Source organism: Streptomyces liliiviolaceus, assembly GCF_018070025.1.
GTDB lineage: Bacteria > Actinomycetota > Actinomycetes > Streptomycetales > Streptomycetaceae > Streptomyces > Streptomyces liliiviolaceus.
In genome coordinates, this window is sequence record NZ_JAGPYQ010000001.1 from 7,269,084 (window position 1) to 8,191,829 (window position 922,746).

The following is a 922,746-nucleotide window of genomic DNA, read 5'->3' on the forward strand; positions in this document are numbered from 1 at the left end:
CCGCGTGCATCTCGTCGGCGAGGGACTGCGGCGCCCCGGGGCCCGCGAGCATCGCCGCCTCGGGTACGCCGACCGTGTCGAAGACGAAGCCAAGTTCCAGCGCGTGGCAGGCACCGAGGCCAGCAATGTTCGACGGCCAGGCGAACTCGTAGACGTGCGAGGGCGCCCGGTGGGCGTCGGCCAGCCGGTGCAGCGGCACACGGAGGAGGAAGTCGGTGACCAACTGCCCCACCAGGTCGGCGGTGCTCGTGCCGGGGCGGGCCAGCCGGTAGCCGCGCGGCACCTCGGGACCGCAGCGGCAGCGGGCCCTCGCGGCGGTCAGGGCGACCGGGCCGAGCCGGTCCAGGCGTTCGAGGAGTCCGGTCGGGGCGAGCCACAGCCGGTACTCCTCGCTGGTCCAGCCCACGAGCAGTTCCACGTCCTTGGCCACATCGCCCTCGATCAGCGCCTCCAGCGGATCGCGCGGCACCAGGTCGCCGTCGACGACGATGCCGAACGCGGGCCCGCCGACGACCGGGCTCGCACGGCGGCCGGCCTCCGCCTGCGCCTCGGCGAGGGCGCCGCGGTCGGCGACGGCGAACGCCCGCGCGGTCGCCGGGATCCTCAGCCTGGCCGCCATACGCCGCACCAGGCGCCGCACCTTGTCCCTGTCCGTCACCTCGGGCGCCCCGCTCTGCAGCACCGCCCGCCGGAACAGTCCCTGGGCGCGCGGGCTCGCCAGCAGCGCCCCGATGCTGATCGCCCCCGCGGACTCGCCGAAGACGGTGACCCGGTCCGGGTCGCCGCCGAACTGCTCGATCGAGTCCCGTACCCACTCCAGTGCGGCGAGTTGGTCGCGCAGGCCCGGGTTGGCGGGCGCGTCCGGGAAGAGGCCGAACCCCTCCACTCCCAGGCGGTAGTTGAAGGACACGCACACCACGCCGTCCCGGGCGAAGGACCGGCCGTCGTACACGGGGATCGCCGACGAGCCCCGGGTCAGCGCTCCTCCGTGGATCCACACCATGACCGGGAGGCGGGCGCCCGGACCCGGCTCCGGCGTCCATACGTTCAGGTTCAGGCAGTCGTCGCCCGGTACGACCGGGTCGGCGAGCAGTTTCGCGAAGGCCTCGGAGTACGGCGGCTTGGGCGGCGTCGACCCGAACGCGCCCGCGTCGCGCACGCCGTCCCACGGCTCGGGCGGTACGGGCGACCGGAACCGGCGGGGGCCGAAGGGCGGGGCCGCGTAGGGGATGCCCCGGAAGACGGCGAGGCCGTTCTCGTAACGGCCCCGCACCGCCCCGTAAGGGGTGCCGACCACCGGATCCTCGGCCGCGCCGGGATTCTCGGTCACCGCGGGTACCTCAGCCATCCGAACCCCTCCTCACCGCAACGAACCGCCTCTGCGGGCCGCGCTGCCGCTTGACCGCATCACCGCATCACCGTCAGCGCATCACAGAACTCTCCTGTTCCGCAGCCCCGGGGTGCCGAAGCCGGACGTGTCGGCCGCCCCGAACCGCTCGGGGAACCGCGCGGGTGACCACTCGGGGAACCGCACACGCCCAGCATGTCCGGCATTTCGAGACTTTCGGCTCCGAGGAATTCCACCGAGTACCCGCTCTTCCACGGTGAGTTCGGGCGGCCTTACTGTAGGGACCGCTTTAGGAAGCGCTTTCTACCCGAAACTTTCGCGGGCCCTCGGGACGGGGCCGGAGAGGTGGGCTCCATGGTGCGTACCGGGAGCGTGGCGGGGCCGACCCTCGCGGTCGTCGCCCGCGAGGCAGGAGTGTCCGTACCCACGGCCTCGAAGGTGGTCAACGGCCGTGAGGACGTGGCACCGGAGACCCGCCGCCGGGTCACCGAGGCACTCGACCGGCTCGGTTACGTGCGCAGACCCCGCTTCGACGCGGCGAAGTCGCCCGGCCTGGTCGACCTCGTCGTGCACTCGCTGGAGAGCTCCTGGGCCGGCGCGATCCTGCACGGGGTGGAGGAGGCGGCGCAGGACGCGGGACTTGAGGTGGTGGTCTCGGCGGGGCTGACCCGGACGCGGGGCGACCGTCCGGAGCGCGGCTGGCTGGACAAGCTCGCCACCCGGGGCTCGTCCGGGGTGCTGTTCCATCTCGCCGAGCTGACCGTGTCCCAGTACGCCTGGCTGGAGCAGCACCGGATTCCGTTCGTGCTGATCGACCCGGCGGTCGAACCGCCCGTGGGTGTCGTGTCGGTCGGCGGGGCCAACTGGCACGGCGGGGTGCTCGCCACCGAGCATCTGCTCTCGCTCGGCCATGAACGGATCGCCGTCATCGCGGGGCACCGCCGCAGGACGTGCGGCGGGGCGCGGGTCGCGGGGTACCGGTCTGCGCTCGCGGCGGCGGGGGTGAGGCATCGGGCGGAGTACCTGCGGTACGGCGGGTTCGACGAGGGGTCCGCGCAGCGCAGGATGCTGGAGCTGCTCGATCTGCCGGAACCGCCGACGGGCGTCTTCGTGTGCTCGGACCGGATGGCGCTGGGCGCGTATCGCGCGCTTGCGGAGCGGGGGTTGTCCGTGCCGGACGATGTCAGTGTGGTGGGGTTCGACGATCTGCCCGAGGCACGGTGGGCATCACCCGCGCTGACCACCGTCCGGCAGCCGGTTGCCGAGATGGCGGGGGTTGCGTTGCGGTTACTGGTGCGGTTGATGGCCGGTGAGCAGCCTGAGGGGACTCGGACCGAGTTGTCGACGCGGTTGGTTGTGCGGGCGAGTACGCGGGGGCGGTGACGCTTGGGGGGGCGGGCGCTGTGTGGAATGTGCGGGTGCGTTGTGGCTGGCCGCGCCGTTCCCCGCGCCCCTTAAAAACCCGGCATGTGCGGGTGCGTCGTGGCTCGCCGCGCCGTTCCCCGCGCCCCTTAAAAGCCGGCATGTGCGGGTGCGGCGTGGCTCGCGCCGTGAAGGAATCGGCGGGCGCCGTGCGGATCGTGCGGGTGCGTCGTGGCTGAGCGCGCCGTTCCCCGCGCCCCTTACAGACGCCGGTCAGCACGGAGCTTTCAGGGGCGCGGGGAACGGCGCGACCAGCCACAACCCACCCGCACACGCCCCACCACGCCACCCCCCACGGGCCCTTTAGGGGCGCGAGGAACTGCGCGACCAGCCACAACGCACCCGCACATGCCCCACCACGCCAGCCCCCAGGGGCCCTTTAGGGGCGCGGGGAACTGCGCGACCAGCCACAACGCACCCGCACCCGCAAACGGACCCAGTGGTTTCGCCGCGCCCCCCCTAGAACGCGGCTGCCCAAGTTATGCCGCCCAGTAGGTGGCTGCGGAAACGGGCGTCCTCGTAGGACTCCGGGGCGTGGCCCAGGGCCGTGTAGAAGGATCTGCCCCTGCCCTGGGCGTGGCACCAGGACAAGGGGTGGTCGTCGCCCATTCCGCCTCCGTCGTACGAGGCCTCGTCGGCGGAGAGGAGTACGCGTACCGAACCCCGGGGACTGGCCCGGAAGTCGTACCACTCGTCGGTGAAGGCGAAGGCTGCGGGCAAGTGCCGCGTCGCCGGATGATCGTGGTCCTCCACGATCACCCGGCCCGGCTGCAGGTCGGGATGCCGGGCGAAACGCGCCCCGAGCAACTCGCCGTAGTACGGCCAGTCGTACTCCGTGCAGGCCGCCGCGTGCACCCCCACGAAACCGCCGCCCGCCTCGACGTACGCGGCCAGGTGCTCCCGGCCCGCGGGGGTCAGGACGTCACCGCTGGTGGAGAGGAAGACGACGGCCGCGTACGGGCCCACGGGGGCGTCGAAGAAACCGGGGTCCTCCGTCGCGTGGACGTCGAAGCCGTGCGCCGCCCCCAGCGCCCGCACGGCGGCCGTGCCGTCGGGGATGGAGTCGTGGCGGTAGTCCGTGGTGCGGGTGTAGACGACGACCCGCGGACGGGGCGAGGGCGAAGGCGAGGGGTGCTGCGCTGCCATGAACGGGCTCCAGGTCTCTAGCGCGTCGGTTCGGCCGGGGCCGGCGGCTCGGGCTTCGTGTACAGGACCTCGCGCGCCTGTTCCGCGGCACGGGTCATGCCCTCGCCCACGAAGTCGACGAAGCGGGCGATGCCTTCGAGGCGGGCGGCGGCCGGGGAGTCGGGGCCGAGGACGCTGACACCCTGCCGTGCGGTCTCGGCGAGCTGGGCGTGCGACTTGGCGGCGGCGATCATCCCGTCGTACCAGACGTCGTTGTCGACGACATAGCGCTCGCGGCGCCGGTCGTCCCGCTCCCGCCGGATGAGGCCCTGGCTCTCCAGGAGTGTGACCGCTTTGGAGATGGACGCGGGGCTGACCTGGAGGTGCTGGACGAGTTCGGACGCGGTGAGGCTGCCCGCGTCGGTGGTGTAGAGGTGCGCCAGCACCCGGGACGTCATCCTGGGCAGGCCCGACTGCATGAGGAGGGTGGTGAACACCTCCACGTACGCGCGTACGGCCTCGGCGTCACGGCCGTGGGCCTGCGGGGGCGCTTCCTGCCCCTTGGGCGCGGCCTCCCTGCGCCGGTGGGCGCGGTGTTCGGTGGCGCGGTGGGCCAGGTCCGCGCGGTAGGCGAGAGGGCCGCCGTTGCGCATGACCTCGCGGGTGACCGTCGAGGTCGGGCGGTCGAGGCGCCTGGCGATCTCCGCGTACGCGAGGTCGTCGGCCAGCCCCAGCGCGATCTGCTGGCGTTCCTGCTGAGTGAGCCTGCCTCCCGGCATCGCGGTCTCCTTCATGGTCCTCGGTCGTGCTCGATGCGCCGAGCATAGCGTTCACTCCAAGCACATTGCAACGACCGCGGCGAGTGCTGTTGCGTTAGATGCACTACCAGCGCAACGATTAATAGGTCTTGAGCTGCGAATACTGCACTCGTACGCAACAAGCCTGTTGCCGTATCCGTGAACGCAACGTAGCTTTTCCAATGTCGGAAACGCCGAACGGGCGAACGGACAACAACCACACCGAGGAGAGCACCATGCAGAAGTTCGACACCACCGACCAGGTCTCCGCCGTCATCGACATCCCCGCGGGCCGCATCAGGGTCATCGCCGCCGACCGGGCCGACGCCACGGTCGAGGTCCTGCCCGCGAGCGCCTCGAACAGCCGGGACGTGAAGGCGGCCGAGCGCATCGAGGTCGCCTACGACGACGGCGTCCTGCGGATCGAGGCCGCACCGGCGAAGAACCGGATCCTCGGCAGCTCCGGGTCCGTCGAGGTGACCGTCCAGCTCCCCGCCGGCTCCCGCGTCGAGGCGAAGACGGCCGCCGGCGAGTTCCGGGGCGTCGGACGGCTGGGCGACGTCGCCTTCGAGGGGGCGCAGGGCTCGGTCAAGCTCGACGAGACCGCGGAGGCCCGCCTCACCCTGCTCGCCGGTGACGTCTCGGTCGGCCGCCTCGGCGGTCCGGCGGAGGTCAGCGTCCAGAAGGGCGACATCCGTATCACCGAGGCCGTGCGCGGCACGGTCGTGCTGCGCACCGAGGCCGGCGACGTGTCGGTCGGCGCCGCCCGCGGGGTCTCGGCCTCCCTGGACGCCGGTACCGCCTCCGGCCGGATCGACAACGCGCTCAAGAACTCCGACGGCGCCGCCGCTCTGAACATCCACGCGACCACGTCCTACGGCGACATCACCGCCCGCAGTCTCTGACCCGCGGCCCACCCGGCCACGGTTCGCGCCCCGCAGTCCCCGACCCGTAGTTCTCGAAGGAGCATTCCTCATGACCGACCCGGCCATCGCGGCGAACGGGCTGCGCAAGTCCTACGGCGACAAGGTCGTGCTCGACGGCATCGACCTGGTCGTCCCCGAGGGAACGATCTTCTCCCTGCTCGGCCCGAACGGCGCCGGCAAGACCACCGCCGTCAACATCCTCTCCACCCTCGTCTCCCCCGACCCCGCCTCCGGCGCGATCCGCGTCGGCGGTCACGACCTCGGCGCCGACCCGCAGGCCGTGCGGGCCGGAATCGGTGTCACCGGCCAGTTCTCCGCCGTCGACGGCCTGATCACCGGCGAGGAGAACATGCTCCTCATGGCCGACCTGCACCATCTGCCCCGGAGCGAGGGACGCCGCGTCACCGCCGAACTCCTTGAACGCTTCGACCTCACCGACGCCGCCAAGAAGCCCGCCTCCAGCTACTCCGGCGGCATGAAGCGCCGTCTCGACATCGCCATGACCCTGGTCGGCAGTCCGCGGATCATCTTCCTCGACGAGCCGACCACCGGTCTCGATCCGCGCTCCCGCCACACCATGTGGCAGATCATCCGCGAACTGGTCACGGGCGGCGTCACCGTCTTCCTCACCACCCAGTACCTCGAAGAGGCCGACCAGCTCGCCGACCGCATCGCCGTCCTCAACAACGGCCGCATCGCCGCGGAAGGCAGCGCCGAGGAGCTGAAACGCCTCGTCCCCGGCGGACACGTGCGGCTCCGCTTCACCGACCCGCACGCCTACCGCTCCGCCGCCTCCGCCCTGCACGACGTCGCCCGCGACGACGAGGCACTCGCCCTGCAGATCCCCAGCGACGGCAGCCAGCGCGAACTGCGCGCCGTCCTCGACCGGCTCGACACCGCCGGCATCGAGGCCGACGAACTCACCGTGCACACCCCCGACCTCGACGACGTCTTCTTCGCCCTCACCGGCAGTGCCGCCGACACCGGTACCGCCGGCGTCCCCAGCCAGACCACCGCGTCCGACCAGACCAAGGAGAACGTCCGATGAGTACCCTCTCCCTCGCCGTGCGCGACTCGTCCACGATGCTGCGCCGCAACCTCCTGCACGCCCGGCGCTACCCGTCGCTCACCCTGAACCTGCTGCTCACCCCGATCATGCTGCTCCTGCTCTTCGTCTACATCTTCGGCGACGTGATGAGCGCGGGGATCGGGGACGGCGGCGCCGACCGCGCCGAGTACATCGCCTACATCGTCCCGGGCATCCTGATGATGACGATCGGCAGCACCGTGATCGGCGCCGCGGTGTCCGTCGCCACCGACATGAACGAGGGCATCATCGCCCGCTTCCGCACCATGGCGATCCACCGCGGATCGGTGTTCATCGGGCACGTCGTCGGCAGCGTCCTGCAAGTGCTCGCCAGTCTGGTCCTCGTCGGCGCCGTCGGTGTGGCCATCGGCTTCCGGTCCACCGACGCCACGTTCATCGAGTGGCTGGCCGCGTTCGGTCTGCTGGCCCTGTTCGCCCTGGCGCTGACCTGGATCGCGGTCGGGATGGGCATGGCCAGCCCGAACGCCGAGGCGGCCGGCAACATGGCCATGCCGCTGATCCTGCTGCCCCTCATCTCCAGCGCCTTCATCCCGGCCGACACCATGCCGGGCTGGTTCCGGCCGATCGCCGAGTACCAGCCCTTCACCCCGGCCATCGAGACCCTGCGCGGCCTGCTGCTCGGCACCGAGATCGGGTACAACGGCTGGCTGGCCGTGGCCTGGTGCCTGGGCCTGGCGGCGCTCGGCTACTACTGGTCGGCCTCGCAGTTCAACCGCGACGCGAAGTAACCGCCGTGCACCGCGGGCCGGCTCCCGCACCCCGTCCCACCCCAAGGCGGCGTACCCGACCATGTGTCGGAGTGCGCCGCCTTGTCCGTACGTCCGATTCCTTCAAGACCCGCGCCCGTACGGTCCCTACGGTGGTCCCATGACTCCACGATTCGATCTCATCGGCCTCGTCGTCTCCGACATGGCCGCGTCGCTCGCCTTCTACCGCCGTCTCGGTCTCACCTTCCCCGAGGGTGCCGAGAGCCTGCCGCACGTCGAGGCGGAACTGCCCGGCGGTCTGCGCTTCGCGCTCGACACCGAGGACACGATCCGCTCGTTCCACCCCGACTGGCGACCGCCGACGGGCGGGGGCCGGATCGCCCTGGCCTTCCTGTGCGACAGCCCCGCGGACGTCGACGCCACGTACGAAGCGCTGCTGGCCGCGGGCCACACGGCGGAACTGAAGCCGTTCGACGCGCCCTGGGGCATGCGCTACGCGACCGTCCAGGACCCGGACGGCAACGGGGTGGACCTCTTCGCCCACCTCGCCCGGTAGCGGCCCCTCTTCAGGGGGCGCAGCCCCCGGAGCTTGCGGGGGGGTACGTGCGGGTCCGGTGGGGGCTGGTCGCGCAGTTCCCCGCGCCCCTTCAGGGGCCGCGCCCCTTCAACGGCGCAGCAGTTCCCCCAACGGCGCCCCCGCCAACTCCCTCACCTCCCGCGCCAGATGAGCCTGGTCCGCGAACCCCGCGACCACCGCCACCTCCGCCGCGGCGCCCCCACCCCGCACCAGGGCCAACGCCCGCTGCAAGCGCAGCACACGAGCGAGCGTCTTCGGCCCGTACCCGAACGCGACGAGGGCCCGCCGGTGCAACTGCCGCTCGCTCCAGCCGACCTCCTCGGCGGTCGCGGCGACAGCGGCCCCCGCGGACAGGGCCGCGACCACGGCCCGCAGCCGCGGATCGGGCGCCCCGGCCCCGGCCGCCCGCCCCACGGCGACCGCCTCCAGCGCGGCGGCGGGATCGGCCGCCGCGTCGACCCGCTCGGTCAGCCGCCGCACCTCGCCCCCGTCCCACAGATCCGCGAGGTCGACCCGCCGGTCCCGCAGTTCATGGGCGGGTACACCGAGATAGGAGGGCGCGGTGCCGGGGAAGAACCGCACCCCCGCGTACCGTCGCGGCCCGCCGGGTTCGTCGCTCAGGTACGCCCGTGTGTCGGGGCCCGCGACGAACAACCGGCCCTCGGTCCACAGCAGGTCCATGCAGCCGTCGGGCAGCACCGGCGCCGCGTCGCCCGGCTCGGCGGCGCGGGTCCACACGACCGCGCCGGTGAGCCGCGACGCCCGTTCCCGGTACGGCGCCGGCGACGACCCGGAGTGCTGCTCGGCGTACGGCTCGGCCACGGTCAGAAGGCTACGCCGATCGGTGGCCGGGCCGCCCGCGTCCGGTGTTCCTGCGGGCTGACCCCGTACACCCGCTTGAAGGCGCTGGACAGGGCGAACGCGCTGCCGTAGCCGACCTGGCGGGCGATCGCCTCCAGGGTGTCGTCGGTGTCGCGCAGCCGGTCGGCGGCGAGGGCGAGGCGCCAGCCGGTCAGGTACGTCATCGGGGGCTCGCCGACGAGTTCGCTGAAGCGGCGGGCGAGGGCGGCCCGCGAGACACCGGCCTTCGTGGCGAGGGAGGCGACCGTCCAGGGGTGCGCGGGGTCGTCCTGGACGAGCCGCAGCACCCGGCCGACGACCGGATCAGCGAGGGCCCGGTACCAGGCGGGCGCCTCGGCCTGCGGGCGGGAGAACCAGGCCCGCAGCGCGGCGATGACCAGCAGGTCGAGCAGCCGGTCGAGGACGACCTCCTGGCCGGGCTCGTCGCGCACGATCTCCTCGGTGAGCAGCGGGGTCAGCGGACACTCCCACACATCGGAGGTCAGCGTCAGCACCGGCGGCAGCGCGTCGAGGAGCCGCCCGCTGACCTCGCCCTGCACCGGATACGTACCGATCAGCATCACCATGGAACCGTCGAGGCGCTGCCCCCAGGTGCGCACGCCGAGGTCCATGTGACCGCGCATCGAGCGCCCGTCCGGGTAGGTGCACTCCTGGCCCGGCAGGATCACCGCGATGGGCGGGGTGGCGGGGTCGTCGGCGCAGGTGTACGGGTCGGGGCCGCGCGCGATGGCGAGGTCGCCGGCCCGCAGCAGCACGGGCTCGCCCGCGTCGGGCGTGATCCAGGACTCGCCGCGGATCATCAGCATGACGGTGAGCGGGGCGCGGTCCTCGATCCGGAGGGACCAGGGTGGTTCGAAGCACGCCCGGATCATGAAGGCGCCACGCGCGCGTGGACCCTCCAGAAGCCCTGCGAGTGCGTCCATGGGATTCAGAGTAGACGCGCTCTTATGGGAACGAGAGGTTCGGCGATGTCCCCTTTCGGCGTGCGGTCGTTGACTGGGGCCATGACGGAGAACACGCAGAACGGGACGGTGTTGGTGACGGGCGCCTCGGGGAAGACGGGGCGCCGGGTGGCGGAGGCGGCGAGGGCCGCGGGGTTCCGGGTACGGGCCGCTTCGCGCGGTGGGGACGTGCGCTTCGACTGGTACGACCCCTCGACATGGGACGGGGCGCTGCGCGGGGCCGACGCGGCGTATCTGGCGTACGCGCCGGACGTCGGTGCGCCGGGCGCGGCCGGGAACGTCGCCGCGTTCGCCCGGCGGGCGCAGGATCTCGGTGTGCACCGGCTGGTGCTGCTGTCGGCGCGCGGGGAGCGTCAGGCGGAGCCGACCGAGCGGGCGCTGCGCGAGTCGGGGGCCGCGTGGACCGTGGTGCAGGCCGACTGGTTCTTCCAGAACTTCAGCGAGGGCCTGCTGGTGGAGGGGGTGCGCGGCGGCGAGTTCGTGTTCCCGGCGGGTGAGGTGCCGGTGCCGTTCATCGACGCGCGGGATCTCGCGGAGGTCGTGGTGAAGGCCCTGTCGGACTCCTCGTACGCGGGGCGGACGCTGGAGATCACGGGGGCGCGGCTGCTGTCCTTCCGGGAGGCCATGGCGGAGATCTCCACCGCGGCGGGCCGGGAGATCCGGTACGTGCCGGTGCCGACGAAGGAGTACGGGGAGATCCTGGCGGGGTTCGGGCTGCCGGCCGAGGAGGTGGCGTTCATGGAGGAGGTCTTCGACGGGCTGCTCGACGGGCACAACGCGCGGACCACCGACGTCGTACGGGAGGTGCTGGGGCGTGCGCCGCGCGACTTCGCGGACTTCGCGCGGGAGCACGCGGCGGACGGGGTGTGGAAGGTCTGACGCCCCGCGCCCCCTGGATCCCCGGATCCCCCTGACGCCCCGCCGCGGTCACCGTGGCGGGGCTGCCGCGTCACTGCGGCGGAGGTGTCTCGTCGCTGTTCTTGGGGGTGGACTTGGCGTGGGTGCGCAGCCGGGAGGTCACGTCCTCGGGGGGCAGGAAGCGGGACCAGCGCTCCGGGAACTCGGAGGGCATGTCCGGGTCGTCGGGGTCGTCGTAGCCGTCCTCGGCCTGCGCGGCGCGGGCCGCCGCCGCGCGGGCCACGAGGTCGGCCGCCTGTTCGGCGCGCAGCCGCTCGTTGACGGCGCGGGCGGCGGCGGTGGCCGCGGCGGGCCAGACACGGTCGATGGCCGCGTTGACGGCGGCGCCCACGAGGACGGCGAAGGCGGCGACGCCGATCCACAGGAGGACGGCGACGGGCGCGGCCAGGGAGCCGTAGATCGTGGGGCCCTCGACGGTGTTCGTGAGGTAGATGCGCAGCAGGAGGCTGCCCAGCACCCACATGGTGAGCGCGACGAGCGCGCCGGGCACGTCCTCGATCCACGGTGAGCGCACCGGTACTGACACGTGGTAGAGCGTCGTCAGGAAGACGACGGACAGGACGATGACGACGGGCCAGTAGAGCACCTGTACGACGGTCGTCGACCAGGGCACGACGTTCACCACGGCGTCGGGGCCCGCGACCATCAGCGGCAGGGCGATCGAGCCGATCAGCAGGGCCACGAGGAAGAGCAGGAAGGCCATCAGGCGGGTCCTGACGATCCCGCGCACCCCGTCGAGGCCGTACATGACGGTGATGGTGTCGATGAAGACGTTCACCGCGCGCGAGCCGGACCACAGGGCGAACAGGAAGCCCAGGGAGATGACGTCGGGCCGGCCGCCCTCCATCACGTCGTGCAGGAGCGGTTCGGCGATCTGTTTGACGCCCTTGTCGGTCAGGACCGTGCGGGAGGCCTCCAGGAGGCTGGTCTCCACGCTGGCGATGGTGTCGGCGCCGGTCCAGTCGTCGACGTAGCCGAGCAGGCCGATCATGCTGAGCAGCAGCGGCGGGACGGACAGCAGGGTGAAGAACGCCGCCTCCGCCGCGAGTCCGAGGATCCGGTACTCGATGCACGAGTTCACGGTGTCCTTGAGCAGCAGCCAGGCGGTCCTGCGCTTGGAGACGTTCCGATAGAGGGCACGCGCCCGGTGGAGACGACCGGACGTCCTCTGAGGGGGTTCACTTGCTGGCTGCACGCCCTAAAGGTATCCGCCGCGCGGGGTCGCACTCATCCCCCGGTGCCGTGACCGGAGCGGGTGTGGCGGGAGCGGCGCACGCGACCCGGCGGCGGGACGGTACTGATCCGGTTCCGTCATACGACGGAAAAGCGGCGGCAATTCCGTGGCAACCGTAAAGAGAAATCGAACCCTTTTTCTGTCATGACCGCGTGGCCGAATTACCTGCCCTCCGGAAGTGGAATACGCAACAACGCATGCACTGTCCACCGGTGAGTTCCCCGGTGGCACGGTCGGACGAGATCATTCAGGGTGGCCGCCGTTGAAGCATCGAACAGCGAGAAAGCGCCATAGGCCGAAACGCCCTTGACCCGTTCATGAGCCCGCCGAAACAATTCGGATTGCATTGCGCTGGGCACGTGGGGACGGCTCGGTGGCACCACGACACGGGGGGACTCAGAAGGGCCCGGAGGAGGGTCCGACACAGCCGCGTTACCCATGATCCGCGTGGGAACCACGCGGATCATGCCGTGCTGCACTGCGCCTTTTCCGCGCGGCCACTTCTCACACTTCCCGAACATCCTCTTCTCGCCTGCCCTGCCACCGCACAGCGTGCACGAGAAACAATTCTACCTTCCGGCACACCGGAGTCACACAGGAATCACCGTGGTTCACCAGAACATCTTTCGTCACCAATTCAGGTGCGTGATGAAACTGCGGGCGTGAATCCTTCGTATTCCCATCCGAGGTGCCAAACACTTCCGAACAGTCCACAAGTACGAGCAATCACCAGCAAGGAGATCAAGTGGTGGGAAATCCCACTGAGGTCGCGACCGCCGCTCCGGCGCTGTCCGTGACCACCCGCGACCCGGTGAACGGGATCGAACCTGTCCTCGCGGAGGTGCTCGCCGGTGTCGTACGCGCCGAGCAGGTCCCCGTCGACAGTCACTTCTTCGACGACCTCGGTGCCAACTCCCTGGTGATGGCACACTTCTGCGCCCGGGTCAGGAAGCACCCCGACCTGCCGGCCGTGTCGATGCGTGACGTGTACGGCCACCCGACGATCCGGGACCTGGCGGCGGCGCTCTCCCAGGTCCCGGCCGAGGAGCCCGCGCCGCCGCGGGAACCGGCCGCGCCGCCCGCGGCGGGCAGCAGCGCGCGGTACGTCCTGAGCGGGGCACTGCAGTTCCTGGTCTTCGCGCTGTACTGCCTGCTCTCCGGGCTCGTCACCGCCCAGGGGTACGACTGGGTGTCGGCCGGGGACGGCGTCGTGGACGTCTACCTGCGGTCGGCCCTCTTCGGAGGCGGCGTCTTCGTCGGCCTGTGCACCCTGCCCGTGGTGGCCAAGTGGGTGCTGGTCGGCCGCTGGAAGGAGACCGAGTTCCCCCTGTGGAGCCTGGCCTACCTGCGCTTTTGGACCGTGAAGGTGCTGCTGCACGCGAACCCGATGGTCCTGTTCGCCGGCAACCCGCTCTACGTGCTGTATCTGCGGGCCCTGGGCGCGCGGATCGGCAGGAACGTCACGATCCTCTCGCACGCGGTCCCGGTCTGCACCGACCTCTTCACGGTCGGCGCGAACACCGTGATCCGCAAGGACTCGCACTTCCTCTGCTACCAGGCGCACGCCGGGCGCATCCGCACCGGCCGGGTCACGCTGGGCCAAGGCGTGTTCGTCGGTGAGAACACCGTCCTCGACATCGGCACCACCATGGGCGACGGCTCCCAGCTCGGTCACGCGTCGGCGCTGTACGGCGGCGCCGCGGTACCGGCCGGTCAGCACTGGCACGGCTCGCCCGCCCAGCGCACGGACGTGGACTACGTACGGGTCGCCCCCGCGGAGTGCGGCACCGCGCGCCGGGTCGGCTACGGCCTGGCCACCCTGCTCCAGACGCTCCTGGTCACCATGCCGCTCCTCGTCGGGGGCACGTACCTGCTGCTGACCGTGGCGCCCTCGCTGGACGTGCTGCTGAACCCGGAGACGCAGAACATCACGTCGGGGCGGTTCTACGCCGAGGCGTTCGCCCTGTCGGTCGCTCTCTTCGTGGGCTTCGTCGTGGTCGGCTTCGCCGTCGTGACCGTGGTCCCGCGGCTGCTGAACCGGTTCCTGGAGCCGGACCGGGTCTACCCGCTCTACGGCTTCCACTACTCGGTGCAGCGGACCGTCGCACGGCTGACCAACGTCAAGTTCTTCAAGTGGCTGTGCGGGGACAGCTCGTACATCGTCCACTACCTGCGGGCCATCGGGTACGACCTCTCGCACGTCGAGCAGACCGGCTCCAACTTCGGTACGGGAGTCGCGCACGAGACGCCGTTCCTGGCCACCGTCGGGCGCGGCACGATGGTCGCCGACGGGCTGTCCATCATGAACGCCGAGTACTCGGGCACGTCGTTCCGCGTCTCGCGCGCGACGATCGGACCGAACAGCTTCCTGGGCAACCACATCGCCTACCCGGTCGGCGGGCGCACCGGCGAGAACGTCCTGCTCGCGACGAAGGTCATGGTCCCGCTGGACGGGGAGGTCCGCGAAGGGGTCGGCCTGCTGGGCTCGCCGCCCTTCGAGATCCCGCGGACCGTGGAGCGCGACACCCGCTTCGACCATCTGCGCGAGGGCGACGAGCTGCACCGCCGCCTCGCCGCGAAGAACCGCCACAACCTGCACACCATGGGCCTGTTCCTGTTCCTGCGGTGGTTCGACTGGTTCGTCCTCACGGTCCTCGGCTTCGCCGCCTTCGACCTGTACGGGGAGTACGGCACGGTCGGCGGGCTGCTGATCGGGGCGTCCCTGCTCGTCGGTGTCGCGTTCACCACCGGCTACTACGCGCTGGTGGAGCGGGTCATCCTGCGGTTCCGTCCGCTGGTGCCGCGGCTGCACTCCATCTACGACCCGCTCTTCTGGCAGCACGAGCGGCTGTGGAAGGTCCCGGACACGCACTTCGCCCTCTACAACGGCACCCCGTTCAAGAGCCTGCTCTGGCGGCTGCTGGGGGTCCGTATCGGCCGCCGGGTCTTCGACGACGGGGCCTACATCACCGAACGCACGCTCACCGCCATCGGGGACGACTGCACCCTCGGCGCACACAGCAAGATCCAGTCGCACTCGCAGGAGGACGGCACCTTCAAGTCCGACCACATCGAGATCGGCGACGGCGTCACGCTCGGCGTCGGCGCGCTCGTCCACTACGGCGCGTCCGTGGGGGACGCCGCCGTGATCGCCGCCGACTCGTTCCTGATGAAGGGCGAGGAGGTACCGCCGGGGGCGCACTGGGGCGGGAACCCGGCGGCCGAACAGCGGCGCGCCTGACCACAGCACGTAGAGGAACACAGGGGGGAACACAGAATGGACACGATCCCGAGGTGGACGCGCGACCCGGGCCCGGGCACGGCGGAGTACGAAGTTCCGCTGCCCGAGGGCCTGATGACGGAGCCGTCCGCGCTGCTGGCCGCACACGCCAAGGTCCTCGCGGCCCTGTCCGGTGAGCGCGAGGCCGTCACCGGCTACGTCACCGCGAAGGGCGCGGCGCCGGTGCTCCGCCGACTGGCCGTCGGCCCCGGCACCTGGCGCGACCTGCTGGCACAGGCCGACCTGGCGGTCCGCGAGGCCGCCCACGAACCGGCCGGGGAGCCGCCCGCGCGGGAGTCGGGCGGCGACCCGGTCCCCTTCGCGGCCGTGCTCGACCCGCACGGCCACGACGACGGCACCGGACGGACCGCCGGCACCGGGGCCGCCACCGTGCTGCACGTGAGCGTGGCGGGCCACGCCCTGCGGCTGCGGTACCGCACCGACGTCCTGAACGCCGAGGCCGCCGCGCGCATCGCCGGCTACCACCTGACCGCGCTCGGCCTGCTGGCCGCCGACCCGGACGCCGCGCACGACCGGCACGGCCTCCTGGGCGAGGACGAACTCCGGTACCAGCTCGACGGGCTGGCCGGTCCGCACCGCGCACTGCCGGACCGCCGCGTCCACGAGCTCTTCGAGGAGCGGGTGGCCGCGCATCCGGACGCCGTCGCCGCCGTCCAGGGCGACGAGGAGTGGACGTACCGCGAGCTGAACGCGCGGGCCAACCGCATCGGCCGGGCGCTGCTCGCCCGCGGGCTGCGCCCCGAGGGCGTCGTCGCGGTCGTCATGGAACGCGATCTGGACTGGATGGCCGGGGTCCTCGCGGTCCTCAAGGCGGGCGGTGTCTATCTGCCCGTCGAGCCGCACTTCCCGTCCGGGCGCATCGAGAAGACGCTCAGGCGCGCCGGCTGCGAGCTGGTCCTGACCGAGGGCGGCAGCACCGCCACGCTGGACCGGGCCGACACCGGCGCCCGTGTCCTGCACGTCGAGGAGGCCTACGCGGAGGACCACGCCGACGGCGACCTCGGTGTCCCGGTCGCCGCGGACCGGCTCGCCTACATCTACTTCACGTCCGGCTCCACCGGTGAGCCCAAGGGCGCGATGTGCGAGCACGCGGGCTTCGTCAACCACGTCCTCGCCAAGATCGACGACCTGGGGGTCGGCGAGGGGCAGGTCGTCGCGCAGACGGCACCCCAGTGCTTCGACATCTCGCTGTGGCAGCTGGTCTCCGCGCTGCTGGTCGGCGGGCGGACCCTGCTGGTCGCCCAGGAGGTGATCCTGGACGTGCCGCGGTTCGTGGACACGATCACGGACGGCGGGGTCAACGTCCTCCAGGTCGTCCCGTCGTACCTCGAAGCCGTCCTCGCCGAACTGGAGCAGCGCCCGCGCGAACTGCCCGACCTGCACTGCGTGTCGGTCACCGGGGAGGCCGTCAAGAAGGAACTCGTCCAGCGCTGGTTCGCGGCCGAGCCGGGCATCCGGCTGGCCAACGCGTACGGGCTGACCGAGACCTCCGACGACACCAACCACGAGGTCATGGACCGGGTGCCGGACGAGGACCGGGTGCCGCTCGGCCGGCCGGTCGCCAACGTGCGCGTGTACGTCGTCGACGAGCACCTGGTCCCCGTACCGCTCGGCGCGCCCGGCGAGATCGTCTTCTCCGGGGTGTGCGTGGGGCGCGGGTACGTCAACGACCCCGAGCGCACGAAGGCCGCGTTCGGGGAGGATCCGTACCGGCCGGGCGAGCGGCTGTACCGCAGCGGGGACCACGGCCGGTGGCTGCCCGACGGGAAGCTGGAGTTCCTGGGCCGTCGGGACAGCCAGGTGAAGATCCGCGGCTTCCGCATCGAGATCGGCGAGATCGAGAACGCGCTGCTGCGGGTGGACGGCGTCCGGGACGGCGCCGTGGTGGTCGCGGGCGGCACCCGGCTGGTGGCGTTCTGCGCCGGGTCCGAGCCGCTCGACCCGGAGGCGGTGGCGGCCCGGCTCGCCGTGTCGCTCCCGGCGTACATGGTGCCGTCGGCCGTCCACCGGCGCGAGAGCCTGCCGCTGACCGCCAACGGCAAGATCGACCGCAAGACGCTGACCGCGCTCGCCGAGGACCTCGACCTGGCGGGGAGCGGCGCGGCGGACAGCGACGGCGAGCACGCGCCGGGCACCCCGGGCGAACTGCGGCTTGCGGCGGCCTGGGCACAGGTGCTGGGCGTCCCGCAGGACCGGATCGGCCGCCTGGACCATTTCTTCGACCGCGGCGGCACCTCCCTCGCGGCGGTGAAGCTGGCGGTCGCCCTGGACCGGGCGATCACCCTCAAGGACGTCGCCCGCCACCCCGTCCTCGCCGACCTGGCGGTACTGCTCGACGCCCCGGCCAGGGAGGCGTCGTGAACCGCGCCGGGAAACGGGCCCGGAAACCGGCGCGGGAGCCGGCCCACGACCACACGCACATCCGCGCGCGGGCCGAACCGCGCGAGACCGGAAGGAACCACACGATGTCCTCGACCCCGACGCTCCTGCCCGACGTCGTCCTGAGTCCCGGCAGCCCCCCGATCCTGCGCGCCGACGTCGCAGGGGACACGGCGGGCTGGGCGGCCGTCCACCGCGACGCGCTGCGCGCCGTGGTCGCCGAGCACGGCAGCGTCCTGGTCCGCGGTCTGGGCCTGGACGACCCGGACACGACCGGAGAGGTGTTCCGGCGCCTGGCCACCGGCCTGATGCCCGACCGGGAGTCCTTCGCACCCCGGCGGACGTACGCGGACGGCGTGTACTCCTCCACCAAGTGGCCGCCCAACCAGCAGATGTGCATGCACCACGAGCTGAGTTACTCGGTCGAGTTCCCCGCGCTGATGCTGTTCGCGTGCCTCGACGCGCCGGCCGAGGGCGGCGCCACCGCCGTCGCCGACGCGCCCACGGTGCTCGACGCGCTGCCGGCCGGTCTCACCGAGCGGTTCGCGCGCGAGGGCTGGCTGCTCGCCCGGACGTACAACGACGAGATCGGGGCGTCGGTCGGCGAGGCCTTCGGCACCGAGGACCGCGCCGCCATCGAACGCTACTGCCGGGCCCACGCCATCGAGTTCGCCTGGCAGAGCGACGGCTCCCTGCACACCCGCCAGCGCCGCGCCGCGGTGATCCGGCACCCCGTCACGGGACGGCCCTGCTGGTTCAACCAGATCGCCTTCCTCAACGAGTGGACGATGGACCCCGAGGTGCGGGAGTACCTGGTGGACGTCTACGGCCCCGACGGGCTGCCCTTCAACACCCGCCACGGCAACGGCGACCCGATCGGCGAGGACGTCGTCCGGGAGATCAACGCGGTGTACGAGGCCCACACCGTGCGCGAGCCGTGGCGCTCCGGCGACCTGATGATCGTCGACAACATCCGCACCGCGCACAGCAGGGAGCCCTTCGAGGGCCCGCGCGAGGTGCTCGCCGCACTGGCCGACCCGGTCCGGCTGACCGACTCCACCCCCACGACCGAGGTGAGGACCGCATGACCGGCACGGAACAGGCGGCGCAGGCCGCCGAGACGCGCACCGCTCCCCCGTTCACCGTCGTCTCCGGCGCCCAGGTCCAGCAGGCCCTTGAGGGGCGGGAGTCGGAGATCGCGGACCTCGTCGAGCGGGTGTACCGGCTGCACGGGGGCGGCGACTCGGTGAACCCGCCGTCGTACTTCCTGCGCTTCCCCGACCGTCCGTCGTCGCGGATCATCGCGCTGCCGGCGTCGATCGGCGGGGACATCGGGGTGGACGGCATCAAGTGGGTCTCCAGCTTCCCCGAGAACACGGCGTCCGGGCTGCCCCGGGCCTCGGCCGTGCTGATCCTCAACGACCACGAGACGGGCTACCCGTTCGCCTGCCTGGAGGCGTCGATCATCAACGCCGCCCGGACGGCGTCCTCCGCGGCCCTCGCGGCCGACCGGCTCAGCCGGGGCCGCACCCGGCCGGTCCGGGTCGGGTTCGTCGGCACCGGGCTGATCGCCCGCCACATCCACACCCATCTCACCGCCACCGGCTGGTCGTTCGAGGAGACCGGGGTGTACGACCTGTCCGCGGACAGCGCGGCCGGTTTCCACGGCTATCTGGAACGGTCCGGCGCCAAGGGCCGGCTCACCGTGCACGACAGCGCCGAGTCGCTGATCCGCTCCAGCGATCTGGTGGTCTTCGCCACCGTCGCGGGCACTCCGCACATCCACGACCTCGCGTGGTTCGACCACGCCCCGCTGGTGCTGCACGTGTCGCTGCGCGACCTGGCACCCGAGATCCTGCTCGCCTCGGCCAACTTCGTGGACGACATCGAGCACTGCCTGAAGGCGGAGACCTCTCCGCACCTGGCCGAACGCCTCAGCGGCGGCCGGGACTTCATCGACGGCACGTTGGACGACGTGCTGTCCGGGCGGGTGACCGTGCCGGCCGACCGGACGGTCGTCTTCTCGCCCTTCGGCCTCGGGGTCCTGGACCTCGCGGTCGGCAAGTTCGTCCACGACGAGGTGGCCCGGCGGGGCGAGCCGCACGTCGTGGACGGCTTCTTCCACGAGCTGCGCCGGCACGGCTGACCGGCGGGCGCCGTGCCGCACGGGACGTGGGCACGGCGCCGCACGAAGGCCGCATGAACGAGGGGGACTCATGCCTGTCATTTCCGATCCTTCGGAATTCAACGAGAACGAGCTCTACGTCGACCTGCGGGCGACGATGGGGCTGCCGCTCTTCCTGAAGTGCGAGGGGTTCAATTTCGCGGGGTCGATCAAGATGAAGGCGGCCACCGAGATGGTGGACGCCGCCGAACGCAGCGGCGCCCTGCGACCGGGATCCGTCCTGGTCGAGTCGTCGTCCGGGAACCTGGGCGTGGCACTGAGCGTGATCGCCGCGAGCCGTGGCTACGGGTTCCGGTGCGTGACCGACGCACGCTGCAACCCGGCGACCCGGCGGATGATGGAAGCTCTGGGCAGCGTGGTCCACGTCGTCGAGGAGCCGGCTCTGCACGGCGGCTTCCTGGGCGCCCGGATCGCGTACGTACGGGCGCTGTGTGCCTCGGACGACCGGTACGTCTGGCTCAACCAGTACGCCAACGACAGCAACTGGCGGGCGCACTACCGCACCACTGCGCCGGCCATCGCACGCCGCTTCCCGGACCTGGACGTGCTGTTCGTCGGGGCCGGTACGACCGGCACCCTGATGGGCTGCGCGCGCTGGTTCTGGCAGTGGCGGCGCCGGGTGCGGATCGTCGCGGTGGACACCGTCGGCTCGGTGACCTTCGGCGGGCCCGAGCGCCCCCGGCAGATTCCGGGGCTCGGCATGGGCGTACGTCCGCCGATGCTCGACGAGTCGTACGTCGACGACGTGGTGCACGTGGAGGAGGCGGACACCGTCCGCGTCTGCCGCCGGCTGGCCGCACGGGGGTTCCTGTTCGGCGGCTCCACCGGCACGGTCGTCAGCGGGGCGGCGACCTGGATGGATCTGCACGGGGCACGGGACCTCACGTCGGTGGCGCTCGCCCCCGACCTGGGCGAGCGCTACCTCGACACCGTCCACAGCCCGAGCTGGTCGGTGACCCCGCGCGGTGAGGACACGCTCGGCTCCGGCGACCTGGCCACGCTGTCGCGTCCGGCCTGACGGGACGGCGGCGCTCCGGCGTACGGGGGGTGCGGCGGGAGTTTGGTGACGATCGCCGCACCGCGGGTAGGTTCGCAGGCATGGCAGCCCGCACCCACACCGTGACCAACCAGGCTCCGCCGCTGGTCGCGTACGACCTCTTCACCGCCGACCGGGCCCTGGTGGAGGCGGTCGGCCGGCATCTCGATCCCGCGCTCCTCGACGAGGCGCGCGGCGAGCTGTCCGCCCTCGGGCGCACCTCCGGGTCCGCGCAGGTCCAGAAGTGGGGAGTGCTGGCCAACGAGAACCCGCCGAAGCTGCTCACCCACGACCGCTACGGCGAGCGTCTGGACGAGGTCGAGTTCCATCCGTCCTGGCACCGGCTGCTCGGCAAGGGCGTCTCGGCGGGGCTGACGGCGGCCTGGTCGCGGCCGGGCGGGCATGTGCGGCGCGCGGCCGGTTTCCTGGTCTGGAGCCAGGTCGAGGCGGGCAACGGCTGCCCGCTGTCGATGACCCACGCGGCGGTGCCCGCCCTGCGCACCGACCCGGCGCTCGCCGCGGAGTGGGAGCCCCGGCTCACCTCCACCGTCTACGACCAGGACCTGCGTCCTGCCGCGCGGAAGGCCGGCGCCCTGTTCGGGATGGGCATGACGGAGAAGCAGGGCGGCAGCGACGTCCGTGCGAACACCACGGTCGCACGGCCGCTCGCCGAGGACGGGACGTACGAGCTGACGGGCCACAAGTGGTTCTGCTCGGCGCCGATGTCGGACGGCTTCCTGGTCCTGGCGCAGGCGGGCCCCGCCGGCGAACAGGGCGGACAGGGCGGCCGGGACGCTCTCACCTGCTTCCTGGTGCCGCGCGTGCTGGCGGACGGCACCCGCAACGTCTTCCGGATCCAGCGGCTCAAGGACAAGCTGGGCAACCGGTCGAACGCCTCCGCCGAGGTCGAGTTCGACGGGACCTGGGCGCGCCGGGTCGGCGAGGAGGGGCGCGGGGTGCGCTCCATCATGGGGATGGTCGCCGCGACCCGGCTGGACTGCGTGCTCGGTTCGGCGGGGCTGATGCGGCAGGCGGTCGCGCAGGCCGTGCACCACTGCGAGCACCGCGAGGCGTTCGGCGGCCGGCTGGTCGACAAGCCCTTGATGCGCAACGTCCTGGCGGACCTGGCCCTGGAGTCGGAGGCGGCGACGACCCTCGCGCTGCGGCTGGCCGCCGCGTACGACGACGGCGGCGAGCAGGAGCGGGCCTTCCTGCGGCTCGCGGTGCCGGCGGCCAAGTACTGGGTGACCAAGCGGTGCACGCCCGTCGTGGCGGAGGCCCTGGAGTGCCTGGGCGGCAACGGGTACGTGGAGGAGTCCGGCCTGCCGCGGCTGCTGCGCGAGTCGCCGCTCAACTCCATCTGGGAGGGCGCGGGCAACGTCCAGGCGCTCGATGTGCTGCGGGCCCTCCAGCGGGAGCCGTCCGCGCTGAACGCGTACCTCCAGGAGGTCGGTCTGGCGCGCGGGGCCGATCACCGGCTGGACGGCGCGATCAAGGACCTGCTGACCGAACTCGCCGATCTGGGCGGTGTCGAGGGGCGCGCCCGGCGGCTCGTCGAGCGGATCGCCGTGGTGCTGCAGGGTTCGCTGCTGGTGCGCTTCGCGCCGCCGGAGGTCGCCGACGCGTTCTGCGCGTCACGGCTCGGCGGGGACTGGGGTTCGTCGCTGGGGACGCTGCCGCACACGCTCGACCTGGCCTCGGTGGTGGAGCGGGCCCGCCCCGTCTCCTGACCGGGCCCCGGCCCCGGCGGCCTTCCGGCCGGCTTCGCCACGGGGGTGGTACTGCGCCGACACGGCACCACCCCCGTGCGTCGTAGAGTTTCGGCCGCGCACCGGGCGTCGCACCAGAGTTGCAGAGGGTTGCAACGTCTCCGCACCTTGCTCTTACCTTGCAAACCCTGCATGGGATCTCCGCTGCGTGTTCGGATTGTCGCGCTCGGTGACGGACACCCGTCGCCGGGACGGACCGACAGCTGCCGGCTGTCCACTCAGGCTTTTCGGGAGGACGCGATGGCGCACTCACCCATGAACGTGGCAGGGCTGCCCCCGGGGGACGCGGCGCGGGTGGCCCGCGTGCTCGACGAGGTACGCGACGCCGCACTGTCCGGGCAGCCGGGGCCGCTCGGCCCGCGGCCGGTCATCGGGGAGTCCTGGGGGCGGATGCTGCGCAGCGGTGTCGACCCCGACCACGACTTCCGCGCCGGGCTGCTCGACCGCGACGAGATCGAACGGCGGCGCCGGGAGTCCCCGCTGCGGCACATCCTGCCGGTGCTGCGCGAGGGGCTGTTGTCGGTCGCGGACATCACCCGCCACATCATGGTCGTGGCGGACGAGGAGGGCCGGGTGCTGTGGCGCGAGGGCAGCCGTCCCGTGCTGCACCGGGCCGACGGCTTCGGTTTCGAACTCGGCGCGCACTGGGGCGAGAACGTCGTCGGCACCAACGGGATCGGCACCCCCGCGGTCGTCCGCCGCCCCGTCCAGGTCTTCGCCGCCGAACACTTCGTCCGCACCCACGCCACCTGGACCTGCACGGGCGCGCCGATCACCGACCCGCGCGACGGCCGGCTGATCGGTGTCGTGGACGTCAGCGGGCCCTGGGAGACGATGCATCCGTCGACCCTCGCGTGGGTCGACTCGGTGGCCAAGCTCGCCGAGGCGCGGCTGCGGGAACGGCATCTGGCCGCGCTGGACCGGCTGCGCTCGGTGGCCGCGCCGGTCCTCGCCCGGATCACCGGCCGCGCCCTCGCGGTCGACCGGGACGGCTGGACCGCCGCGGTCACCGGCATGCCGCATCTGGACCGGGTCGCGCTGCCCGTCGCGCCCGGCGCCGACCGGATCTGGCTGCCGTCGCTCGGCCTGTGCTCGGTGGAGCCGCTGACCGACGGCTGGCTGATACGCGCCTCGGACGGACTCCGCGCACCGGGCGGCGCCGCCCGGATCGAGCTGGACGTGTCGCAGCCGCGCCGCTGGTCGCTGACCGTGGTGGACGGAACGGGCACCTGGACCCATGAACCGAGTCCGCGCCACACGGAGTTGCTGTACCTGCTGGCCCTGCACCGCACCGGCCGCAGCGCCGCCGACCTGGCCGACGACATGTTCGGCGACCCGGCCCGCACGGTGACGGTACGGGCCGAGATGTCGCGCGTACGCCGCTACCTGGGGGCCGTCCTGGAACACCGCCCGTACCGTTTCCGCGAGTCGGCCGAGGTGCGGGTGGTCCTCCCGGACGCCCCCGGCGACCTGCTGCCGTATTCGACGGCGCCGGGGGTGGTGCGCGCACGGCTGGCGGGGACGGCGACCGGGGCGGTGGACGCGGGGGGTGTGAACCCTCTGCCGGAGTGACGACGACATCCTCCTCCCTCTGTGGGAGGCATGGGCGCAATCCCGACCTATTACCGGGTATTCGACCTGGCTCGCCCCCCTCTGCCGTACCATCCAACCCACGGCCCCCCACATCCGTCTCCTCCGGCTCAACCGCTGGATCGCAGGAGGCAGTTGGCCGCCGACGCGGGAGGACCTATGACGTATCGAGGCAGACATCGCCGCCGGACCAAGGGGCGTGTGCTGCGGGCCACCCTGTCCGGGGCCGCCCTCGCCCTCACCGCCGCCGCCACCATCATCACCACCTCGCAGGCCGCCGGCAGCGACAACCCCGGCCCCTTGAAGCCGCTCACCTCGTCGGCCGAGATCGGCAAGCTGCAACTGCACGAGAACCTGGTCGCCGAGTCGACGCTGGACACCCTGCAGAGCTCGATGGGCGGGTCCGTCGGGGTCGACGCCGTGCTCAGGAGCGCCAACCACCCGATGCGCAACAAGGCCGACTGCGCCGCGACCGAATCGGCCGCCCTGCCCGTCGAGCCGGCCGCGTCCCGCGCGTACTGCTGGGACAGCGGGGACGCCACCACACAGAAGTGGCTGCCGCAGTCCGTCACCACCTCCGGGGACGCCGACAACGACGGCAAGTGGGGCTCCGACCGGGTGATCCTGGCGGGCTGGGCCCACAACGACCACAAGGCGGGCGAGCCCGACGCCGACAAGGGTCTGGCCCGGGTCGCCTTCATCGACGCGAACGACCCGAAGAACCTCAAGTACCGCTGGGTCCTGCTGGTCGCACCGCTCTCCGGCGGCAAGGACTTCGGGGCGGTCCGCTCGCACGTCGGCGGCATGGTCTGGTACCAGGACAAGCTGATCGTCACCGCGAAGAACGGCGCCGACCACGACAACGCCCTGTTCGTCTTCGACATGAACCGCATCCTGCGGGCCGACGTGAACAGCACGGAGGTCGGCAAAGTGAGCGGCGGCTGGTCGGCGCGCGGCTACCAGTACGTGCTGCCCGCCATCGGCTCGTACAACCTCACCGGCGGGGCGTGCAGCGCGAGTAGCAACGACGGGCGGCCCTGTTTCGCGTCGGTCTCCCTGGACCGGACCTCGACCCCGGACAGCCTGGTCGCCAACGAGTGGTTCAGCTCCGGCGGCACCGAACCGGCCCGCGTCTGGCGCTACCACTACAGCACCGCGAGCGACCGCACGGGCCTGCTCGGCAGCACCGCCGGTGGCCTCGTGAACGCCGACGAGGCGTACGAGACCAAGGCCGTCGGGCTCCAGGGCGTCCTGTCGCACAAGCCGGACGGGGCGGACGAGGCCGACTGGTACACCGGTTACGCCCCGGGCAGCCGCGACCGGCACGGCACGCTGTGGCGCCAGAACGAGAGCGCCGCGAAGGCCGCGCAGTGCGGCGACGGCGGCACGTCGTACGCCTGCTGGGGGCAGCACACCGAGTCCCTGTCGTACTGGCAGGAGACCGGCGAGCTGTGGACGCTCACCGAGTGGGCGGCGAACGAGGACAACGCGTGGGAGGCGCCGGCGATCCCGGAGCGGGTGCTGTACTCGGTCCCGCTGTCGGCGGTCGACGACTCCGTGCAGTGACCCGCGGGAGGGACGGGCGGCCCGCTTTGGAGGGGAGCCCGTCCCCGTGGTTCGCTGGCCCGCATGAGCATCGCTGTGACCACCTGGTCCCTGGAGCAGACCGCTCCGGCAGACCGGCTGCCCGCCGCCGCGCCCGACGGTGACGTCCGGATCGCCCGCGCCGAGGTGCCCTCCCCCGAGTTCAGCCGCTTCCTGTACGCCTCCGTCGGCGGCGACATCCGCTGGACGGACCGGCTCGGCTGGACGTACGCGCAGTGGCTGGAGGACCTGGACCGGCCGGGCACGGAGACCTGGGTCGCGTACGACCGCGGGACGCCCGCCGGCTACGTACAGCTGGAGGCGCAGGACGACGGTGTCGTGGAGATCGTCTACTTCGGGCTGATCCCGGCCTTCCGCGGCCGACGCATCGGCGGCCACCTCCTCTCGTACGCCGTGGCGCGGGCCTGGGACCTGGCCGACCGCTGGCCGGGGCGGGCGACGACGAAGCGCGTCTGGTTGCATACATGCAGCAAGGACGGGGAGCACGCGATGGACAACTATCTGCGCCGCGGCTTCAAGCTCTTCGACACCAAGGTGGAGGAGGAGCCGGACGTGGCCGCCCCCGGGCCCTGGCCCGGGGCACAGGTCGGCTGACCTGGCGGGATGCGATCCGCACCCGATCTTGTGACCGTCACCTCCCTTGTCCCACATCCCGGGACAAGGGTGTCCGCATCCTGGACGAAGCTGGACTGTGTCCAGATCGCCGTGACACGCTTCCGTCATGTCTGGAACTGGAATTGCCTTGGTGAGTCGGCGGCACGTCGACCTCGGCCGCATGTCCAGCGCCATCTGTCCGGTCCGCTGACCCACGGCACCAGGGGCCGCGCCCCCGTGCCCAGCACCACCGACATTCTCCCTGTCTCGACTTGCGCAATGCCGCGCACGCATGCCCGTATGCACTCGTACGCGCAGGTCAGAGCCGCATCCGTCTGTCTCGAAGGACGTAGAAACCATGGCCGCCACTCCGCAGGATCCCGCTGCCGCAACGCCCCGCCGCAAGGTGAGCCGTCACCGCGGTGAGGGCCAGTGGGCCGTGGGTCACTACACCCCGCTCAACGGCAACGAGCAGTTCAAGAAGGACGACGACGGTCTCAACGTGCGGACGCGCATTGAGACGGTCTACTCCAAGCGGGGCTTCGACTCGATCGACCCCAACGACCTGCGCGGCCGTATGCGCTGGTGGGGGCTCTACACCCAGCGCAAGCCCGGCATCGACGGCGGCAAGACCGCGGTCCTGGAGCCGGAGGAGCTGGACGACAAGTACTTCATGCTGCGGGTACGGATCGACGGCGGACGCCTGACCACACAGCAGCTGCGCGTCATCGGCGAGATCTCGCAGGAGTTCGCGCGCGGGACCGCGGACATCACCGACCGGCAGAACGTCCAGTACCACTGGATCCGCATCGAGGACGTCCCGGAGATCTGGGAGCGCCTGGAGGCCGTCGGGCTGTCCACCACCGAGGCCTGCGGTGACACGCCCCGCGTGATCCTCGGCTCGCCCGTCGCCGGGATCGCCGAGGACGAGATCATCGACGGCACGCCCGCCATCGAGGAGATCCACCGCCGGGTCATCGGCAACAAGGACTTCTCGAACCTGCCCCGCAAGTTCAAGACCGCGGTCTCCGGCTCGCCGCTCCTGGACGTGGCGCACGAGATCAACGACGTCGCCTTCGTCGGCGTGAATCACCCCGAGCACGGCCCCGGCTTCGACCTCTGGGTCGGCGGCGGCCTCTCCACCAACCCGAAGATCGGCCAGCGCCTCGGCGCCTGGGTACCGCTCGACGAGGTCGCCGACGTCCACATCGGCGTCCTGTCGATCTTCCGCGACTACGGCTACCGGCGCCTTCGCACCCGCGCCCGGCTGAAGTTCCTGGTCGCCGACTGGGGCGTCGAGAAGTTCCGCCAGGTCCTGGAGGACGAGTACCTGCAGCGCAAGCTCGTCGACGGCCCGGCGCCCGACCAGCCGCTCGCCCGCTGGCGCGACCACATCGGTGTGCACCGGCAGCAGGACGGCCGCTTCTACGTCGGCTTCGCCCCGCGCGTGGGCCGCGTCGACGGCACCACCCTCACGAAGATCGCCGAGCTGGCGGAGGCGCACGGCTCGGGCCGGCTGCGGACCACCGTCGAGCAGAAGATGATCGTGCTCGACGTGGAGCAGGAGCAGATCGACTCCCTGGTGGAGGGCCTCGAAGCCCTCGACCTGAAGGTCAGGCCGTCCAGCTTCCGGCGCGGCACGATGGCCTGCACCGGTATCGAGTACTGCAAGCTCGCCATCGTCGAGACCAAGGTCCGCGGCGCCACCCTGATCGACGAGCTCGAACGCCGTATGCCCGAGTTCGACGAGCCCGTCACCATCAACATCAACGGCTGCCCGAACGCCTGCGCCCGCATCCAGGTCGCGGACATCGGTCTCAAGGGCCAGCTGATGCTCGACACCGAGGGCAACCAGGTCGAGGGCTACCAGGTCCACCTGGGCGGCGCGCTCGGGCTCGAAGCCGGCTTCGGCCGCAAGGTCCGCGGTCTGAAGGTCACCGCGGACGACCTGCCCGACTACGTCGAGCGGGTCCTGAAGCGCTTCGAGGAGGAGCGCGAGGACGGCGAGCGCTTCGCCACGTGGGCCACCCGCGCCTCCGAGGAGTCCCTGACATGAGCGAGCGCGCGGCGCCCTTCTACTGCCCCTACTGCGGCGACGAGGACCTGCGTCCCGGCGAGCAGGGTCACGGCGCGTGGGAATGCGCAGCGTGCAATCGAGCCTTCCAGTTGAAGTTCCTCGGGTTGCTGACCCGTGGATTTCAGCGCAACGACGGTGGAGGGGACGAGATATGACGGCCGTTCGGACCGATACCGATACAGAGAAACAGACCGGCACGGAGAAGCGGACCGGCTCCGAGAGCGACCGGGACAGCGACCGGGACGCGGAGCTCAAGGCGCTCGCCGAGCGGGCCGGCCGTGAACTGGAGGACGCCTCCGCGCTGGAGATCCTCCAGTGGGCCGTGCAGACGTTCGGCAAGCAGTTCTGTGTCACCTCCTCGATGGAGGACGCGGTGGTCGCCCACCTCGCGTCCCGCGCGAACCCCGGTGTGGACGTCGTGTTCCTCGACACCGGCTACCACTTCCCCGAGACCATCGGCACCCGGGACGCGGTCGAGGCCGTGATGGACGTCAACGTCATCACGCTCACCCCGCGCCAGACCGTCGCCGAGCAGGACGCCGAGTACGGGCCGAAGCTGCACGACCGCGACCCCGACCTGTGCTGCGCGCTGCGGAAGGTCGCGCCGCTGGAGCAGGGTCTGACCAAGTACCGCGCCTGGGCCACGGGCCTGCGCCGCGACGAGTCCCCGACCCGCGCGAACACCCCCGTCGTCGGCTGGGACGAGAAGCGCCGCAAGGTCAAGGTCTCGCCGATCGCCCGCTGGACGCAGGACGACGTGGACGCGTACGTGAGCGAGCACGGTGTCCTCACCAACCCGCTCCTCATGGACGGCTACCCGTCCGTCGGCTGCGCCCCCTGCACCCGGCGGGTGCTGGAGGGCGAGGACGCGCGCGCCGGCCGCTGGGCGGGCCGCAACAAGACCGAGTGCGGACTGCACGGCTGACCATGACCGCGACGCCCCCGAAGACCGCGACGACCGTGACCGGCCCGACGGCCTCGATGAACCAGGAGAACCAAGTGACCGGAGCCACCATCTGGCTCACGGGTCTGCCGAGCGCCGGCAAGACCACCATCGCGTACGAACTGGCCACACGGCTGCGCGAGGAGGGCCACCGCGTCGAGGTGCTCGACGGCGACGAGATCCGTACGTTCCTGACGGCGGGCCTCGGCTTCAGCCGCGAGGACCGGCACACCAACGTCCAGCGCATCGGCTTCCTCGCCGATCTGCTGTCCCGCAACGGCGTCAAGACGCTCGTACCGGTCATCGCCCCGTACGCCGACAGCCGCGAGGCGGTGCGCAAGCGCCACCAGGCGAGCGGTGCCGCCTACCTGGAGGTGCATGTCGCGACACCGGTCGAGGTGTGCAGCGAGCGGGACGTGAAGGGCCTGTACGCCAAGCAGGCGGCGGGCGAGATCTCCGGGCTGACCGGGGTCGACGACCCGTACGAGGCGCCCGAGTCGCCCGATCTGCGCATCGAGTCGCACACCCAGTCCGTGCAGGAGTCCGCGGCAGCGCTCTACGCGCTGCTCGCCGAGAGGGGTCTCGCATGACGACCGTCGCCGACGTCTCCGAGGAGGGGACCGACAGCCCGTACGCCCTGAGCCACCTGGACGCTCTGGAGTCCGAGGCGGTGCACATCTTCCGTGAGGTGGCGGGCGAGTTCGAGCGGCCGGTGGTGCTGTTCTCCGGCGGCAAGGACTCCATCGTCATGCTGCACCTGGCGCTGAAGGCGTTCGCGCCCGCCGCGGTGCCCTTCTCGCTGCTGCACGTGGACACCGGGCACAACTTCCCGGAGGTCCTGGAGTACCGCGACCGCACGGTCAAGAAGCACGGCCTGCGCCTGCATGTGGCGTCCGTGCAGGAGTACATCGACCGCGGCACGCTCAAGGAGCGCCCGGACGGGACGCGTAACCCGCTGCAGACGCTGCCGCTGACCGAGAAGATCCAGGCCGAACGCTTCGACGCGGTCTTCGGCGGCGGACGCCGGGACGAGGAGAAGGCCCGCGCCAAGGAACGCGTCTTCTCCCTGCGCGACGAGTTCTCCCAGTGGGACCCCCGCCGCCAGCGCCCCGAACTGTGGAACCTCTACAACGGCCGCCACGCCCCCGGCGAACACGTCCGCGTCTTCCCGCTGTCCAACTGGACCGAGCTCGACGTGTGGCAGTACATCGCCCGCGAGGGCATCGAACTGCCCGAGATCTACTTCGCGCACGACAGGGACGTCTTCCAGCGCGCCGGCATGTGGCTCACCGCCGGCGACTGGGGCGGCCCCAAGGACGGCGAGACGGTCGAGACACGCCTCGTGCGCTACCGCACGGTCGGCGACATGTCCTGCACGGGCGCGGTCGACTCCGACGCCACCACGCTGGAAGCCGTGATCACCGAGATCGCCGCCTCCCGGCTCACCGAGCGGGGCGCCACCCGCGCCGACGACAAGATGTCCGAGGCCGCGATGGAAGACCGCAAGCGCGAAGGGTACTTCTAGCCATGACGAGCACCATCGAGCCCACCGAGCCCATCGAGCCGCTGTCGGTCGAGCAGCTGTCCGAGACGACGCTGCTCCGGTTCGCGACCGCGGGTTCCGTCGATGACGGCAAGTCCACCCTCGTGGGCCGCCTGCTCCACGACTCCAAGTCGGTCCTCACCGACCAGCTCGAAGCCGTCGAACACGCCTCCCGCAACCGCGGCCAGGACACCCCCGACCTCGCCCTGCTCACCGACGGCCTGCGCGCCGAACGCGAACAGGGCATCACCATCGACGTCGCCTACCGCTACTTCGCCACCGCCAAGCGCCGCTTCATCCTCGCCGACACCCCCGGCCATGTGCAGTACACCCGCAACATGGTGACGGGGGCGTCCACCGCCGAGCTGACGGTGGTCCTGGTCGACGCGCGCAACGGCGTCGTCGAGCAGACCCGCCGCCACGCCGCGATCGCCGCCCTCCTGCGTGTCCCGCACGTCGTGCTCGCCGTGAACAAGATGGACCTCGTCGACTACCGGGAGCCGGTGTTCGCCGCGATCGCCGAGGAGTTCACGGCGTACGCGTCCGAACTGGGCGTTCCCGAGATCACCGCGATCCCCATCTCCGCGCTCGCCGGGGACAACGTGGTCGACCCGTCCGCGAACATGGACTGGTACGGCGGCCCCACCTTCCTGGAGCACCTGGAGACCCTCCCGGTCAGCCACGACCTCGCGACCTGCCACGCGCGGCTGCCCGTGCAGTACGTGATCCGCCCGCAGACCGCCGAGCACCCCGACTACCGCGGGTACGCCGGTCAGATCGCGGCCGGGGCCTTCCGCGTCGGCGAGGCGGTCACCGTGCTGCCCTCCGGCCGCACCTCGCGGATCGCCTCGATCGACCTGCTGGGCGAGCCGGTCGACCTGGCCTGGACGACGCAGTCGGTGACGGTCCTCCTGGAGGACGACGTCGACATCTCCCGCGGCGACCTGATCGTGCCGACCAAGGACGCGCCCGCGACCACGCAGGACATCGAGGCGACGGTCTGCCACGTGGCCGACGCGCCGCTGACCATCGGCCACCGCGTCCTGCTCAAGCACGGCACCCGCACGGTCAAGGCGATCGTCAAGGACATCCCCTCGCGGCTGACCCTCGACGACCTGTCCCTGCACCCGCACCCGGGCCACCTGGTCGCCAACGACATCGGGCGCGTGAAGATCCGTACCGCCGAGCCGCTGCCGGTGGACTCGTACGCCGACTCCCGGCGCACCGGCTCGTTCATCCTGATCGACCCCTCCGACGGCACCACGCTCACCGCGGGCATGGTCGGCGAGTCCTTCGCCTCCCCGGAGCCCGTGCGGGCCGAGGCGGACGAGGACGGGTGGGACTTCTGACATGACGACCACCATCGACGTCTACTCCACGTTCGCGAAGGAGGGCGGCCGCGTCGGCAGCGGCGCCCTCGGCGCCGGACAGGGCGGAGTCGCGCGATGTGCGTGCTGACGTACGCGCACTGCCTGCGCGCCCCGTCCCCCCGCCCGCCGTCGCGGATACGACGAAGACCTGCCGACCTCCCGGCCACGACCTGAAGAACCGTGACCGCCGGGCCAACGAGAGGAAACCCTCCCGTGCCTGCCAAGGGCTCCACACTGCTTCGCCGCGGCATAGCCGTGGCCGCCGCGCTCCCCCTCCTGACCCTCGCCGCCTGCGGTTACGGCTCCGACAAGGACGAGGACACCTCGAAGGTCGCCGCCGAGGGCAAGAAGCTCTCCGCCGACACCGTCCGGATCGGCTACTTCCCGAACCTGACGCACGCCACCGCGCTCGTGGGTGACCAGGAAGGGCTGCTGCAGAAGGAGCTCGGGGGCACGAAGGCCTCGTACTCCCAGTTCAACGCGGGTCCGTCCGAGATCGAGGCGCTGAACTCCGGGTCGATCGACATCGGCTGGATCGGCCCCTCCCCCGCCATCAACGGCTACAGCACGACCGACGGCAAGGGCCTGCGGATCATCGGCGGCTCCGCCTCCGGCGGGGTGAAGCTGGTGGTGAACCCGGACAAGATCAAGTCCACGAAGGACATCAAGGGCAAGAAGATCGCCACCCCGCAGCTGGGCAACACGCAGGACGTGGCGTTCCTCAACTGGATCGCCGAGCAGGGCTGGAAGGTCAACGCCCAGAGCGGCAAGGGCGACGTCTCCGTGGTCCGTACGGACAACAAGATCACGCCGGACGCCTACAAGTCGGGGTCCATCGACGGCGCCTGGGTGCCGGAGCCGACCGCGTCCAAGCTGGTCGCCGAGGGCGCGAAGGTGCTGCTCGACGAGGCCGACCTGTGGCCCGACAAGAAGTTCGTGATCACGAACATCATCGTGTCGCAGAAGTTCCTCAAGGAGCACCCGGACGTCGTCGAGGCCGTGCTGCGCGGCTCGGTGAAGACCAACAAGTGGATCAACGCCAACCCGGACGAGGCGAAGGCCGCCGCCAACACCAAGCTCAAGGCGCTGTCCGGCAAGGAGCTGCCCGCCGAGGTCATCGACCCGGCGTGGAAGTCGATCCAGTTCACCGACGACCCGCTGGCCTCGACCCTCGACACCGAGGCCGAGCACGCGGTGAAGGCCGGACTGCTGGAGAAGCCCGACCTCAACGGCATCTACGACCTCGCGCCGCTGAACAAGGTCCTCAAGGCCGAGGGCGCGAGCGCGGTCGACGACGCCGGTCTCGGCGTCAAGTAAGCCCGGAAAGCCGAGAGTTCAGGCCCGGACCCATGAGTTCCCAGGAGGTGACGACCGTGGCAACCGCCCTCGCAAAGACCGCCGACGCCGAAGCCGGTACGTCGGCGGAGTACGCCGCCCGGATCGAGCACGTCTCGAAGTCCTTCGCCGGCCCCGCCGGGCAGCAGCTCGTCCTGGACGACATCACGCTCGATGTCGCGCCCGGCGAGTTCGTCACCCTCCTGGGAGCCTCGGGGTGTGGCAAGTCGACGCTGCTGAACCTGGTCGCGGGGCTCGACGAGCCGTCCGCGGGCGGCATCAGCACCGACGGCCGCCCGGCCCTGATGTTCCAGGAGCACGCCCTCTTCCCGTGGCTGACCGCGGGCAAGAACATCGAGCTGGCCCTGAAACTGCGGGGCGTGGCCAAGGCCGACCGCCGCACCAGGGCGGAGGAGCTCCTGGCGCTCGTCCGGCTGGAGGGCGCGTACGGCAAGCGGGTGCACGAGCTGTCCGGCGGTATGCGGCAGCGGGTCGCGCTGGCCCGCGCGCTCGCCCAGGACAGCCGGCTGCTGCTGATGGACGAGCCGTTCGCGGCCCTCGACGCCATCACGCGGGACGTGCTGCACGACGAGCTGACCCGGATCTGGCGCGAGACGAACGTGTCGGTGCTGTTCGTGACGCACAACGTGCGCGAGGCGGTACGGCTCGCCGAGCGCGTGGTGCTGCTGTCCTCGCGCCCGGGGCGCGTCGCGCGGGAGTGGACGGTCGACATTCCGCAGCCGCGCCGTATCGAGGACCCCGCCGTGGCGGAACTGTCCGTCGAGATCACCGAACAACTGCGTGGGGAGATCCGCCGCCATGGCCAGCACTGAGACGAGCGCCGTCAAGGACGGCGGCGCGACGGGCACGGGCGGCGCGACGGGCGAGGGCCGCGAGGACGAACGCGTCGGGCAGAGCGCCGATCTCGCCGGACTCGAAGCCGGTCTCGACGCGCTGGACACGGTCCAGACGAAGAGGACCCCGTTCCGCCGGACCTTCGTGGAGAAGATCTTCCCGCCGATCGTCGCCGTGGCCCTGGTGCTGGTCGTCTGGCAGGTCCTGGTGTGGGCCGAGGTCACCGACAGCTACAAGCTGCCGGCCCCGTCCGCGGTCTGGGACGAGGTCCAGGAGGCCTGGCTGGAGGGCACGCTCCTCGAATACATCTGGACGAGCGTCTCGCGCGGTCTGCTGGGCTTCCTGATGGCCCTCGTCATCGGCACCCCGCTCGGGCTGCTGGTCGCGCGGGTGAAGTTCGTGCGCGCGGCGATCGGCCCGATCCTGTCCGGCCTCCAGTCGCTGCCGTCGGTGGCGTGGGTGCCGCCGGCCGTCCTGTGGCTCGGCCTCAACGACTCGATGATGTACGCGGTCATCCTGCTCGGCGCGGTCCCCTCGATCGCCAACGGTCTCGTCTCCGGCGTCGACCAGGTCCCGCCGCTGTTCCTGCGGGCGGGCCGCACGATGGGCGCGACGGGCCTGCGCGGCACCTGGCACGTCGTGATCCCGGCCGCGCTGCCCGGATATCTCGCGGGGCTGAAGCAGGGCTGGGCGTTCTCCTGGCGCTCCCTGATGGCCGCCGAGATCATCGCGTCCTCGCCGGACCTGGGCGTCGGCCTCGGCCAGCTGCTGGAGAACGGCCGTACGGCCAACAGCATGCCCATGGTGTTCCTCGCCATCCTCCTCATCCTGATCGTCGGTATCGCCATCGACCTGCTGATCTTCAGCCCGCTGGAGCGGTGGGTGCTGCGCAGCCGTGGTCTCCTGGTGAAGAGCTGAGCCGCAACGAGAGCCGAGTGAAGAGCTGACCTCCATGTCGAAACCGGTACTCCTCGTCGTCGCCCACGGCAGCCGCGACCCGCGCCATGCCGCGACCGTGCACGACCTGGTACGCCAGGTGCGGGCGCGGCGGCCCGGGATGCGCGTGGAGGCCGGATTCCTGGAGTTCAACCTCCCCTCGGTCTCCGGCAAACTGGAATCCCTGGCGGCGGAGGGCGTACGCGACATCGTCGCCCTCCCTCTCCTGCTGACCCGCGCCTTCCACGCGAAGGCGGACATCCCGTCGGTGCTGAGCCAGGCACCGGCCCGGCTGCGGATCCGGCAGGCCGAGGTGCTCGGCCCGTCACCCCTGCTGACGTCCGCGCTCGAACGACGGCTGTACGAGGCGGGGCTGTCCCCCGCCGACAAGTCCTCGACCGGGGTCGTCCTGGCCGCGGCGGGGTCCACCGACCCGGAGGCGATCGCAGTGATCGCAGACATCGCGCGGGAGTGGCGGCGGACCGGTTGGTGCGCCGTGCGGCCTGCGTTCGCCTCCGCGGGATCGCTGCCGCGGACGGGGGAGGTGGTGGAGTCCTTGCGTGCGCTGGGGTGTGCGCGGGTGGTTGTGGCGCCGTACTTCCTCGCGCCGGGGCGGTTGCCGGACCGGGTCGCGCGGGAGGCTGGTGGGGCGGATCTGTTGGCGCCGGTGCTGGGAGCGGCGCCGGAGGTTGCGCGCGTGCTCCTGTCCCGCTACGACGCGGCCGCCGCGGTGTCGGCTCTGGCCGCCGTGGGGGCTTGAGCGTTCACCTGCGGGCCGGTGGGGCTGCCCCTTAACGATTGCGCAGTTCCCCGCGCCCCTTCAAGACAAAAGATTGCGCAGTTCCCCGCGCCCCTGGGTACCCAGGGGCGCGGGGAACTGCGCGATGGGGGCGAGGGGGCGGAGCCCCCATGCAGTGACGGGGAGGGTAGGGGCGGCGGGGGCGGACTTCGTTCTTCACTTCAGGACCATGCCGCACACACAACCCCTCCCACCTCGCCGGATTGCGAAAGTCACTCCCCCCAACCCCCCAAATCTGATGGGATGTCGGTCGCAGGCACGACCGGGGGAGCGGTACAGGTGGCAGGTCTGGAGTTCGGGCATCACCTAGGCCTGCCCCAAGCGCTGTCCGCACTCCCCCTCACCCCCCTGACCCCCGGCTACACCCGCCTGGTAGCCACCCAACACGCCGCCGGCCTGCGCCACATGGGCGAACTCTTCGCCCCGGGCCCCGGCACCGCCCCGGGCACGGCCCCCGGACTGCGCGTCCTGGACGGCGTGTTCGTCCCCCTCGGCCCCCGCGGCCGACGACGCGTCGACCAGGCACTCCTGGCCGACCTGGGCCGCGGCACGGGCCCGAGGGCAACCCTCGCGAACGACCTCGCCGCACTCCACCGCAGCGACCCGCAGGCCCTGCGCAGAGTCCTGCTGTACCAACTGATCGGCCTCCTCCAGGACCACCCGAACGGCCACCACCCCGACACCGCACGAGCATTGGGCATCCACGCCGACGAATCCGCGGGCCTCGCCGCCGCCGCCCGCACCCGCCCCGTCCTGGACAAGGCACAGCGGACCGCCGCCGAGTCACTGGCCGACGCCTGGGCCGAGCACCGGCTGCGTCGCGTGCGCAAACTCCTGGAACGACTGCCGACCACCGGCCGCGACCCGGCGCTGGACGCCCTGCGGACCACCCTCGCCCGGCGGCTGGGCCACGCCGACGCCGCGCTGGACGCGGCCCGTGCCGCCGAGCGGGCGGGCGACACCGAGGCCGCGACGGAGGAGTACCTGCGGACCCTGCGCCTCGCCGCGGACGACCGCAAGGCCCTGTTCAGCCTCGTACGCATCCACCGGCCCCGTCACGACGACCGCGCCGAGCGGCTGCGGTGCGCACTGCGCCCGGAGTCGGCGGCGCTGGCCTGGGACGCGGCAGAGCCCGGCGTCGTCTGGCGGATCCTGCGGCTCCGGCGCACCGGGCGCGGCAGCACCGAGGTACGCGAGGTCCGCCAGGTGCCCGCGGGTGCGACCGGCACGGGCGGCGTGTGCGGCACGGAGGACCGGGCGATACCGCTCGGGAGCATGGTGCGTTACGTGGCGCTCCCCCTGCGCGAGGGCCGCGTGGACGGCGTACCGCTCGTCGCGCGGGAGTTGCCGCTCACGCCCGAGGCGGACGGTCTCACGCTGACGGACGGCCGGGAGCGGATCGACGGCACCTGGCGGACACCGCCCGGCGCCACGGAGGTGAATGTCGAGCACACCGGCCCCGACGGCCCGACCGGCGCGCTCCCCTGCGACAGGGACCGGTTCGCGGCCACCGGGCTGCCGCCCGGCCCGCACCGGTTCCGGGTCGTCTGCCACTACCGCACGCCCGAGGGTCAGGTCGTCGCGTCCCCGGGCGTCGAGGCGGCCCGCACGGTGCACCGCTGGCCCGACCCCGTACGGACGCTCACGGCCACGGCCGAGGGCGAGACGATCCGGTTCGCCTGGACGGGCGGCGGGGGCGGCGGGGGCGCCGAGGACGGCGTACCCGAGGAGCCCACGGACGTACGGCTGGTGTGCTGGCCCGGCGAAGCTCCCGCGCCCGGAACCGAGTTGGCCACCGACGGGCTGCCCGAGCCGCTGCCGTGGCCCCGCCCGCACGACGGCGAACCGGTGCTGTGCCCACCGCCCGGCACCCACGCCGAGGTCGCGGCCGTCGCCGTGCTCGGGGAGCGTGCCGTGGCCGGACCGGCCGTCACCGTGGAGGCGCCCGTCCCCGTGACCGGGCTGAGCCTGCGGCGGCAGGCGGACGGCCAGGTGCAGGTGGTCCTGGACTGGCCCGAGGGCACCGGACTGCTGACCGTCAGCTGGACGGAGAGCGGCGGGCACACGGGCGAACAGGCCGTCGCCGCGCACCAGTACCGGCGTCAGGGCCTGCGGCTGCCGGTCGGCCGGGGCGGTGTCCGGGTCCGGGCCGTGCCCGCGCCGCGCGCCTCGGGGTCCGTGGTCGCGCTGCCGTCGGCCGCCGAGACGGAGCTGCCGCCGGACGCGTCCGTCGCGTACCGCCTGGTGCCCGCGCCGCGCCGGATGCTGCGGCGCGGCAAGCCCCTGATCCGCGTCACCCTCTCCGCCCCGGATTCCTCCCCCACCTCCTCCTCCGAGGAGAATGAGCCCCGGCTGCCGGAGCAGCTGCCGGAGTTCGTCTGTGTCGCGCGCAGTGGCACGCTCCGTCCCCGCGGGCCCGCGGACGGCACCACCGTGCTCAGGATCGCCGGTGCCGAGCTGCTGGAACTGCGTACGGTCGAGCACGAGTTGGACTCGGCCCCCTGCCCCGTCCCGTACACCCTGCGCGGGTTTCTGCTCGGCGCGCACGCCACGTCCGTACGACTCGAAGAACCGTCCCCCGCGACCCTGGTGGTGCGCTGAACCCATGACGACCGTCATCTGCCCCTACTGCTTCGCCCGTTCGTCGGCCGCCGGGCTGCCCTACCGCTGTCTGATGATCGCGGGCGGGGTGCGCGGATCGCAGCCGTGCGGACCCGAACGCGACGACGTGTGGGCCGAGTTCATGGGCCCGAGCATCCCGCCGTCGGCCCGGATGCGCGGTCCGGTCTTCACCCGGCCGCGCTCCCCGGTGTCCAGACTGCGGCCCGCCGCGAACGCGGGTCCCGCCGTCTGTCCGGGCTGTGGCGTGACCACGACGGTACGGGTGTGCGGCTCCTGCCACAGCGATCTGCCCAGCGACTACTGCGAGCAGGACAGCCGGATCATCGCCCTGGTCGGTGCGAAGGCGTCCGGCAAGAGCACGTATGTCGCCGTGCTGGTCAACGAGTTGAACCGGCGGGTCGGCCAGGCCTTCGACGCCTCGCTGGCCGCGATGGGCCAGGGCACGCAGCAGCGCGACAAGGAGATGGCCCAGGACCTGTACGAGCGGCTTCGGCTGCCGGACGCGACCCGGCCCGCCGCGCTGGGCTTCAACGATCCGCTGCTGTACCGGCTGAGCCTGCCCCGGCGCGGGCGGCTCGGCACGGGCAGCCGGCACACGACCCTCGTGTTCTTCGACGCGGCGGGCGAGGACCTCGCGGGCGCCGACGCAGTCGACCGCTACACCCGCTATCTCAGCGCGGCCGACGGCATCATCCTGCTCGTGGACCCGCTGCAACTCGGTTCGGTGCGCGACCGGTTGCCGCTCGGCGACGGGCCGCCGCTGCCCGCCGTGGAGACCCCGCCGCAGCAGATCGCGGCGGATCTGGCGACCCAGCTGCGGGCGCACGGCCGGGGCGGTTCGCGCGGCCGGGTCGGTACACCGATAGCGGTGGCGGTGACCAAGACGGACATGCTGCGGCCGCTGCTCGACCCGCACTCGCCCCTGCTCAACAGCGCCACCCACGACGGTGGGACCCTCGACGAGGACGACCGGCTCGCGGTGCACGAGGAGCTGCGCTCCCACCTGGCCGACTGGGACTCGGGGGCGCTGTACCGGCAACTGGAGCGCGACTTCGCGGAGTTGTCGCTGTTCGGTCTCTCGGCGCTGGGTGCGCCACCGCCCGCCGACGCCCCGGCGGACGTACCGAAGTCGGGGCCGCAGCCGTTGCGCGTGGAGGATCCTCTGCTGTGGCTGCTGGCCCGGCGCGGGCTGCTGCCGGTGACGAACGCACGGAAAGGACCGTCCAGGTGACGCTCTCCCAGCTCCACTACACCTCCGCGCCGCCGGGGCCCGGCGGGTCCGGCTTCCGCTTCACGGCGGTCAGCGAGGACGTGCCGCAGGGCGTGCTCAGAGAGGCGGAGCAGCTCATCGGGTACGAGCCGCCGCGGGACTCCCCCGCACGGCCCGACGCCGACGAACTCTCGGGTTTCCCCACCGCGTTCAGTTTCAGCGAGCTCTCCGACGGCGGGCGGCTGCTGAGCCGTTCCGTCTACACGGGCGTCGACTACAGCGGGCGGTGGGGCAACTTCCACGCCCATGCCCTCCATCTGCCCGCGGGGGGACGGCTGCCGGACGGCGCGCTGCCCATCGCGGCCTGGGAGTCCCGGCGTTGGGGCCGGGCGACGCCGGACGGCGGCAGGCCCGAGCCGATCGACCGCTTCGAGCCGTCGGGGCTCATGCGGCACGAGGCGCTGGTGGCCTTCGCGGTGTCCCGCGCCGACCGGCTCGCGGCGGTCCTCGCGGACGTCCGGGCGGTCGCGGACGACCCGGGTGCCGGGCAGGTCGTGCTCGTGGAGCGGGACAGCGCCGCGGTGGCCCAGTGGATCGCGCTGGCCTGCGCGGTGCTGCCGCGCGAGCAGGCGCACCGGCTGACCTTCACGACGTACACGCGGCGGCCCGTGCAGGCCAGGCAGCAGATCATCGGCGTACTGCCGTCGTCCGAGACCGTGGCGTACGGCCATCGGCACCGGGTCCACGACTGCACCCGGCCGCCCGTGCCCGCCGCTCCCGGCACGTCCGCAGAGGCTGTGGCGGACCCGTGGGCGGAGGTGTGCGCCCGGGTGTGGCGGGCGGGCAGGCCCGATCTGTTCCGGCGTCACGGGCCGGACCTCGGTTCCCTGGCCGCGGCGGCGCTCACGGCTCGTGTCCCGCTGCCCCCGGCCGCCCTCACGGCGGCCACGCACTGGGTCCGCGACCGTGCGGGGAGTCTGCCCGAGGACGAACTGGCCGCGATCGTCACGGCGTTGTGCGAGGCACGGCCGGCGGACGACGCAGGACCTGTGGACCGGGAGACATCGGGTACGGACTCCGCGGGCGACTTCGTCGCGGGGCTGACCGCGCTCTTCGAGCGTCTCGACGGACAGGTGCCCGCCGTCGTCTCCGCGCCGCTCGCCGCGCGGGTGCTGACGGCGGCGGTGCGCGGCGACGGGCCCGTCCCCGTCGTCCACGGCGGCTCGTTCACCCCCGAGGCGCGGACGCGGCTCGGCGCGGAGCTGGGGTACGCGATCCGCTCGGGCGTGGCCGACCCGGCGCAGCCGCCGGCCGGGCGCCCGCTCGGTCTTCTGCGCGTCGCCGATCTGCTGGAGGTCGACTGCACCGACCTTCTCCCGGACCTCGCGGCGCGGCTGGCCCAGGCCCTCATGGACATCCCCGAGGCGCGGGCGCACGCCTCCGCCACGGGCCCGGAGCCCCGTACGGGCACCGGGCACCCGGGGCGGCGCACCCCGGCGGCGACCGCCGACCGCGACGGGGCGATCCCCTGGTGGAGCACGCGCACGGGCCCGGCCCAGCCCGGAACCGGGAACGGGGCCCGGGCGGGCACCGGCATCGGCCCCGGGACCGGCCACGACGCCGCCACCGGCGTGACCGGGCCTGGCGGTCCCGCCGACGCCGCTGGTCTCACCGGCCCGGCGCACCCCGGCGGGCCCGGCAGCTCCAGCGGCTCCAGCGGCTCCAGCGGCCCTGACTGGCCAGCACGTCCCGGCAGGCTCAGCGGCACCGGCGGACCGGACCGCCCTGGCTGGCCCAGCAGAGCTGGCGGACCCGGCGACCTTGCCGGACCAGCACTCCCCGGCGGCGCTGGCGGACCCGGCGGACCGGCGCGGCCCGGTAGCCCCGTTGGGCCCGGCAGCCCCGTCGGGCCCGGGGAGCTCGCCGGGCTGCGCGACGCCGTCGCCGCGCACCCGACCCTGCGGATCGCCCTCTTCGGCGCGCTCGACGCGATCTCCGCCGACCGGCCGGTGTCCGCCGCGCGGATGCTGGCCGTCGTGGACCTTCCCGTACGGGGCCACCCGGGGTTCCCGCATCTGCGGATGTGCGCGTCGAACGCGCTGCCCACCGGCGCGGGCGACCGGCTGACCGCGTTCCACGGCGTGGTGCGGACCGCCGGGGTCTCCCCGCACACCGAACCGGCCGTCCTGCGGACCGCGGTCGACCTGGTGTGGCCCGGTGAACTGCCCACGGGCCAGGAGGCGAGCCTGCTGCTCAACGAACTCGGCTCCGACCTGCACCGCGCCGCCGGTACCCGGGACCTGCTGGTCGACGCCGCCCTCGCGGCGCCGGCCGACGACCGTGACATCCCGGCGCTCGCCGCCGACCTGCTGCGCTGCTTCACCGCGGAGCTGGCGCCGGAACAGCGCGCGGCGCTCCTGCTGCTGGAGTTCGCGGGACTGCTCGGCACCGAGGGCGAGGGCCTGGACTGGGTGCAGCGCGCGGCGGCGCTCGGCGCGAACGCGCGCCCCGTGCCCGCGCCGGTCCTCGAACGGATCCACCGCGCCCTCGCGCGCCGGCTGCTGCGCGGCTCGGCGCCGCCCGGTGAGCTGTACGCGCTGGCCCTCTCCGGTGACGCGGCCCTGCTGTCCGCGTACGAGCGGAGGGCGCAGTCGAACCGGGTGGGCGACCGGCTGCGTACCGTCCCCGGCTATGTCGCCGACTGTTTCTGCGACTGGAGTTCGCACGCGGGCGCGCACCCGGCGTGGGACGAGATCTGTTCCGGGCTGCTGGCCAAGGTGCTGCGGCCCGTCGTGCGGGCGCTGCCCGCCGAGGATCTGGCGCAGGTGGAGGCGGGCCTCGACCGGGCGGGCCGCGGCAAGCTCGACGCCTTCCGGGCCTGGAACCGGCCCGGCACGCTCGGCCGCCTCGCGGGCCGGTTCACCGGCCGCGGACGCGGCAAGGAGGGCGGCCGGGACGGAGGCAGGGACGGGAGCCGGGGCAACGACCCGTCCTCGCGGTACGGGGACGTGGCACCCCCTCCGGGCGACGGCCGGGAGTACCGGTGAACCTGATCGCGCAGGGCGTCCTCGGCTTCCTGGCACTGGTCGCGGGCGCCGTCTGCTTCGGCAACGCCCTGTGGCAGCTCCTCGCCCTGGGGGTGCGGGCGGTGTGCTCCGCCCTGGGCCCCCGGCAGGAGGGCCAGCCCGACACCCGTATCCCGGTGGTCGGCACGAGCGGCGGTGGCGGTGAACCGGCCGAACTCGCCTACTGGTGGCGGCAGATGTGGGTGGACGCGGCTACGGCGGGCGGTTTCGGCATCCGGGTGATCTGGCTGCGGTTCACCACCCGGTGGACCCAGCACACGACCGCGCGGCTGTTCCGCGGCATCCGTGCCGACGGGCTGCCCGAGCGCAACTCGTTCGTACAGCTCGGGATGTGGCTCGTCGCGCCCGGCACGTTCCTCGGCGCCCTGGTGGGCGCCACGCTCTCGACGGTGTTCCTGGCGCTCGCGCTGGCGGTCCTCGCCCTGCTGCTCGGCCTGGTGTGGCTGGGCGCCGCCGGGACCGCGCTCGTCCTGCGGGGCGTGGAGCGCGGTTGGGCGACGGTCCTGCGCATCCGCGTCAAGTGCCCCTATCCGGGCTGCTACCGGCCGGTGCCGCTCGCGGTGCACCGCTGCCCCGGCTGCCGGAAGCCGCACGCCCGGCTGCGTCCCGGACGGTACGGGGCGCTGCGGCACATGTGCTCCTGCGGGCAGCGGCTCGGAGCGAGCCGGCTCGCCGGCCGCGGCCGGCTGACCGCCCTGTGCCCGCACTGCGACCAGGTGCTGCCGGACGCGGTGGGCACCACGCGGGTCGTGCACGCGCCGCTGGTCGGCGGCACCTCGTCGGGCAAGACGATGCTGATGGCCGCCATGGTCGAGGGCCTGCACGCCTGGTCGCGGCGGAGCGACCTGCGGGTCGAGTACGCGTCGACGGACGACCGGCAGACCGCGAACACCCTCAACCAGACGCTGACACAGGGCACTTGGGCGCATGCCACGACCGGCGGCCAGCCCCGCGCCTTCATGCTGACCGTCACGCTCGGGCGCCGCCGCCGGCTGCTCTACCTGTACGACCCGATGGGCGAGTCCCTTGAGGACGCCGAGCGGGTGCGCGCCCAGCACTACCTCGCGCACACCGACGGTGTGGTCCTGGTCGCGGACGTGCTCGCCGAGCCGACGGTACGCACGAAGCTGACCGGCACCGACGCCGACCGGGCCACCGCCGCACGGCCCTCGCCGCAGGGCCCCTGGGAGACGTACCAGCGGCTGGCGGGCGAGCTGTCGGCGCTCACCGGGCGGCGCGGCAGGATGTCCGTGGCGACGGTCGTCACCAAGCGGGACGTCCTCGACCAGCTCGACTCCCTGCCGGTGGCCGGGGCCCGGATCGACACCTGGCTCACCGAGATCGGCCTCGGCGGGCTGGTCCGCGCCCTCGGCCACGACTTCAGGTCCGACCGCTACTGGGCGGTCAGCGCCCACGCGGCCACCGGCGCGGGCTCGTTGGACAGCGAGCAACGCCGGGCCGCCGAGCCCGTGCTGTGGCTGCTGGCCGCGTCGGGCCTGCGCACGGGCCGGCTGGTCGGCCCCGACCCGGCGGCCGGCTCGAAGGAGAAGAAGCTGGAGACCGCATGAGTACCGTGACGCGGCACATCAGGTGGGGGCGCCGTATGGCCCTGGGCCTGTTCGTCACCGCACTGGTCCTGACGTGCGCGCTCCTGGTCGCGGGCGTCCTGTACGCGGTGCGCTGACCGACGCGCACCGACCCGAACTCGGAACCGACCCACCCACCCACACCCCACGGAAGGACACGCAGTGAGTGACATCCCCGGCGGGCCCATGGCGAACCGTCCGGTCCATTTCATCTGGCTGCTCGACTGCTCGTACTCGATGCAGGGCGAGAAGATCGCCCGGCTCAACTACGCGATCCGGGAGGCCGTCCCGGAGATGCGGTCGGTGGCCCACGACAACCCGGCGGCCCAACTGCTGCTGCGTACCGTCACGTTCTCCACGACGGCGAAGTGGCACCACCAGACCCCCGTCCCCGTCGACGACTTCACCTGGCAGGACGTCGAGGTGGACGGCATGACGAACCTGGGCGAGGCGCTGCACCTGGTCTCGCGCGAGCTGCAGAGCCCGCCGATGCCGCAGCGGGCCCTGAAGCCGGTCCTCGCGCTGGTCTCGGACGGTGTGCCGACCGACGACTGGAAGGCGGGCCTCAAGGCGATCGACGCGACACCCTGGGGGCGCAAGGCCGTCCGGGTCGCGATCGCCATCGGCCACGACGCCGACCGCTCCGTGCTCCAGGAGTTCCTCGCCAATCCGGAGCTGCAGCCGCTGGACGCCAACAGTCCCAAGCAGCTCGCGGCGGCGATCCGCTGGGCCTCGACGGCGGCGGTCAAGGCGGCCTCGCAGCCGGTCGCCGGTTCGGGGGACCCGCTGGCGAAGCAGCCGTTCGCGCCGCCGGTCCTCGACGACGACGATGACGACGACGTGTGGTGACGGCACTCGTACGGCGCTGGGCCACCCTCGCCGAAAGCATCCAGGGGACCGGGAAACGGCAGAACCAGGACTGGTACGCGTTCTCCGGGACCGGTTCCTCGGCCGATCCCCTCGTCCTCGCCGTGGCGGACGGCCACGGCTCGGCCGCGCACGCGCGCAGCGCGCTCGGGGCACGGTTCGCCGTGGACCGGTTCGTCGCGCTGGCGACGGAGTTCGGCCGGGCCGCCGACGCCGGCCACGAACCGGGCGGGCTCGCCCGGCTGATGAACTACGCCCGCAACGACATGCCGCGCGCCCTCGTCCAGTCCTGGCGCGAGGCGGCCCTCGGGCACTGGTCGCGGCACCGCCCGGTGGCCGACCTCGGCCTGCCCGAGCCCGGCACCGACGAGAAGCTGACGCTGTACGGGACCACGCTGATCGGCGCGGTCGTGACGCCGTGGCTGCTGACGGCCTGGCAGATCGGCGACGGCGATCTGGCGGTGGTGGGCCACGACGGCTCGGTGGCCCGGCCGCTGGCCCCGGCCGAGGACGACCTGGGCGACGAGACCGAGTCGCTGTGCGGACCGCAGGCGTGGCGCGCGGTACGGACGCACTGGGCGCCCGTGTTCGAGGAGGCGCGGATCCCGCGGCTGGTGGTGCTGTCCACGGACGGTCTGTCGAAGAGTTTCGCGTCGGGGGACGGCTTCACAGAGTTCGTCGGGGGCATGGACGAGCGGCTCGCGACGGAGGGCTTCGAGGGGGTGCGGGAGGCGCTGCCCGACTGGCTGCGGCACGCCTCGCGGTACTCCGGCGACGACACGACCCTGGCCGCGGCGCTCCTGCACTCGTACGCGGCCCGCCCGCAGCCCAAGCCCGAACCGGAACCCGCCTCGGAGCCCGGCACCGACCCCGCCACCGAACCGGAATCCGAACGAAAGAGGGAGACCTAGATGACCGGCATGCTCGACAGCGGCACCCGCCTGACCGTGGAGACCGGTGAGGAGGTCCAGGTCGTCGACATGCTGGGGGCGGGCGGCCAGGGCGAGGTCTACCGGGTGAAGACGTCCGTCGGCGAGAAGGCCCTCAAGTGGTACTACCCGACCTGCGCGACCGCGGAGCAGGAGGGGATCGTACGGGAACTGGTGTCGCGCGACTTCGACGACGACCGCTTCCTGTGGCCCGAGGCGTACGTGCCCTGGCACCACGGCTCGTTCGGGTATCTGATGGGGCTGCGGCCCGACCGGTTCAAGGGCCTGCCCGCCCTGTTCCGCCGTCAACTGCGCACCAGCACGCGCGCGTTGCTGACCGCGTGCCTGTACACCGTCGAGGCGTACCAGGCGCTCCACTCGCGCGGCATCGCCTACCGGGACATCTCCTGGGGCAACGTGTTCTTCGACCCGGACACCGGTGACATCCTCGTCTGCGACAACGACAACGCGGTGGTGGAGGGCGACGCGAGCGGGATCTCCGGGACGATGGAGTTCATGGCGCCCGAGCTGGTGCGCGCCGAGCCGGGCGCCCGTCCCGGTACGCAGTCCGATCTGCACTCGCTGGCCGTGCTGCTGTTCATGTTCCTGATGAACCATCACCCGCTCAAGGGCAGGCGGGAGTTGGCGATCCACTGCTTGGACGAGGCCGCCGAGCGGAAGCTCTACGGGAAGAACCCGCTGTTCGTCTTCGACCCGGCGGACGACTCGAACGAACCCGACCCGATGGAGCACGCGACCGTGCTGGCCACCTGGGACGCCTCCGCGGGCGCCCTCCAGAAACTGTTCCGGCGCAGCTTCACGGCCGGGCTGCACGATCCGGCGGTCCGGGTGCGGGAGTCCGAGTGGCGCGACGCGCTGCGGGCGGTCCGGGACGCGGTGGTGGAGTGCGCGTCCTGCGGGCGGCAGAACATGACCGAACCGGGTGAGCACCAGCAGCAGGCGTCCCGCCCGTGCTGGGGCTGCGGGGCGCTGCTGGTACTGCCGCCGCGTCTGACGGTGACCACTCCCCCGCCGCGCACCGAGCGCCACATCCGGCTGCCGCGCGCGGCCCGGGTGCAGGCCCACCATCTGCAGGCGGAGCCCGCCCGGCACGACTACTCGGACGCGAGCCTGGTGGCCGAACTGGTGGAACACCCCACGAAGCCTGGCCGTTTCGGCATCGCGAACCGCAGCGACCGGACCTGGGCGGGCACGCGCTCGGACGGCACGTCCCAGCAGATCGGCCCCGGCCAGACGGTTCCGCTGCGCGCGGGCCTGGAACTGGACCTGGGCGACGGGAGCCGCGCGGTCGTCCGGGCGAAGTGAGCGCCCCGGATCAGAGGTGAGGGGGCCGCGCCGGGTTCACAGGCCGAGGACCCGGCTCAGCTCCTGGGCGAGGGCGAGCCCTCCGCTGCCGGCCGCGACGCCCACGGAGATCGTGTCCAGGGCCGAGCGGACCCGCCCGCGGTCCGGGGCGGCGCCCTCCTGCTCGGCCCGCGCCAACTCGCCCCGTACGACCTCGGCCTGCGCGACGAGGTGCGGGTTCTCGGTGCGCAGCCGCTCCACGAGTTCGGCGGCCAGGCGCAGCGACTGGGCCGCGTCCACCCCGTTGTTGACCTCGATACGGCCGTGGTCGCCGAAGTTGGAGGGGCCGTTGATGTTGCCGTGGAAGTTGAAGGTGCTCATGCCTGACTCCTGATCGGGGTGCTGTTCGCCGTACGCGCGGGTTCGTCGAGGACGGGCTTGCCGAGGGGGCGGGTGCGGGTCACGGTCCGCCGGCCTGGCCCGCGCCCGGGTGGCCGCCCTGCCCCTGCTGCGGCTGGCCGCCCGCCATGTTGATCTGGCCCTGGTTGCCGATGTTGCTGGGGCCGTTGATGTCCCCGGAGATGTTGTAGGTCTGGGTGCTGATGATCTGCTGCGCCTTGTCGAACGAGCCCGTGTCCACGTTGTGGTCCTGGAGGAAGCGCTCGGTCGCGACCAGGACGCCCTGCTGGAGCCGGAACAGGAAGTCCTGCGCGTCGGTCTTCTCCGAGTAGCCGGCCGCGTCCCAGTCGCCGAGGCTCTCGCGCAGACTGTCGAACGCCCCGTAGTCGTACACCAGATGGCGTTCCTTGATCTCACGGCGCGTCTTGGTCAGGGCGCGCTCCGCCTCGCGGTGGAACCGGCGCCGGGCGCGCAGCCGCCGGGAGGCACCGCGCAGCTCGGGCCAGACGTGCGAGGTGGCGTACGAGACGAGGCTCCACCAGCTCTCGCCGCGGGCGACGGGCAGGTGGTCCACCCGGTGGAAGCGGCCGTGCAGCGGCGGGATCGCGTACGCGGCGACCTCCCAGGTGAGGCTCGGCCGGTGCAGTCGCGCCCGCAGATACATGGAGACGATGGTCCGGCCGCCCTCACCGACCCGTTCGAGACAGAGGTACGTGCGCATACCGGCGCCGGGGCTCTGCAGGCCCGCCTGGACGAGCTGCCGGGGGATCTGGGCGCGCGGGTGGCGGGTGCGGTCGGGCAGCAGCTCGGGCAGATGGAGGGCGTTGCTGCCGAGCACGTACAGGCGGTTCCTGGCGCGCAGTCCGTCGAGGCCGGAGACCCCCTCCATCTCCCGGGCCACATAGGTGTGCAGGTCGACGGCGTCGAAGGGGCGGATGGTGAGTTTGCCGCCGGTGGGCGCGTCCGCGGGCCTGCTGACGTCGATCGGCTGCCAGAGCGTTTCCTTGATCTTGTCGCCACTGCCGACGAACGGGTTGGTGCGCTCCGCGGAGTCGGTGTACGGGATCACGTTGGCCCGCTTGAGGTCGTGCAGCCGCGCCTCCGCCTCCGGTTCGACGGCCGGGGCGAGGTTCTCGGCCTTGTCCGGGCTGCGGTAGACCTCCTGGGCCGCTGCCCTGGCGCGCGCCTGGTCGTGGTGGACGAGCCACCAGGCGGCGGCCAGGACGGCCACGGGCCCGTACACGGCGATCATCGCGATCGGTCCGTGCCCCTTGACGAGGGCGACCAGTCCGGCGAGCAGCGCGACCCAGCCCGCGGCGAACAGCCAGGCGAGCTGGCGGTCGAGCGCGGCGCGGGCCCTGACGGCGACGCGCGCGTGCCGGGCGAGCGCGACGAGGTTGATGCCGAGGGCCGGGCCCATGGCGTTCAGGCCGTCCCCGGTGAGCCGGTGGTCCGCCTCGTGGGCGAAGTCCGCGTCGAGATGCACCGACGCGCACAGCCGCCGGGTGACCGCGTCCTTGCGCATCTTCGGCAACGACGGCAACTGTCTTCCGACCATTCAGGTCTCCCCCACCCCGTAATCGCCCCATCACCCTAGGGATACGAGGGGCCGTGTGTCACGGAGTTGAGGCACCGGAGATCGGGAGCGCCTGCGCGACCGCCTCGTCGGCCAGCCGTACCAGCTCGGCCACCTCCATCGAACCCGCCGCCCGCCGCCGGCGCGCGAACTCGTTCGCGAGGCGGCGCAGCAGGTCGTTGAGGGGCGTCGGGACTCCGTGCAGGCGCCCCAGCAGGGCGATCTCCCCGTTCAGGTAGTCCGCCTCGATCGTGCCCGTGCCCCGGCTCAGCGACTGCCAGGACGAGCCGCCGCCGCGTACCGGTCCGTCGTCGAGCGGTACGAGGCGCATCTTGTCGGCGCGGGCCTCCTTCTGCTCCTCCTGCGAGGCGTACGGGATGCCCGCTGCGGCGAGCACCGCCTCGCCCTCGGCGCGTACCCGGCCCTGCAGCGCGCGGGCCTCCTCGCCGGCGACGACCCCGCTGACCGCCTCGATGGCGTTGGCGAGGTTGGCGAGCAGCTTGGCGTACTGCCAGCGCGTCACATCGGGGACTACCGGCGCCTCGAAGCGGGACGCGGACAGGTCGGCGGCGACGGCCCGCGCGGTGTCGTCCGTGCCGTGCGGGAAGCGCCCCAGGTGCAGGATGCCGGTCAGAGGCGTACCGGCCGCCGACACCACGCCCGGCTCGACGAAGGTGGCGGGCAGCCACACGCACACCCCGTACACGCGGTGGAAGCGGCGCAGGGCGAGCCGCTGGCTCTCCACGCCGTTCTGGGCGCACAGCAACGGCAGCCGTTCGGCCGCCGTGCCGCCGCCCGCGACCGGTACGGGCCCCCATTCCTCCAGCGCCGCGACGCTGTCCTGCGTCTTGACGGCGAGCACGAGGACGTCCTGTGCCCGCAGTTCGCCGAGGGCCGCCGGGCCGTCGACCGTGGGCAGCCGGTGGGTGCGTGTCCCGTCGGGTGTCACGAGCCGCAGCCCCCGCTCGCGCAGCGCCTCGTGGTGCGCGCCGCGCGCGACGAGCACCACGTCGTGTCCCGACTCGGCGAGGCGTCCACCGACGGCCCCGCCCACGGCCCCTGCTCCGATGATGATGTAGCGCATGGGCCGAGCCTGTCACACCGTGAACGGCGTGCCCTGGTGGAAATACAGGAGCCACCCGTCGTCCGACCGCCGCCACAGCGAACTCCGGTGTACGTGGAGGCCGTTGTCCTGCGTGTCGAAGGTGAGGTGGACGACGTCCGCCGAGAGCTGGACGCCTCTCATCCTGGAGGTGGACACGGGGGCTGCTCCCGGCTCCGTCTCCGTCTCCGTCTCCGTGGCGAGCATGTCGATGGTCGCGGCCCGGTCCCAGTGCCGGCCGGAGGCGCCGAACTCGTGGAAGTCGGGATGCAGCAGCGCGCCGACCAGCTCGGGCGACCGGCGGACCTCGGGGTCCAGGAGACGCAGCTCGCCCGCGACGGCCGCCTGGACGGCCGCGTCCGCGGATTCGCTGCGCGCGGGCTCACTCACCGGTCAGCTCCACGAGCTTGACGACGGTGTTCCAGTTGCGCGTGGTGGCGACGATCCCCTTCGTCACCCGGGGCTTCGCCAGGCTCTCCGCCAGCTTGGAGCGGCCGAGGCCGTCGGGGGCGTACAGGTACAGCACGCGGTCGCCGAGGCGGAACTCCTCGGGCAGGAAGGTCTGTCGGTCCACCGATGCAAAACGCTCGGCGTCGACCGGCGCCGAGAAGTACGTGACGTGCAGCTGCTTGGCCTCCAGTTCGGCGGCCGGGAACGGGCAGGCGTCGAGCACGGCCCGCAGATACGCGTGGTCGCGCACCAGGACCTCGACCGTGAAACCGAAGTGGTCGGCGAGGGCCCCCGCCAGTTCCTCGGCGAGGAAGTCCTCGTCGCCGTGGTCGCTGGTGAACACGGCGTTCCCGCTCTGCAGATACGTGCGTACGCCGCCGTGCCCGAGCCCTTCCAGGAGGGTGCGCAGCTCGGCCATCGGCACCTTCCGGCTGCCGCCCACATTGATCCCGCGCAACAGCGCCGCGTACGTCGTCGTCCCCATCGTCATCCGCACACCCTAGGCCCGAGACCTGACAGGACCCCCTAGGCCGGCCGTCGTGCCCCGTGGGGGTGGGCACGACGGCCGGTGGGCCGGGCCTGCCCGGCCCACCGCAGGTTACCGACCGGTCAGCTCGGGCGCGACCCCCGAGGAGCAGCTTTACATGTAAGGGCCTCTCATCCTCCTCAGTGCGGAGGCAGCGGGGTCCGCGGGGAGGACTTCCGGCCGCAGGACTTCACCGGACAGCACGAGGAGAGGCCCTTATCCGCGCCATACCTTCATAGCGATGGTGTCGGCAGGGGGTCGGCACCCAGGACAAGGGGGCAAGCCCGTCATGGGGAAGCGAGACACGCGGGTACGGGGGATAGCGGCCCGGGCCGGTGGCTGGAGCGCCCGGCACCGCTGGGCGGCCGTCGGGATCTGGGTGCTGTTCGTCGTTCTGGCGATGGGGCTCGGCTCGGCGGCGGGCACGGTCGAGCTCAAGGACAGCGAGCAGCTCGGCGGCGAGACGGGCCGGGCCGCGGCCATCGCGGAGCAGGCGGGGATCGACGAGCCGGCCGGGGAGACCGTGCTCCTCCAGGCCAGGGAAGCGGGTCTGAAGGCCACGGACAGCGAGTTCCGTGCCGCCGTCGCCGCCGTGATCAAGGCGGTCGAGGGCACCGGCAAGGTGACCGACGTGACCTCTCCGTACGACACGAAGACGATCTCGAAGGACGGCCGCAGCGCGCTGGTCCAGTTCGACATGCGCGGCGAGGCGGACACGGCGGGCGAGCGGGTCGAGCCCGTGCTGAAGGCCGTGGACGAGGTCCAGAAGGACCATGAGGCGTTGCGGATCGAGGAGATCGGCGGCGCCAGCATGAACAAGACGTTCGACGACGCGTTCGGCGACGACTTCCAGCAGGCCGAGTTCTCCGCCGTGCCGGTGGCCCTCGGCATCCTGCTGGTCGCGTTCGGCGCGCTGGTCGCGGCGCTGGTACCGGTCCTGCTCGCGATCACCGCGATCATGGCCACCATGGGCCTGATGATGATCGTCAGCCATGTCCAGCCGATGGACGAGACCTCCAGCTCCGTGATGCTGCTGGTCGGGCTCGCGGTCGGCGTCGACTACTGCCTGTTCTATCTGCGGCGCGAGCGCGAGGAACGCGCCGCGGGCCGGGACCCCGAGACCGCGCTGCGCATCGCCGCGGCGACCAGCGGCCGGGCCATCATCGTCTCCGGTGTCACGGTGTGCGTGGCCATGGCGGGCATGCTGTTCACCGGGATCGCCACCTTCAAGGCGATGGGGCTCGCCTCCCTGATGGTCGTGGCGGTCGCCATGGTCGGCTCGGTCACGGTGCTGCCCGCGGTCCTGTCGCTGCTCGGCAAGCGGGTCGAGACGGGGCGGATCCCGTTCCTGCACCCGGACAAGCGCCGCAAGTCCAACGGCGGTGCGGGCAAGGCCGGTGCCGGCAACGACAGCCGCTTCTGGACGGCCGTCCTGCGCGTGGTGCTGGCCAAGCCGGCGATCTCGCTGATCGTCGCGGCGGGCGCCCTGGTGGCCATCGCCGCCCCCGCGCTGGGCATGAAGACCCAGAACCTCACGCTGGACCAGGAGTTCGGCGACTCGCTGCCGATCGTGGCGACGTACGAGCGGGTCAACGAGGCGTTCCCCGGCGGTTCCGACCCGGCCGAGGTGGTCGTCAGGGCCGACGACATCAACTCCCCCGAGGTGAAGTCCGCGCTCGCCGACTTCCGCGCGCAGGCGGTCAGTTCGGGTGCCTCGCGCGGCCCGGTCGACGTCAAGGTGCACGACGCGCAGAACATCGCCTTCGTGTACGTACCGCTGGTGGGCGGCTCCGACCTCGACAAGGCCGAGAAGAGCCTGACGATCCTCCGCGACGAGGTCCGTCCCGCGACGCTCGGCGAGGTCGACGGCGTCGAGGCCCCGATCTCCGGTCAGGTGGCCGGTTCGAAGGACTTCAACGACCAGCTCGTCAGCGCGGTGGCCCCGGTCTTCGTCTTCGTGGTGGTCTTCGCCTTCGTCCTGATGCTCCTGTCGTTCCGCTCGCTGACGATCGCGGTCACCTCGATCGTCCTCAACCTCCTGTCGGTCGGAGCGGCGTACGGCATCCTGGTCGCCGTCTTCCAGCACGGCTGGGGCGCGTCGCTGGTGGGCGCCGAAGGGGTGGGCGCGATCATCACCTGGCTGCCGCTGTTCCTCTTCGTGATCCTGTTCGGGCTCTCGATGGACTACCACGTGTTCGTGGTCTCGCGGATCCGTGAGGCGCGGCTGCGGGGGCTGACGACCCGGGACGCCATCCAGCACGGCGTCGTCACCACGGCCGGTGTCATCACCAGCGCCGCCGTCATCATGGTCGCCGTCTTCGCGATCTTCGGCACGCTGTCCATGCAGTCCATGAAGCAGATGGGTGTGGGCCTCGCGGCGGCGGTCCTGATCGACGCCACGATCATCCGCGGTGTGCTGCTCCCGGCGGTCATGGCCCTGCTCGGCGAGCGCAACTGGTACTTCCCGAAGTGGCTGAACCGGCTGCCGGACCTCAGTCACGACGAGTCGTTCGAGGAGCCGTCCGCGCGGTCGCAGCCGCCTCAGCCTCCGGCGGTCGAGGGCGAGAGGGTCGGCGTCTGACCGGCCGGTTCCGTACGCCGGTTCCGTACCGAGCGGCAACACCGGAACACTGAACGGCAGCGGGGCCGGGGCATGTGCCCCGGCCCCGCTGCCGTGCGTGGTCCGCCGTGCGTGGGTGGTCCGCCGTGCGCGGTCTGCCGGTCAGGCCGCGGCGGGGACCTCTTCGCGCTCGAAGGAGTCGATCGTGCGCGTGAAGTCCCGGGTGGAGAGCAGCAGCTTGTAGATGATGGCCAGCTCGAAGACGAGGAGCAGGGCGCCGGAGACGATGGTCGCCTTGATGACCGAGTCGAACAGCGGGCCCAGGATGAAGACGCCCATCTGGAACTCGATACCGCTCACCAGGTGCGTACGGATGCGGTGGCGCAGGAAGAAGGAACGGGCGCGGAGGTAGACCGGGAAGCGGTGCCTGAACTCCTGGTGCAGGTCGATCACGCGGGCCGGGGCCTTGGTCGGCGCCTCGCCCTCGGCTCCGACCCCGCCCTCGGCGGCGTCCGGCGCGGACACTGCCGTCGCCGCGGTCGCCGGCGCGTGCTCGCGCTCCGCGAAGGCGGCGACCTCGGGGCTCTCCGCGATCTCCGCGGACTCCGCGACGCCCCCCGGTGTCACCGTCGCCGTGGCCGCCTGGCGGATGTCCTGCTCGATGTCCGCCTCGGGGTTGTTGCGCAGCAGGTCCTCCATGAAGGCGAGCTCCGCGGCGTTCTCCGCGCGCCGGGCCGCCCGCACCCGCGCCTTGATCTGCTTGCGCATGGTGTGGCGGATCTTGAAGATCTCCAGGCCGTTGATGTAGCGCAGCGTGTCGAGGAAGACGACCGCGGCGGCCAGCCAGATGTAGATCGTCTCGCCGGTGCGGTCGTACTGCCCGGCCATCAGCGCGACGCCGCACACCGCCACCCGGATGCGGTCGAAGACGAAGTCCAGCCAGGCGCCGAAGACCGAGCCCTGCCCCGTGAGGCGGGCCACCTTTCCGTCCATGCAGTCGAGGATGAAGCTCAGGTGGTAGACGAACGCACCGGCGATCAGCCACCGCCAGTCACCGAACGCGAAGAACGCCGCCGAGACCAGGCCGAGCAGGAACGCGCCCCAGGTGATCTGGTTCGGGGTGATCCGCGTGTACTTCGCGGTCAACCGCACCAGCGGAGTGGCGACCGGGTCGACGAGCAGCACGGTCCACCAGGCGTCCCGCTTCTTCTCGGTGATGCGGCGCACCTCTGCGAGGGGCGGTATGTCACGGCGCATAGGTCAACTTCCCAAAGTTCGTATCGAGTTCACCTCACGCTAAGAAGGTGTTCGATCAAAGAACAAGAAGTAGCCCGTGCAACCTTCTGTGGGGGTCAGGGGTCGAACTCAGCAACCGGATCCATGACCCGACAGCACGGACCCCGCGTTACCCGAGCGTTATCTAATGACCTTCCCGTTATACAAAGTGCGCCATGGCTTCACCAATTCCATGGAACCGTGACCCGGGGGCGTTCCGGGTTCGCTGAGGGTCACCTGAGCAGGCGTTCTACGTCCTGTCAGGCTTCGTCCTGCCCTTGGGGAATTTCCGCTTCGATCAAATCCGCGGCTCGCGAAGTTCCTCCTTCGGCCGCCATCTCGGCCTGGATCGACTTGAGTTTCCGTGCCACTTCCGGATCGTCGGCGATAGCGAGTACGGCTTCGCGCAGGGTGTCGGCGGTGACCTCTTCCATGGGCAGCCGGCGGGCGACTCCGAGCGCCTGGAGCACGTCCGCGTTGCCGAACTGGTCGACGGCCTGCGGTACGCACACCATCGGTGTGGCGGTCGCCATCCCCTCCTGGCTGCCGCCCGCTCCGGCGTGCGTGACGAAGACGTCGGCCTGCTGGAGGATCGCGAGCTGCGGGACCCAGTCGCGCACTTCCACGTTCGCCGGGATCTCGCCGAGTTCGGCCGGGTCGACGTGCTTGCCGATCTGGAGCACCAGATGCCAGTCCGGCAGCGCGCCGAACGCCGTCGCGCACGCGCGGTAGAAGGCGGGCTGCTTGGTGAAGGCGGACCCCAGGGACACGAGGGCGACGCGCCCGGCACCCTCGGGCCGCCGCCACTCGCCCTGGGCGGCGCGGTCGCCCTGACAGGCGCCGACGAAGGTGTACACGGACTCGTCGACCCGGTCGGCGTTCGGCTGAAGGGCCTTCGGGATGAGGACCAGGGAGCGGGCGGGCCGGCCGGCGAAGTGATCGGGGTCCAGGCCGACCCCGTTCTCGTCGAGCCAGGCCTGGAAGCGGGCGTAGTACGCCTGCCCCCGCTCGGTCTTCTTCGGCTCCGCCCACATGGGCTCGGCGACCTCCTCCTCGTACCCCTCCCAGGCGACGAGGTTCGGTGAGAGCGAGACGGCGGGGACGCCCCAGCGGTGGGCGAGGACGCGGGCCGGGTACGAGGTGATGTCGTGGATCACGAGGTCGGGTTCGTCGCCCTCGTACGCCTCGATGAGCTGCGGGAGTGCCTGGATCGCGTCCGCGAGGAAGGGTTCCACGTTGTCCAGGAGCGTGCTCCCCCAGGCGCTGGGGTCGTCGTCGGGGGACGGCAGGGTCGAGGTCCAGAGCTTCGGCTCGGCGCCGGCCTCGGCGACCTTCTCGGCGAAGACCGGCGGAATCGCGTACGTGACCCGATGCCCCCGGGCGACGAGCTCCCGGATCACTTCGAGACTCGGGTTCACATGCCCGTGGGCGGCGACGGAGAACATGGCGATGTGGGCGGGGGCGGTACGAGGGGTGGTCATACCCCAACCCTAAACAAGACGAGACGTCTCGTGCAATCCAATTACCCGCTGGCCCTTGGCGGGCCCTCGCTTTTCAGGGGCGCGGGGAACTGCGCGCCCAGCCACAACGGACCCGCACCCGAAGAACCACCCGCACCGCCCACCATCAGGGGCGCGGGGAACTGCGCGACAAGCCCCCACCGGACCCGCACCCGGCAACGCACCGCCCCCGCCCCACCCCCGTGGCGGCAGCCCGTCACCTCTGGTACCGCGCCAGCACCCGGTTCCCGTCCGTCACCAACCGCCGCCGCAACTCCCCCAGCCCGATCCCCCCGCTGTAGTACGACTGATACGCAGGCGTGGCCACCTTGTCCTTCCACTCCGGATACCCCCGCACGGACTGCGCGGGAGCGGACCGCAGCTCCCCGGCGACCGCCGCCCCCACGGCCCACCCGTCCTTCTCCCCCCGCAGCGCCGGATCCCGCAACGCCTGCGTCCCGGTCGGCAGCATCCAGTCCCCCAGCGCGAGCCGCACCATGTTCCGCGGCCGGAGCAGGAAGTCGATGAAGGCCGCGGCCTCCTTTTTGTGCGGGCTGTCCTCGGCGACGGACAGCGTCTGCGGACTCACGCCCTGGGTGAGCCCGTCGACCCCCGCGGGCGCGGGCAGCACCTGCCAGTCGAACCCCTTCGGCGCCTGCTGCACGATCTGCTGCCGATAGGAGAACCCGAGCGGAACCATCGCGTATTTGCCGCCGAAGAAGCCGGGCAGGGTGTCGGAGCCACCGCTGCCGAGCGTCGAACCCGACGCGCTGCCGTCGACGTTGACCTGGTCGTGGATGGTCCGCGGCACGACCGCGTCGCCGTCCTCGAACCGGATCCGCACCTTGCCGTCCGCGCCGCGGTGGAACAGCTGCCCGCCGGTCGACAACGACAGGTTGAGCGTCGCCGAGACGGGCTCCTTGAGCGGCCAGGCCACCCCGTACTTCCCGTCGTCCCCGCCGCCCAGTTCGTCGGTGACGCGCCTGAACTCGTCCCAGCTCCACGGCTTTTCGGGCGTGGGGATCCGTACCCCCGACTCCTTCAGCCACTTGGCGTTGGCGATCAGGACGCGCGGCTCCTGGAGGAACGGCACACCGTAGATCCCGTCCCCGAACGTCGTCGTCTCCCAGCTCCGCCCCGGGATGTCGGAGGTGAGCCGCTCGGACAGCAGCCCGCGCAGATCCGCGAGATACCCGCCGTACGCGAAGTCCGCGAGGTCGTCCGAGGCGTCGTGGATGATGTCCGGCGCCTCACCGCCCTCGAAGGACGTGAGCAACTGGTCGTGGACGCTGTCCCAGGAGCCCTGTACGTACTCGACCTCGACGTCCGGATGCGCGGCGTTCCACTCTCGCACCAGTTCCTTGTTGGCGTCGACGGACTCCTTCTGCCAGGCCAGCGACTGGAAGCGCAGCGTGATCCGCCCGTCCTCGGAACCGCCCCCGTCCCCGGAACAGCCGGAGCCCGCGACGAACACCAGACCGGCGACCAGCCCGGCCAGCCACCCCCTGCCCCTCCGCAACCGCATCCGCGTCCGCGTCCGCATCAGCTCTTCACCGCCCCGGCCAGCATGCCGCCCGTGATCCGTTTCTGGATGAGCGCGAAGACGACCAGCGACGGGATGGTCGCCAGGAACGCGGCGGCGGCGAGCGGGCCGAGGTCCGCCACGCCCTCCGCGCCGAGGAAGTGGGTGAGGACGACGGGCAAGGTCTGCTTCTCCGGAGTCTTGAGCAGCACCAGCGCGAAGAAGAACTCGTTCCACGCGGTGATGAACGCGAACAGGGCCGTGGCCACGATGCCCGGCGCGAGCAGCGGCGCGGTGATCGAGACCAGGGTGCGCACCTTGCCGGCGCCGTCCACCGCGGCGGCCTCCTCCATCTCGGTCGGCACCGCCCGTACGTACCCCACGAGCATCCAGAGCGCGAACGGCAGCGCCCACACGACGTAGACCATGACCAGCCCGGCCACGGAGTTGATCAGGTGCAGGTTCTTCAGGACGAGGAACAGCGGGATGATCACCAGGACGAACGGGAAGGCCTGGCTGACCACCACCCAGCCGGTGGCCGCCTTCGCCAGCCGGGTGCGGTGCCTGGCCATGACGTACGCCATCGGGGTGGCGATCAGTACGGCGATCACGGCCGCGCCGAGCGCCGCGACCAGGGAGTTCAAGGCGGCCCGCAGCAGCGGCTGTTCGTCGAAGGCCTGCCGGAAGTTGTCGAGGGTCGGGTCCTGCGGGAGCCAGGTCGGGTGCAGGCTGGCCAGTTCACGTGCCGGTTTGAAGGCGGTGGAGACCAGCCACAGGAACGGGAAGGCGAGGAAGACCAGATACGCGAGAAGCGCCGCGTACTGGCCCGCGCGGGCCCTTCTGCTCGTCCTCACGCGTCCTCGCCTCCCCGCAGCCGGCCGACCAGATGGACGGCGAGGATCACCGAGATCACCGCGACCATCACGCATCCCATCGCCGCCGCGTAGCCGAACTGGCCGTAGCGGAAGGCCTCTTCGTAGGCGAACAGCATCGGCAGCCGGGTACGGCCGCCGGGGCCGCCCTGGGTCAGTACGTAGACCAGGGCGAACGAGTTGAAGTTCCAGATGAAGTTGAGCGCCGTGATGGCGAGCGCGACCGGTTTCAGCGCGGGCCAGGTGACCGTGCGGAAGCGCCGCCAGGCGCCCGCGCCGTCCATGGCGGCCGCCTCGTGGAGTTCGCGCGGGGTGTTCTGCAGTCCGGCGAGCAGGGCGACCGTCGTCTGGGGCATGCCCGCCCAGATCCCGACGACGATCACCGCGGGCAGCGCGCTCGCGAGGCCCGACAGCCAGTCCCGTCCGTCGCCCAGGCCCAGATCGCGGATCGTCTCGTTGAGGATGCCCGCGTCCGGGTTGTAGACGAGCCGCCACATGATGCCGACCACGACCTCGGGCATCGCCCACGGGATGATCGCGAGCGCCCGCGCCAGCCAGCGCAGCCGCAGCTCCTCGTTGAGCAGCAGGGCGAGCCCCAGCGCGAGGACGAACTGGGGGACGGTCACGCCGACCGCCCACACCAGGCCGATCCGGAACGACTCCCAGAACAGGGTGTCGTGCAGCAGATCCTGGAAGTTGAGGGCGCCGACCCACTGCGTGGGCTCGGTCCGGCCCGACTGTGCGTCGGTGAACGCCAGGGCGATGCCGTACAGGAGCGGGCCGACGCTGAGCACCAGGATCGGGATCAGCGCGGGCAGCACCAGGAACCAGGCACCGTGGTCGACGGGGCGGCCCGACCCGCCGGCCCGGGGTGCGGGCTTCGCTGACCGCTTCCTTGCGGTCGCCAATGTCACGGAATCGGCTCCTCTGAGCGGTTCGTGTCGGTCTGGCCGTCCCGGTGGTCCCCGTCATCGTCGTGATCCGGCGACACCGCGTCAAGACAGCACGCGCGCCCGGCGGACGGCCCCCACCAGTGCGGATGGGACGCCCCGGTGGCGTACGGCGCGCTGCCGTGTCCACGGCCCGGGGCAGAATGGCGTACGAGGGCGTACGACGACGTGTGCGGGAACAGTGGGAGCCGAGGGCTTGGCCGGAGGCTTCACGGAAGGCGAGTGATGGACGAGGCACAGGCGCGGGACGTACTCGCCGAGGCGCGTATCGGCCCGGCCAGACCCGGGCGCGACGGCCGGGACGCGGTGCTGCTCGCGCTGGGCGAGAACGCCGTCTTCGCCCTCGGCGACCTGGTGGTCAAGGTGGGCCGCGACACCGAACTCCTCGACCGGGCGCGGCGGGAGCTGGCCGTCGCGCTCTGGCTCGCCGAGGCGGGCGTTCCGGCGGTGCGGCCCGCCGAGCCCGAGGCACGGTTCGTCGACGGTCACCCGGTGACGCTGTGGCACCGGCTGTCCGACCCCGTCCGCCCGGCCGAACCGCGTGATCTGGCCGCACTGCTGCGGGTGGTGCACGCGCTGCCCGCCCCCTCGTTCGCGCTGCCCCGCCGTGAGCTGCTGGGCGGGGTGGAGCGGTGGCTGCGGCTCGCGGGGGACGTGATCGATCCGGCGGACGCGGCGTTCCTGCGGGACCGGCGGGACGGGTTCGCCACGGCCGCGGCCGCGCTCTCGCCGTCGTTGCCGCCGGGGCCGATCCACGGGGACGCGCTGCCCCGCAATGTGCATGTCGGGCCCGACGGGCCCGTGCTGGTCGACCTGGAGACGTTCTCCGCGGACCTGCGGGAGCACGACCTGGTCGTACTGGCCCTGTCGCGCGACCGGTACGGGCTGTCCGCCGAGGCGTACGAGTCGTTCACGGGGACGTACGGGTGGGATGTGCGGGAGTGGGAGGGGTGTGCCGTGTTGCGCGGGGCGCGGGAGACCGCGAGCTGTGCGTGGGTCGCGCAGCATGCGCCGAGCAATCCTCGGGCGCTCGCGGAGTTCGAGCGGCGGGTGGCGTCCTTGCGGGACGGGGACGAGACGGTGCGGTGGTTCCCGTTCTGAGCGCTCCGCGGCCGGGCCGGTGAGCCGCCCGCGGACGCGCGGTGGCTGGCCGCGCAGTTCCCCGCGCCCCTAAAGGCAAAAGACTGCGCCGTTCCCCGCGCCCCTGAAGGCAAAAGACTGCGCCGTTCCCCGCGCCCCTGAAGGCAAAAGCTGGGGCGCAGCCCCGCTTTTAGGGGCGCGGGGAACTGCGCGGCCAGCCACGACGGACCCGCACGTCGGAACTGGGCCGGGGCTTCTCAGCCCTGCGTGCGGATCGTGTCGGCCGCCCGGTGCAGCTCGGCGAGAACCGTGCGCACCGCCTTGCGGGCCGTGCGTTCGGGCCGGTGCAGGGCGTCGATCTGACGGCGGGCGCGGACGCCGGTGAGGGGCCTGAGGACCAGCGCCGGGTGCGGGCGCATCGTCCAGCGGGGCATCAGCGCGAGGCCCCCACCCGCGGCGACCGCCTCGGCGACCACCGCGAACTCGTTGATGCGGTGCACCAGCCGCAGCCGACGCCCCGCGGCCGTCGCGATCGCGTCGATCGTGGCCACCACCGGGAACCCGTCGTGCGCGGTGATCCACGGCTCGTCGGCCACGTCGAGCGGGGTGAGCCGCCGCTTGACCGCCAGCGGATGGTCGGCGGGCATGGCCACGTCGAGCGGTTCGCGCAGCAGGGTCGTGGCGGTGACCGTGCCCGGCCAGCCCGGGGTGTGTTCCAGGCGGTGGGCGAGCACCAGGTCGTACTCCCGCGTCAGCGGCGGGAATTCGCCCTGCGTCACATCCGCGTCGGCGAGGCAGAGGCGCGGCCCGCCGGATGCGGCCAGCCCCCGCAGCAGCAGCGGGAAGAACGCCGAGGCCCCGCTGTGGAAGGCCGCCACCGACACCTCGCCGTCCGGCCGGTCCACGAACTCCTCGACGGTGTGCCGGGCCCGCTCCAGCGCCGTCTCCACCTCGATCGCCGCGCCAGCCAGGGCCTGCCCGGCGTCCGTGAGGGCCAGCCGCCGCCCCTGGCGCTCGGTGAGCGGGACGGGAATCGCGCGCTGCAGCAGCCGCAACTGCTGGGAGATCGCCGAGGGCGTCACCAGCAGGGCCTCGGCGACCGCCGTGACACTGCCCAGTTCGCCCAGCTCGCGCAGAATCCTCAGCTGCCGTTCGTCCATGACCTCAGCCCTCGCCGACACTCTCCCCGATGTAGTGATGCTAAAGGATCGTTTTAGAAGTTGGCTCTGGGCTTCAGAGTCCTGGCAGGGCAGGGTGAGCGCGTGCCCGATGCCCGCCGTACCGATGCGGTACTCCTCCTTGTCGCTCTCGTCTGGGGCTCCAGCTATCTGGCCGCCCAGACGGCGACCGCCGTACTGCCCGTCCTGGTGGTGCTGTTCGCGCGGTACGCCCTGTCCGCCCTCGCCTGTCTCGGCCTGGTCGCCGCCGACCGGAGGTCCGGCCCGTGGACCCGCGACGAGATCCGGCTCGGGCTGCCCCTGGGCGTCACCCAGGCGGCCGTCCTGGTCGTGGAGACGTACGGCGTCGCGCACACCAGTGCCGCCAACGCGGGACTCATCATCAGCCTGACCATCGTGATCACCCCTCTCCTGGACCGCACCGGCCGCAGCGGCGGTCTCCCGCCGGCCTTCTACGCGGCCGCCGGTGTCTGTCTGCTGGCCGTCGGCCTCCTCATGTCGGGCAACGGTTTCCACGCGCCCCGGCTCGGCGACCTGCTGATGCTCGCCGCCGCGGTGATCCGCGCCGGTCATGTCGCGCTCGTCGGCCGGCTCGCCGTGGGCCGCGCGGTCCGGCCGCTGCGGCTGACCACCGTGCAGACCCTCGTCGGCACCGTGCTGTTCCTCGTCCCCGCGTCCGGCGACCTGCCCGCCCTCGTGCACGTCGGCGCGGTGGGCTGGGCCCAGCTGCTCTATCTCGCCCTGTTCTGCAGTGTGTTCGCCTTCCTCGCCCAGACCTGGGCCGTCCAGCGCACCTCGGCCAGCCGGGCCAGCCTCCTTCTCGGCACCGAGCCGATCTGGGCCGCGGCGGTGGGAATCGCCCTGGCCGGAGACCACTTCACCCCCCTCACGGGCCTGGGCGCGACCTTGCTGGTCGCCGGCACCTACTGGGGCCAGGCGATAGAACGCACCCACCGCGCCCGCTCGGCGAAGGCCGCGGCACCATGGGCCCCGTCAGGGGCGCGGGGAACTGCGCGCCCAGCCACCGCGGACCCGCACGTCACGACCACCCCCGCCCCGTCAGCGATCGCAGAGGACCCCGCATGTCCGAGCACGACCACCACGACACCTACGACCGTCTGATCACCCTGCTGGACAGCTCCTCCGTCGACTACCAGCTCATCGACCACGAGCCGGAGGGCAACACCGAGGCGGTCAGCGCCCTGCGCGGCAACCCGGAGTCCGCGGCGGCGAAGTGCATCGTCCTGCGGGTCAAGGTCGACCGGAAGACCACCCGCAACATCCTCGCGGTCGTCCCCGGCGACCGCCGCGTGGACCTGGACGCGGTCAAGACGCTCTACTCGGCCCGCTACGCCGGTTTCAGCGACGCGGCCACCGCGGAACGGCTCGCCCGCTCCGTGCCCGGCACCGTGCTGCCGTTCAGCTTCGACGCGGACCTCGAAGTCGTCGCCGACCCGGACGTCGTGGCGCAGCCGCGCCTCTACTTCAACGCGGCCCGTCTCGACCGCTCCCTGGTGGTCTCCGGCGCCGACTACGAGCGGCTCGCCGCACCGCGCGTCGAACGCATCGCCGGCCCCGCCGTCGGCTGACCCCGTCCGCCGGCCGACCCCGGCTCAGACCCGCTGGTCCGTCAGGTGCCGGACGGGCCAGACACCGTCCACCACGGCCTCCGCGTCGCCCTTGCGGCGCAGGAAGCTCTGGAAGTCCGCCGCCCACTCCGCGTACCACTCGATCTGGCGGCGGTGCAGTTCGGCGGGGCCGAGCGCGGCCACCTTCGGGTGGCGGACGGCTATCGCGGTGGCCAGCCGGGCCGCGGCCAGGGCGTCCGCCGTGGCGTCGTGGGCGGATTCCAGCGAGACCCCGTACTCCGCGCAGACCGCTTCGAGGTTCCGCTTGCCGCGGCGGTAGCGGTCCACCGAGCGGTCGATCGTGTAGGGGTCGATGACCGGCCCCGGGTCGGTCCCGCCGAGCCGCTCGCGCAGTGACGGCAGTCCGTACCTGCGCAGTTCGGCGGAGAGCAGGGTCAGGTCGAAGGCCGCGTTGTACGCCACGACCGGGACGCCCGCCTGCCAGTACGAGACGAGCACCGAGGCGATCGCGTCGGCCACCTGGTCGGCGGGCCTGCCCTCGGCCGCCGCTCTCTCGTTGCTGATCCCGTGCACCGCGACCGCGTCCGCGGGGATCTCGACCCCCGGGTCGGCCAGCCACTCCCGGTGCCCGGCGGGCTCCCCGCCGCGGACCTCTATCACCGCTCCGGTGACGATGCGCGCCTCGCGCGGATCGGTCCCGGTCGTCTCCAGGTCGAAGCCGATCAGCAGCTCCCCGTGCCAAGCCATGCCGGCCCCCTTCTTCGTGGTGCGTTCCCCCAGTGATCTCCACGATGCCATGGGCCACTGACAATCCGAGGACCGCGTTCCGCTTACCGGCCGCCACCCGGCCGCCACGCCGCCCGGGGGATCGGGAGCCACCCGGGGAATCGGGGGCGGTCAGGACACAGGCCGCGAATCCGCCCAGGCCACCTCGAACTCCTCGCGATACGTCCCGAAAAGCCCTTCTTCGCCCGCCTCGTCCGGCTTCAGCACACGGCCGCCGCCCCGCAGGACGAGTACGGGCGCCTCCATCCCGCGGGTGCGGCGCAGATACGACTGCACGACGGCGACACCGTCCGAGCCGTCCCCGTCCACGAGGTACGCCGTGAAGCGGGGCGTCTCGTCGTAGACCTGGATCTCGAAGGCGCCCGGATCACGCAGCCGGGCCCGCACCCGGCGCATGTGCAGGATGTTCATCTCCACGGAACGGCTCAACTCGCCCCGCTTTATGCCCAGTTCGCGCTCGCGTCGCTTCACCGCGCTGGACGCGGGGTTCAGGAACAGCAGCCGGGTCCGGCAGCCGGACTCGGCCAGCCGCACGAGCCGCCGCCCCGAGAAGTTCTGCACGAGGAGGTTCAGGCCGATCCCGATCGCGTCGAGGCGCCGGGAGCCGCCGAAGAGGTCCTCGGCGGGGAACTGCCGCAGCAGCCGTACCCGGTCCGAGTGCACGGCCACCACGTCCGCGTACCGGTCGCCGACCAGGTTCTCGACGGCGTCGACGGGCAGGCGCCGGGCGGACGGCACGTCGCTGCCCGAGCCCAGGATCTCCAGGAGTTTCGCGGAGGCGCGCTCGGCCTGGGCCAGCACGGCCTCGGACAGGGCACGGTTGCGCGAGACGACGTTACGGGTGACTTCCAGTTCGTCCAGGGCGAGTTCGACGTCCCGGCGCTCGTCGAAGTACGGCTCGAAGCACGGCCAGTGCTGCACCATCAGCTCGCGCAGCTGCGGCAGCGTGAGGAAGCTCAGGACGTTGTCGTCGGCGGGGTCGAGCAAGTAGCCCTTGCGGCGGCTGACTTCGCGTACGGCGACGGCGCGCTGGACCCATTCCTGCCCCGCGGGTCCGGCGGCGGCGACCACCCAGTCGTCCTCGCCGTGCACGGGCTCGTAGATCGGGCGCAGAACAGCGGCCACGACCGCGCGCAGCCGCTGTTCGACGAGGTTCAGCCAGATGTAGGCCCGCCCGGCCCGCTGCGCACGGGTGCGCACCTCACGCCAGGCGTCGGCGCCCCAGTCCAGCTCCGCGCCGATCTCCATCGGCCGGGCGAGGGACACCGCTCCCGGTGGGGCATCTGCCGAGCTCCCCTCGTGACCGCCGTCACCAGGGGGCAGCTCCAGCCCTCCGGACCCCACCCGCACACCGCCTTCCGCTCCCCCGAGCACTCCCCCAGCCAACGATCAAGGAAGGGTACTCCGGGAGCGGCGGGCGGTGCAGCCGGATGGACAGGTCGTTTCTCAACTACCGCGTTCCACTTGCCCGTTCTGGTCGGCCAGCTCCGGCGGAGTGAGCGGATTCATAGCGGTGACGTCCCGCGGAGCCAGTGAGAAGCCCTGCCAGTGGACCGGCATGGGCTGCTGGTCCTCGTCCCGGGCGACATGGTGGAAGCCGACGTTCACCCAGGCCACGGGGTGGGTGAGGGTCTGTCCGTTGACCCACTTGTCGACGGACTTACCGCCTCCGGTACCGCAGTTGCGGATGTTGTTGCTGGCGAACTGTTCGCACTTCTTGTACTCGGTGAAGTAGATGTCGTGCTTGGTGAAGCTGCGGCCCGGATACTTGGAGGTGGCTCCGGGGACGAACTCGTACGAACGGGCGTGTTCGTCCTTGTTCTTTCCTGCCGTGCTGACCACGCGCCACCAGCGCATGTTCTTGGCGTCGCCCGCGAGTTCCTTGGTGACCTTGGTGCGGGTGGTCTTGTTGCGCGGGGCCTGGCCGCCCGCGGCCGGCGGGCTGACCACGGAGTCGTACTGCTCGACCTTGTTCTTGGAGCTGCCGTCGAGGCCGAAGTTGAGCCGCCAGAAGACGTTGTGGCTGTGGCTGGTGGCGTACGACTTGGCGCCCTTGCCTATCGGCCAGCCGCGGCCGTCGCCGGCGTCGTAGTCGGCGGGCGAGAGGCTGCCGGTGGCGCCGACGTTCATGTTGATCGTGCCGTCGTCCTGGAAGCGCCACTCGGTCATGTACTCGTACCAGCCGACCTGGTTGACCGTGTAGACGAGCAGGTCCTTGCCCTGCTTCTGCCAGACCTTGCCCGCCGTGTCGCCCTGCATGCGGTAGGCGTGGCCGCGTGAACGGGTCGTGGTGCACAGGCCCTTGACGTTCGGGTGCTCCGGGTCCCAGGCGTCCGGGACCTTGACGGTCTTGATGGTGCCGCCCGGACACTCCCCGGGGGCCATCTCCATCAGGCCCTGTCCGAAGCCGAAGCCCGTGAGGTCGTCGTACTCGACGGAACCGTCGTCGTAGGGGACGTGGATCTGGGCGAGCTTGGCGCTGGTGAGGACCCGTATCGGCTTGGCCTCGCCCTTGGGCTGGTACGAGACGTTCTCCAGGACGAGCCCGGCCTCGCTCTCGTAGTGCCAGCACATCGTCCAGGTGGTGCCGGTGGCGAGCTTCTGCTCGATCTTGTACGCCGCGCTGCAGTCGGCGGCGGCAGCGGGGGCGGTGCGGGGCTGGGCGGCGGCCGGTCCCGCGGCCGTCGTGACGCCGGCGGTGAGGGCGACCGCCGAGAGGCCGACCGCCGTCCGCCTGCGGGCGCGGCTGATTCTGTTCACGCGCATGAAGAATTGACTCCCTTGCACAAGCAGGAAAGTGGGAAAGGTGAAGTGGGGCCGTTGAACCGATGGACGGAGGCCGGTGGACCGAAGAGACTCAGCCGACCTTGGCGACCTTGCGGGCGCTCAGGTCGACCACCAGGTCACGGCTGTCGATCCAGGACCCGTTCCTGACCTTCACGAAGAGCCGCGTGCAGCGGTGCTTGCCGCAGTCCGCGACGGAGGCCGGCGTTCCGGGGACGGCCCGGAAGACCATGCCGTTGAGCAGCAGCTGGTCGGGAGTGGTCAGCTTCTTGCCGGTCGCGTCCTTGTAGTCGGCCCTCAGTCCGGCGCCCAGCGGGTCGGCGATCAGCAGGCGCGCGGCCTCGACGGTCTCGTCACGACTGAGCGGCGGCTGCACATTGTGCTGGGTGTCGGTCGACTCGACCTTGCCGGTGTCGAGGTTCACCGTCCTGGTGACGAGCGAGTCGTCCTTGTAGTCGTAGTACGACACCTCGGCGCGGCGCGGCGCGTTCGGGTCGTCCAGTTCGCTCGCCTCGGGCTCGGAGAGGTCGACGGTGATCCGCTGCGGCCCCTTGTCGCCCTCGACGTTCTCGCTGCTGCGGGAGAGCCCGCGGTCCAGGGCGAGCTTCTCGACCCGCTCGGTCTCGTCGTCGGTGAGCGGGTCGCGCCCCTTGCCCCGGTCGCCCTCGGCCGGGGCCTGCTCGACGACGCCCGGCTGCACGGCGTCCTGCCCCTGCCCCTGTCCCTGCTCCTGGGCCTGACCCGCCGTCTGCGCGGTCCGCCCCGTCCCCTGGCCGCCGGAGTCGTCCGCACCCGCCGAGCCCGGCAGGGTGATGCCGACCATCACGGCGGTCCCGGCGACCGCTATGGCCGCACCCGCCACCACCTTGCCCAGATGGCGGTGCACTATTGTGCGCACATTTCCCCCTACTCCCCCTGCATCTCTAGGAGTCGATCGAGTCCCACTGGTTCGGCATACCGCGTATGCACTGGTCGACCGGTAAGAGGGAGGTAAGTCCTAGGTGGTTCCATCAGTTTCGGGGACACTCGGGCGGGAGTCGCCCTCTGCGACGTCGCACAACTGGAAGAGTTGCATCCATGCAGGTCTGGCCTGGACAGGCGTACCCACTCGGTGCCACGTACGACGGCGCCGGCACGAATTTCGCGGTCTTCTCGGAGGCCGCGGACCGGATCGAGCTGTGTCTGCTGCACGACGACGGCTCGGAAACGGCGATAGAGCTGCGCGAGACCGACGCGTTCGTCCGGCACGCGTACCTGCCCGGCGTGATGCCGGGCCAGCGGTACGGCTTCCGCGTGCACGGTCCCTACGAGCCGGAGCGGGGGCAGCGCTGCAATTCGGCGAAGCTGCTGCTCGACCCGTACGCGAAGGCCATAAGCGGCAGCATCGAATGGGGCGAGGAGGTGTACGGCTACCACTTCAAGTCGCCCGGCAGGCGCAATGACCTGGACTCCGCGCCCCACACGATGAGCTCCGTGGTGGTCAATCCGTACTTCGACTGGGGCGACGACCGGCGCCCGCGCACGGAGTACCACCACACCGTGCTGTACGAGGCCCATGTGAAGGGCCTGACGATGCGGCACCCCGGGCTGCCCGACGAGCTGCGCGGCACGTACGCGGCGCTCGCCCACCCGGCCATCATCGAACACCTGACCGAACTGGGCGTCACGGCGCTGGAACTGATGCCGGTTCACCAGTTCGTGAACGACCACCGTCTGGTCGACATGAGCCTCAACAACTACTGGGGCTACAACACGATCGGCTTCTTCGCCCCCCACAACGCGTACGCGTCCTGGGGCGACCGCGGACAGCAGGTCCTGGAGTTCAAGTCGGCCGTCCGGGCGCTGCACGAGGCGGGGATCGAGGTCATCCTCGACGTGGTCTACAACCACACCGCCGAGGGCAACCACCTCGGCCCGACGCTGTCCTTCAAGGGGCTCGACAACGCCTCCTACTACCGGCTGACGGACGACCCCGCCTACTACATGGACACCACGGGCACGGGCAACTCCCTGCTCATGCGCTCCCCGCACGTGCTCCAGCTGATCATGGACTCGCTGCGGTACTGGGTCACCGAGATGCACGTCGACGGGTTCCGCTTCGACCTGGCGGCGACCCTGGCCCGGCAGTTCCACGAGGTGGACCGGCTGTCGTCGTTCTTCGACCTGGTCCAGCAGGACCCGGTGGTCTCCCAGGTGAAGCTGATCGCCGAGCCCTGGGACGTCGGCGAGGGCGGCTACCAGGTGGGCAACTTCCCGCCGCTGTGGACCGAGTGGAACGGAAAGTACCGCGACACCGTACGGGACATGTGGCGCGGCGAGCCGCAGACGCTCGCCGAGTTCGCGTCCCGGCTGACGGGGTCCTCGGACCTCTACCAGGACGACGGGCGGCGCCCGCTGGCCTCCATCAACTTCGTCACCTGCCACGACGGCTTCACGATGCACGACCTGGTGTCGTACAACGAGAAGCACAACGACGCGAACGGCGAGGACAACCGCGACGGCGAGAGCCACAACCGCTCGTGGAACTGCGGGGCCGAGGGCGACACCGACGACCCGGAGGTCCTGGCGCTGCGCGGACGCCAGATGCGCAACTTCACCGCGACGCTGCTGCTCTCGCAGGGCGTGCCGATGCTCAGCCACGGCGACGAGTTCGCGCGGACGCAGCACGGCAACAACAACGCGTACTGCCAGGACACGGAGCTGTCCTGGGTGCCGTGGCCCGAGGACGGCAGCGAGCTGCTGGAGTTCACGCGCGCGATGGTGTGGCTGCGGCGCGAGCATCCGGTGTTCCGGCGGCGCCGGTTCTTCCACGGGCGGCCGGTCGAGGGCACCCACGACGATCTGTCGGACATCGCCTGGTTCACACCGGCCGGTGAGGAGATGACCCAGGACGACTGGGACTCCACGCAGGCGCGGGCGCTGTCGGTGTTCCTCAACGGCAACGCGATCTCCGAGCCGGGGCCCCGCGGGGAGCGCATCGCGGACGACTCGTTCCTGATGCTGTTCAACGCCTCGCCGAAGACGCTGGAGTTCGTGGTGCCGGTGAATCACGGGCGGCAGTGGCAGGTGGTCGTGGACACGGGCCGGTCCGCGGGCGTGGCGCCCGGGACCGGGGCGAAGGTGAAGGCGGGTGACCGTCTGTCGCTGGTCGACCGGAGCATGGTGGTGCTGCAGCGCCCTGCGTAACGCTCCGCGGGTGCGCGCCGCTTCCGGGTGCGGGCCCGGTGGGGGCTGGCCGCGCAGTTCCCCGCGCCCCTGATGGGGCGCAGCCCCTCCCAGGGGCGCGGGGAACTGCGCAGTCTTTTGGCTTTTGAGGGGCGCGGGGAACTGCGCGAACGGCCCCCACCGGGCCCGCAGGCGGGAACGTGACACGAAATGGCGTGAGCCGGGTACATACGGTCCCATGACACCTGTCGTGCCGACCGCCACCTACCGCCTCCAGCTCCAGCCGGACTTCCCCTTCGCCGCAGCCGCGCAGGCGGTCCCCTACCTGGCCGGGCTGGGCGTCTCCCATCTGCACCTGTCCCCCGTCCTGGAGGCCGTCCCCGGCTCGGGACACGGCTACGACGTCGTGGACCCCGCGCGCGTACGGGAGGAACTGGGCGGCGAGGCCGGCCTGCGGGCCCTGTCGCGCACCGCCCGCGAGCACGGGCTGGGGCTCGTCCTCGACATCGTGCCGAACCACATGGCGATGTCCCCCCGCCACAACCGCCCCCTGTGGGAGGTGCTGCGGGAGGGCCCCGACTCGCCGTACGCGCGCTGGTTCGACATCGACTGGGCGGCCCAGGGCGGCCGTGTCCTGCTGCCGGTGCTCGGGGCGCCCGTGGGCGCGGTGACGGGCACGGGCGACCTGGTGGTCGACGGGGACGTCCTGCGCTACCACGACCACGCGTTCCCACTGCGGGCCGGCACCGCGCACCTGCCGCTGCCGGAGCTGCTGGACGCCCAGTGGTACCGGCTCACGTGGTGGCGCCTGGCCCGTACCGAGCTGAACTACCGGCGGTTCTTCAGCATCTCGGAGCTGATCGGGGTGCGCGTCGAGGACCCGGAGGTCTTCGACGCGACCCACGGCAAGATCCTCCGGCTGCTGGACGAGGGGGTGGTCGACGGACTGCGCATCGACCACCCGGACGGCCTCGCCGACCCGGACGCGTACCTGCGCCGTCTCCACGAGGCGACGGGCGGGCGCTGGACGGTGGTGGAGAAGATCCTCGCGGACGGCGAGCCGCTGCCCGCCGCCTGGCCGGTCGCCGGCACCACGGGCTACGACGCGCTGCGGCACATCGACGGTGTCCTCACGGACCCGGCGGGCGCCGGGGAACTCCTCGGCCAGTACCGGCGGTTCGCGGCCCCCCAGGCCGACCGCGGGGGCGTCTGGGAGGCGACGGTGCGGCGGGCCGCGTACAAGGTGGTCCATCACGAGCTGGCCGCCGAGGTCGACCGGCTCACCCGGGAGGCGGACCTGCTGTGCCGCACGTCCGCGGACCCCGCACTGCGCGACCGCGCCCCCTGGGCCCTGCGTACCGCGCTGCGCGAACTCCTCGTCCGCCTTGAGGTCTACCGGCCGTACACCTCCGGGGACGCCGCGTCGGTCCTCACCGAGGAGGCCGCGCAGGAGGCGAAGCAGGCCTTCAAGGTCCCCGAGGAGGCGCAGGCCGTCGATCTCGTACGGGATCTGGTGCTGGGGCGCGTCGGCGAGGGACCGGGGTTCGCGGCGTTCCGGGCCCGGTTCGCCCAGCTCGCGTCGGCGCTGCGGGCCAAGTCCGTGGAGGACACGGCGTTCTACCGGTACGTACCGCTGCTGTCGGCCACCGAGGTGGGCGGCGAGCCGGGGGCGCCCGCGGTGTCCCCGGAGGACTTCCACGCGTACTGCGCGCGCGTGCAGCGCGACTGGCCCGCGACCGGCACCGCGCTGTCCACGCACGACACGAAGCGCAGCTCCGACGTGCGGGCCGCGATCTCCGTGCTCACGCAGGCCCCCTCGCGCTGGGCCGACTTGCTCGCCGAGGTGACCGGGCGGACGGCCGCCGAGGGTGTGGCCGCGCCGGATCCGCAGGTGGCCTGGGCCGCCTGGCAGACCGCCGTCGGGCTCGGCCCCGCGGACGGCGAACGGCTGCGGGGGGCTCTGCTGAAGCACATCAGGGAGGCGGGCCTCGGCACGGCGTGGACCGAGCAGGACCCCGCGTACGAGGAGGCCGTGGCGGACTTCCTGAAGGCGGGCCCGTGCGGGGCGGCCGGGCAGATCGTCGCCGAGTTCAGGGAGTCGCTGGAGCCGTACGTGCGGGCGAACGTCCTCGGGGCCGCCCTGGTCCAGCTGACGATGCCGGGGGTGCCGGACCTGTACCAGGGCACGGAGGTCGAGTACCGGGCCCTGGTGGACCCGGACAACCGGCGGCCCGCGCACTTCCCGCCGGGTGACCCGGAGGGCGTGGGCGGTCTGTCCGCTCTCTCCGCGGAGAAGGCGGCGCTCACGACGGCCGCCCTGCGGCTGCGGCTGCGGCGCCCCGCGGTGTTCGGCGAGTCAGCCGCGTACGAGCCGCTGCCCGCCCGGGGCCCGGGGGCCGCGCACTGTCTGGCCTTCGCGCGCTCCTCGGAGGTGGTCACGGCCGTCACCCGGCTGTCGCTGCGTCTGGAGGAGGAGGGCGGCTGGCGCGACACCGAACTGCCGCTGCCCGCCGGGCGCTGGACCGATCTGCTCGCGCCCGGCAGGGAGTTCACGGGGCACGCGCGCGTGGAGGCGCTTTTCGGACGGTCGCCCGTGGTGCTGCTGGAACGGGTGGGGGACGATCCGGTGCACACCGGCTGACGGGCGGCGCCGGGGCACCCGCACCGCCCGCGTCCGCCGTCCGCAGGGGCATCGGCACCCCGGGCACCCGTATGTGCTGCTGGGCGCTCCCCGGAGGCGCCCCTCCACGTACTTGACAGTTCATCCAGTACGTGGAGTACTGCGGATTGCGACGCAGGGCGGACCAAGTCGGGGGTGAGTCTCCTGCCGGAGCTGCGCTACCCCAGTGTGACCGAACTCGAACGCTCCGCCCGGGCGCTGGCGGCCCGACGGCCGGGCCTGTGCACGCTCCGGCGGGTCGGCTCCTCGCGGGCCGGACGGCCGCTGTGTCTGCTGTCCGTGGGTCACGCCGAGCGCGCGGTGCTGATCGTCGCGGGCGCCCACGCGAACGAGCCCGTCGGCGGTGCCACCGTGCTGGCACTGGCCGAACGGGTCGTGCGGGAGCGGCGGCTGCGGGACGACACCTCCTGGCACTTCCTGCTCTGCGCGGACCCCGACGGCGCCGGCCTCCATGTGACCCCCGCGCCGCGCACCCTGCTCGACTACCACCTCGGTTTCTTCCGCCCCGCCGGGCCCGAGCAGCCCGAGTGGTCGCCCTCGGTGCTGCCGCCCGACCGGCTGCCGCCCGAGACCCTGGCCCTCATCGGGGTCATCGACGAGCTGCGCCCCTACCTCCAGGTGACGCTCCACGGCACCGACCTCGGCGGCAGCTGGGTGCAGCTCACCCGGGACATCCCGGGCCTGGCCGAGCCGTTCGGCAAGTCGGCTGCGGAGTTGAACATCCCGGTCGAGACGGGCGCCTCGGACGCCGCGGGCTGGCCCGCCTCCGGACCCGGGGTGCATGTGATGCCCGCGCCGGGCACGGATCCGGCGTATCTGAGCATGCCGGACGACGCCCGGGAGAGCACCTGGTACCGGGCCCATCTGTACGGCGGTCTGACCGCGGTCGTCGAGGTCCCCATGTGGGCGAGCGACCTGGTGGACGACCCCACTCCGCATCCCGCGCCCGCGGCGGCGATGAGCCGCCTGGCACGCCGCCTGCGCCAGGACGCCCACCAGGTCGAGAGCGTCCTCACCGACGCGCTGCCGCGTCTGCCGGGCCCCGCCGGGCCGCTGCTGCGGGCCGCCCGGTGGGCGCTGGAGCTGGTTCCCGGACTGGCCGTCGACTGGGTCCGGCCACCGCCCGCGGACACCACGATGGCGCACGTGGGCAGCGTGGACGCGTTCGGCCGACGGCTCCCGCTGCGGGCCGCGGCGATGCTCCTGCGGGTCCTGCGGGAGGCCGACGACCGTGCCGCGCCCGCCCTGGAACACCTCGTCGGGTCCTGGAGCGAGGCCTTCGCCCGGCGCTTCCGGGCGCGCTGGGTGCCGCTGGAGCAGCAGGTCGAGCACCAGAGCCGCACGGTGGTGGCCGCGGCACGCCACGCCCGCGACGGAGCGCCCTGAGGCTCCCCCTCCCCGGCCGCGATGCCGGTACGGTCAGTGCGGTCGGTGCGGTCAGTGCGGCAGGGCGAACACCGCTCCCGTCCGCGCCGTCATCACACAGGAGTTGGCGAACGTCTCCTTGTACGTGATCGCGTGGCCGCCCCACTCGCCGCGCGCGGAGACGGACACCGGCGCGTAGACCATCGGGCAGAAGGTGTCCTTGAGCGGGATGCGGCCGACGTCGCCGTGCGCGGCCCGCAGTTCCTCGCAGGCGCGCACGGCCTGCTCGTGCCCCCGGGGCGGATCGCAGAGCAGCAGCGTGCCGCGGAGGTCGCCGGAGCGGGACTCGCCGCGGGCGACCGTCACATAGAGCCAGTCGCCCGCGGGTGCCTCCGGGAGCGCCGCCGCCCGGGCCTGCACCGGCCCCGCGGCGAGGAGTGCGCAGGCGGCCAGCAGGAAGGCCCGTACCGCCGTGGTCGCTTTCTGGTTGTTCGTCATTGCCTGTGCATCGGCACGCGGGGCCCGCGGGCCCACCCCGACTCACTCGAACGGCACCTCGGCCCGCGTCGTGGGCCGGCCGGCCGGACGCGACCCGGGACCCCGGTGGCGGGCCAGGTCGAACGCGGCGAGCACCACCCGCGCCTGGTACTCGGCCTGCCGCGCGACCGGGATCCAGCGCGCCCCGTGGCCGTCGTGGTAGTCCGCGCACCAGTCGTCGATGAGCCGGTCGAGGTCGTCCGCCGCGCCGTACGGGTCCGCTCCGGCGGTGGTCGCCAGCTGGTGCAGCAGGCCCGCCGTGCGCAGCGCTATCCGGCGGGCGGAGATGCGCAGCGCGGTCAGCCCGGACGTGGTGAGCGGCGGCAGCGGGCGGACGGCGCCGGCGGCGTCCGTACCCGGGCCGGTGTCGGGGTCCCAGGAGTCGGCGAGGCCGGGGCAGACCAGTACGTAGTCGTCGACGGGCGCGAGGAGCCGGTCGACGTCCCCGGGCCCGCCTCCCACCGTGTTCAGGTGGGGGCGGATCCGGGCCAGCAGTTCCTGGAGCAGGGCCGTGTCGTGGCGCAGGGTCCGGGCGACGTCCCGGAGCGCGCTCTCGCTGTCGGCGGGCGCGGAGGGGTCCTGCACGGCCGCCACGCCCCACATGGGCGCCTCGACGACCGCGGTCACCGTCCCGTACGGGTGCGGGTGGAACCAGGTGGACTCGACGGCCGCCTCCGTGATGGCCGCGGCGAGGTCGCCGCGCGTCGGGGGCGGGATGCGGTAGACCGCCGGCCCCAGGACGGGCCAGTACAGCGTGTCGTACGGGGCGAGTTCGAGCGGGATGTCCAGGCGCGTCGCGATGTGCGCGAGCCGGGGTGCCAGGCCGGGCAGGTCGCGGGTCAGCTCGACGAAGCCGCCGCCCACGTCGACGCCGTGCAGGGAGCACTGGAAGAAGGGCCGCAGCTCGTCCTGGAGGGCGAGCAGGGCGCGGGTCTCCGGCAGCGCGGCCCCCGCGGCGCCGTCGGGCAGCCATTCCGGCTGTTCCATGAAGCCGGGGCGGAAGAAGTTCCGGAAGTGGTGGCCGAGGGTGTACGGGCCCGCCAGCCAGCGTTCGTTGCGGCGGGAGCCGTCGGGGTCCAGGCACAGCAGGAGGTTCCAGGTCACGTCGGCGCCGTCGCACAGCCGGGGGTCGGCCAGGGCCCGTTCGGCCAGGCGCAGGACGGTGGCGCCGCCCACCGGTTCGTTGGCGTGGGGGCCGGCGACGACGAGGACGTGGCGGCTGCCGTGTCCGACGGACAGCAGCCGCAGCGGAAGTCCGGCCCGGGAGGTGCCCACCTGGCGCAGCCGGGCGTCCCGTGGGCGGCGGTCGACGAGCGCGGCCGCCCGGACGCCCAGTTCGTCGACGGAGGGGTAGCGGAGGAGTGGCGGCAGGGTCTTACCTCCGCAACGAGTTACCACCGGTTCACTTGGTGTGCATGGTGTACGCACAGTGAGTCACGGCGGCGGGGGTACGTCAACACCGGTGCACGATAGAAATATGCACGCCTGCCGGGCTTCTTCGGCCGGCGTCGGCGGAGGCGGCGGTTCCGCCCGCCGGGCCCGGGGCCCGGGCTTGAGCGCGAGCTTGGGGCCGGACTTGGGCCCGGGCTCGGCCCTGGTCCGCCGCGAGCCGCTCGGGCCTAGTCGGCCGCGAGCCGGAAGACCATCCGGCCGAAGCTGACCTGGTCGCCGACCTGGACGACGGCGGCGCCGATCACCCGTCGCCCGTTCACGGCCGTGCCGTTGGTCGAGCCGAGGTCGCGCAGCACCCACAGGCCGCCCTGCCGGGTGAGTTCGGCGTGCACGCGCGACACCGTCTCGTGGCTGAGCCGCAGACCGCTCGCCGGGTCACGGCCTATCCGCAGCGGGTACCGGCTCTCCGGCCGGGGCAGCAGCAACTTGGGGAGCCGCTCGGCCTGCCAGGCCCTGCGCAGTCGCACGGAGAACCCGGAGACCGCCTCGACCGTGCCGAACAGCAGCCGCGACCAGCGGCTCTCGGTACGCAGATCGGCGGTGAGCGCGGCGAGTTCGTCCGAGGTGCGGGCGGCGAACGCGAGTTCCATCCGCACAAGGAACGTGTCGTGCGAGAGCCTCCCCAGGGCGGCACCCTCCCGGAGCGCCTTGAGCGTCCTGTCCCGCTCGGCGTCCGACAGCCGCGCGGGAGCGGGATAGGTGTGGAACTCCGAGGACGACGTCACGCTGCCGATTGTCTGGCAGCGCGGCCGGAGTGTCCAGAAAACACAGCTCTTCGGAGGAGTGCGCACCGCGGGTACGGCCGTTTTCCGTCGCGGGATCAGGAGGATCGTCGTCCGATCGAGCGGATCCGAAGGTGAATTGATCTCGTTTGACGCACCATGGGACCGGCGAGGTCACGGTGAGCAGACGAGGGAGAACCGTCCGTGCAGTTCGAGGTGTGGGCACCACAGGCCGATCGCATGACGCTCCACTGCGCGGACACCACGCGCGCGTTGGAGCCCGATCCGCAGCGCCCGGGGTGGTGGACGGGCGAGGCCGAGGCGCGGGACGGCACGCGGTACGGGTTCGCGGTGGACGACGGTCCGGTGCTGCCGGATCCGCGTTCGTACCGGCAGCCGGACGGACCGGACGGCCTGAGCGCGGTCGTCGACCAGGAGCGGTACGCGTGGCGCGCGGAGTGGGCGGGGCGCGGGCTGCCGGGCGCCGTGCTGTACGAGCTGCACGTGGGCACGTACACCCGTGAGGGCACGCTGGACGCGGCGGCCGAGCGGCTCGGGCATCTGGTGGAACTGGGGGTCACGTACGTCGAGTTGATGCCGCTGTGCCCGTTCCCGGGGCAGCACGGGTGGGGGTACGAGGGGGTGTCGCTGTGGGCCGTGCACGAACCGTACGGCGGCCCCGAGGCGCTGAAGCGTTTCGTCGACCGGGCGCACGAGCTGGGGCTCGGTGTCGTCCTGGACGTCGTGCACAACCACCTGGGGCCTTCCGGCAACTATCTGCCCGCCTTCGGGCCGTACTTCACGGACACCCACCACACCCCGTGGGGTTCGGCCGTGAACCTGGACGCGCCCGGCTCGGACGAGGTGCGCGCGTTCCTGCTGGGCAGCGCGCTCTCCTGGCTGCGAGACTACCGGATCGACGGGCTGCGCCTGGACGCGGTGCACGCGCTGTACGACACGCGCGCGTGCCACTTCCTGGAGGAACTGTCGGCGGCCGTGGACGGGCTCTCCGGGGAGTTGGGCCGGCCGCTGTTCCTCATCGCCGAGTCCGACCTGGGCGACCCGCGACTGATCACCCCCCGCAAGGAGAACGGGCTCGGACTGCACGCGCAGTGGAACGACGACTTCCACCACGCGCTGCACACCGCGCTGACCGGTGAGAAGCAGGGCTATTACGCGGACTTCGGCCGGGCCCCGCTCGCGGCGGTGGCGAAGACGCTGACGGCGGGCTACTTCCACGACGGCACGTACTCCAGCTTCCGGGGCCGGCGGCACGGACGGCCGCTCGACCGCACGCGGGTCGCGGGGCACCGGCTGCTCGGCTACTCGCAGACCCACGACCAGATCGGCAACCGTGCCCTGGGGGACCGGCTCGCGGCCTCCCTCTCCCCCGGCCTGCTGGCCTGCGCGGCGGCGCTGACGCTCACCGGGCCGTTCACGCCGATGCTGTTCATGGGCGAGGAGTGGGCCGCGGGCACGCCCTGGCAGTTCTTCACGGACCACACGGACCCCGAGCTGGCGGAGGCCGTGCGGCGGGGCAGGCGGCGGGAGTTCGGGTCCCACGGGTGGGCCGAGGAGGACATCCCGGACCCGCAGGACCCCGCCACGCGCGAGCGGTCCTGTCTGGACTGGTCCGAGCCGGAGAAGGGGGTGCACGCGCGGGTGCTCGCCTGGTACCGGGAGCTGATCGCTCTGCGGCACGCCCAGGCCGACCTCACCGACCCCGATCTCGCGGACGTCAAGGTCGCGTTCGACGAGGGTGCGCGGTGGCTCGCCTTCCGGCGGGGAGACGTCCGGGTGGTCGTGAACCTCGGCGCGGAGCGGGTGCGGATTCCGCTGGGGACGCGGGCCGCGCGGGTGCTGGCCGCGTGGGAGCCGGTGGATGTCCCCGGCGGGGACGGGCTGTTGGGGGTGCCTGGGGAGTCGTGCGTGGTGCTGCTGCAGGGGTGATCTCGGGTGCGGGTCCGGTGGGGGCCGTTCGCGCAGTTCCCCGCGCCCCTGATGGGGCGCAGCCCCTCCTAGGGGCGCGGGGAACTGCGCAATCTTTTAGGGGCGCGGGGAACTGCGCGGCCCGCCCCCACCGGGGCCGCAGACGGATCACCACGTGTCCTCCGTGAGGCGTTCCAGCAGGATCGCCTCCCACGCGTGGGCGAGCTGCGCGCGCAGCAGCGGGAGGGGGCTGCCGGAGCGGCCACCGAGCCGGTCCGCGAGCCGCGTCAGCGTGTCGCAGCGCGCGAGCCACAGCCCGCGCAGACACGGCCGGGCCCCGTACCCGGCCAGGGTCGCCGCCCGGACGGCCGCAGGCGCCCCCACGGCCACCGCGAGCCCCGCGATGTCCTCCGTGGGATCGCCGACCGCCGCGTCGGTCCAGTCCAGGACACCGCGGACCCGCCCGTCACCGCTGACCACGAGGTGCTCGCCCTTGAGGTCGTGGTGGACGAGGAAGGCCGCACCCGGCTGCGCGGCGAGCTGCACGACACCGCCCGCGGTGAGCTGCTTCAGCCGGGCGGGGTCGAACTCGTCCGCGGCGGCGAGCCGTTCGGCGGCCCGCTCCGCCGCGGCCCGCAGCGTTTCGAGGGACCGCGGCGTCGCGCGGGGCACACCGAGCGACTCGGCCTGGGGCCCCGGCACCTCGCGCAGTCCGCTGAGCAGCCCCGCCAGATCCGCCTCCCCCACCGCGGAGACGTCCCGCTGCTCGCCGGACCCGCCCGGGATCAGCGTGTCGAGCGTGTACGTCAGCCCGCTCGCCCATTCGCCGTGGGCGACGCTCACCGGGACGGCGACGCCGATGTGGGGGCGTACCAGCTCGCGCAGGCGCAGTTCGCGCCGCTGGCGCCGGGACGCCTCGCGGTCCGGGGCGAGCCGCAGCACATGCCATGCGCCCACGAACCAGGTGGAGTGCTCACCGCCCTCGGCGACGGGCGCGATCCGGAGCCCGCCGCCGTCTTGGAGCGGAGGGTCCTGGAGCGGGGAGTCGTGGAGCGGGGAGTCCTGGAGCAGGGAGCGGACGACGCGTCGCACGGTGTCCGCGGTGGGTGTCGCTGCCTGGGTCATGGTCGCGCCGTCCGCCGTCGGGGAGTCCGGGGTGCGGGAGCCGCTGTCCGGCGCCCGCCGGGTGTGGTCAGTTCACGACGGCCATCTCCCGCGGGGTTTCGTTGAGGCGGCGTCCGCCGTCCTCGGTGACCGTCACGATGTCCTCGATGCGTACCCCGAAGCGGCCCGGCAGATAGATGCCGGGCTCCACGGAGAAGCACATGCCGGGCACGAGGGGCTGTTCCTCGCCCTCGATCATGTACGGCGGTTCATGGGTGGTGACGCCGATGCCGTGCCCGGTGCGATGGATGAAGCGGTCGCCGTACCCGGCCTCGGTGATGTGGGCGCGGGCGACCCGGTCGACGTCCTGGCAGGCGATCCCGGGCCGCACGGCCTCGCACGCGGCCTGCTGGGCGGCGCGGACGATGTCGTGGACCCGCTGCTCCTCGGCGTCCGGCTCGCCGACGTGCACCGTGCGGGAGGTGTCGGAGCCGTAGCCGTGCTTCAGTCCGCCGAAGTCGAGGACGACCGTGTCGCCGTGCTCGATGACACGGGAGCCGGCCTCGTGGTGCGGGCTGGCGCCGTTCGGCCCCGACCCGACGACCGTGAAGTCCACCTGCTCGTGCCCGAAGTGCCGCAGCAGATCGGCGAGGTCGCCCGCGACGTCCGACTCGCGGCGCCCCGCGAAGGCGACCTTCAGGATCTCCTCGTACGTGGCGTCGGCGGCGGCGCCCGCGGCCGCCAGCCGCTCCAGTTCGGCGCTGTCCTTGACGGCCCGGAGCATCGGCAGTCCCTCGCTGAGGGAGACGTACGACGTGCCGGGCAGTTCCTTCTGGAGGCCCAGCAGGTGCAGCGCCCAGGCGTTGTCGCTGACGCCGTAGCGGCCCGAGGCGTCCAGCAGCGGGGCCGTGGCGCTGTACGGGTCCTTGCCGTCGGTCCAGTCGCGCAGCCTCAGCGCGGGCGCGCCCACGGCCTTCTCGGCGTCCGGGGCCTCCAGCGTGGGCACGACGAGCACGGGGTCCTGCCCCGCGGCCAGTACCAGCAGGGTGAGCCGCTCGGTGGCCGCGGGCGGCGCGTAGCCGGTGAGCCAGACGAGGTCGGGTCCGGGCGCGACGAGCACCCCGGCGAGCCCCGCCTCCTCGGCGGCCCGTGCGGCACGCTGCATCCGGGCCCGGTGGTCGTCGGCGGTGAAGGGCTCGGGCGTGCCGGTCATCCGGTCCTCCGTGGGTCGATCCCTGGGTCGGGTCGCGGGGTGAGCCGCGGGTGGAAAGGGGCCACGGGCAGCATCCTGCCCGGACAGCGGGGGTGACGCGAGCCGGTCGGGGGCGCTTCTTTCGACTCTTTCGACGGCATCAGCTGTCCAGGGCCAGCCTGGCGCCGAGGAGCAGCAGCACCCCGCCGGAGACCTGCTCCAGCCTGCGCCGCACCCCGGCCCGGGACAGCAGGGTCCTCATCCGTCCCACGCACCACACGTAGACGCTGTAGTAGCCGACCTCGTAGACCGCCCAGAGAGCGGCGAGCCCCAGCATGGCGGGCAGGTGCGGGGCGCCCTTCGGTACGAACTGCGGGAGGAAGGACATCGCGAAGATCGCCGCCTTGGGGTTGGCGAGGTTGATCAGCAGTCCGGCCCGGTAGGAGGCCCGGCCGCTCCCCGCCTCCTCCTGCGCCCCGCCGTCGTCCATCCCGCCCTGGGCGTGCCGCGCCCGCCACAGCGTCTGTACACCGAAGACGACGAGCACGACGGCTCCGACGACGCGCATCACGTCGTACGCCACTTCGGAGGCGGTGAGCAGCGCGGTCAGGCCGAACGCGGCGACGACACCCCACACGAAGACGCCGGTCTCGTTGCCGAGCACCGTCAGGAGACCGGAGCGCCTGCTCCGCAGCGACTGCCTGATGATCAGCACGGTGCTCGGTCCGGGTGAGGCGGCTATCAGGGTGCAGGCGCCCAGGAAGGCGAGAAGGGTGCTGAACATGGGCCCATCGTGGCGCCGGGCGGCAGGCGCGGCAACGCATTTCCCGTTGGCGGTGAGGCCATTCAGGGGAGGCGGCACAACCGTGCTCGGGGTGGCCGTGCGACGGCGGGGCGGGTGGCGCCCGTCAGGTGACGACGCCCGGGGTCACCGACAGCTGCCGGTAGCCGCCGCTCGCGTGCCGCAGCGTGAGTCGGACCTTCTCCCCGGGGCGCGCGGCGGCGACGGCCCGTGCGAGGTCGGCGGCGGAGTCGACGCGGGTCGTGCCGAGGACCAGCAGGACGTCACCTGGTACGAGACCCGCGGTGTGGCCGGGCCCGGGGGCGTGCACGCCGACCAGGAGCGCGCCCGGGCCGCCGGACGCGTCGACGGCCTCCACGCCGAGCGTCGACCGCTCCCCGGCCCGGCCGGCGGGCGAGGGTCCCGGGCGCTCGGACGACCTGGCGAGCGCGGCCGAACTCCCGCCGCCCGGACCGGACTCGCTCCCGCCGGGCCCCGCGGACGCGGCGGACGCCTCCTCGGCGCCCGCCCGCCCCTGGAGCTCGGCGAGCCTGCTCATACCGATCACCGTGGCGCCCACGGTGCCGAGCCCGACCCCCGACAGCACGAGGACCGTCCCGACGAACAGGCTGAACAACAGGGTCGTGAGCCGTCGCCCGCGCCGCCGTGCGCCGCGCGGACGGCTGCCCGGACCGGACGAGCGGTCGCCGTCGCCCGGTTCCCGACCTGGCATCGGCTTGGGACGCAGCACTGTCTGTTCCATGGATCGCCTCCGGCCGGAGCCCTACCCTCCGCACCTGCCCGCGACGATCCCCGAACGGGTGACAGCGCCCGCGCCCGACCTCCCCGGGATCAGAGGGCGGTGGCGGCGGCGGTCCGCCAGACACTGCCGAACGGCAGCTCCGGAAGCTGCCCCGGTACGAAGCCGTGGGCCCGGCGGGCCAGGTCGGCGGCTCCGTAACGCCCGCAGTCGTAGTGCCACTTCAGGATGCCGGCCATCCAGTTCTGCAGCTCCACGACATAGCCCTCCATGATCCCGCGGACCTCGTCCGAGAGGCCGAGGTCCTCGTACAGGACGGGGAGTTCGTGGGCGGCGACATGCTCGAACTGCCGCATGCGCTGGGTCATCAGGTCGTGGACGATGCCGAGCGCCTTCGGGTAGTCGCAGCCGAAGAAGTTCTGCACGACCAGGATGAGATTGTGCACCTCGCCCTCGTACTCGATCTCCTTCTGGTACGAGAAGACGTCGTTGACGAGCATCCCGTAGTCGATCGCCGCGTTCTCCAGTGCCCGGACGGGTCCGCTGCGGTAGACCTCCGGCGGTACCGCGGGGCCGTGGCCCAGCCGGCACAGGCTCATGGTGAGGTCGGAGCCGAAGGTCGCGCGGCGCATCTCCAGGTAGTCGACGGGGTCGGGGATGCGATTCTGCAGCTGGTTGGTCAGCTCCCACACCCAGCTCTCCGTCATGACCTCGACCGAGGCCCGCATCGTGCGGCGCGCGTCCGGCGTCATCGTGGCCGTCGTCCGCAGCCAGAGATCGGCGAGCGCGCGCTCCATGGCGTTGGCCGGGGGCGGGATCTCCTCGCCGCCGAGGGGCATGCAGGCGGACAGCCGCGCCGTGCACAGTTTCGCGGCGGCCAGGTCCCTGCGGTTCCCGAACACCATCGGGTAGTAGTCGTCGGCGTACGTCCCCCACACGAGCCACTGCACGCTGAGGTCCAGCGCCTCGGGGGTGCCGTCGGGATCGAGTCCCGCCGAGCACAGCGGCAGGTCGTAGGCGGCGAGCTTGTCCTCGTCCCAGATGCCCTCCTGGAGGATGCCCATGCCGTGCGCCCACGGGGTGATGCGCCGCCGCGCCCCCTCCAGGTCGGCGTTGAGCCGGACCTCGAACGGCATGGAGAAGTCGGGGAGCAGCGAGGGGCCCACCTTCTGGTACGGCACGTGCGTGTACGCGCGCAGCCGGTCGGCGCCCGCCGCGGCGAGCAGCGCCCCGACGTCGGCGGCGGAGGTGCCGGGACCGGTGAGGCCGTCCAGCGGCGAGGACTTGAGCGCCCCCTCGTTCATGTACCGGCTGGATCGCAGGTGCCACTCGTGGCCGCCCGCCTGCCAGTCCTGCAGCCCCCTTGTGTACGCGGCGACCGCCCGGACCTCTTCCGGTGTGAGGCCCTTCTCCAGGGCCAGCGCGGGCACTTCGGTGAGCGCCGTGTGGTCGAACTGGTAGAGGCGTGAGGAGAGGACGTCGTTGACGGTGTCGGCGGCCTGCTGCGTCGTACACCCGAAGAACGTCTCCAGGACGAGCACTCCGTTGCTCAGCTCGCCCTCCTCCTCGACCTCACGCTGGTACGAGAAGAGGTCGTTGCGCAGGTGGACCGCGTCGGAGAAGGTCTCCATCAGTACGCGCATCGGCCGGGAGCGGGCCACCTGGTCGGGGACCTCCGCGGTCGCGTACTCCACGAGCCCCGCCGACCAGGGGGCGCCGCCCACCTTGCGGCGCATCTCGATGTACTCGACGGGGTTCGCGATCCGCCCTTCGTTGATGTTGGACAGCTCCCACATCGACTCGTTGAGCAGATGCTCGGTCGACTCGGCGAAGCGCCTGCGCCAGCCCTGGGACATCGAGGGGACCGTACGCGCCCACAGGTCGGCGAGGCCCGCCTCGACCGGGTTCTGCGGCTCTGGCACGGCGGTCGCGAGGTCGAGCGGCATGAAGAGCGGCAGGCGGTCCAGGTAGGCCTTGCCGCCCGCGCGGTCCTGGCTGCGCTTGAAGGTCTCCAGGAAGTGGTCGTCGAAGAAGAAGACCCACACGTACCAGTCGGTGATGAGGGAGAGGGCGGGGCCGTCGCACTCGGGATGCGTGTACGCGCACAGCAGTCCGTAGTCGTGGGCGTCGAGGTCGGCCTGCTCCCAGATGCCGGAGCCCTCCAGCATGCCCATGCCGCGGGCCCAGTAGGTGGTGTGGGTGCGGGCCTCTTCGACGTGCGGGTTCAGCCGTGCGGGGTACGGCGTGTAGAAGTGGGGGAGTTCGAACGGCTGCGTCATGGGCCGGGCCTACCCGGGGTTGCCGTGGGGCATCCGGGCGGGGGTGGATGATCGCACCATCGCGTGAACGGATGAGTGAAGGGGGCTCTGCCGGGTATGGGGTGGGGCGTTTTCTCGCCCCCGCCGCCCCTACCCGTTCCCGTCCCTGTCTCGGGGGCGCTGCCCCCGAACCCCCGGTCCTCAAACGCCGGACGGGCTGGATTTTCAGCCCGTCCGGCGTTTGAGGACGAGCGCGCAGCGCGATACGGGGGGCGAGGGGACGCAGCCCCCATCCAGTGACGGGAACGGGTAGGGGCGGCGGGGGCGAGGAAAAGGGGCGGTTCAGGCGCGGACCGCTCGGCCTATCTCTGCGCGTAGTGCCACGAACTCCGGCAAGCCGCGCGTAGCGATCTGGTACCGCTTGCCCGGGAGCGGGACCGGCAGGTCGAGGACCACCCGGGACCCGGGCCCCGCGGACAGGACCACCACCCGGTCCCCTACGTACACACTCTCGTCGATGTCATGCGTGACGAACACGATCGTCGCCCCCTCCGACCGGTGGACCTCCAGCAGCAGATCCTCCAGATCCTCGCGGGTCTGCGCGTCGAGGGAGCCGAAGGGCTCGTCCATGAGCAGCAGGGACGGCCGGCAGACCAGCGCCCGCGCGATCGCGACCCGCTGCTGCATACCGCCGGACAACTGCCAGGGATACCGCCGCCCCGCCCCGAGAAGCCCCACCCGTTCCAGCATCCGCTCGGCCTCCTCCCGCCGCTCCGCACGGCCGAGTCCCCGCCGCCGCAGGGGAAGCGCGACGTTCTCGCGGACCGACAGCCAGGGGTAGAGCGACCGTCCGTAGTCCTGGAAGACGACGGCCAGCCGGTCCGGGACGCCGGTGACGGGCGCCCCGTCGACGGAGACGGTCCCCTCCTGGACCGGGAGCAGGCCCGCGACGGTCCGCAGCAGCGTCGACTTGCCGCAGCCGGACGGCCCGACGACGCACAGGAGTTGGCCGTCGGGCACGGTGAGGGTGATGTCGTGCAGGACGGGGTGATCGCCGTACCCCTGGCCGAGCGAGTCGAGACGCAGCATGCGGTCCTGTCACCTGTCCCCGCTGCCCAGCAGTCGCTTCTCGACCGCCAGCAGACCGGTGTTGAGTACGTATCCGAGTGCGCCGAGCAGCACCAGCGCGGCCCAGACCGTGAGCAGGTCCGAGCGTGACTGGGCGTCGGTGAGGGTGAAGCCGATGCCGTTGGCCGTGCCGGGCAGCAGCTCCGAGAAGACCATGAGGACGAGGCAGAGGGAGAGGCTCAGGCGCAGACCGGCGAAGATGCGGGGCAGCGCCGAGGGCAGGAAGAGGAACCGGAGCCGTTCGGTCCTGGTCAGCCGTAGTACCGCGGCCACTTCGACGCGCAGGGGGTCGGTGTTGCGGACGCCGTCCGCGGTGTTGATCAGGACGGGCCAGACGGCGCTGAAGACGATCGACGCGACCTGCATCCGGGTGCCGAAGTCGAGGAGCACGACGAAGACGGGGACCAGGGCGGGGGGTGGGACGGCCCGGGCGAACTGCAGGACCGGGTTGCACAGGGCGTGGGCCCGGCGGGAGCGGCCCAGGGCCGTGCCGAGGGCGATACCGGCGATCGCGGCGAGGGCGAAGCCGGTGGCCATGCGGGTGAGGCTGGGGAGGATGTTCTCGGTGGCGGCGGGGGTGAGGAAGGCGTGGGTGGGTGGGCCCGAGAACCACAGGGTGTGGGTGTGGCGGGCGATGTCGGTGGGTGGCGGGAAATAGACGCTGGGGTGGGTGCGGGTGGTGAGTTGCCAGGCGGCGACCGCCACGGCGAGTACGGTCCAGCGCAGGAGGGGGCCGCGGGCTGCTGCCGCCTTGAGGCGCCTCACGATCGGGCCTCCCCGCAGAGTTCTTCGCCCCCGCCGCCCCTACCTGTTCCCGTCCACGACTCGGGGGCGCTGCCCCCGAACCCCAGGTCCTCAAACGCCGGACGGGCTGAAGGATTTTGGCTGCGAGCCGGTGGGGGCGGGCCGCGCAGTTCCCCGCGCCCCCAGGCACCTGGGGGCGCGGGGAACTGCGCAGACGGGGGCGAGGGGACGCAGCCCCCATGCAGTGACGGGAAGGGTAGGGGCGGCGGGGGCGAGAAGATGCTCATCGCTCACCCCGATGCTCCGGTGTCCATGGGAACAGCCGTCTCTCCCCCCACACCAGCACACTGTTGATGACCAGCCCGAGGGCCCCCGCCCACACCACCCCCGCCAGTACGTCCCGCGTACCGTCCGTCGCCAGCCCCGCCTGGGCGATGAAGATGCCGAGCCCCTCCCCGAACCCCGCGAGGATCTCCGTGGCGACGGCCAGGATGAGGGCGACGGCCGCGGAGATGCGCAGGCCCGCGGCGATGAAGGGCGCGGTGGCGGGGAGTTCGACGCGCAGGAGGACCGACAGACGGCCGAAGCCGAACGCGCGCAGGGTGTCCTTGGCCAGCGGATCGGTCTCGCCGAGGCCGTAGACGGTGTTGAAGAGGATCGGCCAGACGGAGGCGTACGCGATGAGCGCGACCTTCGTCTCCGTGCCGGACCCCAGCAGCAGGGACACCAGCGGGATCAGCGCGACGGACGGCAGCGGGCGCAGGAACTCGACGATGGCGCGCACCGCCTCGTCGACGACGGGCACGCTGCCGAGGAGCAGGCCCAGCGGTACGGCGATCGCGCACGCGAGGCCCAGGCCGAGGGCCCAGGCGCGCACGGTGGCCCCGATCCCGTCCAGGAAGAGCGGGTCGCCCGCCAACTCCACCGCCCGTGCGAGGACTTCGGAGACGGGCGGCAGGTAGTCGCGCCGTACCAGGCCCGCCCTGCCGACGGCCTCGCACAGGCCGAGGGCGAGCAGCACACCGAGTGCGCCGAGCAGCAGTTCCTGTCGGCGCCTCACTCGACCAGCAACGTTCCCGGATCGATCGGCTTCTTCAACAGGCCCTGTTCCTTCATGAGTTCGGTGAGGCGACGCAGCTCGGACGCGTCCGAGGTCACCGGGTACGCGGGCAGCCGGATCGTCTCGGCCTGGTCCGCGGTCACCTTCGTGTACTTGGGCAGTTCCTCGCGGACGGCGTCCTGGTCCTGGGTGGCGATCTGCGCCGCCGCGGCGATGGCCCGCTGGAAGGCCGCCGCGGTCTTCGGGTTCTTGGAGGCGTAGTCGCCGGTCGTGATGTATCCGCTGATCGGGATGTTCTCCACGGGGGCGGAGCCGCCGTCGACGAGGACGCGGGCGTCGAGCTGTTTCTGGATGGCGCTGTTGAAGGGTTCGACGGCGTGGACGGCGTCGACCTGGCCCTTCTCCAGGGCGACTCCCATCTGGGGGAAGGCGATCTGCCGGTACTCGGGTCGGCCCGCGCCCTGTTGGCCGAGGATCGCGTTCAGGGTCAGCGACTGGATGTTGTTGAGGATGTTGACGGCGACCTTCTTGCCCTTGAGGTCGGCGACGCTGCGGATGTCGGAGTCCTCGGGCACGAGCACGTCCATCATGTGCGGTGCGACGCGGGCCCCTTCGGCGAGGATGCGCAGGTCCAGCGTGCCTTTCTCGTGGGCCTGGAGGAAGGTGACGTAGTTCGCGCTCGCGATCACGTCGACCTGGCCCTTGGAGAGGGCGGGCAGTGCCTGGATGGACTGCTGGACGGGCTGGATGCGTACGTCCAGGCCCTCCTTCTCGAACAACCCTCTGTCCCGGGCGAGATAGAGAGGCGCGTCGTCCGCCAGGGGCAGCGCGGCGACGGTGACGCTCGACCGCTCCAGCCCCTTTCCGTTCCCGTCCCTGCCGGCGTCCGTGTCGTCGGAGTCGCCGCCGCATGCCGCGACGGTCATCACCAGGGCGGCCGCGAAGGCGATCAGCTTGCCCGTGCTTCCCGCGCGGGAACGGTCTTGGAGCGTCGGCATGGGCGCATGATGACCTGCCGATTGACATGATCACTACACATCTTTGCGCCGTTCCCGACAGCCGCGACCCGCGAAGACGCGGGTTGACGATCCGTTGACCTTCAACTTAGGTTTGCCTTACCTAAGTGGTTCTCGCCTCCGAAAGGCCAACTACCCATGAGATCCGCCCTGTTCTCCCGTGCCGCCCGTATCGCCGCCGTCGGGGCCACCGCCGCCGCGCTGACGGTCGGGCTCGCCACCTCCGCCTCGGCCGCCACCGCGACGCGGTCCGTGACGGTGAGCGGTACGACGTACAACCTGTCGCTGACGGCCCCCGACAGCCTGTCGTCCGCCGGACAGAACGTCACCGTCTCCGGCAGCGGCTACAACACGCTCCAGGGTGTCTACGTCGGTCTGTGTGTGATCCCCGAGGGTGTCGAGCCGGGCAACCCGTCGACGTACACCTCCCGGCCGACCCCCTGCCTGGGCGGCGCCGACCAGTCCGGCACGACGGGCGCCTCGCACTGGGTGTCCAACCTCGGCGGCGGCACGGTCGCCAACAGCTCCACCTACGGCACCGGCGGCTCGTTCAGCGTGAGCGTGCACGTGAACCCGAACATCGCCGCCGGCACCGTCTGCGGCACGGACGTCGACTGCGCCCTCGTGACGCGCGCCGACCACACGGGCAGCAGCAACCGCTCGTACGACGTCTACCTCCCGGTCACCTTCTCGTGACCGCGCCCCTCAGAACCCGGGGGCGGAGCGATGTGCTCCGCCCCCGGGCGGCGGGCGCCCTGGCGGGCATCACGGCCGTGGTCCTGTCCGTCGTCGCGGTCGGCACGCCCGCCGCGGGCGCCGACGATCCGCCGGCGGCCGACGGGTACGAGCGGACGGCCCGCCTCACGACCGTCGGCAAACCGCTCGACCTGCTGCTGCACCCCGAGTCGGGCAAGCTGTACGTCGGCTCCGACACCGTCGCCGGTACGCCCGACGGCAGCCTGGCCGGTGTCTACGCCGTCGACCCGGCCTCCGACACGGTGCTGAGCTGGGTGAAAACCTCTCCCGGCAGCACGGGCGCGCCCGCCCAGCTGCCGGGCAAACGGCTCGCCGGACCGCTGCCGGGCGACGGGGTGCACTACCTCGTCGGACTGCGCGGGATCGCCGCCGCCAAGGACGGGGACGCGTCGGGAAGCGGCGGCTGGCTCACCGGTACGTCGATCACGCAGGCCAGGTCCGGCGCGAAAGCCGGGACGGTGGTGATCGTCCGCGGGACGAAACTTGAGGAGGTCGCCGTCGGCGGGACGGCGGTGACCGTGGAGCGCTCCCTCACCCTGCCGGCCACCGGCGGCCCGCTCGCCGTGGACACCGCGGCCGGGCAGATCTGGGTGACGGACAACACCAACGGCGTGCTGCGCAGGGTCGGTTCGGCCGATTTCACGCCGGACGGCAAGGAGATCGCGCTCGGCTCCGGAGCCGCGGTGTCCTTCCTGGAGTGGGACACCGGACGCGGAGTCCTGTGGGCGGGGCGCGGCACCGTACTGGAGGCGTACGACATCGCCTCCGGGAAACTGGCCGCGTCCTTCGACGCGAAACCGGGCGACACCATCGCCGACGTCGCCGTGGACCCGCGCTCCGACCGGGCGTTCGCGGTGTGGCAGGACTGGGGCAATCCGCCGGAGGAGGGGGACGGCGTCGGGCAGCTCGCGGTGTACGACACGGCGACGCTCAAGGACCTCGATCTGGGCGCCGAACTGCCGGGCGTCAACGGCCAGTTGGGCAGTTCGTCCGTCGCGGTGACGCCGGGCGGCGACGCGGTGTTCGTCGCGAGCCCCTCGGACGCCTCGCTCACCGTGTTCAAGGCGCCGGAGCCGCCGACGCCCTCGCCGACACCGACCCCGACGGACCCCGAATCCCCGCCGCCGTCGCCCGATCCGTCACCCGGCGACACGGACCCCGCCCCGGACCCGAGCGACGACCCGACCGAACCGACCGACCCGTCCGGCTCGGGCACCACGGTTCCCGTCGACGGTCCCGCGGACGACGGGAACAGCGCGGGCGGCACGGTCGACAGCGGTGACACGAGTGGCGGAGCGGGTACGACCGGTGGCTCGGTGGGCGGTGGCCCGCTCGGCACCACCGGCGACGGCTCGCTCGCCTCGACCGGTTCCGACCTGCTCCTGCCCGCCGCCGCGGGCACCGCCGCCCTGCTCGCCGCCGGCACCGCCGCGATCCTGTGGCGCCGACGGACGAACGGACGGCTGGAGCCCTAGCGGCGGACGGGCCCTGGAGGGCTGGGGCGCGGTCCCCCGCCCTCCAGGGGTGCGGGGAACTGCGCGGCCGGCCCCCACCGGCCCGCGGAAGAAGGCTGTCGGGTCGGCCGTGTCAGTGCTGCTGAGCCTTCTGCGGTGTGGCCTCGCTCGGCCTCACGACGACGAATCCCTCCCCCTGGAGCATCAACTGCACGGCCTCGCCCGAGCCGCCGCGGATCATCGAGCCGATGGACTGCGAACGGTGCAGCGAGGTCTGGAGGTTGGCCGTCCAGCCGACCACCGCGTCCGTGTCGACGTACACCGGCCACTGCGGTGAGACCGGGATGACCAGCGGGTTGCCGTCGCAGACCAGTCCGAGCCTGCCCTGTCCGGTGAAGACGCTGTTGAACAGTCCGCCGCCGGACATGCCCGCGCCCTTCACCGTCTTGATCTCGTACTTCAACGAGGCGTCGAAGCACAGGATGTTGCGGCCGTTGACGGTGAAGACGTCACCGGGGTCGATGTCGATGATGAAGCAGTTCTGCGCCTCGTGCGCGAACCACGCCTCGCCCTGCCCGCGCACCGCCATGAGCGGCAGTCCCTCGCCGGTGACCGCACGCTTGAGCATGCCGCCGACACCCTGGCCCTTGCGCTCGAACTGCAGACTGCCCCGGTAGGCGATCATCGCGCCCTGCCGGGCCAGCATCTCGCCGTTGACGGCGTACCTGATCGACTTGGCGTTCTGCACGCTCATGCCCGCGGTGGCGGCCGGCTGCACCATGTACTCGTTGGAAAACAGATCACCCTTCATCCGGGCATCCTGTCCCGCGAGACGCCGGTTGCACCATCCCGCAACAGGAGAAAAGACGCCGCCGAAAGTATCCGCCCGCACGACGAAAGGCAGGGGCGGCCGACGCCCGCTCGCGTCGGCCGCCCCTGCGGGGCCTTTCGGCCCCACCCTGTGGGGGGTGGCTCCGGTTCCCGGTCAGCCGTCCACCGGCCGTGCGCGGCGACCGTTCAAGGTGTTACCCACGGCATTACCCACCGTGTGTTACCCACGGTTCGGACGTGGTTCGAACGACGATAGGCGGCATTTCCGCCTCCCGATACGGGGAAAACCCTCGATCCCGCGCCCCGGAACCCTGACCTTCCGCTCCGGAACCCCGGCCTTCCGCTAGGAACCGCCCTTCGTGGCGCCGCCGCCCGGCGCCGCACCCGCACCCGTACCCGTCAGGACCGCGTCCGCGACCACGTCGAAGAGGTGACCGGCGCGTGACGCGAGCGCGGGCTGGTCGCCGAGCCAGGCGAGCGCCGCGATCAGCGCGAACAGATCGGTGCCGTCGAGGTCGCTCCGCGCCGCGCCCACGGCCTGGGCGCGGGTGAGGAGCCGCGCACCCGCCGCGCGCAGGGTGACGCACGAGGCGTGGAGCGCGGACCCGGTGTCCTCGATTGCGGCGGCCATCAGCACGGTCACGCCCCGGTACTCGGTGGTCCATCCGACGCAGTCGCGCAGCCACGCCACGAGGGCGTCCTCGGGCGAGTCCGACGTTTCGAGGGCGTCGGCCTTCGCGGTCAGTTCCTCGAAGCTCGTGTGGAGCAGGGCTTCGAGGAGCGCCTCACGCGTCGGGAAGTGGCGGAGCAGCGTCGCGAGCCCGACGTCCGCCTTGCGTGCGATGTCGCGCAGCGACACGTCGACACCCTGCTCGGCGATGGCGGCGCCCGCCACCGCGAGCACATGGTCGCGGTTCTTCCTGGCGTCGGCGCGCACCTGTCCCCCTTGACTGTCCGGATCAGTGGTCCATATATTCGGATCAGTGGTCCACTTATATGGATCGCTGATCCGGATGAGTCTATCCCGCAGCGCGGGGAGGAGAAGACGATGCCCGCACACACGACGGCACGCACCATGAGGGCGATCCGGCTGCACGAGCACGGCGGCCCCGAAGTGCTGCGCCACGACGAGGTGCCGGTGCCCGAGCCGGGACCGGGCGAGGTGCTCGTCCGGGTGCACGCGGTCGGCGTCAATCCGCCGGACTGGTACCTGCGCGGCGGACTGACCAGCGTGCCCGGCGAGCCGGATTCGACGATCAGCCTGCCGGTGATCCCGGGGACGGACGTCTCGGGCGTCGTCGAGGCCGTCGCCGCGGACGTGACCGGCCTCGCCGTGGGCGACGAGGTCTTCGGGCTGCTGCGGTTCCCGAGCTTCGACGGCCGCGCGTACGCCGAGTACGTGGCCGCCCGCGCCTCGGATCTCGCGCGCAAGCCGGCCGGTGTCGACCATGTGCACGCCGCCGGGGCGCCCATGGCCGGGCTGACGGCATGGCAGTTCCTGATCGACGTCGGACACGATCATCCGTCGCTCTTCCAGGAGGAGCGGCACCGCCCGACGGCACTGGGCCCCGGCACGACGGTGGTCGTCAACGGCGCCGCGGGCGGTGTGGGGCACTTCGCGGTGCAGCTGGCGAAGTGGAAGGGGGCGCAGGTCGTCGCGGTGGCCTCGGGCGCGCACGAGGCGTTCCTGACCGGGCTGGGCGCCGACCGGTTCATCGACTACACCACGAGTCGTCCCGAGGACCTCGTCCACGACGCCGACCTCGTCCTCGACACCGTCGGCGGTCCCCGCAGCAGCCGTTTCCTGCGCACGCTCAAGCGCGGCGGCGCCCACTTCCCGGTGTTCCTCGGCGAGTTCGACGACGAGGAGGTCGCGAAGCTGGGCGTCACGGTCTCGACCGCCCAGGTCCGCTCGGACGGCGCGCAACTCGCTGAACTGGGGCGCCTGCTCGACGCGGGCACGGTGCGCGTCGAGATCGACAGCACGTACGCGCTCGCGGACGCCCGCGCCGCGCACGAACGGGCCGCCCGAGGACACATCCGGGGCAAGATCGTGCTCACCGTGGCTCCATGAGCGCGACGCCGTGCCCCCGCGCCCCGTGCCCGTGCCCCCGCGCCCCGGTGAGCCGGTGACGCCTCAGACGCTCTCCGGCGCACGCGCGTCGTCGTCGGCCGCGAGGAACTGCGTGGCGGCGAGTTCGGCGTACAGCGGGTCGCCCGCGACGAGTTCGCGGTGGGTGCCCACGGCCCGTACCCGCCCGGCGTCCATGACGACGATGCGGTCGGCCATGGTGACGGTGGACAGCCGGTGGGCGACGACCAGGACCGTGGTGGTCCGGGCGACCTCGGCGACCGTGTCGCGCAGCGCGGCCTCGTTGACGGCGTCGAGCTGGCTGGTGGCCTCGTCGAGGAGCAGCAGCCGGGGCCGTCGCAGCAGGGCGCGGGCGATGGCCACGCGCTGGCGCTCACCGCCGGAGAGCTTGGTGCCGCGGTGGCCGACGAGCGTGTCCACCCCCTTCGGCAGCTTCTCGACGAGCGCGTCGAGCCGGGTCGTCCTGAGCGCGCGCAGCAGTTCGTCCTCGTCGGCGTCGGGGTTGCCGAGCAGGAGGTTGTCGCGGAGGCTGCCGGAGAGGACGGGCGCGTCCTGCTCGACATAGCCGATGGCCGACCGGAGCCCGGAGACGTCCCAGTCGGTGAGGTCGCGGCCGTCCAGCGCGATGGTCCCCCGGTCGGGGTCGTAGAACCGCTCGATGAGCGAGAACACGGTGGTCTTGCCCGCGCCCGACGGCCCCACGAAGGCGGTCATGCCGCGCGGGGGTACGGCGAAGGTCACGCCGTGGTGGACGTAGGGCAGGTCCTCGGCGTACCGGAAGCGGACGTCCTCGAAGGCTATGGAGGCCGGTTCGGCGCCGGGACCTGGCAGGGGCGCGGGCTCGGTGGCCGGTTCGGCGGGCAGCCGGCGCGCCTCCTCGATGCGGGCCAGGGCGGCCGATCCTGTCTGGTACTGGGCGACCGCTCCGACGACCTGCTGGATCGGCGACATCAGGTAGAAGACGTACAGCAGGAAGGCGACGAGTGTGCCGATGTCGACGGCCCCGGTCGCGACCCGCGCGCCGCCGACGGCGAGGACGGTGATGAACGCGATCTGCATGGAGAGTCCGGCCGTGTTCCCCGCCAGCGCCGACCACTTGGCGGCCCGCACGCTCTGCCGCCAGGACTCCTCGGCAGCCGCGTGCACGATCCGCTCCTCGCGGTGCTCGGCGCCGGACGCCTTGATGGTGCGCAGCGCGCCCAGGGTCCGCTCCAGCGAGGCGCCCATGGCCCCGACCGCGTCCTGGGCGCGCCGGCTGGCCTTGTTGATGCGCGGCACGATCACCCCGATCACCGTGCCCGCCCCGACGACCACCCCCAGCGTGACGGCTGTCAGGACCGGGTCGACGAACCCCATCATCACCAGTGTCGCGAGCAGGGTGAGCCCGCCCGTGCCGAGCCCGACCAGCGAGTCGGTGGTGACCTCCCGCAGCAGGGTGGTGTCCGAGGTGATCCGGGCCATCAGGTCCCCGGGCTCGCTCTTGTCGACGGCGGATATCCGCAGGCGCAGCAGATGCGAGACGAGCCCCCGCCGCGCCCCGAGCACGACGGACTCGGCGGTGTACCGCAGCACGTACGAACCCAGCGCGCCGATCATGGCGTTGGCGACGACGAGCCCCGACATGGCCAGCAGCGCGCCGGTGATCGCCCGGTCGTGCCCCAGGTCGTCGATCAGCGTCCTGGCGACCAGCGGCAGCGCGAGCCCGGCGGCCCCGGTCAGCAGCGACAGCACGGCACCGAGCAACAGCGTCCAGCGGTACGGGCGTACGTAGGCGAGGAGCAGCCGCCACGACGGTGTGGCTGCCGGGTCGGACGGCTGGGACTGCGGCACGGTACTCCCCCTGAACTTCCCCTGGGTGAAAGGTCAGATGAAGTATCGCCGATGCCACTGACAGCGCCGCGGCAGGTTCCCGCCCGGGCTCGGCGTCCGCTACGGCGTCCGCCCGGCCGCCGCACCGCCCCCGCCGTCGGCACCGCGCTCGCCGTCGGCGCCGACGGCGGTCAGCCGCAGCACGGTGCCCTCGCCGTTCGCCGAGAGGAGGAGGGTGCCGTCCGGTGCCACGGCGAGACCGGCGAACGGGCGGGGCGAACCGGGCATGCCCTCGACGAACAGCGCGGGTTGGGCGCGGGTGATGCCCGGCGGCAGGCCGACGGGGAGGTCCTCGGCGTCGACGCGGCTCTCCCCCGTGCCGAGCGAGACGGCCCGCAGGCACCGGCCCAGTGTGTCCACCGTGAACAACTCGTCGCCGCGCACGACGAGTCCCTGCGGCGCGCCCAGTCCTTCGGCGACGGTCACCACCTCGCCGTCGCCGTCGATCCGGAGCACCGCCCCGAGCCGGTCGTCGCTGACGTGACAGCGGCCCTCGGCGTCGAAGGCGACGTCCACGGGATGCCGTAGTCCCTCGGCCAGCACGGTGACGGCGTCGGTCTCGTCCATGCGGATGACGCGGCCCGCGCCCGTCTCGGCGACCACGAGCGCCCCGTCCGGTGCGACGGCGATCCCGGTGGGCCGGTCCAGCCCCCGCACCCGTACGCGCGTGGTCCTGCGCACGGGATCGTACGTACGGATGTCGCCGTACTCCGAGGCGAAGTGCAGGAGGCCGTCGTCGGCGGTGATGCCGTGCACGAAGGTCTGGAGTTCATGGGTGAGCACGCCGCTTGAGTCGCCCTCACCGGAGTCGCCGGGGCTCGCGAGGCGGTAGTGGTCGGCCGCGTACACCGTGCCCCGCGGGTCGACCGTGACCCCGAAGGGGCCGCTGAGGCCGCGGGGGACGATCTCCCGGGTGCGGCCGTCCTCGTGCATCTCGGTGACGCCGCCGCTGCCGAAGCTGGAGACGTACATGCGGTTCTCCGCGTCGAAGGCCGCGTTGTCGAGCCCGACCACCCCGCTGACGACGACCGTACGCGCCCCGGTGGCCAGGTCGATACGGGTCACGATGCCGGCCGGACCGCGGGAGAGGACGACGAGGACGCCTCCCTTGTCGAAGCGGACCGCGACCGGGTCGTCGACGTGCTCGGCGAACAGTTCGGGCACGCCCCCGTCGGGCGGGATCCGCCAGACCTGGTTGCCGATCATGTGCGGGTAGTAGAGGAAGCCGTCCGGGCCGAGCTGCATCGCGTTGCCCAGGGCCAGTCCGTCGGTCAGGACCACCGGGTCGCCGCCGTCGGGGAAGAGTTCCAGCAGGCGGCCGTTCATCCGCATCTCGTTGACGAAGAGCCGGTCGCCCACGCAGGTGATGCCGTTGGGCACCCGCACCTCGTCCGACACGAGGGTGTACGTGCCGTCGGGGGTACGCCGCCACACGCGCCCCGGTGTCAGGTCGGCGATGTACATGGAGCCGTCCGCCCCGAAGGCGAGGTCGTCGGGTGCCTGGACCGGGCCGTCCTGCTCCACGACGACGTCCACGTCACCGGAGGCGGGGTCCACCGCGCTGATCCGCCCGGCCAGGAACTGCGCCACGTACAGCCGTCCGTCGGGGCCGAAGGTGACGCCGTTCGAACCCCACAGCCGGTTCGGCGGGTTGAGCCGGTCGCTGTGCCAGCGGCGGCTCGTCACCCGCCGGCCGCCCGTGTCGTCGAAGCGGCTGGGGCCCGTGCTCGTCACCGGCCGCATCACCGGCCGCCCTCCCCGTCGACGAGGACGTCGTCCATACCGCCGTCCGCGCGCCACCGCCTGAGCAGTTCGTGGAAGGCGACAGGGCCGTCGCCGTACGACTCGCTGCGCTGCCGGGGCCTGCCCTCGTTGTTGTAGTAGCCGGGGGTGCACTCGGCCTGGAAGGCGTAGAGGTCCGCGGCCTTCTCACGGATCGTGGCGACCCAGGCGGTCTCGGCCTCGACGGTCGGCTCCACGTACCGCGCCCGCCGCTCGCGTGCCTCGGCGATCACCTCGGCGACGTGGGTGGCCTGTTCGTCGAGGATGTGGACGTAGTTCACGGCGCTGGCGTTCTGCAGCGGGCCGAGCTGGAAGAGGTTGGGGAAGCCGTTGCTGTAGAAGCCGTGGAGTGTCCTGGCCCCCTGCCGCCAGTCGTCGGGCAGCCGGGCGCCGCCCCTGCCGTGCACGGGGAGGCGGCCCGAGAGGATCCCCGAGACGCCGACCTCGAAGCCGGTCGCGAAGATGACGCAGTCGACCTCGTACGCGGTACCGCCGACCACGACGGCGTTCTCGGTGATGCGCTCGACACCCCCGTGGTCGGCGGTGTCGACGAGCGTCACGTTGGGCCGGTTGAACGTGTCCAGGTAGTGGTCGCTGAACGTGGGCCGCTTGCACATGTACCGGTACCAGGGCTTGAGCGCCTCGGCCGTCGACGGGTCCTCGACGACGGAGTCCACCCGGTCCCGGATCTCGTTCATCTTCTGGAAGTCGGCCAGTTCGTCCAGGCGCTCCCGTTCCTCCGTGGGGAGGTCCGCGTAGTTGTCGGTCGGGATGAGGTTCTGCAGCAGCCGGGCGCTGCTGGTCCAGCCGTCTGCCACCAGGTCCTCCCCGGCGGGTGAACCGGTCACGGTCCGCAGGAAGTTGTCCCTGCGGTGCCGCTGCCAGCCCGGTTCGAGCGACTTCGCCCACCCGGGGTCCGTGGGCCGCTGGCCGCGCACGTCCACGGAGGACGGCGTGCGCTGGAACACGTACAACTGCCGTGCGTCGCGGCCCAGATGGGGCACGACCTGGATGGCGGTCGCGCCGGTGCCGATCAGGGCCACCCGCTTGTCGGCGAGCCGGTCGAGGTTCCCCGTCGCGTCGCCGCCGGTGTACGCGTAGTCCCAGCGGCTGGTGTGGAAGGTGTGGCCGGTGAAGGTCTCGATGCCCGTGATGCCGGGGAGTTTCGCCTGGCTGAGCGTGCCGCTGGAGATCACCACATGGCGGGCCCGTACGCGGTCGCCGCGGTCGGTGGAGACCACCCACTCCGACTCGGCCTCGTCCCAGCGCAGTTCGGTGACCAGGGTGCGGAAGCAGGCTCCGTCGTACAGGTCGAAGTGGCGCGCGATCGCCCGCGCGTGCTGCCGGATCTCCTCGCCGGGGGCGTACTTCCACTCGGGGATGTGGCCGACCTCTTCGAGCAGCGGCATGTAGACGTACGACTCGATGTCGCAGTGGATGCCCGGGTAGCGGTTCCAGTACCAGGTGCCTCCGAAGTCGCCGGCCTTCTCGATGACGCGGATCGACCCGACGCCCGCCTGGCGCAGCCGCGCGCCGGCCAGCAGACCGCCGAATCCGCCGCCGACGACGACCGCTTCGACCCGGTCGTGCAGCGGCTCCCGGGTGAACTCGGCGCTCTCCACGTACGGATCGTCCGCGTAGTAGCCGAACTCGCCCGCGATACGGCGGTACTGGGCGTTTCCCTCGGGACGGATACGGCGCTCGCGCTCGGCGCGGTATCGCGCACGGAGGGCGTCCGGGTCGAACCCGAGCGCGTCCGGGCCGGAACCGGGGTCGGCACCGGGGTCGGCACCGGGGTCGGGTGCGTCGGACGAGGCGTGGGGGGTGGGGGGCATACCTGTCCTTCTGATGTGGGGGGGGGACGGCGACCTCTGTGATCACATGCAACCGGAACGGACTGACGGCTCACGGCCGGTGACCTGACGGGAAGCTGACGTGACCCGGATCACACCCTCTCGCCACGGGAAGGGGCAGGACTCAGTGGCCGAGGCGGTAGCCGAAGCCCCGGCGCGTATGGATCAGTGAGGGCTGCTCCTGGTCCACCTTGTGGCGGACGCGCGAGACGAGCTTCTCGATCGCGTTGCCGGCCCGTGCCTCCCCCCAGACATGGAGGCAGATCTGCTCCTTGGACAGGACGCGTTCCGCGTTGACCAGCAGATGGCGCAGCAGCCGGTACTCGGCCGGGGTGAGGTCGAGCGCCCGCCGGCCGCGCCAGGCCTGACAGGTGCCGTCGTCGAGCGCGAGATCGCCGTAGCACGGCCCCTGGCGCACCGGTTCACGGCCGCGCAGTAACACATGGACCCTGGCGAGGACTTCGGAGATCCGGAACGGCAGGGTGACGTAGTCCGCCTGCCCCAGGCCGAGTTCGGGCACCAGGGCCCCCAGCGTCTCGTACGGGGCCAGGAAGAGGACCGGCGGACGGTCGGCCGGGCGGAACCGGCGACCCTCCCCCAGGCTCTCGACATCCGGGACCGTCACGTCGAACAGGACCAGGTCGAAGCGGCCCTCCGCCAGCCGCAGCATCCCCCGGGCGCCGGTACGCGCGACGGTCACCCGGTAGTCGGCCAACTCCAGGGTGGTCGTCAGCAGATCGGCGACCGCCGGATCGTGGACCACGACCAGGAGGTGCTGCCCCGCCCCGCGCGCGGGCACGGACACGTCGGCCCCGGTCACGTACTCCCCGACGGCGCCGCCCGCTCCGTACACCCGGTCCATCTCGTCCATCCCGCCCATCGCACGCACCTCGTCCGCGAAGAGCATATGCATCATGCACAATACGTGTCGGATGCATATTTGATGTCATGTCTGATGCCCCTGGCCGCGGGACCGGACGCATGGCCGGGGCGAGAGTCAGCTCCGGGGAAGGACCGGCGACCGACATGGACAAGCCCACCCACCTGATCGAGTTCGAGACGATGCTGCTCGGGCGGCACCTCTATCTGAACTCGCCCCGGGCCGGCGGTCGCCTCGAACGCAGCGCGTACATCGTGCTCAGCCGCATCCGGATGGAGGGCCCGATGTCCATCGGCCAGCTCAGCGACGCCTTCGGCCTGGACGCCTCCACGCTCAACCGGCAGACCGCGGCCATGCTCCGCGCCCACCTCGTCGAACGCATCGCGGACCCCGAAGGCGGCATCGCGCGCAAGTTCCGGATCACCGCGGAGGGCGAGCGGCGGCTCGACACCCACCGCCGGGAGAGCGTCCAGGGGCTGGAGCGGGTGATGGCCGGGTGGGAGCCGGAGGAGGTCGCCGCCTTCGCCGCGTATCTCAAGCGGTTCAACACGGACATCGAGAACCTGGACGAGCGTCCCTGGCCGCGCCCCTGACTGCGCCTACGCCCGCCCCGGCCCGTGGGGCGTCGCGCGTCCCACGGGCCGGGTGGGGGTCAGCCGCCGGTGGCGGAGGCGCGGCGCTTGGTCAGCCACCACGCCCCGCCGCCGAGGACGAGCACCGCGGCGATCGCGCCGCCGACGAGCAGCCCCGTGGACGAACCGTCGTCGTCCTTCTTGGCCGCGGACTTCTCCCCGGCCCCGGCGGCCGTGGTCGCGGTCGATGTCGCCTCGGCCGACGGCGTCGGGCTGGGAGTGGGACTCGCGCTGGGGCTGGGGGCGATGGGGGTCGCGCCCGGTGCCGCGGCCTTCAGCTTCAGGAGCGGGGCGGGCTGTTCCCCCTCCTCCCCGTCCTTGGGCAGTTCGATCCAGCGGGAGATCTCACCGTCGCTGTAGGTCTCCACGGTCTTGAAGGCCACCTCGTCGGCGTCCGGGAGCTGCCGGACCTTCACCTCGTACTCGGCGTCGACACCGGTCTTGAGCGCCGGACCGCCGACCACGTAACCGTCGGCGGTCGTCTTGAGGCTCCAGCCCTTGGGGGCCTTGCCGAGCGACACGTCGGCCGGTGCGATCCCCTTCGGCAGCACGACCCGCACCTCGCGGAAGCCCGCGGAGGCGGACTCCGCCTCGGAGACGAAGGTGAGGGTGACGTTCTCGGCGAGGGCCTGCGCCTTGTCGGCCTCGGCCTCCGCGTGCGCGGCGGCGGGTCCCGCGAGCGCGAGGACGGCCGCCAGCGCGGCGGCGCCGGTCAGCGCGGCACGGCGAAGGTTCGTGGACACGGACGAGGACTTGGTGAACGTCGTGGGCTTGGGCATGGACGTGGACACAGAGGAACTCCTTGCTGGTGGAACCGGGTGGGCCTCGGAGGCCGGACCCGGGTGAGGGGGACGCGCGGGACGGGCGTACGTCCCGGAGGTCCTCTGCGCACCAGCGTGTGTTCGAGTGTGACCGTCCGCGTTCCCGCCGGGCGGTCGGGGAAGCGGGTGGGCAGTGTGGGCGGCGGCTCCTGCGCGGCGGCCGTGCCGGTCGGCAGGAGCCGGGACAGCACCGCCGTCGCGAGCGCGCGCAGCGTACGGCCGGTGACCAGCGCCGCCCCGACCGCCGCGTCGGCCCGGTGGAGCAGCCAGGCGACCAGGAGGGCCGCGCAGACGTGGGCGGCGGTCATCGCCCCGGCCGCGTGCTGCCAGGGGTGACCGGGATGTCCGCCGCCCGCCGCCATCGCCACATGACCGGCGTGCGCCAGGTGCTCCGTACCGGCGTGCCCCGTACCCCGGTGGCCGCCTCCGGCGACCGTGCCCAGCGCGAGATGCATCGCGCCCTGCGCGGCGAGCGTGCACCCGGCGACCGTGAGCAGTCCCGGGCGGCGGCGGGCGAGCGGGCGCACGGCGACGAACTGCGCGACGGCGAGGGCGGCCACGAACCGCCACGGCACCTGTCCGCCGTCGACCGCGTGATGGCCGACGGCCGCGAGCACACCGCCGACCAGGGCGAACGCCATGGCCCGGACCACGGCCGCCGCGGAACCCGGCCCGGGCCCGAAGGCCCGGCCCTCGCCCCGCGTCACCTGGTCACCCGGCACGGTCGCCCGCCGTCCTCCCCCGCGCCCGTCACGTCGCCGAGCGTCGCGTCACATCAAATCGCGTCACGGCGCGGCGCGTACGGCGTTCGCCGCGTCGCGTACATCCATGTCCACGGAGGAGGCGGGCTGGAAGTCGGGGCGCAGCCCCACTTCCAGGGGCGCGGGGAACTGCGCGACGAGCCCCCACCGGCCCGCGGACGAACCACCCGGCCGGCCGGCGTTCACGCCGGGAGGGGCGGCCGCGGGCCGCTCAGGCCCCCGCGGCGAGGGACCAGCTGGGGACGCGGCCGGCCAGGCGGCACGCGAGGAAGTACAGGGGGATCGGCGGGGTGTAGGGCGAGTCGCCCGCGGGGCTGTGGATCAGCCGGGGTTTCGCGGAGAAGCGGCCGCGGCGGGCCCGGGTCCAGGACGGGTCGGCCCGGCGGGCGCCGACCGTGTAGGTCACGGACGGCGGCCAGTCGACGCCGATGTGGGATCCGGCGGGGACCACCCACCACCAGCGTCCGCCGTCCGCGGAGCCGTCGTCGGAGTCGTCGGCGAAGACACAGCCGATACGGGGCAGACAGTCCAGGATGCGCTGGCCGTGCTCCCTGGACGTGCCCACCACGTCACACCCCAGACCGGTGCGCAACCGTGCGGGTATGACCAGGCGGATCGGGCGCCGGGAGGGGGACGTCACGGGCGTACGCGACCACGGTTCAGGGGCGTGCTGCAGTTCCATGAGGCAGGGATCCTTCGGCCGAGTGGGGGGCGGGCCGGGTGAGGTGCGGGGTGGACACACGCCCGGAGGAGGCGTGTGCCCGTCTGTCCGACGGCACGGGGGACGGCGGGGGAACCGTCGTCGGACGCGCCGGCAGGACGGCCCAGACGACGCGTCCGGAGCCGTGCGCGGTGTCGCGCGTGCCCCAGTCGGTGCTGAGCATGCCGACCAGCATGAGTCCGCGGCCGCCCTGGTCGTCGAGTCGGGCGGTGCGCTGGGCGGGGATCGACAGACCGCGGTTCTGGTCCTCGACCTCCAACTGGATCCGCTGTCCGTCGGAGCGCAGTCTGCACACGATCCGCTCGCTCGCCGTGTGCGTGAGCGCGTTGGTGACCAGCTCGGAGGTCACCAGGACAGCGTTGTCACATGCCTCGGGATCCGTGCCCCACGCGCGGAGCAGTTCGGTCACGTTCCGGCGGGCCAGGCCGACCGAGGCGGGGGTCGGGGGCAGGCCGAACACGCCTGACCTGTCGGGTGTCCTGTCGCTCGTCGTGCCGAGCGCGCCGTCTGCCGCGCTCTCCGTGCGTTCGTCCGCGGGCAGTCGGCCCAATGGCTTGGGGAGAGAGGGCGGAGCCATCGCCGTTCGCCTTTCGTCTGCCTTCGCACCGGGGGTCAGACCGGTGCCGGTACCCCACGGATCCGCTGCGCCGCGGGGTGCGAACACCCCGTTGCGGACAGTGACGACGCGCGATCCGTTCTCCCCCAACTGGACCGCGCCGTCAGGTCGTTCACCGGGCCGTGACGGTACGCCCTACTGTGACACCTGCCAACATCAGCTCGCAACCGGCAAGTTGAAAATTGCAATTCAGCAGGTGCATGCTTCCTCTGTCGAACGGGTGATCGTGACAGACTGCGACCTCGAAGCCCGCTGTGAGGGGGTAAGGCGTGACCGCTGAGACCGACTGGGGTGGCGCGCCCTCCGTCCTGCGCATGATCCTCGGCAGACAGCTGGAGGAACTGCGCACCCGGGCCGGGCTGACGTTCGAGCAGGCCGGTGCGGCGCTCGGGGTCAGCCACTCCACGATCCGCCGGATGGAGGCCGCCAAGGTGGCCCGGCTGCGGCTGCCCGACGCGGAGAAGCTGCTCCAGATCTACGGCGTGACCGACCAGCAGGAGATCGACACCTTCCTGAAGTCGGTCCGTGAGGCGAACAAGCGCGGCTGGTGGCACACCTACCGCGATGTGCTGCCCGACTGGTTCTCCGCGTATCTGAGCCTGGAGCAGGCGGCGCTGCAGATCCGCGCCTACGAGGCCCAGTTCGTGCACGGGCTGCTGCAGACCGAGGAGTACGCGCGCGCCCTGCTGAGCGCCGGGAACCCGCACGCCTCGGCGGACGCGACGGACCGCCGTGTGGCCCTGCGCATGCGGCGCCAGGAACTGCTCACCAAGCCGTCCCCGCCGCGGGTGTGGATCGTGATGGACGAGACGGTGCTGCGGTGGCCGGTCGGCGGCCCCGAGGTGATGCGCGCCCAGATCGACCATCTGATCGAGGTCAACTCGCTGCCCCACGTGACGTTGCAGATCATGCCGTTCGCGAACGGTCCGCACCCGGCCATGCGGGCGGGCGCGTTCCACCTCTTCCGGTTCCGGGCGCGCGAGCTGCCCGACATCGTCTATCTCAGCGGCCTGGTGGGCGCTGTGTACCTGGACAAGGACGACGACGTCGTGGTCTACCGCGAGGCCCTGGACCGGCTGGGCGCCCAGTCGGCGCCCGCCAGAAAGACCGAGGCCCTCCTCGGTGCTATCCGCAAGGAGCTCTGACGTGCACCACCACATACGCAACGGCATTCCGTCCCGCGAACTCGGCAACCGCGGCTGGTACAAGCCGTGGAGCGACGACGCGGGCGGCGCCTGTGTCGAGGCGAAGAAGCTCGGCGACGGCCGGGTCGCACTGCGCCAGTCCACCGACCCCGACGGTCCCGCGCTGGTCTTCACCCCGCGTGAGATGACGAGTTTCCTGGCGGGCGTGAAGGCCGGCCGCGCCGACTTCTTGCTCTGACCGCTGTTCCGAAACTCCTGATGGTGCTTGAGCGTTCACCGTGAACCGACGACATGATGGGAGATCGGCGTTGCCCGACAACGACGGATGGCCTGCCGACCGGATCGACACCGAGAGCGCGCACTCGGCTCGCATCTACGACTACATCCTCGGCGGCAAGGACTACTACCCCGCCGACAAGGAGGCGGGTGACGCCATGGTGCGGGAGTGGCCCGCCATGCCCGTGCACATGCGCGCCAACCGCGACTGGATGAACCGCGCGGTGCGCTGGCTCGCCGAGAGCGCGGGGATACGCCAGTTCCTGGACATCGGGACGGGCATCCCCACCTCCCCGAACCTCCATGAGATCGCCCAGTCGGTGGCCCCCGAGTCCCGTGTGGTCTACGTGGACAACGACCCCATCGTCCTCACTCTGTCCCAGGGGCTGCTCGCCAGCACCCCCGAGGGCCGGACGTCGTACATCGAGGCGGACTTCCAGCACCCGGAGGCCGTGCTGGGCTCCGCGGAGTTCCTGGAGACCCTGGACCTGGACAAGCCGGTCGCGCTGACCGTCATCGCGATCGTCCACTTCGTGCTGGACGAGGACGACGCGGTCGGTATCGTCCGGCGGCTGCTGGACTCCCTGCCCGCGGGCAGCTATCTGGCGATGACCATCGGCACGGCCGAGTTCGCGCCGCAGGAGGTCGGGCGGGTGGCCCGTGAGTACGCGGCGCGCGGCATGCCGATGCGGCTGCGGACGATCGGTGAGGCCGAGGAGTTCTTCGACGGTCTCGAACTGGTCGAGCCCGGGATCGTCCAGGTGCACAAGTGGCATCCGGACGGCACGGGCGAGCAGGACGTCCGGGACGAGGACATCGCGATGTACGGGGCGATCGCCCGCAAGGGGTGACGCTGCCGCTGTGAGCAGCTGCGAATCCGGCGTGCAGCCGGGGCTGATCCCGGGTGAAGCCGGCCTGCGGAACCGGCCTGCGGACCGTCCTACGACATCCGCGGGCCGGTGGGGGCGGGCCGCGCAGTTCCCCGCGCCCCTTCGGGGGCGCCCGACGGGGCGCCCCCGCACCCTCATCCCTACCTCAAATCAAAAGCGCACAACTCGGGCCATGCGGTCACTCACTTGACGACCGGGCGTCACACACGGTTGGCTCCGGCCAGCAAAAGTCGGACGGTCGGCACCTCGTCCCGTCGGCCGTCACAGCGACTTGACGCCCCCATCCGCTTGTCGGCCGCACAGCGAGGTGCTGTTCCCCCATGACCCACACTCCCTCCCGCCCCCTTTCCAGCAGATCCGCGCGCGGCACCGCCGCCGTCGCCGCCTGCGCCGCCGTCTCCCTGCTCGCGTCCGGATGTACCGGCTCGGACGGGGCCGACTCGGACGCCACCACGGCGGGCAAGGCCGGCGGCTCCGGGATCAAGGTCGCCCTGATCACCCACAGCGCCCCGGACGACGCGTTCTGGGAGCGGGTGCGCAAGGGCGCCGAGGCCGCCGCCGCCAAGGACGGCATCGACCTGGCGTACGAGAGCGACCCCGACGCCGCCGGACAGGCCAAGCTGGTGCGCGAGGCGGTCGCCGACAAGGTCGACGGCATCGCGGTGACCCTCGCCAAGCCCGAGGCGATGAAGGGCGCGGTCGCCGCGGCCAGGGCGGCGGGCATCCCGGTGGTCGGCCTCAACTCCGGTATCGACGCCTGGAAGGCGGGCGGCCTGATGCAGTACTTCGGCCAGGACGAGAGCGTCGCGGGCCGGGCCGTCGGCGACAAGCTGGACTCGCTGCGCGCCAAGCACGCCCTGTGCGTCATCCACGAGCGCGGCAACGTGGCCGTGGAGGCCCGCTGCGCCGGGGTGAAGAAGACCTTCGGCGGCCGTACCGACCTGGTCTACGTGGACGGCACCGACGAGGACGCCCTGATCGAGTCCGTCGCCGCCGCGCTGCGCCAGGACCCGACCATCGACGAAGTCGTGATGAACGGCGCCCAGTTCGCCCTCGCGGCCGTGAAGTCGGTGAAGGAGGCCGGCAGCAAGGCGAAGATCGCCACCTTCGACCTCAACAACGACATCGTCAAGTCCGTGCAGAGCGGGGACGTGCAGTTCGCCGTGGACCAGCAGCCCTACCTGCAGGGATACCTCGCCGTGGACGCGTTCTGGCTGTACAAGACCAACGGCAACGTCAGCGGCGGCGGGGAGGAACCGGTGCTCACCGGACCGGCGTTCGTCACCAAGCAGAACGTCGCCTCGGTGGCCAAGTACGCGGCCAACGGGACCCGCTGAACCGCCCGCCGGGCCGCCCGGACGGAGATCGCCTTATAACGGCGATGACAAGGTTTGGGGTACTCACGGTGCGTACGGTCACTTGTACGGATAGCATCCTGCGGACCCCCTGTGTGTACAGGACACGCGCTCACCCCGCGCGGCCGTCCCCTGCCCTGCCGACGATCCGACACCCCGCGCGACCGCCCGAACTCCCCCGCGACTGACCCTGCTCACCGCTGATCGCTCTAGGACGACGATGTCTCCACGGACAGGCGCCCGCCGCCGTCTCGGCTCCATACGTCTCTCGCTGATCCTGCTGGCCCTGGTTCCCAGCGTCACCCTCGCCGCCATGTGGGGTGTGACGACGATCCAGATGTTCTCCGAGGGCCTGCGGCTGCGGGACCAGACCGGGCTCAGCCGGTCGACCGGGGCCATGGGTACCGACGCGACGCTGGCGCTGCAGAAGGAACGCAGCCTGTCGGCCGTGCTGCTGGCCTCGCCCGACAGCTCCCGCAGTGCCCTGGACGCGCAGCGGGAACGTACCGACAAGGCCATCGCGACGCTGGTCGGCCAGTCCGACCGGATCCGGGAGGCACCCACCCGCATCCGCGACCGGATGTACTCGGTCATCGCGTCGGTGGGCAGCCTGGAGTACTACCGGGGGCAGGTGGACAACCCCACCGACATCACCCCCGAGCAGGCGCTGGACCAGTACACCTCGATCATCGACGACCAGATCCACGCCTTCCAGGAGATCTCGCAGGTCGACGACGGCGAACTCACCTCGCAGGCGGGCCCGCTCGTCGCCCTCGAACACTCCGCGGAGCTGGTCTCCCAGGAGGACGCCCAGCTCCATCTGGTGTGGCCGGCGGGCAGGCTCGACGACGCGTCGTGGAGCCACTTCACCCAACTGGTCAACGCCCGGCGCTTCCTCGTCGAGGACCAGCTCATCCCGTCGCTGCGCGGCTCGGTCAAGACACAGACCGAACGGATCCTCCAGGGCTCGGACTGGAAGTCCCTGGAGACCGTCGAGGAGCAGGTGCTCGCGGCGCGCGCGAAGGGCGGCGACGGCGGGCGGATCGACCTCCCGAACGCGGAGAAGCGCTGGACGACGGCGTACGACAAGCTCCGGCTGCAGTACTCCACCCTGATCCAGCAGGAGACGGCGGCGCTGCTGCAGCGCAGTGACGACCAGGCCGAGGCGCTGCTGATCAAGGCCGCCGCGCTGAGCGCCGCCGGACTCGTCGCCCTGCTGGTGTGCGTCTTCATGTCCTGGCGCATCACCCGCTCCCTGTCCCGGCGTCTGCGCGGGCTGCGGATCGCCACCCTGGGCCTCGCAGAGGAGCGGCTGCCCGACGTGGTGGCGCGGCTCGACCGCGGCGAGACCGTCGACGTGGAGTCCGCGACGCCCGAGCTGGACTACGGCCGCGACGAACTCGGCCAGGTGGCCCAGGCGTTCAACACCGCCCAGCGCACGGCGGTCAACACCGCCGTGGAACTCGCCGACACCCGGCGCGGTTTCCAGAAGGTCATCCTCGGCATCGCCCGGCAGAGCCAGAACCTGGTCAACCTCCAGCTCACCAAGCTCGACGCGCTGGAACGTCAGCACCAGGACCCGGAGATCCTCAAGGGCCTGTACGAACTCGACTCCACGGCGAGCCAGTTGCGCCGCTACGAGGAGAACCTGGTCATCATCAGCGGTGAGCGGCCCGGCCGCAGCTGGACCGAGCCGGTCGCCCTGATCGACATCCTGCGCAGCTCGGTCGGCGAGGTCGCCGAGTACCAGCGCGTGGAGGTGCAGACCGACGAGGAGGTGTTCCTCGCCCCGCCCGCGGTGGCCGACGTCATCCACCTGCTCGCCGAACTCATCGACAACGCGACCACGTACTCCCCCGCGCCCAGCCCCGTCGGAGTACGGGCCGGACTGGTCGCCAAGGGCCTCGCGGTGGAGATCGAGGACCGCGGCCTGGGCATGTCCGAGGACGACTACGCGTCGTTCAACGCCCAGTTGGCGGTGCCCCCGCAGTTCGACGTGGTGGCCCTCGCCGACGACCTGCGGCTCGGCATGTTCGTGATCGCCCGGCTCGCCAACCGGCACGGCGTCACCGTCACGCTGCGGCCCTCGCCGTACGGGGGCACGACCGCGATCGTGCTGATCCCGTACGAGATCGTGGTGCGCGAGACCCCGGAGTCCGCCGCCGGGGGCGCGCGGGCGGCCGACGAGGCGCGCAGGCCCGCTGGGGAACCACCGGTCCGGGCCGCCGTCGCCGCGAAGAGCACGAGCGCGCGGGACACCGAGGACGCCGAGGCGGACGGGCCCGTGCACGAACGCCCGCGGGAGGCGCAGCCCGTCGCCCGCGCGCGGACCGCCGAGGTGCCCGCCGCACGGACCGGCACCGTCAGACCCCGTCCGGAGGAGGGCCGTTCCGACACGGGCCGTGCCGATACGAGCCGTGCCGGCGCCGACCATGCCGGCACGGGCCGTTCCCGGCCGGGCGGCCTCCCGGCGCGCGACGGCCTCAAGGCTCTGCCGCGCCGGGTGCCGCAGACCAGCCTGGCCGCCGAGTTGCGTGAGGACTCCGCGGCCGACGAGGCCGACAGCTCCCTGGACGACTTCACCGCGGAACGCGCGGCCTCCTCCCTCGCCGGATTCCAGCGCGGAACACTCCAGGCGCGTGACAACGACGCGGATCCGTCGTACGACCAAGGGGAAGAAGCCGCTCCCGAAGGCGCTTCCGTCACCTCGACTCCGCCCGCTGACCGCTCATGAAGGACAGAGAAATGACACGCCCCATCCCTGCCACGCACAGTCAGCTCGACCAGCTGCTCACCGGACTGGTGGACCGGGTCGCCGAGGTGAACCAAGCCGTCGTGCTCTCCGAGGACGGACTGGTCGTCAGCAGGTCCACGGGGTTCCTGCGGGACGACGCCGAGCGGCTGGCGGCGACCGCGTCCGGACTGATGAGCCTCAGCAAGGGCGTCAGCATGGACTTCCGCGGCGGGCCCGTACGGCAGGCGCTCATCGAGATGGCCAACAGCTATCTGATCCTCACCACGGCGGGGCCCGGTGCCCATCTGGCCGTGCTCACCAACCGGGGCGCGGACGTCGGAGTGGTCGCGTACCAGATGAACATGCTGGTCAAGAAGATCGGCGAGCATCTCAGCGCGGCACCGCGGGCCGGCGTCGCCACCGACTCCGGCGAGTGAAGTGAACGGAGGCGACTCGGCGGGCCGGCTCGTCCGGCCGTTCACGCTGACCGGCGGGCGCACCCGGCCCAGCCGCGCCGACTTCACCCTCATCACGTCGGTGACCACGGTGGATCCGCCGCCCGCCCGGGCCGCGCGACCGCAGCCCGAGCACGCCCGGATCCTGCGGCTGTGCGCGAAGCCGCTCGTGGTGGCGGAGCTGGCCGCCCAGCTGGATCTGCCGGTGAGCGTGGTCTGCATCATGCTCTGCGATCTGCTGGAGGCGGGCCGGATCACCGCCCGGGCACCGCGTGAGATCTCCCGCACCACGGACCTGGACCTGCTGCAGAAAGTGAGGGACGGCCTTGGCCGGCTCTAGCCCCGTCATCCAGGGGACCTCAGCACCCGACACGGTGAAGATCCTGATCGCCGGCGGGTTCGGCGTGGGCAAGACCACCATGGTCGGCTCGGTCAGCGAGATCGTGCCGCTGCGCACGGAGGAACCGCTCACCGCGGCCGGCCTGGGCGTCGACGACCTGGGCGGCATCCCGGAGAAGCACGCCACCACGGTGGCCCTGGACTTCGGGCGGATCACGCTCAGCCAGGAACTCGTGCTGTATCTCTTCGGCACGCCCGGGCAGCAGCGCTTCTGGTTCATGTGGAACGACCTGGCCATCGGCGCCCTGGGGGCCGTGGTGCTGATCGACGTCCGCCGCCCGGAGTCCAGCTTCGCCGCCATCGACTTCTTCGAGCGGCGGGGCATCCCGTTCGTCGTCGGCGTCAACGGCTTCCACGGCGAGCATCCCTACGAGCCCGACGAGATCCGGGAGGCCCTGGCGCTGCCGGCGAACGCGCACGTGCTGCTGTGCGACGCCCGGGACCGGGACTCGTGCCGGGACGTACTGATCGCGCTGATCGACCAGTTGATAGCGACCTCGTCCCAGAGCAACGGGAACGGGCGGCCCGGCGAGCCGGCCTGAGAGGCGATGGGCCGGGAGCGGGCGGGCCGGGCGGCGGGCGGGCCCGGTGGTGAGTGACCCCGGTAGCGGGTGGGCTTGAGACCTGGTGGGCGTGGGCACAACAAAGAAGCCGGAGCCGTGTGCGCGACGGCGGGCCGTCCACGCCCCGTCGGCTTGCGGACACCATGGCGTCACACCGGGTGGGCATGTTTCGGCCGTCCCCTCCTGCCTCGCCGTGACCGTCCGCCCGCCCCGCGCGGGTATGACGCGGAAGGACGACGTGCGCCGTGTCCTCGCTCCCGCTCGAATCCGTCCCCCGGGCGCTCCCCACGCCCGCCCCCGCTCCACCCCTCTCCCCCGTCCCCTCGCCCGATCCGGGTCCCTCCCGCCTCCCCGCGGTCGGGCGCCCCGTCCGCTGGGCCGTGACCCTGCTCCCGCTGGCGCTGATCGCGGCCTGGGCGGCGGCCGACTGGCGGACCGTCCGCGACGGATCCGCCCGGCTGGCCGCCGCCGACCCCTGGTGGCTGCTCGCCGCGGTCCTGTGCACCTGCCTGGGCTGGGTGGCCGCCGCGTGCGTACGCCAGGGCGCCATCCCGGACCGGCTGCCGCCGGGACCGCTGCTCGCCTCGCAGTTCGCCGCCGGTGCCGCGAACCACGTACTCCCGGCGAGCATCGGCGCCCACGCCGTCACCCTGCGCTTCCTCCAGGGCCGGGGCATCCCCCTGGCGCGCGCCACCGCCTCGCTCGCGCTGTACTCCCTGGTCAGACCGATCGCCAAGACGATGGTGCTGCTGGTCTTCGTGGTGGCCTACCCGGATCTGCTGCACCTCGGTGAACTGGTCCCGGACGAACGGACCATGGCCCTGGTCGCCGGGTCCGTCGCCGCCGGGTTCGGCGCGGCCGCGCTGCTCGTGACGACCGTACGTCCGCTGCGCCGCCCGGCCCTGGACTGCGTACGCACCGCCCTGACCGACGTACGGCTGCTGCACCGGCGGCCCGCCCGGATCGCCGCCCTCTGGGGCGGGGCGGTCGCGACCCCGCTGCTCCAGGGCAGCGTGATCGCCACGGTCGGCTTCTCGCTCGGGCTCCCGCTGTCCTGGGCCCAGGTGGTGCTCGCCCTGCTCCTGGCCAGTACGGCGGTCGGGGCCGTGCCCGCGCCCGGCGGGATCGGGCCCGTGGACGCGGCGCTGGTGTTCACCATGGTCGCGTTCGGCGCCCCCGTGGGCATCGCGGCGGCGACCGTCGTCGGCTATCGCGTCCTGACGGTCTGGATACCGCTGCTGCCGGGCGCGCTGGTGCTGTCGGCCCTGGTGCACCGCAGGGTGCTGTGAACGGCGGGGGTCGCCCCGCCCCAACCACCGGCTACCGGCTACCGGCTACCGGCTATGAAGGCGGCCCGCCGCGATCGATCTCTGCCACATGGGACACGTTCTCGCGGTCGTCGGCGTCCGTACTGGGCTCGGCGTCGAACCACGCGTCGAGGATCTCCTTGAGCAGCGGTCCGGACGTCAGCCGCAGCCCGAGGGCCAGTACGTTGGCGTCGTTCCAGCGGCGGGCGCCGTCGGCCGTGTAGGCGTCCGTGCACAGCGCGGCCCGTACGCCCGTCACCTTGTTCGCGGCGAGCGACGCGCCCGTGCCGGTCCAGCAGCACACGACCGCCTGGTCCGCCCGCCCGGCGGCGACATCACGCGCCGCCGCCTCCGAGCACACCGCCCACCGCGCGTCGCCCCCGGGCTCCAACGCCCCGTACGCCAGCACCTCGTGGCCGCGCTCGCGCAGTTCCGCGACCAGCGCGCGGGCCACGGGTTCGTCCATGTCGGAGGAGACGGAGATCCGCATGCGCCGGAGACTACCGGGAGGGACCGGCGGACATCCATCGGCCGCCACCCGTCACCCGTCATCCAGCGCCCGGCACCCGGCGCTCCTCATCCATAGGCGGCGACCGCGACCCGGACGAACGAGTCGCGTACGGGGTTCGCGGCGCCCTGGTTCCAGGCCAGCACCACGCGGCTCGGCGGCATGTCGATCAGCGGTACCACCGTGAGCCCCCGCCCCGGCGCGTGGCCGAGGAGCGTCATACCGACCGTGCCGTTCCACAGAACGGCCTGCCGGCACTCCTGCACCGCCCGCACCACGAGCCCCTCGCGGGGTTCCCCACCGTTCCAGTACGACTGCCAGAGCGGATCGGTGCCCGCCGGGAACCGGAACCAGCGGCGGCCGGTCAGGTCGGCCAGCTTCAGGCTCTCGCGACGGGCCAGCGGATCGTCGGCGCGCAGCAGCGCCCCCACGGGGTCGGCCCGCAGTTCGCGCACGGCGAGCCCGGTCTCGTCGAACGGCCCGCGGGTCAGGGCGATGTCGACCGCTCCGGCGCGCAGCCCGCAGGTCGGGTCGGTGAGGTCGGTCTCGCGGACGCGGACCTCGACGTGCGGGTGCAGCCGGCGATGGGCGGCGGCCAGCCTGAGCGCGCCCGGGTCCGTGCTGTCCCCGAGAATGCCGACGGTCAGGGGCGCGGCACCGGCCGCCGCGGCCACGCGTTCGCGGATCCGGTCGGCCCGGCCGAGCAGGTCGCGCGCATCGTCGAGCAGCAGCGCCCCCGCCGCGGTGAGGGCGACCCCGGCGGAGGACCGGTCGAACAGCGCGGCGCCCAGCTCGCTCTCCAGGCGCCGGATCGCCCGGCTCAGCGGCGGCTGGCTCATGTGGAGCCGGGTGGCGGCCCGGCCGAAGTGGAGTTCCTCGGCGACCGCCACGAAGTAGCGCAGCGTGCGTAGCTCCATGGGCGCCACGATAGCCAGCCCGCCACCTCGACCGATACCCGTACGGTATCGAGGTGCCGGAACAGGTCTTGGACAGCCGGGGCGCCCCCGCAGTGTGATCGAGGCATGACGACTGACGCACTCGAACCCGCCTACTGGATCGTCGCCGGACTGCTCGCCCTCTTCTACCTCTACGGGGGCGGGGTCAAGGTGGTCAGGAGCCGTGAGGGGCTGCGCCCGATGATGGCCTGGGTGGACAGCACACCGATGCCGGCCGTCAGGGCGATCGGCGTGATCGAGGTGCTGGGCGCGATCGGGCTGATCCTGCCGCCGCTGACCGGCATCGCGCCCTGGCTGGCCCCGGTCGCGGCCACCGGATTCGTGGTCCTGCAGATCGGCGCGACCGGGGTGCACCTGAGGCTCGGGGACCGGCGGATCGCCCTCAACATCGTGCTGCTCCTCACCGCCGCGGTGACCGTCTGTTGGGCGACGGCCTGGCTGTGAGCGCGTTCACCCCGGGTGCGGCCCGCGGGTGAGGGGGTTCGGGGCCGGGTCCGGACCGGGAGCTGGGGCGGGGGCGGGGGCCGTGGCCGGGGCCGGGGCAATCCTCTCCGCCTCGTGCGGTGCGGGCGCGAAGACCCGGTGAAGACCCGCTTCGAGATCGTCGAGGGCCCGCCGCGCGGTCACGATCCGCTCGCGCAGCTCGCGTTCGGCCTCGATCCCCGCGAGCTGCAACGGCGTCGGCACCGGCACCGGCACCGGCACCGCGGGGAGTACGCCGGCCGCCCCGCTCGCCTCCTCCTGCTCGCGCTCCAGTTCGCGGGCCTCGTCGAGGGAGCTGATGACGACCCCGATGAGCACATTGACGAGGACGAAGGAGGCGAGCAGCACGTAGGAGGCGTAATAGACGATGCTCCAGCGGGAGATCTCCAGGCCCGCGCGGACCGAGTCGCCGAGGCCGTCCAGGGTCATCAGGAGGAAGAGGGTGAGCACGGCGCGGCCGAGGGAGCCGAAGTGCTCGGGGTCGCTCTCGGCGAAGGCGACCCAGCCGACCATCGCGTAGACGTAGAGCAGCAGGGCGCCGACGATCAGGAAACTCATGGTGCCGGGCAGGCTGCGGCCCACGGCGACGAGGAAGACGCGCAGCTGGGGCAGGAACCTGGCCGTGCGCAGGACGCGGGCCAGGCGCAGCAGCCGCAGGATGGTGCCGTTCTCGCGGACGACGGGCAGGAACGCGGAGAACACGACGGCCAGGTCGAACAGGTTCCACGGATCGCGGAAGAACTCCCGCGGGCGGTCCGCGTGGGCGCCCGCGCGCAGCAGGATCTCCACCGTGAAGGCCGCCAGGAAGCAGTGCTCGACGAGTTTCAGCTGTCCGTGCCAGTGGTGGACGACGCCCGTGTAGGTCTCGATGCCGAGGACCAGCGCGTTGGCGATGATCAGCCCGAAGACCGCGGCGCCGAACCAGCGGGCCTCGGTGACGCCGCGACAGCGTGCGGCCAGGGCGGCCCGGGAACGGCGGGTGCCGGGTAAGTGTGTGGCCGCGTCGTCCGTCATCGCGCGCTTCCAGCTCCCTCTTCGTGAAGTCGTGCACCCCCGCTTATTTCTACACTACTGTAGAAATAAGCGATGCCCGGGCCGTTCCAGGCCGACCGGGCACACCTCTCATGCATACGGAGATCTCATGGCCCTGTGGGACCGCATCAAGGATTCCGCGTCGACGATGCAGAACCAGCTGGTGGCGAAGAAGAACGACCTCAAGAGCGGTGCCTTCCGCGACGCCTCCATGGCGATGTGCGCGCTGGTCGCCGCCGCCGACGGCACGATCGACCCGTCCGAGCGCCGCCGGGTGGCCCAGCTCATCGCCACCAACGAGGTGCTGCAGAACTTCCCCGCCGACGACCTCCAGCGCCGCTTCGACGCCAACCTCGACAAGCTGGTCGCGGACTTCGACTTCGGCAAGGTCAGTGTGTTGCAGGAGATCGCCAAGGCCAAGAAGAAGCCCGCCGAGGCGCGTGCCGTGGTCCAGATCGGCATCGTCATCGGCGGCGCCGACGGCGACTTCGACAAGACCGAGCAGGCCGTCGTCCGCGAGGCGTGCTTCACCCTCGACCTGCCGCCGCACGAGTTCGACCTCTGACAACCACCGCTGCCGGAACGGGCCGGGCGGACGGGACGGGCGGGGCGGACGGGGCGACGACCTCGTCCACCTCGCCCGTCCCGCATGTTCCGCCCGTCCCGCATGTTCCGCTCGTTCCACATACTCCGCATGTTCCGGCAGGTCACAGAATCCCGTCGGGGTCGAGACCGGTTCCCACCGTCAGGGTCACCACGCCCGCGGCGGTGTCCGACCCCTGCGCGGCCCGGGTGTCGGGCAGCCGCGACGCGAGCACCTTCGCCTGCGCGCCCATCCCCTGCGGATAGGTGGCCGTGGTGGCGCGGGTCGTCTCCGGGGCGTTGCCCGTGCCGACGACGGTGAACCCGGCCTGGCGCAGTTTCGCGGCGACGACGGCGGCCCGCCCCGAGACGCCGGTGCCGTTGAGGACCTGGACGCGGACACCGGACGCGTATATCAAGTCGTCCTTGGCCTCGGCCTGCAGTGCCTTCTTGTCGACCTCCTTGTCCTTGGCCAGGGAGGTGAACAGGTCGTCGGCCTGCGGGTACTGCCACACGACGTTGGCCTTGTCGGCGGCCACGTCCGCCTCCCGCGGGTAGTTGGGCACGGTGAGGAAGGTCAGCCTCTTGCTCGGGATGCCCTTCACCTCGGACGCGAGGGCGTACAGCGGCTTGATGCCGGCCAGGTCCTCGTCGGTGGTCAGGGACTTCGTGGCCGACTGGAGGAAGTCGTACAGCGAGGTCGGGCTGGTCAGCTTGGACTGCGCCTTCTCGGCCAGCGCCTCCATGAACTCCTGCTGGCGGCCGATGCGCCCGAGGTCGGACCCGTCGCCGACGCTGTACCGGGCGCGTACGTAGCCGAGCGCCTCCTCGTCCTTGACGGTCTGGCAGCCGGCTTCCAGGTCCAGGTGGGCCTTCTCGTCGTGGATGGCCTCCTCGGGGCAGACCTCGATGCCGTCCAGGGCGTTGACCATGCCCTTGAAGCCCTGGAAGTCGACGGACATGAAGTGGTCGATACGCAGTCCGGTGTTGGCCTCGACCGTCTTGATGGTGCAGGCGGCGGCTCCCGCGACCTCGCCGCCGAGACCGCCGATCGCGAACGCCTCGTTGATCTTGGCGTGGTGCGGGGCGGAGGTGGTGTCGTCGCCCTTCTCGCACGCGGATATCTGCACCCAGGAGTCGCGCGGGAACGACACCACGGTCGCCCATTTCCGGTTGGCCGGGACGTGCATCACCATCAGGGTGTCCGACTGCATGGTGCTCAGGCCCTTGCCGTACTTCCCGTTGTCGCCGTCACGGCTGTCCGAGCCGACGACCAGGATGTTCTTCGAGCCCGGACTGAGGTTCTCGGGACGGTCCCCGCCGAGCTTGTTGTCGATGTCGGCGGCGCCGATGTTGCCGTTCAGGTCCTGGTATATCCACACGCCGACCCCGGCCGTGCCGAGGACGAGCACCGCGAACACCCCCGCCGTCCACGCGACGATCCGGCCCCGCCGTGTCAGCTTCGTCGGCCGCGCCGAACGCGCGCCCCGCCCCGACCTGCTTCCGGCCGGAGCGTGCCGCCGCTGTCCCCTACCGCCCACAGGCGCCCCTTTCCCCGCGCTCGGCCTCCATCCGGCCGGCCCCTGACTCACGAGCGCTCAGCGCCCCCGTACTCCGATCGGCGAAACTCTACATTCATGTAGAGATACGGGCGGGGGGTGGGTACGACTCACCCCGCCGGCCGCCCGCCGGGCCCGTGCTCACAGCGGCGTCGCCGCGTGCAGGATGAGGACCATCGTCACCGCGGAGTTCGCGGAGGACAGCGCGGACACCGCGGTCCCGGCCGCCGCGCCCCACGCGGCGAGGCCCACCGTGGTGAACACCGACGGCCAGGTGCGCGGCACGGGCGCGGGGCCGAGCAGCGCGGCGACCCGGCGCGGCACCGGGCCCGGCGCGGCGAGGCCCGCGAGCGTGGGCACCGGGGTGCCGCGGGAGACCAGGGCGGCCTTGCCGATCGCGCAGGCCACGGCCCGGCGGCTGCCGACCACCTGCGCGGCCTCCTCGTCCGCCCACCGTTCCGTCGTGTAGGACACGGCCGTGCACAGCGGACGCAGGAACGGGTTGGCGCGCGCGGCCAGCTGGGCGGCGAGCAGGAACCGGTGGTGACGGGCGGCCAGATGGGCGCGCTCATGGGCGAACAGGGCGCGCCGCTCGGCCGGTTCGAGACAGGAGAGCAGCGCGGTGGTCACCACCACCCGGTCGCGGCGCCCGCCGGGGAGGGCGTAGGCGTACGGCACCTCGTCGGGCAGGACGGCCACCTCGGTGCCGGGCAGGTCGGCGAGCGCCAGGTGGGCGCTGCGGCGGACCCGCCGGTGCCGGTGCAGCGTGCGCCCGCAGACCAGCAGCACCGCGAGGAGCGCCGGGATCGCCAGCTTCCCGGCGATCTCGTCGTACGGCACGGCCTCGCGCACCTCGGGGTCCGACCAGCCGTCGGGCAGCGGGTTGCCGGGCAGCTGGGCCGTGCCGACCACCATCAGCAGTCCCAGGCAGACCGTGCTGCACACCGCCATGACCACGGCGAGCCCGGTCAGCAGCCGGGTGGCGGTCCGCGGATACAGCCGCAGCTCGGCGAGCCGGGCGATCGGCCACGCCGTCAACGGCAGGACCAGCGGCAGAAAGACGAACAACCCCATGAGGCTTCAGTCTTCCCTCTCCGCCTCGGGGTGGGCCAGCAGTTCACGCAGGAGTCGCTCGTCGTTCGGCTCCAGGGACGTCACGAAGCTCGCGAGTACGGCTTCCCGGTCCCGTTCGCCGTCGAGGACCCGGCGCATCCGGCGGGCGGCCAGACCCGCCTCGTCCGACGCCGCGGTCCAGGCGAAGGACCGGCCGACGCGTTCCCGGGTCACGGCGCCCTTGGCCAGCAGCCGGGTCAGGATCGTGATGACGGTCGTGTAGGCGAGGTCGCCGCCCAGCCGCTCCTGCACCCAGCCCGCCGTCGCGGGTCCCTCCGCCGCGCGCAGGGCAGCCAGGATCTGGGCCTCCAGCTCACCCTGTCCCCGCCGCGGGGGACGCCGCCGCTGGTCCGTCACGCCCTGTCTCCCTTCCGCCGACTCCGAAACACGGGCGGTCCATCGTATCGACGCCGGACGGCCGGCCATGACGCCCGGGCCCGCCGCCACGCGCCGACCGGCACGGACCGGACGCCGGGGCCGGCGCTCCGGCAAGCGCGCACCGGCCCGCCCCTCCGGCCCCACCCTTCACCTCCGTACGGCACGACGGAGCCACGACGAAGACGCCGCCTCTTCCCCTTTTTCTACAGTGTTGTAGATTTCATAACGGGGTCCCGGACGGGTACCCGCCCCTCACGCACCGAGCAAGCATCGAGCACACATCGAGAAGGAGTACGCAGTGGGAGTTTCCCTGGCCAAAGGCGGCAATGTCTCGCTCAGCAAGGAGGCGCCCGGCCTGACCGCCGTGCTCATCGGCCTCGGCTGGGACGTACGGACCACGACCGGCGCGGACTACGACCTCGACGCCTCGGCCCTGCTGCTCGACGCCTCCGGCAAGGTCCTGTCCGACCAGCACTTCGTGTTCTACAACAACCTCACGAGCCCGGACGGCTCGGTCGAGCACACCGGTGACAACCTCACCGGCGAGGGCGAGGGCGACGACGAGTCCGTCAAGGTGAACCTCGCGGGCGTACCGGCCGAGGTCGACCGGATCGTCTTCCCGGTCTCCATCCACGACGCCCACGCCCGCGGGCAGAGCTTCGGACAGGTCCGGGGCGCCTTCATCCGCGTCGTCAACCAGGCCGGCGGCGCCGAGATCGCGCGCTACGACCTGTCCGAGGACGCCGCCACCGAGACCGCGATGGTCTTCGGCGAGCTGTACCGCCACGGCACCGAGTGGAAGTTCCGCGCGGTCGGCCAGGGCTACGCCTCAGGGCTCGCGGGCATCGCCGCCGACTTCGGCGTCAACGTCTGACACAGCGCCGACCTCCGACACGGACCGCCCGCCCCCGGGCCTGATCCCCGGGGGCGGGCCCGGCACGGCCCCGCCGGACGGGGCCCCGCCGCGCCACCCGGGCGTATTCTCCGAACAGCCACCGGCACAGGCGCGAGGGGGAGCGCTATGCGGCACGTGCGGTACGTGGTCTGGGGCGGCGCGTTCGTGGCGACATCGGCGGTGCTCGCCGTCGCCGTCATGAACGGGGAACTCGGCGACACCACGATTCTGACCACCGTCCTCGGCTTCGGGATCGCCGCGACGGGGCTCGCCCTGAATCTGGCGCGCACCTCCGCCGACGGGGAACGCCCTTCACCGGCCGAGGTCCTGGACGCACGCGCCGAGCAACTGGCGGCGGCGGTCGAACAGCAGTGGCAGTCCGAGTGGCGGCTGCGACGCCTCCAGGACCCGGAACCCATCGCGGTGCACTGGTCCTCCGCGGAACCCTGGCTGGCCGATCCGCGGGAGCCCGGCACGGACGGACGCGCACCGGACGACCGGCTGGAGAACATCGCGGCCGCGCTGGACCGCGTGGCGTCGCGGCGACTGGTCGTCCTGGGCGAGCCGGGCAGCGGCAAGACCGTACTCGCCGTCCGGTTCACGCTGGACGTCCTCGCGTCACGGGACCCGGGGGCGCCCGTGCCCGTGGTGGTGTCGATGTCGGACTGGCGCCCGCAGAGCGAGAGCCTCGACACCTGGCTGGCGCGGTACCTCGCCGGCCACTATCCCGGTGCGTCCTGGGCCCGTGAACTCCTGGACGCCGGCCGGGTGATCCCCGTCCTCGACGGCCTCGACGAGATGGCCCCTCCGCTGCGCACCTCGGCCGTGCGCCGGCTGAACACGGACCTCGACGTCGGCCGCCCGCTGCTCATGACCTGCCGCTCGGCCGTGTACGCCGACGTCGTGCGATCCAGCGACGTCCTCACATCGGCGGCGGTCGTGGAACTGCAGCCCCTCGACTTCGAGACGGCGGCCGCCTATCTGCTGCGTACCGCCCGCCCCACCCGCGGCCCCGGCGGCACCCGCACCACCGCCTGGCACCCGGTGATCGACCGCCTGCGGACCGATCCCGGCGCCCACCCCTGCACCGCGTTACGAGCCGTACTGCGCACACCGCTGATGGTGACCCTCGCGAGGACCGCCTACGACGACACGGACGCCGACCCGGCCGAACTCCTCGACGACGGCGGACGGGACGACCGGGCACAACGGCAAGCGCGGTTGGAGGCGCATCTGCTGGACGCCTTCGTACCGGCCGCCTACCGGGACGACAACCGCCGGGTGGACACGGCACTGCACACCCTCGGCTTCCTGGCCCGCCACCTGGAGCGGCAGGGATCACGCGAACTCGCCTGGTGGGAACTGCGCCGCGAACTGCCTCTGCCGCTGCGGACGATGGGGCCCGTGCTGGTTGTCGGGGCCCTTGCCGCGGCGGTCATCGTGCTGACGACGGGATCGGAACGCGGCTGGGCGGTCCTCATCACAGCCGGCTTTCTGGTTCCCCTCTGCGTCGGGCAGGCCTTGTTCCTGCGGAGCGACAGCGGTCTCGCAGGCGGGCTCGGACCGGACGGATCCACGAGGACCGGGCGCGCACGCGTACCCCGTGAACTCGTCTGGGTACTGATGGGAGCCGTACCGCTCGGACTCGTCGTAGGCATGGCAGGAAGCCTCAGCCTGAATTCCTACGCCACCCCGGTGCAAAGGTGGCCGTGGCTGGGAAACGGTGCTCTGGCCATGACCGGAGGCCTGGGCCTGGCAACCGCCATCGGGGTTCTCGGCCTGCTGGGGAGACCGGTCCCCAGCACCGTTCCGCTCACGACCGGACGGGGCGGGCACTCCTGGCGCCGACGCGCCCTGGCGAGCCTGGTCGTGCTGGCGGCTGCGGCGATCGGCGTCCTGGTACCGGCCGCGCTGATGCTTCCCTTTCGTATCAGCGTGCTCTGCGCCACGGCTCTGGGGATCGCGGTGACCGTCGCGCTCTGGCCGAACCCCGGCGCGGCGGGCCGAACCCTCTCCCCGCCCCGGGCAACCGCCGGTCGCCGGGCACGCCCGCGCGGCCAGGTACTTTCCGTCGTGGGGCGCGGCATGGTCAAAGGACTGGCGGCGGGATTGCTGCTCGGTCTGGCGTTCGGCGTCAGCAACGGCTCCGCAGTGGCCGTCCGGGCCGCCGTGGACCGGGACGACTACCCAGCGGGCGGTTCGTGGCACACGTCCGCCGATGGCGGCAGAGTGCTCGTGGCCCACGGTTGGAGCCACCGGAGACTCGCGGACGGCACGCGCGTCGTGTCCACGCCCGGTCCTGTCCGCTGGGCCGTGGACCGACAGAGCGACGGTGCTGTCTACTCGATGACCATGACCAGTTTCGCCGCGGGCTGCACCGGTGTGTGCGAGACCTTCAACAGTCCGGTCGAACTGCACGAGCATCCCGATCGGGGAGACCTGCTGGCGAAACTGCCCGACGGCACCTTCGCAGAGGACTGGGACCTGCAGGACGAACTGCCGCCGGCCAGCAGAGGCTGGCTGCAGTTGAGCGCCCCCGAAGCGCTCTTCGGCCGGGCCACGGGCGAGGGACTCGCCTTCGGACTCTCCCTCGGCCTGGTCAGCGGCCTGACGGTCGCGCTCCACCGCTGGCTGGTCAGCCCCACCGACATCGCCAGGGCCGGTACCCCTCTGGACGGTCTGCGCGCGGACGGGGCGACGGCCGTGAGCCGCGGCGTCCTCCTGTTCCTGATCGCCTCCGCCAACGCGGCCCTCGTGTTCCGGTCCTGGTTCGATACGACGTTCGCCGATGGGTCACTCGTGATCTGGCTGATCACCGCACCCCTCGCCATCGCCCTGAGCGCCTGGGGCTGGCTGCTCGTCACCCGGCTGTGGCTGTGCGGCACGGGCCGGCTGCCCTGGCGTCTGATGCGCTTCCTCGAAGACGCCCACCGCAGAGGAGTGCTCCGGCAGGCGGGCGCCCTGTACGAGTTCCGGCACGCCCGCCTTCAGGAACGGCTGGCCACGAGGCTCGACGTATGAGCCTCGTGCGCCCTCGTCAGCCCTCGGTCGGCGTCAGCTTCAGCGAGATGCTGTTGATGCAGTACCGCTGGTCGGTCGGCGTCGGGTAGCCCTCGCCCTCGAAGACGTGTCCGAGGTGCGATCCGCAGCGGGAGCAGCGGACCTCGGTCCGTGACATCCCGTGCGAGCGGTCCTCGATCAGCTCGACCGCGTCGGAGTCCTTCGGGTCGTAGAAGGACGGCCAGCCGCAGTGCGACTCGAACTTCTCCGTGGAGGTGAAGAGCTCCGCTCCGCACGCCCGACAGGAGTAGACGCCCTTCGTCTTGGTGTCGGTGTACTCACCGCGGAACGCCGGCTCCGTGCCGGCCTGGCGCAGGACGGTGTACTCGGCCGGGCTCAGCTCCGCACGCCACTGCTCGTCCGGCTTCTCGATGTCGTACGACATGAAGCTCAACCCCTCTACTCAGGTACCGCTACTTCGACAGGCGGGTCAGGATCTCGGGTCCGAGGTCCGTCACGTCTCCCGCGCCCATGGTGAGAACGAGATCACCGGGCTTCGCCATTCCCGCCACCACCGCGGGTACCTGTGACATGTCGTGCACCGGCGTCACGTCCGCGCCCGCCGCCCACGCCGCGTCGATGATCAGCTCGCTCGTCACGCCCGGGATCGGGTCCTCGCGGGCCGGGTAGATGTCCAGGACCAGCGAGGCGTCCGCCAGGGACAGGGCCTGGCCCATCTCCTTGCCCAGTTCCTGGGTACGCGAGAAGAGGTGGGGCTGGAAGACGACCAGGATGCGGGAATCGCCGGCCGCCGCCCGCATCGCCTCCAGGTCCGCCGTCATCTCCGTCGGGTGGTGCGCGTACGAGTCGATGACCTGCACGCCCGCTTCCTCGCCCTTGAGCTGGAGGCGCCGCTTCACCCCCGTGTACGAGGCGAGGGCGGGGGCCAGCTCGGCCGCGGGGATGCCCAGGGCCACGCCCGCCGCCAGCGCCGCCACCGCGTTGTGCGCGTAGTGGCGGCCGGGCACGGAGACCGTGAAGGTGAGCGTGGAGCCGTGCAGCTCGACGGTCACCTCGCTCTTCAGTCCCTGCGGGACCACGGACAGCACGCGTACCTCGGCGTCCTCGGACTCTCCGTACGTGACCACCTCGATGGTGTCCCTGACGGCGTCCGGCAGCCGCCGGGTCAGCTCGCGCGCGCCCTCCTGGTCGGCGGCGATCACCAGGGTCCCGCCCGGCACGATCTTGCCGGCGAACGTCTCGAAGGACTCGTAGATCTCGTCCATGGACGCGTAGTTGGCGTGGTGGTCCAGCTCCACGTTCAGCACGATCGCCACCTCGGGCGCGTACTTGTGGAAGCTGCGGTCCGATTCATCCGCCTCGGCGACGAAGATCTCGCCGTCGCCGTGCAGGGCGTTGGAGCCGGGGACGTCGAGGTCGCCGCCGATCGCGTACGACGGGTCCAGGCCCAGGGTCGACAGGGAGACCGCCAGCATCGACGTCGTGGTGGTCTTGCCATGGGTGCCGGCCACGGCGATGGGCCGCAGACCGTCCATCAGGCGGGCGAGGGCGTCCGAGCGGTGGACGACCGGGATGCCCAGCTCGGCGGCGCGGGCCAGCTCCGGGTTGTCGGCGCGGATCGCCGAGGAGACGACCACGCAGGTGGCGTCCGCCGCGAGGTGGTCCGCGGCGTGCCCGATGTGGACGGTGGCGCCCTGCGCGCGCAGGGCCTCTGCGGTCGCGGAGTCCTTCGCGTCGCTGCCCGCCACCGCGGCCCCGCGCTGCGCGAGGATCTTCGCGATCCCGGACATCCCGGCCCCGCCGATGCCGATGAAGTGCGGTCGATCCATGGCGGTAGGAAGGCCGGGTGCCATACGTGTTTCTCCCAGGATGCGGCTGTGACGATGAGCGCCCCCACCCTATTCGCTACGCGCGCCCGAGGCGGGGGCCGGTCGCGCCGTTCCCCGCGCCCGCCAGAGCCAAAAGACTGCGCAGTTCCCCGCGCCCCTGGGTGGGACGGGGCGAAGCCCCTCCCCGAGGGGCGCGGGGAACGGCGCGAGCAACCCCCACCGAACCCGCACGTCAAGGGGCGCGGGGAACTGCGCAATCGTTAGGGCCCATCCCCACCGTCCCGCGGACGAACACGGTTTCAGGGGCGCGGGGAACTGCGCGAACGGCCCCCACCGGACCCGCACCCGAAGCACCGGACCGGCGGCAGCCGGGCGGCAGCCGAACTCACACCTTGCTGTGCGAGAACAGCTTCAAGACCGGCACCCCCACCTTGTGCCGCGCCCGCGACGCCCAGTCCCGGTGGAAGAACTCCTCCACGTAGTGCGGATCGGTCAGCACGATCACCTCGTCCGCCCCCACCTCGTCGACGAGCGCCTTCAACGCGTCCAGCGGATGCGCCTCGATCAGCCGCCCCCGCGCCTCACTCCCGGTGGCGCGCAGCGCGACCAGCGACACCTCCAGGGCCCGCTGCCCCTGCCCGACGGCCTCCGCGCCCTCGGGCGTCTCGTTCTCGCGGGCCGCCTCGTCCAGTTCGCCGAGCGCCACGTCGTCGATGGCCCGCAGGAGCCGGTCCGCCTGGTCGCCGCGGGGCTGGAGCAGTACGTGGAAGTCCACGCCCTCCTCGCCGTGCAAGGTGGTGACGAATTCCACGTCCGCGGAGGTGAGGGCCTTCTCGATCATCAATACGCTCGTGAACACGACAAACGCCCTTCTCATCCGTGGGCCGTTCGTAGACCCCTGCGGAAACCATCCTGCCCCGTGACCGCACGGGGCCTGCGATTTTCAGTGTGCCCGGCGAAAGCTAACCGGAACAGCCGATTCCACTACTTTGTCCGGGCCCGGTTCCTCGACCAGGTCCGAGATCAAGACCGAGATCAAGACCGAGATCAGGTCCGACGGTAACGGCTGAAGAGGAACCCGGCCTCTTCCAGCAAGGACGTCAGTTCGAACCGGCTCGGCACCGCGACGGACGGCCCGCCCGCGATCCGCTGCGCGTCCCCGGCGGTGAGCATCGGGGACACCGTCAGACACAGCTCGTCGAGGACACCGGCCGCGACCAGCTGGCCGAGCAGCCGGGGCCCGCCCTCCGTCAGCAGCCGGCGCAGGCCCAGGTCGGCGAGCGCGCGGACGGCCCGCGCGGGGTCCACCCCCGTGCCGTCGCCCGCGATCACGACCCGCGCCCCGGCCTTCTCGGCAGCGGCGATCCGGTCGGGCGCCGCCGCGGCTCCCGTGAGCACCAGCGTGGGAAGCAGCGGCGAGGTGAAGAGCGGAAGCGAGAAGTCCAGATCGAGGCTCGCGCTCACCACGGCGATCGCGGGCGCCGGGCCCTGTCCCGCCGCGGCCCGGCGCGCGGCGAAGTCCTCACGGGCCCGCGCGGGCCGGTACCCCTCCTGCCGTACCGTTTCCGCACCGACGAGCACGACGTCCGCCAGTGCGCGCAGCGTGCCGAAGATCCGCATGTCGGCGGCGCTGGAGATCGGCTGCGAACGCCCGTCGTGCTGGGCGGCCCCGTCGAGCGTGGAGACCATGTTGGCCCGCAGCCACGGCTCGGACCCCGCGGACCCCGCGACACCGGCAGCGGATCCCGCGACACCCGCGCCGGGTCCCGCGGCGTCCACCGGATAGGCGTACGCCTCGGCCAGTTCATCGAGTCCCCATTCCCGGGCCGCGGTCGCCGCGCCCGGCGTACCGGGTACCCCGTCCGAGGCCGGGGCTGCTGTCTCGTCGGTCACAGGGAACAGGCGTCGCATGTCGTGCAGTCTGGCACGAGACGTAGAGTGGGGAACCGTGTCAACCTCCACCACCGCCTCCGGATTCGGCCCGATAGCCGACGCGACCCCGTCGTCCCTGTGCGCCCGCGAGCCGCGCGTCCCCGCGGACCGGCTGGTCGCCGAGATGGTGCCGCCGCCGCGCTTCGACTCGGTCCGCTTCGACACGTACATCCCGGATCCGAACCAGCCGAGCCAGACCGAGGCCGTGCGGGTCCTGGCCGGTTTCGCGGCGGGTCTCGGCGGGGCACCGGCCGACGCGGGCAAGCGCGGTTTCCTCGGGCTCGGCTTCGGCAGGAAGCCCGCGAAGGCCCCGGCGGGCCCCCGCGGTGTCTATCTGGACGGCGGTTACGGCGTCGGCAAGACACATCTGCTCGCCTCCCTGTGGCACGCGACCCCGGCGGAGCCCGCGCTCAAGGCCTTCGGCACGTTCGTGGAGCTGACGAACCTGGTCGGCGCCCTCGGTTTCCAGCAGACCGTCAAGACGCTGAGCGGCCACCGGCTGCTGTGCATCGACGAGTTCGAGCTGGACGACCCCGGTGACACCGTCCTGGTGTCCAGCCTGCTCGCCCGGCTGGTAGAGGCGGGGGTGGCGCTCGCCGCGACCTCCAACACCCTGCCGGGCAAGCTCGGCGAGGGCCGGTTCGCCTCGGTCGACTTCCTGCGGGAGATCCAGGGCCTGTCCGCCCACTTCAAGTCGCTGCGCATCGACGGCGACGACTACCGCCACCGCGGACTGCCCGAGGCCCCGGCCCCGTACTCGGACGAGCAGGTCACGAAGGCCGCGTACGCGACGCCGGGCGCCTCGCTCGACGACTTCCCGCATCTGCTCGACCATCTGGCCCGGGTGCACCCCAGCCGGTACGGCGCATTGACGGACGGGATCGAGGCGGTCTGTCTCACGGACGTCCAGCCGGTTCCGGACCAGTCCACCGCGCTGCGGCTCGTGGTCCTCGCCGACCGGCTGTACGACCGCGAGGTGCCGGTACTCGCCTCGGGGATGCCGTTCGACCGGCTGTTCAGCGAGGAGATGCTGAACGGCGGCTACCGCAAGAAGTACTTTCGCGCCATCTCCCGGCTCACGGCGCTGGCACGGGACGCCAAGGGACTCGTACAGGACTGACCGTCCGACCGCCCGCCCCCCCACCGGCCGGTCGCGCCGCCCGCGCCCGCTGTCCGGTCCGGCCGCGTACGCCTGCCGCTCGGCGATTTCCGGCCTGCCACCGACGCTCTTCGGCCCTCTTCAGGCTCTCTTCAGGGTGAAACGTTAAGTTAACCCAGCAAACAACTTCCCGAGTTAACGTTCGTGTCAGCAAGGGAATACCCGACCTGGAACCGGCCGAGAGGGGGCCCATGCGACGAGGTACGACGGTCCGGACACTGTTCGCCGTTCTCGCCGCGGTCCTGCTGGCCCTGCAGCTCTCCGCCACCACCACAGCGTTCGCACCCGCGTTCGCATCCGCGCACACACCGCGGCTCGCCGGACCCGGGGAAGGCGTCCGGGAAGGCGTCTGGCAAGGCCCCGAAGCCAGGGCCGAGTTCGTCACCTGTGGCGACACCTCGCACACGCACGGTCCGACCGGCCCCCTGCGCACCCGCGACCGGATCCGGGTCGCGGACCACGTCGCCCCGGCCGCCGCGCGCCTCCTGCTCTGCAAGGACGTCACGGTCGTCCACGAGGACCCGTCGCACACCGCGGCCCCCGCGGCGCACCACCGTACGACGAGATCCTCGACGGCCCACTCCTCGGCGGCACTCCAGGTCTTCCGCTGCTGAGAGCACCGGCTCAGACCTGAACACCGGGCACGAAGCGACTCCGACCTGACCCACCCCTCACCACGCCACGTCCGCCGAGCGCGTCGACGTGGGGTCATGTCGCCGTACCCGCATGCGCTCCGTTTTTGTACACCGACGCGCCCTCACGCGCGCCAGGAGGAACTGACACATGCAGCCCCTGATCGATCACGCACGCTCCTTCCGCAAGCAGTCCGCGGACCGCCCGGAGGAGTTCGCCCGACTCGCCGAAGGCCAGTCCCCGCAGGTCCTGTTCATCACCTGCTCCGACTCGCGGGTCGTCCCGGCCCTGATCACCGGAGCCCGGCCCGGTGAACTCTTCGAACTGCGCACGGCAGGCAACATCGTCCCCCCGCACACCTCTTCGCACCCCACCAGCGAGGCCGCCACCATCGAGTACGCGGTGGAGGTGCTCGGGGTGACGGACGTCGTCGTCTGCGGCCACTCCCACTGCGGCGCCGTCGGCGCGCTGGTACGCGGCGACGACCTGACCGCCGTACCCGCGGTGCGCGACTGGCTCGCGCACTCGACCCCGCGCCCCGACGGCGCCACGCAGGACCCGACCGTCACCGAGGCCGTGCAGAACCACGTCCTGACCCAACTCCTGCGGCTGCGCTCGTACCCGTGCGTGGAACGGCGACTGACGGACGGTCAACTGCGCCTGCACGGCTGGTTCTACGAGGTCCACACCGGGTCCGTCCTCGCGCACGACGTCCCCTCCGACTCCTTCGAGGCGCTGTGAGCGCCGCGACGGGCACGCCCGCGACCGACGGCGGGACGGACCCGGGCCGGCACCCTCGATTCCCCTTCCTGCGGCAGGACTTCGCCGCCTCGCTCGTCGTCTTCCTGGTGGCCCTGCCGCTGTGCGTGGGCGTGGCCGTGGCGTCGGGCGTACCCGCCGAACTCGGCCTGATCACCGGCATCGTGGGCGGTCTGGTCACCGGGCTGCTGCCCGGCAGCAGCCTCCAGGTCTCGGGCCCGGCCGCGGGTCTGACCGTGCTGGTCTTCGAGGCGGTGCGCGCGTACGGACTGGCCGTGCTCGGTGTCATCGTCCTGGTCACCGGTCTCATCCAACTCGCCATGGGCGCGATGAAGTTGGGCCGCTACTTCCGCGCCATATCGGTGGCCGTCGTGGAGGGCATGCTGGCGGGCATCGGCCTGGTCCTGATCGCCGGCCAGCTCTACTCGCTGGCCGGCGCCGAGGCCCCCGCCTCGGGGCTGGGCAAGCTCGCCGGACTGCCGGGGCTCGTCGCCGACTCCGTCGGATCCACCGCCGCGCTGACGTCCTTCGGGCTCGGCGCCGCCACCGTCGCCGTACTCGTGCTGTGGAAGCACCTGCCGGCCAAGGTCCGTACGGTGCCTGGGGCGCTGGCCGCGGTGGCGCTCGCCACGCTCGCGACGCTGGCGTTCGACCTGCCGGTGGCGACGGTGGAGGTACGGGGACTGCTCGACTCGATCCAGCTGCCGGGGCTCGAAGCCGTCGGCGGGCTGGCCAGCGTGGGCGTGCTCGGCACGGTCCTGGCGTTCGTGCTGATCGCGTCGGCGGAGTCGCTGTTCAGCGCCGCCGCCGTGGACCGGCTGCACGACGGGCCGCGCACCGAGTACGACAAGGAACTGATGGCGCAGGGCGCGGGCAACACGGTCTGCGGGCTGCTCGGCGCGCTGCCGATGACCGCGGTGATCGTGCGCAGTTCGGCGAACGTGTCCGCGGGCGCCCGTACGAAGGCGTCCCGGGTGCTGCACGGGGTGTGGCTGCTGCTGTTCGCGGCGCTGCTGCCCGCCGCGCTCGCCTACATCCCGCTTCCCGCGCTCGCGGGCATCCTGGTGCACGCGGGCTGGAAGCTGATCCCGCTGCGCTCGATCGCGGCGCTGTGGCGCGGTCACCGGGGCGAGGCGCTGATCCTGGTGGTCACGGCCGTGTCGATCGTCGCGGTGAACATGTTCGAGGGCGTGCTGATCGGGCTCGCGCTCGCCGTCGCCAAGACCGCGTGGGAGGCCTCGCACATCAAGCTGGAGGTCATAGACAAGGGGGCCGGTCCCGTGCAGGCGTACCTGTCGGGCAACGCCACCTTCCTGCGGCTGCCGAAGATACTGGACGACCTGGAAGCGCTGCCGAAGGACCGTCCGGTGACGGTGGACCTGTCCGGGCTGCACCACCTGGACCACGCGTGCCGGACGGCACTGGAGAACTGGTCCCAGCGGCACAGCGAGAAGGGGACCGAGCCGGTGAAGGTCACCACTCCGGCCCCGAAGGTCACCACTCCGGCTCCGTAGGCCCAGGCACCCGAACCGGCACAGGCACTGGTACTGGCACTGGCACTGGCACTGGCGCCTGAACCGGAACCGTCGCCCCGGGGCCCGGTGCGGGACTCCTCACGAGTCCCGCACCGGGCCCTTCGGGCTGTCCGGGCCGTCCGAGGGCCCGTGGGAACGCCACGCTACGCGCGTGGTTCACGTGATCGGGACCACGTGATACACACGACCGGGTCACGTACTCCTGTCCGCCAACAGGAAGGTTGCCCCATGTCCGCAACACGACGCGAAGTGCTGGCCCGCTCCGGAGCCCTGGGAGTCGGCATCGCCTTCACCGGTGCCGTATCGGAACTCTTCACGGGTACGGCCGCCGCACTGGGCCACTCCGGATACGGCCCCCTGCTCCCCGACCCGGACGGCCTGCTGGACCTGCCGAAAGGTTTCCGTTACCGGGTGCTGTCCCGCGAGGGCGACGAACTGCGCTCCGGCGAGGGCCAGGTGCCGAGCAACCACGACGGCATGTCCGCCTTCGCCGGCAGACACGGCCGGGTCCACCTGGTCCGCAACCACGAGAACCGCGTCACCGGCAAGATCGGCGTCCCCACGGTCGACGGCCTCACCTACGACCCGATGGGCAAGGGCGGCTGTACGGCCCTGACCCTCGACCAGCGCGGCGAGGTGATCGGCGAACGGGTCGCGATCGCCGGTACGGCCGTCAACTGCGCGGGCGGGCCCACTCCTTGGGGCACCTGGCTGACCTGCGAGGAGACCGAGGACAAGGCCGGCACGAACGGCTACACCAAGGATCACGGTTTCATCTTCGAGGTCGACCCGGTGGACCCCCACCGCACCGGGGCCGTACCGCTGACCGCGATGGGCCGCTTCCAGCACGAGGCGATCGCCGTCGACCCCAAGCGCGGCATCGTCTACGAGACGGAGGACGCCTTCCTCAAGCCCTTCGGCCTCTTCTACCGCTTCCTGCCCAACAAGCCCGAGGGCGGCCTCGGTTCGCTCCGCGCGGGCGGCCGGCTCCAGGCGATGCGCGTACCGGGCGTCCCGGACCTCTCCTCGATCCAGGAGACGGGGGCGAGCTTCGACCGCATCGAGTGGGTCGACGTGCCGGACCCGCTGGCGAGCGAAACCCCCATCCGCGACCAGGACTTCGGCCCCAAGGGCATCACCCACGCGCAGAAGCTGGAGGGCTGCTACTGGGGCGGCTCGTCCGTCTACTTCGTGTCCTCCTTCGCGCACAGCAGCGAGGGCTCGGCGGCCGACCACTACGGCCAGATCTGGCGGTACGACCCCGGTGCGCGCCGGCTCACCCTGGTGATCGTCTTCGGTCCCGACACCGACGTACAGCTGCCCGGCGAGTCCCCCGACAACATCTGCCTCGCTCCCAGCGGCGGCCTGATGGTCTGCGAGGACGGCGGGGGCGCGCAGCACGTGTACGGCGTGACCCGGCGCGGCGAGGTGTACCCGATGGCCCGCGGGCGGCAGAACATCGGCACGCCGGACGCCCCGGAATGGGGCGAGTTCGCGGGCGTCACCTTCTCGCCCGACGGCCGGACGATGTACGTGAACTGCTACACGCCGGGGACGACGTTCGCGGTGACGGGGCCCTGGAGCAGGTAGTGGACCGCGCCCCGGAGGGCACCCGGCGGCCATGACGGCCGCCGGTCGGGGGGCGGGTGCGCCGCGGGTAGCGGCCCCCGCCCCCGCGGCGCAGGATCGAGGGAACCGCCCCGAAGGGATGCGCGATGGCCAAGAAGGACAGCAAGGGCACGAAAGGCACGAAGGGCGGCGGGTCCGCGGGGGCCGGGCGGGGCGCGAAGGACGGGAGGTCCGGGAAGCGGCGGGCCGAGGAGAGCGCCGTCCCCATGGGCGACGCGCTGCGCCTCCCGGTCGGCGAACGGATCTCCCTGTCCTCGTACGACGCCTCGGCGACCCCCGGCGGGGCGACGGCGCCGAGGTCCAAGACCGACGGTCTCGCCGCCATCACCCGGATGGCCGAACCCCTCGCCGGACTGCAGGAACGCCTCTGGGCGGCGAGCACCGCGGGTGACCACCGCCGGATCCTCCTGGTCCTCCAGGGCATGGACACCAGCGGCAAGGGCGGCACGGTCAAACACGTCATCGGGCTCTTCAACCCCGTCGGCTGCCGTGTGCGCGGCTTCAAGGCGCCGACCCCGGAGGAGCTGGAGCACGACTTCCTCTGGCGGATCAGGAGGCAGCTCCCCCACCACGGCGAGCTGGGCATCTTCGACCGCTCCTACTACGAGGACGTCCTCGTCGGCCGCGTCCGGGAGCTGGCCCCGCGCACCGAGATCGAGTCCCGGTACGACCGGATCAACGACTTCGAGCGGGCCCTCGCCGACGACGGCACGACCGTCGTGAAGTGCTTCCTGCACATCTCGTTCGAGGAGCAGCGCCTGCGGCTGCTGCGCCGGCTCGCCGACCCGGACAAGCACTGGAAGTTCAACCCGTCGGACATCGACGACCGGGCGCTGTGGCCCGCCTACCAGGAGGCGTACGAGATCGCCCTCGAACGCTGCTCCTCGGACGCCGCCCCCTGGTATCTGATCCCCGCCGACCGCAAGTGGTACCGGAACTGGGCGATCAGCCGGCTGCTGCTGGAGCGGCTGACGGCGCTGGACCCGCAGTATCCGCAGCCGGACTTCGATGTGGAGGCATGCCGGAAGCGGCTGCAGGAGGAGGGGTGACCTGAGCCGGGCCGAGCAGGGCAGGGCTGGGCAGGGCTCGGCTGAGCGACACCGGGTGACGATATAACCTGTTTTTCCTATTCATCCGGTTAATGTCGCCCGCGTGAACACCTTCCTGTTCCTGAAGAAAGCCACCGCCGCCTGCGCACTGGCCACGGGCGCGGTCGCCCTCACGGCGTGCGGCGCTCCCGACGCCCCCCGCGCCGCCACGCTCCCCGCACCCTCGGCCAGTACGCCCTCCCGGCCGCCCACGCTCGCCCCGGGCCCGGGCGGACTGACCCCGGTCTTCCTGAAGGCGGCCAAGGCGCGCGACAGGCACGGCAAGCACGACAAGACGGTCGCCCTGACCTTCGACGCCGACATGACGGCCGACCAGGGGCCGCGGGCCGCGGCCGGGGAACGCTTCGACAACCCGCGGCTGATCGGGACACTGCGGCGGCTGAAGGTGTCGGCGACCGTGTTCATGACGGGGCGCTGGGCCGAGGAGTACCCCCGGCAGGCGCGGGCCATCGGGCGCGATCCGCTCTTCGAGGTCGCGAACCACTCCTACAGCCATCACGCCTTCACCGAGGACTGCTACGGGCTGCCGACCGTTCCCGCGTCGGGGATGCGGGCGGACGTGGAGCGGGCGTTCGCCGCGTTCCGCACGGCGGGGATCGAGCATGCGATGCCGTACTTCCGCTTCCCGGGCGGCTGTTACGACAAGGCGGCGCTCAAGGCGCTGAGCGGCACCGGTGTGACGGCCGTGCAGTGGGACGTGGTGAGCGGGGACGCGTTCGCGACGGACGCGGGGGCGGTGGCACGGCAGGTGCTGGACGGCGTACGGCCCGGTTCCGTGGTCGTCATGCACTGCACGCGCAGTGCGGCTCCGGCGACGGAGGAGGCCCTGCGCACGATCGTTCCCGAGCTGCGGGAGCGCGGCTACCGGTTCGTGAAGGTGTCGGAGCTGATCCGGCCCGGCGCCTGAGGCCGGAAGGCGATTCATCGCCCGCGCCTCTCAAAGCGATCGCATTCTCTTGTTGGACGGCAAAAACCTCACGGTGGACGCTTGGACGTACCGAACGAATCCCCAGGAGGAGCCTCCATGCAGACACGCACCATCGGTGACGTCCGGGTCGGAGCGATCGGTCTGGGCGGGATGCCGATGTCCATCGAGGGGCGCCCGGACGAAGCGCGCTCGGTCGCGGCCGTGCACGCGGCGCTGGACGAGGGCGTGACGCTCTTCGACACCGCGGACGCGTACCACCGGGACGCCCACGAGGTCGGGCACAACGAGTCGCTGATCGCCCGCGCGGTGGCCTCGTACGGCGGCGACACCTCGGACGTGCTGATCGCGACGAAGGGCGGTCATCTGCGGCCGGGCGACGGCTCGTGGACGCTGAACGGCTCGCCGGAGTACCTGAAGAAAGCGTGCGACGCCTCGCTCGAACGGCTCGGTGTCGAGGCCATCGGGCTCTACCAGTTCCACCGGCCGGACCCGAAGGTCCCCTACGAGGAGTCGGTCGGCGCGATCCGCGATCTGCTGGACGCGGGGAAGATCCGGTTCGCGGGTGTCTCCAACGCGGACCCGGACCGGATCCGGCTGGCGAACGAGATCCTCGGCGGGCGGCTGGTGAGCGTGCAGAACCAGTTCTCGCCGGCCTTCCGCTCCAGCGAGCCGGAGCTGGAGCTGTGCGCGGAACTCGGCATCGCGTTCCTGCCGTGGAGTCCGCTGGGCGGTATCTCGAAGGCGGGTGAACTGGGTTCGCGTTACGCCGTGTTCGCGGAGGTGGCGGGGGCGCACGGGGTGAGTCCGCAGCAGGTGTGTCTGGCGTGGATCCTCGCGAAGGCCCCGGTGACGATTCCGATCCCGGGGTCCTCGCGCCCGGAGACGATCCGCGACTCCGTCGCCGCGGCGGCCCTGTCCCTGTCCCCGGAGGAACTGTCCCGCCTGGACGCGGCGTAAAAGACTGCGCCGTTCCCCGCGCCCCTTTTTAGGGGCGCGGGGAACGGCGCAGTCTTTTGCCTTTAAGGGGCGCGGGGAACTGCGCGACCAGCCACGACGTACCCGCACGTCACCACCCCCCGGCACCCCCCACCCCCCGGCTGGCAAACTGGTGCACGTGAGCAGCGACGGAACACCGCACAACCCCTTCCAGCACGAACGCACCGCCCGCGACGACGCACCGCAGTTCGTACTGCCGCTGGTCGCCCGTATCGAGCGCAACGAACCCCCCGCCCGCACGGACGCCCTGGAGACCGCCGCCCGCGCCGTCCTGGTGCTCCTCAGCGACGAGCGTTCGCTGGGCGAGGGCGAGTGGGCGCGGGCCGTCCACGACTGGCAGGACGCCCGCATCCGCAAGGTCGTCCGCCGGGCCCGCGGCGCGGAGTGGCGCCGCGCGGAGGCCCTGCCCGGCATCACCGTCACCGGCAAGTCCGCCGAGGTCCGTGTCTTCCCACCGGTCCCGCTCGACGGCTGGCCCAAGGACCTGGCCCGTCTCCAGGTCTCCGGTACGGACCTCGACGACCCGGAACCGCCCGCGGACACCGACGCGGCCACGCCCGTGCTGTGGCTGAGCCCGGACCTGGACATGTCGGCGGGCAAGGCGATGGCGCAGGCGGGCCACGGCGCCCAGCTGGCCTGGTGGGAGCTGTCCGACGAGGACCGCACGGCCTGGCGCGAGGCCGGCTTCCCCCTCGCCGTCCGCACGGCCGACGCCGAACGATGGGAACACCTCGTCACCAGCGGCCTGCCCCTGGTCCGCGACGCCGGCTTCACGGAGATCGCCCCGGGTTCGTGCACGGTGGTCGCCGACCACCCGGCACTGCACCTCGACCGGCGGTAGGCGACTGCCGGGCGGTACGGCTGCGGCACAGGCGCAGGCGCGGCGCAGGCGCGGCGCGGCGCAGGCGCGGCGCGGGACTGTGGCTCAGCCGTGCGAGCTCTGTGACACAGCCGACACGAACCATTGAACATGCCCGCCGTCCCGTACGTATCTTCTGGCGCTGGCCAAGTACAGATTCCCAACGACCAGTTGGTAAAAATCCGGAGGCACCTGTGCGGCGTATCAACGGTACGGCCCTCGTCATCGTGGCACTCGTCGGAACGCTCGGCGCCCTCGCGTTCCCCGTGTGGTCGTACGCCGACCGCGCCGGGACGGGACCGGCGAACCTCGCCGCCGGGACCGTACAGACGAAGTGGGGGCCGCTGACCGCCACCGACCGTGACCTCATCGTCCGGGTGCGGCTGGCGGGTCTGTGGGAGCTGCCCGCCGGGCAGCAGGCCCTCGAACGCAGTCCCAGTCCCGCGATGAAGGAGGCCGCCGACCACCTGATCGTCGGCCACACCGACCTCGACAAGCGGGTACGGGGGGTCGCGCGGGACCTCGGCGTCGAGCTGCCGAACCAGCCGAACGAGCAGCAGCAGGGCTGGCTGCAGCAGATGACCAACGCGAGCGACGCGGACTACCCCAAGGTGTGGGCGAACCTGCTGCGCTCCGCCCACGGCAAGATCTTCCCGGCGATCGGCGCGGTACGGAACCAGACGCGCAACACGCTGGTGCGGCAGCTCGCCTCGGACGCCAACCAGACCGTGCTCGACCACATCACGATCCTGGAGAAGACCGGCAACGTCGACTTCGAGGCGATCGCCAACGACTCGGTGGTCGGAGCCACGGCCAGCCCGTCCGGTCCGGCGGCACCGGTCCCCGGAGTGGTGCCCAGTTCGGCGCCGCCCGCCGAGGCGACGGGTGACATCAACACCACGTCACGGCCCTCTCCTGGGGCCCCGGGCACGGTCAACACCAACCGCCCCGACCCCGAGGACCCGGACGCCACTCCCTCGTCGTAATGACGTCGTAGTGACGGCCGGAACCTCAAATGTTGCTCTGAACGTCCCCGCCGATGGGTTCGGCCCCGCCTGACGGGGCCATCACCCCGTCACGCCGGAACACAGGTCCGTCGAAGGAGACGCGCAAGGTCCTGGTGAAGTCGTGGTGGAGGAGCGGAGGAGGGGGACGATGAGGAACCTGGGTACGGGAATCGGGTGGCGGCCGGAGATCGCCGAGGCCGTGGAGCGCATGCCCGGCATCGACTGGGTCGAGGCCGTCGCCGAGAACATCTGCCCCGGGCATCTCCCCGAATCGCTGGTGCGGTTGCGGGAGCGCGGTGTGACCGTGGTCCCGCACGGGGTGTCGCTCGGGCTCGGCGGCGCCGACCGCCCCGCCGAGGGGAAACTCGCCGACCTGGCCGCCCGCGCCGAGGCGCTCGGCTCCCCGCTGGTCACCGAGCACATCGCGTTCGTCCGGGCCGGCGGGGCGCTGACCGCCTCGCCGCTGCTGGAGGCCGGACACCTGCTGCCCGTCCCCCGCACCCGGGACGCGCTCGACGTCCTGTGCGAGAACATCCGGATCGCCCAGGACGCGCTGCCCGTGCCGCTCGCGGTGGAGAACATCGCGGCGCTGATCTGCTGGCCTGGCGAGGAGATGACCGAGGGCCAGTTCCTGTACGACCTGGTCGACCGCACCGGTGTACGCCTGCTCATCGACGTGGCCAACCTCCACACCAACCACGTCAACCGCGGCGAGGACCCGGCCAAGGCTCTGGACGAACTGCCCGTCGAGGCCATCGCGTACGTCCATGTCGCCGGCGGTTTCGAACGGGACGGCGTCTGGCACGACAGCCACGCGCACGCCGTGCCCCCGGCGGTCCTCGACGTGCTCGCCGACCTGGCCTCCCGCGTCCGCCCGCCGGGCGTGCTCCTCGAACGCGACGAGAACTTCCCCGAGCCCGCCGAGCTGGAAGGCGAACTGCTCGCGATCCGCGAGACGGTCGAGAAGTCCGCCGCGCCCCCGAAGGCGGCCGATGGCGACCCGACGGCCGTCGTGGCGCCCGAGGCCGCCGAGGCCGCCGAGGCCCAGGCGGTCACCGGCCCCGCCCGGCAGCGGCTCGCCCTCGCGCAGGCCGCCCTGCTGTCCGCGCTCGTTGCCGGGACGCCCGTGCCCGAGGGGTTCGACCGGACTCGGCTGGCCGTGCAGGCGCGCGCGCTGGCGGGCAAGCGGGCCGACGTCGTGGCCAAGGTCGCCCCTGAGCTGCCGGAGATCCTGGCCGGGACGTACCGCAAGGCGTTCCTGGCGTACGCGCACGGCCACCCGATGACCGACGGCTACCGGCGGGACGCGCTGGACTTCGCCGAGCACCTGCTCTTCGAGGGACGTCTGCCGGACACGGCCGTGCGGCGCGCGCTGAGCGACTGGTGGCTGGAGCGTTCGGGCCCGGCGCCGCTGTCGCAGCGCCCGGCGGCCCGGCTGGTACGCGCCACGCGCCGGGTGCTGCTGAGGCGTTGAGAACCGGTCGACGGGAGGCGTAGAGCGCCCTCGTCCCCCGTGACGTCGCTCACCCGGGCGACAGCCGTACCCTCCGTGTACAGGAACGCGCGCCCCGTGCCTGCTCAGCGCCGCCCCGCGACGACCGGGCCGCGCGGGCTCGCACCCAGCCGGCACACAGCGAATCCCGTACGGGCCCGGCGCGGGCCGAGCCCGGACGGCTGCCCGCAGCAGCCCGCCGCACCGCCCCCGCCTGCGAAAACACCAGCCCCACTGGTCCGATCGGCCCGTGCGGACCGCCTACTTCATTCGTCCAAACCCGAACCACAGTTGGCGTACACCACGAAGTAATATGCCAACCCCTATCAGAAGCGCACTAACGTGCGGTGCCGCAACAGGAGGCACCATGCGATCCATCAACGGCCGCGGACTGTTCACCGGCACCGGGCTCATCATCGCGGGTCTGACGACGACCCTCGTGGCACTGGCCTTCCCGATCTGGTCGTACGCGGACCGGTCGGGCACGGGCGTGGACACCCTGAACGCCGGGAGCGTGTCGACGAGTTTCGGCCCGCTGTCGGCGCAGGACCGGGAGTTCGTCACCAAGGTCCGGCTCGCGGGCCTGTGGGAGCTGCCCGCCGGACAGCAGGCCGAGGACCGCGGCACCACCAAGGCCGTACGGACGGCGGGCGAGCACCTCGTCGAGGGCCATACGTTCCTGGACGCGCGCGTCCGCGGCGTGGCCGCGCGGCTCGGCCTCGAACTGCCCAACCAGCCCAGCGAACAGCAGCGCGCCTGGCTCGCCACGCTGAGCGCGGCGCGGGGCCGGGAGTACGACCGGCAGTTCGCGAACATCCTCCGCGCCGCGCACGGCAAGGTGTTCGGCCTGGTCGCCCAGATCCGCGCGAACACCCGTAACTCGCTCGTCCGGGACCTCGCCGACGACGCGAACACCACGGTCCTGGACCACATCACGGTCCTGGAGGCGACCGGGCTGGTCGACTTCGACGCGCTGGCCCGTGACGCGGCCTCCGCGAGCGCGCCCCCGCTCACCCACTCCCCCGCGCCTCCCGGCCCGAAGGCCTCCCCGAGTGCCCCCGTCCCCGCCACCCCCGCCCCGACCTACTCCCTGCCCCCGGCCGCGACCGCCCGGCCGTCGGACGACGGGGCCGACGGCGGCGACAACAAGTCCTAGCAACCGAAGTACCGCCGACGCGAAACGTCACACCATGGCGATGCTTCGTCCAAATTGTGAACAAGCCGTGGCGCCGCCGGTCCTCCGTCGCATAGAAATCCGGCATGTTCTGGGTCCTCCTCCTTCTCCTCGCCTGGGCCGCCGCGGGCACGGCCTGTACGCGCCTGTGCCTGGCCTCGGTCCGCGCCGCCGCCGCGGACGACACGCACACGCACGCCGGACGCGGCCTGACGCTCTACGAGGCCGCGTTCCTGTCGGGCGGCCCCGCCCGGGTCGCCGATCTGACGCTCGTGTCGATGGCCCGCCAGCGCCGTCTGCTGCTCGCCCACACCGGCTGGGCGACCGTCGTGGACCCGCGTGGCCGGGACGAGATGGAGCGCTCCGTCCTCGGCGCGATAGGCCCCGACGGACAGTCCCGGATCGCACCGGTCCGCACGAGCGCCGCCGCCGCGGAGGCCGTACGCGTGCTCGCCGACCGGCTGGTCGCGGCCGGCCTCGCCGTACCGGACGGAGCGCGCACCACCGTCGCGGGCACCGTGCAACAGGTGCGGTCGGCCGCGGCGGCCGTGCTGGTGCTGGCCGCCGTCGCGCTGCTGATGCCCGCTCAAGGGCAGCACGAGCGGGCGCTGGTGGCCGTCTGGTTCACGCTGCCCCTCATCCTCACCATGAGCTGTCTGGCCATCGCGCGGATCGAGGTGCACCCCTACACCCGCTGGGCGTCCCCGGCGGGACAGCACCTGCTCAGTTCGCTGACGCACCGGGCGGACCCCGACAGCGACGACCGTACGTACCTGACCACCGTGGCCGTGCGCGGCATCCGCGCGGTCGGCGAACCGAACCTGCGGGCGGCTTTCGGACACCGCGAGCCGCATCTCTAGGGCAGGTCTCCCGGGGGGCGCCACCGGCGCACGCCGGGTGCGCATCGGGGTCATTGGGCCGACATCCGCGGGCCGGTTCTTTACTTCGCCGGGACCCGAACCAAATATCCCTTTTATTACTGTCGTGCACTGAGACGTGTATTGAAGGGAACCTGATGCGCGCTGCCGTCCTCCTGGGAACGGCCGGATCCCTGCTGCTGACCGCCGTCGTCGCCACCGCGCCCGCGGGAAGCGCCCAGGCCTACTCGTCCGGCTGGGCCGAGCGGCGCGGCACGGCGGTCGCCGCCGAACGCGCCGCCGTCGACGGCATCCGCTTCGGGACGTGTGCCGAGGACGAGGACGGCCCGGCCACCCTGCGGTGCGGCACGGTGAAGGTCCCGCTCGACTACGCGCACCCCGACGGCGAGCAGATCGAGCTGACCGTCAGCCGGGTGCGGGCGACCGGCAAGGACCCCGAGAACGCCGAGCGGTCCGTCCCCCGGCAGGGCGCGCTCGTCTACAACCCGGGCGGCCCCGGCGCGTCCGGCATGTACTTCCCGCTGATCGGCATGATCCCGGAGTGGAAGCGCATCGCGTCGGCGTACGACCTCGTCGGGTACGCCCCGCGCGGGGTGGCCCGCTCGGCCCCGATCTCCTGCCAGGACCCGAAGCTGCTCCTGAAGGGGCCCACGCAGTCGCCGACGAACCCCTCGGAGGCGTACAAGAAGGAGCGCGTCGCGCGGGCGAAGGCGTACGCGCGGGGCTGCGTCGAGCGGTCGGGCCGTGCGATCAGGCACTTCACCTCGGTCAACAACGCCCGCGACCTGGACGTCCTGCGCGCGGCCCTGGGCGAGCGGAAGCTGACCTTCATGGGGGCGTCCTACGGCACGTACTTCGGGGCCCTGTACGCGGAGCTGTTCCCCTCGCACGTGCGCCGGATGGTCCTCGACTCGGCCGTGAACCCCGACCCGGCGAAGGTCTGGTACCGCAACAACCTCGACCAGTCGGCCGCCTTCGAACGCCGCTGGGCCGACTTCCGCGCCTGGACGGCCCGGCACGACAAGGTGTACGGGCTCGGGCGCACGGCGGAGGAGGTGCGGCGCAGTTACGAGCGGGCACGGGCGCGGCTCGCGGCGGAGCCGGCGGGCGGTGTGGTCGGCCCCGGACAGTTGCAGGGGGCGTTCCTGCAGGCCGGGTACTACGACGACTACTGGCCGCATCGCGCGCAGGCTCTCTCCGCGTATCTGAAGGGCGACCCGAAGCCGTTGATCCGGCAGGCGGGGCCGCATCCGGACTCGGTGAAGGAGCAGGAGAACGGCAAGGCCGTCTACACGGCGATCGAGTGCAACGACGCGCCCTGGCCGCGGTCCTTCCACACCTGGGACCGCGACAACACACGTCTCGCGCGCACGGCGCCCTTCGAGACGTGGTCCAACGCCTGGATGAACCTGCCGTGCGCGTACTGGCCGCTGCCGCGGCAACGGCCGCTCGACGTCCGCACGCTCCCCGGTGAACTGGCGCCCACGCTCGTCCTCGCGGCGGAACGGGACGCGGCGACGCCGTACGCCGGGGCGGTGGAGATGCACCGGAGGCTGTCGGGGTCCGCCCTGGTCACGGAGCTGGGGGCCGGCTCGCACGGGATCGCGGGCGGGTCCAACGCGTGCGTGAACGCCCACGTGGACGCGTATCTCTTGGAGGGCCGGGTCCCGGGGCCGCGGGCGGCCTGCGGCCCGCACAAGGAGCCGGCCCTCAAGGCGCCCCGCTAGGGGCGGCCTTTGGGGGCGCGGGGAACTGCGCGGCCCGCCCCCACCGGGCCGCAGGCGACACACAACCCCCTGCGGGGGTCCGCCCCGAAGGGGGCGTCGGGCGAATCCCCGCGTCTGCGGACCGGCCGTGGCTGATCGCGCAGTTCCCCGCGCCCCTAGGGGCGCCCCCTAGCGGGGGCTGCCCCTAGGGGGCTGTCAGGCCAGGGCCGTGACCAGTTCTGTCACGGACTTTCGGCGGCCCGTGTAGAACGGGACCTCCTCGCGGACGTGCAGGCGCGCCTCCGACGCCCGAAGGTGCCGCATCAGGTCCACGATGCGATACAGCTCGTCCGCCTCGAAGGCGAGAATCCACTCGTAGTCGCCCAGCGAGAAGGAGGCGACCGTGTTGGCCCGCACGTCCGGGTAGCCGCGCGCCATCTTGCCGTGGTCGGCGAGCATCCGCCGCCGGTCCTCGTCGGGCAGCAGGTACCAGTCGTAGGAGCGCACGAACGGATACACGCTGATGTAGTCGCGCGGCGTCTCGTCGGCGAGGAACGCGGGCACGTGCGAGCGGTTGAACTCCGCCGGCCGGTGCAGCGCCATGTTCGACCAGACCGGCTCCAGCGCGCGCCCCAGCTTCGTACGGCGGAAGAGGTTGTACGCCTCCTGCAGCTGGTCGGCGGTCTCGGCGTGCCACCAGACCATCAGGTCGGCGTCGGCGCGCAGCCCGGAGACGTCGTACGTGCCGCGGACCGTGACGTCCTTGGCGGCGAGCTGGTCGAACAGCTCCTGCACCTCGTCCGCGTAGCCGGTGCGGTCCTCGGGGAGCACGTCACGCAGTTTGAACACGGACCAGAGGGTGTAGCGGATGACCTCGTTGAGGTCCTTGGCCTTCTTGCCGGCGTTCGGGGTCCTGGCCGGGCCGGTGATGGGGGCGTCGTCACTCATGGGGCTATTCTCCCGCTCCGCCGTGCAGGCTCTGCACCGGGTGGGCGGTCAGGGCGTCCGTCAGCCGGTCGTCGCCCCGCAGCCGGTCCACGGCGGCGTTCGCGCTCGCGACGCAGGCCGGGATGCCCACGCCGTCGTACGCCGCTCCGCACACCGCGAGCCCCGGCACCTTCGCGACGTGTTCGCGGATGCGGGCCACGCGCGCGTGGTGCCCGACCGGGTACTGGGGCAGTCCGTCGTCCCAGCGGGTCACCCGGGTCTCCAGGGGCTGCGCGGTGAGGCCGGTGGCCTCGCGCAGGTCGTGCCGGGACACGTCGACGAGGTCGGCGTCGTCGCGGCCGAGGATCTCCGTCTCGCCGTACCGGCCGACGGAGGTGCGCAGGACCACCGTGTCCGGGTTCTCCTCGGCGATCCAGCCCCATTTCTGGGACGCGAACGTCGACGCCTTGATGGTCCGCCCGTCGACGGGCGGCACCAGGAAGCCGCTGCCTTCGGGGAGGGCCGCCTCGTCGCGGCGGTAGGCGAGGGTGATCAGCGCCATGGACGCGTACTCGACGACCGCGAGCTCGGCAGCGGCGGCGGGGGCCTCGGTGCCGAGCAGTGCGGCGGCGGCGCCTGCGGGGACCGCCACGACGACGGCGTCGGCCACCAGGGTCCGGTCGCCCGTGACGACCCGCCAGCCCTCCTGCCGTTCGGCGCCGGCCGCGTCGCCGGTGACCCGGCGCAGCTCCGTGACCGGGGCGCCCGTGACGATCTCGCCGCCCCGGGTCCGTACCGACTCGGCGACGGCGAGCGGGAGTTGGCCGATGCCGCCCTCGATGCCCATGAAGACCGGGCCCGCCGGCTGGTCCGGCCGCAGACCGCGCGCGGCCTTCGCCTGGATCTCGCGGACCCCCTCCGTGAGCGAGGCGTGCGTCCGGGCGGCCTCGAAGAGCTGCGGGACGGCCGAACGCATCGAGATGCGGTACGCGTCGCCCGCGTAGACCCCGCCGAGCAGCGGCTCGACGAGACGGTCGACGACCTCGCGGCCGAGGCGCTCGGCGACGAAGGCTCCTACCGCCACGTCGTCGCCGACCTCCGTGCGCGGCAGCTCGCGGTCGCGCTCGATGCGGCGCAGGCCTTCGTCGGAGAGCACCCCGGTGAGGGCCGCGGCGTCCGCGGGGACGCCCATGACGTGTCCCTTGGGCATGGGCCGCAGGGCGCCGCGCGTCCAGATCGAGGCGCCCACCGCGTTCGGCGGGCGGAGCCGGTCGGCGAGGCCGACCTCGTGGGCCAGCGCGACCGCCTCGGGCCGCCGCGCGAGCATCGACTCGGCGCCCAGGTCGACCCGGGCTCCCGCGATCGAACCCGGCAGCAGCTTGCCGCCGAGCCGGTCGGAGGCCTCCAGGACGGTCACGCGCGCACCGGCGTTCAGCAGCCGGTGCGCGGCGGCCAGACCGGCGATGCCACCCCCGATGACGACGACGTGACCCGGGCCCGTACGTGTGTCTGCGTGCATGCGTCCACTGTCCCAGACCCGGTACGCCGTCCCCCGGACCCCCGGACCCCCAGACCCCCGGCGCCCCGGCGCACGACCGGGGTGGCCACGACCGGGGTGTCCGTGACGAGGCCGGACCGTGACCTCTTCGGGACCGGATCCGGCCAACGTCCCGCGGGGTTCGGGCGTCGAAGGAACGTCAGTCGTCACGACGCTCATCACGACACCTCGGGGGTACACCGACATGCGGACACACGGCAGTGGCACGAGCGGCGGCAAGGGCGGCGGCACGCCCCGGTACCGCTCCGTACGCCCGGTACAGCTCCTCTCCGCGCTGTTGCTCTCCGGCGCCCTCGCCCTCACGGGGTGCACGGCTTCGGACGACGGCGGGTCCGACAGCTCGGCCATGAACAAGGCCGCCGACTCGGACGCCCGGGACGCGGGAGCGGCGGCCGAGGGCGGTGCGGCCGACAGCAGCGCGGGCGACAGCGGCGCGGGCGGCGCCAAGGGGAAGGAGGCCGCCGCGACCCCGGGGCCGACCACCCACATCATCCACACCGCCTCGCTGACCGTGCAGGTCAAGGACGTACCGAAGTCGCTCGCCGAGGCCCGCACGGTGGTCGAGAACGCGGGCGGCATGGTCGGCGACGAGACCACGGACCGGGACTCCGAGGGCCGCGAGCGTTCCCGGGTCGTCCTGCGTATCCCGGCGGAGAAGTACGAGGAGGTCCGCACCGAACTGGAGGGCTCGGGCAAGCTCCTCGATCTCAAGGCGAAGGCGGAGGACGTCACCGAGCAGGTCGTCGACGTGGAGAGCCGTATCACGTCGCAGCGGGCGAGCGTGGCGCGGATCCGCGAGCTGATGGACCGGGCCTCCAAGCTGAGCGATGTGGTCACCCTGGAGGGCGAGTTGAGCACGCGCCAGGCCGACCTGGAGGCGTTGCTGGCCCGGCAGGCCTCGCTGAAGGACCGTACGAGCCTGGCCACGATCACGTTGTCGCTGTCCGAGACACCGGTGAAGAAGGCCTCCGAGGACGACGAACCCGGCTTCGCCGACGCGCTCGGGGGCGGCTGGGACGCGTTCGTCACCATGTTCCGCTGGATCGCGCTGGCGCTGGGCGCGGTACTGCCGTTCCTGGTGGGCGCGGCGCTGCTGCTGTTCCTGTGGGCGCGTTTCCTGCGCGGCCGGACACCGCGTGGCGCGGCGGCGACCGCGGCGGCGACCGCGACGACGCACGGCGAGCCTGAGCGGGACTGAAATGCCGGACCGCCGTAGCGTGTTCGTATGACTATGAGTCGCGAGAACCGTACGAAAGAGCGTCTGGTGGTCGTCGGAGGGGACGCGGCGGGCATGTCCGCCGCGTCCCAGGCACGCAGGCTGAAGGGCCCCGACGCATTGGAGATCATCGCTTTCGAGCGGGGACACTTCAGTTCCTACTCCGCGTGCGGCATCCCGTACTGGGTGGGCGGCGAGGTCGACGAACGGGACAAGCTGATCGCCCGCTCGCCCGAGGAGCACCGGGAGCGCGGGATCGACCTGCGGATGCGTACGGAGGTCACGGAACTCGACGTCGACGGCGGCCGGGTGCGCTCCCGCGACCTGGACTCCGGGGCCGAGACGTGGACGTCGTACGACAAGCTCGTGATCGCGACGGGCGCCCGTCCGGTGCGCCCGCCGCTGCCCGGCATCGACGCCCCCGGGGTGCACGGGGTGCAGACCCTCGACGACGGACAGGCGCTCATCGACACGCTGAGCCGTACGGAGGGCCGCCGCGCGGTCGTGATCGGCGCGGGCTACATCGGTGTGGAGATGGCCGAGGCGCTGATCAACCGCGGGTACGAGGTGACGGTCGTCAACCGCGGCAAGGAGCCGATGGCCACGCTCGACCCGGACATGGGCCGCCTGGTGCACGAGGCCATGGAGGGCATGGGCATCACCATGGTGAACGACGCCGAGGTCACCAAGATCCTCACCGGTGACGACGGGCGGGTGCGCGCGGTCGCGACGGAGGACGGCGAGTACGCGGCGGACGTGGTGGTCCTCGGTATCGGCGTCCGGCCGGAGACCACGCTCGCCGAGGCCGCGGGGCTGCCGCTGGGCGACCACAAGGGGCTGCTGACGGACCTGGCCATGCGGGTGCGCGGCCACGAGAGCATCTGGGCGGGCGGCGACTGCGTCGAGGTGCTCGACCTGGTCTCCGGCAGCGAGCGCCACATCGCGCTGGGCACCCACGCCAACAAGCACGGCCAGGTGATCGGCTCGAACGTGGGCGGCGGCTACGCCACGTTCCCCGGTGTCGTCGGCACGGCCGTGAGCAAGGTCTGCGACCTGGAGATCGCCCGTACGGGCCTGCGCGAGAAGGACGCGCACCGGGCGGGGCTGCGTTTCGAGGCGGTCACGATCGAGTCGACGAACAGCGCGGGCTACTACCCGAAGGCCGACCTGATGACGGTGAAGATGCTCGCCGAGCTGCGCACCGGCCGCCTCCTGGGCGTCCAGATCGTCGGCCGCGAGGGTGCCGCCAAGCGCGTGGACATCGCCGCCGTCGCTCTCACGGCGGGCATGACGGTGGAACAGATGACAGCCCTGGACCTCGGCTACGCCCCACCGTTCTCCCCGGTCTGGGACCCCATCCTGGTAGCGGCCCGCAAGGCGGTGACAGCGGTACGCAGGACGACCCAGTAGGGCCGAAGACCCTGGAGGGGCGCGGGCCGTTTTCAGGGGCGCGGGGAACTGCGCGACCGGCCCCCACCGGCGGCAGGCCGACACACAACCGTTCCCCCCGCCCCCTCAGGGGCGCGGGGAACTGCGCGACAAGCCCCCACCGGCGGTCAGCCGACACGCAGCCGAACAGCGCCCCCCTCAGGCCCCCTGCGCATTCCCGTTTATCTTCTCGATGGCCTGCCGAGCCTGCTCCCCCGGCGTCCGCGGCAACGACGACACGGCGGACACCTGAGGCCCACCCACAGCGGCAGGCGCAGCCACACCCGCACCCGCCGGCATGGCCGACGCCGACGCGGACGCGGCGGGCCGCGCATGCGACCCCGCCTGCCGCCCCCGCAGCCGATGACTCGCCGCCTCGTCCAGCGTCACGGGCCGCTGCATGCTCGCGGCGAGCCGCCCCGCCTCCTGGCCGAGCGCGGCCACGTCCTCCCAGGACAGCCTGAGTACCACGGCGAGTTCCGCCTCGCCGTCCGGCGTGGCGATCAACGGCTGAGTGGCTCGGTCGTTCATGACCTGTTCCTCACGTGGTACTTGGGGCTCGGGCGGTTGCCGAAACATACGCACGCGACGCCACCCCCGTTCAGACTCCCTGAACCGGGGGCAGGATCCATCCGTGGTCATACCCGTCCATGACGTGAACCCGGCCCGCCGCACGCCTTATGTGACGTACGCGCTGATCGCCGCCAACTTCGTGGTCTTCCTGGCCACTCCGGGCGTGGCGAGTTCGCTCACCGGCCACGGCGGTGCGTCCCACCTGTCGCAGCTGTGCCATCTGCACGCGTTCCTGGAGCAGTGGGCGGCGATACCGCGGGAGCTGATCCACGGACAGCTCCCGACGACGGTCCCCACCGGTGACGTGGGGGCGGGCGCCACCGGTCGCGGCTGTGCCGTCGGCCCGCCCGGCTACGACAAGTCACCCCAACTGTCGGTCCTCACCGCGATGTTCGTGCACGGCGGCTGGGTGCACCTGCTCGGCAACATGCTCTTCCTGCTGATCTTCGGCAACAACATCGAGGACCGCCTCGGCCACATGCGCTACGCGCTCTTCTACGTGGCCTGCGGCTATGCGGCGGCCTACGGCTTCGCGCTGGTCAACGCCGACTCGACCGACCCGCTGATCGGTGCGTCGGGCGCGATCGCCGGGGTGCTGGGCGCGTATCTGGTCCTCTACCCGCGGGCCAGGGTCTGGGTCCTGGTCCCGTTCCTGATCTTCCTGCCGCTGCGGCTGCCCGCCTGGATCGTGCTGGGCTTCTGGTTCGGTCTCCAGGCGGTGTACTCGTCCGGCAGGGGCGTCTCCGAGGCCGGCACCGTCGCGTACGTGGCCCACGTGGTCGGCTTCCTGACGGGCATGCTCCTGGCCTGGCCCCTGCGCCGCGGCACCCCGCCCCCACCCCAGCCGCGAGGCCTCCTGTGGGGCAGAAGGGCCCACCACCGCTGGTGAGCGCCGTCCCCAGGGGCCCCGCTAGGGGCGCGGGGAACGGCGCGACAAGCCCCCACCGGCCCGCAGGTGAAGACGAACCCGGTCGAACCTCAGCGCTGCGAGCTCCGGTGCACGTACTCGACGAGCCCCGTCAACGCATCGGGGCTCATGGACGGCAGCACCCCGTGCCCAAGGTTGAACACATGCCCTTCAAGCCCGGCGGCAGCGTCAAGCACCTCCTGGGCCTTCTCCTCCACGACCGAGGTGGGGGCGAACAGGACAGCCGGATCCAGGTTCCCCTGGAGCGCCCGCCCGGGCCCGACCCGACGGGCGGCCTCGTCCAGCGGCACCCGCCAGTCGACGCCGACGACGTCCGCCCCGGCCTCACCCATGAGCCCCAGCAGTTCCCCCGTACCCACGCCGAAGTGGATGCGCGGAACGCCGTACGACTCGATGGCCCGGAAGACCTTCGCGGAGGCGGGCATCACCAAGCGCCGGTAGTCGGCGGGGGCGAGGGCGCCGACCCAGGAGTCGAAGAGCTGGACGGCGGAGGCGCCCGCCTCGATCTGCACCTTCAGGAACGCGGCGGTGATGTCGGCGAGCCGGTCGAGCAGGTCGGCCCAGAGCTGCGGGTCGCCGTACATGAGCGACTTGGTGTGCTCGTGGTTGCGGGACGGGCCGCCCTCCACGAGATAGCTCGCAAGAGTGAACGGCGCGCCCGCGAAACCGATGAGCGGGGTCGGGCCCAGTTCCTGGGTGAGCAGCCCCATCGCCTCGGTGACGTACCAGACGTCGTCCGGCGTCAGGTCGCGCAGCTGGTCGAGGTCGGCGCGGGTGCGGATCGGCTTCTCGACGACGGGGCCCACACCGGGCTTGATGTCCAGGTCGACACCGATGGCCTTCAGCGGTACGACGATGTCGCTGAAGTAGATCGCCGCGTCCACCTTGTGCCGGCGGACCGGCTGGAGGGTGATCTCGGCGACCAGCTCGGGCCGCATGCAGGACTCCAGCATGGGGATGCCCTCGCGCACCTTCAGGTACTCGGGCAGTGAGCGTCCGGCCTGCCGCATGAACCACACGGGCGTGTGCGGCACGGGTTCACGCCTGCACGCCTTGAGGAAGGCGGAGTCGTATGTCGCGGTCGGCTGCTGGCCCTTGGGGCGGTCAATGACGCTCACGACGAAAAGTCTCGCACGGCCCGGAGGCACCGGGAGCCGGGGTCCGACGCGAGGGCGCCTCGCATCGCACTCCGTCACGTACCACCGCGAAACGGTGCGTTCGGGGGCACTTTCCGGCAACGCGATCCGGACAGTGGTCCCGCGCACGGGTGTCTCTCCCTGCGCAAAGGCTCCGTGCCCCTTAATCTTCCCCGCATGGCTGCGGCTCAGGGACGACTGTCGGACGGCGCTGGAATGGACGACCCGAAGGAGGGGGAGCGGGATGCGATGGAGGCGGCTCCGCTGCCTTTTCGAGCCGCCGTCGATGCGTTGAGGGCCGCGCGGTTGCGGCCGCAGATCGAGATCGATCCGACGAAGGCACCGCGACGGCTCGCGCCGTTCGCGTACGCGCTGGAAGCAGCCGTCGTCGACGGTGACGAGGATCTGGCGGACGGCCGGCTGATCCTGCTGCACGATCCGGCCGGGCACGACGCCTGGCAGGGCTCGTTCCGCATGGTGACGCTGGTCCGTGCGGAGCTGGAGCCTGAGATGGCCTCCGATCCGCTGCTCCCCGATGTCTGCTGGTCGTGGCTGACGGGTGCGCTCAAGGCCCGCGGGCTGTCGTACGGCGAGCCCAGCGGGACCGTCACGCGGGCCAGCTCGCACTACTTCGGCGGTCTGTCGGAGCGGCCCTCGGCCTCCCAGATCGAGATCCGGGCGTCCTGGACTCCGCGGGAGGGTCTGGGCGGGGTTCCGGACACGGCGTCGCATCTGGCCTCCTGGTGCGACCTGCTCGCGCAGATCGCCGGGCTGCCGCCGGCCGCGCCGGGCGATGCGTCCGTGGTGACGCTGCCGCAGCGGCGGGGGCCGCAGAGCCGCTAGGCGCTTTGCCTTAGCCCCCCCCGCTTGTCCCAGCCCTCGCCGGACGGCCCGGATGCCGTCCGCGGGTGCGTCGTGGCTGGTCGCGCAGTTCCCCGCGCCCCTTGACGGGGCGCCTTTCCGAAGCCGTGTCTCCTCAGGGGGCGCGGCTTCCGTCTTGTGTCGGGAGGGTTGGCGTCAACCGTCCGTCGCCTCTCCCCCTCCCGGGGCCCCGAAAGAGGGTGGCGTGCCGCGCGAGTGTCCCGATCGCGCCCCCGCGGCCACCTCACGCACCCCCGAACCACCTGCGGCCTGCACGAAAACACGTTTGCCCTTTTATCGATACGACCACTTTCGGCCTCGTATCGAAGCGGAGCGGACTCGTTTCGATCTTCGGATGATCGATCGTGCGTCCGAATTGCACGCATTATTACTCACCAAATCGTGATCATTCTCTAAAGGCGGACGGGTTTGATGCCGAAGACCTCTGTGACCTTGAAAGCACGGTTCGTCCCGGCTTCATCCCCACAGCCGGTCCCCCTTCCCGCACCCCAGGAGGCCTGGTGTCCGTTCTCCTTGAGCAGCCCGCAAGCCTGGTCGCCTACCGCCCGAACAAGCCGACCGCGATGGTGGTCGTGGCCGACCCCCGTGTGCGGTCCACCGTCACCCGCCATCTGTGGGCGCTCGGTGTTCGCGACGTGATCGAGGCTTCGTCCGTCGCGGAGGCTCGTCCCCGCATCGGCAACCCCCGCGACATCTGTGTCGCGGACGTCCATCTCCCCGACGGCTCCGGCCTCACCCTCCTGTCCGAAACCCGTGCCGCGGGCTGGCCGAACGGCCTGGCCCTGTCCGCCGCCGACGACATCGGCGCCGTACGCAACGCCCTCGCGGGCGGCGTCAAGGGCTATGTCGTCACCGGCACCCGTACGAACGTCGGGCTTCCCACCCGGCCGGGCGTCGCCCCCATCGGCTCGGCCGCCGCCCGTATGCACCGCCGCCCCCCGGGTTCCCCGAGCCACCCGGGCGGCTACCGCGAGCTGTCCGGCCGTGAGGTCGAGGTGCTCCGACTGGTGGCGGAGGGCCAGTCGAACAAGGCCATCGGCGTCTCGATGGGCCTGTCCGCGCTGACCGTCAAGAGCCACCTCGCCCGCATCGCCCGCAAGCTCGGCACGGGTGACCGCGCCGGCATGGTAGCGGTGGCCCTGCGCACGGGAATCATCCACTGACCCCCGCCTGAACCGTCCCCTCCGCCTGAACCGGATCATCCCCTTCGCACGGACCAGGAAGCTCGACCGATGCAGGATTCACCGACCTGACTGGTTTACGACCCTCTGACGCCCGTCGACGGAACGTTCCGTCGACGGGCGTCTGTCATACACAGATACCCTTGACAGGTGACCGACGCCCAAGAGACCGCAGCAGACAGTTCACTGCGAACCACCGGAGGCGCTCCTCCGGACGACGTCGAACCGGCGCCGATCCCTTTGCTGGAGCCCCGCGACGGAATTCCGCCGGTGATCACCGACGAGGACGCCCTCGCCGAGACGATCGCCGCGTTCGCGGCCGGCACCGGCCCCGTCGCCGTCGACGCCGAGCGCGCGTCCGGCTACCGCTACGGCCAGCGCGCGTATCTGGTGCAGCTGCGCCGCGAGGGGGCCGGTACCGCGCTCATCGACCCCGTCGCCTGCCCCGACCTGTCCGGCCTGGGCGAGGCGCTCTCCGGGGTCGAGTGGGTGCTGCACGCGGCCACCCAGGATCTGCCGTGTCTGCGGGAGATAGGTATGGTCCCCAGCCGCCTGTTCGACACCGAGCTGGCCGGCCGGCTCGCCGGGTTCCCGCGGGTCGGGCTCGGCGCGATGGTCGAGGGCGTCCTGGGCTTCGTACTGGAGAAGGGGCACTCGGCCGTCGACTGGTCGACCCGCCCGCTGCCCGAGCCGTGGCTGCGCTATGCCGCGCTCGACGTGGAGCTGCTCGTCGACCTGCGGGACGCGCTGGAGAAGGAGCTCGACCGGCAGGGCAAGCTGGAGTGGGCCCGCGAGGAGTTCGACGCGATCGCCTCGGCGCCCCCGCCGGAGCCCCGCAAGGACCCGTGGCGCCGTACGTCGGGCATGCACAAGGTGCGCCGCCGCCGGCAGATGGCCGTCGTACGGGAGCTGTGGGAGACCCGGGACCGGGCGGCGCGCCGCCGGGACATCTCGCCGGGCAAGATCCTCGGCGACGGGGCGATCGTCGAGGCCGCGCTGGCCGTACCGGCCAACGTGCACGCGCTCGCCGCGCTGAACGGCTTCGGGCACCGTATGGGCCGGCGTCAGCTGGATCAGTGGCAGGCGGCCGTGGACCGGGCGAAGGAGCTCCCCGACGCCGAGCTGCCGCAGCCGGGGCAGCCGCTGGCCGGGCCGCCTCCGCCGCGCGCCTGGGCCGAGAAGGATCCGGCCGCCGCGGCGCGGCTGTCGGCGGCGCGGGCCGCGGTGTCCGCGCTGGCGGAGACGCTCAGCATGCCGCAGGAGAACCTGATCACTCCGGACACGGTTCGGCGGGTCTGCTGGGAGCCGCCGGCCGCTCCGGACGCGGCGTCCGTCGCGGCTGCGCTTGCGGGGTACGGGGCTCGCGCTTGGCAGGTTGCGCAGGTGACGCCTGTGCTTGTTGCTGCGCTGGCGGTGAAGGCCAAGACCAAGGAGTAGGTCCGGCCTTCTCTGGAGCGCCTCTCGCCGGGGGTGGTGCGGAGGGTTTGCGACCGACCGTGCGTCGTGGCCGGTCGCGCAGTTCCCCGCGCCCCTTGCGGGGCTTACTTCGTCGCGCCCCTCGTGAAGCCGTTGTAGATGTAGCGCTGGAGGAACAGGAACACCAGCAGCGTGGGGAGGATGACCAGGACCGCTCCTGCCGAGATGTTCTCCCAATGTGCTCCGAACGGGCCCTTGAAGCGGAACAGGGACGTTGAGATCACGCCAAGATCCTCGGACGGCATGTAGAGGAACGGGATGTAGAAGTCGTTGTAGACGGTGATCCCCTTCACGATGACCACCGTCGCGATCGCGGGCTTCAGCAGCGGCAGGATGATCTTCCGGTAGATCGTGAAGGCGTTCGCGCCGTCGAGCCGGGCGGACTCGTCGAGCGAGACGGGGATCGACCGGACGAACTGCAGGAAGATGTAGATCGAGACGATGTCCGTGCCCATGTAGAGCACGATCGGCGCCCAGCGGCTGTCGAACATGCCGAAGCTGTCGACGATCTGGAAGGTCGCCACCTGGGTGGTGACCCCGGGTACGAGCGTGGCGACCAGGAACAGTGCGACGACCAGCTTCCTGAAGCGGAAGGTGTAGCGGTCGATCGCGTAGGCCGCCATCGATCCGATGATCACCGTGCCGGTGACGGAGAAGAGCAGGATGAACGCGGTGTTCCCGAACGCGGAGAGCATCCGGCCGTCCTGGAAGGCCGTCACGTAGTTGTCGAAGTTCAGCGGGTCGTCGGGGAGTTGCAGCGCCCCGCTGTCGTCCGCCATCTCCTTTTCCGACTTGAGGGAGGTCAGCAGAACGACGAGGAGCGGCAGCAGAACGACCACGCTCGCGGCGATCAGCGACAGATAGGTGAGGGTCCGGGCGACCCCACCGCGCGAGACGCGGGGCATACGGCTCATACGAGATCCACCTTGTCGTCCGGGACGAGGCGCCGCTGGACCCAGGTCACCGCCAGGATGATCAGGAGCAGGACGACCGCGGCCGCCGAGGCCAGCCCCGTCTTGTTGAACTGGAAGGCCAGCTTCACCGTCTGGATCACGAAGGTCTCCGTGCCGGTCGCGCCGCCGGTCATGATGAACGGCACCTCGAAGGCGGACAGCGAGCCGGAGATGGAGAGGATGACGGTCAGGCTGAGTACGGGCCTGATCCCGGGCGCGATGATGTACCGGAACTGGTGCCAGCGGTTCGCCCCGTCCAGCTCGGCGGCCTCGTACAGCTCTCCCGGGACGGCCTGGATCGCGCCGAGGAACAGGACGAAGTTCAGGCCCAGGTAGCGCCAGACGGAGACCCCGGCCAGGGAGACGTTCGCGGAGACCGGGGTGCCCAGCCAGGCACGGTCGGAGTGGACACCGAGCAGGCCCAGGACCGAGTCGAGGGTGCCGCCGTCCTGGAAGAAGTAGAGGAAGACGAAGCCGATCGCCACCCCGTTGATCAGGTACGGGAAGAAGAGCACGCCCTTGAAGAAGTTCCGGAAGCGCACGTTGAAGCTCAGCACGGTCGCGAAGTAGAGCGCGACGACGATCTGCACGGCGGACGCGGCCAGGTAGTAGCCGCTGACGAAGAAGACCTCGAACAGCTCGGGGCGGGTGAAGAGTTCGACGTAGTTCCCGGCGCCCGTCCAGCTCAGCTCGGGGCTGACGCCGTCCCAGTCGGTGAAGCTGTACGCGACCATGTTGGCGACCGGCGCGTACGTGAACGTGATCAGCAGGACCAGCGGGGCGGCGAGGAACAGCCACGGGGTGAGGCCCCGCCGCAGACGCAGCCGGCGCGGGGCACGGGAGCGCGCCGGGCGGCCGGCGACAGCGGCCTCCTTCGGCCGCGCCGCCTTCTCGGTCGTGTCCGTCATCAGGACCCCGTGGACTTCCGTGCCTCTTCCCAGCGCTCGCCGAGGTCGCCGAGGAAGTCGTCGAGGCTGCCCTTCCTGGCGCCGCGGGCGAGGTCGACGAGGTCCTGGCGGTAGTCCGGCTTGTAGAGGCCCACCTCCGACCGGTTGTCGATCTCCTTGACCTCCGCGCCCTTCGCGTCGTCCAGCTCGATGAGCTTCACGCCCTTGTCCGTGTACGGCTGGAGCACCTCGGGCAGCGGGGCGCCCTTGACCGGGGAGAGGGTCAGGTTGTCGGCCGCGTAACCGGACTTGTCGGTGAACCAGTCGATCCAGGCGCGGGCCGCCGCCTTGTGGTCGGAGTTGATGTTGACGGCCTGGTTGTAGTCGGGCGACATGGTCGCGCAGAACGTCCCGTCCCGCTGGGCCGGGAAGGGCATGAAGCCGATGTCGTCCGGGTTCGCGCCGGCCTGCTGCGCCGCCGCCCGGAACTGGGTGATCGCCCAGGAACCGAGCCACATCGTGGCGATGTCACCCTTGGCCAGCTTGGGCTTCGAGCCTTCCCAGTTGGTGGTCGTCGGGTCCTTCTCGATCAGCCCGCCGCGCACGATGTCGTACAGCAGGGTGTCGGCGACGCGCAGGTCCTCGCCCTTCGCCCACGGGTCGCCCTCGGCGAGGCGGGACGTCGCCTGCGGATCGCAGCTGACCGCGCCGTCCATGTACGTCCACTGCGTCAGCGGCCACATGTCCTTGAAGTTCGTGTAGTACGGGATCGCGTCGGTCTTCGCCTTGACGGCCTTGAGACCGGCGACGAACTCGGCCGGTGTGGTGGGCCAGTCGGTGATCCCGGCCTCCTCCCAGACCCGCTTGTTGTAGAGGAAGCCGGGCAGGGCCCCCATCGGGCTCTGCCCGTAGACCTTGCCGTCGACCGTGGTGAAGTCGGTGAACAGGTACTTCTTCGCGCGGTCGGTCTTCGCGCCGAGGGACGCGAAGAACCTGGGGTAGTCGTTCTTCTTGATCACGGCGGGGATCATCAGCACATCGCCGTAGTTCTCGGTGTTCATCCGGATCTTGACCTCGCCCTCGTAGTCCGTGAGGGCGTCGAACTCGACCTTGACCTTCGGATAGGTCTTGTTGAATTCGGCCGCGTATTTCTTCATCGTGCCGTCCTGCACGAGGTCGGTCCGGTGCGTGAGGACCTTGATCGTGCCGGACACCTTGGCCGGGTCGTCGGGGGCCTCGGCGTCCGCGCCCTTCGACGTGCCTCCGCTCCCGGTACAGCCCGCGGCCAGCAGTGCGGCGGCGAGGAGGGATCCGGCGATCTTCGTGCGGTGGTTCATCTTCACCAGCTCCGTTCAGGGACGGATGAGCACGAGGGGGATGGCTGGTTCCGCACTCTGACAGCCGGTACTAAACCGGTAAAGTCCTTATTTCGCCAAGGATCGAGAGGCATTATCACCGCCATTACCGCCGTCCGGACAGCATTGGCCTATACCGGTTTAGGAGTGCGCATGCTGGATGTCACGCCGATCCACGAGGGATGGGTCCTGCGGCACGACGGGGCCGGACTCCCGGCCACGGTGCCGGGCTGCGTCCATACGGATCTGCTGGCGGCGGGGGTCGTCCCGGACCCGTTCCTCGGGCGCGGCGAGACCGAGGTGGCGTGGGTGGGGCGGCGCGACTGGCTGTACGAGACGACGCTCGCTCCGGCGCCGGGCGGGCACGAGCGGACCGACCTCGTCTTCGACGGCCTGGACACGGTCGCCGAGGTCCGGCTCGACGGCCGACTCCTGGGCACGGTACGGAACATGCACCGCTCGTACCGCTTCGACGTCACGGGGCTCGGCGGGCGGCTCTCGGTCCACTTCCGGTCCGCGTACGGCGAGGCGGAGGCGGTGCGCGGACGGCTCGGCGAGCGGCCGAACGCCTACCCCGAGCCCTTCCAGTACCTCCGCAAGATGGCCTGCTCCTTCGGCTGGGACTGGGGCCCGACCCTGGTGACGGCCGGCATCTGGAAACCGGTCCGCCTTGAGCACTGGACGACGGCCCGGATGGCACGGGTGCGCCCCCTGGTGACGGTCGAACAGGGCCTGGGGGTCGTCGAGTTGCATGTGGAGGTCGATCGGTCACGGGCGGAGGCCGGACTGACGCTGAGCGCCCGCGTCGGCGGGGTCGGGGCGGCCGTGGACGTCGTCGGCACGAGCGCGGTCGTACGCGTCGAGGTGCCGGACGCCGACCTGTGGTGGCCGCGCGGCTACGGCGAACAGCCCTTGTACGAGGTCGAGTTGATCCTCTCCGACTCGGGCGGGCCGTTGGACTCCTGGAATCGTCGCGTCGGCTTCAGGACCGTCGAGCTGGACCGGCGCGAGGACGAGCACGGCTCCGGGTTCACCTTCGTCGTCAACGGCGAGCGGCTCTTCGCACGGGGCGTCAACTGGATCCCGGACGACGCCTTCCCCTCCCGGATCACCCGCGAGCGCTACCGCACCCGGCTGACCCAGGCGGCCGACGCCGGCGTGGACCTCGTACGCGTATGGGGCGGCGGCCTCTACGAGAGCGAGGACTTCTACGACGCCTGCGACGAACTGGGCCTGCTGGTCTGGCAGGACTTCCCCTTCGCCTGCGCCGCCTACCCGGAGGAGCAGCCCCTGCGCGGCGAGGTGGAGGCCGAGGCGCGCGAGAACGTCGTACGGCTGATGCCGCATCCCTCGCTCGTGCTGTGGAACGGCAACAACGAGAACCTGTGGGGCTTCCGGGACTGGGACTGGGAGCGGCGGCTGGCCGGGGAGTCGTGGGGCGAGGGCTACTACCTCGGGCTACTGCCGCGCTTGGTCGCCGAGTTGGACCCGACCCGGCCGTACACGGCGGGCAGCCCCTGGTCGGGCTCCTGGGACCACCACCCCAACGACCCCGCCCACGGCACCCATCACTCGTGGGAGGTGTGGAACCGGCGGGACTACGCGGACTACCGTCTCGAAGTCCCGCGCTTCGCGGCCGAGTTCGGCTGGCAGGCACCGCCCGCGTACGCCACGCTGCGGCGCGCCCTGCCCGGCGAGGTGCTCGCGCCCGACTCCCCCGGCATGCTGCACCACCAGAAGGCCGACGACGGCAACGGAAAGCTGGCGCGCGGGCTCGCCCGGCACTTCGCCGTGCCCGAACAGGGCTTCGGCGAGGCCGACTTCGACCGGTGGCACCACCTCACCCAGGTGAACCAGGCACGGGCCGTCGCCACCGGCATCGAGCACTGGCGCTCGCACTGGCCGGTGTGCGCGGGCACGATCCTCTGGCAGCTCAACGACTGCTGGCCGGTGACCAGTTGGGCGGCGATCGACGGGGACGGCCGCGAGAAGCCGCTCTACCACGAGCTGAAACGGCTGTACGCGGACCGCCTGTTGACGCTCCAGCCGCGTCCGGACGGACTCGTACTGGCGGCGGTCAACCAGTCGGCCGAGGCGTGGGAGTGCCGGGTGGTGCTGCGGCGGATGTCGGTGGAGGGCGCTGTGGTGGCGGAGGCCCCGGTGGAGGTGGCGGCGGGGGCACGGGCGGTCGGTGACCTGCGGGTGCCGGAGGATCTTGTGCCGGTGGGGCCCAAGGAGTTCCTGGTGGCGGACGGGGACGGAGCTGTGGGCGGGGGCCCGGGTGGGCTGCGGGCGTTGTACTTCGCTGCCGCCGACCATGAGATCCCGTACCCCCGGCCGCGGTTCGACGTCTCGGTCGCCGCAGCGGGAGAGGTCACGGTCACCGCCCGTACGCTCGTACGGGATCTGCTGCTGCAGGCCGACCGGCTGTCACCCGGCGCCTCGGCCGACCGGGGGCTCGTCACACTGCTCCCCGGGGAACGGGTGACGATCGGCGTGCGGGGCTGGGAGACTCCGGGGGATCCGGACGCGGAGACCGTACGCTCCGCCCTGTACTGCGTGGAGCCCGCACGATGACGACACCGTCCCGCGTCACGATCAAGGACGTCGCGGCCCGCGCCGGGGTGTCCAAGGGAGCCGTGTCGCTCGCCTTCAACCACAAACCGGGGCTGTCCGAGGCGACCCGGGACCGGATCTTCGAGGCCGCCCGCCAGCTGGGCTGGGCGCCGAACCTCGCCGCGCGGTCGCTGGCCGGGCGGCGGGTGGACGTGGTGGGACTCGCGATCTGCCGGCCGGCGAGGCTGCTCGGGCTCGAACCGTTCTACATGGAGTTCGTCTCGGGCGTGGAGAGCGTGCTGACCGAGCACTCGTGCTCGCTGCTGCTGCGGCTCCTGCGGACGGTGGAGGAGGAGGTCGGGCTCCAGGACTCCTGGTGGCGGGGCAAGCACGTGAGCGGGTCGATCCTGGTGGACTTCCGGGCGGACGATCCGCGGGTGGCCGCCGTCGAACGGCTCGGGATGCCCGTCGTGGCCGTCGGGCACCCCTCGCTGACCGGCGGACTCACCTCCGTGTGGACCGACGACGCGAGTGCCGTCACGGAGGCCGTGCGGTATCTCGCGGCGCTCGGGCACCGGAGGGTCGCGCGGGTGGGCGGGGCGGCGGCGCTCGGGCACACGGCGATCCGTACGGCCGCGTTCGACGCGGCGGCGCGGGGGCTGGAGCTGGACGGGGCGTGGCAGGTGGCGACCGACTTCTCCGGGGAGGCGGGGGCGCGGGCCACGCGGTCGCTGCTTACCGCGTCCGCCTCGGACCGGCCGACGGCGATCGTGTACGACAACGACATCATGGCGGTGGCGGGGCTGTCCGTGGCGTCCGAGATGGGGCTGTCGGTGCCGGCTGATGTGTCGCTGCTGGCGTGGGACGACTCGCAGCTGTGCCGGTTGACGCATCCGACGTTGTCGGCGATGAGTCATGACGTGCACGGGTTCGGGGCGGAGGTTGCTCGAACGTTGTTCGGCGTCATCACGGGTGGGGAGGGTGGGGGTTCTCACCCGGTACCCACACCGGTGCTGACCCCCCGGGGGTCCACGGCGCCGCCGGGGTGAGGGTCCGCGGTTGAGGGTGCGGGTCCGGTGGGGGCTGGTCGCGCAGTTCCCCGCGCCCCTGAAAAACGGGGCTGCGCCCCGGTTTTTCGGCCCCTCGGGGGCCCCGGGAACTCCGCGCCCAGCCACGACGCACCCGTCTTCAGGGGCGCGAGGAACTGCGCGGCCAGCCACGGCGGGCCCGCAGATGTCACGGGCCAGGCGCCCTGGGCCGCGGGTGCGGCCACACTGGAAGTGTGACCTTCGCCGCTCCGGGCCCCGGGACTGGGCAGCTACGTTACCCGTAAGTAGCATGGGTCCTGAGCGCGCGCTCAGCGCATCGCAGTAGTGCAATCCGCATCTGGAGGAGAGCCATCGTGCCTCGTACCGTCAGGGACGTCGTCTTCGTCGACGGCGTCCGCACCCCGTTCGGCAAGGCGGGCCCGAAGGGCATCTACCACGAGACCCGCGCCGACGACCTCGTCGTGAAGGCGATCCGGGAGCTGCTGCGCCGCAACCCCGGACTCGACCCGAAGAAGATCGACGAGGTCGCCATCGCCGCGACCACGCAGATCGGCGACCAGGGCCTGACGCTGGGCCGCACGGCCGGCATCCTCGCCGGGCTGCCCCAGTCCGTGCCCGGCTACTCGATCGACCGCATGTGCGCCGGCGCGCTGACCGCCGTGACGACCGCGGCCGGCTCCGTCGCCTTCGGCGCGTACGACGCCGTCATCGCGGGCGGTGTCGAGCACATGGGCCGCCACCCCATGGGCGAGGGCGTGGACCCCAACCCGCGCTTCGTCAGCGACAAGCTCGTCGACGAGTCGGCCCTCTTCATGGGCATGACCGCGGAGAACCTGCACGACCGCTACCCCACGATCACCAAGCAGCGCGCCGACGAGTACGCCGTGCGCTCGCAGGAGAAGGCCGCCAAGGCGTACGCCAACGGCAAGATCCAGCAGGACCTGGTGCCGATCTCGGTGCGCAACACCAACGCGGAGGTCGGTGAGACGGGCTGGGGCCTGGTCACCGCCGACGAGCCGATGCGCCCGGGCACCACCCTGGAGAACCTGGCCGGCCTCAAGACCCCGTTCCGTGTGCACGGCCGGGTCACCGCCGGCAACGCGGCCGGTCTGAACGACGGCGCCACCGCCTCGATCATCGCGTCCGAGGAGTTCGCCCGCGAGCACGACCTGCCCGTGCGGATGCGGCTCGTCTCGTACGCCTTCGCGGGCGTCGAGCCGGAGGTCATGGGCTACGGCCCGATCCCGGCCACCGAGAAGGCCCTCGCGAAGGCCGGTCTGTCCATCGAGGACATCAACCTCTTCGAGATCAACGAGGCCTTCGCCGTCCAGGTCCTCGCGTTCCTGGAGCACTACGGCATCGCCGACGACGACGCGCGCGTCAACCAGTACGGCGGCGCCATCGCGTACGGCCACCCGCTGGCCTCCTCCGGCGTCCGGCTGATGACGCAGCTGGCCCGCCAGTTCGAGGAGCAGCCGGAGGTCCGTTACGGCCTCACCACCATGTGCGTCGGCTTCGGCATGGGCGCCACGGTGATCTGGGAGAACCCGCACCACAAGGACGCCGGAGGCGACAAGTGAGCACCACTGAACTCCTGAAGGGCGCAGCGGAGCTGTTCCCCGACGAGGTCGTGACGTCGGCGCACGTACGCCACCTCGACCTGCCGTTCAACGCGGGGCGCTTCGCGCTCATCACGCTGGACAACGGCTTCGACCACACCAAGCCGACCACCTTCGGCCCGGCCTCGCTGGCGAACCTCGACGCCGCGATCGACCAGGTCGAGAAGGAGGCCTCGGCGGGCGAGATCATCGGCGTCGGTGTCACCGGCAAGCCGTTCATCTTCGCCGTCGGCGCGGACCTCAAGGGCGTCGAGCTGCTCAAGGAGCACAAGGACGCGCTCGCCATCGGCAAGGGCGGCCACGAGGTCTTCAAGCGGCTGTCCGCGCTCGCGGTGCCGACCTTCGCGTACTACAACGGCGCGGCCATGGGCGGCGGTGTCGAGGTCGGTCTGCACTGCAGCTACCGCACGGTCTCCGCGTCCCTGCCCGCCTTCTCGCTCCCCGAGGTCTTCCTCGGTCTGGTGCCCGGCTGGGGCGGCTGCGCCCTCCTGCCGAACCTGATCGGCGCCGACAAGGCCGTCTCGGTGATCATCGAGAACTCGCTCAACCAGAACAAGCAGCTCAAGGGCGTGCAGGTCTACGAGCTGGGCATCGCCGACGCGCTCTTCGAGGGCGCCGACTTCCTTGAGCAGTCGCTGATCTGGACGGCGTCCGTCCTCAAGGGCGAGATCGTCGTCGACCGCCCGGTCATCGACCGCGGCGAGGCCTGGGACCAGGCCGTCGCCAAGGGCCGCTTCATCGCGGACAGCAAGGTGCACGGGGCGGCCCCGGCCGCGTACCGCGCGCTCGACATCATCGCCGCCGCGAAGAACGGCGACCTGCAGCAGGGCTTCGACGCCGAGGACAAGGCGCTCGCCGACCTGATCATGGGCGGTGAACTGCGCGCCGGCATCTACGCGTTCAACCTGGTGCAGAAGCGCGGCAAGCGCCCCGCCGGTGCCCCGGACAAGTCCCTGGCGCGTCCGGTCACCAAGGTCGGTGTCGTCGGCGCCGGTCTGATGGCCTCGCAGCTCGCCCTGCTCTTCCTGCGCCGCCTTGAGGTGCCGGTCGTGCTGACCGACATCGACCAGGAGCGCGTCGACAAGGGTGTGGGCTACGTCCACGCCGAGATCGACAAGCTGCTCGGCAAGGGCCGTGTCAACCAGGACAAGGCCAACCGCCTCAAGGCCCTGGTCACCGGTGTCCTGGACAAGGCCGAGGGCTTCTCCGACGCCGACTTCATCATCGAGGCCGTCTTCGAGGAGATCGGCGTCAAGCAGCAGGTGTTCGCGGAGGTCGAGGCGGTCGCCCCGGCGCACGCGATCCTCGCCACCAACACCTCCTCGCTGTCGGTGACCGAGATGGCGTCGAAGCTCAAGAACCCCGAGCGGGTCGTGGGCTTCCACTTCTTCAACCCGGTCGCGATCCTCCCCCTCCTGGAGATCGTGCGGGGCGAGGCGACGGACGACGCCTCGCTCGCGACCGCCTTCGGTGTCGCCAAGAAACTCAAGAAGACCGCGGTCCTGGTGAAGGACGCCCCGGCGTTCGTCGTGAACCGCATCCTCACCCGCTTCATGGGCGAGATCCAGAACGTCATCGACGAGGGCACGCCGGTCGCGGTCGCCGAGAAGGCGGTCGAGCCGCTGGGGCTGCCGATGTCTCCGCTGGTCCTCCTTGAGCTGGTCGGTCCGGCGATCGGTCTGCACGTCTCCGAGACGCTCAACCGGGCCTTCCCCGACCGTTTCACGGTCTCGCCGAACCTCGCGGCGGTCGTGAAGGCGGGCAAGCGCGGCTTCTACGTGTACGACTCCGGGAAGCCGGAGCTCGACCCCGAGGTCGCCGCGCTGCTGAAGCAGGGCGACTCCGTCCTGGACGAGGAGCAGGTCCGGGTCCGTGTCCTCGACGCCGTCGCTCAGGAGATCGGGCTCATGCTCGACGAGGGTGTCGTGGCCGAGGCGCAGGATGTCGACCTGTGCCTGATCACGGGTGCGGGGTGGCCCTTCCACCTCGGTGGCCTCACGCCGTACCTGGACCGTGAGGGTGTCTCCCAGCGCGTGAACGGCAAGCGGTTCCTGTCCCCGGGAGTGGCGTCGGTCCCGGCGTAGCTTTTCTCGCCCCCGCCGCCCCTACCCGACCCGTCACTGACTCGGGGGCCAGCCCCCGAACCCCCGCTTCTCAAACGCCGGAGAGGCTACCCACTCAGCCCGTCCGGCGTTTGAGGACGAGCGCGAAGCGCGATAGGGGGGCGAGGGGCGCAGCCCCATGCGTGGACGGGAACGGGTAGGGGCGGCGGGGGCGGATCACATGGTCTGCCAGGGCTCCAGGGCCAGACCTGGTTCCGGTTTGCGGTGGGTGTGGAGCAGCGTGCCCGTGGACGGCGCGAGGGTCGCCGCGACCACCCGCCCCTCCTCGTCCTCGGCGAGCGCCACCACCGCGTCGGCGGGCAGCTGAGGACCCGAGTCGGTCCACCACGCCCCCGCCGACTCCTGCTCCGTGGGATACGCCGCGAACGCGACCCGCCCACTCGCGGACCGCTGCGCGAGCAGCGTGCAGTCGACGCCGTCGAGCGTGCAGCGGATCGCGGACACCGCCCCGGGCCCCGCGCAGCCGAGGAGTTCCACCGGCTCCGCGCCGGCCCGCCACGCGCACACCGTGTCGTTCTCGTCCGTGTAGAACAGCGTCACGTGCTCGTCGGAGGTGGTCAGCGCCCGCAGGGTGCCCGGCCGGACCGCCACCTTCAGGGGCTCCTCGTCGAGCGCGGGGATGTGGCCGGGCCCCGCCTGCGTCCAGCGCAGGATGCCGGCCGGCGTGGCCGCGTACAGCTCGACGAGTCCGGACGCGCGGGTGACGGCGGCGAGTTCGCCGGTGACCTCGCGGCCCTTGAGGTCGCGCCAGGGGCCCCAGCCCCCGCGCTCCTTCTGGCCGCGCATGCTGACCCCGCCGCCCTTGTTGCGTACGAAGACGTGCGCGCGGCCCTCGGCGTCCACGGTGACGGCCGGTGGGCCGGTCTGGCCGCCCTTGGAGTTGGGGTGCCCGAGCGGGTTCCAGTCGAGGGCGGCGAGGTGCGGCCTGAAGTGGGTCGAGTGGACGAGTCCCGCCTCCCCGGCGACGGTGGGCCGCCAGGAGACCAGGTGGGCGTAGGAGTCGGTTCCCTGGCCCACGGCGAGCACCGGGTTGACGCGCTGGTCGCCGCCGACCGCGCGCGGTGCCGTCCAGGGGCCGCCGGGACGCTGCTCGGCCCAGCACCACACCGCTTCCTGCAGTGGAGCGTAGGCGCTGAGTCTGCCGTCCCGGCCGCGTATGAGCCAGGTGCCGTTGAGTGTGCGGGCCATTGACACTCCCCCACTCTAATCGGGTCGTGTGATCGCCCTCCGTGCGACCCTGGCCCTATGGACGCAGCCCCGCTCGTGATCGTCGACGCCGCCAATGTGGTGGGGTCCGTCCCCGACGGCTGGTGGCGCGACCGCCGGGGCGCCGCGGAGCGGGTACGGGACCTGCTCGTGCCGTACGCCGACGAAGGGCTGCCGGGGCGGCCGGGGCCCCTGGAGCTGGTCCTCGTGGTCGAGGGCGGCGCCCGGGGCGTGACGTCCGTGCCCGGGGTACGGGTCGAGGCGGCGCCCGGCAGCGGGGACGACCGGATCGTGGAGCTGGTCGCCGAACACCCGGACCGCGCGCGCCTGGTGGTCACGGCGGACCGGGAACTGCGGCGCAGGGTCGGGGAGTTGGGCGCCGAGGTCACGGGCCCGAGGACCGTACGCCCGTGACCCCGACCACCGGCTAGGGGGCTTCGACCGCCTTCTCGTCGCGGCCGAGGCGGCTGTGCGAGCGGCCGTACAGGAAGTACACGAGGAAGCCGAGGGCCATCCAGATGCCGAACCGCAGCCAGGTCTCGGCGGGCAGGTTCAGCATCAGCCACAGGGAGGCGAGGACCGAGACGATCGGCAGGATCGGGACCAGCGGGGTGCGGAAGGCGCGGGGCAGGTCCGGGCGGGTGCGGCGCAGGATGATCACGCCGACCGCGACCACGACGAACGCGAACAGCGTCCCGATGTTCACCAGTTCGGCCAGCTCGCTCAGGCTGGTGAAGCCGGCGACGATCGCGATGATCACGCCGAGCAGGATGGTCGGCCGGTGCGGGGTCCTGAAGCGCGGGTGGACGTGCGAGAAGAAGCGCGGCAGCAGTCCGTCGCGGCTCATCGCGAAGAAGACCCGGGTCTGGCCGAGCAGCAGGATCATGCAGACGGTCGTGAGTCCGACGGCGGCGCCGAAGCTGATGAAGCCCGCGTACCAGGGATGTCCGGTGGCCTTGAAGGCGTCGGCGAGCGGGGCGTCCACGGACAGGTCGGTGTAGTGCTGCATACCGGTCACGACGATCGACACCGCCACGTACAGCGTCGTACAGATGAGGAGTGAGCCGAGGATGCCGCGGGGCATGTCCCGCTGGGGGTTCCTGGTCTCCTCGGCGGCCGTGGCGACGACGTCGAAGCCGATGAAGGCGAAGAAGACGACGGAGGCGGCGGTGAAGATGCCCATCACGCCGAAGTTCGAGGGTGCCCAGCCGAACATCAGCTGGACGAGCGGCGAGTCGAGGCCGCTGCCCGCCTCCACGGGCTTCGCCTTCGGGACGAACGGGTCGTAGTTGTCGCCCTTGACGAAGAAGGCACCGGCGATGATCACGACGAGGACGACGGTCACCTTGACGGCGACCACGACGGCGGTGACCCGCGCGGAGAGCTTCGTACCGACCACGAGGATGCCGGTGAGCACCAGGACGAGGGCGGCGGCGAGGATGTCGAAGCCGAAGCCGTCGGCCCCCTCCCGGCCGCTGAGCGCCGCGGGCAGGTGCCAGCCCGCGTTGTCGAGCAGCGAGGCGATGTAGCCGGACCAGCCGACCGCGACCACCGCGGTGCCGAGCGCGAACTCCAGCACGAGGTCCCAGCCGATGATCCAGGCGGGCAGTTCACCGAGGGAGGCGTACGAGAAGGTGTACGCGGAGCCGGCCACCGGGACGGTGGACGCGAACTCGGCGTAGCAGAGCGCGGCGAGCGCGCAGACCACCCCGGCCACGACGAAGGCCAGGGCGACGGCGGGACCGGCGTTGTTCTTGGCGACCGTGCCGGTGAGGACGAAGATGCCGGTGCCGATGATGACACCGACCCCGAAGACGGTCAGATCCAGGGCGGACAGGGATTTCTTGAGCGCGTGCTCCGGTTCCTCGGTGTCCTGGATGGACTGCTCGATCTTCTTCGTCCTGAAGAGGGTGTTGCTCACGGGCGTACTCCCCACGCGTTGTCGTCCTCGACATGATCGAGAGGGTGCGTGGTCCGTGTGCCCCGGCACGTGGGGATTCACGCGGATGGGCCGGTTCAGCCACCGTAAAGGGTGCGGAACCGGCCCATGCGGGTGTGTCCGGGTGTGCCGATCGGGTGGATGTGCCGATCGGGCGGGTGTCAGTCTCGGGCGGGCTCCGGCGTGGCGTGGGCCTGGGCCTGGGCCTGGTCGTACCGTCCGTCGAGCTTGGAGACCAGTCCGGTGACCTGCCGGGCGATGTCCGGTGCGGTCAGTCCGATCTCGGCCATGACCTCCTTGCGGGAGGCGTGGTCGAGGAAGCGCGGCGGGATGCCGAAGTCGCGCAGGGGTACGTCCACGCCGGCGTCGCGCAGGGCCTGGGCGACCGAGGAGCCGACACCGCCGACGCGGGAGTTGTCCTCGACGGTGACGACCACGCGGTGCCGCTCGGCGAGCGGGGCCATGGCCTCGTCGACGGGTTTGACCCAGCGGGGGTCGACGACGGTGGTGGTGATGCCCTGCTGGTCCAGGAGAGCGGCGATCTCCAGGCACATGGGGGCGAGGGCGCCGACCGAGACGAGGAGCACGTCCGGGGTGTCGGTGCCGGGCTCGCGCAGGACGTCCATGCCGCCGACGCGGCCCACGGCGGGTACGGCCGGGCCGACCGCGCCCTTGGAGAAGCGGACCACGGTCGGCGCGTCCGTGACCTGGACGGCCTCGCGCAGCTGGGCGCGGACCTGGTCGGCGTCGCGGGGCGCGGCGAGCCTGAGGCCCGGCACGACCTGGAGGATCGACATGTCCCACATGCCGTTGTGGGAGGCGCCGTCGGTGCCGGTGACGCCGGCCCGGTCGAGCACGAAGGTGACACCGCACTTGTGCAGGGCCACGTCCATCAGGACCTGGTCGAAGGCGCGGTTGAGGAAGGTCGCGTAGACCGCGAAGACGGGGTGCAGTCCGCCGGTGGCGAGGCCCGCGGCGGAGACGGCGCCGTGCTGCTCGGCGATGCCGACGTCGTAGATGCGGTTCGGGAAGGCGTCCGCGAACTTCTTCAGGCCGACCGGCTGGAGCATGGCCGCCGTGATCGCGACGACGTCCTCGCGCTCCTTGCCGAGCGCGACCATCTCGTCGCCGAAGACGGAGGTCCAGTCGGCGCCCGAGGCCTTGACGGGCAGGCCCGTGTCGGGGTGGATGGGGCCGATGCCGTGGAAGCGGTCCGCCTCGTCGCTCAGGGCGGGCTGGTAGCCGCGGCCCTTCTCGGTGAGGCAGTGCACGATGACCGGGCCGCCGAAGCGCTTGGCGCGGGCGAGCGCGGACTCCAGGGCCTCCATGTCGTGCCCGTCGATGGGCCCGACGTACTTGAGGCCGAGGTCCTCGAACATGCCCTGCGGGGCGATGAAGTCCTTGAGGCCCTTCTTGGCGCCGTGCAGGGTCTCGTAGAGGGGCCTGCCGACGACGGGAGTGCGCTCCAGGAGGTCCTTGCCGCGGGCCAGGAAGCGCTCGTAGCCGTCGGTGGTGCGCAGGGTCGCCAGATGGTTCGCGAGGCCGCCGATGGTCGGTGCGTACGACCGCTCGTTGTCGTTGACGACGATGACGAGCGGGCGGTCCTTGGCGTCGGCGATGTTGTTCAGCGCCTCCCAGGCCATGCCGCCGGTGAGCGCCCCGTCACCGATGACGGCCACGACGTGGTGGTCGTCCTTGCGGAGCACCTCGTTGGCCTTGGCGAGGCCGTCGGCCCAGCCGAGGACCGTGGAGGCGTGGCTGTTCTCGATGACGTCGTGCTCGGACTCGGCCTGCGAGGGGTAGCCGGACAGGCCGCCCTTCATCTTGAGCTTCGAGAAGTCCTGGCGGCCCGTGAGCAGCTTGTGGACGTAGGACTGGTGTCCGGTGTCCCACAGGATCCGGTCCTTGGGGGACTCGAAGACGCGGTGCAGGGCGATGGTCAGCTCGACGACGCCGAGGTTGGGGCCGAGGTGGCCGCCGGTCTTGGACACCGCGTCGACCAGGAAGGTCCTGATCTCGTCCGCGAGCTGGTCCAGCTGCTCCAGGCTGAGCCGGTCCAGATCGCGCGGTCCCTTGATGCGGGTCAGCAGCGGCACCCGTGCCTCCTTGCGTGCGGTAGAGCGATAGAGCTTCCCGGGCCTGTCGAGTCTAATGTTCCGTCTTTCGCGCCGACGCCCGGGCTGTGCGTCATACATCACGCGATCGGCCGTAAATCCTCTTCCCTACCAAACCCCCCAACGAACACAAAAGTGCCCGACGCCACCATCGGCGCCGAGCACTTTCTCAGAGGGGCTACGCCCCTCAGGGGCGCGGGGAACTGCGCGACCAGCCAAAACGGACCCGCAGCCCCCCACGAACAGCAAGCCCCCCGACCTGAGGGGCAACCACGAATCCCTACGCGCGGCCAGCGGTTTTCTGCGTCTTGCGCGTGATCGAGTCGATGACGACCGTGGCCAGAAGCACACCACCAGTGATCATGTACTGGACCGGTGTGGCGATGCCCTCCAGGGCGAGGCCGTACTGGATCGAGGTGATCACCATGACACCGAGCAGCGCGTTCCACGTGCGGCCGCGGCCGCCGAAGAGGCTGGTGCCACCGATGACGGCCGCCGCGATGACGTTCATCAGAAGGTCACCCGCGCCCGCGCTCTGGTTGGCCGCGGCGATCTTCGAGGCCCAGAACAGACCGCCGACGGCGGCGAAGAAGCCCGCCAGGGCGAAGACCGAGACACGGACCGCCGTGACGTTGATACCGGCACGACGGGACGCCTCGACGCTGCCGCCGAGCGCGAAGATCTTGCGGCCGTAGCCGGTGCGGCGCAGGACGAAGTCGCTCAGGACCAGGACCAGGATGAAGAGCAGCAGTGCGAGCGGCAGGCCCTTGTACTGGTTGAACATGATCGCGGCGGCGAACGCCACGACCGCGAGCAGGGCGGTGCGCAGGATCAGGTCGCCCAGCGGCCGGGACGGGATGCCCGCGGCCTCGCGGCGGCGGCTGTCCAGGAAGCTGGTGACGAAGAAGAGCACCACGGCGACGATCGCGAGGCCGTAGGCGGCCGCGACGTCCGAGAAGTAGTACGTGGTCAGCTTGCCGACCACGCCGTCACCGTCGATGTTGATGGTGCCGTTCTCGCCCAGGATCTGGAGCATGAAGCCGAGCCAGAACAGCAGGCCGGCCAGGGTGACCGCGAACGCGGGGGCGCCGATGCGGGCGAAGAAGAAGCCGTGGAGCGCGCCGATGGCCGCACCGCTCGCGAGGGCGATGAGGACGGCCAGCCACTCGTTCACCCCGTGCGTGACGCTCAGTACGGCGGTGATGGCACCCGCCACACCGCTGACCGAGCCGACCGACAGGTCGATCTCGCCGAGCAGCAGCACGAAGATGATGCCGACCGACATCATGCCGGTGGCGACCATCGCGACGGCGATGTTGTTGAGGTTCTCGGCGGAGAGGAAGGCCGAGTTCAGGCTCTGGAAGATGATGCAGATGACGATCAGGCCGATGACGACCGGGACGGAGCCCAGGTCACCGCCCTTCATCTTGCGCTTGAACTCGCCGACGTAGCCGGCCAGGCCCTGCTCGCGCACGAGCAGCCGGGGGTCGACCACGGTCACCGCGTCGGCGGCGGCCTCGGGGTTCGCGACGGCGTGCTCGTCCGTGCTGGCGGAGGTCTTGTCGATGCTCACTTCTGAGCCTCCCCGTTGCTGCGCGCCGCACGGCGGGTCACGGCGTTGTCCGTGGCACCGGTGATGGCGGAGATGATCTCTTCCTGCGAGGTCGCCTTGACCTCGAAGACGCCGTTGTTGCGGCCGAGCCGGAGCACGGCCACCTTGTCGGCGACGGCCTTCACATCGGCCATGTTGTGGCTGATGAGCAGGACGGCGTGGCCGCGCTCGCGCAGCCGCTCGACCAGGTCGAGGACCTGGGCGGTCTGCTCGACACCGAGGGCCGCGGTGGGCTCGTCGAGGATGACCAGCTTGGGCTCGCCGAGCATGGAGCGGGCGATGGCCACGGTCTGGCGCTGACCGCCGGAGAGCGAGGCGATCGGGATGCGCACGCTGGGGATGCGGATCGACAGCGTCTGGAGCAGTTCGCGCGAGCGGCGCTCCATCTCGACCTCGTCCAGGATGCCGCGCTTCTTCAGCTCACGGCCCAGGTAGAGGTTGCCGACGACATCGATGTTGTCGCACAGCGCGAGGTCCTGGTAGACCGTCGCGACACCCAGGTGCTGGGCGTCGTGCGGCTTGTTGATCTGGACGGCCTTGCCGTCCCATTCGATGACACCCTCGTCGATCGGGTGCACGCCGGCGATCGTTTTCACCAGCGTGGACTTTCCGGCGCCGTTGTCGCCGACCAGGGCGACCACCTCACCGGCGTGGACCTCAAGCTCTACGTCGGTGAGCGCCTGAACGGCACCGAATCGCTTCGAGACCCCGCGCAACGCCAGAACAGGCGTAGCGGACACGTTAACCATCTCCTTCGCCGCCTGACCCGGCGGGAGGTTGTGCAGAAGAGTTTGGGGGGGTGGAAGTGTTCCGTCCGGCGCCCCGCCCTAGCTGCGGGGCTGGTGGTTGCGGGGCGCCGGAGGGGCTTCGGGTACGACCGTCCCTCATGGACCGATTTTCGCGGACCACAGGCCCGTACGGGAATTCAGTGGTGCGAATTCCCGTACGCGGTAAGGGACTTGCCATGACCTAGTTGAGGCCGGCCTTGCTGCAGGCGGACTTGAACTTGGCGGTGCAGATCTCGTCGATCGTGTAGATGCCGTCCTTGATGACGGTGTCGTTGATGTTGTCCTTGGTCAGCGAGACGACCGGGACGAGCACCGACGGGACGCCCTTGGTGGTGGGGCTGTCGACCGAGTCCTTGGCGATGGAGTCGAGCTTCTCGCCCTTGGCGAGCGCGACGGCCATCTGCGCGGCGACGTCGGCCTCCTGCGGGTAGGACTTGTAGACGCTCATGAACTGGTCGCCCGAGACGATGCGCTGCACACCCGCCAGCTCCGCGTCCTGGCCGGTCACGGGCGGCAGCGGGGAGACGCCCGCGGCCTTGAGGGCGGTGATGATACCGCCGGCCATGCCGTCGTTGGCGGAGTAGACGCCGACGATCTTGTCCTTGCCGATCGCCGAGATGGCGCCTTCCATGTTGGCGTTGGCGTTCTCCGGCTTCCACTCCTTGGTGTCGTACGACTTGGCGATGTCCACCTTGCCGTCGAGCTGGGAGAGGGCGCCCTTCTTGAAGAGGGCGGCGTTCGGGTCGGTGACCGCGCCGTTCATCATGACGATCTTCGCGGAGGGCTTGGCCTTGTCGCCCAGGGCCTCCAGGAGCGCCTTGCCCTGCACGCGGCCGACCTCTTCGTTGTCGAAGGAGGTGTAGGCGTCGATCGGGCCCTCGGCGAGGCGGTCGTACGCGACGACGGGGATGCCGGCGTCCTTGGCCTTCTTCACGCCGTTGGCGATGGCCTTGGAGTCCACCGCGTCCACGATCAGCACGTCCACCTTGTTGGTGATCATCGTGTCGACCTGCTGGGACTGCGTGGTGGCGTCCTGCTTGGCGTTGGCGTAGACGATCTCGCCCTTGTTGTTCGTGAGCTCCTTGACCTTCTTCTCGATCAAGGGCTTGTCGAACTTCTCGTACCGCGCGGTCTGGTTCTCCGGAAGGAGGAGGCCGACCTTGATGTTGTCGCCCTTGGCGGCGGACTTCGTGGAGTCGCTCTTGTCGCCGGACTCCTCGGCGCTGCCACAGGCAGCCAGCGAGACGGCCATCGCACCAGCGGCAACGGCAAAGGCGGCGCGACGCATACGCGTGTTCACTTCAGAAACCTCCCTGACGAGGCCGCGACGTTGCGGCCGAGGTGGCTGGAAGTCAACTCGGCCGCACGTGCGACGTCAAGAAGTAAATCCTTAACGGAATGGCAACGCTGCCATCCGTTCTCTAAGTGAAGGCAGGTGTTACAGCAGTGAGCGATCCGTCCAAAAGGGTTGAATCGCCCATCTCGCCGAGTGCGAGGGCGAGTGCCCCGAGGACCTCCGCCCGACCGCCAAGTGCCCCTGGCAGAACGGATAGTTGACGCGCCGCACTGGGGATCGCATAGCGGCCGACGGACTCCCTGATGGGTCCCAGCACGAGCTCTCCGGCCTCGGCGAGATCACCGCCGAGCACCACCCGGCTCGGATTGAGCAGGTTGCACAGATTCGCCACTCCACTGCCGATATGTCGGCCGACGTCGGCGATCACCCGACGGCAGCCAGGGTCTCCGTCCCGCGCCAGCCGTACGACACCTTCCATGGTCAGATCCGTGCCATGACTGGACTGGAGGAGCGGCAGCACATAGCGCGCCGCCGCGAAGGTCTCCAGGCAGCCGCGGTTTCCGCAGCGGCAGACCGGGCCGGACTCATCAAGAGTAATATGCCCGATTTCTCCCGCTGTGCCACCCGGGCCGCGGTAGATCTTGCTGTTGATCACGAGCCCGGCGCCGACACCGCTGGCCACCTTGATGTACGCCAGGTCACGGACGCCCCTGCCGCTCCCCCAGACGAGTTCCCCGAGGGCTCCGAGGTTGGCGTCGTTGTCGACGTGCACGGAGACCCCCAGACGCCCCTGGAGCTCCTCCGCGGGCTTGGTGCCGGTCCAGCCCGGCAGGATCGCGGTGGAGCCGAGCGTCCCGGACTCCACGTCGATCGGCCCGGGTACGCCGAGACCCACCCCGGCGACCTTGGAGCGCTCCACGCCGGTGGCCGCGATCAGGCGGTTGACCAGCTGTTCCGCCCGGTCGAAGCCCTGCGCGGCGGACGCGTCCACATCGAGCGGCTCGGACTCCTCGGCCAGCACCTGGTGGGCGAGGTTGCCGACCGCGACCCGCAGATGCGTATGGCCGAAGTCGACGCCGATGACGATGCCGGCGTCACCGCTCAGGCTGACGCTGCGGGCCCTTCGGCCACCGGCCGAGGTGGGCGTGACCTCGACCGTCCCGCCGTCCTTCAGCTCCCGCACGATGTTGGAGACCGTGGCCGCGGACAGGCCCGTCGTCCTCGCGATCTCCGCCTGCGTGAGCGACCCGGCCAGGCGCACCGCGCGTACGACCCGTTCGAGATTGGCTCGGTGCAGCGACGACTGCGACCCCGGAGTCTCCACGACGACCTCCTGCGTACGGGGTCGCCTCGGTGAGACCCCGTCTATGTCCAACTAGTGAACTCTAAGCAGAGCCGTTGGCGTCGACTCCCGTCAAGAGGTTGAGCAAGAGAGGGGCCTGCCGGCGCCCGTGCCGCGAGGGTGGCCCCGGCTCCATTCCGGGACCACCCTCGCAAACCGAACCGATGACCCGTCCGTTACTTGAGCGCTCCCGCGGTCAGCCCCTGCACGACCTGGCGCTGGAAGACGATGTACGCGGCCAGCACGGGCAGCATCGCCATCACGAGGCCCGCGAACAGCCCGGACCAGTCGCCCTTGTAGCCCTGGCTGACGGCGAGCTGGACGAGGCCCTGGGTGAGCACCTTGTTCTCCGGCTCGGTGTTGAGCACCGTCGGCAGCAGGTACTGGTTCCACTGCCCCAGGAAGTTGAAGATGGTGATGCTGATCAGGCCGGGCTTGGCCATCGGCAGCATCACCTGGAAGAACGTCCTGGTGTGCGAGGCGCCGTCCACGAAGGCCGCCTCGGCCACCGAGGTCGGCAGGGTGCGGAAGAACGACGTCATGAAGAACACGGTGAACGGCAGCGAGTAGCCGATGTAGACCAGGATCAGTCCGGGCAGCGTGTTCAGCAGGGAGAGGTTCTGCATGACGTAGAACAGCGGGACCAGCGCCAGGATGATCGGGAAGCTCATCCCTCCGATGAAGAGGAAGTAGATGAAGCGGTTCCCGGGGAACTCGAAGCGCGCGAGGACGTACGCCGCCATGGAGCCCAGCAGCATGGTGCCGAGGAGCGAGAACCCCACCACGATGATCGTGTTGAGGAAGTAGTCGCTCATGTTCGCCTCGGTCCAGGCGCGCGACCAGTTGTCGAAGTGCAGCGAGTCCGGCAGCGCCCAGGGCGAGCTGAAGATCTCCTTGTCCGTCTTGAAGGAGGTCATCACCGCCCAGAGCAGCGGCATCGCGACCATGAACGCCCAGAGGATCAGGAAGCCGTGCGAGAAGACGTTGAGCGTCCTGCCGGTGGCCTTCTCCTTCGGCGCGGCTGCGGGCGCCGTCTTGGCGACGGGTGGCCGCTCCCCCGTGGTGTCGGCGGGAGGCGTGTCGGTCGTCTTCATGCGTGGCCTCCTCGCGGCTCGGTGAACTCGGTGCGCATCAGTACTCCAGCCGCTCGCGCCGGCCCAGCTTCATCACGACCGCCACGAACAGCAGCGTCACGAAGAGCAGGGCGACACCGATCGTCGTCGCGTAGGCGGCCTGGCCGTCGCGGAACGCCTTCTGGTAGACGTACAGCGGCAGGACGGTCGTCGAGTAATCGGGACCGCCGGGGCCCACGGTCATGATCTGCACGACCGCGAAGGACTCCGCGCCGAGCGCCAGGATGCCCACGTAGGCCCAGCCGGACTGCACGGTGTCCCAGAGCAACGGCAGGGTGATCCTGAAGAAGGTCGTGATGCGGTTCGCGCCGTCCAGCAGCGCCGCCTCGTAGTAGTCCTTGGGGATGGAGGCCATTCCCGCGGAGAAGAGCACCACGAAGAATCCGACGGTGCACCAGACCAGGACCGCGAAGATGCACCACAGGGCGAGGTCCGGGTCGCCGAGCCAGTCGGGCTGCACGCTCTCCAGACCGATCGCCTTCAGGAAGGAGTTGATCGCACCGCTGTTGGGGTTGTAGGCGAACTGGAACAGCAGCGCGACGATCGCGATCGACAGCACCTGCGGAAAGAAATAGACCACCTTGTAGAAGGCGGATCCGCGTACACCGGCGATCGCGGCATTCTTCCGGCGCCGTCCGCCGACATTGAGCATGAAGGCGAAGAACAGCGCCATGGTGAGGGTCACCAGCGGCAGCAGCACGACCAGCATCACGCTGTGCTGCAACGACTTCCAGAAGACCTCGTCGTCCAGCAGTCTCGTGTAATTCTTGAAGCCCACCATCTTGAACTCGGGGCTGAGACCGCTCCAGTCCGTGAACGAGTAGTAGATGGACTGGATGAAGGGCCAGATGACGAACAGGCCGTAAATGGCCAGGGGGGCCGTCAAGAACCCCACGATGAAACGGTATTTGCCGTGTTGCATTCCTACCGACCCGATCTTCCCGCGGGGGCTGCCGTCGACGCCGCACAACGACGGCCGGGGCCCCGGACACCGCCCGGGACCCCGGCATCGCTCACTGGTGCTTGTAGTGCTGGATGCTGTCGTCCTTGGCCGCCTCGTCGGCGTAACCCTGGATCTTCTTGATGGCCTCGACCGGGGTGAGGCGTCCGGCCATCATCTCGCCGAGGCCGCCGACGCCGATCTTCTCCTTCTGGAGCGCCACGTACCAGTCCTGGATACGCGGGTTGACCACGTTGTCGCCGGCCTTGTCCAGGGCCGCGACACCGGACTTCAGACCCGGCGTCAGCTCGATGCCGTCGGTGCCGCCGTTGAAGGCGGTCAGCGACTTGACCGACGAGGTGAAGTTCTTCGACGAGGCCTCGCCGAGCATGATGCGCAGCTGCTCCATGCCGCCCTCGCTGTTCTTGGCCTTCGCGGGGACGATGAAGGGCTCGCCGCCGGACGCCCAGATGGTGCCGAAGGGCATCTTGTCCGAGCTGTCGATGCCGCTGGGCGCGTTCACCGCGAGGTCGAAGTCCTTCGGCATGGTCTTCGCCGCCTCGTTCTCCACCCAGGAGCCGTTCGGGATGAAGAGCGCCTTGCCCTCGGTCCAGGCGGTCTGGGACTGGATGTGGTCCAGGCCCGGGGTGCCCTTGAGGATGTAGCCCTTCTTGTAGAGCTCGTAGTACGCCTCGAAACAGGTCTTGACGGCCGGGTGCTTCCAGGCGTTCGGCTCCAGGTTGTCGATGGCGTCCAGGACCTCACGGCCGCCGACCTTGGCGATCATCGGGTAGAGCGAGAAGGGGACGTAGTACGGGTACTTGCCCGCGTACGTCCAGCCCGCGATGCCCTTCTTCTTCGCCTTGGCGCAGACCGCGAGCATGTCGTCCCAGGTCTCCGGGTACTCCGCGTCCAGGCCGTCCAGCGCCTTCTGGGAGTACCACACGCCGTAGACGGTGTACGCGTAGTACATGATCCAGACCGGGTCGCCGTCGAACTGGCCCATCTCGACGATTCCGGGGCGCAGGGTGTCGCGGACCTTCTTGGCCGGGTCGTCGATGGACGGCGCGTCCAGCAGCGGGGTGAGGTCGGCGAGCTGCTTCTTGCCGACCAGGACGCCCATGTCCATCTGCTCGGCACCCGAGTTGTCGATCAGGTCCGGCGGGGTCCCCTGGTTGAAGCGCGGCTGCAGGACCGACTGGATCTTCTGGGTCGAGGAGAACTTGACCTTCGCCTTGGGGAAGTTCTTCTCGTAGACCGCCTTGGCGTCCTCGGCGTACTGCGTGCCGAAGCCACCGTCGAAGATCACGATCTCCAGCGGCGCGCTCTCGTTGACGGCGAGCGGGTTCTCCTTGGTCTTCTTGCCCTTGTCGACCTTCTCGTCGCCACCGCTGTCGCCGCTGGCGCACGCGGACAGAAAGCCCATCGTGGGTACGGTGATCAGACCGAGCGCGGCGGACCGCTTGATCAGGTCGCGCCGGCCGACACCCTCGCGGTCGTTGTGTGCGGAAGTGGATCCCATGCTCAAGTCCTCGCCTTCTTCAGGACTCAGGCGGTGAACCGGACCCTCCCCGGCACCGCGGTCGGTACTGCATTACCCGGGGGAAACCCCCGGTCCCCCGGCAGGAAAAACAGGTCGGACGAACTGCCCGGCGCTTGAGCGAGGGAACATCAGTAGAGCTGGATCGTGCCTGGAATACCGGTAACCGCAGGAATGCGCGGCACGTCGCTGTTGGCCGCGCCCCCTCGTCTGCCGGCGACTTCCTGCCCGCGACCGGTCGAACGATCGGGCGGACGCCGACAGGTATAGTCCACTTCCCGCCAACGGAGCAAGATCGAATGCACAGTTGGCCGACACTCTTTCCCGAAGTGAGACCTCGCGGAAATATGAGCTGCCCGCAGGCTTGTCACACAGCGGGTGATCAGGCAACGATCAGTGCCCGAACAGGTAGCCGACAGGCCGGCCCACGAGGGGCCGTCGAGTCGGCTGTCGGGGGTACCCCCGTACGCCACATACAACACCCTTGACATCAATGGTCACTTGACTCCCTACTGGACCTGCGCAGCGAATTTGACAACGTTGTCCAGGCGCACGTGACAGGGAGGGTGCTGGCGCATGCACCACAGATCTCGGCAAGGGTCTCCGTACAGATCCCGGCTCGGAACGAGGCACGGGTGGGGTTCCACGGCGGTCCTCGGGGCCGCCGCCTTCGCACTGGTGGTGGCCTCGCAGGGCGCCGCCGTAGCCCGTCCCGGTGAAGCGGCGGCGGCTGATCGGGAGTTCGCCTCCTCCTTCGAGACGGGTGAACCCGCACCCGACTGGCTCAACACGGTCGACATCTCGGCGGACGGCACCAAGCGCGCCTCGGGGGTCGACGGCGGTTTCAGCAGCGGCATCCCCGGCAATGTGACGGACCACGTCACGGAGGTCCGCGCGAGCGCCGAGAACACCGGCGGGGGCGAGGTGAAGGAGAACCTCACCGATGTCGAGCCCAGCACCAAGTGGCTGACCTTCGCGCCCACCGGCTGGGTGGAGTTCGATCTGGACGCCCCCGTCAAACTGCTGTCGTACGCGCTCACGTCGGCCAACGACCACGACGAGCGCGACCCCGTCGACTGGACCTTCCAGGGCTCCACGGACGGCAAGGACTGGAAGACCCTCGACACCCGGACCGGTGAGTCCTTCGCCGAGCGGTTCCAGACGAAGACGTACAAGCTCGGCGAACCGGCCGAGTACGCGCACTTCCGGCTCGACATCACCAAGAACAAGGGCGCCTCGGACGCCCTGCAGCTCGCCGACGTGCAGTTCTCCACGGGCGACGAGGAGGAGCCCACGCCCAAGGACATGCTGTCCCTCGTGGACCGCGGTCCGAGCGGCTCCCCGACGGCCAAGGCGGGCGCGGGCTTCACCGGCAAGAAGGCGCTGCGGTACGCGGGCACCCACCAGGCGGACGGCCGCGCCTACTCGTACAACAAGGTCTTCGACGTGAACGTGGCCGTCGGCCGCGACACCGAGCTGGCGTACCGGATCTTCCCGTCGATGGCGGACGGCGACCGGGACTACGACGCCACGAACGTGTCGGTCGACCTCGCCTTCACGGACGGCACCTACCTCAGCGACCTGCGCGCCCAGGACCAGCACGGGTTCGCGCTGACACCGCAGGGCCAGGGCGCCTCGAAGGTGCTGTACGTCAACCAGTGGAACAACGTCACCTCACGGATCGGCTCGGTCGCGGCCGGCCGGACCGTCGACCGCATCCTGCTCGCGTACGACTCCCCGAAGGGGCCCGCCAAGTTCCGCGGCTGGCTGGACGACGTCAAGCTGAGCGTGCAGAAGCCCGGGAAGCCGAAGGCGCATCTCTCGGACTACGCGTCGACCACCCGCGGCACCAACTCCAGCGGCGGCTTCTCGCGCGGCAACAACTTCCCGGCCACGGCCGTGCCGCACGGTTTCAACTTCTGGACCCCGGTGACGAACGCGGGTTCGCTGAGCTGGCTGTACGACTACGCGCGCTCCAACAACGCGGACAACCTGCCGACCGTCCAGGCGTTCAGCGCGAGCCACGAGCCGAGCCCCTGGATGGGCGACCGGCAGACCTTCCAGGTGATGCCGTCGGCCGCGTCCGGCACCCCGGAGACGGGCCGCACCGCCCGCGCGCTGCCCTTCAAGCACGAGAACGAGACGGCGCGCCCGTACTACTACGGTGTGACGTTCGAGAACGGGCTGAAGACGGAGATGACGCCGACGGACCACGCGGCGGCCCTGCGCTTCACCTTCCCCGGTGACGACGCGAACGTCCTCTTCGACAACGTCACGGACCAGGCGGGCCTGACCCTCGACAAGGAGAGCGGCACCTTCACCGGCTACTCGGACGTCAAGTCCGGGCTGTCGACGGGCGCCACCCGCCTCTTCGTGTACGGGACCTTCGACGCGCCCGTCACCGAGGGAAGCTCCTCGGGGGTCAAGGGCTATCTGAAGTTCAAGCCCGGCGCCGACCGCACGGTGACCCTGCGCATCGCCACCTCGCTCATCAGCATCGACCAGGCGAAGGACAACCTCCGCCAGGAGATCCCGGACGGCACGTCCTTCGACAAGGTCAAGTCGCGCGCCCAGCAGGCGTGGGACAAGATCCTGGGCAAGGTCGAGGTCGAGGGCGCGACCCCCGACCAGCTGACGACGCTGTACTCCAGCCTCTACCGGCTGTACCTGTACCCGAACTCCGGCTTCGAGAAGGTCGGCGGCAAGTACCAGTACGCCTCGCCGTTCTCGGCGATGCCCGGCCCGGACACCCCGACGCACACCGGCGCGAAGATCGTCGACGGCAAGGTGTACGTCAACAACGGCTTCTGGGACACCTACCGCACGACGTGGCCCGCCTACTCGCTGCTGACGCCCGGCCAGGCCGGTGAGATGGTCGACGGCTTCGTGCAGCAGTACAAGGACGGCGGCTGGACCTCGCGCTGGTCCTCGCCCGGCTACGCGGACCTGATGACCGGCACGTCCTCCGACGTGGCGTTCGCGGACGCGTACGTCAAGGGCGTCGACTTCGACGCGGAGTCGGCGTACGACGCGGCCGTGAAGAACGCGACCGTCGTGCCGCCCTCCTCGGGTGTGGGCCGCAAGGGCATGACCACCTCGCCCTTCATCGGCTACACGAGCACCGACACCCATGAGGGCCTGTCGTGGGCGCTGGAGGGCTACCTCAACGACTACGGCATCTCGAAGATGGGCGAGGCGCTCTACAAGAAGACCGGCAAGAAGAAGTACAAGGAGGAGGCCGCGTACTTCCTCAACCGCGCCCAGGACTACGTCAACCTCTTCGACCCGAAGGCCGGCTTCTTCCAGGGCCGGGACGCCAAGGGCGACTGGCGGGTGGCCTCCGACAAGTACGACCCGCGCGTGTGGGGCTACGACTACACGGAGACCAACGGCTACGGGTACGCGTTCACCGCGCCGCAGGACTCGCGCGGGCTGGCCAACCTCTACGGCGGCCGGTCGGGCCTCGCGGAGAAGCTGGACACGTACTTCGGCACCCCGGAGACCGCCGGACCCGAGTTCGTCGGCTCGTACGGGGGCGTCATCCACGAGATGACCGAGGCCCGCGACGTCCGCATGGGCATGTACGGGCACTCCAACCAGGTGGCCCACCACGTCAACTACATGTACGACGCGGCCGGCCAGCCCTGGAAGACCCAGAAGAACGTGCGTGAGGTCCTCTCGCGGCTCTACACGGGCAGCGAGATCGGCCAGGGCTACCACGGCGACGAGGACAACGGCGAGCAGTCGGCCTGGTACCTCTTCTCCTCGCTCGGCTTCTACCCGCTGGTCATGGGCAGCGGCGAGTACGCCGTCGGCTCACCGCTGTTCACCAAGGCGACCGTGCACCTGGAGAACGGCCGGGACCTCGTCGTGAAGGCCCCGAAGAACAGCGCGAAGAACGTCTACGTGCAGGGCCTGAAGGTCAACGGCAAGAAGTGGACGTCGACCTCGCTGCCGCACTCGGTGATCTCGCGCGGCGCGGTGATCGAGTTCGACATGGGGTCGAAGCCGTCCTCGTGGGGCACCGGCAAGAACGCGGCGCCCGTGTCGATCACGCAGGACGACAAGGTGCCGGCTCCCCGGACCGACGCCGTCAAGGGCGAGGGCCCGCTGTTCGACAACACGTCGGGCACGAGTGCCACCGTCACGTCCGCGGACCTGCCGACCGCCGACCCGGTCAAGGCCGTGCAGTACACGCTGACGTCGGCCGACGGGGCCAAGGCCCCCAAGGGCTGGGTCCTGCAGGGCTCGTCCGACGGCACCACGTGGAAGGACCTCGACAAGCGGTCCGGGCAGTCCTTCGCCTGGGACAAGCAGACGCGGGCCTTCTCGGTGGCGGCACCGGGCACGTACGCGAAGTACCGCCTGGTCCTCGACGGTGAGGCGACGCTGGCGGAGGTGGAACTGCTGGGCTGACCCGGCCCGGCCCGCATCACCCGCACACGGCATCGGTTACGGCAGGACGGTAACCGGTGCCGTGTCGTTGGCGGGGTCGGGGTCGCGGCGGTCGGTGCCGGTGGCGTCGATCACCCGTACGCTGCCCTCGCCCGGTCCGTCGAGACGGAACGTGAAGTCGAAGGTGCTCGACTCCCCCGCTTCGAGCCCGCTCCGCACGGGGCAGGAATATGTGCCCTTCTCCAGCTCGCAGGAGGGCTGGTACACGTCCTCGTCGATGGCCTCCTCAGGCTGCTCGACCACGGTGGCGCCCGGTGGCGGGGTGAACAGCAGCCGGGTGGTGCCGGGGTCGGCGGGCCCGTTGTTGCGGACCTTCAGGTGCGCGGTGTGCTCGGAGCGCTCGCTGCTCAGCTCGACACCGACCTCGAAGTCGGCGTAGGTGTCCACCCGCACCGCGCTGTCCACGTCGCCGCCCGCGAAGGTCCCCTTCAGATCGGCGCCCCTGGCGGTCCCCGCCGTCAGCCGCGGGCCGTCGCCGGGCTCGCCGCCCTCGGGTACGGTGCTGTCCTTCGCGGGGCCCATGTCCAAAGCCCATGCTTGCCGGCCGAAGGACGTGCGCATCTGTGTGTCGGCCACCTCCAGCCGCAGGACCGGGTCGAGGGTGACCGCCTCCCCGGGCGGTATGCGCAGGTCGGGGAACTCGCACACCGCGAGGGAGGGACGCGACCCCGAATAACGGCAGTTGCGGTACAGGCTCTTGAAACCCAGGCCCTCGGCGACGGCGAGTTCCAGGCCGACGCCCCGCACGGGCACCTCCCCGGCGTTGCGGACCACCAGCGGCGTGCTGAGGACGGAGCCGGGTGCGACGTCCTCGAACACCTTCGTCGTGCGCACCTGCACGACGGGCTCGCCGACGACGACCCGGGTGCGGGCGGTGAGCGTCTTCCCCTTCGGAGTGGTGAACCGGAACCGGACCTTCGCGCTGTCGCCGGGCCGGCCGTCCGGGGCCGCGTACGGATAGACGCGGTCCAGGTCGGACCAGCTGTCGTACGCACCGCTCACCTTGCAGACGACCCGGGTGTCGGTCCCGGAGCACCTGGGGTTCTTCTTGCGGATCTTCGAGGTCTTGAGCCGTACGGTCCGGCCGGACCCGGTGACGTCCACGATGAGCCGGTGGTCCTGCGCCTCGTAACCGCTCCTGGACGTCACGTCCTCGGCCCGGACATGGAAGGGCACCTTCCTCTCGGGCCCGGAGTCGTCGCCGTGCGGCCGGAGATAGAACAGGTCCGGCACCTCGATCGACGACTTCTTCCCGGTGTCCATGACACTGCCGCAGCCGGTCAGTCCGCCCAGCGACAGCAGCATCACCAGCGCCAGGCAGACGGCAGCCGGGCGCCGTACCGTGTCCCGCTCGTTCATGAGCCCTCCCGCCGGAGACCGTACCAACCTCAGAAGTGGCTCAAGATTCCAACTGCGTTGGCTGCGTGCTCCGTTGGGGAGGTAGAGTCGTTTTCGGACCAGCGGACAACGTTGTCGCGTCCGTGGCCCGCACGACCTCATCCCCTCCGGCCAGGCATTCCCCCGACCTGCCCGGCTCGCGGACCCGGTGGATTACGGCCACCGGGTCCGCCCAGAGCAGCCCGGGAGGACCCCGCCCCGGAGCAGCCGGGGCAGGTCCCCGATCACCTCAGCCCGGTCGGCACGGCAGGGCGGTCGCCGTATCACCTCCGGAGCCCTGGACGACGTAACCGAACGTGGTGCTCTCGCCCGGATCGAGCGACCCGTTCCAGTCGGCGTTGTGGACCATCACGTCCTGACCGCTGTACGTGGCGTTGCCGCTCCAGAGACTGGCCACGGACTGCCCGGCCGGCAGCGACCAGTCGACCATCCAGCCGAGCAGCGGCACGTCCCCGCTGTTGGTGACGGTCACCTCGGACTGGTAGCCGCCGGACCAGCTGCCAGTCGTACGGCGGGCGGCGGAGCAGGCGCCGGCCGGGGGCTCGGTCGGGTTGCCCGGGTCGTGGATGCCCGTCACCTCTCCGTTGCCGCCGTCGAAGACGATGTCGGAGCAGGAGTAGAAGGTCTCCGCGCTGTCCGAGCGCTGCCAGACCATGTAGACGAGGTGGCGGCCCGACTTGCCCGCCGGAAGCCGCCCGGACCAGGAGTAGTTGGCCTCGACCGTGCCCGGGGAGCCGTTCAGCGGCGGGTGGTCGACGCTCAGGAACGGCTGTGCCTCCATGTCGTTCCAGGTGAGCGGCTTGGTCGGGTCGTAGCCGTCCTTGGTGAGGTAGACATAGAACCAACCCGGGTGCGCGGCCCAGGCGTTGTAGGAGAAGTCGACGGTCGCGCCCGAGGTGAGATGGGTGAGCGGCCAGTCGGCGCTCGGGGTGTTGAAGCCGGTGAAGTTGGTGTTGCCGCCGCTGCACAGTTCGCCGTCGGGCACGAAGCCTCGGGTCCGGCCGGCTCCGTCGGAGCGCAGCACCGAGAACCAGTTGTAGAACGGCGTCGTGCCGCTGACCTGCTGGGCCGCCTTGCAGGCCGGGTTGATCGGCTTGATCTCACCGGTGTCGGTGAGCGCGTCCTGCCAGCACAGGAAGGTGCGGCTCGCGGGCTTCATCGGGGTGCCGTGGGCCTCGGCCTCGCCGCCCGCCGAGACGACCAGGCCGAGGGCCGGGACCGTGACGACCAGGGCCAGCAGGATGAGGAGGAAGGCTCTGCCGCGGGCGGGCAGCGGGAAGCCGCGGAGCGGTGAGGGGCGTGGAGGGCGTGGGGGGCGCTCGGGTGGTGGGGCCGGAGTGGTTGTCAGGCGCATGACAGTGCTGACCATCCCTTCGTTCACAGGCCGTGTGGGGTGCGCGTGGTGTACGTGCGGGATGTATGGGGTGGGGGCGGTCCCGGGGCGGGTTCCGGTCCACCCCTGGGTGGGAGCGCTCCCACCCCACGTGCTGTCGAAGCTAGCGCGGCGCGATGCACATGTAAACGGCTGACGCGTGAGGGCCGCACCCGGACGGGTGCGGCCCTCACGATGACGGGTGACTCCAAGACGCCCAGGGGGCGTCGGAGGTGGCTCAGCGGTGGTGGGGGGACGTCAGGTAGTGCTGTCGCAGGAGCTCCTTCCCGTAGTCGTTGCCGTTCGGGGTGCGGATGACGGAGTGGACGTGCATCTGGGTGGCGCCGCTGCCCTGCGAGGCGCCGTACGCGCCCGCGAGCGGGCCGGGGGCCTGGCAGTCGACCTCGACCCAGACGACCGGGCTGTGCACCCGGACGTAGAAGGCCGAGTCGTCCGCGATGCCGCCCGCCCAGGTGACGTAGGTGTCGTTCAGGTGGGCCCGCACCTCGGCCAGCCGGGCTTTGGCGACATCGGCCTTGGCCCGGCCGGCGAAGGCCTCGACGATGCCGAGGAGCTTGGACTTCTGGGCGGCGGTGAGGGCCGTGCCGCGGATGCCGGTGTACTCCTGGACGGCGTTGTCGGCGAAGGCGCCGGCCTTCATGGACTCGTTCGACTTGGTCGTGGACTCGACCGCGACCGTGCGCTGGGCCGCGGTGAGGGAGTTGATGAAGGCGAGGCTCGCCCTCACCTCCTCCTTGCACACGGAGACGGTCGTGCCGTCGATCTCGATCTCGGTCGGCTCCGAGCCCCAGAAACAGGGGCTCATGACGACCTGGCCGCCGAGCACGAAGTAGTTGACGACCAGGTGGTGCCCGTCGAACTGGAAGCCCCAGGGTTCGGTGGCGGACGGCGTGCCCAGCACCGTGTAGTAGAAGGCCTCCTCGTTGAAGGAGTCCGTGTTGCCGATCGCCTCCCCCGCCGCCTGGTTGATCCTGCGGATCTTCTCCGTGGTCTCCAGGCCGTCGGCGCTGAGCGCCGACTTCAGCAGGGCCTTGCCGAGGGCCTGCTGTTCGTCGGAGAGGTCGGCGATCGAGACGCCCTGGCGGTCGTAGGCGTCGACGTTGCTCCACAGCCGCCACTCGGTGGAGTGCACGGTGAACTGCGTCGCCGACTTCTGTGTGGCGCTCAGTCCGGCCAGGAAGGCGTCGGCCGCGGCGATCACCGGGGCGGTCGCGACGCCCTCGGAGTGGACCGTGAAGAGGTCGTCGATCTTCTTGCCGTCGGTGGTGAGGCCGAAGAAGTCCTCGGTGATGGACTGGTTGCCGGGGCTTCCGGCTCCGCCGGGGCCTCCGGTGGGGGTGCCGGTGGGGGCACCGGTGGGGGTGCCGCTCGGGGTGGCCGACGCGGTGGCATCGGTCTCGTCGGCGGCGAGGGCGGCCCAGGCGCCGGCGCCGCCCATCGTCGCGACGGCGGTGGCGCCGCTGGCGAAGAACACCTTGCGCATGAAGTTCCGGCGGCTCGCGTGGGCCTGACGCCCTGTCTGCGGCGCCTGTGCCGCGGACGCTTGCGCCGCGGGCTCCTCGGTGTCGGGCTCGGTCATCGCGACGGGCTCCTTCTTCGCCGTGGACCGCCCCCTTGCGGACGGCCGCGCGAGACGACTGTGCGACAACAACCTGAGGCTTGGCTGAAGTGGGGGGGTGAGGGTCGTCGGGTTGGGTGCGGGTGCGTTGTGGCTGGCCGCGCAGTTCCCCGCGCCCCTTAAGGGCGAAAGACAAAAGACTGCGCAGTTCCCCGCGCCCCTGAGGGGCAAAGGCCGGGGCGCAGCCCCGCCTTTGAGGGGCGCGGGGAACTGCGCGGCCAACCCCCACGGACCCGCACAGGACACACGACCCGCAGACCCCACCCCCAAGGGGCGCGGGGAACTGCGCGACCAGCCCCCACGCACCCGCACAAAACGCACGGCCCGCGGGCCCCGCCCCTAAGGGGCGCGAGGAACTGCGCGGCCAGCCCCCACGCACCCGCACACGGCTTCCGGCCCGCGGGCTCTGCCCCCACCCCGGGGAGGACCCCGTCCTGGTCGGTGGTCAGCCGGCGTCCGGGCGTGGTGTGCCCGTGGCCAGCGCCGGCCGAGCAGTCGCCGAGGGTGCTTCCAGGAGCGCAGGGGACGGCGGCAGCGTGAGCGTGAACTCCGTCCGACCCGGCGCGCTCTGCACGTCTATGTGGCCACTGTGGGCAGTCGCGATGGCCGCGACAATGGCGAGGCCCAGGCCTGAGCCACCGTCGGCGGGGGCGTTCCGGGACCGGGACACGTCACCCCGCGTGAAGCGTTCGAAGACCGCGGGCAGCAGATGCGCCGGGATACCGGGCCCGTCGTCGCGGACACGGATCACACAGTGGGCCTCCGTGGCCTCCACCGAGGCGACGACCGTCGTGCCGGCAGGCGTGTGCACCCGCGCGTTGGCCAACAGGTTGGCCACCACCTGGTGGAGGCGGGCCTCGTCGCCGAGGACGAGCGCCGGGGTGTCGAGGAGCAGCGCCAGCTGCCAGTCGTGACCGTCGCCCGCCGCCCGCGCGTCCCACACCGCCTCGGCGACCAGCGCCGCGAGGTCGACCTCGGACGACTGGAGCGGGCGCCCCTCGTCGAGCCGGGCGAGCAGCAGCAGGTCCTCCACGAGGCCCGTCATACGCGCGGACTCGGCGGAGACCCGCCGCCAGGCCAGCGTGGGCTCGATCCGCTGGGTCCCGCGGTTCATCAGTTCCGCGTATCCGGCGATGGACGCGAGCGGCGTACGGAGTTCATGGCTGGCGTCCGCGAGGAAGCGGCGCATGCGTTCCTCGCTGCGCTGGCGTTCGGCGAGCGAGGACTCCACATGGTCGATCATGCGGTTGAGCGCGGCGCCGACCTGCCCGGCCTCGCTGCCGGGGTAGGTGTCCCGTTCGCGTACCCGGGTGAGGCCGGTGACCGCGCCCCGGCCCAGCGGGACGCGTGAGACCTCGACGGCGGTGGCGGCCACCCTGCCGAGCGGGCGCAGCTGACGGCGTATCACCACGGCGCAGACCATGCCCGCGGCGGCCAGGCCGAGTGCCCCCGCGACGGCCTCGATCAGGACCAGGCCACCGATCATGTCCTGTACGTCGTCCATCGGGAGCCCGGTGAGCACGGGGACGCCGTCGCCCGCGATGGCGGTCACTCGATAGGTGCCGAGGCCGGGGATGGTCCGGGTGTGCAGGGAGCCGTCGGTAGGGATGCCGTCCAGGGCCGCGCGCTGGGCGGCGGTGAGGGTCTGCTGCGTACCGTCGTCCGTGACGACCTGGGCCGCGATGACCTGTCCGGTCCCGGCCTCTGTCCTGTCGGCGTCGGCGTCGAAGCGGGCGGCCAGCGTGCCGACCGCCTGGCCGCGCTCGTTCAGGAAGCCGAGGTCCGTGTCGTCGCCCGTGCGGCGCTGCAGTCCGCCCTGGCTGCGCTCGGCGGCGTCGGTGACGCGCTCGTCGAGGTTGCCCATCAGGTAGGCGCGCTGGGCGAGGACGGTGGTGAGCGCCATCGCCGCGCAGACGACGACCAGGGTGACGCCGATGAAGAGCAGGAGACGGGTGCGCAGGGAGCGCCGCTCCGGCAGGCGCGGCCTCATCTGCCGTCCCCCGGCGGTCTGATGGCGTACCCGACGCCGCGTACGGTGTGGATCATCGGCGTCCGCCCTCTGTCGATCTTGCGGCGGAGGCTGGAGATGTAGACCTCGACGAGGTTCCCTCCGCCGTCGAAGCAACTGCTCCACACACGATCGAGGATCTGTGTCTTGCTCAGCACCTGGCGCGGGTGGCTCAGCAGCAGGCCGAGCAGGTCGAACTCCTTGGCGGTGAGCTGGATCCGCGTACCGTCGCGGTGCACCTCCCGGGTCTCCTCGGTCAGCACCAGGTCCCCGAGGGCGAGTACGGAAGCGCCGGACCTGGGGTCGGCGGCGCCGGAGCGCCGCAGCAGCGCGCGCAACCGCAGGACGACCTCCTCCAGGGAGAAGGGCTTCGTCACGTAGTCGTCGGCGCCGGAGGCGAGGCCGTCGATGCGGTGTTCCAGCGCGTCGCGCGCGGTGAGCATCAGGACAGGCAGCTTCGGGTTCTCCTGGCGCAGCCGACGCAGGACCTGGATGCCGTCCAGGTCGGGGAGCATTCCGTCGAGGACGACGGCGTGCGGGGCGCGGGCGCGGGCCACGCGCAGCGCGGAGTGTCCGTCCGGGGCCGGGTAGGGACGCCAGCCTGCCTCCGTGACGGCCACGGAGAGCAGTTCGGTCAGACCTGGCTCGTCGTCGACGATCAGTACGCGTACGGGCTCGCTCCGGGTGCCAGACATGTGGTGATCCTGTCCCATTCGCCTGGGAGCCCCCTGTGCAGGACCTGAGCCCGAGCCGTGCGTTCGCGCATCCGCTGCGGCCTCTGAAAAGTGCGGGCCCTTTGTGGCCGGCCGCGCAGTTCCCCGCGCCCCTGAAGGCTCGGCTGCGCCTTCGCCCCGATAGGGGCGCGGGGAACGGCGCAGTCTTTTGTCTTTCAGGGGCGCGGGGAACTGCGCAGTCTTTTAAAGGTGCGGCAAGAGCGGAGGGCCGCACCCCCCGTCCCGCGGGGGTGCGGCCCTCTGATGCCCTGCCGGAGCGCCTACTTGGCGATCAGGCTGCGCAGTACGTACTGCAGGATGCCGCCGTTGCGGTAGTAGTCGGCCTCACCGGGAGTGTCGATGCGGACGACCGCGTCGAACTCCACACCGGTGTCGGTGGTGACCTTGACCGTACGGGGCGTGGTGCCCTCGTTCAGCTCGGTGATGCCGGTGAAGGAGAAGGCCTCCTCGCCGGTCAGGCCGAGGGACTCGGCGGTCTGGCCCTCCGGGTACTGCAGCGGGATGACGCCCATGCCGATGAGGTTCGAGCGGTGGATGCGCTCGTACGACTCGGCGATGACGGCCTTGACGCCCAGGAGCGCGGTGCCCTTGGCGGCCCAGTCGCGGGACGAGCCGGAGCCGTACTCCTTGCCCGCCAGGATGGCCAGCGGGGTGCCCTGCTCGATGTAGTTGCGCGAGGCGTCGTAGATGAACGACACCGGGCCGTCCGCCTGGGTGAAGTCGCGGGTGTAGCCGCCCTCGGTGCCCGGCGCGATCTGGTTGCGCAGGCGGATGTTGGCGAACGTGCCGCGGATCATGACCTCGTGGTTGCCGCGGCGCGAGCCGTAGCTGTTGAAGTCACGGCGCTCCACACCGTGCTCGGTGAGGTACTTGCCCGCCGGGGTGTCGGCCTTGATGGCGCCGGCCGGGGAGATGTGGTCGGTGGTGACCGAGTCGCCCAGCTTGGCGAGCACGCGCGCGCCGGTGATGTCGGAGACCGGGCTGGTCTCCATCGTCATGCCCTCGAAGTACGGGGGCTTGCGCACGTAGGTGGACTGCGCGTCCCACTCGAAGGTGTTGCCGGTGGGGATCGACAGGGCCTGCCACTGGGCGTCGCCCGCGAAGACGTCCTGGTAGGACTTGTTGAACATGTCCTCGCCGATGGTGTTCGCCACCACGTCGTTGACCTCGGCCTCGGTCGGCCAGATGTCTTCGAGGAAGACCGGCTTGCCGTCCTGGTCGGTGCCGAGCGCGTCCTTGGTGATGTCCACCTTCATGGAGCCCGCGATGGCGTACGCGACGACCAGCGGCGGGGAGGCCAGGTAGTTCATCTTGACGTCGGGGTTGATCCGGCCCTCGAAGTTGCGGTTGCCGGAGAGGACCGAGGTGACCGCGAGGTCGTGCTCGTTGACCGCCTTGGAGACCTCCTCCGGCAGCGGGCCGGAGTTGCCGATGCAGGTGGTGCAGCCGTAGCCGACGAGGTTGAAGCCGATCTTGTCGAGGTAGGGGGTGAGCCCCGCCTTGTCGAAGTAGTCGGTGACGACCTTGGAGCCGGGCGCGAGGGTGGTCTTGACCCAGGGCTTGCGGGTCAGGCCCTTCTCCACGGCCTTCTTCGCGACGAGCGCGGCGGCGACCATGACGTACGGGTTCGAGGTGTTGGTGCACGAGGTGATCGCGGCGACGGTGACGGCGCCGTGGTCGATCTCGTACGTCGAGCCGTCGGCGGCGGTGACCGTGGTCGGGCGGGACGGTACGCCGTTGCTGCTGGCCGGGGCGTCGGAGGCCGGGAAGGACTCCTTGCCCGCCTCGTCGTCATCCTCGACGTAGTTGCGGACGTCCTGCGCGAACTTCTGCGCGGCGTTCGCGAGGACGATGCGGTCCTGCGGGCGCTTCGGGCCGGCGATCGAGGGGACGACCGACGCGAGGTCCAGCTCCAGCTTCTCGGAGAAGTCGGGCTCGGCGGCCGGGTCGAGCCAGAGGCCCTGCTCCTTGGCGTACGCCTCGACGAGCGCGACCTGCTGCTCGGAGCGGCCGGTGAGCTTGAGGTAGTTCAGGGTCTCGCCGTCGATCGGGAAGATCGCGGCGGTGGAGCCGAACTCCGGCGACATGTTGCCGATGGTGGCGCGGTTGGCGAGGCTCGTGGCCGCCACACCCTCGCCGTAGAACTCGACGAACTTGCCGACGACGCCGTGCTTGCGGAGCATCTCGGTGATCGTGAGCACGAGGTCGGTGGCGGTGGTGCCGGGCGTGAGCTCACCGGTCAGCTTGAAGCCGACGACGCGCGGGATGAGCATGGAGACCGGCTGGCCGAGCATCGCGGCCTCGGCCTCGATGCCGCCGACGCCCCAGCCGAGCACACCGAGGCCGTTGACCATGGTGGTGTGGGAGTCGGTGCCGACCAGCGTGTCGGGGTACGCCTGGCCGTTGCGGACCATGACCGTACGCGCCAGGTGCTCGATGTTGACCTGGTGGACGATGCCGGTGCCGGGCGGGACGACCTTGAACTCGTCGAAGGCGGTCTGGCCCCAGCGCAGGAACTGGTAGCGCTCCTTGTTGCGGCCGTACTCCAGCTCGACGTTCTGCGCGAACGCGTCGTTGCTGCCGAACTTGTCGGCGATGACGGAGTGGTCGATGACCAGCTCGGCCGGGGCCAGCGGGTTGATCTTCGCCGGGTCGCCGCCGAGCTCCTTCACGGCCTCGCGCATGGTGGCGAGGTCCACGACGCAGGGCACGCCGGTGAAGTCCTGCATGATCACGCGGGCCGGCGTGAACTGGATCTCCTGGCTGGGCTGGGCCTGCGAGTCCCATCCGCCGAGTGCGCGGATGTGGTCGGCGGTGATGTTCGCGCCGTCCTCGGTACGGAGCAGGTTCTCCAGCAGGACCTTGAGGCTGTACGGAAGGCGGGCCGAGCCTTCCACCTTGTCCAGCCGGAAGATCTCGTAGGACTCGTCGCCCACGCTGAGCGTGCTACGGGCGTCGAAGCTGTTCGCCGACACGACAGTCTCCTTCATTCATGTGCGCGTACCACCGCATCCTGCCGCCACGCCCTCTTGGCCGATCCGCTAAGGTCAGGCTAAGTTAGGTAACCCTTACCGGTCCCGGGCGGCTGCGGCACGCCTCGGCAGATATCTCGATGTCGAGATAACTCTAGTACATGACCGCGGGACGGTCATGCCCGGAGGGCGTGTGCCCCCTCCCGGCGGATTCAGTGACGCCCGGCCCGAGCCGTCCGGCAGGCGGCCCGGGCGGCCCGCCCGGGAAGCGGCCCGGCGCGGCCCCCCGCCCGAACCCGGCCCGGCCGCAAGGGCGTTCGGCGTACCGACCGGCATCCGGGGTACCTGGGAGCGGACGGCCAGTAAGGACGAGAAGGGGGCACACCATGCCGCTCACATTCCGCAAGAGCTTCCGGATCCTGCCCGGCGTACGGCTGAACATCAACAAGAAGTCGTGGTCCGTCACGACCGGCGGCAAGAAGGGCCCCAAGCACACGCACAGCAGCACGGGACGCCGGACGACCTCGATGGACCTCCCCGGCCCCTTCGGCTGGCGGCGCACCACCCGCGCCAAGCGCCACTGAGGCACCGTCACCCCATCGGACCCCTCCGGATGCGGCATCTCATATGTGAGATAGCCTGCCGTCATGGCAGACGACTACCTCGTACGCATCGGCAAGCTCATCCGTGACGCCCGTCAGCATCGGGGCTGGACACAGACGCAGCTCGCCGAGGCGCTCAGCACCAGCCAGAGCGCGGTGAACCGTATCGAGCGCGGCAATCAAAACATCAGCCTTGAGATGATCGCCCGAATCGGTGAAGCGCTGGACAGTGAGATCGTCTCGCTCGGCTACGCAGGCCCGATGCATCTCCGTGTCGTCGGCGGCCGCCGCCTCTCCGGCTCGATCGACGTCAAGACCAGCAAGAACGCGTGCGTGGCGCTGCTCTGCGCGACGCTCCTGAACAAGGGCCGCACGGTGCTGCGCCGCGTCGCGCGCATCGAGGAGGTGTACCGCCTTCTGGAGGTACTGGGCTCCATCGGCGTACGCACCCGGTGGATCAACGGTGGCGTGGACCTGGAGATCGTGCCTCCCGCCGAGCTGGACATGGCCGCCATCGACGAGACGGCGGCCCGCCGCACCCGCTCGATCATCATGTTCCTCGGCCCGCTGCTGCACCGCATGGACGGCTTCAAGCTGCCGTACGCGGGCGGCTGCGACCTCGGTACGCGCACGATCGAGCCGCACATGATCGCGCTGCGCCGGTTCGGCCTGGACATCGCGGCCACCGAGGGCATGTACCACGCGCGGGTGGACCGCACGGTGACCCCGGGCCGCCCCATCGTGCTGACCGAGCGCGGCGACACGGTGACGGAGAACGCGCTGCTGGCCGCCGCCCGCCACGACGGCACGACGGTCATCCGCAACGCGTCGTCGAACTACATGGTCCAGGACCTCTGCTTCTTCCTGGAGGCGCTGGGCGTGCGGGTGGAGGGCATCGGCACCACGACCCTCACCGTGCACGGCGTGCCGAACATCGACGTGGACGTGGACTACTCCCCCTCCGAGGACCCGGTCGAGGCGATGAGCCTGCTGGCCGCCGCGGTCGTCACGGAGTCCGAGCTGACCGTGCGCCGCGTGCCGATCGAGTTCCTGGAGATCGAGCTGGCGGTCCTGGAGGAGATGGGCCTCGACCACGACCGCACGGCGGAGTACTACGCCGACAACGGCCGTACGCGCCTGGTGGACCTGACCGTGCGCCCCTCGAAGCTCGAAGCCCCGATCGACAAGATCCACCCCATGCCCTTCCCGGGCCTGAACATCGACAACGTCCCGTTCTTCGCGGCGATCGCGGCCTCCGCGCAGGGCCAGACGCTGATCCACGACTGGGTCTACGACAACCGCGCGATCTACCTCACGGACCTGAACCGCCTCGGCGGCCGCCTCCAGCTCCTCGACCCGCACCGCGTCCTGGTCGAGGGTCCCACCCGCTGGCGCGCGGCGGAGATGATGTGCCCGCCGGCGCTGCGCCCCGCGGTGGTGGTCCTCCTCGCGATGATGGCGGCGGAGGGCACGTCCGTCCTGCGGAACGTGTACGTCATCAACCGCGGCTACGAGGATCTGGCGGAACGACTCAACTCGGTGGGAGCGCAGATCGAGATCTTCCGCGACATCTGACCGACGCACGGTGCCGCCCTGCCCTCTCCTGACCAGCTGTTCAGGAGAGGGCGGGGCAAATCCTCAACTCGCCGTCGTACAAGGCCTGATCGACCAGGCGTGCGTCAGCCACTAGATTCCCAGCCATGAGCCTGCTTCCGCGGTCGCCCGTCCCGTTCGAGGCGATCCGCAGCCCGTGCGGGCGACCGGTCGGCCCCTACGCGGCAGCCGGGAGACGTTGAGTGCGATGAGGATGCGGCACGTGTTCATGTGGGTATCAGGAGCGGAGGACTGATGGCGAACCAGCAGACCGATGACAACGTTTTCGCCGTGGGGGACACACTCGGCGCCGAGGAAGTGGCCGTTTACCGCTGGCTGGCCCTGCACGGTCGGTTAGACCCGGCCCGGATGGCCGAGGAGACGGGTGTCGACGAGGCGGCGGTGGGCGGAGCGGTGGACTACCTCGTCCGCATCGGCCTGGTGCACAGGGGCGAGGAGGGCGACGACCGGCTCTGGGCCGTCGACCCGCATCTCGTCGCGGCGGTGGCCACCGCGCCGGTGGAGCGGGCGATCGCCGAACAGCAGACGCAACTGCGGGTCTTCCGGGACCAGTTCGCCCAGTTGGCGGCCGACTACCAGGAGGGCAGACACGGTGTCTCCACGGACCTGGAGACCATACCCGGGCTCACCCAGGTACGGGCCGCGCTGAACCGCGCGGCCGAGCAGTGCCGCGAGGACATGGTCACCGTGCAGCCCGGCGGCACGCGCCCGCCCGAGGTGCTCCAGGACGCACTCCTGCGGGACAGCCAGATGCTCGCCCGGGGGGTGCGGATGCGGACCGTCTACCACCACACCGCCCGCTTCAACAGCCCCAGCCAGGCGTACGTGGCCACGGTGAGCGCGCTGGGCGGCGAGTACCGGACCGCCCACCAGCTCGTCGGCCGGATGATCATCTTCGACCGGGAACTCGCGTTCATGACCAACCGCAACGACCGGCTGGGCGCGGTGGTGGTCCGGGAGCCGTCGGTCGTGCACTTCCTGTACGAGCTGTTCGAGCAGGTGTGGTCGCAGTCCCAGCCGTTCTCCGACGCGGTCACCGACGGCCTGGAGGCGGTCGCCAAGGATCTGGACCGCACCATCCTGCAGCTGCTGGCGACGGGGCTGAAGGACGAGACGATCGCGCGGCGGCTCGGCATGTCCCTGCGCACCACCCGCAAGCACATCGCCGACATGATGCAGGCCCTGGGCGCCGAGAGCCGTTTCCAGGCCGGCGTCGCGGTGTCCGCGCGGGGGCTGCTGAACGACGACGGTGAGCCGGACGCGGCGCCCACCGCGGCTCCGACCTGATCCGGCGGCCGTCCGAGGTCCGGCCTGGGTCCGTCCGGGGTCCGTCCGGGGTCCGTCCTGGGGGCGTACGCCGTCAGCCAGGACCCTCCAGATGGAGTTCGAGCAGGGTGGTCGGGGCGTGGATCTCCGACAGCCGGTAGGTGTGGTCCCGGGGCACGAAGAGAGTGCCGCCCGAACGCAGCCGCATCCCCAGCGGGTGCGTGGGGCCGGGTGCCGGGTCCTCACCGACACGTGACAGGACGCACCGGCAGGCCCCTTCCAGGAACGTGACCGTGCGCTCGGCGCCGTTCGGCTCGCTCTCCACGACGGGAGAGTCCGCCGACAGGAAGCGGAAGAGGGGGCGCACGCGCAGTTGCAGCCTGCGGCCCAGCTCGGCCGCCAGGTCCTCCGTGCCCGGTCCGCCCGGCACGGAGGACTCGGCGCCCGGTTCCGGACGGGCCGGGCGCTCCAGTTCCAGCAGGGCCGACAGGGTCTTCGGATCCTCGGGCCACAGCAGGGCCGGCCCTTTGGCACCGTTGGCCGCCACGCACAGCGCCAGCTCCTCGACGAAGGACTGGATCGGCTGGCTCAGAGCTCGCTGTCCGGGCACGGTTCTCCGATCTCGCCGCAAGTCCGGGCGATGCTGGGTGAATGAGGTGTGTCGGGGCGCCGAAACGCACGGACACACGGAGGAAAGGGGGAGGTACTGTCTCGGCGCCACTGCCGCCGGGTGAGGATTCTGCCGCCCGGACATCGGTGCCGACAGTCACGGGTTCACGTGTCATCAGGCGCCCGCGACGGCGCACGGAACCGACGGTCAGGCCTGGGCCCGGTCGGGCCGGTCGGGCAGCTGGGGCATCGTCAGGAGCCCCATGTCCTCGATGGCGCTCATGAGGGAACCCTCGACCGACAGAGCCAGCAGCAGCAGATGCATGCGATTCCGAGCTCCGGTTTTCGCGCGTATCCGGCGCAGGTAGGTGTCGACGGTATGCGGACTTACGTTCATGCGCCGGGCGATCTCGCCGTAGGTGGCTCCGCGCGCTATGTGTCCGAGCACTTCTCTTTCCCGGTCACTGACTTTGCGGAGAGCTTCCCGTAGTTTATCGCTCACGGGGTCGGCGCCCTTTCTCTGTCTGTTTCCCGTGTTCCGGGATCTGTTGGACCACGGCCTCCGGAACGCGCCATGGGCCGGCTTCTCCGCACGTACCCGCAGGTCACTGCGGAGCGCGGCCCCAGCCGCTGTCGTCGGGCTCGATGGAGGACGTCGCCTGGACGTCGGCGCTCCCGGTGTCGGCGACAGCGGTGGCGGAAACGGTGCCGACCGTCAGGGCGAGGAGAACGGTGACGACGAACAGGCGGACAGACTTCATGGTTTCTCCCGGAATTCAGAGTGAGGAATGCTTGAAAAGTCCCGCCCGGTGTTGTCCGGCCGTTTCCCTTCCGCTCTTCCAGCATGGGGGGCGCCCGTCCCGGAAACCACCGGCGGAACCATTCACCAAGTGCCCTGGCACCAAAGCGGGGGGTGAACGAAACACCCAGAGGTCAACAATCAGGTGTAATACGGGCGTACGTGAGGGCTGAAGGCGTCCCTCGGCGCGTTCGGGGTGCCGCGAGACGCCTTCAGCCGTGGCAGATGTCCGTTCACGACGGCCCGGACGGGGCAGCGCGTCAGACTCGGCTCGCCGAGGGCTCCTGGAACGCCTCCCGGAGCTTCGCCCGGTCGATCTTCCCGTTCCGTGTCGACGGGAGCTCCTCCAGTTCGACGAAGTGCCGGGGGATCATGAACTTGGGCAGCCCTGAGGCACACGCGCGGACCAGGTCGTCCCGGTCGACCTCCGCGCCGGTCGCGCGGGTGTAGTACGCCGCCAACTGGGTGGACGCGGCGACCTTGACCCCGACGACCGCGGCCCGGCGGACCCCGGCGACCCCGGCGATCACGGACTCGACCTCGCCCGGCTCGACCCGGTAGCCGTTCACCTTGAGCTGGTCGTCGAGCCGGGAGACGAAGTGGAAGTCGGTGCCGTCGAACGTGACCAGGTCTCCGCTGAAGTAGCAGCGGCGCATACGGCCGTCGCGGTGTTCGACCTTCCGGAACTTCTTCGCGGTGAGCGCGTCGTCGCCGGCGTACCCGATCCCGACGCAGTTCCCGGCGATGACCAGCTCCCGGGTCTCACCGGCCACGAACGGGCGCAGCCTGCCGTCCACCAGGCACAGCAGCTCCGCGTCGACGACGGCGGTGCCGATCGGCGGCCGGTCGGGCCAGTCCGTGACGTCGCCCGACAGCCGGTACTGGGTGACCACATGGGTTTCGCTCGGCCCGTACTGGTTCACCAGCGTCAGGTCACCGTCGGCGCAGAACGTCCGTACCTCCTCGTTGATCACCAGCTGTTCGCCCGCAACCGAGATCTCCCGCAGACTCGGAACTCCGCCGCCCACGACACACGCGGCGGTGGCCAGTCCGTGCAGTCCGACCACCGGCTGGAAGAGCCGGGCGACGCCGTGCTCGCGGATGATGTCGACCAGCGTGAAGGGGTCCAGCCTGTCCTGGTCGTTCACCATGACCAGGGTCGCGCCGGCCAGCCAGGTCGCCACCGTGTCCTCGTACACCATGTCGAATCCGATGGACGACATGTGCAGGGTGTTCGGGGGGCGGTCGTGGCTCCATCGGCGGACGTGCCAGGCGCCCAGCTCGGCCAGGACGACCGGCGGTACCGCGACGGCCTTGGGTTCGCCGGTGGAGCCCGAGGTGGGGATGACGTAGCAGACCGGGCCGGTCACGACCTCGTCCCGTCGCGTTCCGCGGATCGAGCGGAAGGTGTGTTCCGGGACGCCGGCGTCGAGCGGTGCGCACTCGTCGGCCCGCAGGATCAGGGAGCAGCCGGCGCTGCCGACCAGTTTGCCGGTCCAGGCGGGCGGCATGGTCGGGTCGATGGACAGGACGCCTGCTCCGACGCGCCACACGCCCAGTACCGCGGCACAGCGGGACCACGAACGGGTCGAGTGGACGTCGACGACGTCACCGGGGCCGATGCCCTGTGCGGCGAGGCCGCCGGCGATCTCGGCCGACAGTTCGTCGAGTTCGGCGTAGGTGTGGGTGACGCCGTCGTCGACGACCGCGACCGCGTCCCGGTGCCGGGCGACGGCGTCCATCAGCATGTGGATCAGTGGGACATCGAGGTCGCTCATGCGATCAGACCGCCGTCCACGAGCTCCAGCGGCCGGTAGTCGCGCGACGCCACGAACTCCGGGCGCGGGTGCGGCACTTCGCGCAGTTCGTTGTCGACGCTGTTGTAGCTGACGAACGCCATGGTCCGGTCGGCCGGCGACATGTTGGCGCCGGAGCCGTGCGCGATGCAGGGGTGGAAGAACAGCAGGCTCCCGGCGCGTCCGGTGACGGACCGGATCTCCGACTCGGCGGTCACCTTGGTCATCTGTTCGGCGTCCAGCGCGAACTTCAGCTTCGACGACAGGTCGGCCTCCCACTGCGAGCCGTCCCCGGGCTCGGGGCGCCACGGGGCAATCGCGCCGTTGCGGTGCGAGCCGGGCACGACCAGCAGCGGGCCGTTGTGCTCGGTCGCGTCGTCCAGCAGCAGCGCGACGTTGACCGCCCGTGGCTCCGGCATACCGTCCTTGGGGCCCCAGACGCTGTAGTCCTGGTGCCACTGCCACACTTCGCCGCGCAGCGCCTTCTTGGCGTTGACCTTGAACTGGAACACATGCAGCTTGCTCTCAAGGATCTGCTCCGCCGCCGAGAGCAGCTGGGGCAGGCGCACCAGCCTGGAGAACAGCGGGCCCGTGGTGTGGCAGCCGTGGATGCCCCGCACCGTGGTCCCGTCCTCCTCGAAGATCCGCCCGGGGTGCTCGGTCGCGGAGAGATCGGCCACCTCGCGTCGCAGAGCGGCGATGTCGCCGGCGTTGAAGACGTCTTCGAGGAGCAGGAATCCTTCGGACCGGTATTCCTCTATCTGATGTTCGGTGAGCATGACGCTATGACCTCTCTGCCTGATTCTTTTCTGCCGGATTCATGAGGGGGGGGTGGGGTGATGGGCCCGGAAGCCGTTCCTTGCGCGGGCGCAGTTCGTCACGCGGGCGCAGTTCGTTACGCGGGGCCCCGCAGTCCCAGTTCGTCGATCACCATGCTGATGGTGATCACACTCAGCCGTGTGTCCCATTTGCCTGCGGCGCCGCGGGCCGCGATGCGTTCGAGCGCGTCCGTACGGAATACGCCGCTGGCCGCGACCATGTCGCGCCACCTGGTCATGAGGGGGTCGGGGGCCACCGCGGACAGGCCGTGCGCGGTGAATCCCTGCTTCGCGCGCCGCAGTACGGTGTCCGGGACGATGCCGGCGTAGGCCGCTTTGAGGCAGGCCTTGCCCTCGAAATCGGCGACCTTCTCGTCGTCGCCGACGCGCAGCGCCAGGTCGACCACGGGATTCCCGAGAAACGGATAGCGGCCTTCCACGGAATTCGCCATCATCATCGCGTCGCCGTGGTCGCCGAGCAGATGACTCCCCAGTTGTACGGAGGTGTCGGCCACCGAGCGCATCTGCATCGGGGTGAGTTTCGCGGCCTCGCCGTCGGTGAACGGAATCAGCCTGTCCCGCCAGAATTCCCGGCCGTCGAGCGCCTCGACACTCTCCTGGGTCAGGGCGTCCGACCGCCGGTGGTCCACCTGCCGCCAGTCGACCTCCCAGGAGAAGTCGGCCCTCCCCCACGCGCTCTCGTTCTCCGCACGGCTGGGAGGCGTTGTGCGGCCGTACCCGTCGAACGCGTACGAGTCGTAGCCGAAGAACAGTTCGTCGGCGCCCTCCCCCGACAGCACGCCCTTGAGTCCGCTCGACCGGACCTCGCGCGACAGCATCAGGGCCGCCACGTTGTAGGTCTCGCGCTGCGGATAGCAGCAGCGGCGCACCATCTCCTCGAACTCGGCGGTGATGTCCTTGTCCCGGCAGGTGATCTCCAGGTGCTCGCTGCCCACGGCGGCGGCCACCTCCCGCTGGAAGCGGTGTTCGTCCAGCAGGGCGTCGCCGAACACCACCGAGTACGTGCGCAGTGGTTTCTCCACGGCCGCGGCGGCCTCCATGACCAGCGTGGAGGAGTCGAACCCGCCGCTGAGGCAGGCCCCGATCTCGACGTCACCGCGCAGCCGGTCGCGCACCGACCGCCGGACCCCGTGCCGGATCTCCTCGGCGGTCACCGGGGGCCCGCCGGTTTCGAACTCGCCGTAGCGCCAGTAGCGGACCGTCTCCGGTACGCGGCCGGCGCCGAACCGGACCACGCTGCCGGGCGGCACGGCGTGGACGTCACGCACCAGGGTGCGGGGCGCGACGATGTTGCCGAGCTGGAGATACTGGTCGACCGCGCCGAGGTCCAGCCGCCAGGTGCCCGGCACCGACCGCACCAGCGGCCCGAGTTCCGAGCAGAAGTGCAACTGCCCGCCGGACTCTGTGTAGTAGAGCGGGCTGATGCCGAACCGGTCCCTGGCCAGGTGGAGGGTGTCGTCGGCACGGTCGAGGATCGCGGTGGCGAACTGCCCGTCGATCAGGCGGAGTCCGGCGGGACCGTACCGTGCGAACAGTTCGGGGATGACCGCCACGTCGACGCGGTTGGGGCTGTGCGTCACGCCGAGCCGGCCGCGCAGTTCGTCGGCGTTGTAGATCTCGCCGTTCGTGACGGCGACGAACCGCCCGCCGCCGTCCTCGGCGGGCTGCCAGCCGTCCTTGAGGGCGGTCATGCCGAGGCGGGCGAGTTTCGCCGTCAGCACGGGTGTGCTCAGCGAGTAGGTCTCGTCGGGTCCCCGGTGGAGGAGCCGGGAGTGCATGGTCGCCGCGGCGGTGCGGTCGAGGCCGCCGCCCGGCGCGAAGGTGCCGCAGAGGCCGCACATCGCGCTACACGCTCCGCTGCCGCAGCTGGTCGGTGAGGACGCGCAGGTCCCGTGCGCGCAGCACGTCGCGCACCCCGGCGTCCAGCCAGCCCAGTTCGCGCAGCTTCGCGACCAGTGACAGGGTCGACGCCGAATTGCCGCCCAGGGCGTAGAAGTTGTCGTCCAGCGCGGCGTCACCGACGCCGGTGAGGCTGCCCACGAGGGTGAGCACCTGCTGGACGGGGGTCGCCACGGCGTCCTCGCGGAGGACGCGGCTCCCCCGCAGGGATTCGCGGTCGATCTTCCCGTTCGAGGTGTACGGCAGCGCCTCGACGCGCTGCAGCACCGAGGGGATCTTGTACGGGTCCAGGACCCCTTCGAGATGGCGCCTCAGCTCTCTCGGGTCGGCGTCGCCCAGGTAGTAGCAGACCAGCGCGTCGCCCCCGGTGCCCTCCGAGCCGTCGTGCGACTCCACGGCCAGCACCGCCTCGACGACGGACTCCGCCCGGCACACGGTGTTCTCGATCTCGCCGAGGTCCAGCCGGTAGCCGCGGAGCTTCACCTGATGGTCCAGGCGTTCCACGAAGTACAGCTCGCCGTCGCGCAGTTCGGCGATGTCGCCGGTCCGGTACTCCGTTCCGTCGCCCGCCGGCCCGAACGGCCGCACCTCGTGCTCGGTCAGATATCCGGCGGCGACGGCGGGGCCCGTGATCACGATCTCGCCCCGGCGCACCGGGCCGTCGGCCCGGGTGTGCGCGGCCCCTTCGTCGAGGTCGCGCAGGTGGTACGCGCAGTCGCCCACCACGTCGCCGAGGGGCACCCCGTCACGGCAGGCCGCCGGGTCGAGCGGTCCCGTCAGCAGATTGCACACCGTGGTCTCCGTGGCGCCGTAGGCGTTGTGCAGCGCCGCCACCTCGGACCATGTGGCGACCACCGCCGACCGGCACGCCCCGCCGCCGTTGATCACGTGGCGCAGCCGCATCGCGCCGCTGGGCTCGGTCGCGGTCAGCGCGAAGGGGGTGGTCTTGAGGTGGGTGATGCCGAAGTGCTCCAGCGTGTGCCGCAGTTCGGGGCCGGGCGCCAGGCGTGCCTCGTCAAGGACCACGAGGCACGCCCCGGCGGTCAGGGTCCACAGGATCTCGGTCATGCAGCCGTCGAAGGTCAGCCTTGCGAACTGCAGGGTCCGTGAGTCCGGCCCCACGGACAGCCGCTCGACGTGGTCCCGGACCACCGCGGCGAGCGGGGCCGGGCGCACCAGCACGCACTTGGGCTCGCCGGTCGAACCGGAGGTGTGGATGGCGTAGCAGAGCTCGCCCTCGGCGTCGGAGACCGCGCTCACGGGATCGGGGGCGCCGGCGCGCCAGGCCTCGGGGACGTCGGTGAGGCAGGGCTCGCCGTCGTCCCGCGACCGGGCGAGCCGCCGGACGCCGAGCAGTTTCACCTTGCCCGAGTTCGACGCCACGCTGTCGCGGCTGTCGAGGAACACGAACGGGCGGCGTGCGCGGAGCGCTCCGATCATCGCCGTGATCGCGCCGAGCCCTCTGCTCGCCTCGATGCCGACGAACCCGCCGGGGGCGACCTCCGCGCACAGGTCGTCCGCGAAGATCTGGGTCAGTTTGTCGAACTCGCGGTAGCTGACGGTCCGGTCCGCCGTCCGTACGGCGTCGTTGTCTGGATTCTCCCGCAGAACGCGTTCGAATGCCTGTATGAGGGACATGTGACTCCAGTTCCACTCTCCGCCGACGCGCAGGGCCGAGCGGGCTTGTGACAGCGGCCGTCGGGTCAGCCGACGGGGTGGGTGAGCGTGCCGACGCCTTCGACCACGGCCCGCACGGTGTCCCCCGGCGCGATCGGTACGGCGCCGGGGGTTCCGGTGCAGATCACCGTTCCCGGGGCGAGGGTGCGGCCCATGGTGAAGTACTCGACGAGGTAGCCCAGGTCGTACTTCATGTCCCGTGGCGTGGCCGCGGCGATCGTCTCGCCGTTCCTGACGGTGGCGATCCGGACGCCGTCGAGGCGGTCGTCGGGGAACTCGTCCAGGGTGACCAGGGCCGGGCCGATGCTGCAGAACGTGTCGAACCCCTTCGCCCAGGGGATGTAGCGCGGGTTCTCGCGGATGGCGTCCTCGGCGGTCATGTCGAGGACGGCCGTCACTCCGGCGATGACGGACCGCCACTTGTCGCGGGGGACGTCCTTGCAGCGGGTGCCGACGACCAGGCCCAGTTCCGCCTCGGCGGTCACCCGCTGCGACTGCACGGGCAGTTGGATGGTTCCGCCGTTGCCGATGAGGCACGAGGTGGGCCGCAGGTACGAGCCGGGGCCGCGGCCGGGCTGTTCGGTCTCCAGGTCCTCGGAGTGCCGCCGGTAGTTGAGTCCGGCGCCCCAGATGCCGGCGTCGTCGTCGACGACGGTCGACGCCTCGGACAGGTCGACGGCGATACCGGCGGACCCGGCCGTCCGCCTCCTGACCTCGGCCTCCAGGTCGCCGAACCGCGGGTCTGCGACCAGGTCCCCGATGCGGGTGACCTGCTCGTAGCCGCTGACCTCCCGCAGGGGGAACCAGCTGCCGTCGATTCCCACGAGGACGTCCTGCCCGTTGCCGCTCTTGGCGAGCTTCATCTCGTCCGTCCTCTCAGGTGGCGTTGGCGAGTTGCAGGGAGCGCGGGCCGGCGTGGTCGGCGATCCTGGCCGCCGCCGCCCGGAAGTCGGCCGCGCGCGGGCTCTCCTGTGCCGCCCCGACCGCGGCCTCCATGAGCCGGGCCGGATCGGTCCCGTACTTGACGGCGAGCTCCTCGACCAGGGGGAAGAAGCCCGAGTGGATGCCGATCACCGCGCCGAGGACCTGCATCTTGCGCTCCTCGCCGATCACCTTCATGTTGACCCGGCAGAGTTCGGCGAGTTCGGCGAGCTTCTGGTAGTCGAAGCGGTCCCGGTCCATGACGCTGACGATCCCGGCGAGGGATTCGATGGCGGCGTTGCCGGAGCCGCGTCCTATGCCGTGGAGCGTCCCGTCGAGCACGGTGGCCCCCGCCCGGAAGGCGGTGACGGTGTTGATGTTGGCCAGGCCGAGGTTGTCGTGACCGTGGAAGCCGACGACCGGATAGCGTTCCGCGACCGCGCCGACATAGCTCTCGACGGTCTCGGGCGTCATCGAGCCGTAGGAGTCGACCACGTAGATTCCCGCGATCTCCGGTCCGACCCCGTCGAGCATGTCCAGCAGCCGGTCGACGGACGTGGCACTGGACTTCATCAGGTTGAGGTAGACCTCACCGCAGACGTCCGTGACCTGCCGGAGGTAGGGCAGGTGGTCCCGGACCCGGTCCGGTTCCACACCGATCCGGACGAACGACATTCCGCGGTCGCACATCTGCCCGATCGTCGCCGGCCGGGTGAATTCGGGCTGTGCGAACATTCCCCAGGGTTTCGTGGTCAGGGTCGACCGGGCGAGTTCGCACCAGGTGAAGTGGTCGATGTTTCCCGCCTTCACGCCGGTCCGCTCGGCCTCCAGGCCGATCCCGTGACCTATCTCGACCCTGGAAACAGGGGTCTCGTCGAGGCCTGAGAGAAGTTCGACCACGAAATTCTCGTCGAACTCGAAATCGACGGCGTAGGCACCGTCGCGCAAGGTGCAGTCGAGCAGTTGCATCTCGGACATCGCCCGGGATCGGCTGTCTTTCATGGGCTTTCGCCCTCCTCGGCTCAGCACGGACATTCACATGGACAGTCGGATGGTGCGGAATCCGTCTCAGATGTGCTGGCGCATCGGGGTGAAGTCGACGAGGATCACCGCGCGCTCGCCCGTCTCCGGTCCGGCCCCGCGCCTGATGGGGGCCACGTAGTGGCTGACCTTCTCGTCGGTGACGCCGTACGACTCCAGCGGCTTCGTCAGTTCGAACTCGGCGAAGGCCTCGCCGGCGGGCACGTCCTCGGGCAGCTTGCCCCGGTACTTCGGCGGCGCGATCATGTTCGACCCGCCGACGACGTTGCGGCGGTAGACCAGGTGCGCGAAGACGAACGGCTCGCCGTCCTGGTGGAGTTCGTTGGGCGAGGAGATGGCCTCGTGCCCGGGGTCGTCCACCGCCAGCTTGATCAGGTGCACCCCGACGTGCAGCGGGAACGACGCGTCGTCCTGCGACCAGCGCGTCTGTGCGTAGTCGAAGGAGAGGATCTCGTGGATGATCGGGTTGTTCCGGGCGGACTCGCTCATCGCGGGCAGCTTGCGGACCACGCCGACGTAGTCGGGGTTGTGGTCGGCCTGCCAGTAGCCGTTCATCCAGCCCTGGTCACCGAGGTGCGTGTCCGGTATCCAGCTGAACTCCCGTGACCAGGGGAGGAAGACACCGCGGGCGTAGCGGCGGTTGCGTCCCTCCTCCGTCGCGTACGGGTCCGGTGGCAGGTCGACGAACTCGGCGCGCAGGTTCTGGAAGGCCGCGTCGGATTCGGAGATCCCGAACTCCTCGGCGAGGTCCCAGCGGGCGAAGCCGTTCTCGACGAGGGCGGGCGTTTCGGTCAGTGTCTGCATGACTTTCCCCAAGCGGTGGTCGTCCATGGGTGGACTGGTGGTCGTGGGCGGGTGGTGGTCGGCGGTTCGGGCCGTCAGACCGTGGCGAGCCGGTGCGCCGGGCGGGTGACGACCTGGCGCCGGCGTCCGCGCCGCGTGGAGAACTCCACCCGCGGGCCGTCGTCGAAGAGGTCGAGGCGCAGCAGCCGTTCCTCGCTCCAGCCGAGCAGCCGGAACTCGCCGGCGCCCAGGTGGAGCAGCTCCACGGGCGCGCGCCCCTCGACGCGCAGGACGAGCCCGTCGTCCTCGGCGCTCACCTCGGCGACGAGGTCGCTCTCCCGGTCGTCGACCACCTGGAGTCCCCACTCCATGAAGGAGAACGGGACGTCGAAGCGGCAGCCGAACTCGGCGAGTTCGGTCCGGGTCAGGGGCAGGACGGGCCGGTAGTAGGCGATGTCGCTGGCCGGCAGCGCCGCCCGGAAGCTCTCCGGGAACAGGGCCAGCAGACTGTCGCTGGTCGCGCAGTCCGCGACCAGGTGGATCCTGGCCCGGTCCCCTTCGTTGCGTACGGAGTGCGGCCGGTCGAAGTCGGCGTACCAGAGCGTTCCCGGCTGCCAGCGCTGTTCCGTGCCGTCCATCACCAGCACGGCCCCGGGGTTGGTGACCAGCGGGATGTGCAGCCGTACGTAGCCGTAGGGGAGGCCGATCGGGGTGTCGGAGTGTTCCGGGACGGACACCCCGGGGGCCAGGGCCATCAGCCGGACGCTGCGCAGTTCGGTGCCCAGTTCGGACAGGATCCGGCCGAGGTAGGGCGCCTTCGCCATCAGGGGCGTGTCGGCGAACCAGTCGCGTCCCGGGCCGCCGGGGTCGGTGCGCCGGACGTCCCCGCCCGGGGCGCGCAGGGAGAGGACCTTCCAGTCCACATCGGATTCCTCCCCGACGACGCCGTCCTCGAAGGACCGCTGCAATGCCCAGAACTCGGAACCGCTCAGCTCCGCGAGATCCGCGTTCAGCAGATCGATATCCAGGTCGTCCCGCAGAACAACTGCGGCCGGAAGATTCTCCAAAGAGCTTCCCTCTTGCATGAAAACCTCGCTTCGATGAGCTCTGTGCGTTCTTTCTTCGCTATCAACAGCTTACTTATGCAGTACGCCGAGAAAAGCCTCCGGCGGTGTGCGGAAACGGCCAGGACCCTTTAGGACACGGCCTTTTCGGTCTCAGCCGCAAGAATTGCGCGTTCGGATTCGGGGAAATCGCGCAGTTTTCGGATGGGGCTGAACAGCAGAATGGCCGTCGACAGCACTTGCAGCCCGCTCATCGCCCAGAGCGTTTCCCGGACGCCGAACAATTCGCCCAGTGCGCCGCCGAGGAGTCCACCGACGGCGATGGCGCCGAAACTGATCACGGCCGCACTCGCGCTGATGCGCCCGATCAGGTCCGGTGGGCAGTACCGCTGGCGGAAGGTGTCGGTGATGATGCTCGCCGCGACCACTCCCGCGCCGCCGCCGACTCCGCCGACGACGAAGAACGCGAGGCCGGCGCCCGGACCGGTCAGCGGGAAGAGCAGCGTGAAGGGCGCGGCGCACAGCTGGAAGACGAGCGCGGCCCGTGCGGTGCCGAGCCGGCGGGAGACCGGGTGGGACAGCACCACTCCGAGGACCCCGCCGAGGCCGCACAGCGTCAGCACCGCGCCGAGGACGGCCTCGCCGACACCGACCGTCCGTACCAGGAACGCCACTTCGATCGAACTCAGGCCGGTCAACGCGATGTTGGACACCGCGCTGAAGACCGCGAGGGTACGCAGAATGGGGTCCCGGAACAGAAATCTCAGGCCGTCGCCGACCTCGGTGCGCAGCCGGCGCCTGCGGACCGCCGGGGGCGGCAGGGGCGGCGGCTCGACCGTCCGGATCGCCCGCAGACAGAGCCACGACACCACGAAACTCAGGGCGTTGGCCAGCAGCCCGGCGACGGCTCCGAAGGCCTGCACCAGGACTCCGGCCAGGCCGGGGCCGATGACCTCCGCCGTGGACTCACTGCCCTGCAACCGCGCGTTGCCGGCCAGGAGTTCCTCGTCCCGGAGCAGGGTCGGCAGATACGCGCGGTGCGCGGTGGTGAAGAAGACGTTCGCGCAACCGCCGGTGAAGGCGGCCACGAGCAGATGGGGAACGGTGAGGACGCCCGCCCAGGCCGCGACCGGCACACTGACGAACGTGACGAAGGAGACGGCGTCGCAGGCCAGCATCACCGGGCGGCGGGACAGGCGGTCCACCCACGCGCCCGCGGGCAGGCCGAGTATCAGCCAGGGCAGATAGGCGACCGACGTCAGCATGCCGACGACGAACGTGTCGGCGTGCAGGGTGATCACGGCGACCAAGGGCAGCGCGACCACGGCGATCCCGTTGCCGAGCAGGCTGGTGGTCTCCCCGAACCAGAACAGCCGGAACTCGCGTCCGGCCACCGAGCTCTGGTGGACCGGGCTCTGGTCGACCGGGCTCTGGTGCGACGGGCCCTGGTCGACCGGGCTCTGCTGGGACGTGCCGGTCATCGTTCACCCGCCGTGGGCCGCGAACCGTCGAGCAGGGCGAGCTTCCCGGCGAGCACGGCGCCGATGCGCGCGATCGGCTCAGCCCGGGTGATCTCACCGTGGGCGCAGGCGATCTCGTGGACTTCGAGCCGGCCGGTCACATGGCCGCGCCAGGACCCGGGCGGCGGCGCGTCCTGTGGTCTTCCCTCCGTGGCGGAGAAGAACACCAGGTCACCCCGGTACGTCCCCGGCCGGAGTTCTTCGTGGATCCGGTCGTTGTCCACGAACACCCGGGCCAGCGCGGCGGCCTCTTCCTGCGTCAGCCGTTCGAGCGGGCCGCCCGGCGTGCGGAGCGTCCGCTCGTAGGCCTCGTGCCCCAGTGGTTCTCCGCCGAGCGCGGAGAGGTCGTACCCCAGGGAGTGCAGCAGCTCGGTGTACGTCTCGGAGGTGCCGTCGACGAGGGGTGGGTGGCCGGGTGTCGATTCGGGCGGGTAGCCGTCGAGCAGTGCGAGCAGGTCGACCTCGGCTCCCTGGGCCTGCAGTTCGGTGGCCAGCAGGTGGGCGACCACGGCGCCGAAGGACCAGCCGAGCAGCCGGTAGGGCCCCTCGGGCTGCACGGACCGGATCTGCCGCGCGTACTCCTCGACCGTCTCGCGCCAGGGGCGGCCGGTCGCCGCCGGATCGGTGAGGCCCTTCGACTGCAGGCCGTACACGGGGTGGCCGGCATCGAGGTGGCCGAGCAGGCCCGCGTAGCTCCAGCTGATCCCGGCGGCCGGATGCACGCAGAACACCGCCGGCCGGTCGGCTCCCGTCCGCAAGGGGAGCAGCACCGACAGGGGATCGTGCCGGGTGCCCGCGGCGAGCCGGTCCGTCAGTTCGGCGACGGTGGGTGCCTGGAACAGGTCCAGGACGGTGAGCTGCCCGCCCAGCACCGCGCGTGTCCGGGAGAGCAGTCGGGTGGCGAGCAGGGAGTGACCGCCCAGCTCGAAGAAGTTCTCCTCGGCGCCGACCCGGTCCAGCCCCAGCACCTCCGCGAACAGCCCGCAGAGGGCTTCTTCGTGGGGTCCGCGCGGACCGCGGGACGCGGGACGGTGTGCGAAGTCCGGGGGCGGCAGCGCGTCCCGGTCGAGTTTCCCGTTGGGGGTCATCGGCAGCCGTGTCACCGGCTGGAAGAACGACGGGATCATGTGGTCGGGCAGGATCGAGGACAGCCACCCGCGCAGTTCGCGCGCCTCGGGCGCCCGGTCCCCGGCCGGCTGTACGTACCCCACCAGCCGCTTGTCGCCCCGGGCGTCCTCCCGTACGGCGACGGCGGCCTGCGCCACCTCCGGGCAGCGGGTCAGCGCGGCCTCCACCTCGCCGAGTTCGATGCGGAAGCCCCGCACCTTGACCTGGTCGTCGGCGCGGCCCAGGTAGTCCAGCCTGCCCCGGTGGTCCCACCGGACCAGGTCACCGGTGCGGTACATGCGGCTCCCCGGCTCCCCTTCCGGGGCCCAGGGGCAGGCGACGAACCGTTCGGCGGTGGCCGCCGGGCGGTTCAGATAGCCGCGGGCCACGCCGGGGCCGCTCACGTACAACTCGCCCGGGACACCCGGTGCGACGGGGCGCAGTCGCTCGTCGAGCACGAAGACCCTGGTGTTGCCGATCGGTTTGCCGATCAGCGGGTGCGGGCTGTCCGCGGCGTCCCACCACAGCGCGTCCAGGGTGCATTCCGTGGGACCGTAGAGGTTGTAGCAGAGCGTCCCGGACGCCTCCCGCACCCGGTTCCACAGCGACTGCCCGGCGGCTTCCCCGCCGAGCAGCAGCACCAGCGGCGCACCCGGTCCGGACAGCAGGCCCTCGTCGAGCAGATGCTCCGCGTAGGTGGGGGTGACGTCGAGGACGTCGATCCCGGCGGCCCCGACGTAGGCCGTCAGCGCGGCGGCGTCCCGCCGGATGTCGTCCCGGATCACGTGGAGTTCGTGTCCGGCGAGCATCCAGAACAGTGCCTCCCACGACGTGTCGAACGACAGCGAGGCGGTGACGGCGGACCTCAGCCGCCGGCCCGCGGCGGCCTCGGTGCGCGCGAGCAGCCCCGCGCGGTGGAAGGCGTACAGGTTGCTCAGCGCGGAGTGCGGTGTCAGCACGCCCTTGGGGCGGCCGGTCGAGCCGGACGTGTAGATGACGTACGCCACGCTGTCCAGCAGCACGCGGCAGTCAAGGTCCGCCACGGGACCGGCCGGTGTCTCCAGCCGGTCGACGAACACCGCGGGCAGCGCGCCGAGCCCGTACGCCGCCGCGGTCGCGGTGTCCGTGACGACGGCGACCGGGGCGGTGTCCCGCAGCATGTGCGCGATCCGGTCCGGCGGGTATTCGAGATCGAGCTGCAGATAGGCCGCGCCGGTCTTGAGCACCGCCAGCATCGCCACGACGGAGTCGGCCGACCGCGGCAGGGCCAGCCCGACCACCCGTTCCGTCCCGGCTCCCAGGGCGCGCAGGCGGTACGCGAGCAGGTTGGCCCGGTCGTTCAGTTCGGCGAAGGTGAGGCTCGTGCTCCCGCACACCAGCGCGGTCGCCCGCGGGGTTCGCGCGGCCTGCTCCTCGAACAGCTCCGGCGCGGTGGCCGACGACGTGGGCGTGCCGGTGTCGTTCCATACGTCGAGGACCTGGTGGCGGTGCTCGGCGGAGAGCGGGTCGGCCTCGCCGGTGGGCCGGTCCGGTGCCGACACGAGGTGCCACAGCAGCCGGGGCAGGGCATCGGCGACGAGGTCGGCGGTGGCCCGGTCGAACAGGCCGGTGGCGTATTCGAGGGAGCCGTCGATGCCCGCGGCGTTCCCGTCCGGTGTGTGGTTCTCCCGGAAGTCGGCGGACAGGTCGAACTTCGCTACCTGCGCGTCCAGTTGCAGTTCGGTGCACTCCAGGCCCGGCAGCGCGAGCGTGGCCTCCTCGCCCCTGGACAGGGTCAGCATGACCTGGAAGAGCGGATGCCGGGCCAGTGACCGCTGCGGGTTCAGGTCCTCGACGAGCCGCTCGAAGGGGATGTCCTGGTGGTCGTAGGCGGCGAGGTCCGCGTCCCGCACCCGGTGCAGCAGCTCGGTGAAGGTCGGATCGCCGGACACGTCGGTGCGCAGCACCAGGGTGTTCACGAAGAAACCCACCACGTCTTCCAGCGCCTCGTCGAGCCGTCCCGCCACCGGTGTGCCGATCGGGATGTCCGTCCCGGCCCCCAGCCGGGACAGCAGGACCGCCAGCCCGGCCTGCAGCACCATGAACGTGGTGCACCCGTGATCGGCGGCGACCTCGGTCAGGCGCCGGTGCAGCTCGGCGTCGAGCTTCAGCGGTACCTGGTCGCCGCGGTGGTCCGCCACGGCGGGGCGCGGCCGGTCGAACGGCAGGTCCAGCTCGGCGGGCAGCCCGGCCAGTCGTTCCCGCCAGAAGGACAGCTGCGCCGCGAGGAGGCTCGCCGGATCGTCCTGGTCGCCCAGCAGCTCCCGCTGCCACACCGCGTAGTCCGGGTAGCTCACGGGCAGGGGCGTCCACCGCGGGGACTCCCCCGCGGTCCTGGCCCGGTAGGCCGTGGCCAGGTCGGTGAGCAGCGGCTCCCAGGACCACTCGTCGCAGGCGATGTGGTGGATCACCAGCGCCAGTACGTGTTCGCGTGGCGCCGTCGTGAACACCGTCGCCCGCACCGGGAGATCCGTCGTCAGGTCGAACCCGCGGTCGACGGCCGAGGAGAGCGCGTCGGTGAGCCCGCCCTCCTCGCACGCGACCACGTCCAGCTCGGGCCGCCGGTCGGACACGCGCGGTACGGGTTCGCCGTCGACCCCGGGATACACCGTGCGCAGCACTTCGTGCCGGTCCGCCAGGTCGGTGAGCGCCGCCGCCAGGGCGGTGCGGTCCAGTTCACCTCTCGCCCGGATCACGAGGGAGCAGTTGTAGACCGCCGACCGGCCGTCCACGCGATTCAGGAACCAGAGCCTGCGCTGGGCGTAGGACACAGGAGGCACTGGAGGCACTGGGGACACGAGGTAACTCCTCAGGAGGCAGGGCCGGCTGCGGCGGCGTGGACGGGGGCGATCCGGCTCGGGAGGGTCTGCCAGATCTCGGGCGTGTAGAAGTGGCCGCCGCCGAGCACGTCGTGCCGGTACGGGCCGGAGGTCAGGGCGTTCCACCGGGGACCCGCGTCGGCGTGGATCAGCGGATCGCCTGCGCCGGAGAACACCTGGAGCGGCACACCGACCGTGGCGCCGCTGTGGACGAAGGTGTCCCGGACAGCGATGTCGGCGCGCATCAGCTCCAGCGCCACCTCGGTCAGGTCGGCGCTCTCCCGGACGTGCGGGGGCAGCAGGCCGTGCGTCCCCATCCACTCCAGCAGCCGCTCGTCGCCGTCCTCGGCCGCCGGAGAGCGTTCGCTGTCGGTCAGACCGCGGTCCGGTGCGTTGCAGGAGGACAGGACGAGCGCTTCGGGCCGGTGCGCCTCGTCCGTCTCCAGCCGGGCGGCGACGTCGAAGGCCGTCCAACCGCTCATGCTGTGCCCGAAGAGGACGTACGGGCCGAGGTCGGCCGCCCGCAGGGAGTGCGCGACATCGTCCACCAGCTCGGACCAGTCGCGGGCGAAGGGCTCGACGAACCTGCCCTCCCTGCCGGGGTAGCAGAGCACGACCAGGTCGGTCGCGGGGGGCAGGTGCGCGGTCCACGGCCGGTAGGCGGCCGTGCCGCCGCCGAAGAAGCTCAGGCCGACCAGGGTCCGTTCGGCGTGCGGCGTCCGGTGCAGGGGCACCATCGTCGTGTCCCGTACGCCGCTCATCGTGACGCTCCGACGGGCGTCGGCGCGACGGGCGTCGGCGCGGCGGGCGTCGGCCCGGCGGGCGTCGGCCCGGCGGTAGGGATGTCGTCGGCTGCCATCGGTCAGGCCCCGTTCGTCGCGGCCACGAGGGACGCCGGGCGCATGTCCGTCCAGTTCTCCTCGACATGGGCGAGGCACGCGGCACGCGTCGCCGCGCCGAAGACGGTGGACCATCCGGCGGGTATGTCGATGTCCGCGGGCCACAGGGAGTGCTGTCGCTCCGCGTTGGTCAGGACGAGATAGGAGCCTGATTCGTCGTCGAACGGGTTGTTCACGGGATGGTCCTTTCAAGGTGGTGTCACAGGTGGGTGCGCGGCTCAAGGTGGTGTCACAGGTGGGTGCGGCGGGCCCGCGCGGGGGTCGCTCGGGGGGTCAGAGCCAGCCGAGTCGGGCGGCCTTGACCCCGGCCTCGAAGCGGCTGCGGGCGCCCAGGCGCTCCATCAGGGCCGCCATCATGCGTCGGGCGGTGCGGTGCGAGACGTGCAGCCGGCCGGCCGCGGCGGCATCGGTGCACCCTTCGGCGACCAGCCTGAGCAGCGCCAGTTCCTTGCCGTTCAGGGCGTCGTCCGCCGCGGGCCGTCCGGCGTCCGGCGGGGTGGCCGACGACCAGATCTGTTCGAACAGGGCGAGCAGGGGTGCGACGAGGCCGGGGTCGGTGACCTGGAGCGCGCCCGCCGTCGTGTTCCGCGGGTCGAGGGGGACCAGTGCGACGGAACCGTCGAACAGGACCATCCTCGGCAGCGGCGCCCCGGAGCGGCGGAACCGGCCCCCGTTGCCGGTCAGCCAGTGCACGTGCGCCATCGTCGCGGCGTCGTAGGAGCCGGTGTCCGTGCCGACGGTCCGGATCGACACCGAGCGGCTCAGCAGCGCCGCGTCGTTGCGGCGGGCCGCCATGAGTTCAGGCGCCGACAGCGCGCCACCGGGCCGGAGCGTCAGCACCTCGCGGGTGGCCTCGCCCGTCAGCCGGTCCACCCGGCACTGCACCTCGTCCATCCCCAGCAGCCGTTCGACCTGTTCGGCCCTGCCCGACCGGCCGGAGGCGTCGGACATCAGCAGGCGGACGACCTCGGCGTGGGTCTCGGCGATCCGCCGCTGCCGGCGCATCAGCTCCTCGTGCTGGCCGGCCAGCGACTGCTGCAGGCTCAGGACCGGGTCCACCACCGCGTAGCGGCCGGGCACCTCGAACGAGGGCCGCAGCAGGCCGAGTTCGAGCAGCCGGTCCAGGCAGGCGCGGACCAGGTCCGGCGCGACGGCCAGCCGGTCGGCGATCTCCTCGGCGACCGGGGGCGGCGAACCGCGCATCTCCCGGTACACCGCTTCTTCCAGCTGTTCCAGTCCGAACATGGTGAGCATGAGGTCCGTCTCCCAGGTGTGTCGGTGAACGCCCGCTGTCAGCGGGATGCGGCGGGCCGCAGCGCCGGCCGGGCGGGCCGGGCCGTCGCGAGGTACACGGCGACCCCGGCCACGGTCGGGGCCCGGAAGAGTTCGCGGACCGGCAGTTCCAGCCCCAGGGTCGAGCGCACCCGGGAGATCAGCTGGGTGGCCAGCAGCGAATGCCCGCCCAGGGCGAAGAAGTTGCCGTCGACCTCGACCGAGTCCAGGCCGAGCACCTGGGCGAACAGCCCGCTGAGCACTTCTTCGGTCGCCGTACGCGGCCCGGTGCCGGCCGGTGCCGCGGCCCGCGGCGGAGCCGGGCGCGCGGTGCCGTCACCGGAGTCGTCGGCGGAGATGCCGACGGAGATGCCGACGGAGATGTCTGCGGAGACGTCACCGGACCGCCGGTCATCGGATCGCCCGTCCCGGACAGGTGGTACGTCGAACTCGGCGAGCGGCCGTCGCGGGTCCTCGGCCGCCTGGGTGAGCAGCCGGCGCAGGCCGTCCGCGAGCCGTTCGCCCGTCGAGGCGTCGAACAGCGCGGTCGAGTACATCAGGGCCCCGGTCAGTCCGGCCGGTGCTCCGTCCTGGTCGAGCCGCTCCTCCACGTCGACGACCAGGTCGAACTTCGCGGTGGTCGACGGGACCGGCCAGTCGGACGCCCGCAGCCCGGGGAACCGCGGACCGGCGCCCGCGTGCTGGAGCTGGACCATGATCTGGAAGAGCGGGTGGCGGCCGGGCGAGCGCGGTGGGTTCAGCTCTTCCACCAGCCGCTCGAACGGGACGTCCTGGTGCTCGTAGGCCGCCAGGTCGGTGGCCCGGACCCGGGCGAGCAGTTCCGCGAAGCTCGGGTCCGCCGAGAGGTCGGTGCGCAGGACCACCGTGTTGACGAAGAACCCGACGACGTCGTCGACGGCGTCGTCCGTGCGGCCGGCCACCGGGGTGCCGATCGGGATGTCCTCCCCCGCGCCCAGCCTGCCGAGCAGGGCGGCGCACGCGGCCTGGAGCACCATGAACAGCGTGCAGTGGTGCTCCCGGGCGAGCGCGAGCAGGCTTCGGTGGAGGTCGGGACCCCACTCGATGTCCGCCGTTCCGCCCGCGTAGTCGCTGATCTCGGGTCGCGGCCGGTCCGTCGGCAGGGCCAGTTCCACCGGGAGACCGGCCAGCCGCTCGCGCCAGTGGGTCAGCTGACGGGACAGCACACTGTCGGGGTCGTCCTCACTGCCCAGCAACTCCCTTTGCCACAGCGCGTGGTCGGCGTACTGCACCGGCAGTTCGTCCCAGCGCGGAGTCTCGCCCCGGGTGCGGGCGGCGTAGGCGGTGGAGAGGTCGCGCAGGAGCGGGTCGAGCGACCAGCCGTCGCAGATGATGTGGTGGAACACCAGCAGCAGGACCTGCTCCTCGTGGCCCGTCGTGAACAGGTGGGCGGCCAGGGGAGGTTGTGCGGCCGGGTCGAAGCGCTGGTCCGCCGCCGTGCGGATCGCCGCACCGAGTTCGGCCCCGGGCACCTCGCGGTGCACCAGTACCGGCCGGAACGTGCCCGGCGCGAGCACCGACTGCGCCGGCCGGTCGCCCCGTTCGACGAAGACCGTCCGCAGACTCTCGTGCCGGTCGATGACGTCGGACCACGCCTGTTGGAGGGCGTCCCGGTCCAGCGGACCCGACAGGCGCAGGGCGACGGGGAGGTTGTAGCTGGTGCCCGTCTCCTCCCACTGGTCGAGGAACCACAGCCGCTGCTGGGCGTAGGACAGCGGCAGCACGTCCGGGCGCTTTCCCGCCCGGAGCGCGGGCCTGCCGGGGAGCACTTCGTCGAGGCTGTCCGCCAGCCCGGCCACGGTCGGGGTGGCGAACAGCAGCCGGGCCGGCAGTTCCACGCCCAGCACGGAGCGCGCCCTGCTGCTGAGGCGCACGGCCAGCAGGGAGTGGCCGCCGAGCTCGAAGAAGCCGTCGTCGATGCCCACCTCGTCACGGCCGAGCACGTCCGCGAACAGTCCGCACAGCAGCTCCTCGCGGAGGGTGCGCGGTGCGCGCCGGGTGCCGGTGGGGTAGACCGGTTCCGGCAGCGCGGCGACGTCGACCTTTCCGTTCGGGGTCAGCGGCAGTTCGTCGATGACGACGATCGCGGCGGGCACCATGTGGTCCGGCAGGTTCTGCCGTACGAACTCGCGCACCCGTCGCACGTCGGGTTCCGTGTCCCGCGCGAGCACGTAGCCGACGAGCCGTGCGTCCCCGGGCCGGTCCTCGCGCAGGACCGCCACCGCGTGCGCGACCTCCTCGTGGCGGGCCAGTGCCGCCTCGACCTCGCCGAGTTCCACGCGGAAACCGCGGATCTTGACCTGGTCGTCGGCCCGGCCGAGGAACTCCAGCGCACCGTCGTCGGTCCACCGGACCAGGTCGCCCGTGCGGTACATGCGCCGGCCGGAGCGGAACGGGTTCGCGACGAACCGCTCGGCGGTGAGACCGGGGCGGTTCACATAGCCGCGCGCCAACTGGGCCCCCGCGACGTACAGTTCGCCGATCACCTTCGGCGGGACGGGACGCAGGGCCGGGTCGAGCACGAACACGTCCACGCCGGGGATCGGCCGGCCGATCAGGGGGCGGTCGCCGTCGTCCGTCGTCCAGAAGAGGGAGTCGACCGTGGTCTCGGTCTGTCCGTAGATGTTGTAGGCGGTGATCCCCCCGGTCTCCCGGAGCCGTGTCCACAGCTTCTCGCCCACCGTCTCCGCGCCGGTCATCAGCACCGCCGGCGGCGTCCGGTCCGGGTCGAGCATCCCCTGCCGGATCAGCTCCTCGGCGTAACTGGGCATCACGTCCAGGGCGTCGATGCCGCACCGGTCCAGGTAGCGGGCCATGGCGGCGGGGTCGCGGCGGGTGTCGTCGCCGATCAGGTGGAGTTCGTGGCCGACGGCCTGCCACAGCAGGGCGACGACCGAGGTGTCGAAGGAGAGGGACGCGGTCAGCGCCATGCGGCAGCGCCCCGAGTCGCGGGTCCGCTCGGCGGTGGCGACGACCTCCTCGCGGTAGAAGGCGAGCAGGTTGGCCAGTCCGCCGTGCGTCACCATCACGCCCTTGGGCACACCGGTCGACCCCGAGGTGTAGACGACGTAGGCCGGATGGTCCGCGGCGAGCGCGACCGTGAGTTCCTCCGGCGATTCGCCGTCGGGTGCGGGGCGGTCGACGAGCACCGGGTCGGGTACGGGCAGCGACGCGGCGGACGCGCTGTCGGTGACGACCAGGGCGGCGGCGGAGTCCGCCAGCAGGTGGGCGATCCGCCGGGCCGGGTACGCCAGGTCGACGAAGAGGAAGGCGGCGCCCGACCTCAGTACCGCCAGCAGGGCGATCACCAGGTCCGTGGTCCTGGGCAGGGCCACCGCCACCACCCGGTCCGGGCCCGCGCCCCGGCTCACGAGGTGGCGGGCGAGCCGGGTGGCACGTGCGTCGAGTTCGGCGTAGGTCAGCGCGGTGTCCTCGAAGACCAGCGCCGTCGCGTCGGGCGTACGGGCGGCCTGCTCCCGGAACGCGTCGGGCAGGAACACGGTCCGCGGCGCGGGTACGGGCACGGGTCGCTCGGCGAGGAGGCGTCGCCGTTCCTCGTCCGAGAGCACGTCGACGGCGCCGATCGGCCGTTCCGGGGCGGCGAGCACCTGCTCCAGCAGCCGTCGCAGCCGTGCCACGAGCTGTTCGGCGGTGGTCCGGTCGAACAGTTCCTCGGCGTACTCCAGGTAGCCGGTGAGTCCGGCCGGTGCGCCCCGGTCGTCGCGCCCGTCGACCAGTTCGAGACTGAGGTCGAACTTCGCGATGTCCCAGCTCACCGGGGCGTGGCCGGTCTCCAGTCCGGCGAAGTCCGCGGTGGTGGTCTCGCCGTGCTGCACCTGGATCATGACCTGGAACAGGGGGTTGCGGGACAGTGACCGCTCGGGCCTCAGGACCTCGACGAGCCGCTCGAAGGGGACGTCCTGGTGGGCGAACGCCTCCAGGTCGGTGTCCCGGACCCGGCGCAGCAGTTCGGTGAACCCCGGATCGCCCGCGGTGTCGGTGCGCAGCACCAGGGTGTTGACGAAGAACCCGACCAGATCGTCGAGCGCGCTGTCCGTCCGGCCCGCCACCGGGGTGCCGAAGGGGATGTCGGTGCCCGCGCCCATCCGGGTCAGCAGGGCCGCGCATCCCGCCTGCAGCACCATGAACAGCGTGCAGCCGGCGGACCTGGCGAGTTCGAGCAGCCCGCGGTGCAGCTCCGGCTCCCAGTCGATGGCCACCGTGCCACCGGAGTGCGCCGCCACCGCGGAACGCGGCCGGTCCACCGGCAGCGTCAGCTCCGCCGGCAGGTCGGCCAACCGGTTTTGCCAGTAGGCGGACTGACGGGACATCAGGCTGTTGGGGTCGTCGTCGGCGCCGAGCAGTTCTCGCTGCCACAGCGTGTAGTCGGCGTAGCGCACGGGCTGCGGCGCCCAGTCCGGCGCGCTCCCCTCGCGGCGGGCGGTGTACGCCAGGCCGAGGTCCCTCAGCAGCGGGTTCAGGGACCAGCCGTCGGCCGCGATGTGCTGGATGACCAGCAGCAGGACGTGCTCCTCCCGGCCGAGCGGGAACAGGGTGGCCCGGACGGGCGCGTCCGCGGTGAGGTCGAACCGGTGGCGGACCCGCTCCGCCATGGCGTCGGCGACGTCCGGCTGCGCCACCTCGACGACCTCGATCGCGGGGACGGAGTCCAGCACGACCGGGTGCGGTTCACCGCCCTCCTCGGGGAAGACCGTGCGCAGGCTCTCGTGCCGCCGCACCACGTCGGCGAGCGCCTGGGCCAGCGCGTCCCGGTCCAGCGCCCCGGTGAGACGGACCGCGACGGGCACGTTGTACGTTCCGTCGTCGCCCTCCATCCGGTTCAGGAACCACAGCCGCCGCTGGGCGGGCGACAGCGGCACCGGTTCCGTCCCCGTCCGGGCGGTCAGCGCGGGGCGCGCGGCGCCGGTCAGCCGGGCCAGTCCGGCCACCGTGGGTTCGGCGAACAGGTCCCGGATCTCGAACCCCTCCCCCAGGACCGACCGGATCCGGGAGAGCAGCCGCAGGGCCAGCAGGGAGTGCCCGCCCAGGTCGAAGAAGTGGTCGTCGATCCCCACGCGGGGCACCCCGAGCACTTCCGCGAAGAGTTCGCACAGGATCTCCTCGCGCGGGCTGCGCGGCTCCCGCACGGCGTGCGCGGTGCGGTCGGGCTCCGGCAGCGCGGCCCGGTCGAGCTTCCCGTTCACCGTCGTCGGCATGGCCTCGACCAGGACCACCGCGGCGGGGACCATGTAGTCGGGCACGCTGTCCGCCGCGAACCGGCGGAGTCCGCGGTCGGTGAGGCCCGGTGACCGGGGCACCACGTACGCCACCAGGCGCTGGTCGCCCGGCCGGTCCTCCCTGAGGACGACCGCGGCCTGGACGACCTCGGGGTGGCCGGCCAGTACCGCCTCGATCTCGCCGAGCTCCACACGGAAGCCCCGGATCTTCACCTGGGCGTCCGCGCGGCCGACGTACTCCAGCTCGCCGTCGGCGGTCCAGCGGGCCAGGTCGCCGGTCCGGTACATGCGCTCCCCGGCCGCGAACGGGCAGGCCACGAATCTCTCGGCGGTCAGCGCGGGCCGCCCGGCGTATCCCCTGGCGAGCTGGATCCCGCCCAGGTACAGCTCGCCCACCACCCCCGGCGGCACCGGCCGCAGCCCGCCGTCCAGCACGTACGCCGACACATTGGCCAGCGGCCGGCCGATCGGCACCGCACTTCCCTCGTCGTCGGGGCGGCACTGCCAGTAGGTCGCGTCGACGGCGGCCTCGGTCGGTCCGTAGAGGTTGTGCAGTTCGGTGGAGCCGAGCGTGGCGAACAGTTCGCGCTGTGTCTCCGCGGGCAGGGCCTCGCCGCTGCAGATGATCCGGCGCAGGCCCGTGCAGTGGGCCGCGGCGGGCTCCCGGAGGAACGCCTGCAGCATCGAGGGCACGAAGTGGGTGACGGTCACCGATTCGCGCCGGATCAGTGCGGCGAGGTAGGCGGGGTCGCGGTGGCCGCCGGGCTTCGCGATCACCAGGGCGGCCCCGGAGATCAGTGGCCAGAAGAACTCCCACACCGATACGTCGAACCCGGCCGGGGTCTTCTGCAGGACCCGGTCGGCGCCGGTGAGCCGGTACCGGTCCTGCATCCACAGCAGCCGGTTGACGACGGCGGCGTGCGGGACCACGACCCCCTTGGGGCGTCCGGTGGATCCGGAGGTGAAGATGACATAGGCGGCGTGCGCCGGGAGCGGTCGCACGAGGGGGGCGGAGACCGGCTCGATGGGCTCGTCGAGCAGCAGCTTCGGCGTGGCGCCGGGGACGGCGCCGGCGTTCTCCGAGTCGGTCAGCACGAGGAGTGGCCCGGCGTCCGCGACCATCGCGGCGATCCGCCCGGCGGGATGGTCCAGGTCCACCGGGAGGTAGGCCGCGCCCGCTTTGACGACCGCGAGGATCGCGACCACCAGGTCCACCGAGCGGGGCAGTGCCACGGCCACGATCCGGTCGGGACCGGCGCCCCGGTGGGCGAGTTGCGCCGCCAGCCGGTCCACCCGTGCGGCCAGTTCGGCGTAGCTCAGCCGCTCGTCGGCCGCGACCAGGGCCGGCGCGTCCGGGGTGCGCCGGACCTGCTCCGACCACAGCTCGGCGAGCGTCACCGCGGGCAGCTCGACCGCGGTGTCGTTCCACCGCCGTACGACCCGGTCGTGCTGCTCGGGCGACAGCAGGGTCAGCGCGGACAGCGGTCGGTCCGGGTCCTCCGCCACCTGTTCGAGGAGCAGCACCAGCCGGTCGGCGAGCTCGGCCGCCTGTGCGGCGGTGAACAGGTCCGGGCGGTAGTGCAGGCGCAGCGCGAGCCGCTCGCCCGGTTCGACGGCGAGGGTCAGCGGAAAGTGCGCGCTGTCCCGGAACGTGACGGCCACCTGGAGTTCGCCGTCGGGCGAGTCGACCTTGTAGTCGTGCATCGGGAAGTTGTCGAAGACGACGTTGGTGTCGAAGAGCGCGGTGGGGAAGCCGGCCAGGCGCTGGATCTCCGTCAGGCCGAGGTGGTCGTGGTCGAGCGAGGCGGCGCGGCCCGCCTGGATCTGCTCGAACAGCGCGCTCAACGAGGCCGCCCGGTCCAGCCGTACCCGTACCGGGACCGTGTTGATGAGCATCCCGATCATCGAGTCCGCGCCGGTCAGCTCCGCCGGACGGCCGCTGACCGTGGAGCCGAACACCACGTCGTCGCGGCCGGTGAGCGAACCGACCAGGACGGCCCAGACGCCCTGGCACACCGTGTTGAGCAGGACGTGGCTCCGCCGGGCGTGCGCGGTCAGCAGCGCCGTCGTCCCCGACGGCAGCAGCACCTCGACCTCCTCGGGCGGCGGACCGCTGCGGGAGTCGGCGGACGCGACGAGCGTGGGCTCGGCGACGCCCTCCAGGGCGGCCGCCCAGTGCCGCTCCGCGCCGGCCCGGTCCTGTCGGGCCAGCCATGCCAGGTGGTCCCGGTAGGGACGTACGGGCGGCAGGCCCTCGGTGCCGCCCGCCTGCGAGTACACCGCGAAGAGTTCCTGGAACAGCAGGGCGAAGGACCAGCCGTCCAGCAGGAGATGGTGGGCGGTCACGAGCAGCCGGTGGTGGTCGGCGGTGTGCCGGACGAGGGTGAACCGGATCAGCGACGATCCGCCGACGTCGATGCCGCGGTCCCAGTCCTGCTCGGTCAGTTCGGCGATCCGTTCCGCCGCGTCCTCCTGACCGATCTCGATCTCCTGCCAGTCCAGGGGGACTTCGCGGCGGACCACCCGGATCGGTTCGCCCGACTTCCGGTACCGGAATCCGGAGCGCAGGGTGGCGTGGCGCCGTATCACGGTGTCCGCGGCGGCCTTCAGGAGCGCGGAATCCACCGGCCCTTCGAGATCCACCGCGAATTGCGCGAGGTAGGGACTGTGCTTTTCCCGGTCGAACAGCGCGTGAAAGAGAAGGCCTTCCTGCAGGGGTGACAGGGGAAGGACGTCTTCGACTACCGACTGGTTCATCTTGAGTGTCAACTTCCTCAGAAAGCCCGCAGATCGGATTCGATCTCTTCGAGTTCGTGCTGGCTGAGCGAGCTCAGGGTCAGGTCGGACGGGGTGAGTCCGCCCGCACCGGGTTCGCGGGCGTGCGCGACCAGGGTCCGCAGCATCCGGAACCACGCGTCCGCCAGTTCGCGGGTGTCCGCCTCGGACACGACGCTGTCGGCCCAGGCCCAGGTGGCCCGCAGCTCCGGACCGTCCGCCCGGTCCACCGTGGCCGCGTTGACCTCGATGCTGTGGGCCATGGGCATCCCTGATCCCGTGTCGTCCAGACCGGTCCCGTACTCCGGTACGACCGACCAGTCGGCGTCGTCCGCGACCTCGAAACGGCCCAGGTAGTTGAAGACGAACTCCGGCTGGGCCGCCTCCTTGAGCAGTGCGCCCGTCTGCGGGTTCAGATAGCGCAGGAGGCTGTAGCGGACCCCCTTGTCGGGAACGCCGCGCACCTGTTCCTTGATGCGCTTCACCGCGTCGCCCACCGCGGGACCGGCGGCGTGCACCTCCGCCATGTCCGGTTCGCCCAGGTCGAGCCTGATCGGGAACAGGCTGGTGAACCAGCCGACGGTCCGGGAGAGATCCACCTCCGCGAGTGCGTCCTCCCTGCCGTGGCCCTCCAGGTGCAGCAGTGCGGTGCCGTCGCCCGCCGTGCCGCGTGCGCGGTGCCAGTCGCCCAGCGCCAGCGCGAGTCCGGCGAGGAGTACGTCGTTGACGCCGGCGTTGAACAGCGACGGCACCGTGGTCAGCAGCGCCTCGGTGAACTCGGCGGGCAGCGACTCGGTGAAGCTCCGGTCGCGGCTTTCGAGGTCCTGCCCCGGGACCCTCGGCCGGTCGCCGAACCGGGCGGCGCCGGGACGCAACCGCTCCAGCCAGCCGGGGAGTTCGGCGACGGCGGTCCGCGTGTGCGCCTGCTCGGCCAGGACCTGGGACCAGCGGCGGAACGAGGCCGGCACCGGGTCGAGGGCGATCGCGGCGCCCTTCTCGACCGCCCGCCAGGCCGTCGCGAGATCGGCGGCCAGGACACGCCAGGAGATCGAGTCGACGGCCAGGTGATGGACGACCAGGGCGAGCAGGCCCCGGCGGTCCGGTCCGGCGTCGAACCACACGGCCTGGAGGACGTTGCCCTCCCGGGGACGGAGCCGGTCGCGCGCCGCGTCCGACTCCTGCCGGACCAGCGCGGCCACGTCCTGTTCGGAGCGCCCCGCCACGTCGGTCCGCCGGACGGCGGAGCCTGCGTCGACCGCGCCCGCGGGCAGGGTCTCCAGCGCCCAGTCCGCCCCGTCGTCGGGCACGGACAGCCGCAGGCGCAGGACGTCGTGGTGGTCGAGCAGGGCCTGTGTCATCGCGATCAGCCGGGGCTGCGTCAGCCCCGCCGGGGTGCGCAGGACCGCGAACTGGTTGTAGGTGTCGAGCACACCGCCGCGTTCCCGGAGCCAGTGCATGATGGGCGTGGTGACGACCGGCCCCACCCCGCTGTCCGCGACGGGCGCCGGCTCCCGGTCCAGCGTGGTGGCCGTCTGCGCCAGCGCCGCCATGTCCCGCCGTGTCAGCACGTCGCCGACGGTGATCCGCAGACCGGCCTTCCGTGCCCGGCTGACGAGTTGCATGGCGATGATGCTGTCTCCGCCGAGCGCCACGAACCCGTCGTCGATACCGACGTCGCTCACCCCGAGCACATCGGCGACCAGGCGGCACAGGACACGCTGGTGCCGGGTGACCGGAGTTTCCCCGGCCACACTCGAATTCGGTTCATCGAAAGGGCTGCTCACGTATTCCCTCATTCCGAGTCCGGTCTGGAATCAGGAACGAAGTTAGCGAGCGGCGTTCGCCGTCTGCGGCAGTCGGAGCGGCAATTCGACGGAGCCCCGGCGGAGGAACGCGGCCGAATTGCCGGTGCGATTGCCGCCGGACGCGACGGCGCGCGCGGACGATGACATGCGCGACGTACGGACGGAATCACATCGAGAAGAGGCTCAGCGGTGACAATCCAGCAGACGGTCCAGCCGACGGTCGACCTGGCGATGTTCGGCGGTGGCCGGGCCGTACCCAGGAAACTCGGGATCAGGCCCTGGCCGATGGTGACCGACCAGGACGAGCAGGCGGTCCACCGGGTCCTGCGGTCCGGCCGGTTCACCTCCGCCTCGTCGGGCGAGCAGGAGATCACGGGCCTGGAGCGGGAGTGGGCGCGGCACGTCGGCACGGAGCACTGCGTGGCGGTGAGCAACGGAACCGCCGCGCTGTCGGTCGCGCTGGGCGCCGCGGGGGTGGAGCCCGGCGACGAGGTCATCGTGCCCGCCCTGAGCTTCATCGGCAGCGCCGCCGCCCCGCTGCACCTCATGGCCGTACCGGTGTTCGTGGACATCGACCCCGTCACGTTCAATCTGGACCCCGCGGCGGTCGAGGCCGCGATCACCGGCCGGACCAAGGCGATCGTCGTGGTCCATCTGCACGGTCTGCCCGCCGAGCTGGACGAGATCACCGCGATCGCCGACCGGCACGGGATCACCGTGGTCGAGGACGCGGCTCAGGCGCACGGCGCCCGGTACCGGGGCCGGTCCGTGGGCTCGTTCGGCGCGGTGAACGCCTTCAGCCTCAACGTCAGCAAGAACCTCGCCACCTGCGGTGAGGGCGGCCTGATCACGACCGACGACGCGGACGTGGCGACGCGGGCGACGATGCTGCGGCAGTTCGGCGAACTCATTCCGGCGGGCGGCGAACGCAGTTACGTGGCGCATCTGCTGGGCTGGAACTGCAAACCGAACGCGGTGCAGGCGGCCTTCACCCGCAGCCGACTCGCGCGGCTCCCCGCCGAGACGGCCGTCCGCGAGGAGAACGTCCGCCGGCTGCTGGGGCGGCTGGCCGCGTACCCCGGCTTCCTGGTGCCCGAGGTACCGCGGGACCGCACCCATGCCTGGCACATCCTGCGCATCCGGGTGAGTCCCGCCGCCTTCGGACTGGCCGACGCGTACGCGGGCCCGCTGCGGGCCGTCGTCCAGCGGGCCCTGCGTGCCGAAGGGGTGCCCGCCGTGCCCTACCAGCTGCAACCGCTGCCCGCGCAGCGGGTGTTCACCGGCCGGCGCGGGTTCGGCGCCTACCCGTGGGCGTTGCCCGGCGTCGTGGACCGTCCCTACCGTGCCGAGGACTTCCCGGCCACCCTGCGGGTCCTGGACGACTCCTTCACGATCCAGAAGGCTCATCTGCACCCGGAGTCGGGCCCGTTGCTCGACCGGTACGCCGACGCGTTCGAGAAGGTCTGGCAGCACCGCGAGGCGCTGGCCGCCATCGCCGCGACGACGGACTACACGCCGCACTGGGAGCGTGCCTCGGAGATCGCCGACACCGAGTGGGCCGGGGCGTTCCCCGCCCGGTGAGCCCCTCCCCCTCAGCGCACTGCACCCCATGATCCGGGTCCCGGATCATGGGGTGCAGTGCGCTGAGGGGGAGTTCAGGCCAGCAGCCGTCGTACGTGCCCGGTCACCGTCGCGGCGGAGATCCCGTTGCGCGCCAGCAGATGCCGGTGCCCTCCGGTGCCGGCGGCGAACCTGTCGGCGACCGCCACTCGCCGTACGGGGCAGGCGACGCCGAGGTCGGCCACGACCTCGGCCACGGCGGAGCCGAGACCCCCGGCCGCCCAGTGCTCCTCGACGGTGACGATTCCGCGGGTACGGGTGGCGGCCTCGACGATCGCCTCCCGGTCGAGCGGTTTGACGGTGTGCATGTTGAGCACGGCCGCGTCGATCCCGGCGCGGGCCAGTTCGTCGGCGGTCTCCACCGCGGTGAGCACGGGGTGCGGTCCGGTGGCGATCAGCGTCACGTCGGTGCCTCGGCGCAGGCGCTGCGCGACCCCGATCCGTACCGGCTCCGCCTCCGGCGGCAGGCTCGGCGTGGCGCCGCGTCCGAGGCGCAGGTACACCGGTCCCGGCAGCTCCGCGGCGGCCCGGACCAGGGTGTCGGTGGCGGGACCGTCCGCGGGGACCAGCACCGTCATGTTCGGCAGCATCCGCATGACGCCGAGGTCTTCCAACGCGTGGTGGGTGGACCCGAGATGTCCGGCGGACAGCCCGCCGTGGGTGGCGGCGATCCGTACCGGCAGGTCGTTCCAGGCGATGTCGAGCTTCACCGCCTCCAGCGCGCGGGTGGCGGCGAAGGTCGCCATGGTGTTGACGAAGGGGATGCGGCCGGACCTGGCGAGTCCCGCCGCCACACCCATCAGGTTCTGTTCCGCGATACCGAGGTTGAGGTAACGCGGCGCGCTCTCGCCCCATGCGGTGGCGGAGAACAGACCGGTGTCGCTGTCCAGGCAGACGTGGCGTTCGTCCCGGCCCATCAACTCGACCAGGACGTCCCGGTACACCTCCCGGCCCGCGCGGGCCTCGGTGGGATCGGTGGACGCCGTGAGTTCGGCGGACGCGGTGGGTTCGGCGGACGCGGTGGGTTCGGCTGTCACGACGGACATGTCGTCTCCGTTCAGGGTCGTTCGCCGCGCAGCACCGCCGCACGGGCACGCCGGTGCCCGCGCTCGGTGAGCCGGACGTAGTGGCTGCGGGCCTGGCCCTCGATGTAGGGCAGTCCCTTGCCCTTGACCGTGCGGGCCAGCAGCACGGTCGGTCTGCCCGGGGTGTGCGGGACGCGCGACAGGGCCGTACGCACCTGGTCCGGCTCGTGTCCGTCGACGTCGAGCACCGTCCAGCCGAAGCTGCGCCAGCGGTCCCCGAGCGGCTCCAGGCCCATGGTCTCCTCGGTGTCGCCGCTGATCTGGAGGCCGTTGCGGTCCACGATCGCCACCAGCCGGTCCAGGCCCTGGGCGCCGGCCGCCATCGCGGCCTCCCAGACCGAGCCCTCCTGCAGTTCGCCGTCGCCGAGCACGACGAAGCAGCGCCGGTCGCTCCCGTCCAGCCGTGCGGCGAGCGCGAAGCCGACACCGAGCGGCAGTCCGTGGCCGAGCGACCCGGTCGGCATCTCGACCCCGGGGACGGCCGGATTGGGGTGCGCGGTGAACATGCTGTCCGCAGTGCCGTAGCTCGCCAGCAGTTCCTCGGGGAAGAAGCCCCGCTCCGCCAGGACGGCGTACAGTCCGATCGCGCCGTGGCCCTTGCTCAGCAGCAGGATGTCGCGGTCCGGGTCCTGGGGCCGCTTCGGGTCGATCCTCAGCACGTCACGGTAGAGGGTCACCAGGATCTCGACCATGGACATCGAGCCGCCGAGGTGTCCGCCCTCCGGGTTGGCGCACATCCGCACGACGAGTTCCCGTACCGTGCGCGCGTGGTCGTCGCTCATCGGTTCTCTCCGGTGAGGTGTTCGCCCAGTCCGGCCAGCGCACGGGTCAGCACCCCGATGCCGAACAGGTACTCGGACAGGTTGATGTGTTCGCGGTCGGAGTGGTCCAGGCCGCTGTCCCCCGGCCCGTAGGTGGCCATCGGTACGGTCCACCGCTCTGCCAGGGTGTTCATGTCGGAGGTGCCGGTCTTCACCTTCGCCCGCGGGGTGCCGCCCTGTGCGCGGATCGCGACCGACAGCGCCCGCACCACGGGGTCGTTGCGGCCGACCCGGCAGGCGCGCACGGTGTTGACGACCTGGAGCGTGTCCGGGTCCAGCCGCCCGGACAGCGCGCTCACCAGGCTCTCGGTGTCGAAGCCCGGCGGAATCCGGATGCTGAACTCCGCGGTGGCGGACGTCAGTCCGCCGTCGATCGACGTCAGGGTCGGGCCGGGAGCGTCGAACCGGGCGTGGCTCGCCTCCGGACCGAGGAGGTCCAGCAGCTCCGTCCAAGCCCGGGCCGCCAGTTCGGACGCCTTGGGCACGACGTTGCTGGGGTGGGTCGCCTCGCACCGTACGTGGTAGCGCAGGTCGAGCTTTCCCTTGTAGCCGAGGACGACCGTGTCGCAGCCGCTGGGCTCGCCGATGATCAGCGCGTCCGGCGGCTCGTGCGTACGGCGGATCTCCATCGCGCCGCGGGACATCGTGGTCTCCTCCTCCACCGCGCCCACGACCACGATCCGGCCGCGGAAGCCGGTACTGCCGGCGGCGGCGCAGATCATCGTGGCGAGCGGTCCCTTGGCGTCGACCGCGCCCCTGCCGTACAGGCGGTCGCCGTCCACCCGCACCGGGATGTCCCCCGGCACGGTGTCCAGGTGCCCGAGCAGCATCACCGTCGGCCCCGGGCCGCGCCGGATCTCCCCGACCGCGTTGCCCGCCGCGTCGATGCGCGCGGTGAGACCGGCGCCGCGCATGGCGTCCACCACGTGGGCGGCCAGCTCCGACTCCTCGAAGGACGGTGAGGGGATCTTCAGCATGCCGTGCAGCAGTTCGACCGCTGCCGGGTCGGAGAACGTCGTCACGCCTCCTCCAGGAGCACTTCGGTGCACGCGCCCGCCAGGGCCTCCTGGACCGGACGCGGCCCGCGGCCGTCCGCGATCAGGACGCGCCGCACACCGGACAGCAGTGCGTCCCGGGCCGCGATCAGCTTGACCGCCATTCCGCCGGTGACCACCGGGGGCGCCCCCCGGCGGGGGACCCGGCAGACGGGGAGCACCGATTCCTCGTCGTACCGGTCGGCCAGCACCCCCCTCGCCCCGGTGAGCAGCACGAGGGTGCTCGCCCGGACGGCGCCCGCGAGGGCCGCGGCGACGCGGTCCGCGTCCACGTTGACCACCCGGCCGTCCTCGGCCACGGCAGGCGGCGACACCACGGGCAGCAGCCCCGCGGTGAGCAGGGTGGACAGCAGGTCGCCGTTGACCGCGACGATCCGTCCGCAGTGGTCGTCCCTGACCATGATCCGGCGTCCGTCGAGGAGTGCGCGGTGCGCCGGTTTGCGGGCGGCGACGAGAAGTCCGGCGTCCAGGCCGGTCAGCCCGACCGCGTCCGCTCCGGACGCGCGCAGGGCGGCCAGCAGCCGGGGTTTGACGGAGCCGGCCAGCGCCAACTGCACCACTTCGAGCGTCGATTCGTCGGTGTACCGGGTCGACACCCCGTCCGGGGCGACGAGCCGGCGCGAGGGTACGTCGAGGCGTTCGGCGAGCCGGTCGATGTCCGCCGAGCCGCCGTGGGCGAGGACCACCGGCCTGCCGCCGCGGTGCACGGCGGCGACGTCCGCGCAGATCGCCTCCGACCGCACGGCGGCGTTGCCGCCGCATTTGACCACAAGGATGTCGTGCATTCGCTTCATCAGCCTCACGTCAGTTCGGATGCAGTCCGGTGAATTCCAGCCCTGTCCGCTCCGGCCAGCCGAAGCGGACGTTCAGGCATTGCACCGCGCCGCCCGCGCCGCCCTTGACGAGGTTGTCGAGGGCGCCGATCAGGACCGCGGTGCCGTCGTCCGCGGACACCGCGAAGCCGACGTCGCAGAAGTTGGATCCGGTCAGGATCTTCGGCTCCGGGAGCCGGTACAGGCCCTGCCGCTGGGCGACGACCCGGACGAACGGCTCGTTCCCGTACGCCGCGCGGAACGCGGAGCGGACGTCTCTCTCCGACACGCCGGACGCGAGGTTCACGTGGGCCAGCACCTGCACGCCGCGGACCGCTTCGACGCCGGTGGCGGTCATCCGCACGGTGTGGCCGGTGGCCTGGGCGATCTCGGCCTCGTGCCGGTGCCGGGTGGGAGCGAACACCCGGAGGGCGCCGCTGCGTTCGGCATGGGCGCCGGCGGCTCCGGCGGAGACGCCGGATCCGCTGGAACCGGTTCTGGCGTCCACCTTGACCGTGCCCTCGATCAGCCCCGCCCGGGCCAGCGGCCGGACCGCGAGGATGCCGGCCGTGGCCATGCAGCCGGGAACGGAGATCCGGTCGCTCGTGGCGAGTTCGGCGCGATGCCATTCGGGCAGCCCGGTGGTGAACTCGGGAATCAGCTCCGGCGCGCTGTGCGTGACCCCGTAATAGGACGCGTAGACGTCGGGGTCCCGCAGGCGGAAATCGCCGGACAGATCGATGACCGTCCCGGCCAGTTTCAGGAATTCGGCCATCCTTCCCATGGTTTCCCGATGCGGAGCGGCCAGGAGAAGCACATCGAATTCGATGTCCCGCAAGGTGTCGTGGCCGACGAAGCACAGCTCCGTGTGGCCGCGCAGATTCGGATGGGGGCCGTCGACGCGGCGTCCGGCCAGGCGGTCGGAGGTAGCGGCCACGACGGTGACCCGTGGATGACCGTGCAGCAGCCGCAGCAGCTCGCCGCCGATGTAGCCGGACGCCCCGACGATCGCTACTCGGAGCATGAGCGTGACTTCTCCAGGAGATGGTCGACGATCCGGTCGGCGACGGAGACCGCGTCGCCCAGGGCCTGTTGGAGACCGGAGAACTCGACACCGTGGTTGACCTCCAGGACCAGGACCTCTCCCGTCTCGTCCTCGATCAGGTCGACACCGGCGATCTCGGCCTCCACCGCCTGCGCGGCCATGACCGCGAGTTTCGCGAGGTCCGGTGTCAGGGGGCACAGTTCGCTCACGGCGCCCCGCGCCACATTGGTCCGCCAGTCCTCGCTGCGCCGGTAGGTCGCGGCCAGCGCCTCGCCGCCCACCACGATCACCCGGATGTCCCGGCCCGGTTTGGCTATCCATTCCTGCAGGTAGACGATCCGCGCCTGTGGTGAGGGCAGGGCGGCGACGTACTCCAGCACGGTCTCCGCGGTCCGCCGGTCCGGCAGCGCGGAGACCAGCCGGCCCCACGAGCCCTGCAGCGGCTTCACCACGGCCGGATAGCCGAGGCCGTCCAGTGCCGTCAGCGCGGCTTCCGGGGTCAGCCCGAGGGCCGTTCGCGGTGTCGGGAGTCCGGCTTCGACGAGCGCCGCGGACGTGCGCCACTTGTCGCCGCACAGCGCGGTCGCCCGCGCGGAGTTGACCACCGTCGCGCCCGCCGCCTCCAGCGCGTCGGCCGCGTACGTCGCCCTGGCGAGCCCGATCTCCCTGTTCAGCACGATCGGGTGAGGGAAGCGGTCACCGAGCCGGTGCCACCACTCACGGCTGTCGATGTGCCGATGGGCGATCCCTCTGCGGGAGAGCGCTTCGAGGATTCTCTTCTCGCTGGCCCGCACACGGGACGCGAGGACCGCGAACGGCTCGGCGCCGTTCACTCGCCCCAGTCCTCTTCGATCTCCGGCGCGAGAGCGGCCCGTATCGGATCCAGCGTGAGGATCTCCAGTTCGCTGGCGCATTCACCGCATTCCACTATCTCGCCAATCACCGGTGTTCCGGCGGGAACCACCGCGTTCTCGCATTCCGGGCAGGTGACCATTTCCAGTCCCTTTCATCGACGGCCAAGACACGGGTAAACGTAGGGGCCGCCGTGGGCCCCGGTAGGCAGAAGCAGCGGCAGTCTCAGCCGGCCCGGGCCACTCCCGCCGGGGTGCGGTCCCGCCCGTGCAGGAGCCGCACCAGGTGCAGCGCCGTGAAGTGCTCGGGCAGATGGGCGCCCGCCGGCCGTACCAGGCCGTGGACCAGCAGGGCGTGCAGGGCGGCGGCCGGATCCGGCACGAGGTGGTCGAGGTCCGCGACCGTCCAGTGCGGACGGTCCGCCACCTCGGCCAGCACCCGGCGGTGGCGCTCGGTCACGATGCCGACGCTGCGCGCCAGGGAGCGCAGCAGGTCCTGGCAGCCGCAGCCCGCCGGGGAGGAGAGCAGGGAGGAGTCGCGGCCGGCCCGGGCCAGCAGGAGTTCGGGCGGGTACACCAGGCACCAGCCCGCCGCGTACTCAAGTGCCCTGGGTACGCCGTCGAGCCAGCGGCACAGGCCCGCCACGGCGTGCGCGTTGTCCTGCCGGAGCCGGAACCCCGGCCGTGACCGGCGCATGTGGGACAGGAACAGGGCCACGGACGCGACCTCGCTCAACCGGGCGTGGTCGTAGTCACGCGCCTCCTCCGGCACGGCCATCGCGGTGAGCGGCAGGACGCGTTCACCCGGCAGGTGTCGCGGTGTCAGGCCGGTCACCACGACGCGCAGCCCCGGACGGCGCCGCAGCAGTTCGCCGATGTCGACCCTGCCGGGGCCCGGGGCGTCGTCGCCGTCGATCACCAGCAGGTCGTACCGATCGCCGATCGCCTCGACGAGGTCGTCGGTCGAGCCGGCGGCACCCGGCGGCCGTTCGCCGGAGCCGGAGCCGGCCGCGGGGATCGCGCCGCAGCAGAGGGGATCCCCGGCCGGGGCGTACCACCCGACCCGGCGGCCCCTGGCGCGCAGCACCTGGGCCGCCTCAAGCACCAGATGTGTCTTGCCGATACCGCCGATGCCGACGACGCTCACCAGACGGTGGCCGTGCACGGTCACCTGATCGAGCAGGACCTGCAGCTCCGCCTCCCGGCCCACCAGCGCGCCGGGCGGAGCGGGTGGCTCCGGCAGGGCGGGCTGCGCGGGCAGTTCGAACAGTGAGACCCGCAGGTCCGCCGGGCTTCCTCCGGCGGCGTGCAGTTGCAGACGCTCCGTGTCGCCCAACCGCAACGCGTCGGCGAGCAGCCCCACGCTCTCCCGCCGGGGCCGTCGCACCCGTCCGCTCTCCAGGTCCCGGATCGCCCGGACGCTCAACGTGGCGAAGTCCGCCAGCTGTTGCTGGGTCAGCCCGGACCGGCCGCGGTGCCTCTTCAGGAGCTCGGCGAAGGGAACCGTCTCGCGGGCCCCCTCCGACGGTGCCGGCGGCACCGGCCGCTGCCGCGGGCCGCCCGCGGCACGTTCGCGTAATGAGATTCCCGTTGCCGTGCTTTTCCCGACGGCATGCGGGCTGACATTCAGGCGCCGGGCGATCTCCCCGTAGGTGTCCCCGCGCGCCACATGTCCGAGTGCTTCTCTTTCCCGGTCACCAATTTTCCGGACAGCATCCCGTATTTTATTGCTCACGGAGTCGGGCGCCCTTTCTCTGTACGATTCCTGCGTTCCGGGGACCTGCTGGACCACAGACTCCGGAAGTCGCCACGGGTCGACTTCCCCGTGTATACCTGCAGGTCATCCCGCTATGCGGCCCCAACCGCTGTCGTCGCCGGGCGTGGCGGAGGCAGTCGTCGTGTAGTCGGCGCTCCCCGTGTCGGCGGCGGCGGTGCCGGCGACGGTGCCGACGGTCAGCGCGAAGAGAACGGTGGCCACGAACACACGGACAGACTTCATGGTTTCTCCCAGAATTCAGAGTGAGGAATGTTTGGAAGGTCCCGTCCGGCGTTGTCCGGCCGTTTCCCCTTCCGCTCTTCCAGGATGGTGGGCGCCCGCCCCACAATCCACCGACCGAGCCATTCACCAAGTTCTCCGGCACCAAAGCGGGGGGTGAACGAAAAACCCACGGGGCCGCAATCGATGGCAATACGGACGCCGTCGGCGGGGTGCGGGCCGGTTCCGGGAGCCGGTCCCGGCCGTCCACGACCGCGCAGACGTCGGAACCCCGTATCCGCGCCAGGACCCCGTACATGCGAAAGCCGGCCCTGGACAGGGCCGGCGTGGTCGCGCGGCGGTACGGCGGGGCCGGTGGCCGGCGCTCCCGAGGTCTCCTCGTGAAGCGCAGGCCGCGCCGGCCCGCGATGTCTCAGCCGGCCTTCACCCTGTCCCCGGCGATCAGCCCGTGGCCGTCGGGCGCCGATCCCAGGGCGTCGCCCAGCTGCACGACCTCGTTGTGCTCGTCCACGAAGACCACGCGGGGCTCCACCTTCGACGCCTCCGCGTCCGCCACCGCCGCGTAGGCGATGATGATCACGAGGTCGCCGTTCTGGACGAGACGGGCCGCGGCGCCGTTGACGCCGATGATCCCGCTGCCCCGGGGCCCCTCGATCACATAGGTCTCCAGCCGGCTGCCGTTGTTGATGTCCACGAGGTGGATCAGCTCGCCGGGGAGCAGATCGGCCGCGTCCATCAGGTCGGCGTCGAGGGTGAGGGAACCGACGTAGTTCAGGTCGCACTGAGTGATCGTGGCTCGGTGGATCTTGGACTTGAGCATGGTACGGAACATGGCTGTCGCCTTTCGGGTTCAGTGCCTTCTGGTCTGGAACCACGCGTGGACGTCGGCGGGAAAGAATGTGGTGAAGCCGCCCCGGAAAACACGCGGATGAATGCTCGTACAGCGCAGGCGGGCAGTTCGCGGGGCACGGTGGCCGGACGAACGATCGGCATCGGCGGTGGCCGCGTGAATCGGCCCTCGTACGGATGCCATGAGCACGCACGAAAATATCTTCGACGGCGGTCGTCGAGTATTCCATGCGAAAGCGGCCGTCGCCAGACACGTATTTCCGGGACACCGCGGTGATTTGGGGTACCGACCGCCCCCGAGCTGTCCCGAAGCCGCCGCCGGCCAGGGCTCCAGTCGCTCCGAGACACTGGGTGAACTGCGGCGGAACAGAATACGGATTCCCTCCGCACCCCCTGTCCGCGTGGCCTGTTCTGCTCGCTTGGGCGTGAAATGTGACCCGCTCACTTTCATGTCGCGCAGTTTGCTGAGGGGGCTGGGCACTGGAGACGAATTACCCACCGGAGTCACAGTGAGAAGGCACCGAAGGCGTATGCGAATAAGCGCATTCGCCCTCTGCTGCGGAAGTCCGAAGTCGTCAAGCGTGAAGGGGACGGAATATGACGGTGGACAGCGCGACCGAGGAGGCCCGGGCGATCGCCGTACGGATCGCCACGGTCTTCAAAGAGGTGCTGGGCGCACAGGACGTGCCCGACACGAGCAGCGGATTCCTGGACATCGGCGGCGACTCGCTGACGGCCGCGCGGGCGGTGTCCCTCATCAGTTCGCGACTGGGCGTACGGATCACCGTCCGTGACCTGTTCCGGTCCCAGACCCCCGAGTCGCTCGCCCTCGTGGCGCTGCGGCGCCCGGCCGCCTGACCCGCTCCGTGGCCGGCCGCTCCGGGCCGGCCCGCGGTGAGGGGCGGCAGTACCGATCGCACGTCCGTAACGACTTTTCGAGAGGTGAAGGCATGGTGGCGCAGACGTACCGCGTGGTGGTGAACGGCGAGGAGCAGTACTCGGTCTGGCCGACGGGACGGGAGCTGCCCGCGGGCTGGTTCGATGAGGGCACCTCCGGCTCCAAGGAGGACTGCCTCGCCCATGTCGAGCGGGTGTGGACCGACATGCGGCCGCTCAGCCTCCGCCGGGCGCGGTGAGACGACCGTCATGACGACGCGGACCGAAGAAGCAGCCGGAGCGGGAGAGTCGGTCGCGGAGGGCAGGGAACTGACCTCCGCGAAGCGCGAGTTGCTGGCACAGCGGCTGCGTGGGCGGTCGGACACCGCGAAGGCGCCCCCGGGCGCCGTGAGTTCCGTGCCACGCCGCCCCGGCACCGGGAGCGCCCCCCTGGCGCCCGTCCAGCACAACCTGTGGGTCGCGGACCGACTGCTGTCGGACAACTCCACGTTCAGCGTCCACCGCGTGCTGCGGCTGACCGGGTCGCTGGACCGCGACGCGGTCAGCCGCGCGTTGGACGCCCTGGTGGAACGCCACGAGACCCTGCGCATGACGTTCCGGGACGACAACCCGCCCCGCCAGATCCCGCAGCCGCCCGGGCCGGCCCCGCTGCGGACCGTCGATCTGACGCATCTGCCGCCGGTCGCGCGGGCGGCCGCGGCGGTGCGGGTCGCCGAGGAGGAGATCGCGCTCCCCTTCGACCTGGAGCGCGGCCCCGTCTTCCGGGCCGTGCTGGCGGTCTGCGACGACTCCACCCACGTCCTCGTACTGAACCTGCACCACTGTGTCGCCGACGAGTGGTCGTGCGGTGTGCTGGCCCGTGAGTTCGGCGCCCTCTACTCGGCGTCCACGCGCGGAGCCAGGGGCCCGGACCTGGCGAGGACGCTGCCCGAGCTTCCCGCCTCGTACACGGACTACTCGGCATGGCAGTCGGAGCGGCTCTCCGGTGACCTGCTGGTGCGGCAACTCGCCCACTGGCGCTCGGCCCTGGACGGAGTGCCCCCGGTCCTCGAACTGCCCACCGACCACGTCCGTCCGCCCACGCCGTCCTTCTGGGGGCACGGCGCCCGCCGGCTGCTGTCGCCCGAGGTGAGCTCCGCGCTGCGCGACTTCGCCAGGCGGCACAACGTCACCCTCTTCACGGCCCTGCTGACGGTGTTCGCCGGCTATCTGCACCGCTGGAGCGGCGGACAGGACCGGTTCTCCGTGCTGACGCCGGTCTCCGGACGGGTCGTCGCCGACACCGAACCGCTCGTGGGCATGCTGGCGAACACCCTGCCGCTGACGGTGGACGTCACCGACGACCCGGGCTTCTCCACGCTGGTGCGCCGTATGAACTCCGTGGTGCTCGGGGCCCTTGAGCACCAGGACGTCACCTTCGAGCAGCTGGTGGCGGATTCCGGGCAGCCCCGGGACGCGTCCCGCAATCCCCTGTCCCAGGTCATGTACCAGTGCATCGAGTCACGCGAGCACGTGTGGGAACTGCCCGGCGTCACCGTCGAGCGCGAGCGGATCGGCCTGGCGTCCGCGAAGGTGGACCTGTCGCTGGTCGCGGCGAACCTGGACGAGGGCGTCCGGCTCGACCTGGTGGGAGAGAGCACCCTGTTCGAGCCCGCGACGGTGGAGCGGATGCTCGACTCGCTGGTCGAGGTGCTGACCCGCGCGGTCGCCGCTCCCGACACCACCGTCGGCGAGGTGGAACTGCTGTCCGCGGCCGAACGCGCCCAGGTCGTCGACGACTTCAACCGCACCGGCGCCACACCGCCCGACGGCACCGTCCTCGACCTGTTCGCCGCCGCCGTCGCCGCCTCGCCCGACGCCACGGCCGTCGCCTCGGACAGCGGCTCCCTCACCTACCGCGAGCTCGACGCGTGGTCGGACCGCCTGGCCGCGCGGCTGGTCGCGTCCGTACCCGGGCCCGGCGCCCTGGTCGGGGTCCATCTGCCCCGCTCCGAGCAGCTGGTGGCCACGCTGCTCGCGGTGTGGAAGGCCCGCTGCGCCTTCCTCCCGCTGCCCCTGGACCACCCCGACGAGCGGCTGCGCACCATGCTGGACGACGCGGACGTCGCCCTCGTCGTCGCGGAGCCGGGACGGCACGAGCGGCTCGGCGGGGTGCCGGTGTTCCACGCCGACCCCGCGGACCGCACGGCGGACCGCATCGCGTCCGCGGAGCCGGCCCGGCCGGGGCCCGCGCCGCTCCCCGCCGATCTCGCCTATCTGCTGTACACCTCGGGCTCCACCGGCCGCCCCAAGGCGGTGGCGATCGAGCACTCCGGGCTCGTCAACTTCCTGAGCGGCACCGCGCAGCGGCTGGGCGCCGGCGCGGACGACGTGTGGCTGGGCCTGACCGGCATCGGGTTCGACATCGCGCTGGTCGAGATGTTCCTGCCGCTGACCACCGGCGGCCGGGTGGTGCTGGCCCCGGAGGGGGCCGCGCACGACGGCGGCACCGCCGTCGAGACCGCCCGCCGGCATCAGGTCACGCATGTGCAGGCGACCCCGTCGGGCTGGCGGGTCCTGCTCGCCGCGGCGGACCGCCTGCCGCACCTGGCGGTCGCCATGACCGGCGGCGAGACGCTGCCACCCACGCTGGCGGCGGAGCTGCGCCGCAGGGCCGGACGCCTGTTCAACTGCTACGGGCCCACCGAGTCCACGGTGTGGGCCACGTACGACGACGTCACCGATCCGGCCGCGGAGATCACCGTCGGCACGGCCGTCGACAACGTCACCGTGTACGTGCTCGACGCGGCCATGCGCCCCGTGCCGGTCGGTGTGCCGGGCGAGCTGTACATCGGAGGGCCCGGGGTCGGACGCGGTTACCACGCGCGCCCGGGGCTGACCGCGGGCGTCTTCGTGCCCGACCCGTTCGGACCGCCCGGGGCACGCCTGTACCGCTCGGGCGATGTGGGCGCCCGGCGCCCGGACGGCCGTATCCGCTTCTTCGGCCGCGACGACCACCAGGTCAAGATCCGCGGCCACCGCATCGAACTCGGCGAAATCGAGGCCCGGTTGACCGCACACGCGGACGTGGCGCACGCCGTGGTGGTGGCGGAGCAGCTGCCCGCCGGGGCCCGGCTCGTCGGCTATGTCGTCGGGGGCGCCTCGGAGGACGAGCTGCGCCGCCACCTCACGGCCGCCCTGCCCGGCGCCATGGTGCCCGCCGTCCTCGTCTTCCTGGAGAGCCTGCCGCTGTCGCCGAACGGCAAGGTCGACCGCCGCCGGCTGCCGGCCCCGCGCAGCGCGGCGCCCGCGGAGCGCACACCGCCCGCCGACGGGGTCCAGCGGGTGCTGGCCGACATCTGGAGCCGGCTGCTCGACATCCCGCCGGTCGCCGCGCAGGACAACTTCTTCACCCTCGGCGGCGACTCGGTCACCGCCGTGTTCCTCGTGTCGAAGGCCAGGGAGGCGGGCTACGCCTTCACCGCACGCCAGGTGTTCGCCCACCAGACCCTCGCCGAACTCGCCGCCGTGGCGGTCCCGTTGGACACCGGTACGGCGGCCGGCGGGGTGGACCCCGACGACTTCCCGCTGGCCGGCCTCGACCGGGACGGCCTGGAGCGCGTCCTGTCGGGGCTTCCCGCGGGGGACGTGCAGGACATCTACCCGTGCACCCCGCTCCAGGCGGGCATGCTGTTCCACAGCCTGCACGACCCGGGCGGCCACTCCTACTTCAACCAGTACCGCTGGGAGATCGAGGGCGACCTCGACGAGGACGCGCTCGTCGCCGCCTGGCAGCACGTGCTGGACCGGCACGACGCGCTGCGCTGCTCCTTCCGCTGGGAGGGCCTGGACCGCCCGCTCCAGGTCGTCCACCGCACCGTACGGGCCGACTTCACCGTCCTCGACTGGACGGACACCCCCGCGGACGCCCTCCCCGAGCGCTTGGAGGAACTGCTCGCCGGGGAACGCGGGCGCGGCTTCGACCTGTTCCGCGTCCCGCCCCAGCGGTTCCACCTCGTCCGCACCGGCCCCACCAGCCATCACCTGGTGTGGCACAACCACCACATCCTGTCCGACGGCTGGAGCGTCGGCCCGCTCCTGAACGAGGTCTTCGCCACCGTCACGGCGCTGCGCCGGCTGGGGCACCCGCCGCGCGACCTGCCCGTACCGGTCCCCCACCGCGCCTACGTGGAGTGGCTGGAGGGACAGGACCCGCTCGCCGTCGAACGGTGCTGGCGCGACTCCCTCGCCGGTTTCGGCGAGCCCACCCCGATCCCGGTGGTGCGGCAGGTCCCGAAGGACGAGCCCGCCGGGGCGGCCCGTACCGTCGAACTCGCGCTGGACGCGGAGCTGACCGAGGGTCTGACCCGGTTCGCCCGCGAGCGGGGCTGCACCCTCGGCACCGTGTTCCAGGGCGCCTGGGCGCTGCTGCTGGGCCGCTGGAGCCGGCGCCGTGACGTGCTGTTCGGGCTGACCGTCTCCGGGCGTTCCGTCGACCTGCCGCGCGTCGAGCAGGTCGTGGGACTGCTGTCCAACACCCTGCCGGTGCGCGTGCGCTGGGCGGACGACGACCGGCTCGACGACTGGCTGGGCCGCCTGGCCGGACAGCTCGGCGGGCTGCGCGACGTCGAGCACTCCGCGCTGGTCGACATCCACGACTGGTCCGAGGTGCCGGGCGACCGGCGGCTGTTCGACAGCATCCTGGTCATGCAGAACCTGGCGGTCGCCGAGCGCGCCGACCTGGGCGGTCTGCGCCTGCGCATGGGTCCCGTGCACCAGAGCAGCGGCTATCCGCTGATGCTGAACGTCCGCGCCGCACCGGCCGGGACCGTCCTCCAGCTCGTCCACGACGACGTCCGGGTCGACCCCGCTGACGCCGAGCGCCTGCTGGCGTCGTTCGGCCGGCTGCTCGGCGCGTTCGTGGAGCGGCCCGACGCCCGGGTCGGCGAGCTGCCGATCCTGCCGGACGCCGACCGCGAGAGGGTCGTCCACCACTGGAACGACACCGCGCACGCCTTCCCCGCCGCCACGACCGTGCCCGCGATGATCAGGGAGCAGTCGACCCGTACCCCGGACGCGACGGCGGTGGTGTGCGGCGCCGAAAACGCCGGGGACGCCGAGGAATGGTCGTACTCCCGGCTCGACGACGAGGTCGCGGGGCTGGCGCGGCGGCTGCGGGCCGCCGGGGTGCGGCGCGGGGACCGGGTGGGGCTGCGGCTCGACCGCTCGGCGACCATGACGGCCGCGGTGCTCGCGGTCTGGCGGGTCGGCGGCGCCTACGTCCCGCTGGACCCGGAGTACCCCGACGCGCGGACCGCCTTCGTGCTGTCCGACTCCGGGGTACGTGTCCTGCTCGCGGGCGGCGAACCGGTCCCGGCGTCCGTGCCGCCCGAGGTGAGCGTGGTCCGCGCCGACGACAGCGGCAGTGACCCCGGCGTGGAACCGCCGGAGCCCGAAACCCCCGAAGAGCGGGGCAGCGGCTTCGAGCCCTCGCGGCCGGACGACGTGGCCTACGTGCTGTACACCTCCGGCTCCACCGGCCGGCCCAAGGGCGTGGAGGTCACCCACGCGGCGCTCGCCCATCTGACCGCCGCCATGACACATGTCCTGCGGCCGTCCGGCCGGCAGGTGTGGCTGGGGCTCACCGCCCTGTCCTTCGACATCTCGACCGTGGAGATGTTCGTGCCGCTGACCACGGGCGGCCGGATCGTGGTCGTCCCCGAGGAGGGACGCTGGGACGCCGCCGCGCAACGCGATCTGATCCGCCGTCACGGGGTCACCCATGTCCAGGCCACCCCGTCCGGGTGGCGGCTGCTGCTGGCCGCCGGCTTCGGGGCGGCGGACGGTGTCGCCGTCGGCCTGGTCGGCGGCGAGGCGCTGCCCGAGCCCCTGGCCGCCGAGCTGGGTACGGGCCTGCCCCGGCTGATCAACGTCTACGGCCCGACCGAGGCCACCGTCTGGTCCACCTGGGACGAGGTCGACCCCGGCGCGCAGGAGGTAACCATCGGCCTCCCACTGCCCAACACCACCGCCCACGTCCTCGACGAGGCGATGCGGCCCGTGCCCCTCGGGGTGCCGGGCGAGCTGTACCTCGGCGGCGCGGGGGTGGCCCGCGGCTATCTGGGGCGGCCCGCGCTGACCGCGCGGCAGTTCGTGCCGGACCCGTTCGGCGGGCCCGGGGCCCGGCTGTACCGCACCGGCGACCTCGCCGCGCGGCGCGCCGACGGCCGGATCCGCTTCCTCGGCCGGGACGACCACCAGGTCAAGATCAGCGGTCACCGGATCGAACTCGGCGAGATCGAGGAGGCGTTGACCGGCCACCCGGACGTGCGGCTCGCCGCCGTCACCGTCCACCGGGACGCGGCGGGCGAGGAGTTCCTGGTCGGCCATCTCGTCGGCGACTCGCCCGACCCCGCCGACGTACGGACGTATCTGCGCGGCAAGGTGCCCCGCGCGATGGTGCCGGCGCGGCTCGTCGTCCTGGAGTCGATGCCGCTCAGCCCGGCCGGCAAGGTCGACCGGGCGGCGCTGCCCGCCCCCGAGGCGCCCACGGCGGGCCCCGCCGGGCGGACCGCGCCCCGCAGCGCCGCCGAGCGGAGCCTCGCGGACATCTGGGCCCGTGTCCTGCACACCGACGAGATCGGGACGGACGACGACTTCTTCGCCCTGGGCGGCAACTCCCTCAAGGCGGTCATGGTCTCCGCGCTCGCACGGGAGGCCGGGCTCTCCGTCTCCACCCGGCAGATCTTCGCCCACCCCACGGTGGCGGAGCTGGCGGGCCTCGACTCCGCGGCGCCCGCGGCGGAACCCGTGGTGAGCGCGCCGTTCCGGTTCACCGGACTGGACAGCGAGACCCTGGAAGGGTTCCTGGACACCGTGGGCAGGGAGGGCACCGAGGACGTCCTGCCGCTGTCGCCCCTGCAGACCGGGCTGCTCCTCGACACGCTGGCGGAGACCGGCGACTACGTCCGCGCCTTCGCCGTCGACATCGAGGGCGACTTCGACCGGGCGGCCTTCGAGGACGCCTGGACCCACCTGGTCGACCGCCACGCGATCCTGCGGTCCACCTTCCACTGGGCGCAGCTGCCCCGCCCGGTCCAGGCCGTCCGGCGGGCCGCGCCGCCCCGCTTCCGGTACACCGACCTCTCCGCGCTTCCGGCGGACCGGCGTACGGAACGGCTCGCGGAGCTCACCGACGCGGAGGGCCGGACCGTCTTCGATCTCGGCGCCGCCCCGCCGGCCCGCTTCCTGCTGATCCGCGTGGCCGAGGACCGGCACCGCTTCGTGTGGACCACCCACCACGTCGTCTTCGACGGCTGGAGCCTGCACGCCCTGTTCACCGAGGCGTTCGACATCTACCGCAGCCGGCGCGCGAGCGGCCGTCCGCCCGTCCTCGCCGACCCGCCCCCGTACCGGGAGTACCTGCGCCGGCTCGCCGAGCACGACACCCCGGAGGACGCCGAGCGCGAGGACGCCCACTGGCGTTCCCAGCTGGCGGGCTTCACCCGTCCCACTCGCCTGCCCGGCAGCCGTCCCACCGGCGCCGCCGAAGGTGTGTGGAGCGCCCGGCAGACCCTTCCGGGCGACCTGTGCGACGCCCTGGAACGAGCCGGCCGCCGCCATCGCGTCACCGTCGGCACCCTCGTCCACACCGCCTGGACCCTGCTGCTGAGCCGGACGAGCGGGGAGCGGGACGTCGTCTTCGGCACGACCGTCTCGGGCCGCTTCGGCGACGTACCGGGGATCGAGCGCATGGTCGGCCTGCTGATGAACACCCTGCCCCTGCGCGTCGAGGTGGCCCCGGACGCCTCCCTCACCGGGCTGCTGCGCGAGGTGCAGCGCCGGATCACCGAGGTGGCCGGGCGGGCGCACGTCGCACTGCCCGCCGTCCAGCGGGCGAGCGACGTGGCGCCCGGACGGCGGCTCTTCGACAGCCTGGTCGTCTTCACCGACACCGGCTTCGGCGGACTGCCGCCGGGGGTCGTCCCGCTCGCCGAGAGCGAGGTCCGCGACACCGGCTATCCCCTGGTCCTGGAGGTCATGCGGGCCGGCGGGCTCACCCTCGAACTGGGCTGCGAGAAGTCGCACTACGACCAGGTCACCGCGGACCGGCTGCTTGCCCAGTTCGTCCAGCTGCTGACCGGCCTGGCCGAGGACCGTCCCGCCGTCGCCGACGTGCCCATGCTGTCGGCCGGGGAACGCGCCCAGGTCCTCCACACCTGGAACGACACGACGACCGCCTTCCCGGCCGACCGCACCCTGCACTCCCTCGTCGGGGAACAGGCCGCGGCCACACCGGACGCCGTGGCCGTCCGGCTCGGCTCCGACACCTGGACGTACGCCGAACTCGACGCCCGGGCCGACCGGGTGGCCCACCGCCTGCGCCTGGAGGGGGTGCGGCCGGGCGACCTGGTGGCGCTGTGCACCGAGCGTTCCCTCGACCACGTCGTGGGGCTGCTCGGCATCCTGAAGTCCGGTGCGGCCTTCGTCCCCGTCGACCCCGAACACCCCGCCCGCCGCCAGGCGTACATCCTCACCGACGCCGGAGCCCGGGTCCTGCTCACCCAGACCCACCTGCGCGCGGCCCTTCCCGAAGGCGTCGCCGCGAGCGTCCTCGCGCTGGACGACCCGGCGGCCTGGACCGCCGAACCCGGCCCGGGCCCCCGCCCGGACGCGCTGCCCGCCGACCTGTGCTCGCTGTACTACACCTCCGGGTCGACCGGCTCGCCCAAGGCGGTGGCCTCGCACCACGCGGGCTGGGTCAACCGCATGGCGTGGATGCAGCGCCGGCACGGGCTGCGCGCCGGCGAGGGGGTCCTGCACAAGACGACGCTCACGTTCGACGACGCGGCGGTGGAGATCCTGTGGCCGCTGATCACCGGCGGCCAGGTCGTCCTGCTGCCGCCGGGCGCGCACCGCGACGCCCACGCGATCGCCGAGGCCGTCGCCCGGCACGACGTGGTGCATGTGCAGTTCGTCCCCAGTGTGCTGGAGGTGTTCCTCGACGTCCTCACCCCGGAGCGGGCCCTGGCCATGCCCCGGCTGCGGTCCGTCCTCACCAGCGGCGAGGCGCTGCGGCCCGCGCTGCTGCGCCGGTTCCGCGAGGTGTTCGGGGACCGGGTGAGCCTCGACAACACATGGGGCGCCACCGAGGTGTCCATCGACTCCACCTGCCGGGTGTGCACCGCCGAGGACGCCGTCGGCGACACGGGCGCGGTCGCCCTCGGCCTGCCCATCGACAACAACACCGTCCACGTGCTCGACGGGGCGATGGCGCCGGTGCCGACCGGGGTCACAGGGGAGCTCTTCATCGGCGGCCCCACGCTGGCCCGCGGCTACCACGGGCGGCCCGGGCTGACCGCCGAGCGGTTCGTGCCGGACCCCTTCGGAGCGCCCGGCTCCCGGCTCTACCGCACCGGCGACCTGGGGCGCAGGCGTGCCGACGGCGTCCTGGAGTTCGCCGGGCGCGCCGACCACCAGGTCAAGCTCGGCGGTGTCCGCGTCGAACTCGGCGAGATCGAGGACGCGTTGCGCAGGGCACCCGGCATCCGGGACGCGGTCGCCGACGTACGGACCGTGGGCGCCGCACGGAGTCTCGTCGGCTACACCGTCGGGGACGACGACCCGGACCGTACGCTGGCCGCGCTGCGCGCCGAGCTGCCCGACGTCATGGTGCCGAGGTTCCTCGTCGCCCTGGACGCCGTACCGCTCAACGCCAACGGCAAGGTGGACCGGGCCGCTCTGCCCGATCCGGACCCCGCGGCCCGGGAGGCGACGGCACAGTCGCACACGGCTCCCGGTACGCCGACCGAGGAGGCCCTCGCCCGGATCTGGTGCCGGGTCCTCAAGGTGGAGCGGATCGGGGTGCACGACAACTTCCGTGCGCTGGGCGGGGATTCCATCCTGCTGATCCACACCGTCGCCAGGGCGCGTGAGGCGGGCCTGTCCCTCACCCCGAAGATGGTCTTCGAACACCCCACGATCGCCGCTCTCGCCGCGGCCTGCGACGAGGCGGCGGCCCTGGGCCGCGACACCTCCGTGCACGCCGAGCAGGGCCCCGTCACCGGGGAGGTGCCCCTCGGGCCGATCCAGCGGCAGTACGCCGAACTCGGGCCGCGGGACCGCTTCAACCAGAGCCGGCTCCTCGACGTCGACCCCGGAGTCGATCCCGGGACGCTGCGGGCGGCGCTGCGCACGCTGACCGTCCACCACGACGCGCTGCGGCTGCGCTGGCACCGCCGGGGGGCCGACTGGCACCAGTACCTGGCCCCGCCGAACGACCACGGCGACCACGGCGACCCGCTGACGGTCGTGGACTCCCCGCAGGACACCGACGCCGCGGTGGAGGCCGCGCACGCCGGGCTCGACCTGGCCCACGGCCCCCTGCTGCGCGCCGTCCTGATCAGGCCGTCCGGACAGCTCCTGCTGGTCGTCCACCACGTGGCCGTCGACACCGTGTCCTGGGACATCCTGGTCGAGGACCTGAACACCCTGTGCGGCGGAGGCGGACTGCCCGCCAAGACCACCTCTGTGCGGCACTGGGCCGAACGGCTCCACGAGCACGCGCGCGGCGCCGGGTTCGAGGCCGAGGCCGCCTACTGGGCGCTGCCGCGACCGCACGTCGAGCCGCTGCCGACGGACCACCCGGCAGGCGACGACACCGAGGGCCGCGTCCGCGTCACGAAGGTGGTCCTGCCGGCCGCGCCCACGGCGGCCCTGCTGCGCCAGACCGCCGCGCTGCGCGGGGCCGAACCGGAACACCTCATGCTGGCCGCCCTGGCCCGCACGCTCACCGAGGCCACCGGCGGTGACACCTGTGTGATCGACGTGGAACGGCACGGCCGTGAGCCGCTGTTCGACGACGTCGACCTCACGCGCACCGTCGGCTGGTTCACCAGTGTGCAGCCCCTGACGATCACCCGTCCCGGGTCCGACGGCACGGACGCCTGGATCGACGTGGTCGCCGAACACACCCGTACCCCCGCGGGACGCGGCATCGGCCACGGCCTCGCCCGGTATCTGCGCGGGAGCGGCGTCGGAGCGCCCCCGGCCCAGGTCTCGTTCAACTACCACGGCCGCCGGGACACCGCCGGGACACCGGACGCCCTGCTGCGCCCGCTGTCCCGGACGTACGGCGATCCCGTCGACCCCGGGCAGCGGCGCTCCCACCTCGTGGAGATCGAGGCGGCGGTCCTCGGCGGCGAGTTGCACATCGAGTGGCGGTACGCGGCCGACCGCTTCGACGCCGACACCGTACGCGGCCTGGCCGAACGGCAGTTGCGGCATCTCACCGACCTGGGCGACACCCCGCCCGGGGCGGTACGGCGGCCGGCCGAGCCGTTCGTGCGGCGGCTGTTCGCCGGGACACCGGCCCCGAGGCTGCCGATGCTGCGGCACCGGGTCCCGGGAGTGGGCATCGCGGTGATCGCCGACGGCGACCTGCGCGGGGCCTGGGGCTTCGGCACCCTCGGCGCCGAGGACCCCGTCGAGGTCGACGAGCGGACCGTCTTCCAGGTCGGCTCGATCAGCAAGCACGTCACCGCGCTGGGCGTCATGCGCCTGGTCCAGGACGGGCGTCTCGACCTCGACACCGACGTCAACCGCCTGCTCACCGGCTGGCGGCTGCCCGGCGACGGCGTCACCCTGCGCCACCTGCTCACCCACACCGCGGGGCTCGGCGCGCAGTCCTACGACGGCTACCGCGCGGACCGGCCGCTGCCCACGCTGGCCCAGGTCCTCGACGGCCGGCCCCCGGCGCTCACCCCGCCGGTACGGCCGGTGGGCCCGCCCGGCTCGCCGTACCTGTACGCGAGCAGCAACTACACCGTGGTCCAGCAGGTGCTCCAGGACGTCACGGGGCAGGACTTCGCACCCCTGATGCGCTCGCTCGTCCTGGACCCGCTCGGGATGCGCGACAGCGACTTCGCGCCGCGCGTGCCCCGGTTGCCCGGCACCACGGTCGCCCGCAACCACGACGCGGCGGGCGTCCCCCACCCGGAGGGCTGGCACCTGTACCCGGAGTCGGCCGCGGGCGGGCTGTGGTCCACGCCCCGGGACCTGGCCCGGGTCGCCGTCGAGATCCAGCGGGCGGTCACCGGCGGCCCCTCGGTCCTGCTGGGCGCCGAGGCGGCGGACGAGATGCTCCGCACCCATCCCGGCACCCCGGGAGGACTGGGCACGGCGGGCAAACCGTACGGCGGCCGGCGGTGGTTCGGACACACCGGTGGTGTCCCCGGCTTCCGCTCCCTGACCTGGGCCGACCCGGACCGCGGTCTGGGGCTCGTCGTCACGGCCAACTCGGACGCCGGTGAGGACTTCCTGCGCGAATTGCTGCACGACCTCGGGGTCGGACTGGAGGACGCACGATGGTGACGATCGATTCCGCCTTCCGTACGTGGGCGGTACGCACCCCGGACGCGGTGGCGCTGCGCGCGCCCGGCAGCCGGCTGACCTACGGCGAGCTGGACCGCGCGGCGACCCGTCTCGCCCGCCGGCTGCTCGGGCTCGGCGTCCGGCCCCAGGAACTGGTCGGGGTGGCGGCCGTCCCGTGCCCCGAGTTCGTGGTGGCGGCGCTGGCGGTGCTCCGCGCGGGCTGTGCCTACGTACCGCTGGATCTGGCGTATCCGCAGGAGCGGCTGGCGCACATGCGGCGGGACAGCGGCATCCGTGTCGTGGTCCGCAGTTCGGGCGAGGAGCTGCCGGCCGCTCTCGCGGACTGCGTGGTCCTCGATCCGGCCGCGGACGACGACGATGGCGATGGCGATGGCGTCCGCACCACCGACAGCACGGCCGACGGCACCGCCGACCCCCTGGACGCGGTGCGGGCCGGGCCCGACGATCTGGCGTACGCGATGTACACCTCGGGATCGACCGGGCGTCCCAAGGCGGTCCTGGTCGAGCAGCGCAATGTCACCGCGTTCGCGCTGCGGCAGGACTTCGCCGCGCTCGGGCCCGGCCGCACCATGCTGCAGAGCAGTTCCTTCTCGTTCGACGCGTCGGTGCTGGAGATCTGGGGGGTGCTGCTGCGCGGGGCCTGTCTGGCCTTCCCGCCGGACGACCTGCTGACCTCCGCCGAGCTGGCCGAGGTCCTGGCGGAGCAGCAGGTGACCGACCTGTGGCTGTCGGCCGGCCTCTTCCACCGGATCGCCGACGACGTGCCGGAGGCGTTCGCGCCCCTGCGCACCGTCGTCACGGGCGGGGACGTCGTGTCCCCGCCCCGGGTACGGCGTGTGCTGAGCGCCAACCCCGGGCTGACGGTGGCGCACATCTACGGGCCCACCGAGACCACGGTGGCCGTCTGCCGCCGACTGCTCACCGACCCGGACCAGGTGGAGTTCCCGCTGCCGCTGGGTACCGCGCTGCCCGGGACGTGCCTGCACGTCATGGACGAACGCGGCCGTCCCCTCCCGGCGGGCGAGACCGGCGAACTGTGGATCTCGGGGGAGACCGTCTCCCGCGGCTACCACGACCGGCCCGAGCTCACCGCGGAACGCTATGTCACCGACCCCGCGACCGGCCGGTACTCGTACCGCAGCGGCGACCTCGCCCGTAAACGCCCCGACGGCACCGTGGAGTTCGCGGGCCGCGCCGACCAGCAGGTCAAGATCCGCGGTTTCCGGATCGAACCCGGTGAGATCGAGGCCGCGCTCTGCGAGGCGCCCGGGGTGCGCGCCTGTCTGGTCACCGCGCGCGTCGCGCCCCCCGGCGACAAGCGAGTCGTCGCCTACGTCGTCCCGCGGGCGGCGGGCCCGCTGCCCGCCGCCGAACTGCACCGCTTCCTCGCCGGGCGGCTGCCCCGCCACATGCTGCCCGCCGAGTACGTGGCGCTCGACGCGCTGCCCCTGGACGCCAACGGAAAGGAGGACCGGCGCCTCCTGCCCGAGCCGGCCTGGGGGCGCGGCAGCCTCGCCGTGCTCGACACCACCCCCGCCGCTCCCGCCCCCGTGCCCGTCCCCGCCTCCGCACCCGCCGCTCCCGCCCCCGTGCCCGTCCCCGCCTCCGCACCCGCCGCCCCGGCCGCCCTGCCCGAGAGGATCTGATCGCCCATGTCTGCCACCCCCGGCCCCACCGGGGTCCAGGTGCCGCTCAGCCGCGACCAGGAACGAACCTGGTTCGTCGACCAGTTGAGCAGCTGCTCGTCCGACTACCTCATCCCGCTCCGGCTGCACTTCGCCGGGGCCCTCGACCGCGACGCGCTGCGCCGGGCGCTGGAAGCCCTGGTGGCCCGCCACGAGGTACTGCGCACCGGTGTCGTCGCGGGGGACGCGAGGCCCGTCGGAGTGGTCCGCCCGGCGGACGCGTTCCGGCTGCGGGAGACGACGGCGCCCGACGCGGGGGCGCTCGACGCGGCCCTCGCGAAGGAGGCGGCCACCCCGATGGACCTGGCCGCCGAACTGCCCGTGCGCGCCCTGCTGATCCGCCACGGCGAGCGTGAGCACACCCTCGTCCTGACGATCCATCACGTCGCCGCCGACGACTGGTCCTGTGCCCTCGTCTACGACGAACTGGCCGCCGACTACGCGGCCTTCACCGCGGGGGACCCGTCCCCGGTCCCGGCGCCCGCCGAGCCCTACCGCACGGTGGCCGCCCGCCTGGACGCCCTCGCCGACGAGGCGGAGCCGGCCGGGCTGGAGCACTGGCGCACCGCGCTGGCCGACCTCACCCCCTTCGAGGTGCCCTGCGACCGGCCCCGCCCCGCCGTCCGGGCCGGGCGGGGAGCGATGCGTACCGCCTTCGTGCTGCCGCCGAAGGTCGCCGAACCGCTCGTCGCGCTCGGCCGTTCCGTGGGGGCGACCCCCGCGATGCTGCTGACCGCCGCGGTCCAGGGCGTCCTGTACCGCTACACCGGCCGGCAGGACGTCACCACCGGCACCACCTACGCGCGCCGCGACGACCCCGCGACCGAACGCCTCCTGGGCGTCCTCATCAACATGCTGCCCCTGCGGGGCCGACCGGCCCCGGAGCTGACGTTCCGTCAATTCGTCGAGCAGTTCAGGGAGGTGTCGCTCGACGCGTTCGATCACGCCGATGTCCCCTTCGACCGGCTCGTGGGCGAGAGCGGCGCCGAGCGCGATCCCTCCCGCACCCCACTGTTCCAGATCCTGGTCAACTTCCGCACCGGCCGCCGCCGGGTCCCGGAGCTGCCGGACCTGACCGTCACCGAACTCCCGATGCCGTACGAGGGTGCCAAGTACGACCTCTGCGTCAGCTTCGAGCAGAGCGCCGCCGGGCTGTGGTGCGGCGTGAACTGGGACACCGCCCTGTACGACGACGACACGGTGGAACGCCTGGGACAGTGGCTGGAGCGGCTGCTGCGGCACGTCGCGGAGCGGCCCGACACCCTCCTCGACGACATCCCGCTGCTGTCGGGACCGGAGCAGGACGCCCTGCGCGCCCTGTCCCTGCGCCCGGCCGTCGACACCCCCCACCGCACCCTGCACGAACTGGTGTCCCTCAGGGCCGCGGCGCAGCCGGAGGCGGTCGCCCTGGTCGACGCCGACGGCACCACGACCAGCTACGCGGCACTGGAGGGGGCCGCCAACGCCGTCGCCCGCCGGCTGATCGCCCACGGGGTCGGGCCCGACATCCCCGTGGGCCTGCTGATCGACCGTTCCGTCCCGCTGGTCGTCGGCCTCCTCGGCATCCTCAAGGCGGGCGGCGCCTATCTGCCCATCGAGCCGGCCACGCCCGCCGCCCGGATCGCCACCCTGCTCACCGACGCCGGCGCCCCGGTCTGCCTCACCGCCCCGGAGCACGCGGGCACCGTCACCGCCGGGGGTGCCGTCCCGCTCACCGTCGACCCGGACGACCGGGCGGCTCCCCCGGCCGTGTCCGTCCACCCCGACCACCTGTGCGCCGTCTACTACACGTCCGGCTCCACCGGCCGGCCCAAGGGCGTGGCCTGCACGCACCGCGGCTGGGTCAACCGGATGGCGTGGATGCAGCACCGGCACGGTCTGCGGCCGGGCGAGACGGTCCTGCACAAGACGACCCTGCCGTTCGACGACGCGGCCGTCGAGATCCTCTGGCCGCTGATCACCGGGGGCACGGTGGCGCTGCTGCCGCCCGGTCTGCACCGCGACCCGCGGGCGCTGGTCGACGCCGCCGTCCGCCACCGCGCCGTCCATGTGCAGTTCGTGCCCAGCGTCCTCGACCTCTTCCTCGAAGAACTCACCCCCGACGACGTCACCGCGCTGCGCCGGAACCTGCGCAGCGTCCTGTCCAGCGGCGAGGCGCTGCGCCCGGTGCTCGTGGAGCGCTTCCGTGCCGCGTTCGGCGACGCTGTCAGCCTGGACAACACCTGGGGCGCCACCGAGGTGTCCATCGACTCCACGTTCCACGTCTGCGGCCCCGAGGACACCCGCGGCACCGGCGCGGTCAGCCTCGGCCGGCCCATGGACAACAACGAGGTGCTGGTCCTCGACCACCGCCTCTCCCCCCTGCCGCCCGGCGTCCCCGGCGAGCTGTGCATCGCCGGCATGGGCCTGGCCCGCGGTTATCTGGGCGACCCCGCCAAGACGGCCGGCGCGTTCGTCCCGCACCCCTACCGGCCCGGCGAGCGCGTGTACCGGACCGGCGACCGCGGCCGGATGCGACCGGACGGCACCTTCGTCTACCTGGAGCGGATGGACCGCCAGGTGAAGGTGCGCGGCGTCCGGGTGGAGCTGGGGGAGGTCGAGGCCGCGCTGCGCGAACACCGCGCGGTGACGGACGCCGCGGTGGTGACCCGCCGCGTCCCCTCCGGCGATCTGCGGCTGGCCGCCTACGTCGCCCTCGACGACGCCGGGGCGACCGTCCACGAGCTGCGCGAGCACCTGTCCGCGCGACTGCCCGGGTACGCGGTGCCCTCGATCCTCACCGTGCTGGACGCGCTCCCCCGCTCGGCCAGCGGAAAGCTCAGCCCCTCGCTGCTTCCCGAGCCCGACCCGGCCGACCACCAGAGCGCGGACCACGTCGCTCCCCGCGACGAGACCGAGCGGATCATCGCCGACATCTGGGCCGACGTGCTCTCCCTGCCCCGCATCGGCGTCCTCGACGACTTCTTCTCCCTCGGCGGCCACTCCCTGATCGCCACCCGGGCCGTCAACCGCATGCGGCAGGCCTTCGACGCCCGGCTCCCGCTCAGCGTGATCTTCGAGCGGCCGACCGTCGCCGGAACGGCGGAGTACATCCACGACCTGATCCTGGCCGAGATCGAGGCGATGTCCGACGACGAGGCACGCCGGCTCCTCACGGAGACCTCCCCGGTCACCACTCCCGCGGACCACGAACGAGGTGCGACACGATGAAGACCCCCCTGCTGCACGAGGCGTTCCTCAAGCACGCCCTGCGCTCCCCCGACGCCCCGGCCCTGCTGTGGTCGGACGGCACCATGACCTACGGAACCCTGGAGCGCCGCTCGGCGGTGCTGGCCGACCGGCTGCTGGCCGCCGGGGTCGGCCGGGGCGACCTGGTCGGGGTCTGCGTCGGCCGCGGCCCCGCGCTGCCCACCGCCCTGCTCGCCGTCATGCGGGCGGGCGCCGCCTGGGTCCCGCTCGACCCGTCCTACCCGCAGGACCGGCTGGAGTACATGCTCGACGACTCCGGCGTCTCCCTGGTGATCGCGGACGAGTCCTCGGCCCGCCGGCTGCCGGCGGGCGTCCGCGTCCTGGACCCGGAGGGCGCCGACGAGAGTGCCCCGGCCGCCCTGCCCTCCGTGGGCCGCGGAGATCTCGCCTACGTCATCTACACCTCCGGCTCCACCGGCCGGCCCAAGGGCGTCCTCGTCGAACACGGGAGCGTCGCCGCCACCATCGCCGGGATGCGCGCCGAGTGGGGCGTGGGGGCGGGCGAACGCGTCCTCCAGTTCGCCCCGTCCAGCTTCGACGCCTCCGTCCTGGAGACCGGCGTCGCCCTGACCGGCGGGGCCGCGCTGGTCCTGGCCGACGCCGACAGCGTGGTGCCGGGCCCCGGCCTGGTGGACCTGATGGACCGCCTCGCGGTGACCTTCACCCTGCTGCCGCCGTCGGTCGTCGCGGCGCTCCCGGACGCCGAACTGCCCGCGCTGCGCACCCTGGTCTGCGGCGGCGAGGCGCTGCCCGCGGAGATCGTGGCCCGCTGGGGCCGCGGCCGGCGCGTCTTCAACGCCTACGGGCCGACCGAGATCTCCATCGTCGCCACCACGGGCGAGGTGAGCGGATCGGGGACGCCCGACATCGGACGCCCGCTGCCGGGCGTACGGATCGACCTGCTGGACAAGGAAGGGCTGCCGGTGCCGCCCGGCGAGGTCGGCGAACTCGTCGTCTCCGGCGCCGGAGTGACCCGCGGCTACCTCGGCCGCCCCGCCCTGACCGCGGAACGGTACGTCCCCACCGGGAACGGGCGCGCCTACCGCACCGGCGACCTCGCCCGCCGACTGCCCGACGGCCGCTACGCGTACGCCGGGCGCGCCGACCACCAGGTCAAGATCCGCGGCTTCCGCGTCGAACCGGGCGAGATCGCCGAGGTGCTGCGCGCGCACCCCGCCGTCTCGGACTCCGTCGTCGTCGCGCGCGGCACCGTCCTGGTCGGCTACGTGTCCGCCCCGGACACCCCGGTGCACCCCGCCGACCTGCGGGCCTGGTGCGCACGCACCCTGCCCGCCCACATGGTTCCCTCCACCGTGGTCGTGCTGCCCGCGCTGCCCCTCACCCCGAGCGGCAAGGTGGACCGCCGGGCGCTGCCCTCGCCGTACAGGTCCGGGGTGAGCAGCGGCGACGAACCGGCCACGCCCACCGAGCAGGCCGTCGCCGCGCTGATGTCGGAGCTGCTCGGCGGCACACCCGCCGGCGCCACCGACGACTTCTTCCAACTCGGCGGCCACTCGCTGCTGGTGGGACGCCTCGCCGCCCGTATCCGCGGCGACCTCGGCACCGACATCCCGCTCTCCCACCTCTTCCACCACGCCACGCCCCGGAAGATCGCCGCGCTGGTCGACGGCGGCGCCTCGCTCGACGAGGGCGAAGCCGTCCCCGAGGTGCCCCCGATGCGGCACGCGGACCGCAGCCGGCCGATCCCGCTGTCCTTCCCCCAGGAGCGCGTCTGGTTCCTCGAACAGCTCTCGCCCCTCAACGAGGCGTACCGGATGCAGGCCACCCTCACCCTGCGCGGCCCCCTGGACATGACCGCCCTGCGCGCCGCGCTCACCGAGCTGGTCCGCCGCCACGAGATCCTGCGCACCGCGTTCCGCGAGGTCGACGGGGTGCCCGCGCAGTGCCCCGTGGAGATGGACGCCATCACCGTCGACGTGCCCCTGGTGGACCTCACCGCCCTGTCCGAGGACGAACGCGAGTGCGCCTGGGAGGAGTTGACGGCCAAGGAGCAGGCCACGCCGTTCGACGTCGAGAAGCCCCCGCTGGCCCGCTGGGTGGTGGCCAGGGACGCCCCCGACTCCCACCGGCTGCTCCATGTGGAGCACCATCTGGTGCACGACGGCTGGTCGTTCGCGGTCTTCGTGAAGGAACTCACCGCTCTGTACAGCGTGTTCGCCGAGGGCGCCGTCGCCCCGCCGGAGCCCCGCTTCCAGTTCGCCGATCTCGCCGCCTGGCAGCGGTCCTGGCTGGACGGGCCCGTGATGGACCGCTACATCGGTCACTGGGCGAAGGCCCTGGACGGGGCCCCCGCGGCGCTCGAACTGCCCACCGACCGGCCCCGCCCGCCGGAGTTCACCTTCCGCGGCGACGTCGTACGGCTGACCCTCGATCCCGACGAGTACCACCGTCTGCGCGAGCGGGCCCGGGAGTTCGGGGTCACCCTCTATTCGACGATGCTGACCGCGTTCGCCGCCCTGCTGTCGCGGTACGCGGACCAGACCGACTTCGTGCTCGGCGTCGGGGTGGCCAACCGCAGGCTCGCCGAGGCTGAGCGCCTGATCGGGATGATGGTCAACACGGTGCCGCTGCGGGTCCGCCTCGACGGCGATCCCACGTTCCGGCAGCTGCTGGAGCAGGTCCACGGCACGGCGGTCGAGGGATACACCTGGCAGGACGTGCCCCTGCAGAAGCTCGTCAAGGCCCTCGCCCCCACCCGTGACCTGTCCCGCAACCCGCTGTTCTCCGCCATGTTCAGCTTCCACGACTCCGCCGTCCCCGACCTCGACTTCGCCGGACTGCGCGGCGAGGTGTTCATGGGGCACAACGGGTCCGCGAAGGCCGACCTGAACATCGTCGCCATCCCCCGCGCCGAGCAGCGCGTGGGCAAGCGCCCCAGCAGCGAGGACGACTCGCTGACCATCATCTGGGAGTACGCCACCGACCTGTTCGACGCCGGGACCATGCGGAGCATGGTGGCGGCCTACCGCGACCTGCTGCGCGCCGCGCTCGACGAGCCCGACCTGCCGGTGTCCAGGTTCCCCCTCACCAGCGCGGCTCCGGCGCCGGCCGCCGGGGCCGCCTCCGCCGGGCCCACGGTGGTGGAACTGGTGGAGCGGCACATCGCCGAGCACCCCGACCGGACGGCCCTGAGCGCGGGACCGGAATCCGTCACGTACCGCGAACTGGGCGCCCGCGCCGACCTGCTGGCGGAGGCGCTGGCCCGGCAGGGTGCCGGACCCGGCCGCCCCGCCGCCCTGCGGCTGCCGCCCGGCACCGACCTGGTGGCCGCGCTGCTGGCCGCCGCCCGTACCGGGATCCCGGCGCGGGTCCTCGCCCCCGGAACCGAACCGTCGGCGCAGTCGTCGGCCGAACCGCCGGCCGCGGAAGCCCTCGTCACCGAGGCCCTGACACGACCGGGCGGGGACTTCGGCCCCGGCAAGCGGAACGGCGGCGGGCACCGGCCGGCCGGCAGTGACGTACTGGCGCTGGTGGGCCGGGACGAGATCACCCACGCCGCGCTCACCGGCGCGGTCGCCGCACTCGACTCCCTCGGCTTCGGGGCGGGACACGTCCCGCAGACCGCCGAGGCCGACAGTTCCCTGTTCCTCCTTGAGGTGTGGACCACCCTGGCCCGCGGCGGCACCCTCGTCCTCACCGGGGCACCGGCGCCCTCGCCCGCCGCGCTGGCCGCCCTGCTCGCCGGGCGGCGGGAGCCGTTCTCCGCGCTTCTCCTGCCCGACACGACCGTCAACACCCTGCTCGCGCACCACCGCGAGGCGCTGGGCCACGGCGCCGACGCCGTCCTCGCGATCGGCGCCGACACCGATCCCGCCGCCCTGCGCGAACCCGTCGGCGCCCGCCTCGCCACCGGATTCGGCACCCCCGGTCTGCCGCTGGCCCTGTACCGGCCGCACGACGGCGAGCCGGGACCCGCCGCGGTCGTCGTGCCGGTCGGTCTGCCCGTGCCCGGCGTCGCCGCCGCCGTCCTGGACGGTTACGGCGAGCCGCTGCCCGCCGGGGTGCCCGGCGAACTCCACCTCGCGCGGGGCGCGGGGGCGCGGTTCGCCCCCACCGGCCACCGGGCCCGCCACAGTGCCGCCGGCGGCTTCGAGATCCTCGGCGCGATCGGGGTCTGGCCGACCGTCTCGGGCTTCCGCGTCGCACCCTACGAGACCCGCACCCGGCTGACCTCGCACCGCGGGATCGCCGAGGCGGCGGTCGTCAGCGCCGACGGCGAACTCCACGCCTACCTCGTACCGCACAGCGGTGCCGTCCTCCCGGACGACGGCGAACTCGTCGACTTCCTCGCCGAGTCGCTGCCCGACTACCAGATCCCCGCCCGCTTCGTGGCGGTGCCCACGCTGCCCGCGAGGGCGACCCGACTCACCGCGCCGAGGCCGGCCACGCGCCCGTGACCGCCCCCGACCCCGACCCTCGATCGAGGTAGCCATGCTGCACGACATGTCCACAGCACCGTCCGGGACGGCGGTCCGCATCCGGGGAACCCACCACAGCGTCGGCCACCACGGAGAGATCCTCCAGGGTGTCTTCGAGTCCGACGGACGCCTGCGCCGCGCACTGATCACCCTCCCCTGCCCCCTCTACGAGTCCCACGCCGTCTTCGAACCGTCCGACACGAGCACCGGGGTCACCGTCCTCGACCCCTGGCGGACCAAGGCCGCCCGGGCCGCCGAACTCGCCCTGCGCACCCTGGGCGGCGCCCTCACCGGCGGCACCCTCGGCCTGACCAGCAACATCCCGCCCGGTCGCGGCTTCGGCTCGTCCACCGCCGACGTCGTGGCGGCCATCGGGGCCGTGTACGACGCCGCCGGGCGCCGCCCCAGCCCCGCGCAGTACGCCGCCCTGGCCGTCGCGGCCGAGACCGCCTCCGACGCGCTCATGTACGCCCACCGGGCCGTCCTGTTCGCGCACCGCGAGGGGGAGGTCATCGAGGAACTGGGCGGCCCCCTGATGCCGGTGGCCGTCGTCGGCTTCGGCACCAGCGAGGACAGCGCGGGCACCGACACGCTCGCCCTGCCGCCCGCGCGCTACTCGGTCTGGGAGATCGAGGCGTTCCGCCCCCTGCTCGGCGCGGCCCGCCGGGCCGTCCGCACCGGTGACGTCGCCCTGCTCGGCCGGGTGGCGACCGCCAGTGCGCGGCTCAACCAGCGCCACCTGCCCGTCCCCGGGCTCCCGGACCTGCTGCGGGTCACCGAGGCGGTGGGCGCGGCCGGGCTCCAGGTCGCGCACAGCGGTGACGTGGCCGGGCTCCTCTTCGACCCCGACCTGCCCGATCTCGCCACCCGCACCGACGACGCCCGCAAGCGCCTCGCCGACCTGGGCATCGGCGACTCCTGGTACTTCACCACCAAGAACTGAGAGCGGAGACCATGAGATCACCCACTCTGCCCGCGGCCAGCGACTCGGTCGTCGAGGCGACCGTCCTGCCGCGGCTCATACGCCTCGGCCCCAACCTGTGCGTCGCCGCGTTCACCCTGATGAAGCTGCTCCCGGCCCGCTTCATGCTCGACCGGGCCGAACAGCGCGGCGAACTCGCCCCCGACACCACGGTCCTGGAGACCTCGTCGGGCACCTTCGCCCTCGGCCTGGCGATGGTGTGCCGGCTGCGCGGCTATCCCCTGGTCATCGTCGGCGACCCGGCCATCGACCCCGCGCTGCGCCGCAGGCTCGGCGAGCTGGGCGCCCGGGTCGAGATCTGCACCGAGCCCAGCCCGCGCGGAGGCTTCCAGCAGGCCCGGCTCGACCGGCTGGAGGAACTGCGGAGCATCTACCCCGACCACTACGTCCCGGGCCAGTACGACAACCCGGACAACCCCAACGCGTACGCCGCGGTGGCCGAGCAGATCGCGGAGACCGTCGGCGCCGTGGACTGCCTGGTCGGACCGGTGGGCTCCGGAGGGTCGACCGGGGGCACCGCCGCCTTCCTGCGGCTGCCCCAGCCGCACATGCGCCTCATCGGCGTGGACACCTCCCCCAGCGCCATCTTCGGCCAGACCGACGGGCCCCGTATCGTGCGCGGCCTCGGCAACAGCCTCGTACCGCCCAACGTCAGCCACGACGCCTACGACGAGGTGCACTGGGCGGGCCCCGCGGAGGTCGTCCGGGCCACCCGCGAACTGCACGCCCGGCACGCCCTCTACATGGGCCCCACCAGCGGCGCGTCCTTCCTCGTCGCCCGCTGGTACGCCGAACGCAACCCCGACGCCCAGGTGGTGGCCTTCCTGCCGGACGAGGGGCACCGGTACCAGGACTCGGTCTACCGGGACGAGTGGCTCGCGGAGCGGGGCCTGCTGGACGGCCCGGTCGCCGGCGCGCCCCGCACCGTCACCGATCCCGGTGACGCGGTCGGGGGGTGGGCGCGCATGGAGTGGCGCCGCCGCTCCCTCGACGACGCCCTGCGCGGCACCGCCGCCCGTCCGGACCCCGTGTCCGCCCCCGTCCCCGTGGAGCAGCGATGACCGAGCCGTTCCTGGTCCTCGTCGAGTCCAACACCTCCGGTACGGGGCCGCTGTTCGCCCGGCGCGCCCGGGACCTCGGGGTCCGGCCGGTGCTGCTGGCCGAGGACCCCGGCCGCTACGGCTACGCCCGGACCGAGGACATCACCGTGGTCGAGGCCGACACGTCGAGCGCCGGGGCGGTCCTCGACGCGATCGCCGCGCTCGGCGCCGGTCCGCCGGCCGGGGTGACCACCAGTTCCGACTATTTCGTCCCCGTCGCCGCCGAGGCGGCGCACGCGCTCGGCCTGCCGGGGCCCGACCCCGGGGCCGTGACCCGGTGCCGGCACAAGGGACATCAGCGGGCGGCGCTCGCCGCGGGGGGTGTGCCCGTGGCCGCCCACACCCTGGTGACCGACGCCGGCGCCGTCCTCGACGCCGTGGGACGCACGGGACCGCCGGTGGTGCTCAAACCCGCCGACGGCTCCGGCAGCACCGGTGTCCGCCTGTGCCGCGACCGTGCGCAGGCCGCCGAGCACGCGGCCCGCCTGCTGGCCCGTACGCACAACGAGCGCGGCATCCCGACCGCTCCCGGCCTCCTCGTGGAGGAGTACGTGGACGGGCCCGAGTTCTCGGTCGAGGTGTTCGGCCGCACTGCCGTCGCCGTCGTGGGCAAACACCTCGGCGCCGCCCCGCACTTCGTCGAGACGGGGCACGACGTACCCGCACCCGTGCCCACCGGCACGGCACAGCTCCTCGCGGACACGGCCGTGGCGGCGGTGAAGGCGCTCGGTCTCGGCCACGGCGCGGCCCATGTCGAACTGCGGCTGGCCGCCCGGGGACCCGTGCTCATCGAGGTCAACCCACGGCTCGCGGGCGGCATGATCCCCGAGCTGATCCGGTCCGCCCTGGGGATCGACCTGGTCGCCGCCCAGGTCGGCGCGGCCCTCGGCCACCGGCCCGACATGGAACCCCGTACCGCGCACCACGCCGCACTGCGCTTCCTCGTGGTCGACGAACCCTCGGTGCTCGACGATCCGCCCCCGGCCCCCGCGGATCCGGCGCGGTACGTCACCGCCGCGGTCCTCACGGGAAGCCGCGGCGTCCCGCTCGTCCCGCGGCACGACCACCGCGACCGCGTCGGCCACGCCACCGCCACCGCCCCCAGTGCCTCCGCCGCCGCGCGGGCGGCGGAGGAGGCACTGGCCGGGCTGCGCACCTCCCTACGACCGCGACGCGCCGAGGAGAGCCCCGTATGACCGTCACCGCCGACGCCACCGCGACCGCCACCGGACGTCTGACCTCCGCCGTGCACCCGGCAGCCGCGGAGATCCTCTTCGAGAGGCATCTGCGGGTCCCCCCGGACCCGGTGGCCGCCGAACTGGGCCCCACCAGCGAGGTGGACCGCGCCCATGTCGTGATGCTCACCGAGCAGGGCGTCATCGAGCGCGGGACGGCCGCCCGGCTGCTCGCCGGCATCGAGGAACTGCGCGCCGCCGACTTCGCCCCGCTGCGGCACCTCCCCGCCCCGCGCGGCCGCTACCTCGCCTACGAGGGGCACCTCGTGGACACCCTGGGCGAGGAGACCGGCGGCGTCCTGCACAGCGGCCGTTCCCGCAACGACCTCAACGCCACCGTTCTCAGGCTCCAGTTGCGCCGCCCCTACGACCGGCTGCTCACCGAGACGGACGCCCTCGGCCGGGCCCTCGTCGACCGGGGCCGTCGCTGGCACACCACCGTCATGCCCGCCTACACCCACCACCAGCCCGCCGTGCCCATCACCTACGGCCACTATCTCGCCGGGGTCGCCGCGGCCCTCGTACGGGATCTGGACCAGCTCGACCACGCGGGCCGCGAACTCGGCGAGAACCCGCTCGGCGCCGGGGCCGTCGGGGGCACCACCCTGCCCGTCGACGCGGCCCGCACCACCGAACTGCTGGGCTTCGACGCGCCCCTCGCCAACTCCCTGCACGCCGTGGCGTCCCGGGACGTGGTGCTGCGGCTGCTCGCCGCCTGCACCGTCCTCGGTGTGCTCCTGACCCGGACCGCCCACGACCTCCAGTCCTGGACCAGTGCCGAGAACCCCCTGCTCGTCCTGCCCGACGACCTGGTCGGCAGCAGCTCGATGATGCCGCAGAAGCGCAACCCGTTCCTGCTGGAGAACATCCAGGGCAGGGCGGCGGGCGCGCTCGGCGCGCTCACGGCGGCCACCGCGGCCATGTCGACCGCGCGGTACACCAACGCCATCGCCGTGGGCACCGAGGCGGTCGGCCATGTGTGGTCCGCCCTGGAGGCCACCACCGACGCCGTGGTCCTGCTGCGGCTGATGATCGAGGGCGCGGAGCCCGACGGGGAGGCCATGCGGCGGCGCGCCGCGCACGGGCAGACCGCCGCCACCGCGCTCGCCGAGCGCCTCGTCGTGGCGGGGGTGCCGTTCCGCACCGCCCACCACACGGTCGGCGACATCAGCAGGGTGGCCCTCGTCACCGGCCGGTCCTTCGAGGCCACCGCCGCCGAGCGCCTGGTCGACCACCCCCGCGAACTGCTCGACGCCCTCGACCCCGACTCGGTGGCCGCCTCCGCGGGCGCGGGAGGCGGGCCCGCCCCGGCCGCCGTGACCGCGGCCCTCGACGACGCCGCCGCCCGCCTCGACGGGCTCGGCGCCGCCGCCGACGCCCGCAGGAACCGCTGGACGGCCGCCGGACGCGCGCTCGCCGACGCCGTGTCGACCCTGATCCGCCAACCGTGAGGAGCCCGGCCATGAGCCACGTCGTGGAACTGCGCAGCGACACGTTCACCCTGCCCACCCCCCGTATGCTCGCCGCCGCCACCGCGGCGCGGCTCGGCGACGACGTCTACGGCGAGGACCCGACCGTCGCCGAACTGGAGTCCCTGTCGGCCAAGTTGCTGGGCAAGGAGGCCGGCTGCCTGATGCCCAGCGGCACCATGGCCAACCTCGCCGCCCTCCTCACCCACAGCCCGCGCGGCGGCAAGGCCGTCGTCGGCGCCGAGTCGGACATCTACGTCTACGAGGCGGGCGGCGCCTCGGTGTTCGGCGGCATCGTCTACGAGCCCATCACCGCCGCCGAGGACGGCACCTTGCCGCTGGACGCGGTGGCCGACGCGTTCGAGGTCGACCGGGACGACCCCCAGTTCGCGCTGCCCGCCGTCCTCACCCTGGAGACCCCGCACAACCGCCGCGGCGGCATCCCCCTCACCCCCGGCTACCTCGCGGCGGCCGGCGCCCTCGCCCGCAGGCACGGTGTCGCCCTGCATCTGGACGGGGCCCGCATCTTCAACGCGGCCCTCGCGCTCGGCGTACCGGCCGCCGACCTCGCCGCTCCGGCGGACACCGTCCAGTTCTGCCTGTCCAAGGGGCTGTCCGCGCCGATCGGGTCGATGCTCGTCGGCGACGAGGCGTCCATCGCGACCGCCCGCCGCTACCGCAAGATGCTCGGCGGCGGGATGCGGCAGGCGGGCATGATCGCGGCGTGCGGGATCGTCGCCCTGACCGACATGACCGACCGCCTCGCCGACGACCACGCGCACGCCCGCAGGCTGGCCGAAGGCCTCGCGGACGTCCCCGGTCTGCGGCTCGACCCGGAGCCGCCGCGCACCAACATGGTGTTCTTCGCCGTGGACGACGAGGGCACCTCCCACACCACCGAGTCCCTGATCGAGGCGGCGCGCGTCCGGGGCGTCCACCTCGCCGAACTGGGGCGGGGCCGCATCCGGGCGGTCACCCACTCGGGCGTCACGGCCGCCGACGTCGACCGGGCCGTGGACGTGCTCGCGGACGCGGTGGCCGCCGCTCCCCGGACCACGCGGTGAGCGAACCGCCCACCGCCACCGCGCTCGCGCCCCCGCCCGCCTCCCTGCGGCACCACCGTGCGTTCCGGCTCTTCTGGGCGGCCGACTCGGTCAGCCAGTTCGGCACGTACGTCGGCAACGCCCTGCTGCCGCTGCTGGCCGCCACCACCCTGGCGGCGACCCCGCTGGAGATGGGGCTGCTCAGCGCCGCGGAGACCATGGGCTATCTGCTGATCGGGCTGCCCGCGGGGGTGTGGGTGGCCCGGGCCCGGCAGCGGCGCCTGATGCGGCGCGCCAACACCGGCCGGGCGCTGCTGCTGTGCACGATCCCGGTGGCCTGGTGGAGCGGCCTGCTCACGGTCGCCCAGCTCATCGCCGTCGCCCTGCTGTGCGGCGTCCTCGCCGTCCTCTTCGACGTCGCCTACCAGTCGCATCTGCCGGCGCTGGTCGACCGCGACCGGCTCCTGGAAGGCAACGCCCGCCTCCAGTCCAGCCAGTCCCTGGCCCAGATCACCGGGCCCGGCATCGGCGGCTCCCTCGTCCAGCTGGCGGGGCCCGCCGCTCCCGTGCTGGCGACGGCCGCCGGCTATCTGACATCCAGTGTGCTGCTGCGCCGCGTACGCGAACCGGACCCGGCGAACCCTCCGGACGGCACGGGCCCGCCGCTGCTCGCCGAGATCGGCGCGGGGCTGCGTTTCATGGCCCGGCACCGCACCCTGCTCGCCATCACGGGCTGCACCGCGACCGCCAACTTCTTCGCCGGTGTGCTCGGTGCCGTACAGGTCCTCTTCCTGACCGGCGACCTCGGCCTCAGCGGATCCGCCGCCGGGGCCACCCTGGGCGTCCTCGGTCTGGGCGGGGTGCTCGGCGCGCTCTCGGCGCACCGCGTCGTCCGCCGGATCGGCCAGGCCCGCGCGGTCTGGCTGGTGCCGCTGACCACGTTCCCGGCCCTGCTGCTGGTGCCGCTCGCGGGCCGGGGCGCCCTGCTCGCCCTCGCCCCGGCGCTGGCCGGTCTGCTCGTCACCGGCTACGGCGTCGTCGTGTACAACGTCGCCCAGGTCAGCTACCGCCAGGTGGTCTGTCCCGAGGCGATGCTGGCCAGGGCGAACGCCACCGTCCGCTTCCTCGGCTTCGGCGCGGTGACGCTCGGGGCGCTGCTCGGAGGCGTGCTCGGCGAGTCCGTCGGGATCAGGGGCACGCTGTGGATCGCGGCCTGCGGCACGTCCCTGGCCGCCGCGTGGGTGGTGTGCTCGCCGCTGCGCGGCATGCGGGACTTCGCCCCCGCGCCGACGGAGGCGCCCACGACCGGAAGGTGACGGCGACCGCGACCGCCGGGCCTGCCGCCGTGACCGCGACCGCGACCGCCGACCAGGCCGCCATCGCGGTCGCCGCCCCGGCCGTCCGCCGAGCCGCGTGCGCTCGGCGGACGGCCGGGGCGTGGCACCGCTGACATGACATCAGCGAACGTCGGGCGCCGTCGGACGGAATCAGATGCCGTCAGGCGGAATCAGGCGACGTCGGCCACGAGTGTCACGGACTGTTCGGCGGCCGCGTGGAACATCGGCAGCGGCAGGCCGCCGGAGCGCAGCTCCATCACCGACGCCTCGACCGTCGCCGCACCCGCCTCGAAGCGGCCCGGGTCCGTCCGGTCCGTGTTCGTCCAGCGGTGCTCGGCACCGTCGCACACCGCCTGCGTGCCGCCCACGCTCTTGCGTACCCGGCTGTCCCCCTGGCTCAGGGAGGAGCTGACGAAGGTCCGGCCGGTGCCGCCCGTACAGCGGTACGTGCCGGACAGGGTGACGGTGCCGTCGGCGGCGAGGCGGCCCGTCGGGTCGACGGTCACCGTCTCCGACAGCCCGGCCGGTCCTGCCGGTCCGGCGGAGCCGCCCTGCCCGGACACCGCGCCCGCGGAGGGCGCGGCGAGCAGCAGCAGCGCCGCCGTGACGGCGGCCGAGCCGGCGACCTGGTGGAATCTCATCGGAAGTACCTCCCGGAGTGGGGGTGGAGCGGGGGCCTCCAGGGGTACCGGCCCGGCGGACCCGCGGGCGTGACCCTCACTCCTTTGGTGGCGAGTTGGCGGCGGGTCGGTGGCGGGTTCATGGCGGGGCCGCCCCGTCCGTCCTGGACTCGTCCGAGTGTTGTCCGCGTGTTGTCACGACTCTTCTCCCGCTGTTCCGATGAGTTCGCGACGGGCGCATGGTCTATCCATACGGACGACGAAAACGCCGCCCGACTCCTCGCAGGTGGAGGCCCATCATGTGTTCTCGCCAGCCTTCGTGCCCGTCCGCCGACCGCACCGCCCGGACCGGTCACGACGACCGTTCCGACGCGCACATCGTCTCCGCGCACCCCGAGCAGGGCTGGTACCTGCTGTGCGACGGCGCGATCGTCTTCGACGACACGGGCGCGCTGCTGCCCGACGGGCGGGTCGTCGCCCCGCACCGGGTGCCGGTCGAGCAGCTGGCCATCGCCGCCTGACCCTCTCGGCGTCCCAGCCCGCCCCTCCTCTCCCCTCTCCCCGCCACTCCTCGTTCCCCTGTCGCGACCTGTTGACGGCCGTCACGAAGTCGATACGCTTCTGATGCGACACCGACAGGCCTCCGGACAGGTGGTGCCGCGCCACAGCGGCCGGCCCGGCACCGACGCACCACGCACTCCCGTCAGACCCGAGAACGTCAACCCGGTACGCGTGCAAGGCCGTTCCGTACGAACGGAAAGTGAGCCCCTGCCCCCGGATGGTGATCTCGCGTGACGGTGACGATCTAGAGTGATCAACGTGTCCGAGCAGCACGCCCCCCGGTCCCTCATCGTCACCTTCTACGGCGCGTACGGCCGCTTCACCCCAGGTCCCGTACCCGTCGCCGAGCTGATCCGGCTTCTCGCCGCGGCCGGCGTGGACGCGCCCTCCGTACGGTCGTCGGTGTCCAGACTCAAACGCCGGGGACTGCTCCTGCCGGCCCGCACGGAGACCGGCGCGGCCGGGTACCTCCTGTCGCCGGGCGCGCGGCAACTCCTCGACGACGGCGACCGCCGGGTCTACGCGGCCTCACCGCCCGAGGACGACACCTGGGTCCTCGCCGTGTTCTCCGTGCCGGAGTCCGAACGGCAGAAACGTCACGTACTGCGCTCACGCCTGGCCGGTCTCGGCTTCGGGACGGCCGCCCCCGGCGTGTGGATCGCCCCGGCCCGCCTCTACGAGGAGACCCGTCACACGCTGGAACGGCTGCGGCTGGACGCGTACGTGGACCTGTTCCGCGGCGCACACCTCGGGTACGCGCCGACGGCCGAGGCGGTCGCGCGCTGGTGGGACCTCGCCGGGATCGCCAAGCAGCACGAGGCGTTCCTCGACCGGCACGCGCGCGTGCTGCACGACTGGGAGGACAGGGCCGACACCCCCGCCGAGGAGGCGTACCGCGACTATCTGCTCGCCCTCGACTCCTGGCGCCACCTCCCGTACGCCGACCCGGGGCTGCCCGCCTCGCTGCTGCCCCCGGAGTGGCCCGGTGCCCGCTCCGCCGCCGTCTTCCGGGCTCTGCACGAGCGGCTGCGGGACGCCGGGGCGGCCTTCGCGGGCGTGCCCGAGGGCCTCCCCGCCCCCCGGCCCATGTGACGTGAGACACAACCCCCGTCGCTAAGGCAACGCTCAGGTGACTCAATCCCTCTTCTCATAATCCTTACTTAACGTCGGGACGCATGAGTCTGATGGGCAATCTGAACCGGGCGCTCTCCGCCACCACCGGCCTTCAGGTGCGCCGGGCCACTCCCGCCGCACCGCAGCAGCCGACCAGGACCGGGGCGAAACCCGGCAAGCGGCCCACGCCGGTGTACCGATGTCCGGCCCCCGGGGATCTCGCCACGGACCGGCTGCTGCGGCGGCCGGTCTTCATCATGTCTCCCGTACGCTCCGGCTCGACGCTGCTGCGGATGCTCCTGAACGCGCACTCGCGGCTGCACTCCCCGCACGAGCTGCACATCCGCCGCCTGGAGGTCGACTTCGGCAGCAGGCTCTCGCAGCGCGCCATGAGCGCCCTCGACCTGGAGCGCGGCGACCTGGAGCATCTGCTCTGGGACCGGGTCATGCACCGGGAACTGGTCAGGTCGGGCAAGGACGTCCTGGTCGAGAAGACGCCCAGCAACGCGTTCGTCCACCGGCGCATCCGGGACTGCTGGCCCGACGCCCGCTTCGTCTTCCTGCTCCGCCACCCGGTGTCCATCGCCCGGTCCTGGCACGAGGGCGACCCCGACAAGCGGACCTTCGACGAGGCCGCGGCCGACGCCCTGCGCTACATGAAGGCCGTCGAGAACGCCCGGCAGGCCGCCAGCGGCCCCGCGGACGGTCAGCCCGCCGCCCACCACACCCTGCGTTACGAGGACCTGACCGCCGACGCCGAGCGCGAGATGCGCGACCTCTGCGCGTTCCTCGGCGTCGACTTCGAACCGTCGATGCTCGACTACGGCCGCCGCGACGACACCCAGGTGGTGAAGGGCCTCGGCGACTGGCGGGACAAGATCCGCACCGGCCAGGTGCAGAGCGGACGCGCGCTGCCCGCCGAGGACGAGATCCCGGAGCTGCTGCGGCCCATGTGCGAGGCCTGGGGATACAGCTCGTGAAGCCGCACGCCGAGATAGCGGAGGTGTGGCCGCGCGACGGGCGCGTACGGCTCGTCGGCCGCATCCACGGACGTCCCGCCGAGGGCGACTGGCGGCTGCTGCTCACCCGCCGCGGCCACTTCGACCGCCCGCTCGACTACCCCGCCACGGTGAAGGGCGACCGCTTCGAGGGCGAGCTGCCCATCGCGGACCTGGTGACGCCGGACCCCGCCGGGATCGAGGAGTGGGACATCCATCTCACCGACGGCGAGACCCGGTTGAGGGCGGGACGACAACTGGACGACATCCACGGCAAGAAGAAGATCATGGTCTTTCCCGAACAGCGCGTACGAGGTCTGCGCGTGCGCCCGTACTACACGGTGAAGGACAACCTCTCACTGGAGTGCCGTACGGGAGACGCCTCATGACGGACCATCAGCCGACCGCACCTCGGGGGGACACGACCGGACGGCCGAAGGTCCGCTATCTCCTGCTGCACGCCTACGGCCGCGGCGGCACCATCCGTACGGTGATGAACCAGGCCAACTCCCTGGTGCAGGCGGGCTGGGAGGTCGAGCTGGTGAGCGCGCTGCGCCGCCGGGACGACATCCAGTTCCCGCTCGACCCGCGCGTGCGCGTCAGCACGGTCGTCGACCTGCGCGAGAGCGCCCACTCCCCCGGCCGGGGTGTGGGCGGACGCTGGCGGGACTGGCGGCGCGGGCGGCTGACCGAGCGGCCCGCGCGGCACATCCCGCCGGGCGAGTTCGGCTACCGGTACTTCAACCGGTACGTGGAGCAGCGGCTGATCGCGTACCTCTCCTCGCTGCGCGACGGCATCCTCGTGACCACCCGGCCCGCGCTCAACTTCCTCGCCGCGGAGCACGCGACGGGCGGTGTGGTGCGGGTGGCGCAGGAACACATGAACCACGGCACGCACAAGCGCGATGTGCAGCTACGCATCCGGGAGACCTACTCGCGCTTCGACGCGGTCGCCGTCCTGACGGAACGGGACCGCGAGGAGTACGAGCACCTGCTGCCCGGCACCCGGGTGGTGCGCATCCCCAACGCCGTGCACTCCCTCGACCAGGTTCCCTCGGACCAGCGGTCGAAGATCGCGGTGGCGGCCGGCCGGCTGTTCCCGCAGAAGGGCTTCGACCTGCTGATACCGGCGTGGGCGCGGCTCGTCGAGGCGTACCCCGACTGGCAGTTGAGGATCTACGGCAGCGGTGAGAAGAAGGCCGAGCTGCGGGCGCTCATCGAGGAGCACCACCTCTACAACCATGTGCTGCTGATGGGCCACACGGACCGGCTGGACGACGAACTCGCCAAGGCCGCCTTCTACGTGCTCAGTTCACGCTTCGAGGGACTGCCGATGGTGATGATCGAGGCGATGAGCCACTCGCTGCCGGTGGTGGCCTTCGACTGTCCGACCGGACCCTCGGACGTCCTCACCCACGGCGTCGACGGTCTGCTGGTACCGCCCGAGGACCCCGACGCGCTCGCCGCGTCCATGGCCAAGCTGATGGGCGACCGGGCGCTGCGCGCCGACATGGGCGTCGCGGCCGTGCTGACGGCGGCGTCGTACGGCCCGGACGCGGTGCACCCGCGCTGGGAGGCCCTCTTCAGCGAACTCGACCTTCCCGAACAACGGCACCGCAGCGCGGACGCCGCGAAAGGACACCACGCATGACCACCACGGCAAGGGGCCGCCAGAAGCCCCCTACCGCTCAGGGAGCCACGGTCTGGCTCACCGGGCTGCCGAGCGCGGGCAAGACGACGATCGCCCGCTTCCTCGCCGGCCGGCTGCGCGCCGAGGGTCATCGCGTGGAGGTCCTCGACGGTGACGAGATCCGCCGCTTCCTCTCCGCGGGGCTCGGCTTCTCCCGCGAGGACCGCAACACCAACGTGCAGCGCATCGGCCTGGTCGCCGAGGTGCTGGCCCGCAACGGCGTCCTCGCCGTCGTCCCCGTCATCGCCCCGTACGCCGACAGCCGCGAGGCGGTGCGCAAGCGCCACGAGGCGAGCGGGACGCCCTACATCGAGGTGCATGTCGCCACACCGGTCGAGGTGTGCAGCGAACGGGACGTGAAGGGCCTGTACGCGCGTCAGGCGGCCGGCCGCCTGACCGGGCTCACCGGCGTGGACGACCCGTACGAGCCCCCGCTCGACCCGGCGCTCGCACTGGACACGCGGTCGCAGACACCCGAGCAGTCGGCGGACGCGGTGCACGCGGTGCTGGCGGCGAGGGGGTTGGTGTGAGTCCCTCGACGACGGCTGCCTGGGCGCCCGTACGCCCCTACGCGCTCTCGCATCTGGACGCGCTGGAGTCCGAGGCGGTGCACATCTTCCGTGAGGTGGCGGGCGAGTTCGAGCGGCCGGTGGTGCTGTTCTCCGGCGGCAAGGACTCCATCGTCATGCTGCACCTGGCGCTGAAGGCGTTCGCGCCCGCCGCGGTGCCCTTCTCGCTCCTCCATGTGGACACAGGACACAACTTTCCGGAAGTCCTTGAGTACCGGGACCGTGTGGTGGCCGCACATGGGCTGCGGCTCCATGTGGCCTCCGTACAGGAGTACATCGACAGCGGTGTGTTGAGAGAACGCCCGGACGGGACCCGTAACCCGCTCCAGACCCTGCCGCTGACCGAGAAGATCCAGGCAGAACGCTTCGACGCCGTGTTCGGGGGCGGACGCCGGGACGAGGAGAAGGCCCGCGCCAAGGAACGCGTCTTCTCCCTGCGCGACGAGTTCTCCCAGTGGGACCCCCGCCGCCAGCGCCCCGAACTGTGGAACCTCTACAACGGCCGCCACGCCCCCGGCGAACACGTCCGCGTCTTCCCGCTGTCCAACTGGACCGAGCTCGACGTGTGGCAGTACATCGCCCGCGAGGGCATCGAACTGCCCGAGATCTACTTCGCGCACGAACGGAACGTCTTCCAGCGCGCCGGCATGTGGCTCACCGCCGGCGACTGGGGCGGCCCCAAGGACGGCGAGACCGTCGAGACACGCCTCGTGCGCTACCGCACGGTCGGCGACATGTCCTGCACCGGCGCCGTCGACTCCGACGCCACCACGCTGGAAGCCGTGATCACCGAGATCGCCGCCTCCCGGCTCACCGAGCGGGGCGCCACCCGCGCCGACGACAAGATGTCCGAGGCCGCGATGGAAGACCGCAAGCGCGAAGGGTACTTCTAGCCATGACCAGCACCACCACGGTCGACACCCTGCGTTTCGCGACCGCGGGTTCCGTCGACGACGGCAAGTCCACCCTCGTGGGCCGCCTCCTCCACGACTCCAAGTCGGTCCTCACCGACCAGCTCGAAGCCGTCGAACACGCCTCCCGCAACCGCGGCCAGGACACCCCCGACCTCGCCCTGCTCACCGACGGCCTGCGCGCCGAACGCGAACAGGGCATCACCATCGACGTCGCCTACCGCTACTTCGCCACCGCCAAAAGACGGTTCATCCTCGCCGACACCCCCGGCCATGTGCAGTACACCCGCAACATGGTCACCGGAGCGTCCACCGCCGAACTGACGATCGTCCTCGTCGACGCGCGCAACGGCGTCGTCGAGCAGACCCGCCGCCACGCGGCCATCGCCGCCCTGCTGCGCGTCCCGCACATCGTGCTCGCCGTCAACAAGATGGACCTCGTCGGGTACGAGGCGAAGGAGTTCGACCGGATCGTCGAGGACTTCGCGGGCCACGCCGCCGAGCTGGACCTGCCGGGCTTCACCCCGATCCCCGTATCGGCGCTGGCAGGCGACAACGTGGTGGACCGTTCCGCGCACATGGACTGGTACGAGGGCCCCGCGCTGCTGGAGCACCTGGAATCCGTCCCGGTCGGCGCCGACCCGATGGGCGCGCCCGCCCGGTTCCCCGTCCAGTACGTGATCCGGCACGGCGAGGCCCGTCACTACGCGGGCCAGCTGGCCTCCGGCTCGCTGCGCGTCGGCGACCGCGTGACCGTCCACCCCTCCGGCGGGACGTCCACGATCGAGGGCATCGACGTACTCGGCGAGGAGACGCGGGAGGCGTACGCGCCGCAGTCACTGGCCCTGCGCCTCACCGACCACCTCGACGTCTCCCGCGGCGACATGATCACCAGCGGGGCGGCGGCGCCCGCGCTCACCCGGGACGTCCGGGCCGCCGTCTGCCATCTGGCCGAGCGTCCGCTGCGGGTCGGCGACCGGGTGCTGGTCAGACACACGACCCGCACGGTGAAGGCCGTCGTGAAGAACCTGGCCGCGCAAGAGGGCGGGCTGCACGCGAACGACCTGGGCCGGATCACCCTGCGCACCGCCGAGCCGCTCGCGCTCGACGACTACGCCGACAGCCGCCGTACCGGCGCGTTCATCCTGATCGACCCGGTGGACGGGGCGACGCTGACGGCGGGCATGGTCGATCTGAGCGAGGCGACCGCCACGATCTGACCGCGGGACCACCGTACGAGGCGTACCAGGCCGGGCACCAGCGACAAGGTGCCCGGCCTTCCGCTGTCGTGACACGCCCGGTCACCGAGTCACGGCTCGTCGATAGCTCCGTAACGGCGGGAGCGGTCCCGGGAGGCGAACCGTTCCTCTGGGTAGACAGCCCGGAACCGGGCCGAACGTCCCGAAAAAAGCCCACCGAGCGCCTCTGTCGGGATGCGACGTACCATTCCTAAAGTTGAAAGCAGGACATCCTGCTCCATGAACGGATCCGCCTTGCACGAGCCCCCCGCCCCAGCCTCCTGGCGCATCGCCCTGCCGCACACCGTCGCGGCGGTGCCGGTCGCCCGCGCACTGGTCCGTACCGCGCTGGCGGAGATCGAGCTGTCCGCCGACTGCGACACCGCGGAGCTGCTCACCGCGGAGCTGGTGGCCAACGCCGTGGAGCACACCAGGGGCGACGGGCCCATAGAGCTGGTCGTGGAGCTGCTGCCCACCGGATGCCAGGTCGAGGTGCACGACCGGGACCCGTCCCCGCCGGGCGACCTCACGATCCCGGATCAGTCGTGCGAGCCCGATCCCTGGCAGGAGCACGGTCGCGGGCTGCTGCTGATCCGCACCCTCAGCTCGTCGTGCGGCCACCGCCCGACCGAGTCCGGCAAGGCGGTGTGGTTCCGGCTGCCGGTGGTCCCCCACCAGCGAAGGTCCGCCTGAAAAAGCTCGCGCCACGACTCATGCCACAGCTCACGCCACGACTCAGGAAACGGCTCAGGACAGCGTCGCCACCAGGACCGCCTTGATCGTGTGCAGCCGGTTCTCCGCCTCGTCGAAGACGACCGAATGGGCCGACTCGAAGACCTCGTCGGTGACCTCCAGGCAGTCGAGTCCGTGCCGCTCGTGGATCTCCCGGCCGACCTTGGTGCCCAGGTCGTGGAAGGCGGGCAGGCAGTGCAGGAACTTGACGTCCGCGTTGCCGGTGGCCCGCAGGACGTCCATCGTCACGGCGTACGGGCCGAGGTCGGCGATGCGCTCGTCCCAGACCTCCTTGGGCTCCCCCATCGACACCCACACGTCCGTGGCGACGAAGTCGGCGCCCAGGACCCCCTCGCCGACCTCCTCGGTGAGCGTGATCCGGGCCCCGCTGGCCACGGCCAGCTCGCGCGCCTGCGCCACGACCTCCTCTGCGGGCCAGTAGGACTTCGGCGCGACGATCCGTACGTCCATGCCGAGCAGCGCGCCGGTTACCAGGTAGGAGTTGCCCATGTTCATACGGGCGTCGCCGAGGTAGGCGAAGGCGATCTCGTTCAGCGGCCGGTCGCAGTGCTCGACCATCGTGAGCACGTCGGCGAGCATCTGCGTCGGGTGCCAGGCGTCGGTCAGTCCGTTGTAGACGGGCACCCCGGCATGGGCCGCCAGTTCCTCGACGCCCTCCTGGCTGTCGCCCCGGTACTCGATCGCGTGGAACATCCGGCCGAGCACCCGCGCGGTGTCCTTCACGGACTCCTTGTGCCCTATCTGCGAACCGGACGGGTCGAGGTACGTGGTCGACGCGCCCTGGTCCGCGGCGGCGACCTCGAAGGCGCAGCGCGTGCGCGTCGACGTCTTCTCGAAGATCAGCGCGATGTTCCGGCCCCGAAGCCGCTGGGTCTCCGTCCCCGCCTTCTTCGCCGCCTTCAGCTCGGCGGCGAGCTCGATCAGGCCGCGGAACTCGTCCTGCGTGAAGTCCAGCTCCTTCAGGAAGTGGCGGCCGGCGAGGGCGTACGGGACTGTCGCCATGGGGGCGCTCCAGGGTTACGTAAACAGGGACTCTTGGAATTCTATACGATGCTCCACATTTCTATACGGACCCCTGCTCCTGCCCGGTTCCCGTCCGGGCCGCTCAGCCCACGCCGTCCCGCTGCACCGGGCAGCTCATACAGCGCGGGCCGCCCCGCCCCCGCCCCAGTTCACTGCCGGGGATCTCGATCACCTCGATGCCCTGTTTGCGCAGATGGGTGTTGGTGGTCTGGTTGCGCTCGTACGCGACGACGACGCCCGGTTCGACCGCGAGGACGTTGCAGCCGTCGTCCCACTGCTCGCGTTCGGCGGCGTGGACGTCCTGGGTGGCGGTCAGGACGCGGATCCGGCTCAGTCCGAGCGCGGCGGCGATCGCGCGGTGCATGTGCTCCGGCGGATGGTCGGTGACCTTGAGTTCCTTGTCGCCGACGCCCGGCTCGATGGTGTACGAGCGGAGCATGCCGAGCCCGGCGTACTGGGTGAAGGTGTCGCCGTCGACCATCGTCATGACCGTGTCGAGGTGCATGAGGGCCCGCTTCTTGGGCATGTCGAGCGCCACGATGGACTGCGCCGAACCGGTGGCGAAGAGCTTGTGGGCGAGCATCTCCACGGCCTGGGGTGTCGTCCGCTCGCTCATGCCGATGAGCACGGCGCCGTTGCCGATGACGAGGACGTCGCCGCCCTCGATGGTGGACGGATAGTCGGCCTGCCCCTCGGACCACACGTGGAAGGGCTCCGCGCGGAACAGCGGATGGTGCCGGTAGATCGCCTCGAAGTGCACGGTCTCGCGTCTGCGGGCGGGCCAGCGCATGGCGTTGATGGAGACGCCGTCGTAGATCCAGGCGGAGGTGTCGCGGGTGAAGAGGTGGTTGGGCAGCGGTCCGAGGAGGAAGTCGTCGAGGTCCATGACGTGGAAGCGCACGGAGGTCGGTTCGGGGTGCGCGTCGAGGAACTCCCGCTTGGTCATACCGCCGACGAGCGCCTCGGCCAGCTCGCCCGCCGGCAGCCCCTCGAAGGCGGCCCGCAGATGGTCGGTGGCGAGCGGCCCGTACTCCTTCTCGTCGAAGACCCTGTCCAGGACGAGCGACCGGGCCTCCGGGATGGCCATGGCCTCGGTCAGCAGGTCGCCGAAGAGGTGGACGGTGACGCCGCGGTCGCGCAGGACGTCCGCGAACCCGTCGTGCTCCGCGCGCGCCCTGCGCACCCACAGCACGTCGTCGAAGAGCAGGGCGTCCTTGTTGCTGGGGGTGAGCCTTTTGAGCTCCAGATCCGGCCGGTGGAGGATGACGCGGCGCAGCCGCCCGGCTTCGGAGTCGACATGGAATCCCATGACTCCATCCTGACCACCGCGGGGCCGCTTGACCCACCGGTCGGCACTTTCTTCGCCCAAGCGTTCCCCCGGACACCCCCGCACCCCTCCCCCCTCCCCCCGTCACCTTTAATAGTCCTCTTGACTATTAATAGAGGAACTGGTTATCGTCGGCCGGACGACAAACGAGGGGGAACGAGGGAATCCGATGGCCGACATCACCAGGCGCCTGGGCTGGCGCCACCTGCGCGGCGCTCCGACCGCGCACATCCGGCACCACCGCGGCGCGGAACTGCTGCACGACGGCCCCGGACTCAGCTTCTGGTACCGCGCGCTGAGCGCCGCGCTGTCCGAGGTGCCGGTGGACGACCGCGAGCTGGCGATGACCTTCCACGCCCGTACGTCCGACTTCCAGGACATCGCGGTGCAGGCGACCGTCACCTACCGGGTCAGCGACCCGGCGCTCGCCGCCGCCCGCCTGGACTTCTCCATCGACCCCGACACCGGGGTGTGGCGAGGCGCGCCGCTGGAGCAGCTGGGCACCCTGCTGACCGAGTCGGCCCAGCAGCACGCCCTGGACGTACTGGCCCGTACGACCCTGGCGTCGGCGCTGGTCGACGGCGTGGCGTCGGTACGGGAACGGGTCGCGGCCGGGCTGGGGGCGGAGCCGCGGCTGCCCGCGACCGGCATCGAGGTGGTCGCCGTGCGCGTGGTGGCGCTTCGCCCGGAGCCGGAGGTGGAGCGGGCCCTGCGCACCCCGGCCCGCGAACAGATCCAGCAGGAGGCGGACCGCGCCACCTACGAGCGGCGGGCCGTGGCCGTCGAGCGGGAGCGGGCGATCGCCGAGAACGAACTGGCCAGCCAGATCGAACTCGCTCGCCGCGAGGAGCAGTTGGTCGAGCAGCGCGGGACGAACACGCGCCGCGAGGCGGAGGAGCACGCGGCGGCGGACGCGGTACGCGCCGAGGCCGAGGCGGCCCGGACGGTGAAGCTGGCCGGGGCGGAGGCCGAACGGTCCGTGCAGCTGGCGGACGCCGAGGCCAGGCGGACCGAGCGGCTGGCCAAGGCGGAGGCCGAGCGGACGGTACGGCTCGCGGACGCCGAGGCGGCCCGTTCCGTGCGGCTCGCGCGGGCGGAGGCGGAGGCGGCGCGCGAGGTCGGGGAGGCGCGGGCGCAGGCCCAGGCCGCCTGGCTGCGGGTGCACGCGGACGTCGACGTCAGCACGCTGCACGCGCTGACCGGGACGCGGCTCGCGGAGAACCTGCCGAACATCGACAGTGTCACCGTCTCGCCGGACGTACTGACCGGCCTGCTGGCCAAACTGGGCGTACGGGACGGCACATGAGCCTCGCCCCGCGGATCGTCCTGGTCCACCGCACCACGGAGTACGAGGAGTTGGTGGCCCACCACGGCACGCACGGGCAGGCCGCCTTCTTCCTCTCCTCCCGCGGCCGGGACATCGAGGAGGTCGCGGAACGCCACCGCCGCACGCGGCGCGCGCTGTCCGAGGTGACCGCGGCGATCCCCCTGACCTGGCGTCAGAGCCGGGTCGAACGGGCCGACCTGGACCGCTTCCTGTTCGCCCCGGAGGACGTGGTGGTCGTGGTCGGCCAGGACGGCCTGGTGGCGAACGCGGCCAAATACCTCAGCGGGCAGCCGGTGGTGGGCATCGACGCGGACCCCGGCCGCAACGCGGGCGTCCTGGTGCGCCACAGCCCGGCGGACGCGGCCCGTCTGCTCCCCGCGGCGCTCGCCGCCGGGACGGGGAGGGAGGAACTCACCATGGTGGAGGCGGTCGCCGACGACACCCAGCGGCTGCTCGCGCTGAACGAGATCTACCTGGGCGCGGCGGGCCACCAGACGGCCCGGTACCGCTTGAGCGTCGAAGGGTCCGTGTCCGCCAGGGCGGGCGAAGGCGCCGCGGAGCCCCGGACCCCCTCCGAGGCGCAGGCCTCCTCCGGGGTGCTGGTGGGCACGGGTACGGGGGCGACGGGGTGGATCAGATCGGTGTGGCAGGAGAGGGGCAACCCCCTGCCGCTCCCCCGTCCCACGGAGGACCGCCTGGTGTGGTGCGTCCGCGAGGCCTGGCCGTCCCCGGCGACGGGCACCTCCCAGGTGGCGGGCCAGCTGTCCTCCACGTCCCACCTGACCCTCACGGCCGAGTCCGAACGGTTGATCGCGTTCGGGGACGGGATGGAGGGGGACGCGTTGGAACTCACGTGGGGGCAGTCGGTGCGGGTGGGGGTCTGCGGGCGCCGGCTGGGGTTGGTGGGGTGAGGGCCTTCCTCGCCCCCGCCGCCCCTACCCTTCCCGTCACTGCATGGGGGCTGCGCCCCCTCGCCCCCTGATCGCGCTGCGCGCTCGTCCTCAAACGCCGGACGGGCTGGATTTCCAGCCCCTCCGGCGTTTGAGGAGCGGGGGTTCGGGGGCAGCGCCCCCGAGACAGGGACGGGAACGGGTAGGGGCGGCGGGGGCGAGGAAACCCCTACAACCGAGGATCCACCGGCTCCGACTCCAGCGCCAGCACCCCGAACACCGCCTCATGCACCCGCCACAGCGGTTCACCCCCGGCAAGCCGGTCCAGCGCCTCCAACCCCAGCGCGTACTCCCGCAACGCGAGCGACCGCTTGTGGTCGAGGGAGCGCCCGCGCAGCCGGTCGAGGTTCTCGGGTCGGGTGTACTCCGGCCCGTAGATGATCCGCAGATACTCCCGCCCCCGGCACTTGATGCCCGGCTGGACCAGCCGCCCCTTGGTCGTGCGGGCCACCGCCCGGACCGGCTTGACCACCATGCCCTCGCCGCCGCGACCGGTCATCTCCAGCCACCAGTCGATCCCGGCCTGTACCGACGCCGGGTCGTCCGTGTCGACGAACAGGCGCCGGGTGGTGCTCAGCAGCCCGGACGGGTCGGCGGTCACGAGCCGGTCGATCAGGGCCAGCTGCTCGTCGTGCGGGACGGCGGCCAGGCTCCGCCCCTGGGCGGCGAGGATCTGGAAGGGGGCGAGCCGCACTCCTTCCAGACCGGACGTGGGCCAGCAGTAGCGCCGGTACGCGTCGGTGAAGGCAGCCGCGTCGACGGCCCGTTCCCGCTGCTTGGTGAGCAGGTCCCCCACCTCGACGCCCCGTGCCGCCGCCTTCTCCAGCGCGGCCACCGCGCCCGGGAACACCGCCCCGGCCGCGGCGCCCACGGCGGCGTACTGCGAGCGCAGCAGCCCGGAGGCCTTGAGCGACCAGGGCAGCAGCTCGGCGTCGAGCAGCAGCCAGTCCGTCTCCAGTTCCTCCCAGAGACCGGCCTCCGTGGCGGCGTCCCGCACCCGGCCGAGGATCTCCTCGGTGAGGGAGGCACCCGCGCCCGGACCACCGGAACCACCGGTCGGCACCGGGAAGAAGGGGCGGCCCGTACGGGTGTACAGCGCGCCCGTGACCCCGGTCGTCGCCCCGAACCGTGCGCGCGCGGTCTCCGCGTCACGGCACACCAGCGCCACCGCCCGCGACCCCATGTGCTTCTCCTCGCACACGACCCGCGCGACCCCGTCGGCCCGGTACTGCGCGAAGGCCTCGGCCGGGTGCTCCAGATAACCGTCCGCACGGGAGGTCGCGGTGGGCGCCATCGTCGGCGGCAGGTACGGCATCAGGCGGGGGTCCACGGCGAAGCGGCTCATGACCTCCAGGGCCGCGGCGGCGTTCTCCTCGCGTACGGAGACGCGGCCCGCGTGCCGGGTCTCGACGACGCGGCGGCCGTGCACGTCCGCGAGGTCGAGCGGCCGTCCCTCGTGGCCGCCCGGCGCCTCGGAGGCCAGCGGCCTGACCGGCTCGTACCAGACCTTCTCGGCCGGTACGTCGACGAGTTCGCGCTCCGGCCAGCGCAGTGCGGTGAGTTTGCCGCCGAACACGGCTCCGGTGTCCAGGCAGATGGTGTTGTTGAGCCAGGTGGCCTCCGGCACGGGGGTGTGGCCGTAGACGACCGCCGCCCGGCCCCGGTAGTCCTCGGCCCACGGATAGCGCACCGGCAGCCCGAACTCGTCGGTCTCGCCGGTGGTCTCGCCGTACAGCGCGTGCGAGCGCACCCGGCCCGAGGTGCGGCCGTGGTACTTCTCGGGCAGCCCGGCGTGGCAGACGACGAGGCCGCCGCCGTCGAGGACGTAGTGGCTGACCAGCCCGTCCACGAACTCCCGTACCTGCTGCTTGAATTCGTCGCTCTCGTTCTCCATCTGCGCGATGGTCTCGGCGAGGCCGTGGGTGGGCTGGACCTTGCGGCCCTTTAGGTGACGGCCGTACTTGTTCTCGTGGTTGCCCGGTACGCACAGGGCGTTGCCGGAGCCGACCATGGACATCACCCGGCGCAGGACGCCCGGGGAGTCGGGGCCGCGGTCGACGAGGTCGCCGACGAACACGGCCGTACGCCCCTCGGGGTGCACGCCGTCCGCGTAGCCCAACTTCACCAGCAGCGACTCCAGTTCGGCAGCGCAGCCGTGGATGTCGCCGATGATGTCGAAGGGGCCGGTGAGGTGGGTCAGGTCGTTGTACCGCTTCTCGGTACGGACCTCCGCGGTCCCGACCTCCTCCACACCCCGCAGGACGTGCACCTTCCTGAAGCCCTCGCGCTCCAACTGCTTGAGCGAGCGCCGCAGTTCGCGGATGTGCCGCTGGACGACGCGGCGCGGCATCCCGGCGCGGTCGGTGCGCGCGGCGTTGCGCTCGGCGCACACCTCCTCGGGCACGTCCAGCACGATGGCGATGGGCAGCACGTCGTACTTCCTGGCCAGCTCGATCAGCTGTCTGCGGCTGTCCGGCTGCACGCTGGTCGCGTCCACGACGGTGCGCCGGCCCGCCGCGAGGCGCTTGCCCGCGATGTAGTTGAGGACGTCGAAGGCGTCCTTGCTGGCGCTCTGGTCGTTCTCGTCGTCGGCGACGAGGCCCCGGCAGAAGTCCGACGAGATCACCTCGGTCGGCTTGAAGTGCCGCCGGGCGAAGGTGGACTTGCCGGAGCCGGACGCGCCGATCAGCACGACGAGGGAGAGGTCGGTGACGGGCAGCGTACGCACCCTGGTCTCGTTGGTCTCGTTGTCACTCATGCGGCCTTCTCCTCCTTCGTGTTCTGTGCGCGCAGTGCGAAGACCGCCATCTGGGTCGGCGGGCCCACCTCGGGGTCGTCGGGGCCGACGGGTACGAACTCCACCCCGTAACCGTGCCGTTCGGCCACCTCGCCCGCCCACGTCCTGAACTCGGCGCGCGTCCACTCGAAGCGGTGGTCGCCGTGCCGGACGTGGCCGGCCGGGAGGGTGTCCCAGCGGACGTTGTACTCGACGTTCGGTGTCGTCACGATCACCGTCCTGGGGCGCGCGGAGCCGAACACCGCGTACTCCAGGGCGGGCAGCCGCGGCAGGTCGAGGTGTTCGACGACCTCGCTGAGCACCGCCGCGTCGTACCCCTTGAGCCGCTTGTCGGTGTAGGCGAGCGAGCCCTGGACGAGCGTGACGCGGTCGGACTGCCGCTCCCCCATCCGGTCCAGGCCGAGCCGCCGGGCGGCGACGGTGAGCGCCCGCATCGACACGTCGACCCCGACGATCTCGGTGTACCGCGTGTCCTTGAGCAGCTCCTGCACCAACTGGCCCTGTCCGCAGCCGAGATCGAGCACCCGGGCGGCACCGGTCGCCCGCAGCGCGGCGACGATCGCCTCCCGCCGCCGGACGGCCAGCGGTACGGGCGCCTCCTCGGTGCCCGCCCCGATGACCGCCACGGTGCCGGGCTCGGCGCCCGGCTCGGTGTCCGCCCGCTCGTCGACGGCGTTGTCGATCTCCTCGACCGCGCTGTCGTCCGTCTCGGCGAGCCGTACGAGTTCCAGCCGCTCCATGGCCTGCCGGGTGAGCGTCGAACGGCGCGCCAGATAGCGGCTGGTGATCAGCTCCTGCTCCGGGTGGCCCGACAGCCAGCCCTCCCCGGCCCGCAGCAGCTTGTCCACCTCGTCGGAGGAGACCCAGTAGTGCTTGGCGTCGTCGAGCACCGGCAGCAGGACGTACAGGTGCCGCAACGCGTCGGAGAGCCGCTGCTCCCCTTCGAGTACGAGGCTGACGTACCGCGAGTCGCCCCACTCGGGGAACTCCGTGTCCAGCGCCACCGGTTCCGCGCTCACCGCCCACCCGAGCGGCTCGAACAGCGCGCGTACGAGAGCGGCGCCGCCGCCGGCCGGCAGTGCGGGCACCTCGATGCGCAGGGGCAGCGGGCGCGCGGGCAGCTCCGGCCGCGCCCGGCAGGCGCCCTTCATCGCACTGGAGAACACACTGCTCAGCGCCACGGCGAGGAGTGAGGAAGCGGCGTACGGGCGGTCGTTGACGTACTGCGCGAGAGCCGCGTCCGGTGCTCCGCCACGGCCCTTGCCCCGGCCGCGGCGGACCAGAGCCACCGCGTCCAGTTCCAGGAGCAGCGCCGCCGTGCAGCGCTCCGCGCTCGCCTCGGGGTAGAAGACGTGGGCCTTGCCGTAGGAGGTGGAGAACGCCTGCGCGTTGTCAGGATGCTTGTGCAGGAGATGGCCGAGGTCGGTCGCGGGGCGCTCCGGGGCGCCGGTGGTACTGATCGCAAGGAACACTGATCTGCCTCGAAACATCATCTGAACTGCGGAAACCTGCCGTTTCCGCACGCCCGCCCAACGTACAGCGAACACTTCCGACGCACGCAGGCATTTTCGAGGGCGCGAGGCCGTCGGCACGGCCCCGCGCCCCTGCGGGGCACCCGTCGCTCAGACGTTCAGAAGCTCGGACGCTCAGAGACTCACAGCTGGGACTGGACCTGGGAGGAGATGAGGTCCAGGTGGTCCAGGTCGTCGAGGTCGAGGATCTGGAGGTAGACCCGCTGGGAGCCGATCTCCGCGAAACGGCCGATCCTGTCGACGACCTCGGCCGGGGAGCCCGCCAGGCCGTTGGCCTTCAGCTCCTCCACCTCACGGCCGATCGCCGCCGCCCGGCGGGCCACCTCGGCGTCGTCCTTGCCCACACAGGCGACGAGCGCGTTCGAGTAGACCAGGTCGGAGCCCTTGCGGCCGGCCTGCTCGGCGGCGGCCCGCACCCGGCCGAACTGGCGCTCGCTGTCCTCGACGGACGCGAACGGCATGTTGAACTCGTCGGCGTACCGGCCCGCGAGGCGCGGCGTACGGGACGCGCCGTGGCCGCCGATGAGCACCGGCACCTTGGACTGCGCGGGCTTGGGCAGCGCGGGCGAGTCGGTGAGCTGGTAGTGGGTGCCGTCGTAGGAGAAGGTCTCGCCCGGCTTGGTCTCCCACAGCCCGGTGACGATCGCCAGCTGCTCCTCCAGGCGGGCGAACTTCTCCTTCGGGAAGGGGATGCCGTACGCCTTGTGCTCCTCCTCGAACCAGCCCGCGCCGAGGCCCAGTTCGACCCGGCCGCCGGACATCTGGTCGACCTGTGCGACCTGGATCGCCAGGACGCCGGGCAGGCGGAAGGTGCCGGCCGTCATCAGGGTGCCGAGCCGGATCCGCTTGGTCTCGCGGGCGAGTCCGGCGAGGGTGATCCAGGCGTCCGTCGGCCCGGGAAGCCCGTCCACGGACCCCATGCGCAAGTAATGATCCGAGCGGAAGAAGGCATCGAAGCCGAGGTCTTCGGTGGCCTTCGCCACGGCGAGCAGGGTGTCGTAGGTCGCCCCTTGCTGGGGCTCGGTGAAGATTCGAAGATCCATGCCTCCATCCTGCACGGTCGTACGCCGGTCGGCGCCATCGGTACCGCCGGTCGCCCGCGTCCCCGGTCGGGTGAAATCCGTCAACCGTGTGCGCGGGGGTGGTCTCGGGGCCGGCCCCCGAACCCCCGGTCCTCACACGCCGGACGGGCTGGAAGATCCGCTCACTGCCCCGCTGCCGCCCCCTGATCCCGCACGGCCAGCCGCCGCAGCATCTCAAGGACCCGGTCCCGAGACTCGTCCGCCGCGTCGATCGCCTCCATGCACTGCCAGTACGTCCCCTCGTCCGCAGCCGCGCAGGCTATCCCCACCAGCGCGATCCCCACCTCCCCCAGCAACCCCCCGAGTTCGAGAAGCGCCCCCCGCGCATCCCCGAGCTCCGTCAGCTGCGCCGCCCGTAAGAGGCTGACATCGAGCGCGGGAGCTCCCAGCACCCCGCACCCCCGACCGGCCAGCTCCGTCAACCCCAGGGCCTCCCCTCTCAGTTCGGGAGGTCCGGACACCGCCAGCCGACTGCCTATCGCCTGGGCGAGGGCCTGGGCCTGCCAGGCCTCGGCCATGGTCTCGGAGGCGTCGCCGCTCCTCATCAGGGCACACCTGCTCGCACCGATGAGCCGCACCGCATCCATCCGCTGTCCCCGTCTGTCCCGACGCGCTGTGCACGCGCCTGCCCGAACTCCGCCTGCCACTACCCAGAGTGAGCTGCCTCGGGACGAAAAGCCAGAGGAAGTCTGAAATCTGCGGACACGGAATCGAATATGAACAGATCAACAACTCCGGAGAGTGACAATCGGAATTGTTGGTCCGTTTTTCCGTCCACAGCACGGGAGTTGGCGCAGTTGGTGACAGTTGGTGGCAGTAGGCAGCGAGCCCGGCCGGCGTGTGTCACTCCGCCACCGGGAACCTCCCCTCGTTGCGGTCGATCTTCGCGTCCAGCGCCGCGAGCAGATCGACTCCGAGGACCTCGCACAGCTGGAGCAGGTACGCGAGCACGTCCGCGACTTCGTCCCGTACACGCGGCGCTCTCTTCGGGTCGTCCATCACCCGGGCCGACTCCTCAGGCGTCAACCACTGGAAGATCTCGACGAGTTCGGACGCCTCCACGCTGAGCGCGGCGACGAGGTTCTTGGGCGTGTGGTAGGGCTCCCAGTTCCGCGCCGCGGCGAACGCGGCCAGTCGGCGCTGCAGGGTCGCCACATCAAGTTCGGTCACGGTGCAAGGTCTACCACCGTCACCCCGCCCGTTCCCGCCGCCCAGGACGCGTCGCTCACGGCCCCCACCAGCCGGATGTGTCCTCGTTCGCACATCCGGGCCGCCAGCCGTACGAGCCCTTCCCGTTGCCGGGCGTCCAGATCGCGGTCGAACCCGTCGACGAGCACGGTGAGCGTCTGCAGCGCCGCGGGTACCTCGCCCGCCGGGTCGACCTCCAGGACACCGGGCCCGGTGAGCAGCACCAGGGCCAGCGCGAGGTAGCGCAGTTCGCCGTTCCCCAGGCGGCCGAGCGGTGTACGCAGCCCGTCACCCCGGTCGAGGAGCGCCCGGACCGTGCCGCCCGCACCCGTCCCGTCGGCCCCGGGCTCGGCCAGTACGTCGTGGACCGGTCCCGCGCATCCCGCCCGTACCGCGTCGACCAGCAGTCCGTGCCGCCGCCCGCACTCGGAGCGCGTGCGCCACAGCACTTCGGCGAGGTTGTCGCAGCCGCGCAGCAGCCGTCCCGTGCCGAGCGGCACATCGGTGCGCATGGCGCGGGGCTGCGGGTCGCACACGAAGACCGACCGCAGCGCGACCACCATCTGCTGGGCGGCGGCGAGGACTTGGCGCTGGCCGTCCGTCCTGCCCGCGACCCGCAGCGGCAGGAGCGCGGTGCCGAGCCGGTCGTCGGGGAGCGGCGCCCTCGTCACGAGGGACGAGCCCGCGGTGTGCCAGGCCGCCTGCACCGCCCGGCGCGCCGGATCCCGCAGGGCCGTCTCCAGCAGGGTGCGCCCTCCGGCGGTCAACCGCTCGCCCACGATGCGGAGTCGGGGTTCGGCCTGTACCGCCACATCGAGTCGTACGGGGCCCTCGGGGCCGTCCGCCGTGCACCCGATACGGAACCCGCGGCGCCGTTGGGCGTCGGGCCGGGCCCGCTCCGGCACGCAGTCGGCCGGTTCCGGGAACACCTCACCGAGTTCGGCACCGCCACCGAGCCGCGCCAGTGCCTCGTACGCCCTCAGGGCGGTGGACTTCCCACTCCCGCTGGGCCCGCACAACAAACTGAGAGGCCCGAGCGGGAAGCTGGCCCCGCGGTGCACGCCGAACGCGGACAGCCGGAGCTCGGTGACGCACGGCCGGTCGGACCGGGACCGCGTCCCAGTGCTCCCCAGCCCCCTCAGGGGCGCGGGGAACTGCGCGGTCTTCTCACCTTGGCGGGGGACGCGGGGAGGCACGGTCATATCCGGACCGTAGGACTCCGCCCAGAGGCGGAACCGTTTCGTCCGCGGACCTTCCTACGATCGGGGTACCCGGTCACGGAAGTTGCCGGGAACGCCAACGCCGTGAACGCCCGCGCCGCGAACACCGGCGCCGTGAACGTCACACGCCGTGAACGTCACACGCCGGGAATCCCGGCCCCCTGCATCAGCCCCGCCACCTCGGTACCCGGCGGCGTCAGCAGGAAGACGTTCTTGTCGACCCGGTGCATCCCGCTCGCCAGGCCGAAGACCACACCCGTGCTGAAGTCGAGTACACGCTTGGCGACGTCCGTCTCGGCGCTGGTGAGATCCAGGAGGACCGGAATTCCGGCCATCAGGGTCTCGGCGACCTCGCGGGCGTCCGCGAAGATGTTGATGCGCAGCACCACGAAGCGGCGCCGCGTCTCGGTCTCCGCCTCCGGCAGCGCCCGATGTCCGACCGCCGACGGCCAGGCATCGCGCCCGCGCAGAGGAACTACCTGGGCGAGCCCTTCCCACTGTTCATCGGTGACGTCGTGGCTGTTCACCGGCTCCCCCCGCCCTGTCGTGCACTGAATGCTGTCCTGATCGCTGCCTTGAGCAGTGCCCGGATTCGTGCTGATTGTTTGCACCGGTCACTGTCGGGCCATTGTTGCGCATGGTCACCCGTTCGGCCGAATGCGACACGGTCCGCAGCCGACCGCCGTAGGCTGCGAAACCCACGACCGGCCCATGAATCGGCCCACGAACCGGCCCTCGCGTCGGCCCCGGGCCGACCCTTGCACCGACCCCTCACACCGGGCCGGCCGCCGTTGTGTGACGGGTGTAACCCCTCAAGATCACGCCACGTGACACAGGCGTAACGGGCAATTCGTACAGTCGGAGCTCCCGAGAAAAGCCGGAGAAGGGCAGCGTGTGAGCACGACCTCCCCCACGTCCTCGTCCTCCCCTGACCCCTCGTCCTCCCCTACGTCCTCGTCCTCCCCCGCCTCCCAGGTGCGCACGGTCTGCTCGTACTGCGGTGTCGGCTGCGGCCTGGTCCTCGACATCGGCATGGGCCCCGACGGACGGCGTACGGTCCTCAAGGCGACCGGCGACAAGGCGCACCCGGCGAATCGCGGCCGGCTGTGCACCAAGGGGGCGACCACCGCGGACATGCTCGCGGCGCCGGGGCGGCTCTCCACCGCGCTCGTACGGGAGGACCGCGGGGCCGGGCCCGCACCGGCGTCCGTGGACGCGGCGATAGCCGAGACCGCGCGGCGGCTGCGCGCGGTCGTCGACGAGCACGGCCCGGACGCCTTCGCCTTCTACGTCTCGGGGCAGCTGAGCCTGGAGGCCCAGTACCTGGCGAACAAGCTGGCCAAGGGTTTCGTGCGGACGAATCAGATCGAGTCCAACTCGCGGCTGTGCATGGCGAGCGCGGGCGCCGGTTACAAGCTGTCGCTGGGGGCGGACGGGCCGCCCGGCTCGTACCAGGACTTCGAGTCGGCGGACGTCTTCCTCGTCATCGGCTCGAACATGGCCGACTGCCATCCGGTCCTGTTCCTGCGGATGATGGACCGGGTGAAGTCGGCGGGCGCGAAGGTGATCGTCGTCGACCCGCGGCGCACCGCCACCGCCGACAAGGCAGATCTGTATCTGCGGATCAGGCCGGGTACGGATCTCGCCCTGCTGAACGGGCTGCTGTATCTGCTGCACGAGAACGGGCACACGGATCCCGCCTTCATCGCCGCCCACACCGAGGGCTGGGAGGCGATGCCCGGCTTCCTCGCCGACTACCCGCCCGCCGCCGTCGCCGAGATCACCGGCATCCCGGAGGACGACATCCGTGCCGCCGCGCGGCTGATCGGCGAGGCGGGCGAGTGGATGAGCCTGTGGACCATGGGCCTCAACCAGTCCACGCACGGCACCTGGAACACGAACGCCCTGGTCAACCTGCATCTCGCCACCGGCGCGATCTGCCGCCCGGGGTCCGGGCCCTTCTCCCTCACCGGGCAGCCCAATGCCATGGGCGGGCGCGAGATGGGGTACATGGGGCCCGGTCTGCCGGGGCAGCGGTCCGTACTCGTCGACCACGAGCGGGCCTTCGTCGAGGAGCTGTGGGAGCTGCCGCCCGACACCCTCCGCAAGGACGGGGTCGGCAAGGGCACCGTCGAGATGTTCCGGAAGATGGCCGACGGCGAGATCAAGGCCTGCTGGATCATCTGCACCAACCCGGTCGCCTCGGTGGCCAACCGCCGCACGGTCATCGAGGGCCTCGAAGCCGCCGAGTTCGTCGTCACGCAGGACGTGTTCGCCGAGACCGAGACCAACGCGTACGCCGATGTCGTGCTCCCCGCCGCGATGTGGACCGAGACCGAGGGCGTGCTCATCAACAGCGAACGCAACCTCACGCTCGCCCGGCCCGCCGTCGACCCGCCCGGCGAGGCGCTCGCGGACTGGCGGCTCATCGCGCGGGTGGCCTGCGAGATGGGGTACGAGAAGGGGTTCTCGTACGCGAGCGCGGAGGAGATCTTCGAGGAGATCAAGCGGGCGTGGAATCCGGGGACGGGGTGGGATCTGCGGGGCGTCACGTACGAGCGGCTGCGGGACACCTCCGTGCAGTGGCCGGCCGCGGACGTGGAGGGACCCGACCGGAATCCGATCCGGTACGTCGGCTCCGGTGAGCCGGTCTTTCCGACCGCCAGTGGGCGGGCCGTGTTCCATGCCCGGCCGCATCTGCCCGCCGCCGAGTTGCCCGACGACGACTTTCCGTTCGTGCTGAACACCGGGCGGGTGCAGCATCAGTGGCACACGCTGACCAAGACGGGGCGGGTGGCCCGGCTCAACAGGCTGAATGCCGGGCCGTTCGTGGAGGTGCATCCGGAGGACGCGGCGGCGCTGGGGGTGGGTGACGGGGACCGGGTCGAGGTCGCGTCCCGGCGGGGGCGGGCCGTGTTGCCCGCGGTGGTCACGGACCGGGTGCGGTCGGGGAATCTGTTCGCGCCGTTCCACTGGAACGACCTGTTCGGGGAGTACCTGAGCGTCAATGCCGTCACCAGTGACGCCGTTGATCCCGTGTCGTTCCAGCCGGAGTTGAAGGTGTGTGCGGTGGCTCTGACCCGGGTTTCCTCCCCCACCCCGCCCCTTCCCGAAACCGGGGCGGCGCCCCGGACCCCGTCGGGGGCGCTGCCCCCGGGCCCCCGCTCCTCAAACGCCGGAGAGGCTGGGAGTACAGGCGCCGGAGGGGGTGAAAGTGCGGGAGCTGAAGAAATCTTCGGGCTGGAGCCCAGCCCCCCGCCCCGCCTCTCCGCCTCCGAGCGCCACTACCTCACCGGCTTCCTCGCCGTGCTTCCCGCGGGGGCGCCCGGTGTGCCCGTGCTTCCGGGGGACGCGCCCTTCGACGCGGAGCACGCGCTCTGGGTGAACGGTGTTCTCGCCGGGATGTACTCCCGCGCGGCCGACACCCCTCGGGCCGTGGAAGCCGCCGCACCCCTCCGCGAAGTCGTCGTCCTGTGGGCCTCGCAGACCGGGAACGCCGAGGGGTTCGCCGGTGCGACCGCCGAACAGCTCATCGCCAGTGGGCACAGGGCCACGCTCCTCGGCATGGACGACGCCGATCCGCGTGCCCTGCCGGCGGGGGCGGACCTGCTGCTCATCACCAGTACGTTCGGCGACGGGGACGCGCCCGACAACGGCTCCGGGTTCTGGGAGGCCCTGGCCGAGGAGTCGCCCGAGCCACCCCGTATGGACGGCGTGCGCTATGCCGTGCTCGCCCTCGGCGACTCCTCGTACGACGACTTCTGCGGGCACGGGCGGCGGCTCGATCAGCGGCTGGACGAGCTGGGCGGGGTGCGACTGGCTCCGCGTACCGACTGCGAGCCGGACTACGAGCCGTCCGCGCGGGCCTGGCTCGACCAGGTGGTCGACGCACTCGCGGCCGTGAAGGAACCCGCGCCCGCCACGGCGCCGACCGTGTCGAGCAAGCCCGCCGTCACCGCGCGGCTCGTCGGGAACCGGCTGCTCAGCCTGCCCGGTGCGGGCAAGGAGGTACGCCGGTTCACCTTCGACACCCGGGGTGGTGACATCCCGCTGACGTACGAGGCCGGGGACTCGCTCGGGGTACGGCCGCTCAACTCGCCCGCCCTGGTGGGGGAATGGCTGGACGTGGCCGGGCTCGACCCCACAACCGGCGTCGTGGTCGGCGGAGTCGGGCACACCTCCCTCGGCGACGCCCTCGTCCGCCACCTCGACATCACCCGGATCTCCCCGGACCTGCTGCGCTTCGTCGCCGAACGGACCGGTGACAACCGCGAGTTGAAGCGGCTGCTGCGGCCCGACAACAAGGACGGTCTGGCCCAGTGGAGTTGGGGGCGTCAGGCCGTCGACGTCCTCGCCGAACATCCGGTGCGCGCGAACGCCCAGGAATGGGCCGACGTCCTGAAGCGGCTCCAGCCCCGCCTGTACTCCATATCGTCCAGCCCCCTCACCGACCCGCACCACGTGTCACTCACGGTCTCCGTCGTGCGGTACGAGAATCTGGGCGGCCGGGCCCGCGGCGGGGTCTGCTCGCCCTTTCTCGCCGATGCCGAGGCGGGCACGCCGGTCCCCGTCTTCGTACAGCGCTCCCCGCATTTCAGGCCACCGGCCGATCCGGCGACCCCGATGGTGATGGTCGGGCCCGGCACCGGCGTCGCCCCCTTCGTCGGCTTCCTGGAGGAGCGGCGGGCCCTCGGGCACCGGGCGCCGAACTGGCTGTTCTTCGGCGAGCAGCACCGGGCGACCGACTTCTACTACGAGGAGGAGCTGGACGGCTTCCTCGCCGACGGCACCCTCACCCGGCTGGACACGGCTTTCTCCCGCGACCAGCGCGCCAAGGTCTACGTCCAGGACCGGCTGCGCGAACACGGCCCCGAGCTGTGGTCCTGGCTCCAGGGCGGCGCCCGCTTCTACGTCTGCGGCGACGCCTCCCGCATGGCCAAGGACGTCGACCGGGCCCTGCGGGACATCGCGGTCACCCACGGCGGCCTGGCCGAGCCGGAGGCCGCCGCATACGTCAAGCAGCTGGCGTCGGAGAAGCGCTACGTCCGGGACGTGTACTGACCCCCGCGCCTCTGGATGGCGGCGCAGCCGCTCCAGGGGCGCGGGGAGCTGCGCGACCAGCCCCCACCGGCCCGCAGCCGAATCACCCCCCCCCACCGGGCCACACCCCTTGCAGGACAAGGCCCCCGCTGACCTGCGCCGACACCCCCACCGGCAGGTGAACGGCACCCCAAGCCCACGCATCCAAACCTGTACCGTTCATTTACTTGAACTGTTCGTGTTTATGTCAGTAGGTTGGGTCCATGACCGCACCCGGCACACCGACGACCGCCGAAGAGCTGCGCGGCGCCGGCCTGCGGGTGACGGCCGCCCGTGTCGCGCTGCTCGAAACCGTCCGGGCGGGTGATCATCTCGGTGTGGAGGCCATCGCCACCGAGGTACGAGCCCGCGTGGGCCACATCTCGCTGCAAGCCGTGTACGAGGCACTTCACGCGCTGACCACGGTGAAACTCGTCCGTCGCATCGAGCCCCCCGGCAGCCCGGCCCTCTTCGAGGGTCGTGTCGGGGACAACCACCATCACCTCGTGTGCCGGTCGTGCGGCGTCGTGGCCGACGTCGACTGCGCGACCGGCCACGCCCCCTGTCTCACCGCGTCCCAGGACCACGGCTTCGCGGTCGACGAGGCCGAGGTCATCTACTGGGGCCTGTGCCCCGCCTGTGCCACCGAGTCCCCCAGTCCCACCAGCCTCAGTTCCTGAGCAAGTGATCCACCCCGTTGAGCATGTGATCCACCCCGTTCGGAAGGATTTCCCATGACCGAGAACCATGACGCGATCGTCACGGACCCTGAGCCGCAGGAGGCGGGAGGCTGCCCCGTCGCACACGGCCGCGCCCCGCACCCGACCCAGGGCGGAGACAACCGTCAGTGGTGGCCCGAGCGCCTCAACCTGAAGATCCTTGCCAAGAACCCGGCCGTGTCGAACCCCCTCGGTGAGGAGTTCGACTACGCCGAGGCGTTCCAGGGCCTCGACCTCCCCGCGGTCAAACGTGACATCGCCGAGGTCCTGACCACCTCGCAGGACTGGTGGCCCGCGGACTTCGGCAACTACGGCCCGCTCATGATCCGTATGGCCTGGCACAGCGCCGGCACGTACCGCATCAGCGACGGCCGCGGTGGCGGCGGCGCCGGTCAGCAGCGTTTCGCCCCGCTGAACAGCTGGCCGGACAACGTCAACCTCGACAAGGCCCGCCGTCTGCTGTGGCCCGTGAAGAAGAAGTACGGCCAGAGCCTGTCCTGGGCCGACCTCATGATCCTCACCGGCAACGTCGCCCTGGAGACGATGGGCTTCGAGACCTTCGGCTTCGCCGGTGGCCGCGCCGACGTGTGGGAGCCCGACGAGGACGTCTACTGGGGTCCCGAGACCACCTGGCTCGCCGACGAGCGCTACACGGGCGACCGTGAGCTGGAGAACCCGCTCGGCGCCGTCCAGATGGGCCTCATCTACGTCAACCCCGAGGGCCCGAACGGCAACCCGGACCCGCTGGCCTCGGCCCGTGACATCCGTGAGACGTTCCGCCGGATGGCGATGAACGACGAGGAGACGGTCGCTCTGATCGCGGGCGGTCACACCTTCGGCAAGACCCACGGCGCGGGCCCCTCGGAGAGCGTCGGCGACGACCCCGAGGCCGCCTCGTTCGAGGAGCAGGGCCTCGGCTGGAAGAGCACCTACGGCACCGGCAAGGGCGGCGACGCCATCACCAGTGGCCTTGAGGTCACCTGGACGAGCACGCCCACCCAGTGGAGCAACGGCTTCTTCAAGAACCTCTTCGAGTACGAGTGGGAGCTGACCCAGAGCCCCGCCGGTGCCAACCAGTGGATCGCGAAGGACGGCGCGGGCGCCGGTACGATCCCGGACGCGCACGACCCGTCGAAGAGCCACGCCCCGAAGATGCTGACGGCCGACCTGGCGCTGCGCTTCGACCCGGCGTACGAGGAGATCTCGCGCCGCTTCTACGAGAACCCCGACCAGTTCGCGGACGCCTTCGCCCGTGCCTGGTACAAGCTCACCCACCGTGACCTGGGCCCGAAGTCCCTCTACCTCGGCCCGGAGGTCCCGGAGGAGACCCTGCTGTGGCAGGACCCGGTCCCGGCCGTCACGCACGAGCTGGTCGACGCGGCGGACATCGCCGAGCTGAAGAGCCAGATCCTCGCCTCGGGCCTCACGGTCTCCGAGCTGGTGTCCACGGCGTGGGCCTCGGCCTCGACCTTCCGTGGCAGCGACAAGCGCGGCGGCGCCAACGGCGCGCGCATCCGCCTCCAGCCGCAGAGCGGCTGGGAGGTCAACAGCCCGGACCAGCTGGCCTCGGTGCTGCGGACCCTCGAAGGCGTCCAGTCGTCCTTCAACTCCGCTCACACCGGCGGCAAGCAGATCTCCCTCGCCGACCTGATCGTCCTCGCCGGTGCGGCGGGCGTCGAGAAGGCCGCGAAGGACGGCGGCGTCGAGATCGAGGTGCCGTTCACCCCGGGTCGTACCGACGCGTCGCAGGAGCAGACGGACGTCGAGTCGTTCGCCGCGCTGGAGCCGACCGCGGACGGGTTCCGCAACTACCTCGGCAAGGGCAACCGCCTGCCGGCCGAGTTCCTGCTGATCGACAAGGCGAACCTGCTCAAGCTGAGCGCTCCCGAGCTGACCGTCCTCGTCGGCGGCCTGCGCGTCCTGGGCGCCAACCACGGCCAGTCCGCGCACGGCGTCCTCACCGACAAGCCGGGGACCCTGACGAACGACTTCTTCGTCAACCTCCTGGACCTCGGTACGACGTGGAGCTCCACCTCGTCCGACCAGACCGCGTTCGAGGGCCGCGACGCGTCCACGGGCGAGGTCAAGTGGACCGGCACCCGTGCCGACCTGGTCTTCGGCTCGAACTCCGAGCTGCGTGCGCTCGCCGAGGTCTACGCGAGCGACGACGCGAAGGAGAAGTTCGTGAAGGACTTCGTCGAGGCGTGGGTCAAGGTCTCGAACGCGGACCGCTTCGACCTGATCTGAGTCCGGTGACCCGCTGAGGGTCGATACCCGGGTCGGTCCCTCCGGACCGGCCCGGGTTTCGCGTTCAACCGCACGGACGACCGCACCGGCATCGTGGTCACGCCTTCGGGTCGTGGCCCCAGTTCATCAGCGAGTACCGCCACGGCGTGTCCGTGACGTCGCCCGAGGGGCGCTGCTTGAGGTGGCGGTGCACATAGCCGACGACCTTGCGCATATGGGCGACATCGGCGTCGGTCAGGTCGGCCTTCTTCTTCTCCAGCAGGCGGACGATACGGCGCCCGGACGCGTGCCCCACGCTCTCGCCGCCGCCGTCCGACTGGCCCACGCTCTTCGAGTCGTCCGTGTCCAGCCACTCCTTGAGGGCGCCGGGCGTCATGTTGACAGCCTCGCCGAACTCCTCGACCGTGTCCGCGCGATCCGTGTCGGTCTTGCCGGCGCTCATGAACCGCTGCTCTTCTTGCGCAGCGACCCGGGCTTGTGGACGGCGTCGCGGCCGGACTTGTCGCTCTCGACCTCGTACTGCGGCTCGTCCTTCGAGGCGTCGACGGTACGGCCCGCCACCTCGGCACGGCCCGTGATCTTCTTCTTCACCTTGCCGGGGACGGTCTGCCCATGACTGCTCCAGGAGACCTTGTCCCCCTTGCTGAGCTTCTTGTCCTTGTCCTTGTCCTTCGCCACGGTCCGCACGCTCCCTCGATTTCGGCCCCCGCGATGGACGGCCCTCCCCACTGTCCGGCTCTTCGTGGCAGGGCGCACTTCGGGTGGCATCCGACCTGGGGATGGCTATGGCTGCCGCTAACGGCTCAGCAGCCGCAGTACCGCCTCTTCCACCGGCTGTGTGGCCAGTGCGCCCGCGACCGGGACGGAGCCCAGGGACGCCAGAGCGGGTGCGATCGTCCTGCCCTCGTCGAAGAGTTCGAACAGGCGCGGGTTGATGTAGGAGGCCCGGCACACGGACGGGGTGTTGCCGAGGTAGCCGGCGACCTCGCGGACCGCCCGCGCGGCGGCCCGCTTCCGGGCGGTCGGCGAGGTGTCCGCCACCTCGGCCGACACCCCGAGCGCGACGGCGGCGAGCACCGTGGCGTGCCAGGTCCGGAAGTCCTTGCTGGTGATCTCCAGGCCCGCGAGGTCGCGCAGGTATCCGTTCAGGTCGGTGGCGTCGATGGTGTGCCAGCTGCGCGCCTCCCAGTACGCGAAGAGGTGGTCGTCGCCGTCACCGCGGCGGAGCAGGGCCCGGACTCCGCTGTAGACCTGCTCGTCGACGATCTCCCGGCGGTAGCGGCGCCCGCTCTTGGCGGCGTAGTCGAAGCCGACCGCGCCCCTGCCGCAGGTGACCTGGTGGCGCCGGACGGTCGTCAGGCCGTAGGACTCGTTCGTCTTCGCGTACCGGTCGTCGCCGACGCGGAAGAAGCCGAGGTCGAGGAGGCGGACACCGAGCGAGAGCACCCTCTCCCGGCTCAGGCCCGAGCCTTCGAGGGCCTTGCCGACCTGTCGTCGCACCTCGGGCAGCGCGGCGCCCACCTCCAGGACGCGGGTGTGCTTGGCGGCTTCCTGCTTCTCGCGGAAGAGGGGGTGGTAGAGGTACTGGCGGCGGCCTGCCTCGTCCGTGCCGACCGCCTGGATGTGGCCGTTCGGGTGCGGGGAGATCCACACGTCCTGCCAGGCAGGGGGGATGACGAGATCGCGTACGCGCCGCGTCTCCGGGCCGGCGGGGAGGGCCTTGCCCTCGGTGTCGAGGTAGCGGAAGCCGCGGCCGTGGCGGCGCCGTCCGTAGCCGGGGCCCGTGAGGTCACTCGTGCGGAACCGCATCGCGCCGCTCCCTCTCTCACCCGGAACCTTCCCGGAACCATTCCCGGACCCCTTCCGGAACCGTCCCTAGAAGGCGTACCTGATACGCAGCCACGGCGCATGCGCTGCCAGCAGTTCCCGCAGCCGCGCGAGGGCCCGCTGCTTGGTCTCCAGGGCGTAGCGCACGTTCAGCGCGCCGTTCTGCGAACGCTTGGTCTCCTGGATCCCCGGCTGCCACAGCACGTCCTCGGCGCGCGGGTGCCAGCCGAGGTTGACCTCGTGGAGCGCCTGGTTGTGGGTCAGCATGATGACCTCGGCCGCCGCCTGCTCCTTCACCCGGGCGGGCAGGACGTCGTCGAGGTGGCGGAGCAGATCGGCCCAGTCCCGCTCCCACCCCGGGCGCAGCACCACGGGCGAGAGGTTGAAGTGGACCTCGTACCCGGCGTCGAGGAAGTCGGCCGCCGCCGCGATCCGCTCGGGGACCGGGCTCGTACGGATGTCGAGGAGCCGGGCGTCGTCGGTCGGCATGACGGAGAAGCGCACGCGGGTGCGGCCCTGCGGGTCGAGCGCGAGCAGGTCCGGGTTGACGAACTTGGTCGCGAAGGAGGCCTTCGCCGTCGGCAGGCGGCGGAACGCGGCGACGAGATCCGCGGTGTTGTCGCAGACCAGGGCGTCGACGGAACAGTCACCGTTCTCCCCGATGTCGTAGACCCAGGCCGTGGGGTCGCACTGGTTGGGCTCCGGTTTGGGGCCCTGCGCCCGCACGTGCCGCTGTACGTGGGCGACGATCGCCTCGATGTTCGTGAACAGGGTGATGGGGTTGGCGAACCCCTTGCGGCGGGGGACGTAGCAGTACGCGCAGGCCATCGCGCAGCCGTTGGAGGTGCCCGGGGCGATCCAGTCGGCCGACCTGCCGTTGGGGCGCGTGCTGAGGCCGTGCTTGACGCCGAGGACGAGCGTGTCGGTCTTGATGCGGACCCAGCGGGCGATGTTGCCGTCGTTGCCGTGCAGGGAGGGGATGCGCCAGTGGCCGTCGACCTCGGTCACCCGCACGCCCGGCAGCCGGGCCATGATCTGCTGCCCGCGCGGGGAGTCCAGGGCCGCCGGTTCGGCGTACACCTCCCGGACGTCGAGCATCCGGCGGGCCTGGGGGCTGTCCCGGAACGCGTAGAGCCCGCCCGCGGTCCCGCCGGCGCTCTCCGCGGTCCCCTCAGAACTCGCGGGCCGCTCGGGCGCCGGTGCGGTGTCCGACCACTCGAAGAGCGGTTGCTGTTCGGGCTCCACGTGCTGTTCCTCTCCGGGGCGCCGGGGGCCGGGGCCGGTGCCCCGGTCATCGGTCCCTGCGGTCGCGCTCCTGCTCCAGCAGCTCTTCGAGATCGGTGAGGCGGTCGAGCCCCCGTACAGCCTGCGTCATCCGCGGGTTGTGCTCGAACCGGGTGCGGTGGCGGTGCAGGAGGTTCCAGTACCCGGCGGTGAAGGGGCAGGCGTCCTCGCCCACCCGCACGGTCGGCTTGTAGCGGCAGGAGCCGCAGAAGTCGCTCATGCGGTTGATGTACGCGCCACCGGACGTGTACGGCTTGGTGGTCATGCGGCCCCCGTCGGCGTACTGCGACATGCCGACCACGTTCGGGACCATCACCCAGTCGTAGCCGTCGACGAAGCTGCGGTGGAACCAGTCGGTGACGGCCCCGGGCTCCCATCCCCGTTGCAGGGCGAGACTGCCGAGGATCATCAGACGGGGGATGTGGTGCGTCCAGCCGGTCTCACCGACCTGCCGGAGGACGTGCCGGAGACAGTTCGCGTCGGTCCCTTCCGGGGAGAGGTCCGTGAACCAGTCGGGCAGCGGCTCGTGGTGGCCCAGCGCGTTGCTCTCGCGGTACCGCGTGCCGAAATGCCAGTAGACGTGCCAGACGTACTCGCGCCAGCCGGTGATCTGCCGGACGAACCCCTCGGCGCTGTTGAGCGGCACGTCTCCCGACCGCCAGGCCGCCTCCGCCCGCTCGGCGCATTCGGCGGGGTCCAGCAGGCCGAGGTTGAGCGAGGAGGAGAGCAGGCTGTGGCTCATCGTCGCGTCCTCGGTGAGCACCGCGTCCTCGTACGCGCCGAAGGTCGCGAGCCGGTGCTCGACGAAGCGGTGGAGCGCGGCCAGCGCCTCGCGGCGGGTGGCGGGGAACCCGCGCGGCCCGTCCTCGCCGACGAACTCGACGTCCCCGTCGCGCGACCAGCGGTCGAGATCGGCCCGCACCTCGTCGTCGATCTCGCTCTCGCGGGGGTGGTACGGGGCCGGGACGCCCAGGTCGGTGGCGCCGCGCGGCGGGGGCTGCCGGTTGTCGTGGTCCAGGTTCCAGCGCCCGCCGGCCGGCCGGTCGCCCTCCATCAGCAGGTCGTGCGACTGGCGGACCCAGCGGTAGAAGTCCTCCTGGCGCAGGTGCTTCGTACCGCGGCCGTCCGCCCAGCGCCCGAACTCGTCGTGCGTCACGAGGAAACCGCGGGCCGGCAGGACACGTACGGAGGGCAGGGAGCGTACGAGGGCGAGGGCCGCGTGGGACGTGGGGTGGTGGACGGTCACCGGGGCGTCCCCGACCGCCTCCCGCAGCCCCTCGCGGTAGGTGTCCGCCTTGACGTACCGCACGCGGTCACCGAGTTCGGCGGCGCGGTGGCGCATCGCGGACAGGATCAGATGGGCCTTGGCGCGGTGGAACCGCCGTCGGCGCAGGACGCTGCGGGCCTCGATCATCAGCAGCGGCGCGTCCCGGCGCGGGCCGCCGCGCGCGGGGTCGATGAAGTGGGGGCCGAGCTGGTCGCCGAAGAGCCAGTGGACGGTGCCGGGCTCCTCGGCGGGCGCTCCGGTGGGCACTCCGGTAGGCACTCCGGTGGGCTCCTGGGCGGCCCCGCTCTCGGCCGCTTTCCCGGCCGCGCCGGTCACGTTCCTCGTCGTGCTGCTCGTCGTGCCTTTTGTCGCGCCTTGTGTCGTGCTTTTAGTCGTGCCTTGTGTCGTGCTTTTTGTCGTGCTTTTTGTCGTGCCTCTTGTCATGCCGTGCACTCCGTCGACGAGTCGTCGCCTCGTCGGCGCCCTGCGCGGCGCGACGCTTACCTCCGCAGATCAAAGCGCACGACGGCACGGGCGGTACGCGACACACGCCGGGGTGCTCCCGCTTCTCACGAAGCACCCCGCGCCACGACCGCCCCGCGCCGAGGCGGTGTCACTCGGCGTCGGCCGCGCTCGGGTGCGGCAGCACGACGGAACTGCGCAGCGTGGAACCGGTGTCGATCACGTCCCGGGCGACCTTGCTGAGCAGCAGCCGGTGCTGCCGGGCGTGCCGGCGCATGATCTCGAACGCCCGGTTCAGGGTGATGTTGCGGCGGGCGGCGAGCAACCCTTTCGCCTGTTCGATGATGATGCGGCTCTGCAGGGCCGTGTGGAGCTGTTCGTTCACGGTGTCCTGCTGCCGGATGGTGCGGGCGTGCAGCAGACCGATGGTGGCGGCGTCGGCGAGGGTCTGGGCGAGGGCCAGGTCGTCGGCGTCCAGGGGCCGGTCGGCGGCGCGCAGGAGCAGCAGGCTGCCGATGGTCTCCTGGCGCAGCCGCATCGGCAGGGCGACGGCGAGGAAGTAACCGGCCTGCCGCAGGCGCGTGGTGAACTCCGGCCCCGGCCTTGGGCGGGTCTCGTCGACCGGACCGTGCGCGTCTCCCCGGCCGTGTGCGTCGTCGCCCCGGCCGTGCGCGTCTCCCCTGCCGTACGCGTCGACCGGGCGGGCGGTGCGGTGGGCCTCCACCGCCGGGCCCTCACCGCAGGCGAAGTCCAGTACGCGCGCCAGGGCGGGGCTGGGGTCGCACGGGGCGGGGCTGTACAGGCCCGTCCCGTGCGACAGGAAGACCGCGGCGTCCGTGACGTCGAGGAGTTCCTGGCATCGGACGGTCATCTGCTGCAGGAACCCGATGACGTCGAAGTCCTCCACCAGTGTGTCGGCGAGTTCCACGAAAGTGCGGGCGATGTGCTGCTCCCTGCTCATGGGCAAACTCCTTGTCCCCCGCACCGGCTTTCCTCCGTGCGGTCGACCTGGTCCGGTGGTGTCATCGCGGCAGCTCCCGCTCGATGATGTCCCGGGCGGTTTCCGTCAGGGCCCGGCCCGAGGTGTAGGCCTCGCTCCGCAGCCGGTCCAGGGCCTCGGCCAGCGATACGCCGAGTCGTGCGCTGAGCACGCCGGTGGCCTGGTGCACCTCGGCGCGGTGCAGATCCACCATGCCCGTGTGGCCACGGCCGTTGTGTGCGCTGGAGACGGCCGGCCAGTTCTTGAGCACCTGCTCCGCGAGCGCGTCGGCCACCAGCCAGCCCTCGGTCAGCTGCTGCCGGGTGAGCGGTCCCGGCGTACGCCGGTATCCGGTCATCGTCCCGGTGCGTACGGCGCCGATGTGCACGGGCCAGACGAAGAGAGCGGCGATGTCGAGCTCCTCCGCCTCGGCGGCGAACTGCGGCCACTGCCGTGCCAGCAGCCGGCCGAGGTCGGGCACCTGCCGTACTTCCGTCTCGTCCTCGATCAGCAGGCCCGGGCCCTGCCCCAGGACGAACTGCATGTCCTCCAGCCGTGCGCTGGTGCTGTCGCTGAACCACACCAGTTCCCGTCCCAGAGAGACCGCGATCCCGCCGAGGCCGAGGGCGTGGGCGCAGGCGACCGCCCATTCACGGCGCTCTTCCTCGTCCGCCGTTGGAGACAGACTGTCCAGCAGTCCCCTGACAGAGGCACCCATGTCGCCGCGCACCGCCTTCCCGACGCTCCCGATCGCTCCCGATCACTCCCGATACGGAGTCACCCGCACCGGAACAAGCGTAGCGACCTACACACCGTGCGTGACAGCGCTCGGCTCAACCTCCTTGGCGCAGAGGGGGTTCAGGGGGCGATCGGGGGACGTCCGCCTCGCGCGGAGAGCTGGAGGGCCGAAGAGCCGGAGCGCCGGAGGGGCGTGCTCCGCCGAGGGTCGCGTTTCGCCAAGGGCCACGTTTCGCCGAGGGCCCGGGCGGAGTTGTCGGCTCATCCGTTCGGTCGCCGTCCGCTCGCACACCCGGTGGGGCACCGCATCAGATGGGAGACGCGTGTTCCGGGTGAGAAACCGACCGAGGGGTACGCGGGACATCATCGAAACGAGGGCCCGGCCGAGCCGACCGCCCCCGGTCCGGGAGGAGTTCGTCATGCCGCAGGGTTCCAACGCGAAGCGCGAGCGTCAGTACGAGCACATCAAGGAGAGCGCCGAGAAGCGCGGCACGTCGACGGGGCGTGCGAAGGAGATCGCGGCACGCACCGTGAACAAGGAGAGGGCCCGCGCCGGCGAGTCGAAGACGGCGAGCAGGACGTCGACCCAGGACAGGAAGTCCGCCCCGCAGCGCGGCGGCGAGCGCTCGCACAGCGGCGCCCAGGGGCCGACGAGGGATCAGCTGTACGCGGAGGCGAAGAAGCGCAACATCGAGGGCCGTTCGTCGATGAACAAGCAGCAACTGGCGAAGGCACTCGGCCGCTGACCGCTGACCGCCGGCCGGCCGATCGCCCCTGCGACAACACGCGCCCCGACACCGGACCGCCGATGCATCGATGTGTCGATGTGTCGACCGACAACGGGCGGGAAGGCTCCCCACATGCGCCCTTCCCAGCGCCCCGGCTCCCGGCGCGATCTCGCAGAACGGCCCCCGCACGGCGCACAGCGCGAGATCAGTCGTGAAGTCGGCTGCACCGAGGGCAGGATGCCGACCGGGGAGCAGCTGCTGGCGGAGACGGAGCAGCTCAAGAAGGCTCTGGAGCGGCGGCCGATAGTCGACATGGCGCGCGGGGTGCTGATGGCGGCCTGGTCGTGCACCGCCGAGGAGGCCTGGCAGATCCTGGTCCATGTGTCCCAGCACTCCAACACCAAGGTGCACGACGTGGCGAAAGCCCTCATCGCGACGACGCAGGGCGAGCCGTTGCCCGCCCGCGTGGAGGAGCATCTGCCCGCGGCCCTGGCGCGGTGGCGGGCGTCCCGGGACGGGTGAACCACCGGTGGCGTCGACGACCACGCGGTCGACGCCGGGTTCCGCGGGCGGACACGTCAACGGCGTCTGCCGAGTTCCTCCGGCGGACACGTCGACGGCGACTCGTGGTCCGTGCCGTCCCTGCAGACTGGTCCGTGGGTCCCTGCACATCGATGCGAGCGGGTCACGGGGCCCTCAAGCCCGGCCCAACCGCAGGTCGAGCGCGGCGCCGACGTCGGGGCAGTTCCGGCGGACGACGTCGAGGAAGGCGTCCAGGGCGGGGGAACGGTCCCGGTGGGCGAAGGACAGGACCAGGTCGGGCAACGCCGTCCTCGGAGTCACCTCGCAGAACCGGATCCCCGGCCTCGCCGCTTCCCGCATCCGGGAGGGTCCGAGGCCCACCCCGACCCCGCAGGCGGCCAGGCCCATGATCGTGTGCACGTCCCTGGCCACGGTGGCACCTTCCAGCGCCGCCGCGTCCTCGCCCAGCAGGGCGCGCAGCCCGGCGGCGATGACGGGCTCGTCCTCCCCGGTGGCCACGATCAGCGGCTGCCGCCGCAACTGGTCCACGCTCACCGACGCCTGGCCCGCGTAGGGGTGCGCGCTGCCGACCACGGCGATCAGATGGTCGTGTCCGACGGGGACGGACACCAGATGCTCGGCGCCCGCGCCCCGGGGCGGTCCGAGGGTGACCGCCACGTCCAGTTCACCGGCGACGAGAGCGGCGGTGCCGCGGCGGGACGCCATCTCGTGCAGCTCCAGCCGTACGTCGGGCCGCTCACGCCCGAACCGGCCCAGGACGTCCGGGAGCGGGTCCAGCAGCGCGGAGGCGATGAACCCGAGCCGCAACCGTCCCGTCTCGCCGCGCGCGGCCCGGCCGGCGTCGGTCCTGGCCGCCGTCATCTCCTCCAGCGCCCGCCGCGCCCTGGCGAGGAACGCCTCACCCGCGGCGGTCGGGAACACACCCTGGCGCGTACGGTCGAACAGCCGGGCCCCGGTCTCCCGCTCCAGGTCGGCGATCTGTTTGGACAGCGGGGGCTGCGCGATGCCCAGCGCACGCGCGGCGCGGCCGAAGTGCCGGTGCTCGGCGAGGGCGAGCGCGTACCGCAGATGCCGCGCTTCCATACCGCTCCCCTCCGTACCTGGCACCTGGCACCCATACACACAAAGTATCGCCGCTCAGCGTGCCATATCTTCTGCTGGATCGACGGACGGTGATCGCTTGGGATGGGGCCATGCCTCCCTCCCCGAACACCACCGCTCATCAGGTGAGCACCGTCTTCGTCCTGGTCCACGGCGCCTGGCACGGCTCGTGGCAGTGGGCGGCGACGCAGCGGGCGCTCGCCGGCCTCGGTGCCGCGAGCGTCGCCGTCGACCTGCCGGGACACGGCTTCGGCGCTCCCCTGCCCAGCGGATACCTGCTGCCCGGCCGCCCCGGCCTGCTGACCGAGAGGTCGCGGCTCGCCGACGTGACGATGGACGACTGCGCCGAGGCCGTCCTGGACACACTGCGCCGGGTCCGCCGCTACGGCCGTGTCGTGCTCGTCGCGCACAGCGCGGGCGGCGGTCCCGCGTCGCTGGCGGCGGAACGCGCGCCCGAACTGGTCGACCAGGTCGTCTATCTCTCCGCGTTCGTGCCCGCGGGCCGTCCCCGGTTCTTCGACTACCTGGGCGCGCCCGAGAACACCACCGCTCGCGGGCAGAGCCTCAACCTCGGTGACCCGGAGGCCCTGGGCGCCGTACGGATCGACCCTCTGTCGCAGGACCCCGCCTACGTCGAGGAACTACGGCAGACCCACTACCACGACACGCCCGCCGACCGCTTCGACCGCTGGCGCTCCGCGCTCAGCCCCGACCTGCCCCTGGCCGTCCCGACGACCCCCGTCACCCTGACCGCGGCGCGGTGGGGCCGTATCCCCCGCACCTTCCTGCGCTGCGCGGACGACCGGGCGCTGCCGACGGCCACGCAGGACCTGATGATCGCGGAGGCCGACCGGGCCCTGCCGGACGAGCCGTTCACGGTCCGCACGCTTCCGGGCAGCCACAGCCCGTTCGCCGCCCGCCCGCAGGAACTCGCCGAGGCCCTGACCCGGTGACCGGCCGACGCGTCCCGCTCCTCCCGGTGGTGCTGAGCGCGACCTTCGTACAGCTGCTCAACGTCACGATCGCGCAGATCGCCGCGCCGGCCATCCAGTCGGGTCTGGGCGCGGGCCCCGGCGCGGTGCAGCTCGTGCTGGCCGGATACACCCTGGCGTACGCGTGTCTGCTCATCACCGCCGCACGGCTGGGCGACCGCTACGGCTACCGGCGGCTGTTCGCGCTGGGCACCGCGGTGTTCACGGCCGGCTCGCTGGCCTGCGCCGCCGCGCCCGGTGCCGGCTGGCTGATCGCGGCCCGGCTGGTGCAGGGTGCGGGCAGCGGCCTGGTCGCCCCGCAGGTGCTCTCACTCATCCGCACCGGCGTTCCACCGGACCGCCGCCCACGGGCCCTCGCCCTGTACGGCGCCACGATGGGCGTGGCCTCGCTGGCCGGACCCCTCGTCGGCGGGCTGCTCGTCGGCGCCGACCTCTTCGGCCTCGGCTGGCGCGCGGTCTTCCTGGTCACGGTGCCGGTGGCACTGGTCCCGCTGGCTGGTTCGGCCCTGCTGCTGCCCACGCGGGACACGTCCGGAGAACGGGTGGACTGGCCGGGAGCGGCACTGTCCACCACAGGCTTCGCCGCGCTGATCGTCCCGTGCGCGCTGGGCCGGGAGGCCGGCTGGCCCTGGTGGACGTGGGCCTCCTTCGCCGTGGCCGCGACGACCCTCACCTGCTTCGTGCGCACCCTGAGGCACCGGCCGAACCCCCTGATCCACCCGTCGGTCCTGCGCGACGGAACCGCGCGGCGGGGCGTACTGCTGGTGTTCGTCTTCAACGCCGGAGTCCCCTCCTTCACGTACCTGCTCTTCCTCCACCTGCAGTCCGCACTCGGATATACGGCGCTGTCCGCCGCGCTGGTGTCGGCACCGTTCGCTGCGGCGGCAGTGGCGGGCAGCCGGGCCGCCCCGGCCCTCTCGCGCCGCTGGGGCACGACGACGCTGACGACGGCGGCGCTGGTCCTCGCGGCCACGGCCGCGGCACTCGCACCGCTCATCGACACCGGGCCCGTCCACCACGCGGCACTGCCGGTCCTGCCGGTCCTGGCAGCCGGGGGCGCCGCGTTCGGCCTGTTCACGGCCGCGGTGTTCACACTGGTCCTGGCAGGCGTACGGGGCCCCGCAGCGACGTCGGTGTCCGGCCTGCTCCCCACGGCCCAGCAACTCGGCGGCTCGATCGGCGTGACGATGGCAGGGCTGGCCTATTTCGCCCCGGCGGCGAACACGAACGCGTCATTCACGCACGCCATGACGTACGAGACCACGGTCTTCACCCTCACGGCCTTGATCACCCTCCGCCTGCACCACCCCAAGACCGCCCCGGACCAGCCCGATCCGGAGCAGCTCCCCGCAGCACACGAACAGACCGCCCAAGGCAAGGCCCTACGCGAACGACCCGCAACTCAGACGCCCTTGGCGACCGGCTCCAGAATCGCCACGCACTCCACATGATGCGTCATCGGAAAAATGTCGGCTCCTGTGAGTCGCGGAAAAGGCCAGTTCAGGGGCGCTTTCTTAGCTCGCTGTGCAGCCTGAGAGCGGCCAGAGCGTCAAACGAGCGTCATGACGGACAGTCCGTGCTGCTCAGGGCGGCGCAGACTCGGCTACCAGATCGCCCCAAGAAATCCGCGTCGCTTCGCTCCAGTCCTCAATGTCGTCTACCGCGACGGGGAGACGGAGTCCCCTCCGATGTGTGGTTCGATCAGCAACTCCAGAACAGGATCGGTGGCAGTAGGCCGATTGCAGCCCGAATCCGGAACCCGGATCCTCCAACGAGGAGCAGCAGGCCAACTCCCCCTTCTACACAAGATGGTGGCAGTGCTGGTGACCTGGACGATCCCGCCGCGACCAAGGGATTTCCCCCTGGCCATGTTCAATCTCACGAAGCGATCCGCCACCAGGCTCCCGCCGGCGACCGGGGCTCTGCAGTGACCTGAAGCCATCAGCAACTGGACAGACACAGTCCGCGCCGATGACCTGCCAGCCTTTCATGCCTTCGTCGACGGGCTCCAGCGCGACCACGACGCCGTCGTCGCAGGACTGACGCTGCCCTGGAGTTCGGGCCCCGTCGAAGGACACGTCAACCGGATCAAGATGTTGAAGCGACAGATGTACGGACGGGCCGGATTCGCCCTGCTCCGCAAGCGAGTCCTCCTCGCTTGACCGCTCTCACGCTGTGTGACCCCATCACGGAAATCTTGACTGAGCCTCTCGATGACGCCGCCCATCGCCCGCACCTGGGCCCGCCGCGGGCAGACACCCGTCATCCGGGTCCGCGGCACCTCCCGCCGCCGCATCTCGATCGCCGCCCTGACCTGCTACAAGCCCGGTGAACGTTCCCGGCTGATCTACCGGCCCCGCCGCGACGACGGCCGACGCGACGGACGCAAGAGCTTCGCTTGGACCGACTACCGCCGCGAGACACCCAGGTCATCCGCGACCTGCGCGTTCGGCAGGCCCTCCGCGCATGCCAGCACGATCCTCGACCGCAGCACCAGCGCCTGAGACGCGGTCTGCTTGCGCAACCAGCCCCGCAGCACCCGGCGTTCGTGATCGCACAACCGCAAGCGAACTAACGACTCAGGACCCTAGCTCCGTCGACGAGCCCGCAAAGGAGCTTATCAAAATTATTGCCCAATACCTGCGGAAGGGCAAGAATCTTGGGTCGTTCCAAGAACTGCCGAATGGCGGCTTTGAGATCAACATGATTGGTCTCGTTGAGGGTGTTGATCTATCTCCGGAGACGGACAGATAGGCCATCCGCAGGATCCACTAATACGTATGCCTCGACCGTTTCTAAGCAGGTCGCGGCGTACGCCCTATTTTAGCACCCAGATAGAGCGAAAAGTATGTGGCCATTTACTTGCCTTTACCCTTCGCGTGCGGGAAGAGCTCGAAGAGCGTACGGACAGTCGCTGGATCGCCACTGTCCACTGCCTTATTCCACGTCTTCCAAAAGGCAGCTCGGTGGGCGATGTCATTGTTGAGCTTACCTTGCGCAATAATGTGATTCAATATTCCATTGAAGACTTTCATATGTGTTGCGCGAAGGTAGAACGCGGTAGCTGAGCCAACTCCACTCGCAAAACCAGCTACGATTCCTTTCGTCAAATCAGGCGAGAAGAGAACTGCAGCGATACCAGTCGCAATAAATACGAGACCCGCGAACATGGCGACTTGAACACACCAAAAACTTCTGTGCCGCAATTTTTCAAGATCTTTAGAGTCATAGAGAGTCGTTACGTAAGGACTCTCCTGGGCTTCCTGCTCTGGCAGTTCAGCCTTCCGGCTACTACGGCTAACATAGCCCCTTGTCTCGACGAATGAACGGTCTCCGTTTAGTGAGACTATTATCTGAGCGCGCGGGGCATCGGTGTTCTCCATAACCACTCCGCGTCACTTGGTTATTTGCGTGGCGGCTTGTTCAACAAGGGCGACCATGCTGATCTCAATGTCGCCATTCGGCATTTCTCTGAATGCCCCAATATTTCTGCCTTCTTGTAGGGCTTTCACAATCCATCTAATCAGTTCTGCTGTGAGCCGTTCATGCTCATCTTTACTGAGGTGCGGATAGCGGCTCCGCACGGCAGCAAATATCTCCCCCTTCTCAAGTGAAGCATCGCCACCTCTTTTTATTAACGCCATCTTCTCTCCTGGTGCTTCCTAGCGTGATCTATCGCCATTACGTGATCATTGGCGAGCGCTACTGACCACCAGCGGACGAGTCGTCAGCACAGTACCGAGCCGGAACCAGTATCGTCAGTTCGTAGTCAAATATCGTGCCCATGTAAACTCGTTCTCGACAATCGATGTTGCAGCGTGCACCCATCTCCTCATCCCAACCAAGCAGGAGCTGTTGAGCGTAATCTTGTCAGGACATCATGTTTGCCACCTCGCGGCGGGGAGAACCCCCGCCTCAGTGATCCTTTCGGACCACCAGGACGGGGGATATCCCCGTCAACCGCCGGGAGCGTTGGCAGCTACGGAGCTAGGGTCCTGAGTCGTTAGTTCGCTTGCGGTTGTAGGGTGGGGTGATGCCTGGCCCGAAGCCGTTGCCGCTGGAGTTGTGCGATCACGAACGCCGGGTGCTGCGGGGCTGGTTGCGCAAGCAGACCGCGTCTCAGGCGCTGGTGCTGCGGTCGAGGATCGTGCTGGCATGCGCGGAGGGCCTGCCGAACGCGCAGGTCGCGGATGACCTGGGTGTCTCGCGGGAGACGGTGCGTAAGTGGCGGTCCCGGTTCGCCGCGGACCGGCTGGAGGGCATGGTGGACCGGCCGCGGCCGGGAGCCCCGCGGAAGATCACGGACGAGCAGGTCGAAGCCCTGGTCGCCACGACGCTCGGCCAGGCGCCACCAACGGGTGATTCGCACTGATCGACGCGCTCGATGGCCGGGGCAGCGGGCATGTCGCAGTCGGCCGTCTCGCGGATCTGGCGGGCGTTCGGCCTCAAGCCGCACATCGTGGAGACGTGGAAGCTGTCGACCGACCCACAGTTCGTGACCAAGGGCCGTGACGTGGTGGGCATTTCCCTCCCCGCCTGAGAACGCCCTGGTCCTCTCGGTGGACGAGAAGTCGCAGATACAAGCCCTGGACCGAACTCAGCCTGTGCTGCCGATGGCGCCGATCACGCCGGCGAAGATGACCCACGACTACGTCCGGCACGGCACGACCAGCCTGTTCGCCGCCCCGGACATCGCCTCCGGCTCGGTCACCGCCCAGCACTACCGCCGCCACCAGGAGTTCCTCCGCTTCCTGAAGGTCATCGACGCCGCCGTCCCCCAAGAACCTCGAACTCCACCTGATCCTGGACAACTACGCCACCCACAAGACCGAGCCGGTCAAGAAGTGGCTGCTCCGGCACCCCCGCTTCCACCTGCACTTCACTCCCACCTCGGCATCCTGGCTCAACCTCGTCGAACGCTGGTTCGCCGAGCTGACCTGCCGCAAACTCCGCCGCTCTGCCCACCGCAGCGTCATCGAACTCGAACGGGACATCCGCGGCTGGATCAACGAGTGGAACAAAAACCCCAGGCCGTTCGTCTAGGCGAAGACCGCCGACGACATACTCGACACCCTCGCCGCATACTGCACACGAATTAACGACTCAGGACACCAGCCCCTCCAGCCTTTCGGCGAGCCAGCGCACGACTCCACGTTCGCTGAGGCGATGGATCGCCCCGAAGACGCGAGTGGAGCCATCGTAGGCCGCCCGAAAGGGCCATCTACTTCTCCGGAGCCAACCTGAGGCTGCTGAGTAAGGTCGTGGTACATCGAGCTGGAGAGGTAGTTGCGTGGCCAACGAGATTGTGATCGCACAGACGACCATCGACAACGAGGACCAGGCAAAGGAGCTGGCCCGGGGCGCGGTTGAAAGCAAGCTGGCAGCCGGCGTCCACATTGACGCGCCGATCACTGCCGTCTACTGGTGGAAGAGCGAGGTCGAGACGACGTTGGAGTGGCGTATCTCGTACATGACCACGACAGAGCGCCTCCCTCAGCTGGAGACGTGGTTGTCCGAGAGGCACCCGTACGACGTCCCTCAATGGATCACGCTGCCTGTGACTGGGGGATCGGATGCGTATCTGGCGTGGGTTGTTGAGGAGACAACGCGGGACTGACAAGTGACGCGACGCGCGGCGAGCTGCGACAGTCGGGTTCTCAGGTCGCCAGTGTCCGGGGCAATGGGATCTGCTCAAGCCGCGAACTGTCCCAGGTGATGGGCGAGTTCTCGCTCACTTTCCGGGAGCCGTGCGGCGATCTTCGCGGCACGTTCCTTGCCCATCGTGTTCGGCTTGGCTTGTGATGCGGCCGTGAACTGGCGTGACACGTGAACGCCTTGTTCGACGTCGCCCCCATGTAGAAGCGCCGAGGCGAGATCACCGAGGACGACAACGCCGCCGTCCGGGAGTTCGTCCCCGAGGCGGCCGATCGCAGTGTCGGCCGTGGGAGTGAGTTCGGGCCGCCCCAGCTGCCCGAACACGGACAGGGCCAACGAATCCATCCGATACGGCGTCACGAAGCGGACCCACGCTTGTTCGCCGGTGTGATCCGCAAAGTCGTAAGCGAAGCGTGCTCGGTCAAGCGCGCGCAGAGCCCCTATCTCGTCGCCGACCGCGGCAGCTTCCTCCGCATGTCTTCCGAGTACCCAGGCGGCGGCCGTGGCGTTGCCGTGACCGCGTACGTCCTTGGAAGCTTGGGTGAGGAGTTCCAGCTTCCTTTTCGGTGTCGAAGCCTCGTAGCTAGCGTAGGTGAGAGCCAAGGCTCTGAGTGCAGGGTGCCCGGCCTTCGTCGCGCACGCAGTCGCGACGTCGTAGTAGGCGTCGGCCTTGTCGTACTCGCTCAAGTCCCAGGCCACCCATCCGGCCAGGGCAGCGGTTTCCCCGGCCGCGATGGTGAGAACCCGTTCGTGCTCGCCGGCATGAGGCAGGGCTACCGTGATCGCGTCGAGGTGCGATTCGACCGTGCGTTGCAGGCGCTGGGCACTGAGGTTGAGTTCCTGCACATGCAGGTCGGCAGCTCTGTTGATGAGCGCGACCGCAGCGGGCGTGTCGATACGGGAGCCCTTGCTGAGAGCGAAAGCGAGCCTCCCCCAGGGCTCGGCAGCCGCGCTTACGCCGATGGCGGCGCTGCCCAGCAGCTGGCGGCGCTTCACGTCGTCCTGGTCCTCCTCTTCACGAACGTTTCCCCGACGCCGTCGGGCACGGGCCGCTTTGGCCGCCAGGAGTAGCTCGTCGACGGGGACCCCGGAGGCCGCGGCGATGTGGGCGAGTGTGTGGTTCGTTGGGACGTTCTCGGAGTTTTCATAGCGGCTGATCTCCCGGCGGCTCACGGTTTGTCGCCCGGAGGCAGCGTTGATCGCGTCGGCCTGCTCCTCTTGCGTCCGGCCCGTGCCCTTCCGGAGCCGGAGCAGCAGTTCGGCGAACTGATCTGGCATCAGTGTGACCTTTGTCGTGGGCGGAATTCAATCATGGCCTCAATTCCCTCCGGGGTTCCCCCTTGACAGAAATTTCCCCCTCGGGATTCCCCTGGTAGACGGCTTCGGAACGCGGTGCGATGGGCCCATGACCATGCTCCTCAAGTTCGGTAACCGAGGCCGGCCGGTGCTGCTCTGGGACGAGATCAAGTTAGGCGGCCATCTCCTGCCGAATCCGGTCCAGGCCATGGTCTGCGGCTTCCCTGATCTCCGGCAGCCGATGGTGCGCCGCGCGCACAATGCGCTGCAATTGGTGCGGAAGGCGCTGGCGGACGGCTTCGTCGACGGCGGTGTGCAGGGACTGCGCAGCGCGGGCGCAGTCGTCAGCGGCCAGCCGTACTTGGGCGACGGTGATGAGTTCGATCACGCGCCACTGCGGGGCGACGGTCATCGTCGGTACGGGACTGCCCTGCTCGACCAGTCGTATGGCGATATCAGTCTTGCCAGTAGCCATCAGGCCTCGAAGTCGGATCTCGTGCAGGGCGTAGGGATTGAACAACGAGGTGTGTTCGGTCTCGGCGAGAAGCCGGTTCGTTTCCCTCATCGCCTCGTCGAAGAGGGGCTGATTTCGGAGGGCGCCGGCCGCGCGAGCGAGGAGTGGCAGCACAGCTGCTTTGGCCTCGTGGTCCGGTGCAAGAGCTGCCGCGTGTTGAAGCCGGTCGACGGCGGCTCCGTGGAGGCGGGCTTTGCGCAGTTCGTTTCCGTGCATGCGCAGCACGTAGGACGTGAAGACCGGATCGCCGAAGTAACGAGCGAGGGCGATGCTCTTCGCAGTCCAGCGGGCAGCGGTACTGAGTCGCTCCTCTGGGAGGACATTGCCCAGGGCGACACCAAGGCCGACACGAGCTCGGGCCAACAGGTACAGGACTTCCCGTTCCATGTGACCGTCCTCCATGCGCGCTTCGAGCCGGGCGACCAGTGGCCACAGCTCGGCGACCGCTTCGGAAGCGTGCCCGGATTGCCGAGCGATCTCGGCAAGGCGGACGGTGGACTCGCCGAACTGGAGCATGGCGCGGTGATCGGTGTCCGCAGGATCAGTGACGCCGACGACGTGCGGAGGCAGACACAGGGACTTCGCGATGTGCCGACGAGAGCCGACATCTTCGAGGCTTCGTTTGCCCAGTTCCAGCAGCGAGATGTACGTCTTGTCGTAGCCGAGAAGCTGTCCAAGTTCGGTCTGGGTTATGCCGTGCACACCGCGGTGGAAGCGCAGGATAGCCCCAATGTCGCGGGTGGCGAGGATTGCCTCGGCCTGCGGGGTGGCCCAATGCCACACGGTGTGTTGAGGGCGTCGTGCCATCATCGTGCCGTCCATCGCCGGTCACATCCGCGCAAACCAGGTACCGATGGACTGTTTGTATCCGTCCGGCATGGCCAAGCCGGACACTTCGTCGGCCGTGAACATCCCGAGTTGTTTGTGCTCGTGACTCAGCACGGGGGGCATGTCCGGAGTGAGGACGGTGCATCCGTAGGTGACGATCACGACTCGCCGGTCCGGCATGGCGACGGGCAGCGGCTGGTAGATCCACACGTCCAGGAGCGGACCGGCCTTCACCGCCCAGCCGGTCTCCTCCTCGATCTCCCTCTCCACAGCGAACTCTGCTGTGGTGTCGCGGGGTTCGAGTCGCCCTCCTGGCAGTTCCCACTCCTCGCGTTCGTTCTTCAGCAGCAGTACGCGTCGCCTGCCGTCCACGGCGACGCCCTTGACGGAGACGGGCCATGTAGGGGGCGTGTAATCCATCGCTCTCCTCGCATTACACGTGTGGCCGGGCGTGTGCGGAACGTAGCACGCGCCCCGTGGACCAACACGGGCGTGGGCGAATTGCCCGAGTCGACAATCCGTCGCTTTACCCCCGCCCTCGCGGCGCCGAACAGTGAAAACACCACAGCGCCGAGAAGGAGCTTCAGGATGCGCCGAGTTCATGAGCCGTACGCCGACGTCTTCGCGCGCAACCGTATCGACCTCACCGCGACGGGAGCGGAGGCGAGGATCGCGGGGCGGCTTCGGAAGACGGGCCTGGTCACTGTCGACGGCCTTGCCTCACGCGCTGCCGTGCTCGCTTTTGCCACCCGGATCATGAATGTGGTGCCGCACCGCGACAGTGAGCCGGACGGTCTCACCACGATCTGCGACAACCGACGCGATGCACATCGGGCGGGCTTCGCGGGGTTCAGCAACGGCCCTCTCGATCCACACACCGAGCGCTCCGGGACACCCAATCCGCCCCGTCTGATGCTCCTTGTGTGCGGGCAAACTGCCGTGGTCGGCGGGGAATGCCTGCTCACCGATGGGCAGGCCGTGCACTCCGGCCTCTTCGCTGATGAACGGCAGGCCGGACTGGCTCTGGCGCAGCCCCGCACCGCCTTCTTCGGCGCCGGTGACGGACACACCACGCAGGTGTTCACCGTCCATGACGATCTGAGGGTGTCCGTTCGTCTCCGGTTCGACGGGCTGGCGCGCTGGAACCCGATAGTGCACCCCTACCTCCCGCAACTGCGGGCCGCAGCCGTACATCATCAGGTACGTCTTCCCCTGGCTCTCGGCCAGGGCTACCTGCTGGATAACGAACGCTGGCTGCACGCGCGACGTGCCTTCACCGGTGATCGTCTCTTCTGGCGTGCCCTTGGTGAGCCCCTGTTCCCCATGCCGCACGGGTTCGTTCCCGCCCGCGCCTCCGTTCGCACACCCGTGCTCTCGGAGGCAGGATGATCGCGAAACGAGGCACGACGTTCGCGACGGGTGTGACGACGTCCAGCGAGTCCTTCGCCCTCAGTTCCTCACCCGAGGACCAGGCGGTTCTGTGCGGCTTCCAGGTCGACTTCCTCCCGGCTGAGATCCGCACTGCGGAGATGAGACAAGTCGCCAGGGGCCAGCTGAGCCGGTGGGACCTGACGATGCTGACCGACGACGCCACGCTCGTCGTCTCCGAACTGGTGACCAACGCCATCAAACATGGCAAGGGAAGATCGGTCGGACTCAAGGTGTGGCGCTTCACCGATGACCTTCGCATCGAGGTGACCGACGACAGCTCGACTCCAGCACGGCTGCGTTCTGCCGGCCCGGCCGACGAGAACGGCCGCGGCCTGTTTCTCGTGCCGGCCGTCGCGAAGGAGTGGGGCGCAAGTCCCGACGGCACGATGATGTGGTGCTCACTGACGATCCCCGATGAGGCATCGTGATGGCCACAGTGACGGCTGATGTCGCCGGGCGGTTGCCGAGTCCGGGAGCGTCCAACGATCGCGAGACGATCGGCGTGGGTCTGTACTGCCTTCGCCGGCTCCTCACGAGCGAGGTGATCGAGCGCGCTCCCATGGCAGACGTCGGGCAGCGTCCTCTGTCTGCCCGAGTCTTCGCCCGGCGCTGGGCCACGGCCCCACGTCCCCTACGGGGAACCTCAGCGCCTCGGCGCTGGGCGGTGGCTACACCCCATCAATCGCCAACTCCCCTGCTCGGCAACCCCGTTTACATCCACTTGCCGTACGCGGGGCCGGCTGGCCGGTCGCTGGTCCCCGAGTAGTCGGTGATCCGGAACCGGCGGCCGACCTTGCCAGACACCCGTCCCTGTGCTCGCCGTTCGTGGGGTTCTACGGCACAGGGGCGGGCCCGTCTCCCGGTGTGGAGAGCCACACGGCCTCCGGTCACGGACGGTATGGCAACTCTCCACGCCGGGACACCCGAGTCATCAGCAACCAGCCGGCCTCAGCAAGTGCCGTTGCCGAGGACCTACTTGATGCAGTCTCAGTCGAAGTTGATCAGCTGTCCCGCACCTCGGCGCGTGGCCGGGACCAAGGGGCGACGCCCTGGCTAGCGTCCCCAGCACCACTCCGGCCTCGGTTACAGGCACCCCTCCCAGAGACAGAAGTAGGTAATCGGATGACTGCCGTTGATGACGCGACCGTTCGCGATGCAGACAGGTTGCGTGCAGAGATGGTCCGTGCGTTGCGTGATCAGGACGCGATCACGTCCGAGGCGGTTGCTGCGGCCTTCGCCATGGTGCCCCGGCACCTGTTCGCGCCGGAAGCGTCCCTGAAAGTCGTCTACGATCTCCACCGCATCGTGCCGGTCAAGAAGGACGACAACGGCCTGAACGTCAGCGTCATGTCCGCCGCCCACCTTCAGGCCGTGATGCTGGAGCAGGCCGACATCGAGCCCGGGATGAAGGTTCTGGAGATCGGCTCCGGCGGGGTCAACGCCGCGTATCTCCAGGAACTTGTGGGCGGTGACGGTGAGGTCACCACCGTCGACATCGACGGGGACATCGTCGACCGCGCCCGCCTCTGTCTGGACGACGCCGGCTATACCTTGGTGAAGACGGTGCTCGCCGATGGCGAGAGGGGCGTCCCTGAGGGGGCACCGTACGACCGGATCATCGTCACCGCCGCTGCGTGGGACATCCCCCGTTCGTGGATCGACGGACTCACGGAGAAGGGCCGGCTCGTCGTTCCGCTGACGGTGTGCGGCACGACCCGCTCGATCGCCTTCGACCGCGACGGCGAGGGCCTGGTCAGCCGCTCCTACCGGTTGGCGCACTTCGTACCCATGCAGGGAGAGGGCGCCGCCGAGGAACGCAAGGCACTGCTGCGAGAGGGCGTCGTCGTGCAGACCGACGACGGGCGGGTACCCCTCAACCCGCAGGCGCTCAACCATGCCCTGGACGCCCCCAGGCTGGTGCGCTGGTCGGGGGCGGCGTGGGACCTGCCCGACGAACTGGAGCTGTACCTCACGCTCAACCTGCCAAGCGTGGTGCGGCTGCACGCCGCCAAGGACGTGGTCGACCAGGGCCTGGTGAACCCGTCGGCCCTGGTCGGGGTGTCCGCGCTGGTCAGCGAGGACAGCATCGCCTACCGCACCCGCCGCGACAACGAGGACACCGGCGGCTTCGAGAGCGGCGTCATCGCCCACGGTCCGCAGGCCGAAGCCCTCGCCGACCAGTACTCGGAACTGCTGCGCCGCTGGGCCGAACACCACCGTCGCAGGGGAGCCGTGACGTTCCGGTACCTGCCGGGCCCCGCCCCTACCCCGCTGCCGCAGAACGCCGTGCTGCGGCGGCACGGGATCGTCACCGCGTCCTGGACCTGAGACTCCGGGGCCCTGCGAGGGCTCCGGGACCCTGCACACCCTCACCTATTACCTCAAGGAGGCATGCATGACCGTTCAACTGGAACGACCGGCCATACCCGCGCAACCGGTCGCCGAAGTGCCGGAGTTCGCTGACTTCGACCTGGACATCACCATCGTGGAGGGCGGTCCTTCCTCGGACCAGCTCATTCGGATGACGGACGACGGCTGCAACTCCACGTGCGCGACCGCGTGCACGAGCTGCCCCGCGTAGTACCGACCGCGTCCATCGCTGTCCCCGGTCACGCCCGCGCTACGGGCGCGGCCGGGCAACCACGCAGTCCCAGGAGGGGCGTATGTATCGCCACCTTGATGCGGCCCTGGTCCGGGCGTCTGCATGGCATCCCGAGCGCCAGATCGTTTGGCCTGATCTCACTGGCGCGTGCGCGGGCCCAGCGTCCTGGCGGGCGTGGCTCCAACACGTCTGGTGTGACAACGACTTCGCGGCAGCCGTCAGGGCGGCCAGCCCCGACCTCGCGAGCAGTGTGGATCAGGTCTACGCCGGCCAGCCGGTACCTGCCGCTGCCGTGTGGCGCACGGTGGTCGCGATGATGCGCTACCTGCTGCGTGCTCGCAGCCGGGCGACCCCGTTCGGCCTGTTCGCTGGCGTCGCGGCCGTACGAATAGGTACGGTGCCCGCGCTCCGTGTCGGCACCGGTCACCGCGCCGCCGCCAGAGCAGACGCGGCGCGGAGTACGGCCCTCATCGACCGCTTTGAGCAGCACCCGGCGTTGCGGCCCCACTTGATGCTGCTCGCCTCCAGCCTCCTCGTCGAACGCGACGGGTGCGGGGTGATAGAGCACCGCCCGAGCGGAACCCCCGATCGGCGCCCCGACCACATGCAGATCCGCATGACCGCGCCGGTCCGCGAGGCTCTGGACGGGGCACGGACACCGGTCCTGTGGAGTGACCTCGCCACGAAATTGACCACCAGCTTCCCGAGCGCGCCGCCGTCCGTGATCGACGGCCTCATCGCAGACCTGGTCAGGCAGCGCGTCCTGCTCACCAGCCTCCGCCCGGCGATGACCGTCACCGACCCACTCGCCGCCCTCCTCGACCACGCAGCTCACCTCCCGCCCACTGACGCAGCAGAGATCCAGTCCGTTCCCAGGACCGCGCTCGACCTGCGGGTGGACTGGGACCTGACCGTACCTACGGCCGTCATACAGGAGGCGGCAGCGGCAGCGAAGGCGCTCATCCGCCTCGCGCCACAAGCGTCCCTGACTGGCTGGGCCCAGTGGCATCGCCACTTTCTGGAGCGGTATGGTCCGCGGGCGGTCGTCCCCGTCCTGGACGCGATCGACATGCTCGGCTACCCGTCCGGGTTCGTGGGCGCCACCACTACGCCGACGCCTTCCCCACTGCCCGACCGGGTCGGCCGCCTCATCAAACTCGCGCACACCGCCGGTATGCAGCGCCACCTCGAAATCCAGCTCGACGATGCGGTGATCGAGGATCTGGCCACCGTCGATCCGGTCCATCCCGTCCAGCCGAGCACTGAACTGACCGTTCGCATCGATGCCGATAGCGTTGCCGCCCTCCAGCAGGGGGATTTCACGCTGCACGTGGTCGGGGTGGCGCGCTCGGCCGGCGCGACCACCGGACGCTTCCTCCACCTGCTCGACGCCGATGACCGCCGCCGCATGACCGAGGCGTACGGCGCTCTGCCCGCGGTGCACCGAGACGCGCTCCCCGCACAGATCAGCTCAACTCCCTTAACGACGCTCACGGAGAACGTCGCGCGCGCCCCACAGGCGACCGACTTGGTGATATCGCTCGGCGACTACCACGGCCCGGACACCTATCTTGTCCCCGTCACGGACCTCGCGGTGACCGCAGACGCCGAACGGCTGCACCTCGTCTCGCTGTCCTGTGCCCGCCCGGTCCACACACTGCTGCTCAACGCCGTGGACCTGGGCCACCACTCGCACCCGCTGTGCCGCTTCCTGACGGAGGCACCCGCCGCGCTGGCCGTCCCCTGCACCGGGTTCAGGTGGGGGACTGCAGCCTCCCACCTGCCGTTCCTGCCCGCGCTGCGCTACGGCCGGACGATCCTCTCCCCGGCCCGTTGGCTCCTCACGCACGAGGACCTGCCGCCCACGTCGGCGCCATGGCCGCAGTGGGACGAGGCACTGGCGCGATGGCGGCGCGAAGTCCATCTGCCCGAGCGGGTGTACCTGAGCGAGGACGATCAGCACATGGCCCTGGACCTGGCGGAGCCCTCTCACCGGGCCCTGGTGCGCGTCCACCTGGACCGCGACGGCACCGTGACGCTGTACCCGGCACCGCACCCGAAGGACCTGGGCTGGACCGGCGGCCGTGCCCACGAAGTCGTCATTCCCCTGAGCACCGAGCAGAACATCACCCCCGTCCGGGTGGCGGGCGGCGCCGTCCCCCGGGAGCACAGTCACCTGCCCGGATGCAGAAACCGCATCTCCCTTCACCTCCACGGTCATCGCGACCGGCAGACCCCCATCCTGACCCGGCACCTCGCCGCCCTGCTGGACGAACTTGGCGCTCCCCAATGGTGGTTCGTCCGCTACCGGGACCCCGACGACCACCTTCGTGTCCGCTTGACCTGCCTGCCCGGCACCCTTGGCCCTGCCTTCGAGGCGGTCGGCCACTGGACCCGCGGCCTGCGGCAACGCGGTCTGATCACTCACGCCAGTGTGGAGACCTACCACCCGGAGACCGCCCGTTTCGGCGGCCCCACCACCGTCGATGCGGCCGAACGATACTTCGCCACCGACTCCGCCGCCGCCATGGCGCAGCTCAACATCGCGGTAGGAACGGAGGTCCCCGACCCTCGTGCGGTGACCGCCGCGAGCATGGTGGACATCGCGGTGGGCGTGCTCGGCGACAGCGCTGCGGCGATGCAGTGGCTGATCAAGCACACGCGCACCGATCCGGCCGCTCCGCCCCGCGCCGTCTACCGCCAAGCCGTCGACCTGGTGAACACGACCACAGGCAGCTTGGGCGAGCACGTCACCGCAGCCTGGTCCGCGCGCCGCGGTGCGCTGGCCGACTACCGCCGCGCGCTCACGGACGCAGCCCTCCATCCGGACGAGCTGCTGCCGGACCTGCTGCACCTTCACCACGTACGAATGCACGGGCCGGGACTGCCTGAGGAACGCACCCACCTTCACCTGGCCAAGGCCGCTGCCCTCAGCTGGACAGCACGCGCAAGGAGTACACCGTGATCACCGCCGCTCCCACTCCCACGACGCTGGCGAGCGTCGACTATCTGGCCGACGCGCTGGCCGAGCCGGGCACCGCATGGCCCGGCGGACGCCCCGACGGCGGCCGGTCCTGGCCACAGTCGCTCGCGGGAGGAGCCTCAGGCATCGCCCTTCTACACATCGAGCGCGCCCGGACCGGGCACGGTGACTGGGACACCGCGCACGTCTGGCTGAAGGCGGCGGTGCAGGGCGAGGTCAGCGCCGCGGCCAACGCGAACCTGTACTTCGGCGCTCCCACCCTCGCATACGTGATGCACCGGGCGTCCAGCGCATCGAGCCGCTACCTGCCAGTCCTTGACCGCCTGGACGCCGCCACCCTCGCCCTCACCCGAACCAGGCTGGCCGCCGCCCACCTGCGCATCAGTCGTGCCGAGCACCCCCTCATGGAGGAGTTCGACCTGATCCGCGGTCTGTCCGGCCTGTGCGCCTACCACCTCAGCCGCCACCCGCACCACGAGATCACCGCGGACGTCGTCACCTACCTGGTCCGCCTGACCGAGCCCCTCCCCAGCCCGGCCGGGCTGCCGCCGTGGTGGACGGACGCCGCTCCCAGCGGCGTCCTTCACCCCGACTACCCCGGCGGGCACGGCAACGTCGGGCTCGCCCACGGCATCGGCTCCACCCTCGGCGTCCTGTCGCTTGCCCTGCTCGGCGGGCCGGCCGTGCCCGGCATCGCCGACGCGATCGCGAGGATCTGCGCCTGGACGGACCACTGGCGCCAAGGCGACCAGAGGGCGCCCTGGTGGCCGGGGCACCTCTCGGCGGAGCAGGTGACCGCCCACCAGGTTCATTCCGCTCTTCGGCCCCGGCCGTCCTGGTGCTACGGCGTCGGCGGCACCGCCCGTGCCCAGCAGCTGGCCGGACTCGCCCTGGGCGACCCGGCACGCGTCGCGATGGCCGAGACCGCGATCCTCGCCGCCCTACGAGACCCACTCCAGCTGGATGCGCTCCCTGAGACCGGTTTGTGCCACGGCATGGCCGGACTCCTTCACGCGGCGTGGCGGATGGCCACCGAGACGGACAACCCCGAGATCGCCGCGGAGTTGCCGAGCCTTACCGACCGCCTGATCACCGCACTCGACCAGAGCGACCCCGGCCCGGAACTCCTCGAAGGAACGGCCGGAGCAGCACTCGCCCTGCACACCGTGGGCACGGGTAGGGCGCCCGCGCCGCACTGGGACACCTTCCTCGCTCTGGCGTGATGCCGTGCCCATCCGTACCGACACCGAAGGGTCTGAAGTGACCGACCTCGTGACCGTCGCCGTGTGGAACATCGAGGCCGACGGCGGCCGTAACGGCGAACACCGGGATCTCGCACTCGACGTCCTGACCGAGTTCGAGCCGGACATCTTCCTCCAGCAGGAAGCCAAGTTCAGCCGTGATCGGGGCAGTGAACGCCTGCACGCCGCGGAGAACCGGCTGGGCTTGCGCGGGTTCCTCTCCGCGCCCAATCCGCACGCGGACGCCGACATCGCGACCGCCGTCTACCTGCGGCCCACGATGTTCGACGTCGTGGAGGCACGCCCCCGCGCCAAGCCGTGGTGGCTGCACCCCTGCCACGTGGTCGCGCGGCTGGGCGCCTGTCCGGTCCCTCTCAACCTCCTCTCCCTCCATATGTGCTGCTTCGACGCCAACCAGCGTCTGACGGAGGCATGTTGGACGGCCATGCATGCGGGTGGGGTCACTCTCGCCGCCGGTGACACCAACAGCTACCCGCATAATCCCGAACGCCTCGCCCTGCCCGACTGGGCCGCGGTGACCGACCGTGCGCACATGGTCCACCGGACCTTCCTCGACGCCGACGGGCACCGCCACAGCGACACCCGCCCCGACGCCGCCCTGACCGACGCCGGCTACCTCGACCTCGCCCGGTACGCCGCCGACCACCTCGGTCAACCTGAGGCACTCAACGCCACTGCCGGACAGCGCAAGCTCGACCAGGGCGGTCCCCAGCGCATCGACCGTGCCTATGGGACAGGCGGCCTCGCCTCCGCGCTGCACAGCGTCGAAGTCGTCGACAACGACGACACCCGGGAAGCCTCCGACCACTCGCTCCTGATCCTGCGCTTCTACCAAGTGCGGCTCGAACGCGTGCTGACACCGCCTCTGGCCGCTGCCCACACCGCGGAGGCACTCCGATGACCTTGTCCTCCTGGTGCCAGGCCAATATCGCGTTCACGGACTGGGACAGCGCCGAGTCCCTCGCGGTGTCCCGACTCGCACCCATTCTGCGGGCCGCCGAGGACGAAGGTGTCCTTGCCCGCTGGTTCATCATCCGCAAGAGCCCCTGCTGGCGTGTGCGCTACCTGCCCGGCGCCGGAGGAGCAGAGCGCATCAGCCAGGGCTTCGACGCACTGGTGGGCGAGGGGGTCACCACGGCGTGGACAGAGATCGTCTACGAACCCGAGGAGAACGCCTTCGGCGGCGCCGAAGCCATGGCAAGCGCGCACCGCCTCTTCCACCACGACAGCCGCACCCTGCTCGAACACCTCCAGGGAGAGGGCGGCGCGCACCGGCGCGAGACATCCGTAATGCTGTGCAGTCTCCTCATGCGCTCCGCCGGGCTGGACTGGTACGAACAGGGCGACGTCTGGGCCCGCGTCGGTGCCCACCGAGGGCTGCCCCCAGGTGTCACCTCAGAGAGTCGCGAGCAACGACAAGCTGCCGTGCATCGGTTGATCTCCGCGAACGGGGACGAACTGATGCGCGCCGGCGGGCCGCTGGCACACCTGGCGGACTGGGCCCGCGCCTATGCCGTTGCCGGGCGGGATCTGGCCCACCTCATGGAGTTGGGGCGGCTTCACCGCGGCCTACGCGACGTCCTCGCGCACCACGTGCTGTTCGCCTGGAACCGCATAGGCCTCCCCTACGCCACTCAGGCCGTTCTCGCCGACGCCGCGAAAACCGTCATCTTCGGCCCGGACCCCACCACAGAAGGGAGCGCCGCGAACCATGTGGGCAATCCCTGATGTCCTGGCCCGGCGCTTCCCGCTCATCGCCCGCCCCCGCCCGCCCACTCTCCCCCTGCCCCAGCGTGTTCGAGCGCTCGCCGAACTCGCCGCACGGGTGGCGAAGACCGGCGACGCGAGCATCGCCTCCACGGTCTACAACCAGGCCGCACTGATCGCCTCCGACACCGGCATGCCGGACGTCGCCCGCGCGCTGTGCCGTCAGCATGCTGCCGCCTACCTAGACGCCGCCCCCTTGTCCGGCCGGGCCGCGATCCGTGCCCTCGAACCCGTGGTCAACCTTGCCCGTCTCGACATCCGTGCTGGGCACTATGCCGACGGCCGCCATAGGCTCCTCCAGTTGTTCGACGCAGTCAGCACCAGCGTCTCCATCGCCGTGTTCGAAGACATCGTCGTGCCACCCGACCTCACCTCAACAGCGAGCGACCGCCAAGAGATCCGCGCCTGGCTGTGGCGAGTCCTCCTCGCCGATGGCACCCGCGCACTGACCGCCGCCGGCCGCTGGACGGAAGCACTCGCCCACGTCGAGGCACACCACGGCGTCGGGCAGCGCATGCTCGACGGCCGCCAGGTCGCCGTCCTCGCCGCGCTCTCCACCGGAAACACCGGCGACGCCAACAACCTTCTGAACGACACGAAGCCCGGGGAACCTTGGGAGGAAGCGGTCACCGACTGCCTGACCGCCATGTGCCACCGGGCAACAGGACTGCCCTGGGAGCGCACCCTGCAGAACCTGGTGACCACCTACCTCGGACACCAAGAAGAGGAAGCTCTGACCGTGTTCTACACGCGGCTCGGGCTCGCCGTCCTGGACGTGATTGCCTCGCCCGAGAGATCCGAAGCGCGCCTCGTGGCCGAGGAGTTGCACCGCAGAGCGATCAAGGCGTCCGACGGCTATGCCGTCCGAGACATCCTGGCGCACCCCCTGTGTGCCGCCCTCGCTACCGATCGAGAGGCGCAAGACTGCCGGACTCTTCTCACCGCCTGCGCCCTCGGAGCTGGAACGCTCACCGAGGAGCTACGTGGCCAACTGGACCATGCCGTGCGTACGAGCGACCACACGATCCGGGAAAGCCTTGCCCGCCAAGATCATTCTTACCCAATTGGGCAAGAATGATCTTGATTGGGTCGACGCCCCTACATCACTGCGAGCCGATCAGCACGTGGAAACCTCATGCGCCACAGGCGTCACAGGCTTCGGCGATTCGGCCAGATCTGCACCGCTCCGAGCCGTGCCAGTGCGGCGATCCCGCGCACATCCCCTTGCGATTCAAGGGCTCACGCGCGTCCGAAATCGAGCGTGTTCGAATCCCGTGGCATGTCGTTATGCCGGGCACCGCCGAGCCATCCAGGTGCTGCCACAACCCCCAAGGAGGGATGCAGGTGACTGCGACTGACGCCTCGACTTCAGACAAGGAAGCGCCACCCCCTCCGCCGCCGGCCACCATCGCCTTCGAAGGCGTGCACGGGAGGAACCCGCTGGCAGACGCCAGTTTCGGAGCCATGTGCCGGCGCCTTCCGTCCGTACTCGGACACACGGCACGGATGGCCTGGGCAGTTGACAGGACCGGCGTCGTGCTTCTCCTCGCCTGCCAGTTGCTCACCGGTGCCGCGGCGGCTGTCGTCCTCGCGTTCACCGCTCAGGCGATGACTCATCTCCTAGGCACCGGCGCCGTGTCCGAACGCCTGCACGCCGCCATGCCCGCCCTGGTCGTCGTCGCAACGGCCGCGGGCATCGGCCGCATCAGCAGCGCCCTGTCCTCCTACGCCGACACCCGGATCACACCTCTGCTGATGACCGAGGCGGACATCACCCTCGTCGCCGCCGTATGCCGCGTGGAGGCATCCGCATACGGCGAGGACGGCTTCGCCGACCAGCAAGAAGCCGCCGAAGTCGGCGTCACCCGCACCCGGACGATGCTGCAAGACGCCCAGCGGTTCATGTCCGCCCTGATCCGTATGGTCGCCGCGAGCGGGGTCATCACCACCCTGCACCCGCTCATGCTGCCCTTGCTCCTCCTGGCCGTTCTCCCGGCCGGCGTCGGAGCCGTGCTCTCCGCACGCATCGACTACGAGACCCACTACCTCAACGTCGGCGACCGCAACGTGCGCTCGATGATGCGCTGGTGGGCCACCTACTCCCGCTACGGCGACGAGGTCCGCGCCAACGGCATGACCGGCTACCTCATCTACTGGTACCGCGCCCTGTCCGATCGAGTCGATCAGCGAACCTTGACCGCGGCTCCGCGGATGCTCCGCATCGTCCTGGCCACCAGTGCCCTGGGCGGGCTCTTCCTCCTGGGCACCTGGGCCACTCTCGCCTGGCTGGCCACCACCGGCCGCGTCGCGCTGCCCATCGCGGCCACCGCGATCGTCGCCGTGCAGACCACGCTGGCCGCGCTGTCCCAGTTCGTCATCCACGGCGCCGCGATGTTCCACACCTCGCTGTACCTGGCCGACATGCGGTCCTTCCTCGACATGGCCAGCAGGCGGGCGCCGAAGCGAGGGGACTTGGAGATCCCGCCACGCGTGGAAGAGATCTGCCTCGACGAAGTCGTCTACCGCTACCCCGGCAAGGACGACCCGGCAGTCGCAGGCGTCTCGCTCACGCTCCGCCGCGGTGAGATCCTGGCCATCGTCGGCGAGAACGGCTCCGGCAAGTCCACCCTGGCCAAGCTCATCACCGGCATCCTCCTCTCCGACAAGGGCCGCGTCCTGTGGGACGGGATCGACCTCGCCCATGCCGACCCCGACGCGGTATGGAAACGCACCGCGCTGGTTCCTCAGAACTTCGCCTGCTGGCCCCTGCGCACCCGCGAGAACATCACCCTCGGTCAACCACACACGTACGACGACGGACCGGTGTGGGACGTCGTCGACGCCGTCGGAATGCGAGAGGCCATCGAGAAGCTGCCCCAGCAGCTAGACACCCTTCTCGCCAAGGAACTGTGGGGCGGCGCCGAACTGTCCGGCGGACAGTGGCAGCGACTCGTGTGCGGGCGGGCGCTGTACCGTCAGACGCCACTGTTGATCTTGGATGAACCGACCTCGCAGATGGACGCCCGCGGCGAACACGGCATCTTCCTGGAGATCAGGCGAATCGCCGCCCAGCGTATGACGATCGTAGTCACCCACCAGCTCGAAAACACCAGGCTCGCCGACCGCATTCTTGTCATGGACAAGGGCCAAGTCATCGAACAGGGTACGTACGAAGACCTGGTCAACGGTGGAGGCTTGTTCGCGGAACTCGCCGCTCTGGCCAAGGACCGGTAGGGCCCCTAACGGATATCTGCCCGCCAAGACGCACCGTGCGGCACTGATGGCGCTCCAGCAGTCCGGGAATCTGCTCGCGGGAGGTCTGACGCCGGCAGGCCAGGGTCGGACAGGCCAGCCGCCGTACGCGCAGCTGGTCGACGACCTGGTGGCCGTCGACCAGCATGCCCCTCACTGTTCGGCGGTGATAACCGTGCACCTTCGCCGTCGGCGTCCCGTACACCGGACACGGCACCGCCACGTCCCGGGTCTGGGCCAAGACCATCACCGCGTCACCGCCGTCCTCGACAACCAGAGGCGAAAGCCCCGAAAACACCCTCCCCATGAGGGAGTTGATATCCACCACAAGATCATGATCAAGGGCGGCTACTCGACATCACCACCGACTACGGAACGTCTTACAGTCCCACCTCGCCCGTTCAGACGTCACCTGCTGTAAGACGCCTTCGCCCCTGTCCGGCGCGGACAGGGGCGAAGGAACGTTCATGTGGTGATGGTGAGCGGGTTTTCCATGCTTTTCCAGGCTCCGAGGACGGCCTTGTGCGCGTCCGGCTGCAGGTGGGCGTAGCGCTGGGTGGTCTGGAAGCTCTCGTGGCCGAGGAGGTGTTGGACCTCGTAGAGCGAGACTCCCTTCTGGACGAGCCATGAGGCGCAGGTGTGGCGCATGGAGTGTGGCGGGTAGTGCGGGACGAGCTGCAGCTCGCCGTCGTCGCCGAAGTGGTACGCGGCCTCGACGGCGGGCCACCACGTCTGCCGGCGCCAGTTGCTGTCGGCTAGCAGGCGCCCGGAGCGGCCCCTGGTGATGGTGGTGAACACCACCGCGTCGCGGTCGAGCCGGTGGATGTGGCGTTCGAACGCTTCCAGGACGTGGGGTGGGAGCGGGACCTCCCGGCGGCTCTTGGAGCTCTTGGGGTATTCCTTGATGCCGCTTTTGGTGTTGACCTCCACCACGAACAGGCGCGAGCGGCGCACGTCGATGCGGTGGCGGTGCAGGCCGGAGAGTTCTCCCCAGCGCAGTCCGGTGTAGAAGCCGAGCAGGCACATCGTCCGCCAGGCGGGGGCGAGTTGGTCCAGGATGCTCTGCGCCTGGTCGGGCGTGAACCACTGCGGTGGTTTGACCGCGATGGGCGGCAGATCGATGCTGCGGCACGGGCTCACCGCGATCACATCATCGTCGACCGCCGCACGCATGATCGACGACGTCAGGTTGTAGGCCCGCTTGATCGCAGCAGGGCCCGCGCCCTTGTCGACCAGGGAGCGGATCCAAGTCTGGACGTCCATGCGGGTGATGGCCCGCATCTCCCAGTCCGCCCAGTGGGGCATGACGTGGTTCTTGATGCTCGACGCGTCGCCGCGCAGGGTGTGTGGTTCGACGATGCGGGCGTTCCACCATCGGTCGTGCCACTCCCGGAACGAGATTTCACCGGCCCGCGGGTCGCGCACTGCTCCACGGGCGAACTGGGTCTCCAACTCGATGCCCCAGGCCCGCGCCTGGGCCTTGAGGGGGAAGGACTCGCTGAACCGGTCGCCGGTTCGGTTGCGTACGGTCGCCTGCCACCTGCCGGACTTCAATTTACGCAGGTACGTGGTACTGCTCCTTCACGCAGGGACGGTGAGGGCCGGAGTGACGGTGAGAGATCACCGGCGGGCGCGTGGGGAAGCGACCAGCCTGCTGGCGATGAACTCCTCCAGCTCTGCGGCGGGGACACGGACTCGGGAGCGTTGCGTGCCGGTGTGCAGGTCGACGACGGGAAGGTCCCCGGCGGCGATGAAGCGGTAGACGGTGCGGCGGTCGACGTCCAGGGCGGCGGCCACGGCAGGGATGGACAGCAAACGGGCAGGCATGGGCGACTCCTTGGAGACATGGAGGGGAGGAAAGAGCCGGCGATTGGATTTCGCCGGGCTGGCGGGCGGTCTAGGACGAAGGTCGACCAGCCCGGTCAGGGCAGTGGGACCGCATCGCCCGGGAGATGCGTCACGTGATGGCCGCAGTGAGGTGCGGACCGCCGAAGGTCGGGATGCGTGCGGCGGCGGGCCCGTCTCCGGATCTTGGGCCGGAGCGCGGAGCGGTTATTACTGCTTGAGTGAGTGGGCTGTGCCCGTCATGATGGCAAAGGCTGGCCCCGAAGACTCCTCTTCAATCCTTTTCAGAAGGGCCCGAATGCGCCCCTCGAAGAGCAACAAGGAGTCGCCTATTGCGGGCTGCGGCAAACTGCTCGACTCCTCACACACAAGTTAGAGCCACGTCGGCGCTCTCGGTCGTTCAATGGTCTTGAGAATCGCCGGTTTGGCCAACCGGCGATCGTCGGCTATATTCCCCCGCCGTCGGCCCAGGGAGGCGTACCGGCATCGCCGAGGAGCGCCTGCGGGGTCACACCGAGGGCGGTGGCGATGGCCACGAGGTCGTCGACGTCGCAACGGCGAACTCGCCTTTCCAAGCGGGAGAGTTGGGTGAAGGTCAGGGGCCGGCCGAGGGCGGTGACGCGGGCGGCGAGGTAGCGCTGCGAGTAGCCGCGCGTGGTGCGCAGGCGCTCTATGGCGTGTGCGGCGGCTTGTCCGGCGGGGCCGATTTCGAGGGGGCATGGCGGCATGGGTGTGTTGTAGCTTGCTTTCCCGAGCCAGGGGAAGCGGTGTGGTGTCTGCCGTGAGCGATGCACGCGAGGTGCCGGTTACCGGCACCTTTTTCCTTGACCGGCGTTTCGGGTTTATGGTTTCCCGGCCCCGCACGACTACTGGAGAGTTTGTAGGTCAACTCTGGACTTGTGCGCGGTGGGTGTGGCTGTGTTGTCCACGTGCCCCGGCATTTCGCCGGTACAGCGCCCCGAATCGCGACGAAGGTGGTCGATCGACATCGCCCGTATCCGCACCATCAAGCCCGAAGCGTTCGCCTCAGAGTCGTTGGCGATGGTGTCCCTGTCCGCGGAGCGGACGTTCTTCGGGCTGCTCACGCAGGCCGACGACCGCGGCCGGTTCCGCGACCAGGCCGCGGTCATCGCCGGCCTGCTGTGGTCGCTGCGCCCGGACCACGGCCCCGTGGGCGTCGACGACGACCTCAGCCAGCTCCAGAACGCCGGGCTGATCTGCCGCTACGAAGGATGCGACGGCAAGCGGTACCTGCACCTCGTCACCTTCGCCCGCCACCAGAAGATCAACCGGCCCAGCGGCGTGCGCCACCCCGACTGCCCACACCACGATCTGGGCCACCCCGGCCCTGTCCGTGAGCCCGCACTGAGGACTCACGCAGACCTCACGGAGCACTCCGTGAGTCCTCACGGAGCCGAGGCGGCACCTCCGCTTGTCGAGGAAGGCGCTGGTCAGACGCCACTCCGTGAGTCCTCATCACCCACTCACGGAGGGCTCACGGAGGGGTCCGTGAGTCCTCACGGTCCGGATCTAGGACCTAGGAACGTGGATCTAGGATCTTCCCCTTCGGGGGGCGCAAGCGCCCCCGCGCCTGCGAGCGTCTCGGTGCAGGACCTGATCGGCGAGTACGTCGCCGCGTGTGCCGAACGCCCGCCGGGCAGCGTCCTGGGACACCTGGGACGCGAAGTGCGCAACCTGCTGGCCGAGGGCATCAAGGCCGACCACATCCGCGCCGCGCTGGTCCGGCAGCGGGCCAAGGGAGTGCACCCCAGCGTGCTGCCCAGCCTCGTCAACGACGTGATGAACACACCCACACGCAGCACCGCCCCGCGCCGGGCCTGGACCAACCCGGCCGATACCGCAGCGGCTTACGGAGGCCAGCTCTGAACACCACCACCGGCACCCGCAGGCGCCCACCGCAGCCCGTCGGCGCCATGGCGGACCGTCTCGACGCCATCCTCACCGCCCGCGGCCTCGACCCCACAGCCACGGCAACGCCGCCACCGGAGGAACCGGTCAGCGCCCTGGAACTGGCCGACAGACGCATCCCCGCCCGCTACCGCGGCGCCCTCGCCGACCACCCCCAGATCACCGCCTGGGCCACTCAAATAGCCCGAACAGGACGCCCAGGCCCAGCCGGCGCACCCGGTATCTCCGAGGGTGGCTCACTGCTGATCGTCGGCCCCACCGGTACGGGCAAGACCCACCAGGCATACGGCGCCATCCGCACCCTCCTGCACCGAGGTGTGCGCCTGCGCTGGGAAGCCACCACCAGCGCCGATCTCCACGCCCGACTGCGCCCCAGCTCCCGCACCGGGCACGACAGCGAACGCGAGCTGCAGACCCTGGCCCGCTGCCCGCTGCTGCTCCTGGACGACCTCGGCGCGGCCAAGACGAGCGAGTGGACCGAGGAGCTGACCTACCGGCTCATCAACCACCGCTACGAACACCTGCTCCCCACCCTCATCACCACCAACCTCCCCACCACCGAACTCCGCACCACCCTCGGCGACCGCGTCGCCTCCCGCCTCGCCGAAATGACCGAACGCATCATCCTCACCGGCCCCGACCGCCGACGCGAAGACCCCGCCTAGACCCACCGAGCACGCCACCCTGCAGCCGGCCGGTCGGGCCGTCCCGGTTGGGGACCGTCGCCACCTCTCGGGGGACCGTCCCGACGGCGCACTTCGGGGACCGGTCCCCAACGAACTAATCGGACCCGGGGACCGGGGACCGGGGACCGGGGACCGGGGACCGGGGACCGGGGACCGGGGACCGGGGACCGGGGACCGGGGACCGGGGACCGGGGACCGGGGACCGGGGACCGGGGACCGGGGACCGGGGACCGGGGACCGGGGACCGGGGACCGGGGATAACAAGCAGGACAACGCCTTACAAGAGCAGCCTCGGTCCCCGCAGCACACTCGGGGACCGACCATGCGGGGTGGCCGGGGACCGACGCCTTCGTCGCATGCCGGGACCGAGAAACGCGGGGACCGACTGGCACCACGGTCCCCTCAAGCGGGGACCAACCCCGGGGACCGGTCCCCGGGACCGGATGAAGAAGACCGGTCCCCACGGTCCCCGATCCGATGCATCCCCGCAGGACCGTCCCGGTCTTGACTGGCCTCTCTCACGCCGCGACCACCACGGACCGCGCCCCGCCTCAAATACTTCGTCAAGGGACTTCCATGCATCAGCGTCACCCTCAGACGTCCACCGAGGCACACCAGAACGCGACCTCCCCAGCCCCAAACCGCACAGCAAGTTGGAGGTTCGGACACTCCCCCGCAGGGGGTACGCCCGAACCCGGCCCCGCCCCGGGGGTGGCGGGGCCCGTCCGGCGCCAGGGGGCGCCGGACGGGAAGGCTGCGACCGAGGGCGGACCGCAGCCAGACAAGACCAGCCGCAAGCGCAGGGCCAGGAAGGCGACGTCGCGGCCGCGTGACAAGAAGCAGCGCCCCGCTCACAGCGTGCGCCTGAACGCACAAGAACTCGCCATCATCCAGTCCGGCGCCGACCACGTCGGCATGAGTGTGGCCGGGTTTATGGCCCACTGCGCCCTGGCCGCCGCCCGCGACCAGTCGCGCACCGCGGCAGCGATCGCCACTGACCACGACATCCTGATGGCCTTGTTCGGGGTGCGCCGTCAGTTCGGCTGGGCCGGCAGCAACGTCAACCAGATCGCCAAGGCCCTCAACTCCGGTGGCGACGCAACGCACTTGGACGCCGTCCTCGCCGACCTGCAACGTGCCGCACAAGCCGTCCAGCGAGCGGCAGACCGGGTCGAAAACCGGCAGGAGGACCGAGCAGTTTGATCCCCCGGATCCACCAGCAGGGCAGCAACACCCTCGGACTCCTGCACTACCTGTACGGCAAGGGCACCCACGAGGAGCACGTCGACCCACATCTGGTCGCTTCCTTCGATGGCATGGCCCCCGACCCCGGGCGCGACCCTTCGGTGACGAAGAAGGACCTCCAGCACCTCCTCGACCAGCCCCTGTCCCTGCTCACCACCGACCAGCGTCCCGAGAAGCACGTCTGGCACTGCTCGGTGCGCGCTGCCCCCGACGACCCGATCCTGTCCGACGAACAGTGGGCCGGCATCGCCCGCCGCATGGTGGCCGCCACTGGCATCGACCCCGGTGACGGCGCCGGCTGCCGCTGGGCCGCCGTCCGGCACGCCGACGACCACATCCACATCATCGCCACCCTCATCCGCGAGGACGGCCGCCGCCCCGACCACCACCGCTCCGGCCAACGCGCCCAGACCGAATGCCGTCTGATCGAAAAGGAACTCGGCCTGCACCAGGTCGCATCCGGAGACGGCACCGCCGCCAAGCGGGCCACCAGCGCCGAACGCCACAAAGCCAAGCGCCAAGGCCACGGGCGCACCGCTCGCGATCAACTGCGCGAGTTGGTGCGTCGTGCAGTGGCCGGCGCGATGGGCGAGGACGAGTTCTTCGACCGGCTGGCCGCCACCGGCGTGCTGATCCGCAAGCGCCTCGCGCCCTCCGGTGACCTGCTCGGATACAAGGTCGCCCTCCCCCAGGACCGCAACAAGGACGACGAGCCGGTCTTCTACGCCGGCTCCACCCTCGCACCCGACCTGTCCCTGCCCCGCATCCGCGACCGCTGGACCCTCCCCGAAGAAACTGCCACCGCCTCGGCAGACAGCTCCAGCCCGCACCAGCCCTCCCTGCCACAGGTGACAGGTCCCGCATTCGCACGGCGCCGGGCCACCGCCGCCGCATGGCAAGCCCTGCTGATCATCGACCACGGCGACGACGGCACCGCGGCAGCCCAGATCGCAGCGGGCGGAGAAATCCTGGACGCACTCGCCACGACCTCCGCCGCCCGCACCCGCGCCTCCCTCCGTGCAGCGGCCCTTACATTCGAACGAGCCGGCCGCTCCCACGTGAGAGCCGTACGCGGACACGACCGCGCTCTGCGCCACGCCGCTCGCGACCTCCTCCATAGCGGACCCGCTTCCGGCCGCGGCGAAGACGGCGCCACCACCGCCATGCTCATCGACATGGTCTTCTTCCTCGCCATCAGCTCAGCGAACTGGCACGCCAAAAGGCACCACAGCCAGCAGGCCGCCGCAGCCCACCAAGCCGCCGAACACCTCCGCACCGCCTACCAGGTGGCCGCGGCCGAGCCCATGGCCGCCCTTGGCCAGCGAGGCCGGCGACTGACACCGCGTGCCCGACAGCGACAGGCCGGCCTGCTGCATCAGGTGCTGCCGGACCTGGCCGAGCGCATCCAAACCGAAGGAAGCTGGCCCGCCCTGGCCGCCACCCTCGACGACACCCGCAAAGCTGGCCACGACCCGGCCATCCTGCTCGCTGACGCCGCCCGACGACGCGAGCTCGACACCGCCGACTCCATCAGCGACGTCCTCATATGGCGCCTACGTCGCAGCGCCCATCTACCCGCCCTGCCTGAAAATCACCACGCCGCGTCCACCCGAGACAACCGGCGTACGACGGCCCCGACACCCACCACACCAGCGGTAACCAGAGCAGTAAACGACTCCAGCCGCCAGCGCTGACCGGCGGAAAACGTGCGGTACATCGGTTCCTGTACAGCACGGCTGAGGGCTGCAGAGCTGGTAACACGACGTAGAAATCCGTGCCACGCCCTGGGACTGGCGGGCGGAGGCCATGATCACTAACCGCACATCTCGTCAGCGTGACGCAAAATGAGGAGAACTCACGCTTCATCCCAGCTGGTCTGAGATCCTGGAGTCCGATCGAGAGGGGTCGCGGGCATGGAGTGGAAGACCCACGGTGAGCGCCAGATCTACAACAACCCCTGGGTGAACCTGTGGTAAGTGGACGTCCAGCAACCGGACGGGCGCCGTTGGGAGTACCACGTCGTTCGCCTTCGGCACCTGGCCGTCGCCGCCGTGGTCAACGACCGCCAAGAGGTCTTGATGATGTGGCGGCACCGCTTCATCACCAACTCGTGGGCCTGGGAGCTCCCCATGGGGCTGGTGGACGAGGGCGAGACTCCGGAGGAAGCTGCGGCTCGCGAGGTGCTGGAGGAGACCGGCTGGCGCCCGGGTCCCATCAAGCCTCTGATCTATGCCGAGCCGGCCAACGGGATCACCGACTCGCAGCACCACGTCTTCCGCGTCGACGGTGCGACCTACTCCGGACCACCCACGGAGAAGAACGAGTCCGACCGCATCGAGTGGATCCCCCTCAGCGAGGTACGGGGAATGATCGACCGTCGCGAGGTCGTCAGCAGCGGATCTCTGGTCGGTCTGCTGTACCTGCTCATGGACGAAACGATCCGCTGACGGGCTGGCGGACCTCCCATAGCCAGGCATCGAAGGCCAGGGCTACGGGTTCCTGTCCATGAGGATCCAACTGGCCCGTGAAAGCAACTCAGGTGGCCCGGCACCCGCTCAGACACCACAGTCGACGCGGACTCCAGAGATCACCACCGCGACGGACAGCACCCGGGTCCCGCCGGGCTATGAGTTCGGAAATCCCCACGACGACCAAGGCCCAGTCGCGGGCGGGCCCGGGTGCGTCACCTCCGTACGTGCGCGCCATGTAAGCGTGGAAGCTGACATGCAACGATGGGAAGCCAGTTTGGAACTGGTGGGGGAAGGCCACGTGCCGCAGGCCAGTCCACGAGGTACGTACTCGCAGGCGTCTGACTCGCTGCGCCAGAAGATCAGCACCCTTCTCAGTGGGGAAGCGATCGCCGGCCTTGACTCCGTCGACTCGCAGCAGGTCGATCACCCTCTCGACCAACCGGCAGCGGTCACCGCTCCCCGCCATGATCACCCGGCGGTGCGCAATTATGGCAAGGAGTTCCGGACCTGGAGCTCGCAGCCGGCCGCCCTGGCCATGGCCGCATCCGCGTCGCAGGCGCCGTGCTCCAGGGAGGTGCGAAGCCGAAGGAGTCCGACGGGTGTCCCTGCTCAGTTCCGATCCCGCCGCGTTCCCCGCCGATCCCCCCACCGATACGCACGATCCCGTAGCCATCGCGGCCCACGACTGGGCGGCGTTCAGCGCACTCGACGAGATGACCGACCATTGGTCACGCCCCGGTTGGTCGGACGGCAGCCGCGCATACTACTGGATGCTGACCTTCCCGGATGACCAGGGACTCGCCGCTCTCGCTGGGTACTGTCAGGCGGAGCTGGCTCCTCTCGGCCTCGACCCGGTACCGACGGACGGACTGCACACCACCCTCGCCCGAGTAGGAACACCGGACGTCGTCACACCCGGCCAGCTGGACAGCCTCGCGCGGGGCGCCGAGGCGCTGTTGCCCTCCGCGTTCTTCGTACGTGCCATGCCGCTGGCCGGCTCCCGCGGTGCTGTCCGGCTGTCCCTCGGCCCGTGGGAACCCCTGCTTCTACTGCACCATGCGCTGGCCAAGGCAGGGAGCGACGCCGGCTTGGTCCCGAAGAAGCCGACGTCCGCTTTCCGGCCGCATCTGAGCCTCGCGTACAACAACCGTCGGCGCCCCGCCGCCCCCGTCGTGGAAGCGGCCTCAAGCCTCCGCACCCTCCCGGCCGTCGAACTCTCAGTGTCCCTCGTCCAGCTGGTGGAACTCCGTCGTGAGGGACGGACGTACCACTGGGATGTACGCAAGAGCGTCCCGCTCCGATAGCCCACCGGCGTCCCGAGCGAGCACCACGACCGGCATGCACGGTCCGGCGGTCAATGCAGAGTTCGCCGACCGGGACGTGGCACTTCGTGCAGAGGACGAAGTGCACGCCGTGCCGGAACCGGGCCGCGGTCTCGTGCGCAGCATCATGTGCGGCGTCCGCAACCGGGGACGGGATGAGGACGAACAGGGAGGACGTCTGAAGGGACACGGGCAGTCGGACATTCATGGAGGGGCATCTCCTCGTTGCGACGAGAGCGAGCCAGCCCTCATGTCCTGTACGTCGAACTGCCGTTCCGCGTTACGTTCACGACGTTTGGTCTGCTCAGAGCGTTGGTGCGTTCGACGATGATGAGAGACATGCTGGCGGACCCGACGATGGCCGGAGCCCCGTGAGAGCGTTCGGGCTCAGCAGGTGCTCGTGCTCATCGTCTGGCAGAAGGGGATGCCCAGGGGTCGTTGATTCAGCATGACGACGCCGTCGATGTACGCCCTCGCCGTCGGGACCCAACGCTCGGATCGGTTCCCCGTCGGCCGACCCTCTGATCACAGGGGTCACCTTCCACGGATCCGGCTTAAAGGCCCGGGGCACGCACTAAACCCCGTTCGCGCCACTGTCCGACCGCGCAGTGGCACCTATGGAAGGATCACGCGCCTGGCTACTGGAAATAGGCGGACCAATTCCTGAGCCAGCACTATGACTGGCTATGGCGACTGAAACCGGCTCCACCGAGGCGTCTCCAAGTGGCGCCGATTGGTGAAGATCGGATCGAGGCGAGCCGCGATAGCCCCGTCCGTGACCGGACGGTTCGATGGGTGGGGCCGCTTCAAGCCGCCCCTCGATCTTCACGAAGTGGTCCCCGGTCAAGTCGCCTCAGTGGGGCCGATTCCGGTCGCCGCAGCCACTATGACCGTGTACGACGAGGACGCCATCAACAGTGACAACCTAGCGCCGCAAATCTGACTAATTTCCCTAAAGTCACCCAGCCCTCACCACGGGACTTAAAGACACCATTTCACAGGATGTTCCATGTTTGCATCCGATCCCCCAACTTCAACCCTTCGACTCGACGCTCAACTTCCGCCAAACTACCCGGAGAATGATGCGTCTTTCTGGCATTGGTTGTAATCATGCGGAGCTCACGTATTGCCGAAAGGGTTGCATATCCGGTCCAGCAAGTGACATCGAACCCGTACGCGTCAGCGAACGCCCTATAATGATTTCCACCATGCCCGAACCTCCGACAATGGACCTCGATCGTCACCAGATCCCATTCGGGCTGCCCTATGGCAACGGTATCCCAGTCACACAACACCACCTCACCGTCTTGCGCATATAGGGCATTTCGATGCTGCGGATCTCCTTGAATTACCCCCTCGCTCAATTCGAACTCAACACCCACAAGCTCCCTTTCCAAGCGATCTGCACATTCAGATAGAAACTGAATCACGCCATCGGGAAGAGATGTAATACTTGCTATTGAATTACGGATCGCTTGCAGATTGTCATGGCGGGGAATATTGAAGGGCGGCATCCCTAGAGTATGCAGACTGTACAGAGGTTTAGCTAGCCCTTGAGCCGTAATGCCGTGCTCGGGCGTGAAAAGGTAGGTCCAGAATGTAACGGCATGCCGATCTATTACTATTGGCTGCTCAATGCCATGCAAAGGGACCGTCGGAAATCCAGAATCCATAAGCCAAGATACAAACCGGACTGTGCGCGTAACGTCTTCTATTCGGGACCCCCTCCTGGCGATCTTGACAACTACTCCCTCGTTGCCAAGCAGTACGACAGCATTGGTGTGTCCACGAAGGAGCCGCGCATCGGAGCAGTCGAGCCCTGCGGCCTCGCACGCTTGCTCCAGAACCTCATACATCTCGAACTCGTCGAATCCACCAGGGACCGGCATCGTTGCTGTCATGGGTCCAGGCTCGCTGACGATCCGCCTGCTGTCACTTCTCTCCGGGCTGCAGCGCCAGAATCTCGGCGAACTCCCGTGCCGCCCTACTCGCGCGCACCTGAGGCACGAGAGACGAAATGACGTCTCGCGCACGCTCTTCAACGATCGGTGTGCGATGAGCCGGCGGGACTCCGAGGTAGATCGTTCCTGCAAGCACGCACGCTTCGGCCGGACAGCGGTCGAGGGCTAGGCAGATAGCTGCCTCAAGGTTGAGCAGGGTGGGATCGATACCGGTCTTTGCCGGATACATTTCGAGCGCCTGTGCTTGTACCTGGCGGGCCTGGTTTGTGCGTCCCAGCGCTGTGAGGGTGCCGCTCTTGTACAGAAGGAAGCGTCGCTCTGGGAAGGAGAAAGCGTCGGCGTCCGCGCCGCCAGGTCCGCTCTGCTCGAACATCGCAGTCGCGTAGCGGATCGCCTCCTCGGCGCCCTCCGCGTCTCCAAGCCTGGCCCGCGCGCGTGCCTCGGCTGCCGAGGCAAACGCTCCCGTCGCGCTGGGACCGCGTGCAATCATTCGCGCTGACCGCGAGAGGCTGACTGCAGCCTCAATCGGACCGTAATAGAAGGGCAGCATCGCGGCTTGGGCACGAACTCTGGCTCGCAACTCCCTATTGCCACTGTCGTCTGCCGCATTAAGTGCAGTGTCGTACCAGCCACGCGATCTTGCAAGTTTCCCCAGCTTCATCAGGGCATCGGCTATCAAGGTCGAGAGCACCGCGGTCAGTTCAGATAACTTGCTCTGCACGGTGGCGGGTTGTCGATCTCGAGCCAGGTCACTGACCTCGCTCAAGTAGTCTAAGAGCGAGGCCAACATCGGCGCCGGGGGCGTGTAAACGTATTGCTGGCGCGCCCAGAGAATTCTTTCATCGAGGCGGTCGAGTTGGCTGGCACTCACGGTAGAAGTGGCCAAGGTGCGATCAACAGTGCGGCGGGCAGCATCGACACGCTCGTCAAAGGGATCGTCGGCGTAGGCACTAGCGGTAGAGGGCGATGGCCGTATCCCGGGCGCCAGCTTACTTCCGGCCCCGGTTACCTGCGCTACAGAGTCCGCGAAACCCAGTTCTTTAGGGATGCATTCGTAGAGTTCACATAGAAGTGTAATGGTCAGCAATTGAGGATGGTGGCGCCCAACCTCCCAGGCGCCCAGCTGAATAGCGTCCACCCGCGGGGCCCCCTCGCCGTGAGATTCAGCGAGCCGTCGAAGACGGTCGGCAGATTCCTTTTGAGTCATCCCCCTAGCCAAGCGTTGAGCACGTAGGGGGGAGACGGAACAGTGCTCCCTGATGGCTCGCGCAACTTGTTCGAGCGGCCACGCCTTGCTGGCGCCGTCCTCTCGAATCTGTCGTGCACACGAGGGGCCGTGCGGCTTCATAGCTTCAATCATGGCAATCTCCACCCGCTGTGTCTGTCGACGAGCCTACTGGCGTTGGCCTCATTCGCGTCAGAAACCTGCGACGCCCTTCACAGTTCAGCAAGAAAAACTGTGAACCTACGTACCTGTTGTCGTTGATATGTGTCGCGTGCCAGTTGCCGGGGATCGGCTGCAGGACCACTCTTGCCGATCTCGGAACACTCAGAGTCCAGCTCCCAGTCGGATCACCCCAACCTCGGTTGCCAAGCCTGGCTGGGGACGACGTCTCATACCGGGGCACTCACGACCATCAGGTACCGAGGAGATGTTGTAGCGATGGACATCATGATCACAAAGACCGGAACCGTGGCCGCCGTTCCAATGCGTCGGGCAGACCCTGATCAGACCGAAGTCATGGCGCTGGCGCACCACGATCGGTAGAGGTGCCGCGGTATTTCACGCACAGCCGCTTTCAACCTCGCTTGATGGCTCAGCTGAGGGTGCATGCTCAGCGATCTTCCGCTTGCCCACTGACTCCAGAACCCCTTCGAGGACACTGCATGATCAAGCCACCGGCGCCATCAACCAAGCTGCTGGGCAGCGGAGTAGTCGTCCCTGCTGAGGAGGGATCGACATGGCTGGGGCTGTGACCATTGCCCGGACGGGCCTCAGCGCCTCCTTCCAGTTCATCCCCCGGCTTGGCCTCGACGTCGTGTTCGAACGTTCCCGCGGCTCTGGGTCTGGAGTGATTGCGAAGGATGACCTGCTCTGGCCCCGGAGGATGAGGACCGTCGTACGGGCCGGCCTGGCTCCCTTGAAGCGTCCTGCCCTCACTGAAGATGCCGAAGTTCTCGTATGCGAGCTGGTTACCAATGCCCTCAGACACGGCCGGGGCGACGTCGGCGTGCGACTGCTCTTCTCTACGCAGCAGCTCCGAATCGAGGTCCGTGATGCCTCTCCCGACAGCCCTGTGCTTCGCAACGCCACGCCGGCGGACGAAAGCGGACGCGGCCTTTTCATCGTCCAAGCTCTTGCCTCCGAGTGGAGCATCAGCCCCGACGGCACGATGACCTGGTGCTCCCTCACCTTCTGAGAAGGATCGACATGGAACACGTCACGGCGCCAGCCCTGTTCCTGAATATGGACGCTGCCGGTCCAGCCTCTCCCTTCGTGGAGCGTCCGCAGACCTGTGAGCGGGAATTCCCCATCGGGCCGAATGCCGTGCTGCGTGCTCGGTTGCACGCCCGGACACGGCTCACGACTATGAGCTGGCACGGGGACCAGGACGAGGCTTTACTCATCGTCGACGTGCTGATGGCTAACGCCGTCAAGCATGTCGAACCGCAGCATCCGTCAGATGAGATCCGTCTTGGTCTGTCCGTGGACGACGACGAAACGCTGCTGATTTCTGTGACGGACCCGAGTCCCGCGTTCCCGAACTTCGAGGAAGCCCGCGCCGCGGCGGGCAAGGGTTTCGCCCTCGTGCAGCTCCTCGGCGGTGAGCTCAGCTGGTTCATTCCGGAGGACGGCACATCAAAGACCGTCCAGGCACTGATCAGGTACCGCCCCACGCCGGGCGGCACCCACTAGTCGGCCGCCGGGCCGCAGCCCTACGCCTCTGGCTCCCCCAAGAGATCCGAGCTCTCGGGCTGTCGCTCGGCGGCTCTCCACCCCCCTTGCTTTGAGGACTCAACCCCCATGCCCCTCTTACGCGCACCAGGCCAGTGCGCCCCTTCGGCCTACCCCTTTCGTTCGACGAGGGGGCACGCCGATGCCCTCACATGACATGCCCTTGACGACGCCTCACCCGGCCGGCCGGGACGACGACCTGCGCCGCGCGCTGGAGGACCTGCGTCTGAACCGGTGGCTGTCCACGAAGGCGCTGCTCGCCGCGACAGGCAGTTTCTGGCCGCTGCGTACTTCCCGCAGCCAGGTTCTGGGCCACGCCGCAGCCCACACCCGCGTCATCGAAGAGTGGTGCTTGGAAGAGCCCGACAACGGGGACGCGCTGATGATGCTGGGCCGGGTCCTGACCGAGCGGGCGCTGCTCGCCCACCGCAAGGGAGTGGACCGGCGGGAGCTGATGAACGCCGTCCTCTCAGCTCGTACGGCGAACAAGGCCGCGGCGGAGTGGTGGCCGGACGATCCGGTGCCATACGTCAACTACCTCGCTCTTGCACAGACCGACACCGACCGAAGCAAGCCCCACAGCCCACGGCACTGGGTGGATCGCCCCGATTTACTGCCGTCGGGCCCATGGGGGCTGCTGCAGTGGGTGCAGCAGCGAGACCCCTACAACCGCGAGGCCTTCCACCGGATGCTCGCCGTCTTCCACGCCCGCGGACAGGACGGTACCGCCTTCGCTCAGTGGGCGGCCTCCCTCGCGCCCGACGGCTCACCGCTGAAAGTGCTGACGCTGCACGCCTACGTCCAGAGCTTTTGCAGGTACCACGAACAGGGAACCGGCTCGCTCTCGTTCTGGAGCACAAGCGAGAAAGCGAACTATGCGCGTCAGGCACTGGACGAGTGGTTCGAGCAGACGCATCCCGCGCCGGATGAGCCCGACTGGCGCTCTCTTCTCGATCTGAACTACCTGGCGTACGCCCTGACCGCTACCGGCGAGGGAGGCGCGGCCGCCGTGTTCGAGGCGATAGGCGCGCACGTGACCACCGCTCCGTGGGCCCTCGTCACCCGGAAACACGAGTGGTGGCAAGAGGACTTCCTCAGGGCCCGCCGCTACGCCATGAGGTTCAGGAGCCGCCGATGAACATCCGAGGCCCACCGTGCCGCCGCCCGCCGCCGTGTTCCCTCCGACTCGTCCAGAGGACCCTCTCCGTTGCACTTACCACGTACTCCGCGCAAGCCGGTTCGCGTCACCCGCGCCCGCCGCGTGCTCCACATCTCACTGGTTCTCATCCTGGCGGGCGGTGTGGTGTTGCTCTTCCCGGGACTTACTCACAACGCATTTGCCAGCACACGAACACTCTGCCCGCCTCCCTCCTCACCGGAGGTGCACGGTGCCATTCAGGCGATCAGTTAGCGCGGTACTGACAGACATTGCCGAACTGCGCAGCATCGGCTACCCGCCCGAGGTCGCGCTGACGTTCAGCCTCTTCACCGGCCTGGCGTTGATCACCAGGGGCCTCCCTGACAACGCTGCCGCCCCTCACGCCCTCTCCACCCCTCCTTTCTCTTCCGAGGTATCTGGTGAATCACAGACGATCAAGTAGCCGCCTGCCGGACAACGCCGTGCTGCGCAAGCTCGGCTACAAGTCCGAACTGGCCCGCGGAATGGGCGGATTCGGCAACTTCGCGGTCAGCTTCAGCGTGATCTGTGTCCTGGCCGGCGGCCTGACCCTGTTCGGGTACGGCATGAACACCGGCGGCCCTGCCGTCATGCTGTGGGGCTGGGTCGGCATCGGTGCCATGACGCTGATCCTGGGTCTGTGTCTGGCCGAGGTCACCTCCGTCTACCCCACCTCGGGCGGCCTCTACTACATGGCCCACCGGCTCGGCGGGCCCCGCTGGGCGTGGGTCACCGGCTGGCTCAACCTGCTGGGCCTGCTCGGCGCGATCGCCGGTATCGACTACGGGTGCGCGCTGTTCGTCGGCGCGTTCGCCAACCTCCAGTGGGGCCTGGTGCCCACACCCGAGACGACGATGCTGATATTCGCCGGCATCCTGCTGCTGCACGGCACCCTCAACTCGCTCGGGATCAAGCTGGTCACCGTCCTCAATTCGATATCGGTGTGGTGGCAGCTCGGCGGTGTCGCGCTGATCGTCGGGCTGCTCGCCTTCGCCCCGGGCGAGCGGCAGAGCGCGGACTTCGTGTTCACGCACTTCAACAACGGGACGGGCTTCGACAACCCCGTCTATGTGGCCGCGCTGGGCTGTCTGCTGGCCGCGTACACGTTCTGCGGCTACGACGCGTCCTCCCACCTGTCGGAGGAGACCAGGGACGCGCAGATGGCCGCGCCAAAGGGCATCGTCCGCGCCATCGCGTGGTCGTGGGCGGCCGGGTTCGTGCTGCTGGCCGGGCTGCTGTTCGCCATTGAGGACTACGCGGGCACCCTGGGCACCAGCACCGGCGTGCCGCCCGCGCAGATCTTCATCGACGTCCTGGGTACCGGCGTCGCCAAGGGCCTGCTCCTCATCGTGATCGTCGCGCAGCTGTTCTGCGGGAACGCCGAGACCGCTGCGGCGTCCCGCATGGTGTACGCGTTCTCGCGGGACGGGGCGCTGTGGGGCTCCACGACCTGGCGGCGCGTCACCAGCCGCACCAAGACCCCCGTGTACGCGGTGTGGCTGTCCGTCGGCGTCGCGCTGTTCCTGGCGGCGCCCAGCCTGTACTCGCCGACCGCGTACGCGGCCGTGACCGCGATCAACGTCATCGGGATCACGCCCGCCTACGTGATCCCGGTCTACCTGCGGCGGCGCTATCCCGAGAAGTTCACGCCGGGCCCGTGGAGCCTGGGCCGCTGGAGCAAGCCGCTCGGCTGGATCTCCGTCGTCTACGTGGTCGTCCTGACCGTCGTGTTCTGCCTGCCGCAGGCCTCCCCGATCACCACGCAGTCGTTCAACTACGCGGGCGTCGCCCTCGCGGTGGTCCTGTTCATTGCGTGGCTCACGTGGGTCACCAAGGGCCGACGCTCCTACAAGATTCCGCCGCTCGGCAGTGACGCCGAAACCGTGGCCCTGTCCGAAGGCGTGGTGTGATGACCAGCGAAACCAGCTCCGATACCTGGTACGTCGCCCATCGGCCGCTCCTGACGCCGGAAGCGCTTGAGGATTTGGTGCGGGACGGCGAGATCACGACGGTGATGCTCGCGGTCCCCGACATGCAAGGCCGTCTCAAGGGCAAACTCCAGGACGCCCGCGGATTCATGCACCGCTTTGGCGGGTCGGAGATGTGTGCCTACGTGCTCGCCACGGACCTCGACATGGACCCGCAGCCGGGATATGCCCTCACGGGCTGGCACGACGGATTCGGTGACCTGCGTGCCGTCCCCGACGGCCGGGCCATGCGCCGCCTGCCCTACCTGCCCGGCACCGTCCTGGTCCACGGCGACGCCGTTCACCACAACGGCCGGCCCGTCGACGTCGCCCCACGGCAGATGCTCCGCAGGCAACTCCAGGCGCTCCGCTCCTTCGGCCTGGAGGCCAAGGCCGGCGTAGAGAGCGAATACGTGCTCTACAACGGCACCCAGGCGCAGGTGCGCCGCCGCGGGTACCGGGGGCTCACGCCCGTCTCGCCTTACAACCTCGACTATGCGCTCGACCATCCGCCGGCGGTGAGTTCGTTCTTCGAAGACCTCCGGGCGGCACTGCACGGGGCCGGATGCCCGGTCGAGGCGTTCAAGACGGAAGGGGCGGCCGGTCAGGTCGAGGTGACGTGGCCGTACGGGGATCCGATGCGGGCCTGCGACGACTACACCGTCCACAAGCACGCCGTGCGCCACCTCTCCGAACGGCACGAGATGGTGCCCACGTTCATGGCCGCCCCGCGGACCGGCGTAGGCAGTGGTCTGCACCTGCACGTGTCCCTGTGGCACAGCGACGGGGACTCGGCGTTCTATGCGCCGCAGCCCGACGTGCTGCCCTCCGAACTTATGCAGCATTCCATCGCCGGGCTCATCGAGGCACTGCCGCACATGGTGCCCCTGTGCGCGCCCTTTGCGAACTCGTACAAGCGGTTCAGGCCGCACTCGTTCGCTCCGACGCGTTTCACCTGGGGGCGCGACAACCGCACGTGTGCGGTCCGGGTCATCGGCGAGGACACGAATCCGCACCTGGAGGTGCGCCTGGCGGGTGCCGATGCGAACCCGTATCTGGCTCTGGCCGCGGTGATCGCAGCGATCAACTACGGCCTGCGCAACGAGCCGAAACTCCCGGAACCCTGCGCCGGGGACGGCTACGGTGCCGACGACGCACTGCCGGTGCCCAACAACCTGGACGAAGCCCTCACCGACTTCGCGGGGAGCGAGATCGCGCAGCGCGCATTCGGCGCCTCCGTCGTGGACCACTACGCCCACGTCGGCGAGATCGAACTCGCCGTGGCCGAGGGGCAGGTCACGGACTGGGAACTGCGGCGGGGGTTCGACCGTGCCTGACCCCACCATCGGAGAGCGCATCCGGGGAGCGTTCCGCGACAAGGACGCGTTACGTCCCAAAGCCGCCGTTTTCTCCCTGACCGCCACGTCGGCGGGGCGAGTGCTGGGAGAGCTGGCGGGGCTGCTGCTGCTCGCTTCCCTGACGGGCCTGATCAACGGGGCGGCGATGGTGGCCGCCATATACGGCGTGCAGTGGGAGGTGAGTGACCTTCTGGGCATGACCCAACTCGCCTGCAGCGCTGTACTGGGCGCCTGGCTCACCTGGAGAGTCAGGCAACGGCCGGATCCGAAGGGCACACCGCGATGGTGGCCTCCACTCCGGACGCCTGCGGCGGGGGTTCTTGCCCTCACGGTCTTCTTCACGGCCATCCCCATCGACAGCATGCTGCACGACGACGTGGGCCCTGCGCTGTTCGGGTGCGCGGTGGCATGGCTGGCCGTGGAAGTCTGCCGGGCGCACGGGGTGTGGGCGGACAACGGGGCGCCCTACACGGCCGTTCAGCGGCTGCACGCCTGGCAGATCGCACAGATGGGGTTCGTCGCCTGCGCCGCGACGGGCTTCCTTTTCGGATGGCTGGCGATGTTCTTCCTGTGGATCGGCCCGGACTCCGTGCCGGTCATGCAGGACGATCAGTTGAGCGCACTCGGCATCAGCGGTCCGGTGGAGCTCGTCCTCGCCGTCGTGCGCGCCGTGGTGATCGAGGACGTCGTCATCGTCGCGGCCACGGTCACGCTGATGAAGGCTGTCCGCCGGCCCACGTGGGAGATCTACACCCTGATCTGCCTCATCGAGGTCGCACTGCACGCCTACTTCGGCCTTCCCGCCATCGGCGCCGCTGTCATGGCCGCCGGCCGTGTCTGGCTGTACCTGCGCTACCGCAGCCTCCTGCCGCTGATGGTCTCGCACGCCCTGTGGGACTTCGTGCCCACGCTCCAGTCGCTTCCCTCCATTCCTCGGATGGCGTTGGGCATCGGTCTGATCCTGACCGTCAGCCTGGTCGACACACGGCTGAAGAAGGCCGCGGGCAAGGGGAAACCGTCGGCGCCCTCCCCGGTGGCCCCAGCGGCTGCCGCGGGCGACGAGGTGAGGAATCCATGACCGACCCCGGCCGGTCCGTCCCCATGCATCCCGCCCTGACACCGGGCGAAAGTGAAGGTGCCGTATGACGAAAAGATTCACCGCGCTGCTGTGGAACTTCGAGAACAATGGCGGCGACAACCGCCCCAAGCGGACACGGGCCCACAGGAGGCTGGCGTCCCTCGACCCGCATCTCGTGTTCCGGCAGGAGATGCCGACGGCGGACATCAACGGCAAAGCGGTCATGTACGAGCTGGAGGCCATTCTGCGCCTGCGTGGATGGCTCGGCGCGAAATCGTGCACCGCGCTCTTCGCCCACCCGGACTACTTCCAGCCCGTGCGGGAGTTCCCGCCGCTCGCCTCCGGGCCGGTGATCCCCGCTCCCTCGTGGGAACTGCCGCCCACCGCGCTCGCCCTGCGCTACCTGCCGGCCGGTCCCGCCGCCACACCGATCGTCCTAGGCTCCTACCACCTCGACTACTCCTCCAGCGGTCAACGCCTCACCGAGGCGCAGTGGCTGTCCCGGCTCGCGGACAAGAGGTGGACCACCCCGGAAGGCCAGACCGTACGGATGCCCTGCCTCCTCGGCGGGGACAACAACAGCTATCCCGTCCCCGGCACCCCAGGCGACCCCCCGCTGCCGGTACTGGAGAACATCCAGGACCGGCGCCACCGCCTGCACCGCTCGTACGTCAGCCCGGACGGCAAACGACGGATGGACGACCGCCCCGACGAGGCGCTGCGCACCGCCGGCCTGGAGGACGTGGCCCGCTACAGATCAGCAACCTACGGAGAACTGGCCGCGGTCACCCGCACAGTGAGTGGCTGCGCCACACACGGGCCGGACGCCCGCATCGACCGCTACTACGCCACCCCCGATGTAGCGGAAGTGGTGCTCAGCGTCGACGTGATCGAGGTCCACGAGAAGGAATCCGACCACCACATCGTCCGACTCGTCATCGACGGCGACGGCCTTTCGGACGTCCTCAATCTGGGGCGGAGCCGGCACACGTTGCCGACCGCTTCCTGAGACCGGCCGCCGGTGGGCCGGGCCCCGCGCTCCGGCCCGCCGGCGGCACTGCACCACCCTGCAGAAAGGAGATCGCTCATGACGATCGCGCCCGAGGCTCCTGCTCGATCACGAGTGCCGGAGTTCCTCGAACTGGAGATCACCGGTAAGCGTCAGCTCACCTGCCCCACCCTCTGTTACGCCAACGCCGGCCCCACCGAGGGGCACGGCAGCATGACCACCGACGACTGGAAGCGGCTCATCAGTGAGGCCGCCGAGATCGGCGTACGGAAAGTGCAGTTCATCGGTGGTGAGCCGACTCTGCATCCGGACTTCGACATTCTGGTGCATCGCGCCCTGGCGCTCGGCCTGGACGTGCAGGTGTACAGCAACCTGTACCGCGTGCAGGTGAAGCACTGGGAACTGTTCATGCACCCGCGGGTGTCCCTGGGGACGTCGTACTACAGCGACGACCCCGCCGAGCATGAGCGCGTCACCGGCCGGAAGGGATCGCACGCCGCGACCCGGGCGAACATCGTCGAAGCCCTGCGGCGCGGCATTCCGCTCCAGGTCGGCATCGTTGAGGTGGAAGACGGGCAACGCACAGCGCAGGCCCGCGAGGAGCTGCTCGGTCTCGGGGTCCGCAGGGTCGTCACCGACCGAGTGCGCAGTGTCGGCCGGGGCGAGATCCACACCCCGAGCGTCGGTGACCTGTGCGGCAGGTGCGCGAAGGGGAAGGCCGCAGTCATGACCGACGGCACCGTCACCCCGTGCGTCCTCGGGCGGTTCCTGTCCACGGGGAACGCGAAGACCGACGGGCTCGCCGCGGTGTTCAGCGGACAGACTTGGGCTGACACGGCAGCGAGCATCCCGCCCCGGATGGACGGATGCCCTCCCGACGACTCCGGCGACTGCGACCCGGCAAATACCGATGCGTGCGATCCCGCCTACTGAAGAAGAGAGCCGACCAGCAATGAAATGGCAGCCCTACGCCGCGTCTCTGGGGGACGAGATCATTCGTCCGGAGTCCCGCTGGTACCGCGCTGTGGCCAACGTGCCGCGGCATGAGTTCGTCCCCAACTGGTGGGAGCGCAAAGGTGACGGGTGGGTTCTGCGCACCGGCTCCGACGACACCGCCGGCTGGATGGAAGCGGCCTACGCCGACCAGACGCTCGTCACCCGGGTCGATACTTCCTATGCCGACTACTCCCGTGTCGGTGCTGTCCTCGCCGGCGGCACGCCGACGTCGTCGTCGACGCAGCCCAGCCTCCTCGTCCGGATGTACGGGCACGCGATGATCACAGACCGGGATCATGTCCTCGTGACCACGGGCACCGGGTACGGCACCGCCCTGGCGTGCGCCCGGCTCGGCTACGACCAGGTCACGAGCGTCGATGTCGACGGGCACCTGGTGAACAACGCCAAGAACCGGCTCTCAGCGCAGGGCATGCGCCCGAAGATGGAGGTCTGCGACCTCACCGGGCCGCTGCCGGGCATCTACGACCGGATCGTCTCCACCGTGTCCGTACGTCCCGTACCCGTCTCCTGGCTCCGCTCGCTGCGTACGGGCGGCCGACTCGTGACGACGATCGCCGGAACGGGCCTGATCCTCACCGCGGACAAGACCACGGACGGCGGCGCGGTGGGCCGTATCGAGTGGGACCGTGGCGGGTTCATGCCCACCCGCCACGGTGACGACTACGAACACCCGGCAGGCGACGACTGGAAGGGCGCCCGCGAAGACACCGGCGAGGAGACTTTCACCAGCCGGTACCCGCTCCTGTACCCGCCGGACGCATGGGACGTCATGTCGATGCTGGAGCTGGAGTTTCCGGGCATCGACTACCGCCAGCGCCAGGACGGAGAGATGCGCACGGTGTGGCTGATGCACGATGGGGCATGGGCCCGCGCTACGGCGACCGGGTTCCTCACCTCACCGGTCGCCCATGAAAGCGGCCCCCGTCGGCTGTGGTCGGCGCTGGAGAAGATCCGCGACCGCCTCAACCGTGGAGGCTCGCTCCCCGTCTACGGGGCCCGGGTCGCCATCACACCCGAGGGAGAGACCACGCTGACCCGCGGGAACTGGAAAGCAGTCCTGTAACCGTCCGGGTCTTGGCACCCATGCGGTCACGCTCTGTCGGTTGACAGGTAGTAAAAGAACACAGAACCGCTACTGATCCAGTCGGGGACGAGGACACCCCCACCCCGATGGTGGAATATGGGTCGTCCGGGACTCGGCGGGGGGAAAGACGCGCGTGCACGCTCAGGAGACCACGTTCAACGAACTCGTCCAGGGCGAGAAGCAGTACCAAGTGCCGCTCTATCAGCGCACTTACAGCTGGCAGCGGGATGAGCTGCGTCAACTCTGGGATGATGTGCAGGAGTTGGTTGAGGAGCAGTTGGAAGGACGGTCTCCGGCAGCGCATTTCCTCGGCTCCGTGGTGCTGGCCCCCGGCCGGATCACCGCTGGCGGCATGCAGCGCTGGCTCGTCGTAGATGGCCAGCAGCGGCTCACCACACTCATGCTCGCCTTTACCGCGCTGCGCGACCGCCACCGGGAACGCGGCGCGCAGCAGAAGGCTGAGCGCATCCACGACCTCGTGCTCGTCAACAAGTACCGCAGCGGCGACGATCACTACCGCCTCCTACCGACGCAAGCCGACCGCGACGCCTTCACCGCTTGCGTCGAGAGCTCTCCCAGAGCCGGTGGCCCTGGCAATGTGGGCGCCGCCTACCGGTACTTCCTGGGCGCACTCGCCGAGGGTGAGGAAAACGGCGGTGAGGTGTGGACAGACGCGGTGGAGACCGTGCTGAGCGGTCTGCTGTCGATCGTGGAGATCACCGCGTCGGAGGGCGACAACGTCTACCGGATCTTTGAGTCGATCAACAACACCGGCGTCGGACTCAGTCAGAGCGACCTGCTGCGCAACTACCTCTTCATGTGCCTGCCGACCCGGGGCGAGTCCGTCTACCAGAATCTCTGGCTGCCCATGCAGGAACGGCTGGGCCCCGCCAACCTCGAACTCCTCGTCTGGCTGGACCTGGTGGTGGCTGGCAACAGTCGGGCGAAGCAGAGCGAGATCTACCGGGACCAGAAGAAGCGCCTTGAGCCTCTGAGCTCCGACGAAGCGGCTCTGGAGGGCGAGATCGCCTCCCTGGCCCGTCGGGCGGAACGTCTGATGCGGATCCTGAAACCCGAGAGGGAGCCCGACCCGGAGCTGCGCGAAGTGCTGGAGAGGCTCTCCCGGTGGGGCGGCCAGACCCACTACCCGCTGGCTCTCCACCTGCTCGACCGCGTGGACGACGGGCAGGCCACGCCCCACCAGGCCGCCCGGGCATTGGCGTACGCCGAGAGCTACATGGTGCGGCGCCTGTTCACCGGACACTCCACCACGGGCAGTAACCGGGTGTTCATGGAGATGGCCAAGGACATGGAGAAGGACGACGATCCGGCCGATGCTGTAAGCCGCTTCCTGTCGAAGAGCAAGACGGGAGCCCGCGTTTGGCCCGACGACGACGCCGTCCGCGAGGCGATCCGCACCCGCCCCTTCTACAAGGCGGGCCGCAGCAACCAGCGGTTCCAGGTGCTGCGCAGGCTGGAGGAGAGCTACGGAGCCAGCGAACCGGTCGACTACGCCAAGGCCCACCTGACCGTCGAGCACGTGCTGCCGCAGAGCCCCGCGCACCAGTGGCTGGACCTGCTCGCCGAGGAGACCGAGGACGGGCAGGGCACCGAGGAGCTCCACGCCCTACTGGTCCACACGCTGGGCAACCTGACTCTCTCGGCGGACAACGCGAAGCTCTCGAACCATCCGTTCCGCCGCAAGCAGGAGATCCTGGACTTCAGCTCCCTGCGCATGAACCAGGAGATCGCAGGGCGGGAACGCTGGGGGAAGGCGGAGATCCTCAACCGCGCCGCCGCCCTCGCCGACCGGGTGGTACGGCTGTGGCCCGGCCCCGTCGCGGGCACGGTCCCGGTGGACGACGAATGGTCCGGCTGGAAGGAACTTCGGGCCGCGCTCCTCGCCATACCGGCCGGGACGTGGACGACGTACGGCGATGTCGCGGCGCTCATCGGAACCCACGCCGTCCCGGTCGGCCAGCATCTGGCGTCCAAGGTGGGCCTGCACGGCGCCTACCGGGTGCTGACGGCGGACGGTCGCGTCTCGGCGGGCTTCAGGTGGCCGGACGGCCAGGACCTCGGTGATGTGCGAACCCGCCTGGAGACCGAGGGAGTTTCCTTCGATGATGCGGGCCGGGCCCGCCGATCCCACCGGCTGACCACCTCCGACCTCGCGGCCCTTCTCGGCAAGGATGTCGCCGATGAGGCCGAGCCGTCACCGCGGGCCGACGGTGACGAGCAGCAGTCGACGGCCAACCGGTTCGAAACTCAGCTGCGCGACAACCAGACCGAGGAGACCGTCGACGGCGTCCTGAACGCCCTGCGCTTCTGGGAGCAGCAAGGCGGTCATCTCGCCTACGGTCGAGCGAGCGAGACCAGCTGCTTCCCCACAGTGCGTTTGGGCGACGCTCCCGCTTCCCGAGAGCTGTGGCCCCTGGCCCTCTATCCGGTCTCCGGCACCGTCGAGGTCGTCTTCCAATATCTGAAGCGACGTCCCCCGTTCGATGACGAGCCGCTGCGGCGCGAGTTGATGAACCGCCTGAACGGGATCGAGGGCATCGATCTGGCCGAGGCAAAACTGGACCTGCGCCCGTCCTTCGCGGTGGAGACCTTCGCCGCGCACAGCGAAAAGATCTGCGCGGTGCTGGAGTGGTTCGCGCATACGGCGGCTCTCGCGGAGGCCCGCCGTATGGTGGACAAGGACCCCAGCACTCCCTGAGACCCTCCGTGCCCCTTCCAGCGGAGCGTGGGGCGACGGCATCATGCAGGCCCCACGCGCGTCACGCATGGGGCCCGTAGCACTGCCGTACGGGTCCTATGGACACTACGGGCGCGGGTTGACGACCGGCGCTAGGAATGGACTCGGCGCTCCGTGCCAGGACACCCGCAGCGCCTCGCGCGCCCGCGTGCACGCCACGAATAGCAGGTTCAGCTCGCCGTTCAGGTCCTCCTGGTGCTGCTGTGCGTCGACCTCGACCGCGGTGACGGCCGACTTCATCGGCACGGTGCCGTCATTCACGCCCGTGACGGCGACGCAGCGGAACTCCAGCCCCTTCATCCGGTGCATGGTACCGATCCGGACACCGGTACCACCGCGCCCAGCACCGAGCACGCACGCGGCGACGCCAGCCTGCTCCAGGGCCTGGGCGATGTCCCGCCCGAGCTGGACGAAGCGCACGGCAACCCCGATATCCTCCGCCCGCACCCCCGCGCCGGTCCAGTCCCGCAGGCGGGCCACCAGCGCCTCGATCTCTTCCGGCTTCGTGGCATACCCGGCAGTCTCCGGTCGCTCTCCATGCATGGTCGAGCGGTATCCCGCCAGCGTCTCGTTCCCGCCGTCCATGTCGTCCGGCTCCTCACCGGTCAGCAATGAGGCCGACCAGGCCAGGATTTCCTGCGTGGTGCGGTAGTTGATCCGCAGTCGGTGCGAGCGGCCGACGACGCGGACGCCGAGTGAGCGCAGGGACACCCGGTTCCCGTAGATCCGCTGGTAGGTGTCCCCGGCGAGGAACAGATCGTCCTGGCCGGGAGTGACCAAGGTCCGCAGGAACCGCCACTGCGCGGGGTGCAGGTCCTGCGCCTCGTCGATCACGACATGGCGGTACGGCCGCTTTTCCCGGCCGTCCAGGACGCGTGCCGCCTCCGCGCACACCTGAAGGAACGTCCACTCGCCGGCCTGGCGCAATTGCTCCTCGAACGCGGTGACAGCTCGCCATACCTGAAGGCGTTTCAGCGGTGGGAGCGCGGTGCCACGGCCGGTGCGCGGCGCCTTCAGGTACTCCTCCGGGGCCGTCAGGGCCTGCGCCAGGACGATCTGACGCCACTCCTGGTCGAGAAAGACGTCCGTGAAGTCGACCTCCAGCCGCCGGGCGATGCGCGCCCAGCGGGCGGTGATCTCCTTCTGGTCGACGACCATCTTCAGCGGGGCGCCGCCGTGTTCCGCCCGCACGATCTCGTTGGCCAGGGCGTCGACGTTGACCACCCGGATCTTCGCTCGGACGTTCTCCTCCTCGACCAGCAGCGTCAGACAGCGCTCCAGCTCGGCCGCGAGGTCCCTGGTGAAGGTGGTAAGCAGAATGCATCCGTCGGGGGCGTCCTCGGGAAGTTGCCGGGCCAGGTGATACGCCCGGTGCAGGGCGACCACCGTCTTCCCCGTGCCGGGCCCGCCGGTGACCCGGGCCGGCCCGGCGTAGCGCTCGTGGTACGCCACCCGGTACTGGCTCGGGTGCAGAAAGACCCTCCAGGCGTCGAACGGCCGCTCCAGGATTCCTTGCAGTTCGACGGGGCCCGACACGAGCGCGACCCGGCCGCGGGAACGGGCCATCGCGGCTTCCAGCTCATCGCCGTCATCGGCTCCGGAAGTCCGCCCGGCGGTCCGGGCATACGCCTGCACCAGTTCCCGGTCGATCGCCTCGGGCTTCATCCCGGTCGCGAGTCCCAGCAGCACGTCGTACTGATGCTCCGGCATCACCTTGTGCAGTGCTTCCAGATGTTCCTCGTCCGGGATCAGCCGGATGATCGGCACGATCTCCTCGTCCACGCCGAGGCTGCGCAGCACCTTGTCCGGGTAGTCGGAGGCGGGGAACAGGCGGGTCGGTTCTTCGGCGGCGAGCGCACGCAACCCCGCGGTGGCGCGTTCCAGGGCCACGTCGTTGCGTATCTCGATGCCCTGCGTCGCCTCGTTCACCGACGCGCGGTGCTTGGCGGCCCAGTCGTTGGCCTTGTCATGGGGGAGCACCTTGAGTAGCAGGTAACTGTCGCCCGACTCGCCCTTGAGGACAACGCCGCGCCAGAAGCCGGTGATGCGGATGGTCCGCAGCCGAGGGTCCTTCTGGTGCGTCAGCTTCTCCAGGTGCAGCCCGGTGTGCGTGGCCGCCGTGAACTTCTCGAACACCTCGAAGACCCGCTTCTGAACGGGTTTCTCCAACGCCGCGAACTCCAGCAGGAAGTCCCGGTGCATCCCCAGCGTCGCCATCCGTGCCCCTCCAGAAGACTACGATCACTTTACTGACCGCTGTCGATGTGCAATGCCGGTCCATACGCGCCAGGGCGCGAAGGCTGATGGCCAGGGTCCGCCTACGGCGCGGGTCAGTTGACTCGGCGGTTGCCGGGCGGAACCTCGCTCCGGTGCATTCCCACGACGACGGAGCCCGGTCCGCCGACGGACAGACTCTCGCGTATCAGGTCGATGACGTAGTCCCAGCCGGTGCCGCGCGAGCCGATCCATCCGTCCCTGAGCAGCGTGGTGAAGGTGGTGTTGTTCAGGTACCGAGGAACTGACTCCTCGACGATGCGCGTACCGCCGGACGGCCCGTCGGCCTCGGGGCGTTGGAGCAGTTCCTGGAAGTGCTCCCGGGTCAGATACATGCCGGGGATGAGAGCGGCGGAGTTCATCATGAAGGGAGTGGTCCGGCACAACTTGACCATGCTGGGAGTGGGGACCAGGCGCGGGTCACCCAGCGTCGCCGAGCTTTCTTGGCTGGATCGAGACCACTCGTCCTCAGCCTTGCACTCGTCGTCCACGGTCTCCATCCGCTTCACTTCCCGCTCGCCGGTGGCATCGTGCCAGTACACCCAGCCGGGCCCGCTCTGACGCATCCGCTTGTACTGGACCATGGCCACGCTGCGGGCGTGCTCGTTCACGTAGATCATGTCGACGCCCATGACGGTCTCGGCGTTCGTGCGATTGGCGTTGTACACGAATAACCGATGGCGGGATTCGGAGTTACGACGGTAGATCCGCCAGCCGACCTGCACGGCGTCCTCGCCCTCCATGCCAGGGAAGCGCAGGTAGTCGTGGACGATCTGCTGGTCCTCGATCTGCCGGAGAGCAGGCAGCCCTTCGATGAAGGGGACGGAACGGGATCGGGGATCATCCCCGCTGAGCGGTTGTTGCCATGCTTCGAGCGCATCGCGGTCCGCGCCGAACGTCTCCATGAGGGTTCCCACGGCATCCTTCTCAAGGCTCCGCTGTTCTCCCTCCCGACCTGTCGGAGGATTGGCCCCCAGGCTGTTCTCCAGGTCGTCCAGCGTCTCATTCAGTTCCGGCCGCAGATTCCGCACGGCGGCGAGCAGGTTGTCGCCAGCCGCGGGAGACAAACGACCGTCGTCCTTGAGGTATCGGCGGCCGGCCCCCATGGCGCCCTCAAGATCGACGAGCGGCAGCGGAACCCGGAGTGCGGTGAAGTCACGGGCGAGCAGAGCGCGTTCGTAGGTACCCGACCGCCTGCCCGGGAAGACGCCGCCCAACCCGATAATCCTGCGCTGCTCATAGCGGGCGTGACGGTCCGTGATGAAGGCGAGACACCACACACGCGGCTTCCTCCAGTCCTTGTACGGGTACGCGAAGGTCCGCTCACCGCGGGTCAGCCAGGCCGGAGACTTTTCGGGGAGCCGCTCCGTCATCAACGCGGTGCTGTGCACCAGGGCGACGGCGACCATCTGCGACCTCCTGCATCGTGTAAACCTGGAGGCTTAATTGTTGGCCAGGTTCCGACCGTCAGGGCTCAGTGGCCGTCAACCGGCCATGCGAATGGCGATGATTCGACGGTGACGGACCTCATCATGCGCCTGGCCACCGCGCGAGAACCCCTCGGCGCTGCAACTCCCTTATGTGGTCCGCCATCCGTCCCGGCATGGGACCGCCGTTCAGCAGGACGCCCGCTTCGATGTTGCGCTCAGCGCCCGCCGCCGTGAGGTTGGCGCTGGAGAGGAAGAGGATCCGGTCGTCGGCCACGGCCAGTTTCGCATGCAACCGGCTGCCGGGAGTGGGACGTTGGCCCGTCGGCCAGTGCCAGAGCCGCAAGCCCGGTATACGGGAGAAAGCGTCGCCCGGTTCGCTCCCAGAGAGAAGCCCACCCGCACCTTTCAGCGTCTCCACGACGATGTCCACCGTGACGCCTCGGGCCACGGCCTCGGACAACGCTGCGGTCAACGGTGCGTACGAGCGGGCCGAGTAGGTAACGGCGACGAGCCGGTGCTGCGCCGCGCCGACCACCTCCGTCAGCACCTGGGCCGTGGAGCGGCCGGGTGTCCCGGGTGTGGAGGGGCCGCTCCACACCGCACGGGCCTCGGTGTCCTCACGCCGCCGGGTCCAGGCCGCCGCGTAACCCCGCAGATACGCCGCCGTCTCCGCCGAGGGAACGCCGTCCTCCGTCATCGACGCCAACAACTCCGATACGGCTTCCAGCGCGGCTGGCGTCTGGAGCCTACCGAGGATGTACGCGGGGGAACGGCCCTGGGAGAGGAGCGTGGCCAGCGCCTTAGTCCGTGTGAGCCCGAGCGAGGCGGCGGCCGTCGCTGCCGCCGCCTCGAAGCGTTTGCGGCTCACCGGGTCGATCCGCTCACCCGAAGTCCGGGATGAGAGCCAGCGTTTTCGGGTCGCCTGCCAGGTGAGTGATGAACCGCCGGTCCAGGAACCGGTTGCCGCGCTCACACGTCGTCTCGGACACGAACAGGCAGGCGTGGCAGGCGGCACCGTGCAGGAAGTCCTCCGGCGCCTTGGGAAGACGCTCGCCGCACAGCGGGTCCGAGGAGCACCGCCCCGCCTTGTACAACGCCGTACGTACGATCCTGGCCAGCCGGTTCTCCCCGGTGCTCGGGTCCTGATCGGCAAGGGAGACCAGCCCGCCAAGCGTGCCCTCCGAGTCCGGGACGGCCGTGTAGATGAGGATGCCTGTCCGCCGCTCCTCAGCGTCGCCGCTATAGATCCGCTCGGCCAAACTCGCCGAGTTGTAGCCGCACTCCATCGCGATGGTGCGGATGAGTAGATGGGAGAGCGTGTGCAGAGCGATGTAGCGACTACCCGGCCAGCCTTGCATCAGGTCGGAGCCGTCCTGGATTCGTTCCGACCTCCGGTGCTCACGGAACCGGCCGAAAGCCGCGGCGTGTGCGGCGAGGGCGTCACTCGACGCGACCCGCTGCTCCCACTGCTCGATCAGGTGATCGTCCACCCGCAGGAACAGCCCCTCGCCACGCACCTCGCTGGCCGGCACCCAGCCGCGCTCGCGCCGCCCCAGGTCCACACGGGTGACCAAGCCGGGGTCCTCCGGATCGGGGGCGTCGAGCCGAGTGAAGCCGATAAGGGCCCGCACCTCGCGCAGTCGTTCCGCCTGCCGAAGCTGGGAGAAGACGGTGGACAAGGGCCCGCTGAGCGAGGCGTCCACCAGCGCGAAGTCTTCAGTCGGGTCGGCGGTCTTCGCAGCGGACAGCACCTGCCACTCGGGGGTCAGCAGGTCCGGAGGGCCTGGCGGCTGCTCGGTCTCGCCCGCATCGCCCGACAAGGCCGCGCGGTAGGCGGACATGGCCTGCCAGACCTGTCCGGGTTCGTAGTCGCGAAGGTAGCGGTGGTGCTTCGACTTCTTGGCGAACATGGCGATCTCCGCCTCATCCTCGAAGTCCTCCAGGTCCGGCCAGCGTTCCTCGACGAGCTTGCGCAGCGAGTCGGTCCCGGTGTCGGGCAGTGCCAGTGCGCTGAGCGTCACGGGGAACCACTGGTTGGACGCGCCCACGACCAGCAGATACGGCGTCTCGTCGCAGGCGTCATAGACGCCGTCGAACTGCGGGTGCCGGCCACGGCAACGGGGCAGGTTCTCGCGGCCCTTGTCGCCCATAGCGTCCCGGATGTTGCGCTTGGCCTTCTTGCATACCAGGCATTCGAGAGAAACGTTGGCCGCGAGGTTGCCCCCGTTGTCGCGCATCCGCAGCGTCGGATACGTCGTGTCGGGGCAGGCGCGGCCCTCGTGCACGAATTCCGTGTACGGAAACTCGTCGAGGTGTCCTTTGACGCAGGCGAGCGCGAAGCGGGCGGCCACGGCCAGAGGCTTGCGGCCCTTCTTCTTCCGGTAGCAGTTCTCGTGGTAGAAGCGCGCCTCGTCGGGGCGGCGCGCGTTGATGTTCTCGAACCCCCACTTGCCCGAGCCCAGGGACGCCAGCTCATTGCACGCCGTACAGCGCAGCCACTGCGGGAAGGGGGTCACGGGCACACCGATCCGTGCCGCGTTGCCCTTCGGGTCGGTGTCGGTGCCGGGGATCCACGGCGCGGCGCGCAGCTCTCCAATCTGGTCCGCGCCGTAGCGCCGCAGGGCTCGATTGACGGCTCCACGGAGCCGGGGCTCCTCGATCACCGGATCGGGCACACCGGCGTAGTTCCAGTGGTCGAGGCCCTTGACCATGACGGAGAAGTTGGGCAGGTCGACGAGAGCGCCGACGCCACCAGTGAACATGAGATGGCTCGGCCGTACCGCCCCCACCCGCCTGAAGTATCCGCCGCCGCTCATGAACGCCGCCCCCTGGCCGTGCCGTTGTCGTCGCCGTTCCCGTCCCGGTCCGGCATCTCGCCGTGCTCGTCGCCGCTCGCAGTGTCCGGGCCGTCTCCACCCTCGGCGGGCGGTCCGAACTCCCAGGGGTTTCCGGCCGGAGCCGACAGCACAGTGTCCGCAGACAACAGCATGTTGATCTCGTTCTCCGTCTCGCGCATCGACTGCGGGACGGTGAGCACGTCCCATCCACTGCCGTCCGCGTTGCGCAGCAGGCCCAGCACCGTCTGCTTCTGCCGGGTCTGTCCCCGGTAGCCAAGCCTGCCCTGCTCACCCTTCTTGGCCGTCCAGGCGTCGCGCAGGGCATCGATCCGCTCGGCGAGGTAACCGCGCGCCCGGTCCCCGTCCACGGCCTCCGCGCGCGCCAGCATCCGCCGCTCGACGTCCCGCACACGCGGGTCGTCGAGATCTACCCCCTCCGCGTCCACGTTGTCGGAGAACTCGTCGCAAGCCTGCCGCACGGCGGAAACATACGTGGCGGTGGTGCCCCGGTCGAGCGCCCGCCGCGTGAACGGGGTCACCGACAGCGCCTCGACCTGCCGGTAGAACGTCGCGTGGTAGTGCTCGAAGTCCTCGAAGTGAGCGAGATCCCGGGGCCTCGCCCAGTTGTAGAGCGTGATCACGATGCCGGGCCGCTTGGCCTGGCGTCCGACACGGGAGGACGCCTGGATGTACTCGGCGGTGTTCTTCGGCTGTCCGGTGACGACCATCAGGCCGAACCTTGAGACGTCCACGCCCACCTGGAGCATCGACGTGGCCAGCACGTGGTCGACCGGCCTGCGGTGCAGCGGGGCGGGCAGGACCCGGGGCTGACGAGCCCTTCCGGCGTCCCGCAGCTCGTCGACGATCGCCTTCTTGCGCACCGACGTGTCGTGCTCCGGGTTGAAGCCGATCTCCAGCCGCTTGAGGGTGGCACTGATCTCCGTCGACGAGATACGGGAGGTCAGCTCCTGAAGGTTGAGCATGTCGGTGTCGCGCAGCAGCCGGTTGGCGATGCCCCGGCGGCTTCCGTTGGCCCGCAGCCGGCTCGGCACGTCGTCGTCCAGGACACGTCGCATACCGGCGAGTTCTTTGGTCGCGTTGAAGTATCCGACCACCGTCATGTAGGGATCGGCGGGAGCGCCGTAGAGGTCGAACATGTGCTGCCCGGCGAGTAGCAGGATCTCCGCGACACGGATCTCGGCGGCCTTCATACGCACCCCGTGCGCGCAGACACCGTAGTAGCGCCGCCCGGGGTTGTCACGGGTGACGTCGACCTGCTGGGAGAAGAAGGTGTCGCCGACGTCGACCACCTGCGGCGGGAAGATCGCCAGGTCCCGAGCGAACACCCCGAGCACCTGGGCGCGGGCGTTGCGGGTGGTGGCCGTCGACGCGACGATCTTCGGCCCGGTCTCCCTGAGCTGCCCGTGGGCGTCCTTCGTCCGCCAGGTGCACAGCTGGTCGACAGCCGACTCGAACAACCCCACCGTGGTGCCCAACGCCCCGGAGATCAGGTGCAGCTCGTCCTGGATGATGAAGTCCGGAGGCCGCAGCCGCCGTAGCATCGGCCGACTGGTCACGGCCTTATGCCGGTCCTTAGCGTTGTGCCGGGACCCGCAACCGATCTCCTCGTCAAGGTCGTCGTGGCGGTAGCCGTGCCGCTCGCAGTAGGCGCTCACCCGCCCGAACAACATTCCCGCATAGCCGCGCCACGGCAGCTGGGCGAGCTTGTCCACGGTCGCGATCAGCAGGCTCGGCACCAGCCGGTAGATCTCCTCGTCGACCGTGAGGATCGGCAGCCCCTCACCCCGCGCCCGCATCCGGGAAAACGGGCAGGGGCCCGTGTCCTCTCCCCGGGGGCAATACACGATGACACGCCGCCGTACGTCGTCCGGTGCCACGTCCCGCCACGCGCGCAGCTCCTCGCCGCACCACGGGCAGGACAACACCTGCAGGACGTTCGCATGCCGCCCCGAGGCGGACTCGTTGGCCTCGGCGATCTGCTGCGCCGCGTCTCCGTACCAGTTCGGCGAGACACCGGCACCGACCCACAGCCCAATACGGAACGGCTTGCTGCCCCAGACCGCCTCATCCTCCCTGCGGAGCACCTCCGTCGCGCACACCAGGGCGGAGGCGCGCTGGAACTGCTGGGCCGTCAGCAGCCGCAGCGTGTACCGCATCAGTACGGCGACGCCGTCCCGCCCCTCGCGGGCGTCCTCGCCCTCCCCGACGACCTTCTGGAGCCGCCGGATGGCGAACGTGTAAGCCGTGAGACCGAGATACGCCTCCGTCTTACCGCCACCGGTCGGGAAGAACAGGAGGTCAACCGTGGCAGTGCTGTCCGCCCTGCGCTCCTTGTGCGCGGGGTCGGTGAGGGAGCACAGGTTGAGCAGCACGAACGCCAGCTGGAAGGGATACCAGCTCGCGGCCAAGGGACCGCGTGCATCGACCTCGGCGTAGGCCGCCGCGTACGTGGGCGGCTCCTCACCGCCCTCAGCTCGCAGCGCGGCCGTCGCCGTGGCCCGACGCTGCATGGCCATGGCCCGGTTGGCGAAACGGAACGCCCGTAGCGCGTCGCGGTCGGTGTGCAGCAACTCGATGCCGAGGGCGATCCGGCCGCACGCGTCACGGGCCTCGTCGACCGCCCGCAGCGCGGTGGTCCGCAGTTCGCCCGACAGCGACTCCGCCTTGACGGCCTGCTGTTGCAACCAGCCGTCGTAGCCGTCGGCCAGCGGCTGCAGGGCCTTCAGCAGCTCGTCGCGCCGCTCCCAAACGGCCAGTTCGGCGAGCTTGTCCATGCTCACCTCAAGACCGGCGAGCAGCGGCTGCCGAGCCGTGTTCGGCGCGACCGTGGCCGGCACGTCCTTCACCGGCAGCCAGGTCGTCTCCAACCTGACCGCGCGCCGCCCCTTCGGCAGGACACTCGCGTGTACGGCGACGTTCCGTCCGTGCGCGTGCTTCAACTCCTGCCGGTACAGCAGCCGCAGATGCTGTTCCTCGGGGTTCTCCAGGATGTGGCCAGGCCCATCGGACAACGGGTCGTCGATCGGCAGGAAGACGCTGGACTGCCCGTCGAAGGAGGTGACTTCCAACTTCGTCTGGAACAGCCATTGTCCGTCCCGTAGTTCACGGGACTCCTCCAGCGCGTTGATCAGCGATACGTCGACGAAGCGCAGGTTATCCGCGCCATCGACGGTACCGGGGCGCTCCCGTACGTGTACGTCGAGCCGGATGCAGGGTAGGTCCGGGTTGGTGTCGTCGACGCCCTCCAGAACCTTGCGGACAGTGCCCGGCGAGTCGACGTGAATGTCCACCGCGTACCGGACGGGCTCGCGCGACCACGCGCGCACAGCCCGGCCGTCGTCGGTCTTACTGTCGCTCTGCCGGTATCGGCCCCACGACGCGACGACGCTGAGAATGCCCACATCGGCCGGCACCAGGAAGCTCAGCCCCATGGACGACGCCCACAGCCGTCCGGCAGCCTGTGGAGTGAGTCGCTCCGCGAGCTCAGGGTCTCGCCCGTCCCCCTCAGCGCTGACCTCGGTCTCCGCCTGGCCCGCCGCTACGTTCACGGGCGCGTCGGTCGGTGCGGGCCGGGGCCCAAGAAGTCCGACGAGGTAGCGGTCACGGGGCCCCGCACTGTGTGGGGCCAGCGCCTCGGTCTCGTCCGCCCACGGCCCCAGCAGATCCCGTGAGATCAGATCGCCGAGCTCCTCCCGGACGTCGTACGACGTCCCGGACCGAAAGGTCTGCGGGACCTCGTCCACGGGGTGGGGAACGCCCGGCTCCGGAACAGGGGCGTTCTGTGGTGACGACGGCATACGCGTATCCCTCCCTGGGCGCGAACCAGCACCCGCGAACAACGATAGGGGGACCCACTGACATTGGTGGGGTCCCGCTGAGCCGCACAAGGCCGTGCCGGTTCGGCAACGACTCGAAGCTGCCTCGAGGGCCCAGCTCGTTTCGTGGACTCGCCGAGCTACCGCAAGCCCCGCGGTGGGACACCACTTCAGACTCGGGCTTCACGGCGGCACGACAGGCATTGGTGCGAGCTTGTTCTCCGCCCCTTTGGCCGTGATGCGCCCGGGTCAGCTCCTGGAAGATCAAGCACGACCACGTGAACACGGTCGTCCGCGACGGCTGCGTACCCAGCTGTGGTCGCTGGAGACGCGTGGCGCATCAGGCGTTGCGTCATGAGCAGGTCTCTGCCGGAAGAGCGGTAGACCATCGTTCCGTATCGGTGTCTCAGCTGGTGGTAGCGCATGCGGATGCCGATCTTTGCAGCGATCCCGGCGACAGTTCGGGAGACGGATTCAGCACGCGTTCCTCCCCAGAATCTGCCGCTTCCCGTCAGGTCGAGTGCCTTCATGACGACCGGTGGCACCGGGATGGTGTCCGTGCGTCCACCCTTGCCTGTCACGCGGAGTATCGCTGTGCCGTCATCGAGAGTTGATAGGTCTTCCCTGGCAAGTTTGGCCGTTTCGTGCGCGCGGAGGCCACAGAAGGCCCCTAGCAGGATCCAGGTCCTGTGCGCTCCACGTGTGACTGCGGTAAGCCGCTTGAGTTCATCTTCTGGGAGCGGATGAGGTGTTGACCGGGGTGCTGCGGGCTTGCGTATGCCCTCTATGAGGTCCACCCCCAGCCACTTTCCAAACGCCTGGAGATGATTTAGGTAGGTTCTGCGCGACCATGGGCGTAAAGGGCGTACGGCGAAGTACGCGATGACATGATCGACCTTGAGCTGGCCTGCGGTTACGCCGGCAGAGCGGGCTATGGCCTTGATGCAACGTACTCGGGCTCCGATGGTGTTGGTCGAGTAGCCGTCCGCTCGCTGAGCCTCAGTGAACTTGTCGAGTGTCATGGGGAACGTCATGTGCCTGGTCGTGGAGCGCTTACCGTGACGCGATGAGTTTGGCGAGATCCGCCCCTAAAACGTCCTGAGCTGCACTCTTGGCAACCGGCGATCGTCTGGTAGCGAACAAGGGCCAGTCGTTCCAGGGGTCCAACGTGCTGGGGAAGGGCTTCATCGTCACCCCTGAACAGGCCCACGCCCTCATCCAGCGCGACCCTCGCAACAAGGACGTCCTCTTCCCCTACCTCAACGGCGAGGACCTCAACTCCCGCCCAGACTGCTCAGCCAGCCGCTGGGTGATCAACTTCCACGACTGGAGCGAGGAACGGGCCCGGGGATACCCCGAAGTATTCGCCATCGTCGAGAGAGACGTGAAACCCGAACGACTCAAGAACACCAACCGTCAACGTCGCGAGATCTGGTGGCGGTTCACCCGTCCTGCAATGGATCTTTACCGTGCCATCTCCAACTTGGACCGTGTTCTGGTGGTAGCGCTTGTCAGTCGAACGGTCATGCCAGCTCGTGTACCCAGCCGCCAAGTCCTCTCTCATAAATTGGGAGTCTTCGCTACGGCCGAAGATAGCGACCTCGCCCTACTTTCGAGTTCATTCCACTCAATTTGGGCATGGCGCAATTCATCAACGATGAAGGCGGATCTCAATTACTCTCCGTCCGATGTTTACGAGACATTCCCTCGGCCTGCCACCACTGCCGAAGTCCGAAGCAATGGGGGAATTCTCGACAGGCTGAGATTTGATGTGATGATTGCCAGAAGCGTAGGACTCACAAAGCTATACAACATGGTCCATGACCCTGCAGTGAAGGATAGCGACATCGAGTCTCTGCGCGAGAATCACCGGAAGATCGACCAGTCTGTACTCGAGTCCTACAATTGGCAAGATGTCGACCTCGCTCACGATTTCTATCCAAATCGACAGGGTATGCGATTCACGGTCGCACCATCGGCTCAGATTGAAATCCTAGACAGGCTTCTTGAGCTTAACCATGGTCAGCATGATAATAACTCACCAAAAAATTCCCCCCATGCAATGGATCGGCATGCCATTGCGGCCGGATCGGCAGTTCATGGTCAGGAACGTCTAACTCCGGTACGCGACGGGGATACTCTGTTCTGACATACTTCTCAGAACAGAGTATCCCCGTGGAGTGCGACGACTCCTTCACTGTCGCGCATCAGTGATTGCTCCAGTCGTTCACGGCTTGCCACATCTGCTTCTCGATTGAATCGCGCATGGTTGAGCTCAAGGAGTCTGTCCAGGATCTCATTTTGCACAACTGGAGCGACAGTGAAGCGGACCCCATTGCGGGTTTCATGGAATCCATGACCGAGGTCGAGGTCGCCCCATTCGTAAGCTTCAGCAACCGCCTCATCGACAGCTTTATGACACTCACGAAGTTTACTTATGTCACTAGCAGAAACCTTTGGATCATTGACCAGGTTATAAAGTTTCGTAAGGCCGCATTCCCGGTTCCGCATGATTACAGTGCGAGTTTCACTTAGGTTTTCCCCAAGAGATTCCAAGAGAGGGAGATGTTGCGGCATGGGAAATGTTTCAAAGCAATCGGACGGAGTGTACTGAAGGTCGGATTTCAGAGTCGCCGAATATTTCCATGCCCATAGTACGTGAATGCTTGAGTTCAGTAGGGCCATTACATCAACACGGTCACTAGCAAAGAGAACGATCTTCTCGTTCAATACCTGACCCGTGGGCACGATGGTCGCCATGGCCGTTCGGCTCACCCGTGCTACCACCAGGACACGATCGAGATCCGCAATCGCCCTGTAGAGCTCAGGACGGCTTCTTTCGTAGAGCCACCAGCGCTCTCGGGCATTCTTGCTGTGTGTAACGCGAAGGCGGATCGGTTTCACGTCTCTCTCGACGATGGCGAATACTTCGGGGTATCCCCGGGCCCGTTCCTCGCTCCAGTCGTGGAAGTTGATCACCCAGCGGCTGGCTGAGCAGTCTGGGCGGGAGTTGAGGTCCTCGCCGTTGAGGTAGGGGAAGAGGACGTCCTTGTTGCGAGGGTCGCGCTGGATGAGGGCGTGGGCCTGTTCAGGGGTGACGATGAAGCCCTTCCCCAGCACGTTGGACCCCTGGAACGACTGGCCCTTGTTCGCTACCAGACGGTACGGCCGCCCCGAAACCCGAGACCGCGGATCAAGCGACGAAGTGATACCCCGGACCGCGACGCCGTCCAGCACCCGAGTGGCTTCCGCACCCAAACCCGGCTTGGTGGTCCACACAGCGCAGTACTCCAGCGCCGCAGACCGCGAAGGCCAGCGAGCGCTCTTTACTGCTCGACGTACCTGGATGCCATCGTCGAGTAGCTGGTCAAGGCCGACCTCCCTAGTGTCGCCCTGGGCAAGGGTGTTGGTAGCGATCAGGCCCGTCTGGCCGCGCTCGCTGAGCAACTGGTGGGCCCGGAGCTCGAAGTATGCGACGAGGTCCGCGCTACCTCGCTGCCCTCGCCCCAGTCCAAGCACGAGGTACTCGCGGTATGCCTGCCCGAGCGCCCCCGTCAGTTTCTGGCCGCCGAGGAAAGGAGGGTTGCCGATGATGGCATCGAAGCCGCTCTGGTCCGGCTCGAAGACCTCGGGGAAGACGAGAGGCCAGTGCACGGGGAGGCGAACGAAGCCGTCTGTGGGGAGATCCTTGCTCAGCCAGTCCAGAGCGCGCCTCCGCGCGTCGTGAATCACGGGGTCGGAGTCCCGGACCGACTCCGAGGCGACCATGCCGGCCAGCTCCGCAGCCTGGATGTAGGTAGCGCTCTGCAATGAGTCCCCGCCACCCGCTGAGGCGAGACCAGCCCCCGTCGTGAGGTCGCCGATCAGCCGCAGGCGTTGCAGGTGTTCGTTGGTGGCCGCGAGCAGGCGCCGCTTCTCATCCAGGTCGGCAATGGTGTCGCTCTGGATTCCGGCGATGGCCTGCCGGTTGTCTGCCGCGCCGTGGACGCGAGCACGCGCACGCTCGGTCCACCCCTCCTCGAAGGCTCCCCGGTGGAGTTTGCGGCCCGCCTTCGGATCGAGATGGACGCTCTCGATCTGCTCCAGGTTGGCGATACCCAGCAGCGAGTCCCCCGCCACCAACCGGTCGTCCAGAAACGTGAACGGTCGTCCCGGGTCCATGGAGATCAGCCACAGCGACAGCTTGGCCATCTCCACCGCCATGGGATTGATGTCCACCCCGTACAGGCAGTGCTCGATGATCAGACGTCGGGCGCGGACCATCACCGGGTCGCTCTCGGCGTCCGCCGCGGTCATCGCGCCCGCCTGGTCGCGGTGGCTGCCGCGGAAGGCCAGGGCCTCCTCGTCCTCTGCCTCGACCCAGGTGTCGACGAGACGGTCCGCAAGGTAGCGGCAGGCGGCGACAAGGAAGGCGGCCGAACCCATCGCGATGTCGGCGATCTTAAGCTTCAGGATGTCGTCCGCGCCGATGAGCTTCCACTGCTTGTCGTCCGCAGTCTGGAGCGGGCCCGGACGGTAGACGAGTGGCTCCAGTGCTCCCACGGCGACCTGCTGGGCCAGGACACGCGGCGTGTAGTGGGTGCCGGTGTTCTTGCGGAGGCGGGACTCTGTGACGTACAAGCCGTCCTCAGGGATCACCACCGGCAGACCGCGAAGGTCGTCGCGGAGGAGGCCGTGGAAGGGGAGGATGCGCTCGGCCAGGTCGCGGTCGTTCTCAGTGACCGCGAGCAGGCGGTGGGTCGCCTTGCCCCGCACCTGGTCGTCTCCAGGGGCGAGCAGCTTCTCCATCTTCGACGCCGCGGCCGGCGGCCTGGGATCCTTCAAGTGCTCGTACAGCTTCTTCGACAAGCCCGGTAGATTGGACTTCTGACCGGAGATGGCGCGTGCGCCCACTCCGAACGGGGCAGCCAGTTCCTCCAGTTCGGTCAGGCTCACCTCGTGTTCCAGGCCGGGCTTGCCGATGAGCCCGAGCACGGTGTCCTGGGCGCGCTTGCCGTCGTAAGAGAGGAGGCCCTCGTAGACGTAGCCGATCTGCTCGACGTCGAGGGCGCGGAACGTCAGCCGGCGCCGCTCCCTGTTGACGACGACGAACTGCACCGAGTCGAGGACGTGCAGGACGGTGCGGTCGTCGATCGGGAGGAGGGAGGTGTGGCCGTCGGACACCCGCGTGGCGTCGTCGTCCGTGGCGTCTGCGCCCTCCGGCACCGCCTCCAGCCAGGGGAAGCGCTTCGGGTCGAAGATCGAGCCGTCGTACGCGGGCAATGTGAGCAGGGGGTGGTTCACTCCGCCGTGGACAGCATGGAAGAGGGCGATCAGCCGGTGCCAGGCGGCGGTGGTGTGGTCCAGGGAGTCCTCGCCGTCCGCGCGGCGGCGTTTGTCCAGCGTCTCGTACAGCCGTCCAGCCGAGTACGCCTCCGCGTAAAGCTCGTTGTCAGCGGGCAGTAGGCCCCGTTCCTCGGCGAAGAGGAGGAAGACGACGCGCATCATGACCGCGACGGCGCCCCGGTAGACCTCGCTCGCCGGTACGCCTGACAATCCCTTACCGCCGCGTTTGACCATCCTGGCCTCGGCGCGGCCGATGGAGTCCACCAGGAGTTCGACGGCCTGGCGGACCTGGATGCCGAGGGCCTCGGTGACGTCTTCCTGGCCATCCAGGCTCTCGCGCAGCAGCGCCGGGAGGAGTTCGTCCGCCGGGCGTCCGAAGAACCGGCCGCGGCGGAGGAGGGACACCCAGGCGCGGACCGCCACTAGGTCTGCCGCCTCGTTCCAGGCAATGGTGTCGAAGGTGGCGCTCGTCGTGACGCCGCCGGGCGGTGCCCAGACCAGGGACCACCAGCGGCCGTCGGTGACCAGGCCCAGCTCGACCCCGTGGTGGCGCAGGACATGGGCGAGCCGGTCGACTCCGCTCGCTGCCCAGGAGTCGTCCCTGATGCGGCGGGTCGGCACGGTGTCGGGTGGCAGGACCAGGCCGAGGATCGGTACGTGCTGGACGCTGGCAGAGGTGTCCGGTTCGGCGGTCGGGTCGGTTCCGGGGCGGACGAGGGCGAAGTCGGGGCGGACGGTGATGTCGGCCCCGGGCGGGCTGACGGCGAACCGATCCAGCAGCGTGTCATCCTCGGTCAGGCTCTCGCCGTTGTCGCCGAACTGTCCGGCGCCCTCCCGCAGATGCAGGGCGTCGTCCCATTCCAGCAGGGTGCGCAGCTGGAAGCCGATCCAGTCGAGGCGGCCGGCGCCCTTGCGGTCGTCCTGCCAGATGCCGTGGTGGAGACGGATGTCGGCGCGACGGCCACTGGGGACGCCCTCCAGTTGTGGCCAGGTGCGTAGCAAAACCGGCAGAGTGAGGAACGGGCCGGACACCTCGACGAGGTTCAGCCAGTCCAGGTGCTGCTGCTTACCGTCGGACGCCTTCGCAGCACGGATCGTGGCGGCGGAGGGGCGGCGGCTTCCAGAACGGGGCATGGGGCTCATCAGTAGGCTTCCTTGGCGGGGATGACGAAGACGACAGCGACCGGGAAGAGGTGGTCCTGCGGGGCGCGGTAGCGGGCGGCGATCGCGGCGAGTTCGCGCTCGCGTTCGTCCTCCACTCCGTCGAGCCGGGCGCGCCAGCGTTTGCGGTCGTCGGCGAGCTGGCGGCGTTCGTCGGGATCCTGTAGCTCGTCCAGGCCAAAGAGCGTGTCCATCCCGCCCGTCGGGGAGGCCGCCGTGACGGAGGAGGTCTCGCCGAGCCGGTTCCGCAGAGTGCGCTGGAGTCGGTCGAGGGTGGCATTGATGCGCTGCTCCTCATCGGCCTGGCGCTCGGCCAGCCGGTCCATCAGGGACACCTTGCGTTCCTTCCCGCGCGCGTCGACGGACTGGGTAAGGCCCTCGTAGGTCTTCGGCCAGCTCTGCTGGAGCCGGTGGAGCAGGCGCTCCTTGGCGGGGCGGCCCTCGGTGAGCGCGCGGTCCAGGATCGAGGCGACCGCCTCCACTCCGCGCAGCCGACGCTGCCAGCCGTTGTCGCCGAGCCAGCCGCCCGCGTGCAGGATCTCCTCATGGAGGCGCTGCCCGTCCGTGCCGACCAGCACGAAGCGGGCGTATGCGCCGACGAACGTGGTCTCCAGGGCCGGGTCGTCGCTGACGACGGCCGTGATCCGGCGCAGGTCGACGTTGTCCGCGTTCCATACGGCTGCGCGCAGCAGCCGCGTCGACATGGCAACCAGCGGATGGTTCAGATGGGCCAGCACGATGTCGGGGCGTCCCAAGGCTGCCTGTGCGTCGAAGGTGACCGGGCGCAGGACTTCGGGGCGGAGCTTGTCTGGCAGGCCGCGGGTGGCGCGCTCCCACGAGCCGGTCAGCGAGGGCACAGTGTAAAGGCCCTGCCGGAAGTCGTCCTCGGACGGCGCGTTCTCGTCGAGGCACGGTACGAGGGGCTGCTGGCGGGCCAAGTTCAGCGCGGTGTTCACCACGCGGGCGACCCGGTCCGGGGTGATGCCGAGTTCTACGGTCGTCTGCTTCAGCTGGGTGCTGAGCCGCCGCACCTGCTCAGTGACGTTCTGCTCAGCGTCCACCTTGCCGCCCGTGGGACGGCTCTTGATCTTCTTCGCGCGGGCGTGCTCGATGTCGAAGTCGCTGAGCTGGCCCGTCATCCGCAGCTGCACCTTCTCAGCGAGTACGGCGTTGACCTCGCCGAGGTCCTCCTCCATCTGCGCGACTTTCCTCGCGATACGGGCGAGAAACTCCAGGTCGGCCTCGTACACGTCCGTCCTGGCTTTGTCCCAGGCTGCGCCGACGAAGTGCATGATCTGCGGGTTGTATCGCTGGCCGTAGCGGTCGATGCGGCCGATGCGCTGTTCGAGTTTGTTGGGGTTGAACGGGATGTCATAGTTGATCAAATGGCGACAATGATCTTGGAGGTCGATTCCTTCGCTGGCGGCGTCAGTCGCGATGAGGATGCGCACCGTGCCCTCAGGACTGGTGGGCGGTTCCTGGAAGGCGAGCCGGATTTGCTCGCGCTCCTCGGCGTTCTTCCCGCCGTGGAGGGTGAGGACGCGGCCCACCTGGGCCAGGCCCTCCTGCTGGAGCAGGTTCAGCAGCCAGTCCTGGGTGTCGCGGTACTCGGTGAACACGACGACCCGCTCGTTCCCCCATCTCCCGGCGGTGAGGCAGATGGCCTTGAGGGTCTTGACGAGCTCCTTGGCCTTGGCGTCGGGGGACGCCTGGTGGGCCTGGCCCCAGCGGGCCATCCGCTCCAGCAGCTCGGCCTCTTCCTCTGACGATCCCGGGGTGACCGTAGCGGCACGGGTGATCGCGTCGTGCTCAGCTTCGGCCAGTTCCTCGTCGTCGAGCTCGGCGGCGTAGTCCTCGTACTGCGTGATCCACAGCGGGGTCACGACCGGGGCCGGAACCTCCTTGTTCCCGCCTGGCTTTGCCTTGGCGCGTACTGATTCGAGGTGGACCGCGACGGTGTGCGCGAAGGAGGCGGGGGACGAGAACAGCCGCTTCTTCAGCAGCAGGGTGACCAGGTCGACGGCTTTCCGGCCGCCGCGCCGGTCAGGCGCGACGCGCTTCTTGCGCAATTCGGCGTAGCGGGTGAGGAGGGCGTGGATCTCGCGCTCGGTGTCGGGGTACTCGACGGGCAGTGCCTTCGACTCGCGGACATGAAAGCGGGGGTTGCCTTCCTCGTCGGTCACGGAGGTCTTCAAACGTCGTACGACGGTGTCGTCGAGGGCGACCTTGTCGGGTTCGCCGCCGCGGAAGAAGCGCTGGTTGTCGATCAGTTCCAGCAGAGCCGTGTACGACTCCTGGTAGCCGTTGTGCGGGGTGGCGGAAAGGAAGAGCCGGTGCTCGAAGTGGGGGGCGAGGCGTCGGATCAGCTTGGTCTGCTGGGAGTCGACGGCGTAGATCTGCTTGGGCGCGCTCGGGGCGACATGGTGCGCCTCGTCCAGGATCAGCAGATCGAAAGTACGGCGCCCGGGGCGACCCGGCAGCTCCGTCGCCCCTCCCGGGGGCAACACCTCGTCGATGAGCCGCTGCGCCTTGGGCGTGCGCAGCCAGGGGAGGCTGACGATGGTCAACGGGAATACCCGGAACGGGTTGGCGGCGCTGCTGTGCGTTCGGCGCAGCTCGGCGCAGCAGGCAGAGTCGACCACGGTAAAGTCGAGGCCGAACTTCTCGGCCATCTCATCTCGCCATTTAAGGGTGAGCCCCGCCGGGCAGACGACCATGACGCGGTGGGCCCGGCCGCGCAGCCGCAGCTCCTCGGCAACCAGTCCGGCTTCCACGGTCTTGCCGAGACCGACATCGTCGGCAAGCAGCAGATTGACGCGGGGTGCGCCGACGGCGCGGGCGACCGGTTCCAGCTGGTACGGCTCGATGGCCACCCCTGACCGGAAGGGCGCCTGGAGCGTCTTCACGTCGGCGGAAGCGACGGCGGACCAGCGGACGGCGTCGAGGAAGGCCGCGAGCTGCTCCGGCGGGTCGAACGCTCCGGAGGAGGCGTCCGGGAGGGAGCCGGCGGGGAGGACGCGGCGCCCCGGCTCGACCTCCCAGATCACGGAGAGGGTGTCGCCGTAACGGCCATCGGCGACGGACTGCAGATGCACCACGGTGACATCGCCAGCAGGGGCGGCTTCGACTCCAGACACCACCCAGTTCTGGCCGCGTACCTGGACGAGAGCGTTCTCCTCAGGCGGCGCGACTATTGCGGAGGCTTCGGAAGTACGGGTGGTTCCGGGCATGCGGACATCCTCCACTATCGCTATCGGCGAGACAGCGGTGCCTACCAGAGTGCTTCAAATTGACGAGCGATTCGTTCGTTGACCTGGTTCACATATTTTTTCTCCTGGTTGTGGATGGGTCGTCGGCGGATCACTGCGGAAGGCGGAGCGCGCGGGTCAGTCTGCCCAGGCGACTGACCAGACGCTCCACCTCGGCATGGGCGGAATGGTCGGGAGGCAGCGCGGTCCGTTGGTCGTGGGCGAGGTGGCGCAGAGCCTCCAGGGCTTCACCAGCCGAACCTGAGGCCGCCAGGAGGGTGGCGATGTCCCGGCGGGTCTCCAATACCTCCAGATCCAGCGGGGGAAGCACCTCCTTCTGGAGATCGAGCGCCTCGCGAAGCTCCAGGAGGGCGGCGGAGTTGTGCCCGAGCCGGCCAAGGCAGCGGGCTGCCATCACCCGGCAAGCCGCGAGGTCCGCGTCCGGCGCGGAACGAGTCGACACGAGGGTTTCCGCGAGCTCCAGGCAGCCCTCGCGTACCGCTTGCAATTCCTGCGCTTCGAATTGCAACCGAAGGATGGCCAGTCGGCGGGAAATGACCTCCGGATGGGAGGAGTCGAAACGGGGCAGCACCTCGTTGAGATCCTTGCCCAGCAGCTCCAATGCCTGTGACAACCGTCCTTCTGCCACAAGGCGTTGCGCGCGCTCGCGCAGGTCCACCGACTCCGCAGGCAACCTGGCCCCGGAGGTGGACGGCGGTTGCGCTGGCCGAACGAGAGGTTGTGCAGTTGCGAGCGGGGTCGTGGCGTGTTCCGGAACGGGTGCGTGCGCTTTGTCCGGAGGAGGATCGTTCGGAAGGTCGGTGCCATCGTGCGGCAGGCGCGCGGGGGCTTTGCCGGGCCGCCTCGGAGTTCCGGTGCGGGTGGCCTTCGGCACGGCCTGCTCGGCCCAGGGCGCGAGTGCCTCCCGGACTTCGGCTGCATCCGCGGGTCGGTCCTCCGGGTGCTTCGCGAGTAAGCGGGAGACCAGGTGGCACAGTTCGGCTGGTGCGTCGTCGCGCAGCCGATCTAGGGGTACCGGAGTATTGGCGATGTGCTGGACCACCAGGGCCAGCGGCTCGTCGGCCGTGAACGGCGGTCGGCCGCCCAGGATCTCGTACAGCACGCAGCCCAGTGCGTACAGATCGCTGAGGGGAGTGGCCGCCTGCCCCTTGCCTTGTTCTGGAGAGATGAAGCCCGGGGTTCCGGCCACCATTCCCGCGTCGGTCAACCGTGGCCCGTCCGGTGGTTGCAGGGCGGTGGCGATACCGAAGTCGAGGACGCGTACCGTGCCGTCTGTTGTGAGCATCACGTTGCGAGGCGTCAGATCCCGGTGGACGAAGCCGCGTCCGTGAGCCTGGACCAGCACGGAGCACACCTGGGCGCCCACCGCGGCGGCCCACTCCACGGGAAAGGGTCCGCGCTGGGCCACCAGCCGGTCCAGCGTGTGTCCGTACACGCGCTGCATGACCAGATAGAGCCGACTCGCTCGATGGGTGCCCGCATCATGGATGACCGGTACGTACGGGTGCTCCAGCTTGGCCATCAGTCGTGCTTCTCTGGTGAAGCGGACGACGGCGGGGTCCTGCGGATCAAGCCTGCGTGGCACCTTGGAGACAGCCGTCCCTGGTGTCAGCAGTTTCACCGCCACAGACCGGTCCAGCCGCTGATCGTACGCCGCCCACACCTCGCCCATGCCACCTCTGCCGAGCAGCTCCGCCAGCTCGTAGCGGCCGTCGATCAGTTCGCCCTTCGCCAGGTGATGGTCCCTCATCGTCTTCCCCGCGCCCTTTTGTCGACCCGGGTTGCCAGCGGTCGCGCACAGGCCGGGAATCGGAGTGGGCGCGCAATGTCCATGCCCGGGCCCGGGACGGAATCCCACGGTGTGTCAGGTGCGGACGCAGGAAGATGCGGGGCCAGGAGGGACTCCACCGAGGTGGCGTCAGTGTGCCGCTCGCCGGGGTGCTTCGCGAGGAACCGGAGGACCAGATCTTCGAGGTCTGGTGGGACGTCGTGGCGGAGTGAGGCGAGGACCGGAGGCGAACTGGTCCGGTGCGCCAGCATGACGAGCGCTGGTATCGGGGCGGTGAACGAGGGCTCTTCGGTCAGTATGAAGTGCAGTAAGCAGCCCGGCGAGTGGAGATCGACACAATAGTCGGCGTGAGAATGGGGACTTCCTTCGAGATGCTGCATCACCTTCCCTCCACCGTCGTTGTGCACTGGCGCGACGTAGGGATGGCCGGCTCCGGCGACAGAGGCGATCTCACGCCGGGAACGCCGACCGATGCGCTGTCCCCGAGCCATACGGGGGCCTCCCCAAAATGTGTACATAACCGGTCCGTCCCGGACCATCACGGTGCGTGCATGGTCGCTGACGATCCTAGGCCAGCACGAGAGAACCGGAGAGCGGACGAGTAAGCCGAAAGTCTGGAAGCTGCCGAATACTTCTCCAATGCCCCGCTTCATGAGAGTTGAGTGCCCCTAGGGGCGGTGTACGGCCTACGGCGCTACGCCGTATTCAAGGGGACCGGACAGAGTGCTGGGGCCTTTCACGGGGGCTCCGCAGCTACGGGTTCGGGGCAGGTCACGGGTTAGCAATATTGACCCTTGTGTTGTGTGCCCTGTTGTCCGTGTTCTGAAGCACGGCCCCTGATGATGTATCAAATTAGCAACCTCCTCCTCCAGACGAAACCAGTCGCCTGAAGGCCGCTTTCCATTCAGGTCCGGCCGCAAGTCGTCATCCGGCACACGGGCAGCCCGCGCATGGGGCGGCCACGCCAGCATGGATTCCGCAGTCGTGCAGGAGAGCAGAGTGCAGCGGAGGGTGAAGCCCATGGCCAAGTCCACGGAGGAGCAGAAGCGGCAACGAGCCGCCAAGTGCGCTTTGCGCTCGGCCCTCGAAGCCGAAGCGGATGACCGGCGACGCCGCGAGCGGGATGAGCAGTGGAAGCGAGAAGGAACACGCCTCACCTGGGCGGAGTACGCGGCTGGTGAGCCCTGCCGCGGTTGCGGACAGCCCATGACGGATGAACTGGGGAGCTGGCCACCCCTCATGAAGTTGTCCGAGGCGGAGAAGCGCGAGTACGAGGAAGCCGATAAGAAGTTCCGCGAGCGGCACGCCGACTGCCGGAACTCCCGGTGGACCGTCAGCGGATCTCGGTTAACACACTGCTGTTTCTGTTGCCCACCGCCGCCGCTGGGGCCGAAGCAGGTGGAGAAGCTCGCCAGACTGTTCGCTTCTGGGCCCTCACGGGAGGAGCGCAAGAAAGACCTCGATAGTTGGGATCTGACTCTTCGTTGCGACCACGTGGTGGCCTGCATTCAGCATCGCGAGAACACCCACGTTTCCACACGTGTCGTCGAGTGCCCAGAGTGCGGAGAGCGCCGCGGCGTAGTGAGTAGCGAGCGGGCAGGGCCCGCCTACCGCGATGACGAGACCATCCGTGAGCGCGCGGCAGCCAGCCGAGAGCGGCTTGCCCAGGAACTGACAGCCGCCGAGGCTAAGCTGACTCGTCAGCAGAAGAATGCGGCGGCGACCCAACGGCGCATCGCCGGGCTCCAGGAACAGCTCGGCAGTGAGCCCTGATGACACGAAGCCCAGCCAGCAGCACCGCGCCATTCACTGGCTTCGCTTGCAACGGGTTGCCGGCCGGGAACCCTCGTGAACGTACCCCGTTCTCCTCGAAGCCACTCGGTACAGAAGCCGAGGGACCCATTCAGGGGGTTTGCCACACGTCCGCGGCATTTTCGGCCACTCACCGGCGGCGCCCGGCTGCGCCGCGTAACCTCACGGGCATGGGGGCATCAGCATCCGGTGCAGGTCAGGACGCCGGCAAGGAGGCGCGGCGGCTGGACGCGTACACGTACCTGAGCGCGAGCGAGCGGCTGGAGCACATCGCGATCATGCGGGTCTTCTGCGGAACGCTGCTGGCGGATCTTGCCGTCCCGGACATCCTGACGAAGCTGCATCACAGCAGTGGTTGCGCCGCGGGACTCGACGCCGACACCCTCACGGTCCGGCTGGAACAGCTGGTGCAGTGGGGGAACCTGCTGCGCAGCAGCCACACGGTGAAGGCGTCCACCATCAGCGAGTACCAGCGTTCCCGCTCGCGCTACCAGCTGTCGAAACTGGGCGAACGCATCCAGCGGGACGCCGATGGGGTCCTGGCCGAGGCTGACGCCGCCCGCGAGGTGAGCAACGAACTGCTGGCCCTCGTCGAGCGCGGGCTGCGTGAGCTGGCCGACCTCGTGACCGCGCCGGGCGGCGTCGAGCCGCAGGACGGACTGGAGCGGATCAGCTCGCTGTTCGTGCAGTTCACCGAGTTCGCGGACTCCATACGCGACTTCTACGCCTATCTCGGCCAGGTGCTGTCCCGCTACGACCTGGACAGCGCCGAGTACCAGGGCTTCAAGGAGCTGCTCCTGGACTACGTCGAGGCAATCACGGAGGACGTGGCATTCCGTGCGCCCCGGATCTCGGCGACGTTGGACATCCTGTGGCCGCGCATCCCGGCTCTGCTGGATCGGCTGGACGCCCACGCCCAGGGGCTCACCGGGCTGACGGCGCAGGGCGAAGGACGCCTGGAGGTCCGGGTGCAGCGCAGCCGGGGCCGCGAGTTCACGGACTGGGAAGGCATGCGCGGCTGGTTCAGGGACACCGATGGTCAGGGCAGCCAGGTCGATCAGCTGCGGGACGCCACGCTGCGCGCGTTGCAGTCACTGCTCGCCAACGCCAAGCGGATGCTGCGATCGGCCACCGGGGAGATGTCCCGGCGCAAGGATCTGCTACGGCTCGCCCGCTGGTTCGAGGAGGCGGCGCCGCAGGACGCCCACGACATCGCCGTCGCCGCTTTCGGTCTGTACGGCGCCCGACACCTGGGCATCCCCCCGGCCACCGACGAGGTGGTGCCCGCCTATACGAGCTGGTGGACCGGTCCGGTGGTCGAGGTGCCGGTGGCTCTGCGAGAGAGGGGCAGCCGTTCCCAGCGGGGCCGGCCTTCCGCGGTGGAGGACCATTCCGCGCAGAAGGAGCGGTTGCGGGAGGCCGCCCGGCAGCGGGCGGCGGCCAGGACAGCGGCGGCGGACGAACTGCGCAGCGCGTCGGGTCGGTTCGCCGATGTACGACTCACCTCGGCGGCGCTCGGGCTGCTCTTGGAACTGCTGGCCACGGCACTCGGGAACGCTCAGCTCAGGCGACTCGCCGATACGGACGGGGAGGGGCCTGCGGGCTTCGGACTCGACTCGGCGCGCAGCGAGGACGCCGAACTGGGCATCCGGCTCACCGTGCTTCGGGTGGCGGGCGCGCGGACGGTGCTGTACTCGGCCGACGGTGACCTGCTGCTGGACGACCTGGAGCTGGACATCAGCCGTATCGCAGCCGCAGTCGACGGTGAAGGAGCTCGCGACGGTGAAGGCGTTGTTGGCAGCGAGGCCGAGGTGAGCGTGTCATGACCCTTCCCTCGGCTCACGACGTGGCCTTGGCCGCCGAACGCCGTACCGCCGCCCGGCTGTTGCTCGCCCACCCCCTGGTCGCATCGAACGGCCCGCATGCCGACCTCTTCCCTCTGATCCGCAGGCATGCCGACTGGCTGGGCAAACGGTTCCAGCAGGTGCTCGGCTACCGCCTGTTGGTCGATGGCTCGTTCGCCCGGCTGTTCAAGGCGGGATTGGGAGCGGGATCGGGTCGCAGGCTGGAGCGTTCCAGCGGCACCCCGTTCACCCCGCACACGTACGCCTGTCTCGCGCTGGCCCTGTCTGTTCTGGTTACCGCGCCCGAGCAGATGCTGTTGTCGCACCTGGTCGCCGACATCAGGGCCGCTGCCGCTGACGCGGGGATCGAGCTGGAGGAGACGGGCCGGGCGGCCGGGAAGCGGACCCTGGTGGCGGCTCTGCGCCGGCTCGTCGAGTGGGGTGTCCTCGTCGAGACCGAGGGCCAGGTGGCCGCGATCGCGCAGGAGGCGGGCGGGGAGGCCCTGATCACGGTGGACCGGGAGCTGGCACGCGTGGTCGTCGCCGGCCCGCTCGCGCAAGCGCGGGACGGCGCCGACCTGGTGCGGCGGGCGGCGGACCCGGGGTTCAGCGGGCCGCGCACCTACGTGCGCCGGATGCTCGTGGAGACACCTGTTGTCCACCTTGACGAGCTGACCGATGCCGAGCGTGACTGGCTGCGCACCCGGCAGCGCCGGGAAGCCCAGGCTTTCTCCGAACTCCTGGGTCTGGAGATGGAGATCCGGGCCGAGGGCGTGGCTCTGGTGGACCCCGAGGAGGAGCTGACGGATCTGCACCTGCCGGGCACCGGAACCGTTGCACAGGCCGCGCTGCTGCTGGTGGAACGGCTCGTGGAACGGCTTCGGCCCCAGGAACCGGGGCATCCGGCGACCGGCGGGAGGCTCGTCATCGGGGTAGCCGTCCCGGACGGCCTGGTGGACGAGGTGGTCACCGAGCTCATCGCCGAGTACGGGCAGCGCAGCAACTGGCAGCGCGGCTACCTGGAGGACCTTCCCTCCCTGCGGGAGGCCGTACTGGACCTGTTGGTCCGCATGCGGCTGATGGCCTGTGCCGGGCGGCTGCGCGCCGAGGGAGAAGGTCTGCCGGAGGGGTACGTCGAGGAGGCGTCGCAAGGACGCACGGTGACCGATGTCCATGGCGCACGGCCCGGCGGCGAGGGCTGGGTGTTGCTGGCCGCGGCGGCACGCTACGCCACCCTCGTGACCGTGCGACCGGCTGCCAAAGCTCGCCAAGGAACCGATGTGCAAGAGGAGTTGCCGCTATGACCACCGACGCGCGTGGCCTCGTTCCGCTGCCGCGTTCCGGCCCCGCGGCAAACACCACCCCCGCGACCACCACCGGCACCCGCTTCCGACTGCACCGGGCAGGCATCCAGAACGTCTGGCAGTACGACGCCCAGGAGTTCTCCTTCGGCGAAGGACGGCTGCTCCTGCGCGGCAAGAACGGCGCGGGCAAGTCCAAGGCCCTGGAGATGCTGCTCCCGTATCTCCTGGACGGCGACTCCCGGGCACTGGACGCAACCGGCACCGGCCGCACCACGCTCCCCTGGCTGATGCTGGACGGGTTCGAGCAGACCAATCGTCTCGGGTACCTGTGGGTGGAGTTCCGGGGCACGGCCGACGACGGCGGCCAACGTTTCCTGACGCTCGGTGTCGCCATCCGTGCCTCGAAGTCGACGCAGAAGGCGCTGCCGACGTTCTTCGTCACCCCGCTGCGGATCGGTGAGGATCTGCACCTGGTCGACGGTGGGAAGCCGTTGCCGGTCGACCGGCTCAAGGAGCTCGTCGGCTCCGACAACACGACCGAGCGTGCCGTCATGCACCGCTCCCGGGTGGCCCGCGACCTGTTCGGCATCACCGACGCGACGCGCTACCGCAACCTCACCCAGCTCCTCCACCGGCTGCGGCGCCCCACGGTCGGGGACCGCATCGAGCACGGCGGCCTGGCCTCCCTGCTGAGCGAGACCCTGCCAGCGCTCGACGAAGACGTGGTCGAGAAGGTGGCACGCAACCTCCACGACCTCGACGCCGTACGGGACGAACTCGGCCGCCTGGAACGCACCGACACAGCACTGCGCACGTTCCTCACCAGTTACCGCGGCTACCTGGCCGGAGTCCTGCGCGCCTCCGCGCAGCGAGTCAGCCACGAGCTGGGCGTCCTCGCGCAGCGGCGCCGGGTGGCCGGAGACGCCGCACAGCGGACGAGCGACCTGCGGACGCAGGAGGAGGAGGCGAAGGGCCGGCTGGAGACCCTGCGCGAGGAGGAACAGGCCGCCAGGACCGACCTGGCCGCCTTGCATGCCAGTCACGCCTACCGCAGCCTGCGCGAACTGTCGGAACGCCGCGGCACGGTCGAGGCGCTGCACACCGCCGCCGTGGCCGCCTTCACCACCCTGCGCAACGCGCACGACACGGAGGAGAGCACGGCGGAGCGGCTCGCCGAAGGGGTCGAACACCTGGGGAGTCGGCTGGCCGAGCTGGGAACCGAACACCGCGAGCTGCTGACGCACGCGGAGAAAGCCGGGCTCCCCACCGGTCATCTCGGCGAGGCGATGGCCCTGTCACGCACCGCCCTGTCCCAGGCCGCCGAGGCGGAGCTGACGACTCCGGACGGGGAGACGAGCACCGTACGGCACCGGTCGGCAGCCCGCGTGAACACGGCCACCACGCGGGAGGGGCTGCGGTCCTGGCAGAACCAGCTGGAGGACGCCGAGACGGTCGCGAAAAACCGGGCCCGTATGGTCCAGGAAGTGAACCGCCTCATCTCACGGGCGGATGCGGCCCGCGCCGGAGCGGCTCAGGCCGATGCCGAGCGGGAACGGCTGGAGGGCGAGGCGGAAGAGACCGCCGGCCGTCTCGACGTCAGCCGCCAGAATGTGGCCGAGGAGAGCGACGTCTATGCGGGCAGTGTCGCCGAGTGGACAGCGCACACGCGGACCGTGCTGGGGCCCGACTGCCCGCCGCTGGACGCCGTCCATGCCACGGTCGGCCACGAGACCTCCGCCGACGCACCGTTCGCGGACCGCACGCTGCCCCCCGACATCGACAGTCAGGCGTGGCGAACCGCCCAGACCGCACTCGAACCGTACGGCGAGGAACTCACCGCACGCCGGGACGCACTGGCGCTCGGCGCCGGCCGACTCAACGAGGAAGCCGACCGCCTGACGAAGCAGAAACGGGACTGGGAGCAACGTACCGACCCCGAGCCGTCGGCCCCGCACCATCGCGTCGCCGAAAGGACGCCGGGCAGCGGAGCACCCTTCTACCGGCTCGTGGACTTCGCGGACAACCTGGCACCGGCCGACCGAGCCGGTCTCGAAGGGGCGCTGGAAGCAAGCGGAATCCTGGACGCGTGGGTAGGCGCGGACGGCATCCTTCTCGACCCCCGCACCCGGGACACCCTCCTCCAGCCCGGTCCCGCTCTGTCCGACGGACCGACTCTCGCATCGGCGCTACGCCCGGCACCTGAACCGGGGTGCGGTGTGACGTCCGAGCGCGTGGAGGGTCTGCTGGCCGCTGTCGCACTCGCACCGGCAGCACAGACCACCACACACAACGCGGTCTACTACGACGGCAGTTGGCGTCTGGGCGTACTCAGCGGCCGTCACGACAAGGGCGACACCGAGTACGTGGGGGCCGCCGTACGCGCAGCGACCCGGCGCCGCATCCTCGCCGAGCTGGAGGAGCGGATCACGCGGACGAAACAGCGGCTCGCCGACGTCCGCGCCGAACTCGCCGTAACCGATGCCATGCGTCGGGCTCTCACACTCGCCGAACGGAACTTCCCCCGGGCACAAGATCTCGCGAAAGCATGGAGCAGGGCCGAATCAGCCGACAAGGCCCTGCGTGACCTGACCGTCAAGGCGACCCGGGCGGCACGGCAGGCCGAGGAGGCCCGCGCTCTCGCGGTGTCGGCGCGTGCCGAGGCGGACGCCACCGCGACCGCCCACGACCTGCCCGGCGCCCCTGACGCACTGGACCGCGTACGCACCGCACTGGCTGCCCTGCTCAGCGGTGTGGGGCATCTGCGCAGGGCGGTCGGCGGCACGGGCGAGCGGCTCGGCGCGAATCAGACGGATGCCGAACGGTACGAGCGTGCCTGTGAGGATCGCCTGGTCGCGGAAGAGAGCTACAAGGTCCATCTCACCCGACTGCGCACCGCTGAGCAGGACCTGCGGACCCGCGAGGAGGCCATCGGATCGTCCGCGGAGGAGATCCTCACCCGCGAGCAGGAGACCAAGCAGCGCATCGCGAACGCCGTCCGCGCCCTGCCTGGGGCTGGGCGAGCCCGCGACGACCTCCACGACCTGCGCGTGCGCGCGGAAGAGGACGAGAAGCGTCTGCGCGGGACCCTGGCGGACCAGGAGACAGCGGTCATCGACACCGGCGGCGCTCTGCGCAGCGCTCTCGGCCGACCGGAGGTGGTACTCGGCGCCGGACTGGACCGGTCCTCGCTGCCCGAGTATGTGTCGGACGATCCCAGTGTGGACGTCCGCAGCCGTCTGCGCGCGCTACGGGCTCTCGCCGACGCCGTGGAGCAGGCCCTCGGCCGTCCGAAGAACGAGGTGTCGGACAGTACCCTGCTCAACCGGCACACCGATCTGCGCGACCAGCTGGCCGGCGGATTCGACGCACAGCTGGAGGAACGCGACGGGATCAAGGTCTGCCGACTGGTCGACGACCACGGGTCCCATGACGTCGCGGCCGTCGGCGAGCGGATCGCGGGCCAGGCTGCGGAGGCCCGAGGACGGCTCACCGAACGCGAACGCGAGGTGTTCCAGCGGTTCCTGACCGGCGAGCTCGGCGACCATCTCTCAACTCAGGTCATCACCGCGGCGAACCTGATCGCGGCTCTCAACGACACCCTGCGGACCGTGCGCACCTCCCACGGTCTCGGCGTCGAGCTGCTGTGGAAGCTGGACGAAGACGTGGACGCGGACGTCCGGGCAGCCGTGGACCTGCTGCGCAGTCCGTCGAGCCTCCGAACGCGCGAGGAGACCGAGCAGCTCCGCGAAGTCCTGCAACGCCGGATCGAGGACGCCCGACGGGCCGATCCCTCAGCCGGTTACGCCGCCCACCTTCGGACCGCGCTGGACTACCGCGACTGGTTCCGCTTCCACACCTTCGTGGTCGAGGACGCGGCTCCGGGTCGCCGTAGGAAGCTGACCGGCCGGACCGGGCTGAGCCAGGGCGAACAGCGAGTGCTCTCCTACCTCGTGCTCTTCGCCGCAGCCGCCGCCCACTTCACCAGCCTCGCCGAGTCGGCACCGCACGCGCCACGGCTGATCCTCCTGGACGACGCCTTCGCCAAGGTCGACGAACCCACCCACGGTCGACTGGGTCGTATCCTCGTCGACCTCGATCTCGACTTCGTCCTCACCAGCGAACGACTCATGGGCAACTGGCCCGAGGTTCCATCCCTGCACATCTACGAGTGCCTGCGTGATCCCCATGTCCGAGGCGTGGCCACCCTGCACTACACCTGGAACGGCCGCCACCGGCGTCTGGTATCCGTGTGAGCACACTGCCCACCGCGACCCGCGAATGGCTGACGGGTCCCGGGCTCACCCGGCTCTGGTCGAGCGTACGCAAACGACTGGAGAGCAACGGCGTACAGGCCACCGGCTCCCTCCGGCTCACCGCGATGAACCTGCAAGAACGCAACGACCTGTCACTCCTGCTGGGCAAACCTCTCACCGGTGCCGCCGTGACGGTGCGGCTCGACATGCTCGACGCACGGCTTCGCGCCTCGGCGGCCGGACTCGGGCTGAGACAGACCCTGGAGGAAATCGGACCGCCCCTCGCCAACCGCCGCGCTGCCCGGGCAGACGAGACGGCGCGGCGGGAGCAGGTGTGGTCTTCTCTCGCTTCATCACTGGACGCCTCCCCACTCGTCGGCCAGGAATGGCCCCAACAGTGGTACGACCTGGTGCGCCGGGCCGGCGTTCCGCGAGGAGTGACACCCGAAGCAGCGGTCTGGACACTCCAGCAGGCGGTCCAGATCCTCACCACCCTCCTCGGACCCGAGCGCGGCGGTGCACGCGGCCGAGGTGAACTCGCCGCAATGGCGACCGGCTCCGCGCACGGCCTGGACGACGGCACCTGGCTCGCCCGCCTCGTCCAACGCGGTGTCGCCCTCGCCCACGGCACCGAGTTCCCCGACAACGCGGCCGGTCGACGCGCTCTGTGGCGGCTGGTCTCCGTCACTCCGGACGAGGTCTCCAGCACGGTGCTGACGTACGGACTGCGACCCGAGGGCGAAAGCTGGCGGGAGCGGGCTCTGCGGGAGCGGGCCGAGCATCACGCCGAACTTCACGTCACACCACGCGACCTGCATGACCTCCAACTGCAACTCCCCGCCGCAACGCTCATCCACATCTGTGAGAATCCGCGCGTGGTGGAAGCCGCAGCGGACGCGGCCTGCGTCCAGCCACTCGTGTGCACTTCCGGCAGCGCCGCCACGGTGGTCTTCACGCTTCTCGACACCCTCGCCGCCACGGGCTGCCGCTTCGCGTACCACGGCGATTTCGACTGGCCGGGGATCGCTCTGGCCAACCGGGTCATCCGCCGCTACGAAGCCCAGCCGTGGCGCATGAGCACTGCGGATTACGAGCACCTGGCCGCTCGCAGCCAGGCTGAGGGCACCCCTCAACTGGCACTCGCCGGCCAGCCTGTCAGCGCGGACTGGGACCCGGATCTCGCCCCTGCCATGACCGCCCTCGGCGTCGCGCTCCACGAGGAGGCCACTCTCGATCTCTTGGTGGCCGACCTGTCACGCCAGACGTAGAGGGACATCGGCGTCGTTCCGAACTCGCGTGGGTTGTCAGTCCTTTTCTGCATGATTGACGCCAACACCTGATACATCGCCGCGCCCAGGTCGCTCCGACCAGAGGATCACGTCACGGGTACGGTGCCGACGATTGGAGCCCGATGGCCGCCGCGGAATCACGCTCGTCTCTTCCCTTCGATTTCCTGCGTACGGCCATCGCGCAGGCGTCCGGCGATTCCGGGCCGTCATTTGACAGCACCCAGCCCACACCGCACAGGCACGCCCTGTCCAGACCAGATAGGGCGGCTCCCTGCTGTGGGAGTATCCCTCGGACGGCTCTGGGACTTCCGGCTGCACCGCCGAGAGCGTCACCAGCCCTCAACACCCCGCCTGCAGTTGCCATGTGGCTAGGGCCTGACGTGCCCAAGAGTCGCCTGACGACCCATCAGAACGAGCGTCAAATGAGCGTCACGGGCGTCATTTCAGCGTCAAGATACCGCCCGTAACGCCCACACCACACATAACGCGCACGCGCAAAACCCCAGCTCAGGCGCCCTTCGCCACCGGCTCCAGGATCGCCACGCACTCCACATGATGCGTCATCGTAATCCATCAGAGGTATCAAGAGAGACGCCAGGCCAGAACGGATGCATTGGCCCGCCCGGAGCCGTGGCGAGCCCCAGAACCTCCAGAGCAGACCAGTTTCGACGGGCGTCTCGCAGGCCAGCCAGATACCCATCAGCAGTCGCAGTCTGCGGGGCCTTCCCGAAAACGCCGGAAGATTCACCGGCGGTCGACCAGGGCAGCACGTATGGGCAGGTCACAGGCGCAGCATGCATGTCTTCGCCAGGCGCCTTCTAAGCACCTGGTGCCTTCGGCGCGGCGCGATACATCTGTGCTAGCGGCACCATCCTGACTCAGGTTCGATTTTCCGGCACAAGTCGCTTGCAATGTACGACGATCGTTCGGACGTCCGGAAGTCAGCCGACGCGGTCGGCACCGCGTCGTTCGTACCACTACCCGGCCGTTCCTCAGCTGTATGCCTGCAAGGACTTACGACTCGTTCCATCGAACTCGCTGCCCGTCAACGAATTCGCGACGCTGCAATCGAGGGCGGGGTACGTCTCCTGGCGCGGGAGCCACCCGGCAGCGCCCGCCGCCTCCCCCAGCCCCAGTGGACGCATCGAACACACCAGAGATAGAAATCGAGCAGGCATACACATTGGAGTGAGGCGATTAGTGCACCTTCGATGGAAATAATCAGAGGACATTAGGCGGATTGCCCGACAGGCGCACCAAGCGGAATTCGAACTGGTGATAGATAACGCGTTGCAGCAATGAAGGGACTGTCAGTGCCGCTTGGTACACAGTTCGTCGCTCGGGGAGCAGGTCCCCGACGTGACGAGTGGAGGGCACCTCGGTGCAACTGACCTCTAATCAGCTGGCAGCGATCGACACCGTGGACAGGCACCTGGGAATCGTCGCGTGCGCCGGATCCGGAAAGACAGAAGTCATCGCCCGGCGGGTGGTGAAGTTGCTCCGACTGCCCGGTGTTGAGCCGCGGCACATTGTCGCCTTCACGTTCACCGACCGGGCGGCCGGAGAGCTGAAGCAGCGCATCGTCTCTCGCGTCCGAGAGGAACTGGGAGATGTCCGTGGATTGGCCGAGCTTTTCGTCGGCACCATGCACGGCTACGCATTGAGCATGCTGCAGTCCCAGGTGCCGGAAACGTTCAAGTGCACTGTCCTCAGCGATGTACAGGCTCGTGTTCTGATCGACCGCAACAGCCGGGCCAGCGGTCTGACGACAACACAGATCCGCACCAAGGGCAAACCGACCCGCCCGATGAAGCGATACGTCAACTCCCGTCTCTACCAACGAGTTTTGGGCATGCTCCGCGAGGACGAGATCGACCAGGACGAGTCGCCGTCGGACGTACTCGACGGCCTGAGCAGTTACCGGGCGTTGCTCCAGCGCCTTCACTACCTCGACTACAGCGAGATCCTCCGCCTCGCCGCGGACCTGCTGCTCCCGCCGCCGAGTACGGGAGGGCCGGCCAGCGAACCCGTGGTCAATCTGCGTGCCCACGTGCAGGACACGGTCCGGTACGTCGTGGTGGACGAATACCAGGACACCAACCCCGTCCAAGAGCAGTTGATCGCCGGCCTCATCCAGTTCGGCGCGAACCTGTGCGTCGTGGGGGACGACGACCAGACGATCTACCAGTGGCGTGGAAGCGCGGTGAACAACATCCTGACGTTCACCACCCGCCACAGCAGCGCCAAGACCGTGACGCTCAACGAGAACTTCCGCTCGTCCAAGGCGGTGGTGGACCTTGCACGCCGGGTGGCGGAGGGCATCGATCCCTCGCGTCGGCTGAGCAAGTCGATGATCGCCAGTGGCCACCAGAGCTATGACCGCGGCGACCTGCTGGCCCTCTCCTTCGGTACGCCGCAGGAGGAGGCCGCGTGGATCTGCGACCGCATCGAGTGGATGATCGGCCTGCCCTTCACCGACCGTGCCAGCGCGCCATCACGGGGCCTGGCGTACTCTGACTTCGCCGTCCTCTTCCGCAGCGTGTCGGGCGACGCCGACCCGCTGGTCACAGAGATGCGCGCCCGGGGCATCCGCTACATCATCAAGGGCCTGAGCCGCCTGTTCCAGACGCCCGAGGTCCAGGCCGCCAAGACCTGCTTCGACTACATCGCTGGAACCGTCGACGGCGACGCCGTCGTCACGGCCTGGACGGACGCCCGGCTCGGGCTCCGCGAGGAAGCCCTGAAACGCGGGGTGAAGATCCTCGACGAGGCCCGCGGCTGGGCGGAGGGCATGCCCTGGGACACCTACACGATCCAGGGCACCTACCAGCGTTTCCTGGGCGAGGTCGGCGTCCGCGAGGAACACCTCACGGCCGAGGTCGGCCGCGAGCGCAGCGAGCTCGCCTTCTACAACCTGGGACGATTCAGCACCGCCATCGGCGACTACGAGCGCATCCACTTCCTCAGCAGCCCGCCGGACCGGTTCGCCACCTTCGCCAAGTGGCTGGAGCACCAGGCCGGCGACTACTACGAGGAGAGTGACGCCGACGCCGGATACGCCCGGCCCGACGCCGTCACGATCGCCACCGTCCACCAGGCCAAGGGCATGCAGTGGCCGGCGGTGTTCGTGCCCTGTATGCGCCGCAACCGCTTTCCCAGCAAACGGCAGGGCGGACTCGGTGTGTTCCACATCGTCCCGGAGGCCGCCGTCAACGACGCCGACCGCTACCGCGGCAGCGAGGACGACGAGCGCCGGCTCTTCTACGTGGCCGCGACCCGCGCCCAGAAGTACCTCGCCCTCTCCTTCTCTCCTGGGCCAGGCAAGCTCTACCAGCGGGAGTCGCAGTTCTTCGCCGAGGCGACCCGCAACACCTACGTCCTGACCCGGGAGGCCGCCAGGCCCGACGAGTCCACGCTGAACCGGCTGCCCTCAACCCCTCTGGCCGACACGCCCGACATCGTCTTCAGCTTCAGCGAGCTGAAGTACCTGTTCGAATGTCCGTACCAGTTCAAGCTGCGGTTCCTGTACGGCTTCGACTCGCCGTTGCAGAAGGAACTCGGGTATGGCAAGTCACTCCATGACGTGATGGCCGAGGTGCACAAGCGCGCTGTGAAGGGCGACATCGTCGACACGACGGAGGTGGAGGCGCTCGTCGACCGGCACCTGCACGCTCCGTTCGCACCGGAGCCGCTCAAGGAACAGCTGCGCAACGCGGCCATCCGCTCCGTCCACCGCTACCTCCGCGAAAACGGCTCGCGACTGGCCCTCACCGTGCACTCCGAGCAGCCGGTGGAGGTGCACCTCACGCCGGGGGTGACCGTCAGCGGACGCATCGACCTGATCCGCCGGATCGACACCGGTGAGCAGTCCATCGTGGACTTCAAGTCCAAGGAACGCGCCCAGGCTGACGCTGTCACCCGCGATCAACTGCACATCTACGTTGCGGGGTACGAGGAACTGAGCGGCAAACGCGCCGACCTCGTCGAGGTCCTGAACCTCGACGAGGGCAGCCGCAGCAGCCGCGAGGAGGTCAACGACACCCTGCTGAAGGAGATCTCCGGCAAGGTCGCCAAGGCCGGGGACCAACTCCGCCACAACGACATGCCCCGCAAGACCTCGTGGTGCGGCACCTGCGCCGCCTGCGACTTCGCCGCAATCTGCCGGGACCGGCCCAGCACTCCGTAACACTGCTCGACCATGTCGGCCCGTTGGGCCGCGGTGTTGTGCGATACCGGCACCACGGCCCAACCTCCACACCTCCGACGCGACCGGCGAGGGCGTCTGGAACCCGGACCAGGTCGAGGCGTGCTGAAGGTGATCACTCGTGCACCGTGTAGGCGACTTCTCCCCCGGCGGAGGTGTGCGGCTCGATGGTGACCCGGACCGTGTGCGTAGAGGTCTTGCCGCGAATCCGTTTCCGGAAGCCGTCCAAGACCCAGACCTTCAGTCCTCCCTGGCGCTCTCGTGAGTCGCTCATAGCGATGGTCATCTCCAGCTCGATGCTGCTGTACTGAAAGCGCAGGGGGTTATGGGCGCCCCCGTCTGCCGCAGCCGTCAGCTCGTCATACGTGGCCTGGATGGCTTCCTTCAGACCGATCACCGCGAGTGCCCCCGTCGTCAAGGATTAGAAGGACAAACGCTAGACCACGTCGGCAAGTTGTTGTTGCTCGGACGCCGAAGGCCGGGAGGCTTTCCCCTCTGCCTATGCCCTTGCCCCTTCGCGAACCGTGGCGACTTGGCATCGGGCGGCGGATCGGGGATGTCGCTCATCCACGTCGTCAACCGCACCTGGCCCGACGGGGCCACGGTGTAGCGGTCCCCAGCCGCCCCGAAGGACGACCGCCACCCGCGCAGCCACTCCGTCAGCGTGTTGGCGTGCCCGTTGCGATTCTCGGTCGCCTCGGAAGGCGACCGCCACCACATGGCCGCGCCCGGCGGCCCCGCGCAGAGCGCGGTTGCGATCCTTGGTCGCCCCGGAGGGCGACCGCCACGCCGGGTCACACCACGCTGAACCCAACCAACGACAAGTTGCAATCCTCGGTCACCCGGAGGGCGACCGCCACCATGGCGACGGTGTCGTCGAGGTCGCCAATCCACTGGTTGCGATCCTCGATCGCCCCTGGAGGACCACCGCCACAAGAACCCCGTCATGGAGGCGTGGGCGCCGACGCTGTCGCGAACCTCGGTCGCCTCAGAGGACGACCGCGCCACCAGGTCCGCGCCGAATCCGACGCCATCCTGATCGGCGCGTTCCGATCCTCGGTCGCCCTGGAGAGCGACCGCCACCCCGCGCGGGCTGTTCAACGCGTTGCTGCGCAAGGAGTTGCGATTCTCGGTCGCCCTGGAGGGCGACCGCCACCCGGTGGGTTTCCGCCCAGCGGGCCTGGAACTGGTCGTTGCGATCCTCGATCGCCCCGAAGGGCGACCGCCACTCATGGCCGGCGCCACCTTCGCCGACGCCAGCTACATGTTGCGATCCTCGGTCGCCCCGAAGGGCGACCACCACAGTGCTTGATCAGCAGCCCCAGCGCGGTCCAGTTGAGGTTGCGATGCTCGGTCGCTCCGGAGGGCGACCGCCGCGCTCTCATCGACCCGGTACGTCCACCCGCTGGGGGTGTTGCGATCCTTGATCGCCCCGAAGGGCACACCACGTTCGCAACAGCTGTGCTGTCCCACTTCGGACTGTGGTTGCGACCCTCAGTCGCCCGGAGGGCGACCGCCACCACCATCACCGCAGGGTTCCCCTGCCAGGACATTTCGTTGCGATACTCGGTCGCCCCGAAGGACGACCGTCACCGTCCGGCAGGCCGTGCGTCTTCTCGACGTCGTCGATGTTGGGATCCTCGGTCGCACTGAAGGGCGACCGCCACACGCCGGGGTGTAGGGGGCGGCGGAGGAGGTGAGCCAGTTGCGATCCTCGGTCGCGCCGCAGGGCGACCGCCACCTTCTGCCAGCGGACTACGGACTTGATCGCGGACATGTTGCTATCCTCGGCCGCCCGGAGGGCGACCGCCACGTTGCCGTCCTTGTCGACCGACTTGGCCGGTTCGAAGTTGCGATCCTCGGTCGCCCCGGGAGAGCGACCGCCACCCTCGATGATGATGTTGCCGTGCCCGGTGTACCCGCCGTTGCGATCCTCGGTCGCCTCGGAAGGCGACCGCCACCCCTTGACCTCGTCGTAATCCGCCAGCTCCACCCAGACATTGCGATCCTCGGCCACGCCAGAGGGCGACCCCCACCTGTACGCGGGGCTGACTAAGTCCGGGCGCGCCGATCTGTTGCGATCCTCGGTTGCCCTGGAAAGCGGCCACCACCTTACCGCCGGAGCTGCCGCCGCCCGCGTGGCAGATGTTGCGATCCTCGGTCGCCCCCGAGGACGACCGCCGCTACGCGTCACAGGCGCTGCCCTACGACCCGTGGGCGTTGCGATCCTCGGTCGCCCCGGGAGAGCGACCGTCACATGGCCTCCTCGCGCAGCTTGAGTGCGAGTTCGTCGTTGCGATCCTCGGTCCGCCACGTCCTCGGCGGTGTCCCAGACGCTGAAGCCGACGCTGTTCCTCAGTCGCCCCGGAAGGAAACCTCCACAGGGGCGTCAGCTCCTGGAACCCCTGCCACACCCGGAGTTGCGATCCACGGTCGCCCCGAAGGACGACCGCCACACGTGCTCGTTGACCACTCCATCATCCCGGACGTGGTGTTGCGTTTCCCCCCGGAGGACCATCGCCTCCAGCCTTCCGGCGCCCTCGGCCTGCTTGCCCATGTTTCGATCCTCGGTCGCGCCGGAGGGCGACCGCCGCACACGTGGGCAGGGCCCAGTGCGGTGTTTTCTGGTCGTTGCGATCCTCGGACGCCCCCCAGAGCGACCGCCAGGCTGGAGGATGGGGGACTTGCCCGCCCCGGTTGTGCCGTTGTGATCCTCGGTCACCCCGGCAAGCGGCCGCCACCCAGTTCGGGCCGTCGCACTTCGACGCGGCGTTGGAGTTGCGATCCTCCATCGTCCCGGAAGACGACCGCCACATCCCAGCCGCTCGCATCGATCCCAGTGGACTCGGTGTTATCGCGATCCCGGTCGTCCCAGTGGACGACCGCCACCGGCTGAAGCCCACAACCCGTCAGGGCCTGCTGCAGTTGCGATCCTCGGTCAACCCTGAGGGCGACCGCCACTTCGAACTGCCACAGGTGCAACCCCGGCGCGGTCGGGGTTGCGATCCTCGGTCGCACGGAAGACGACCACCGCGACGGATTCGGGTTTTCCAAACACTCGAAATTTCACTGCTACAAGCTGATCACCGCACTTTGGCGGCCCGCTGGCGGTTTCAGTTCCGCAAGCGTGCTGGTGAGGCATTGCTTGGTGGTCTGAATGGTTATGCAGGAGGTTCGATGCCCCGTTGCGGGTGGTAGGGGCCGACCCAGTGGTGCAGGTCACCGGCGATTTCGATTGCGTGGCCGGCGTCGATCGCCAGTCCCAATTCCCGCTCGGGGATGGATGCCATGTGTTCCTGCAGGGTGCGGTAGGTCGCTGGCGTTGGTAGGTCGCTGCGGAGCTGGTCGACGGCCTTCTGGGCGGCCTGTCGGGTTTCTTCTTCGAGGTGAGGGCGGATGGCGACCACGGCGACGGAGTGTTCGTTGTCGATGATTCGCATTCTGTGCGCGACCTCTGGATAGTGCAGCTTTGCTCGCAGCGCTTCGATGACTTCTCCGGTGGCTCCGTTGGGGTCCTTGGAGTGTTGTCCTGCCTGGAGGCGGTAGCGGTGCTGGTAGTACGAGCGGAGGACGTCCAGATCGTCGGGGTCGGCCAGCCCGTCGCCGAAGCGGCGGAACGCTGCTGCGATGGCGCACGTGTTGTAGACCATCTCCGGGTTGAGGCCGTCCCGGGGATCGAAGATGGTCATGACGCTGTCCTTCGCGGGGCGTTTGCCCTCGCGGTTGACCCGTCCGGCGGCCTGCTGTTCGGACTCTGGTGTTGATCTGGCGCGGTATCCGCGGGGGAAGTCGAGGTTGACGCCGGCTTCGATGAGCGAGGTGGCCACGAGGAGGGTGTCCATGCCCCGCTCCAGGCGTTGTTTCGTCGCCTGGATGGTTTCTCGGCGGTGGCCGCCGGTCATGCGGGTCGACAGGTGTACGACGCCTGGGTCCTCGTCGCGGTTCGTGCTGAGCCAGGTGCGGTGGACCTGGTTGGCGTCCTTGGTCCCGTTGACCACGACGAGGGCTTGGTCGTACTCGGCCGCCTCGGCGGCGATGCTTGCGAGGGTCACTTCCGGGCCGGTCCGCCACTCGTATCTGACGCGGCGCAGCTGCTTGAAGAGGGGTGCGGGGTCGGCGACGACGTCACGTTGCGGAAGGCCGGAGCGCCAGGGGTTCAGTGCGGCGAGTTCCGGCTGGGTCGCCGATGACAGTACGAGGGTGACGCCGTAGTGCTCCACGAGTTCCCGTAGGCCCGAGAGGATCGGGGTCAGGAGCCTGTCGGGGAGAGCCTGGACCTCGTCGAGGACGATCACGGAGTTGGCGAGCCGGTGGAGTCGGCGGGTGGCCCAGGGGGTGCTTCCGAAGATCGTTTCGATCAGGCGGACGGTGGTGGTGACGATGAAGGGGGCGTCCCAGTTCTCGGTGGCCAGTTTCGCCCACCGGTTGGGCTGACCCCCTTTCTGGCCGTGGCGCATGTTCATCGAGGGGCCGGCGGACTGCGGCGCGCGTTGCTGCGGAGCTTCGACGTTCACGGCTGAGTGGTGTTCCAACACCACCGGCGGTCCTTGCTCCGGGTCCAGGAGGCTTCGGTACTCCGCTGCGTTCTGCTCGGTGATCGAGATGAACGGGACCGCGACAATGACGCGCCGCAGTCCGTGCAGGGAGGCATGGCGTAGGGCGAAGCCTCCGCCGGTGAACGTCTTTCCGGCGCCGGTCGGAAGGTGCAGCCGGTACACGCCCGGCTTGCCGGCAGCGGCTTCAAGTGCCTCCTGGTAGACGTTCTCGCGGAGCTTGTCCAGCCAGGAGGCACCCTTGGAGCGCTGGCGTTCGGCGAGGGCCTCTTGGCGGCGGTCCTCGTACCGCTCCCACAGTTCTGGCATCCCGACGTGCGGCCGGATGTGCGTGCCGGGTCTGAAGTGGGCGGCGGTGTCAAGCCGGTCGGCGTCGACCACGACCGAGTAGGTCATGCGGACCAACATCTCCACAGCGATCTTGTCACGTGGGTCGAGCCAGTCCGGGGCGGCCGAGCATGAGCCGTCCAGGATTTCCGGCATGACCGCGGCGACTCGGTGGATGGCTTCGTCCGCCTCGCTGGAGTCGGCCATCAGGGCCTTCAGCCGGAGGCGGACTTCCGACCACGCGGACAGACCGGCGTGGTGTCCCTCGATCACACCGGCGCAGGGCAGCAGAGCGGGGAACTGCTCGGCCGCCCGAGCGAACAGGAGGGCTCCGGCGTCGTTGTGCGGGGGCCGTCTGGTCTTGCGGCCGGAGGTTACCTCCTCGATCAGCCCCTCCTGCCAGGCACAGGCCCCTTTGCCCGTGTCGTGGTCGCGTCCGAGCCGGTAGGCAAGGTCACCGCCTCCCCACGGCTCTGCGAACCGACGGGCCAGCTCGCCCGTACCGCGGGCGTGGTCTTCGTACCAGTGCCATGCCCCTTGGTGGCCCGGCGAGTGAGCCACGAGCCTGCCTTCCGGAACCGGCATCGCCCCACCTATCGGATCAACTGCCGTCCATACAAGGCAATTTGACATCTCATCATTTATGCGCCGAGAATCCACCAGACCACCACATTTCGTTACCGGTCCACCCGGGTCACGTGAGTCGCGGATCGGCCAGCTGCCGACCCGGGGTCATAGCGACGCTTTGGGTGGCTGCAGGAAATCCGGGTCGATCGCCAGTGTCGTGACGGTAACGGGCACCACTGACAACCGGCCGAGCCGCACATGGAAGGGGAAGTTTGTATGACCAGAGAGCAGACCCGGCGGCGCGGTGAGCGCGCGGACCGGCCGCTACACGTTGAGGTGGAGGCGTGGGGGCCGTTGGCGTGCTTCACCCGCCCGGAACTCAAGGTCGAACGTGTTTCCTATCCGACCATGACCCCCTCCGCGGCGAGGGGAGTGCTGGAGGCCATCTTCTGGAAGCCGGAGATGACCTACCGGGTCGAACGGATCGAGCAGCTCAAGCCGGTGAGGTGGACTCGTTTTCGACGCAACGAGGTCAACAACTCGATCATCACCAAGAACGCCTACGAGAGCCTGCGGGCCAACAACGGCTACCGCTACGACGTCGTCGAAGACCGCGGCCAGCGGGTCACCGTCGCCCTGAGCGACGTCGCCTACCGCATCCACGCGACCATCCACGCCACCGACCGGTGCACCGCGCCCCTGCCGAAGTACCGCGACCAGTTCGACCGCCGGCTCGCACGTGGTGCCTGCTACGAGCAGCCCCATTTCGGCTGCCGCGAGTTCGCAGCCTTCTTCGGGCCTCGTGGATCGGCGGAGGAGGCCAGCGTGGTCACGGCCGCCGACCAGGCGGGCATTCCGCCCATCGACGAGGTCGGGCTGATGCTCCACCACATCGAGTACCTCCCGAAGGGCAAAGAGCGCTACCACTGGTTCCGAGCCAGCCTCGAGCACGGCGTTCTCCACGTGCCCGACCGTCCACTCGCCCCCGCCGAGGTCAGTGGCATGCCTGGGGCCGAGGGCCGCGCCTCCGCGGAGGAGGTGGCCTGACGTGCTGCTGCAGAGCCTCGTCCAGCAAGCCGACAGCCGCCAGGGCGACACGCCCGAGTACTATCTCGCGCGCCGGGTCATGTGGCAGATCGATCTCTCTGGCACGGCTATCGGGAACGCCGAACCACTGGTCATCGACCTCCGTCAGGAACAGCGGAAGATCACCGCCCCGTACACCGGACGCTCGGGGTCCAAGCCGGCACCGATCCTGTTCGCCGACACCGCCCAGTTCGCGCTCGCCCATCACGGCCTGGTGAAAGGGCCGGACGGGGAGAAGGTCCTCTCGGTCAACTCTGCCGCCGTCACCAAGGCGAGGACCCGGCACGCCGCCTACCGTGACCTGGTCACTTCCTGGTGCAATGACCACCCCCACCTTCCTCAGGCGCAGACGGTGGCCGCATGGCTGAACAGCCACGCGCCGACCGCATGGCCGCTGGAGATGGACAAGGACCACCTTGTTGCCATCAGCGTGGACGGCGAGTGGGTCCACGACCTGCCGGAAGCCAGAAGCTGGTGGGCTGACAAGGTCAAGAAGGCGAAGAGCGGGAAGGCGGGCAAGGCGAACCAAGGGCTCTGCCTCGTGTGCGGACACGTCATGCCGTTGCTGTCCACGCTCCCGGTTCCCATCAAGGGCATCCCCAACTCCGGGATGAACACCCAGCTGGTCTGCCTCAACCAACCCGCCCACTTCCGGGCCGGCACCAAGCAGCTCGGTGCCACACCCATCTGCGTCGACTGCGGCACCAAGTCCGCTACCGCCCTCAACATGCTGCTCGCCGACCCCGAACACCGCGCCTTTGCCGACGACTGCGCCATCGTCTGGTGGACCCGTGACCCCGGCACCGACACAGCCATGTGGACCCTGCGCGACCCCCGACCCGAGGAAGTGGCCCAGCTCGTCGCCGGAGTGCGCTACCCCCGGCGGGGACGAGACGCGCTGGCAGTCCTCGACGAGGACGCCTTCCACGCCCTCACCCTGCGCGTGAACACCAACAGGGTCATCGTCGCCGACTGGATCACCATCCCCGTCCCCGAACTGAAACGGAGACTCGGGACCTGGTTCGCCGACCAGCAGACCTGGGACGGCTGGAACAACACCTACACCTACTGGTCGGTCTGGCGACTCGCCCTCGCCTGCGCCCGCTGGGACAAGCGCAAGAACAAGTACGTCGACACCACCGTCCCCAAGCACCTGCAGGCCGACCTCACCAAAGCCGCACTCCACGGAGCCGCCCCACCGGCCCATCTCCTGCCGGTCCTCCTGCAGCGCATCCGCGCCGACCACCACCTCGACCGACCCCGCCTCGCCCTGCTCCGCCTCGCCCTGATCCGTACGACCACTCGCCACAAGGAGCTCTGTGTGCCCCAGCTGAACCCCCAGTCGACCGAGCCCGGCTACGTATGCGGACGGATCATGGCCATGCTCGAAGCGATCCAGCGCAAGGCCATGCCCAAGGTCAACACCACCATCACCGACAAGTACTTGAGCACCGCGGTCGTCTCCCCCAGAGCCGTCCTCACTCGCCTCCGTATCGGAGCACGACCGCACCTGCGCACCATCGCCCGCACCAGTGGCCCTGCGGCCAAGGCCATGGACAGTCGGCTGCGGGACGCCTTCGACCTGCTCGACACCATCCCCGCCCACTTGAGCACCGAACAGCAGGCCCTGTTCATCCTCGGCTACGACCACCAGCGGGCTCACTCCGCACGCGCTGCGGCAGAAGCCATCAAAGCGCGGGAAGCTGGCAAGGAACTCGCCGCAGAACAGCAAGCGGACGCCCTCCCCGAAGCCTCCGCCGAGGACGCCGACGCTTCGGACAACACCCGCTGGTAACACGCCGCCGCCAACTCACCACAACGCCACAGCCCCGGAAGGACACCGAGCACAGCCATGACCGACGCGCACCTGGACCCCACCCGCAAGCACGACTACGTCTTCCTCATCGACGTCAAGGACGGCAACCCCAACGGCGACCCCGACGCCGGCGGCATGCCCCGCACCGACCCCATCACCGGCCAGGGCCTCGTCACCGACGTCGCTCTCAAGCGCAAGATCCGCAACACCGTGACTCTCGTCCACCAGGGCCGGCCCGGCTTCGAGATGTACGTAGAACAGGGCGTCGCCCTCAACCCGCAGATCCAGCGCGCCTACGTCGAAGGGGGCGCCAAGGAAGGCGAGACCGCCACCGCGCAGGAGTGGATGATCCGCAACTTCTGGGACGTGCGCCTGTTCGGAGCCGTCATGTCCGTGGGCGACCAGAAGAAGCACGCGGGAAGGGCCCGCGGGCCCATGCAGCTCACCTTCTCCCGCTCCATCGACCCGATCACTCCGCTCGAGGCCGGCATCACCCGTGTCGCCCCGAACAAGCCCGAGGACCTGGCCAAGGGCAAGGTCACCGAGATGGGCAACAAGCACTACGTCCCCTACGGGCTCTACCGCGGACACGGCTTCTACTCCGGAGCACTCGGCGCCAAGGCGGGAATCACCCCGGAAGACCTCGCCTCCTACTGGCAGGCCCTGACCATGATGTTCGACCACGACCGGGCATCCTCCCGCGGCGAAATGGCCATCCGCGGCCTGTACGTCTTCTCCCACGACGACGCCTACGGACGAGCCCCCGCCCACAAGCTCTTCGACCTGATCCGCATCAAACCACTCGGCCACAGCGAAGCACGCTCCTGGGACGACTACGCCGACCGGGTCACCATGGACGAAGACAACGTGCCCGCCGGGGTGACGCTGGCCCGGCTCATCGACTGAACTCCCGGGCTGTGGGGGCCAAGGGTCGCAACCGTCGATTCCATCCGCCAGCTCCAGACATGGTGCCGCCCTCCGGGGGAGCGGAGGATGGAAACGAGCACGCCTGATGCCTGACACCGGACGGCCGCGTGCTGGCGGTCGCCCTCCGAGGTGACTGAGGATCGCAACCCCGAATATCATCCGCACGATCGGGACTGTGTGCTCCGGTGGCGGTTGCCCCCTCAGAGCGGCCGAGGATCGCAACGTCATGAACGCGCAGATGGTCATGTCCTGCTGGCTAATGGCGGTCGGCCCCCAGGGCAGCCGAGGATCGCGACGTATATGTAACGCGGAGTTGCGGCGGATTAGTCTGCCGTGCTCGGCCGCCCCTCCGGGGCGGCCAGGAACCGCAACACGATCACTGTCCACTGTGCGGACAGCGCTTCAGCGTAGCGGTCGCTGCTCGGGGGCCAGGGGATTGTCGCCTGCACCGAACAGCACGACGCCTACGTCAAGGTTGCGGTTGTCCTCCGGGACGACCGAGGATCGCAACCCCGACCTCGCCACCATGGCCCTCTCCGTGGGCACCGGGAGGTGGTCGTCTTGCCTGACGGCCGAGGATCTTAACGTCATGTGCGACGAAACCAACAACACGGCGCAGAGCAACGGTTCGTCCTAGGGAGCAACGGAGAATCGCAACCACATCGTGGCGGGCCCCATCGTCGGCAAACTCGTCGTGGCAGTCGCTCGCCGGGATGCCCGAAAATCGCAATACCCCATGGGGTTACACGGCTCCGATCCGCACCACCATCACGCTCGCCCTTCAAGATGACCGAGAGTCGCAACCTGTAGGAAGAAGCGGGAGACGCGTGCAACGGGTGTCGTGGCGTTCGCCTTCAAGGGTGATCGAGGATCGCAACCACACACCGACGATGCCCTGGTTGTACACGGTATCGAGTGACGGTCGTCCCCTGGGGTGGCCGAGGATCGCAACTGAAACGGCTGCGTCTTTGACGAGATGGTGGTGGTCGCACTTCGGAGCGACCAAGGATCGCAACTACGGCGTAGAGGTCATGTACGGCGGCTCGCACCAGTGGTTTTCTGGGGCGGCCGAGAATCGCAACGGCGGATTTGGACCCGACGATCACACCCTTTGTGAGGATGGCGGTCGCCCACTCGGGCGATCGAGGATCGCAACGCCAACGGCGACATCTTCGGGTAGATCAGTTCGCCCGGTGACTGGTCGCCCCTTGGGGCGACCCGGGGATCCCAGCCTCGGCTTCGGCCTGGACATAAGTGCCGAACAGCAAGTGGCGGTCGCCCTCCAGGTGGCCGAGGATCGCACCCCGCCTACGAAGGCACGGGCGCCACACTAGGCTCCACTGACGGTCTTTCTCCGAGGCGACCAAGGATCGCAACATCGACTTCCAGCGCAAGGTGCGCACCAACTTCTTCGCTGGCGGCCACCCTCTGGGGTGGCTGAGGGTCGAAACCGCCGAATGCGGCTTTGGGGCGTCACCCTCTACCCAAGGGCGGTCGGCCCTCCGGGGTGCCCGAGAATCGCAACACCGGCCGGGCGTCCGGCTGGTGGCGGAACTCGGCTGCTGGTTGCCTTCTCTGGGCCGCGCCTTGGAGCGCGCGGTTGTCCTCTGAGGCGGCCAGAGATGCAACCTACTCTTGGCCGACGAAAGGGACAAGGATCGCGACGCAGCTGTCGTCGCCTTTGATATGCGCCCGACCTTGAGGGGCGTTGCCCTCTAAGGCTGGCCAGGTATCGCAACGAGCGACCGCGCCAGCGAGGATCACAACACTGGCCTGTACGACGCACCAACAAGCCGAAGATGTGGCGGTCGCCTTCCCGGAGGGGCCGAGAATCGCAACGTCGGGACCTGCGTTCACGCTAGCCTTGCCGACATTTTGGCAGTCATTCTCCGGGACAGCCGGGGAGCGCAACAGAACTGCCGCGTGGACGTGCAGCAGCAGGACGTCGTGGTGGTCATCCTTCTGGAGGACTGAGGATTGTGACCGGCTTACACACCGGTGGCTGTCGTCCTTCGAGGCACCCGAGGATCGCAACGCCCCCCGCACCTGGGTTGTCGGTAAGGTCGTCACACTGGCGGTCGCTCTCCGGTGTGGAAAGATCAAACCTGGCTGGCGTGGACGTCCACACCGCCACTACAGCGCTGGCGGTCACCCGCCCGGAGGCGACCGCCAATGGCAGCGTATCGGTTTGCGGACTTTCTGGTGGTCGCCTCTGGGGCGACCGAGAATGGCAACGACCCCACCGACGTCCCGGTCGGCTCCAACACCACCCCCTTATCGCATGCCTGGTTGTCGTCCTCCAGAGTGACCGCCAGGAACGCAACCGTTTCGGGTCCAGCCAGCGCCGCTTCGCCGCCCCTGGCGGTCGGCCTTTGGATCGCAACACCGCCAACGGCGTACGTACTCCATGCGTCACCTAGCCTGACGGTCTCCCTCCTCGAGGTGGCCGAGGATCGCAACGACAACCTCATGGACTTCGAAAGCACCGAGACCGACTAGCGGTCGCCCTCCGGAGCGGTTGAGGATCGCAACGTCTGTAACGCCGACGCCAAGGCGAACGGCGTCTACAGTGGCGGTCGTCCTCCGGGGTAACCGAGGATCGCAACGTCGGCCACGTCTCTACGCAAGGACAATCAAGACCCCACTGAGGGTCGTACTTCGGAGCGGCCGAGGATCTCAACGACGCTGCTGACCACACCGAATACAAGAGGGCACCGCGCTCACTGGTCTCTCCCGGGACATCTGACCAGCAGGACTCAGCAGGTCTGCGCTCAGCGTCACCTGCCCTCTGCGCCCCATCGATGCTCGTCACTCTTGACAGGGTCTGACCTGCCGACAAGGCGCCTGACACCCCATCAGAACGAGCGTCAAATGAGCGTCACGAGCGTCATTTCAGCGTCAAGATATCGCCCGTAACGCCCACACCGCACATAATGCGCACGCGCAAAAGTGCAGGTCAGGAGCCCTTAGCCGCCGGTTCGAGGATCGCGACGCACTCCACATGGTGGGTCATCGGAAACAGATCGAACGCCCGCAGCGTCCGCACCCGGTATCCGCCCTCCTTGAAGTACGCCAGGTCCCGGGCCAGCGCCGCCGGGTCGCAGGCCACGTATGCGATCTTGCGGGCGCCCAGTGACGTCAGTTGCTGGACCGTCTTCTTGCCGGCGCCGGAGCGCGGCGGGTCCAGGACGATGAGGTTGACCTCGGTGATGCCGGTGCGCGGCAGGACCGCCTCGACCTTGCCCTGTTCGATGCGGACGCGGTCGAACGCGGCGAGGTTGTGCCGGGCGTCCTCCACCGCGCGCTTGCCGGACTCGATGCCGAGCACCGCGCCCTTGTCGCCGATGCGGTCGGCCAGCGCGCCGGCGAAGAGGCCGACGCCGCAGTACAGGTCGAGCGCCATGTCGCCCTTGCGCGGCAGCAGGCCCTGCATCACGGCCTTGACCAGCGTGTCGGCAGCCTGAGGGTGGACCTGCCAGAAGCCGCCGCTGCCGACCCGGTGCGTACGGCCGTCGGCGCGCTCGCGGACGAAGGCGCGGCCGTGCACCCGGTGGATGCCGCCGTCGTGCTCCTCGACGCGCATCACGGAGGCGGGCCTGTCGAGTTCGACGAGCGGCAGCCGGGCGCCGGGCTTCGGTTCGAGGATGACCATGCGGTCCTGCGAACCCGTCGCGGCGATCGCGTCGACGGACTCCATGCCGGACCAGTCGTGCTTCTCGATACCCAGCTCGGAGATCCCGGGGGCGGCGATCATGCAGTGCTCGATCGGCTCGACCTCGTGCGAACGGTGGCGGCGCAGACCGGCGTTGCCGTCCTCGTCGACCGCGTACTGCACGCGCGTGCGCCAGGCGGGCACCTCGCCGGGCGGCAGCTTGTCGCCCTCGGCCGGCATCACCGTGCCGTCCCAGCCGGCCTCCTCCGGGGTCAGGCCCGCGAGCCGCTTCAGCTGCTCGGCGACGACCTCGCCCTTCAGCCGCCGCTGCGCACCCGGCTTGGCGTGCTGCCAGTCGCAGCCGCCGCAGCGCCCAGGTCCCGCGTAGGGGCACGGGGCCTCGACCCGGTCCTTGGAGGCCTCCCGGATCTCGACCGCGTCCGCGCGCAGGAACCGCGAGTCCTCCTCGCCGTCCGTCACCCGCGCGAGCACCCGCTCACCGGGCAGCGCATGCCGTACGAAGAGGACCTGGCCGGCGTCGGTGCGGGCGACGCAGTGCCCGCCGTGCGCGACGGGGCCGACCTCTACCTCGTACTCCTGCCCCACGAGCGACCCCGCCGGCGTTTTCTTCGGTTCTGCCTGCATTACGGGGTGACTCCAGATGCGAATGGGAACGGACTGCCGGAACTGACGGCCGGGGCTACCGAGGCGGCCGGTACTGCCGACGGCGGCCGAAACCGCCGGGCAGCCGGAGCAGCCGGAGCAGCCGGAGCAGCCGGACAACAGCCCACCAGTCTACGTGGACACCGCCCGACCGCTCACCACGAGCACATCGACCCGGCCGCCCGGGTCCTCAGCGCTTGGGCCCCGACGACCCCGACGACCCCGACGGCTCCTTCGGCCGGTGCTCCGCCGGACCGCGCCGCACCGAGCCCGGAGCGGTCCACTCCGAACGCCTGCGGGCCCGCTTCTTGGCCACCTCGGAGGACTCCAGCTGGTACGGCACGGACGTCACCATCACGCCCGGCGTGAACAGCAGCCGGCCCTTGAGCCGCAGCGCGCTCTGGTTGTGCAGCAGGTGCTCGTACCAGTGGCCGACCACGTACTCGGGGATGATCACCGACACCACGTCGCGCGGGGACTCCCGGCGCAGCCCCTTCACGTACTCGATGACCGGTCGGGTGATCTCGCGGTACGGCGAGTCGAGGATCTTCAGCGGGACGGTGAATCCACGTCGCTCCCACTCGTCGCGCAGGGCCTTCGTCTCGGCCGGGTCGACGTTGACGCTGAGCGCCTCCAGGGTGTCGGAGCGCATCAGCTTGGCGTAGCCGAGGGCCCGCAGCGCCGGTCGGTGGATCTTGGAGATCAGGACGACGGAGTGGACGCGCGAGGGACGCAGGCTGTCGTCGGACGGGCCCTCGGGCGCGGCGATCTCCTCGGCCACCCGGTCGTAGTGCTTCCGGATCGCGGACATCGTCGCGTAGAAGATGACCATGCCGAGCAGGGCGACCCAGGCGCCGTGCGTGAACTTGGTGCCGAGGACGACGACCAGGACCAGGCCGGTGAAGAAGGCGCCGAACGCGTTGATGGCCCGGGAGCGGACCATGTGGCGGCGCTTGGCCTGGTCCTTCTCGGTGGCCAGGTGGCGGTTCCAGTGCCGGACCATGCCGGTCTGGCTCAGCGTGAAGGACACGAACACGCCGACGATGTAGAGCTGGATGAGGCGGGTCGAGTCGGCGCCGTAGATCCAGATCAGCAGGATGGCCGCGCCGGCCAGCAGCACGATGCCGTTCGAGAAGGCGAGCCGGTCGCCGCGGGTGTGCAGCTGCCGCGGCAGATAGCGGTCCTGGGCGAGGATCGAGCCGAGCAGCGGGAAGCCGTTGTACGCGGTGTTCGCGGCCAGGAAGAGTACGAGCGCGGTGGCCGCGGCGAGCACGATGAACAGGAAGCTGCCGCTGCCGAACACGGCCTCGGCGACCTGGGAGATCACCGGGTTCTGGACGTAGTCCGAGCCGACCGCGACCCCGTTCTCCAGCAGGTCGTGCGCCGGGCGCTCGGCCATGCGGACGTTGGTCGCCATGGCGAGGGCGATGATGCCGCAGAACATGGTGACGGCCAGCAGGCCCATCGCGGCGAGGGTGGTCGCCGCGTTCCTGGACTTGGGCTTGCGGAAGGCCGGGACGCCGTTGCTGATCGCCTCGACGCCTGTGAGCGCCGCACAGCCGGAGGAGAAGGCGCGCAGCAGCAGGAAGACGAGGGCGAAGCCCGCGAGCCCTTGGTGCTCGGCCTTGATCGTGAAGTCGGCGGTCGGTGCCTTCATGGTGTCGCCGAGGACGAGTCCGCGGAACGCACCCCACGCGATCATCAGGAAGACACCGGTCACGAAGACGTACGTCGGGATCGCGAAGAGCTTGCCCGACTCCTTGACCCCGCGCAGGTTCATCAGCGTGAGCAGCACGATGACGGCGATCGCGCACAGGACCTTGTGCTCGACGACGAACGGGATGGCCGAGCCGAGGTTCTCGATGCCCGAGGCGATCGACACGGCGACGGTGAGCACGTAGTCGACGAGCAGCGCGCTGGCGACGGTGAGACCGGCCTTGGGGCCGAGGTTGGTGTTGGCCACCTCGTAGTCGCCGCCGCCGCTGGGGTAGGCGTGCACGTTCTGCCGGTAGGAGGCCACGACGGTGAACATCAGCACGACGACCGCGACGGCGATCCAGGGGCTGAAGTGATAGGCCGACACGCCCGCGATGGACAGGACGAGCAGCACTTCTCCCGGCGCGTACGCCACGGAGGAGAGCGGGTCGGAAGCGAAAACGGGGAGTGCGATGCGCTTCGGCAGGAGAGTTTCTCCGAGCCGATCACTGCGCAGTGCGCGCCCGATCAGGATCCGTTTGGGCACGTCGGTCAGTTTGGACACGGTGAGGATCGTAAGCGCTCGAACACGGCCTCGCCCACCCTCCCCCGCCCACCGGGACGCCTGATCGGTGGGATCCGTGACCGGGATCTGCTCTACGAGTGAAATCCGGTGTGCGCTCGCTTATGTAATCCCTGGCCAGACGAATGTCCGTGCCTATATGAAAAAAGCCAAAACTTTGCTCCCCTTTGCCAATTCATGGAGGTTCCATGCTCGCCACCGCGGAACTCACCGGCGCCACCGCCGAGCTCATCGGCGCCGCGGCCGGACTGGTCGTGCTGAGCGTCCTGGCCCTCGTCAGCGTGCGCAGCATCAGCCGCCGCTGACCGCCGACGGCGCCGGGACAGCACCGGAACAGCACCAGAACAGCACCGGCCCGCCGATCGTCGCCACGCCGTCGGGCCGATCGTCATCACGGGGTCAGGCAGATCGTCATCACGGGGTCAGGCAGATCGTCATCACCGGGTCGGGCCGATCGTCATCACGGTGTGGGGCCAATGTGCACGGGGGTGCCGCCGACGGACCGCGCGTGTGTAGCTTGGGCGTCGGTCTGAGACCCTGTTTCAGCCTGAGCAGTAACTTTTCACACCGGAAGGACGGTCGTGCACATCGTCATCATGGGCTGCGGCAGAGTGGGTTCCGCTCTCGCCCAGACCCTGGAGCAACAGGGGCACACGGTCGCCGTGATCGACCAGGACCCCACCGCCTTCCGACGACTGGGCTCCGGTTTCGGCGGCCGTCGTGTGACCGGCGTCGGTTTCGACCAGGACACCCTGCGCGAGGCGGGCATCGAGGAGGCGGGCGCCTTCGCCGCCGTCTCCAGCGGCGACAATTCGAACATCATCGCCGCCCGGGTGGCCCGCGAGATGTTCGGCATCGAGAACGTGGCGGCGCGTATCTACGACCCGCGCCGCGCCGAGGTGTACCAGCGCCTGGGCATCCCCACCGTGGCCACCGTCCGCTGGACGGCCGACCAGATGCTGCGCCGGCTGCTGCCCTCGGGCGCCGAGCCGCTGTGGCGCGACCCCACCGGCGGGGTGCAGCTCGCCGAGGTGCACGCGTCGACCGCGTGGGTGGGCCAGCGGATCAGCCGGCTCCAGGAGGAGACCGGCGTACGCGTGGCCTTCCTCACCCGCCTGGGCGAGGCGGTGCTGCCCTCCTCGCAGACGGTTCTCCAGGAGGGCGACCTCGTGCACGTGATGATGCGCACGGACGACATCGAGAAGGTCGAGGCGTCGTTCGCCGAGGGCCCCGAAGAGGAGAGCGGTCACTGATGAGGGTCGCCATTGCCGGTGCCGGCGCCGTGGGCCGCTCGATCGCGGGCGAGCTCCTGGAGAACGGGCACGAGATCCTGCTGATCGACAAGGCGCCGACCGCCATCTCGGTCGAGCGCGTCCCGATGGCGGAGTGGCTGCTCGCCGACGCCTGCGAGATCACGTCCCTGGACGAGGCGGCGCTCCAGCGCTGCAACGTGGTGATCGCGGCCACGGGTGACGACAAGGTCAACCTCGTCGTCTCCCTGCTCGCGAAGACCGAGTACGGGGTCCCGCGGGTCGTTGCCCGCGTCAACAACCCCAAGAACGAATGGCTGTTCAACGAGTCGTGGGGTGTGGACGTCGCCGTCTCGACCCCGCGCCTGATGTCGGCCCTGGTCGAGGAGGCGGTGAGCGTCGGCGACCTGGTCCGGCTGCTCCGCTTCAGCCACGGCGACGCCAACCTCGTCGAACTGACCCTGCCCCCGGAGTCCGCGCTGGCCGGCACCCAGGTCGGCGACGTGGCCTGGCCCGAGGACACCTCGCTGGTCACGATCATCCGCGGCACCCGGGTCCTCACCCCGACGCGCGAGGACTCCCTGGAAGCGGGTGACGAGCTGCTGTTCGTCGCGGCCCAGGCCCGCGAGGAACAACTGGAGGACCTGCTGTCGGTACGCCGCGAGTCCACGACGGACTGACGAGCAGCAGCACCAGCAGATACGAGGAGGGGGCGCCCGGATTTCTCCGGGCGCCCTCCTCTTCACGCGTGGACCTTCTTCACGCGTGGACCTTCTTCACGCGTGGACCTTCTTCATGCGTGGACGCAGGGCACCTAGTCCGCGGACCGAGCCGCGGCCTGCCGTTCCTTCTCGGCCTTCTCCGCGGCCTCCATCTCGGCGAAGACATCGATCGGCGGCGGCGCCTTCGCGAGGAACACCCACGTCAGCCACACCGCGAGCAGGAAGGGCGGGATCTTCAGCGCGATCAGGACCCAGCCGAACTGCGTCGTGTCGGCCCACCAGTAGAGCGGGAAGAGGATCGCGCACTTGGCGAGCAGGATCAGCCCCCACGCGTAACTGGCCTTCGCGTACGCCTTCTTGCGGCCGGGGTTGCGCGTACGCCAGGAGAGGTTCTCCTTGAAGACCGGCCCGAGGATCAGGCCGATCAGCGGCACTCCGGCGAGCGTCGTGACGATGTACGCGAGGGCGAGCCCGAGCGTGTACAGCATGCCCGGCAGATAGAAGTCCTTCGCGTTGCCCGTCATCATCGCGAAGACGACACCGAAGGCGACACCGAAGACACCGCTGAACGCATGCTTGACGGTGTCCTTCATGACCAGACGGACCACGACGAGCAGGATCGAGACACCGAGGGCCGCGATGGCCGCCGAGTGCAGATCCTTGTTGATCGTGAAGATCGTGACGAAGAGCAGGCCCGGCAGGACCGTCTCGATCATGCCCCGCAGACCGCCGAACGCCTCGAAGAGGGCGGCTTCGGTCACCGCCCGTGAGTCCTGCGCATCCTGCGCGTCCCGCTGGGCGTCTTCGGTCGGCTTGTCGAGCGACGTCACCGGCTACTCCCGTCCGAGGGGTCTGAGTTCGTACTTCGGATTGAACAGCACGCGCCGGCCCCGGCTCATCGAGATACGGCCCGACGCCATCAGCTTGCGCCCCGGTTCTATCCCCACGATGGAACGCCTGCCGAGCCACACCACGTCCAGGGCGGCCGAACCGTCGAACAGCTCGGCCTCCAGGGCCGGGACACCGGCCCTCGGGCGCAGGGTGACCGTGCGCAAGGTACCAGTAACCGTGACCACCTGTCGGTCGCGGCAGTCACCGATACGGGTGCAGCCCGCGGTCTCGGCGTCCTCGCGCAGCTCCTCCGACTCCAGGTCCTCCTGGGAGGAGGAGAGCCGGTCGATCATGCGCCGGAACCGGCCCGCCGGCTTTTCGGATCGAGGGACAGCACTCATAGCTCAAAGCGTACCGGGGGCCGCTGACAGGAACGTACCCGTAGCACTAACGCTCGAACCGGTAGCCCATCCCCGGTTCGGTGACGAAGTGCCGCGGATGCGAGGGGTCCACCTCCAGTTTGCGGCGGAGCTGGGCCATGTAGACCCGCAGGTAGTTCGTCTCGGTGCCGTAGGAGGGGCCCCAGACCTCCTGGAGCAGCTGTTTCTGGCTGACCAGGCGGCCCGTGTTGCGCACCAGGACCTCCAGGAGGTGCCACTCGGTCGGGGTGAGGCGTACGTCGCGGCCGTCCCGGTGGACCTTCTTGGCGGCCAGGTCGACGGTGAAGTCCTCCGTCGTGACGATCACGTCGTCCTCGCCGCCGCCGGTGGGCTCGGCCCGGCGGACGGCCGCGCGCAGCCGGGCGAGCAGCTCGTCCATGCCGAAGGGCTTGGTCACGTAGTCGTCGGCGCCCGCGTCCAGGGCCTCGACCTTCTCGTCGGAGGAGTGCCGCGCGGACAGGACGAGGATCGGTACGCGCGTCCAGCCGCGCAGTCCCCTGATCACCTCGACGCCGTCCATGTCGGGCAGGCCCAGGTCGAGCACGACGACGTCGGGGTGACGGGCGGCGGCGAGCTGGAGGGCGGTGGCGCCGTCGGGGGCCGCGTCGACCTCGTACTTGCGTGCCTTGAGATTGATCACGAGTGCTCGGGTGATCTGCGGCTCGTCGTCGACCACGAGGACCCGGGTCATGAAGCCTGCCTTTCCGGTTGTACGGGTTCTTCTTGTACGCGTTCCGCCTGAAGGGCCTCTTCTTGTACGGCTTCTTCTTGTACGGCCTCTTCTTGTACGGGTTCCGCGGCGTCCGGGGCTTTCGGGCGGGCTGAGCCCACCCTGAGCGTGAGGACCATGGTGAGGCCCCCTCCAGGGGTGTCCTCGGCGTTCAGCGTGCCGCCCATGGCCTCGGCGAACCCCCGGGCGACCGCGAGGCCGAGGCCGACCCCGGCACCGCGCGGGGCGTCGCCGTACCGCTGGAAGGGAGCGAATATACGGTCCTTCGCCTCGTCCGGGACGCCCCGGCCCCGGTCCACGACCCGTACCTCCACCCGGTCGCCGAGCGTGCTGGCGGCGACGAGGACACGTTCGTCCTCGGGGCTGTACTTGACGGCGTTCTCGACGAGGTTGGCGACCGAGCGCTCCAGCAGGCCCGGGTCGACGGCGACCATGGGCAGCGTCTCGGGGATCTCCAGTTCGACGCTGTGCTCGGGTACGCCGCCCAGGGCCATCGGGACGACCTCGTCGAGGTCGATCTCGCGGATCAGCGGGGTGACCGTGCCGGTCTGGAGGCGGGACATGTCGAGCAGGTTGCCCACCAGGTGGTCGAGCCGGTCGGCGCCCGCCTCGATGCCCTCAAGGAGTTCCGCCTCGTCCTCCTCGGACCAGGCCACGTCGTCCGACCTGAGGGACGACACGGCGGCCTTAATCGCGGCCAGCGGCGTCCGCAGGTCGTGGCTGACGGCGGCCAGCAGCGCCGTGCGGATGCGGTTGCCCTCGGCGAGCGTACGGGCCTGGTCGGCCTCCTGCTGGAGGCGCTTGCGGTCGAGGACGACGACGGCCTGGGCGGCGAAGGCGGCCAGCACCCGGCGGTCCTCGGCGGGCAGCACCCGGCCGGAGAGGGCCAGCGCGGTGTGGTCGCCGACGGGCATGTCCACGTGGGCGGCCTCGGGGAGCGTCGGCGGGCGCGGGCCCACGCTGCCCGCGCAGGTCCACGGGTCGACGTCGCCGGCCCGCTCCAGCAGGGCGACCGACTCCATGCCGAAGGTCTCGCGGACCCGTTCCAGGAGGGCGTCGAGGCTGGTCTCGCCGCGCAGGACGCTGCCCGCGAGGAAGGAGAGGATCTCGGACTCGGCACGCAGCCGGGCCGCCTGATGGGTACGGCGGGCCGCCAGGTCCACCACCGAGGCGACCGAGATGGCCACCCCGACGAAGATCACGATGGCGACGATGTTCTTGGGGTCCGAGACGGTCAGCCGGTGCAGCGGCGGGGTGAAGAAGTAGTTCAGCAGCAGGGAGCCGAAGGCCGCCGAGGCGAGGGCCGGGAGCAGTCCGCCGAGCAGGGCCGCCGCCACGGTCAGCGTCAGGAACAGCAGCATGTCGTTGGCGAGCCCGAGATCCGCGTCGGCGTTGATCAGCAGCAGCGCGAGCACCGCCGGGCCGACGACACCGGTCAGCCAGCCCGCGATGATCCGGGACCGGCCCAGGCGCGCGCCCCGAGCGACCGGCAGGCCGCGCCCCTTGCCCGCCTCGTCGTGCGTGACGATGTGCACGTCCAGGTCGGGCCCCGACTCACGGGCGACCGTGGCACCGACGCCGGGCCCGAACACGTACTGCCAGGCCTTGCGGCGGGAGGAGCCCAGCACGATCTGGCTGGCGTTGACGCCGCGGGCGAACTCAAGGAGCGCGGACGGGATGTCGTCGCCCACGACGTGGTGGAAGGTGCCGCCCAGGTCCTCGGCGAGGGTCCGCTGGACGGCCAGTTCCTTGGGCGAGGCGGAGGTGAGGCCGTCGCTGCGGGCGATGTAGACGGCCAGTACCTCGCCGCCGGCGCCCTTCTCGGCCAGCCGGGCGGCCCGGCGGATCAGCGTACGGCCCTCGGGTCCGCCGGTGAGGCCGACGACGATGCGTTCGCGGGCCTGCCAGGTGGAGCGGATGCCGTGCTCGCCCCGGTACTGCTGGAGGTACTCGTCGACGCGGTCGGCGACCCAGAGGAGGGCCAGCTCGCGCAGCGCGGTGAGGTTTCCGGGGCGGAAGTAGTTGGACAGGGCCGCGTCGACCTTGTCCGGCTTGTAGATGTTGCCGTGCGCCATCCGGCGGCGGAGCGCCTGGGGCGACATGTCGACCAGCTCGATCTGGTCGGCCCGCCGCACCACCTCGTCCGGCAGGGTCTCGCGCTGGCGTACGCCCGTTATCGACTCCACGACGTCACCCAGCGATTCGAGGTGCTGGATGTTGACCGTCGAGACGACGTCGATGCCGGCGGCGAGCAGTTCCTCGACGTCCTGCCAGCGCTTGGTGTTGCGGGAGCCGGGCACATTGGTGTGCGCCAGTTCGTCCACCAGGGCGACGGCGGGGGCGCGCTCCAGGACCGCGTCGACGTCCATCTCGGTGAAGGCGGCGTCGCGGTGGACGAGCTCCCTGCGGGGGATCTGCTCAAGACCGTGGAGCATCACCTCCGTGCGCGGCCGGTCGTGGTGCTCCACGAAGGCCACCACGCAGTCCGCGCCCCGCTCGACCCGGCGGTGCGCCTCGGACAACATCGCGTACGTCTTGCCGACGCCGGGTGCCGCACCGAGGTAGATCCGAAGCTTGCCGCGTCCCATGGCCTCATTGTCTTCCCAAACACACTGCGTGGCTGGATAGACCATACGACCGACGATCCGGACAAACGAGACAGCAGGCATGGACAGGGATGACCTTGACACAACCCTGACGCGCACGGACCTTCAGGGGCGCGGGGAACGGCGCAGTCTTTTGCCTTCAGGGGCGCGGGGAACGGCGCGACCAGCCCCCACCGGACCCGCGGACGAATCCCAGGGACCAGCCCCCACCCCCCTCCCCCCCCAAGCGGCCAGCACCTCAGTGCACGACGATCTCCCCGTCACTCAGCTCCAGAACCCGATCGGCCAGATCCAGGAGCGCCGCGTCATGCGTAGCCACCAGCGCGGTGACCCGCTCACTGCGCACCACCGCCCGCAACAGTTCCATCACCCCGATCCCGGTCTCGGCATCGAGCTGCCCGGTCGGCTCGTCGGCGATGAGAAGCGCGGGATTGTTGGCGAGCGCGCGAGCGATGGCGACCCGCTGCTGCTGCCCTCCGGACAGCTCCCCCGGCCGCTGCGCCGCATGGTCGGCGAGCCCGACCAGCGAGAGCAGCAGCTCGACGCGCTCCTCGCGCTCACGCGGATCGGCCCGGCGCAGCCGCATGGGCACGCCCACGTTCTCGGCGGCCGTCAGGATCGGGATCAGCCCGAAGGACTGGAAGACGAAGCCGATACGGTCCCGGCGCAGTTCGAGGAGCCCGTTCTCGCCGAGTCCGGAGAGGTCGAGCCCGTCGACCGTGATCCGCCCCCCGTCCGGCTCGTCGAGCCCGCCGACGAGATTCAGCAGGGTGGTCTTGCCCGACCCCGAACGCCCCTTGAGCGCGACGAGTTCCCCGCGCGGTATGTCGAACGACACCCCGCGCAGGGCGTGCACGGCGGTGGCGCCGCTCCCGTACGAGCGGCGGACGTCCTCCACCCGCACCATCGTGTCGGTGGCGACCGTGTCCGTGACGACCTGAGTGCTCATGCCCCTCCCCCGTGGACCGGGCGCCAGTATCACCGTCCGGCGCCCGGACCTGCAACGGTTCAGCTCGGGTTGTCGCCGTGCGTGAGCGTCTCCCAGGCGACGAACAGGTTGTTGCTGCCCGCCGGACGGTTCTGCGCCGTCAGCCGCTCGGTGTTGCTCATGGCGATGCCGAGACGGTTGTGCAGGGCGTTGTAGCCGACCTCGGTGACCGGTCCGAGCCCGAGGTTCAGCGACCCGCCGCACAGCCAGCTCGGGGCCGCCTCGCCGAGCTGGTACTTCGCCTGGAAGCCGAGCGCGTGCCGCAGCCGCTCGCCGACGTCGGTGCCGTACAGATCCTGGCCCTGGATGCGGCTGGTCTCGGCGATGTGCGCGATCGCGGAGATGCCGTACCCGGTGTGCGTGAAGTCGCGGCAGGTCTCCTGGGTGACCCCGTTGACGAAGGTGGACTGCCCCTGCCAGTAGTTGACGATCTTCTGGGTGGTGTCGAGATTCTGGCTCGGCACGGTCTTCGGCAGGGCGCCGTCGGAGGCTATGTAGACGTAGGCGGCCGTGCGCGTGCGGAACTTGGCCATGGCCTTGTCGTACGAGGCCTTGTCCTCCAGGAAGACGGAGATGCCGACGGCGGCCTCCATCATCGACAGCTCCCAGTTGCCGTTGGAGTTCGAGCCGTTGATGACCTTGGGCAGATAGACGTCGCGCAGCATCGTCGAGAAGCGCCCGGAGTTCGCCCAGCCGCCGTCGTACGTGTACTTGATGATCTCGGCGGCCTTGGGCCAGGACGAGCCGGCCCAGCCGGTCTGCAGCGGCGCGTTGCTGTTGGTGTGGTCCCTGATGGTCGCGGACCAGGCGTCCATCAGCTCGATCGCCTTCTTCGCGTACCGGGCGTCGCGCGTGACGTACCAGGCGAGCGCCTGGGTGTACGCGGCGATCGCGTCCTCGCGCTCGTCGGTGCAGCCGTAGTTGGGGTTCGAGTACGAGCCGCACTCCACGACCGCGCGGGGCTTGGCGGTGCGCGTGAGCGAGCCGTACTTGCTCGCCATCATCTGGTCGTACGCGCCCTTCCAGGGCTGCGCACCCGCGTTGACCTGCTGTCGGGCGAAGTCCAACTGGCCGCGGGAGACGGTGACTCCGGGGTGCGCGAAGGTCGCGGGGGCGGCCTCGGCGCGCTCGGCGGCGGGCCAGGCGAGGGCGCCGGCCAGCAGGGCGGTGACGGTGGCGAGGAGCGCGAAGCGGGAGGCTCCGCGGTGACGGGCGGGGCGTGCCGTGCGGGAGGAACGTGGAGGGACCGGAGCGGTCGGCTTCATGGGGGGGCCATCCGTTCTCGTATGTGAACACGGAATGCCTTTATGAACACAGGCGTTGGCCGGGACCATAGGTACAGACCATGTCCGCGTCAAGAGAAACGGCGGGCACCGACAGCGGGCCGGCACCCGACCACCCCCCGACTACCCCCGACCGCCCGGCGGACCGCTCACCGGACCGCTCAAGCCTTGACGGTGAACCCGTGCTGCCGGCCGAGCTTCTTGAGGGTGGTCTGCCCCGGGATGCCGTTCGCCTCCGCGCCACTGAAGCCGTAGCGGCGCTGGAGGGCCGCGTACGCCTCGACGGTCCTGCTGCCGAAGGAGCCGTCCGCCCACTGTGCGGGCAGCAACCCCTCGGCCACCAACGCCTTCTCGACAACCAGGACGTCGGATTTGTGCGTCTTGCCGCCCTGCGGCAGCCCCGGGTCACGGCGCGCGGCGGCGACCAGATTGCTGAGGTCGACGACGGGCCCGGTCGGCGCGCCACCGCTGTCCGGCTTCTGCACCGGAGCCGCTTCGAAGAGGGCGGACCTGTCGATGTTCCCCGGGTCCCAGTGGTCGTTGCCCGGGATGTTCGCGTGGCCGTAGTGGCCGCCCTTGCTCATCCAGACCGAGCGGGGGCGGTTGGTGGCGTCGGCGGCCGAGGTCGCGAGGCGCCCGGCCGGGAAGGTGTCCGGGATCTTCCAGGAGCGGATCGCGGCCATCATGGCCCGGTAGTTCGGGCCCGGCTCCCAGGTCTTGGTGAACGGCTTGGCGGCCCGCCCCAGCACCTCGATCTGGATGCAGACCTTTCCGACGCGATTGGTCCTCGTCGAACCGTCGTTGAGCAGTGCGCGGGCGCTGTGGTTCAGCGGGCCGAACTGTCCGAGGCGGTCGGTCGTCGGGTCATAGAGCAGGTGCGGCTCGGCGGTCTTGCGGATCAGATGCGCCGCCACGGCCTTGAAGGCGTCGTCGCCCGTGCCGCTCTCCGTGGTGTGCCAGACGACACGGCCCGGAACCGACGGAAGATCCATCGCGCCTCCGATGCTCCCGTCGCCCAGGCGCTGTGCCTTCTCGATCCAGTTCGTACCCACTTCGCATCCCCCATGGATTCGCATGATCGGCAAGTCGGGTGTGGGTCAAGGGAGTTGCGAGCCCCACCCTCCTTCGTCATGCCCAGGGTGACGCAGCGTAGCCACATCCGGGTTGCGACTCGGGGTCTTCTTCACTCATTTGGCCCACACGCAGCCCCTCGAAAGACATCAATGTCCAGACATGAATGAGGGAGGACCGGCAGTGAAGAGCGCTCCCCGGCCACCATTCCCACCGCTCCGACCACCCTCGCCGCGCCCACCACCCCCCTCACCCCGCCCCGGCCCGTTCGCCGGCGCCCATGCCCCGTCCGCCGCCCCGCACACCCGTGTCGACCTGCGGTTCACGACCCCTAGGGCATCGCCCGGGCGCAGGAGCGGCACACGACGACGGGCCGCACCCCCCGAAGGGAATGCGGCCCGTCGCACACGTACGGGTACGCGGCCGTCGAGGCGCCTAGCGGACCTCGGTGATCTCCGGTCCGCGCTGCAACTGCCCCATGCCGCCGGAGAAACGGGACCCGGCCTGCTCCTCCTGCTGAACACCCTCAGCGACCATCTGCGCGTCGTCCGGCAGCTTCAGCACGATCGGGTCGCGCGGGGCCATCGGGCCCTCACCGCGGACCACCACGGTGTCCCGGAAGATCTGCTCCAGCAGACCGGCGGCCTGCGGCTGCACCGCGCCCTGCCCGGAGATCACTCCGCGCAGGAACCAGCGGGGACCGTCCACACCGATGAACCGGACGACCTGGAAGCCGCCCGTGCCGTCCGGCAGCTGCACCGGCACCTGCGCGCGCAGCTCCCAGCCCAGCGGCCCCTCGACCTCGTCGATGACACCGCCCTGCTGGGTGATGCCGGTGGCGATCTCCTCGCGCACCTCGCCCCAGATGCCCTCGCGCTTGGGAGCGGCGAAGGCCTGCAGCTGGACGGCGCTGTCCTTGAGCACCACGGTGGCCGCGACGATCGCGTCGCCCGCGACCTCCACCCGGAGCTCCATGCCGTCGACCCCGGGCACGAAAAGACCGCCCAGGTCGACCCGGCCGTCGGCCGGATCGCGCACCTCGGTGCTGTCCCAGGGACCGTCGGGGCGCGGCTCCGGTTCGAGCCTCACGCGCTCGCGCTCCGCCCCGTCCGCCTCAGTGCCGACTCCGTCGACCTGCTCGGCCTCGCCCGCCGCGTCCTCGGCGGCACTGCCCTTCTTGCGACGTCCGAACACGTCACTGTCCTTCCCGGTCGGATACGACCGAAGCGTATCGATTCCCACCCGTTGTGCCGCCCACCGCGGAATGCCCGCCGGTGGACCCGAAGCCCCCTGCGGCCCGCGCCGAGTCGGGAAGCTCCGCGACTTCCTGGAAGCTCACCTTCTCGACCTGCTGGACGACCAGTTGGGCAATCCGGTCGAAGCGCTCGAACCGCACGGACTCGCGCGGGTCGAGATTCACCACGATCACCTTGATCTCCCCACGGTACCCGGCATCAACCGTCCCCGGGGCATTCACGAGAGCGACACCGCAGCGGGCGGCCAGCCCCGAACGAGGGTGCACGAAGGCCGCGTACCCCTCGGGGAGCGCGATGCACACCCCGGTGGGGAGCACGGCGCGTTCGCCGGGCTCCAGCACCCGGCTCTCGGTGGTCCGCAGGTCCGCGCCGGCGTCGCCGGGATGCGCGTAGTGCGGAAGCGGTACGTCCGGGTCGACGCGCTTGATCAGCACGCCCACCGGGGCCTGGGCGGGGGTCACGGGTTCACCTCGAAAGCACGGGCACGACGGACCTGGTCGGGGTCGTCCATGGCCGCCCGGATCTCCTCCGGCCGGCCGTTGTCGACGAAGTGGTCGACCTTCACCTCGATGAAGAGAGCGTCCGCGCGGACGGCGACGGGCCCCTCGGGGCCGCCGATCCGTCCCGTGGCGGACGAGTAGATCTTGCGTCCGGCCACCGCGGTGACCTCGGCCTCCAGATACAGCACGGTGCCCACGGGCACGGGCCGTACGAAGTCGGTCTCCAGGCGGCCGGTGACGGCGATGGTGCGCAGCAGCCAGTTCAGCGAGCCGAGGGTCTCGTCGAGGGCGCTGGCGAGGACGCCGCCGTGGGCGAGGCCCGGAGCACCCTGGTGCGCGCTCTGCACGGTGAACTCGGCGGTGATCCGCACGCCGTCGCCCGCGCGGGCCTCAAGGTGCAGTCCGTGCGGCTGTCCGCCGCCGCAGCCGAAGCACTGGTCGTAGTGCGCACCGAGGAGCTCGCCCGGGGCGGGCGCGTCGGGATGGCGCACCGGCGCCACGGCGTCGGCCGGGGGCCGCAGGGCCGAAGATGTACCACTCACAGGCGCAGACCTTACCTCCGCGTCAGCGGCCCGTACGCACCGTGGCAGGCTTGGCGGTATGCAGCCCTCCGCCTCGCCGTACGAAGAACGTCTGACCGCGCCCCGATCCTGGTGGTTCGTCTGCCTGCTGGTGGGCGTCTCGATGGCGCTGATCCTGCTCCCCTTCGGCACGCTGCCCCTGCTGGGCGGGCTCGTCGGCGGCACGGCGGTGTCGGCGGTGGTGGCCAGTTCGTACGGCTCCGCGCGGATCCGTGTGGTGGGCGGCGCGCTGATCGCCGGGGAGGCCAGGATCCCGGTCTCCGCTCTGGGCGAGGCACAGGTCCTCGACCCCGAAGAGGCCCGCGCCTGGCGGTCGTTCAAGGCCGACGCGCGCGCCCACATGCTGTTGCGGGCGTACATCCCGACGGCTCTGCGCGTGGACATCACGGACCCGGCGGACCCGACTCCGTACGTCTATCTGTCGACCCGTGACCCGGAGCGTCTGGCGGCGGCCCTGGAGGCCGCGCGCACGGCCGCGTAGACGGGCGGCGACCGCGGCCGGACCGCACCGGGACGGTCCCGGTGTCCACCACGTCGTCCGGCCCGGGGTCCGACCCGGATCCGCGCCCGAGCCCGAAACCGAACAAGTTTCCGTACGCGTACCCGTACGGAAACTTTTCCTTCGGGCGGTCAGAACTTTGCCCGCCGCGAGAGGCCGAGGGCCAGAAGCCGGTGACCGGCGGCCCGTGCGGGGTCAGCGCCCCAGCTCGCCGCGGAGGTCGCCCATGCTCAGCGGGTCGGCCGGCTCCTCCAGGGGCGGCAGCGCCGGGAGGGCGTCCCAGGGCACCTGCACCTTGCGGAGATCCTTGCGGACCCGGTCCGCGAGCTTTCTCGTGTCACGGCGGTTCATGAGCGCCCCGACGGCCGCGCCCACCATGAACGGCATCAGGTTCGGCAGGTTGCGGACCGTGCGCTTCATGATCTGCTGGCGCAGCTCGCGCTTCATCTGGCCCCCGAGGGCCGCGTTGAGCGTCGACGGCTTGGTCACGTCGATGCCGCGCTCCTCCGACCACGAGTTCAGATATGTGGTCGAGCGCTCTTTCAGGTTGCCGGGCGGTCGCAGGCCGTAGACCTCGTACAGCTCGGCGATCAGCTTCAGTTCGATCGCGGCGACGCCGGTGACCTCGGCGGCCAGCTCGGTGGGCATGGCCGGCGGTACGGGCATCATCGCGGCGGCGCCGACGCCCGCGCCCACGGTGGACGTGGCGTTGCACGCGCCCGCGACGAGTTTGTCCGCGAGCTGTTCGGGCCCGAGGCCCGGGAACTGCCTGCGGAGTGCGGCGAGGTCGCGTACGGGGATCCGCGGGGCGATCTCGATGATGCGGTCGGTGACGTACGCCAGGGCGGCCCTGGCCCGGCTGCCGCCCTTACGGACGCCTTCCGCGACCCCGTGGCCGACGGCGGCCGCCCGGCGTCTGGCGACAGGCGCCTTGGTCACCGGCACCTCCAGGGCGCCGGAAGCGCCTGTCGCGTCCGCTGCTTCGAGCGAGGCCGGGAGGCCCCGCTCGTCGTCGTGCAAGCCGTCCTGGGACGGACCGGCCGCTCCCCGGTCACGGAAGCGGCGCTTCCAGGGCGGGGTCGAGCCTGTCACGGCCGACCCTGCCTCAGTCGCAGTCGCGGCAGATCGGCTGACCGTTCTTCTCGCGGGCCAGCTGACTGCGGTGGTGGACCAGGAAGCAGCTCATGCAGGTGAACTCGTCCTGCTGCTTCGGCAGGACCCGGACGGCCAGTTCCTCGTTCGAAAGGTCCGCTCCGGGCAGTTCCAGGCCTTCGGCCGCCTCGAACTCGTCCACGTCGACCGCCGAAGTCGACTTGTCGTTCCGGCGAGCCTTCAGTTCTTCAAGGCTGTCCGAGTCGACGTCGTCGTCGGTCTTGCGTGGGGTGTCGTAATCCGTTGCCATTGTCGCTCTCCCCCTCTGGGTGTCTGCGGTGTCTCAGCGCAGGTAACGCGTGAGAGGCCGGACTTGTGCCCGACCTGAGGCGGAGATTTTGCCTCACATCAAGGTCTGTTACTCAATCGACACCCAACCGGACTCCTGAGGAGTGATCGGCTTGGATGGCGAAGCGGACCGTACACGGTCCGAATGCCGCACTTCAAAGGCGTCTCACCGTGTACTTCCCGTGATCTCGACCCCCGAAAACCCGGATTTTCCCGGCTTTACGGCAGTCCCGTTGATCACGGAGGGTAGATGACCGGAAATTGGCCCTGTGATCGATCACACACGAGCGTGCCTTTCGTCTGCCCGGGAAATTCCGCGCAAAGCGAACATCCTCGCGTGTCGGCGACATGGTCTCAGATAGGTAGGGCTACTCGCATCACCAGGCCACCCCCCTCGCGCGGTTCCGCGACGATGTGGCCACCGTGGGCGCGGGCCACCGACCTGGCGATCGACAGGCCGAGACCCACCCCCTTGTCGCTTCCCGTCCGCTCGGTGCGCAGCCGCCGGAACGGCTCGAAAAGATTGTCGACCTCGTACGCGGGGACCACGGGTCCGGTGTTCGACACCGTGAGGACCGCCTGGCCGTGCTGCACCTGCGTGACGACCTCGACCCAGCCGTCCTGGGCCACGTTGTAGCGCACGGCGTTCTGGACGAGGTTCAGGGCGATCCGCTCCAGGAGGACGCCGTTGCCCTGGACGACCGCGGCGGCCCGCTCCCCGCGGACCTCCACGCCCTTCACGTCCGCCTCGCCGCGCACCTGGTCTATGGCCTGCGAGGCGACCTCGGCGAGGTCGACCGGCTTGCGCTCGACGATCTGGTTGTCGCTGCGGGCGAGCAGCAGCAGGCCCTCGACCAGCTGCTCACTGCGCTCGTTGGTGGCGAGCAGGGTCTTGCCCAGCTGCTGCAGCTCCATGGGGGCGCCCGGGTCGGACAGGTGCACCTCCAGGAGCGTGCGGTTGATCGCCAGGGGCGTCCGCAGCTCGTGCGAGGCGTTCCCGACGAACCGCTGCTGGGCCGTGAAGGCCCGCTGCAGCCGCTCCAGCATGTCGTCGAAGGTGTCCGCCAGCTCCTTCAGCTCGTCGTCCGGGCCGTCCAGCTCGATCCGCCGGGACAGGTCCGAGCCCGCCACCGCGCGCGCGGTGCGGGTGATCCGGCCCAGCGGCGACAGGACCCGGCCGGCCATCGCGTAGCCGAACGCGAAGGCGATCACGGCGAGGCCGAGGAGAGCCATCAGCGAGCGGCTGAGCAGTCCGTCCAGGGCGTGCTGCCGCTGGACGGCGGTGCACTCCTTGAGCATGGCGTTCAGCTCTTGGTTGTTGCCCGCCCCGCTCAGCTGCGGACAGGTGGCGCTGGTGAGTTCGAGGTTGCTGCCGGTCACCTGGAAGTCGACGCCGCTGCCCTCGTGCAGGGCCTGGGCCGCCAGCAGATAGATGATCGACAGCAGCAGGATCCCGGCGATCAGGAACATCCCGCCGTACAGCAGCGTGAGCCGTATGCGGATGGTCGGACGCAGCCAGGGGAAGGGGGGTTCCGGTTTCCTCGGGTCCCAGGTGGGCTTCGGGGGCGCCTTGGGGGGCGCGGGGGTGGTGGTCATCGGGGGTCAGATCCGGTATCCGGAGCCGGGCACGGTGACGATGACCGGCGGCTCGCCGAGCTTGCGGCGCAGGGTCATCACCGTGACCCGCACGACGTTGGTGAACGGGTCGGTGTTCTCGTCCCAGGCCTTCTCCAGGAGCTGCTCGGCGGAGACGACCGCGCCCTCGCTGCGCAGCAGGACCTCCAGGACGGCGAACTCCTTGGGCGCGAGCTGGACCTCCTTGCCGTCGCGGAAGACCTCGCGGCGGTTGGGGTCGAGCTTGATCCCGGCGCGCTCCAGGACGGGCGGCAGCGGCAGGCTCGTACGCCGCCCGAGTGCACGCACGCGTGCCGTCAGCTCGCTGAACGCGAAGGGCTTGGGGAGGTAGTCGTCGGCGCCGATCTCCAGGCCCTCCACCCGGTCGCTGACGTCCCCGGAGGCCGTGAGCATCAGCACACGGGTCGGCATGCCGAGCTCGACGATCTTCCGGCAGACGTCGTCGCCGTGCACGAGGGGGAGGTCACGGTCGAGGACGACCACGTCGTAGTCGTTGACGCCGATGCGCTCCAGGGCGGCCGCGCCGTCGTACACGACGTCGACGGCCATGGCCTCCCGGCGCAGTCCGGTGGCCACCGCATCGGCGAGCAGCTGCTCGTCCTCGACGACGAGTACGCGCACGTCGCTTGTCCTTCCTGTGTCCACCCGCGTAGCGCCTTCGCGGCGTACACGGGCGGGTCCGATGGGGTCCTCCCGCTCGAACGCAGCCGAGAGCAGGGAGGGTGGGACTCCATCCTGCCCTTTTCGGCCATAAGTCGGCTGTAAGACGGGTTCGGAGGGTGGGGAATGCCAGATTTTCTCGGGAGGTTGAGGTTTCCGTCGAAGGGAGCGAGGGGAGGACGGCTTTACACCCCGCGATCACGCTCTGCTTGTGCCGCACCACCCGGCGGTACGTGATGGTCCGCTTCCGCAGAGCGGGCGTGGGTGTCCGGCACTGACGCCGCCCGGCTGGGCAGCGCCGGGCATCCCTGGAGACGTGATCGCCCCTTCCGAACGGCACACCCCCGTGCCACCACCGACCCACGACCCAGGACGAGGGGGCGCAGCATGGACGCATTCACCGCAGGACTTCTGCAGCGCATAAGGGCGACCGAGTCCGACTTGACGATGGCTCGCGAGACCGGCGACGACTTCCTCGCGGAGGTCGAGCAGGCGGAACTCGACGACCTGCACCGCCTTGCGGCGGAGCACGGTGTGCAGGTCGGCGTGTCACACGTCTGACGCAGCTCGTGACAGGAGCGGGGCCCCGGCAGATCCAGTCCGGGGCCCCGCTCGGTCGTCTCTCACACGCCGCCGGACGTGTGCCGCCGGCCGCGCGCCTGCCGCGCGGCGTCAGTCGTGCCAGGCGCCGAGTTCGTCGAGCCGGGACTGGAGGGTCTCGAAGAGGCCGGGCGGGGCCGCGACGGTCAGATCGGTCGACAGGGGCTCTCCGGGGCGTCCGCCGGTCAGCGCGCCCGCCTCCCGGGCGATCAGGTCACCCGCGGCGTAGTCCCAGGGGTTGAGTCCCCTCTCGTAGTACGCGTCCAGGCGGCCCGTCGCCACGTCGCACAGGTCGATGGCCGCCGAGCCGCCGCGGCGGATGTCGCGGACCTGGGCGATCAGCTGCCCGACCACCTCGGCCTGCCGGGTCCTGCGGTCCGCGAGATAGCCGAAGCCGGTGCCGACGAGGGCCAGCCCGAGGTCGGGAGCGGGCCGCACGCGCGCGGGGCGGTCGTCGACGAAAGCACCGCCGCCCAGGACGGCCCGGTAGGTCTCCGCGCGCATCGGGGCGTGCACGACCCCGACGAGCGTCTCGCCGTCCTTGCGGGCCGCGATGGACACGGCCCAACTGGGCAGGCCGTACAGATAGTTGACCGTCCCGTCGATCGGGTCGATCACCCACTGGACACCGCTGCTGCCCTCGATGTCGGCGCCCTCCTCCCCCAGGACGCCGTCGTCCGGCCTGGCGTCGGCCAGCAGACCGGTGATCAGCTTCTCGGAGGCGATGTCCATCTCGGTGACGACGTCGACGGCGCTGGACTTGGTCGCCGCCACGCCCAGGTCGTCGGGGCGGCCGTCCCTCAGGAAAGCTCCCGCGCGGTGGGCCGCGTCGAGCGCGATCTCCAGTAGTTCGGCCTTCAGCTCGTCGTTCGCTGTGGCGGTCACGGGGCTCCTCATACGTACGGGCTGTCGGCGCCCGCGGCGGCGGGCTTGGGTGCGCGGGCCGGGCAGCAGCCCGCGGGGCAGAGGTCGTGGCTCGGGCCGAGAGCGCCGAGGGCGCAGGGGGAAACGTCTCTGCCGTTCTCGGTGGCGGCCCGCTCCAGGACGAGGTCTCGGATCGCGGCGGTGAACCGCGGGTCGGCGCCCACGGTGGCCGAGCGGCGCACCGGCAGCCCCAGCTCCGCGGCCTTCGCCGTGGCCTCCGTGTCGAGGTCGTACAGGACCTCCATGTGGTCCGAGACGAACCCGATGGGTGCCATCACGACCGCGGGCACGCCGGCTGTGTGCCGCTCCTCCAGGTGGTCGCAGATGTCCGGCTCCAGCCACGGGATGTGCGGAGCTCCCGAGCGCGACTGGTAGACGAGCTGCCAGGGGTGCTCGGTCCCGGTCCGCTCGCGCACCGCGTCGGCGACGAGCCGGGCGACGTCCAGGTGCTGCCGTACGTACGCCCCGCCGTCCCCGTGGCCCTCCACCGGTCCGGAGGTGTTCGCCGCGGACGTCGGGATCGAGTGGGTCGTGAAGGCGATGTGCGCGCCCGCGCGGACGTCCTCGGGAAGCTCGGCGAGGGACTTCAGGACGCCCTCGGTCATCGGCTCGACGAAACCGGGGTGGTTGAAGTAGTGCCGGAGCTTGTCGACGCGCGGCACCTCCAGACCCTCGCCCTCCAGGGTCGCCAGGGCCCCGGCCAGGTCCTCGCGGTACTGCCGGCAGCCCGAGTAGGAGGCGTACGCGCTCGTGGCCAGCACCAGGACGCGGCGGCGGCCGTCGGCGACCATCTCGCGCAGGGTGTCCGTCAGGTACGGCCCCCAGTTCCGGTTGCCCCAGTACACGGGCAGGTCCAGGCCGTGCTCCGCGAAGTCCTTGCGCAGGGCGTCCAGCAGGGCGCGGTTCTGGTCGTTGATCGGGCTGACCCCGCCGAACAGGAAGTAGTGCTGCCCCACTTCCTTGAGGCGTTCCTTGGGGATGCCCCGGCCCCGGGTCACGTTCTCCAGGAACGGGACCACTTCGTCGGGGCCTTCGGGGCCGCCGAAGGAGAGCAGGAGCAGGGCGTCGTAGGGAGTGGCATCGAGCGCGTCTCGCATACCTCGATCCTGCCACCCGCCTCCGACAGCCGGGCATCGGCGGGGGGCCGAACGGCAGGTGGACAGGGTGACCGGGAAAATCCGCAGATGGGTTAGGGTCACCTGACTCGTAAGCTGTATCCGTCGGATTCACGCCTTACCGGACCCTCACCGGAGACCTCCCGTGCTCAGCCCCTACCGCGCCCTGTTCGCCGCGCCCGGCTCCAAGGGTTTCACCACCGCGGGCCTCCTCGGCCGGATGCCGCTGTCGATGATGGGCATCGGCGTGGTCACGATGATCTCCCAGGTCACCGGGCGGTACGGGCTAGCGGGCGCCCTGTCGGCGACGATCGCGCTGTCCGCGGCGGTGCTCGGGCCCCAGATATCCCGCCTGGTGGACCGGTACGGACAGCGGCGGGTGCTGCGGCCCGCCACGCTGTCCGCGCTCACCGCGTCCGCCGGGCTCCTGCTGACGACCCGCTTCGACGGGCCGGACTGGGTGCTGTTCCTCTGCTCGGCCGGCATCGGCTGCGTACCGAGCATCGGCGCGATGACCAGGGCACGCTGGGCGCTCATCTACCGGGGCAGGCCCGAACTCCACACCGCGTACGCCTTCGAGTCCGTCGTCGACGAGATCTGCTTCATCTTCGGGCCGATCATCTCCATCGGCCTGTGCACCGTGTGGTTCCCGGAGGCCGGACCGCTGCTCGCGGCCCTCTTCCTGGCGGCCGGTGTCTTCTGGCTGACGTCCCAGCGCGCCACCGAGCCCCCGCCGCATCCGCGTGAGCACCACACGGGCGGCTCGGCGCTGCGCTCTGCCGGACTGCAGGTCCTGGTGGCCACCTTCGTGGCGACCGGCGCGATCTTCGGCGCGGTCGACGTGGTCACCGTGGCCTTCGCCGACGAGGAGGGCCACAAGGGCGCGGCGAGCATCGTCCTGGCCGTCTACGCGGCGGGCTCCTGCGTGGCCGGGGCCGTCTTCGGGCTGCTGCGCTTCGCGGGGGCGCCCGCCCGCAGGTGGGTGCTGGGCATCTGTGCCATGGCCGTGAGTATGATCCCCCTGCTACTGGTCGGAAACTTGCCGTTCCTGGCTGTGGCGCTGTTCGTTGCGGGCCTGTCCATCGCACCGACGATGATCACGACGATGGCCCTCGTCGAACTGCACGTACCACGCGCGAAACTGACCGAGGGCATGACATGGGTGAGCACCGGGCTCGCGGTCGGGGTCGCGCTCGGTTCCTCCCTGTCCGGCTGGGTGATCGACGCAGCCGGGGCGCGGGCCGGGTACGGGGTTCCGGTCGCGGCCGGAGCTGTCGCGGTCGCGGTGGGTTTCCTCGGGTATCGCCGGCTCAGCAGGCCGGTTCCGCAGCGGGGAGGAACCCATGAGAAGCACAGTGAGCGCGAAGAGCGGAACCTGGCGTAACTGGGCCGGGAACGTCACCGCCCGGCCGGCCCGGGAGGTCGCTCCCGCCTCCGTCGAGGAGCTCTCCGCCGCCGTGCGCCGGGCCGCCGAGGACGGACTGAGAGTCAAGGCCGTCGGTACGGGCCACTCCTTCACCGCGGCGGCGGCGACCGACGGCGTATTGATCCGCCCTCAACTGTTGACCGGCATCCGCAGGATCGACCGCGACAACGGCACCGTCACGGTCGAGGCCGGCACACCGCTCAAGCGCCTCAACCTCGCCCTGGCCCGGGAGGGCCTGTCGCTCACGAACATGGGCGACATCATGGAGCAGACGGTGTCGGGCGCGACCAGCACCGGCACGCACGGCACCGGCCGCGACTCGGCCTCGATCGCCGCCCAGATCGCGGGACTTGAACTGGTAACCGCCGACGGCTCGGTCCTCACCTGTTCCGAGAAGGAGAACCCGGAGATCTTCGCGGCGGCCCGGATCGGGATAGGCGCCCTGGGGATCATCACCGCGATCACCTTCTCCGTGGAGCCCCTCTTCCTCCTCTCGGCCCGCGAGGAGCCGATGAGCTTCGACGAGGTGACGGGTTACTTCGACGAACTGTTCACGGAGAACGAGCACTTCGAGTTCTACTGGTTCCCCCACACCGGCAACTGCAACACCAAGCGCAACAACCGCAGCGTGGGCCCGGAGAAGCCGGTCGGTACCGTCCGCGGCCTCTACGAGGACGAGTTCCTCTCCAACGGCGTCTTCCAGGCGGCCAACTACGTGGGCCGGGCCGTCCCCGCCACGATCCCCTCGATCGCCCGGATCTCCAGCCGCGCCCTGTCCGCGCGCACCTACACCGACATTCCCTACAAGGTCTTCACTTCTCCGCGCCGGGTGCGTTTCACGGAGATGGAATACGCGGTTCCGCGAGCCGCCCTGGTCGACACACTGCGCGAACTGAAGGCCATGGTCGACCGTTCGCCTCTGCGCATCAGCTTCCCGGTGGAGGTGCGCACGGCGCCGGCGGACGACATCGCCCTCTCCACCGCGTCCGGCCGGGACAGCGCGTACATCGCGGTCCACATGTTCAGGGGGACGCCGTACCAGGCGTACTTCAGCGCGGCCGAGCGGATCTTCACCGCGCACGGGGGCCGCCCCCACTGGGGCAAGGTGCACACCCGTGACGCGGAGTACTTCGCCGATGTCTATCCGCGCTTCGCCGAGTTCACCGCACTGCGGGACCGCCTCGACCCGGAACGGCGGTTCGGCAACGACTACCTGCGGCGGATCCTGGGCGATTGACGGTCCCGGCAGGCCATGAACAGCCGTCGCGCCGACCGATTGCCCGAGCACAGGACGTACGGTCGAGGCAGCTCACTCCACATCCGGCGATCATGTGAAGAATCAGTCTCACCATGATCACGAAAACGTCACCCCGGGCAGCCAACTCCCGCCCCCGGACAGAAGTTCGGTGGCGTGCCGATCCACGCAAGTGGCCCGAATGGAGTACTGTTGCGAGCCCTGGGACCGGACGCACGCCAGGGTGTCCGGAGCCGTACAGGACCGCCGAGAGGGGGCCCGTTGCACAGGGTGATGAGGGTCGTCACTTAGCGTTGCGAATAGGTAACCGTGCCATAACGGCGAGTTCGGGCCACCGTCCGACACGCCGGGCAACTCGGCAAGGTTGTGGCAGGCTGCACCCGGGCAGGCCACACTCGACTAGCGGAAGCAGCGACGCACGTGACGTCGGCAGGCACCACCCGGGAGGTCCCCATGCCCGAACTGCGTGTCGTGGCCGTCTCCAACGACGGCACACGGCTGGTGCTGAAGGCTGCGGACAGCACGGAGTACACGCTTCCGATTGACGAGCGTCTACGCGCCGCCGTACGCGGCGACCGTCCCCGCCTCGGCCAGATCGAGATCGAGGTGGAGAGCCATCTCCGCCCCCGAGACATCCAGGCACGCATACGCGCGGGAGCATCCGCCGAAGAGGTCGCCCAGCTCGCCGGTATCCCCGTCGACCGTGTGCGCCGCTTCGAGGGCCCCGTGCTCGCCGAGCGTGCCTTCATGGCGGAGCGGGCCCGCAAGACGCCCGTCCGCCGCCCCGGCGAGACGACCGGTCCCCAGCTCGGCGAGGCCGTGCAGGAGCGCCTGCTGCACCGCGGTGCCGACAAGGAGACCGTCCAGTGGGACTCCTGGCGTCGCGACGACGGCACCTGGGAGGTGCTGCTCGTCTACCGCGTGGCGAGCGAGCCGCACTCCGCGAGCTGGACGTACGACCCGCCCCGGCGGCTCGTCCAGGCCGTCGACGACGAGGCGCGCTCGCTGATCGGCGAGTCCGACGACCTCGGTGCCGCCGAACCCAGCTTCCCGTTCGTCCCGCGCATCGCGCGGCTGCCCCGCGACCGTCCGCTGGACCGCTCCCTGGACCGGCAGATCGAGCGGCCGAGCCTGCCGCCGGCGTCGTCCGAGCCGGACATCGAGGAGGGTGTCAGCGAGCGGGAGCGCGACTCGCTGACCAGCCTCCTGGAGGCGGTGCCCAGCTTCCGCGGTGACATGGTCGTGCCCGAGAGGCCCTCGGCGGGACCCGCCGCCTCGACGGCCTCCGCGACCTCGGCCACGGAACGGTCCACGTCGGAGGAACCGCCCGTCCCGGAGACCGAGGTGGAGGAGCCGCCGGCTCCCGCGGCCTCGGCCGGTTCGGCCTACGCGGACGTGCTCATGCCGCGCTCGGTGGCCAGCCACCGCGACCGGCTCGTCGGCGCCACCGACCGGCAGGCCGAGGCGGACGGCGTCCGTCCGGGACGCAGAGCGGCCGTACCGAGCTGGGACGAGATCGTCTTCGGGACGCGACGCAAGAAGCAGGACTAGGAAGTGGCGAGGTGACAGGGGCTCGCACCGTGTCGGTGCGAGCCCCTGTCTCTCCCGTCCGCCCTTCGTCACCGGTCCGGTCGGCCGTCGTACGCCTGGGGCTACTGCGGATCGGGGCCGGTCGCGACCGGGCGGCCCTCGTCCCGCGACCACTCCGACCAGGACCCCACGTACAGCGCGGCCGGGATGCCCGCGACCGCCAGCGCGAGAACCTCGTGCGCCCCGGAGACGCCCGACCCGCAGTAGACGCCGACCTCCGAAGAGCCGTCGACGCCCAGGGACGCGAAGCGCTCAGCGAGCTCACCGGCCGGCAGGAAGCGACCGGATTCGGCCACATTCCCGGTGGTCGGCGCCGAGACCGCGCCAGGGATGTGGCCGCCGACCCGGTCGATCGGCTCGACGTCGCCGCGGTAGCGTTCGGCGGCCCGGGCGTCGAGCAGCAGACCGGTGCGGGCCAGCGCCGCGGCGCCGTCGGCGTCGAGCAGGGACACCTTCCCCGGAGCGGGTACGAAGGTCCCGGCGGCCGGAGCGGCACGGCCGCTCTCGACCGGACCGCTCCAGGCCGCGAGGCCGCCGTCAAGCACACGCACCGACGGGTGACCCGTCCAGCGCAACAGCCACCAGGCCCGTGCGGCGGCCCAGCCGAGCCCTCCGTCGTACACGACGACGTCACGGTCCCCGGAGACCCCGGCCGCGCGCATGGCCTCGGCGAAGACCTCCGGGTCCGGCAGCGGGTGGCGTCCCGCCGCGCCGGCGGGACCGGCGAGCTCGGTGTCCAGGTCCACGTAGACGGCCCCCGGAATGTGCGCCTCCTCGTAGGAGGAGCGGAGGTTCGGGCCGCCCAGCTGCCAGCGGATGTCCAGCACGACCGGCGGGTTCGGCCCCGTCAGGTCGCTCGCGAGTCGGGATGCGGAGATGATGGCGTTCATGGCCACCATCCTCGCGCACGGGGTGGCCACTTCGTCCAGGTCCGGCTACTGTGCTCCGCCGGGCCGACCCGACCACTCGGCGTGCAGGAACGGGCACACGCTGTACGGCCGATGGACATGCTCAGGCAATCGCGGGGAAACGGATGGGCAACAGGAATGCGGGCATCCTCCCGCCGTGGGCCGTCCGGCCGTGGCGCGGCCTACCGCCGGTGGTGCGACCATCGGCACCGGGCGCCGTGGTCCAGGACGGCACTACGCCCGGTTCGACAGCGGAAGTGAAGCGGCCCCGCGAGGCGCCGAGGAGAGGGTGACGATGACCGAGGCACGGGAGTCGGCCGGCCTGAACGGCTCTGCGTACACGCCCGGCGCGCCCTGCTGGGTGAGCCTGATGGTGCACGGGATGACCGCGACCCAGGAGTTCTACGGGGAGCTGTTCGGCTGGGAGTTCCAGCCCGGTCCGCAGCAGCTGGGTGCCTATGTGCGGGCGCAGTTGGACGGGCAGGAGGTGGCGGGCATCGGGCAGCTTCCACCGGACCGCCATCTGCCCGTCGCGTGGACCCCGTACCTCGCCTCGGACGACGTGGACCTGACGGCGGAGACGGTCCGGCACTGCGGCGGCACGGTCGGTGTCGGCCCGCTGGTCGCCGACGCAGCCGGCCGCCTGGCGATCGCCTCGGACCCCTCAGGCGCCGTGTTCGGCGTCTGGCAGGCGGCGGCGCATCTCGGTGCGGGCATCGCGGGGGTTCCCGGGACCCCCACCTGGAACGAGCTGGTCACCCGGGAGTCCGCGGGTGTCGCCAAGTTCTACGAGACGGTCTTCGGTTACGAGGAGGAGCCCGTCGTCTCCGCCGACTCCGACTACGTCACCCTGCACATCAAGGGCCGCCCGGTGGCCGGGATCCATGGCGTCGGCAACGCCCTGCCCCGGGACCGGGGCGCCCACTGGATGACGTACTTCGAGGTCGTCGACGTGGATGCGTCGGTGGCCCTGGTCGTCGAACTGGGCGGCCACGTCCTCAAGCCGGCCCACGACAGCGCGTACGGCCGGGTCGCCATGGTGGCGGACCTGGAGGGAGCGGCGTTCTCGCTGGTACGGAGCAGCCGCTAGGGCCTGTCCGGCGGTTCCCGCGGGTGGGTACGCGTCAGCCGCGGGCCGCGGTGTCCACCGGGAGCACGTCCGGGGACAGGACGCCCGCCCGCGCGGTCGCCGCGGTCGTCCGGCGGCTGTGGTGACGGCGGCACAGCACCTCGTAGCCGATGTCCTCCGACTGGTCGACGTCGCCGACGACGACCTGGGCGCCCTCCACGACCATCCGGCCGCCTATGGTGCGGGCGTTGTGGGTGGCGCGGGCGCCGCACCAGCACAGGGCCTCGACCTGCAGGACCTCGACGCGGTCGGCGAGTTCGACGAGTCGCTGGGAGCCCGGGAAGAGCTTGGAGCGGAAGTCGGTGGTGATGCCGAAGGCGAAGACGTCGATGTCCAGATCGTCGACCACGCGCGCGAGTTGGTCGATCTGCTCGGGGGCGAGGAACTGTGCCTCGTCGGCGATGACGTAGTCCGCCCTGCCGCCCCGCGAGAGATGCTCGACGAGGTACGCGTACACGTCCTGGTCCTCCTCGACCTCCACCGCGTCCGTGACCAGGCCGAGCCGTGAGGACAGCTTGCCCTCGCCCGCGCGGTCGTCCCGGGTGAAGATCATGCCCTGTAGTCCGCGGGCCGAGCGGTTGTGCTCGATCTGCAGAGCCAGCGTCGACTTCCCGCAGTCCATGGTTCCGGAGAAGAACACCAGCTCGGGCATGGGGAGTCGATCACCTTTCAGCGGGGGTGAGGCGGAAGGACGCACGGCGGGCGGAGGGTCAGGAACGCACTTCCAGCAGCGGGATGTGCTGTTCCGCCGGGGTCATCGAGCCGTGGTTGCCGACCATCAGCGACTCCTTCGGCTCCCGTTCGGACGCGGTGATCAGCACGTCGTCCCGGGCGGCCGCGACCACGTCGCCGATGCGCGCGTACACCCGTTCGTCGACGTGCGGGCCGAACCAGCCCGCCGCGATCGCCTCGTCGCGCGAGGCCACCCAGAACTGCTCGCCGAGCACCTCGCGCCAGCAGGTCAGGACGTCCGACTCGGCGCCCGGGACCGCGTACACGTGCCGGGCGCGGCCCTCGCCGCCGAGGAGGGCGACGCCCGCGCTCAGCTCCCAGTCCTCGTCGAAGTCGATCCGGTGCTGCTCGTCGAAGGGGATGTCGATCATGCCGTGGTCGGCCGTGACGTACAGGGCCGCGCGCGGCGGCAGTTGCTCGGCGAGGCGCTGGACCAGCCGGTCCACGTACATGAGCTGTCCGCGCCAGGCGTCGGAGTCGATGCCGAAGCGGTGTCCCTTGCCGTCGACCTCCGCGTAGTACGTGTAGACCAGCGACCGGTCCCCCGCGGCCAGTTGCTCGGCCGCCATGTCCATACGGTCCTCGCCGGTCAGCCGGCCGTGGAACGTGCCGCCGCTGAGCGCGATCTTGGTCAGGGGGGTGTTCTGGAAGTGCGGTGCCGACACCTGGGCCGTGTGCACGCCTGCCGCGTCGGCCAGCTGGAACACCGTGGGGTACGGCTGCCACGTGCCCGGCTTGGTCCAGGGGATCCAGCGGAGCTGGTTCATCAGCTCGCCGGTCTCCGGGTTGCGCACGGTGTAGCCGGGCAGCCCGTGCGCCCCGGGGGGCAGGCCCGTGCCGACCGAGGCCAGCGAGGTGGCGGTGGTCGCGGGATAGCCCGCCGTGATCGGCCGGCCGGTGCCGCCGCGCGAGCTGCCCAGCAGGGAGCTCATGAACGGGGCCTCGTCCGGGTGGGCCTTGAGCTGTTCCCAGCCGAGGCCGTCGATCAGGAAGACGCAGTTCCGGTCGGCCGGGCTCAGTTCGCCGAGGGAGGCGGTCATGTCCGGTACGTCCATGCCCGCGGCCAGGGTGGGCAGGAGGTCGGCGAGCGAACCGGTCCCGTATTCGGGTACGGGTGCTGATGCGACGGTGAGCGGTTCCGGGTCGTCCCAGACTTGCTGGGACATCAGCGGGTGACGTCCGCGGTCGCCTCGGAGAGCGACTGCGCGAAGGCGAGCGTCTGGCGCACGGCGTCCGGCCCGTCACCGGCCTCGCTGACGCGCAGGCTCAGGTCGTCCGCCGTCGAGCTGCCGGTGTAGCCGTGGTCCGCCTCGCAGTTGGAGTCGCCGCAGGCCGCGGGCTCCAGGTCGATACGGGCGACCGCGCCCCAGCCGATGGTGAGGACGACCTCGCGCGGCAGGGTCCCCACCACGTACTTCTCGGGGTTCGCCACGACCCGGCTGAGCACGACGGACGAGATCCGGCCAAGCTTCACGGACTCGGTGGACGTCGTCGCGTACGGCGTGGGCGACGTGCTGTCCGCCGCCTGCTCGTCGGTGTGGCTCACGATGAAACGGTTACCCGTGAGAACGAGCACCGTGACGTGCCGACGCACCTCGTTCGCGTCGAACGTCGTCTCCTGGTGGACCAGATACGACCGGATGGGCTCGCCCCCTACAGCGGCCTCCACCGCCTCGGCCACGAGGGCCGGGTAGTAGCCGCTGCGCTCGATCGCCGCTCGCAGCCCCTGGGTCGTCGTACTGGTCTTGGCCATGATGTCCATTCTACGGGGGCGTACTGACTGCGAGGCACCGCTCAGTACACAGGAAGCGTGCGTGGGCCGAGGTCGTCGCGGGCCGGTGGCGGCGCGAGCCGTACGGAGGCACCGAGCACACTCAGCCCGCGCGGGGCGACGACGACCGGTTCCAGGGCCACGGAGACGACCTCGGGGTGGTCGTCGACGAGCCGTGACAGGCGCAGCAGCAGTTGCTCCAGTGCCGTGACGTCCGCCGGGGCCGAGCCGCGCCAGCCGAACAGGAGGGGTGCGGTCCGGATGGAGCGGACCAGTGAGGCGGCGTCGCGGTCGGTGACCGGAATCAGTCGGTGCGCGGTGTCTCCGAGCAGTTCCGAGGCCGCTCCGGCGAGCCCGAAGGAGAGCACCGCTCCGGCGGCCGGGTCGATGACCGCCCGGACGACCGTGTCGACACCGCGCGGGGCCATGGCCTGCACCACCGGGCGCAGTTCCTCGGGCTCCCCGAAGAGGCTGGTCAACTCGGCGTACGCGCGCCGCAGTTGCTCCTCGTCCGCCAGGTCGAGGCGGACGCCTCCCAGGTCTGCGCGGTGCCTCAGGTGCGGGGCGGTGGTCTTGAGCGCCACCGGGTAGCCGAGGCGCTCCGCCGCGGCGACGGCCTCCCCGGGCGTGGGCGCGGGCAGGGCACGGCGGACGTCGATGCCGTACCGGGCGAGGAGGGCGCAGGTGTCGTCGGGGCCGAGGGTGAGCGCGCCCTCGGCCGCGCCCGGTTCCGTCGCCGGCACCGCCGTTCCCGGCACCGGCGCTCCCGGCTCCGTCTGTCCCGCCTCCGCGGTGGTGCTGCCCTCCCCGTCGACGAGGAGGCGGCCGATCTGCTCGGCCGCGCCCTTCTCGTCGATGTCCTCGTACTCGGGCACCCGCCCCGGATCGGCGGCCTCCTGCCGCCACTGGCCGTATTTCACCGCTTCCGCGAGCGCGCGCACGGCCCGCTCGGCGGCGGGGTAGGCGGGGATCAGCCGGGAGTCCGCCTCGGCGCTCTCCGTCCCGGGGAGGACGGGAGCGGACTGCGGGGCGGGGCCGGCCGCCGCTGACGCGGTGTCGTCCGGTGGGGTGCCGACCGGTGCCGGGGCGCCGGCCGGTGCGGTGCTGACCGCCGCGGACAGGGCCTCCGCGAGTCCGCCCAGCTCCACGTGCACCACGAGGACCGGCTTGGCGGGGGCCGCCGCCGAGGCCGAGCGGAGGGCCTCCGCCAGCGCGGCGTCCGCCGCCGATCTCTCGCCCACCGCCGGGATCGCGGTGACCACGACGGCGTCGCAGGCGTCGTCGGCCAGCGCGTGCGCCAGCGCGGCGCGGAAGTCCTCGGCGGAGGCGCCCGTCGTCAGGTCGCGGGGCGGCAGCGGCCGGAGTCCCTGGGCGAGACACGCGTCGTACGTCAGCAGCCCGAGCGATTCGGAGTTCCCGAGGATCGCCACCCTCGGGCCCGCGGGCAGGGGCTGGCGCGCCAGCAGCAGCCCGGCGTCGACCAGCTCGGTGATCGTGTCCACCCGGATGACCCCGGCCTGCCGCAGCAGGGCGGACACCGTGGCGTGCGGCAGCCGGGTGGCCCGTACCGCGTGTCCCTGGGGCGCGGCTCCGCCGTGCCGCGCGCCCTGGACGACGACCAGCGGCTTGGCCGCGGCCGTGCGCCGGGCGAGGCGGGTGAACTTCCGCGGGTTGCCGATCGATTCGAGGTACATGAGCGCGACGTCGGTGTCCGGGTCGTCGTACCAGTACTGGAGGACGTCGTTGCCCGACACGTCCGCGCGGTTGCCGGAGGAGACGAAGGTCGACACGCCCGTCACCCCGGTGACCCCGCCGCCGCGCCGGTGCAGCCGGGACAGCAGCGCGATCCCGATGGCCCCGGACTGGGCGAACAGGCCGATGCGCCCGGTGCGCGGCATCTCCGGGGCGAGCGAGGCGTTGAGCCGGGTCCGAGGAGAGGTGTTGATGACTCCGAATGCGTTCGGCCCGATCAGCCGCATTCCGTACGTACGCGCCTGCCGTACGAGCTCGCGCTGGCGCTCCCTGCCCTCGGGGCCGCTCTCGGCGTACCCCGCGGAGACCACGACGAGTCCCTGCACCCCGTGCTCGCCGCACTCCGCGACCGCTTCGGGGACCCGCTCGGCCGGGACGGCGATCACCGCGAGGTCGACGGGCTCGCCGATGTCGCGCACGGAGCGGTGGGCCGGGACCCCGGCCAGCTCCTTCTCCTGAAGTGCGCCGTTCACCGCGTACAGCCGCCCGGTGAAGCCCGCGTCGCGCAGGTTGTCCAGGATGCTGCGGCCCACTCCCCCGGGTGTGCGGCCCGCTCCGACGACCGCGACCGAACCGGGCGCCAGGAGCCGGGCCACGGAACGCGCCTCCGCGCGCTGCTCCCGCGCGCGCTGCACGGCGAGCGAACGGTCGGTGGGCTCCAGGTCGAACTCCAGGCGTACGACGCCGTCCTCGAAGCTGCGCTTCTGCTGGTACCCGGCGTCCGTGAAGACCTTGATCATCTTGGTGTTGGCGGGCAGCACCTCGGCGGCGAAGCGGCGGATGCCGCGCTCACGGGCGACGGCCGCGACATGTTCGAGCAGGGCGGAGGCCACGCCGCGGCCCTGGTGGGCATCCTGGACGAGGAAGGCGACCTCCGCCTCGTCCGCGGGGGCGGAGGCGGGCCGGCCATCCGCGGCGATGCGGTCGTACCGTACGGTGGCGATGAATTCGCCGCCGACGGTCGCCGCGAGTCCCACCCGGTCCACGAAGTCGTGGTGGGTGAAGCGGTGGACGTCCTTGGCGGACAGACGCGGGTACGGCGCGAAGAAGCGGTAGTACTTCGACTCGGCGGACACCTGCTCGTAGAAGCTGACGAGGCGGTCGGCGTCGTCGGCCGCGATGGGCCGGATGCGCGCGGTACCGCCGTCGCGCAGCACGACGTCGGCCTCCCAGTGAGCGGGGTACTCGTGCCGGTCCGTCGGGGTCTGCATGGGGCCCAGAGTACGACTCGGGTCCGACAACGGCGGGTTCGCGCCCGGCGGGCGCCCGGGGCAGTCTTGGGACCCGGGGCAGCTTTGAAGGCCTGGGCCGGCCGGGCCAGCACCCGCACCCGCACAGGGCACGCCCCACCGTTCACCGTATGGAACACTGGTCTAGACAACCTTGACACCTGAAGGGCAGCATCACATGGCTGAGCGCCGCGTCAACGTCGGCTGGGCCGAGGGCCTGCACGCCCGTCCCGCCTCCATCTTCGTCCGGGCGGCCACGGCCACCGGCGTCCCCGTGACGATCGCCAAGGCCGACGGCAACCCCGTCAACGCCGCGTCCATGCTCGCGGTCCTCGGCCTGGGCGCCCAGGGCGGCGAGGAGATCGTCCTGGCCTCCGACGCCGAGGGCGCGGACGTCGCGCTCGACCGCCTCGCGAAGCTGGTCGCCGAGGGTCTCGACGAGCTCCCCGAGACGGTCTGACCCTCAGGTCCCCTCGGGCCTCCTCGGGCCTCCTCGGGCCTCCCGGATTCCGGCGGACCCCACCGGTCCCCTCGGATCCCGTACGGCGGAGCCGCGTCACCCACACCCCGGGCGGCGCGGCTCCGCCGTTCGCGCGTACGGGAGCGTACGGAACCGGGGGCCGTTCTTTTCCTGCGCGTGGCGTATCGATTTCCGCCCGCCTCCGCACGCTTCCGCGCACACGGAAATGGCGTGCTCCACAATTGCGGGCACGCGGAAGAAAAGGGCACCGGAAATAGGGCCCTGCCGAATATCTCTCTTTGTATACGGTGCTTCTGTTAATGACGCAGGCCCGCTGTGTTTACGGGATGTTGCGAAGTCCTCACACGCTCGGCGCGGTCCCCACCCGGAAAACGCAGCCGGTGCGCGGACATCGCCCGCTCCGTGTGCAGCGCCGTGATCGCCCTGGCCCGGTCGCTGTCACCGCGGGCCACGGCGTCCACGATGGCCCCGTGCTCGGTCCAGGACTCGGCGGGGTTCGCGGGCGCCTCGACCGAGTACATCCAGGCGATCTTGTGCCGCAGCTGGCCGAGCGTCGAGGTCAGCGCCGGGCTGCCCGAGGACTGCGCGAGCGTCTCGTGGAACCAGCCCCCGAGCGAGCGCAGATCCTCGCTGCTGCCCCGTCTGGCCCGCTCCTGGCCGAGCCTGACCAGGCCGCGCAGCACCTTGAGATGGGCCTCGGTGCGCCGTTGGGCGGCACGGGCGGCGCCCAGCGGCTCCAGCAGCATGCGCATCTCCAGGAGGTCGGCGGCCTCCTGCTCGGTGGGTTCCGCGACGCACGCGCCCGCGTGCCGACGGGTGACCACGAAGCCCTCCGCCTCCAGGGTGCGCAGCGCCTCGCGCACGGGGACCCGCGAGACGCCGTAGCGGCGCGCGAGCAGTTCTTCGGTGAGCCGGCTGCCGCGCTCGTAGACACCCGCGACGATGTCGTCCCGGATCGCCGTGCATACCGAGCGCGCGGGAATACGCATGACCGGACCTCCGCCTTAATCCCCGCGAAACGCGGTCGATTGACGCTTGTTCGGTGACTCTATTGCAGAGAACGGGAAATTCCGAAGGCAGCCGGGAATCCATGGATATTTTTTGGACACACCGGGCTTCTGAACAGGCAGTCGTCCGGTACGAAAGTGACCGGAAGCCGTCCGAACGCGCGCGGGCCCCGGCTCGGTGAGCCGGGGCCTGCGACGGAGGTGCGGTGCGGGTGCGGTTTGGGTGCGGTGCGAAGCGCCCGTGCGGTCAGACGTTCACGCCGTGCCCGCGGAGGTACGCGATCGGGTCCATGTCGGATCCGTACTCGGCGGTCGTCCGTGCCTCGAAGTGCAGGTGCGCCCCCGTGACGTTGCCGGTCGCCCCGGAGAGGGCTATCTGCTGCCCCGGAGTGACCGTCTGGCCCACCGAGACACCGATGGACGAGAGGTGCCCGTACTGGGTGTACGTGCCGTCAACCATCTTGATGACGATCTGGTTGCCGTACGAGCCGCCCCAGCCGGCCTCCACGACTGTGCCGGAGCCCACCGCGTGCACGGCGGTGCCGCTGGCGGCGTGGAAGTCGATGCCGGTGTGGCTGCCGGAGGACCAGATACCGCCACCGGCCTGGTACGACGTGGAGACGTACGAGCCGGTGATCGGCGCGGTGTAGGCGTTGAGGCGCTTGCGCTCGGCCTCGCGGGCCGCACGGGCCTTGGCCTCGCGCTCCTTCTCGGCCTTCTCCCTGGCCTCCTCCGCGCGCTTCTTCGCGGCGGCCTCGGCCTTCTCGCGGGCGGCGGCCTGCTCGGCGGCCTGGCGCTGGGCGACGGCCTGCGCGTCGATCTCGTGGGCGACCGAGTCGCCCATGGTGACGGCCTTCAGGGGGCCCGTCTGCTCGACCTCGCTCTCGGCGGCGAACGCCGGGGCGGCCAGCGTGCCCACGACACCGGTGGTGGCCAGAGCGGCGACGCCGACGGTCCTGCGGGTGGTGCGCGTCATGCGGCTGGGAAGACGGTGCTTCCCCGTGGCGCGGGTGAACGCCATGAAGTGGCTGGTCCTTTCCTTCCTTCTCGCCTACCGGGTTAGCTGACGGGTTCGGAGCAGGAAGGTCTCCTACGGACCCCCTTCGGGAAGGGCGTCCGATTCACCCCAGGGACCTGGGTCCCCGGCTCCCCTGGCTCGCGCCATGCGGGGACTCGGCGATGACTGTCCGGTGCCGCGGACGCGGCGCAGTGCCTGACGAACAGCCGGACCGACGCTAAGCGGCGCCTCTTTCAAAGGACAAACGGATCACCATTTTTGTAGCGCATGCCACAGGGCAGACAGGCAACTTCCCTGCAATACGGACAAACCATGGGCGGAGAAGGACAGAAAAGGGCCCGGGTGACTCGTCCGGTCACCCGGGCCCCGGCCGTGACAGGTCCTGCGCGAGCACAGGACCGACCCGGCCACAGATCCCTACTCGGCCGTCACGACGCTGACTTCGCCGATGCCGAGGGCCCTGACGGGCTCCTCGATCTGCGCGGCGTCACCGACGAGGACGGTCACCAGACGGTCCACCGGGAACGCGTTCACGGCGGCCGCGGTGGCCTCCACGGTGCCGGTCGCGGCGAGCTGCTTGTACAGCGTCGCCTGGAAGTCGTCCGGCAGGTGCTGCTCGACCTGGTCGGCGAGCGTGCCCGCGACGGCTCCCGCGGTCTCGTACTTCAGGGGCGCCACGCCCACCAGGTTCTGCACGGCGACATCACGCTCGGCGTCCGTCAGGCCCTCGGCGGCGAGGGTGCGCAGCACCTTCCACAGGTCGTCGAGCGCCGGACCGGTGTTCGGGGTGTCCACGGAGCCGCTGATGGCGAGCATCGAGATGCCCGTCCCGTCCGGAGCGGAGCGCAGCACCTGGCCGAACGCCCGCACACCGTAGGTGTATCCCTTCTCCTCCCGCAGGACGCGGTCCAGGCGGGAGGTGAGGGTGCCACCGAGGCAGTACGTGCCGAGCACCTGGGCGGGCCAGACGCGGTCGTGCCGGTCCGCGCCGACGCGGCCGATGAGCAGCTGCGTCTGGACGGCTCCGGGCCGGTCGACGATGATCACGCGGCCGGTGTCGTCGGCGGTCACCGAGGGCACGGGACGTGCCTGGGCCTGCGAGCCGGTCCAGGCGCCGAGCGTGTCCCCGAGCAGCGCGTCGAGGTCGACGTCCGTGAGGTCGCCGACGACGACCGCGGTGGCCGTGGCGGGGCGTACGTGCTTCTCGTAGAAGGCGCGCACGGCCGCCGAGTCGATCGCGGTGACCGTCTCCTCGGTGCCCTGGCGCGGACGCGACATCCGGGAGTCCGCCGGGAAGAGCTGCCGGGACAGCTCCTTGGCGGCCCGCCGGGCCGGGTTGGCGGTCTCGTGCGGGATCTCGTCGAGCCGGTTGCGCACCAGCCGCTCGATCTCGCCGTCCTCGAACGCGGGTGCCCTGAGGGCGTCGGCGAGCAGGCCGAGCGCCTTGGGCAACCGGGAGACGGGGACTTCGAGGCTGAGCCGTACGCCGGGGTGGTCGGCGTGGGCGTCGAGCGTGGCGCCGCAGCGCTCCAGCTCGGCGGCGAACTCCTCGGCGGAGTGCTTGTCGGTGCCCTCCGAGAAGGCCCGCGCCATGATCGTGGCGATGCCGTCGAGGCCCTTGGGCTCGGCCTCCAGCGGGGCGTCCAGGAGGACCTCCACGGCGACGACCTGCTGGCCGGGGCGGTGGCAGCGCAACAGCGTCAGGCCGTTGCCGAGGGTGCCGCGCTCGGGCGCCGGGAAGGCCCAGGGCCTGGCCTCGCCGGCCTGGGGCTGCGGGTGGAACTCCATCGTGGCGAGCTCGGTCACTTGGCCGCCTCCTCGTCGGTGTGGTCCGCTGCGTCGGTCTCGTCGGCCGCGTCGGTCTCCTCGGGGGCGACCGGCTCGTAGACCAGCACCGCGCGGTTGTCGGGGCGCAGGCGGGCCTTGGCGACCTCCTGGACCTCCTCCGCGGTGATGTCGAGAACGCGCTGCACGGCGGTCAGGGCGAGCTGGGGGTCGCCGAACAGGACCGCGTACCGGCACAGTTCGTCGGCGCGGCCCGCGACCGTGCCGAGACGGTCCAGCCACTCGCGCTCCAACTGGGCCTGGGCGCGCTCCATCTCCTCGGCGGTGGGGCCCTCCTCGGCGAACCGGGCGAGCTCCTCGTCGACGGCGGTCTCGATGACCGGGACCTCGACGTCGCCGGAGGTCTTCACGTCGAGCCACCCCAGGGAGGGCGCTCCGGCGAGGCGCAGCAGACCGAACCCGGCCGCGACGGCGGTGCGGTCACGGCGTACGAGCCGGTTGTAGAGCCGGGACGACTCGCCGCCGCCGAGCACGGTGAGGGCGAGGTCGGCGGCGTCCGACGCGCGCGTGCCGTCCTCCGGGAGCCGGTAGGCGGCCATCAGCGCACGCGCCGGGACCTCCTCCTCGACGACCTCGCGCAGCTGCCCGCCCATGGTCTCCGGGAGCGAGCCGTCGCGCGGGGCGGGCTTGCCGTCGTGCCCGGCGATGGAACCGAAGTACTTCTCGACCCAGGCGAGCGTCTGCTCCGGGTCGATGTCCCCGACGATCGACAGCACGGCGTTGTTGGGCGCGTAGTAGGTGCGGAAGAACGCGCGCGCGTCCTCAAGGGTGGCCGCGTCCAGGTCGGCCATCGACCCGATCGGGGTGTGGTGGTAGGGGTGGCCCTCCGGGTACGCGAGGGCGGTCAGCTTCTCGAAGGCGGTGCCGTAGGGGACGTTGTCGTAGCGCTGGCGGCGCTCGTTCTTGACGACGTCCCGCTGGTTTTCCATCGACTCCTCGTCGAGGGCCGCGAGCAGCGAGCCCATGCGGTCGGCCTCCAGCCAGAGGGCGAGCTCCAGCTGGTGCGTCGGCATGGTCTCGAAATAGTTGGTGCGCTCGAAACTCGTCGTGCCGTTGAGCGAACCGCCCGCTCCCTGGACCAGTTCGAAGTGGCCGTTGCCCTTCACCTGGCCGGAGCCCTGGAACATCAGGTGCTCGAAGAGGTGGGCGAGCCCGGTACGGCCCTTGACCTCGTGACGCGAGCCGACGTCGTACCAGAGGCACACCGCCGCGACCGGGGTCAGGTGGTCCTCGGAGAGCACCACACGCAGGCCGTTGGCCAGGCGGTGCTCGGTCGCTGTCAGGCCGCCGGAACCGGCCTCGGCTGTGGCCGTGTGACCCATGGGCATGTACGTCCCTTCGATCGCGGAAAACTGCTGAATTCCTGCTAGTCGTGCCACTGTATGCAAGCGCGCGGACAGCTGGCGAAGTTCCCGCATCGGGTACGCCGAGAGCGAGCACGCACTCCGACAGAGGCGCCCGGCCGGGGGCGCCCCGTCAGGGCACTCCGTCAGGGCACTCCGTCAGGGCACTCCGTCAGGGGCGCTCCGTCAGGGCGCCCCGTCAGGGGCGCGGGGAACTGCGCGACCAGCCACAGCGGACCCGCAGCCGACAAACGCCCCTGCCCGGTGCCCCTACCGGGGGGGGCGCCCCTCAGGGGGCACTCCTCCGGGGTCACATCTACAGGGGCGCGGGGAACTGCGCGACCGGCCACAGCGAACCCGCACCCGACAACACCCCTCCACCACCCCCGTGGAAACGGAACGCGGTAGCGTCCTCAGACCTCCGCGGGCAGCCGCGGGCCGCGCTCGTGGAGCCTCCGGGGCCGCCTCGATCGGGTCCCGCCAGGCCTGTTGGGGCGGTCGCGCACCCGGCCCGACAGGCCCGTACGGACGGGTCGTGGTCCGCGTTGTCAGTACTGCGGTCCACAATGGACCGCGTCAGAACCCGTCAGAACCCGTTCATGCCCCGGCAGAGACTGTGAAGGAGTCGCAGCAGCGATGGCCCGCCGCAGCACGAAGACCCCGCCTTCCGACGACTTCGAGGAGCGCATCCTCGACATCGACGTCGTCGACGAGATGCAGGGCTCTTTCCTTGAGTACGCGTACTCGGTCATCTACTCCCGAGCCCTGCCGGACGCCCGCGACGGCCTCAAGCCCGTGCACCGCCGCATCGTCTACCAGATGAACGAGATGGGGCTCCGCCCCGACCGCGGCTATGTGAAGTGCGCCCGCGTCGTCGGCGAGGTCATGGGTAAGCTCCACCCCCACGGCGACGCGTCGATCTACGACGCCCTGGTCCGCCTGGCCCAGCCCTTCTCCATGCGGCTGCCCCTGGTCGACGGCCACGGCAACTTCGGTTCGCTGGGCAACGACGACCCGCCGGCCGCCATGCGGTACACCGAGGCGAGGATGGCCGACGCCACCTCCCTCATGACGGAGTCGATCGAAGAGAACACGGTCGACTTCGCCCCGAACTACGACGGCCAGGAGCAGGAGCCGTCGGTCCTCCCGGCCGCGTATCCGAACCTCCTGGTCAACGGCGCGTCGGGCATCGCGGTCGGCATGGCGACGAACATGGCGCCGCACAACCTCGGCGAGGTCATCGCCGCCGCCCGCCATCTGATCCGCCACCCCGGGGCCGATCTCGAAACGCTCATGAAGTACGTCCCGGGCCCCGACCTGCCCACCGGCGGCCGTATCGTCGGCCTGGCCGGGATCAGGGACGCGTACGAATCGGGCCGCGGCACCTTCAAGATCCGCGCGACGGTGTCCGTGGAGAACGTGACGGCGCGCCGCAAGGGCCTCGTCGTCACCGAACTGCCCTTCACCGTCGGCCCGGAGAAGGTGATCGCGAAGATCAAGGACCTGGTCGGCTCGAAGAAGCTGCAGGGCATCGCCGACGTCAAGGACCTCACCGACCGCTCGCACGGCCTGCGCCTGGTCATCGAGGTCAAGAACGGCTTCGTACCTGAGGCGGTCCTGGAGCAGCTCTACAAGCTGACGCCGATGGAGGAGTCCTTCGGCATCAACAACGTGGCGCTGGTGGACGGCCAGCCGCTCACGCTCGGCCTCAAGGAACTGCTGGAGGTGTACCTCGACCACCGCTTCGAGGTCGTGCGCCGCCGCAGCGAGTTCCGCCGCACCAAGAAGCGCGACCGGCTGCACCTGGTCGAGGGCCTGCTCGTCGCCCTGCTGGACATCGACGAGGTCATCCGCCTCATCCGCTCCAGTGAGAACTCCGCCCAGGCCAAGCAGCGCTTGATCGAGCACTTCTCACTGAGCGAGATCCAGACGCAGTACATCCTGGACACGCCGCTGCGTCGGCTGACCAAGTTCGACCGCATCGAGCTGGAGACCGAGCGCGACCGGCTCAACGGCGAGATCGACGAGCTGACCGGCATCCTGGAGTCGGACACCGAGCTGCGCAAGCTGGTGTCGACCGAACTGGCCGCGGTGGCCAAGAAGTTCGGCACCGACCGGCGTACGGTGCTGCTGGAGTCGGCCGGTTCCGCCGCCACGGCCGTTCCGCTGCAGGTGGCGGACGACCCGTGCCGGGTGCTCCTGTCGTCGACGGCGCTGCTCGCGCGTACGGCCAACGGTGACCCCTTCGGGGAGAGCGAGGGCAGGCGCGTCAAGCACGATCTGATCGTCTCCGCCGTCCCGGCGACGGCCCAGGGCGAGATCGGCGCGGTCACGTCCAGCGGACGGCTGCTGCGGCTGAACGTCATCGACCTCCCCCAGCTGCCCGAGACCGCCTCGGCGCCCAACCTCTCCGGAGGCGCGCCGATCTCGGAGTTCCTGACCCTGGAGGGCGACGAGCAGGTGGTCTGCCTGATGACGCTCGACGAGTCGTCGCCCGGCCTGGCGCTCGGCACCCAGCAGGGTGTGGTCAAGCGCGTGGTCCCGGACTATCCGTCCAACAAGGAGGAGCTGGAGGTCATCACCCTCAAGGACGGTGACCGGATCGTCGGCGCGGCGGAGCTGCGCACCGGCGAGGAGGACCTCATCTTCATCACCGACGACGCGCAGCTGCTGCGCTACCAGGCGTCCCAGGTCCGCCCGCAGGGCCGGCCGGCGGGCGGCATGGCAGGTGTGAAGCTCACGGACGGGGCCAAGGTGATCTCGTTCACGGCGATCGACCCGGCCGTGGACGCGGTGGTCTTCACCGTGGCGGGCTCGCGGGGCACGCTGGACGACTCGGTCCAGACGACGGCGAAGCTGACCCCCTTCGACCAGTACCCGCGCAAGGGCCGCGCCACGGGCGGCGTGCGCTGCCAGCGGTTCCTGAAGGGCGAGGACTGCCTGAGCCTGGCCTGGGCGGGCCCCGCTCCTGCACGCGCGGCGCAAAGGGACGGCACACCCGCGGAACTGCCGGAGATGGACCCGCGCCGCGACGGCTCGGGAGTGTCCCTGGCGAAGACGGTCTCGGTGGTGGCGGGCCCGGTCTAGCCCTCGCCGCCCGGCAGGTCGTCCCACCCACCCCGACCTGCCACTTCCGCCTCCTCCGTCTCTGCCTCCTGCTCCTGTACGTAACGCAGGACGCCCCACATGCTGCGCTCGTCGGCGTGTGGGGCGTCGTCCTTGCAGGCCTCCAACTCCTTGCCGAGCGCGACGGCGTCGATGCCGGACCCGATGAGGACGAGCTGGGTCAGCCGCTCGCCCGGAGCCCAGGGTTCCGGATAGAAACGCAGAAAACGGCCCACCGCGTGCACGGCGTACCGGTTACGTGGATCGGCGGCGCCGAAGTCGACGTACCCCTTGATCCGGTACAGACCGTCGGGCCTGCTGTCGAGGAAGTCCATCAACCGCCGGGGCCCGAGGGGCACTTCCGAGGTGAAGGAGACGGACTCGTAGGCGGAGTGCAGATGTCCGAGGTGCCCGTCGGCGCCACCGTCGCCGCGGTCACCGTCCTCATGCCGGTGCAGGTCGTCGAAGGACAACTGGCCGATACGTTCCTCGGTCGGCCGGCAGTCGAAGAGGAACTCGGGGTCGATCCTCCCGTACGACGCGGATACGACGGCGGCGCCGTCGGCGAGCGTACGCACCAGCCCCGTCACGCGGTCGGGGTCCGGCACGCGGTCCGCCTTGTTGACGACGACCAGGTCGGCGATGGCGAGGTGACGGTCGATCTCGGGATGCTTCTCGCGGGTTGCGTCGAACTCGGCGGCGTCGACGACCTCCACCAGCCCGCCGTAGACGATGTGCGGGTTCTCGCTGGCCAGGAGCATCTTCACCAGTTCCTGGGGCTCGGCGAGACCGCTCGCCTCGATCACGATCACGTCCATCCGGGACGAGGGCCGGGCCAGCCGGTCCAGATACAGATCGAGTTCACTGGCGTCGACGGCGCAGCACAGGCACCCGTTGCCGAGAGAGACGGTGGAGTCCCCGAGCGCCCCCGCGACAGCCATGGCATCGATCTCGATGGCCCCGAAGTCGTTCACGATGGCCCCGATACGGCTGCCTCCACCGCGGTGCAGGAGGTGATTGAGCAGTGTGGTCTTCCCGGATCCGAGGAAACCGGCGAGGACGAGAACCGGGATCTGCTGGGGGCTCGCCTGACTCGACACGCGACCTCTCTCACACCAATTGCGTGCTCCGGCTCGCAAACCGGCTCTCACGACGGGGGACGAATGCCCGCCAAGGATACGAGCCGCCCCGGAAAGCGCCCGAAGTGAACGATTGTTAGCGGCGCTCGCGGGGCACACGTTGGGCAAGGCGCCGAGTTGCGCGACCCGCGCATACCTCCGTGCGCCGCCTCTCCGCCTCCCAGCCGATCACACCACTGGACACGCTGGGAGACGGCAAGCGCCGCCCAACGCTTCGCCGGTCCGCTCTCTGTCGACCCGCACCCGACGACCGGCGGACGGTCGCCTGATTCGGGGGTTGACATGGCCACACAGAAATTTGGGATCCGGGGGTTGAGTACCGCCTCTGTGGCGGGACTCGCGTTCACAGCAGGAACTCTCGCAGTCCTCACCTTCCAGCAGCGTCAGTACAACAGGATGAGACTGCGGGTGGAGCAGCAGCGCGTGCACCAGCAGTTGCTGAGCAAGGCCATGGACGACCCAGAACTGGCCGTCGTGATGAGCACCGTCGACCTCAGCACCGCGCCGGCCACCGAACGGCCCAGGCTGCGACGCCAGTACCTCTTCGCCAACGCGCTCTACACGAATGCCCTGCACACCTTCTATGCCGGAGACGTCAACTGGCAGGAGTTGCACGGACACCTTCGGGTGCTCTGCCAGAGCAGCGTGTTCCGCGACTTCTGGGAGGCCACCCGACACCATCGCGACAGCCTCGACGACTCGTCGCAGGAGGCTCGCGTAGGGAAAATGGTGGACGGGCTCGTCCGCGATCTGGCCGAGGCAGACACGGAAGAGTGGTGGGTCGTGGGTGAACCACCGTCAAAATAGGGCCAGTTGGGCTAGCGCCGCCGGTGCCCCGGGTTCGTCCCAGGGGCACCGAGGGACTACATTTGCCCCGCTCTTCTGTCTATCCTCCTGAGGACCGGGATCCCCTTTGAAAATCGTGCGTCGCATCGGCGCGTCTCCTCGTGAACGAGGCAGCGTGACCGGCGAGACCTGCCCCGACATCTTCGAACTCAGCGATGGAAACTTCGCTGTCATCGGCACAGAGGCCACAGCGGCGCTCGACACCGAGCTTCCCTCCGACGCCGCGCGTGCCGACTACGAACGCATCGTCGTGGTGAGCCGGGAGACCTTGATTCGCGCCAAGGCCGACATCCCCGACGCCTGAGCCCCGCGGCCGGAGGACGAGTCCACCCTCGACTCGCTCCGTGATAGCCATCGCCTCGCCGCACCCCATCTCGGTGCAGGTGGAAGGCCGTCCCCGACCGGGCAGCACACCAACCGATCACTGCTCGACGGCATATCGCAAGGCCCGGGGCCAGACCGGCTCTCCGGGCCTCACGCGCACCCGGCGCGGCAGCAGCCGAAGCGGTCAGGCGACCGCAGGCACCCCAACCGGCGCCCCCGGCCCCACATACCGCGCCGCCGGCCGGATGATCTTCGGGTCCTCCGCCTGCTCCAGGATGTTCGCGCTCCAGCCGACCACGCGTGCCGCCGCGAACGTCGGCGTGAACATCTCGCGCGGAAGCCCGCAGAGTTCCATGACGACCCCCGCGTAGAACTCCACGTTGGTGTGCAGCTCACGACCCGGCTTGAGCTCCGCCAGAATGGCCTCCACCTGCCGCTCGACCTCGACCGCGAAGTCGACCAGAGGACCACCGAAGCCCTGGGCGATCTCGCGGAGCATGCGCGAACGGGGGTCCTCGGTCCGGTAGACGGGATGCCCGAAGCCCATGATGCGGTCGCCCGCCAGAACCCGTTCGCGGATCCAGGAGTCGATACGGTCGGGCGTTCCGATCGCGTCCAGGGTGTCCAGGGCCCGGCTCGGAGCCCCACCGTGCAGCGGACCGGAAAGAGCCCCCACCGCCCCACCGAGGCAGGCCGCCACATCAGCCCCCGTCGACGCGATCACCCGAGCAGTGAATGTTGACGCATTGAATCCATGATCAATGGTTGAGATCAGGTACTGCTCGACGGCCCGCGCCCGGCCGGGCTCCGGCTCGGAACCCGTCATCATGTAGAGGTAGTTGGCGGCATACGACAGGTCGTCGCGCGGCTCGACCGGGGCAAGGCCCTGCCCGAGCCGGTGGAGCGCCGTCAACAGTGTCGGCACGGCCGCCGACGCCGCGAGCGCGTCGGCCCGGCGCTGTTCGCCGTCGAGGTCGTACACCGGCCGGAACCCACGCGCCGCGCCGAACAGCGACAACGCCGTCCTCATCCCGGCGAGCGCCCCGGCCCGCCCACTGGCCGCCGCGATCGCGGGCAGCGCAGCCCGCACCTCCTCGGGCAGCCGCCGCAGTTCCGCCGTCCGCGCGGCGAAAGCGGAACTCTGCGCCGCGTCCGGCAGTTCACCGTGCACGAGCAGATGCCATACGTCCTCGAAGCCGCGGCTCCTCGCGAGTTCCACGGCCGAGTACTGGCGGTAGTGGTAGAACCCCTCCGCCCCTCTGACGTCACCCAGCACGGTATCGGTGACGACGACACCCGCGAGTCCTCGCGGGACGTCGACGAAGGCGCCCGCGTCCCGACCGTTCGCGGCCCGGTTGATCGACATTGCTTGCCTCCTTGAACTTGATTCGACTGTCCATGCTTGACTTATTCGTTGTCAATATTGATTGAATCAATACATGACTCACAGATACGGTGACGCCCATGACTGATCGCGAAGCAGCCCCGGCACACGAAGGCGAAGGAGGACGGATCAGCACCCGAAAAGCCGCCGAACTGCTCGGCGTGAAGCCGGAAACGGTGTACGCGTACGTGAGCCGCGGCCGGCTCGGCAGCCGGAGCAACCCGGGCGGCCGGGGCAGCACCTTCGACCTCAAGGAGGTGGAGGCTCTCGCGCGCCGCAACAGGCGTGAACCGGCGATGAGTTCACCGACCGCCGGCACACTCTCCGTCCGCACCCGGATCACTTTGATCGACAAGGACCGCTACTACTTCCGCGGCGTCGACGCGACCGAGCTCGCCGCACGCCACTCCTACGAGGAGGTCGCGGAATGGCTCTGGACAGGCGTTCTGCGCCCCGGCGCGACCTTCACGGCACCCGAGGCATCCGTCTCGGTGGCGCGCCGCGCCGTCGACTCGCTGCCCGAGCACACGAGCCCCACGGACCGGCTCCGCGTGGCCGCCATCGCGGCGGCGGCCGCCGATCCACTGCGTTTCGACCTTTCGGAACAGTCCGTGCTGGGCACGGCCCGCACCTTGATCCCCACGCTCGTCGCCGCCCTGCCGCCCAAGAGGCACGATCAACGGGACGACGGCCCGCTGGCGCACCGTCTGTGGGCCCGGCTCAGCGGACGTGAGGCCTCCGAGGCATCCCTGCGGGCCCTGGACACGGCCCTCGCGCTGCTCGTCGACCACGACCTGGCCGCCTCGACACTGGCCGTCCGGGTGGCGGCCTCGGCCCGCGCCCATCCGTACGCAGCCGTCTCGGCGGGCCTCGGCGTGCTCGAAGGACCCCTCCACGGGGCGGCCAGCGGCCTGGCGCACCGGATGCTCCTCGATGTCCTCGACCGCGGCACGGCGGCCCCCGTGATCGCCGACGAGCTGCGTGCGGGGCGCCGTGTCCCGGGCCTCGGCCACCGCCTCTACGCGGGCGAGGACCCACGCGCGCGGGCACTCTTCGCCCTCCTGGAGGACATCCCCGAAGCCGCGCCGGCGCTGGCCGCGGCCCACGACGTCGTGGCCACGACGGCTCGCCACGTCACGCTGCACGCCAACATCGACCTGGCCCTGGCCGTCCTCACGGCCTCGTCCGGCATGCCCGCCTCGGCCGGCGAGACGATCTTCGCCGTGGCCCGGACCGCCGGCTGGATCGCCCACACCCTGGAGGAGTACGGCGAAGCACCACTGCGCATGCGCCCGAGCGGACACTACGTGGGAGAACGGCCACCTCAGCCACTTCCGGAGCAGTGACACCACCGGCCCCAACGGTCACCAGCAGCCAAGTCAGGTTAGGCTCACCTCTGTGAGTACGTGCGCGAAGGTCTCACGAGACCTGGAGGAGCCCCTCGCGGGGACCGCCGCCACGGCGAGGACGTGGCTGCTGGTCGAGCAACCCGGCCCGTGGGGCGCCGAAGCGCTGACGTCGAGCCACCTGGATCCCGTGCTGGGCCGCGCCCTGGAACGGGCCGCCGCGGACACGGGCGTACGCATCGCCCTGATCCGCCGCCCGGGACGCCACGCGGACTGTCACAAGGTCGCCGAGCGCCGGGTGTACGCGGCCCACACCACTCCGGGAAACGTATGGCTGCACAGCGCCACCACGTCGGACCCCGGGCAACTGCTCAAACTTGATTTCGCCGAGCTGGGCAGGGGTCGGTCCGCCTCCTTCGACACCGTGCTCGACGGCCGCCCCCACGACGGTGACCCGCTCGCCCTCGTCTGCACCAACGGCAAGCGTGACCGGTGCTGTGCCCTGCTCGGCCGCCCCCTCGCCGCCGAACTCGCCGCCTCCGGAGTGGCCGGAGCATGGGAGGTCACGCACCTGGGGGGCCACCGCTTCTCACCCACCCTGCTCGTCCTGCCGTTCGGTTACGCGTACGGGCGTGCCGAGGCCCATGCCGTGAAGGAAGTCCTCCAGGGCGTACGCGAAGGACGTGTCGTCACCGAGGGGTGCCGCGGCAGCTCCGCCTGGGAACGCCCCGGCCAGGCCGCCGAGCTGGCCGTGCGTACGGCGGTGCGCGAGGACGCGGCGGGCGCGCTGAGCGTGGTCCGTACCGAGGGCGAGGCACCTCACTGGGAGGTGACGGTCGCCCATACCGACGGCCGTCACTGGCTCGTCACGGTCAGCCGGGGCGCCTCCTCGCCGCCCCGTGCGGAGAGCTGCGGCTCGGCTCTCGGTTCCCCGGCCCGCATGGACGTGACCGCGGTGCGCGAGCTGTCACGTACAGCCGCCGCGAGCCCCGCGACCCGTTGATCCGCTGACGCGTCGGCCCACCGCCCCGCCGACCCATCAACCCATCAACCCGCTGACCACGGCATCCGAACGAGATCCACGCCACTTCGTGCCCGGCCCGGCCCGCCGTTCCCCGTACCGTCATGGGTATGAGCCCCACTCCCCCTGCTCGACGACTGCGCCTCGGCATGCCGAGGCGGATGTTCTCGCAGGTGCTGCTGATGCAGGTGGCGATCGCCGCCGGAGTCGCCGTACTCGCGACGGGTCTGTTCCTCGCCCCGCTCAGCGACCAGCTGGACGACCAGGCGATGCGTCGCGCGCTCGCGATCGCGCAGACCACGGCGGCACAGCCACAGCTCGCCGACGAGCTGACGTCGACGCGCCCCTCGGCGGACGGACCCGTCCAGGCCGAGGCGGAGCGCGTCCGCAGGGCGAGCGGGGCCGAGTATGTCGTCGTCATGGACATGCACGGCGTGCGCTGGTCGCACACCAATCCCGCCGAGATCGGGGGACCCGTCTCCACCGACCCGCGGCAGGCGCTGGCCGGCCAAGAGGTCATGGAGATCGACGACGGCACGCTGGGCCGCTCGGCACGCGGCAAGGTACCGCTGCGGGACGCCGACGGTGACATCGTCGGCGCGGTCTCGGTCGGTATCGAGTACGACAGTGTGCGGGCCCGGCTGATCCATGCCATCCCGGGGCTCTTCGCCTACGCGGGCGGGGCGCTGGCGGTGGGTGCGCTGGCCGCCTACCTGATCTCGCGGCGCGTACAGCGGCAGACCCGTGACCTGGCCTTCTCGGACATCGCCGGACTCCTGGCGGAACGGGAGGCCATGCTGCACGGCATCAGGGAGGGCGTCGTCGCACTGGACCGCGAGGGCAGGATCCGGCTCCTCAACGACGAGGCACGGCGGCTGCTGGGTCTCGGCGACGAAGCCGTGGGGCAGCCTCTCGCAACGGCGCTCGGCGAGGGACGTACGGCCGATGTGCTGGCCGGGACCGTCAGCGGAACCGATCTGCTCACCGTCCGCGGCCAGCGGGTCCTGGTCGCCAACCGGATGCCCACCGACGACGGGGGCGCCGTCGCCACGCTGCGGGACCGCACGGAGCTGGAGCAGCTGGGCCGCGAGCTGGACTCCACGCGCGGTCTGATCGACGCCCTGCGTGCCCAGGACCACGAGCACGCCAACCGGATGCACACACTGCTCGGCCTGCTGGAACTTGAGATGTTCGACGACGCCGTGGAGTTCGTCGGCGAGGTGGTCGGCGACCACAGGGCCACCGCGGAACAGATCACCGAGAAGATCCACGACCCGCTGCTCGCCGCCCTCCTGGTGGGCAAGGCGACCGTCGCGGCGGAGCGTGGCGTGGCTCTGACGGTCTCCGACAGGACGCTGTTCCCCGACCGGCTGGTCGACGCCCGGGGACTGGTGACGATCGTCGGGAACCTCGTCGACAACGCACTCGACGCCGTCGCGGGCACCCTCCACGCGCGCGTGGAGGTCGAATTGCGCGCGGAAGGGCGTACGGCCGTGCTCAGGGTGCGGGACACCGGGCCGGGGATCCCGGCCGGGCAACGTGAGTTGATCTTCACCGACGGCTGGTCCACCAAGGAACCGCCTGCCCACCGGGGGCGCGGGATCGGTCTGCCGCTGGTGCGCCGGCTCGCCGAGCGGCAGGGTGGCAGCGCACAGGTCGCGCAGGCGGAGGGCGGCGGCGCGGAATTCACGATCGTGCTGCCGGAAGCCCTGGCGGAACCGGCACTCGCATCCGGACCGGAACCCGGCCCCTCCCGGGAGAGATCCGCCACGACCACCAAGGAGGAGCCGCGATGATCGAGGTACTGGTCGTGGACGACGATGTCCGGGTCGCCCGGGTCAACGCCGCCTACGTGGAGAAGGTCGCGGGTTTCCATGTCGCGGCCGAGGCGCACTCCGCGGCGGAGGCCCTGCGGCAGTTGGAGGCGCTGCCCCAGCTGGATCTGGTGCTGCTCGACCACTACCTGCCCGACGAGACGGGTCTGGCGGTCGTCCAGGAGATGCGGCGGCGGGGCCTCCAGGCGGACGTGATCATGGTGACCGCGGCCCGTGACGTCACCACGGTCCAAGCGGCGATGCGGCAGGGCGCTCTGCAGTACCTGGTGAAACCGTTCGCCTTCGCCGGGCTCCGCGCGAAACTTGAGGCGTACGCCGAACTGCGCCGCACCCTCGACGGCGGCGGCGAGGCCGAACAGGCCGAGGTCGACCGGATCTTCGGCGCCCTCTCCACGGGCACGGAACCGGACCTGCCCAAAGGGCACTCCCCCACCACCGCGGAGGCGGTGCGCCAGGCTCTGGTGAACGCGGAGAGCCCCCTGTCCGCCCAGGAGATCGCCGACAGGACCGGCCTCAGCCGGCAGACCGCCCAGCGCTATCTGAAGCTGTTGGAGCGCACCGGCCGCGCCACCCTGAGCCTGAAGTACGGCGACGCGGGCCGCCCCGAACACCGCTATGTCTGGGCGACCCGCCCCTGACGGAGATCCCGCGGGGACGCCAACGGGTGCGCCTCAGACCGCCCCAGCTCCCGTGAGCGCCCGCACCTCCGTCTCCGCGTGCTTGGCCTCGTCCGGCGCTTCCCTCGACGTGATCGTGCCGACCCAGCCCGCGAGGAAGCCCATCGGAATGGACACCAGGCCCGGATTGTCCAACGGGAAGTACTGCAGGTCGACGCCCGGGAACAGCGAAGCGGGACTGCCCGACACCACGGGCGACAGCACCACCAGCACCAGGGCGGGCACCAGGCCCCCGTACACGGACCACACCGCGCCGCGTGTCGTGAAGTTCCGCCAGAACAGCGAGTACAGCAGGACGGGCAGGTTCGCCGACGCGGCGACCGCGAAGGCCAGTCCCACCAGGAACGCCACATTGAGGTCGCGCGCCAGCAGACCGAGCGCGATGGCCACGACGCCGACCCCGACCGCGGCGACCCGTGCCACGGCCACCTCGCTGCGCGGCTTGGCACGCCGTCGCCGCAGCGACGCGTAGAGGTCGTGGGCCACGGAAGCGGAGGAGGCGAGCGTGATGCCGGCGACCACCGCGAGGATCGTGGCGAAGGCGATCGCGGCGACGATCGCAAAAAGAACCGTTCCTCCAGTGGACGAGGCCCCGCCACCCAGATCGAGCGCCAGCAGCGGAACCGCCGTGTTCCCGGCCGCGTTCGACCCGCGTACGGCATCGGGGCCGACGATCGCCGCCGCACCGAACCCGAGCACGATCGTCATCAGGTAGAACCCGCCGATCAGCCCGATCGACCAGACGACCGAGCGACGGGCGGCGCGGGCGGTCGGCACGGTGTAGAAGCGCGACAGGATGTGCGGCAGGCCCGCCGTGCCGAGCACCAGGGCCAGTCCGAGGCTGATGAAGTCGAGCCGCGCCGTCCAGTCCCCGCCGTACTTCAGGCCCGGCGCCAGGAACGACTTCCCGTGCCCGCTCCGCTCCGCCGCCGTACGCAGCAACTGGTCGAAGTCTCCGTGGAACCGCACCAGGACGAGCACGGTCAACGCGATCGCCCCGCCCATGAGCAGGACCGCCTTGACGATCTGGATCCATGTGGTGGCCCGCATCCCGCCGAACGACACGTAGACGACCATGAGCGCGCCCACACCGATGACCGTCCAGGTCTGTGCCGCCTCGCCCGTGCCTCCCAGCAGGAGCGCGACCAGGCTGCCCGCTCCCACCATCTGGGCGACCAGGTACAGAACCGACACGGTCACCGAGGACGTTCCCGCCGCGATGCGCACCGGCCGCTCGCTCATCCGGGCGGCGACGACGTCGGCGAGCGTGAACCGTCCGCAGTTGCGCACCAGTTCGGCGACCAGGAAGAGGACGACCAGCCACGCGACGAGAAACCCCACCGAGTACAGCAGCCCGTCGTAGCCGAAGAGCGCGATCAGCCCCGAGATACCGAGGAAGGAGGCGGCGGACATGTAGTCGCCCGCGATGGCAAAACCATTCTCCATCGGCGAGAAGAGCCTGCCGCCCGCGTAGAACTCCTCCGCCGAACCGTGCCGGTGACGGCTCACCCAGGTCGTGATCCCCAGAGTGATCGCGACGAACACACTGAAGAGCAGCAGGGCCAGCGTCTGATGGTTCTCCGTCACCTCCCACCGCCCGCGACGCTGCGCGTCAGCTCCTGTGTGTCCCAGCGCAGGTCGAGCGCGGCCCGGTCCCTGCGCAGCCGCGCGTGCCGCGCGTACGCCCAGGTGAAGAGGAACGTCGTGAGGAACTGCCCGAGCCCCGCGACCATCGCCACGTTCACCGCGCCGACGACGGGCCGCGCCATGAAGTCCGGCGCTGTGGTCGCCGTCACGACATACGCCACGTACCAGGTGAAGAACACCGCGACGGCCGGGATCACGAACCTCCGATACCGGCCGCGCACCTCCTGGAAGGCGGCACTGCGCTGCACCTCCAGATAGACGTCGGCGGCGCGCGCGCTCAGGTCCTCCTGCTCCCCGCGCGCGGGCGGCACAACGGGAGCGGGCGCACCCGTACCGTCCAACTCGCCCCACCCGGAGGCGAGCGCGTCGTACCAGGGGTCGTCGATCCGGACCTGTCCGGGGTCGGGACCGTCGTGCTTCTCCACCGAACTCTCCTTGTCCGCCGCCCGTTTCGGCCGCGTGCCCAAGGATGGACAGAACGGGAAGATCCCTGACTCTTCTCTCCGCGCACTTCACCCCATCAGGTGACTCACCCCCCTGGTGGCCGCACAAGTCCTTTCCCGAAGGCGTAACGGACGGCCTGAGCACGGCCCTTGAGTCCCGTCTTGGCGAAGAGGTTGTTGATGTGGGTCTTCACCGTGGCGGTGGACACCTGCAGCCTGCGGGCGATCTCCTGGTTGCTCAGCCCCTCGGCGATCAGCACCAGTACCTCCGTCTCCCGCAGGGTCAGCCCGTCCGGCGTCTCCTGCGCGGGCACGGCGACCTCCGGTTCCGACAGTCGCTCCAGCAAACGCCGCTGGATGCCCGGTGAGAGTCCCGCGTCCCCGGACAGCACGCTCCGCACGGCTCTGACGATCTCGTCGCCGCCCGCGTCCTTGGTGAGATAGCCGCGAGCGCCCGCCCGCAGAGCGGGAAACAGCGACTCGTCGTCCGCGAACGTGGTGAGTACGACAACCTGGGTCCTCGGGTGCTCGGACCTGATGCGCCTGGTCGCCTCGACCCCGTCGCAACGGGGCATACGCAAATCCATCAGCACCACGTCCGGGTCCAGCCCGGCCACCAGCCGTACAGCCTCGTCCCCGTCGGCGGCTGCGCCGACGACCTCGATCCCGGGCAGCAGACCGAGCAGCATCACGATGCCCTCGCGCACCACGGTCTGATCGTCCGCCACCACGACACGGGCCGGTGCCGCACCGCGCTCCTCCGTCATACAGGCACCTTCAGCGTCACCACGAACCCCTCCTCGTACGGCCCGGCCTCCAGCGAGCCGCCCAGCAGCTCGGCCCGCTCCCGCATTCCGAGCAGACCGTATCCGGCGCCGGTGTGGGTGAACTCCCCCGGCGGAGCGCCCGAGTCCCGTACGTGCAGCGTCACTTCGTGCGGTCCGTACTCCATCCGTATGCGGACCTTGGCGCCCGGCGCGTGCTTCCGGACGTTCGTCAGTGCCTCCTGGGCGACTCTGCGGACCGCTTGGGATGCCTCGGCCGGCAGCAGTCGCCTTTCACCCGTGACGGTGACGTCGGCGCCGTCGGACTCGGCGACGAGTTCACTCAGGAACTCCTCCAGCGGGGACAGCTCACCGCGCAGCGCGGAAAGCGCCTGCCTGGTCTCGGCGAGCCCTTCACGGGCCATTCTCCGCGCGGCCACGACACGGTCGAGGACCTGGTCCTTCTCGCCCCCTCCCTCGATCAGCAGCCGGGCCGCCTCCAGGTGCACGAGCTGGGCCGAGAGGCTGTGCGCCAGTACGTCGTGGATCTCCCGCGCGATCCGGGCCCGCTCCGCAAGTGCCGCGGACTCCGCCTCGGCCGCCCGCGCCGCACGCTCCTGGGTGAGCAGCCGCTGGGTGCTGCCCCGGGCCTCGGCGTCCAGTCGGAGCACATAGCCGGCCAGGGCGATCCCTCCGGTCGTGGCCACCGTGGACAGCGGGCCGTCGTGATTGACGGCCGCGTACGCTCCCAGCGCCGCGCAGGTGGCGGGGAGTGCGGCCAGCAAGGGCAGACGCTCCATGGCGATGACGCCGCACACGCACCACAGGACGAGAGCGGGCACCCGGAGCCCTACACCGTGAGCGACCACGGCGACGGCGAACAGCAGGGCCAACAGTCCGAGGGAGGGCAGGAGCCGGTGGTCGAGCGTGGTCCGCGTGAATCCCCAGACCCCGAATCCGCAGGCGAGGACCCCCAGGACGGCTGCCGCGACGCCCCAGCCGTGCAGGTCGCTGTCCTTGAAGGTCGCCACCAGAAGAATCCCGACGGCCAGGACGCGCGAGGCCAGCGTGAGCGCGTGCCGGGCCCTGTGCACCCCTGCCCCGGAGAGCGCCTCGCGGGAGGGCCAGCGCTGCCAGACGGTCTCCGTCACACGTGCTCCTTCGGCATGGGACGAGGCACGTTCGCACCGTGGACCGCGCTCTGCCCGGTCACCGGACGCAGTCCCTGCGCCCGCCAGGCAAGGATGCCGGAGCGGACGAGCAGCGTCAGAGCGAGCCCGAGAAGCAGCGCCGAGGTGTCCTGGTGGAGGCCGAACGCGGCGCCGAGGCCGACCAGGCCCGCCCGCAGGGCTATGCCCGTGATCCAGACCCCGACGCCGGCTTTGCTGCCCCTGCTCCACACCTCTCCGTCCGGCGTGGCCCAGACGCGGGTGGTCCATGCCCAGCCGAGGCCGGTGACCAGGGCGACGAGGAGTTCCACGCCGAGCAAGAGAGCCGATGCCGTCCGATGGCCGGGATCCAGCAGGCCGGGCTCGCGCACGGCGAGAAAGACGAGCACCGCGGGCGCGACCCACCAACGTTTGTCGGCGTCCAGCCGCCGGGGGCGGAACTGGCGGGCGATCACCAGGACGGCTACGGCGACGACCGCCAGAACATCGACAAGCCCGGACATCACGGCCTCCGTGAGCGAGGAGAGGAAGGTGCCGGCAGCGAGTGCTGTCGACGCCTTCGACGCTACGGAAACGCGCCGGTCCGGGGATCGGAGCCGGGGTGGATCGTGGGTGGATCCTGGCGACCGCCGGTCTCCACCCACGGGTGGAGGGAACCTCCTGCGCGCTTCCCCGCGCTCTCACGGACCGCCACGGTCCGACGGGGCCGACCGGAACTCCGGCCGGCCCCGTCGAACCGCAGACGCGTCGAACCGCAGACGCGTCGCCGCCAGACGCGTCGCCCGCGTACGCGTCGGTGGGACCGCCTACGCGTCGATGCGCGAGCGGTCCAGCGTCGCCGCGGAGCTGGAGATGAACTCCTTGCGCGGGGCGACGTCGTTGCCCATCAGCAGGTCGAACACCTGCTCGGAGGCTTCGAGGTCGGAGATGTTGATACGGCGCAGTGTGCGGTGGCGCGGGTCCATGGTCGTCTCCGCCAGCTGGTCTGCGTCCATCTCGCCGAGACCCTTGTAGCGCTGGATCGAGTCCTTGTACCGCACGTTCTTCCGCTGGAGTTCGAGCACGGTCTCCCGGAGCTCACGGTCCGAGTACGTGTAGATGTACTTGTCCTGGCCCTTCTTGGGCTGGCTCAGCTCGATCCGGTGCAGCGGCGGCACCGCCGCGAACACCCGGCCGGCCTCGACCATGGGCCGCATGTAGCGCTGGAAGAGCGTCAGGAGCAGACAGCGGATGTGCGCCCCGTCGACATCGGCGTCGACGAGCAGGATGATCTTCCCGTAGCGGGCGGCGTCGAGATCGAAGGTGCGCCCCGAACCCGCTCCTATGACCTGGATGATCGCGCCGCACTCGGCGTTCTTCAGCATGTCCGACACGGACGACTTCTGAACGTTGAGGATCTTTCCGCGGATCGGCAGGAGTGCCTGGAACTCGGAGTTCCGGGCGAGCTTGGCCGTGCCGAGCGCCGAGTCGCCCTCGACGATGAACAGCTCGCTGCGCTCCACGTCGTCGCTGCGGCAGTCGGCGAGCTTGGCGGGCAGCGACGAGGACTCCAGGGCCGTCTTCCGCCGCTGTGCGTCCTTGTGCTGGCGGGCCGCGATCCTCGTACGGGCGGCGGCCACCGCCTTCTCAAGGACGACCCGGGCCTGTGCGGCCGCGTCCCGCTTGGTGGAGGTCAGGAACGCCTTGAGCTCCTTGGAGACCACGTTCGTCACGATGCGACGAGCGGCGGAGGTACCGAGCACCTCCTTCGTCTGCCCCTCGAACTGGGGCTCCGCGAGACGCACGGTCACGACGGCGGTGAGTCCCTCCAGGGCGTCGTCCTTGACGACGTCGTCCTCGGCGACGCGCAGCAGTTTCTTGGTGCGCAGCACTTCGTTGATGGTCCTGGCGACCGCCTGTTCGTAGCCCGCGACGTGGGTGCCGCCCTTGGGCGTGGCGATGATGTTCACGAACGACTTGAGCGTCGTGTCGTAGCCCGTGCCCCAGCGCATGGCGACGTCCACGCCCAGCTCACGGGTGACTTCGGTCGGAGTCATCTGTCCGTGGTCGTCGAGGACCGGGACCGTCTCCTTGAAGCTGCCCTGACCGGAGAAGCGGAGCACGTCGCAGACGGGCTTGTCGGTGGCCAGGTACTCGCAGAACTCGCTGATGCCGCCGTCGAAGCGGAAGGACTCCTCGCCCTTGCTGCCGCCCTCGCCGAGCCCGTACTCGTCGCGGACGACGATGGTCAGGCCGGGGACCAGGAAGGCGGTCTGCCGGGCGCGCTGGTGCAGGGTCTCCAGGGAGAGCTTGGCGTCCTTGAGGAAGATCTGGCGGTCGGCCCAGTAGCGCACGCGCGTGCCGGTGCGGGCCTTGGGGACCCTCTTGAGCTTGCGCAGCCCGGAGGACGGGTCGAACGTGGCATCGGCGCCGTCGCCCTTGAAGGCGCCGGGCGTGCCACGCCGGAAGCTCACCGCGTGGGTGTTGCCCCCGCGGTCCACCTCCACGTCCAGGCGGGCCGAGAGCGCGTTCACCACGGAGGCGCCCACGCCGTGCAGGCCGCCGGAGGCCGCGTACGAGCCGCCGCCGAACTTACCTCCGGCATGCAGCTTGGTCATCACGACCTCGATGCCCGAAAGACCGGTTTTGGGCTCGACATCGACAGGAATACCCCGGCCGTTGTCCCGCACCTCGACGGAGCCGTCGTCATGCAGGGTCACGTCGATGTGGTCGCAGTAGCCTCCGAGGGCTTCGTCCACGGAGTTGTCGATGATCTCCCAGAGGCAGTGCATCAGACCGCGGCTGTCGGTCGATCCGATGTACATGCCTGGGCGCTTCCGCACGGCCTCTAGACCTTCGAGGACGAGCAGGTGCCGCGCGGTGTAGTTGGAACCGTCCCGGTCTGCTCCGGTCAGCAGGGCTGTGGACGGCACGGACGTCTCGGCGGTCACGCGGTTCGCTCCTCGCTGAATTTCAGTTGGGGCCCTTTTGGGTAAGGGCCCGGCTTCGGTCACCGGTCTGAGGGTACCGAGGCCTGGTAGAGCCGTTGTAACGCCACCCTCGTCCCAAACGCAGACTAGTCCAGAGTCGCATGCTTGTTCGATCCCTCGTTGGAGTGAAGTACATATCACGTTCCCTTCCAGGCATGAACCATTTAGGCTCCGGGCACGTCCTCAAGAACAACCGGCAAGCCAGCCGGTGAGGACTGAACCTGACAGAGCGCGAACCCGTAAGACACGAAGACACGCAATACGGCTCATTCGCCGCCAACCGGCAGCAGACAGCCGACTCGGAAAGATTTTTTTCGAGGAAGAGCCACGAGCGGGAACGTTTTCGGCCTGGTTGGATGTTGACCCTGGTACGACAGCTCGTCGAGCTAGAGAAGAGGCGACGTGACTACTGTTCTGACCCCCGCGAGCCCACTGACGGCCGCTGACCGCTGCGACCGTTGCGGCGCCCAGGCATATCTGCGCGTCGTCCTCCTCAACGGTGGTGAACTGCTCTTCTGCGCCCACCACGGGCGCAAGTTCGAGCCGGAACTCAAGAAGATCGCCGCTGAGATACAGGACGAGACGGAGCGGTTGACTGCCGCACCGGCAAGCGCCAACGACGAAGAGCACTGACACTTCGCGCAGACGACGAGCCATCTCCGGCACAGGCCGGTGACCGGGCGGCCGCCCCTGATTCCAGGGGCGGCCGCTCGCGCTCGTGGCTGCGGAAGTGCGCTCTCTCCCACGAAGAACGCCACGGAATCCGTCAGGCAGCTCCCAGCGGCCCGCTCCCTCAGGCAGCCCTCAGCGGCCCGCTCCGAGCGCTGTGGCGACCCCTGAGGCCCGCGTATAGACTCCAGGGCTCCCGACCCGCCCACAGCCGCTTCCCCACGACACAAGGCCGATCAGCCGCCCCTGAGCGACCAGAGGGCCACCGCTGTCCCCCTGACAGGCGTCTCGGCCACCGCCCGTCTCTCCCGCACAGAGCATGGAGCCGGCGAGGTACGTGCCGTCGGCGCTGCCCGGATAGGCCTCCTCGCAGACGGCGTCGGACAGCACCCGGACGTGCGAGGCCCGCAGGGAACTCGCATAGTCTCCGTTCCCCGTCGTATCGCCCCAGCCGTACACCACAGCACCCGTACCGGGCTTGTACGCGGCGTCTCCGGCGCCCGCCGGCCGAATGACCGAACCGGCGTCGAGCGGCTCCGAGAGGGTGAGTACGGCGAAGTCCCCGGCGTTCGTGTAGGCGTCGTGCCGCGGATTGATCCAGATGTCGCGCACGGCGATCTCCTTGCCCCCGTCCGCTCTCAGGTCTCCGCGACCCGCGACGATCCGCAGATCCCGGACCTTGCGAGGGGGAGCGCCCAGTACTTCCTCGCCCAGGCAGTGGGCGGCCGTCAGCACGGTCTCCCGCCCGATCGCCACTCCCCCGCAGAACTGTCCCGCGCGTGTTCCCCCGAACCGGTCACGGCTGGACAGCGCCACCATCCAAGGGGCCTCGGCGATGTCCACCGGGTAGCCGCCGATGACGACGCCGGCCGTCGCGGGGGCCGGGGATGCCAGCGGTATCACGGCCGCCGTGGCCGCGAGGGCCAGTGCACGGGCGAAGGTACGACGCATACGCGCTCCTCACTCTGGGGTTGTCACGAGACACCCAGAGTGATCCAGTCGGCGGCGCTCCGCACTCCGCACGGACCGAGGGCCCGGCTCCCATCACGGGAAGCCGGGCCCTCGATGACGTACTGCGGCCGAGGCCTAGTCCAGGTAGTCGCGCAGTACCTGCGAGCGCGACGGGTGACGCAGCTTCGACATCGTCTTGGACTCGATCTGGCGGATGCGCTCGCGCGTCACGCCGTACACCTTGCCGATCTCGTCGAGGGTCTTCGGCTGACCGTCGGTGAGACCGAAGCGCATCGAGACGACGCCCGCCTCGCGCTCGGACAGGGTGTCCAGGACGGAGTGCAGCTGCTCCTGGAGGAGCGTGAAGCTGACCGCGTCGGCCGGGACGACCGCCTCGGAGTCCTCGATGAGGTCACCGAACTCGCTGTCGCCATCCTCACCCAGGGGGGTGTGGAGGGAGATCGGCTCACGACCGTACTTCTGGACCTCGATGACCTTCTCGGGGGTCATGTCGAGTTCCTTGGCCAGTTCCTCCGGAGTGGGCTCGCGGCCCAGGTCCTGAAGCATCTGGCGCTGCACGCGCGCGAGCTTGTTGATGACCTCGACCATGTGCACCGGGATACGGATGGTGCGGGCCTGGTCGGCCATGGCGCGGGTGATCGCCTGACGGATCCACCACGTGGCGTACGTCGAGAACTTGTAGCCCTTGGTGTAGTCGAACTTCTCCACCGCGCGGATGAGACCGAGGTTGCCCTCCTGGATGAGGTCCAGGAAGAGCATGCCGCGGCCGGTGTAACGCTTGGCCAGGGAGACCACCAGACGGAGGTTGGCCTCCAGGAGGTGGTTCTTGGCGCGGCGACCGTCCTCGGCGATGATCTCCAGCTCGCGCTTGAGCTTCGGCGCGAGCTTGTCGGCGTTGGCCAGCTTATCCTCGGCGAACAGACCGGCCTCGATGCGCTTGGCGAGCTCGACCTCCTGCTCGGCGTTGAGCAGCGGGACCTTGCCGATCTGCTTGAGGTAGTCCTTGACGGGGTCGGCGGTGGCACCGGCCGCGGCGACCTGCTGCGCGGGCGCGTCGTCCTCGTCCTCGTCGGACAGCACGAAGCCCTGGGCGCCGTCCTCGGTGGGCTCCTCGCCGGCCTTGGCCGTACCCGGAGTCTCCTCGGTCGCCTCGTCGTCGCCCTGCTCGGCGTCGGCGTTCTTGGCGGTGGTCTTCTTCGCCGCCGTCTTCTTGGCGACGGTCTTCTTCGCGACCGCCTTCTTGGCGGTCGTCTTCTTGGCCGCGGCCTTCTTGGCGGTCGCGTCCTCGGTGGGATCGTCGACCTCGGGCATCACCGGCGTGGCGGTGGCGGTGGCCTTCTTGACCGTCGCCGTCTTCGCCGCGACGGTCTTGGTGGCGGTGCGCTTGGCTGGACTCTTCGCTGCGACGCTCTTCCGGGTGCGCTTCGGCTCCGCGGCACTGACCATCAGCGTCACACCCTCTTCCTCGAGGATCTGGTTGAGGCTGCGCAGTACGTTCTTCCACTGAGTGGCCGGAATCTGGTCAGCTTCGAAGGCCCGACGCACGTCATCGCCGGCGATCTGCCCCTCAGCCTTTCCCCGCTCAATGAGCGCCATGACAGAGACGGACTCGGCGATCTCCGGCGGGAGCGTACGGGATGTGCTGGCCGACACGAACAACCTCTCGGAACGTTGGAAAACGGCTTCCGGCCCCGTCCACTGCGGAGAGGAGCCGACGACCGCCGACTTTGGAATGGGCCGACGGCGCGGGCGGGAGCCGGGGAGAGTCACAGCGCCTGAAGCGGCGCCCATATTCCCTACTCGGCTGTCACCTCTTAGGTCATCGCGCTGTCCCGAAGAGTGTTACGCCCAATCTGCGTGGCCCGAGTCACACCCCGTAAGCACCTAAAAGTGGCCAGATACGGTCAGAGGTGGTCAGGGGGCGATTCCAGCATCCCATCGCACCGCCGGGCCCCACCGGATCCTCCAGGAATCCGGTGGGGCCCGGCGGCAGACGGTTCGCCGGCCGAACGGTGCCACGCGGGGCGAACGCTCCCGACCGCGCCACCCGAGGTACGCGATCAGTGCTCGCGCGGCGCGGGCACGACGCGCTCCACCTCGGGGTGGACGGTGAGCAGCTGCCGCATGGCCGTCTCGGCACCCGAGGCGTCGCCCGCCGCGAGAGCGTCGGCGATACGGGCATGGTGCGAGAGGGAGGCCTCGTTCGGCCGGTCGCAGCCCGCGATCGGGCCGCCGGACACCTGGAGCGCGGCCGACACGATCCCGGAGAGGTGCTCCAGCATGCGGTTGCCCGCGACCTGGATGAGCAGCGAGTGGAACTCCGCGTCGGCCCGCGAGAAGGTGAGCGCGTCGCCCTGCCCCATCGCGTGGCCCATGATCTCGACCATGTCGGTGAGCCGCTGCTGGACCTCCGGCCGGCCGTGCCCGGCGGCGAGGCGGGCGGCCAGCGGTTCGATCGTCCAGCGCAGCTCGCTCAGCTCCCGACGCTGGTCGTCGCGCTGCGGGCCGAAGGCGCGCCACTCGATGATGTCCGGGTCCAGGAGGTTCCAGTCGCTGACCGGACGTACACGCGTGCCGACATTGGGGCGGGCACTGACCAGGCCCTTCGCCTCAAGGACACGCAGGGACTCGCGGACGACGGTGCGGGAGACCTCGAATCGCTGGCCGATCTCCTCGGGGACGAGCGGGCGGTCGGCGCCCAGGTCACCGGAGACGATCATCTGACCGAGCTGCTGAACCAGTTGGCCATGCAGGCCGCGGCCGCGACTTCCGGCGGCACGTCGGCCCATGCGGCCCAGGTCCGGGTCCGTGGCATCCCACACAGAGTTGCTGACGCGGTCCGCGCCGGGGCCCTCCGCATAGGGGTAGCGGTCGAGTTCGCCCGGACCGGTGAGGCCGGAGTCTGCGGAACGGGCGGCGGTCATCATGGCGTGCGCAAGGGTAGTCACGGATCATTTGTCGGCGTCGTCTCCAACTCCCTTGAGGTCTTTGGTGAAAAGCACACGAAAGGGTGATCGCTCACCCCGTCGCAATTGACGCCTTATCGGAAAGAATTGGGCGTTCTGTGCGGAGTTGCGCACACGAGGGGAACACACGTGCACGGACGGTCGTCATCGGACCCGGCTCCGCAGGGTCGTGAGCAGATATGCGCAGAGCAGAGCAGTGAGTGACAACATCAGTGCGCCTGCGACGGGTTGGGCGATCACCTCTGCCGCGGCGACCAGATAGTGCTCGCCCCCGAACGGCCACCGCACCAGTACGAGCTCACGCAGCCGGGTCGAGAGACCGGCAGCCGTCCGTACCGACGGCCCCTCCAGAACCTTCTGCACGATCGGTACGACCAGGATCGGCACGGCGAGAACCGCCGCGAGACCGGCGGTGGTGGACCGGAAGATCCCTGCCGCCAGAACCCCCGCCCAGGCGCAGCCGATCACCAGACCGATCCAACTGGCACCCAAAGGGATCCAGTCCGGCGGAACTCCGGTCAGCTCCCGTCCGTAGACGAGGTAGAGCAGTTCGGCGTTCAAGCCCACTACGCCGAGAGCGAGCGTCAGCGCGGTGGCCGCCGCGACGACGAGTTTGGCGGCGAGCAGCCCCAGACGGCGGGGGACGGTACCGCGGTCGGTGGCCAGGGCGGGGTGACGGAACTCGTCGCCGAAAGCGAAGGCGCCGAGCAGCCCCGCACCGAGCGCCGCGGGCGGCAGCGGAAAGTCCCGCGGCCACGCGGCGAGCAGCCGCGACTGCGGCGTGTGCCCCGCCCTGGCCAGGAGTACGGCGATGAGGGCGGAGACGGCGAACACGGCGGCCGCGGTGAGCCAGCCCGTGCCGACCCCTGCCGCGCGGCGCAACTCGTAGCGCAGCGGACGCAGAGGGCCGGCGCCTTGGCGGACGGTGATGGGCGGCGGAAGGGGCGACAATCCACGCGCGCCCTGCACCTCCGCACCCCCGGCCGACACCTCGACGTCAGCCTCACCCTCGCGAGGACCCGCCTCCGCTTCCGGCGCGGGCTCCGGCCCCATGTCACCGACCTCGTCCGCGAGTTGGTGTACGAGGATGCCGTGGCGGTAGGCGGACTCGCCGATGTCGGCGCAGGTGCTGCCGTACACGGAGAGGCGGTTGCCGTCCTCCTGCACGACTTCCACGGAGCACCGGGCGGTGCGGGCCTCCTTGACCAGCAGAGCACCGAGCCGGGCGGCGTGCGGGCTCCGGACGGCGACTCGGGGCCGGAGCCGGGTGCGCGCGAAGTCCGCGGCCTCCTGGTCGGCGACGAGCCTGCCCTTCTCCAGCGTGACGACCCGGTCGGCGGTCCGCGCCGCCTCCCTGGGGTCGTCCGTGGCGTACAGCACGGTGCCGCCCGCACCGGCGTGGGCGCGCAGCACCCCGTGCAGCCAGCGGCCTTCGCCAGCGGAGAGTCCGTCGGTGGCGCCGTCGAGCACGAGGGTGTGCGGATCGGAGAGCAGAGCGCAGGCAAGGCCCAGGCGGCGGTCCATGCCTCGCGAGAGAGTTCCCAGACGTTCGTCGCGCAGGCTGACGAGGCCCACCACCTCCAGGACGTCGTCGGCGCGGTGTGCCGGTACGCCCGCCGCGGCGCACAGCATGCGGAGTTGACCTCGGACCGTACGTGCCGGGCGGCCGGGAACCTCGCCGAGGAGAACACCCACTTCACGCGAGGGATGGGCGATGCGGTGCAGCGGGCGACCTCTGAAGTAGGTGATTCCGCGGCCCTGTTGCAGTTCGAGCATGAGCCTGAGGGCGGTCGTCTTGCCTGCGCCCGGGGCTCCGAGGAGCGCCGTGACACGGCCGGGGGACGCCTCGAAGGAGACGTCGTCGACAGCGGGGGGAAGCTCCTTGCGGGCGTTGCTGGTCAGTCCGATGGCCTGGATCACCCAAAGCAAGATAGCGTGATATGTACCGTTTTCCGGTCACCTTGGGCGCGCCAGGGAGCAGCCTCCGCACCAGTCCGGCCACTTGGCCCGACTGTCGGCCTCGCGGCCGACCACGCACGGCTCGGCGTCAGACTTCGGGGCGGAGCATCGGCGGGTTGAGCAGGGTGGCGCCACCCGCCCGGAAGAGCTGGGCGGGGCGCCCGCCCTGCCGGGTCGTCGTCCCGCCCGTGGGGACGAGGAATCCCGGTGTACCGGTCACCTTGCGATGGAAGTTGCGCGGATCGAGCGCCACCCCCCAGACCGCCTCGTACACCCGGCGCAGCTCACCGACCGTGAACTCGGGCGGGCAGAAGGCCGTGGCCAGCGACGAGTACTCGATCTTGGAACGGGCACGCTCCACACCGTCCGACAGGATCTGGGCGTGATCGAAGGCGAGGGGCGCGGCCTGTTCCCCGTCACGTCCGTAGCCTCCCTGCTGAAGCAGGTCCTCGACAGGAGCCCAGCGCGCGCTGTTCGCGTCTCCGCCGGCTCTGGGTGCGGGCAGGTCGGGCGCGAGGGCGAGATGGGCGACACTGACGACCCTCATGCGCGGGTCGCGCTTGGGGTCGCCGTAGGTCGCGAGCTGTTCCAGATGAGCCCCGTTCACCTGTGCGGGGGCGTCCGGGGCGTGCGCGCACAGCCCGGTCTCCTCCTTCAGTTCCCGCGCCGCGGCCTGCGACAGGTCCTCGTCGGGCCGCACGAAACCGCCGGGCAGCGCCCACCGCCCCTGGAAGGGCGGCTCACCCCTGCGGATCGCCAGCGCGCACAGGGCGTGACGACGCACGGTCAGCACGACCAGGTCGACGGTGACGGCGAACGGCGCGAAAGCTGACGGGTCGTAGGGCATGCCGCGATCATAGTCGTCTGCCTGACGATAAACACTCCCTTCACCGGTCGCTCACATGGCTGATCCGACGCTCTCGGACAGGCCCCTTCGGCCCACGTGATCCCAGGTCCGCGGCGTACCGGACCTCACGCCCCCAGCTGAAGCCCCTCGGCCGCCTCCTCGACCATGGCCAGACCGAGTCTGCTGACACGTACGGAGAAGGGGGCGCCCGCGACACGCAGGCCGGTCAGCCCGATCTCGCCCAGAGGCGCACCGCGCACCGGACGCAGCGTCACCGTGCGCGCCGGGGCGTCGGGACGGATTCCGGCGAGCGTGGTGAGCAGGAGGACACCGGCGGCCGCGGCCGTGGCCGCCGGTCTGCAGGCAGTGGGATGCGGAACCGGGGAACCGCCCTCCGTTCGCTGCTCCCCCGCGTACATCTCCGGCAGCCGGTGGCCGAAGGTCTCGGCTGCCGCCAGCACGCCCAGCAACAGCGCACTCGCCTCCTTCTCGTAGCCCGCGGCGGCCAGCCCCGCCACGGCGAGAGCCGTCTCGTGGACGCGCACGGACCCGCTCCGATGCCCGAAGGGGTTGTAACCCGGCTCCTTCGCGCCGAGGCTGCGCAGCCCCCAGCCCGAGTCCATTGCGGGTCCGCCGAGCAGACGTGCGAGCTGTTCCGTCTGCACCTTGTCGAGCAGACCCGGCGCGGGTGCCCCTGCGCCGAGCAAGCCGGTGTCGAGCAGGTGGACACCGCCGGAGCCGAGGTGCGGAAGGATCCGTCCGCCCGGCAGACGAGCCGCGGCCGGTCTGCCGCCTCCTCGCTCCTCGATCCAGAAGTCCTCCCGGAACGCGGTCCGCATCTCCCCCGCCCACTGCCGCAGCCCGACGCCGCCTGCCCTGCCGTACGCGTCGAGGAGGTCGGCGCCCAGCAGAGCGGCCCGGTGGGCGTGTGCCTGTGTCTCACAGCGCCATGGCCCGCCCGGGTGCGGGTCCGCCAGATACGTACCGTCGCCGCCAGCGGTCCGCAGCCACTGGAGGCAACGTTCGGCCGCGGGCAGCAACTCCTCCGTCTCCGTCTCGGAAAGCCCCCAGCGGCGGGCCTCCGCGAGCACCACGGGAAACAGCAGCGTCGCTTCCTGCCCTGTGCAGCTGGGTGGCAGCTGGGCGCCGACTTGTCGGCGCGGGCCGGGAATCAGACCGGATCGTGGTCCGGCTCCCACGAGTTGGGTGCGGGCGAGGGTGCGCAGGGTCCCCGCGGCGAGGCGCGTGCCCAGCGGCAGAGTCATGCGTGCTGCCGCGAGGGCCTCGGCCGGTGCCATGCCGCAGCGCCAAGGCGCCCCTGCCGCCAGATGTGTGTCGGACGGCTGCGCGGGATCCCGCAGGAGAAGAGCTTGCAGGTCCTCGATACTCGTGCGCAGAAGTGCCTCGGCCCTCGGATCGTCACTTGCGGCCCGTGCCGGGGCGAGGGGGCTTGTGGCACCGCGCGCGACGGCCCGGATGGGCCCCGTCCCTGCCGGACGTACCCTCAGCTCCACGCTTCGGGCACCGCCGGGAGGCAGTTCGAACTCCCAGCGCAGCAAACCTGCGGAGGCCAGCGCGTCCGAAGGCGGCGGGTCGGCCGTGACGACGGAGTCCCCGGTGGCACACGACCACCGCATACCCGAGTCATGGACACTGGCCGGCAGATCGGGGCCGGCTCTCCCCGCCGCGACCGCGCCCAGTTCGGCCAGGTCCGTGCCGAGCGCCACCTCGACGGGGAGGCGCAGTGGTCGGTCGGCCGCGCTGCGCAAGGTGATCCGCTCCGTGCCGTCCGCGTATCTCACGCGGTCGACCAGGACGTCGGGGTCGGGCCCACCGTCGGCGGAGAGGCTCAGGACCGCCACGAATCGCGCCTGGTCGGGCGCGATCATCCGGGCCTGGACCGCGAGCGGTTCCCGGCCCGCCACCCGCAGCCGGCACCGGGAGAGCACCCGCCGACCCGACCGGTAGAAGCCCTCCAGCCCGTGGCCCGTCAGCTGCCCCTGCTCCGTGGAGATCGCGAGTCCCGGCAGGGCGACACAGATGAGTGCGGCGTGGGCGGGCGGCAGAGTCATGGTGCCGCGCTGTACGACCGGCGCCGTGTGCGGGGCCAGGGCAGCGCCGCGGCCGATGGAGGGCTGTGCGGACCTCTCGAAGGGCGACGGGGCGCTGTTCGGGACGGAGGGCATGGAGGACGGGGTGGGCAGAGGCATGGGGCGGCTTCTTCTGTGCTCCGTGCGCTGAGTGGGTGCTCGGCGGTGTATGAGGGCTCGGCGGTGTGCGGGGGCTCCGACGGGGCGCGGCCGATGCGATGGCACGGCACGCCCGAGGGCTACGCCACTCAGGTGAACGGGGCTGACCTGTCCCGAGTCACGCCCTGGTCCGCGGAAGCCCGTCGTTAGCACCCGACAGGCCGATCCGCCGGCACCGACGTCCGCCCTCTCCCCTCCCTCACGTCTCCCCCTTCGACTCGCTCTTCGACATTCCGGGCTGCCCGGCACCTTCAGCGCTCCCCGCATTCCGCGTACTCACCGCATTCCCCGCACTGCGGCGAGAGCGAGCCGGACCACCATTGCTGCCGCCGCCGCTTGGGCCAGTGCTGTCACCGCCTCGGCCTGAGCCACCCTCTGCGGGCACCCCGGAGCCGGAAGAAGTGGAACGAGGACGGCGCGTGCCACCGGTACCGGCCGGTCGGGAACCGGGCCGGTCAACTGCACCCTCCGTGACCCGCGACCTGCGTCGGCGGCGAGCGGGAACCCTGGCAGACCCCCCAGGTCCTCCGAGCTCCTCATGCCCCGCCGGAACATGTGGGGGCGGCCCATCGACGTCCGACGGCCCCACACCCTCCACCGGCGAGGCGAGCACCTCACCGTCTACACGATCGGCGCGCTCTCCCCGTAGACAGCGGCGGATCGACTCCGGGTCCAGTCCCTCGTTGCACGCTTGGTGGAGCAGCCGGGCGAAGAGGTACCCGGAATCCGCTCCGAGCGCCATGGCGAGCGCTTCGCGGGCCTCCAGTTCGTCGCCGGAGGACCAGGCGACCCACCCGGCGAGCGTGAGCGGCGCCGCTGCGTGCTCCCCGTACGAGCCGACGCAGCGGCGTGCCAGCGCCCTCCAGAGGCGCAGGGCCGGTCCGGCCTCGTCCCCCTCCATCCACTCCGCCGCCCGGTCCCGTGTCGTGCGGTCCTGCAGACCGAGGATCAACGTGGCCGCCTCCTCGTGCCGCAGGAGCTCGTCGTCCCGGAGATCCGCCGGCAGTGTCCCGGGGGCAAGGGCGGCGGAGGTGGCGTCGGCGAACCGGCGCATGACCTGGTGGGCAAGCTCCAAGGTCCTGGCCGCGACACCGGCACGGCTCCCGTCGTCCAGAATTCGGGGGATCAGCGCCATGCTCACCGCGTCGAGGGCGGATTCCTGCTCCTGCGCCGCCTTGCTCTCCCACGGAGTGAGCCTCGCCCGCAACTGCCGCAGGGTGCCCCGCACCTGAAGCCCGGCGTAGGTGGCGGCCGCGGCCAGCACGGACGTGCCCGGCAGCCCCATGGACGTACCGCCCGAGGGACAGCAGTGTTCGCTGGGGCAGCAGTACGACCAGAAGCGGCCGTCCGAGATGCACAGTGCCTCGACCACCGGCACGTCGAGCACTCCGCAGGCCTTGCGCAGCAGTTGCGCGAGCGGACGCAGGCGTTCCATCACTGCCCGGCCCGACTCTCCTTCCCCGGGTTCCTGACAGAGGAAGGCGACCATGCTCTCGGGCAGGGCACCCCTGCGCTCGCTGCCCTTCACCAGGCCGTGCGTCAGCTGCTGCGCGACGGACGGCCAGTCGTCCGCGTGGTTCGGGATGCCGAGTCGGGCCCGTCCGCCGAAGCGGCCACGCCCGTCCCTGTCGTGCAGGGCGACGAGCACGATGCTGTCCTCGGGCCGGTACCCGAGCAGGTACGGCAGGGCATCGGCCAGTTCGGCCGGAGTGCGGAGGGTGACCTGGTGGTCCGGAGACAGGCTGCCGGTCGCGCCATGTGCGCCGCCGACCGCGGCGTGTGCCGAGCCGGCCGAGGCCTTACCGTCGTGGCCCTCCCGCACCGTTCCGCCATGGCCCTCCCGCCGTCCGAAGCGACCCATGCCCGGTCCGCGTGGTCCACCCCACTCGTCCTGCCGATCCCGCCCGTCTTGCCTGCCCTGGCCGCCCCGCCTACCCGGGCTGCTCGGGTTGCCCTGTTTATCCGTTCCACCCTGCTTATCCCTGCCGCCCTGCTTGCCCGTGTCGATCTGCTTGTCCGAGCTGATCCGCTCGGCGGTCTCGTCGCATCGCCCGGTGTCGCCGTCGCCGAGGTTCTCGGCCGGTTCGCTGTGGTTCGTCATGCCGTGACCATCCCGCGAAACCCGGAATTCCGCTTTGCCCTGTGGATAACCACGGCCATGACCACGTCAGAAGTTGTCCACAGCGGACCGGCTCATTCGCGCGATGTCCGACCCATCGGGTTGCATGGGGCCATGAGCAACGAAGAGCTGCGCACAGCGGCCGACACCGTCCTCGCCCGCCTCGTCGGCGCGCCGGGAGGCGACGCCCGGCTGCGCGAGGACCAGTGGCGCGCCATCGAGGCCCTCGTGGCCGACAAGCGCAGGGCCCTGGTCGTGCAGCGCACCGGCTGGGGCAAGTCCGCCGTGTACTTCGTCGCGACCGCGCTGCTGCGGGGGCAAGGCGCCGGTCCCACCGTGATCGTCTCCCCCCTCCTCGCCCTCATGCGCAACCAGGTTGAGGCAGCCGCACGCGCCGGCATCCGGGCGCGGACCATCAACTCGTCCAACTCGGAGGAGTGGGACACGATCCAGGACGAGGTGGCCGAAGGCGAGGTCGATGTCCTTCTGGTGAGCCCGGAGCGGCTCAACAACCCCGACTTCCGGGACCAGGTGCTGCCCAGGCTGGCGGCGGCGACCGGCCTCCTCGTGGTGGACGAGGCGCACTGCATCTCCGACTGGGGCCACGACTTCCGGCCGGACTACCGCCGCCTGCGCACCATGCTCGCCGACCTTCCCTCAGGTGTCCCGGTCCTCGCGACCACCGCCACGGCCAACGCGCGCGTGACCGCCGACGTCGCCGAGCAGCTGGGCACCGGCGGAAGCACGGACGCCCTCGTCCTGCGTGGCCCCCTGGACCGCGAGAGCCTGAGCCTGAACGTGCTGCAGCTGCCGGACGCCGCCCACCGGATGGCCTGGCTCGCCGAGCACCTGGGCGAGCTGCCGGGCTCCGGAATCATCTACACGCTCACCGTGGCAGCGGCCGAGGAGGTCACCGCCTTCCTCCGGCAGGCCGGGCACACCGTGACCTCGTACACGGGGAAGACGGAGAACGCGGACCGCCAGCAGGCCGAGGAGGACCTGCTCGCCAACCGCGTCAAGGCCCTTGTCGCCACCTCGGCGCTGGGCATGGGCTTCGACAAGCCCGACCTCGGTTTCGTGGTGCACCTGGGTTCGCCGTCCTCACCCATCGCCTACTACCAGCAGGTGGGCCGCGCGGGCCGTGGTGTCGAGCATGCCGAGGTGCTGCTCCTGCCCGGCAAGGAGGACCAGGCGATCTGGCAGTACTTCGCATCGATCGCCTTCCCCCCGGAGGAGCAGGTCAGGCGCACCCTGGACGTTCTCGGCCAGGCGGGACGCCCGCTGTCGCTCCCCGCGCTCGAACCCCTGGTGGAGCTGCGCCGGTCACGGCTCGAAACGATGCTCAAGGTGCTGGACGTGGACGGCGCGGTGAAGCGCGTCAAGGGCGGCTGGATCTCCACGGGCACCCCATGGACGTACGACACCGAGCGCTACGCATGGGTCGCCAAGCAGCGCGCGGCCGAGCAGCAGGCCATGCGCGACTACGTGACGACGACCGGCTGCCGGATGGAGTTCCTGCGCCGGCAGTTGGACGACGAGGGAGCCGCCCCGTGCGGTCGCTGCGACACCTGCACGAAGCCGCGGTTCTCCGACTCCGTGTCCTCGTCCGCACTGGACTCGGCGCGTGGCGAACTCGGCCGGGCGGGTATCGAAGTGGATCCCCGGAAGATGTGGCCCACCGGCCTGCCCGCCGTGGGCGTCGATCTGAAGGGACGCATCCCGGCCGGGGAACAGGCCGCGTCCGGACGGGCGCTGGGAAGGCTTTCGGACATCGGCTGGGGCAACCGGCTGCGGCCGATGCTCGGCCCCCAGGCGCCGGACGGGCCTGTTCCGGACGACGTGGCCCAGGCAGTCGTCGGCGTGCTGGCCGACTGGGCGAAGGGACCCGGCGGCTGGGCCTCGGGCGGTTCCGGCGCCGTGCCGCGCCCTGTCGGTGTCGTCACCATGGCGTCACAGCGCCGGCCGCACCTCGTCCAGTCGCTGGGTGCGCGGATCGCCGAGGTCGGCCGTCTGCCCCTGCTGGGCTCCATCGAGTACGCCCCGGGGGCCGACGCCGCACAGGTCTCCAGGAGCAACAGCGCGCAGCGGCTGAAGGCCCTCGACGGCGCCCTCGTGGTGCCGCCCGGTCTGGCCGCGGCGCTCTCCGGAGCCGACGGACCCGTCCTGCTCGTGGACGACTCGACCGACACCGGCTGGACGCTCGCGGTGGCCGCGCGCATGCTGCGGCGGGCCGGCGCCCAGGGGGTGTTGCCGCTGGTACTCGCTGTGCAAGGTTGATTCCTGCGGTGCGGTGGTAAATACCGAGCAGGGATATAAGCAACGGATCGCCAGATAACGGTCGGTGGCCCCAATTGCTCGTTGCCGCAACCAAGTTCGACAGGAAGAATTGGCCTCGCGCCCCGCGTGGCCTCCAGAGGCCGCCCGTTCGGGCTGTGCTGCGGCGCGCTCCCCCAGTCCGACCTCGCCCGCTGTGTGGGCGCGTAGCCGAAGGGAGGACCGTGACCTTCGGATTCGCTCCGTCCTCGGCGGCATCCATGTCGACGGCCGCCACTTCCGCCAATCCACTGACCCGGATGCTCGAACCCGCCGAATGGGCCGCAGCGGGGATTCCGCTTCTGCGCAATCCCCGGGAGGTCGTCAGCGGGCTGCACTCCCGGCATCGGCCCGGCCCCACGACCGCGATCGTGGCAGTGCTCGATCCCGACGAACGGCTGAACGCGAGCGCTTCCTTCGTCAGAAGGCCGACTCCGGCGGACGGGTGGATGTTCCGCAACGCGCTGCTCGCGCAGCTGCGCCGGGTCATCCCGCACGACCTGCGACGCCGAACACCGGTGCGTACCGCCGTGCTGCTCTACTGCCGTGACGGCGACGCACGATGGACGGAGGAGGACGGGGCGTGGATGTGGGGGCTGCGGGACGCCTGCACGCTGCACGGCCTGCGCTGCGGGGCCTACATCACGTTGACACGTGACGGCTGGCAGGTGCTCGGCGAGGGACGCGGAGGCCGTCGGCCGAACGCGGACTCGCCGCCGGAGTCCCTGGAGTCACTCGCCGAGGCCAAGTCCATACAGCCGCGCACCGGCGGGTCCGCCTCGGAGGTACTGCGCCGCGCGGCCGCCCGCTGAGCCGACGACCGGCTCAGGCCGTCGGCACAGGCACCGGCTCAACCCGGTCCCGCTCAGCCCGGCCCGGCCCGGTCCGGCCACAAGCCGCTTCAGGTGATGCTGGGCGCACGGCCGGACCTGACGCCGAAGCCGACAACACCGGCGAACTTCGGCGTCACGCAAAAACGCACGACCCCGTCACGGAATTACGGACCTGACCCCGTTACGGACTTAAGGACACGATCCCACCGCGAACACGGCGGGCGCCCCACGCGTCGGCGCAGCGCACGCTGACGCCCACACCGCACCACGACGACGACAGCACGCCGGCACATCCCCCGTACCGGCACACGTCGGACCGTCCTCTGTGCATGCTCCGAGCAGATGCCACCGCGGTGACATCCGAGCCGTGACGACCCCCGGAAGAGCGGGGGTTGTCAGACTCCCGCGCCCAGCACCGAGTTGATCTGCTGCGGGTCTCCGCAGACGATCAGCAGGGTGTCGGCTCGGCCAAGGGCCAGCGGCAGCGCGGTGGCAGCGATGGCGTCGGGCCCGCCGTTGACGGCGACAACGACCACGGGCCGGGACGCGGCACGACCGACGGCGGAGGCGTCGGCGTAAAACACGTCGTCTCCCGCGTCGTGCTGGGCCCAGTACGCGGCCTCGCCGAAGGAGAGCTCGTGCGCGGCCCACGGGTGGGGTTCGCCGGTGGTGATCACCAGCACCTCACCGGGGGCCCTGCCCGAGTCAAGGAGCAGGTCGACCGCTTCCTCGGCGGCGTCCAGCGCGCCCTCGGCCGAGGCCGGGATCAGCTGGATCGTCGGAGTAGAGGCTGCGGCTGGGGCCGCCGGAGCGGCAGGCCCCGGCTTGGCCACGGCCGTGTCGCGCGGCGTGCGTTGCACAGGCGGCATCGGCCGGACAGGACCCGGACGGCCTGGACGCGGGGGTGCCGCGGGGCGGGGGCCGGGTACGGGGCGGGGGGTCGGCACGGTCCGGCCGGTGGCCGGACTGACGCGGGGACCCTGGGCACTCTCGTGAATCTGAGGCTCCTCGGGAATGAGAGGCATGAGCTGATTTTTATCAAACGCCGGTGCGACTCGCGTAAGCGGGTGACACATGAGTGCGAACAGAACCGTCAGAAGTCGAAGCCGAGTTGCCCTTCGATCTCCGGAACGCTTCCGTCCGCCCAACTGCGGACCTTCTTGAGGTGCCGCCACTGGGGCAACGCATCAAGATACGCCCACGACAGCCGGTGGTACGGGGTGGGGCCCCGCATCTCCAGTGCGGCCCTGTGAACCGGTGACGGATACCCGGCGTTGGCCGCAAAACCGAAGTCTGCATGGTCGACACCCAGTTCGGCCATCATTTTGTCGCGCTGGACCTTCGCGATCACCGAGGCCGCCGCCACGGAGACGCAGGACTGGTCGCCCTTGATCACCGTGCGGACCTGCCACGGCACGCCCAGATAGTCGTGTTTCCCGTCGAGAATGACCGCGTCGGGACGCACCGGCAGCGCTTCGAGGGCGCGGCAGGCGGCCAGCCGCTGTGCGGCCGTCATCCCCAGCTGGTCGATCTCCTCCGGAGAAGCATGCCCCAGGGCGTACGACGTCACCCACTGCGCCAGTATCTCGGCGAGTGCTGTGCGCCTCTTGACGGTGAGGAGCTTGGAGTCGGTGAGGCCTTCGGGCGGGCGACGCAGGCCCGTGACCGCCGCGCAGACGGTGACCGGGCCGGCCCAGGCGCCGCGCCCCACCTCGTCGACACCGGCGATGACCTTGGCTCCGGTCGTGGCGCGCAGGGAGCGCTCGACGGTGTGGGTAGGTGGTTCGTACGGCATGACACGCTCAGCCTACGCCGCCCGGAACCGCACACGACACCCGGTTCCCCCGAGCGCCCCGCACATCACCGACCCGGTCGGCCCGAAGCCCGTCCGGGGCGCCCCCGAACCCGTACCGCGTCACCCCGAGGCCAGCCCGGAGCGACCGCGGAACCCGGTCGGACACCTTCCGGTAGCCCCGGTCGGACAACCTTCAGGCAACCCCGGCCGGACACCTTCCGGCGCAACCCCGGTCAGACACCTTCCGGTCGCAGCAGCGGGACCATGAGCTGGTCGATCATCTCCTCGATGTCCCGCTCGTTCCATTCGCTCGCGCACACCTTGGAGCGGTACATCATCATCGCCGGAATGGCGTCGAGGACATAGGAGTTCGCCGCGTCCGGCCGGACCTCTCCCCGCCGGATCCCACGGTCGATGACCTCGCCGAGCAGGCGGATCGTCGGCTCCACGACCCCCGACAGGATCACTTCGTGGAAACGCTGGGCCTGGGACGAGTCGCATTCGTGAATCACCGAGCGCAGCGCGAACCCCGGGCGCGAGAACATCGCCTCGCGCGCCCGCCGGCACAGCTCCAGCAGGTCGTCCCGCACACTTCCCAGATCGGGTACGTCCACGAGCGACGGCAGCCCGGCCTGCAGCGCGTCCGCGACGAGGTCCTCCTTCGACGGCCAGCGGCGGTAGACCGCGGCCTTCCCCGTCTGGGCGCCGGCCGCGACGCCCTCCATCGTGAGGCCGTTCCAGCCGACCGTGCTGAGCTGCTCCAGCGCGGCGTCGAGGATCGCGCGTTCGAGTACGGCGCCGCGTCTGCGCGGGGAGGCCGCCTGAGCGGGGGCGGCCGTCCAACTCGAAGTAACCATGAGCCTGTCTCCATGTGAGCGGGCGAGGGGCGCGGACGTGCGCACGCATGCACGTACGCGCCATACGGACCGGGGTCCGTGAGCGGTCAAGTGACATCAATCGGCGGCGAGTTCAGTGAACGCTTGCGTTCACTGTCGGGGACTCACTACCTTTTGACGCGACAGTGAACGCGAGCGTTCACTAACGCACTCGTGGGGGACTCAATAGTGACAACCTCTCCGTTGATCAAAGATCAGAAGCCGGGAGCGGCCCGCCGGGAGGGGCATCCCGGCATCGCGCTCACCGTCATCGCGGCCTGCCAACTCATGGTGGTACTCGACGCGACGATTGTGAACATCGCGCTCCCGCACATTCAAGGCGCCCTCAAGTTCTCCACCACTGATCTCACCTGGGTGGTCAGCGCCTACACGCTCACGTTCGGCGGTCTGCTGCTGCTCGGTGGCCGGGCCGGCGACATCCTCGGCCGGCGCCGGGTCTTCATGTCCGGCATCCTGCTCTTCACGGCCGCCTCGCTGCTCGGCGGACTCGCCCAGGAGCCCTGGCAACTGCTGGCGGCACGCGCCCTCCAAGGGGTGGGCGGCGCGATCGCCTCCCCCACCTCGCTGGCGTTGATCACGACGACGTTCCCCGAAGGGCCCGAGCGCAACAGGGCGTTCGGGGTCTTCGCCGCCGTCTCGGCCGGTGGCGGCGCGATCGGGCTGCTCGCCGGCGGCATGCTCACCGAGTGGCTCGACTGGCGCTGGGTGCTCTTCGTCAACGTACCCATCGGTGTACTGATCGCCGTGGTCACACCGCTCTACATCAGCGAGTCCGAGCGGCATCCGGGGCGCTTCGACATCGCGGGCGCGCTGACCTCGACTCTCGGTATGGCCTCGCTCGTCTACGGCTTCATCCGGGCCGCGGAGGAGGGCTGGCGGGACAGTCTCACCATCGCGTCCTTCGGCACCGCGGTGGTCCTCCTGGTGGCCTTCGCGCTGGTCGAGTCCCGGGCCAAGGAACCGATCACACCGCTGCGGATGTTCGCCGACCGCAACCGCTCGGGTACGTACGTGATCATGCTGAGCCTGGCCGCGGCGATGTTCGGCATGTTCTTCTTCATCGTTCTCTTCGTGCAGAACGTGCTGCAGTACACGCCCATCGAGGCCGGCCTGGCCTTCCTGCCCATCACGGTCGCGATCGGCACCGGCGCGGGTCTGTCGCAGCGGTTCCTGCCGGTGCTCGGCCCGAAGCCGTTCATGATGGTCGGCTCGACCCTCGTGGTGATCGGGCTCGGCTGGCTGACGTTCATCGACCCCGAGAGTTCCTACGTCAGCGGTGTGCTCGGTCCGATGCTGCTGTTCGGCTTCGGCATGGGGCTGAACTTCGTGACGCTGACCCTGACCGCGGTCTCCGGAGTGGCCCCCCACGAGGCGGGCGCCGCGTCCGGACTGCTCAACGCCACGCAGCAGGTGGGTGGTTCGCTCGGCCTCTCCATCCTCACCACGGTCTTCGGTACGGCGAGCCGTGAGGAGGCGGAGAAACAGGTCACGGACTTCATGGCCAACGCCTCGCCCGAGCAGAAGGCGGAGTTCGCCACCACGCATCAGCTGCCCGCTCCCTGGAGTCACGAGGTGCTCGCCCAGGGCATCTCCACGGCCTTCCTCCCGGCCGTCGCCATGGCCGTGCTGGCTCTTGCCGTCGCCACACTGGTGATCCGGGTCCGGAAGAGCGACCTGGAGGCGCTGTCGGGCACGGCGGGGGTCCCGGCGGGCTGACCGACCACCGCCACGGACGCGAAGAGTCGGCCGGTCCGCCGTACTGAGACCGGCGGACCGGCCGGCTTGGTTCCCACGCGATCGCTGCGGCGGCACACCGGCACGGACGACCCAGACGACCCAACTGAAGCGGCGCGTACGCGGTAGGCGCGCGCGGCGACTTCAGCGGTACGCGCTCGGTACGCACCCTCTACGCCCCGCCTCGGCGGTACGCGGGTACGCGCCCTCCGTCTCCCGCCTCAGCGGTACGCCAGATCCTCGTCCAGGCGGCTGCACACGCGCCAGTCCGCTGCGGGGGACGGCTTTTGCTCGTCGAGGATGTTCCGGGCGCGTGCCTCGCCCCAACTCGTGGCGTACCAGGGGGCGACGTTCTCCCCCAGGTCCTCGTCGATGGATTTCAGGGCACAGGACCGCAGCGGCTCATCAAGTTTGTCCAGCGCCGGTACGGCGTCGGCGGACAACTCGCGCGCGTAGTCGAGGTCGAACATGCCCGTGCGCTCGTACCGCTGGACAGCGCGCTCGGCGATCAGGCCGTCGGGCGACACGATCCCGAAGACGAGCACGGTCCCGGCGGCACTGGCCAGCACCGCGCGCGGCAGCCAGCGGGCTCCGAGGGCGCCGGCCGCCATGATGAGCACGATGACCAGGCCGAGCCAGAGTTCGACGGTCACCACGGAGATCCGCAGCCGGGTCAGCCCGTACGCGTCCACGTACATGTCCATACGCCGCACCGCCGAGGCCACGACGACGAGGGCGAGGGCGCAGAGGGTGCCGAGGACGGCGCGCACCAGCGTCCGGTCGCGCGCGTCGTCCCGGGGCGCCCAGCGCAGGGCGAGGACGATGACCAGCAGGGTGAGGAGCGTGACCAGGAGCAACTGCCAGAAGCCCTGACGCGCGTACTCGGAGTAGGTCTGGCCGGTCTTGTCCAGGACGGCGTCGTATCCACCGAGGAGGACGACTAGCTGGACGGCGTTGAAGACAGCGAAGAGCGCGACGAGCACGACCAGGGGTAGGGCCCACTCGACGCGGCCGCGGGCGCGGCCCGGGGGCACCACGACGCGGTCCCACTGAACGGGTGCCGCGGCCGTGTGCGCTGCCGCCAGGGCGCCGACGACGCCGATCACGAACAGGACGGCGTGCCAGGGGCCGCCGGAGACCGACGCGTCCGGCACGAGGTCCGCCAGGAGGTCGGCGAAGGCCGCGTCCGCGCCGGCGAAGAGGGCGCCGAAGACCACCAGCAGGACGGCGGCCACCGCGATCGCGCGCAGCACCGGGCCCACGTTGCCGCGTGCCCCGCCGGTCCGCTCGCGCAGTCCGCGCCAGCCCCAGCCCGGGCCGGTGACCAGCGAGGTGTAGAGGCCGATCGGGCCGAACAGCATCCCTGTCCAGGTACGGCCGCCGTGCAGGGCGAGCGAGCCCACCGCCAGAGCGGCGACGACGGCGAGGAAGGACGGCCAGCCGGCGTCACGCAGCGCCGGAACGATCAGCAGGGCGAGTCCGCCACCACCCCACACCAGCGTCCAGGGGCGTAGCCGTCGGCCCGCTCTCCCGGCCGCGAAGTACACACCGAGCGTGATCGGTATCGCCACCAGCAGGAGATTGAGCGCCAGGCCCTCTCCGAGCAGAAGCATGCTGAGCAGGCCGGTGGCCATAGCGGCCCAGAGCGTCGCGGTACGGACGGACGCGGGGGTGTCCGCCTGGATGTCCGCGAACCAGGACTCGACGGCGGGACCGTTCCAGCCTTCGCCCTCGTCCTCGTCCTCGTCGTCGAGGTCCGCCACGGCCGAGCCTTTCTGGCCCGAACCCGTACCTGTATCCGTACTCGAAGCCGTACCCGAAGCTGAAGCCTTGGCCCTGGCCGCCCCCGCAACCGTGCCCGCGCCCGCGCCCGTGCCCGTGCCCGTGCCCACGCTCCCCCCGCCGGAGCGGGCCGCCGGAACGGTCTCCTCCGGCTTCTCCGGCTCCTCGGTTTCCGACCCTCTCGGCTCGGCCTCGGACGGTTTCTCGGACACAGGACCCCCTCCCCGACCGGTCCGGGCAGCACGCAGCGCACAGCTGCGGGAGAAGCTCAGGAACCGGTTTCTCGTCGGCGTCGACTCTTGATGATCAACGATCGGCGTGGCGGAAAGGGTAACCGCGGGACTCTCGGGACAGCGGGGCGCGGCTTCTCTGTGGCAGGGCTGTGACAGGGATCAATACGTGGGGCGGACGAAAAGAGGGCACGCGCGCGTGGCCCACGAGCTGAGCCCGGCACCCCGCCGTCAACCGCCGACAGCAGTCCTCAAGGCCGCAGAAGCCGTCCTCACGGCTACGGAAGCCGTCCTCAAGCCCCGCCGAAACCGCCCTCACGCCCTGCCGAGCGGCCTCCGACTCCTAGTGCGCGTCTGCCGGTGTCAGCCAGCCCGGCAGCGCCTCGGTGCGCTCCAGCCACCCCTCAGGAGGAGCCCCGGCCGACCCGGCGGCCACTACGCCCCCGACGATGGCGCAGGTCGTGTCCATGTCGCCGCCCACCTGGGCGGTGGCCCAGATGCCCTCTTCGTAGTCGCCGAGGGCCCGCGCCGCCGACCAGAGCGCGAACGGCACCGTGTCGTGCGCGGTCGTACGTCGGCCGCAGCCGAGGACGGCCGCCACCGTGGTCGTGTCCCCGTAGTCGAGCATGTCCCGGGCGCGCCGCAGACCCGCTCCCACGGCGCTGCGCGGTACGAGAGCGATGACGCCGTCGAGCAGCGCGTCGGGCCCGGGCGGCCCTCCCGGCGCCGCGGCCAGCGCGGCGGCGGCCGCCACGGCCATGGCGCCGACGACCGCCTCCCGGTGCTGATGGGTGGGGTACGCCGAGATCTCCGCCTGGTGCGTGGCCTGCTCGGGGTCGTCCGCGTACCAGGCGCCCAGCGGGGCGATCCGCATCGCCGCGCCGTTGCCCCATGAGCCCTGCCCCTTGAAGAGGGCCGAGGACAGTGCGCGCCAGTCGCCGCCCTCCCGGATCTGTCGCAGCAGCCGGTCCACCGCGGGACCGTAGTCCCGGTCGGCGTCATGACGCTCGGCGAAGGAGCGGGCCAGTTCGTCCTGGTCGATGCGGTGACGGGCGGCCAAAGTGGCCACTACGGAGGCGGCCATTTCCGTGTCGTCGGTCCATTTCCAAGGGCCTGGCGGCAGTGCGCGCTCCTGGAGCAGCGGATAGTTCGCGGGCACGAAGAACTGTGAGCCCAGCGCGTCCCCGACCGCCAGACCGCGCAGGCTGGCCAGGGCGCGGTCGAGGCGCCCGGCGGGAGAGGAGTCAGCGGTCATCGCCCTGCCACTCTAGTTCGTCACTCATGAATTCTGACAAAAGACAACAAATTAGGACGACAGTTGGCGGCAGCCAAGCACCACCCTGGCGCCGCCAAGAGCCCCCTAACCGGTGGCCCCGTACGACTCCGGATCCCGCCAGCGTTCGAAAGGACGGTCGATCGCGTAGCGGCCGTCCTCCCCGAGAACCAGCATCCGCATCTCCGCGTTCCCGGGGTTCGACAGCGACTCGAACTCGGCGACCGTCCAGTGGAACCAGCGCATGCAGAACAGCCGCATGGCCAGACCGTGGGTCACCAGGAGCACGTTGGGCGGGTGATCGGGCGCCTCGAAGCTCCGGAAGAGGCTCTCCAGGAAGTTGCCGACCCGGTCGTACACGTCGGCGCCGGACTCGCCCTGTGCGAAGCGGTAGAAGAAGTGCCCGTAGGCATCGCGATAGGCCTTCTGGAGACGTACGTCGTCCCGGTCCTGCCAGTTCCCCCAGTCCTGCTCGCGCAGCCGGGGCTCCTCGCGGACGCGGACCTGCCCGGGGTCGAGATGGAAGGACCTGAAGGTCTCGTGGGTACGGCGGTACGGGGAGACGTAAACGCTTACCTGCTCGCGGCCGAAGATCTCTCTGAGCCGCTTGCCCGTCTCCTCCGCCTGTCGCCACCCCTTCTCGGTGAGTGCCAGAGCGTGGTCGGGTTCACGCTCGTAGACGGAGTCATCGGCATTGCCCACCGACTCGCCGTGCCGGACAAGAACGATGCGCCGTGGACGTGCCATACCGGAACCCTAGATCGGGTCACGCCCGATCGAGCACTCGTACGGGCTTCATACGTCACAGGTCACACGAATCGCGGCCCTCATGAGACGCCCTCGGGACGCCGTCAGGTCCCCCTCGGGACGCCGCCAGATCAGCGTCAGGTCGCCGTTCAGACGGTCCAGGACGGTTCCAGCTGGACTATGTCCCCCGTGAGCGCCACGACGTCCGCCTCTATCTGGGCCCGCAGGGCGAGCCGCTCCACCCGCTCCGCGCGGTATTTGCCGTGCTCGGCGGCCGACTGCCACATGGACAGGACCAGGAACTCGTGGCCGGGCGCCTCGCCGAACAGGCCCCGCACCATGCCGGGCGAGCCGGCCATCGCCGGGTTCCAGACCTTTTCCTGCATCAGCGCGAAGTGCTCGGCGCGCTCCTCGTGCACACGGCAGTGCGCCACCCGCACGAGGTCGGCCTCCGTGAAGCGCGGCTCGAAGCCGGTCTTCACGTCGAAGCGATGGTCGAAGAGCGTGGCGTACTGGTCCTTGAAGGTGCCCGACTGGGACGCGGCCAGCCGGTCATGGGAGCGCGCCATGAAGGAGTCGTAGAAGGCACGGCTCTCCCAGAAGGCGAAGATGTGGGCGACTCCGGGCCTTCCCCGGCTCCAGCCCCCGCCCTGCCCCCGGAATCCCGGCTCCCCCAGAAGTCCCGCCCATTTTCGCTGTCCCCGTTCGAAACCGCGGCGGTCCACCACGGTGCAGCGAATCCACTTGACCAGCACGGCGCCATCGTAAGGCCCAGGAACGTGGCGTCGGTCACGGTCGGGCGCACTGCATCCGCGCGAGCGCCCCCGTGTGCGTGGCACGATGGACAACACGCCTCACCTGCCCGGCAGTTGAGGCGGCCGACGCAGGGGCACCAGGAAGGATGTGCGGTGAACGGCCTCAACAAGGGCATCAGCAAGGTCGAGGTCTCGGTGAAGTGGGACCCCAGTCCCACCGGCGAACCGGCCATCGATCTCGACATCGTCGCCGCCACCTATCTCGCGACCGACGCGCAGGAAGACCCCGACTACGTAGTCCACTTCGGCAGCCGCTCCCCGGACGGCACCATCTACCTCAACCGGGACAGCAAGGACGGCAAGGGCTTCGGCTGGGACGAGGTCATGACCCTGGAGCTGAGCCGTCTCAACAAGCGCTACGCGCGCGTGATGGTCGGCGTCGCCATACAGCAGGGCACCGGACGGCGCACGTTCGTCGGCGTCACCAACCCGGCCCTGCGGATCCGCGAGGGCTACACCGTCCTGTCCGAGAACGACTTCGGCGGCGTCCTCGGGGCCACGGCCACGACGGTCGCGGAGTTCGTACGTGACGACTCCGGAGAGTGGACTTTCCGTCCCGCGGTCCAGGGCTTCGATGCGGACCCGGCGACCTTCGCGAGGATCATGGGCAACGGCGTCGGGTCCTGAGGCCACACGGCTCCCGCGCACGCGCTGAACGTATGCGCAAGCGCTGAACATGCGCGGACGCGCTGGAAGTCCGCGCACGCGCCGGGGGTACGCGCACGCGCCGGAGGGGCGGTACAGCTGGTGGCTGTACCGCCCCTCCGGCGTGTGGGTCCGTCAGAGATCAGCTGCAACCGCTGGTCGAACCGCAGCCCTCGCAGATGTAGCAGGAACCGGCCCGCTGCATCTTCGTACCGCAGGAGAAGCACAGGGGGGCGTCCGCCTGGATGCCCAGCTGCATCTCCACCAGTTCGGCACTGGTGTGGGCCTGCTGCGGAGCGGGCTTGACCGCTTCGACCTCGGCCTTGGGGGTGACGACGGCCTTCAGCTCCTGCGCGCGGGGCGCGGACTGGGCCAGCCCCTCGACGTCGACCTCGTCCTCGCCGGCCTCGTACGAGCCCGTCTCCAGGTGTCGCTGCCGCTCGTCGGCGGAGTGGATGCCGAGGGCGGAACGCGTCTCGAAGGGCAGGAAGTCGAGCGCCAGGCGGCGGAAGATGTAGTCGACGATCGACTGCGCCATCCGCACGTCCGGGTCGTCCGTCATACCGGCCGGCTCGAAGCGCATGTTGGTGAACTTGGAGACGTACGTCTCCAGGGGCACGCCGTACTGCAGGCCTACGGAGACGGCGATCGAGAAGGCGTCCATCATGCCCGCGAGGGTGGAGCCCTGCTTCGACATCTTCAGGAAGACCTCGCCGAGACCGTCGTCCGGGTAGGAGTTGGCGGTCATGTAACCCTCGGCGCCGCCGACCGTGAAGGACGTGGTGATGCCGGGACGGCCCTTCGGGAGGCGCTTGCGGACCGGGCGGTACTCGACGACCTTCTCGACCGCGGTACGGATGGTGTCCTCGGCCTTGGCCGTGACCTCGGCCTTCTCCTTCTCCTTGGTCTTCGCGGAGAGGGGCTGGCCGACCTTGCAGTTGTCGCGGTAGATCGCGAGCGCCTTGACGCCCATCTTCCACGCCTCGAAGTAGACCTCTTCGACGTCCTCGACGGTCGCCGTCTCCGGCAGGTTGACTGTCTTGGAGAGCGCGCCGGAGATCCACGGCTGGATCGCGGCCATCATGCGGACGTGGCCCATCGCGGAGATGGAACGCTCGCCCATGGCGCAGTCGAAGACCTCGTAGTGCTCGGTCTTGAGGCCCGGGGCGTCGATCACATTGCCGTGGTCGGCGATGTGGGCGACGATCGCCTCGATCTGCTCCTCCTGGTAGCCCAGGCGGCGCAGGGCCTGCGGGACGGTGCCGTTGACGATCTGCATCGAGCCGCCGCCGACCAGCTTCTTGAACTTGACCAGGGCGAGGTCGGGCTCAAGGCCGGTGGTGTCGCAGGACATCGCGAGACCGATGGTGCCGGTCGGGGCGATGACCGAGGCCTGCGCGTTGCGGAAGCCGTTCTTCTCGCCGAGACGCAGCACGTCCTGCCAGGACTCCGTGGCGGCGGCCCAGATCGGCGTGTCCAGGTCGTCCACGCGGGGGGCCACGGCGTTGGCGTCGGAGTGCTGCTTCATGACGCGCTGGTGCGGCTGCGCGTTGCGGGCGTAGCCGTCGTACGGGCCGACGACCGCGGCGAGCTCGGCGGACCGCTTGTACGAGGTGCCGGTCATCAGCGAGGTGATGGCGCCGGCGAGGGAGCGGCCGCCGTCGGAGTCGTACGCGTGACCGGTGGCCATCAGCAGGGCGCCGAGGTTGGCGTAGCCGATGCCCAGCTGGCGGAAGGCGCGGGTGTTCTCGCCGATCTTCTGGGTCGGGAAGTCCGCGAAGCAGATCGAGATGTCCATCGCGGTGATGACGAGCTCGACGACCTTGGAGAAGCGCTCGACGTCGAAGGACTGGCGGCCCAAGCCGTCGTCCTTCAGGAACTTCATGAGGTTCAGCGAGGCGAGGTTGCAGGACGTGTTGTCCAGGTGCATGTACTCGCTGCACGGGTTCGAGCCGTTGATACGGCCGGACTCCGGGCACGTGTGCCAGCGGTTGATCGTGTCGTCGTACTGGATGCCCGGGTCGGCGCAGGCCCAGGCCGCCTCCGCCATCTTGCGGAAGAGGTCCTTGGCGTCGACCTCCTCGATGACCTCGCCGGTCATGCGGGAGGTGAGGCCGAACTTCTCGCCGTTCTCGACGGCCTTCATGAACGTGTCGTTCACGCGGACCGAGTTGTTGGCGTTCTGGTACTGGACGGACGTGATGTCGTCGCCGCCCAGGTCCATGTCGAAGCCCGCGTCGCGCAGGGCGCGGATCTTCTCCTCTTCCTTGACCTTGGTCTGGATGAAGTCCTCGATGTCGGGGTGGTCGACGTCGAGGATGACCATCTTGGCGGCGCGGCGCGTGGCGCCACCCGACTTGATCGTTCCTGCGGAGGCGTCGGCACCGCGCATGAAGGAGACGGGACCCGAGGCGTTGCCGCCGGAGGAGAGCAGCTCCTTGGAGGAGCGGATCCGGGAGAGGTTCAGGCCGGCGCCGGAGCCGCCCTTGAAGATCATGCCCTCTTCCTTGTACCAGTCGAGGATCGACTCCATGGAGTCGTCGACGGCCAGGATGAAGCAAGCGGAGACCTGCTGCGGCTGGGGCGTGCCGACGTTGAACCACACCGGCGAGTTGAAGCTGAAGATCTGGTGCAGGAGGGCGTACGCCAGCTCGTGCTCGAAGATCTCGGCGTCGGCGGGCGACGCGAAGTACTTGTAGTCCTCGCCGGCCTTCCGATACGTCTTCACGATGCGGTCGATGAGCTGCTTGAGGCTCACCTCGCGCTGCGGAGTGCCCACGGCACCCCGGAAGTACTTGCTGGTGACGATGTTGACCGCGTTCAACGACCAGAAGTCGGGGAACTCGACGCCACGCTGCTCGAAGTTGACCGAGCCGTCGCGCCAATTGGTCATGACGACGTCACGGCGCTCCCAGGACACCTCGTCGTACGGGTGCACGCCCGGGGTGGTGTGGATGCGCTCGATACGCAGTCCCTTGGTGGCCTTGGTGCCCTTCGCGCGGGAACCTCGTGCCGGACCGCTCGCCGTCTCTGTCATGCCGCCTCCCTGTATCAGGCTAAAACGCCCTGAAGTGCCTCGTTCTTCCCGGGGCACGGTGTGTGTTCTGGCATTGCGAGCACCGCCTACGCGTCCGCTCGCAACAGGTATGTGGTCGCCGCCGATCGGCAGGGCCTGCGTCGGCCCTTCTCGTCAGTCGGCGGCGTGTGCGGGCACGGGGACTTCGACAGCCTCTCCGGACCCGCGGTCGTTTCCTTGGCACCCCTCGCACACGTCGTCGTCGGCCGTGGCGGGGCCCTGCGTCTCTTCCCTGAGTTCCGTGATGGCGGACTCGAAGTCCTCCAGCGAGTCGAACGCCCGGTACACGGACGCGAACCGCAGATAGGCGACGACGTCCAGCTCCTGCAAGGGGCCGAGTATGGCCAGTCCCACGTCGTGGGTGGTCAGTTCGGCACTCCCGGTGGCCCGCACCGCCTCCTCGACCCGCTGGCCGAGCTGGGCGAGTGCGTCCTCCGTGACGGGCCGCCCCTGGCACGCCTTGCGCACGCCGTTGATGACCTTCGTACGGCTGAACGGCTCGGTGACTCCGGACCGCTTCACCACCATGAGGGAGCACGTCTCCACGGTCGTGAACCGACGGGAGCAGTCGGGACACTGGCGGCGCCTGCGGATCGACGTGCCGTCGTCCGTCGTACGACTGTCGACCACACGGCTGTCGGGGTGCCTGCAGAAGGGGCAGTGCATCGAATCCAACCCTCCTCGCACAGCACGACTCGATAGCCTCGGCGGGCCCTTGAGCCCCTCGAAGCAGCCCCAAGCATAGGCGATGACCTAGGACCTGGAAGACCGGGGGACCACAACTTCTGGGCCGCTGTGGAACTCGGACCACTATATGTAGGGCCTGACCCGAATTTCACGCTCTACGCGCGTGTCGCACCCGTATTGGCATGTGCCGCGCGTCCATTCCGGCGGGGAGCGTACGGGGATACGGTGTGCGGCAGCGGTACGGGGGCCGGTTCCCGATCCAAAGGGCACCTGATGGCAGACTGACCTTCGCCCCGCTCCGACCCACAAGGCCACGGCATCGGCGGCGAAGAGTACGAAAAAAGCGGCACCGAGCACCTTCGTCCGCCCCGTGCAGCGGTAGCCATACACCCAGACGCGTGATCACGTAAGGCCATTCGCGTTTTTTCACTCGAACGTGTGTTTGGCGCAACCTTTCGAAAGCAACTACCGTTGTCCAGCAGGGAGACGAACGAGAGGGGCCGACGTGACCACCACCGCAGACAGTGCCACCATCACTGCCCAGGACCGCTCCCAGGGCCGATTTGAGCCGGTGCAAGCCATGAATGAAACCGCGAACCAGGAGGGGCCCAAGCCCGCCCGCTCCCTGCCGGGCCGACCTCCAGGCATCCGGGCGGACAGCTCCGGACTCACCGACCGGCAACGCCGTGTCATCGAGGTCATCAGGGACTCCGTCCAGCGGCGGGGATACCCACCGTCCATGCGGGAGATCGGACAGGCCGTCGGCCTCTCCAGCACCTCCTCCGTGGCCCATCAGCTGATGGCACTGGAGCGCAAGGGCTTCCTGCGCCGCGATCCGCACCGCCCCCGGGCCTACGAGGTCCGCGGATCCGACCAGTCCACGGCGCAGCCCACCGACACCGCGGGCAAGCCGGCGGCGTCGTACGTCCCGCTCGTCGGCCGGATCGCCGCCGGTGGTCCGATCCTCGCCGAGGAGTCGGTCGAGGACGTCTTCCCGCTGCCCCGGCAGCTGGTCGGCGACGGTGAGCTGTTCGTGCTGAAGGTCGTCGGCGACTCGATGATCGAAGCCGCGATCTGCGACGGCGACTGGGTGACCGTCCGGCGCCAGCCGGTCGCGGAGAACGGCGACATCGTGGCGGCCATGCTGGACGGCGAGGCGACGGTCAAGCGCTTCAAGCGCGAGGACGGCCATGTGTGGCTGCTGCCGCACAACGCCGCCTACCAGCCCATCCCCGGTGACGAGGCGACCATCCTCGGCAAGGTCGTGGCGGTGCTCCGGCGGATCTGAGGATCCACCCCTGACCGGGCCCCGGGACCTCTGCGCCGGTTCCGGGGCCCTGTGCTGTCCCCGCGCCCCTCAAGGCCCTCAAGGGTTTCCCGCGGGGCGCTGCGCTGCACCGCTGTGCACGTCACAGAGGCTGCTTCCTCCGGCTCGCACCGAGGAGGCAGCCCCTGTGGCTGTTCTCAGGCCTCCTCGGCCTCCACCGCTTCCTGGGCCGCTTCGGCCTTGCGTGCCTTCTCGTCGATGGCGGCCAACGACCGCCGCACCTGGTTCCGGTCCGTCGTGTACCAGAAGTCGGGCAGCGACGCCTTGAGATAGTTCCCGTAGCGAGCGGTGGCGAGCCGCTGGTCCAGCACGGCGACCACACCCCGGTCCCCCGTCGCCCGTACGAGGCGGCCGGCGCCCTGGGCCATCAGCAGGGCCGCGTGCGTGGCCGCGACGGCCATGAAGCCGTTGCCCCCGGCGTCCTCGACCGCCTTCTGGCGGGCACTCATCAGCGGGTCGTCGGGGCGCGGGAAGGGGATCTTGTCCATGACGACCAGCTGGCAGCTGGCACCCGGCACGTCCACGCCCTGCCAGAGCGACAGCGTGCCGAACAGACAGGTCTTCGGGTCCGCGGCGAAGTTCTTGATCAGCTCGCCGAGCGTCTCCTCGCCCTGGAGCAGGATCGGGAACTCCGGGATGCGGGAGCGCAGTTCCTCCGCGGCGAGCTGGGCGGCCCGCATCGAGGAGAACAGGCCGAGCGTACGGCCGCCGGCCGCCTGGATCAGCTCGGTGAGTTCGTCGAGCATGTCTCCGCGGTCGCTGTCCCGGGCGGGTCTGGCCAGGTGCTTGGCGACGTACAGGATGCCCTGCTTGCCGTAGTCGAACGGCGAGCCGACGTCGAGGCCCTTCCAGATCGGGATGTCCTCCCCCTGGACGCCTTCCGGGGACAGGCCGAGGGAGGCGCCCACTCCGTTGAAGTCGCCGCCGAGCTTCAGGGTGGCCGAGGCCAGGACGACGGAGCGGTCCGCGAAGAGCTTCTCGCGCAGCAGGCCCGCCACGGACATCGGGGCGACCCTCAGGGACGCTCCGAAACGGTCGTGCCGCTCGTACCAGACGACGTCCCACTCGGAGCCGTTCGTGATGCGCTCCGCCACGTCGTGGACGCTCTCCACGGAGGCGAGGGCCTGCTTGCGGACCGCGTCCTCGTCGGTGACGGACTTGTCGCGGGTCGCCCCGATCCCCGAGATCACCGTGCGGGCGGCGTCCCGCAGGGCCATCAGCGCGTACCCGAGATCCTCCGGGATCTCCTCAAGGCGGCCGGGCAGGGCCAGCTCCATCAGCCGCTCGAAGCCCTCGGCGGCCGTCTGCAGCTGATCGGCCGCCTTCTCGTTCACAAGCTTCGCCGCACGGCGCACGGCGCGGTTGACCTGGCCCGGGGTGAGCTCGCCGGTCGCGACTCCGGTCACCCGGGAGACCAGTTCGTGGGCCTCGTCGACGATCAGCACCTCGTGCTGCGGGAGGACGGGGGCGCCTTCGATGGCGTCGATCGCCAGGAGCGCGTGGTTGGTGACGACGACATCGGCGAGCTTCGCGCGCTCACGGGCCGCCTCGGCGAAACACTCCGCTCCGTAGGCGCACTTCGAGGCGCCGAGGCACTCCCTGGAGGAGACGGAGATCTGCGACCAGGCCCGGTCCGAGACACCGGGGGTGAGGTTGTCGCGGTCCCCCGTCTCGGTCTCGTCCGACCACTCCCGCAGCCGCAGCAGGTCCTGACCCAGCTTGCTGGTGGGCGCGGCCGCCTCGAACTGGTCGAAGAGGCCCTCCTCCTCGTCCTGCGGCGCTCCTTCGTGGAGCCGGTGCAGACACAGGTAGTTCGACCGGCCCTTGAGCATCGCGAACCCGGGCCGGCGGCGCAGCAGCGGATGCAGGGCGTCCACCGTGCGCGGAAGGTCCCGCTCCGCGAGCTGCCGCTGGAGCGCCAGGGTGGCGGTCGCCACGACGACCCGCTCCCCGTGCGCCAGCGCGGGAACCAGGTAGCCGAGCGACTTACCGGTGCCGGTGCCCGCCTGGACCAGCAGATGGGAACCGTCGTCGATGGCCTGCGCGACGGATTCGGCCATGGTCACCTGGCCGGGGCGCTCCGTGCCGCCGACGGCTGTGACGGCGGCGTGCAGGAGTTCGGGGAGTGAGGGCTCTGTCATAGCCCGACCACCCTACGGGTCGGCACCGACAACCGGGTGATCGCGGCGGTGGAGGGGGATGTGATCAGGACGCGTGGACGGGCGGCGGTACTGGGGGTGATCACGACTGGTGGAGGGGGTTCGGGACGGTGCCGTGCACGGCTGCGTGCGGGCGCTGCGACCGGTCCCGGTAGCCGTCGAGGTGAAGCCGGTTGCGGTTGAGGCAGAGCCGCTCGATACGGGGAGTGAGCAGGTCGAACGTCTCGTAGCGCTCCTTGAGCTCCGGGAAGAGCCTGTGGTGCCGGAGGATCTCTGCTCGGACGAGTGACCAGAACTCGTCCTCGCGGACGCCCAGTTGCTCCTGGCACAGCGGGGCCAGATAGCGGAAGACACCGACGAAGAGCCCGGAGTGGATGAACTGGGTGAGGAAGGCGGCCGGTTCCGTGAGCAGCACCGCCCTTACGTCGTCGGGCATGGAGGCGTGCTCGGGAAGCCGCTCGGCGCTCACGTTCACGTCGTCCACGAAGTCCTTCACCGCGAGCCGCACCGGTACGTCGTGGTCGTCGAAGACAACGATCGCGTTCTCGCCGTGTGGGCTGAACACAGTGCCGTAGCGGTAGAGGAAGTGCAGCAGGGGTGGCAGCAGCGCGGCGAAGAGACGGCGCAGCCAGCTTCGCGGGTCGAGGCCCGAGCGCTCGACCAGCTCCGCCGCGAAGGCACGGCCCTCGGGGTCGGTGTGCAGGAGAGCGGCGAGCGTACGGGCACGTTCGCCGGGCGCGAGATGCCGGGAGAGCGGCTCGCGCCAGATCGCGCCGAGCAGCTCCCTGTACTGGTACGGGACGTCCGGCAGGGCGTCGTACACCGGGTGTCCGACCGTCACGGACGCGACCTCGCCCAGCAGGATCACCGCGCAGGTGTCGTGCAGGAAGGGATCGGTGTCCCGCAGCCCGTGCATCCAGGCGGTGACGGCGGGGGCGGCGAGCGTCCGTTCCGTCGGGAGGCCGCGCCATACCAGGGTGTTGAGGACGGACAGCGGCAGTTTCACCGTGTGCCGGTCCGGGCGTGAGGTGTTCAGGAACGTACGGATCGACTGCTGGGGCAGACGGAGATCGCCGTCCGGGGGCAGGGGGACGATGGCTCCCGCGGCGACGGAGGGCGCGAAGAGCGGCAGCACGACGTCGTTCCACTGCCAGGGATGCACGGGCAGATAGAGGTACGACTCCGGAGCGAGCCCCCGCGCGCGCAGTGCGCTGTCGTACGACGTGCGGACGGCGGGGTCGAGCTCGCGCGCGTAGAGCTGGTCGGCGCTGTCCAGTCCCTGGACACCCCGGTAGGTGGCGAGCGAGGTGTGGACGGCGATCCAGGGCAGGACTGTCGCTCTTCGGCCCTCGGGCGCCCACTGGGCGACGTCCGTCGCGGAGAAGCCCAGCCGGCCCTTGTTGAGGACGATCCATGGATGACCTGTCTGGTGGCCTTCCAGCTCCGCGTACCCGAGATCGGCGAGACGGGCGGCCGGGAGCGCGGTGTGGTCCAGCCGGGCGTCCGCGGCGAGTGTGGTGGACAGTTCGCGGATGACGTGCCCGAGGGTGGCACCGTCGAGATGGAGCACGGCGCGGGCGCGGGTGAGGAAGTCGAGGGGGTCGGTGTAGGGCCGCTGGTGTGGGGGTGACTGCGGCGCGCCGGGGGTCGTCGGGGCGGCGCGTTCGGCCTCGGTCGCGGGCTCGGCCTCGGCGGCGCGTTCGGCTGAGGGGGCTGCGGTTGTTCCGGCCGCTTCGGTCAGCGTGAGTGACGAAGGGTCCACCCGCCAGCTGTCGTACGCACCACGGCGGGCGCGGAAGGCGAGGATGCCACCGGCGTCAAGGCGCAGGGTGTAGGAGCGCTCGCCGTCGGGGGCGGCGTCGGCCGGCTCAGGGGCTGAAGGGGACGCGGCCGAGCCCTGGGGTCCGGGAGCGGGCGGTGTGGTGGGGGGTCGCTGAGCAGTGGTGGGTGGTCGCTGAGCATCCGTCTCGCGTGGCGAATCGTCTCCTCTGGGTTCCCGGGACCCGGCGGAAGCCCCCGCGCTGGAAGTGTTGAGGGTGCAGGAAGGGCTGGAAGCGTTGAGGGGGCTGGATGTACTGGAGGGGCTGGGCGAAACGCCGGCTGCCGCCGTACCGCCGGTGTGATGCGCAGCCGGTTCCGGCAGCAGGATCTCCTCGTGCGCGAACTCGCCGATCATCTTCGCGAGCAGGCGGCGCCCCGCCTCCTCCCATCTTTCCCGGCTCAGTTCCGGCGGGTCGTAGAGACGTGACGGCTCTCCGGGAGCCGGGGCGGCGGACGGGTTCGGCACAGGGACTCCTCGACTGGGAACCTGATCGGCACGAGCGGTGTACTAAAAGTGACGGCGCTACAACAGATCGCGCAGGGCCCGGTCTCGCACCATGAGGGCTGCCTTCTTGTCGGGCAGCTCGACCTCGGCGGAGAACCGGAAGCCGGCGCTCAGGAAGGCGGACACGGAGGGGGTGTTGCGAAGGTCGGGCTCTGCGACGACTCGTGCGCAGGAGGGACGACGGTCGAGGACGAGGTCGGAGACAGCACGGAGCAGGACCGTGCCGAGTCCCCGCCCGCGATGGGCGACGCCGCCGATGAGGAGGTGGATTCCGGTGTCGTGCGGGCGGGCCGGGTAGTGGCGGGCCAGGGGGTCGAGATCCGCGCGGTAGATCTCCCAGTAGCTCATCGGTGTGCCGTCCAGCACGCCGAGACAGGGGACGCTGCGTCCGTCCCCGTCGAGTTGGGCGCGCAGGTGCTCCTCGGTCGCCGTGTCCGGACCGGCGAGCTCCCAGAAGGCAGCCACGGCAGGGTCGTTCATCCAGCGACTGATCAGCGGAACGTCACGGGTCAGGTGTACGGGGACCAGGTGGAAGGCGCCCACGGCGGTGGCCGTCTGCCCCCAGCCACCGACCCGGTCGAGCAGGTCCTCATCGGCGGGGGCTAGGGGGCGGGCGGGTCTCGTCCTGCGTGGGGCAGGGTGCTCCCTCCTGCCGTGTTGTTCGCCGCTGTCCTGTTCTCCGCCGACCGGCTCTCCGGTGTTCTGTTCCCCGTCGGCGGTCCCGACTGTCCCAGCTGTCGTGGCTGTCCCGGCTGTCCCGGCTGCTTCAGGGTCCGCTGCGAAGAGCGCGAGGAATTCGTCGGGCAGGCGCAGGTCGAGGGTGTCCGCGTTGCCCGGGCCGCCCACGGCGTCCGGACGGTCCGGGCTGCCCGCAGCGGGGACCGATCCGCTCCGGGCGCCGGCTCGGGGGGCGGTAGCGGCGTCGGCGTCGGCGTCGGTGCTCGCATCGGGGGGAGGCACGGCGACGCTCCTCTCAGGAGACGGGGTGGGGCATGTTCCTCAGGAGTGCAGGGGGTTGGCGATGGTGACGTAGACGGACTGGGTGTCGACGGGGCCGACGAGTTCGTCGAGGCCGTGCAGGCGGGTCAGCAGGTTGGCCTTGCAGCGCAGGACGGGAGAGTCGAGCAGGAGGGAGGGCAGGTTGGTTCGCGGCAGGCGGGCCGGACCGGAGGCGACGGTGGTGAGGAAGCGGCGGAAGGCGGCCAGCAACAGGCGTTCGTCAGCCAGGCGTTGGGAGCCGAAGGCGCCGATGAGGCCGAGCACGTTGTTGATGGCGAGGTAGTAGGCGAACCGTTCGTCCGTGACCGCGTCGGAGACGAAGGTGTCGCTGTGCTCGCCGATGCCGGGCAGTCGCTTGTCCAGTTCCGCGCGCCGGGACTCGCGGAAGTAGTAGCCCTGGTTGTCGCGGTAGCGGCCGCCCCTGGGCCAGCCTTCCGCGTCCAGCAGGAGCAGGGTGTTCTGCTGGTGTGCCTCCAGCGCGATGCCGGCTTCGCTGTCCAGCCAGAGGACAGGGCGGACGACGTGTTCGAGGTAGCGCAGGAACCACTCCGCGGCGACGGCTCCACGCGGCCGGCCCGTGCGGCCGGCGAGCCGGGTGACGATCTCGGTGAGCCGGGACCGAGTCGCGGACCGGGGCGGCTCGGGCTGCCGCTGTCCGGTGGACGTGCTTCCGGGCCGGGGCGAGACGAGCCCGGCGATGCAGGAGACATCGTCGGTCGGCGTGAACGGGTTGTGGCGGATCATCACGTCGAGGCCGGTCACCGGGGTGCCGTCGGGTTCGTTCACCGCGAGCCACGCGGGGTCGCGCACGATGTCGAAGCCCGGGTGGGCCGCCTGCCACTGTTCGGCGAGGCCGGCACGCAGCAGGCGGTGGACCTCGACCCCGCGGTGGAATTCCTTGCGGAGGTTCTCCCGGCGGGAGTTGGTGATACGCAGGCCCAGGGACAGCTTCAGCATCGCGGGGGCACCGGAGCGGTAGAGGGTACGGACGGAGGAGGTGGGGTGCCACGGGGAGCCGTGGGGGCCGAGGTCCCGGAGCAGTCCGGCGGTCAGGAGTTTCGCGGTCTCCGGGCGTCGGTGGACCTCTCGAAGCTGCCAGGGGTGCATCGGCAGCGCGGCGTAGCCCTCGGGCAGGTGCAGTCCCGCACCGGCGAGCCGGGAGGTGAGCTGTTCCGCGGGTACGGGGCGGCCTCGCTCGGTCCACGCCGAGTCGGTGGCGAGCACGGAGGGGGCGACGGCCATCCAGTGCAGGGCGAAGGAGCCCCTCAACTCCGGGGAGTAGAGCAGGTTCTCGGCGACCGAGAGCCCTTCGCGGCTCTTCGGGGTGGGGTGGAGCGGGTGGCCGAGCAGCAGTGACTGTTCGGCGGAGAGGAAGAGGTCGGGGCCGTCGGCGGGGTTCTGCCTGCGGTCCGCGATGAACACGACGGTCCGTCGCAGGGAGTCCGCGACCCGGCCGACCAGGTCACCGTCGTCGACCGGGGCGCGGAACCCGGCGGTCGCCGCGGAGGTGGCGTGGGTGCTCGCTTCGGCGGGGGTCGCACCCGGTACGGCCGGGGTCGTTCCCGGCGCGGCGGGAGTCGCACCCGGTGCGACGGCGGTCGTCACGTCGGCGGACGCGTGCGCCGACGCGGACTCTACGGACGCTGTCGGGCCCCCGTGCGTCGCGGCGTCGTTCGTCACGGCCCCGTACGCCGGAGCCCCGTGCGCGGGGGTCTCGTGCATCGCGGCCCCATGGGCAGGAGACCCATGCGCCGGAGCCCTGTACGTCGGAGCCCCCTGCGTCGGGGTCTCGCGGCCCAGCAGGGCCGCGAGTGTGACGGCGTCGGTGGGAGGGGCCTGGTCCGGGGCGCTGGCGAGGTGCGGAGGGCCCAGTCGGTGCCACCCCGTGGGGGACCAGTACTGGACCGGGACGACGAGGGCCGTACCACTGGCGGGGAGGGGGATGCGCAGGGCGCCGTCGGCCGGAGCGGGGAGGTCGTGTTCGCGTACCCAGCAGCGCAGCAGGTTCTCCACGGCCGCGGCCTGGGCGGCGGTGTGCGGGTCGGGGTGTTCCAGCAGGTCGGTGGTGGCGCCGTACAGTCCTTCGGACTTCCTGGCCCCTCCCTTCTGCCGGGGGACCGATTCGGTCCCCGGCCCGAGCGGGATCTGCGGGCGGCAGGCTGCTCGCTCGTGGGGCTGGGGGCGTCCGTCGGATGCGGGCGTGGCGTTCAAAAGGGTTCCTTGGAGGTGGTTCAGGCTCGTACGGCGACGAGCCGGGGCTGTTCCGGCATGGGTGACACCTGTGCGTTTCCTGGTCGGCGCGGGGAGAGGGAGGGGGCCACCGGGTGGCCCTGGCGCTTGTAGCCGAGGCCGTCGGCAGAGAGGCGCTCGCCTCCCGGTCCCGGGCCCAGATCCCCCATCGGTTCGCCGCCCTACCCTGCGTGCTCGGTTCGTACGGCCTGTTCGGTGCGCCCGGTCGGCAGCTCGCGGGCGCCCGGGACGCGTCGGCCGGTGGGGGCCTTCGCCACCTCCGCCACCGCGTCGGCGAGCCGGTCCAGTACCGCGGTCGTCTGCTCGTCGGTGATCGTGAGGGGTGGAAGCAGGCGCACCACGCCGGCGTGCCGGCCGCCCAGTTCCACGATCAGTCCGCGTCGCAGGCACTCCCGCTGCACGGCGGCGGCCAGTTCGGGCGCGGCGGGAGGAGGCCCTCCGGCGGTCGCGGGCGGCTTCTCGGGCTCCACGAACTCGACGCCGATCATCAGTCCTCGGCCGCGCACCTCCCCGACACAGTCGAAGTCCGACTCCAGAGAGCGGAGTTGGCCGATCATGCGGTCGCCCAGGGCGGCGGCGCGCTCGGCGAGCCGGTTCTCGCGGACGTACGCGAGGGTCGCGGCGCCCGCCGCCATGGCGAGTTGGTTGCCGCGGAACGTGCCGGCGTGGGCGCCCGGTTCCCATACGTCGAGGTCGTCGCGGTAGACGACGACGGCCAGCGGCAAGCTGCCGCCGATGGCCTTGGACAGGACCATCACGTCGGGGGTGACGCCGCTGTGCTCGACCGCCCAGAAGGTGCCGGTCCGGCCGACCCCCGTCTGCACCTCGTCGGCGATCAGTGGAATGGAGCGTGCCGCGGTGATCTCCCGTATCCGCCGCATCCAGTCGTCGCGGGCCGGGATCACCCCGCCCTCGCCCTGCACGGGTTCGAGGATCATGGCCGCGGGACTCGTCACCCCGGATTTCGTGTCGTCGAGGAGGGACTGCGTCCAGCGGGCGGCGAGTTCGGCCCCTTGCTCTCCGCCGACCCCGAACGGGCAGCGGTAGTCCTGCGGATAGGGCAGGCGGGTGACTCGTACGTCCGGGGCGCCTCCGGATGCTGCGAGCGCCCCCTCTGTCATCCCGTGATAGGCACCCGTGAAGGCGAGGATTCCGTTGCGTCCGGTCGCGGTGCGTACCAGTTTCAGCGCCGCCTCCACGGCGTCCGTGCCCGCGGGGCCGCAGAACTGCACACGCGCGCGGTCGGCGAGACCGGGCGGCAGCGTGCGGAACAGCTCGGTGGTGAAGGCGTCCTTGACGGGGGTGGCCAGGTCCAGGACGTGCAGCGGGGCTCCCGAGTCGAGGACCTTGCGGACGGCCTCCAGGACGACGGGGTGGTTGTGGCCGAGGGCCAGGGTGCCGGCGCCCGAGAGGCAGTCGAGATAGCGGCTCCCGTCGGCGCCCTCGATGGTCAGCCCGCGCGCCCGTACGGGGACGATCGGCAGGGAGCGCGCGTAGGTGCGGGCCGCCGACTCGCGCGCCGACTGCCTTCGCAGAATGCCTTCCTGCGCCGCGCGCGCCGTCGCGTTCTCGTGCACCGTGCGCACGGTCGCGGTTTCGTACGCCGTGCGCGCCGTCGGGTTCTGTTGCCTGCGCGCCCCCGCCGCCTCGTGCGTCGTACCCGCCCCCGCCGCTTCCTGAGTCGCGGGCGCCGCCCCGGGCGCGGACTCCGTCACAGCCACGTCTGTCGTCCTCCCGCTGTTCACGCCGTGCATGCCACGCTGTGCAGAGGCGAGTTGCCGGTCCGCCCGATGAGGCGGCAGGGGGATGAACGCAGCCGGAACGTCCCCCGTACGTACCAACGACGAGGACCGCGCGGGGCAACGGCGGACCTGAGATCCTTGCCGTGACGGAACCGTTGCGGGTCTGTCGGAAGTCCCCCACAGCAACGGCATAGTCTGTGGTGCCGTTCGGCGATCCTCGCTGATCAGCACCCACGGTCCACGTCGGGTACGCACGGGTCCCCGGATCCGTACGAAGTCCCGTGTGCCGGCACAGAGTTGTTCGTTCACCTCCAGGGGGATTCACACCATGCGACCGATACGCCCGCTCTTCGCCGCCCGTCGAGGGAGGAGCCCGCGCCGCAGAATCTCCCCCGTGCTGGCAGCGGTAGGCATGGCCACCGCGCTGGCCCTGACCACCACCGCCTGCGGCTCCGGTGAGGACGCCGACGCGGCTGCCGAGACGTCCGCGGCGGCGGCCGGTGACGGCAAGATCCAGATCCCGGACGACATCAAGGACAGGCTCAAAGAGCACGGCATCGACATCGACAAGTGGAAGGGCGGTGAGTGGAAGAACTGGGACAAGGACGACTGGCTGCGCGAGGCCGGCGACTACATCAACCCGATCATCGCGGACCTGTGGGACCCGGACCGCATGCGCGAGGCCGAGGACCCGGACCAGGGCAAGGGCGTCGACGAGAACGACCTCTCGGGTGATCAGGGCGTGACCGACCCCGAGCCGGCGCCGGTGGAGGCACAGGCCGTTCCGGCGGCGTACCACGAGAACGTGCCCGAGGCGGGCAAGGTGTTCTTCGACTCCCCCGAGGGCACGATGGTCTGCTCGGCGACCGTGGTCCAGGACCCGGCCCACCCGGGCAAGTCCAACCTCGTGTGGACCGCGGGCCACTGCGTGCACGCGGGCAAGAAGGGCGGCTGGTACCGCAACATCGCCTTCGTGCCCTCGTACAACGACAGCGCCATGTCGGCGGCCGAGAGCGCGAACGCCACCAAGGAGCAGGTCGCTCCGTACGGCGTCTGGTGGGGCAACTGGGCGCAGACCTCGGACCAGTGGATCGAGCAGGGCGGCCCGACGGGCGGCGAGGGTGCCTCGTACGACTTCGCCGTGATCCATGTGACGCCGGAGAAGGGTGGCGACGGCAAGTCCCTGGAGGAGACCGTCGGTTCGGCTCTCCCGGTCGACTTCAACTCGCCGACCGTGTCCGAGGTCGGGGACATCACCGCGACCGGCTACCCGGCGGCGAAGCCGTTCGACGGCGAGACCATGTACCAGTGCACGGACAAGCCGGGCCGGCTCTCGCTCGTCAAGTCCAATCCGACGATGTACCGCATCGGTTGCACCATGACCGGTGGTTCCTCGGGCGGTGGCTGGGTGGCGACGGGCTCGGACGGCGAGCCCGCGCTGGTCTCCAACACCTCGATCGGCCCGGTGACCGCGGGCTGGCTGGCGGGTCCGCACCTGGGCACGGAGGCCAAGGGGATCTACGACGCGGTGAGCAAGAAGTACGCGGCACAGCAGTAGCGGCACGGGGAGGGACGGCGGCAGGGTGGGCCTGACGGAAACATTCACCGCCCGCCCGCCGTTCGTCCTCGATTCGCCGGGCACAGTGGGGTGTCGCGGTCGCACAGGGTCCGCGGAGGATGTCATCGGCGTCCTCCACGGCTGATCCACGGGCGCCTGATCCGCGGACACATGATCCGCGGGTGCCTGGGATCCACAGGTGCCCGACCCGCATGTGCTCGACCCGCAGGTCGGAAATACACGTTCTATCGGGGGTAACAACACCATGCGTTCCACACGTCCGTCCTTCGCGGAAAGTCGCGGGCGGGGCCGCCTCCTCGCCGCCGCCGGACTCGCCGCGGCTCTGGCCCTCACCGCCACCGCCTGTGACTCGGGGGACGACACGGCCGCCGACAAGCCGGCTGCCAGGGGTTCCGAGTCCTCCGGTTCAGACAAGATCGAAATTCCGGCCGACATCGCCGACAGGCTCAAGGAGCACGGCATCGATGTCGACGACTGGAAGGACGGCGAGTGGAAGAACTGGGACAAGGACAAGTGGCTCAGTGAGGCCCAGGACTTCGTGAACCCGGTGATCGAGGACCTCTGGAAGCCCGAGCGGATGACATCCGCCGAGGACCCGGAGAAGACGCTCTCCACGAAGGACGCGGCGGCCGAGCAGGGCGTCAGCGACCCGGCGCCCGCCCCGGTCACGGCGACGCGCGAGAAGACGCCGTACCACGAGAACGCCGCGCCGGTCGGGAAGGTCTTCTTCGACTCCCCCGAGGGTTCGATGGTCTGCTCCGGCACGGTCGTCACGGATCCGCGCAACCCGGGCAGGTCCAACCTCGTGTGGACCGCGGGCCACTGCGTGCACGCCGGCGGTGGCGGCGGCTGGTACCGCAACATCGCCTTCGTGCCCGCCTACAACGACCTCGGCAAGTCCGAGGCCCAGCTGGGCAACGCCACGCAGCAGGAGATCGCCCCGTACGGCCAGTTCTGGGCGGACTGGGCCTCGACCTCCGACGAGTGGATCGAGGGCGGCTCGGAGTCGGGCGGCGCGGGTGCCCCGTACGACTACGCGGTGCTGCACGTGAAGCCGGAGTCCGGTTCCAAGTCCCTTGAGGAGACGGTCGGCAACGCGCTGGACGTCGACTTCTCCACGCCCGCCGCACGGAACGCGGGCGCGATGGGCGCGTGGGGCTACCCGGCGGCGGCACCCTTCGACGGTCTGATCATGCACAAGTGCGTCGACCGGCCGGGCAGGCTCTCGCTCCAGGCGGCGCTGCCGACCATGTACCGCATCGGGTGCACGATGACCGGTGGTTCGTCCGGCGGCGGCTGGTTCCGGGTGGTCGACGGCAAGACCGTGCTCGTCTCGAACACGTCGATCGGCCCGTCCGACAGCACCTGGCTGGCCGGCCCGCAGCTGGGCCAGGGCGCCAAGGCCATCTACGACAACATGAGCAAGGAGTACGGCTCCAAGTAGGACACGACGACGAACCGGAAGGCCCGCCCCTGCGAGAGGGGCGGGCCTTCCGGTGTGCGGGGCCTTCTGGTTCGTCTGCGCGGATCAGGCCGCCGGAGCCGGCACGTACGGAGCGAGCTCCGCCGCCAGTTCCTCGTGGACCCGCACCTTCAGCAGGGTGCCCTCCGGGGTGTGCTCCTCGGAGAGGACCTCGCCGTCGGCGTGGGCGCGCGCCACCAGCCGGCCGAGCGTGTAGGGCACGAGGGCCTCCAGCTCGACCGAGGGGTGCGGCAGCTCGACGTCGATGAGCGCGAGCAGCTCCGCGATGCCCTGGCCGGTACGGGCCGAGACCGCGATGGAGCGCTTCTCGTTCCGCATCAGCCGCTGGAGCACCAGCGGGTCGGCCGCGTCCGCCTTGTTGATCACCACGATCTCGGGCACCTTGGTGGCGCCCACGTCACGGACGACCTCGCGCACGGCGGCCAGCTGCTCCTCCGGCGCCGGGTGCGAACCGTCCACCACGTGCAGGATCAGGTCGGAGTCGCCGACCTCCTCCATCGTGGAGCGGAACGCCTCGACGAGGTGGTGCGGCAGATGCCGTACGAAGCCGACGGTGTCCGCCAGTGTGTACAGCCGCCCGCTCGGGGTCTCGGCCCGGCGCACGGTCGGGTCGAGGGTCGCGAACAGTGAGTTCTCGACGAGTACGCCCGCGCCCGTGAGGCGGTTGAGCAGCGAGGACTTGCCGGCGTTGGTGTATCCGGCGATCGCGACCGAGGGCACCTTGTTCCGGCGGCGCTCCTGGCGCTTGATGTCGCGGCCGGTCTTCATGTCCGCGATCTCCCGGCGCATCTTCGCCATCTTCTCGCGGATACGGCGCCGGTCGGTCTCGATCTTGGTCTCACCGGGACCACGGGTGGCGAGGCCGCCGCCCGAGCCGCCGCCCATCTGACGGGACAGCGACTGCCCCCAGCCGCGGAGCCTCGGCAGCATGTACTGCATCTGCGCGAGAGCGACCTGCGCCTTGCCCTCTCGGGACTTGGCGTGCTGGGCGAAGATGTCGAGGATCAGGGCCGTCCGGTCGATGACCTTGACCTTGACGACGTCTTCGAGGTGGATGAGCTGGCCCGGAGACAGTTCACCGTCGCAGATGACCGTGTCCGCGCCCGTTTCGAGCACGATGTCCCGCAGCTCGTTGGCCTTGCCGGAACCGATGTACGTGGCCGCGTCCGGCTTGTCCCGGCGCTGGATGACCCCGTCGAGCACGAGCGCTCCCGCGGTCTCCGCGAGGGCGGCCAGCTCGGCCAGGGAGTTGTCCGCGTCGGTCGCGGTCCCCGAGGTCCACACACCGACGAGTACCACGCGCTCCAGACGGAGCTGTCGGTACTCGACCTCGGTGACGTCCTCAAGCTCGGTGGAGAGGCCCGCGACGCGGCGCAGGGCCGCACGCTCGGAGCGGTCGAACTGGTCGCCGTCCCGCTCTCCGTCGATCTCGTGGCTCCAGGCGACGTCCTCTTCCATCAGGGCATCGGCCCGAAGACCGTCGGGGTGGTTCTGCGCAACGCTCTGGGTGTCCTGGGAAGGGGAAGAAGAGGAGGTCATTGGGTCCTTACGTCGATGGGGATACCGGGGTGACGGACTCCTCGCCCGTCACCAGCTCAACGCCCGGGGCCGCCGGGAGATTCCCGCCCGGGGCCACGGGGCCGTGCCGCCGACCCGAAGTGTCGTCGACGTGAAGATGTTCGCACGGCACGCCCCGTCTCGTCACTCGAATTCCCGGGGGTCGCGGGGCACGCCCTGCGGGAATCACCGGGCGCGCCGCGCCGGGGTCAGCCGGCGCGTTTCGCGGCCTTCTCGGCGGGCGCCGCGCTCTTCCAGTCCGGGTGTCCGGGCATGGGCGGGGTCTTCTCCGCGTAGAGCCACGCCTTGAAGAAGCCGCTCAGCTCGCGGCCGGCGATGCCCGTGGCCAGGCGCTCGAAGTCTGCGGTGTCGGCGACACCGTCGTGGTGGGTGCTGACCCAGGCGCGCTCCAGCTGCTCGAAGGCGGGGCGGCCGATCTCCTCGCGCAGCGCGTACAGGACGAGGGCGCTGCCGTCGTAGACGTTCGGGCGGAAGATGCTGAGCTTCTCGCCGGGCTCGGCCTCCTTCGGGGCGGCAGGCGGGCCGCCGGCCCTGCGCCAGGTGTCGGACGACCGGTAGGCGGCCTTCATCCGGGCCTCCATGGGCCGGTCGGCCTTCTCCTCGGCGAAGAGTGCCTCGTACCAGGTGGCGTGTCCTTCGTTGAGCCACAGGTCGGACCAGGTGCGCGGGGAGACGCTGTCGCCGAACCACTGGTGGGCCAGTTCGTGCACCATGATCGACTCGACGTACCACTTCGGGTACTCGGACCGGGCGAAGAGTTCCCTCTCGAAGAGGGAGAGCGTCTGCGTCTCCAGTTCGAAGCCGGTACGTGCCTCTGCGATGAGCAGCCCGTACGTCTCGAAGGGGTACTCGCCGACCTTCTCCTGCATCCAGGCGATCTGGTCGGGGGTCTTCTTGAGCCAGGGCTCCAGGAGCTCGCGGTCCTTGGTGGGGACCACGTCGCGTACGGGGAGACCGCCGGGGCCGTTGCGGCGCACCACGGAGGAGCGGCCGATGGACACCTGGGCCAGCTCGGTGGCCATGGGGTGCTCGGTGCGGTAGGTCCAGGTGGTGCCCGCGGCCCGGCGGGTCGCCCCTACGGGGAGTCCGTTGGCGACCGCCGTGTAACCGTCGGGGACGGTGACCCGGACGGTGAACATCGCCTTGTCCGAAGGGTGGTCGTTACCGGGGAAGACGCGGTGTCCGGCGTCGGCCTGGTTGGCCATCGCCAGCCCGTCCTTCGTCTGCACCCAGCCGCTCTGCTGGTCCTCCGTGGAGACCGGGTTGCTGTCGTGGTGCACGGTGACGCGCATCGGGATGCCGGGCGGCAGAGCTTCGGCGGGCGTGACGACCAGGTCCTCGCCGGCGCTGCGGAACTCCGCGGGCTCGCCGTCGACCTCGACGGACCGCACTGTTCCGTGCGAGTAGTCAAGATTGAACTGCTCCAGCCAGTCCGTCGTACGGGCCTCGATGACCGTCACGGCCGGCAGCGGCTTGGTGTTGCTTCCCGAATAGGTGAAGGCCAGGTCGTACGCCGTGACGTCGTACCCGGGATTGCCCAGGTGGGGGAAGAGACGGTCGCCGATACCAAGCGGTGACGGTGCGGGGGCACTCGCGGCGATGAGGCAGACGGACGCGGCGGAGGCGAGCAGCGCGGTACTGAACCGCCGCTGTCGTCGCTGTCGGGGGGCCGTGGGGACCGGCGTCCCGGCGCTGTGGGGGGTGGTGCGGGTGCGCAGCATGGACCACGGCTATCAGCGCGTGGCGCGCCCACGGCGCCGACTCGCACCGGAGCCACCCGAACGGCCGCGTTCAGGGACGCGAAGAACGGCGCGGCCTCGCGTCTTCAGGGGCGCGGGGAACGGCGCACTCCTTTGCCTTCAGGCCCGCGGGCAACGACGCAGCCTTGCGTCCTCAGGGGCGCGGGGAACGGCGCAATCTTTTTGCTTTTAGGGGCGCGGGGAACTGCGCGACCAGCCACGACGCACCCGCACCCACCCTGCGACCCGCCCGCCTCCCCCGCCCCCTGAAGGGACCTGAAAAGGCTGCGACGGCCCGCTACGAAGCCGTCGACTGATGATGAGCCCGGCTGACGTCGAAGACGCCCGGGACATTGCGCATCGCACGCATAAGCGCGGGCAGATGCGCGGCGTCCGGAAGCTGAAGCGTGTACGTATGGCGTACACGCTGCTGGCTGGGCGGTTCGACGGTCGCCGAGACGATGGCGACCCCCTCCAAGGCGATCGCTTCGGTGAGGTCGGCGAGGAGATGGGGCCGCCCGAAGGACTCCGCGAAGAGCGTGACCCGGCACTCGCTGCTGTCACCCCAGTGCACCTCGACCTCCGCGCGCCCCACGCCCTTCATGCGCTCCACCGCGGCGCACTCCACGCGGTGCACGGTCACCACTCCCCCGCGTACGGAGAACCCGGTGATCGCGTCGGGCGGTACGGGCGTGCAGCAGCCCGCGAGACGTACGGTCGCGCCGGGCCGGTCGACGACGACGTCCGCGGCGGCCGGGCGGGCGGCGGGCCCGTCCGCGGCCGGGCGGCGGGTCTCGGCGGGGGCTTCGGACGGTGCGGCGGACGCCGGGTGCGCGGCCAGCCAGCGGGTGATGGCGATGCGGGCGACGGGCGTGTGCGCGTGCTCCAGCCACTCCCTGGAGGGCTCCGAGGCCGGATCCTGGCCCATGAGCAGTTGAACGGTGTCGCCGTCGCTCAGAACGGTGCTCAGCCTCGCCAGGCGGCCGTTGACGCGTACGCCGATACAGGCGTGCGCGTCCTCGCCGTACTGGGCGTAGGCGGCGTCCACACAGCTGGCGCCCGCGGGCAGTCCGAGTGTGCCTCCGTCGGGACGGAAGACCGTGATCTCCCGGTCCTGGGCGAGGTCCTCACGGAGCGTGGACCAGAACGTGTCGGGGTCCGGCGCGGCCTCCTGCCAGTCGAGAAGGCGGGACAGCCAGCCGGGGCGGGTGGGGTCGGCGCGCTCGCCGTCGGCGGCGCGGGAGCCGTCGGCCTGCTCCTCGGCGGACTCCACGGAATCCACGGACTCCGTGGGAGAGGCGTAGGGATTGCCGAGCGCGATGACGCCGGCCTCTGCGACCTTGTGCATCTGGTGCGTACGGATGAGGACTTCGGCGACCTGTCCGTCGGGGCGGGCCACGGCCGTGTGCAGCGACTGGTACAGGTTGAACTTGGGAACGGCGATGAAGTCCTTGAACTCCGAGACCACCGGGGTGAGACAGGTGTGCAGTTCGCCGAGGACCCCGTAGCAGTCGGCGTCCTCGTTCACGAGGACCAGCAGGCGGCCGAAGTCGGCGCCGCGCAGCTCGCCGCGTTTGCGCGAGACGCGGTGCACGGAGACGAAGTGCCGTGGCCGGATGAGGACTTCGGCCTGCAGACCGGCCTCGCGCAGGACCCCGCGCACCTCTTCGGCGATCTCGGCGAGGGGATCGTCGGTGCGCGAGGAGTTCTTGACGATGAGTTCGCGGGTGTGGGCGTACTCCTCGGGGCGCAGGATCGCGAAGACCAGGTCCTCAAGCTCGGTCTTGAGCGCCTGGACGCCCAGGCGCTCGGCGAGCGGGATGAGGACGTCACTGGTGACCTTGGCGATGCGTTCCTGCTTCTCGGGCCGCATGACTCCGAGGGTGCGCATGTTGTGCAGCCGGTCGGCGAGTTTGATCGACATCACCCGGACGTCACTGCCGGTGGCGACGAGCATCTTGCGGAACGTCTCGGGCTCGGCGGCCGCTCCGTAGTCGACCTTTTCGAGCTTCGTCACGCCGTCGACGAGATAGCGGACCTCCTCGCCGAACTCCGCGCGCACCTGATCGAGCGTCACTTCCGTGTCCTCGACGGTGTCGTGGAGCAGGGAGGCGGTCAACGTCGTGGTCTCCGCGCCCAGTTCGGCGAGGATCAGCGTCACGGCGAGCGGGTGCGTGATGTACGGCTCGCCGCTCTTGCGCATCTGACCGCGGTGCGAGGACTCGGCGAGGACGTAGGCGCGGCGCAGCGGGTCGAGGTCGGCGTCGGGGTGGTGGGCCCGGTGGGCCTCGACCACATGGCCGATCGCGTCGGGCAGCCGGTCGCGGCCCGCGGGCCCCAGCAGAGCGGCCCGGCCCAGGCGCCGCAGATCGATCCGGGGGCGGCCCCGCCTGCGCTGTACCGCGGGCGTGATGGGGCCGGGCGTCGCGGGGTTCGTGGCCTCCGCACTCATGGGCACCTCCGGCTGCGTTGACCGGCGGACGGGGCGCCCCATGGCGTACGCGGCTCTGGGGATGGCGTCGTTCCCCCGTCCGGGCCGGTCCTTGATGCTACCGAGCCCACCACGCCCGACTGACCGCCTCTCGCCGAGCGTGAAACGGATCACCCATTCGAGCGAAGGTTCAGGGGGTCGTGTTTTCGAGCCATTCGGTGTCGATCTCACCCTCTGCGACGATCACCGCGGGCCCGGTCATCTCGATCTCGCCGTCGGGGCGCTCGGTGATCACGAGCCGGCCGCCGGGCACGTCGACGGTGTATGTGGCCGGAGTGCCGGTCACCGCGGGGTCTGCGCCGTCCCTGCGCGCGGCGGCCACGGCCACGGCGCACGCGCCCGTGCCGCACGAACGGGTCTCGCCCGAGCCGCGCTCATGGACACGCAGAGCAACGTGACGAAGGCCACGGTCGACGACGAACTCGACGTTCACGCCGTCCGGGTACGCGGACAGTGGGCTGAACGGCGGTGGGGCGTACAGATGTCCGGCGTGGTCGAGGTCCTCGACGAAGGCGACGGCGTGGGGGTTGCCCATGTTCACGTTGCGGGCGGGCCAGCTCCGGTCTCCGACGGTCACGGTGACGTCGCCCTCGGGGAGGACCGCCTTGCCCATGCCGACGGTGATGTCGCCCTCCTTGGCGAGATGCACGGCCTTCACGCCCGCGCGCGTGGCGACCGCGATGTCACCTTCGGCCACATGGCCGGCGCGCTGGAGGTAGCGCGCGAACACACGCACTCCGTTGCCGCACATCTCCGCGATCGAGCCGTCGCCGTTGCGGTAGTCCATGAACCATTCCGCTTCGGCCGCCATCGAGCGGGCCTCGGGGTGCGCGGCGGACCGCACGACATGCAGCAGGCCGTCCCCGCCGATGCCCGCGCGGCGGTCGCACAGGGCCGCGGCGGTGGCCGGGGGCAGGTCGATGGTGTTCTCGGGATCCGGAACGATCACGAAGTCGTTCTCGGTCCCGTGCCCCTTGAGGAAGGCGATCCGCGTGCTCATTCCTCGATCGTAAGGGGTCGGTACGACAGCCCGGCATGCCCGCCGGTCGCGGCAGCCCGGCCGAGCGGTCCCGCAGATGGCCGCGCGGGCACGAGGCCGTGCCACGAGGGGGCCCTGGGCGCCTCAGCGCAGGCGGGCCACGCGCCACACCGCGAGCACCACGACGGCGGCGACGAGGACCGCGTACGCGATCGCGACGCGCCAGTCGGGGCGGCGGCCGGAACCGCGCTGCGGCAGGCCGGGCCACGTGTAACCGACCCGACGGGCCGCCATCATGCCCCAGCCCGCGGCGCACGAGCAGATCAGCAGGCCGAGCATGGCGATCATGGCTCCGCTGTCGCCGAAGTCGAAGGCCAGCGGGAAGGCGAACATCAGGGAGCCGAGAGCGGCGAGGCTCACGATGGGAGCGAGCTGCCAGATGCGCATGCGGCGCTGCGGGCGCAGCTCCACCTCGACCTCGGGCCCCGGATACATCTCATCGGGCTCGGGACCGTCCTCGGTCACCCCGCCGATGATCTCGTCGGGGCCGTCGGGGCTCAGCCGGTCCCCGTCGGGGTCCTGCTGGTCCCGCGCGGTGTCGTGCACCCCGCCGGTGACGGTGTCCTGCTCCGCGCCTGGTGCGGTGTCACGAGGGCCGGCCTCCATCGCCACGCGCCCTCCCCACTCGGACTCCACTTGGTCGATCGAAGCTCGATGATGGCACGGCGCCAGAGGCCCGGATGACGGCCGGAGCGTCCCGATGCCAGGACGTGATCAGGCTGTGACCGGTCGTTCGACCAACGCCAGCGCAAGCTGCGGAAGTTCTGTGAGATCCGCCGCGGCCCCACTCAGCCAATGCACCCGCGGATCGCGCCTGAACCACGAATCCTGACGGCGCGCGAAGCGCTTGGTGGCACGTACGGTCTCGGCCCGCGCCTCGTCGTCGGTGCACTCTCCGGAGAGCGCCGTGAGCATCTGCTGGTAGCCGAGCGCGCGCGACGCCGTACGCCCCTCGCGCAACCCTTGCGCCTCCAGTGCGCGCACTTCCTCGCCGAGGCCCCCCTCCCACATGCGGTCCACACGGCGGGCGATGCGCTCGTCGAGCTCGGGGCGCGCCACGTCGACACCGATCTGCAGGGTGTCGTAGACGGAGTCGTGGCCCGGGAGGTTGGCGGTGAAGGGTTTGCCGGTGATCTCGATGACTTCGAGGGCCCGGACGATACGGCGGCCGTTGCTCGGCAGGATCGCGTGGGCGGCCTCGGGGTCGGCGACGGCCAGCCGGGCGTGCAGGGCGCCGGAGCCACGCAGGGTGAGCTCCTCCTCCAGACGGGCCCGCACCTCGGGATCCGTACCGGGGAATTCGAGGTTGTCGACGGCGCCTCGGACGTACAGGCCGGAGCCGCCGACGAGGATGGGCCAGCGGTCCTCCGCGAGCAGCGCGTCGATGCGGATGCGCGCGAGGCGCTGGTACTCGGCGACGCTCGCCGTCACCGTGACGTCCCAGATGTCCAGCAGGTGATGGGGAACACCGCCGCGCTCCTCGGGCGTCAGCTTGGCGGTGCCGATGTCCATCCCCCGGTAGAGCTGCATCGAGTCTGCGTTGACGACCTCACCGCCGAGGCGCTGGGCGAGATGGACGCCGAGATCGGACTTTCCGGCCGCGGTGGGACCCACGACGGCGATGACCCGCGGAACGGGAGCTGCTCTACTCACCGTCACAGTCTCGCAAACCTCGGGCCCACTTCTCGAACGAGCTACGTGACGGTACGGGTCCGGGGTCGTTGCCTGTTGCGAGGTTCCAGCCGCCGGTTTCGAGGACCGGTGACCCCGGGCGACGCAATGGGACGCACCGGGCGACGCGGAATTTCGCCCACACGAGCAGGTTATGGAGACGAAATGGGCGTTTTTGCATGGCTTCTTCGCAAAGAGAGGTCTGAATCCCAAGGGACCGAGGAGGCGGCGGCCGCCGAGGCGCAGACGGACGGGCTGAAGGCCGGGTCCGAGACGGAGAAGCAGACGGAAGCGGGGGCTGAGCCGGTTTCGGCCGACGCGGACGCCGGGGCCGGGCCGGAGGCCGCGGCCGTCGACGCCGACGCCGCTCCCGCCGCCGAGGCCGCTTCTTCGAGCGCGTCCGCGGCGGAGAGCACGGCTGCGGAGGCCGCCGGGAGCGGCGAGGCCGCGGCGGAGGTCGTCGAGATCCCCAAGCAGCAGTCCGCCGAGGAGGCGGCCGACAGCGAGGTCGGCGAGAACGCCCGGTAGCGACGGCGTGACGCCTTCGCCGCCCGCGCGGGTGCCGCGTTCGGCGTGCGGCGTTCGGCGTGACCACACTTCGGCGGACGGCCCCGGAGCGATGGTGGCTCCGGGGCGTCCGCCGTGTTCGCACGGACGCGGGGCCCTGCGGGCTGCGTGGGCCGCGAGGGGTGCCTTTCGGCTGCGGGCGCGCTGCGGCTGGGCGCGGTTTGGCAGGCGCTCGGCACTTTGGGCTGCGCGGGCCGCGAGGGGCGCTTTTCGGCTGCGGCTGCGCTGTGGCTGGGCGCGCAGTTCCCCGCGCCCCTGAGGGGCCCGGCGGGGCTGGCAGGCGCTTGGCGCGGTCGCCCCCCAGCCCCGTCCCCCAGCCCTGCCTTGCCCCCTGAACCCTCGCGCAGTCTTTTCGCCTTTAGGGGCGCGGGGAACTGCGCGAGCAACCCCCACCGGCCCGCAGATTCCATGGGCGCGCGGCCCCCAGGGGCGCGGGGAACTGCGCAATCTTTTGGCTTCACCCTGACCCACGCACCGTCCCGCCCCAGGCCCCAGCCCCAGCCCCAGCCCCAGCCCCAGCCCCAGCAACGCTACGACCAGGTCGCGACCACGTAGCCGACGCCGTAAGGGGCGTCCTCGTACAGCAGCGTGCCATGGAGGGCCGCTTCCTCGGCCGCGCCCGCCAACACCTGCCACGGCGCCCGCCCCGACACCTTCAGTTCGTACGCCAGCTCCGCGTCCAGGGACTTGAGCGCGGCCACGTCCGCCGTGCCCAGCGCACGCGCGGCCTCCGCGTCGAAGCCCGCCGCCCGCTCGTCCAGATAGCCCGGCGCCTTGAGCGTGCGGCACGCGCTGGAGTCGCCCATCACCAGCAGCGCCACTCGCCCGGGGCCGGCGGCGATCTGCCGCCCGACTTGGATACACCGCTCGGCGGCGAGCGGTTCCCCCACGCCGATGCCCTCGACGGGAGCGTCGGACCAGTCCGTACGGCCGAGCAGCCAGGCGGCGACGGCCAGCGAGGCCGGCAGCATCCGTCCGGCGACCGCGGCGGAGGGCTCGGCGGGGCCCTCGGACGCCCCGGTCCCGTTCCGGCGCCCGTTCCCGCCGAGCCGCACGTCGAGGTCGACACCGAAGCCGCGGAACGAACCGTGCGAGCCCTCCGGATGCGGCCCGCGCCCACTCTCCTCGGCGGGTCCGACGACCACCAGCCGGTCCGGGCGGGCGGCGGCCAGTACCCCCAGGGCGTCCGTGCAGGCGGCACGTGCGGCGTCGAGTTCGGGCGCGGCCCCCGCGGCCACGTCGGGCACGAGCAGGGGCGGACAGGGGCACACGGCGGCGGCGACAAGCATGATCGGCAGCGTAACCCCGCGCGGCGGCCGGGTGTCAGTCCTCGATCAGCACGTCGGTGAGGTCGATGAGGGTGAGCACGAGAACGACCAGTTTCCCGTCGCTGATCACGTACTCCACGAACAGGTTGCGCGACAACGCGATCTCGCGCGTCGCCTCGTCACCGCGAACGGAATGGGAGAGCTTGTGCCGCGGCTCGGTCACCAGTATGGCCAGGCCCCGCTCCAGCACGTCGCGCCGGTCGGCGGGCAGGCTGTCGCGCACCTGGGCAGCCTCTTCGGTGAACGCAACTCTGTAGGGCAGCACGTCATGCTCCTTCCCACCCGTAATGTGCCAGGCCGTCAGTCCAGACCGCAACCACTGCCCGTGACGGCCGGCAGCGGCTCCGGGACGCCGATCTGCGGCAGCCCCAGCATGACGCCGGCCGGCTTCGCGGCCTCAGCGGTGTTGCGCTTCTCCCAGGCGTCCCCCGCGCGCGTGCGACGGACGTCCAGCGGGGCGCCCTCGGCGAGGAGGTGGTGCGGGGCGGCGTACGTGATCTCCACGGTGACGACGTCCCCGGGGCGGACCTCGGTGTCGGGCTTGGTGAAGTGCACCAGGCGGTTGTCGGGAGCGCGCCCGGAGAGGCGGTGCGTGGCGCCGTCCTTGCGGCCCTCGCCCTCGGCGACCATCAGCTCCAGGGTGCGGCCGACCTGCTTCTTGTTCTCGTCCCAGGAGATCTCCTCCTGGAGGGCCGACAGGCGCATGTAGCGCTCCTGCACGACCTCCTTGGGGATCTGCCCCTCCATCGTGGCCGCCGGGGTACCGGGACGCTTGGAGTACTGGAACGTGAACGCCTGCGCGAAGCGGGCCTCGCGGACCGCGTGGAGGGTCTGCTCGAAGTCCTCCTCGGTCTCGCCGGGGAAGCCCACGATGATGTCGGTGGTGATCGCGGCGTGCGGGATCGAGGCGCGCACCTTGTCGATGATCCCGAGGAACCGCTCCTGCCGGTACGAGCGGCGCATCGCCTTCAGGACGGTGTCCGAACCGGACTGCATCGGCATGTGGAGCTGCGGCATGACGTTCGGTGTCTCGGCCATCGCGGCGATGACGTCGTCCGTGAAGTCGCGCGGGTGCGGCGAGGTGAAGCGCACGCGCTCCAGGCCGTCGATCTTCCCGCAGGCCCGCAGGAGCTTGCTGAAGGCCTCACGGTCGCCGATGTCGGAGCCGTAGGCGTTGACGTTCTGGCCGAGCAGGGTGATCTCGGAGACGCCCTCGCCGACGAGGGCCTCGATCTCGGCGAGGATGTCGCCGGTCCTGCGGTCCTTCTCCTTGCCGCGCAGCGCCGGGACGATGCAGAAGGTGCACGTGTTGTTGCAGCCGACGGAGATGGACACCCAGGCCGCGTACGCGCTCTCGCGGCGGGTCGGCAGTGTCGACGGGAACGCCTCCAGCGACTCGGCGATCTCTACCTGCGCCTCTTCCTGGACGCGGGCGCGCTCCAGGAGGACGGGGAGTTTGCCGATGTTGTGCGTCCCGAAGACGACGTCCACCCAGGGCGCCCTCTTCACGATGGTGTCGCGGTCCTTCTGGGCGAGACAGCCGCCGACGGCGATCTGCATGCCGGGCCGCTTCGTCTTCATCGGCGCGAGCCTGCCGAGGTTCCCGTAGAGGCGGTTGTCGGCGTTCTCCCGCACCGCGCAGGTGTTGAAGACGACGACGTCGGCGTCACCGTCGGAGCCTTCGGGAGCACGTACGTAACCGGCACCCTCCAGCAGCCCGGACAGCCGCTCGGAGTCGTGGACGTTCATCTGACATCCGTAAGTACGCACTTCATACGTTCTGGTCAGGTCCACTGCCCGGCTCCGGTCACTGCTGCTCATGTGACAAGGGTAGGCGGTGCCCGGAGTGCACCCCGCCCCATGGGTACCGCGTGCGCCCCACCCGATGGAGCCCCGCGTGCGCTCCGTAGCCACCGCCCTGGTCATCCGGGCCGGTGAGCTGGCAGGATCGCGCGCATGTTCCAGGCACTCTCCCCCCTCGGCCGACGCCGGGCCCTGCAGGGTTCGGCCGCCGCCTTCGTGGCCTTCGGGCTGCTCCTGTGGTGGCTGCTGCCGCTGGGCGAGAGCTCACCGGGCGGGAAGGTCGTCTTCAGTACGGGGACACGGACCGGCGTGTACCAGCTGTACGGAAACCTGCTGCAGGACGCGCTCGCCAAGGACATGCCGCGCCTGGACGTGGACCTGGAACAGAGCGAGGGCTCCCAGGAGAACGTGGAACGGGTGGCCACCGGAAAGGCCGACTTCACCATCGCCGCGGCCGACGCGGTCGAGAAGTACATGGACAGCGGCAAACCCGGCGCGGACCAGCTGCGCGGCTGCGCGCGGCTGTACGACGACTACGTGCACGTGGTCGTTCCCGAGGACTCCCGCGTGGACTCCATCGCGGACCTGAAGGGCAAGCGGGTGGCGATGGGACAGCCGGGCTCCGGGGTGCTCCTGATCGCGGAGCACGTGCTGGCGGCGGCCGACCTCGGCCCGAAGGACGTCAAACCGGTGTACGCCGGTATCTCGGACATGCCGGAGATGCTGGAAGAGAAGAAGATCGACGCGTTCTTCTGGTCCGGCGGACTCCCGACCGGCGCCGTGAGCGAGCTCTCCAAGCGTTTCGACATCAAGCTGGTCCCGATCACGGCCGATCTGGTCGCGAGGCTGCACAAGCCGGGCGCGGGGTCCAGCTACTACCGGTCGGCCCTCATGCCGGCGGACACGTACCACGGGGAACGCAACAACGCCGCGGTCCAGACGGTGGCGGTGGCGAACCTCCTGGTGACGCGGGCCGGAACGGACGCGACGCTCACCGAGGGCATGACCAGGACAGTGATCAACAGCCGCGACCGCATCGGCAAGCAGGTGCACGCCGCACAGCGCGTGGACCTGAGGACCGCCATCTACACCGACCCCCTGGACCTGCACGAGGGCGCACAGCGCTACTACCGCTCGAACAAGCCGTAGCCGCCCGGCCGGAGACGGGCTCCCGAGCACACCCTCCCCCGGCCCCTGGAGGCCTCCTGGAGGCCCCTGTACGCCCTCTCAGGCCCCGAGCACCGTCCGGGGGACCGTGACGGTCACCTTCAGCCCGTGCGGCTCGTGGTGGGCGTACGCGATGGAGCCGCCGCCCGCGGAGAGCAGCGCCCGGGAGATCGACAGGCCGAGTCCCGAGCCCTTGATGTTCTGGTGGCCCGCGCTGCGCCAGAAGCGGTCACCGACGCGGGCCAGGTCCTCGTCGCTCAGACCGGGGCCGTGATCGGTGACGACGATCGTCGAGACCTCGCCGTTCGAGGCCACCGCGACCCCGACGGACTCCCCCTCGGGCGTGAACTTCAGCGCGTTGTCGATGACCGCGTCCAGGGCGCTGGACAGCGCGACGGCATCGACCCAGGCGGTCGTGGCGGGGCACGTCCCCACGAGCCGTACGCCCTTGTCGTCGGCGACCGGCGACCAGGACGCCACGCGTTCGGCGGTGAGCTCGCCGATGTCGGTGAGCCGCAGGTCCGCGTCGGCGTGCTCGGCGAGGGCGAGGTCCAGGAGGTCGTCCAGGACATGGGCCAGGCGCTTGCCCTCCGTACGGACGGCGCCGATCTCCTCGTTGCCCTCGGGCAGTTCCAGCGCGAGCAGTTCGATGCGCAGCAGCAGGGCGGACAGGGGGTTGCGCAGTTGGTGGGAGGCGTCGGCGACAAAGGCGCGCTGCTGCTCCAGGACTTCCTGGACGTTGTCGGCCATCTCGTTGAACGACCGGGCCAGCCGCCTGAGTTCCGGCGGTCCGCCGGCGGCGGCGACCCGGGACTTCAGACGGCCGGTCGCGATGTCGTGGGTGGTGGCGTCCAGGACGCGCACGGGCCGCAGCACCCAGCCGGTCAGACGCAGCGCGGCGCCCAGCGCGAGGAGCATCGCGCCGATCTCGCCGGCGCCGATGACGAGCCAGCCGTGCAGGATCCTGGACCGCATCTGTCCGGTGGGCGAGTCGGTGACCACCACCGCGACGACGTCACCGTCCCGGATGACGGGGGACGCGACCACGAGACGGTCCCGCTGCCACGGCCAGACCTGCTCCGGATCATGACTGCGGCGGCTCTGGAGCGCTTCGTCGAAGGCGGCGCGGACCTCGCCCTTCCTGGGGATGGTCCAGTCCTCGGGCGCGTTGGCCATGATGTCGTCGTCGCGGTAGAAGACACCCGCGTTGATCCCGTACAGCTTCTGGTACGTGTGCAGTTCCTGCCGGAGCGTCTCGCCGCGCTGTTCGGTGGCGCTGACCCGTGAGCCCTCCGGGCGGTCGGCCACGAACTGCGCCAGGGACGCGAAGCGTGCCGTGTCGTCGATGCGGTCGACGACGACCTTCTGCTGCTGGGCGGCCGCCAGGCTCGCGGCGAGGGGGATGCCCAGGGCGAGCAGGATGGCCGCCATCAGCACGATGAGCAGCGGAAGAAGGCGTGTGCGCACCGGGGCCCGCTACGCGGCGGGCGCGACGAGCCGGTAGCCGACGCCGCGCACGGTCTCGATCAGGGCGGGCATGCGCAGCTTGGAACGCAGTGACGCGACATGCACCTCCAGGGTGCGGCCGGTCCCCTCCCAGCTGGTGCGCCAGACCTCGCTGATGATCTGCTCCCGCCGGAACACCACTCCGGGCCGCTGGGCGAGAAGCGCCAGCAGGTCGAACTCCTTGCGGGTCAGCTGGACGACCGAACCGTCGACGCTGACCTGCCGGGTGGGCAGCTCGATGCGTACGGACCCGAGGTGCAGCGCGTCGTCGGCGGGGGCCGCCGTGTCGTCGGGGACGGTGCGCCGGGCGACGGCGTGGATACGGGCGAGGAGTTCCCCGGTGTCGTAGGGCTTCACCACGTAGTCGTCGGCGCCGAGGTTGAGTCCGTGGATCCGCGAGCGTACGTCCGCGCGCGCGGTGACCATGATCACGGGCGTACTGGTCCGCTTGCGGATCTTGCCGCAGACCTCGTATCCGTCCTGGTCGGGCAGCCCGAGGTCGAGGAGTACCACTCCGAAGCCGTTGCCCTCCGGGACGAGTGCCTGGAGTGCCTCCTCGCCACTGCGGGCGTGGGTGACGGCGAAGCCGTGGCGGGCGAGGACCGCGGACAGAGCGGCTGCGACGTGGTTGTCGTCCTCGACGAGGAGCAGTCTCATTTCGGCCCCCTTCAGTTCATCGTGCGTACGTTGTCGGTGCATAGACAGTGGATAGACATGCGTTCCCGGTGGTCGGACACGGCCACGCGCGCGTGTTCCCTGGCAGTCAGGCCGATGGACGCGGACGGCGTCAAGCATGTTCGGGGCGCGGCCCGCATCCGTTACGCAGCCGGTACGCGCCCGAGGCGGCCTTCACGAAGAGTGTCTGTTTGCCGCCGGATCGTTATGCTCAATTTCCCCTCAGATGTAATGACGCTGATCGTGCGGCGTTACTACTGTCCTCCGCAACCGAGGAGGACGGAGCTAGAGGCCGATGACCGAAGTATCGGTGACCAAGGACGCCCTGCCCGCGGCCGATGATCTGGTCGTGCTGAAGAACGTGAACAAGCACTTCGGTGCGTTGCATGTACTTCAGGACATCGATCTGACCATCGCCCGTGGTGAGGTTGTCGTGGTCATCGGACCCTCCGGGTCCGGAAAGTCCACCCTGTGTCGCGCGATCAACCGTCTGGAGTCGATCGAGTCGGGATCCATCACGATCGACGGGAAGCCACTGCCCGAGGAGGGCAAGGCACTCGCCCGTCTGCGTGCGGACGTCGGCATGGTGTTCCAGTCGTTCAATCTGTTCGCGCACAAGACAGTGCTCGAAAACGTGATGCTGGGCCAGCTCAAGGTTCGCAAGGCGGACAAGAAGGAAGCCGAGGAGAAGGCCCGCGGCCTGCTCGACCGGGTCGGTGTCGCCGCCCAGGCCGACAAGTACCCCGCGCAGCTCTCCGGCGGACAGCAGCAGCGTGTCGCGATCGCCCGGGCGCTGGCGATGGGCCCCAAGGTCATGCTCTTCGACGAGCCGACGTCGGCTCTCGACCCGGAGATGATCAACGAGGTCCTGGAAGTCATGCAGCAGCTCGCGCGTGACGGGATGACGATGGTCGTAGTCACCCACGAGATGGGATTCGCCCGTTCGGCGGCCAACCGCGTCGTCTTCATGGCGGACGGACGCATCGTCGAAGAGGCTGTGCCGGACCAGTTCTTCAGCAATCCGCGCAGTGACCGGGCGAAGGACTTCCTGTCGAAGATCCTGCACCACTGACGACCTACGGCACCCGCACGCCGGATCGCACTTCTTCACCACTCAAAGGATGTTCACCATGAAGCTCCGCAGGGTCACCGCCGCCTCGGCCGCCGTCCTCGCACTCGCTGTCGCCGCCACCGCGTGCGGTTCCGACGACAAGGACGACAGCAGCAGCTCCTCCGGGGGTGGCAACAAGAAGATCACCATCGGCATCAAGTTCGACCAGCCCGGCATCGGCCAGAAAACGCCGGACGGCTACGCGGGCTTCGACGTCGACGTCGCGACGTACGTCGCCAAGGAGCTCGGCTACAGCGAGGACCAGATCCAGTGGAAGGAAGCGAAGAGCGCCGACCGCGAGACCATGCTCCAGCGTGGTGACGTCGACTTCATCGCCGCCTCCTACTCGATCAACGACGAGCGCGCCGCGAAGGTCGACTTCGCCGGCCCGTACCTCCTCGCCCACCAGGACGTGCTGGTCCGCGCCGACGACAAGGACATCAAGTCGCCGGAGGACCTCAACAGCAAGAAGCTGTGTTCGGTCACCGGCTCGACCTCGGCGCAGAACGTCAAGGACAAGCTCGCCCCGAAGGCCCAGCTGCAGCAGTACCCGACGTACTCCGCGTGTCTGACCGGTCTGCAGAGCGGCGCCATCGACGCGCTGACCACGGACGACTCGATCCTCGCGGGTTACGCCTCGCAGTCGAACTTCAAGGGCAAGTTCAAGCTCGGCGGCTTCAAGATGACCAACGAGAACTACGGCATCGGCGTCAAGAAGGGCAGCGACCTCAAGGCGAAGATCGACAGCGCCCTGGAGAAGATGGTCTCCGACAAGTCGTGGGACAAGGCCGTCGAGGCCAACTTCGGTCCGGCCGACTACAAGAACGAGCCGGCGCCGAAGATCGGCAACGTCGTCAAGTAAAGCGGGATCCGACCTGACCGGTGCGTCGTCCCCTCGGGGCGGCGCGCCCGTCAGGAGGGCCCTCCCCACACGCGGAAGCACGGGAGATCGTGTTCGATTTTCTTGAAGGTTACAACCTGTGGGAAGCCTTCTGGACGACGGTGCAGCTGACCGTCCTGTCCGCCGTCGGCTCCCTGATCTGGGGAACTCTGCTGGCCGCCATGCGGGTCGGTCCGGTGCCTCTCATGCGCGGTTTCGGTACCGCCTATGTCAATGTCGTGCGGAACATTCCGCTGACGGTCATCATCCTGTTCACGTCTTTGGGTCTCAACCAGACGTTCGGGGTCGAACTCGGCTCGAACGTGACCGACACCACCAACTTCCGGCTCGCGGTGCTCGGTCTGATCGCGTACACCTCGGCGTTCGTGTGTGAGGCGCTGCGGTCGGGCATCAACACGGTGCCCGTCGGCCAGGCCGAGGCCGCACGTGCCCTCGGTCTGAACTTCACGCAGGTGCTCACTCTGGTCGTGCTGCCGCAGGCGTTCCGTTCGGTCGTCGGTCCGCTGGCCAACGTCCTGATCGCATTGACGAAGAACACCACGGTGGCCGCCGCCATCGGCGTCGCCGAGGCCGCGCTGCTGATGAAGGAGATGATCGAGAACGAGGCTCAACTCGTCCTGATCTCCGCGGTCTTCGCGTTCGGATTCGTCTGTCTGACACTGCCGACCGGTCTGATCCTCGGCTGGGTGAGCAAGAAGGTGGCGGTGAAACGATGAGCTCGGTCCTCTACGACTCGCAGGGCCCCAAAGCCAAGCGGCGGAACCTCGTCATCTCGGTGGTGTTCGTCGCCGTCCTCGCCGCGCTGCTGTGGTGGATGTACGGCGTGCTGGACGAGAAGGGCCAGCTCGCGTGGGAGCTGTGGAAGCCCTTCTTCCACGGGGAGGCCTGGAGCACCTACCTCTGGCCGGGGCTGCAGAACACCCTGAAGGCTGCGGCGCTCGCCATGATCATCGCCCTGCCGCTCGGAGCGGTCCTCGGTATCGCCCGGCTGTCCGACCACGTGTGGGTGCGTGGTACGGCCGGTGTGGTGGTCGAGTTCTTCCGCTCCATCCCGGTGCTGGTCCTGATGATCTTCGGTCTGGCGCTGTTCGCGGAGTACACGAACGTCAGCACGGACGACCGTCCGCTGTACGCGGTCGTCACGGGTCTGGTGCTCTACAACGCCTCGGTCCTCGCCGAGATCGTCCGGGCGGGCATCCTGTCGCTGCCCAGGGGCCAGGCCGAGGCCGCGTCGGCCATCGGTCTGCGCAAGAACCAGACCATGCGGTTCATCCTGCTGCCGCAGGCGGTCACGGCGATGCTGCCGGCGATCGTCAGCCAGCTCGTGGTGATCGTGAAGGACACCGCCCTCGGTGGCGCGGTCCTCACCTTCTCCGAGCTGATGGCCTCCGTCAGCCCGATGAGCGCGTACTACGGCGCCAACACCCTCGCCAGCTTCACGGTCGTGGCGCTGATCTTCATCGCGATCAACTTCTCGCTCACGAGCTTCGCGAGCTGGCTGGAACGCCGGCTGCGCCAGGGCAAGAGGTCCACCGGCGCGGTCGTCACCGCGGACGCGGTGGAGGAGCTCAGCACGCCGGGTGAGCACGTGGGCGGCCAGAAGTAGGCAAGCCCTGCGAACAGGGCACGCCCGGCGCAGAACTGACGAGATGTGAGCAACCGGAGGCAGTGGCGTCGTCGCCACTGCCTCCGTCACTTGACGCAAGCACCGGCAATAGGTTGCATACGTTCTGTGATCGTGTACCCCGCTCCACCTGCAAGTCCCGGTAGGACACCCAGTACGCCTCTCCGGGCAGGGGGCACCGCGCCGTGGACCCGGTGATCATCGTCGGAGCGGGGCCCGTAGGACTCACGCTCGCCCTGGCGCTCGCGCGCCAGGAGGTCCCCTCGGTCGTCCTGGACGAGGGCCCCGGCAAGGACGAACAGCGGCTCGCGCGTACGGCCGTCCTGCGCGAGGACACGGCCGCGCTGATCGGGCGGCTGACGGGCTTCCCCGTCGCAGAGACGGGCTTCCGTTGGTCCGGATGGCGGTCGATGCGGCGCAAGCAGGTGATGCGGGAGATCACGTTCGGCGAGGACGATCCCGCACTGCTGCACCTCCCCCAGCACGTGCTGACCGCCGCCCTGCGCGAGGCGATCGGGACCGAACGCCTGGTCAGGGTCGCCGCGGAGAGCCGTCTCGACTCTCTTGAGCAGGAGGCCGCAGGCGTCACCGCGCACACCCGGGGCCCCAAGGGCACCTGGTGGCGCGGCAGCTACCTGGTCGGCTGCGACGGACCCCGCTCGACGGTCCGCAAGCTCCAGGACATCCGTTTCCCGGGACGTACGGCCGTGGAACGCCACGCCGTCGCCGCGCTGCGTACGGAACTCCCCTGGCCCGGCGAAGCGTTGCTGCACCGCACACCGCCGTGGCGGACCTCGGGCCCCCCGGTCTCCGAGGTGACCGCGCGCCCCCTCGCCGACGACGTGTGGCGCATGGACTGGCTGCTGCCGCCCGGCAAGGACCTGGTCACACCGGACCTCCTGGTGGCACGCGTCCGGGAGACCCTCGCGGGCTGGAGCGGGGGCACCACCCCGCCGTACGAGCTGCTCGACACCGGGGTTCACACGGTCCACCACCGGCTGGCGCGGCGCTGGCGGGCGGGCCGGGTCTTCCTCGCCGGGGACTCGGCGCATCTGCTCGGCGCACTGGGCACCCAGGGCCTCGACGAGGGTCTGCGGGACGCCGACAACCTCGCGTGGAAGCTGGCCCTCGCCTGGCACCACGGCCCGCACGAGGCACTGCTCGACAGCTACCAGGTGGAACGGCGCGCGATCGTCGCCGCGCGCCTGCGCGCCGCCGACCAGGCACTGCCTCTGCTACGCGGCGGAGGACTGCGTTCCGCGGTGCCCGGGGCGGCCCGCGGCCATGACGCCCTCCTCACTGACGGGCACCTGGGGCGCGGACCACTGGGCGCGCCGGGGGCGCACACCTATTCACCGCTCGCACCTCCGCACGCCGAGTCCGCGGTCGAGGTCGACACGGCGCCGGGTGCCGCGATCTCCGATGTACGGGTGACCGCGGAGGACGGTTCGTCCGTGGCCTTGCGCGACCGGCTGGGCCGGGGCGCGCTGCTCGTGCTGCTGATCGCGCCGGGGACCGTGGTGTGGGACCGCAAGCACTGGGTGACGGCCGGGATCATGCCGCGGCTCGCCGCCGCCGTGACCGCGCTGCCGCACCGGGCCGAGCTGCTGGTCGCCGAGAGCTACCCGGGCGCGGCCGCGCACACCGTGCTGCTGATCCGCCCGGACGGGCACCTGGTCACGGCGTTCGGCGGGGTCCGTCCCGCCGACCTGTACGAGGCCGCGGAGGCGGCTCTGGGCGGCCCCCGGACCACGGCGGAGGCGCCCGCGAGCAAGTCCTGAAGGGCGCCTGTTTCCCCTGTGACAAGGGCCGCTGTCCAACCAATGACACTGAGTTGACCGGCCCGCACCGTCATGGTGTACTCCGGATCGTGACCGACACCTGTGTGCGCCTGTGGCGGCGAGTCCATATGGACCTCGTCCGCTATGCGGGCTGCGTGTGTCGCCCGTCCTGCTGAATTCGCATCCTCTGCAATCTCGCGCGTGAGGCCCCTCGGCTGCCGCGCGCACCCACGCGAACGCTCATCAGGACGGTACCCGTGTCTGTGTCACCTTCTGTTCCCGCTTCCGCCGGTTCCGCCGCCTCCACCGAGGCCCGTACTCCCACCCAGGCCGAACTGCTGGACTTCGTACGGCGCACGGCCGCCGACGCCGAACTGATCGCCTCCCTGCCGCTCGATCCCGAGGGACGTACGTGGGTACGCCTCGAAGGTCCTGGCGGCAGCGAGGCCTGGCTCATCGGCTGGCCGCCCGGTACGGGTACCGGCTGGCACGACCACGCCGAGTCGGTGGGCGCGTTCCTCACCGCGTCCGGCGAACTCAAGGAGAACTCGCTCGTCGCACGGCTGCCCACCGACGGCTGGAAGACCCTCGAACTCAACGAGGGAATCGACCGTGAGCGCCGCCTGTCGGCCGGCAAGGGCCGCTCGTTCGGCCAGCACCATGTGCACGAGGTGCTCAACGAGTCCACCGAGGAGCACGCCGTCTCCGTGCACGCGTACTACCCGCCGCTCCCCCGGATCAGCCGCTACAGCCGCACCGGCCAGATCCTGCGCCTGGAGCAGGTCGAGCGCCCCGAGGACTGGCAGTGACGGCCGAACTCCCCGTGGGGATCGACGAGTTGCTGGAGCGGGTCCGCGCGGACCTGGCCCGGGTCGAGGCGGAGGCCGCCCACGACGCGGCACAGGCGGGCGACGCCCTGCTCGTCGACATCCGGTACGCGGCACTGCGTGAGCGCGACGGCCTGATCCCTGGCGCGCTCGTCGTCGAGCGCAACGAACTGGAGTGGCGGCTCGACCCGCAGGGCAGCCATCGCGCGCCCGAGGCCACGAGTCACGACCTGCGCGTCGTGATCGTCTGCAACGAGGGCTACGCGTCGAGCCTCGCCGCCGTCTCTCTGCGGCAGCTGGGACTGCACCGGGCCACGGACCTGGTGGGAGGCTTCCAGGCCTGGCGAACGGCGGGCCTGCCGGTGGAAACGACTACGGCTACGGCCTAGGAGACATCGGCCTCGGCCTACGGCACCGTCTGTGCACAGGTATCTGCACACAGACGGTCACCCAGCTTCCTGAGGGGGGGGGACACCCACCCCCACCTCACGCTCCGGGGCCGGGCCCGAGCGCGATGGGCGCCCCCGCGCGTCCACCGTGCCCGGACCCTGCCTCGGAATCGCAGGGACCGAAATCCCCCTGGTGAAGCCTCTCGGCTCCTTCAGAACTCCTCGTCGCCGAGGAACTCCGCGTCCTCGCCCTCTTCTTCAAGCGCCTGGCGGACCACGCGCAGGGCGATGCCCTGGGAGTAGCCCTTGCGGGCGAGCATGCCCGCGAGGCGCCGAATGCGCTTGTCACGGTCGAGACCGCGTGTGGCACGCAGCTTGCGCTCCACGAGTGCGCGTGCGGTCTCCTCCTCCTGGTCGGAGTCGAGTTGCGCGACCGCCTCGTCGATCAACGTGGGGTCCACGCCCTTGGTCCGCAGCTCCTGGGCGAGTGCCCGCCGGGCGAGACCCCTGCCGTGATGGCGGGACTCCACCCAGGCCTCCGCGAAGGCGCTGTCGTTGATCAGCCCGACCTCTTCGAAGCGTGACAGCACCTCGTCCGCCACGTCGTCCGGGATCTCGCGCTTGCTCAACGCGTCCGCCAGCTGCTTGCGCGTCCGCGCGGTCCCGGTGAGCAGGCGCAGACAGATCGCCCGCGCCTGCTCAGCCGGGTCCTTTGGCTGCTCCGCCTTCTCGGCCCTCGACGAGGAAGGGGCGCCTCCGTCCTGTGCGTCGCCGGACGACTCTCCGAAGCCACTGCGCCGGCCCCGCCCCCGCCGGGCGCGGCCTCCACGCCCCGGAGCGCCCTCGTCCCGCGCCCCGTCCCGGTCTCCTCCGTCCCCGTCCCCGCCCCCGTACGGCCACTCGCCGGCGCCGGGCCCTGAGCCGACGCCCGATGAACCGCCGCTTTCCCGCGAGCCGTCACCGCGCGACCTACCACGGCCGCCTCGCCGACCATCTACAGACCGGTGATCCCCGCGCTCGCCGTATCCCCCGTTCGTGCCCGCGCCCGTGCCCGATCCCGATCCCGAGGCGCCGGGACCGAACGGCTCATCCCCGCCGTACGGTCCACCGTCCTCGTACCCACTGCCGTCTTCGTCCTCGCCACCTCTGCCGGCAGAGCCGAAGTCTCCCCCGCGACCCTGGCCCTGCCCTTCAGGGGCTGCGGGGTAGACGTACTCGGCCCAGTCCGTTCGTCGTGTCACGGACTAGCTCTTGGCCGCCGCGGCCTTGGGCTTGACGGTCTTGGCCGCGGGAGCGGGAACAGTCTTCGCGCCCTCTCCTGCCGCGACCGCCGCCGCGTCCGCGCCCGGCTCGGCAGCGGGCTTGTCCTTCTCCGCCTTCACACCGACGCCCAGCTTCTCCAGGATCTTCTTCTCGATCTCGTTGGCGAGGTCGGGGTTGTCCTTCAGGAAGTTGCGCGCGTTCTCCTTGCCCTGGCCGAGCTGGTCGCCCTCGTACGTGTACCAGGCGCCGGCCTTGCGGACGAAGCCGTTCTCCACGCCCATGTCGATCAGGCCGCCCTCGCGGCTGATGCCCTGTCCGTAGAGGATGTCGAACTCGGCCTGCTTGAAGGGCGGTGCGACCTTGTTCTTGACGACCTTGACGCGGGTGCGGTTGCCGACCGCGTCGGTGCCGTCCTTCAGGGTCTCGATACGACGGATGTCGAGGCGCACCGAGGCGTAGAACTTCAGCGCCCGGCCACCGGTCGTGGTCTCCGGCGAGCCGAACATCACGCCGATCTTCTCGCGGAGCTGGTTGATGAAGATCGCGGTGGTCTTCGACTGGTTGAGCGCGCTGGTGATCTTCCGCAGTGCCTGGCTCATCAGACGGGCCTGCAGACCCACGTGCGAGTCGCCCATCTCGCCCTCGATCTCCGCGCGCGGCACGAGGGCCGCGACGGAGTCGATGACGATGAGGTCGAGCGCGCCGGAGCGGATCAGCATGTCCACGATCTCCAGAGCCTGCTCGCCGTTGTCCGGCTGCGACAGGATCAGGTTCTCGATGTCGACGCCGAGCTTTTTCGCGTACTCGGGGTCGAGGGCGTGCTCCGCGTCCACGAAGGCCACCTGGCCGCCGGCCTTCTGCGCGTTCGCCACGGCGTGCAGCGTCAGGGTCGTCTTGCCGGAGGACTCCGGTCCGTACACCTCCACCACTCGGCCACGCGGCAGGCCGCCGACGCCGAGTGCGACGTCGAGGGCCGTCGAGCCGGTGGGGATGACCTCGACGGGCTCGTTCGGCCGCTCGCCGAGGCGCATCACCGCGCCCTTGCCGAATTGCCGTTCAATTTGTGCGAGCGCGGCGTCGAGCGCCTTCTCGCGGTCGGTTCCTGCCATGGGTTCCACCCGATTTGCTTGTGTCGATCGCTTCACGTCAAAGACGCTAACGCCTGCCACTGACAATCCGCCCCGACGCCCGTCCAGCCTGTGGATAACTCGGGCACTTCCGCATGAAATCCCCGCCCGCATCCCGTTCCGGGCTTCGCCAGAGCCTCCATAAGAATGGATGTTCGATTTTGATGTCAAGCGCATCAGGCACCAGGGTGAGGGTGTGTCGCGCCCGTGCCGCCGGACCGTTCCGGGGCCTCGCGGGCAGCCCGCAACGACCTCAGGATGAAGCGCGGGGCCCGTCACCCTCACCCGGCAGCGGCCCGTCGCCCTCACCCGGCGGCGCCCCCTGGGAACCTCCGCGCAGCAGCTGCCGTACACGCTTCAGGAGGGTTCCTGAGCCCCGTTCCCGGCGCCCGTGCACCCGCGGGTCGTCCGTGACGGCGTACCGCTTCACGTACGCACCCAGGAAGGCCTGGAGGGTGGCGACCGCGGGGATGGCGATCAGTGCGCCGACGGCTCCGAGCAGGGCGGTGCCCGCGATGACCGACCCGAAGGCGACCGCAGGGTGGATGTCCACGGTCCTCGCGGTCAGCTTGGGCTGCAGCACATAGTTCTCGAACTGCTGGTAGACCACGACGAAGACCAGCACCCACAGCGCGTACCAGGGGTTGACCGTGAAGGCGATCAGCATCGGCAGGGCGCCCGCGAGATACGTGCCGATGGTGGGGATGAACTGCGAGACCAGTCCCACCCAGACGGCGAGCACGGGCGCGTAGTCCACGCCGAGGAACTCCAGCAGGACGTAGTGCGCCAGGCCGGAGACGAGCGCCATCAGGCCGCGCGAGTAGAGATACCCGCCGGTCTTGTTGACGGCGATCTCCCACGCACGCAGGACCTCCGCCTGCCGGGACGGAGGCAGCACCGAGCACAGCGCGCGCCGCAGCCGCGGGCCGTCGGCGGCGAAGTAGAACGCGAACAGGGTGATCGTCAGGAGCTGGAAGAGGCCGCCCAGCACCTGCGCGGACACGTCCAGGACGCCGGTGGCGCTGTTCTGCACGTACTTCCGGAGCCAGTCGGAGCGCAGCAGGCTGTCCTGGATGTCGACGCGGCTCAGCTCGGTGTGGAAGGTGGTGTTGATCCAGCTGATCACCGATTCGACGTACTTCGGGAAGTCCTCGACGATGTCGATGATCTGCCCGGCGAGCATCGAGCCGAGCAGCGTGACGAAGCCCGCGCTCACGATCATCGTGATGAGGAACACGAGGCCGGTGGCCAGCCCTCTGCGCATGCCGAATGAGGACATCCAGCTCACCGCGGGCTCTATGGCGAGGGCCAGGAAGAACGCGATCAGGATGTTGATCAGCAGCCCGGTCAGCTGGTGAAAGGCCCAACTGCCCAGTTGGAAACAGGCGATGAGGGCAAGGGCGAGCACCATGGCCCGCGGCAACCAGCGCGGCATGCGGGCGCCCCCCTCGGCCGCACCTCCGGCCGGGGGCCTGGGAGGTGTCGTGCCGAGCGGTGATGCGTGCTGTCCGACCTGGGCGGTCTCGTCTGTCGATGCCACGGGCCAAGTCTCGCCCACGTCACAGGCGATCGACCCCACTCCCCCGGATCTTCGTGAGCGCTCAGCGCGATTCGTGGGGAACGTTCACCGCCGTACACACCGCGCGCCACACGTCCTTCGCCTCCCAGCCCGCGTCCAGCGCCTGCCGCACCGTACGTCCGCCGAGTTCCGACATCACATGATCGCGCGCGAAGGTGTCGGCGTACTCCGTACCGAAGTGCTCCGACATCCGCTCCCAGAAGACCGTCAACCGCATGAATCCATTATCCCGCCCCTGAGGGTGGGCCCGAGCCGGGACCGCTCGCCGAGAACGCTTTCCGTCCTACGGTCTGACCCATGGCCGAAACAGGAGCATCCCCACTCCCCCCGACGCCCCCGGCGCACACCCCCGTCGCCCGCGCCGAGCATTTCGTCTGGCTCACTGCGCGCGTACTGGAGCAGCGGCGTTTCGCGTACCACTTCCTGGGCGGTGGAGCGGACGCGGTCGAGACCGCGCTGTCCGCCTACCGCAACGAGGACGACGGGTACGGCCACGCGCTGGAACCCGATCTGCGCGGCCCGGTCAGCCAGCCCCTGCACGTCGGGCACGCGCTGCGCGTCCTGGACTCGATCGGGCGCTGCGGCGGCCAGCGGGTGGAACGCGTGTGCCGTTATCTGACCTCCGTGTCGACGCAGGACGGGGCGCTTCCGGCGATCCGTCCCAGCCAGCGGGCCTATCCGGCGGCCCCCTTCGTCCCGATCGTGGACGACCCGCCCAGCGAACTGCTCGCCACCGGCCCCGTGGTGGGCCTGCTGCACCGCAACGAGGTGTGGCACGCCTGGCTGTTCCGGGCCACCGACTTCTGCTGGCAGGCGGTGGAGTCCCTGGAGAAGACACATCCGTACGAGATCGAGGCAGCCGTGGCCTTCCTGGACTCCGCCCCCGACCGGCCGCGCGCGGAGGCGGCCGCCGACCGGCTCGGCCGCCTGGTGCGCGAACAACGACTCGCGGTGCTGGATCCGGACCACCTCGACGCGTTCCCCGTGGCACCCGGTTACGCGCCGGGGGAACACCACCTGCCGCACGACTACGCGAAGACGCCGGGCTCACTCGCGCGCGCGTGGTTCACCGACGAGGAGATGACCCGCTCCCTGGGCTTCCTGAGAGCACAGCAGCAGGAGGACGGCGGCTGGCCGATCCGCTGGCGCCAATGGGCCCCGGGGACGGCCCTGGAGGCCCGCCCCATGGTCACGATCGAGGCACTGCGCACCCTGAGGGCACACGGCCTGCCAATCACCTGACGCCCCCTCGGCCCCTCAACCAGTCATGACCCGCACCCCTGCCGTGACCAGCACAGCCGCAGCGACGACCAACAGGAAGGGAGCACGCAGCAACAGCGCCACGGCGGCCGCGGCAAGCCCCGCGGCCCTCGCGTCCAGCACCAGCAGACGACCGTCGGCGAAGGTCTGCTGAGCGGTCAGGGCGGCCAGCAGGGCGACGGGCAGCAGAGCGGCCAGCCGCTGGACGAGGGGCCGCTCCAGAGCGCCCGCGGGAATCATCAGCCCGATGAGTTTCACCGCATAACAACCGACGGCGGTCACACCGATGGCGATCCAGACGTTCAACGCTTCTCCTCCGCCACATCACGCCCGGCCTCCGTACGCACCCTGCGGCGGCCATCGACCCAGAGGGCGACCGGGGCGGCCAGCGCAGCCACCAGCACGGGAACGCCACCGGGCAGTACGGGCAGCAACCCGAGCCCCAGAACGACCGCAAGCCCCGCGACGACCCGCTCCAGGGCCGTCCTGACCATCGGCGCGAGCAACGCCAGGAAAACGGCCGGCCCGGCCGCGTCGAGCCCCCAAGCATCGGTATCACCGATGGCCTCGGCACCCAGCGCGCCAAGCAGTGTGGTCAGGTTCCACAACACATAGAGGGACAGTCCGGTGACGGTGAACCCGATCCGCACGCTGCGCCGCGTGGGCTGCGCGAGAGCCACAGCCGTGGTCTCGTCGATGACCCACTGAGCGGCGAACGGCCGCACCGCGCGCGGGAGAGCCAACAACTGCGACAACCGAAGTCCGTAGAAAGCGTTGCGCACCCCGAGAAAGAACGCGCCCGCCGCGGCGGCGAACGGATTCCCGCCACCCGCCAGCGCCCCCACAAGGGCGAACTGCGAGGCACCGGTGAACACCAGAAGACTGAGAGCACAGGTCTGCAGGACGGTGAGCCCACTCCCCGCGGAGGTCACCCCAAAGGCAAACCCGGAAAGCCCGACGGCCACCCCAACCCCAAGAGCATCCCGCACAACGGCGGCATCGGCCTTCCCACCGCCACCACTGGGCACACCCGCCCGTAGACCTCTTCCATCTCTTCTGCCTGCTATGTCCGCGGAAACTGTTTCTTCTGCCACGCCGGGGACCGTAGACCGGTGTCGGACCACGAATCTTGTACGTTCTTGCGCTCGCGCTGGTAGGCCCCGGGCGGCACACCCACGATCCGGGTGAAATGCCGACTGAGGTGCGACTGATCGGTGAAGCCCACGGTCAGCGCCACCTCGGCGGGCAGGACCCCCGCGTCCAGCAACCGCCGCGCGCGCCGCACACGGACATCGGTGAGCCACGTATGAGGCGGCATGCCGTAGGCGTCCCGAAAGGCCCGCAGCAAGGCAAAGCTGCTGGTCCCCAGATCCCCGGCGAGCCGTTCCAGCGTGGGCGGCCGCACGATCCGCTCTTCGAGAACCGCACGCGCGCGTGCCGCCACCCGGGCCCCCGCGGTCCGCGGATCCCGCTGCGGCAGAGTCCCCCCGTTGATCCTCAGCAGCCGGGTCACGGCCACCCGCAACAACGTGTCGGCGGCCAGCGCATTGCCCTCGTCGGCGGCACGCAACACCTGATGCACCAGCCCCACGGTGTACGGATCATCGACGACAGGGCTCATAAAGCCAGGCGCACCACGAAGAACGGTGGTCTCGGCGGCAATCTCCGCCACCAGCCCGGGCGACGGATAGACCGCCCCGTACCGCCACCCCTCGGGAACACCGGCACGCCCCGTGTGCGGGGTATCGGGATTGACCAGCGCGAGAGCCCCGGCCCCGGCGTACTGATCGGCCCCACCGTGATGGAAGACCTCCACCCCGTCCGAGATGGCGGCGATGACGAAGTTCTCATGCGTATGCCGCACAAAGGTCTTGCGGACATACCGAGCACGCAGCAGATCGACACCGGGCAGCTCCGCAAACTGCCAGTGCCGAGCCCGCTCCAGCCCCACACCCACCACACAGCAATTCTCCCACCACACCACACAGCCCCCACCTGCCCCCAGCCCTCCAGCCGCTCAACTCTCTGCTTGACCACTCTCTGTCTGACCACTCTCTGTCTGACCACTCTCGGCCGCGGCCGCCGGACGACCGAAGGGGCCGGTCCGGGGGTATCCGCCCGCAGCGGCTGGCGCACAACGGGAGCACTCAAAAAGCAAACAGCCTCGCGCCAGACCGAGGACGGATACCCCGGACCGGCCCCGCCCCCTCCTCCTCTCTCTCTCCCCCCCCCCCGCAGGTCAGCACCATTGTCAGTGCCCGGGTGCAGGATGGACGCATGGTCAGCCACGCACACCGAGCCCTGGACGGCTTCTCCCCCGCGACCCGCGCCTGGTTCACGGGGGCCTTCTCCGCGCCCACCGACGCCCAGGCCGGCGCCTGGAAGGCCATCGGCGAGGGCTCGGACGTGCTGGTGGTCGCCCCGACCGGCTCCGGCAAGACCCTGGCCGCATTCCTAGCCGCACTGGACCAGCTGGCCTCGACCCCACCCCCCGCCGACCCCAAAAAGCGCTGCCGAGTCCTCTACGTCTCTCCGCTCAAAGCCCTGGCGGTGGACGTGGAACGAAACCTCCGCAGCCCCCTGACCGGCATCCGCCAGGAAGCCGTCCGCCTGGGCCACCCCGAGCCCGAGGTGAAAGTCGGCATCCGCTCCGGCGACACCCCACCCGCGGAGCGCCGCACACTGGCCACCCGCCCCCCGGACATCCTCATCACGACCCCCGAGTCACTGTTCCTGATGCTCACATCGGCCACGCGCGAGGCGCTCACGGGCATCGAGACGGTGATCCTGGACGAGGTGCACGCGGTCGCGGGCACCAAGCGCGGCGCCCACCTGGCCCTGACCCTGGAGCGCCTCGACGAACTGCTGCCGAAACCGGCCCGCCGCATCGGCCTCTCCGCGACGGTCCGCCCGGTGGACGAGGTAGCCCGCTACCTCTCCCCCCACCGCAAGGTGGAGATCGTCCAGCCCCCCTCGGGCAAGGAATTCGACCTCTCCGTGGTCGTGCCCGTAGAGGACCTGGGCGAGCTGGGCGGCTCCCCGGTGGCCGACGCCAACGAAGGCGCCGAGAAACCCTCCATCTGGCCGCACGTAGAAGAAAAGATCGCCGACCTGGTCCAGTCCCACCGCTCGACGATCGTCTTCGCCAACTCCCGCCGCCTGGCGGAGCGCCTCTGCAACAGGCTCAACGAGATCGCGTACGAGCGGGCGACGGGCGAACCCCTGGAGGAGCACCACTCCCCCGCCGAACTCATGGGCGGCTCAGGCGCCACCCAGGGCGCCCCCCAGGTCATCGCCCGAGCCCACCACGGCTCGGTCTCCAAGGAACAGCGCGCCCTGGTCGAGGAGGACCTGAAGGCAGGCCGCCTCCCCGCGGTGGTGGCCACCTCCAGCCTTGAGCTGGGCATCGACATGGGAGCGGTGGACCTGGTCATCCAGGTGGAGTCCCCGCCCTCGGTGGCATCGGGTCTCCAACGCGTAGGGCGCGCGGGCCACCAGGTAGGGGCAGTCTCCACAGGCGTGGTCTTCCCCAAGTACCGAGGCGACCTCGTACAGGCCGCGGTGGTCACCGAACGCATGCGCACCGGCTCCATCGAGTCCCTGCGCGTCCCGGCGAACCCCCTGGACGTACTGGCCCAGCAGATCGTCGCGATGACGGCGCTCGACAGCTGGCAGTACGACGACATCCTCGCCACGGTCCGCAGGGCGGCACCGTTCGCCTCGCTCCCCGAGTCGGCGTTCACGGCGGTCCTGGACATGCTCGCGGGCCGCTACCCGTCGGACGCCTTCGCGGAACTGCGCCCCCGCGTCGTGTGGGACCGGGTCGCCGGCACGGTCACGGGCCGCCCCGGCGCCCAGCGCCTGGCCGTCACCTCCGGAGGCACGATCCCGGACCGCGGCCTCTTCGGAGTGTTCCTCGCCGGCTCCGACCCGAAGAAGGGCGGCGGCAGGGTCGGCGAGCTGGACGAGGAGATGGTCTACGAGTCCCGGGTCGGCGACGTCTTCACCCTGGGCACCAGCTCCTGGCGCATCGAGGACATCACCCGCGACCGCGTCCTGGTCTCCCCCGCGCCGGGCGTACCGGGCAGGCTGCCGTTCTGGAAGGGAGACCAGCTCGGACGCCCGCTGGAACTGGGCCGCGCGCTCGGCGCGTTCCTCCGCGAGGTCGGCTCGATGCCCAAGGACGACGCCCGGCCGCGGCTCCTCGCCGCGGGCCTGGACACCTGGGCCGCGGAGAACGTCCTGTCCTACCTGGCCGAACAGCGGGAGGCCTGCGGCCACATCCCGGACGACCGCACCATCGTGGTCGAGCGGTTCCGCGACGAGCTGGGCGACTGGCGGATCGTCGTGCACTCCCCCTTCGGCGCGCAGGTCCACGCCCCCTGGGCGCTTGCGCTCGGTGCCCGTCTCTCCGAGCGGTACGGCATGGACGCCCAGGTCATGCACGCCGACGACGGGATCGTGCTGCGCCTCCCGGACGCCGATCTGATGAGCCTGGACCTGCTGGACCAGGAGCCCGTGAAGCTGGGCACGGAGTACGACGCCGAGCAGGCCCCCGTGGGCGCGGCGGACATCGCGTTCGACAAGGGCGAGGTCAACCAGATCGTCACGGACCAGGTCGGCGGCTCGGCCCTGTTCGCCTCCCGCTTCCGTGAGTGCGCGGCCCGCGCCCTGCTGCTGCCGCGCCGCAGCCCGGGCAAGCGCACACCCCTGTGGCAGCAGCGCCAGCGCGCCGCCCAACTGCTCCAGGTGGCCAGTGAGTTCGGTTCCTTCCCGATCGTCCTGGAAGCGGTCCGCGAATGCCTCCAGGACGTCTTCGACGTACCGGGCCTCGTCGAGCTGATGGGCGACCTGGAGTCGCGCAAGGTCAGGCTCGTCGAGGTCACGACCCCGGAGCCGTCCCCGTTCGCCCGCTCCCTGCTGTTCGGTTACGTCGCCCAGTTCCTGTACGAGGGCGACTCGCCCCTGGCCGAGCGGCGCGCCGCGGCCCTGTCGCTGGACTCACGTCTGCTGGCCGAGCTGCTCGGCCAGGCGGAGCTGCGCGAGCTCCTGGACGCGGATGTCCTGACCGAGCTGGAGCGCGAGCTGCAGTGGCTGACGGAGGACCGCCGGATCAAGGACGTCGAGGGCGTCGCGGACCGGCTGCGGATGCTCGGCCCGATGACCGGGGCCGAGCTGTCCGAGCGCGGAGCGGATCCGCAGTGGGCCCGTGAGCTGGCCGCGGCCCGCCGTGTCATCCAGGTCAGGATCGCCGGGGCGGACCACTGGGCGGCGATCGAGGACGCGGGCCGGCTGCGCGACGCCCTCGGCACCGCGCTGCCCGTCGGCGTCCCGGAAGCCTTCACGGAACCGGTAAAGGACCCGCTGGGCGATCTCCTCGCCCGGTACGCGCGCACGCACGGCCCGTTCACCTCGACGGCCGCGGCGGCACGCTTCGGTCTCGGTGCGGCGGTCACCGAGGGCGTCCTGCAGCGGCTCGCGGGAAGCGGCCGGGTCGTACAGGGCGAGTTCCATCCGGCGGGGATCGGCCAGGAGTGGTGTGACGCGGCGGTGCTGCGCAGGCTGCGGCGCCGTTCGCTCGCCGCACTGCGCCATGAGCTGGAGCCGGTGCCGCCCTCCGCGTTGGCTCAGTTCCTGCCGCAGTGGCAGCACCTGGGCAGCGGGCACGGTCTGCGCGGCCTCGACGGGCTCGTCCGCGCGGTGGAGCAGTTGCAGGGCGCGTCGGTACCGGCGTCCGCCCTGGAGAAGCTGGTCCTGCCGTCGCGCGTCTCGCACTACGCCCCCGCGATGCTCGACGAACTGACGGCCGCGGGAGAGGTGGTCTGGGCCGGCGCCGGCGCCCTGCCGGGCAAGGACGGCTGGGTCTCCCTGTACCTGTCGGACGCGGCACCACTCCTCCTCCCGGCCCCGCACCCTCTGGAGCTGACAGCGCTCCACCAGTCGGTCCTGGACGCCCTCTCCGGCGGCTACGGCCTCTTCTTCCGCCAGATCACCGACCAGGTCCGGGCAGCCACGCATCCGGGGGCCACCGACCCCCAGCTGGCGGACGCCGTCTGGGACCTGGCGTGGTCGGGCCGCCTGACGAACGACACGCTCGGCCCGATGCGCTCCCTGCTGGGCTCGGGCCGCACCGCGGGCTCCACCGCGCACCGCGCGAAGCGCACGGTGCCCCGGGGGAGGTACGGAAGCCTGACGGCCGCCGCGCGTCCCACCTCGCGCACGGGCCCGCCGACCGTGGCGGGCCGCTGGTCGCTGCTGCCCGACCCGGAGCCCGACGCCACCGTGCGCGCCCACGCCCTGGCCCGCACCCTGCTCGACCGGCACGGTGTGGTCACGCGGGGCGCGGTCGCCGCGGAGGGAGTGGAGGGCGGCTTCTCCGCCGTCTACCGCGTCCTGTCCGTCTTCGAGGAGAGCGGCCAGGCGCGCCGGGGCTATGTGGTGGAAGGGCTGGGGGCCGCGCAGTTCGCGATGGACGGCGCGGTGGACCGGCTGCGTGCGGCGGCCACGGCCCGCGAGCGGGGCGAGTCGCCGCCGGAGCCCGCTTTCCCGGGTGCTCCGGCGCTGAATCACTACGGCGCGCCCACCCCGAACCCCTTCGACGGCTCCGCAGGGCACCCGGACCCTTTCGACGGCAACCTGGACTTCCTGTCCACGGACGTGAGCGCGGACCACGACCCGTACTCCTTGAACGGCGGTTCCACACGCCCCTCCGGCTCCCGCCCAGGGTCCTCGGCAACCGGGTCCTCGGCATCCGGTTCCGCGCGAGGTTACGCGTCCCCGTACGCCGACTCCCCCCGTTCGGCCCCGCAGGCGTTCCCCGGAGGCCCCTCGTCCCGTACCCGTGCGAGCAGCACGAACCGCGCCATCGTGCTGGCCGCCGCCGACCCCGCGAACGCCTACGGCGCGGCCCTCCCCTGGCCCGAGCCCCCGACCGGCGCCGGCCACAAGCCCGGCCGCAAGGCGGGCTCCCTGGTCGTGCTGGTGGACGGCGAGCTGACCCTCTACATGGAGCGAGGCGGCAAGACTCTCCTGGCCTGGCCCGCGGCCCCGGACGAGGCGACCCTGCACGACGCCCGGCTGCGCACGGCCGCCGAGGCGCTCGCCGCGTCCGCCGGCGGGGGTGCCCTCGGCACGGTCACCGTGGAGCGGGTCAACGGCGCCTCCGCGCTGACGTCCGAGTTCGGCACCCTCCTGGAAGGGGCCGGTTTCCACGCGACCCCACGCGGCCTACGCCTACGCGCTTAGAAGCCCCCACCCCCCACCCCCAACGACCGGACACCCCACCCATACCCGTCCCCCGGCCGCCCCACCCCCAGACCACCACCCACCACCCACCACCCCCTCCCCACCCGCACGACACCCCCACCCGCCCCATGCCACCCTGGATCCCATGCCCGAAGGAGACACCGTCTGGCAGGCCACCCGGCGCCTGCACAACGCCCTCGCGGGCCACGTGCTGACCGTTTCCGACCTCCGGGTCCCCAAGTACGCCCTGACCGACCTCACCGGGCGCACGGTCCTGAGCGTCGTCCCGCGCGGGAAGCACCTGCTCACCCGCGTCGAGGGCGGCCTCACCCTCCACTCGCACCTGCGCATGGACGGTTCCTGGAAGATCTACGCCCCGGGCGAGCGCTGGCGCGGCGGCCCCGCCCACCAGATCCGCGCGATCCTCGGCACCGAGGAACGGACGGCCGTCGGCTACCGGCTCCCCGTCCTGGAACTGCTCCACACCGCCGACGAGGACCGCGCGGTAGGCCATCTCGGCCCCGACCTCCTGGGCCCCGACTGGGACCCCGACAAGGCCTTGGCGAACCTCCTCGGCGACCCTGACCGCGCGCTCGGCGAAGCCCTCCTTGACCAGCGCAATCTCGCCGGAATCGGCAACGTCTTCAAGAGCGAGATCTGCTTCCTGCTCCGCGTCACCCCCTGGCTGCCCGTCGGCGCGCTCCCGACCGAGTACGCCGCCCACCTGCCGGCGGTCTCCAAGAAGCTCCTGGAGTTCAACCGCGAGCGCCCCACCCGCGTCACCACCGGCCGCAGCGACCAGACCCTGTTCGTCTACGGCCGCGCGGGCCGCCCCTGTCTGCGCTGCGGCACCCGGATCCGCGTGGCGAACCAGGGCGACGGCTCCCGCGAGCGCCCCACGTACTGGTGCCCGTCCTGCCAGCCGGGCCCGTCCCCACGGCCCGGCACGTCCCAACGGCCCAGTGGGACATCGGCATCCCGCAAGACCAATTGACGACCCGTCAGATCGCTCGTACGGTCCCAGCATGCCCGTCACGGCGTACGACCTCACCGGACGCACCGCTTTCGTCACCGGCGCGGCGAGCGGCATCGGCCGCGCCTGCGCCGTGCTGCTCGCTCGGGCGGGCGCGACCGTCCACTGCGCGGACCTGGACGTCCAGGGTCTGGACGAGACGGCGGCCCTGATCAAGGACGCGGGCGGTACGGCCCGTACCCACCCCCTCGATGTCACCGACCGCGCCCGGCTCGACGAGGCGGTCGCGACCTGCGCGCGCCTGGACGTCATGGCCGCCGTCGCGGGGATCATGCACAGCAGCCCGGTCCTGGAGACCCGCGACGAGGATCTCGACCGGGTCCTGGCGGTCAATTTCAAGGGCGTCCTGTACGCCTGCCAGACGGCGGCCCGTTCGATGCTGGACTCCAGGACATCCGGCAGCATCATCACGATGGCGTCGGGGGCCGTGGACACCGGCGGGCCGGGACTGCTCTGCTACGGAGCCGCGAAGGCGGCCGTCGTGCAGCTGACGAAGACCCTGGCGACCGAGATGGGCCCGCACGGCATCCGGGTCAACGCGGTCGCGCCGGGTTGGATCCGTACGCCCATGACCGACCGCCACGACGGCGAGGCCCAGGCACGGACGGAGGCGTTGATGTCACGGATGTCGCCGCTGGGCCGGGTCGGCGAGCCCGAGGACATCGCCCACGCGGTCCTGCACCTCGCCTCCGACGCCTCGGCGTTCACGACGGGCCAGATCCTCCGCCCCAATGGGGGTGTGGCGATGCCTTGGTGAAACCGAACGACGACCCGCACCCCCATCCCGACGAGCACCACAGATCCGGAAGGCCCACACCGGGCACCTCAATAAGGCTCACCCGACCCCACCAACGGCCCACGCCACCTCCGCCAAGCCCCGGAAGCCCGCCGCATCCACCGATCGGACCCCGCCGCCCCCGCGGCCCGTCCCTTGGGCACACAGTGCACCGGAAGCAGGCTCAGCCCCCACCCGCCGGCCGCGACCGCCCCCTCCAGCACACCGGCGTCGGCGGCGAAGGCGAGCCGTATCACCGCCCACCACCACAGCCCTCCGGCGCCCAGGGCAAACCCCCACCTGCCTATTCGCCCGATCCGCCCCGTCCGTTTCATCCGCCCAGCCATGGCACCGCCTCCAGCCCGACGCTAGACCGCCGCGTTTCCCTCTCGACAGGGCGCACCGGCACAACAGGAGCGCACCGGCGCACCAAGGGCTCCCGCCCCACCGCGGCACGCCCCGAGCACAAGCAGCCCCGCCGCTACCCGTTCTCCGCCTGGAACATCCAGTGGTGCTTCTCAAGGTCCGCGGTGATCTGGATGAAGATGTCCTGGCTCACCGGGTCCGCCTCCCCCGTCGCCTCCACCCGTTGCCGCATCCGTCCGATCACGGCTCCGAGGGCGTCCACGAGGGCGGCCACCGCGTCGGTGTCCTTGACCCATCCGTCCTTCACGGGCCCGATCCCGCTGCTCTGCGCGACGGTCGCGGCACGTCCGTCCGGCGAGACACCGAGCGTGGATGCGCGCTCCGCCACGGTGTCGGAGTGCAGCCGGGCGGTGTCGACGACCTCGTCGAGCTGGAGGTGGACGGACCGGAAGCGCGGGCCGACCACGTTCCAGTGGACCTGTTTCGCCACGAGCGACAGATCCACCAGGTCGACCAGAGCGCCCTGCAGCGCCTCGGAGACGGTCTTCAGATCGGCATCGGACAGCGGGCTCTTCACGACGTACATCGGCATCCTCCGGTCAGCAGCACCCCCGGGCCTTGCGCCCGCCCTCCACCATCGCCGCCCCAGCCGATACCGGCAAACGCGACAAACTTCACTCGCGCGGGAGGTCGCACCGAGGTCGCACCCTTGACGCAACGCGAGAGCCCCGGCCGCACTCCTCCGGATCTCCCCGGAGAAGCCCCGGCCGGGGCTCTCGCACAGTTCTTCTCAGTGCCGCTGTCGGCGCTGCGAACGGCGCTCTTCTCAGCTCACGGACGTGGGCTGATTCACCTCACGGATGTGAGCCGATTCAGCTCACGGGCGTGAGCCGACGAGCGTTACGCGGCGACGACGTCGACCGCCTCCGCAGGCGCCTTGATGGTCACCCGTTCCGGCGGCACACTGCTCACCGAGACGGAGTTGAGCCTCGGGCGTACCGGTGTGGGTACGGGCTCGGTGGCTGCTGCCGAACGGGCCAGCTCGGCCAGAGCGAGTTCGTCGCTCACTTCCCGCATGAGTTCGGACATCCGTACGTCCAGCGCGTCGCAGATCGCGGAGAGCAGTTCGGAGGAAGCCTCTTTCTGCCCCCGCTCCACCTCGGAGAGATAGCCGAGTGAAACTCGGGCGGACGAGGAGACTTCGCGCAGAGTACGGCCCTGGCGCTGGCGCTGCCGACGCAGCACGTCACCAAGCAGGCGACGGAGCAGAATCATCGGTGGCTCCCTCCTCGGTCCGCGTAGCCGCATCCTTCTCGCCCCACCGTACCGCCTTGCGCCGCGGCCGTGCGGGGAGCGATGTCGTGTTCACTCAGGGCTGCAAACATCAAAACCCCCCGTTCTGTTCCGTATCCTGTGCCCGATCATTCCCAGGGTGTTCGCTCACAAGCCGCTCCAGAAGCAGGGCGAGCACGCTCCGTACACTCTCCATACGGATTTCCGTCCGGGAGCCGTTCAACCGCAGCGCGGACACTTTCCCGCCAAGAGCGCGTTCATGCGTCGCTTCGGACGGCCCGTCCACGGCGATGAAAACCGTGCCGACCGGCTGCCCGTCCTGGGGCTCCGGACCCGCGACCCCGGTGGTCGATATTCCCCAGTCCGCGCCGAGCACCTTGCGGGCGCCGACCGCCATCTGGGCCGCGACCTGCGGATCCACCGCTCCGCGCTGATCCAGCAGAGTGGCGTCGACTCCCAGTACGTCGCGCTTGAGGTCGGTGGCGTACGCGGTCACCGAGCCGCGGAAGGCCTTGGAGGCCCCGGGCACCGCGGCGAGTTCCGCGGCCACCAGACCGCCGGTCAGCGACTCGGCGACGGCAAGGGTCTCGCCCCTCACCGTCAGTAGTCGCAGCACTTCGGCGGCCGTGGAGGTCACGCTTCCGCCTCCCCGGCGGCGGCCTTCCGCTCGGCCCTTCCCTCGCGCCGCAGCACAATGGCCTGTCTCACATAGTCGGCGCCGGTGACGACGGTCAGGGCGACCGCCCCGGCCATCACCCAGAACCTCAGGGTCGCCAGTGGCCCCGTCAGCGCCAGGACGTACATCCCGACGGCGATGCCCTGGGTCAGGGTCTTCAGCTTGCCGCCGCGGCTGGCCGGGATCACGCCGTAGCGGATCACCCAGAAGCGCAGCAGGGTGATCCCGAGCTCCCGCCCGAGGATCACCGCCGTCACCCACCACGGCAGATCGCCGAGGTAGGAGAGACAGATCAGCGCCGCCCCCATGATCGCTTTGTCGGCGATCGGGTCGGCGATCTTCCCGAAGTCGGTGACGAGGTTGTACGTCCGCGCGAGATGTCCGTCGAAGACGTCCGTGATCATGGCGACGGCGAAGGCCGCCCAGGCCCAGGCCCGCCACACGGGGTCGTATCCGCCGTCGGCGAGCATCAGCGCCACGAAGCCCGGCACGAGGACGAGCCGGAGCATGGTGAGCAGATTGGCGACGTTCCACACGCTGGCCTGGTTGACGGCCGCGTCGATCAGCTTGCCGCCGCGGGGCGTCTTCGGCCCCTGGCCACCCGATACGCCCGCACCGGACACACCCGTGCTGGTTACGCCCGTACCGGAAGCGCTCGTACCGGAGACTCCCGAACCGGTGGTTCCCGTACCGGAGACTCCCGCCCCAGGGGCCTCGGGAGCACCGGCGGCACCGCGTGTACCGGGCGCACCTGAGCCGCCCGCCGCAGGTGCCGGGACTCCGGTCATCTGGCCGCCTCCTCAGTACACACGAGCGAGCCCGGGAGCGGCTCGGCCACCAGGTCGACACCTTCCGTACCGACCACCTTCGCCTCGACCATACGGCCGACGGTCAGTCCTTCGCCGCTCGTGAACACCACCTGGCCGTCGGTCTCGGGCGCCTGGTGCGCGGCGCGCCCGTACGCCGGCTCGCCCTCCGCGGCCGATCCGAGGGACTCGACCAGCACCTGGAGGGTCTCGCCGACGCGCTCCTCCGCCCGCTGGGAGACGAGCTCCTCGGCGAGCCGGGACACGCGCGCGAGGCGCTCGGCGACGACGTCCTCGTCCAGCTTGTTCTCGTACGTGGCGGCCTCGGTGCCGTCCTCGTCGGAGTAGCCGAAGACACCGATGGCGTCCAGGCGCGCGGCGGTCAGGAAGCGCTCCAGCTCCGCCAGGTCGTCCGCGGTCTCGCCGGGGAAGCCCACGATGAAGTTCGACCGCACGCCGGCCTGCGGGGCCTTGGAGCGGATCGTGTCGAGGAGCCCCAGGAACTGCTCGGTGTTCCCGAAGCGCCGCATCGCGCGCAGCACCCCGGGGGCGGAGTGCTGGAAGGACAGGTCGAAGTAGGGGGCGACGTTCGGCGTGGAGGTCAGTACGTCGATGAGCCCGGGGCGCATCTCGGCGGGCTGCAGGTAGCTGACCCGCACCCGCTCGATGCCCTCGACCCCGGCCAGTTCGGGCAGCAGTGTCTCCAGGAGGCGGATGTCGCCCAGGTCCTTGCCGTACGACGTGTTGTTCTCGGAGACCAGCATGACCTCCTTCACGCCCTGCTCGGCGAGCCAGCGCGTCTCGCCCAGGACATCGCTGGGGCGGCGCGAGATGAAGGAGCCGCGGAAGGACGGGATGGCGCAGAAGGAGCAGCGCCGGTCGCAGCCGGAGGCGAGCTTCACGGAGGCCACCGGTGAGCCGTCGAGCCGCCGGCGCAGGGGCGCGCGGGGGCCCGATTCGGGGGCGAGTCCTTCGGGGAGGTCGGCGGGCCCGTGTCCCGGAAGGGCGACCTCCGCTCCGGCGTCCTGGCGCTCGGCGGGGCTGATCGGCAGCAGCTTGCGCCGGTCGCGCGGGGTGTGGGCGGCGTGGATCCCGCCGTTCAGGATGGTCTGGAGCCGGTCGGAGATGTCGGCGTAGTCGTCGAAGCCGAGTACGCCGTCGGCCTCGGGCAGGGCCTCGGCCAGTTCCTTGCCGTACCGCTCGGCCATGCAGCCGACGGCGACGACCGCCTGGGTTCTGCCGTGCCCCTTGAGGTCATTGGCTTCCAGGAGGGCGTCGACGGAGTCCTTCTTGGCGGCTTCGACGAAGCCACAGGTGTTGACGACGGCGACGTCCGCGTTCTCGGCGTCCTCCACGAGGTGCCAGCCGTCCGCCTCCAAGCGGCCTGCGAGCTCCTCCGAGTCCACCTCGTTACGGGCGCAGCCAAGGGTGACGAGTGCGACGGTACGGCGTTCAGGCATGGGCTCAAGACTACTTCGTCCCAGTGACAGCCCACGTCGACGGGGTTGGCCGATCCTGGCCAACCCCGTTCCCGCCTGCCCGAGAGGCCGGGCGGATGTGCGAACACGTGCCTGTCGGCACGTCCGGTTCAGCCGACCTCGGGGTCGCCCTTCGTGTACGTCAGGCGCTCCACCTGGCCGGGCTGGAACTCGTCGTCGATCTTCTTGCCGTTCACGTACAGCTGGATGGCGCCCGCGTCGCCGAGGACGAGGTCGACCTTCTCCTTGTCCTGGAAGGTCTTGGAGTCGCCCTGCTCCAGGAGGCCGTCGAAGAGCAGCCGTCCGTTGTGGTCCTTGGCCGAGATCCAGCTGCGGCCGTCGGGGGCGCTGACCTGGACGGTGACCTTGTCCTGCGGAGCGGCCGCGATGGCGTCGGACGGGTCGGTCTTCGGGGTCTCCGGCTTGGTCGGCGTCGGCTTGGTCTTGGCGGGCTTGCTGGCGGTGGGCGTCGACCCTTCGGCGACCTGCGTCGTCTTGCCGTCCTCGTCGTCGCCGCTGAACATCGTGAATCCGACGAAGCCGATCACGGCGACGATCGCGGCGACCATGGCCGCGGTCCAGTTGGGGCCCCGGCGCTCGGGACGGATCCGCTCCGCCTCGAACATGGGTGCGGCCGGGGTCGGCGCGGGCCGCCCGCCGTGGTCCGCGTCGTAGCGCTTGAGCAGTGCGGCCGGGTCGAGATCGACGGCGCGGGCGAGCGTCTTGATGTGCCCGCGCGCGTAGACGTCGCCGCCACAGGGGCCGAAGTCGTCCTGCTCGATCGCGTGCACGATGGCGATACGGACCCGGGTGGCGTTACTGACGTCGTCGACGGTCAGCCCCGCCGCGATGCGCGCCTGCCGCAGGGCGTGGCCGACCGAAGGCTGATCGTCCTCTACGGAGGGGCGCTCGTCCTGGGGGGAGTTGTCGTCAGAGGAGTGTTCGTCAGGGGAGTTGCCGATGGACACGGGGGCGCCTTTCGAGCGTAAAGCCACCTGTGCTGGGGGTTCAGTCTAGGGGGGGTGCGAAAGGGTGGGGCAACCGGGCGGTAGGACTTTGTACGCCATCAGAATGGCCGGTCATCCTGATGCTGGGACATGGCTCTGTCCCCTCCCTCAACTTGACGTGCGACGAAGGGAAACGGTTGCTCACCGTTTCCTTACGGGTGAGTCACGTTCGGATCACCCCGGCGGCCCCGACGGGGTCACCCGGGCGGTCCGACCCACCGCACCGAGGGAAGCGGTCCACTCGCGTGGAGGGAAACGGCCCGCTCTCCGGAAGGCCGGTCCGCTCTCGCCGGGAAAGCGGCCCGTCCTGTCTCCCTAGGACTCCGCCTGCCCCCGGATCACCGCAAGCACTCCGTCCAGCTCGTCAGCCTTCACAAGAACGTCACGAGCCTTGGATCCCTCACTGGGTCCGACGATGTTGCGGGACTCCATGAGGTCCATCAGCCGACCGGCTTTGGCGAAGCCGACGCGCAGCTTGCGCTGGAGCATCGAGGTCGACCCGAACTGCGTGGAGACGACCAGCTCGGCGGCCTGGCACAGCAGGTCCAGGTCGTCGCCGATGTCCTCGTCGATCTCCTTCTTCTGCTTGGTGCCCACGGTGACGTCGTCCCTGAAGACGGGCGCCATCTGGTCCTTGCAGTGCTGCACGACGGCGGCGACCTCGTCCTCGGTGACGAAGGCGCCCTGCATACGGGTGGGCTTGTTGGCCCCCATCGGCAGGAAGAGCCCGTCGCCCTTGCCGATCAGCTTCTCGGCGCCGGGCTGGTCGAGGATGACGCGGCTGTCCGCGAGCGAGGAGGTGGCGAACGCGAGCCGGGACGGCACGTTCGCCTTGATCAGACCGGTGACGACGTCGACGGAGGGCCGCTGGGTGGCGAGCACGAGGTGGATGCCGGCCGCGCGCGCGAGCTGCGTGATGCGCACGATGGAGTCCTCGACGTCGCGCGGCGCGACCATCATCAGATCCGCGAGCTCGTCGACGATCACCAGCAGGTACGGGTACGGGGACAGCTCCCGCTCGCTGCCCTCGGGCAGTTTGACCTTGCCCTTCCTTATGGCGGCGTTGAAGTCGTCGATGTGCCGGTACCCGAAGGCCGCCAGGTCGTCGTACCGAAGATCCATCTCCCGTACGACCCACTGCAGCGCCTCGGCGGCCCGCTTCGGGTTGGTGATGATGGGGGTGATCAGGTGCGGGATGCCCTCGTAGGCGGTCAGCTCGACGCGCTTGGGGTCGACCAGGACCATGCGCACGTCCTCGGGGGTCGCCCGCACCATGATCGAGGTGATCAGGCAGTTGATGCACGAGGACTTTCCGGAGCCGGTCGCTCCGGCCACCAGGACGTGCGGCATCTTCGCGAGGTTGGCCATCTCGTAGCCGCCCTCGACGTTCTTGCCGAGCGCGACGAGCATCGGATGGTCGTCCTCGGCGGCGTCCGCGAGCCGCAGGACGTCGCCCAGATTGACCATCTCGCGGTCGGAGTTCGGGATCTCGATGCCGACCGCCGACTTGCCGGGGATCGGGCTGATGATCCGCACGTCGGGGCTGGCGACGGCGTACGCGATGTTCTTGGCGAGCGCCGTGATCCGCTCGACCTTCACGGCGGGGCCCAGCTCGACCTCGTACCGGGTGACCGTCGGACCGCGGGTGAAGCCGGTGACGGAGGCGTCGACCTTGAACTCTTTGAAGACGTTCTGGAGGGAGGCGACCACCGCGTCGTTGGCGGCGCTGCGGGTCTTGCCGGGGCCGCCGCGCTCCAGGAGGTCGAGCGACGGCAGGGAGTACGTGATGTCGCCGCGGAGCTGGAGCTGCTCGGCCCGTGCGGGGAGATCCCGGGACGTGTCGGGGGCGGGCTTGGTGAGGTCGGCGACCTCCGCCTTCAGCATCTCCTGCTTGGGCTTGCCGCTCTTGGCGCGCGCGGCGGGCACCGGAGTGGGCTCCTCGCGCCGGCCGGCCTCCTCGCCGGTGCCCGAGTCCTCGTACTCGCCCCGGTCGGTGCCGACGCCCTGCGTGAGGTCGGCCACCAGCGGCGAGGGCGGCATCCCGTGCATCACCGCGCCGTCGAGCGCCGCGGCGGCGGCAGCGGCCACGTCGACGGCGTCCATGGGCCGGTCCAGCGCGGGCTGCTGCACGGCGGGCCGCCTGCGGCGGCTCCGGCGCTCCGAGAGGGCCTCCTGCTCGGCGTCGTCCGGGTCGTACGCCTCGGGCGCCGTACGGCGCCTCCGGGGGCTCTCGGGCAGCACCTCACGCCACTGCTCGTCGTAGCGCTCGTCGTCGTCCTCGGCGAACGGGTCGTCGCTCGCCCGCGGCTGCAGGACGCCCAGCCGGACCCCGAGCAGCCGCAGCCGGTGCGGAATCGCGTTGACCGGGGTCGCGGTGACCACCAGCAGCCCGAAGACCGTGAGCAGCACCAGGAGCGGCACCGCCAGCACGTCCCCCATCGTGTACGTCAGCGGAGTCGACGCGCCCCAGCCGATGAGCCCGCCCGCGTCCCTTATCGCCTGCATGCCGTCGCTGCGCGCGGGCGCCCCGCAGGCGATGTGGACCTGGCCGAGCACACCGATGGCGAGCGCGGACAGACCGATGACGATGCGTCCGTTGGCCTCGGGCTTCTCGGGGTGCCGGATGAGCCGGGCGGCGACGACCGCCAGCAGTATCGGCACGAGCAGGTCGAGGCGGCCGAAGGCGCCGGTCACCAGCATCTCGACGAGGTCGCCCACCGGGCCGCGGAGGTTGGACCAGGTCCCCGCCGCGGTGATCAGCGTGAGGCCGAGCAGCAGGAGCGCGAGACCGTCCTTGCGGTGCGCCGGGTCGAGTCCCTTGGCGCCGCGCCCTATGCCGCGGAACACGGCGCCGACGGCGTGCGCGACCCCGAGCCACAGGGCGCGTACGAGCCGGTAAACGCCCCCTGTGGGGCTGGGCGCCGGCTTCGGGGGCGCGGCTTTGCGGGCTGCGGCCTTCTTCGCGGGCGCCTTTTTCGCGGGGGCCCTCTTCGCCACAGCCTTCGTCGGAGCGGCCGCCTTCTTCGCGGGCGACTTCTTGGCTGCGGGCTGACGTGAGGCCATGGGTGTGAGGTTACCGGTGGAGACCACTGCGGACACGTGTGCCTACTGCTTCACCCGTTCGTGTCGCCCGTTCCCTGCGCCGAGCTGACGCCGCCTCGGCAGCAACCCCGGCCGCGCAGAACGCCGTTCGTCCCATCGGCAGCCGTACGGCACGCGAGGGCCGATCGGGGCGGGCATCGGGCCGACGGCAACCCGCAAGCCTCGCAAGGGGTCTGGGCCGCCACCGCCGAACAGGCGGGCGCCTCACCGCCGACGGCCGAGTCCGCCGGGACCCGGCTCCGGGGCCGGGACTCGTCCCGGAGAAGGACTCAGTTCTGGGACGGCAGCGAAGCCGCCCCGCTCCCCGTGCCCGGCTCCAGCGCGTCCAGCGCGCGACGCAGCCCCGTCAGTTTCCGTTCGAGATGGGCCGCGGTGGCCACGGCCGCCGCGTCCGCCGAATCGTCGTCCAGCTGTTTGGACAGGGCCTCGGCCTGTTCCTCGACGGCCGCCAGCCGCGCGGAGAGTTCGGCGAGCAGTCCCGCCGGCTCCTTGCTGTCACCGAGCACCGACTTGCCGCCGCCCTCCAGCTGCAGACGCAGCAGCGCCGCCTGCTCACGGAGTTGGCAGTTCTTCATGTAGAGCTCGACGAACACCGAGACCTTCGCGCGCAGCACCCACGGATCGAACGGCTTGGAGATGTAGTCCACCGCACCCGCCGCGTACCCGCGGAACGTGTGGTGCGGCCCGTGGTTGATCGCGGTGAGGAAGATGATCGGGATGTCCCGGGTCCGTTCCCGCCTCTTGATGTGCGCGGCGGTCTCGAAACCGTCCATGCCCGGCATCTGGACATCCAGCAGAATGACCGCGAAGTCGTCCGTGAGCAGCGCTTTGAGCGCTTCCTCCCCGGAAGATGCCCGTACCAGTGTCTGATCGAGCGCAGAGAGGATGGCCTCCAGCGCCAGCAGATTCTCCGGCCGGTCATCGACCAGGAGGATCTTGGCCTTCTGCACCATGGCCCGCCCTCCTCGTCCCGGCAATGCACCGGGCGCCGCCCCAGGGGACGGCTTCTGAGCGCCGCCCGTCCTTGTGCCGGTCATGGTAGCCGCACCCCGCCTGTCGCCACACCCTGTCACCGCGATGTCACTGTGCACGTAGCAGAAACGCAGTGGGAGACCAGAAGGTTCCCCGAATCCCGGGTTTCTACACGGCTCCGGGCACAGTCAGTCAGCAACCCGGCATACCGTGCCGCCGTCCGACCGGCCCGTGGACGCGATCATTTCCGTACCACTCAATCATCCTCGGCCGCCCGACGAAACCCGCCCCTGGATCACTGCCCCCGCATCCACTGCTGCATCACGGAGAGCAGATGATCGGGATCGACGGGCTTCGTCACGTAGTCGGACGCACCCGACTCGATGGCCTTCTCCCGGTCGCCCTTCATCGCCTTCGCGGTGAGCGCGATGATCGGCAGCCCGGCGAACTGCGGCATCCTGCGGATCGCCGTCGTGGTCGCGTATCCGTCCATCTCCGGCATCATGATGTCCATCAGGACGACCGTCACGTCGTCGTGCTGCTCCAGGACCTCGATGCCCTCGCGGCCGTTCTCGGCGTACAGCACCGAAAGGCCGTGCTGCTCCAGGACGCTGGTGAGCGCGAACACGTTGCGGATGTCGTCGTCGACGATCAGCACCTTCTCGCCCTCGAAGCGGAAGACGGCACGCGCGCGCGTGGCCACCTCCTCGCCGTTCGAGCCCCAGGGCTCCGGGGCCTGCGCCTGGGCCCCCGGCAGCGCGGGCCGGGTCTCGGCCGCGGACACCGCCCTGCGGCGCCGCCTGAAGAGCGCGGCGGGCCCGTTCTGGGTCTCCTGGTACGACCTGACCTCCGCCGGTGTCTCCACGCGGGCCTCGGCCTCGTCGTCCGCACCCGCCGGCAGCGCGCCGTTCTCCATGGGCGCGGACAGCTGCGGGTAGCCCTGCGGCGGGAGTTCGCTCGGGTGCAGCGGCAGATACAGCGTGAACGTCGAGCCGCGTCCCGGCTCGCTCTGCGCGTGGATCTCGCCGCCGAGCAGCCGCGCGATCTCCCGCGAGATGGACAGACCCAGGCCCGTACCGCCGTACTTGCGGCTCGTCGTGCCGTCCGCCTGCTTGAACGCCTCGAAGATCACCCGCATCTTGCTGGCCGCGATCCCGATGCCCGTGTCGGTCACGGAGAACGCGATCAGATCGGCGTCCGCGTCCCGCAGCGAGCCCGCCTCCAGCAACTGCTCCCGGATGGCGACCGGCACCTCCGCGCCCGCGGGCCTGATGACCAGTTCGACCGCTCCGGAGTCGGTGAACTTCACCGCGTTCGACAGCAGGTTGCGCAGCACCTGGAGCAGCCGCTGCTCGTCCGTATGCAGCGTGGCCGGCAGTTCCGGCGACACCCGTACGGAGAAGTCGAGGCCCTTCTCCGCCGTCAGCGGACGGAAAGTGGCCTCTACGTAGTCGACGAGCTGGACCAGCGCGATACGCGTCGGCGACACGTCCATCTTGCCCGCCTCGACCTTCGACAGGTCGAGGATGTCGTTGATCAGCTGGAGCAGGTCGGAACCCGCCCCGTGGATCGTCTCGGCGAACTCGACCTGCTTGGGGGTGAGGTTGGAGTCCGCGTTGTCGGCGAGCAGCTTGGCGAGGATCAGCAGCGAGTTGAGCGGCGTACGCAGCTCGTGGGACATGTTGGCCAGGAACTCGCTCTTGTAGCGCATGGAGACGGCGAGTTGCTCGGCGCGCTCCTCCAGGACCTGCCGCGCCTCCTCGATCTCGGTGTTCTTGACCTCGATGTCGCGGTTCTGCTGGGCCAGCAGTTCGGCCTTCTCCTCCAGCTCGGCGTTGGACGCCTGGAGGGCCTTCTGCCGGTTCTCCAGCTCCGCCGACCGCTCCCTGAGCTGCTCGGTCAGCTCCTGCGACTGCTTGAGCAGCACCTCGGTCTTGGTGTTGACCGCGATGGTGTTGACGCTCGTCGCGATCATCTCGGCGATCTGGCTGAGGAAGTCCTTCTGGATGTGCGTGAACGAGTGGAACGACGCCAGCTCGATCACCCCGAGGACGGTCCCCTCGAAGAGCACCGGCAGCACGATGACATGCGCCGGAGGTGCCTCCCCGAGGCCGGAGGCGATCTTCAGATACCCCGGCGGCACGTTCTCCACGAGAATCGTGCGCTTCTCCTTGGCGGCCGTCCCGATCAGCGTCTCCCCGGGCCGGAACGACGTCGGCATGGAGCCCATCGAGTACCCGTACGACCCGAGCATGCGCAGTTCGTACGAGTCGTCGTTCGCGGCGCCCACGTGCTTGCCGTCGTCCAGCGGCATCGCCATGAAGAACGCGCCGTGCTGCGCCGAGACCACCGGGGTCAGCTCGCCCATGATGAGCGAGGCCACGTCGGCGAGGTCGCGGCGGCCCTGCATCAGACCGGAGATCCGGGCGAGGTTGCCCTTCAGCCAGTCCTGCTCCTTGTTGGCGATGGTGGTGTCGCGGAGGTTCGCGATCATCTTGTTGATGTAGTCCTGAAGTTCCTGGATCTCGCCGGAGGCGTCCACGTCGATCTTCAGGTTGAGGTCGCCGCGGGTCACCGCGGTCGCCACGCGCGCGATGGCACGCACCTGCCGGGTGAGGTTCCCGGCCATCTCGTTCACCGACTCGGTGAGGTCGCGCCAGGTGCCGTCGACGTCGCGTACGCGCGCCTGGCCGCCCAACTGCCCCTCGGTGCCCACCTCGCGGGCCACCCGGGTGACCTCCTCGGCGAACGACGACAGCTGGTCGACCATCGTGTTGATGGTGGTCTTCAGCTCCAGGATCTCGCCGCGCGCGTCGATGTCGATCTTCTTGGTCAGGTCGCCCTTGGCGATGGCCGTGGTGACCATCGCGATGTTGCGCACCTGTCCGGTCAGGTTGGACGCCATGCCGTTCACGGACTCCGTGAGGTCCTTCCACGTACCCGACACGCCCGGTACGCGCGCCTGGCCGCCCAGGATGCCGTCCGTGCCCACCTCGCGGGCCACCTTGGTGACCTGGTCGGCGAACGAACTCAGCGTCTTCACCATGGTGTTGAAGGTGTCGGCGAGCTGCGCGACCTCGCCGCGCGCCTCGATCGTCACCGTCCGCGTCAGGTCGCCGTTGGCGACGGCCGCCGCGACCTGGGAGATGTTCCGCACCTGCACGGTCAGGTTGTTGGCCATGAGGTTGACGTTGTCGGTGAGGTCCTTCCAGATGCCCGTGACGCCCGACGCGTGCGCCTGGCCGCCCAGGATGCCCTCGGTGCCCACCTCGCGGGCCACCCGGGTCACCTGCTCTGCGAACGACGACAGCTGGTCGACCATCGTGTTCACGGTGGTGACGAGTTCGAGGATCTCGCCCTTCGCGTCGACGGTGATCTTCTTCGACAGGTCGCCCTTGGCGACGGCGGTCGTGACCTCGGCGATGTTGCGCACCTGGATCGTCAGGTTGTTCGCCATGAAGTTCACGGACTGCGTGAGGTCCTTCCAGGTGCCGGAGACACCCTGCACCTCGGCCTGCCCGCCGAGGATGCCCTCCGTGCCCACCTCACGGGCCACCCTGGTGACCTGCTCGGCGAAGTTCGAGAGCTGGTCCACCATCGTGTTGAGGGTGTTCTTCAGCTCCAGGATCTCGCCGCGCGCGTCCACGTCGATCTTCTGCGAGAGGTCACCGCGGGCCACCGCGGTCGCGACCTGCGCGATGTTGCGCACCTGCGCGGTGAGGTTGCCGGCCATGCCGTTCACCGAGTCGGTGAGGTCGCGCCACACGCCCGCGACGCCCGGCACCTGGGCCTGTCCGCCCAGCCGGCCGTCGGTGCCCACCTCGCGGGCCACCCGGGTCACCTGCTCGGCGAAGGCGCTGAGCTGGTCGACCATGGTGTTGATCGTGTTCTTCAGTTCGAGGATCTCGCCGCGCGCGTCGACCTCGATCTTCTGCGAGAGGTCACCGCGCGCCACCGCCGTCGTCACCTGGGCGATCTGCCGCACCTGGGACGTGAGGTTGCCCGCCATGAAGTTGACGGAATCGGTGAGGTCCTTCCACGTGCCGGACACGCCGTCCACGCGCGCCTGGCCGCCCAGACGGCCCTCCGTGCCCACGTCACGCGCCATCCGCGTCACCTGGTCCGCGAAGGACGACAGCTGGTCGACCATCGTGTTCACTGTGTTCTTCAGCGCGAGCATCTCGCCGGAGACGTCCACGGTGACCTTCTGCGACAGATCGCCGTTGGCGACCGCCGTCGTCACCTGGGCGATGTTCCTCACCTGTCCGGTGAGGTTGCGGAACGCCGTGTTGACGGAGTCGGTGAGGTCCTTCCACGTACCGGCCGCGCCCGGCACCTGGGCCTGCCCGCCCAGCTCGCCCTCGACACCGATCTCCCGCGCCACCCGGGTGACCTCCGCGCCGAAGCTGGAGAGCTGGTCGACCATCGTGTTGACGGTGTTCTTGAGCTCCAGCATCTCGCCGGCGACCTCGACGCTGACCTTCTGCGACAGATCACCGTTGGCGACCGCAGTAGTTACTGCGGCGATGTCCCGCACCTGGGTGGTGAGGTTCCTGAAGACCGTGTTCACCGAATCGGTGAGGTCCTTCCACGTGCCCGCCGCGCCCGGCACGTTCGCCTGCCCGCCTAGCCGCCCCTCGCCGCCGACCTCGTTGGCGACACGTGTGACCTCGTCCGCGAACGTCCGCAGCGTCTCGGTCATCTGGTTGATCGTCTCGGCGAGCTGCGCGACCTCGCCGCGCGCGGACACGGTGACCTTCTGCGACAGGTCACCGTTGGCGACCGCCGTCGTGACCTGCGCGATCCCGCGCACCTGCGCGGTCAGGTTGCCGGCCATGAGGTTCACCGAATCGGTGAGGTCCTTCCACACGCCGGCCACGCCGGGCACCTGGGCCTGCCCGCCCAGCTCGCCCTCGGTGCCCACCTCGCGCGCTACCCGCGTCACCTCGGAGGAGAACGAGGACAGCTGGTCCACCATCGTGTTGACGGTGTTCTTCAGTTCGAGCATCTCGCCGGCCACGTGAACCGTGACCTTCCGGGACAAGTCACCCTTGGCGACCGCCGTCGTCACCAGCGCGATGTCCCGCACCTGGGCCGTCAGCCGGTACGCCATCGTGTTGACCGAGTCCGTGAGGTCCTTCCACGAACCGGACATACCGCGCACCCGGGCCTGTCCGCCCAACTTGCCCTCGGTACCGACCTCACTGGCCACCCGCGTGACCTCGTCGGTGAACGTGGACAGCTGGTCGACCAGGTTGTTGACCGTGCGTCCGACCTTCAGGAACTCGCCGCGCAGCGGATGACCGTTGCCGTCCGCGGCCTGCGCCCGCAGCTCCATACGCGGCGACAGATCGCCCTCCGCCACCGCGGACAGCACCCGGCCGACCTCGGAGACGGGCCGTACGAGATCGTCGACGAGCGCGTTGGAGGCGTCGATCGCCGCGGCCCAGGAGCCCTCGCAGGCGCCCGTCTCCAGCCGCTCCGTGAGCTTTCCCTCACGGCCGACCATGCGCCGCACCCGCGACAGCTCACCCGTCAGCTGGAGATTGCGGTCGCCCACCTCGTTGAAGACGGCCGCGATCTCGGACATCACGCCGTCGCCGGAGACGGTGAGCCTCTTACGGAAGTTGCCGTCCCGCATCGACACCAGGGCCGCCAGCAGCCTGTTCAGGGCCGCCGTGTCCACCTCTGTGGTGCCATTGCGCGGTTTGCGCTGATTACTCAGGGACTGTCCGCCTTTCGCGCGCGTCTTAGTGCCCCGCGTCGCTGCGCCAGACTCCACTGTGTCCCTCCCGCAAGGGTCGACCATTTACCGCTCGGCGTACTCGGGTACTTCTCGCTCCGCGTCCCGGAAGGCTCTCAACCTGCCCGGACCTTCCCTTGGAGCCTGCCCAGTGTTTCACCATGGCTGAACCAGGCCATAACAGTTCGGCAGCTTCGCACACGGTCCGCACACGCTCCGGACGTAAACACTGGCGACCGGCATCCGCATGGACCGCGAAGGTAAGTAACCTTGCATGCGGCTGTCCAGCCACGCCGGTCCTTCCGGCCTGGGCGGTGGCACGAGCACGAGCGGGCAGGCAGGCATCGGAGGGCACCGCACCATGACCACCGGACTGCATCCTGGGGGACCACCCCAGGATCCCCGGCCGACCGAGAACCAGCTTCTGCCCCGGCAGGGGCGGGTCGGCCACGGAACCCTGCCCGCCGACGACCGGACAAGGAGTTCTGTGATCACCGCGCGCGCGGCCGCCAGCTTCGACCCTGTCGGGCGGTCCGTCGCGACCGCTCGTTCCTTTGTCCGTGACACCCTCCAGGGCTGGGGCTTCGCCGACATCGTCGACGACGCCGTGGTCCTCACGAGCGAGCTGGTCACCAACGCCGTGGTGCACGCCGGCACGTCCGCGGACGTCCTGTGCCTGCGCAGCGACGACGGCGTACGGATCGAGGTGGCGGACCACTACCCGGAACGGGAGATTCCACTCCAGGGCAGCGCCGTCAACATGGGAAACCCGGACCGCGAGGGCGGACGCGGCCTCCAGCTCTGTGCCGCCCTGGCCGGCCGCTGGGGCGTCGAGTACACGCCCACCCGCAAACAGGTCTGGTTCCAGCTGGACCTCCCTGAGCGCGCGGTGGGCACCCGCACCGCGGGCCCGTCCCTGCCCTCCCACCTGCTCCCCCTCGCCGACGGCCGCGTCCGTGTGGCGGTCGTCCAGATCGACCGCGCCGGCGCGATCAACGCCTGGAACGAGGACGCGGAGGAACTCTTCGGCTACGCGGCGGAGCAGGTCGTCGGCAAGCCGCTGACCGATCTCGCGGCCTGGCCGCACACGCCCGGCACCAGCACCGGCATCGTCGAGGCCCTCAAGCTCTCCCGCTGGGAGGGCAGTTACGGCCTGCGCGGCGCCAACGGCCGCGTCACTCCCGTATACGCATCGCATCTGCGCGTCCGCGACACCGGCGGCGAGCCGTCCACGGTCTGCCTGCTGGTGCGCGATCACGAACGAGCGGTCCTGCAGACCCCGTTGCGCGTCTCGTCCACGGACACGACCACCAGTTCCGAGGGCCATGCCTCGGACCCCTTCGAGGTCTTCATCGGCTCACCGGCCCCGGACGACCTGGACGGCCTCCTGCAGCGCACGGTGGAGCGCGCCCGCGACATGCTCGACGGCGACTCCGCCTTCCTCCTCCTGGCGACCGACGACGAGACGGAGCTGGAGGTACGCGCCTCCACCGGGCTCCCCTCCGCCCGCCAGCGCTTCGCCCGGGTCCCTGTGGAGGCCGGTACCGGCCGTTACGGCTCGGCCCGCATGCCTGCCGTCCACGAGGACCTCACGGCCGTCCCAGGGGCCGTACCGCTCCTCAGCGGCACCGGTATGCGTTCGGTCGTCACGGTCCCCCTGAAGGTCGAGGGCAGACTCACCGGCTCGCTCGGTGTGGCGGCCGAATCACCGGCCCGCTACTCGAACGAGGAGGCCCTGCGCCTCCAGTTCGCCGCCGACCGCATCGCGCTCGCCGTGGAGTCGGCCCGCCTCGGCGAGCTGGAACGGCTGCGCCGCGGCTCGCTGTCCTTCCTCGTCGAGGCCTCGGACCTCCTCGCGGGCACGCTCGACCGCGACCAGACACTGGCCCTGATGGCCCAGATGACGGTCCCGACCCTGGCCACCTGGTGTGCCGTGTACACGATTGCCGACCAGGCCTCCGACCCCTACCTTTCGTACGTCCTGCACGAGGACGAGGAGCGCATCGACGGCCTCAAGGCGCTCCTGTCGAAGATCGCCCCGCCGGACCCGGTCCCCACACCGGGCGCCCGCGTGTGGGGAGCCCCCGCGGAGGCGGCCCACACGGCGGCCCTCCGCACCTCCATGCGCAGCCTCGGCCTGGGCGGCCAGGCCTCGGTCAGCTCCGGCATCGGTACGACGCTGGCGACGGCCGGCGCGGTCGGCGGCGAGACGGTCGTCCTGCCCCTGGTGGCCCGCAACCGCGTCATCGGCATGCTGACGCTCGGCAAGCCGACGGACGAACACTTCCGCCAGGAGATCCTGGAACTGGCCGAGGACCTGAGCCGCCGGGCCGCCCTCGCCCTGGACAACGCGCGCCTGTACTCGGAGCGCACGGCCATCAGCCAGTCCCTCCAGCGCAGCCTCCTGCCCCCGGAGCTCCCCCACATCGAGGGCGTCGAGGTCGAGGTCATCTACCGCGCGGCGGGCGAGGGCAACGAGGTCGGCGGCGACTTCTACGACCTCTTCCCCATCCGCGACGGCGCCTACGGCTTCGCCATCGGAGACGTCTGCGGTACGGGACCGGAGGCGGCCGCGGTCACCGGACTGGCCCGGCACGCACTGCGCCTGCTGGCCCGCGAGGGCTACGGCGGCCCGGCGGTCCTGGACCGCCTGAACTCCGCGATCCTCGACGAGGGCGCCCGAAGCCGCTTCCTCACCCTCCTGTACGGGGAGTTGTGGCCCCAGGAGGACGGCTCGGCGCTCCTGAAGGTGGTCTGCGCCGGCCATCCGCTCCCCCTGCGCCTGCGCCCGGACGGCACGGTGGAACCGGCCGCCGAACCACAGCCGCTCCTGGGCGTCATGGACGACCTGGAGCTGTACGAGCAGGAGGTGACGCTCGACCCGGGGGACGTCCTGCTGTGTGTGACGGACGGCGTCACCGAGCGCCGCGAGGGCACCCGCATGCTGGGCGACGACGGTCTCGCCGATGTCCTCACCACCTGCACGGGTCTGACGGCCGGTGCGGTGGCCGCCCGCATCATGCGCGCGGTGGAGCGTTTCGCGAGCGACGCCCCGTCCGACGACATGGCCATTCTGGCGATGCGCGTCCCGGGTCTGCAGAAGGACTGACGGTCTGTTCCCGGGGCCCCGCCGGCCCCGGGAAACGCGAAAGGCCCCCGCCCACAAGGGCGGAGGCCTTTTCTGTCTGAGCCCCCAAACGGAATCGAACCGTTGACCTTCTCCTTACCATGGAGACGCTCTACCGACTGAGCTATAGGGGCCTGTTGCTTTCGAAGTTTCCCCCGTGGCAACGGAATAAAGCATACCCCGAACGCCGGTGTGCTCCCAACTGCGTTCGATACCGCGTCCGTACCGCGTTCGGCAGCCCTAGAAGGCAGGCTGCAGCAGTCCGCCGAGGGCATTGCACGCGGACACGATCCGCTGCATCTCCCGCTTCGTCAGCGACGCGTCGACGGGCAGGGCCAGCGTCTCGTCGGCGGCCCGTTCGGTCTCCGGCAGGCAGACGTCCCGCCGGAACGCGGGCATCCGGTGCACCGGTGTCTTCACCGGGACCCGGCACTCGACGCCCTTGGCCCGCACGGCCCGGGCGAAGGCATCGCGGTCCGGCCGCCCGTTCCCCAACACCCGCACGACGTACTGCTGGTAGGTGTGGCCCGCACCCCGCTCCGGAGTCCGCACCCCCCGCAACCGCCCGTCGAGGTAGGTCGCGCGTGCCCTGCGCTCCTCGACCTCGGCGTACGGCGCCTCGGACTCGCCCTGTTCGAGCACGAGCAGCCCATGCCGCCGGCCGATGTCCCACAGGCGCGGCATGTCGGCGAGCCGCCCGAAGCGGTGTACGGCGACCAGGGCGGCCGTCCGCGGGCCGACAGCCGCCTCGGCCTCGGCGGAGTCGAGGCAGTACGTACTCGGATCGATGTCGACGAACACCGGCAGCGCGCCGGCCAGGAGGACGGCCTCGGCCACCTCGGCGTTCCCGAACGCCGGCACGATGACCTCGTCACCGGCTCCGACACCCGCGGCCCTGAGCATTGCAGCAGTACCCATGCACGTGATGTTGGTCGCGCAACGTGAACTCCAAGTGACGCACAACAAAAAAGAGCTGGTCCCTGAACCTAAGTTCAGGGACCAGCTCTCTTAATAATAGTTCGGCGGCGTCCTACTCTCCCACAGGGTCCCCCCTGCAGTACCATCGGCGCTGTAAGGCTTAGCTTCCGGGTTCGGAATGTAACCGGGCGTTTCCCTCACGCTATGACCACCGAAACACTATGAAACTGACAAACCGGAGCCGTGACCATGGCTACAACGGTTGTTCGTGGTTTCAGAACCAACACAGTGGACGCGAGCAACTGAGGACAAGCCCTCGGCCTATTAGTACCGGTCAGCTCCACCCCTTACAGGGCTTCCACATCCGGCCTATCAACCCAGTCGTCTACTGGGAGCCTTAACCAATCAAGTTGGTGGGAGTCCTCATCTCGAAGCAGGCTTCCCGCTTAGATGCTTTCAGCGGTTATCCCTCCCGAACGTAGCCAACCAGCCATGCCCTTGGCAGGACAACTGGCACACCAGAGGTTCGTCCGTCCCGGTCCTCTCGTACTAGGGACAGCCCTTCTCAAGACTCCTACGCGCACAGCGGATAGGGACCGAACTGTCTCACGACGTTCTAAACCCAGCTCGCGTACCGCTTTAATGGGCGAACAGCCCAACCCTTGGGACCGACTCCAGCCCCAGGATGCGACGAGCCGACATCGAGGTGCCAAACCATCCCGTCGATATGGACTCTTGGGGAAGATCAGCCTGTTATCCCCGGGGTACCTTTTATCCGTTGAGCGACGGCGCTTCCACAAGCCACCGCCGGATCACTAGTCCCGACTTTCGTCCCTGCTCGACCCGTCGGTCTCACAGTCAAGCTCCCTTGTGCACTTACACTCAACACCTGATTGCCAACCAGGCTGAGGGAACCTTTGGGCGCCTCCGTTACTCTTTAGGAGGCAACCGCCCCAGTTAAACTACCCATCAGACACTGTCCCTGATCCGGATCACGGACCCAGGTTAGACATCCAGCACGACCAGACTGGTATTTCAACGACGACTCCACCCGAGCTGGCGCTCAAGCTTCACAGTCTCCCAGCTATCCTACACAAGCCGAACCGAACACCAATATCAAACTATAGTAAAGGTCCCGGGGTCTTTCCGTCCTGCTGCGCGAAACGAGCATCTTTACTCGTAGTGCAATTTCACCGGGCCTATGGTTGAGACAGTCGAGAAGTCGTTACGCCATTCGTGCAGGTCGGAACTTACCCGACAAGGAATTTCGCTACCTTAGGATGGTTATAGTTACCACCGCCGTTTACTGGCGCTTAAGTTCTCAGCTTCGCCAGACCGAAATCTGACTAACCGGTCCCCTTAACGTTCCAGCACCGGGCAGGCGTCAGTCCGTATACATCGCCTTACGGCTTCGCACGGACCTGTGTTTTTAGTAAACAGTCGCTTCTCGCTGGTCTCTGCGGCCACCCCCAGCTCAAGCAGCAAGTGCTATCACCGGTGATGGCCCCCCTTCTCCCGAAGTTACGGGGGCATTTTGCCGAGTTCCTTAACCATAGTTCACCCGAACGCCTCGGTATTCTCTACCTGACCACCTGAGTCGGTTTAGGGTACGGGCCGCCATGAAACTCGCTAGAGGCTTTTCTCGACAGCATAGGATCATCCACTTCACCACAATCGGCTCGGCATCAGGTCTCACCCTTAATGTTGTGCGGATTTACCTACACAACGGGCTACACCCTTACCCCGGGACAACCACCGCCCGGGCTGGACTACCTTCCTGCGTCACCCCATCACTCACCTACTACAGGTCTGGTCCGTCGGCTCCACCACTTTCCATTCCCCGAAGGGTCCGGAACGGCTTCACGGACTTAGCATCGCCTGGTTCGATGTTTGACGCTTCACAGCGGGTACCGGAATATCAACCGGTTATCCATCGACTACGCCTGTCGGCCTCGCCTTAGGTCCCGACTTACCCTGGGCAGATCAGCTTGACCCAGGAACCCTTAGTCAATCGGCGCACACGTTTCTCACGTGTGTATCGCTACTCATGCCTGCATTCTCACTCGTGAACCGTCCACCACTGCCTTCCGGCGCGGCTTCACCCGGCACACGACGCTCCCCTACCCATCCATACAGGCGTTGGCCCTCATGTATGAATGACACGACTTCGGCGGTACGCTTGAGCCCCGCTACATTGTCGGCGCGGAATCACTAGACCAGTGAGCTATTACGCACTCTTTCAAGGGTGGCTGCTTCTAAGCCAACCTCCTGGTTGTCTGTGCGACTCCACATCCTTTCCCACTTAGCGTACGCTTAGGGGCCTTAGTCGATGCTCTGGGCTGTTTCCCTCTCGACCATGGAGCTTATCCCCCACAGTCTCACTGCCGCGCTCTCACTTACCGGCATTCGGAGTTTGGCTAAGGTCAGTAACCCGGTAGGGCCCATCGCCTATCCAGTGCTCTACCTCCGGCAAGAAACACACGACGCTGCACCTAAATGCATTTCGGGGAGAACCAGCTATCACGGAGTTTGATTGGCCTTTCACCCCTAACCACAGGTCATCCCCCAGGTTTTCAACCCTGGTGGGTTCGGTCCTCCACGACCTCTTACAGCCGCTTCAACCTGCCCATGGCTAGATCACTCCGCTTCGGGTCTTGAGCGCGCTACTATACCGCCCTATTCGGACTCGCTTTCGCTACGGCTTCCCCACACGGGTTAACCTCGCAACACACCGCAAACTCGCAGGCTCATTCTTCAAAAGGCACGCAGTCACGACTGTATGTGCAAGCACATACAGCGACGCTCCCACGGCTTGTAGGCACACGGTTTCAGGTACTATTTCACTCCGCTCCCGCGGTACTTTTCACCATTCCCTCACGGTACTATCCGCTATCGGTCACCAGGGAATATTTAGGCTTAGCGGGTGGTCCCGCCAGATTCACACGGGATTTCTCGGGCCCCGTGCTACTTGGGTGTCTCTCAAACGAGCCGTTGATGTTTCGACTACGGGGGTCTTACCCTCTACGCCGGACCTTTCGCATGTCCTTCGCCTACACCAACGGTTTCTGACTCGTCTCACAGCCGGCAGACTGTGAAAGAGAGATCCCACAACCCCGCATGCGCAACCCCTGCCGGGTCTCACACACATACGGTTTGGCCTCATCCGGTTTCGCTCGCCACTACTCCCGGAATCACGGTTGTTTTCTCTTCCTGCGGGTACTGAGATGTTTCACTTCCCCGCGTTCCCTCCACACACCCTATGTGTTCAGATGTGGGTGACAGCCCATGACGACTGCCGGGTTTCCCCATTCGGAAACCCCCGGATCAAAGCCTGGTTGACGGCTCCCCGGGGACTATCGTGGCCTCCCACGTCCTTCATCGGTTCCTGGTACCAAGGCATCCACCGTGCGCCCTTAAAAACTTGGCCACAGATGCTCGCGTCCACTGTGCAGTTCTCAAACAACGACCAACCACCCATCACCCCACCCTTCCGGGCGAGTGCACTGGGGCCGGCACTGAAGATCCAGACACAAGGTCCGTACCCTCAGACACCCAACAGCGTGCCCGACACCCTCGCCCCTAAGGTCTGCTTTCCACGCCCCGAAGGACAGTACTTGCAGCCTGTAGAAGGCCGAGTGTGCCGAATAATCAACGTTCCACCCTTGAGCAACCACCGTCGAACGTGTGCCGACGTAATGGCCCTGGACCACCAAGCAAGCTTGGCGGCCTAGATGCTCCTTAGAAAGGAGGTGATCCAGCCGCACCTTCCGGTACGGCTACCTTGTTACGACTTCGTCCCAATCGCCAGTCCCACCTTCGACAGCTCCCTCCCACAAGGGGTTGGGCCACCGGCTTCGGGTGTTACCGACTTTCGTGACGTGACGGGCGGTGTGTACAAGGCCCGGGAACGTATTCACCGCAGCAATGCTGATCTGCGATTACTAGCAACTCCGACTTCATGGGGTCGAGTTGCAGACCCCAATCCGAACTGAGACAGGCTTTTTGAGATTCGCTCCACCTTGCGGTATCGCAGCTCATTGTACCTGCCATTGTAGCACGTGTGCAGCCCAAGACATAAGGGGCATGATGACTTGACGTCGTCCCCACCTTCCTCCGAGTTGACCCCGGCAGTCTCCTGTGAGTCCCCATCACCCCGAAGGGCATGCTGGCAACACAGAACAAGGGTTGCGCTCGTTGCGGGACTTAACCCAACATCTCACGACACGAGCTGACGACAGCCATGCACCACCTGTCACCCGACCACAAGGGGGGCACCATCTCTGATGCTTTCCGGGCGATGTCAAGCCTTGGTAAGGTTCTTCGCGTTGCGTCGAATTAAGCCACATGCTCCGCTGCTTGTGCGGGCCCCCGTCAATTCCTTTGAGTTTTAGCCTTGCGGCCGTACTCCCCAGGCGGGGAACTTAATGCGTTAGCTGCGGCACCGACGACGTGGAATGTCGCCAACACCTAGTTCCCACCGTTTACGGCGTGGACTACCAGGGTATCTAATCCTGTTCGCTCCCCACGCTTTCGCTCCTCAGCGTCAGTAATGGCCCAGAGATCCGCCTTCGCCACCGGTGTTCCTCCTGATATCTGCGCATTTCACCGCTACACCAGGAATTCCGATCTCCCCTACCACACTCTAGTCTGCCCGTATCGAATGCAGACCCGGGGTTAAGCCCCGGGCTTTCACATCCGACGCGACAGACCGCCTACGAGCTCTTTACGCCCAATAATTCCGGACAACGCTTGCGCCCTACGTATTACCGCGGCTGCTGGCACGTAGTTAGCCGGCGCTTCTTCTGCAGGTACCGTCACTTTCGCTTCTTCCCTGCTGAAAGAGGTTTACAACCCGAAGGCCGTCATCCCTCACGCGGCGTCGCTGCATCAGGCTTTCGCCCATTGTGCAATATTCCCCACTGCTGCCTCCCGTAGGAGTCTGGGCCGTGTCTCAGTCCCAGTGTGGCCGGTCGCCCTCTCAGGCCGGCTACCCGTCGTCGCCTTGGTGAGCCACTACCTCACCAACAAGCTGATAGGCCGCGGGCTCATCCTTCACCGCCGGAGCTTTCAACCCCCACCCATGCGAGTAGGAGTGTCATCCGGTATTAGACCCCGTTTCCAGGGCTTGTCCCAGAGTGAAGGGCAGATTGCCCACGTGTTACTCACCCGTTCGCCACTAATCCCCACCGAAGTGGTTCATCGTTCGACTTGCATGTGTTAAGCACGCCGCCAGCGTTCGTCCTGAGCCAGGATCAAACTCTCCGTGAATGTTTTCCCGTAATCGGGACCACATCATGAGAGCGGAACGACCAACCGGAATAAGGAAGGCCGTTCACAGCGTCCTCGCTGATGCGCCTACCGTGCTTGCGCCCGGCAGGACTTTTTCAAAGGAACCTCCACCCACCACCATGCGGTGATGGACGGGGTATCAACATATCTGGCGTTGATTTTTGGCACGCTGTTGAGTTCTCAAGGAACGGACGCTTCCTTTGTACTCACCCTCTCGGGCTTTCCTCCGGGCGCTTCCCTTCGGTCTTGCTGTGTTCTTGTCTCGCTGTCTTGCGTTTCCGACTCTATCAGACCGTTTCCGGTTCCGATTTCCTCGGTGCTTTCCAGGTTTTCGCTTTCGCGTTTTCCTTTCCGGCGATCCCGACTTTATCAGAAGTTCTGAGTCGGAATTCCCGCCCCCTGCGGGGAGGCCCGGACACCAAGTTGTGTCGGGTTCCCGTTCAGGCGGAGCCGTAAACGTACTGGAGCGGAGCGCCCCGATGCAAATCGAGGTGCCCCGCTCCGGGTGTACGTGCTACGAGGTGGCTCAGACCTCGACGACGACCGGCAGGATCATCGGCCGGCGGCGGTAGGTGTCCGAGACCCACTTGCCCAGCGTGCGGCGGATGAGCTGCTGCATCTGGTGCGCTTCGACGACGCCGTCCTGGGCCGACCTCTCCAGGACCTCGACGACCTTCGGGAGGACGGCGCTGAAGGCGGAGTCCTCGATGCCCGAGCCGCGGGCCTGGATGTGCGGCCCTCCGGTGATCTTGCCCGTGCTGGTGTCCAGCACCACGAAGACCGAGATGATCCCCTCGTCGCCGAGGATCTTGCGGTCCTTGAGCGTGGGCTCGCCGACATCGCCGACCGAGAGGCCGTCGACGTACACGTACCCCGCCTGGACCTTGCCGGAGATTCTGGCCTTGCCCTCGATGAGGTCGACGACCACGCCGTCCTCGGCGATCACGATGCGGTCGTGCGGGACGCCGGTGAGAGCGCCCAGCTCGGCGTTGGCGCGCAGGTGCCGCCATTCACCGTGGACCGGCATGAGGTTGCGTGGCTTGCAGATGTTGTAGAAGTACAGGAGCTCGCCGGCGGAGGCGTGACCGGAGACGTGCACCTTGGCGTTGCCCTTGTGGACGACGTTGGCGCCCCAGCGGGTCAGGCCGTTGATGACGCGGTAGACCGCGTTCTCGTTGCCCGGGATGAGGGACGACGCCAGGATCACGGTGTCGCCCTGGACGATCCGGATCTGGTGGTCCCTGTTGGCCATCCGCGACAGGGCCGCCATCGGCTCGCCCTGGGAGCCGGTGCAGACGAGGACGATCTCGTGTTCCGGGAGGTCGTCCAGTGTCTTGACGTCCACCACGAGGCCCGGCGGGACCTTCAGATAGCCGAGGTCGCGCGCGATGCCCATGTTGCGGACCATCGAGCGGCCGACGAAGGCGACCCGGCGGCCGTACTCGTGGGCGGCGTCGAGGATCTGCTGGATGCGGTGCACATGGCTGGCGAAGCTGGCCACGATGATGCGCTTGCTGGCACCCGCGAAGACCTGGCGCAGCACGTTCGAGATGTCGCGCTCGGGCGGGACGAAGCCCGGGACCTCGGCGTTCGTGGAGTCCGAGAGGAGGAGGTCGATGCCTTCCTCGCTCAGCCGCGCGAAGGCGTGCAGGTCCGTGAGGCGGCCGTCCAGCGGGAGCTGGTCCATCTTGAAGTCGCCGGTGTGGACGACCATGCCCGCGGGGGTGCGGATCGCGACCGCGAGGGCGTCCGGGATGGAGTGGTTGACCGCGACGAACTCGCACTCGAAGGGGCCGATCCGCTCCCGGTGGCCCTCCGCGACCTCAAGCGTGTACGGGCGGATGCGGTGCTCCTGGAGCTTCGCCTCGATGAGAGCGAGGGTCAGCTTGGAGCCGATGAGCGGGATGTCCGGCTTCTCGCGGAGGAGAAAGGGGACGCCGCCGATGTGATCCTCGTGGCCGTGTGTGAGGACGATGCCCTCGATGTCGTCGAGGCGATCCCTGATCGAACTGAAGTCCGGAAGGATCAGGTCGATCCCGGGCTGCTCCTCCTCGGGGAAGAGCACGCCGCAGTCGACGATCAGAAGGCGGCCGTCGTACTCGAAGACCGTCATGTTTCGGCCGATTTCACCGAGGCCACCGAGCGGGGTGACGCGGAGGCCCCCTTGGGGAAGCTTCGGCGGCAGACGGAGTTCCGGATGCGGATGACTCAAAAGACTCTCCTCACCACACGCGCCACGTACCTGGCAGGGCACGTGGCGCGCATGACGTTCGTGCAGTAGCAGTTGTCTGGTGGAGCAGGCTCTCGGCCTGCTTGGTGGTGCGTATTCAGTTGTGAAGTCTGTGGTTAGAGCTGTACCCCGCCGGCGGCAAGATCGATCTTGAGTTGCGCGGTCTCCTCGGGCGACAGGCCGACCATGGGCAGGCGCAGCGGTCCGGCGGGCAGGCCCTGGAGGGCGAGTGCGGCCTTGCTGGTCATGACGCCCTGGGTCCGGAACATCCCGGTGAAGACGGGGAGCAGCTTCTGGTGGATCTCGGTCGCCTTCTGCACGTCGCCGCTCGTGTACGCGTCGAGCATGGCCCGCAGCTCGGGGGTGACCATGTGGCCGACCACGGAGACGAAGCCGACCGCGCCCACGGAGAGCAGCGGCAGGTTCAGCATGTCGTCGCCCGAGTACCAGGCGAGGTCGCAGCTGGCGATGGCCCAGCTGGCGCGGCCGAGGTCGCCCTTGGCGTCCTTGTTGGCGACGATACGCGGGTGCTCGGCGAGGCGCACCAGGGTCTCGGTGTTGATCGGGACACCACTGCGGCCGGGGATGTCGTAGAGCATGACCGGCAGGCCGGTGGCGTCGGCGATCGCGGTGAAGTTCTGGTACAGGCCCTCTTGTGGGGGCTTGTTGTAGTACGGCGTCACGGTGAGCAGGCCGTGCGCGCCCGCCTTCTCGGCGTCGCGGGCCAGCTCGATGCTGTGGCGCGTGTCGTTCGTGCCGACGCCCGCGACGACGTGGGCGCGATCGCCGACGGCCTCCAGTACGGCTCGTACGAGAGCTGCTTTCTCCGCGTTGCTGGTGGTCGGGGACTCGCCCGTGGTGCCGTTGACGATCAGGCCGTCGTTGCCTGCGTCGACCAGGTGGGTGGCGAGCCGCTGCGCGCCGTCGAGATCGAGTGCGCCGTCCGCCGCGAAGGGCGTGACCATGGCAGTGAGGACCCGCCCGAAGGGGGTCTGCGGAGTGGAGGTCGGAGCCATGGGTAACACGCTACTCGCTACTCACCGTGCGGTCTGCCCTCGGGGAAGGCGACAAGTCAGGACAAAAGTGGAACCCGGCACTGCCTGCTCGGGGGTTCAAGCAGTGCCGGGTCCGTTTGATCAGGCTAGATGAACTTCTCGAAATGCCGCAATACGGACACTTCGCCTGGGCGACCCGTACAGATGTGCCCGATGGCGTGTCCGACGGGGCGATCGGGGTGCGTTACGGCGCCACGCGCCCGTTCGTGTTGAAGGCCGCGTACGTGAGGGGCATGAGCCGGGCCCACTCCGCCTCCATCTTCTCGCCGACCATCTCGATCTCCCGCTGCGGGAAGGACGGGACCCTGGCCAGCTCGTGCTGGGTGCGCAGGCCGAGGAAGTGCATCAGCGAGCGGGCGTTGCACGTCGCGTACATCGAGGAGAACAGGCCCACCGGGAGGACGGCGCGGGCGACCTCGCGGGCCACGCCGGCGGCGAGCATCTCCTGGTACGCCTCGTACGCCTGGCGGTACGAGTCCTCCATGACGCGGCCCGTGAGCTCCTGCTGGGCCTCGGTGCCCTCCACGAAGACGTACTTGCCGGGGCGGCCCTCCTGGACCAGCTTGCGGGACGCGCCCGGGACGTAGAAGACCGGCTCCAGCTCCCTGTAGCGACCCGATTCCTCGTTGTACGACCAGCCCACGCGGTGCCGCATGAACTCGCGGAAGACGAAGATCGGGGCGCTGATGAGGAAGGTCATCGAGTTGTGCTCGAAGGGGCTGCCGTGCCGGTCCCGCATCAGGTAGTTGATCAGGCCCTTCGAGCGCTCCGGGTCCTTCTGCAGCTCGCCCAGGGACTGCTCCCCGAGGGTCGAGACGCGGGCGGCGAACAGCACGTCGGAGTCGGAAGCGGTGTGCTTGACCAGCTCGACGGTGACATCGCTGCGGAAGCTGGGCTTGAGGTCGTCGGCGGGGGTGTCGGTCACGGCGTGGAGGGTCCTTCCCAGTACTGGCTCGGGCGGCGCCCACTCTACGGCCAGGCACTGACAACGGGACGTTCGGTGCCGTGCCACGACATAGGTCGGCGAACTTCTGCGAATCCGGTGAAAGATGGCACCTTTTGGGGCACTCGCTCGTCTGTATTGATGACAACGATCCGTTCGAATCCGCGGAGGACGAGCCCCGGAGGATTCGAGTCCTCAGAGGAGAAGCGCACCCCATGTTCCGTCGGCGCGAGCCAGTACCGTTCGCCTTCATCGCCGAAGCCGACCAGTTCCGCAGCAATGTCGCTCCCCCGCCACGTCAGCGTGCCTCCGCCTCGGAGCTGGTCGGCCGATGGCTCATAGGCCTGACCGTCGTCGCGGGCCTCGCGGGCTCCCTGCTCATAGGCCTGCCCGCCCTCTCTGCCGACGTCTCCCCCGCGCACACGCAGCAGTCCGACGCGTCCTCGCGCCGCTGACCCTTCCCCACGGGCCACGTGGCCGGGCAGCACCCTCATGGACCCCCGCGGGTGGTGGCCGGAGATCGGGCTAGGTAGCCTCACCGGGCATAGTCCATGCGTGGATTGAGTGAGGATCAGTCGTGCCCCTGCCCTTTCTGACCGCCGATCGCGCTTTCGAAGAGGCCGGCGAGGACCTCGCGCTGCCGTTCGACGACCGCGACCAGTGGCGGCGTCCCTACCGGCCCGGCCCGTGGCGGGTCGGCGCGGCCGCGCTCCTGCTGCTGCTCGCCTCGTACGTGCTGTTCGCGGCGGTCATCATCTCCGTGGCCGGTAACGCGTCCGGGGGCGCGGTGTGCCTGGGCCTCGCCGCGGTGGTCATCGCGGGTGCCCTGCGGCTACTGCGGATGGGCGCGTGGGTGAGCGCCACCGGACTGCGCCGGGTGCGTTTCCTGCAGACGACCACGACACCGTGGGCGCATGTCATGGTCGTACGGACCGTGCAGCAGCCGGTGCGCTGGCTCGGGCTCCCGCGGACCGTACAGGGGCAGGCGCTCGTCCTCGTCCGTGGCGGCCACTCCGGCAATGAGACGACTCCCCTACTGACCACGCACAACGCGGACTTCCTGGGACGCCCCGAGGCCTTCGACCGGGCCGCGGACAGCGTCGAGGTCTGGGCGGACGAGTACCGGCCGCACGCGTAGACGGTGTGACGACGAAGGGGCCGGCCCGCTGATGCGGGCCGGCCCCTTCGTCGTGTCGTCGCTCAGGCCTCAGGCCCGTACGGGCTTGCCGTCGTGGAGGGCGATCGCGTGCTGCATCGCCTTGCGGGCCCGTGGGGTGTCACGGGCGTCGTGGTAGGCGATCGCCAGACGGAACCAGCTGCGCCAGTCGTCGGGAGCCTCCTCCGTCTCGGCCTTGCGCCGGGCGAAGACCTCGTCGGCGGAGTCCCGGTCGATACGGCCGGCCGGGGTACGCGCCAGCTCGTCGACGGGCAGCCCGCCCTCGGCGTCCAGCTCGGTGGCGAGCCGGTTGGCCCGCTTCACGAACTGGGTGTTCTTCCAGAGGAACCAGACGCCGATCACCGGCAGGACGAGGACGGCGACACCGAAGGCGACGGTGAGCAGGGTGCCGTGCTGGATGAGCATCACCCCGCGGCTGCCGACCAGGACGAAGTAGACGACCAGGACGGCGGCCGTGACGGCGTACGTGATTTTCGCGGCCATGGCGGTTACTTCAGATCCAGGAAGTGTTCCAGGCCGAAGGTGAGGCCCGGGGTGTCCACGACACGGCGTACGCCGAGCAGGATGCCCGGCATGAAGCTGCTGTGGTGGAGGGAGTCGTGGCGGATCGTGAGGGTCTCGCCCTCGCCGCCGAGCAGTACTTCCTGGTGGGCCAGCAGACCGCGCAGCCGCACCGAGTGCACCGGGACGCCGTCGACGTCCGCGCCGCGGGCGCCGTCCAGGCCCGTCGCCGTGGCGTCGGGCTGCGGGGCGCTGCCCGCCTTCTGCCGGGCGGCGGCGATGAGCTGGGCGGTGCGGGAGGCGGTGCCGCTGGGGGCGTCCACCTTCTTCGGGTGGTGCAGTTCGATGACCTCGACGGACTCGAAGTACGGTGCGGCCACCTCCGCGAACTTCATGGTGAGGACCGCGCCGATGGAGAAGTTCGGGGCGATGAGCACACCCGTCCCCGGTGCGGCGGCCAGCGAGGCGGTCAGCTGTGCGAGGCGCTCGTCGGTCCAGCCCGTCGTACCGACCACGGCGTGGATGCCGTGGCGGACGCAGAAGTCGAGGTTGTCCATCACCGAGTCGGGGGTGGTCAGTTCGACGACGACCTGGGCGCCGGTGTCGGTGAGGGCGTCCAGGGAGTCCCCGCGCCCGAGGGCGGCCACCAGCTCCAGGTCCTCGGCGGCCTCGACGGCACGGACCGCCTCCGATCCGATACGCCCCTTGGCGCCGAGGACCGCCACGCGCAGCTTGCTCATGTTCTTGATTCCTTAGTCGATGGCGTACGCCGACGTGTGCCGCTCTACGCGACGGCTTCGTGCAAACGGGACGCCTGCTTGTCCTTCAGCGGGCCGATGACCGACAGCGAGGGCCGCTGTCCCAGGATCTCGGCGGCGACCTCCCGGACGTCGTCCGGGGTGACCGACGCGATCCGGGTCAGCATGTCGTCGACGGACATCTGCTCGCCCCAGCACAGCTCGCTCTTGCCGATACGGTTCATCAGCGCGCCCGTGTCCTCCAGCCCGAGGACCGTGGAGCCGCGGAGCTGGCCGATGGCCCGGCCGATCTCGTCGTCGGACAGGCCGTGCTCGGCGACCTGGTCGAGTTCGTCGCGGCAGATCTTCAGCACGTCGTGGACCTGGCTCGGACGGCAGCCCGCGTACACGCCGAAGAGGCCGCAGTCGGCGAAGCCCGAGGTGTACGAGTACACGCTGTACGCGAGCCCCCGCTTCTCCCGGACCTCCTGGAAGAGGCGGGAGGACATGCCGCCGCCCAGTGCGGTGTTCAGGACGCCGAGCGCCCAGCGGCGCTCGTCGGTGCGGGCCAGGCCCGGCATGCCGAGGACGACGTGCGCCTGCTCGGTCTTGCGGCCGAGGAGTTCGACGCGTCCGGCGGTGCGGATGGTGCGGGAGCCGTCGCGCGGGGCGATCGGGGTGGCGGCCTGCTGCTTGAGCGCGCCCGCCTTCTCGAAGGCGGCACGGACCTGGCGTACGACCTTGTTGTGGTCGACGTTGCCCGCGGCCGCGACCACGAGGTGGGTCGGGTCGTAGTGCTTCTTGTAGAAGCGCCGGATGCGGTCCGCGGTGAGGGCGTTGACCGTGTCGACCGTGCCGAGGACCGGACGGCCGAGCGGGGTGTCGCCGAGCATGGTGTGCGCGAACAGGTCGTGCACGCAGTCGCCCGGGTCGTCCTCGGTCATCGCGATCTCTTCGAGGATCGCGCCGCGCTCGACGTTCACGTCGTCCTCGCGGATCAGCGAGCCGGTGAGCATGTCGCAGACCACGTCGATGGCGAGCGGCAGATCGGTGTCGAGCACGCGTGCGTAGTAGCACGTGTACTCCTTCGCCGTGAACGCGTTCATCTCGCCGCCGACCGCGTCGATCGCGGAGGAGATGTCCAGGGCGCTGCGCTTGTCGGTGCCCTTGAAGAGGAGGTGTTCGAGATAGTGCGTGGCGCCGTTCAGAGCCGGCGTCTCGTCGCGCGAGCCGACGTGCGCCCAGATGCCGAAGGTGGCGGAGCGCACGGAGGGCAGGGTCTCGGTGACGACGCGCAGGCCCCCGGGGAGGGTGGTCTTGCGGACCGTACCGATGCCGTTCTCGCCCTTGATCAGGGTTTGGGTACGGGCGACGGCCCGCGCCTCCGAGGAGGTGCGGGCCGTCGCCGTGGAGCTGCTCGACGTCACTTGTCGGTGTCGTCCTTCTTCTCGTCGTCGCCTTCGCCCTCGATCACGGGGATGAGGGAGAGCTTGCCGCGGGAGTCGATCTCGGCGATCTCGACCTGGACCTTGGAGCCCACGCCGACGACGTCCTCGACGTTCTCCACGCGCTTGCCGCCGGCGAGCTTGCGGATCTGCGAGATGTGCAGCAGTCCGTCCTTGCCCGGGAGCAGCGACACGAACGCACCAAAGGTCGTCGTCTTCACGACGGTGCCCAGGTAGCGCTCGCCGACCTCCGGCATGGTCGGGTTGGCGATCGAGTTGATCGTGGCGCGCGCGGCCTCGGCCTGCGAGCCCTGCTGGGCACCGATGTAGATGGTGCCGTCGTCCTCGATCGTGATGTCGGCGCCGGTGTCCTCCTGGATCTGGTTGATCATCTTGCCCTTCGGGCCGATGACCTCACCGATCTTGTCCACGGGGATCTTGACCGTGATGATCCGCGGGGCGTTCGGGGACATCTCGTCCGGCGTGTCGATCGCTTCCATCATCACGTCGAGGATGTGGAGGCGGGCGTCACGGGCCTGCTTGAGGGCCGCGGCCAGGACGGAGGCCGGGATGCCGTCCAGCTTGGTGTCCAGCTGGAGGGCGGTCACGAACTCCTTGGTGCCGGCGACCTTGAAGTCCATGTCGCCGAAGGCGTCCTCCGCACCGAGGATGTCGGTGAGGGCGACGTAGTGCGTCTCGCCGTTGATCTCCTGGGAGATCAGACCCATGGCGATACCGGCGACGGGGGCCTTGAGGGGCACACCGGCGTTCAGCAGGGACATGGTGGAGGCACAGACCGAGCCCATGGACGTCGAGCCGTTGGAGCCGAGGGCCTCGGACACCTGACGGATCGCGTAGGGGAACTCCTCGCGCGTCGGCAGGACCGGCACGATGGCGCGCTCGGCGAGCGCTCCGTGGCCGATCTCGCGGCGCTTCGGGGAGCCGACGCGGCCGGTCTCGCCGACGGAGTACGGCGGGAAGTTGTAGTTGTGCATGTACCGCTTGCGGGTCACCGGGGAAAGGGTGTCCAGCTGCTGCTCCATCCGGAGCATGTTCAGGGTGGTGACGCCCAGGATCTGGGTCTCGCCACGCTCGAACAGGGCGGAGCCGTGCACGCGCGGGATGGCCTCGACCTCGGCGGCGAGCGTACGGATGTCCGTGACGCCGCGGCCGTCGATGCGGACCTTGTCCTTGATGACGCGCTCACGGACCAGGGCCTTGGTGAGCGAGCGGTACGCGGCGGAGATCTCCTTCTCGCGGCCCTCGAACTGCGGGAGCAGCTTCTCGGCGGCGATCTCCTTGACGCGGTCCAGCTCGGCCTCGCGGTCCTGCTTGCCGGCGATGGTGAGCGCCTGGGACAGCTCGCTCCTCACCGCGGCGGTCAGGGCCTCCAGGACGTCGTCCTGGTGGTCGAGGAAGACCGGGAACTCGCCGGTCGGCTTGGCGGCCTTCGCGGCGAGGTCGGCCTGGGCCTTGCAGAGCACCTTGATGAAGGGCTTCGCGGCGTCCAGACCGGCGGCGACGACCTCCTCGGTGGGCGCCTCGGCGCCGCCCGCGACGAGCGTGATGGTCTTCTCGGTGGCCTCGGCCTCGACCATCATGATCGCGACGTCGCCGTCCTCCAGGACGCGACCGGCGACGACCATGTCGAAGACGGCGTCCTCAAGCTCGGTGTGCGTCGGGAACGCGACCCACTGGCCGCTGATCAGCGCGACGCGGACGCCGCCGATCGGGCCGGAGAAGGGCAGACCGGCCAGCTGGGTGGACGCGGAGGCGGCGTTGATCGCCACGACGTCGTACAGGTGGTCGGGGTTGAGCGCCATGATCGTGGCGACGACCTGGATCTCGTTGCGCAGGCCCTTCTTGAAGGACGGGCGCAGCGGGCGGTCGATGAGGCGGCAGGTGAGGATCGCGTCCTCGGAGGGCCGGCCCTCGCGGCGGAAGAAGCTGCCGGGGATCTTGCCGGCCGCGTACATCCGCTCCTCGACGTCCACCGTGAGGGGGAAGAAGTCGAGGTTGTCCTTGGGCTTCTTGGAGGCGGTGGTGGCCGACAGCACCATGGTGTCGTCGTCCAGGTACGCCACGGCGGAGCCGGCGGCCTGCTTGGCGAGGCGGCCCGTCTCGAAGCGGATGGTGCGGGTGCCGAAGGTTCCGTTGTCGATAACGGCCTCGGCGTAGTGGGTCTCGTTCTCCACTAGCGTTTTCTCCGATACTTTTCGTCTTTCGTCCCGGCCTGCCCGTGTGGCAGGGGGACGCTTCTGCGGAGAAGCGCGCCTTCTTGTGCGGGCCGGTCTTCGATCGAAGCTCCCGGGGTTCGCATTCTCCCGGGGGCCACTACCGAGGACCGGCGGCGGCGAGGTGCGCTTTTCCTCGTGTCCTGCGTGTGGTGCATGTCGTACGTGTGGTGTGTCCCGTACGCCGTGTGGTGCGGCGTGGCGGCCGTGCGTCGCTGTGCGCTGTGACGGTGCCACGCTGTGTCCCGCGTATTGCGTTGTGCTACCACACTACAAAGGTGTGGTGACACTGCGCACGTACAGCAAAGGGAGCGGCCCCCTCTTGCGTGGGAACCGCTCCCTTCACGATGTCTTACTTGGCGCCGCCGGCCGCACCGCGGCGGATGCCCAGGCGGTCGACCAGCGCACGGAAGCGCTGGATGTCCTTCTTCGCCAGGTACTGCAGCAGGCGACGGCGCTGACCGACGAGGATCAGCAGACCACGACGGGAGTGGTGGTCGTGCTTGTGGGTCTTGAGGTGCTCGGTCAGGTCCGAGATACGGCGCGAGAGCATCGCGACCTGGACCTCGGGAGAGCCGGTGTCGCCCTCCTTCTGGCCGAACTCCGTGATGAGCTGCTTCTTCGTAGCGGCGTCGAGCGGCACGCGTACTCCTCGTAGTCTGTGTCGATGCCCACCGAGTGCCCCTGGTCCACTTCTCAGGGGAGCTTCCGTAACTCGGGAGGCGGGATCCGTTGAGCGCGTCCTCCGGAGCCCTGAAGGGGCTGTCCGGGGGTGCGTACACATACGGCCGTAACACAGCGTACCAGGGGGTGGGAGCCGCTCCGACCGGGGTTCTCGGAGTCCGGGGAGGCCAGGGCCGGTCCCAGTAGGGTGACGCGACAGGTCGGGTTCGTTCGTCTGGAAGGGGTCGCTTGGCCATGGCCGAGGCAGAGGACAAGGACGTCAAGGCGCGCAAGGAGCGGGAGAAGGACGAGCTCTACGCCCTCGACATCTCGGGGGTCGAATGGCAGAGCGCGCCCGGTACCGAGGAGCACGAGGAGCGGGTCGAGATCGCGTATCTCCCCGAGGGCGCGGTGGCCATGCGGTCGTCGCTCGACCCGGACACGGTCCTTCGGTACACGGAGGCCGAGTGGCGGGCCTTCGTGCTCGGCGCGCGTGACGGAGAGTTCGACCTGGAGCCGGCGCCGCAGGACGGCGGGGCCGCGGCCGAGTAGTACGGCGGCCGCAGGCGCACGGCGGCGGAGCATCGGCGGCACGGAAGCCGGCAGCGGAGCGTCAGCAGCAGAGAAGAAGGACCGGCGGCACTGATGCCGCCGGTCCTTCTTGCTTTAGCGCTCTTTGTCCATTTTGCCTTCCGTACAAGGTCGTTCATACGCCACTTCTGGGCAGGCTGTGACGTAGTGGGCGGCAGCGGAGGGGTGGACGGGCCTGCCGTGGGGGTGGTTGTGGTGATTACCCTGGGGTTGGCGCGGCAGTAGTACCCGAGGACGGGACCGCCGCTTCACAGGGGGATCCGGGGCGCGTCGAAAGGCCCCGGACGACGAGAACGGTCGCCCCAGCTCGACATGAGGGTGCTCGACCACACCAGGAGGAATTGTGAACAGCGATCGGGACGGGATCCGCGGGGGCTGGGCCACACCCGGCGATGACCAGTCCGACGCGGAGTCCGCCGTCGAGACGACGGGCGAGTTCACCATCGACTACGCCCCTCCCGCCTGGTACACGCAGAACGCGTCAGGCAGTTCCGACGGAGCTTCTCCGGCCGCGCCGGAGGCGGACACGACGGACGAGCCGGACGCCCCGGAGAAGCCGGACGGGTCGAACCGGGCGGGGGACGAGAGGGCGGACGCGGCGGACGCGAAGGCGGAGCGGGACGCGGGCGGGCCGGCCGACACGGCGCCGGTGGCCCGGCAGGCTCCGGTCGAGCCCTCGTTCGGCCCTCGGCTTCCGGGCGTGCCCGCATTCGCCTCCGGGACTCCCTACCGCAAGCCGGTCGAGCCTCCTGTTCCTCCTGTCGCTCCGGCCAGGGGGCCTTCCGTCGTCCCGAACCTGCCGAACTTCCCGGCGCAGGCGCCGGTGCCGTCGCAGGGGACAGGGCAGGGACAGGGAGGACAGGGACAAGGACAGGGACAGGGACAGGACCAGGCTCGGCGGTCGTGGTCTCCGCCGAGTGCGCCGGTTCCTCCGGTCGCCGCTCCTCAGGCCGCCACTCCTCAGGCCCCGCAGGCCCCGCAGGCTCCCGGCGACGCCCGGGGCGACAGCGCGGACAGCGGCGACAGTGGCGACATCGAGAGCGGCGCGACCCTGCGCATCTCCCCCGGCGCCGTGAAGCGGGAGGCCGCGGAGCGGGCCGCAGCCGGTTCCGGGGCCGAGGACGGGCGCGTACCCGACGCCGAGGCGGCTCCCGCGTCCAAGGCGGAGCCCGAGGCAGAGCCAGAGCCCGAGTCCGCCGGCCCGGACGAGGTGGCCGACGTCGACGTCCCGAAGAGCGCCGAGGGTGAGGTCGTCCAGGTCGCGTTCGGGAGTCGGTCCGACGACGGCGATCAGGTGGACGACGGGGCCGAGGAGGCACCTTCGGCGGACAAGGCCGAGACCGGGGAGCGGGAGGACGAGGTCCCGGCCGCGACCCCGGCCCCGGCCGCACAGACGTTCGCGGACGACGACGAGCCGCGACCGGTTGACGCCCTCGCACAGAACTCCGGCAGCCTCGATGACTCCGCGCCCGTGGCCGCGCCGGCGCCCGCGCCTAAGTCGGACTCCGAGCCTGCGGACGCGCCGCCGGCGGGTGCCCTCGGCGCGAAGCCCCAGGACGCCGTCGCGGAGCCGGCCCCGAACGCGGCCGACGTCGTACAGGACGCGCCTCCCTCGTGGACCCCGCCGCCGGTGCCGCAGGGCGGACTGCCTCCGCTGCCGCCGTCGTACCAGCCCGCCGCGCCCGCTGCCGCCGGACAGTGGCCCACGTCGACCGAGGGCGAGGACGGTCAGCCGCAGGCGGACGCTCCCGCTCAGCCGTCCGTGCCGCCGCAGGGACAGCCCTTCCAGCCGCAGGCGCCGCAGCCCTCCCCGCCTGCCTGGCCCGTCACACCCGGTACGCCCGCTGCCGCCGGTACGCCCGCCCCCGGTGGTCCGGCGGCGTCTCCGGGTCAGCCCGGTGGTTACGGATACCCGCAGTTCAGCGCTCCGGGTACGCCTCCGGGGGCGCAGGCGGTCCCTGACGTCCCGCAGCCGCAGCCTCAGCAACCTCAGCAGCCCCAGCCCGGGGTCCCGACCGCGCCTCCGGCCGGTCAGGCTCCTGTTCCGGGTGCCGCGCCGGTCGCGGGTCCGGGACCGCAGGGCGGTTACGGCTTCCCGCAGCCCGGGCCCGTCGCCGCGCAGCCCCCTGCCGTCCCCGCCGCCCCCGCACCTCAGGACGGCTACGGTCTCCAGCAGCCTGCGCCGCCCGCGCAGCCCTCGCAGCCCGTCGAGGACCTGGTCGGCGCCCTGGAGGAGGCACGGCGTGCGCGCCGGGCGGCCGCTCAGGCCCAGCCCGTCCAGCAGGCCCAGCCCGATCCGGCTGCCGCGAACCCGCCCGCGCAGGCCCCCGCTTACGGGTTCCCGCAGCCGGGCGCTCCGGTTCAGCCGGGCACCCCCGCGGCGAGCACGCCCAACCCCCAGCCCGCTTACGGCTTCCCGCAGCCGGGTGTCCCCGACTCGCCCGCCCAGCAGGGGGGTTACGGATTCCCGCAGGCGCAGGCACCGCAGGTCCCGCAGGCTCCGGCTCCCCAGCAGCCCGCCGCGCAGCCGTTCCCGCAGCAGGGCCAGCCCTATCAGCAGCCCCAGGCGCAGCCGCAGGCACAACCGCCCCAGGCGCAGGCCCAGCCGGAACAGCAGGCCCCCGTCGATCCGCGTACCGGTAGCGCCTGGCCGCAGCCCGTGCAGCACGATCAGCGGGAGCGCACCAACCCGGGGGCGCCGCTCGGCTACACGGCGGCCGTGGAGCTGTCGTCCGACCGGCTGCTCAACAACAAGAAGCAGAAGGCGAAGAGCGGGCGACCCACCGCCGGGGCCTCCCGGTTCAAGCTCGGCGGCAAGAAGGAGGAGGTCGAGCGGCAGCGCAAGCTCGACCTGATCCGCACCCCGGTGCTGTCGTGCTACCGGATCGCCGTCATCAGCCTCAAGGGCGGCGTCGGCAAGACGACCACGACCACCGCCCTCGGCGCCACGCTCGCCACCGAGCGGCAGGACAAGATCCTCGCGATCGACGCCAACCCGGACGCCGGTACGCTCGGCCGCCGCGTGCGCCGGGAGACCGGGGCCACCATCCGTGACCTCGTCCAGGCGATCCCGTACCTCAACTCCTACATGGACATCAGGCGGTTCACCTCGCAGGCCCCGTCGGGGCTTGAGATCATCGCCAACGACGTGGACCCGGCCGTGTCGACGACGTTCAACGACGAGGACTACCGGCGCGCGATCGACGTGCTCGGCAAGCAGTACCCGATCATCCTCACGGACTCCGGTACGGGTCTGCTGTACAGCGCCATGCGCGGTGTGCTCGACCTCGCCGACCAGCTCATCATCATCTCGACGCCGTCCGTGGACGGTGCCAGCAGCGCCAGTACGACGCTGGACTGGCTGTCGGCGCACGGGTACGCGGATCTGGTGTCGCGGTCGCTCACCGTCATCTCCGGGGTGCGCGAGACCGGCAAGATGATCAAGGTGGACGACATCGTCAGCCACTTCGAGACGCGCTGCCGTGGCGTGATCGTCGTTCCGTTCGACGAGCATCTGGCGGCGGGCGCCGAGGTCAATCTCGACATGATGCGGCCGAAGGTGCGCGAGGCGTACTTCAATCTGTCGGCGCTGGTCGCGGAGGACATCGCGCGGCACCAGCAGTCGCAGGGGCTGTGGACGTCGGACGGCAACCCGCCGCCGGTCGCGGCCCCGCCGATGCCCGGGCAGCCCATGCCCGGCCAGCCTCTGCCCGGACAACCCGTACCCGGTCAGCCCGTACCCGGTCAGCAGTACCCGGGTCAGCCGGGGCCGGGCCAGCATCCCGGGCAGTTCCCCCAGCAGGGCCAGCCCGCGCAACCGGCTCAGCCGTACCAGCAACCGCAGCCCCAGCCCGGGCAGCAGCAACCGCACCCCGGCCAGCCGTACCCGCCGCACGGAGCCGCGCTTCCGCAGGGGGCCCCGCCGCAGCAACCCGCTCCGGCGGGTTACCCCGCCCCTCAGAGCTGGCAGCCCCAGCCCGGGCAGCAACCGGGTCAGCCGGGCGCGCCCTTCCAGCAGCCTCCGGTCGCGCCGGCCCCCGGCCAGCCCTTCAACCCGAACGCGCCCGCGCCCGCCCCCGCCCCGGGGCAGCAGTTCCAGCCGGGTGCGCCCTACCAGCCGCAGCCGCAGGCCCAGCCCCCGCAGGCGGAGCAAGGCGGTCAGGACTCCCAGGGGCAGGGGCAGGGCCAGAACCAGGGCCAGACCCCTCCGTCCCCGCCGCCCCACCAGTGACCGCCCGCACAGCCGACCCGTACAACTAACCGGCACAACTGACCCGCACAACTAACCCGTACGGTCCAATCCTCGGCCGTCGGTCCAGCCTCAGGGCCCGCCCCGTACACCCACGGCGCGGGCCCTCGGCGTACCCCTGGGCGCTCCTTGCGCGGCCGGTGCCAAAACGCCGTCGTACCAGCCCCGTTCCCCACCGCCAGCCTCCTACCAGGCACCCTTCACCGGTCTGGACCAATGACCATGAAATCCGGGTCAACTCGTTATTTCCGCAGGCCACACGGGGTTCGCGGGCCGTTGACGCATGCCGACCAGCGCTGATAGACACTCACATCGACCCGGCCGCGGTCACCGGATCGGCAGGGCAACAGCCCATCTCCGTGCGAGTGATGACGTGAGGTCAGCGAGCCATGGACACAGACGACCAGTTCGGTGCGGGGCGCTCCGCTGTCAGGCCGGTACGGAATCCGCGGGTTCGTCGTGGCGGGGCGCGCCCACGCGGCGGAGCCGCACATGTCACGGCCCCGCGCCCCTTCGGGGGCGCTGTCGTGCGGCTCTTCGCGACCGCCGCAGCTGCCGCCCTCACCCTCACCGTCGGTCAGATGACCCCGCTCGGCCCGGCTCCCCAGAAGGCCGAAGCGAAAGACGACAAGCAGGTCCTCACCGTCGCGGTGGCGCAGAGCGTCGACTCGCTGAGTCCGTTCCTGGCGGCGCGGCTGGTCAGTACGAGCATCCACCGGCTCATGTACGAGTACCTGACCAACTACGACCCGAAGGACAACCACGCGATCCCGGGTCTCGCCACCAAGTGGGAACCCTCGGCCGACAAGCTGACCTGGACCTACACGATCCGCGACAACTCGAAGTGGTCGGACGGGCAGCAGGCCACCGCCGAGGACGCGGCGTGGACGTTCAACACGATGATGACGGACGAGGGCGCGGCCACCGCGAACGGCAGTTTCGTCGCGAACTTCGAGAAGGTCACCGCCCCGAGCCCCACGAAACTGGTCATCGAGCTGAAGAAGCCGCAGGCCACGATGGCCGCGCTGGACGTGCCGATCGTCCCGAAGCACGTCTGGGAGAAGGTCGACGACTTCTCCAAGTTCAACAACGACAAGAAGTTCCCGATCGTCGGCAACGGCCCCTTCGTCCTGACGGCGTACAAGGCCGACAGCTACGTACGGCTGAAGCCCAACAAGTCGTTCTGGCGCGGGGCTCCGAAGTTCGACGAGCTGGTCTTCAAGTACTACAAGGACGGGGACGCGGCGGTCGCGGCGCTGCAGAAGGGCGAGGTGTCGTTCGTCTCCGGGCTGACGCCCGCGCAGGCCGCGGCGCTGAAGAGCCAGCAGGACGTCACGGTCAACGACGCGCCGGGCCGCCGGTTCTACGCGCTCGCCACCAACCCGGGCGCGCAGGCCAGGGACGGCAAGAAGTTCGGCGACGGGCACGAGTCGCTGAAGAACCAGAAGGTCCGGCAGGCGCTGTTCACGGCCGTGGACCGCAGGACCGTCATCGACAAGGTCTTCCAGGGCCACGCGGTGGAGGGCGAGGGCTACATCCCGCCGCGCTTCTCCCCGTACTTCTGGAAACCGGCGGGCGGTCAGAGGATCGCGTACGACCCGGCCGAGGCCGCCCGGCTCCTCGACGAGGCGGGCTACAAGGAGAACGGTGACGGCAAGCGCGTCGGGAAGAACGGCAAGCCGATCACCTACCGCGTCCTGTGCCACGCCACGGACCCGCAGGACAAGGCGGTCGGTAAGTACCTCCAGGAGTGGTGGGGCAAGCTCGGCATCGGCGTCTCGCTCGACTGCCGCGACAACGTGAGCGACCCCTGGCTGGCGGGCGAGTACGACCTCGCCTTCGACGGCTGGTCCGTCAACCCCGATCCCGACTTCGTCCTGTCCATCCACACCTGTGCGGCCCTCCCGGCGACGCCCAAGGACATCGGCGCGACCGACAACTTCATCTGCGACAAGAAGTACGACGAGCTGTACGCGCAGCAGCTCGCCGAGTACGACGCCACCAAGAGGGCGGAAATCGTCAAGCGGATGGAGTCGCGGCTGTACGACACCGGGTACATGAACGTCATGGCGTACCCGAACGCGGTCGAGGCCTATCGCACGGACCAGATCGCGTCGATCACGAAGATGCCCGAGGCCGCGGGCAACATCTACGGCCAGGACGGCTACTGGAGCTGGTGGTCGGCGACTCCGGCCGCCGCCAGCGAGTCCTCCGACGACTCAAGCCAGACAGGCGTCATCATCGGCATCGTCGCGGGCGTCGTGCTCCTCGCGGGTCTCGGGGCGTTCTTCGCGCTGCGCCGCCGCGCGACCGCCGAGGACCGCGAATAGCCCTCGGCGAGCCGGGACAACCGAGAGTGGCCCAACAGTGAAGGCCGTTCATGACCGCTGAAGCGACACCCTCGCTGGTGGGGAAGACCGGTGGTCCGGCCGAGGCCGGGCCGCCGACGGCCCGCGGACCACGGGTACGCGGCACCGGGTATCCCCGGTACGTGGCCGGCAAGCTGGGCGGCGCGGCCGTCTCCCTGCTCGCCGTCCTCGTCACCAGCTTCTTCCTCTTCCGGCTGATCCCCGGCGACCCGGTGAAGTTCATGACGGGCGGACGCCAGGTGTCGGCCGAGCAACTGGCCGCGTACCGAAGGGAGTTCGGGCTCGATCTGCCGCTGTGGCAGCAGTTCACGGACTACTGCGGCAAGGCGCTCACCGGTGATCTCGGCACCTCGTACCAGTTCCGGGCGCCGGTCATGGACAAGATCAGCGAGGCCCTGCCGAACACGCTGCTGCTCACGGGAACGTCGTTCGTCCTCTACACGGCGATCGGCGTCGTCCTCGGCACCCGGGCCGCGTGGCGCAACGGCGGCCTCGGCGACCGTCTGAACACCGGCCTCGCGCTGACCCTCTACTCGATCCCGTCGTTCTGGCTGGGCCTGCTGCTGATCATCGTCTTCTCGGTCGGGGTCGGGCCGATCCCCGGCCTCTTCCCGACGGGCGGCATGGAGTCCGGCGGCGAGGAGGGCTTCGCCTACGTCCTCGATGTCGCCCACCATCTGGTCCTTCCCGTGGTGACGCTGGTCGCGGTCGAGTACGGGCAGACCCTGCTGGTCACGCGCTCGGCGCTGCTCGACGAGATGGGCAGCGACTATCTGACGACCGCGCGGGCCAAGGGCCTGCGGGACGATCTCGTGCGCCGCCGCCACGCGGTGCCGAACGCGCTGCTGCCGACGATGACGCTGGTCTTCATCAACCTCGGCCGGACCGTCGCCGGTGTGATCCTCGTCGAGACGGTCTTCTCCTGGCCGGGTCTCGGCGGGCTCTTCTACCAGGCGCTCAGCGTGCCCGATCTGCCGCTGGTGCAGGGGCTGTTCTTCGTCTTCGCCGCCGCGGTGATCGTGATGAACACCCTCGCCGACCTGATCTATCCGCTGCTCGACCCGAGGGTGGGCCGATGACGACGACGGACCCGGACGAGCCGATGCCGGCCCCGGACGAACCGGTGACGGCCCCGGACGAACCGGTGATGTCCTCGCCTGCCCCCGTGACCGGTCCCCGCGCCCTCGCCCGGCAGCGCCGCCGCGCCTCGGCCGTCCGCTTCTGGCGGCGCTACCGCACCCACCGCTCCGGGCTCTTCGGGCTGGCCGCGCTCGCGCTCTTCGCCCTGGTCGCGCTGACCGCACCGTTGACCGTCGGCTCCGACGTGCAGAGCGTGACGGGCGCGCCGGGGCGGCCCATGGAGAGCCCGAGCCTCGAATTCCCGCTGGGGACCGACCAGTTCGGGCGCAGTCTGCTCGGCCTCGTGGTGTGGGGTTCACGGGTGTCCCTGCTCGTGGGCCTGCTCGCGGCCGTCCTCTCGGTCGCCATCGGCGCGCTCATCGGCATCACCGCGGGTCACTTCCGCGGCTGGTACGCGACGGTGATGATGCGGATCACGGACTGGTTCCTCGTCATGCCGACGCTGGTGCTCGCGATCGCGCTCGCGACCGTGATGTCCCGCTCGCTCGGCACGATCATCCTGGCGATCGGGGTCACGACGTGGCCTACGACGGCCCGGCTGGTGCGTGCGCAGACCCTCGCCGTGGAGTCACGGCCGTACATCGAACGCGCGAAGGCCCTGGGCGGCGGCCACTGGCACGTCATGTCCCGTCACGTACTGCCCAATGTCATGCCGCTGGTGCTCGCGCAGACGACCCTGATCATCTCCTCCGCGATCCTCGCCGAGGCGACGCTCGCCTTCCTCGGTCTCGGCGATCCGACGGTCGTCTCGTGGGGCGGTCTGCTCCAGGACGCGCGCGAGGCGGGCGCGGTCAGTGCCGGGAAGTGGTGGTACCTCGTGCCGCCGGGCATCGCGATCGCCGTCGTGGCCCTCGCGTTCACGCTGTGCGGACGTGCCGTGGAATCCGTCCTCAATCCCAAGCTGGGGGTGGCCCGTTGAGCACACCGACCACGCAACCCCTGTTGGACGTACGGAACCTGGAGGTGACGTACGTCGGCGGGGTCGCCGCCGTGCGCGGGGTGGACCTCACCGTGGACGCCGGGCAGAAGGTCGGCATCGCGGGCGAGTCCGGCTGCGGCAAGTCCACCCTGGCGCTCGCGCTGCTGCGGCTGCTGCCGGCCGGGACCCGGGTGAGCGGGGAGATCCTCCTCGACGGCGAGGACGTACTGACCATGAAATGGGGGCGGGTACGGGCGGTCCGCTGGGCCGGGGCCTCGATCGTCTTCCAGGGCGCGATGCACTCGCTCAACGCCGTGCACCGCGTCGGGGACCAGATCGCCGAGCCGATCCTGCTGCACCGCAAGGCCACCGCGGCGGGCGCAAGGAAGCGGACCGGCGAGCTGCTGGAGCAGGTGGGCCTGCCGGCGGCGCAGGCGTCCGCGTACCCGCACGAGTTGTCCGGCGGGCAGCGGCAGCGCGTGATGATCGCGATGGCACTGGCCTGCGATCCCCGGCTGGTGATCGCCGACGAGCCGACCACCGCGCTCGACGTGATGATCCAGGCGCAGATCCTGCGCCTCATCCAGCAGCTCGTCTCCGAGCAGGAGCTGGGCCTCGTCATGATCAGCCACGACCTCGCGGTCCTGTCGGACACCTGCGACCGGCTCGCGGTGATGTACGCGGGCCGGGTGGTCGAGGAGGGCCCCGCCCGCCAGGTGTACGAGGACGCCCGGCACCCGTACGGGCAGGCGCTCTCGGCCGCCTTCCCGCGTATCGGGGACACCGGGTCGCGGTTCGCGCCGCGCGGGCTGCCCGGGGATCCGCCCGATCCGGCCGCGCTGCCGTCCGGCTGCGCGTTCCATCCCCGGTGCGCGGTGGCACTCGACTCGTGCACCTCGCAGGACCAGCTCCTGCGCCCGGCCGCCCCGGACCACCGGGCGGCTTGCGTACACGTGGACCCGGTGGATCCGCCGGATCCTGCCGGTCCTACGGGGTCGGCCGTGGCGGAAGACGCGAGGAGCACCCCATGACGACGACGCCCCGGTCGGTCCCCGCCGCGGCCCCGGCCCCCTCCGCCCCTCTCCTGAGCGCCGAGGGCCTTCAGGTCACCTTTCCCGCACGGCGGGGCGACGCCGCGCGGGCCCGTGCCGTCGACGGGGTGGATCTCGACATCCGGCCCGGTGAGATCGTCGCGCTGGTCGGCGAGTCGGGCTGCGGCAAGACGACGCTGGCGCGCTCGCTCCTCGGCCTTGTCGCACCGACGGCGGGGCGGGTCACCTTCGCGGGCCGGCCGCTCGACTACTCCTCGCGGGCCCTCAAGGCGTACCGCAAGCGGGTCCAGCTGGTCCTCCAGGACCCGAGCGGCTCGCTCAACCCCCGGCACACGGTGTACGACGCGGTGGCGGAGGGGCTGCGCATCCACGCGTACGCGGGCGACGAGCGCGAGGCGGTCTCGACGGCCCTCGCGCGGGCCGGACTTCGACCGCCCGAGCGGTTCTTCCTGCGCTACCCGCACGAGCTGTCCGGCGGGCAGCGCCAGCGGGTCGTCATCGCGGGCGCGCTCGTCCTGGAGCCCGAACTCATCGTCGCGGACGAGCCGGTGGCCTCCCTGGACGCGTCGGTACGCGGCGAGATCCTGGCCCTGCTGCTGCGCCTGCGCGCCGAACTCGGCCTGTCCGCACTGGTGGTGACCCACGACCTCGGACTCGCGTGGAACATCGCGGACCGGGTCGCGGTGATGTACCTGGGCCGGATCATCGAGACGGGGGCGGTGGAGGATGTCCTGAGTGCGCCTCAGCACCCGTACACACAGGCCCTGTTGTCAGTCCTGCCCGAGGCCCCCGGCGCCCCGATCGTCCTGACCGGCGAACCCCCGGACCCGTCCCGCATCCCCACGGGCTGCCGCTTCCACGCCCGCTGCCAGATCCTGGCGACGGGCGAGGCGGAGCGAGCGGGCGTGGCGAACGCGTGCCGCGAGACGGACCTACCACTGCTCAACGGCAGCGACACTTCCCAGGTGGCCTGCCACTGGGCCGCGTCCCTTTAGAGGCGTGTCCCTTTAGAGGCGCGTCCCTTCAGGGGCGCGGGGAACTGCGCGACCAGCCACGACGGACGGTCAGCCGAACAACCCGGCCGGTCAGCCCCGCACACCAAAGTCACCGCCACCGCCCAGGCCCCCTAAGGGGCGCGGGGAACTGCGCGACCAGCCACGACGGACGGTCAGCCGGACAACCGACCCGTGCGCCCCCGGCCGGTTCAGGCCTGCGCGTCGTACTCCGCGACAAGCTCCCGAGACCGCTTCACGTCGTCCGAGATCGCTTCCAGCAACCCCTCGATGGAGTCGAACTTCGCCATCCCCCGCACGAACGCCAGGAAGTCGACGGCGACATGCAACCCGTACAGATCGAGCCCCACGCGATCGATCGCGTACGCCTCCACTGTCCGCTCGGTCCCGTCGAACTGCGGATTCGTCCCGACGGAGATCGCCGCCGGCATCGCCTCGCCCTGCGCGTGCAGCCACCCCGCGTACACCCCGTCCGCGGGGATCGCGGTGTGCGGGAGCGTCTCCACGTTGGCGGTGGGAAAGCCCAGTTCACGGCCGCGCTGCGCGCCACGGACGACGACGCCCTCGACGCGGTGCGGCCGGCCGAGGATCTCGCGCGCCCCCTCGACCTCGCCCTCGGCGACCAGCCGCCGGGTGAGGGTCGACGAGAACGGCTCCCCGCCTCCCGCCTCACCGGTGACGTACAGATCCACCACGTCGACCTCGAAGTCGTACGTCCTGCCCTGCTCGGCGAGGAAGGCCACATTGCCGGCGGCCTTGTGGCCGAAGCGGAAGTTGGGGCCCTCGACCACGGCCTTCGCGTGCAGCTTGTCGACGAGGACCTTCACCACGAACTCGGCGGGCGACAGCTTCGAGAACTCGGTCGTGAAGGGCAGGATGAGCAGCGCGTCCACACCCAGTTCGGCCATCAGCTCGGCCCGGCGGTGGTGCGGCGCGAGCAGGGGCGGATGGCTGCCGGGACGGACGACCTCGCTCGGGTGCGGGTCGAACGTGACCACGACGGACGGAACGCCCAGTTCACGCGCCCGCTCGACGGCATGGCTGATGATCAGCTGGTGTCCGCGGTGGACTCCGTCGTACGAGCCGATGGTGACGATGCTGCGCCCCCAGTCCTGGGGGATGTCCTCCAAGCCACGCCAGCGCTGCACTGTGACCGCTCCTCGTCGAACCCGTGTCCGTGTCTGCCTCATACGCAGCTCTAAGGGTGCCATGCCGTGTCCTGTGGACCCGCATCGGCATGGGCCCTGTGACCGGTGGCACGTGACAGCGGCCGTGGCGGGAGGACGGCGAGGGGTCACACCGGGACCCGTACCCCCGCGAGGTTCTCGATCATGCGGCCCGTGCTCGGTCCGACCACGGTGGACCACTCCTCGGGCGCGGCGGCCAGCCAGCGGCTCACGAGCGCGGCGAAGCCGGGGACACGGCGGCCGAGATCGACGACGGCGCGATCGAAGCGGGTGGCGCCGTCCGGGGTGCGGACGAGCAGGACGCCCACGGTGTGCACGAGTGCGCGGGTGTGTTCCTCGTCGTCCTGGGCCGCTCCCTCCGCACCGGCCCGTACCAGCGCGTCCAGCACCACCGGGTCGTGTTCGCGCGTCAGCAGGAGGTCCAGGAACTCGCGCCGCAGCGGGCGGGACGCGGGCGTGCCGGGCGCCGCGAACACCCCGGCGAGCGCGGCCCGCAGCGGCGGCCTGCCTCCGTCGAGCAGCCCGGCGACGAGGGGATGCAGCACCGCGCCGGCGTCGGGGCCCTGTTCCAGCCGCCGGTCGACGTGCGCCGCCAGCTGCGCGGCCGTCTCCGGGCGCCGGTCCACGACCTCGCGTACGAGGGCGGACACGCGGCGGGCGAGCGCCGGTGTCGTGACCTCGGCGAGCGTGCGCAGGGCCGTGCCGTCGTCCGGTTCGCGCAGGCGGTCGTGGAACGCGGCGAGCACCGGGGCGGGGTGGGTGACCAGCGCGGCGGCCAGCGCGCTCGCGGGCAGCCGCGGGTCGCGGGCCCGGAAGCGGGCGAGGGCCTGCGGCAGATGGCGGGCCCTGGTGTGCGGATCGCGGACCAGCAGGGCCAGGGCGTCGCCGTGCAGCGTGCAGTCTCCGGGGCGGGCCAGCAGCGCGAGCGCGGTCCGGCGCAGCAGTTCCCGGTCGGCCTCAGTGCGTACGTGTGCGGCGGTCCGCAGCGCGTGGGCCGCCGCCGCTGCCCGCCGGGCCGGGCGGACGTCGTGCACCCAGCGGCCGACCGCGCGGCAGAGCGCGGACGGCTCCTCCTCGGCGAGCACGTCCAGCAGTTCGTCCGCGCGCGCGTGTCCGCTGTCGACCAGGGCCTCGGTGAGGTCGTCGGGGGCGCGATGCCGGTGGGTGTGCAGCAGGACCTGCGCGGCGGTCGCCACGGTGGCGTCGGGGGTCGCGGGGAGCGGACGGTCGTCGTCGAACCAGTGGGTGAGGTGCGGCTGCGCCCCGGCCGGGTCGGCGACGAGGAGTTCGGACACGGTGTCCAGGTAGCGCGGTTCGGTGGCGGGCGGCGCGCCGTCCGCGACGACGAGCCGCCTCAGCAGATCGAAGCGGTGCGCCCGCGGCAGGGGAAGCCCGCGCCAGAAACCGGGCCCGAACTCCTCCGGCACGGCCCGCCCTTCGGCCCGCCACCTGACCACGTGCTCGGCGAGGTGGCGCAGCACTCCGAGATACGGGGTCGCGTCGGGCACCCGGAGCAGTACGCCTCGGAGCAGCCGGGTGGCCCACCAGGCGTCGGCGTGCGCGCCACTGTTCACGTCCGCGACTTCGAGCGTCTCGTCGAACACGTCGCCGAGCACGTCGCCGAGCGCGTGGTCGAGCACGCGGAGCAGTTCGCGCAGGCGGAGGGTGAGGTGATCGTCTCCCTGTTGACGCGGCACGAGAAGGAGGGCCTGGAGCACGGGGGCGAGGCGGTGGCGCGGAAGGTCGAAGACCTCGGGCCCGCCCGGATCGCCTACGGACCCGGACCCGCCCGGACCGCCCCCGGAGCCGCGGCGGGGCGCCAGGGCCCCGAACACCGCGTCCAGGTCGAGGTGCATGCCCTGGATCCAGTCGGCGAACTCCTCGTGCGCGAAGCGGTAGCCGTCCCCGGCCGGTACGAGCAGGCCCTCGGTGAGCACGGCGGAGGCCCATCCGGTGCAGCCGCCGAGCCGCCGGTCGGGCACGGGACCCCACGGGAACAGGGTCTCGAACCCCGCCCGGTCCAGCTCCCCCTCCCCCGGGCCCAGACAACGCCGTGCCGCCACATGCACCTGCCCGGCGACGCGGGCCGCGAGGCGGCGCACCGCCGTCCCGCGCAGCCCGTTGGCCGCCGCGAGCCGCACGGCCACCCGCAGGCACATCAGATCGAGGTAGGCGGCGAAGACCTCGTCCCGCTCCGCCTTCCCGGGCGGGGCGCCGGACAGCGCGGCCCGCACCTCCGACAGCAGCCGCAGCGTCAGTGGATGCCGGGCGTCGGCCCCGTCCAGGGCCCCCTCCGGAATCCCGTACCGCGCGCGGGCCTCGCGGGCCTCGTCCTCCTCCAGGTCCCCGAGGCTTACGCAGGCGGGCAGTTCCGGGGACGCCTCGCCGCCGCTCCACCGGGGCCCGTACAGCAGCTCGGGCGGGAACCGGGCCCCCGCCCACTCCCAGTACTCGTCCCGGCAGGCCACCACGAGCCGCACTCCGTGGTCCCGCAGCCAGCCGGCGGTAGCGGCGGCCCACTCCGGCAGCCGGTGGGCGAGGCCCGGCGGCATCTCCTCGGGGCTGTCGAGAAGGAGCAGCAGGGGTCGCCCGGCCTCCCCGGCGAGCCGGGCCAGCCGCTCGGGCCGGATGTCTCCGAGCCCGCCCCGCCGGCCTCCGGGCTCGTCCCCCGTGTCCCTGTCCGCGGGCTCCGGCCGGGAGCCGAGGGGCGAGGTCACGATCCGCCCCGCCCGCTCCAGCGTCCGCCGGGCCGCGTCGGCCACCGACCCGTCGCTGTCGCGCAGATCGGCTCCGCGCAGCCACAGGGTCGGGGCCGGTGCCGCGCCCTGGTTGCGCCGGGCGGCCAGCCCCGCCAGCTCCGTCGTACGCCCGCTCCCCGGAGCACCGACCAGCGCGAGGACACCGTACGAGCCGTACGCGTGGTGGGGATCGTACGAGCCGTGGGACGGGTGCCGGGGACCTTCGGTGAACGCGGTGAACTCCCGCACCACAGAAGCCCGTTCGACGCACAGGCCCCCGCCGGAGCCCGCCGGGGACTCGACGGTGGCGGTCAGTTCCAGGACGCCCGCCAGATTGAGGTCGCCCCCGTAGGCGGGCACGGTCGCGGCGTTACGGGCCAGCAGGTCGGCGAGCGGACCGGCGACAGGCGTGCCGCCCGTGGACAGCGGTACGGCGAAGCCGCCGACCCGTCGGTCGGAGTGGAGCGCCGTGCCCAGGACGGCCACCACCGCACCGGTGGCCGCGTCGACCACCGGCCCTCCGGCCGCCCCGCCGCCGAGCCGCAACGCGTCGCTGCCGGCCGTACCGATCGCCAGTTCCAGTGCCTGATCGAGGAGGTGGAAACGGTCGGTCGCCGTGTAGGTCACGGCGGAGGAGCCCAGTACGCGCGCCTCCCGCCAGCCGCCCGCGGCGATACGGACGTACGTGCCGGTCTCCACGGAGTTCCGGACGCTGATCGGGAGGGGGGCGAGGCCGCCCAGTCCGTCGCAGTGGACGAGGGCGAGGCCGAGGGCCGGGAGAGCGGTGACCGCGTCGGCCGGGACCAGGCAGGTGCGGTCTTCGGCGGGCGCGTCCAGGACGAGGCGGGGGAGGCCGTCCACCGCCTCGTGACTGGTGACGACCGTGCCGTGATGGTCCGCGAGGAAGCCGGTGCCGCGCGGCCGTCCGGCCAGGTCCCGGATCCGCACCAGGGACCGGTCCGCCGCCGCACCGGCGCGGACAGCGGGCCGCCCGGTCACGTCGGGCGCTGTGCGGGCGACGTCCCGGTGGATTGCGCCATCCGCCTCAGCCGTCACCGAGGTCTCCCGGGTCATGCTCGAACCTCCCCGCCGCGCGCGCCGTACCGTGCTTTCGGTGCTTCGATTTCCGACGGTAGGCGCGCGATGATCGGCCGCGACAGATCCCGATCCCAACAAGCCCCCTTCCGCTCCCCCGGTTCACTCCGAGCGCCCGGCCGGACGGGTGAATGGAAGGGGGCGGATGGATACAACCTTGGGTGGGGGAACCGAGGGGGGACAGTGGAGCGGCGCCCACAGGACACCCCGTGAACGCCGCTCCACGACGAAAAGAAGTAGGAAGGACAAGAAAGAACGCGGACAGCGCGCAGAGCGAAGCGGTCAGACGAAGACCGCGAGGCTCTTGGCCTTGCCCTTCTGCTCCTCCACCAGCGCCAGGAACCGTCCCTCGGGATCGAACACCCCGACGGCCCCGGCCCCGGTGTACTCCTCGGGCATCTCCAGCCGCACGCCGTTCGTCAGCAGCTGCGCGCGCTTGGTGTCCACGTCCCAGCGGGGGAACGCGGTCGCGGCGGCCTGGGCCACCGGCATCACGGTCAGCTCCTCCTGGAGCTGGTCGAGCGTCCGCGCGGTGTCGAGCTTGTACGGGCCCACGCGCGTGCGCCGCAGCGCCGTCAGATGACCGCCGACACCGAGGCCCGCGCCCAGGTCACGGGCGAGCGCACGGATGTACGTACCGGACGAGCACACCACTGAGACGATCAGGTCCAGGACGGGTGTGCCGTCCTCGGCCACGGCGCCCCGGACGTCGTACACGGTGAAGGACGAGATCCGCACCGGGCGGGCCGGGATCTCGAAGTCCTCGCCCTCGCGCGCCCGCTTGTACGAGCGGACGCCGTTGATCTTGATGGCGCTGACCTTGGACGGCACCTGCATGATGTCGCCGCTCAGCTCGGCGATCCCGGCGTCGATGGCGTCCCGGGTCACCGCGGAGGCGTCGGTCGACGAGGTGAGGTCGCCCTCGGCGTCGTCGGTCAGGGTGTTCTGCCCGAGCCGGATGGTGCCGAGGTACTCCTTCTCGGTCAGCGCGAGGTGCCCGAGGAGCTTGGTCGCCTTCTCGACGCCGAGGACGAGCACGCCCGTCGCCATGGGGTCGAGGGTGCCGGCGTGTCCGACGCGGCGGGTCTTGGCGATCCCGCGCATCTTGGCGACCACGTCGTGCGAAGTGAAGCCCGACGGCTTGTCCACGATGACAAGGCCGTCGGGCGTCTGCTGCTTCTGCGTCATTTGGCGGCGTCGCCGTCTTTCTCGTCGTCGGCCGACTCGTCGTCGTCCTCGGCGCCGGCTTCGTCGTCCTCTTCCGGCTTCCTGTACGGGTCGGCGTCACCGGCGAAGGTGGCGCCGGCCGAGACCTCGCGCACCTGGGCGTCCTTGGCCCGCGCCTTGTCGAGAAGGTCCTCGATGGTCTTCGCGGTGTCCGGCAGGGCGTCCGCGACGAAGGTGAGCGTCGGGGTGAACTTCACGCCCGCCGCCTGGCCGACCGCCGAGCGGAGCACGCCCTTGGCGCTCTCCAGGCCCGCGGCGGCCTCCGCGCGCTGCTCGTCGTCGCCGTACACCGTGTAGAAGACGGTCGCCTCACGGAGGTCCCCGGTGACCCGGGTGTCCGTGATGGTCACATGCGAACCGAGCCGCGGGTCCTTGATCCCGCGCTGCAGCTTCTTGGCAACCACCTCTCGGATGAGGTCCGCCAGCCTCTTCGCCCGCGCGTTGTCGGCCACTGGTCCGTCTCCCTCTTATCTGCTGATCCGTGTACGGGCGATCCTTGTCGCCGCACGCTCATTCGTCGTCTTCCCCGTGCAGCCGCCGTCGCACCGACAGCAGCTCCACCTCGGGGCGCGCCGCGACCAGGCGCTCGCACCGGTCGAGTACGTCGGTCAGGTGACCGGTGTCCCCGGAGACCACCGCGAGTCCGATGACGGCCCTGCGGTGGAGGTCCATGTGCTCCACCTCCGCCGCGCTCACCGCGTGCTTGCGGATGAGTTCGGCCACGATCGGGCGGACGACGGAGCGTTTCTCCTTCAGCGACCGTACGTCGCCGAGGAGGAGATCGAAGGACAGAGTCCCCACGTACATGTGTGTTCCGGATGTCCCGCCGGGTCGGGGTAGGTGGCCCGGCCGGGCTGCTGCCGGGGCTCTTGAACGGTACCCCGAACCTCCGGTGCCGCTCGACGGGGTTTTCGCCCCCGCCGCCCCTACCCTTCCCGTCACTGACTCGGGGGCCAGCCCCCGAACCCCCGGTCCTCAAACGCCGGACGGGCTGAAAGACATCTTTCAGCCCGTCCGGCGTTTGAGGACGAGCGCGAAGCGCGATCAGGGGGGGCGAGGGGGCGCAGTCCCCATGCAGTGACGGGAAGGGTAGGGGCGGCGGGGGCGGAAAACCCCGTGGGGGTCGGCCCGCAGGAACTAGTTCCTGTGAGCCAACCCCACACGGTCGAGCCGAGCCGCAGGCGCTACGCGCGCGGCTTCTCGCGCATCTCGTACGTCGCGATGACGTCGTCGATCTTGATGTCGTTGAAGTTGCCGAGGTTGATACCGCCCTCGAACCCTTCGCGGATCTCGGTGACATCGTCCTTGAAGCGACGCAGACCGGAGATGTTGAGGCTCTCCGCGATGACCTTGCCATCGCGCAGCAACCGCGCCTTGGTGTTGCGCTTGACCTCGCCGGAGCGGACAAGCACACCGGCGATGTTGCCCAGCTTGGACGAGCGGAAGACCTCGCGGATCTCCGCCGTACCGAGCTCGACCTCTTCGTACTCCGGCTTGAGCATGCCCTTGAGGGCCGCTTCGATCTCCTCGATGGCCTGGTAGATCACCGAGTAGTAGCGGACGTCGACGCCCTCGCGCTCCGCCATCTGCGCCGCGCGGCCCGCAGCGCGGACGTTGAAGCCGATGACGATGGCGTCGGATCCGGTCGCCAGGTCGATGTCCGACTCGGTGACCGCACCCACACCGCGGTGCAGGACGCGGATGTCGACCTCTTCACCGACGTCGAGCTGGAGCAGCGAGGACTCAAGGGCCTCCACCGAACCGGACGCGTCGCCCTTGATGATGAGGTTGAGTTCCTGCACCAGACCGGCCTTGAGGGCCTCGTCCAGGTTCTCCAGGGAGAACCGGACTCCGCGCCGGGCGAAGTTGGCGTTGCGCTCGCGCGCCGCGCGCTTCTCGGCGATCTGGCGGGCCGTGCGGTCCTCGTCGACGACGAGGAAGTTGTCGCCGGCGCCCGGGACGTTGGTGAGACCGAGGACGAGGACCGGGGTCGAGGGACCCGCCTCTTCCACGTTCTCGCCCTTGTCGTCGAGCATCGCGCGGACACGGCCGTACGCGTCGCCGACCACCATGGTGTCGCCGACCCGCAGGGTGCCTCGCTGGACCAGGACGGTCGCCACGGCACCGCGGCCGCGGTCGAGGTGGGACTCGATCGCAATACCCTGCGCGTCCTGCTCCGGGTTGGCCCGCAGGTCGAGCGAGGCGTCCGCGGTGAGGACCACGGCCTCCAGCAGGCTCTCGATGTTGAGGCCCTGCTTGGCGGAGATGTCGACGAACATCGTGTCGCCGCCGTACTCCTCGGCCACCAGACCGAACTCGGTGAGCTGACCGCGCACCTTGGTCGGGTCGGCACCCTCGACGTCGATCTTGTTGACCGCGACCACGATCGGCACACCGGCCGCCTTGGCGTGGTTCAGCGCCTCGATCGTCTGGGGCATCACACCGTCGTTGGCCGCCACCACGAGGATCGCGATGTCGGTCGACTTCGCACCACGGGCACGCATGGCGGTGAACGCCTCGTGACCCGGGGTGTCGATGAAGGTGATGCGGCGCTCTTCGTCGTTGACGAGGGTCGCGACCTGGTAGGCACCGATGTGCTGGGTGATGCCACCGGCCTCGCCCGCGACGACGTTCGTCTTGCGGATGGTGTCGAGAAGGCGGGTCTTACCGTGGTCGACGTGACCCATGACGGTCACGACCGGCGGACGCGCGACGAGGAACTCCTCGCCACCCTCGTCCTCGCCGAACTCGATGTCGAAGGACTCAAGAAGCTCGCGGTCCTCCTCCTCGGGGCTGACGATCTCAAGGACGAAGTTCATCTCGTCCGCGAGGAGCTTCAGCGTCTCGTCGGAGACGGACTGCGTGGCAGTGACCATCTCGCCGAGGTTCATCATCACGCCGACGAGCGACGCCGGGTTGGCGCCGATCTTCTCGGCGAAGTCGGTGAGCGAGGCACCGCGCGACAGGCGGACGGACTGTCCGTTGCCGCGAGGCAGCATGACGCCGCCGACCGACGGGGCCTGCATGGCCTCGTACTCCTGGCGCCTCTGCCGCTTCGACTTGCGGCCGCGACGCGCGGGACCACCGGGACGGCCGAAGGCGCCCTGTGTGCCACCACGGCCACCGGGACCACCGGGACGACCGCCGAAGCCGGGGCGGCCACCGCCGCCACCGGGACCACCCGGACGGCCGGCGAAACCGCCGCCACCGCCACCGGGACCACCGGGACGACCGGCGAAGCCACCGCCGCCGCCACCGGGACCACCGGGACGGCCTGCGAAGCCGCCGCCACCGGGACGACCGCCACCGGCACCGCCGCCGGGACGACCGCCGCCGCCGGGACCGCGGCCACCGGGGCCACCGCCGCCGGGACGCGGGCCGGCAGCCGGACGCTGCGGCATCATGCCGGGGTTGGGACGGTTTCCGCCGGGACCGCCACCGGGACGCGGAGCGCCGCCGGGACCGCCCTGCGGACGGGGCATGCCGCCCGGAGTCGGACGGGCACCGCCGGGACCGCCACCGGGACGCGGGGCGCCGCCGGGGCCGCCCTGCGGACGGGGACCGCGGTCCTGGCCCGCGCCCTGGGGACGCGGAGCGCCGCCCGGAGCACCGGAACCACCGGGTCCGCCGGGGCCGGGACGTGCGCCGCCCGGACGGGGCGTCTGCGGACGTGCCATGCCGGTGGAGCCACCGGAGGTGAAGGGGTTGTTGCCGGGACGCGGTCCCGCGGGACGACCGCCGGGACGCGTGCCCTGGCCGCCGGGACGCGGGGCGCCCTGACGGTCACCGCGGTCGCTGCCGCGGTCGGGACGCTCGCCACGGCCCTGGCCGGGACCGCCCTGGCCGCCCTGTGCGGGGCCTGCCGGACGGACGCCGGGCTTCGGGGCGCCGGGGCGCGCACCGCTCGGACGCGGGTTCGCGGCCGGGGCGGGGGTCACCGGAGCCGCCGGCGGCGCCGTGAACTCGGGGGCGGCCGGAGCCGGGGACGCCGGGGCGGGCTTCGGCGCGGGCCTGGGGCCCGGCGTCGGACGCGTACCGGAGGCCGGGGCGGCGGGAGCCGCCGGGGCCGTGGTGTCCGCGGGCTTCTGCGCGGCGGCCGGCTTCGGGGCCGGCGGGCGCGGGGCGGCCGGACCCGGACGGGCGGCCTGCGCCGGTGAGGGCGCGCCGGGCCTGGCGGGCGCGGCCTTGCGCGGGGCGGGCTTGCCGCCACCGTTGCCCTGCTGGAGGGCGTCTGTCAGCTTGCGTACAACGGGCGCCTCGATCGTCGAGGACGCCGAACGGACGAATTCACCGAGTTCTTGGAGCTTGGCCATGACGACCTTGCTCTCCACCCCGAACTCCTTGGCGAGTTCGTATACCCGGACCTTAGCCACTTCGCTCCTTTTAGGTCCGGGTTGCGTCCGGACCGTCGCTACTTCATGGGCGTACTCATCGCGTGCTCATCGAGTGCTCATCGCAATCTCGACCTACTTCCAACTCGCGGGGTACCAGGGCCGCACGGGGATCCGTGCGACACGTCTTACGGTGTTGCCTGCTCAGCAACTGTCTGCCGCTCGACGTACAGGCGCAACGCCTTTGTGTCGAGCTGACCCGGGGCACGCAGCGCCCGTGGGAACGCCTGGCGGCGGACCGCCAGGTCCAGACAGACCAGGGCGGGGTGTACATACGCACCCCGGCCGGGCAGCGTACCGCGAGGATCGGGGACACATTCGCCCTCGGCCGCCACAGCACGCAGCAGATCGGTCTTGGCCGCTCGCTCCCGGCACCCCACACAGGTGCGTTCAGGGCATGCTCGGGCATGCGTCCGGCCAGACACTGTTAAGTCTACCTCCCTGCACCGACCTCACCCCTTTGGGGCAAGTATCGAACAGTTGCCGCGCATAAAACTGTCGTGAAACCGCCGTGATCCAAACCACTCGCGGCTCGGGCCTATTCCCGGGTCACTCCCCGGACCGGCCCTCGCGCCGGTCGTCACGCCGGTACTCGCGCCGTTCGTCGGGCCGGTCACCGCCGTCCTCACCGCTCTGCTCGGTGTCGGGGCGGATGTCGATGCGCCAGCCGGTCAGCCGGGCGGCGAGGCGGGCGTTCTGGCCCTCCTTGCCGATCGCCAGCGACAGCTGGTAGTCGGGCACGGTCACCCGCGCGGACCGGGCCGCGAGGTCGACGACCTCGACCTTGGAGACCCGGGCCGGGGAGAGCGCGTTGCCCACCATGTCCGCGGGGTCGTCCGACCAGTCGACGATGTCGATCTTCTCGCCGTTCAGCTCGGCCATCACGTTGCGCACCCGACCGCCCATCGGGCCGATGCAGGCGCCCTTGGCGTTCAGACCGGACCGGGTGGACCGGACGGCGATCTTCGTGCGGTGGCCGGCCTCGCGGGCGATGGCGGCGATCTCGACGGACCCGTCGGCGATCTCCGGCACCTCCAGCGCGAAGAGCTTCTTGACCAGGTTCGGGTGCGTGCGGGAGAGCGTCACGGACGGACCGCGGACACCCTTCGCCACGCGGACGACGTACGACCGCAGCCGCATGCCGTGCTGGTACGTCTCACCGGGGACCTGCTCCTGCACCGGCAGGATGGCCTCCAGCTTGCCGATGTCGACGAGCACGTTCTTCGGGTCGCGGCCCTGCTGGACGACACCGGTGACGATGTCACCCTCCCGGCCCGCGTACTCGCCGAGCGTCGCGTCGTCCTCCGCGTCCCGCAGGCGCTGCAGGATGACCTGCTTGGCGGTGGTGGCGGCGATCCGGCCGAAGTCCGACGGGGTGTCGTCGAACTCGCGTGCCTCCTGCCCCTCCTCCAGGTCGGCGGGGTCCTCCTTCGCCCACACGGTCACATGGCCGGTTTCCCGGTCGAGCTTCACGCGCGCGTGGCGGCGGCTTCCCTCGGTGCGGTGGTAGGCGATGAGGAGGGCCGACTCGATCGCTTCGACCAGCAGGTCGAAGGAGATCTCCTTCTCCCGCACCAGGCCCCGCAGGGCACTCATGTCGATGTCCACGGCTACGCCTCCTCCTCTTCCATGTCCTTCTCGTCCTTCTTGTCCTTGCGGTTGAACTCGACCTGGACGCGCGCCTTGGCGATGTCCTCGAAGGCGAGCCGCTTGGCGGTGGGCTTGCGCCCCTTCACGCCGGGCACCTCCACGTCCACGCCCTCGTCGTCGACCGTGATGATCCGGGCGACCAGCTCGTCGCCGTCGCCCTGCTGGAACTTCACGAGTCGCCCGGTGGCACGTACGTAGTGGCGGTGTTCCTTCAGCTCGCGCTCGGCGCCGGGGGTGCCCACCTCAAGGGTGTACTCGCCCTGGCCCATGGCGTCGGTCTCGTCGAGCTTCGCCGAGAGCGCGCGGCTCACATCGGCGATCGCGTCGAGGTCGGCTCCTTCGTCGGAGTCGACGACGACACGCAGCACACGCTTGCGTCCCACCGAGTCCACTTCGATCTCTTCGAGGTCGAGTCCCTGCGAGCTGACGAGCGGTTCCAGGAGCTCTCGCAGCCTCTCGCTCTGGGTGGTGCTCATCCGGGTGACTCCTCGGCCGCGTGTGCTGTTGTGGGTAGGTCGCGTGTCAGGTCAAAGGGTATCCGGTCCCAAGGGGTGTTGCCGTCCACCGTGTCCCGCCCGGTGACGGGGCGGCGCCGCTGGTGGGCCCGGGGGCGGTACGCGGGTACCGTGATCAAGGGTCTGCCGCCCATTTCGTTCGTACGAGCCCTGACGAGGACGTCTGCCGTGCCGTTCACCCTGCCGTCGCGCACCCCCTCGGGACCGCGCCGAAGGAGCCTGCTCGCCGGGGCCGCCGGAGCCGCCGCCGGTTCCGCGCTGCTCGTCGGCTGCTCCGGCTCCGACTCCGCCTCCGGGACCACCAGCGGGAGTTCGTCCGCCGCCGCACGGGCACGCGCGCGTGCGGCCCGCGACAGCGAACAGCTCGCGCGGCGGTACGAGGCCGTGCTCGCCGCGCATCCCGCGCTGGACGCCCGGCTGTCACCGCTGCTCGCGGAGGTCGTACGGCATGCCGGGGCGTTCGGGGGCGGCAAGCGGGCGAAACCCTCCACCGGCGTTTCCGCGAGCGCTTCGCCCTCTTCCTCTCCCACAGCCTCCCCCTCCCCCGAGGTGCCGGTCATGGAGAAGGACGCCCGCGGTGAACTCGCCGCGGCCGAGCGCGCGTTGGCGGACAAGCGGATGAAGGCCCTGGCGGACGTGCCGGGAGAGCTGGCCCGGCTGCTCGCCTCGGTGGCGGCGGCCGGCGCGGCACACGCGTTCCTGCTGACGGAGGACAAGAAGTGAGCGGTTCCGGCAGGACTGAAGCAAGCGGCGCCCAGGCTAGGGCAGCCGCGAAGGCGTCGGCGGAGCTGACGGCCGCGCAGGCCGCGCTCGCCGCCGAGCACGCCGCCGTGTACGGCTACGGGGTCGTGGGCGCCCGCATCGGCGAGGCACGGCGGACCGAGGCGCGGGCCGCCTACGACGCGCACCGCGCCCGCCGTGACGAGCTGGCCCGCGCGGTGCGCGACCTGGGCGGCGAGCCCAAGCCCGCGGCGGCGGCCTACAAGCTGCCCTTCACCGTCCCGGACGAGGAGTCCGCCCTGCGGCTCGCCGCCGAGCTGGAGGACCGGGTCGCCGGGGTGTACTCCGACCTCGTCCGGGCCGCCGGGGGCGACCGGCGGCAGGCCGCGGCACAGGCCCTGCGGGACGCAGCGGTGCGGGCGGTGCGCTGGCGCGGCGAGAGCGTAGCCTTCCCTGGTCTCGCCGAGCGGTCGGCCACCGCCACCGCGTCGGGGACACCGACCTCGTAGCGCGTCCAGGCAACGCGTACAGGGGGCCCGTACACGGAAGGGAACTACTCGCGCATGGCTTTCGAACCGCCGCGGCATCTGGTCAGGGCGCTCGGCGAGGCGGCACCGGGTGGTGACGACTGGCTGGCGAAGCTGCCCGAGGCGGCCGAGCGGGCGGTCGCGCTACGCGGGTCGACCGTGGAGCGTGTGCAGGTTCCCGGCGGGCGCGGCAGTCTGGTGATCCTGGTCCGGCTGGCGGACAACACCCCCGCCGTACTAAAGCTGGCGCCGCCCCGGGCCCGCCCGGAGAGCGAGCGGGCCGCGCTGGCGCACTGGGACGGCCTGGGCGCGGTACGCCTGCTGGAGCCGGCCGGTACCGAGGGCGTGCTGCTCCTTGAGCGGCTGCATCCCGATGTGTCGGTGCGGTCGCTGCCGGAGGCCAAGTCGATGCTGGAGGCGGCCGGGACACTGCGCCGGCTGTGGGTCGAGCCGCCTTCGGACCATGTCTTCGAGACGGTCGCCGAGCGGACGGGACGGCAGGCCGAGGCGATGCGGGCGGGCGCCGACACGGAGGCGGCGCCGCTGGTCGACGCGGCCCTCGCGACGCGGGAGGAACTGCTGGCGTCGCCGCCGCGGGCGCATCTGCTGCACGGCACCTTCCGCCAGAGCAAGGTCCTGGCCGGCGAACGCAGTCCCTGGCTGGCCGTCGGCCCCGACCCCGTGGTCGGCGAGTGCGCCTTCGACCTGGCCCGGCTGGTCCGCGACCGGGTCGAGGACCTGATCGCCTCGCCGTCCGGCGGCTCCACCGCCCGCCGGCGGATCAAGCGGCTCGCGGAGTCCCTGGACCTGGACCAGGAACGGCTGCGCGGCTGGACCCTGTTCCGGGCCGTGGAGTCGGGCGTACGGGCCCGGCGGGTGGGCCGGCCGCGGGACGCCGAGCTGCTGCTGGAGTTCGCGGCGTGGCTCTAAGGGCTGTCCCGGGGGGCCGCCCGCTCAGGGACGGCCCCGCCCTGTGGACTACTTCGCCGTGAGGCGGGCGATCGCCTCGTCCACGGCCAGTTCCTCGCGCTCGCCGGTGCGGCGGTCCTTCAGCTCCAGGACGCCCTCGGCGGAGCGCCGGCCGGCCACCAGGATCTTCGGTACGCCGATGAGTTCGGCGTCGGTGAACTTCACACCGGGCGAGACACCCGCGCGGTCGTCCACGAGCACCCGAACGCCCGCCGTGCCCAGCTTCTCCGCGACGTCGAGCGCCAGCTCGGTCTGGAGGGCCTTGCCCGCCGCGACGACATGGACGTCGGCCGGGGCGATCTCGGCGGGCCAGACCAGGCCCTGCTCGTCGGCGTGCTGCTCGGCGAGCGCCGCGACCGCGCGCGAGACACCGATGCCGTACGAGCCCATGGTGACGCGGACCGGCTTGCCCTGCTTGCCGAGCACGTCGAGCTGGAGGGCGTCGGCGTACTTGCGGCCGAGCTGGAAGATGTGGCCGATCTCGATGGCGCGGTCCAGCTTGAGGCCGGTGCCGCAGGCGGGGCAGGGGTCGCCCTCGCGCACGACGACCACGTCCACGTACTCGTCGACCTCGAAGTCACGGCCCGCGACGACGTTCTTCGCGTGCACGCCGTCCTGGTTGGCGCCGGTGATCCAGGCGGTGCCGGGGGCGACGCGCGGGTCGGCGAGGTAGCGGACCTTCTCCAGGCCCTGCGGGCCGACATAGCCGCGTACGAGGTCGTCGCGGCCCGTGAAGTCCTCGGCGGTGACCAGTTCGACGGGGGCGGGGGCGAAGTGCGCCTCCACCTTGTCCAGGTCGACCTCGCGGTCACCGGGGACGCCGACGGCCACGATCTCGCCGGCCACCTTGACCAGCAGGTTCTTCAGCGTGGCGGAGGCGGGGACCTCCAGGTACGCGGCGAGCGTCTCGATGGTCGGGGTCTCGGGGGTGGGGATCTCCTCCAGCGCGGGGACCCCGGCGGCGTCGACGGGCTTCAGCGCGTAGGTGACCGCCTCGGTGTTGGCGGCGTAGTCGCAGTTCGGGCAGTCGGCGAAGGTGTCCTCGCCGGCCGCGGCCGGGGCGAGGAACTCCTCTGACTTGGAGCCGCCCATGGCGCCCGCGGTGGCGGCGCAGATGCGGTAGTCCAGACCGAGACGCGCGAAGATCTTCTGGTACGCGGCGCGGTGCAGGGCGTAGGACTCGGCGAGGCCCTCGTCCTCCGTGTCGAAGGAGTACGAGTCCTTCATCAGGAACTCGCGGCCGCGCAGGATGCCGGCGCGGGGGCGGGCCTCGTCGCGGTACTTGTTCTGGATCTGGTAGAGGATCACGGGCAGGTCCTTGTAGGACGTGCACTGGTCCTTGACCAGGAGGGTGAAGATCTCCTCGTGGGTCGGGCCGAGGAGGTAGTCGCCGCCCTTGCGGTCGTTGAGGCGGAACAGCTCGGGGCCGTACTCCTCCCAGCGGCCGGTCGCCTCGTAGGGCTCCTTCGGCAGCAGGGCGGGCAGGGTGACCTCCTGGGCGCCGATGGCGTCCATCTCCTCGCGGACGACCCGCTCGACGTTGGCCAGCACCTTCTTGCCCAGCGGCAGCCAGGACCACAGGCCGGCGGCGGTCCGGCGGACGTAGCCGGCGCGCACCAGCAGCTTGTGGCTGAGCACCTCGGCGTCCGCCGGGTCGTCACGCAGTGTCTTGACCATCAAACGGGACATGCGCTGGACCTGGGCCATGGTTCTCGACTCCTGCTGCGTAAGGGTGGTGCTTGGAGGTTAGCCGGGTGCCTGCCGTCGCCGGAAATCCGTTTCGTCGGCGCCGGTGGCGGGCGGGGGTCCGGTGAGGGGCCCGGCGGAGGGGTCCGTCAGCGGCGTCTGAGGGGCAGCGGGGCGCCCATCACCACGTACGGCTTCGGTGCGCTGGGGAACAGGACCCGGACGACGAGGTCCTCGTAACCGAGCGAGCGGTACAGGCCTCGGGCCGGGCTCTCCTTGTCGATCGCGGAGAGGATCGAGCGCGGCTGGACGGCGCTGTCCGTGATGGTGGTGATCAGGGCGCGGCCGACCCCGCGGTTCTGGAAGTCCGGGTGGACGTGCAGTTCGGTGATCACGAAGGAGTCGTCCAGCCAGCCGTCGTGTCCCCGCCCGCGCAGATAGGGCTCGACGACGGTGGACCACCAGTGCGCGCGGTCGTTGGGCATGCCGTAGACGAAGCCGGCGAGCCGTCCGTCGGCGGTGGTCGCGCCGAGCGCGCGGGCGCCGGGGAAGGTGAGGTGACGGAGCACGATCTGGCGTCGTACGGCGATCTCGTCCGCGCCGAGCCCGAAGGCCACGGCCTGGACGTTCAGCGCCTCGTCGACACGGGTGGCCAGGTCCAGGGGGCCGATGACGATGTCGTCGGGCGTGAGGGGGTCCTGACCGGGCTGACCGGGGAAGCGCAGCATGTGCGGAGACTACCTGGGGGGCTCCACCGTGTGGGCCCGCCCCTGGCTGTCGTCTTGTCGGGTGCGGGTCCGATGTGGCTGGTCGCGCCGTTCCCCGCGCCCCTGACGGCGCGCCCCTGCGGGGCTGCGCCTCTCAGAACAGGACGCTCATGAACGCGCCTATTTCCTGGAAGCCGGTTCTGCGGTAGGTGGCTCGGGCCGCTGTGTTGTAGTCGTTGACGTAGAGGCTGACCAGGGGGGCCACGTCGGCGAGGGCGTAGCGCAGGACCGCCGCCATGCCGGGGGCCGCGTAGCCCTGGCCGCGGTACTCGGGGGCGACCCAGACGCCCTGGATCTGGCAGGCCTGGGTGGTCGCGGCGCCGATCTCCGCCTTGAAGACGACCCGGCCGTCGTGGTCGACGCGGGCGAACGAGCGCCCGGAGCCGACGAGTTCGGCGACCCGCGCCTGGTAGAGCAGGCCTCCGTCGCCCGCGAGCGGGGAGACGCCGACCTCCTCCGTGAACATCGCCACGCACGCCGGCATGATCGTCTCCATCTCGTCCTTGCGGATGCGACGGACGTACGGGTCCGGGGCGATGTCGGCGGGGAGCCGGTCGGCGACCATCAGCGGCTGGTGCGGCCTGACCTCACGGGCGGGGCCCCAGTTCGGTTCGAGGAGGCGCCAGAGCTGGGCGGTGGCCTCGGCGGGGCCGACGATGGAGGAGCAGCGGCGGCCTGCCCTGCGGGCGCGGTCCGCGAAGGCGCGTACCGCGCGGGGGGTGGCGCAGATCGGGACGAGGTTGGCGCCTGCGTAGCAGAGGGACGTGAGCATGCCGTCCTCGTACCAGCCCCACATCTCGCCGCCTAGGCGCCAGGGGTCCAGGCCGGCGACCTGTACGCGGGAGGTCACGAAGGCGTTCGCCACCGGCTCGCGGTCGAGGACGGCGAGCGCGGCGTCCAGGTCGCTCGGGTCGAGGACTCTGGTGGTCGTCTGCGTCAACACGTGCGGGGCCTTCACCATCAGGTCTGCTGATCTCCGCACTGTACCTGGCGAATATGTGGCGTGCCGACCGATGGGGTGAGTGGGGTTTTCCTCGCCCCCGCCGCCCCTACCCGTTCCCGTCCACGTATGGGGGCTGCGCCCCCTCGCCCCCCCGTATCGCGCTGCGCGCTCGTCCTCAAACGCCGGACGGGCTGAAAGATGTCTTTCAGCCCGTCCGGCGTTTGAGGACCGGGGGTTCGGGGGCAGCGCCCCCGAGTCAGTGACGGGAAGGGTAGGGGCGGCGGGGGCGGGAGAAGCTCGTGTCAGCCAGCGATCGCCACAGAAGGCTCCCCGGAGGGGACACCGTCCGCTTCCATCTGTTCGGCGATCTTCATCGCCTCTTCGATCAGCGTCTCCACGATCTTCGACTCCGGGACCGTCTTGATGACCTCGCCCTTGACGAAGATCTGCCCCTTGCCGTTGCCGGAGGCGACGCCGAGGTCGGCCTCGCGGGCCTCGCCGGGCCCGTTCACGACGCAGCCCATGACGGCGACACGGAGCGGGACCTCCATGCCCTCAAGGCCGGCCGTGACCTCCTCGGCGAGCTTGTAGACGTCGACCTGCGCGCGCCCGCAGGACGGGCAGGAGACGATCTCCAAGCGGCGCTGCTTGAGGTTCAGCGACTCCAGGATCTGCATGCCGACCTTGATCTCCTCGACCGGCGGGGCCGAGAGGGAGACCCGGATGGTGTCGCCGATGCCCTCGCTGAGCAGCGCCCCGAAGGCGACCGCCGACTTGATCGTGCCCTGGAAGGCGGGGCCGGCCTCGGTGACGCCGAGGTGGAGGGGGTAGTCGCAGGCCGCGGCGAGCTGGCGGTAGGCGTTGACCATGACCACGGGGTCGTTGTGCTTGACCGAGATCTTGATGTCCCGGAAGTCGTGCTCCTCGAAGAGGGACGCCTCCCAGAGCGCGGACTCGACGAGCGCCTCGGGCGTCGCCTTGCCGTACTTCTGGAGGAGCCGCCGGTCGAGGGAGCCGGCGTTGACGCCGATGCGGATCGGGGTGCCGTGGTCCTTCGCGGCCCGCGCGATCTCCTTGACCTGGTCGTCGAACTGCTTGATGTTCCCGGGGTTCACGCGCACCGCCGCGCAGCCGGCGTCGATCGCCGCGAAGACGTACTTCGGCTGGAAGTGGATGTCGGCGATGACGGGGATCTGCGACTTCTTGGCGATGGTGGCGAGCGCGTCGGCGTCGTCCTGTGTGGGGCACGCCACCCGCACGATCTGGCAGCCGGACGCGGTCAGCTCGGCGATCTGCTGAAGCGTGGCGCCGATGTCCGACGTACGCGTGGTCGTCATCGACTGGACCGAGACGGGTGCGTCGCCGCCCACCGCCACGGTTCCGACCTGGATCTTCCGGCTCTTGCGGCGCTCGGCGAGCCTGGTCGGAACGTCCGGCATGCCGAGTGAAATCGCGGTCATCTGCTGTGCAACCCCAAGGTAAGGATTCGGTCGGTCCCGAAAGCTGACGGGCTCCAGTCATCGAGATTACGGCACCCCCGAACCCGGAAGCACATTCCCCGAACGGGACCACCCGATGGAGGACGGCCGGACACATATCGTGTCCGGCCGCCGCAAACACCATGTGGCTACGAGATTCTGACCGGGTTAACCACGTCCGCGATCAGGACCAGGATCGTGAAGCAGATGAAGATTCCGGCCACCACGTACGCGACGGGCATCAGCTTCGCCACGTCGAAGGGGCCGGGGTCCGGGCGGCGCAGCACCTTCGCGCCGTTGCGCCGCAGCGACTCCCACAGGGCGCCCGCGATGTGTCCGCCGTCGAGCGGCAGCAGCGGGAGCATGTTGAACAGGAACAGGGAGAGGTTGAAGCCCGCGACGAGGAACAGCATCATCGCGATCTGGTTCTCCGGCGGGATGTCCAGCGTGAAGACCTCGCCGCCGACGCGCGCCGCGCCGACCACGCCCATCGGGGAGTCCGGCTCGCGCGGGCCGTCGCCGAAGGCCGCGTCCCACAGGGCCGGCACCTTGGACGGCAGGTTGAGCAGCGACTCGACGCCGTTCTGCATCATGTCGCCCATGCGGTCCACGGACTGTCCGAAGGACTGCTGGACGATGCCGGAGGCGGGCGTGAAGCCGAGGAATCCGGCGTACACGTACTTGCCCTCGACGTAGCCGCCCTGGCCGTCGGTCTTGCTGACCTGGTTGCGGATGAGGTGAGCGGAGAGGTCGAGCTGCTTGCCGTCGCGCTCGACGGTCAGGGTGACGTCCTTGCCGGGGTTGGCGCGGATGTCGGCCTGGAGGGCGGACCAGTCGGTGACCTTCTCGCCGTTGAACGCGAGGATCTTGTCACCGCCCTTGAGCCCGGCGGCCTTGGCGGGCGCGGCCGTGTCGCTCTTCTGGCACTCGGAGCGGGCCTCGCTCTGCTCGATGACGCAGTCGGAGACCTTGCCGACCGTGGTGGTCTGGGTCTGGACGCCGAAGGTCATCATCACGCCGAGGAAGATCGCGACGGCCAGGATCAGGTTCATGAAGGGGCCGGCGAACATCACGATCACGCGCTTCCACGGCTTGCGCGTGTAGAAGAGCCGGTTCTCGTCGCCCGGCTGCAGTTCCTCGAAGGACTGCGCGCGGGCGTCCTCGATCATGCCGCGCCACGGGGAGGTCGAGCGGGCCTCGATACGGCCGTCGGGGCCGGGCGGGAACATCCCGATCATGCGGATGTAGCCGCCGAGCGGAATCGCCTTGACCCCGTACTCCGTGTCGCCCTTCCTGCGCGAGAAGATCGTCGGGCCGAAGCCGACCATGTACTGCGGCACGCGGATGCCGAAGAGCTTGGCCGTGGAGAGATGCCCCAGCTCGTGCCAGGCGATCGAGAAGAGCAGGCCGACCGCGAAGACGACTATGCCGAGGATCATCATCAGGGTCGTCATGCACGAGCCTCCGCCGTTGTCTTGGCTGTCGTCCGAGCCGTTGTCCGTGCTGTCAGTTCGCGGGCCCGGGCGCGGGCCCAGGTCTCCGCTTCGAGGACGTCCGCCACGGTGAGCGAGGTTCCCGTACGGGGCGTGCCGTGCTCGGCGACGACCTCCGTGACGGTCTCCATGATCCCGTTGAACGGCAGCGTGCCGTTCAGGAACGCGTCCACGCATTCTTCGTTGGCCGCATTGAACACCGCGGGGGCCGTGCCCGCGAGCTCCCCGACGTGCCGGGCGAGCCCCACCGACGGAAACGCGTCGTTGTCGAGCGGGAAGAACTCCCAGCTCGACGCCTTGGACCAGTCGAAGGCGGGTGCGGCGTCGGGGACGCGCTGCGGCCAGCCCAGACCGATGGCGATCGGCCCGCGCATGTCGGGGGGCGTCGCCTGGGCCATCGTCGATCCGTCCGTGAACTCAACCATCGAGTGGACATACGACTGCGGGTGCACGACCACCTCAATGCGGTCGAAGGGAATGTCGTAGAGGAGGTGCGCCTCGATCACTTCGAGGCCCTTGTTGACGAGGGTCGCGGAGTTGACGGTGATGACGGGCCCCATGGCCCAGGTGGGGTGCGCGAGGGCGTCCTCGGGGGCGACATCGGCCAGCTCGGCCTTCGTACGTCCTCTGAAGGGGCCGCCCGAGGCGGTGACGACGAGCTTGCGTACGTCGGCCCTGGTGCCCGAGGCGAGCGCCTGGAACAGGGCCGCGTGCTCGGAGTCGACGGGGATGATCTGGCCCGGCGCGGCCAGCGCCTTCACCAGGGGGCCGCCGACGATGAGCGACTCCTTGTTGGCGAGCGCGAGGGTGCGGCCCGCCTCCAGGGCGGCGAGGGTGGGGGCGAGGCCGATCGAGCCGGTGATGCCGTTCAGGACGGTGTGCCCCGGGGAGGCGGCGAGCCGGGTGGCCGCGTCCGCGCCGGCGAGCAGCTCGGGAAGGGGCTCCCCGGGCCCGTACCGTGCGGAAAGGGCCTCACGCAGGGCCGGTACGGCGTCCTCGCGGGCCACGGCGACGGCCTCGACGCGGAGCCGGTGCGCCTGCTCCGCGAGCAGCTCCACCCGCCCGCCCGCCGCGGAGAGCCCGGTCACCCGGAACCGGTCGGGGTTGCGCAGCACGAGGTCGATGGCCTGGGTACCGATCGAGCCGGTGGAGCCGAGGATCACGACGTCCCGGCTCCCGTCCACAGGATCGAAGACGAGATGCGGATCGGCGAGGGGGGTTGGACTGTCGCTCATCCCCCCATTGTTGCCGCAACGCGAGGGCAGAGGGGACGGGGGCGCCCATGAGTGCCCCGTAAGGGGCCCGTCAGGGCCCTTGAGGGGCGCGGGGAACTGCGCGACAAGCCCCCACCGGGCCGCACCGACGAACGATCCCGCGGACTCCCTACCTCTTGCGCTTCCGCCGGTTCCGCGACTTCCCCGCACGCTGCGGGCGAGGCTTCGCACCGGCCGCGTCCTCCACCGGAGGCTCCGGTGAGAAGTCCCCTTCGACGACCCCCTCCGCCGTATCCAGCGTGGGCGCACTGAAATGCAGCCCATCGGTGCGCCGGCCGACCTCCAGGCTCTCCTGACCGGCGGATTTACCGGACGCGTCCAGATTGAAGACGTACCCGACGGACTCCTCCTTGATCGCGTCGTTCATCGCGACGAACATGTCGTAGCCCTCACGCTCGTACTCGATGATCGGCTCCCGGCCGAGCGTCCACCGCAGTCCGATGCCGTCCCGCAGGTAGTCCATCTCGTACAGGTGCTCGCGCCATTTGCGGTCCAGGACCGACAGCACCACGAGGCGTTCCAGGTCGCGCAGCACGTCCGCGCCCAGCTCGGCCTCGCGCTCCTCGTAGCGGGCGCGGACGTCCTCGATGACGGCGTCGGTGATCGAGTCAGCGGTGAGGTCGGAGCGGTCGCCCGCGGCCTCCTCCAGGTCGTCGACGGTGACCCCGACCGGGTACAGCTGTTCGAAGGCGACCCAGAGCCGGTCCAGGTCCCATTCCTCGGGGAAGCCGTCGGCGGTCTCCACGGCGACGTACGCGCGGATGGTGTCGTCCATGAAGTGGAGGATCTGTTCCCTCAGGTCCTCCCCGGCCAGTACGCGCCGGCGCTCGGCGTAGATGAGGGTGCGCTGGCGGTTGAGGACCTCGTCGAACTTGAGCACGTCCTTGCGGGACTCGAAGTGCTGCTGCTCCAGCTGGGACTGGGCGGAGGCGATGGCGCGCGTGACCATCTTGTTCTCGATGGGGACGTCGTCGGGGACGTTCGCCATGGACATCACACGGTCGACGACCTGGGCGCGGAAGAGCCGCATCAGGTCGTCCTCCAGGGAGAGGTAGAAGCGGGAGGCGCCGGGGTCGCCCTGGCGGCCGGAGCGCCCGCGCAGCTGGTTGTCGATGCGGCGGGACTCGTGGCGCTCGGTGCCCAGCACGTACAGCCCGCCGAGGTCCTTCACCTCGTCGTGCTCGGCGGCGACCGACTCCTTGATCCGCTCCAGGGTCCTGCCGTGTTCGTCCCGGTACTCGTCCGGGCTCTCCTCTGCGCTGAGGCCGCGCCGGTCCAGCTCCGCGAGCGCCATGGCCTCCGGGTTGCCGCCGAGCATGATGTCGGTGCCGCGGCCGGCCATGTTGGTGGCCACGGTGACCGCGCCCCTGCGGCCGGCCTGGGCCACGATCTGCGCCTCGCGCTGGTGGTTCTTCGCGTTGAGCACCTCGTGCCGTATGCCGCGCTGCCTCAGCCGGGCGGCGAGGATCTCGGACTTCTCGACGGAGGTGGTGCCGACGAGGACCGGCTGGCCCTTGTCGTGCCTGTCGGCGATGTCGTCGAGGATCGCCGTGTACTTGGCGTCGACGGTCCGGTAGATCTGGTCGGGGTCGTCGGCGCGGGCCATCGGCCGGTTGGTGGGGATCGGCACCACGTGCAGTTTGTAGATCTGGTGGAACTCGGCGGCCTCGGTCATGGCGGTGCCGGTCATGCCGCCGAGCTTGTCGTAGAGCCGGAAGAAGTTCTGGAGGGTGATCGTGGCGAGGGTCTGGTTCTCGTCCTTGACCGTCACCGCCTCCTTCGCCTCGATGGCCTGGTGCAGCCCCTCGTTGTAGCGGCGTCCGGCGAGGATGCGGCCGGTGTGCTCGTCGACGATGAGGACCTCGCCGTCGACGACGACGTAGTCCTTGTCGCGCTTGAAGTGTTCCTTCGCCTTCAGCGCGTTGTTCAGATGGCCGATGAGGGGCGTGTGGTCGGACTCGTAGAGGCTCTCGATGCCGAGCTGGTCCTGGAGGAACTCCACTCCGGGGTCGAGGATCGCCACGGTGCGCTTCTTCGGGTCGTACTCGTAGTCGTGGGTGGCGCGCAGCCGGGCGAGGCGGTCCTTGTCGGCCGGGGTGGTGAAGTTCTCGTCCTGGACGGCGACTCCGCGCATCCGGGTGACCATCGTGGCGAAGGCCTCGTACCAGTGGGTGGGCTGGTCTGCCGGGCCGGAGATGATCAGCGGGGTCCTGGCCTCGTCGATGAGGATCGAGTCGGCCTCGTCGACGATGGCGAAGTGGTGGCCGCGCTGCACGAGTTCGTCCCTCGACCAGGCCATGTTGTCGCGCAGGTAGTCGAAGCCGAACTCGGTGTTGGTGCCGTAGGTGATGTCGCAGGCGTACTGCTCGCGGCGCTCGGCCGGGGTCGACTGGGTCCTGATGACACCGACGGTCAGTCCGAGGAAGCGGTAGGCGCGGCCCATCCAGTCGGCGTCGCGCTGGGCGAGGTAGTCGTTGACGGTGACGAGGTGGACGCCCTTGCCGGTCAGGGCGTTCAGGTAGACGGGCAGGGTGGCGACCAGGGTCTTGCCTTCGCCGGTCTGCATCTCGGCGATGTTGCCGAGGTGCAGGGCCGCGCCGCCCATCAGCTGCACGTCGAAGTGGCGCATTCCCAGGGTGCGGCGGGCGGCCTCGCGCATCGCGGCGAACGCCTCCGGCAGGAGGTCGTCGAGGCTCTCGCCCGCCTCGTGGCGTTCTTTGAACTCGGGGGTGAGTGCCTGGAGTTCTTCGTCGGTGAGCTGCTCGAATTCCGCTTCGAGGGAGCCGATCTGTTCGGCTGTGCGCTGGAGTCTGCGGAGGATTCTGCCTTCTCCGGCTCGCATTATCCTGCCGGTGATGTTGTCCAGACCCAGTACCGGCACTGGAATTACCCCCTGACGCGGATGTATCTGATCCCGTTCTTCGGGTGCCGGCCGGTGGGGGCTGGTCGCGCCCACGCGGCGGAGCCGCATATGTCACAGCCCCGCGCCCCTGAAAAGCGAAAGGATCGCGCCGTTCCCCGCGCCCCCTCAGGGGCGCTGTCCCCGCTCGCCGGTCCGCTCATTGTTGACGCAGAATTTCCGTGCGGCAAGCAGCGGAACGGTGGCGGGGACAGCTGTGCATTCCTGGGGGAAAGGTCAGCGGATGGGGCGGTGGACGTTTTCCTTTTCTGATGTTCCGGGGGTCGCGTCGGCGATCCAGGGGCCGTCGCCGGACAGGTCGACGATTCCGTTCTCCAGCCAGGTGTAGGCGCCGCCGAGAACGCCCTTGACGACCTTGCGGTCGACGTCGTCGGTGTTGGACCACAGGCGGCCGAAGAGTTCTTCCACGCGAATGCGGGACTGACCGCAGAAGGCGTCCGCGAGCTGGTACGCCTCGCGGCCGTGCGCCTCGGTGGTGCGCAGGAGTTCGGCGCGGACGCAGACGGCGCTCATCGCGAACAGTTCGGCGCCGATGTCGACGATCCGGGCGAGGAAGCCCTGTTTGGTCTCCATCCGGCCCTGCCAGCGGGACATGGCGTAGAAGGTGGAGCGGGCGAGCTTGCGGGCCGAGCGTTCCACGTACCGCAGGTGGCCGGAGAGGTCGACGTGCCCGGCCGGGTGGAAGTCCCCGTACGCGCGCGGGAGTTGACCGGCGCCCGCGACCAGCTTCGGGAACCACTTGGCGTAGAAGACCCCGGCGTTCGCGCCCGCCCTCGCCTTGTCGGCCAGGGACTTGTCGGGGTCGATGAGGTCTCCGGCGACGGAGAGGTGGGCGTCGACGGCCTCACGGGCGATCAGGAGGTGCATGATCTCCGTCGAGCCCTCGAAGATGCGGTTGATGCGCAGATCGCGCAGCACCTGCTCGGCGGGGACGGCCCGTTCGCCGCGGGCGGCGAGCGAGTCGGCGGTCTCGAAGCCGCGCCCGCCGCGGATCTGGACCAGTTCGTCGGCCATCAGCCAGGCCATCTCGGAGCCGAAGAGCTTGGCGAGGGCGGCCTCGATGCGGATGTCGTTGCGGTCCTCGTCGGCCATCTGGGACGACAGGTCGAGCACGGCCTCCAGGGCGAACGTGGTCGCCGCGATGAAGGAGATCTTGGCGCCCACGGCCTCGTGGTGGGCCACCGGCTTGCCCCACTGCTCCCGTACGGACGACCACTCGCGGGCGATCTTCAGGCACCACTTGCCGGCGCCGACGCACATCGCGGGCAGCGAGAGCCGTCCGGTGTTGAGGGTGGTCAGGGCGATCTTGAGCCCGGCCCCCTCCGCGCCGATGCGGTTCGCGGCGGGCACCCGGACCCGGTGGAAGCGCGTGACACCGTTCTCCAGGCCGCGCAGCCCCATGAACACGTTGCGGTTCTCGACGGTGACACCCTCCGAGGCGGCCTCCACGACGAACGCGGTGATGCCGCCCCTGTGCCCCTCGGACTTCGGCACGCGCGCCATCACGACGAGCAGGTCGGCGACGACGCCGTTGGTCGTCCAGAGCTTCACCCCGTCGAGGACGTAGTCGTCCCCGTCCGGCACCGCGCTGGTCGCGAGCCGCGCCGGGTCGGACCCCACGTCGGGCTCGGTGAGCAGGAAGGCGGAGATGTCGGTCCGGGCGAGACGCGGCAGGAAGGCGTCCTTCTGCTCCTGGGTGCCGAAGAGCTTCAGCGGCTGCGGTACGCCGATCGACTGGTGCGCGGAGAACAGGGCGCCGAGCGCGGGGTTCGCCGAACCGATCAGGGCGAGCGCCTTGTTGTAGTAGACCTGCGTCAGACCGAGGCCGCCGTACTTCGTGTCGATCTTCATCCCGAGGGCGCCGAGTTCCTTGAGCCCGTTGATCACCTCGTCGGGGATGCGGGCCTCCCGCTCGATGCGCGCGGCGTCGACCCTGGTCTCGCAGAAGTCGTGCAGCTTGGCGAGGAACTGCTCGCCGCGCTGGGCGTCCTCGTCCGGGGGCATCGGGTGGGGGTGGATCAGATCGAGCCGGAAGCGGCCGAGGAACAGCTCCTTGGCGAAGCTGGGCTTGCGCCAGTCCTGCTCCCGCGCGGCCTCGGCGACCTGACGGGCCTCACGTTCGGAGACAGCGGGCTGGTGGGGTGTTGCGGACAAGAGGCTCACCTCGCCGCGAATAGGGATCTTGGTCCGGTTACGTTACTCACCGGTGCTACTGGATCGTATGTACCCGATAACGCCCCCACCCACCAGCCCTCGCGCGCCATGGGGAGGCGGGGCAGGCCCGCAGGGCCGCCCCGCCAGGGGCGCGGGGAACTGCGCGCCCGACCCCCACCGGCCGGCACCCGCCGACAAACCCGAGTCCCCCACCCCGGTGGGCATCCCCCACCCCCGACGGAGTCGAAGCGCTTCGACAACCTATGGACACCCACCCGCCACCCAGCTACTGTCAAGCCACCACCACCCGCAGCGCGCCGCGTCGAAGCGCTTCACAGAACCGGAGACCCGGATGGTCACCCTCGCCGAGGTCGCCCAGCACGCCGGAGTCTCGGCGAGCACGGTGAGCTATGTCCTCAGCGGCAAGCGGTCCATCTCCGCGGGCACCCGGCAGCGGGTCGAGGAGAGCATCCAGGTGCTCGGTTACCACCCCAACGCGGGAGCCCGGGCGCTGGCAAGCAGCCGGTCCAACATCATCGCGCTGATGATCCCGCTCCGCACGGACATGTACGTACCCGTGATGATGGAGATCGCCATCGCGGTGACGACCTCGGCGCGCTCCCACGGGTACGACGTGCTGCTGCTCACCGGCGAGGAGGGCCCCGACGCCGTGCGCCGGGTCACCGGCAGCGGGCTCGCCGACGCGATGATCCTGATGGACGTCGAGCTGGACGACGAGCGGCTGCCGCTGCTGCGCGGCACCGAGCAGCCGTCCGTCCTCATCGGGCTGCCCGCCGACACCAGTGGTCTGACCTGCGTGGATCTCGACTTCGGCGCGACGGGCGCGCTGTGCGCCGAACATCTCGCGATGCTCGGACACCGTGACATCGCTGTCATCGGTGAGGCGCCCGCGGTGTACGAACGGCACACGGGGTTCGCCGAGCGCACGCTCGACGGGCTCAGGTCCCGCTCGCGCGAGCTGGGCCTGCGGGTGCTGCACCGCCCGTGCGAGGGCGGCTTCGACGCGATGTCCCTGACCCTGGCCCGGGTCTTCGACGAGCGCCCCGGAACGACGGGCTTCGTCGTGCAGAACGAGTCGGCGGTCGAGCCGCTGCTCGCGCTGCTGCGCCGACAGGGCCGCGCCGTTCCCGAGGACGTCTCGGTGATCGCGATCTGCCCGGACCAGGTCGCCGTCCAGGCCTCGGTACGGCTGACCTCGGTCGCCATCCCCGCCCAGGAGATGGGCCGTAACGCGGTGGAGCATCTGATCGCCAAGCTGGAGGGGCGCGGCAAGGACGAAGTCGTGCTCATCGCGCCCGAGTTGACGGTCCGGGCGAGCACGGGCCCGGCCCCGGCCGCCGCCTGACCCGCACCACCCCACTCCCTGCCCGACCCACTCCCCCCGACCCGGTCCTCCCCAGCCGCGTGACCGGGTCTTGTCGCCACTCCTCCCTTCAGGAGCACTCCGCATGAATCAGCATGTCGAGAACCGGCCGGGACAGTCCGGCTCGGGGTCCGCGAGTCTCGCCCAGTCCTCGCCCACCGTCGGCACGTTCCGTGAACGCGACGGCGCGCTGGAGTGGAGCGGCCGGCAGGAGACCGTACGCGTCGAACCGTGGGGCCCGGACGCCGTACGGGTACGGGCCAGGCTCGGCGGTCCCGTCCTGGAGGGTCTGCCCGCCGCCGTGCTCGACGAGGCGCCTCCCACCGAGGCCACCGTCAAGATCGAGGGCGGCCGGGGTCTGCTGACCGTCGGCGCGCTGACGGTCGAGGTCGACGCCGAGGGGCTGATCCGCTTCGTGCGCACCGACGGCGGGGCCGAACTCCTCGCCGAGGAGCGCGCCCACTTCTGGTGGCCGGGCCCGCGCCTGTACACGCCCGTCGGCAACGGCTACCACCGCCTGGAGCAGCGCTTCGCCGCCTACGAGGGCGAGAAGCTGTACGGCCTGGGACAGCACCAGCACGGGCTGCTCGACCAGAAGGGCGCCGTCCTCGACCTGGTCCAGCGCAACGCCGAGGTGACCATCCCGGTGCTCACGTCCAGCCGCGGCTACACCCTGCTGTGGAACAGCCCGGCGATCGGCCGGGTGGAACTGGCGGGCAACGGCACGCGCTGGGTGGCGGACTCGGCCCGGCAGATCGACTACTGGATCACGGCGGGCGATCCGGCCGACGCGCAGCGCCGCTACAGCGCGGTGACCGGGCGTACGCCGATGCTGCCCGAGTGGGCGGCGGGCTTCTGGCAGTGCAAGCTGCGCTACCGTACCCAGGACGAACTCCTCGGCGTGGCAAGGGAGTACAGGCGCCGCGGGCTGCCGCTCGACGTCATCGTCTGCGACTTCTTCCACTGGACGCATCTGGGCGACTGGAAGTTCGACCCGGCGGAGTGGCCCGATCCGGCGGGCATGCAGCGGGAGCTGGCGGAGCTGGGCGTCAAGCTCGTCGTGTCCGTCTGGCCGTCCGTCTCGCCGCTCTCCGAGAACCACCGGCTCATGGAGCAGCGCGGCTGGTTCGTCGGCACCCAGTACGGCCCGATGGCGCACGCCGACTGGCCGGACAAGGAGGTCGCCTCCACGGTCCAGGTCGCCTTCTACGACGCGACGAACCCCGAGGCGCGGGAGTTCCTGTGGTCGAGGATCAGGGACAACTACCTGGAGCCGTACGGGATCACGTCCTTCTGGCTGGACGCCTGCGAGCCCGAGCTGAAGCCGGGATTCCAGGAGAACCTGCGCTACTGGGCGGGCCCCGGCCTCGAAGTGGGCAACATGTATCCGCGCGAGAACTCCCGCGCCTTCCACGAGGGCATGCTGGCGGCCGGCGAGAGCGAGGTCGTCACCCTCAACCGCTCGGCGTGGGCGGGAAGTCAGCGGTACGGGGCGGCCCTGTGGTCGGGCGACATCGGCACGGACTTCGCGACCCTGCGGCGCCAGATAGCGGCGGGCCTCAACACCTCGCTGTCCGGCATCCCCTGGTGGAACACCGACATCGGCGGCTTCCACGGCGGCGACCCGGACGACCCGGCGTACCGCGAGGTGATGATCCGCTGGTTCCAGTTCGGCGCGCTGTCCCCGCTGATGCGCCTGCACGGCTTCCGCGACCCGGGCACCCCGCTGGGCCCGGAGATGACCGGCGGCCCGAACGAGGTGTGGTCGTACGGCGAACAGGCCCGGCCGATCCTGGAGAAGTACCTCCATCTGCGCGAGCGCCTGAAGCCGTACGTGCTCGATGTCATGCGGGAGGCCCACGAGGAGGGGCTGCCGGTGATGCGGCCGCTGTTCCTGGAGTTCCCGGACGACCAGGCGGCCTGGTCGGTGGACGACGCGTACCTCTTCGGCCGGGATCTGCTGGTCGCGCCGGTGCTCACGGCGGGTGCGACGGTCCGTACGGCGTATCTGCCGGCGGGCGCGCGCTGGACGGACGCGTGGACGGGCGAGGAGTACCGGGGCGGCGCGGCCGTGACCGTCGACGCCCCGCTGGACCGCATCCCGCTGTTCCTGCGGGACGACGCGCGGCTGCCCGTGGCGGAGTAGCCGCGCGTCGCACCTGGCGGTCAGCTGCTGCTGACCGTCAGGTTGTTGGTGACGAAGTCCAGGCCGCCGGACGAGGACGTGACCTCGAAGCCGAACTGGACGTCACCGATGGTCTCGTTGCCCATCCAGCCCTTGGTGTCCTTGATCCACTTGAGGATCGGCAGGATGCTGACGCTGCCCGAGTTCGAGTCCGAGGTGCGCAGGAACGAGAAGACCTCGTTGGCCCCGTTGCTGCCCTTGTAGACGGACCAGGTGTGACCGCCGAGGGTGACATTGCCCTGCGAGGTGCCGAGCGGACCGACGGCCCCGTTGTAATTGACCCAGAGCATTATCTCGTAGTCGTAGTCGGTGTCCCAGATGTCGTACGAGGTGTTGTACGCGCCGGCCGACGGGACCGTGACGTTGTAGCTGCTGGAGAGCGAGCCGAGCGAGGTGATCGTCTTGTTGATCACCTTCTTGGAGTTGGGGTACGACTTGATGCCGCCGGTGTTGGGGTGGTTGGCCCAGACTCCCCAGTTGGTGCCGGAGTTGGCCCAGATGCACTGGCTGCCCGCGCCGGAGCCCCAGATGTTGTTGTAGAGCGTGTAGCCGTTGAGGCTGGTGTTGCCCCACTGGTCGCAGGAGTTCCAGATCGCGGCGGAGGCGGGGGCGGAGGCGAGCCCGACGGTCACTCCGAGAGCGAGCGCGGGCGCCAGCAGCGCCTTGGCGATCCTGTTCACGTTCCTGGTCGTCCTCGTGTTCAGCGTGCGTGGTGCCATGGTGTCCCTTCCATGGGTGGGGGGATGTGGGGGATGGCTTCGCCGTACGTCGGCCGCGGCCCCAGGGTGAGGACGCGGTCCTCCCCGGCGCGCAGGGAGAGCCGGCGCGCGCCGGAGGGGGTTCTCAGGTCGACGGAGTGGGTGCGGGTGGGCCGGACCACCGCCCGGACCTCCCGCGGACTCCAGTCGAGGTCGATCTCGGCGCCGAACCTCGTCCGTACGCCGCGGAGTCGGCCCGCCGGGAAGGCAGCGGGCAGCGCGGGCAGGAGGACGAGCCGGTCGGGGGTCGACTGGATCAGCGACTCGATGATCAGGGCGGGCAGGGTGTGGGCGGCGTCCGCGTTGTAGACGTCGCGGCGGGGATAGTGCGCGCTCATGAGGGAGGCGTGGAAGAAGTCGCCCGCCAGTACCCGGTCGAGCGCGTGCGCGACCCGCTCGCCGTCCCGCAGCCGGGCGGCGACGAGGGCGTGGTGCAGATGGCCGTGCGCGGAGTCGTTCTCGGCGCCCCGCAGTGCGAGCGCGCGATGCGCCGCCGCCGCGAGTTCCGGGGTGTCGTAGGGGTTGATCTCGTCGAGCGGCCAGACGCCGTACAGCTGGCTGAGGTGCCGGTGGTCGTACGTGTCGTCGAGGCCGGGCCACGCCCATTCGGCGAGGGCGCCGTCGTCGTTGACGCGGTGCGGGGGCAGCCGCTCGGCGAGAGCACGCCACCGGTCGGCGTCGGGGCCCGGGTGGTAGGCGGCCGCCGTGAGCAGGGCGTGGCGGGCCGCGGAGAGGTCCATGGCGGCGTTGACCGCACCCCAGCTCGCATCGGGGTTCGACGGGCGGTTCTCGGGCGAGTAGGAGGGGACGACGACGAGGTGCCCGCGCTCGTCGGTGCGGGTGAGGAAGTCCTCGTAGAAGTGGGCGACTTCGGCGAGGGCGGCGGCCAGCCGCGGGTCCCGCTCCCCGCGGGCCTCGTCGTGGTCGACGAGCGGTTTGAGCAGCCAGTCGGCGCCCGCGGTCCACAGGTGCAGGGGGTACTCGCGACTGAAGTGGTACGTGTGTCCGGACTCGCCGTCCGTGTGGGGCGGGGCGACCACGCCCCGGGTGCCGAAGACGGCTCGGGCGTTGTCCCGCCAGTGCGGCAGCTGCCCGTGGACGAGACGGGCATGGGCCTCGACGACCTCGGGGAGGGCGCCCGCGACGGCCGAGGCGGTCTGCAGGTTCAGATTGGCGTCCGTGGTGAAGGCGCCGGACCAGGCCGTGTCCCAGTCGCCGGTCCACAGCCCGGTGAGCCTCGGCGGGAGCATCCCGCTCGCGGACAGCAGGTGGTAGCGGCCGGCCGCGAAGAGCCGTTCGAGGAGGGCGGGGCTCGCGGGCCGCTTGAGCAGTGCGGAGCCGGGGAGCGCGCGTTCGGTGTCGTCGGCTTCGAGGGTGAGCGCGACGCGGGAGTACGCGGTGCGGTGGAGGCGCAGATGACGCTTCAGGAGGCCCTCGTACGGCTCGCCGCCGTCCGGCAGCAGCGCGCGCAACTCCAGGGTCCGCGCCACCGTGTCCAGCTCTCCGGTGTGCCGCTCCACCCGGGTCAGCAGCAGGACCGACCCGGCGCCCGCCACGCGCATACCGGGCGCCGTCAGCGTCGTACGGCCGCCGGTGACCACGGCCAGCGTCACGCCGGTGTACGCGCGGTCGCTGCCGGGGTAGCGGGCGCTCAGGGTGAGTACGGCGCCCTCGGGGGTGAGGACCGCTCCGTCGCTGACGCCCAGTGTGTCGGGGGCGCCGGGGAGCCGGTGGTCCAGCGTGATGTCCAGGGCCGGGCCCGGGGAGGTCACGTACTGGACGATCACGTCGTCGGCGCGGGAGACGAAGACGCGGCTGCGCCAGTTCGCGCAGGACGATGCGGCGACCCCCGTGGTGAAGTCGACCGTACGGCGGTAGTCGCCCTCCTCGTCGGCGGACGGCCTGCGCAGCCGCACCTGGAAGGCGGGGTGGAAGGGCTGCACCCACTGGAGAGGGCGCCCGTCCGTGAACTCCTCGGCCGCCGTCAGGTCTCCCGCGAGCAACCGGTCCTGGATGGCGGGCAGTTCGGCCGCCAGCTCCGGAGGACGGGCGTGTTCGCCGCCGTTGGGCCGGACGAGGGTGTGATGGGTGACGATCACCCGGTCGTCGTTCGGATCACCGAACACAAGGGTGCCGTGGCGGCCGTTGCCGCTCAGGAAGGCGTCCTCCCAGCGGGCGGCCGGGGCCGGCTCCCAGGTGCCGTGCGGCGAGGTGGACGGCGTGTCCCGCGTACCGGCGGTCATGGGGACAGCACCGCCGCTCCGTACCGGCCCAGTTCGAGGGTGTCCGTGACCCGTCGCTCACCGAGCAGGTCCCGGTACTCCCCCGGCACCGCCACGGTGACCGGCTCCCGCCCGTGGTTGAGGACGAAGAGCAGGTCGCCCCGGCGTACGGCCTCGACCTGGGCGGGCAGTCCTTCGAGCACCGGCCGCACCCCCGCTTCGGCGGCCACGCCCGCCAACAGCTCGCGCAGCGCGGCGGGTTCGGGCAGCGTGGAGACGTACCAGGCGCGGCCCCTGCGCAGCACGGCGGGCAGTCCGTCGAGTTCGCCGCCCTTGTAGCGGGAGTGCGCGACGACGTCCTCGGCCTTCTCGGCCTCGATCTCCTCGGACCAGAGCATGCCCCGGAGACCGTCGCACTCGGCGTACTCGCCGGGGTCGAGCGGCCACCACTCGTGCAGGGTGCGGATGCCGAACAGCTCGCGCAGCCGCTCGTCCATCCCGCCGGTCCGCACCCGGTCGTCCTCGTCCGCGATCCCGGTGAGAAAACCGCAGACGAGGGTGCCGCCTCCGCGTACGTACGCGACGAGGTTGTCGATCGCGGGGTCGGTGAGGAGGTACAGCTGCGGCACGACGACGAGCGGGTATGCGGACAGGTCGTGCCCGGGGTGCGCGAAGTCCGTCGTGATGTGGGCCTCCCACAGGGCGCGGTGCCAGGCCCGCACGACCTGCTGGTACTCGACCTCGCGGGAGGGCCGCCCGTCCTGCTCGCCCGCCCACCAGGCGTTCCACTCGTGGAGGATCGCGACCCGGGACACCGAGTGGCGGCCCGTCACCTGCGCGCCCAGCCGCCGCAGCTCGGCGCCGAGCTGCTTGACCTCCTGGTAGGTGCGGCCCTGCTCCCCGGCGTGGCCGACCATGCCCGAGTGGAACTTCTCCGCGCCCTGGCGGGACTGCCGCCACTGGAAGTAGCAGACGGCGTCGGCGCCCCGGGCTACCGCCTGGAGGGACCAGAGCCGGTTGAGGCCGCGCGGCTTGGGACGGTTCACGCCCCGCCAGTTCACCGAGCCCGCCGCCTGCTCCATCAGCATCCACGGCCCGCGGGCCTGGGAGCGCGTCATGTCCTGGACGAGGGCGCCCTCCTGCGCGCCGAAGGGGTCGCGTGGGTCCGGATAGAGGTCGACGGAGACGACGTCCTCCTCCTCGGCCCACCGCCAGGCGTCCTGCCCCGCCCACATCGGCATGAAGTTGGTGGTCACCGGGAGGTCCGGGGAGTACCGGCGGACGATGTCCCGCTCGGCGACGTAACACTCCAGGAGCATGTCGGACGTGTAGCGCTTGAAGTCGAGCACCTGGGTGGGGTTGTTCAGGTAGTGGGCGCGGCGCGGTGGCAGGACCTCCGCCCAGTCGCCGTATCCCTGGCTCCAGAAGGCGGTCCCCCAGGCCGTGTTGAGCGCGTCGAGCGTGCCGTACCTGTCCCGGAGCCAGCGGCGGAACGTGCCGGCCGCCTCGTCGCCCCAGTCGTAGGTGCAGTACTCGTTGTTGATGTGCCACATGGTGAGGGCGGGGTGGCTGCCGTAGCGGGCGGCCAGGTCCTCGGTGATCGCGGCGGCGTGACGGCGGTAGGTGGCGCTGGAGTGCGAGAAGTGCTGCCGGCCGCCCCACCACTCGGTGCGGCCGTCCGCGTCACGGGGCAGGGTGTCCGGGTGGAGCCGCCCCAGCCAGGGCGGGGGCGAGGAGGTCGGGGTGGCGAGGACGACCCCGATGCCGTGTCCGTGCACGAGATCCATGAGCCGGTCCAGCCAGCCGAACTCCCGTGCCCCTGGGCGCGGTTCGATCTTCGCCCAGGAGAAGACGCCGAGCGTGACGGAATTGACCCCGGCTTCCCGCATGAGGCGTACGTCCTCGTGCCAGACCTCCTCGGGCCACTGCTCGGGGTTGTAGTCCCCACCGAAGAGAACGCGCCCACGGACGGCATCACCGAGCCCGACCCGCCCACTTGAACTAGTCGCGCACATGACACACCTCGTTCGATAGAGAGAGGCAAGCCTCCGGGGGCACCCCCGAAGGGGCGCGGGGAACTGCGCGCTCGGCCACAACGGACCGGCACCCGACGAACACCCCCGGCGGGGCAGTCCGTCAGCCTTTGACCGCGCCGGTCAACATCCCCTTCTTGAAGTGCTTCTGCACGAAGGGAGACAGGAAGGCGACCGGCAACAACGCCAACACCATCACAGCCATCTGCACGGCAAGCGCGGACAACTGTCCCGCCCGGATCGCCTGCCCCAGCCCCACCGGAGGTTCCTGCTTCTGCACGAGCTGGATCATCACGTTCTGCAGCGGCATCATGTCCTGATCGCTCAGATAGATCGACGCGTTGAACCAGGCGCTCCAGTACCCGACGGCGTAGAACAGCGTGATCACCGCGATGACGGCCCGGGAGAGCGGGAGCACGATCTGCCAGAGGATCCGCCAGTCCCCCGCCCCGTCGATCCGCGCGCTGTCGGTGAGTTCCGGCGAGATGCCCATGAAGAACGCGCGCAGCACCAGGATGTTGAAGACGCTGATCGCGCTCGGCAGGATCAGCGCGAGGTACGTGTCCGTCAGCCCCAGCGACTGCACCAGCAGATACGTGGGGATGAGCCCGGCGCCGAAGAACATCGTGGCGAGCAGGGTCATCAGGAACCAGCGGTGCCCGAGCGACCCGATGCGCGAGAGCCCGTACGCGCACAGGACCGACACCGTCATCGAGAACAGCGTGCCGACGACGGTGACGCCCAGGCTGACGACCGTGGCGCGGGTGACCTGGCCGCCGCTCAGCAGTTCCTGGTAGGCGATGAAGGTGACGCCCTTTGGGATCAGCACCAGCCCGCCGGCCTCGCTGATGGTCTGCTTCGTGGACAGGCTGGTGACGACGACGATCCACAGCGGGAACAGGACGGCCAGGCAGGCGAGGCCCAGGGCGATGCCCTTGCCCGCGAGTCCGGCCCGGCGCGGCTCCTCCTCCCAGACGGGCCTCGGCGGGGCCGCCCAGCGGCCGGGCGGCCGCTCCGGTCCCGCGGCCCCCGGCCGTTCCCCGGTCACGGCGCCCTCGGTCACGGCACTCATTTCTTGTACACCCCCTGCTCGCCCATGAGATGGGCGACCTTGTTCGCGGCGAGGACGAGTCCGAGACTGACCACGCCCTTGATCAGGCCGGCCGCCGCCGCGTAGCTGAAGTCCTGGTTGCGGACGCCGTTCCACCACACATAGGTGTCGAGGACCTCCGCCGCGCCCGGTCCCACGGCGTCCCGCTGGAGCAGGATCTGCTCGAAGCCGACGGTGAGCGCGTCACCGACGCGCAGCACGAGGAGGAGGGCGATCACCGGACGCAGCGCGGGCAGCGTGACGTGCCACATGCGGCGCCACCGGCCGGCCCCGTCCATCGCCGAGGCCTCGTACAGATCCGGGCTGACGGAGGCCAGTGCGGCGAGGAAGACGATGACGCCCCAGCCGGCGTCCTTCCACACCCCTTCCGCCGTCACCAGGAACTTGAAGATCCCCGGGTCGGTCATGAGGTCGAAGCCCTCGTAGCCGTGCCGGCGCAGGGTCTGCGCGATGATGCCGGCGCCGCCGAAGATCTGCTGGAAGACGGTGATGACCAGCACCCAGGAGAAGAAGTGCGGCAGATAGAGGATCGCCTGCGACACCGCCCGTACCCGGGGCCTGATCACGCTGTTGATGAGCAGCGCGAGCAGGATCGGGACGGGGAAGAAGAGCACCAGTTGCAGCGCGAACAGGACGAGGGTGTTCTGTACGGCGTCCCAGAACGCCGAGTCCTCGAACAGCCGGGAGAACTGCTCGAAGCCGACCCAGGGGCTGTGGAAGACGGCGATGAAGCCGTTGTCGCTGATGTAGGGGTCGTACTCCTGGAAGGCGACGACGTTGCCCAGGATCGGTATGTAGTTGAAGACCAGGACGAGCAGGACGGCCGGCAGGGTCATCAGGACCAGCGTGCGGTCCCGTCGGAAGCGGACCTTGAAGGTGCCGCCGCCGTTCAGGGCCTTGCGCAGGGCCCTCTTCTCGGCCCTGGTGACCCCCGGGGCGGGGGACGCGGCGGCCACCGGAGTGCCGCCGCGCGTAGTGGTGTCACGTGGAGCGGTGTCACGTGGAGCGGTGCTGTGTGCCACCGGGTCACCCCTGCGCGGATCCGCTGTCGTCCAGCAGCTTCCCGTACCAGTCCCGCAGTTTGTCGCCGCCCTGGCTCTTCCAGTCCGACACGGCCTGCTGCATGTCGCTGATCTTCTTGCGGCCGCGGACGATGTCGTCCTCCAGCTGCTCGAAGTCGTTGGAGAGGTTCGTGTACCGGGCCGGCTCGATGATCTGCAGGCCGTAGAAGGGGGACTTCTTGGTGAAGGCGCCCATCCGCTGCTGCCATTCGACCTGTGCCTTCGCGATGTCCGGCAGGTCGGGGTGCGCGATCGTCGAGGCGGGGCTCGCCAGCATGACGAACGCGTTCAGGACTTCCAGGTTGCCCTTGTCGTTCTTGGTGGGCGTGCCGTCCTTGATCGTGTAGTGGGTGCCCTCGACCCCGTAGTTGGTGAGCATGTACTCCTCGGTGCCGTACGGGGCGGCGGTGACGTTCGCGGCGGCCAGCACGTCCTGGATCACGGCCTTGGACGCCTTCTTGTTGACGAAGGCGAAGATGCCGGCGGGTGCGACGGCCCACAGCGTGGGGTCCCCGCCGTCATGGCCGAAGATGTCCATGCCGTCGATACGGAACTTCTTGTTCTGCGCGGCCTGTTCGGTGGTCTTGGCCCACCAGTGCGAGATGTCGTTGTTGTAGATGAGGACTTCGCCGGCCGTGAAGCGCAGGCTGGAGTCGCCCTGGTTCTGCGCCTTGGCGTCCGGGTGGACGACTCCCGCGGAGTACAGCTTGCGCGTCCACTCCAGCGCTTCGAGGTATTCGTCGGTCTCGACGCGGTAGACCAGCTTGCCGTCGACGAGGTTCCAGCCGAGCGGCTTCTCGCTCCCGGACAGCACACCGAAGCTGTTGAACGCCGTCCACTTCATGTCGTCGCAGGCCCACACCTTCGCCTTCGCGCTGGTGATCTCCTTCGCCAGGGCCAGGAACTCGGCCGCCGAGGTGGGGAGTTCGTAGCCCTTCTCGTCGAAGATGTCCTTGCGGTAGTACGGCACGATGTTGGCCACGTACGAGCTGGGCATCGGCAGGCCGCGCAGCTTGCCGCCGAAGATGGAGCGCTGCCAGGCGTCGGTCGGGACGGCGGCGAGGTTCGGATAGTCCTTGACCTTGTCACCGGAGAGGTACGGGCCGAGGTCGGCCATCTTGCTGATGATGGCACTGGGTATCTTGCCGCCCATGTTCCAGCCGGGGATCACCACGACGTCCGGCATGTCGCTGGAGGCGAGGACCGCGCCCAGCTTCTCGTCGTACGTGTTGCCGTCCTGGTTCTGCCAGACGACGTTCGCGCCGATCTTCTCGTTCATCGCCTTGTAGTAGGGGTTGTCGCCCTTCGGCGGCGAGCCCCAGAACGGCGACATGATCTTGATGGTGCTGCCCTTGCCGAGCTTGCCGGAGACCGAGGTCTTCAGGTCGGCGGTGACCAGCTTGCTGGTGAAGCCCAGCGAGGACCCGTTCTTCGACGCGATGTCCGGCGTCACCACGTTCTGCGCCACGAAGGTGGGGAGGATCTTCTTCGCGTCCTTGCCCGAGGTCGTGCCCTCCTTCTTGCCGCCGTCGGAGCCACCGCAGGCGGCCAGCAGCGGCATCCCGCCGGCCACCGCGACGGTGGCGACCGCGGTGGAGGCGAGGAAGCTTCTCCGGCCGGGGCCGGGGGCGGAGGTGTTCGGCGTCATTGCGTCAACCCTTCGTGGCGCACAGCAGGACACCTGGCCAAGTGGCCGTCGGCTGCGGTGTCTTGAGCGGAACTGGCTGAGCTGGAGTTGCGGTGGCTGAGCTGAGGTCGCAGTGGCTGCACCGAGGTCGCACCGGCCGAGCTGAGCGGAAGCGAACCTCGGAGGTCTGGGCAGGTCTGCGTGCCCAGGAGCAGCACCTTCGATAGTCGAAGCGCTTCGATGTTGCTGCGAGGTTAAGTGAACACCTGGGGGTGCACAAGAGCCGATTCAAACATTCCTCGGAGGTGTGCCGGGGCGGGAGAGGTCTGTACCGGTCGCTTTCGCCCCTTGGGGTGGCGATGGACGGCGGCGAGGATTCGGAGTTGTTGCGTCTGGGTGTCTTGACACCCGACCACTCGTCGAATCAGCATCGAAGCGCTTCGAAAGCTCGCCATCGGCTCTCCCCGTCTTCCGTAAAGGGATCCTCGCGTGACTGCACAAACGCCGCCTTTCCGCGACTCGCAGCTGCCGTTCGCGAAGCGCATCGACGATCTTCTCTCGCGGCTCACCCTCGAGGAACGGGTGGCGATGCTGCACCAGTTCGGGCCCGCGGTCGAGCGCCTCGGCATCGCCGCGTTCCGCACCGGCCAGGAGGCGCTGCACGGGGTCGCCTGGATGGGCCCCGCGACCGTGTTCCCGCAGGCGGTCGGCCTGGGCGCGACCTGGAACGAGGATCTGGTGCGGCGGATCGGCGAGGCGGTCTCCACCGAGACCCGCGCGATGCGTTCGCGCGACGACCGGGTCGGCCTCAACGTCTGGGCGCCCACGGTGAATCTGCTGCGCCACCCCCTGTGGGGCCGCAACGAGGAGGGCTACTCGGAGGATCCGAGGCTGACCTCGGCGATCGCCACCGCGTACACCCGCGGGCTGCGCGGCGACCATCCCGCCTACTGGCGCACGGCCCCGGTCCTCAAGCACTGGCTCGCGCACAACAACGAGACGGACCGGGCCACCGCGTCGAGTTCGGTACGCCCCCGTGTGCTGCACGAGTACGATCTGCGGGCCTTCCGCGACACGGTCGAGGCGGGCGCGGTGGCCGGGGTGATGCCCGCGTACAACCTGGTCAACGGCCGCCCCAACCATGTGTCGCCGTATCTGGCGGAGCAGTTGCGCGCCTGGACGGACCAGGACCTGCTGGTCTGCTCGGACGCGGGCGCGCCCTCGAACCTGGTCGACTCGGAGCACTACTTCGACACGCACGAGCAGGCGACGGCCGCGGCGCTGCTCGCCGGCGTCGACAGTTTCACGGACCACGGCACGGACAGCTCGAAGATCGTCGAACGGGTCCACGGGGCCCTGGAGCAGGGCCTGTTGACCGAGGCCGACATCGACGCGGCGGTCCGCCGCCAGCTGTCGGTCCGCTTCCGGCTGGGCGAGTTCGACCCGCTGCTGGACCCGTACGCGGACGCCAAGGACTTCGACACCCCCGCGCACCGGGCCCTCGCCCGGGAGGCGGCGGAACAGGCGATCGTCCTGCTCAAGAACGACGGCGGCCTGCTCCCCCTCACCGTCACCGTCGCCGGGGAGGGCACCCCGGCCGGGGAGAGCCCGCGCATCGCGGTGGTCGGGCTCCTCGCGGACGAGTGCAAGCTCGACTGGTACAGCGGCACCCTCATCCACCGGTCCACACCGCTGGAGGGCCTGTACGACCGCTTCGGCGCCGACCGGGTGGACTTCGCCGAGGGCGTGGACCGCGTACGTCTGAGGACCGCCGACGGGACGTACCTGAGCGTGCCGCGGGCGGACGACGCGGGCGAGGAGGTCCGCGGGGCCGAGGGCGCGCTGGATCCGGCCCTTCTCGCGGGCCGCACCGATCTGCCGCCGCTCACCGCCGACGGCGTGGGCACCGAGCTGGCGCTGATCGACTGGGGCGAGGGCGTCCTGACGCTCCGCGCTCCCGACGGCCGGTACCTCTCGGTCGCCGAGGACGGTTTCGTGCGCGCCTCGGCGGACCAGCCGGGCGGCTGGGTCGTGCAGGAGACGTTCCGGCTGGAACCCCGGGGCTCCCGAGAGGGCGGGCACGGGAACGGGCACGGGAACGGGCACCTCCTCCAGCACGTCGGCACGGGTCGCTACGTCTCTGTGACCGCCGACGGCGTAAAGGTTGCCGACGAGAATCCGACGGTCCTGGAGCTGGAGTTCACCGAGCGCGGCGAGGACGCGGTGGCGCACGCGGCGGCCTGCGCCGACGTCGTCGTCGTGGTCGTGGGCAACGACCCGCACATCAACGGGCGCGAGACGGAGGACCGCACGACCCTCGCCCTCCCGGCCCACCAGCGACGGCTTCTGGACGCGGCACGGGCCGCGAACCCGCGCACGGTCCTGGTCGTCACGTCCTCGTACCCCTACGCGTTCGACCCCACCGACCTGCCCGCCGTCCTGTGGACGGCCCACGGCGGCCAGGCGGCCGGCGCCGCGCTGGCCCGTGTGCTGGCGGGGGACGTCTCCCCGGCGGGCCGGCTGCCCCAGACCTGGTACGCCTCGGACGCGGATCTGCCCGGCCTCCTCGACTACGACGTGATCGGCGGACGCCAGACGTATCTGTACTTCGAGGGGACCCCGCTCTTCCCGTTCGGCCACGGCCTGTCGTACGCGTCGTTCGCGTACGCGGACCTGGCGGCGCGGGCCGACGAGGAGTCCGCGCGGGTCACCTTCACGGTCACCAACACCGGCGACACGGCGGCCGACGAGGTGGCCCAGCTCTACGGCCGCCCCGTCTCACCCTCGGTGCCACGCCCCCGCCGCGAACTGCTGGCGCACCGCCGCGTCCACCTTCCCCCGGGCGCCGCCACGGAACTGTCCTTCGAACTCCCGCTCTCCGCCTTGGAGTTCTGGGACGTCGCACACGGCGGCCGGCGGCTGGAACCCGGCGGGTACGAACTCCTCGCGGGCGCGTCCGCCGAGGACATCCGCCTGAGCGCGACGATCGACCCGGCCGGTACGCCTCCCGCCCCGCGCCCGGTCCTCGAACGCGGCCTGCGCTCGGCCGACTTCGACGAGCAGCGGGGCGCGGAGATCGTCGACCGTACGAAGCTGTCGGGCGACGCGGTGACCCCGGCCGGCCTGGACCCGACCCCGGACCCGGCCGGCGGTCACACCGCCGAACTGGTCTACCGGGCCTGCGACTTCGGTCCGGGCGCCCGGTCGGTCACGGTCGAGGTGTCGGGCGAGGGCACCCTCGAACTGGCCCTGGACGACAGCCCGGCGATCGCCCACCTGGACATCGCGCCCACGACGGGTCCGTACGCCCACACCTGCGTCACCAGTCCGTTCGCCGCGTCCGGGGTCCACGACCTGCGGATCGAACTGCGCGGCCCACTGCGGCTCGCGCACGTCGGCTTCTCCGGCTGAGGGCCCGGAGATCACCGACGGCACAGAGAAGGGGCCCGGCCCGGAAGGCAGCGGTGCCGGGCCCCTTCGCCCGGGGGTGAGGGGGGTCACCCCCGGGCTGGATCACCCTTCGGGCTGGTTCACCCCTCGGGCTTGATGAGCCCGCGCTCGTAGGCGCGGATCAGTCGGCGGGGCACGGCGTACTCGCGCCCGTCGACGTGGAAGGGGACGAGATCGGGCGTCGCCGCCTTCCACTGGGACCTGCGGTGCCGGGTGTTGGAACGGGACATCTTGCGCTTCGGGACTGCCATGCCCGGCACACTACATGAAAACGATTGTCACTAGCCATAGGGTCCCGGTGCCCGGTCTCAGAGAGCGAGCCCCGTGAGGACCAGGACGCGCTCGTAGGTGTAGTCGTCCATGGCGAACCGCACGCCCTCGCGCCCGACACCGGACTCCTTGACCCCGCCGTACGGCATCTGGTCGGCGCGGTAGGAGGGCACGTCGCCGATCACCACACCGCCCACCTCCAGCGCCCGGTGGGCCCGGAAGGCGGTCTGCAGGTCATGGGTGAACACCCCGGCCTGGAGCCCGTACTTGGACGCGTTGACGGCGTCGAAGGCCGCGGCCTCGCCGTCCACCTTCTGCACGGTGAGGACGGGCCCGAAGACCTCCTCGCAGGAGATCGTCACATCGGCCGGTACGCCCGCCAGCACGGTCGGCGCGTACGAGGCGCCGTCCCGCTTGCCGCCGGCGAGCAGTTCGGCACCGGCCGCGACGGCCTCGTCGACCCACGACTCGACGCGCTTCGCGGCGTCCTCGCTGACCAGCGGGCCGACATCGGTCGCGTCGTCGGAGGGGTCGCCGGTCACCTGAGCCTCGACCGCGGCGACGATCCGGGGCAGCAGCCGGTCGTACACCGACGCGTCCGCGACGACGCGCTGCACGGAGATGCAGGACTGGCCGCCCTGGTAGTTGCTGAAGGTCGCGATGCGGGTGGCGGCCCGGTCCAGGTCCTGGTCGCTCGCCCAGTCGGCGAGCACGACGGCCGCGCCGTTGCCGCCCAGCTCCAGGGTGAGGTGCTTGCGCGGTACGGAGTCCATGATCGCGTAACCGACCTTGTCGGACCCGGTGAAGGAGATGACGGGCAGCCGCTCGTCCTGCACCAGCGCGGGCATCTTGTCGTTGGCCACGGGCAGCACGGACCAGGAGCCGGCCGGGAGGTCCGTCTCGGCCAGCAGCTCGCCGATGACCAGACCGCTCAGCGGGGTCGCGGGGGCGGGCTTCAGGATGATGGGCGCGCCCGCCGCGATGGCCGGGGCGATCTTGTGGGCGCACAGGTTGAGCGGGAAGTTGAAGGGCGCGATGCCGAGCACGACGCCCTTCGGGAAGCGCCGGGTGAGGGCGAGCCGGCCCTGGCCGCCGAGGTCGGTGTCGAGCCGCTGGGCCTCGCCGCCGTTGAACCGGCGGGCCTCCTCGGCCGCGAACCGGAACACGGACACCGCCCGGCCGACCTCGCCGCGGGCCCACTTGAGCGGCTTGCCGTTCTCGGCGGAGATGAGCCGGGCGATCTCCTCGGTCCGCTCCACGAGGCGCTTGCTCACGTGGTCGAGGGCGGCGGCCCGTACGTGGGCCGGGGTGGCGGCGAACTCGTCGCGCACGGCGTGGGCGGCGGCGACGGCCTCCTCGACCTGCGCGTCACTCGGCACGCCGACCTTGCCGACGAGGCGCCCGTCCCAGGGCGAGGTGACGTCGAAGGTGGCCTCACCGGTGGCCTGGCGGCCGGCGAGCCAGAAGGCATGGGTGGAAGTCATCAGGTCCCCGCCCCTTCCATGAAGTAGGTCAACTACTGGACGCCCCCACGGTAGGCCTGCCGGCGTCGCGACCCACTTGTCCACGACGGAGCACTCCCTGCGGGTATGGCTCCACTTCGTCAAGGGGGTCTGCCATTCAGGGGCGCGGGGAACTGCGCGACCAGCCCCCACCGTCCTGCAGCTCAAAGATTGCGCCGTTCCCCGCGCCCCTGGGGGGCGGGGGCTTGGGTGGTACGTCGGCCGGAGGTCGGTGGGGGCTGAGCGCGCAGTTCCCCGCGCCCCCAGGGGGAGGGGGCTTGGGTCGTTCGTCGGGCGGAGGTCGGTGGGGGTTGAGCGCGCCGTTCCCCGCGCCCCTAAGGGGGCGGGAGCTCGGGCGGATCGTCGACCGCGGGTCGGTGGGGGGGTAGCGCGCCGTTCCCCCGCGCACCTGGGGGCGCCTTCAGGGGGCGCGGGGAACTGCGCGATCTTTTAGGGGCGCGGGGAACTGCGCAAAAGCCCCAGCCCCCGCCCACCCGCACCCATCGACAGCCCCGGCCGAAGCCGGCCTACTCCCCCGCGGACGCCGACACGGCAGCCGTCGCCTTCAGTGCCAGCCACAACTCCATCCGCACATCCGGATCGTCCAGGGACCGCCCGAGGATCTCCTCGACCCGCCGCATCCGGTACCGCAACGTGTGCCGATGCACCCCCAGATCCGCCGCGGCCGCGTCCCACTGCCCGTGTCGCGACAGCCACGCCCGCAGCGAGGCGACCAGATCCCCCCGCCCGGTCGCGTCGTGCTCGTGCAGCGCCCGCAGCAGCCCGTCCGCGAACGCCCGCACCGCGTCGTCCGCAAGCAACGGCACCACGGACCCCGTAGCCACCTCTTCGTGCTCCACCAGCACCCGCCCACGCCGTCGCGCAACCGACAGCGCCTGCTCGGCCTGCTTGTAGGCGGCCCCGGCGGCGACCGGACCGGCGGGCGCGGACACGCCCACGACCAGTTCGTCCTCGTCGGTCCCCTGCTCGGAACCGCTCCGCGCGATACCGACGGTGTGCGCGTACCGCGTACAGGCGGTGACCACCGCACCCCCGTCCGCCGCGAGCACCACGAGCCGCCGCTCCCCGTCGGGCACGACCAGCACGGCCTCCCCGGACCGGGCGGCCGCGGCCTCCGCGACCTCGACGAACCCGCCCACCAGATCGCCCCCGGCCTCGGCGAGCACGACCGAGGCGGCCTCGACACCGTCCGCGTCGACCTCGCCGGAGCCTGAGCCGGAGCGCGAGCCCGAGTCCGAGTCGGCGTCGGCACCGCCCCTGGCCCGCGCCCGCCCGGCGGACGCGGACGCGGCCTCGGCGAGCATCATCCGGTAGGGCGCGTCGAGCAGCCCGCCGTACAGGTCCCCGGCCACCCCGCGGGCGTGGTCGGACTGCCCGGCCAGCAGCATGCGCAGCACGGCGGCGCCGATCCGCTGCTCGGCGCCGTACAGCGACCGGGAGCGTTCCGTGACGAGGGTCAGCAGGGCGATCGCGGAGTGCACGGCGTACCGCTCGGCCGTGCCCGGCGCGGACGCGGTCCCGACGGCGAGCGCGCCACGGGCGCGGCGCCCGGTGCCCAGCGAGTGCAGTTCGACCCGGTCCTCGCCGTCCGTGCCGTCCGTGCCGTCCTCGGTCCCCCCGCCGACGACGGAACTGGCCGGCGCGGGCCGGTCGCGCAGCCGCTCCACGTCCGCGGTGATCCGGGCGGCCCTGCGGCCCGCCCATTCCGGCGCGGTGGCGACGACGGCACCGGAGGCGTCGTACAGCGCGGCCCAGCCGTCGACCTGCGAGGCGAGCGCGGACAGCAGTCCTTCGGGTCCGTCGCTCAGCGCCTGTCTGGTCAGTTCGCGCTGAGCGGCGAACCCCGCGGTCACCGCCCGGTACTGGTCGGCGGCGATGGCCGCGGAGACGGCCTTGCTGATGGCGAGGAAGGGGGTGCGCCGGGGGACCTCCAGGAGCGGCAGGCCCTCTTCCGCCGCCGCGTCGGCCAGCGCCTCGGGGATCTTCTCGTAGTGCACGCCGACGGCGAAGCCGAGCCCGGCCACCCCGGCGCCGACCAGTCGCTTCACATACCGGCGCATGGCGTCGGCGTCCTCGGCGTCCAGCTTGAGCGCCGTGATGAGGAGGAGCTCCCCGCCCTCCATGTAGGGCACGGGGTCGGTGAGCTCGCTGGCGTGCACCCAGCGCACGGGGGTGTCCAGCCGTTCCCTGCCCGCGCGCACGGTGAGCTTGAGCGCCGAGTGGTGGACGAGCGAGGCGAGCGTGGGTGGCATGGGACCTTCAGGTCTTCACGGGTTCTTCGACGGTCACGGAGGTTCTTCGACGATCACGGACGAAGTGATGACGAGGTGATGACGAGGTGATCTTTGGCCGCCATGTATGAACGACCTCTGCCGATTCTGCCTCACCGTACGGTCGACCCGTGACCATATGTCCAGACGTCCTGCCGGATGCGCCCGCGCACACCCCCCAGGAGCCCCACCGGCCCCCTGCGTACCGCCGCTCAGGCGCCCGGGTTGCGCAGATCCACCAGGAGCGGGGGCGCGTGGTCCCCGCGCACGCTGGTGAGCGAGAGCACCGCGTGCCCCGGTGGCACCGCGTGCGCCAGTTCGGACGCCGACCACCGTTCCCGTTCGACCTGGCGCACGGTCACGGCCCGGGCGGTGGGCGCGTTCCCGGTGATCACCCGGCGCAGCATGTGGACGGCCTTCCCGGCCGGTGTCTCCGCGATGATCTGCCGGTCGGTGACGTCCCGTGCCTCGATCCACTCCTTGCCCCAGACCTCCGCGAAGTCCTGCCCGTCCCACGGGGTGAGCCCGGACAGGGCCACCCGGCACCCGATCGCGCCGAGCAGGGGCGAGCGCAGCGGGCGGGGCGCGTCGTCGAGCGTGCGCAGGGTCATCACGACCCCGGCGTTGGCGGACCGCAGCCGCTGGATCCCCCGTACGGCCTCGGGGGTGACGACCCCGGTGGCGTCGTCGAGCACCAGGCAGGCGAACAGGGAGCGGTCCTCGCGGACCGCGACACTGGCCGCGAACTGGGCGAGCACGAGCCGCGACAGGATCCGTGAGGCGTCCGCGTGCCCGCGCTGGGGCAGGTCGATCCGTACGCGTACGGGATGGTCGAGCGCGCGCAGCGAGAAGGGCCGGGTCTGTCCGGAGGTGTCGAAGAAACCGGCGAAGGCGGGCCGGTCCAGCAGCGCCACCCGGTCCGCGAGCACGCCGCCCACATCGCCGGGCTGCCCCAACTGCCGCTCCCGTGCGTCGAGTTCCCTCAGCAGGGACTCCTGGCCGCCGTCGGTGAGCGCCTTGCGGAGCGCGCCCAGCGGGCCGGGGGCGCCGTCGAGGAGCTGCCGCAGCTCGGGCACGGAGGGGAAGCGTCCGTGGACGGCCCGGTACGGCCCGAGCAGCTGGGCGAGCACGGTGGTGGACCGCCGGCTGTCCCCGCTGGGGTGCGGGTCTGCCAGATCGCCGACGAGCGCCTCGGCGAGCACGGCCGCGGCCTCGTCCGGGTCGGTGGTGCCGCCGTACAGGTCGAGGTCGTACACGGACTCGGGGTTGCCGACCCGCACCACGACGTCGTACGCGTCCACCGGGCCGAGGCCCGCGCCCGCGGCCCCGACGACGACCACGGCCGCGCGCCCGGCGAGCGCGTGCAGGCACAGCGACTCGACGAGCGGCCAGACGACCCCGCCGGTCTTCCCGGACCCGGCGGGCCCGACGGCGAGCAGCGAGGTCCCCAGCAGCTCGGGCCCGAGCGCCATCCCGGTGCCGCGGTAGGCGTACGGATTGCGGGCGTCGTCGGCGGTCGTGCCGAGGCGCACCTGCCCCGTGACGAGGTCGTGCTGGGCGAGCCGGCCCGGCAGGTCCCGCTCGCCGGAGGGGTGCAGACAGGCGGCGGCGCCCTCGCGCAGCACGGCGCCGGTGAAGGTGGCGAGGCTGTGGCGTCCGCTGCGCACGCCCTGCCAGGCGCGGGTGATCCGGGCGTGGTCGACGTCGCGCATCAGCCCGGCCCGCGCGTCGGAGCCGAGCCGGTCGGCGGCGTCGGCGGCTCCTGCGGCGCGCAGGGCGTTCCACTGCGCGGGGTCCTCCTCCGGTACCGGCGGCCGGTCGTCGACGGGTGCGGCCCGGCGCCAGGCGGGGGGCCCGTACCGGCGCCAGACCTCGCCCCACCGGCCGAGCCGGCCGACGCCGATCATGATGCCGAGCGCCACGGCCACGTAGTAGGCGTAGACGACCACGACGGATCCGAAGCTGTGGGGCTGGGCCCAGGAGTCCGGGATCATCGCGTACAGCGGCAGCAGCCACCAGCCGCCGAGGTAGCCGTTCCACAGCAGCGACCAGATCAGGTAGCCGACGAGGAACGCGATGAAGGCGCCGCTGAGCAGCTGCCGGGCGGGGATCTGCTCCGGCTCCACCTCCGGCCGCGGCCGGTGCCCGAACCGCCATACGCCCGGTGCGGCCTCGGGCCGGGGCGTGCGCAGCCAGCTGAGGAAGGCGGATCCGTCCGGGCGCGGCGGCCCGCCGGGTGCCTGCGTGGGCCGCGGCGGTACCCGGGGCGGTCCGGCCGGCCGCGGCACACGATCGGCGTGTGTGCCCCGTGCGTCGTGCGTGCCGTCGCTGTCCATCGCCTCTGCCACCCCTGACCAGCCGCTCCGTACGTGGTTGCGAGTCAATCTAACGCCCTCACAAGGGGAGTTCACCGCTTACCCGGCCGGGTGTGCGACGAGACGCACCCCGCCCCCTTGGACGTTCCCCGGCCGCGCCATGTCCAACACGGACAAGCGGCTTCTCCGACACCGCCCAGATGGAGCATGCCCACCCCCCGCACCCGGCCCTAGCCTGCGGAGAAGGAAACCCGTCAGCCCGTCGCACGACCCCAGGGAGCCCCTCATGAGCGCAGTTCCGCAGGAGCGCCGCATCGTCACCGCCATTCCCGGCCCGAAGTCGCAGGAGCTGCAGGAGCGCCGCAGCGCCGCGGTCGCGGCCGGTGTGGGGTCCGTGCTGCCCGTCTTCACCGCGCGCGCCGGCGGCGGCATCCTGGAGGACGTCGACGGGAACCGGCTGATCGACTTCGGTTCCGGTATCGCCGTGACGTCCGTGGGCGCCTCCGCCGAGGCCGTCGTACGCCGGGCCGCCGCCCAGCTCCAGGACTTCACCCACACCTGTTTCATGGTCACGCCGTACGAGGGTTACGTGGCCGTCGCCGAGGCGCTCGCCGAGCTGACGCCCGGGGACCACGCCAAGAAGAGCGCCCTGTTCAACAGCGGCGCCGAGGCCGTCGAGAACGCCGTCAAGATCGCCCGCGCCTACACGAAGCGGCAGGCGGTAGTCGTCTTCGACCACGGCTACCACGGGCGCACCAACCTCACGATGGCGCTGACCGCGAAGAACATGCCGTACAAGCACGGGTTCGGGCCGTTCGCGCCCGAGGTCTACCGCGTGCCGGTGGCGTACGGCTACCGCTGGCCGACCGGTCCGGACAACGCGGGCGCCGAGGCCGCCGCGCAGGCCATCGACGAGATCACCAAGCAGGTCGGTCCGGACAACGTGGCCGCGATCATCATCGAGCCGGTGCTCGGCGAGGGCGGCTTCATCGAGCCCGCGAAGGGCTTCCTGCCGGCCCTGAGCAAGTTCGCGACCGACAACGGCATCGTCTTCGTCGCCGACGAGATCCAGTCCGGGTTCTGCCGTACGGGCCAGTGGTTCGCGTGCGAGGACGAGGGGATCGTCCCGGACCTGATCACCACCGCCAAGGGCATCGCGGGCGGTCTGCCGCTGGCCGCCGTGACGGGCCGCGCCGAGATCATGGACGCCGCGCACGCGGGCGGTCTGGGCGGCACCTACGGCGGCAACCCGGTCGCCTGCGCCGGCGCGCTCGGCTCCATCGAGACGATGAAGGAGCTGGACCTCAACGCGAAGGCGAAGAACATCGAGGCCGTCATGAAGGCCCGGCTGGGCGCGATGGCCGAGAAGTTCGACATCATCGGCGACGTCCGCGGGCGGGGCGCGATGATCGCGATCGAGCTGGTCAAGGACCGTACGACGAAGGAGCCGAACGCGGAGGCGACCGCCGCGCTCGCCAAGGCCTGCCACCAGGAGGGCCTGCTGGTCCTGACCTGTGGCACCTACGGGAACGTGCTGCGCTTCCTGCCTCCGCTGGTCATCGGCGAGGACCTGCTGAGCGAGGGACTGGACATCATCGAGCAGGCTTTCGCCCGCATCTGAGCGGGGCCGGACTCATCGGTCGGCCGCCGGGGCCGCCCGTCCTGTCACAGGAGCGGGGCGTGTGAAGAAGGTGTGCGAGGTGCATGGCGGGAACGGAATCCGTCTGTCGGACGCCCTTTCGCTGTCGTAGGTTCTAGGCAGATGAGAGATGCACCCCGCCCACAGGGGACTGTGGGCGACATCAGGACGGGGCCTCCCCAGCTTCGCCCTGGTCGTGCCTTCGCGCACACAACCGGTGCCTTGTGCTCCGGGTCTCCTCACCGATCGGACAGTCGCTCGCCCCAAACCCCCCGGGGCGCGCGACAACCCGGTCAGAACCACCGAAGGGCTTGCACCTACCCCCCCTGGTGCAAGCCTTTCGGCGTATCCGGGGTCTGTTCGCGGCCCGGCCCGCGACCGGCCGGCCCGCGCCATGGGACGGCTTCCGCCGGGGGGTTGTGATTTCGGCTGCGGGTCCGTCGTGGCTGGCCGCGCAGTTCCCCGCGCCCCTGACGGGGCCCGCCCCGTGCTGCTGGCACGCTGTACCGCATGATCAGTGACCCCGAAAGCGTCCGCCGTGGTGAAAGCTCACCCGATGCGGGGGGTCGTGCACGGGTCCTTGCTTCGTTCGGTCTTCTTCTCCTCTTCGGTCTGCTCACCTGGCAGGTCTCCGTCGACGGGGCGGTGCGCCGGGCCGACGAACGGCTCGCGCGGACGGTCGAGGGGAGCCGCCTGCCGACGGGGGCCGCCGAGTTCCTCGCAGATCTCGGCAACATCGCGGTCGCCGTCCCGGTCCTGGCCGCGGTCGCCGCGTACGTCGCCTGGCGGGCCCGGCGCGCGGCCCTCCCCCGCTGGTGGCTGCGCCCGCTCGCGGCCCTCATGACCATGGCCGCCGTACCGCTCCTGGTCGTCCCCCTGAAGGAGGCCGTCGGCCGCACCGGCCCGCCCGGCATGGCGGGCGACGGCTACTACCCCTCGGGCCACACCGCCACGGCGGCCGTCGCCTACGGAGCCGCCGTCCTCCTCCTGCTCCCCTGGCTCCGCAACCGCTACCTCCGCCGCGAACTCACCATCGCCTGCCTGCTCCTGGTGGCAGCCGTGAGCTTCGGCCTGGTCCGCCGCGGCTACCACTGGCCGCTGGACGTGGTGGGGAGCTGGTTCCTGTCCCTGATCCTGCTTCAGCTCATGGTGTCGACCATCGCGCGATACGGTCGAGGGTCGGCGAGGCAGTAGCCCGTCGACGACCGGCGGGCAAGGGGGAGCACCATGGCGGACGAGCCGGATCAGGTGGCAGTCACCTATGAACGCCGCGACTACGCGCTCACCCCGTCGCCGGGAGAGGTGATCCTCCCGACGCACGGCCGGATGATCCACCACGATCCGGCCTGTCTCCATCTGAGTGACTCGCACACCCTGGGCCGCTTCCCCGACCCGGAGCGGCTGCTGTGGCGCCGGCTGATCGACTCCGCTCCGTCCGACGACACCGCGGGGCGTGCGCGGTTCGCCCGTTCCATCGACCTGCTGAACGGCTCGGGCCGTCCGCTCGTCGGTCCGTGCAGTTGCGTGCTGAGCCCCATCTCGGCCACCCAGGCCTCGACGCTGCGGCCCTGGCCGCTCGACGAGGCGGTCAAGGCGTTCGACCGCAATCGGTTCGCACCGATTCTGCGCGAGATGGAGGAGGCCGCCGAGGAGGTCCGCCGGGCGTTTCCGTGGGAGGACTGGCCCACGCTGCCCCTGGAACGGTACGCCCTGGGCCAGGGTGACAGCGCGAAGACGCAGCCGTACTGCTACGTGCTGGAGTTCGGCAGCCAGGCGCTGGGCAGCATCGCCGGTGGCTCCTCGATGAAACACCTCGTGTACGCCCGTAGCCAGGACGGCTCCTGGTGGCACGACGCGCGCTACGCGGACGAGCAGGAGGCGTGGCACGCCGTACGTGCCGGGATCGTCTCCGCTGTGACCGCGGCACGCGAGGGCCGCCTCGCGGACCTCGACTCGATCGACGCGATCCGTTCGGGGCCCGCCCTCATCTCCAAGACGCTGCGGGTGTACGTGCCGGAAGGATCGGTACCGATCTACGGCACCGATCACGCGCGGCACTTCATCCAGCGGCTGACCGGGCAGCCTGCGTCCGGACTGGAACGGTTCGCGCTGCGGGCGCGCCTGAAGGAGGTCGTCGACGAGCGGTTCGCGGGCTGGTCGTACGACCTGGTGGCGGAGTTCCTGTACTGGTGGGCCGATCCCAACCGGACGCAGCAGATAGTGAAGATCGCGGCCGGTGAGGGCGGGTCTCTGTGGGAGGAGTGCCGAGCGGGCGGTTTCATCGCGGTGGGCTGGGACGGCGCACCCGATCTGCGCTCGTACGCGGACAAGGACGAGTTCCTGGCCGCCTTCGCCCGCGCCTACGCCGACGAGTACAACGGCCACAAGCCCAAGATCACGGCGAAGGCCAACGAGGTGTGGAAGCTGCTGAGTCTGTGTCCCGGTGACCTCGTGGTCGCCAACCGGGGGACGAGCGAGATCCTCGGCATCGGCCGGGTGAAGGGCGACGGCTACGTGTGGCGGGAGGACCGCGCCGCCTTCCGGCATACGGTCGAGGTGGAGTGGGACGAAACCCACGCCGGACGGCTGGAGGAGCCCGAACGATCCTGGGCCACCGTCACGGTCAAGGACGTGTCCGCTCAGCTGTGGGCAAGGATCCGGCGGACGGGGCAGCCCACCGAGACTCCGTCCGCGGCGAGCACCGTGGCCGCCCAGCCGCTCGACGCCGATCTGCGGCCCCTTGCCGACGCTCTGCAACGGCGCGGTCAGGCGGTCCTGTTCGGGCCTCCGGGCACCGGCAAGACGTACACGGCCCTGCGGTTCGCCGCCCGCTGGCTGGGCGAGCTGGCGGGCGAGCTGCCCGGCGTGGATCCGTACGCGGAACCGGGTACCCCCGCCTTCGGCCGGACGCTCGACGCGCTGACCGCGGCAGGGCGGCTGACCACGGTCACTTTCCATCCCAGTTACGGGTACGAGGACTTCGTCGAGGGGTTCCGCCCGGTGAAGGGCGGCCCGGGCGGCCTCCTGCTGGACCTGACCGACGGCGTCTTCAAGCGGGTCTGCGCGACGGCCGCCGACGACCCGAGTCACCCGTACCTGGTCGTCGTCGACGAGCTGAACCGCGGCAATCTGCCCAAGATCTTCGGCGAACTGATCACCCTGCTGGAAAAGGACAAGCGGGGCCACCCGGTCCTGCTGCCTCTCAGCCAGACACAGTTCAGGGTGCCGGACAACGTGTACCTGATCGGCACGATGAACACGGCCGACCGTTCCGTGCGGATGCTCGACGCGGCGATCCGCCGACGTTTCGCCTTCCTCGAACTGCTGCCCGATTCCTCACCCTTGCAGGGCTGCCATGTGGAGCAGCTGCATCTCGCGGACCTGCTGGACTCGCTCAACCAGCGCATCCGCGCCCACCTCGACCGGGAGAAGCAGATCGGTCAGGCGTTCCTCCTCCCGAACGGCGCTCCGGTGGACTCGGCCGCCGAGTTGGCCGCGATCGTCCGCGGCGAGATCATGCCGCTGCTCCAGGAGTACGCGTACGACGACTACTCGTTGCTTGCCGCGTTCCTCGGTGAGGCGCTGGTCGATCCCGAGACGCACGCGCTGCGCGACCTCAGCGACGAGGGGCTGACAACCGCGCTGTACACCGAGCTGCAGCTCAAGGGCGGGGCGGCGCAGTAGTCCGTGGTCACGTTGCGGGAGTACGAGACGCGCGTCGTCGAGGGGATCCGGTTGAGCGCCGCCGACCGGCTGATGTGCGCGGGCGAGGAGCTCGGCACCCGCATCCGGGTGCGTGAACTGGCGGGTGGGCGGCTGGAGCTGGCGGCCGGTCCGTTCGTGGGTGTCGTCCGTCTCGACGCCTGCGAGATCCGCGTCCTGCCCAAGTACCTGGGCGAGGAGCTCGACGTCCTGCGAATGCTGGAGTACGCGGCCGGACGCGAACTGCCCTCGCTGGAAGCCGTACGCACCGTACGTGCTGGCGCTCCCCACCTCCGCGATCTGGTCGCGCTCCTGGTGACGGAGCACTGTGAGCGGCTGCTGGCGCACGGGGTGCGCCGCGACTACGTGACGATCGAGGACGAACTGCCCATGGTCCGGGGCCGTCTGCTGGCGGAGCGTCAGGTGCTGCGGCACTACGGGCGGCTGGACCGGCTGGCCTGCCGGTTCGACGAGCACGACACGGACATCGTGGACAACCGGCTGTGCGGCGCGGCCGTCGATCTCGCGGCCCGCACGGCGAGTTCCCCCGCCGTACGAGCCAGGGCCCGACGGGCGGCGGCCCGGTTCGCCGGGCTCGCGCCGACCCGCCTCGGTGATCTGCGCTCGGCGCTCGACGGACTCGACTACCACCGCCACAACGCCCATTACGAGGGCGCGCACCGGTGGGCGGCACTCCTGTTGTCGGGCGGCGGCGTGCGCGACCTCTTCACGTCGGGATCGCTGGCCTCCCGGACGTTCCTGATCGACATGAACGTGCTGTTCGAGGCCTTTGCCACCCGGCTGCTCCGGGAAGCCGCGGCCGGCACCGGGTTCACCGTCCGCGATCAGTCACGCCACCGCGGTGTGCTGCGCAACGAGCGGACCGGACGCCACTACAGCGAGGTACGCCCGGACGTCATGATCTCGGGCAGCCGGGACGGGGAGCCGCTGACCCGTCCCGTCGACATCAAGTACAAGTTGTACGACGACAGGAAGGTCGGCACACCTGATCTCTACCAAGCCTTCCTCTACGCCCACGCCCTCGCCCGGCAGCCTGGGCAGGGTGCGCCGACTTGTGTGCTGCTCCACCCCGGCGGGGTGTCCGGACCCCGTGAAGACATCACCGTGCGCCGCTGGGACGGCGGCACGTCGGCCCGGGTCCGATCGGTGTCCCTCGGCCTGCCGCCGCTGCTCGACGCCCTGAAAGGCGCCGAGCGCGGGCCGGCGCTCGCGAGGGTGCTGGCGGCGGCGCTGGACTGACAGCTCCGCCGCCGTGCCGGAGACCTCAGCCGAAATAGCCGTCGAAGTTCTTCGAGAACTCCCAGCCGCCGAAGCGGTCCCAGTTGATCGACCACGTCATCAGGCCGCGCAGGGCGGGCCAGGTGCCGTGGGTCGTGTACGAGCCGCAGTTCGTCTTCTTCGTCAGGCAGTCGAGGGCCTTGTTGGTCTCGGACGACGGTACGTGGCCGTTGCCCGCGTTCGTCGTGGCCGGCATGCCGATGGCCACCTGGTCCGGGCGCAGCGGCGGGAAGACGTTCGCCGCGTCGCCCGCCACCGGGAAGCCGGTGAGGAGCATGTCGGTCATGGCGATGTGGAAGTCGGCCCCGCCCATGGAGTGGTACTGGTTGTCGAGGCCCATGATCGGGCCGGAGTTGTAGTCCTGGACGTGCAGCAGCGTCAGGTCGTCGCGCAGGGCGTGGATGACCGGGAGGTACGCGCCGGCGCGCGGGTCCTGGCCGCCCCACTTGCCCGTTCCGTAGTACTGGTAGCCGAGCTGCACGAAGAACGTCTCCGGAGCCATCGTGAGGACGAAGTCGGCGCCGTACTTGGCCTTGAGGGTCTTCACCGCCGAGACGAGGTTCACGATCACCGGGGTCTTCGGGTTCTTGAAGTCGGTGTCGTCGGCGTTCAGGGAGAGCGAGTGGCCCTCGAAGTCGATGTCCAGGCCGTCGAGCCCGTACGTGTCGATGATCTTCGAGACCGAGGAGACGAACGTGTCGCGGGCCGCCGTGGTCGTCAGCTGGACCTGGCCGTTCTGGCCGCCGATCGAGATGAGGACCTTCTTGCCCGCGGCCTGCTTCGCCTTGATCGCCGCCTTGAACTCGGCGTCGGACTCGACCCCCGGGCACTCGGCCGCCGGGCAGCGGTCGAAGCGGATGTCGCCCGAGGTCACCGAGGTCGGTTCGCCGAAGGCCAGGTCGATGACGTCCCAGCTGTCCGGGACGTCGGCCATCCGCGTGTAGCCGGACCCGTTGGCGAAGCTCGCGTGGAGGTAGCCGACCAGGGCGTGGGCGGGCAGGTCGGCGGGGTCGCCGCCGCCCGGGCCCGCCGCGGTGGTCGCCGTGACGACCGGGGACTTCGCGGACTCCCCGGCGGCGTTCACGGCGGTGACCTGGAAGGAGTACGCCGTCGAGGGGGTGAGGCCGGTGACGGTGGTCGACGTGCCGGTCGGCGTCTGGACCTTCGTCCCGTTGCGGTAGACCGCGTAGCCCGTCGCGCCCTGCACCGCGGGCCAGGACAGGCCGACGCCGGTGGACGTGACCGTGCCGACCGTGGGGGCGCCGGGCGCGGCCGGTGGCTGCACCGCGTCGCCGCCGGGGCCGACCAGGGAGATGTCATCGGCGTAGTAGGCACCTGTGCCGTACCAGCCGTGCGTGTAGATCGTGACCCGGGTGGTGGAGGGGCCGGTGCGGAAGGTCGTGGCGAGCCGCTGCCAGTCCGGCGCGGGCTGGGTCCAGGCGGAGACGTCGGTGGTGCCGGTGCCGCTCGCGCCGAGGTAGACGTAGGAGCCGCGGACGTGTCCGGCGAGCGTGTACTGGGAGTCGGGCTTGACCGTCACGGTCTGCGCGCACTGCGCGTTGTCGCTGCCGGCCGGGGTCGCCTGCAGCGCCGAGGCACCGCTGCGGACGGGTGAGCCGACGACGGAGCCCGCCGTGCAGGACCAGCCGTCGAGGCCCGCTTCGAATCCGCCGTTGCGGGCCAGGTCCGCGTCGGCCGCACGGGCGGCCGACGAGAGCGCGGTCATACCGGGTACGGCCAGGACGGTGGCCGCACAGACGGCGAGGACGGATCTGCGAGCAGATCTGCGAACAGGTCCGGGAAGAGGTCTGGCGCGATCCACGACTGCCTCCTGGCGTGGGGGAGATGGAGGGTGGAGCGCGCTCAATTTGGTCCAGACCAATGCTGTTGTCAAGACCTCCGGCAGCTATCCGCCGTCGCGGTCACCGGCCCCGCCCCGTTCCTCGGTCGCCAGCCCCGCCGCCGCCTCGTGCATGGCCAGTTCCAGCAGCGCCGGATCCGTGAGCGTGCCGGAGCCGTCCGGGGGGATCAGCCAGCGGACCCCGCCGGTCGAGCGCCCGGGATACGGGACGACGATCCACGTACCACGGCCCGCCGTACGCACCCCCGTGCCCAGCCAGCGCGCGGCCGTCCCCGGCGGGACGAAGAAACCCATGCGCGCGTCACCGAAGTCGACGAGCACGGGACCTGGCTGGTCGAGCACGCGGGACAGCACGTCGAGCGTCGGATAGCCGAGCTGCCCCGGCAGGATGAGCACGTCCCAGACCTTGCCCGCCGGCAGCAGCGCGACCCCCATCGGGTTGCGCTCCCATTCGAAGCGGCAGGCTTCCGGGTCCGGTGCCACGGATGCCAGCCACTCGACCGCCGTCTTCGCCCCTGTCATGGCGGAACCTCCCTCTCTCGTGTCGACGCTGGTCGCGTCACAGGAGAGAGGGAGGTCCGGGCCTGGCATTACGCGGCTTTCGGCAACGAATTGTGGAAGTCGTCCCTGCCGCTCGGCCGGCGAACCGGTGCAGCCGTCGAACCCGCTCAGCTGTCGAAGCCCAGACCCACCCGGTCCATCGTCCGCAGCCACAGATTGCGCCGGCCGCCGTGGGCGTCCGCGCGGGCGAGGGACCACTTGGTGAGCGCGATGCCCGTCCACGCGAACGGCTCCGGCGGGAAGGGCAGCGGCTTCCTGCGGACCATCTCCAGCGCCGTACGCTCCGTGCGCTCCCCCGCCAGCAGGTCGAGCATCACGTCCGCGCCGAACCGGGTCGCGCCGACCCCGAGGCCCGTGTAGCCGGCCGCGTAGGCGACCCGGCCCCCGTGCGCGGTGCCGAAGAAGGCGGAGAACCGGGAGCACGTGTCGATCGCGCCGCCCCAGGCGTGGGTGAAGCGGACGCCCTCCAGCTGCGGGAAGCAGGTGAAGAAGTGCCCGGCGAGCTTCGCGTACGTGTCCGGCCGGTCGTCGTACTCGGCGCGCACCCGGCCCCCGTACGGGTAGACCGCGTCGTAGCCGCCCCACAGGATCCGGTTGTCGGCGGACAGCCGGAAGTAGTGGAACTGGTTCGCCGAGTCCCCGAGCCCCTGCCGGCCCTTCCAGCCGATCGAGTCGAGCTGTCCGGCGGTCAGCGGCTCGGTCATCAGCGCGTAGTCGTACACCGGCACGGTGTACGGGCGCACGCGCTTGACCAGGTTCGGGAAGATGTTCGTGCCCAGCGCGACCCGGCGGGCGCGCACGCTCCCGTACGGCGTGCGTACGGCCATTCCCGCGCCGTGCGCCTTCAGGGTGAGCGCGGGCGTGTGCTCGTACACGCGCACCCCCAGTTCGACGCAGGCGCGCTTGAGTCCCCAGGCGAGTTTGGCGGGGTGCAGCATGGCGACGCCCCGGCGGTCGTGCAGGCCGCCGAGGAAGGTCGGTGAGTTGACCTGCTCCCGTACGGCGTCGGCGTCCAGGTGCTCGACGCCGTCGGCGAGGCCGCGCTCCTTCAGCTCCTCGTGCCAGTCGCGCAGTTCGGCCGCCTGGTACGGCTCGGTCGCCACGTCGATCTCGCCGGTGCGCTCGAAGTCGCAGTCGAGGGAGTAGCGGGCCACGGTCGCCTCGATGCCGTCGAGGTTGCGGGCGCCCAGCTCCTCCAGCTGGTGGATCTCGTCGGGCCAGCGGGTCAGACCGTTGGACAGGCCGTGGGTGAGGGAGGCGGCGCAGAATCCGCCGTTGCGGCCCGAGGCGGCCCAGCCCACCTCGCGGCCCTCCAGCAGGACCACCTCGCGCCCGGGGTCGCGTTCCTTGGCGAGGAGCGCGGTCCACAGTCCGCTGTAGCCACCGCCGACGACGAGCAGGTCGCAGGTCTCGGCGGCGGTGAGCGCGGGCTCGGGGCGGGGTTTGCCGGGGTCGTCCAGCCAGTACGAGATCGGCTGGACGTCGGAGAGCGACTTCGCCCAGTTCCTGTCGGTCCGATCGTTGTCACGGCTCATGGCGCTCGGGGCCATGATTTCAACTCCCAACGAATGTGATGCGGTTATGCCTTCTGGCGGTTGCGGCGATTTCCGATGACCATTCCGGCCAGCACGAACAGTACGGCGACGAGGAACATGGCCGTACCGATGACATTGATCTGGACGGGTGTTCCGCGCTGTGCGGAACCCCAGACGAACATCGGGAACGTGACGGTCGAACCGGCGTTGAAATTGGTGATGATGAAATCGTCGAAGGAGAGCGCGAAGGCGAGCAGCGCTCCCGCGGCGATACCGGGCGCGGCGATGGGCAGCGTCACCCGCAGGAAGGTCTGCAGGGGGCCCGCGTACAGATCCTGCGCGGCCTGTTCCAGGCGCGGGTCCATCGACATCACGCGGGCCTTGACGGCGGTGACGACGAAGCTCAGACAGAACATGATGTGGGCGATGAGGATCGTCCAGAAGCCCAGCTGGGCGCCCAGGTTGAGGAAGAGCGTGAGCAGCGAGGCGGCCATGACGACCTCGGGCATCGCCATCGGCAGGAAGATCAGCGAGTTCACGGCGCCGCGCGCGCGGAAGCGGTAGCGGACGAGCGCGAAGGCGATCATCGTGCCGAGGACGGTGGCGCCCAGGGTCGCCCAGGCGGCGATCTGCAGGCTCAGTGAGAGCGAGCCGCAGAGGCCGGCGACCCCGCAGGGATCGGTCCAGGCGTCCGTGGAGAACTGCTGCCATTCGTAGTTGAAGCGCCCCTTCGGATTGTTGAAGGAGAACACGGTGACGACGATGTTGGGCAGCAGCAGATAGCCGAGGGTCAGCAGACCCGCGATGACGACGAGACGGTTTCTGAACCAGCGCAAGAGGCCCATCTAGACCAGATCCTCCGTCCCGGACTTGCGGATGTAGAGCGTGACGATGGCCAGGATTCCCGCCATGAGAATGAAGGAGAGGGCCGCGGCCGTCGGATAGTCGAGAATGCGCAGGAACTGCGTCTGGATGACGTTTCCGACCATGCGGGTGTCGGTGGAGCCGAGCAGGTCGGCGTTCACGTAGTCGCCGCTCGCCGGGATGAACGTCAGCAGCGTCCCGGAGACGACCCCGGGCATCGACAGCGGGAAGGTCACCTTGCGGAAGGTGGTGAAGGGCCGCGCGTACAGGTCGCCGGCCGCCTCGTGCAGCCGCCCGTCGATGCGTTCGAGGGAGGTGTAGAGCGGCAGGATCATGAACGGCAGGAAGTTGTACGTGAGACCGCAGACCACCGCGAGCGGGGTGGCCAGGACCCGGTCGCCCGCGGTGACGCCCAGCCAGCTCGTGACGTCCAGGATGTGCAGCGTGTTGAGGGCGCCGACGACCGGGCCGCTGTCCGCGAGGATCGTCTTCCAGGCGAGCGTGCGGATCAGGAAACTGGTGAAGAAGGGCGCGATGACCAGGATCAGGATCAGATTGCGCCAGCGGCCCGCGCGGAACGCGATGAGGTACGCGAGCGGATAGCCGAGCAGCAGGCACAGGATCGTGGCGGTGCCCGCGTAGGCGATGGAGCGCAGGAACTGCGGCCAGTAGTCGGCCACCGCGTCCCAGTAGGTCGCGAAGTGCCAGGTGACCTTGTACCCGTCCTCCAGGGAGCCCGTCTGCACGGACGTGGAGGCCTGGTAGACCATCGGCAGCGCGAAGAAGACGACCAGCCACAGGATGCCGGGGAGCAGCAGCCAGTACGGGGTGAGGCGGCCCCTTCTGCGAGGGGGGCGCTCCTTCGGCGCGGGGGTGGGCGCCAGGGGTGGCGCGTCGGTGACGGTCGTCATCAGGCCGCCTCTTCCTCGACCGTTTCGATGCCCGCGTCGATGTCCTGGGCGGCGTCCAGGCCGAAGGTGTGCGCCGGATTCCAGTGCAGGACCACCTCGGCGCCGGGTACGAGCCGGGGGTCGCGGTCGATGTTCTGAGCGTAGACCTCGAACTCCGGGCAGACCGGGCTGTCGATGACGTACTGCGTGGAGACGCCGATGAAACTGGAGTCGGCGATCGTGCCGGTGATGCGGTTGCGGCCCGCCGGGATCTCGCCCGCCTCGTCGGCGTGCGTGAGGGAGATCTTCTCGGGGCGGACCCCGACCAGGACCTTGCCGCCGGCCGTCGTGGGCGCCGAACATCGGGCCTCGGGCAGGACGAGCTTGCCGCCGCCCGCTCTGAGGACGATCTCGTCGCCGCTCCTGGCGTCCACCTCGGCCTCGATGAGGTTGGAGGTGCCGAGGAAGTTGGCGACGAACGTGGTCTGCGGGTTCTCGTAGAGGTCGGCGGGCGAGCCGAGCTGCTCGACACGGCCCGCGTTCATCACGGCGACCGTGTCGGCCATGGTCATGGCCTCCTCCTGGTCGTGCGTGACGTGGATGAAGGTGATGCCGACCTCGGTCTGGATGCGCTTGAGCTCCAGCTGCATCTGGCGGCGCAGCTTGAGGTCGAGGGCGCCGAGGGGCTCGTCGAGAAGGAGCACCTTGGGGGTGTTGATCAGCGCGCGGGCCACGGCGACGCGCTGCTGCTGGCCGCCGGAGAGCTGGTGCGGCTTCTTGCGGGCCTGCTCGCCGAGCTGGACCAGGTCGAGCATCTCGCCGACCTGCTTCTTCACGGACTTGATGCCGCGCCGGCGCAGACCGAAGGCGACGTTCTCGAAGATGTCGAGGTGCGGGAAGAGGGCGTACGACTGGAAGACGGTGTTCACGGGCCGCTTGTACGGGGGCAGGGTCGTCACGTCCTGCTCGCCGAGGAAGACCGTTCCGGAGGAAGGTTCCTCCAGACCGGCGATCATGCGCAGCGTGGTGGTCTTGCCGCAGCCCGAGGCTCCGAGGAGGGCGAAGAACGAGCCCTGGGGCACGGTCAGATCGAGCGGCCGGACGGCGGTGAAGGAGCCGTAGGTCTTGCTGATGCCGGAGAGGCGGACGTCACCGCCGGCCCCCGTACCGCTCGTCGTGCCGTTCTTCACGGTGCTCTTCGCGGTGCTCTTCGCACTGTTGTTGGTGGTCACGGTGATCACGCCCCCGTCAGCTTTGCGAACTTCTCTTCGTAAGCCGTCTCTTCCTCGGTGCTCAGGGAGCGGAAGGAGTGCGACTTGGCCGCCATGGCGGCGTCGGGAATGATCAGCGGGTTGTCGGCCGCCGACTTGTCGATCTTCGCCAGTTCGGCCTTCACACCGTCGACGGGACAGACGTAGTTGATGTACGCGGCCAGCTGCGCCGCCGGACCGGGCTCGTAGTAGTAGTCGATGAGCCGCTCGGCGTTCGACTTGTGCCGTGCCTTGCTGGGGACGAGCAGGTTGTCCGTGGACGTCAGATAGCCGCTGTCCGGGATGAGGAAGTCGACGTCCGGGCTGTCCGCCTTGAGCTGGACGACGTCGCCGGCCCAGGCGAGACAGGCCGCGAGGTCGCCCTTGGTGAGGTCGGACGTGTAGTCGTTGCCGGTGAAGCGGCGGATCTGGCCCTTGTCGACGGCCTTCTGCAGCCGGGCGATCGCCGCGTCGAAGTCGTCGTCGGTGAACTTCGCCGGGTCCTTGCCCAGGTCGAGCAGCGTCATCCCGACGCTGTCGCGCATCTCGGACAGGAAACCGACGCGCCCCTTGAGTTTCGGGTTGTCGAGCAGGTCGGAGAGGGACTTCACCTCCACGCCGTCCAGCGCCTTCTTGTTGTAGGCGATGACGGTGGAGATACCGGTCCAGGGATACGAGTAGGCGCGTCCCGGGTCCCAGTCGGGGGTGCGGAACTGCTGGGAGAGGTTGGCGTACGCGTGCGGCAGGTTGGAGGCGTCCAGCTTCTGCACCCAGCCGAAGCGGATCAGCCGCGCGGCCAGCCAGTCGGTGACGCAGATGAGGTCGCGCCCGGTGTCCTGGCCCGCCGCGAGCTGCGGCTTGAGCTTGCCGAAGAACTCGACGTTGTCGTTGATGTCCTCGGTGTACTTGACCTTGATGCCGGTGCGTTCGGCGAACGTGTCGAGCGTCGGGTGCCGCTTCTCGCTGTCGTCGACGTCCATGTACTCGGTCCAGTTGGAGAAGTTGATCTGCTTCTCCTTGGCCGAGTGGTCCTCGGACGAGACGCCCGCGGTGTTCTTCGCCGCGGGGATCCCGCAGGCGCTCAGGGTCCCGAGTCCGCCGAGGGCGAGTGCGCCGCCCGTCGAGGCGCGCAGCAGCGAACGGCGGCTGAGGGAGGCCCTGCCGTTGCGCAGGCCGCGCCGCACGGCGGCCAGGCGGGCCGGGGACAGTTGGTCGGGCTCGTACTGCTCCATGCTCGTGGTGCCCTTTCGGGAGGGTTCGGCCTGGTCCGGGCCGGCAGTGACTAACGGTCCCCGAAGATCGTGCGGTGCCAGTCCTTCCTGGCCACCGCGGTGTTGTCGAACATGACGTGCTTGATCTGTGTGTACTCCTCGAACGAGTACGAGGACATGTCCTTGCCGAAGCCGGACGCCTTGTAACCGCCGTGGGGCATCTCGCTGATGATCGGGATGTGGTCGTTGACCCACACGCAGCCCGCCTTGATCTCGCGCGTGGCCCGGTTCGCCCGGTACACGTCACGGCTCCACGCGGAGGCGGCGAGGCCGTACGGGGTGTCGTTGGCGAGGCGGATGCCTTCGTCGTCGCTGTCGAAGGGCACGACCACCAGGACCGGGCCGAAGATCTCGGACTGCACGATCTCGCTGTCCTGCGCGGCGCCGGCGATCAGGGTCGGCCGGTAGTACGCGCCGTGCTCCAGCCCCTTCGGGATCTCACCGCCGGTGACCACGCGCGCGGAGGAGCGCGCCCGGTCGACGAAAGCGGCGACCCGGTCGCGCTGGGCGAACGAGATGAGCGGCCCGAGGTCGGTGTCCGGGGCGAACGGATCGCCGAGCCGGACGCTCTCCATCAGCTCCGCGGTCCTCGAAACGAACTCTTCGTAGAGGGGCCTTTGCACGTACGCGCGCGTGGCTGCCGTGCAGTCCTGGCCCGTGTTGATGAGCGCGCCCGCGACCGCGCCGTGCACGGCGGCCTCCAGGTCCGCGTCGTCGAAGACCACGAAGGGCGCCTTGCCGCCGAGTTCCAGATGCAGGCGCTTGACCGTGGAGGTGGCGATCTCGGCGACACGCCTGCCGACGGCGGTGGACCCGGTGAAGGAGGTCATGACGACGTCCGGGTGCCCGACCAGATGCTCACCGGCGTCCCGCCCCGCCCCGCTGACGACGTTGACGACCCCGTCCGGGATGCCCGCCGCGGTCGCCGCCTCGGCGAAGAGCAGGGAGGTGAACGGGGTCAGCTCGGCGGGCTTGAGGACGATCGTGTTGCCTGCGGCGATGGCCGGGAGGACCTTCCAGGCGGCCATCTGGAGCGGATAGTTCCAGGGGGCGATGGACCCGACCACCCCGATGGGCTCACGCCGTACGTACGAGGTGTGGTCGCCGGAGTACTCACCGGCCGACTGCCCCTGGAGATGCCGGGCCGCGCCCGCGAAGAAGGCCGTGTTGTCGATCGTGCCCGGGACGTCGAACTCCCGGGTGAGCTTGATCGGCTTGCCGCACTGCAGGGACTCGGCCTGCGCGAACTCCTCGGCGCGCTCGGCGAGCACGGCGGCGAAGCGGTGCATGGCGTCGGAGCGCTCGCCCGGGGTGGCTCCGGACCAGCCGGGGAACGCCTCCCGCGCGGCCTCCACCGCCGCGTCCACGTCGTCCGTGCCCGCCAGCTCGTACGTGTGGAGGTCGTCGCCCGTGGCGGGGTCGACGACGGTGTGGCTCCGGCCGGACGTGCCCTTGACCGGCCGGCCCGCGATGTACTGCGCGCCGTCCGCGAAGCGGTCCTGCGCCTGGAAGCGATGGCCCGGATTGTGCATTTCGCTCTCCTCCGCCGCATCCCCGAACCCGAGGGGTCGGCGTAGCTCCAGCTCGATTTGAGTGCCGATCCTGACAGAGCAATGGTGCTCCAACAAGTGATTCCGTTGTTGCCATTTGGTTACGCGACGGAATCTGTCGACCAGGTGTCGAGTCGCCGAGGAAAAGGCGGGACGGATTGTCAGTGGTGCGTGCCAGACTCGCGTGCATGGGGGAGATCGAATCGGGGATCGCGTCCCGGGAAGCGCTGGTCAGCGCGGTCCGGGCGGGGGCGAAGGTCAAGTACCTGCACTTCTGGGGGCATCGGCCGCGGGCGGACGGGCGGCTCGGGTCGAGCTGTCTGAGCCAGTGGTGGCCGTCGCCGTTCACGGTGGACGGGGTGGAGTACCGCACGGCGGAGCACTGGATGATGGCGCGCAAGGCGCGGCTCTTCGGTGACGCGGAGGCGGAGCGGCGCGCGATCGACGCGCCGAATCCGGCGCTCGCGAAGAAGGCGGGGCGGCTGGTGAGGGGGTTCGACGAGTCCGTCTGGGAGCGGGAGCGGTTCGGGATCGTGGTGGAGGGAAGCGTGGCGAAGTTCGCGTCGGACGACGAACTTCGCGGGTTCCTGCTGGGTACGGGTGAGCGTGTGCTGGTGGAGGCCAGTCCCGTGGACCGGGTCTGGGGCATCGGGCTGGCCGCGGACGACGACCGGGCGTCCGACCCCGCGCGCTGGCAGGGCCCGAACCTCCTGGGCTTCGCCCTGATGACAGCGAGGGAGCGCTTGCGCTCCGTTTGAACGGCCCGACAGGACCGGCCTGCGGCCCGGTGGGCTTGACCACGTGTTCACCTGCGGGCCCGGTGGGGGCTGACCGCGCAGTTCCCCGCGCCCCTAAAGGGGCCCGACCACCGCGGGCTTCCAGGGGCGCGAGGAACGGCGCGACAAGCCCACGACAACCACGCACCCAACCACCCACCCAAGCCACCCCCAGGGGCGCGGGGAACGGCGCAAAGACCCCAGCCCCCACTCCCCCGCACCCACACACCCGCCGAACCCACCCCCAGGGGCGCGGGGAACGGCGCGACCAGCCCACGACAACCCGCACCCAACCACCCACCCAAGCCACCCCCAGGGGCGCGGGGAACGGCGCAAAAACCTCAGCCCCCACACACCCGCCCCCACACACCCGCCGAAACCACCCCTAGGGGCGCGGGGAACTGCGCAAAAACCCCAGCCCCCACTCACCCGCACCAGCCACGAACGACCGCACAAACACCCGCTCAGCCGACCGCGGTCAACGACGTGCTGAAGCCGTCGTCCCCAGTCCCCGAGTCATCGATCTCCGTGTCGGGCAGGACCAGGAGCACCACCAGGAACGCGATGCCCAGCGCGATCCCGACCGCCCCACAGATGATCCCCGCCAACGCCTGCCCCGCATTCGTCGCCTGCCCCCGCCGAGCCCTCCCCCGCCCGATCACCCCGAAGACCAGCGCGAGAATCCCGCACACGAGCGACACCGGCCACAGACAGAACCCGACCGCCGCGACGATCCCGAGCACGAGCGACGCGGTCCCGAGCCCATTGCTCGGCGCCATGGGCATCCCCGGCATCCCGGGCATCCCCGGCCACCCGTAACCGGGCCCACCCTGCACGGGGTAAGCCGGATACCCATGCCCGTGTCCGTGTCCATGCCCGTACCCATGCACAGGCCCAGGCCCGTACCCGTACGGCACCTGCCCCGGCCCTCCCGGCGCAACCGGCGGCGGCGGAACCGCGGACGCCCCCGGAGCCGCGTACGGATCCGGCGCCGCCGGGAACGACGTCACGGTCTGCCGGTCGTGCACCGAGGGCGGCCCGGCCTTCCGCGAGGCCTCCGCGTCCACCGGCGGAGCCCAGGGATTCGGCTCGTCGGCCGCCCCACCCGATGCCTTCGCGTCCTCGGACATGCGCAAAGTCCCCCTCAGTCGTACGTGGCGTCATGCTACGGCCCAGACCTCCCCGCACCCGGACCGCGGCCTACGATGATCCCCGAAGCACCGCACCACCGATCAGCCGATCACCCGCGCCCACCCGCCGCACACCGGCCCGGCGCCGTTCCTGGGGAGGAACCTTGACCGACCTGCACGCCTTCATCGCCGGACTGCCCAAGGCAGAGCTGCACGTCCACCACGTCGGCTCCGCCTCCCCCCGGATCGTCTCCGAGCTGGCCGCCCGCCACAGCGACTCCAAGGTCCCGTCGGACCCCGAGGCACTGGTCGACTACTTCACGTTCACCGACTTCGCCCACTTCATCGACGTGTACCTGTCCGTCGTCGACCTCATCCGCACCCCCGAGGACGTCCGCCTGCTCACGTACGAGGTGGCCCGTGACATGGCCCGGCAGCAGATCCGCTACGCCGAGCTGACGATCACGCCGTTCTCGTCGACCCGCCGCGGTATCGACGAGGGCGCCTTCATGGACGCCATCGAGGACGCCCGGATCGCCGCCGAGGCCGACTTCGGCACGATCCTGCGGTGGTGCTTCGACATCCCCGGCGAGGCGGGGCTCGAATCCGCCGAGGAGACGGTCCGGCTCGCCACCACCGACAAGCTCCGCCCGGAGGGCCTGGTCTCCTTCGGGCTCGGCGGCCCCGAGATCGGCGTACCCCGGCCGCAGTTCAAACCGTACTTCGACCGTGCGATCGCGGCCGGCCTGCACTCCGTGCCGCACGCGGGCGAGACGACCGGTCCCGGGACGGTCTGGGACGCGCTGACGGACCTGCGGGCCGAGCGCATCGGCCACGGCACCAGCTCCGTCCAGGACCCGAAGCTGCTCGCGCACCTCGCCGAGCACCGCATCCCGCTGGAGGTGTGCCCCACCTCCAACATCGCCACCCGCGCGGTCCGCACCCTCGACGAGCACCCGATCAAGGAGTTCGTACGGGCCGGCGTGGTCGTCACCGTCAACTCCGACGACCCGCCGATGTTCGGCACCGACCTCAACAACGAGTACGCGGTCGCCGCCCGCCTCCTCGACCTCGACGAGCGGGGCCTGGCCGAGCTCGCCAAGAACGCCGTCGACGTCTCCTTCCTGGACACCCCCGGCAAGGCGGCGCTGGCGGCGGAGATCGACACGTACACCGCCGGGTGGCTCGCGCCCTGAGCGGGCGCACCAGCACAATGGGCCGATGCGTACCGTGACTGCCGTGGCCCATCGCGGCGACCCCTACCGCGTCCGTGAGAACACGCTCGACTCCCTGCGTTCCGCGCTCCGACGGGGCGCGGACGCCGTGGAGATCGACGTCCGGCCGACCCGCGACGGCGTGCCCGTCCTGCTGCACGACGACACGCTGAAGAGGCTGTGGGAACAGGACCGGCCGCTGCGCTCGCTCTCGGCCGACGAGGTGCGGGGGCTGACCTCGGGCGGGATTCCCACGCTGGAGGAGGCCCTGAAGGCGACGGACGAGGGCCGGCTCATGATCGACCTGCCCGGCCGGCCGGACGCCCGTACCGTCCGCCGGATCGTCGAGGTCGTGCGGGACTTCGGCGCCGAGGAGCGCGTGTACTACTGCGCGGGGGCCGCCGCCATGCTGGCCGTCCGTGCCGCCGACCCCGCCGCGGAGATCGCCCTCACCTGGACGAGCGTCGCCCCGCCGCGGCCCGGGCTGCTCGACGCCGTACGGCCCCGGTGGCTCAACTACCGCTTCGGGCTGGTGGACCGCGACCTCGTCGAGAGGGTCCACCGGGACGGATATCTGGTCTCGGTGTGGACGCCCGACACCCGGCGGTCCATGCGGCGACTCCTCGCCGCGGGCGTCGACTCGATCACGACGAACCGCGTCGACACCCTCCGCTCCCTGACCCCGGCCTGAGCAGGTACTGAGCACGTACTGAGCGCGCGTACCGAGCGCAGAGAAAAGGCAGGGAGATCGAACTCCCCGCCACTACCAAGCTATAGCCCACCTGGGGGCTTGCGGCAAGCCCCGGGCCGTCCCGCAGAATCAGCGGCCGAAAGCCGGAATCCGCGGACAGTGGGGGTCGCGAAGTGCGCGTGTTGTTGACGACGTGGGGATCGCGGGGAGACGTCGAACCGCTGGCGGGACTGGCGGTGGCGCTGCGGGAACTGGGCGCGGAGGTACGGGTGTGCGCGCCGCCCGACGAGGAGTTCACGGCGCTGCTGGCGCGGGCCGGTGTGCCGCGGGTGCCGCTCGGTCCGTCGGTGCGCTCGGTGGTCGCCGGTCCGAGGCCGCCGACGGCGAAGGACGCGTTCCGGCTGGCCCCCGAGCTGGTCGCGGCCCGGTTCGAGACGCTCACCGCGGCGGCCGAGGGCAGTGACGCGCTGGTGGCGACCGGCCTGATGCCGGCCGGCGCCCGGGACGTGGCCGAGAAGCTGGGCCTTCGTTACGTGCTGGCGTGCTTCCACACGCTGGGCCTGCCGTCGCGGCACTTCCCGCCGGGGCGGCGGCCGGGCACACCGTCCCCGCAGGACGAGACCGACAACCGGGTGCTGTGGGAGCAGGACGCCCAGCGGGTGAACGCGCTGTACGGCGAGGCCCTCAACAGCGGCCGTGCGGCGCTCGGCCTGCCGCCGGTGGACAACGTCCGCGACCACGTCCTCACCGACCGCCCGTGGCTGGCGGCGGACCCGACGCTGTGGCCGTCGCGGGGCAGGACGGACCTCGACCTCGTGCACACGGGCGCGTGGATCCTCCCCGACGACCGGCCGCTCCCGGCGGATCTCGACGCGTTCCTGGACGCGGGCGAACCGCCGGTGTACGTGGGTTTCGGCAGCATGGCCTCACACGCCCCCGAGGACATCGCCCGGGTGGCCACGGAGGCGGGCCGCGCGCGGGGCCGCCGGGTCCTCCTCGCCCGCGGCTGGGCGGACCTGGCCGCGGTCGACGACTCGGACGACTGCTTCGTGGTGGGCGAGGTCAATCAGCAGGCGCTGTTCCGCCGCGTGGCCGCCGTCGTGCACCACGGGGGCGCGGGTACGACGACCGCGGCGGCCCTGGCCGGCACGCCCCAGGTGGTGGTCCCCCGGATCGCGGACCAGCCGTACTGGGCGGGGCGGGTGGCCGAGCTGGGCATCGGCGTGGCGCACGAGGCCCCGACGCCGACGGTCGACTCCCTGTCGGCCGCGCTCACCGCGGCCCTCGCGCCGGAGACGCGTACACGGGCGAGGGAGGTGTCCGGCACGATCCGCACCGACGGGGCGACGGTGGCCGCGAAGCTCCTCCTCGACATGCCTCTCCGGGATCACCCGGTGCAGGTCCCTCAGGGAAACCCCTGACAACACCCTTGCCCAGTAAGGAAGTTGCTCGGGGACCGGCCAGGGTCGCCGCCCTCCCGGAGGAGGATCCGCAGGACGGCGTACGCCCCGGAGGATGAAGGTCACCGATCACCCGGGAGTCAGCCGATGCATGTCCGTGCCCGTACCCGTACCGCCTGTGCCGCCCTCGTGGTTCTGGGCCTGACCGCGGGCCCCGTCGCCGGGACCGCCCTCGCCGCCTCCGCACCCACGGCCTCCGTACGGGCGACCGTGGCCGCGGACCCAGGGAAGCGGGACACCGGGAGACCGGAGGGCGTCGATCCGGCCACCGGGCGGGCCCTGCGCGCCGCGCTCGCGGGGCTCCCGGACGACGACGCGACGGCCGCGCTCGTACGGGTGTCGGGCACGGACGGTGTCTGGCGGGGCAGCGCCGGGGTGCACGATCTGCCGAGTGGGCGCGAGGCGCTGGCGGACGGGCGGTTCCGGGCCGGTTCCACGACCAAGGTCGTCACCGCGGCCGTGGTGCTCCAGCTCGCCGCCGAGGGCCGGGTGGACCTGGACGGGCACGTCCAGACCTACCTCCCCGGCCTCCTCTCGAAGGCCTTCGAGCCCGTCACCGTACGGCAGTTGCTCACCTTCACCAGCGGCCTGAAGCCCGGCTCGTCGCTGGGGGACGTGAACGGCGAGGGGTACGAGCGGCGGTACGAGACGCTGACGCCCGAGGCGGTGGTCGCCGCCTCGGTCGCCCAGGGCCCCGCCTTCCGCCCCGGCGAGCGGCAGAACTACAGCAACATCGACTACACCGTGCTCGGCCTCCTCATAGAGAAGGTCACCGGCGACTCGTACGAACACCAGGCGACGGTACGGGTCCTGCGGCCGGCCGGGATGCGGCACACGTCCTTCCCCGGCGGCCCCGACCCGCGCATCCACGGACCGCACAACCGCGGCTACCAGAGGTTGGCGGACGGCAGGCTGGTGGACGCCACCGAGTGGAACATGTCGGACCGGTGGGCCGCGGGCGACATGATCTCCACGACGGCGGACCTGGAACGGCTCCTGCACGCGCTCTTCCGGGGCCGACTGGTCCCTCAACCCCTCCTGGAAAAGGAGATGTTCACTCTCCCCGATGTGCCGGGCGCGACCATGAGCGCCGGTCTCCAGAGGTTCGACCTGGGCAACGGCACGATCCTCTGGCTGAAGTCGGGGGCGCGTCCCGGATACAGCACGCTCGTCGCGGCCACCCGCGATCTGTCCCGCACGCTCGTGTACTCGGTCAACGCGACGGACGCCAAGTCGGAGGACATGAACCCGGTGGCCGAGCGGATCGTACGGGCGGCGTTCGGGGGTGAGGGCGGCTAGGAGGTGGGTTCGCCCGTGGGGGCGGGGGCGGGCGTGGGAGCGGGGGCGGCCGGGCCGTCGAGGACCGCGACGCGCTGTGCGAGGCGCTTCAGGACGGTCTCGCCCCACTGGAGGTTCCCCCGCTCCAGGGCGATGCCGCCCTGGAGGGTGAGGTAGGGGCCGATGCGGTCGGCGGAGGCGAGATGTTCGTCCTCGGTGCGGCCGGCCAGCATGCGTTCCCGCATCCGCAGATAGCGGGCGAGTTTGGCGGCGGAGCGTTCGACGCGCTCGGCGACCGCGGTCCGTACGGCCTCGATGTCGTCGGTGTCCCCGATGTCGACGCACTGGACCTTGACCATCAGCTCGTCCCTGATGGCCAGGGGCTTCGCGGGGCCCTCGGTGACGAACGCGCGCAGGACCCGGCGCCCGGACTCCGTGAGCGAGAAGAGCCGTTTGTTGGGCCGGCGCTCCTGCTGGACGACACGGGCGGAGACGAGCCCTTCGCCCTCCATGCGCTCCAGCTCGCGGTAGAGCTGCTGGGGGGTGGCCATCCAGAAGTTGGCGACCGAGGCCTCGAAGCCCTTCGCGAGGTCGTACCCGGACGCCTCGCCCTCCAGGAGCGCGGCCATCACCGCGTTGCGCAACGCCATGCGCTCAAGCTAGCACCGGGCCGATCAGGCGTTGATTCGTCGTTGATCAGTCAAGGACGCGACTGTCGAGGCCGCCGGGCGGGAGCAGGTCGGGCCGCTTGGCCCGCCGGCCGTCGCCCGACGACTGCCCCCGGACGCGGCGCAGGAGCCAGGGCCCCAGGAAACCGCCGGCCCAGCGCAGTTCCGCCCCGACGGCGCGCAGCCGCGTGGGCGCCGGCGCACCGGGCGGCAGGGGCAGCGTCCAGGCTTCGTCACTGCCCGGCAGGCCGAACGCGTGCGCGACCGCGGCGGCGATCCGCGCGTGGCCGAGCGGGCTCGCGTGCAGCCGGTCCGCACTCCACAGCCGGGGGTCCGTCACCACCTCGTGGGCGGACATGTCCGCGATGACCACTCCGTGGCGTCCGGCCGCTTCCCGGATACGGGAGTTGAGGGCGAGGACCCGGCCGCCGAGCGGCCGGGCCAGCGGGCTGATCCGGCCGACGTCGGGAAAGGTGACCGTGGCGACGCGGGCGCCCTGTCCGGTCAGCGCGGCGAACATCGCCTCCAGGTGTCCGCCCGCCTCGTCCGCGTCGAAGCGGGGCCGCAGCAGGTCGTTCATCCCGGCGACGACGGTGGCCACGTCGGGCCGCAGGGCGAGGGCCGCCGGGAGCTGCTCGGCGCGCACCTGTCCGGCGAGGCGTCCGCGGACGGCGAGATTGGCGTAGAGGACGTCCGGGGAACCCTTGGCCAGCTCCTCCGCGAACCGGTCGGCGCACCCGCGCAGCCCTGTCACGTCGTCGCCGTCGCCGAGCCCCTCGGTCTGGCTGTCGCCCAGGGCGACGTACCGCAGATATCCGCTTCCACCGTCGGACATGGGATGCCCCTTTCGCCGTGCCCGCCACTACCCCACTACCCCACTACCCCACTAATACCCTATTCACTTTGTTGGCTATGACAAGGGGCGGTTCAGGTAGCGGCCGGAGACGAGCTACAGGCCGGCGATGGCGTTCCAGCGCTTCGCGAACTCCGTACGCTCCTTCGACGTGATGTCGCGGGCGATCGCGAGCCGCTCGCGCATGGCGCCGTCGGGGAAGACGAGCGGATCCTCGGCGAGGGCCGCGGTCTCCTCGTCCTTGGCGGAGGCGAGGACGTCCTGGGCGGCCGGGACGGGACAGACGTAGTTGACCCAGGCGGCGAGTTCGGCGGCCACGGCGGGCTCGTAGTAGTAGTCGACCAGTTCCTCCGCGTTGGCCTTGTGGCGGGCGAGGTTCGGGATCATCAAGGACTCGGACCACAGCTCGGCGCCCTCCTCCGGCACGACGAACTCGATGTCGGGATCGTCGGCCTGGAGCTGGATCACGTCACCGCTGTACGCCTGGCAGGCCAGTACGTCGCCGCTCGACAGGTCCTTGATGTAGTCGTTGCCGGTGAAGCGGCGGATGTGACGCGCGCGGACGAGCTCGTCGACCTGGTCGCACATCGTGTGGAAGTCGTCCGCGGTCCACCGGGTGATGTCGACGCCGTTGCCCTGCATGAGCAGCGCGAACGCCTCGTCGAGCCCCGACAGCAGCGTGACCCGGCCCTTGAGATCGTCGGCCCACAGCTCGGACACGTGCCGGATCTCCCGGCCCAGCCTGCGCCGGTTGTACGCGATACCGGTGATCCCCGACTGCCACGGCACGGTGGAGCGGCGTCCCGGGTCGAAGGCCGGGGACCGCAGTTGCGGATCGAGGTATCTGGTGATGTTCGGCTGCCGGGAGCGGTCCATCTCCTGGACCCAGCCGAGGCGGACGAACCGCGCGCACATCCAGTCGCTGATGACGATCAGGTCCCGGCCGGTCTCCTGGTGGTTCATCAGGGACGGGCTGACCTTGCCGAAGAACTCGTCGTTGTCGTTGATCTCCTCGGTGTACGTGACCGCGATCCCGGTGCGCTTCTCGAAGGCGTCCAGGGTCGGGCGCCGCGACTCGTCCTCGTCGTCCGTGTCGATGTACAGCGGCCAGTTCGCCCAGGTCAGACGCTTCTCCGTGGCCGACAGATCGCTTCTTCGCCGGTCTTTCGGGGCGACGTACGCGGCCGGTACGCCGCAGCCCGCGGTGAGCGCCACGGCCGCGCCCGTGCCGAGGGTGCGCAGCAGGTTGCGGCGGGACATGGGGGTTCTCGGGGTCGGGTGGCTCCGGTTCGCTGGCACGTCCGCAGCATGCCGGGCCCTCCGGCGGGCGGGCAATGGACGTTGCGTCCAGCAGTCCGCCTCCCGGACGACAGGGTGTCGCCCCCGCCGCCCCTACCCGTTCCCGTCCACGACTCGGGGGCCAGCCCCCGAACCCCCGGTCCTCAAACGCCGGACGGGCTGATTTTCAGCCCGTCCGGCGTTTGAGGACACAGTGACGGGAACGGGTAGGGGCGGCGGGGGCGGAAACACCACCTCCACCCACAACCCCCCTCCCCGCGCCCGCGCCTCCACCACACCCCCGTGCGCCCCCACGATCGCCGCCACGATCGACAACCCCAGCCCCGCCCCCTCCCGGGCACGGCCCCGCACCCGCTCCACCCCCAACCTCCGAAACGGTTCGAACAACACCCCCACCTGGTCGACCGGCACCACCGGACCGCTGTTCGCGATCCGCAGAGACGCCCGCCCGTCCACGACCCCGGTCCAGACGGTGACCCAACCCCCCTCCCCCTCGGGCAGGTTGTGGCGGACGGCGTTCTCCAGCAGATTGCTCACCAGCCGTCCGACCAGCTGCGGGTCCCCGACGAGCGGCGCGGAGGTCAACTCCGCGTCCACCCGGGGCCGAAGCCCGGTCCGGGTCCCGGTCCCGGTATCGGTATCGGTATCGGTATCGGTCCCGGCCCCGGCCCCGCCTTCGGGCGGCAGCAGCTCCCCCGCCAGCACCGCGAGATCCACCGACTCCCGCTCGGGCTCGGCCCGTTGCCCCCGCGCCAGCATGAGCAGCGCCTCGATCAGCCGCTCCTGCTCCTGCCCGGCGGCCCGTACACGGAGGCAGGCCGCCCGCAGGGACGCGGCGTCGGCGCGCGGGTCGGCCAGCGCCACGTCGACGACGGCCTGCTGAAGGGTGAGCGGGGTACGCAGCTCGTGCGACGCGTTGGCCACGAACCGCCGCTGCGCCTCGAAGGCGCCCTCCAGCCGGGCGAGCAGATCGTCGAAGGTGTCGGCGAGGTCCTTGAGTTCGTCGTCGGGGCCGGCCACGGCGAGGCGCCGGTGCAGATCGTCCGCGGAGATCCGCCGGGCCGCGGCCGCCATGTCCCGCAGGGGCGCGAGAACCCGCCCGGCGACCAGCCATCCCAGGATCAGCGAGGCGATCACCATGACGCCGAGCGCGATCCCCGACTCGATGAGCAACTGGTGGAGCTGGTCGTCGCGCTGGACGGCCAGCCGCTCGCGCACATAGCTCTCGACCACCGCCGCCCCCGGTTTCATGACGGGCCCGGAGCCCGCGTCCCCCGTGTCGGCGTCCCCCGGTGCCGGCCGCCCGCCCGACCCCGACCCGGACACGGCCAGCGACTGGTCGTCGGCCACGAGCGCGTACGTGAGCGCCAGCAGCACCGCCCCCGTCACCACGAACAGCCCGCCGTAGAGCAGCGTCAGCCGCCACCGGACGCTCTGCGGCCTCCGTCCCCTCCGCACCCCCGGGAACGCGAACCACCCGCGCACCGAGCCCGTACCGCTCGCTCCACCCACGCCACCCATGCCACCCACACCGCTCACACCCGGTACCCAGCCTGCGCCACCGTCTCGATCAGCGGTGGGTCGCCGAGCTTGCGCCGCAGCCTGCTGACCGTCACCTTCACGGTCTGGGTGAAGGGGTCGGCCGCCTCGTCCCAGCCGCGCTCCAGCAGTTCCTCGGCGGAGACGACGGCCCCGCCGGCCGCCATCAGCAGCTCCAGGACCGCGAACTCCTTCGGGCTGAGCGGCAGTTGCCGCCCCTCGCGGGACGCCTCCCGGCGGGCGGGGTCGAGCCGCAGGCCGCCGCGGACCAGAACCGGCGGCAACGCGGGCTGCGCGCGCCGCCCCAGGGCCCGTATCCGCGCGACGAGTTCGGTGAAGGCGAAGGGCTTCGGCAGGTAGTCGTCGGCGCCCATCCCGAGCCCCGCGACCCGGTCGGCGACCGTGCCGGACGCGGTCAGCATCAGTACCCGCGCCCGGCTGCCCCCCTCGGCCAGGGCCCGGCAGACCCGGTCACCGTGCAGTCCGGGCAGGTCACGGTCGAGCACGACGACGTCGTATCCGTTGACCGTGGCCCGCTCCAGCGCCGCATGGCCGTCCAGTGCGAGATCGACGGCCATCCCCTCCCTGCGCAGTCCCGCCGCGACGGTCTCGGCGAGCTCCTCGTGGTCCTCGACCACCAATACGCGCATCGGCATCTCCGGCTGCGTCTCCGGCTGTTGCGAACCCTGCGGCCAGCGTGCCCGCCGGGCGGTAACAGGGTGGTAAGAGCGCCCGTTCCCGTGCCGTAACCGCCCGCGCGCTGAGGTGTTCCCGACCGGGGACCGACGTCCCCGCGACAGCCGACGCAGCAGGAAACACCAGGGAGGACCCCATGCGAAGTGCGACGAAACGCCATCGCCGACTGGCCGCGGCCTGTGCCCTGATCAGCGCGCTCACCCTCGGCGGGGTGTACGCCGGTCAGGCCGTGGCCGCCGGATCGCCCTCGTCGTCGGACGGCGACTCGTCGTCCGGCGGCGGCTCGTCGTCCCCGAAGCCGCCGAAGGACGACGACTCGACCGATTGGAAGCGCCAGGACGAGGCGTCCCGCGCGTACACCGAGTGCATGCGCGACAACGGTCTGGAGGACTTCCCCGACATCGTCATCTGGACGGCGGACGGAGGGCGCGGGGTGAAGGTGCGGATCGACAGGGGCGAGGGTGACGGGGCGAAGCGCCCGGACCCGGCCTCGAAGGAGTTCCGCAAGGCCGCCAAGGCCTGTCAGGACATCCTCGACGACATCGGCGTCAAGCTGCCGGTCCCGCCGGGTGACCTGCCCGGGAAGGGCGGCGGCCCCTTCCCGGCCCCCGGCGGCTGCGGTGAGATCCGGCAGCACGAGAAGGGGAGCGACGGGAAGGGGAGCGGCGACCGGCGCGAGGGCGGCGAGGGCGGCGACACGGAGTCGAGCGTCGAGGGGCTCGTCCTCAGCGGCTGATCCGCGACCGCCGAGGCCCCGGGCGGACCAACTCCCGCCCGGGGCCTCGTACCGCGTACCGCGTATCCCGTACCGCCTGTCGAACGCTCAGCCGAGCGACGTCATCACGTGCTTGATCCGCGTGTAGTCGTCGAAGCCGTACCCCGACAGGTCCTTGCCGTAGCCGGAGTGCTTGAAGCCGCCGTGCGGCATCTCCGCGACCAGCGGGATGTGCGTGTTGATCCACACGCAGCCGAAGTCGAGGACCTTGGACATGCGCATCGCGCGCGCGTGGTCCTTCGTCCAGACGGAGGAGGCGAGCGCGTACTCGACGCCGTTCGCGTACTCGACGGCCTGCGCCTCGTCCGTGAAGGACTGGACGGTGATGACCGGGCCGAAGACCTCGTTCTGGACGATCTCGTCGTCCTGCTTCAGGCCGGAGACGACGGTCGGGGCGTAGAAGTAGCCCTTCTCGCCGACCCGGTGGCCGCCCGCCTCGACCTTGGCGTGCGCGGGCAGCCGCTCGATGAAGCCGGAGACCTGCTTGAGCTGGTTCGGGTTGTTGAGCGGCCCGTACAGCACGTCCTCGTCGTCCGGCTGCCCGGTCTTCGTGTCGGCGGCGGCCTTGGCGAGCGCGGCCGTGAACTCGTCGTGGATGGACTCCTGTACGAGGACGCGCGTGGCGGCCGTACAGTCCTGGCCGGCGTTGAAGAAGCCCGCCACCGAGATGTCCTCGACGGCCTTGGCGATGTCGGTGTCCTCGAAGACCACGACGGGCGCCTTGCCGCCCAGCTCCAGGTGGACCCGCTTGACGTCCTTGGCGGCGGACTCGGCGACGGAGATGCCCGCCCGCACGGAACCGGTGATGGACGCCATGGCCGGGATCCTGTGCTCGACCATCGCGCGGCCGGTGTCGCGGTCGCCGCAGATGACGTTGAAGACGCCCTCGGGGACGACCGAGCCGATGATCTCGGCGATCAGGACCGTGGAGGCCGGGGTGGTGTCGGACGGCTTGAGCACGACCGTGTTGCCCGCGGCGAGCGCCGGGGCGAACTTCCACACGGCCATCATCATCGGGTAGTTCCACGGCGCGACCTGCGCGCAGACACCGACGGGCTCACGGCGGACGATCGAGGTCAGGCCCTCCATGTACTCGCCGGCCGACCTGCCCTCCAGCATGCGTGCCGCGCCCGCGAAGAAGCGGATCTGGTCGACCATGGGCGGGATCTCCTCGGACCGGGTCAGTCCGATGGGCTTGCCCGTGTTCTCGACCTCGGCGGCGATGAGTTCTTCGGCGCGCTCCTCGAAGGCGTCCGCGATCTTCAGGAGGGCCTTCTGGCGCTCGGCGGGGGTCTGGTCGCGCCAGGCGGGGAAGGCCGCGGCGGCGGCCTCCATCGCGGCGTCGACGTCGGCCTGACCGGACAGCGGCGCGGTGGCGTACGCCTCGCCCGTCGCGGGGTTGACCACGTCCGTGGTCCGTCCATCGGCGGCATCGCGGAACTCTCCGGCGATGTAATTACGCAGTCGACGCAGCTCGGTGCTCACTGCCCGGCCCTCCTGTCGGATGTCCACAACTGATGTCCACAACGGATGTCCTACGACCGTTCTTCTACGGTCCTCCGCCCCAGGTGTCCACCACCTGAGACGCCAGGCCTCCCACCCTATTCCTCGCCCCGACGTTTTCAACACCCCCGCTGGCCCCAGAGCTGCGAAATCCGCAGAGTTGAAACACGTAAACAACGGATTTCATCGATCACACCTTGCGGAACTGTCGAGCCCTCGTGCACAGTGAGCGCGTGGCCAGTCGAAGCGCAGACCCCAGGGACCCCCGGGACTCCCGTGAGTCCAGGAGCGGCACCCCCCAGCTGGATGCCGTCTCCCTCGGCATCATCGAGCAGCTCCAGGAGGACGGCCGCCGGCCGTACGCCGCGATAGGCAAGGCCGTGGGCCTTTCCGAGGCGGCCGTGCGCCAGCGCGTCCAGAAGCTGCTCGACCAGGGCGTGATGCAGATCGTCGCCGTCACGGACCCGCTCACCGTGGGTTTCCGCAGGCAGGCGATGGTGGGCATCAACGCCGACGGCGACCTGGAACCGGTCGCGGACGCGCTGACCGCCATGCCGGAGGTCGAGTACGTGGTGATGACCGCGGGCTCCTTCGACATCCTCGCCGAGATCGTCTGCGAGGACGACGACCACCTGCTGGACGTCATCAACAAACGCATCCGGATCCTGCCCGGCGTGCGCTCCACCGAGAGCTTCGTCTACCTCAAGCTCAAGAAGCAGACCTACATGTGGGGAACCCGATAGCCGTGACTGCCAAGGACCTCAGCCGCACCGCGTACGACCACCTGTGGATGCACTTCACCCGCATGTCCTCGTACGAGAACGCGCCCGTCCCCACGATCGTCCGTGGCGAGGGGACCTACATCTACGACGACAAGGGCAAGCGCTACCTCGACGGTCTGGCCGGTCTGTTCGTGGTCCAGGCGGGCCACGGCCGCGCCGAACTGGCCGAGACGGCCGCCCGGCAGGCCCAGGAACTGGCCTTCTTCCCGATCTGGTCGTACGCCCACCCGAAGGCCGTCGAGCTGGCCGAGCGCCTCGCGCACCACGCTCCCGGCGACCTGAACAAGGTCTTCTTCACCACCGGTGGCGGCGAGGCCGTGGAGACCGCGTGGAAGCTCGCCAAGCAGTACTTCAAGCTGCAGGGCAAGCCGACCAAGTACAAGGTCATCTCGCGCGCGGTCGCCTACCACGGCACCCCGCAGGGCGCCCTGTCCATCACGGGCCTGCCCGCCCTGAAGGCCCCGTTCGAGCCGCTGGTCCCCGGCGCGCACAAGGTCCCGAACACCAACATCTACCGCGCGCCCGCGTTCCTCGACAACGGCTCCGGCGTCTCCCCCGAGGCCTTCGGCCGCTGGGCCGCCGACCAGATCGAGGAGCAGATCCTCTTCGAGGGCCCCGAGACGGTCGCCGCCGTCTTCCTGGAGCCCGTGCAGAACGCCGGCGGCTGCTTCCCGCCGCCGCCCGGCTACTTCCAGCGGGTGCGCGAGATCTGCGATCAGTACGACGTGCTGCTCGTCTCGGACGAGGTCATCTGCGCCTTCGGCCGCCTGGGCACGATGTTCGCCTGCGACAAGTTCGACTACGTACCGGACATGATCACCTGCGCCAAGGGCATGACCTCGGGCTACTCCCCGATCGGCGCCTGCATCATCTCGGACCGCCTCGCCGAGCCGTTCTACCAGGGCGACAACACCTTCCTGCACGGCTACACCTTCGGCGGTCACCCGGTGTCCGCCGCCGTGGGCCTCGCGAACCTCGACATCTTCGAGCGCGAGAAGCTCAACGAGCACGTCCTGGCGAACGAGAGCGCGTTCCTCTCCACCCTCCAGAAGCTGCACGACCTGCCGATCGTCGGCGACGTCCGCGGCAACGGCTTCTTCTACGGCATCGAGCTGGTGAAGGACAAGGCCACCAAGGAGACCTTCACGGACGAGGAGTCGGAGCGCGTGCTCTACGGCTTCGTCTCCAAGAAGCTCTTCGAGTACGGCCTCTACTGCCGCGCCGACGACCGCGGTGACCCGGTCATCCAGCTGTCGCCGCCGCTGATCTCCGACCAGTCGACGTTCGACGAGATCGAGGGGATCGTCCGCCAGGTCCTGACGGAGGCCTGGGCGAAGCTGTGAGCCGAAGCCTCCGGCCGATGCGGCCGAGCCGAACCCGCCGACTCGGCCGTCCGCTCAGCCTTTGAGCTGAACAAGTGATCAACACCGGCCCCGGTGCCGCCCGTTCGAGTGAGAATGCGGGCCCCGGGGCCGTGTGCTGTCCGGCCTCCGGGCCCCGACTCCCTAGCGTGCCCAGTGACCGATCGGCCCTGCCTTCGTTCCCCCGACCGGGGGAACCGGTGACCTTCCGAGGACGCCCGGGCAGCGCAAATCAGATCTGAAGAGGTGTACGCGATGGCGGCTCCGCCGGACAACGACGTGCTCTGGGCACGTGCCCTGCACGTCAAGCACAACGGCTCACCCGCACTCACCGGCGTCTCGATCGGGGTTCGCGCGGGCGAGATCCTCGCCGTCGGCGGACCGCGCGGCAGCGGCAAGACGACCCTCCTCCAGTGCCTGTCGGGCCAGCTCCTGGCCCAGCAGGGCGAGGTCTGGTTCAACAGCACGCCCGTCCACACCATGAGCCCGACGCACCGCGAGCGGCTGCGCCGCGACCGGTTCGGCTGGATCGACCCGGCCCCGGTCCTCGTGCCCGAGCTCACCGCCTGGGAGAACGCCGCCCTGCTCCTGATGCTGCGCGGGGTGAGCCGCCGCCGGGCCAAGACCGCCGCGCTGGAGTGGCTGGACCGCCTCGACGTCGGCGGCTGCGCCCGCAAACGCCCGTACGCCCTGCTCCGGTCGGAGGCCCAGCGGGTGGCCATCGCCCGTGCCCTGGCACCCGCGCCGAGCGTGATCTTCGCCGACGAGCCCACCGCGCCGCTGCACCGCGCCGACCGCGCCCAGGTGCTGCGGACGCTCACCGCGGCGGCCCGTTCGCACGGGATCACGGTCGTCCTGGCCACGCACGACACGGACACGGCGGCGCTCGCCGACCGCACGGTGTCGCTGCTCGACGGACGGCGCGTGAACACGGTCCATCTGCCACCGGTAGCGGAACCACCTGAGCCCGCCGGGGCGACCGGGCCCGCCGGGACGGAAGGCCGGGCCGCGTGCTCGCTCTCCGCCTAGTCCGCGGGGCCCACCCCGCCGTCCAGTTCCGCCGGCTCCTCGTCGCCGCGGCGTCCGCGGGCACCGGCTTCCTGCTCCTGTGCGCCCTGGGATACGCGCTGGGGCATCCCGAAGCGTCCACGGCGGCCGTGCTCCGGCTCGCCTGGTGCCTCGTGCCGATCGCGGCCACCGTGCACTTCGCGGTCGCCGTCGCCCGGACCGACCCGGCCACCCGCCCCCGCGCCGGACTCGCGGCGATCGGCCTGGGACCCGGTCAGCTGATGGTCCTGGCGGCCGTCTCCACCGCGGTGTCCTGCACGCTGGGCTCGATGGTCGCCCTGCTGTTCTTCCTGCACCTGCGCGGCGATCTGACGGGCCTGCCCTTCGACGGCGACGCGGCCGGCTTCCTCGCCGCGAACCAGCCACTGCCCCTGCCCGCCACGCTCACGCTGCTGGCCCTGGTACCGGTCCTCGCGTCCGCGGCCGGCGCGATCGTCCTGCGCCCGAGGGCCCAGGCCCCCACGGCAGGCGGACGCCCGGTCCGCCTTGGCGGCTTCGGCGGCTACGGCCGCTCCACGGACCGCATCGGCACAAGCACATACGGCCGCTTCGGAACCCACGCGAACGGCGACACACAGCCACCTCCGGCCCCGAAAGGGGCGCGGGGAACTGCGCGACAAGCCCCCACCGGCCCGCAGGCTCCCCACAACCCCCACACCCCCCTCCCCCCACTCCCCACCCCCACCGGCCTCCCCTGGGGCGCAGCCCTGCTGGCCGCAGGCCTCGCGGTCGAGACCTACGCGGGCAGGGGCACCCACGAAGGCCCCGCGCTCCCGGGCGGACTCACCGCAGGCCCCTTCGCCGTACTCGCCGGCTGGGCCCTCACCGCACTCGGCCTGGCCCTCGCCGGCCCCGCCCTCACCCACCTCTGCGGCAGACTCCTCCAGTCCGTACGGCCGAGCGCCCTGCGCCTGCTCGCCGGCCGCGTGCTCATGGAGGAGGCCACCCGCATCGGACGCCCGCTCGGCGTGGTGTGCGCGGTGGCGTCGGGCACGTACGCCCTGGCCCTGCTGCACACCGGCGCACGCCCCGGCATCGGCCCCCTCACCACCCTCGGCCTGCTGCTCGTCGCCGGCTGCGCCCTCGCGACGCTGCTCACCGCGGCCGTCGAGGCGAGAGACGCACGCGCCGGCACCACCGCGGCCCTGCTGCGGATCGGCGCGCCCGCCTCGACGCTGCGCGCCGCGGCCGCCCTTCGCGCCGGGACCCTGATCGCCGTCCTCACCCCGTTGACCTGGGCGATCGCGCAGCTGGCGGCCATGCCACTGGTCCGCTGACCGGGCGTACGCGGACAGCCCGATCGCATGATCCACCGCGCGGTCGAGTGCGCGTACGAAAAAAGATTCGCGCGGACCGATGACTTTCCGGCGGGCCCCCGGTCTGACCCTTCGAACAGCGACTCACCCGACGGAGGACCTCCCATGTACCAGCAGATGATCTTCGTGAACCTGGCCGTGAACGACGTGGACGTGTCCAAGAAGTTCTTCTCGGAGCTCGGCTACACGATCAACGCCCAGTTCTCGGACGAGAACACCGCGTCCGTCGTCATCAGCGACACGATCGTCGCGATGCTGCTGAACAAGCAGCGCTACGCGGACTTCACGAAGAAGGAGATCGCGGACTCGACGAAGACGAGCGAGGTGCTCCTGTGTCTGAGCGCCGAGAGCCGCGAGAAGGTCGACGAGCTGGTCGACAAGGCGATCGCCGCGGGCGGTTCGGCGAGCGGGGAGACCCAGGACCACGGTGTCATGTACGGGCGCGCCTTCGACGACCCGGACGGCCACACCTGGGAGGTCATGTGGATGGACCCGTCCGTCGTCCAGGGCTGACTCCCCCGCCCACGCTCCCGTCCGCGCCCGCGCCCGAAGGCGTCACGGCCGAACGGGCCGCGTTCGAACAGCCCGTGCTTACATGGGCGGGTGCAGACGAGCCCCGCCCATGTGGCCCATCACAACGACCGTGAGATCGAGACGCTGGAGGAGTTCGACGCGACCGTCTCGGCCCGCGGCACCCTCGCCGGATTCCGTGTCCAGGCCGTCGACCTGACGGACCGTACGAAAGAGCTGCTCGCCAGCGACACCGCGGGCGCCGTCTTCCTGGGCTGCCCGATGCGGGAGAACGCGGCGGCGAAGATCCGGGCCGACGGCGCGCTGGTCTTCCCGCCCCTGCCCGGTGTGCCGTTCGACCCGTACCGCGGTCATCTCTACACGCCCGACGAGCTGTTCGGCTCCCTCGACAAGAGCTACGAGGCGACGCCGGACGCCGTCGCGTACGACTGGTTCCAGCGGACCCGGGCCGACGGTGACGTCTACGCGTCGATGCTGCGCTCGGTCCACGACGACGCCGTCTCCGACGCCCTCGACGAACTCCTGCGCGGGGCGCGCGTGGTGGGCGTGATGGGCGGCCACGCGATCGCGCGCGGCACCGAGGCGTACGGGAGCGCGGCCCGGCTGGGGCGCGCGCTCGCCCGCGCCGGGTTCACGGTGGCGACCGGCGGCGGCCCCGGCGCGATGGAGGCGGCCAACCTCGGCGCGTACGCGGCCCCGTACCGCGACGGCATGCTGGACGAGGCGTGCGAACTCCTCGGGAAGGCACCGTCGTTCGTGCCGTCGGTGACCGACTGGGCGCGCGCCGCCTTCGAGGTGCGCGAGCGCTGGCCGAAAGGCAACGCCTCCGTCGGCATCCCCACCTGGTTCTACGGGCACGAGCCGCCGAACGCCTTCGCCTCCCACATAGCCAAGTACTTCGCCAACGCCACCCGCGAGGACGGCCTGCTGGCCCGCTCGAACGCGGGCGTGGTCTTCCTGCCCGGCGCCGCCGGGACGGTCCAGGAGATCTTCGACAACACGACCCCCAACTACTACGAGTCGCGCGGCGAACCCACCCCCATGGTCCTGGTGGACCGCGCCCACTGGACGCAGCGGCTGCCGGCCTGGCCGCTCCTCCAAGCCCTCGCCCGCGACCGCTCGATGGAGTCCCGCATCGCGCTGGTGGACCGGATCGAGGAGGCTCCGGAAGCGCTCGACCGCCTGTCGCGTGTAAATGAAACCTAAAAGCCAAGGGGCAAGACGGACACACGGATTGACAACCGGAGACGGTGCCCAATAAACCTGTGAGGCGTCTGGGATTGCTGTTTCGCAGTAGCTCCCATCAACCCCCCTCATTTTGTGCATCCCGTGAAGGGCAATCGTGTCCATATCTCGCCGTACCGCACGTTCTGTGCGCATTCTCGGAGTTGCCTCCGCCTCGGCCGCGCTCACGCTCGGTCTCGCCGGCAACGCGCTCGCCTGCAACATCAGCGAGTTCTCGGCCGTCGCCAAGTGCGACGGCACGAAGGGCATCATCAGCGTCACCGACAAGGACCCGTCGGGCGTCAAGGCCACGGTCAGTGTCTTCCTCCAGTCGAACGGTGCCGACGCGAAGCTCGTCGGTGAGCAGGAGGTCAAGGGCACGCGCGAGGGCGTGACCATCGACTTCGCCGAGGACTGGAAGCCGAACGCGACGTACCGCGTGCACGTCAAGGCCGGCAACCAGGTCGACGAGGACATCAAGGAGAACCTCGTCACCCCGTCCGAGGGCTGCGAGTCCCCGGAGACCACGCCTCCGGCGACCCCGAAGCCCTCGGAGAAGCCCTCCGAGCCGGCCGAGGAACCGTCGGAGCCCGCCGAGTCCCCGGAGCCGTCCGAGTCGGAGACCACTCCGGCCGCGTCGACCGGTGACAACGCGCCGTCCCCCGCGGGCGACTCGAACCTCGCCGAGACCGGTTCCAGCTCCAACACCGGTGCGATCGCCGGCATCGCGGCCGCGCTCGTGGCGGCCGGCGCCGGCGTGATGTTCGCGCTCCGCCGCCGAGGCGCAGCCAAGACCCGCTGACCCAGCAGGTCACAGCACACCCAGTAGTGGCCCGCCCCCTCACAAGCTCAGAGGGGGCGGGCCACTCCTGCGTCCGGAACCACGGGGGAGGCCCTCCCAGGGGCGCGGGGAACTGCGCGGTCCTTCGCCTTCAGAGGCACGCGGACCGGCACACCCACCAGGGGCGCGGGGAACGGCGCAGTCTTTCGTCTTCCAGGGGCGCGGGGAACGGCGCAGTCCTTCGCCTTTCAGGGGCGCGGGGAACTGCGCGACCAGCCCCCACCGACCCGCGGATCAAGCCCTCCCGCACCGCGGAACGCCCCACGCGCTCATCTACGCACCCTCCACGCGCCGGACGTCCAAGGGCGGCGGGGCCACCGTCCGCGGCCCCCACAACCCCCACCAAGCCCCCGACGGGCACATCCTGAGCCGCACCCGAGCGCCGCCACGGACCGTGCGTCAGGGGCCCTGAGTCCCTCCGAGCACGACAACGTCGGCCGCGTCAAAGGCCACCCCGACCTCCTCCCCCACCCCCGGCGCATCCCGCAACGCACACGCCGCCTCGATCCGCGGCGCCCCCTCGGGCTGCAGCCGCACGGCAACGTGCGTACCCCGGAACGTCCGCGCGGCCACAGCGCACCGCAGCCCCTCCGCGGCCGGTACGAGCCGTACACCCGCGGGCCTGACGAGCAGCGTGACCTCGCCCTGCGAAGTACCCGAGGGCACCGGCAGCTTGCCCCAGGGGGTGTCCGCGACGTCCCCGGAGACGACCGCCCCGGTCACGTTCTCGAAGCCGAGGAAGCGGGCCACGAACGCGTCGGCCGGACGCTGCCAGACCTCAAGCGGCGTACCCGACTGGGCGATCCGCCCGTCCCGCATCACGACGACCCGGTCGGCGAGCGCGAAGGCCTCGCCCTGGTCGTGGGTGACCGCGAGCACGGTGGTGCCCAACTCGCCGAAGAGTTCGCGCAGTTCGACCACGAGCCGTTCACGCAGCGAGCGGTCCAGCTGGCCGAGCGGTTCGTCGAGCATGAGCAGCCGGGGCCGGGGAGCCAGCGCACGGGCGAGCGCGACCCGCTGCTGTTCGCCCCCGGAGAGGGAGGCGACGGCCCGCCCCTGCGCGCCCGGCAGCCCCACGAGCGCCAGCAACTCCCCCACCCGCAGCGCCTGCTGTCGCTTCGACTCCCCGTGCATCCGCGGCCCGAAGGCAACGTTTCCGGCCACATCGCGCTGCGGGAACAGCTGATGGTCCTGGAACATCAGGCCGACCCCCCGCTTGTGCGCGGGCACCCCGTCGAGGTCGCGGCCGTCCAGGAAGACCCGCCCGGCGTCGAGCCGCTGGAGCCCCGCGACGGCCCTCAGCAGCGTCGACTTGCCGCTGCCGCTGGGCCCGAGGACGCACACGGTCTCGTGCTCGGCGACATCGAGTCCGACGTCGTCGAGCACGGCCCGCCCCCCGAACCGCACGGTCGCCCCATCGAGCTTGAGCATCGTCAGAACTCTCCCGTCCGGTCGGAGCGAAGGTCGGTGCGAAGGCGTTCGAGGACCAGCAGCGCCACCGCGCACACCAGCATCAAGAGGGTCGACAGGGCCATGGCCTGCCCGTAGTTGAGGTCGCCGGCCCGTCCGAGCAGCCGTGCCACGGCGACCGGCAGCGTCGGGTTGTCGGGCCGTGCGATGAAGACGGTCGCGCCGAACTCGCCCAGCGACACCGCGAAGGCGAACCCCGCCGCGATCAGCAGCGCCCGCCGCACCATCGGCAGATCGACCTCGCGCCACACCCGCCAGGGCGAGGCCCCGAGCACCGCGGCGGCCTCGCGCAGCCGTCCGTCCACCGCGCGCAGCACCGGCAGCATGGTCCGTACGACGAAGGGGACGCCCACCAGCGCCTGCGCGAGCGGCACCAGGATCCAGGTGCTCCGCAGATCCAGCGGCGGCTCGTCGAGGGCGATGAGGAAGCCGAAGCCGACGGTCACGGCGGAGACGCCGAGCGGCAGCATGAGCAGCGCGTCGAAGCCGCGGACGAGACGGCCGAGCCGTCCGGTGTCCCGCCGGGTGAGGGCCGCGGCCGCGAGTCCGCCGATCAGCAGGGCGATGGCGGTGGCGGCGAGGGCGTACCGCAGCGAGTTGCCGACGGCGTCGATGGGCGGGACGAGGAAGAGGCTGCCCTCGTTGCGGGTGAGCGCCTTGTAGTAGCCGAAGCCGGGGGCGTCGAGCGAGCGCTCGACCAGGACGGCGAGCGGCAGGACGAGCAGGACGGCGATGGAGCCGAGGACACCCGCGAGCAGCGCCCACTGCCCCGCCCCGCGCGGCCGGCGCGCGGTCGCGCCGGCGTCCACCAGCCTCAGGGCCGTCTCGCGCCGCCGTACGGTCCGGGCGTGGACGGCGAGGATCGCGCCCACCGCGACGAACTGGACGAGGGTCAGCACGGCGGCCGTGGAGAGGTCGAAGATCTCCGAGGTCTGCCGGTAGATCTCGACTTCGAGGGTGGAGAAGGTGGGGCCACCGAGGATCTGCACGACACCGAAGGAGGTGAAGGTGAAGAGGAACACCATGAGCGCGGCGGCGGCCACGGCCGGGCCGAGCGCCGGGAGCGTCACCCTGCGCCAGGCCGCGAACCGGGAGGCGCCGAGCATCCGCGCGGCCTCCTCCTGCCGCGGGTCGAGCTGCGACCAGAGGCCGCCGACCGTGCGGACGACGACCGCGTAGTTGAAGAAGACGTGCGCGAGCAGGATGGCCCACACGGTGGTGTCCAGGCGTACGCCCCACAGCTCGTCCAGCAGCCCGCCGCGGCCGAGCAGGGCCAGGAAGGCCGTGCCCACGACGACCGTCGGCAGCACGAACGGCACGGTGACGACGGCCCGCAGGATCTGCTTGCCCCTGAACTCGAAGCGCGCGAAGACGTACGCGCCGGGGAGCGCGATCAGCAGGGTGAGCGCGGTCGAGGCGAGCGCCTGCCAGGTGGTGAACCACAGGACGTGCCGGATGTCGGACTGTCCGAGCACGTCCGCGATCCGCCCGAACCGCCAGACCCCGTCGACCTTCAGCCCGCGGACGGTGATCGCGACGACCGGATAGGCGAAGAAGACCCCGAAGAACGCGACGGGCACGACCATGAGCCCGAGCCGTGCCACGCTCCCCCGGTGCGGAGACCGCGGAGACCGGGGGCGCGCGCGGGGCTCTACTTCAGTACGAGCGAGGTCCATGACTTGACCCACTCGTCACGGTTGTCGGCGATCCTGGCGGGGTCCAGGGTCTCGGGGTTCGCGGCGGCGGGACCGTACTGCGTGAACGCGTCGGGCACCTTGGCGCCCTCGATCACCGGGTAGACGAACATGTTGAGCGGCATGTCCTCCTGGAACCGCTTGCCGATCAGGAAGTCGATGAGCGCCTTGCCGCCCTTGCTGTTCTTCGCGTTGCTCAGCAGGCCCGCGTACTCGACCTGGCGGAAGCAGGTGCCGTCCGCGACACCCGTCGGGGCGGTCTTGGGCTTGGGGTCGGCGTAGATGACCTCGGCGGGCGGCGAGGAGGCGTACGAGACGACGAGCGGCCTGTCGCCCTTGGCCTTCTTGCCACCGGCGGATCCGGAGAACTCCTCGTTGTAGGCCTGCTCCCAGCCGTCGACGACCTTCACGCCGTTGGCCTTGAGTTTCTTCCAGTAGCCCTCCCAGCCGTCGTCGCCGTACTCGGCGGCGGTGCCGAGGAGGAAGCCGAGGCCGGGCGAGGAGGTCGAGGCGTTCTCGGTGACGAGCAGATCCTTGTACGCGGGCTTGATCAGATCGTCGAAGGACGTCGGCACGGCCAGCTCGTGCTCGCTGAACCAGGCCTTGTCGTAGTTGACGCAGATGTCTCCGGAGTCGATGGGCGTGACCCGGTGCTTGTCCTGGTCGACCCGGTACCGCGCCTGGATGCCGTCGGCGCCCTTGGCCTCGTACGACTGGAACAGTCCGTTGTCGAGCGCGCGGGAGAGCAGGGTGTTGTCGACGCCGAAGAAGACGTCTCCCTGCGGGTTGTCCTTGGTGAGGATCGCCTTGTTGACGGCCTGCCCGGCGTCGCCGTCCTTGAGGACCCGGACCTTGTACCCGGACTCCTTCTCGAACGCCTTCAGTACGTCCTTGGTGTAGGCGAAGGAGTCATGGCTGACGAGGGTGACGGTCTTGGACCCGGAGCCCCCGTCGCCGTCCCCGGAGTCGGACGACCCGCACCCGCTGAGCGCGGCGAGGCCGAGACCGCCGGCCGCGACCACGGCGGTGATCCTGAAGATGCTGCTCTTGTTGCTCTTGTTGCTCACTCGATTCCTCCTGGGTTGACCAGGAAGAGACGCGGCCCTGCCCGGGACCGCGAACGGACCCCGGGCAGGGCGCAACAGCTTGAGTAGTGACCGAACTTCCTACCCAGAATGACCTGGGCGAGGTTCAGAGGGTCTGCGGGCTGTCCCGCACTCTCAGCGCTGTGGCGCTCCCCTGTCGGAATATGAAGATGTCGTCGTACGAAGTTGCCGTCGTACGACGGTGCAGTCGTACAACGGTGCAGTCGTACGAAATATCCGTACGCCCCGCCAGACTACCGCTCGGTGGCCGCGAGCTGCCCGCACGCCCCGTCGATCTCCTGACCACGGGTGTCCCGGACCGTGACCGGCACCCCATGGGCGGCGATCGCCTCGACGAACGCCTTCTCGTCCTCGGGCCGTGAGGCGGTCCACTTGGAGCCGGGCGTCGGGTTCAGCGGGATCAGGTTCACATGCACCGGCTTGCCCTTGAGCATCCGCCCGAGCCGGTCACCGCGCCACGCCTGGTCGTTGATGTCCCGGATGAGCGCGTACTCGATGGAGAGCCGGCGCCCCGACCTGGCCGCGTACTCCCAGCCCGCGTCCAGCACCTCCCGCACCTTCCACCGCGTGTTGACCGGTACGAGGGTGTCGCGCAGCTCGTCGTCCGGTGCGTGCAGGGAGATGGCGAGACGGCACTTGAAGCCCTCGTCGGCGAACCGGTTGATGGCGGGGACGAGACCGACGGTCGAGACGGTGATCCCGCGCTGCGAGAGCCCGAGCCCGTCCGGCTCCGGGTCGGTGAGCGCCCGGATGGACTGGACGACCCGCTTGTAGTTGGCGAGCGGCTCGCCCATGCCCATGAAGACGATGTTGCTGAGCCGCGCCGGGCCGCCCGGGATCTCCCCGTCGCGCAGTGCCCGCATGCCGTCGACGATCTGGTGCACGATCTCGCCGGTCGACAGGTTCCGGTCGAGACCGGCCTGTCCCGTCGCGCAGAACGGGCAGTTCATCCCGCAGCCCGCCTGTGAGCTGATGCACATGGTGACCCGGTCCGGGTAGCGCATCAGCACGGACTCGACGAGCGTGCCGTCGAAGAGCCGCCAGAGGGTCTTGCGGGTGGTGTCGTCATCGGTGGACAGATGCCGCACGACCGTCATCAGCTCGGGCAGCAGCGCTTCCTGCAGCTTGGCGCGCGAGCCGGCAGGGATGTCGGTCCACTGCTCCGGATCGTGCGCGAACCGCGCGAAGTAGTGCTGCGAGAGCTGTTTGGCACGAAACGGCTTCTCACCGACCGCGGCGACGGCCTCTTTACGCTCGGCGGGCGTGAGATCGGCAAGGTGCCGCGGCGGCTTCTTGGCTCCGCGGGGGGCGACGAATGTGAGTTCTCCGGGCTTAGGCATGGCTGTACCAGTGTCGCAGATCGATTCGTGTGACCTGAGCCGCGAGGTTTCGGGGGCCGCTTCCACGTTTCGGAGGTCCCTTCCACCGGCCGCGTTGCCATCTAGGCCACCCTTGGACCTAGAATCGAACGCGTGTCCGATAAAGTGCCTCGCCTGGATCGCCTGCGCAGCGTCCGCGAATGGCTGGCCTGGCAGCTGCGCCGCACAGACGACACCATCGCCGAGCTCGAACGTCAGGAGGCAGCCGCTGCCCGTGCCGCGCGCACACCGCCCTTGCCCGCGTCCGCGCCCGCGCCAGCGCCCGGCTGGAAACTCGCGCTGCGAAGAGCGGGTGGCAGACCCGCCCCCGACGCCGTCCATACGAGCGACTGCGGCATGGCCGGGAAGAACACGAGACCGCTGCCCCGCGAGCAGGCGCTCCGGGCTCTCACGGAGGACGGCATCAGCGCGTGTCCCTATTGCCGGCCCGACAACGATCTGGGTGTGCTGTGAACGGCGAACGGCCGCAGGACGAGAAGCACGACGAGAAGCAGAACGAGAACACGAGCGGGACGCATGCGGCGCCCATCGTCGTGCACCGCATGACGGGCGCCCGCGGGCGCCGGGTCACCATCCACGGCCAGGTCTTCGGGCTCGCCCACAGCGACACCGACCTGGTCGAGTTCCTGCGCCGGGCGGGCCTGCCGGACGACGCCTGGGAGCTGCTGGACGACCCGCGGTGGGTGAAGTGGCAGGGCGGCCGGCCGCACGAGTACTCCCCGGCGGGCCCGGACGCCGAGGACCCCCGGCCGTGATCGGCCGGGGGTCCCTGGGTCACGCGGTGCCCGGTCCGGTCAGCCCGATCCGACGAAGAGCACCAGCAGCAGCCACACCACGGGGGCGGTGGGCAGCAGCGAGTCCAGTCGGTCCATGATCCCGCCGTGGCCCGGGAGCAGGGTGCCCATGTCCTTGATGCCCAGGTCCCGCTTGATCATCGACTCGCCGAGGTCGCCGAGCGTGGCGCTGGCCGCGACCGCGAAGCCGACGATCAGGCCCTGCCACCAGGTGCCGTCGTCGATGAGGAACTGCATGCACAGCGCGCCCGCCACCATCGCGAAGGCGACCGCACCGAGCAGGCCCTCGCGGGTCTTGCCGGGACTGATGCGGGGGGCGAGCTTGTGCGTGCCGAAGCGCCACCCGACGGCGTACGCGCCCGTGTCACTGACCACGGCCAGCAACAGGAACGTCAGGACCCGCCACGCGCCGTCGTCCGCGGTGAGCATCATCGCCACGAAGGTGGCGAGGAACGGGATGTAGAAGGCCGCGAAGACCCCCGCGGTGACGTCCTTGAGGTAGCCCTCGGGCGGTTCCGTCATCCGCCAGACCAGGACCGCGAGCGCGGTGAGCGCCATGGCGACCCAGGCGCCCTCGGGCCCTCGGACGTAGCCGGCGACGACCATCGCCGCACCGCCCAGCGCCAGCGGCACGAGCGGCGCCTTGATGTCCTTGCGCTCCGCGAGCCTCGACGTGAGCTCCCACAGACCGACGACGACGGCGACCGTTATGACACCGACGAAGACGGCCTTGACGACGAACAGCGACGCGACGATCACCACGCCGAGCCCGACCCCGACCCCTATGGCAGCGCCGAGGTCGCGGCCCGCGCTCTTCTTCTGCGGCGCGGGTGCGGGCTGTGCGGCGCTGGTCATGGGCTCCTGCTGATTCAGCGGATGCTGCGGATGCTGCGGATGCTGCGGATGCTGCGGATGCTGCGACGAAGTCTGGAACGGCGACGGCGTCGACGGGGGCGTCGTCTCGTCGCGGAACAGGGGGCCGCCCGTCCGAGCAGCCCCCCGGTCGTCATCCTGGTCTCCGCCATGCGCGGGTACGTCGGGCACGATGGGCATGGGGCGAGTCTGCTGCGCGTGGTGCGCATCGTACGCGGGACCCGCCGGGGCATCCCCCTGGACAGGCCCCTGGTCGGACGGCCCCCAGTACCCGGCTTGTGGCGGTGCCCCCCAGGAAGAGTCGTTCATCAGACTTCGAGCAGCTCTGCTTCCTTGTGCTTGAGCAGCTCGTCCACCTGCGCGACGTACTTCGCGGTGGTGTCGTCGAGCTCCTTCTCCGCACGGCGGCCCTCGTCCTCGCCGACCTCGCCGTCCTTGATCAGCTTGTCGATGCCGTCCTTGGCCTTGCGGCGTACGGAACGGATCGAGATCTTGGAGTCCTCGGCCTTGGTGCGGGCCACCTTGATGTAGTCCTTGCGGCGCTCCTCGGTGAGCTCGGGGAACACCACCCGGATGATGTTGCCGTCGTTGCTCGGGTTGACGCCGAGGTCGGAGTCGCGGATCGCCTGCTCGATGTTGCGCATCGCGCTCTTGTCGAACGGGGTCACCACGGCCATACGCGGCTCGGGCACCGAGAACGAGGCCAGCTGGTTGATCGGGGTCAACGCGCCGTAGTAGTCCGCCACGATCTTGTTGAACATCGCCGGGTGCGCACGACCGGTGCGGATCGCGGCGAAGTCCTCCTTGGCGACCACGACGGCCTTCTCCATCTTCTCCTCGGCTTCGAGGAGGGTCTCTTCGATCACCACTTGCTCCTGCGTGTCTTGAGTAGGCCCGGCTGCGGTTCCCTGGCGGTTAGGCGGCCGGCTGCGTCGCGTCTTATTCCTGAACGGTTCCCGACCGGCAGGACATTGTCCATCCCCCGGTCAGGCCCGACTGCCCTGGTCACCCACAAGCGTGCCGATCTTCTCACCCTTGACCGCCCGAGCGATATTGCCCTCGGCGAGAAGCTCGAAGACGAGGATCGGGAGCTTGTTGTCACGGCACAGCGTGATCGCGGTCATGTCGGCGACCTTGAGGTCGCGGGTGATGACCTCGCCGTAGCTGAGCGCGTCGAACTTGACCGCTCCGGGGTTGGTCTTGGGGTCGGAGTCGTAGACCCCGTCCACACCGTTCTTGCCCATCAGCAGCGCTTCGGCGTCGATCTCCAGCGCGCGCTGGGCGGCGGTGGTGTCCGTGGAGAAGTACGGCATGCCCATCCCGGCGCCGAAGATGACCACACGGCCCTTCTCCAGGTGCCGCACGGCCCGCAGCGGGATGTACGGCTCGGCGACCTGCCCCATGGTGATGGCGGTCTGCACGCGCGAGTCGATGCCCTCCTTCTCCAGGAAGTCCTGGAGGGCGAGGCAGTTCATGACGGTGCCGAGCATGCCCATGTAGTCGGAGCGGGCCCGGTCCATGCCGCGCTGCTGGAGCTCGGCTCCCCGGAAGAAGTTGCCGCCCCCGATGACGACGGCGATCTGGGCGCCACCGCGGACCACCGCGGCGATCTCCCGGGCCATCTTGTGCACCACGTCGGGGTCGACGCCGAGCGCTCCGCCACCGGCGAACGCCTCACCGGAAAGCTTCAGCAGAAAGCGGCCGGAGCCCTTGCCGGTGTCGCTCTTTTCGTCCTTGTCGGCGGCCTTGGTGGTGGTCATGGAGATCTCGCCTCTTCTACGTGTCGCACATACGGGTCGCACATACGAAGAAGGCCATTGCCGGTGGGGTGTTGTTCGCATCCCATGCGCGGCAATGGCCTCCTCGTCAGATCTGCTGTCGTCCGTTCACGCCCGCGCGTGACGGTCTGCGCGACCGACACGGACGACTGCTGTCGACCCTAGCGGGATCGCGCGTCGATCGCGGTACGGACTCAGATGCCGACCTTGATGCGCGAGAAGCGCTTCAGGGTGACACCGGCCTCGTCCAGGACCTTCTGGACGGACTTCTTGTTGTCGAGCGCGTACGGCTGACCGAGGAGGGTGGCCTCCTTGAAGAAGCCGTTGACGCGACCCTCGACGATCTTCGGGAGCGCGGCCTCGGGCTTGCCCTCGGCGCGCGTGGTCTCCTCGGCGACGCGGCGCTCGGACTCGACGACCTCGGCCGGAACGTCCTCACGGGAGAGGTACTTCGGCGCGAAGGCGGCGATGTGCTGCGCGATGCCCTTGGCAAGACCGGCGTCGGCCTTGTCCAGCTCGACCAGGACACCGATCTGCGGGGGCAGGTCGGGCATGGTGCGGTGCATGTACGCGGTCACGTAGGCGCCGGAGAACTGGGCGAAGCGGTCGAGGACGATCTTCTCGCCCAGGTTCGCGTTGGCCTCGTCGACGAACGCCTGGACCGTCTTGCCGGACTCGATCTCCGAGGCGAGGAGCGCCTGGATGTCGGCCGGGGAGGTCGCGGCGGCGTGCTGGGCGATCTGGTTGGCGACGGCCTGGAACTTCTCGCCCTTGGCGACGAAGTCCGTCTCGCACTTCAGCTCGACCAGGACACCGGCGGTGTTGTCGTCGGCGATGATGGAAACCACGGCGCCGTTCTCGGCGGAGCGGCCCTCGCGCTTGGCGACGCCCTTCTGGCCCTTGATGCGCAGCGCCTCGACGGCCTTGTCGACGTTGCCGTCGGCCTCGTCCAGCGCCTTCTTGCAGTCCATCATGCCGGCGCCCGTGAGCTCACGGAGCTTCTTGACGTCGGCGGCGGTGTAGTTCGCCATGATCTGTGAATCTCTTCTCGGAGTTCGAAGTCTCGGAGTCGGCGTCCGCCGCTGATCGGGCGGGCGTCCACCGAAGATCTACGGGCTGGGGGTGAACGGCGGGCGACGCACCAGGCGCCGCCCGCCCTCACTCAACCGTGACGCTGGATCGTCAGGCCTGCTCGGCCGCGGCCGGCTTCTCAACCTCGGCCTCGGCGGCAGCGGGAGCCTCGGCCTCAGCGGCGGGGGCCTCGGCAGCGGGGGCCTCGGCGGCCGGAGCCTCGGCGGCGGGCGCCTCGGCAGCGGGCGCCTCGGCAGCGGTCTCGTCGGCCTTCTTCTCGCCGCCCTCAAGCAGGTCGCGCTCCCACGCGGCGAGCGGCTCGCCCGCGGCCTTGTCACCCTCGGCGGCCTTGCCGGCGCCGGAGCGGGCGATGAGGCCCTCGGCGACGGCGTCGGCGATCACGCGGGTGAGCAGGGTGACGGAGCGGATCGCGTCGTCGTTGCCCGGAATCTTGTAGTCGACCTCGTCGGGGTCGCAGTTGGTGTCGAGGATGGCGACGACCGGGATGTTGAGCTTCCGGGCCTCACCGACCGCGATGTGCTCCTTCTTGGTGTCCACGATCCAGACGGCGCTGGGCACCTTGGACATCTCGCGGATACCGCCGAGGGTCTTCTCCAGCTTGGCCTTCTCGCGGGAGAGGACGAGCAGCTCCTTCTTGGTGAGGCCGGACGCGGCCACATCCTCGAAGTCGATCTGCTCAAGCTCCTTGAGGCGCTGCAGACGCTTGTAGACGGTCGAGAAGTTGGTGAGCATGCCGCCCAGCCAGCGCTGGTTCACGTAGGGCATGCCGACGCGGGTCGCCTGCTCGGCGATGGCCTCCTGCGCCTGCTTCTTCGTGCCGACGAACATGACCGTGCCGCCGTGGGCGACGGTCTCCTTGACGAACTCGTAGGCGCGGTCGATGTACGACAGCGACTGGAGCAGGTCGATGATGTAGATGCCGTTGCGCTCGGTGAAGATGAAGCGCTTCATCTTCGGGTTCCAGCGACGGGTCTGGTGACCGAAGTGGACGCCGCTTTCCAGCAGCTCCCGCATCGTGACGACGGCCATGGCCGTACTCCTTGGTGTTCTCGGTTGTGCCGCGTCCGCCGGACGGCGGTCGCGCCTGACGCCCGCATTGCGCCTTGCCACGAGGGACCGAGGGGCGCTGACATCGGCTGTTTGACGGCCTGATGTCGGGGCGTGCGAAGTCGACCCGGTGACCCGGATCGCCACAAGAAGTGTACGGGACCCACGGGGTGCCGGGTGACGCCGCTGTCCACAACCGACGGGTACTCCACAGATCCTGACCATGATCCCTTTTTTCATGCCGTCCGAGGCACGGTTCTCGCATGCGAGCAGACCATTTCCTTCGTACGGGACCGGCGCCGCGGCCTGCCATGACGATGCCGACCGTGAGGGCGCGCGCCATGGCGGTGCGTGCCATGGCGGTGGCCGCCGTGCTGGTGCTCGGTCTCCTGCTGGGCCTCGCCCTCGGCTGCGGCGGGCCGGCGGCCGTCGCCCGCGCCGGCGACCCCGGCGCGGGTGCCGGTGGGGGTCCCGGGAATCCCGGGGGTCCCGGCGGTCCCGGCGGTGCGGACCCGCCGGTCCCCGCCGTCGGCAGCGCCTGGCCGGTGGGCTCGCGCCCGCCGGTGGCGCGGGGCTGGGAGCCGCCCGCGACCGTCTACGGCAGGGGCCACCGGGGCGTCGATCTCACCGCGGCCCCCGGCACCCCGGTCCGGGCCGTCGCACCGGGCCGCGTCTCCTTCGCCGGCCGGGTCGCGGGCCGCGGGGTCGTCTCGGTGGAGCTGACCGGCACGGGCACCCCGCCCCTGCGCACGACGTACGGGCCGGTGGCGGCGACGCTGAAGAAGGGCGCCGAGGTGACGGCGGGCGAGGTGGTCGGCGTACTGGAGCCGCCGACTTCCCACTGCCCGATGTCGTGCCTCCACTGGGGCCTGCGCCGCGGGGACACCTACCTGGACCCGCTGTCGCTGCTGCCCCCGTGGCTGCTGACCAGGGGCCCGTCACGTCTGCTGCCGGTCAGGGGCATCCCGGAACCGGAGCCGGCTGCGGCGCCGGGAGAGTAGGCGGCTGCGGCACCGGAAGCAGGGCCGGGGGTGGGAGCGGCACCGACGTGACGCAGCCGCCGTCAGCCGTCGGCCGTCCGTCGTCAGCCGCGCACGCCTCGCAGAGCCATCGCCACGGCGGCCTCGGTGATCACCCCGGGCTCCTCGGCCGCACCGAGCTCGATCCTGCGCACGGCCGCGTCCGCGATCCCCTGGAGCAGCATCGCGGCCATCCGGGGCTGCTCGTGCCCCATGTCCCGCAACGCCTCCACGATCATCGCGACGAGCCCCCCGTGCGCGGCGCGGATCTTCTCGCGCGCACCGGCGTCGAGCTCACTCGCGGAGATCGCCACGACGGCCCGGTGCCGCCGGTCCCCCACCAGGGCGAGCTGGCTGCGGACGTACGCCTCGACCTTGCCCTCGGGCGTCGCGGCCAGCGACATCGCGGTTTCGACCTCGGCGGCCCAGAGCGGGAAGTCGACCTCGCAGAGCTCTTCGACCACCGCCGCACGGGAACGGAAGTACTCGTACACGGAGGACCGCGCGAGACCCGTCCGCTCGGCGAGCGCCGGGAACGTCAGGGCCTCCGTCCCGCCCTCGGACAGCAGGGATCGCGCCGCGTCCAGCAGGGCGGCTCGCTGCATCGACCGGTGCTCGGCCACGGAGGCCGCTCGAATCCTTGGCACGCCCCCACTTTACGGACGCCCCGCCCAGGACGGGAGACTCTCGCCCGGGTGCACCGCGATCAGCCGCAGATCAGCGGCACCGGACCGAAGGGATTTCTCCCCTCCGGACCGTCCGACCGATCCCGACCGACAGGGCTCCCGCCCGCCCGCGAGAAGGCCCGGCGAGGGACGATTCAGCGAGGTCAGCGAGGCGGCGGGGTCAGCGCCCGAAGCTCGCCAGTTTCGCCCGGAGCTGGAGCACGGACTTGGTGTGGATCTGGCTGACGCGGCTCTCCGTCACCCCGAGCACATTGCCGATCTCGGCGAGCGTGAGGCCCTCGTAGTAGTAGAGGGTCACCACGGTCTTCTCCCGCTCGGGCAGCGTGTTGATGGCCCGTGCCAGGAAACGCCGCAGCTCACGGTCCTCCGCGACCTCCACCGGATTGTCGGCCGCGGTGTCCTCAAGGGTGTCCATCAGGCTCAGCCGGTTGCCGCCCTCACCGCCGACATGCAGCAGCTCTTCCAGGGCCACGACGTTGGCCAGCGACAACTGGCCGAACACCGCGTGCAGTTCGTCGACCGCGATCCCCATCTCGGCGGCCACCTCGCACTCCGACGGCGTACGCCGCAGCCGCGCCTCCAGCGTCGCGTAGGCCCGCTCGACATTGCGCGCCTTCTGCCGCACGGACCGGGGGATCCAGTCCAGTGCCCGCAGTTCGTCGATCATCGCGCCCCGGATCCGCGTGATCGCGTACGTCTCGAACTTGATCTCCCGCTCGATGTCGAACTTCTCGATGGCGTCGATCAGCCCGAACACGCCCGACGAGACGAAGTCCGCCTGCTCCACGTTGGGGGGCAGACCCACGCTCACCCGGCCTGCCACGTACTTCACCAGCGGCGAGTAGTGCAGGATCAGCTGCTCGCGCAGCCGCCCGTCGCCCGTGGTCTTGTACGACCTCCACAGCTCGTCGAGCGTCGAGGGGGCGGGCGGCCGCACGCCGCCGTCACGGGCGGCGGGGGGAACCGCCGCCCGGTCGGACCCGGAGGTGTGCTGGGGCATGCGTCGCCTTGTGCCGTTCTGCAGTGAACTGTGAGTGACTGCGTGAGCTGTCGGTCTGATGTCGAGTTGCCTGTCTGAGTCGGAATCCATGTGAGCGTAGCGTGACTGGAGAGTCGCAGTGTGCGAACAGTGCTGGACTCACCGTGCGCAGATACGTTCCGTCGGCCGTCCGGCACAGGTGTGGCCGTCGCCGTGCGTGACCTCTGCAGAGCGTCAACTACGGGAAAACCCAGGGGCTTCGGGGTGTAGCCCGGACGGCCGAACACTCTCGGTCAGCGTCACCTCCGATCCGTGCCGATGGACAGAGCGGCCTGGCGTGTCAACTTCCAGCCGTCGCCGTGTCGTTCGACGAAGCCAAGTGAGCGGAGTTCGTACAGTCTCGCGACCGCGTCGTCCTCCGTGGTCCCGGCGTGCCTGGCGATGTCCTGCCGCGACGCCGTCTCCCGGGCCGGCAGCGCGGCCAGCACCCGGGCGGCGTCCGGGTCCAGGAGGTCGCGCGGCAGCACCGGTCCGCGCCGGGCCGGGGCCAGCTCGCCCATGTCCCCGATCAGCTCGGCCACTTCCGCGGCGTCGGTGACCAGCACCGCGTCCCCGCGCAGGAGTTCGTGCACGCCCGCCGAGAGACCGCTGGTGGCCGGCCCCGGTACTCCCATCGTGAATCTGCCCAGCCGCTGGGCGGCCCGGGCGGTCGCCAACGCACCGCTGCGGTACGCCGCCTCGACGACCACCGTGCCGCGCGTCAGCGCCGCGATGACCCGGTTCCGCAGGATGAACCTGCTCGGGGTCGGATGATCGCCGGGCGGCAACTCCCCGACCACCAGACCCTGTTCGGCGATCCTGGTGATCAACTGCGTGTGACCGCGCGGATAGGGCCGGTCGACCCCGCAGGCGAGTACGGCGACGGTGGCGCCGCCCGCCCCGAGAGCGCCCCTGTGCGTCGCGCCGTCCACGCCGTAGGCGCCTCCCGACACCACGACCCACCCCCGCTCCGCGAGCCCCGCACCGAGCGCCGACGCCATGTGGGCGCCGTACTCGGTGCAGGCCCGTGCCCCCACGACGGCGACGGAGCGCAGCGCCCATATCCGCAGGTTGGGCAGCCCCCGCACCCAGAGTCCGACGGGCCTGGCATCCCCCAGGTCGTCGAGCTGCGCGGGCCACTCGGGATCGCCGGGGCACACGAACCGTGTCCCGCTGTCCCGCGCCACCGCGAGGTCGCGCTCCGGGTCCGCCCGCTCGGCCCGGGCCCGCAGGCCCGCCCATCGCACGTCCGTCACACCGGGCAGCCGCTGTCCGCCCCCGGTGAGGCGCCGGACCACCTCCCCCGTTCCGCACTCACGGAGCCATCGCCCGCAGACCTCGTCCCCCGGTTCGACGACCCGTGCGAGGAAAGCCCGGTGGAGCCGCTCCCCGTCCCCGCTCGCTCCGCCCACCGGGAAGCACTGGTTCACCGGGAGGCCCCAATCGCCATCGGCACCCCCCGGGGGACCCCGGTGCGCAGTTGCAGCGCGAGGGTCACGTCCGCCACTCCCGGCCGGTCGTGGCCGGCGAGATCCGCGACGGTCCAGGCGACCCGCAGGACCCGGTCGAGCCCCCGGGCGGTGAGCACACCGCGCTCCAAGCTGCGCTCGGCGTCGTCCATGGCGCCCGGGGACGCGTACCACCGGCTGCGGAGCTCGCGGCCAGGTACCTCGCTGTTCGTGCGCCAGGGGGTGTCCGTCAGGCGCGCGGCGGCCCTCGCCCTGGCCTCCCGGACCCGGTCGGCGACCGTCTGGGTGCTCTCGCCCCGCGCGCCCCGCTCCGTCAGCTGGGCGCGGGTGACGCGGTCCACCTCCACCCTCAGGTCGACGCGGTCGAGCAGCGGTCCGGAGAGGCGGGCCTGGTAGCGGCGGATCGTGGAGGGCGAGCACTCGCACAGGGTGTCCCGCTGGGAGAAGCGGCCGCAGGGGCAGGGGTTGGCGGCGAGGACCATCAGGAACCGTGCCGGGAAGCGCACGACACCCGCACTGCGCGCGATCACCACATGCCCGGACTCCAGGGGCTGGCGCAGTGCGTCGAGGGCCCGGCTGCTGAACTCGGGTGTCTCGTCCAGAAAAAGCACTCCTCTGTGAGCGAGCGACACCGCACCCGGCCGTGCCACCCCCTGGCCGCCGCCGACCAGCGCCTGCATGGTCGCCGAGTGGTGCGGGGCGCAGTAGGGGGCGACGTCGACCAGGGGTTTGCCCGGTGGCAGCAGGCCCGCGACCGAGTGGACGGCCGTGACCTCCAGGGACTCGCTCCGGCCGAGCCGCGGCAGGATGGCGGGCAGCCGCTCGGCGAGCATGGTCTTGCCCGCTCCCGGCGGCCCTTCCAGGAACAGATGGTGGCCACCGGCCGCGGCGACCTCCACCGCGGTCCGTGCCGAGAGCTGGCCCACGACGTCGGCGAGGTCGTGTTCGTGGTCGTGGTGCGCGGCGCCCATGCTGTGCATTCCGGTGGCCGCGCCCGTGCCCGGCATGCGCAGGCCGGCGAGCGGATCGGTCCGGCCCGGCTCGTCCGGATCCTCGTCGGGCACCGGTTCGTCCGTGAGGACCGCGATGAGCTGGCGGAGGCTGCGCACGCCGAGCACGGACACACCGGGTACCAGGGAGGCCTCGGCGGCCGCGCTCTCCGGCACCACCACCTGTTCGTATCCCGCCTCGGCGGCGGCCAGCACGGCCGGCAGCACCCCTCGTACTGGCCGGACCCGGCCGTCCAGGCCCAGCTCCCCGATCATCACGATGTCGGCGAGCACGCGGGGATCGATGCGCTCCGAGGCACCGAGGGCCGCGCAGGCGATGGCGAGGTCGAAACCGCTGCCGCCCTTGGGCACCGAGGCCGGGCTGAGGCCCACGGTGAGCTTCTTCTGCGGCCACTCGCCGCCGGAGTTGACCACGGCCGCCCTGACGCGGTCCTTGCTCTCCGTCAGGCTCTTGTCGGGCAGTCCCACCAGGGTGAACGCCGCCACGCCCGGCTCCAGGTCCGCCTGGACCTCGACGACGACACCGTCCACGCCCACGAGGGCCACCGAGCACGTACGCGCGAAGCCCATCAGGCCGCCCCTCGCACGTGCTCCACGACGGGGGCGCCGCGGTCGGGCAGCAGGACACCCACGACGTCGATACGGACGCCGCCGGGTGGAGCCCCTCCGTGTTCCTGCAGCCAGCGCTCGGCGAGACCGCGCAGACGCCGGGCCTTGACGGGGGTCACCGCGGCCATCGGATGCTCGAAGGGTCCCGCACGGCGGGTCTTGACCTCGCAGACGACCAGTGCGTCGCCGTCGCGGGCCACGATGTCGATCTCGCCGGCCCGGCCCGCGCGCCAGTTGCGCTGCAGGACCGTCATACCGGCCTCGGCCAGCCGCCGCGCGGCCAGGTCCTCGCCGTACCTGCCGAGCGCCTTGCGTGCCTTGGACGCACGGGGCGTGTCGGGCGCGTGGGGCGCCTCAGAAACCTTGGATGCCTTGGACGTCTTCATGTCGGCACCACCTCCGGCGCCAACACTGAGCCCCTCGCGATCCGCTGTTGGATCTTGGTGGACGGCCGCTCGACTGTGGACAACTCAGTCACCCGTACGAGCGGCCGCCGTAGGACTTACGGGATCGTCAGCCCCGTCCCGACTGCCCGGTCCTAGCTGCTGGGCAGTTCGAGGTCGCTCTTGTTCAGCTCCTCGATGTTCACGTCCTTGAATGTCAGAACGCGTACCTGTTTCACGAACCGAGCAGGTCGGTACATGTCCCACACCCAGGCATCCGCCATGGACACCTCGAAAAACACCTCGCCCTGAACCGAGTGCACCTGCATCTCGTAATCGTTGGTGAGGTAGAAGCGCCGTTCGGTCTCGATCACATATTTGAACAGACCGACGACATCGCGGTACTCCCGGTAGAGCTTCAGCTCCATCTCGGTCTCGTACTTTTCGAGGTCCTCGGCGCTCATGGCATGTTCCCCTTCAGCCGTGCGTCCCCCTATTGTGCGCCAGCCCCGCGAGCCCCTAGACGATTTCCGTGTCGAGGGTCTCGGGCCTGGCCGGGGGCCCTTCGTCGAGCAGCCTGAGCAGCAGCTCGGCGAGTCTGGTCGGATACACCGTCTCATGTGCCCGGGCAAGTTCCCGGCACGTCCACCAGCGCGCTCCGGCGACACTGCGCCGTTCCAGCTCGGTCAGCCCCGTGGCCTCGGTCGCCGTCTGCGTCGTACGGCCCAGGAAGTACCACTCGTCCTGGTCCCAGCGGCGCCCCGCGAACGGGAAGGAACAGGTCCGCCGCCACAGCACCGGACCCAGCTCGACCTCGGTGATGCCGGTCTCCTCCGCGACTTCCCGCAGGGCGGCCTCTTCGCGTGTCTCGTCGCCCTCCACACCGCCGCCCGGTGTGAACCACCAGTCGTCCGACGGGTCCTCGGGTTCATGCCCGTGCAGCAGCAGGATGCGGTCCTGCGGGTCGAGCAGGACCACCCGGGCGACCTTCCGCAGCTCGCCGAGATCACCGCCCGTCGGCAGCGACGCGTCAGCCGGCAAGGGCCCGCTCCCCCGCCCCCGTACGGCTGCGGCGGCGTGCCGACCGGTTGGCGACCGGCCCGTACGCGGCCCCGCCGAGGACGAGTACCGCACCCACCACGACCGCCGCGAGGACCAGGCGCAGGGGCCCCGGATCGGAGATGCCCCCGAGCGTCTCGAAGCCGGTGGGGCGGGCCAGCATGCCGTTCATGGGCCAGGCCACCGCGTCGACGCGCGCGTTCACCGCGCTGCGCGGCACCGTGCCGTTGCCTGCTTCCGTCAGGTGGGCGGTGGAGTCCAGCGAGCCGCTGCGCTCGTCGCCGAGCAGGAAGAGCCGGTCCTTGGGCACCTCGATGGAGGGAATCTTCGACGACTCGGCCGCGCTGCCCTCGGGCAGATACGGTTCCTCGATCTTCTTGCCGTTGACGGTCAGCTTGTCCTGCGTACAGCAGGCGACCGTGTCCCCGCCGACGGCGACGACCCGCTTGACCATGGGCATGTTGCCCCAGGTGGACTGCTTGAAGACGACGACGTCACCGCGCTGCACCTCGGAGCCGTCGATCCGCTCGGCGAGCACCCGGTCGCCGCCCGCGATGGTGGGCGACATCGAGTCGGTCGGCACGGTGTAGGGCTGGTAGACGACCGCTCCCCAGGCGAACCCACCGAGGAAGAGCACACAGCCGAGGGCCACGGCCAGCCCCGACAGCTTGCTGCCGAGCCGTCCGCGGCCCTCGTCCGTACGACTTGTCCCGCTCATCCCAGTGCTCCCCAACTCGGAGAATCGACCTCGCGGCCCAGGTCGGGCCGCGGAAGATCGGCGTCTGGGACGGCACCCTACCCGGCGGTACGCGACCCAGAAACCCTGGTGTTCCCGACGGTAAGGCGACGCCTGCGCCACAGCACCAGCGGCACCGCGCCCACGAACCCGAGCGCACCCGGAGCGGCGGCGGTCAGGTTCTGGTCGAAGGTGTCCGGCACCGGAAGCGTCGACCAGCGGGTGGGCGGCCAGGCGACGACGATCGCGCGGCCCACCACGTTGTCCACGGGGACGAAGCCCTGGTGCTTGTCCTGCTGGTGGTAACGGGAGTCCAGCGAGTTCTGCCGGTGGTCGCCCATGACCCAGATTTTGCCTTCGGGAACCTTCACCTTGAACTGGCCGCCGGCGTCGTCCATCGTGCAGGGCGTGTTCCCCGGGTACACGTAGGGCTCGTTCAGCGCCTTGCCGTTGACCTTCAGCGGGCCAGTGCCCTTGCACTCGACGGTGTCGCCGCCGACTCCGACGACGCGCTTGATGAGGTCCTTCTCCTCGGCGGAGGGCATCAGGCCGATCCAGCTGAGGGCCGTCTGGATCGCGTTCGGGCTGGGCGTCGGCTCGCCCGCCAGCCACTCGTCGGGGTCGTTGAAGACGACGACCTCGCCGCGCTCGGGCTCCGAGCCGAACCACGGGGTCAGCTTGTCGACCAGGACGCGGTCACCCTGCTGGAGGGTGTTCTGCATCGAGTCCGAGGGGATCGAGAACGCCTGCACCAGGAAGGACTTGATCAGCAGCGCGAGAACCAGCGCGATGCCGATGAGCAGGGGAAGTTCCTTCCAGAAGGACCGCGGCTTCTTCGGCGCCGGGGCGGTCCCTTCGGGGTCCCGTCCGTCCCCGCCGTTGTCGTGACCGGAGTCATCTCCGGGGGTCACGGCGTCCTCGCCGGCCGGCGGGGCCGACTCTTCGGATCGCGCCGGTCGCTCCTCGGGCCCCTCGTGTCCGGATCGTGCGCCGACCGCCAAATCCCCCACATCCACTCCTCACTCCGTGCCGCCGCCCGCGCCGGATACGACGCAGGCCCACCACTCCCATAACGAGCGGGAGTTCCGCAGGGATCGGGAGCGGGATCAATCCGTATCGATCCGCGGTGGCCACCCTATGCGACGTGTCGAGTGCGGTGGTCGCTCCACCGGCCACGTCGGGCACGGACGCGTAGGTGTCGGGTTCCTTGAGCTGAGTCCAGTGACCGATGGGCCAGGCGATGACCATGGCACGGCCCACGACGTCCTCGGAGATGGTGCCGTTGTACTTCTCGGTGCGGTGGAAACGGGAGTCCGCGGAATTGGACCGGTGGTCGCCCATCACCCACAGGCGCCCCGCCGGCACCTTGACCTCGAAGACCAGCGAGGAGGGTTTGTCGCCGGGGTTGATGTAGGGCTCGTCGAGCGGCATTCCGTTGACGGTGACGCGGCCCTGGGTGTCACAGCACTTGACGGTGTCGCCGCCGACCGCGACGACCCGTTTGATCAGGTCCCGGTCGTTGTCGGAGGGCAGCAGGCCGATGAAGGTCAGCGCCTCCTTGACCTGCTTGACGACGATGGGGTCTTCCTTCTTCGCCGTCGGCTGTTCGTCCTCCAGCCAGCCGCCGGGGTCCTTGAAGACGACGACGTCGCCGCGCTCGGGCTTCGAGCCGAACCACGGGGTCAGCTTGTCGACCAGGACACGGTCGCCGATCCGGATCGTCTGCTCCATGGAGCCCGACGGGATCACGAAGGCCTGGACGAGGAACGTCTTCAGGACGAGTGCGATGAGCAGCGCGACGCCGATCAGGAGCGGTATCTCCTTGACCGCGGAGCGCTGCCTGCGCCGCTTGACCCGCCGGGCCAGCTTGCGCCGGTCGGCCCGGCCGGGCATCACGGGGCCGCCCGTGCGCCGGGAGCCCGTGGGCAGGAGGTCCTCGGCGGCACTGTGGGTGCCGCGGGGCTTGCCGCGGTTACCCATGGACACCGTCCACGGCCTTTTGCCCGCTCGTCCCTGACAGGGACGAGCGAGGGGGCGAGCCCGCGGCGTCGGGCACGCGCGCGTAGCCGTCGGCCCGTTCGAGACCGGTCCAGTGGCCCAGCGGCCAGGCGACCCAGTCGGCTCTGCCGATCACGTCGTCGACGGGGATCATGCCGCCGCCCGGGGAGCCGAGGTGGTCCCGGGAGTCGCTGGAGTCGCCGCGGTGGTCACCCAGGACGAAGAGGGTGCCGTCGGGGACGACCACGTCGAAGCGCACTTCGGACGGCTCGTTCCCCGGGTACAGAAACGTCGACTCGTCGACCGAGCGGCCGTTCACCTCGATCCTCCCCTGCCTGTCGCAGCAGACCACATGGTCTCCCCCCACGCCGACCACACGCTTGATGTAGTCGGCGTCGCCGAAGTAACCGGTGCCGTCGAACACGACGACGTCACCGCGCCTCGGCTCAGCACCGAAACGGTACGCCAACTTATTTACGAGAACGCGGTCCCCGATCCTCAATCCCGGCTCCATCGAGCCACTGGGAATTTCGAACGGCTGGATCACGAACCGGGTGAGCAGCAGCAGGGAGAACAGACAGAACAGCACGGTCAGGGTGATCCGCCCGCCCGGCAGCCAGTCGGCGGCCCGGGCCACCAACGCGAAACGCGACCGTCCCTCCGCCCCCTGTGTGTCCGAGATCTCCTCGGATACGACGGGGTGGGAGGAGCGGTCGCGCTCCGTGTGCTGTGCTTCGGCGTCCATGTGGGCCAGATGCTATCCGGCCCTGACGAGGGACCCGGAGTGAGCTCAGTTGTCGCGCTTCTCCTTGATCTTCGCGGCCTTGCCGCGCAGCTCACGGAGGTAGTAGAGCTTCGCGCGACGCACGGCGCCGCGGCTGACGAGCTCGATCTTCTCGACGATCGGGGTGTGCACGGGGAAGGTGCGCTCGACGCCGACGGAGAAGGAGACCTTGCGGACCGTGAAGGTCTCACGGACACCGGCGCCCTGGCGGCGGATGACTACACCCTTGAACTGCTGCACACGGGAGCGGTTGCCCTCGATGACGCGCACGTGGACGTTGACGGTGTCACCCGGGCGGAAGGCCGGGACGTCGCTGCGCAGCGACGCTGCATCGACGGACGCGAGCAGGTTGGACATGATCGTCTGCTTTCTTCGCCGATGCCACAGGTCATCGACGGAAGTCGGTGTTTCCAGAAGGTGGGCTGTTCTCGTCGGGGCGGGCGTCGTGTCCCCCTGTGGCAGGGGCGCACGCCGGACGACGTACAGCAGCGGCCTATTCTTCCACGGTGTCGGGCCTGCGCCCAAATCGGCCGTCGGGCCCGGGCTGCCAGCCCAGGATCGAGAGCATTTCGCGGTCCTTCTTGTCGAAGGCGGCGGGGTCGCAGCGCTCGATGAGGTCCGGCCTGTTGGCGGTGGTGCGCCGCAGTGCCTCGTCCCGGCGCCAGCGGGCGATCCTGCCGTGATGGCCGCTGACCAGCACGTCCGGGATCTCCCGGCCGCGCCACTGGGGCGGCTTCGTGTAGACCGGCCCCTCCAGGAGGTTCGCCATGGCTCCCGGCGCGAACGAGTCGTCCCGGTGCGACTCGGCGTTGCCGAGGACGCCGGGCAGCAGCCGGGCCACGGCCTCCGTGACGACCAGGACGGCCGCCTCGCCGCCGGCCAGCACGTAGTCGCCGATGGACACCTCGTACACGGGCATGCGGGTCGCGTACTCGTCGATGACGCGGCGGTCGATGCCCTCGTAGCGGGCGGGGGTGAAGACCAGCCAGGGGCGCTCGGAGAGCTCGACGGCGAGTTCCTGGGTGAAGGGCCGTCCGCTGGGCGTGGGGACGACCAGGACGGGCCCCTGGGAGCCAGTCTCGTAGCCGTCGGCGAGGACGGAGTCCAGTGCGTCGCCCCAGGGCCCGGTCTTCATGACCATGCCGGGGCCGCCGCCGTAGGGGGTGTCGTCGACCGTGTTGTGCCGGTCGTAGGTCCACTCCCGCAGATCATGCACGTGCACATTCAGCTGTCCACGCGCGCGTGCCTTGCCCACGAGGGAGACGTTCAGGGGGTCCAGGTACTCGGGGAAGATCGTGAGGACGTCGAGCCGCATCAGGCGTCGGCCCCACCGGAGGTGTCGGTGTCCGCGTCCCTGGAGGAGGCGGTCTCCGCGCGGTCGTCGATCAGGCCGGGCGGCGGGTCGATGACGGCTCGCTGCTTCTCCAGGTCGATCTCGACGACGATCTCCTCGACGAACGGGATCAGCACCTCGGTGCCGTCCGGCCGCTCGACCACGAAGAGGTCCTGGGAGGGCAGGTGCGAGATCTCGGTGAGCCGCCCCACCTCGGTGCCGTCCTTTAGGACGACGTCCAGGTCCATGAGCTGGTGGTCGTAGTACTCGTCCGGGTCCTCGGGCGCCTCGTCCGGGTCGACGTCGGCGATCAGCAGGGTGTTGCGCAGCGCCTCGGCGCCGTTGCGGTCGCGCACCCCCGCGAAACGCAGCAGGAGGCGGCCGCTGTGCACCCGTCCCGTCTCGATGGTCAGCGGACCGGCCGAGGCGGGGTCCGTGGCCAGGACGGCACCGGGCGCGAGCCGCAACTCCGGCTCGTCGGTGCGCACCTCGACGGTGACCTCGCCCTTGATGCCATGGGCGCGGCCCACCCGCGCGACTACCAGCTGCACTTGCTTGATCTCCTGTCGTGTGTCCACGGTTGCCCCGCGTGGACGACTACGGGCCGGGGACGGCCCTGAGGCCCTCCCCGGCCCGAGCCGGTGCTGCGAATTACGTCAGCGGACGTGATCCACGTCGACGAGGTCGACGCGGACACCGCGGCCGCCGATGGCGCCCACGACGGTACGCAGGGCGCGCGCGGTGCGGCCGTTGCGGCCGATCACCTTCCCGAGGTCGTCGGGGTGAACCCTGACCTCAAGAACGCGCCCGCGGCGCAGGTCGCGCGAGGCGACCTGCACGTCGTCCGGGTTGTCGACGATGCCCTTCACGAGGTGCTCAAGAGCCTCCTCAAGCATGCTCAGGCCTCGGTCGACGCGGACTCGGCGGCAGCCTCGTCCTTCTTCTCAGCCTTCTTCTTCTGCGTGATGGCCTCGCCCTTGCTGTCGTCGTCGCCGCCGAGGGCGTCGAACAACGGGCGCGCGGCCTTCGGCTCGGCGACGAGCAGCGGCGCCGGGGCCGGCAGGCCCTTGTGCTTCTGCCAGTCGCCGGTCAGCTTGAGAATGGCGAGCACGGGCTCGGTCGGCTGCGCGCCGACACCCAGCCAGTACTGCGCACGCTCGGAGTCGACCTCGATGCGCGACGGGTTCTGCACCGGGTGGTACAGGCCGATCTCCTCGATGGCCCTGCCGTCACGGCGGGTACGGGAGTCGGCGACGACGATGCGGTAGTGAGGCGCGCGGATCTTGCCCAGACGCTTCAGCTTGATCTTGACTGCCACGGAAGTGGTGTCTCCTGGTCTTGACGGGGTGGGCACGGCGAGATTGCCGCGTGGGGTTGCGGTACCCGAGTGCCCGATGGACGCGTCAGCCGGAGGAGAGAGGGGTCCTGTGCGGCTGCGAGTACAGCTGACCATTCTGCCACACCCCGAAGGGCGCCTCGACCGGGGCGGTCGGGGCAGCACCGGGCCGGCCCGCGGCACCGCCGGGCCCGGTGACGGGTGTCGCCGTCGAGGTGGGCCGTCGCACGAGCCGGCATCCACGAAATGCCGCCGCGCTCTCCCGCACCACCCCGGCGGGACGACTCCCCCGCCGCTGCGTCGGCCGTCCGCTCAGCCCGCTGCGGCGCCGACCACCTCCGGGATGCGGAACGGCTTCCCGCACCCTCCGCACACGATCGGCGCCTGCGCGAGGACCGACGGGACGACGCGGACGTTGCGTCCGCAGTCGCAGACCGCCTTCACGCGCACGCCCCCTCCGGAGGAGCCGTGCCGGGCGGCCGGGCCGCGGAAGCTGCGGGCCGTGTCGGCGGCGGTCGCGACCGTGTGCGCCTTGAGGGCGCGCTGCAGCCGCTCGATCGTCGGGCGGTAGCGCCGCTTCGCCTCGGGGTTGAGCGTGACCAGGGAGAAGCCGCTGCTGGGATGCGGTTCCTCGGGGTGGTCCAGTCCCAACTCCTCGGCGATCGCGAGGAATCTGCGGTTGTGGTACCGGCCGGCGCGGGAGGTGTCGCGGACACCTCGGGCGGCGGCGATGCCGTGGACTGCTTCGTGAAGCAGTCGTTCGAAGGAGAGTTCGTGTCCGCAGGCGGACGACGACTCCCCGATCAGGGACTCTGGCGCGGCAAGATCGGGCAGCTCGGGGTGGTGCCGCTGAATGTCGGCCCACGCCCCTGCCAGCTCTGCGGCGAGAACAGGTGGTGTCGTGCTCACGTAATGACAACGAGCCGAGGTGCCTCTGTGTTCCTATTCCGGGGCATCCCAAATATTTTGCACGTACCCGTCAGTTGCCGCTGATGCGTCCTGACGAGGGCGGGTGCGCTGATCTGCGGAGAAGCCTCACAGTTCACACCCAGCCGGTACGTAGTGACGTGTACGTCCGGGCCAGTAGACGCTGTCCGCGCACCGGGGCACCTGGGGTCGGCGGATGCGCAAGAGGCGTTTCGGTCCTTCTCGCGGCGGAATGCCGGGGCCCGGTCGACGCGGGCCACGACGGCGACGTTACCGGGTGCGTCATCGGCGCGGGGCACCGGCCCGTCCCCGGCCACCAGACACCGTACGGTCCCGCGCGGCGGCCGGTCGACGGGTTCGTGGACCTTGGCCGGAACCGCCTCGTCACCCCGGGGGCGGGAACCACGGCCGGCGGGGGCCGGGCAGGGCGACAGGCCCGCAACCCACCGTCATCGCCGTACGGCACGAACAGGCCACCCACCGCGCGGGCGCGTCCGCGACGGCCGGCCTCCGCCCACTGATCGGCGAGGAACGGTGGGCGCACATGTTGCCGGTATGTGAATTCTCGCGGCGCGCGCCGATGGTACGCAAACCGGGCTCCGCAACCCCTGGACGCCACGACGAGCGCGGAGTTTCCTGGCATACGGGGGGAGTGCGAGCGCACTGCACGGGGGTGTACGAACGGGGCACAAACGCAACTCTCGGCGGATTGGGGCACATTCGATGACACCTACGCTCGTGCGGCAGCACCTACCTCACTCGGGGGCTTCGCCCCAGGTTGATCAGTGGGCACGCGCGCGTGACTGGGCCGAGATTCAAGAGCGGATGCTCGTACCGCTCTACGAGGCCGTCTACGAGCGACTCGAAGTGGGCTCCTCGACCAGGCTGTTGGGGCTCGGCTGCGGGTCCGGCCTGGCGCTGCTGATGGCCGCGGCGCGGGGCGCGTCGGTCACCGGTCTGCAGGCCCACGCGCCGGAGCGGCTGGCTCTCGCGCGGGAGCGGCTGCTCCCCGAGGCACGGGGCACGCGTGCGCGTGCCGGCGCGCGGCTGACGGACAAGGAGCCCGCGGACATCGACGACGCGGCGTCGGCGGCGTACAACCTGGTGACCGCTTTCGAGCCGGTCGGGTGTGTGGCCGGTGACTCCGAAGGGCTCACCGAGGCACTGACGGCGGCGGGTCCGCACGTCGGCCGAGGGGTTCCCGTGGTGCTCGCGGGCTGGGGGCCTCCGGAGCGGTGTGCCACGTCCTCGGTGCTGCGGGTGGCCGCGAAGCTGGCGGATCCGCTGCGCGGTACGGGCAGTTGGCGCCCGGCCCTCCGGGACGACCTGGAGGAGGTCGCCCAGCGGGCCGGCCTGCGGCCCGACGGGTCCGGGCGGGTCGCGTGCCCCTTCGGGTACGCGGACGTGGACAACGCGGTACGTGGGCTGCTGTCCACGGGGCTCTTCGACGCTGCCGTCGCCGCCACGGATCCCGACCAGGTCGACAAGGAGGTGCGGGAGGCTCTGCATCCGTACAAACGGCGGGACGGGACGGTGTGGATGCCGAACGTCTTCCGCTACCTGGTGGCCCGGACGGCCTGAGACGTCTCTCGCCCCCGCCGCCCCTACCCTTCCCGTCACTGACTCAGGGGCGCTGCCCCCGAACCCCCGGTCCTCAAACGCCGGACGGGCTGAAGGATCTTGTGCGCGGGTCCGGTGGGGGCGGGCCGCGCAGTTCCCCGCGCCCCTGAGCCCTTCAGGGGCGCGGGGAACTGCGCAAATGGGGGGCGAGGGGGCGCAGCCCCCATGCAGTGACGGGAACGGGTAGGGGCGGCGGGGGCGGGAAAAGTCCTCAGCCCATGAACTTCTTGAACTCGTCGGGAAGTTCGAAGTTCTGCGGCTGCTGCTGGGCGCCCGGCAGACCCAGCGCACCCCCCGCCTGCTGCCCAGCCTCACGCCGAGCCGCAGCCTCTTCCTCCTGCTGCTTGCGCTTCATCGGGTTCCCGGAGCGCTGCTTGCCCTTGCTCTTCTTGGGCTGCTTCTTCGTCCGGCCGGCCCCGCCGCCCATGCCCGGCATCCCGGGCATCCCCGGCATGCCACCGCCCTGGGCCATGCGGGACATCATCTTGCGGGCCTCGAAGAACCGCTCGACCAGGCCCTTGACCGCGCTGACCTCGACACCGGAACCCTTGGCGATACGGGCGCGCCGCGAGCCGTTGATGATCGTCGCGTCCTGGCGCTCGGCCGGGGTCATCGACTTGATGATCGCGGCCGTACGGTCGACGTCACGCTCGTCGAGGTTGCTGATCTGGTCCTTGATCTGGCCCATGCCGGGCAGCATGCCGAGCAGCTTGGAGATGGAGCCCATCTTCCTGACCTGCTCCATCTGGGCCAGGAAGTCGTCGAGCGTGAAGTCCGCGCCCTTCTTGGAGGCCAGCTTCGAGGCCATGGCCTCGGCCTCCTGCTGCGAGAAGGTCTGCTCGGCCTTCTCGATCAGCGTGAGCATGTCGCCCATGCCGAGGATGCGGGACGCCATGCGGTCCGGGTGGAACGCGTCGAAGTCGTCCAGCTTCTCGCCGTTGGAGGCGAACATGATCTGGCGGCCGGTGACGTGCGCGATGGAGAGCGCGGCACCACCACGGGCGTCGCCGTCGAGCTTGGAGAGGACCACGCCGTCGAAGCCGACACCGTCGCGGAAGGCCTCCGCGGTGTTGACCGCGTCCTGGCCGACCATCGCGTCGACGACGAAGAGGATCTCGTCCGGCGAGACCGCGTCACGGATGTCGGCGGCCTGCTGCATCAGCTCGGCGTCGATGCCGAGGCGGCCCGCGGTGTCGACGATGACGACGTCGTGCTGCTTCTGCTTCGCGTACTCGACGGAGTCCTTGGCCACCTGGACCGGGTCGCCGACGCCGTTGCCCGGCTGGGGCGCGTAGACGCCGACGCCCGCGCGCTCGCCGACGACGCTCAGCTGGTTCACCGCGTTCGGACGCTGGAGGTCGCACGCGACCAGCAGCGGAGCGTGTCCCTGGCCCTGCAGCCACTTGCCGAGCTTTCCGGCGAGCGTGGTCTTACCGGCACCCTGCAGACCCGCGAGCATGATCACGGTCGGCGGCTGCTTGGCGAAGCGCAGCCGGCGGGTCTCGCCGCCGAGGATGCCGACGAGCTCCTCGTTGACGATCTTGATGACCTGCTGGGCGGGGTTGAGGGCCTGCGAGACCTCGGCCCCGACGGCCCTCTCCTTGACCTGCTTGATGAAGGCCCGGACGACCGGCAGCGCGACATCCGCCTCCAGCAGGGCGATACGGATCTCGCGCGCGGTGGCGTCGATGTCCGCCTCGGACAGGCGCCCCTTGCCGCGAAGGTTCTTGAATGTCGCTGCGAGGCGATCGGAGAGAGTGTCGAACACGGCGGTCGCGAATCCTCAAGTAGGGGGCAGGGGGGCAGGTCCGCCCTCCAGAGTATCTGCCCGCGCCAGAAAGGGTCTCCACCCCGTCGTCACGGGCTTCGGCCGCGCACCGGGGCGCCCCGTGAGGGGCGCGTCCGGCCACAGCGGACCCGCGGACAGAGAACGGCCCGGTCCCCGTGGGACATCTACTCCCGCAACGTGTCCTCCAGCGCCCGCGCGAGCGAAGCCGCCTGATCCCCCGGCAACGGCACCCCCTCGGGCCCGGTCACATAGAACGCGTCCACCGCGTTGGCGCCCAGCGTGGACACATGCGCGCTGCGCACCCGTACCTGCGCGCTCTCCAGGGCACGTCCGATCCGGTGCAGCAGCCCCGGGGCGTCATGGGCACGCACCTCGATGACCGTGGCGTGCCGGGACGCGGCGGAGGCCACGCTCACCCGGGCCGGCGGCGCCACGATGCCCCGCCGGCGCGGATAGGCGGCGTCCCGCTCGGCCAGGCGCCCGGCGATGTCGAGGGACCCGTCGAGGGCGCGTACGAGATCGGCGCGCAGCCGGGCCGCCTGCGGCAGGGACCCGTACTCGGCGGCGACCCGCCAGTCGAGCAGCAGGACGGAGCCGGAGACGCCGTCGGGCAGCTCCAGGGCCCGCAGTTCCGCCGTCCGCACGGTGAGCCGGTGCATGGCGAGGACGCCCGCCACGGCGGGCAGGACGCCCTTCTGGTCCGGTACCGCGATGACCAGTTCCACACCGAGGGGCTCGGGATCCCGGTCCTCGGCGGGCTCCTCGGCAGGTGGTTCGGTCTGGGCCCGCAGCGCGAGCACGGGACCGCCGGTGCGGAACGCCTCGATGGCGAGCCGTTCCTGTTCGGCGGTGGGCGCCGCGGCCTCGGGCTCCTCGGGCTCGTCCCCGGCGAGCGCGGCGGAGACCCGCTTCACCAGGTCCGCGACGAGGGAGGCGCGCCAGGAGGACCAGGCGGCGGGTCCTGTGGCCAGCGCGTCCGCCTCGGTGAGCGCGTGCAGGAGTTCCAGCGTGCCCTGCGAGCCGACGGCCTCGGCGACGGAGCTGACGGTCGCCGGGTCCTCCAGGTCGCGTCTGGTAGCCGTCTCGACGAGGAGCAGATGGTGGCGTACGAGCGTGGCGAGCGTGGCCACGTCCGTGCGGTCGAAGCCGATGCGGGCCGCCACGTCCCGGGCGATGATCTCGCCGGCCACGGAGTGGTCGCCGGGCCAGCCCTTGCCGATGTCGTGCAGCAGGGCCGCGACCAGGAGGAGGTCGGGGCGGTGCACCCGGCGGGTGAACTCGGCGGCGCGCACCGCCGTCTCGATCAGATGCCGGTCGACGGTCCAGATGTGGACAGCGTTGCGCTGCGGCCGGCAGCGCACGCGCTCCCAGTCGGGGAGCAGCCGGGTGATCAGTCCCTCCGCCTCCAGTGCCTCCCAGACCTCGATGGTCGAGGGGCCGGAGCCGAGGAGGGTGATGAGCTGCTGGCGGGCCTCGGCGGGCCACGGTGTGGGCAGCGGACGGGCCGCGGCGGCCATCCGGCGGACCGCGTGCAGCGAGAGCGGCAGGCCCGCCTGAGCGGCAGCGGCGGCGGCGCGCAGCGGCAGTACGGGGTCGCGGTCGGGGCGGGCTGCCCGCGCGAGGACGACCTCGCCGTCCTGCTCGACGACGCCCTCGGCCAGCGGGGAGCGTTCGGGAGCGGGCTTGCCGCCGCCCAGCATGGCGCGCAGCCGCGGACGCACGGCGCGCGACCGCAGCACGCGCCCCACCTCGCGCCAGGTGACATCACTGGCGTACGAGACGACGCGGGCGGCCTCGTACACCTGGCGGAGCAGGGTGTCGGCGTCCAGCAGGCCGAGTTCCGCGGCGACCTGGTCCTGTTCCTGGAGGGCGAGGCGGTCGGTGGCACGGCCGGTGGCGAGGTGCAGGGCGTCTCGGACGTCGAGGAGGCTCTTGCGGGCGTCGGCGAGGCCCTCGCGCGGGGCGTCGGCGAGCCAGGAGGCGGCGACGGCGCGCAGTGCGGTGGCGTCGCGCAGGCCGCCGCGGGCCTCCTTGAGGTCGGGTTCGAGGAGGTACTGCAGTTCGCCCTGGCGCTCGGCGCGCTCGGCGCACAGTTCCTGGAGTTCGGGGAGGCGTTTGGGCGCTTGGTTCCGCCAGTCGGCGAGGACGGCCGTACGCAGGCCGGCCGTGAGGCCGAGGTCGCCGGCGATGTGGCGGGCGTCGAGCAGCCCGAGCTGCACCTTGAGGTCCTCGCCCGCCGTCCTCCGCGCTTCGGCGGGGGTGCGGACGGAGTGGTCGAGGTCGAGGCCGAGGTCCCAGATCGGGTACCAGATGCGGTCGGCGAGGGAGGCGATCGCGCCCGAGTCGGCGCCGCCGTCGTGCAGGAGCAGCAGGTCGAGGTCGCTGCGCGGGGAGAGTTCGCCGCGGCCGTAGCCGCCGACGGCGACGAGCGAGACGCCGCGCAGTTTCTCGGCGCCCGCGTCGAACAGGCCGGTGAGCCAGTCGTCGGTCAGTTCGGCGAGGGCCGAACGGCGCGGCGGCCCGGACCGCGCCCCCTCCTGGAGGAGGCGCAGCCGGGCCGCCGCGTAGCCGCTGGGTCCCGAGTCCTCTGCTTCTGTACGCATGTCCGTACTCGTCACCCAGTGGCTCCTGTTCGTCTGCTGACTACAGCGCGTCGGGTCCGCGCTCGCCGGTCCGGACCCGGACCGCCGTCTCGACCGGGACGGACCAGACCTTGCCGTCCCCGATCTTGCCGGTACGGGCCGCCTTCACGATGACGTCGAGCAGCTGCTCGGCGTCGTCGTCCTCGACCAGCACCTCGATACGGATCTTGGGAACGAGGTCGACGGTGTACTCGGCACCGCGGTAGACCTCGGTGTGGCCCCGCTGACGACCGTAACCGCTCGCCTCGGTGACCGTGAGGCCGTGGACGCCGAAGGCCTGGAGGGCCTCCTTGATCTCGTCGAGCCGGTGGGGCTTGACGACGGCGGTGATGAGCTTCATGCGTCCACCTTCTTGCTCGCGGGTTCGGCGACCGGACCCGCGGCCGCGGTACGTGCGGAGCCGCCGCCGGCACCGCTGAAGTCGTATGCGGTCTCGGCGTGCTCGGCCTGGTCGATGCCCGCGATCTCGTCGTCCTCGGGAACGCGCATCCCGATCGTCTTGTCGATCAGGAAGGCGAGTACCGCGGAGGCCACGAGGGAGTAGGCGAGGACACCGAAGACACCGGCGCACTGCTTCCAGAACTGGTCGAGGCCACCGCCGTAGAAGAGGCCCGCGACGTCGGACTGGCCGCCGCCGGTGGCGAAGAAGCCGATCAGCAGGGAGCCGGCGACACCGCCGACGAGGTGGACGCCGACGACGTCGAGCGAGTCGTCGTAGCCGAACTTGTACTTGAGGCCGACGGCCATGGCGCAGAGCACACCGGCGATGGCACCGACCGCGATCGCGCCGAGCGGGGAGATCGCACCGCCGGACGGGGTGATCGCGACCAGACCGGCGACCGCGCCGGAGGCGGCGCCGAGGGTGGTGAACGCGCCGTGGCGGATCTTCTCGTAGGCGAGCCAGGCGAGCATGGCAGCGGCGGTGGCGACCTGCGTGTTGACGAACATCAGCGCGCCGACGCCGTCGTCGTTGCCGAGCCAGGAGCCGGCGTTGAAGCCGAACCAGCCGAACCACAGCAGACCGGCGCCGAGCATCACCAGCGGGAGGCTGTGCGGGCGCATCGGGTCCTTCTTGAACCCGACGCGCTTGCCGATCACGAGGATCACACCGAGCGCCGCGGCACCCGCGTTGATGTGGACCGCCGTACCACCGGCGAAGTCGATGACGCCGAGCTCGAAGGCCCAGCCGCCGGTGCCCCAGACCCAGTGGGCGACCGGGAAGTACACGACCGTGGCCCACAGGGCGATGAACAGGGACCAGGCGGTGAACTTCACGCGGTCCGCGAGGGCGCCGCTTATCAGGGCGGGCGTGATGATCGCGAACATCAGCTGGAAGACGGCGAAGACGTAGATCGGGATGGTGTAACCGTCCCAGAGCTCCATCTTCCCGATGCCGCTGAGGCCGACGAAGTCCGAGGACCAGCCGATGACGCTGCCCGAGTCGGTACCGAAGGCGAGCGAGAAGCCGTAGAGGACCCACAGGATCGTGATGATCCCCATGCTGATGAAGCTCATCATCAGCATGTTCAAGGTGCTCTTGACCCTGACCATGCCTCCGTAGAAGAAGGCGAGTCCGGGAGTCATGATCAGCACCAGGGCGGAACAGATGAGCATGAATCCGGTGTTGGCGGCAGACAGCGTGGGAGCGTCTGCGGCAAGCGTGATGGCTGGTGCCATCGGCGTCTCCTCGTCGTTGGTACGGCCCCGTGCGGGCGAAGCCATGAGCGGTTGTGAGGGGTGGGCCGGTTATGTGCCAGAGATTGGCGCAGCGCCGTTTCGACCGGAGCCCCTGCATGTTTCGCCCGGGTGACGAAGAGAACGTGCGTGTTACGCGTCGATGAACCGCCGGATTGCGGCGGTCCCGATCGTTATCGTGGCGCAACCTTCGGCGGACGTGACCTCAGCCGTCACCGGTCGCGGCCTCAGCCATCAATCAAGCACCCCTCCCGGCCACCTGCCACTCGGGCGGGAGCGGGCGCCCTGCGCGGCCGCACAAGCCGGACCGGCCGCGGCCTCCGTCCGATGACCTGGCATGGGGGAGCCGAGTCGGGCTGTTATGGACGGTGGTCGCGGCCGGCGTACTGGGGGTCAGACCGCCTCGGCGGTCTCGGGCAGGTCGATGGCCAGCTGATCGGTCAGATCGATGACGGCGGCGAGGTCCCCGAAGTCGCGTACGGCCGTGTCGACCGTTTTTCGGATACGAGTGTTGACCCGCTCCGAGCGCACCTTCTTGGCGATCGTGAGGGCTTTGCGCACCAGGACCGTGCTCTGCTCCGGTTCCCGCCGCAGGAGGTGGACCGTGCCCATTCCGACGAGGTTGAGGGCGTATGAACGCTGGTGTTCGGCGTCCTTCTCGAAGAGGTCGACGGCCTTCTGCATGACGGGCTCGGCCAGCGACGCGTACGCGGGACTGCGGCCGGCGACGTAGGCGAGGTCGCGGAAGGAGTGGCTGTTCTCGCCGTGCAGCTCGGCCTCGGAGAAGAAGCGGATCCAGTCGGCCTCGGGCTCGTCGAACTCCTGGGCGTCCTCGAAGGTGTCCTCCGCCATTCGGACGGCCCGCTTGCACTTCCCGGGCTGCCCCATGTTGGCGTAGGCGCGGGCCTCCATCGCATACAGCATGGACTGCGTACGAGGACTCGCGCAGTCCCGGCTTCCGTACTGCGCGAGGTGGATCAGTTCCAGCGCGTCGTCGGGCCGTCCCAGGTGGATCATCTGGCGGCTCATGCTGGAGAGAATGTACGAGCCGAGCGGCCGGTCGGCGGCCTCCTTGGCGGCGTGCAGGGCGAGGACGAAGTACTTCTGGGCGGTGGGCTGGAGTCCCACGTCGTAGCTCATCCAGCCGGCCAGCTCGGCCAGTTCGGCGGCGACCTTGAACAGCCGCCTGGTGGTGGCCTCGGACTGGGGCTCCTGGAGGAGGTCGGTCACCTCGTGCAACTGACCGACGACCGCCTTGCGGCGCAGACCGCCGCCGCACTGGGCGTCCCACTGGCGGAACATGACGGTGGTGGACTCCAGGAGGTCCAGCTCGGGCTGGGAGAGCCGGCCGGGGCGGCGCGCGGCGGCGGAGGGGGCGGGCTCCGCGCGGGGCGTGGTGGGGCTGGGCACCAGCCAGCGCTGCATGGGCTCGATGAGCGTGGGTCCCGCGGACAGGGCGAGGGACGTGCCGAGGAAGCCGCGGCGCGCCAGCATCAGGTCGCTGCGGGAGAACTCGCTGATCAGGGCTACCGTCTGCGGGCCGGTCCAGGGCAGATCGACGCCCGACACGGACGGTGACCGGTGGGCGGCGCGCAGGCCCAGGTCCTCGACGGCGACGACGCAGCCGAAGCGCTCGGAGAACAGCTCGGAGAGGATGCGCGGGATCGGCTCGCGCGGATTCTCCCCGTCGAGCCAGCGGCGGACGCGCGAGGTGTCCGTCGAGATGTGGTTGGCTCCCAACTGGCGTGCCCTGCGGTTGACCTGGCGCGCCAGCTCGCCCTTGGACCAGCCGCTGCGCACGAACCAGGAGCCCAACAGCTCATTGGGGCGTTTCTCCGTGCCAGTCGCGGTCGTCCCGCTTCCGCCGTTGCCGCCCACTGGAACGCCCCCATCCCTGAACCCACTTGCGCGCTGTATGCGCCAAGCCCTACCAGAATGCCGGTAAACAGGGCCGCCCGTCCGGCTGTTCTCACCCATCGAACGGAAAGCCGAGTTGCCTCCGGCATACCCACGAGTGCATGCGTCCCCAGGACCTGTGCACTCACAGTAATCCTACGATCACCGCTCCAGCCATGGCGATCCCGGAAACGCCACCATTCGCCACCCCTTCGAATGAACTCGCGGTGGCCGCCACGCGATTCACTTGACACATGACGGCCGGAAGTGGGCGCAACGATGCTCACCGGGGCGCGCGAAGCCGTGCGCACCACCCGCGACACAACCGGGCGCCGCATTCGAACCGCGTGCGGAGGGGAACTCAGAGTACGGACGACAACTGAGAGTCACGACTCGATTCCGTGACGTAACCACGGACACGCTGGACCCGTTGGAGGGGGCATGGGTTTCACGATCGGCGGCATCCGCGAAATTCGGTCCGGCTCGCGTCGCCGCGGCCGCTCCTCGGAGTGCACGGCCGTGGCCGAGTTCACCGGACTGTGGGGCTGGGACGTGGTGCCCGGCGCCCGGACGGCCGCGGGCGCCTGCTCGTGCGGCCTCGCGGACTGCTCCCGGCGCGGCGCGCACCCCCTGGACTTCGCGCCCGTCGTCCCGGCGCGGGCCACACTGGACGAGGTGACGGAGGCCTGGGGCGAGTTCCCCGGGGCCGCGGTGATGCTCCCCGTGGGCCGCGCCTTCGACATCATCGAGGTCGCCGAGTCCGCGGGCCGCCGGGCGCTGGTCCGGCTCGAACGGATGGGTCTTCCGCTGGGCCCCGTGACCGTCACCCCCGAGGGCCGCGCCCACTTCTTCGTCGCACCCGGCGCCGCGGCCGAACTGCCCCAGCTGCTCTACCGCATGGGCTGGGACGACGCCACGCTCGACCTGCACGGCCTGGGGGCAGGTACGTACATCACGGCGCCGCCCTCCGACCGCGGCGGCCTCGGCCCGGTGCGCTGGCTCCGCTCCCCCGCGCTCGACTCGGCGACGAAGCCACCGGCCGCGCGCCTGCTGCTGGGAACGCTGGCGTACGTGGCACACCGCTCCCGCGCATAGAACCGGACCGCAAAAACCGGACCACACAGACCAGGCCGCACAGGCCGGGCCGCACGACCTCGGCCGTACAGAGCTGTCGGCACAGGCTTCCTCGACAGAGGCCTGCCGATACGGAAGGGCCCCACTCCATCTGCACCATGGAGCGGGGCCCTTCATCACGCGCGTACGGGCGGTACGCGTTCTCACTCTCCGATAAGGGCATCCACGAACGCTTCCGGCTCGAACGGGGCCAGGTCGTCCGCGCCCTCGCCCAGACCGATGAGCTTGACGGGGACGCCCAGCTCGCGCTGGACGGCGATGACGATGCCGCCCTTGGCCGTGCCGTCGAGCTTGGTCAGGACGATGCCGGTGATGTTGACGACCTCGGCGAAGACGCGGGCCTGCACCAAACCGTTCTGACCGGTGGTGGCGTCCAGGACGAGCAGCACCTCGTCGAGCGGGGCGTGCTTCTCGACGACGCGCTTGACCTTGCCGAGCTCGTCCATCAGGCCGGTCTTGGTGTGCAGCCGGCCGGCCGTGTCGATCAGTACGACGTCGGCACCCTCCTGGATGCCCTCCTTGACCGCGTCGAAGGCGATCGAGGCGGGGTCACCGCCCTCGGGACCGCGTACGGTACGGGCGCCGACGCGCTCGCCCCAGGTCTGCAGCTGGTCGGCGGCGGCGGCCCGGAAGGTGTCGGCCGCGCCGAGCAGCACGTGCTTGCCGTCGGCGACCAGCACGCGCGCGAGCTTGCCGGTGGTGGTGGTCTTGCCGGTGCCGTTGACCCCGACGACCATCACGATGCCGGGCGTGTCCAGCGGCGACTCGGTGTGCACCGTGCGGTCGAAGTCGGGCACCAGCAGCGTGAGCAGTTCCTCGCGCAGCAGGCCGCGCAGCTCCTCGGGCGTGCGGGTGCCGAGCACCTTCACGCGCTCGCGCAGCCGCTCGACCAGCTCCTGGGTGGGCTGCACGCCGACGTCGGCGGTGAGCAGCGTGTCCTCGATCTCCTCCCAGGTGTCGTCGTCGAGGTGCTCGCGCGCGAGGAGCGTGAGGAGCCCCTTGCCGAGCGCGTTCTGCGAGCGGGAGAGCCGGGCGCGCAGCCGCACCAGGCGACCCGCGGTCGGCTCCGGGACCTCTACCTCGACCTCGGCAGGGGCGGTCGCCGAGGCGTCCGGAAGATCCACCTCCTCTATCGTGCGGCGCGGTTCGTCGCGCGGCGTCTCGGCCTCGTCGCCGACGTGCGGCTCGGCCGGCGGTGCCGTGATGTCGGGGGCGGCGGGGGGCGGCGGGGGCAGCTGTTTGCGCCGGCGGCTGCCGACGATCAGGCCGCCGAGCGCGCCGATCACGACCACGGCGATGACTACAGCAAGGATGACGATTTCCATAACGGCACCAGTATGCGCGACCGCCCCCTCCGGCCCTCCGTCCCTCGCCCCCGCCGCCCCTACCCGTTCCCGTCACGTACTCGGGGGCGCTGCCCCCGAACCCCCGGTCCTCAAACGCCGGACGGGCTGGAGGTGTCGCCGGTCCGGCGGACACCTCCAGCCCGTCCGGCGTTTGAGGACAAAGGGGGGCGAGGGGGCGCAGCCCCCATGTGTGGACGGGACCGGGTAGGGGCGGCGGGGGCGAGAACCCTGGCCACCTGACGACCCGTCAGCTACCGTCACCCCCACCGAAGCCACCGGCACCCCACCCGCTCGGCGAAGGGGGACACTCCCATGCCCGTAACGGTCGTACGTTTCAACCTCGTCGAACCCGCCGCCACACCCCCCTCCCTCAGCGCCCGCTACAAGGCCGCACTGGAGATGGCCGCCTACGCCGACGACCGCGGCATGACCACGGTCCAGACCGAGGAACACCACGGCGCGGCCAACAACTGGCTGCCCTCCCCGTTCACCTTCGCGGGCGCGGTCTTCGGCGCGACCAGGAAGATCGCGGTCACGGTCTCCGCGATCATCGGCCCGCTGCACGACCCACTGCGCCTGGCCGAGGACATCGCCGTGCTCGACCTCCTCAGCGGCGGCCGCCTGGTCACGGTCGCCGGCATCGGCTACCGGCCCGAGGAGTACGCGCAGTTCGACGTGGACTACAAGCGCCGCGGCGCCCTCCAGGACGAGCTCCTGGAGACCCTGCTGAAGGCGTGGACCGGCGAGGACTTCGAGTACCGCGGCCGTACCGTACGGGTCACTCCGCGGCCCTTCTCGGAACCGCACCCCCTGCTGCTGGTGGGCGGCTCCTCGAAGGCCGCGGCCCGGCGCGCGGCCCGGCTCGGTCTGCCGTTCTTCCCGAGCGCGCATCTGCCGGACATCGAGGCGTACTACAAGGAGCGGCTCGTCGAGTACGGGACCGAGGGCTGGACCATGATGCCCGCGGCGGTGACCCCGCTGCTGCACCTCGCCGAGGACCCGGACCGCGCCTGGGCCGAGCACGGCGAGCACTTCCTGCACGAGGCCAGGACGTACGCCTCCTGGCAGTCCTCGGACATCCGCTCGGCGGTGAAGTCGGCGGCCACGACGATGGAGGAGCTGCGCGCCGAGGGCGTCTACCGGATCGTGACGCCGGAGGAGTGTCTGGCGCTGGGCCTCGACAGCTACGTACTGCATCCGCTGTCCGGCGGGATGTCCGTCGACGAGGGGTGGCGCAGCATGCACCTGTTCTGCGAGAACGTGCTGCCCCGGCTCAAGGCCCTGTAGGCCCGGGAACCGGGGCGGCACGCCCTCTTACGAGTACGGGGAGAAGGACAGCGGGGACTTGGCCCCTCCCCCCGAGTTCATGCGCCAGGGACGGCGGACGAGCGCTAGCCCATCTCCTCCAGCGTCTTGCCCTTCGTCTCCTTGACGAACTTGAGGACGAAGGGGATGGAGAGCGCGGCGAAGACCGTGTAGATCACGTAGGTCGCGGAGAGGTTCCAGTCGGCCAGTGACGGGAAGCTCGCGGTGATGGCCCAGTTGGCGATCCACTGCGCGGCGGCGGCGACGCCGAGGGCCGCGGCGCGGAGCTTGTTGGGGAACATCTCGCCGAGGAAGACCCACACCACGACACCCCAGGAGAGGGCGAAGAAGAGGACGAAGACGTGGGCGGCGATCAGCGCGACCCAGCCCTGGGTGGCGGGGAGCTTGCCGTCGACGAGGTCGTAGGAGAACGCCCAGGCCTCCAGGCCGAGGCCGATGACCATGCCCACCGAGCCGATGAGGGCGAGGGGGCGGCGGCCGATCCGGTCGACGAAGATCATGGCGATGACGGTGCCGATGATGTTGATGATCGACGTGGTGAACGAGTAGAGGAACGAGTCCGTCGGGTCGACGCCCACCGACTGCCACAGCGTGGAGGAGTAGTAGAACGCCACGTTGATGCCGACGAACTGCTGGAACACCGACAGGCCGATACCGATCCACACGATCGGCTTGAAGAAGAAGGTGCCGCCCAGGAGGTCCTTGAAGGTCGACTTGTGCTCGCTCTTCATCGCCTGCTCGATCTCGGTGACCCGGGCGTCCAGGTCGATGCGGTCGCCCTCGACCTCCCGCAGCACCTCACGGGCGCGCTCGTGCCGCCCCGCGGAGATCAGGAAGCGCGGCGACTCGGGGATCGCGAAGGACAGCAGCCCGTACAGGACGGCCGGGATCACCATCACGCCGAGCATGACCTGCCAGGCCTCCAGGCCCATGACGGTGCCGCGCTGGTCGCCGTCGGCGGCGTTGAGGATGCCCCAGTTGACGAGCTGCGAGACGGCGATGCCGATGACGATCGCGGCCTGCTGGAACGAGCCGAGCCGTCCGCGGTAGGCGGCCGGGGAGACCTCGGCGATGTAGGCCGGGCCGATGACCGAGGCCATACCGATGGCGAAACCGCCGATGACCCGCCAGAACGCCAGGTCCCACAGGGCGAAGGGCAGGGCGGAGCCCACCGCGCTGACGGTGAACAGCACCGCCGAGATCTGCATGCAGCGGATCCGGCCGATGCGGTCGGCGATCCGGCCCGCGGTCGCGGCGCCGATCGCACAGCCGATCAGGGCGATGGCGATGACCTGGGCCAGGGCCGCGGAGCCGACCTCGTACCGGTCACGGATGGCCTCGACCGCGCCGTTGATCACGGCACTGTCGTAGCCGAAGAGGAAGCCGCCCATCGCGGCCGCCGCCGCGATGAAGATGACGTGCCCGAGATGCTCGGGATGAGCCGGTCGGGCTCCGGACTGGGGTGGCTGCGCTGTGCTGGTCACGTGTAACTCCTCGGGCCACCGGCCTCACTGCCGGGGGTGGGGGCGAGCCCTTCCGGACGGTGTCTCAAGTGGCGCACACGTTTACGCCACCCACCACCTGAAGGTAAAAGCAACGAAGCAGAGACTATGCCTTCAAGTTTCGAAGTCAACAGGGGGTCTCGTGTGGAGAGAGCAACGAGAAACCACCCCACGTGACGGACTGGCGTTCAAGACTTGAAGAGATAAGGGCTGCGTAGCTTCGGATACCCCGTAAGCGGCGTGGGGAACGCCACAACCGCCGCCGGTCGTGTACGGCCGTTCCCCGGCGCCCGGCACGACCGGTACCGCCGTTCGGGCGAGGGCCAGCGCGGGTGCAGATCGGGGCGGATGCCGGCCGGGGCGCGGGTCAGCGCAGTCGCTGGCTGATGACCTTCGACACCCCGTCGCCCTGCATGGAGACGCCGTACAGCGCGTCGGCGACCTCCATCGTCCGCTTCTGGTGCGTGATCACGATCAGCTGGGAGGCCTCCTGCAGCTCCCGCATGATCCCGATCAGCCGCTGCAGGTTGGTGTCGTCGAGCGCCGCCTCGACCTCGTCCATCACGTAGAACGGGCTGGGCCGGGCCTTGAAGATCGCCACGAGCATCGCGACGGCGGTCAGCGACCGCTCACCGCCGGACAGCAGCGAGAGCCGCTTGACCTTCTTGCCGGGCGGCCGTGCCTCGACATCGACGCCCGTGGTGAGCATGTTGTCGGGATCGGTCAGGATCAGCCGTCCGTCGCCGCCCGGGAACAGCCGGCTGAAGACCCCTTCGAACTCCCGCGCCGTGTCCCGGAACGCCTCGGTGAAGACCTGCTCGACCCGCTCGTCGACCTCCTTCACCACCTGGAGAAGATCGATACGTGTCTTCTTGAGGTCCTCCAGCTGCTCGCTGAGGAACTTGTGGCGCTCCTCCAGCGCGGCGAACTCCTCCAGCGCGAGCGGATTGACCTTCCCGAGCTGCTGGTAGGCCCGCTCGGCCGCCTTGAGCCGCTTCTCCTGCTCGGACCGGTGGAAGGGGCGGGGCAGGTTCCGCGGATGCTCCGGGTCGTCCGGCAGCTCCTCGCCCTCGGCGGGCAGGGAGGGCGGGACGAGCTGGGTGGGCCCGAAGTCCGCGATCAGGCCCGCCGGTTCGACGCCCAGCTCCTCCAGCGCCTTCGCCTCCAGCTGCTCGATCCGCAGCCGTTTCTCGGCCCCGAGCACCTCACCGCGGTGCACCGAGTCCGTGAGCTTGTCCAGCTCGGCCTTGAGGTCGCGGCCCTGGTTGCGGGCGACGACGAGATCCTGCTCCCGGCGCGCCTTGGCGCCCTCCGCGGCCGTACGCTCCTCGTCCGCCCGGCCGAGGGAGACCTCGACATGCGCGAGCAGTTGCCGTGCGCCGGAGGCGACCGCCCCGGCGACCGCGGCCTCGTGCCGCAGCCGCGCCCGGCGCTGCTCCGCGCGGGCCCGCGCCTCACGTTCGGCGCGCGCGGCCCGGTCGAGCGAGTCGGCCCGCCCGGCGAGCCCCTTGACCCGCTCCTCGTGCGTACGCACCTGGAGCCGGGCCTCCATCTCGGTCTGCCGCGCGTTGGCCCCGTCGGCCGCAAGCCGGTCCCGTACGGAGGTGTCGGGCTCCTCCTCGACCGGCATCTCCTCGGCGACGACGAGCCGTTCGGCCAGCTCCTCCGCCTCCTCCACGGCCCGGTCGAGCGCGTCCTGCGCACGCGCCGCCGCGGCGGTGCTCCGCTCGGCCTCCCCCACAGCGCCCCGCGCCTGCCCGGCCAGCCGCCCGAGCTGCTGCGCGACCTGGGACCTCTCCCGCTCCCCGGCTCTCCGCCGCTCGCCCAACTCCTCGACGAGAGCGGTCCGTTCCCTGCGCAGTTCGGTGGCGCGCCGCTGGGCCGCGCCCAACTCCTCGCACAGCACGCCCAGCTCCTCCAGCTCGGCCGCCGCCTCGTCGACCGACGCCTGCACTTCGAGCAGACTGGGCGCCCCGGCGGAACCACCCTGGGCGAAGTGCGCCCCGAGCAGATCCCCCTCGGCGGTCACGGCGGTCAGCTCGGGCCGCGCGTAGACCAGGTCCTCGGCGTCCTCCAGGGTCCCCACCACGACGATCCCGCGCAGCAGCCGGCGTACGGCAGGCATGAGTTCGGCGGGCGCACGGACGAGATCGGCGGCGTACGGGGGATCCATCGCGGGCCGGGGATCTCCCGCCGCGAAGGCCGCAGCTCCCGGGGTGACCGTCGACTCCGGGATGCCCGTCGACTCCGGGTCACCCGTCGGCTCCGGGGTGTCCGCCGCCCCGGCCAGCAGCAGCGCCGCCCGGCCCGCGTCCTGTTTGCGGAGCAGGCGGATGGCCTCCGCGGCCGAGGCGGGCGTGGTCACCGCGATCGCGTCCGCCGCCGCGCCGAAGGCCGCGGCCAGCGCGACCTCGTGGCCCGGGGCGACCGTGAGCAGTTCGGCGGCGGGGCCGAGCAGGCCCGACAGCCGGTCCCGTGCCGCGAGCAGCGCCCCGGTGCCGTCCTTGCGGCGCAGACCGAGGGCGAGCGCGTCGCGGCGGGCCTGGGTGGCCGCGCGCCTGCGTTCGGCGGAGGTGGCCGACTCGCGGGCCGCGGTCAGCGCGGACTCCGCGTCGGCGAGGGCCTTCCTGGCCGCCTCGTGCTGTGCGCCGAGTTCCTCGTCGCCCGCGTCGAGCCCGTCGACCTCCGCCTTGAGCTGCTCGTACTCCTCCTGGGCGGCGACCGCGCGGTCCTGCGCCTCGTCGCGGGCGGCGGCCAGCCGGTCGATCTCGGACTGGGCGGAGGCGGCCCGCGAACGGGCCGCGTTGACCTGGCCGTTCAGCCGGGCCAGCCCCTCGCGGCGGTCGGCGATGGCCCGGGCCACGTCCTTGAGCCGCCGCTCCTCCAACGCCAGTTCGCGCTCCAGGTCGGCCCGGTGGGCGACCGTGTCCTCAAGGGCGTGCTCGGCGGCCTCCAGGGCCGCTTCGAGCTCGGCCTCCTGCTCCCGTACCCGCGCGGCCTCGCGCTCCATGTCCTCGGGGTCGCGTCCGCGCCGCTCCTCCGCCGGCTGGGCGGTGGCGCTCTTCACCCGGGCGTCCGCCAGCGAGACCGTGCCGCGCACCCGCTCGGCCAGCTGCGACAGCTCGTACCAGGTCTGCTGGGCCCGCTGCAGCCGCGGGGCGAGCCGCCGCACCTCGTCCTCCAGCGTCGCCTCCCGCTGGAGGGCCTTGCGCAGTTCGGCCTCGGCGGCCTCCTTGCGCTCCTTGAGCGCGGCCTCGTCGGCGACCTCGGCCTGGAGCGCCCCCCGCAGCCGTACGAGATCGTCGGCGAGCAGCCTCAGCCGGGCGTCGCGGAGGTCGGCCTGGATGACGGCGGCCCGGCGGGCGACGGCGGCCTGCCGGCCGAGCGGCTTCAGCTGCCGCCGGAGCTCGTCCGTGAGGTCCTGCACGCGCGCGAGGTTGGCCTGCATCGCGTCCAGCTTCCGCAGCGCCTTCTCCTTGCGCTTGCGGTGCTTGAGGACGCCCGCGGCCTCCTCGATGAAGGCGCGGCGGCCCATCGGATCGGCGTGCAGGACGGAGTCGAGCTGGCCCTGTCCGACGATGACGTGCATCTCGCGGCCGATGCCGGAGTCGGACAACAGCTCCTGGATGTCCAGCAACCGGCAGGTGTCGCCGTTGATCTGGTACTCGCTGCCGCCGTTGCGGAACATGATCCGCGTGATGGTGACCTCGGCGTACTCGATGGGCAGCGCGCCGTCGGAGTTGTCGATCGTCAGCGAGACCTCGGCGCGGCCCAGCGGGGGCCGCCCGGTGGTGCCGGCGAAGATGACGTCCTCCATCTTGCCGCCGCGCAGCGACTTGGCGCCCTGCTCCCCCATGACCCAGCTGAGGGCGTCCACCACATTGGACTTGCCGGAGCCGTTGGGCCCCACGACGCAGGTGATACCCGGCTCGAACCGCAGCGTGGTGGCCGAGGCGAACGATTTGAACCCGCGGAGGGTCAGAGCCTTGAGGTGCACGCAGCCGGACTTTACCTTCCAGGTCGGTCGAACTGGTCGGTCTCACTCCACGAACGCTCGGTTTCACCCATGAACGTGCAGGGCACACCAGACGTTAAAGAGGGTGAACAGCGAGCGATCAGCGATGGAGTACCCGGGGGAAAGAAAGAAGGGACGCCGAAGCGTCCCTTGCAACTCTGTTAGCGGCTGACACAGTCAGCCTGTTCACTGGTGGTGGTGAGGGTGCTCTTCAGCGATCAGGTGAGCGCAGGCTCCGCCTGGGGTACGTCGATGCTTTCGAGAAGCGAGTCGTGAGAAGCGGCAGCCGCGAGCGCGTCGTTCTCGGCCTGGATTCGTCCGAGCTCGGATTCCAGGTCCTGGACGCGCTGCTGGAGCCGTCGCATCTCGGCAATGAGTCGCGGGTCGGAGCCGCCGACGTAACCGAGAAGCGCCTTTGCCATGATGGATGGTCCTCCACACTGAGTGACCGACCGAAGCGGTGTGGGTCGTGAGGGAATCGCACCCGCGATGCTTGGCGATCTTGTGTTCTTGCTGCCGCTCTTACATGCCAAACAGCTAAGGTGCGCGGGGACTTTCAGCGTCTCACCAAAAAGTTTGACGGTCAACACGATCACGCCCCGTATTGGTGGGCAACCCTCGGCGCGCGGCCCGGGAGCGGGCGGCGCGGCCTCTGCGTCGGGGCCCTTGGGGCGTGGAGATCATCCTTGTCGGCGGAGCCTGCCACGAGTGGTGCTTTCTTGGCAACCACCTGGGGCTTTCTCCCCGGAGCAGGTACCCGGCGCACGCCCCGCGCTCACGTCGAAGGGGGGCGCGACCGCCGCCGCGGAGTGGATCTCACCGGATGGCGAAGCCGTCGTAGCCGCCACGGGGCGTGTCCCAGATCTCAGTGACTCCGTCGACCCTGCCCGGCGTGTCGTCTCCCGTGAGCCACTCCAGCAACCCTTGACACCCCTCACGGGGGCCCTCCGCGACCACCTGGACCCGTCCGTCCTCCAAATTGAGAGCAAAGCCACTCAGGCCGCCGATCTCCAGGGCCCTGGCCCGCGTGTACCAGCGGAAACCCACGCCTTGCACGCGCCCGCGTACCCACGCAACCAGCCTCGTATGCTCACTCATGGCTGCACGCTAACCGGCCAATTGCTCTCGGAGCACTTCCTCCCCTTGCGCCATGGGGTACCGTCCCGACCCAATGAGCCTCACTCGTTCGGGTGAGGAACGTTGACCGCAAGGATGAGGAAGGCCACGAGATGGGACGCCACCGACGCTCCGCCGCCGGCCGCGCCGCCACAGGCCGCGCCACCGGGGTCACTGATACGTACGAGAGGTACACGGGCGGCCACGCGACGGATGACGCGCGCCAGTACGCGAGCCTGAGCGACTACCCGAGCCTGGGCGACTACGCCACCGCGGGCGACCACCGCACCGCCGGGGACTACCTGACGGGCGGCCCGTACTCGACCGCCGGCATGTACGACTCGCCGGGCGGCATCCACGAGACGACGGGCGACCTCTACTCGAAGAGCGACGCCTACCTCTTCACCGACGACGAGCCCGCCGGCCACGCGTCGGGCGACTACACCCCCGACCGGGGCTCCCGGCGAGGGGGCCAGCGCCGCCGCAGGAAGGGCGCGACGCCCGTACGCACCGGTCTGCTCGGAGTCTCGGCCGCCGTCGCCATGGGCGCCGTCGCCGTCGCCTCCGGCGTGATACCCGGCACCGACTCCCTCTCCATCGGCGGCGGCTCGGACAAGGTGCGCGCCCAGGACACCCCGAGCGACGTGGAGACCCAGGGCGGTACGAACGGTTCCACGGACGACCGCGTGGACCCGGGCACGAGCCGCGACCTGGACCGCTCCCCCTCCTCTCCTTCGGTCTCACCGACGAAGGCTCCGGAGAAGGCCGCGAAGAAGCCGTCCGCGAAGCCGTCGACGAAGGCCCCGGCCACCGAGGAGTCGAAGACGGAGGAGCCCGCCGCGAAGGCTCCGACGACGAAGGCCCCCGAGACGACGACTCCGTCGAAGGCCGCGTCCACCCCGTCCACGGCCGAGGCCACGGTCCTCTCCCTGGTCAACGAGGAGCGGGCCAAGGCGGGCTGCAGCCCGGTGACCGCGTCCAGCTCGCTGGCCGCGCTGGCCGAGTCCTTCAGCGAGGACATGGCCGCGCGGGACTTCTTCGACCACACCGACCCGGACGGGGCCTCCCCCTGGGACCGGGCGGAGAAGCTCGGCATAGCGAACCTCGGCGGCGAGAACATCGCCCGCGGCCAGGCCGACGCCGCCGCGGTGATGGAGGCCTGGATGAACAGCCCCGGCCACCGCGCGAACATCCTGAACTGCGACTTCAAGACCCTGGGCGTCGGCGCGCACTTCGCGTCGGGCGGCCCCTGGTGGACGCAGGACTTCGGCTACTAGCCAGGACGTACGGACGCGGGCACTAACTTCTGGTTAGTGCCCGCTTCTGGTTAGCGCTGCATCGGAGTACGCTCCCCACGTGGACCTCACCGAGACGCCGGACCTCGCGTACGACGTGTTCTCCAAGGCATGCCCGTCCAGGGGCACCCTGGAGCACGTCACGGGACGCTGGGGCGCGCTCACGCTGGGGGCGCTCTCCGAGGGCTCGCTCCGCTTCAACGAACTGCGCCGGCGCGTCGACGGTGTGAGCGAGAAGATGCTCTCCCAGACCCTGCACGCACTGGAGCGCGACGGGCTGGTGCACCGGGACGCCCAGCCGACGAACCCGCCGCGGGTGGACTACGAGCTGACGCCGCTGGGCCGCGAGGTCGCCGGACGGCTGCTGGCCCTCATCCACTTCGTGGAGGGGCGCATGGACGAGGTGCTGGGGGCGCGCGAGCGCTACGACACCGCGCGCGGCGGACGCTGACAGCGCGGGCAGAAGTAGCTGGACCGGTTCATCCACGGCCTGCGCCGCATCGCCGTGCCGCAGCGCCGGCACGGCTCGCCCTCACGTCCGTACGCGTCGAGCGAGCGGTCGAAGTAGCCCGACTCGCCGTTCACGTTGACGTAGAGGCTGTCGAAGCTGGTGCCGCCGACGGCGAGCGCCGCGTTCATCACATCCCGTACGTGGCCCAGGAGTTCGGCCGTGCGCGGGCGCGTGAACCCGGTGGTGGGGCGCTCGTAGTGGAGCCGCGCGCGCCACAGCGCCTCGTCCGCGTAGATGTTGCCGACACCGCTGATCAACGACTGGTCGAGCAGGGCGCGTTTGACGGTCGTGCGCCGGCGCCGCAGTGCCTGGTGGAACGCGTCGTCGTCGAACAGCGGGTCCAGGGGGTCGCGCGCGATGTGCGCGATGACGTCGGGGAGCCCGTCGGGCGAGGTCTCGTGCAGGGAGAGCCCGCCGAAGGTGCGCTGGTCGACGAAGCGGAGTTCCGTGCCGAGGTCGTCCTCGAACCGGACGCGGATGCGCAGGTGCTTCTCGTCGGCCGCGTCCTGCGGCTGGACGAGGAGCTGGCCGCTCATGCCGAGGTGGGCGAGCACGGCGGTCGCGGAGTCCGCGAGCGGCAGCCAGAGGTATTTGCCCCGGCGCTGGACGAGTCCGACGCGGTGCCCTTTGAGGCGGGCGCCGAAGTCCTCGCCGCCGGCGATGTGGCGGCGGACGGCTCGGGGGTGCAGGACCTGGGTGTCCGCGACGATGCGGCCGCTCACCCAGCGTTCGAGGCCTCGCCGTACGACCTCGACCTCGGGCAGTTCTGGCACGGGCTCCTCCGGAGGGGGGCGGGTTCATGGTCGGGTGCGGGTCGGTGGGGGCTTGTCGCGCCGTTCCCCGCGCCCCTTAAAAGCGAAAGGCAAAGGATTGCGCCGTTCCCCGCGCCCCTGGATCGCGCCCCTAGAAGCGATAGAGAAAAGACTTCGCCCGCCCCCGTTCGTCGGGGGCGGGCAAAGGTGTTGGGTTCAGGCTGACGCCGGGTCGGTCGTGGGTGGGGAGGAGGCGTCGGGCGTCTCCTCCGTGACCTCGGCCGTCGGGGCGTCCAGCTCGGCGGTGGCGGCTGCCGCGGCACGTTCGTCCGCGGCGGAGCGGATGGCCCGCCAGGCGGACTCCGCGGCCTGCTGCTCCGCCTCCTTCTTGCTGCGGCCGGTGCCGGTGCCGTACGAGACGCCTCCGACGCGGGCAGCAGCAGTGAAGGTCTTCTCATGATCGGGGCCGGTCTCGGTGACCAGGTACTCGGGAACCCCGAGCCCCTCGGTCGCCGTGAGTTCCTGGAGACTGGTCTTCCAGTCCAGGCCCGCACCCAGATTCGAGGATTTCTCGATCAGGGGATCGAAGAGACGGTGGACGAGTTCGCCCGCCGCGTCCAGACCCTGGTCGAGATAGACAGCGCCGATCACCGCTTCGAGGGTGTCGGCGAGGATGGAAGCCTTGTCCCGGCCACCTGTGCCCTCTTCGCCCCGGCCGAGCCGGATGAAGGAGCCGAGGTCGAGCTCACGGCCCACCTCCGCAAGCGCACGCGAGTTGACCACCGCGGCCCGCAACTTGGCCAGCTGGCCTTCGGGCAGGTCGGGGTGGGTGGTGTACAGCGTGTCCGTGACCACGAGGCCGAGTACGGAGTCCCCGAGGAACTCCAGACGCTCGTTGGTCGGCAGACCGCCGTTCTCGTACGCGTACGAACGGTGGGTCAGTGCACGCACCAGAAGGGCGGACTCAAGTTTGTACCCGAGCCGCCCTTCCAGAAGGGTGTGGGACGAGGCTGTGTTCTCCGCCTTTTTCTTGGCGCTGACTTCCGCCTTGGCGTCGTCCGCCTTCTTGGGGCTAGACACAGTGCCTCTCACCAGCCGCTCAGACCTCGAGGACCTGGCGCTTGTTGTAGGTGCCACAAGCAGGGCACGCGATGTGCTGCAGCTTGGGCTCGTGGCAGCGCTCGCACGCAACCAGGTTGGGGACCGCAGCCTTCCACTGCGACCGGCGGTGGCGCGTGTTGCTGCGCGACATCTTCCGCTTCGGAACAGCCACGGCTACTTCTCCTGCTTCTCGTCGGCGGGCGCTGATGGAAGCGCGCCGCCGCCCAACTCGTCCTTCTCGCCATCTTCGAGTGAACCGGCGAGTCCCTGCAGTGCCGCCCAACGGATGTCGACGGCGTCATGATGGTGGTCCGGGTCGTCCGCGAGCCGGGCTCCGCACTGGGAGCACAGACCCGGGCAGTCGTCCTGGCACACCGGCTGCATCGGCAGTGCGAGCACCACCGCATCACGCAGCACGGGTTCGAGGTCGAACAAGCCGTCCTCGACGAAGAGCGTGTCCTCGTCGTCCTCGGCGTCGTCGGCCGGCTCCGCTTTCACACGGCCCCGGTCGTCGGCGTCAGGGTACGAGAACATCTCCTGGAAATCCGTGTCGAGCTGCTGCTCGACCGGCTCCAGACACCTTACGCACTCCCCCTTGGCCAGTGCATGGGCGGTGCCTGTGACAAGCACCCCTTCCATGACCGACTCAAGACGGAGGTCGAGCTTCACCGGGGCGCCTTCCGGCACTCCGATGACTCCCTGCAGACCGAGGTCCTTGGGAGCGTCGATCTCGCGGGTCAGGCGCTGGAGCGCACCGGGACGCCGGCCCAGCTCGTGTGTATCGAACACGAGAGGGTTGCGGTGGTCGAGGCGGGCGTTCAGAGCCATTCCTGCTTTCGATCTCGAAACTCGGGGTACTGCCCTCGGTGGTTCCCGGGCAGCGGTGATCGCGGACGTGCACACGACCGAAGAGCCAGGATACTGGACCTTTCGCTCTCGGCCCAATCCGGTGCCCGCGCCCCTCCCGGGGCCCCGCCGGGGCCTGTGGTCAGCGCCCCTGTTCGTACGCCCGCAGCTGCTCCGCGCTGATCATGGTGGTGTCGAAGAGACTGGTCTCGTCGAGCGCGTTCTCCTGCGGCTGGGGCGTCTGGGGAGCCTGGGCGTACGCCTGCTGCTGGCCGCTCTGGTCGTACGCGGTCTGCTGGTCGTACCCCTGCTGCGGGTAGGCGGCGTACGGGTCGGCGTTCTGCTGGTAGCCGTACCCGTCGTGCTGCGCGTACTGCTGTTGCTGGTAGCCGTACGGGTCGGCGGGCTGCTGCTGGTAGGCGTACGCGTCCTGCTGTGCGTACTGCTGCTGGTGGGGCGGCTCCGCCGGGGGCTGGGGCTGGTCGGCGGCCCGGGGCCTGGCGGCCTGCTCGGGGATCTCCGCGAGGCCGTTCAGGTACTCGGCGTCGGTGGTGTGCTGCCCGGTCGGCCCGTCCTCGCCGAAGGCGCCCAGGTCGCCCAGGTCGTCGCTGGCGATCCGGCCGTGCAGCTTCTGCCGGCCGCGGCCCACCGCGTCCAGGGTCTTGGCGAGGACGGCCTCGAAGGCGCCGAGCTTCACGTCGACGTACTGGTCGGCGTTGTGGCGCAGGGTCTCCGGGTCGAGGCTGCGCTCGGGGGCGTCCTCGTCCTCGTAACCCTGCTCGTCCGTGCCGGGTCCGGTGCCGAGCAGTTTCTCGCGGCCGCGGCCGACCGAACCGAGGGTCTTGGTGAGCACGACCTCGAAGTTGGCGAGCTTGGAGTCGACGTACTCGTCGGCCTCGGCGCGGACGTCCTCGGCCTCCTTGCGGGCCTCGGCCAGGATCCGGTCGGCCTCGTTCTGCGAGCGGCGGGCGACCTCGGTGTCGGAGATCAGCGAGCCGCGCTCGGCGTGCGCGGACTCGACGATCCGCTCGGCCTCCAGCCGGGCCTGCTCGACCATCTGCTCGCGGCCGCCGATCAACTCCTGGGCCTGGGCGAGAGAGCCGGGCAGCGCCTGGCGTACCTCTTCGAGCAGGGAGAGCAGTTCGGCGCGGTTGACCACGCACGAGGCCGACATGGGCATCGAACGGGCGCTGCCGACCGCGGAGACGATCTCATCGAGCTTCTTCTGCACGTCCACCGTGTGCTCGCCACTCTCTACAGCTGTGATGGAGACGGACGGTTCGACTGTACGACCACTCCAGCCCCGCCCGACACCGGATGCCGTAGTTGCTCAGTCCTTCTTGAGACGTTCCGTCAGGGCGCCGAGGACCAGCGGCGGAACCAGGTGGGAGACGTCTCCGCCCCAGGTCGCGACCTCCTTGACGAGCGAGGAGGAGAGGAAGCTGTAGGTGGGGTTGGTCGGCACGAAGAGGGTCTCGACGCCGGAGAGGCCGTTGTTCATCTGCGCCATCTGCAGTTCGTAGTCGAAGTCGCTGACCGCGCGCAGGCCCTTCACGATGGCCGGGATGTCACGCTCCTTGCAGAAGTCGACGAGGAGGCCGTGGAAGGACTCCACCTCGACGTTCCCGAACTCCGCCGTGACCTGGCGGATCAGGTCGATGCGCTCCTCGATCTCGAAGAGGCCCTTCTTGGACTGGTTGATCATCACCGCGACGTGCACGACGTCGTACAGCTTGGAGGCTCTGGCGATGATGTCGAGATGTCCGTTGGTAATCGGGTCGAACGACCCGGGACAGACGGCGCGGCGCACTTCAGATCCCTCGCTCTCCGGTCCGGTCATCGTGCGTCTTCGCACGTAGAGGCGGCGCGACCGTACCAAAACGTTCCCTCGCCGTAGCGACGGGAGCGCAGTGCGTCAAAGCCGTCCGGCCATCTGAATTCGCCGCCTCTTGTACTGCGTTCAACGGTGACGAGCGCTTCGCCCGCGAGCCAGCCCCCCGCACGGAGTGTGAGCAGGATCTCGCGAAGATCGTCGTCCGTGACCGCGTACGGCGGATCGAGGAACACGAGGTCGTACGGGGCCTCCGGGGCGGCGGTACGGATGATCTGCTCCGCTTTGCCGGACCTCACCTCGGCGCCGGGCAGGCCGAGCGTCTTCACGTTCTCCCGGATCGTGCGGGTGGCGCGGGCGTCGGCCTCCACGAGCAGGGTGTGTCCGGCGCCGCGGCTCAGCGCCTCCAGGCCGATGGCGCCCGAGCCGGCGTACAGGTCGAGGACGCGGTCGCCGTCCAGGGGGCCGCCGAGGAGGGACTGCCAGGTGGAGAAGAGTCCCTCGCGGGCGCGGTCGGAGGTGGGTCTCGTGCCGGTGCCGGGCGGGACCGCGAGGCGGCGTCCGCCTGCTGTGCCGGCGATCACGCGGGTCATCGCGGGTCCTTGCTGGAGGGGGTGGTCACGGGGTCAGTCTGGCAGGTGGGGGGTCCTTCGCACGGTGGGCGGGTGCGGGTCCGTCGCGGTTGCTCGCGCAGTTCCCCGCGCCCCTGAAGAAAGGCGGGGCTGCGCCCCCGCCTTTCTTCTTTCAGCCCGTCCGGCGTTTGAGGACGAGGCCGTTCAGGCCGACAGGGGGTCTGGGGGCGCAGCCCCCAGGGGAAGGCGGCTCTCAGCCTTTGTCCAGGTACTGCTCTCTCTCCTCGTCCAGCAGCGCCTGGAGCGCCGTGCGCAGACCGGGAAGACCGTCGAGGTCCGGATCGGCGGCCACCACCGCCGTCGCCTCCTCGCGGGCCTCGGCGATGACGTCCTCGTCGTCGATGACCGCGAGCATCCGCAGCGACGTGCGGGCCCCGGACTGGGCCTGGCCGAGGACATCGCCCTCGCGCCGCTGTTCGAGGTCGATACGGGAGAGCTCGAAGCCGTCGAGGGTGGACGCCACCGAGGTCAGCCGCTGGCGGGCCGGGCTCGCCTCCGGCATCTCGGTGACGAGCAGGCACAGGCCCGCCGCGGAGCCACGGCCGACCCGGCCGCGCAGCTGGTGGAGCTGGGAGACGCCGAACCGGTCGGCGTCCATGATCACCATCGCGGTCGCGTTCGGCACGTTCACCCCGACCTCGATGACCGTCGTGGCGACCAGGACGTGGGTCTCACCGGCGGCGAAGCGCCGCATCACGGCGTCCTTGTCGTCCGGGGGCATGCGGCCGTGCAGCACCTCGACCTTGAGGCCCTGGAGCGGGCCCCTGGCGAGCTGGTCGGCGACCTCCAGGACGGCGAGGGGCGGCCGCTTCTCGGCCTCGTCCTCGGGCGACGGCTTCTTCTTCGACTTCTTCGGGTCGTCGTCCTCGTCGCCGATGCGGGGGCAGACCACGTACGCCTGATGGCCGTTCGACACCTCCTCGCGCACCCGCTCCCACGCGCGTGAGAGGAAGTGGGGCTTGTCGGCGGCCGGGACGACATGGCTGGCGATGGGCGAGCGCCCGGCGGGGAGCTGGTCCAGGACCGAGGTGTCCAGGTCGCCGAAGACGGTCATGGCGACCGTGCGCGGGATGGGCGTGGCGGTCATCACCAGCAGGTGCGGGGGCTGTTTGCCCTTGCCGCGCAGGGCGTCGCGCTGTTCCACGCCGAACCGGTGCTGTTCGTCCACCACGACCAGGCCCAGGTCGTGGAACTGCACCTTGTCCTCGATCAGCGCGTGCGTGCCGATGACGAGTCCGGCCTCGCCGGTGACCAGGTCGAGCAGCGCCTGTCGGCGGCCGGCCGCGCCCATGGAACCGGTGAGCAGCACGACCTTCGTGGAGTCCTCGGCCCCGCCGAGCATCCCGCCCTCGGCCAGCTCCCCCATCATCTCGGTGATCGACCGGTGGTGCTGCTGGGCGAGCACCTCGGTGGGCGCGAGCATCGCGGCCTGTCCGCCGGCGTCGACCACGGCGAGCATGGCGCGCAGCGCCACCATCGTCTTCCCCGAACCGACCTCCCCCTGGAGCAGCCGGTGCATCGGGTGTTCCGTGGCCAGATCGTCGAAGATCTCCTTGGAGACCTTCTGCTGGCCTTCCGTGAGGGTGAAGGGGAGCTTCGCGTCGAAGGCGGTCAGCAGGCCGTCCTGCTTGGGCTTCCTCGCCACCGCGGGCAGTTGGGAGTCGGCGTGGCGGCGGCGGGCCAGGGCCACCTGGAGGACGAAGGCCTCGTCCCACTTGAGGCGGGCGCGGGCGTCCTCGATGTCCGCCTTGGTGTGCGGGCGGTGGATCTTCAGCAGCGCCTCGGGCAGGGAGACCAGGCCCCGGCCCTCCTGGAGCGGCCCGGGCAGCGGGTCGACGGCCTCCTGGGCGCTCGGCAGGACCGTCTGCACGGCCTTGGCGATCTTCCAGGACTCCAGTTTGGCGGTGGCGGGGTAGAGCGGGATCAGCGCTCCGGCCCAGGTGTCCACCGTCTCGTCCGCGTCCTCCCCGCGCAGCAGCTCGTAGGCCGGATGGGCCAGCTGGAGGCGGCGGTTGAAGACGGAGACCTTGCCGGAGAACAGCGCGCGGGTGCCGGGCAGGAGCTCCTTGTGGGGCTTGTGCACGCCGTTGCCGAAGAAGACCAGCTTGAGCCGGCCGCTGCCGTCCGTGATGGTCACTTCGAGGCGCTGGCCCTTGCCACGGGGTGCCTTGGCCGAGGCGAAGGTGAGCAGACGGGCGTCGTCGACCTGGGCGACCACCGTCACGTGCTCGTCCATGGGCAGGTCGGCGAGGTGCGTGAGCTGCCCGCGCTCCTCGTATCTGCGCGGATAGTGGTGCAGCAGGTCGCCGACGGTGTGCAGGCCGAGATGCTCGGCCATCACCTTCGCGGTGGCGGGTCCGAGCACCTTCTTCAGTGGTTCTTCGAGCGCGGGCACGAGATCCATTGCACACCACCCCACTGACAATGCCGTATACGTACCGGAAATCCCCTGGTCAGACGGCTCGTTCCGGCCCTAGGATGTCGCCCTCCGGCACTGTTCGCGGTCGCCTCGTCACGGGACCGCCCGACCCCGCGCCGTCGCACGTCCCCCCACCGGCGCAGCGACGATGGACTCCCAGACCTCACAGCCGTCCCAGGCATCCCAGTCACCTCATTCGTTCCAGGTCGACCTGCGCGGCCTCGTGGACCTTCTCTCCCACCACCTCTACTCCAGTCCCAAGGTCTATCTGCGCGAACTGCTGCAGAACGCCGTGGACGCGATCACCGCCCGGCGTGCCGAGCAGCCGGACGCACCCGCCCTGGTGCGGCTGTTCGCCGAGGACGGCACCCTGCGCGTGGAGGATTCCGGGATCGGCCTCACCGAGGAGGACGTGCACAGCCTCCTGGCGACCATCGGCCGCAGTTCCAAGCGGGCGGAAGGCCTGGAATCGGCCCGTTCCGACTTCCTGGGCCAGTTCGGTATCGGCCTGCTCGCCTGCTTCGTGGTGGCCGAGCGCATCCGGGTGGTCAGCCGCAGCGCGCGTACGCCCGACGCACCGCCCGTGGAGTGGACGGCGAGCGACGACGGCTCGTACCGGGTCCGTACGCTGCCGCCCGGGGCCCGTGCCGAACCGGGCACCACCGTGTACCTGGAGGCCCGTCCGGGCGCCGCCGACTGGCTGGCCGGGGAGCGGGTGCTGGCGCTGGCCCGGGACTTCGGTTCGCTGCTGCCGTACGACGTCCGGGTGGGCGACGAGGCCGTGACGGATCTGCCGGCGCCCTGGGACCGCTCGTATCCCGGTCCGGCCGCCCGGCGGGTCGCCCTGGCCCGGCACTGCCACGACCTGTTCGGCTTCACCCCGCTGGACTCGATCGAGCTGAACGTGCCGCTGGCCGGGATCCGCGGAGTGGCGTACGTGCTGCCGTCCGCGGTCAGCCCCGCACAGCGCGCCGGGCATCGCGTCCACCTGAAGGGCATGCTGCTCACCGAGCGGGCCGAACAGCTGCTGCCCGACTGGGCGTTCTTCGTGCGCTGCGTCCTGGACACGGACAGCCTGCGGCCCACCGCGTCCCGGGAGTCGCTGTACGAGGACGAGACCCTGGCGGGCGTACGGGAGGCGCTCGGCGAGCGGATCCGGACCTGGCTGACGGGGCTCGCGGCCGGGGATCCGGAGCGGCTCGCCGCCTTCCTGTCCGTGCACCACCTGGGGGTGAAGTCCCTGGCGCGGCACGACGGCGAGATGCTGCGCACGATGCTGCCGTGGCTGCCGTTCGAGACCACCGACGGACGGCTGTCCCTGGAGGAGTTCGCGCAGCGGCATCCGGTGGTGCACTTCACGCGGACCGTGGAGGAGTACCGGCAGGTCGCGCAGATCGCGTCCGCGCAGGGCGTGGGGGTCGTCAACGGCGGCTACACGTACGACACCGAACTGGTCGAGGCCCTGCCCTCCGTGCGCCCGGGGACGGTCGTCGCGGAGCTGGACGCCGACACGGTGACCGCGCATCTGGACGCGGTCGACCCGGCGGTGGAGCTGGCCCTGTCGGCCTTCCTGGGGGCCGCGCGGGCGAAACTCGACCCCCTGGGATGCGATGTCGTCCTACGGGCCTTCCATCCGCTCTCCGTACCGGCGCTGCACCTCGACGACCGGGCGGCCCGCCACGAGCAGGCACGCGCGGACGCCGAGGAGCAGGCCGACGACCTGTGGGCGGGCATCCTCGGCTCGCTGCGCGGCACCGCCCCGCGCGCGCGGCTGGTGCTCAACCATCTGAACCCGCTGATCCGGCGGATCAGTTCGCTCGACGACCGCGAGCTGATCGGCACGGCCGCGGAATCGCTCTACGGACAGGCCCTGCTGATGGCGCAGCGTCCGCTGCGGCCCGCGGACTCGGCGCTGCTGAACCGCGCGTTCATGGGCCTCCTGGAGTGGGCCACCCACAACGACCCCCCGGAGGAGGGCCACCGATGAGCGAGCCCATGAACACGGACAGGGACTTCGACGCGCTGCGCCGGGCGATGCAGGACAACTACGAGCAGCCGGAGGGCCCCGCCCGCAACGCGCGCGCGGAACAGCTGCTCACCGAGGCCGAGAAGCTGAACATCCCGCTCGCCGTGATCGAGGCGCTCGGCCACCAGCTGAAGGTCTACAACTACAGCTCCGAGAAGGACCGGATGTTCGTCCCCTTCGCGCGCCTGCTGCGCATGTGGGACGAACGGCCCGAGGACTTCGACGCGTACGAGATCCACTCCCTGCACTGGGTCTTCAAGTGGGTGTCCTCGGGGATGCTCGGCCAGCCGCACATACCGCTCGCCTCCGTCGAGAAGTGGCTCGGCGAGATGGAACACCGCTACCGGCTCGCCGGACACTCCGAACGGGCCGTGCGCGCGGCCGAGTTCACCGTGGCCCGGGAGGTCGGGGACCTGGAGCGGGCCGAGCGCGCGTACACGGCGTGGCTCGCCGCGGACCGGGACGCCATGGCCGACTGCCACGCCTGCGAACTGCACGACCAGGGCGGCTGGCGGGCGGAGCGGGGCGCGGACGCCGAAGCCCTTGAGCTGTGGCGGCCGGTCCTGGAGGGCGAGTACACCTGCGCCCACGAACCGCACGCCGTCCTCGCGTCCTCGCTGCTGCCCCTGCTGCGCCTCGGCCGTACGGATGAGGCACGCGCCCACCACTTGCGCGGTTTCCGGCTGGTGCGCCCCATGGAGAGCATGCGCGGCGCGTACGCGGACCACGTCGAGTTCTGCGCGCTGAGCGGCAACGAGGCACGCGCTCTGGAGCTGCTCGCGGAGCGGCCCTCGTACTTCACGGACAGCGGGGAGCCGCGCAGCCGCATGGACTTCCTGGCCGTGGTCACCCTGCTGGCGGACCGGCTGACCTCCCTCGGGCTCGGCGCCCAGGCCGTGCCGGGTCCGGCGGGGCGCACCTGGACGGCGGGCGAACTCGCCGCCCACGCGCGCGTGGAGGCCCTTTCCCTGGCCGGGCGCTTCGACGCGCGCAACGGCACGACGCGGGTGAGCGAGCGGATCCGCCGGCGCATGGACCGGCAGCCGCTGGTGGAGCGCCTGCCGCTGGGGGTACGGGCGACGGTGCGGACCGGCGCCGCCACCGCCCCCGTGCGGCCGGCGTCGGCTCCCGTCACCGATGCGGGGCCGGAGCTGCCCGCGCTGCTCGCCGAGGCCCGGCGGCTCTCCGCGTCGCTGCACCCGGAGTCCGTCGCGGCCTGGGCGGCGGTCGCCGAGGCCGTAGAAGCCGTAGAAGCCGTAGAGGCCGTCGGGGGCGTCGAGGCCGTCGGGGAGCAGGCGCTGACTGCGCGCGACCGTGCGGAGATGACCGACCACGAGGCGATGGGCCTCGGCCCGGAGGGCGTGGAACTGTTCGCCCGCGCCGCCGAGTTGTACGAGGACGCGGGCGACCCGGGCGAGGCGCTGGCGGCACGCGCGCGTGGAGCGTACGCGCTGGCCCTGTCCGGCCGGAGCGAGGAGGCACTGGACGCGGTCTCGGAGCCGTACGAGCGGGTGCTCGCGCTCTTCGCGGAGGGTGCGACCGGGCTCCCGCAGGCCGCTTCCGTGCTGGTCGGGCGGGCCCGGATCCTGCTGCGGCGGGTGCATGAGACGGCGGGGACGAACGGGCCGAACGGTGGCCCGAACGGTGGCTCAGGGGGCGGATCGAGGGTTTCGGCCGCCGCCAGGAACGCCGCCCGGGAGTTGCTGGCCCTCGCCGGGCCGGGCGCCGGGGACGATCTCCTGGTCGCCTCACGGGCCGCGGAGGCGCAGGCGATGCTCGGCGAGCTCGCGGCGCTCTCCGGAGACGCGGAGAAGGCCGCCGGGCTGCTCACGGAGGCGTCGGAGGCGTTCGTCGCGGCCGGGGTGCCGTGGTTCGCGGTGGAGTACGAGGCCCGGCTGACCGGGCTCGCGCGCCAGCTGGGCGACGCCGAGGCGGCAGAGCGGGCGGCCAGGGCGGCGCTGGAGCACGGGGCGCCCTTCGTGGAGGCGGTCGGGCAGGCCCAGTTGCATCTCCAGCTGGCCGAGATACTCGGCGCCACGGGGCGGTTCGGGGACGCGGCGGACCACGCCCTGGAGGCGTCGCACTGGGCCGACGAGGGCGGCGAGAGTGCCACGCTGGGCGCCTGGGCGCGGCATCAGCTGGGCGGCTTCCTGCTGCGCCAGGAGCGGTGGGCGGAGGCCGCGGAGGTCCTGGAGTCGGCGCTGGCGGAACTGAGCGCGGACACGCACGGCGACGAGGCGGTCGTGCAGACCCGGTGGTGGCTGGGCGACTGCCTCACCGAGCTGGGTGAGCACCGCGAGGCGGCCGAGCACTGGCTCCGGGCGGCCGACATCGCCCGGCGGTGGCCGGAGCAGCAGGACCACGCGACGCTCGCGCACCTCGCCGCGGAGGCGCTCGGGCACGCGGGGCTGCTTTCCGAGGCGGAGCTTGCCTACGAGCGCGCCGGTGATCTGTGGGCGACCCTCGGGAACGTCCACGGGCTGGTCCGGTCGTTGCGGGCCCGCGCGTGGCTCGCCGTGCGCGGGCGGGACGGCGGGGGCCCGGAGGACGCCGGGGCGCCGGAAAGTGCGCGGGAGTTGATGGGGCTGGCGGTCGGGGCGTGCGAGGCGGGTGTGGCCGGGGTTGTGTCCCTGGCCGGGGACGGAGGCGAGGGCGGTCACGGTGACGGTGAGGCTGCTCGTGCGTCGCTCGTCGCCGAACTCGCCCATACGCATCGGCAGTTCGGGGACCTGGTTGCCCGGTCCGTGCCCGAGGACGCCGCGGACGACGTGATCCGTGCCGTGTTCGAGGAGGCGCTGGGGCATTTCACGCTGGCCGTGTCGGGGTTTCTCTCGCTCGGCGAGGACGCTGTCCATGACTGGACGGGGGCGTTGCTTGCGGCGGGGTGGATCGAGGCGGACCTTGAGCGGCCGGGCGAGGCTGTTGGGCGGGCCCGGGCGGTCCTCGACGCCTACGCCCACGCCCACGCCCACGCCGCCGACGAGGTCGGGGTGGCTCGGGTCGCCGAGGCGGAGCGGTTGTTGCGGGCTGCGGGAGGGGACTGACGGTCGGGTGCGGGTGCGGGTGCGCTGTGGCTTGTCGCGCAGTTCCCCGCGCCCCTGGGACGGGGCTTCGCCCCGGAGGGGTTGTGGGGTGGGTGCGGGCTCGGTGGGGGCCGCTCGCGCCGTTCCCCGCGCCCCTTACGGGGCCCACCGGTTCATCGCTGCGTCCAGCTTTCGCCCTGAAGGGGCGCCGGTCGCGCCCTTCCCCGCGCCTCTTGCGAGGCTCAGGGGGTGGCTACTCCACGCCGATCAGTAGCAGTGCCCCCTGGTGGCCGCCCCGGTACACCACCGTGTCCACGGCCAGGTAGGACTCGCGGACCCTCGCTTCCAGGTGGTCCGCGATCGTGGTGGGGGCCTCGTCGCCCAGGACCAGGGTGACCATCTCGCCGCCCGCCGAGAGCATGCGGTTGAGGACCGACTCGGCGGTGGCCGTGACGTCGGAGCCGATCACGGCCACGTCGCCGTCGATGAGGCCGAGGACGTCGCCGGCCTGGCAGATGCCGGCCATGGTCCAGGACTGGCGTTCCGCGACCTCCACCTCGGCGTACCGGGTCGCGCCCGCCGCCGAGGTCATCGCGACCACGTCCTCGTCGAAGCGCCGCTCGGGCTCGTGCACGGCGAGCGCGGCGATCCCCTGCACCGCCGAGCGTGTGGGGATCAGCGCGACCCGTACGCCCTCGGCGCGGGCCTGCTCGGCCGCCGCGGCGGCCGTGTGGCGCAGTTCGGCGTCGTTCGGCAGCAGGACCACCTCCAGGGCGTGGGCCCGCCGTACCGCGTCCACGAGCTCTCCGCTGGCCGGCGGCTCCCCGGGGCGCGCGAGGACGGTGGTGGCCCCGGCCTCGGCGTAGAGCCGCGCGAGGCCCTCCCCGGGGACGACGGCCACGACCGCGCGCTGCGCCCTCTGCCGGACCGGCCGGACCGTCGAGCCCGTGGTGTGCGCGTCGGCGGGACCGAAGTGCGTGATCCGGATCCGGTACGGGCGGCCGGCCTCGACCCCCGCCTCCACGGCCGCGCCCGCGTCGTCGACGTGGACGTGCACGTTCCACAGCCCGTCCCCGCCGACCACGACGAGCGAGTCCCCGAGCGTGTCGAGCCGGTCGCGCAGCCGTGCCACGGCCGTGTCGTCCGCCTCCAGGAGGTAGATCACCTCGAAGGCCGGGCCGCTCTCGTCCCGGACGGGTGCGGAACCGGGACCGCCGTCGGCGCACTCCGCCGCCTCGGCCTCCACGCGCGCGTGGGGCGCGAGCACCGGGACCGCGCCCATGGCGGGGGCCGCGCCGGTGAACGTCTCCACCAGCGCCTCCAGCACGGCCACCAGTCCCCGTCCGCCCGCGTCGACCACTCCGGCCCGTTCCAGGACCGCCAGCTGCCCGGGGGTCGCCGCGAGCGCCGCCCGCGCACCCTCGTACGCGGCCCGTGCGACCGCCGCGCAGTCCCCCTCGACGCCCGTGGCGGCGTCGGCGGCGGCCGTGGCGACCGTGAGGACCGTGCCCTCGACCGGGTGCGCGACGGCCTGCCTGGCCGCGTCGGCCGCGTGCCGCAGGGCGAGCCCGAGGCCCGGGCCGTCGGTCCGCTCGGTGGCCGTGTCCGCGGCGAGCACCTGGGCCATGCCCCGCAGGAGCTGCGCGAGGATCGTCCCCGAGTTGCCGCGCGCCCCGATGAGGGCGCCGTGCGCCATGGCCCGTACCGCGTCGGCGAGTGTGGGCGGCTCGATCAGCGGCCCGCCTGGCATCGCCCCCTCGGACGCCGGACCCTCGGTCACCGGACCCTCGTGTGTGGTGCCGACCACGGACATCGCCGCGTGCGCCGCGAAGACCGCCTCGACCGCGGCGGCGGCCGACTCGACGGTCAGATAGAGGTTGGTGCCGGTGTCCCCGTCGGCGACGGGATAGACATTGATCGCGTCGATCTCCTCGCGCGCACGGCCGAGGGCCTCCAGCGCGAGTCCGCACCAGGCACGTACCGCGGATGCGTCCAATGTCTGCGGCACCTGCGGCACCTGCGCCTCCTTGAGCAGCCGGTCTGAGCGGCCGGACCGAGCGGCCGAACGTCCGACGCAGCGTAGACCCAGGTGGGGTGCCGACCGGAAGAGGGCCGGGAGGGACCCCGCACGGGACATGGTAGTTTCGTTGTACGGACGCAGTCGTTGTATGCTGCTCCGGTTGCCCGATCTCATCGGGCCTTCCCCTGGCAGCGCCACTCAGATCCTACGATCCTGATCCCGGCATGCCGGGATCCACCGTAAGAGCATCTGAAGTCTTTGGAGTGACCCGTGGCTGCCAACTGCGACGTCTGTGGCAAGGGGCCGAGCTTCGGCAACAGCATCTCGCACTCGCACCGCCGTACGTCCCGTCGCTGGAACCCGAACATCCAGCGCGTCCGTACCGTGGTCGGCGGGACGCCGAAGCGCGTCAACGCTTGCACCTCGTGCATCAAGGCCGGCAAGGTCTCGCGCTGACATCTGCACAGCGCGCAGCCACTGCTGGTCCACCGCTCAAAGCCGGTCCCCCTCACGGAGGACCGGCTTTCTGCTGTTCCCGGACATCGCGGCGATACGGCGCCCCGGCTACCCGGTCACTCTCGGTCGCTCCCGGCCTCTGAGGTGAACCGCCAGCCGTGATGGACCGGGCCTATCCCGGCCCCGAGCGCGAATCCGGCCGCGATCGCCCCGGTGACGTACTCCTTCGCCGCCACCACCGCGTCCGGCACCGACAGCCCCTTCGCCAGCTCGGAGGCGATCGCGCTCGCGAGCGTGCACCCCGTGCCGTGGGTGTGCCGGTTGTCGAACCGGGGCGCGCTCAGCCACAGCTCGTCGGAGCCGTCGGTGAGGTAGTCCACCGCGTCCCCGCTCAGGTGCCCGCCCTTGATCAGCGCCCAGGCGGGCCCGTACGACAGCACGGCCTCCGCCGCCCGCCGCATCCCGTCCTCCGACTCGACCGTGACCCCCGTGAGCTGGGCCACCTCGTCGAGGTTCGGTGTCGCCACCGTGGCGACCGGGAGCAACTTCGTCCGTACGGAGTCCAGGGCTGACGAGGCCAGCAGGGAGTCGCCGTGCTTGGAGACTCCGACCGGGTCGACCACGGCCGGTGCGTCGGTGCCGCCGATCAACTCGGCCACGGCCTCCACGAGTTCGGCGGAGGAGAGCATGCCGGTCTTGACCGCCTGGACGCCGATGTCGTCGACCACGCTGCGGTACTGGGCCCGCACCGCCTCCACCGGCAGCTCCCAGGCGCCCTGTACGCCGAGGGAGTTCTGCGCGGTGACGGCGGTGAGCACGCTCATGCCGTGCACGCCGAGCGCGAGCATGGTCTTCAGGTCGGCCTGGATCCCGGCCCCGCCACCGGAGTCGGAGCCCGCGACCGTCAGCACACGCGGCGGGGTGCGGGGAGGGGCATCCGGCGGGGTGCGGGAAGGGACGCTCTGCGGGGTGCTCATGACTCGATGTCCCCGAAGTGGTCCCAGCCGCCCTTGCTGGTCCAGGGCGCCCCGTCGACGGTGACCTGGGGAAGCGCCGACGGGTTGAGGACCTCGCCGATCACCTTCCAGCGGGCGGGCAGTTTCACGTCCGCCGGGAAGGTCGCGACGATCGCGTGGTCCTCGCCGCCGGTGAGCACCCACTGGATCGGGTCGACGCCGACGGCCTGACCGATGTCGTTCATCTGCGTGGGGATGTCCACGGCACCGGAGCGGATGTCGATGCGGACCTTGCTGGCCTCGGCGATGTGCCCGAGGTCGGCGATCAGCCCGTCGCTGACGTCCGTCATGGAGGTCGCGCCGAGCCCGGCCGCCGCGGGGCCCGCGTGGTACGGCGGTTCCGGGCGCCGGTGGGCCTCGACGAAGGCGCGCGGCGAGCGGAAGCCGCGGGAGAGCACGGCGTGCCCGGCCGCGGACCAGCCCAGCCAGCCCGTCACGGCCACCACGTCGCCGGGCCGGGCGCCGGCCCGGGTCACCGGCTCGTGGTTGCGCAGATCGCCGAGCGCGGTGATCGCCACGGTGATCGTGTCGCCGCGTACGACGTCCCCGCCGACCACGGCCGCGCCCGCGACCTGGCACTCGTCGCGCAGGCCGTCCATCAGCTCGGAGGGCCAGGTGGCGGGCAGTTCGGCCGGGACGACCAGGCCGAGCAGCAGTGCGGTCGGCACCGCGCCCATGGCGGCGATGTCCGCGAGGTTCTGCGCGGCGGCCTTGCGCCCGACGTCGTACGCCGTGGACCAGTCGCGCCGGAAGTGCCGCCCCTCCAGGAGGATGTCGGTGCTCGCCACGACCCTGCGGTCGGGGGCGGCCACCACGGCCGCGTCGTCACCCGGCCCGACGCGTACCGCCGGGGTGGTGGTGAGCCGGGAGGTGAGCTCCTTGATGAGCCCGAACTCCCCCAACTCGCCCACGGTTCCCTTCACCGAGTCTCACCTGTTCCCTTCGTGCCCATGAACCGGGTTGCCTTCTCTGCTTCTGTTGCCGCTCGGCCGCGCTTCTGTTCCCACGTCGGCCCGGCCGCGTCCCGCGTGCGTCCGGTCGCGGGCCGTCCCGTACCTCGGTACCGTCGAGTCAACCGTCAACCTGTGCCGTCCGTGCACCCTGGCGCGCAAGCCCCCGCCCCCGCGGGTCTCCCCGTGGCGTGCGGCGACGCGATACCGTGGCGTTCCTTTTCCCCACATGATCCTCGTGGCCGCCCTGGAGGTTCCGTGGTACAGGCGTACATCCTGATCCAGACGGAGGTCGGCAAAGCGTCGACCGTCGCCGAGACGATCAGCAAGATTCCGGGGGTGATCCAGGCCGAGGACGTGACCGGACCGTACGACGTGATCGTGCGGGCCCAAGCCGACACGGTCGACGAGCTCGGCCGCATGGTGGTCGCGCGAGTCCAGCAAGTGGACGGCATCACCCGCACCCTGACCTGCCCGGTCGTGCACCTGTAGCCCCCGTCTACGCTGGGCCGGTGGACTCCTTCCGTCACCGGCGTGCTTCCTTGGTCGGGCTGCCCGCCCTCGTTCTGCTGATCGCCGCCACAGGCTGCTCCTCAGCAGACGACAACGCCCCGGCCCCGGTTCCCAGTCCGGGTGCGAAGGCCGCCGAGCTGTGCCGGAACCTGGACAAGTCGCTCCCACAGAAGGTGGACGGCCTCGACCGGAAGGATCCCGAGCCCCGGTCGGCGCTGACCGCGGGCTGGGGAAGCCCGGCGATCATACTGCGCTGCGGGGTGTCGCGGCCCGCGAAGATGGTCGACCCCAAGGTGGCCGACGGGAGTGATCCCGACGCGATCGGGGGCGGCGTGAACGGGGTGGGGTGGCTGATGGAGGAACGGGACGGCGGGGTGACCCGCTTCACCTCCGCTCAGCGGAGCGTGTACGTCGAGGTGACGGTGCCGTCCGGGCGGGACACGTCCTCTGTTCTCGTCGATCTGGCCGGGGCCATCAAGAAGACGATCCCTTTGGGGATCGCGGACTGATGGCCACGGCCGGTTCGTGCTCCGCCGGTGCGTTGTCGGGTGCGGGTGCGTCGTGGCTGGTGCTGCGCAGTTCCCCGCGCCCCTAAAGGCAAGGGCCCGGCGCCGCCCGAAGAAGCGAAGCCGGTGGCCACGCCCCTCAGAACAAAGCGGCTCTACCGCAAGCCCGTCGAGCGGCGCAGGGCCGCCTGGATCAGGCGGTCCACCAGTTCCGGGTACGGGACCCCCGTCGCCTCCCACATCTTGGGGTACATGGAGATCGGCGTGAAGCCGGGCATCGTGTTGATCTCGTTGATCACGAACTCGCCGTCCTCCGTGAGGAAGAAGTCCGCGCGGACCAGGCCCTCGCAGGACGCGGCCTCGAAGGCCTCGACGGCCAGGCGCCGGATCTCGGCGGTCTGCTCGGGAGTCAGCGGGGCCGGCACGATGCCGGGCGTCGAGTCGATGTACTTCGCCTCGAAGTCGTAGTACGCGTGCGACTGCACCGGCGGGATCTCGGCCGGTACGGAGGCCCGGGGCCCGTCCTCGAACTCCAGGACCCCGCACTCGATCTCGCGGCCGCGCAGCAGCGCCTCCACGATGATCTTCGGGTCGTGGTGCTGGGCCGCCGCGATCGCCTCGTCGAGGCCGGACAGGTCCTCGACCTTGGTGATGCCGATCGACGAGCCCGCGCGCGCGGGCTTCACGAAGAGCGGCCAGCCGTGCTCCCCCGCGAAGTCGATGATCTTCTTCCGGGCCGCCGACTCGTCCTGCTCCCACTCGCGGGGCCGGATCACCACGTACGGGCCGACCGGCAGCCCGAAGGAGGTGAACACCCGCTTCATGTACTCCTTGTCCTGGCCGACGGCCGAGGCGAGCACACCCGAGCCGACGTACGGGACACCGGAGAGCTCCAGCAGCCCCTGAAGGGTGCCGTCCTCGCCGTACGGGCCGTGCAGCATCGGGAAGACGACGTCGACCTCGCCGAGCGCCTTGGGCACCGAACCCGGCTCGCTGTAGACCACTTCGCGGTTGGCGGGGTCCACGGGCAGGATCACGCCGCCCTCGCTCGACTCGGCGAGCGACTCGACGTCGGGCGTACGGCGTTCGGTGATCGTCATCCGTTCCGGGTCGTCGGCCGTGAGCACCCAGCGGCCTTCCCGGGTGATCCCGATCGGCAGGACGTCGTACTTGGTCCGGTCGACGGCCCGCAGGACGGCTCCGGCGGTGACCATGGAGATCCCGTGTTCGGAGCTGCGCCCGCCGAAGACGACGGCCACGCGCGGCTTGCGAGGCGGCTGCTCAGGGCTCTGGGGAAGGTTCTCGGTGCTCATATCGGGTTGAGAGTACCCGGTGGTAGGGCTCCGAGTCAGCGGCCGGTGGCGGGGTCGCTCAGTGCCGTTCCGGCTTGGCGGTGCGTGACATCAGTTCCTTGACGGCGACGACCGGCGGCTTGCCCTCGTGGACGATCTCGACGACGGTCTCCGTGATGGGCATGTCGACTCCGTGCCGGCGCGCCAAGTCCAGTACGGACTCACAGGACTTGACGCCCTCGGCGGTCTGCTTGGTGACCGCGATGGTCTCCTGGAGGGTCATGCCCTTGCCGAGGTTCGTACCGAAGGTGTGGTTGCGCGAGAGCGGCGAGGAACAGGTCGCCACGAGGTCGCCCAGACCCGCGAGTCCCGCGAACGTCAGCGGGTCGGCGCCCATCCTGAGCCCGAGCCGGGTCGTCTCCGCCAACCCCCGTGTGATGAGGGACCCCTTGGCGTTGTCGCCCAGGCCCATGCCGTCCGCGATGCCGACGGCGAGACCGATGACGTTCTTGACCGCGCCGCCGAGCTCGCAGCCCACCACGTCGGTGTTGGTGTAGGGCCGGAAGTACGGCGTGTGGCAGGCGGCCTGGAGCCGCTGGGCCACCCCTTCGTCGCGGCACGCGACCACGGCGGCGGCCGGCATCCGGGCGGCGATCTCCCGGGCCAGGTTGGGCCCGGTGACCACGGCGATCCGGTCGGCGCCGACCTTCGCGACGTCCTCGATCACCTCGCTCATCCGCATCGCGGAGCCGAGTTCGACGCCCTTCATGAGGGAGACGAGGACCGTGCCGGGCGCGAGCAGCGGCGCCCAGTCCGCCAGGTTCTCGCGCAGCGTCTGCGAGGGCACGGCGAGCACCGTGAAGTCGGCGCCGCGGGCGGCCTCGGCGGCGTCCGTGGTGGCCCGCAGGTTCTCCGGGAGTTCGATGCCCGGCAGGTAGTCGGGGTTCGTGCGGGTGGAGTTGACCGCTTCGGCGAGTGCGGCCCGCCGTCCCCACAGCGTCACGTCGCAGCCGGCGTCGGCGAGCACCATGCCGAAGGCGGTGCCCCACGATCCGGTCCCGAAGACGGTCGCCTTGACGGGCCTGCCGGATGTCGTCACTTGCCGTGCCCCTTTTCGTGCTCTGCCTCGGTCGTGTCCCGCGCGTCTGCTTCCCGCGCGGTCTTCTCCTGCGCGGCCGGTCCCCGGCGCGCGTTCAGCTCGTCGTGCTCGTCGTGCGCTTCCTGCTCGTCCTGTTCCCGTGTCCTGCGCCGCTGCTCGATCCGCACCAGGCGCGGGTCGTACCGCGTGGCCGGTGCCTTCTCGCCGCGGATCAGCTCCAGCTGCGCGGTGATCGCGGCCATGATGACCTCGGTCGCCTCCTTCAGGAGGTCGGGGGTCATCTCCTTGTCGTAGAACCGCGAGAGGTCCACGGGCGGGCCCGCGAGCACGTGGTGCGTCTTGCGCGGGAAGAGGTCGGGCTTCTTCGCGTACGGGGCCAGCAGGTGGTTGGCGCCCCACTGGGCCACCGGGATCACCGGGCACCTGGTCTGCAGCGCGACCCGCGCGGCACCCGTCTTGCCGGTCATCGGCCACAGGTCGGGGTCACGGGTGAGGGTGGCCTCGGGATAGAAGGCGACGCACTCCCCGCGCTCCACGGCGTCGATCGCGGCCCGGTAGGCGCTGAGCGCGTCGGAACTCTCGCGATAGACCGGGATCTGCCCGGTGCCCCGCATGGCCGCTCCGACGAATCCGCTCTTGAAAAGCCCGCTCTTGGCGAGGAAACGCGGAACGCGGCCGGTGTTGTACTGAAAGTGCCCGTACGCGAACGGATCGGCGTGAGAATTATGGTTGACCGCGGTGATAAATCCGCCATCGGCAGGAATGTTCTCCATTCCACGCCAGTCCCGCTTGATCAGAACCACCAGGGGCGGTTTGACGAGGACCGCTGAGAAGCGGTACCAGAAGCCGATTCTGCGGCGGGACACGCGAACACCTTCCTCTTGGGCCTCGGGGGCCGGACAAGTGTCACCCCGGACCGCCGGTCTGTCGAGAACACCGTACGCCCCGGCCTCGGCCCCTCTCCGGCGCCCGGGGGACAATGGGCGGGACAAGGGAGGGACGAGACGCTCGTGCAATGGATCATGGTCGTACCCCTCAAAGCCCTTGCGCGGGCGAAGAGCAGGCTCTCGGACACGGCGGCCGACGGTCTGCGCCCCGGGCTCGCCCTCGCCTTCGCGCAGGACACGGTGGCCGCGGCGCTGGCCTGCCCGGAAGTCGCGGATGTGGCCGTAGTCACGGGCGACGCCGTTGCCGGACGCGAATTGGCCGCCCTGGGTGCCCGGATCGTCCCGGACGAGCCCGGAGGCGGCCTGAACGCGGCCCTGCGGCACGCGGAGGCCGTCGTACGCATCGCGAACCCGCACACACCGCTGGCCGCCATGAACGCGGATCTGCCCGCGCTGCGCCCTCTCGAATTGGCCCGGGTACTCATGGCCGCCGCCGAATTCCCCCGGGCTTTCCTCGCGGACGCCGCCGGAATCGGTACCACTCTCCTGGGTGCGTCCCCGGGTCACGAATTGCTTCCCGCTTTCGGAACGGATTCCCGCGCGCGCCATCGCGCCTCGGGCGCCGCGGAACTCCTGCTGACCGCGGTGGATTCCGTACGCCAGGACGTGGACACGGGCGCGGACCTGCGAGCGGCATTGGCCCTGGGCGTCGGCCCCCGCACGGCAACAGCAGCCCAACGCCTCAAAGCAGCCTGAGCCCCGACGGACACCCCAAAGGGGCGCGGGGGCACTACAAGCCGAGCCCCGACAGGGGCGCGGGGAACTGCGCGACAAGCCCCCACCGCCCCGCAGGTACCCACCAACCCCGGACACCCCAAGGGGCGCGGGGAACTGCGCGACCGGCCCCCACCGACCCGCACACACCCACCGACCCCAGAAACCCCACCCCTCCCCCGGCAGGGGAACCGCATACCCTTCAGCCATGCAGGCCACCGCGTACACATACGACCCAGAGACCCGCACGGGCCAAGTGCTCCTGGACGACGGCACCCCCGTCCCCTTCGACGCCCCGGCCTTCGACAAGGGCGGCCTCAGACTGCTCCGTCCGGGCCAGCGCGTACGGATCGAGGTCGAGGGTGAGGACGACCGCCGCATCACCCTGGTGACCCTGCAGACCTTCTGAGGCGACCCGAAGCTTCCGAAAACGCCGCGGGCCGGGCTCCCCCGTGGGAGCCCGGCCCGGCGCGTTTATGCCCTGCGCCCCTGTCTACCTGCGGGCGGTGGCCTTCTTGGCGGTGGTCGTACGGGCCGCCGACTTCTTGGCCGGCGCCTTCTTGGCCGCGGCCTTCTTCGCGGGGGCCTTCTTCGCCGCCGCCTTCTTCGCGGTGGTCTTCTTCGCCGCCGCCGTGGTCTTCTTCGCGGCCGCCGAGGTCTTCTTGGCGGTCGTCTTCTTGGCGGCCGCGGTGGTCTTCTTCGCAGCTGCGGACGACGTCTTCTTCGCCGCGGTCGCCTTGCGGGTCGTCGCCGCGGCCGTGGTCTTCTTCGCGGCCCCCGTCGCCTTCCTGGCGGTGGTGGCCTTCTTGGCCGCGGCCTTCTTGACCGTGGCGGAAGCGCCACCGCTCAGGCTGCCCTTGGGCGCCTTCTTGACCGCGACGTCGTTCTTGGGGAGCTTCTTCGAGCCGCTCACCAGGTCCTTGAAGCCCTGGCCCGCGCGGAAACGGGGCACGGAGGTCTTCTTGACCCGAACCCGCTCTCCGGTCTGCGGGTTGCGGGCGTAACGGGCCGGACGGTCCACCTTCTCGAAGGAACCGAAGCCGGTGACCGAGACCCGGTCCCCGCCGACAACTGCACGCACCACGGCGTCCAGTACGGCGTCGACCGCGTCAGCGGCCTGCTGACGCCCGCCGACCTTGTCGGCAATCGCTTCTACGAGCTGCGCCTTGTTCACGTCTTCCCCTTCGGAGACATTGCCAGAACGAAAGTGTTCAAGCTTTTTCGCACGTTAGGCAGATATATACCGCAAATCAAACACGAAACGGGCTAATCACCCTTGTGCCGCAACGAACTGGGGCGCCGCCCAAGTTCCTCAGCGTTCCTCTTCGGGGATTCGGCCCTCGTCGAGGTCCGTCGTGAACCGCTCCAGACGCCTTGTCGCATCGGCGAGATCGTGTTTGGCCACGGCCGTAATGACCAGCAGCTTCCGGGTCAGCGCCATCCGTACGCCCTCCGGGACTTGCAGTGCGCGCACCGATGTGTGCGCTTCCTTGAGTTGGGACGCGACTGCCGCATAGAGGTCGAGTTGGCCGTCGTGTTCCATGCACAGATTGTGCCATCTGGGGCGAGTTGTCGCCTGCGCAGGGGGTAACTACCGCCTCCCGAGGGCCTCCCGCACACCTCGCCACCTGGCTCTGCCGGGTTTCGGCTACCCCATCAAGGGCCATTGAAACAAGGGTAGTTGAGGCCAATCACAAAGGCCGGAACACCCCTTCCGGAGGCAGACACGGATGTACCCCCAACCGTCCACGATTGGGGGTACAGAGGCCTGTTGCCTGGCTGGAATCAGCCGTGCCGGTCCGGCTCGGGTCAGACCTGAACGGTCCGCGGCTTGTAGGAGGGCCGCTTGGCCTCGTACGTGGAGATGTCCGCCTCGTTCTGGAGGGTGATGGAGATGTCGTCCAGCCCGTTCAGCAGCCGCCAGCGGGCGTTCTCGTCGAGGTCGAAGGCGGCCGTGATGCCCTCGGCGCGCACCTCACGGGCCTCCAGGTCGACCGTGATCTCGGCCTCGGGGTCCTTCTCGGTGAGCTCCCAGAGCGCGTCCACGATCTTCTGCTCCAGAACCACTGTGAGCAGGCCGTTCTTCAGAGAGTTGCCGCGGAAGATGTCCGCGAAGCGCGAGGAGACGACCGCCTTGAAGCCGTAGTTCTGCAGGGCCCAGACGGCGTGCTCGCGCGAGGAGCCGGTGCCGAAGTCGGGACCGGCGACCAGGACCGTGGCGCCCGCGCGCTCGGGCCGGTTGAGGACGAAGGACGCGTCCTTGCGCCAGGCCTCGAAGAGCCCGTCCTCGAAGCCGTCCCTGGTCACCTTCTTGAGCCAGTGGGCGGGGATGATCTGGTCGGTGTCCACGTTGCTGCGGCGCAGCGGGACCGCCCGGCCGGTGTGCTTGGTGAATGCTTCCATGGCTCTCAGACTCCAGCGGGCGTACGGACGTCGGCGTCGGACAGGTCGGCGGGGGACGCCAGATGGCCCAGTACGGCCGTGGCGGCGGCGACCTGCGGCGACACCAGGTGCGTACGGCCGCCCTTGCCCTGCCTGCCCTCGAAGTTGCGGTTGGAGGTGGACGCGGAGCGCTCGCCGGGGGCCAGCTGGTCGGGGTTCATGCCCAGACACATCGAGCAGCCCGCGTGCCGCCATTCGGCGCCGGCCTCCTTGAAGACCAGGTCGAGGCCCTCGGAGACGGCCTGCAGACCGACGCGCGCGGAGCCGGGGACGACCAGCATGCGTACGCCGTCGGCGACTTTGCGGCCTCCCACGATCTCCGCGGCGGCGCGCAGGTCCTCGATGCGGCCGTTGGTGCACGAACCTACGAAGACGGTGTCGACCTTGATGTCCCGCAGCGGCTGCCCGGCGGTCAACCCCATGTACTCCAGGGCCTTTTCGGCGGCGTACCGCTCCGAAGCGTCTTCGTACGAAGCAGGATCGGGGACGGCGGCCGAAAGCGGTGCTCCCTGGCCGGGGTTGGTGCCCCAGGTGACGAACGGCGCGAGGGAGGCGGCGTCGATGACGACCTCCGCGTCGAATTCCGCGTCGTCGTCCGACTTCAGGGTCTTCCAGTACGCGACGGCGGCGTCCCAGTCCTCGCCCTGGGGGGCGTGGGCGCGGCCCTCGATGTACGCGAAGGTGGTCTCGTCGGGGGCGATCATGCCCGCGCGGGCGCCGGCCTCGATCGACATGTTGCAGATGGTCATGCGGGCCTCCATCGAGAGTTTCTCGATGGCGGAGCCGCGGTATTCCAGGATGTAGCCCTGGCCGCCACCCGTACCGATCTTGGTGATGATCGCCAGGATCAGGTCCTTGGCCGTGACGTCCTCGGGGAGTTCGCCGTCGACCGTGATGGCCATGGTCTTGGGGCGGGCCAGCGGCAGCGTCTGGGTGGCGAGCACGTGCTCGACCTGGGAGGTGCCGATGCCGAACGCCAGCGCGCCGAACGCGCCGTGCGTGGAGGTGTGGGAGTCGCCGCACACGACCGTGGTCCCGGGCTGGGTCAGGCCCAGCTGCGGGCCGACGACGTGGACGACACCCTGCTCGACGTCGCCCAGCGAGTGCAGGCGCACGCCGAAGTCGGCGCAGTTCTTGCGCAGCGTCTCCAGCTGGGCCCGGGAGACCGGGTCCGCGATGGGCTTGTCGATGTCGAGGGTGGGGGTGTTGTGGTCCTCGGTCGCGATGGTGAGGTCGAGACGGCGCACGGGGCGCCCCGCCTGACGGAGGCCGTCGAAGGCCTGGGGGCTGGTCACCTCGTGCAGCAGGTGCAGATCGATGAAGAGAAGGTCGGGCTCGCCCTCCGCGCGCCGGACGACGTGGTCGTCCCAGACCTTCTCCGCGAGTGTCCTACCCATCGCTTTCCCTCCGGCCGGCCTGTGTGGCGCCGGCCCAACTAGAGATTTCCGGGGCGGCGGGCGCCCGTACCCCCCGTACCGGACGTCTTCCGCCAGGCCCGTCGGTCCACGGGCCTTGTACGTATCAGGGTGGCGCGTTCCACGGAAAATTGAACTTGCGTTTCACAGAGTGAGACGCGAGTATCGTTTCATGGACAACAGTAGCGGCGTCGGCGTTCTGGACAAGGCAGCCCTTGTCCTGAGCGCACTGGAGTCCGGTCCGGCCACCCTCGCGGGACTGGTCGCGGCGACCGGACTGGCACGGCCCACGGCACATCGCCTCGCCGTGGCACTTGAACACCACCGGATGGTGGCGCGCGACATGCAGGGCCGTTTCATTCTCGGCCCCCGGCTGGCCGAGCTGGCCGCGGCCGCGGGCGAGGACCGCCTCCTCGCGACGGCGGGCCCGGTGCTCACGCATCTGCGCGACATCACGGGCGAGAGCGCCCAGCTCTACCGCCGCCAGGGCGACATGCGCATCTGCGTCGCCGCGGCGGAGCGCCTGTCGGGTCTGCGGGACACGGTCCCGGTGGGCTCGACGCTCACGATGAAAGCCGGTTCCTCGGCCCAGATCCTGATGGCCTGGGAGGAGCCGGAGCGTCTGCACCGCGGCCTCCAGGGCGCCCGCTTCACGGCGACGGCCCTGTCGGGCGTACGGCGCCGGGGCTGGGCCCAGTCGATCGGCGAGCGGGAGCCGGGCGTCGCGTCCGTCTCCGCGCCGGTGCGCGGGCCCTCGAACCGCGTGGTCGCCGCCGTCTCGGTGTCGGGCCCGATCGAGCGGCTGACGCGCCACCCGGGCCGGATGCACGCCCAGGCGATCATCGACGCGGCCGCGCGCCTGTCGGAGGCCCTGCGCCGCACCAGCTGACTCCCACCCCGTCGACTCCCCCGGCCGGTCGCTTCAACGCCGCAGCGAACGGCCAGGGTTGACGCCCGCACCTGATGTCCTCGCCCGACGTCTTCAAGGCGCGCAACACGGAAGAAGCCCTCCCCTGGTGGGGAGGGCTTCTTCTCTCTGTACCCCCGACCGGATTCGAACCGGCGCTACTGCCGTGAGAGGGCAGCGTGCTAGGCCGCTACACAACGGGGGCGAGGATCACAAGTGATCCAGCTGGGCTACCAGGACTCGAACCTAGAACAACGGAACCAGAAACCGTCGTGTTGCCAATTACACCATAGCCCAATAGTGGTCTAGACCACTCAGTACCCCCGACCGGATTCGAACCGGCGCTACTGCCGTGAGAGGGCAGCGTGCTAGGCCGCTACACAACGGGGGCCCTAGCGATCCTGCATGAGCGTCAGCGGGTGCGACCCGTACTGACCCCCTGGGAAGGATCTGTACCCCCGACCGGATTCGAACCGGCGCTACCGCCTTGAGAGGGCGGCGTGCTAGGCCGCTACACAACGGGGGCCTTGCAGAGCTGGATCTCTGCTTGTGCAGATAAGCTCTGCGAGCTGGCCTACCAGGACTCGAACCTAGACTAACGGAACCAGAAACCGTCGTGCTGCCAATTACACCATAGGCCACTGAAACTCAACCCCATGGGGATTTTGTTTTAGCTTGCGCCTCCGGCCTGTGGTCTTTCGACCCGCACTCCGGCGGCGCAGGAAGAACATTACCTGAAGGTGGACGGCGCTCCAAAACGGGTATCGGGCCGGAGGATCGCGGGGAGTTCGGCCAGCGAGACGATGCGGCGCGGGTGGGAGAGCCGATCCGCGGGCGGGCCCGGTACGGCGTCCGGAGCGGGGGGTGTGACCGTGCTCATGCCCGTGCGGTCGATCCAGACGGAGAACAGGCCGGCGTCGGCTGCGCCCCGCCCGTCGATCTCCGGATGGTCCCCGACGTAGGCGACCTGGTGCGGTGGCAGGTCCAGGGCCTCGCAGGCCGTGTGGAACGCCTCCGCCGCGGGTTTGGAGACGCCCAGTTCGGCCGCGCACAGCACCGATTCGAAGCGGTCCCGTACGCCGAGGACGCGCAGTTTGTGGTCCTGGACACGCAGGCTGGAGTTGGAGAGCACCGCGTGGCGGTGGCTGCCCGCCAGCAGGTCGAGGACGGGCAGGACGTCCGGGAACAGCGCCCAGGCCCCTTCGTAGTGACCCAGATAACGGCCGAACCAGTCCTCCGCCTCCGTGTCGCTCAGGGGCCGGTCCAGGAAGGCCCGCACCCGGTCCCGGCGCCCGCCCTCCCAGTCCACCTCGCCCGCCGCGAACCGCGCCCACTGCTCGTCGGTGAGCTCGCGCCAGCGGTCCAGGGCCTGCTCCACGGAAGCGAATCCGCCGAGCAGTCCCTCGGCGGTCAGATGCCCGCGCATACCGGCCCGGTCGGCCGTGGTGTAGTCGAAGATCGTGTCGTCCACGTCCCACAGCACCGCTCGGATCGTCATGGTCCGACGGTACCTCCGCCCCCGGCGGACGCGGGAAGGGGCGGCATCCGCTGTGGATGCCGCCCCTTCCCCGTGTATCGCCTACGCGGTCAGCTTCGCGAGCGCCGCGTCGATGCGCGCCAGCGACTTCTCCTTGCCCAGGATCTCCAGGGACTCGAAGAGGGGCAGGCCGATCGTGCGGCCGGTGACGGCGACGCGGACCGGGGCCTGCGCCTTGCCCAGCTTCAGGCCGTGCGCCTCACCGGCGGCCAGCACGGCCTCCTTGAGGGACTCGGCGGAGGACCAGTCGGCGGCCTCCAGCTTCTCGCGGGCCGTCGTGAGCAGAGCGTCCGAGCCGTCCTTCATCGCCTTCGTCCAGGACGCCTCGTCGACGGCCGGCTCCGGCAGGAACAGGAAGTCGACGTTGTCGGTGATCTCGGAGAGCACCTTGAGGCGGGTCTGGGCGTGCGGGGCGATCGCGTCCCACTTGGCCGCGTCGAAGTCCTCCGGCGCCCAGGGCGCGAAGGGGGCCTTCAGCCAGGGGGCGCAGCGCTCGGCGAACTCCTTGACGTCCAGCAGCCGGATGTGGTCCGCGTTGATGGCCTCGGCCTTCTTGAGGTCGAAGCGCGCCGGGTTGGGGTTCACGTCCGAGACGTCGAAGGCGGCGACCATCTCCTCGACGGAGAAGATGTCGCGGTCCGCCGAGAGCGACCAGCCCAGCAGGGACAGGTAGTTCAGCAGCCCCTCCGGGAGGAAGCCGCGCTCCCGGTAGAGGTTCAGCGAGGACTCGGGGTCGCGCTTGGAGAGCTTCTTGTTGCCCTCGCCCATCACGTACGGGAGGTGGCCGAAGGCCGGGGTCTCCTTGGCGATGCCCAGCTCGGTCAGCGCCTTGTAGAGGGCGATCTGGCGCGGGGTGGAGGAGAGCAGGTCCTCGCCGCGCAGGACGTGGGTGATCTCCATCAGGGCGTCGTCGACCGGGTTGACCAGCGTGTAGAGCGGGGCGCCGTTGGCCCGGACGATGCCGTAGTCCGGCACGTTCTCCGGGAGGTACGTGATCTCGCCGCGGACCAGGTCCGTGAAGGTGATCGGCTCGTCGGGCATACGGAAGCGGACGATGGGCGTGCGGCCCTCCGCCTCGTACGCGCTCTTCTGCTCGGCGCTCAGGTCGCGGCAGTGGCCGTCGTAGCCGGAGGGCTTGCCGGCGGCGCGGGCGGCGTCGCGGCGGGCGTCCAGCTCGGCGGTCGAGCAGTAGCAGTGGTAGGCGCGGCCGGCGTCGAGGAGCTTGCGCGCGACGTCCTTGTAGAGGTCCATGCGCTGCGACTGGCGGTACGGCGCGTGGGGGCCGCCGATCTCGGGGCCCTCGTCCCAGTCGAAGCCCAGCCAGCGCAGCGAGTCCAGGAGCTGCTCGTACGACTCCTCGGAGTCGCGGGCCGCGTCGGTGTCCTCGATGCGGAAGACGAACGTGCCGCCGGTGTGGCGGGCGTACGCCCAGTTGAAGAGGGCCGTGCGGACCAGGCCCACGTGGGGGTTGCCGGTCGGGGAGGGGCAGAAACGTACTCGGACGGCGGGGTCGGATGCGCTAGCCACGCTTGACAACCTTGTTGGTGAGAGTGCCGATGCCTTCGATGGTGACGGCGACCTCGTCGCCGACACCGAGGGGGCCGACCCCGGCGGGGGTGCCCGTGAGGATGACGTCTCCGGGGAGCAGCGTCATGGCCTCGGTGATGTTGACGATCAGATCCTCGATGGAGTGGATCATCTCGCTGGTGCGGCCCAGCTGGCGCTGTTGGCCGTTGACCGTGCACTGGATGGTGAGGTCGGACGGGTCGAGGTCCGTCTCCACCCAGGGGCCGAGCGGGCAGGAGGAGTCGAAGCCCTTGGCCCTGGCCCACTGCTTCTCGCGCCGCTGGATGTCGCGCGCGGTGATGTCGTTGGCGCAGGTGTAGCCGAGGATCACGTCCTTGACACGTTCGCGCGGGACCTCACGGCACATCCGGCCGATGACCACGGCCAGCTCGGCCTCGTGGTGCAGTTCCTCGGTGAAGGAGGGGTACGCGATGTCGTCGCCGGAGCCGATCACCGAGGTGGAGGGCTTGAAGAAGGCGAACGGGGCGTCGGGCACCTCGCCGCCCATCTCCTTGGCGTGGTCCGCGTAGTTGCGGCCGAAGGCCACGACCTTGTTCGGGAGCACGGGCGGCAGGAGGCGGACCTTGCTCAGCGGGACCTTGGTCCCGGAGAGCTCGAAGTCGGCGAACGGGATGCCCTTGATGATGTCGAGCACGAGGCCGTCGGTCGATCCAGGAGGGCTCTCGCCCTCGACCGCACCGAACGCGACGTTGCCGTCGATGGAGAACCTGGCGATGCGCACGGTGTCCTTGCGCCCCTCACTGAGCTGGCCGGAGTCTGATGCTCCAGGCTAACGCGGCAAGGGGCGGCCGCCTCGCGCATTACGGGCCGGGGCCCACCGGGGCGGGTCCGCCCCGGGCGGGGTGACTACTCGGTGACGCCCGCCGCGACCGGGACGTCCATCAGGATCGTGCGGCGGGGGTTGGCGGTCTGCGCGGGGAGCTCGACGGCGTGCCCTTCCCGCTCCGGCGTACGCAGTTCCTCGGCGTCTTCGAGGTGCGCCAGGGTGGTGCGCCGCGGGTTGGCTATGTTGAGGAAGGTCATCGTCGTCTTCATCTGGGGTTACAGGCCCTGTTCCTTGGAGGCGCCGCGGGTTCGGGAACCGTCGCGTAGGCGCGGGTTGTCGGATTTGCCATCCCTGTAAAGCGTCAGGCTAAACATCCGCTTCCCTGTCGAAGCCGTGAAGACGCCGTGATCGTCGTGTGAGTTTCCTCACTTACTGCCGGGCATATGGGTTATTTAGGACCCTCACCTCTAGGCCACCAAACGGACATTGCGGCACGGAAGACATCATTCCGCTCCTGATCATGGCGACTGGGACACCGCTTGTGCGCGAAGGTCTCGTCCCTAAGTGTCCGATATGGATGAGGTCACTTTCTACGTCTCGTGACGCTGCCCTCACAACGCGTCACGGAGGTCACAGCATGACCCATGGGCCTTGTTGGAGATCCGGCACTGTGCTGGAATTCCTCGGACCGCCGCAGGAACGACCCGGCGCGCAAGGGCGCAACGCAGCGCCGAGTGGCGGCGGGAAAGGGGAACCTGCGCCGGTCACTCACGACCACCACTGGGAGAGCTTTCAGGGCTCCCCCAAGACGCCGACACCGTCCCGCCGTTCACACGGAGGGGCGCCTGGTCCAGAGGTTGCGACGCTAGTGCAGGGACGTTTCAAGAGGGATGGCAGCGCTTCGGCGGAGCCGGAGCCGCAAGGCGGGACTGGCCCCAGGGCAGTCGGCTCCTCGCCCCAGCACGCCCAGAACCCGGGACCGGCGCAGGCCGGCAACAACGGAGACCGCTCCTCGCGGCCCGGTGCGCCCAAGGGCGCGCAGGGCAAGGGCGGTCCGAACGCGGCGAACGGTGCTCCCGGCACCCCGGCTCCCGCGCCGCCCAAGGCGACGGCCCCCAGCGGCCCCGGCTCGCGAATAGCACTGCGCAACTGGCGCATCTCCACGCGTCTGGTCTCGCTGCTCGCGCTGCCCGTGGTCGCGGCCACCTCGCTGGGCGCGCTGCGCATCAGCGACACGATGGACGAGATCCAGCAGCTCGAAAACATGAAGCTGCTGACCGACATGACCAAGCAGGCGACCGAGCTCGCCGCGGCGCTCCAGACGGAGCGCGACAAGTCGGCCGGTCCGCTCGCCAACGGCACCAAGGCCAGCGACGTCGCCATCAAGGGCCTCCGCGACAAGACGGACCGTGCGCGTGCCGCCTTCCTGGAAGGCACCCACGAGCTCGACGACGCGGACAACAACGAGAACCTCGACGGTGTACGCGACAACGTGGTGGCCATCGCCACCCAGCTGAACACCCTCAACAAGGTCCGCAACAACGCCTTCCAGGACGAGGACAACTCGTCCCAGTCGGTCGAGGCGTACCACCGCCTCATCGAGCAGCTGCTCGGTCTCTCCCAGGACATGGCCGAGGCGACCAGCAACCCCGAGATGATCCAGCGCACGCGCGCCCTGGCGGCGTTCTCCACCGCCAAGGAGTACGCGTCCGTCCAGCGGGCGATCATCGCCGCGGCCCTGCCCGCCACGAACAAGACGTTCGGTGAACTCTCCCCGAACGACCGTCAGTACGGCCTCTCCGCCTTCGAGAACCAGAAGTTCGAACTCACGAGCTTCGCCAACATCTACGAGGGCAACGCGGACCAGCTCACCAAGCCGCTCGACGAGCCGAGCCCGACCATCAAGGACGCCGACGGTTACCTGTCGCGCGTCCTGCAGCGCAACAACGGCCTGCAGCTGCAGGCCAAGCGCTCGTACCTGGACTGGGTGGACGCCGACTCCGCCAAGATCCTGGAGATGTCGAAGATCGAGCTGACGCTCCTCAACCAGATGGAGCAGAAGGCCCGCGAGCTGCGCAACGAGGCCGAGCAGGAAGCGATCATCTCCGGTGCGCTGATCCTGCTGGTGCTCGGTGTGTCGCTGGTCGGCGCCTTCGTGGTGGCCCGCTCGATGATCCGCTCGCTGCGCCGGCTGCAGGACACCGCGACGAAGGTCGCCCAGGACCGGCTGCCCGAGCTGGTCAAGCAGCTCTCCGAGTCCGACCCGCAGGACGTCGACACGTCCGTCGAATCGGTCGGTGTGCACTCCAAGGACGAGATCGGCCAGGTGGCCGCGGCCTTCGACGACGTGCACCGCGAGGCTGTGCGACTCGCCGCCGAGCAGGCCCTCCTGCGAGGCAACGTCAACGCGATGTTCACCAACCTCTCGCGCCGTTCGCAGGGCCTCATCCAGCGTCAGCTCTCGCTCATCTCCGAACTGGAGTCCCGCGAGGCCGACCCGGACCAGCTGTCCTCGCTGTTCAAGCTCGACCACCTCGCGACCCGCATGCGCCGTAACGGTGAGAACCTCCTGGTCCTCGCCGGTGAAGAGCCCGGCCGTCGCTGGACCCGCCCGGTCCCGCTGGTCGACGTGCTCCGCGCCGCCGCGTCCGAGGTGGAGCAGTACGAGCGCATCGAACTCTCCTCGGTGCCCACCACCGAGGTCGCCGGCCGCGTGGTCAACGACCTCGTGCACCTGCTCGCCGAGCTGCTGGAGAACGCCACGTCGTTCTCCTCCCCGCAGACCAAGGTCAAGGTCACCGGTCACGCGCTGCCCGACGGCCGCGTACTGATCGAGATCCACGACACCGGCATCGGCCTCTCGCCCGAGGACCTCGCGGCGATCAACGAGCGGCTCGCCTCGCCGCCCACCGTGGACGTCTCGGTCTCGCGCCGCATGGGTCTGTTCGTGGTCGGCCGTCTGTCGCAGAGGCACGGCATCCGCATCCAGCTGCGCCCGTCCGACTCCGGTGGTACGACCGCGCTGGTCATGCTCCCGGTCGACGTGGCCCAGGGCGGCAAGAAGGTTCCGGGCAACAAGCAGGGCCAGGGCGCTCCCGCCGTCGGCGGTCCGGCGGCGGCGCAGGCCGCGGCCGGTGTCGCGGCGGCCCGCCGGGGCGGAGCCGGCAACGGTCCCGCGCTCGGCGCCGGTGCGCAGGGTGGCGGCAACGGCGGCCGGCTGAACCCGCCGCCGCAGCGTGGCCAGGTCGGAGCGGGTTCCGCGCCGCGGGCCGCACTGCCCAGGCCCGAGGCGGGCGGCCGTCCGGGTGGACCGGGTGCGCCGGGCGGCAACCGCAACCAGCAGTCCCCGCAGCAGCAGCCCCCGTACCCGCCGCAGGGCAGGCCGGCCCCCGCGGGCGCCGGTGCCCAGCAGAGCTTCAACGGCTTCGGGAACAACTCCGGCGGCCAGCAGGACCTGTTCGGCGGCAACCGCCAGGACACCATGGGCGGCAACCGCGGCCCCGGTTCCGGGCAGCAGCACCAGCAGCGTCCGGCCGGCAACGGCGACCAGGGCCGCCGCCCCCAGCAGCAGTCTCCGCAGCTGCCGCCCCGCGGCGGTCCGCGCGCCGAGCTGCCGGGCGGCAACCCGCAGCCGCGGGTGCCCAGCTGGAGCGACGACAACGCGCAGCCGCCGGTGCCGCGTTCCTCGCAGGACGCCCCGCGCGGCCACGAGGAGCCGGACGTCACCTCGCAGATGCCGCGGATCGACGACCGGCAGGCCGGACCCGCGTCCACCGCCGAGTTCCAGCGGCCCGACTACGACGCCCCGCGTCCCGGCACGAACGCGCCGCAGGACAACGGACAGTTCGTCCGCACGGACGTGTTCGGTTCGCCGAACCACTCCGGTGCGGGGCACAACCCGCAGGCGGGCGGCCAGTACAACCGCCAGGACCCGGCGCAGTACGCCCCGAACGGCTACGACACCGGGACCAACGGCAACGGTCAGTACGCGGCACCGGCCCAGCAGGACACCGGGCAGTTCCCGGCGCAGGGCTACAGCGAGGGCTACGGCGAGCGGCAGGACGGTGGCACCGGGCAGTTCGAACGGCCCGTCAACGGCAACCGCCCCTCGCAGCAGCGCCCGCAGCCGCGCCGCCGCCCCTCGCTCCCCCCGGAGCCGGACAACCGGACCGCTCCCCAGCGGCCCGAAGAGGTACGGGGACCGAACGAGGGCTGGGAGCTGCCGCCGGCGACGAGTCCCGGCGACGGACGTACACCGCTGTACGACACCCTGGAAACCAACTGGTTCAACCAGGCTCAGGGCGGCGACGGCGCCCAGAACGAGCAGACGCCGCAGCAGCCCGCCCAGGCTCCCGCGGCCCCGCAGCGTCCGGCACCCGCCGGCGCTTCCGCCTCCTCCTGGCGGACCACTCCCAATGACGAACTCGGCCGTCAGGCCGAGCGGGTACGCCAGCCCTCCGCGGGTGGCGTGACCGTCTCGGGTCTGCCGCGCCGGGTCCCCCGCGCGAACCTTGTCGCGGGAACGGCTCAGCAGCAGCAACAGCACCAAACCGGTCCGCAGGTCTCGCGTGCGCCCGATGACGTACGCGGACGGCTGACCAATCTTCGTAGGGGCATTCAGCAGGGGCGCCAGGCCGGTACCGGCCAGACCGGCAGCTTCCCCAGCCCCACTCACCAGCAGGAGCGTTAGTTGAGCCAGATGAGCCAGGCGGCACAGAACCTCAACTGGTTGATCACCAACTTCGTTGACAACACCCCCGGGGTGTCCCACACCGTCGTCGTTTCCGCCGACGGACTCCTTCTGGCAATGTCCGAGGGCTTCCCGCGCGACCGCGCCGACCAGCTCGCGGCCGTTGCCTCCGGACTCACGTCCCTGACCGCCGGTGCCTCCCGCATCTTCGAGGGCGGCACGGTGGCCCAGACGGTCGTCGAGATGGAACGGGGTTTCCTTTTCCTGATGTCCATCTCGGACGGGTCGTCCCTCGCGGTCCTGTCCCACCCGGACTGCGACATCGGCCTCGTCGGATACGAGATGGCTCTGCTTGTGGACCGTGCGGGCGCAGTGCTCACACCGGATCTGCGGGCGGAGCTCCAGGGCAGCCTGCTCCACTAGCAAGGTTCTACCGAATGTAGGAAAAACCGTCCGGCCGCCCTCCCCCCACCGGCCCCGTCAGACGGCACGACTGACCGACTTGCTGTCCCGCCCGGAGGATCCATGACCCCGCCCACCGCTTCTCATGATCCGTACGCTCATTCGTACGAGGATGAGGGCGACCAGCCGCTGGTACGTCCGTACGCGATGACCGGCGGCCGGACCCGGCCGCGCTACCAGCTCGCCATAGAGGCACTGATCAGCACCACGGCCGATCCGGCAGCGCTCATGGGGCTGCTCCCCGAGCACCAGCGGATCTGCCACCTCTGCCGTGAAGTCAAGTCGGTGGCCGAGGTCTCGGCTCTGCTCTCCATGCCCCTGGGCGTGGCACGGATTCTTGTCGCGGACCTCGCGGAGGCCGGACTCGTCGCGATCCACCAGCCGGGTGGCGACGAGAGCAACGGTGGCGCCCCGGCCGTGACACTGCTCGAAAGGGTGCTCAGTGGACTTCGCAAGCTCTGACGGAGGGCGGGCGACCACCTCCGCGAAGATCGTAGTGGCGGGTGGTTTCGGCGTCGGCAAGACCACGTTCGTGGGTGCCGTCTCCGAGATCAACCCGCTGCGTACCGAGGCCGTGATGACCTCCGCTTCGGCGGGCATCGACGACCTCACCCACACCGGGGACAAGACCACCACGACGGTGGCCATGGACTTCGGCCGTATCACCCTGGACCAGGACCTGATCCTGTACCTCTTCGGTACACCCGGCCAGGACCGCTTCTGGTTCATGTGGGACGACCTGGTACGCGGCGCGATCGGCGCCGTCGTCCTGGTCGACACCCGGCGTCTCGCCGACTGCTTCCCCGCGGTCGACTACTTCGAGAACAGCGGACTGCCGTTCGTCATCGCCCTCAACGGCTTCGACGGACACCAGCCCTACACTCCCGAAGAGGTGCGCGAGGCTCTGCAGATCGGACCCGACGCCCCGATCATCACGACGGACGCCCGCCATCGCTCGGACGCCAAGAGTGCTCTGATCACGCTCGTCGAGCACGCCTTGATGGCGCGCCTGCGGTAGGGCCCGCCCGCCGCATGGTGTCCTGGGAGGCTCGGCACTCAAGTCGGCAACGACGTACGAAAGTTGTCGTAGACGCATTGGAGCCGGCTGTGTCGTTTGACACGGTCGGCCTCAGTGTTCATAACGTTTCGACAGAGATATCAAGTGGTGCCGCCACGCGACGCGGTCGTCTGATGCCGCTGTGCTCACAAAAGCCCCGCCTTTTGGCGGGGCTCGTTCTTTATGTTCCGTTTTATCTGCGGTTCACGTCACCCGGAATCTTCGGTTCCGAGTGTTTGGACGAGCACACCCTGACGTGCTGGAATGCCAGAACTGCCCAGTAGTAAGGGCCGGGAAGACACACGCGGCACGACGAAGGTGCCGAGCCGAGAGGTTGTTGGTCGAGTGAGGCGAAGCAAGAACGGTCCCGAGCCGTCGGCACGGGGCAACTTCACCCCGCCGCCGCGCGGAGCGGCACCCGCACATGTGCCCGGCTCGGAGCCGACGGCCGCACCCCCGCCCAGCGGTGGCCGCCTGTCTCCGCGTAACTGGCGCGTACCGACCAGACTGAATGCCATTCTGCTCATACCCGTGGTGGTCGGCCTCGTCATGGGCGGCTTCCAGGTGAAGAGCTCGATCGACACCTGGCAGGAGGCCGAGGACGCGGAGAACACCGCGCGTCTGGTCCGCGCCGCCCTGACCTACGGCGACAAGCTCTACTCCGAGCGTGACATCACCGCCGCCCCCCTCCTGGAGGGCAAGGGCGAGAAGGACGCGACGGTCGTCAAGGCCCGCCAGGAGACGGACGCCGCGGCGGTCGCCTTCAACGAGGCCGCTAAGAACATGCCGGCCAAGGCCGGACTCGAACGCCGCCTCGGGATCTTCCGCAAACAGGAGCCCAAGCTCGCCGCCCTGCGCGCGGCCGCGTACACCTCGAAACTCAAGGGCGTACAGACCGAAGAGGGTTACGTCGAGATCCAGCACCCGCTGATGGAGTTCGCCAACGAACTCGGTCTGGGTACCGGAAACATCACCAGCTACGGCCGTACGGTCTACGCGATCTCCCTCTCCAAGGCCGCTCTCTCGCTCCAGCGCTCCATCGGCACCCATCTGCTGATCAAGCCGGGGCCCTCCGACGACAGCCTGGCCAAGCAGCGCGTCGCCCTCACCTCGTACGCCTACCTCGAAGGCATCGCCGTCGAGGAGTACATCGGCGGTGGTACGGACAGCGACGCCGCCAAGCTGGAGCAGGCCAAGAAGCAGATCCAGACCGACGGCGCGGCCCAGGCGAAGGCGGCCGCGGAGGCCGCCGCGGCCAAGGGGCAGACCTATGTCCCGCCGCCGTCCGGCGAGACCGACATGGTCAGCGGTATCGGCACCCTCGCGACGACCGACGCCAGTGCCCGGGTCGCGCTCGCGAACAAGGGCATCACCGCCCAGAACTGGTGGGCGGTCAACACCGCCAAGTACAACGCCTACCGCACCATCGAGGCCGACCTCGGCGACAAGGCCGTGTCCGAGGCCTCGACCATCGCCTCCGACGCCAAGCGCGACGCCTTCATCACCGGTGCCGCGGTCGTCATCGCCCTGCTCGCCGCGTTCATCCTGGCCGGCATGGTGGCCCGCCAGATGAGCCGCTCGATGCGCCAGCTGCGCAACGCCGCCTTCGGGGTGGCCGAGCAGCGCCTGCCGATGCTGGTCGACCAGCTCTCGCGCACCGACCCGGGCCGGGTCGACACCCGGGTCCAGCCCATCCCGATCAACACCACGGACGAGATCGGCGAGGTCGCCCGCGCCTTCGACCAGGTCCACCGCGAGGCCGTACGACTCGCCGCCGAGCAGGCCCTCCTGCGGGGCAACATCAACGCGATCTTCACCAACCTGTCGCGCCGCAACCAGTCACTGATCGAGGGCCAGCTGACCCTCATCACCGACCTGGAGAACAACGAGGCCGACCCGGACCAGCTGGAGAACCTCTTCCGTCTGGACCACCTGGCCACCCGTATGCGCCGCAACGGCGAGAACCTCCTGGTCCTCGCCGGCGAGGAGCCGGGCCGCCGCTGGGACCAGCCGGTCCCGCTGGTCGACGTGCTGCGCGCCGCCTCCTCCGAGGTGGAGCAGTACGAGCGCATCGAGCTGTCGGGGGTCCCGGAGGCCGAGATCCACGGCCGCGCCGTGACCGACCTCGTACACCTGCTCGCCGAGCTGCTGGAGAACGCCACGACGTTCTCCTCCCCGCAGACCAAGGTCCGCGTCACCGCGACCCGCCTGCCGGACGGCCGCGTCATGGTCGAGATCCACGACAAGGGCATCGGCCTCACCGCCGAGGACTTCGCGGACATCAACCACAAGCTGGCCAACCCGCCGACCGTGGACGCCGCGATCTCGCAGCGCATGGGCCTCTTCGTGGTCGGCCGGCTGTCCGACCGGCACGGCATCCGCGTCCAGCTGCGCCCCTCGGGCGAGCAGGCCGGCACGACCTCGCTCGTCATGCTCCCCGACGCCATCACCCACGGTGGCGGCGGCGACTACCAGGTGCAGCGCGACGACTTCACGGTCTCGCAGATCATCCCGGAGCCGGAGCAGCAGCAGCCGCCCTTCGGTGGCGAGGAGTTCCAGAGCGCCCAGCCGGCCCTGCGCACGGCCGCCGAACTGGGCTTCGACGACAGCCGCTACACCACCCCCGAGGTCCCGGACGACATACGCGAGCTGGACCCGGTGGGCCGCTCGCTCATGCGCGAGGAGCGCCGGGCGGCGCTGGAGGCCCAGACGCACGGCCCCGACGGCGAGGCCCCGTCCTTCCAGGGCGAGTTCGACCCGCAGCAGGCCTACGACAACGGTGGCCAGGGGTACGAGAACGGCGGACCCGCGTTCGACGACTCGGCGGCCGCGTACACCGAGACGCCCGCGTACACCGACGCTCCCGCCTACGACCAGCAGACGTCGTACGAGGGACAGCAGCAGACGTCGTACGACGAGGCGTACTTCCCGCAGGTCCCGCAGGCCGGCGGGTACCAGGAAGGCGCCTACGCGGAGCCGGGCCAGGACGAGCACCAGCAGGACCCGGCCGCCGGGTCGGACGCGTTCCCGCCCTTCCAGGAGCAGCCCTACCAGGACGACTGGCCGCAGCAGGACGCGTACCAGAACGGCTTCCCCGCCGAGTACGCTCCCCAGGCGGAGTCCTCGCAGACCGCTGAGGCGGCCGAGCAGGACAGCGTAGGCTTCGATGCTCCGGGACCGGTCCCCTCCAGCGCCCCCGAGCTCACCGACGCCGGACTTCCGCGCCGCGGAACCACCGACGCCGGACTTCCCCGCCGTGGAGCCACCGCGGTCGGCAAGCAGTCCGTGGGCCAGGAGTCGCCGGCTCCCTTCGCGAACAACGACAGCAACGGCAGCGGCGGCAACGGCACCGGCGGCAAGGGCGACTGGCGGTCGAACAACGACCAGATGTGGCACCGGGCCGAAGCGCTGAAGCAGCCCAAGGCGGGCGGGGTCACCTCCTCCGGTCTGCCGCGGCGGGTTCCCAAGGCCAATCTGGTCGAGGGCACCGCGGAATCGACCCCACAGGGCGGCCCCCAGGTCTCCCGCGCTCCCGAGGACGTCCGGGGCAGGCTGAGCAACCTGCGACGCGGCGTGCAGCGGGGCCGTGATGCAACCAGTGAAACGAACGGTCAGGCCACCAGGAACCAGCACGGTGGCCCTGACAGCACCTACAACCAGGAGCGTTAGTGTGAGCCCGATGAGCCAGGCGGCACAGAACCTGAACTGGTTGATCACCAACTTCGTGGACAACACCCCCGGGGTGTCCCACACCGTGGTGGTCTCCGCCGACGGACTCCTTCTGGCGATGTCCGAAGGGTTCCCGCGTGACCGTGCCGACCAGCTGGCGGCCGTCGCGTCGGGCCTGACCTCACTGACCGCGGGCGCGTCCCGCATCTTCGAGGGCGGGAGCGTGAATCAGACGGTTGTGGAGATGGAGCGGGGATTCCTGTTCATCATGTCCATCTCCGATGGTTCCTCACTCGCCGTTCTCGCACATCCGGAAGCGGACATCGGTCTCGTTGGGTACGAGATGGCCCTTCTGGTCGACCGTGCCGGTACGGTCCTCACGCCGGATCTGCGTGCCGAGCTTCAGGGGAGCCTTCTCAACTAGCAGACAAACGATGCGTTTTGGCGTCCCGTGGCCGTAAGGTTTCGGGACGCGGCTCCACATTGATGGGCCCGGCACATTCGGAGGAGGAGAAAGTGGCAACACCCCCAGGCGGTTCGTCTTCGGGCAACTGGTCCTACGGCCCCGGCCAGGGCCAGGGCGGCGACGGTTCGCCGAACCGGTACAACTTTCCCTCCGCGCCGAGCCCCCGACGCCAGCAGCCCTACTCCCCTCAGGGTCCGGGCCCCTCTCCTTACGACCAGCCGCCGGCACCGCGCATCCAGCCCGTGCAGCCGCAGCGGCGCTCGCCCGAACCGTCTCCCGCGGGGAGCGCCAGCAATCCGCTGGTCCGCCCCTACGCGATGACGGGCGGCCGTACCAGGCCGCGATACCAGCTCGCCATCGAGGCGCTGGTGCACACCACAGCGCAGCCGCACCAGATGCAGGGGCAGTTGCCCGAGCATCAGCGCATCTGCAACCTCTGCCGGGAGATCAAATCGGTGGCCGAGATCTCGGCCCTGCTGACGATTCCTCTCGGTGTGGCCAGGATCCTCGTCGCCGACTTGGCGGAGGCGGGCCTGGTCGCCATTCATCAGCCCGGCGGCGACGAGAACGCCGGCGGTCAGCCAGACGTGACTTTGCTCGAAAGGGTGCTCAGTGGACTTCGCAAGCTCTAGCGGAGGGCCTTCCCGCTCCACCACGTCCGCGAAGATCGTGGTGGCGGGCGGCTTCGGCGTGGGCAAGACCACGTTCGTCGGGGCCGTCTCGGAGATCAACCCGCTGCGTACCGAGGCCGTGATGACGTCCGCTTCGGCGGGCATCGACGACCTCACCCACACCGGGGACAAGACCACCACCACGGTGGCCATGGACTTCGGCCGTATCACCCTGGACCAGGACCTGATCCTGTACCTCTTCGGTACACCCGGCCAGGACCGCTTCTGGTTCATGTGGGACGACCTGGTACGCGGCGCGATCGGCGCGATCGTGCTCGTCGACACGCGCCGTCTCGCCGACTGCTTCCCCGCGGTCGACTACTTCGAGAACAGCGGACTGCCGTTCGTCATCGCCCTCAACGGCTTCGACGGCAGCCAGCCGTACAACCCGGACGAGGTCCGGGAAGCGCTCCAGATCGGCCCCGACACCCCGATCATCACGACGGACGCCCGCCACAGGGCGGACGCGAAGTCGGCGCTGATCACGTTGGTGGAGCATGCCTTGATGGCACGCCTGCGGTAGGCCTGCGGCGCTCAGCGGTATCGAAGGGGCCCCTCTCTTGGCAGAGGGGCCCCTTCGCGTGCGTTGTCGGGTGCGGGTCCGTCGTGGCTGATCGCGCAGTTCCCCGCGCCCCTAAGGGCACCGGCCGACGACCGTGGAGCCCACCGGCGTCGGCGCGGCAGGCAAGCTCAGTTCGAACCAGATCGTCTTGCCGCCCGGGCCGAACTTCCCCTCCCCTATGGCGCATCCGCCCCACCTGTCGGCCACCGTGTCGAGGATGAGCAGCCCACGGCCGTCCTCCGCGTGCGCCGTGACCTCCGTCCGCCGTGAGCCCGGTGCCGGGGGCAGGTCGGGGCTCATGTCCGAGGCCGCGGTCAGAATGCGGCTCGGAGGACGCAGCGTCGCCCGGGCTCAGCTGGAGTACCTTCTCGAAGCTGCCGACCGTCCGAACGTAACGCTGCAAGTGATCCCGTTCGCAGCCGGTGGCTTCCCCCTGCTCGGCGACTCCTCCGTCATGTACGCGGAGGCTTCGAACAGCCATCTGGACACCGTGCAGATGGACTCGCCGACAGGAGCCGTCTTCATCGACTCCCCCGCGCAGCTCGCCAACTTCCGAACGCGACTGGACTTGGTCGAACAGGTGGCGTTGACTCCCTCCAAGTCGAGGGATTTCATCCGCACCGTCGCCAAAGAGCTGTGAGTGGGGTGTCACACGTGTCCGGCCTGAACTGGGTCAAGTCCTCGTTCTCCGACGAGGGGGGCAACAACTGCGTCGAGGTCGCCGCCACCGAAGACGGCACCGCCCTCCGCGAGAGTGACGAACCCGGGCGAATACTCGCCGTGCGGACGGAAAGCCTTTCCGCGCTGCTGGCGGCTGTGAAGCAGACCCCCTCCCCCTGAGCGAAACAGCGATCGCCGGGCCCTCTCCTCGTGGAGTGGGCCCGGCGATCGGGTGAGCTGGGGGTCAGCCCTGCCAGGAGTGCGGGGCCCGGAAGCCCGGGGTGCGTTCCAGGCGGCGCCAGCCTGCCTTCGGGCGGGTGCCGTGGGTCGGGGCCTCGGCGGGCGCGGAGGCCGCGCGGGCCAGGAGGAGTGCCGTTACCGCAGCCAGTTCCTCGGGGCCGGCGTGGCCCTTCTCGACGCGGATATCAGGAATGTCCATGGGTGTCAGTCTCCGGGAGAGAGAGGTACGCGGGGTTGCCGTCATGGGTCCGACGGGTTACTGCGGCGGGTTTCCGTGCTTGCGGGAGGGCAGGTCCGCGTGCTTGGTGCGCAGCATCGCGAGGGAGCGGATGAGGATCTCGCGGGTCTCGACGGGGTCGATGACGTCGTCGACCAGGCCGCGCTCGGCCGCGTAGTAGGGGTGCATCAGCTCTGCCTTGTACTCCTTGACCATGCGCACCCGCATCGCCTCGGGGTCCTCCGCCTCCGCGATCTGGCGGCGGAAGATGACGTTCGCGGCGCCCTCCGCGCCCATCACGGCGATCTCGTTGGTCGGCCAGGCGTAAGTGAGGTCGGCGCCGATGGACTGGCTGTCCATCACGATGTACGCGCCGCCGTAGGCCTTGCGCAGGATCAGGGAGATCCGCGGCACGGTCGCGTTGCAGTACGCGTACAGCAGCTTCGCGCCGTGGCGGATGATTCCGCCGTGCTCCTGGTCGACACCGGGCAGGAAGCCCGGTACGTCCAGCAGCGTGACGATCGGGATGTTAAAAGCGTCGCACATCTGGACGAAACGCGCCGCTTTTTCCGACGCCTCGATGTCCAGCACGCCCGCGAGGGCCTGCGGCTGGTTGGCGACGATGCCCACGACCTGGCCGTCGAGCCGCGCCAGCGCGCAGATGATGTTGCGGGCCCAGCGCTCGTGAACCTCCAGGTAGTCGCCGTCGTCGACGAGCTCCTCGATGACCTTGGTCATGTCGTACGGACGGCTGCCGTCCGCCGGCACCAGGTCCAGCAGGACGTCGGAACGGCGGTCCGCCGGGTCCTCGGACTCGGTGGTCGGCGGGTTCTCGCGGTTGTTCTGCGGCAGCATCGACAGGAGGTAGCGGACCTCCGCGATGCAGGTCTCCTCGTCGTCGTACGCGAAGTGCGCGACGCCGCTCGTCTCGGCGTGGACGTCCGCGCCGCCGAGGCCGTTCTGGGTGATCTCCTCGCCGGTGACCGCCTTGACGACGTCCGGTCCGGTGATGAACATCTGCGAGGTCTCGCGGACCATGAAGACGAAGTCGGTGAGGGCGGGGCTGTAGGCCGCGCCGCCCGCGCACGGGCCGAGCATCACGGAGATCTGCGGGATGACGCCGGAGGCGCGGGTGTTGCGCTGGAAGATGCCGCCGTACCCGGCGAGGGCCGAGACGCCCTCCTGGATACGGGCGCCCGCGCCGTCGTTGAGGGAGACCAGCGGCGCTCCGGCCGCGATGGCCATGTCCATGATCTTGTGGATCTTCGTGGCGTGGGCCTCGCCCAGCGCGCCGCCGAAGATACGGAAGTCATGGGCGTAGACGAAGACCGTGCGGCCCTCGACCGTGCCCCAGCCGGTGATGACACCGTCCGTGTAGGGCTTCTTGGCCTCCAGGCCGAAGCCGGTGGCCCGGTGCCGCCGCAGCTGCTCGACCTCGTTGAACGAGCCCTCGTCCAGCAGCAGCTCGATCCGCTCGCGGGAGGTCAGCTTGCCCTTGGCGTGCTGCGCCGCGGTCGCCTTGTCGCTGGGTCCGCGAAGAGCCTCCGCACGGATCGCCTGCAGCTCGGCCACGCGCCCACGGGCATCCGCGGGTTCGTCGGCCAAGGATTCGGTCTCGTCCAAAACGGTCATGTAGTGACCTTACGAAGTCCACCAAGGAAAGCGGGCCGTCGACTCTGTACAGTCTCCGGCCCGTTTTACTGGTAGCCCTGAACAGAACCCTGGCCGCATGCAGGCGATCCGACTGCTCAGAGGCCCTGTGGCTTGTAGGGGTTGTACAAAGCGCTCAGCTGAGAGTCACCTCACACTCCATCGATGCGCATACCGTCCCTGGAGTGACGCGCAGCCTGAGCCGGCGTCCCGTGGCGAGTACCTCGACGCCCGGATCCGCACGCACGACCCCGCGTACGGGCCGCTCCCAGACGACCTCCAGCGTCTCTCCCGTACGCGGTGGCTCGCTCACGCAGACGGTCGCCGTCCCGCCCCGGCGGCGTACGAGCACGCTCGCGGGGGCCGTGACGGAGAGCGGGCCGGCCGTGCCCGGGCGCCAGAAGTTCGCCGCGAGCAGCCCCAGCGCCGGGACGGCGACCGCCTGGCGGCCGGAGTCGTTGGCGAGGACCGACAGCCGGCGCCGGTCGGCGGCGCGGGCGGCGACCGTGCGGCGCGAGGCCCCGGGCAGCACGGCGTAGGCGTACGTGGCGTCCACCGGGTCCGTGCCGTGGTCGAGCCACAGCGTCTGCCAGCGGCGGGTGCGGCGTTCGGTGGTGGAGGTGGTGTTGATGTCGGACCAGGCGCCGGTGCGGTCCTCACGGAGGGCGTGCGGCCGGGCCCCGTCCGGAAACACCCAGCCGCCGTGGCCCTCCAGGTGGGCCCAGCCCGGACCTCGTACGAAGGCCTGGGTGCCGCCCTCCCCCAGGTTCCTGTTGTCGACGACCGTCTCGACCGGGACGCCGTCCGTGGCGGTGATGCCCGCGCCGAGGCAGACGATCGCGTCGTCGAGGCAGAACCACGACTTGCGGGCCTGGAGCGTCGAGCCGAGGCCCGGCAGGTGCTGCCCGATCGCCGCGAACTCCCCGTCCGTCGTGCCGCCGACCCACCGCGCCGCGGGCTTGGGCTCGCCCCACTCGCCGCCCGCACGGTCGGCGAGCCGTTTGGTGGACACGGTCGTCCCGGGCAGCCGGTACCAGTCGACGGTCGGCCAGTACCAGTCCGTGTACTGGCCGGACCCGCCCGATGGACCGGACCGGCTCCCGTCGGCCCACCAGTAGAGCATTCCGGCGCCCGTGTGCCAGCCGCGCGGGTTCTCGCCGTTGCCGCACTCGTAGTACGCGATCCGCTCGCTCGCCATGGAGATGTTGGCGGTGAAGCCGACACCCTTCGCGGAACCGGCGCCGGAACCCCGGTGGACCGCCCTGTCCATGGCCGCGAAGAGCTGGTGACCGGTCGGTTCGGGGGCCGCGGGGAGCGCCGAGTCGGCGACGGCGTGCAGCCGGGCCAGGTCGGCGACCCCGAACTGCCGTGCCGTCAGGATCGGTGTGACGGTGTCCCGCTCGATCCAGCCCTTGATCCTCCCCTGCCAGCGCTCGCGTTCCGCCGCGCTCGCGCCCTGGGCGAGGAGCGTGATCGCGGCGATCAGCGCCTGCCCGTGGAAGTGGTCGCTGCGCATGACCTGCCGGTCGTCGCTCTTGAGGTAACCCCGGCTGATGGCACGGCCGTTGACGCTGTCCATCATCAGCCCGTCGTGGATCAGCGGCGCGTACGCCTGCTCCACGCTGTCGAGGATGATCTGCCGGCCGGGATCGGTCACCTCCCACCGCGACCCGGCGAGCAGCGCGAACAGCCGCCCGAGCCCGTCGAGCATGACCTGCCCGTACGTTCCCGAGTAGGCGACCCAGGTGTGCTGGACGAACGACCCGTCGGCGTAGAGCCCGTCGCCCTTCGTGACGTACGGGAAGACCGGGGAGAGCGCGTCCCGGGCGAGCGCGATCTTCTCGGGGGCGCGGCCGAGGATGCCGCGCAGGGCGACGGAACGGCAGAGGTCGACACGGTTGGCGCCGGTCGAGGTGCCCGTGTAGTCGCCGAGCATGCTGTCGGGGACGAAGTGGTCGACGGCGGCGCAGGCGGCGGCGATCTGCGCGTCCGTCAGCTCGCCGTACAGGGCGGCCACGATGTCCATGAGGAGGCGGGGGCTGCCGATCTGCCACTCCCACCAGTTGCCGTAGCGGGTGGTGGCGGGGTTGTAGACGGTGGCGGAGAGGTGGTCGAGGCCGCGCAGGACGTCCGCGAGCAGGCCCGCGTCACCGGTGGACCCGGTGCCTTCCTGGACGTACGCCTGCGTCATCGTCCACAGCCTGCTGTAGGCCTGGGTGATGCCGGCGGGCGGGTCGTACGGGTAGCCGGGCCACAGCGAGTCCGCCGTCGGCGCCATGGACGCCCGGAAGCCGCGGGCCAGTTCGCCGGTCTCGGCGAGCCGTGACGCGTACGGCTCGGCGGCCGGGTCGTAGCCCGCGCCGAGGGCGATCTCCAGCCAGCGGCGGCGGAGCGTGTCGTAGGGGTCGTCGTCGGCCGCGTGGGCGACGGGGGCGGACGACAGGAGCGGGACGGCCGGTGCGAGCGCCGCCGCCAGCAGGAACGTACGTCGGGTGGAGATCATCTTCTAGCAGCCGCCGCAGTTGTAGTACAGGACGTCCCAGTGGTTGCCCTCGTCCGCGTAGATGTTGCCGGACCCCGACCGGTACTGGAGGGCTCCGTCGCCGCGCGGGCCGATGTACGTGAACGTGTTCTTGATGTAGTTCGTGACGCAGGTGCTCTTGGCGTAGTCGAGCTTGTAGCCGTTCCAGTGGGAGTACGTGCCGCTCGCGTGGCCCGTCTCGGTGCCCCCGGTGATGTTGAGGGCGCAGCCCGTGGCGCTCTTCAGCGTCTGCGCGCCCTGGGCGGTGGCGAGGTTCAGCTCCGTGAAGGACGTACAGGTGGAGTTGTCGCGGTCCGAGCAGCCGCCGGAGGACGACCAGGTGATGCCGGAGCCGCTGAACATCGAGGTCGCCGTGGCGTGGCTGATCTTCGTGACCGCGACGGCGGCGGCACCGTTGGAGGGAGCGGCGGAGGGAGCGGCGATGGCCCCCGTCGCGCCGCCGAGCACGACGGCGGCCGGGGCGGCGAGGAGGGTGAGGGCGGTCAGGGCGGAACGGAGCTTCATGGAGAGCCTTCCTGCGGACGACCGTGCCTGCTGGGGGACTTGGGGCGGCTGTGCGGTGGAGCAAGGCGATCGTGCCCGAGGTCTACACGTGTCCACCAGGGGGTCGGCGGATCACCTTAGGAGTAGACCAATGGCAACCGGGTGTAACCGGGGCAACACGTCGCGACCACAGTTGAAACCCGTAGGGAATAGGTCTATGGTCGCCCTAGTTGAACGTTAAACAGCTTCGGCACAGGGCCGGAGCTCGTCCCCCAAGGAGCCAGTCATGGGAATCTTCGGCCGCAAGGACACCGACGGCGCAACCTCGACGCCCGACGCCGGGAGCCTCGACCTCGCCGCCCTGACCGGCGACTACACGATCGACCCGTCGCACTCGACGATCGGTTTCGTGGCCCGCCACGCCATGGTCACGAACGTCAAGGGCGGTTTCCAGGACTTCACCGGCAGCCTGCACCTCGACGGCGCCGACCCGTCGCTGTCGACCGCGTCCATCGACGTCAAGATGGACAGCATCAGCACCGGCTCCGACGACCGTGACGGTCACCTGAAAAGCGCGGACTTCTTCAAGACGGAGGAGTTCCCCACGATGACCTTCCGTTCCACCGCGGCCGAGGCCCTCGGCGACGACGAGTACCGCATCACCGGTGACCTGACGATCCTCGGCACCACCAAGCCGCTCTCCATCGACCTGGAGTTCAACGGCGCGGCGAAGGACCCGTTCGGCAACGAGCGTGTCGGTTTCGAGGGCAAGGCCGTCATCCTGCGCTCCGAGTGGGGCCTCACGTGGAACGCGGCGCTTGAGACCGGTGGGGTGCTTGTCTCCGACAAGATCAAGCTGACGTTCGACATCTCGGCGATCAAGAACGCCGGCTGATCCGGGGGGGGCGACCGGACATGCGGGTCCCGCCCGGCGACCCGCGTCCGTCACTGCCCGGGGGCTCCGCCCCCTGGACCCCCGTTGCGCAGTTCCCCGCGCCCCTGAAGGAGTGCCCGCGTCCGTCACTGCCTGGGGGCTCCGCCCCCTGATCCCCCGGTGCGCAGTTCCCCGCGCCCCTGAGGAAGTGCCCGCGTCCGTCACCGCCTGGGGGCTCCGCCCCCTAGACCCCCGGTGCGCAGTTCCCCGCGCCCCTGAAGGGGCACCGAGCTCGCCCGCCCTCCGACTCCCTGCGAGCGGAAGGCGGGCGCTCGGCTGTGCGGACGACCGGCCCCGGCCACCCCAGGGGCGCGGGGAACTGCGCACCGGGGGTTCGGGGGCGGAGCCCCTGAGCGGTGACCGGAAGCCGGCGACCCAGTCGCGGATATACCGGTGCGGCGCCGCCGACCCGCACGTTAATCTCCCGCCATGACATGGCTCCCCGCCGACTTCGCCCACCCCCTCCGCGCGGACGCGCCCGGCAGGCTTCATCTGCGGCCCATCTCCGGCGACGACGCCGCCATCGACTACCCCGCGGTGATGGGCTCCAGGGACCGCCTGTGGTCGATCTTCGGCGAAGCCTGGGGCTGGCCCGCCGCCACGATCACGTACGAGGCCAACAAGGCGGACCTGGAACGGCACGCGGCCGAGATGGAGGCGCACGAGTCCTTCAACTACGTGCTGTTCGACGAGGCGGAGACCACCGAGTACGGGTGCGTGTACATCGACCCGCCGGAGAAGGCCGGTGCCGACGCCGAGATCTCCTGGTGGGTCGTCGACGAGCAGGCGGGGACCCCGCTGGAGCACGACCTCGACGCCTTCGTGCCGCGGTGGATCGCCGAGGCCTGGCCCTTCGAGCGGCCGCGGTTCATCGGCCGGGACCTGTCGTGGAAGGAATGGCTGGCCCTGCCGGACCGCACCTGACAACGGCCCGGACACGAACGGCTGGTTTCGACCCCTTGTGGCGGTGCTCACAGCGTTCCCATAATCCTTCAACAGAAATTGACCGGCTCATGACGAGAACAACGGGATCCCCTCTCGTCGAACTTGGCATGCGCCTGTCACTTCCACCCCCCACGGAAGGCATCACGTTGAAGAACCTCCTCAAGACGCTCAAGAGATGCGCGGTCGCGGGCGCCGCCGCCCTCGCGGTCATCAGCCTCCAGCCCCTGTCCTCCGCGCAGGCCGCCCCGGCGCCCGTCGTCGGCGGAACCCGCGCCGCGCAGGGCGAGTTCCCCTTCATGGTCCGGCTCTCCATGGGCTGCGGCGGCGCGCTCTACACCCAGCAGATCGTGCTCACCGCCGCGCACTGCGTGGGCGCCACCGGCAACAACACGAGCATCACCGCCACCGCCGGTGTCGTGGACCTCCAGTCCACCACCGGCCGGGTCCAGGTCAAGTCCACCAAGATCTACCGGGCCCCCGGCTACAACGGCAACGGCAAGGACTGGGCGCTCATCAAGCTCGCCGCGCCCATCAACCTCCCGACGCTGCCGATCGCCACCACCACGGCGTACAACTCCGGCACCTTCACCGTCGCCGGCTGGGGTGCGGCCTCCGAGGGCGGCGCCCAGCAGCGCTACATGCTCAAGGCGAGCGTGCCGTTCATCAGCGACGCCACCTGCCGCACGTACAGCGGGTACAGCGGCCTCGTCGCGAGTGACGAGATCTGCGCCGGTTACGCCGCCGGCGGTGTGGACACCTGTCAGGGCGACTCCGGCGGCCCGATGTTCCGCAAGGACAACGCCGGCGCCTGGATCCAGGTCGGCATCGTCAGCTGGGGCATAGGCTGCGCCCGCGCGAACGCCCCCGGCGTCTACAGCGAGGTCTCGACCTTCTCCTCCGCGATCGCCTCGGCGGCGGCGACTCTCTGACCCGACAGACACACATGCGGTACGCCGCACACGGGCCCGGCGCCGAAACGCGCCGGGCCCGTAGCGGTGTCCGTACCGGTGTCCGTAGCGGTGTCCGTACCGGTGCCCGCACCTGGGGTCAGCGGGTCAGAACCCCCCGCCGAAGTCGCTGCCGCCCCCACCGCCGAAGTCCCCGCCACCGCCGCCGTCGAAGCCCCCGCCGAAGTCACCGGAGTCGAAGTCGGCGCCGGACACGTCCCCGCCCTCGTATCCGCCGCCGCCGAAGTCCCCGTAACCGGAGCCGTAGTCGGCCGCGTACGCCGGGCCCGCCATCATCGAGCCGAGCACCGTGCCGACGAGGAGGCCGGGCAGGATGCCGCCGCCGAAGTAGCCGCCCGCCCAGGGGCCGTACGCCGGGCCCGCGTCCCAGTAGGGCCGCCGCCCGTACTCCGTGTCGACCTCGCGCACGGCCGGGTCGGTGCCCTCGGCCAGCCGGACCTGGTCGGCAGCGCAGACGGGCACCTCACGGGACGCCCCGCCCGCCGGCGTCCAGGCGGCGTCGGCGACCGACGGACCGTGGCGCGGGTCGAAGAAGCAGGGCGCCCGGCGCTCGGGAACGGGCCTGCCCTCGCGGCGCGCGGCGAGCACGGCCAGCGAGAAGCGCCCATCCTCCAGCGCCTCGGTGACGCCCCGCACGTCCTCGGGGCGGGTGGCCGCCGCCATGAAGGACTTCGCCTTGTCGTACGCGTCGAGGGAGCGTTCGTAGTCGGCGCGCATCGCGTCGTCCGCGCCCGCCTCCGCGGGGTGGAAGTCGAGCCGGTCGAGTTCCTCGCCGAAGGCGGTGATGTCCTCGTCCACGACGACGCGCAGCCGGTCGAGCGCGGCCCGCCGCTCCGCCTCCCTGCGACGGCGGTTGCGCCGCACGAGGGCGTACGCGCCCGCGCCGCCCGCCACGACGACCGCACCGACGCCGATCAGGGCGCCGGTACCGACGCCGTCGCCCTCGCCGTCGCTCCAGCCGCTGGGCGCGGAGCCGCCGACGTTGGCGAGGGCCCGGTCGGTGAAGTGGTTCAGCTGGGTGACCGCGTCCTCGCCGCGGACGCTGGTCACCAGGTTGCGCACGGCGGCGTTCGGCATGACGGAGGAGTCGGCCTTCGCGTCGAACCGGGAGCCGAGCCGGATGGCGTACAGACCCGTGACACCGGTGTCGGTGCGCAGGTTCCGGAAGAGGTTCTCCGTGGGGAAGTCCCCGGGGAGAACGGCGACGAACAGCGGTTTGTCCGCCTTCTCGATCTTCGCGGCCAGGGCGTCGGCGTCCGCGTCGGACATCACCCGGGCCATGGACGGATCGACGTACACGGGGCTCTCGCGCAGCGCGTCCGCGACGACCGAGACGTCGGTGGCGTCCGTAGCGGCGTGGGCGCCGGTGCCCCCGACGCCCAGCGCCGCGAACACGATCATGAAAACGGCCAGTCCTCGTGCCAGTACGCCCTTCATACCCCGAACCTACTCCTGACGGCCGCGATCGGCGGCCCACACCTCCTGGCACCGGGGCGCCCTTCAGGGGCGCGGGGCTGTGTTCATATCCGGCTCCGCCACGTGGGCGCGACCAGCCCCCACCGGGCCGCAGACACATGTCCACGACCCGATGGGCGGCCGTTCAGGCTGCCGTATAGGCCGCCGCCAGCTTCTCCACCGCCCGCGCATAGCGCCCCGTGAGCAGCAGATGATCCGCGTCGGCGAACGGCTTGGCCACCGCCGAAGTGATCCCCTGCCCGACCTTCTGCTGGACGATCAGCCTCGCCTTGCCGACGATCGCGCGCCCCGCCTCCTCGGCCCCGGCGCGCTCGGCGAGCGAGGCCGCGACGGCAAGACCCTTCAGAGTCGCGAGCCCACCCGACGGCACCTTCGTGAGCGTCGTCAGCCCCCACCCGTACGGGAACTGCGGGTCGTACGCCGAGTCGCCGACGTTGATCGGCAGCTGCGCCTCGGACTTCGGCCAGGTCACGGGCAGCTGACCGGTGAAGGCCCGCTTCCCGTAGAGCACGTCCGCGACCCCGTCGCCCTCCGTGCCCGGCAGCCAGGACGCGACGAGCGCGTCGATGTCACCGAGCTGGTCGCCGATGAGCTGCGGCCGGCCCGAGACGACGAGCACCACGCACTTCATGGCGCCGCACACCGTGTCGACGGCGGCCCTGTCCGCGGCCGTCAGCGCCAGGTCGTTGCCGTTGCCGACGTCGCCGACGCCCTCCGCGTACGGGGTCTCTCCGACGACCACGACCCCCACGTCATGCCCTCCGGTCGGCGCGGAGGCGTCCTTGGAGTAGGTGACGGAGCCGCCCGCCTTGCGCACCCCCTCCAGGATCGTCGTCCCGTCGGTGGTGTCTCCGGACGAGCCCTGCCAGGTGACGGTCCAGCCGCCGGTCTGGTTGCCGATGTCGTCGGCGTTGGACCCGGCGACGTACACCTTCTGGGACTTCTTCAGCGGCAGCACCCCGCCCGCGTTCTTCAGCAGGACCTGGGACTCGGCGGCGGCCTCGCGGGCCACGGCCCGGTGCTTGGCCGAGCCGATCGCCGAGGCGCCGCTCGTGTCGGCGTACGGCTTCTCGAAGAGGCCCAGCTCGAACTTCTGCGTGAGGATGCGCGACACGGCGTCGTCGATCCGCTTCTCGCTCACCCGTCCCGCCCGCACCTCGTCGAGGAGCGTGGCGTGGAAGTCCTTGTACGCGTACGGGACCATGATCATGTCGAGGCCGGCGTTGATCGACGTACGGACGTCGCTCGCGTAGTCGCCGGGGATCTGGTCGATGGCCTGCCAGTCGCTGATCACGAAGCCGTCGAAGCCCATGCGGTCCTTGAGGACTCCGTTGATCATGTCGGCGCGGGCGTGCATCTTCACCGCGCCCTTGCCGTCGCCGAGGATGTCCAGCGAGGAGTACGACGGCATGAACGTGCCCACGCCCCGGTCCACCGCGTCCTGGTACGGGGCCAGGTGGACGGCCTCCAGCTCCTGTCGGGTGACCTTGGTGACGCCCTGGTCGATCGTGTACGAGCCGGTCGTGGACGAGCCGAACTCCGTACCGCCGTCGCCGACGAAGTGCTTGGCGGTGGCGAGGACCTTGTCGTTCCTCTTCAGGTCCCGGCCGTCGGCGGCGCCCTGCAGGCCCTGGATGACGGTCTCCATGGACTCGACCAGTGCCGGGTCCTCACCGAACGACTCGTAGGTGCGGCCCCAGCGTTCGTCGCGCGCCACGCACAGGCAGGGCGCGAAGTCCCACGGGATGCCGGTGGCGCGGACCTCGGCGGCGGTCACCTTGCCCGCGTCGTGGGCGACTTGGGGGTCGCGCGTGGCGCCGATGCCGATGTTGTGCGGCAGGATCGTGGCGCCGACGAGGTTGTTGTGGCCGTGCACGGCGTCCACGCCGTAGATGAGCGGGATCTGGAACCGGGTCGCCTGCGCCCGGAGTTGGAAGCCGTCGATCATCTTCGCCCAGGCCGCGGGCGTGTTCGGGGTCGGCGTGGAGCCGCCGCCGGAGAGCAGCGAGCCGAGGTCGTACGCGGCGATGTCGCCCGGCGCGGTGAGCGCGCCCCGCTCGGCCTGGGTCATCTGGCCGGCCTTCTCGGCGGGGGACAGCCGGGACAGCAGGTCGGCGACCCGCTTCTTCACCGGCAACTTCGCGTCCAGGTACGGGAGTCCGTGGGCGTCGATGACGACCTGCGGGTTCTCGGCGGGGGCCTTGGCGCCGGTGACCGTCAGCTTCAGCGGGACGGTCTCGGCGTTCTCGGCCGCCTTGTCCCGCAGGGTCGCCACGGTCACCGTCCGCGAGGCGCCCGAGGCCGTACCGGCCGGGAAGGTCAGCTCGCCCTTGACCGGGGTGTAGTCCTTGCCGGACTCGCCGGTGCCGCCGGCCGTCTCGTACGCGACGGTGACCGGCTCCTCGATCGGCGCGGAGCCGGTGGTGGCGACCGTGATCTTCACGGCGGCCGGGCGGCCCTCCTTCACCGGGTACACGGCGGCGTCGGTGACGACGTTCGCGCGCAGTGCCTGGTCGGCCTTGCCGTACAACTCCACGCCGTCCATGGCGAACCGGTCCCTGGCGCCGACCGGGAGCGTGAGCGCGTAACCCCACATCTCGGTGAGGCCGAGGACCTGGTCGATGCCGCCGACGGGCTGGTAGTCCGTGCGGTAGACGAAGTCGGTGAACGGGATCTCCACCTGCTTCCAGCCGGTGAAGTCGTCGGTGAAGGACGTCGTCCACAGCTCGGAGGCCTCGCCGTTGGCGCCGCCGTCCTTCAGCTCGAAGTTGACCTTCTTGCCGTTGTCGCGGCCGTCCCACCAGAAGCGGATGCCCTTGCTGGCCGACCAGTCGTGGGCCGGCTCGGCGAAGGCGAAGTCGTGGGTGAAGCCTCCGTAGCCGCTGATGTCGTACGTGCCGGCCAGGACCTTGTCGCCCTGCGGTGCGTCGTCGCGGGCGGCGAGCTCCAGCGTGGGCGGGTCGTCCGCGTCGCTGCCCCAGGTGAAGATGCCCTCCGCGGGCGGGTTCGCGAAGGGGATCTCGCCCTCGAAGTTGTCCACGGGGACGGGGGCGGGGTCGTCGGCTCCGGAAGCTGGGGTCGCCGTGGCGAACGGCAGCAGGCCGGTCAGCAGGGTGGCGGAGACGAGCAGGGCGGTTCTTCGCATGGACCTTCCCTTGGCTCAGGCTTTGACGGGGGTGACCTCGCGGGGCTTAAATCACGCCGTGAGTTAACTGACGCCCCGCGAGGGCGTCAAGCCTTCGCGCCGAATCCGGGGACGGGGGTTTTCGCCCCCGCCGCCCCTACCCTTCCCGTCACTGACTCGGGGGCCAGCCCCCGAACCCCCGGTCCTCAAACGCCGGACGGGCTGAAAACGATTCAGCCCGTCCGGCGTTTGAGGACGAGCGCGCAGCGCGACAAGGGGGGCGAGGGGGCGCAGCCCCCATGCGTGGTCGGGAACGGGTAGGGGCGGCGGGGGCGAGGAAAAGGGAGCTACGCCGGCGGCTCGACACCCGCCCGCAGCAAGCCGTACGTGTACGCATCCTCCAGCGCCTGCCACGACGCAGCGATCACGTTCTTCGCGACGCCTACCGTCGACCACTCCCCCGCCCCGTCCGACGTGGAGATGAGGACGCGCGTCGTGGACTCCGTGCCGTGCTTGCCCTCCAGGATGCGGACCTTGTAGTCGACCAGTTCCAGCTTGGCGAGCTGGGGGTACAGGGTCTCCAGGGCCACCCGCAGCGCCCGGTCGAGCGCGTTGACCGGCCCGTTCCCCTCCGCCGTGGCGACGATCCGCTCGCCCTTGGCGAAGAGCTTCACCGTCGCCTCGTTGGCGTGGCTGCCGTCGGGCCGGTCCTCCACGATGGCGCGCCAGGACTCGACGTCGAAGTACCTGCGGGCCTTGCCCTCGGCCTCCTCGCGCAGGAGGAGTTCGAAGGACGCGTCCGCGGCTTCGTACGTGTAGCCCTGCAGTTCGCGCTCCTTGACCCGGCTCACGACCCGGCCGATCAGCTCGCGGTCGCCGCCGAGGTCGACGCCGAGTTCCTTGCCCTTGAGCTCGATGGAGGCGCGGCCCGCCATGTCGGAGACGAGCATCCGCATGGTGTTGCCGACCAGTTCGGGGTCGATGTGCTGGTAGAGGTCCGGGTCGACCTTGATGGCCGAGGCGTGCAGGCCCGCCTTGTGGGCGAAGGCCGAGACACCCACGTACGGCTGGTGCGTGGACGGGGTCAGGTTCACGACCTCGGCGATCGCGTGCGAGATGCGGGTCATCTCGGACAGCGCGCCCTCGGGGAGGACCTTCTTGCCGTACTTCAGCTCCAGGGCGGCGACGACCGGGAAGAGGTTGGAGTTGCCGACGCGCTCGCCGTAGCCGTTGGCCGTGCACTGGACGTGGGTGGCGCCCGCGTCGACCGCGGCGAGGGTGTTGGCGACGGCGCAGCCCGTGTCGTCCTGGGCGTGGATGCCCAGGCGCGCCCCGGTGTCGGCGAGGACGGTGGCGACGACGGCCTGGACCTGGGCGGGCAGCATGCCGCCGTTGGTGTCGCACAGGACGACGACGTCGGCGCCGGCCTCCGCGGCGGCCCGCACGACGGCCTTCGCGTACTGCGGGTTCGCCCGGTAGCCGTCGAAGAAGTGCTCGCAGTCGACGAAGACGCGGCGGCCCTCGGAACGCAGGTGGGAGACGGTGTCGCGGACCATCTCCAGGTTCTCTTCGAGGGTGGTGCGCAGCGCCAGTTCCACATGCCGGTCGTGGGACTTGGCGACGAGCGTGACGACGGGTGCGCCGGACTCGACGAGCGCCTTGACCTGCGGGTCCTCGCTCGCCTTGCCGCCCGCCCGGCGGGTTGCCCCGAAGGCGACGAGCTGGGCGTGCTTGAAGTCGATCTCCTGCTGGGCACGGGCGAAGAACTCGGTGTCGCGCGGGTTCGCACCCGGCCACCCGCCCTCGATGAAGCCCACGCCGAAGTCGTCCAGGTGCCGTGCGATGGCCAGCTTGTCCGCGACGGTGAGGTTGATGCCCTCACGCTGCGCGCCGTCGCGCAGGGTGGTGTCGAAGACGTGGAACGAATCGTCGAGCTCGCTGGTTTCGGTCATGGTTCAAGGCTCCTGAGGATCAGATCTCGGTCGGTACCGGAATGACCGGCTCCGCCGTCCCCACATGGTCCCTCGCGCTCTCGCCTCCGGCTGAGGGTGGGCCAGAAAAGCGAAAAACCCCTCGCGGGTGCGAGAGGTCTGCGCGCGGGTCGAGACGACGGTGTCCACCCGTACCTGGTCGTACGTGGTGGTCACTGCGGACCGGCGCGCCTGCTGCCAATAATCATGGCGAACGAGAGCACGGAGGCAGTCTGGCACAGACCTCCTCCGTGCTCACCGTCCGTCTCAGGATGCGAGCACTCGGTTGATCACCGGTGGATCATCGGTGCGTCACCGCAGGTGGCGGACGAACACGTCGGTGCCGTCGTTCGTGTCGCCGGCCGGGATCAGCGACGGGTCCGCGGACCGGAAGGCGATGCGGCGGGCGCCGTCGGCGATCCGGCCCGGCAGGACGTCGGCGGTGGCCGTGCCGCCGGTGGTGTCGGGCGTGACCAGGACGGTGGTGCCCGTCTTCAGGTCCCGCAGGTAGACGGGCCACTCCTTGCCGTACTGGGCGCCCGCCTCCGTCACCTCCGTCATGAACGTGACGTACCGCCCGTCGGCACTCACCGCGGGGTTACGGGTGTAGGCCTCACCGGGGCCGCCCTGGGTGCCGTGGATGCGGCGGTTGGTGCCGGTGGCGAGGTCGTGCACGAAGACGTTCCAGGCGCCGTCGGTGTCGTCGGGCACCAGGTGGGTGTCCCTGGACTCGAAGACGACCGTACGGCCGTCGCCGCTGAGGGACGGGCGCAGCGACTCCTTCTCGGTGGCCGAGCCGTCGTGGGAGCGGTCGGCCTGGACGCGCTCGCCGGTGCGGCGGTCGTACACCCAGACGTCCCCCCAGTCGTCGCCGCGCGGACCGTTGGCGTAGTTGTACTGGTAGACGACGCGGCGGCCGTCGTCGCTGACCGTCGGCTCGAAGGCGTTGCGCGGCTCCCAGGTGGGCCGCGGGTGGCTGATCCGCTCGGTGGTGCCGGCGGTCCGGTCGCGCAGGAAGACGACGGAGCCCTCGCCGGTCCCGTTCAGCGTGTAGACGGCGTACCGGCCGTTCGGGCTGACGGAGACCGCGCCGGGCGGGCCGGAGAAGCCCTCGGGGATCTCGATGCCGAACTTCTCCTGCCGGCCCGTGCGCAGGTCGAGGAGCGACACGTCGCCGGACGCGGAGTACACGAGCCGGCCGTCGTCCAGGGCCGCCACCACGTCGCCGAAGCCCGCGAAACGGGTCGTGTCGGTGCGCAGGTCGCGCAGGTACATGCCCCCGTGCGGGACGTTCGGGTCGAGGTCGTCGGCGTCCGAGGAGAAGGCGACGTACCGGCCGTTGCGGCTGATGGCGGCGTCGTCCGAGGCCCCGTCGCCCGCTCTCCCGTCGGGTGTGACGCTGACCGGCTCGGTGCGCGGTGCGGCGTGCGGGACGCCGGGCGCGGCGTTCGCCGCGGTGCCCGTCAGAGCCGTCGTGGTCAGCGCGGCGGCGACGAGAGCCTTGGCGAGTGCGGTGCGGGTGGTCGTGCGGGTGCTGGTGCGGGTGGTGCGCGTGCTGGCGTACAAAAGAATCCCCCTGGTTTCCCCGTAGCGCTCGTCCCCCGGCCCTGCGCCGAGGGCTCATCCGATGCAAACGCACCGCCGGGCAGGGGTCAATCCGTCATATCGCGTACAACCCGGACGTGCGTTCAGGCGTCCGGGGGCGTCTTCGAGGGCGTCGGCGGGCGCAGCGCCTCGTCCAGGAACTCGCTTACGTGGCCGAGGACCTGCCCCCGGTCCGTCCCCCGCAGGCCGATCGCCACATGGATGGAGAAGCCGTCGAGTAGGGCGCGCAGGCGGGTGGCGAAGCGGTCGGGGTCGACCGGCCGGAACTCGCCGCGCGAGACGCCCTCCGCGAGCAGTGCCACCAGGTCGCGGTGCCAGGCGCCCTCGATCGCGGCCTGGCGGTCGCGGGCGTCGTCGTCGGCGTTCTGCGAGCGGTTCCAGACTTCGAGCCAGAGGGTCCAGTGCGGATCGCGGTGGCCGCCGGGCACGTACAGGTCGACGTACGCGTCGAGGCGTTCGCGCGCCGGAGCCGCCCGGGTCAGCAGCCGGCCCCGCTCGGTGCCGAGCAGGCCCTCGCTCCATTCGAGGGTGCGCAGCAGCAACTCGTCCTTGGAGCGGAAGTAGTAGAGGAGATGGCCGCTGCTCATCCCGACCTCCCCGCCGAGCGCCGCCATGGTGAGCTTCTCCAGCCCACGCTCGGCGATCATTCCCATGGCCGCGGCGAGGACGTCCTCACGGGGCGGCGCGGTGTTGCGCCGACGGGTGGTCACCGTGCCTCCTCGCGGCCGGCCTTCGGCTGCTGCTGGGTGATGCAGTGGATGCCGCCGCCGCCCGCGAAGATCGCCCGTGCGTCCACCAGCGTGACCGTCCGGTCGGGGAACAGACGGCGGAAGATGCCGGCCGCGGTCTCGTCGCGCGGGTCGTCGAAGGCGCAGAGGACGACTCCGCCGTTGCAGAGGTAGTGGTTGATGTACGAGTAGTCGGCCCAGTGGCCGTCGGCCTCCAGGACCGTCGGGGCGGGCACCTCGACGACCTCGACGCGCCGGCCGCGCGCGTCGGTCGCGGACCGCAGCAGCCCGATGATCTCCTTCGACACCTCGTGGTCGGGGTGGGCCGGGTCGGGCTGGGAGTGCGCGACGACGACTCCGGGGCGGGCGAAGGCGGCGACGATGTCCACGTGTCCGAGGGTGCCGAAACTGTCGGGGGCCCCGTGGTCCCCTGCGCCGGGCGGGGCCGGGTAGTCGCCGGTCAGGCCGCGTGGGAGCCAGATCGCCTTGCGGGTGCCGAGCATGCCGTGGATCTCGGCCTCGACCTCCTCGCGGGTCCAGCCGGGGTTGCGCTCGGGCCCGAGCTGCACGGTCTCGGTCAGCAGGACCGTGCCCTCGCCGTCGACATGGATCGCGCCGCCCTCGTTGACGAGCGCCGAGGCGTACGTACGGGCGCCGGCGAGGTCCGACACGTACGCCCCGATCGTGGCGTCGTGCTCCCAGCGGGCCCAGGCCTGCGCGCCCCAGCCGTTGAACGTCCAGTCCACGGCGGCGAGTTCGCCCTCGGCCCCGGTGAGGAAGGTGGGGCCGATGTCCCGCATCCAGGCGTCGTCGAGGTCGTGCTCGACGGTGTCGATGCCGGGGCCCAGCAGGGCTCGGGCCTCCGCGGACCGGCCGGGTCCGCACACGACCGTGACCGGCTCGAAGCGGCGTACCGCGCGGGCCACCGCCGCCCAGGCAGCGCATGCCTCGGCGAGGTCGGCGGGGTCGTCGAAGGTGGGGTTCGGGCCCGGCCACGCCATCCAGGTGCGTTCGTGCGGGGCCCACTCGGCGGGCATGCGGAAGCCGTCGGCGGCAGCGGTCGTCATCGGGTGATCCTCAGAGGAAGTACAGGCGGTTGAGTGACACGGACTCGGCCGGCTCCGAGCGCAGGGGGTCGCCGTCGAGCGTGACCAGACCGGTGTCCCGGTCCACGTCGACGTCTCCCGTACGGGAGTTGAGACGCAGGTCCGCAGGGCCGATGCCGCGGGTGCCGCGCACGGCCACCCGGCGCCGACGGGTCGGCATGAGGTCGTTGCCCTGGTCGAGCGCCGCCTGTGCGACGAACGCCACCGAGAGGTCGGCGGGGGTGCCGCCGTGCGCCCCGAACTGCGGGCCGAGCACCAGGGGTTCACAGGTGTCGGTGGCCGCGTTCGGGTCGCCCACGACCCCGTACGCCGGGAAGCCGGACTTCAGGACGAGTTGGGGCTTCGCGCCGAAGAACTCGGGGCGCCACAGGACGATGTCGGCGAGCTTGCCGGTCTCGATGGAGCCGACCTCGTGGGCGAGGCCGTGCGCGAGGGCCGGGTTGATCGTCAGTTTGGCGAGGTAGCGCAGGACGCGCGCGTTGTCGTCGTCCGGGCCGTCGCCCTCCAGCGGCCCGAGCTGGGCCTTCATCTTCCCGGCCATCGCGAAGGTCCGGCGTACGGTCTCGCCCGCGCGGCCCATGCCCTGCGCGTCCGACGAGGTGATGCCGATGGCGCCGAGGTCGTGCAGCACGTCCTCGGCGCCCATGGTCCCGGCGCGTATCCGGTCGCGGGCCATCGCCGCGTCGCCGGGCAGGTCGGGCTTGAGGTCGTGGACGGAGACGATCATCCCGTAGTGCTCGGCGACCGCGTCCCGGCCGAAGGGCAGCGTGGGGTTGGTGGAGGAGCCGATGACGTTCGCCACGCCCGCCATCTTCAGGACGTTCGGTACGTGGCCGCCGCCGCAGCCCTCGATGTGGAAGGCGTGGATGGTCCGGCCGTCGAGGACGCTCAGGGTGTCCTCGACGGACAGGCACTCGTTCAGGCCGTCGCTGTGCAGCGCGACCTGTACGTCGTGCTCCTCGGCCACGCGCAGCGCGGTGTCCAGGGCTCGGGTGTGGGCGCCCATGTCCTCGTGGACCTTGAAGCCGGACGCGCCGCCCTCGGCGAGGGCCTCGACGAGCGGGGCCGGGTCCGAGGACGAACCCCGGGCGAGGAAGCCGATGTTGACCGGCCAGGCGTCGAACGCGTTGAAGGCGTGCCGCAGGGCCCAGGGCGAGTTGACGCCGACGCCCCACACGGGGCCGAACTCCTGGCCGACGATCGTCGTGACCCCGGAGGCGAGCGAGGCCTCCATGATGCGCGGCGACAGCAGGTGCACATGGGTGTCGACGGCTCCGGCGGTGGCGATCAGGCCTTCGCCGGAGACGATCGTCGTGCCGGTGCCCACGACGACATCCACGCCGTCGAGGGTGTCGGGGTTACCGGCCCGGCCGATCGCCGTGATCCGGCCCTCCCGGATGCCGATCGACACCTTCCTGATCCCCTGCGCCACGTCCATCACGAGGACGTTGCTGATCACGACGTCGCAGGTGTCGCGGACCGCCGCGGCCTTGAGGTGCAGTCCGTCGCGGGCCGTCTTGCCGAACCCGGCGAGGAACTCGTCGCCGTACTTCTGGGCGTCGGACTCGACGCGGACGGTCAGCCCGGAGTCGCCGAGGCGGACGCGGTCGCCCGCGCGGGGTCCGTGGGTGGCGGCGTACTCGTACGGGTTCATGCGTTCCCTCCCTCGGGGGCGACCGCTCCCAGGTATCCGCAGGCCGCCGCTCTGCGCAGGGCCTCCGCCTTGGCGCCCGGGGCGTCCAGCGGGCCGTCCACGAGGCCCGCGAAGCCGATCGCCACGCGGTCGCCGCCGATCGGCAGGAGGCCGACCTCGACCGTCTCGCCCGGGGCGAAGCGGGTGGACGCGCCGGCGGGGACGGCGAGGTGGGTGCCGTAGGCGGCGGCACGGTCGAAGGCGAGGCGGGGGTTGGCCTCGAAGAAGTGGAAGTGGGAGGTCACCGAGACGGGGACGGTGGCGGTGTTGGTGACGGTGAGCGTGCGGGTGGGGTGGGGGTCGGTGTGCTCGGGGCCGGGCAGGAGGGCGCCCGGGGCGGCCGGGCCCAGCCCGCCGCCGATCGGGTCGGTGACGATCGCGAGGCGGGAGCCGTCGTCGAAGACGGCCTCCACGTGGACCTCCGTGACGATGTCCGCGACGCCGGGGAGCACGTCGTCCGGGCCGAGTACCGATCCGGCCGCGGCGATGGCCTCCGCGAGCCGCCGTCCGTCGCGGGCCGCCTCGCAGACGGCGTCCGCGATGACGGCTGTCGCCTCGGGGACGTTCAACTTCAGGCCGCGGGCTCGGCGGGCACGGGCGAGTTCGGCTGCGCCGAAGAGGAGGAGGCGGTCGCGTTCGGTGGGAGTGAGTCGCATATTGAGCACCACTCTAACGCTGGGGCCGCTGCAGGGATAGATCTACCTGCGGTTCAGCCTGCCCTTATTTGAGCAGCACTCTAAGTGAAGGAGCTGCTTGCGGGCGGCGGGTGGACGGGTGCGGGTCCGGTGGGGGCTTGTCGCGCAGTTCCCCGCGGCCCTCAAGGCCGCTGGTGCGGGTTCGGTGGGGGCTGAGCGCGCAGTTCCCCGCGCCCCTGGGTACCTAGGGGCGCGGGGAACTGCGCAAAGGGGGGGGCGAGGGGCGCAGCCCCCATGCGTGGACGGGAACGGGTAGGGGCGGCGGGGGCGCAAACCCCCATGCGGTGGCGTGCGCGTCGGGGGGTTCGGGGGCGGAGCCCCCGTGGGGGTCAGGACACCGGGTGCATCCAGTTGTGGGGGTCCTTCGACACACCCCGCTGGATGTTCAGCAGCGCCTCACGGAGCTTCAGCGTGACCTCACCGGGCCCACCCCCACTCTGCTGCCACTCACCCGCCGCACTCTTCACCGTACCGACAGGCGTGATCACCGCCGCCGTCCCGCACGCGAACACCTCCGTGAGCGTCCCGTTCTCCGCGTCACGCCTCCACTGGTCGCTGGAGACGCGCGCCTCCTCGGACCCGTAACCGAGGTCACGGGCGACCGACAGGAGCGAGTCACGGGTGACGCCCTCCAGGATGGACCCGCTGAGCGTGGGCGTGACGATCCTGTCCCCGTACACGAAGTACAGGTTCATGCCGCCCAGCTCCTCCACCCACTTGTGCTCGACCGCGTCGAGGTAGCAGACCTGGTCGCACCCCTGCGCCGCGGCCTCGGCCTGCGCGAGCAGGGACGCGGCGTAGTTGCCGCCGGTCTTGGCGTCGCCCACGCCCCCCGGGACGGCGCGCACCCGGTCCTCGGACAGCCAGATGGAGACGGGCTTCACCCCGCCCGGGAAGTACGCCCCGGCGGGCGACGCGATGACGATGAAGAGGTACTCGTTCGCGGGCCGCACCCCGAGACCGACCTCGGTGGCGATCATGAACGGCCGCAGATAGAGCGACTCCTCGCCGCCGTGCGCCGGCACCCACGCCTTGTCCTGCTGGATCAGCACGTCACAGGCCTCGACGAAGGTCTCGACGGGCAGCTCGGGCATGGCCAGCCGGCGGGCGGACGACTGGAAGCGCAGGGCGTTGCGGTCCGGGCGGAACGTGGCGACCGACCCGTCGGGCTGCCGGTAGGCCTTCAGCCCCTCGAAGATCTCCTGCGCGTAGTGCAGGACGCTCGTCGCGGGGTCGACGGAGAGCGGGCCGTACGGGACGAGCTGGCCGTCGTGCCAGCCGCGGCCCTCCGTCCACTTGATCGTCACCATGTGGTCGGTGAAGTGGCGGCCGAATCCCGGGCTGGCCAGGATGGCCTCACGCTCCGCGTCGGACAGCGGGGACGAGGAGGGCTTTAGCTCGATCGTGGGCGTCGTCATGAGTGGTTTGTCCTTCACCGGTTGTGTGTGACGGGCCGCGCTCACGCCTGTACTGCCAGTGGCCAGTGTTAGGACGTCCGAGCATGTCGTCATTTCGCGGCTCCGCGTTCGATTATCGCGCGAGATGAGCCGATTGGGGCACCACCCCTGCCACGCACGTCGTGGGAGCCGTGGAGGGGGGCGAAACGGTGTGAATGCGGCCCAGGGATTGATGGTGACACCCGGCGGGGCATACGAAAAGCCGCCGGGTGCGGAAGCGACCCGGCGGCTTGGGGTGGTACCGGCGGGTCAGCCGGATACTCGGGCGGCGAGCGCGTCGCCGATCTCCTCGGTGGTACGGGTGGTGGTGCCGCGCTCCGCGAGGTCGGCGGAGACGGCGTCCTCGATACGGGCGGCCTCGGTCTCGTGACCGAGGTGGCGCAGCAGGAGGGCGACCGACAGCACGGTGGCGCTGGGGTCGGCCTTGCCCTGGCCCGCGATGTCCGGGGCCGAGCCGTGGACCGGCTCGAACATGGACGGGAACTCGCCGCTCGGGTTGATGTTGCCGGACGCGGCGACGCCGATGCCGCCGGAGACGGCCGCGGCGAGGTCGGTGATGATGTCGCCGAAGAGGTTGTCGGTGACGATCACGTCGAAGCGCGCGGGGTCCGTGACGAGGTAGATCGTCGCGGCGTCCACGTGGATGTAGTCCGTGGTGACCTCGGGGAACTCCTCGGCCACCTTGTTGAAGGTGTTCGTCCACAGGTGGCCCGCGAAGGTGAGCACGTTGTTCTTGTGGACCAGCGTGAGCTTCTTGCGGGGGCGGGCCTGGGCGCGGGCGAAGGCGTCGCGCACGACGCGCTCGACACCGAAGGCCGTGTTCACGGAGACCTCGGTGGCGACCTCGTGCGGGGTGCCCTTGCGGATCGTGCCGCCGTTGCCGGTGTACGGACCCTCGGTGCCCTCGCGGACGACGACGAAGTCGATCTCCGGCTGGCCCGCGAGCGGGGTGGCGACACCCGGCAGGAGCTTCGACGGCCGCAGGTTGACGTGGTGGTCGAAGGCGAAGCGGAGCTTCAGCAGGAAGCCGCGCTCCAGGACGCCGGAGGGGACCGACGGGTCGCCGATCGCGCCGAGCAGGATGGCGTCGTGCTGCTTCAGTGCTTCGAGGTCGGCGTCGGTGAGGGTCTCACCGGTGGCGCGGTAGCGCCGGGCGCCGAAGTCGAACTCCTTGGTCTCCAGCTTCACATCCTGCGGGAGGACGGCGGAGAGGACCTTCAGGCCTTGGGCCACGACTTCCTGGCCGATGCCGTCACCGGGGATCACTGCGAGATCGATGCTGCGAGACATGTCGGCACCCTACTCCCCGTCCCACGGGATGACATGGGCCGTCCGCCATACGGACATGACCGAGCGGTCGACCGAGGGCCGCGCATCAACCCGTCAGCCCCCGTTCACCTGTACGTATGGCGCATGTCGGCCCGCGATGGGAAGTTCACCAGCATGACCGTGCCTCCCATGGGGACACCCCCAGGACCCCCCGTCCCCGACGTCGGCATCCCGCCGCGGCTCGCACGCCGGATGAGCATGGCGGAGCAGTACGAGTACCTGCGGACGAAGTTCACCCGCCGCCGTGCCCTGGTCAGCGCGGGCGCGGTGGCCGGCGGACTGCTGGCCGGCTGCTCCGGCCAGGACTCCGGGACGGGCACGGCGACCCGCTCCCCCTCTCCGCTGTCCGGCGGCTCCACCCCCACCGAACGGGTGGACGGCGCGGTCGTCACCCCCTTCGGCCGCCATCTCGCCTTCGGCGCGGACCCGCGGACCCAGATGCGGATCTCCTGGCAGGTGCCGCTCACGGTCAGGAAGCCGTACGTGCGGGTGGGGCTGAAGCCCTGGGAGCTGAGCCGCAGGATCGAGGCGGAGGTGCGCGCCCTGCACACCCCTGGGCTCGACGGCGTACGGCTCGCCCTCGACCAGTTCTATCTGCACGCGGCGCTCGACGGTCTGCGGCCCGGGACGACGTACTACTACGGCGTCGGGCACGAGGGGTTCGACCCGGCGTCCAAGGAACGGCACTCCACGGTCGGCTCGTTCACCACGGCGCCCGCCCGTGCGGAGAAGTTCGTGTTCACGGCCTTCGGCGACCAGGGCGTCACCCCGGACGCGCTCGCCAACGACAAGCTGATCCTCGGCCGGGAGCCCGCCTTCCATCTGCACGCGGGCGACATCTGCTACGCGGACGTGACCGGCCACGGCAAGGAGTCGGACATCTACGACCCGACCGCCTGGGACCTGTTCCTCAAGCAGACGGAGACGGTCGCGAAGACGGTCCCGTGGATGGTGACGACCGGCAACCACGACATGGAGGCCTGGTACTCGTCGAACGGGTACGGCGGGCAGTCGGCGCGCTTCTCGCTCCCCGAGAACGGCTTCGACGCGAAGAACGCCCCGGGCGTCTACTCGTTCACGTACGGCAATGTCGGGATCGTGGCGCTGGACGCGAACGACGTGTCGTACGAGATCCCCGCCAACAAGGGCTACTCGGAGGGCCGGCAGACGGCCTGGCTCGACAAGCGGCTCGGGGAGCTGCGCAAGGACGAGGGGATCGACTTCGTCGTGGTCTTCTTCCACCACTGCGCGTACTCGACCTCGACCCACGCCTCGGACGGCGGTGTACGGGACGCCTGGCTGCCGCTGTTCACCAAGCACCAGGTGGATCTGGTGATCAACGGCCACAACCATGTGTACGAGCGCACCGACGCCGTCAAGAACGGCAGGGTGGGCAAGCCGGTGCCCATCGGCGCGTCGACCGATCCGACGCGCGACGGGATCGTGTACGTCACGGCGGGCGGCGCGGGCAAGAGCCTGTACAGCTTCCCCTCAGGGGTGAAGGACAGCTACGAGGGGAAGGTCGTCGACCGCGAGTCCGTGGACACCTACCACTGGACGAAGTCGAAGAACCAGAATCCCGACACCGTGGAGTGGTCGCGGGTGCGGTACACCGGCTACTCCTTCCTCTCCGTGGAGGCGGAGGCGGGACCGGCCCCCCGGCTCACGGTGTCGGCGCTCGCCGAGAGCGGGAAGCGCATCGACCACTTCGAGGTGCGGCGCGGGGCGGGAGGCCCCGCGCCCACGTCGAACGGGCGCGGCTCCCGGCTCGTGCGAGCTTGTGCGAGTGACGTACGGGGCTCAGTGGCCCGTCGAGCCGCCGTTGTCCCGGCGGTCGAGGGCGCGCTGGAGCGCGGCGGCGGCGTTCTTGCGGTCGGACTCGCTGGTGCGGGAGACGTGACGGACTCGGCGGGCGGTCGTCTCGGCCATGATGAATCGGCTCCTTGCCTCCGGCAGCGGACGCCGGAAGTGGGTGAGGGGATTACGAGACGCCGGAAGAGGCGGGGAGCGGTGCCGCAGGGGTTGCCTGCCAGGGGCTCCGGCTCACGACCGCCATTCGCTGGGTCGAGCGAGACGTTCGGCTCCTTCAAAGCTAAGCGAGGACTCCGCATCTGTCTCCATAGTTAGTCGGACTTCCTACTATCTGAGACGGCGGATCGGGTCACCCCTCTCTGACCTGCACTTTCACCTTTCGGCCTGCGGACGCTGCGCGAGCCCCCGCAGCTCCCGCAGCTCCCTGATCAGCGCGCGCACCGCGAGCGTCGCGGCGAGTTCGGGTGTGGTCACGTATCCCACGGAGCGGGTCGGGCGGTCGGGGCCGAGGTCGGCGATCTCCAGCGTGGGCGGGGCGCCCGTCAGGGACAGCGCGGGCACGATGGCCATGCCCAGACCGCTGCCGACCATGGAGAGCACCGCCCCGTCGTCCTCGGCCCGGACCGTCGCGCACGGGATCCAGTCCTGCCCGGCCCACCAACTCCGCGTGTACGAGGAACAGTTCTCCCGCCAGTCGACCAACGGCAGTGAGCGCGGCCGGGGATGGCCGGCCGGATGCACCAGGGAGTACGGCTCCTCCAGGAGCACGTCGCCGATCAGTCCGGGCGGTACCGGCGTGCTCGTGCCGAGGGTGGCGATGCCGATGTCGGCCCGGCCCTCGGCCACCTCCCCCGCCGTGCCGGGACCGACCTCCCGTACGACCCGTACCGTCGGCTCGATGCCCGGATGGCGTGCGGTCAGCCGTTCCAGCGCGGGCGGCAGCAGATACAGGGCCGCGCTGCGGAACGCGGCGACGCGCAGCGGCCCGGCGACGGTGTCGCCGCCGTCGGGGCCCGCGCCCACCCCCCGCGTCTCGGCGGCGAGCGTCTCCAGCATGCGCAGGACGCGCCGCGCGTGGGTGACGGCGCGGGCCCCGGCGGGGGTCGGCCGGGCGCCGTACCGGCCGCGGTCGAAGAGGACCACGCCGAGTTTGCGCTCGATGCCGCGCACCGCATGGGACACGGCGGACTGGGTCGTGCCGAGCGCGACGGCCGCCGCGGAGAAGCCGCCCTCGCCCGCCACGGCGACCAGGGTTCGCAGTTCCTGCGGCGCGAGATCGGCTGCCTGCATCGGGGCTCCCACCTGCTGCTATGAGGGCCGCTCATGGGTGCGGCCGTCCCATGAGCGCAACCCTCTGCCCGCCCGGCGCATTCCTGCCTACGGTCCCTGTCCATGACCACCCCCGTGACCACCCCCGTGACCGTCCCCCCGACCGGCACCACCGATGTGGCGCTCACCGTGCAGCAGACCGCCCGGCCGACCGGCTTCCCCGTCCCGGACCACTTCCGGTTCGTCGAGTCGGCGGTGCCCGAGCCGGCGCCCGGCACGGCCCTGGTGGAGAACCTGTACTGGTCCGTCGATCCGTACCACCGCGAAATGATGGACGGGGACTTCGAGCTGGACGCCCCGCTGGAGGGCCGCACGCTCGGCCGGGTCGTCGCGTCCCGTGATCCGGCGCTGCGCGAGGGCGAGATCGTGTTCCACCGGCGCGGCTGGCGTACCCACTCCGTCGTACGCCCCGCGGAGACCCGCCGCCTCCCGCACCACGACGGCGTACCGCTCTCCGCGCATCTGAGCCTCTTCGGCGGCACCGGCCTGACCGCGTACGTCGGGCTCACCCGGATCGCGCGGCTGCGCGAGGGCGACGACGTGTTCGTCTCGGCGGCGGCCGGCGGGGTCGGTACGGCCACCGGACGCCTCGCCCGGCTGCTCGGCGCGGGGCGGCTGGTGGGCAGCGCGGGCTCGGCGGCGAAGGTCGCGTACCTGAAGGAGCAGGTCGGCTACGACGAGGCCTTCGACTACCACGAGGGCCCCGTCGCCGGGCAGTTGGCGAAGGCCGCGCCGGACGGCATCGATCTGTTCGTCGACAACGTCGGCGGCGAGCACCTCGGCGCCGCGATCGGCGCCCTGCGCAGACGCGGGCGGGTGGTGCGGATCGGCACGGTCGGCCAGTACAACACCCCGGACGCGCCGCCCGTCCTCTTCGACCACGCCGACGTCGTCGAGAAGAGCCTGCGGATCGAGGGCTTCCTGGTGAGCGACCACCGGGACGTGCAGGAGGAGCTGTACGCGTTCGCCGTCCCCCATCTGCTCGGCGGCAGGCTGGCGCTGGACGAGACGGTCGTCGACGGCTTCGAGCGGATCGTGGAGGCGTTCCTGTCGATGCTGCGGGGCGGCAACACCGGCAAGATGATCATCCGCAAGGCGTGACGGCCCGGCACGTCGTGCGCGGCCCCGTACGCACGCCGCCCCCGGCCCGGAGGGATGATTCCGGGGCGGGGGCGGTTCGGTGGGGACGCCGGCCCGTGTGCGGGGGCGTCCCGGCCTGGGAGGGGCGCAACTCAGCTCATGTACGAGTCCGGTCTCAGCCCATGTGCGGGTACGCGTAGTCGGTCGGGGCGACCAGCGTCTCCTTGATGGCGCGGGTCAGCGTCCAGCGCATCAGGTTCTGCGGGGCGCCCGCCTTGTCGTTCGTGCCGGACGCGCGACCGCCGCCGAAGGGCTGCTGGCCGACGACGGCGCCGGTCGACTTGTCGTTGATGTAGAAGTTGCCCGCGGCGTAGCGCAGCTTCTCCATCGTGTGGGCGGCGGCGGCGCGGTCGCCCGCGATGACCGAGCCGGTGAGCGCGTAGTCCGACACCGACTCCATCTGGGCCAGCATCTCGTCGTAGCCCTCGGGAGAGCTGTCGTCGTAGACGTGCACGGCGAGGAACGGGCCGAAGTACTCCGTGGTGAAGACCTCGTTGGCCGGGTCGGAGCACTCGACGACGGTCGGGCGCACGAACCAGCCCACCGAGTCGTCGTAGGTGCCGCCCGCGACGATCGTGCAGGTCGGGTCGGCGGCGGCGCGGTCGATCGCGGCCTTGTTCTTGGCGAAGGACCGCTCGTCGATGACGGCGCCGATGAAGTTCGACAGGTCGGTGACGTCACCCATGGTGATGCCGTCGATCTCGGCCGTGAACTCCTCCTTGAAGCCGGAGTTCCAGATGGAGGCCGGGATGTAGGCGCGCGAGGAGGCGCTGCACTTCTGGCCCTGGTACTCGAAGGAGCCGCGGGTCAGGGCGGTCTTCAGGACGGCGCGGTCGGCGCTCGGGTGCGCGACGACGAAGTCCTTGCCGCCGGTCTCGCCGACCATGCGCGGGTAGGTGCGGTACTTCTCGATGTTGTTGCCGACCGTCTTCCACAGGTACTGGAAGGTCTTGGTCGAGCCGGTGAAGTGCACGCCCGCGAGGTCGCGGTGTTCCAGGGCGACCCCGGAGACCTCGATGCCGTCGCCGGTGACGAGGTTGATGACGCCCTTGGGCAGGCCCGCCTCCTCCAGGAGCTGCATGAGCAGCACGGCGGCGTGGGTCTGCGTCGGGGACGGCTTCCACACGACGACGTTGCCCATGAGCGCGGGGGCGGTGGGCAGGTTGCCCGCGATCGCCGTGAAGTTGAACGGCGTGATCGCGTAGACGAAGCCTTCGAGCGGGCGGTGGTCGAGGCGGTTCCACACGCCGGGCGAGTTCGCCGGGGGCTGCTCGGCGAGCAGGTCACGGGCGTACTTGACGTTGAAGCGCCAGAAGTCGACCAGCTCGCAGGGACAGTCGATCTCCGCCTGCTGGGCCGTCTTGGACTGGCCGAGCATCGTGGAGGCGGCGAGGGTCTCGCGCCACGGGCCGGAGAGCAGTTCGGCGGCGCGCAGGATGATCGCGGCGCGGTCGTCGAAGGACATCGCGCGCCAGGCGGGCGCGGCGGCGAGGGCCGCGTCGACCGCGTCCTGGGCGTCCTGCTTCGTGGCGTTCGCGTAGGTGCCGATCCGCGCCTTGTGGTTGTGGGGCTGCACGACGTCGAAGCGCTCGCCGCCGCCCATCCGCTTCTCTCCGCCGATGGTCATCGGCAGGTCGATCGGGTTCTCGGCCAGCTCCTTGAGCTTGGCCTCCAGGCGGGCGCGCTCGGGCGTGCCGGGGGCGTAGCCGTGCACCGGCTCGTTGACGGGCGTGGGGACCTGGGTCACTGCGTCCATGGGTTCCGTACTCCTTGATGAGCGGGTGGTTCGGGGCTCGGGCCCGCGGTGGCGGCCCCCTTGCTGAAGTTCTGGGGTGCTGAGGTCCTGGGGCTCGGCGCCCGTGTCAGGCCTTGCTCGCCCGTGTCAGTCCCTGGTGAGGACCGAACGGGCGAAGAAGAGCAGGTTGGCCGGCTTCTCCGCGAGGCGCCGCATGAAGTAGCCGTACCAGTCGGTGCCGTAGGCCGTGTAGACCCGCATGCGGTGACCCTCGGCGGCGAGCCTGAGGTGCTCGTCGCTCCTGATCCCGTACAGCATCTGGAACTCGTACTCGTCGATCTTGCGTCCGGCGCGCCGTCCCAGTTCCTGCGCGATGGAGATCAGGCGCGGGTCGTGGGACCCGATCATCGGGTACCCGTCGCCCTCCATGAGGATGCGCAGCACCCGTACGTACGCCTTGTCGATCTCCGGCTTCTGGAGGTACGCGACCTCGGCGGGCTCCTTGTACGCGCCCTTCACGAGCCGTACGCGGCTGCCGTTCGCGGCGAGGCGGCGGGCGTCGGCCTCGGTGCGGAAGAGGTACGCCTGGATGACGCAGCCGGTCTCGGGGAAGTCCTTGCGGAGCTCCTCGTGGATGGCGAACATCGAGTCGAGGGTGGTGTGGTCCTCGGCGTCGAGCGTGACGGTCGTGCCGATGGCCGCGGCGGCCTCGACGACCGGCCGGACGTTGGCCAGCGCCAGCTCGTGCCCGCCCTCCAGCGCCTGCCCGAACATGGACAGCTTCACCGACATCTCGGCGCGCGTCCCGAGGTCGAGCTCCGCGAGGCGGCCGATCAGCTCCAGGTAGGCGTCACGGGCGGCGGCGGCCTGCTCGGGGGTGGTGATGTCCTCGCCGACGACGTCCATGGTCAGCTCCAGGCCCTTGGCCGTGAGGTCCTGGATGATCGGCACGATCTGGTCGACGCTCTCGCCCGGGATGAAGCGGTCGACGACCGGCCTGGTGACCGGGGCCGCCGAGACGAGACGACGCATCCGGTCGCTGCGCGAGGCGGCGAGAATCACGGGACCCAGCACGGGGCACCTCCACAGAAAGCCGGTAGACGGAGAACCACCGTGAAACCTAGGGATTCCCCCGATCGTCAGCCATCGACACCTGTCACGCATCCGTGCCGCCGATCTCAGACAGATGTATGAAGGTGGCCGGAAGCGAGGCACAATGCCCAGGTGAAGGCCGAATCCAAGGGTGACTATCAAGAGCTGGTCGACGAGATCTCGGAGCTTCTCGGCGCCCCCGCGACGCTGGAGAACCGCGACTTCGAACTGATCGCCTTCGGCGCGTACGACAGCGAGGGCGAGCTGGACGCCTCCGCGCTGGACCCGGTGCGCGCCCGCTCGATCCTCACGCGCCGCTCCACGGCGGCGGTCCGTACCTGGTTCGAGAGTTTCGGCATCGCGCGGGCGACCGGGCCGGTCCGTATCCCGCCGACTCCGGAGGCGGGCGTGCACCGGGGCCGCGTCTGCCTCCCGGTACGCCATCGGGGTGTCGCCCTCGGCTATGTGTGGCTGCTGGCCGACGAGCCGGGCCCCACCGACCGGCAGCTCGCGGCGGCCATGGAGGTGACGCCGCGCATCGGCGCCCTGCTCGCGGACGAGGCCCAGGCGGGCGCCGACCTGAGCCGCGAGCTGCGCGCCGTGCTCACCGCCGGGAGCGGCTGGCAGCGGGAGCTGGCGGTGACGGAACTGCGGACGGCCCTCGGCCCGCGCGGCGAGGGCCCGCACACCGTGCTCTGCGTGGCCGCCTGGCCCTCGGCCGACCCCGACGACGCCCCGTCCGTGCGGACCATCCCCGGCGCCACCGCGCTGTGCGCCCTCCCCTGGAACACCGACGACCAGGGCCTGGCCCTGCTGGTGCGGCTGCGCTCCCCCGAGGTCCTTACCCCGGCGACGACGGCGGCCGCCCGCCTCCTGGAGAGGGCCGAGGAGGTACGGGGGTCCGCGCCGCCCGGTCAGCACGGGAACGAGGTGGCCGGGGGCCCGCCTCCCGGCGGCCGGGCGGCGGCGGCCGGGATCGCCGTCCCCCGCACCGGTCTCGCCGACCTCCCCGCCGCCTGGCAGGAGGCCTCCGCCGCCGCCCGCGCGGCCCTGGCCGAGCCCCGGCTGGGCCCGGTCGCGCATTGGTCGTCGATTGGCCCGTACCGCCTGCTGTCGACGATGTCCCCGGCCGCCGCCACCGACCCGGCCGTCAGCCCGCTGCTCACCCCCGCCCATCGCGAACTGGCCCGCACCGCCGAGGTGTTCCTCGACCGTGCGGGCCAGGCGGGCCGCGCCGCGGCGGAGCTGGGCATCCACCGCCAGACCCTCTACTACCGCCTGTCCCGCGTCGAACAGCTCACGGGCCTGGACCTGGCCGACGGCGAGGACCGGCTGCTGCTGCACATGTCACTCAAGGCGGCGCGACTGTGACGGCGTCCGGAGCCACGTGAAGTAGTCGTCGATCTCAAGGATCTCGGCCTGGGACAGCGCGGTTCCCGTCCATCCCTTCTCACGCCCCTGCTTCATGAAGGCGTCCGGCAGCCGGATGCCGTACCGCTCCACGTACTCCGCGGCGTCCCGTCGCCAGAAGAACCGCCCGTCGCTGAGGACGGCTGTCCCGCCCACCACCGAGAAGGCGCCTTCCAGGACGTCCTCGGAGTAGCCCATGAGCGCGATGACCGGGGAGGCGTCCCTGAGATACGCGGCCACCCGCGCCCGTTCCCCCTCGGGGACCGCATCGCCCAGACGCCTCAGCTCCTCGGCGCGGCGGGCGAACGCCGACTGGCTTTCGAGGACCCCGAACACACCGAGGGGCAGTACCTGACGCATGCGCATCCCCACGTCGGCCACGCTTCACTCTCCGAAGGGCAGATTATTGCTCACCGGCCGGGACGGCTCGAACGGTCCGTCGGCCCACTCACGCACCTGCCCGGTACGCGGGTTGAGGTCCACCGGGAATCGACTGGCGTTCCTGACGTCGGTTCCCAGCAGAACCCGCAGTTGTTTGGCCGCCCGGCAGGCCCCGTGGCACATGACCAACTGGATGGGCCCGCCGGCGTAGTGCGGGTTCTCCCGGACGAGCTGGGCGATCTGCCGTGCGTTGGTGACATGCCCGCCCACCCGAATGTTGCCCGCCTCGTCACCGTGGACGATCACGTCGTGGCCGAACTTTCCGGTGGAGCGCACGAAGTTCTGCACCGTGTTCGCGTCGTCGCCGATGGCGGTCGCGGTGGCCGAATACCGCACCCCGGTGCCCGACCAGGTGAAGGAGTCCGGTCCCGGCCCGGAGTTCATGACCGCAGATTTGGGGCTGCCGATCTTGCTGACCTTGCTGAGGCCCTTGGCGCCGAAGACGACTTCCGCGGCGGCGACGGTGCCGCGGCCGACAGCCTCTCCGTAGTTGCCCTGTGCCCAGTCGTCGGCGATGGGGTCCCACACGCCGTGCAGGACGGCGGAGCCGACGGCGGACGCGGAGCCGAGCGGATCCTGGTACACGGCGGAGGCCGCGGCGGATCCCATGGCCGACAGCTTGGCGCCGCAGGCACCGGGGGCTCTGGCACAACCGACTCCGGCGGCGCCCATGTTCCACAGGCCGGTGGCGGTCTCCCAGGCGGCCTCGCCGACGCCGACGAAGACGCCGGCCGTCTGGACCGCCGCGGTACGGGCCCAGGAGCCACCCGTCGGGTCGGTGTAGTTGGCCGGGTTGTTCTTGCCGTAGGCGTACGAGGAGAGGTTCGCGGGGGTGTACACACCGCCGTTCGGTGACCCGCCGAGATAGCCGCCGAGCGCGGGATCCGGCGATTGCCAGGTCCCGGACCTCGGGTTGTAGTACCGGGCTCCGTGGTACGTGTAGCCCGTCTCCTCGTCCAGTTCCTTGCCGGTGAACCGGTACGGGTTGTCCGCCCCCTTGTTCTCGTCGACCCAGACCTCGCCCGACGGGAAGTAGTCGAGGTGTTCCGCGATCCGGCCCTTCTCGTCGGTACCGAACGACGTCGAGCCCTGGTGGTCGCCGTGGTAGTAGAACTGGTCCTTCTCGTAGAGCCCGAGGGGCTTCGACGTCTTCGTCGCGATGCGTGTCGTGCCGACGAAGACGTGCTTGAACTCCTGAAGGCCGCGCGTCGAGTAGTTCTGGTTCGGGTAGAGGTTCGTCTGCGCGCCGTCCTTGACGACCCGCTCGCCGTCCGCGTCGTACGTGAAGCGGACCGTCGGCAGCTTGTCGCACGACGACGGTTCCTGGTCCACCGTCTCGAACTTCCACACGTCCAGGACACACGCGAGACGGTTGGCCTCGTCCCAGACCTGCTGGCGGCGCGGGTGGCCGAAGGTGTCGGACTCGCTGTCGACCTGGTTGCCGTTGGCGTCGTACGACAGTGACTCCGAGCCCACCCGTGAGGCGGCGTGCGGGCTCGCGCCCTTGTACGCGTAGCCGTTGGTGTAAGTCGTGTCCTTCTGTACGAACTCGTGGTCGCCGCCCAGAACGATCGCGTGCTTCTGGGCCTTGCCCGTGCTGTTGTGGATCGTGTCGTACGTGGTCGACATCGTGTACGTGTCGGTCTTGTTCTTCGCGAAGTCGTACGAGCCGGTCGCCTTCGTCAGGCGGTACAGGTTGTCGTACTCGTACTTCTGGACCGTCGGGCCGCCCGGCTCCGAGCCGCCTCCGACAGGTTCGGGCGCGTTCTCCTGACGGCTGAGGTTGCCCACCGCGTCGTACGTGTAGTCCAGCTTCTGGAACGACTCGCCCTTCGGCAGCGTCGAGTTCAGCGTCGCGAGGCGGCGGTCCTCCGCGTCGTACGCGTAGGACGTCGCCGTGCCGTTGCCCAGCTCGACTCGGGTCCGCTGGCCGAACTTGTCGTAGTCGAGCGACTTCAGGTAGTCGTAGCTGTAGTGCTTCTTGGTGCCGGTCGCCGCGGTGACCTGGCCACCGCTGTCGTAGGTGTACTGCAGTTCCTCGCCGTCGGGGTACGTCAGCGACAGGACCCTGCCGAAACTGTCGTAGCGGTAGCCCGTGGTGAAGACGCTGGTCGTGTGGAGAGGGCCCGGCAATGTGCGGGTCTCCTCGACGACCTCACCGAGGGGACCGTACTCCCGCAGCACCGCTCCCGCGGCGTCCTCGATCTTCGTCACCCGGCCGGCGGCGTTGTGCTTGGCACCCGGATCGCCGTACGTGTAGCGGACGTTGTTGTCCTTGAAGACCGGGTACTTGACTTCCTCCAGACGGCCGAAGTCGTACTTGTACTCGATCGCCTTGTCCTTCTTGGACAGGTTCGCCGTGATCGTGCGGATCATGTTGCCCGCCGGGTCGTGGACCGTCGTGGTGCGGCCCGCGTCCGGGGAGTCGACGACCGTGCGGCGGCCGAGGTCGTCGTACTCGCTCTTCGTCGTGTTGTCCTTGTTGTCCCTGACCTTCGTCAACTGGCCCAGGGCGTCGTACTCGTACGACGTCCAGATCTGCGCGTCGTCCGTCTTCGCGCCCGGTTCCCGTACAGCGGTCTTCTGCTGTCGTACGTCCGCGTAGGCGCGGGTCCGGTTGTCCTTCGCGTCGGTCGCCACCGTCTCGAACTGCGTCCGGCCGGCCCGGTCCTCCCCGAAGCCGTACTCCACGGAGGAGACCGTCCCGTCCGGCAGCTCCGTGCGCAGCGGGCGGTCCGTGACGTCGTAGGTGAAGGTGGTCGGGCGGACCGTGTCGACGGCCGGGTTGTAGGCCGTGTTCGCGGCGCCCTTCGGTTCGGTGACCGGGTAGTACTGCTTCACCGCCCGGCCCAGCACGTCGAGGACGGTGCGGCCGGAGACCGTCATCACGTCCTTGCCCGCGACCTCCGCGTCCTTCTTCGTCTGGACGACGCGGCCGAGGCCGTCGACGAAGGTGACGGTGTCGATCGTGTCGTCCTTGACCTTGCCGAGCGAGTCGCGGTCGAGGTGGCGGGTGACCGCGTAGGGGACGGTCGCCCCGGGGTGGTACTCGAAGGCGACGGTCGGGCGACCGGCCTTGTGGTCGTGCGGTCCTGTCACCGAGGTCACCCGGCCGACCTGGTCGTACGTGGTGGTGACCCGCTGTCCGTTGATGTCCGTCGACTCGGTCGGCACCCCGAACCTGAGGTCGTGCTCCGTCGTCGAGCGGTAGCCGAAGCTGTCCTTCGTCGCCGTCACGTAGGTGCCGGTGGGGTCGTCGTACTCGTAGGTCAGCCGGGAGCGCTGGCCCCGGTGGTTCTCCGGCGACTGCACCGACTTCAGCGTGCCGGTGTCGTTGTACTCCACGTCGGTGACCGCGTCCTTGCCGTGGCCCAGCCTCGCGGTGTGGCGGGTGGTGTCACCGGTGGCGCAGTCCACCTCCGACTCGCTCGACCGCATCTTCTTGCCGCCGCCGTACACCTCCACCGCACGGGCGACACCGACGATGTGGGTGTCGGCGCACTCGGTGTACCGGGTTCTCGTCTCCACATCGTCGGCGGCGCCAGGTTCGCCGTGGTCGATCGTCCTCGTCGTGTTTCCGAAGGCGTCGTACGACGCCTCGCTCGACGTGCTCTTGCCGGCCTCGGCCCCGCCCTCGTACCAGCGTGACTCCGTTTTCGTGAGGTGCGGGAAGAGGGTGGCGCGGGTCGAGCGGCCGTCGGCGGGCTCGCCGGTGGTGATGTCCCGCAGGTCGTAGGTGTTGACCGTCTCGGTGAACAGGGCGCCCGAGCTGTCCGCCACCGTCTGGCGTGCGACCAGGCCGCGCGTGTAGTGGCCGCGGGTGTCGTACTCGGTGGTGGAGGTGCGCTGCCCGTCCTCGGTGGTGGTGACGGTGCCGTAGCCGCGGAACTCGCGCTCCAGGCGGTCGTACGCGCCGTCCCGGTAGGTGAAGGCCGTCGACCGGGTGTCGGGGCCGTCGCCGGACAGGCCGTCGTGGATCTTCACGCCGCTCAGCAGCCAGCGCGTGGCGGGCTGGTCGTAGGTGTTGCCGTCGCGCGTGTAGTCGAGGTCGATGCGCGAACCCAGCGGCCGGGACACGGACTTGAGGAGGTTGGTGCGGCCCGTGCGGTTGGCGGCGACGGTCAGCTCGCTGTCCTTCGTGGAGGCGAGGTGGTCGGCGAGCCCGTCGCCGTCGATGTCCCGCAGCATCTGCTCGGCGCGCGAGGCACCGGTGGAGACGCTCGCGCCCGGGTTGGTGATGACGCAGCCGGTCACGAACAGCGTGCAGAAGGGGATGGTGAAGTAGGCGCCGCCGCCGAGCTTGGCGTTGGAGTCCTTGTTGATCCCGTCCAGGCTGCCCTTGAAGGGCACGGGGTCGGCGAAGCCGGAGCCGGTGTTGAGGGCGACCCTGATGGGCTCGCCCGCGAGGACGCGGTCGGCGCGGCCGTCGCCGTTCACGTCGACCAGGGAGTTCTTGGTGGACGACGTGGTCTGGTCGAAGGAGGCGCCGCCGCCGAAGCCGTAGAAGTCGGTCTCGAAGCCGATGTTGAGGCCCGAGCTGGAGCTGCTGCCCTCGTTGATCTTCCCGCCGGGCCAGGGTTCGGGGGCGGCGAAGCGGTAGCCGAGGTTGAGGGCGGCACGGCCGTCCTCGTGGACACGGTCGGGAAGCTGGTCGCCGTTGATGTCCAGCAGGTCGAAGCGGCCGTCGGACTTTCCGCTGCCGAGGTTGCCGCCGACGCCCAGCGGCGGCATGTCGTTGCCGGACGTGGCGGTGTTGGCGGTGCCCGTGGCGGGCGGGGCGGCGTGGCCGCGGCCGGTGGCGAGGGTGCGGGCGGGGCTGCCCGCGTTGGCGTTGCCGGTGACGTTGTCCGACTCGCGCACCGCGCCGCCGGGGACGTCGCCCTTGGTGTCGCCGAGCACGCCGGTCGGTTCGGTGTACTGCACACCGGCGGAGCCGACGACGTCGGGGTAGCTGTCGCCGTTCATGTCGAGGTAGTCGAGGACGCCCTGCGAGGTGCCGAAGGCGACGCTGCCGCCGACGGTTCCCACGCCACCGCCGACCGAGCCGGTCAGGGAGATCTGCTCGGACTCCGAGATCCGGGGCACGGCCTGCACGGAGGCGAGCGATTCGGCGGTGGGCAGGCCGATGGTCTGTCCGCCGTAGCGCGAACCGGCCGCCTCGTCCGCGGCCACCCAGACGTCACCGGAGGTCCAGCGGCCGTCCTGGCGGTCGGGGGTGAACGGCACCACGTCCGGCGGGGCGATCCGCGGGTCCCGCTCGAACTCCTCGCGCTCGGCGGCCGGGTCCACGTCGTCGGGCAGCCGCTCGGGGATGGACTCGCCGGTCAGGTCGGCCTGCCGGACGGGCTGCTCGGCGCGGTCGCCGTTGCCGTTGTAGCCGACGGCGGCCCAGCCACGGTACGGACGGGCGAACACGCCCTCGGTGGCGCGGGTGTGCACGGTGGCGGCGACGGTGTCCTCGCCCACGGTCACCTGCGCGGAGGTGACGCCGGAGCCGGTGACGTCGAAGTACAGGGCCTCGCCCGCCTCCGCGTCGACCCGCACCGACGGCGGCTCACCGCCCGGTCGCACGGTCTCCTTCGCGAGCAGCGCGCCACGCTTCTTCACCGTGAACACGGCGGTGCCCGAGCCGCCCTCGATCCGCGGGGTGACGGTGAACGTGCCGCCGGGGGCGGTGTACGGGCGCTGCGGCTCTCCACGGGTGGTGTAGGTGTCGATGTCGTACGGCGGGCTGAACTCCGCCTCGCCCTCCACGCCTTCGGCCTCGGTGTACTCGGCCTGCGGCGCCCATTGGAGTGCGGTGAGGTCGATCGGGGAATCGGTCTCGATCCGCCAGGTCAGCCGCTGCCCCTTGGTGACGGTGACGGAGTCGCCGACGTCGAAGGTGCCGGTCTCGGCCGCGCCGACGGTCCGCTCCACCACGGGATCGCCGTCCCGGGTGATCAGGACGGTGAGGTCGTCGGTGGTGGCCGCCGTCTTCCTCAGATCACCGGTCAGGCGCAGGGTGCCCGCCGCCGGTGCCTCGACGCTTCCGGCGCGCCCGGTGAGGGTGAAGTCCTCGGACGCCTTGTAGGAGTGCAGGGGCAGGCCGTTGGCATCTCTCGCCTCGAACCCTGTGTACGTGACCGACGGGTCCCAGGCGACCTGGTCGGCGGCGCCGTCGAAGACCGAGCCGACCCGGAAGTACAGCTGGTCGCCCTGCTCCACCTCGATCGCGTCGACGCCCTCGGGGGTGCGCGGGGTGCGGTCGTCCTCCTGTATGCGGGCCGACCACAGCTCCCGGTTCTCGTGCTGGACGGCCACCCGGACGCCGTCGGGGTCGGCGAACTCGGGGAGTTCCCCGGCCACTTCCTCCAGGGTCACGGTGCCGGTGACGGCCACCGTGCCGTCGTAGGGCGCGGTCCACCGGCGTACCGAGTCGACCAGCGGGAAGGAGGCGATCCGGCGTTCGCGCTCGGCGGTCAGGTCGGGCAGGGTGCCCGCCGCGTCGACCGTGCCGGTGCCGATCGGCGCGGGGGTGTCCGCGGCCGAGCCGTAGGTCACCTCGCCGTCGGCGCCGACCCGACCGAACACCACGGCCGAGCCGTTGACGAGGTCCACCACTCCGTCGGCGTTGACGTCGGCGAAGTAGCGCTGCGTGGTGGAGACGGTGCTGATGTGGTCCAGTTGCTGGGCGCCCGCCAGATAGCTCTCGATGCCGGCGGTGCGGCTGCTGGTGGACTCGCGGAAGATGCCCGGCAGGTTGTGCAGGGCCGTCGTGGCGGCGGCGAACCTCGGCTCACCGCCCGGGCGGGAGAGGTTCTTGCGGAAGACGTAGCCGTCGCCGCGCTCGAACACCTTGTCCGGCAGGTTGTCGCCGTCCACGTCGAGGAGGGCGAGCAGCCCCTCGTCGGTGGAGCGGTTGAAGCCCGCCTTCACACCGGCGGAGCCGCTCTTGGAACGGTTCGAGCCGAAGCCGACGTACAGGTGGCCGCCCGCGCCGGTGGAGGTGTTGCCGTTGAGCGCGCCCGCCTCACCGGCGCCCGGACGCACGCCGTTCACCCGGCCGTTGCGCACGTTGTCGTCGGGCGAGGACCAGTCGACCTTCGCGAACGCGCCGTACGCGCCGTCGGCGTCGCGGATGTCGTCGTAGTAGGAGAACGCGTGCTCGGTGAAGACCTTGCCGTCGGCGTCGAGCTGCGCGACCGACTTCAGCAGCGTCTTGTGGAACGCGCCCTCGCGGTAGGCGAGTTCGTAGCCGCGCACCGGCTCGTCGTGGAACCGCACCTCGATCCGGCGCAGCAGGTCGGCGGTCACGCGCTTGAAGCCGCCGCGCGCGTCGATGGACACGTCGGCGCGGCGCGGCTCGCCCAGCTCACGGTCGCGGACGAAGGTCACCGTGTAGGGGCCGTCGGTGTCGCCGTGCCCGCTGTAGGCGATCTTCTTGACGTACAGCTCGCGTCCCGCGACGGTCCCGCCCGTCACGCCCGCGTCCTCGACGGGCGTGTAGCTGTAGCGCACGGTGTTGCCGTGCGGGTCTCGCACCTCGCGCAGCGCCCAGGAGAAGATGCTGCCCTCGTCGTCCCTGAGGACGGCGCCCTCACCGCCGTAGACATGGCGCGTCCCGGACTTGTCGGTCACCTCCCAGCCGTACGTCTTCGGCGAGTCGCCGGTGCGGACGATGCGGGCGAAGCCGCCCTCGACACGGGTGTGGAAGACCTTGTCGCCCTCGCTGCGCGGCTGCGGCGCGGTGCGGTGCGCGACCGGGGTGAGCTGTTCGCCGCCCAGTACGTACGTCTCGGTCTCCTCGGCCGTGTCGTAGCGCGGCACGCCCCAGCGGGTGTCGATGGAGACCGACGGCGTCGTGAGTTCCCAGCCGCTGCCCAGCCAGCCGTCGGCGGAGGCGGAGGAGTAGCCGATGGAGAGGGCGGGCGCCACTCCCCCGCGCCCGGCCGGCAGCTCCAGCGGGTACGAGAGCCGGGCGTCGCCCTGGCTGTTGGCGGCGGGGGCGGCGATCTGCCGGACACCGGAGCCGGGGTCGGCGGCCTGGATGCCCTTGATCCGGTTCGGGTCGTGGCTGACCTGCTCGGGGCCCTCGGGCGCGGTGACGGTGGCGTTGACCATGTCGGTGAAGTGGGACGTGCGCGAGACGACGACCTGCTTGTCCTCGTCGACCGCGAGCCGCTCCAGCGGCTGCCAGCAGTCGGCGGCCTCGTCGTAGTAGAAGGTCCGTACGTCGTTCGGCGTGAGCCCGGCCGTCTTCACCGCGTCGGGGTCGTACGGCAGGGTCACCGTGATGTCGGCCTCGAAGGTGTGCGGGGTCGGCGTGAACCGGAATCCGCTCGGGCCCTCGGTCATGTTGTCCATGCCGGAGCCGAGGCTCGGCATGCTGCTCTCGGTCAGCGGCTGGACGCCGATCTCCGTCGGCCGGTCCACCGCCTCCGGCGCGAGCGCCACTTCGGCGCCGTCGCGTTCGACGCGTTTGGTCACCCCGGTGCCCGGGACGACCCACTCCTTGGTCACCGGGGCGGATTCCGCGGCGATCGGCCCCTTCGCCGATGCCTCCGACCCCGGTACGCAGCCGCCCAGGGGCTGCACACTGGCCGCGGGTACTGGTTCGCCGGCCCGCCATACGCTGCCGGACAGCAGCGACACGAGCAGGGCGAACCCCAGTAACAGCGGAAGAAAACGTCTACGTCCCCACACCCGACCGGCCATGATGCGGCCCGACCCTTCAGCAGCGGCTAATTCGGCAGGTTGCGCTGTTCCGGAAAGATCCGGTGGGTGTCACAGCGGGTACCAGCAGGCCACTCACGCACAGAAAACACACACCGAACACACGTGAACCACATAGTCGGGTCGACGTGTACACGTCACCAGCCGAAAATTCGCCGCCGTATCGGCGGGTTCTGGCCAAGGGAGGGGCCGCACACCCGTGCCCGGGCACGGCCACCGTGGAGGGCGGAGGACGGGCGGACCCTCAGGAGGCCGGCTCCCCCATCGACCCCGGCGCCTTCCCGCCCGCCGCCTCGACGACCTTCCGCAGGCCCGCGGTGAGCTCATCGGCGTCGGTCGCGGTCCCGGGGTCGAAGGTCCACTGCGCGATGAGCCCCATCATCAGGGTCATGTAGAACTTGCCCAGGGTGTCGACGTCCCCCTCGGACACGTCCTCCTCCAGGCCGCCCATCAGCATCGGGATGATGCCGCGCGCACCTTCGCGCTGAGCCTTCGCGAGATGGGCGCGCACCCCGGGCAGCTTGTCGCCCATGGCCACGATCTCCATGCTGAGACGCCAGGGCGAGCCGGGTGTGCGCATGGTCGCGATGACGTTCTTCCAGACCTCGTGGAACCGCTCCAGCGAACCCGGCTCCGAATCGGCCGCCCGCTGCCGCTCCTCCGCACCGTCGAAGTCGTCGGAGACCCCCTCGACGATGGAGATGTAGGCCTCCGCGAGCAGCGTGTCCTTCGACCCGTAGTGGTAGCCGATCGACGCCAGATTCGTCCCCGACTCCTTGACGATGTCGCGCGCGGTGGTCCGCGCGAAGCCCTTCTCCAGCAGGCAGCGCTTGGCGCCTTCGAGCAGATCCTCACGGTGTCCCATGCCGGTCACCCTACCTCCGCGACAGACAACCGTCCCAGACGCACGTATTACACAGACGTACTAGACGAGCGTTTAATACACCCGTACAGTCCAGGGCATGACGAATCCGCCGCACCCTCCGAGCCCGATCACCGAGGCCGCGCCCCCGTCCGGACCCCGGGCCGGCCGCCGCGAATGGACCGCGCTCGGCGTCCTGATGCTGCCGCTGCTCCTGGTGTCCATGGACGTCTCGGTCCTCTACTTCGCGATCCCCCAGATCAGCGCGGACCTGGAGCCGAGCGGCACCCAGCAGCTGTGGATCTTCGACATGTACGCCTTCGTGCTCGCCGGGCTGCTGATGACGATGGGCGCGGTCGGTGACCGCATCGGCCGCCGCAAGCTCCTCCTGATCGGCGCCGCCGCCTTCGGAGCCGCCTCACTGGTCGCCGCGTACGCGAACAGCGCGGAGACGTTGATCGCGGCCCGCGCGGTGCTCGGCATCGGCGGCGCGACCCTGATGCCGTCCACCCTGGCGATGGTCCGCACGCTCTTCACGGACCCGGACCAGCGCTCCAGGGCGATCGGGCTGTGGTCCGCGGTGATGACGGGCGGTGTCGCGCTCGGCTCGGTGATGAGCGGCGTCCTCGTCGAGCACTTCTGGTGGGGCTCGGTGTTCCTGGTGAACCTGCCCGCGATGGCGCTGCTGCTGGTCCTCGGCCCGTTCCTGCTCCCGGAGTCCAGGAACCCGTCACCCGGCCGCTTCGACCTGCTGAGCGTGCCGCTGTCCATGGCCGCCGTACTGCCGGTGATCTACGGCATCAAGGAGATCCCGTCGCAGGGCTGGAACGTCCGTTACGTCGTCTCGGTGACCGTCGGCCTGCTCTTCGCCGCGCTGTTCGTCCACCGCCAGCGGACCGCCGCGTCACCGATGCTGCCGCCCGCGCTCTTCCGCGGGCGGGGCTTCACGCCCGCGGTCGTACTGAACCTGCTGTCGTCGTTCGCCATGCTGGGCTCGGCGTACTTCACCACGCAGTACCTCCAGTCGGTGCTCGGCAAGAGCCCCATGGAGGCCGCGCTGTGGGCGCTGCTGCCCACGGTGCTGGTCGGGGTGGCCGCTCCGGTCGCCGCGCGGCTCGTCCAGCGGGGGGTGAACCGGGCGTCCGTCGTCGCCGGCGGCTTCGTCCTCGCCGCCTGCGGCTACGGGATGCTCACCGTCGCCGGTACGGACTCGATGTGGCTGGTGCTCGCGGCGGCGGGCGTCATCGCCTCCGGGATCGTCGTCGTGATGTCCCAGATGATGGACCTGGCGCTGGGCACCGTACCGGCTCAGCAGGCGGGGACCGCGTCCTCGGTACTGGAGACCGGGGCGGAGTTCGGGGGTGCGCTGGGGATGGCGCTGCTGGGGTCGATCGGGACGGGGGTGTACCGGCACGAGATGCCGTCCGCCGCGCCGGTGGGGGCGCGCGAGACGCTGGGGGCGGCGCTTGCCGAGGCTCAGCTGCTGCCCTCGCGGGCGGGGGACGCGCTCGTCGTCGCCGCGCGGGAGGCGTTCACGAGTGGGATGCGGGCGGCTGCGGTCGCGGGGGTGCTGCTTCTGCTGGGCGCGGCGGTGCTGGCGTCGGTGACGCTGCGCGAGGTACGGACCCGCACCCGGGATTGCGCCCCCGCCGCCCCTACCCATTCCCGTCCCTGACTCAGGGGCTCCGCCCCCGAACCCCCGAAAGGATTGCGCAGTTCCCCGCGCCCCTAAAGACGTACGTCTTTAGGGGCGCGGGGAACTGCGCAATCCTTTGGGCCCGCCCCCACCGGGGCCGCAGACGAAATGCGGGGGCGGGGGCCCGGGGGCGGCAGCCCCCTGTGAAGTCGGCCGGTCTCAGACCAAGTTGACCGAGCGAGCCTGCGTCGCGCCGATTTCCTCCGCCAGCTCCGTCAGGACCGGCTGCGGCACCGTGTCGTCCACCGTCAGAACGGCAAGCGCCTCGCCACCGACGTCCGCACGGGCGACCTGCATACCGGCGATGTTGATCCCCGCCTCACCGAGAATCCGGCCGAGCGCGCCGACGACACCCGGACGGTCGGTGTAGTTGAGGACGACCATGTGGTCGGCGAGTGCCAGGTCCACGTCGTACTCGCCGACGGCGACGATCTTCTGGTGGTGCTTGGGACCGGCCAGCGTGCCGGAGACCGAGACCTCCTGGCCGTCGCCGAGGGTGCCGCGCACGGTGACCACGTTGCGGTGGTCCGAGGACTCCGAGCTGGTGGTCAGCCGTACCTCGACACCGCGCTCCTGCGCGAACAGCGGAGCGTTCACATAGGACACCGTCTCGTCGACGACGTCCTCGAAGACGCCCTTGAGCGCGGAGAGTTCCAGCACCTTCACATCGTGCTGGGTGATCTCCCCGTACACCTCGACGTCGAGACGCACCGCGACCTCGCCCGCGAGCGCGGTGAAGATACGGCCGAGCTTCTCCGCGAGCGGCAGACCCGGCTTGACGTCCTCGGCGATGACCCCGCCCTGGACGTTCACCGCGTCCGGCACCAGCTCACCGGCGAGCGCGAGACGCACCGAGCGGGCGACGGCGATGCCGGCCTTCTCCTGCGCCTCGTCCGTGGAGGCGCCCAGGTGCGGGGTGCACACGACCTGGTCGAGCTCGAAGAGCGGGGAGTCGGTGCAGGGCTCCTTCGCGTACACGTCCAGGCCGGCGCCGGCGACCCGGCCCTCCTTGAGCGCCGAGTACAGCGCGACCTCGTCGACGATCCCGCCGCGCGCGGCGTTGACGATCCGCACCGACGGCTTGACCTTGTGCAGCGCCTCGTCGCCGATCAGCCCCAGGGTCTCGGGCGTCTTGGGCAGGTGGACGGTGATGAAGTCGGAGACTTCGAGCAGCTCGTCCAGCGACAGGACCTTGACACCCATCTGCGCGGCCCGCGCGGGCTGCACGTAGGGGTCGTAGGCGACGACCTTCATGCCGAACGCCGACATCCGCTGGGCCACGAGCGCGCCGATCCGGCCCAGGCCCACGACCCCGAGGGTCTTCTCCGCGAGCTCGACACCCGTGTACTTGCTGCGCTTCCACTCGCCGTTCTTCAGGGCCGTGTTGGCCTGCGGAATGTGGCGGGCGGTGGCCAGCAGCAGACCGCAGGCCAGCTCGGCGGCGGTCACGATGTTCGAGGTGGGGGCGTTGACGACCATCACGCCGGCCTTGGTGGCCGCGGAGACGTCGACGTTGTCCAGGCCGACGCCGGCTCGTGCGACGACCTTCAGCTTCTTCGCGGCCGCGACGGCCTCGGCATCGACCTTCGTCGCGGAGCGGATCAGGATCGCGTCGACATCGGCGATGGCGGGCAGCAACTCGGCGCGGTCGCCGCCGTTGCAGTGCCGGATCTCGAAGTCCGGGCCCAGTGCGTCCACCGTCGCGGGCGACAGCTCTTCAGCGATGAGTACGACAGGTTTCGAGCTCACGTGTGTCCTCACAAGTCCATTGCGGACGGCCGTCCCGACGGCCGCAGGCGGTGAAGGATTGCCGCGTGGAAGACGCACGACGCTGTGGGCCCGACGCGTATGTAGTGCTGCAGTCTAGTGGCGACGCGCCGTGTTCACGCGCCTCCGCAGAAGGATCACCCGCACGTGCACATCAGCGTGCATGCTCCAGCACGCGCACAATTTAGCCCCTCCGACGATTGAGGAGCGGGGTCCGGGGCAGAGCCCCGTGACGGCACCTCGGACATACAGCTACGGCCGCGGTACCGGGGCCCAACCCCGGTACCACGGCCGAACCGACGGAGTCACTCGTCGTCGTTGACCCACGACATCAGCTTGCGCAGTTCCTTGCCGGTGGTCTCCAGCAGGGACTCGGCGTCAGCCGTCTTGTACTCGTTGTACTTCTTCAGACCGCCGTGGTACTCGTCCATCCACGCCTGGGCGAAGGTGCCGTCCTGGATCTCGGCGAGGACCTTCTTCATCTCGGCCTTGGTGGCGTCCGTGATGATCCGCGGGCCGGTGACGTAGTCGCCCCACTCGGCGGTCTCGGAGATCGACCAGCGCATCTTCTCCAGGCCGCCCTCGTACATGAGGTCGACGATGAGCTTCAGCTCGTGCAGGCACTCGAAGTACGCGATCTCCGGCTGGTAACCGGCCTCGGTCAGCGTCTCGAAGCCCGCCTTGACCAGCGCGGCCGTACCACCGCAGAGGACGGCCTGCTCACCGAACAGGTCGGTCTCGGTCTCCTCGGTGAAGGTCGTCTTGATGACGCCGGCGCGGGTGCCGCCGATGCCCTTCGCGTACGAGAGCGCCAGCGGGAAGCCGTTGCCGGTCGCGTCCTGCTCGACGGCCGCGATACACGGAACGCCGCGGCCCTCCTCGTACTGGCGGCGGACCAGGTGGCCCGGGCCCTTGGGGGCGACCATGCAGACGTCGACGCCGGCCGGGGGCTTGATGAAGCCGAAGCGGATGTTCAGGCCGTGGCCGAAGAACAGCGCGTCGCCGTCGTTCAGGTTGTCCTTGATGGACTCCTCGTAGACCTGGGCCTGGATCGGGTCCGGGACCAGGATCATGATGACGTCGGCCTCGGCGGCGGCCTCCGAGGGGGTCACCACGCGCAGGCCCTGCTCCTCGGCCTTCGCCTTGGACTTGGAGCCCTCGTGCAGACCGACCCGGACGTCGACGCCCGAGTCACGGAGCGACAGCGCATGGGCGTGGCCCTGACTGCCGTAACCGATGACCGCGACCTTGCGGCCCTGGATGATGGACAGGTCGGCGTCAGCGTCGTAGAACAGCTCGGCCACTTTGGGTTCTCTCCTTGGTGTGCAGGTGTTGCGTCCCACCGTATGCCGGAGGGATGGGGGGAAGTTCCGGGGTCTCGGAATGCGGGCGGCCGACGACGGCCGACCGCCCGTTTCCGGTCGTACTCGAATCTCTTACGAGGCTTTACGAGGCTCCGCGCGCGGCGGGGCCCGGGGGCCTACGCGGACCGCTCCAGGGCCCGCAGCGACCGGTCGGTGATCGAGCGGGAGCCGCGGCCGATGGCGATCGTGCCGGACTGGACGAGCTCCTTGATGCCGAACGGCTCCAGCATCTTGAGCATGGCCTCCAGCTTGTCGGCGCCGCCGGTGGCCTCGATGGTGACGGCCTCCGGGGAGACGTCGACGGTCTTGGCGCGGAACAGCTGGACGATCTCCACGATCTGGGAACGCGTCTCGTTGTCGGCGCGCACCTTCACCAGAACGAGTTCGCGCTGAACGGCCGCGCCGGGTTCCAGCTCGACGATCTTCAGCACGTTGACGAGCTTGTTGAGCTGCTTGGTGACCTGTTCGAGCGGGAGTGCCTCGATCACGTTCACCACGATGGTGATGCGGGAGATGTCGGGGTGCTCGGTGACCCCGACCGCGAGGGAGTCGATGTTGAAGCCGCGGCGGGAGAACAGGGCGGTGATCCGGGCGAGGACACCGGGCTTGTTCTCCACCAGGACGGAGAGCGTGTGCTTGGACATGGGTCTGCTTCCTTTACCTACGGCTCTCAGTCGTCTTCGTTGTCGCCGAAGTCGGGGCGGACGTCCCGGGCGGCCAGGATCTCGTCGTTCGAGGTGCCGGCGGCGACCATCGGCCACACCATGGCGTCCTCGTGGACGATGAAGTCGATCACGACGGGACGGTCGTTGATCGAGTTCGCCTCTTCGATGACCTTGTCCAGGTCGTCGGCCGACTCGCAGCGGATCGCGTAGCAGCCCATGGCCTCCGACAGCTTCACGAAGTCGGGGACGCGGGTGCCGGCGCTCGGCTGCTTGCCGTCGGCGTCCGGACCGGAGTGCAGCACGGTGTTGGAGTACCGCTGGTTGTAGAAGAGGGTCTGCCACTGGCGGACCATCCCGAGGGCGCCGTTGTTGATGATGGCGACCTTGATCGGGATGTTGTTCAGGGCGCAGGTGGTGAGTTCCTGATTGGTCATCTGGAAGCAGCCGTCGCCGTCGATCGCCCAGACCGTACGGTCCGGTGCGCCGGCCTTGGCGCCCATCGCGGCCGGGACCGCGTAGCCCATGGTCCCGGCGCCGCCGGAGTTCAGCCAGGTCGCGGGCTGCTCGTACTGGATGTAGTGCGCGGCCCACATCTGGTGCTGGCCCACACCCGCGGCGAAGATCGTTCCCTGCGGGGCGAGTTGGCCGACGCGCTCGATGACCTGCTGCGGGGAGAGCGAGCCGTTGTCGGGCTGCTCGTACCCCAGCGGGTAGGTCTCGCGCCAGCGGCCGAGGTCCTTCCACCAGGCGGTGTAGTCGCCGGGGTGACCGTCGCTGTGCTCCTTCTGCACGGCCTGGATCAGATCCGCGATGACCTCGCGGGCGTCTCCGACGATCGGCACGTCGGCGGCGCGGTTCTTGCCGATCTCGGCCGGGTCGATGTCGGCGTGGACGATCTTCGCGTGCGGGGCGAAGCTGTCCAGCTTGCCGGTGACGCGGTCGTCGAAGCGGGCTCCGAGGGCGACGATCAGGTCGGCCTTCTGCAGCGCGGTGACGGCGGTGACCGAACCGTGCATGCCCGGCATTCCCACGTGCAGCGGGTGGCTGTCGGGGAATGCGCCGAGCGCCATCAGGGTGGTGGTGACGGGCGCTCCGGTGAGTTCCGCGAGGACCTTCAGTTCGGCGGTGGCACCGGACTTGATGACGCCGCCGCCGACGTAGAGGACGGGCCGCCTGGCCTGGGTGATCAGCCGGGCCGCCTCGCGGATCTGCTTGGCGTGCGGCTTGGTCACCGGGCGGTAGCCGGGCAGGTCCATGACCGGCGGCCAGGAGAAGGTGGTCCTGGCCTGGAGGATGTCCTTGGGGATGTCGACCAGGACCGGTCCCGGGCGGCCGCTGGAGGCGATGTGGAACGCCTGCGCGATCGCCTGGGGGATGTCCTCCGCCTTGGTGACCAGGAAGCTGTGCTTGGTGATCGGCATGGTGATGCCGACGATGTCCGCCTCCTGGAAGGCGTCCGTGCCGATCGCCTTGGAGACGACCTGCCCGGTGATCGCGACCAGCGGCACGGAGTCCATGTGGGCGTCCGCGATCGGCGTGACCAGGTTGGTGGCGCCCGGCCCGGACGTCGCCATGCACACCCCGACCTTGCCGGTGGCCTGCGCGTAGCCGGTGGCCGCGTGGCCCGCGCCCTGCTCGTGGCGGACCAGCACGTGCCGCACCCGCTTGGAGTCCATCAGCGGGTCGTACGCCGGGAGGATGGTGCCGCCGGGAATGCCGAATACCGTGTCGGCCCCGACCTCCTCAAGGGAGCGGACGAGGGACTGCGCTCCCGTCACCTGCTCGGGGGCGGACTGTTGTCCTCCGGAACGGGGCCGCGGCTGCGGGTGGTGGGCCCCGGTGGCCTGCTCGGTCATCGGCATTCTCTTCTCGATGCTGAGGGTTTTTGCGAGTTTTGAGCGGTGTGCGGTTACTGATCGACAGTCACTGGTGCAACAAAAAACCCCTCGTGCCGGGAGGCAGGCGAGGGGAGCGCGTCGGGTGCGGTAGCGGGGACTTCCGGGTCATCGATCCGGTGCTTCCCAGCTCAGCCGACGCGCTTTCCAAGTACGAGAATTCGGGTGCGCATGGCACAGACCCTCCCCCCGGCACGCTGTGCGTGTCAAGTGGGTGGGACGGGAGTCTCATTATGTGAGCGCAGCGCGAGACCGGTTCCATACCCTCCCGAAGCGGCCCCCGCCGCGTACGCGTTTACGCCCCCACCTGCGAAGACGCCGCTGCCACCACCTCCCGCGAAGACGGGCTCGACGGGGCCGTGGGGCACGCTGTAGACACCGCCGGCGAGGGCTCGGCGCATTCGGTACTCGTCCAGCGGTCCCGAGAAGGCCACGCCCTGTCCATGGGTGCAGCCCATCGAGCGCAGGGCGATCACCTGCTCGGGCAGATCCACCCCGTCGGCCACGGACTGCAGCCCCAGGTCGTTGGCGATCCGCAGCAGTCCGCCGGTGATCTTGTGCAGCCGGGCGGACTCGACGACGCCCTCGACGAGACCGCGGTCCAGTTTCAGTACGTCCACGGGGAGCCGGCGCAGCGCGGTGATCGTGGCGTAGCCGCTGCCGAAGCCTTCCAGGGCGATCCGCACGCCGAGCCGCCTGAGCGTCTTCAGGCGGCGCTCCAGCTCGTCCAGGGAGACCTTGGGGTCCGTCTCGGCCAGTTCCACGATCAGGGCGCCGGAGGGCAGTCCGTGCCGGGTGAGCAGCGCCTCCACGGAACTCAGCGGCATGGACCGGTCGAGGAGTCTGCGGGCGGTCATCCGGACGGCCACGGGCACGGCGAGCCCGGTGGCCGCGCGCTCGGCGGCCTGTTCGACCGCTTCCTCCAGCATCCAGCGGCCGAGTTCGGCGGTGCGGTCGCTGTCCTCGGCGACGCGCAGGAACTCGGCGGGCGTGAACAGCACCCCCTGGGCCGAGCGCCAGCGCGCCTGCGCGGCCACCGCGGTGATCCGGCCGGTGTCCAGGCAGACCACGGGCTGGTGCAGCAGGGCGAACTCGCCGTCGTGCAGGGCGGCGCGCAGCCTGGTGGCCAGCTCCGCCTTGCGGACGACGTCCTGCTGCATCTGCGGCACGTACAGCTCGACGCGGCCCTTGCCGGCCGCCTTCGCGCGGTACATCGCCAGGTCGGCATTGCGCAGCAGTTCGCCGGCGCCCAGGCCCGGCTCGGAGAAGGACACCCCGATGGAGGCGGCGACCCGGACATCGTTGCCGTCGATGAGGTACGGCTGCGACAGGGTCGTACGCAGCCGGTCGGCGAGTTCGAAGATGTGGCGCTCGCGCGCGGTGCGGTCGCGGGAGCCGTCGCCGACGATCAGGGCGGCGAACTCGTCGCCGCCGAGCCGGGAGGCGGTGTCCCCCTTGCGGACCGCGTCCTGGAGCCTGCGGGCGGCCTGGACGAGGAGTTCGTCACCGGCCTGGTGGCCGATGGTGTCGTTGACCGCCTTGAAGCCGTCGAGGTCGATGAAGAGCACGGCGGTGCCGTGGTCGGAGGAGCGGCGGCCGGAGAGCGCCTGTCCGACGCGCTTGGTGAACAGGGCGCGGTTGGGCAGGTCGGTGAGCGGGTCGTGTTCGGCGTTGTGCTGCAACTGGGCCTGCAGGCGCACCCGTTCGGTGACGTCGCGGCTGTTGAAGATGAGGCCGCCGTGGTGGCGGTTGACGGTCGACTCGACGTTGAGCCAGCCTCCCCCGCTCTCGGCTCCGCCCGATCGGGAGGTGCCCCCGCCGGAGCGGAAGCGGCACTCGATGCGGGTGGTGGGTTCCTCCGCGGGGTCGGCGGCGAGGAAGCGGCGCACCTCGTGCACCACGCAGCCGAGGTCCTCCGGGTGGATCAGCATGGCGAGTTCGGACCCGACCAGTTCCTCGGCGGGCCGTCCGTAGACCCCGGCCGCGGCCGGACTGACGTACCGCAGGATGCCGTTCGGTGCGGCGATCATGATGACGTCGCTGGAGCCCTGCACCAGGGAGCGGAAGTGGTTCTCCTTCTGCGCCAGTTCATGGGTGAGCGTGATGTTGTCGACGAGCATGATGCCCTGGCGCACGACGAGGGCGAGCACGACCGTGCCCCCGGTGACGAGCACCACGCGGTCGACGCTGCGGCCGTTGAGCACGTTGTAGAGAATCCCCAGCGTGCAGACGGCGGCGGCCAGGTAGGGGGTGAGCGCCGCCAGCGAACTGCTGATGGGCCGACCGAGGGGATACCGGCTGTGACCTCCCTCCTGGAGGGGCACGTGTGCCGGTTGTCCCTGCCGGGGCCCGGGCACATGGCCGTACACCACGCGCGTGTGCCCCTTATCTTCCGTGTGTCCGTGCCCCTGCCCCACCCAGGGGGCGTAGGCGAGCAGCAGTGAGCCGGCGAACCAGCCCGCGTCGAGCAACTGCCCTGAGCGGTAGTCGTTGTGGAGCAGCGGTGAGGTGAACAGGGCGTCACACATCACCGTCAGGGCGAGTGCCCCGATCGCGGTGTTCACCGCGGAGCGGTTCACCGCCGACCGCCTGAAGTGCAGTGCGAGCACCATGCTCACGAGAGCGATGTCGAGCAGCGGATACGCGAGCGACAGCGCGGTGTGGGGGACGCTCGGCTCCTCCGCCCTGGCCGCCTGGGCGAGCGCGAGACTCCAGGAGAGCGTCAGCAGCGAGCCGCCGATCAGCCAGGCGTCGAGTCCGAGGCAGACCCAGCCGGCCTTGCTCACCGGCCGTTTGGCGAGGACGAGCAGTCCCACGATGGCCGGTGGGGCGAAGCACAGGAAGAACAGGTCGGCCCAGCTGGGGCTGGGCACCGGGCTCTGCAGGACGACCTCGTACCAGCCCCAGACGAGGTTGCCCACCGCCGCCATCGCGGAGGAGAGCGAGAAGAGCAGCCATGCGGGTCGAAAGCGGCTGCGCCGGGTGCGGGCGCAGAGGAAGCAGGAGACGGCCGCGGTGGCGGCCGCCGCGCCCAGCCCGAAGTCGCCCATGATCAGGGCCAGTCGTGGTGAGCCCCAGCCGAGCGCGGAACCGACGGCGTATCCCGCGCACATCAGGGCGAGCACGAGTTGCGGGACCATACCCGTCCCGCCCCCGGTGACTTGACCGCGGGCGAGCACCGCCCCCGGGGAGCTCACTGTGTCTCTCCGGGCCGAGCCGCCCCCGAGTCCCTCTGGTCCCGGTGCCCCGGATGACCGTGGCGCCTGCGACCACTCGGCCTGCGGTGGTGATGGCCGCTGTGGCCGCATCTGCGCGCGGGCGGACACCAGGGTCGCCGTCGGCGGCCCCGTCGCGTCGGATCGTTGGTCCATAGGCCGTGCATCGCCCGTCGCCCCCCTCGCTGTTGCTGTCTCTCAGTCCCCGGCGCCGGATGGTGCGTGGCGCAGCCCCTGTCGGGACGATACACCAGTCTCGTCACTCAGGGACATAGTTCCTCTACGCTCCGTGACGGCCGAGGAGGAATTGGACACGGCGCGCGTTCGACGGAATGCGGAGGGTACCCATGAGTGCCCGTCGTGCGCGCCCGGACGGGAGAGGGGAGGACTACGAGCCCGTCGTAAGGACCACGTTCCGCAGTGGCTCCCGGTTCACGAAGCGGTTCAACTGGTCCAGGAGGAGCCGCCGGGCCCGTGGGAGGAACGCGGAGGTGGGGCCGCCCACATGAGGGCTGATGAGCACGTTCGGGGCGTGCCACAGGGGGTGCCCCGGCGGCAGCGGTTCGGGGTCGGTGACGTCCAGGGCCGCCCGGAGCCGGCCGCTCTCCAGCTCGGCGAGGAGCGCCTTGGTGTCGACGACACCGCCGCGGGCCACGTTCACCAGGAGCGCCCCGTCCTTCATCCGGGCCAGGAAGTCGGCTCCGGCCAGGCCTTTCGTCTGCTCGGTGAGCGGCGTGATGAGCACCACCACATCGGCTTCCGGCAGGAGCTCCCGCAGGGCGGAAATCGGATGCACGGGGCCGCGCGCGGTCTCACGTGCGGAGCGCGCGACGCGCGCTACCCGCGCGAGCTCGAACGGCGCGAGCCGGTCCTCGACGGCCGAACCCACCGCTCCGTAGCCGACGATCAGAACGTTCTTGTCCGCGAGCGCGGGACGGAACCCGGACCGCCATTCCTCGCGGTCCTGGCCGCGGACGAAGTCGGGGATGCCGCGCAGTGACGCGAGGATGAGGGTGAGGGCGAGTTCGGCGGTGCTCGCGTCGTGCACACCGCGCGCGTTGCACAACTGCACTCCCTCGGGAAGCAATTCAAGGCCTGGCTGGACGTGGTCGATGCCGGCCGACAGGGTCTGCACGACCTGCACGGAGGTCATCGCGGCCAGGGGCCGCACGGAGACGTCACCGCCCTTCATGTAGGGCACGACGTAGAAGGCGCAGTCGGCGGGGTCGGCGGGAAAGTCCTCCTCACCGTTCCAGTAGCGGTAGTCGAGGCCCTCGGGAAGGCCTTCGAGTTCGTCGGGGTGAAACGGGAGCCACACTTCGTACGTCATGGTCAGGAGGCTATGCGAAGCGCCCGTGGACGCAGAGGTTAGTTTGGGGTGCCAGGAGAGGGAGGGCACGGCCAGGTGGAGCGCAGGACGATCGGGGCGGCGGCGCTCGAAGTGGGGGCTGTCGGTCTCGGGTGCATGCCGATGAACTGGGCGTACTCGGGTTCGCGGCAGCGGGGTGCCGAATCGCTGCGGACCGTGCACGCGGCCCTCGACCGGGGCGCCACGCTCCTGGACACCGCCGACATGTATGGGCCGTTCACCAATGAGCTGCTGGTGGGACGGGCGCTCAAGGAGCGGCGTGCGGAGGCCTTCGTGTCGACCAAGGTCGGCCTGCTGGTGGGTGAGCAGCACATCGTGGCCAACGGCCGCCCCGGGTACGTGAAACGGGCATGTGACGCCTCGCTGCGCCGGCTGCAGACGGATGTCATAGACCTCTACCAACTGCACCGCGAGGACCCGGAGGTGCCGGTCGAGGAGACCTGGGGCGCGATGGCGGAGCTCGTCTCGGCCGGGAAGGTGCGGGCTCTGGGGCTGTGCGCGGTGGGCGCCCGGGCCGGCCGCAGGCCGGGTGCGCGGCTGCACGACGGGACGATACGGAAGCTGGAGCGGGTGCAGCAGGTCTTCCCGGTGAGCGCGGTTCAGGCCGAGTTGTCGGTGTGGTCGCCGGAGGCGCTGGAGACCCTGCTGCCGTGGTGCGAGGCGCGCGGGGTCGGTTTCCTCGCCGCGATGCCGCTCGGCAACGGCTTCCTGACCGGGACCCTCACTCCCGGCGAGGGGTTCGAACCCGACGACCTGCGGGCCAGGCATCCCCGGTTCACCGCCGAGATGATGGCCGCGAACCAGCCGATCGTCGTCGGTCTGCGCCGTATCGCCGCCCGCCACTCGGCCGGGGCTCCCGGCGCGGACGTCACTCCCGCGCAGGTGGCTCTCGCGTGGGTGCTGTCGCGCGGACGGCAGGTGGTTCCGGTGCCCGGGACCAAGCGGGAGTGCTGGGCGGCGGAGAACGCGGCGGCGGCCGGGCTGCGGCTGACGGCGGAGGATCTCGCCGAGGTGGCGGAACTGCCTGCGGCGCTGGGGTCCTGGGACTGAGCGGGATCGCCCCCCGGGGGGCCGGGTTCCCGGCCCCGAATCGCCCGGTTCGGGCGGGGCCCGGTGATTCGGTGTCCGTGATCGGGAACCCGGGAGGCTCGGGCGGTGTATGAAAAGTAGAACCTGCCACGTCGAAGGGATCCCGCATCGTGCAACGTCGAGCTGTGACGGCCGTGTTGGCCGCAGCCACGCTCCTGCTGACGGCCGGATGCTCCTCGGACGACGGGGGGAGTTCGGACGGCGGGAGCACGCCCTGGGTCTCTCCGAAGCCCGGCACCTCGCCCCCGGCCTCCGAGCGGGCGGCCGAGGAGGCACCGCCCGCCAAGGGCTCCGTGAAGGTCGTGCGGACCGTCACCGAGGGCCTCAAGACGCCCTGGGGCCTGGCGCCGCTGCCCGAGGGCGGCCTCCTGGTGTCCTCGCGCGACGAGGGGACGATCACCCTGGTCGACGAGAAGACCGGCAAGAAGACCGAGGTCGGCTCGGTGCCCGGGGTCGCCCCCGGCGGCGAGGGCGGCCTGATGGGCCTGGCGCTGTCCCCGACGTACGCGTCGGACCACATGGTCTACGCGTACTTCACCTCGGACTCGGACAACCGCATCGTGCGCATGCAGTACGACGCGAAGAGGCCGGCCGGTGAGCGGCTGGGCGCTCCCGACACGGTGTTCCGGGGCATCCCCAAGGGCACGAACCACAACGGCGGCCGGATCGCCTTCGGCCCGGACAAGATGCTGTACGTGGGCACGGGCGAGACCTATGTCACCGAGCTGGCCCAGGACAAGAAGTCGACGGGCGGCAAGATCCTCCGTCTGACCCCGGAGGGCGAACCGGCACCGGGCAACCCCTTCGACTCGCCCGTCTACTCGTACGGCCACCGCAATGTGCAGGGCCTGGCGTGGGACTCCAAGCAGCGGCTGTTCGCCTCGGAGTTCGGCCAGGACACCTGGGACGAGCTGAACCACATCAAGCCGGGCGGCAACTACGGCTGGCCCAATGTGGAGGGCAGGTCCGACGACTCCCGGTACGAGAGCCCGATCGACCAGTGGAGCACCGACGAGGCCTCTCCCAGCGGTATCGCCTACGCGGAGGGCTCCGTGTGGATGGCGGGCCTGCGCGGCAAGCGGCTGTGGCGCATCCCGCTCAAGGGCACGGAGGAGTCGGCGAAGCCCGAGGCCTTCCTGGAGGGCAAGTACGGCCGGCTGCGCACGGTGGTGTCGGCGGGCGGCGACAAGCTGTGGCTGGTCACCAGCGAGACGGACGGCCGGGGAACCCCGGGCGACGGGGACGACCGGATCCTGGAGCTGCAGGTGAAGTGAAGGAAGCGAGGCGAGGCGATGTGAGGCGAGACGCCTAGGCGGGAGCTTCCGGGTCGTCCCGCTCCTGCGGCTCGTGCTCCCCGTCCTGCCCGTCCCGCTCCCCCGTGGGCTGCGTCGGCGGGCGCACGACCACCTTGCCCGAGGTCAGATCTATGGGGCCCCGTCCGGGGTCGCCGTCGTTGAGATCCACGCGGGTCAGTTCCAGCCGCTTGTTCTCGTCCTCGGTGTGCTTGCGGCCCGGTGCGAAGAGGTTCTCGATCATGTTGAACACAGCGGCTCCTTCGGCCCGGCGTCTCTTACAGCGTAAACCTCACCTCGTGGAAGTCAGCCGGCTCGTCCGGTCGGGCGGGCGGCGGCCGTCTCCGGCGGGAACAGCCGCATCCGGTGCGCGACGGCCGCCGCCTCGCCCCGGCCGGAGACGCCGAGCTTGGCCAGGATGTTCGAGACGTGGACGCTGGCGGTCTTCGGGGAGATGAAGAGCTCCTCGGCGATCTGGCGGTTGGTGCGGCCGGCGGCCACCAGGCGCAGGACGTCCCGCTCGCGGCTGGTGAGGCCGAGCGCCTCGGCCGGATCGGCGGGCGTGAGCGGCGTCCGCCCGGGTGAGCGGGCGAGGGTGAGACGGGCGCGCTGTGCGAGCAGGGCGACGGCGTCGGCGAGCGGCCGTGCGCCGAGGTGGTCGGCGACGGCCCGGGCCAGCCGCAGCAGCTCGGTGGCGCGGCCCCGCTCCTCCTCCGTACCGCCGGAGCCCAGCAGGGCCTCCGCGAGCCGGTGGCGGACGCGGGCCAGGTCGTACGGGCGCTCCAGCGGTTCGAAGGCCGCGACGACCTCGGACCAGTCGTCCGGGGTGTCCCGGCTCTCGGTCCGCAGCAGTTCGACGCGTACCCAGCGCTCGTACGCCTGCCATACGGGCACGTTCGTGGTGAGGGACTTGGCGGTCGTGCGCAGGCGCTCGACGAGTTCGGCGCGGCCCGGTTCGGCGGCGGGCAGTCCGCGGGCGTCGGCCTCCGCGGTCGCCGCGGCGAGCAGCAGGGGCCAGCCGTAGCGCTGGGTGCCCGGCGGGAAGCCGAGGCTCAGTGCTTCGTCCAGTTCCGTGCGGGCGTCGAGGAGGCGGCCCTCCCCCGCGGCGATGCCGATCGCGAGGGTGGTCAGGGGCAGCGCGTTCTGGGGCACGGCGTCGTGGGTGCCGAAGTGCCTGCGGGCCTCGGTCAGTCGGGCGCGTGCGGTGGGCAGGTCGCCCCTGGCCAGTTCGAGGCGGGCGTGGAGCATGGTGCGGAAGCCCCGGGGTTTGGCGCTCTGGCCGACGCGCTCCGAGTTGTAGCCGGCTTCGGCGGCCTCGGGCCAGCGGCCCAGCGAGAAGAGGGACTCGCCGAGGTTGCCCCAGACCCAGGCCTCGGTGTCCAGCAGGCCGTATCGGCGGGTGAGCCGGACGCCTTCCTCCAGGATGCCGACGGCCTCCTGGGAGCGGCCGACGCCCTCCAGGTGGGAGGGCAGGTTCACATGGGCGCGGCCCATCACGTAGGCGGCGCCGAGTTCCGTGGCCCGTTCCTTGACGTCGTGCACCTCGGCTAGGCCGGCGCCGATGTCGCCGGATTCGACCAGGAGTCCGCCCAGCGTGAGGCGGGCGTTCAGCTCGATGTCGCGGGCTCCGACCATGCGGGCGTACTGCACGGCGCGTTCGGCGGCCTGGAGCGCGTCCGGGCCGGGCCGGTGCACCATCAGCCAGTTGGCGACGTGGGCGAGGACGTCGGCGTGCACCTCGGAGGGCGGCAGTCCCCGGACGAGGTCCTGCGCGGTGCCGAGTTCCCGCCAGCCGTCGCCGAGGCCCTGTCCCTCGACGAGACGGGAGCGCTGGATCCAGAACCAGGCGGCGCGCAGCGGGTCGTGCTCGTCCTCCAGGAGGTGCAGGGCCCGCTTGGTTATCTTCAGCGCGCGCTTGCGTTCCCCGCAGAACCGGCCCGCCACGGCGGCCTCGGCCATGAGGTCGAGATAGTGCAGCGGGGTGGTGGCCGGATCGCGGCCGTCGGCGCTCCCGCCGCGCACCTCGGGCAGTGCCGGCGGATAGGCCTCGCTGTAGTCGGCGGTGCGCAGTGCGGCGCGTACGGCCTCGGGGGCCGTGTCCCACAGTTCCATCGCCCGTTCCAGGAGCCGTACCTGCTCCGAGTAGGCGTGCCGGCGGCGGGCCGCGACGGAGGCGTCGAGGACGGCGGGCAGGGCCTTGGCGGCGTCGTGCGCGTGGTACCAGTGGCTGGCCAGCCGGGCGGCGCGCTCGCCGGCCGCCGGGACCAGCGAGGGATCCGCCTCCAGGACTTCCGCGTACCGGCGGTTGAGGCGGGAGCGTTCGCCGGGGAGCAGGTCGTCGCCGACGGCCTCGCGCACCAGGGAGTGGCGGAAGCGGTAGCCGTCGCCGTCGGGTGTCGCGAGGAGGATGTTGGCGCCGACGGCGGCCCGCAGTGCCTCGATGAGGTCGTCCTCGGAGAGCCGGGCCACGGCCGCGAGCAGCCGGTACTCGACCGTGGACCCGCCCTCGGCGACGATCCTGGCGACCCGCTGGGAGCTCTCGGGCAGGCTCTCGACGCGAACGAGGAGCAGGTCGCGCAGGGAGTCGGTGAGGCCGGTGGCGCAGCCGTCGTGGGCGGCCACGGCCAGTTCCTCGACGAAGAAGGCGTTGCCGTCGGAGCGGGCGAAGATGTCGTCGACCTGGACCGGGTCGGGCTCGGAGCCGAAGATTCCGGCGATCTGGCGGGCGACTTCGGCGTGGGTGAAGCGGCGCAGCTCGATCCGGCGGACGGTGCGCAGCCGGTCGAGTTCGGCGAGCAGCGGGCGCAGCGGGTGGCGGCGGTGTATGTCGTCGGCGCGGTAGGTGGCGACGACGAGGAGATGGCCGCTGCGCAGGGTGCGGAAGAGGTAGGCGAGGAGGTGGCGGGTGGATGCGTCCGCCCAGTGCAGGTCCTCCAGGAGGACGACGACGGGGCGGTCGGCGGCGACGCGTTCCAGGAGGCGGACGGTGAGTTCGAAGAGGCGGGCCATGCCGTCCTCGTCGTGCCGCCCGCGGGTGGTCTCCCCCAACTCGGGCAGCAGCCGGGCCAGTTCCTCCTCCTGGCCCGCGGACGCCGCGGCCAGTGCGTCGGGCAGGTGGCGGCGCAGGGCCCGCAGGGCGGTGGAGAAGGGGGCGAAGGGCAGTCCGTCGGCGCCGATCTCGACGCAGCCGCCGACGGCCACGACGGCGCCCTCGCGGCAGGCGGCCGTCGCGAACTCCTCGATGAGCCGGGTCTTTCCGACGCCGGCCTCACCGCCGAGGAGCAGCGCCTGCGGCTCGCCCGCGGTGGCGCGGGCGAGCGCGTCGTTCAGTACGTCCAGCTCGTCGGCCCGGCCGACGAAGACCGGACTGACGGACCTGGTCTCCACAGCGCCGAGCATCGCACAGGGGTCGGACACGGCGTCACTGGTTATCCGGGGCCCTGCCACGGCGTCGGTTCCGCCTGTCCGGGACCCGGCCACGGCGTCGATTCCGCCTGTCCGGGACCCGGCCGCGGCGTCGATTCCGCCTGTCCGGGACCCGGCCGTCCGAGGGGCGGACACGGCCTCGGGCCCGGCCGCGGTGGCGGACGGGCCCGTGGTCGTCGAGGGCGGGTCCGTGACCGGGAGAGCGGTCACCGTGCCCTCGTTCCGTTCGGGGCGGCCGACCCCCGTGCGGCCGCCCCGTGACGCCCCGGCGTTCATGCGGCGCGCGCGAACCGGGGCCGACGGGAGCGGTGGCCGTTCACCCGCCCCTCGCCGTCGTCGTGGCCGGATCGCGCGGCCTCGCGGCGGGCGGCACGACGGGTGCGGGCGGCCTCGCGGGCCATGCGGTAGTTGTCGGCGGCGCGGATCAGCTCCGCGGAACGGATCTGCTGGAGCTCGTACTCGAACATCTCGTACCCCTCGGGAAGAAGTGACCGGCGGAAGGTCGCCGTCGGCCTCGCTCGTTCGCGATGCCTCAACCTTCGTCTCCGAGGGGGGTGCGCCACATCGGGAGAGTTCCGCATTGTGAACGCACGAGGGGCCTTAGTTCCGCCGTGAGTGGCTCACGGCGGAACTAAGGCCCCTCAGGACGTGCGGTTCCGTGCGTACGTGCGGTCGGTCAGCCGGTGGTCGTCGGCATGCCGAGGAGGACGTCGGAGTACTTGAGCGCGGCCAGCAGCAGGCCGATGACGCCGAGCGAGACACCGGCCCAGGCGACGGACTTGACCCACGGGGACTGGGCGGGGATCCGGTCCGGGTTGCCGAACGCGGGCCTGACCAGCACCACGACACCGACGATCAGCGCGGCCAGCGCGAAGAAGCCGGCGACCAGGGCGTTGGCGTTCCAGGAGTCGGCGTACACCTGCTTGATCTGGGTGGCGACGGGCGAGCCCTGCGCGGTCTCCAGCTGGCCGTAGAGCGAGTCGCGCGCCTGCGCGATCGTGCCGACCCAGCTGCCGGTCAGGGAGACGATGCCCAGTCCGGCGGAGACGACCGCGGCCGCGCCCGCGCCCACACCGGAACCGGTTCCCGCAGCGGCCACGACCTGCTCGTCCTGCGCCGACTCTCCGTCGCCCTCATCGGCGAGATCGTCCTCGTCCGGGCTCTCGGAGCCGGTCCGGCCGTCGGCGGCCTCGACCTCCTCGACCTCTCCGACCTCTCCGGCGGCGGCGCCGGTGCCCTTCTCGTCACTCTTGCCGAGCTTCACGGCCTCGTCGTCGCGCTGCGCCTCGGTGCCGGTCTCGATCCCGGCCTCGTTCTCTGTCTTGGTTCCCATGCTCCGCACCGTACGGACGCTGTCTGAGAATTTCTTTAAGATCCCAGGATCCTCACGCGGGGGTCGGCAGATCGCCTTGTTCGGCGGCGGCCGCGCGTGCGGCGCGCCACTCCCGCGCGAGGACCGACCACACCTCCGTGTCCTGCCGTACGCCCCGGTGGGGCCAGTTCTCGCGCAGGACGCCCTCGCGGCTCATGCCGAGCCGCCGTGCCACGTTCAGGCTGGGTACGTTGGCGGCCGCCGCGTGCCACTCCACGCGGTGGATGCCGCGTACGTCGACCGCCCAGTCGATGAGGACGCGGATCGCGCGCGTGATCAGACCGCGGCCCGACGCCGCCGGCTCCAGCCAGCAGCCGACCTCGCAGACGCCGTGCTCGGCGTCGAAGACGCGGAAGAGCACACCGCCGACGAGCCGGCCGTCCAGCCACACCCCGTGCAGGCTGCCCGTGTCGGCGGCCTTCTTGTCGGCGAACGACTGGAGCAGCTCGCGCGCGGAGTCGGCGTCCGTGACGCGCGAACCGAAGGAGATGTACTGCTGGACGAACTCGCGTCCGCGGTCGAGATGAGCCAGGAACTCGTCCGCGTGCCACGGCTCCAGGGGCCGCAGTTCGGCGCCGTCGTCACCCAGGGATATCGCGTACATCCTGCTGTCGCTCCTTCACGAGTACCGCCACGGGTACGTCCGCCGGCGCGTCCACCGCGCCCGCCGCACCCATCGCATCCACGAGCGCGTCGCCGCGCGCCCCGGGGATCGTCGCACGGCGGCCCGGACCGGCGGTACGGATTTCCGGCGGCTCGATACTGAGCCGCGGCAGGCGCCGGTCGAGCCAGCCGGGCAGCCACCAGTTGGCGCCGCCGAGCAGGTGCATGAGGGCGGGCACCAGGAGCGTACGCAGCACGAACGCGTCGAGGGCGACGGCCGCGGCCAGCCCGACGCCGAACATCGAGATCACACGGTCGCCGCTGAGCACGAAGGCCAGGAAGACCGAGATCATGATCACGGCGGCGGAGTTGATCACCCGGCCGGTCTCCGCGAGGCCCACCCGGACGGCCCGGCGGTTGTCACCGGTCTCCAGCCACTCCTCGTACATCCTGCCGACCAGGAACACCTGGTAGTCCATGGAGAGCCCGAAGAGCACGGAGACCATGATCACGGGCAGGAAGGGTTCGATCGGACCGGCCCGGCCGAGGCCCAGCAGTTCGCTCCCCCAGCCCCACTGGAAGATCGCGACGACGACCCCGAAGGAGGCGGCGACGGCGGCGACGTTCATCGCGGCGGCCTTCAGCGGGATGCCGACGGACCGGAAGGCGAGCAGCAGCAGGAGGCAGCCCAGACCGATCACCACGCCCACGAAGAGCGGCAGTTTGCCGACGATGACGTCCGCGAAGTCGTCGTATCCGGCGGTGATGCCGCCGACCTGGAGGTCGAGCGTGGTGCCGGTCCCGGCCCGCGGCAGTACGTCCGTACGGAGGTGCTCGACGAGTTCGCTGGTCTGCCGGGACTGCGGTGAGGACTCGGGTACGACGGTGAGGTAGGCGGTGTCCCCGTCGCCGTCGAACGTCACCGGGGTCACGTCCCGGACGCCCGCGGTCGCCCGGAGCGTGGCGTCGAGGTTGTCGAGGGCGAGCCGGTCCTGGGCGCCGGTGACGGGCGTGACGAGGGTCAGCGGCCCGTTCATGCCCGGTCCGAAGCCCTCCGCGATCAGGTCGTACGCCTGTCGCGTGGTGGCCGTCGACGGGTTGTTGCCCTGGTCGGAGGTGCCCAGGTGCAGCGAGAACATCGGCACCGCGAGCAGCGCCATGACGGCGAGGGCGGCGCCGCCGAGGATCTTGGGGTGCCGTTCGACGAAGGCGGACCAGCGGGCGGCGAGTCCGGTGGGGACCTCGGGTTCGGGTCCGTGCTCGGCCAGCCGGCGGCGTTCGCGGCGGCTGAGCGCGCGCATGCCGATGAAGGAGAGCAGCGCGGGCAGCAGGGTGACGGAGGCCGCGACCGTGAGGACCACGGTGAGTGAGGCGGCGATCGCGACGCCGTTCAGGAAGCCGAGCCGCAGGATGAGCATGCCCAGCAGGGCGATGCAGACGGTGGCGCCCGCGAAGACGACCGCGCGCCCGGTGGTGGCCACCGCGTTGCGGGCGGCCTCCTCGACGGGAAGGCCGCGCTTGAGACCGCGGCGGTGCCTGGTCACGATGAACAGCGCGTAGTCGATGCCGACGCCCAGCCCGATCAGCAGCCCGAGCATGGGCGCGAAGTCGGCGACGGTCATCACATGCCCGAGCAGCACGATTCCCGCGTACGCGGTGCCGACGCTCACCAGGGCCGTCGCGATGGGCAGGGCCGAGGCGGCGAGGGAGCCGAAGGCGAGGAAGAGGACCACGGCGGCGACGGCCACGCCGACGATCTCGGCGAGGTGTCCGCCGGAGGACTCGGTGAGGGCGACGGCCTGGCCGCCCAGCTCGACCTGGAGCCCGTCGGTTCCGGCCGCCTTCGCGGCGGCGACGACGGCCGCGGCCTCGCCCCGGTCGATGTCCTCGGCCGGCTCGTCGAAGATCACTGTGGCGTAGGCGGTACGCCCGTCGCCGCTGATCTGCCCGGAACCGGGCCCCTCGCCGCCGGAACCCTCGTAGGGGCTGACGACCGCGGCCACCCCCGGCAGGGCGGCGATCCGGTCGAGGGTGAGGGTCATGGTCTGTTCGACGTCGGCGGCGCGGACCGTACCCGGGGTGGAGTGCCAGACGACGGTGTCGCCGTCGCCGCCGAGGCCGGGGAAGTTCTCCTGGAGCAGTTCGGCGGCCCGTCCCGACTCGGTGCCCGGCACCTGGTAGTCGTTCGAGTACGCGGATCCGGCGACGAGCGCGGCGGTGGCGGTTCCGCCGAGGGCGGTGAGCCAGAGCAGTAGGGCGACGAGACGGTGCTGCACACACCAACGTGCGAGGGCTGCCACGGACGAGCTCCCTGGGGGATTTGTGGATCTTTATCGGGAACTGCCCGCAAAGAACGCATGACCGATGCGTTGTCACTCTTCCAGCCCAAAGTGATCGTTGGCCTCATTCATGGGCTTACTCACATGAGTGCGAGACAGTTCACACGACAATCCGCTGAACTATGTCGCCCCTCAGCACACGCTCGTTGCCTTCAGAGGCACAGGGAACGGCGCGAGCCTGTTGCCTCTAGGGGCGCGGGGAACTGCGCAGTCTTTTCGGGGGCGCAGCCCCCAAGGGGCGCGGGGAACTGCGCGACCAGCCACGACGCACCCGCACCCGCACCCGTCAACGCACCGCCCCGCCCCGCACCCAAGGCCCCGGCCGGCGGAACGCCGAAGGGCGCCGCACCCCCAGGTGCAACGCCCTTCCGCACAGAACAGCCCGAGGGCTAGCCCTCGACACCAAGCTTCTCAAGGATCAGCTCCTTGACCCGCGCCGCGTCAGCCTGCCCCCGCGTGGCCTTCATGACGGCCCCCACCAGCGCACCGACAGCAGCCACCTTGCCGCCACGAATCTTGTCGGCGACACCGGGGTTCCCGGCAATGGCCTCATCGACGGCAGCCGTCAGCGCACCCTCGTCCGAGACGACCTTCAGACCGCGCTTCTCGACGACCTCGTCCGGCGTGCCCTCACCCTTGACGACCCCGTCGATGACCTGCCGGGCCAGCTTGTCGTTGAGGGACCCCTCGACGACCAGCGCGGCCACCCGGGCGACCTGCTCGGGCGTGATGGCCAGAGAGTCCAGGGCCACCCCGGACTCGTTGGCCGCACGCGCCAGCTCACCCATCCACCACTTGCGAGCGGAGGCCGCGTCGGCACCCGCCGCGATCGTGGCGACGATGAGGTCGATGGCCCCGGCGTTGAGCATCGACTGCATGTCGTGGGCGTTGACGCCCCACTCCTCGCGCAGCCGGTTGCGGCGGGCCAGCGGCTGCTCGGGCAGCCCCGCGCGCAGCTCCTCGACCCACTCGCGGGACGGCGCGACCGGCACGAGGTCGGGCTCCGGGAAGTACCGGTAGTCCTCGGCCTCCTCCTTCACACGCCCCGAGGTCGTCGACCCCGTGTCCTCGTGGAAGTGGCGGGTCTCCTGGATGATCGTGCCGCCGTCGTTGAGCACGGCGGCGTGCCGCTGGATCTCGAAGCGGGCCGCACGCTCCACGGACCGCAGCGAGTTGACGTTCTTCGTCTCGCTGCGCGTACCGAACTTCTCCCGGCCGTGCGGGCGCAGCGACAGGTTCACGTCGCACCGCATCTGGCCCTGCTCCATGCGCGCTTCCGAGACGCCGAGCGCCTTGATCAGCTCGCGCAGCTCGGCGACGTACGCCTTGGCGACCTCGGGGGCCCGCTCGCCCGCGCCCTCGATCGGCTTGGTGACGATCTCGATGAGCGGGATGCCGGCGCGGTTGTAGTCGAGCAGCGAGTGCGAGGCGCCGTGGATACGGCCCGTCGCGCCGCCGACGTGCAGCGACTTGCCGGTGTCCTCCTCCATGTGGGCGCGCTCGATCTCCACGCGGAAGATCTCGCCGTCGTCCAGCTGGACGTCGAGGTAGCCGTTGAAGGCGATCGGCTCGTCGTACTGGGAGGTCTGGAAGTTCTTCGGCATGTCCGGATAGAAGTAGTTCTTCCGGGCGAAGCGGCACCATTCGGCGATCTCGCAGTGCAGCGCGAGGCCGATCTTGATCGCGGACTCGACGCCGATCGCGTTGACGACCGGCAGCGCGCCGGGCATGCCCAGACAGGTCGGGCAGGCCTGCGAGTTGGGCTCGGCGCCCAGCTCGGTGGAGCAGCCGCAGAACATCTTGGTCTTGGTGCCGAGTTCGACATGGACTTCGAGGCCCATGACGGGGTCGTACGACGCCAGCGCGTCCTCGTACGACACCAGGTCAGTCGTGGCAGTCACGGTGAAACTTTCCCTCTCAGCCCAGCAGGACGTCGTCGTCGCCCAGGCGCTTGAGCTCCCGGTAGAGGATGGCGAGGCCGGTGACGATGGCGGCGGCGGACACGGTCGCGTCGATCAGCCTCAGCGTGTCCCCGTCGCTGCGGGCCAGCTTGATCTGCTTGGCGACGCTGATCGCGCCGAACGCGGTACTGCCGAGCGACACGTACAGCCCGGTCTTCGACTTCTTGAAGTTCTTTGCCTTCTTGGCCATGGCGGTCACAGCGACGGAGCCTCCTCGATCAACGGGTGGCCCCAGCGTTCCACGAACGCGGCCTCGACGGCGGCTCCCACCTTGTACAGGCGGTCGTCCTTGAGGGCCGGCGCGATGATCTGGAGGCCGACGGGCAGATTGTCCTCGGGTGCGAGGCCGCAGGGCAGCGACATCGCGGCGTTGCCCGCGAGGTTGGTCGGGATGGTGCACAGGTCCGCGAGGTACATCGCCATCGGGTCGTCGGCGCGCTCGCCGATCGGGAAGGCGGTGGTCGGCGTCGTCGGCGAGACGATCACGTCGACCTGCTCGAACGCCTTCTCGAAGTCCCGCGTGATGAGCGTACGGACCTTCTGGGCACTGCCGTAGTACGCGTCGTAGTAGCCGGAGCTGAGCGCGTACGTGCCGAGCATGATGCGGCGCTTGACCTCGTCGCCGAAGCCCGCCTCGCGGGTGAGGGCGGTGACCTCCTCGGCGGAGCGCGTGCCGTCGTCACCGATGCGCAGGCCGTAGCGCAGGCCGTCGAACCGGGCGAGGTTGCTCGAACACTCGGACGGCGCGATCAGGTAGTACGCCGACAGGGCCAGGTCGAAGGACGGGCAGTCCAGTTCGACGATCTCGGCGCCCAGTTCCTTCAGGAGCGCGACCGACTCGTCGAAGCGCTGCACGACACCGGCCTGGTAGCCCTCGCCGCGGAACTGCTTGACGACGCCGACGCGCATGCCGTCCACGCTGCCGTTGCGGGCGGCCTCGACGACGGCCGGGACCGGCTCGTCGACGGAGGTCGAGTCCATCGGGTCGTGTCCGGCGATGACCTCGTGCAGCAGGGCCGCGTCGAGCACGGTACGGGCGCAGGGCCCGCCCTGGTCGAGGGAGGACGAGAACGCCACCATGCCGTACCGGGACACCCCGCCGTACGTCGGCTTCACGCCGACCGTGCCGGTGACGGCGGCGGGCTGGCGGATGGAGCCGCCGGTGTCCGTGCCGATCGCAAGGGGCGCCTGGTAGGAGGCGAGGGCCGCGGACGAACCGCCGCCGGAGCCGCCGGGGATGCGGGACAGGTCCCAGGGGTTGCCGGTCGGCCCGTACGCGCTGTTCTCGGTGGAGGACCCCATGGCGAACTCGTCCATGTTGGTCTTGCCGAGGATGACGACGTCGGCCGCCTTGAGCCGCGCGGTGACCGTGGCGTCGTAGGGCGGGATCCAGCCTTCGAGCATCTTGGACCCGACGGTGGTCGGGATGCCCTTGGTGGTGAAGATGTCCTTGAGCGCGAGGGGTACGCCGGCCAGCGGGCCGAGCTTCTCGCCCCGCGCCCGCTTCTCGTCGACCGCGCGGGCCTGGGCGAGCGCCCCTTCCCGGTCGACGTGCAGGAAGGCGTGCACCTTCTCGTCGACGGCGCCGATGCGCGCGAGGTGCGCCTCGGTGACCTCGACGGCGGTCAGCTCGCCGGAGGCGATCGCGGCGGCGATCTCGGCGGCGGTGAGCTTGATGATGTTGACGTTGCTGTCCGTCATGGTGATTAGTCCTCCCCCAGGATCTGCGGCACCTTGAAACGCTGCTGCTCCTGGGCCGGGGCGCCGGAGAGCGCCTGCTCGGGGGTGAGCGACGGACGGACCTCGTCCGCGCGCATGACGTTCGTCAGCGGCAGCGGGTGGGAGGTCGGCGGTACGTCTTGGTCGGCGACCTCGCTGACGCGGGCGACCGCGCCGATGATGTCGTCGAGCTGGCCGGCGAAGTGGTCGAGCTCTTCGCCCTTCAGCTCCAGACGCGCCAGCCGGGCGAGGTGGGCGACCTCCTCGCGCGTGATGCCAGGCATGCAGCGATCCTCAGGGGTGAGTGCGTGTGGTGAGCCCCAATCCTATGGGGCACGACGAGATCCCCGTACATCGGTTTCTCCCGGCGCCCGGGCGGGCGGGAACGGACGGCCGCCGACGACGCGAAACCCCCACGGGAAACGCCCACCCGTCGAGATGCCCGCCACGGACGGGCGGGCGGGCGGGAAAAGATCTCTACTCGTCCGAGCCGGCCGCGGGCGACGCCGCAGGCAACGCGGCGGCAGGCCGCTGCCACCCCCGCGACCCCCGCGCCAGCAACCACGCCGTGGCCTCCTCCGGAGGCATCGCCGCGGCCACGAGCCACCCCTGCACCGCGTCGCACCCGAGGTCCCGCAACCGCTCCCACGTCTCGTCGTCCTCGACGCCCTCCGCGACGACGAGCAGCCCGAGCGAATGCGCGAGGTCCACCGTGCAGCGCACGATCTCCGCGTCCTCCGTGTCCACCGCGAGCCGCGCCACGAACGAGCGGTCGATCTTCAGCTCGCTCACCGGCAGCCGCCGCAGATGCACCAGCGACGAGTACCCGGTCCCGAAGTCGTCGAGGGACATCTTCACGCCGTGCGCGGTCAGCGCGGCGAGGGTGTCCGCGGCCCGCTGCGGGTCCTCCAGCAGGACGTGTTCGGTGATCTCCAGCTGCAGCGCCCCCGCGGGGACGCCGTGCCGGGCGAGCCGCGCGGCCACCGATCCCGCGAAGCCGGGGGTGTGCACGTCCCGGGGCGACACGTTCACGGCGACCGGCACCCGAAGCCCCTGGGCACGCCAGCGCGCCACCTGCGCGAGCGCCGCCTCCAGGACGTACTCGGTCAGGTGCGGCATCAGTCCGGACGACTCGGCGATGGCTATGAACTCGTCCGGCGGCACCTTCCCGCGCTCGGGATGCACCCATCGTACGAGCGCCTCAAGTCCCGCGACCTGCCCGTCGAAGCGCACCTTCGGCTGGTAGTGCAGCTGGACGTCCCCCGCGTCGAGCGCCCGCCGCAGATCGCCCAGCAGTCCGAGCCGGTCGGGGGTGTTGGAGTCGCGCTTGGACTCGTAGACCTCCACCCCCGTACGGTCCCGCTTCGCCTGGTACATCGCGACGTCCGCCCGCCGCAGCAGGCCCTCCGCGTCCAACGCGTGGTCGGGGAAGACGGCGAGCCCGGCGCTTGCCTCCAGCACGAGCGTCAGCCCGTCGAGGTCGAGCGGCGAGCCGAGCGCGGTCACGAGGCCGCGGGCGACCCGCGTCGCCGAGGTCGTCGAGTCGGCGATGGGCAGCAGTACGGCGAACTCGTCCCCGCCCAGCCGCGCGGCCTCCGCCCCGCGCGGCAGGGCGATCCGCAGCCGGTCCGCTATCTGCAACAGCAGCCGGTCGCCGGCGAGATGTCCGAGGGTGTCGTTCACGGACCGGAAGCGGTCGAGGTCGATCAGCATCAGAGCGGAACGCGCACCGATCCGTTCGGCGTCGTCGAGCGCCCGCCAGGTCCGTTCGAGCAGCCACTGCCGGTTGGGCAGACCCGTGAGGGGATCACGCAGTTGCTCCTCGGCCCGGGCCCGCGCTATCCAGAGCGTGGAGTCGAGAGCGATGAGGGGCACGGCGAAGAGCGGCAGGAGCGCGGGGAGGGCGACGGCGACCACGCAGATCAGCGGAGCGATACCGAGCAGCGCGACGGCCACGAGCCCCTGTCTGACCAGGGCCGTGCGGGCGACGGTGGGCAGTCCCGGCGTGCGGGGCGCGTGGAGGTACCAGAGCAGCGCGCGGCTCACGACGAGATACGCCCCGGCCGCCAACACCACCTGAGGCACGGTGAGAACGGTCCAGGTCTCCGGTTTCCAGGGCGTCTCGACGGACGGCACCCGGCCGAACGCGGCCAGCACCAGCGCCCCCGCGCCGATGCCGAGGATGTCCACCGCGCCGTGCAGGATGCCCTGGCGCCAGCGGTGCCGGCGGGCTATGCCGACGAGCACGACGACGGTGAGGCTGACCATTCCGGCCGGCACCCAGCCGTACAGCAGCAGGACGGCGAGGGTGAGGGCCGCTCCGGAGCCCGTGCCGCCCCACCAGCGGGAGCGGCCCAGCGCGACCAGGTGGCCGACGATGACGCCGACGAGCACGGCCAGCGCCCAGCCGGCCGAGCCGGACGGAAAGAGCGAGTGGTGGCCGGTGAAGGCGCGGTAGAACCCCGCGCCCAGCACGGCCGCGGCGGCCACGACGACCGCCGTGGGCAGCGCGGGCCAGGCCGGCTGCCGGTCGGTCTCCTGGCCGGGCAGCTGGGCCGGGGAGCCGGGGACGGCGGTGAACCGGCCCGAACCGGGTCCGTCCGTACCGGTGTGCTGTCCGGCGGCGTACCCCGGCGACCCCGGGGCCCCCGGCACGCCGGACCGCTCCGCGGGCCTGGTGACGCCGAGGCCCGCCCCGAACTCCCGGCTTCGCTCCAGCAAGGGGTGCCCCCATCGCCGCACGCCGGTCATCCAGCGTGGGCGCAGCCGTGAGTCCGGGGCGGCGCTCTCGGTCGGTTCCATTCCCGTCCCTCTCACGGCCGGCGGTGCCCACGCCACGCGGCCCGACGCACGATCAGTCCCTCAACGGCTCCGCGTCTGAAAAACCCTTCCCCCGACTCCTGAAGAGCAAGGGGGTGCCCCGACCGCAGCTGGGCACGGCAGGCGCAGACCTCAACAGTAGGCCGCAGAAGGCTCCTAAGGGCAGCGGTCGTCTACGGTTGCCCGAATGCGACACGGCCGCCCCTATGCATCTGGTATGCGCCGAACGGGTGGTCTTCAACCGCTACTCCTCGATCGGAAGTGTCGCTTCCGCCGCTGCCTCCGGTCCTTGTTCGAGCAGAACGGCGAAACCGTCCTCGTTCAGAACCGGCACTTTGAGCTGCATGGCCTTGTCGTACTTCGATCCAGGATTGTCACCTACGACGACGAACGCCGTCTTCTTCGAAACAGAACCGGTCACTTTCGCCCCGCGGCTCTGTAGTGCCTCTTTCGCTCCGTCGCGGGTGTGACGTTCCAGCGTGCCGGTGACCACCACGGTCAGTCCCGCGAGCGGGCGGGGCCCCTCGTCCTCGCCGGAGCCCTCCTCCTCCATGCGGACGCCGGCGGCCTTCCACTTGCGGAGGATCTCCTGGTGCCAGTCGACCGCGAACCACTGCTTCAGCGAGGCGGCGATGGTGGGCCCGACGCCCTCCACGGCGGCGAGTTCCTCCTCCGTGGCCTGCTCGATGCGGTCGATCGAGCGGAACTCACGGGCCAGGGCCTCGGCCGCGACGGGACCCACGTGCCGGATGGACAGGCCCGTGATGATCCGGGCCAGCGGGCGCTCCTTCGCCGCGGCGATGTTGTCCAGCATCGCGAGGGCGTTCTTCCTGGGCGCGCCCTCCTGGTTGGCGAAGACCGTGGCGATCTTCTCCTCGCCCGTCTTCGGGTCCCGCTTGGGCAGTCCGCTGTCCTGGTCGAGGACGTACGCCCTGATGGGCAGCAGCTGCTCGATGGTGAGGTCGAAGAGGTCGCCCTCGTCCCCCAGGGGCGGCTGAGCGGGCTCCAGCGGCTTGGTGAGCGCGGCGGCGGCCACGTAACCGAAGTTCTCGATGTCCAGGGACTTGCGGCCGCCGAGGTAGAAGAGGCGCTCGCGCAGCTGGGCCGGGCAGGTGCGGCCGTTCGGGCAGCGCAGGTCGATGTCGCCCTCCTTGGCGGGCGCCAGCGGTGTGCCGCACTCGGGGCACTCGGCGGGCATCACGAACTCCCGCTCGCTGCCGTCGCGCAGGTCGACGACCGGTCCGAGGATCTCGGGGATGACGTCACCGGCCTTGCGCAGCACCACCGTGTCCCCGATGAGGACGCCCTTGGCCTTGACCACGTCCTGGTTGTGCAGGGTCGCGAACTCGACCTCGGAACCGGCCACCGTGACGGGTTCCACCTGCGCGTACGGAGTGACGCGGCCGGTGCGGCCCACGCCCACCCGGATGTTGACCAGCCTGGTGTTGACCTCCTCCGGCGCGTACTTCCACGCGATCGCCCAGCGCGGGGCGCGGGAGGTCGAGCCGAGGCGGCCCTGGAGGGGGATCTCGTCGAGCTTGACGACGACGCCGTCGATCTCGTGCTCCACGGAGTGGCGGTTCTCTCCGTAGAAGGCGATGAACTCCCGGACGCCGTCGAGGTCGTCGACGACCTTGCCGTAGCGGGTCGTCGGCAGACCCCACTCGTGCAGCAGGTCGTACGCGTGCGAGAGGCAGTCGATGTCGAAGCCCTCGCGCGCGCCGATGCCGTGCACCACCATGTGCAGCGGGCGGGTGGCGGTGACGCGGGGGTCCTTCTGGCGCAGTGAACCCGCCGCCGCGTTGCGCGGGTTGGCGAAGGGCTTGTCACCGGCCTCCACCAGGCGGGCGTTGAGCTCCTCGAACTTCTCCATCGGGAAGTAGACCTCGCCGCGGATCTCCACGAGGTCGGGGATGCGCTCGCCCTGGAGGCGGTCGGGGATCTCCGCGATCGTCCGGACGTTCGGCGTGATGTCCTCGCCCGTGCGGCCGTCGCCGCGGGTCGCCGCGCGCGTGAGACGCCCGTGCTCGTACGTGAGGTTGACCGCGAGGCCGTCGACCTTCAGCTCGCACAGGAAGTGGTACGCGGACGTGCCGACCTCCTTGGCGAGGCGGTCCGCCCAGGCGGCCAGCTCCTCGTCGTCGAAGGCGTTGTCCAGGGAGAGCATGCGCTCGGCGTGCTGGACGGCCGTGAACTCCGTCGCGTACGCCCCCGCCACCTTCTGGGTCGGCGAGTCCGGGGTGCGCAGTTCGGGATACTCCTCCTCCACGGCCTCCAGGGCGCGCAGGAGCTTGTCGAAGTCCGCGTCGCTGACGACCGGCGCGTCCTTCACGTAGTACCGGAAGCGGTGCTCCTCGATCTGCTCAGCGAGCTGCGCGTGCTTCTCCCGTGCCTCGCTGGGCGCGGGCCCCGCAGCCGAAGCCGAAGCCGTCTGTGCGTCCTTGTCGCCGGCCACCGTGTCGTCCTCCGTCACTCTGGGTTGTCCGCGAGGGATCTCGCCGCCCGGACGCAGTGGGCGAGCGCCCTGCGCGCGTACTCGGGAGAGGCGCCCGCGAGTCCGCACGACGGGGTGAGCGTGACCGCGTCCGTGAGAAGCCCCGGACTCAGCCCCAGCCTGCGCCACAGCGTCCTGACACCCATGACGCTACCGGCAGGGTCCGACAACGGACCGTCCGTGCCCGCCACGACACCGGCGAAGAGCCGGGTCCCCGCCTCCACCGCCTCCCCGATGACGTCGTCGTCACGTTCGGTGAGGAGTGCGAAGTCGAAGGAGACGCCGGTCGCCCCGGCCCTGCGCAGCAGCGCGAACGGCACGTCGGGGGCGCACGAGTGCACGACGGAGGGCCCGCCCTCCTGCACGCCGATCACCTCGCGCAGGGTCGCCTCGACGAGCTGCCGGTCCACGGCCCGGTGGGTGCGGTAGCCGCTCGCGGACCGCACCTGGCCGCGCAGGACGGCGATGAGCGAGGGTTCGTCGAGCTGCAGGACGATCTCGGCGCCGGGGACACGGCGGCGTACGTCGGCGAGGTGTTCGCGCAGCCCCTCGGCGAGCGATCCGGCGAGGTCGCGGCAGGCTCCTGGGTCGGAGAGCGCGACCTCGCCGTTGTGCAGCTCCAGGGCCGCCGCGAGCGTCCAGGGTCCGACGGCCTGCACCTTCAGCGGCCCTTCGTAGCCCTGGGTGAACTCCTCCAGGGCGTCGAGGTCCTCGCCGAGCCAGGATCTGGCCCGCTTGGTGTCGCGGCCCGGCCGGTCCCCGAGCCGCCAGCCGCTGGGCTCCACGCGCGCGTACAGCTCGGCGAGCATCCCCGCGGTCCGGCCGATCATGTCCGCGCCGGGGCCGCGGGCGGGCAGTTCCGCCAGGTACGGCATGCCCGTCCCGGGGCCCTCGAAGGTCCCGGTCACGCTCTTGGCGGTCTCCCGGGCGTCCCCGCCCGGCATCGACCCGATGCCGGTGGCGGGGCCGGGCCTGAACTCGCTTTTTTCGCTCACCCGGGAAGCCTACGGAACGGGCGGGGGCCCGGGGCCCGCGGGAGGCAGGGTGAACGCCCGGGCCGGGTCAGCGGCCGGGGCGTACCGTCAGGTCGTTGACCTCGGCGTCCTTCGGCAGGTCGAGCGCCATGACGAGGGTCGTCGCGACGGACTCGGGGTCGATCCACTTCGACGGGTCGTACTCCTTGCCCTCCTGCTGGTGCACCTTGGCCTGCATGGCGCTCGCGGTGCGCCCCGGATAGACGGAGGTGACCCTGACCCCGTTCGCGTGCTCCTCGTGCCGCAGGGAGTCGGCGAGGGCCTTCAGACCGTGCTTGGAGGCGGCGTACGCGGACCAGTCGGCGTAGGCGTTGAGTCCGGAACCGGAGTTCACGAAGACCACATGCCCCTGTGCGAGCCGCAGTTGGGGCAGGAAGTGGCGGGTCAGCTCGGCGGGCGAGAGCAGATTGACGTCGAGCTGACGGCGCCAGGCCTTCGGGGTGAGGTCGCCGACCCTGCCGAGGTCGATGACGCCCGCGATGTGCAGGAGCGAGTCCACCCGGTCGGGCAGTGTCTGGTGGGAGAACGCCCAGGACAGCCGGTCCGGGTCCGCGAGGTCGCCGACGAGGGTCCGGGCGCCGGGGAACTCGGCGGCCAGTTCCTTCGCGCGGCCCGCGTCGCGCGCGTGGAGCACGAGGTCGTCCCCGCGCGCGTGGAGGCGGCGGGCGACGGCCGCGCCGATGCCGGAGCCGGCTCCGGTGATCACATGAGTAGCCATGCCCGCCATGCTCGCAGCACGCGTGCTCACTGCGTGCCGCGGCTCTCCTCCAGATAGGCGAGCGCGCCCACGGCCTCTTCCGCGAAGAACACCAGATCGGTGAGCGGCACGGGCAGGAATCCCTCGGCCTCCATGCGCAGGAACTGCTCCTTCAACCCGTCGTAGAAGCCGGCGGTGTTGAGCAGCACGACCGGCTTGTCGGTGTGCCCGTGCTTCTTCAGCTCCAGGATCTCGGTGGCCTCGTCGAGGGTGCCCGTCCCGCCGACCATGATGACGACGGCGTCGGCGTTCTCAAGAAGAAGCGCTTTTCGCTCCGCGAGATCCCGCGCGACGATCATCTCGTCGGCACCGGGGCGCGCCTTCGCCGACAGGAACTCCACGGAGACGCCCACGAGCCGCCCGCCCGCCTCCTGCACGCCGTCGGCGACGACCTTCATGAGCCCGACGTCGGAACCGCCCCACACGAGCGTGTGTCCGCCCTTGCCGAGCAGTTCGGCGAACTCGCGGGCGGGCCGGGTGTAGCGCTCGTCGAGCTCGGCGGCGGAGAGGAAGACACAGATGTTCATGCGCTCAATTTACGGGTCGCGCCACGGGTCGTCCCAGTCGTCCCGGGAGGGAAGAACGCGACGACGCCGGACGCTGTACTCACCAAGAACGTGGCGGACCCTCGCAGGACGTCCGCCACCTGCGCGCGACCTCTACCGAGGAGTCGAACCGTGACCAAGGGCCATCGCATCACCGTCGAGCAGGGCACCGAGCACGTCCGGGCGGTCCACAACGGCAAGGTGCTCGCCGACAGCACCCGCCCGCTGGTGCTGCGCGAGACGGGCCTTCCGCCGCGCTACTACCTCCCGCCGGAGGACGTCCACGTGGACCTGCTGACCCCGTCGGACACGTCCACGCACTGCCCCTTCAAGGGAGACGCGTCCTACTGGTCCCTCCCGGACGCCCCGGACCTGGTCTGGGCCTACCCGGACCCGAAGCCGGAGGTGGCCGAGATCAAGGACCACTTCTGCTTCTACGAGGTGGAGACGGTCACGGCGGGCTGACGCCCCACAGGGCGTCAGACGGCAGCGGTCGCCCGCTCCGTGGTGGCGATCGTTGCCGAGCCCACCACCCGGGTGTCGTCGTACAGGACGATCGCCTGGCCGGGTGCGACTCCCCGGACCGGCTCCGTGAAGGTGACCTCCAGGGTGCCGTCCACCAGCTCCGCGCGGACCTCCGTCTCGCCGCCGTGGGCGCGGAGCTGGGCCGTGTACGTGGCCGGGGCGGTCGGGGCCGCGCCGCACCAGCGGGGCTTGATGGCGGTGAGGGCCGAGACGTCCAGGGCGGCCACCGGGCCCACCGTCACGGTGTTGTTCACCGGTGAGATGTCCAGGACGTAGCGCGGCTTGCCGTCGGCCGCCGGGGTTCCGATGCGCAGGCCCTTGCGCTGGCCGATCGTGAAGCCGTACGCGCCCTCGTGGCTGCCGACCACCGCGCCCGACTCGTCGACGATGTCGCCCTCCGCCTTGCCCAGGCGCTTCGACAGGAAGCCCTGGGTGTCGCCGTCGGCGATGAAGCAGATGTCGTGCGAGTCCGGCTTCTTGGCGACCGCCAGGCCCCGGCGCTCGGCCTCCGCACGGATCTCGTCCTTCGTCGTGAGCGTGTCGCCGAGCGGGAACATCGCGTGGGCGAGCTGGCGGTCGTCCAGGACGCCGAGCACGTACGACTGGTCCTTCGCCATGTCGGACGCCCGGTGCAGCTCGCGCGTGCCGTCCTCGTTCACCAGCACCTTCGCGTAGTGGCCCGTGCAGACCGCGTCGAAGCCGAGGGCGAGGGCCTTGTCCAGCAGGGCCGCGAACTTGATCTTCTCGTTGCAGCGCAGGCACGGGTTCGGGGTGCGCCCGGCCTCGTACTCGGCCACGAAGTCGTCCACCACGTCCTCGCGGAACCGCTCGGCGAGATCCCACACGTAGAACGGGATGCCGATGACGTCCGCGGCCCGGCGGGCGTCGCGCGAATCCTCGATCGTGCAACAGCCGCGCGCGCCCGTGCGGAACGATTGCGGGTTCGCCGAGAGGGCGAGATGCACACCGGTCACGTCGTGCCCGGCTTCCGCGGCACGGGCGGCGGCGACGGCGGAATCCACGCCACCGGACATGGCGGCCAGTACGCGGAGGGGGCGGGGGCGCTGCGAGGTCTCAGTCATAACCCCTCAAGGGTACGGGTCCCCGGGAACCGGAGCCCGCGAGTATCCGTTGACGATCACATGGGGGAGACGACGAACGACTCGGACCGGGGCATCTCGCGCCGCGCGCTGTTCATCGGCGGGGCCGCGGCCGCCGTGGGCACCGCCGTGCTGGCCCGGGACGAGCTGGCGCGTCTGTGGTGGCGTACACCGGGTGTGGAGAAGCCGCGCAAGGAGGGCGAGGTCGACTTCGGGGGCGCGCACTGGGTGGCGGCGTCCTCGGCGAACTGGCGGCGGGCGGACCGGCCCGACGACTTCGGCATAGACCGCGTGATCATCCATGTCACGCAGGGCAGCTTCAAGAGCGCCGTGAAGGTCTTCCAGGACCCCGGCCACGGCGCCGCCGCGCACTACATCGTCGGCAAGGACGGCCGTATCACGCAGATGATCCGCGAGCTGGACGTGGCCTTCCACGCGGGCAACCGCGAGTTCAACGAACGCAGCGTCGGCATCGAGCACGAGGGCTTCGTCGACCGGCCGCAGGACTTCACGGACGCCATGTACGAGGCGTCCGCCCGGCTCACCGCGCGCATTTGCGCCCGGTACGACATCTCCATCGACCGCGAGCACATCATCGGGCACGTCGAGGTGCCGGGCACCGACCACACCGATCCCGGGCCGCACTGGGACTGGGGCCGGTACATACCCCTGGTGCGCGCGGCCGCCAAGCGTGACGCCGAGCGGACCGCCGACCCGAGCACCGGGCCGAGCACCGGCCCGAGTGGCGGTGCGACGGCCGCTTCGAAGAGCACCCCGGCCGCCGAGCGCGACGCGTGATCCGGCGAGCGCCCCGGAGAAGCGGCCCTGAGTAGCGGCCACAACCTGTCCTGTACCTCGCGAAGACTCTGCCCCGGCGGTCACACGGACCGCTCGTTCGCCTCGCAAGGAGTCTGCGCGTGTTCTCCGTTCTCGCCGACATCAACTGGCTCGCCGTCGTCATCGCGGCCGTCGCGTCGATCGTGCTCGCCGGCCTGTGGTTCGCCGTCGTGATCGCCAAGCCGTACGCCGTCGCCCTCGGCCGTGAGGGCGCGCCCGCGCCGGCGCAGACGGCCGTCACCGCCGCCGGTCCGCTGGTGTGCCTGACGGTCACCGTCCTGACCAGCGCCGTGCTCGTCGAGGCCCTGGACATCACCGGCCTCGGTGACGCCGTGGTCTTCGGGCTCCTCGTCGGGGTCGGGTATCTCGGCGCGATGACCTTCCAGATCGCCATCAACCCGAACTTCCCGCGCCCGCTCTACTACGGCGTCCTGAACGCGCCGTTCTTCGTCGTCACGAGCGTGCTCAGCAGCGTCGTCCTGGTCGCGATGCGCTGACGGGGCCGGGCACCGCCTAGCTGAGTCCCGCCGTGCGGGCCCGCTCCACCGCCGGGCCGATCGCCTTGCCCACGGCCTCCACGTCCGCCTCCGTCGACGTGTGGCCGAGGGAGAAGCGGAGGGTGCCGCGGGCCAGGTCCGGGTCGGTGCCGGTGGCGAGGAGGACGTGGCTGGGCTGCGCCACGCCCGCCGTGCACGCGGAACCCGTGGAGCATTCGATGCCCTGCGCGTCGAGCAGCAGGAGCAAGGAGTCGCCCTCGCAGCCGGGGAAGGTGAAGTGGGCGTTCGCCGGGAGGCGGCCCCCGTCCGCCGGGTCGCCGCCGAGGATCGCGTCCGGTACGGCCGCGCGGACGGCGTCGACCAGGTCGTCGCGCAGCGAGCCGATCTCGCGGTCGAACCACTCGCGCTGTTCGGCGGCGGTCCGGCCGGCCACGGCGAACGCGGCGACGGCCGGTACGTCCAGGGTGCCGGAGCGCACATGCCGCTCCTGGCCACCGCCGTGCAGGACCGGCACGGGGCTGTACTCGCGGCCGAGCAGCAGCGCCCCGATGCCGTACGGGCCACCGATCTTGTGCCCCGAGACGGTCATCGCGGCGAGTCCCGAGGCGGCGAAGTCGACGGGGACCTGGCCGAAGGCCTGGACGGCGTCCGCATGCAGCGGGACCTCGAACTCCCCCGCCACATCGGCGAGTTCGCGCACCGGCATGATCGTGCCGATCTCGTTGTTCGCCCACATGACGGTCGCGAGGGCGACGTCGTCGGGGTTGCGGGCGATGGCCTCGCGCAGGGCCTCGGGGTGGACGCGGCCGTACCGGTCGACCGGGAGGTACTCGACCGTGGCGCCCTCGTGCTCGCCGAGCCAGTGGACGGCGTCGAGGACGGCGTGGTGTTCGACGGGGCTGGCCAGCACCCGGGTGCGGGCCGGGTCGGCGTCGCGGCGGGACCAGTACAGGCCCTTCACGGCGAGGTTGTCGGCCTCGGTGCCGCCGGAGGTGAAGACCACCTCGCTGGGGCGGGCGCCCAGGGATTCCGCCAGGGTCTCCCGGGACTCCTCGACCGTGCGACGGGCGCGGCGGCCGGCCGCGTGCAGGGAGGAGGCGTTGCCCGTGACGGCGAACTGGGCGGTCATTGCCAGGGCCGCCTCCGGAAGCATGGGGGTGGTCGCGGCGTGGTCGAGGTATGCCATGGTGAGCCCGATTCTAGAGCCCGCTCTGGACCGACTTGGTCGGGCGGGGGCTGTTTGCGCCCCACCCACGGTCCGCGCCGGGGCCGGCCCGGCTCAGAAACTCCAGGACAGGGTGTTGTCCGCCGACATGAAGGCGACCAGGACCACGAGGTCGGCGACGCCGAGGCCGAGGCCCAGGAAGGCGCGTCCGCGGCGGGTGGTGCCCTTGAGGAGGGCCGTCGCGGCCAGGATGATCGAGACCGGGCCGAGGACGACGTTCAGGGCGAGCAGGCCGACCAGGCCGAGGATGAAGGACGCGACGGCCATACCGTCGGCGTCACGGGTGGCGCTCCGGCGCCGCGGGGCGGCGGTGGTGAGTTCCATGTGTCTGCTCCCAGCAGGCGGTCGTGCGTGGACGGTTGGCGGGGCGGGTGGCGGGACGGCCGGGCGGTTCAGCCCGAGGTCCCGCGGCGGCGGCCGTGGCGCTCGCGGATCGCGAAGACCATCAGCCAGACGCCGATGACCACGGCGGCCACCACGGTGAAGGAGAGCGGTGCGTGGGCCACGGTGCCCATGACGACGCCCAGCAGCAGGAGGGCTGCGACGAGGAACAGCATGAGTCGCCTCTCGTGACGGTTCGGTGAACGCTTGTGGTAACAGTTGTTCACTGACTCCAGAGTCTAGCGCGTCGGGCGACTTTCCCCACACGGAGAACAGTTGTTTACTGCATGGCATGAGTCACAGTCTCGGTGTCCGGCAGGCCCAGAAGCAGAAGACCCGACAGGCGTTCCTGGACGCCGCGTTGGGCCTGCTGGCGGAGCAGAGCCTCAGCAGCCTGGGCCTGCGCGAGGTCACCCGTGCCGTCGGCGTCGCCCCGACCGCCTTCTACCGGCACTTCCACTCGACCGCCGACCTCGGGGTCACCCTGGTCGAGGAGGCGTTGGGCAGCCTGCACCCGATGATCTCCGGCACGGTGGCGACGGCCGGCGACAGCGACGAGCGCATAGACCGTGCCGTCGCCCTGATCGCCCGTCATGTGCGCGCGTATCCGGCGCACATCCGGTTCATCGCACGGGAGCGCAACGGCGGGGTGCAGCAGGTCCGGGCCGCGATCGCGGAGCAGATGGACCGGTTCGCCGACGAGGTGCGGGCCGAACTGGCCAAGCAGGCCGAGTCGGACGGCTGGAGCGACGACGATCTGCTGATGCTCGCCGGGCTGTACGTCGACCAGATGCTGATGACCGCCAGCGCCTTCCTGGAGGCGGACCCGGACGACCCGGACGAGGAGGAACGGGTGGCCCGGGTGGCGAGGCGCCGGATGCGGCTGATCAGCATCGGCCGCCGCAACTGGCTTGGCTGACACCCCGCCACCGGCCGGGCCGGCGCCCGCCCCTGTCTAGCCCTGCGCCTGCTGACTCTGCTGCCCCTGACCCGGCTGACCCTGGCCCTGAGGTCCGCCACCCCCGCCCGGCCCGCAGCCGCCGCCCTGACCGCCGGGGCCGCCGCTCGGCATTCCCGACGGCATCCCGGAGGGCGCGCCCGACGGAGCCTTCCCCGTGGCCGCGCCGGAGGGTGCCCCCGAAGGCACTCCTGAAGGCGTTCCCGAGGGCGCCCCGGAGGGCATCCCCGACGGGGCCCCGCTCGGCCGCCCCGACGCGCCGCCGCCGGGACCGCCCGAGGGCGGCTGACAACTCGACTGCGCCGACGTTCCGTTGCCGCCGTCCGACGAGGAGTCGTCCGAGCCGCAGGCCGTCAGCAGGAGTGGCGCGAGCGCCAGCAGGGCGACGGCGGGGACGTGGCGTACACGCTTCATGAGAGCGACTCCGTTGTATGAAACCAATGAGATCAATCTGAGAAACGCATGCAACCAACCGTTCATGGGCCCCGCTTGGGCCCGCGCTGTGCCCCGCCTGTGGTTAGGGCAAAGGACACCTCAACTCCCCCACCGGTCACCGGCGTACGAAGGTCAGCCGAGCCGTACCCGGGCCAGCTGGCGGGACTGGGCGACGAGCCGGTCCGCGCTGTCCCAGACCTCGGCGTCCTCCTCCAGGAAGCCGCCCGCGAGGTTGCGGGTGGTGATGGCGATCCGCAGGGGCCCCGGCGCCGGACGGGCGCGCACGTGCACGGTCAGCTCGACGGTGGGCACCCAGCCGGTCAGGCCGAGTTCGAAGGCGGTCGGCGGCAGCGCGTCCACCGCGAGGAGCAGCGAGAGGGGGTCGGCGTCGCGGCCGTCGGCGAGGCCGAACCAGGCGCGCATCTCGCCCCGGCCGGACGGCGCTCCCAGGGCCCAGCCGAGCGTGCCCGGGTCGAGCTTGAGCATCAGCCGGTCGGCGATGGCGGAGCTGCCGGGGACGGGGGCGCCGTCGGGGCTGTCCGAGGCGCCGAAGCACTGGTCGATCGGCGGGATCGCGGGCGGCAGCGCGGTCGTGCGGACGTCGTCGGGCAGGCCGTCGAGGTCTCCGTACGAGGCGAGGACGCGGATCCGCTCGACCTCGTGGCCCTCCTCGTCGTACTGGAAGAGGGACGCCTGGCCGGTGGAGAGGGTGCGACCGGCGCGGACGGTCTCGGTGCGCACGACCGCGGGGCCCGGGCGGGACGCCGTCAGGTAGTGCGCGGAGATCGTGAACGGGTCGCAGTGCGGCAGGGCGTCGGCGAGCGCGCGGCCCAGGACGGCGAGGAGGTAGCCGCCGTTGACGGCGTTGATGATCGTCCACCCGGCGGACAGGTCGATGTCGTAGACGCCGGGTTCGCGTCGGGTGACCGCGGTGTCGCGGTCGAACTCGCTGTCGCCGATCCTGGCCCGCAGGGCGTGCGCGGAAGCTGCTTCTGGCATGGATGAACGGTACAACAGGTGATTACTAAGCGGTAGCTTTCCCTGTTTCGATCATGTGAACCCGAGGGGTCACTCCGGCACCTCCACCGCCGTCGAGCGCCGGTGCCAGGCGCGGGGCGCGCGCCAGTGGTAGCGCATCGCGAGCAGGCGCAGCGCGAAGGCGGCGACGACCGCGAGCCCCGAGGTGAACGGGCTCAGCACGTCGTAGCGGATGCACAGGACGACCATGGTGGCGCCGACGATGGCGGGCACGGCGTACAGGTCGCGGTCCCAGCGCAGCAGCGACGGCACCTCGTTGGCGAGGACGTCCCGCAGCACACCGCCGCCGACGGCCGTGGCGAGGCCGAGGGTCGCGGAGGCGGTGAGGCCGAGCCCGTACTCGTACGCCTTCGTCGTGCCGGAGACGCAGAAGAGGCCGAGGCCGGCCGCGTCGAAGACGTTGACCCCCAACTGGATCCGTTCCACCTCGGGGTGGAGGAAGAACACGAGCAGGGTGGCGAGGAGCGGGGTGAGGAAGTACCCGAGGTCGGTGAAGGCCGCGGGCGGCACCGCGCCGATGATCAGGTCCCGGAACAGGCCGCCGCCCAGCGCGGTGACCTCCGCGAGGACGGCCATGCCGAAGACGTCGAAGTTCTTGCGCACGGCCAGCAGCGCGCCGGAGATCGCGAAGAAGAAGATGCCGACGAGTTCGAGGGTGTGCTGGACGGAGGGAGTGAAGAGTTGCTGGAGCACCTCCGTATTCTCACCCAGCACTGAGCCCCCGCCTTACATTGCAAGGCGGGGGCTCGGTGTTACGTGCCTTACTCACGGCACTTGCTTCTCTTACTTCTCCTTGGCGGGAGCCTCGTCCTCGGGCCCGGTCGCGGTCGGCGACACGGCCGGCGTCTCGGCCGGAGTGGCCGCGACCTCCGCGACCTCCGCCGCCACCGCGGCCGAGGTCGCCGCGGACTCCGCGAGCACCTCGTCGGCCACCAGCTCCGCCGCCTGCTTCGCGACGGTCAGCAGCACGGTGTCCTGCGGTGCCTGGTCCTCGAAGTTCTCGGGGTGGTGGCAGGCGACCTGCTGGCCGGGCTTCAGCTCCAGGAGCGGCGGCTCGGTGGTCGTGCAGATCTGCGTGGCCTTCCAGCACCGGGTGTGGAAGCGGCAGCCGCTCGGCGGCGCGATCGGCGAGGGCACGTCTCCCTGGAGCAGGATGCGCTCGCTCTTGGCCGACTTGCGCCGCGGGTCCGGGATCGGCACGGCCGACATGAGCGCCTTGGTGTACGGGTGCATCGGCGCCTTGTACAGCGAGTCGCGGTCGGCCAGCTCGACGATCTTGCCGAGGTACATCACGGCGATACGGTCCGAGACATGGCGTACGACGGACAGGTCGTGCGCGATGATCACGTACGTGAGGCCGAGCTCCTGCTGGAGGTCGTCCAGCAGGTTCACCACCTGCGCCTGGATCGACACGTCGAGCGCGGAGACCGGCTCGTCCGCCACGACCATCTTCGGGTTGAGCGCGAGCGCGCGGGCGATGCCGATGCGCTGACGCTGGCCGCCGGAGAACTCGTGCGGGTAGCGGTTGTAGTGCTCGGGGTTGAGCCCGACCACCGACAGCAGCCGCTGGACCTCCTTCTTGACCCCGCCCTCGGGCGTGACGCCCTGGAGCTTGAAGGGGGCGCTGATGATCGTGCCGATGGTGTGGCGCGGGTTCAGCGACGAGTAGGGGTCCTGGAAGATCATCTGGACGTCACGGCGCATCGGACGCATCGCGCCGACACCGAGGTGCGTGATGTCCTTGCCCTCGAACTCGACCTTGCCCGCGGTCGGTTCGAGGAGCCGCGTGATCAGCCGGCCCATCGTCGACTTGCCGCAGCCGGACTCGCCCACGACGCCCAGGGTCTCACCGGACTTGACCTCGAAGTCGAGGCCGTCGACCGCCCGCACCGCGCCGACCTGCCGCTGGAGCAGGCCCTTGCGGATCGGGAAGTGCTTCTGCAGCCCGGTCACCTTCAGGAGCGTCTCGCCGGGAGCGGCGTCCCTGGTGAGGGTCGCACCCGAGGCCACGCCTTCGCGCCGTGCGGAGTCGGCCACTGGTTTGTCCTCTGCTTTGTCACTCACAGCTTCGGCGCAATCTCTTCGGTCCAGATCCGTTCCCGCTGCTCCGGTGTCATGTGACAGGCGGCCCAGTGCCGGCCGCCGACCTCGGCCAGTTCCGGACGGACCGTGCGGGTGACGTTGTCCTTGGGTACGTCCGCGTACGCGCAGCGCGGGTTGAAGGCGCAGCCCGTCGGGAGGTTGATCAGCGAGGGCGGGGAGCCCTTGACCGGGATGAGCCGTTCGGTCTGCTCACGGTCGAGCCGCGGCATCGAACCCAGCAGACCCCAGGTGTAGGGGTGCTTGGGCTCGTAGAAGACCTTCTCGGCCGGACCCCGCTCGATGCAGCGGCCGCCGTACATCACCAGGATGTCGTCGGAGAGTTCGGCGACGACGCCCAGGTCGTGGGTGATGACGATGACCGCGGAGCCGAACTCCTTCTGCAGGTCCCGGATGAGGTCGAGGATCTGCGCCTGGACGGTCACGTCCAGGGCGGTCGTCGGCTCGTCCGCGATCAGCAGTTCGGGGTTGTTGACCAGCGACATCGCGATCATCGCGCGCTGACGCATACCGCCCGAGAACTCGTGCGGGTAGCTGTCGACGCGCTTGTCCGGCTGCGGGATGCCGACGCGGTCGAGCATCTCGACGGCCCGCCGGCGGGCCGTCTTCTTGTCGACCTTGTGGTGGATCCGGTAGGCCTCCACGATCTGGTGGCCGATCGTGTAGTACGGGTGCAGCGCCGACAGCGGGTCCTGGAAGATCATCGCCATCTCGCGGCCACGCAGCTTGCGCACGTGGTCGGGGTCGGCGGTGAGCAGCTCGGTGCCGTCCAGCCAGATCTCGCCGGAGATCTGCGCCTTGCGCTTGCCGTACTGGCCGGTCGTGTGCAGGCCCATGATGCCGAGCGAGGTCACCGACTTGCCCGAACCCGACTCGCCCACGATGCCGAGGGTCTTGCCCTTCTCCAGCGAGAAGCTGAGCCCGTCGACGGACTTGACCAGTCCGTCGTCGGTCGGGAAGTGCACCTTGAGGTCGCGGACTTCGAGGAAGGCGGAGGGCGCGGGCGAGTCCTTGACGGGCTCCCCCACGGCGGCTCCGCTCTTGCTGAGTTCGGTCATGAGAGCCTCACTCGGGGGTCGATCACGGCGTACAGCAGGTCGACCAGCAGGTTCGCGACGATCACCGCGAGCGAGGTGATCAGCGTGACGCCCAGGATGACGGGCAGGTCCTTGTCGCTGATCGCCTTGAGGACGGCCTGTCCGAGTCCGGGAAGGCTGAAGGTGGTCTCGGTGAGGATCGCGCCACCGATCAGCGCGCCGAGGTCCATGCCGAGCATGGTGAGGATCGGCGTCATGGTGGAACGCATCGCGTGCTTTCCGATGACGACGGGTTCGGTCAGGCCCTTGGCACGGGCCGTCCGGATGTAGTCCTCGCCCAGGACCTCCATCATGGTGGCTCTGGTGATGCGGGCGTACATCGCGGCGTACAGGAAGGCGAGCGTGATCCAGGGGAGGATCATGCCGCCGAACCAGCCGGTGAAGCTCTCTTCGAGAGGTACGTAGCTGCCGTCGATCCAGCCCAGTCCGTAGCTGAAGATCGCCAGCGAGAGCATGCCGGTGAAGTAGATGGGGAGCGAGACGCCGCCGAGGGCGACGATCATCGCGCCACGGTCCCAGACGGAACCGCGCTTGAGCGCGGAGAGCACACCCGCCGCCACACCGAAGAGCAGCCACAGGATGGCGGCACCGAGCGCGAGACCCAGGGTCACCGGGAAGCGGTCGGTGAGCACCGGCCAGATGGCCTGCTCGCTGCGGAAGGAGTAACCGAAGCAGGGCGCCGCGCACTCCGTGACGTCGCCGCCACCCGAGTACGTACGGCCTACGAAGATGCCTTTGAAGAACTCCCAGACCTGGGCGAAGATCGGGTCTGCCAGACCGAGCTTCTGCCGCACGGCCTCGATGGCCGCAGGGTCCGCCTGCTTGCCGACGAACATCGTGGCCGGGTCCACGCCCGCCCAGCGGGGGACGAGGAAGAAGATGCAGAAGACCACCAGGATGATGATCACCAGCATCACTGCGGCGGCGAAGAGCCGCCTGATGAGGTATGCGAGCACTGCTCTCGGCCCGGCGGCGGGGCCGCGGGCCACCGGAGGTCTTCCGGTGGCCCGCGGGTCACGCCGCGCCGGCCTTCACCTGCCTTTCGTGCCGTATGGCGGGTGCGCCGGTCGGTGTTACTTCTTCAGGCCGAGGTTGACGAAGTCGTACTGACCGCTGTAACCGTCGGTGGTGTAGACGTTCGCCAGACGGCTCGAACGCCAGTTGATGAACTTCTCGAAGACGAAGGGCAGGTAGTAACCGCCCTCCATGACCTTGTGGTTGATCTCCGTGGAGATCGCGGCCTTCTTCGTGGAGTCGAGCTCCTTGGTGTAGCTGTCGAAGAGTCCGTCGATCGTCTTGTCCTTGATCAGGGCGAAGTTGTTGTTGCCGCTCTCAAGGATGTAGTCGCCGCTCCACAGGGGCAGGCCGTAACCCTGGACGCTGGGGAAGTCGGGACCCCAGCCCATGATGATGATGCCGTAGCCCTTCTTCTTGACGTTCGAGGGGCTACCGATGATGCCGGTGGTCTGGGCACCGTCGAACTGCTCGATGTCGACGGTGATGCCGACCTTCTTCAGCGACGCCTGGAGGGACTCGGCGGTCGCCACCTCGACGGGCTTGTTGTTGCGGACCGCGATGGTGGTCTTGAAGCCGTTCGGCTTGCCGCAGGCCTTGAGCTCTTCCTTGGCCTTGGCGACGTTGCCCTTCTTGTTCGCGGTCGCCGACTCGTACGGGTCGTACTTCTGGCCCTCGGAGCCCGGGACCGACGGCGGCAGCATGTTGGTACCGATGTCTCCACCGGCGACCGGGCCGCCACGAGCGGTCTGGAGCGACTCGTGGTCGGCACCGTAGATCACGGCCTTGCGGCAGTGCTCGTTGTCGAACGGCTTGACGCTCTGCGGGAAGACCGCGTAGCGGATGTAGCCGGAGACCGGGTTGTCCAGGTTCTCCTTGTGCTCCTTCAGGGCGGTGGTGCGGCCCTGCGGGGAGAGACCGGTCTGGCCGATGTCCAGGTCGTAGTCGCCCTTGATCAGGCGCTGGTCCATGTCATTGGCGTTGGTGAAGAAGTCGACCGTGATCTTGTCCGGGTAGGCCTTGCGGATCGGGTCCGAGGCCTGCTTCCACTCGGTGTTGCGGACGAGCACGATGCCCTTGCTGGGCGTGTACGACTGGAACTTGTACGGGCCGGACGAGAACGGCTTCAGGCCGTACTTGGACTTGGTGTCCTTGTCCTGGCGGACCGGGGAGGCCGAGGTCAGCGCGAGCATCTCCTCGAAGTCCGAGTTCGCCTCGGGCAGCTTGAAGATGATCGTCTTGTCGTCGGGCGTCTCGATGGCCTTCAGACCGAGCTTGTCCGCGGACTTGTCCTTGTACGGGCCCTTGTACTCCTTCTTCGGGTCGAGGACCTGCTGAAGGTAGATCGGACCGCCGGAGAGCACGTCCTGCGCCCACGCGCGCTCGATGCCGTACTTGACGTCCTTGGAGGTGATGGGCTTGCCATCCTCCCAGGTCGACCCGTCACGCAGCGTGTACGTGTAGGTCTTGCCGTCGTCCGAGACCTTCGCGGCCGCGGTGGCGAGGTCCGGGGTGACCTTGGCACCGTCGGCGCCCGGCGCGGTCGCGTTGGTGACCAGCTGGCGGCTGTAGTACCGGGAGAAGTTCCACATGAAGCCGTAGTAACCGCGGGTGGTGTCCCACGAGTCGGCATCCTGGGCGCCCGCGAACTTGAGCGTGCCGCCCTTCTTGGCGAGGGAGGCCTGGGCGACCTTGTTGTTCGCGGCGTCGAAGCCGGCCGCGCCGGTCTTCGAACCGCCCCCGTCGTCGTCGTTGCCGCCGCCGCACGCCGCCGTGGACAGCAGTGCAGCGACCACGGCTGCGGCGGCCACGGCCTGCTTGCGCCGCCCTGTGGTGCGTTGGGTACTCACTCGGATCCTCCGATATGTAGCGGCCCGTCGACAGATGACGGGCCCTTGGGGGTACGGCAGTTCAGCGGGAGCCCTTCGGGTCGAGCGCGTCACGCACGCCGTCACCGAAGAGGTTGAAGGAGAGCACCGTGATGAAGATCGCCACACCCGGGATCACCATGTACATGGGATCCGACTCGTAGTAGTCGATCGCGGCGGAGAGCATCTGCCCCCACGAGGCGGTCGGCGGCTTGACGCCGACGCCCAGGAAGCTGAGCGCCGCCTCGGTGAGGATGTTGGTCGGGATCATCATCGTCGTGTACACGATGATCGGCGCGACCAGGTTGGGCAGCAGCTCCTTGAACAGGATGTAGAACCGTCCGGCTCCGAGGCTGCGCGCGGCTTCGACGTACTCGCGTTCGCGCAGGGAGAGCGTCTGGCCGCGGACCACGCGGCCGACGTAGGGCCAGCCGAAGAAGCCGATGACCAGGATCATCACGAACAGGCGCACGCCCGTGCCGGTCAGACCCAGCATCTGGTTCGGCATGACCGAGACCAGCGCGATGATGAAGAGCAGCTGCGGGAAGGCCAGCAGGCCGTCCATGACGCGGCTGACGGTCGCGTCGACCCAGCCGCCGAAGTAGCCGGCGAGCACGCCGAGGATCGTGCCGAGCACCACGGCCACCAGGGCCGACAGGAAGCCGACCAGCAGAGAGATCCGGGCTCCGTAGACGATCCGGGCGAAGATGTCGCGGCCGTTGACGGGTTCGACACCGAAGAGGTGGTCCCCGCTGATGCCGCCGTAGGCCCCCTTGGGGGTCGAGAAGAGCGGGTCGATCAGGTCCTCGTGGTGCGTTTCGGGGTCCTGGCCGACCAGGTTCGCGATCACGGGCGCGAGCAGGGCGATCAGGATCAGCAGAAGCACGACCATGCCGCCGGCGAGGGCCAGCTTGTCGCGCTTCAGGCGCTCCCAGGCGATGCGGCCGAGGGAACGTCCTTGTACCGCCTTCGCCTCGGCGGAGCCGGCAACGAGCGCCGCCTCTTCGGCCGCGCTCGGCGCGGCTTCGGCCGTCGGCTCGTGCAATGGTGCCGTCATCGTGGCAGGGACCCCTCTCAACCGGCGGTAGCCGGCCCACGCTTGCCGCTGTAGCGGCGTGATCAGTCCGTCGTACACATCTGGAGGTTTAAACCTCCTGGACCGGGAGTCTTCAACGCCCCGGTGATCTGAAGCCAGACCTGAAGGCGAATGGATGCGCAACCGTGATGCCGTCAGGAGGGTTCCGTTATCCGAACGCCGGGTAACGGGGGTCGGACACATGACACTTGGGGCGAAACGGGCCTCGCAACCCATTTACCCGCGTAGATCGGGACATTCCACCCAGCGGCGGTACAGGTGTGGGAGCAGATGCTCCACTGGGTGGACTCCGCCTGACGGATCACGACCATCCGGCTGGATGGACCGTGTCCCTCCAGATCATCTCAGTACGTGCCGGGGAATCCGTAACCGCCCGCCGCGGGCGCCTGGACGGGAGCCGCGTGCGCCTCCCGGTCGTAGAACGGCCGCGCGTTGGCGCGCAGCCACAGAGCCACCGGGTCGTACTCGTCCGACATCGCGACGGTCGACACCGGCAGCCCGTCCGGCACCGCGCCGATCGACTGCTGCATCATCGCCCGCACCGAGTCCACGGCCGGCGGGCTGGTGTCGTACACATCGAGCCCGATGGCCAGGTACGGGGCGCCCAGCGCGGGCTGCACCCAGGCGCGGCGCAGCGAGCGGACGGCGGCCGTCCGGTGCGCGTTCTGGGTCAGCAGGGCGTAGAACTGCGGGATCTCGATGGCCGGTTCGGACAGCCGCAGCGGGCCCGCGGGCTGCCGCTCCAGACCGGTGGCGATGCGCCGCAGATCGAGCCAGGGGATGCCGACGCCGCCGCCCGGCGCGTGCGGGTTCAGCCAGAGCCCGTAGTGGTCGGGGTAGAGGGTGCGGGCCACGTCGAGCCCGTCGACCACCTCGTACGAACGGTTCCAGCCGCTGGCCGACAGCTCCTGGGCGGAGGTCACGCAGGGCGCGTAGCCGAAGCCGTCGACCTCCATGTTCCCGTACTGGGCGTCGGGCGAGCCCGCCTGGCCGTGCCAGAGCAGCATCCACACCTGGCCGGACGGCGGGGTCGCCAGTGCGCGCAGGAGCGCCTCGTAGGCGTCGTAACGCCCGGGCGTCACTTGGCGCAGCATGTGCTCGACCTGCCCGGCCGCGGCCGTGCCCGACGCGCTCACCTTCTACCGCCCCTTCGCGACATCACTGACATACCGGCCCCGTTCGATGAGGTGTCCCGTTCACTTGAACATCGCACCATCCCGACCGAGCCATGAAACCAGCTTAAGTGGCGATCCCGACAGCACCGTTGCGCTCCGCTGGGTTTGGTGTTTTGAGCTCGGGACTCTCTGTGCGCTGTCGGGTGCGGGCCGTACGTGGCTGGGCGCGCAGTTCCCCGCGCCCCTTTCGGGGCGCGCCCTGCGGGCGGCCCCGAAATAGCCCCGCCTAGAACGCTCGGGTGTAGAACGGGCGGACCTTCTCCCTCAGCCAGTCGCCCACCGGGTCCTGGGCCACGTCCAGGAAGACCAGGCTCACCGGGTGGGGCAACGGGACCCGGCCGAGGGCGCGGCCCAGGGCGTCCAGGGGGAGGGTGCGGGCGTTCTCGTCCCAGTGGGCCACCTCCACACCGACGAACATCACCGTGTCGCCGCCCTCGATGCTCGCCAGACAGCGCCGGGCGCTCACCACCGGGCCGGCCGCCTCGAACTCCGCCGAGGCCGCGGCCAGGAAGTCCACCGGGTCGTCCTGCCAGTCAGGCTGGAAGAGCCGGACCCGGCCGCCGCTCGCGGGCCCGTCCAGTTCGGTCCGCCCGGCCCGGCACAGCTCGGCGACGGCGGCCGGGGGCAGCGGTATCCCGACCGTGCCGTCCGGGTTCAGGACGATGCCGGCCTGGGGCGGCAGACCGCGCGCGAACTCCACGGCGGGTGCCACCGTGTACGCCATGTGGTCGCCGACGACCTGGCGGAACTGCTGCTCCGAGGTGAAGACCGGCACGTACGCCTGCCCGGCCAGCTCCATCGTGGGCAGGTCGAGCGGGCCGCTGTGCGGGCCGCCCCCCTCCGGCAGCGGCACCCAGATGAAGCTGCGCCCGAGGGTCTCCACGATCCGGGCCCCCGTCGAGGGCGACGGAGGGAGCCCCAGGGAGGCGGCGAGCACCTCCTCCAACTCGTTGCCGGGCCATCCCATGTGGGGGTGTGCGTGTGCCGGGATGTCCCGTGCCTGGAAGTCCATCTCCACCGCCTGCTCCAACCGCCGTGTGCGGTTGACGAGGTTAGTCGTCCTCAGTCGCCGAAATCGATGCGACGCAGTACGTCCACCGCGGCACGGTCGACGAGCACCGCGGAACCGCAGCCCTTGGGGAGGTCGCCCTTCTCCACCGAGCGCAGCAGCCGGGCGACCGCGCCGCGGTGGCGCGCGAACGCGTACCGCGAGACGCCCCGGCCGCGCTCGCGCTGGCCGTCCAGGGCCGTACCGGGGTCGACGTCGAGGAGCAGCAGGTGCAGGGTCCCGCCGCGGCGACGGGCGTCCCGGGCGAGCCAGTCGCGCACCCAGGCCTGCGTACCGCAGTCGTGCACGACGACGCCCTCCCCGGAGCGCAGGGCCCGGCGCAGGCCCGCGTAGTGCGCGGCGCGGACGAGGGGGCGGTAGACCGCGTACGGCAGGAAACGGGCCAGGCGCTCGTCCCAGCGGTCGCGGGTGTCCTGGGAGTCGATGCGGCGGCCGGTCACCGCCCGGCGCATCAGGGTCGATTTGCCGCTGCCCGGCAGCCCCGTGACCACCACCAGATCGGCCGCCCCGAAGCGCAGACCGTGCGGACTGTGGCCCGAGCGCGCCCGCAGGTCGCGGACGACGGGGGTCACCAGCGGGTCGCACGCCTCCCTGGCCGGAGCGGGTGGCTGCTTGGGCAGCGCGATGCCCGAACTGGTCGCGTACGCCGTGGTCCTGTTCACCCTGATCGTCCTCCCCATGGGGTCGGCAGACCCATCTCCGTCGAGTGTAAAGAGAAGGTAATGCGCTGGTCCCCCCGTTTCTGTTCTTGTCCTGCCACAGCCCCGTCACAGATCACTGTGAACACCCTGGCCACCCGTCCGGACACCGCGCGGCCCCCTGCCGGAGCCGGGGGCATGCAATGATGTGCCCGCCAACTGCATACCGGCCGCTTGAATCCGCGCGGGAGAGTTCCGGGAAACACGTACACGCAGGTGTACGAGTGCCCGGGCGCCGAAGGAGCAAGTCCCTCCCTTGAATCTCTCAGGCCCCCGATACCGCACGGACGAGGCACATCTGAAAAGCGGGCCGCCCCTGACCGTCAGGGCGTAGGCCCCACCCAAGGTGCAAGTCGGTGACCCCCGTGTTCGGCGGCGGGTCACGGCGAACCTCTCAGGTCCCGATGACAGATGGGGAGGAACGACCTCGCCGTCATGCCTTGGGAGCCCCGCCGATGAGCAGCAACACCCCCGTCGAACCGCGCCGCACCGCCCTCGATGCCCTGCATCGCTCGCTGGGCGCGACCATGACCGACTTCGCGGGCTGGGACATGCCCCTGCGGTACGGCTCCGAGCGCGACGAGCACCTCGCCGTCCGGACCCGGGCCGGGCTCTTCGACCTCTCGCACATGGGCGAGATCACCGTGAGCGGACCGCAGGCCGCGGCCCTCCTCGACCACGCGCTGGTCGGCAACATCGGCGGCGTGAAGACCGGCCGCGCCCGCTACACCATGATCTGCCGGGCCGACGGCGGCATCCTCGACGACCTGATCGTCTACCGCCTCGCCGACACCGCGTACATGGTCGTGGCCAACGCCTCCAACGCCCAGGTCGTCCTGGACGCCCTCACGGAGCGCGCCGACGGCTTCGACGCCGAGGTCCGCGACGACCGGGACGCCTACGCGCTGCTCGCGATCCAGGGCCCCGAGTCCCCCGGCATCCTGACGTCCCTCACCGACGCCGACCTGGACGGCCTGAAGTACTACGCGGGCCTGCCCGGCACGGTCGCGGGCGTCCCGGCGCTGATCGCGCGCACCGGCTACACCGGCGAGGACGGCTTCGAGCTGTTCGTGGCCCCGGCCGACGCCGAGAAGCTGTGGCAGGCGCTGACCGACGCCGGAGCCGCGGCCGGGCTCGCCCCCTGCGGACTCTCCTGCCGCGACACCCTGCGCCTGGAGGCGGGCATGCCGCTGTACGGGCATGAGCTGAGCACCTCGCTCACACCGTTCGACGCGGGGCTCGGCCGGGTCGTGAAGTTCGAGAAGGAGGGTGACTTCGTGGGGCGCGAGGCGCTCTCCGAGGCCGCCGCACGTGCCGAGTCGACGCCCCCGCGCGTCCTGGTCGGCCTGATCGCCGAGGGCCGCCGCGTCCCGCGTGCCGGCTACCCCGTCGTCGCCGGCGGCAAGGTGATCGGCGAGGTCACCTCCGGCGCGCCCTCGCCGACGCTCGGCAGGCCGATCGCGATGGCCTACGTCGACGCGGAGCACTCCGCGCCCGGCACCACCGGTGTCGGCGTGGACATCCGGGGCAGTCACGAGCCGTACGAGGTCGTGGCACTGCCGTTCTACAAGCGCCAGAAGTGACACTGGTCCGCAAGCACCGCACGTGACGCCCCTCCACAGGCGCCGCACGTGACGCCGGTCCGCAGGCGCCACACGTGATCCTGGGCACATCCGCCCAGCTCACCCGTACTCCCCCTGCATCAGCACTCACCCGCGTACAGGAGAATTCAGGCCATGAGCAACCCCCAAGAGCTGCGCTACAGCAAGGAGCACGAGTGGCTGTCGGGCGCCGAGGACGGCGTCTCGACGGTCGGCATCACGGAGCACGCGGCCAACGCGCTCGGCGACGTGGTGTACGTCCAGCTCCCCGAGGTCGGTGCCGCGGTGACCGCGGGCGAGACCTGCGGCGAGCTGGAGTCGACCAAGTCGGTGAGCGACCTGTACTCACCCGTCACCGGTGAGATCACCGAGATCAACCAGGATGTCGTGGACGACCCCGCGCTGGTGAACACCGCTCCCTTCGAGGGTGGCTGGCTCTTCAAGGTACGGGTGACGGACGAGCCGAAGGACCTGCTCTCCGCCGCCGAGTACACCGAATTCTCCGGCTCCTGATTCCGGCTCCTCGCTAAGGACCCCAGACCGATGTCGCTTCTGAACACGCCCCTGCACGAACTCGACCCGGACGTCGCCGCCGCCCTCGACGCCGAGCTGAACCGTCAGCAGTCCACCCTTGAGATGATCGCCTCGGAGAACTTCGCCCCGGTCGCGGTCATGGAGGCCCAGGGCTCGGTCCTCACCAACAAGTACGCCGAGGGCTACCCCGGCCGCCGCTACTACGGCGGCTGCGAGCACGTCGACGTCGCCGAGCAGATCGCGATCGACCGGGTCAAGGAGCTGTTCGGCGCCGAGTACGCCAACGTGCAGCCGCACTCGGGCGCCTCCGCCAACCAGGCCGCGCTCTTCGCGCTGGCCCAGCCCGGCGACACCATCCTCGGCCTGGACCTCGCCCACGGCGGTCACCTGACCCACGGGATGCGGCTGAACTTCTCCGGCAAGCAGTTCAACGTGGTCGCCTACCACGTGGACGACGCCGGCCTGGTCGACATGGCCGAGGTCGAGCGGCTCGCCAAGGAGCACCGCCCCAAGGTGATCATCGCGGGCTGGTCGGCGTACCCCCGGCAGCTGGACTTCGCCGAGTTCCGCCGTATCGCGGACGAGGTCGAGGCCCACCTGTGGGTCGACATGGCGCACTTCGCGGGTCTCGTCGCGGCCGGCCTCCACCCGAACCCGGTGGAGTACGCGGACGTGGTCACCTCCACCACCCACAAGACGCTCGGCGGGCCCCGCGGCGGGATCATCCTCGCCAAGAAGGCCTTCGCGAAGAAGCTCAACTCGTCCGTCTTCCCGGGCTTCCAGGGCGGCCCCCTGGAGCACGTGATCGCGGCCAAGGCGGTCTCCTTCAAGGTCGCCGCCACCGAGGAGTTCAAGGAGCGCCAGCAGCGCACGGTCGACGGCGCGCGCATCCTCGCCGAGCGGCTGACGGCGGCCGACGCCCGCGAGGCCGGGGTGAACGTCCTCTCCGGCGGCACGGACGTCCACCTGATCCTGGTCGACCTGCGCGAGTCCGAGCTGGACGGCCAGCAGGCCGAGGACCGCCTCCACGAGGTCGGCATCACGGTCAACCGCAACGCCGTCCCGAACGACCCGCGGCCCCCGATGGTCACCTCGGGTCTGCGGATCGGTACGCCCGCGCTCGCCACCCGCGGCTTCACGGCCGAGGACTTCACCGAGGTCGCGGACGTCATCGCCGAGACCCTGAAGCCGGCCTTCGACGCGGCGGCGCTCAAGGCCCGGGTGACCGCCCTGGCCGACAAGCACCCGCTGTACCCCGGTCTGGGCAAGTAGTTCCGTTTCGCGGGGTACCGCGCACACTGGAAGGTGCGCGCGGTACCCCGTTCCGTTCCACCCCGTTCCGCCCTGTTCCACCCCGCTTCACCCCGTTTTGAGGAGTTCCCGTGGCCATCTCGGTCTTCGACCTGTTCTCGATCGGCATCGGCCCGTCCAGCTCCCACACGGTCGGCCCGATGCGCGCGGCACGCATGTTCGCGCACCGCCTGCGCAACGAGGACCTGCTGACCCCCGTGACCGCGGTCCGCGCCGAGCTGTACGGCTCACTGGGCGCGACCGGACACGGCCACGGCACCCCCAAGGCGGTCCTGCTCGGCCTGGAGGGCGCCTCGCCCCGCACGGTGGACGTCGAGGGCGCCGACGACCGGGTCGAGAAGATCAAGTCGTCGGGCCGCCTCGATCTGCTCGGCGAGCACGAGATCGACTTCTCCTTCGACGACGACCTGGTGCTGCACCGCCGCAAGACACTGCCGTACCACGCGAACGGCATGACCCTGTGGGCGTACGACGCCTCGGGCGCCGAGGTGCTGTCGAAGACGTACTACTCGGTGGGCGGCGGGTTCGTCGTCGACGAGGACGCGGTCGGCGCGGACCGCATCGTGCTGGACGACACGGTCCTGAAGTACCCCTTCCGCACGGGCGACGAGCTGCTGCGGCTCACCCGCGAGACCGGCCTGTCCATCTCCGCGCTGATGCTGGAGAACGAGCGGGCCTGGCGCACCGAGGAGGAGATCCGCGAAGGGCTCCTCGCCATCTGGCGCGTGATGCAGGCGTGCGTGACGCGCGGCATGTCCCGCGAGGGCATCCTCCCCGGCGGCCTGCGGGTGCGCCGCCGCGCGGCCATGTCGGCCCGCCAACTGCGCGCCGAGGGCGACCCGCTGGCCCACGCCATGGAGTGGATCACCCTGTACGCGATGGCGGTGAACGAGGAGAACGCGGCGGGCGGCCGGGTCGTGACCGCCCCCACCAACGGCGCCGCGGGCATCATCCCGTCGGTCCTGCACTACTACGTCAACTTCGTCGCCGGCACCTCCTCCTCGGAGGCCGAGAAGGACGACGGCGTCGTACGCTTCCTGCTCGCCGCGGGCGCCATCGGCATGCTCTTCAAGGAGAACGCCTCCATCTCCGGCGCCGAGGTCGGCTGCCAGGGCGAGGTCGGCTCGGCCTGCTCGATGGCGGCGGGCGCGCTGGCGGAGGTGCTCGGCGGATCTCCCGAACAGGTCGAGAACGCCGCCGAGATCGGCATGGAGCACAACCTCGGTCTCACCTGCGACCCGGTCGGCGGCCTCGTCCAGATCCCCTGCATCGAGCGCAACGGCATGGCCGCGGTCAAGGCCGTCACGGCGGCGAAGATGGCCATGCGCGGCGACGGCTCCCACAAGGTGTCCCTCGACAAGGTCATCAAGACGATGAAGGAGACGGGCGCGGACATGTCCGTCAAGTACAAGGAGACGGCCCGGGGCGGGCTCGCGGTGAACATCATCGAGTGCTGAGCCCTCAGAGGCCGTCCCGAGGGGGCGCGTGCTCCGGCGCAACCTTCAGGGCGCTGACGGGCGTGAGGGTAGTACGGGCCAAGTGGGGGCACCACAAAGGGGATTGCCCCCCACAGGCCCCAGGAAGCACGATCCGTGTTTCCGGCCACCCCAGCACCAAGGAGTCACGCATGTTGCGCGGCATCGACGTAAGTGCCTACCAGTCGTCCTCGTACAGCACCGAGGGCCTGTCCTTCGTCTTCGTCAAGGCCACGGAAGGCCGGACGTACGTCAACCCGAAGCTGAGCGCGCAGACGAAGCGGGCCAGGGACGCCGGCTGCGTGGTGGGTTTCTACCACTTCCTGTGGCCCGGCAACCTCACGGCGCAGGCCGAGTACTTCGTCAGCAAGGCCCCGGAGAAGGCCGGCGACATCCTCGCCGTGGACTGGGAGACGACGGGCGAGGGAACCCACGCCAGCAACGCGGAGAAGGACCGCTTCATCCGCAAGGTGAGGGAGTTGCGACCGAACAACAGGGTCATCCTCTATTGCAACCGGAGCTACTGGTTGAACGTCGACGACACGTCCTACGCCGGTGACGGCCTCTGGATCGCGGACTACGTGACGGCGGGCAAGCCCCGTATCCAGGCCAAGTGGCGCTTCCACCAGTACACGGACGACCCGCTGGACAAGAACGTCGCGGATTTCTCCAGCAAGGCCGCCCTGCGCGAATGGGCCGAGGACGCCTGACAGGTGGACTCCCCCCGTGAACGGCGAGACGCTCGACGGAGCCGGATGCCGAGTGCCGGATACGGGGGGCGCGATGCGAAGGGCGAAAGGACGATGGCGGGCCGCCGCCGCTGTCGCCGCCGCCGTCACGGTACTGGTGACGCCGTCCGGCCCGTCGGTGGACCGGGCGCCGCGAGCGGCCCCCGTGGCGGCCGTTCCAGGACTGGTCAGAGTGCCTTCCGGACCGACTCCGGACAACTCGGAGCCGCGCAAGAGCAGAAGGGCTCAGTGTCCCGCGGGTCACCGGGTGGTCGGCGGCGGCGGGTGGGCCTTCGACCACGGTCACGGCGTCGTGGCGCTGACCGGGGCGGAACCCGGGCGCGACCTCCTGCTGCAGCGTGACTATTTCCGGGCCACGGCCAGTGAGCCGGGCACCGGGTTCACCGCGGGGTGGTGGCTGGAGGCGTACGCGCTCTGTGCGCCCGCCGCCTCCCTGCCCGGCTACCAGCAGGTCTCCGCGTTCGCCTCGGACATCGGTTTCGCGACCGCGCGGGTCAGGTGCCCGGCGGGCAAGCGCGTGATCGGCACCGGGGCCGCCGCGTTCCCCGATCTCCACGCGGGCCTGCAACTGTTCCGGTCGACCGGAGCGCGCGATGCCGCGATGGCCACGGTCCGTGCCCGGGGGGACCATCCCGGGATGATCCGGGTGCGCGTTCTCGGCATCTGCACCACGAATCACGCCGTCGTCGTGGCCACGGTGCGGAACCTGGACGACGCCGCCGCCGCGTGTCCGTCCGGAACGCGGGTGCACGGCGTCGGCGGCGGGGGCAGTCCCGCCGACTCCGGGAACTCCTTCCTCCAAGAGGTGTATCCGCCCTCCCAGCTCGACCGGGCGAGCACCTCCATGACCGCGGCGCCCGACCGGGGGATGGTGTCGCAGGCGATCTGCGTCGGCGGAACGAGCTGAGAGAGCCGGGAGGAGCCGGGTGAGCTGGGAGACGGGATGCTCGGGCCCGCCCGTAGGCTCTGTCCTGCGGTTCGACGGCAACCGTGAGGACGAGGGGAGCTGCACAGCATGGGTGGGAGTGTCGCTGCGGTGAGCAGCAACGGTGTGTACTCGTTCACCAAGCCGAACCGCGCGAGCATCATGCTGCTCGCGGGGCTCGGGGTCGAGGGTGATGTGCATGCGGGGGTGACCGTCAAGCACCGGTTCCGGATGCGGAAGGATCCCACGCAGCCGAATCTGCGGCAGGTGCACCTGATCCACGAGGAGCTGTTCGACGAGGTCCGGGGAGCCGGGTTCGAGGTCGCGGCCGGGGAGCTCGGGGAGAACGTCACCACCCGGGGCATCGATCTGCTGGGGCTGCCGGCCGGGACCCTGCTGCGGCTCGGGGACGAGGCCGTGGTGGAGGTCACCGGGCTGCGCAATCCGTGCGCGCAGATCGACACCTTCCAGAAGGGGCTCATGAAGCAGGTCGTCGGGCGGGGCGAGGACGGCAGGGCCCGGTTCCGGTCCGGGATCATGAGTGTGGTCGTCGCGGGTGGCGTGGTGCGGCCCGGGGACCCCGTGGAGGTCGAACTGCCGGCCGGGCCGCACCTGCCGCTGGAGATCGTCTGAGCGGGGGCGGAGCAGTTACGCGGTGAAGTCCGGGGTGCGTTCCCTGGACGCCGCGGCCAGGGCCTTCGTCACCGCGTCCACGCCCTCCTGGAGGCCGTAGACGGGGGTGGCGGGCTGCTGGCGCCAGGAGTCGTCGAGGCCGCCCGCGTCCACGGTGTCGAAGCCGAGTTCGTCGATGAGGGCGCGTACGACCTGCTTGGCGGTCGCGTCGTCGGCCGCCACCGGGAGGGCGATGCGGTCGGGGGCGCCGGCCGGGCGGGGGCGGTCCAGGATGTCCTGCGCGTACGTGCCGTTGAAGGCCTTGACGACCGTGTGACCGAGGTGCTGTGCCGTCCAGCGGGATTCCGTCAGCCCCTCGTCCAGGATCGCGGCGATCCTGCCGTCCCGCTGCGGGTAGTAGTTGCCGGTGTCGATGACGGTCACCCCGTCGGCAGCCTGGTCCAGCAGTCCGGACGGCAGGTCGGGGATGGCCTTCAGGGGGATCGTGACGACGACGACCTCGGCGCCCCGGGGAGCCTCCTCGACGCTGACGGGGGTGGCTCCGGTCTCCTCCGCCAGCGCGGTGAGCGTCTGCGGGCCGCGGGAGTTGGCGACGTACACGTCGTGCCCGAGCGCGGTGAGGCGGCGGGTGAGGTTGCCGCCGATGTTCCCTGCTCCGATGATGCCGATCTTCATGGGGGCTCGCCCTTCGAGGGGGTGGGTGACTCCTGGCGCGATATACCAACCCGGGTTCATACCGGGCTATTCCGAGCCCCACTCGGATGGACGAACACGACAAAGGGGCGCCCACCCTGAACCGGTGGGCGCCCCTGTCGCTCGGGTCACTTGTTGATGTGGGCCCAGAACTCGTCGAACGAGAGCAGCTTGTCGCCGTTGAGGTCCTGGGCGGCGATGACGGCCTCGGCCACCGACTCCGTGACGTTCCAGTCCCCGCCCTGGGCCAGGGCCTTCTTGAACTCGGCGGCGGTGATGTAGCCGTCCCCGTCCACGTCGATGCGCTCGAACGCCTTGCGTGCTTCCTCGATGTCCGCCACCGGACCCGCCCCTTCGTGGTGCTTCACTGACGAGGTCAGATTAACGTTCCGCTCCGGCGCGCGACGCGGCGACCACCCGGGCGCCGGAGTCAGTGCCAGGGCTCGTAGTGCGGGTTGCTCTCGCAGTCGCTCATGATCTCGGTCTTGGTCTTCTTGTCGACGGGGCAGACGCCGATGATGTACTGCCGCGCGATACCGCCCGGGAAGGCGACCTCGACCTGGTCGGCCCACCTGTGGGTGTCGCCGATGGTCTTGTTGACGTCCACGCCGCCCGGGGCGTCGATGTAGTAGTTGTAGCCGCTCTTCCACCACGTCTTGTAGAGGTCGTGGTCGTAGCTCGTGGAGACGTACGGGGAGGGCTGGTTGACCAGGACGTACTGCTCGATGTCGTACTGGCCGTCGATGACGTCCTTCGGCAGGAAGCCCTGCTCGAAGACGACGGCCGGGCCGCGGCCGTCACTGCGGTAGAGCGTGCCGCAGCTGGTGCGCCAGGCGGGGTCCGGGGTGATGCGGTCGACGTCCACGCGGTGGTCGGCTGCGGCGTGGACGGGGTCCGCGAACTGGGGGCAGGCGGGGGCGGCTGCCGCCTTCGCCGTGGGCTTGGTGGGGGTCTGTGCGGGGGGTGTCGCGGCGGATGTCGTGAGGACTGCGGTCAGGGTGAAGGCGAGGGTGGCTGCGTGGCGCTTCCAGCGGGGTGTGATCATGGGAGCACGATCTCGGTGGGGTCTGCGGCGGGGGTGGACCCTCACTCGTATGGCGGCGTGTCCCTGGGCGGGGTTGCCGCGGGGACCTTTTTCGCCCCCGCCGCCCCTACCCGTTCCCGTCCACGCATGGGGGCTGCGCCCCCTCGCCCCCCTTGTCGCGCTTCGCGCTCGTCCTCAAACGCCGGACGGGCTGAAAGATGTCTTTCAGCCCGTCCGGCGTTTGAGGACCGGGGGTTCGGGGGCAGCGCCCCCGAGTCAGTGACGGGAAGGGTAGGGGCGGCGGGGGCGAGAAACCCCTAGCGGTCCGCCACCCTCATCTCGAACCATGTCGTCTTGCCGCGTGGGAGGAGGTCGACTCCCCAGCGGTCGGACAGTTTGTCCACGAGGAACAGGCCCCGGCCGCTGACGTCCGTGTCCTGGACCGGCATCAGACAGGGCAGCCCCCGCGAGGGATCGCGGACCTCGACGCGGATCCATCCGCGCCGGCGCCGCATGCGAAGCCCGAAGACCCGCGCCCCCGTGTGCCGCACGGCATTGCCCACGAGTTCCGACACCAGTAACACGGCGTCCTCGGTCATCTTCGGCGAGAGCCCCCACTGGCGGAGCACCACGACCTGGGTGAGCCGGCGCGCCGTGGCGGCGGACTCCGGCCGGGACGGCAGCGGCACCTCCGCCTCGGTGGGGTTGCCGAACAGTTCCAGCGCCTTCAGCGCGTGTTCGTCCTCGACAGCAGGCGACCAGCGCGCCGCGGTCGCGCTCCCGTGCCGCCGCGGCTGTTCGATGCCCTCCAGCCCCGCCATGCCCCCATCATGACCCCCGAAGGGGCTTCTGCGGGGGTGTTCCGGAGGAATACGCCCCCCGGAACCCATTGTTCCGCATCATCCGATTGACATATGCCATCGGCATCACAGTGGCCTATGGACCCCATCTGGCCTGCGCGGACAGGGGCGTTCGGGGCAATCGCCCGCGCTCCCCCGCAAGGAAGCCTTAAGCCTGCCTTAAGGGTCCGATAAGCCGTCCGCCGAGCCGAATCTCCACGCGCACGGGTGATACATCGCGTCAACAGCAAGTGGACCGGCGGCAGTTTTCCAACTTCTTTCGCGTCAGCGGAACTTCGCCTTGCCCGGGCCCTCCTCGACGAAGCTCCGCATCCCCGACTCCCGGTCCTCCGTCGCGAACAGGCCCGCGAACCAGGTGCGTTCGACCGCGAGTCCGGTCTCGATGTCCGTCTCCAGGCCGACGTCGACGGACTCCTTGGCCGCGCGCAGCGCGAGCGCCGGTCCCTGGGCGAGTTTCGCGGCCCAGGCGTGCGCCTCGGTGTACACGTCGGCGGCCGGTACGACCTTGTCCACCAGGCCGAGCGTCAGGGCCTCGTCGGCCTTGACCATGCGGCCGGTGAAGATGAGGTCCTTCGCGCGGGAGGGGCCGATCAGCCGGGACAGGCGCTGGGTGCCGCCGGCGCCCGGGATCAGACCGAGGAGGATCTCGGGCTGGCCCAGCTTGGCGTTGTCCCCGGCGATCCTGTAGTCGGCGCACAGCGCCAGTTCGCAGCCGCCGCCCAGCGCGTAGCCGGTGACCGCGGCGACGACCGGCTTGGGGATGCGGGTCACGGCGGTGAAGGAGTCCTGGAGGGCCCGGGAGCGTACGACCATGGCCGCGTGGTCCATGGCCTGCATCTCCTTGATGTCCGCGCCCGCCGCGAACACCTTCTCGCCGCCGTAGAGGATGACGGCCCGTACGTCCTCGCGGCGGGTGGCCTCCTCGGCGAGTTCCTTGAGCCGGTCCTGTGTGGCGACGTCCAGCGCGTTCATGGGCGGACGGTCGAGGCGGATCGTGCCGACACCTTCGGCGACTTCGAGATGCACAGTCATGAGGGCACCGTATCGGGGGGTCCGGGGGGTCGTCCCCCGGGGAGGACGCAGCACGAAGGCCAACGGCAACGGCCCCGGTGTGCTCCGTCACAGCGGAGCGCACCGGGGCCGTACGGCGTCAGCGAGCGGGGCGGCGGGTCAGGCCGTCCACTTCTCCCACGACATGTTCCAGCCGTTGAGGCCGTTGTCCGGGTCGATGATCCGGTCGTTGGAGTTCTTCACGATCACGACGTCGCCGACGATCGAGCGGTCGAAGAACCACGCGGCCGGGGCTCCCCGGTCACCGCCGCCGCGCTGGTCGCGCAGGCCTATGCAGCCGTGGCTGGCGTTGTAGTTGCCGAAGGCGTCGCCGCCCCAGTAGTTGCCGTGGATGAACGTGCCCGAGTTGGACAGGCGCATCGCGTCCGGCACGTCCTTGATGTCGTACTCGCCGCCGTAGCCGACCGTCTCGCCGTTCATACGGGTCACCCGGAGGCGCTCGCTGATGACCATCTGGCCGTTCCAGGTCTCGTAACCCGCCTTGCCGGTCGTGACCGGGATGGTCTTGATGACCTTGCCGTCGCGCTTGACGGTCATCTTCTTGGTCTTGACGTCGACGGTGGAGACCTGGCTGCGGCCGATCGTGAACTTCACGGTCTTGGCCTGCTCGCCGTAGACACCGGGCCGGCCCTCGACACCGTCGAGGTTCAGGGTGACGGTGACCTTCGTACCGGACTTCCAGTACTCCTCGGGGCGGAAGTCGAGGCGGTCGTTGCCGAACCAGTGGCCCTCGACGTCGACCGCGGGCTCGGTCTTGATCTTGATGGCCTTCTCGATGTCCTCGGGGTGCGTGATGCCCCGGGTGAAGCGCACCGAGAAGGGCATCCCGACGCCGACCTTGGAACCGTCCTCGGGCGTGAAGATGCCGACGAACGTGTTCTTCGGGGTCAGCGTGGTGAACGCGGACTCCTCGGCGGCCTCACGGCCCTCGGAGTCCTTCGCCACCGCGTGGACCTTGTACTTGGTCGAGGCCGCGAGGTGGGCGGCGGGCGTCCAGCTGGCGCCCCCGCCGGTGATCTTCCCCTCGACCGGGTTGCCCTTGGTGTCCTCGACCTTCACCTCGGTCAGTTTGCCCTTGGCCGCCGTCACCTTGAGCGCGCCGCTGGTCTTGACGGCGTCGGCGCCGTCCTTCGGCGCGATGGTCACGACCGCCTGCGAGACCTTGGTGTCCGCCTGGCTGGAATCCTTGCCCTTGTCCTTGTCCCCGCCGGACCCGGAGTCCGAGTCCCCTCCTCCGCCGCACGCGGTCACGAGAAGCAGCAGCACCCCCAGCACAAGTGCCAGGGCTCCCTTGCCGTTCCGTGTCCGCGCGCCAACCGACGCCCCCGATATCGGTCGCCCGTTCAAGTTCGTTCTCCCCTCGCACGGCCTGTTCAGGCCCGTACTACGGCGCGTTCACGCGCACGCATCGCGCTAATTAATCACACTGCCAGGAGAGATGACCTCCCGGGAATGTCACCGTTCAGTCCCAACTGCTGGAGCCGGGAGCGCGATGGGGGCCTTTCCTGTGCGTACCCCTATGTCGGTCTACTTCACCGCGGAGCCCGCTTTCCAGGCTTTCCAGCCCATGTTCCACCCACCGAGGCCGTTGTCGGGAGCGACCTTCTTGTCATTGCTGCGGACGACCTCGACGACGTCACCGATGAGGCTGCGGTCGAAGAACCAGCCCGCCGGGGTCGCGGAGCTGCCGCCCTTCACATCGCGCAGTCCCACGCACCCGTGGCTGACATTGGCGGTGCCGAACACGCCCTTGGCCCAGTAGTTGCCGTGCAGGAAGGTGCCGGAGGAGGTGAGGCGCACGGCGTGCGGGACGTCCGGGATGTCGTACTCGCCCTTGCCGTCGGCCCGTTTGAAACCGACGGTGGCCCCGTTCATCCGGGTCACCTCCAGCATCTCGGTGATCACCATCTTCCCGTTGTACGTGGTGTTGCCGGGGGCTCCCGCGGTGATCGGCACCGTGGACAGGAGTTCACCGTCGCGGGTCACCCGCATGGTGTGGGCGGCGGCGTCGACGACGCTGGTCTGGCTGCGGCCGACCGTGAAGGAGAAGGTCTTGTACTGCAGCCCGTACACGCCGGTGGCCGCCTCGACGTCCCGCAGCCGCAGGTCGACGGTGACCTTGGTGCCGGGCTTCCAGTAGGTCTCGGGCCGGAAGTCGAGGCGGTCCTCGCCGAACCAGTGCGGGGCGATCTCCGTCCTCGGCACGGAGGTCACACGGATGGCGCGCTCGACGGCGGCCCGGTTCTCGATCTCGCGGTTGAACTCCAGGGACACGATCATGCCGGTGCCGACGGTAGAGCGGTTCTCCGGCATGACGTAGCCGATGAACCGCTCGTCGGGGACGTACGTCGTGAACGTGACGTGCCGGGCCACCCGCCGGCCGTGGGCGTCGAGCGCGACCGCGTCCACCGTGTACTTGGCGGCGAGCGCGAGCTTCGGGTCGTCGGGCCGCCAGGTCGCGCCGTCCGGGCCGATCGAGCCGGGCACCGGGAACTCCTGCGCGTCCTGGGACTTCACGACCTTCACGGACTCCAGGCGCCCGGCCGGCACCCGTACCTTCAGGCCCTCCTCGGGCCGAACGGCCTTGCTGCCGTCGTCCGGCGAGACCCGGATCGCCTCCTCGGGCGAGCGGGGCTTGCCCAGCATCTCGTCCACCCCGTGCGAGGTGCATCCCGCGGCCGCGGCCAGCAGGGCCGCCCATGTCAGTACGGCGGCCAGCGCGGCCCCTGAGCGCCCCGGGCGCGTCTGTGCGTGCATCACGTGGGACCCAACGACGGAGCGGGCCCCGGGGAAGTGGGTCCGTTCGGCGGGTACCGGACCGCGCCGGGCGGCGCCGGGCGCACCTCGCATTCCGTGCCTCTGTTCGGCCTCCGCCTCAGGAAACGTGAGTGCGAGCCCGGCTCTGGGCAGAACAGTGGGGAGGACGACGCGACAGAGGACCGCGGCCGGGACACCGCGGTCCTCCTCGTGCCGCTCCGACCGAGTCGCGGGAGGGCCCAGGGTGTCGAGCGCAGCCGAGCAGGAGGCAGTGCGGGAACCGGTGCGGGAGGGGCGCGCCCTCGGCGGAGGGCTGCCCGCGCAGGCCGCCCCCGCGGTGAACGGCACGGCCCTCACGGCGCCGGGCGTCTCCGTGTGGCCGGGTGCGCCGACCCCGCTCGGGGCACGCTTCAGGACCGGGCCCGACGGGGTCTCGGGCACCAACTTCGCGCTGTGGGCGGGCGGGGCCGAGTCGGTCGAGCTCTGTCTCTTCGGCTCGCCCGGCGAAGGGGACGGGGGCGGCGGGGGCTACGAGGTCCGGGTTCCCCTCACCGAGCTGACCCATGAGATCTGGCACGGCTTCGTGCCCGGCGTGCGGCCCGGTCAGCGGTACGGCTTCCGGGTGCACGGCCGCTGGGACCCGTGGACCGGCGCCCGCTGGAACCCCGCGAAGCTGCTCCTGGACCCGTACGCCCGTGCCGTGGACGGCGCCGGACGCGACGAGTTCGGGAGTCTGCCGCCGGAGGTGTACGGGCATGTGCGCGACTGGCCGCAGCAGCACGTGGCGGACACCGTGCGCGACGACCGGGACTCGGCGCCGTTCGTCCCCAAGGGGGTGGTCGTCCACGACGACACACCCGGTGACGAGTGGGCGGACGACCGGCGCCCGAAGACGCCCTGGGCGGACTCCGTCATCTACGAGCTGCACGTCAAGGGCTTCACCAAGCTGCACCCCGGGATTCCGGAGGAACTGCAGGGCACGTACGCGGGGCTGGCGCACCCGGCCGCGATCGAGCACCTGACGTCGCTCGGTGTGACGGCCGTGGAACTGCTGCCGGTGCACCAGTTCGCGCACGAGGACCATCTGCTGCGCCGGGGCATGAAGAACTACTGGGGCTACAACTCGATCGGCTACTTCGCCCCGCACGCGGGATACGCGGCCTCCGGGACCAACGGCCAGCAGGTCGGCGAGTTCAAGCGCATGGTGCGCGCGCTGCACGCCGCGGGCATCGAGGTCATCCTCGACGTGGTCTACAACCACACGGCGGAGGCGAGCGAGCTGGGCCCGACCCTGTCGCTGCGCGGGATCGACAACCGCGGCTACTACCGGCTGCAGGACGACGCCCGGCGGTACGCGGACTACACGGGCTGCGGCAACACCCTGCACGTCGTGCAGCCGCACGTGCTGCGGCTGATCACGGACTCGCTGCGCTACTGGGTGACGGAGATGGGCGTCGACGGCTTCCGCTTCGACCTCGCGGCGGCGCTCGCCCGGTCCATGCACGACGTCGACATGCTCTCCCCGTTCCTCGCCGTCATCGCGCAGGACCCGGTGCTGCGCCGCGTGAAGCTGATCGCCGAGCCGTGGGACGTCGGCTCCGGCGGCTACCAGGTGGGCGCCTTCCCACCCCTGTGGACGGAGTGGAACGACCGCTACCGCAACGCCGTACGGGACTTCTGGCGGGGCGCGCTGCCGGACGTACGGGACCTCGGGTACCGGCTCTCGGGGTCGAGCGACCTGTACGCGTGGGGCGGGCGGCGGCCGTACGCCTCGGTGAACTTCGTGACCGCCCACGACGGTTTCACCCTGCGGGACATGGTGTCGTACGAGCGCAAGCACAACGAGGCGAACGGCGAGGGGAACCGGGACGGCACCGACGACAACCGGGCGTGGAACTGCGGCACCGAGGGAGAGACCGAGGACGCCCGGACACGCGCTCTGCGGCGCCGCCAGCTCCGTAACCTGCTGACCACGCTGCTGCTCTCCACGGGCGTCCCGATGCTGGTCGCGGGCGACGAACTGGGGCGCACGCAGGGCGGCAACAACAACGCGTACTGCCAGGACAACGAGATCAGCTGGCTCGACTGGAGCCTGCTGGACGACCCCGGCTGGCGGGCCCTGTCCGACCTGACGTCCCGGCTGATCGCCCTGCGCCACGCGCATCCGGTGCTGCGGCGGCGCGCCTTCTTCTCCGGGCGGGCGCACTCGGCCGACGGGCTGCGGGACCTGGCGTGGTTCACCGCGCACGGCACGGAGATGACGGAACGGGACTGGTACGCGCCCGCCGGCACGCTGGGCATGTTCCTGTCCGGCCGGGACATCCCGGGGCGGGACGCGCGGGGCGTGCCCGTGACGGACGACAGCTTCCTCGCGGTGCTGCACGCGGGCGACAGACCGGCGGCCTTCGTCCTGCCGGGGCCGCCGTGGGCCCGGTCCTACGAGGTCGTCGTCGACACCTCGCGGGAGGAGCAGTCGGCCGCGCCGGGCGTGGTGCACCGGGCGGGCGCGACGATCACCGTGCCGGCTCGGGCGGTGCTGCTGCTGCGGGTGGTGGACTGAGGGGGCGCGGTACCCGGCGCGCCCCTGGCCTGCGGTGAGCCCCTGGACCGGCCAAAACTCGCTGGGTGTTGTCAGTGCCGAAACGTAGGCTCGCTGCTGATGCCCACCACACCTGCGCCCGCCGAGGGAACCGACGAGACCCGACCCGCCGAGAGCCGTTCCGCGGTACGCAGCCTGCTGCGGCTGTGGCCCTATGTGAGGCCCGTGCGCGGACGGCTGGCCGTCGCGGCCGTCGTCGCGGTCGCCGCCTCCTGTACGGGTCTGGTGATCCCGCTCGTCCTGAAGTGGATCGTGGACGGTCCGGTGGCCGACCGGAGCACGGGCGGGGTGTGGCTCGGCGCGCTGTACCTGCTGCTGCTCGGGGTCGCGGAGGCGGTGCTCTTCGGGCTGCGGCGGTGGCTGGTCGCCCGGCCGCTCGCCGGGGTCGAGGCGGCGATGCGGGCCGATCTGTACCGGCATCTGCAGCGGCTGCCCATCGCCTTCCACGACCGGTGGGCGTCGGGGCAGCTGCTGTCGCGGGGGACGACGGATCTGATGCTGCTGCGGCTGTTCCTCGCGTTCCCGCTGACGTTCCTGCTGGTCAACTCGGTGACGATCCTCGTGGGTGTCCTGATCATGCTGGCCCAGGACTGGACGCTGGGACTGGTCCTGCTGGCCCCGGCCGTACCGGTGATGATCGTCTGCTGGCTGTTCGAGAAGCGGTACTCGCGGGTGGCGCGGCAGGCGCAGGACCAGGTCGGCGATCTGACGACGCTCGTCGAGGAGAGCGTGCTCGGTATCCGGATCATCAAGGGGTTCGGCCGTCACCGCAGCCAGGCGCTCGCCTTCCGGGACCTGTCCCGGACGCTGCGCGGCACGGAGCTGGTGAAGGCGCGGCTGCTGGCCGGTATCTTCGCCGCGATCACGACGCTGCCCGAACTGGCCATCGGCGCGGCCCTGGTGCTCGGCACGGTCCAGGTGGCCGACGGCTCCCTGTCGGCCGGCACGCTGGTCGCGTTCCTCTCCACGGCCCTCGCCCTGCGCTGGCCCGTCGAGTCGATCGGCTTCCTGCTGGCCATGAGCCAGGAGGCGGCGACGGCCACGGAACGCTACTTCGAGGTCATGGACGCGCCCCCGGAGTCGGACACCGCGCCGGCGTCCGGGGCGGCACGGGCCTCCGGAGTCGGGGCCGGGCTCCGGTTCGACGGGGTGCGGTTCCGGTATCCCGATGCCGAGGGCGACAGCGTTCCCGTCCTCGACGGGATCGATCTGCACATACGGCCCGGCGAGACCATGGCCCTCGTGGGCGCGACCGGGTCCGGGAAGACCACGCTCACCGCGCTCGTGCCCCGGCTGCACGAGGTCACCTCGGGCCGGATCACGCTAGACGGCGTGGACATCACCGCGATGCCCAGGGAGGAACTGCGCGCCCTCGTCGCCGTCGCCTTCGAGGAGCCCACCCTCTTCTCCGCGGGGGTCGGCGAGAACGTGCTCATGGGGGCGCCGGACACCGCGGGCGAGGCCGATCTCACCCGCGCCCTGGCCGTCGCGCAGGCCGACTTCGTCCACGCGCTGCCGGACGGCACGGACACCCAGGTCGGCGAGCAGGGCCTCAGTCTCTCCGGCGGGCAGCGCCAGCGCCTGGCCCTGGCGAGAGCCGTCGTCGGCAGCCCCCGCTTCCTCGTCCTGGACGATCCGCTCTCCGCCCTGGACGTCCACACGGAGGCCCTGGTCGAGGCGGCCCTGCGGCGCGTCCTCGCCGGGACGACCGCCCTGGTCGTGGCCCACCGCCCCTCCACGGTCCTGCTCGCCGACCGGGTGGCCCTGCTCTCCGGCGGCCGTGTCACCGCCGTGGGCACCCATCACGAACTGCTGCGTACGAGCGCGGAGTACGCCTGGCTGATGTCGGGAAGGACAGAGACGACCGAGAGGGAGAACCGATGACGGCGCCCACGACCACCGCGCCGACAGACGACAGCACGGACCGTCCGGCAGACCCGCCGCCCAAGGACGGCGACCCCTTCGACCGGGACGCCCTGCCCGCTCCCCCGCGTGCCACGGCCACCCTCCTGTGCTCCCTGCTCGCCCCCATGAAGGCCCGCGTCGTCCTCGCGGCGGTCCTCCTGCTGCTCCAGCAGGCGGCGGTGCAGGCGGGCCCGATGCTCGTGGCGTACGCGATCGACCGTGCCGTACCGGCGTTCCGCGCCGACGACCACGGCCCGCTGATCGCGGTGGCGACCGCGTACGCGCTGTGCTCGGTGGCGGCCGGCGCCCTCCAGTACGGCTTCGTCCGCGTCTCGGCCCGCGTCAACCAGGACGTCCTGCTGGATCTGCGCGGCAGGATCTTCCGGCACGCGCAGGCGCTCAGCGTCGACTTCCACGAGCGCTACACCTCGGGCCGGCTCATCTCGCGCTCCACGACGGACGTCGAGTCGCTGCGCGAACTGCTCAGCGAGGGCCTCCAGGAACTCATCACCGTCATCCTGTCGTTCGTCTACATCTCCACGATGCTGCTCTGGCTGGACCTGGGGCTCGGCGCGGTCGCGGTCGCGTCGTTCGTGCCGCTGTACCTCCTCATCCGGCTCTACCGGCGCCGCGCCGGGCGGATCTTCGCCGTCCGGTCGACGGCCATCGCAGCGGTCATCGTGAAGTTCGCGGAGACGATGAACGGCATCAGGCCGGTGCGCGCCTTCCGCCGCGAGGCCGTCAACGACGCGGACTTCCACACGCTCAACAGCCACCACGAGCGCGTCAACGGCGACGCCATCCTGGAGATGGCCCGCTATGTCGTCGGCTCCCGCCTGGTCGCCAACACGGCGGTCGCGGGCATCGTGCTGTGGGGCGCGTACCGGGTGGCGTCGGGGTCGCTCGCGCTGGGTGTGCTGGCCGCCGCGGTGCTCTACCTGCGACGGCTGTACGACCCGATCGACCGGCTCGGCATGTTCCTGAACTCGTACCAGTCGGCGGCGGCCTCGATGGAGAAGATCGCGGGTCTGCTGGCCCAGGTCCCCTCGGTGCCGGAGCCGTCGCAGCCGCGTGAGCTGCCCGCGCCCGCCTCCGAACTGCCGGGCCGGGAGGTCGTGTTCGACGACGTGCGGTTCGCGTACCGGACGGGCGGCGAGGTGCTGCCGGCCTTCTCGCTGACGCTCCCGGCGGGCCAGACCGTCGCCGTGGTCGGCTCCACGGGCGCGGGCAAGTCGACGCTCGCCAAGCTCCTGGCGCGCTTCTACGACCCCACGACCGGCCGCGTCCTGCTCGACGGCGTGGATCTGCGCGAGCTGTCCGTGCCCGAACTGCGGCGCGGTGTGGTGATGGTGACGCAGGAGGCGTTCCTGTTCTCCGGCACGGTCGCGGAGAACATCGCCATCGGCCGCCCCGACGCGTCCCGCGAGGACATCGAGCGGGCCGCGAAGGCCATCGGCGCCCACGACTTCATCAGCTCCCTGCCGGACGGCTACGACACGGACGTACGCAAGAGGGGCGGGCGCATCTCGGCAGGACAGCGCCAACTGGTGGCGTTCGCGCGGGCGTTGCTGGCCGACCCGGCGGTCCTGATCCTCGACGAGGCGACCAGTTCGCTGGACGTGCCGGGCGAACGGGCCGTCCAGCGGGCCATGCACACGGTCCTGCGCGGCCGTACGGCGGTGGTCATCGCCCACCGGCTCTCCACGGTCGAGATCGCCGACCGGGTCCTCGTCATGGAGCACGGCCGTATCGTCGAGGACGGCAGCCCCGACCGGCTCGTCACGGACACCGGCCGGTTCGCGGACCTGCACCGGGCCTGGCGCGACAGCCTGGTGCAGGGACACGCCGAGTGACCCCGGAGCGGGCGGCCCCGGGGCGGAAGGGCCGCCTGGAGCGCTTCGCGTACGAGGATCCGGGCGTCCCCGATCTGCGCGGGGGCGGCCGGTACCTGTGGTGGCTGGTCACCCGGCAGCCGGGGCGGTCGGCGGCGGGCGCGGTGCTGGCCACCGTCTGGCTGGTGCTCGTCGCGCTGACGCCGTATCTGCTGGCCCGGGCGATCGACGACGGGCTGGAGCCGGGCGACCGGGCGGCGCTGGCCTGCTGGTGCGCCGCGCTGCTGGGCCTCGGGGTGTTCAACGCCGTGGTGGGCGTCCTGCGCCACCGCACGATGACCAAGGTCCGGATGGACGCCAACTTCCGTACGGTGAAGCTCGTCGTGGGGCAGGCGACCCGGCTGGGCGCCGGGCTGTCCCGGCAGACGGGGACCGGAGAGGTCGTCACGATCGGCGTCGGCGACGTGCTGACGATCAGCTCGGCGCTGACCGTCGTGGGGCCCGGCGTGGGCTCGGCCGCCGCCTATGTCGTCGTGGCCGGGCTGCTGCTGTCGGTGTCGCCGCCGCTGGCCGCGGTGGTCCTGATCGGCATCCCGGTGATCGTCGTCCTCGTCGGCCCCCTGATGGGACGGCTGCGGGGCGTGGAGACGGAGTACCGCGAGCTGCAGGGCACGCTGACGGCGCGGATCGGGGACCTCGCGGGCGGACTGCGGGTCCTCAACGGCCTCGGCGGCAAGGGGCTGTTCGCCGACGCCTTCCGCCGGGACTCGCGCCTGCTGCGGGAACAGGGGTACCGGGTCGGGGCCGTGACCAGCTGGCTGCAGGCGCTCGGGGTGGGGCTGCCGACGATGTTCCTGGCCGTGGTGACCTGGCTGGCGGCCCGGCTCGCCGCCCAGGGCTCGCTGACCGTCGGCGAGCTGGTGTCCGTGTACGGCTATGCGGCGGTCCTCGTGGGTCCGGTGGCGTTCTTCGTCGAGTGCGGCTACCAGATCAGCCGGGGCGTGGTGGCCGCCCGCCGCGTCGTACGCTTCCTGGCCCTGGAGCCGCTGATGGCGGACGGCTCTCCCGCGGACCCGGGCAAGGACCCCGCCGCGCGCCTCCCTCCGGACGCCCCCGCGGAGCCCTCGGTGCTGCACGATCCGCGGTCCGGTGTCCGGGTGGTCCCGGGCGCGCTGACCGCGCTGGCCTGTGCCCGGCCCGCGGACTCCGCCGCCGTGGTCGACCGGCTGGGCCGGTACACCGGGTCGGCGGCCACCTGGGGCGGCGTACGGCTCGACGCGATCGCCCTGCCGCGGATACGGGAGCGGATCCTGGTCGCCGACAACGAGGCCGACCTGTTCGCGGGCACCCTGCGCGACCTGCTCGCCGGCCGCCTGGACCGGCACGGCGGGGACGGCACGCACGGCACGGACGGCACGGCGGCTCTCGACGCGGCCGTCGGCAGGGCCGTGCACGCGGCCGTCGCGGACGACATCGTGCTCGGGCTGCCCGACGGGCTCGACTCGGCCGTGGACGCGCAGGGCCGCAGCCTCTCCGGGGGCCAGCGGCAGCGCGTCCGCCTCGCGCGGGCCCTGCTCGCCGACCCCGAGGTGCTGCTCGCGGTCGAGCCGACCTCGGCGCTCGACGCGCACACCGAGGCCGCGGTCGCCGCCCGGCTGCGCGTGGCGCGCACGGGCCGCACGACCCTCGTCACCAGCACCTCGCCGCTGGTGCTCGACCAGATGGACACCGTGTACTACCTGGTCGACGGCGAGGTCGCGGCCGTCGGCGGACACCGCGAACTCCTCGCCGGGGAGCCGGGATACCGGGCGCTGGTGGCCCGCGACGCGGACCCCGGCGGCGCGGACGCCAGCGGCGCGGACGCCGGGACCACCGGCGAGCGGGACGCGCAAGAACCGGAAGGGGCCGTGCGATGAGCACGCAGTTGCCGGTCGCCCCGCCTGCCGACGTGCGCGCCGCCGCGGCCCGGCTGATCCGCGCGGACGGCCGCGCCTTCGCCGCCGTGCTCGCCCTGAACGCGCTGGCCGCCGCTGCCGGGCTGGCCGGCCCGTGGCTGCTCGGCCGCATCGTCGACGAGGTGAGGGCCGGTGCCGGGGTCGCCGCCGTGGACCGGCTGGCGCTCGTCATCCTGGTGTGCGCGCCCGCCCAGTTGCTGTTGGCGCGGGCCGCCCGGTTCGTGGGGCACCGGTTCGGGGAGCGGACGCTGGCGCGGGTGCGCGAGGAGTTCGTCGACCGGACGCTGGCACTGCCCGCGTCCGTGGTGGAGCGGGCGGGCACCGGCGATCTGACGGCCCGCGGCACCGCGGACGTCGCCGCGGTGGGCACGACCCTGCGCGACGCGGGGCCCGAGCTGCTGATCTCCTCGGTGCAGGCGCTGTTCCTCATCGGCGCGGTCTTCCTGCTCGATCCGCTGCTGGGCGTCTGCGCGGTGCTCGCCCAGGCCGGTATCTGGTTCGCCCTGCGGTGGTATCTGCGCCGGGCCCGCCCCGCCTACCTCGCCGAGGGCGCCGCCACCTCGGAGGTCGCCGAGATCGTCTCGGCCACCACGTCCGGGGCACGCACGGTCGAGGCGTTCGGGCTGCAGCGGCGGCGCGTCACCGCGAGCCGGGACGCCCTCGACCTGTCCCGCCGTACCCGCATGCACACCCTGGACCTGCGGTCCGTGTTCTTCCTGTCCGTGGAGATCTCCAACGTCCTGCCGGTGGCCGTCGTCCTGATGGTGGGCGGCGCCCTGCACGCGCGGGGCGCGCTGAGCGTGGGCGCGGTGGTCGCGGCGGCCCTGTATCTGCGCCAGCTGGAGTCGCCGCTCGACACGATCCTGATGCGGGTGGAGCAACTGCAGAGCAGCGGCGCCTCGTTCGCACGGGTGGAGGGCCTGGGCCGAGCCCCGCTGACCGCCCCCGCGGGCCCGGCGTCGGCGCCGGGTCCGCCGTCGGAGTCCCCCGCCCGGGTCCCGGTGGACGACCGGATCGACGTACGGGGGGTGCGGTACGCGTACGACCGGGGCGGCGAGGTGCTGCGCGGGGTCGACCTGACCGTGCGGCCCGGGGAGCGGCTGGCCGTGGTCGGGCCCTCCGGCGCCGGAAAGACGACCCTGAGCCGGCTGCTCGCGGGCATCGACGTGCCGGGCTCCGGCACGGTGACGGTCGGCGGGGTGCCGATCGCCGGGCTGGACCCGGAGCAGCTGCGGCGGCAGGTCGTGCTCGTCACCCAGGAGCACCACGTGTTCCTGGGCACGGTCCGCGACAACCTGCTGATCGCCGATCCGGCCGCCGACGACGCCGCGCTGTGGGCGGCGCTCGCGGCGGTCGGCGCCGACGACTGGGTCCGGGCACTGCCGGACGGGCTCGACGCGGAGCTGGGCCCCGGCGGCCGTCCCCCGGCCGCCGGCCACGCCGGGCCGCCGGGCGGGGCTCCGGTCGCGGACGGCTCGCGGGCCCAGCAACTGGCGCTGGCCCGGGTGGTGCTGGCCGACCCGCACACGCTGATCCTCGACGAGGCCACGGCGCTGCTCGACCCCGCCACCGCACGCCACACGGAGCGCGCGCTGGCCGCCGTGCTCGAAGGGCGCACCGTCATCGCCATCGCGCACCGGCTGCACACCGCGCACGACGCGGACCGGGTGGCGGTGATGGAGGAGGGCCGGCTGACCGAACTCGGCACGCACGAGGAGCTCGTGGCGGCGGGCGGCGCCTACGCGGCACTGTGGCACTCGTGGCACGGCGAGCGCCCGCCCTCCGGCTGAACCCCCGTCTCCCCTACAGCGGTCCGGTGGTGCGGCAACTGGTCCGTATACCGAACATGACCAACCGGACAACGGAGCCTTTCGGCCAACTTCCTGATGCGCACCTGACAGAACGGCCGATCTCCTGCCACTCTTCCCACGACCACTTCACAGCAACCTCACAGAAACCGCCGTGAAGGGGTGAACGGCTCTGCCGGCAAGCGGCGCCCCACGGGCCCGAACGCCGGCACGAGCACGCGTACAAGCACACGCACACGCACACGTACAAGCACGTGGTTCTGCGTTCCGTCTTGTTCTGCCCGGACGGCTCCCGGCCGTCCGGTCCCCCCTGGCCGCGCCTTCGTGGCCACGCAGAAGGAGTCCGTGTTGAAGCGCACCTCCCACAGACCCACAGCCCGTTCCGTCTCCCGCAAGGCGACGGCCGGCGCGCTCGTCGCCGTGGCCGCCCTGCTCGCCGCGGCCGTCCAGACCGGCGCCGCGACCGCCGACGCCCCACCCGCCCCGGGCAAGCTCGACAAGGGCTCCCTGGCGGTCAAGCTCTCTCCCGCCCAGCGCGCCGCGCTGATCCGCGACGCCGACTCCGCGAAGACGGACACCGCGGCGGAACTCGGCCTGGGCGCCAAGGAGAAGCTCGTCGTCCGTGACGTCGTCAAGGACGCGGACGGCACCGTCCACACGCGCTACGAGCGCACCTGGGCCGGACTCCCGGTCCTCGGCGGCGACCTGGTCGTCGACACCGCGAAGTCGGGGAGGACCGAGGGCGTCACGCGGGCCGTGCGGGCCTCGCTCACGGGACTCACCACCAGCGCCGCCGTGAAGCCGGCGGTCGCCGAGAAGCAGGCGCTCAAGGCGGCCTCGGCGGAGGGTTCGAAGCGGACCGAGGCCGACGGCGCGCGCAAGGTGATCTGGGCGGCGAGCGGCAAGCCGACCCTCGCCTACGAGACGGTCGTCGGGGGCCTCCAGCACGACGGCACCCCGAACGAGCTGCACGTCATCACGGACGCGGCCACCGGCGAGAAGCTCTTCGAGTACCAGGGCGTCGAGAACGGCACCGGCAACACCCAGTACAGCGGCACGGTGACGCTCGGCAGCGCGCAGTCCGGGTCGACGTACAACCTCACGGACACCGCGCGCGGGAACCACAAGACGAACAATCTGAACCGCGGTACGTCGGGCACCGGCACGCTCTTCTCGGGCCCGGACGACGTATGGGGCAACGGCGCCGCCTCGAACACCGAGACGGCCGCCGCGGACGCCCACTACGGGGCCGCGCTGACCTGGGACTACTACAAGAACGTCCAGGGCCGCACGGGCATCCGCGGCGACGGCGTCGGCGCATACTCCCGCGTCCACTACAGCAGCAACTACGTCAACGCCTTCTGGCAGGACTCCTGCTTCTGCATGACGTACGGCGACGGGTCGGGCAACGCCAAGCCGCTCACGTCGATCGACGTGGCCGCGCACGAGATGACGCACGGCGTGACCGCGAACACCGCGGGGCTCGTCTACAGCGGTGAGTCGGGCGGTCTGAACGAGGCGACCTCCGACATCTTCGCGGCGGCCGTCGAGTTCTACGCCGGCAACAGCTCCGACGTGGGCGACTACCTGGTCGGCGAGAAGATCGACATCAACGGCAACGGCACCCCGCTGCGCTACATGGACAAGCCGAGCAAGGACGGCGCGTCCAAGGACAGCTGGTACTCGGGCATCGGCTCGGTGGACGTGCACTACTCCTCCGGTCCGGCGAACCACTTCTTCTACCTGCTCAGCGAGGGCAGCGGCGCCAAGACCGTGAACGGCGTCGCGTACGACTCGCCGACCTCCGACGGACTGCCGGTCACCGGTATCGGCCGCGACAAGGCCGCGCTGATCTGGTTCAAGGCGCTCACCACGAAGTTCACCTCCACGACCAACTACGCGGCGGCGCGCACCGGCACGCTCGCGGTCGCGGGTGAGCTGTACGGCACCACGAGCGCCGAGTACACGGCCGTGCAGAACGCCTGGGCCGGCATCAACGTCGGCACCCGGCCGGGCGGCGGGGGCGGCGGCACGTCCTTCGAGAACACGACCGCGGTATCGATTCCGGACAACGGGGCCGCCGTCACCTCCTCGATAACTGTTTCCGGCCAGGCCGGAAACGCCCCGTCCAACTTGATCGTGACGCCGAACATCACCCACACCTGGCGCGGTGACCTGGTCATCGACCTGGTGGCGCCCGACGGCTCGACGTACCGCCTCAAGTCCTTCAGCTCCTCGGACTCCGCGGACAACGTCACCGAGCCCTACACGGTCAACGCTTCAACCGAAGTCGCCAACGGGACCTGGCAGTTGAAGGTTCAAGACCAGGCGGCGCAGGACGTCGGCAGGATCAACAGCTGGAAGATCACCTTCCCGACGAGCTAGCCGCGCGGACCCGGCACACAGGGGGTGCCGTCCCGGGAAGCGACTCCCGGGGCGGCACCCCCTTTGCCTGCGCTTTGCCGCTGCCTTGCCCCCCACTTCCGGTTCCATTGCCCGGTCTTTGCGGGCGATCAAGTCCGCATTGCGTACGCCGATCTTCGGGCAGCGGACGATTTCCGGCCAACCTCCATTTGCCCCGCTGACATGTACGCGACCCACCTGGCACTGTTCACCTGGCACGGCAGGCACACCCGCACCGCAACTTCACAGCAGCCCGACCGCTTCCCCATACCGGTCGGACACCCCCCACGAAGGAGCTTGTGTGACCCCCCTCTACGCGCGTCGCAACCGCACCACTCTGGCCATCGCCACCGCTGTCGCGGCCGGTGCTCTCCTCACCACCGGTCTGACCACCGGTGCCTCCGCCCAGACCCCGGCGGAGAGCTCCGACGCGTCCCTCGCCGCGTCCGCGGTCCAGCTGTCCCCGGCAGCCCGTACGAGCCTCATCCAGAAGGCCGAGGCAGCCGCTCCGGAGACCGCCGACGAGATAGGCCTCGGCGCCGACGAGAAGCTGGTCGTCAGAGACGTCGTCAAGAACGCCGACGGCACGACCCACACCCGCTACGAGCGCACGTACGCGGGACTCCCGGTCCTCGGCGGCGACCTGGTCGTCCACGAGACCAAGGCCGGCGCGACGCAGGGCGTGACCAAGGCGACCAAGGCGACCATCAAGGTCGCCGACACCACCCCGTCCATCGCCAGGTCGGCGGCCGAGAAGCAGGCCGTGACCGCCGCGAAGGCCGAGGGCAGCACCAAGTCGGCCGCCGACAAGGCGCCCCGCAAGGTCGTCTGGGCGGCCGACGGCAAGCCCGTCCTGGCCTACGAGACGGTCGTCGGCGGCTTCCAGCACGACGGCACCCCGCAGGAGCTGCACGTCGTCACCGACGCCGAGTCGGGCAAGAAGCTGTACGAGTGGGAGGCGGTCAAGACCGGTATCGGCAACAGCCAGTACTCCGGCACCGTCACCATCGGCACCTCGCTCTCCGGCTCGACGTACCAGCTCAACGACACGTCCCGGGGCTCGCACAAGACGTACAACCTGAACAAGGGCACCTCCGGCACCGGCACCCTGTTCACCGACGCGGACGACACCTGGGGCACGGGCGCGGCGTCCAACACCCAGACCGCCGCGGTGGACGCGCACTACGGCGCCCAGGTCACCTGGGACTTCTACAAGAACGTGCTCGGCCGCACCGGCATCAAGAACAACGGCGTCGCGGCCTACTCCCGCGTCCACTACAGCACGGCGTACGTCAACGCCTTCTGGCAGGACTCCTGCTTCTGCATGACGTACGGCGACGGCGCGGGCAGCGTCAAGCCGCTCACCTCGCTGGACGTCGCGGGCCACGAGATGAGCCACGGCGTGACCGCGAACACCGCGGGCCTCAACTACAGCGGTGAGTCCGGCGGTCTGAACGAGGCCACCTCCGACATCTTCGGCACGGCGGTCGAGTTCTACGCGGCCAGCTCGTCCGACGTCGGCGACTACCTCATCGGCGAGAAGATCGACATCAACGGCAACGGCACCCCGCTGCGCTACATGGACAAGCCGAGCAAGGACGGCGCGTCCAAGGACAGCTGGTCGTCCAGCCTCGGCTCGGTGGACGTCCACTACTCCTCCGGCCCGGCGAACCACTTCTTCTACCTCCTGTCGGAGGGCAGCGGCGCCAAGACGATCAACGGAGTCAGCTACAACTCCACGACGTCCAACGGCACGACGCTCACCGGCATCGGCCGCGACAAGGCCATCAAGATCTGGTACAAGGCGCTCACCGAGTACATGACGTCCACGACGAAGTACGCGGGCGCCCGTACGGCCACGCTGAGCGCGGCGTCGGCGCTGTACGGCTCGACGAGCACCGAGTACAAGGCGGTGGCGGCGGCCTGGTCCGGCGTGAACGTCGCCTAGTACGGCGTGAACGTCGCATAGTGCCCGAATAGTTGTGCGCGGGGCGGTACCCGGGACGAGATCGGTCCCGGGTACCGCCCTACTCTTGGTTCCCATGCCCTTCACGTACGAGGACGTGGGCGCGACCCGCGACGGCCGGTGCCCACCCGGCTTCCACCCGCTGCACGTCCGCACCCGCATAGGCGAGGGCCACGAGGTCTTCAAGACGGCCTCGCAGGCGGTCATGACCTGGGAGGTCCACAGGGCGGCCGGTGTCACGATCACGACGGACGCCGCCGAGGCCGCCCCGGGCGTGGACGTGACGGTCGGCCTGGGCCCCCTCATCAAGGCGCCCTGCCGTGTGGTGTGGACCCTCGACGAACCGCGGCGCGTCGGCTGGGCCTACGGCACCCTTCCCGGCCACCCGGAGTCCGGCGAGGAGTCCTTCGTGGTCGACCGCACGGGCGACGGCACGGTCTGGCTGACCGTGACCGCCTTCAGCCGCCCGGCGAAGTGGTACACCCGCGCGGGCGGCCCGGCGACCCGCGGCCTGCAGCACGCGTACGCGCGCCGGTGCGGGGCGGTGCTGCGGCGGATGTGCGCGGAGTTCGACGAGGCGTAGCACCCGGCGACCCCGCCGCACACCGGCGCCGCGTCACCTCACCGCATGAGCACTCCCGCGCCCTCCGTCAGCTCCTCCGCCGGTACCGCCACCAGGCCCAGTTCCGCGGTGGAGGCGAGGAGCCGGTGGGCCGGGAGGATGCGGACCGTGTAGCCGAAGGGGCCCGTGCGGTCGAGGGAGAGCGGGCCCTCGTAGAGCCAGCGGCCCTCCGCGTCCGGGCCGCCCGCGGGCTTCAGCGGGAACGTCGTGCCGTCCGTGATCCGGTCCTCGGAGTCGACGCGCCCCGAGACCGCCTGCACCTCGACGTCGTCCGGGGCCAGCTCGCCGAGGCCGACGAGGACCCGCAGGGCCAGCGTCGAGCCCAGTTCGGCCGTGGCGGTCACGGCCGTCGTCTCGACATGGTCGACCGTGATGTGCGGCCAGGCCGCCCGCACCCGGGACTTCCACACCGCCAGCTCCCTCGCGGCCGGGTGGTCCATGGAGCGGTGGGCCAGCGCCGCCGGGGTGTAGAGGCGTTCCACGTACTCGCGGACCATGCGGCCCGCCAGGAGCTTGGGGCCCAGGTGGGAGAGGGTCTGGCGGACCATCTCGATCCAGCGGTCGGGCAGGCCCGCCTGGCCCAGTTCGTAGAAGCGCGGGGCCACCCGCTGCTCCAGCAGGTCGTAGAGGGCGGAAGCCTCCAGCTCGTCGCGGCGGTCGTCGTCGACCGCGGTGCCGTCCGCCGTGGGGATCGCCCAGCCGAAGTCCGGCCGGAACCATTCGTCCCACCAGCCGTCCAGCACCGACAGGTTGAGGCAGCCGTTCAGCGCCGCCTTCATGCCGGAGGTGCCGCACGCCTCCAGGGGGCGCAGCGGGTTGTTGAGCCAGATGTCGCAGCCGGGGTACAGCTTCTGCGCCATCGCCATGCCGTAGTCGGGGAGGAACACGATCCGGTGGCGTACGCGCGGGTCGTCGGCGAAGCGCACCAGTTCCTGTACGAGGCGCTTGCCGCCGTCGTCGGCCGGGTGGGCCTTGCCCGCCACCACGATCTGGACGGGCCGCTCGGAGTGCAGCAGCAGGTCCATGAGCCGGTCGCGGTCCCGCAGCATCAGCGTGAGGCGTTTGTAGGACGGGACGCGGCGGGCGAAGCCGATCGTGAGGACGTCCGGGTCCAGTACGCCGTCGATCCAGCCCAGTTCGGCCGTCCCCGCGCCGCGCTGCCGCCAGGACGCGTACAGCCGCTCCCGTACCTCCGCCACCAGTTGCTCGCGCAGGGAGCGGCGCAGTTCCCAGATGTCCTGGTCGGGGATGTCGGCGACGGCGTCCCAGGTCTCGGAGCCGCCGACGGTGAGGGCGTCCTCGGTGCGCTGGGCGCCGATCTGCCGGGCGCCGAGCCGGAACACCTCGGGGGCCACCCAGGTGGGGGCGTGGACGCCGTTCGTCACGGAGGTGATGGGGACCTCGGCCGGGTCGAAGCCCGGCCAGAGCCCGGAGAACATCTCGCGGCTGACCTGGCCGTGCAGGAGGGAGACGCCGTTCGCGCGCTGGCCGAGCCGCAGTCCCATCACGGCCATGTTGAAGAGGTTCGGCTCACCGCCCGGGTAGGTCTCCATGCCCAGGCGCAGGATGTGTTCGACGTCGATGCGCGGGAGTTCCGCGTCGGGGCCGAAGTGGCGGGCCACCAGTTCCCGGTCGAAGCGGTCGATGCCGGCGGGCACGGGGGTGTGGGTCGTGAAGACGGTCCCGGCCCTGACGGCTTCGAGGGCGGCCTCGAAGTCCAGGTCCTCGAAGGACAGTTCGTGGATGCGCTCCAGACCGAGGAAGCCGGCGTGGCCCTCGTTCGTGTGGAACACCTCGGGCCGCGCGTGGCCGGTGAGCCGGCAGTACGTCCGCACGGCCCGTACCCCGCCGATGCCGAGCAGCATCTCCTGGAGCAGCCGGTGCTCGCTGCCGCCGCCGTAGAGCCGGTCGGTGACCCCGCGTTCGCCGAGGTCGTTCTCCTCGACGTCGGAGTCGAGCAGCAGCAGCGGGACCCGGCCGACCTGGGCCAGCCAGATCCGCGCGTGCAGGGCCGTACCGCCGGGGAGGGCCAGGGAGACCTGGGAGGGGGTGCCGTCGGCCTCGCGCAGCAGGGAGACGGGCAGTTCGTTGGGGTCCAGGACCGGATAGTGCTCCTGCTGCCAGCCATCCCGGGACAGGGACTGCCGGAAGTAGCCGTGCCGGTACAGCAGCCCGACACCGATCAGGGGTACGCCGAGGTCGCTGGCCGCCTTGAGATGGTCCCCGGCGAGGATGCCGAGGCCTCCGGAGTACTGGGGCAGCGCGGCGGTGATGCCGAACTCGGGTGAGAAGTAGGCGATGGCGGCGGGCAGTTCGGACGGCTGGGACTGGTACCAGCGGTCCCCCGTCACATAGTCGTGGAGATCGTCGGCGGCGGCGGACAGCCGCCTCAGGAACCTTCTGTCGTCGGACAGCTGGGCCAGCCGTCCGGACGACACGCTTCCGAGGAGCCGCACGGGATCGCAGCCCGAGGCGGTCCAGCGTTCGGGGTCGACGGACTGGAAGAGGTCACGGGTCTCGGCATGCCAGGACCAGCGCAGGTTGCGCGCCAGATCGCTGAGGGGGTGGAGGGCTTCCGGGAGTACGGGACGCACGGTGAACCTGCGGATGGCCTTCACGAGCTTCCACCTTCACAAAGGGCGTATCGCTGTCGCCAAGGACGTACGGACGTCATCCACGACGGTAGCGGCGTGGGTGCTCCACAACCACGGCGCGATCTGCTCCGCGGGGAGCTCGGGATGAGTCTGCGGGCTCGGTGGGGGCCGGCCGCGCAGTTCCCCGCGCCCCTTACGGGGCGCCCTTGTCGGGGCGCGGGCTCTCCGGGGCGCGTGGGCGGTATGGCCGATTCCGCACCGGCGTGCGGGCTTGTGGGGGTTCGCGGCGCACGAGAGGCTGCCGCATGTCGACGAGGGGAGCGCACACCATGACAGTGAGGCGCACACGGCGGCTGCACTGGGCGGGAGGCCTGACCGCGGTCCTGACGGCAGCGGCCGTCTCGGCTCCCGCTCCGCCCGCGCACGCCGCGCCCGAGGGGCGCATATCCGGCAGCGCGAGAACGGGCGCCGTCAGTGGCAGTTACATCGTGACGCTCAAAGGGGCGACGAAAGCCCCGTCGAAGGCGGGCAGGGCGGTCGCCACCGAGTACGGAGCGAGAATAAGCCACACCTACAGCACGGCGCTCAACGGCTACGCGGTGCGGGCCGGTGAGCGGCAGGCGCGGCGGCTGGCCGCGGACTCCCGGGTGGCCTCGGTGGCACGGGACGCCACGGTGAGCGTCGAGCACCAGCAGTCGGACCCGCCGTGGGGCCTCGACCGCCTCGACCAGCGGGAGCTGCCGCTGAACCGCAGTTACACCTGGCCGGAGTCGGCGGGGCAGGGCGTGACGGCGTACGTCATCGACACCGGCGTACGCGTCACCCACCAGGACTTCGGCGGGCGGGCCTCCTCCGGCTGGGACTTCGTCGACGGCGACGCCGTCGCGCAGGACGGCCTGGGCCACGGCACCCATGTGGCGGGCACGATCGCGGGCACGACGTACGGGGTCGCGAAGCTGGCGCGGGTCGTCGCCGTCCGTGTGCTCGACGACACCGGGGCCGGCACGCTGTCGCAGGTCATCGCCGGTATCGACTGGGTGACGACCCATGCGGTGAAGCCGGCCGTCGCCAATATGAGCCTGGGCGGTGTCGCGAACGCGCAGCTGGACGCCGCCGTACGCACCTCCATCGCGTCCGGCGTGACCTACACGATCGCGGCCGGCAACGACGACCGCCCGGCGAGCCTCGACTCACCGGCCCGGGTCGAGGAGGCGATCACGGTCGGGGCGAGCGACCGGAACGACGCCAGGGCGTACTTCTCCAACTGGGGTGCCCGGCTCGATCTGTTCGCGCCGGGCGTGGATGTCACCTCCGCCTCGCACACGGGCGACACCGGCACGGCCACCTTCTCGGGTACCTCGATGGCGGCGCCCCATGCCGCGGGCGCGGCCGCGCTGTATCTCGCCGACCACTCCTCGGCGGCTCCCGCCGAGGTCGCCGGGGCCCTGGTCGACCGGGCCGCCGACGGGGAGCTGTCGGACGTGGGGGCGGGCTCCCCCGACAAACTCCTGCAGGTCGACAACCCTTGACCAAGAACACGTTCGCAGACCGGTCTTGTCCCGCGAATCCCGGGTAGATGCTTCACGGATCAGTTGACGCTTTGCAGATCAGTGGCGGATTCCCAGCGGGCGAGGCCGGTCTTGTGTGTGGACATACGCGCGAGTAGTTAACAAAGTGCCGGATTGCCCACCCGAAAGGGGAGGGAAGGCTCCCTCGGTAACGCACCGCAGGAACCGCCTTCCCACACTCTCATCCGCCCACCCACGTTGACGCGGACAGGAGCGGTCATGCCCGCCATGCACCACCAGCCGTCACCACCCCCGACGCCCGGCACCACACCACCCCCGGATCCGGGGGAGAAAGCGGACCGCCCACCGGCATCGAAGACCCGGACCGCCGAGCAGGCGACACCGGTGGAACCGACCGGCCCGACCCGTCCCACCGATACGACCCGTCCCACCGCTGCGACCGGGCCGAAGAACCAGGCCGGACCCACGGCGCCCGCCTCCGGGCGGACCGCCCCCTCCCCCGAAAGTGCCTTCGTGAGTGCCCCCGTGATCGGCCGTATCCCCGTCCTGGACGTACGTCCCTTCGTCGCGGGTGGCCGCCGCCCGGCGAAGGCCGTGGTGGGAGAGGCCTTCGAGATCTCCGCGACGGTCTTCCGGGAGGGGCACGACGCGGTCGCCGCGAACGTCGTGCTGCGCGGCCCCGAGGGCCGCACGGGCCCCTGGACACCCCTGCGCGAACTCGCTCCCGGCACGGACCGCTGGGGCGCCACCGTCTCCGTACCGGCGCCCGGCCGCTGGACGTACACGGTGGAGGCCTGGGGCGATCCGATCACCACCTGGCGCCACCATGCCCGGATCAAGATCCCGGCGGGCATGGACACCGAGCTGGTCCTGGAGGAGGGCGCGCTGCTGTACGAGCGTGCCTCGGCCGGGGTGCCGAAGAGCAAGGGCCGGCGGGAGGCGATCCTCGCGGCCGTGGAGGCCCTGCGCGACACCGCCCGGCCCGCGGCGGCCCGGCTGGCCGCCGCGCTCACCCCCGACGTGGACCATGTCCTCGCCCGCCACCCCTTGCGCGAACTGGTCACCGCCGCCGATCCGCTGGACCTCCAGGTCGAGCGGGAGCGGGCGCTGTTCGGGTCCTGGTACGAGTTCTTCCCGCGCTCGGAGGGCGCGGTGGTCGAGCCCGGGAAACCGCCGGTCAGCGGTACGTTCAAGACGGCGGCCCGGCGGCTGCCCGCGATCGCCGGCATGGGCTTCGACGTGGTGTACCTGCCACCGATCCACCCCATCGGCGCGACCTTCCGCAAGGGCCCCAACAACACCCTGGACCCCGGCCCGTACGACGTCGGGGTGCCGTGGGCGATCGGCTCGCCGGAGGGCGGGCACGACGCGATCCACCCGGATCTCGGCACGATCGACGACTTCGACGACTTCGTGCGCCGGGCCGCGGAACTGGACCTGGAGATCGCGCTCGACTTCGCGCTCCAGTGCTCACCCGACCATCCGTGGGTGGAGAAGCATCCGGAATGGTTCCACCACCGCTCCGACGGCACGATCGCCTATGCGGAGAACCCGCCGAAGAAGTACCAGGACATCTATCCGATCGCCTTCGACAAGGACATGCCGGGCCTGGTGCGGGAGACGCTCAGGGTGCTGCGGTTCTGGATGAGCCATGGCGTACGGATCTTCCGTGTCGACAATCCGCATACGAAACCGGTCATCTTCTGGGAAGAGGTGATCGGGGAGATCAATCGCACCGACCCTGATGTGATCTTCCTGGCCGAGGCGTTCACCCGCCCGGCGATGATGCACACGCTCGGCGCGATCGGTTTCCAGCAGTCGTACACGTATTTCACCTGGCGCAACAGCAAAGAGGAACTGACCGAATACCTCACCGAACTCTCCGGTGACGCGGCCGCGTATATGCGGCCCAACTTCTTCGTCAACACCCCGGACATCCTGCACGAGTTCCTTCAGCGCGGTGGTCGGGGCGCCTTCGAACTGCGCGCGGTACTGGCCGCGACGCTCTCCCCGACCTGGGGTGTCTACAGCGGATTCGAGCTGTGCGAAGGCGTGCCGGTGCGCGACGGCAGCGAAGAATACCTGAACTCCGAAAAGTACCAACTACGTCCGCGAGACTGGGAGTCGGCGGAACGCGAAGGTCGTAGCATCGCGCCCCTGATCGCCGAACTCAATGCGATCAGGCGCCGCAGCCCCGCCCTTCGACAACTGCGTGACCTGCATTTCCATCACACGGACAAGGAGGCGGTGCTCGCGTACTCCAAGTCGGTCACGGACACACGCGGATCGAACACGGTTCTGGTGGTCGTGAACCTCGACCCCCACCACACCCAGGAAGCCACCATCTCGTTGGACATGCCACGACTCGGCCTCGACTGGCACGCGTCGCTGCCGGTACGCGACGAGCTCTCCGGCGAGGTCTACCCCTGGGGCAGGACCAACTACGTACGCCTCACCCCCGGTCACCGGGCCGCGCACGTACTGACCGTCCTGCGACCGTCCTCACCGCCCACCGGAGGGTCACCCACATGATCGTCAACGAACCCGTCCCGGACACCTTCGAGGACACCCCCGCAAAAGACCGGGACCCCGAATGGTTCAAACGCGCCGTCTTCTACGAAGTCCTCGTCCGCTCCTTCCAGGACAGCAACGGCGACGGCATCGGCGACCTCAAAGGCCTCACCGCCAAACTCGACTACCTCCAATGGCTCGGCGTCGACTGCCTGTGGCTGCCCCCCTTCTTCCAGTCCCCCCTCAGGGACGGCGGCTACGACGTCTCCGACTACACCGCCGTCCTGCCCGAATTCGGCGACCTCGCCGACTTCGTCGAATTCGTCGACGCCGCCCACCAGCGCGGCATGCGCGTCATCATCGACTTCGTCATGAACCACACCAGCGACCAGCACCCCTGGTTCCAGGCCTCCCGCAACGACCCCGACGGACCCTACGGCGACTACTACATGTGGGCCGACGACGACCAGCAGTACGCCGACGCCCGCATCATCTTCGTCGACACCGAAGCCTCCAACTGGACCTTCGACCCCATCCGCAAGCAGTACTACTTCCACCGCTTCTTCTCCCACCAGCCCGACCTCAACTTCGAAAACCCCGCCGTCGTCGAGGAAATCGTCTCCGCCCTGCGCTTCTGGCTCGACCTGGGCATCGACGGCTTCCGCCTCGACGCCGTCCCCTACCTCTTCGCCGAAGAGGGCACCGACTGCGAGAACCTCCCCGCCACCCACCAGGTCCTCAAACAGGTCCGCGCCGAGATCGACGCCCACTACCCCGACACCGTCCTGCTCGCCGAGGCCAACCAATGGCCCGAGGACGTCGTCGACTACTTCGGCGACTACACCGCCGGCGGCGACGAATGCCACATGGCCTTCCACTTCCCCGTCATGCCCCGCATCTTCATGGCCGTCCGCCGCGAATCCCGGTATCCGGTGTCGGAGATCCTGGCGAAGACCCCCGCGATCCCCTCCGGCTGCCAGTGGGGCATCTTCCTGCGCAACCACGACGAGCTCACCCTCGAAATGGTCACCGACGAAGAACGCGACTACATGTACGCGGAATACGCCAAAGACCCCCGCATGCGCGCCAACATCGGCATCCGCCGACGCCTCGCCACCCTCCTGGACAACGACCGCAACCAGATCGAACTCTTCACCGCCCTGCTGCTGTCGCTGCCCGGCTCACCGATCCTCTACTACGGCGACGAGATCGGCATGGGCGACAACATCTGGCTCGGCGACCGCGACGCCGTCCGTACGCCGATGCAGTGGACCCCGGACCGCAACGCCGGCTTCTCCTCCTGCGACCCCGGACGGCTGTATCTGCCGACGATCATGGACCCGGTCCACGGCTACCAGGTCACCAACGTCGAAGCGTCCATGAGCAACCCCTCCTCGCTGCTCCACTGGACCCGCCGCATGATCGAGATCCGCAAACAGAACCCCGCGTTCGGCCTCGGCTCCTACACCGAACTCCCCTCCTCCAACCCCGCCGTCATCGCCTTCCTGCGCGAATACAAGGACGACCTCGTCCTGTGCGTCCACAACTTCTCCCGCTTCGCCCAGCCCACCGAACTCGACCTCCAGACCTTCAACGGACGCCACCCCGTCGAACTCATCGGCGGCGTCCGCTTCCCCGCCATCGGCGAACTCCCCTACCTCCTCACCCTCGCCGGCCACGGCTTCTACTGGTTCCGCCTCCGCAAGGACGCCCTCTAGGCCCTGTCGTCAAATTCCCGCCTGCCGGGCGACGCCTGGCACGCACTCTCGCTGCACCGGGCGAAAGCCCAAGTACGTCCAGTACGCGGACTTCCGCCCGGCACACCGAGAGCACGCACCAGACGCCGCCCGGCCCGCCCTCCGGGCGGACGCCGGGAATTTGACGACAGGACCTAGGACCGGCCCCGACGGGCGGGTACAACGGACGGCGGGGCGGTTTCCCCCGCCCCGCCCTGGGCACGCAGTAGTAACACCCCGACTCCGGGGAAAGGACGCGACGCCATGTCCGAAGCCGTCACCCATTCCGTGCACTCCGCTTCGACAAGCCCCGGTCTTCTCGCGTCCCTCGATCCACTGCTTCGCGAGTGGCTTCCACGGCAGCGGTGGTTCGCGGGAAAAGGCCGTCCCGTCACCGGGTTCTCCCTGGTCTCGGCGACCGAGGTGCTGCCCCTGAACTCCAGACTGGGCCTGCTCAATCTGCTCGTACGGGCCCATCAGCCGCTCGTGCCCACGCAGAGCGCGCCCGCGCATCCGGCCGACTGCTACCAACTGCTGCTCGGCGTGCGCGAGACACTGCCACCGCGGCTGGCGCCCGCGCTGATCGGCCATCCGGCACAGGGCCCCCTGGCCGGACTGACCGTGTACGAGGCGCTGCACGACCCGCGGCCCGCCGATGTCCTTCTGGAGGCCCTGCGGGAGCGGGCGCACATCGGAGAGCTGCGCTTCGAGCGGGACATGACGCAGGAGATCCGGGGCGATCTGGTGCCGCGCCTGGTGACCGCCGAGCAGTCGAACTCGTCTCTCGTCTATGGAGATACGTTCATCCTGAAGCTCCTGCGCAGGATCGTGCCGGGCATCAACCCCGATCTTGAGCTGCCGCTGGCGCTGGCCCGCGAGGGCTGCGCACGGGTTCCGGCACCGGCCGGCTGGATCCTCGCGGACCTGGCCGCCGACTCCCTCGACCCCGGCCCGCACGTTCCCGGCGACCCGTACGTCCTAGGTGTCCTGCAGCCCTTTCTCCAGGGCGCCTCCGACGGCTGGGACCTGGCCCTGCGCGAGCTCGCCAAGGGTGAGGACTTCAACGGTGCGGCGCGGGCGCTCGGCCGGGCCACGGCCGAGGTGCACACCGCGCTGGCCCGTGCGCTGCCCGAGGTGACCATGGGCCGCGCGCAGATGGAGCTGCTGGTGGAGGGGATGACCGAGCGGCTGACGGCGGCCGTCCAGACGGTGCCCTCGCTGCTGCCGTACGCGCCCGGTCTGCGGTCCGCGTTCGACGCGCTCGCCGATCTGGCGGGCGAGGGGCGGACGTGGACGGCCCAGCGGATCCACGGGGACCTGCATCTGGGCCAGTGTCTGCGGTCGCCGTCCGGCAGCTGGTCGCTGATCGACTTCGAGGGCGAACCCTCCAAGCCGCTCGCCGAGCGGCGCCTGCCCCAGCCGACCGCGCGGGACGTGGCCGGCATGCTCCGCTCCTTCGACTACGCCGCGCACTCGCTCCGGGCCGAGGGCACCCAGGTGTCCGCCGTACCCGGCTGGGCGGACGCGTGCCGGGCCGCGTACTGCTCCGGTTACGCCGAGGCCGGCGGGCGCGATCCGCGGACGGACCCGGTGCTGCTGCGCGCGTACGAGACCGACAAGGCGATCTACGAAGTCGTGTACGAGGCACGGCACCGGCCCGACTGGCTGCCCGTGCCGATGGCGGCAGTGCGCCGGCTGGCCCTTCCCGAACCGTCCTGACCGCCCCGACCCGCCCCGCTCCACCTCTCACCGTGCCGAGGAGGCTCCACCCGTGACGCCCCGCCCGAACCCGCCCGCCAAGAAGCCGAAGAGCTCGAAGGCCAAGGCCAAGGCCGCCGACAAGGCCGCAGACAAGGCCAAGGTCACCGGCAAGGCCGCCGACAAGGCCGCTGACAAGGCGAAGGTGAGGCCGGCGGTGGAGGAGACGCGGTCCGACGCGCAGGCCGAAGCCGTACAGGCCGAGGCTGTACAGGCCGACGTACAGGCCGAAGCCGTACAGGCCGATGTGCGGGTCGCAGCCGTGGAGCCCGCGCCCGTCGTGTCCGTGCCGGTTCAGGAGCCCGTCCAGGAGGTGCGGTCGCTGGCCGTGCTGGACCGGGCCGACCGGGAACGGCTGCTCGGGGGCGCGCACCACGATCCGCACGCCGTGCTCGGGGCCCATCCCGTGCAGGACGGGGTGGTCTTCCGGGTGCTGCGGCCGTACGCGCTCGCCGTGACCGTCGTCGCCGAGGGACTGCGGGCCGAACTGCACGACGACGGGGACGGGTTCTTCTCCGCCGTGCTGCCGCTGCGGGAGGTGCCGGAGTACCGGCTGACGGTGGAGTACGAGGGCGCGGTCCAGGACGTCGAGGACGCGTACCGCTTCCTGCCCACGCTCGGCGACTTCGATCTGCACCTGTTCGGGGAGGGACGGCACGAACAGCTGTGGACGATCCTCGGCGCGGAGCCGATGGAGCACCAGGGCGTGCCCGGCACCCGCTTCTCGGTCTGGGCGCCGAACGCCCGCGGTGTCCGTGTCTCGGGGTCGTTCAACTTCTGGGACGGCACCGCGTTCCCGATGCGCTCGCTGGGCTCCTCCGGGGTGTGGGAGCTGTTCGCCCCCGGGGTGCGGGAGGGTGAGCTGTACAAGTTCGAGATCACCCGCCCCGACGGGACGAAGACGATGCGCGCCGACCCGATGGCGCGGCGCACGGAGCTGCCGCCCGCCACGTCGTCGGTGATCCACGCCTCGCGTCACGAGTGGCAGGACGAGGAGTGGATGGCGCGCCGGGCAGACCGCCCCGCGCACGAGGCCCCCTTCTCGGTCTACGAACTCCACCTGGCGTCCTGGCGACCGGGCCTGACGTACCGTCAGCTGGCCGAGCAGTTGCCTGCCTACATCTCCGACCTCGGCTTCACGCACGTCGAGCTGATGCCGGTCGCCGAGCACCCCTTCGGCGGCTCGTGGGGCTACCAGGTCACCGGCTTCTACGCCCCCACCTCCCGGCTCGGCACGCCCGACGACTTCAAGTACCTCGTCGACGCGCTGCACCGGGCCGGCATCGGCGTGATCATGGACTGGGTGCCCGCGCACTTCCCGCGCGACGAGTGGGCGCTGGCCGAGTTCGACGGACGGCCGCTGTACGAGCACGAGGACCCGCTGCGGGCCGCGCACCCCGACTGGGGAACCCTCGAATTCGACTACGGGCGCCGCGAGGTGCGCAACTTCCTCGTCGCCAACGCCGTGTACTGGTGCGAGGAGTTCCACATCGACGGACTGCGTGTCGACGCGGTCGCCTCCATGCTCTACCTCGACTACTCGCGCGAGGCCGGCCAGTGGACGCCCAACGTCCACGGCGGCCGGGAGAACCTCGACGCGGTCGCCTTCCTCCAGGAGATGAACGCCACCGTCTACCGGCGCGAGCCCGGTGTCGTCACGATCGCCGAGGAGTCGACCGCGTGGGACGGCGTCACCCGGGCCACCCACCACATCGGGCCCGGCGGCTTCGGCGGCCTCGGCTTCGGCCTGAAGTGGAACATGGGCTGGATGCACGACTCGCTGGACTACGTGTCCCACGAGCCCGTCCACCGCAAGTACCACCACCACGAGATGACGTTCTCGATGGTGTACGCGTACAGCGAGAACTACGTCCTGCCCATCTCGCACGACGAAGTCGTCCACGGCAAGCGGTCGTTGGTCTCGAAGCTGCCCGGCGACTGGTGGCAGCAGCGCGCCACCCACCGCGCCTATCTGGGCTTCATGTGGGCCCACCCCGGCAAGCAACTCCTCTTCATGGGACAGGAGTTCGCCCAGGGCGCCGAGTGGTCCGAGGCGCACGGGCCCGACTGGTGGCTGCTGGATCCCGCGTACGGGGCCGAGGCCGACCACCGGGGTGTACGCAATCTCGTCCGCGACCTCAACGGGGTGTACCGGCAGGTGCCGGCGCTGTGGGAGCTGGACACCGATCCCACCGGGTTCGGGTGGGTCGCCGGGGACGCCGCCGAGGACAACGTCTTCGCGTTCCTGCGCTTCGGGGCGGACGGGGCGCCGCTGCTCGCGGTCTCCAACTTCTCACCCGTCGTACGGCACGAGTACCGGCTCGGGGTGCCCGACGACGTGTCCGCGTGGCACGAGGTGCTGAACACGGACGCGGGGCGGTACGGCGGGGGCGGTGTCGCGAACACCGATCCCGTGAAACCGGACGATCAGGCGTGGCACGGCCGCCCGGCCAGCATCCGCCTGACCCTGCCCCCGCTGTCGACGGTGTGGCTGCGCCCGGCCTAGGGCTTGTCGGACAGGCCCGTCCTCCTTCTCCGGGGGGCCTCGACCGCCGCCCGTCGCAGCGGACTCGTCGACGAGGAGGTGTTCAGGTGCCGGCGACGGCGCCTGAGGAGGAGGAAGGCCGCGGGGAGCAGCAGGAGCGGGAGGAGACGCAGCGCCCATGTGCCCGCGCCGGCCGAGGTGTCGGGCGGACCGAGACCTGACGCCTCGCGGGGGGTCGGGGCGCCGAGCCACACGGTGTCGGCGTCCATGGACGGCGTACGCAGCGAACGGTCCACCCCTTTGGGGAGCTTCGCGAAGTCCGCCTCGAAGCGGGTGTCCGGGACCTGGCGGAGGGAGACCCGGGAGAAGTCGACCCCGCCGAAGACGTAGTTCTTGGCACCGCCGTCCGCGAGCTTCTCCGTGACGTCGAACTCGCCCCGGCGGTACGAGTCGACGTACCGGTCGAACGTGTCCCTCGGCTTCCAGCGCGCAGTGGTGCGCCAGTGCGCGATGTCGCCCGAGTCGATCAGGTCGCCGTACGTCGTGTCCTGCGTCCTGGCGCGTTCGCGGTACCACTGCGCCGCCACCCGGGCGAGGTGGACGCGGCGCAGGTCGGCGTACTCCGGTGCGGTGTTCACCGCCTTCGTCAGCTCGGGCAGGACCAGGGTGCGGTACAGGTCCTCGTTGTGCTCCTCGGAGGCACGGTCCGGCCGGGGGCAGGAGGGAGGGGCGTCGCCGGTTCCGCCGGCTTCCGACAGGTACTGCGACTCCATCTGCACGTCGAGCGGCGCGTCGAGGATGTACAGCTCGTCGCCGTCCTCGTGGACCGACGCCGGCGCGGACGTGATCCAGTTGCGGGTCGACGCGCACTCGCCCCGGAGGCCGTCCCAGTACCGCCGGCCGAGCGCGGTGTGCGGGTGGATGAGTTCGCCGACGGTCTTCTTCATCCGCAGGTCCGCCTCCAGCATGATCCGCCCGACGTCCGTACGGCCCAGCTCGTCGTCGACCACGCGTTCCGGTTCGGTCGGGTTGAGGTTGACCCAGAAGGCCGAGGGGTCCAGGGAGAGCCAGACGAAGAAGGCGTCGGAGGTGCGGGCGGCGGCCGAGACACCGGTGGAGGTGCGGTTGTCGCCCTTGAGGGGGTCGCGGTCCGCGCCGAAGGAGTACCGCAGGCCGCTGCCGTCCCCCGGGTCGGCCAGGTAGCGCAGTTCCATGGTGGAGAAGTCGATGCCGCCGTTGTTCCCCCCGGGGACGGCCAGGGTGGCGCCCAGACCGGTGGCGGCGTCGGCGTCCGCCGCTCCCCCGCCCCGGCCCTCGTCGCACGTGCCGTCCGCCTTCGCCGCCGCGAGCACGAGCGCGGACGGTACGGGGCGGCGCTGCGACCGGGTGTCCGGGAGCGCGCACGAGGGACCCGAGGGGAGGGCGAAGGGGGGCTTGAACGCGCTCTCCTCCCAGTTCTCCTTCTTCGCCGTCTCCATCACCCCGTCGAGATCCACACCCAGTTGTTCCTGCGCGACACCGTTTCGGTACTGCCTCTCCTTGCCGTACGCCTTCTCCACCTTGAGCTTGGCTTTCCTGTCGGCGTCGGACTTCCCCTCGGCGGCCCAGTCCTTGGCGAGTTTCGCCATGTCCTCGGCCTTCTGGGCGGTCTCCTTGACCGTGAGGTCGTACGGGTACGCGAAGAGGGTCCGCGTCTGCCGGAGGTAGAAGCGGGAGCACTTGGCGCACTGCTGCCGTTCGGAAGCCGAGGCGATCTTCGCCTCCGGGGCGATTCCGGCTTCGTCCTCCAGCTTCTGGAGCCAGCCCTCCGAATGCAGGCGCTCACCGCTCAGCGCGGCGATGCCGGGGATCTCGTTGTATCCCTTTTCCTCCAGTTGCTCGACGAGCCGCGGGTCCAGGAATCTCTTCATCGGTTTGAGGTCGATCATCGACGCCCGCCAGGCCCGGCGGGATTCGAAGGAGGCATAACGGGGGTTGCCCAGAAGGTCGTTCAATTGTTTTTCGGTCAGCAGCAGCGGGTTGAGGAAGTCGACCGCACCGTTGCGGGACTGGTTGAAGGCCTGTTGCTTCTGGTGGTCGGGAAGCAGGCGCCGGAGGAGGAAACGCAGCTGCTCGACCGGCATGAGCGGTGGGCTGAGCAGGGGATTGTCGAACGCCTCGTCCTTCGAGAGGTTCGTCCCGTCCGCCGCTCCCGGCGGCCGGGTGCCGTCGTCCGCCGCGGCGGGCCGGGGCCCGGCGACTCCCACGAGAAGCACCAGCAGCAGCGCCGTGAGCGCGCGGGCCCCCTGCCGCCTCACGTCTCTTCCCCGTCCCCGCTCCGCTCCTCCCCGCCGAACACCTCGTCGATCAGGGCGAGATCGGAGTCACCGGACGACCGCGACCGCGTCACCGCACGAGCCAGCCAGACCCCTGCCCCCGTCACGGCCACCGCCCACACCACCCCCGACGCTCCCCGGGCCACCCCCTCCGGACAGCTCCCGGCCCGGATCGGCAACCCGCCGTGGTACGTGGGCGCCGCGCACTGGGCGGAGGCGGACGGGGGCGAACCCAGTAGGAGAAAAGCGACCGCCGCGGACAGCGCGGCCATCCGTACGGCGAGAGCGGTGATCGCGGCCTTCCTCATGACAGCTCCTCCGCTCCCGCCGGAGTCCCTTTCAGCTCCAGCACCCGCTCCCGCAGCCGGAACTCGGACGGGATGAACTCGTCGGCCTCCGCCCGCCCCCGGTGCCATCCCTGCGTCGCCAGGTCCAGCTGTGCCTGCTGGAACCGCATCAGGTGCCGCACTCCCGCCGTACCGTCCCGCCGCCACACCCGCAGCTCCAGCGCCAGCCTCCGGCGCGGGGAGAGCAGCAGCCCGATCTCCGGCTCCGTCACCGCACCGCGCCCGGACGCGGCCTCCGCGGCCAGCGCACGGCCCACCCCCGCGGCCTGCTCGCGCAGCCCGCGACGCAGGACGAGCACGCCCAGCGCCACGAACACTCCCGACGTGATCAGCGTCAGCAACGGCACGCCCAGCAGCAGACTCAGCGTGTCGTCGTCCCCGAACCAGCCCGACCTGTACCGGTCGAGCCGCATCAGCACCATGTCCGTCCAGAAGTGCCCGCCCACCGCCGCCGTCAGCCCGCCCCCGACCACCAGCAGCCGGTCCCGGCGTCCGGTCAGCCATCTGCTCGCGCCGATCCCGGCCCCGGCGAGCGCCGTGAACGCCACGTGCGCCGCCATGAGACCGACGACCTGCCGGTCCCAGAACTGGGTCGGATGGTGGGCGACGTCGATCAGGCTCATGAAGTGGACCGTCTCGACGAGGTTGTACCCGAGGCCGACCGCCGCACCGATCACCACTCCGGACACCACACCGTCGAAGTGACGCCGGAAGAGGAGGAACAGGACCGCCACCCCGGCCGCCTTGCCCAGTTCGGCCATCACGGCCGCGTTCAGCGCCATCAGCGTGACGTACCTGCGCACCTCGGCCTGCGGGTGCTCGAATTCGAGGAGGAACCCCGGCGCGTACCGCTGGTACCAGGTCATCATCACGATCCCGAACCCACCGCCGATCAGCGCACCCCACCCGAAGCCGCTCAGCAGCAGCCACCCGGGCATCCGCCGCAGCGACTGCGTCCGGTGCACGAACAGCAGCGCCGCCCCGCTGACGAGCAGACACAGCAGCAGCTGCCGCGGAGCGTTCCCGAACGCCGCCGACGGCATCGCGGCGAACGGCAGCAACAGCGCGGCGAGGATCCCGAACCGGCAGGCACGGACGTTCCGTACGGACAGCCCGCCGCCCCCGGCGCGCCGGTCGGCGAGCAGCCGCAGACCGAGTACGAGGGCGACCGCCCATCCGCCGAGCAGCAGTACCCGCGTCACCTTGAACGGCGTCGGCTCGGGCGGCAGGAAGCGGATGAAGACGCTGGACCACTGGTGCAGGTCGGGCGCCGCCCGGAAGAGGAGCTGGCCGGCGACGTAGGCCACCGACAGTCCGACCGCGATCACGATCGCCAGGGTCGTCCCGCGCCGGGCCGCCGGCGGGTGCGCGGGCTTCGGCGGCACCACCGCGCTTCCGGCGGTCATGAGCCGCCGTCCAGTGGGGGGATCGAGAGTTCGGGCAGGCTGGGAATGTAGGTGGGGAAGCTCGGGATGCCCTCGGTCGGAAGGTTCGTCGGCAGGTCGTCCGGCAGTTCGGTGGGACGGTCGGTCCAGTAGTCCGTGGGCAGGTCGGTGGGCAGTTCGGTCGGGAATCCGCTCGGCAGGGCGGTCGATCCCGTACCGGTCGGATAGGACTCCGGCAGCGGATACGCGGGATCGGTGGAGACGCCGAGCACGACGGCGACGAGAGCGCACACGGCCCCGATCCCGCCGGCGACCGCCAGGAGCAGCACATGGGGCCGGGGTCCCGGCTCTGGCCCGCCGTCGGGTAATTCCGGTAAGGGTGCGATGGCTGCCTCCCCCGAGGTGTGCCGACCACGGCTGCGTCCGATGCACACGTCCGCACCGCGTGGAAGGCCTGCTGAGCCTACTTGCCCCACATCATGCCCATTCCTGCGCCCGAGTTGAACCCGTATACGCGGATCGTCATCGACGTACGAGCGGAGGGAACCATTCGCGGCCGTCTCCTCGTGGTCGTCACAGGAGGCCGGCGGGAGGAGGCACATGGACCGTACGACGGAGGTCGCGCAGGACGGGAATCGGTCCTGCGCCTCCTCACCTGGAGAGCGCCCCTTCCCACCCACCCGACGTGCGGGTCAGACCGACCCCGCCAGCGCCTCGGCCAGCGCCTCCGGCAGCGGAGCCGCGTGCACGATGCCCAGTGACTGCGTGGCCCGGGTCAGGGCCACGTACAGGTCGCTCGTGCCGAAACGGCCCGGCTCGACCACCACCACCGCGTCGAACTCCAGCCCCTTCGCCTGCCGGGGATCGAGCAGCGCCACCGGTCGGGTCAGATCCGGATCCTCCCCCGCCACCACCCCGTCCAGCCGGGCCGCCAGCTCCCCGTGCAGGTCGCGCGGCGCGATCACCGCCAGCCGCCCCTCGGCCGGGGCGAGTTCGGCGACGGTCTTCTCCACCGCGCCGGGCAGGTCGGCGCCCAAGCGCACGAGGGGCCGCACGCCCGTGGACCGCACGGAGCTCGGCGGCTCGAAGTCCGCGTGCTCCGCACGGGGAACCGCCGCGGCGACCTCCATGATCTCGGACGGCGTGCGGTAGTTGACCGCGAGACGGGTGTGCTCCCAGCGGTCCTCGACATAGGGGCGGAGGATGTCCGACCAGGAACCGACACCCGCCGCCTCGGCCGTCTGCGCCGGGTCCCCGACGAGCGTCATCGACCGCGTCGGACTGCGCCGCATCAGCAGCCGCCAGGCCATCGGCGACAACTCCTGCGCCTCGTCGACGATGATGTGCCCGAACGCCCAGGTCCGGTCGGCCGCGGCCCGTTCGGCGGCACTGCGGTGGTCGTCCTCCTCGTGGCGCTCGGCCATCCGTTCGGCGTCGATGATGTCGTGCGCCGACAGGACCTCCGCGTCCTCGGCGTCCATGTCCTCGAATTCGTACGTCCTGGACGCGTAGGAGACGTCGAGGACGCCCTGCGCGTAGGCGACCTGCCGGTCCCGTTCCTGCTCGGCGGCGGCGCGGGTCATCCGGTCGTCCTCGCCGAGGAGTTCGGCGGCCTCGTCGAGGAGGGGCACGTCGGAGGTCGTCCAGGCCCGGGTCACCGGACGGCGTACCGCCTCCGCGTCCGCCACGGTGAGGTACGCGTCGGGCTCGGCGAGGAAGTCCGCGACGAGGCGCCGCGGGGTGACGCGCGGCCACAACTGGTCGATGGCGGACCAGACCTCGGGGTTCTCGGCGAGATCGTCGCGGATCTGCGTGATGTCGCTGGGGTCGAGCAGATTCGTGCCGTCGAAGGGGTCCGTGCCGATCCGCTCGGCGAGCATGTCGGTGAGGGTGTTGAAGATGTGGCCCTCGAAGTGCTCACGGGCCACGTTGTGCGGCAGCCGCGCCTCACGGGTGCGGTCGCGGGCGACGCCCACGAGACCGGCGTCGAGCATCAGGATGTCCCGGTCGTGCTCGATGGCGATCACCGGGTCGGGCAGCGCCTGCCGGTCGCGTACGACGGCGGCGAGGACGTCGGCCATGTCGGCGCGGCCCTTCACCGCGGCGGCCTCGGGCGTGTCGGAGGCGGTCGCCCGCACCCCGGGGAACAGTTCGCCGACGGTGGCCAGCAGGACGCCCGTCTCGCCGAGCGAGGGCAGCACCTCGCCGATGTAGCCGAGGAAGGCGGGGTTCGGGCCGACGATGAGGACGGCCCGCTTGGCGAGCAGCTCCCGGTGTTCGTAGAGGAGGTACGCCGCCCGGTGCAGCGCGACGGCCGTCTTGCCGGTGCCGGGCCCGCCCTCCACGACCAGGATGCCGCGGTGCGGGGCGCGGATGATGCGGTCCTGCTCGGCCTGGATGGTCTGCACGATGTCGCTCATGCGGCCGGTGCGCGCGGAGTTGAGCGCGGAGAGCAGTACGGCGTCGCCGGTCGGGTCCTCGTGGCCGGTGCGCCGCCGGTCCCCCAGGTCGAGGATCTCGTCGTGCAGGGCGGTGACGGTACGCCCCTCGGTGGTGATGTGCCGACGGCGGCGCAGGCCCATGGGGGTGTGGCCGGTGGCGAGGTAGAAGGGGCGGGCGACCGGGGCCCGCCAGTCGATCAGGATCGGGGTGTGCTCGGTGTCGTCGGCGCGGATGCCGATACGGCCGATGTGGTGGGTGGGACCGGAGGAGTCGGCAGAGGACGAGGCATCGGAGGGGTCGGCGAGGTCGATCCGGCCGAAGCAGAGTGAGCCGTCGACCGCGTTCAGCGCGGCGAGCAGGCCGGAGCGTTCGGCGACGAGGACGTCACGTTCGAGGCGGGCCTGCATGGGGGTGTTGCCCTGCGCGAGCGCGTCCGCCACCGAGGCCTCGGTACCGCCGCGCAGGGCGTCGACGCGCGCGTACAGGCCGTCGACGAATTCCTGCTCGCGGCGCAATTCATCGTCCGGCAATCCATTGGTCGAGTTTGTGACTGCGTCTGTGTTGGAGGACCTGTTTGACAATTCCGCTCCCGGCCGGATATACTGTGCACAGTGAACTTCTCCGTGACTTCTTTTAAGTAAGTCGCGAACCATTCAATATACGCAAAGAAATCCCCCGCAGGCAATTGCCCGCGGGGGATTTCTTTATTCCCTCGCTCAGAGCACGTCCGCGAGTTCCTCCAGGAGCCGCCGCTTGGGACGGGCGCCCACCATGGACTTCACCGGCTGCCCGGCGCGGAACACGATGAGCGTGGGCATCGACAGCACCCCGTACGCGTTGGTGGTCTCCGGGTTCGTGTCCACGTCCAGCTGCACCACCTTGAGCCGGTCGCCCTCCTCCGCGGCGACGGCGCTCAGCACCGGCGCGATCTGCCGGCACGGCGGGCACCAGTCCGCGGTGAACTCCACCAGCACGGGCAGCTCCGCGCCGATCACCTCCGCCTCGAAGCTGTCGTCCGTCACCTCGGCCACACCCACTGCCTTGATCACTCCGTCCGCCCTCCCAGTTCGCACACGGGTTCCGGACCGCCCGGAACCGCCGCCTCGGACGCCAGCTCGTCCATCGCCCGCTCGGCGCGCGCCAGCTGACCGCCTACCTGTTCCCGTACCGACCGCAGCTCGTCGATCAGCGCGTCGAGCTCGCCCAGCTTGCGCCGGTACACGGCGAGCGAGGCGGGACAGGAGTCGCCCTGCGGGTGACCGGCCCGCAGACACTCCACGAAGGGCCGCGTCTCCTCCAGGTCGAACCCGAAGTCCTGCAGCGTCCTGATCTGCCGCAGCAGCTTCAGATCGTCCTCGTCGTACGCGCGGTAGCCGTTGCTCCCGCGCCGCGCGGGCAGCAGGCCCCGCGACTCGTAGTACCTGAGCGTGCGCGTGGTGGTCCCGGCCCGCTCCGCCAGCTCGCCGATTCGCATGCCGCGACGTTAATCCTTGACGCCCACGTCAAGGCAAGCGCGGTGACCGTCGCGTGCGTCGTGCGGGTGCAGTGGGGGTTGCCCGCGCAGTTCCCCGCGCCCCTGGGGTGCCTCGGGCCGTATCCATCGTGCGGGCGCGTGGGGGTTGCCCGCGCAGTTCCCCGCGCCCCTGACGGGGCGCAGCCCCGCTTTCAGGGGCGCGGGGAACTGCGCAATCTTTTAGGGGCGCGGGGAACTGCGCGGCGAGCCCCCACCGGACCCGCACCCGTCCATGCCACCGCAAAAGCCGCCGGCGGCCGGCCAGGTCGGGGGAACCTGGTCGGCCGCCGGCGGCCGGGGAAGGGGCTTGGGTGCGGGCAGCGGAGCGCTACGCCTTCGCCAGCTCCTTGTCACCGGCCTCAGGCTGATCCGGCACATCGGCCGAGCCGTCCGCAGGACCCCCGTGCCCGTCGTCCAGCAGCGTCGTCTCGTCGAACGGAATCCGCCCCGCGAGCACCTCGTCCACCCGGGGCCGGTCGATCTCCTTGGTCCACGTACCGATGAGGACCGTCGCCACCGCGTTGCCCGCGAAGTTCGTCAGGGCGCGCGCCTCGCTCATGAAGCGGTCGATGCCGACGATCAGACCGATGCCGTCCACCAGCGCCGGCTTGTGGGACTGCAGACCGCCCGCCAGGGTGGCCAGACCCGCGCCGGTGACACCCGCCGCGCCCTTGGAGGCGACCAGCAGGAAGAGGAGCAGCGGGATCTGCTCACCGATGGCCATCGGCGTACCCATGGCGTCGGCGATGAACAGCGAGGCCATGGTCATGTAGATCATGGTGCCGTCGAGGTTGAAGGAGTAGCCGGTCGGAACGGTGATGCCGACCACCGGCTTGCTGACACCCAGGTGCTCCATCTTCGCGATGAGCCGCGGCAGCGCGGACTCGGAGGAGGAGGTGGACAGGATGAGCAGGAACTCCCGGCCCAGGTACTTGAGCAGCAGGAAGATGTTCAGGCCCGCGACGATCCGCAGCAGCGCGCCGAGCACGATGAAGACGAAGAGGAAACAGGTGACGTAGAAGCCGAGCATCAGGACGGCGAGGCTCTTGAGGGCGTCCACACCCGCCGAGCCGGTCACCGCCGCGATCGCGCCGAACGCACCGATGGGCGCCGCCCACATCACCATGGCGAGGATGCGGAAGACCAGGCGCTGGATGTGCTCGATGCCGCGCAGGATCGGCGTGCCGGAGGAGCCCATGGCCTGCAGCGCGAAGCCGGTGAGCAGCGCGACGAGCAGGGTCTGCAGGACCTCGCCGCCGGTGAAGGCGGAGACGATCGTCGTGGGAATGATCCCGAGCAGGAACTCCTCGGTGTTCTTGGCCTCGACGACCTGTCCCTGGCCGGCGTCCTTGATCGCGTCGGTCACCGCGAGGCCCGTCCCGGGCTCCAGGATGTTGCCGACGACCAGGCCGATGGCGAGCGCGACGAACGACATGACCACGAAGTAGCCGAGCGCGATGCCGCCCACCGCGCCGACCTTGGCGGCCTTGCGTACCGAGCCGATGCCCAGGACGATCGTGCAGAAGATGATCGGCGAGATCATCATCTTGATCAGGTTCACGAAGCCGGTACCGATCGGCTTCAGCTTCACCGCGAAATCGGGGGCGATCAGACCCACCGCGATACCGGCGGCCACGGCGATGATCACCGCGATGTACAGATAGTGCGTGCGGTCCCGCTTGGCTGCGGGAGCGGCAGGTGCCGTATCGGGTGTGCTGGTCACGGCTGCCCTCCTTGACGACGTCGTCGGCATCATCCGGCGTGCGGCTCACGTCCGGGGGTTGTCGGTGACTATCTCCCGGCGTGTGAGGGCGGTCACCCTTCCGTTCATTTCGTTCACACATTTCCTGGCGGGCACACTGTTGCCATGCGCCTCCCCAGAGCCCCACGTCCCCGCAGCCTGGCCGGCCAGCTCTTCGCCATGCAGGCCGTGCTGGTCGCCGTCGTGGTCGCGGGCTGCGCGCTCTTCACGTACATCAGCGACCGCAGCCAGGCCGAGGCCGCGGCGGGCCGCCAGGCCATGGGGGTGGCGCGCTCGGTCGCGGACTCCCCTTCGGTACGGGAGGCCATCCGCACCGCGGACCCGACGAGGACGCTCCAGCCGTACGCGCTGGCGGTGCAGCGCGGTGCGCAGGTCGACTTCGTGACGATCATGGACCCCGAGGGCATCCGCTGGACCCACCCGAACGAGGAGCTGATCGGCAAGCACTTCCTGGGGCACACGGACCGTGCGCTGCTGGGCCAGTCGTTCACCGAGACGTACACCGGGACGCTCGGCGAGTCCGTGCGGGCGGTCACGCCGATCCATGACGGCGGCCGGATCGTCGGTCTCGTCAGTGCGGGGATCAAGGTCGACGAGATCAGCGCGCGGGTCGAGGAGCAGGTCAAGGCCCTGTTCGGGGTGGCCGCGGCGGCGCTGGCGCTGGGCGCCATCGGCACGTACGTCATAAACGCCCGGCTGCGCCGCTCCACCCACGGGATGAACGCGTCCGAGCTGAGCCGGATGCACGACTACCACGAGGCCGCGCTGCACGCGGTGCGCGAGGGGCTGCTGATGCTGGACGGGCAGTTCCGGGTGGCGCTGATCAACGACGGCGGGCGCGAGCTGCTGGGGGTGGGCGGTGACGTGGTGGGCCACTCGGTGGCGGAGCTGGAACTGCCCGCTCCGCTGACGGGGGCGCTGCTGTCGGGCGAGCCACGGGTGGACGAGGTGTATCTCACCGAGTCGCGGGTGCTCGTCATGAACACCTCGCCGGTGTCGGGCGGTGAGCGCCGGGGCACGGTCGTGACCCTGCGCGATGTCACCGAGCTGCAGTCCCTGATGGGCGAGCTGGACTCCGAGCGGGGCTTCACGACGGCGTTGCGCTCCCAGGCGCACGAGGCCGCGAACCGGCTCCACACGGTCGTCTCGCTGATCGAGCTGGGGCGGGCCGAGGAGGCGGTCGACTTCGCCACGGCCGAGCTTGAGCTGGCGCAGGCCCTGACCGACCAGGTCGTGGCGGCGGTCAGCGAGCCGGTGCTCGCCGCGCTGCTGCTGGGCAAGACGGCCCAGGCGAACGAGCGCGGTGTGGAACTGGTGGTCTCCGAGGACAGCAGCATCGACGACGGCCTGCTCCCGGTCTCCCTCACCGCCCGTGACCTGGTGACGGTCCTGGGCAATCTGATCGACAACGCCGTGGACGCGGCGCAGGGCTCGGTGGGTGCCCGGGTCACCGTCACCGCGCTCGCGGACACGGAGGGCCTCGTCCTGCGGGTCACGGACACCGGGGCGGGGGTGGACCCGGCCCACACGGAGGAGGTCTTCCAGCGCGGCTGGTCGACGAAGCCGTCGGGCCCCGGCGGACGCGGCCTGGGCCTCGCCCTGGTCCGCCAGGCCGTATCCCGCCACAACGGCACCCTGACGATGACGGAGGCCCCCGAAGGCGGCGCATCCTTCGAGGTACGCCTCCCCCTACCCCCCACCCCCCAGCGCCCTGAAGGAGCGCGGGGAACGGCGCGACCGGCCCCCACCGACCGGCACTCCGAAAAGGACCCCGCACCCCCTCGCCCTGAAGGGGCGCGGGGAACGGCGCGGCCAACCCCCACCGACCCGCACCTCAAAACCAACCCCGAGCCCCTCCCCCCTGAAGGGGCGCGGGGAACTGCGCGACCAGCCCCCACCGACCCGCACCCGCAAACCGAACCCGAGGCCGGGTCGGGGCCAGGGCCAGGGGCCGGGTCAGGGGCAGGGGCCAAAACCCAAGCCGCGCCCACGCCCCACGGAGGCACCCCATGACCACGCCCTCCCCCGGCCAGGACATCCGCGTCCTGATCGTCGAGGACGACCCCGTCGCGGCGGACGCGCACGTCCTCTACGTGGGCCGCGTGCCAGGATTCGTCGCGGTCGGCAAGGCCCACACCGGCGCCGAGGCCAGACGCGCCCTGGACCGCACCCCCGTGGACCTCCTCCTCCTCGACCTGCACCTCCCCGACGTGCACGGCCTGCAGCTCGCCCGTTCGCTGCGCGCCGCCGGCTACCACGCGGACGTGATCGCGGTGACGTCCGCGCGCGACCTCACGGTCGTACGGGAGGGCGTGTCGCTCGGAGTCGTGCAGTACGTACTGAAGCCGTTCACCTTCGCCACACTCCGCGACCGGCTCATCCGCTACGCCGAGTTCCACGCGGCCGCCGGCGAGGCCAGTGGTCAGGACGAGGTCGACCGGGCCCTCGCCACGCTCCGGGCGCCGGGCCCGGCCGCCCTGCCGAAGGGGCTGAGCGCGCCCACCCTGGAGAAGGTCACGCACGCGCTGCGCGACCACACGGAGGGGCTGACGGCGACCGGCGTCGCGGAGGCCGTCGGCATCTCGCGGATCACGGCCCGGCGGTATCTGGAGCATCTGGTGGACGCGGGACGCGCGGGCCGCAGCCCGCAGTACGGACAGGTGGGCCGGCCCGAGCTGCAGTACCGGTGGGTGAAGGGTTGACCAGGTCGGGGGCCGAACAATCGGGCCATATGAGGGACTACACGGAGCTACGGGACACCTACGGGCCGCGACCGGGCGCGATCGGCCACGATGAGACACGACCGTAACGGAGCAGTCGCGCAAGGTCATTGACCTGACGCGACCACTCCTCTTACGTTCGGGCCATCGAACAACGGCCACAAAGACGTCGGCCGGCAGGAGGTCGTACCCGTGCGTCCCACCCCCGCTCCGTTCCTTCTCGCGACCCTGCTCGCCGCCTCCGCGCTCACCGCCTGCGGCAGCGGTTCCGGCAGTGATCCGGACACCGTGGAGATCTCCTACAAACAGTCGATGGACAACTCCGTGCGTGTCATGGACACGTACCTCGCGGACATCAAGACGGAGTTCGAGAAGGCCAACCCGGGCAAGGAGGTCAAGCTCGTCCCGATCAAGGCCCCGGACTCGGAGTACTACACGAAGCTCCAGCAGATGCTCCGCTCCCCCAAGACCGCGCCGGACCTGGTCTACGAGGACACCTTCCTCATCAACTCGGACATCACGAGCGGCTACCTCAAGCCCCTGGACCCGTACCTCGACAAGTGGGACGACTGGGGCCAGTTCATCGACACGGCGAAGTCGGCGGCGCAGGCGGAGGACGGGAAGACGTACGGCGTCCCGGACGGCACGGACACCCGGGGCCTCTGGTTCGACAAGGACATCTTCGCGAAGGCGGGCCTGCCCGCGAACTGGCAGCCGAAGACCTGGGACGACATCCTCGACGCGGCCCGCACGATCAAGGAGAAGGTCCCGGACGTCACGCCCATGAACGTGTACACGGGCAAGCCCGCGGGCGAGGCGGCCACCATGCAGGGCTTCGAGATGCTCCTGTACGGGACGGCCACCGGCGCCACCGAGAGCCCGCTGTACGACACGGCGTCCAAGAAGTGGATCACCGGCAGCCAGGGGTTCAAGGACTCGCTCCAGTTCGTCGAGACGGTCTTCAAGGAGAAGCTCGGCCCGGACGTCTCGGACGCCCTCGACCCGAACTTCGCGACCAGCGTCCGCGGTGAGCTCCTCCCCGAGGGCAAGCTCGGCATCAACCTCGACGGCTCCTGGCTCCCGCAGGACTGGCTGAAGGGCAGCGGCCACGAGTGGCCGGAGTGGTCCAAGAAGCTGGGCCTCGCGTACATGCCCACGCAGGCCGGTCAGTCCCCCGGCAAGGTGAGCATGTCGGGCGGCTGGACCTGGGCCGTCCCGAGCAAGGCGGCCAACCCCGACCTGGCCTTCGAGTTCATCAAGACGATGCAGACGAAGGCGAACGCCCAGAAGTGGTACATCGCCAACTCCGGTATCGCGGTGCGCACGGACGTGGCCGAGGACCCGGCGTACGCGAAGGCGCAGCCCGGCATCGAGTTCTTCACCGGCCTGGTGGCGAACACGCACTACCGCCCGGCCTACCCCGCGTACCCGAAGGTCTCCACGGCCATCCAGGAGGCGATGGAGAGCGTGACGACGGGCGACAGCTCGGTCGCGGAGGCGGCCAAGGGCTACGACGAGGAACTGAAGTCGGTCACGGACAACCAGGTCATCAAGAAGTGAGCGCAGCACGGCGAGAAGTGAGCACAGTGTGGTCGTAAGTCAGCGGGGAGCCGGTCCCGGTGAGCGCACGGTGGTCGTCAAGGAGAGCGGGAACACCCGCGCTCCGCGGCTGCGCACCCTCACCCGGGCCCTCCCCGTCACCCCCGCCCTCGTCATCCTCGTCCTCTTCCTGGCCGGCCCGATCGCGTACTGCGCCTACATCGCCTTCACCGATCTGCAGCTCACCGGCCAGGCCGAGTCGTCGTTCACCGGTTTCGACAACTTCCGTACGGCCTTCGAGGACGACGCGTTCCTCAACGCCGTATGGCTGACGCTCGTCTTCACGTTCCTCAGCTCGATCGTCGGCCAGAACACACTGGGCCTGGCCCTGGCCGCGCTGATGCAGCGCGCGTCGAAGCCGGTCCGTACGCTCACCGGCGGGATCGTCGTCACGGCCTGGGTGCTCCCCGAGGTCGTGGCCGGCTTCCTCCTGTACGCCTTCTTCCGCCGCGAGGGCACGCTGAACGCGATCCTCGACTGGCTGCATCTGCCGTCCCAGAACTGGCTGTTCACGCTGCCGATCCTGGCGGTGTCGTTCGCGAACGTGTGGCGCGGCACGGCCTTCTCGATGCTGGTGTACTCGGCCGCCCTGAACGAGATCCCGAAGGAGATCACCGAGGCGGCGGAGGTGGACGGCGCGGGCGGCTGGCGCCGGATGTGGCACATCACGCTGCCGATGATCCGCCGGTCCATCGGCACGAACCTGATGCTCAACACCCTCCAGACGCTGTCGGTGTTCGGGCTGATCTGGGTGATGACGAGGGGCGGCCCGGGAAACCGCAGCCAGACCCTGCCCCTGTTCATGTACGAGCAGGCCTTCCAGAAGAGCATGATCGGCTACGGGACCGCCGTCGCCCTCCTCCTGCTGGTGGTCGGCTCGCTGTTCTCCCTGGTCTATATGCGCCTGCTGCGGACGGAGGTCTGAGATGGCCGCGCGTACGACCCTCAACGCCCGCCGCGCCAACCGCCGTCACGCGGCCGACGCGAGCCTCCTGCTCGTGGCGGCGGCGTTCGTGCTGCCGCTGGCCTGGGTGATCCTGTCCGCCCTGGACCCGCAGGCCGGACTGAAGGTGAAGCTGCCCGACGGGGTCACGTTCGACAACTTCGACGCGGTCCTGAAGCCGGACGTCACCTACACACCGATGCTCAACAGCCTGATCCTGTGCGGCTTCGCGACGCTGCTGACGGTGGTCTGCGCGGCGCTGGCCGCGTATCCGCTGTCGCGGTTCCGGTCCCGGCTGAACCGCCCGTTCCTCCTCACGATCATCTTCGCGACGAGTCTGCCGATCACGGCGATCATGGTGCCGGTGTACGCGCTGTTCGTGCAGGTGAACCTGATCGACACCATGCAGGGCACGATCTTCTTCTTCACCGCGTCCCAACTGCCGTTCGCGATCTGGCTGATGAAGAACTTCATGGACGGTGTGCCGAAGGAGCTGGAGGAGGCGGCCTGGACGGACGGGGCGTCGTCGTTCCAGTCGCTGCTGCGGGTCGTGCTGCCGCTGATGGGCCCGGGGATCGCGGTGGTGACCGTCTTCTCGTTCGTGGCGATGTGGGGGAACTTCTTCGTCCCCTTCATGCTGCTGCTCTCGCCGGAGCAGATGCCGGCGTCGGTCAGCATCAACGACTTCTTCGGCAACCGCGGGACGGTGGTCTACGGGCAGCTGGCCGCGTTCTCGATCATCTACTCGACGCCGGTGATCCTGCTGTACGTGCTGGTGGCGCGGAAGCTGGGCGGGGGGTTCGCGCTGGGCGGGGCGGTCAAGGGCTGACCGCCCCGCCCGGGACACGGACTCCTGCGGGATCAGCTGGTCGTGACGGCCGTGTCGTCGACGACGAAGCTGGTCTGCAGCGAAGTGTCCTCCACGCCGCTGAACTTCAGGGCGACGGTGGAGCCGGCGTACGAGGACAGGTCGAAGGTCTTCTGGACGTACCCCGTGGCCTTGTTGAGGTTGGAGTAGGTGGCCAGGGTGGTCGAGCCCGCGGTGACGGTGAGCTTGTCGTAGGCGGTGCTCGTGGACGTCTCCGCGGTGTCGATGTGCAGCCAGAAGGTGAAGCTGGCCTTGCAGCCGGCGGGGATGGTCACCGACTGGGACAGCGTGTCGGTGTGCGTGGACCCGTACCCGTCGAGCCACGCCTTGTACGAACCTCCGTGGGCCGCCTGGTCGGTGTCGCTGGTGATGACACCGCTGGTCGCGGTCCAGGTGGTGTTGCCGGACTCGAAGCCGGCGTTGCCGAGCAGCTGCGCCGAGGTGCAGGTGCCGCCGCCGGTGGAGCTGACGGTCCAGGTGAAGGACGCCGTGCCGGTGGCACCGGTGCTGTCGGTGACGGTGACCGTGGTGCTGTAGGTCCCGGCGGCGGTCGGGGTCCCGGTGATGGCGCCGGAGCCGCTGATCGACAGGCCGGTGGGCAGGCCGGTGGCGGCGTAGGACAGTGAGCCGCTGTTGGTGCTGCTGGCCGAGATCTGCAGGCTGACCGCAGTGCCGACGACGGAGGACTGGCTGCCCGGGTTGGTGACGGTGACGCCACCGGTCGGCGGGGTGACGTGGCTGCCCACGTTGATCCCGGCGAAGGCGTTCGCGACACCCGCGTACTGCGTGGAGCTCGCCCCGTACAGGGAGGTCGCCGCGTTCAGGGCGGCGGTGCGGGCGCCCGCGTAGTTCGTCGTCGACGTCATGTACGTCGTCAGCGCCTTGTACCAGATCTGCAGGGCGGCGGCGCGGCCGATGCCCGCGACGGCGACACCGTCGGAGGTCGGGCTGTTGTACGAGACACCGTTGATGACCTTGCTGCCGCTGCCCTCGGAGAGCAGGTAGAACATGTGGTTCGCGGGGCCCGAGGAGTAGTGGACGTCCAGGTTGCCGATACCGGAGTACCAGCTGTCGGAGGAGCCGCCGTCCTTGTCGGGCTCGTCCATGTAACGCAGCGGGGAGCCGTCGCCGTTGATGTCGATCTCTTCGCCGATGAGGTAGTCGCCGACGTCGTTGGAGTTGGCGGCGTAGAACTCGACGCCGGTGCCGAAGATGTCGGAGGTCGCCTCGTTCAACCCGCCGGACTCACCGGTGTAGTTGAGGTTCGCGGTGTTGGAGGTGACACCGTGGCTCATCTCGTGCCCGGCCACGTCGAGCGAGGTCAGCGCGTGGGTGCCGCCCGAGCCGTCGCCGTACGTCATGCAGAAGCAGTCGTCGTCCCAGAAGGCGTTGACGTACGCCGAGCTGTAGTGGACGCGCGAGTAGGCGGCGACGCCGTCGTTCTTGATGCCGCTGCGCCCGAACGTGTTCTTGTAGAAGTCCCAGGTCGTCTGGGCGCCGTAGGCGGCGTCCACGCCGGCGGTCTGGGTGTTGGAGCCGGACCCGGTGCCCCACACGTCGTCCGCGTCGGTCATCAGGGTGCCGGTGCCCGAGGTGCCGTTGTTGAGCGAGTACGTCTTGTGGCCGCCGCGCGTGGTGTCGTACAGCTGGTACGTCGAACCGGACAGCGTGGTGTTCAGCGTGACCGTGCCGCTGTACTGGCTGTTTCCGGTGCCGGTCTTGACGTCCTGGAACTCGTGGAGCTTGGCCCCGGTGCTCGCGTCGGTGATGACGTGCAGCCTGCTGGGGGTGCCGTCGTCCTGGAGGCCGCCGACGACCGTCTCCCAGGCGAGCTCGGGGGTGCCGTCGCCCGCCCAGATCACCTTGCGGGCGCTGTCGGCGGTGGGCTTCTGGGCGTCGAGCGCCCTGGCCGCCTTGAGGGCCTTGGTCTCGGCCGCCGCCTTGGTGTAGGTCGCGGTGGTGGAGGAGACCTTGAGGGTCCGCTTCCCGGCGAAGGTGGTGCTCACCGTTCCCTTGGCCACGGAGGCGGGCGGGGTGTGCACGACCAGGTCGCCGCCGAGGACCGGGAGCCCGGCGTAGGTGCGCTCGTAGCGGGTGTGGAGCGTGCCGTCGTTGTCCTTGACGACGTCCTTGACCAGCAGCTTCTCCTTGGCGCCGAGGCCCAGGGAGTCGGCGGTCGTACCGGTCTTCTTCGCCGCGCTCCTGATCAGCGCGGTGTGCTGGGCCGGGGTCAGCTCGGCCGTGAGGCCCCCGCTGCGCACGGGGCTGGGGTGGGGGGCGGCGGGCTCGGCGGCTGCGGGAACCGTCTGTACACCGACGGCGAGGAGGGCTGCGGTGGCCACCAGGGCTCCGGCTGCGGCCGCCTGGCGGGGGATTCGTCTCACTCGTACTCCTACTGCGACGGCCGCGGATCGGCGGCCGGTGACAGCCCGGACAGACGGGATGTGCTGCCCGGGACGAGCTGAGCAGGGGGTGCGGGACCGTCACCGCGGGCAGGCTGTGGGGGAAACCGGGCCGTGGCTGGGGGAAGAATGGCACCGTTGACCTATACATGTCAGTCCCCGGCAGATGATCCGAGGGTTATCCCTCTGTGACCCTCAGTGGGCCTGTGCGGGGCCTGTGCCACCCCTGTGCGAGCGGCGGCCGTCACCATCCGTGGGCACTTCCTCCACCGAACGGTTCGCGCCGCGCCGTTTCCCGGCCCTTCGCCGCCGCCGCACGCGTGAGGGCGCACGGAAGGGCGTGACACCCGCCGGCGCCCGCCCGGCGGCGCGCCTGGCGGAATTTCGCGCTCCGCCGCCGACGCATCCGTGCCGCATATGCCCGTCGACGCTGCTCATGGCGCATGCCGGAGCCGCCCGGCACGCACGCGCCGCGATCACGGGCCCGCGCGTGCGCCGCACCCCGGACACCTCGGCCTAGGCGCGCGCTCCCTGGACAACTGTCCGAAATAGTAGGTTCACACAATCCGTGAGCCTGGCCGAACAGACCGTAGTCACCGCAGCCCCGCGGCCATACGTTGTGCCCGTGCACCAACAGTCGGCCCCGCAGCCCACCCCGCCCTTCGACGCCCCGGCCGCCCGGAAACTGCGTATCGCCCTCGGCATGGGTCCCGAGCATGTCGCATACGGGATACGGACCTCGTTCGGACTGCCCCATGTGACACCCGACCTGGTCGACGCCTGGGAGCGGGGCCTGGTCAGCCCCGGCAACGGCGAACTGATAGCCCTCGCGGGCGTGTTGTGGTGCTCACCGGGCGAACTCATCGGCGCGCCGAGGACGTTGCGCGAGCACCGGATCGCCCGCGGCCTGCCCGCCGAGGACGTCGCACGCGCCGTGGGCCTCGAACTCCTCGCGTACGTAAGGATGGAGGAGGCGGACGCATGGCGCGGCGGCGAGCGGCAGTCGGCGGCGCTCGCCCGGGTGCTCGACCTCTCGCTGGCCGACCTCGTCACGGTCACCGGCCGTGAGCCGAAGCTGGCGATGATGCTGCGCGGCGCGGTGACGACCCGCTGGCAGGCGTACGTCCGCCCGGTGGGCAAGCTGCTGACGCTGGAGCGGCGGATCGTGGGGCACGCGCTGCGGGCCCTGCACACCGAGTACCAGGGGCGGATGGTGCCGACCCTGAGCTGGGGCGGCGGCGCGGCGGCGGCCGAGGCCGACGACGCGGGCCGGGACTTCCTGGACCGGATCGTCGACCGCTTCTGGTCGACGATCCGGCGCGACGCCGAGAGATACAGCGGCGGGTGAGGCCGGCTGCCGGCCGGAGGGAAGCCGGCTGCCGGCCAGGGAGAAACCGGCAGTCGGCCGGAGAGGAGCCGGTCGTCGGCTAGAAGACCGACTCCGCCTCGTCCATCCGGTCCTTCGGGACGGTCTTCAGCTCGGTGACCGCCTCGGCCAGCGGGACCATCACGACGTCCGTGCCGCGCAGCGCGGTCATCCGGCCGAACTCGCCGCGGTGCGCCGCCTCCACCGCGTGCCAGCCGAAGCGCGTCGCGAGCACCCGGTCGTACGCGGTCGGCGTGCCGCCGCGCTGGATGTGGCCGAGGATGACCGGCTTGGCCTCCTTGCCGAGGCGGCGCTCCAGTTCGTACGCCAGTGCCGTCCCGATGCCCTGGAAGCGCTCGTGGCCGAACTGGTCGATCTCGCCGTGGCCGTAGTCCATGCTGCCCGCGACGGGGTGCGCGCCCTCGGCCACGCAGATGACCGCGAACTTCTTCCCGCGTGCGAAGCGCTCCTCGACCATCTTGATGAGGTCGGCCGGGTCGAAGGGGCGCTCGGGCAGGCAGATGCCGTGGGCGCCGGCGGCCATGCCGGACTCCAGGGCGATCCAGCCGGCGTGGCGGCCCATGACCTCGACGACCATCACCCGCTGGTGGGACTCGGCGGTCGTCTTGAGGCGGTCCATCGCCTCGGTGGCGACCCCGACGGCGGTGTCGAAGCCGAAGGTGCGGTCCGTCGACGAGATGTCGTTGTCGATCGTCTTGGGGACGCCGACCACGGGCAGGCCCGCGTCCGACAGCATCCGCGCCGCCGTCAGCGTGCCCTCGCCGCCGATCGGGATCAGTACGTCGATCCCGAACTCGCGCGCCATGTCCTGGGCGTTCTCGCAGGCCTCGCGGAGGCGGTCGCGCTGGAGCCGGGAGGAGCCGAGGATGGTGCCGCCGCGGGCGAGGATGCCGCTGACGGCGTCCAGGTCGAGGGTGCGGTAGCGGCCTTCGAGCAGTCCCGCGTAGCCGTCCTCGAAACCGACGACCTCGGCGTCGTAGTTGGTGACGGCGCGGTGCACGACCGACCGGATGACGGCGTTCAGTCCCGGACAGTCGCCGCCTGCGGTAAGAACTCCGATACGCATCGTGCTGTGTCTCCTGCTCGCTGTGGGGCCGTGTCTCCTGGGGTGCCTGAGAGCCAGTCCGATTGTTTCATGTGCCACAGGGGGCCGCTGTCCGCACCCTTCGCGCCCCCTCGACCGCCGTCGCGCCCTGCTCACGCCCCCGTCGAGCCTCCGAGCCCCTCCCCCGCCCCTGTGGAGCGCCCGTCCGCCCTTGGCCTGACGGGCGCCTTAGCCATGCCCGGAGGTACTGTCAAGAGGGTTCAGCCGGCGACGTCGGCTGCGTTTTTACCGACATCGGAGGAAACGGAGAGCACGCGTGACGCGCAGCGTGTACGTGACCGGGATCGACCGAGGTGACGGCCGCCAGGTCATCGAGCTGGGAGTCATGGAGCTCCTGACCCGCCAGGTGGACCGGGTGGGGGTGTTCCGTCCCCTCGTCCACGACGGACCCGACCGGCTCTTCGAGTTGCTGCGCGCCCGCTACCGCCTCGCGCAGGACCCGGCGACGGTCTACGGCATGGACTACCACGCGGCGTCCGCGCTCCAGGCCGACCAGGGCACGGACGAACTGGTCTCGCAGCTCGTCGACCGTTTCCACGCGGTGGCCCGCGACTACGACGTCGTCCTCGTCCTCGGCACGGACTACGCCGACACCCAGTTCCCGGACGAGCTGGCGCTCAACGCCCGGCTGGCGAACGAGTTCGGCGCGTCCGTGATCCCCGTGGTGGGCGGCCGCAAGCAGACCGTGGAGTCGGTGCTCGCGGAGACCCGCAACGCGTTCCGCGCCTACGACGGCCTGGGCTGCGACGTCCTCGCGATGGTGGTGAACAGGGTCGCTCCCGCCGACCGCGGGGACATCCACGACCAGCTCGACAACCGCCTGCCCGTGCCCTGCCACGTCCTGCCGGACGAGCCCGCGCTCTCCGCGCCGACGGTCGCCCAGATCACCCACGCCCTCGGCGGCAAGGTGCTCCTCGGCGACGACGCGGGGCTCGCCCGCGACGCCCTGAACTTCGTCTTCGGCGGCGCGATGCTGCCGAACTTCCTGGGCGCGCTGACCCCAGGCTGCATGGTCGTCACCCCCGGCGACCGCGCCGACCTCGTGGTGGGCGCCCTCGCCGCGCACAGCGCCGGCACCCCGCCGATAGCGGGCGTGGTGCTCACCCTGAACGAGCGCCCGAGCGACCTCGTCCTCACCCTGGCCGCCCGCCTCGCCCCCGGCACCCCGGTGGTCGCGGTCGAGACGGGATCCTTCCTCACGGCGTCCGAACTCTTCGCCATGGAAGGCAAGTTGAACGCGGCCACGCCCCGCAAGGCGGAGACGGCGCTCGGCCTCTTCGAGCGGTACGTGGACACCGGCGACCTCCTCAGGCGCGTCTCGGCACCCAGCAGCAGCCGTGTCACGCCGATGATGTTCGAGCACAAACTCCTGGAGCAGGCCCGCTCCGACAAGCGGCGCGTCGTGCTGCCCGAGGGCACCGAGCCGCGCGTCCTGCACGCCGCCGAGGTGCTGCTGCGCCGCGGTGTCTGCGACCTCACGCTGCTCGGCCCCGTCGACCAGATCCGCAAGAAGGCCGCCGACCTCGGTATCGACCTCGGCGCCGCCCAGCTGATCGACCCGCAGACCTCCGAGCTGCGCGACCGCTTCGCCGAGCGGTACGCCGAACTCCGTTCCCACAAGGGCGTGTCCGTCGAGCTGGCGTACGACGTCGTCTCGGACGTGAACTACTTCGGCACGCTGATGGTCCAGGAGGGCCTCGCCGACGGCATGGTCTCGGGGTCGGTGCACTCCACGGCGGCCACCATCCGCCCGGCCTTCGAGATCATCAAGACCAAGCCGGAGGCGTCGATCGTCTCCTCGGTCTTCTTCATGTGCCTGGCCGACAAGGTCCTCGTGTACGGCGACTGCGCGGTCAACCCCGATCCGGACGCGGAGCAGCTGGCCGACATCGCCATCCAGGCCGCCGCCACCGCCGAGCAGTTCGGTGTCGAGCCGCGGATCGCGATGCTCTCGTACTCGACCGGCACGTCCGGCTCGGGCGCGGACGTCGACAAGGTGCGTACGGCCACCGAGCTGGTCCGCTCCCGCCGCGCCGATCTGAGCATCGAGGGACCGATCCAGTACGACGCGGCCGTCGAGCCGTCCGTCGCGGCGACCAAGCTGCCCGGTTCGAAGGTCGCCGGGCAGGCGTCCGTGCTGATCTTCCCGGACCTCAACACCGGCAACAACACGTACAAGGCCGTGCAGCGCTCCGCCGGCGCGATCGCCGTCGGACCGGTCCTCCAGGGCCTGCGCAAGCCGGTCAACGACCTGTCCCGGGGCGCGCTCGTCGGGGACATCGTGAACACGGTCGCCATCACCGCGATCCAGGCCCAGGCGCAGCCCCCGGCCGCCCCGGCGTACGAAGCCCCCGCCCCCACCGCGACCCCGAAGGTTCCCGTCCAGTGAGTGCCACCCGCGTCCTCGTCCTCAACTCCGGCTCCTCCTCGGTGAAGTACCAGCTGCTCGACATGGGCGACGGCAGCCGGCTGGCCGCGGGCCTCGTCGAGCGCATCGGCGAGGAGACCTCCCGGCTCAAGCACTCCCCGCTGGCCACCGGCGGCGAGCCCCGCGAGACGACCGGCCCGATCGCCGACCACGAGGCCGCGCTGAAGGCCGTCGCCGGGGAGCTGTCGCGGGACGGGCTCGGTCTGGACTCCCCCGAGCTGGCCGCGATCGGCCACCGGGTGGTCCACGGCGGCAGGCGGTTCACGCGGCCGACCGTCGTCGACGACGCGGTCCTCGCCGAGATCGAGCGCCTCATCCCGGTGGCGCCGCTGCACAACCCGGCCAACCTCACCGGTATCCGCACCGCTCGGGCACTGCGCCCGGACCTGCCCCAGGTCGCCGTCTTCGACACGGCGTTCCACACGACGATGCCGGAGTCCGCGGCCCGCTACGCCATCGACGTGAAGACCGCCGACGAGCACCGCATCCGCCGGTACGGCTTCCACGGCACCTCGCACGCGTACGTGTCCCGCAAGGCCGCCGAGCTGCTCGGGCGGGCTCCCGAGGACGTGAACGTCATCGTGCTGCACCTGGGCAACGGCGCGTCGGCCTCGGCGGTCGAGGGCGGCCGGTGCGTGGACACCTCCATGGGGCTGACGCCTTTGGAGGGGCTCGTGATGGGTACGCGCTCGGGAGACGTGGATCCCGCGGTCATCTTCCATTTGATGCGCGTTGGCGAAATGTCCACGGACGAGATCGACACTCTGCTCAACAAGAAGAGCGGGCTGCTCGGACTGTGCGGTGACAACGACATGCGGGAGATCCGCCGCCGTATCGACGAGGGCGGCGAGGACGCCGCACCGGCGCGGCTCGCCTTCGACATCTACATACACCGGCTGAAGAAGTACATCGGCGCGTATTACGCGGTACTG

General features: G+C 70.7%; 704 protein-coding genes, 6 tRNA genes, 3 rRNA genes, 7 pseudogenes and 2 riboswitches (2 of these 722 running past the window's edge). Of the genes and pseudogenes, 298 read left to right on the top strand and 422 right to left on the bottom strand.

What is annotated here, in order from left to right; genetic code table 11:
* On the bottom strand, positions 1-1,348 hold the 5' portion of the coding sequence (locus tag J8N05_RS31070) for a carboxylesterase/lipase family protein (protein ID WP_210888757.1). The gene continues 251 nt to the left of window position 1, outside the view; 1,348 of the gene's 1,599 nt are visible here — the first part of the coding sequence; the start codon lies at positions 1,346-1,348; the stop codon falls past the left edge of the window.
* Positions 1,349-1,702: 354 nt separating this feature from the next.
* Here J8N05_RS31070 and J8N05_RS31075 point away from each other — a divergent pair, with 354 nt between their 5' ends.
* On the top strand, positions 1,703-2,731 hold the full coding sequence (locus tag J8N05_RS31075) for a LacI family DNA-binding transcriptional regulator (protein WP_210888758.1): 1,029 nt from the start codon (positions 1,703-1,705) through the stop codon (positions 2,729-2,731).
* Between the two features lie 498 nt (positions 2,732-3,229).
* Here the strand turns inward: J8N05_RS31075 and J8N05_RS31080 are convergent, their stop codons facing one another.
* Both J8N05_RS31080 and J8N05_RS31085 read right to left on the bottom strand, forming a co-directional pair.
* Positions 3,230-3,916, bottom strand: a complete 687-nt coding sequence (locus tag J8N05_RS31080) for a ThuA domain-containing protein (RefSeq protein WP_210888759.1) — start codon at positions 3,914-3,916, stop codon at positions 3,230-3,232.
* Between the two features lie 17 nt (positions 3,917-3,933).
* A complete protein-coding gene (locus J8N05_RS31085) occupies positions 3,934-4,674 on the bottom strand; it encodes a GbsR/MarR family transcriptional regulator (RefSeq protein WP_210888760.1) in 741 nt (246 codons plus the stop codon).
* Positions 4,675-4,928: 254 nt separating this feature from the next.
* Here J8N05_RS31085 and J8N05_RS31090 point away from each other — a divergent pair, with 254 nt between their 5' ends.
* The 4 genes from J8N05_RS31090 to J8N05_RS31105 all read left to right on the top strand — a co-directional run bounded on the left by J8N05_RS31090 (position 4,929) and on the right by J8N05_RS31105 (position 7,989).
* On the top strand, positions 4,929-5,597 hold the full coding sequence (locus J8N05_RS31090; RefSeq protein WP_210888761.1) for a DUF4097 family beta strand repeat-containing protein: 669 nt from the start codon (positions 4,929-4,931) through the stop codon (positions 5,595-5,597).
* A 70-nt stretch (positions 5,598-5,667) separates the two neighbouring features.
* Positions 5,668-6,666 carry an ATP-binding cassette domain-containing protein gene (locus J8N05_RS31095; protein ID WP_210888762.1) on the top strand — a complete coding sequence of 333 codons (999 nt, stop codon included), beginning with the start codon at positions 5,668-5,670 and terminating at the stop codon, positions 6,664-6,666.
* The gene (locus tag J8N05_RS31100; protein WP_210888763.1) at positions 6,663-7,454 is read left to right on the top strand and encodes an ABC transporter permease; all 792 of its coding nucleotides are present in this window, start codon (positions 6,663-6,665) and stop codon (positions 7,452-7,454) included. Before J8N05_RS31095 ends, J8N05_RS31100 begins: the two co-directional genes overlap by 4 nt.
* Positions 7,455-7,593: 139 nt before the next feature.
* Positions 7,594-7,989 carry a VOC family protein gene (locus J8N05_RS31105; protein WP_210888764.1) on the top strand — a complete coding sequence of 132 codons (396 nt, stop codon included), beginning with the start codon at positions 7,594-7,596 and terminating at the stop codon, positions 7,987-7,989.
* 108 nt (positions 7,990-8,097) lie between these two features.
* On the opposite strand, the gene J8N05_RS31110 is transcribed toward J8N05_RS31105, so the two are convergent.
* Together J8N05_RS31110 and J8N05_RS31115 are read right to left on the bottom strand one after the other, a co-directional pair.
* The gene (locus J8N05_RS31110; protein WP_210888765.1) at positions 8,098-8,832 is read right to left on the bottom strand and encodes a helix-turn-helix domain-containing protein; all 735 of its coding nucleotides are present in this window, start codon (positions 8,830-8,832) and stop codon (positions 8,098-8,100) included.
* A gap of 2 nt (positions 8,833-8,834) precedes the next feature.
* The gene (locus tag J8N05_RS31115; protein ID WP_210888766.1) at positions 8,835-9,794 is read right to left on the bottom strand and encodes an AraC family transcriptional regulator; all 960 of its coding nucleotides are present in this window, start codon (positions 9,792-9,794) and stop codon (positions 8,835-8,837) included.
* Between the two features lie 81 nt (positions 9,795-9,875).
* On the opposite strand from J8N05_RS31115, the gene J8N05_RS31120 reads away from it, so the two are divergent.
* Positions 9,876-10,712 carry an NmrA family NAD(P)-binding protein gene (locus J8N05_RS31120; RefSeq protein WP_210888767.1) on the top strand — a complete coding sequence of 279 codons (837 nt, stop codon included), beginning with the start codon at positions 9,876-9,878 and terminating at the stop codon, positions 10,710-10,712.
* 70 nt (positions 10,713-10,782) lie between these two features.
* Here J8N05_RS31120 and J8N05_RS31125 read toward each other — a convergent pair whose 3' ends face one another.
* Entirely contained in the window at positions 10,783-11,946 is a 1,164-nt protein-coding gene (locus J8N05_RS31125) for a YihY/virulence factor BrkB family protein (RefSeq protein ID WP_210888768.1), read from the bottom strand.
* A gap of 784 nt (positions 11,947-12,730) precedes the next feature.
* On the opposite strand from J8N05_RS31125, the gene J8N05_RS31130 reads away from it, so the two are divergent.
* From J8N05_RS31130 to J8N05_RS31255, 27 genes are all read left to right on the top strand, one after another.
* Positions 12,731-15,226, top strand: coding sequence for a Pls/PosA family non-ribosomal peptide synthetase (locus J8N05_RS31130; RefSeq protein ID WP_407699946.1), 2,496 nt, complete (start codon positions 12,731-12,733; stop codon positions 15,224-15,226).
* 36 nt (positions 15,227-15,262) lie between these two features.
* Complete coding sequence (locus J8N05_RS31135) at positions 15,263-17,647, top strand: amino acid adenylation domain-containing protein (RefSeq protein ID WP_210888769.1); 2,385 nt, start codon at positions 15,263-15,265, stop codon at positions 17,645-17,647.
* A 104-nt stretch (positions 17,648-17,751) separates the two neighbouring features.
* Entirely contained in the window at positions 17,752-18,753 is a 1,002-nt protein-coding gene (locus J8N05_RS31140) for a TauD/TfdA family dioxygenase (RefSeq protein WP_210888770.1), read from the top strand.
* Positions 18,750-19,811, top strand: a complete 1,062-nt coding sequence (gene sbnB, locus J8N05_RS31145; RefSeq protein ID WP_210888771.1) for a 2,3-diaminopropionate biosynthesis protein SbnB — start codon at positions 18,750-18,752, stop codon at positions 19,809-19,811. Before J8N05_RS31140 ends, sbnB begins: the two co-directional genes overlap by 4 nt.
* 70 nt (positions 19,812-19,881) lie before the next feature.
* The gene (gene sbnA / locus J8N05_RS31150; RefSeq protein WP_210888772.1) at positions 19,882-20,868 is read left to right on the top strand and encodes a 2,3-diaminopropionate biosynthesis protein SbnA; all 987 of its coding nucleotides are present in this window, start codon (positions 19,882-19,884) and stop codon (positions 20,866-20,868) included.
* 80 nt (positions 20,869-20,948) lie between these two features.
* Entirely contained in the window at positions 20,949-22,616 is a 1,668-nt protein-coding gene (locus J8N05_RS31155; RefSeq protein WP_210888773.1) for an acyl-CoA dehydrogenase family protein, read from the top strand.
* A 279-nt stretch (positions 22,617-22,895) separates the two neighbouring features.
* Positions 22,896-24,227, top strand: coding sequence for a GAF domain-containing protein (locus J8N05_RS31160; RefSeq protein ID WP_210888774.1), 1,332 nt, complete (start codon positions 22,896-22,898; stop codon positions 24,225-24,227).
* 177 nt (positions 24,228-24,404) lie between these two features.
* Positions 24,405-25,811 (top strand): hypothetical protein, encoded by a 1,407-nt coding sequence (locus J8N05_RS31165; protein ID WP_210888775.1) that lies wholly within the window; start codon positions 24,405-24,407, stop codon positions 25,809-25,811.
* Between the two features lie 63 nt (positions 25,812-25,874).
* Positions 25,875-26,444: a GNAT family N-acetyltransferase gene (locus tag J8N05_RS31170; protein WP_210888776.1), complete on the top strand. Its 570-nt coding sequence runs from the start codon at positions 25,875-25,877 to the stop codon at positions 26,442-26,444.
* A gap of 127 nt (positions 26,445-26,571) precedes the next feature.
* A complete protein-coding gene (locus J8N05_RS48215; RefSeq protein ID WP_349817346.1) occupies positions 26,572-26,655 on the top strand; it encodes a putative leader peptide in 84 nt (27 codons plus the stop codon).
* A gap of 147 nt (positions 26,656-26,802) precedes the next feature.
* Positions 26,803-28,500: a nitrite/sulfite reductase gene (locus J8N05_RS31175; protein ID WP_210888777.1), complete on the top strand. Its 1,698-nt coding sequence runs from the start codon at positions 26,803-26,805 to the stop codon at positions 28,498-28,500.
* Positions 28,497-28,676, top strand: coding sequence for a hypothetical protein (locus J8N05_RS31180; protein WP_210888778.1), 180 nt, complete (start codon positions 28,497-28,499; stop codon positions 28,674-28,676). The genes J8N05_RS31175 and J8N05_RS31180 overlap by 4 nt, the downstream gene beginning before the upstream one ends.
* On the top strand, positions 28,673-29,446 hold the full coding sequence (locus tag J8N05_RS31185) for a phosphoadenylyl-sulfate reductase (protein WP_210888779.1): 774 nt from the start codon (positions 28,673-28,675) through the stop codon (positions 29,444-29,446). The genes J8N05_RS31180 and J8N05_RS31185 overlap by 4 nt, the downstream gene beginning before the upstream one ends.
* Before the next feature lie 56 nt (positions 29,447-29,502).
* Positions 29,503-30,054, top strand: a complete 552-nt coding sequence (cysC, locus tag J8N05_RS31190; RefSeq protein WP_210890512.1) for an adenylyl-sulfate kinase — start codon at positions 29,503-29,505, stop codon at positions 30,052-30,054.
* Complete coding sequence (gene cysD, locus J8N05_RS31195) at positions 30,051-30,989, top strand: sulfate adenylyltransferase subunit CysD (RefSeq protein ID WP_210888780.1); 939 nt, start codon at positions 30,051-30,053, stop codon at positions 30,987-30,989. Before cysC (J8N05_RS31190) ends, cysD (J8N05_RS31195) begins: the two co-directional genes overlap by 4 nt.
* A gap of 2 nt (positions 30,990-30,991) precedes the next feature.
* Positions 30,992-32,356 (top strand): sulfate adenylyltransferase subunit 1, encoded by a 1,365-nt coding sequence (locus J8N05_RS31200; protein WP_210888781.1) that lies wholly within the window; start codon positions 30,992-30,994, stop codon positions 32,354-32,356.
* 234 nt (positions 32,357-32,590) lie between these two features.
* Positions 32,591-33,694, top strand: coding sequence for an aliphatic sulfonate ABC transporter substrate-binding protein (locus J8N05_RS31205; RefSeq protein ID WP_210888783.1), 1,104 nt, complete (start codon positions 32,591-32,593; stop codon positions 33,692-33,694).
* Positions 33,695-33,726: 32 nt separating this feature from the next.
* A complete protein-coding gene (locus tag J8N05_RS31210; RefSeq protein ID WP_210888785.1) occupies positions 33,727-34,545 on the top strand; it encodes an ABC transporter ATP-binding protein in 819 nt (272 codons plus the stop codon).
* A complete protein-coding gene (locus J8N05_RS31215; RefSeq protein WP_210888786.1) occupies positions 34,532-35,485 on the top strand; it encodes an ABC transporter permease in 954 nt (317 codons plus the stop codon). The genes J8N05_RS31210 and J8N05_RS31215 overlap by 14 nt, the downstream gene beginning before the upstream one ends.
* Positions 35,486-35,519: 34 nt before the next feature.
* On the top strand, positions 35,520-36,263 hold the full coding sequence (locus tag J8N05_RS31220; protein ID WP_210888787.1) for a sirohydrochlorin chelatase: 744 nt from the start codon (positions 35,520-35,522) through the stop codon (positions 36,261-36,263).
* A gap of 282 nt (positions 36,264-36,545) precedes the next feature.
* The gene (locus tag J8N05_RS31225; RefSeq protein WP_247706575.1) at positions 36,546-38,903 is read left to right on the top strand and encodes a hypothetical protein; all 2,358 of its coding nucleotides are present in this window, start codon (positions 36,546-36,548) and stop codon (positions 38,901-38,903) included.
* A gap of 4 nt (positions 38,904-38,907) precedes the next feature.
* Complete coding sequence (locus J8N05_RS31230) at positions 38,908-40,155, top strand: TRAFAC clade GTPase domain-containing protein (protein ID WP_210888788.1); 1,248 nt, start codon at positions 38,908-38,910, stop codon at positions 40,153-40,155.
* Positions 40,152-43,181: a GTPase-associated protein 1-related protein gene (locus J8N05_RS31235; protein ID WP_210888789.1), complete on the top strand. Its 3,030-nt coding sequence runs from the start codon at positions 40,152-40,154 to the stop codon at positions 43,179-43,181. The genes J8N05_RS31230 and J8N05_RS31235 overlap by 4 nt, the downstream gene beginning before the upstream one ends.
* Positions 43,178-44,788 (top strand): TRAFAC clade GTPase domain-containing protein, encoded by a 1,611-nt coding sequence (locus tag J8N05_RS31240; protein WP_247706576.1) that lies wholly within the window; start codon positions 43,178-43,180, stop codon positions 44,786-44,788. Before J8N05_RS31235 ends, J8N05_RS31240 begins: the two co-directional genes overlap by 4 nt.
* 204 nt (positions 44,789-44,992) lie before the next feature.
* Entirely contained in the window at positions 44,993-45,655 is a 663-nt protein-coding gene (locus J8N05_RS31245) for a vWA domain-containing protein (RefSeq protein WP_107022038.1), read from the top strand.
* Positions 45,649-46,584 carry a protein phosphatase 2C domain-containing protein gene (locus J8N05_RS31250; RefSeq protein ID WP_210888790.1) on the top strand — a complete coding sequence of 312 codons (936 nt, stop codon included), beginning with the start codon at positions 45,649-45,651 and terminating at the stop codon, positions 46,582-46,584. The genes J8N05_RS31245 and J8N05_RS31250 overlap by 7 nt, the downstream gene beginning before the upstream one ends.
* A complete protein-coding gene (locus tag J8N05_RS31255; protein ID WP_210888791.1) occupies positions 46,585-47,928 on the top strand; it encodes a serine/threonine protein kinase in 1,344 nt (447 codons plus the stop codon).
* Positions 47,929-47,964: 36 nt separating this feature from the next.
* Here the strand turns inward: J8N05_RS31255 and J8N05_RS31260 are convergent, their stop codons facing one another.
* The 5 genes from J8N05_RS31260 to J8N05_RS31280 all read right to left on the bottom strand — a co-directional run bounded on the left by J8N05_RS31260 (position 47,965) and on the right by J8N05_RS31280 (position 51,924).
* A complete protein-coding gene (locus tag J8N05_RS31260; protein ID WP_210888792.1) occupies positions 47,965-48,288 on the bottom strand; it encodes a hypothetical protein in 324 nt (107 codons plus the stop codon).
* Positions 48,289-48,367: 79 nt separating this feature from the next.
* Entirely contained in the window at positions 48,368-49,864 is a 1,497-nt protein-coding gene (locus tag J8N05_RS31265) for a hypothetical protein (protein ID WP_210888793.1), read from the bottom strand.
* A gap of 58 nt (positions 49,865-49,922) precedes the next feature.
* The gene (locus J8N05_RS31270) at positions 49,923-50,966 is read right to left on the bottom strand and encodes a ketopantoate reductase family protein (protein WP_210888794.1); all 1,044 of its coding nucleotides are present in this window, start codon (positions 50,964-50,966) and stop codon (positions 49,923-49,925) included.
* Positions 50,967-50,978: 12 nt separating this feature from the next.
* Positions 50,979-51,374: a nuclear transport factor 2 family protein gene (locus J8N05_RS31275; protein WP_210888795.1), complete on the bottom strand. Its 396-nt coding sequence runs from the start codon at positions 51,372-51,374 to the stop codon at positions 50,979-50,981.
* Positions 51,367-51,924 (bottom strand): DUF1697 domain-containing protein, encoded by a 558-nt coding sequence (locus J8N05_RS31280; RefSeq protein WP_210888796.1) that lies wholly within the window; start codon positions 51,922-51,924, stop codon positions 51,367-51,369. The genes J8N05_RS31275 and J8N05_RS31280 overlap by 8 nt, the downstream gene beginning before the upstream one ends.
* A 325-nt stretch (positions 51,925-52,249) precedes the next feature.
* Here J8N05_RS31280 and J8N05_RS31285 point away from each other — a divergent pair, with 325 nt between their 5' ends.
* Positions 52,250-54,541: an MMPL family transporter gene (locus tag J8N05_RS31285; protein WP_210888797.1), complete on the top strand. Its 2,292-nt coding sequence runs from the start codon at positions 52,250-52,252 to the stop codon at positions 54,539-54,541.
* A gap of 141 nt (positions 54,542-54,682) precedes the next feature.
* On the opposite strand, the gene J8N05_RS31290 is transcribed toward J8N05_RS31285, so the two are convergent.
* From J8N05_RS31290 to J8N05_RS31310, 5 genes are all read right to left on the bottom strand, one after another.
* Positions 54,683-55,777, bottom strand: a complete 1,095-nt coding sequence (locus J8N05_RS31290) for a CDP-alcohol phosphatidyltransferase family protein (RefSeq protein WP_210888798.1) — start codon at positions 55,775-55,777, stop codon at positions 54,683-54,685.
* 278 nt (positions 55,778-56,055) lie between these two features.
* Entirely contained in the window at positions 56,056-57,276 is a 1,221-nt protein-coding gene (gene mgt / locus J8N05_RS31295) for a macrolide-inactivating glycosyltransferase (protein ID WP_210888799.1), read from the bottom strand.
* A gap of 235 nt (positions 57,277-57,511) precedes the next feature.
* On the bottom strand, positions 57,512-58,819 hold the full coding sequence (locus J8N05_RS31300) for an ABC transporter substrate-binding protein (protein WP_210890515.1): 1,308 nt from the start codon (positions 58,817-58,819) through the stop codon (positions 57,512-57,514).
* A gap of 17 nt (positions 58,820-58,836) precedes the next feature.
* A complete protein-coding gene (locus J8N05_RS31305; RefSeq protein ID WP_210888800.1) occupies positions 58,837-59,670 on the bottom strand; it encodes a carbohydrate ABC transporter permease in 834 nt (277 codons plus the stop codon).
* Positions 59,667-60,602 carry a carbohydrate ABC transporter permease gene (locus J8N05_RS31310; protein WP_210888801.1) on the bottom strand — a complete coding sequence of 312 codons (936 nt, stop codon included), beginning with the start codon at positions 60,600-60,602 and terminating at the stop codon, positions 59,667-59,669. The genes J8N05_RS31305 and J8N05_RS31310 overlap by 4 nt, the downstream gene beginning before the upstream one ends.
* Before the next feature lie 261 nt (positions 60,603-60,863).
* Between J8N05_RS31310 and J8N05_RS31315 the strand changes: the two genes are divergently transcribed.
* The gene (locus J8N05_RS31315; protein WP_210888802.1) at positions 60,864-61,739 is read left to right on the top strand and encodes a phosphotransferase enzyme family protein; all 876 of its coding nucleotides are present in this window, start codon (positions 60,864-60,866) and stop codon (positions 61,737-61,739) included.
* Between the two features lie 236 nt (positions 61,740-61,975).
* Here the strand turns inward: J8N05_RS31315 and J8N05_RS31320 are convergent, their stop codons facing one another.
* On the bottom strand, positions 61,976-62,878 hold the full coding sequence (locus tag J8N05_RS31320; protein ID WP_210888803.1) for a LysR family transcriptional regulator: 903 nt from the start codon (positions 62,876-62,878) through the stop codon (positions 61,976-61,978).
* A 102-nt stretch (positions 62,879-62,980) separates the two neighbouring features.
* Here J8N05_RS31320 and J8N05_RS31325 point away from each other — a divergent pair, with 102 nt between their 5' ends.
* Positions 62,981-64,018: a DMT family transporter gene (locus tag J8N05_RS31325; RefSeq protein ID WP_210888804.1), complete on the top strand. Its 1,038-nt coding sequence runs from the start codon at positions 62,981-62,983 to the stop codon at positions 64,016-64,018.
* Positions 63,979-64,485, top strand: a complete 507-nt coding sequence (locus tag J8N05_RS31330; RefSeq protein ID WP_210888805.1) for a YbaK/EbsC family protein — start codon at positions 63,979-63,981, stop codon at positions 64,483-64,485. The genes J8N05_RS31325 and J8N05_RS31330 overlap by 40 nt, the downstream gene beginning before the upstream one ends.
* Positions 64,486-64,509: 24 nt before the next feature.
* On the opposite strand, the gene J8N05_RS31335 is transcribed toward J8N05_RS31330, so the two are convergent.
* The 4 genes from J8N05_RS31335 to J8N05_RS31350 all read right to left on the bottom strand — a co-directional run bounded on the left by J8N05_RS31335 (position 64,510) and on the right by J8N05_RS31350 (position 68,953).
* Complete coding sequence (locus tag J8N05_RS31335; RefSeq protein ID WP_210888806.1) at positions 64,510-65,232, bottom strand: 3'-5' exonuclease; 723 nt, start codon at positions 65,230-65,232, stop codon at positions 64,510-64,512.
* Positions 65,233-65,382: 150 nt separating this feature from the next.
* Positions 65,383-66,615, bottom strand: coding sequence for an SAV2148 family HEPN domain-containing protein (locus J8N05_RS31340; RefSeq protein WP_210888807.1), 1,233 nt, complete (start codon positions 66,613-66,615; stop codon positions 65,383-65,385).
* Between the two features lie 102 nt (positions 66,616-66,717).
* On the bottom strand, positions 66,718-68,037 hold the full coding sequence (locus tag J8N05_RS31345; protein WP_210888808.1) for a copper amine oxidase: 1,320 nt from the start codon (positions 68,035-68,037) through the stop codon (positions 66,718-66,720).
* 91 nt (positions 68,038-68,128) lie between these two features.
* On the bottom strand, positions 68,129-68,953 hold the full coding sequence (locus J8N05_RS31350; protein WP_210888809.1) for a Tat pathway signal sequence domain protein: 825 nt from the start codon (positions 68,951-68,953) through the stop codon (positions 68,129-68,131).
* 179 nt (positions 68,954-69,132) lie between these two features.
* Between J8N05_RS31350 and glgX (J8N05_RS31355) the strand changes: the two genes are divergently transcribed.
* The 3 genes from glgX (J8N05_RS31355) (at position 69,133) to J8N05_RS31365 (ending at position 75,286) form a co-directional block, all read left to right on the top strand.
* Positions 69,133-71,241: a glycogen debranching protein GlgX gene (gene glgX, locus J8N05_RS31355; RefSeq protein ID WP_210888810.1), complete on the top strand. Its 2,109-nt coding sequence runs from the start codon at positions 69,133-69,135 to the stop codon at positions 71,239-71,241.
* A 217-nt stretch (positions 71,242-71,458) separates the two neighbouring features.
* Positions 71,459-73,861, top strand: a complete 2,403-nt coding sequence (gene treY, locus J8N05_RS31360; protein ID WP_210888811.1) for a malto-oligosyltrehalose synthase — start codon at positions 71,459-71,461, stop codon at positions 73,859-73,861.
* Between the two features lie 174 nt (positions 73,862-74,035).
* Complete coding sequence (locus J8N05_RS31365; RefSeq protein ID WP_210888812.1) at positions 74,036-75,286, top strand: M14 family zinc carboxypeptidase; 1,251 nt, start codon at positions 74,036-74,038, stop codon at positions 75,284-75,286.
* 51 nt (positions 75,287-75,337) lie between these two features.
* Here J8N05_RS31365 and J8N05_RS31370 read toward each other — a convergent pair whose 3' ends face one another.
* The 3 genes from J8N05_RS31370 to J8N05_RS31380 form a co-directional block, all read right to left on the bottom strand.
* Positions 75,338-75,763, bottom strand: coding sequence for an SSI family serine proteinase inhibitor (locus J8N05_RS31370; protein WP_210888813.1), 426 nt, complete (start codon positions 75,761-75,763; stop codon positions 75,338-75,340).
* A gap of 42 nt (positions 75,764-75,805) precedes the next feature.
* A complete protein-coding gene (locus tag J8N05_RS31375; RefSeq protein ID WP_247706577.1) occupies positions 75,806-77,200 on the bottom strand; it encodes a M14 family zinc carboxypeptidase in 1,395 nt (464 codons plus the stop codon).
* Between the two features lie 221 nt (positions 77,201-77,421).
* Positions 77,422-77,979, bottom strand: coding sequence for a DUF1707 and FHA domain-containing protein (locus tag J8N05_RS31380; RefSeq protein ID WP_210888814.1), 558 nt, complete (start codon positions 77,977-77,979; stop codon positions 77,422-77,424).
* Positions 77,980-78,180: 201 nt separating this feature from the next.
* Here J8N05_RS31380 and treZ point away from each other — a divergent pair, with 201 nt between their 5' ends.
* Positions 78,181-79,926, top strand: a complete 1,746-nt coding sequence (treZ, locus tag J8N05_RS31385) for a malto-oligosyltrehalose trehalohydrolase (RefSeq protein ID WP_210888815.1) — start codon at positions 78,181-78,183, stop codon at positions 79,924-79,926.
* A gap of 147 nt (positions 79,927-80,073) precedes the next feature.
* Here treZ and J8N05_RS31390 read toward each other — a convergent pair whose 3' ends face one another.
* From J8N05_RS31390 to J8N05_RS31430, 9 genes are all read right to left on the bottom strand, one after another.
* Positions 80,074-81,030 carry an aminoglycoside phosphotransferase family protein gene (locus J8N05_RS31390; RefSeq protein ID WP_210888816.1) on the bottom strand — a complete coding sequence of 319 codons (957 nt, stop codon included), beginning with the start codon at positions 81,028-81,030 and terminating at the stop codon, positions 80,074-80,076.
* Between the two features lie 67 nt (positions 81,031-81,097).
* A complete protein-coding gene (locus J8N05_RS31395) occupies positions 81,098-82,222 on the bottom strand; it encodes an aminopeptidase P family protein (RefSeq protein ID WP_210888817.1) in 1,125 nt (374 codons plus the stop codon).
* A gap of 139 nt (positions 82,223-82,361) precedes the next feature.
* Complete coding sequence (locus J8N05_RS31400; RefSeq protein WP_210888818.1) at positions 82,362-82,985, bottom strand: LysE family translocator; 624 nt, start codon at positions 82,983-82,985, stop codon at positions 82,362-82,364.
* Positions 82,986-83,109: 124 nt separating this feature from the next.
* Positions 83,110-83,745 (bottom strand): S1C family serine protease, encoded by a 636-nt coding sequence (locus J8N05_RS31405; protein WP_210888819.1) that lies wholly within the window; start codon positions 83,743-83,745, stop codon positions 83,110-83,112.
* A gap of 89 nt (positions 83,746-83,834) precedes the next feature.
* Complete coding sequence (gene cyc2, locus J8N05_RS31410) at positions 83,835-86,021, bottom strand: germacradienol/geosmin synthase Cyc2 (protein ID WP_210888820.1); 2,187 nt, start codon at positions 86,019-86,021, stop codon at positions 83,835-83,837.
* Positions 86,022-86,342: 321 nt separating this feature from the next.
* Positions 86,343-87,089, bottom strand: coding sequence for an ABC transporter ATP-binding protein (locus J8N05_RS31415; protein WP_210888821.1), 747 nt, complete (start codon positions 87,087-87,089; stop codon positions 86,343-86,345).
* A 9-nt stretch (positions 87,090-87,098) separates the two neighbouring features.
* On the bottom strand, positions 87,099-87,893 hold the full coding sequence (locus J8N05_RS31420; RefSeq protein WP_247706578.1) for an ABC transporter permease: 795 nt from the start codon (positions 87,891-87,893) through the stop codon (positions 87,099-87,101).
* Positions 87,894-88,155: 262 nt separating this feature from the next.
* Positions 88,156-88,932: an ABC transporter permease gene (locus tag J8N05_RS31425; protein WP_210888824.1), complete on the bottom strand. Its 777-nt coding sequence runs from the start codon at positions 88,930-88,932 to the stop codon at positions 88,156-88,158.
* Positions 88,929-89,930 carry an ABC transporter substrate-binding protein gene (locus tag J8N05_RS31430; RefSeq protein WP_247706579.1) on the bottom strand — a complete coding sequence of 334 codons (1,002 nt, stop codon included), beginning with the start codon at positions 89,928-89,930 and terminating at the stop codon, positions 88,929-88,931. The genes J8N05_RS31425 and J8N05_RS31430 overlap by 4 nt, the downstream gene beginning before the upstream one ends.
* Positions 89,931-90,086: 156 nt before the next feature.
* On the opposite strand from J8N05_RS31430, the gene J8N05_RS31435 reads away from it, so the two are divergent.
* Together J8N05_RS31435 and J8N05_RS31440 are read left to right on the top strand one after the other, a co-directional pair.
* Complete coding sequence (locus J8N05_RS31435) at positions 90,087-90,644, top strand: hypothetical protein (RefSeq protein WP_210888826.1); 558 nt, start codon at positions 90,087-90,089, stop codon at positions 90,642-90,644.
* A gap of 32 nt (positions 90,645-90,676) precedes the next feature.
* Positions 90,677-92,179, top strand: a complete 1,503-nt coding sequence (locus J8N05_RS31440; RefSeq protein ID WP_210888827.1) for a YncE family protein — start codon at positions 90,677-90,679, stop codon at positions 92,177-92,179.
* 112 nt (positions 92,180-92,291) lie between these two features.
* On the opposite strand, the gene J8N05_RS31445 is transcribed toward J8N05_RS31440, so the two are convergent.
* Together J8N05_RS31445 and J8N05_RS31450 are read right to left on the bottom strand one after the other, a co-directional pair.
* Positions 92,292-92,969, bottom strand: coding sequence for an AIM24 family protein (locus J8N05_RS31445; protein WP_210888829.1), 678 nt, complete (start codon positions 92,967-92,969; stop codon positions 92,292-92,294).
* Positions 92,970-93,332: 363 nt separating this feature from the next.
* Positions 93,333-93,926, bottom strand: coding sequence for a TetR/AcrR family transcriptional regulator (locus J8N05_RS31450; protein ID WP_210888831.1), 594 nt, complete (start codon positions 93,924-93,926; stop codon positions 93,333-93,335).
* A 138-nt stretch (positions 93,927-94,064) separates the two neighbouring features.
* Here J8N05_RS31450 and J8N05_RS31455 point away from each other — a divergent pair, with 138 nt between their 5' ends.
* Positions 94,065-95,063, top strand: coding sequence for an NADP-dependent oxidoreductase (locus J8N05_RS31455; RefSeq protein WP_210890519.1), 999 nt, complete (start codon positions 94,065-94,067; stop codon positions 95,061-95,063).
* 63 nt (positions 95,064-95,126) lie between these two features.
* On the opposite strand, the gene J8N05_RS31460 is transcribed toward J8N05_RS31455, so the two are convergent.
* From J8N05_RS31460 to J8N05_RS31475, 4 genes are all read right to left on the bottom strand, one after another.
* Complete coding sequence (locus J8N05_RS31460; protein WP_210888833.1) at positions 95,127-96,911, bottom strand: ABC transporter ATP-binding protein; 1,785 nt, start codon at positions 96,909-96,911, stop codon at positions 95,127-95,129.
* 99 nt (positions 96,912-97,010) lie between these two features.
* On the bottom strand, positions 97,011-98,684 hold the full coding sequence (locus J8N05_RS31465) for a hypothetical protein (RefSeq protein ID WP_247706581.1): 1,674 nt from the start codon (positions 98,682-98,684) through the stop codon (positions 97,011-97,013).
* Between the two features lie 8 nt (positions 98,685-98,692).
* Positions 98,693-100,567: a flavin-containing monooxygenase gene (locus J8N05_RS31470; RefSeq protein ID WP_210888835.1), complete on the bottom strand. Its 1,875-nt coding sequence runs from the start codon at positions 100,565-100,567 to the stop codon at positions 98,693-98,695.
* Between the two features lie 142 nt (positions 100,568-100,709).
* The gene (locus J8N05_RS31475; protein WP_383936149.1) at positions 100,710-101,498 is read right to left on the bottom strand and encodes a response regulator transcription factor; all 789 of its coding nucleotides are present in this window, start codon (positions 101,496-101,498) and stop codon (positions 100,710-100,712) included.
* Between the two features lie 113 nt (positions 101,499-101,611).
* Between J8N05_RS31475 and J8N05_RS31480 the strand changes: the two genes are divergently transcribed.
* Positions 101,612-102,058, top strand: coding sequence for a MarR family winged helix-turn-helix transcriptional regulator (locus J8N05_RS31480; RefSeq protein ID WP_210888836.1), 447 nt, complete (start codon positions 101,612-101,614; stop codon positions 102,056-102,058).
* 59 nt (positions 102,059-102,117) lie between these two features.
* Here the strand turns inward: J8N05_RS31480 and J8N05_RS31485 are convergent, their stop codons facing one another.
* The 5 genes from J8N05_RS31485 to J8N05_RS31505 form a co-directional block, all read right to left on the bottom strand.
* Positions 102,118-102,876, bottom strand: a complete 759-nt coding sequence (locus tag J8N05_RS31485) for a DUF1775 domain-containing protein (RefSeq protein ID WP_210890522.1) — start codon at positions 102,874-102,876, stop codon at positions 102,118-102,120.
* Positions 102,810-103,640, bottom strand: coding sequence for a hypothetical protein (locus tag J8N05_RS31490; RefSeq protein WP_210888838.1), 831 nt, complete (start codon positions 103,638-103,640; stop codon positions 102,810-102,812). The genes J8N05_RS31485 and J8N05_RS31490 overlap by 67 nt, the downstream gene beginning before the upstream one ends.
* Positions 103,641-103,703: 63 nt before the next feature.
* Entirely contained in the window at positions 103,704-103,865 is a 162-nt protein-coding gene (locus J8N05_RS31495; protein WP_210888839.1) for a hypothetical protein, read from the bottom strand.
* Between the two features lie 25 nt (positions 103,866-103,890).
* The gene (locus tag J8N05_RS31500) at positions 103,891-104,361 is read right to left on the bottom strand and encodes a hypothetical protein (RefSeq protein WP_210888840.1); all 471 of its coding nucleotides are present in this window, start codon (positions 104,359-104,361) and stop codon (positions 103,891-103,893) included.
* Positions 104,339-104,977 carry an ATP-binding protein gene (locus tag J8N05_RS31505; protein WP_210888841.1) on the bottom strand — a complete coding sequence of 213 codons (639 nt, stop codon included), beginning with the start codon at positions 104,975-104,977 and terminating at the stop codon, positions 104,339-104,341. The genes J8N05_RS31500 and J8N05_RS31505 overlap by 23 nt, the downstream gene beginning before the upstream one ends.
* A 308-nt stretch (positions 104,978-105,285) precedes the next feature.
* Between J8N05_RS31505 and J8N05_RS31510 the strand changes: the two genes are divergently transcribed.
* The 9 genes from J8N05_RS31510 to J8N05_RS31550 all read left to right on the top strand — a co-directional run bounded on the left by J8N05_RS31510 (position 105,286) and on the right by J8N05_RS31550 (position 114,122).
* Entirely contained in the window at positions 105,286-106,161 is an 876-nt protein-coding gene (locus J8N05_RS31510) for a helix-turn-helix domain-containing protein (protein ID WP_210888842.1), read from the top strand.
* A 1-nt stretch (position 106,162) separates the two neighbouring features.
* On the top strand, positions 106,163-106,399 hold the full coding sequence (locus tag J8N05_RS31515; RefSeq protein WP_107021994.1) for a DUF397 domain-containing protein: 237 nt from the start codon (positions 106,163-106,165) through the stop codon (positions 106,397-106,399).
* A gap of 70 nt (positions 106,400-106,469) precedes the next feature.
* Positions 106,470-107,288, top strand: coding sequence for an SAM-dependent methyltransferase (locus J8N05_RS31520; protein ID WP_210888843.1), 819 nt, complete (start codon positions 106,470-106,472; stop codon positions 107,286-107,288).
* Positions 107,289-107,647: 359 nt separating this feature from the next.
* The gene (locus J8N05_RS31525; RefSeq protein WP_210888844.1) at positions 107,648-108,664 is read left to right on the top strand and encodes a substrate-binding domain-containing protein; all 1,017 of its coding nucleotides are present in this window, start codon (positions 107,648-107,650) and stop codon (positions 108,662-108,664) included.
* Between the two features lie 238 nt (positions 108,665-108,902).
* Positions 108,903-111,416, top strand: coding sequence for a sensor histidine kinase (locus tag J8N05_RS31530; RefSeq protein ID WP_210888846.1), 2,514 nt, complete (start codon positions 108,903-108,905; stop codon positions 111,414-111,416).
* Positions 111,417-111,427: 11 nt separating this feature from the next.
* A complete protein-coding gene (locus tag J8N05_RS31535; protein ID WP_107021990.1) occupies positions 111,428-111,853 on the top strand; it encodes a roadblock/LC7 domain-containing protein in 426 nt (141 codons plus the stop codon).
* 1 nt (position 111,854) lies between these two features.
* Positions 111,855-112,211 (top strand): DUF742 domain-containing protein, encoded by a 357-nt coding sequence (locus tag J8N05_RS31540; protein WP_210888847.1) that lies wholly within the window; start codon positions 111,855-111,857, stop codon positions 112,209-112,211.
* Positions 112,198-112,812 (top strand): GTP-binding protein, encoded by a 615-nt coding sequence (locus tag J8N05_RS31545; RefSeq protein WP_210888848.1) that lies wholly within the window; start codon positions 112,198-112,200, stop codon positions 112,810-112,812. The genes J8N05_RS31540 and J8N05_RS31545 overlap by 14 nt, the downstream gene beginning before the upstream one ends.
* Before the next feature lie 266 nt (positions 112,813-113,078).
* The gene (locus J8N05_RS31550) at positions 113,079-114,122 is read left to right on the top strand and encodes a lysylphosphatidylglycerol synthase transmembrane domain-containing protein (RefSeq protein WP_210888849.1); all 1,044 of its coding nucleotides are present in this window, start codon (positions 113,079-113,081) and stop codon (positions 114,120-114,122) included.
* Between the two features lie 52 nt (positions 114,123-114,174).
* Here the strand turns inward: J8N05_RS31550 and J8N05_RS31555 are convergent, their stop codons facing one another.
* On the bottom strand, positions 114,175-114,630 hold the full coding sequence (locus tag J8N05_RS31555; RefSeq protein WP_210888850.1) for an RpiB/LacA/LacB family sugar-phosphate isomerase: 456 nt from the start codon (positions 114,628-114,630) through the stop codon (positions 114,175-114,177).
* Positions 114,631-114,716: 86 nt separating this feature from the next.
* Positions 114,717-115,565: a LysR family transcriptional regulator gene (locus J8N05_RS31560; RefSeq protein ID WP_210888851.1), complete on the bottom strand. Its 849-nt coding sequence runs from the start codon at positions 115,563-115,565 to the stop codon at positions 114,717-114,719.
* A 105-nt stretch (positions 115,566-115,670) separates the two neighbouring features.
* Between J8N05_RS31560 and J8N05_RS31565 the strand changes: the two genes are divergently transcribed.
* Positions 115,671-116,048, top strand: a complete 378-nt coding sequence (locus tag J8N05_RS31565) for a DoxX family protein (RefSeq protein ID WP_210888852.1) — start codon at positions 115,671-115,673, stop codon at positions 116,046-116,048.
* A 6-nt stretch (positions 116,049-116,054) separates the two neighbouring features.
* Here J8N05_RS31565 and J8N05_RS31570 read toward each other — a convergent pair whose 3' ends face one another.
* Positions 116,055-117,101, bottom strand: coding sequence for an ion transporter (locus tag J8N05_RS31570; protein ID WP_210888854.1), 1,047 nt, complete (start codon positions 117,099-117,101; stop codon positions 116,055-116,057).
* A 127-nt stretch (positions 117,102-117,228) separates the two neighbouring features.
* Between J8N05_RS31570 and J8N05_RS31575 the strand changes: the two genes are divergently transcribed.
* Positions 117,229-117,684: a tellurite resistance TerB family protein gene (locus tag J8N05_RS31575; protein WP_107021983.1), complete on the top strand. Its 456-nt coding sequence runs from the start codon at positions 117,229-117,231 to the stop codon at positions 117,682-117,684.
* Between the two features lie 142 nt (positions 117,685-117,826).
* On the opposite strand, the gene J8N05_RS31580 is transcribed toward J8N05_RS31575, so the two are convergent.
* The 3 genes from J8N05_RS31580 to J8N05_RS31590 form a co-directional block, all read right to left on the bottom strand.
* Positions 117,827-119,242 (bottom strand): LCP family protein, encoded by a 1,416-nt coding sequence (locus tag J8N05_RS31580; RefSeq protein ID WP_210888856.1) that lies wholly within the window; start codon positions 119,240-119,242, stop codon positions 117,827-117,829.
* A gap of 159 nt (positions 119,243-119,401) precedes the next feature.
* Positions 119,402-120,334, bottom strand: a complete 933-nt coding sequence (locus J8N05_RS31585) for a M56 family metallopeptidase (RefSeq protein WP_210888858.1) — start codon at positions 120,332-120,334, stop codon at positions 119,402-119,404.
* Positions 120,335-120,340: 6 nt separating this feature from the next.
* On the bottom strand, positions 120,341-120,730 hold the full coding sequence (locus J8N05_RS31590) for a BlaI/MecI/CopY family transcriptional regulator (protein ID WP_210888860.1): 390 nt from the start codon (positions 120,728-120,730) through the stop codon (positions 120,341-120,343).
* Between the two features lie 319 nt (positions 120,731-121,049).
* Between J8N05_RS31590 and J8N05_RS31595 the strand changes: the two genes are divergently transcribed.
* Together J8N05_RS31595 and J8N05_RS31600 are read left to right on the top strand one after the other, a co-directional pair.
* Complete coding sequence (locus J8N05_RS31595) at positions 121,050-121,625, top strand: TerD family protein (RefSeq protein WP_210888862.1); 576 nt, start codon at positions 121,050-121,052, stop codon at positions 121,623-121,625.
* 147 nt (positions 121,626-121,772) lie between these two features.
* Positions 121,773-124,667: an NACHT domain-containing protein gene (locus J8N05_RS31600; protein WP_210888864.1), complete on the top strand. Its 2,895-nt coding sequence runs from the start codon at positions 121,773-121,775 to the stop codon at positions 124,665-124,667.
* A gap of 16 nt (positions 124,668-124,683) precedes the next feature.
* Here J8N05_RS31600 and msrB read toward each other — a convergent pair whose 3' ends face one another.
* The 4 genes from msrB to J8N05_RS31620 all read right to left on the bottom strand — a co-directional run bounded on the left by msrB (position 124,684) and on the right by J8N05_RS31620 (position 128,407).
* Entirely contained in the window at positions 124,684-125,091 is a 408-nt protein-coding gene (msrB, locus tag J8N05_RS31605) for a peptide-methionine (R)-S-oxide reductase MsrB (protein ID WP_210888866.1), read from the bottom strand.
* A gap of 28 nt (positions 125,092-125,119) precedes the next feature.
* Positions 125,120-126,520, bottom strand: coding sequence for a UDP-N-acetylmuramate--L-alanine ligase (murC, locus tag J8N05_RS31610; RefSeq protein WP_210888868.1), 1,401 nt, complete (start codon positions 126,518-126,520; stop codon positions 125,120-125,122).
* A gap of 361 nt (positions 126,521-126,881) precedes the next feature.
* Complete coding sequence (locus tag J8N05_RS31615; protein WP_210888870.1) at positions 126,882-127,355, bottom strand: indole-3-glycerol phosphate synthase; 474 nt, start codon at positions 127,353-127,355, stop codon at positions 126,882-126,884.
* A 188-nt stretch (positions 127,356-127,543) separates the two neighbouring features.
* The gene (locus J8N05_RS31620) at positions 127,544-128,407 is read right to left on the bottom strand and encodes a pyrimidine reductase family protein (protein ID WP_210888872.1); all 864 of its coding nucleotides are present in this window, start codon (positions 128,405-128,407) and stop codon (positions 127,544-127,546) included.
* Here J8N05_RS31620 and zapE point away from each other — a divergent pair.
* The 14 genes from zapE to J8N05_RS31690 all read left to right on the top strand — a co-directional run bounded on the left by zapE (position 128,406) and on the right by J8N05_RS31690 (position 144,313).
* Complete coding sequence (gene zapE / locus J8N05_RS31625) at positions 128,406-129,548, top strand: cell division protein ZapE (RefSeq protein ID WP_407699947.1); 1,143 nt, start codon at positions 128,406-128,408, stop codon at positions 129,546-129,548. The genes J8N05_RS31620 and zapE overlap by 2 nt on opposite strands.
* Before the next feature lie 230 nt (positions 129,549-129,778).
* The gene (locus J8N05_RS31630) at positions 129,779-130,201 is read left to right on the top strand and encodes a hypothetical protein (RefSeq protein WP_210888877.1); all 423 of its coding nucleotides are present in this window, start codon (positions 129,779-129,781) and stop codon (positions 130,199-130,201) included.
* A 169-nt stretch (positions 130,202-130,370) separates the two neighbouring features.
* Complete coding sequence (locus tag J8N05_RS31635) at positions 130,371-130,961, top strand: carbonic anhydrase (RefSeq protein ID WP_210888878.1); 591 nt, start codon at positions 130,371-130,373, stop codon at positions 130,959-130,961.
* Entirely contained in the window at positions 130,958-132,493 is a 1,536-nt protein-coding gene (locus J8N05_RS31640; protein ID WP_210888879.1) for a SulP family inorganic anion transporter, read from the top strand. The genes J8N05_RS31635 and J8N05_RS31640 overlap by 4 nt, the downstream gene beginning before the upstream one ends.
* A gap of 249 nt (positions 132,494-132,742) precedes the next feature.
* On the top strand, positions 132,743-134,104 hold the full coding sequence (locus tag J8N05_RS31645) for a PhoX family protein (protein ID WP_210888880.1): 1,362 nt from the start codon (positions 132,743-132,745) through the stop codon (positions 134,102-134,104).
* 125 nt (positions 134,105-134,229) lie between these two features.
* Complete coding sequence (locus J8N05_RS31650) at positions 134,230-135,192, top strand: PPK2 family polyphosphate kinase (protein ID WP_210888881.1); 963 nt, start codon at positions 134,230-134,232, stop codon at positions 135,190-135,192.
* Between the two features lie 103 nt (positions 135,193-135,295).
* On the top strand, positions 135,296-136,159 hold the full coding sequence (locus tag J8N05_RS31655; protein WP_247706584.1) for a polysaccharide deacetylase family protein: 864 nt from the start codon (positions 135,296-135,298) through the stop codon (positions 136,157-136,159).
* A 117-nt stretch (positions 136,160-136,276) separates the two neighbouring features.
* Positions 136,277-137,137, top strand: a complete 861-nt coding sequence (locus J8N05_RS31660; RefSeq protein ID WP_210888882.1) for an aldo/keto reductase — start codon at positions 136,277-136,279, stop codon at positions 137,135-137,137.
* Between the two features lie 157 nt (positions 137,138-137,294).
* Entirely contained in the window at positions 137,295-138,017 is a 723-nt protein-coding gene (locus J8N05_RS31665) for a peptidyl-tRNA hydrolase (protein WP_210888883.1), read from the top strand.
* A 212-nt stretch (positions 138,018-138,229) separates the two neighbouring features.
* Positions 138,230-139,021 (top strand): DUF4142 domain-containing protein, encoded by a 792-nt coding sequence (locus tag J8N05_RS31670; RefSeq protein WP_210888885.1) that lies wholly within the window; start codon positions 138,230-138,232, stop codon positions 139,019-139,021.
* A 169-nt stretch (positions 139,022-139,190) separates the two neighbouring features.
* Positions 139,191-140,516: a DUF692 domain-containing protein gene (locus J8N05_RS31675; protein WP_210888887.1), complete on the top strand. Its 1,326-nt coding sequence runs from the start codon at positions 139,191-139,193 to the stop codon at positions 140,514-140,516.
* A gap of 385 nt (positions 140,517-140,901) precedes the next feature.
* Positions 140,902-141,690: a DUF4142 domain-containing protein gene (locus tag J8N05_RS31680; protein WP_210888889.1), complete on the top strand. Its 789-nt coding sequence runs from the start codon at positions 140,902-140,904 to the stop codon at positions 141,688-141,690.
* Between the two features lie 104 nt (positions 141,691-141,794).
* The gene (locus J8N05_RS31685; protein WP_210888891.1) at positions 141,795-142,568 is read left to right on the top strand and encodes a TIGR04222 domain-containing membrane protein; all 774 of its coding nucleotides are present in this window, start codon (positions 141,795-141,797) and stop codon (positions 142,566-142,568) included.
* 155 nt (positions 142,569-142,723) lie between these two features.
* Positions 142,724-144,313 (top strand): alpha/beta hydrolase, encoded by a 1,590-nt coding sequence (locus J8N05_RS31690; protein ID WP_210888892.1) that lies wholly within the window; start codon positions 142,724-142,726, stop codon positions 144,311-144,313.
* Between the two features lie 195 nt (positions 144,314-144,508).
* On the opposite strand, the gene hemQ is transcribed toward J8N05_RS31690, so the two are convergent.
* Together hemQ and hemG are read right to left on the bottom strand one after the other, a co-directional pair.
* Entirely contained in the window at positions 144,509-145,240 is a 732-nt protein-coding gene (hemQ, locus tag J8N05_RS31695; protein WP_210888894.1) for a hydrogen peroxide-dependent heme synthase, read from the bottom strand.
* A gap of 4 nt (positions 145,241-145,244) precedes the next feature.
* Entirely contained in the window at positions 145,245-146,738 is a 1,494-nt protein-coding gene (hemG, locus tag J8N05_RS31700; protein WP_210888896.1) for a protoporphyrinogen oxidase, read from the bottom strand.
* Between the two features lie 223 nt (positions 146,739-146,961).
* On the opposite strand from hemG, the gene J8N05_RS31705 reads away from it, so the two are divergent.
* On the top strand, positions 146,962-147,975 hold the full coding sequence (locus J8N05_RS31705; RefSeq protein WP_210888898.1) for a DUF4349 domain-containing protein: 1,014 nt from the start codon (positions 146,962-146,964) through the stop codon (positions 147,973-147,975).
* A gap of 27 nt (positions 147,976-148,002) precedes the next feature.
* Entirely contained in the window at positions 148,003-149,403 is a 1,401-nt protein-coding gene (locus J8N05_RS31710) for an FAD-dependent oxidoreductase (protein WP_210888899.1), read from the top strand.
* Positions 149,404-149,580: 177 nt separating this feature from the next.
* Here J8N05_RS31710 and J8N05_RS31715 read toward each other — a convergent pair whose 3' ends face one another.
* The gene (locus J8N05_RS31715) at positions 149,581-149,952 is read right to left on the bottom strand and encodes a hypothetical protein (protein WP_210888901.1); all 372 of its coding nucleotides are present in this window, start codon (positions 149,950-149,952) and stop codon (positions 149,581-149,583) included.
* A gap of 103 nt (positions 149,953-150,055) precedes the next feature.
* On the opposite strand from J8N05_RS31715, the gene J8N05_RS31720 reads away from it, so the two are divergent.
* On the top strand, positions 150,056-150,883 hold the full coding sequence (locus J8N05_RS31720) for a rhomboid family intramembrane serine protease (RefSeq protein ID WP_210888903.1): 828 nt from the start codon (positions 150,056-150,058) through the stop codon (positions 150,881-150,883).
* A gap of 89 nt (positions 150,884-150,972) precedes the next feature.
* Here J8N05_RS31720 and hemE read toward each other — a convergent pair whose 3' ends face one another.
* Positions 150,973-152,040, bottom strand: coding sequence for a uroporphyrinogen decarboxylase (gene hemE, locus J8N05_RS31725; protein ID WP_210888904.1), 1,068 nt, complete (start codon positions 152,038-152,040; stop codon positions 150,973-150,975).
* A gap of 234 nt (positions 152,041-152,274) precedes the next feature.
* On the opposite strand from hemE, the gene J8N05_RS31730 reads away from it, so the two are divergent.
* From J8N05_RS31730 to J8N05_RS31740, 3 genes are all read left to right on the top strand, one after another.
* Positions 152,275-152,901, top strand: coding sequence for a DUF3000 domain-containing protein (locus J8N05_RS31730; protein WP_210890524.1), 627 nt, complete (start codon positions 152,275-152,277; stop codon positions 152,899-152,901).
* A 539-nt stretch (positions 152,902-153,440) separates the two neighbouring features.
* Positions 153,441-154,103, top strand: a complete 663-nt coding sequence (locus tag J8N05_RS31735) for a response regulator transcription factor (protein WP_055514175.1) — start codon at positions 153,441-153,443, stop codon at positions 154,101-154,103.
* A gap of 168 nt (positions 154,104-154,271) precedes the next feature.
* Positions 154,272-155,558 carry an HRDC domain-containing protein gene (locus J8N05_RS31740; RefSeq protein ID WP_210888905.1) on the top strand — a complete coding sequence of 429 codons (1,287 nt, stop codon included), beginning with the start codon at positions 154,272-154,274 and terminating at the stop codon, positions 155,556-155,558.
* Between the two features lie 104 nt (positions 155,559-155,662).
* On the opposite strand, the gene J8N05_RS31745 is transcribed toward J8N05_RS31740, so the two are convergent.
* From J8N05_RS31745 to J8N05_RS31755, 3 genes are read right to left on the bottom strand one after another with little or no spacing between them, the layout of a single operon-like run.
* Positions 155,663-156,511, bottom strand: a complete 849-nt coding sequence (locus J8N05_RS31745; protein ID WP_210888906.1) for a carbohydrate ABC transporter permease — start codon at positions 156,509-156,511, stop codon at positions 155,663-155,665.
* Positions 156,508-157,458 (bottom strand): carbohydrate ABC transporter permease, encoded by a 951-nt coding sequence (locus J8N05_RS31750; RefSeq protein WP_210888907.1) that lies wholly within the window; start codon positions 157,456-157,458, stop codon positions 156,508-156,510. Before J8N05_RS31750 ends, J8N05_RS31745 begins: the two co-directional genes overlap by 4 nt.
* Positions 157,458-158,774 (bottom strand): ABC transporter substrate-binding protein, encoded by a 1,317-nt coding sequence (locus J8N05_RS31755; protein ID WP_210888908.1) that lies wholly within the window; start codon positions 158,772-158,774, stop codon positions 157,458-157,460. The genes J8N05_RS31750 and J8N05_RS31755 overlap by 1 nt, the downstream gene beginning before the upstream one ends.
* Before the next feature lie 171 nt (positions 158,775-158,945).
* Between J8N05_RS31755 and J8N05_RS31760 the strand changes: the two genes are divergently transcribed.
* The 4 genes from J8N05_RS31760 to J8N05_RS31775 all read left to right on the top strand — a co-directional run bounded on the left by J8N05_RS31760 (position 158,946) and on the right by J8N05_RS31775 (position 166,100).
* Positions 158,946-161,369, top strand: a complete 2,424-nt coding sequence (locus J8N05_RS31760) for a glycoside hydrolase family 2 protein (RefSeq protein WP_210888909.1) — start codon at positions 158,946-158,948, stop codon at positions 161,367-161,369.
* Complete coding sequence (locus tag J8N05_RS31765) at positions 161,366-162,397, top strand: LacI family DNA-binding transcriptional regulator (protein ID WP_210888911.1); 1,032 nt, start codon at positions 161,366-161,368, stop codon at positions 162,395-162,397. Before J8N05_RS31760 ends, J8N05_RS31765 begins: the two co-directional genes overlap by 4 nt.
* A 353-nt stretch (positions 162,398-162,750) precedes the next feature.
* Positions 162,751-163,977: a thiolase family protein gene (locus J8N05_RS31770; RefSeq protein WP_107022155.1), complete on the top strand. Its 1,227-nt coding sequence runs from the start codon at positions 162,751-162,753 to the stop codon at positions 163,975-163,977.
* The gene (locus tag J8N05_RS31775; RefSeq protein WP_210888913.1) at positions 163,974-166,100 is read left to right on the top strand and encodes a 3-hydroxyacyl-CoA dehydrogenase NAD-binding domain-containing protein; all 2,127 of its coding nucleotides are present in this window, start codon (positions 163,974-163,976) and stop codon (positions 166,098-166,100) included. Before J8N05_RS31770 ends, J8N05_RS31775 begins: the two co-directional genes overlap by 4 nt.
* A 195-nt stretch (positions 166,101-166,295) precedes the next feature.
* Here the strand turns inward: J8N05_RS31775 and J8N05_RS31780 are convergent, their stop codons facing one another.
* Positions 166,296-167,327, bottom strand: coding sequence for a hypothetical protein (locus tag J8N05_RS31780; protein ID WP_210888915.1), 1,032 nt, complete (start codon positions 167,325-167,327; stop codon positions 166,296-166,298).
* Between the two features lie 57 nt (positions 167,328-167,384).
* On the opposite strand from J8N05_RS31780, the gene J8N05_RS31785 reads away from it, so the two are divergent.
* Positions 167,385-167,759, top strand: coding sequence for a PIN domain-containing protein (locus J8N05_RS31785; RefSeq protein ID WP_210888917.1), 375 nt, complete (start codon positions 167,385-167,387; stop codon positions 167,757-167,759).
* A 13-nt stretch (positions 167,760-167,772) separates the two neighbouring features.
* Here the strand turns inward: J8N05_RS31785 and J8N05_RS31790 are convergent, their stop codons facing one another.
* The 9 genes from J8N05_RS31790 to ngcE form a co-directional block, all read right to left on the bottom strand.
* Positions 167,773-169,266 carry an amino acid permease gene (locus tag J8N05_RS31790; RefSeq protein ID WP_210888919.1) on the bottom strand — a complete coding sequence of 498 codons (1,494 nt, stop codon included), beginning with the start codon at positions 169,264-169,266 and terminating at the stop codon, positions 167,773-167,775.
* A gap of 179 nt (positions 169,267-169,445) precedes the next feature.
* Positions 169,446-171,380, bottom strand: a complete 1,935-nt coding sequence (gene dxs / locus J8N05_RS31795; RefSeq protein WP_210888921.1) for a 1-deoxy-D-xylulose-5-phosphate synthase — start codon at positions 171,378-171,380, stop codon at positions 169,446-169,448.
* A 298-nt stretch (positions 171,381-171,678) separates the two neighbouring features.
* Positions 171,679-172,971, bottom strand: coding sequence for a sugar ABC transporter permease (locus tag J8N05_RS31800; protein ID WP_210888923.1), 1,293 nt, complete (start codon positions 172,969-172,971; stop codon positions 171,679-171,681).
* Positions 172,968-173,759: an ATP-binding cassette domain-containing protein gene (locus J8N05_RS31805; protein WP_189777611.1), complete on the bottom strand. Its 792-nt coding sequence runs from the start codon at positions 173,757-173,759 to the stop codon at positions 172,968-172,970. The genes J8N05_RS31800 and J8N05_RS31805 overlap by 4 nt, the downstream gene beginning before the upstream one ends.
* A 220-nt stretch (positions 173,760-173,979) precedes the next feature.
* Positions 173,980-175,086 carry a substrate-binding domain-containing protein gene (locus tag J8N05_RS31810; RefSeq protein ID WP_210890525.1) on the bottom strand — a complete coding sequence of 369 codons (1,107 nt, stop codon included), beginning with the start codon at positions 175,084-175,086 and terminating at the stop codon, positions 173,980-173,982.
* Positions 175,087-175,219: 133 nt separating this feature from the next.
* The gene (locus J8N05_RS31815) at positions 175,220-176,419 is read right to left on the bottom strand and encodes an ROK family transcriptional regulator (protein WP_210888926.1); all 1,200 of its coding nucleotides are present in this window, start codon (positions 176,417-176,419) and stop codon (positions 175,220-175,222) included.
* Positions 176,420-176,613: 194 nt separating this feature from the next.
* Entirely contained in the window at positions 176,614-177,531 is a 918-nt protein-coding gene (locus tag J8N05_RS31820; RefSeq protein ID WP_210888927.1) for a carbohydrate ABC transporter permease, read from the bottom strand.
* Between the two features lie 37 nt (positions 177,532-177,568).
* The gene (locus tag J8N05_RS31825; protein ID WP_210888928.1) at positions 177,569-178,492 is read right to left on the bottom strand and encodes a carbohydrate ABC transporter permease; all 924 of its coding nucleotides are present in this window, start codon (positions 178,490-178,492) and stop codon (positions 177,569-177,571) included.
* Positions 178,493-178,583: 91 nt separating this feature from the next.
* Entirely contained in the window at positions 178,584-180,032 is a 1,449-nt protein-coding gene (ngcE, locus tag J8N05_RS31830) for an N-acetylglucosamine/diacetylchitobiose ABC transporter substrate-binding protein (RefSeq protein WP_210888929.1), read from the bottom strand.
* Between the two features lie 594 nt (positions 180,033-180,626).
* On the opposite strand from ngcE, the gene J8N05_RS31835 reads away from it, so the two are divergent.
* Positions 180,627-184,466 (top strand): GH92 family glycosyl hydrolase, encoded by a 3,840-nt coding sequence (locus J8N05_RS31835; RefSeq protein ID WP_210888930.1) that lies wholly within the window; start codon positions 180,627-180,629, stop codon positions 184,464-184,466.
* A gap of 36 nt (positions 184,467-184,502) precedes the next feature.
* Here the strand turns inward: J8N05_RS31835 and J8N05_RS31840 are convergent, their stop codons facing one another.
* From J8N05_RS31840 to acnA, 6 genes are all read right to left on the bottom strand, one after another.
* The gene (locus tag J8N05_RS31840; protein ID WP_247706586.1) at positions 184,503-185,864 is read right to left on the bottom strand and encodes a DUF11 domain-containing protein; all 1,362 of its coding nucleotides are present in this window, start codon (positions 185,862-185,864) and stop codon (positions 184,503-184,505) included.
* 268 nt (positions 185,865-186,132) lie between these two features.
* Complete coding sequence (locus J8N05_RS31845) at positions 186,133-187,257, bottom strand: lytic polysaccharide monooxygenase auxiliary activity family 9 protein (protein WP_210888931.1); 1,125 nt, start codon at positions 187,255-187,257, stop codon at positions 186,133-186,135.
* A 256-nt stretch (positions 187,258-187,513) separates the two neighbouring features.
* Entirely contained in the window at positions 187,514-188,875 is a 1,362-nt protein-coding gene (locus J8N05_RS31850) for a DUF3500 domain-containing protein (protein WP_210888932.1), read from the bottom strand.
* Between the two features lie 484 nt (positions 188,876-189,359).
* Positions 189,360-190,904, bottom strand: coding sequence for a sensor histidine kinase (locus J8N05_RS31855; RefSeq protein WP_210888934.1), 1,545 nt, complete (start codon positions 190,902-190,904; stop codon positions 189,360-189,362).
* Entirely contained in the window at positions 190,901-191,617 is a 717-nt protein-coding gene (locus J8N05_RS31860; RefSeq protein ID WP_210888936.1) for a response regulator transcription factor, read from the bottom strand. Before J8N05_RS31860 ends, J8N05_RS31855 begins: the two co-directional genes overlap by 4 nt.
* A gap of 299 nt (positions 191,618-191,916) precedes the next feature.
* The gene (gene acnA / locus J8N05_RS31865) at positions 191,917-194,631 is read right to left on the bottom strand and encodes an aconitate hydratase AcnA (RefSeq protein ID WP_282108179.1); all 2,715 of its coding nucleotides are present in this window, start codon (positions 194,629-194,631) and stop codon (positions 191,917-191,919) included.
* A 383-nt stretch (positions 194,632-195,014) separates the two neighbouring features.
* Between acnA and J8N05_RS31870 the strand changes: the two genes are divergently transcribed.
* The 3 genes from J8N05_RS31870 (at position 195,015) to J8N05_RS31880 (ending at position 198,131) form a co-directional block, all read left to right on the top strand.
* A complete protein-coding gene (locus J8N05_RS31870) occupies positions 195,015-195,212 on the top strand; it encodes a DUF4236 domain-containing protein (RefSeq protein WP_210888939.1) in 198 nt (65 codons plus the stop codon).
* Between the two features lie 63 nt (positions 195,213-195,275).
* A complete protein-coding gene (locus tag J8N05_RS31875; protein ID WP_210888940.1) occupies positions 195,276-196,805 on the top strand; it encodes a helix-turn-helix domain-containing protein in 1,530 nt (509 codons plus the stop codon).
* A 273-nt stretch (positions 196,806-197,078) separates the two neighbouring features.
* Positions 197,079-198,131, top strand: coding sequence for a helix-turn-helix transcriptional regulator (locus J8N05_RS31880; protein ID WP_210888941.1), 1,053 nt, complete (start codon positions 197,079-197,081; stop codon positions 198,129-198,131).
* A gap of 73 nt (positions 198,132-198,204) precedes the next feature.
* Here the strand turns inward: J8N05_RS31880 and J8N05_RS31885 are convergent, their stop codons facing one another.
* The 18 genes from J8N05_RS31885 to J8N05_RS31970 all read right to left on the bottom strand — a co-directional run bounded on the left by J8N05_RS31885 (position 198,205) and on the right by J8N05_RS31970 (position 226,996).
* Complete coding sequence (locus J8N05_RS31885; protein ID WP_210888942.1) at positions 198,205-198,720, bottom strand: hypothetical protein; 516 nt, start codon at positions 198,718-198,720, stop codon at positions 198,205-198,207.
* Between the two features lie 207 nt (positions 198,721-198,927).
* Entirely contained in the window at positions 198,928-199,221 is a 294-nt protein-coding gene (locus J8N05_RS31890; RefSeq protein ID WP_210888943.1) for a response regulator transcription factor, read from the bottom strand.
* A 103-nt stretch (positions 199,222-199,324) separates the two neighbouring features.
* Positions 199,325-199,480, bottom strand: a complete 156-nt coding sequence (locus J8N05_RS31895; RefSeq protein ID WP_210888944.1) for a hypothetical protein — start codon at positions 199,478-199,480, stop codon at positions 199,325-199,327.
* 298 nt (positions 199,481-199,778) lie between these two features.
* Positions 199,779-201,296, bottom strand: coding sequence for an AMP-binding protein (locus J8N05_RS31900; RefSeq protein ID WP_210888945.1), 1,518 nt, complete (start codon positions 201,294-201,296; stop codon positions 199,779-199,781).
* Entirely contained in the window at positions 201,293-202,093 is an 801-nt protein-coding gene (locus J8N05_RS31905; RefSeq protein ID WP_210888947.1) for a phytanoyl-CoA dioxygenase family protein, read from the bottom strand. Before J8N05_RS31905 ends, J8N05_RS31900 begins: the two co-directional genes overlap by 4 nt.
* A 116-nt stretch (positions 202,094-202,209) precedes the next feature.
* Positions 202,210-203,994 (bottom strand): asparagine synthase (glutamine-hydrolyzing), encoded by a 1,785-nt coding sequence (gene asnB / locus J8N05_RS31910; protein WP_210888948.1) that lies wholly within the window; start codon positions 203,992-203,994, stop codon positions 202,210-202,212.
* A gap of 4 nt (positions 203,995-203,998) precedes the next feature.
* The gene (locus J8N05_RS31915) at positions 203,999-205,690 is read right to left on the bottom strand and encodes a non-ribosomal peptide synthetase (protein WP_210888949.1); all 1,692 of its coding nucleotides are present in this window, start codon (positions 205,688-205,690) and stop codon (positions 203,999-204,001) included.
* A gap of 65 nt (positions 205,691-205,755) precedes the next feature.
* Positions 205,756-206,592, bottom strand: a complete 837-nt coding sequence (locus J8N05_RS31920) for a fumarylacetoacetate hydrolase family protein (RefSeq protein ID WP_210888950.1) — start codon at positions 206,590-206,592, stop codon at positions 205,756-205,758.
* 13 nt (positions 206,593-206,605) lie between these two features.
* On the bottom strand, positions 206,606-207,652 hold the full coding sequence (locus tag J8N05_RS31925) for a beta/alpha barrel domain-containing protein (RefSeq protein ID WP_247706588.1): 1,047 nt from the start codon (positions 207,650-207,652) through the stop codon (positions 206,606-206,608).
* Positions 207,653-207,718: 66 nt separating this feature from the next.
* Positions 207,719-208,495 (bottom strand): 2OG-Fe dioxygenase family protein, encoded by a 777-nt coding sequence (locus J8N05_RS31930; protein WP_210888951.1) that lies wholly within the window; start codon positions 208,493-208,495, stop codon positions 207,719-207,721.
* Positions 208,496-208,569: 74 nt separating this feature from the next.
* Entirely contained in the window at positions 208,570-209,541 is a 972-nt protein-coding gene (locus J8N05_RS31935) for an aspartyl/asparaginyl beta-hydroxylase domain-containing protein (RefSeq protein WP_247706589.1), read from the bottom strand.
* 128 nt (positions 209,542-209,669) lie between these two features.
* Positions 209,670-211,019, bottom strand: coding sequence for an MFS transporter (locus J8N05_RS31940; RefSeq protein WP_210888953.1), 1,350 nt, complete (start codon positions 211,017-211,019; stop codon positions 209,670-209,672).
* A complete protein-coding gene (locus J8N05_RS31945; RefSeq protein WP_210888954.1) occupies positions 211,016-214,984 on the bottom strand; it encodes a non-ribosomal peptide synthetase in 3,969 nt (1,322 codons plus the stop codon). Before J8N05_RS31945 ends, J8N05_RS31940 begins: the two co-directional genes overlap by 4 nt.
* 29 nt (positions 214,985-215,013) lie before the next feature.
* The gene (locus J8N05_RS31950) at positions 215,014-215,784 is read right to left on the bottom strand and encodes a thioesterase II family protein (protein ID WP_210888955.1); all 771 of its coding nucleotides are present in this window, start codon (positions 215,782-215,784) and stop codon (positions 215,014-215,016) included.
* 101 nt (positions 215,785-215,885) lie between these two features.
* On the bottom strand, positions 215,886-216,098 hold the full coding sequence (locus J8N05_RS31955; RefSeq protein ID WP_210888956.1) for an MbtH family protein: 213 nt from the start codon (positions 216,096-216,098) through the stop codon (positions 215,886-215,888).
* A 97-nt stretch (positions 216,099-216,195) separates the two neighbouring features.
* Positions 216,196-217,176 carry a helix-turn-helix transcriptional regulator gene (locus J8N05_RS31960; protein WP_210888957.1) on the bottom strand — a complete coding sequence of 327 codons (981 nt, stop codon included), beginning with the start codon at positions 217,174-217,176 and terminating at the stop codon, positions 216,196-216,198.
* Between the two features lie 38 nt (positions 217,177-217,214).
* Entirely contained in the window at positions 217,215-225,227 is an 8,013-nt protein-coding gene (locus J8N05_RS31965) for an amino acid adenylation domain-containing protein (protein ID WP_210888958.1), read from the bottom strand.
* Positions 225,228-225,244: 17 nt separating this feature from the next.
* Positions 225,245-226,996 carry a condensation domain-containing protein gene (locus J8N05_RS31970; RefSeq protein ID WP_247706591.1) on the bottom strand — a complete coding sequence of 584 codons (1,752 nt, stop codon included), beginning with the start codon at positions 226,994-226,996 and terminating at the stop codon, positions 225,245-225,247.
* A gap of 243 nt (positions 226,997-227,239) precedes the next feature.
* Between J8N05_RS31970 and J8N05_RS31975 the strand changes: the two genes are divergently transcribed.
* Positions 227,240-228,631 (top strand): DegT/DnrJ/EryC1/StrS family aminotransferase, encoded by a 1,392-nt coding sequence (locus J8N05_RS31975; RefSeq protein WP_210888961.1) that lies wholly within the window; start codon positions 227,240-227,242, stop codon positions 228,629-228,631.
* Between the two features lie 74 nt (positions 228,632-228,705).
* Here the strand turns inward: J8N05_RS31975 and J8N05_RS31980 are convergent, their stop codons facing one another.
* The 10 genes from J8N05_RS31980 to panD all read right to left on the bottom strand — a co-directional run bounded on the left by J8N05_RS31980 (position 228,706) and on the right by panD (position 237,167).
* The gene (locus J8N05_RS31980) at positions 228,706-229,716 is read right to left on the bottom strand and encodes a transketolase family protein (RefSeq protein ID WP_282108180.1); all 1,011 of its coding nucleotides are present in this window, start codon (positions 229,714-229,716) and stop codon (positions 228,706-228,708) included.
* Between the two features lie 11 nt (positions 229,717-229,727).
* The gene (locus J8N05_RS31985; protein WP_210888962.1) at positions 229,728-230,537 is read right to left on the bottom strand and encodes a transketolase; all 810 of its coding nucleotides are present in this window, start codon (positions 230,535-230,537) and stop codon (positions 229,728-229,730) included.
* Positions 230,534-231,598 (bottom strand): M20/M25/M40 family metallo-hydrolase, encoded by a 1,065-nt coding sequence (locus tag J8N05_RS31990; protein ID WP_210888963.1) that lies wholly within the window; start codon positions 231,596-231,598, stop codon positions 230,534-230,536. Before J8N05_RS31990 ends, J8N05_RS31985 begins: the two co-directional genes overlap by 4 nt.
* Positions 231,595-232,425: a [LysW]-aminoadipate kinase gene (locus J8N05_RS31995; protein ID WP_247706592.1), complete on the bottom strand. Its 831-nt coding sequence runs from the start codon at positions 232,423-232,425 to the stop codon at positions 231,595-231,597. Before J8N05_RS31995 ends, J8N05_RS31990 begins: the two co-directional genes overlap by 4 nt.
* 10 nt (positions 232,426-232,435) lie before the next feature.
* Positions 232,436-233,467, bottom strand: coding sequence for an N-acetyl-gamma-glutamyl-phosphate reductase (gene argC, locus J8N05_RS32000; RefSeq protein WP_210888964.1), 1,032 nt, complete (start codon positions 233,465-233,467; stop codon positions 232,436-232,438).
* Entirely contained in the window at positions 233,455-234,321 is an 867-nt protein-coding gene (locus tag J8N05_RS32005; RefSeq protein ID WP_210888965.1) for a RimK family alpha-L-glutamate ligase, read from the bottom strand. Before J8N05_RS32005 ends, argC begins: the two co-directional genes overlap by 13 nt.
* Positions 234,318-234,482, bottom strand: coding sequence for a lysine biosynthesis protein LysW (locus J8N05_RS32010; protein WP_210888966.1), 165 nt, complete (start codon positions 234,480-234,482; stop codon positions 234,318-234,320). The genes J8N05_RS32005 and J8N05_RS32010 overlap by 4 nt, the downstream gene beginning before the upstream one ends.
* An 83-nt stretch (positions 234,483-234,565) precedes the next feature.
* Positions 234,566-235,879: a helix-turn-helix domain-containing protein gene (locus J8N05_RS32015; protein ID WP_247706593.1), complete on the bottom strand. Its 1,314-nt coding sequence runs from the start codon at positions 235,877-235,879 to the stop codon at positions 234,566-234,568.
* A 300-nt stretch (positions 235,880-236,179) separates the two neighbouring features.
* A complete protein-coding gene (locus J8N05_RS32020; protein WP_210888969.1) occupies positions 236,180-236,338 on the bottom strand; it encodes a hypothetical protein in 159 nt (52 codons plus the stop codon).
* Between the two features lie 409 nt (positions 236,339-236,747).
* Entirely contained in the window at positions 236,748-237,167 is a 420-nt protein-coding gene (panD, locus tag J8N05_RS32025; RefSeq protein ID WP_210888971.1) for an aspartate 1-decarboxylase, read from the bottom strand.
* Between the two features lie 614 nt (positions 237,168-237,781).
* Here panD and J8N05_RS32030 point away from each other — a divergent pair.
* The 13 genes from J8N05_RS32030 to J8N05_RS32090 all read left to right on the top strand — a co-directional run bounded on the left by J8N05_RS32030 (position 237,782) and on the right by J8N05_RS32090 (position 267,105).
* Positions 237,782-238,042: an acyl carrier protein gene (locus J8N05_RS32030; protein ID WP_210888973.1), complete on the top strand. Its 261-nt coding sequence runs from the start codon at positions 237,782-237,784 to the stop codon at positions 238,040-238,042.
* Positions 238,043-238,134: 92 nt separating this feature from the next.
* Positions 238,135-238,320, top strand: a complete 186-nt coding sequence (locus J8N05_RS32035) for an MbtH family protein (protein ID WP_210888975.1) — start codon at positions 238,135-238,137, stop codon at positions 238,318-238,320.
* Between the two features lie 10 nt (positions 238,321-238,330).
* Entirely contained in the window at positions 238,331-250,432 is a 12,102-nt protein-coding gene (locus tag J8N05_RS32040; protein WP_210888977.1) for a non-ribosomal peptide synthetase, read from the top strand.
* Positions 250,426-252,099 (top strand): amino acid adenylation domain-containing protein, encoded by a 1,674-nt coding sequence (locus J8N05_RS32045; protein WP_210888979.1) that lies wholly within the window; start codon positions 250,426-250,428, stop codon positions 252,097-252,099. The genes J8N05_RS32040 and J8N05_RS32045 overlap by 7 nt, the downstream gene beginning before the upstream one ends.
* Before the next feature lie 6 nt (positions 252,100-252,105).
* On the top strand, positions 252,106-255,348 hold the full coding sequence (locus J8N05_RS32050) for a non-ribosomal peptide synthetase (RefSeq protein WP_210888981.1): 3,243 nt from the start codon (positions 252,106-252,108) through the stop codon (positions 255,346-255,348).
* Positions 255,345-259,805, top strand: coding sequence for a non-ribosomal peptide synthetase (locus tag J8N05_RS32055; protein WP_210888983.1), 4,461 nt, complete (start codon positions 255,345-255,347; stop codon positions 259,803-259,805). Before J8N05_RS32050 ends, J8N05_RS32055 begins: the two co-directional genes overlap by 4 nt.
* 46 nt (positions 259,806-259,851) lie before the next feature.
* Positions 259,852-260,769 carry a GHMP family kinase ATP-binding protein gene (locus J8N05_RS32060; protein ID WP_210888985.1) on the top strand — a complete coding sequence of 306 codons (918 nt, stop codon included), beginning with the start codon at positions 259,852-259,854 and terminating at the stop codon, positions 260,767-260,769.
* Positions 260,770-260,780: 11 nt separating this feature from the next.
* Positions 260,781-261,869 (top strand): pyridoxal-phosphate dependent enzyme, encoded by a 1,089-nt coding sequence (locus J8N05_RS32065; protein WP_210888987.1) that lies wholly within the window; start codon positions 260,781-260,783, stop codon positions 261,867-261,869.
* The gene (locus J8N05_RS32070; protein WP_210888989.1) at positions 261,866-263,104 is read left to right on the top strand and encodes an ATP-grasp domain-containing protein; all 1,239 of its coding nucleotides are present in this window, start codon (positions 261,866-261,868) and stop codon (positions 263,102-263,104) included. The genes J8N05_RS32065 and J8N05_RS32070 overlap by 4 nt, the downstream gene beginning before the upstream one ends.
* On the top strand, positions 263,101-264,594 hold the full coding sequence (locus J8N05_RS32075; protein WP_210888991.1) for a lyase family protein: 1,494 nt from the start codon (positions 263,101-263,103) through the stop codon (positions 264,592-264,594). The genes J8N05_RS32070 and J8N05_RS32075 overlap by 4 nt, the downstream gene beginning before the upstream one ends.
* Before the next feature lie 11 nt (positions 264,595-264,605).
* Positions 264,606-265,676, top strand: a complete 1,071-nt coding sequence (locus J8N05_RS32080; protein WP_210888993.1) for a GntG family PLP-dependent aldolase — start codon at positions 264,606-264,608, stop codon at positions 265,674-265,676.
* The gene (locus J8N05_RS32085; RefSeq protein ID WP_210888995.1) at positions 265,673-266,971 is read left to right on the top strand and encodes an MFS transporter; all 1,299 of its coding nucleotides are present in this window, start codon (positions 265,673-265,675) and stop codon (positions 266,969-266,971) included. Before J8N05_RS32080 ends, J8N05_RS32085 begins: the two co-directional genes overlap by 4 nt.
* Entirely contained in the window at positions 266,968-267,105 is a 138-nt protein-coding gene (locus J8N05_RS32090) for a hypothetical protein (protein ID WP_210888997.1), read from the top strand. The genes J8N05_RS32085 and J8N05_RS32090 overlap by 4 nt, the downstream gene beginning before the upstream one ends.
* Before the next feature lie 57 nt (positions 267,106-267,162).
* Here the strand turns inward: J8N05_RS32090 and J8N05_RS32095 are convergent, their stop codons facing one another.
* A complete protein-coding gene (locus tag J8N05_RS32095; protein ID WP_210888999.1) occupies positions 267,163-267,633 on the bottom strand; it encodes a DUF6299 family protein in 471 nt (156 codons plus the stop codon).
* Positions 267,634-267,911: 278 nt separating this feature from the next.
* On the opposite strand from J8N05_RS32095, the gene J8N05_RS32100 reads away from it, so the two are divergent.
* The 9 genes from J8N05_RS32100 (at position 267,912) to J8N05_RS32140 (ending at position 275,385) form a co-directional block, all read left to right on the top strand.
* Positions 267,912-268,133, top strand: a complete 222-nt coding sequence (locus J8N05_RS32100; RefSeq protein WP_210889000.1) for a DUF5999 family protein — start codon at positions 267,912-267,914, stop codon at positions 268,131-268,133.
* A gap of 289 nt (positions 268,134-268,422) precedes the next feature.
* Positions 268,423-269,265 (top strand): PaaX family transcriptional regulator, encoded by an 843-nt coding sequence (locus J8N05_RS32105; RefSeq protein ID WP_210889001.1) that lies wholly within the window; start codon positions 268,423-268,425, stop codon positions 269,263-269,265.
* 83 nt (positions 269,266-269,348) lie between these two features.
* Positions 269,349-270,266 carry a sulfotransferase family protein gene (locus tag J8N05_RS32110; RefSeq protein WP_210889002.1) on the top strand — a complete coding sequence of 306 codons (918 nt, stop codon included), beginning with the start codon at positions 269,349-269,351 and terminating at the stop codon, positions 270,264-270,266.
* Positions 270,263-270,673: a hypothetical protein gene (locus J8N05_RS32115; protein ID WP_210889003.1), complete on the top strand. Its 411-nt coding sequence runs from the start codon at positions 270,263-270,265 to the stop codon at positions 270,671-270,673. Before J8N05_RS32110 ends, J8N05_RS32115 begins: the two co-directional genes overlap by 4 nt.
* Complete coding sequence (locus tag J8N05_RS32120; RefSeq protein ID WP_210889004.1) at positions 270,670-271,935, top strand: glycosyltransferase family 4 protein; 1,266 nt, start codon at positions 270,670-270,672, stop codon at positions 271,933-271,935. The genes J8N05_RS32115 and J8N05_RS32120 overlap by 4 nt, the downstream gene beginning before the upstream one ends.
* Positions 271,932-272,504, top strand: coding sequence for an adenylyl-sulfate kinase (gene cysC / locus J8N05_RS32125; protein WP_210889005.1), 573 nt, complete (start codon positions 271,932-271,934; stop codon positions 272,502-272,504). Before J8N05_RS32120 ends, cysC (J8N05_RS32125) begins: the two co-directional genes overlap by 4 nt.
* Positions 272,501-273,436, top strand: coding sequence for a sulfate adenylyltransferase subunit CysD (gene cysD, locus J8N05_RS32130; protein WP_210889007.1), 936 nt, complete (start codon positions 272,501-272,503; stop codon positions 273,434-273,436). The genes cysC (J8N05_RS32125) and cysD (J8N05_RS32130) overlap by 4 nt, the downstream gene beginning before the upstream one ends.
* 2 nt (positions 273,437-273,438) lie before the next feature.
* Positions 273,439-274,674 carry a sulfate adenylyltransferase subunit 1 gene (locus J8N05_RS32135; RefSeq protein WP_210889009.1) on the top strand — a complete coding sequence of 412 codons (1,236 nt, stop codon included), beginning with the start codon at positions 273,439-273,441 and terminating at the stop codon, positions 274,672-274,674.
* Positions 274,675-274,932: 258 nt separating this feature from the next.
* The gene (locus J8N05_RS32140; RefSeq protein WP_210889011.1) at positions 274,933-275,385 is read left to right on the top strand and encodes an ATP-binding protein; all 453 of its coding nucleotides are present in this window, start codon (positions 274,933-274,935) and stop codon (positions 275,383-275,385) included.
* A 54-nt stretch (positions 275,386-275,439) separates the two neighbouring features.
* On the opposite strand, the gene argF is transcribed toward J8N05_RS32140, so the two are convergent.
* Entirely contained in the window at positions 275,440-276,447 is a 1,008-nt protein-coding gene (gene argF, locus J8N05_RS32145) for an ornithine carbamoyltransferase (RefSeq protein WP_210889013.1), read from the bottom strand.
* A gap of 103 nt (positions 276,448-276,550) precedes the next feature.
* Positions 276,551-277,777 carry an arginine deiminase gene (locus J8N05_RS32150; RefSeq protein WP_210889015.1) on the bottom strand — a complete coding sequence of 409 codons (1,227 nt, stop codon included), beginning with the start codon at positions 277,775-277,777 and terminating at the stop codon, positions 276,551-276,553.
* A gap of 187 nt (positions 277,778-277,964) precedes the next feature.
* On the opposite strand from J8N05_RS32150, the gene J8N05_RS32155 reads away from it, so the two are divergent.
* The gene (locus tag J8N05_RS32155) at positions 277,965-279,101 is read left to right on the top strand and encodes an SPFH domain-containing protein (RefSeq protein ID WP_210889017.1); all 1,137 of its coding nucleotides are present in this window, start codon (positions 277,965-277,967) and stop codon (positions 279,099-279,101) included.
* Positions 279,098-280,033, top strand: coding sequence for a ferredoxin reductase domain-containing protein (locus J8N05_RS32160; protein WP_210889019.1), 936 nt, complete (start codon positions 279,098-279,100; stop codon positions 280,031-280,033). Before J8N05_RS32155 ends, J8N05_RS32160 begins: the two co-directional genes overlap by 4 nt.
* Before the next feature lie 208 nt (positions 280,034-280,241).
* Here J8N05_RS32160 and J8N05_RS32165 read toward each other — a convergent pair whose 3' ends face one another.
* From J8N05_RS32165 to J8N05_RS32195, 7 genes are all read right to left on the bottom strand, one after another.
* On the bottom strand, positions 280,242-282,830 hold the full coding sequence (locus J8N05_RS32165; RefSeq protein WP_210889021.1) for a polynucleotide kinase-phosphatase: 2,589 nt from the start codon (positions 282,828-282,830) through the stop codon (positions 280,242-280,244).
* Positions 282,827-284,341 carry a 3' terminal RNA ribose 2'-O-methyltransferase Hen1 gene (locus J8N05_RS32170; protein ID WP_210889023.1) on the bottom strand — a complete coding sequence of 505 codons (1,515 nt, stop codon included), beginning with the start codon at positions 284,339-284,341 and terminating at the stop codon, positions 282,827-282,829. The genes J8N05_RS32165 and J8N05_RS32170 overlap by 4 nt, the downstream gene beginning before the upstream one ends.
* Positions 284,342-284,523: 182 nt before the next feature.
* Positions 284,524-285,444 carry an LLM class F420-dependent oxidoreductase gene (locus J8N05_RS32175; RefSeq protein WP_210889025.1) on the bottom strand — a complete coding sequence of 307 codons (921 nt, stop codon included), beginning with the start codon at positions 285,442-285,444 and terminating at the stop codon, positions 284,524-284,526.
* A 161-nt stretch (positions 285,445-285,605) separates the two neighbouring features.
* Entirely contained in the window at positions 285,606-286,070 is a 465-nt protein-coding gene (locus J8N05_RS32180; protein WP_210889028.1) for a DUF6099 family protein, read from the bottom strand.
* Between the two features lie 256 nt (positions 286,071-286,326).
* Positions 286,327-286,653, bottom strand: coding sequence for a nucleotide pyrophosphohydrolase (locus J8N05_RS32185; RefSeq protein ID WP_210889031.1), 327 nt, complete (start codon positions 286,651-286,653; stop codon positions 286,327-286,329).
* A complete protein-coding gene (locus J8N05_RS32190) occupies positions 286,650-287,873 on the bottom strand; it encodes an AAA family ATPase (protein WP_247706594.1) in 1,224 nt (407 codons plus the stop codon). The genes J8N05_RS32185 and J8N05_RS32190 overlap by 4 nt, the downstream gene beginning before the upstream one ends.
* A gap of 155 nt (positions 287,874-288,028) precedes the next feature.
* Positions 288,029-288,418 carry a cell division protein SepF gene (locus J8N05_RS32195; protein ID WP_107021571.1) on the bottom strand — a complete coding sequence of 130 codons (390 nt, stop codon included), beginning with the start codon at positions 288,416-288,418 and terminating at the stop codon, positions 288,029-288,031.
* Between the two features lie 505 nt (positions 288,419-288,923).
* On the opposite strand from J8N05_RS32195, the gene J8N05_RS32200 reads away from it, so the two are divergent.
* The 3 genes from J8N05_RS32200 (at position 288,924) to katG (ending at position 295,936) form a co-directional block, all read left to right on the top strand.
* Positions 288,924-292,952: a molybdopterin-dependent oxidoreductase gene (locus tag J8N05_RS32200; protein ID WP_247706798.1), complete on the top strand. Its 4,029-nt coding sequence runs from the start codon at positions 288,924-288,926 to the stop codon at positions 292,950-292,952.
* 242 nt (positions 292,953-293,194) lie between these two features.
* Complete coding sequence (locus J8N05_RS32205; protein WP_210889033.1) at positions 293,195-293,650, top strand: Fur family transcriptional regulator; 456 nt, start codon at positions 293,195-293,197, stop codon at positions 293,648-293,650.
* 54 nt (positions 293,651-293,704) lie between these two features.
* On the top strand, positions 293,705-295,936 hold the full coding sequence (gene katG / locus J8N05_RS32210) for a catalase/peroxidase HPI (RefSeq protein WP_210889035.1): 2,232 nt from the start codon (positions 293,705-293,707) through the stop codon (positions 295,934-295,936).
* 97 nt (positions 295,937-296,033) lie between these two features.
* Here the strand turns inward: katG and J8N05_RS32215 are convergent, their stop codons facing one another.
* The 7 genes from J8N05_RS32215 to J8N05_RS32245 form a co-directional block, all read right to left on the bottom strand.
* Positions 296,034-296,378 (bottom strand): DUF3140 domain-containing protein, encoded by a 345-nt coding sequence (locus J8N05_RS32215; RefSeq protein WP_210889037.1) that lies wholly within the window; start codon positions 296,376-296,378, stop codon positions 296,034-296,036.
* On the bottom strand, positions 296,375-296,614 hold the full coding sequence (locus J8N05_RS32220; protein ID WP_247706595.1) for a hypervirulence associated TUDOR domain-containing protein: 240 nt from the start codon (positions 296,612-296,614) through the stop codon (positions 296,375-296,377). The genes J8N05_RS32215 and J8N05_RS32220 overlap by 4 nt, the downstream gene beginning before the upstream one ends.
* Before the next feature lie 117 nt (positions 296,615-296,731).
* Positions 296,732-297,745 (bottom strand): DNA topoisomerase IB, encoded by a 1,014-nt coding sequence (locus J8N05_RS32225; protein ID WP_210889041.1) that lies wholly within the window; start codon positions 297,743-297,745, stop codon positions 296,732-296,734.
* A gap of 66 nt (positions 297,746-297,811) precedes the next feature.
* Complete coding sequence (locus J8N05_RS32230; protein WP_210889043.1) at positions 297,812-299,008, bottom strand: spore photoproduct lyase family protein; 1,197 nt, start codon at positions 299,006-299,008, stop codon at positions 297,812-297,814.
* 46 nt (positions 299,009-299,054) lie between these two features.
* The gene (locus J8N05_RS32235; RefSeq protein WP_247706596.1) at positions 299,055-300,593 is read right to left on the bottom strand and encodes a cryptochrome/photolyase family protein; all 1,539 of its coding nucleotides are present in this window, start codon (positions 300,591-300,593) and stop codon (positions 299,055-299,057) included.
* A gap of 334 nt (positions 300,594-300,927) precedes the next feature.
* Positions 300,928-301,737: a GAF and ANTAR domain-containing protein gene (locus J8N05_RS32240; RefSeq protein WP_210889045.1), complete on the bottom strand. Its 810-nt coding sequence runs from the start codon at positions 301,735-301,737 to the stop codon at positions 300,928-300,930.
* A gap of 61 nt (positions 301,738-301,798) precedes the next feature.
* Complete coding sequence (locus J8N05_RS32245) at positions 301,799-302,473, bottom strand: ANTAR domain-containing protein (protein WP_210889047.1); 675 nt, start codon at positions 302,471-302,473, stop codon at positions 301,799-301,801.
* A gap of 439 nt (positions 302,474-302,912) precedes the next feature.
* On the opposite strand from J8N05_RS32245, the gene J8N05_RS32250 reads away from it, so the two are divergent.
* Positions 302,913-303,239: a plasmid stabilization protein gene (locus tag J8N05_RS32250; RefSeq protein WP_210889050.1), complete on the top strand. Its 327-nt coding sequence runs from the start codon at positions 302,913-302,915 to the stop codon at positions 303,237-303,239.
* A 114-nt stretch (positions 303,240-303,353) separates the two neighbouring features.
* Positions 303,354-303,743, top strand: a complete 390-nt coding sequence (locus J8N05_RS32255; RefSeq protein WP_210889052.1) for an ANTAR domain-containing protein — start codon at positions 303,354-303,356, stop codon at positions 303,741-303,743.
* Between the two features lie 174 nt (positions 303,744-303,917).
* Here the strand turns inward: J8N05_RS32255 and J8N05_RS32260 are convergent, their stop codons facing one another.
* Entirely contained in the window at positions 303,918-304,847 is a 930-nt protein-coding gene (locus J8N05_RS32260; RefSeq protein WP_210889054.1) for a LysR family transcriptional regulator, read from the bottom strand.
* A gap of 110 nt (positions 304,848-304,957) precedes the next feature.
* Between J8N05_RS32260 and J8N05_RS32265 the strand changes: the two genes are divergently transcribed.
* From J8N05_RS32265 to J8N05_RS32280, 4 genes and pseudogenes are all read left to right on the top strand, one after another.
* Complete coding sequence (locus J8N05_RS32265) at positions 304,958-305,818, top strand: alpha/beta fold hydrolase (RefSeq protein ID WP_210889056.1); 861 nt, start codon at positions 304,958-304,960, stop codon at positions 305,816-305,818.
* A gap of 29 nt (positions 305,819-305,847) precedes the next feature.
* Positions 305,848-307,026 (top strand): annotated as a pseudogene (locus J8N05_RS32270) (MFS transporter); the annotation flags it as partial.
* A gap of 780 nt (positions 307,027-307,806) precedes the next feature.
* Positions 307,807-308,019, top strand: a pseudogene (locus J8N05_RS32275) (transposase); the annotation flags it as partial.
* Positions 308,020-308,067: 48 nt separating this feature from the next.
* Positions 308,068-308,271, top strand: a pseudogene (locus J8N05_RS32280) (IS630 family transposase); the annotation flags it as partial.
* A gap of 444 nt (positions 308,272-308,715) precedes the next feature.
* On the opposite strand, the gene J8N05_RS32290 reads toward J8N05_RS32280, so the two are convergent.
* Both J8N05_RS32290 and J8N05_RS32295 read right to left on the bottom strand, forming a co-directional pair.
* The gene (locus J8N05_RS32290) at positions 308,716-309,240 is read right to left on the bottom strand and encodes a TRADD-N-associated membrane domain-containing protein (protein WP_210889060.1); all 525 of its coding nucleotides are present in this window, start codon (positions 309,238-309,240) and stop codon (positions 308,716-308,718) included.
* A 12-nt stretch (positions 309,241-309,252) separates the two neighbouring features.
* On the bottom strand, positions 309,253-309,501 hold the full coding sequence (locus J8N05_RS32295) for a hypothetical protein (protein ID WP_210889062.1): 249 nt from the start codon (positions 309,499-309,501) through the stop codon (positions 309,253-309,255).
* A 389-nt stretch (positions 309,502-309,890) separates the two neighbouring features.
* On the opposite strand from J8N05_RS32295, the pseudogene J8N05_RS32300 reads away from it, so the two are divergent.
* Positions 309,891-310,897: pseudogene (locus tag J8N05_RS32300) on the top strand (IS630 family transposase); the annotation flags it as partial.
* 250 nt (positions 310,898-311,147) lie between these two features.
* Positions 311,148-311,474: a divalent-cation tolerance protein CutA gene (gene cutA / locus J8N05_RS32305; RefSeq protein ID WP_210889064.1), complete on the top strand. Its 327-nt coding sequence runs from the start codon at positions 311,148-311,150 to the stop codon at positions 311,472-311,474.
* 74 nt (positions 311,475-311,548) lie between these two features.
* On the opposite strand, the gene J8N05_RS32310 is transcribed toward cutA, so the two are convergent.
* The 3 genes from J8N05_RS32310 to J8N05_RS32320 form a co-directional block, all read right to left on the bottom strand.
* Entirely contained in the window at positions 311,549-312,790 is a 1,242-nt protein-coding gene (locus J8N05_RS32310) for a helix-turn-helix domain-containing protein (RefSeq protein ID WP_210889066.1), read from the bottom strand.
* A gap of 190 nt (positions 312,791-312,980) precedes the next feature.
* Entirely contained in the window at positions 312,981-314,144 is a 1,164-nt protein-coding gene (locus J8N05_RS32315) for a helix-turn-helix domain-containing protein (protein ID WP_210889068.1), read from the bottom strand.
* Positions 314,145-314,150: 6 nt separating this feature from the next.
* Positions 314,151-314,570, bottom strand: coding sequence for an NUDIX hydrolase (locus J8N05_RS32320; RefSeq protein WP_210889070.1), 420 nt, complete (start codon positions 314,568-314,570; stop codon positions 314,151-314,153).
* Between the two features lie 72 nt (positions 314,571-314,642).
* On the opposite strand from J8N05_RS32320, the gene J8N05_RS32325 reads away from it, so the two are divergent.
* The 10 genes from J8N05_RS32325 (at position 314,643) to J8N05_RS32370 (ending at position 327,429) form a co-directional block, all read left to right on the top strand.
* Entirely contained in the window at positions 314,643-315,539 is an 897-nt protein-coding gene (locus J8N05_RS32325; RefSeq protein ID WP_210889072.1) for a TauD/TfdA family dioxygenase, read from the top strand.
* 32 nt (positions 315,540-315,571) lie between these two features.
* Positions 315,572-316,009: an ATP-binding protein gene (locus J8N05_RS32330; protein ID WP_247706597.1), complete on the top strand. Its 438-nt coding sequence runs from the start codon at positions 315,572-315,574 to the stop codon at positions 316,007-316,009.
* A gap of 694 nt (positions 316,010-316,703) precedes the next feature.
* Positions 316,704-317,909, top strand: a complete 1,206-nt coding sequence (gene fxlM / locus J8N05_RS32335) for a methyltransferase, FxLD system (protein ID WP_210889076.1) — start codon at positions 316,704-316,706, stop codon at positions 317,907-317,909.
* Between the two features lie 67 nt (positions 317,910-317,976).
* Positions 317,977-318,162 (top strand): FxLD family lanthipeptide, encoded by a 186-nt coding sequence (locus J8N05_RS32340; RefSeq protein WP_210889078.1) that lies wholly within the window; start codon positions 317,977-317,979, stop codon positions 318,160-318,162.
* Positions 318,163-318,244: 82 nt separating this feature from the next.
* Positions 318,245-321,148: a lantibiotic dehydratase gene (locus J8N05_RS32345; RefSeq protein ID WP_210889080.1), complete on the top strand. Its 2,904-nt coding sequence runs from the start codon at positions 318,245-318,247 to the stop codon at positions 321,146-321,148.
* Positions 321,145-322,389 carry a lanthionine synthetase C family protein gene (locus J8N05_RS32350; RefSeq protein ID WP_210889082.1) on the top strand — a complete coding sequence of 415 codons (1,245 nt, stop codon included), beginning with the start codon at positions 321,145-321,147 and terminating at the stop codon, positions 322,387-322,389. The genes J8N05_RS32345 and J8N05_RS32350 overlap by 4 nt, the downstream gene beginning before the upstream one ends.
* Before the next feature lie 37 nt (positions 322,390-322,426).
* On the top strand, positions 322,427-323,329 hold the full coding sequence (locus J8N05_RS32355; RefSeq protein WP_210889084.1) for an endonuclease/exonuclease/phosphatase family protein: 903 nt from the start codon (positions 322,427-322,429) through the stop codon (positions 323,327-323,329).
* Positions 323,326-324,156, top strand: coding sequence for a thiopeptide-type bacteriocin biosynthesis protein (locus J8N05_RS32360; protein WP_210889086.1), 831 nt, complete (start codon positions 323,326-323,328; stop codon positions 324,154-324,156). The genes J8N05_RS32355 and J8N05_RS32360 overlap by 4 nt, the downstream gene beginning before the upstream one ends.
* On the top strand, positions 324,140-325,273 hold the full coding sequence (locus J8N05_RS32365) for a hypothetical protein (RefSeq protein WP_210889087.1): 1,134 nt from the start codon (positions 324,140-324,142) through the stop codon (positions 325,271-325,273). Before J8N05_RS32360 ends, J8N05_RS32365 begins: the two co-directional genes overlap by 17 nt.
* Before the next feature lie 260 nt (positions 325,274-325,533).
* Entirely contained in the window at positions 325,534-327,429 is a 1,896-nt protein-coding gene (locus J8N05_RS32370; RefSeq protein WP_210889088.1) for an ATP-binding cassette domain-containing protein, read from the top strand.
* 483 nt (positions 327,430-327,912) lie between these two features.
* Here J8N05_RS32370 and J8N05_RS32375 read toward each other — a convergent pair whose 3' ends face one another.
* From J8N05_RS32375 to J8N05_RS32385, 3 genes are all read right to left on the bottom strand, one after another.
* A complete protein-coding gene (locus tag J8N05_RS32375) occupies positions 327,913-329,001 on the bottom strand; it encodes a tyrosine-type recombinase/integrase (protein ID WP_210889089.1) in 1,089 nt (362 codons plus the stop codon).
* A 66-nt stretch (positions 329,002-329,067) separates the two neighbouring features.
* Positions 329,068-329,274 (bottom strand): helix-turn-helix domain-containing protein, encoded by a 207-nt coding sequence (locus tag J8N05_RS32380; RefSeq protein WP_210889090.1) that lies wholly within the window; start codon positions 329,272-329,274, stop codon positions 329,068-329,070.
* Between the two features lie 464 nt (positions 329,275-329,738).
* Positions 329,739-330,020 carry a helix-turn-helix domain-containing protein gene (locus tag J8N05_RS32385; RefSeq protein WP_210889091.1) on the bottom strand — a complete coding sequence of 94 codons (282 nt, stop codon included), beginning with the start codon at positions 330,018-330,020 and terminating at the stop codon, positions 329,739-329,741.
* Positions 330,021-330,279: 259 nt separating this feature from the next.
* Here J8N05_RS32385 and J8N05_RS32390 point away from each other — a divergent pair, with 259 nt between their 5' ends.
* The 6 genes and pseudogenes from J8N05_RS32390 to J8N05_RS32415 all read left to right on the top strand — a co-directional run bounded on the left by J8N05_RS32390 (position 330,280) and on the right by J8N05_RS32415 (position 336,927).
* Positions 330,280-331,179, top strand: a complete 900-nt coding sequence (locus J8N05_RS32390) for a hypothetical protein (RefSeq protein WP_210890533.1) — start codon at positions 330,280-330,282, stop codon at positions 331,177-331,179.
* Between the two features lie 47 nt (positions 331,180-331,226).
* Positions 331,227-331,886 (top strand): ATP-binding protein, encoded by a 660-nt coding sequence (locus J8N05_RS32395; RefSeq protein ID WP_210889092.1) that lies wholly within the window; start codon positions 331,227-331,229, stop codon positions 331,884-331,886.
* A gap of 879 nt (positions 331,887-332,765) precedes the next feature.
* Positions 332,766-333,110, top strand: coding sequence for a plasmid mobilization relaxosome protein MobC (mobC, locus tag J8N05_RS32400; protein ID WP_247706599.1), 345 nt, complete (start codon positions 332,766-332,768; stop codon positions 333,108-333,110).
* Complete coding sequence (locus J8N05_RS32405) at positions 333,107-334,846, top strand: relaxase/mobilization nuclease domain-containing protein (protein WP_210889095.1); 1,740 nt, start codon at positions 333,107-333,109, stop codon at positions 334,844-334,846. Before mobC ends, J8N05_RS32405 begins: the two co-directional genes overlap by 4 nt.
* A 219-nt stretch (positions 334,847-335,065) precedes the next feature.
* A pseudogene (locus J8N05_RS32410) lies at positions 335,066-335,599 on the top strand (NUDIX hydrolase).
* Between the two features lie 623 nt (positions 335,600-336,222).
* A complete protein-coding gene (locus tag J8N05_RS32415) occupies positions 336,223-336,927 on the top strand; it encodes a 2'-5' RNA ligase family protein (protein ID WP_210889097.1) in 705 nt (234 codons plus the stop codon).
* A gap of 1,013 nt (positions 336,928-337,940) precedes the next feature.
* Here J8N05_RS32415 and J8N05_RS32420 read toward each other — a convergent pair.
* Together J8N05_RS32420 and J8N05_RS32425 are read right to left on the bottom strand one after the other, a co-directional pair.
* On the bottom strand, positions 337,941-338,846 hold the full coding sequence (locus tag J8N05_RS32420) for a phosphotransferase family protein (protein ID WP_210889099.1): 906 nt from the start codon (positions 338,844-338,846) through the stop codon (positions 337,941-337,943).
* Between the two features lie 31 nt (positions 338,847-338,877).
* Positions 338,878-340,044, bottom strand: coding sequence for an XRE family transcriptional regulator (locus J8N05_RS32425; protein ID WP_247706600.1), 1,167 nt, complete (start codon positions 340,042-340,044; stop codon positions 338,878-338,880).
* An 823-nt stretch (positions 340,045-340,867) separates the two neighbouring features.
* Here J8N05_RS32425 and J8N05_RS32430 point away from each other — a divergent pair.
* From J8N05_RS32430 to J8N05_RS32475, 10 genes are all read left to right on the top strand, one after another.
* Entirely contained in the window at positions 340,868-341,326 is a 459-nt protein-coding gene (locus J8N05_RS32430) for an ATP-binding protein (protein ID WP_210889101.1), read from the top strand.
* Positions 341,327-341,337: 11 nt separating this feature from the next.
* Entirely contained in the window at positions 341,338-341,823 is a 486-nt protein-coding gene (locus J8N05_RS32435; RefSeq protein ID WP_210889103.1) for an ATP-binding protein, read from the top strand.
* Between the two features lie 202 nt (positions 341,824-342,025).
* On the top strand, positions 342,026-343,000 hold the full coding sequence (locus J8N05_RS32440; RefSeq protein ID WP_210889105.1) for a hypothetical protein: 975 nt from the start codon (positions 342,026-342,028) through the stop codon (positions 342,998-343,000).
* Between the two features lie 440 nt (positions 343,001-343,440).
* On the top strand, positions 343,441-344,949 hold the full coding sequence (locus J8N05_RS32445) for an amino acid permease (protein WP_247706601.1): 1,509 nt from the start codon (positions 343,441-343,443) through the stop codon (positions 344,947-344,949).
* Entirely contained in the window at positions 344,949-346,343 is a 1,395-nt protein-coding gene (locus J8N05_RS32450; protein WP_210889107.1) for a glutamine synthetase family protein, read from the top strand. The genes J8N05_RS32445 and J8N05_RS32450 overlap by 1 nt, the downstream gene beginning before the upstream one ends.
* Positions 346,336-347,442 carry a CPBP family intramembrane glutamic endopeptidase gene (locus J8N05_RS32455; protein ID WP_210889109.1) on the top strand — a complete coding sequence of 369 codons (1,107 nt, stop codon included), beginning with the start codon at positions 346,336-346,338 and terminating at the stop codon, positions 347,440-347,442. The genes J8N05_RS32450 and J8N05_RS32455 overlap by 8 nt, the downstream gene beginning before the upstream one ends.
* Positions 347,443-347,506: 64 nt before the next feature.
* Positions 347,507-348,451 (top strand): endonuclease/exonuclease/phosphatase family protein, encoded by a 945-nt coding sequence (locus tag J8N05_RS32460; protein WP_210889111.1) that lies wholly within the window; start codon positions 347,507-347,509, stop codon positions 348,449-348,451.
* 78 nt (positions 348,452-348,529) lie between these two features.
* A complete protein-coding gene (locus J8N05_RS32465; protein ID WP_210889113.1) occupies positions 348,530-349,384 on the top strand; it encodes a radical SAM protein in 855 nt (284 codons plus the stop codon).
* Between the two features lie 19 nt (positions 349,385-349,403).
* Positions 349,404-350,531 (top strand): protein-L-isoaspartate O-methyltransferase family protein, encoded by a 1,128-nt coding sequence (locus J8N05_RS32470; protein WP_210889115.1) that lies wholly within the window; start codon positions 349,404-349,406, stop codon positions 350,529-350,531.
* Between the two features lie 154 nt (positions 350,532-350,685).
* Positions 350,686-353,271 carry a GmrSD restriction endonuclease domain-containing protein gene (locus J8N05_RS32475; protein ID WP_210889117.1) on the top strand — a complete coding sequence of 862 codons (2,586 nt, stop codon included), beginning with the start codon at positions 350,686-350,688 and terminating at the stop codon, positions 353,269-353,271.
* Between the two features lie 105 nt (positions 353,272-353,376).
* Here J8N05_RS32475 and J8N05_RS32480 read toward each other — a convergent pair whose 3' ends face one another.
* The 6 genes from J8N05_RS32480 to J8N05_RS48220 form a co-directional block, all read right to left on the bottom strand.
* Positions 353,377-355,527, bottom strand: coding sequence for a UvrD-helicase domain-containing protein (locus J8N05_RS32480; protein WP_210889119.1), 2,151 nt, complete (start codon positions 355,525-355,527; stop codon positions 353,377-353,379).
* Between the two features lie 113 nt (positions 355,528-355,640).
* Complete coding sequence (locus tag J8N05_RS32485; RefSeq protein WP_210889120.1) at positions 355,641-356,993, bottom strand: hypothetical protein; 1,353 nt, start codon at positions 356,991-356,993, stop codon at positions 355,641-355,643.
* Between the two features lie 121 nt (positions 356,994-357,114).
* Entirely contained in the window at positions 357,115-357,882 is a 768-nt protein-coding gene (gene drmC / locus J8N05_RS32490; protein ID WP_210889122.1) for a DISARM system phospholipase D-like protein DrmC, read from the bottom strand.
* Positions 357,883-357,895: 13 nt separating this feature from the next.
* On the bottom strand, positions 357,896-359,830 hold the full coding sequence (gene drmB, locus J8N05_RS32495; RefSeq protein ID WP_210889124.1) for a DUF1998 domain-containing protein: 1,935 nt from the start codon (positions 359,828-359,830) through the stop codon (positions 357,896-357,898).
* Positions 359,827-363,669, bottom strand: a complete 3,843-nt coding sequence (gene drmA, locus J8N05_RS32500; protein ID WP_210889127.1) for a DISARM system helicase DrmA — start codon at positions 363,667-363,669, stop codon at positions 359,827-359,829. The genes drmB and drmA overlap by 4 nt, the downstream gene beginning before the upstream one ends.
* Positions 363,670-363,857: 188 nt before the next feature.
* On the bottom strand, positions 363,858-364,721 hold the full coding sequence (locus J8N05_RS48220; RefSeq protein WP_407699948.1) for a tyrosine-type recombinase/integrase: 864 nt from the start codon (positions 364,719-364,721) through the stop codon (positions 363,858-363,860).
* 77 nt (positions 364,722-364,798) lie between these two features.
* Here J8N05_RS48220 and J8N05_RS32510 point away from each other — a divergent pair, with 77 nt between their 5' ends.
* Entirely contained in the window at positions 364,799-365,836 is a 1,038-nt protein-coding gene (locus J8N05_RS32510; RefSeq protein ID WP_210889131.1) for a type IIL restriction-modification enzyme MmeI, read from the top strand.
* An 8-nt stretch (positions 365,837-365,844) separates the two neighbouring features.
* Here the strand turns inward: J8N05_RS32510 and J8N05_RS32515 are convergent, their stop codons facing one another.
* The 3 genes from J8N05_RS32515 to J8N05_RS32525 all read right to left on the bottom strand — a co-directional run bounded on the left by J8N05_RS32515 (position 365,845) and on the right by J8N05_RS32525 (position 375,192).
* The gene (locus J8N05_RS32515) at positions 365,845-370,155 is read right to left on the bottom strand and encodes an Eco57I restriction-modification methylase domain-containing protein (protein ID WP_210889134.1); all 4,311 of its coding nucleotides are present in this window, start codon (positions 370,153-370,155) and stop codon (positions 365,845-365,847) included.
* Entirely contained in the window at positions 370,155-373,403 is a 3,249-nt protein-coding gene (gene drmD, locus J8N05_RS32520; protein WP_210889136.1) for a DISARM system SNF2-like helicase DrmD, read from the bottom strand. Before drmD ends, J8N05_RS32515 begins: the two co-directional genes overlap by 1 nt.
* A 130-nt stretch (positions 373,404-373,533) precedes the next feature.
* Positions 373,534-375,192, bottom strand: a complete 1,659-nt coding sequence (locus J8N05_RS32525; RefSeq protein ID WP_210889138.1) for a serine/threonine-protein kinase — start codon at positions 375,190-375,192, stop codon at positions 373,534-373,536.
* A gap of 1,059 nt (positions 375,193-376,251) precedes the next feature.
* On the opposite strand from J8N05_RS32525, the gene J8N05_RS32530 reads away from it, so the two are divergent.
* The 6 genes from J8N05_RS32530 to J8N05_RS32555 all read left to right on the top strand — a co-directional run bounded on the left by J8N05_RS32530 (position 376,252) and on the right by J8N05_RS32555 (position 389,919).
* Entirely contained in the window at positions 376,252-377,004 is a 753-nt protein-coding gene (locus tag J8N05_RS32530; RefSeq protein ID WP_210889139.1) for a hypothetical protein, read from the top strand.
* Positions 377,005-377,213: 209 nt separating this feature from the next.
* Positions 377,214-378,869, top strand: a complete 1,656-nt coding sequence (locus J8N05_RS32535; RefSeq protein ID WP_210889140.1) for a TIGR02677 family protein — start codon at positions 377,214-377,216, stop codon at positions 378,867-378,869.
* Complete coding sequence (locus tag J8N05_RS32540; RefSeq protein WP_210889141.1) at positions 378,866-380,191, top strand: TIGR02678 family protein; 1,326 nt, start codon at positions 378,866-378,868, stop codon at positions 380,189-380,191. Before J8N05_RS32535 ends, J8N05_RS32540 begins: the two co-directional genes overlap by 4 nt.
* Positions 380,188-384,444 (top strand): TIGR02680 family protein, encoded by a 4,257-nt coding sequence (locus tag J8N05_RS32545; RefSeq protein ID WP_210889142.1) that lies wholly within the window; start codon positions 380,188-380,190, stop codon positions 384,442-384,444. The genes J8N05_RS32540 and J8N05_RS32545 overlap by 4 nt, the downstream gene beginning before the upstream one ends.
* On the top strand, positions 384,441-385,712 hold the full coding sequence (locus tag J8N05_RS32550; protein WP_247706602.1) for a TIGR02679 family protein: 1,272 nt from the start codon (positions 384,441-384,443) through the stop codon (positions 385,710-385,712). The genes J8N05_RS32545 and J8N05_RS32550 overlap by 4 nt, the downstream gene beginning before the upstream one ends.
* Before the next feature lie 1,402 nt (positions 385,713-387,114).
* The gene (locus J8N05_RS32555) at positions 387,115-389,919 is read left to right on the top strand and encodes an ATP-dependent helicase (RefSeq protein WP_210889143.1); all 2,805 of its coding nucleotides are present in this window, start codon (positions 387,115-387,117) and stop codon (positions 389,917-389,919) included.
* A 133-nt stretch (positions 389,920-390,052) separates the two neighbouring features.
* Here J8N05_RS32555 and J8N05_RS32560 read toward each other — a convergent pair whose 3' ends face one another.
* Positions 390,053-390,334 carry a trypco2 family protein gene (locus J8N05_RS32560; protein WP_208881778.1) on the bottom strand — a complete coding sequence of 94 codons (282 nt, stop codon included), beginning with the start codon at positions 390,332-390,334 and terminating at the stop codon, positions 390,053-390,055.
* A 708-nt stretch (positions 390,335-391,042) separates the two neighbouring features.
* Here J8N05_RS32560 and J8N05_RS32565 point away from each other — a divergent pair.
* Positions 391,043-391,249 (top strand): hypothetical protein, encoded by a 207-nt coding sequence (locus J8N05_RS32565; RefSeq protein ID WP_210889144.1) that lies wholly within the window; start codon positions 391,043-391,045, stop codon positions 391,247-391,249.
* A 213-nt stretch (positions 391,250-391,462) separates the two neighbouring features.
* Here the strand turns inward: J8N05_RS32565 and J8N05_RS32570 are convergent, their stop codons facing one another.
* Together J8N05_RS32570 and J8N05_RS32575 are read right to left on the bottom strand one after the other, a co-directional pair.
* Positions 391,463-391,954, bottom strand: coding sequence for a hypothetical protein (locus tag J8N05_RS32570; protein ID WP_210889145.1), 492 nt, complete (start codon positions 391,952-391,954; stop codon positions 391,463-391,465).
* A gap of 1,144 nt (positions 391,955-393,098) precedes the next feature.
* The gene (locus tag J8N05_RS32575; RefSeq protein WP_210889147.1) at positions 393,099-395,402 is read right to left on the bottom strand and encodes a CRISPR-associated endonuclease Cas3''; all 2,304 of its coding nucleotides are present in this window, start codon (positions 395,400-395,402) and stop codon (positions 393,099-393,101) included.
* Positions 395,403-395,660: 258 nt separating this feature from the next.
* Here J8N05_RS32575 and cas5c point away from each other — a divergent pair, with 258 nt between their 5' ends.
* From cas5c to cas7c, 3 genes are read left to right on the top strand one after another with little or no spacing between them, the layout of a single operon-like run.
* The gene (gene cas5c / locus J8N05_RS32580; RefSeq protein WP_210889149.1) at positions 395,661-396,431 is read left to right on the top strand and encodes a type I-C CRISPR-associated protein Cas5c; all 771 of its coding nucleotides are present in this window, start codon (positions 395,661-395,663) and stop codon (positions 396,429-396,431) included.
* Between the two features lies 1 nt (position 396,432).
* The gene (gene cas8c / locus J8N05_RS32585) at positions 396,433-398,265 is read left to right on the top strand and encodes a type I-C CRISPR-associated protein Cas8c/Csd1 (protein ID WP_210889152.1); all 1,833 of its coding nucleotides are present in this window, start codon (positions 396,433-396,435) and stop codon (positions 398,263-398,265) included.
* 57 nt (positions 398,266-398,322) lie between these two features.
* On the top strand, positions 398,323-399,192 hold the full coding sequence (gene cas7c / locus J8N05_RS32590) for a type I-C CRISPR-associated protein Cas7/Csd2 (protein WP_210889154.1): 870 nt from the start codon (positions 398,323-398,325) through the stop codon (positions 399,190-399,192).
* Between the two features lie 2,977 nt (positions 399,193-402,169).
* Here the strand turns inward: cas7c and J8N05_RS32595 are convergent.
* Positions 402,170-403,510 carry a class I SAM-dependent RNA methyltransferase gene (locus J8N05_RS32595; protein WP_210889155.1) on the bottom strand — a complete coding sequence of 447 codons (1,341 nt, stop codon included), beginning with the start codon at positions 403,508-403,510 and terminating at the stop codon, positions 402,170-402,172.
* Between the two features lie 208 nt (positions 403,511-403,718).
* Entirely contained in the window at positions 403,719-405,788 is a 2,070-nt protein-coding gene (locus J8N05_RS32600) for an APC family permease (RefSeq protein WP_210889156.1), read from the bottom strand.
* A 599-nt stretch (positions 405,789-406,387) separates the two neighbouring features.
* Here J8N05_RS32600 and J8N05_RS32605 point away from each other — a divergent pair.
* Positions 406,388-407,059, top strand: coding sequence for a potassium channel family protein (locus tag J8N05_RS32605; RefSeq protein ID WP_107021535.1), 672 nt, complete (start codon positions 406,388-406,390; stop codon positions 407,057-407,059).
* Entirely contained in the window at positions 407,059-407,736 is a 678-nt protein-coding gene (locus tag J8N05_RS32610) for a potassium channel family protein (protein ID WP_210889157.1), read from the top strand. The genes J8N05_RS32605 and J8N05_RS32610 overlap by 1 nt, the downstream gene beginning before the upstream one ends.
* A gap of 134 nt (positions 407,737-407,870) precedes the next feature.
* Here J8N05_RS32610 and J8N05_RS32615 read toward each other — a convergent pair whose 3' ends face one another.
* From J8N05_RS32615 to J8N05_RS32660, 10 genes are all read right to left on the bottom strand, one after another.
* Entirely contained in the window at positions 407,871-408,608 is a 738-nt protein-coding gene (locus J8N05_RS32615) for a DUF3159 domain-containing protein (RefSeq protein ID WP_210889158.1), read from the bottom strand.
* Positions 408,609-408,611: 3 nt separating this feature from the next.
* Positions 408,612-409,010 (bottom strand): OB-fold nucleic acid binding domain-containing protein, encoded by a 399-nt coding sequence (locus tag J8N05_RS32620; RefSeq protein WP_107021532.1) that lies wholly within the window; start codon positions 409,008-409,010, stop codon positions 408,612-408,614.
* A gap of 46 nt (positions 409,011-409,056) precedes the next feature.
* On the bottom strand, positions 409,057-409,740 hold the full coding sequence (locus J8N05_RS32625; protein ID WP_107021531.1) for a response regulator: 684 nt from the start codon (positions 409,738-409,740) through the stop codon (positions 409,057-409,059).
* Entirely contained in the window at positions 409,737-412,367 is a 2,631-nt protein-coding gene (locus J8N05_RS32630; protein ID WP_210889159.1) for a sensor histidine kinase, read from the bottom strand. The genes J8N05_RS32625 and J8N05_RS32630 overlap by 4 nt, the downstream gene beginning before the upstream one ends.
* A 256-nt stretch (positions 412,368-412,623) precedes the next feature.
* Positions 412,624-413,334: an ABC transporter ATP-binding protein gene (locus J8N05_RS32635; protein ID WP_210889160.1), complete on the bottom strand. Its 711-nt coding sequence runs from the start codon at positions 413,332-413,334 to the stop codon at positions 412,624-412,626.
* A gap of 59 nt (positions 413,335-413,393) precedes the next feature.
* Positions 413,394-414,638 carry an alginate lyase family protein gene (locus J8N05_RS32640; protein ID WP_210889162.1) on the bottom strand — a complete coding sequence of 415 codons (1,245 nt, stop codon included), beginning with the start codon at positions 414,636-414,638 and terminating at the stop codon, positions 413,394-413,396.
* 179 nt (positions 414,639-414,817) lie between these two features.
* Entirely contained in the window at positions 414,818-415,708 is an 891-nt protein-coding gene (locus J8N05_RS32645; RefSeq protein ID WP_210889164.1) for a peptidoglycan-binding domain-containing protein, read from the bottom strand.
* 454 nt (positions 415,709-416,162) lie between these two features.
* Positions 416,163-416,921, bottom strand: coding sequence for a DUF3710 domain-containing protein (locus J8N05_RS32650; protein WP_210889166.1), 759 nt, complete (start codon positions 416,919-416,921; stop codon positions 416,163-416,165).
* 1 nt (position 416,922) lies between these two features.
* Positions 416,923-417,444, bottom strand: coding sequence for a dUTP diphosphatase (gene dut, locus J8N05_RS32655; protein WP_210889167.1), 522 nt, complete (start codon positions 417,442-417,444; stop codon positions 416,923-416,925).
* Positions 417,441-418,025, bottom strand: a complete 585-nt coding sequence (locus J8N05_RS32660; protein WP_210889169.1) for a PaaI family thioesterase — start codon at positions 418,023-418,025, stop codon at positions 417,441-417,443. The genes dut and J8N05_RS32660 overlap by 4 nt, the downstream gene beginning before the upstream one ends.
* 58 nt (positions 418,026-418,083) lie before the next feature.
* Here J8N05_RS32660 and J8N05_RS32665 point away from each other — a divergent pair, with 58 nt between their 5' ends.
* Positions 418,084-418,545, top strand: a complete 462-nt coding sequence (locus J8N05_RS32665; RefSeq protein ID WP_210889171.1) for a DUF3093 domain-containing protein — start codon at positions 418,084-418,086, stop codon at positions 418,543-418,545.
* A gap of 213 nt (positions 418,546-418,758) precedes the next feature.
* Here J8N05_RS32665 and J8N05_RS32670 read toward each other — a convergent pair whose 3' ends face one another.
* The 4 genes from J8N05_RS32670 to J8N05_RS32685 form a co-directional block, all read right to left on the bottom strand.
* Positions 418,759-419,655, bottom strand: coding sequence for a hypothetical protein (locus J8N05_RS32670; protein WP_210889174.1), 897 nt, complete (start codon positions 419,653-419,655; stop codon positions 418,759-418,761).
* 13 nt (positions 419,656-419,668) lie between these two features.
* On the bottom strand, positions 419,669-419,965 hold the full coding sequence (locus tag J8N05_RS32675; protein ID WP_005481602.1) for a DUF4193 domain-containing protein: 297 nt from the start codon (positions 419,963-419,965) through the stop codon (positions 419,669-419,671).
* Positions 419,966-420,357: 392 nt separating this feature from the next.
* Entirely contained in the window at positions 420,358-421,599 is a 1,242-nt protein-coding gene (locus tag J8N05_RS32680; protein ID WP_210889176.1) for a sensor histidine kinase, read from the bottom strand.
* 6 nt (positions 421,600-421,605) lie between these two features.
* Positions 421,606-422,259 carry a response regulator transcription factor gene (locus tag J8N05_RS32685; protein ID WP_006380516.1) on the bottom strand — a complete coding sequence of 218 codons (654 nt, stop codon included), beginning with the start codon at positions 422,257-422,259 and terminating at the stop codon, positions 421,606-421,608.
* A gap of 426 nt (positions 422,260-422,685) precedes the next feature.
* Here J8N05_RS32685 and J8N05_RS32690 point away from each other — a divergent pair, with 426 nt between their 5' ends.
* The gene (locus tag J8N05_RS32690; protein WP_169801958.1) at positions 422,686-422,859 is read left to right on the top strand and encodes a hypothetical protein; all 174 of its coding nucleotides are present in this window, start codon (positions 422,686-422,688) and stop codon (positions 422,857-422,859) included.
* Between the two features lie 111 nt (positions 422,860-422,970).
* Here the strand turns inward: J8N05_RS32690 and J8N05_RS32695 are convergent, their stop codons facing one another.
* Both J8N05_RS32695 and J8N05_RS32700 read right to left on the bottom strand, forming a co-directional pair.
* On the bottom strand, positions 422,971-423,795 hold the full coding sequence (locus J8N05_RS32695; protein WP_210889178.1) for an inositol monophosphatase family protein: 825 nt from the start codon (positions 423,793-423,795) through the stop codon (positions 422,971-422,973).
* Positions 423,792-424,919: a ferrochelatase gene (locus J8N05_RS32700; RefSeq protein ID WP_210889180.1), complete on the bottom strand. Its 1,128-nt coding sequence runs from the start codon at positions 424,917-424,919 to the stop codon at positions 423,792-423,794. The genes J8N05_RS32695 and J8N05_RS32700 overlap by 4 nt, the downstream gene beginning before the upstream one ends.
* A gap of 163 nt (positions 424,920-425,082) precedes the next feature.
* Here J8N05_RS32700 and J8N05_RS32705 point away from each other — a divergent pair, with 163 nt between their 5' ends.
* From J8N05_RS32705 to sepH, 3 genes are all read left to right on the top strand, one after another.
* Positions 425,083-426,321 carry an MFS transporter gene (locus tag J8N05_RS32705; RefSeq protein ID WP_210889182.1) on the top strand — a complete coding sequence of 413 codons (1,239 nt, stop codon included), beginning with the start codon at positions 425,083-425,085 and terminating at the stop codon, positions 426,319-426,321.
* Positions 426,281-427,600, top strand: a complete 1,320-nt coding sequence (locus tag J8N05_RS32710) for a D-arabinono-1,4-lactone oxidase (RefSeq protein WP_210889184.1) — start codon at positions 426,281-426,283, stop codon at positions 427,598-427,600. The genes J8N05_RS32705 and J8N05_RS32710 overlap by 41 nt, the downstream gene beginning before the upstream one ends.
* Before the next feature lie 471 nt (positions 427,601-428,071).
* Positions 428,072-429,169, top strand: a complete 1,098-nt coding sequence (gene sepH, locus J8N05_RS32715; RefSeq protein ID WP_210889186.1) for a septation protein SepH — start codon at positions 428,072-428,074, stop codon at positions 429,167-429,169.
* 101 nt (positions 429,170-429,270) lie between these two features.
* Here the strand turns inward: sepH and J8N05_RS32720 are convergent, their stop codons facing one another.
* Complete coding sequence (locus tag J8N05_RS32720) at positions 429,271-430,098, bottom strand: sulfurtransferase (protein WP_210889188.1); 828 nt, start codon at positions 430,096-430,098, stop codon at positions 429,271-429,273.
* 313 nt (positions 430,099-430,411) lie between these two features.
* Here J8N05_RS32720 and J8N05_RS32725 point away from each other — a divergent pair, with 313 nt between their 5' ends.
* Entirely contained in the window at positions 430,412-431,206 is a 795-nt protein-coding gene (locus J8N05_RS32725; RefSeq protein WP_210889190.1) for a VOC family protein, read from the top strand.
* A 34-nt stretch (positions 431,207-431,240) separates the two neighbouring features.
* On the opposite strand, the gene J8N05_RS32730 is transcribed toward J8N05_RS32725, so the two are convergent.
* Genes J8N05_RS32730 through J8N05_RS32745 form a run of 4 tightly spaced genes read right to left on the bottom strand, consistent with a single transcriptional unit; the run spans position 431,241 to position 436,711 of the window.
* Complete coding sequence (locus J8N05_RS32730; RefSeq protein WP_210889192.1) at positions 431,241-431,897, bottom strand: thymidine kinase; 657 nt, start codon at positions 431,895-431,897, stop codon at positions 431,241-431,243.
* A 58-nt stretch (positions 431,898-431,955) separates the two neighbouring features.
* On the bottom strand, positions 431,956-433,143 hold the full coding sequence (locus tag J8N05_RS32735) for an alkaline phosphatase family protein (protein ID WP_210889194.1): 1,188 nt from the start codon (positions 433,141-433,143) through the stop codon (positions 431,956-431,958).
* The gene (locus tag J8N05_RS32740) at positions 433,143-433,730 is read right to left on the bottom strand and encodes a DUF5998 family protein (protein WP_107021511.1); all 588 of its coding nucleotides are present in this window, start codon (positions 433,728-433,730) and stop codon (positions 433,143-433,145) included. The genes J8N05_RS32735 and J8N05_RS32740 overlap by 1 nt, the downstream gene beginning before the upstream one ends.
* A gap of 41 nt (positions 433,731-433,771) precedes the next feature.
* On the bottom strand, positions 433,772-436,711 hold the full coding sequence (locus J8N05_RS32745; RefSeq protein ID WP_210889196.1) for a bifunctional acetate--CoA ligase family protein/GNAT family N-acetyltransferase: 2,940 nt from the start codon (positions 436,709-436,711) through the stop codon (positions 433,772-433,774).
* 196 nt (positions 436,712-436,907) lie between these two features.
* Between J8N05_RS32745 and J8N05_RS32750 the strand changes: the two genes are divergently transcribed.
* Positions 436,908-437,189: an HPr family phosphocarrier protein gene (locus J8N05_RS32750; protein ID WP_210889198.1), complete on the top strand. Its 282-nt coding sequence runs from the start codon at positions 436,908-436,910 to the stop codon at positions 437,187-437,189.
* A gap of 317 nt (positions 437,190-437,506) precedes the next feature.
* Here the strand turns inward: J8N05_RS32750 and J8N05_RS32755 are convergent, their stop codons facing one another.
* From J8N05_RS32755 to J8N05_RS32770, 4 genes are all read right to left on the bottom strand, one after another.
* On the bottom strand, positions 437,507-438,199 hold the full coding sequence (locus J8N05_RS32755) for a GntR family transcriptional regulator (protein ID WP_210889201.1): 693 nt from the start codon (positions 438,197-438,199) through the stop codon (positions 437,507-437,509).
* A 265-nt stretch (positions 438,200-438,464) separates the two neighbouring features.
* Positions 438,465-439,238 carry a M23 family metallopeptidase gene (locus J8N05_RS32760; RefSeq protein WP_210889203.1) on the bottom strand — a complete coding sequence of 258 codons (774 nt, stop codon included), beginning with the start codon at positions 439,236-439,238 and terminating at the stop codon, positions 438,465-438,467.
* Positions 439,239-439,251: 13 nt separating this feature from the next.
* Positions 439,252-439,406, bottom strand: a riboswitch (cyclic di-AMP (ydaO/yuaA leader).
* A 246-nt stretch (positions 439,407-439,652) separates the two neighbouring features.
* On the bottom strand, positions 439,653-441,041 hold the full coding sequence (locus tag J8N05_RS32765; protein WP_210889205.1) for a M16 family metallopeptidase: 1,389 nt from the start codon (positions 441,039-441,041) through the stop codon (positions 439,653-439,655).
* Entirely contained in the window at positions 441,038-442,402 is a 1,365-nt protein-coding gene (locus J8N05_RS32770; RefSeq protein ID WP_210890537.1) for a M16 family metallopeptidase, read from the bottom strand. Before J8N05_RS32770 ends, J8N05_RS32765 begins: the two co-directional genes overlap by 4 nt.
* Before the next feature lie 657 nt (positions 442,403-443,059).
* On the opposite strand from J8N05_RS32770, the gene J8N05_RS32775 reads away from it, so the two are divergent.
* Positions 443,060-445,510, top strand: coding sequence for a DNA gyrase/topoisomerase IV subunit A (locus J8N05_RS32775; protein ID WP_210889207.1), 2,451 nt, complete (start codon positions 443,060-443,062; stop codon positions 445,508-445,510).
* On the opposite strand, the gene J8N05_RS32780 is transcribed toward J8N05_RS32775, so the two are convergent.
* Entirely contained in the window at positions 445,507-446,628 is a 1,122-nt protein-coding gene (locus J8N05_RS32780; protein WP_210889209.1) for a CobW family GTP-binding protein, read from the bottom strand. The genes J8N05_RS32775 and J8N05_RS32780 overlap by 4 nt on opposite strands.
* Positions 446,629-446,979: 351 nt before the next feature.
* Between J8N05_RS32780 and J8N05_RS32785 the strand changes: the two genes are divergently transcribed.
* The gene (locus J8N05_RS32785) at positions 446,980-447,474 is read left to right on the top strand and encodes a DUF6082 family protein (protein WP_308286935.1); all 495 of its coding nucleotides are present in this window, start codon (positions 446,980-446,982) and stop codon (positions 447,472-447,474) included.
* Positions 447,475-447,580: 106 nt separating this feature from the next.
* Positions 447,581-447,817, top strand: coding sequence for a hypothetical protein (locus J8N05_RS32790; protein WP_210889213.1), 237 nt, complete (start codon positions 447,581-447,583; stop codon positions 447,815-447,817).
* A gap of 204 nt (positions 447,818-448,021) precedes the next feature.
* Here J8N05_RS32790 and J8N05_RS32795 read toward each other — a convergent pair whose 3' ends face one another.
* A complete protein-coding gene (locus tag J8N05_RS32795; protein WP_210889215.1) occupies positions 448,022-449,203 on the bottom strand; it encodes a citrate synthase/methylcitrate synthase in 1,182 nt (393 codons plus the stop codon).
* Positions 449,204-449,301: 98 nt separating this feature from the next.
* On the opposite strand from J8N05_RS32795, the gene J8N05_RS32800 reads away from it, so the two are divergent.
* The 4 genes from J8N05_RS32800 to J8N05_RS32815 all read left to right on the top strand — a co-directional run bounded on the left by J8N05_RS32800 (position 449,302) and on the right by J8N05_RS32815 (position 454,061).
* Positions 449,302-450,567, top strand: coding sequence for a citrate/2-methylcitrate synthase (locus J8N05_RS32800; protein WP_210889216.1), 1,266 nt, complete (start codon positions 449,302-449,304; stop codon positions 450,565-450,567).
* Positions 450,568-450,619: 52 nt separating this feature from the next.
* A complete protein-coding gene (locus tag J8N05_RS32805; protein ID WP_210889217.1) occupies positions 450,620-451,570 on the top strand; it encodes a sucrase ferredoxin in 951 nt (316 codons plus the stop codon).
* Positions 451,571-451,698: 128 nt separating this feature from the next.
* Positions 451,699-453,384, top strand: coding sequence for a sensor histidine kinase (locus J8N05_RS32810; protein WP_210889218.1), 1,686 nt, complete (start codon positions 451,699-451,701; stop codon positions 453,382-453,384).
* Positions 453,381-454,061: a response regulator gene (locus J8N05_RS32815; protein ID WP_210889219.1), complete on the top strand. Its 681-nt coding sequence runs from the start codon at positions 453,381-453,383 to the stop codon at positions 454,059-454,061. Before J8N05_RS32810 ends, J8N05_RS32815 begins: the two co-directional genes overlap by 4 nt.
* Positions 454,062-454,094: 33 nt before the next feature.
* Here the strand turns inward: J8N05_RS32815 and J8N05_RS32820 are convergent, their stop codons facing one another.
* The 6 genes from J8N05_RS32820 to J8N05_RS32845 form a co-directional block, all read right to left on the bottom strand.
* Positions 454,095-455,687 carry a solute symporter family protein gene (locus J8N05_RS32820; RefSeq protein WP_210889220.1) on the bottom strand — a complete coding sequence of 531 codons (1,593 nt, stop codon included), beginning with the start codon at positions 455,685-455,687 and terminating at the stop codon, positions 454,095-454,097.
* Positions 455,684-456,172, bottom strand: coding sequence for a DUF485 domain-containing protein (locus J8N05_RS32825; protein ID WP_247706603.1), 489 nt, complete (start codon positions 456,170-456,172; stop codon positions 455,684-455,686). Before J8N05_RS32825 ends, J8N05_RS32820 begins: the two co-directional genes overlap by 4 nt.
* A gap of 104 nt (positions 456,173-456,276) precedes the next feature.
* Positions 456,277-456,957, bottom strand: a complete 681-nt coding sequence (locus J8N05_RS32830; protein ID WP_210889223.1) for a response regulator transcription factor — start codon at positions 456,955-456,957, stop codon at positions 456,277-456,279.
* Positions 456,954-458,105, bottom strand: a complete 1,152-nt coding sequence (locus J8N05_RS32835; protein ID WP_210889225.1) for a sensor histidine kinase — start codon at positions 458,103-458,105, stop codon at positions 456,954-456,956. The genes J8N05_RS32830 and J8N05_RS32835 overlap by 4 nt, the downstream gene beginning before the upstream one ends.
* Complete coding sequence (locus tag J8N05_RS32840) at positions 458,102-458,626, bottom strand: DUF1453 domain-containing protein (RefSeq protein WP_210889226.1); 525 nt, start codon at positions 458,624-458,626, stop codon at positions 458,102-458,104. Before J8N05_RS32840 ends, J8N05_RS32835 begins: the two co-directional genes overlap by 4 nt.
* A gap of 303 nt (positions 458,627-458,929) precedes the next feature.
* On the bottom strand, positions 458,930-461,053 hold the full coding sequence (locus tag J8N05_RS32845; protein ID WP_210889227.1) for a DNA gyrase/topoisomerase IV subunit B: 2,124 nt from the start codon (positions 461,051-461,053) through the stop codon (positions 458,930-458,932).
* Positions 461,054-461,494: 441 nt separating this feature from the next.
* Between J8N05_RS32845 and J8N05_RS32850 the strand changes: the two genes are divergently transcribed.
* Positions 461,495-461,725, top strand: coding sequence for a DUF7455 domain-containing protein (locus tag J8N05_RS32850; protein ID WP_107021495.1), 231 nt, complete (start codon positions 461,495-461,497; stop codon positions 461,723-461,725).
* A 171-nt stretch (positions 461,726-461,896) separates the two neighbouring features.
* Here the strand turns inward: J8N05_RS32850 and J8N05_RS32855 are convergent, their stop codons facing one another.
* The 7 genes from J8N05_RS32855 to J8N05_RS32885 all read right to left on the bottom strand — a co-directional run bounded on the left by J8N05_RS32855 (position 461,897) and on the right by J8N05_RS32885 (position 472,615).
* Positions 461,897-462,712 carry a serine protease gene (locus J8N05_RS32855; protein ID WP_210889228.1) on the bottom strand — a complete coding sequence of 272 codons (816 nt, stop codon included), beginning with the start codon at positions 462,710-462,712 and terminating at the stop codon, positions 461,897-461,899.
* Positions 462,713-462,847: 135 nt separating this feature from the next.
* Positions 462,848-464,386: an RNA polymerase sigma factor gene (locus J8N05_RS32860; RefSeq protein WP_210889229.1), complete on the bottom strand. Its 1,539-nt coding sequence runs from the start codon at positions 464,384-464,386 to the stop codon at positions 462,848-462,850.
* Between the two features lie 407 nt (positions 464,387-464,793).
* Positions 464,794-465,681: a FadR/GntR family transcriptional regulator gene (locus J8N05_RS32865; RefSeq protein ID WP_210889230.1), complete on the bottom strand. Its 888-nt coding sequence runs from the start codon at positions 465,679-465,681 to the stop codon at positions 464,794-464,796.
* Between the two features lie 162 nt (positions 465,682-465,843).
* Positions 465,844-467,619, bottom strand: coding sequence for an ABC transporter ATP-binding protein (locus J8N05_RS32870; protein WP_210889231.1), 1,776 nt, complete (start codon positions 467,617-467,619; stop codon positions 465,844-465,846).
* A gap of 127 nt (positions 467,620-467,746) precedes the next feature.
* Entirely contained in the window at positions 467,747-468,505 is a 759-nt protein-coding gene (locus J8N05_RS32875; RefSeq protein WP_210889232.1) for an NUDIX hydrolase, read from the bottom strand.
* 125 nt (positions 468,506-468,630) lie between these two features.
* The gene (locus tag J8N05_RS32880; protein ID WP_210890538.1) at positions 468,631-470,577 is read right to left on the bottom strand and encodes a glycogen debranching N-terminal domain-containing protein; all 1,947 of its coding nucleotides are present in this window, start codon (positions 470,575-470,577) and stop codon (positions 468,631-468,633) included.
* A gap of 376 nt (positions 470,578-470,953) precedes the next feature.
* Positions 470,954-472,615, bottom strand: coding sequence for a DUF4192 domain-containing protein (locus J8N05_RS32885; RefSeq protein ID WP_210890539.1), 1,662 nt, complete (start codon positions 472,613-472,615; stop codon positions 470,954-470,956).
* Positions 472,616-472,987: 372 nt separating this feature from the next.
* Between J8N05_RS32885 and J8N05_RS32890 the strand changes: the two genes are divergently transcribed.
* Both J8N05_RS32890 and J8N05_RS32895 read left to right on the top strand, forming a co-directional pair.
* Entirely contained in the window at positions 472,988-475,150 is a 2,163-nt protein-coding gene (locus J8N05_RS32890; protein ID WP_210889233.1) for a RecQ family ATP-dependent DNA helicase, read from the top strand.
* Between the two features lie 221 nt (positions 475,151-475,371).
* On the top strand, positions 475,372-475,998 hold the full coding sequence (locus J8N05_RS32895; RefSeq protein WP_210889235.1) for a hypothetical protein: 627 nt from the start codon (positions 475,372-475,374) through the stop codon (positions 475,996-475,998).
* 416 nt (positions 475,999-476,414) lie between these two features.
* Here J8N05_RS32895 and J8N05_RS32900 read toward each other — a convergent pair whose 3' ends face one another.
* From J8N05_RS32900 to J8N05_RS32910, 3 genes are all read right to left on the bottom strand, one after another.
* Entirely contained in the window at positions 476,415-477,044 is a 630-nt protein-coding gene (locus tag J8N05_RS32900; RefSeq protein ID WP_210889237.1) for a hypothetical protein, read from the bottom strand.
* Between the two features lie 68 nt (positions 477,045-477,112).
* On the bottom strand, positions 477,113-477,814 hold the full coding sequence (locus tag J8N05_RS32905) for a ribonuclease HII (protein ID WP_210889238.1): 702 nt from the start codon (positions 477,812-477,814) through the stop codon (positions 477,113-477,115).
* A gap of 233 nt (positions 477,815-478,047) precedes the next feature.
* Entirely contained in the window at positions 478,048-478,671 is a 624-nt protein-coding gene (locus tag J8N05_RS32910; RefSeq protein WP_210889239.1) for a TetR/AcrR family transcriptional regulator, read from the bottom strand.
* Positions 478,672-478,878: 207 nt separating this feature from the next.
* On the opposite strand from J8N05_RS32910, the gene J8N05_RS32915 reads away from it, so the two are divergent.
* Positions 478,879-480,426: an MFS transporter gene (locus J8N05_RS32915; RefSeq protein ID WP_210889240.1), complete on the top strand. Its 1,548-nt coding sequence runs from the start codon at positions 478,879-478,881 to the stop codon at positions 480,424-480,426.
* 239 nt (positions 480,427-480,665) lie between these two features.
* Here J8N05_RS32915 and J8N05_RS32920 read toward each other — a convergent pair whose 3' ends face one another.
* The 4 genes from J8N05_RS32920 to J8N05_RS32935 form a co-directional block, all read right to left on the bottom strand.
* Positions 480,666-482,078 (bottom strand): DUF4153 domain-containing protein, encoded by a 1,413-nt coding sequence (locus J8N05_RS32920; RefSeq protein WP_210890540.1) that lies wholly within the window; start codon positions 482,076-482,078, stop codon positions 480,666-480,668.
* Positions 482,079-482,799: 721 nt separating this feature from the next.
* Complete coding sequence (locus J8N05_RS32925) at positions 482,800-483,711, bottom strand: ADP-ribosylglycohydrolase family protein (RefSeq protein ID WP_210889241.1); 912 nt, start codon at positions 483,709-483,711, stop codon at positions 482,800-482,802.
* Positions 483,712-483,816: 105 nt separating this feature from the next.
* The gene (locus J8N05_RS32930) at positions 483,817-484,476 is read right to left on the bottom strand and encodes a histidine phosphatase family protein (RefSeq protein ID WP_210889243.1); all 660 of its coding nucleotides are present in this window, start codon (positions 484,474-484,476) and stop codon (positions 483,817-483,819) included.
* A 149-nt stretch (positions 484,477-484,625) separates the two neighbouring features.
* Positions 484,626-485,231 (bottom strand): YdbC family protein, encoded by a 606-nt coding sequence (locus J8N05_RS32935; protein ID WP_210889244.1) that lies wholly within the window; start codon positions 485,229-485,231, stop codon positions 484,626-484,628.
* A 153-nt stretch (positions 485,232-485,384) separates the two neighbouring features.
* Between J8N05_RS32935 and J8N05_RS32940 the strand changes: the two genes are divergently transcribed.
* Positions 485,385-485,918, top strand: a complete 534-nt coding sequence (locus tag J8N05_RS32940; RefSeq protein WP_210889245.1) for a TerD family protein — start codon at positions 485,385-485,387, stop codon at positions 485,916-485,918.
* A gap of 160 nt (positions 485,919-486,078) precedes the next feature.
* Here the strand turns inward: J8N05_RS32940 and J8N05_RS32945 are convergent, their stop codons facing one another.
* Both J8N05_RS32945 and nrdR read right to left on the bottom strand, forming a co-directional pair.
* The gene (locus tag J8N05_RS32945; protein WP_210889246.1) at positions 486,079-488,973 is read right to left on the bottom strand and encodes a vitamin B12-dependent ribonucleotide reductase; all 2,895 of its coding nucleotides are present in this window, start codon (positions 488,971-488,973) and stop codon (positions 486,079-486,081) included.
* A gap of 153 nt (positions 488,974-489,126) precedes the next feature.
* Positions 489,127-489,678, bottom strand: coding sequence for a transcriptional regulator NrdR (nrdR, locus tag J8N05_RS32950; RefSeq protein WP_210889248.1), 552 nt, complete (start codon positions 489,676-489,678; stop codon positions 489,127-489,129).
* 526 nt (positions 489,679-490,204) lie between these two features.
* Here nrdR and lexA point away from each other — a divergent pair.
* Positions 490,205-490,987, top strand: coding sequence for a transcriptional repressor LexA (lexA, locus tag J8N05_RS32955; RefSeq protein ID WP_210889250.1), 783 nt, complete (start codon positions 490,205-490,207; stop codon positions 490,985-490,987).
* Positions 490,988-491,163: 176 nt separating this feature from the next.
* Here the strand turns inward: lexA and J8N05_RS32960 are convergent, their stop codons facing one another.
* The 5 genes from J8N05_RS32960 to J8N05_RS32980 form a co-directional block, all read right to left on the bottom strand.
* Positions 491,164-493,167, bottom strand: a complete 2,004-nt coding sequence (locus J8N05_RS32960; protein WP_210889251.1) for an ATP-dependent DNA helicase — start codon at positions 493,165-493,167, stop codon at positions 491,164-491,166.
* Between the two features lie 100 nt (positions 493,168-493,267).
* On the bottom strand, positions 493,268-495,328 hold the full coding sequence (locus J8N05_RS32965; RefSeq protein WP_407699987.1) for an IucA/IucC family protein: 2,061 nt from the start codon (positions 495,326-495,328) through the stop codon (positions 493,268-493,270).
* A gap of 201 nt (positions 495,329-495,529) precedes the next feature.
* The gene (locus J8N05_RS32970; protein WP_210889253.1) at positions 495,530-496,471 is read right to left on the bottom strand and encodes a GNAT family N-acetyltransferase; all 942 of its coding nucleotides are present in this window, start codon (positions 496,469-496,471) and stop codon (positions 495,530-495,532) included.
* A 39-nt stretch (positions 496,472-496,510) separates the two neighbouring features.
* Positions 496,511-498,514 (bottom strand): IucA/IucC family protein, encoded by a 2,004-nt coding sequence (locus tag J8N05_RS32975; RefSeq protein WP_456339985.1) that lies wholly within the window; start codon positions 498,512-498,514, stop codon positions 496,511-496,513.
* 407 nt (positions 498,515-498,921) lie between these two features.
* Complete coding sequence (locus J8N05_RS32980) at positions 498,922-500,481, bottom strand: diaminobutyrate--2-oxoglutarate transaminase family protein (RefSeq protein ID WP_407699949.1); 1,560 nt, start codon at positions 500,479-500,481, stop codon at positions 498,922-498,924.
* 349 nt (positions 500,482-500,830) lie between these two features.
* Here J8N05_RS32980 and J8N05_RS32985 point away from each other — a divergent pair, with 349 nt between their 5' ends.
* Together J8N05_RS32985 and J8N05_RS32990 are read left to right on the top strand one after the other, a co-directional pair.
* A complete protein-coding gene (locus tag J8N05_RS32985) occupies positions 500,831-502,060 on the top strand; it encodes a trypsin-like serine peptidase (protein ID WP_210889255.1) in 1,230 nt (409 codons plus the stop codon).
* Between the two features lie 265 nt (positions 502,061-502,325).
* The gene (locus J8N05_RS32990; RefSeq protein WP_210889257.1) at positions 502,326-503,525 is read left to right on the top strand and encodes a trypsin-like serine peptidase; all 1,200 of its coding nucleotides are present in this window, start codon (positions 502,326-502,328) and stop codon (positions 503,523-503,525) included.
* An 84-nt stretch (positions 503,526-503,609) separates the two neighbouring features.
* Here the strand turns inward: J8N05_RS32990 and hflX are convergent, their stop codons facing one another.
* The 6 genes from hflX to miaA all read right to left on the bottom strand — a co-directional run bounded on the left by hflX (position 503,610) and on the right by miaA (position 512,064).
* The gene (hflX, locus tag J8N05_RS32995) at positions 503,610-505,103 is read right to left on the bottom strand and encodes a GTPase HflX (protein ID WP_107021471.1); all 1,494 of its coding nucleotides are present in this window, start codon (positions 505,101-505,103) and stop codon (positions 503,610-503,612) included.
* 227 nt (positions 505,104-505,330) lie between these two features.
* Positions 505,331-506,863, bottom strand: a complete 1,533-nt coding sequence (locus tag J8N05_RS33000; RefSeq protein WP_210889259.1) for a M1 family metallopeptidase — start codon at positions 506,861-506,863, stop codon at positions 505,331-505,333.
* A 316-nt stretch (positions 506,864-507,179) separates the two neighbouring features.
* Complete coding sequence (locus J8N05_RS33005) at positions 507,180-509,333, bottom strand: RelA/SpoT family protein (protein ID WP_210889260.1); 2,154 nt, start codon at positions 509,331-509,333, stop codon at positions 507,180-507,182.
* A gap of 169 nt (positions 509,334-509,502) precedes the next feature.
* A complete protein-coding gene (dapF, locus tag J8N05_RS33010) occupies positions 509,503-510,372 on the bottom strand; it encodes a diaminopimelate epimerase (RefSeq protein ID WP_210889262.1) in 870 nt (289 codons plus the stop codon).
* Between the two features lie 123 nt (positions 510,373-510,495).
* Positions 510,496-511,017, bottom strand: a complete 522-nt coding sequence (locus J8N05_RS33015) for a hypothetical protein (RefSeq protein WP_210890543.1) — start codon at positions 511,015-511,017, stop codon at positions 510,496-510,498.
* Between the two features lie 108 nt (positions 511,018-511,125).
* Positions 511,126-512,064, bottom strand: a complete 939-nt coding sequence (miaA, locus tag J8N05_RS33020) for a tRNA (adenosine(37)-N6)-dimethylallyltransferase MiaA (protein WP_210889263.1) — start codon at positions 512,062-512,064, stop codon at positions 511,126-511,128.
* Between the two features lie 183 nt (positions 512,065-512,247).
* On the opposite strand from miaA, the gene J8N05_RS33025 reads away from it, so the two are divergent.
* On the top strand, positions 512,248-512,610 hold the full coding sequence (locus J8N05_RS33025) for a hypothetical protein (RefSeq protein ID WP_210889265.1): 363 nt from the start codon (positions 512,248-512,250) through the stop codon (positions 512,608-512,610).
* Between the two features lie 569 nt (positions 512,611-513,179).
* Here the strand turns inward: J8N05_RS33025 and J8N05_RS33030 are convergent.
* From J8N05_RS33030 to miaB, 3 genes are read right to left on the bottom strand one after another with little or no spacing between them, the layout of a single operon-like run.
* Complete coding sequence (locus J8N05_RS33030) at positions 513,180-513,938, bottom strand: class III extradiol dioxygenase subunit B-like domain-containing protein (protein WP_210889267.1); 759 nt, start codon at positions 513,936-513,938, stop codon at positions 513,180-513,182.
* A 34-nt stretch (positions 513,939-513,972) separates the two neighbouring features.
* On the bottom strand, positions 513,973-514,242 hold the full coding sequence (locus J8N05_RS33035; RefSeq protein WP_210889269.1) for a hypothetical protein: 270 nt from the start codon (positions 514,240-514,242) through the stop codon (positions 513,973-513,975).
* A 35-nt stretch (positions 514,243-514,277) separates the two neighbouring features.
* Entirely contained in the window at positions 514,278-515,798 is a 1,521-nt protein-coding gene (gene miaB, locus J8N05_RS33040) for a tRNA (N6-isopentenyl adenosine(37)-C2)-methylthiotransferase MiaB (RefSeq protein ID WP_210889271.1), read from the bottom strand.
* A 135-nt stretch (positions 515,799-515,933) separates the two neighbouring features.
* On the opposite strand from miaB, the gene J8N05_RS33045 reads away from it, so the two are divergent.
* Positions 515,934-516,929, top strand: a complete 996-nt coding sequence (locus J8N05_RS33045; RefSeq protein WP_210889273.1) for a TAXI family TRAP transporter solute-binding subunit — start codon at positions 515,934-515,936, stop codon at positions 516,927-516,929.
* 78 nt (positions 516,930-517,007) lie between these two features.
* Here J8N05_RS33045 and J8N05_RS33050 read toward each other — a convergent pair whose 3' ends face one another.
* On the bottom strand, positions 517,008-518,414 hold the full coding sequence (locus tag J8N05_RS33050) for a sensor histidine kinase (RefSeq protein ID WP_210889275.1): 1,407 nt from the start codon (positions 518,412-518,414) through the stop codon (positions 517,008-517,010).
* Positions 518,415-518,423: 9 nt separating this feature from the next.
* On the bottom strand, positions 518,424-519,110 hold the full coding sequence (locus J8N05_RS33055) for a response regulator transcription factor (protein WP_210889277.1): 687 nt from the start codon (positions 519,108-519,110) through the stop codon (positions 518,424-518,426).
* Positions 519,111-519,423: 313 nt separating this feature from the next.
* Here J8N05_RS33055 and J8N05_RS33060 point away from each other — a divergent pair, with 313 nt between their 5' ends.
* The 8 genes from J8N05_RS33060 (at position 519,424) to J8N05_RS33090 (ending at position 525,761) form a co-directional block, all read left to right on the top strand.
* The gene (locus J8N05_RS33060; protein ID WP_210889278.1) at positions 519,424-520,200 is read left to right on the top strand and encodes an amino acid ABC transporter ATP-binding protein; all 777 of its coding nucleotides are present in this window, start codon (positions 519,424-519,426) and stop codon (positions 520,198-520,200) included.
* A 58-nt stretch (positions 520,201-520,258) separates the two neighbouring features.
* A complete protein-coding gene (locus J8N05_RS33065) occupies positions 520,259-521,101 on the top strand; it encodes a glutamate ABC transporter substrate-binding protein (RefSeq protein WP_210889280.1) in 843 nt (280 codons plus the stop codon).
* A gap of 89 nt (positions 521,102-521,190) precedes the next feature.
* Positions 521,191-521,856, top strand: a complete 666-nt coding sequence (locus J8N05_RS33070) for an amino acid ABC transporter permease (protein WP_210889281.1) — start codon at positions 521,191-521,193, stop codon at positions 521,854-521,856.
* Positions 521,853-522,746 (top strand): amino acid ABC transporter permease, encoded by an 894-nt coding sequence (locus J8N05_RS33075; RefSeq protein WP_210889283.1) that lies wholly within the window; start codon positions 521,853-521,855, stop codon positions 522,744-522,746. Before J8N05_RS33070 ends, J8N05_RS33075 begins: the two co-directional genes overlap by 4 nt.
* Positions 522,747-522,949: 203 nt before the next feature.
* Positions 522,950-524,545, top strand: coding sequence for an FAD-dependent monooxygenase (locus J8N05_RS33080; RefSeq protein WP_210889284.1), 1,596 nt, complete (start codon positions 522,950-522,952; stop codon positions 524,543-524,545).
* A 104-nt stretch (positions 524,546-524,649) separates the two neighbouring features.
* Positions 524,650-524,721, top strand: coding sequence for a putative leader peptide (locus tag J8N05_RS48095; RefSeq protein ID WP_309544753.1), 72 nt, complete (start codon positions 524,650-524,652; stop codon positions 524,719-524,721).
* Positions 524,722-524,802: 81 nt separating this feature from the next.
* Positions 524,803-525,354 (top strand): cupin domain-containing protein, encoded by a 552-nt coding sequence (locus J8N05_RS33085; protein WP_210889287.1) that lies wholly within the window; start codon positions 524,803-524,805, stop codon positions 525,352-525,354.
* The gene (locus J8N05_RS33090; protein ID WP_407699950.1) at positions 525,351-525,761 is read left to right on the top strand and encodes a rhodanese-like domain-containing protein; all 411 of its coding nucleotides are present in this window, start codon (positions 525,351-525,353) and stop codon (positions 525,759-525,761) included. The genes J8N05_RS33085 and J8N05_RS33090 overlap by 4 nt, the downstream gene beginning before the upstream one ends.
* Before the next feature lie 212 nt (positions 525,762-525,973).
* Here J8N05_RS33090 and recX read toward each other — a convergent pair whose 3' ends face one another.
* The 4 genes from recX to J8N05_RS33110 all read right to left on the bottom strand — a co-directional run bounded on the left by recX (position 525,974) and on the right by J8N05_RS33110 (position 529,947).
* Positions 525,974-527,002, bottom strand: coding sequence for a recombination regulator RecX (gene recX / locus J8N05_RS33095; RefSeq protein WP_210889288.1), 1,029 nt, complete (start codon positions 527,000-527,002; stop codon positions 525,974-525,976).
* Between the two features lie 3 nt (positions 527,003-527,005).
* Positions 527,006-528,133: a recombinase RecA gene (gene recA / locus J8N05_RS33100; RefSeq protein WP_210889290.1), complete on the bottom strand. Its 1,128-nt coding sequence runs from the start codon at positions 528,131-528,133 to the stop codon at positions 527,006-527,008.
* 271 nt (positions 528,134-528,404) lie between these two features.
* Positions 528,405-529,691: an AI-2E family transporter gene (locus J8N05_RS33105; RefSeq protein WP_210889292.1), complete on the bottom strand. Its 1,287-nt coding sequence runs from the start codon at positions 529,689-529,691 to the stop codon at positions 528,405-528,407.
* 61 nt (positions 529,692-529,752) lie between these two features.
* Positions 529,753-529,947: a DUF3046 domain-containing protein gene (locus J8N05_RS33110; protein WP_210889294.1), complete on the bottom strand. Its 195-nt coding sequence runs from the start codon at positions 529,945-529,947 to the stop codon at positions 529,753-529,755.
* 80 nt (positions 529,948-530,027) lie between these two features.
* Between J8N05_RS33110 and J8N05_RS33115 the strand changes: the two genes are divergently transcribed.
* Complete coding sequence (locus J8N05_RS33115; protein ID WP_210889296.1) at positions 530,028-530,972, top strand: hypothetical protein; 945 nt, start codon at positions 530,028-530,030, stop codon at positions 530,970-530,972.
* 15 nt (positions 530,973-530,987) lie between these two features.
* On the opposite strand, the gene J8N05_RS33120 is transcribed toward J8N05_RS33115, so the two are convergent.
* The 3 genes from J8N05_RS33120 to J8N05_RS33130 are packed head-to-tail and all read right to left on the bottom strand — an operon-like array spanning position 530,988 to position 532,950.
* Complete coding sequence (locus J8N05_RS33120; RefSeq protein WP_210889297.1) at positions 530,988-531,296, bottom strand: AzlD domain-containing protein; 309 nt, start codon at positions 531,294-531,296, stop codon at positions 530,988-530,990.
* Positions 531,293-532,057, bottom strand: coding sequence for an AzlC family ABC transporter permease (locus tag J8N05_RS33125; protein WP_407699988.1), 765 nt, complete (start codon positions 532,055-532,057; stop codon positions 531,293-531,295). Before J8N05_RS33125 ends, J8N05_RS33120 begins: the two co-directional genes overlap by 4 nt.
* On the bottom strand, positions 532,054-532,950 hold the full coding sequence (locus tag J8N05_RS33130) for an AraC family transcriptional regulator (protein ID WP_210889301.1): 897 nt from the start codon (positions 532,948-532,950) through the stop codon (positions 532,054-532,056). The genes J8N05_RS33125 and J8N05_RS33130 overlap by 4 nt, the downstream gene beginning before the upstream one ends.
* A gap of 317 nt (positions 532,951-533,267) precedes the next feature.
* Here J8N05_RS33130 and J8N05_RS33135 point away from each other — a divergent pair, with 317 nt between their 5' ends.
* The 3 genes from J8N05_RS33135 to J8N05_RS33145 all read left to right on the top strand — a co-directional run bounded on the left by J8N05_RS33135 (position 533,268) and on the right by J8N05_RS33145 (position 540,025).
* Complete coding sequence (locus J8N05_RS33135) at positions 533,268-538,235, top strand: ATP-dependent helicase (RefSeq protein ID WP_210889303.1); 4,968 nt, start codon at positions 533,268-533,270, stop codon at positions 538,233-538,235.
* Positions 538,236-538,380: 145 nt separating this feature from the next.
* The gene (locus tag J8N05_RS33140; protein ID WP_210889305.1) at positions 538,381-539,229 is read left to right on the top strand and encodes an Fpg/Nei family DNA glycosylase; all 849 of its coding nucleotides are present in this window, start codon (positions 538,381-538,383) and stop codon (positions 539,227-539,229) included.
* A 31-nt stretch (positions 539,230-539,260) separates the two neighbouring features.
* A complete protein-coding gene (locus tag J8N05_RS33145; RefSeq protein WP_210889306.1) occupies positions 539,261-540,025 on the top strand; it encodes an SDR family NAD(P)-dependent oxidoreductase in 765 nt (254 codons plus the stop codon).
* A 68-nt stretch (positions 540,026-540,093) separates the two neighbouring features.
* On the opposite strand, the gene J8N05_RS47635 is transcribed toward J8N05_RS33145, so the two are convergent.
* The 10 genes from J8N05_RS47635 to J8N05_RS33190 form a co-directional block, all read right to left on the bottom strand.
* Complete coding sequence (locus J8N05_RS47635; protein ID WP_247706803.1) at positions 540,094-540,378, bottom strand: hypothetical protein; 285 nt, start codon at positions 540,376-540,378, stop codon at positions 540,094-540,096.
* 146 nt (positions 540,379-540,524) lie between these two features.
* Positions 540,525-540,995: a Dps family protein gene (locus J8N05_RS33150; protein ID WP_210889308.1), complete on the bottom strand. Its 471-nt coding sequence runs from the start codon at positions 540,993-540,995 to the stop codon at positions 540,525-540,527.
* Positions 540,996-541,309: 314 nt separating this feature from the next.
* On the bottom strand, positions 541,310-541,684 hold the full coding sequence (locus J8N05_RS33155; RefSeq protein ID WP_210889310.1) for a helix-turn-helix domain-containing protein: 375 nt from the start codon (positions 541,682-541,684) through the stop codon (positions 541,310-541,312).
* A gap of 109 nt (positions 541,685-541,793) precedes the next feature.
* The gene (locus tag J8N05_RS33160; protein WP_210889312.1) at positions 541,794-542,339 is read right to left on the bottom strand and encodes a CinA family protein; all 546 of its coding nucleotides are present in this window, start codon (positions 542,337-542,339) and stop codon (positions 541,794-541,796) included.
* Positions 542,336-543,166, bottom strand: a complete 831-nt coding sequence (pgsA, locus tag J8N05_RS33165) for a CDP-diacylglycerol--glycerol-3-phosphate 3-phosphatidyltransferase (RefSeq protein WP_210889315.1) — start codon at positions 543,164-543,166, stop codon at positions 542,336-542,338. Before pgsA ends, J8N05_RS33160 begins: the two co-directional genes overlap by 4 nt.
* Positions 543,163-544,644 (bottom strand): 30S ribosomal protein S12 methylthiotransferase RimO, encoded by a 1,482-nt coding sequence (gene rimO / locus J8N05_RS33170; protein WP_210889317.1) that lies wholly within the window; start codon positions 544,642-544,644, stop codon positions 543,163-543,165. Before rimO ends, pgsA begins: the two co-directional genes overlap by 4 nt.
* Positions 544,645-544,772: 128 nt before the next feature.
* Positions 544,773-545,630 (bottom strand): helix-turn-helix domain-containing protein, encoded by an 858-nt coding sequence (locus J8N05_RS33175; protein WP_210889318.1) that lies wholly within the window; start codon positions 545,628-545,630, stop codon positions 544,773-544,775.
* 354 nt (positions 545,631-545,984) lie between these two features.
* Positions 545,985-548,732, bottom strand: a complete 2,748-nt coding sequence (locus J8N05_RS33180) for a DNA translocase FtsK (RefSeq protein ID WP_210889320.1) — start codon at positions 548,730-548,732, stop codon at positions 545,985-545,987.
* A gap of 308 nt (positions 548,733-549,040) precedes the next feature.
* Positions 549,041-549,724 carry a response regulator gene (locus J8N05_RS33185; RefSeq protein ID WP_210889323.1) on the bottom strand — a complete coding sequence of 228 codons (684 nt, stop codon included), beginning with the start codon at positions 549,722-549,724 and terminating at the stop codon, positions 549,041-549,043.
* 314 nt (positions 549,725-550,038) lie between these two features.
* Positions 550,039-555,525, bottom strand: coding sequence for a HAMP domain-containing protein (locus J8N05_RS33190; RefSeq protein ID WP_210889324.1), 5,487 nt, complete (start codon positions 555,523-555,525; stop codon positions 550,039-550,041).
* Between the two features lie 322 nt (positions 555,526-555,847).
* Between J8N05_RS33190 and J8N05_RS33195 the strand changes: the two genes are divergently transcribed.
* A complete protein-coding gene (locus tag J8N05_RS33195) occupies positions 555,848-558,595 on the top strand; it encodes a SpoIIE family protein phosphatase (RefSeq protein ID WP_210890545.1) in 2,748 nt (915 codons plus the stop codon).
* Between the two features lie 79 nt (positions 558,596-558,674).
* On the opposite strand, the gene J8N05_RS33200 is transcribed toward J8N05_RS33195, so the two are convergent.
* The 8 genes from J8N05_RS33200 to thyX all read right to left on the bottom strand — a co-directional run bounded on the left by J8N05_RS33200 (position 558,675) and on the right by thyX (position 569,030).
* Positions 558,675-558,747, bottom strand: a tRNA-Thr gene (locus J8N05_RS33200).
* A 106-nt stretch (positions 558,748-558,853) separates the two neighbouring features.
* On the bottom strand, positions 558,854-559,516 hold the full coding sequence (locus J8N05_RS33205) for a DegT/DnrJ/EryC1/StrS family aminotransferase (RefSeq protein WP_247706804.1): 663 nt from the start codon (positions 559,514-559,516) through the stop codon (positions 558,854-558,856).
* A 114-nt stretch (positions 559,517-559,630) separates the two neighbouring features.
* Positions 559,631-559,747: ribosomal RNA gene (gene rrf, locus J8N05_RS33210) — 5S ribosomal RNA — on the bottom strand.
* 88 nt (positions 559,748-559,835) lie between these two features.
* Positions 559,836-562,958: ribosomal RNA gene (locus J8N05_RS33215) — 23S ribosomal RNA — on the bottom strand.
* 315 nt (positions 562,959-563,273) lie between these two features.
* Positions 563,274-564,799, bottom strand: a 16S ribosomal RNA gene (locus J8N05_RS33220).
* Together the 16S, 23S and 5S rRNA genes form the textbook arrangement of a ribosomal RNA operon.
* Positions 564,800-565,346: 547 nt before the next feature.
* Complete coding sequence (locus J8N05_RS33225) at positions 565,347-567,032, bottom strand: ribonuclease J (RefSeq protein ID WP_210889328.1); 1,686 nt, start codon at positions 567,030-567,032, stop codon at positions 565,347-565,349.
* Between the two features lie 134 nt (positions 567,033-567,166).
* Positions 567,167-568,066 carry a 4-hydroxy-tetrahydrodipicolinate synthase gene (gene dapA / locus J8N05_RS33230; protein ID WP_210889329.1) on the bottom strand — a complete coding sequence of 300 codons (900 nt, stop codon included), beginning with the start codon at positions 568,064-568,066 and terminating at the stop codon, positions 567,167-567,169.
* Positions 568,067-568,289: 223 nt separating this feature from the next.
* The gene (thyX, locus tag J8N05_RS33235) at positions 568,290-569,030 is read right to left on the bottom strand and encodes an FAD-dependent thymidylate synthase (protein ID WP_210889331.1); all 741 of its coding nucleotides are present in this window, start codon (positions 569,028-569,030) and stop codon (positions 568,290-568,292) included.
* A 233-nt stretch (positions 569,031-569,263) separates the two neighbouring features.
* On the opposite strand from thyX, the gene J8N05_RS33240 reads away from it, so the two are divergent.
* Positions 569,264-569,503 carry a hypothetical protein gene (locus J8N05_RS33240; RefSeq protein WP_210889333.1) on the top strand — a complete coding sequence of 80 codons (240 nt, stop codon included), beginning with the start codon at positions 569,264-569,266 and terminating at the stop codon, positions 569,501-569,503.
* 122 nt (positions 569,504-569,625) lie between these two features.
* Positions 569,626-570,186, top strand: coding sequence for a hypothetical protein (locus tag J8N05_RS33245; protein ID WP_210889335.1), 561 nt, complete (start codon positions 569,626-569,628; stop codon positions 570,184-570,186).
* Between the two features lie 69 nt (positions 570,187-570,255).
* Here the strand turns inward: J8N05_RS33245 and J8N05_RS33250 are convergent, their stop codons facing one another.
* From J8N05_RS33250 to rpsO, 5 genes are all read right to left on the bottom strand, one after another.
* Positions 570,256-570,708: a tetratricopeptide repeat protein gene (locus J8N05_RS33250; protein ID WP_210889337.1), complete on the bottom strand. Its 453-nt coding sequence runs from the start codon at positions 570,706-570,708 to the stop codon at positions 570,256-570,258.
* A gap of 5 nt (positions 570,709-570,713) precedes the next feature.
* Positions 570,714-571,466 (bottom strand): 4-hydroxy-tetrahydrodipicolinate reductase, encoded by a 753-nt coding sequence (gene dapB / locus J8N05_RS33255; RefSeq protein WP_210889339.1) that lies wholly within the window; start codon positions 571,464-571,466, stop codon positions 570,714-570,716.
* 44 nt (positions 571,467-571,510) lie between these two features.
* Positions 571,511-572,890 (bottom strand): M16 family metallopeptidase, encoded by a 1,380-nt coding sequence (locus tag J8N05_RS33260; RefSeq protein WP_210889341.1) that lies wholly within the window; start codon positions 572,888-572,890, stop codon positions 571,511-571,513.
* Positions 572,887-575,103 (bottom strand): polyribonucleotide nucleotidyltransferase, encoded by a 2,217-nt coding sequence (locus J8N05_RS33265; RefSeq protein WP_210889343.1) that lies wholly within the window; start codon positions 575,101-575,103, stop codon positions 572,887-572,889. The genes J8N05_RS33260 and J8N05_RS33265 overlap by 4 nt, the downstream gene beginning before the upstream one ends.
* Positions 575,104-575,494: 391 nt before the next feature.
* Entirely contained in the window at positions 575,495-575,785 is a 291-nt protein-coding gene (gene rpsO, locus J8N05_RS33270; protein WP_107021727.1) for a 30S ribosomal protein S15, read from the bottom strand.
* A 275-nt stretch (positions 575,786-576,060) separates the two neighbouring features.
* Here rpsO and J8N05_RS33275 point away from each other — a divergent pair, with 275 nt between their 5' ends.
* From J8N05_RS33275 to J8N05_RS33305, 7 genes are all read left to right on the top strand, one after another.
* On the top strand, positions 576,061-576,357 hold the full coding sequence (locus J8N05_RS33275; protein WP_210889345.1) for a DUF397 domain-containing protein: 297 nt from the start codon (positions 576,061-576,063) through the stop codon (positions 576,355-576,357).
* Positions 576,358-576,739: 382 nt separating this feature from the next.
* On the top strand, positions 576,740-580,627 hold the full coding sequence (locus J8N05_RS33280) for an SCO5717 family growth-regulating ATPase (RefSeq protein WP_247706606.1): 3,888 nt from the start codon (positions 576,740-576,742) through the stop codon (positions 580,625-580,627).
* 407 nt (positions 580,628-581,034) lie between these two features.
* A complete protein-coding gene (locus J8N05_RS33285) occupies positions 581,035-582,975 on the top strand; it encodes an ABC transporter substrate-binding protein (RefSeq protein ID WP_210889347.1) in 1,941 nt (646 codons plus the stop codon).
* Between the two features lie 50 nt (positions 582,976-583,025).
* Positions 583,026-584,093: an ABC transporter permease gene (locus J8N05_RS33290; RefSeq protein ID WP_210889350.1), complete on the top strand. Its 1,068-nt coding sequence runs from the start codon at positions 583,026-583,028 to the stop codon at positions 584,091-584,093.
* A gap of 23 nt (positions 584,094-584,116) precedes the next feature.
* Positions 584,117-585,073, top strand: coding sequence for an ABC transporter permease (locus J8N05_RS33295; protein WP_407699990.1), 957 nt, complete (start codon positions 584,117-584,119; stop codon positions 585,071-585,073).
* Complete coding sequence (locus J8N05_RS33300; protein ID WP_247706607.1) at positions 585,070-586,104, top strand: ABC transporter ATP-binding protein; 1,035 nt, start codon at positions 585,070-585,072, stop codon at positions 586,102-586,104. Before J8N05_RS33295 ends, J8N05_RS33300 begins: the two co-directional genes overlap by 4 nt.
* On the top strand, positions 586,101-587,120 hold the full coding sequence (locus tag J8N05_RS33305) for an ABC transporter ATP-binding protein (protein ID WP_210889352.1): 1,020 nt from the start codon (positions 586,101-586,103) through the stop codon (positions 587,118-587,120). Before J8N05_RS33300 ends, J8N05_RS33305 begins: the two co-directional genes overlap by 4 nt.
* A 209-nt stretch (positions 587,121-587,329) precedes the next feature.
* Here the strand turns inward: J8N05_RS33305 and J8N05_RS33310 are convergent, their stop codons facing one another.
* From J8N05_RS33310 to rimP, 9 genes are all read right to left on the bottom strand, one after another.
* A complete protein-coding gene (locus tag J8N05_RS33310) occupies positions 587,330-588,286 on the bottom strand; it encodes a bifunctional riboflavin kinase/FAD synthetase (protein ID WP_210889354.1) in 957 nt (318 codons plus the stop codon).
* A 146-nt stretch (positions 588,287-588,432) separates the two neighbouring features.
* The gene (locus tag J8N05_RS33315; protein WP_247706608.1) at positions 588,433-592,137 is read right to left on the bottom strand and encodes a trypsin-like peptidase domain-containing protein; all 3,705 of its coding nucleotides are present in this window, start codon (positions 592,135-592,137) and stop codon (positions 588,433-588,435) included.
* A gap of 303 nt (positions 592,138-592,440) precedes the next feature.
* Entirely contained in the window at positions 592,441-593,346 is a 906-nt protein-coding gene (gene truB / locus J8N05_RS33320; protein WP_210889355.1) for a tRNA pseudouridine(55) synthase TruB, read from the bottom strand.
* The gene (rbfA, locus tag J8N05_RS33325) at positions 593,343-593,837 is read right to left on the bottom strand and encodes a 30S ribosome-binding factor RbfA (RefSeq protein WP_210889357.1); all 495 of its coding nucleotides are present in this window, start codon (positions 593,835-593,837) and stop codon (positions 593,343-593,345) included. The genes truB and rbfA overlap by 4 nt, the downstream gene beginning before the upstream one ends.
* A 58-nt stretch (positions 593,838-593,895) precedes the next feature.
* Positions 593,896-594,192, bottom strand: a complete 297-nt coding sequence (locus J8N05_RS33330; protein ID WP_107021736.1) for a DUF503 domain-containing protein — start codon at positions 594,190-594,192, stop codon at positions 593,896-593,898.
* Positions 594,193-594,569: 377 nt separating this feature from the next.
* Entirely contained in the window at positions 594,570-597,758 is a 3,189-nt protein-coding gene (gene infB, locus J8N05_RS33335; RefSeq protein ID WP_210889358.1) for a translation initiation factor IF-2, read from the bottom strand.
* 146 nt (positions 597,759-597,904) lie between these two features.
* On the bottom strand, positions 597,905-598,201 hold the full coding sequence (locus J8N05_RS33340; RefSeq protein ID WP_210889360.1) for a YlxR family protein: 297 nt from the start codon (positions 598,199-598,201) through the stop codon (positions 597,905-597,907).
* Between the two features lie 124 nt (positions 598,202-598,325).
* A complete protein-coding gene (nusA, locus tag J8N05_RS33345; protein ID WP_210889362.1) occupies positions 598,326-599,384 on the bottom strand; it encodes a transcription termination factor NusA in 1,059 nt (352 codons plus the stop codon).
* A 2-nt stretch (positions 599,385-599,386) separates the two neighbouring features.
* Positions 599,387-599,902 (bottom strand): ribosome maturation factor RimP, encoded by a 516-nt coding sequence (gene rimP, locus J8N05_RS33350; protein ID WP_210889364.1) that lies wholly within the window; start codon positions 599,900-599,902, stop codon positions 599,387-599,389.
* A 207-nt stretch (positions 599,903-600,109) separates the two neighbouring features.
* Between rimP and J8N05_RS33355 the strand changes: the two genes are divergently transcribed.
* The 3 genes from J8N05_RS33355 to J8N05_RS33365 are packed head-to-tail and all read left to right on the top strand — an operon-like array spanning position 600,110 to position 602,118.
* On the top strand, positions 600,110-600,664 hold the full coding sequence (locus tag J8N05_RS33355; RefSeq protein WP_210889366.1) for a hypothetical protein: 555 nt from the start codon (positions 600,110-600,112) through the stop codon (positions 600,662-600,664).
* Positions 600,661-601,170: a ferritin-like domain-containing protein gene (locus J8N05_RS33360; RefSeq protein ID WP_210889368.1), complete on the top strand. Its 510-nt coding sequence runs from the start codon at positions 600,661-600,663 to the stop codon at positions 601,168-601,170. Before J8N05_RS33355 ends, J8N05_RS33360 begins: the two co-directional genes overlap by 4 nt.
* Positions 601,171-601,224: 54 nt before the next feature.
* Entirely contained in the window at positions 601,225-602,118 is an 894-nt protein-coding gene (locus tag J8N05_RS33365) for an aminoglycoside phosphotransferase family protein (protein WP_210889370.1), read from the top strand.
* Between the two features lie 48 nt (positions 602,119-602,166).
* Here the strand turns inward: J8N05_RS33365 and J8N05_RS33370 are convergent, their stop codons facing one another.
* The 8 genes from J8N05_RS33370 to J8N05_RS33405 form a co-directional block, all read right to left on the bottom strand.
* On the bottom strand, positions 602,167-603,864 hold the full coding sequence (locus J8N05_RS33370) for a proline--tRNA ligase (RefSeq protein ID WP_210889371.1): 1,698 nt from the start codon (positions 603,862-603,864) through the stop codon (positions 602,167-602,169).
* Positions 603,865-603,992: 128 nt separating this feature from the next.
* Positions 603,993-604,571 carry a GNAT family N-acetyltransferase gene (locus tag J8N05_RS33375; protein WP_210889373.1) on the bottom strand — a complete coding sequence of 193 codons (579 nt, stop codon included), beginning with the start codon at positions 604,569-604,571 and terminating at the stop codon, positions 603,993-603,995.
* 133 nt (positions 604,572-604,704) lie between these two features.
* Positions 604,705-605,553 carry a GNAT family N-acetyltransferase gene (locus tag J8N05_RS33380; RefSeq protein WP_210890549.1) on the bottom strand — a complete coding sequence of 283 codons (849 nt, stop codon included), beginning with the start codon at positions 605,551-605,553 and terminating at the stop codon, positions 604,705-604,707.
* 302 nt (positions 605,554-605,855) lie between these two features.
* Positions 605,856-607,013: a flavodoxin-dependent (E)-4-hydroxy-3-methylbut-2-enyl-diphosphate synthase gene (ispG, locus tag J8N05_RS33385; RefSeq protein ID WP_210889375.1), complete on the bottom strand. Its 1,158-nt coding sequence runs from the start codon at positions 607,011-607,013 to the stop codon at positions 605,856-605,858.
* Between the two features lie 167 nt (positions 607,014-607,180).
* Positions 607,181-608,485: a M50 family metallopeptidase gene (locus tag J8N05_RS33390; protein WP_210889377.1), complete on the bottom strand. Its 1,305-nt coding sequence runs from the start codon at positions 608,483-608,485 to the stop codon at positions 607,181-607,183.
* Complete coding sequence (gene dxr / locus J8N05_RS33395) at positions 608,482-609,759, bottom strand: 1-deoxy-D-xylulose-5-phosphate reductoisomerase (protein ID WP_210889379.1); 1,278 nt, start codon at positions 609,757-609,759, stop codon at positions 608,482-608,484. The genes J8N05_RS33390 and dxr overlap by 4 nt, the downstream gene beginning before the upstream one ends.
* Before the next feature lie 148 nt (positions 609,760-609,907).
* Positions 609,908-612,640, bottom strand: coding sequence for a preprotein translocase subunit SecA (gene secA / locus J8N05_RS33400; protein WP_210889381.1), 2,733 nt, complete (start codon positions 612,638-612,640; stop codon positions 609,908-609,910).
* A 294-nt stretch (positions 612,641-612,934) separates the two neighbouring features.
* Positions 612,935-614,881 carry an acyl-CoA dehydrogenase family protein gene (locus J8N05_RS33405; RefSeq protein WP_210889383.1) on the bottom strand — a complete coding sequence of 649 codons (1,947 nt, stop codon included), beginning with the start codon at positions 614,879-614,881 and terminating at the stop codon, positions 612,935-612,937.
* Positions 614,882-615,224: 343 nt separating this feature from the next.
* On the opposite strand from J8N05_RS33405, the gene J8N05_RS33410 reads away from it, so the two are divergent.
* Together J8N05_RS33410 and J8N05_RS33415 are read left to right on the top strand one after the other, a co-directional pair.
* Entirely contained in the window at positions 615,225-616,238 is a 1,014-nt protein-coding gene (locus tag J8N05_RS33410) for a LacI family DNA-binding transcriptional regulator (RefSeq protein WP_210889385.1), read from the top strand.
* A gap of 103 nt (positions 616,239-616,341) precedes the next feature.
* Complete coding sequence (locus J8N05_RS33415; protein WP_210889388.1) at positions 616,342-618,402, top strand: glycoside hydrolase family 31 protein; 2,061 nt, start codon at positions 616,342-616,344, stop codon at positions 618,400-618,402.
* A gap of 20 nt (positions 618,403-618,422) precedes the next feature.
* On the opposite strand, the gene J8N05_RS33420 is transcribed toward J8N05_RS33415, so the two are convergent.
* The 6 genes from J8N05_RS33420 to J8N05_RS33445 all read right to left on the bottom strand — a co-directional run bounded on the left by J8N05_RS33420 (position 618,423) and on the right by J8N05_RS33445 (position 627,274).
* On the bottom strand, positions 618,423-619,160 hold the full coding sequence (locus J8N05_RS33420; RefSeq protein ID WP_210889390.1) for a glycoside hydrolase family 12 protein: 738 nt from the start codon (positions 619,158-619,160) through the stop codon (positions 618,423-618,425).
* Positions 619,142-621,442, bottom strand: a complete 2,301-nt coding sequence (locus tag J8N05_RS33425) for a glycosyl hydrolase family 95 catalytic domain-containing protein (protein WP_210889392.1) — start codon at positions 621,440-621,442, stop codon at positions 619,142-619,144. Before J8N05_RS33425 ends, J8N05_RS33420 begins: the two co-directional genes overlap by 19 nt.
* Positions 621,439-623,436 (bottom strand): beta-galactosidase, encoded by a 1,998-nt coding sequence (locus tag J8N05_RS33430; RefSeq protein WP_210889394.1) that lies wholly within the window; start codon positions 623,434-623,436, stop codon positions 621,439-621,441. The genes J8N05_RS33425 and J8N05_RS33430 overlap by 4 nt, the downstream gene beginning before the upstream one ends.
* A 121-nt stretch (positions 623,437-623,557) precedes the next feature.
* The gene (locus J8N05_RS33435) at positions 623,558-624,526 is read right to left on the bottom strand and encodes a carbohydrate ABC transporter permease (RefSeq protein WP_210889396.1); all 969 of its coding nucleotides are present in this window, start codon (positions 624,524-624,526) and stop codon (positions 623,558-623,560) included.
* The gene (locus tag J8N05_RS33440; RefSeq protein WP_210889398.1) at positions 624,523-625,587 is read right to left on the bottom strand and encodes an ABC transporter permease; all 1,065 of its coding nucleotides are present in this window, start codon (positions 625,585-625,587) and stop codon (positions 624,523-624,525) included. The genes J8N05_RS33435 and J8N05_RS33440 overlap by 4 nt, the downstream gene beginning before the upstream one ends.
* A 4-nt stretch (positions 625,588-625,591) precedes the next feature.
* Positions 625,592-627,274 (bottom strand): extracellular solute-binding protein, encoded by a 1,683-nt coding sequence (locus J8N05_RS33445; RefSeq protein WP_210889400.1) that lies wholly within the window; start codon positions 627,272-627,274, stop codon positions 625,592-625,594.
* 468 nt (positions 627,275-627,742) lie between these two features.
* Between J8N05_RS33445 and J8N05_RS33450 the strand changes: the two genes are divergently transcribed.
* The gene (locus J8N05_RS33450) at positions 627,743-630,664 is read left to right on the top strand and encodes a glycoside hydrolase family 3 C-terminal domain-containing protein (protein WP_210889402.1); all 2,922 of its coding nucleotides are present in this window, start codon (positions 627,743-627,745) and stop codon (positions 630,662-630,664) included.
* Between the two features lie 119 nt (positions 630,665-630,783).
* Here J8N05_RS33450 and rpmF (J8N05_RS33455) read toward each other — a convergent pair whose 3' ends face one another.
* From rpmF (J8N05_RS33455) to J8N05_RS33470, 4 genes are all read right to left on the bottom strand, one after another.
* Positions 630,784-630,954 carry a 50S ribosomal protein L32 gene (gene rpmF, locus J8N05_RS33455; protein WP_189775373.1) on the bottom strand — a complete coding sequence of 57 codons (171 nt, stop codon included), beginning with the start codon at positions 630,952-630,954 and terminating at the stop codon, positions 630,784-630,786.
* Positions 630,955-631,011: 57 nt separating this feature from the next.
* Positions 631,012-632,457: an aldehyde dehydrogenase family protein gene (locus J8N05_RS33460; protein ID WP_210889403.1), complete on the bottom strand. Its 1,446-nt coding sequence runs from the start codon at positions 632,455-632,457 to the stop codon at positions 631,012-631,014.
* 545 nt (positions 632,458-633,002) lie between these two features.
* Positions 633,003-634,748, bottom strand: coding sequence for a PucR family transcriptional regulator (locus J8N05_RS33465; protein ID WP_210889406.1), 1,746 nt, complete (start codon positions 634,746-634,748; stop codon positions 633,003-633,005).
* Between the two features lie 230 nt (positions 634,749-634,978).
* Positions 634,979-637,102: an ATP-binding protein gene (locus J8N05_RS33470; RefSeq protein ID WP_210890550.1), complete on the bottom strand. Its 2,124-nt coding sequence runs from the start codon at positions 637,100-637,102 to the stop codon at positions 634,979-634,981.
* 265 nt (positions 637,103-637,367) lie between these two features.
* Here J8N05_RS33470 and gabT point away from each other — a divergent pair, with 265 nt between their 5' ends.
* From gabT to J8N05_RS33490, 4 genes are all read left to right on the top strand, one after another.
* Positions 637,368-638,702 (top strand): 4-aminobutyrate--2-oxoglutarate transaminase, encoded by a 1,335-nt coding sequence (gene gabT / locus J8N05_RS33475; protein WP_210889407.1) that lies wholly within the window; start codon positions 637,368-637,370, stop codon positions 638,700-638,702.
* A gap of 528 nt (positions 638,703-639,230) precedes the next feature.
* Positions 639,231-639,914 (top strand): phosphatase PAP2 family protein, encoded by a 684-nt coding sequence (locus J8N05_RS33480; protein WP_210889410.1) that lies wholly within the window; start codon positions 639,231-639,233, stop codon positions 639,912-639,914.
* Positions 639,915-639,947: 33 nt separating this feature from the next.
* The gene (locus J8N05_RS33485; RefSeq protein ID WP_247706609.1) at positions 639,948-642,404 is read left to right on the top strand and encodes an McrB family protein; all 2,457 of its coding nucleotides are present in this window, start codon (positions 639,948-639,950) and stop codon (positions 642,402-642,404) included.
* Positions 642,405-642,407: 3 nt separating this feature from the next.
* Positions 642,408-643,682 (top strand): McrC family protein, encoded by a 1,275-nt coding sequence (locus tag J8N05_RS33490; RefSeq protein ID WP_247706610.1) that lies wholly within the window; start codon positions 642,408-642,410, stop codon positions 643,680-643,682.
* A 25-nt stretch (positions 643,683-643,707) separates the two neighbouring features.
* Here the strand turns inward: J8N05_RS33490 and J8N05_RS33495 are convergent, their stop codons facing one another.
* The 8 genes from J8N05_RS33495 to J8N05_RS33530 all read right to left on the bottom strand — a co-directional run bounded on the left by J8N05_RS33495 (position 643,708) and on the right by J8N05_RS33530 (position 653,485).
* Entirely contained in the window at positions 643,708-645,543 is a 1,836-nt protein-coding gene (locus J8N05_RS33495) for a chitinase (RefSeq protein WP_407699951.1), read from the bottom strand.
* Between the two features lie 84 nt (positions 645,544-645,627).
* Complete coding sequence (locus J8N05_RS33500; RefSeq protein ID WP_210889412.1) at positions 645,628-646,104, bottom strand: hypothetical protein; 477 nt, start codon at positions 646,102-646,104, stop codon at positions 645,628-645,630.
* 146 nt (positions 646,105-646,250) lie between these two features.
* Positions 646,251-647,693 carry an NAD(P)/FAD-dependent oxidoreductase gene (locus tag J8N05_RS33505; RefSeq protein ID WP_210889414.1) on the bottom strand — a complete coding sequence of 481 codons (1,443 nt, stop codon included), beginning with the start codon at positions 647,691-647,693 and terminating at the stop codon, positions 646,251-646,253.
* Positions 647,694-647,722: 29 nt separating this feature from the next.
* Complete coding sequence (locus J8N05_RS33510) at positions 647,723-648,523, bottom strand: ABC transporter permease (RefSeq protein ID WP_210889415.1); 801 nt, start codon at positions 648,521-648,523, stop codon at positions 647,723-647,725.
* The gene (locus J8N05_RS33515; RefSeq protein WP_210889418.1) at positions 648,524-649,453 is read right to left on the bottom strand and encodes an ABC transporter permease; all 930 of its coding nucleotides are present in this window, start codon (positions 649,451-649,453) and stop codon (positions 648,524-648,526) included.
* Positions 649,453-650,622, bottom strand: a complete 1,170-nt coding sequence (locus J8N05_RS33520) for an ABC transporter ATP-binding protein (protein WP_210890554.1) — start codon at positions 650,620-650,622, stop codon at positions 649,453-649,455. The genes J8N05_RS33515 and J8N05_RS33520 overlap by 1 nt, the downstream gene beginning before the upstream one ends.
* Positions 650,623-650,669: 47 nt before the next feature.
* Positions 650,670-651,914, bottom strand: a complete 1,245-nt coding sequence (locus J8N05_RS33525) for a polyamine ABC transporter substrate-binding protein (RefSeq protein WP_210889420.1) — start codon at positions 651,912-651,914, stop codon at positions 650,670-650,672.
* A 50-nt stretch (positions 651,915-651,964) separates the two neighbouring features.
* Positions 651,965-653,485, bottom strand: coding sequence for a gamma-aminobutyraldehyde dehydrogenase (locus tag J8N05_RS33530; protein WP_210889422.1), 1,521 nt, complete (start codon positions 653,483-653,485; stop codon positions 651,965-651,967).
* A 176-nt stretch (positions 653,486-653,661) separates the two neighbouring features.
* On the opposite strand from J8N05_RS33530, the gene J8N05_RS33535 reads away from it, so the two are divergent.
* Positions 653,662-654,261, top strand: a complete 600-nt coding sequence (locus J8N05_RS33535; protein ID WP_210889424.1) for an NADAR family protein — start codon at positions 653,662-653,664, stop codon at positions 654,259-654,261.
* 482 nt (positions 654,262-654,743) lie between these two features.
* Here the strand turns inward: J8N05_RS33535 and J8N05_RS47645 are convergent, their stop codons facing one another.
* Positions 654,744-655,058: a DUF4190 domain-containing protein gene (locus J8N05_RS47645; protein WP_247706612.1), complete on the bottom strand. Its 315-nt coding sequence runs from the start codon at positions 655,056-655,058 to the stop codon at positions 654,744-654,746.
* 515 nt (positions 655,059-655,573) lie between these two features.
* Here J8N05_RS47645 and J8N05_RS33545 point away from each other — a divergent pair.
* From J8N05_RS33545 to J8N05_RS33560, 4 genes are all read left to right on the top strand, one after another.
* Positions 655,574-656,605, top strand: coding sequence for an adenosine deaminase (locus J8N05_RS33545; protein ID WP_407699952.1), 1,032 nt, complete (start codon positions 655,574-655,576; stop codon positions 656,603-656,605).
* A 25-nt stretch (positions 656,606-656,630) separates the two neighbouring features.
* Positions 656,631-657,314, top strand: a complete 684-nt coding sequence (locus J8N05_RS33550; RefSeq protein ID WP_210889430.1) for a glycerophosphodiester phosphodiesterase — start codon at positions 656,631-656,633, stop codon at positions 657,312-657,314.
* A gap of 173 nt (positions 657,315-657,487) precedes the next feature.
* Positions 657,488-658,735 (top strand): glycosyltransferase, encoded by a 1,248-nt coding sequence (locus J8N05_RS33555; protein ID WP_210889432.1) that lies wholly within the window; start codon positions 657,488-657,490, stop codon positions 658,733-658,735.
* Positions 658,736-658,861: 126 nt separating this feature from the next.
* A complete protein-coding gene (locus J8N05_RS33560) occupies positions 658,862-660,073 on the top strand; it encodes a serine hydrolase domain-containing protein (RefSeq protein WP_210889434.1) in 1,212 nt (403 codons plus the stop codon).
* On the opposite strand, the gene J8N05_RS33565 is transcribed toward J8N05_RS33560, so the two are convergent.
* The 5 genes from J8N05_RS33565 to J8N05_RS33585 form a co-directional block, all read right to left on the bottom strand.
* A complete protein-coding gene (locus tag J8N05_RS33565) occupies positions 660,070-660,702 on the bottom strand; it encodes a PadR family transcriptional regulator (RefSeq protein WP_210889436.1) in 633 nt (210 codons plus the stop codon). The genes J8N05_RS33560 and J8N05_RS33565 overlap by 4 nt on opposite strands.
* Before the next feature lie 46 nt (positions 660,703-660,748).
* Positions 660,749-661,555, bottom strand: coding sequence for an SGNH/GDSL hydrolase family protein (locus J8N05_RS33570; protein WP_210889438.1), 807 nt, complete (start codon positions 661,553-661,555; stop codon positions 660,749-660,751).
* Positions 661,556-661,669: 114 nt separating this feature from the next.
* The gene (locus tag J8N05_RS33575; protein WP_210889440.1) at positions 661,670-662,833 is read right to left on the bottom strand and encodes an ABC transporter substrate-binding protein; all 1,164 of its coding nucleotides are present in this window, start codon (positions 662,831-662,833) and stop codon (positions 661,670-661,672) included.
* A gap of 132 nt (positions 662,834-662,965) precedes the next feature.
* Positions 662,966-664,393, bottom strand: coding sequence for a sensor histidine kinase (locus tag J8N05_RS33580; protein WP_210889442.1), 1,428 nt, complete (start codon positions 664,391-664,393; stop codon positions 662,966-662,968).
* A 14-nt stretch (positions 664,394-664,407) separates the two neighbouring features.
* On the bottom strand, positions 664,408-665,061 hold the full coding sequence (locus J8N05_RS33585) for a response regulator transcription factor (protein ID WP_210889444.1): 654 nt from the start codon (positions 665,059-665,061) through the stop codon (positions 664,408-664,410).
* Positions 665,062-665,243: 182 nt separating this feature from the next.
* Between J8N05_RS33585 and J8N05_RS33590 the strand changes: the two genes are divergently transcribed.
* Positions 665,244-665,843, top strand: a complete 600-nt coding sequence (locus tag J8N05_RS33590; RefSeq protein WP_210889446.1) for a hypothetical protein — start codon at positions 665,244-665,246, stop codon at positions 665,841-665,843.
* Between the two features lie 87 nt (positions 665,844-665,930).
* Here the strand turns inward: J8N05_RS33590 and J8N05_RS33595 are convergent, their stop codons facing one another.
* Complete coding sequence (locus J8N05_RS33595) at positions 665,931-667,367, bottom strand: gamma-aminobutyraldehyde dehydrogenase (RefSeq protein ID WP_210889448.1); 1,437 nt, start codon at positions 667,365-667,367, stop codon at positions 665,931-665,933.
* A gap of 236 nt (positions 667,368-667,603) precedes the next feature.
* Between J8N05_RS33595 and J8N05_RS33600 the strand changes: the two genes are divergently transcribed.
* The 7 genes from J8N05_RS33600 to J8N05_RS33630 all read left to right on the top strand — a co-directional run bounded on the left by J8N05_RS33600 (position 667,604) and on the right by J8N05_RS33630 (position 674,469).
* The gene (locus tag J8N05_RS33600) at positions 667,604-668,128 is read left to right on the top strand and encodes an Lrp/AsnC family transcriptional regulator (protein ID WP_107021782.1); all 525 of its coding nucleotides are present in this window, start codon (positions 667,604-667,606) and stop codon (positions 668,126-668,128) included.
* Positions 668,113-669,510, top strand: coding sequence for an aspartate aminotransferase family protein (locus J8N05_RS33605; RefSeq protein ID WP_210889450.1), 1,398 nt, complete (start codon positions 668,113-668,115; stop codon positions 669,508-669,510). The genes J8N05_RS33600 and J8N05_RS33605 overlap by 16 nt, the downstream gene beginning before the upstream one ends.
* A 273-nt stretch (positions 669,511-669,783) precedes the next feature.
* A complete protein-coding gene (locus J8N05_RS33610) occupies positions 669,784-670,557 on the top strand; it encodes an ABC transporter ATP-binding protein (protein ID WP_210889452.1) in 774 nt (257 codons plus the stop codon).
* Positions 670,539-671,873, top strand: coding sequence for a hypothetical protein (locus J8N05_RS33615; protein WP_210889454.1), 1,335 nt, complete (start codon positions 670,539-670,541; stop codon positions 671,871-671,873). Before J8N05_RS33610 ends, J8N05_RS33615 begins: the two co-directional genes overlap by 19 nt.
* A gap of 144 nt (positions 671,874-672,017) precedes the next feature.
* The gene (locus J8N05_RS33620) at positions 672,018-672,425 is read left to right on the top strand and encodes a VOC family protein (RefSeq protein WP_210889456.1); all 408 of its coding nucleotides are present in this window, start codon (positions 672,018-672,020) and stop codon (positions 672,423-672,425) included.
* Between the two features lie 90 nt (positions 672,426-672,515).
* On the top strand, positions 672,516-673,649 hold the full coding sequence (locus tag J8N05_RS33625) for an LOG family protein (protein WP_210889458.1): 1,134 nt from the start codon (positions 672,516-672,518) through the stop codon (positions 673,647-673,649).
* A 166-nt stretch (positions 673,650-673,815) separates the two neighbouring features.
* A complete protein-coding gene (locus tag J8N05_RS33630; RefSeq protein WP_247706614.1) occupies positions 673,816-674,469 on the top strand; it encodes an LAETG motif-containing sortase-dependent surface protein in 654 nt (217 codons plus the stop codon).
* Between the two features lie 438 nt (positions 674,470-674,907).
* On the opposite strand, the gene J8N05_RS33635 is transcribed toward J8N05_RS33630, so the two are convergent.
* From J8N05_RS33635 to rlmN, 4 genes are all read right to left on the bottom strand, one after another.
* Positions 674,908-675,939 (bottom strand): ABC transporter ATP-binding protein, encoded by a 1,032-nt coding sequence (locus J8N05_RS33635; RefSeq protein ID WP_210889462.1) that lies wholly within the window; start codon positions 675,937-675,939, stop codon positions 674,908-674,910.
* A 2-nt stretch (positions 675,940-675,941) separates the two neighbouring features.
* Positions 675,942-677,654, bottom strand: coding sequence for an ABC transporter permease (locus J8N05_RS33640; RefSeq protein ID WP_210889464.1), 1,713 nt, complete (start codon positions 677,652-677,654; stop codon positions 675,942-675,944).
* Entirely contained in the window at positions 677,630-678,739 is a 1,110-nt protein-coding gene (locus J8N05_RS33645; protein WP_247706615.1) for a thiamine ABC transporter substrate-binding protein, read from the bottom strand. The genes J8N05_RS33640 and J8N05_RS33645 overlap by 25 nt, the downstream gene beginning before the upstream one ends.
* Positions 678,740-679,011: 272 nt before the next feature.
* The gene (gene rlmN, locus J8N05_RS33650; RefSeq protein ID WP_210889466.1) at positions 679,012-680,118 is read right to left on the bottom strand and encodes a 23S rRNA (adenine(2503)-C(2))-methyltransferase RlmN; all 1,107 of its coding nucleotides are present in this window, start codon (positions 680,116-680,118) and stop codon (positions 679,012-679,014) included.
* A gap of 132 nt (positions 680,119-680,250) precedes the next feature.
* On the opposite strand from rlmN, the gene J8N05_RS33655 reads away from it, so the two are divergent.
* Entirely contained in the window at positions 680,251-680,610 is a 360-nt protein-coding gene (locus tag J8N05_RS33655) for a DUF6233 domain-containing protein (protein ID WP_210889468.1), read from the top strand.
* An 89-nt stretch (positions 680,611-680,699) separates the two neighbouring features.
* On the top strand, positions 680,700-680,912 hold the full coding sequence (locus J8N05_RS33660) for a hypothetical protein (protein WP_210890556.1): 213 nt from the start codon (positions 680,700-680,702) through the stop codon (positions 680,910-680,912).
* A 39-nt stretch (positions 680,913-680,951) separates the two neighbouring features.
* Here J8N05_RS33660 and J8N05_RS33665 read toward each other — a convergent pair whose 3' ends face one another.
* The 5 genes from J8N05_RS33665 to rpsB form a co-directional block, all read right to left on the bottom strand.
* A complete protein-coding gene (locus tag J8N05_RS33665; RefSeq protein WP_210889470.1) occupies positions 680,952-682,133 on the bottom strand; it encodes a phosphatidate cytidylyltransferase in 1,182 nt (393 codons plus the stop codon).
* Positions 682,133-682,690 carry a ribosome recycling factor gene (gene frr / locus J8N05_RS33670; protein WP_149515371.1) on the bottom strand — a complete coding sequence of 186 codons (558 nt, stop codon included), beginning with the start codon at positions 682,688-682,690 and terminating at the stop codon, positions 682,133-682,135. Before frr ends, J8N05_RS33665 begins: the two co-directional genes overlap by 1 nt.
* A 120-nt stretch (positions 682,691-682,810) precedes the next feature.
* The gene (gene pyrH / locus J8N05_RS33675; RefSeq protein ID WP_210889471.1) at positions 682,811-683,584 is read right to left on the bottom strand and encodes a UMP kinase; all 774 of its coding nucleotides are present in this window, start codon (positions 683,582-683,584) and stop codon (positions 682,811-682,813) included.
* 212 nt (positions 683,585-683,796) lie between these two features.
* Positions 683,797-684,633 carry a translation elongation factor Ts gene (tsf, locus tag J8N05_RS33680; protein ID WP_210889473.1) on the bottom strand — a complete coding sequence of 279 codons (837 nt, stop codon included), beginning with the start codon at positions 684,631-684,633 and terminating at the stop codon, positions 683,797-683,799.
* A gap of 151 nt (positions 684,634-684,784) precedes the next feature.
* On the bottom strand, positions 684,785-685,723 hold the full coding sequence (rpsB, locus tag J8N05_RS33685; RefSeq protein WP_210889475.1) for a 30S ribosomal protein S2: 939 nt from the start codon (positions 685,721-685,723) through the stop codon (positions 684,785-684,787).
* A gap of 344 nt (positions 685,724-686,067) precedes the next feature.
* Here rpsB and J8N05_RS33690 point away from each other — a divergent pair, with 344 nt between their 5' ends.
* On the top strand, positions 686,068-686,742 hold the full coding sequence (locus J8N05_RS33690) for a M23 family metallopeptidase (RefSeq protein WP_247706616.1): 675 nt from the start codon (positions 686,068-686,070) through the stop codon (positions 686,740-686,742).
* Between the two features lie 83 nt (positions 686,743-686,825).
* Here the strand turns inward: J8N05_RS33690 and J8N05_RS33695 are convergent, their stop codons facing one another.
* The 17 genes from J8N05_RS33695 to J8N05_RS33775 form a co-directional block, all read right to left on the bottom strand.
* Entirely contained in the window at positions 686,826-687,383 is a 558-nt protein-coding gene (locus J8N05_RS33695; protein WP_210890558.1) for a TetR/AcrR family transcriptional regulator, read from the bottom strand.
* A gap of 223 nt (positions 687,384-687,606) precedes the next feature.
* Positions 687,607-688,446, bottom strand: coding sequence for an RNA polymerase sigma factor WhiG (gene whiG, locus J8N05_RS33700; protein ID WP_210889477.1), 840 nt, complete (start codon positions 688,444-688,446; stop codon positions 687,607-687,609).
* A 278-nt stretch (positions 688,447-688,724) separates the two neighbouring features.
* Positions 688,725-689,894 (bottom strand): DNA-processing protein DprA, encoded by a 1,170-nt coding sequence (gene dprA, locus J8N05_RS33705; RefSeq protein ID WP_407699953.1) that lies wholly within the window; start codon positions 689,892-689,894, stop codon positions 688,725-688,727.
* Positions 689,891-691,513 (bottom strand): YifB family Mg chelatase-like AAA ATPase, encoded by a 1,623-nt coding sequence (locus J8N05_RS33710; protein WP_210889479.1) that lies wholly within the window; start codon positions 691,511-691,513, stop codon positions 689,891-689,893. The genes dprA and J8N05_RS33710 overlap by 4 nt, the downstream gene beginning before the upstream one ends.
* Complete coding sequence (locus J8N05_RS33715) at positions 691,513-691,938, bottom strand: YraN family protein (protein WP_210889481.1); 426 nt, start codon at positions 691,936-691,938, stop codon at positions 691,513-691,515. Before J8N05_RS33715 ends, J8N05_RS33710 begins: the two co-directional genes overlap by 1 nt.
* Positions 691,939-692,090: 152 nt before the next feature.
* On the bottom strand, positions 692,091-692,399 hold the full coding sequence (locus tag J8N05_RS33720; protein ID WP_055510545.1) for a DUF2469 domain-containing protein: 309 nt from the start codon (positions 692,397-692,399) through the stop codon (positions 692,091-692,093).
* 55 nt (positions 692,400-692,454) lie between these two features.
* Positions 692,455-692,976 (bottom strand): NUDIX hydrolase, encoded by a 522-nt coding sequence (locus tag J8N05_RS33725; RefSeq protein WP_247706617.1) that lies wholly within the window; start codon positions 692,974-692,976, stop codon positions 692,455-692,457.
* Complete coding sequence (gene lepB, locus J8N05_RS33730; protein WP_210889483.1) at positions 692,966-693,712, bottom strand: signal peptidase I; 747 nt, start codon at positions 693,710-693,712, stop codon at positions 692,966-692,968. Before lepB (J8N05_RS33730) ends, J8N05_RS33725 begins: the two co-directional genes overlap by 11 nt.
* Before the next feature lie 77 nt (positions 693,713-693,789).
* Positions 693,790-694,740 (bottom strand): signal peptidase I, encoded by a 951-nt coding sequence (gene lepB / locus J8N05_RS33735; protein WP_210889485.1) that lies wholly within the window; start codon positions 694,738-694,740, stop codon positions 693,790-693,792.
* Positions 694,625-695,710, bottom strand: coding sequence for a signal peptidase I (gene lepB, locus J8N05_RS33740; RefSeq protein WP_210889487.1), 1,086 nt, complete (start codon positions 695,708-695,710; stop codon positions 694,625-694,627). Before lepB (J8N05_RS33740) ends, lepB (J8N05_RS33735) begins: the two co-directional genes overlap by 116 nt.
* Entirely contained in the window at positions 695,703-696,473 is a 771-nt protein-coding gene (lepB, locus tag J8N05_RS33745; protein ID WP_210889489.1) for a signal peptidase I, read from the bottom strand. The genes lepB (J8N05_RS33740) and lepB (J8N05_RS33745) overlap by 8 nt, the downstream gene beginning before the upstream one ends.
* Before the next feature lie 45 nt (positions 696,474-696,518).
* The gene (gene rplS / locus J8N05_RS33750) at positions 696,519-696,869 is read right to left on the bottom strand and encodes a 50S ribosomal protein L19 (RefSeq protein ID WP_107021806.1); all 351 of its coding nucleotides are present in this window, start codon (positions 696,867-696,869) and stop codon (positions 696,519-696,521) included.
* A gap of 136 nt (positions 696,870-697,005) precedes the next feature.
* On the bottom strand, positions 697,006-697,827 hold the full coding sequence (gene trmD / locus J8N05_RS33755; RefSeq protein WP_210889491.1) for a tRNA (guanosine(37)-N1)-methyltransferase TrmD: 822 nt from the start codon (positions 697,825-697,827) through the stop codon (positions 697,006-697,008).
* A complete protein-coding gene (gene rimM, locus J8N05_RS33760; protein ID WP_210889493.1) occupies positions 697,827-698,396 on the bottom strand; it encodes a ribosome maturation factor RimM in 570 nt (189 codons plus the stop codon). Before rimM ends, trmD begins: the two co-directional genes overlap by 1 nt.
* A gap of 105 nt (positions 698,397-698,501) precedes the next feature.
* Positions 698,502-698,741 (bottom strand): RNA-binding protein, encoded by a 240-nt coding sequence (locus J8N05_RS33765; protein WP_005479813.1) that lies wholly within the window; start codon positions 698,739-698,741, stop codon positions 698,502-698,504.
* 2 nt (positions 698,742-698,743) lie between these two features.
* On the bottom strand, positions 698,744-699,163 hold the full coding sequence (rpsP, locus tag J8N05_RS33770; RefSeq protein ID WP_107021809.1) for a 30S ribosomal protein S16: 420 nt from the start codon (positions 699,161-699,163) through the stop codon (positions 698,744-698,746).
* A 330-nt stretch (positions 699,164-699,493) separates the two neighbouring features.
* Positions 699,494-700,090, bottom strand: a complete 597-nt coding sequence (locus J8N05_RS33775) for a hypothetical protein (RefSeq protein WP_107021810.1) — start codon at positions 700,088-700,090, stop codon at positions 699,494-699,496.
* 741 nt (positions 700,091-700,831) lie between these two features.
* Here J8N05_RS33775 and J8N05_RS33780 point away from each other — a divergent pair.
* Positions 700,832-701,689 (top strand): SAM-dependent methyltransferase, encoded by an 858-nt coding sequence (locus tag J8N05_RS33780; RefSeq protein WP_210889495.1) that lies wholly within the window; start codon positions 700,832-700,834, stop codon positions 701,687-701,689.
* Positions 701,690-701,939: 250 nt separating this feature from the next.
* Here the strand turns inward: J8N05_RS33780 and ffh are convergent, their stop codons facing one another.
* The 5 genes from ffh to nsdA all read right to left on the bottom strand — a co-directional run bounded on the left by ffh (position 701,940) and on the right by nsdA (position 709,732).
* Positions 701,940-703,496, bottom strand: a complete 1,557-nt coding sequence (ffh, locus tag J8N05_RS33785; protein ID WP_210889497.1) for a signal recognition particle protein — start codon at positions 703,494-703,496, stop codon at positions 701,940-701,942.
* Positions 703,497-703,681: 185 nt separating this feature from the next.
* Positions 703,682-706,135, bottom strand: a complete 2,454-nt coding sequence (locus J8N05_RS33790) for a [protein-PII] uridylyltransferase (RefSeq protein ID WP_210889498.1) — start codon at positions 706,133-706,135, stop codon at positions 703,682-703,684.
* Between the two features lie 25 nt (positions 706,136-706,160).
* A complete protein-coding gene (locus tag J8N05_RS33795) occupies positions 706,161-706,499 on the bottom strand; it encodes a P-II family nitrogen regulator (RefSeq protein ID WP_055510557.1) in 339 nt (112 codons plus the stop codon).
* Positions 706,496-707,836: an ammonium transporter gene (locus J8N05_RS33800; protein WP_210889500.1), complete on the bottom strand. Its 1,341-nt coding sequence runs from the start codon at positions 707,834-707,836 to the stop codon at positions 706,496-706,498. The genes J8N05_RS33795 and J8N05_RS33800 overlap by 4 nt, the downstream gene beginning before the upstream one ends.
* Positions 707,837-708,247: 411 nt before the next feature.
* Positions 708,248-709,732: a transcriptional repressor NsdA gene (gene nsdA, locus J8N05_RS33805; protein ID WP_210889502.1), complete on the bottom strand. Its 1,485-nt coding sequence runs from the start codon at positions 709,730-709,732 to the stop codon at positions 708,248-708,250.
* Positions 709,733-710,191: 459 nt separating this feature from the next.
* Here nsdA and J8N05_RS33810 point away from each other — a divergent pair, with 459 nt between their 5' ends.
* The gene (locus J8N05_RS33810; protein WP_210889504.1) at positions 710,192-710,845 is read left to right on the top strand and encodes a bifunctional DNA primase/polymerase; all 654 of its coding nucleotides are present in this window, start codon (positions 710,192-710,194) and stop codon (positions 710,843-710,845) included.
* A gap of 182 nt (positions 710,846-711,027) precedes the next feature.
* Here the strand turns inward: J8N05_RS33810 and ftsY are convergent, their stop codons facing one another.
* The gene (ftsY, locus tag J8N05_RS33815) at positions 711,028-712,209 is read right to left on the bottom strand and encodes a signal recognition particle-docking protein FtsY (protein WP_210889506.1); all 1,182 of its coding nucleotides are present in this window, start codon (positions 712,207-712,209) and stop codon (positions 711,028-711,030) included.
* A 333-nt stretch (positions 712,210-712,542) separates the two neighbouring features.
* On the opposite strand from ftsY, the gene J8N05_RS33820 reads away from it, so the two are divergent.
* Positions 712,543-713,517 carry an LLM class flavin-dependent oxidoreductase gene (locus J8N05_RS33820; RefSeq protein WP_210889508.1) on the top strand — a complete coding sequence of 325 codons (975 nt, stop codon included), beginning with the start codon at positions 712,543-712,545 and terminating at the stop codon, positions 713,515-713,517.
* 104 nt (positions 713,518-713,621) lie between these two features.
* Here the strand turns inward: J8N05_RS33820 and J8N05_RS33825 are convergent, their stop codons facing one another.
* The 4 genes from J8N05_RS33825 to J8N05_RS33840 form a co-directional block, all read right to left on the bottom strand.
* The gene (locus J8N05_RS33825; RefSeq protein ID WP_210884595.1) at positions 713,622-715,040 is read right to left on the bottom strand and encodes a sugar porter family MFS transporter; all 1,419 of its coding nucleotides are present in this window, start codon (positions 715,038-715,040) and stop codon (positions 713,622-713,624) included.
* Between the two features lie 385 nt (positions 715,041-715,425).
* Positions 715,426-719,055 carry a chromosome segregation protein SMC gene (smc, locus tag J8N05_RS33830; RefSeq protein ID WP_210889510.1) on the bottom strand — a complete coding sequence of 1,210 codons (3,630 nt, stop codon included), beginning with the start codon at positions 719,053-719,055 and terminating at the stop codon, positions 715,426-715,428.
* A 236-nt stretch (positions 719,056-719,291) separates the two neighbouring features.
* The gene (locus tag J8N05_RS33835) at positions 719,292-719,495 is read right to left on the bottom strand and encodes a hypothetical protein (protein WP_107021972.1); all 204 of its coding nucleotides are present in this window, start codon (positions 719,493-719,495) and stop codon (positions 719,292-719,294) included.
* A gap of 394 nt (positions 719,496-719,889) precedes the next feature.
* Complete coding sequence (locus J8N05_RS33840; RefSeq protein WP_107021912.1) at positions 719,890-720,171, bottom strand: acylphosphatase; 282 nt, start codon at positions 720,169-720,171, stop codon at positions 719,890-719,892.
* A gap of 131 nt (positions 720,172-720,302) precedes the next feature.
* Between J8N05_RS33840 and J8N05_RS33845 the strand changes: the two genes are divergently transcribed.
* Both J8N05_RS33845 and J8N05_RS33850 read left to right on the top strand, forming a co-directional pair.
* On the top strand, positions 720,303-721,466 hold the full coding sequence (locus tag J8N05_RS33845) for a CAP domain-containing protein (protein ID WP_210889512.1): 1,164 nt from the start codon (positions 720,303-720,305) through the stop codon (positions 721,464-721,466).
* Between the two features lie 79 nt (positions 721,467-721,545).
* Complete coding sequence (locus J8N05_RS33850; protein ID WP_210889514.1) at positions 721,546-721,935, top strand: winged helix-turn-helix transcriptional regulator; 390 nt, start codon at positions 721,546-721,548, stop codon at positions 721,933-721,935.
* Here the strand turns inward: J8N05_RS33850 and mutM are convergent.
* The 8 genes and pseudogenes from mutM to recG form a co-directional block, all read right to left on the bottom strand.
* The gene (mutM, locus tag J8N05_RS33855) at positions 721,908-722,768 is read right to left on the bottom strand and encodes a bifunctional DNA-formamidopyrimidine glycosylase/DNA-(apurinic or apyrimidinic site) lyase (protein ID WP_210889517.1); all 861 of its coding nucleotides are present in this window, start codon (positions 722,766-722,768) and stop codon (positions 721,908-721,910) included. The two genes, J8N05_RS33850 and mutM, sit on opposite strands and share 28 nt — an antisense overlap.
* A gap of 195 nt (positions 722,769-722,963) precedes the next feature.
* Positions 722,964-723,839, bottom strand: coding sequence for a ribonuclease III (gene rnc / locus J8N05_RS33860; RefSeq protein WP_247706618.1), 876 nt, complete (start codon positions 723,837-723,839; stop codon positions 722,964-722,966).
* 7 nt (positions 723,840-723,846) lie between these two features.
* A complete protein-coding gene (rpmF, locus tag J8N05_RS33865) occupies positions 723,847-724,020 on the bottom strand; it encodes a 50S ribosomal protein L32 (RefSeq protein WP_033321093.1) in 174 nt (57 codons plus the stop codon).
* Positions 724,021-724,022: 2 nt separating this feature from the next.
* Complete coding sequence (locus J8N05_RS33870) at positions 724,023-724,676, bottom strand: YceD family protein (RefSeq protein ID WP_210889521.1); 654 nt, start codon at positions 724,674-724,676, stop codon at positions 724,023-724,025.
* A 160-nt stretch (positions 724,677-724,836) separates the two neighbouring features.
* Positions 724,837-725,931 carry an ATP synthase F0 subunit B gene (locus J8N05_RS33875; RefSeq protein WP_210889523.1) on the bottom strand — a complete coding sequence of 365 codons (1,095 nt, stop codon included), beginning with the start codon at positions 725,929-725,931 and terminating at the stop codon, positions 724,837-724,839.
* A gap of 93 nt (positions 725,932-726,024) precedes the next feature.
* Positions 726,025-726,504, bottom strand: a complete 480-nt coding sequence (gene coaD / locus J8N05_RS33880) for a pantetheine-phosphate adenylyltransferase (protein ID WP_189775483.1) — start codon at positions 726,502-726,504, stop codon at positions 726,025-726,027.
* A 26-nt stretch (positions 726,505-726,530) separates the two neighbouring features.
* Positions 726,531-727,127: pseudogene (gene rsmD / locus J8N05_RS33885) on the bottom strand (16S rRNA (guanine(966)-N(2))-methyltransferase RsmD); the annotation flags it as partial.
* A 223-nt stretch (positions 727,128-727,350) separates the two neighbouring features.
* Positions 727,351-729,561, bottom strand: coding sequence for an ATP-dependent DNA helicase RecG (recG, locus tag J8N05_RS33890; protein ID WP_210889526.1), 2,211 nt, complete (start codon positions 729,559-729,561; stop codon positions 727,351-727,353).
* Positions 729,562-729,724: 163 nt separating this feature from the next.
* On the opposite strand from recG, the gene J8N05_RS33895 reads away from it, so the two are divergent.
* A complete protein-coding gene (locus tag J8N05_RS33895; RefSeq protein ID WP_210889528.1) occupies positions 729,725-731,563 on the top strand; it encodes an HSP90 family protein in 1,839 nt (612 codons plus the stop codon).
* An 8-nt stretch (positions 731,564-731,571) separates the two neighbouring features.
* Positions 731,572-734,646 (top strand): tetratricopeptide repeat protein, encoded by a 3,075-nt coding sequence (locus J8N05_RS33900; protein WP_210890560.1) that lies wholly within the window; start codon positions 731,572-731,574, stop codon positions 734,644-734,646.
* A gap of 232 nt (positions 734,647-734,878) precedes the next feature.
* Here J8N05_RS33900 and J8N05_RS33905 read toward each other — a convergent pair whose 3' ends face one another.
* Entirely contained in the window at positions 734,879-736,642 is a 1,764-nt protein-coding gene (locus J8N05_RS33905) for a DAK2 domain-containing protein (protein ID WP_210889530.1), read from the bottom strand.
* Positions 736,643-736,915: 273 nt separating this feature from the next.
* Between J8N05_RS33905 and rpmB the strand changes: the two genes are divergently transcribed.
* Positions 736,916-737,101, top strand: coding sequence for a 50S ribosomal protein L28 (gene rpmB, locus J8N05_RS33910; RefSeq protein ID WP_149515409.1), 186 nt, complete (start codon positions 736,916-736,918; stop codon positions 737,099-737,101).
* A 116-nt stretch (positions 737,102-737,217) separates the two neighbouring features.
* Here the strand turns inward: rpmB and thiD are convergent, their stop codons facing one another.
* Together thiD and J8N05_RS33920 are read right to left on the bottom strand one after the other, a co-directional pair.
* A complete protein-coding gene (gene thiD, locus J8N05_RS33915; RefSeq protein ID WP_210889532.1) occupies positions 737,218-738,078 on the bottom strand; it encodes a bifunctional hydroxymethylpyrimidine kinase/phosphomethylpyrimidine kinase in 861 nt (286 codons plus the stop codon).
* Complete coding sequence (locus J8N05_RS33920) at positions 738,075-739,040, bottom strand: thiamine-phosphate kinase (protein ID WP_190850100.1); 966 nt, start codon at positions 739,038-739,040, stop codon at positions 738,075-738,077. Before J8N05_RS33920 ends, thiD begins: the two co-directional genes overlap by 4 nt.
* Before the next feature lie 285 nt (positions 739,041-739,325).
* Between J8N05_RS33920 and J8N05_RS33925 the strand changes: the two genes are divergently transcribed.
* Both J8N05_RS33925 and J8N05_RS33930 read left to right on the top strand, forming a co-directional pair.
* The gene (locus J8N05_RS33925) at positions 739,326-739,559 is read left to right on the top strand and encodes an Lrp/AsnC family transcriptional regulator (RefSeq protein WP_210889534.1); all 234 of its coding nucleotides are present in this window, start codon (positions 739,326-739,328) and stop codon (positions 739,557-739,559) included.
* A 20-nt stretch (positions 739,560-739,579) separates the two neighbouring features.
* Positions 739,580-740,089: a DUF3515 domain-containing protein gene (locus tag J8N05_RS33930; protein ID WP_210889536.1), complete on the top strand. Its 510-nt coding sequence runs from the start codon at positions 739,580-739,582 to the stop codon at positions 740,087-740,089.
* Positions 740,090-740,241: 152 nt separating this feature from the next.
* On the opposite strand, the gene J8N05_RS33935 is transcribed toward J8N05_RS33930, so the two are convergent.
* Genes J8N05_RS33935 through J8N05_RS33945 form a run of 3 tightly spaced genes read right to left on the bottom strand, consistent with a single transcriptional unit; the run spans position 740,242 to position 743,343 of the window.
* On the bottom strand, positions 740,242-741,399 hold the full coding sequence (locus tag J8N05_RS33935) for a D-alanine--D-alanine ligase family protein (RefSeq protein WP_210889538.1): 1,158 nt from the start codon (positions 741,397-741,399) through the stop codon (positions 740,242-740,244).
* A gap of 58 nt (positions 741,400-741,457) precedes the next feature.
* Positions 741,458-742,477, bottom strand: coding sequence for an NAD(P)H-dependent glycerol-3-phosphate dehydrogenase (locus tag J8N05_RS33940; protein ID WP_210889540.1), 1,020 nt, complete (start codon positions 742,475-742,477; stop codon positions 741,458-741,460).
* Positions 742,474-743,343 (bottom strand): lysophospholipid acyltransferase family protein, encoded by an 870-nt coding sequence (locus J8N05_RS33945; protein ID WP_210889542.1) that lies wholly within the window; start codon positions 743,341-743,343, stop codon positions 742,474-742,476. Before J8N05_RS33945 ends, J8N05_RS33940 begins: the two co-directional genes overlap by 4 nt.
* A gap of 144 nt (positions 743,344-743,487) precedes the next feature.
* Here J8N05_RS33945 and cofC point away from each other — a divergent pair, with 144 nt between their 5' ends.
* Together cofC and J8N05_RS33955 are read left to right on the top strand one after the other, a co-directional pair.
* A complete protein-coding gene (cofC, locus tag J8N05_RS33950; protein WP_210889544.1) occupies positions 743,488-744,120 on the top strand; it encodes a 2-phospho-L-lactate guanylyltransferase in 633 nt (210 codons plus the stop codon).
* 226 nt (positions 744,121-744,346) lie between these two features.
* Complete coding sequence (locus J8N05_RS33955; protein WP_210889546.1) at positions 744,347-744,547, top strand: hypothetical protein; 201 nt, start codon at positions 744,347-744,349, stop codon at positions 744,545-744,547.
* Positions 744,548-744,631: 84 nt separating this feature from the next.
* Here the strand turns inward: J8N05_RS33955 and J8N05_RS33960 are convergent, their stop codons facing one another.
* The 4 genes from J8N05_RS33960 to leuC form a co-directional block, all read right to left on the bottom strand.
* Entirely contained in the window at positions 744,632-745,312 is a 681-nt protein-coding gene (locus tag J8N05_RS33960; protein WP_210889548.1) for an HU family DNA-binding protein, read from the bottom strand.
* 138 nt (positions 745,313-745,450) lie between these two features.
* Complete coding sequence (locus J8N05_RS33965) at positions 745,451-745,681, bottom strand: SCO5555 family protein (RefSeq protein WP_107021933.1); 231 nt, start codon at positions 745,679-745,681, stop codon at positions 745,451-745,453.
* Positions 745,682-745,947: 266 nt separating this feature from the next.
* Entirely contained in the window at positions 745,948-746,541 is a 594-nt protein-coding gene (gene leuD, locus J8N05_RS33970) for a 3-isopropylmalate dehydratase small subunit (protein WP_210889550.1), read from the bottom strand.
* A gap of 5 nt (positions 746,542-746,546) precedes the next feature.
* Complete coding sequence (gene leuC / locus J8N05_RS33975; protein WP_210889552.1) at positions 746,547-747,977, bottom strand: 3-isopropylmalate dehydratase large subunit; 1,431 nt, start codon at positions 747,975-747,977, stop codon at positions 746,547-746,549.
* Positions 747,978-748,167: 190 nt separating this feature from the next.
* On the opposite strand from leuC, the gene ndgR reads away from it, so the two are divergent.
* Positions 748,168-748,884 (top strand): IclR family transcriptional regulator NdgR, encoded by a 717-nt coding sequence (gene ndgR, locus J8N05_RS33980; protein ID WP_107021936.1) that lies wholly within the window; start codon positions 748,168-748,170, stop codon positions 748,882-748,884.
* A gap of 150 nt (positions 748,885-749,034) precedes the next feature.
* Here the strand turns inward: ndgR and J8N05_RS33985 are convergent.
* The 9 genes from J8N05_RS33985 to J8N05_RS34025 all read right to left on the bottom strand — a co-directional run bounded on the left by J8N05_RS33985 (position 749,035) and on the right by J8N05_RS34025 (position 753,061).
* A tRNA-Glu gene (locus J8N05_RS33985) sits at positions 749,035-749,107 on the bottom strand.
* 20 nt (positions 749,108-749,127) lie between these two features.
* Positions 749,128-749,199 (bottom strand) — tRNA-Gln (locus J8N05_RS33990).
* 21 nt (positions 749,200-749,220) lie between these two features.
* A tRNA-Glu gene (locus J8N05_RS33995) sits at positions 749,221-749,293 on the bottom strand.
* Between the two features lie 62 nt (positions 749,294-749,355).
* Positions 749,356-749,428, bottom strand: a tRNA-Glu gene (locus J8N05_RS34000).
* A 43-nt stretch (positions 749,429-749,471) separates the two neighbouring features.
* Positions 749,472-749,543, bottom strand: a tRNA-Gln gene (locus tag J8N05_RS34005).
* Positions 749,544-749,632: 89 nt separating this feature from the next.
* On the bottom strand, positions 749,633-750,400 hold the full coding sequence (locus J8N05_RS34010) for an HAD family hydrolase (protein ID WP_210889554.1): 768 nt from the start codon (positions 750,398-750,400) through the stop codon (positions 749,633-749,635).
* An 81-nt stretch (positions 750,401-750,481) separates the two neighbouring features.
* Complete coding sequence (gltX, locus tag J8N05_RS34015; protein WP_210889556.1) at positions 750,482-751,966, bottom strand: glutamate--tRNA ligase; 1,485 nt, start codon at positions 751,964-751,966, stop codon at positions 750,482-750,484.
* Positions 751,959-752,747: a fumarylacetoacetate hydrolase family protein gene (locus J8N05_RS34020; protein ID WP_210889557.1), complete on the bottom strand. Its 789-nt coding sequence runs from the start codon at positions 752,745-752,747 to the stop codon at positions 751,959-751,961. The genes gltX and J8N05_RS34020 overlap by 8 nt, the downstream gene beginning before the upstream one ends.
* Positions 752,748-752,872: 125 nt before the next feature.
* Entirely contained in the window at positions 752,873-753,061 is a 189-nt protein-coding gene (locus J8N05_RS34025) for a hypothetical protein (RefSeq protein WP_189775466.1), read from the bottom strand.
* Positions 753,062-753,660: 599 nt separating this feature from the next.
* Between J8N05_RS34025 and J8N05_RS34030 the strand changes: the two genes are divergently transcribed.
* From J8N05_RS34030 to J8N05_RS34065, 8 genes are all read left to right on the top strand, one after another.
* A complete protein-coding gene (locus tag J8N05_RS34030) occupies positions 753,661-757,482 on the top strand; it encodes a sensor histidine kinase (protein ID WP_210889559.1) in 3,822 nt (1,273 codons plus the stop codon).
* Between the two features lie 9 nt (positions 757,483-757,491).
* Positions 757,492-757,905 (top strand): roadblock/LC7 domain-containing protein, encoded by a 414-nt coding sequence (locus J8N05_RS34035; protein WP_055520031.1) that lies wholly within the window; start codon positions 757,492-757,494, stop codon positions 757,903-757,905.
* Between the two features lie 102 nt (positions 757,906-758,007).
* Positions 758,008-758,406, top strand: a complete 399-nt coding sequence (locus tag J8N05_RS34040; RefSeq protein ID WP_055520025.1) for a DUF742 domain-containing protein — start codon at positions 758,008-758,010, stop codon at positions 758,404-758,406.
* Complete coding sequence (locus J8N05_RS34045; RefSeq protein WP_055520027.1) at positions 758,387-758,962, top strand: GTP-binding protein; 576 nt, start codon at positions 758,387-758,389, stop codon at positions 758,960-758,962. Before J8N05_RS34040 ends, J8N05_RS34045 begins: the two co-directional genes overlap by 20 nt.
* A 384-nt stretch (positions 758,963-759,346) precedes the next feature.
* Complete coding sequence (locus J8N05_RS34050; RefSeq protein ID WP_210889561.1) at positions 759,347-762,670, top strand: sensor histidine kinase; 3,324 nt, start codon at positions 759,347-759,349, stop codon at positions 762,668-762,670.
* Positions 762,671-762,680: 10 nt separating this feature from the next.
* Positions 762,681-763,094, top strand: coding sequence for a roadblock/LC7 domain-containing protein (locus tag J8N05_RS34055; protein WP_033321188.1), 414 nt, complete (start codon positions 762,681-762,683; stop codon positions 763,092-763,094).
* 92 nt (positions 763,095-763,186) lie between these two features.
* Complete coding sequence (locus J8N05_RS34060) at positions 763,187-763,768, top strand: DUF742 domain-containing protein (protein ID WP_107021942.1); 582 nt, start codon at positions 763,187-763,189, stop codon at positions 763,766-763,768.
* The gene (locus tag J8N05_RS34065; protein ID WP_006375305.1) at positions 763,749-764,330 is read left to right on the top strand and encodes a GTP-binding protein; all 582 of its coding nucleotides are present in this window, start codon (positions 763,749-763,751) and stop codon (positions 764,328-764,330) included. The genes J8N05_RS34060 and J8N05_RS34065 overlap by 20 nt, the downstream gene beginning before the upstream one ends.
* Before the next feature lie 111 nt (positions 764,331-764,441).
* Here the strand turns inward: J8N05_RS34065 and J8N05_RS34070 are convergent, their stop codons facing one another.
* Positions 764,442-764,669 (bottom strand): ATP-binding protein, encoded by a 228-nt coding sequence (locus J8N05_RS34070; protein ID WP_247706619.1) that lies wholly within the window; start codon positions 764,667-764,669, stop codon positions 764,442-764,444.
* Between J8N05_RS34070 and J8N05_RS34075 the strand changes: the two genes are divergently transcribed.
* Together J8N05_RS34075 and J8N05_RS34080 are read left to right on the top strand one after the other, a co-directional pair.
* The gene (locus tag J8N05_RS34075; RefSeq protein ID WP_247706620.1) at positions 764,668-765,009 is read left to right on the top strand and encodes a DUF5753 domain-containing protein; all 342 of its coding nucleotides are present in this window, start codon (positions 764,668-764,670) and stop codon (positions 765,007-765,009) included. The genes J8N05_RS34070 and J8N05_RS34075 overlap by 2 nt on opposite strands.
* Before the next feature lie 14 nt (positions 765,010-765,023).
* Positions 765,024-765,209, top strand: coding sequence for a DUF397 domain-containing protein (locus tag J8N05_RS34080; RefSeq protein ID WP_210889562.1), 186 nt, complete (start codon positions 765,024-765,026; stop codon positions 765,207-765,209).
* 64 nt (positions 765,210-765,273) lie between these two features.
* Here the strand turns inward: J8N05_RS34080 and J8N05_RS34085 are convergent, their stop codons facing one another.
* The 4 genes from J8N05_RS34085 to J8N05_RS34100 form a co-directional block, all read right to left on the bottom strand.
* Positions 765,274-765,468, bottom strand: coding sequence for an acyl-CoA carboxylase epsilon subunit (locus tag J8N05_RS34085; protein WP_210889564.1), 195 nt, complete (start codon positions 765,466-765,468; stop codon positions 765,274-765,276).
* Positions 765,469-765,525: 57 nt separating this feature from the next.
* A complete protein-coding gene (locus J8N05_RS34090) occupies positions 765,526-767,118 on the bottom strand; it encodes an acyl-CoA carboxylase subunit beta (RefSeq protein ID WP_210889566.1) in 1,593 nt (530 codons plus the stop codon).
* Between the two features lie 154 nt (positions 767,119-767,272).
* The gene (locus J8N05_RS34095; protein ID WP_210889568.1) at positions 767,273-769,639 is read right to left on the bottom strand and encodes a polysaccharide lyase 8 family protein; all 2,367 of its coding nucleotides are present in this window, start codon (positions 769,637-769,639) and stop codon (positions 767,273-767,275) included.
* Positions 769,640-769,642: 3 nt separating this feature from the next.
* The gene (locus tag J8N05_RS34100) at positions 769,643-770,182 is read right to left on the bottom strand and encodes a hypothetical protein (RefSeq protein WP_210889570.1); all 540 of its coding nucleotides are present in this window, start codon (positions 770,180-770,182) and stop codon (positions 769,643-769,645) included.
* A gap of 265 nt (positions 770,183-770,447) precedes the next feature.
* On the opposite strand from J8N05_RS34100, the gene J8N05_RS34105 reads away from it, so the two are divergent.
* The 3 genes from J8N05_RS34105 to J8N05_RS34115 all read left to right on the top strand — a co-directional run bounded on the left by J8N05_RS34105 (position 770,448) and on the right by J8N05_RS34115 (position 772,969).
* A complete protein-coding gene (locus tag J8N05_RS34105; RefSeq protein WP_210889572.1) occupies positions 770,448-771,056 on the top strand; it encodes a YceI family protein in 609 nt (202 codons plus the stop codon).
* Between the two features lie 468 nt (positions 771,057-771,524).
* Positions 771,525-772,019, top strand: coding sequence for a GNAT family N-acetyltransferase (locus tag J8N05_RS34110; protein ID WP_210889574.1), 495 nt, complete (start codon positions 771,525-771,527; stop codon positions 772,017-772,019).
* A 167-nt stretch (positions 772,020-772,186) separates the two neighbouring features.
* A complete protein-coding gene (locus tag J8N05_RS34115) occupies positions 772,187-772,969 on the top strand; it encodes a serine protease (protein WP_210889576.1) in 783 nt (260 codons plus the stop codon).
* Between the two features lie 126 nt (positions 772,970-773,095).
* On the opposite strand, the gene J8N05_RS34120 is transcribed toward J8N05_RS34115, so the two are convergent.
* From J8N05_RS34120 to J8N05_RS34165, 10 genes are all read right to left on the bottom strand, one after another.
* Positions 773,096-774,445, bottom strand: coding sequence for a hypothetical protein (locus J8N05_RS34120; protein ID WP_210889578.1), 1,350 nt, complete (start codon positions 774,443-774,445; stop codon positions 773,096-773,098).
* 163 nt (positions 774,446-774,608) lie between these two features.
* Positions 774,609-777,629 (bottom strand): glycoside hydrolase family 3 protein, encoded by a 3,021-nt coding sequence (locus J8N05_RS34125; RefSeq protein ID WP_210889579.1) that lies wholly within the window; start codon positions 777,627-777,629, stop codon positions 774,609-774,611.
* A gap of 326 nt (positions 777,630-777,955) precedes the next feature.
* The gene (cimA, locus tag J8N05_RS34130) at positions 777,956-779,560 is read right to left on the bottom strand and encodes a citramalate synthase (RefSeq protein ID WP_210889581.1); all 1,605 of its coding nucleotides are present in this window, start codon (positions 779,558-779,560) and stop codon (positions 777,956-777,958) included.
* Between the two features lie 330 nt (positions 779,561-779,890).
* Positions 779,891-781,144, bottom strand: a complete 1,254-nt coding sequence (locus J8N05_RS34135; protein ID WP_247706621.1) for a TolB-like translocation protein — start codon at positions 781,142-781,144, stop codon at positions 779,891-779,893.
* Between the two features lie 122 nt (positions 781,145-781,266).
* Positions 781,267-781,836, bottom strand: a complete 570-nt coding sequence (locus J8N05_RS34140) for a TetR/AcrR family transcriptional regulator (protein WP_247706809.1) — start codon at positions 781,834-781,836, stop codon at positions 781,267-781,269.
* A 53-nt stretch (positions 781,837-781,889) separates the two neighbouring features.
* Complete coding sequence (locus J8N05_RS34145; RefSeq protein WP_210889585.1) at positions 781,890-782,978, bottom strand: agmatine deiminase family protein; 1,089 nt, start codon at positions 782,976-782,978, stop codon at positions 781,890-781,892.
* 10 nt (positions 782,979-782,988) lie between these two features.
* Positions 782,989-784,671, bottom strand: a complete 1,683-nt coding sequence (locus J8N05_RS34150) for an urease subunit alpha (RefSeq protein WP_210889587.1) — start codon at positions 784,669-784,671, stop codon at positions 782,989-782,991.
* Entirely contained in the window at positions 784,668-785,366 is a 699-nt protein-coding gene (gene ureA, locus J8N05_RS34155) for an urease subunit gamma (RefSeq protein ID WP_210889588.1), read from the bottom strand. The genes J8N05_RS34150 and ureA overlap by 4 nt, the downstream gene beginning before the upstream one ends.
* Positions 785,367-785,734: 368 nt before the next feature.
* Positions 785,735-786,823, bottom strand: coding sequence for a branched-chain amino acid aminotransferase (locus tag J8N05_RS34160; protein WP_210889590.1), 1,089 nt, complete (start codon positions 786,821-786,823; stop codon positions 785,735-785,737).
* Positions 786,824-787,111: 288 nt separating this feature from the next.
* Positions 787,112-788,152, bottom strand: coding sequence for a 3-isopropylmalate dehydrogenase (locus J8N05_RS34165; RefSeq protein WP_210889592.1), 1,041 nt, complete (start codon positions 788,150-788,152; stop codon positions 787,112-787,114).
* 168 nt (positions 788,153-788,320) lie between these two features.
* Between J8N05_RS34165 and J8N05_RS34170 the strand changes: the two are divergent.
* Positions 788,321-789,919: pseudogene (locus J8N05_RS34170) on the top strand (purple acid phosphatase family protein); the annotation flags it as partial.
* Between the two features lie 456 nt (positions 789,920-790,375).
* Here J8N05_RS34170 and J8N05_RS34175 read toward each other — a convergent pair.
* Positions 790,376-791,293, bottom strand: a complete 918-nt coding sequence (locus J8N05_RS34175; RefSeq protein WP_210889594.1) for a LysR family transcriptional regulator — start codon at positions 791,291-791,293, stop codon at positions 790,376-790,378.
* Positions 791,294-791,395: 102 nt separating this feature from the next.
* Between J8N05_RS34175 and J8N05_RS34180 the strand changes: the two genes are divergently transcribed.
* Positions 791,396-792,433 carry an NADP-dependent oxidoreductase gene (locus tag J8N05_RS34180; protein WP_210889595.1) on the top strand — a complete coding sequence of 346 codons (1,038 nt, stop codon included), beginning with the start codon at positions 791,396-791,398 and terminating at the stop codon, positions 792,431-792,433.
* Between the two features lie 154 nt (positions 792,434-792,587).
* Here the strand turns inward: J8N05_RS34180 and pruA are convergent, their stop codons facing one another.
* Positions 792,588-794,228 carry an L-glutamate gamma-semialdehyde dehydrogenase gene (pruA, locus tag J8N05_RS34185; protein WP_210889597.1) on the bottom strand — a complete coding sequence of 547 codons (1,641 nt, stop codon included), beginning with the start codon at positions 794,226-794,228 and terminating at the stop codon, positions 792,588-792,590.
* A 126-nt stretch (positions 794,229-794,354) separates the two neighbouring features.
* Positions 794,355-795,281, bottom strand: coding sequence for a proline dehydrogenase family protein (locus tag J8N05_RS34190; protein ID WP_210889599.1), 927 nt, complete (start codon positions 795,279-795,281; stop codon positions 794,355-794,357).
* A gap of 150 nt (positions 795,282-795,431) precedes the next feature.
* Between J8N05_RS34190 and J8N05_RS34195 the strand changes: the two genes are divergently transcribed.
* A complete protein-coding gene (locus tag J8N05_RS34195; RefSeq protein WP_210889601.1) occupies positions 795,432-796,670 on the top strand; it encodes a PucR family transcriptional regulator in 1,239 nt (412 codons plus the stop codon).
* Here the strand turns inward: J8N05_RS34195 and J8N05_RS34200 are convergent.
* The 3 genes from J8N05_RS34200 to J8N05_RS34210 all read right to left on the bottom strand — a co-directional run bounded on the left by J8N05_RS34200 (position 796,647) and on the right by J8N05_RS34210 (position 806,730).
* The gene (locus tag J8N05_RS34200; protein ID WP_210889603.1) at positions 796,647-797,069 is read right to left on the bottom strand and encodes a hypothetical protein; all 423 of its coding nucleotides are present in this window, start codon (positions 797,067-797,069) and stop codon (positions 796,647-796,649) included. The genes J8N05_RS34195 and J8N05_RS34200 overlap by 24 nt on opposite strands.
* 24 nt (positions 797,070-797,093) lie before the next feature.
* Positions 797,094-805,847, bottom strand: a complete 8,754-nt coding sequence (locus J8N05_RS34205; RefSeq protein ID WP_210889605.1) for a SpvB/TcaC N-terminal domain-containing protein — start codon at positions 805,845-805,847, stop codon at positions 797,094-797,096.
* Between the two features lie 262 nt (positions 805,848-806,109).
* Positions 806,110-806,730: a TetR/AcrR family transcriptional regulator gene (locus J8N05_RS34210; RefSeq protein WP_210889607.1), complete on the bottom strand. Its 621-nt coding sequence runs from the start codon at positions 806,728-806,730 to the stop codon at positions 806,110-806,112.
* Between the two features lie 97 nt (positions 806,731-806,827).
* Here J8N05_RS34210 and J8N05_RS34215 point away from each other — a divergent pair, with 97 nt between their 5' ends.
* Positions 806,828-808,402, top strand: a complete 1,575-nt coding sequence (locus J8N05_RS34215) for an MFS transporter (protein WP_210889609.1) — start codon at positions 806,828-806,830, stop codon at positions 808,400-808,402.
* Positions 808,403-808,582: 180 nt separating this feature from the next.
* Here the strand turns inward: J8N05_RS34215 and serA are convergent, their stop codons facing one another.
* The 6 genes from serA to J8N05_RS34245 form a co-directional block, all read right to left on the bottom strand.
* Positions 808,583-810,172 (bottom strand): phosphoglycerate dehydrogenase, encoded by a 1,590-nt coding sequence (gene serA, locus J8N05_RS34220; protein WP_210889611.1) that lies wholly within the window; start codon positions 810,170-810,172, stop codon positions 808,583-808,585.
* A 323-nt stretch (positions 810,173-810,495) separates the two neighbouring features.
* Positions 810,496-811,494 (bottom strand): ketol-acid reductoisomerase, encoded by a 999-nt coding sequence (gene ilvC, locus J8N05_RS34225; RefSeq protein WP_107021903.1) that lies wholly within the window; start codon positions 811,492-811,494, stop codon positions 810,496-810,498.
* Between the two features lie 176 nt (positions 811,495-811,670).
* On the bottom strand, positions 811,671-812,198 hold the full coding sequence (gene ilvN / locus J8N05_RS34230) for an acetolactate synthase small subunit (RefSeq protein WP_189776235.1): 528 nt from the start codon (positions 812,196-812,198) through the stop codon (positions 811,671-811,673).
* A 26-nt stretch (positions 812,199-812,224) separates the two neighbouring features.
* Entirely contained in the window at positions 812,225-814,081 is a 1,857-nt protein-coding gene (locus tag J8N05_RS34235; RefSeq protein ID WP_210889613.1) for an acetolactate synthase large subunit, read from the bottom strand.
* Between the two features lie 239 nt (positions 814,082-814,320).
* Positions 814,321-817,254 (bottom strand): putative bifunctional diguanylate cyclase/phosphodiesterase, encoded by a 2,934-nt coding sequence (locus J8N05_RS34240; protein ID WP_210889615.1) that lies wholly within the window; start codon positions 817,252-817,254, stop codon positions 814,321-814,323.
* 463 nt (positions 817,255-817,717) lie between these two features.
* The gene (locus tag J8N05_RS34245; RefSeq protein ID WP_210889617.1) at positions 817,718-818,659 is read right to left on the bottom strand and encodes a 2-hydroxyacid dehydrogenase; all 942 of its coding nucleotides are present in this window, start codon (positions 818,657-818,659) and stop codon (positions 817,718-817,720) included.
* A 75-nt stretch (positions 818,660-818,734) separates the two neighbouring features.
* Here J8N05_RS34245 and J8N05_RS34250 point away from each other — a divergent pair, with 75 nt between their 5' ends.
* Together J8N05_RS34250 and J8N05_RS34255 are read left to right on the top strand one after the other, a co-directional pair.
* The gene (locus J8N05_RS34250; RefSeq protein WP_210890562.1) at positions 818,735-819,748 is read left to right on the top strand and encodes an aldo/keto reductase; all 1,014 of its coding nucleotides are present in this window, start codon (positions 818,735-818,737) and stop codon (positions 819,746-819,748) included.
* 164 nt (positions 819,749-819,912) lie between these two features.
* Positions 819,913-821,061: a PQQ-dependent sugar dehydrogenase gene (locus J8N05_RS34255; protein WP_210889619.1), complete on the top strand. Its 1,149-nt coding sequence runs from the start codon at positions 819,913-819,915 to the stop codon at positions 821,059-821,061.
* A 34-nt stretch (positions 821,062-821,095) separates the two neighbouring features.
* On the opposite strand, the gene J8N05_RS34260 is transcribed toward J8N05_RS34255, so the two are convergent.
* The 15 genes from J8N05_RS34260 to J8N05_RS34330 form a co-directional block, all read right to left on the bottom strand.
* Positions 821,096-821,332 (bottom strand): DUF6191 domain-containing protein, encoded by a 237-nt coding sequence (locus J8N05_RS34260; protein ID WP_210889620.1) that lies wholly within the window; start codon positions 821,330-821,332, stop codon positions 821,096-821,098.
* 53 nt (positions 821,333-821,385) lie between these two features.
* Positions 821,386-824,478 carry a helix-turn-helix transcriptional regulator gene (locus J8N05_RS34265; protein WP_210890563.1) on the bottom strand — a complete coding sequence of 1,031 codons (3,093 nt, stop codon included), beginning with the start codon at positions 824,476-824,478 and terminating at the stop codon, positions 821,386-821,388.
* Positions 824,479-824,777: 299 nt separating this feature from the next.
* Positions 824,778-824,972, bottom strand: a complete 195-nt coding sequence (locus tag J8N05_RS34270; RefSeq protein ID WP_210889621.1) for a hypothetical protein — start codon at positions 824,970-824,972, stop codon at positions 824,778-824,780.
* Positions 824,973-825,181: 209 nt separating this feature from the next.
* Complete coding sequence (locus J8N05_RS34275) at positions 825,182-825,838, bottom strand: hypothetical protein (RefSeq protein ID WP_210889622.1); 657 nt, start codon at positions 825,836-825,838, stop codon at positions 825,182-825,184.
* A gap of 52 nt (positions 825,839-825,890) precedes the next feature.
* Entirely contained in the window at positions 825,891-826,481 is a 591-nt protein-coding gene (locus J8N05_RS34280) for a GNAT family N-acetyltransferase (RefSeq protein WP_210889623.1), read from the bottom strand.
* Positions 826,459-828,780 (bottom strand): MMPL family transporter, encoded by a 2,322-nt coding sequence (locus tag J8N05_RS34285; protein ID WP_210889624.1) that lies wholly within the window; start codon positions 828,778-828,780, stop codon positions 826,459-826,461. The genes J8N05_RS34280 and J8N05_RS34285 overlap by 23 nt, the downstream gene beginning before the upstream one ends.
* A 428-nt stretch (positions 828,781-829,208) precedes the next feature.
* The gene (gene gatB, locus J8N05_RS34290) at positions 829,209-830,720 is read right to left on the bottom strand and encodes an Asp-tRNA(Asn)/Glu-tRNA(Gln) amidotransferase subunit GatB (RefSeq protein ID WP_210889626.1); all 1,512 of its coding nucleotides are present in this window, start codon (positions 830,718-830,720) and stop codon (positions 829,209-829,211) included.
* 16 nt (positions 830,721-830,736) lie between these two features.
* Entirely contained in the window at positions 830,737-830,970 is a 234-nt protein-coding gene (locus tag J8N05_RS34295) for a hypothetical protein (RefSeq protein WP_210889627.1), read from the bottom strand.
* A gap of 5 nt (positions 830,971-830,975) precedes the next feature.
* Positions 830,976-832,481 carry an Asp-tRNA(Asn)/Glu-tRNA(Gln) amidotransferase subunit GatA gene (gene gatA / locus J8N05_RS34300; protein ID WP_210889628.1) on the bottom strand — a complete coding sequence of 502 codons (1,506 nt, stop codon included), beginning with the start codon at positions 832,479-832,481 and terminating at the stop codon, positions 830,976-830,978.
* Between the two features lie 5 nt (positions 832,482-832,486).
* Positions 832,487-832,783: an Asp-tRNA(Asn)/Glu-tRNA(Gln) amidotransferase subunit GatC gene (gene gatC, locus J8N05_RS34305; protein ID WP_015036350.1), complete on the bottom strand. Its 297-nt coding sequence runs from the start codon at positions 832,781-832,783 to the stop codon at positions 832,487-832,489.
* Between the two features lie 193 nt (positions 832,784-832,976).
* A complete protein-coding gene (locus J8N05_RS34310) occupies positions 832,977-835,301 on the bottom strand; it encodes a putative bifunctional diguanylate cyclase/phosphodiesterase (RefSeq protein WP_210889629.1) in 2,325 nt (774 codons plus the stop codon).
* A gap of 262 nt (positions 835,302-835,563) precedes the next feature.
* Positions 835,564-837,774: an NAD-dependent DNA ligase LigA gene (gene ligA, locus J8N05_RS34315; RefSeq protein WP_210890564.1), complete on the bottom strand. Its 2,211-nt coding sequence runs from the start codon at positions 837,772-837,774 to the stop codon at positions 835,564-835,566.
* Positions 837,775-837,788: 14 nt separating this feature from the next.
* Positions 837,789-838,808, bottom strand: a complete 1,020-nt coding sequence (locus J8N05_RS34320) for a methionine synthase (RefSeq protein ID WP_210889630.1) — start codon at positions 838,806-838,808, stop codon at positions 837,789-837,791.
* A gap of 67 nt (positions 838,809-838,875) precedes the next feature.
* Complete coding sequence (locus J8N05_RS34325; protein ID WP_210890565.1) at positions 838,876-839,574, bottom strand: SDR family oxidoreductase; 699 nt, start codon at positions 839,572-839,574, stop codon at positions 838,876-838,878.
* A 17-nt stretch (positions 839,575-839,591) separates the two neighbouring features.
* Positions 839,592-840,131, bottom strand: coding sequence for an LOG family protein (locus tag J8N05_RS34330; RefSeq protein WP_210889631.1), 540 nt, complete (start codon positions 840,129-840,131; stop codon positions 839,592-839,594).
* A gap of 150 nt (positions 840,132-840,281) precedes the next feature.
* On the opposite strand from J8N05_RS34330, the gene J8N05_RS34335 reads away from it, so the two are divergent.
* On the top strand, positions 840,282-840,614 hold the full coding sequence (locus tag J8N05_RS34335; protein WP_210889632.1) for a DUF427 domain-containing protein: 333 nt from the start codon (positions 840,282-840,284) through the stop codon (positions 840,612-840,614).
* Between the two features lie 14 nt (positions 840,615-840,628).
* On the opposite strand, the gene mnmA is transcribed toward J8N05_RS34335, so the two are convergent.
* Positions 840,629-841,756 carry a tRNA 2-thiouridine(34) synthase MnmA gene (gene mnmA, locus J8N05_RS34340; protein ID WP_210889634.1) on the bottom strand — a complete coding sequence of 376 codons (1,128 nt, stop codon included), beginning with the start codon at positions 841,754-841,756 and terminating at the stop codon, positions 840,629-840,631.
* Positions 841,757-841,816: 60 nt separating this feature from the next.
* On the opposite strand from mnmA, the gene J8N05_RS34345 reads away from it, so the two are divergent.
* Together J8N05_RS34345 and J8N05_RS34350 are read left to right on the top strand one after the other, a co-directional pair.
* Entirely contained in the window at positions 841,817-842,572 is a 756-nt protein-coding gene (locus J8N05_RS34345; RefSeq protein WP_210889636.1) for an N-acetylmuramoyl-L-alanine amidase, read from the top strand.
* A 119-nt stretch (positions 842,573-842,691) separates the two neighbouring features.
* Positions 842,692-843,108, top strand: coding sequence for a DUF1761 domain-containing protein (locus J8N05_RS34350; protein ID WP_107021877.1), 417 nt, complete (start codon positions 842,692-842,694; stop codon positions 843,106-843,108).
* Between the two features lie 16 nt (positions 843,109-843,124).
* On the opposite strand, the gene J8N05_RS34355 is transcribed toward J8N05_RS34350, so the two are convergent.
* The 3 genes from J8N05_RS34355 to J8N05_RS34365 form a co-directional block, all read right to left on the bottom strand.
* Positions 843,125-844,294, bottom strand: coding sequence for a cysteine desulfurase family protein (locus J8N05_RS34355; RefSeq protein ID WP_210889637.1), 1,170 nt, complete (start codon positions 844,292-844,294; stop codon positions 843,125-843,127).
* Between the two features lie 93 nt (positions 844,295-844,387).
* The gene (locus tag J8N05_RS34360; protein WP_210889638.1) at positions 844,388-844,657 is read right to left on the bottom strand and encodes a DUF4190 domain-containing protein; all 270 of its coding nucleotides are present in this window, start codon (positions 844,655-844,657) and stop codon (positions 844,388-844,390) included.
* Positions 844,658-844,725: 68 nt separating this feature from the next.
* Complete coding sequence (locus J8N05_RS34365; RefSeq protein WP_210889639.1) at positions 844,726-844,890, bottom strand: hypothetical protein; 165 nt, start codon at positions 844,888-844,890, stop codon at positions 844,726-844,728.
* A gap of 116 nt (positions 844,891-845,006) precedes the next feature.
* On the opposite strand from J8N05_RS34365, the gene J8N05_RS34370 reads away from it, so the two are divergent.
* Entirely contained in the window at positions 845,007-845,633 is a 627-nt protein-coding gene (locus J8N05_RS34370; protein ID WP_210889640.1) for a TetR family transcriptional regulator, read from the top strand.
* A 36-nt stretch (positions 845,634-845,669) separates the two neighbouring features.
* Here the strand turns inward: J8N05_RS34370 and J8N05_RS34375 are convergent, their stop codons facing one another.
* The 11 genes from J8N05_RS34375 to J8N05_RS34425 all read right to left on the bottom strand — a co-directional run bounded on the left by J8N05_RS34375 (position 845,670) and on the right by J8N05_RS34425 (position 857,244).
* Complete coding sequence (locus tag J8N05_RS34375) at positions 845,670-846,086, bottom strand: hypothetical protein (protein WP_210889641.1); 417 nt, start codon at positions 846,084-846,086, stop codon at positions 845,670-845,672.
* Between the two features lie 153 nt (positions 846,087-846,239).
* Complete coding sequence (locus tag J8N05_RS34380; RefSeq protein ID WP_210889642.1) at positions 846,240-847,106, bottom strand: thioesterase family protein; 867 nt, start codon at positions 847,104-847,106, stop codon at positions 846,240-846,242.
* A 69-nt stretch (positions 847,107-847,175) separates the two neighbouring features.
* Complete coding sequence (locus tag J8N05_RS34385; RefSeq protein ID WP_210890566.1) at positions 847,176-847,838, bottom strand: trimeric intracellular cation channel family protein; 663 nt, start codon at positions 847,836-847,838, stop codon at positions 847,176-847,178.
* A 90-nt stretch (positions 847,839-847,928) separates the two neighbouring features.
* The gene (locus J8N05_RS34390; protein WP_308286947.1) at positions 847,929-849,182 is read right to left on the bottom strand and encodes an ABC transporter ATP-binding protein; all 1,254 of its coding nucleotides are present in this window, start codon (positions 849,180-849,182) and stop codon (positions 847,929-847,931) included.
* A gap of 23 nt (positions 849,183-849,205) precedes the next feature.
* Entirely contained in the window at positions 849,206-850,303 is a 1,098-nt protein-coding gene (locus tag J8N05_RS34395; protein ID WP_210889644.1) for an ABC transporter ATP-binding protein, read from the bottom strand.
* Entirely contained in the window at positions 850,300-851,298 is a 999-nt protein-coding gene (locus J8N05_RS34400) for an ABC transporter permease (protein WP_210889646.1), read from the bottom strand. The genes J8N05_RS34395 and J8N05_RS34400 overlap by 4 nt, the downstream gene beginning before the upstream one ends.
* Positions 851,299-851,415: 117 nt before the next feature.
* Complete coding sequence (locus J8N05_RS34405) at positions 851,416-853,206, bottom strand: ABC transporter substrate-binding protein (RefSeq protein ID WP_210889648.1); 1,791 nt, start codon at positions 853,204-853,206, stop codon at positions 851,416-851,418.
* A gap of 61 nt (positions 853,207-853,267) precedes the next feature.
* Complete coding sequence (locus J8N05_RS34410) at positions 853,268-854,281, bottom strand: ABC transporter permease (protein ID WP_210889650.1); 1,014 nt, start codon at positions 854,279-854,281, stop codon at positions 853,268-853,270.
* 383 nt (positions 854,282-854,664) lie between these two features.
* Positions 854,665-855,456 carry an enhanced serine sensitivity protein SseB C-terminal domain-containing protein gene (locus J8N05_RS34415; protein ID WP_210889652.1) on the bottom strand — a complete coding sequence of 264 codons (792 nt, stop codon included), beginning with the start codon at positions 855,454-855,456 and terminating at the stop codon, positions 854,665-854,667.
* Between the two features lie 265 nt (positions 855,457-855,721).
* Positions 855,722-856,507, bottom strand: a complete 786-nt coding sequence (locus J8N05_RS34420) for an enhanced serine sensitivity protein SseB (RefSeq protein WP_210890567.1) — start codon at positions 856,505-856,507, stop codon at positions 855,722-855,724.
* Between the two features lie 50 nt (positions 856,508-856,557).
* Positions 856,558-857,244: an AAA family ATPase gene (locus tag J8N05_RS34425; protein WP_210889655.1), complete on the bottom strand. Its 687-nt coding sequence runs from the start codon at positions 857,242-857,244 to the stop codon at positions 856,558-856,560.
* A 193-nt stretch (positions 857,245-857,437) separates the two neighbouring features.
* Positions 857,438-857,554, top strand: a riboswitch (glycine riboswitch).
* Positions 857,555-857,717: 163 nt separating this feature from the next.
* Between J8N05_RS34425 and gcvT the strand changes: the two genes are divergently transcribed.
* The 7 genes from gcvT (at position 857,718) to J8N05_RS34460 (ending at position 864,490) form a co-directional block, all read left to right on the top strand.
* Positions 857,718-858,845 (top strand): glycine cleavage system aminomethyltransferase GcvT, encoded by a 1,128-nt coding sequence (gene gcvT / locus J8N05_RS34430; protein WP_210889656.1) that lies wholly within the window; start codon positions 857,718-857,720, stop codon positions 858,843-858,845.
* Positions 858,846-858,998: 153 nt separating this feature from the next.
* Positions 858,999-859,376, top strand: a complete 378-nt coding sequence (gene gcvH / locus J8N05_RS34435) for a glycine cleavage system protein GcvH (RefSeq protein WP_210889659.1) — start codon at positions 858,999-859,001, stop codon at positions 859,374-859,376.
* Between the two features lie 30 nt (positions 859,377-859,406).
* Positions 859,407-860,669, top strand: coding sequence for a serine hydroxymethyltransferase (glyA, locus tag J8N05_RS34440; RefSeq protein WP_210889661.1), 1,263 nt, complete (start codon positions 859,407-859,409; stop codon positions 860,667-860,669).
* A gap of 110 nt (positions 860,670-860,779) precedes the next feature.
* A complete protein-coding gene (locus J8N05_RS34445) occupies positions 860,780-862,165 on the top strand; it encodes an L-serine ammonia-lyase (RefSeq protein ID WP_210889663.1) in 1,386 nt (461 codons plus the stop codon).
* A gap of 170 nt (positions 862,166-862,335) precedes the next feature.
* Positions 862,336-862,893, top strand: a complete 558-nt coding sequence (locus tag J8N05_RS34450; protein ID WP_210889665.1) for a glycoside hydrolase family 25 protein — start codon at positions 862,336-862,338, stop codon at positions 862,891-862,893.
* 73 nt (positions 862,894-862,966) lie between these two features.
* Entirely contained in the window at positions 862,967-863,839 is an 873-nt protein-coding gene (locus J8N05_RS34455; protein ID WP_210889667.1) for a hypothetical protein, read from the top strand.
* 108 nt (positions 863,840-863,947) lie between these two features.
* On the top strand, positions 863,948-864,490 hold the full coding sequence (locus tag J8N05_RS34460; RefSeq protein ID WP_210889669.1) for an MOSC domain-containing protein: 543 nt from the start codon (positions 863,948-863,950) through the stop codon (positions 864,488-864,490).
* A gap of 15 nt (positions 864,491-864,505) precedes the next feature.
* Here J8N05_RS34460 and J8N05_RS34465 read toward each other — a convergent pair whose 3' ends face one another.
* The 7 genes from J8N05_RS34465 to J8N05_RS34495 all read right to left on the bottom strand — a co-directional run bounded on the left by J8N05_RS34465 (position 864,506) and on the right by J8N05_RS34495 (position 870,898).
* Positions 864,506-865,165 (bottom strand): NADPH-dependent F420 reductase, encoded by a 660-nt coding sequence (locus tag J8N05_RS34465; protein ID WP_247706622.1) that lies wholly within the window; start codon positions 865,163-865,165, stop codon positions 864,506-864,508.
* A gap of 146 nt (positions 865,166-865,311) precedes the next feature.
* Entirely contained in the window at positions 865,312-865,524 is a 213-nt protein-coding gene (locus J8N05_RS34470) for an EF-hand domain-containing protein (RefSeq protein ID WP_210890568.1), read from the bottom strand.
* A gap of 89 nt (positions 865,525-865,613) precedes the next feature.
* Positions 865,614-866,228, bottom strand: coding sequence for an ADP-ribosyltransferase (locus J8N05_RS34475; protein ID WP_210889672.1), 615 nt, complete (start codon positions 866,226-866,228; stop codon positions 865,614-865,616).
* 296 nt (positions 866,229-866,524) lie between these two features.
* On the bottom strand, positions 866,525-867,028 hold the full coding sequence (locus J8N05_RS34480) for an ATP-binding protein (protein WP_210889674.1): 504 nt from the start codon (positions 867,026-867,028) through the stop codon (positions 866,525-866,527).
* Between the two features lie 303 nt (positions 867,029-867,331).
* The gene (locus tag J8N05_RS34485; protein ID WP_210889676.1) at positions 867,332-868,099 is read right to left on the bottom strand and encodes an enoyl-CoA hydratase/isomerase family protein; all 768 of its coding nucleotides are present in this window, start codon (positions 868,097-868,099) and stop codon (positions 867,332-867,334) included.
* A 138-nt stretch (positions 868,100-868,237) separates the two neighbouring features.
* Complete coding sequence (locus J8N05_RS34490; RefSeq protein WP_210889678.1) at positions 868,238-869,485, bottom strand: L,D-transpeptidase; 1,248 nt, start codon at positions 869,483-869,485, stop codon at positions 868,238-868,240.
* A gap of 180 nt (positions 869,486-869,665) precedes the next feature.
* A complete protein-coding gene (locus J8N05_RS34495) occupies positions 869,666-870,898 on the bottom strand; it encodes a L,D-transpeptidase (protein ID WP_210889679.1) in 1,233 nt (410 codons plus the stop codon).
* Positions 870,899-871,139: 241 nt separating this feature from the next.
* Between J8N05_RS34495 and glgX (J8N05_RS34500) the strand changes: the two genes are divergently transcribed.
* The 8 genes from glgX (J8N05_RS34500) (at position 871,140) to J8N05_RS34535 (ending at position 885,946) form a co-directional block, all read left to right on the top strand.
* A complete protein-coding gene (glgX, locus tag J8N05_RS34500) occupies positions 871,140-873,455 on the top strand; it encodes a glycogen debranching protein GlgX (protein WP_210889681.1) in 2,316 nt (771 codons plus the stop codon).
* 99 nt (positions 873,456-873,554) lie between these two features.
* Positions 873,555-875,378 (top strand): ABC transporter ATP-binding protein, encoded by a 1,824-nt coding sequence (locus tag J8N05_RS34505; protein ID WP_210889683.1) that lies wholly within the window; start codon positions 873,555-873,557, stop codon positions 875,376-875,378.
* A complete protein-coding gene (locus tag J8N05_RS34510) occupies positions 875,375-877,252 on the top strand; it encodes an ABC transporter ATP-binding protein (RefSeq protein ID WP_210889685.1) in 1,878 nt (625 codons plus the stop codon). The genes J8N05_RS34505 and J8N05_RS34510 overlap by 4 nt, the downstream gene beginning before the upstream one ends.
* Positions 877,249-879,147, top strand: a complete 1,899-nt coding sequence (locus tag J8N05_RS34515; protein ID WP_247706624.1) for an ABC transporter transmembrane domain-containing protein — start codon at positions 877,249-877,251, stop codon at positions 879,145-879,147. The genes J8N05_RS34510 and J8N05_RS34515 overlap by 4 nt, the downstream gene beginning before the upstream one ends.
* Positions 879,144-880,976, top strand: a complete 1,833-nt coding sequence (locus J8N05_RS34520) for an ABC transporter ATP-binding protein (protein WP_210889687.1) — start codon at positions 879,144-879,146, stop codon at positions 880,974-880,976. The genes J8N05_RS34515 and J8N05_RS34520 overlap by 4 nt, the downstream gene beginning before the upstream one ends.
* A gap of 366 nt (positions 880,977-881,342) precedes the next feature.
* Positions 881,343-883,379 (top strand): M4 family metallopeptidase, encoded by a 2,037-nt coding sequence (locus tag J8N05_RS34525; RefSeq protein WP_210889689.1) that lies wholly within the window; start codon positions 881,343-881,345, stop codon positions 883,377-883,379.
* A 319-nt stretch (positions 883,380-883,698) separates the two neighbouring features.
* Positions 883,699-885,345, top strand: a complete 1,647-nt coding sequence (locus J8N05_RS34530; protein ID WP_210889691.1) for a M4 family metallopeptidase — start codon at positions 883,699-883,701, stop codon at positions 885,343-885,345.
* 94 nt (positions 885,346-885,439) lie between these two features.
* Positions 885,440-885,946, top strand: a complete 507-nt coding sequence (locus tag J8N05_RS34535; protein WP_210889693.1) for a DUF1990 family protein — start codon at positions 885,440-885,442, stop codon at positions 885,944-885,946.
* Positions 885,947-885,984: 38 nt separating this feature from the next.
* On the opposite strand, the gene glgP is transcribed toward J8N05_RS34535, so the two are convergent.
* Positions 885,985-888,603 carry an alpha-glucan family phosphorylase gene (gene glgP, locus J8N05_RS34540; protein ID WP_210889695.1) on the bottom strand — a complete coding sequence of 873 codons (2,619 nt, stop codon included), beginning with the start codon at positions 888,601-888,603 and terminating at the stop codon, positions 885,985-885,987.
* Between the two features lie 305 nt (positions 888,604-888,908).
* Between glgP and J8N05_RS34545 the strand changes: the two genes are divergently transcribed.
* From J8N05_RS34545 to glgB, 5 genes are all read left to right on the top strand, one after another.
* Positions 888,909-890,108: a S8 family peptidase gene (locus J8N05_RS34545; protein WP_210889696.1), complete on the top strand. Its 1,200-nt coding sequence runs from the start codon at positions 888,909-888,911 to the stop codon at positions 890,106-890,108.
* A 258-nt stretch (positions 890,109-890,366) separates the two neighbouring features.
* Positions 890,367-892,640 carry an alpha-1,4-glucan--maltose-1-phosphate maltosyltransferase gene (locus J8N05_RS34550; protein ID WP_282108181.1) on the top strand — a complete coding sequence of 758 codons (2,274 nt, stop codon included), beginning with the start codon at positions 890,367-890,369 and terminating at the stop codon, positions 892,638-892,640.
* Positions 892,637-894,337 (top strand): maltose alpha-D-glucosyltransferase, encoded by a 1,701-nt coding sequence (treS, locus tag J8N05_RS34555; RefSeq protein ID WP_210889698.1) that lies wholly within the window; start codon positions 892,637-892,639, stop codon positions 894,335-894,337. Before J8N05_RS34550 ends, treS begins: the two co-directional genes overlap by 4 nt.
* A 282-nt stretch (positions 894,338-894,619) precedes the next feature.
* Positions 894,620-896,074, top strand: a complete 1,455-nt coding sequence (locus tag J8N05_RS34560; protein ID WP_210889700.1) for a maltokinase N-terminal cap-like domain-containing protein — start codon at positions 894,620-894,622, stop codon at positions 896,072-896,074.
* Positions 896,075-896,126: 52 nt separating this feature from the next.
* On the top strand, positions 896,127-898,619 hold the full coding sequence (gene glgB / locus J8N05_RS34565; RefSeq protein ID WP_210889702.1) for a 1,4-alpha-glucan branching enzyme: 2,493 nt from the start codon (positions 896,127-896,129) through the stop codon (positions 898,617-898,619).
* On the opposite strand, the gene J8N05_RS34570 is transcribed toward glgB, so the two are convergent.
* The 8 genes from J8N05_RS34570 to J8N05_RS34605 all read right to left on the bottom strand — a co-directional run bounded on the left by J8N05_RS34570 (position 898,616) and on the right by J8N05_RS34605 (position 908,323).
* Positions 898,616-900,895, bottom strand: coding sequence for a hypothetical protein (locus tag J8N05_RS34570; RefSeq protein WP_210889704.1), 2,280 nt, complete (start codon positions 900,893-900,895; stop codon positions 898,616-898,618). The two genes, glgB and J8N05_RS34570, sit on opposite strands and share 4 nt — an antisense overlap.
* Positions 900,892-901,221, bottom strand: a complete 330-nt coding sequence (locus J8N05_RS34575; RefSeq protein WP_210889706.1) for a hypothetical protein — start codon at positions 901,219-901,221, stop codon at positions 900,892-900,894. The genes J8N05_RS34570 and J8N05_RS34575 overlap by 4 nt, the downstream gene beginning before the upstream one ends.
* Complete coding sequence (locus tag J8N05_RS34580) at positions 901,218-902,666, bottom strand: PrsW family glutamic-type intramembrane protease (RefSeq protein WP_210889708.1); 1,449 nt, start codon at positions 902,664-902,666, stop codon at positions 901,218-901,220. Before J8N05_RS34580 ends, J8N05_RS34575 begins: the two co-directional genes overlap by 4 nt.
* Positions 902,663-902,974 (bottom strand): hypothetical protein, encoded by a 312-nt coding sequence (locus J8N05_RS34585; protein WP_210889709.1) that lies wholly within the window; start codon positions 902,972-902,974, stop codon positions 902,663-902,665. Before J8N05_RS34585 ends, J8N05_RS34580 begins: the two co-directional genes overlap by 4 nt.
* A gap of 363 nt (positions 902,975-903,337) precedes the next feature.
* The gene (locus tag J8N05_RS34590; protein ID WP_247706812.1) at positions 903,338-905,602 is read right to left on the bottom strand and encodes a HelD family protein; all 2,265 of its coding nucleotides are present in this window, start codon (positions 905,600-905,602) and stop codon (positions 903,338-903,340) included.
* 201 nt (positions 905,603-905,803) lie between these two features.
* Positions 905,804-906,136 (bottom strand): thioredoxin, encoded by a 333-nt coding sequence (gene trxA / locus J8N05_RS34595; RefSeq protein WP_282108182.1) that lies wholly within the window; start codon positions 906,134-906,136, stop codon positions 905,804-905,806.
* Positions 906,133-906,561, bottom strand: coding sequence for a MerR family transcriptional regulator (locus J8N05_RS34600; protein WP_210889713.1), 429 nt, complete (start codon positions 906,559-906,561; stop codon positions 906,133-906,135). Before J8N05_RS34600 ends, trxA begins: the two co-directional genes overlap by 4 nt.
* A 367-nt stretch (positions 906,562-906,928) precedes the next feature.
* On the bottom strand, positions 906,929-908,323 hold the full coding sequence (locus tag J8N05_RS34605) for a cation:dicarboxylate symporter family transporter (RefSeq protein ID WP_210889715.1): 1,395 nt from the start codon (positions 908,321-908,323) through the stop codon (positions 906,929-906,931).
* Between the two features lie 144 nt (positions 908,324-908,467).
* On the opposite strand from J8N05_RS34605, the gene J8N05_RS34610 reads away from it, so the two are divergent.
* The 5 genes from J8N05_RS34610 (at position 908,468) to J8N05_RS34630 (ending at position 914,453) form a co-directional block, all read left to right on the top strand.
* Complete coding sequence (locus J8N05_RS34610; RefSeq protein ID WP_247706625.1) at positions 908,468-910,375, top strand: sensor histidine kinase; 1,908 nt, start codon at positions 908,468-908,470, stop codon at positions 910,373-910,375.
* Positions 910,372-911,064 (top strand): response regulator, encoded by a 693-nt coding sequence (locus J8N05_RS34615; RefSeq protein ID WP_210889717.1) that lies wholly within the window; start codon positions 910,372-910,374, stop codon positions 911,062-911,064. Before J8N05_RS34610 ends, J8N05_RS34615 begins: the two co-directional genes overlap by 4 nt.
* A gap of 210 nt (positions 911,065-911,274) precedes the next feature.
* Complete coding sequence (locus J8N05_RS34620) at positions 911,275-912,642, top strand: extracellular solute-binding protein (RefSeq protein ID WP_210889719.1); 1,368 nt, start codon at positions 911,275-911,277, stop codon at positions 912,640-912,642.
* Positions 912,643-912,712: 70 nt separating this feature from the next.
* A complete protein-coding gene (locus J8N05_RS34625) occupies positions 912,713-913,606 on the top strand; it encodes a carbohydrate ABC transporter permease (protein WP_247706813.1) in 894 nt (297 codons plus the stop codon).
* A gap of 1 nt (position 913,607) precedes the next feature.
* The gene (locus tag J8N05_RS34630) at positions 913,608-914,453 is read left to right on the top strand and encodes a carbohydrate ABC transporter permease (protein WP_210889721.1); all 846 of its coding nucleotides are present in this window, start codon (positions 913,608-913,610) and stop codon (positions 914,451-914,453) included.
* A 32-nt stretch (positions 914,454-914,485) separates the two neighbouring features.
* On the opposite strand, the gene J8N05_RS34635 is transcribed toward J8N05_RS34630, so the two are convergent.
* Positions 914,486-916,876, bottom strand: a complete 2,391-nt coding sequence (locus tag J8N05_RS34635) for a M4 family metallopeptidase (protein ID WP_210889723.1) — start codon at positions 916,874-916,876, stop codon at positions 914,486-914,488.
* A 643-nt stretch (positions 916,877-917,519) separates the two neighbouring features.
* Here J8N05_RS34635 and J8N05_RS34640 point away from each other — a divergent pair.
* Positions 917,520-918,242, top strand: coding sequence for a helix-turn-helix transcriptional regulator (locus J8N05_RS34640; protein ID WP_407699954.1), 723 nt, complete (start codon positions 917,520-917,522; stop codon positions 918,240-918,242).
* A 79-nt stretch (positions 918,243-918,321) separates the two neighbouring features.
* On the opposite strand, the gene J8N05_RS34645 is transcribed toward J8N05_RS34640, so the two are convergent.
* Entirely contained in the window at positions 918,322-919,347 is a 1,026-nt protein-coding gene (locus J8N05_RS34645) for an ATP-dependent 6-phosphofructokinase (protein ID WP_210889727.1), read from the bottom strand.
* A gap of 295 nt (positions 919,348-919,642) precedes the next feature.
* Here J8N05_RS34645 and pta point away from each other — a divergent pair, with 295 nt between their 5' ends.
* Positions 919,643-921,775: a phosphate acetyltransferase gene (gene pta / locus J8N05_RS34650; RefSeq protein WP_210889729.1), complete on the top strand. Its 2,133-nt coding sequence runs from the start codon at positions 919,643-919,645 to the stop codon at positions 921,773-921,775.
* On the top strand, positions 921,772-922,746 hold the 5' portion of the coding sequence (locus J8N05_RS34655) for an acetate kinase (protein WP_210889731.1). Its footprint extends 258 nt past the window's final position; the window shows 975 of its 1,233 coding nt (coding positions 1-975); the start codon lies at positions 921,772-921,774; the stop codon falls past the right edge of the window. Before pta ends, J8N05_RS34655 begins: the two co-directional genes overlap by 4 nt.

Bases quoted from the DNA above. Each gene is read 5' to 3' on its own strand.
- J8N05_RS34200 (WP_210889603.1), bottom strand. From the start codon at position 797,069: ATGCGTCAGGTACTGCCCCTCGGTGTGTTCGGGGTCCTCGAAAGCCAG.
- J8N05_RS32725 (WP_210889190.1), top strand. From the start codon at position 430,412: ATGACCGAGGCACGGGAGTCGGCCGGCCTGAACGGCTCTGCGTACACG.
- J8N05_RS32695 (WP_210889178.1), bottom strand. From the start codon at position 423,795: ATGAGGAGCCCCGTGACCGCCACAGCGAACGACGAGCTGAAGGCCGAA.
- J8N05_RS32945 (WP_210889246.1), bottom strand. From the start codon at position 488,973: ATGACAGAGACGGCGAGCGGTCCGGCACGAGGTTCCCGCGCGAAGGGC.
- J8N05_RS33030 (WP_210889267.1), bottom strand. From the start codon at position 513,938: ATGCTTGTCGCCGCCGCCGTGTGCCCCTGTCCGCCCCTGCTCGTGCCC.
- J8N05_RS33570 (WP_210889438.1), bottom strand. From the start codon at position 661,555: ATGTCCGACGGTGGAAGCGGATATCTGCGGTACGTCGCCCTGGGCGAC.
- J8N05_RS32745 (WP_210889196.1), bottom strand. From the start codon at position 436,711: ATGCAGACCCCGACGGACCGGCACGAGTACCCCGCTCACTGGGAGGCC.
- J8N05_RS32200 (WP_247706798.1), top strand. From the start codon at position 288,924: ATGGGCCCCGACGGACGGCGTACGGTCCTCAAGGCGACCGGCGACAAG.
- J8N05_RS31485 (WP_210890522.1), bottom strand. From the start codon at position 102,876: ATGCCCAAGCCCACGACGTTCACCAAGTCCTCGTCCGTGTCCACGAAC.
- J8N05_RS32255 (WP_210889052.1), top strand. From the start codon at position 303,354: ATGCGCCCTTCCCAGCGCCCCGGCTCCCGGCGCGATCTCGCAGAACGG.
- J8N05_RS33155 (WP_210889310.1), bottom strand. From the start codon at position 541,684: ATGATTCTGCTCCGTCGCCTGCTTGGTGACGTGCTGCGTCGGCAGCGC.
- J8N05_RS31780 (WP_210888915.1), bottom strand. From the start codon at position 167,327: ATGGCCCGCACACTCAACGGCACCTGGCTCATACGCGGCCGGGACGGC.
- J8N05_RS31170 (WP_210888776.1), top strand. From the start codon at position 25,875: ATGAGCATCGCTGTGACCACCTGGTCCCTGGAGCAGACCGCTCCGGCA.
- J8N05_RS31245 (WP_107022038.1), top strand. From the start codon at position 44,993: ATGGCGAACCGTCCGGTCCATTTCATCTGGCTGCTCGACTGCTCGTAC.
- ftsY (WP_210889506.1), bottom strand. From the start codon at position 712,209: ATGGAAATCGTCATCCTTGCTGTAGTCATCGCCGTGGTCGTGATCGGC.
- rimO (WP_210889317.1), bottom strand. From the start codon at position 544,644: ATGCCTGAACGCCGTACCGTCGCACTCGTCACCCTTGGCTGCGCCCGT.
- J8N05_RS31285 (WP_210888797.1), top strand. From the start codon at position 52,250: ATGGGGAAGCGAGACACGCGGGTACGGGGGATAGCGGCCCGGGCCGGT.
- J8N05_RS31870 (WP_210888939.1), top strand. From the start codon at position 195,015: ATGCCGCTCACATTCCGCAAGAGCTTCCGGATCCTGCCCGGCGTACGG.
- J8N05_RS34545 (WP_210889696.1), top strand. From the start codon at position 888,909: ATGACAGTGAGGCGCACACGGCGGCTGCACTGGGCGGGAGGCCTGACC.
- J8N05_RS32250 (WP_210889050.1), top strand. From the start codon at position 302,913: ATGCCGCAGGGTTCCAACGCGAAGCGCGAGCGTCAGTACGAGCACATC.
- J8N05_RS34055 (WP_033321188.1), top strand. From the start codon at position 762,681: ATGAGCCAGGCGGCACAGAACCTGAACTGGTTGATCACCAACTTCGTG.
- gatC (WP_015036350.1), bottom strand. From the start codon at position 832,783: ATGCCTGGCATCACGCGCGAGGAGGTCGCCCACCTCGCCCGGCTGGCG.
- J8N05_RS32160 (WP_210889019.1), top strand. From the start codon at position 279,098: ATGAGCCTCGCCCCGCGGATCGTCCTGGTCCACCGCACCACGGAGTAC.
- J8N05_RS33935 (WP_210889538.1), bottom strand. From the start codon at position 741,399: ATGAGCACCGAGAACCTTCCCCAGAGCCCTGAGCAGCCGCCTCGCAAG.
- J8N05_RS33115 (WP_210889296.1), top strand. From the start codon at position 530,028: ATGGCCGAAACAGGAGCATCCCCACTCCCCCCGACGCCCCCGGCGCAC.
- J8N05_RS32885 (WP_210890539.1), bottom strand. From the start codon at position 472,615: ATGGGTCGCTTCGGACGGCGGGAGGGCCATGGCGGAACGGTGCGGGAG.
- J8N05_RS31940 (WP_210888953.1), bottom strand. From the start codon at position 211,019: ATGACCGGCACGTCCCAGCAGAGCCCGGTCGACCAGGGCCCGTCGCAC.
- J8N05_RS31915 (WP_210888949.1), bottom strand. From the start codon at position 205,690: ATGTCCCTCATACAGGCATTCGAACGCGTTCTGCGGGAGAATCCAGAC.
- J8N05_RS32315 (WP_210889068.1), bottom strand. From the start codon at position 314,144: ATGGACGGCACGATGATGGCACGACGCCCTCAACACACCGTGTGGCAT.
- J8N05_RS32040 (WP_210888977.1), top strand. From the start codon at position 238,331: ATGACGACGCGGACCGAAGAAGCAGCCGGAGCGGGAGAGTCGGTCGCG.
- J8N05_RS31300 (WP_210890515.1), bottom strand. From the start codon at position 58,819: ATGCGGTTGCGGAGGGGCAGGGGGTGGCTGGCCGGGCTGGTCGCCGGT.
- J8N05_RS32985 (WP_210889255.1), top strand. From the start codon at position 500,831: ATGCGACCGATACGCCCGCTCTTCGCCGCCCGTCGAGGGAGGAGCCCG.
- J8N05_RS32430 (WP_210889101.1), top strand. From the start codon at position 340,868: ATGGCTGGGGCTGTGACCATTGCCCGGACGGGCCTCAGCGCCTCCTTC.
- J8N05_RS32225 (WP_210889041.1), bottom strand. From the start codon at position 297,745: ATGCGGTTCCGCACGAGTGACCTCACGGGCCCCGGCTACGGACGGCGC.
- J8N05_RS34180 (WP_210889595.1), top strand. From the start codon at position 791,396: ATGACCACCCCCGTGACCACCCCCGTGACCGTCCCCCCGACCGGCACC.
- J8N05_RS32155 (WP_210889017.1), top strand. From the start codon at position 277,965: ATGGCCGACATCACCAGGCGCCTGGGCTGGCGCCACCTGCGCGGCGCT.
- rpsB (WP_210889475.1), bottom strand. From the start codon at position 685,723: ATGGCCGTCGTCACGATGCGGGAGCTGCTGGAAAGCGGCGTCCACTTC.
- J8N05_RS34040 (WP_055520025.1), top strand. From the start codon at position 758,008: ATGACCCCGCCCACCGCTTCTCATGATCCGTACGCTCATTCGTACGAG.
- sbnB (WP_210888771.1), top strand. From the start codon at position 18,750: ATGACCGGCACGGAACAGGCGGCGCAGGCCGCCGAGACGCGCACCGCT.
- J8N05_RS33665 (WP_210889470.1), bottom strand. From the start codon at position 682,133: ATGAACGACTCTTCCTGGGGGGCACCGCCACAAGCCGGGTACTGGGGG.
- J8N05_RS31845 (WP_210888931.1), bottom strand. From the start codon at position 187,257: ATGCGCCTGACAACCACTCCGGCCCCACCACCCGAGCGCCCCCCACGC.
- J8N05_RS32720 (WP_210889188.1), bottom strand. From the start codon at position 430,098: ATGAACGCCATCATCTCCGCATCCCGACTCGCGAGCGACCTGACGGGG.
- J8N05_RS32545 (WP_210889142.1), top strand. From the start codon at position 380,188: ATGACCACCGACGCGCGTGGCCTCGTTCCGCTGCCGCGTTCCGGCCCC.
- J8N05_RS34330 (WP_210889631.1), bottom strand. From the start codon at position 840,131: ATGAACATCTGTGTCTTCCTCTCCGCCGCCGAGCTCGACGAGCGCTAC.
- J8N05_RS32480 (WP_210889119.1), bottom strand. From the start codon at position 355,527: ATGGCGACGCTGGGGATGCACCGGGACTTCCTGCTGGAGTTCGCGGCG.
- drmA (WP_210889127.1), bottom strand. From the start codon at position 363,669: ATGCCGTCGTCACCACAGAACGCCCCTGTTCCGGAGCCGGGCGTTCCC.
- J8N05_RS33110 (WP_210889294.1), bottom strand. From the start codon at position 529,947: ATGCGGTTGACGGTCTTCTGGGAGCGGATGTCGGAGCACTTCGGTACG.
- J8N05_RS34265 (WP_210890563.1), bottom strand. From the start codon at position 824,478: ATGCTCGGCGCTGTGGAGACCAGGTCCGTCAGTCCGGTCTTCGTCGGC.
- lepB (WP_210889489.1), bottom strand. From the start codon at position 696,473: ATGGACGCCGAAGCACAGCACACGGAGCGCGACCGCTCCTCCCACCCC.
- miaB (WP_210889271.1), bottom strand. From the start codon at position 515,798: ATGAGCAGCAGTGACCGGAGCCGGGCAGTGGACCTGACCAGAACGTAT.
- J8N05_RS31785 (WP_210888917.1), top strand. From the start codon at position 167,385: ATGGACGCAGCCCCGCTCGTGATCGTCGACGCCGCCAATGTGGTGGGG.
- J8N05_RS33295 (WP_407699990.1), top strand. From the start codon at position 584,117: ATGCCGGCCCCGGACGAACCGGTGACGGCCCCGGACGAACCGGTGATG.
- J8N05_RS31185 (WP_210888779.1), top strand. From the start codon at position 28,673: ATGACGGCCGTTCGGACCGATACCGATACAGAGAAACAGACCGGCACG.
- J8N05_RS31430 (WP_247706579.1), bottom strand. From the start codon at position 89,930: ATGCCGACGCTCCAAGACCGTTCCCGCGCGGGAAGCACGGGCAAGCTG.
- J8N05_RS31315 (WP_210888802.1), top strand. From the start codon at position 60,864: ATGGACGAGGCACAGGCGCGGGACGTACTCGCCGAGGCGCGTATCGGC.
- J8N05_RS33560 (WP_210889434.1), top strand. From the start codon at position 658,862: ATGCATGTCCGTGCCCGTACCCGTACCGCCTGTGCCGCCCTCGTGGTT.
- J8N05_RS33015 (WP_210890543.1), bottom strand. From the start codon at position 511,017: ATGGAGGCCGGCCCTCGTGACACCGCACCAGGCGCGGAGCAGGACACC.
- J8N05_RS31090 (WP_210888761.1), top strand. From the start codon at position 4,929: ATGCAGAAGTTCGACACCACCGACCAGGTCTCCGCCGTCATCGACATC.
- J8N05_RS34205 (WP_210889605.1), bottom strand. From the start codon at position 805,847: ATGGCCGGTCGGGTGTGGGGACGTAGACGTTTTCTTCCGCTGTTACTG.
- J8N05_RS33290 (WP_210889350.1), top strand. From the start codon at position 583,026: ATGACCGCTGAAGCGACACCCTCGCTGGTGGGGAAGACCGGTGGTCCG.
- J8N05_RS33460 (WP_210889403.1), bottom strand. From the start codon at position 632,457: ATGACTTCCACCCATGCCTTCTGGCTCGCCGGCCGCCAGGCCACCGGT.
- J8N05_RS33565 (WP_210889436.1), bottom strand. From the start codon at position 660,702: ATGGCGTTGCGCAACGCGGTGATGGCCGCGCTCCTGGAGGGCGAGGCG.
- J8N05_RS32135 (WP_210889009.1), top strand. From the start codon at position 273,439: ATGACCAGCACCACCACGGTCGACACCCTGCGTTTCGCGACCGCGGGT.
- J8N05_RS34160 (WP_210889590.1), bottom strand. From the start codon at position 786,823: ATGACGACGCCCACGATCGAGCTAAAGCCCTCCTCGTCCCCGCTGTCC.
- J8N05_RS34510 (WP_210889685.1), top strand. From the start codon at position 875,375: ATGACGGCGCCCACGACCACCGCGCCGACAGACGACAGCACGGACCGT.
- J8N05_RS31255 (WP_210888791.1), top strand. From the start codon at position 46,585: ATGACCGGCATGCTCGACAGCGGCACCCGCCTGACCGTGGAGACCGGT.
- J8N05_RS33250 (WP_210889337.1), bottom strand. From the start codon at position 570,708: ATGGCCGCGAAAATCACGTACGCCGTCACGGCCGCCGTCCTGGTCGTC.
- J8N05_RS31710 (WP_210888899.1), top strand. From the start codon at position 148,003: ATGACTATGAGTCGCGAGAACCGTACGAAAGAGCGTCTGGTGGTCGTC.
- J8N05_RS32065 (WP_210888987.1), top strand. From the start codon at position 260,781: ATGAGATCACCCACTCTGCCCGCGGCCAGCGACTCGGTCGTCGAGGCG.
- J8N05_RS32690 (WP_169801958.1), top strand. From the start codon at position 422,686: ATGGACGCATTCACCGCAGGACTTCTGCAGCGCATAAGGGCGACCGAG.
- J8N05_RS31570 (WP_210888854.1), bottom strand. From the start codon at position 117,101: ATGACGGACGACGCGGCCACACACTTACCCGGCACCCGCCGTTCCCGG.
- J8N05_RS32710 (WP_210889184.1), top strand. From the start codon at position 426,281: ATGAGAAGCACAGTGAGCGCGAAGAGCGGAACCTGGCGTAACTGGGCC.
- treY (WP_210888811.1), top strand. From the start codon at position 71,459: ATGACACCTGTCGTGCCGACCGCCACCTACCGCCTCCAGCTCCAGCCG.
- secA (WP_210889381.1), bottom strand. From the start codon at position 612,640: ATGCGAGCCGGAGAAGGCAGAATCCTCCGCAGACTCCAGCGCACAGCC.
- murC (WP_210888868.1), bottom strand. From the start codon at position 126,520: ATGGCACCCGGCCTTCCTACCGCCATGGATCGACCGCACTTCATCGGC.
- J8N05_RS32840 (WP_210889226.1), bottom strand. From the start codon at position 458,626: ATGTCCGGGCTTGTCGATGTTCTGGCGGTCGTCGCCGTAGCCGTCCTG.
- rimP (WP_210889364.1), bottom strand. From the start codon at position 599,902: ATGAGCACCACCCAGAGCGAGAGGCTGCGAGAGCTCCTGGAACCGCTC.
- J8N05_RS31835 (WP_210888930.1), top strand. From the start codon at position 180,627: ATGCACCACAGATCTCGGCAAGGGTCTCCGTACAGATCCCGGCTCGGA.
- J8N05_RS32770 (WP_210890537.1), bottom strand. From the start codon at position 442,402: ATGGGTCACACGGCCACAGCCGAGGCCGGTTCCGGCGGCCTGACAGCG.
- J8N05_RS34370 (WP_210889640.1), top strand. From the start codon at position 845,007: ATGAGTCACAGTCTCGGTGTCCGGCAGGCCCAGAAGCAGAAGACCCGA.
- zapE (WP_407699947.1), top strand. From the start codon at position 128,406: ATGTCGTGCAGTCTGGCACGAGACGTAGAGTGGGGAACCGTGTCAACC.
- J8N05_RS33575 (WP_210889440.1), bottom strand. From the start codon at position 662,833: ATGTCCCGCCGCAACCTGCTGCGCACCCTCGGCACGGGCGCGGCCGTG.
- J8N05_RS31895 (WP_210888944.1), bottom strand. From the start codon at position 199,480: ATGAAGTCTGTCCGCCTGTTCGTCGTCACCGTTCTCCTCGCCCTGACG.
- hemG (WP_210888896.1), bottom strand. From the start codon at position 146,738: ATGCACGCAGACACACGTACGGGCCCGGGTCACGTCGTCGTCATCGGG.
- J8N05_RS34375 (WP_210889641.1), bottom strand. From the start codon at position 846,086: ATGAAGCGTGTACGCCACGTCCCCGCCGTCGCCCTGCTGGCGCTCGCG.
- J8N05_RS31405 (WP_210888819.1), bottom strand. From the start codon at position 83,745: ATGGAACAGACAGTGCTGCGTCCCAAGCCGATGCCAGGTCGGGAACCG.
- J8N05_RS33620 (WP_210889456.1), top strand. From the start codon at position 672,018: ATGTACCAGCAGATGATCTTCGTGAACCTGGCCGTGAACGACGTGGAC.
- J8N05_RS32140 (WP_210889011.1), top strand. From the start codon at position 274,933: ATGAACGGATCCGCCTTGCACGAGCCCCCCGCCCCAGCCTCCTGGCGC.
- J8N05_RS31805 (WP_189777611.1), bottom strand. From the start codon at position 173,759: ATGGTTAACGTGTCCGCTACGCCTGTTCTGGCGTTGCGCGGGGTCTCG.
- J8N05_RS34465 (WP_247706622.1), bottom strand. From the start codon at position 865,165: ATGAAGATCGGCATCATCGGAGCAGGGAACATCGGCGGCAACCTCACC.
- J8N05_RS31880 (WP_210888941.1), top strand. From the start codon at position 197,079: ATGGCGAACCAGCAGACCGATGACAACGTTTTCGCCGTGGGGGACACA.
- J8N05_RS31165 (WP_210888775.1), top strand. From the start codon at position 24,405: ATGACGTATCGAGGCAGACATCGCCGCCGGACCAAGGGGCGTGTGCTG.
- J8N05_RS34455 (WP_210889667.1), top strand. From the start codon at position 862,967: ATGCGAAGGGCGAAAGGACGATGGCGGGCCGCCGCCGCTGTCGCCGCC.
- J8N05_RS32465 (WP_210889113.1), top strand. From the start codon at position 348,530: ATGACGATCGCGCCCGAGGCTCCTGCTCGATCACGAGTGCCGGAGTTC.
- J8N05_RS32045 (WP_210888979.1), top strand. From the start codon at position 250,426: ATGGTGACGATCGATTCCGCCTTCCGTACGTGGGCGGTACGCACCCCG.
- J8N05_RS33000 (WP_210889259.1), bottom strand. From the start codon at position 506,863: ATGCTGCGCACCCGCACCACCCCCCACAGCGCCGGGACGCCGGTCCCC.
- J8N05_RS31455 (WP_210890519.1), top strand. From the start codon at position 94,065: ATGAGGGCGATCCGGCTGCACGAGCACGGCGGCCCCGAAGTGCTGCGC.
- J8N05_RS31575 (WP_107021983.1), top strand. From the start codon at position 117,229: ATGGCCCTGTGGGACCGCATCAAGGATTCCGCGTCGACGATGCAGAAC.
- J8N05_RS31505 (WP_210888841.1), bottom strand. From the start codon at position 104,977: ATGGCTCCGCCCTCTCTCCCCAAGCCATTGGGCCGACTGCCCGCGGAC.
- J8N05_RS34275 (WP_210889622.1), bottom strand. From the start codon at position 825,838: ATGGGAACCAAGACAGAGAACGAGGCCGGGATCGAGACCGGCACCGAG.
- J8N05_RS31085 (WP_210888760.1), bottom strand. From the start codon at position 4,674: ATGCCGGGAGGCAGGCTCACTCAGCAGGAACGCCAGCAGATCGCGCTG.
- fxlM (WP_210889076.1), top strand. From the start codon at position 316,704: ATGACTGCCGTTGATGACGCGACCGTTCGCGATGCAGACAGGTTGCGT.
- J8N05_RS32340 (WP_210889078.1), top strand. From the start codon at position 317,977: ATGACCGTTCAACTGGAACGACCGGCCATACCCGCGCAACCGGTCGCC.
- J8N05_RS33955 (WP_210889546.1), top strand. From the start codon at position 744,347: ATGCAGGCCACCGCGTACACATACGACCCAGAGACCCGCACGGGCCAA.
- J8N05_RS33420 (WP_210889390.1), bottom strand. From the start codon at position 619,160: ATGGCACCACGCACGCTGAACACGAGGACGACCAGGAACGTGAACAGG.
- argC (WP_210888964.1), bottom strand. From the start codon at position 233,467: ATGCTCCGAGTAGCGATCGTCGGGGCGTCCGGCTACATCGGCGGCGAG.
- J8N05_RS33025 (WP_210889265.1), top strand. From the start codon at position 512,248: ATGGGCGTTTTTGCATGGCTTCTTCGCAAAGAGAGGTCTGAATCCCAA.
- J8N05_RS32990 (WP_210889257.1), top strand. From the start codon at position 502,326: ATGCGTTCCACACGTCCGTCCTTCGCGGAAAGTCGCGGGCGGGGCCGC.
- J8N05_RS31415 (WP_210888821.1), bottom strand. From the start codon at position 87,089: ATGCTGCGTCTCGACTCGCTCGGCCAGGGGTACGGCGATCACCCCGTC.
- J8N05_RS33315 (WP_247706608.1), bottom strand. From the start codon at position 592,137: ATGACCCGGGAGACCTCGGTGACGGCTGAGGCGGATGGCGCAATCCAC.
- J8N05_RS34150 (WP_210889587.1), bottom strand. From the start codon at position 784,671: ATGAACCCGTACGAGTACGCCGCCACCCACGGACCCCGCGCGGGCGAC.
- katG (WP_210889035.1), top strand. From the start codon at position 293,705: ATGACCGAGAACCATGACGCGATCGTCACGGACCCTGAGCCGCAGGAG.
- mgt (WP_210888799.1), bottom strand. From the start codon at position 57,276: ATGACCACCCCTCGTACCGCCCCCGCCCACATCGCCATGTTCTCCGTC.
- J8N05_RS33900 (WP_210890560.1), top strand. From the start codon at position 731,572: ATGAACACGGACAGGGACTTCGACGCGCTGCGCCGGGCGATGCAGGAC.
- J8N05_RS33060 (WP_210889278.1), top strand. From the start codon at position 519,424: ATGACCGAAGTATCGGTGACCAAGGACGCCCTGCCCGCGGCCGATGAT.
- trmD (WP_210889491.1), bottom strand. From the start codon at position 697,827: ATGCGGCTCGACGTCCTCACGATCTTCCCCGAGTACCTGGACCCCCTG.
- J8N05_RS33240 (WP_210889333.1), top strand. From the start codon at position 569,264: ATGTTCCGTCGGCGCGAGCCAGTACCGTTCGCCTTCATCGCCGAAGCC.
- J8N05_RS31840 (WP_247706586.1), bottom strand. From the start codon at position 185,864: ATGAACGAGCGGGACACGGTACGGCGCCCGGCTGCCGTCTGCCTGGCG.
- J8N05_RS32450 (WP_210889107.1), top strand. From the start codon at position 344,949: ATGACCAGCGAAACCAGCTCCGATACCTGGTACGTCGCCCATCGGCCG.
- J8N05_RS32295 (WP_210889062.1), bottom strand. From the start codon at position 309,501: ATGGCGTTAATAAAAAGAGGTGGCGATGCTTCACTTGAGAAGGGGGAG.
- J8N05_RS31875 (WP_210888940.1), top strand. From the start codon at position 195,276: ATGGCAGACGACTACCTCGTACGCATCGGCAAGCTCATCCGTGACGCC.
- J8N05_RS32175 (WP_210889025.1), bottom strand. From the start codon at position 285,444: ATGGATCTTCGAATCTTCACCGAGCCCCAGCAAGGGGCGACCTACGAC.
- J8N05_RS34550 (WP_282108181.1), top strand. From the start codon at position 890,367: ATGCCCGCCATGCACCACCAGCCGTCACCACCCCCGACGCCCGGCACC.
- J8N05_RS32630 (WP_210889159.1), bottom strand. From the start codon at position 412,367: ATGGGACGCGGCAAGCTTCGGATCTACCTCGGTGCGGCACCCGGCGTC.
- J8N05_RS31960 (WP_210888957.1), bottom strand. From the start codon at position 217,176: ATGCTCACCATGTTCGGACTGGAACAGCTGGAAGAAGCGGTGTACCGG.
- drmB (WP_210889124.1), bottom strand. From the start codon at position 359,830: ATGAGCGGCGGCGGATACTTCAGGCGGGTGGGGGCGGTACGGCCGAGC.
- J8N05_RS31080 (WP_210888759.1), bottom strand. From the start codon at position 3,916: ATGGCAGCGCAGCACCCCTCGCCTTCGCCCTCGCCCCGTCCGCGGGTC.
- J8N05_RS34310 (WP_210889629.1), bottom strand. From the start codon at position 835,301: ATGGAACCGACCGAGAGCGCCGCCCCGGACTCACGGCTGCGCCCACGC.
- dapA (WP_210889329.1), bottom strand. From the start codon at position 568,066: ATGGCTCCGACCTCCACTCCGCAGACCCCCTTCGGGCGGGTCCTCACT.
- cimA (WP_210889581.1), bottom strand. From the start codon at position 779,560: ATGACCGAAACCAGCGAGCTCGACGATTCGTTCCACGTCTTCGACACC.
- J8N05_RS31760 (WP_210888909.1), top strand. From the start codon at position 158,946: ATGCTGGATGTCACGCCGATCCACGAGGGATGGGTCCTGCGGCACGAC.
- dapF (WP_210889262.1), bottom strand. From the start codon at position 510,372: ATGAGCACGCGGATCGCCTTCCTCAAGGGGCACGGGACCGAGAACGAC.
- ngcE (WP_210888929.1), bottom strand. From the start codon at position 180,032: ATGGGATCCACTTCCGCACACAACGACCGCGAGGGTGTCGGCCGGCGC.
- J8N05_RS33810 (WP_210889504.1), top strand. From the start codon at position 710,192: ATGGGTTTCACGATCGGCGGCATCCGCGAAATTCGGTCCGGCTCGCGT.
- J8N05_RS34295 (WP_210889627.1), bottom strand. From the start codon at position 830,970: ATGGCCAAGAAGGCAAAGAACTTCAAGAAGTCGAAGACCGGGCTGTAC.
- J8N05_RS33195 (WP_210890545.1), top strand. From the start codon at position 555,848: ATGACCACCGGACTGCATCCTGGGGGACCACCCCAGGATCCCCGGCCG.
- J8N05_RS31535 (WP_107021990.1), top strand. From the start codon at position 111,428: ATGACACGCCCCATCCCTGCCACGCACAGTCAGCTCGACCAGCTGCTC.
- J8N05_RS32365 (WP_210889087.1), top strand. From the start codon at position 324,140: ATGTGGGCAATCCCTGATGTCCTGGCCCGGCGCTTCCCGCTCATCGCC.
- glyA (WP_210889661.1), top strand. From the start codon at position 859,407: ATGTCGCTTCTGAACACGCCCCTGCACGAACTCGACCCGGACGTCGCC.
- J8N05_RS31715 (WP_210888901.1), bottom strand. From the start codon at position 149,952: ATGAACGACCGAGCCACTCAGCCGTTGATCGCCACGCCGGACGGCGAG.
- J8N05_RS32055 (WP_210888983.1), top strand. From the start codon at position 255,345: ATGAAGACCCCCCTGCTGCACGAGGCGTTCCTCAAGCACGCCCTGCGC.
- J8N05_RS32795 (WP_210889215.1), bottom strand. From the start codon at position 449,203: ATGTCGATCAACCGGGCCGCGAACGGTCGGGACGCGGGCGCCTTCGTC.
- J8N05_RS32260 (WP_210889054.1), bottom strand. From the start codon at position 304,847: ATGGAAGCGCGGCATCTGCGGTACGCGCTCGCCCTCGCCGAGCACCGG.
- J8N05_RS48220 (WP_407699948.1), bottom strand. From the start codon at position 364,721: ATGACGTTCCCCATGACACTCGACAAGTTCACTGAGGCTCAGCGAGCG.
- mnmA (WP_210889634.1), bottom strand. From the start codon at position 841,756: ATGACTGAGACCTCGCAGCGCCCCCGCCCCCTCCGCGTACTGGCCGCC.
- J8N05_RS33305 (WP_210889352.1), top strand. From the start codon at position 586,101: ATGACGACGACGCCCCGGTCGGTCCCCGCCGCGGCCCCGGCCCCCTCC.
- J8N05_RS32420 (WP_210889099.1), bottom strand. From the start codon at position 338,846: ATGACAGCAACGATGCCGGTCCCTGGTGGATTCGACGAGTTCGAGATG.
- J8N05_RS32165 (WP_210889021.1), bottom strand. From the start codon at position 282,830: ATGAGTGACAACGAGACCAACGAGACCAGGGTGCGTACGCTGCCCGTC.
- J8N05_RS32470 (WP_210889115.1), top strand. From the start codon at position 349,404: ATGAAATGGCAGCCCTACGCCGCGTCTCTGGGGGACGAGATCATTCGT.
- J8N05_RS31650 (WP_210888881.1), top strand. From the start codon at position 134,230: ATGGCCAAGAAGGACAGCAAGGGCACGAAAGGCACGAAGGGCGGCGGG.
- J8N05_RS32240 (WP_210889045.1), bottom strand. From the start codon at position 301,737: ATGAGCAGGGAGCAGCACATCGCCCGCACTTTCGTGGAACTCGCCGAC.
- J8N05_RS32540 (WP_210889141.1), top strand. From the start codon at position 378,866: ATGACCCTTCCCTCGGCTCACGACGTGGCCTTGGCCGCCGAACGCCGT.
- cysD (WP_210888780.1), top strand. From the start codon at position 30,051: ATGACGACCGTCGCCGACGTCTCCGAGGAGGGGACCGACAGCCCGTAC.
- J8N05_RS31925 (WP_247706588.1), bottom strand. From the start codon at position 207,652: ATGAAAGACAGCCGATCCCGGGCGATGTCCGAGATGCAACTGCTCGAC.
- J8N05_RS34280 (WP_210889623.1), bottom strand. From the start codon at position 826,481: ATGTACGCGATATCCCTGGGTGACGACGGCGCCGAACTGCGGCCCCTG.
- J8N05_RS32740 (WP_107021511.1), bottom strand. From the start codon at position 433,730: ATGGCCAAGACCAGTACGACGACCCAGGGGCTGCGAGCGGCGATCGAG.
- J8N05_RS31200 (WP_210888781.1), top strand. From the start codon at position 30,992: ATGACGAGCACCATCGAGCCCACCGAGCCCATCGAGCCGCTGTCGGTC.
- J8N05_RS33470 (WP_210890550.1), bottom strand. From the start codon at position 637,102: ATGGACAGCGACGGCACGCACGACGCACGGGGCACACACGCCGATCGT.
- J8N05_RS31690 (WP_210888892.1), top strand. From the start codon at position 142,724: ATGCGCGCTGCCGTCCTCCTGGGAACGGCCGGATCCCTGCTGCTGACC.
- J8N05_RS33610 (WP_210889452.1), top strand. From the start codon at position 669,784: ATGGCGGCTCCGCCGGACAACGACGTGCTCTGGGCACGTGCCCTGCAC.
- J8N05_RS31100 (WP_210888763.1), top strand. From the start codon at position 6,663: ATGAGTACCCTCTCCCTCGCCGTGCGCGACTCGTCCACGATGCTGCGC.
- J8N05_RS32910 (WP_210889239.1), bottom strand. From the start codon at position 478,671: ATGGTTACTTCGAGTTGGACGGCCGCCCCCGCTCAGGCGGCCTCCCCG.
- J8N05_RS33800 (WP_210889500.1), bottom strand. From the start codon at position 707,836: ATGGCACCAGCCATCACGCTTGCCGCAGACGCTCCCACGCTGTCTGCC.
- J8N05_RS31685 (WP_210888891.1), top strand. From the start codon at position 141,795: ATGTTCTGGGTCCTCCTCCTTCTCCTCGCCTGGGCCGCCGCGGGCACG.
- J8N05_RS32750 (WP_210889198.1), top strand. From the start codon at position 436,908: ATGGCTGAGCGCCGCGTCAACGTCGGCTGGGCCGAGGGCCTGCACGCC.
- J8N05_RS31280 (WP_210888796.1), bottom strand. From the start codon at position 51,924: ATGACGATGGGGACGACGACGTACGCGGCGCTGTTGCGCGGGATCAAT.
- J8N05_RS31705 (WP_210888898.1), top strand. From the start codon at position 146,962: ATGCGGACACACGGCAGTGGCACGAGCGGCGGCAAGGGCGGCGGCACG.
- drmD (WP_210889136.1), bottom strand. From the start codon at position 373,403: ATGCCCGGAACCACCCGTACTTCCGAAGCCTCCGCAATAGTCGCGCCG.
- J8N05_RS32635 (WP_210889160.1), bottom strand. From the start codon at position 413,334: ATGAGCACTCAGGTCGTCACGGACACGGTCGCCACCGACACGATGGTG.
- J8N05_RS34345 (WP_210889636.1), top strand. From the start codon at position 841,817: ATGGGGGAGACGACGAACGACTCGGACCGGGGCATCTCGCGCCGCGCG.
- pgsA (WP_210889315.1), bottom strand. From the start codon at position 543,166: ATGACCGGAGTCCCGGCACCTGCGGCGGGCGGCTCAGGTGCGCCCGGT.
- J8N05_RS32920 (WP_210890540.1), bottom strand. From the start codon at position 482,078: ATGGCCACCGGCCTGCTCAGCATGCTTCTGCTCGGAGAGGGCCTGGCG.
- J8N05_RS32525 (WP_210889138.1), bottom strand. From the start codon at position 375,192: ATGAGGGACCATCACCTGGCGAAGGGCGAACTGATCGACGGCCGCTAC.
- J8N05_RS33390 (WP_210889377.1), bottom strand. From the start codon at position 608,485: ATGACGACCCTGATGATGATCCTCGGCATAGTCGTCTTCGCGGTCGGC.
- J8N05_RS31135 (WP_210888769.1), top strand. From the start codon at position 15,263: ATGGACACGATCCCGAGGTGGACGCGCGACCCGGGCCCGGGCACGGCG.
- J8N05_RS33505 (WP_210889414.1), bottom strand. From the start codon at position 647,693: ATGGCCCCGAGCGCCATGAGCCGTGACAACGATCGGACCGACAGGAAC.
- J8N05_RS32010 (WP_210888966.1), bottom strand. From the start codon at position 234,482: ATGGTCACCTGCCCGGAATGCGAGAACGCGGTGGTTCCCGCCGGAACA.
- J8N05_RS34010 (WP_210889554.1), bottom strand. From the start codon at position 750,400: ATGACGATCCGAGCGGTGCTGTGGGACGTGGACGACACGATCTTCGAC.
- J8N05_RS33370 (WP_210889371.1), bottom strand. From the start codon at position 603,864: ATGGCCCAGGTCCAGCGCATGTCCCGTTTGATGGTCAAGACACTGCGT.
- J8N05_RS31965 (WP_210888958.1), bottom strand. From the start codon at position 225,227: ATGAACCAGTCGGTAGTCGAAGACGTCCTTCCCCTGTCACCCCTGCAG.
- J8N05_RS31400 (WP_210888818.1), bottom strand. From the start codon at position 82,985: ATGTTCAGCACCCTTCTCGCCTTCCTGGGCGCCTGCACCCTGATAGCC.
- J8N05_RS32640 (WP_210889162.1), bottom strand. From the start codon at position 414,638: ATGAAGCCGACCGCTCCGGTCCCTCCACGTTCCTCCCGCACGGCACGC.
- J8N05_RS31810 (WP_210890525.1), bottom strand. From the start codon at position 175,086: ATGCGTCGCGCCGCCTTTGCCGTTGCCGCTGGTGCGATGGCCGTCTCG.
- glgX (WP_210888810.1), top strand. From the start codon at position 69,133: ATGCAGGTCTGGCCTGGACAGGCGTACCCACTCGGTGCCACGTACGAC.
- J8N05_RS47635 (WP_247706803.1), bottom strand. From the start codon at position 540,378: ATGAAACGGACGGGGCGGATCGGGCGAATAGGCAGGTGGGGGTTTGCC.
- J8N05_RS32880 (WP_210890538.1), bottom strand. From the start codon at position 470,577: ATGACTCTGCCGCCCGCCCACGCCGCACTCATCTGTGTCGCCCTGCCG.
- J8N05_RS31930 (WP_210888951.1), bottom strand. From the start codon at position 208,495: ATGCAGACACTGACCGAAACGCCCGCCCTCGTCGAGAACGGCTTCGCC.
- J8N05_RS32395 (WP_210889092.1), top strand. From the start codon at position 331,227: ATGGCGGACCGTCTCGACGCCATCCTCACCGCCCGCGGCCTCGACCCC.
- J8N05_RS31920 (WP_210888950.1), bottom strand. From the start codon at position 206,592: ATGAAGCTCGCCAAGAGCGGCAACGGGCAGGACGTCCTCGTGGGAATC.
- J8N05_RS34365 (WP_210889639.1), bottom strand. From the start codon at position 844,890: ATGCTGTTCCTCGTCGCAGCCCTCCTGCTGCTGGGCGTCGTCATGGGC.
- J8N05_RS32665 (WP_210889171.1), top strand. From the start codon at position 418,084: ATGCAGCCCTCCGCCTCGCCGTACGAAGAACGTCTGACCGCGCCCCGA.
- J8N05_RS32380 (WP_210889090.1), bottom strand. From the start codon at position 329,274: ATGCCTGCCCGTTTGCTGTCCATCCCTGCCGTGGCCGCCGCCCTGGAC.
- J8N05_RS32700 (WP_210889180.1), bottom strand. From the start codon at position 424,919: ATGCGAGACGCGCTCGATGCCACTCCCTACGACGCCCTGCTCCTGCTC.
- J8N05_RS32900 (WP_210889237.1), bottom strand. From the start codon at position 477,044: ATGCCTCTCATTCCCGAGGAGCCTCAGATTCACGAGAGTGCCCAGGGT.
- truB (WP_210889355.1), bottom strand. From the start codon at position 593,346: ATGACGCAGAAGCAGCAGACGCCCGACGGCCTTGTCATCGTGGACAAG.
- J8N05_RS31820 (WP_210888927.1), bottom strand. From the start codon at position 177,531: ATGAAGACGACCGACACGCCTCCCGCCGACACCACGGGGGAGCGGCCA.
- J8N05_RS34355 (WP_210889637.1), bottom strand. From the start codon at position 844,294: ATGGCATACCTCGACCACGCCGCGACCACCCCCATGCTTCCGGAGGCG.
- J8N05_RS31855 (WP_210888934.1), bottom strand. From the start codon at position 190,904: ATGAGGCCGCGCCTGCCGGAGCGGCGCTCCCTGCGCACCCGTCTCCTG.
- J8N05_RS34070 (WP_247706619.1), bottom strand. From the start codon at position 764,669: ATGAGCCCCGACCTGCCCCCGGCACCGGGCTCACGGCGGACGGAGGTC.
- J8N05_RS33870 (WP_210889521.1), bottom strand. From the start codon at position 724,676: ATGGCTCTGAACGCCCGCCTCGACCACCGCAACCCTCTCGTGTTCGAT.
- J8N05_RS31980 (WP_282108180.1), bottom strand. From the start codon at position 229,716: ATGTCCGTCGTGACAGCCGAACCCACCGCGTCCGCCGAACCCACCGCG.
- J8N05_RS32625 (WP_107021531.1), bottom strand. From the start codon at position 409,740: ATGACCCGGGTCCTCGTGGTCGACGACGAGCCGCAGATCACCCGAGCA.
- J8N05_RS34505 (WP_210889683.1), top strand. From the start codon at position 873,555: ATGCCCACCACACCTGCGCCCGCCGAGGGAACCGACGAGACCCGACCC.
- J8N05_RS33140 (WP_210889305.1), top strand. From the start codon at position 538,381: ATGCCCGAAGGAGACACCGTCTGGCAGGCCACCCGGCGCCTGCACAAC.
- cysC (WP_210890512.1), top strand. From the start codon at position 29,503: ATGAACCAGGAGAACCAAGTGACCGGAGCCACCATCTGGCTCACGGGT.
- J8N05_RS32150 (WP_210889015.1), bottom strand. From the start codon at position 277,777: ATGGGATTCCATGTCGACTCCGAAGCCGGGCGGCTGCGCCGCGTCATC.
- J8N05_RS31330 (WP_210888805.1), top strand. From the start codon at position 63,979: ATGTCCGAGCACGACCACCACGACACCTACGACCGTCTGATCACCCTG.
- J8N05_RS31825 (WP_210888928.1), bottom strand. From the start codon at position 178,492: ATGCAACACGGCAAATACCGTTTCATCGTGGGGTTCTTGACGGCCCCC.
- J8N05_RS33430 (WP_210889394.1), bottom strand. From the start codon at position 623,436: ATGTGCGCGACTAGTTCAAGTGGGCGGGTCGGGCTCGGTGATGCCGTC.
- J8N05_RS33045 (WP_210889273.1), top strand. From the start codon at position 515,934: ATGTTCCAGGCACTCTCCCCCCTCGGCCGACGCCGGGCCCTGCAGGGT.
- dxr (WP_210889379.1), bottom strand. From the start codon at position 609,759: ATGAGCGACAGTCCAACCCCCCTCGCCGATCCGCATCTCGTCTTCGAT.
- sbnA (WP_210888772.1), top strand. From the start codon at position 19,882: ATGCCTGTCATTTCCGATCCTTCGGAATTCAACGAGAACGAGCTCTAC.
- J8N05_RS33515 (WP_210889418.1), bottom strand. From the start codon at position 649,453: ATGACGACCGTCACCGACGCGCCACCCCTGGCGCCCACCCCCGCGCCG.
- J8N05_RS32760 (WP_210889203.1), bottom strand. From the start codon at position 439,238: ATGGCGTTCACCCGCGCCACGGGGAAGCACCGTCTTCCCAGCCGCATG.
- J8N05_RS33275 (WP_210889345.1), top strand. From the start codon at position 576,061: ATGGCCGAGGCAGAGGACAAGGACGTCAAGGCGCGCAAGGAGCGGGAG.
- J8N05_RS31105 (WP_210888764.1), top strand. From the start codon at position 7,594: ATGACTCCACGATTCGATCTCATCGGCCTCGTCGTCTCCGACATGGCC.
- J8N05_RS34165 (WP_210889592.1), bottom strand. From the start codon at position 788,152: ATGTCTCGCAGCATCGATCTCGCAGTGATCCCCGGTGACGGCATCGGC.
- J8N05_RS32345 (WP_210889080.1), top strand. From the start codon at position 318,245: ATGTATCGCCACCTTGATGCGGCCCTGGTCCGGGCGTCTGCATGGCAT.
- recG (WP_210889526.1), bottom strand. From the start codon at position 729,561: ATGGATCTCGTGCCCGCGCTCGAAGAACCACTGAAGAAGGTGCTCGGA.
- J8N05_RS34645 (WP_210889727.1), bottom strand. From the start codon at position 919,347: ATGCGTATCGGAGTTCTTACCGCAGGCGGCGACTGTCCGGGACTGAAC.
- J8N05_RS31120 (WP_210888767.1), top strand. From the start codon at position 9,876: ATGACGGAGAACACGCAGAACGGGACGGTGTTGGTGACGGGCGCCTCG.
- J8N05_RS33895 (WP_210889528.1), top strand. From the start codon at position 729,725: ATGGACTCCCAGACCTCACAGCCGTCCCAGGCATCCCAGTCACCTCAT.
- J8N05_RS32050 (WP_210888981.1), top strand. From the start codon at position 252,106: ATGTCTGCCACCCCCGGCCCCACCGGGGTCCAGGTGCCGCTCAGCCGC.
- J8N05_RS34095 (WP_210889568.1), bottom strand. From the start codon at position 769,639: ATGATCTCCACCCGACGTACGTTCCTGCTGGCGGCGGCGCTCGCACCG.
- J8N05_RS34395 (WP_210889644.1), bottom strand. From the start codon at position 850,303: ATGACCGAACTCAGCAAGAGCGGAGCCGCCGTGGGGGAGCCCGTCAAG.
- ndgR (WP_107021936.1), top strand. From the start codon at position 748,168: ATGGACAACAGTAGCGGCGTCGGCGTTCTGGACAAGGCAGCCCTTGTC.
- J8N05_RS33500 (WP_210889412.1), bottom strand. From the start codon at position 646,104: ATGACAGGGGCGAAGACGGCGGTCGAGTGGCTGGCATCCGTGGCACCG.
- cas5c (WP_210889149.1), top strand. From the start codon at position 395,661: ATGACCAGAGAGCAGACCCGGCGGCGCGGTGAGCGCGCGGACCGGCCG.
- nrdR (WP_210889248.1), bottom strand. From the start codon at position 489,678: ATGCACTGCCCCTTCTGCAGGCACCCCGACAGCCGTGTGGTCGACAGT.
- J8N05_RS31680 (WP_210888889.1), top strand. From the start codon at position 140,902: ATGCGATCCATCAACGGCCGCGGACTGTTCACCGGCACCGGGCTCATC.
- J8N05_RS34035 (WP_055520031.1), top strand. From the start codon at position 757,492: ATGAGCCAGGCGGCACAGAACCTCAACTGGTTGATCACCAACTTCGTT.
- J8N05_RS31270 (WP_210888794.1), bottom strand. From the start codon at position 50,966: ATGCGCTACATCATCATCGGAGCAGGGGCCGTGGGCGGGGCCGTCGGT.
- J8N05_RS33640 (WP_210889464.1), bottom strand. From the start codon at position 677,654: ATGGACCTCGCTCGTACTGAAGTAGAGCCCCGCGCGCGCCCCCGGTCT.
- J8N05_RS33550 (WP_210889430.1), top strand. From the start codon at position 656,631: ATGCGTACCGTGACTGCCGTGGCCCATCGCGGCGACCCCTACCGCGTC.
- J8N05_RS32755 (WP_210889201.1), bottom strand. From the start codon at position 438,199: ATGCGTATTCCCGCGCGCTCGGTATGCACGGCGATCCGGGACGACATC.
- J8N05_RS34520 (WP_210889687.1), top strand. From the start codon at position 879,144: ATGAGCACGCAGTTGCCGGTCGCCCCGCCTGCCGACGTGCGCGCCGCC.
- J8N05_RS31985 (WP_210888962.1), bottom strand. From the start codon at position 230,537: ATGAGCGACGACCACGCGCGCACGGTACGGGAACTCGTCGTGCGGATG.
- J8N05_RS33065 (WP_210889280.1), top strand. From the start codon at position 520,259: ATGAAGCTCCGCAGGGTCACCGCCGCCTCGGCCGCCGTCCTCGCACTC.
- J8N05_RS31140 (WP_210888770.1), top strand. From the start codon at position 17,752: ATGTCCTCGACCCCGACGCTCCTGCCCGACGTCGTCCTGAGTCCCGGC.
- J8N05_RS31900 (WP_210888945.1), bottom strand. From the start codon at position 201,296: ATGAGCGACCTCGATGTCCCACTGATCCACATGCTGATGGACGCCGTC.
- J8N05_RS34235 (WP_210889613.1), bottom strand. From the start codon at position 814,081: ATGCCGATGACCGAGCAGGCCACCGGGGCCCACCACCCGCAGCCGCGG.
- J8N05_RS33525 (WP_210889420.1), bottom strand. From the start codon at position 651,914: ATGGAGCAGTACGAGCCCGACCAACTGTCCCCGGCCCGCCTGGCCGCC.
- J8N05_RS32095 (WP_210888999.1), bottom strand. From the start codon at position 267,633: ATGAGATTCCACCAGGTCGCCGGCTCGGCCGCCGTCACGGCGGCGCTG.
- J8N05_RS32530 (WP_210889139.1), top strand. From the start codon at position 376,252: ATGGCCAAGTCCACGGAGGAGCAGAAGCGGCAACGAGCCGCCAAGTGC.
- J8N05_RS32800 (WP_210889216.1), top strand. From the start codon at position 449,302: ATGACTGATCGCGAAGCAGCCCCGGCACACGAAGGCGAAGGAGGACGG.
- J8N05_RS32215 (WP_210889037.1), bottom strand. From the start codon at position 296,378: ATGAGCGCCGGCAAGACCGACACGGATCGCGCGGACACGGTCGAGGAG.
- J8N05_RS33180 (WP_210889320.1), bottom strand. From the start codon at position 548,732: ATGGCCTCACGTCAGCCCGCAGCCAAGAAGTCGCCCGCGAAGAAGGCG.
- J8N05_RS32575 (WP_210889147.1), bottom strand. From the start codon at position 395,402: ATGCCGGTTCCGGAAGGCAGGCTCGTGGCTCACTCGCCGGGCCACCAA.
- J8N05_RS33330 (WP_107021736.1), bottom strand. From the start codon at position 594,192: ATGTACGTGGGGACTCTGTCCTTCGATCTCCTCCTCGGCGACGTACGG.
- J8N05_RS33635 (WP_210889462.1), bottom strand. From the start codon at position 675,939: ATGCTCAAGCTCGATGGGGCGACCGTGCGGTTCGGGGGGCGGGCCGTG.
- J8N05_RS33375 (WP_210889373.1), bottom strand. From the start codon at position 604,571: ATGCTGCGCTTCCCCGGTCAGCCCGGTCAGGACCCCCTCACGCCCGAC.
- J8N05_RS34240 (WP_210889615.1), bottom strand. From the start codon at position 817,254: ATGGTCCCGCAACTCGTGCTCGCCCTGATGTGCGCGGGATACGCCGTC.
- J8N05_RS31525 (WP_210888844.1), top strand. From the start codon at position 107,648: ATGACCCACACTCCCTCCCGCCCCCTTTCCAGCAGATCCGCGCGCGGC.
- J8N05_RS31210 (WP_210888785.1), top strand. From the start codon at position 33,727: ATGAGTTCCCAGGAGGTGACGACCGTGGCAACCGCCCTCGCAAAGACC.
- J8N05_RS31175 (WP_210888777.1), top strand. From the start codon at position 26,803: ATGGCCGCCACTCCGCAGGATCCCGCTGCCGCAACGCCCCGCCGCAAG.
- J8N05_RS32370 (WP_210889088.1), top strand. From the start codon at position 325,534: ATGCAGGTGACTGCGACTGACGCCTCGACTTCAGACAAGGAAGCGCCA.
- J8N05_RS33820 (WP_210889508.1), top strand. From the start codon at position 712,543: ATGCCCGTAACGGTCGTACGTTTCAACCTCGTCGAACCCGCCGCCACA.
- J8N05_RS32205 (WP_210889033.1), top strand. From the start codon at position 293,195: ATGACCGCACCCGGCACACCGACGACCGCCGAAGAGCTGCGCGGCGCC.
- J8N05_RS34485 (WP_210889676.1), bottom strand. From the start codon at position 868,099: ATGACTGTGCATCTCGAAGTCGCCGAAGGTGTCGGCACGATCCGCCTC.
- J8N05_RS31445 (WP_210888829.1), bottom strand. From the start codon at position 92,969: ATGAAGGGTGATCTGTTTTCCAACGAGTACATGGTGCAGCCGGCCGCC.
- J8N05_RS34380 (WP_210889642.1), bottom strand. From the start codon at position 847,106: ATGCCAGAAGCAGCTTCCGCGCACGCCCTGCGGGCCAGGATCGGCGAC.
- J8N05_RS31745 (WP_210888906.1), bottom strand. From the start codon at position 156,511: ATGAGCCGTATGCCCCGCGTCTCGCGCGGTGGGGTCGCCCGGACCCTC.
- recA (WP_210889290.1), bottom strand. From the start codon at position 528,133: ATGGCAGGAACCGACCGCGAGAAGGCGCTCGACGCCGCGCTCGCACAA.
- J8N05_RS32930 (WP_210889243.1), bottom strand. From the start codon at position 484,476: ATGGCACGTCCACGGCGCATCGTTCTTGTCCGGCACGGCGAGTCGGTG.
- J8N05_RS31155 (WP_210888773.1), top strand. From the start codon at position 20,949: ATGGCAGCCCGCACCCACACCGTGACCAACCAGGCTCCGCCGCTGGTC.
- J8N05_RS33005 (WP_210889260.1), bottom strand. From the start codon at position 509,333: ATGAGTGCGGAGGCCACGAACCCCGCGACGCCCGGCCCCATCACGCCC.
- J8N05_RS32245 (WP_210889047.1), bottom strand. From the start codon at position 302,473: ATGGGTGCCTCTGTCAGGGGACTGCTGGACAGTCTGTCTCCAACGGCG.
- J8N05_RS32030 (WP_210888973.1), top strand. From the start codon at position 237,782: ATGACGGTGGACAGCGCGACCGAGGAGGCCCGGGCGATCGCCGTACGG.
- J8N05_RS31470 (WP_210888835.1), bottom strand. From the start codon at position 100,567: ATGCCCCCCACCCCCCACGCCTCGTCCGACGCACCCGACCCCGGTGCC.
- J8N05_RS32960 (WP_210889251.1), bottom strand. From the start codon at position 493,167: ATGACAGAGCCCTCACTCCCCGAACTCCTGCACGCCGCCGTCACAGCC.
- rpmF (WP_189775373.1), bottom strand. From the start codon at position 630,954: ATGGCAGTCCCGAAGCGCAAGATGTCCCGTTCCAACACCCGGCACCGC.
- J8N05_RS32830 (WP_210889223.1), bottom strand. From the start codon at position 456,957: ATGACGGAGGAGCGCGGTGCGGCACCGGCCCGTGTCGTGGTGGCGGAC.
- J8N05_RS34360 (WP_210889638.1), bottom strand. From the start codon at position 844,657: ATGGAACTCACCACCGCCGCCCCGCGGCGCCGGAGCGCCACCCGTGAC.
- J8N05_RS32460 (WP_210889111.1), top strand. From the start codon at position 347,507: ATGACGAAAAGATTCACCGCGCTGCTGTGGAACTTCGAGAACAATGGC.
- J8N05_RS32360 (WP_210889086.1), top strand. From the start codon at position 323,326: ATGACCTTGTCCTCCTGGTGCCAGGCCAATATCGCGTTCACGGACTGG.
- J8N05_RS33285 (WP_210889347.1), top strand. From the start codon at position 581,035: ATGGACACAGACGACCAGTTCGGTGCGGGGCGCTCCGCTGTCAGGCCG.
- J8N05_RS32485 (WP_210889120.1), bottom strand. From the start codon at position 356,993: ATGGTCGCCGTCGCCCTGGTGCACAGCACCGCGTTGATGACGGAGCGG.
- panD (WP_210888971.1), bottom strand. From the start codon at position 237,167: ATGTTCCGTACCATGCTCAAGTCCAAGATCCACCGAGCCACGATCACT.
- J8N05_RS34090 (WP_210889566.1), bottom strand. From the start codon at position 767,118: ATGACCGTTTTGGACGAGACCGAATCCTTGGCCGACGAACCCGCGGAT.
- J8N05_RS32620 (WP_107021532.1), bottom strand. From the start codon at position 409,010: ATGAGTGCTGTCCCTCGATCCGAAAAGCCGGCGGGCCGGTTCCGGCGC.
- J8N05_RS32775 (WP_210889207.1), top strand. From the start codon at position 443,060: ATGGCCCGCCGCAGCACGAAGACCCCGCCTTCCGACGACTTCGAGGAG.
- J8N05_RS34410 (WP_210889650.1), bottom strand. From the start codon at position 854,281: ATGACGGCACCATTGCACGAGCCGACGGCCGAAGCCGCGCCGAGCGCG.
- J8N05_RS33765 (WP_005479813.1), bottom strand. From the start codon at position 698,741: ATGCTTGAGGAGGCTCTTGAGCACCTCGTGAAGGGCATCGTCGACAAC.
- J8N05_RS31860 (WP_210888936.1), bottom strand. From the start codon at position 191,617: ATGTCTGGCACCCGGAGCGAGCCCGTACGCGTACTGATCGTCGACGAC.
- J8N05_RS31225 (WP_247706575.1), top strand. From the start codon at position 36,546: ATGTCGGTCGCAGGCACGACCGGGGGAGCGGTACAGGTGGCAGGTCTG.
- J8N05_RS33445 (WP_210889400.1), bottom strand. From the start codon at position 627,274: ATGACGCCGAACACCTCCGCCCCCGGCCCCGGCCGGAGAAGCTTCCTC.
- J8N05_RS32890 (WP_210889233.1), top strand. From the start codon at position 472,988: ATGAGCAACGAAGAGCTGCGCACAGCGGCCGACACCGTCCTCGCCCGC.
- J8N05_RS31180 (WP_210888778.1), top strand. From the start codon at position 28,497: ATGAGCGAGCGCGCGGCGCCCTTCTACTGCCCCTACTGCGGCGACGAG.
- J8N05_RS33795 (WP_055510557.1), bottom strand. From the start codon at position 706,499: ATGAAGCTCATCACCGCCGTCGTCAAGCCCCACCGGCTCGACGAGATC.
- J8N05_RS32100 (WP_210889000.1), top strand. From the start codon at position 267,912: ATGTGTTCTCGCCAGCCTTCGTGCCCGTCCGCCGACCGCACCGCCCGG.
- J8N05_RS31075 (WP_210888758.1), top strand. From the start codon at position 1,703: ATGGTGCGTACCGGGAGCGTGGCGGGGCCGACCCTCGCGGTCGTCGCC.
- J8N05_RS33425 (WP_210889392.1), bottom strand. From the start codon at position 621,442: ATGACCGCCGGTACGCGGGACACGCCGTCCACCTCGCCGCACGGCACC.
- J8N05_RS31950 (WP_210888955.1), bottom strand. From the start codon at position 215,784: ATGAGCGGCGTACGGGACACGACGATGGTGCCCCTGCACCGGACGCCG.
- J8N05_RS31345 (WP_210888808.1), bottom strand. From the start codon at position 68,037: ATGCGCGTGAACAGAATCAGCCGCGCCCGCAGGCGGACGGCGGTCGGC.
- msrB (WP_210888866.1), bottom strand. From the start codon at position 125,091: ATGTCGTACGACATCGAGAAGCCGGACGAGCAGTGGCGTGCGGAGCTG.
- J8N05_RS32735 (WP_210889194.1), bottom strand. From the start codon at position 433,143: ATGTCCCAGCAAGTCTGGGACGACCCGGAACCGCTCACCGTCGCATCA.
- J8N05_RS33205 (WP_247706804.1), bottom strand. From the start codon at position 559,516: ATGCTCAGGGCCGCGGGTGTCGGAGCCGGTGACGAGGTCATCGTGCCG.
- J8N05_RS32320 (WP_210889070.1), bottom strand. From the start codon at position 314,570: ATGGATTACACGCCCCCTACATGGCCCGTCTCCGTCAAGGGCGTCGCC.
- J8N05_RS32110 (WP_210889002.1), top strand. From the start codon at position 269,349: ATGAGTCTGATGGGCAATCTGAACCGGGCGCTCTCCGCCACCACCGGC.
- J8N05_RS34460 (WP_210889669.1), top strand. From the start codon at position 863,948: ATGGGTGGGAGTGTCGCTGCGGTGAGCAGCAACGGTGTGTACTCGTTC.
- J8N05_RS31220 (WP_210888787.1), top strand. From the start codon at position 35,520: ATGTCGAAACCGGTACTCCTCGTCGTCGCCCACGGCAGCCGCGACCCG.
- J8N05_RS34560 (WP_210889700.1), top strand. From the start codon at position 894,620: ATGTCCGAAGCCGTCACCCATTCCGTGCACTCCGCTTCGACAAGCCCC.
- J8N05_RS32875 (WP_210889232.1), bottom strand. From the start codon at position 468,505: ATGCCCTACGACCCGTCAGCTTTCGCGCCGTTCGCCGTCACCGTCGAC.
- ispG (WP_210889375.1), bottom strand. From the start codon at position 607,013: ATGACCGCGATTTCACTCGGCATGCCGGACGTTCCGACCAGGCTCGCC.
- J8N05_RS32075 (WP_210888991.1), top strand. From the start codon at position 263,101: ATGACCGTCACCGCCGACGCCACCGCGACCGCCACCGGACGTCTGACC.
- J8N05_RS32680 (WP_210889176.1), bottom strand. From the start codon at position 421,599: ATGACCACCACCCCCGCGCCCCCCAAGGCGCCCCCGAAGCCCACCTGG.
- J8N05_RS34450 (WP_210889665.1), top strand. From the start codon at position 862,336: ATGTTGCGCGGCATCGACGTAAGTGCCTACCAGTCGTCCTCGTACAGC.
- J8N05_RS34210 (WP_210889607.1), bottom strand. From the start codon at position 806,730: ATGGGACACCGTGAGGATCTGCTCGAAGGCGCCAAGCGCTGCCTGCTG.
- argF (WP_210889013.1), bottom strand. From the start codon at position 276,447: ATGGCGACAGTCCCGTACGCCCTCGCCGGCCGCCACTTCCTGAAGGAG.
- J8N05_RS31730 (WP_210890524.1), top strand. From the start codon at position 152,275: ATGGACGACCCGAAGGAGGGGGAGCGGGATGCGATGGAGGCGGCTCCG.
- J8N05_RS33710 (WP_210889479.1), bottom strand. From the start codon at position 691,513: ATGGGCTTCGCGCGTACGTGCTCGGTGGCCCTCGTGGGCGTGGACGGT.
- J8N05_RS34120 (WP_210889578.1), bottom strand. From the start codon at position 774,445: ATGAAGGGCGTACTGGCACGAGGACTGGCCGTTTTCATGATCGTGTTC.
- J8N05_RS33410 (WP_210889385.1), top strand. From the start codon at position 615,225: ATGGTCACCCTCGCCGAGGTCGCCCAGCACGCCGGAGTCTCGGCGAGC.
- leuD (WP_210889550.1), bottom strand. From the start codon at position 746,541: ATGGAAGCATTCACCAAGCACACCGGCCGGGCGGTCCCGCTGCGCCGC.
- dapB (WP_210889339.1), bottom strand. From the start codon at position 571,466: ATGAGCAAGCTGCGCGTGGCGGTCCTCGGCGCCAAGGGGCGTATCGGA.
- J8N05_RS34215 (WP_210889609.1), top strand. From the start codon at position 806,828: ATGACGAATCCGCCGCACCCTCCGAGCCCGATCACCGAGGCCGCGCCC.
- J8N05_RS33075 (WP_210889283.1), top strand. From the start codon at position 521,853: ATGAGCTCGGTCCTCTACGACTCGCAGGGCCCCAAAGCCAAGCGGCGG.
- J8N05_RS34475 (WP_210889672.1), bottom strand. From the start codon at position 866,228: ATGATCACACCCCGCTGGAAGCGCCACGCAGCCACCCTCGCCTTCACC.
- J8N05_RS31600 (WP_210888864.1), top strand. From the start codon at position 121,773: ATGCGGCACGTGCGGTACGTGGTCTGGGGCGGCGCGTTCGTGGCGACA.
- lepB (WP_210889487.1), bottom strand. From the start codon at position 695,710: ATGGGTAACCGCGGCAAGCCCCGCGGCACCCACAGTGCCGCCGAGGAC.
- J8N05_RS33055 (WP_210889277.1), bottom strand. From the start codon at position 519,110: ATGAGACTGCTCCTCGTCGAGGACGACAACCACGTCGCAGCCGCTCTG.
- J8N05_RS31660 (WP_210888882.1), top strand. From the start codon at position 136,277: ATGCAGACACGCACCATCGGTGACGTCCGGGTCGGAGCGATCGGTCTG.
- J8N05_RS33145 (WP_210889306.1), top strand. From the start codon at position 539,261: ATGCCCGTCACGGCGTACGACCTCACCGGACGCACCGCTTTCGTCACC.
- ilvN (WP_189776235.1), bottom strand. From the start codon at position 812,198: ATGTCCAAGCACACGCTCTCCGTCCTGGTGGAGAACAAGCCCGGTGTC.
- J8N05_RS32035 (WP_210888975.1), top strand. From the start codon at position 238,135: ATGGTGGCGCAGACGTACCGCGTGGTGGTGAACGGCGAGGAGCAGTAC.
- J8N05_RS34425 (WP_210889655.1), bottom strand. From the start codon at position 857,244: ATGGGGAGGACGATCAGGGTGAACAGGACCACGGCGTACGCGACCAGT.
- J8N05_RS33590 (WP_210889446.1), top strand. From the start codon at position 665,244: ATGCGAAGTGCGACGAAACGCCATCGCCGACTGGCCGCGGCCTGTGCC.
- J8N05_RS32675 (WP_005481602.1), bottom strand. From the start codon at position 419,965: ATGGCAACGGATTACGACACCCCACGCAAGACCGACGACGACGTCGAC.
- cyc2 (WP_210888820.1), bottom strand. From the start codon at position 86,021: ATGACGCAGCCGTTCGAACTCCCCCACTTCTACACGCCGTACCCCGCA.
- J8N05_RS31435 (WP_210888826.1), top strand. From the start codon at position 90,087: ATGAGATCCGCCCTGTTCTCCCGTGCCGCCCGTATCGCCGCCGTCGGG.
- J8N05_RS31370 (WP_210888813.1), bottom strand. From the start codon at position 75,763: ATGACGAACAACCAGAAAGCGACCACGGCGGTACGGGCCTTCCTGCTG.
- treS (WP_210889698.1), top strand. From the start codon at position 892,637: ATGATCGTCAACGAACCCGTCCCGGACACCTTCGAGGACACCCCCGCA.
- J8N05_RS33585 (WP_210889444.1), bottom strand. From the start codon at position 665,061: ATGCGCGTATTGGTGGTCGAGGACCACGAGGAGCTCGCCGAGACCGTC.
- leuC (WP_210889552.1), bottom strand. From the start codon at position 747,977: ATGGGTAGGACACTCGCGGAGAAGGTCTGGGACGACCACGTCGTCCGG.
- J8N05_RS47645 (WP_247706612.1), bottom strand. From the start codon at position 655,058: ATGGCGCCGAGCAATGGGCTCGGGACCGCGTCGCTCGTGCTCGGGATC.
- J8N05_RS33530 (WP_210889422.1), bottom strand. From the start codon at position 653,485: ATGCACAATCCGGGCCATCGCTTCCAGGCGCAGGACCGCTTCGCGGAC.
- J8N05_RS32810 (WP_210889218.1), top strand. From the start codon at position 451,699: ATGAGCCCCACTCCCCCTGCTCGACGACTGCGCCTCGGCATGCCGAGG.
- J8N05_RS32120 (WP_210889004.1), top strand. From the start codon at position 270,670: ATGACGGACCATCAGCCGACCGCACCTCGGGGGGACACGACCGGACGG.
- hflX (WP_107021471.1), bottom strand. From the start codon at position 505,103: ATGACCTCCTCTTCTTCCCCTTCCCAGGACACCCAGAGCGTTGCGCAG.
- thiD (WP_210889532.1), bottom strand. From the start codon at position 738,078: ATGAGCACCCCGCAGAGCGTCCCTTCCCGCACCCCGCCGGATGCCCCT.
- J8N05_RS34580 (WP_210889708.1), bottom strand. From the start codon at position 902,666: ATGACCGCCGGAAGCGCGGTGGTGCCGCCGAAGCCCGCGCACCCGCCG.
- J8N05_RS32080 (WP_210888993.1), top strand. From the start codon at position 264,606: ATGAGCCACGTCGTGGAACTGCGCAGCGACACGTTCACCCTGCCCACC.
- J8N05_RS33435 (WP_210889396.1), bottom strand. From the start codon at position 624,526: ATGAGTGCCGTGACCGAGGGCGCCGTGACCGGGGAACGGCCGGGGGCC.
- J8N05_RS34085 (WP_210889564.1), bottom strand. From the start codon at position 765,468: ATGGACATTCCTGATATCCGCGTCGAGAAGGGCCACGCCGGCCCCGAG.
- J8N05_RS34075 (WP_247706620.1), top strand. From the start codon at position 764,668: ATGTCCGAGGCCGCGGTCAGAATGCGGCTCGGAGGACGCAGCGTCGCC.
- J8N05_RS34575 (WP_210889706.1), bottom strand. From the start codon at position 901,221: ATGAGGAAGGCCGCGATCACCGCTCTCGCCGTACGGATGGCCGCGCTG.
- J8N05_RS31335 (WP_210888806.1), bottom strand. From the start codon at position 65,232: ATGGCTTGGCACGGGGAGCTGCTGATCGGCTTCGACCTGGAGACGACC.
- J8N05_RS48215 (WP_349817346.1), top strand. From the start codon at position 26,572: ATGTCTGGAACTGGAATTGCCTTGGTGAGTCGGCGGCACGTCGACCTC.
- J8N05_RS31555 (WP_210888850.1), bottom strand. From the start codon at position 114,630: ATGCGGATCTCCGTCTCCTCCGACATGGACGAACCCGTGGCCCGCGCG.
- J8N05_RS32925 (WP_210889241.1), bottom strand. From the start codon at position 483,711: ATGACCGCTGACTCCTCTCCCGCCGGGCGCCTCGACCGCGCCCTGGCC.
- J8N05_RS31905 (WP_210888947.1), bottom strand. From the start codon at position 202,093: ATGCTCACCGAACATCAGATAGAGGAATACCGGTCCGAAGGATTCCTG.
- J8N05_RS34270 (WP_210889621.1), bottom strand. From the start codon at position 824,972: ATGTTCGAGTACGAGCTCCAGCAGATCCGTTCCGCGGAGCTGATCCGC.
- gcvH (WP_210889659.1), top strand. From the start codon at position 858,999: ATGAGCAACCCCCAAGAGCTGCGCTACAGCAAGGAGCACGAGTGGCTG.
- J8N05_RS31755 (WP_210888908.1), bottom strand. From the start codon at position 158,774: ATGAACCACCGCACGAAGATCGCCGGATCCCTCCTCGCCGCCGCACTG.
- whiG (WP_210889477.1), bottom strand. From the start codon at position 688,446: ATGCCCCAGCACACCTCCGGGTCCGACCGGGCGGCGGTTCCCCCCGCC.
- J8N05_RS34125 (WP_210889579.1), bottom strand. From the start codon at position 777,629: ATGCGAAGAACCGCCCTGCTCGTCTCCGCCACCCTGCTGACCGGCCTG.
- J8N05_RS31320 (WP_210888803.1), bottom strand. From the start codon at position 62,878: ATGGACGAACGGCAGCTGAGGATTCTGCGCGAGCTGGGCGAACTGGGC.
- J8N05_RS31290 (WP_210888798.1), bottom strand. From the start codon at position 55,777: ATGCGCCGTGACATACCGCCCCTCGCAGAGGTGCGCCGCATCACCGAG.
- rlmN (WP_210889466.1), bottom strand. From the start codon at position 680,118: ATGCCTAAGCCCGGAGAACTCACATTCGTCGCCCCCCGCGGAGCCAAG.
- J8N05_RS33135 (WP_210889303.1), top strand. From the start codon at position 533,268: ATGGTCAGCCACGCACACCGAGCCCTGGACGGCTTCTCCCCCGCGACC.
- J8N05_RS33185 (WP_210889323.1), bottom strand. From the start codon at position 549,724: ATGGTGCAGAAGGCCAAGATCCTCCTGGTCGATGACCGGCCGGAGAAT.
- J8N05_RS31260 (WP_210888792.1), bottom strand. From the start codon at position 48,288: ATGAGCACCTTCAACTTCCACGGCAACATCAACGGCCCCTCCAACTTC.
- J8N05_RS34325 (WP_210890565.1), bottom strand. From the start codon at position 839,574: ATGGCGGGCATGGCTACTCATGTGATCACCGGAGCCGGCTCCGGCATC.
- J8N05_RS31115 (WP_210888766.1), bottom strand. From the start codon at position 9,794: ATGGACGCACTCGCAGGGCTTCTGGAGGGTCCACGCGCGCGTGGCGCC.
- ureA (WP_210889588.1), bottom strand. From the start codon at position 785,366: ATGCGACTCACTCCCACCGAACGCGACCGCCTCCTCCTCTTCGGCGCA.
- tsf (WP_210889473.1), bottom strand. From the start codon at position 684,633: ATGGCGAACTACACCGCCGCCGACGTCAAGAAGCTCCGTGAGCTCACG.
- cas7c (WP_210889154.1), top strand. From the start codon at position 398,323: ATGACCGACGCGCACCTGGACCCCACCCGCAAGCACGACTACGTCTTC.
- J8N05_RS32310 (WP_210889066.1), bottom strand. From the start codon at position 312,790: ATGCCAGATCAGTTCGCCGAACTGCTGCTCCGGCTCCGGAAGGGCACG.
- J8N05_RS34100 (WP_210889570.1), bottom strand. From the start codon at position 770,182: ATGAAGCTCCGTTCCGCCCTGACCGCCCTCACCCTCCTCGCCGCCCCG.
- J8N05_RS34420 (WP_210890567.1), bottom strand. From the start codon at position 856,507: ATGGACTTCCAGGCACGGGACATCCCGGCACACGCACACCCCCACATG.
- J8N05_RS31645 (WP_210888880.1), top strand. From the start codon at position 132,743: ATGTCCGCAACACGACGCGAAGTGCTGGCCCGCTCCGGAGCCCTGGGA.
- J8N05_RS34600 (WP_210889713.1), bottom strand. From the start codon at position 906,561: ATGCGAATCGGCGAGCTGGCGGAGCGGGCCGGGACCACCACGCGCACG.
- J8N05_RS34610 (WP_247706625.1), top strand. From the start codon at position 908,468: ATGCGCCTCCCCAGAGCCCCACGTCCCCGCAGCCTGGCCGGCCAGCTC.
- J8N05_RS31995 (WP_247706592.1), bottom strand. From the start codon at position 232,425: ATGAAGCGAATGCACGACATCCTTGTGGTCAAATGCGGCGGCAACGCC.
- J8N05_RS32815 (WP_210889219.1), top strand. From the start codon at position 453,381: ATGATCGAGGTACTGGTCGTGGACGACGATGTCCGGGTCGCCCGGGTC.
- J8N05_RS34175 (WP_210889594.1), bottom strand. From the start codon at position 791,293: ATGCAGGCAGCCGATCTCGCGCCGCAGGAACTGCGAACCCTGGTCGCC.
- J8N05_RS32060 (WP_210888985.1), top strand. From the start codon at position 259,852: ATGTCCACAGCACCGTCCGGGACGGCGGTCCGCATCCGGGGAACCCAC.
- J8N05_RS31850 (WP_210888932.1), bottom strand. From the start codon at position 188,875: ATGACCGAGCCCGACACCGAGGAGCCCGCGGCGCAAGCGTCCGCGGCA.
- hemQ (WP_210888894.1), bottom strand. From the start codon at position 145,240: ATGAGTGACGACGCCCCCATCACCGGCCCGGCCAGGACCCCGAACGCC.
- J8N05_RS31095 (WP_210888762.1), top strand. From the start codon at position 5,668: ATGACCGACCCGGCCATCGCGGCGAACGGGCTGCGCAAGTCCTACGGC.
- J8N05_RS31230 (WP_210888788.1), top strand. From the start codon at position 38,908: ATGACGACCGTCATCTGCCCCTACTGCTTCGCCCGTTCGTCGGCCGCC.
- J8N05_RS31565 (WP_210888852.1), top strand. From the start codon at position 115,671: ATGACGACTGACGCACTCGAACCCGCCTACTGGATCGTCGCCGGACTG.
- J8N05_RS31765 (WP_210888911.1), top strand. From the start codon at position 161,366: ATGACGACACCGTCCCGCGTCACGATCAAGGACGTCGCGGCCCGCGCC.
- J8N05_RS34535 (WP_210889693.1), top strand. From the start codon at position 885,440: ATGCCCTTCACGTACGAGGACGTGGGCGCGACCCGCGACGGCCGGTGC.
- J8N05_RS31560 (WP_210888851.1), bottom strand. From the start codon at position 115,565: ATGGAGCTACGCACGCTGCGCTACTTCGTGGCGGTCGCCGAGGAACTC.
- J8N05_RS34110 (WP_210889574.1), top strand. From the start codon at position 771,525: ATGACATGGCTCCCCGCCGACTTCGCCCACCCCCTCCGCGCGGACGCG.
- J8N05_RS31585 (WP_210888858.1), bottom strand. From the start codon at position 120,334: ATGGGGTTGTTCGTCTTTCTGCCGCTGGTCCTGCCGTTGACGGCGTGG.
- J8N05_RS33720 (WP_055510545.1), bottom strand. From the start codon at position 692,399: ATGAGCGCCGAGGACCTCGAAAAGTACGAGACCGAGATGGAGCTGAAG.
- J8N05_RS31620 (WP_210888872.1), bottom strand. From the start codon at position 128,407: ATGCGACGCCTGTTCCCTGTGACCGACGAGACAGCAGCCCCGGCCTCG.
- gatA (WP_210889628.1), bottom strand. From the start codon at position 832,481: ATGACGGACAGCAACGTCAACATCATCAAGCTCACCGCCGCCGAGATC.
- J8N05_RS33480 (WP_210889410.1), top strand. From the start codon at position 639,231: ATGATCAGTGACCCCGAAAGCGTCCGCCGTGGTGAAAGCTCACCCGAT.
- J8N05_RS31265 (WP_210888793.1), bottom strand. From the start codon at position 49,864: ATGGTCGGAAGACAGTTGCCGTCGTTGCCGAAGATGCGCAAGGACGCG.
- gabT (WP_210889407.1), top strand. From the start codon at position 637,368: ATGAGCGCAGTTCCGCAGGAGCGCCGCATCGTCACCGCCATTCCCGGC.
- J8N05_RS32385 (WP_210889091.1), bottom strand. From the start codon at position 330,020: ATGCCGCCATGCCCCCTCGAAATCGGCCCCGCCGGACAAGCCGCCGCA.
- J8N05_RS33510 (WP_210889415.1), bottom strand. From the start codon at position 648,523: ATGGGCCTCTTGCGCTGGTTCAGAAACCGTCTCGTCGTCATCGCGGGT.
- J8N05_RS33845 (WP_210889512.1), top strand. From the start codon at position 720,303: ATGGGACGCCACCGACGCTCCGCCGCCGGCCGCGCCGCCACAGGCCGC.
- J8N05_RS32290 (WP_210889060.1), bottom strand. From the start codon at position 309,240: ATGGAGAACACCGATGCCCCGCGCGCTCAGATAATAGTCTCACTAAAC.
- J8N05_RS32265 (WP_210889056.1), top strand. From the start codon at position 304,958: ATGCCTCCCTCCCCGAACACCACCGCTCATCAGGTGAGCACCGTCTTC.
- J8N05_RS33465 (WP_210889406.1), bottom strand. From the start codon at position 634,748: ATGCCACCCACGCTCGCCTCGCTCGTCCACCACTCGGCGCTCAAGCTC.
- J8N05_RS32180 (WP_210889028.1), bottom strand. From the start codon at position 286,070: ATGGATGCGGTGCGGCTCATCGGTGCGAGCAGGTGTGCCCTGATGAGG.
- J8N05_RS32730 (WP_210889192.1), bottom strand. From the start codon at position 431,897: ATGCCCGAGCTGGTGTTCTTCTCCGGAACCATGGACTGCGGGAAGTCG.
- J8N05_RS32535 (WP_210889140.1), top strand. From the start codon at position 377,214: ATGGGGGCATCAGCATCCGGTGCAGGTCAGGACGCCGGCAAGGAGGCG.
- J8N05_RS31480 (WP_210888836.1), top strand. From the start codon at position 101,612: ATGGACAAGCCCACCCACCTGATCGAGTTCGAGACGATGCTGCTCGGG.
- J8N05_RS32435 (WP_210889103.1), top strand. From the start codon at position 341,338: ATGGAACACGTCACGGCGCCAGCCCTGTTCCTGAATATGGACGCTGCC.
- J8N05_RS32070 (WP_210888989.1), top strand. From the start codon at position 261,866: ATGACCGAGCCGTTCCTGGTCCTCGTCGAGTCCAACACCTCCGGTACG.
- J8N05_RS31630 (WP_210888877.1), top strand. From the start codon at position 129,779: ATGCGACGAGGTACGACGGTCCGGACACTGTTCGCCGTTCTCGCCGCG.
- J8N05_RS32190 (WP_247706594.1), bottom strand. From the start codon at position 287,873: ATGACCGTGCCTCCCCGCGTCCCCCGCCAAGGTGAGAAGACCGCGCAG.
- J8N05_RS32515 (WP_210889134.1), bottom strand. From the start codon at position 370,155: ATGAGCCCCATGCCCCGTTCTGGAAGCCGCCGCCCCTCCGCCGCCACG.
- cysC (WP_210889005.1), top strand. From the start codon at position 271,932: ATGACCACCACGGCAAGGGGCCGCCAGAAGCCCCCTACCGCTCAGGGA.
- J8N05_RS32610 (WP_210889157.1), top strand. From the start codon at position 407,059: ATGAGGGTCGCCATTGCCGGTGCCGGCGCCGTGGGCCGCTCGATCGCG.
- J8N05_RS34245 (WP_210889617.1), bottom strand. From the start codon at position 818,659: ATGACGTACGAAGTGTGGCTCCCGTTTCACCCCGACGAACTCGAAGGC.
- J8N05_RS31530 (WP_210888846.1), top strand. From the start codon at position 108,903: ATGTCTCCACGGACAGGCGCCCGCCGCCGTCTCGGCTCCATACGTCTC.
- asnB (WP_210888948.1), bottom strand. From the start codon at position 203,994: ATGTGCGGCCTCTGCGGCACCTTCGCGCCGGGCGGCGGCCTCGACCGC.
- J8N05_RS34630 (WP_210889721.1), top strand. From the start codon at position 913,608: ATGGCCGCGCGTACGACCCTCAACGCCCGCCGCGCCAACCGCCGTCAC.
- J8N05_RS31675 (WP_210888887.1), top strand. From the start codon at position 139,191: ATGAGGAACCTGGGTACGGGAATCGGGTGGCGGCCGGAGATCGCCGAG.
- J8N05_RS33365 (WP_210889370.1), top strand. From the start codon at position 601,225: ATGGCTTTCGAACCGCCGCGGCATCTGGTCAGGGCGCTCGGCGAGGCG.
- J8N05_RS33715 (WP_210889481.1), bottom strand. From the start codon at position 691,938: ATGAAGACGTCCAAGGCATCCAAGGTTTCTGAGGCGCCCCACGCGCCC.
- J8N05_RS31500 (WP_210888840.1), bottom strand. From the start codon at position 104,361: ATGGAACTGCAGCACGCCCCTGAACCGTGGTCGCGTACGCCCGTGACG.
- J8N05_RS32595 (WP_210889155.1), bottom strand. From the start codon at position 403,510: ATGCAGGCAGAACCGAAGAAAACGCCGGCGGGGTCGCTCGTGGGGCAG.
- J8N05_RS33415 (WP_210889388.1), top strand. From the start codon at position 616,342: ATGAATCAGCATGTCGAGAACCGGCCGGGACAGTCCGGCTCGGGGTCC.
- J8N05_RS32020 (WP_210888969.1), bottom strand. From the start codon at position 236,338: ATGAAGTCTGTCCGTGTGTTCGTGGCCACCGTTCTCTTCGCGCTGACC.
- J8N05_RS31750 (WP_210888907.1), bottom strand. From the start codon at position 157,458: ATGACGGACACGACCGAGAAGGCGGCGCGGCCGAAGGAGGCCGCTGTC.
- pyrH (WP_210889471.1), bottom strand. From the start codon at position 683,584: ATGACCACCACCAAGGCCGCCGACAAGGACGAAAAGAGCGACACCGGC.
- J8N05_RS34025 (WP_189775466.1), bottom strand. From the start codon at position 753,061: ATGAAGACGACGATGACCTTCCTCAACATAGCCAACCCGCGGCGCACC.
- gcvT (WP_210889656.1), top strand. From the start codon at position 857,718: ATGAGCAGCAACACCCCCGTCGAACCGCGCCGCACCGCCCTCGATGCC.
- J8N05_RS33965 (WP_107021933.1), bottom strand. From the start codon at position 745,681: ATGGAACACGACGGCCAACTCGACCTCTATGCGGCAGTCGCGTCCCAA.
- J8N05_RS32905 (WP_210889238.1), bottom strand. From the start codon at position 477,814: ATGCCGTACGAACCACCTACCCACACCGTCGAGCGCTCCCTGCGCGCC.
- J8N05_RS31215 (WP_210888786.1), top strand. From the start codon at position 34,532: ATGGCCAGCACTGAGACGAGCGCCGTCAAGGACGGCGGCGCGACGGGC.
- J8N05_RS33485 (WP_247706609.1), top strand. From the start codon at position 639,948: ATGGCGGACGAGCCGGATCAGGTGGCAGTCACCTATGAACGCCGCGAC.
- J8N05_RS34140 (WP_247706809.1), bottom strand. From the start codon at position 781,836: ATGGGAATGATCGCCGAGCGTGGGCTGGAGAAGCTCACCATGGCGGCG.
- pruA (WP_210889597.1), bottom strand. From the start codon at position 794,228: ATGGACGCAGTGACCCAGGTCCCCACGCCCGTCAACGAGCCGGTGCAC.
- J8N05_RS34105 (WP_210889572.1), top strand. From the start codon at position 770,448: ATGGGAATCTTCGGCCGCAAGGACACCGACGGCGCAACCTCGACGCCC.
- J8N05_RS31390 (WP_210888816.1), bottom strand. From the start codon at position 81,030: ATGACCCAGGCAGCGACACCCACCGCGGACACCGTGCGACGCGTCGTC.
- J8N05_RS31635 (WP_210888878.1), top strand. From the start codon at position 130,371: ATGCAGCCCCTGATCGATCACGCACGCTCCTTCCGCAAGCAGTCCGCG.
- J8N05_RS34145 (WP_210889585.1), bottom strand. From the start codon at position 782,978: ATGACGACCGCTGCCGCCGACGGCTTCCGCATGCCCGCCGAGTGGGCC.
- lepB (WP_210889483.1), bottom strand. From the start codon at position 693,712: ATGAGCGGGACAAGTCGTACGGACGAGGGCCGCGGACGGCTCGGCAGC.
- J8N05_RS33580 (WP_210889442.1), bottom strand. From the start codon at position 664,393: ATGGGTGGCGTGGGTGGAGCGAGCGGTACGGGCTCGGTGCGCGGGTGG.
- J8N05_RS33780 (WP_210889495.1), top strand. From the start codon at position 700,832: ATGACACCTACGCTCGTGCGGCAGCACCTACCTCACTCGGGGGCTTCG.
- J8N05_RS32855 (WP_210889228.1), bottom strand. From the start codon at position 462,712: ATGCGTCGTACCTTCGCCCGTGCACTGGCCCTCGCGGCCACGGCGGCC.
- J8N05_RS33150 (WP_210889308.1), bottom strand. From the start codon at position 540,995: ATGTACGTCGTGAAGAGCCCGCTGTCCGATGCCGATCTGAAGACCGTC.
- rplS (WP_107021806.1), bottom strand. From the start codon at position 696,869: ATGTCCAACCTGCTCGCGTCCGTCGATGCAGCGTCGCTGCGCAGCGAC.
- J8N05_RS33835 (WP_107021972.1), bottom strand. From the start codon at position 719,495: ATGGCAAAGGCGCTTCTCGGTTACGTCGGCGGCTCCGACCCGCGACTC.
- J8N05_RS31160 (WP_210888774.1), top strand. From the start codon at position 22,896: ATGGCGCACTCACCCATGAACGTGGCAGGGCTGCCCCCGGGGGACGCG.
- sepH (WP_210889186.1), top strand. From the start codon at position 428,072: ATGCCCGAACTGCGTGTCGTGGCCGTCTCCAACGACGGCACACGGCTG.
- J8N05_RS34480 (WP_210889674.1), bottom strand. From the start codon at position 867,028: ATGGCGGGGCTGGAGGGCATCGAACAGCCGCGGCGGCACGGGAGCGCG.
- J8N05_RS31395 (WP_210888817.1), bottom strand. From the start codon at position 82,222: ATGACCGGCACGCCCGAGCCCTTCACCGCCGACGACCACCGGGCCCGG.
- J8N05_RS33660 (WP_210890556.1), top strand. From the start codon at position 680,700: ATGACGGGCGCCCGCGGGCGCCGGGTCACCATCCACGGCCAGGTCTTC.
- J8N05_RS31475 (WP_383936149.1), bottom strand. From the start codon at position 101,498: ATGCATATGCTCTTCGCGGACGAGGTGCGTGCGATGGGCGGGATGGAC.
- J8N05_RS34615 (WP_210889717.1), top strand. From the start codon at position 910,372: ATGACCACGCCCTCCCCCGGCCAGGACATCCGCGTCCTGATCGTCGAG.
- J8N05_RS33840 (WP_107021912.1), bottom strand. From the start codon at position 720,171: ATGAGTGAGCATACGAGGCTGGTTGCGTGGGTACGCGGGCGCGTGCAA.